The sequence below is a fragment of the Rhizobium grahamii genome (genome assembly GCF_009498215.1).
Classification (GTDB): Bacteria; Pseudomonadota; Alphaproteobacteria; order Rhizobiales; family Rhizobiaceae; genus Rhizobium; species Rhizobium grahamii_A.
In genome coordinates this window covers 962,498-1,879,067 of the sequence record NZ_CP043498.1, presented here as the reverse complement: position 1 = coordinate 1,879,067, position 916,570 = coordinate 962,498, and the positions used below count along the sequence as shown (strand labels likewise).

The window sequence follows — 916,570 nt, the reverse complement described above, 5'->3', positions numbered from 1 at the left end:
GCTGATTTCCTATGGTGGTTCGTCGATGGTCGCTATCTGCGTCACGGCCGGGTTCATTCTCGCGCTGACGCGTCACAGGCCGGAAAAAACGTGCGCAGGACCGGAGCCTCTTCCGCGTCGCGCATGGAATGCCGGCGGAGTAAGAGTTCATGAGCAAAGGCATCGTCCTGCTTGCCGCCGGGGGAACCGGCGGCCATGTGTTTCCCGCTGAAGCTTTGGCCTACAAGCTGAAGGAGCGCGGCTATTCCGTGCACCTCGTTACCGACAGTCGTGCCGAGCGCTATGCAGGAAAGTTTCCGGCCGACGAGATCCATGTCGTTCCGTCTGCGACGATCGGTTCGAAGAACCCGGTCGCCGTTGCTCGTGCGCTGTGGACGCTTTGGAGCGGGATGCGTGCTGCCAAGAAGCTGATCGCGCGGCTGAAGCCTGCTGTCGTCGTCGGCTTCGGAGGATACCCGACAGTGCCGCCGCTTCTGGCCGCGACGCGCCTCGGCGTGCCGGCGATGATCCACGAGCAAAACGCAGTCATGGGGCGTGCCAACAAGGCGCTGGCGAGCCGCGTGCAGGCGATTGCCGGCGGTTTTCTGCCTGACGGCGGCGGCCAGTTTCCCGACAAGACGGTGGCGACCGGTAACCCGGTGCGCCCGGCGGTCATCGCTGCGGCCAATGTGCCCTATTCCCCGTCGCGTGCCGGAGAGCCGTTCAACCTCGTGGTTTTCGGCGGCAGCCAGGGCGCCCAGTATTTCTCGAAGGCGATGCCTACGGCAATCAGCCTGCTCGATGACGCGCTTCGCGGACGTCTCAGGATCACGCAGCAGGTCCGATCCGAGGATATGGGCATGGTCGGCGATTGCGTCGCCAAGCTGGAGATGGGCGCTTCGTCCGAGATCGCGCCGTTCTTCACCGATATGGCCGAGCGGCTGGCGAAGGCGCATCTGGTGATCTGCCGCTCCGGCGCTTCGACGGTGTCGGAGATCTCGGTGATCGGACGCCCGGCGATCCTTGTTCCCTATCCGCACGCGCTCGATCACGACCAGGCCGCGAACGCCGCAGCGCTTGCTGCGACGGGCGGAGCCAAGGTCATTCCGCAGGCGGACCTTTCCTCCGAGAAGATCGCATCCATCCTGACACATGTGATGAACGACCCGGAAAAGCTTGCAAAGATGGCCGCCGCCGCAAGGCAGGCAGCCAAACCCGACGCTGCGAACTTGCTTGCCGACATGGTAGAGGCTATTGCGGCTCGACGTACAATTGCAGAGTTCAAGGGGAAACGCGCATGAAAATGCCGAAAGCCATCGGGCTCGTCCATTTCATCGGTATCGGTGGGATTGGAATGAGCGGTATCGCCGAGGTGCTTCACAATCTCGGCCATCGTGTGCAGGGCTCCGACCAGGCAGACAGCGCCAATGTGCAGCGACTGCGGGACAAGGGCATCGAAGTCTTCGTTGGCCACAAGGCTGAAAACCTCGGCGATGCCGAGGTCGTCGTCGTTTCGACGGCCATCAAGAAGAGCAATCCCGAGCTGATCGCTGCCCGCGAGAAGCTGCTGCCGGTGGTTCGCCGCGCGGAGATGCTGGCCGAGCTGATGCGCTTCCGCAATGCGATCGCGATCGGCGGTACGCACGGCAAGACGACAACCACATCGCTCGTGGCGACGCTTCTGGAGGCCGGTGGCCTCGATCCGACGGTGATCAACGGCGGCATCATCAATGCCTACGGCACGAACGCCCGCATGGGCGAGGGCGAGTGGATGGTGGTCGAGGCCGACGAGTCGGACGGTACCTTCCTCAAGCTTCCTGCCGATGTTGCCGTCATCACCAATATCGATCCCGAGCATCTCGATCATTACGGCAACTTCGATGCCGTGCGGGCTGCATTCCGTCAGTTCGTCGAGAACGTACCGTTCTATGGTTTTGGCGTCCTCTGCCTTGATCACCCTGAAGTTCAGGCGCTGGTCGGCCGCATCGAGGACCGCAAGATCGTGACCTACGGCGAAAACCCGCAGGCCGATGTTCGCTTCATGAACGTCCGCATCGATGGTCCGCGTTCGATTTTCGACGTCGAGATCCGTCGCCGCCGCACCGGACAGGTGATCAGGCTCGATAATCTCGTCATGCCGATGCCTGGCCGTCACAATATCTCGAATGCCACCGCGGCGATCGCGGTTGCCAATCGCCTCGGCATGTCGAGCGAAGATATCGCAAAGGGCCTGGCTTCGTTCGGCGGTGTCAAGCGGCGTTTCACGCTGACAGGCGAGTGGAACGGCGTGCAGATCTTCGACGACTACGGCCACCATCCGGTCGAGATCAAGGCAGTGTTGCGAGCCGCGCGCGAAGCCTGCAAGGGCCGCGTAATCGCAGTGCACCAGCCGCATCGCTATTCGCGCCTGGCGAGCCTTTTCGAAGAGTTTGCCGGCTGCTTCAACGATGCCGACAGCATTTTCCTGGCGCCGGTCTATGCCGCAGGCGAAGAGCCGATCGAAGGAGCGAACTCGGAAGCTCTTGTTTCGCGGATCAAATCCGCCGGACATCGCGATGCGCGGTTCCTCGCTTCGCCTGAGCTCTTGTCTCAGATGGTCGCAGAGATTGCAAAGCCGGGCGATTTTGTGGTTCTGTTGGGGGCTGGGAGCATCACTTACTGGGCGGCAGCGCTGCCCCAACAATTGGAAAGCCTTTCGGGAATATCTGCATGAAACAGGTGAATGGGGAAAAGCTTCTTGCGTCGCTCGGCGACGGTGTAAAGGACATCCGCGGACGGATTACGCCGGATGCGCCGATGGACCGCGTCACATGGTTTCACGCCGGTGGCCTGGCGGAGCTGATGTTCCAGCCGCACGACGAAGACGACCTCATCGCCTTCCTGAAGCTTCTGCCGGCCGAAGTGCCGCTGACGGTTGTCGGCGTGGGCTCGAACATTCTGGTCCGCGATGGCGGTATTCCGGGCGTGGTTCTGCGTCTCTCCGCAAAGGGCTTCGGCTCGGTCGAGCTCGCCGGTGAGAACCGCATTCGCGCCGGTGCGATCTGCCCGGACAAGTACGTTGCAGCCATGGCGATGGATAACGGCATTGGCGGCTTCCATTTCTACTACGGGATTCCGGGTAGCATCGGCGGCGCTGCCCGCATGAACGCCGGCGCAAATGGTGGCGAGACGCGAGAACGGCTGGTCGAAGTCACGGCCATCGATCGGGCCGGAAACCGCCATGTCCTGTCGAACGCCGATATGGGCTATGCCTATCGCCATTCGTCCGCTGCAAGCGATCTGATTTTCACCTCCGTCCTGTTCGAGGGCTATGCCGAGGACCGCGCGAAAATCCGCGCCGAGATGGATGCCGTCCGCAATCATCGCGAGACGGTTCAGCCGATCCGCGAAAAGACCGGCGGTTCGACCTTCAAGAACCCTGAAGGCCATTCCGCGTGGAAGCTTATCGATGAGGCCGGATGCCGCGGCCTTGTCATCGGCGGCGCGCAGATGTCGTCGCTGCATTGCAACTTCATGATCAACAACGGTCAGGCGACCGGGTACGATCTGGAATATCTTGGCGAGCAGGTTCGCCGCGAGGTGTTCGAGAAGTCCGGCATCAAGCTGGAGTGGGAAATCAAGCGTCTTGGCGTGTTTATGCCGGGCCGCGAAGTGCGCCCCTTCCAGGGCGTCACCAGCGAGTGACCCTCAGGCGAAGCGTTTGCTGAAGGCGGTCGAAAAGCTGACGCCGCCGCTGTTATCGGTCGCTTCGCCGATCGCCACGTCCATCGTGTTACTCGTGACCCGTACGAGGCAGAAGCCGCCCATGAAGGCGGCTTTTGCTTTGAATACATCAAGCGCACCGACCTTGTAGGCCATCGGCGTATCGTGCTCGTGTCCATGAAAGATGCCGATAACGTTGTAACCCTCGAGGGTTGCGAGCAATTCCTGACGTTCTGATTCACCCCACCAATGCGGGTTGCCGCTGCCGGTGAGGTTGAAGGTCTTCTTGTCGGGATCCCAGCGCTCCAACGAGAACTGATCCCAGCCATAGTGCTGGAAGATCACGACCGGGCGCCCGTCGGATGCATAGGTCTTGAGATCGCGCTTCATCCAGTCGAGGCTGCTGGCGGCTCCCTTGGTGTTGTCGCCGCCGTAGCGTTGCGCCTGGATGAGGTGTAGCCCGCCCCAGTTCCAGGAGTAGTTGTCGGAGGCTTCGTCATAATTGTCGACCGGCACCAGTGGCTTGAAGAAGACGCTCGGCTTGTGGTTCATCTGTACGTAGTCGCGCAGCTCGTCGCGATACCAGTCGGTCTGTGGCGGTCGCCCGTCCTGGTCAAGGTCGTGATTGCCGAGACCGACGTAGACGGGGAAATGTATGTGGTCGGTGCCGCGGCCCTGCTGATAGCGGTGGGAGAACTGCATCAGCTGCGATCCCTCCGCAAACTCTGCCGTCTGTCCGCCGCCATCATCGGTAACGTCGCCGCAGACAATGACGCCATGCGGCCTTGCGATAGGCTGACCGGCGAGCGTCAGCCCGGTTGGCTTTCCGGCTATTTCGGTCGGCCATGTCTGATGGTGGATGCTGTTCAGGGCAAGGATGTGACGGAGAAGATTTGCGTCGGTCTTGCCTTCTTGCTGGCAATTCGGGCTCAGTCCGTCTCCGAAGCGGCAGGCATGGACGTCGTTGATAACAAGGAAGGTCACGTCGGTCGCGGGAAAGGTAGCCGCCCTCGACAACGACGGCAGCGCCATCGCGAACCCGGCGCCTACACCTTGTCTCAGCAGCGATCGTCTTGTCAGCATCCCTTTTCTCCCGTTTCGCGAGAACTTAGGCGCAAGGCGTTAACAGACAACAACAAAAAAGGCCGCGGCAGTATCCTGCCGCGGCCCCCGCTTTAAGAGTTTCGGTATCAGACTTCGTCGCGGCCGGAAGCCAGGATGCAGATGAGCGTTATCACAGCCGAAAGGCCGAGATAGTAGCCGACATACTGCATGCCGTAGTTCGCCTGCAGCCAGGTGGCGATATAGGGCGCGAGCGAGGCGCCGAAGATGCCAGCAAGGTTGAAGGTGATGGACGAGCCGGTGTAGCGAACTGCGGTCGGGAAGGGCGCGGCGAGTGCCGTGCCGATCAGTCCGTAGGTCATGCCCATCAGCGCCATCGCGACGATGGCGAAAACGACGATGCTGCCTTCGCCGCCGGTCATCAGACCGGGCAGGAAGAAGGAGAATACGCCGATCAGAACGGTGGTGACGATCAGGACTTCGCGGCGACCGAAGCGCTCGGCGAGCTTGCCGACCAGCGGAATGAAGATGCCAAAGGCAACCGAACCGACGATCTGGATTTCCAGCGCGTCGAGGAACGGGATCTTCAGAACCTTGACGTTGTAGGACAGGAGATAGGCCGAGCCGATGTAGAACAGCACGAAGGTGGCGAGCGCCACGAAGGTGCCGAGGAACAGGCTGCGCTTGTGCTTGCGGAAGAGTTCGGCAACCGGAACGGCAACGCGCTCCTGCTTGTCGATCGCCTTCTGGAAATCAGGCGTTTCGGTGATCGAGAGACGAACCCAGAGGCCGATGGCGATGAGCAGGATCGAGGAGATGAACGGTACGCGCCAGCCCCAGCTCAGCAGCGCTTCCTGAGACATGACCTGCAGCAGCAGCCAGAAGATGCCTGACGACAGGAAGAGGCCTACGGGAGCGCCAAGCTGCGGGAACATACCGTACCAGCTACGCTTGCCCTCAGGCGCGTTCTCCGTCGCGAGCAGCACGGCGCCGCCCCATTCTCCGCCGAGGCCGAAGCCCTGGCCGAAGCGGCAAAGCGCGAGCAACAGCGGCGCAACGACGCCGATCGAATCGTAGGACGGCAGCAGGCCGATCACGACCGTGGAGATACCCATGGTCAGCAGTGCGGCGACGAGCGTCGTCTTGCGGCCGATCCGGTCGCCGAAGTGGCCGAAGACCACGGCGCCCAGCGGACGGGCAAAGAAGGCGATCGAGAAGGTTGCGAAAGATGCAAGCAGCGCGGTTGTCGGATCGCTATTCGGGAAGAACAGCGTCGGGAAAACCAGGACGGCCGCGGTTGCGTAAACGTAGAAATCGAAGAATTCGATCGTGGTGCCGACGAGGCTCGCGATCAGAACACGCGCCGGCGAGTTGACTTGCGCATTGTTCGATGAAGCGGGAGTCGGCGATACTCTGGATATCGCGTCTGACATTGTCATTCCAATCGGGATTGTAAGGATGCCCCGTGAGGCAGCGTCGGCTCTTAACGCAATTTTAATTCGGCGCAAATGCCAATTGCGTAACAAACGGAAAAAACATTAGCAGGCTTCGTATTTTTCGCGCAGGCGCTGCCTCGCAGCGCATCCGCTTGACCAGAATCAATATGTGGCAGATTCCTCATGAACGCTCTGGTTGAGCGCGGGAGGGAAATATGCAGAAAAGTCTTATTGCAGAATTTCTTGGTACGTTCTGGCTTGTCTTCGGTGGTTGCGGCAGCGCCGTTCTGGCTGCGGCATTCCCTGAACTCGGTATCGGTTTCACCGGCGTTGCGTTGGCTTTCGGTCTCACAGTCCTCACCATGGCCTACGCCGTGGGCGGCATATCCGGTGGGCATTTCAATCCGGCAGTAACGCTTGGACTTACTGTCGCGGGTAAGTTTTCGAAGGGGCAGTTGGTTCCCTATGTGATTGCGCAGGTTGCGGGGGCGATCGTTGCTGCCGGTGTGCTCTATATCATCGCCAGCGGCAAGGCGGGCTTCGAATTGGGCGAGTTTGCAGCGAACGGCTACGGCGAGCATTCGCCTGGCGGCTACTCGCTGATGTCGGCTCTCGCGATCGAAGTCGTGCTGAGCCTGTTCTTTATTATGATCATCCTGGGCTCGACGAGCAGCAGGGTGCCCGCAGGATTCGCGCCGATCGCGATCGGCCTGGCGCTGACGTTGATTCACCTCATCTCGATTCCCGTCACGAAAACCTCCGTCAATCCGGCGCGATCGACGGGACAGGCCCTGTTCGTCGGCGGCTGGGCTCTGCAGCAATTGTGGCTCTTCTGGCTTGCTCCGCTTGTCGGAGGGGCGCTTGGCGGAATCGTCTGGAAAGCGGTCGGAGACGAAAAGTAGGGCCATTTACGCGGCCTTGTTAACCCCGCATCGGAGGCCCGCTGCGGGGTTTTTTATGGCTCCGAAGCCCGCTTGACCCAACCCCGGCTTGGCCCCTCCGACGTCTCGTCGTGAGACGAAGTTAACGAAAGTAAACGCTTCGTTAACCATACTGCTGCTCTAATACACGCATTCCAAGTGAGCCGGATTCGGCGCGAAACAAGCTTGGTGCAAGCATCGCATTCCAGAGTGCCAGTTATTTTTGGGGGTACCTATGAGTCGCAACCACGTCGCTGTCCTGATGGGCGGATTTTCCTCGGAGAGGCCCGTAAGCCTCTCGTCCGGGGCGGCGTGCGCGGATGCGCTTGAGGCTGAAGGCTTCCAGGTGACGCGGATTGACGTTGATCGTGATGTCTCGGCGAAGCTCTCGGCTCTGCGTCCCGACGTGGTCTTCAATGCGCTGCATGGTCCCTTCGGCGAGGACGGCACGATCCAGGGCATCCTCGAATATCTTGAGATTCCCTATACGCATTCGGGTGTTCTTGCTTCGGCTCTGGCGATGGATAAGGCGAAGGCAAAGGGTGTTGCTGCCGCTGCCGGCATTCCCGTGGCGATGTCGCAGGTCATCAATCGATTCGCCTTTCCGGCCGATCATCCGATGAAGCCGCCTTACGTCGTTAAGCCGGTGCGCGAAGGGTCGAGCTTCGGTGTTGTCATCGTTCAGGAGGATCAGACTCATCCGCCGCAGATCATCGGTTCCCCGAATGGCGCTACGGAGAAGAGGTTCTCGTCGAGCGCTATATTCATGGGCGTGAGCTGACGTGCGGGGTGATGGGCGACCAGGTGCTCGGTGTCACCGAGATCGTTCCGTTGGGGCATGGCTTCTATGACTATGACGCCAAGTACGTTGCGGGTGGCTCGAAACACGTCATTCCGGCGGAAATTTCACCGAATATTTACCAAAAAATACAATCATTGGCGTTAAGGGCGCATCAAGCAATTGGTTGCCGTGGGGTTAGTCGGTCCGACTTTCGTTACGACGATCGCTTCTCCGAGGATGGCGAGCTCATCTGGCTGGAAATCAACACTCAGCCGGGTATGACGCCAACGTCTCTGGTGCCTGAAATGGCCGGCTATGCCGGTTACTCGTTCGGTGAATTTCTCCGGTGGATGGTGGAGGACGCTTCTTGTTCTCGGTGACGGTCAAAAGAGTGGGGCGCCCAAGTCATCGCGCGGAACCCTCGTATCCCGAGGGTGATGGACGCATGGTTCTGCCGCGTCCGCTGCGTCGCGTCGTGCGCTTCCTCGTCAGTCTCGGTAGTGGCCGTATCCACATTCCGGCTCACGTCGGCACCGTATCGGCTTTGGCGTTCCTGTCTGCGACTGGTCTGTATGGCATGTCTCTTGGTGGTCACACCGAGGCCGTTGCGCAGGCGACGACGACGGCTGCCGGCTTTGCCATCGAAGATGTGAAGGTTTCCGGCAACTCTGAAACCTCAGAGATCGATATCCTCCAGCTCATCGGGCTTGACGGTACGACGTCGCTCGTAGCCCTCGACGTCGACGCTGCGCGCCAGAAGATCGCGACGCTTCCCTGGGTCGAGAGTGTCGAGATTCGCAAGGTTTACCCGAAGACGATCGAGGTGAAGCTGAAGGAGCGTACGGCTTACGCGATCTGGCAGCACGGCGCAGAATTGTCTCTGGTCGAGAAGGGTGGCGCGGTCATCGCGCCGCTTCGCGACAACAAGTTTTCGCAGTTGCCGCTGGTCGTTGGTCGCGGCGCCGAGGTTGCGGCCGTTTCGCTCGAGGACGAGTTCTCCAAGTGGCCTGATATCAAGGCGCGCGTGAAGGCCTACGTTTGGATCTCCGGTCGTCGCTGGGATCTGCACATGGACAACGGCGTAGTGATCAAGCTGCCTGAAGACGAGATCGATCTGGCGCTCGCTCGCCTGTCGAAGTTCATGAAGGAGCAGGATCTTCTCGATCGCGATATCGCGGCGGTCGACCTTCGTCTTTCCGATCGTACTGCAATTCAATTGACGCCCGAGGCGATGGCCCGGCGTCAGCTGGTCCTCGATCAACGCACCAAAGATTTGAAGAAGGCGGGGCAGAATATATGAGCTTGTTCGGTTCATCCCATTTCGGATTGCCGCGCCTGAAGCCGCTTTCGTCGAAGCGGTCGCATGTCGTTTCGGTGCTTGATATCGGATCGACGAAAGTCGTCTGCATGATCGGGCGGCTGACGCCTCGCGAAGAGAGCCAGGTTCTGCCGGGTCGCACGCACAACATCGAAATCATCGGCATCGGCCACCAGCGTTCGCGCGGTATCAAGACCGGAGCGATCTCGGACCTCGATGCGCTGGAGAGCGTTATCCGTCTGGCAGTCGATGCTGCCGAACGTATGGCTGGGCTTACGGTTGAGAGCCTCATCGTCAACGTAACGGCCGGTCGTCTCACCAGCGATATCTATACCGCGACCATCGATCTCGGCGGTCAGGAAGTCGAACTGAACGACCTGAAGAAGGTTCTTGCCGCGGCATGCCAGCAGTCGCTGCGCCAGGACCGCGCGGTCCTTCATTCTCTGGCCACCGGCTTCTCGCTGGATGGCGAACGCGGCATCCGCGATCCGTTGTCCATGTATGGTGACGTCCTCGGCGTCGACATGCATGTCGTGACAGCAGAGCGCACGGCACTCAAGAATCTCGAGCTCAGCGTCAATCGCGCCCACCTCTCGGTCGAGGGTATCGTCGCGACGCCTTACGCTTCCGGTCTTGCCGCTCTCGTCGATGATGAAGTCGAACTGGGTTGTGCTGCAATCGACATGGGCGGCGGCACGACGACGATCTCGGTCTTTGCCGAAGGCAAGCTGGTTCACACGGATGCCGTCAGCCTTGGCGGTCATCATGTAACGACCGATCTGGCGCGCGGTCTTTCGACCCGCATCGAAGACGCGGAGCGCCTGAAGGTGGTTCACGCTTCGGCCATGCCGAACTCTTCCGATGAGCGCGAGCTGATCTCGATCCCGCCGATCGGCGAAGACGATCGTGATCTGCCGACGCAGGTGCCGCGTGCGCTGGTTTCGCGCATCGTCAGCGCCCGCATCGAAGAGACAATGGAATTGATTCGCGACCGGATCCAGCGCTCGGGCTTCAGCCCGATCGTCGGCAAGCGCGTCGTGCTGACGGGTGGCGCAAGCCAGCTGACCGGCCTTGCCGAAGTCGCACGCCGCATTCTGGCCCGTAACGTCAGAATCGGCCGTCCGATGGGTGTGTCGGGATTGCCGACCGCTGCGAAGGGCCCGGCCTTTTCGACCGCAGTCGGTCTGATGATCTACCCGCAGGTCGCGGACATGGAAACACATGCGTCACAGAGCGGTCTGCTCATGTCGCTTGGCGGAAATACCAGCCGCATTGCCCGGATGGGCCAGTGGCTGAAGGAAAGCTTCTAGAGATTTAATGAATTGGCCGGCGTGGCGATGCGGCCATAAAGAGAAGGAACGGTACCATGACTATCAAGCTGCATAAGCCTGACATCACAGAGCTGAAGCCGCGGATCACCGTGTTCGGTGTTGGCGGTGGCGGCGGCAATGCTGTCAACAACATGATTTCCGCAGGCCTCCAGGGCGTCGACTTCGTTGTCGCCAACACGGATGCTCAGGCCCTGACGATGACCAAGGCGGAGCGGATCATCCAGCTCGGCGCCAGCGTCACGGAAGGTCTCGGTGCCGGTTCGCAGCCGGAAGTCGGCCGTGCAGCTGCTGAAGAATGCATCGACGAGATCGTCGATCATCTGCAGGGCACGCACATGTGCTTCGTCACCGCCGGCATGGGCGGCGGCACCGGCACTGGTGCTGCTCCCGTTGTCGCGCAGGCAGCCCGCAACAAGGGCATCCTGACGGTCGGCGTCGTGACCAAGCCGTTCCACTTCGAAGGCGGTCGCCGCATGCGTCTGGCCGAATCGGGCATCCAGGAGCTGCAGAAGTCGGTCGACACCCTGATCGTCATCCCGAACCAGAACCTCTTCCGCATTGCCAACGACAAGACGACCTTCGCGGACGCGTTCGCGATGGCCGACCAGGTTCTCTACTCGGGCGTTGCCTGCATCACCGACCTGATGGTGAAGGAAGGTCTCATCAACCTCGACTTCGCCGACGTTCGTTCGGTCATGCGCGAGATGGGCCGCGCGATGATGGGTACCGGCGAGGCTTCCGGCCAGGGCCGCGCGATGCAGGCTGCCGAAGCCGCGATCGCAAACCCGCTGCTCGACGAAACCTCGATGAAGGGCGCACAGGGCCTGCTGATCTCCATCACCGGTGGTCGCGACCTTACCCTCTTCGAAGTCGACGAAGCCGCGACCCGTATCCGCGAAGAAGTCGATCCGGATGCGAACATCATCCTCGGCGCGACGTTCGACGAATCGCTTGAAGGTATCATCCGCGTTTCCGTCGTTGCCACCGGCATCGACCGCGCGATGAACCAGGACGCCGGAAAGAACTTCCAGCAGATCCAGAAGCCGATGATCCGTCCTTCCGCGGCCGTTGCTCCGGCACCGGCCGCAGTTCAGCCTGCACCTGTCATGCAGCAGGCACCAAAGGCCGTCGACCCGATCGCACAGACCATTCGTATGGCGGAAGCCGAAATGGAACGCGAACTGGAGATCCACGCACCGCGCGCCGCCGCACCGGTACAGCAGCCTGTACAGCAGGAAACGTTCCGTCCGCAGAGCAAGATCTTCGCAGCTCCTGAAGCCGCTCCGGTCATCCGTCCGGCACCGGTCCAGGCGGCTCCAGTTCACGCGCCGGTCATGCAGCAGCCGCAGCCGGTCATGAGCCAGCCGGCTCCGATCATGCCGCAGCCTGCTCCTGTCATGCAGCAGCACGTTGCACCGCAGCCGTCCATGCGCATGCCGAAGGTAGAGGATTTCCCGCCGGTCGTGCAGGCCGAAATCGACCATCGCACGCAGCCTGCGGCTCCGTCGCATGCTCATGAAGATCGCGGCCCGATGGGACTTCTCAAGCGGATCACGAACTCTCTTGGTCGCCGGGAAGAAGAAGTCGCTCCCGAGATGACGTCGGCTCCGGCCGCCGCGTCGCAGCAGCGCCGTCCGCTTTCTCCTGAGGCGAGCCTCTATGCGCCGCGCCGCGGAAACCTGGACGATCAGGGCCGCAGCGTTCCGCAGGCCCGCATGATGCAGGAAGACGATCAGCTCGAAATTCCTGCCTTCCTGCGTCGTCAGTCGAACTGACGCAAACAGAGAATCGCCACGAAAAGGCCCGGGGAACACCCCGGGCATTCCTGTTTCCGGACATCGGAAACCAGGCAAATTGCTCTTTTATTTCAAACGCATGCTTTCGTAACAAAGCGAAAGAAACAGTGATTTGGATTGCGGCCCCACCGCACGTATGTATGGGCTCAAGGAACCGTCTTCGTACGCCTTGCGGCTGAACCTGGACGGAGTGAAATGAGCTCGGCGAGCAGCTATCGGCATATAGGTCGGAGCAACCGTCGGGACAATAAAGGCAAGATTTATGGTTATTGGCATGTTGGGTTTTCAAACGACGGTATCGCGCCCGGTCTCGCTTTCCGGGATCGGCGTTCATTCCGGTGCTGACGTTTCGATCACCTTCAACCCCGCGGAAGCCGACACGGGCGTTGTGTTCAACCGCATGCACGAGAACGGCGAAGTTTCTGAATATCGCGCTGTTTCCTCGCAGGTCGGCAATACGGATCTCTGCACTGTTCTTGGCTTCTCGCCGGCGCGCTCCGTCGCGACGATCGAGCACGTCATGGCTGCAGTCTACGCGCTTGGTCTCGACAACGTTCTGATTGAAGTGCACGGCGCTGAAATGCCGATCATGGACGGCAGCTCGATGCCCTTCATCGAAGCCGTCGAGCAGGTCGGTCTCGTGTCTCTCGGCGTCAAGCGCCGCTACATCCGCATCACCAAGCCTGTCCGTATCGAGCATGGCGGCTCGTGGAGCGAGTTCCGCCCCTATGACGGCATGCGCTTCGAAGTAGAGATCGATTTCGATTGCCCGCTGATCGGCCGTCAGAAGTGGGAAGGCGGTATCACCGCAGCGACCTTCAAGTCTGAGCTGTCCCGGGCTCGTACGTTCGGCTTCATGCGCGATGTCGAGCGCCTGTGGGCCTCGGGTCACGCGCTTGGTTCGTCGCTCGAGAATTCCGTCGTCATCTCCGACGACAACACTGTCATCAACGTCGAGGGCCTGCGTTACGCCAAGGACGAATTCGTACGCCACAAGGCGCTCGATGCCGTCGGCGATCTGGCTCTTGCCGGTGCGCCCTTCATCGGCTGCTATCGCTCCTATCGTGGCGGCCACAAGATGAATGCCAATGCTCTCAAGGCGTTGCTCAGCGATCCGACCGCCTATGAAGTGGTCGAGACGTCTGCACCGCGCCAACGCGTTGCTCCCCGCGATTTCATTCGGGTCAACGCACCGGAATTTGCTCCCTGGTCGGCATGACCTCCATCGCAATTTCAGGCCAGGGCCGCCTCCTTCGGGGGGCGGTTTCTTTTATGTAGGGCATGGATCCGCGATTCCCGATAGGCGTTTGGCAGCAGAGGTTTAGCGGCAACATATCTGCCGTTTGTGGAGGCGAAACGGGAGATTATGACCTGCGCCGCCACAAAAATGCGTTAATGCATCATCATTGCGTTGCTCTAGCCATGCATTTGTGGCTAGAAACGCCAGCAAGGCGTGGCTGCCGTTGAGGGATGGCGGCGGTTGGGAAAGTTCCGATGGGTTATGCAGGGTCTGAAAGTATGATGAAGACAGCGCGCGCTTTGTTCGCATCGCTCTTGGTGCTGAGCGCAGGTGCCTTAGTTTCCGGATGCCAGTCGGACCCAGACATCGACATTACCAAACTCGGCCTCGAAAACGATCCGCCGGACGTTCTCTACACTCAGGGCCTCGCCAACATGAAGGCCGGCAACATGGCCGAGGCGGCGCGCAAGTTCGACGCCATCGACCGTGAGAACCCGTTCTCCGAATGGGCGCGCAAGGCGCTCGTCATGAGCACCTTCGTCAAATACCGCCAGGGTCGTCTCGACGATGCGCTCGCGTCCGGTAACCGCTACATGGCGCAGTATCCGAAGTCGAAGGATGCGCCCTACGTGCAGTATCTTATCGGTCTCAGCTATTCCAAGCAGATTGTTGACGTGACGCAGGACCAGCGCGCGGCGGCAAAGACCGTCGAGGCGATGCAGGCCGTGATCGATAACTATCCGGATTCGGAGTATGTCGATGACGCGCAGGCAAAGATCCGCTTCGCCCGCGACCAGCTGGCCGGCAAGGAAATGCAGATCGGGCGCTACTACATGGAGCGCAAGGAATACCTTGCAGCGATCTCGCGCTTCCGAACCGTCGTCGAGAAGTATCCGAGCACGAATCAGATCGAAGAAGCGCTGGCGCGTCTCGTCGAGGCCTATTACGCGATGGGCATCGTCGAGGAAGCACAGACCGCAGCCGCGGTTCTCGGCCATAACTATCCTGATAGCCAGTGGTACGCTGACTCCTACAAGCTCCTGAAGAGTGGTGGCACAGAGCCGCGCGAGAATCCGGGCTCGTGGATTGCTGCTGCAGGCAAGAAACTCCTGCTCGGTTCCTGAGACCAATGCTGATCCAGCTTTCGATCCGCGATATCGTTTTGATCGAGCGGCTGGATCTTGCCTTCGAGACCGGCCTCTCGGTGCTGACAGGCGAGACCGGCGCTGGCAAATCCATCCTGCTCGATAGCCTCTCGCTTGCCCTTGGCGGGCGAGGCGATGGTGGCCTTGTTCGCCATGGCGAAGACAAGGGGCAGGTGACGGCTGTCTTCGACGTCGGCCCGGAGCACGGCGCGCGAAGGCTGCTGCGCGAAAACGGCATCGACGATGACGGCGATCTCATTTTCCGCCGCGTTCAGAATTCGGACGGGCGTACCAAGGCCTATGTGAACGACCAGCCGCTCAGCGTTCAGCTGATGCGCCAGGCCGGACAGATGCTTGTCGAGATTCATGGCCAGCACGATGACCGAGCCTTGGTCGATGCACATGCGCATCGGATTCTGCTCGATGCTTTCGCAGGCGCCAACGACGACGCTGCAGCCGTTTCAAACCTCTACCGGATCTGGCGAGACACCGAGCGGACGCTGAAGAAGCAACGCGAGAAGGTGGAGAATGCTGCGCGCGAGGCGGATTATCTACGGTCTTCCGTCGAAGAACTCGAAAAGCTGGCGCCACAGGATGGCGAGGAAGACGAGCTTGCCGAACGCCGCCAGAAGATGATGAAGGCCGAGCGAATCGCCGGCGACATCGCCGAGGCTTCCGAGTTCCTCAACGGCAATGCATCTCCCGTGCCGCATATCGCTTCGCTGGTGCGCAGGCTGGAGCGCAAGAGCCATGAGGCTCCGGGCTTGCTGGAAGACACTGTTGCGCTTCTGGACGCTGCTCTGGATCAGCTCTCCAACGCCCAGATGGAAGTCGAGGCGGCGCTCAGGAAGACGGAATACGATCCGAAGGAACTCGAGCGCGTTGAAGAGCGTCTGTTCGCCCTCCGCGCGGCTTCCCGCAAATACTCGGTTCCCGTTACCGAGCTGCCGGCGCTGACCGTCCGCATGATCAGTGATCTTGCCGATGTCGATGCCGGCGAAGAGAAACTTGCCAAGCTTCAGGCCGAGGTTGGCGCCGCCCGGGCAAACTACGACGCCGCGGCGCGCAAGCTTTCCGACAAGCGGCATCACGCGGGTGACGCCCTAGCTGCTGCCGTTATGGCTGAGTTGCCGGCGCTGAAGCTCGAGCGCGCACGGTTCATGGTTGAGATTACCACCAATCCCGAGGACGCGACCTCCGAAGGGATCGACGTGGTCGAGTTCCACGTCCAAACCAACCCTGGCACGCGTCCCGGCTCGATCATGAAGGTGGCATCGGGTGGCGAGCTATCGCGCTTCCTGTTGGCCCTGAAAGTGGCGCTTGCCGATCGCGGCTCCGCTCCGACGCTTGTTTTCGACGAAATCGACACTGGCGTCGGTGGTGCTGTCGCGGATGCGATCGGCCAGCGCCTGAAGCGGCTTTCCGATCGCGTACAGGTGCTCTCGGTCACGCATGCACCGCAGGTGGCCGCACGCGCGGCAACGCATCTACTGATCTCGAAAGGCCCGGCCGCCGAAGGCTCCGAGAAGATCGCGACGCGCGTCGCGACGATGGCGCCCGGCGACCGCACCGAAGAAATCGCCCGTATGCTGGCGGGTGCCTCGGTGACCGAAGAGGCGAGGGCTGCGGCGGCGCGGCTTCTGGCCGGGAACGGCTGATTTCGCGATCGCCGAATTGGGGAGAGGCGTTGGAGAAGACGTCTCGCTCTCTTTCAATCCATCGATTTTGCTCTAAAACGACTCCAGATTCCGTGGAGCGAGAGCCGTATGTCGAACGAAGCCATAGCCGTTGATGCCCTGACGATCGAAGATGCTGCCGCCGAGCTTGCGCGGCTCGCCAAGGAGATCGCCCGCAACGATGAGCTTTATCACGGCGAGGATCGTCCGGCGATTTCGGATGCTGAATACGATGGGCTGAAACGACGAAACGACGCGATCGAAGCGCGGTTTCCGGAGCTCATTCGCGAGGACAGCCCGTCGCGGCGCGTCGGTGCGGCGCCTTCGGAAACCTTCGCGCCCGTCGTGCACGCGCGGCCGATGCTATCGCTCGACAATACGTTTTCGCAGGAGGATGTGCAGGACTTCGTGGCAAGCGTCTATCGCTTCCTTGGTCGTCTGCCGGATCAATCCATCGCCTTTACGGCCGAGCCGAAGATCGATGGCCTCTCCATGTCGATCCGCTACGAGAACGGGAAGATGGTGAGTGCCGCTACGCGAGGCGACGGCACGACGGGCGAGAATGTCACGGCCAACATCCGTACGATCAAGGAAATCCCGCAGACGCTGCCTGCCGGCGTGCCTGATGTCGTTGAGGTGCGCGGCGAAGTCTTTATGGCCAAGAGCGACTTCATGGGCCTGAACAGGCAGATGGAAGCGGAAGGCAAGCAGACCTACGTCAACCCGCGCAACACGGCGGCCGGATCGCTCCGCCAGCTCGACGCCAAGGTGACAGCCAGCCGCAAGCTGAGATTCTTCGCCTATGCCTGGGGCGAGATTTCGGAGCCGAATGATCTGCCGAAGACCCAGTTCGACATGGTGCAGACCTTCAAGGAATGGGGTTTCCCGGTCAATCCGCTGATGAAGCGGCTGAATTCGGTTACCGATATCCTGGCTCACTACGATGAGATCGGCCTGAAGCGGCCGGATCTCGACTATGACATCGACGGTGTCGTCTACAAGGTCGATAGCCTGGAGCTCCAGCAAAGGCTCGGCTTCCGCTCGCGCAGCCCACGCTGGGCGACGGCGCACAAGTTCCCGGCGGAGCAGGCTTTCACCACCGTCGAGAATATCGATATCCAGGTGGGACGCACCGGCGCGCTGACGCCGGTTGCGCGGCTGACGCCAATTACCGTCGGCGGTGTCGTCGTGACCAATGCGACGCTGCATAACGCCGACTACATCGAAGGTATCGGCAATACGGGCGAGCGCATTCGGGAAGAGGGTCACGATATCCGGATCGGCGACACGGTTATCGTGCAGCGGGCGGGGGATGTGATTCCGCAGGTGCTCGACGTTGTCATGGAGAAGCGACCGGCAGATGCAGTCCGCTATGATTTCCCGCAGAAATGCCCGGTCTGCGGCAGCCATGCGGTTCGGGAAAAAAACGAGAAAACCGGCAAGCTCGATTCGGTCACGCGCTGCACCGGCGGTTTCATCTGCCGCGCGCAGGCCACCGAGCACCTGAAGCACTTCGTCTCGCGCAATGCCTTCGATATCGAGGGCCTCGGATCGAAGCAGGTCGACTTCTTCTTCGAGAGTGAGGATCCGGCGCTGCAGATCCGCACCGCGCCTGACATTTTCACGTTGGAGAAACGGCAGGCGAACTCGCTTACGAAGCTCGAAAACATCGAGGGCTTCGGTCGGGTGAGCGTCGGCAAGCTTTATGCTGCGATCAACGAACGGCGCAGCATCGCGCTGCACCGGTTCATCTACGCGCTCGGCATCCGCCACATCGGCGAGACGACGGCGAAGCTGCTGGCACGATCCTACGGCACCTATGCAGACTTCGGCGCAGCGATGGAAGCTGCTGCGCCACTGTCAGGCGATGCTTGGAATGATCTCAATGCCATCGAAGGCATAGGCGAGATCGTCGCCCGCGCGATCGTGGAATTCTACAAGGAGCCGCGCAACGTCGAGGTGATCTCGCGCCTGCTGGCCGAGCTGAACGACGGGACGCCATTGCCGGCGGAACAGATCGCGGCTTCGAACAGCCCGGTCGCCGGCAAGACGGTTGTGTTTACCGGTTCGCTCGAGAAGTTCACGCGCGATGAGGCCAAGGCGCGAGCCGAAAGCCTCGGCGCCAAGGTCGCGGGCTCAGTGTCGAAGAAGACCGACATCCTTGTGGCGGGGCCTGGCGCTGGTTCCAAGCTCGACAAGGCGCGCGAACTCGGAATCCAGACCATGGACGAGGATGAGTGGCTGGCGCTGATCAGCGGGTGAGGGCGCCAGCCTTCGCCCTTTCTACAGCCTGACCCGCGCCATCGTGTAGGCGTCGACGTAGGTGCCGTCTCGAAAGCCGAAGGCCTTTAACTGGCCTTCCTTCTCGAAGCCGAACTTCGCGTAAAGCGCAAGGGCGGCGGCATTGTCTGTATAGACCGTGAGCTCCAGCCGCTTGATATCAAGCCAATTGTCTGCCGTATCGACAAGAGCCTCCATCAACGCGCTGCCAACGCCTCTTCCCGTAAAATCATCGTGCACGCCCATGCCGATGCTAGCCGCGTGGCCGCGACGCCCCTGGAAGCGCATCAGGTGCGCGTCGCCGACCACCACTCCGTCGAGTTCGGCAACAATGCTGACATTTCCCTGCGGCTTCATCTCGAAATGTTTCCGGGTCTCTTCGACGCTCTGGTAGGGAGGGCGAAGCGTGCCGTGGCGGAAACCGGGGAGGTTGAGCATGGCGGTTACTGCTTCGATGTCGCTTGAGCGCATCGCGCGGATCGTCACGCCCATCGCGGGCGGTTTTATTGGCTTGCCTTGCAGATTATCCAAAACGCTCTCCTTGAGTTGTGGGAGGAGAGCAAGCTTCGAAAACCCTGCTCACCTCGGCAGGGTCTTCGGGATCGATCGGTCGATTAACGCGCCAATGCTTCCCCGAGCCCCGCATGGGCCGTGGTGTGGTGCATGGTCGCAAGAATGGCGCGTGATCCGATCATGCGAGGAAAGTCGTTGATGGCGGCGCTTGAGTCAAGCAGGAGTGTTTACCTCTGGCGCCCTGCAACGCTAGATCGATGAGAAGATGCCGAATCGGACCCCGCCTTGAAGACCATCGCCATTGATTTCGAAACAGCCAACGAACAGCGCGGCAGTGCCTGCTCGGTGGGGCTGGCGTGGATCGAGGACGGCGAGGTCACCCGTGTCGAGGAGCGACTGATCCGGCCGAAAGAGATGCGCTTCTCGGGCATGAACATCGCCATCCACGGCATTCGCCCTGAACATGTCGAGGATGCGCCCGAGTTTCCCGAGGTCATGGACGAATTTCACGACGATTTCCGGGGCGCGACGATGATCGCGCACAATGCGTCGTTCGATTTCAGCGTCTGGCGCGCGAGCCTCGATCTCTATCGGCAATCCTATCCCGAGCTGACCTATCTCTGCAGCCTGAAGATGGCGCAGCGGATTTGGCCGCACTTCCTGTCGCACCGGCTGAACATCATCGCCGAGCATCTCGGTCTGCGCTTCGCCCACCATAATGCCGCCGAAGACGCTGCCGTCTGCGCGCATGCGGCGATCGCCATGGCAAAGACTGTTGGTGCTGCAGCTGTAAACGCCATTCCGGGGCTGATCGGTATGAAGCCAGGCAGGCTGATGCCTGAAGGTTACGAGGCCTGCACCTGCCGGAAGGCGTGATCGCTTCCTTGTAAAGGCATCGGGCGCGCTTACCTTAGATTGGGTGCAATCAGGGAGCCGTCATGTTCAGAAACAGCTATCTGGCGCTTGTCGCCACGTCGTTCATCGGTCTTGCCGCCGGGCCGGCGGCGGCCGATGTGGTCGGAAAGGTCGGGGTCGACTGGATCGGCAACGATATCATCGTTGATGCGGTGGCCGACCCGCAGGTGAAGGGCGTGACCTGCCACGTCACCTATTTCGACCGCAGCGTCATCGACCGCGTGAAGAACGGCAACTGGTTCGAGGACCCCTCGAACAACTCCATCTCCTGCCGCCAGACAGGGCCGATCGAGATCGGCGACATCGACCTGTCGAAGGGCGGCGACGAGGTGTTCAAGACAGGTATATCGCTTGTCTGGAAGAAGCTGGTCGTGAACAGAATCTACGACAAAGAAAATGACACCTTGATCTATCTCGTACATTCGCGCGAACTGACGGACGGCTCGGCGAAAATGGCGATTTCTACGATCCCGCTCTATGGGCAGAACGTGAACTGGAAGAACGGTAAGCCGCAATAGGGGCGTGTTGCGCCAACTGCCGATGGAAATCGGCGGTTGGCGCAGATATGGTCCGCCGCGAGTCAAATCGAAGAGGATGCCCGATGCCAAGCCTGAAACGGATTGCCAACCAATACCTTACAGTTGACGTCTCCTCGTTTGGGGCGGAGATGCAGGCGCTCGACACCAGTGACGGAAAGTCGTGGCTCTGGAACGGCGACGCTGCTTTCTGGAACGGGCGTTCCCCCGTCCTGTTTCCCATCGTCGGCAAGGCGCCTGGCGATGCAGTGATGATCGACGGCCAGAGCTATCCGATGAACCAGCACGGCTTTGCCCGGCGGGCGGAATTCACGCTTGCTTCCTCCAGCGACACCATGTGCCGCTATGAGCTTGCGTCATCGCCGGCGACAAAGGCGGTCTTTCCGTTCGAATTCCTTCTGGCGGTCGAGCATGTGCTCGAGGGCCGGAAGCTGACAGTTGTCGCCGAGGTCTCCAATCGCGACGAGAGGCCGATGCCCTTCGGGCTAGGCTTCCACCCCGCCTTCGTCTGGCCGTTGCCTGACGCTGCAGGGCAGGACCACATCGTAACGCTCGACAATCAGGCAGAGCCTGCCCTGGCTCGGCTTGAGGGCGGGTTGATCGCGCCCGGAAAGCTGGCATCGCCCTTCAAGGCGGGCAGGCTTGTGCTTGATCCCAGCATGTTCAAGCAGGATGCGATGATCTTTCCCGAGGGCGCAGGCAAGGGGCTACGCTACGGCGCCGAGGGTGGGCCGTCGTTGCATTTCACCTTTGAGAATCTGCCCAATCTGGCGCTCTGGCAAAAGCCGGGTGCGCCGTTCCTCTGCGTCGAACCCTGGCACGGAATGGCAGCCGAAAAGGATGGTTCTAAGGAACTTGCGAAGCGGCCTTACAGCCTGACATTGCCGCCCGGCGAGGTGAGACGCTTTGCGTTCACGGTCGAGATCGTCAACGAGTAGCTTCCGGGGCGTTGGTCGCGGTCAAGGCGGGCAGCTCTACGCGCGTCCGCGTGGGTAGGCGGGCAGCTCATCGCAGATGACGTCCCATGCCACCTTCTCGGATGTCCAGACGTGAAAAGTCGGGCGGTAGGCGTCCGGATCATCGAGGCTAACGGTCATTATGTCTACGAGATCGGGGTCAGCATCGTTCTGATAGCTGATCGGGGAGCCGCATGATCCGCAGAAGGTGCGCATGACGCCCTTCGACGAGGCGAAGGCGCTCGGTTTCCCTTGTTCGTATACCAGCGTTCGCACCGGGAAGGTGACGAATGGCAGCGTGGTGGCGGATGCGACCTTGCGGCATGTCCGGCAATGGCAGATGCCGCTTGCGAGCGGCGCCTCGTCTATCCGGTAGCGGATCGCACCGCAGGCGCATCCTCCGGTGTGGCGGGCCTTATCGTCGCTCATCTCCGATATCCTTTTGCTGCTCCGATCCGAACGCTCATCCGCGCGCTTTGTTCAGACGGTAGCACGCGACAGGCACGGCTGGCGGCCATGAAAAAAACCGCTCGCAACGGTCCGGTGCGAGCGGTTCGAAAGTTTTGCCGTTGGGCCTCCATGAGGCCGGTCGATTCTATCAGGCGGCTTCGCGGGTCAATTCGTCGGCGATGACGGTGTCGAGGTTGAGGAAGCAGACCATCGTCTTTTCGAGCGCCACGATGCCGCGGCAGAAGGCGCGCTGGGCTTCCGGAATGATTTCCGGTGCCGGCTGCAGGTCTTCGCTCTTGATGGTCATCATGTCGGAAACCTGTTCGACCAGAAGACCGACGAGCTTGCCGGCGATGTCGGTGACGATGATGGCGGAGCGCTCGGAGGGCTCCGTCATCTTCATGCCGAGGCGGCAGGCCATGTCGATGACGGGGATAACCGCGCCGCGCAGGTTGATGAGGCCGAGGACGTAAGGCGGCGTGTGCGGCATCGGCGTCACTGGCGCCCAGCCGCGGATTTCGCGGATCGCCATGATGTCGATGCAGAATTCCTGCTCGCCGAGATGGAAGGAGACGATCTCGAGATGCGAGCCGGTCTGGTTGATGACGGTGTTGTTCATGATCAGAATTCTTCCCAGTTGTCTCCGGCCGGTGCGGCCATGGCTCTGGCGGTTGCACCGCCGCTGAATGCGCCCGCGACCTTGCCGATGAGGCTTCGTGCGGGTGATGGTTTCGGATGCGAGACTGCTGTGGCTTCCCGCGGCGTGGAACGGGCATTCATGCCTTCGCCGATCTTGAACGTCTGGATCAAATGGATCAGGCCGTCGGCATCGGTGGCGAGCGCGTGGCTTGCTGCGTTCGTTTCTTCCACCATGGCCGCGTTTTTCTGCGTGACCTGGTCCATCTGGCTGATGGCCGTATTGATTTCGTTCAGTCCGGTGGATTGTTCGCGTGCAGAGGTTACGATTGATTTAACATGTTCGTCGATCCGCAAAACATCTTCGCCGATCTGGCGAAGCGCCTCGCCGGCGGCAGTCACGAGTTCACCGCCAGCCTTTACCTCGGTGTTGGATTTTCCGATCAAAGCCTTGATATCCTTGGCAGCACCTGCGGCCCGGCCGGCAAGCTCACGCACTTCCTGCGCAACGACCGCGAAGCCCTTGCCGGCTTCGCCCGCGCGAGCTGCCTCGACGCCTGCGTTCAGCGCAAGCAGGTTGGTCTGGAAGGCAATTTCATCGATGACGTTGATGATCGTTCCGATCTCGCGCGAAGCAGTGGCGATTCGCTCCATGGCGGCCATCGCATCGGTCACGACCACATCCGATTTCGCCGTGCTCTGGCGGGTATGGGCGACCATGTGGCCGACCTCTTCGGCGCGGCTGGTCGCGTTGCGAACCGTCGCGGTGATCTCGTCGAGGGCCGCCGAGGTCTCCTCGAGTGAGGCTGCCTGTTGCTCCGTGCGCTTTGCAAGGTCGTCGGCGGCTGAGCGCATCTGCCGGCTGTTTGCCTGGATGGAAGAGCCATTCTGGGAGATGCCTGACATCGTCTGGCGAAGTGTCGCGGTGGTCCGGTTGAAGTCGGCGCGCAGCGGTTCCAATTCCGGCTTGAAGGCGCGCTCGATCGTGACGGTGACGTCACCTGCGGCAAGACGTGTCAGCGCCTGACCGAGTTCGCCTACCGCCTTGCTCAGCTCTTCGGTATCGGCGAGCTTGGCCGCGTCGCGGCTGCGGCGCTCGGCGTCGCTCTGCTGGCGTTCGCTTTCGCTGCGGGCTTCGAGCGCCTGCTTGTCGATCGCGGCCTGGCGAAAGCTTTCCGCGGCGCGCGCCATGTCGCCGATCTCGTCGCCGCGATCGGTCGCGGGAACGAGGCTGTTTATGTCGCCGCTCATGATGCGTTGCATGCTCTTGCGGACGGCGTCGATGCCGCGCCGAATGGAGCCGCCATGAATGTACTGCAGCATGCCCATGATCAGGATCGCGATGATGCCGAGGCCGAGCTGGATATAGACGGCGTTCTGTGAGATGGCGTTCGCGTCGTCGACACGCTTCTTGGCAACGGCACCACCATCAATCGCGAGCTGATCAAGAGTTGCCGTGAGCTTGTTGCCGCCCTTGTCGATGGCATCGTCAAGCTTGTCGAACTCGCTGTCCGGCGCGCCAGCTTCCACGGCGGCCTTGAGGTCTCCCAGAATCTTCTGCTTCAAGGAGGCGACATCGGCATCAAAAGTGGCGAGGAGATTGGCCGCTTTTAGTTCGTCGGCCAGCATGTGCGTCTCTCTCGAGCTACCGGAAAGTGTCTCGAGCGATGCATTCATCAGTGCGATCCGTTCCGGCGAAACGGCCTTATCGCCGTGGTCGACGATCGTATCCATGGCCGCCAGAACCAGTGTCAGATTGGCTATGCGCATGGCGTTGATATGATCGACGCTCACCTGGATTTCATTGGCGCGGCGCAGGGCGCCATCGACCACCCCATTCTCGTACCAACCGACCGCCAGCATGGAGCCGAAGCCGATGAAGGCGGCGCCCGCAAGCGTTCCAAGCCTCTGGCTGACAGAGAGGCTCTTGCGCACTTTCGCATGTGTCATGTGAAGACTATCCCCTCCGCGCCTGGGCGCGGGCATGTTTCTTTCGCTCACAGGCGGATAATCGGGCAGGGGTGCCTACCAGACAGACGTCATGCCTTCGAACTTTTGGGTCGTTCCATCCATGGCTAAATATAGATGTGTTTCTTTAAGCTATTGCTAACGATATGCGTCCCCCCGGGGGGATGGCAATAAACCGCGGCCGGGAAACGTCTTGTTGAATTGCGCCATGCCGATCGAAAGGATATCAGGCGCGAAAGAGCTTTAATCCTTCCGGGAAAGTAGAACGATGAAGACTGTACGCATCGCCGTCTGGGTTGCCGTGTTGCTGATGGCAGGCATTCTTGGCTGGCTGACGCTCAACGTCACCAAGACCAAGGAAGCAATGTCCGATGGGCCGTTCGGCGTTCCGTTCACGCTTGTCGCACAGAATGGCCAGCCGATTACCGAGCAGGCGTTCCGGGGCAAGCCGACGGCGCTGTTCTTCGGTTTTACTCATTGCCCGGAAGTCTGCCCGACGACGCTGTTCGAAATGAATGGCTGGCTGGAGAAAGTCGATCCCAAGGGCGACAGGTTGCAGGCCTATTTCGTGACCGTCGATCCCGAGCGGGATACGCCCGATGTCATGAACCAGTATGTGTCGAACGTGTCGAAGCGGATCGTCGGCATATCGGGCGCACCGGATAAGGTCGCCGATGTCATCAAGGGATACCGCGTCTACGCCAAGAAGGTCCCCGTAGACGAGAACAACCCGAACGGCGACTATACAATGGACCATACGGCCTCGGTCTTCCTGTTGGATTCTGCCGGGCGCTTCTCGGGTACGATCGCCTATGGAGAAAATCCCGATACGGCGGTAAAAAAGCTGGAGAACCTCGTCAACAAGGGATGATCCCATGTCGCCGTCCGGACACCGAAGCATCCTCATCGTGGGAGCCGGCACGACCGGCCTGACGGCGGCTCTCGAACTGGCGCGGCGGGGATTTCGTCCCCGGGTTGTCGATCGTGATGCCGGTCCCGTGCCGCTCGTCGAAAGTCGTGCCCTCGGTGTCAACGCCCGCACGCTGACGCTGCTCTCGCCTTCGCGTGTCAGCGACGCCATCCTGCAGGAAGCGCATCAGCTCAAGCGGTTTCGGATCGTCTCGAAGAACCGGACGCTCGTCTCCCTTGATACGACACGGATACCGGGGGCCTACGGCGCTCTCTATGCGCTCGCGCAGGGTCATACCGAGCGGCTGCTTATCGGCGCGCTTTCGAACTATGAAGTCGCGCCGGAATGGAAAACGTCCGTCGAGAAACTCTCGCTCGACGCTGCAAAGCCCCATGTGACATTGCGCAAGCACGACGGATCGGAGGAAGTCGCTTCTTTCGATATCGTTGTCGCGGCCGATGGAGCGCACTCTGCCGTGCGACGGGCGATCGGCTTCGGATTTCCCGGTGATGCGCTGGAGAGCAGTTTCTATCTTGCGGACTTTCGCTATACCCGCGACATCGATCCCAACTTCGCCGAAATCAATCTTGTCGATCCCGGCATGATCGGACGCTTGCCGGTGGAACGCGATGTGCTGCGCTATATCTCGACGCTGGCGGATTTCGAAAGCCGCATCGTTCATCCGGCGCCGGTCGCCGAACGGGTATGGGCGTCCGATTTCCGCATCCATTTCCGCCATGTCGAGGCGATGGCGAAGGGCAGCGTCTTTCTTGCCGGCGATGCCGCGCATATCCATTCACCGGCAGGCGCTCGGGGCATGAATCTCGGCATAGAAGACGCGTGCTGGCTGGCCTGGCTGATTTCGGAAGGGCGCGAGGCCGAGTATTCCTCGTTGCGCATGCCGGCTGTCATGACGGTCCTGAAGCAGACCCGGCAGCTGACATCGATGATCACCATGCACAATCCGCTGTCGATCACGCTGCGCGATCTTGTCGTGCCTGTGCTTTTCAGAATACCTGCATTTTCACAAGAACTGCTTCGCGGCGTTTCCGGATATGATACGCCGTCTCCGCCATGGATCGATGGCGCACAATAACGGGAAAGACCGACCTTGAGTGAAATACGCCTTTACGTCACGACCACCGAAGTTCTTGCCGGTGAGATCCTCGACCTGCTGAGCGAGGTGTTCGGCGAAGAAGATTTCGCGATCGCGACGACGGAGATCGACGAGAAAAAGGACATATGGGAAGCGTCGGTCTACATGATGCGCGAAGACGAGGCCGAGGTGCGGTCTCGCGTCGAGGAGGCTCTGAAGCACGCGTTTCCCTGGGCGACTGTGGAACGGGAGGTCATTCCCGACGTCGACTGGGTGGCCAAGTCCCTCGAAGGGCTGAAGCCGGTGCGGGCAGGGCGGTTCCTCGTCCACGGATCTCATGATCGCGACAAGGTGCGCATGGGCGACATACCTATCGAGATCGAGGCCGGCCAGGCATTCGGCACCGGTCATCACGGCACCACGGCGGGCTGCCTGGAAACGATCGATCGCGTGGTGCGGGCACGGCGCGTCCGCAATGCCCTCGATCTTGGAACCGGCAGCGGCGTCTTGGCGATCGCCGTTCGCAAGCTGAAGAACATTCCGGTGCTCGCAACGGACATCGATCCGATCGCGACGCGGGTTGCCGCCGAGAATGTACGCGCCAATGGGATCGCATCCGGCATCAAGGCGGTGACGGCACCGGGCTTTCATTCGACGGCATTTGCCGAGAACGGTCCGTTCGACCTTATCATCGCCAACATCCTGGCGAGACCGCTGATCAAGATGGCGCCGCAGCTCGTCAATCATCTCGCGCCCGGCGGCTCCGTCATTCTCTCGGGCATTCTCGCGTCTCAACGCTGGAAGGTACTCGCCGCCTATAATGGTGCACATCTTCGCCATGTGCGTACGATCTGGCGCAATGGCTGGGTGACGATCCATCTCGATCGTCCGTGAGAGGCGAGCGTTGAAGACAAAATAAAAGGCGGTGCCAGTGGCACCGCCTTGAGCCGGTTTCCCGGCCAATCCCGCGAGCTCGAAGGAGGAGGAGCGCTCGAGCGGGCTTCTACTGGTTCTGATCGCCGATCCTGTGAGGGAGGAGGAGAACGGAGCGGCGAGTTGCTCAGAACGCGTAGCTGGTTGCGACCTGGTGGCGCGTAACTCTTTGACCGGCGCCGAGCAGCTTGAGGGTGTCCTCATTCAGCGGGCGGCGCGAGCCGATGACGTGACGCACAGTCTGGCGCTCGCCAGCCTGTACCGGGCTGCTGTAAGCGAAGCGCGACAGAGGGGCAGTCATGTTGAAATTCCTTTTGTTGGTTGGCGGTCCGTCTCGAACCGTCGTGATGGCGACTATATAGCTATTAAGAAAAATTGAGGCAGAGGGTTTCGTTCATGGGAGCCATGCAGCGAATGCATAAAGCGTGCCAAACCCGAAAAGGATGCCTCATTTCCGCCAAAATAATACCCGGCTGCTGGTGTCGCGGCCGTTCACGTCTTTGCCATTCATCGTGAAGTTACGATAGGATAGCGGCCAATCTCTAATGCGGGATTCGTCCTCAACATCAGGTTTTCGAGCATGTTCCAATCTTTTGAAGTCACGTCCACGCCACAATTCGGCCGCGATCGGGTTTCCGGTCTGCGCGAAAGTTTCGACGCCTTGGGGATTGATGCGTTTCTCGTGCCGCGGGCGGACGAGTTCAACGGCGAATATGTCCCGGCCTGCGCCGAGCGTCTTGCCTGGCTGACGGGTTTCACGGGTTCGGCCGGCATGGCGCTGGTCACCAGAGCGCAGGCGATCGTGTTCGTTGATGGCCGTTATGTAACGCAGCTTGCCGAGCAGGTAGACGGCTCCGTCTTTACCGGCGGAGATCTTGTCAACGAGCCGCCGCACGCCTGGCTTGCCAAGCACGGCGCGAAAGGATTGAGGCTCGGCATCGATCCGTGGCTGCATTCGGGTGCGGAAGTGCGACGTCTCGAAAAGGCGCTGAGCGAGATCGGCGGCACGCTTGTCATCCTGCCGCACAACCCGCTCGATCGCCTCTGGAAAGACCGGCCGCAGGAGCCGCTCGGGGCCGTCAATATTCAGAATATCGCCCAGGCTGGCGTGCTGGCCACGGACAAGCTCGCGACGATTGCGGCTGATCTTGCCAAGCGCGACCTCAAGGCCGTGCTGATTGCGGATTCGTCCTCGGTCGCGTGGATATTCAACATTCGCGGCAGTGACGTTCCGCACACGCCGCATCCGCTGGCGCGCGCGATCATCTATGCCGACGGCAAGGCCGATCTCTTCCTCGACAAGCGCAAGACCGGCATCGAGGCGGAAGCCTATCTTGCCCAGCTCTGCCAGCAGCTGCCGCCGTCGTCGCTCGAGGGCAAGCTTGCCGCCGTTTCAAAGGACGAAGGTCGCGTGTTGATCGACCCCGATCTGACGTCCTACGGTCTCTCGGAGATGATCCGTGCGGCCGGCGGCATCGTGGTCGAGGGGGGAGATCCCGCGAAGCTGCCGCGCGCTGTGAAGAACAGCGTGGAGATCAATGGCTCTGCCGCCGCGCACCTTCAGGACGGCGCGGCCATGGTCGAGTTCCTGTATTGGCTGTCGCAGACGAAGCCTGGAACGGTGACGGAGATCGAGGTTGCGGAAAAGCTTGAGGCCGCCCGTGCACGTGTCGGCGAGAGCATGCAGAATCCATTGAAGGACATCTCCTTCGACACGATCTCGGGAGCTGGCGAACATGCGGCCATCATGCACTACCGCGTGACCACCGAGTCGAATCGCAAACTCGAGGCGGGCGAGCTGTTCCTGATCGATTCCGGGGCGCAGTACATCAATGGCACCACGGATATTACGCGTACCGTTGGCATCGGGTCCGTCAGCGAAGAGCAGCGACGCTTCTTCACGCTCGTCCTGAAGGGAATGATCCAGATCAGCACGGCTCGCTTTCCGAAGGGGACACGTGGCTGCGATCTCGATCCGCTGGCACGCATCGCCTTGTGGCGCGCGGGTGCGGATTTCGGCCACGGCACCGGCCATGGCGTCGGTTCGTATCTTTCGGTGCATGAAGGCCCACAGCGGATTTCACGATTGTCGACGCAGGAGCTCCTACCAGGGATGATCTTGTCGAACGAGCCCGGCTATTACCGGCCGGGTGCGTTCGGGATCCGGATCGAGAACCTCGTCTACGTGCGCGACGCGGAGGCAGTCGAGGGCGGCGATCAGCCGATGCTCGGGTTCGAAACGCTGACCTTTTGCCCGATCGACCGCAGCCTCGTGATACCCGAACTGCTAACGCATGACGAGCTGCACTGGTTCAACGACTATCACGCACGCACGCGTGAGGCCTTGATGCCGCTTATCCATGACCGGGATGTCAAGGCGTGGCTAGAGAACGCGACGCTGCCACTCGAATACTGAGATCTGAAACAAGGGTGACGCCGGTTTGCTCCGGCGTCTTTCCGGTTAGGCGCCGATCGTGTGACGCCACGTCATGACGATGACCCATGCGACCACGAGCATCCAGGTGTGCGACACCCGGAGGCCGACGAGCAGGGCAGCGACGAGCGCGAGCTTGGAGTCCCATCCACCAGTAAAGAAGGCCGGCGCGACGAGGGTCGTCAGTACGGCCGCGGGCACGGCGGCAAGGGCCGCCTCCATGCGCGGCGGTATCCTCTTCATCGTCGTGATGAGGATGTAGCCGCCGATGCGGGTGCCGTAGGTCGCGACCGCTGCGGCGACGATGATCAGCGCCATATGAAGATCAAAGCTCACGGTCACACCTCGTGCAGGTCGGATTCGAGTTCCTGTTCATGCGGTGGAGGTGGCAGCAGGGCAGCAAGCACAATGCCTGCGGCTGCGCCAAGGCTCACATGCCAGGGCGAACCGACGTAGCGATAGGCAATTATCGATGCGACAGCGCTGACCGCAGCAACCGGCAGGAAATTGTCGCGGTGGCGGAAATCGAGGACGATCCCAAGGAAATAGGCCGGCAGCAGAATGTCGAGACCGATCGACTTTGGATCGCCGATCAGGCTGCCGAGCAAGCCTCCCAGGAGGCTGACGCAGATCCAGGGGATGTAGATGACGATGCCAAAGCCAAGGTACCAGGCGAAGGACACCTCCTTGCCGGCTTCCCCGCGCTTTACCGTCTCGGCAAACTGCGGGTCGACGAGCAGGAAGAAGGTGAAAAACTTCTGCAGTGCCGTGAAGTGCTTGATGTAGGGCGCGATCGCGGCCGAATAGAGCACATGGCGGAAATTGACGGCCAGAATCGAGGCAACGATTAGCCAAGCCTGCACGTCATGGCCGAACAGCTCGAGGCCGACAAGCTGGCTGGCGCCCGCATAGACGGTGGCACTCATGAAGGTGAGTTCAGCAAGCGACATGCCGTGGTCGACGGCGAGGGCGCCAAACAATGCGCCGAACGGTGCGGAGGCAACGGCGACGGGAAAACCGCCGCGCATGCCTTCGATGAAATTCGCGCGACTCATCGGCGACGATCCTTCTGGAAGTTTGCCTCCGTCTATTGGCGCCGATGGTTGACTGCAAACGAATTTCCTTGATTGACCGATCGATTTCACTGAACGGTTCAACGGAGAAACGAGCACCGAGGACACGATGAAGCCGATTGAATTTTCGAAAGAAGACAAGGCCGCGCTGATCGCGCGCATCCAGCATTATTTCGACAGCGAGCTCGACCAGCCCATCGGTCTTCTGAAAGCGGAATTCGTGATGGACTTCTTCGCGAAGGAGATTGGGGCCGCTTACTACAAGCAGGGGCTGGAAGATGCGCAGGCGGTGCTCGCAAAGCGCATCGACGACTTCTCGGATGATATCTACCAGCTGCAGCGAGACGCCACGGATTGATCAGTCCGACATCGCCTGTTCGCTGGTGATGATGGCGATGCCCTTCTGGCGCATTTCGTCGATCGCGGCCGCGACGCCATCGGGCGTTATCCCACGGCTTGCGTCTTCGATGAACCGAACCTGGACGCCCGGCATCATCTCCAGCGCATCAAGGGCCGAGAACTTGACGCAATAGTCCGTCGCCAGGCCGCAGACATCGAGATCGGTAATATCCTGATCCTTGAGATAAGCGGCAAGGCCGGTGTGGGCGTCGCGGTCGTTGTCGCGAAAGGCGGAATAGCTGTCGACCGACCGGTTCAGTCCCTTCTGGATGATGAGGTCAATGGCTTCGATCTTGAGATGGGGATGCAGTTCGGCATCTTCAGTTCCCTGCACGCAATGATCTGGCCACATCATCTGCGGCTTGCCGGAGAGCGTACCGAGCTCGAACGGCACCTTGTCGGGGTGGGACGACGCGAAGCTGCCGTGGTCCTCGGGGTGCCAGTCCTGCGAGGCGACGATGAGGTCGTATTTGCCGCTTTCGATCAGGCGGTTCGCAACCGGCACAACCTCGTGGCCCTCGAGGACCGGAAGGTTGCCGCCGGGGCAAAAACCGTTCTGAATATCGACAAGCAGCAATGCCTTCATCGAAGCGTCTCCCTTTGTTGCAGCGCAAGATGCCAAGGCTGAGGGAAACACGCAAGAGGCGAGAGGGCCTCGCGAATTGCCGCGAGGCCCGATCATTAGATCACGCCGGGCGATGGCCCTTCAGACCGTAGTAGGCGATGTAGGCGTAGCAGATGACGGGCATCAGAAACGCCATGTGGATGCCGATCGTATCGGCCAGGCCGCCCTGCACGAGCGGCAGGATGGCGCCGCCGACGATGGCAAGGCACAGGATGCCGGAGCCCTGACTGGTGTACTTGCCGAGGCCATAGAGCGCGAGGCTGAAGATCGTCGGGAACATGATCGAGTTGAAGAGACCGATCGCCAGTACCGACCACATGGCGACATGGCCGCCCGAAAATACGGTCAGCAGCAACAGGGCAATGACAGCCACAGCATTGAAGGCAAGGGCCTTGCCGTCGTTGACATAGCGCATGGCGATCGCACCGATAAACCGGCCGATCATCGCGCCGCCCCAGAAATAGGCAACGTGGTGGGCGGCCTCGGCCTCGGAGAAGCCGGCGATGTCAGGCTGGCTCATGAAATTCACGAGGAAGCTGCCGATGCTGACTTCGGCGCCGACATAGAGAAAGATGCCGACGGCACCGAGGACGAGATGGCGATACTGCCATGCCGATCCGCCGCCGGTTATCGGCTCGATCTCATCGCTGCCTTCGACCTGCGGCAGCTTCAATGCCGCAAAGAGCGCAGCGAGCAGCAGAAAGGCGACCGCGAGCAGCATGTAGGGGAACTTCACGGCACTTGCTTCGGCGATCTTGATGGCGTCGAGCTGTTCCGGCGTAGCGCCTGCAACGGCTGCCGTCGTTGCCGAAAGGATCAGCAGAGCGCCGAACATCGGTGCGAGCGTCGTGCCAAGGGAGTTGAAGGCCTGCGTCAGGGTCAGGCGGCTTGCCGCCGTGTCGGGCGGGCCAAGCACTGTCACGTAAGGGTTTGCGGCGACCTGAAGCAAGGTGATGCCGGTCGCAAGAACGAAGAGAGCGCCGAGGAAAAGCGGGTAGGCGCGATAGCTGGCTGCCGGAATGAAAAGGGCGCAGCCGATGGCCGCGATTACCAGTCCGATGACGATGCCCTGCTTGTAGCCCGTGCGCTTGACGAGCGCGCCCGCGGGAAGAGAGGCGATGAAGTAGGCGCCGAAGAAGCAGAACTGGATCAGCATCGACTGCGTATAGTTTAGCTGAAAGACGTTCTTCAGGTGCGGGACGAGAATGTCGTTCAGGCAGGTGATGAAACCCCACATGAAAAACAGCGACGTCAGCGCAGTGAGGGCAAAGCGATAGTTTGGCGACGTTGAAGAGTCTGATGAAGTCGGGCTCGTCGTCGCGGCTTGATTGGTGATTATACCAGCCACTTTAGGATACCTCTTTTTATTGTTGGCGCCGGGTATTTCCCTTTGGAAGCCGTCTTTCAAACGCGCCGGCGGCGGCTCGGCGGGGCGCCCTGGGAGGAGGCGTGCAGCAAGCCACATCCGCCATATAAGGCGGTTAAGAGGACTTCGATAGTATTCAAACGATTTTTATTGTGCTTTGCGGCGAAAATTTTGCAAATGCGAACTCAAAAAATTCGGTCAGCCAAGAGATCATTGGAGCCTGCGGCGAAAAACGTGCCGTCTTTCTCCATTCATCGATCATTTTCGGCTCCCCCGGCGGAGCCGTCAAAGATCTTCAGGCCGTCTGGACGTCGCTGCTGCCGCTATCGGCAGCGGCTGAGGTGCCGTAGGTATTCTGGTAGGCGCGGAGAGCCGTCTGCATGTCGTCGAGGACTTCGGAAAGGATCGGATCGTCGGAACCAGCGGCGCTGGACGCGATGCTTGATGTATCTGCCGAGAGGAACTCATCGGTGGTCAGCTTGCCGTCGCCGTTGGCGTCCAGAGAGGCGAGAATGCCCTTGGAATCGTCATCGGAGGAGCTGCTATCATCATCGCTGGCGCTCGACTGCTGCATCTGCAGCATGATCGAAAGGATGTCGCCGGCGATCTTATGCGTAACACTTGCGACGTCATCCGTACTCGTGGACGTCGGCGCTTTGGTTGACGAGGTGGATTTCGAGCTGGCATTGGCGGCGGCGAGTTCATCGGCTGAAATGATGCCGTCGCCATTCTTGTCGAGGCTGGAGAGAGAGCTGTATTGGGAAACGCCGCTCCCGATAGAAGAAACACTTGTCACTTGAAGCTCCTTTGCGAGTTCATCGTGAAAACCCGCCTTTCATGGGCGGACGCAAAGGGGCTAGGGCGATTTTCGCGCGACGTCAAAGCGGGAATATTATGATGAATTTCAGCCGGTTGACGCGCAGGGGCGAAGCAGGTTAACCTTTCGTTAAGCCTCTCCGTTCCCTTGATTCAAATGAGTTTTTCACCGGTGATTTGCACCTGGTGACGGTGCTGCCATTCTTTCGGATGGCGATCTTGCCGCTGTTTTCTGTTTTTTGCGTGGTACGTCGGTGGCAGTTTGCCTGCGGCATTTTGTCGATCCCGCAAGGCGAAGCTGGTGCCTCCGCCGGGCGGGATCGACTGTCGACTCAGTCGCCGTGTGTCTCGTGGAAGTCCGCCTGGCCTTTTTTCCAATAACCGGCGGCCTTGATCCAGGCTTTCGGGTGGTTGCGCTCCTCCACCATGATGGCACGCAGTCGCTTGGCCAGGAGGGTTTCGCAGGCGATGAAGACGTAGCCGTCGCCAGCGGGCAGCGCGAGTTCGCGCAGCGCCTCGTCGAGCTTGGCCGTCGTGCCGGCGGGCTCGCTGCCGCGATGGAGCCACAGCGTCGTCAGAGCTGCTTTGCTCGTCATAGCCTGCTCTTCTTCAGGGCCGGCGACCTCTACCACGACCAGCGCCTTGGCTGTTGCCGGCAGTTCTTCCAGCCTGCGCCCGATGGCCGGCAACGCCGTCTCGTCGCCGGCAAGCAGATACCAATCGAAATCGGTGGCGACGACAAAGGATCCGCGAGGGCCGCCGATGCCGAGCTTGTCGCCGGGCTTGGCATTGACCGCCCACTCTGTCGCCGGACCCGCGTCGTGAAGTGCAAAATCGATATCGAGTTCCTGGCTGGCGGCATCATAACGGCGCGGCGTGTAGTCACGCATCGACGGCCGCTTGGCCGGATCGATCAGCAGCTTTCCATCCGGGCCGACTTCCGGGAATGCCGGCTCTTCGCCGGGCGCGGGCACGAGAATCTTGATATGGTCGTCATAGCCGAGGCTGACGAAGCCTTCGAGATCGGGGCCGCTGAGAGTTACCCGCAGCATTTGCGGGGTGACGTTCTGGACCCGGCTGACCGTCAGCAGGCGACGCTTGAGTTCATGGCGCACGCGCTCGATGCGGTGGCGCTTTTCGGTGGTGTCTGGGGGGGTGTTTTCCGTCATCCTTCGTTCCTTGTATCGGAACCGGGGTGCGTGAGACGCAGGCATACCGCGCCGTTCGCACCCCGGCATGGGGTTCGATCAGCGCGTTGATTGACGTTAACGCTTACGTGCAGCGCCCAGAGGTGCAGCAGATGATGACCCTGTCTTTAGCTCCGGATCGACGGGGTGGCAAGCTTAAAACATGATTTTTAAATGAAGGTTTTGTAATGCGGGCACGCTCGCTGCCCTCGGGGAGGCTGGCGGCGCGGTTTCGATCGCGGTAGAGATCATGGCAACCGGATGGAGGCGCGTGTGGCTATCACTGTTGTTCAACTCGGGTCGGCCAGGGAAGACGGCGAGGGCGTTCGCATCGGGACTGTCCGGAGACCGCCCCGTGGGGTGCCGAAGCAAGAGTTTGCGAGCCGCAACTACTACGACGTCTGGCTGCCGATCCTGTCTCCAAGCCAGGCGCTCGTCACCGAGGCGAAGGCAGCGACCACAGATGCGGAGTGGGCGGTCTTCGTGCGCAGCTTCGCGAAAGAGATGAAGGTGCCTGAGGCGAGCCATGTGCTCGATCTGCTTGCCACGCTTTCGCACGCAACCCATTTCGCAATCGGCTGCTACTGCGAGAACGAGAACCACTGCCATCGAAGCGTGCTGCGGCGCCTGCTGGAAGATCGTGGCGCGGCCTTCGTCGCCGAACGCTGCTCCTGACGACGATCAATCCGTAGAAAGCGGCGGCCTTGCCGAGTTCGGGAATTTCTGCCTTTCTTTGAGAGCAGGATCACCCGGAGCCAAAGCCATGACCGAGCCCGGTCCAGAGGAAAAGATCGACGCGACGTTCCGCAATGGTTCGCTGACGGCGGCCGGGATCATTCTCGGTTTTTCCCTGAGTTTCATCAGCCACTGGGTCTCCAACCCCAATGACTGGAGCCGGATCGATATATTGCCGATGCTGCTGCTGACCGCCGGAATTGCGCTGCAGGTCAAGGTCTTCGCCGACCTGCTCGCCCGGGACTCGCTGATCGCGGCCAAATACGATCGGGCGCGACGGTGGTTTCTGATCGGCATCGCATTCGTTGCCGCCGGGATCGGACTGGCATTGCTCAATGACATATTGGGGCTGGGGTCGATGCCGATCCTGGGATGAGCGGGCACCACGCCCGCTCCTTGAGATTCGGACTTGCTTAGGTGCCTGGAGCGCCTAGCCTGGTCTCCGTATCAACTGCCGATGATCTTGTTGCAGGCAAGCGCGATCGTCGGACTTGTCAGAATGGCAACCATAAGCGAGGCTGCGATCAGAGGTAGCGAGTAACGTTTCATCTGCGTCCTCCTTTTCTCCCGCGATCAGTGCGCGCGGGAGGCCAGTATGCGGGAGAGACCCCCGCAAACGAAGTCACGAATGGGTGAGGGCGCCCGCAGTGCGCGGTCGTCTTACGAAACCGGCTCCACGAAACCGTCCAGCACCCGCTTTTCGCCAGCACGGTCGAACTCGATCGTCAGCTTGTTGCCTTCGATCATCTTGATGTTGCCGTTGCCGAACTTCATGTGGAAGACGCGGTCGCCGGTCTTGAATTTCGACGGCTCGGTCGTGGTGGATTTTGCCACCAGTTCGCCGTCGATCGTGCGGCTCTTGGGGCCTGCCTCGCCGTAGCCGATGCGCTCGACCGAATGGCCGGAGCGGGAGCCCCAGTTGTCGCGGGTGGCGTCGTTGCGGTTTTGCTGGGCGCGCTTCCAGCCGGGGGTGGAGTGGCTGTTGGCGAAGGGCTCGGCCTTGTCGAAGCGCGACTGGCCATAGCCACCACCGCGGCCATAGCCGCCGTAGCTCTGCTCGACCGCCGCCACGTCTACGTGCGTGTCGGGCAGTTCCTCAAGGAAGCGTGAGGGGATGGTCGATTGCCAGAGGCCATGGATGCGGCGGTTGTTGACGAACCAGAGGTGGCAGCGGCGCTTGGCGCGGGTCAGCCCCACATAGGCGAGGCGACGCTCTTCCTCGAGGCCGGCGCGGCCGGTCTCGTCGAGCGAGCGCTGGTGGGGGAAGAGGCCTTCTTCCCAGCCTGGCAGGAAAACGGTCTCGAATTCGAGGCCCTTGGCCGAGTGCAGCGTCATGATCGAGACGGCGTCGAGGTTCTCGTTCTGCTCGGCGTCCATGACCAGCGAGACGTGCTCGAGGAAGCCGCGCATCGATTCGAAGCTCTCCATCGAGCGGATGAGTTCCTTCAGGTTGTCGAGGCGGGCGGGAGCGTCGGCGGTCTTGTCGGCCTTCCACATGTCGGTATAGCCGGACTCTTCGAGGATCTGCTCGGCGAGCTCGGTATGTGATGTGTTTTCAAGCCTTTCCTGCCATCTGCGGAAAGATTGAATCACGTCGAACAGCGCTTTGCGGGCCTTCGGCTTCAGCTCGTCGGTCTCTATGATGTCGGCGGCCGCCGCCAACATCGGGATGTCGCGGGCGCGGGCATAGTCGTGCAGGGCGCGCACCGTCGTATCGCCGAGGCCACGTTTTGGCGTGTTGATGATGCGCTCGAAGGCGAGGTCGTCTGCCGGCTGGGCGACGAGGCGGAAATAGGCCATGGCATCGCGGATTTCGAGGCGCTCGTAGAAGCGTGGGCCGCCGATGACGCGGTAGTTGAGGCCGAGCGTCACGAAGCGGTCTTCGAACTCGCGCATCTGGAAGGAGGCGCGCACGAGGATGGCCATATCGTTCAGCTTGTGCTGGTTGCGCTGCAGCTGCTCGATCTCGTCGCCGATGGCGCGGGCTTCCTCTTCGGAGTCCCAGGAGTTGTGCAACTGCACCTTGATATCGTCGGGATCGCGGCGGTCTGTGAACAGCGTCTTGCCAAGGCGGCCTTCGTTGTGGGTGATCAGATGCGCGGCCGCGCCGAGAATGTGCGCCGTCGAACGGTAGTTGCGCTCGAGCTTGATCACCTTGGCGCCGGGGAAGTCCTTCTCGAAGCGCAAGATGTTGTCGACTTCGGCGCCACGCCAGCCATAGATCGACTGGTCGTCGTCGCCGACGCAGCAGACATTCTGTGGTTCGCCCTTCGGGCGCTGCGCCAGCAACCGCAGCCACATGTACTGCGCGGTGTTGGTGTCCTGGTATTCGTCGACCAAGATATAGCGAAAGCGCTGATGGTATTCCTTGAGCAGATCAGGCGTCTTCCTGAAGATCGCGATCGGATGCATCAGCAGGTCGCCGAAATCGCAGGCGTTCAGCGTCGAGAGGCGCTGCTGGTAGGCGAAATAGAGTTCGCGGCCCTTGCCGTTGGCGAAGGCGCGGGCGTCGCCTTCGGGAATGTCGGCGGGGCCTAGGCCCTTGTTCTTCCACGTGTCGATCATGCCGGCGAACTGCTTGGCGGGCCAGCGCTTGTCGTCGAGGCCCTCGGCCTGGATCAGCTGCTTGACGAGGCGCACGACGTCGTCGGTGTCGAGAATGGTAAAATCGGAGCGCAGGTTGACCAGTTCGGCGTGGCGACGGAGCAGCTTGACGCCGATCGAGTGGAAGGTGCCGAGCCAGGGCATGCCCTCGACCGCGCCGCCGACCAGATGCGCGATACGCTCCTTCATCTCGCGGGCAGCCTTGTTGGTGAAGGTCACGGCCAGGATCTGCGAGGGGAAGGCGCGGTTGGTGTTGAGGATGTGGGCGATGCGCGTCGTCAGCACGCGCGTCTTGCCGGTGCCGGCACCGGCCAGCACGAGGACCGGCCCTTCGAGTGTTTCGACGGCTTCGGTCTGCTCGGGATTGAGGCCTTCAAGATAATCCGGCCGCTGTTGAGCACCGCCACGGGCAGCCATGGCGCGGGCGGCTAGACCTCCCGAAACGGGGACTCCGCGTGCGGGAGCGGCGGGGGCTTGCTGCTTGCGCGGCGCTTCGCCCGGCTCCTCGTCGAAGAAGGGCATATCGTCGAAACTGTTGCTCATGGCGCGTAATGTAGTGATTCGGGATCGAAAGACCAGAAAAGATGTTCTGCTTTCATTCACGCGCGGGCGCTATCCTCAGCCTGTTGTCGGCAAGGTCAGCGCAGGTTTGCAATTGCAGACTGTATCCGATCTGTGTGGCGGCGAACCTTTCGTGGCTTCGCGCGGGGGCTGCCGGTCACTTAGTGTTGATATTACAATTCTGTAATATCAGGGCAATTCGCTTGCCGCTGACCAGCAAAGAGACAATATTGTCGCAGATACGCGGCACTTTGTCCCGCGGACGCCTCTTTCGATTGACCCTGGACCAGCCTCGAGTCCCTCTGGAGACGTGAATGCCGTTTTGGAAGCAGTTTCTGATCTGTCTTGTCGTCATCGCAGCCGGCTTTGCCGGATGGATGTTCTTTGTGCCGGGAGCGGGCGAGACGCTTCGCAAGGCGGGCTTCCCGGAAGCTTCCAAACTGGCTTCGGAAGAGGCCGCGCCGCAGAAGGCCGGCGGTCAGGACGGGCAGGCAAGACGCCGTGGCGGCGGAGCCAATGCGCCCGTTCTCGTGGTCACCCAGGCCGTCGTTCGTGGTGTCGTCAATGATCGCCTGAGTGCGATCGGCACCGGAGACGCGATTCGCTCCGTCGTGGTCATGCCACAGGCAAGCGGCACTATCCGCGAGATCATGATCAAGTCGGGCGACAAGATCACCAAGGGGCAGGTGCTGGCAAAGCTCGACAGCGAAGAGCAGGTGATCGCACGCGGCCAGGCCGATGTCGTCCTGAAGAGCGCCGTCGAGAAATCCAGCCTCTATCACAACATCAAATCCAGCGTGTCGCGCATGGATGTGTTCGATGCCGAAATTGCGGAGCAGGGCGCACGCCTGCAGCTGCAGGCGGCCGAACTCAATCTCGAGCGCCGCAGCATCGTTGCGCCGATCGACGGAATCGTCGGTATCATCCCGGTCAACGTCGGCGACAATGTTTCGACGACGACGCCGGTTGCGACGCTCGACGACAGGACGGAAATTCTGGTCGATTACTGGGTGCCGGAGCGTTTCGCCAACACGATCACGGTCGGCCAGCCGGTCGAGGCAACGTCGGTTGCCCGGCCCGGGCGCGTTTTCTCAGGCGCGGTCGAGGCGATCGACAACCGTGTCGATGCCGCCAGCCGGACCATGCGCGTGCGGGCCCGCATCGACAATGCCTCCGACGAACTGCGAGCAGGCATGTCCTTCAATGTCGGCATGAAGTTTGGCGGCGACCAGTATCCGGCGGTCGATCCGCTCTCGGTGCAATGGGATTCGCAGGGCGCGTTTGTGTGGCAGGTCGTCGATGGCAAGTCCGGCAAGGTGCGCGTTAGCATCGTGCAGCGCAACCCCGACTACATTCTCGTCAAGGCCGACCTGAAGGACGGAGACGCGATCGTTACCGAAGGCCTCCAGCGCGTTCGCGAAGGTGGCGCGGTGCGGGTCGCCAACGAAGTTGCGTCGAACTCGGAGCCTGCCACGCAATGAACGTGATCGAGATGCAGGACAAGCCGGGTTCCGGCAAGCAGACTTTTACAGCGCTGTTCGTTCGGCGCCCGATTCTGGCACTGGTCTTCAATACCCTGATGATCGTTGCCGGCCTTGCGGCTTACGCCGGGATCGAAGTGCGCGAACTGCCGGATGTCGACCGGCCGGTCGTGACGGTTCGCACCACCTTCGACGGCGCCTCACCGCAGACGATCGACCAGGAGCTGACGAAGGTTATCGAGGGGGCGGCGGCTCGCGTCAGCGGTCTCAAGTCAATTTCGTCGAGCTCTCAGTTCGGCCAGAGCCGGGTGACGCTCGAATTCTCTGATGCGGTCGATCTCGCTGTGGCGGCGAACGACGTGCGCGATGCGATCGGGCGTATCGCCGATCGTCTGCCTGAGGAGGCCGATGCGCCGCAGATCGTCAAGGCGGACTCCGATTCTCAGCCGATCATGCGCCTTGCCGTCACCTCGTCCAAACTTAACATGGACGACCTGACCCTTCTTGTCGAAAACCAAGTCATCGATCGCCTTGCTTCGGTCGATGGCGTTGCCGATGTCGAGACCTATGGCGATCAGGAAAAGGTCTTCCGCGTTGACGTCAACCAGAGCGAGCTGGCCAGCCGCGGGTTGACAGTTGGTGATCTGACCAAGGCGCTTTCGAGCGCTGCTCTCGATGTGCCGGCCGGCTCGCTGAAGAGCCCGACGCAAACGATCGTCGTGCGCGCCATGGCAAGCCTGCAGACGCCGGAGGATTTCTCCAATGTGATCCTGCAGAACCGAGTGCGCCTTGGCGACGTGGCCAATGTGACGCTCGGGCCGCGCGACGGACAGACGGCGCTCCGCTCCAACGGCGTTCCCGGCATCGGTCTCGGCATCATCCGGCAGGCGCAGTCGAACACACTGAACATATCGAATGGCGTCAAGGATGCCGTCGCCGAGCTTTCGAAGACGCTTCCCGAGGGGACGCGGATCGCCATCACCAGCGACGATGCGGTTTTCATTCAAGGCGCGATCCACGAGGTCGTGCTGGCGCTGATCCTTGCTGCGGTCATCGTCACCGGCGTCATCTACCTCTTCCTGCGTGACTGGCGCGCGACGATCATTCCGGCTGTCAGCATGCCGGTCGCTCTCATCGGCACGCTTGCGGCCGTCTATCTCGTCGGCTTTTCGATCAACATCCTGACGCTGCTCGCGATCGTGCTGGCGACGGGTCTTGTCGTGGACGACGCGATCGTCGTTCTCGAAAACATCGTGCGCCGCCGCTCGGAGGGCATGGGGCCGCGCGCCGCTGCCGTTCTCGGCACGCGTGAGGTGTTCTTTGCCGTCATCGCGACGACTGCGACGCTTGCGGCTGTGTTTATTCCGCTATCCTTCCTGCCTGGCCAGGTGGGCGGGCTTTTCCGCGAATTCGGCTTCGTGCTGGCGTTCTCGGTCGGTCTCTCATCGATCGTCGCCTTGACCTTGTGCCCGATGCTGGCGTCGCGGATCTTGACCAAGGAGATGCTTGAGGATCACGGCGTTCTCGGCCGTTTCGGAACGTGGTTCGCGGATACGTACCGCTGGTCGCTGCATGCCTGCTTGAGTGCGCCGCTCGTGGTCATCGTCGCTTCCGCCCTGTTTGCCGGCGCGGCCGTTCTTGCGTTCCAGACGGTTCGCAGCGAGTTGACGCCGAACGAAGACCGCGCGTTGGTGATGATGCGCCTGACGACGCCGCAAGGCTCCAGCCTCGAATACACCCGCGACAAGATGCAACGGGTCGAGGAGTATCTTCAGCCGCTGGTCGACAGCGGCGATATCAGCAACGTCTTTTCGATTTCTGGGCAGGGCGGACAGGTCAATAGCGGCTTCATGGTGCTGACGCTGGCGCCGTGGGGCGAACGCCAGCGCACGCAGGCCGAGATCGTCACCGACATCAATCAGGCCGCGGCAAAGGTCCCGGCCCTGCGGGGCAACGCGATCCAGTCGAACAGCCTGCGCATTCGCGGTGCGGGCAACGGCTTGCAGATGGCGCTTGTCGGCAACGACCACGAGGCGCTGACGGCAGCTGCCACGCAGCTCGTCCATGCTCTCGACGCGACCGGCCACTATGACACGCCGCGGCTGACGAACGAGCCGACGCAGGCGCAGGTCTCGGTCACGATCGATCGCGAGCGGGCATCCGATCTCGGCATCGATATCACCGGCCTTTCGACCGCCATGCAGTCACTGCTGGAAGGGCGTTCGGTCGTCGACGTTTTCGTCAAGGGCGAAGCCTATCCGGTGCTCCTCACCTCGAACACCCGGCCATTGGATGATCCGACGGATCTCGAAAACGTCTTCCTGAAGACGGGTGACGGCAAGATCGTTCCGATGTCGGTGATCGCGTCGCTGACCGAGAGTTCGGTGGCGCCGCAGTTGAACCGCGAGCAGCAGCTTGCGTCGGTGGCGATCACGGCTGGCCTGAAGAATGGCCTCTCGCTTGGAGATGCCGTGAAGGAGGCGACCGAGATCTCGAAGTCGGTCCTGCCGGCAGGCGCTCGTCTGGTGCCTCTCGCCGAAGCGGCAACGCTGGAGGAGAATTCGAGCGGCATGGCGCTGACCTTCGGTTTCGCCATCGTCATCATTTTCCTTGTTCTTGCCGCGCAGTTCGAAAGCGTCCTGTCGTCGATCATTATCATGTCGACAGTGCCCCTCGGGCTCGCCTGCGCGGTTTTCGCGCTTGTCATCACCGGGTCAAGCTTGAACATCTACAGTCAGATCGGTCTCGTTCTGCTTGTCGGCGTGATGGCGAAGAATGGCATCTTGATCGTCGAATTCGCCAATCAGCTGCGCGATCGCGGCGAGGATGTTCGCACGGCGATCGAGAAGGCGTGTGCATTGCGTCTTCGGCCGGTGATGATGACGATGATCGCGACGATCCTCGGCGGCGTTCCGCTGGTCTTTGCGCATGGAGCCGGCGCGGAGGCGCGTATCGCGCTCGGCTGGGTCATCGTCGGCGGCCTTGGCTTTGCGACGCTGGTGACGCTCTACATCACGCCGGTCGCCTATCTGCTCATTGCCCGCTTCGCAAAGCCGCATGCGCACGAAGAAGCCAAGCTGCATCAGGAGATGCAGCACGCATCGCGTCCGCGGTCGGTACGCGAGGATGGCCAGCTCGAGGCAGCGGAATAGGCCGCTGCCGGGCACTCTCGTCCTTATGGTTTACGATTGGTCATCAGGATCGCTAAACGATCTTTGAACCTTAGGTATTTCTTAAGCATAGACAGTAATCATAGCGGGTAGAAACCAACAGGTGCTCCAGCGTTCCGGAGCGCCGCTCAGCGCCTTGTTTCGGCGCTCCCGGATATGAGCGTCCGCGGTACAGGTTCATTTGTATCAGTTGCGTATTGTTGTGTTCGGAGTTCAGTACCCGTGAGTATTTATCGGCGCACCTCGGTGGATGCCGCACTTTATGTATTGCGCGACATCAGTCGCGACATGACGAAGACCCAGAGGCAGGTCACGACCGGGCTCCGGGTGGAAAAAGCGTCTGACAATGGTGCCTATTGGGCGATCAGTTCGACACTCAAGACGGATCAGAAAGCGCATTCGGCCATCCGGGATGCGCTGGGTCTGGCGGCTGCAACGATGGGCACCGCCTACAATGCCGTCGACAGCGCCATCGATATCGTCAGCCAGATCAAGGCCAAGCTTGTCTCGGCCACGGAATCGGGTGTCGACAAGGACAAGATCAATACGGATATATCGCAGTTGAAGGATCAACTGCGCTCAGTCGCGCAGTCGGCGAGCTTCAACGGCGACAACTGGGTCACGCTCAGCGACGGCGACGACCCGACCAAGCCGCGGGAAATCCCGTCGTCCTTCATCCGATATTCTGATGGGCGCGTTGAGGTCAGCACGCTCAGTTACGAGGTCGATCTGGCGCCGGTCGACTCCACGACATCGGCGGATGCTCGCTACCTCATCGATGACCGGAGCGGTGGTTCCGGCGACTACGGAGCGCTGACATCAGAGCATTTCGCCACCGAGGTCGGGGCCTCGCAGAACTACGTCATGCTGTCGAGCGCAGGTGCCTCGGGGAGCCAGGTCGAGATCGGTGTCTCGAACGCGACCACCGACGACCAGGTGAAGGAAATGGTCACCGTCGTCGACAAGATGCTCAACCAGATGACAACCGTCGGAACGGCCTTCGGCGCACTGGAGAAGCGGATCAGCATTCAAAGCGATTTCGCGCAGAGCATGGAGGATTCCTATTCTCGCGGTATCAGCCGCATGATCGATGCCGACATGGAGGAGCAGGCGAGCCGCCTCAAGGCGCTTCAGACGCAGCAGCAGCTTGGTATGCAATCGCTGAACATCGCCAACGCGACCTACGATACAGTCCGTCAGTTGTTCCAGAATCTATAGCGCGACCGCCATCGCGCGCCAGGAAGCCCGCCCTCGTGCGGGCTTCATTTTTGACCGTTTCAGACATTTACGGTTTCTGGTCTGTGCAATTGATCGAAATTTAAGTATCGAGTGCGGACGCTTCATCTTGTTGCCGCATTCCTTAATACTGCTCGCATCACCATCGAACTGGAGATACGCCTGCTCATGATCAAGAAAATCATACTTCTGTCTGTTGCCGCAGCTTACCTTAGTGCATGCACCACAACCGACCCGTATACGGGCGAGCAGAAGATGTCGAACACGGCGGGCGGTGCCATGCTTGGCGCTGGTGTCGGCGCACTTGCCGGCCTTGCCGTGGGCGGCTCCGCGCATGGACGCCGCAATGCCGCTCTGATCGGCGCAGGCGTCGGCGCTCTGGCGGGTGGCGCGATCGGTAATTACATGGACCAGCAGGAAGCCGAGCTTCGTCAGCAGCTTGAAGGCACCGGCATCTCCGTGACGCGTCGCGGCGACAGCATCATCCTGAACATGCCGTCGAACATCACCTTCGACGTCGACCAGGACGCCGTAAAGCCGGGCTTCTACCCGACCCTGAATTCGGTCGCCATCGTCCTGCGGAAGTTCAACCGCACGCTGATCGACATCAACGGCCATACCGATTCGACCGGCAGCCTGCAGCACAACCAGGATCTGTCGCAGCGTCGCGCGGAATCGGTTGCGGGTTATCTCGGCGGCCAGGGCATCGACGCCCGCCGCGTTTCGGCTGTCGGCTTCGGCCCATCGCAGCCGGTCGCTTCGAATGCGACGGAAGCCGGACGCGCGCAGAACCGCCGCGTCGAGATCCAGATCGCGCCTGTCACGCAGGGCTGATCCAGCTCTCTTCGATTGAAGCGGCCGGGCTTGCGCCCGGCCGTTTTTTATTGGTGCATCGTTGCGCCCTTGGTGATCTTGTCGACAATCTTCTTGTCCGCTCTCATGGCGATCCCGACCACCTTGGCGTCCTCGGGACCGTAGTTGGCGAAGACAGCGCGATTTGCGGCATCATGGCCGGTCGAAAACATCTCTTCGATGAAAAGCGAAGAGGTCACGTCCCGCTCAAGTGCGCGGCGGTGTATTGTCGAGATGGTCGCTTCGTCTGCGGATAGGACGATGATCGGCTGGATCGAGAGAGCGTTGTAGGTGTTGCCGGCTCGGTCCTTGTAGGGTTCGCCGATGATCTCAGGCGTTTGTCCTGCCACGCCGCTCATCAGGAAGGCGGTGACGTTGAGCTTTTGCCAGGACGCAAGATTGTTTCGCAGTACAATCGCAATTTTGGTATCGAACATGCCAGTTTCTTTCGTGCGAGGTGTTCTCGTTGAGCCAGGATGTAAACAACCACGTCTTCCAGGGTCTTGAACGTTTGTGCATCGATGGCGGCGCGGACGAGATCGCGACTGCGCCCGTCTTTCCGGGGATCGAGCGGATCGAAGCCCGGTTTCACGGCAATGCCTTCGAGCCGCATCGTCACGATACCTATGCGCTTGGCGTGACGATCAAGGGCATCCAGACCTTTTCCTATCGAGGCGAACGTCGGTTCAGCCTTCCGGGACAGGTTATCGTCTTGCATCCCGATGAAGAGCACGATGGTGGGGCGGGTACCGATGACGGCCTTCAATACCGCATGCTTTATCTGGAGCCGGCCCTGCTGATCGAGTGCATGGATGCGGCAAAGGCCGCGTTGCCGTTCGTCGCCGATCCCGTCATCAATGACGAGGCGCTGGCGGGCACGTTGCTGGCTGCCTTGTCAGAGCTGGATCGCGAGCTTGACGAGCTATTCGTCGATGACTTCCTGGCCCGTGTTGCCACGATGCTCGCGGGGCATGGACGCCTGCCGATGCGCTCGCTTGGTCTGATCGCGTGGCAGAGGGCGCGTGAGGCGCGCGACTATCTGGAGGACAACCTCGACAGGGCGGTCAGTTCCGTCGAACTCGAGAAGGCGACGGGGCTCGATCGCTTTACGCTTTCCCGCCATTTCAGGGCGGCCTTTGCGACCAGTCCGCACCGCTACCTGCTGATGCGGCGGCTTCAGAAAGCGCGTCTTTTGATAGGTGCAGGAGAGACGCTGGCGGATGTCGCAGCAGCGACCGGCTTTGCGGATCAGAGCCACTTCAATCGCCATTTCAAGAAGACATACGGGATGACACCGGGCAGTGGGTCGGTCTCAGGCGGGATTTTCCGCAAGCCCCGATCGCCTTGCGATGAAGCGCGCCAGCATCGGTCCGGTGAAAAGGATGATGAGAAAGCGGCCGGTCTGCATCGCCATCACGAAGGGCACATCGACGTCGCTGGAGGCAGCGATGATGGCAACGGAGTCGGCTCCGCCGGGGCTCGTTGCCAGATAGGCCGTCAGAGGATCGACCCCGGCGAACTTATGCAGGGCGAAGGCCATGCAGCCGCAGAGAGACATCAGCAGCAAGATGGACGCGGCGACACGCGGAAGCGCCCTGGCAGCATGCATGATGATGCTTCGGGTGAAGCGCAATCCGATGTTCCAGCCGATCAATGCGTAGCTGATGGCCAGCAGCCACATCGGCAACTCGATCTTCAGAAGACCAAAGCCCTGCAGCAGCGAGCCTGCTATCAGCGGGAGAATGATCGTGCCGCCCTGAATGCGCAGGCGCACAGCCAGAAAGGCACAAAGGCAGGTCAGCGTCACCGTTACCGCAAAGGCGGGCCAGTCGATCGGTGGGAACAGGATCAGCGGTGGCGGCTCGCCGCCGTCGGCGGCAACCCAGAGCCGCGAAACGACGGAGGCTGCCACGGCAACGAAAACGACCCGCAGATACTGCATGAAGGCGACGAGGCGGGCATCGGCGCCGTATTCTTCCGACATGATGACCATTGCCGAGGCAGCCCCCGGCGAGGAGCCCCAGACAGCCGTGGTACCCGGCAAGACCTGCCAGCGCGTGAGCAGCCAGCCGAGCAGGCTGGCAACGACGATCACGGAGAAGATCATCGACAGGAACAGCGGCGCGTCGGCCGCCATTGTCCCGATGATGTCGACCGTGATCGCGCGCGCCATCAGAAAGCCGACCAATGCCTGACCAAAGAGAAGCGGCCAGCGCGGCACGCGAAGCGACCCCTGGCCGATCGTGAGCGCCAGCATGATTGCGGCAACCATCGGCCCGATCAGCAGGGATGCGGGAAGGCCGAGCATTTCCAGCGCCAGGACCAGAGCCGAAGAGATCGCAAGCAACAGTGCCCATCGCGGCAGGCTCGCTTTGCGCAGCAGGCGGCTGGCGTCTTTCAAAGGCAACTTCCCGTGCTTTTGGGTGGCGCATATCCGCGGGGACAGGTGTGACGCGGACTGGCTTTGCTGAACAAGGAACCGGTCGCGCGACCGGACGGCTTTCGGTCGGTATATGCTTCACGGGATCGCAGGGTCAATTGCGAAATCCTACGGGGACGCCCCTCGATCGGCGCGCGTTGGACGGCGGAATTGCCGTGGCTGCGGAATGCGCCCTTCGCAGCGACACTTTCACTAGACAGTCGCGATTCGATGTCCCATACCAAGCTGCCTCCGGGCATTAGCGGTAAGGAGATCAATGAGATGGCGCTCAAGGATGCGAAGGCTGGAAAACGCAACGAGGAGGGGATCTCCGCCGTTCTCGGTATTCTGAAGCAGGGCTTCGGCGAGCGTTTTCAAACAGGCGAGAGCTTCCGTGCGCAGCATGCGCATACGACGACCTATATTCCGGCGCAGCTTCCCGATGGCGTTCTGTTCGCGGAGAGCGCGGACGACGTCAAAGCAGTGGTCAAGGTCTGTGCCGAGCACAAGGTTCCCGTGATCGGCTTTGGCACCGGCTCGTCGCTGGAAGGGCAGGTGAATGCGCCGAACGGTGGCATCTCCATCGACTTCAGCCGGATGAACCGTATTCTCCAAGTGAACCCCGAGGATCTGGATTGCACGGTTGAGCCGGGTGTCACCCGCGAGCAGCTGAACACATATTTGCGTGACACCGGGCTCTTCTTTCCGATCGATCCCGGCGCAAACGCCTCGATCGGCGGCATGACATCGACTCGGGCTTCCGGAACCAACGCAGTTCGCTATGGAACGATGAAGGACAACGTGCTTGCGGTCACCGTGGTCACCGCGAACGGCGAGGAAATCCGGACCGCTCGGCGCGCACGCAAATCCTCGGCAGGCTATGATCTGACCCGGCTCTTCGTCGGCGCCGAAGGGACGCTCGGCATTCTGACGTCGGTAACGCTGCGGCTCCAGGGCATTCCGCAGAAGATCGGCGGCGGGGTTTGCGCGTTTCCAAGCGTGACCGCTGCCTGCGACGCCGTGATCATGACGATCCAGATGGGCATTCCCGTCGCCCGCATCGAGATCCTCGACGCGTTGCAGATCCGGGCCTGTAATGCCTATTCGAAGCTTGAATACGAGGAGACGCCGACGTTGTTCCTCGAGTTCCACGGGACGGATGAGACGGTCGCGCTGCAATCCGAACAGTTTGCAGAGATTGCGGCCGAGTGCGGTGGCGGCGAATTCAAATGGACTGTCAACGCCGAGGAGCGAAACAAGCTCTGGAAGGCTCGCCACGATGCCTATTGGGCGTCGCGCGCGTTGGCGCCCGAGATGGCGGCTCTTTCAACCGATGTCTGCGTACCGATATCGCGGCTTGCGGAGTGCATCGGTCAGACCCAAGCCGATATCGAGGAGCACGGTTTGCTCGCGATGATCGTCGGGCATGCGGGAGACGGGAACTTTCACGTGTTGCTGCTGTTCGATGACAAGACGGCTGAAGGGATCGCGGTGGCCGAGGCGTTCGTCGCGCGGTTGAACGCGCGGGCGTTGGCGATGGACGGAACCTGCACCGGGGAGCACGGAATAGGGCAGGGGAAGATGGCTTTCCTCGAAGAGGAGCTTGGCGGTGCCGTCGATCTGATGCGTCACGTCAAGCAGGCTCTCGATCCGGATAACATCTTCAATCCCGGAAAGATTTTCCATTCTGCCTGAAAAACAACATTGTGTTGATCATGGCTTGCTTGTGGTGCGGATACCACTAGACACAGGTGATCGCGTAGAGAATCGAGCCGCCGGCAAGAGCGTGTCTCCAAAGCAGGGAAATAGAGCAGGATGTTGCCCGAAAGCCGCTTCACACTTTTTGGTTTCATGCTCTAGTGTTCGCGTTGGTATCCCGAATGGAGAGTAGGTAATTTGCTAGGCCGGTTCCTTGTCGTGCTGGGCGGACTGATCGTGGTGGTGCTGTTCGTGGCACTGCTGGCTCCGCTTTTTATCGATTGGACCGACTTCAGGAAGAACTTCGAGGATCAGGCCAGCCGCATCATCGGCAAGAAGGTCGTGGTGCACGGCGCTGTCGACGCGCGGCTGCTTCCTTTCCCCTCGGTGACCATGCATGACGTTCGCGTCGGTCGGGAGCCGGACGGTTCGCCGATCGTGCAGGTCGAACAGTTCTCCATGGATGCCGAGCTTGCACCGTTCCTGTCTGGCGAAGCGCTGATTTTCGACATGCGGGTGGTGAACCCGAAGGTAAAGCTGCGTCTCCTCAAGGATGGGACGCTCGATTGGACCCATGGCAGCCAGCCTGAGATTCCGGCCAAGACCGTTGTCCTCGAGAACGTTCACGTCAGCGGCGGCGATGTCCAGTTCATCGACGACCAATCCGGCCGATCGCGGCATGTGACCGGTCTCAATGCCGAGATGTCAGCCAAGTCGCTGGCCGGTCCCTGGAGGATCGAGGGTGATGCGGCGCTCGATGGCGAGCATGGCAAATTCCTGATATCGAGCAACCAGCCCGATGAAAGCGGTGTGCTCAGGATGCGCACGCGCCTCGAGCCGGACAAACATCCCGTGTCTGTCGATCTCGATGGCGAACTGAAGCTGATCGACCAGAAGCCGAACTATCAGGGAACGGTGTCGGCGGCGATCGAGTCGAACGACAAGAAGGCCGACAAGAACTACGTTCCACCGCGGATGAAGGGGAAGTTCGAGCTTACCAACGAGAGCATTCGCATCCCCGAATACCGGCTGGAAATCGGCTCGCAGCAGGATCCTTATGTCATTACCGGCGAAGCGACGCTCGATACCGGCGGCAAGCCGCAGTTCCTGCTGACGGCCGACGGCCAGCAGATCGACGTCAACCGGATCGGCAATCAGGGTGCCGGCGGAAAGACGGCGCGCGACCCCGCCCTGTCGGCGCGTCAGCGGCTGAACTCGCTGGTGCGGATTGTTTCGCAGGTTCCGATCCCACAGGTGCCGGGCAAGGCAAGCGTCAGGCTGCCGGCGATCGTTGCCGGCGATACGACCATCCGCGACGTGCAGCTCGACCTTGAACCAGCTGCCAACGGCTGGACGATCGACAACGCGGTGGGAACGCTGCCGGGGCGCACGCTGGTCGAAGGAAACGGCAAACTCAATCTGCAGGGCGAGGCGTCCTTCGCCGGGCAGGTGACCGTCGCCTCCAAGCAGCCGACGGGGCTCGCGTCCTGGCTTGCCGGATCGGTCGATCCCGCCATCCGTCAGCTGCGCCAGGCGGGCTTCTCGGCCGATGTCAGCCTGACCCATGACCGGCAAACATTCGACAATCTCGAAATCGCGGTGGGCGCCGCGACCCTGAAGGGCAAGCTGGACCGGCAGGCGGTCGCTAATCAGACGCCGACGCTCGATGTTTCGCTGGCAGGCGATGCGCTCGACCTCGATGCCTTGAGGGCGTTGACCGGGCTTTTCACCGGCGAGGATGCCGGCGACAACGTGCTGGATCACAAGATCAAGGCGCAGCTGAAGGCGGACAAGTTCACTGCATTCGGTGTCGAGGCCGGGGATGTCGAAACGAATTTCACAATTGCCGATGGCGCGCTCTCCCTCGAGAAGCTTGCCGTCAAGAATTTGGCCGGCGCCGAGTTCACGGCTACCGGCCGGGCCGAAGGTTCGCTGCTGGACTACAAGGGGTCCGGAGAGATCACCTTCAAGTCCGCCGATCCCGCCCCTTCTTTACGATGCTGAAGCAGAAGCTGCCGCAACATCCCGTCATGGATCGCCTGGTGCGCAATGCAGCCTGGTACACCAACACAGCGCTGCGCGGAGCCGTTACGCTCGGCGGAGAGCAGGGCGATGGGCTGACCGTCACGCTTGCCGGGGTTGCGAATGGCAGCCGCGTCAATCTCGACTACCGCATGTCGGATTTGCTTGCCTTGACCGGCAAGGGAACCACCAGCCTTGAGGCCACGCTTGAGAACACGGTGACGTCGATCCTCTTCGGGCAGGCGGGGCTTGATCCGTTGCCTGTCGACGCCGATGCCAACGGCCGTATGACGCTCAAGGTTCAGGCGGAGGACAACGACCCTGCTGACGCGGCCCTGACCTTTGCCACCGACCGCACCTCGTTTACCGCGAGCGGCAAGGTCGATGTTCATCCTCAGGCGTTCATGAACGGCCAGCTCAAGGTTTCGCTCGAAAGCGCGGATCTGGATCCCTACCTCGTGATGAACGGGCTCGGGGTGCCGCAGATCGGCACCGGTCTGCCGTTCAAGCTTACGACGACGGCGACCGTCGACAGCGACAAGATCGTCCTTGGCGATATCGCCGGCCATGCCGCGGATAACGAGTTCGGCGGCGCGCTGACACTGGATCGCAAGGCAGAGAAGTCGACTGCCACGGGCGAGCTGTCGCTGAGCAAGGCGGACGCGACCTGGCTCGGCGAAGCGATCTATGGGCCGATGACGGATGGAGCCACGGGCAACCTTTCCGGCGCGGCTCTCGGCCTGCCGGCGCTGAAGGATGTGGACGTCAATCTGAAGCTTTCCGCCAAGCAGTTCTGGCCGGGATGGTCGAGCCCGCTGACCGACTTCACCTCTGACGTCGTCTACAAGGGCGACGAGCTGCAGCTCAAGGACATCAAGGCGGGCTGGGACGGCGGTACCATAAATGGCAACCTGCTGTTCACGAATGCCGATGGGACCGGCTTCTTCCAGACGAAGATGACGCTTGCTGATACCGACCTCGGCGGCGTCGTATGGTCACGTGACGGCTCGCCGCTGGCGGATGGAAAGTTCGGACTTTCCATGTCGCTCGAGGCGTCCGGCAAGTCCGTCAACGATATCGCGGCCGCGCTCAACGGTTCGGGAACGCTGAGCCTCGGTAATACCACTGTGCGCGGGCTCAACCTCGGAATGCTCGCACCTCTGCAGGCAGCGACGGACCCGATGCAGGACCAGCTCAACGCCGGCAAGGTGCACCCGATCATCGAGACCCTGCTGAACAATGGTGAGGCCAAACTTCCGCCTGCGAATATCCCGTTCAACATCACCGACGGCGTGCTGCGCGTCCAGAACGTCAGTGTGGCCACGGACCAGGCGAAGCTGCTCGGCAACGCGCAGATCGATCTTCCGCAGGAGCGCATCAGCGCTTCGTTGAATATCGCGCTCAACGCCGCCGGTGACGCCTTGCCGGGTGCCGAGCCTGCCGTGAGACTGGATTTTTCCGGTCAGCTAGGATCGCCCGGCCGAGTGATGGATGTCACCGACATCACCGGCTATCTGTCTCTGCGCGCCTTCGAGCGCGAACGCCGTCGCGTCGAGCGGCTGCAGTCCAATGTCCTCGAAAAGCAACGGCTGAGGCGCGAGGCAGCGCTCTACAAGTTCAACGACGCCGAGCGCGAGAAGGCGGCTGCGATCGAAGCGCAGCGCAGCGCCGAGGAACAGCGCCTGAGAGCTCTTGCCGCGCAGGCGGAGCGTGAAAAGGCGGAGGCCGAGGCGAAAGCAAAAGCCGAGGCTGAAGCGAAGGCAAAGGCTGAAGCAGATGCGCGCGCCAGAGCGAAGGCCGAGGAAGACGCAAAGGCTGCCGCGGAGGCAGCACGTCGCGCGCAGCAGCAGCTTGAAACGCCGCCGCAGAATTCGCTCAATTTCAAGACGATACCCGGTCTGCCTGGCGTTCAGATGCCGCAGTGATCGGACGCGCGTTGCGGCCTGGCGACCTCGACGGGTGGAGACGTTGTTCATGGCGACAGTGTTGTGTGATGATCTTCGCCGTGGACGAGCGTTGTAATCAGGCGTCGTTCGAATTCGGCCGCAACGTTGCGCCTTTCCCGGATTTCAGCCACGCGAGAACCTGAACGCGGAGCGCCGACGACAGATTGCTGTCAGGGTCCCGCTGATCGTCGATTTCTGAAATCAGGGCGGCAAGAGAAATCGCGCGCGCTTCGGCAATCGCGTTCAGCTCCGTCCAGAACTCGTCTTCAAGCGAGATGCTCGTGCGATGTCCGTGCAGTGTTGCCGAGTGCTTGCGGATCATTGATTTGGCGCGGCTATACCAAGCATGAGGGAGGCAAGGCGGGATAGGGGAACGCGTACGGCACGATGTTCATTCCGGCCGCGGGCGGAATCATTCCTTGTCGCCGCTCTTCTCGATATGACCCTCTCGATGCGCGCGATCGGCCTTCTCGTTCAGCGCCGTTGTGAGCTGCTTCTCGGTTTTCGAGCGCCCGAAGGAAATGCGATTCTGCTCGGCCTGCTTCTCTTTCTCGGAGCGGGCCTGCTTTTTTCGGAACTGGCGGAGATTGATGATTTCGGCGCTCACGCTTGCCTCCGACGAAAAAGGGAAGCTGATGCTTCCCTTGAAATTTCTACTGCTTCTTGCGGAAAGCGTCGAGCGAGACGACGGAGCCCTGCTTCTTTTCCTCGCCCTCCGCGGGCTTTGCGGAAGCGTCCTCGGTCTTTTCGGCGGCGACCGGATAGGCGGTGATCTCACCGGCGGGGAGCTCCTCGCCATCCGCCAGCGGCACGTCGAACTCGAGCTCGAAGTTGACCGAAGGGTCATAGAAGCCGCGAATCGCGTTGAACGGAATCACAAGCTTTTCGGGAACGTCGGAGAAGGACAGGCCGATCTCGAATCCCGAATCAGTAACTTTCAATTCCCAGAACTGGTGCTGGACGACGATCGTCATCTGTTCCGGATACTTGGACTTCAGCATCTGGGATATGCGCACACCCGGAGCGCCGGTCAGGAATGTGATGAAGAAATGATGCTCACCCGGCAGGCGGCCCGTTGCAGCGACTTCGGACAATACCTTACGGATCACGCCGCGCAGCGCGTCCTGTGCCAGAATGTCGTAACGGATATGATCCTGCCCCATACTTTCCTGTCTTTCGTTGTTCCGGCATCTTGTCCCAAGGCTATATGCCACGCCGGGGCGGCTTGGAAAAGCCCGAAGCCGAGTCGTAGTTTCGCAAATCATACATGATTTAAACGGGAGCGAGAAGGTGAAGGCTTCTGTTGCCAGGTGCCTTCGGACCCCGCCTTAAGGGGCTAACCCTAAGGACTTAGAGCGGAATTCCCGCACCGCCATTAGGCAGCGAGAGCGTATTCCTTAGCGTTGTTGTCGTTTGCAACTACACTTTTGACCCGATAACGGCGGTATCATGCCGAGCAAAAAGTCGATCTTTACACCCTTGTCGATCCTATTTCGCCCCCATCAAAAGCCGGCCGCGACCATAGTCTTTCCGCCGGTTTTTGGTGGAGGCGCCGGGTACCGCCCCCGGGTCCAATAGGTTTATTCCATCGCTCATTTATCGCCATAGCCGGTCCGAGAACCGGCAAGGCTGATATAGTGTTTTCCGTGTTGGATGGGAAGAGGGCACGTCATAAAAGCGTCTTTTCAAAGCGCGAGCGCGCCGAACTCGGGTGAGCCGGACGATTTGCCGGGATAATGCATGCGCCGCGATTGGTTTCGATCCCAGGAAGGCTTAAATAGACCGTAACGAAAACGGGTGGCGGACGATGAAGCAGTACCTCGATCTTTTGACGCATGTGATGGAAACGGGCAGCGATCGCGGCGATCGCACCGGGACGGGCACGCGTTCCGTCTTCGGCTATCAGATGCGCTTCGATCTCGAGGAAGGGTTTCCGGTTCTGACGACCAAGAAGCTCCACCTTCGTTCGATCATCCATGAGCTCCTGTGGTTCCTCAAGGGTGAGACCAACATCGGCTACCTGAAGGAAAACGGCGTATCGATATGGGACGAGTGGGCCGATGAGAACGGCGATCTTGGACCCGTCTACGGCGCGCAGTGGCGTTCGTGGCCGGCTCCCGACGGTGGACATATCGATCAGATCGCCAATCTGGTGCAGGGGATCATCAAGAATCCGAACTCCCGGCGGCATATCGTGTCGGCCTGGAACCCGGCCGAGGTCGACAGCATGGCGCTTCCGCCCTGTCATTGCCTCTTCCAGTTCTATGTCGCCGACGGAAAGCTTTCCTGTCAGCTTTATCAGCGCTCGGCAGATATCTTCCTCGGGGTCCCATTCAATATCGCCTCCTACGCGTTGCTGACGATGATGGTCGCGCAGGTGACGGGGCTGAGACTGGGTGATTTCGTTCACACGCTTGGGGATGCGCATCTCTACCAAAACCATTTCGAGCAGGCGAAGCTGCAACTGACGCGTAGCCCGAAGCCTTTGCCTTTCATGCGGCTCAATCCTGATGTGAGGGACATCTTCGGGTTCAAGTTCGAGGATTTCGAGCTGATCGGCTACGAAGCTGATGCCAGCATCAAGGCGCCGATTGCGGTCTGAGCAGGGAAGCCCATGTCCTCCATCCGCAAGACGATCGTGGTTGCCGTTGCCGAGAACGGTGTGATTGGCCGGGATGGCGACATGCCCTGGAGGCTGTCGACCGATCTCAAGAGGTTCAAGGCGATCACGCTTGGAAAGCCTGTGATCATGGGGCGCAAGACCTATGATTCGATTGGCAAGCCGTTGTCGGGTCGTCCGAACGTGGTCATCACGCGGGGCGCTGCAATCGACCATCCCGACGTCACGACGGTGAGTTCCCTGGCGGAGGCTATTTCTTCCGCGGAAGCGCTCGCACGTGAGAGCGGGCAGGACGAGGTCTGCATCATCGGGGGAGGCCAGATCTACGCGCAGGCTCTCGCTCTCAGCGACCGACTCTGCATAACGCATGTCGAAACCGTCGTCGAAGGCGATGCCGTCTTTCCTTCGATCGATCCTAGCATCTGGCGTGCAGGCGAAACAATCGCGGTGCCGGCTGGCGAGAAAGACAGCTATCCGACGCGTTTCGTCGTCTACGACCGCCGCTAAAGGCCTAAAACAGAATATTTTCCAATAAATATCGCCAAGTTCCTGATGTCGCGTTGAAAGCGGATGCTGCGATACTTATAACGGTCACGATCGCAGTATCCGTCGCCCCCGTGGGTTCCGCGATCCAACAGTTAAACGAACAACGAGGTTTTGATGCCCTGGAGCAATCAGAATGGCGGCGGCGGCCCTTGGGGCGGCGGCGGCGGTAACAATCAGGGACCATGGGGGCAGGGACCGAACCGTCCTCGCGGTGGCGGCGGCGGAAAAGGTGGTCCACCGGATCTTGAAGACATCATCCGGCGCGGTCAGGACCAGTTGCGCGGCATCGTGCCGGGCGGGTTCAACGGCGGCGTTGCGCTGATTATCATAGCGATCGTCGCGATCTTCTGGCTTTTCCAGTGCATCTACATCGTCCAGCCCGACGAGCGCGGGGTCGAACTCCGCTTCGGTCAGCCGAAGCAGGAAGTGTCCATGCCGGGGCTGCATTTCCATCTATGGCCGATGGAGACGGTCGAGACCGTCAAGGTTACGGTTCAGCAGCAGAACATCGGCGCGACGTCGGCTTCGTCGTCCAGCGGCCTGATGCTTTCGGGCGACCGCAGCGTCATCAATGTTCAGTTCGCAGTCTTCTTCACGGTCAGCGATCCGAAGGCCTATCTTTTCAACGTCGAGAATCCGGCCGAAACGCTGCAGCAGGTCGCCGACAGCGCGATGCGTGAAATCGTCGGCCGCCGTCCGGCGCAGGATGCGTTCCGCAGCAATCGTCAGCCGATCGAGACCGATGTGATCAACATCGTCCAGGGCACGATGGACCGCTATCATGCGGGCATCACCGTGACCGGCGTTACGATCCAGAACGTTGCGCCTCCGCGCGAAGTTGCCGATGCCTTCGAAGAAGTGCAGCGCGCCGGTCGTGACCGCGACAGCACGATCGAAGAAGCCAACCGCTACACCAACCAGCGTCTCGGCCAGGCTCGCGGTGAAGCCGCGCAGATTCGCGAAGATGCCGCGGCCTACAAGGACCGCGTGGTCAAGGAGGCGGATGGTGAAGCCCAGCGCTTCTCCGCCATCAACGACGAGTACTCCAAGGCTCCCGACGTGACGCGCAAGCGCCTTTTCCTCGAAACGATGGAGCAGGTGCTGAAGAATTCGAAGAAGATCGTGATCGACGAGAAGCAGGGGGTCGTTCCCTACCTGCCGCTCAACGAGATCAGCAAGCCGTCGCAGCAGGGAGGTTGAACCATGACATCGAATAAGCTTCCCGCCTTCCTGATCGCCTTGGCGGTCGTTCTCTTCTTCGTCTATTCGTCGATCTTCGTGGTGAATGCCCGCGAGCAGGCCATTGTGGTCCGCTTCGGTCAGATCCAGTCGGTCAAGACCGAACCGGGCCTCTACTTCAAGCTGCCCTTCGCGTTCATGGACGCCGATCGGGTACAGTATGTCGAGAAGCAGGCGCTGCGCCTCGACCTCGATAACATCCGCGTGCAGGTGCAGGACGGTCAGACCTTCGATGTCGATGCGTTCGTGATCTACAACATCGCCGATGTCCGCCGCTTCCGCGAAACGGTCTCTGGCGATCGCGAGGCTGCGGAGGCACGTCTTCGGGCCCAACTCGACTCGTCCCTGCGCCGCGTCTACGGTCTGCGCGACTACAATGCCGCTCTTTCGGAAGAGCGCGTCGCGATGATGCTGGAGATCCGTGACGACCTTCGGACCGATGCGGAAAACCTCGGACTGAACATCGACGACGTCCGTATCCGCAGAACCGATCTGTCGCCCGAGGTTGCACCGAACACATACAACGCCATGCGTTCCGAACGACTGGCCGAGGCAGAGCGTATTCGTGCATCCGGTAACGAAGAAGGCCAGCGCCGCCGCGCCATCGCGGATCGCCAGGTCGTGGAGATCACCGCGGAAGCCCAGCGCGACTCCGAAATTCTTCGCGGTCAGGGCGACGCCGAGCGTAACCGGGTCTTCGCAGATGCGTTCGGAAAGGATCCGTCCTTCTTCGAATTCTACCGCTCGATGTCGGCCTATTCCTCCGCGCTTTCGTCGCCGGATACGACGCTCGTCCTGTCGCCGACTTCGGAGTTCTTCCGCTTCTTCAACGATGCCAACGGAAAGAAGCCAACGCCTCCGGCAGCTGCTCCTGCCGCGCCCGCGAATTGACCTTCGCCGAGGGTATCGAAAAACGAATAGAAGGGGCCGGCTCACCGCCGGCCCCTTTGTTTTAATGGGATTTTTAGGGCCATAAGGCTTGCCGGATTGGTCTCCTTCAGAGATTGCGCGGGATTTCGCGAAAAGGTGATTTCACCCTCCATCATTCCGCCGTATGCTCATGATCAGTGTGCTTTTTTATGTGACATGAGGATGCTTGATGGCCCCCACGATACGCCCGACCTTCAGACGATCGCTCGCTCTCTTGGCCGGCGCAGCATTTCTGGCGAATATCAGTTTTGCCGGGGTGGTTCATGCACAAGCGACGCCGCCGACGAACGGTCCGGCGTCTGTCGCTGATCTGGCTCAGGGGCTGCTTGACGCGGTCGTCAATATCTCGACATCACAGAACGTCAAGGACGACGAGGGCGCCGGGCCTGCTCCGCGTGCGCCCGATGGCTCGCCCTTCCAGGAGTTCTTCAACGACTTCTTCAACAAGCAGAAGGGCAAGCAAGGCGGCAACCACAACGTCAACTCGCTCGGCTCAGGCTTCGTCATCGATCCGCAAGGCTATATCGTCACGAACAACCACGTCATCGAAGGTGCCGACGACATCGAGGTGAATTTTGCCGATGGGAGCAAGCTGAAGGCGAAGCTGATCGGCACCGACACCAAGACCGACCTTTCGGTCCTCAAGGTGGAGCCAAAGACCCCGCTGAAGTTCGTGAAGTTCGGCGATTCCAGCACCATGCGGATCGGCGACTGGGTCATGGCGATCGGCAACCCGTTCGGCTTCGGCGGATCGGTAACCGTCGGCATCATTTCCGGGCGCGGCCGCAACATCAATGCCGGTCCCTATGACAACTTCATTCAGACCGACGCGGCCATCAACAAGGGCAATTCCGGTGGTCCGCTCTTCAACATGAAGGGTGAGGTCATCGGCATCAACACGGCAATCATTTCGCCAAGCGGCGGCTCTATTGGTATCGGCTTCTCGGTGCCGTCGGAGCTCGCCGCCGGTGTCGTGCAGCAGCTGCGCGAATTCGGCGAGACGCGGCGCGGCTGGCTCGGCGTGCGTATTCAGCCGGTGACCGACGATGTTGCCGACAGCCTTGGCCTGTCGAGCGCCAAGGGCGCGCTGGTCGCCGGCGTGATCAAGGGCGGGCCTGTCGACGACGGCTCGATCAAGGCCGGCGACGTCATCCTGAAATTCGACGGCAAGGCCGTCAACGAGATGCGCGATCTGCCGCGCGTAGTCGCCGAGAGCCCTGTCGGAAAGGAAGTCGATGTCGTCGTTCTTCGCGACGGCAAGGAGCAGACCGTCAAGGTCAAGCTCGGTCGACTGGAAGATAGCGACCAGGCTGCGGCCAACGACGCTGACAACAAGGACGGCGTCATCAATCCGGATCCGAACGAGAACCAGGATATGGACGAGCCCGACGACGATCAGGCGCAGCCGGTGCCTGACGGCAAGGGCAAAACGTCCGAGAGCACGCCTGATGCCAAGGCCGATACCAAGAGCGTTCTCGGCCTGTCATTGTCGCTGCTGAGCGCGGAAACCCGGAAGACTTTCGGCATTGCCGAAAGCGTCGACGGCGTGCTCGTGTCCGAAGTCGCGCCGGGGTCGCTTGCTGCGGAGAAGGGGCTAAAGGCTGGCGATGTGATCGTTGAGGTGGCGCAGGAGTTCATGCGCTCGCCGGACGCGGTTGCGGCCAAGGTACAGTCCTTGAAGCAGGAAGGGCGCCGCAACGCTCAGATGATGATCGCGTCCGCGAACGGCGATCTGCGTTTCGTCGCAGTGCCGATGGAATGACGAGACGCGGCATGCGTCATCATCTCGGGAATGACTGAGCGGAGGCGCCTTCCGATGTCGACGCCAACGTCGCGGGTCGGAGCAAGCGTTTCATGTGCGGACGGGCGATCGGTATTACCCGGTCGTTCGATTCCACTGCTGGACACTAATCGCATAGAGAACGTGGCGTTTCAGATGCGGATGCGTGTCAGGCACACGAGGATGGTCGAAATCGCGCTCGGGTTCATGACGCAGGCCAAGCCGACGCATTACGGCGGTGGAACGATGATTGTCGGTGACCGCGAAAGAAACGATTTCGCTTTGATCGAATTGGGTGAAGCCGCGGCGTAAGGCCGCCGCTCCAGCTTCCGTCGCATACCCCTTGCCCCAATGCCGCTTTGCAAGACGCCAGCCGATCTCGATGGCGTCCGGAGGGAGGAACGGTTCAAGTCTGGGTTTCCACAGACCGCAAAAGCCGATCGGCTCGTCCGTCTCCTTGAGGGCGATCGCATAGAAGCCGAGCCCCGTCGTGGTGATGCTATCGCGGATAGTGTCCAGCATGGAATCGGATTCAGCGCGGTCGCGACGCACGGCGAAGAACTCCATCACATCCGGATCGGAATTGATTTCGTGGAAGAGCGGTCGATCCTCGTCAGTCCAATTGCGCAGGCGCAGGCGATGGGTCGTCAGGATCACCGTCATGCGGCGACGAAGTCTGTTTTCCTGTAGCCCTGGATGTAGAGCAGGGCGGTCAGGTCGCCGTGATTGATCTCGATCTTGGCCTCCGCTGCGACAGCGGGTTTGGCATGCAGGGCAACGCCGGAGCCGGCGAGATGCAGCATGCCGAGATCGTTGGCGCCATCGCCGACAGCGATTGCATCGTCAGGCGAGATTCCGAGCTTTTCGGCAATGTCTTCAAGCGCGTCGACCTTGGCCTGCTTGCCGAGGATCGGTTCGGCAACGAAGCCGGTCAGCATGCCGTTTTCCTCAAGCAGTGTATTGGCGCGGTTCTCGTCGAAGCCCAGGGTGGCGCCGATACGGCTGGTGAAAACCGTGAAGCCGCCGGACACAAGCGCCGTGTAGCAGCCCTTGGATTTCATCGTGGCGATCAGCTCCGGGCCGCCCGGGGTCAGGGTGATGCGCTTGGCGATCACTTCGTCGACAACGTAGATGGGCAGACCCTTCAAGAGAGCTACGCGCTCGCGCAGCGCCGGCTCGAAGGCGATCTCGCCGTTCATGGCGCGGGCGGTGATGACCGCCACCTTGTCTTTCAGGCCGACTTCGGCTGCGAGTTCGTCGATGCATTCCTGGCCGATCATCGTCGAATCCATGTCCGCGATCAGCAGCTTCTTGCGACGCGTCTCGGCTTCCTGGATGACGAGATCAACCGGCAATGAGCCGATGATGTCGGCAATCTGCTTTCGTGCATCATCCATATCGCTGCCGTCCCGGAGGGCGATATCGCAGGCAATCCCATCGGCGAGCCAGTAAAGGCCGGATGCGTTCACCGCCTCTGCAGCCCGCTCTGCGACGACAGGCGTTAGAACGGGATTTGACGGATTGGCAATAAGCGTGGCAACGAGAGCCATTATGGAAAACCTTCTTAACCCAACGAACGCGATCCTGATAACCGGCCCGACGGCAAGCGGCAAGTCCGCCCTGGCCGTGGAACTGGCCAAACAGCACGATGGCGTCGTGATCAACGCCGATAGCATGCAGGTCTACGATACACTGCGTATCCTGACGGCGCGGCCCTCGGAAGACGACATGCAAGGCGTTGCCCACTATCTCTACGGCCATGTGCCCGCCGGCAATGCCTATTCGACGGGGGCCTGGCTCCGCGACGTCGGCGCGTTGCTTCCGCGCCTGCGTGCCGAGGGCAAGATGCCGGTATTCGTCGGGGGAACCGGCCTTTATTTCAAAGCGCTGACGGGTGGGCTTTCCGATATGCCTGCCATTCCCGATAGTATCCGCAGCGACCTGCGTGCTCGCCTGTTGGCGGAAGGGCCGCTTGCGCTTCATGCCGAGCTTACTGAGCGCGATCCGCCGGTGGCAGCGACCTTGAACCCCCAGGACGGCCAGCGGATCGTTCGCGCCCTCGAAGTCATCGTCGCCACCGGCCAATCGATTTCAGGCTTTCAGCAGCAGGCCGGATCGGCGCTGATCAACCCGGACGAGGCGCGGAAGATCGTGGTTCTGCCTGAGCGTTCCATCCTGCATGGTCGTATAAACGGCCGCTTCGAAAAGATGCTGGAGGAAGGTGCCGAGGACGAGGTGAAGGCACTTCTGGCTTTGTCTCTATCCGGGGACATGCCGATCATGAAGGCCATCGGGGTTTCGCAGATCGCGGCCATGCTGCGCGGGGAGATGTCGCGAGCCGAGGTCGTCGAAAAGGGAGCGGCGGCAACCCGTCAATATGCCAAGCGGCAGATGACATGGTCTCGCAACCAGATGGACGACAGCTGGGAGCGGCTGAGCTAGCGCCGGAAGCGACCTAGTCCTTGTCGTAAAGACTGCTCAGGGGCTTTTTCAGGATACTCTCGCGCAAGGAGACGCCCGGTTCCCTGCGGATGCTGACAGGCACCGCCGGCGGCTGGCCGTTGCTGCGCTCTGGCGGTCTCTCCATCCGGGTTTCGCGGCGAAGGCTTTCCAGGCGGCTGTCGATCGAAGTGTCGGCGGCCGTGCCGAACGCCGTGCGCAGCGGCACGGCGGGCGCGGGGGCCGGCGGCAGCGGCTCGCGCGGTGCATAGGAGCCGGGAAGCATGTCCTGACGGTAAGGTTCGATCGGGGCAATCGGCGGCGGATTGGTGATCGACGGCATCGGCATCTGCGCCAATGGCAGATCATCGTCGATCTCGTCTTCATCATCGATTGCCGGCAAACTGCTCGCGGCTGCGCTGTAGCTGTGCTGGAACGCTGAAATATCCGGGCCGCTGACAGCCCGCATCCGCGTCACGATCTTGCGCAGATCGACGTTATCGGGATCCTCTTCCGACGTTTTCACGAGGGCGCTGTTGGCCTTGGGGAGCAACTCTTCGGACACACGGGAGAAGCGCATGCGCATCGGCACGCTGATCGCTTCGCCGAAGGCAATTGCTTCGCCGTTTCCGATCGAGGAGATGAAGCTTGTCGTCGAGATCGACGAGTTCGGAATGGCGGAGCGAATGATTTCCTGGTCGCGATCGTTCGCGAGCCGCATGGCAAACAGCGTCGAGCACTGCGACAGGATGGTCTGGTCGAGTTCGCCGGGGCGCTGCGTGATGATGCCAAGCGAAACGCCGTATTTGCGGCCTTCCTTGGCGATACGGGCGATGGCCTGGCGCGTCGGGAAGAAGCCGAGGGTGGGGTCTGACGGAATGTAGCGGTGAGCTTCTTCGCAGACGACAAGCATGTGGATCGCGCCTTCGCTCCACAGCGCGATTTCGAAGGCCATGCGGCAAAGCACCGAAGCCACGGAGTTCACGACCTCCGACGGGATGCCCGAGAGCTGGAAGGTGCAGATCGGCTTGTTGTCGCCCGGCACGCGGAAGATCTCCGCAACGGTCTCCATGATGGTGTCGGAGATGGTGTTGTTGGAGAACATGAAGTGATAGCGCGGGTCGTTGATCGCGGCGATGATGCGCATCTTGAGCGAACGAAGGAAAGGCTTCTCGCTTCGTCCTTCAAGGCGACCGATTCGCTCGTCGATCAGCGCAAGCAGGTCGGCAATACGATAGGGAACCGGCGTATCGGCCGTGATTGAGCTTTTCTCGGTGGTCCGGCGCACGAGGGAATTGTCGCTGCCACGGAAGGCGCGCTTTGCTTCAGGCAGAATGTCCCTTAGCATGTCCAGCTCTTCGGGCACCGGCGTTCTGCCACGGAAGACCACCTCGGCGAACTCTTCGAGTTTCATCAGCCAGAACGGCAGGTCGAGCGTGTCGGTGTCGACGACGACCGAATGCTTGGGGAAGGCCGCCGCAAATTCGTTGTGGGGGTCCAGAATGAGGACGCGGAGCTTGGGATCGGCTTCGATCGCCTTGTGCAACAGCAGCGAGACCGCCGTCGACTTGCCGACGCCGGTGGAGCCGACGATCGCGAAATGCTTCGACAGCATCGACGGGACGTGGATCGCCGCATCGATGGTCTCGTCCTGGGTCAGCTTGCCGATGACCGCCGTCGTTCCGCTGCCTGCATCATAGATGCGCATGAGGTCCCGGGCGCGGATGCGGTGGGCGATGGCGCCAAGATAGGGATATTGCGAAATGCCGGTCGAGAATTCTTCCCTGCCGTCCTCGTGAACGCGGACTTCGCCCAGCAACTCGGTTTCGATCTTGAAGTAGTTGTCCTCGGCTTCCGACCAGGCGTGGCTGCCGGTGTTCATGGAGTAGACGAGTGCGACAACGCGGTTGCGACCGACGCTGATCGAGATCAGGCGTCCAACCGACCAAAGCTCCGTGAGATCCGTTCCGCCTGCCTGGGCCGTAGCAGCAATCGTTGCACGGGACCCGCTGCATGCGACAACGCGACCGAGGAGCCTGTTCCCCGGTGCATATGTGTCGCGGCGGTCATGCTCGCCTGACGTTTGCATGTGCGTATCGTCCAAAGGGCTACTCCCTGCGGTAGCGCACAAGGATAAAGCCCAACCTTTAATAAAGTCTTCTGAAGGGCTTCAGGCCTGTGGGCGGCGGGCGACCGGTCGCGATTTTTTATTGCTGACTGCGTTGACGATGCGAAATTTTCTGTCTATCACTTCGGCCCATGAAAATCGCAGTAGCTCTTATCGTGGTGGGAAGGCGCATGGGCAGGATGGTGTAACCATCCGGCGATAGCCACCCATGCGCTAGATGACAGGCTCCCTCAGGGGCCTTTTTTTATGCCTGAAATTCGGGCTTCCCTGCTACAGAACTCAAATCCCAGCAGTCAAAACGGAAAAGAAACATGACGGGCACGGACAACAAGACGGACGAAAATCGGATGACAGGCGCGGAGATCGTTATCCGCGCACTCAAGGACAATGGTGTCGAACACCTGTTCGGCTATCCGGGTGGTGCCGTGCTTCCGATCTATGACGAGATCTTCCAGCAGGACGAGATCAAGCACATCCTCGTTCGCCACGAGCAGGGTGCCGGTCATGCGGCCGAAGGCTATGCGCGTTCCACCGGCAAGGTTGGCGTCATGCTCGTCACATCGGGGCCCGGCGCGACCAATGCGGTCACGCCGCTGCAGGATGCACTTATGGACTCCGTTCCGCTCGTTTGCCTGAGCGGCCAGGTTCCGACCTCGCTGATCGGCTCCGACGCCTTCCAGGAAGCCGATACGGTTGGCATCACGCGCCCCTGCACCAAGCACAACTGGCTGGTCAAGGATGTCAACGATCTGGCGGCGATCATCCATGAAGCCTTCCGCATCGCGCAGTCGGGCCGTCCGGGTCCTGTTCTCGTCGATATTCCGAAGGACGTTCAGTTCGCTACCGGCACCTACACGCCGCCGGCAGCCCACGCGATCCAGAAGAGCTACCAGCCGAAGGTTCAGGGCGATCTGAACCAGATCCATGCGGCGATCGAGATGATGTCGAAAGCGCGTCGCCCGATCATCTATTCCGGCGGTGGTGTCGTTAACTCCGGTCCTGAGGCTTCCAAGCTGTTGCGGGAGCTGGTCGAGCTCACCGATTTCCCGATCACCTCGACGCTGATGGGCCTCGGCGCCTATCCGGCATCCGGCAAGAACTGGCTGAAGATGCTCGGCATGCACGGTTCCTACGAGGCGAACATGGCGATGCATGATTGCGACGTCATGGTCTGCATCGGCGCGCGATTCGACGACCGCATCACCGGCCGCCTGAACGCGTTCTCGCCGAACTCGAAGAAGATCCACATCGACATCGATCCGTCGTCGATCAACAAGAACGTTCGCGTCGACGTTCCGGTTCGTGGCGATGTCGGCAGTGTCCTGGAAGACATGGTTCGCCTGTGGCGTGCCCTGCCGAAGAAGCCGGAGAAGAGCCAGATCGCGGAATGGTGGTCCGATATCGCTCGCTGGCGTGCGCGCAATTCGTTTGCCTATACGCCGAGCAATGACGTCATCATGCCGCAATATGCGCTGGAGCGCCTCTACGCGCTGACCAAGGACCGTGACACCTACATCACGACCGAAGTCGGTCAGCACCAGATGTGGGCGGCTCAGTTCTATGGCTTTGAGAAGCCGAACCGTTGGATGACCTCGGGTGGCCTCGGTACCATGGGGTACGGCCTGCCGGCAGCGCTCGGCGTCCAGATCGCGCATCCGGAAAGCCTCGTCATCGATATCGCCGGCGATGCCTCTATCCAGATGTGCATCCAGGAAATGTCTGCGGCGATCCAGTACGAAGCGCCGATCAAGATCTTCATCATGAACAACCAGTACATGGGCATGGTTCGCCAGTGGCAGCAGCTGCTGCACGGCAACCGCCTGTCGAACTCCTACACGGAAGCGATGCCTGACTTCGTCAAGCTGGCGGAGGCCTATGGCGCCGTTGGCCTGCGCTGCGAAAAGCCCGCTGACCTCGATGCGACCATCCAGGAGATGATCGACGTCAAGAAGCCTGTGATCTTCGATTGCCGCGTTGCCAATCTCGCCAACTGCTTCCCGATGATCCCATCGGGCAAGGCACATAACGAGATGCTGCTGCCCGACGAAGCCACGGACGAGGCGGTCGCCAATGCGATCGACGCCAAGGGCCGCGCGCTCGTTTGATAATAAGGTAGAGGAAACCCAAGACCATGAACGCACACCTACAGCCGACGGGCTCTGCCTATTTCATCTCGCCTGAGACGGCGGCGGTCGAAAGCCACACGCTTTCGGTCCTCGTCGACAACGAGCCGGGCGTCCTTGCCCGTGTCATCGGCCTTTTCTCCGGCCGTGGCTACAACATCGAGAGCCTGACCGTCTCGGAGACCGAGCATCAGGCGCATCTGTCGCGTATTACGATCGTGACGCGCGGCACGCCGCATGTTCTCGAGCAGATCAAGGCGCAGCTTGAGCGTATCGTTCCTGTTCATCGGGTGGTCGACCTGACGGTTCGCGCCCGCGAACTCGGCCAGGAGCGCCCGATCGAGCGCGAAGTGGCGCTCGTCAAGGTCGTCGGTACGGGCGAGACCCGCGCCGAGACATTGCGGCTCGCCGACGCCTTCCATGCGAAGGTCGTCGACGCGACGGTCGATCACTTCATTCTTGAGATCACCGGCAAGTCCTCGAAGATCGACCAGTTCGTGTCGATCATGAAGCCCCTTGGCCTGATCGAAGTCTGCCGCACCGGCATTGCCGCCATGAACCGCGGCCAGCAGGGCATGTAAGGCTGCTGATCGCTGAATGATCGAAGCCGCTGGAGGTCAAAGCATCTCCAGCGGCTTTTTTCGTGCCGGTGGCGGAAAGGCGGCGTCGAGCGCTGCCCAATCCTCGTCGGTGATATCGAGCGAGACGGCATCGCGGTTTTCCACGGCGCGGGCGGCATTCGCCGTCTTCGGGATGACGATTACGCCGTCTCGTTCCAGCAGGAAGGCAAGCGCCACTTGCGCTGGTGTCGCCTGGTTGGCTTTGGCGATGCGGATCAGTTCGGGATTGTGCAGGATGCGGCCCTGCTCGATCGGCGAATAGGCCATGACGGGGATGTTGCGCTGCTGACACCAGGGCAACAGGTCGAACTCGATGCCGCGGCGGGCGAGATTGTAGAGCACCTGATTGGCCGCCACATTTGCTCCGGAGGGAACGGCAAGCAGTTCCTCCATGTCGTCGGTATCGAAATTGGAGACGCCCCAGGCGCCAATCTTGCCCGAGGCCTTCAATTCCTCGAAGGCTTCCACAGTTTCGGCGAGCGGATGATTGCCGCGCCAGTGCAGGAGATAGAGATCGATGCGGTCTGTTCCCATGCGCAACAGGCTGTTTTCGCAGGCCTCGATCGTGCCTTTGCGGCTGGCATTCCAGGGATAGACCTTGCTGACGAGGAATACATCGTCGCGGCGGTCGCGGATCGCTTCGCCGACGATCTTCTCCGCTCCGCCTTCGGCATACATTTCAGCCGTGTCGATCAGCGTCATGCCGAGATCGATGCCGGCTCGCAGGCTTTCGACTTCCCGCCGTGCTTCATTGCGGTTCTCGCCCATGTTCCAAGTTCCCTGGCCGAGGGCAGGGACCTCGGTACCGTCAGGGAACCGGATGGTCGGGATTGTCTCGTCTCGCATGATGTTCATCCCTGTAAATGATTGGATGGCGCCACAATCTTTCAACCAATCCTGTCACCATGACAATGATTGCGTGGAACGGCATGTTTAGGTCAATTATCCTGACCTAAAATGATCGAGGTCGCCGATAGTTGCGGGCCTCGGGGAGGTCCCATGCCGTTGGATACATTTCTGGCACTCGTCCTGTTTGCCTTCACGACATCGATAACGCCAGGTCCCAACAACATGATGCTCTTCGCTTCGGGCGTGAACTTCGGCTTCCGCCGGACTGTTCCGCACATGCTCGGCATCGGGGCCGGTTTCTTTTCGCTCCTCATAGGCGTCGGCTTCGGGCTGGGCGCTCTGCTTCATACGGTGCCGGCTCTCTATACCACCCTGAAGTTTGCCGGCGGCGCCTATCTTGCCTGGATCGCCTGGAAGATCGCGACATCGCGTACGCTCGGCGAAGGCAAAAGCGGGGTGAAGCCGATGTCGTTCCTCTCGGCGGCGGCCTTCCAGTGGGTTAATCCGAAGGCCTGGGTCATGGCGGTGACTGCCATGGCGACCTACACGATCCCCGATATCTATCTGGCGAGTGTCCTGATCGTCGGTCTCGCCTTCGCGCTGGTCAACGTGCCGAGCGTTTCGACCTGGGCCGGTTTCGGCTCGGCGCTGCGCGACTGGCTGTCGGACCCGACGCGGCTGAAATGGTTCAACATCACCATGGCCGTCTTGCTGGTACTCAGCCTCTGGCCAATGCTAAAATAGAGTTTCAAGCTTCGCATCGGTGAACCTGCCGGTTGGGCTTGGCGGCCCGGCCGCAAGCGCCTAAAGATAGGCCACGCATTGGCGGAGGACCATCTCGTGCACGACGACGATCATCATCACGGCCATGACCATGACCATCATCACGACCATGAGAACCGCTACACCGACATGCAGGCGCGGGTGAGGGCGCTTGAAACGGTTCTGACGGAAAAGGGACTGATCGATCCGGCGGCCATCGACGCCATCGTGGAAACCTACGAAACCAAGATTGGGCCGCGTAACGGCGCTTGGGTCGTTGCGAAGGCCTGGAGCGATCCCGATTTCGCCGACTGGCTCCGGCGCGACGCAACCGCGGCGATCGCGAGCCTCGGCTATACGGGACGTCAGGGCGAGCACATGCGCGCCGTATTCAATACCGGCGAGACGCACAATCTCGTCGTCTGCACGCTTTGCTCCTGTTACCCGTGGTCGGTACTCGGCCTGCCGCCGGTCTGGTACAAGGCGCCGGCCTACCGCTCGAGGGCGGTGATCGATCCGCGCGGCGTGCTCGCCGAGTTCGGCGTGACGTTGTCTGACGACAAGAAGATCCGTGTCTGGGATTCGACGGCCGAGCTGCGCTATCTGGTCATTCCCGAAAGACCTGATGGCACCGAGGGCTGGAGCGAGGAGCAACTTGCCGATCTCGTCAGTCGCGATTCGATGATCGGAACCGGCGTTGCTTCCATGCCAGGAGTTGCAGCATGAATGGCCCGCACGACCTCGGAGGCCAGATGGGTTTCGGCCCTGTCGCGCCCGAAACGAACGAGCCGTATTTTCATGCGGAGTGGGAGAAACGAGCGCTCGGGCTCACGCTGTCAGGCGGTGCGCTGGGTGCGTGGAACATCGACGAGAGCCGGCACACGCGCGAGAGCATTCCTCCGGCCGAGTACCTTGGCGCCAGCTATTACGAGATCTGGACGCGGGCGCTTGAAGTGCTGCTGGAGCGGCACGGCTTCGTGACGTCAGGCGAAATCGATGCCGGTCGCAAGCAGGTGGACGGCGCGACGCCGAAGCGCATCCTCAAGGCCGACATGGTGGCTGGCGTGCTCGCGAAGGGTGGTCCTTGCGACAGGCCCGTGGCGACGCCGCCGCGCTTTGCGGCTGGAGACAAGGTTCGAACCAGGAATTTCAACCCGACGACACATACCCGGCTGCCGCGCTATGCGCGTGCCAAGTCCGGGGTCGTGGAGGCGGTCCAGGGCTCCTTCGTCTTTCCCGACGACAATGCCCATGGCAAGGGCGAGAATCCGCAATGGGTCTACACTGTTGTCTTCGATGGCGGCGAGATCTGGGGCGAGGGTGCCGATCCGACGCTCAGTGTCTCGATCGACGCCTGGGAGAGCTATCTTGAGCCAGTGTGAAACGCGTTCGCCGCTCGCCCAATCACCGCATCTGCCGAAATCGGTGGATGGCGAGCCAGTGTTTCCCGAGCCTTGGGCCGCGGAAGCCTTTGCCATGACCGTGCATCTGCACGAGCGCGGTCTGTTCACATGGAGCGAATGGGCGGAAACCCTGTCGCGAGAGCTGCATCAGCCCGGCCGCGCCGAAGATGGAAGCGATTATTTCGATTGCTGGGTCTCAGCGCTTTCTGCGATCCTGGTTCTGCGCGGCGTTGCTGACGCTGACATGATCCTCGATCTGCAGAAGAGCTGGCAGCGGGCAGCGGAGGCGACACCGCACGGCAAGCCGATCGAGCTTGCCAACGATCCGCTGCGCTGACGATCACGACGGAAACTGCCGGTAGCATTCTTCCGCTATCTTTTTCAGCACCTCGCGGGAGACCTCGCCGGTCACCGCGTAGCCGAGTTCGCCATCGATCCAATAGAAGGTTTCGACATTGCCCGAAGAGGCGAAGCGGAAGCTCGTCGATCTGTTGTCGGCGTTGCGACCGACGAGGACCGTCAGGCGTTCGCCAGCCTGATCCTCGTACATGAACATCGCCCCGGTTTACCGTCGACAGGCAACAGGCGGCCGCCGACCAGCTTGAAACCGAGCTCCTGCAAGTTCGGAACCCGAAGGTTCTGGATCGCGAGCCGCTTGCCGAGCCAGGTCGCCAGATGGGCCTCCTCATCGGCAAAGACCTCCACGGGGTGGCGGACTTCCGTTGCGTAGACCAGGAAGGCGTTTCGAGCTTCGTTGGGAAAGGTTTCAAGTTCGGTCAGCTGCAGATCCGGCTTTTCGAACAGGGCGGGGCCGTAGTGGCCACTCAGTGCGCCGAGGCCGAAAATCGCGATGATCGCGGCTGCCGCCGCCAGGCGCCTTGGCCAGTTGGATCGTTGTCCTCTGTTGGTGACAAGTGCCGCGTCGGCCTCAACCGATCTTTCGTAGGGTGCAAAGAGCGATTGGATTTCTGTATTTTGCGCCATCCACTCCGCGACGCGGGTCGCGTCATCCGGATTGTCGTTCAGCCAAGCCTCGACACGGGCGCGCGCCTGTTCGGGAAGCTGTCCGTCGGCATAGGCATGAAGATCCGCTTCGGTCACGGTCGGGTTGATCTCGTTCATTTCGGTCTCCGAAGCGTAATGACATTGTCGGCCTTCATGCGCTCTCCGATCCTCTGGCGCGCGCGAGACAGGCGCGACATCACCGTTCCGATCGGAATGTCGAGGGCGGTCGCGACCTCCTGATAGGTATAGCCTTCGATGACGACGAGCATCAGCACCGAGCGGTTTTCCTCCGAAAGGCTGTTCAGCGCCTCTTCCAGCTTCGATCGTTCGAGCGGATCGGGGGCCGCGTCGGCGGAGACGACGTTCTCGGCGCTTTCAAGCTCTACCGTCGGCGCCCGCTGGCGCTGGCGGTGGCCGTTTCGCGACAGGTTGGTCATGATCGTCAGCACCCAGCCGCGCAGGTTCAGACCACGCCATTGCGAGCGACGGGACAAGACCTTCTCGATGCAATCCTGCAGAAGATCCTCACCATCGGCATCCGAACGCGTCAGGCTGCGCGAATAGCGCCTGAGGGAGGGAATGAGGGCCAGGATCTGGCCCTCGAAGCTTTCAGGCTTCGGTGTTTTCACGGTCGCCTCTCACGGCTTGGCGACATCCCAGTTGCCCCCGACGCCGTCACCGGTGACGTCACCCATCTTCTTGTCCTTTACCCAGTAGTAGAGCGGCATGCCGTCCTTTGCCCACTGCTTGCTGCCGTCCTTGCGGTCCACGAGGGAATATGCACCCTCTGCCTTCGCGCCGCTAGCGGCCATCAGCGGCGGCCAGTTCTTGGCGCAATCGCCGTAGCAGTTGGAGACGCCCTTGGAATCCTTCTTGAATGTGTAGAGCGTCATGCCGTTGTCGCCGGTAAGGACCTTGCCCTTGGCGGAATCCATCACTTTCACCGGCTCTGCGGCAAAGGCGGATGTCGCTACGGCGGCGGCGACGGATGCGATCAGAAGTGTCAGGGAGTTCATGTCTTTCTCCTCACTGGGGTTGGGCAGGCTTTTCTCCTTGCCTGCGATGAGACACCGGTGCCCCGAGGTTTATTCCCGGTAGAGGAAGAGTTTTTCTCGCTTGCCTATCCCCGGCGAATCCTGCCAAGTCGAACGACCATGCAATTTGCCCCGCAACAAGATGAAGCCCTCAAGGCCGTTTCCAACTGGCTGAAGGAGGGACGGTCTCCGATTTTCCGCCTGTTCGGCTATGCCGGCACGGGAAAGACGACGCTTGCGCGCCATTTCGCCGAGCATGTCGATGGCGATGTGCTGTTTGCGGCCTTCACCGGCAAGGCGGCACAAGTGTTGCGCTCGCGTGGCGCCAGCAACGCCAAGACGATCCACTCGCTGATCTATCGTCCCCGCGGCGAAGAGGCGGTGGAGGATGAGGAAACCGGCAAGACCTCGATAGCGCCGATGTTTTCGATCAACAGGCAGAGCCCTGTCGCCAAGGCCGCACTGATCATTGTCGACGAGTGCTCGATGGTCGACGAGGCGCTTGGCAAGGATCTGATGAGCTTCGGCACACCGATCCTGGTTCTCGGCGATCCCGGCCAGCTTCCGCCCGTTTCGGGTGGGGGCTTCTTCACCAATCAGGATCCGGATTACCTGCTGACGGATATCCACCGCCAGGCGCGCGACAATCCGATCATCAAGCTCGCCATGCAGGTACGTGAAGGCAACGAGATCATGTATGGCGACTACGGCGCTGCAAAGGTGATCTCGAAGAACGAGGTCAATCAGGCGCTGGTTCTGGACGCCGATCAGGTTCTCGTCGGCACCAACCGGACGCGCAAGCGGTACAATCAGCGCCTTCGCGAGTTGAAGGGTTTTACGACCGAGTATCCGCAGACGGGGGACAAACTCGTCTGCCTGCGCAATGATCCGGCTAAGGGGCTTTTGAACGGCTCGCTGTGGCAGGTCATGACCTCGTCCAAGGAAACCACGAAGCCGGGGATCAATCTGCTGATCCGGCCTGAAGACGACGACATGGATCGCGGGGCGGCGAAGATCAAGCTGTTGAAGCAGGCGTTCGAGGATGTCGAGGGCGAAATCCCCTGGAACGCCCGCAAGCGCTACGACGAGTTCGACTACGGTTACGCCTTGACGGTGCACAAGGCGCAGGGTTCGCAGTGGAACAATGTCGTTCTGTTCGATGAAAGCTGGGCATTCCGCGATACGCGCGAGCGCTGGCTTTATACGGCCATCACCCGTGCAGCCGAGACGCTGACGATCGTGCGCTGATCGTGCCTTCGTGTCTCGGGCATCATGCCCCTACGACACCGAGCATCACTGCCTTTGCGATTGCCTGGAAGCGGTTGTTGGCCTGGAACTTGCCGATGATGGCGGCTTCCACAGCGCGGGCTTCGCCATCGTCCATCGCAAGCACGCGGGCGAGGCGGTGCGTCGACAGGCCTTCGGCCATCAGCGACAGGCAGCGAAGTTCCTTTTCCGTCAGTTCCCGTTCGTGCTGGTTGTCGTTCAGCAATCCGTCCGGTGCTTCGGCGCTTCGCTCCAGCAGTTCGCTGACATGCTGCAACTGGCGATGCAGCGTCGACATATCGGCGCAGAGTTCGCGCTTGCGTGTCTCAAGCGCGGTGCGGAACATGGCATCGGCTGCCTCCTGCGAGGCGGCCCCGCTTAGGTCGTGCATCAGTTCCTGGATGACCGCCACCGCCATGCCGGCTTCGCGGCAGACGTTGATAACGGCCATGCGCATGATGTCGCCCGGATCGTAGACGCGCATCAGCCCCATGCGCCCTGACGAAATCAGGCCCTTCTCCTCATAGAAGTGCAGCGTTCTATGCGTGACGCCAAAGGCGTTTGCCATGTCGGCAATAGGAACCTGTTTGCCCGGCAAGTCCGGCGGTAGCGCCGCTGCGGGCAGAAATCGGCATTCGTGCCGCAACTCAGATACGTTTTGCGGAGTAAGTGTCCGCTTATAGTTTCCTGCCATCAACCCTCCTGTTGTGCACGATCGTGCAGCTTGCGCATTTCAAAGACGCGGGGCGCGGTCGAGTGGGGTTTCCTCTCTGCGTTATGTACTAGTCTCGAAGCAACGAGGGGCGGATTCTCTGTTGCATTAGCCGAAGGTTATGAAGGAAACGAAACTATTTGTTAGTCTTAAAAATAATCATTTTTAAATCACAGGGCAATGTATCGGAGAGATTGTCCTGTTCGGCGATTTTATCTCGCTTGCTGCTATTTCCGTGCGACTTAATCGTTTCATCACGCCATTTTCGGCTTTGTAATACTTATTGCGCGATCTCGCGCGCTGGTTGCTTTGGTGTCAGCGTTTGAAATGTGTCCATAACGGAATGTCGTTGGCTTCATCGGCACATATCACGTAAAAGCGGGGCACCGTTTTCGATCTATGGACAGTCGCCATGCCAACCACGCTTTCCGTCAATCTCAACGCCGTCGCGATGCTGCGGAATCGGCGCGACCTCCCTTGGCCGAGCGTGGAGGGACTGGGGCGCATCGCGCTCAAGGCGGGGGCGAGCGGGCTGACGGTGCATCCGAGACCCGACCAGCGTCATATCCGCTTTTCCGACCTGCCTGTCATCCGCAACCTCATCGATGACGAGTTCCCGCAGGCCGAATTCAATATCGAGGGCTATCCGACCGCCGACTTTCTGGAGCTGTGCGCGAGCGTTGCTCCCGAGCAGGTAACACTGGTGCCGGATGATCCGTCACAGGCAACTTCCGACCATGGCTGGGATTTTCGCAAGCACAGGGTTTTTCTGACCGACGTCATCCAGTCGCTGAAGAAGATGGGAACGCGCGTCTCGCTGTTTGCGGACGGTGATGGCGATGAGGAAGCGGTCGCGATCGCGAAGGAAGTGGGTGCGGATCGCATCGAGCTTTATACAGGGCCCTACGGAGGCTGCTATGACGGCCCGGAGCGGGCAGGGCCCATCCTTGAAAAACTTGGCCGGACGGCGGATGCAGCGCTTGCGCTCGGGCTTGGCGTGAATGCCGGCCACGACTTGACGGTTGCCAATCTTCCGGCCCTCGTAAAGCGTATTCCGAAGCTTGCCGAAGTTTCGATTGGCCATGGCCTCACGGCTGATGCACTCGAATACGGCATGGCCGAAACTGTTCGGCGCTTCTGCCGCGCCTGCGGCCAGAAGATCTGAATTGTGCCGACACGCCCCTGAAACGGGGCGTGTCGGTCATTGAGCATCAGGCCGTCAGGGCGGCTTTGTGCGCGATGGCGAAGTCCTTCAGCGTCTCAGGCTGCTTGCCTGTCAGCTTCGTGAAGTCGGTCGTCACGATATCGAAATTGCCCGCGCGAATGTTCGCGTCTGCCGACACAAGCATATCGGCAACGAAACCAGGCAGTCCGGCGCCGCGAATGCCTTGGCCAAGCTGCTCGTCGCTGACCTGCACGGCCTTCAACGGTTTGCCGACGGCGTCCGCGATGATGGCGGCGATTTCATCGGCGTTCAGCGATTCACTGCCGGTCACGGTGTAGGTCGCGCTCTCGGCGGTGCCGGAGGCGAGCGCGGCTGCGATCGCGATCGCGCAGTCTTCGCGAGAGATGTTGGAGATCTTTCCGTCGCCGCTCGAGGTGTACCAGCTACCGCCCTGGAGGTTGTGCGGCATGCCGTGCAGGTAGTTGTCCATGTACCAGGCGTTTCGGACGATGGTGTAGGGCAGGCCGCTTGCCTTCACGGCGTTTTCGGTGCCGAGATGATCCGGGGCGAAGGTCACGAGCGACTTGTCGGGCGACGGCATCGAGGTGTAGGCGATGTGCTTGACGCCGGCTTTGGCTGCCGCTTCCACTGCCGCCGTGTGCTGCTTGAGCCGCTGGCCGGGAACTGCCAGCGCGTCGGTGCTGATGATCAGCAGGCGGTCGGCACCCTTGAAGGCGGTCTCGAGTGTCGCCGGGTCGTCGAAATCGGCGGCGCGGGTTACGACGCCCTTTGCAGAGAGGGACGCAAGCTTGGACGGGTCGCGGCTTGCGGCAATCAAGCTCGCTGCGGGAACCTTGTAGGTTTCGAGCAGGTGGTGGATGACGCGCTGGCCGAGCTGTCCCGCTGCGCCGGTGATAAGAATCGTTTCGCTCATAGTCGTCCTCTAGGTTCAATAGGTCTCAAAAAGAGACTAGCACTAGAATAGGAATTGACGCTGGGCTGTAAAGAAGGCAGTTTTCAGGCTCTACGTTACCAAAAGGGAACCACCATAGATGAGCGGCTCCGTCGTGAACCTGAAGAGCAAGGCTGCTCCGGCGATCCGCCGCGAGATAGACCTTTCGAAGCTCGACTTCAGCAATTGTCCCGTGCGGGACATGATGCAACAGATTGGTGGCAAATGGTCGACGCTGATGCTGGAGGCACTATCACAGCGTCCTTACAGATTCGGCGAGCTTCGCAGGATGATTCCCGACATTTCCCAGCGGATGCTGACGCAGACGCTGCGCGACCTGCAGCGCGAGGGCTATATCGAGCGTGAGGTCTTCCCGACGAAACCGCCGAGCGTCGAATACAGGATGACCGATCTCGGGCGATCTCTGTATGCGACGCTGGCTTTGCTGTTGAATTGGGCGGAGGCGAACCACGATGCGGTTCGCGAAGCGCGTAGCCGGTTCGATGCCGAAGCTATCTAGCGGGCATTAGCTTTTCCGCTCTGTGAGGAAGAGCAGGAAGGCGAAGGCCGGAAAGCAGAGCCCGATCCACGCTGTCAGCGACCATCCACCCGTTGCGAAGGCCCAGCCGCCGACTGCGGAACCGAGCGCGCCACCGGCAAAGAAGGTCGCCATGAACAGGCCGTTGAGGCGGCTGCGGTGCTCGGCGCTGATTGCATAGATGGTGCGCTGGCCAACGACGAGATTGGTGGTGACGCCGAAATCCAAAAGGATGGCAGCGAGCGTCAGCAGGATGAGTGCCGTGACCGAGCCGTCCGCCGCAAAGTGCCCGATCAGGAAGGATGCCATTCCGAGCACCATCGCCAGGGTGGAGGCGATCCGCGTCAGGCCGCGATCGGCGAGGCGACCGGCGATCGGCGATGCAATCGCGCCGGCAGCACCCGCCAATGCAAAAAGGGCGATGCCGTTCTGCGTCATGCCGAACTCCGGACCAGCAAGCAGCAAAGGCGTTGTGGTCCAGAAGAGGCTGAAGGCGCCGAACATGCCGGCCTGATAGAGCGCGCGCCGTTGCAGAACGCGCGAGTGGAGGGCGAGGTGGCCCATCGACGCCAGCAGTTCACCGTAGCTGAGCTTCGTGTGCGGCGTGCGAACGGGAAGATTGGCGCGCAGGATCAGCACCAACGCGACCATGATCGCTGCCGTGACATAGTAGACGGTGTGCCAGGAGGTCGCCTCGGCAAGGAAGCTCGCAAAGGGGCGGGCGAGCATGATGCCGCAGAGCAAGCCGCTCATGACGTTGCCGACGACCCGACCGCGGATTGCGTCGGGCGCCATGTTGGCGGCGAACGGTACCAGAACCTGCACGGCAACCGATGCAAGCCCGATACAGAGCGAAGCGGTCAGGAACATCGCCGGGGTCGATGACAGTGCTGCAGCAACCAGGGCGACGGCCGATACCGCAATCAACGTCAGTACGAGCTTACGGTTTTCGAGCAAGTCGCCCAGAGGAACGATGAGCAGCAGGCCGAGACCGTAGCCGATCTGGGTCAGCGTCACGATCAGCCCCGTCGCAGCCGGGCTGAGGCCGAGCGATGCGCTGATCGGACCGGCAAGCGGCTGCCCGTAATAGAGGTTGGCCGCGACCAGCCCGCAGGTTGCCGCGAACATGAATGTCATAAGTGGCGAGATCGTCTGGGTTGCTGCGTCTTGGGGCGTTGAAGCAGAAAGGCTCATGCGGGGCTCCGGAATGTCGGATGGTCATTATCTTGAAGCGCACGGGTAAGTAGCCCCGTGCTGGGGAGGTCAGTCGAGTATCTTTGCGGCGATCTCAGCGACGGCGGCCATGTCATCGTGGGTGCGTCCCGTCTTGCCGACCACGCGCATTCCTTTGGTCAAGCATAGCAGGGCACGCGCGGCGACGGCACTGTCGATACCTGCCGCGATTGAACCGTCGGCTTGTCCGGCCTGGATAAGATCGAGCAGCAGGGCTTCGTTTGCGGCGAAAGCGGCGGCGACGCGATCGGCCGCGTCCGTGTCGAATGTCGCCAGTTCGTTGGCGCTGCCGACCACGAGACAGCCACGACGGCCGGCGTTGCCATGGGAATAGAACGCATAGAAATTCAGGAGTGCCTGGACCTTCTCGCGACCGGTCATGACCTTCGCGAGTTCCGCATCAAGGAGGCTGCGGCGGACCGTGCGGTAGCGATCGAAGGCGGCGAGAAAAATGCCGCGTTTGTCTCCGAAAGCCTTGTAGACGCTGCCGGCGGCGAGATCCATTGCATCCGTCAGTTCGCTGATGGACGCCGCGTGGTAGCCGCGCTCGGAGAAGACGGCGAGCGCCTTGTCCAATGCGGCATCTGTGTCGAATTCGCGCGGGCGGCCCCGCGATTTCGTCGTGTTCTCAAGCGTCGCTGATGTCATGATCAAACCAATTAGGAAATGATCATTTCCAAATCAAGCGAAAAATCGTGGGATCGGCTGCTTAGAGGTCGAGGACCCAGGTCTGGCCGTTTTCGCCGCGCCCGAACATTTGATGTCTCTCTTCGGAGACAAGGCGAAAGCCTGCCTTGATGTAGATCGCGCGGGCGGCATGCAGGACGTCGTTCGTCCAGAGGGAAACCCGCCGGTAGCCCCTGGATCTAGCAAAGCGGATACATTCTTCGACCAGCGTTTTACCCAGCCCCAGGCCACGTACCGACTTGTCGACATAGAGGAGCCGGAGCTTGGCGACGCCATCGCCGCCGTTTGCAATCAGGATCGAGCCGACATTGATTCCGTTGCGTTCGGCGATCCAGCAATACTCCAGCGCGGGATCGAAGTTGGCGAGGAACTTGCTCGCGACGTCGGCCACAAGCGCCTCGAAACGCGAATCCCAACCGTATTCCTCGGTATAGGCGCGTGCCTGGCTCTGGACGATCCAGCCGATATCGCCGGGCCGGTGGGCGCGGATGATTGCGGGTGATGATGGTGCCGCGGGGTCGAGGTGCGAGCGGATCGTCTGCATCGCGCCGACGACCGCCTGTTGCTCACTTGTTGCGAGTTCATCGAAGTGTTCGGCAATTTGTGCGCTCGATCGCGTGCCAAGCTCTCGAAATTGCGCCAATCCCTTCTCCGTGGCTAGTATCACCTGGCTGCGCTGATCATCGGGATCGCGCTTCGTTTCGATCAGGCCTTCGCCACGAAAGCGTTTGAGAATGCGGCTGAGATAGGCCGCATCCAACTGCAGTTCGCGCGTCAGCGTCGAGGCGCTCACCCCGTCGTGAGAGCCGATCTCGAAGAGGACGCGGGCGTCGGTCAGCGTGAACGGGGTGTCGAGGTAGGCCTTGTTCAGCAGGCCGAGAAACCTGGTGTAAAAGCGGTTGAAGTCTCTCACCGCGTCAATAATGGCGTCGGACATCGGGACAGCATCTCCTTTTGGAGACAATGTCCAATTATTATTTGACTGAGTCAACTAAATTGAAATCAGCTAGCCGCCGAGTGCGAAGTCCACAGCAGCGCGAGCGTGGATTTGGGTCGTATCGAATCCTTGCAAAGGCAGGCGGTCGGGATCGAGTATGAGGCAGATCTCGGTGCATCCAAGGATGATGCTATCAGCACCACTGTCGCGCGCCTTCTCGATGATCGCGTGAAGTGTCCGGCGGGAGCTGTCGAGGATCTTGCCTGCGCAGAGTTCGTCGAAAATGATGTCGTGCACGATAGTGCGGTCCGCCGCATCGGGAACGAGCATATCGATGCCCTGGCGTTTCATGCGCTCGGTGTAGAAGCCGTGCTCCATGGTATATCGCGTCGCGAGAAGGAGGGGGCGTCTGCGATGTGCGGTATCGAGCGCCTTTGCCGTCTCGTCGATGATGTGCAGCAGCGGTATGTCCACGCGCGACGATACATCGTCCGCCACAAGGTGCATGGTGTTGCTGCAGATCAGCACACAATCCGCACCGGCATTTTGCAGGCGGAGAGCAACGTCACCGAGACGGACGCCGGCGCTTGCCCAGTCGCCCGCCTTCTGGAGGGTCACGATGTCTTCGAAGTTCACCGAATGCATCAGCAGTTCGGCCGAGCTCAGCCCGCCGCAGCGTTCCCGGACCATCTCGTTGATCAGGCGATAGTAGATCGCCGAACTCTCGAAGCTCATACCGCCGATCAATCCGATTGTTCGCATGCTTCTGCCACTCCCATTCAATCCCCCTCATTGTGCCCGAGAGGCTTTGCGATGTTTGTGGTTTTTTTCGCGAACGCGCCACCGATTTCTCTCGGTGCTTAAACCTATGCGAGGAAAACCGGCCGCCAACAATCGGGACGCGCCCGTTCAGCGCAGGCGTGCTATGTCCAAACAGCGATTGAACGGTGCCAGAAGTCTGTGACATTTGGCGTCGAGCAAGCAATGGAAGGACAGGCCATGGGTGAGCATCGGGTTGTCGTGGTAGGTGGCGGTTTCGGCGGGCTGCAGTTCATCAACGACCTCAAGGGTGCCGTCACGCGTATTACGCTTGTCGATCGGCGAAACCACCATCTGTTCCAGCCGCTGCTCTATCAGGTCGCGACCACCATCCTCTCCACCTCCGAGATCGCCTGGCCGATTCGCCACCTCTACAGTGATCGCCGTGACGTGACGACGCTGCTGGCCGAAGTCACGGGCGTGGATGCTGCCCGCAAACAGGTGCAGCTTCGGGATGGCACAACACTCGACTACGACACGCTGGTTCTCGCGACCGGTGCGACGCATGCCTATTTCGGCAGGGACGAGTGGGAGCCTGTCGCGCCGGGACTGAAGACGCTCGAGGACGCGACCACCATACGACGGCGCGTGCTTCTCGCATTCGAGCGGGCGGAGTTGGCGACGGATCCGGCGGTGCGGGACGCTCTCTTGACCTTCACCATCATCGGCGCCGGGCCGACCGGCGTCGAGCTCGCCGGCATCATCGCCGAGCTGGCGCACAAGACGATGCCGAAGGAATTCCGCAACATCGACACCCGGACCACCAAGGTCGTGCTCGTGGAGGCCGGCCCGCGTGTCCTCCCGAGCTTTGCGGAAGAGCTTTCGGCCTACGCCCAGAAGGCGTTGGAAGACCTCGGCGTCGAGGTGCGCTTGGGAAAGCCGGTGACCGAATGCTCGGCTGACGGCGTGAAGATCGGCGAGACGTTTCTGGCAAGCCGGACGATCGTCTGGGCCGCCGGAGTGCAAGCATCGCCGGCGGCGAAATGGCTCGACATACCGGCCGACCGAGCCGGGCGAGCCATTGTCGGGCCCGACTTGACGGCGCCGGGACTGCCCGACGTCTTCGTGATCGGCGACACTGCGTCGGTGAAGCGAAGCGACGGTTCGCCAGTGCCCGGCATCGCTCCGGCGGCGAAGCAGCAGGGAGGCTATGTCGCGAAGGTCGTTCGGGCACGGCTCGCAGGCAAGGCGGCACCACAGGCTTTCCGCTACCGACATCAGGGCAGCCTCGCGACGATCGGCCAAAGTGCTGCGATCGTGGACTTCGGAAAGGTCAAGCTGAAGGGATGGATTGCGTGGTGGATATGGGGACTTGCCCATATCTACTTTCTGATCGGCACACGGTCACGCTTTGCCGTGGCTTGGAGCTGGCTGTGGATCTACCTCAGCGGTCAGCACAGCGCCCGGCTGATCACGCAAAAAGAGACGATGCGCGATGAAGGGTAGGCGGCTCCGAAGAGCCGCCTCTATTCTTGAAAGTGTGGAGCTTCACGCTGCCAGCGAGGCGATGTCGATGACGAAGCGGTAGCGGACGTCGCTCTTCAGAACGCGCTCGTAGGCTTCGTTGACCTGCTGGATGTTGATCTTCTCGATCTCGGAGACGATGTTGTGCTCGCCGCAGAAGTCGAGCATTTCCTGGGTTTCCTTGATCGAGCCAATCATCGAGCCGGAAACGCTCTTGCGGCCCGGGACCAGCGAGAAGGCGTGAACCGGGATCGCGTTTTCCGGGATCCCGACCACGACGAAGGCTCCATCGACCTTGAGCAGGTCGATATAGGCGTTCCAGTCGATCTCGGCGCTGACCGTGCAGATGATCAGGTCGAAGCTGCCTGCAAGCTTCTTGAAGGTCTCGGCATCCGACGTTGCGTAGTATTCCTTGGCGCCGAGCTTCAGGCCGTCTTCCTTCTTGGAAAGGCTCTGGGAGAGGACCGTGACCTCAGCACCCATGGCAGCGCCGAGCTTGACGCCCATATGGCCGAGGCCGCCCATGCCGACGATCGCGACCTTCTTGCCGGGGCCGGCATTCCAGTGGCGAAGCGGCGAGTAGAGGGTGATGCCTGCGCAAAGCAGCGGGGCGGAGGCGTCGAGCGGAAGGTTGTCCGGGATGGACATGACGTAGCCTTCCTTGACGACGATCGAGTCGGAATAGCCGCCCTGGGTCGGCGTCTTGCCGTCTGCTTCGACGCTGTTGTAGGTGCCGACGAGACCCGGCATGTACTGCTCGCGGTCGACATCACGGGTGGCGCAGCCGACGCAGCTGTCAACGAAGCAGCCAACGCCGACGCGGTCACCGACCTTGAACTTGGTGACGGCAGAACCGACAGCCGAGACGATGCCGGCAATCTCGTGGCCCGGCACGATCGGGTAAACGGCGTTCTTCCATTCGTTGCGGACGGTGTGGATGTCCGAATGGCAGATGCCGGCGAACTTGATGTCAATCACGACGTCGTCGGGATTGGGATCGCGGCGCTCGAAGGTGAAGGGCGTGAGCGGCTTCGACGCGTCGGTGGCAGCATAGCCTTTTGCAATAGGCATCTGAGACTTCCTTTCGGGGTTCCTGGGTGGATGGCCGGAAAATGCACCGGATCGTCTCTTAGGCGGTAGAGCAATCCTCCGAGCTTTTTGCACGATCCTGCAAAATTGAGGGGATCGCCTATTTCAGGCCGCGCCAACGTGGCCTAGATAGGGATCATTCGCCGGCACGCAGACGAAGGGCCTTTCTCGCATGACCTTGCCGTTCAATCCTTATCATGAAATCGCTTCCATCGCTGCGCGCCATGCGCTCGACGAGGGCGAATTCCGGACGGGTATCGAGAGCTTGCGGATCAGCCGCCGGCATACGCCGAGCATGCCCTGCCACGGCAGCTACCGGCCGTGTATCGCCATTGTTATTCAGGGGGCAAAGAGCCTTCGCCTCGGATCCGATGTCATCAACTACGGTGCTGGCGATTACCTTCTGACATCGCTGGATCTGCCCGTGATCTGGCGCGTGGTCGATGCCAGCGCGGAGGTTCCGCACTTGTGTCTGACGCTCGCCATCAACAGCGAGAAGGTGCTGGACCTGCTCAGCCGCGCGGATATTCCGCGACCGGGAGCGCCGGGGCAGGGTCGCGGGATTGCGGTCAATGTGGCCACGCCGGAGTTTCTGGATGCAACTGTTAGGTTGCTGCGTTTGCTCGATCGTCCAAACGATATCGCGGCGATGGCGCCGCTGATCGAACAGGAGATCCTCTATCGCGTCCTGACCGGTCCGGATGGTGGACGGCTGATCAACATTGCGGTCGCTGACAGCCACGGCAACCGGATCGCGCGCGCTATTGCCTGGCTCCGGCAGAATTTCGCGCGGCCGCTGCGCATCGAGGATCTGGCCGAGCACGTCAGCATGAGCGTGTCGTCCTTCCATCACCATTTCAAATCGATCACCGCCATGACCCCTGTGCAGTATCAGAAGCAGCTGCGGCTGCACGAGGCGCGGCGGTTGATGCTGATCGAGCGTCTGGATGCCGGAACGGCGGGACATCGCGTCGGCTACCAGAGCCCGTCGCAGTTCAGCCGCGAATACAGCCGCGTCTACGGCTTGTCTCCGCTTAGGGACATTGAGGCGGCGCGCGAGCCCGACGGGGTATAAAGACCTCCTCCTGTCGTTCCGGCGGCGCCACTATACGCGATCCGCAGTATCGCGAATTTACCGGCGCGGATCCGTTGAAATTTTGCTATGACGCCGCTTGACGTGCCGAGAGCTTTGCAGCATAAAGCCTGCGAACCGTACCGTACGGTACATATCGGGAGTGAGCAACGTGTCCGTCGAGAGTTTGGAGCCCAGCGAGTTTTCGCCGCGCCAGAACGCCGTTCTGGAACACGCGTTGCGTTTGCTCGTGGATGGCGGCGAAAAGGCGCTGACGACATCGGGCGTTGCCCGTGCGGCAAACTGCTCCAAGGAAAGTCTCTACAAGTGGTTCGGTGATCGCGACGGATTGCTGTCCGCGATGATCGCCTACCAGGCGAGCAAGGTGCGCACCTTCGAGCGCAACGGCGAACGGCTGACCTCGACGAGCCTGCACGACCACCTCGTCATCTTCTCCAGGGATCTGCTCGAGGTTCTCGCCGGCGATGTCTCGCTGGCGCTCAACCGTCTCGCCATCGGCCAGTCGCATCGCGACGGATCCAAGCTCGGCAAGCTTCTCCTGGAGCGGGGTCGCCGCCAGATCGATCGCCGTGCAATGGGGCTGATTGACTCAGGCAAGCGCGCCGGTTTGCTGCGCTTTCATGATGCCGATGAGGCATATCATACGTTTTATGGCCTGATCGTTTCCGATCTGCATGTCCGCATGCTGCTCGGCGAACCCGGCCTCAAGGATACCGCGCGTCAGGCGGAGAAGGCGGTTTCCGCCTTTCTGCGCCTGTATGGCACGGAAAAGGTCTTGGCGGAGATGCCGCTGGTCGGCTGATCCCCACTTACAAAAGTCACAGGACAAGCAAAGGGAAGGACATTCAAATGCGCGTCTATTACGATCGTGATGCAGATCTCAACCTCATCAAGTCAAAGAACGTCGTCATCGTCGGCTACGGTTCCCAGGGTCGCGCACACGCGCTGAACCTGAAGGACAGCGGCCATGCCAACGTCGCCATCGCGCTCAAGGCCGGTTCGCCGACCGTCAAGAAGGCCGAAGCCGACGGCTTCAAGGTCATGACCGTTGCCGAAGCCGCCAAGTGGGGCGACCTCATCATGATGGCAACGCCTGACGAGTTGCAGGCCGACATCTACAAGAGCGAAATTGCCGGCAACATCCGTGACGGCGTTGCAATCGCTTTCGCACACGGCCTCAACGTTCACTTCGGCCTGATCGAGCCGAAGGCTTCGCTCGACGTCGTCATGATCGCGCCGAAGGGCCCGGGCCACACGGTTCGCGGCGAATACCAGAAGGGCGGCGGCGTTCCCTGCCTCGTTGCCGTTCACCAGAACGCTTCGGGCAACGCTCTTGAGCTCGCTCTCTCCTACGCTTGCGGCGTTGGCGGCGGCCGTTCGGGCATCATCGAAACCAACTTCCGCGAAGAGTGCGAAACCGACCTCTTCGGCGAACAGGTCGTTCTCTGCGGCGGTCTCGTCGAGCTGATCCGCGCCGGCTTCGAAACGCTGACGGAAGCTGGCTACGCGCCTGAAATGGCTTACTTCGAGTGCCTGCACGAAGTGAAACTCATCGTCGACCTGATCTATGAAGGCGGTATCGCCAACATGAACTACTCGATCTCGAACACGGCAGAGTGGGGCGAATACGTCACCGGCCCGCGCATCATCACGGCTGAAACCAAGGCTGAAATGAAGCGCGTCCTCAACGACATCCAGACCGGCAAGTTCACGTCCGATTGGATGCAGGAATACAAGGCCGGCGGTTCGCGCTTCAAGGGCATCCGCCGCTTGAACGACGAGCATCCGATCGAGGAAGTCGGCGCCAAGCTGCGCGGCATGATGCCTTGGATCGGCAAGAACAAGCTGGTCGACAAGGCTGTCAACTAAGCGGTTTTGGTACTTTGATTTAAGAGGCCGGGGCGAAAGCTCCGGCCTTTTCCGTTTCCGCGATGCGCGGAGGCTAGATCGACCTGCGCCCGCTGACCGTGTGGTAGAGCCACAGTACGACCACCGCTCCGATGACGGCCACGACAAGGCTGTAGATATTAAGGCCCGTGATGCCGGAGGCGCCGAAAAAGCTGAAGATCACGCCGCCGACAATCGCGCCGACGATGCCGAGGACGATGTCCATCAGCATGCCTGAACCGGTCTTGTTGACGATCTTGCTGCCGATAAAACCCGCAATCAATCCGAGAATAATCCACCCGATCACAGACATGTTGTTTTCCCCTCCTTGATTGGCTGGACAATCCGACCATCTTTCAGCAGGAGCTAAAGTTATCGTGCCGGAATTCAAGGCTCGGCCGGGCCTCATGTTGTGTTTTTGTTCTTCGTTTCAAACAATGCCGAAGGAGGATGACATGGGAATCTTTGATGACGCCGTTCCTGGCGGGAGTATTTCGAAACCGATCATGATCGCGCTCGGCGCGCTTCTCGTCGGCAAGCTGCTTGGCGGTGGCGGCAAGGACGAGGCGCCGCAGGCGCAGCAGCCGAACCAACCGGCCAACAGCGGCGCCGATGATGGCGGATTGCTCGGCAATCTCGGTGGTCTTGCTGGAGGGCTCGGCGGTCTCGGCGGATTGGGCGGGCTGCTTGGCAAGCTCGCGGAAGCCGGGCAGGGCTCGGTTGCCGATTCCTGGGTGAAGCCTGGGCAGAACGAGCCGATCGCACCCGGGAGCCTCGAAAACGCGCTCGGCTCACAGACCATCAGCGATTTGGCGCGACAGGCCGGTATCAGCGAGCAGGAGCTGTTGAACCAACTCTCGAAGGTTTTGCCCGGTGTCGTCGACAAACTGACGCCGCAAGGACAGATCCCGAACCAGGCGCAGATCGCTGCACTGCTGCGCTCCTGATAAGCCATTCAGGCCAATCTCGATGTGGTCGATCCCGTTCTCGGAAGAGAGCGGGATTTATTTTTCACACCGTTTCCTCAACCATCTGAACGGGAAGACAGCGAAATCCGATCACGGTAGCAAACAAATAGGTCAGTAATGTTGACTTATTATTTATTGCGTGGTTCTCTCGTTTAAAGACAAAAAATTACGAGGAAACCCCCATGTTGAATTGGGATAATATTTTTGCAACCCGTTCTTCGCGTATGCGGGCATCGGAAATTCGCGAGCTTTTGAAGCTGCTCGATCGGCCCGATATCATCTCTTTCGCGGGCGGCATTCCGGATCCGGCGCTGTTTCCCGATCAGGAATTCAAGGCGGCCTACGCCGATATCTTCAGCAGCACGGCCGTGAACGCTGCTCTGCAATACTCCGTCAGCGAGGGCTACAAGCCGCTTCGCGAATGGCTGATCAAGCAGATGGCCGCGCTCGGCATTCCCTGCGAGCTCGAGAACGTCTTCATCGTTTCCGGATCGCAGCAGGGGTTGGATTATCTCGGCAAGCTGTTCCTGTCGCCCGGCGATACGGGGCTTGTCACCTGGCCGACCTATCTCGGCGCGCTGCAGGCCTTCAATGCCTATGAGCCGAACTACGATCAGCTGACGCCAAACGGCAACCGGACGCCGGAGTCCTACCGGGCGCAGGCCGAAGCCGCCGGTGGCAAGGTGAAGTTCGCCTATCTCTCCGCCGACTTTTCCAACCCGACCGGCGAGACCGTCGATCAGGCCGGACGGGAAAAGGTCCTGGCGCTTGCCGATGAGCTCGATATCGCCGTGATCGAGGATGGCGCCTACCAGTCGCTTCGCTACGACGGCACGCCGATCGCGCCGATCCTGGCGACGGAAATCGCGAGGAAGGGCAACATCAACAATACCCGCACGATCTACTGCGGCAGCTTCTCGAAGACGCTGGCACCGGGTCTGCGCGTCGGCTTCATCGTCGCCAACGCCCCTGTCATCCGCAAGCTGGTGCTGATGAAGCAAGCAGCCGACCTGCATTCCTCGACGATCAACCAGATGGCGATCGCGCACGTGGCCGAGCGCGGCTTCGATGCTCAGGTTGCCAAGATCAGGTCTGTCTACAGCCACCGCCGCGATGTCATGCTGGCAGCGCTCGAGAAGTATATGCCGGCGGGAACGAGCTGGACCAGGCCGGAAGGGGGAATGTTCATCTGGGTGACGCTGCCTGATGGCATGGACGGCGCCACGCTGCTCGCCAAGTCGCTGGAAACGGCAAAGGTTGCGTTCGTTCCCGGCAAGGCATTCTTCGCCGATGGCTCGGGCGCGAACACTTTCCGCGTCAGCTTCTCCTGCGCCAACGATCAGCTGATCGAGGAGGGCATCAGCCGCCTCGGCGCGTTGATCGAGAGCGAGATCGGCGGCTAACCAAGCCGCCGATGCCTTCGGAACTGATCACCGATTGACGTGCGGGCCTAGCAATTCCAGATCGGCCTCGCTCAGTCTGTCGCTGGCGGTGTTCAGCTGGTGCCAATACGGATAGAGCACGGGTGGCAGGCTGACCACATCAAGCCGCTTGCGCTCGTCTTCCGTCAACTTGAGATCGGCTGCGGCCAGATTATCCTTGAATTGTGCTTCCGTGCGGCCGCCGATGATGACCGAGGTGACGGCCTTGCGGCCGATTAGCCAGGCGAGTGCTACCTGAGCTGCCGATACGCCGCGTTCTTCACCGATCGCCACCAGCGTTTCCACGATGTTCCAGAGCCGGTTTTCATCGCGGATCGGCGGCTCGGTCCAGCCGGCGAACTGACGCGAGCCTTCCGGTGCTGCCTGATTGCGGCGGTGCTTGCCTGACAGCAGTCCGGCGGCAAGCGGACTCCAGACAAGCACGCCGAGGCCCTGGTCGATGCTGATGGGCAGCAGTTCGTATTCCGCATCACGCGCTTCAAGCGTGTAGTGGATCTGCTGGCTGATGAAGCGCTCGCGCTTTTCGCGCTCGCTGACGCCGAGCGCCTTCATGATGTGCCAGCCCGAAAAATTCGAGCAGCCGATATAGCGGACCTTGCCCTGGCGGACGAGCGTGTCGAGCGCCTCCAGGGTTTCCTCGAGAGGCGTCTGCCCGTCCCATTCGTGAAGCTGATAGAGGTCGATGACGTCAGTCTTCATGCGCCGCAGGCTGGCTTCGCAGGCGTTGATCAGGTGATAGCGGGACGAGCCGACATTGTTCGGACCGTCTCCCATCGGGAACCGCGCCTTGGTCGCGATCAGCACGCCGTTCTTGCGTGGCCCACCGATGATTTCCCCCAGGATCTCCTCGCAAACGCCTTGAGAGTAGACGTCAGCTGTGTCGATCAGATTGACGCCGGCGTCGAGGCAGATGTCGACCAGCCTGCGCGCGTCGCTGACTCCGACGTCGCCCACCATCTTGGCCCAGCCTTGGCCACCGAATGTCATCGTGCCCATCGTCACGGTCGAAATCTTGAGGCCGGAGCGGCCGAGAAGGCGGTATTCCATAAGCGTCCTCCAAAAATGCATGACTCAAAACGTGCGCTAGAAGATAGGGGCGGGCGAGGCGGGTCAAGGCATGATCGGTCATCGCCGGCAGGAAGCCGACTGTCACAATCATGTTATCCCTGATGGCTAAGGAACGGCTCTCCCATCATCGAGGACCCACCATGAAGACGATCGTTTCCGCCGCCGCGCTGCTCGCAGCCAGCCTGCTTGCAATTCCGGCATCCGCCGCCAATCTCGTTCTCTACACGAGCCAGCCGAACGAAGATGCGCAGGCGACCGTCGATGGCTTCATGGCTGCCAATCCCGACGTCAAGGTAGACTGGGTCCGCGACGGCACGCCGAAGATCATGGCAAAGCTGCAGGCGGAAATCGAAGCCGGCAATCCGGTTGCCGACGTGCTGCTGATCGCCGACACGGTGACGCTCGAGCGCCTGAAGGAAGCCGGCAAGCTGCTCGCCTACAAGTCGCCGGAAGCCGCAAGCTACGACGCTTCGCTCTACGATGCGGACGGCTACTATTATTCCACGAAGCTGATCACGACAGGCATCGTCTACAACACCTCGGCCGCATTCAAGCCGGCAAGCTGGAAGGACCTGACCAAGGCCGAGGCCAAGGGTCTCGTGACCATGCCAAGCCCGCTGACATCAGGTGCTGCCCTTATCCACGCGCAGACGCTGGCCGGCGTCGACGGCCTCGGCTGGGACTTCTACAAGGATCTGGCGGCCAACGGCGCGATCGCCGCCGGCGGCAACGGTGCGGTTCTCAAGTCGGTCGCGTCGGGCGAGAAGGCCTTTGGCATGGTCGTCGACTACATGCCGATCCGCGAGAAGGCCAAGGGTGCTCCGGTCGAGTTCGTGTTCCCGACGGAAGGCGTTTCCGCCGTAACCGAGCCGGTTGGCATTCTTGCCAGCTCAAAGAATGCCGACGCGGCGAAGAAGTTCGTCGATTACGTACTCTCTGAAAAGGGCCAGGAAGGCTTCCTCAAGCTTGGCTATATCCCGGCCCGCAACGACATGAAGCTGCCTGAAGGCTTCCCGGCTCGCGACACCATCAAGGTGCTGCCGATCAATGCCGCCGAGGCGCTGAAGAATACCGATCAGGACCTCAAGACCTTCTCCGGTATCTACGGCTCCAACTAACAGGCCGCAGACAGCGATATGAATGGATATGTGCGCCCGGGAAACAGCCAGCCAGGCTGGCTGTTTCCCGCCGTTTTCGCGGTCGTTTTGCTTCTCAGCGTGCTGCCGCTTGCGCGTCTCGCGATCGCGGGAATCGCTGCTCTTGCGCGGGGCGGGGCTATGTCCGTGCTCGCCGATCCAGCGCTTTGGTCTGCAACGTACTACACGCTCATCACAGCTGTTCTGGGAACCATCATTTCACTGCTGATCGGATGCAGCTTCGCATTTCTGCTCACGCTTACGAACATTTCCGGCAAAGCCGTAGCCGGCTTTTGCTTCGTGCTGCCGATGATGATCCCGCCCCAGGTAACGGCGCTCGCCTGGGTGCAGATGTCGGGACCATCAAGCCCGCTGCTGAAAGCCCTCCATATCGCTCCGCCGCTTGGAACGCCGCAGCCGCTCTATTCAGTCGGCGGGATTGCTCTTCTCTACGGCGTCCAGCATGCGCCGCTGGTCTATCTTGCCCTGCGCGCCGGCCTGATGTCGCTGCCGCGCGATGGTGTCGAAGCCGCGCGGCTGTCCGGTGCCTCCAGCCTTCGGGTGTTCCTCGATATCATCCTGCCGCTGTCGCTTCCGGGCATCATCGCGGGTGCCGCGATCTCTTTCGTGTCCTGTACCGGCAATTTTGGCATTCCGGCCATCCTCGGAATCCCGGCATCGATCTATACGCTGCCGACCCTGATTTTCACCAAGTTCTCGGCCTTCACGAGCCGGACTTTCGGAGACGTCGCCCTGCTCTCCGCCATGATCGCCCTGATATCGGTCGCCGGTCTTGCCGCTCAGGATCGTGCGCTTCGCGGGCGTGATTATCGCGTGCTCGGTCTGTCGGGCGCAGCCGCCGCCTTCGATCTCGGCAACTGGCGGTTTCTGGCGCTGCCGTTCGTCTGGGTCGTGCTCTTCTTCATGCTCGCGGCTCCTTTCTTTGCGCTTCTGGCGGGGGCGCTCGTTCCGGCTTACGGTGTGCCGCTGACCTTCAAGACGATGTCCTTTTCTGCCTTTTACGAGATCCTGTTTCGCCAGACGGTGACACGCACGGCCTTCGTCAATTCCATATCGCTTTCGGCCGGGGCTGCACTGTGTCTCCTACCGGTGACCATTCTTGCGGCCACTGCACTGACGCGGCGGCGTGACCTGCTCGGACGCTTCGTTTCCAGTGCCATCGAAATTCCCTATTCGCTTCCGGGCATAGTGATCGCCGTGTCCTTCATCCTGGTCTTTGCGGCACCACTGCCGTTCCTGCACGTGACCGTCTACGGAACGATCTGGATCATCTTCATCGCCTACCTCTCGAGCTTCTTCGCCGTCAGCCTGAAGCCCGTCGTCAGCGCCTTCCACCAGCTCGATCCGGCATTGGAGGAGGCGGCAAGGCTATCCGGCGCCGGCTTTTTCCGGCGGCTTTTCGACATCATCGTGCCGCTGGTCGCTCCCGCAGCCGGAGCTTCGGTCATTCTCGTGTTTCTCATCGCGTGCAACGAGCTGACCATCTCGGCTCTTCTCTGGTCAGCAGGCACGCAGACGCTTGGCGTTGCTATCTACAATCTGGATGACAGCGGCAGTTCCGATCTCGCATCGGCGCTCTCCGTCCTGGTCGTCGCAATGGTCGTTTCCATGATGCTTCTTCTCGAACTGCTTGCAAAACGGTTGCCGGCCGGAGTGATCCCATGGCGAAGCTGATCCTCAATCGTCTGGCAAAGGACTTCGGCACCGGCCGGCCGGCCGTGAACGGCTTTTCGCTCGATGTTCGCGAGGGCGGCTTTCTTGCGTTGCTCGGGCCGTCCGGCTGCGGGAAAACGACGGTACTGCGCATGGTGGCAGGGTTCGAGACGCCGACGGACGGGTCGATCCATCTTGGCGAAAGGCTGCTTGCGGACGCCGCGCAATCGCTACCGCCGGAGCGGCGAAACATGGCGATGGTGTTTCAATCCTATGCGCTCTGGCCGCATATGAGCGTTGCCGACAATGTCGGCTATCCGCTGAAGGTGCGTGGTATCAAGGGCGATGCCTATCGTCGGAAGGTTGAAGAGGCGCTGGCGGCCGTCCGGCTGGAAGCCTATGCCGACCGACGCCCCGCCAATCTTTCCGGCGGCCAACGCCAGCGGGTTGCGCTGGCGCGCTGCCTGGTGACCTCGCCCGATGTCGTGCTGCTCGACGAACCGCTCGCCAATCTCGACCGGCACCTGAAGCAGGAGATGGAAGAGACTTTCCGCGAGTTCCATCAGCGGTCCGGCGCGACGATGATCTATGTCACGCACGACCAGAGCGAGGCGATGGCGCTGGCAACGGATGTTGCCGTCATGTCGGAGGGCAAGCTTTTGCAGGTCGCGTCGCCGGCGGAGATCTATGCGCGGCCGGAGGGGCGCATCGTCGGCGGGTTGATCGGACGCGGCGCCATCCTGTCCGTCAATTGCTCTATGGAGGCGAACCGGCAGCTTACCTGGGACCGAATCGCGCCGCTTCTGGCGGGTGCCGACGGCCCGCCGGCTGAGATCCTTGTCCGTCAGGAAGACGTTATGATCGGCGGGGAGGGTGTGCCCGCGAGGGTCGTTTCGTCCCTTTACGAGGGGGAGCGCTACGCCGCGAAGCTCGCGCTGGCGGATAGCCAGATTGTCAGGGCTTTCAGCCGCACGCCTGTCAGTGTCGGGGAAAGCATGAATGTCGTCATCCGCAGCGCCTGGCGACTGTGATTGGATCAACGGGCTTTTCCGGCGCGATTTTCGCCTCTACTAATGGTGCCCGATCAACCGGAAATGTCTGATGTCGCTTCGTATTGCCACCTTCAATGTCGAAAACCTGATGACGCGTTTCGACTTCACCGGCTTCCGCAATCAGCTGCGTCAGGATCGTGTCATCAAGCTCTTCGACGTGAAGAGCGAAGGCGTCTACCAGCAGCTTGAGCAGGCGCGCGTCATTGCGTCGACCGACGATACGCGCCAGATGACGGCTCTGGCGGTCGCTGATGCCGATGCCGACATCCTTTGCCTGCAGGAGGTCGACAACATGGAGGCCCTGCAGGCATTCGAATACAACTATCTGTTTCGCATGGTCGGTAACGGATACCGGCAGAAATATCTCGTCGAAGGAAACGACAGCAGAGGCATAGATGTCGCGGTGCTGATGCGCGAGGAGACGCGGGACGGGCGCAAGATCGAGCTGCAGGAGATCAAGAGCCACGCGATGCTGACCTATCGCGACCTCGGGCTTTTCAACGATGAACTGGCGCGAACGAATCGCATCGACGACAAGATCTTCAAGCGTGATTGCCTCCAACTCGATCTTTTGGTCGGCGGCGTGCCGCTATCGCTTTTCGTCGTGCATCTGAAATCGATGGACGGGCCTCGGATCGACGGCGTCGACAGCCGGCATGGCACCATGCCGGTGCGCCGTGGGGAAACCGAAGCAATGCGGCGTATCATCGAGGATCGCTTCGCGGGTGAGGCGGATCAACGGTTCGTCATTTGCGGCGACATGAACGACTATCAGGAGCGTGTCAACGTCATCGGGCGGCGCCGAACCGGTTACCGTTTCGAATATCGGCAGGAGGCGGAAAGCGCGCTCGACGTTTTCAGCCGAGACGGCTTTGCCGAAAACGTCGTTCGGCGGCGGGAGCCACTCGACCGATGGACGCTCTATCACGCGCGCGGCCCCGAGGAACAATGGCTTTGCCAGCTCGATTACCTCTGGCTGTCGCCGTTCCTGGCGAGCCGCAACGCCGGGCGGTTGCCCGAGATCATCCGGCACGGGCAGCCATTCCGCACCGTCTTTCCGCCGGGGCAGGAGGTCGAGCGTTATCCGCGCACCGGTTGGGACCGGCCGAAGGCATCCGACCACTGCCCTGTCGTCATGGAGATCGATCTGGTATGAGCATGCATTATTCCGAGGATTTCATTGGCTGGCCCGAGGAGCGGGTGGTGTTTCCACTTGCCGATCTCGAACTGCGCGTGCTGCCGGGGGTCATCCGTTCTATCTGGCGGAACGCGATGCCATCGCCGAAAACTGGACGAAGGAAGTCGCGGCCAATCCGGCGCTCTTTGATGGTCGCATGCTTTTCCAGAAGCGGCTGGAGTTGCGCGATGGCAAACTGCTTGGCGCGAGCCACATCGTTCCATTTTCGACCTTCATGTGGTGGCGACGGCAGGAGAACCGGCACGGAGGGGTGCATCTATTCGCCTATCCAGTGCTTGCGACGTCCGATGATGCTCTCGTTGCGATCCGCATGGGGGCGCATACGGCCAATCCAGGTCAGGTCTATTTTGCCGCCGGCTCGTTCGAGCCCGAGGACGTCGTCGACGGATATTGCGACGTCGAGGCGAACATGCGCCGCGAGGTGCTTGAAGAGACAGGCTTCGATCTTTCCGACGCACAAGCGGATGACGGTTATTTCGCGGTTCGCAATCGGCGGGTCGTGACACTGCTCAAGGTGTTCCGCTTCGATCTTGCCGCGGACGAGGTGATCGAGAAGATCCAGGCGCATATGGTTGTCGCCGACGACAAGGAAATCGCCGGGGCTGTGGCCATCCGGTCGGCGGACCCGAAGGCCCACCCCTACAACATCGCCATGCTGCCTGTCATCGAATGGTACTTCGGCCAGAAGGTGAACAGGTAACGGCTTGCGCTTGATCTCGTGCTCGGGCAGTTTGGCGGCACGAGGATCGATACGAGGAGGCCGATGTGGCGCGCAGCTACAGCGTCTATGACGTGTTCACCGACCGCAAGCTGGCAGGCAATCCGCTGGCAGTCATCTTCGATGGAGACGATCTCAGCGATGATGCCATGCAGGCTATCGCCAAGGAGATGAACCTGTCGGAGACGGTCTTCGTCCGCCTCTCCGAGAATCCCGCCTACACAGCCCGCATCCGGATCTTCACGCCAGGGCGCGAGCTGCCGTTTGCAGGACATCCAACCGTCGGGACGGCGATCGCGCTTGCCGAGCGGGCACAGTTCGGCACGCCTCTCGATAGCGTCTGTGTTCTGGAAGAAAACATCGGCCCGATCCGATGTGCGGTGAAGCTCAGCGTCGAGGGCGCAAGCTTTGCGGAATTCGACCTGCCGCGCAAGTCGCAGCAAATCAACATGCCGCTCGACAAGATGGGGATCGCCAACGCGCTGTCGCTGAAGCAGACCGAGATCGGCTTCGAGAATCACGTTCCCTCGCTCTGGACTGCGGGGGTCGCCTTCCTGTTGATCCCGGTACACGACGTCGGCGCCGTTCAGCGTTTGGAGTTCGATCCGCAGCTATGGGAGGCGACAGTGCCCTTCGTCGATGGGTCGCTGGCTTCCGCCTATATCTACTGCCGCGGCGGCGTGAACCATGTGGCGAAGTTTCATGCGCGCATGTTTGCAAGCGGCATGGGGATCGTCGAGGATCCGGCGACGGGCTCTGCGGCCGCCGCGTTGTCCGGCGCCATCCACCATTTCGACAGGCTGACGGATGGACACCACGGCGTGCTGATAGAGCAGGGCGTTGAGATGGGCCGACCGTCGTTTATTCATCTGCACATGGATATCGAAGGCGGGGCGATCGCAAATGCCCGGATTGGCGGGCAAGCAGTGCGTCTGGCGAGCGGTACGCTGGACCTTTGATTTCATTGCATTTCAGCCATGCACAAAAAAATCCCGCATTCGCGAAAGAATTTTCGGAAGGGCGCTAGACAAGCCGAACGATCCTGTTTATACGCCCTCTCACACCACGCAACACAGCGCGGACGGGTGATTAGCTCAGTTGGTAGAGCAGCTGACTCTTAATCAGCGGGTCGTAGGTTCGAGCCCTACATCACCCACCATTTTCTCCTAGAAAACAAATTCTTACGCTGATTGTCGGATGTAGGCCCTGCAGGGCCTCAGACGCTCAGTCTAACGTTACGTGAAGCTCGAAATCGCCCCTTGTTGCGTCGCGTCGCGGCGTCGTGATTCGGCACTGCCAGCGGCACTGACGCCGCTGCATTTCTTCGGTCCAAGAGTGCGTCTCGAGCCTGCGAGAAGCGCCCCGGGCTGTTAGTAGATACCCGTCTAGACGGGTACCCGGGAGGCCTGCTTCTCTGCTTCCGCAACGTGAAGTGCGCTTTCCGACTTTCCCTTCAGTGAGCGAATGCAGAACAGCGCGTAGACGATGAGTGGCAGGCAGACGAGATAGGCTGTCTTGATGCCCGCATGCTCAGCGATGACGCCAAGCAGCGGCGGGGCGAGGAAGAACACCACGAAGGACATCTGGCCAAGCGCTGCCACGTTCACATGTGCAGGGCGATCCGTCCGCTGGGCGGCCGCCGAGACGGCAAGCGGATAGACAGCGCTGCAGCCGGCGCCCATGAGCGAAAAGCCGATCAGGGCGACGTAAGGGTAAGGGGCGGCCCAGACCGCTATCACGCCGACCGCTGCGAGGATGAGCAGGACGGCGGCGACGGCGCGGGCGCCGTAGCGGTCGACCTGCGGATCGACGAAGAGCCGCGCGCCTGCCATGAAGAAGGTGAAAAGCGTCAGGCCCAGGCCGCCGACGAAGGGCTCCGAGGCGAAAACGTCGCGCATGTAGATCGCCGACCAGTCGATGCCGGCGCCTTCGACGAGGAAGGCCGCGATGCCGATGACGCAGAGCGGCAGCAGCCCCCAGGTCGGCAGAGCAATCAGCGGCGCCTTCTGCTCCTCGTGTTCGGGCCGCTCCGGCGCGTTCTTCATGCCTGAAATCGCCCAGATGCCGACGATAGCGACGAAGGTGAAGGTCAGGAGGAGATGGAGCTGCATCGAAATCCCCGCCTGCCTTATGCCTGAGGCCACGAACGCGGTCAGGAAGAAGCCGAGGCTCCAGAAGCCGTGTGCGCGGTTCATTACCCCACGCCCCAGTTGCGCCTCGATGCGGTCGATCTCGACATTGAGATTTATTTCGAGCGCGCCAGCCAGGAGGCCTTCCAGGATGAGGATCAGGAAAACCAGCGGTGCGCTTGCCAGCCATGGAATCGTGGCGAGCAGGGCGGAGGTTCCAAGCACGGTGATGAACGCGGTCGTGCGGGCGCCGAGGCGGGCAATGATGCGTGATGCGAATGTCAACGAGATCAACGCGCCGATCGCAGCCCCAATGAGCGTCAGTCCAAGTTCGGAGCGATCGACCCCAAGCGAGCTCTGCAGGTCGGGCATGCGGGCGAGGAGGGCACCCATGGACACCGCAAACAGGAAAAAGCAGATATAGATGCGGTGTTGCGGCGCAAGTCTCATGATGTCCCCCCGGAATGCTCAGGCTACGTGCCTGAAGATACTTTGTAGGTTTGAGATCTGCCGGACACAACCCCGGAGCGATTTCTTATTGATAATTGCCGATCGCTAATATCGCTAAAGTTTATAAAACCGCGAATCTGGTCGCCGGCTGCAACCGCTTGCTCGCAGCGTGGGGTTCGGTAATGTCAGCAATGCAACACTGCATCCGTTAGCGAGAGCATCATGAGATTGTCGGCCTGTATTGAATGGTTGTTTGCCGCCGAGGCGGAGAATTTTGCCGATCGAATTCGGCTCGCCCACAAGAGTGGCGTCGAGGCTGTCGAGTTCTGGAAATGGACGAACAAGGATATCGGCAGCATCGAGTGGGCGCTGAACGAGACCGGCATGGAACTCAGCAGCTTCGTTGCGGAGCCGATGATCCCGTTGACCGACATTGCCAACAGGGCGGCCTTCCTGGAGGGCCTGAAGCGCTCTGTGGAGATCGCCCGACGTCTTGGCGCCCATACGCTGATTGCGCAGGCCGGCGACGACCTTGCGGGAAAAACGAGGGAGGAGCAGCGCGATGCGCTTGTCACCACACTGTCGGCCGCCGGCGAAGTCCTGGAGGGCAGCGGCGTGCGGCTCGGTGTCGAACCACTGAACACGCTGATCGACCATGTGGGCTATTTTCTTCCATCGACTGTCGAAGGGCTCGAGATCGCAAGGGAAACCGGGCGGCCTGAAATCGGCATTGTCTACGATGTGTATCATTCTGCCGTGATGGGCGAGGATACGCCAACTGTTATCGGCGACGACATCGGCCGCGTCTTCCACGTTCACGTTGCGGACCATCCGGGCCGAAATGAGCCCGGTCGCGGCAACGTCGATCTCAGACATCGCGTCAACTGGCTTGTTGGCGCCGGATACACGGGCGCGATCGGATTGGAATATCGCCCACTGGCATCGAGCGCCGAGACGATCGCCACCGTCCGCGCGATTCTCGAATAAACGTCCGCCTCCCGCCAATCGTCGCCGTCGGCATTCCATTCGCCGTCGGAGATACCATCTAAGAGCTAGACCTAATATCGATCTCATACTGCAAGGTCGCTCCCGCGACCGTTTTTGGAGTTTTGCAATGCAATCCCAGACGAGCCTTGTTCTGGAAGACGACAGCCCGCGTGGCGGCATCTGGCCGAAGCGCCGGCGGCAGATTCTCGACTGGCTGATCAACGACACCCGCAACGAACGTTTCATCGACAACCTGCTTGTCCAGATGTGTGAAAAACTGCGCGCACAGGACGTTCCCGTGGCACGCGCGACGATGCATTTTCGAACGCACCATCCGCAGTGGCTGGGTGCCCGCATCCTCTGGACCACGGGGATGACGGAAGCGAAGATCGCCACCTTCGGTTACGGCATCGAGAACACGCCGCAATTTCTGAAGAGCCCGGTCAACGAAATCTTCAGTGGCGCCAACGAGGTGCGCAAGAACCTCGAGGCGATGCGCGACGGCGACGGCCACCACGAATTCTATGATGAGCTGAGGCGCGAAGGGCTCACCGAATATCTGGCCTGGCCGATGGATCATACGCTTGGCAAGCGGCATATCGTTACCTTTTCCAGCGACCAGCCGGGCGGCTTTTCGGACGAGGATGTCGAATTCCTGCGGGATCTCCTGCCGGCGCTGACGCTGGTGACCGAGATTCGCCTCAAGAACATCCTCGCGCGGACCCTGCTGCAAACCTATGTCGGCCCGCATGCAAGCGAGCAGATCCTTGCGGGGGCAACGACACGCGGCAGCGGCGCCACGGTCGGCGCGGCGATCCTGATCTGCGACCTGCGCGATTTCACGACGATCTCGGACCAGTGGCCGCGAGACGACGTCATCGAATTGCTCAACGCCTACTTCGACGCGATGTCGGAGCCCATCGAGCGGCATGGCGGCGAGATCCTGAAATTCATGGGTGACGGCATGCTGGCGATCTTTCCGCTCAGCAATCCGGATGCCTGTCGGAACCTGCTTTCGGCGATCCGCGAGGCTGAGGGCGCCATGCGGGACCTCAACATACAAAACGAACGGGATGGTCGCGAGGTTCTCCGCTTCGGCATCGGCGTGCATGTGGGGGACGTGATGTACGGCAATATCGGCTCGCGCCGGCGTCTTGATTTCACCGTCATCGGCCCCGCGGTCAACGTCGCGTCGCGGCTGGAGAGTCTCACCAAGGAAATCAAGCGGCCGGTGTTGTTCTCGCGCGCATTCGTGGAGATGGCCGGCTGCGGCGCCGCGATGGAAAGCCTCGGCACCTTTCCGCTGCGGGGCCTCGGCGAGCCTGTTGACGTCTATGCCTTTCCGGTTGAATGAGCTGACGAGTGCCGCGGTTTCCGGCTGACCGGATGCTCGCGGCATCTGTTGCTGAAGAGGATGCTGTGGTCACGCAGGCGCTGCGATCTAGGGCTTAGGTCCATCTTACGATTGGGCATTTGCCGATGGTATGGTCAACTGTCCGGCGTCAACGGATAGGGAAGGCCTCAGCAGGAGCCTACGCTCCCCTCCTGATGAGGCTTTTCTTGATCAGCGTAGCGAACTCTCCGGCACCTCCACGCAAGGAGTGGACCGGATCTCTCGCCAAGGCCGAAATGGCCTTGGAAGGGCTGAGCCGGCCCATCGCTTCGATGTCGCGCCCGATTATTGTGCCGACACGGTCACCGTCTCGTCAGAGACCGTGGGTTCCGTCGATGTCACCGGATCGACGGGTGTTACCGGATCGGTCGGGATGACCGGGTCGGTGGGCGTTACGAGATCGCCAGGCGTGACCGGATCGGTTGGCTCTATTGGCGCGGTGGGCTTCAGCGTGGCCCTGATCTGATCGATCTTTCCCTCGGCATCACCAACGCCCAGGATCGACTTCGCCTTATCGAGGGCGGCCGGGCTGACCTCGCCCGTCTTTGTTGCCGACGCCAGTGCCTCTTCCAATGCTTCGTCTCCGAGAACCGGATCGTCCTCGGACGGCTCGGTGCCGTTGTCGAGTTCGTATTGCGCATAAGCCACGGCGTAGGCCGAAATCGCCGCCATCTTGGGATCGGACGTGTGCAGATAGGCTCTGTAGTTGCGGTTGAGCGAGTTCAGGCCGGCAAGCTCCGCGGGAGCCTTCCTTTCCTTGGTGGCAACGGCCGTGGCTTTGTCATCCTTGGCGGATTGAGACTTTTTGCCCGCCTCGCTCGATTTTCCCGCCGCGTTCGGCTTGCCTTTCGATGCGCTACCGTTGGAATTCGAGTTGCCGCGTGTTGAACTCGCGCTGGAGTTACCGCCATGAGCGCCGCTGTTGCCGTGGCTGCCGCCGCTGTTGCCACCACCGTTGCCGCCGCCATTTCCACCGCCGTTGCCGCCACCATTGCCGTCCTTTGCCATCGCAACGGTGTCGAAACCGGCGATCGCCAGGGGGCTTGTGGCTGCAGTGAGAGAAAGCACGGCCATGGAAGCCAGGGTGGTGATGCGCATCGTTTCCTCCGAGGTGAGCCGCCGACCCGACGGCTTTTGATCGTTCAAGGTGATTCCGACGCTATAGGATGGCCGCCGATCGGACATCGGACGGAGGTCTGATGCGGATCGGACAAAGGGCCGGGGTCTCCGTTCAACGTTAACGCTTGGCAAATGCCGGCCGCGACCTCGGGTAAACAGGAGTGACGTCCCGGAACCGAGCGCCGCGCGTCGGCCTGATTCAGCGGAAAGCGTCAGGGGAGGATGAAATCGCCACCTTGACCGCAGGACGACACGCCGGAGCTATCGCGTGAGCCGGCGCATTGATAGCCCTTTGCTGCGTTCACCAGGATTGGTCGCATGGATGCGTCACGAAATAAGGACCTTCGATCCTTGGCAACGGACCGGTTTGGGCCGGTAGCGGTCATTGCCCAGCCGTTACGATCGATGCGCGCGTCGACTGTCCTTCGAGCCAATCAGGCCGCCCAACCTTATGAGAGCCATCGTCTATTGCGCCTTGATTGCTGCATGGATTGCTTCGGCGGCCTCGGAAAGCTTGTTTGCCTCGTCGTTCGGCTGGCTGTTGGTCTGCACGGCGATCAGAATGCCATCCTTCTCGTACCACACATAAAGAGTGCGATAGCCCAGGGTCATGCCCTGATAGAACCACGCCGGGCCGCCCGGTATCATGCCCTGCACGAGACCGAGGGCAAAGCCCTGAGGATGCTCCTCGCTGATCTCGGTGATCGGTTCACCTGTCTTGGTCGAAACCATCGACATCCATTCGGCTTGTTGCTTCGGCGGCACGACACGGCCTTCGAATACGGCGCGCATCCAGCGGGTAACATCGCGCGCGTTGGAGATAGCGCCGCCCGCGGCCTGCGCCCAGGAGGTGCTGTCTTCACGCACGTCGCGACCGATCATCGGCTTGTTCCAACTTTCCTTGCAGTCGGGCGGCTGGTACTCGGCGCAAGCGGTGTTTTCGAAATAGCCGTGCGCCAACCGGGCGATCACTTCCGGTGGGTAGGTCCCTGGAGAGTAGAAGGTGGAGTGGAGGCCGTGCGGCTGAATGACGAGTTCGCGGACAAGCTCCTGATAGGGTTTGCCCGTCGCTTTGGCTGCGATCAAGCCGGCGAGTATGTAGTTGGTGTTGGAGTAGTGGTACCCTTCAGTCACCGGCAGGTTGTTGCTACCGTCAGGATAGGCCGCGGCGATCAGTTCTTCCGCGGTTAAGTCGCGTTTCGGCTGCTCTACCCAGCTACGCGAGATGAATTCGGTCTCAGAATAATTCGGGATACCACTGGTCATATCGAGAAGGCGGCGGATGCTAACGCTGCCCCAGGCGGGATATTGCGGCAACCACTTTCCAACCGGGTCATCGATGGAGAGGAGGCCTTGGGCTTCCAGTTTCAGGATCACTGCGGCAGCGAAGGATTTCGAAGTGCTACCCATGGCGAAGAGGGTATTCTGGTCTACCGGCGGATCGTCATCGGCTCTTCCGGTCTTGCCTGCAAAGGCTTCGATGTTCGGGCCTGGTGCGCCGAGGCTGACATAGGCGGCGATGCCGGTGACACCCTCGACCGGTGAGCGTTCCGCAAGCCAAGTGTCCAGCGCTTTCTGTACGCGCTGAGTTTGCGTAGGCGTTTCGCTGGCAAGCGCCGTGCCCGTGACAAAAAGGACGATCGCTGCCGCGATTCCTCGACATCTAGCCAGTTCCATTATCGCGCCGCCCCCTCCGGGAAAGTAGCCATTCCTTGAAATGAACATGACGGATCGGGAATAAAATACTGGCCGAACTAGCAAAACGCTGTGGGCCGGGGATGCTGGTGACCAATAGACACTACAACTGATAGGCGGTCAATTGGGAGGAATTCTCGACCTCCCGCGGGCCAATGACAAAATGAATATGGCCACGACCGCTTGGGGGGCAAAGCCACCGTTCGACCATAATGCCGAAAGCGGCCATTGATGGGCGCCTGCTTCGCACAAAGAAGGCACGTGTCGTCGTTGCCAGGCTTCTAACGCTTCGAACTCCAGCGATTGCACGGTGAACATGGCAAGCGGTGCCGTGGCGTGATAGGTGTTTGGACTTGGATCAAGCCCAGCATTCATCTCAGCGCCTTACAAGGACAAATGCCATGGGAGACCAGAAGCGCCCGCTGCAAGCGGGCGAACACGCGCCCGCCTTCGCGCTTCCGTCGGCTAATCAAGACGGAACGGTTTCTCTCGCGAGCTTGCGCGGTCATCCTTTTCTGATCGCCTTCTTCCGCGGCTTGCACTGCCCGTTTTGTCGACGTCAGGTGGGGCAACTCGGTCGTCTACAGCCTGCCTTGCGCGCTGCGGGGGTGGAAACGGTTGCCGTGATCAACACGCCGGTGGAGCGCGCCCGCATTTATTTCGAGCACCGGCCGTCGCCGGCATTGCTCCTCTGTGACCAGGATTGCTCCGCGCACCGGGCCTTCGGCGTGCCGTATGGCGAATTTCTGCCAGAGGATAGCGACGAGAAGCCGGCGTGGCCTTATCAGGCAAGCATGGCGCAGTTCGAGGCCGCTCGCATCAACCCGACCGGCGAACTGCCGGAAGCGCTACACCCCATGGCGGCCAATGTGCTGCTCAACGCCCGAGACGGTTTCGAGCTTACGGACGTTGATCATGCCGTCTTCGCTAGCCACCCGACACAGCTTGTCGGGCACTTTCTCATCGACGGCGATGGCATTGTTCGCTGGGCGCAAATCGAAGCACGCGACGGGCCCGACGGCCTCTGCATCTTTCCAAACGCGGCGGACATACTTGCCGCTGCCGGTAGTCTTCAACGCTGAAGGCTTGGAGTTCCGGCATTGGGAGGCGGGACGACGGCACGTAATTCCGGGGGCGCGTATCAGGTGAATTTCATACGGAAGGGTGCGTACATCTCATTCTGTACGCGTTTCTCTGTTCGGAGCTAAAAGCTGAAAGAGATCAACGAAGTGGCACGCCCTAGGGGAGTCGAACCCCTCTTCCCAGAATGAAAATCTGGTGTCCTAACCGATAGACGAAGGGCGCTTCCTTCGTGGTGGCGCCCTTATAGTCAGGCCTTCTGAATCCCGCAAGCGGCAATTTCGGTTTTTCTACAAAAAAATGACAGATTATTTTTTCGGACTGTGGATAGCCATTCCTGACGGCGAATCAAGCCGCTAGGCGTAACTGTTCGCGCGCCTTCGAGGTGCGTTGCGTTGAGTCAGATTGCTTTAGGTGAGGGCGTTCAGAGCGCTCGGGCAACGACATCGGGCGCAGAGCGCCGGCCGCAGCCCCAGTTCCAGTCGCGGTTCTTGCCGGTGTCGACGTGGACGGAATCCGTGTGGCAGTAGGTGCCGACGCCGCCCCTGTCGGGCATCGAGCGGATGAAGCTCGCGACATCCCACTTGGAGATGCCGTCGACCTTGATGTCGGCCGCGTCGCAGGTCTTGTGCATCGATTCCTCGGCGCCCCCGACCATGCGATTGTGCTCGGGATCGCGATAGCCCGATGTGACGAGGACGGGCTTCCCGAAGTGGGTCTCCACCGCCTTGATGACGTTCATCAGGTTTGGCTTGAAACAGGCGACCTCGACCTTGTCGTTCTGGATATGAAGGCCGTTCGGCGCGATGCGCGTCATGCCCGGCAGCGATGCCTTCTGCAACAGGCCGGACAGGCTGCCGAGCAGGTTCTGCTTTGGCGAGCTGTAGAGCGCGTTCATCGTCTGGCCCGGCAGGGCGCCGGTCGCGAGCGACGCCGTCTGGGTCGGGTCGATCCGCGTGCTGGTGTTCTGCGAGGATTGTTGCGGAAGCAGTACCTGGCCCTGTTGGCCCTGGTCGACAGGGACCTGGCTGCTGTAGACGCTTGATCGTGCCGGGCTGACGCCGACGGGCGCATAAACCGCGCCGCCATCCTGCTGCAGGACCGTCGACGTCGAGTTGATCTGCGGCGGCCGGCGGGTGGAGAAGATACTCATCGCCTGGGCGTTTATTCCCGTCGACTGCAGGGCGAGGCCGCCGATGTTGGCGGGAGCCGTGGCGGCCGAGCCTGGAGCCATCTGCTGCTGAGACACTGGCGCCTGTGCTTGCGCCTGCGCACCCGAAACGTTGGCAACCTGTGGATCCTGATAGGTCGTCCTGGCGGTCGCGTTCGCCGCCGCAGCCGGGGCGGCCGGTGCCGCTGCAACCGGAACGGCTGCGTCGGCAGCGACGTCGGCCGTCTTCTTGTCGGATACGCAGCCGGCGAGGGCCAGCGCAGAAGCGGTCAAGAGAAGGACAGCCCCAAGGGGCATGCGCTTTTCCAAGGCGTACAAGCGAGCATTCTCCAATAAGGGGGGCAGATTCGGGCTGAAAACCGCGCAAATTGCCCACGAGTCGGCTGGAGAGTGCCCGCGAGGGTGGGCTGCGGCAAGCGCGATCCGGGCACGCCCGCCCGAAATCGAAAAAGCCGCAAGCCTCGCAAAAGCCTCGGCTTACCAGGCGCCGGTATTGGCCATCGACGACCACGGCTCGGCCGCGGGAAGGCTGCCGCCCTTCTGCAGGATTTCGATGGAGATGCCGTCCGGCGAGCGGACAAAAGCCATGTGACCGTCGCGCGGCGGGCGGTTGATGATTATGCCGTTGTCCATCAGCTTCTGGCAGATCGCATAGATGTCGTCGACCTCGTATGCCAGATGGCCGAAATTGCGGCCGCCGGTGTAGTCTTCCGTGTCCCAGTTATAGGTCAGCTCCAGGCAGGGAGCGCCCTTTGCCTGGGCGTCGCCCTTGTCGCCGGGAGCGGCCAGAAAAACGAGCGTGAAGCGCCCCTTTTCGTTGTCGGTGCGGCGAACTTCCTCGAGCCCGAACAGCGTCGTGTAGAAGTGCAGCGAGGCGTCCAGATTCTTCACGCGGACCATGGTGTGGAGATAGCGCATTTATGTTTCCTCTCTGAAATGCAGGTTGATTTCTAATGTGTCCGGCCGCCAGTTTCAGGCAAGGCTGCGGGATAAGATTGGCAACTGGGAATAATCGAAAAGTAGGACTTGCGCTAATCCGTTACCAACATGTTAATCTCGATCTCAAGAATCAGTTAACCGTAACAGTGTGACGCGTATTGAGGGGCTGGCGAAATGGCTGACAGAATTTCATCGAAGGAATTCACCGACCTCGATCAACTCGCGGGGGAAGCGGTCGACCTCATTGAAATCACTGGGATTGTCAAGTGGTTTGACGTTGCGAAGGGCTTTGGTTTCATCGTTCCTGACAACGGAATGCAGGATGTTTTGCTGCACGTAACGTGCTTGCGACGCGATGGATATCAGACAATTCTGGAAGGAACGCGGATCGTCGCGCTCATCCAGCGACGTGAACGCGGCTATCAGGCGTTCAAAATTCTTTCCATGGATCAGTCAACAGCGGTACATCCTTCGCAGCTGCCTCCGGTGCGTACCCACGTGCAGGTAACGCCCACAAGCGGCCTCGAGCGTGCCCTGGTGAAGTGGTTCAACCGCACCAAGGGCTTCGGCTTCCTGACGCGCGGCGAGGGCACCGAGGACATCTTCATTCACATGGAAACGCTTCGTCGTTTCGGGCTTACGGAGCTGCGTCCGGGGCAGGTCGTTCTGGTTCGCTACGGCGACGGCGACAAGGGCCTGATGGCGGCGGAAATCCACCCCGACAATCCGAGCCCCGTGAGCCGTGCACACTGATGCCGATGTCATTCAGTCATATCGCGAAAGGCGCCCTCGTGGCGCTTTTTTTGATGGTTGCCCCGGCGGTGTTCGCGCAGCAGCCGGTCCAGTTCGACACTGAACCGCTGATCATTCAGACGGCGGCGGGCAAGAGGCTGAACTTCACCGTCGAGATCGCCGATACCAACGAGCAGCGCCAGCGCGGGCTGATGTACCGCAAGGAGATGGCCGAAGACGCCGGCATGATCTTCGACTTCGGGACCTCGCGGCGTGTGCAGATGTGGATGGAGAATACCATCCTGCCTCTCGACATGCTGTTCGTGGACGCCGCAGGCGTCATTCGCGGCATCAAGCAGAATGCGGTTCCCTATTCCGAGGACATCATCGATTCGGTCACCGCGGTGAAATATGTCGTCGAACTCAACGCGGGCGTCACCGCAAAGCTCGGAATCAAGCCGGGCGACCGCATGCTGAGCGCCACGACCACCAGGAAGAAGTGAACCGCCCGCGCATGTGGCTGGTCTGATCCAGTCGCCCGGCCTCGGTTCACGCCTTGCGCCATCCATCGTTTCCGGCTTTATCGGCGCGATGTCATCGCAGTCTTTGCGATGTGGCGAACTGGCTTGCGAGGAAAAGATGTCGAATAGTTCCGCGGCTGCCCTGCTCGGCGGCTTTACCGGTCGGGAAAGGCTCGTTGCCCAGCTGATGTTCATCGTCGAGGCCGAGAAGCTGAAGACGGTTCTGCGCAGGACGAGGCTGCTCGACCGCTCGCGGGTGGAGAACGATGCCGAGCATACCTGGGAGCTCGCCCTGATGGCCTCCATCCTGGCGGAGCACTCGAGAGAGCCGATCGATCTTGCGAAGGTGCTGAAGATGCTCCTGATCCACGACGTCGTCGAGATCGATGCCGGGGATACGTTCGCCTTTGACAAAAGCGCGGTGCTCGATCAGGCGGAGCGCGAATTGCTGGCCGCCGAGCGGATATTCAGCCTGCTTCCTGACGACCAGACGCTGGAGTACCGCCAGCTCTGGGACGAATTCGAGGCGAAGGAGACCAGCGAGGCCCGATTCGCGAATGCGATGGACCGGCTGCAGCCGACGCTGCATAACTTCCTGACCGATGGCGGAACATGGCGCACGCCGGGCGTGACGATCGAAGACGTCAACCGGCGCGTCGCGCCGATCGCCAAGGCGTCCGGTTCGCTCGGCGATTTCATCGACGAGTTGCTTGATATTGCGATTCGCGAGGGGTTCATTGCCGTAACGTGAACCCGCGGCAGTGATGTGTTTTCCCGGGCATCGGGTTCCGGTGAGGCAATTGGCGGAGACAATCTCCATGATAACCGATCCCAAGCAGCATTGGGAAAATGTCTATGCGACAAAGTCGGAGACCGATGTCAGCTGGTTTCAGGACAGCGCGACACCATCCCTCGAATTGATCGCGCTGACGGGCGCGCGACCCGGCAATGCCATTATCGACGTCGGCGGAGGAGCGGCGCGCCTGGTCGACGGTCTCCTGCAGGCAGGTTTCGAGGATCTGACCGTACTCGACCTCTCCCGATCCGCCCTCGATGCGGCAAGGCATCGTCTTGGCCGGAAGGGGCAGGGCGTTCACTGGATCGACGCCGACGCCACGCAATGGCGCCCCGAAAGACATTACGACGTCTGGCATGATCGCGCGGCATTTCATTTCTTGACCGAATCGCTCGATCAGAACGCCTATATCGAAAGCCTGAAGCAGGCGCTGACGATCGGCGGTCACCTGATTCTGGGAACGTTTGCGCTCGACGGCCCGGAAAAATGCAGTGGTCTACCGGTCGCGCGCCATGATGCCGAAAGCCTTTCGACGCTGCTTGGGCCAGGATTTTCGTTGATCGACCATCGCCGTCACGAACACCAGACGCCCTGGGGCAGCACCCAGCGGTTCCAGTTCAGCACATTCCGACGGGCGTCTTAGGTTGGTTGAGTGCCAGTGCTCTCCGGCGAGGTGCGGTCATCTCGTGGACGCATCTTGTGTGCCGGACGTGGCTTCTGCGCCGACGCCTCAATATACTTCACTGTTGCGGATCGTGACCGGTTGTCGGCCTATGTTCAGACTGAAGTGAGCGCGATCGGCTTGCCGTAAGCAGTGGGCCGCGCCGAAGAATACGAAGAGATCCAAGTCTAGCAAATGTAATACTTAACCGATGCGCTCCGACGGGGCTGACCGCTTCGTCGCTGCCTCAACCGCATAGATCAACATCGTCACGTCTGCAGGATAATGCGTGACCGTGCTTCACTGTTGCGGTTCCAGCTCGAGTTGTGGTGCCCAACTGGCCCGATCATGACTCAGAGGCTGTTCCAAGTCGCAATGAGTCGATTAAAAGACTCGCCTTTTGCGGGGTTGTGATTTTATGATCCGGCATCCGTGAGGTGTGGGGGATGTCATGAAGGTGTTTTTTATAGCGTTGATGGGGTTTGTTGGCGCGGTGATCGGCGATGCGTCTGCGCAAGAAGGGCCAGGCACCCGCGCCGTCTGTGGACCAGACCAAGCTGTATGTTCAGAGGACAGCAAATTCCCGATGATATGTCCGGGCGGACAGGGGGTTTGTTATGGAGATCCTTTAAAAATATGCCACCCTCCTAGTTTTCCTTGCCCGACTTACCCGAAGGAGAAAGGGAAGTCTAAATAGGCATAAAACCAAGGAACGGATTTTTATTGCAGATAGGCTACGACCAAGTGCCGTCCGGGACCGAACTGGCTCGCCGATCTTCGGCGGGCATTGCCAACATTCGTTTTGCTACGAACCTTGTAACACAAACCTGGACGAGCCCAACAAATGAGCTTCTTCAGCGTTCTCAAAGGGAAAGGCGATGGTCGGAGTGGAGAGATTCGAACTCCCGACCCTCTGGTCCCAAACCAGATGCGCTACCAGACTGCGCTACACTCCGTTGCCAACGAGGAGGGCAATACACGGTTCGATCGCAGGCTGCAATAACTAAAATCGTCAATCCAATGCAGGTTCATTTCGGCGCGTTCAGGTTACTGTCAGGAAAGGGTGGCATGCGGCTCTTTTATGGTGCGGACCGTTGCGAGTCCGCGCGCCCTTAATCGGAGCAGCATATTGGACGATTCTCATGAGCCGGCTTCCGGTCGGAGCCTGCGCCCGCGCATCGGCAGTGTCACCCTCTCGGTCCTGACCGCCCTTTATATCCTGATCGTTGCCAACCATACCTTTTGGACGCGCGCGTTCGATTACATGTCGACCAAGCCCATGGCCTTCGCGGCGTTCGTCGTCGGTATCACGGCCATCACGATCGCGGCGATGACGACGTTCTCGGTCAAGTATCTCATCAAGCCGGCCCTGATCTTCTTTATCATGGTGTCGGTTCTCGCGGCATGGTTCACGGACCAGTTCGGCGTCATCATCGACAAGGAGATGATCCGCAACGCCGCCGTGACGACGCAGGCCGAGTCGGCGCATCTGATCACGCAGGCCTTCCTTCTGCACATCCTGATCAAGGGAGTTCTGCCGTCGCTGTTCATTCTGTGGGTGCGGGTTGTCCACAAGCCGTTCCTGAGGAAATTCGTCTGGAACATGGCTGTCATCATTCCCTGTCTTGCAATCTTCGTCGGCGCCGCGCTCAGCTTTTCGCAGACCTTTGCGGCTGTCGGGCGGATGCACAAGGACGTCATGCTGACGCTCAATCCGTTCCTGCCGATCAGCAGCGCGACGCGCTATGCCTTTGCCTCCGAGGAGGATCGCAACATCGTGCGCCGTCCGCTCGGCACCGACGCGCACCAGCGCACGGCGAGCGCGAACGGTAAGCCGCGCGTGACTATCATCGTCACCGGCGAGACTGCGCGCGCCCAGAATTTCTCGCTCGGCGGCTATGCACGCGAAACCAATCCGGAGATGAAGGCGAGGGGTGTCATCTACTTCTCGAACGCAACAAGCTGCGGAACCGCCACGGCTGTTTCCCTGCCGTGCATGTACTCCGTCTATCCGCGCAAGGAATATACCCATCGCAAGGGCCTGGAGACCGACAACCTGACCGATATTCTCGGTCATGCGAAGGTGAACGTCGAATGGTGGGACAACGATACCGGCAGCTACGGCGTCGCCAACCGTATCCCCTATCGCTTCCTGCCTGACAGCGCCGACCCGCGCTACTGCACGGATGGCGAATGTCTCGATACGATCCTGCTCGACAAGCTGGACGAGTGGCTTGCAGACGTCAAAACCGACAGCGTCCTCGTCCTGCATCAGCTCGGCAGCCACGGACCAGCCTACTATCGCCGCTACCCCGACGATTTCCGACGCTTCACGCCGGATTGCCGCACGGGTGAGTTCGGCTCGTGCAAGCCCGAGGAGATCGTCAATGCCTACGACAACACGATCCTCTACACCGATCACGTCGTCGCCAAGGTCATCGACACGCTGAAAGAGCACGGCAGCTCGGTCTCAGCTTCGATGCTCTACGTCTCCGACCATGGCGAGTCGCTCGGCGAGAACGGCCTCTATCTGCACGGTGCGCCCTATATCATCGCACCGGCAGAGCAGACCCGCGTTCCGATCGTTGCGTGGTTCGCGCCGGATTTCAGCGCCGCGTCGGGGATCGATACGGCGTGCATGGCGGCGCGTGCGGCGGAGCCTGCCTCGCATGACAACTTCTTCCACAGCGTGCTTGGCCTGATGGACATCGCAACCAGCATCTATGATCCGAAGTTGGATCTCTTTGCCCCTTGCCGCAAAGCAGCCGACGCGATTGCATCAGCTGCGCAGAAGGGCTGATCCGACAGAGTTTTGTAGCCGCGGGTTTTTTCTTGAAACCGAAAGGATTCGCGGCTAAGCAAAATTCATCTTTTCATGTGATCGTACATGAAAGTCGCCCCGTCCCGGGGCGATCGGTTTGAATGCGAAAGCCCAATTTCGGAGGCGTTGCAGCAATGTCTGCCAAGATCTACCGTCCAGCCAAGACCGCCATGCAGTCCGGTAAGGCCAAGACTCATCTCTGGGTCCTCGAATTCGATCAGGTGACGCCGCGCACGATCGATCCTATCATGGGCTACACGTCGTCATCAGACATGCGCCAGCAGCTCAAGCTGACGTTCGAGACGCAGGAACTGGCGGAAGCCTACGCCAAGCGCAACGGCATCGACTACCGTGTGATCGCCCCGAAGGATCCGCAGCGCCAGACGGTAGCGTATCCCGACAATTTCCGTTATACGCGGACGCAGCCCTGGACGCACTGATTAGCGTTCGCGGATAGAGATGCATTCGGTGCGGTGACGCGCCGATATCAGGCCCCTTAGCTCAGCTGGATAGAGCACCTGCCTTCTAAGCAGGTTGTCGCAGGTTCGATTCCTGCAGGGGTCGCCAACAAATTCAATGGCTTGCGGATGCTCTCGGCATTGTAATCAGGCGCCACCTACAGCGTTTTGGATGCCGTTTACAGAAAACATCCCCTTAGTCTTCTCCTCCATTCTTAGAGCGCGCTTCTGCAAAAGAGGCATTCATCCGATTCTGGCCTATATAAACGTTCTGACGCCGAACAGCGGCGGCGCGTTGCCGATGTTGCTGCAAGGTTAGAGCCTGCTCTGCAGGCGGTCGGGAAATCAGGAGCCGAAGGATGAGTTATACGTTTGCGATCGGGGATATCCACGGCTGCGTTGGTCCGCTCAAGCGTATGATCAGCCGGGTCGAAGCCTACGCTGCGGAGGGAACGATTGTGTTTCTCGGGGACTATGTCGATCGCGGTCCTGACAGCAAGGCCGTCATCGATATGCTGATGGATGCGGCTCCCGCGGGCTGGCGCTGGATCGCCCTCAAGGGCAATCACGAAGACATGATGGTCGGCGCCTGCGACGGAACTCAGGATGAAAGCTGGTGGCTCGGAAACGGCGGCTTGGAAACCCGCAGGTCCTTCGGCGGCGACATTCCCGCCGATCGCCTCGACTGGGCGAGGGCCCTGCCGCTCTTTTACCAGGACGAGCATCGGATCTTCGTTCATGGCGGCGTTCACGAAGGTGTCTATTTCGAGGATCAGTCGCCTGACGATTTCATGTGGACGCGCTTCGCGCCGGGGTATTCGAGCGAATATTGGGGCAAGCACCTGGTCCATGGCCATACGCCCTCGCCGAAGAACCCGCTGACGACAGGCAATCGGACGAACCTCGATAGCGGCTGCGTCTTCGGGCAGAAGCTCTCCTGTGCCGTTTTCAACGACAGCCTTCCCGGCGGTCCGATCGAGTTCATCGAGGTGGCGGCCTGAGGGCGGTTTGTTGCGGACGGGATGGTGTGAAGCGCCTGTCGGGGTTGGAGTTTTCCATTTATTTCCGTTTCTTTGAGGCGTGCCCCTCGCAACCGTCTGATCGCGCGACTAGATTGTCGTTAGCGGCGAGACTGCCCGGGTAAGGAGAATCATAGATGAGAAGGTTTCTGGCATTCGCTGCTGCCGGCATGATGATCGGGCTATCGGCATTGGCGTCGGCATGCGCGACCCCTCCGAATTCGATGGGATCGGCTTCCGGCTACTATCCTGGCGATTCCATGAATCGTGCCTGCCTTGATGGGTTCAGGCCCAGCGACAACCGGTCGTGTAGCTATTAATTTTCTGCACTGGGTCGCCGTCTCTGACGGTGCGCGCTAAGCTTTTTGACGAAATGACGGCGGAATTTCCGCTGTGCCGTGCCGCCGCTGCATAGGTGGTATTCGCGTGATTTGCGTCGCTTCGCCTTGTCACTGCCCAGGTTGACGCCTATCTCCGCGCCATACGATCCGTGCGGCCAGAACCGCCGATCTCATTCCACAAGAAGCCAACCTTGCGCAGGCATCGGCCGCGGCAACAACGCCGTGTGACGATCTGCTGCGGACGAAAGGACGCATGACGATGGAAACTGCTAAGACACTTCTGGAAATGAGCATCCGCGAGCGCAGACAGTTCTTTGCGACCGTTGCCGATGCGCTTGAAGCGCGGGCGAGCGAGGCCTTCTCTGATGGCAACATCCGCTTTGCCGCGAACTCGATGAATCTTGCCCTGGCAATTCGGGGAAATGCCGTTGAGCTCTCGACGACGAATTTAAAGGCCGCCGAAATCCTGCTGCAGCAGGGGATCAATCTTGTCGATCAGTTCCAGAACGACAAAGCTCCGTCACACACCCTCCATTAGTCTCAGACCGATCCAGCAGAATGTCTCCTTTCGGTGACTTAACGCTATGGCATCAGGCCCTGGCGGACGGCTGGACATCACTGTCGATTCTCTCCAACCTGCTTTCAGCGCGCCCACGTCGTCGCGGCGCGATAACAATGGGAACGAGAGAACGATGGTCGACAGGTTGAAGGGCAAGATTGCAATCATTTCCGGCGGGGCGACCGGAATGGGCGGGGCGGCATCGAGGCTTTTTGCAGCCGAGGGCGCCAAGGTTGCGGTAATCGATCGCAACGAGGCGGCGTCGCTCGAGACCGTCGAGGCCATCCGCGCCGCGGGCGGCACCGCCGACTATTGGGTCGCCGATGTTTCCGACGAGGCACAGGTCATTGCGGCGGCGAAGGGGGTCGAGGAGCGCTTCGGCGCGGTCACGGTGCTCTTCAATCACGCCGGCACAATCGTCATCAAGCCGTTCCTCGAAACGACGCTCGAGGAGTGGGAGTGGCTGCACGCCGTCAACGTGCGATCGATGTTCCTGATGACGCGGGCAGTGCTTCCCGGAATGATCTCCGCCGGCGGCGGCTCGATCGTCTGCACCTCGTCGATCTCCGCGGTGGCGGCGACGCCGATGGAAGTGCTTTACGACACCACCAAGGGCGCCGTGCATATGTTCGCGCGCGCGATCGGGGTTGAATTCCGAGACCGCAACATTCGCTGCAATGCGGTCTGCCCGGGCTTTATCCGTACGCCGCACGGTCTGCGTGAGGTCAACGAGTTGCAGGCGCTCGGCGTCGACGTTTCGGATGCCGCGATTGCGGCGCAGCAGGGTCGCATCGGCGAACCCGAGGACGTGGCGCGCGCCGCGCTCTATCTGGCCAGCGACGAGTCGATGTTCGTCAATGGCGCGCATCTCTTTGTCGATAACGGCTTCACGGCGATCTGATCCGAGGATTGCTGTCGGGAAAATGAAAAGGCCGAGATGCTGATCTCGGCCTTTTCTGCTTTCTATCCAGATCGTGCCCGCTTAGCGGCTAGCCTTTGCGGTGTGGCGACGACCCTTGCCGATATCGGGCAGGAAGATGGTCAGCAGCCCGAGCAGCGGCAGGTAGGAGCAAATGCGGTAGACAAACTCGATCCCCATATGATCCGCCACCATGCCGAGACCCGCAGCGCCGATGCCGCCGATGCCGAAGGCAAAGCCGAAGAACAGGCCGGCGATCATGCCGACGCGACCGGGTACCAGCTCCTGGGCGAAAACGACGATCGCCGAGAAGGCCGAGGCGAGGATCACACCGATCAGGAACGTCAGGAAGATCGTCCAGGTGTAGTCGGCGTAAGGCAGCGCCAGCGTGAAGGGCAGGGCACCGAGGATCGAGAACCAGATCACGAACTTCGTGCCGAACCAGTCGACGACAGGCCCGCCGGCGACAGTGCCGATGGCAACGGCGCCGAGGAACACGAAGAGCAGAATCTGAGCCTGCTGAACCGAAACACCGAAGCGCTCGATCATGTAGAAGGTGTAGTAGCTCGAAAGGCTCGTCATGTAGAGGTACTTCGAGACAACCAGCAGCGCCAAGACGGCGATCGCGGTGATGACCTTCTTGCGCGGCAGCTGGACTGCGGCTGTTGGGGCCTTGCGGCCGGCGTTGCTCTTGCGGTGTTCGGCATACCAGGCGCCGACGCGCCACAGGATGATCATGCCGGTCAGGGCCGCCAGCGAGAACCACGCGACGCTGTGCTGGCCGCGCGGCAGTACGATGAACGCCGCCAGCAGCGGGCCGATCGCCGAGCCGAAATTGCCACCCACCTGAAACAGCGACTGCGCGAGGCCGTGACGTCCGCCGGATGCCAGCCGGGCGACACGCGAGGACTCCGGATGAAACACGGCCGAGCCGAGACCGACGACGCCGGCGCCGACCAGCAGCACCCAGTAGGCATGCGCATAGGCCAGCAGCACCAGGCCGATCAGCGTGAAGCCCATGCCGATGGAAAGCGAATAGGGCAACGGGCGCTTGTCGGTGTAGATGCCGATCAGCGGCTGTAGAAGTGACGCAGTGACCTGGAACACGAGGCCAAGGAAGCCGATCTGCGTGAAATCGAGGCCGTAGCCTTCCTTGATCATCGGATAAAGCGCCGGGATCAGCGACTGCATGGTGTCGTTGAGGAGGTGGCAGAAGCTCACCGCCATGATGATCCCGAAAACCGTCTGTTCCGCAGAGTGTTTCCCTGCCGTCATTGCGTTGTCTGTCACGATTCTACTCCGTCGTTTGACGGTCTGGAGATAGCCGACTTGTCGTCGTCCCGCTTTCGTGTTTTGGTCTGGTTATTTCGCGAGTGGGCCAAAATGACGAAAATGAGACAGACACCAGCGGCGAGCCAGCTGGCCGAACTTCATGTCGAGCGGCTGGCGGCGATCGAGGCGGCGTCGGGGCCCGTCTATGCGATCCCGTCGGAATATCCTGCCGGCTATCATGTGAAGCCGCACAACCATAGCCGGGCGCAGTTCGTCTACGCCCGCGCAGGGGTGGTGATGGTCTCGTCGGTGCAGGGGCGGTGGATGGTTCCGCCGCAGCATGCGCTGTGGATCCCGGCCGGGCTCGTCCACACCGTCGACATGCTGGGGGAGGTTTCCATGCTCTCCGCCTATGTGTTGCCCGATGTGCTTAGCGATCCTCCGTCCGCCATCCGCGTCGTCGCCGTCTCGGATCTTGCCCGTGCCCTGATTATCGAGGCGGTCGCGCCCGTAGCAGAAGCCAGGACCGGGCGCCGGGAGCTTGTCATGGCCCTCTTGCTGGAAGAGGTGCTCCGGCTGCCCGATCGTCCGCTCGGGCTGCCTTTCCCATCCGATCAGAGGCTGGCCAACCTCTGTCGCGGTTTTCTCGACAATCCGAGCGCCCGGCTTGTCATCGACGACTGGGCCGAGCGGCTTGCGATGAGTCGTCGCGCCTTCACCCGCTTCTTTCGGAAGGAGACGGGAATCAGCCTCTCGACATGGCGTCAGCAGGCGGCGGTCTTCACGGCGCTGCCGCGTCTTGCAGGCGGAGAAACGGTCACCGCTGTAGCGCTCGATCTTGGCTACGACAGCGTTGCTGCGTTTACGACGATGTTCCGGCGGATGCTCGGCGCAGCGCCCCGCTCCTACTTCAAGACCGGTGAGCAGTCCTCCTCATAAGCGCTTTCGTTTGACATTCGTTTTGTTTTCGTTTTATGTGTGGCGACTTTCAAATGCCGCAGGCGTTTGTCATTATTAGTTCCAGGCTCGGAGGAATACGTGGGCCAGCACGTTCATGATCTTTTCGTTATCGGCGGCGGCATAAATGGCTGTGGTATTGCCCGGGACGCGGCGGGGCGCGGCTATTCCGTGGCGCTTGCGGAGATGAATGATTTTGCCTCCGGCACTTCATCCGGCGCGACGAAACTGATCCATGGCGGCTTGCGCTATCTCGAGCACTACGAGTTTCGGTTGGTGCGCGAAGCGCTGATGGAGCGCGAGGTCCTCTGGGCGATGGCGCCGCATATCATCTGGCCGATGCGCTTCGTTCTGCCGTACCACAAGGGCGGCATTCGTCCTGCGTGGCTGATCCGACTCGGTCTCTTCCTCTACGATCATCTGGGCGGTCGCAAGCTTTTGCCTGCCACCGCAGTGCTCGACATGCGCCGCGATGCAGCGGCAAAGCCGCTGAAATCGCTGTTTACGAAGGCCTTCGAGTATTCGGACGGCTGGGTGGACGATGCGCGCATGGTCGTACTCAACGCGCGCGATGCCGCCGATCGTGGCGCGCTCATCATGCCGCGCACGAAGGTCACCTCGGCTCGCCGCGAGGGCGATCTCTGGTCGATTGAAACCGTCGATGCACTCAGCGGTGTGCAGACGACACACAAGGCGCGGATGTTGGTGAACGCCGCCGGTCCATGGGTCGACCATGTCATCCGCGAAGCCTTTGGCCAGCATGAGGCGCGTCACGTGCGGCTTGTTCAGGGCAGCCACATCATCGTCAGGAAGAAATTCGATGGGCCGCGCGCCTATTTCTTCCAGAATCCTGACAACCGCATCATCTTTGCGATCCCTTATGAGCAGGACTTCACGCTGATCGGTACGACGGACCGGGATTATGCCGGTAACCCGCGCGATGTGAAGATTTCCGAAGAAGAGATTGCCTACCTCTGCGGCGCCGCCAGTGAATACTTCAAGGAACCCGTGCGCTCCGAGGATATCGTCTGGACTTATTCGGCTGTTCGCCCGTTGTTCGACGACGGCGCCTCCAAGGCCCAGGAAGCGACGCGCGATTATGTGCTGAAGATCGAAGGCGAGGGCAGCGGTGCGCCGCTTCTTAACGTGTTCGGCGGCAAGCTGACCACCTATCGCCGGCTTGCCGAGCACGCCCTGGAGAAGATTGCCGGCGCCATCGGGGCGAAGGGTGGTTCCTGGACCGCCGGCAGTCACCTGCCGGGCGGCGATTTTCCGGCGACCGGCTATGATGCCGAGGTCGCGAAACTGAAGACCGCCTATCCATTTCTCACCGAACCGCACGCCGGCCGTCTCGTTCGTCGCTACGGGACGAGGGCGGCCATGCTGCTCGGCGCCTCCTCGCGGACGGAAGACCTCGGATATTGCTTCGGAGCCGATCTTTACGAGGTCGAGGTTCGCTATCTCATCGATCACGAATGGGCGAAGACGGCGGATGATATCCTCTGGCGACGCACCAAGGACGGCCTACGCCTCACCAAAGAGCAGGCCGCAATACTGGCGGATCACATGGCCGGGCGGCCCGCGCTGATGGCGGGCTGAGTTCTATCGATTCCGTCGCGAGAACGTCTGGCCGCTAAGGGACCTCATGACCTTTCACCCGCTCAAGCGGGTGGATACTGTCTGCTTACGTCCCGCTCCCTTATAGGTAACTGGTCCCGTGTGCCAATAGGCTTGATGCTGATGGCTTGACCTGTGGCGGCATCACTGATTGCTAGGCGCGAATACGCCGAATTTCTCTGACAGCCGACACGGGGACGGAAATACACCATGTTTTTGACCGAGCAGGAACTCCAGCGGATCACAGCATTTCGGCAGGAACTTCACCGATACCCCGAGGTGTCGGGCGACGAGCGCGAAACCGCGGGACGGGTAAAGCAGGCACTGCTTGAAACATGTCCCGACGAGCTGATCGAGGCGCTAGGCGGGCACGGGGTTGCGGCTGTTTATGCAGGTGCAGCCGATGGGCCGACCGTCCTCGTCCGCGCGGAATTGGACGGCCTGCCGATTGAAGAAATCTCGGATGTGCCGCATCGCTCACTTGTCTCCGACAAGGGACATCTCTGCGGCCATGACGGCCACATGGCGATATTGCTTGCGTTGGCGGCCGGTCTTGCGAAGAGAGGACCCGAGAGGGGCCGCGTGGTCCTGCTTTTCCAGCCGGCGGAGGAGAATGGCGCAGGAGCGGCCGCGGTCCTTTCCGATCCGGCCTTTGCCGCGTTGCGGCCTGATCTCTCCCTATCGCTGCACAATTTTCCGGGGGCGGCGCTGGGCCACGTGCTTCTGCGCGAGGGACCCGTGAACTGTGCGTCTCGCGGGATGAAAGTCATCCTTCGCGGCAAGACCTCGCACGCGTCCTATCCGGAGGATGGGATTGCTCCGACCTTTGCTCTGGGACGCCTGCTGAGCGGCCTGACCGCGCTCGGCAACAACGCGCCGCTTGGTCCCGACTATACGCTTGTGACCGTGACCCATGCCCGGCTCGGCGAGCCGGCCTTCGGGATCAGTCCCGGCTACGCAGAAATCTGGGCGACGTTGAGAACGCTGACCGACGACAAGATGGCGGAACTCGTCGAGGCTGCCGAGCGGCTTGCCGGCGAGGAGGCGCGTGTTACTGGCTTGCAGCTCGAGATCAGTTACGAGGATGTCTTCCGGCAATGCTTCAATTCACCTGAGGCGACGGCCGTTCTCAATCAGGCACTTGCGGACGAAGGTGTGAGCGTCGAGAGCGAGAGCGCGCTGTTGCCGATGAAGGCATCCGAGGATTTCGGGCTCTTCCGGACGGTGGCACCGTCCGCGATGTTCTTTCTCGGTGCCGGCGAAGGCCATCCGCGCCTGCACAACCCGGACTATGATTTTCCCGATGCGCTGATTTCGATCGGCGCGCGGATATTCATGCGCGCCATCAGAAACACGCTTGGATGAGAAGCCCAATGAAATCCAGCTGCATCCTACCGCTAAAGGTGCGATTGCATCGCTCTCCCTCGCGATCGAAAATTGTGCTGTCGATCGAGTTTCGAGAGGATAGCCGACGTGGACACGCCCTTGCCGTCTAGCCAGCGACTGGCTCGCACGCCGCAGGTCCGGCGGTGGCTGAAGAATTGCGCGCTGATGGTTCTTGGCCTCGCCGTCGCGGGATCGAGCAGCCCGCCGACAAATGCGGGTCTTGCCAAATTCGAAGCCCTTTACTCCGATCCGTTGCCGGCGCCTCGCGGACCACTGCGGGTCTTCCACCTCGGACATAGCCTGGTTGGAAGAGACATGCCAGCCATGCTTGCCGAACTGGCGCCGAAGGGGCATGCCTATGAAAGCCAGCTCGGTTGGGGCACTCCACTGAAAGATCATTGGGGACCAAGCGACCGCATCAACGGATTTGCCGCCGAGAACAACCATCCTCGCTATCGTGATGCGCGGCAGGCCCTGCAGAGCGGCGATTACGACGTATTCGTGATGACCGAGATGGTCGAGATCCGTGACGCCATCCGCTATTTCGACAGTCCCGAATATGTGCGCCGTTGGGCCGATCTGGCGCGCAAATCGAGGCCGGATATCCGCATCTATCTCTACGAGACATGGAGCCAGCTCGACGATCCCGAGGGCTGGCTGCAGCGGCTCGACGCGGATCCCGGTCGATACTGGGAAGGTGAAATTCTGCTGCAGGCGGGCGTACCGACGGGAGGCGAACGCCCCATCTACGTTATCCCGGCTGGCCGCGTGATGGCACGCGTGGCGCGGGCAATCGAGGCCGGCGAGATCGAGGGTCTATCCAAGCGCGAAGAACTGTTCCGCGTCGACAAGCTCGGCAAGCGGGACATGATCCATTTCAACGATTACGGCGCCTATATGGTCGCGCTGACACACTATGCGGTGCTCTATCAATGCAGTCCCGAGGGTTTGCCCTACGAGCTTCGGCGCGGTGACGGGACGCCGGCCGCGTCCCTGACGGCAGCGGCGGCGTTGCGGATGCAGCAGCTCGTCTGGGATGTCGTGACGAAGATACCGCAGACGGGTATTGCCCCCGGTGCCGCCAGGGGCGAGCGCGAGGCCGCCGCCTGCCGCGCCAAGCTGACGGCTGTGCGGTAGGGAGTGCAGAGGCGTTCCGCCCCGCGCGCAGCGCGGCCGGTAGTGGCAGAGTTGGCAGTCGTCAATTCTCGGCCGCTCGATGCGCATTGCTCTCGTGCGTTTTTGCCGCTCAAAGTTGAGCTGGAACTGATCGACACCTCGCCGGAATTGCGCAATAGTCAGTTGGCAAAGCCCGGCGGGCGCTTCGCGCTATCGGTCGGGATGCCTGATATTTCGACATTTAAAGGCAACGGGATCATCATGTTCGCGCAAGACCTTATGAATACGAACCTCACGACCATCAGCTCCGACAGCAGCGTGCATCAGGCGATCGACCTGATGGTGGCAAAGGACATCAGCGGTCTGCCTGTGGTCGACAACGACGGCAATCTTTGCGGCATGCTCACCGAAGGCGATCTGATGCGCCGCATCGAATTCGGAAGCGGAAGACATTTGGGAACGCAGGGTCAAGCGACCTCGCTTGTCGACTACGACACCTATATTCGCAGCCACAGCTGGCGGGTCTCTGATCTCATGACATCCAACCTCGTCAGCGTCGCCCCGAATGCGCCGGCAGCGGCCGTGGCCGAGGCGATGTTTGCGCACAAGATCAAGCGGGTCCCTGTCGTCGAGGGCACGCGCCTTCTCGGCATCATCAGTCGCGTGGACCTGCTGAAGGGGATCGCCGGCGTTCCCGCAAACAGCGTCGCGAGCGGCGACGATGCCCTGTGTCGCGCCATTCGTGCGCGATTGCAGGCAGACCTCGGTCTCGACGGTGACCGCATCAAGGTATCGGTGGAGGATTCCCGGGCCATTCTCGAGGGAACCGTCTCGAGCGAACTGGAGCGCCGGGCTATACGCGTGCTGGTCGAGAATGTGCGCGGTGTTGCCGGCTTCATCGACCGGCTGAGCGTCGCGGCCTGACGGCTGCTCATCAGGGCTTTCGCAAAATCCGTTTGGCATGCGTCGCCATCACGCGTTCTTCGTTCGTCGGAATGACCAGGACCTTGAAATCTCCAAGGAAACGCAGGCGATCGAGGATCGCCTGCCGTACGGGCGCGGCGTGTTCGCCGATACCGCCGGTAAAGATGATGCCGTCTATGCCACCCATCGAAACGGCCATGACCGCGGCGAATTGCGCGGCCTTCAACGCGAAGTAGTCGAGCGCGAAGGCGGCATTTTCATCGTTGCTTGCCAACAGCTGCTCGACATCGCTTGTCATACCGGAAAGCCCCTTCAATCCGGATTGCTCGTAAAGCGTCTCCTGGATGTTCTCGGCACCGAGGCCGAGATCGTGAAGCATGTAGATCACCGCGCCGGGGTCGATCGAGCCGCTGCGTGTTCCCATCGGCAGCCCGTCGAGGGCCGTCATGCTCATCGTCGTGTCGATGCTGACGCCACCCTTCATCGCGCAGAGGCTGGCACCGTTCCCGAGGTGGCCGACGACGACGCGGCCTCGATGCAAATCCGGATGCTTTTCCGCCAGTACGCCCGAGATCCACTCGTAGGAAAGGCCGTGAAAGCCGTAGCGACGAATGCCCTTGCCGCGGAGATCGCTCGGCAACGCAAAGCTGCTTATCAGGTCATCGTGGCCGGCATGAAATGCCGTGTCGAAGCAGGCGATGTCCTGGGCATCGCCAGCCAGTTTCGCCGATGCGGCAATGCCGGCGAGATTATGGGGCTGATGCAGCGGTGCCAGGGGTATGAGTGCTTCGAGACGGCGCATGACATCAGGCGTGACGACGACCGGCTCGGTAAATTCTTGGCCGCCGTGAACCACGCGGTGGACGACGGCGAGCGTATGCCAGTTTTCGCTATGCGCGCTCATCAGGTCCACGACGGCGCGAAGTGCGGCGTCATGATCTGTGTCGTCAGGCAAGGCGGTTTCGGTCTTCTTCCCGCCGGGCAGATCGGCGCGAAGCCTGGGGTCGGTGCCGATCCCGGTGATCTTGCCACGCAGGAGAACCTCGAGGTTCTCTTCGCGGAATACCTGAAACTTCAGGCTCGATGAACCGGTATTGAGAACAAGCAAAGTATCGATCATGGATGTCTGCCGATATCGTTCGAAACGGGAGGCAAGCCGGTCACCATGGCGACCGGCCATACAGCTTAGACGCATGGCGCTCTACGCATCAGGCCTGATGCGTAGATTCAATAAGATAGAGCGTCCTTGTGCGCCCTCACGAGCGCACGGCGCTCTAGCGCTTCCATTTCCAATCTCGAACTTCCGGCATGTCCTCACCGTATTCGCGGACATAGGCGTGATGCTCGACGAGCTTCGCCCTCAGCTTGTCGAGCGCTGCGGCCGCCTTGTCCTTGAGGCCCGGGATACGTTCGATCGCCTCGATCGCCAGATGGAAGCGATCGAGTTCGTTCAGCACCGTCATGTCGAAGGGCGTCGTGGTCGTTCCTTCCTCGATATAGCCGCGAACATGGATATTGCGGTGGTTCGTTCGCCGGTAGGTCAGACGGTGTATGAGGTATGGATAGCCGTGGAAGGCGAAGATGACCGGTCGGTCGACGGTGAAAAGCCGATCGAACTCCTCATCGGTAAAGCCGTGCGGATGCTGCTCTTTCGATTGCAGCGTCATCAGGTCGACGACGTTGACCACGCGAATCCGCAGGTCCGGGACGAGCTCGCGCAACAGATCGACCGCAGCCATGGTTTCCAGCGTCGGCACATCGCCGGCGCAGGCCATGACGACGTCAGGCGAAAGGACGTTGTCGTCGTTTCCTGCCCACTCCCAGGCACCGGCACCGGCCTCGCAGTGGCGGATCGCCTCATCCATCGACAGCCACAGCGGCTCCGGCTGCTTGCCGGCGACGATGACATTGACGCGATCGTAGGTCCGCAGGCAGTGGTCGCCGACCCAGAGAAGCGTGTTGGCATCCGGCGGGAAATAGACGCGGACGATATCGGCCTTCTTGTTGACGACGTGGTCGACGAAGCCCGGATCCTGATGGCTGAAGCCGTTGTGGTCCTGCCGCCAGACGTGCGAGGTCAGAAGATAGTTGAGCGACGATATCGGTTTGCGCCATTCAAGGTCGCGGGTCACCTTCAGCCATTTGGCATGCTGGTTAAACATCGAATCGACGATGTGGATGAAGGCCTCGTAGCAGGAGAAGAAGCCGTGGCGCCCGGTCAGCAGGTAGCCCTCCAGCCAGCCTTGGCAGAGATGTTCGCTCAGAACCTCCATCACCCTGCCATCGCTTCCGAGACCGACGTCGTAGGGCTTGATCTCCTCCATCCAGACGCGGTCGGTGACCTCGAAGACGGCGCCGAGCCTGTTCGATGCGGTCTCGTCCGGGCCGAATATGCGGAAGTTCGCCGTCGCGTCGTTCAGCTTCAGCGTGTCGCGCAGATAGTTGCCGAGCACGGCGGTTGCCTGGACCTCGGGCTCGCCGCGTGAGATCATTTTCACCTCGTAGTCTCGAATGCTTGGAACGACGAGTTCCTTGCGGAGCAGCCCGCCATTGGCGTGAGGGCTGGCGCTCATCCGCTTGTTGCCGGTGGCGGTAAGCGCCCGCAGTTCCGGTTGCAGACGACCGGATGCGTCGAAGAGCTCGTCCGGCCGGTAGCTGCGCATCCAGTCCTCCAGTATCCGCCGGTGGCCGTCGTCGCCGCGGCAGTTAGAGACCGGAACCTGATGGGATCGCCAGAAACCCTCGACCTTCAGACCGTCGACCTCTTTCGGGCCGGTCCAGCCCTTTGGGCTCCTCATGACGATCATCGGCCAGCGCGGCATTCCGCTTTGGCCCTTGCCGGAGCGGGCCTCCTGCTGGATCGTCCGGATGCGGTCGAAGACCGTGTCGAATGTCGTCGCCATCGTGCGATGCATCTCGGTCGGGTCGCTTCCTTCGACGAAATACGGCTCATAGCCATAACCTAGGAAGAGGTGGCGAAGATCCTCGTCGCTGTCACGGCCAAGCACAGTCGGGTTGGCGATCTTATAGCCGTTGAGGTGCAGGATCGGCAGCACCGCGCCGTCGCGGGCCGGATTCAGGAACTTGTTCGACTGCCAGCTGGCAGCCAGCGGCCCCGTTTCGGCTTCGCCATCGCCAACGACGCAGGCGACGATCAGATCGGGATTGTCGAAGGCCGCGCCATAGGCGTGAACGAGCGCGTAGCCAAGCTCGCCGCCTTCATGGATCGATCCGGGTGTTTCCGGCGCGACGTGGCTTGGAATACCGCCCGGAAAGGAGAACTGGCGGAACAGCTTGCGCATCCCGTCAATATCCTCGGAGATATCGGGATAGACCTCGCTGTATGTGCCTTCCAGATAGGTATTGGCAACGATGCCGGGACCGCCATGACCCGGACCGCAGACATAGATGATATCGAGCGCGCGGGCGCGGATGATGCGGTTCAGATGCGCATAGATGAAGTTCAGGCCGGGTGTCGTTCCCCAATGGCCAAGCAGCCGCGGCTTGATGTGCTGAGGTTGGAGCGGCTCGCGGAGCAGGGGATTGTCCAGCAGATAGATCTGGCCGACGGAGAGGTAGTTCGCAGCCCGCCAATAGCGATCGAGCAGGGCAAGTTCGGCGTTGTCGATCTTCGAGTCTGTTGATGAAAGCGGATCGTGTTCCAAGGTAATTCTCCTTGTCTCGCAATAAACAATCTCGGTGGAAGCTCGGGTGGCTCTTCGATCCTCGGCCGCAGGTTGATCGGAGCGGAATATGGTGCGGCCCCGTGTTAGTCCTCGCGGTGTTGCGGCTGCTCCCTTGGGTTCCTCGTTGTGCCAGCGTCGGCAGGTTGGCGGCATCGCCAATCGCTGTCAAATTGTTCCGTGTCGCAATTTCGCGCATGACGCGTTTTTTGCAGCCTGTCGGACGCGGTTTGAGCGTTTTTGTCTTTCCTGCCTGCGATTATCGCTCTATCTACGGCTGGTCGGCTCGGAGGCAATCTCCCGCTTCGCCGGCTTCGAATTTCTTGCATTCCTCGTTGGCAGTTTCATGACCGCGGTTGAGACGATCGATAAGACAGACGATGCGCAGGCAGCGCGTCGGGCGAAGATAGTGGCGCTCGTCGTCGCCGTTTCCTTCTTCATGCAGATCCTGGACGGAACGATCGTCACGACATCGCTGCCACAGATGGCCGCGAGTTTTGGCGTGCAGCCGGTATCGATGAGCATCGGCATTACCGTGTACATGCTGACCATGGCGGCGTTCATCCCGTTGTCCGGATGGCTTGGCGACCGTTACGGCGCGCGTCGCGTCTTCATGGCGTCGATCGCCGTATTCACGCTGGCGTCGCTGTTTTGCGGCCTTTCACACGGCCTGACCGAGTTCGTCGTTGCGCGCGCCGTCCAGGGTGCCGGGAGCGCCTTGATGACGCCGATTGGGCGCATCATCGTTCTCAAGAACGCACGCAAATCCGAGTTGGTGCAGGCGATCGCACTCATCACCTGGCCGGCACTCACTGCTCCGGTCGTCGGCCCGCTGCTTGGAAGCTTCATCACGACCTATGCCAGCTGGCATTGGAATTTCCTGATCAACCTGCCGATCGGCATTCTGGGCATGGCGCTGGTGTGGCGTTTCGTTCCCGAGCAAAGGGAAGAGAATGCCGGCAGGCTCGATGTCCGCGGGTTCGTCCTGAGTGCCGCAGGATTGACGTTGCTTCTCGCCGCGCTGGAGCTTTCAGTGAAATGGGATGGTGGCCTCGCGCCCATTGCCCTGATGCTGGTCGCGGGCATCATTCTCTCCGTGATGGCGACCCGACATTTCCTGAGGGTGGCCAATCCGTTGCTCGATCTCTCGGCTTTCAAGGTCCACACCTATGCAGTCTCAACCTTGTCGGCCGGTACCGCGAGCCGTGTCGCGATCAATGCGACGCCGTTTCTCCTGCCGCTGCTCTTCCAGCTTGGCTTCGGCCTGAGCTCGATCGAAGCGGGCGCCTATCTGCTCGTCTATTTCCTCGGCAATCTCGGCATGAAGGCGGTCACGACGCCTCTACTGGCCAAGCTCGGTTTTCGCACGGTGCTGTTTTTCAACGGCATGATTGCGGCGCTGTCGATCATGGGCTGCGGTTTCCTGACGCCCGAGACACCGCGTGTCGTGACCTACGCCTTGCTTCTTGTCGCCGGCCTGTCGCGCTCCATGGAGTTCACGGCGCTGAACACGCTCGCTTTCGCTGATATCAACCCGGCGCAGCGCAGCTCGGCCTCGACGCTGTCGAGCATGCTTCAGCAGGTATCGATGCTGCTGGGTGTTGCAATCGCTGCCGCCGTACTTAATGTTTCGGTTTCGCTGCGTGGTCTGGAAGGTCCTGGCCTCATCGATTTCCGGCTGGCTTTCGTCGTGATTGGGGCGATCGGGATCCTTTCTTCTTTCCGATTCTTGCAATTGGCGCGCGATGCAGGGGCGGAGGTTTCAGGCCATAAGCGCGGTTAAGGCCCGGTTCGCCTTTCTGTCGCCTTTCTCCTATGAAAAGCAGGCGCTCACTCTGAAAAACAGACCCAGGCGGGGACATTTTGCGGCTGACAAACATTCTCGTTCGGAGCTTTTTCTTTCTCGCGGTGGCTGCGGCCGGCGCGGGCCTTATCCACGCGCAGACGCTACAGCCGCAACCTGCGCCGTCTCAGACCCAGCAACAGCAGCCGGTTGAGGCGGGCAAGCTTGCTAGCACAGCGGTCGAGCAGGCGGCGAAGGATCTGGAAAAGGCCAAGGCTGATCTCGCTTCGCTGCAGAGCGCCGTCAAGCAAGCATCCGACGATGATGACGCGCTCGTTGCGAGCGCCGGCAAGGCGGATCAGCTGAACCGTTCCCTCGTCGCGATCTCCGGCGGTTTCGGTCCGAGGCTGGATCAAATCAAGGCACGTCTCGCCGAACTCGGCGAACCTCCCAAGGAAGGTCAGCCACCCGAGGCTGAGATCGTCACGACCGAGCGCAATGCCCTGACGGCGGAGCGGGCGCAGATCAATGCGATCACCGGCGATACCGATAATCTGACGGCAGCAATCGGCAAGCTCGTGAATGAGGTCGCGCAGCTTCGCAGGACGCTTTTTGCCGACACGCTGCTGCGCCGCACGGATATTTCCGTATCGGTCCTCGAAGATGCCGCAAGCGCGTTCACGCAGGAGTGGACGGCGTTTTCGCAGGCTCTGGCGAGCTGGCTCGGCTTTGTTCTGAAATTCAAGAGCATGGCCTTTCTCGCCGCGATCTTCATGTCGCTGGCGACGGCCCTCATCCTTCTGTCTGGTGGCTATCGGTTCTTCGGCCGATATCTCCAGCGCAAGGAAACCAACGAGCAGCCGTCCTATATAAGCCGTCTGTCCATCGCCTTCTGGTCGACACTGATCAGAAGCTTCTCGCTCGCGGCGCTGCTGGTATCGTCCTACTTCTTCCTCAGCAGTTTCAACGTCCTGCGGCCTGATATCGCGCCCGTCATCGCTTCGCTCTTTGCCTCGATCGGCCTCGTCTATTTCGTTCGCCGCTTCACGAATGCAGTGTTCGCGCCGGCCGAGCCGCACTGGCGCCTGGTCAAGCTCTCCAACCGCGGGGCAAGCTCGCTCGGTGCGTGCCTGCTCGCCATGGCCGTCGTTCATGCTCTCGATTACTTCCTCGGCAGCATCAGCGAGGCGATGGGCTCTCCGCTGGTACTGACGGTCGTGCGAAGCCTCGTGGCTGCGCTGATCATAGGATTGATCCTCATCGCGGCGTCGTTCGGCCGACCGATGCTGGCGCGAGACGGCGACCCCGATGCGCCAGGACGCCATTGGCCGCGCGGGATGGCGATCATTCTGCGTGTGCTCGGAGCCGGGCTGATCATCGCGGCGGTGACCGGCTATGTGGGCCTGGCGCGCTTCGTGGCGTCGCAGTTGATTGTCACCGGAGCGGTCGGGGTCACGACCTATATCGGGCTGTTGTCCGGCAAGGCGATCTCGCGGACGGAGACATTCGGCGACACGATGCCCGGGCGATTCCTGGCGCGGCGCTTCAAGCTCGGGCCTGTGGCCGTCGATCAGGTCGGGCTGCTCGTCGGCTTCCTGATCTATGGCGTAGCGCTTGCAACCGGAATTCCGCTGATCCTGCTGCTCTGGGGCTTCCACGTTCAGGATCTCGTGCTGATTACCTACCGGCTGTTCACCGAAGTGCGGCTTGGCGGGATCACGATTTCCCTGCTTGGTATCGTGACCGGCATCGTGCTGTTCGCTTTCGGCTATCTGATGACGCGCTGGGTGCAGCGCTGGCTCGATGGCAACGTCATGGCGCGGAGCCATGTCGACCTCGGCGTGCGCAACTCGGTCAAGACGGGTATCGGCTATCTCGGTGTCGGCATTGCGGCCCTGATCGGCGTGTCGGCTGCCGGCATCGACCTTTCGAGCTTTGCGCTCTTCGCGTCGGCACTGTCGGTCGGTATCGGTTTCGGCCTGCAGAACATCGTCTCGAACTTTGTTTCCGGTCTCATTCTTCTGGTCGAGCGGCCGTTCAAGGTTGGCGACCATGTCGTATCAGGTACCGCGGAAGGTATCGTGAAGCGCATCTCCGTGCGCGCGACCGAGATCGAGACGTTCCGCAAGCAGTCGATCATCGTTCCGAATTCGGAGCTCATCAACGCGCAGGTCGGCAACTGGACGCACCGCAACAGGATGGGGCGCTCGGAGATTCCGGTCTCAGTGAGTTACCATTCCGACCCGCAAGCGGTGATGGATATCCTGCTGGAACTCGTCAATGCGGTGCCGCTGGTCCTGCGCAATCCCGAGCCGCATGTCGAATTCCTGCGCTTCGGGCCGTATTCGCTCGATTTCGAACTGCGCTTCATGCTGGCCGACATGGGCGATGGCATGAAGGTTCGCAACGACCTGCGCATTGCGATCCTGAAGCGCTTCCGCGCCGAGGGCATTGAAATCCCGTTGCCGCAGAGCGACGTCGTATTCCACCGTCAGCCCGATGTGATCGGCGCGGAGCCGGCGGTTGCCGATATCGAGAAGCCGGAACCGGAAGCGGAAATCGACGAGGACGATGGTCGCGTTCGCCGGCTGCGGAGCAAGACGGCCGATGGAAACGCCAAGAGCTGATGGCTGCCGGGCTTTTCGACTAGCATAGTATTTTAAGCATGTTTCGAAGAAACCGGCGGCGGCCCTTGTCGGCGCGGGTTTGGCGCGCGTTCCGCGAGCATCAATTAATACTTATTCAAGCCGCCTGCTTTACCGATTTGGGACGGGACAGGAGCTTTATCAAAAGGTTTGGAAATGTCGTTTCTGGGAATTTCGGGCATGCAGTACTCCGCCAGCATGTTTGCCGATGCACGCATTGTTCTTGCTGAAGATTCGAACGTTTTCACGTCGATGGTCAGCAAGCGATTGAAGGAACTCTTCAATATCGACGTGGAGATCTGCAGGAATTTCGAGGAGTTGCAGCTCTGCTACGACAAGTCTTCCCATCCGATTACACTTGCGGTTTCGAACATCAACTTGCCGGGCGCCGAGAATGGCGAGGCGCTTGAATATCTCGTGGACCTGAGCATCCCGACCATCGTCTTTACCGGTACCTTCCAGGAAGGCATGCGCGACAAGCTGATGGCGAAGGACATTGTCGACTATATCCTCAAGGACAACGTCTTTGCTGTCGATATGCTCGCTGAAGCAATCTGCCGCTTCCTCACCAACCACCGCCATCACGTATTGATCGTCGACGACAGCCCGACGGCGCGTGCGCTGTTGTCCAGCCGCCTCAAGCGCTACAATTTCCGGGTCAGCACGGCTGAGAACGGCGCCAAGGCGCTTGAGACGCTGAAGGCCAATCGCGACATCGGCCTGATGGTCACCGATTACAACATGCCCGACATCGACGGCTTCGAACTGACGCGACGCATTCGCGCCAGCATCGGCTCGCATGAGTTGCGGATCATCGGCGTCTCGTCGTCATCCAACCGGCTGTTGTCGGCGCGATTCCTCAAGGCTGGCGGCAACGACTTCATGTTGCGTCCGTTTATCGACGAAGAATTCTACTGCCGCGTCAATCAAAACCTGGATACTCTTCTGCAGATTCAGCAGATGCACAAGCAGCGTGCGGTCGCCTAATCCGCCGATTTCTTCCGAAAATCTTCAAACTAGCCGCGTGTCCGCAAGGACAGGCGGCTTTTTCATTGCGATGCGCAGTTACGACTGTGCAATGGCGAACCGGCGCCTCGATATTTCTACAATTGTAGGTAATGCGCCGGTCCGGCCGCTTCACCTAAGGGCACCTGTAAGTTATCGTCTATGAAAGCTGGTCGTTTTTCCCGATTCGGGGGCGAACCAAGCGCGGGGCGGGATTGGATGACGTTTCAATCGGAGAGCGATCGGGGAGGCGCGGGGCCACGTTTCGGTGCGCCGACGATACTCTTGGTTGAGGATTCTCGCATGTTTGCGACAGTTCTCGCTCATCGCTTCCACGCAGAGTTGGGTCTCAACGTCAAAGTCTGTTCGACCTTGAAGAGCATGAGCGATGTTATCGCCCATGACCATCACGGTTTCATCATGGCCGTGCTTGATCTGAACCTGCCTGACTCGCCCTACGGCGAGGCACTGGACTGCGCGATCGCGCATGGCATCCCGACAATCGTCTTCACGGGCACCTTCGATCTCAAGACCCGCAGCAAGATCATGGAGCGCAGGGTCGTCGACTATGTGGTCAAGGACGGCGAGTTTGCGCTCGACAATATCGTCGCGGCCGTGCGCCGCGCCCTGGCGAACCGGAAGACACGTGTTCTCGTCGTCGACGATGTCAGGTCTGCCCGCGAAACGCTGACGAGCCTGCTGCAGTCGCAGCAGTATATGGTGGTTGAGACGAGCAGCGGCGAAGAAGCCATGGCGGCGCTGCAGACTTACGGCGATATCGAGCTTGTCATAACCGATCACCACATGCCCGACATGACCGGCTACGAGCTCACGCGCAAGATCAGGCGCCGCTTTGGTTCCGACCGGCTGCGGATCATCGGAGTATCGTCCTCCGACGACCGTATGCTCTCGGCGTCTTTCCTGAAGGCAGGCGCATCAGATTTCATCTACCGGCCGTTCGTGGCCGAGGAGCTCCAGTGCCGGGTTGCCAACAACGTCGAAACGCTGACACAGCTCAAGCAGCTGCGGGCGGCAGCGGCCTGCGACTACCTCACGGGTCTCTATAACAGGCGATATTTCTACGAGCTCGGGCCGAAGATCGTCACCGATTGTCTGCGGCAGAAGGCCGTGAGTTCGGTCGCGATCATGGATATCGATCATTTCAAGCGGCTGAACGACACCTATGGCCACGAGATCGGCGACAAGGTTCTGACGGCGGTGGCGCGGCGTCTCGCCACGATATTCGAGGGAAGCGACAATCTGCTGTCGCGTCTCGGTGGCGAGGAATTCGCCATTCTCTTTCCGATGCTGGATTCCAGCGCGGCAACCAAACTCTGCGACGAGATACGGTCCGATATTTCGCGCCTGAAGGTGACGGCGGATGACGAAGATCTGTCAGTGACGGTATCGATCGGCGTGGCCGAGATTTCGGACTACGAGACGTTCGACAACTATCTGAATGCGGCCGATCAGTTTCTCTACATGGCGAAGCACAAGGGTCGGAATCTGGTCTTCTCGGATGTGAAGCTGACAGGCGAAGCGGCGCAGTAGCCGCTCCGCCTTTTGTAAATCAGGCCGCGATCGCCTGGCGAGCCGTCGCCATCGTCATCTTGCGCTCGGCGCGCTCCTGCTGCGGCGAGCGCTGGTAGAGTTCGCGATAACACTTCGAGAAGTGCGAGGCCGAGACGAAGCCACAGGCCACGGCTACTTCCACCACCGGCATCGACGACTGCACCAGCAGATGGCGCGCGCGGTCAAGGCGGATCTCGAGGTAGTAGCGGGCAGGGGAACGACCCATTTCCTGGCGGAAGAGGCGCTCGATCTGGCGGCGCGACAGGCCGGCACCATCGGCGATTTCAAGCAATGACAGCGGCTCGGCGAGATTGCCTTCCATCAGTTCGATGATGGAGAGCACCTTGCCGTTCTGGACACCTAGGCGAGCGCGCAGCGGCAGGCGCTGGCGATCGTGCGGGCTGCGGACGCGGTCGGTCAGATGCTGCTCGCAGACGCGATTGACTAGCGTCTCGCCGAAATCCTGGCCGATCAGGTTCAGCATCATGTCGAGCGAGGCCGTGCCACCGGCACAGGTGTAGAGGTTGCTGTCGACCTCGTAGAGATCGGCGTAGACTTCGGCCTGCGGGAAAGCCTCGGAAAAGCCCGGCAGGTTTTCCCAGTGGATCGCACAGCGCTTGCCGTTCAGGAGACCAGCCTGGGCAAGCACATGTGCGCCCGTACAGAGACTGCCGACGGCGACGCCGCGGTTGTAGGACTCGCGTAGCCACGCATTGACGGATTTGTTGTTGAATTCTTCGACATCGATGCCGGAACAGACGAGCACCATGCTCGGCCGGTTCTCGCCGCCCAGATTGCGACGTTCGTCTGCAAGCGAGGTGTTAGCTTCCACGCCGATGCCGCAGGAGGAATAGACCTTCTCGCCATCGACGGAGGTCAGACGCCATGTGTAGGCCTGGTAACCCAGCATGCGATTTGCAATCCGCAGCGTATCGATCGCCGCGGAGAAGGGCAGCATGGTAAACTGGGGAACCATGAAGAAGACGAGAGAGCGTTTTTTATGCAGCATCTTGTTCATGAGGCAAATCCGTAAACGAGGGCGAATGCTCTATTCGTTGCTTGGAATGCGTCCCTTCGATATTCTAAAAGCGACATTGGCATAGATATCTGCGGCCGCAAAGAGTAAATTTGCGACATTGCCAGGCTTGATGTTTGTCAATTGATGATCGGAGCGGACATTTGTCGCGCCGATACTGCTGGCGCTAATAGATGTCTATGAAATTCAAGATTAAATTGAGGGTGGCTAAAATAGTGAAGGCGGCGCTGGCAAGAAGCCGGCAGCCGCCTTCATCCTGGGAGGTATGTCGCATCCATTACATCGCCTTGCGCTCGTCCGTTTCATCAGCGGACGGCCAACCGATGTCCTTGCGAACGTCGAACGGCATGGATTCGATTTCGCGGGCTGCCTGCCACTGGTGCCAAGCGCGAGCCAGCTTGCGGGCATAGCTTGATATCTGCGGATAGAGTTCCGAATGGGAGGCCTTGCTTTCCCTTAAGGTGATGGTGGTCATGTCGGCTTTCCTTTTCTCTTCGCACGACGGTTAAGAACCTGACCACTGATATGGGCTCTTCGTGTCCATCAATCAAACGAATAGGATTTATGGATATCATCAAAGATTTTGAATGGACCTGTCGCGGGTCGACAGGCCGATAGATCAACGTTGGTATAGGCTCAGTTCAAAATTATCTTTTCGTCGAAAAATCTCATACACCCTAGGGATTACCGCATTGTTCTCCCTGAAGTTTCTTCGAGTTGGAGCCAGATAAATTCGAGGCGATTTCGCAAAATGTCTCCATCTGTTTGGTTCCGAAACGTCGCTCTAAGGCTGCTTTTGACGATTTCACGTATCCCTGAATCGTTTTTTTCAGTGCCGCTAGGAGTCTCTTCATGTGTCCGGACCAACTAAATGCAATTCTGTCCGGAAATGCGGTGCCCTATGTCCAACCGACCAGTGGTTGCCAAGCTGATCGCGAAGCGTGGTAGGATGTGCCTTGGACCTGGCTTTGGCGCGGTCGTCCGACCGGAGCCTTTGTCCGCACCAATGAAATGGAATTCTGAATCGAAAAGATCGGAATTCTAGCCAGGCTAGTCGAAACCGGGCCAAGACGCGTGAGTGGTCACCTGAGGGCAACGGTGACCTGATGGTGATCAGGACCTGAGACCCCGTCGCTTACTGCCGAGGAGCCAGATGCTCGTCATCGTACTGGTGGGTAAGAAACTTCGTGTGAATTACCCAACCAGTCGACCCGGTGGGGGGTGTAAAGGTCACGCCTTTACTCGCGTAGTGCCGAACGAGCTTCTCAACGCTCGCAATTCCAGCCGTACCGTTTTCAGCCATGTAGATCGTTCTGGAGCTCACGCCGGAATCGTTGCTCACCTCGATCTGGGTTTGACCGACGATGAGGCGAGCGGCTGTGAGGAGGCGGGAAGGCGGTCTCATAGGGACTGAGTGTCACCAAATCCTTCGGCAATCAAACGATAGTTGACAATTGCTGATTCGACGCAAATAAATGCGATAAATAAGATTCGAATTACTGAAGATCAGATATTCGATTCTACCAGATCGAATCGTAGCCGACAGGGAAAGCGCGTGAACACCTTTCAATGGATAGATAGCCAAACGACCGAGCGCCTGCTCGAGGACATTCACCGGGCGAACGCAGGTGAATTCGAAATGATTGATATTGCCAATGCGCCGCTGCTTGACGGCTACAAAGCAGTTGTCGGACATGCATACGCGCTTTCGGGGATCGTTAGCGGCCATCCACGTCTACGGGAGGGCAAGGAGATCGTGACAAGCCAACTGTTCTTCCTGGACGCGGAACGTGGCATCGCGAGGACGATGAACCGTTGGTATCGCCTGGCCGGGCGCGCTCGGGGCAGGGGGAACTGAAATGCAGTTCGTCGACGCCAAGACCCGAAACCAAAAGCTTTCAAAGGATTCAGGCATGTTCCTAGCTGGCTGTGGTTTGGTTCGTGCTACGAAAGCGATCGGCCGATTACGGTATGGCGTCAGTGGCTTCCTCGTCTTCGTTGTTCCCCCAGGATATCGCACTGAGGAGTACGAGGCCGCCGCATTAGCAATTCTGGGCACCCTACGCGATCGATGGGCCGATGACTGGGTCGACAAGGATATCCGGGTGCGCCTGGCGAACCCGGTTCGGAAAAAGGGGGCTCCACACAGGCCAGCATCGATTTTCGATCTCAAGGGTCTCGATATTCTTATCGCAAGAGATATTGCCGAGGTTCCGAAAGACGTGCGCTTTGCGGCGATGGCTGTCTTGTTCGTCGAGCCGCCAACGGCGCAGCACATCAACGCTGCCCGGCGCATTTCGGGGAAGGCGCCGTTGTCAGACGTCGTCCTGTCAGGGGTAGTCAATCGTCCCCAAAATGTTGTCCTTGCGGCGGTTCTGAAACCGAGTTTCGACGAAGATGGGATTCAAGAAATTGACGATTTCGAGAGGTTGGGCTCGGTTGGTCCCAGTCTTTTCGAATTGCCTGGCTACGACGAGGTCAAGCCTTGGGCCAGGGACTTGGTCGAGAATGTATCGCGCTGGCGTCAACGGACATTGGAATGGAAGCTCGCCCGGGCCAGCGTTCTAGTTTCGGGACTGCCCGGGACAGGCAAGACTCTATTCGCTTCCGCACTTGCGACCGCCCTTGGGATGAGGCTGGTTTCCACAACGGTCGGCGCCTGGCAATCGACAGGCACGCTGGACGACATGTTGGCGGCCATGCGAAAGACTTTCGACGACGTGAATGATGGAAAGGGGGCCGTCCTTTTTATCGACGAAATTGACGCGATTGGCACCAGACTGTCGCGACCGTCAGGCCATCATGGCGATCAGTATTGGCAGGTCGTCGTGACAGATTTCCTGACCCTCCTGTCAGGCCTAGGGGAAGGCATCGTCGTGGTGGGTGCCACGAACTATCCTGATTGGATTGACCCGGCGATTTTGCGGGCCGGAAGGATCGACGATCACTTCGAGCTTTCGCTACCGGATAGGCTGACGAGGGCAAAGATCCTGAACCACCATGCTGGGGGCTCACTGCCGCTCGAATCCTTGATTGATATTGCAGAGGAACTCGACGGGAAGGCCGGTGCAGATCTTGAACGCTTGGTTGGGAAAGCACTAAACGCGGCAAGGAATGAAGGTCGAGACATTGAGCTAAGCGATCTGGAAGCTCAGCTTCCGGAAAAGCTGCTCTATACGTCCCAGCAGTTGCTCAGGCTAGCGGCCCACGAGGTCGGGCATGCGCTGGCTGCACTAGCGCTCGGACATGCGGCCAGTGCGACAATCGAGATCAAGGACAGTTTCGATCCTAGCTTGGACGGATTCCTTGGTGGGAAGACGACATTCGATCTGGTCCCGGATTATTTCCCAACCACTACGACTTTGCGCAACCGAATAGCGGTGAGTCTTTCCGGGATGGCTGCGGAGGTTGCGGTGTTTGGAGACCCGTCCATCGGCTCTGGCGGCACGATTGGCAGCGACATCGAACGAGCAACCGCTGTCGCTCGGCGGATGATCGGATCTTACGGTTTGGGCAAGACGCCTGTCTTCATGGGCACCGTCAAGGAACTCGCCAGCAAGCCGTTGCCCGAACGACTGGAAGTCGAGGTCTCGCAAATTCTCGACGAGGAGTACGAGCGCGTACTTTCAATGATGATGGACGGACGCGATCGAATCCTTGCGCTGGCAGCCGATGTGGTGACCCATCGCATCATGAAGATTGAGCGCAGTGGAGTGGCGGAGGCGGCATAAGCTGAACCGCCAGAGAGGCTGTTTCACCTTGACCGCTGGGGGACCTGGCTCTCCCCTTGGTGAGTTTGCACGCAAGCCTGTGTGAGGGCCATATGTCACGCGATGAAAAGAACAATGAGGGCAAACCTGGCAACGTCGGCCCGATCAAGAAATCGGAGAAGGGCATAGAAACGATTGGAGAGGCACCGTCGAAAGCAGGATTCGGGTCCACCATGGTCGGGCGCAAAGTCGTCGGCCAAGGCAAGCGCAGAGAAACCCTTAAGAGGTGGCGTAAAGAGCAGGATTAGCCAATTTCCTTTGGCCTGGGTCGATCGATCCGGCCCTTGCGCGCCGGATCGATCCGGGCGTTCATAGCGGTACTTGCTATAGGACTCAGTGCGGCAGCCTCCGTCGGTAGCCTTACCGATACAAGTAGTATCGATGATTGTGAAAACCATATCATGAACACCAACAACCTAAGTTTTCATGTCGAGCCAGTTCTCTTTGATTGAATCCATCTGTCCATGCTCTTCGTTGCTTCTGTCGCTCCGAGCTGTGCTCTACGAAATATGCTGCTCCCAGAAATCGAGGTCGTCGGGCTCCATCGAGATGCCTTGTGCCTCCTTGCTCTTCACGAATTCTTGGGCTTCCGGACTCTCTAGGAATTCCTCCAGCTCCTTCATGGCACTCGCTACTCGCTTCAGCTTGGTGCCTTTCCAGAGGAAATCATGTGGCACATCGGGATCGGCCAAGTTGTATTGGATGGCGGCTTCCATGTCTGCCTTTTGCTGCTGGTCTCGGGGGTCGATTGTAGCTGCCTTACCATAGCGATCCATCAGCACGTTGCTCCTATAGAACCAGATCGAAATCTTGGGCCGCGCTCTTGAAACGTTTTCGATGAGCTCATCGAAGCGCGCCTCGGCGTCGAAGCCGGACTTCTTCTGCATGATTGCCTTTACTGCAGCCGGATCCTTCGCCGCCTTGAGTTCTTCGATAGTTTCGTTGGCCGCCTGGTACTCTTCTTCGAGATTGGAATACTGCTGCCGAAGTTCCTCCAACTCCTGCTTGACGGACTCGTGGTCTGCGGCGGTGACACTCGTCGGCTTGGCGATGCTCTTGAGGAGTCTGCCGAGGTCAGCTTTCCAAGCAGTGCGCTTCCTCTCCCAATCGTGTTCGGAACGGGGCTCCAGGACGATGCCCGTCTCCTTTATTTTCGCCCGTAGATCAATGAGCTTTGCGTGGTCGTCGATCTTCCAGCCCTGCTTCAACCCGAGCGTGCTGGCGATCACGTTGAACTGCACCGGAGGGACCACGATCGGAAGTGGGTTAAGCGAAATCGCCCATGCTGCTCCCACCTCCATCAGGCAGAACCAGCTCTCCATGTAACGGGGCGTCATGAGAAGAATGACTAACTTGGGCTTCTGAATCTGATCCTTCATGTATTTGTTGAAGTCGTCACCAAGAGGGATTCCATGCCCATCCACGCTCGAGCAGAAAATGGCATTAGAGGGCACACCAATTGCCTCCTTCAGGAAGGTGACGAGCTTCTCGGCGAGAGCCTTGTCCGCAACGGCGTGGCTGATGAAGATGTCTGCCATTTTCCTACTCCGTAAGTGGAATCCATCTATCCGCCACCTCCGCGATTCGACAAGCGATAGTCTGATGGGAGACCTTGGACTTCCCTGGCGAGGTGAGCCACGCTTCCTACAAGGGGCTGTGCAAAATCGAGGATAGCGCCGCTGTCTACGAACTCGAGTGGTAACCGCCTAGAGCCGCCGTTTCAGAAGGGTGCGTCTTCATCATCTCCATGGTAATATTCTTCATGGGGAACAGAGTGGAATGTCGCGCTCTGCACCTTGTGATCCCCAACGCTTCCGTCCTTGAACCGCATGCGCGGCGCAATGCTCGGGGAACGGAAGCGGGGCAGAGACGAGAGAAGACCGTCGAAGGGCTCCCCGTAGGATGTCGTTTTCGCTTTGGCTTGAACTGGCATGGCTTCGATGGCGCAGGCCTCTCCGAGAATTACAATGTTCTTGCCTTCCGGGCGTTGTGCTGACCGATAGATGATCGCTTCGATACGGTGTTTGGAGCCGTTAACGTGAAAGTCGTGGTGGTTGAGCAGATACTCGGCGACTGCTTGAGTGGGAATGTAGTCCAGGTGCTCATCGTTCCGGGAGATCGGGCGGGCAATCTCGACCATGAAGCGCTGCATGAAACGCCACTGCGCTGTGCGCCTGATATGATCCTTGGAGAAGAGGTTTGGCTCCTTGAAGCCTCCCGAAAAGCGCGTCGTGTCGAGAACCCACAACGGTTCGATGATGTCGAACTGCGCCGATACGATCACGTCCCCTACAGTCGGACGCATCTCCGCGATGCAGGTTTCGAGGTCAAAGCCGGCGTAGAGCGCTCCAATGCCAGAAGGGTTCATTCGACCCGGACGACGAAGCCGAGAGGGCGGTGGCCCCATGTTTGCGGGGATGTCTTCCCTGATTTGCTTGCGAGCCTCGGGGTCGCCGACATTTCTCACGCGGTATACAGTTGCCTGTTCCGATCCGGGCTGGATGGCGTACACCGGGTTGGCTCGCTGGAGGTCCCGCTGCAGGTGTACACGGTCGAAAATCTTGAAGAGCAGTTCCTTGGCTTTCGAATTGAAGAAGCGCTGCCCGTGCACGATGCTTTGGCAGAACTCGTCCCATAGATAGCTGTGCCCGTTGAATGCGTCGTAGGTGCGTTGGTACGCGACCTCACTGGAATAGAATGGATCCTCTCCGTCGGGTGCCCAGTAAGGATCGTCTTCGATCAACTGGTCTGCAATTGCAGAGACGACGCCGTCGAGATCAGCGCCCGTCAACCCGTACAGCACGCCCTGCAGGTCTTCGCCGTCTTGCTCGTCGTAGAACGAGTTGTAGCGGCCGAGGCTGTAGTTGTTGCGGAAGACCTCGTCTATGATCTCGGCGACTGCCTTGACAGGAATTCCCTTCAGGTTGGGATGGAACGTGCAGCGATCATCCGGAAAGTTGGGTCGGATCTCAACGAGGCGCTGCTGGAGCCCCTTATTGGAGAAGCAGCGCGGACACAAAAGGGTCAAGGATGGACCTCATTCAGGATTGAAGAAACGGATGACAAGCGTTCGGTCGTGACCATGAGCCAGCGGATGACCACAGGTCGGATCGTCAAGTTTAGCTTCCTCGCGCCATTCGGCCGGGGCGTGGCACGACCACGGCCGCGGCGATGCCCCTGATTTTCTCGAGGCCGGACTGAAGTTCGTGATGCTGTTCGGTATGCGCGGAATCGTCCCAGACGAATGCCACTATACGGTCGAATCCTGTTGCGGCGCTCAGGTAGAGAGAGGCGTCGGCCGCGACTTCGTCGATGACCTTGGCGAAGTCAGACTGCGAACCGCCGCGCATGAATTTCACCTCGATGATGGTGCGAAGCGATGGCACGGCGAGATCGACCCTCGGGCGCTTGTGCCCCACCGACGGGAGATTTTCTTCGTCTTCGAGATCCGGGAAAATTGGCGCGAGTATTGTCCACAGCAAAGCCTGGACATGGTACTCGTTTTCGATATGCCACACGGCCACCTGAGATCGTGCCGTTCGCGGCTTTGCTTCGAAAGGCCAATGCTTCATCGCCCGGGGAACACCGCGCAATGCGAGCAGCAGATCCCCGAAGTCGGGCGAGGCGATCCTGACATGGGTGCTTCTTGCCACCACTCCGTCGAAAGCGGCGATACGCACTGCCAGATGATCGAGTCCCAGTCCGGGGGCGGGGACACGGGAGGCGATTTCCCAAGCGTCCGCCGCCATGGCGTCCGTGGGGACTCCAATGCCGCGCAGCGAAAGCGCGAAGGCCAGATCCTGAGGGTAGAGGCCCGGAAGCGGGACGTCGAGTAGGTGTCGTGCTGCGGAAACGAATCCCAGGTTCCAGAAATCGTCTTCCACCTCCACCGCCGACCTCGCGAGAAGTTCGGCCAGCCATTTTCGGTCAGTCATGTCTCTGGCGGCGAATGAGATGCCGAGGAGGGCGACGCCGTCTACCTCGACCCGGAGTGGGCGGCCCGGACTGAAAAATCGCCTGCCCGAAAACTGGACCAACTCGGATTTCAGTCGGCTCTCCTGGTTATCGGTCAGCCAGCCGCCAGCCTTCCCATAACCCAGCGCTGCAATCTGCTCCGGCAGCGTGTTCTGGGCGAGACCTTCGGCAGCGGCTGCGATTTCTGTGGCCAGACGCGCAGCGTCGCCAAGTATCCATCCGGAAAAAGCGCGCAAATGGACGGCGCCGGCGCTGCTTTCTAACTCTCGCTCGAGTTCATGGCGTATGATACCGAGATCGATCATCGTCAGAGAAACCAAGGCTTGTGACCGATTGCTCCGAACGTCACCGCATCCGGATCCCAGTCCTTCACGGAAGCCAAACCTGCCAGTCGTTGAGCAATGAGATCTGAGTATCGGATCGTTATCGGGAATGGCTCGGGAGAAAGCATGCGCCATGAATGGGCGGAGAAGGCGAACGCCTGTCGGGACAGGTACATCATGTCCTTGAAGGTCGACTTCGGATGGAGCTTGATCAACGCGGGCCGGGGCATCCCATCGGTTGCCTGCTTCAGTTCCGAAGCTCCTGCGAACACGACGAGGGACTCATACTCGCTGAGGCGGAGGTGAAGCTGGCGGGCGGGGCCGAGAACACCCTTCCAGCCGCCGCGCGCGGGCAATCCCTTCTGGCTATGGTCGAAGACAACAAAGGGATGATCCGGCGCGATGTGAAGATATGCGGCCGTGACGTTCCCGAGCCCGAGATCACCCGTGAGGGCGTCTATCGCCTCTATCTCAGAATCCTTGAAGGGCTTGAACGAGTGGAAGACTAGGCGGACCTTGTCCGTGCTTCGCCAATTGTCGTCGGCTCGGACGGTCTCGATGGTGCGCTTGAGGGTTTTTCGAAGCTCGCCGGGATACTCCCCGTATGCAACGGCCGCGGTTCGGTCGCTGAGCAGGTAGCTGCCGTCGCTGGAGAACACCGTCGTGATGCCTACGTGGCGTGTTTGCGGGCCGAGACGGCTCTCGGAGCTGGCACTCGAGCCCAGTCCTATGACCAGCTCGTGCGCGACCGTCTGGCTTGCCGCGAGGAGCCACGGTGTTCCACCCAGCTTCGCATAGGTCGCCAGACTGAGGTGGTTCATCGAGAAAACGAGCTCGCTGTCGGGAAACGACATCGTTTCCAGCCTGACGCTTTGGACAGGCACATTTCGTCTCAGAAAGATGGACTTGGTCGTGTAGTAGGGGTTTGAGCCGTCCGCGAGAGACTTGAACTCCTCCTCGATCTGCACGATCGCTAGGTCCCACTCGAATCCTCCGTCGCGGGCGCGGTCGAGTGCCTCGCGGCTTGCCTTCGCGTAGGCCTCGTCGGAAGTTCCATCTGCGAGGAAGTAATGGACCGTCGGCTTGTTGAGGCGAAACCGCTTGATGAAGCCGTCGCCGTACCGCGCGAAATTTTTTCCTTCCTGCATGACCTTCGGCATGCCGTCCAAAAACTTGGCAATGAATTCGTCCACGCGGCCTTCGAGCTGAGATTGGCAGACGATCGCGATCTTCAAGCTCTTCGGAGCGAAGACCTTCTCGTCGTACGGGCCATGGGTCTTGAGTCCGCGCTCCGCCCAGTCGTCCTTCCGGCTGCCGCTCGGATCGAACAGCAGTGATGGCTTCTCGATCAGTTCCCGGGCAGGGAAAAGTCTTGCGCTGGAACCGAGGAGCGGATGCACCACGAAATGCGATCCCGGAGCTGCTGCCGGCCTCTTGTCCCGGATGTACTGAACGATCTCCGTGATGTGCCGCAGCTTGCCCGGACCGGATACGAGGTCCTGCGACGCCTGACGTGATTTTTCCAGCACGGGCTCCCCTTCGCGTCCAAGCGCCTTCCGGACGCAGGACTCGAATGTCTCTGTGCGCGGCTCCAGGAAGGCCAGTTTTGTCGCCACTCGATCGAACCCAGCTTCATGGTCATCGAGGACAAGCTCGTCGCCCTCGATGTCGCGGACACGACCGACCAGCTTCCTCTTCGGCATAATGCGCGGATCGATGGCGGGGAGTTCGACCGAGACGTATCTGCCGACGATCGGCATCCCGGCGTCGATCAGAATGTCGCACGTTGCGGTGATAAACGATTTTGCGCGGACATCGCAGGCGAGTCCGTAGATCCTTCTGCCGTCGACGGATATGTGCCGGGTGTGGATTTCCGTTACGGACACACGTTGCAGCCAGTCGGGAAGATTCGCATGCTCGATTAGCGGAACCCTGGCGCCGAGGAGCTTCAAGGGGTTCTGCGAAAGCATCGGACGCCTCCCCAGGAGCTGGATCAGCGACTCCTGCAGAAGCATGGGCCAGTATTGCTGGTTGCGCTTCAGATCGATCGTTTCCTGCACGTTTCCGAGCGGCGAGCCTTCGGGGGTTATCGGGATGTCGACCATGCTGTCGGCGCCGTCGCGCCGAAACAGATGAGTGTCCCGAAAGTCGGCGCGGAGCTCTGCAAGCCGATCCTTGTCGTATTTCTGTCGGCCAGCCAGTATCTCGCAGTCGCCTTCAACGGATACCGGAGCAAAATTTATCGAAAGAGCCATTTATTCTGCCGATGATACAGATTCGCTGGAACCGATTGTATCGACGCAACGTATGCTCGCAATCGAAAGCGCCGGGTAATCCCCTAAGTTCGTCGGAGCGCGCCCCAGCGGGACCGGCATCAAGGTTCACTTGCCGAGCAGTCAGCCCAGAAACCCCTTGCGTGCTGGCGCTTTATGGCCCGGCGCGGCGGCGACAGGCCGCTCCGGTTGAACCGACCCAACTGGAGCAGGTGCCGCGAGACGATCGACGTCCGGCGGGAGTCGAGGGCTTCTGCCATCTCTTTCACCAGCGTGCCCGCAAGGAGTCGGGCGGGATGCGAGAGAACGACTCGTAGCACTCCTTCGCAAGGCCCGGATCTCGTTGGTGCGTTCATGGGCGACAACGACGAGGCGCCTCGCGGCAGGTGGCGCTCACAGGTTTTCCCTCGCGCTGCTCCGATTTTCATTGCGGCTCGCGACAATCCAAATAACATCATCTATGATGCAAAAGTAATCATTGCGGAAGGCCAAAATGACGAAGCGTGTGACTGTAAAGGACGTTGCGAAGCAGGCCGGACTGAGCGCAACCACTGTTGACCGGGCGCTGAACGGTCGATTTAAGGTGAGGCCGGAGACCCTGCGCCGGATCGCCGAAGCAGCGCAGGCTGTTGGCTTTCACGGACAACGTCTTGTCGAGGAGCGGCTGCGCGAAGACTTGCCCGTCTGCAAGTTAGGGTTTCTGCTCCTTGATGGCGCACATTTTTCGTTCAATCGTGGGCTGGGTGCAAGGATCGAGCATGAAGTGCGCAGCCTAACTGATGCGCGAGGGCAGGCCGTTGTACGTTATGTCCCCTGGGCCGATGCCGGTGCAATCGCAAAGCGCCTGCTGGAGCTTGGAGAAAGCGTACAGGCTATCGCTGCCATCTGCATTGATCACCCGCTCGTCACCTCCGCAGTAGCAACTTTGAAAACCCAGGGGGTCCCCGTCTTTTCGCTGCTGTCCGATTTCGCCGCAGGCGTGCGAGAAGGGTATGTAGGCCTCAACAATCGTAAGGCCGGGCGCGCCGGCGGTTGGTTCGTGGCGCGCATGGCGACGCGACCAGGCAAGGTTTCGGTGATGGTGGGCAGCAACCGTTTCCACGGGCATGAGATGCGCGAGATCGGCTTCAGGTCTTTGTTGCGCGAGCGTGCACCACATCTGGAGGTCATTGACACAGTGGTGAATCCCGGTTCCGAGGCAGCCGCCTACGATGCGACGAAGGCGCTTCTTGCTCGCTATCCAGATCTGGTCGCCATCAACGTCGCGGGCTTCGGTCCGGAAGGCGTCATCGAGGCAGTTCGCGAGAGCAGCAAGGCCCGCGAGATCATCCTCATTTGCAACGAGGCCACTGCGGAATCCACCGAGGCCCTCGCCGAAGAGGTGGTGACGCTGGTGATCGATACGCCGCTTGATCCGATGTGCCGCGACGTAGTGACGCTGATGCGGGAGTCGCTGCAGTCGAGTGGCGGACAGGGCCAGCACTTCATTCAGTTTAACCTACTGACGCCGGAAAGCCTCTAACGGAAATTCGTCACAAATGACGCAATCGGCATCATTAAATTAGATATGGTTTGACAAAAAACCACTATACTTGCCTATATTCTCTTCACGAGGAGCCGGTGCGTCCGGAATCGTGGAGGATCTGATCATGATGGCAAGCGTTGCCGGCGAGAGGCCGGTTCGCGAACTCATGCCCATCGGCGACCGAACACAGCCGTTTCTGCGTATCGACGGGGTGCGAAAGTCGTTTGGACCAGTGCGGGTCTTGCGTGACATTTCCTTTTCGCTGCAGTCCGGCGAAGTTCTCGCACTGCTCGGTGAAAATGGCGCCGGAAAGTCGACGCTTAAGAACATTCTTTCCGGCCTGGTGACCCCGGATGAGGGAACCATCACCATTGCTGGAAGGGAATTTTCGACGCTGACGCCCGCTGATATCGATAATCTTGGCTTCGGCACGATCCATCAGGAACTAAGTCTCTTCGACAATCTGAGCGTGGCAGAAAACATCCACATGCCGCATCTCCGGGAAAAAGGCGGCCTCGTGGATTGGAAGGGCCTCGAGGACGGTGCGCGTCGTCTCCTGCATGAGCAGCTTGGAACGACGATCGATCTGGCAAGCCCTGCCGGAGAACTCACCCTTGGTGAGCGCCAAATGGTGGAGATCGCCAAGGCGATGAGGCGGGCGACCAAGCTGCTGATCCTCGACGAGCCGACGACCTGCCTCAGCCTGCCTGAGCGCGAAAAGCTTTTCACTGTGACGCGCCGATTGCGCGAGCGGGGCTTCGCGATCATCTACATCACGCACTTCCTTGAGGAGGTCTATGCCCTCGCCGACAGCGTGGTGATACTGCGGGACGGCGTCGTTGCCGATGCAGGAAAGCCTGGCGACTTTTCACGCGACCGTATCGCGCAGGCCATGGTGGGCCGAAAGGTGGCGGCGATGGAGATCGCCGTGCCGTCCGTGCCTAAGGATGCGCCCATTGCGCTACGCCTCGAAGAGGTTGGCGACGGTGGGCTAGTGAAGGATATTTCGCTGGAACTACGCGAGGGCGAGATACTAGGTATCGCGGGCTTAATGGGCTCAGGCCGGACGGAACTGGCCGAAACCATATGCGGCTTCCGCAAGGGTGTCGGCCGCGTAACGCTCGGCGGCGTCGATTTCTCTGAGCGCTCCCCGCGCGCTGCGATCGACCGTGGTTTGGTGCTCGTGTCTGAAGACAGGCGCCGGGACCAAGCCTTTCTCAACCATTCGGTCCTCGCCAATGTCAGCGCCGCCAATCTGCGGGCGCTGGCTGGTCGGTTAATCGGCTGGTTGGACTTTCGGCGCGAGAAACAAGACGTGGAGCGCATTGCCGAGGAGTTCGTCGTTCAGCCGCGGCGGCTCGAAACAGCGATGGTCAACTTGTCCGGCGGAAACCAGCAGAAGGCCATTCTCGGACGCTGGCTGTCGCGCCAGCCGAAGGTCGCGGTTCTCGACGAGCCGACGAAGGGTGTGGATATCGGAGCGCGCGCGGCGGTTCACCAGATCGTCGTCGACAGGGCGGTTGATCGCATGGCATTCATTCTAATTTCGTCCGACATCCCCGAGCTTCTGGCAATATCTCACCGCATCGCGATCCTTCACAAAGGGCGGCTTGCCGGCATTCTGCCGCGCGAGGCATTCGATGCAGGTCGCATCCTCGGCATTGCTTCCACGGGAGTCGTAGGATGAGACGGCGCAACCTTCAAAAGATGCAGATCCTCGTTCTCGGGGCGGTGCTTGTGGCGATCTCGATGCTTTTCGCCCAGCGCTCGGCAGGCTTCGCCGACTGGGGCAATGTGCGCAATATCCTGCTTGATGCTTCCCCGACCATGATCTGCGCCGTCGCGATGACCTTCATCGTCATCACGCGTGGCATCGATCTATCGATTGGCTCCGTCAGCAACATGGCGCTAGCTGCGGCGGTAGTTGCAACCGGGACCGCCGCCGGGTTGTCAGCCGCCGTCGCCTATCCAGTAGCGCTCGCGGTCGGCGCGTTTGCTGGGTTTGTCAATGGCGCAATCGTCGTGTGGGTCCGAATCAATCCGCTGATCGCCACGCTCGGCACCCTGACGCTTTTCCGGGGCATCGGCCTACACCTGACGGGGGCGACGCTACATCCCATCGAGGGGCCGCTGACGTTGCTCGGCAGGACGCAGGTCTTCGGGATCGGCCTGCCTATCTGGCTGGCGGTGGTGGCAGTCCTCTGCGGGGCGGTGGTCCTCGGCCAGACGGTCGCCGGCCGCCACCTGCTGGCGCTAGGGGATTCTCCCCGTTCGGCGCGCGAAACGGGCATTGCCGGAAACCGACTGCTTCTCGCGATCTACACGATCGCTGGTTTAACCGGGGCGGTCGCGGGCCTCATCGTCGTCGGTCGAGTCGGCGTGCTCACCTCGGAACTCGGCTTCGGCTTCGAATTCACGGTCATCACGGCCGTCGTTCTCGGTGGGACCAGCCTTTTCGGCGGGCGCGGCACCATTCTTGGCTCGGCGCTCGGAGCGATCCTGCTCACGACGATCCAGAACGGGCTCAATCTCATGGGGTCCGATCCTTACTACTACGACGTGGTGCGGGGGGCCGTGCTCATGGCGGCCGTCTCCACCGATACGATTATGACGCGCTTCGCTCAACGAGCCTGACCGTCACAGCTCGTCATTTGCAACGCCGCAGGCTGTTCGCGGCACCAAGGGAGAGAGAAATGAAACGTATTGCACTATCGTTCGCCGCTCTGCTGGCTGCGAGCACCATCGCCATCCCTTCGAGCGCCGCTGACCTGACCATCGGTCTCTCGTTCGATAAAGTCGAACCTTTCCGCGAGGTGCAGATCGGCGCTTTGAAAGCTGCGGCCGAGAAGATGGGCGCGGCTGTAAAGGTCGCCAATGCCGACAAAGACGCCCAGCGTCAGGCCTCCCAGGTCGACACGTTCATTTCTGATGGGGTAGGCGCGATCATCGCGATCCCGTGGGACATCGAGGCGGCGGTCACGCTGGCGCAGGTTGCTCAGACCTCCAGCATTCCATTTATCACCATGGACCAGGCCCCTGCAGATCTTTCGGCCGTCACCTATCATGTCGGCGGCGACCCTTGCGCTGACGGTCGCACGGCGGGTGAGTTCTTCGTCAAGGCTGCGGGCGGCAAGCCCTTCAAGCTCGTCGAAATACAGGGTGGTCTCGCCAACGACAACGGCATCCGCCGCTCGTCATGCCTCAACGAGGCGCTGAAGGCTGCGCCGAACATCACTGTCGTCGCGCAGGTGCCGACCGATTGGAGCACGGAAAAGGCGATGATCGGCGTGCAGAACGCCCTTCAAGAACATCCCGACCTCAATGGCGTGTACCAGCCATGGAACGACGGTCTACAGGGCGTCTTCTCGGCATTGGAGGCCAAGGGGCGGCTCAAGAAAGTAGGCGATCCGCAGCATGTCGTCGTGGTCTCGATCGACGGACTTCCCTCCGGTTGCCGTGCAGTCCGGGACGGCTTCCTCGACCTCGATATCGCAACACCTATCGCCGAAATGGCGGATCGGGCGGTCAGTGCGGCGCTAAAGGCCGTGAAGGGCGAGGGGGTCGAGCCGAAGTCCGAGTTTCTGCCCGGCATCGCCTATGGGCCGTCGGACGTGGAAGCGAAGGCTGCCGGTCTCTCCGGTTGCAAGGGATAAATATCCGGCAGGGGCGGAGACGCGGATCATGCTGAACGAAATGTTGAGAGGTGGACAGGAGGACGGGGCGGGTCCGCGCCGTCTGGGGAGCGCGCTGGCGCACACGGTCGCCGCAACGCCGATGCTTCCCGTGCTCGTGATCGCCGTTGCCACCTTGATGATGGTGGCTCCCGGTTTCCTGGGAGCCGCCAATCTCCAGAACATGGCGTGGTTGTTCGGTCCGTTGCTGATCTCGGCGCTCGGCATCACCTTTGTGTTCTTGGTAGGCGGGATCGACTTGTCGATAGGCTCCACCCTCAGCCTTGCGACGGTCGCGACAGCTTGGACGATGCGCGAGACCGGGCTCATCTGGCCAGGCATTGCGGCGGGAATGGCGATCGGTGCTGCGGTTGGCCTCATCAACGGTCTCGCAGTCGCGGTGCTGCGCTTTCCTGCCTTCGTCCACACCTTCGGAATGCTGCTGATCCTGCGAGCGTTCGCAATGCTGTGGACCGGTGGAGCCTCCTTGGGACGCCTGCCGATCGAGGTGCTGCGCTCTGGGCGAGGAAGCCTGTTTGGCATTCCCAACCTGCTCCTGATCGGTCTCGCCACCATGCTGTTTGCGCATATCCTTTTGACGCGCCTGAGGCTCGGTCGAGAAACCTTCCTCGTCGGTGCCAACGAACGAGCGGCTATTTACAACGGATTGCGGGTCGGCTGGGTCAAATTCGCCGCCTACGCGCTCTGCGGTCTATGCTCGGGTCTGGCGGGAGTGACGGTTGTGCTGCGCCTCGGTTCCGGCGGACCGGTACTCGGCGACAACGTGCTCCTGATGGCGATTGCCGCCGTCGTGCTCGGCGGCACCAGCATCATGGGGGGAGAAGGCAGCGCCTGGAAGACCCTGACTGGCGTTGCGGTCATCGTCCTCCTCGACAAGGGGCTCAATCTCATTGGCCTCAGTTTCTACGATCAGGCGATCGTGCTCGGGGCCGTCATCATATTTGGAAGCGCGCTGAGCCAGTTGGTAAATGCGCGGCTTGTCGGAGGCCGCAAGGCCTGATTGGAAAGGACAGGGTTCTCATGACACTCGCACACTGGCAGCGGCGGCGGCTTCGTCTAGGCATGGTCGGCGGCGGCATTGGCGGCAATATAGGGAGTGCGCATCGCACGGCTGCCCTAATGGACGGACGCTGGGACGTCGTTGCGGGCGTCCTGTCGCGCGATGCCGTACGCGGCCGGCAATCCGCAGCGCTTTGGCAGATCGATCCGGCCCGGTCCTATGAAACAGTCGAGACGATGGCGGCGGCAGAAAAAGCGCGTGAGGATGGGATAGACGCGGTGGCGATCTGCACGCCGAATGCGGATCACTATCCGAGCGCGATGGCCTTTCTCAAGGCAGGCATCCATGTGATCTGCGACAAGCCGCTGACGACTGTCGTTGCCCTGGCTGACGAGCTTGCAGCGACGGCGCGCGCGAAGAACGTGATTTTCGCAGTCACGCACACCTATTCCGGCTATCCCATGGTGCGCGCAGCTCGCGAGATGATTGCAGCGGCTCGCCTTGGAACGATCCGCAGCGTGGCGGTGGAATATGCATCTGAGTATCAGGTTGAAGGTGCTGAAGGGTGGCAGAACGATCCCCAGCTTTCTGGCCCGCTTGGTATCGTCGCTGGCACAGGAACCCATGCACATCACCTCGCGGAATTCGTGACAGGCCTTCGTGTAAGACAGCTTTCGGCGGATCTCTCCACGCTAGTGCCCGGCAACCGGCTCGAAGACCACGCCAGCATGCATCTGAGATTTTCCAATGGGGCGCGGGGCTATCTCTGGAACACCACGCTGGCGCCAGGCAATGCAAATGGTCTATCGATCCGTGTTTATGGTGACAAAGGAGGCATCGCCTGGCATCAGGAGCGCCCGGAAACGCTGGCCTTCACGCCGACCCGCGGCGTGACGCGGCTGATTACACGCGGGAGCGAAGAGGCAGGTGACGCGGCGGGGCGGGTAACGCGCGTTCCGGCCGGACATCCTGAAGGTTATCTGGAAGCCTTTGCCAACCTCTACTGCGGAATCGCGGATGCGATTGCGGCGCACCAAGACGGCACATTGAGCGGAACGTTCGATTTCCCGACTGTTGAGGATGGTGCGCGGGGCGTTCGGTTCATGCATGCGGCATTGCGGTCGGCTCGTGACGGGTCACGCTTCGTCCCGCTTGAGGACTCGTAGGAAGGATTCGCTACTGTGACGGCTTCAGGGCCCGGCGATCATTTTGAGGCGGGCGCCCTGCAGCGCGTCGCCCATATGTTGTCCTCTGATTCGGCATGACAATTATCGTCTGCAACTGTCGAGCACCATCGCCTTGCCCCCTCAAATATTTGCTGCCGTGTGAATTTCGAAGGGAAGAATGTTGTGCGAAACGGTCGGCGTCCGGTGCGTATCGAGCGCTTCCGCCATGGCACGCACCAGAGTGTCAGCGAGGAGGCGGGCGGGATGCGAGAGAACGACCTTGATGATGCCCTCAGCCAGTCCGGCTCGGGTCTCGTTGGTTAGTTCATGAGCGACGACGACGAGCCTCTTTGCCGCGGGACCTCCATCCTCGCGGAGCGCCCGCATTACTCCCGTAACTCCGCCGCCAGCCACGTAGAGCCCGACCCAGTTCTCTTCAGATTTGAGCAGGCCCCGCGTCAACTCATACGCGATGTCCGGCTCCTCCTGGGTGCCAAGCGTCTCCATCATCTGGAATTCCCTCTGGCTCTCGCGAAAATAGGAGCGGAACCCCATCTCGCAAAGCTCCTGTGAAAGGTAGCGGTGGCTCCCTACGAATACGGCAACCTTGCCAGGCCTCGGATTCACATTGTCGATGAACCAGGCAGCCGTCCGGCCCTTCTTGACACAGTCATTGCCAACGTAGCCTGCGCGACCTCGCGCCGTCAGGTCAGAGATCATCGTGAATACCGGGATCCCCTCGTTCTCAAGCCCGTCCACCGCGTGATTGATTTGCGGATGATCGGAAGTGATGATTCCTACGGCATCAGCATCCCGGCTCATTGCTAGCAAAGCGTCCGCGGTGTTCTCCGGGGCAAGCTCGTCGACGAACCGAACGATGGCGCGTCCATGGGCGTCAGGAAATGCCTCCACCGCCTTTGTGAGGACCTCCGCCCACATCTGGTAGAGCTTACGGTGAGACTGCTTCAGGAGGAAGCCAAACTTGATGATGGGTTTATCATTCTCAAGCCGCTTCTTGATGGCAGTCACGCCGTGAAAGCCGATTCTCTCTGCCGCTGACAGTACGCGCTCGGCTGTCTGCGGTCTGACGGGGTCGCGACCATTCAGTACGCGATCAACCGTTGAGACTCCTACGTTTGCCGCCTTCGCAAGGTCGGCGATCGTCGGTCGGGTCATTCGAATTCTCCCATTAATGAAAGCCAATCTGAGAGATTTTGAGAGAAAAGTCCAGTGTCAAATTGACAGAAACGCCCAAAATATGGTGTTCTCCATGCCGCTGGAGGAGCATTCAGTAATCAAGAAACGTCGGGAACGGCGAACGTTTTGGGAGGAGGGGCTATGCCCGCGGCCAACGCATCAGTGCGCCCAGTGGGGAGCGCGAACGAGCATCTTTCTGGATCGCAGTCACTGGTCTTGGAGATGCGCAATATCACAAAGGCGTTTCCTGGCGTGCTTGCCCTGGATGGCATGAACCTGAAGGTTCGGCCTGGCACCGTGCACGTTCTCGTCGGAGAGAACGGTGCCGGAAAATCGACGCTGATGAAGATCCTCAGCGGAACCTACACAATTGATGGCGGCGAGATAATATTCAAGGGCGAGACCTTGAGCGCGCAGGATACGTCTGCCGCGCTCGAGCGCGGGATCTCCATGATCCACCAGGAGCTCAGCCCCGTTCTCGACATGACAATCGCTGAAAACATCTTCCTTGGCCGCGAGCCGGCGATGTCCGAGAAGGGAGTCTTCTCGCGTTTCGTAGATTTCTCCAAGATGAACGCGGACACGAAGGCACTTCTCGACCGTCTGGGCCTCAAGTATGCGCCGGAGACAAAGATGCGCGATCTATCGATCGCGGCGATGCAGCTAATCGAAATAGTCAAGGCGATCTCGCGCCAGGCTTCGCTTGTCATCATGGACGAGCCGACGTCGGCGATCAGCGACACAGAGGTCGCGATGCTGTTCCGGCAGATCGCGGACCTGAAGGCAGCCGGCGTAGCCATCATCTACATCACCCATAAAATGGATGAAATCTTCCAGATCGCCGATGACATCACTGTCATGCGCGACGGACAGTTCATCGCAGCCGCGCCTGCGAGTGAGTACGACGAGACGAAGCTTATCTCCCAGATGGTTGGGCGAACGATTTCGAGCATCTTCCCCAAGGAAGAAGTGCCTATCGGAGATGTTGTACTGTCTGTCGACAGCCTCTCCCGGGAAGGCACTTTCGAGGACGTCAGCTTCAACGTTCGCGCGGGTGAAATAGTTGGCCTCTCTGGCTTGATCGGAGCAGGGCGGACAGAAGTTGCGCGTGTCATATTCGGCCTCGATGCTGCCAGCGGTGGTTCGGTCAGGCTCAACGGCGAGGTACTCAAGCTTAGGTCGCCGAAGGATGCGATCTCGCATGGGATCGCAATGGTGTCTGAAGATCGCAAGGCGGAGGGTCTCGTGCTCTGCCGCTCCGTCGGCGAAAACATCTCGCTGGCAAATCTCAAAAAATTCACTGCGGGGCTCTTTGTCAGCGAGCGCCAGGAGGAGTCGGCCGCGCAGCGTATGATCAAGATGCTGCAAATCAAGACACCCAATACCGACATGATCGTCGAGAACCTCAGCGGTGGCAACCAACAGAAGATCGTGATTGCCAAATGGCTCCTTGGGGATCTCAAGCTTCTCATTCTTGATGAGCCGACCCGCGGTATCGACGTCGGCTCGAAATCTGAAATTCATCGCCTGATGACTGACTTCGCCCGTCAGGGCCTGGCGATCATCATGATCTCGTCCGAGCTTCCGGAAATCCTCGGCATGAGCGACCGCGTGGTCGTGATGGCCGAGGGACGGGTCGCGGGCGAACTGACAAGAAGCGAGGCCAATCAGGAAAGCATTATGCGCCTTGCAACGGGAGGACACTAATGAACACCGAACCCATGGCTGCGGGCGCACCCGCCAAAGTAAGCTCGAAATCGAGTGGCATGGACTTTGCTGCGATCTATCGCAAGTACGGGACAATTCTGATTTTTGTCGGGATCTGTATCCTGGCCTCGCTTCTGAGCCCAACGTTCCTTACTGAAGCCAACCTCACCAACGTCCTGCGTCAGGTCGTGGTCGTCAGCTTGCTGGCATGTGGGGTCACGTTCATCATCATCCTAGGGCACATCGACGTGTCCCTCGGATCCGTGCTTGCGCTATGTGGCGTCATTGCCGCCAGCGTCATGGCGATGTCCGGAAGCATCATTCTCGCCGTCGTAGCAGGTGTTACAGTCGGCATCATCACCGGGATCATCAACGGCTTCGTCATCACCTTCTTCCGCATCCCGTCATTCATCATGACGCTCGCGATGACGACGGTGGCACGCGGCGCGGTGCTTCTCTACACGGGCGGCTCTCCGGTGACTGGCCTTGGTGATTTCAAGGTGATCGGGCAGGGATCCATTGGACCCGTACCGATCTCCGTCCTCATCCTCGCCGTGCTGGTCGTGGTGTCGTGGATCCTGCTGAACAAGACGAAGTTTGGCCGCTATGTCTACGCTGTCGGCGGCAATGAGCGGGCGGCACGTGCCTCGGGCATCAATCCGGACAGCATCATCGTCAAGGCGTTCATCTTCAATGGCATTCTCTGCGCTGTCGCTGGTATTGTTCTGATGTCGCGCATCAATTCCGGCCAGCCCGCAGGTGGCGTGGGCTACGAGTTCGACGCAATCACCGCAGTCGTTGTCGGCGGCACAAGCCTGATGGGCGGCACGGGTACGATCACCGGCACGATCATCGGCGCGATGATCATCGGCGTCATCAACAACATCCTCAATCTCATGAACGTCAGCTCGTACTGGCAGCAGATCATCAAGGGACTGATCATCGCGGTCGCCGTCATCCTTGATGTTTGGACGAAATCGGCCCGCAGCAAAAAGAAGGCCTGACTCAAAAGTTCCCGCGCGAAGCGAACGCGCTCGCGCGAAGGACCAACTGTGTGTGTGTCGGCGCGATGGCGCCGGATCGAAGCAACCTTTTGAACTACCAACGGGAGGAGACCCCAAATGAAAATGATCGCAAAGCTCGCACTCGCCTGCGCCGTATCCGCCGCGGCACTGTCCGCATCCGCCGCCTTTGCCGCCGACAAGTTCGTCGTGGGCTATGCCAACATGGCCGACACTGACGTCTTCGTCATGGCTCGCAAGAACGCCTTCATCGAGGCTGCGAAGTCCGATCCTGATGTCGATATCAAGTTCACCGACGCCAACAACGACGCCAGCAAGCAGCTTGATCAGATCGACAACCTGATCGCCCAGAAGGTCAATGTGATCCTGGTTGTCCCGGTCGACTACGAGGGTATCGTTCCCGGTGTCGAAAAGGCGAACGAGGCGGGGATTCCGGTGATTGCGCTCGGCATCCAGTCGGCTGGCGGCAAGTACACTTTCGTAGGCTCGAAGAACATCGACGCCGGCAAGATGCAGGCCGAGTACATGAAGGCCAATCTGCCGAAGGATGCGCAGATCCTCTACCTGCAGGGCACGCCCGGCCTCTACCACTCGCAGGAGCGCCTCAAAGGCTTCGAGGACAATCTCGGCCGTCCTGACGTCAAGATCCTCGCCAACCTCTCCGGCAACTACGACCGCGCCGAAGGAATGAAGGTCACCGAGGACTGGATCCAGAGCTTCCCGAAGTTCGACGCCATCATTGCTGCCAATGACCAGATGGCCCTTGGTGCCCGTGAAGCCCTTCAGGGCGCCGATCGCCTGAAAGGCGTGATGATCTCGGGTGTCGATGGCGTTCCGGACGCGCTCAACGCCATCAAGGCCGGTGAGATGTCGCAGACCATCTTCCAGAACGCGGGCGGCCAGGCGAAGGCGGCCTTCGAAGTGGTCGAGAGCATCAAGAAGGGTGAGACGCCTCCGGCCGAGAAGCTCGTGCCGTTCGAGTCCATCACCAAGGACAATGTCGACCAGTACATGAAGAAGTAATTCCTCCCGAGATGCGTGTCGGGGCTGCGGTCCCGGCACGCGCACCCAATGCAACTGAATATCCTGGAGCTCATGAAATGATGCGCTTAAGCCTGGTAACCGACATTCTCGGATACCTTCCCTTCGAAGAGATGCTTGATACGGTCTCGAAGCTCGGCTTCGAATCTGTCGAGCTAGGATGCGGAAACTGGTCCAAGGCTCCGCACCTGCGCCTCGACGAGCTCCTTGAAAGCGAACAGGCCCGGACTGACTACCTGGCGGCTCTCGACCGCCGAGGCCTGACGATTTCCGCTTTGAATTGCTCCGGCAACCAGCTCCATCCCGGCGCAAGCGGCGCGGAGCATCGCGCCGTCGTCGAGAAAACCTTCCGGCTTGCCGAAAAGCTCGGCGTGAAGACCGTCGTCATGATGTCGGGCTGCCCGGGCGGCACGCCGAAGGACGACCTGCCAAACTGGATCACCCACGTCATCCTCCCGGAGCAGGTCGAAGCCCTCGACTATCAATGGAACGGTGTGCTGATCCCATATTTCCAGAAGGCTGGTGAGTTGGCCAAGGACTGCGGCATCCGTGTCGCGATCGAAAACCTTGGCGCTACGATGATCCACAACCCGGCCAACATGCTGCGGCTGCGGGAGCACGTCGATCCCGTCATCGGCATGAACTTCGACCCCAGCCACCACATGTGGATGGGCGGTGACCCGATCGCGGCCGTTCGCCTGCTAGGCGATGCCATCCATTACATGCATGCCAAGGACGTTCGGCTGGAGCGCACGCTCGCGGAGGCCAATGGCCTGATCGACACCTACTGGATCAACGACATTGCCAAGCGTTCGTGGAACTACGTTGCGCTCGGGCACGGCCACGACGTTCAGTGGTGGAAGGAATTCTTCGCGGTTGCCAGGATGGTCGGCTACGACGGACCGGTCAGCCTCGAAATGGAAGACGCCGGAATGGATCCGCTCCTTGGCGTCAAGAAATCACTCACGACACTGAAGCTCGCACTCCCACGTGACTTCGACTGACATCCCCCATCAGGAACAAGCCCATGACCCTCAAGATCGGTGTTATCGGAACTGGCGCGATCGGCCAGGAGCACATCCAGCGCCTCCACCACAAGCTGGTTGGTTCAACTGTCGTCGCTGTAAATGACATCAACAAAGCCCAGGCGGAGGAGGTTGCCAAGCGCCTGACCCCCGCTGCGAAAGTCTTCGAGAACGGCCACGATCTCGTCGCCGATCCCAACGTCGATGCCATCGTCGTCACGTCATGGGGCCCGACGCATGAAGAATTTGTTCTCTCGTCGATCGCTGCTGGCAAGCCCGTCTTCTGCGAGAAGCCGCTGGCGACAACTGCCGAGGCCTGCCTCAACATCGTCAATGCGGAAATTGCCAGCGGACGCCAGCTTGTCCAGGTCGGCTTCATGCGCCGTTACGACAAGAGCTACCGTCTCCTGAAGGAGCAGATCACCAACGGCAATCTCGGCGAGCCGCTGATGGTGCATTGCGCCCACCGCAATCCGAGCGTTCCTGAGGTCTATGCGGGCGACATGGCCATCACGGACTCCTTCCCACACGAGATCGACGTGCTGCGCTGGCTGCTGGACGACGACTACGTGTCCGCCCAGGTCATCATGCCCCGCAAGACCAAGCACACGCGCAAGGATCTCGATGACCCCCACATGATCTTGCTCGAGACGAAGAAGGGCGTCCGGATCGACGTCGAAGTCTTCGTCAACTGCCCCTATGGCTACGACATTCAGTGCCAGGTCGTCGGCGAGGATGGGATCGGCTATCTGCCGGAACCGATGAGCGTGCTCCTTCGCAAGGACGCCAAGCTCAGCCACGAGATCCTGCAGGATTGGAAGCTTCGCTTCATCGACAGCTACGATGTCGAACTCCAGGAATGGATCGAGTCCGTCAAGGCTGGCGTCGTGCGCGGCCCGACGGCGTGGGACGGCTACTTTGCTTCCGTCACCGCAGACGCATGCGTCGAGGCGAAGCATTCCGGCAAGATCGTCCCAATCAGGATCGGGGAGCGGCCGTCGTTCTATGCGCCGACCGCGCTGAAGCCAGCCGCCTAACGGAAAATCGAGGAGGAGGAAGCCATGAAAATCGCTCTCGACCCGCATATGCATCGGCATCTGCCATTGAATGAACTCTGCCGAAAGGCTGCCGAGCTCGGCTACGACTATATCGAGGTCTCGCCGCGCGACGACCTGCTTCCCTGGTGGGTTCGCCCGCGTGCCCACAAGGAACGTGTCGCGGAATTCAAGAAGGCGCTCAAGGACCATGGCGTCCAAGTGGCCTCCCTGTTGCCCATGTATCGCTGGGCAAGTCCGCATGAAGACGAGCGTAAAGCCGCGGTCGGCTATTGGAAGGAAGCCATCCAACTCGCGGTCGACCTCGGCGTCGACACGATGAACTCCGAATTCGGCCGCGGGCCGTCCCCCGACCGCGGTCATCGGTCGAACTGCTGCGGTGGCCATTTCACCCATGAGCACAGCGAAGCTGCATGGTGGCGCTCGATCGAGGAACTGGTTCCCGTATTTGAGAAAGAGGGCGTCACGCTCAACATGGAGCCGCATCCGGAAGACTGGTGCGAGACGCTCCACCCGGCGATCGACATGCTGAAGACCATCGGCTCGAACAACGTCAAGTTCCTCTACTGCGCGCCGCACACCTTCTACTTCGGCGAGGACATGTCGAGGATGATCCGGGACGCGGGACCGCTGATCAATCACGTCCACGTTGCCGACACCTATAACCACCGGGCATCGTCTGGCCTGCGCTATATCATCAACCCGCCAGGCGCGAAGGTCACCATCCATCAGCACATGGACATGGGGCAGGGTGAGATCAACTGGGATGTCTTCTTCTCATCGCTCGCCGAAGTCGGCTTCGACGGGGTCGTGACGGCGTGTGTCTTCGGCTGGGAAGACCGAGCGGATGCATCTGGAAAGTTCATGCGATCGGAGATCCAGAAATACGTCGACAAGTATTTCTCTCCGAGAGGGTAGCGATCCTTCTGAGAAAGCCTGCAATTTGCCTGTCCCCAGGCAAACGCGCGGTGCCGGATAGACGTAGGATCGGCTTCGATTTCGAAGCCGATCTTCTTTGGGAAGCCGCAGACAATATGCGGACAAATCAGCCGAGAATAAAATGCGCACCAGATTTCCAATCCTTATCGGGACTCTCAATCGAAAGCTTCCGCTGTTCGCTGAGGCTTCGTGTGCGGGTCCAGGGTTGGCGTCCGGATGGTTCGACACCGAGAACCTGTCGCTTGAGATTGCCGATGAGGAAAATCATATTGACAACCCGTCCTTCTTGCGCGCTCACCCGACACTTCCGTTCGTCTTCGCAACAAGCGAAGTGCACGACTGGCACGAAGGCGTGATTTCGAGCATTCAAGTCGATCCACGGGATCTGAAACTGACCTACCGGAACAAGCAAGCCGCCCTTGGCAGTTGTACCGCGCACTGCAGCGTCGATGGGAGCGGAGGATACCTCCTCGTCACCAACTTTATGATCGGAAATCGACCAGTGCAGCCGGGCATGGGAGTCGTCAGTTTTGCGATCAGGGAGGATGGGTCATTGGGTGCGCCTGTCTCAGCACTCAAATTCTCGGGGAGTGGCCCGGTCGAAGGGCGTCAGGATCGCAGTCATCCACACTGCATTTTTACGACTCCGGACAACAGGCATGTGATCGTAGCCGATCTTGGGACCGACAGCATGCTAACAATTCCCTTCGACGAGACGACGGGGTTGCTTGACGAGACTTCGATCAGCCGATGCGCTGTGCCTGCGGGTTCCGGGCCACGGCACTTCATCCGTCATCCACGTGCCCCGCACATCTATCTGATCAACGAGGTTTCGGGGACCATCGACTGGTTCGATGTCAAGCCGGACGGAGAGCTCTCGCTTCGTGGCACGCTCAGTGCTCGTGAAGATGGAGCAAAGGGACGAAACGACAGCTCCGATCTGCAGATTACGTCGGATGGCCGCTATCTTTACGCAGCCAACCGCGGCGACGACACGATCGCGCAATTCCGCATTGGGCCGAATGGAGAGCCTGTACTTTCAGGGCATATACACGCGCATGGCCGCTGCCCGCGCAACCTCGCAATAACGCCGGACGATCGGCTACTGCTCGTCTCCAATCAATACAGCGACAACATCGCGGCATTCACCATCGAACCTGAGAGCGGTGTTCTGGTGCACAGGAAGAATATCGAGTTCGGCTCGCCGATGTCGGTCGTCTTTCCAACCTGGGCGGGATTGACCCCAGCCTGAAATCGTCAGGTCAGACGAGCAAAATTGGCCGCTGCGCACCAGCAACAATGCGGGCGCGAGACCTTTGAGGAGGGCAATATGCGTATAGGGCTTGTGGGATATGGAACGGGCGGTCGGCATTTCCATGCGCCGTTTATCGCAGCGGCGCGAGGCGTAGATTTGGCCGGAGTCGTTGCGAGAGCACCGGAGACTGTCGCGCGGGTGCAGGCAGACCTTCCTGGGGTTGCCATCTATCCAAGCCTCGAGGCGATGATTGCTGCGGGGGGATCGATGCGGTGACGATCACGACGCCGCCGCAGACCCGGCGTGAGCTTGTGCTCGAGGCGGTGGCGGCTGGCTTACATGTGGTTGCTGACAAGCCGTTCGCTCCGAGTGCGCAGGCGGGCCGCGAACTGGACGAGGCAGCTAAGAAGAAAGGGGTGGTGCTAGGCGTGTTTCACAACCGCCGCTTCGACGCGGATGTGCTCACGTTGAAAGGGGTTCTCCAGTCGGGGAAGCTCGGAAAGCTATGGCGTCTCCATTCGCGCATGGACCTCGATGACCCGGCGACCCTCGAAGCGGGGCCGACTGGGGGCCTTCTTCGAGATCTCGGCAGTCACCTCGTTGACCAGATGATTTGGCTGCTCGGTCCGGTACGTTCTGTCACTGCCAATTGGGATCAAGTGGAACGGCCCGAAGGCACGACTGACGCGGGCTTTGTAGTTTCGCTCAAACACAAATCGGGCGCATCCGCCCACATATCTGCAAGCAAGCTCAACCGACTGGCGGTGAAGGAATTCCGTGCCTATGGCGCTGCTGGCAGCTTCGTTTCGTCGGGCACTGACGTTCAGGCTCAGGCGATATTTGCCGGGAAGCGTCCACTCGAAGACCTCACGGCCTGGGGATACGAGCGGCCCGAACTATGGGGCGTCCTGCGAACCAGCGATGGCGAAGAGCGTGTTCCGTCGGCGCAGGGGCGCTATCACGCCTACTATGAGCAATTTGCTGAGGCCGTCGCAACCCGAGGGCAGCCCCCTGTTACGGCAGAGGAAGCGATTTCCGTTCTTGCTGTTCTCGACGCCGCGCGCGCGAGCGCAATAGAAGGCCGTACGATCGATGTCGGATAGAATTCGCATCTCGGGTGAAGGCGGGGTTGCGTCGGTCCTCCAGTGGCGTCCGGGCTTGGCCGATCTGCAGGTCATCGCTGCCGCGCTTCTTGCGGGAAGCGGCTGGATCTTCTCGACGAACGCCCTGAAAGAACTGCCACCCCTGTTCTTCATCGGTAGTCGGTTTCTCCTCGCTGGCGTCCTGATCGGCGCCTTCGCGCGGATGCCAAGCGGAGGATGGAAACTCCGGGAACTGGGCTATCTCGCGCTCGCGGCAGTAGCGTTGGCGCTTTCGATGACTGGCTGGATCGTCGCACTTGCCCATACCGCGCACATCGGTGTTGCCGCATTTATCACGGCAACCGGCAACCTGATTGTCCCTCTCGTCGGCGCCGTAATGTTCAGATGGCGATTGCCACCGGGCTTTCTGGCATCGGCGGCACTTGCCCTGGTGGGGCTGTCATTCCTCTTCCTCGATCGCTCATCTGCTTTCGACGCAAGTCACTTTATTTTCCTCGGGTCCGCCCTGCTGTGGGCCTTGAACATCGCTCTCGTGAAGAACACCAAGGCACAGATGGGCATCGCCGGCTTGACCGCGACGCAACTCATCATCTCCGGCGCCATCATTCTCGGGGCATCCTGGCTTGTCGAGACACCACCATCCATGCCGCCATCCCTTGCTGCTTCGGGGTGGTTCCTGGCAAGCGTGGTACTCTCGACCTGCGCACGTTTCGTGCTGCAATTCCGCGGTCAGCAATCCCTTCCTCCGGGCCGGGCAGCAACCCTGATGGCCTTCGAGCCGATCTGGGCGATGACGCTGACTGTTGCCTTGTTCGGAGCATCGATCTCAGTTGCTCAGGCAGTCGGATGCGCGGTCATCTTTTTCGCGATTGCGCGAGAAGTCTCAAGATCTGCCGATGTCGCCGCGGCGACCTCGGCCACGTCGAAAATGCATCCCAAGCACATTAATACGAAGGACTGACCGGATGAAAAAGCCGCTGGACGTGATCACAATCGGGCGCTCGAGCGTCGACCTCTATGGCGCCCAAATCGGAGGGCGACTCGAGGACATGGGGTCGTTCAACAAGTATATCGGCGGGAGCCCGACGAACATAGCGTGCGGTGCCGCGCGCCTTGGGCTGAAGAGCGCGGTCATCACCCGCGTCGGCGACGAACACATGGGGCGGTTCATTCGCGAGCAGCTCGCACGTGAGGGCGTGGCGACCGATGGCGTGGTGACTGACCCTGACCGCCTGACTGCGCTGGTCATTCTCGGGATTCGCGACGAGGACCATTTCCCGCTGATTTTCTACCGTGAGAACTGCGCTGACATGGCTCTGTCGGAATCCGATATCGATGAGGACTTTATCGGCAAGGCACGAGCCCTTGTCGTCACTGGGACGCACCTATCGAATCCACGCACCGAGGCCGCGGTGATGAAGGCCATCAATCTTGCGCGCAAGCACGGTGCCAAGACCGCGCTCGACATTGACTATCGTCCCAATCTCTGGGGCGTTGCGGGGCACGGCGATGGCGAGAGCCGATTTGTTGAGAGCGCTGCTGTCACGGCGAAACTGCAGTCGACCCTCCATCTCTTCGACCTGATCGTCGGCACCGAGGAAGAGTTCCACATCGCTGGCGGATCGACAAATACCATTGAGGCGCTGAGAGCCGTGCGGAATTCTTCTGACGCGGTATTGGTATGCAAGCGCGGCGCCAAGGGTGCGGTAGCTATTGAAGACTGGGTCCCGAACAATCTTGACGACGCACAGAAGGGGCCGGGATTCCCGATCGAGGTGTTCAATGTCCTCGGCGCCGGAGACGGCTTCTTTTCCGGTCTCCTCAAGGGATGGCTCGACAGCGAGTCATGGCCCAAGGCTCTCGAGTATGCGAACGCATGCGGTGCCTTCGCAGTGAGCCGCCACGGATGCACGCCTGCCTATCCAAGCCTCGATGAGCTGCACTTCTTCCTGAAGCGAGGCATCAAGCGACCGGACCTCCGAAACGATCAGGAACTGGAGCAGATCCACTGGGCGACGAACCGTAGCATGGACTGGTCGACGATGCGCGTATTTGCGTTCGATCATCGCGTGCAACTAGAGCAGATGGATGGATTCACGCTCGCGAAGGGCGGCGCTTTCAAAGAGCTTTGCCTGCAAGCCGCTCTCCAGGTCCAAGGTGGTCGGCCGGGATACGGAATCCTTTGTGACAACCGCATAGGGCGCGACGCCTTGCATGCGGCCTCAGGTTCAGGCCTCTGGATCGGGCGGCCGTGCGAATGGCCGGCTTCGCGTCCGCTGACACTGGAACCGGAACTCGGACTGGACTGTGGCGGTCTGGAAGAATGGGCGCGCGAGAACGTGGTCAAGGTTCTCTGCTTCTGCCATCCCTCCGACAGCCAGGAAGTCCGCGCCAAGCAGGAGGAGACGGTGAAGCGGCTCTTCCAGGCCTCGCGCCGGAACGGACTTGAGTTCCTGCTCGAGATCATCCCTTCGAAGGTTGGCGCCGTCGACGACGATACGAACGCCACCCTTATCAGGCAGTTCTACGATATCGGCGTCTATCCGGACTGGTGGAAGCTTGAGCCGATGACGAACGCTACGGCATGGCGGAAGGCCATCGCCGCAATCGAGGAAAACGACCCGAATACGAGAGGCATCGTAGTGCTCGGCCTCGACGCTCCGGAAGCCGAGCTCGCAGCATCATTCAGGGTCGCCGCAGCCTTTGATCTGGTGAAAGGCTTTGCAGTAGGACGGACAATTTTCGGCGATGTCGCACGCAGATGGATGAAGGGAGAGCTCGACGACAGTCGCGCGATCTCCGAAATGGCTGGCCGCTTCGAGAGCCTGTGCCGCATCTGGGACGAAGCACGCTGGACCGCAAAGGAGAAGTGAGATGTCGACAATTCGTTTGACCGCCGCTCAGGCAATGGTGCGCTGGCTGTCCGTTCAGATGACGGAAGAGGGAGAGAGATTCATCGAGGGCGTCTGGGCGATCTTCGGGCACGGCAATGTGGCTGGTCTCGGCGAAGCGCTCCACGGCATCGGTGACGCGCTTCCGACATGGCGCGGCCAGAATGAGCAGGGGATGGCCCACACCGCGATCGCCTACGCCAAGGCAAAGAAGAGACGGCGTGCCCACGCGATCACGTCGTCGATCGGTCCCGGCGCCACGAACATGGTGACGGCCGCTGCGCTCGCGCATGTGAACCGCCTTCCAGTCCTTCTCATTCCTGGTGACGTGTTCGCGAACCGCCGGCCGGATCCGGTTCTGCAGCAGATCGAGGACTTCGAGGACGGAAGCATGTCCGTGAACGATTGCTTCCGTCCAGTCAGCAAGTATTTCGACAGGATCGTGCGGCCCGAACAACTTCTCACCGCGCTGCCACGCGCCATGCGAACCCTGACCGACCCGGCATCTTGCGGACCTGTGACACTCGCGTTCTGCCAGGACGTTCAGGCAGAGGCATACGACTATCCGGAATCGTTCTTTGAGCCGACGACGTGGTACATCCGGCGTCCCGAGCCGGACCAGCGAGAAGTCGCCCACGTCGTCGAGATGATCAGAAAGGCGCAGAAGCCTGTGCTGATCTGCGGCGGTGGCGTGATCTATTCGGAGGCCGAGGAAGCACTCGCCCAGTTTGCCACCAAGCACGGAATTCCGGTCGTGGAAACGCAGGCTGGAAAGTCGGCTTTGCCTCAGGCACATGCGATGAACTATGGGGCGGCGGGCGTGGACGGATCCGCTGCAGCCAACCAGGTCTGCGAGGCCGCCGATCTGGTATTGGGTGTCGGTACGAGATTCCAGGATTTCACGACGGGTTCGTGGGCTCTCTTCCGCAATCCGTCGAGATCGCTCGTATCCATCAACATCCAACCCTACGACGCCCACAAGCATGGCGCGGCCAGCCTCGTCGGGGATGCCAAATCGTCTCTGGAGCGGATTTCCGAGGCGTTGGGCGAGTATCGGTCGGGATCATTCGATCCTAAGTCACGCACCGACTGGCTGGCGCGTGTGGACGCCCATTGTGCCGCTCCGGAAGTGGATGGCGGAAACGTGCTGCCAACCGATGCCCAGGTGATCGGCGCCGTACAGCGCGTCTCGACTGAGCGCACGATCGCGATGTGTGCGGCCGGAACGATGCCGGGCGCGTTGAAGCTACTCTGGCAGCCAGCGCAGGGCGGATACCACATGGAATACGGATATTCCTGCATGGGCTACGAACTGGCTGGCGCAATGGGGATCAAGCTCGCACTGCCGGATCGCGAGGTCGTGTGCTTTGTCGGCGATGGCAGCTACATGATGATGAATTCGGAGCTAGCGACGGCGGCCATGCGGCGGATCCCATTTACCGTCGTGCTGACCGACAACCGCGGCTACGGCTGCATCAACCGTCTGCAGATCGCCTGCGGGGGCGAAGAGTTCAACAACATGTACAAGGACTGCAACGTCGAGGAGCAGCCAGAGATCGACTTCGTCGCTCATGCGTCTGCGATGGGCGTCCACGCGGTGAAGGCGAAGAGCATATCCGATCTCGAATCGCAGATCATCACCGCCAGAGGCCGCGATCGACCGTCGGTTATCGTCATCGACACAGACGCCGTGCCAGGGCCTGGCGAGGGTGGCGGTGGCTTCTGGTGGGACGTTGCCGTTCCCGAGGTTGGGACCTCCGAGAAGCTCAATGCCGCGAGGACGGAGTATGTCCGAAATCGCGATTTCCAGAAACTTGTGAACTGAGGATCTGACATGTCACATCTTCAAAGGAAGGCATTCGGAAGCCATGGGAAGGTGCACGAGATCACGCCGCAGTCCGCTGGTTGGCGCTTTGTGGGGTTCTCGCTCTACCGCATCCGCGAGGGCGAACGGATTTCGGAGGAAACCGGGGATCGCGAGGTCATCCTGGTCATGGTGGAAGGGAAGGCATCGTTCGTTGCTGCGGAGAAGAACTGGGGCGTGCTCGGCGAACGCATGAGCGTCTTCGAGAAGACACCGCCGCATTGCCTTTATGTCCCCAACGCCAGCTCCTGGGAAGCTGTTGCCGCGACCGACTGCGTCATTGCTGTCTGCTCGGCCCCGGGAAGGCGCGGGCATCCCGCCCGCCGCATTGGTCCGGACGGGATCTCGCTTGCAGAGCGGGGTAAGGGCACCAATACGCGGTATGTGAACAACATCGCCATGGAGAACGAGGACTACTGCGACTCGCTGCTCGTAACCGAGGTGTTCACTCCCGCAGGCCATTGGTCGAGTTATCCCTCGCACCGCCATGACGAGGATGACTTTCCACGGATCACCTATCTGGAGGAAACCTACTATCACCGGCTGAATCCTGCGGAAGGATTTGGGATACAGCGCGTCTATACCGACGATGGTCAGCTCGACGAGACCATGGCCGTCGCCGATGGCGATGTTGTGCTCGTTCCTCGCGGGCACCATCCCTGCGGAGCCCCGTATGGGTTCGAAATGTACTACCTGAACGTGATGGCGGGGCCACTGAGAAAATGGCGCTTCGTAGCTGCTCCGGAAGTGGAGTGGATCATGAAGCGGGACGCATGACACGCAAGCTGGGAGAGACGAAATGCCCCTGATGAAAATCCATGTCCTCAAAGGGCGGACCAATACGGAAATCGAAGAACTTCTCGAGGCCATTCACGACGCGATGGTGCGGGCGTTCAAGGTTCCGGAGAGGGATCTGTACCAGATTCTGACTGAACACGAACGAACGCACATGCGCGCTCTTGATACCGGTCTCGACATTCCGAGAACGGACAAATTCGTGATGATTGAGGTTGTCACCCGTCCGCGTTCACGGGCCGAGAAAATCGATTTCTATGAGGGCCTGTGTCGTGAGCTTTCCGAGCGGTGCGGCATCGGGTCGTCGGATGTCATGATCTCGATGGTCGAGAACACGGACGAAGACTGGTCCTTCGGTCTCGGCCGCGCGCAGTTCGTCACGGGCGAGCTCGCATCGCATCGGCACGGTCAGTAGACCGCCGCCACGACGGGAACACCGCGTCCCTGATTGATTGAGTAGCATCTTGGCTCGCTACTCGCGCGCAGGGACATATTTGCCTCTGCGAGGAAGAAGGATGAAGAGGCGTCACGCGACTGGATCACGCCGTCTCGCTGGATCGACAGTAGTCGGGGAAGTTCAGAAACCTTCACGACCCCGGAATCGAGCAAACAACTACTGGGTTAGTTTCCTGTCATTAAAGTCCGCAATGCGAGCAATGAAAGCCGCGTAAAACGGTTTAAATTTCACGATATGAAATCGATTTTATATTGTGAAAAATGCCTTGACCATGCGAATTTGGCGTGTAACCTCGCCTCAAATTGGTGAGGAAAAATCGTGCAAACGAATTCGGTTTTGGGAGAGGCGAAGTCTCGGAGTACATCCGACGATTCCGCAGGAACAATTGTCCAGTCTGTCGACAGGGCGCTGATGATACTCGACATTATTGCTGCCGCTGGCGGCGTAGAAACTCTGAACAACATAAGCTCTACATCGGGACTTAATGTTTCTACTTGCCATCACCTGATAAACACGCTCAGCAAGCGGAACTATGTGGTTCGCGCTGAGGGTCGGGGAGCTTATGCGCTCGGTCCGCAGGTAAAGGTGATCGCCAGCAGCTTCAACAGCGAGGATGACCTTCTTCGTCGGGCTGAGCCGTGGATCGATCGGATCAACGAAGTCACAGGTGAGACGGTTCACCTCGCGATGATGCAGGGAGACGATCTGGTTACGCTCGTCAAGCGTGATGCGCGTCACGCCGTCCGGGTTGATTCCGGGATGATCGGCAAGTCGGCCGCAGCGCACGCGACCGCGACCGGGAAGGCGCTACTCGCCTGGATGTCGGAGACAGAGGTCAACCGTGTCTTGGCGGCAAAGGGAATGCGTTCGTTCACCCCGAAAACCATTGTCGATGCGCAGGCGTTGTTCGCGGATCTCGAGAACGTCAGAAAGGTCGGCTTCTCGATCGACCATGAAGAGTTTCAGCCGCACGTCGTCTGCATCGGGGCTGCGATTGTTTCCGGCGGCAAGGCGGTAGCGTCGCTCAGCGCCTCGACCCCCATCATGCGTGCCGATGAGGAGCATCTAGGATTAATTCGAGACGAGGTCATGGCCGCCGCACAGGCGCTTTCGCTATTCAACGGAGCGCATAATGACTGATCAGCACGGATCGACGTTGCACCCGTCCATAATGGGCAAGGCATTTCAATCTCAATCACGGGGTCACGAATTGAGCCAGCAGCAGCAAGACTTCTACCCCGACGTTCGGGCAAGAGCACGGACCATCGCCAAGTGTGGCGGGATCAACCAGGCGCTCGTCAGCGGCATGCTTCCAGAGATTCTCGATCTGACACTTTCGGAAGCGATGGTGCTAGGTCTTCTGCGGCAGGGTGTCCGCAAGTATTTGGCCATCTTCGGTCATGGATCGACGGATCTCGCCGAAGTGCTGCGGGTCTATGAGGAAGAAGGCGTGACACGCACGTACAACTTCCGCAACGAGGTTGCCATGGCGCATGCGGCGACGGCGCTTCGCTGGCAGTACGGCGAGATCGCTGCCGTTGTCACGTCGATCGGTCCCGGCGCATTGCAGGCGATGGCCGGATCCCTTGCCGCGGCATCGAACGGTCTCGGCGTCTACCATATCTACGGCGACGAAACGACCTTCGGCGAGGGCTATAATATGCAGCAGGTTCCGAAGGACGAGCAGGGCATATTCGGCAACATCACTGCGTTGATGGGGCGCTCCTATGTCCTTCACACTCCACAGGCGCTGAGGGAGGCGCTCCGCCGTGGGTCCGTCTGTGTCCACCACCCATATCGGGCAGGACCGTTCTACCTTCTCGCGCCAATCAACGTTCAGCCGATGGTTGCCAGATTCAACATCTCCGCGATGCCGGAAAAGCCCGAGTTGCCGATTGTCGCTCCGTCGCAGGCATCGCCCTACGCAGAGGCTGCCAAGCTGATCTCGCAGGCCAGCAAGGTTGTCATCAAGGCGGGCGGCGGGGCGCGTGGAACCGACGATGCCATCCGCAGACTGGCCCAGGCGGCCGGGGCCGTTGTCGTTCTGTCGCCCGGTTCTACCGGAGTTCTCCGAGATGACGATCCTCGCAATATGCATGTCGGCGGATCCAAGGGCTCCATCAGTGGCAACTTTGCCATGTCAGAAGCCGACCTGCTGATATCGGTCGGGTCGCGTTCTGTCTGCCAGGCGGATTGCTCGGGGATCGGATATCCGCGTGTTCAGCAGGTTATCAATGTCAACGGCGACGTGGCGAACGCACTTCACTACAATCGGACGGTTCCACTCACGGGAGATATCCGGGCGGTGGTCGATCGCTTGGTTGACGCGCTGGAGGCTCTCAGCGAAGGCAACGAAGCAAAAGCTGAATGGCTGCAGGCCTGCGCGCGCAAAAAGGGCGAATGGCTGGACTATCGTTCGCAGCGCTATGCCGCACGGGATATGGTCGACAGGGTCTGGAAAGTCGATGTTCTAACGCAGCCGGCTGCGATCAAGATGGTCTGCGATTTCGCAAAGCATATCGACGCCGCGAAGTTCTTCGACGCGGGCGACGTCCAGGCCAACGGGTTCCAGATCGTCGAGGACGACACCAGCGGCGATACCTACACCGAAACTGGCGCATCGTTCATGGGATTTGCCGCCAGCGCCCTGTTGGCATCGGGGATCGCGGAGACTCCCCGTTACTCGATCGCATTCAGCGGTGACGGCTCCTTCATGATGAATCCCCAGGTTCTGATCGATGCCGTGGAACATGGTGTGAAAGGGATGCTGGTCATCTTTGACAACCGAAGGATGGCTGCGATCAGCAGCTTGCAGCACGCTCAGTACGGCATCGATTTCAAGACCAACGACTCCGTCGAGGTCGACTACGTCGCCATGGCCGGATCGGTGAAGGGCGTGCTGGCTGTACATGGCGGAACTACCGCCGAAACATTGCTCGACGCATTGGATCGGGCGCACGCCCATCCTGGCCTATCAGTCGTCCACGTACCGGTCTTCAGTGGCGATAACGCGCTTTCCGGACTTGGGGCGTGGGGAAGTTGGAACGTCGGCAGTTGGGTTGGCGACGTTCAGGAGAAATGGATGAAGCAAAGCCTCTAAAGGTCTGCTGCTTCACGAGAATTCAACAAGGTGAGTTTTCCAGGCCTGGCGGTGGATGCCCGGCCGACGGCGAAGCTTTGCCCGGATGTGGATATCGGAAATGAACCTGTATCGAGACTTGGGACTATTCATCGATGGACGCTGGTCCGGCTCACCGGAAGGGGCTGGGCGGTCCGTGTTCGATCCTGCATCGGAAGAGACCGTCGGACATATTCCGGACGCGACTGCTGAGGATCTTGATGCCGCGCTGGCTGCAGCGGAGAGAGGGTTCGAAATCTGGCGCCGAACGCCCGCTTGGGAACGGTCGAAATGTCTGCGCAAGGTCTCCGACCTCATTCGCGAGCGCATCGACGCCGTCGCGACAATCATGGTCGAGGAGACGGCCAAGCCCCGAGCGGAAGCGATCGGCGAGTGGAATGCGACCGCCGATCAGTTCGAATGGTATGCGGAAGAGGCGAAGAGGGTCTACGGCCACAGCCTCGACGGCCGCCAGCAGGGTGTGCGGCTGAATGTGATCTTCCAGCCTGTCGGTGTTGTAGCAGCGTTCTCGGCCTGGAATTTTCCGGCGCTGCTGCCAGCGCGAAAGGTTGCTGCGGCTCTCGCGGCAGGCTGCTCAATAATCCTGAAGCCCGCGAGTGAGGCCCCCGGCTGTTCGATGGCGATCGTCAAGGCCTGCGAGGATGCCGGAGTCCCGGCCGGCGTGGTGAATCTTGTGACTGGCGACTCCGCCGCGATCTCGAAGCATCTGATTGGTTCGCCGATCGTCCGGAAGATCTCGCTGACGGGGTCCGTGCCCGTAGGAAAGCACTTGATGCATCTTGCCGCCCAGGGGATGAAGAAGGTGTCGATGGAACTTGGCGGGCACGCACCCGTCATAGTGTTTCCGGATGCCGATCCCGCGAGGCTGCGAGACTGTGCGCCGCCGCGAAATTCCGCAATGCAGGCCAAGTCTGCATCTCGCCTAGTAGGTTCTACGTTCACCAGTCGATCTATGAGCCGTTCTCGAAAACTTTTGCTGACGTTGCACGCTCGCTGTCTTTGGGACACGGTCGCGACGCCGCCGTGACGATGGGACCAATGGCGAGCCGCCGCGGGCAAGACGGCGCGAAGGAACTGGTGCGAGACGCACTCGAACGCGGCGCAAAGCTGCTCGCAGGCGGAAACCCGCCTCAGGCATTCAATCGAGGGTTCTTCTTTGAACCCACAGTTCTCGGCGACGTGCCGGACACTGCCAAGATCATGACGGATGAGCCTTTCGCTCCAATCGCGCCGCTTACGAGCTTCACCGACTACGACGAGGTGATCAAGAGGGCAAACGGTCTGCCGTTCGGCCTGGCGGGCTACGTCTTCTCGAAGGACCTCGCACTGTCGACGCGAGCCGCCGAAGACCTGGAAACCGGAATGGTGGGGGTCAACGACATGCTGCTGGCCACGGCGGAGGCGCCTTTCGGAGGCGTGAAGGAGAGTGGCATGGGCCGCGAGGGAGGGATGCTTGGTATCCGCGACTACCTCGAGGCGAAATACATCAAGACGAAGCATGGCTGACGGGAAGTGATTGAAATGACTGACGAGACACGCGGCCTGCGAAACGGCCTTACAAACTACGGCGACCGTGACTTCTCGCTGTATCTCCGGCGCTCATTCGCGCAGTCGATGGGTATCTCCCGCACCCTGCTGGACAAGCCCGTGGTCGGCATCGCGTATACACCGAGCGGGTTCAACAACTGTCATCGCCACTTTCCGGAACTGCTGGAAGCCGTGAAGCGTGGGGTCCTTGCTGCCGGAGCGCTTCCTCTGGAGTTTCCGACGGTCTCCCTCGGCGAAGGGTTTCTGTTTCCGACCAGCCTTCGCTTCCGCAATCTCATGGCCATGGACACTGAAGAGATGATCAGGGCCCAGCCCATGGATTCAGTTGTTCTGATGGGCGGATGCGACAAGACCGTGCCTGCCCAGCTCATGGGCGCGTTGTCCGCCAACCTTCCGGCGGTGCAGCTCGTCGGCGGCCCGATGATGACGGGGAGGTATCAGGGCGAGCGCTTGGGAGCTTGCACGGACTGCCGACGTTTCTGGGGTCGGTTCCGGGCCGGCGATATCGGCAGACAACAGATTGACGAAGTCGAGAACAATCTCGCCACGACCTCCGGCACCTGCGCGGTTATGGGCACGGCATCGACGATGGCGTGCATCACTGAGGCGCTCGGCATGCTGCTGCCCGGCACCGCCGCCATTCCTGCGGTTCACGCGGATCGCCTCCGTGCCGCCGAAGAGACAGGTCGTCTTGCGGTTTCCCTAATCGGCTCGGACCGGACGCCCGACAAGATCATAACCAACGAGTCCCTGGAGAACGCAATCCGGGTGTTGCTCGCCCTTGGTGGCTCGACGAACGCCATCATCCATCTGACCGCGATTGCGGGCCGGGCTGGTGTTCCCGTGTCGCTGAAGAGGCTGAACGAGCTTTCGGAAACCACCCCAGTCCTGGTCAATCTGAAGCCGAGCGGATCCAACTACATGGAAGATTTCCATGCCGCCGGGGGGATGGGCGCCGTACTTCGCGAACTGCGTCCGCTGCTTCACCTGGACTGCCTTACAATCACCGGAGAGACGCTGCGCGAGCGGCTTGACGCCACGGAAGGCTGGGTTGGGCGAGACGTGATAGCTCCACTCGATAAGCCATTGGAAGAAAAAGGAGGCCTGGTTGCGCTGTTCGGCAATCTCGCCCCACAGGGTGCAATCCTCAAGCGCTCTGCGGCAGACAGGACGTTGTTTGAGAAGACGGGCCGCGCGGTCGTATTCACGTCGCTCCAGGACCTCGCTGCCCGCATCGATGATCCGGACCTTGACGTAACTGCGGACGACTTCCTTGTCCTGCAGAACGCTGGCCCGCACAGCGACTCCGGAATGCCAGAGGCTGGCTACCTGCCGATACCGAAGAAGCTCGCGGCTCAGGGTGTCAAGGACATCGTCCGGATTTCCGACGCCAGGATGAGTGGTACGGCGTTCGGGACAATTGTTCTTCACGTCACTCCGGACGCGGCCTCTGGCGGACCGCTCGGTCTAGTTCGCTCTGGCGATCAAATCCGTCTTTCGGTCGAAGGCAAATCAATCGAACTGCTCGTAAGCGACGATGAGCTTGCGCAGCGCATGGCCCAGCGTCCTGACGACGTTAAGCCCCGGCGCCGGGGTTACGACAAGCTTTATGCGGACCACGTCACCGGGGCTGACGCCGGATGCGACTTCGACTTCATGCAACAGCTTCCACACGATCACGAACACTGCTGAGGACCTTTAGACAGGTCGAAGCTCGACAAGCTACCAAGGAGGAAATTTCTGAAATGACTGCTCAAGTAAAAAAGGCCGGTTTCGTCGGCATCGGCAACATCGGCACGCCGATGGTACTCTCGCTGCTGCGCGGCGGCTTCGACGTCGTCGTCCGTGACCTTCGCCGTGAAGCCGCGAAGGAGGTTCTGGATGCCGGCGCCTCGTTCGCTTCGTCGAACAAGGAACTGGCCGACGCCTGCGATCTCATCGGGGTTGCCGTCGTCAATGACGCCCAGACACGTTCCCTCCTGCTTGGCGAGGATGCGCTCCTTGATGTCATGAAGCCGGGATCGATGATCGTTCTGCACTCGACGATCCTTCCGGCAACGGTGAAGGAGATGGGTGCTGAGGCGAAGAAGCGTGGCATCCAACTCGTCGATGCCCAGCTCAGTGGTGGCGATCTTCGCGCCCGTAAGGGTGACCTTGCGTTCATGGTCGGAGGCGCAGCCGAGGAGTTCGAGCGTGCGAAGGTCTACCTGGATCCAATGGCGCGCAGATCCGAGCACATGGGTGAACTCGGCGCAGGCGCCGCAACGAAGATTTCCATTCAGATGATGACCTTCGGCAACTGGGTGGCTGCGATGGAGTCCATGAAACTCGCGGGCGCGATGGGGCTCGACGAGAAGAAGCTCGCTGACTTCGCGACTGCCACCACGGCGGATTCCTGGGTCGCCCAGACATGGGGCAACTACGATCGGCTCCTTCGCGAGCATCGACTGAACGGAAGCGAGGATCTGTTCCGGCTCTTCGACAAGGATCTCTTCAACGCCGTGGCACTGGGCCGCGAGATGGGGATCCTGCTGCCATCGACCGCGGTTGGCAGCCAGGTTCTCGCACAGCTCGCCAAGGAACGCCTCGCGCGGCCAATCTGATCTCCACGAACAAAAGAAACAGTATTCGAAAGGCAGGGCAATGTCTGAAGTAGTTGTTCGCAAGGCGCAGATCTCCCGCGAGTACGCGGCCAAGATGATCGAGCGCGCCCTGGAGCGGGCCAAGGAACTCGAAAAGAACGTATCGATCGCGGTTGTCGACGATGGTGGATATCTGGTCGCCTTCGCCCGGATGGATGCGGCCAATCCTTCCAGTGTCAAGATCGCTCTCGACAAGGCGTTCACCGCAGCAACAACACGGATCGCGACGCACAAATGGTTCGAGATCCTTGAGAACGACGCACCTCTGCGCGCTGGCGCGGCGATCGGTGTCGAGCGTCTGATCGTGTTCGGCGGCGGCCAGCCGATCCTGCATGAGGGGGCGGTCGTCGGTGCGATCGGCGTGAGCGGTGGTCACTGGACCGGAGACACAGACATCGGATCGGCAGCACTCGGCATCCTCGAAAATGCCTGATCGCAGGCGCGCGGCCTTGCCGGGTCGCGCGCCCCTCAAAAATTAGGGAGGAAATGACATGTTCCGGACATCCTTTCACACGGGCTTCATGGTCGGCTACTCGGCGAGCGATGCCGTACGGATCATCCGCGATCACGGCTACGACGCAGTCGAGCTAAACGCGGAGACGCTGCCTTGGGCCCAGGCCCATATCGGTCCTGAAACCTCCGCGAGCGAGCGTGGAGAGCTGGCGAAGCTGGGACCGTTCGCGGCCATCAGCGCACACAATTCCGATTTCGGTCTGAAGGACGAGGCCCGCAGGCTTGCCGCCGTCGACTGGACCCTGAAGCTCATTGAACAGGCACCGGACTACGGGGTTTCGACGGTCCACGTGATACCCGGAAACGATGCGGAGCTGGAGTCACTGTATGCTTCACTGAGCGCTGCAGTCGAGGCCGCTGAAAAGCACGGCGTGACGCTGGGCCTTGAGCCAATCGTCGGCCAGAGGATTGGCACGACCTCGGGAACGATTGATGCGTTGAAGCGCGTGCCCGGCCTTCGGGTCAATTTCGATCCCTCACATCTCCAGATAATGGAACACGATATTCCGGGCGCGATCCGCACTCTGGGCGACCACGCCTGCCATGTTCACATCAAGGATGCGATTGGCGTTCCGGACAAGTGGGCATTCGTCAAGCTCGGTGCCGGAGACATCGACTTCGTCGATATGTTTCGGGTGCTCAAGGAGAAGTCCTTCAATGGCTACGTGTCGGTCGAGCACGAGAGCCACTACTTCTCCGACGACAAGCGCGGCGTCGAGCAGGTTCTCGCCGAAAGCCTTGCCTTCATCCGTGCGGCCGAGAAGCAAGCCGAGGCGGGTTGATATGGACTACACGCTTCAATTCGACTTCAGCTACGATGACTGGATGATGCTACTGGATGGGGCATCGCGAACGATCGTCTTCTCGATCGGTAGCATGGCCATCGGGCTCGCGGTCGGCATCGCCTGTGCCATTGCACGTGTCAGCGGAGGAGGGCTCGCAAGGGCAGTTGCCGGAACCTACGTCGAGTTCATCCGCAACACGCCAATCCTGGTCCAACTCCTGCTTATCTACTTCGGCCTTCCGAGCCTCGGTCTGAGACTTTCCGCAGATACCGCGGCCATGATTGCGTTGATCTTCAACTTCGGCGCCTATGCGGCTGAGATTGTCCGCGCGGGTATCGAGGCGATGCCACGCGGTCAGATTGAAGCGGCACAGTCCCTCGGAATGACCCGTTGGGAGATCTACCGCTACATCGTCATCCTGCCCGCGATCGAGCGAGTGTATCCTGCCCTTGCAAGCCAGTTTACTCTGCTCATGCTCGGCTCAAGCATCATCTCGGCAATCGGCGCCAGTGAGCTGACTTCCGCAGCGAATTCGGTTCAGTCGCAGAACTTCAGAAGCTTCGAGGTCTATCTCGTCGCAGGCGGGATGTATCTCGTACTGACCCTGTTGATGCGTTTCCTCTTCTCGAACTTGGCATTGCTCCTGTTCCCGCGTCGTCGCGTGATCGGGGTGGCGACGCAGCAGGTGGCCTGACATGAGAGAGTTCTCCTTTCTTGACGTATGGCAGCTTATCCAGGCCGCAGAATGGACCGTCATTCTTTCGCTTCTGGCATTCATCGGAGGCGGTCTTGTCGGCGTCGCCATCACACTGATGCGGATCTCGCGGATATCAATCGTAAGGCGGATTGCGCAGCTTTACATCCTCGTGCTCCAGGGCACCCCTCTGCTGATCCAGATCTTCCTCGCCTACTTCGGTCTTGCGCTGCTTGGGATCGATCTGCCGCCCATCGTCGCGGCCGCCATCGCCCTGACTGCTTACGCGAGCGCGTTCTTCGGAGAGATCTGGCGGGGTGCCGTGGAATCTATTCCGAAGCCGCAGTGGGAAGGGTCGGCATCGCTTGGCCTTACTCGCTTCGAGCAGATTAGGTACGTGATCGCGCCCCAGGCGATGCGCGTCGCACTGCCACCCACGGTCGGGTTCGCGGTCCAGATCGTGAAGAACACCTCGCTGGCAGCGATAATCGGCCTGACCGAGGTCACCCGTATCGCCCAGTTCATCAACAACGTCCTCATCGACCCGATCACGATCTTCGGGACCGCAGCCGCGATCTACTTCGCGCTCTGCTTCCCCCTTTCCGTGCTCAGTCGCTATTTCGAACGGAGGCTCCATGTCGATCGTCCAAGTTTCAAAAGTTTCTAAGAGCTACGGTGCTGTAAAAGTGCTGCACGACGTCTCCTTCGACGTCGATCGCGGAAACGTCGTCGTGCTCATCGGTCGCTCGGGATCCGGAAAGAGCACCATCCTTCGTTGCCTCAACGGGCTCGAAACATTCTCGTCCGGAGAAATTCAGATCGCCGGCCACATGCTCAGCGAGGCGAAAAAGGATCTCCGCGCCCTTCGCCAGGATGTCGGGATCGTGTTCCAACACTACAACCTCTTCCCCCACCTCACCGTGGAGAAGAACATCACACTTGCCCTCAAGGTCGTGAAGGCGATGCCGGACCACGAGGCCCGCGAGATCGCGGAACGTGTGCTGGCCCAGGTCGGCTTGTCGGAAAAGCTCCGATCCTATCCCGAGCAATTGTCGGGCGGTCAGCAGCAACGCGTCGCCATCGCCCGGTCGCTGGCGATGTCGCCCAAGGTGATGCTGTTCGACGAGGTGACGTCTGCACTCGATCCCGAACTCAAGGAAGAGGTTCTGAAGGTCGTGGAAGAACTCGCGCAGCAGGGCATGACAATGCTCATGGTCACCCACGAAATGAACTTCGCGAGACACGTGGCCGACAAAGTCATCTTCATGCATGGCGGGCGAATCCATGAAGCGGGCGCGGCGGACGAGCTGTTCGCCAACCCGCAGACGCCGGAACTCCGCCAATTCGTCTCCAGCAGGGTCATCTAGGTGGACCCATAGTCATGGCAGCCGCCGGAGCGTCCGGCATTTCAAGAGGAGGAACTAGAATGATGAAGTTGCTTAAGGTACTCGGGCTTTCAATGGCGGTCATGTCCGCCATGACGCTCGCGGCGAAGGCACAATCGGTCGAGGACATCAAAGCCCGTGGGAAGGTGCTGGTGGCGATGGACCTCGGTTCTCCGCCCTATGCATTCACCGACGCCAACCAGCAGCCGCAGGGTTCCGACATCGAGACTGCGAAGCTCCTCGCTGCCGACATGGGCGTCGAGCTGCAGATTGTCCCAACGAATGGGCAGGGCCGAATCCCTGCGTTGCTGTCCAAGAAGGCCGACCTCGTTATCGCGACTTTCAGCTACACGCCGGAAAGGGCCAAAACCGTCGCGTTCTCGGATCCGTATTCCTTCACGCGTTCAGTCATCTTCGCCGAGAAAGGCGCCAAGATTTCCAGCCTCGACGACCTGGTTGGAAAGAAGACGGGCGTGGCGCGCGGCACAACTCCGGACGTACAGCTCGGGAAGCTGTTGCCGAAGGGCGCCGACATTGTCCGCTACGACGACGACGCCACCACCATTGCGGCTCTCGCGTCGGGACAGATCGACGCGCTTGGCACTGCTGACAACCGTTTCCTGACACTGGAGGAGCGTTTTCCGGGCCGCTTCGAAATCAAGTATCAAGTCGACAAGTATTACCTGGGGATCGGGTTGCGGCTCGGGAATCAGGATCTTCTCGACTATCTGAACAAGTGGGTCGCTGCCAACATGCAGAACGGCAAGCTTCCCGATATCTATCAGAAATGGCTCAAGCAGCCGCTGCCGAAGCTTCCGAAAATATCCGAAATAGGGGGCTGATTGAAGTCGCCGGTAACGCGATGGGGAGAGCGCAAGCTCTCCTCAGTTCGTTTCGGGGCACCTATCGACTTGGCGAACGATGGCTCGGCAGGGCAAACTGGTTCTGCCTGCGCCCGCCATGCGGTCGTAGAGGTCGGCCGCGTGAAAGCGGACTAGCTCCACGGCGTTATGTCTCCTGCGCGCCTATAGCGGTCATACTGCCAGCCTATGCTGCCGGATCTACCGCATACCGCAGATCCGTCAGATGGTCGTCGCGGGCGACCAGATTGCGCCTCGTCAGCCATCCATGCCCCCAGTCGCGGAGACCGAGCAGGATCGGTGCAAGTGTGCGCCCTTCCTCGGTGATCGAGTATTCCACCTTCGGCGGAATGACCGCGAAAACCTTTCGCTCGACAAGGCCATCCTCTTCGAGCTCGCGGAGCTGCTTGATCAGCAGGCGCTGCGAACAATCGCCAAGCTCGCGCTTCAGGGCGTTGAACCGCAGTGTTCCCTTGAGCAGGTGATAGAGGATCATGCCCTTCCATTTGCCACTGATGAGATTGAGGGCCGCATACATCGTGCAGCCCGGCACCTCGTCGTAGTTCCTATCCTTGTTCATGTTCGGCTCTCTTACAGTATACTTTTGATCACTATATGCTTTTTATTACCGTATTTTCAATCTGGCCACCATTCGCCAAATGCATGCGACCCGCTGCGAACTGCCTGACGCAGCTGAAACCATGTGAAGGAGAATGAGCATGACCAGAGTTATACGTTTCCACGAATACGGCGAGCCTGATGTGCTGCGCATCGATGACGTGGAGGTCTCGCAGCCCTCAGCGGATGAAATCCAGATTGCCGTGCGGGCAATCGGCCTCAATCGGGCAGAGGTCATGTTCCGGCGACATGCCTATCTTCAGGAAGCCGTGTTTCCTTCCACCCTCGGCTATGAGGCCGCAGGAACGGTCCGGGCGTTCGGGGCAGGCGTTGGCGGATTCGCGGAGGGCGATGCCGTCAGTGTCATTCCGACCTTGGATATGGCACGTTGGGGCACTTACGGCGAGGTCGTCAACATCCCGGCGCGACACGTCGTAAAGCACCCGGAAAACCTGTCGTTCGAACAGGCCGCTGCATCCTGGATGCAGTATGTGACGGCCTGGGGTGCATTGATCGAACAGGCAAGACTGTCTACGAAGGACTTTGTCGTCGTATCCGCGGCGTCGAGCAGCGTCGGCATCGCCGCATTCCAGATCGCCCGTAGTGTCGGGGCCACGGTGATCGCCACTACGCGAACGAGCGCCAAGGCCGAAGCGCTCCGCGACGCTGGTGCCCATCACGTCATCGCGACAGCGGAAGAGGATTTGCCCGCGCGTGTCATGGAGATCACCGAAGGCAAGGGAGCGCGCGTCGTATTCGATCCCATCGGCGGACCGGCGATCGCCCAGCTTGCCGACTGCATGTCAGTGGGAGGCATACTGCTGGAATACGGCGCTCTCAGTGCAGACGAAGGTCCTTTCCCGCAATTTGCCGTTCTCGGCAAGAGCCTGACATTGAAAGGCTATCTCTACACGGAGATCGTCTCGGACAATGCGATCCTTGATCGCGCGAAGGCCTTCATTAATGACGGGCTGCGATCGGGGGCGCTCGATCCTCTCATCGCCCGCACATTCGCGTTCGAGCAGATCCAAGAGGCTACCCGCTTCCTTGAAAGCAACGAACAGATCGGCAAGATCGTCGTGACGCTATGAACGAGCGTTCGGCCCGTGCCGGGACCATCAGCACGGGTCGGATACGATGTTCGCGTAAGGCAGATCCCAGACCTTTGCGGTAAGAATTCTGGTGTCCGCTTTCCGTGTTGGATGTCCTAGCAGCCGACGGCCGACCATCGGCCCCAAAGCGGTCACGTGTCACGAGGCGTGACCACACCGGTTCTGGCGCAAACCAGACAAATCATCTCGGCCCGAAGCTTATTGTCGCTCCACCATGATCACCTGGATTAGGCCACCCTTTTGACCCGGGCAAATAGTCCTGCACGCTGGTCACCGCTGCAATCCTTGCCCCTACGGACATGACACCTTCAAGAACACCATCGATCCAAGCGGCGTTCTCGTCTTCGTCTGCGAAATCGCGCGCGTGACGCTGCACCTCTCCACCGAGCTTTCCAGCACGAATGCCTTGCTGCTTGCCGATCTCGTACCAGCTCAGATTTGTTTGACTCTCATTTGTCATGTCGTTGCCTCAAGAGTGAAGGGCACTGTTATTGAATTCCTGGCAGTGGCTCCACTGGCACAGGCTGACAGCGACGCTTTGCTTCGGCGACGGCCTCGTCCATCGCCTGCTCAATGAGAAAGCATAGCAGTTCCGCACCCGGTTCGTTGTCGGCAACGTCGCGCGCAACCCTCAAGGACTCGATGAGCTTTGATATCTCCTTGTCCGACATAGCAGACCCGTCCTAGCTTTCGATCTCATAGATTTTCGCATTGTCCTGAACCTCTCGCAAACCTTTGTAGGAGGCCGCCCGGAGCTTCCGGTCGTGTGTCCAGGCACGGTATTCGATTTCAGCGATCAGGGTTGGCTGTACCCAGACGAGGTACTTTCCCCGACCCGTGTAGCCGACCGCTGGCCGCTTCCTTTTCAGGCGATCGAGCATTTTGCGGAGCTGTTCGGCGTTCTGCTCATTGAAGCCTGTTCCGACCGAGCCGACGTAGACGAAGTCGTTCCCCCTACGGGCGGCAAGGACAAGACTGCCGATTCCGGCGCGCGCAACGCCGGACGCCTCGTAGCCGACGATGATGAAACTATCGCTCATCGTGGTCTTCACTTTAATCCAGTCGCAGGTGCGTCCGGAGGTGTAGGTGCTGTCCTTGTTCTTGGCGACAATTCCTTCGAGACCATGCTCCCGGGCGGCGTGGACGATTTCGGTGCCGTCGCCGTCGATTTCCTCCGACAGTCGAACAGCACCGTCTTCGTCGCGCAGCAAGGATTCGAGAAAGTGCCGCCGCGCCGACAGTTCCAGGCTGCGAATGTCGTGACCATCGAAATAGAGAAGGTCGAACGCCATCATCATCGCGACGTCCGACGACTTCTTTCCTAGCCGACCGCCAAGCGATTGCTGCAGCCTACCGAAATCCGGCCGCCCGAGTTCATCGAGCACGACCGCCTCGCCATCGATGACTGCGGTTCCGACGCCGAGCCGCTTGACGCTGTCCTCAATCGCGGGAAACCGATGTGTCCAGTCGTGGCCGCCACGCGTCAGGATTCGCACCCGGCCATTTTCGAGGTGGACACAGATACGGTAGCCGTCCCACTTGACCTCGAAGGTCCATTCGTCGCCCCGAGGCGGCTTCGCCTTGCTGAGGGCTAGGCAGGGCTCGACGCGCGACGGCATTGGATCGAGGGGAAGGCGCGGCTGCGACGGGTCGCGCGGTTTCCGAGGCCTGCTGCGAAGCGGTTCCTCGGGTGCGACTAGCGGCTGAGAACGCGGAGACTTTGCCATTCCTTCATTACGCCAGAGAAGATCGGTTGAATCCACTCCGTCTTTCGGTTGTAGACCCGAGGCTTAGATTGGTCAGAGCACCATCGGCGCGTCGAGGCGCTCGCCAGTCTTGCTGATTATGGTGGAGCCGTAGGGTTCTCGCGACGAGATCATGATGCGATCGTTCGGAAGCGGCCTGGCAAGGTGCTTGGCTTCATCCCAGGGAGCGTTCATCCAGATTTCAGTCTCCTCACGAGACTGCAAGAGGACCGGCATTGCCTTTTCATGGATCGGTCGGACGACATCGTTCGGTTCGGTCGTCAGGATCGCGTATAGATCGTCGGTGGTCAGGCCGTCCTTCACCTTGCGGACGCTCTTCCACCCAGGCACCCACAGGCCCGCGAAGAACATGAGCGGTTTGTCGGGAGCGGCCGAGAACCAGGCGTTCGGGGTCTTGCCACCGTCCTCCTTGCTGGCCGGGTCGGGTTCGGCGAAGGTGGTCACGGGGACGAGACATCGGTGCTCGGCGCCGAACCATCGCTTCCAGTGAGGCAGGGCCAGGTTCCGGATGTTCGTTACGCCACCGTCAGGCTCCATCCGGAGCAGTTGGTCCATGTCCACCGGAAGGCCCTTCTTCCTCAGCTTTTCAGCGCGGGTTTCCGCTGCCTTCCTCTGCACGTAGATTGGGGAGGGCATGCCCCAGCGGCAGTTCGCGAGCTGCCGCTTGCCATCGGCGGCGTTTCGGATGACCGGTGCCCACTGGTCGGGATTGATCTGGTAGGCCGGCATCAGATTGATCAGGCTTTCGGCATCCTGCGCCCATTTGTTGGCCCAGTCGCGATCATCCATGCGGTAGAGGTTGCACATGCCAGCTCCCTTGCCCTCATCCGGGTGAGGCAAGGTAGCGGACCAGTTGGAGGCTATCAACATGGACTAGGGGATGGTCTCGGCTTATCGACAGACCGCATTGCATTGTGCGGCGCTGCCTCCTCTTAAGGTTTCTTGCCCGCCCCTCGTAGCTTTGATAATTTCGCGGCCTGCAAAACGAAGTAGATCGCAGAAGCCGCCGCGGCCATATATCAACAGCGGCGAATATGTTCTGTCGTTCGGGAAGGAATTCTCGGGGTTCAAGTGTCGCTCGCATGTTTTGCAATGATGCTACCAGAGTTGCAGCGATAGTAATTTGATGAATTTCTAATGTGATTGTTGGAGGCATTACGTATGAGGCCGACTACGATTTGCGGAGCAATCATCATCGGGACCGCGTCACTGCTGTCACTCGGCGTGCTTCCGATCCTCCTTGGCGGGTTGAATGATGCGGGCCTGTTGAGCAAGGCAGGCATCGGCCAAGCGGCCACCCTCGAATTGTTCGGTCTGACATTGGGCGCAACTGTTGGTGGCTACTGGATGGCGCGTGGCGTCATGCGCCTAAAGACCGCAGCGACAGCGCTCGGATTGGTGGCGGTCAATGTTGCGAACGCACACGCTGAAACAACATCCGCCGTATTGCTCGACCGGGCCGTCGCAGGCCTCCTCGCAGGACTTCTTTTTGGAGCCGCGAACGCGATCATCGTGCGTTCGAAGAATCCCGATCGCCTCACCGGGATCCTCTGTGGCGCATCTGTGCTGCCCCAGATTGGACTTGCCTATCTCTTTCCTGTTCTCTTGATACCAAGGTTCGGTGTTGCCGCGGCGCTTTACGCGCTCGCCGCTGGAGCGCTGATCGCGGCACTCTTCGCTGTCACGCTGATCGACAAGGTGAGTGTCCTGGAGCGCGGGGAACGAACGGGAATTCGTTTCAGCGGAACCGTAATGTTTTTCGGGGGCGCAACAGTCCTTCAAGCCGCGGGACTTGGTGCGGCTTGGACCTATATCGAGCGCGTTGCAACTCAGCACGGTCTTGGCCCGTCTGTGATCGGCCTGGCTTTCTCCGCCAGTCTCGCCTGCCAGGTGGCCGCTTCGTGGCTCTCGGCATGGCTCGTTCCGAATGCAGCAAAATGGCCGAGCCTTTTGATGCTTGTGCTGGCACAGGCAGGTTTCATCGCGCTCGCCATCCTTACCGATGCACCGATGGCGTTCATAGCTTCGATCTGCATCTTTGCCAGCGCCTCATGTGCCCTGCAAGCCTTCCAGATGGCGGAGATCGTCAGGCTCGACACCACCCGGCGGGCGGCCGTGTTGATCTTGCCGACAATCCTGTTTGGTAACGGGTTAGGGCCATTGGTCGCATCCTTCGCGACGACAGAAACCAACGTCCTCGGCGGCGGCTGGGCCGCAGTCGCAATGACTGCACTGTCTTTCCTTCTCTATTCTTCGGTAGCCTTCAGGTCGGCAGGGCAGACGAGGAGCTCTCTGCTCGGAGCGGATACGCGCTGACGCAAGCGCTTGTCAGCAGATGGCCAGCAGTTCCGCCGCGTATGCGATGTCTGCGTTCGCTCGCGAGTCTGGATAGCGGTCCATGATCGGCTCCAGAAGCAAGCGGGCGGCGGCAGCTTGCTGTTGCCGAACTTTAAGGTTGGCGAGACTCAAAGTAGCGCGTATTTCCCACGCGACGGCACCTTGCGACAGCGATACCGAGTGGGCCTTTGAATAGAGCCTCTCAGCCTCCTCCGTCCGTCCGGCAGCAAGGTGATGTTCGCCGGCGGCGCGGAAATGTTCCGCCGCGCACCAGTGTCGCGGCATAGCCTCGATCCGCTGGAGATCGATGGGCCTGTGAAATGCACAGTGAATGCTCGTCATAACATCTGCATGGGAGGGTACATGCGGTGTCCAATCAATCGGTCCGGCGCCAAACGACCTTCCGCCATTCCGAAGGCGGTCCATCGCATCGCGCATACTTGGAACGTACCTGGCCCATCCAGGAATACTGTATTCGATCGCCAGATCTTCGAAGAGCTTCGCGCTGGCCGCCGCTCGGTCAAAGGCGCCCGCCCACAGATAGACGCTCACGCCGCCGCCCCATGCAACCCATGATATCGTAGGAGCGTGACCGCCCCGATCGCGGAGCGGTGAGCCTCCTCCACTTCCTCTAGGCTTCGTTCGAAATCGCCGCGGATCCAAAGCACGCGCGAGCGGAGAACTTGAATGTTCGACGTGTAATCAGTCGCGACGGGAGGGGGAGACATCATTGACTTGGCGACGGTCATCGCCCGCTCACATTCGCCCAGCGCCGCGGCGAAGTCGGAGCAGTAGTATTTGGCAAAGCCGTTGAGATAGTGCGCCGTGTGAAGGAAGTCAGCGCTCTGAGTCTGTTGCGCGAATTCGAAGACTTCAGAGCCGTAGCGCTCCATCTTCGCTACATTCGCGGCCGTTACGGCCGCACTGGTGAGTGTCACGAGTGCGTTCATGCGCTGCTCAGGTGCGTTCAACCGTTTCGAGAGATCCAGAGATCGCAATGCAGCAGTCTCGATGTGGTCGAGAAAGTTCAATGGATGAACAGGCTGTGTATCGAGAAGGATCTGCGCCGTGACATCGCAGACGAGCATCTCCAACCGGAGGCTCTCTTCGTCCCGCACATCCGCAGATATTGTGCGGAGGGTCTCGGCCGAGCGGTTTACATACTCCGCCTTTATGTTGAGGGACTGGCAGAGACCAATTGCCGCTGCCATCAGCTTCAGTGCCGTTCGCCAGTCGCCGTTCCGCACTGACCAGTCATGTGCCGCGCGCCAATCATCCAGGATACCGCCATGGCTCCTCTTAAGATGCCCGGAGACATCTTCCCGCCCGTTGATCGCCGCCAATCGGCGCAGTGTATGATCAACGAAGCGCGCATAGACGACGGAAGCCTCTTCGCTTTCCAGAAGCTTCAGCCTCGCGTAGACGCGCATCGTCTCAAGGAACCTGAAGGAAGCTGCCTCTCCTCCGAAGTCGACGGTGATGAGTGACTTTGCCCTGAGGTTCGCCAATGCCTCCTGAACTGCCGTGGCGGTCACCGTTTCCGTGCTGGCGACTACCTGTGCGTCGTCCGCCGAGAACCGTCCGGGAAACACGCCAAGGCGGCGCATCACAGCAGCTTCGACCTCGTTCAGAGCGTCATAGCTCCAGTCGATCGCCGCCTGGAGCGTCCGGTGCTTCGGCAGGGCTGTGCGGGTCCCGCGGGTCAGCACCGTGAAGCGGTCGTCGAGCCGACGAGCCAGTTCGGGGATGGTCATGGAATCGCTGGTGGCTGCGGCGAGTTCGATCGCAAGTGGACTTCCATCGAGGCGGCGGCAGACTTCTCCAAGAAGGGACGCATCTGCGTCGTCCAGAGCGAATACACCCGACCTTCGGCTCGCAGCTTCCACGAACATCTGCACGGCCGCGTAGCCCATGGCTGCTTGAGCCGTCAGCGCGGTCCCTGCCGGCGGACAGGCAAGGGGATGCAAGGGAAACACCTGCTCGCCGGGAACCCGCAGCGGCTCTCGGCTGGTGGCCAGGATCGCAATACCTTCGCTCTTGCTCGTCAGCCTTGCGACGATGGCTGCAACGTCGCCGACGACGTGTTCGCAATTATCGAAGACAAGCAGCATTGTCCTGCCTCGGAGGGCACGCTCGATATGAGCGACGACATCGTTTGGAGACCCCTCCAACTCGAGCGCTTCAAAAACGCATACCGCCACCTGCAGCGATGACACGGACGTGGAGAAATCGACGAAGACGCACTCGGTATGAACATAGCTGGCTGGCTCCGCAATAGCTGCCAGCGCCAGCGCGGTCTTGCCGATGCCTCCCGCTCCGACGATCGTCACGATGCGATGTGTGGTGATCGCGTCGCCGAGACCAGTCAGGGCCTCGCTTCTGCCGAACAGGGTGCTGAGCTGTCTAGGAACGCGGGAAGGAGGCGGACGGGGAGCTTCACTCGCGCGGTCCGCTGACACGGGACCCGCGAATACATATCCCTCACGCGGTACCGTGGCGATGTCGAATGCATCGTCGGGTCCGCCGGAGATGGCCTTGCGCAACGCTACGATATGTACCCGAAGGTTTACGTCCGCGACCTGCAGGCCCGACCAGGCGGCGGTCAATAGTTCCTGCTGGCTGACGACTTCACCCGGCCGTTCAAGCAGCGCCATGAGCACCCGGCATGCCCGCGCGCCGACATTCAGGCGATTTCCATCGCGTCGCAGCTCGAGCCGCACTGGGTCGAGCTCAAAAGGGCCGAAAGTGAACCGTTCCACCGACACGACTGGCTCCGCGAGAAGGCCTTGTAGATACCCGAAGACCCCATAAGCGGCAAGTCTAGTGCCTCTTCGGCCAAGGTGTCCGAAAGCCTGTTGCGTCGCCTTAACAACTCTTAACAGCTACCAACTTGAACCTCCCACCCTCCGGATCGACACTCCGTCCATCGAAAAAGAACGGACGGATGGGAGGTTTGCCAATGCCGATTTCGGCTCACAACGCGCAGGCGATCATCGATCACGCTGAGACCAAGGCCCGGGAAATGGGCCTTGCCGCAATCATCGCCATTCTGGACGAGGGCGGGCACCTGAAAGCCTTTCACCGCATGGACGGCGCAGTGCTCGGATCGATCGACATCGCGATGCGGAAGGCTCGGACCGCCGTGCTCTTCCAATGCAACAGCGAGGATGTTTGGGACTATCTGAAGCCCGGCGCTCCCGCGCCCCATCTGGAATTGAGCAACGGCGGGCTGGCACCCTACGCGGGCGGCATAGCGCTCAAATGTCCCAATGGCGGTCTGGCCGGGTCGCTCGGCGTCTCTGGCGGAACCATCGAGCAGGACACCAAGATCGCCAAGGCTGGGCTCGCAGCCTTCGAGGCGACACTCCGCTGACCATTAACTCGCGAGCACGAAGGGAGAATGACATGGGAAAGACAATCCTCATTACTGGCGGCGGATCAGGCTTCGGCAAGGCCGCTGCAATCGGAATGGCCAGAAACGGTCACAACATCATCGCAACCTGCCAGGTTTCCCCGATGGTTACGGCCATGCGCGAGGAAGTGACAAAGCTGGATCTCGGCAGACGCATCCGCGTCGAGCGCCTGGACCTCACGGATCCTTACGACATCAAGCAGGCGCAAGGATGGGACTTCGACGTCCTCTGGAATAATGCGGGGCAGGGTGAACCAGGTCCCGTTTGGGAAATCCCCGTCGACATAGTTCGCCGCAACTTCGAAATGAATGTCTTCCTTCCGCTGACACTCACGCAGGGTGTAATCCAGCGCTGGATCCGCGAAGGAAAGCATCATGGCAAGAAGGTGGTGTTCACCTCCTCGATGGGCGGCCTTTTCACGCCGGCGAATTGGGGGACATACGTCTCGACCAAGCACGCGCTCGAATCCATCGCTGAAGCGCTGCAGCAGGAACTTGCCGCCTATGGTATCAAGATCCAGACCATCAATCCCGGCGCCTACTACACCGGCTACAACGAGACGATGGCCGACAATCCGTTCCGGTGGATGGATGACAGCAAGAACTTCACGAAGCGCGCCGATCTCAGGAAGGGATTCGACGACTTCTTCGCGACACCGGAGGGCAAGATGGATGCCCAAGAAATGATCGATCGCATGATCGAGATCGTTCCGGCCGATACGGGCAAGTTCCGCAATGTCTGCCCGAAGGTGATTGAGGACATGTTGAAGGATCACCAGCTCAAGGCCTGGGAAGCCCAGATCTAAGCTGCAGTAAGGCGGCGTTGCCCCCGCCGCTCACCTCCGCCGCCGGGATAGGCCCCGGTGGCAGGCAACTTGTTCACAAGGAGTTCTGAGATGAGCAACAGCAAATCATTGGTGGCAACTCTGCGAGGTATCGCATGTGCGGCCTCTATTTCACTGTGCATGGCTGCCGGAGGCGCGGTCGCGGCCGACGAGGTCGCAAACAAGGCGACCGTGCAGAAGGCGTTCGATGCATGGGCCGCGGGCACCGGAAGCCCGTATGATCTCCTGGCCGACAACGTCACTTGGACGATCACGGGCAATTCGGCCGCTTCCAAGTCCTATGGCAGTCGGGATGCCTTCATCAACGAGGTCATCAAACCGTTCAACGCTCGCATGAGCGTCGGTCTCAAGCCGACGATCCGGAACATGTATGCCGACGGCGACACCGTCATCGTGTTCTTCGACGCAGCCGGAACCGCGAAGGATGGCCAGCCATACAAGAACACCTATGCCTGGTTCCTCGATCTCGATGGCGGCAAGATCGTGAAAGCATCGGCATTCTTCGACAGTATCGCCTTCGACAAGCTCTGGGCGCTGCCTGCTGCCTCCGAATAGGAAAAGGACACCGAGATGAAGACCTGGTTCATAACCGGAGCATCGCGCGGGTTCGGCGCCCGCATTGCGCAGCTTGCTCTTGAACGCGGTGACAACGTTGTCGCCACCGCCCGCAGCGCAGGATCGGTCACGGAGAAGCTCGGAGAGCGGCGCAACCTTCTCGCAGCCGCGCTGGACGTGACGAACGAGGAGCAGGCGCGGGACGCTGCCCGTCAGGCAGTCGAGCGGTTCGGTGCTATCGACGTGCTGCTGAACAATGCAGGATTCGGCCTCATCGGGGCAGTCGAGGAAGCCTCGGCAGAGGAGGTCGAACGGCTCTACCGCACAAACGTCTTCGGTCTGCTGACGGTGACGCGTGCAGTGCTCCCGCAGATGCGATCGCAGAGGTTCGGTCGCATCCTCAACGTCTCGTCGATCGGTGGCTACCGCGCGGGTGCAGGATTCGGTGTCTACTGTTCGACGAAGTTTGCGGTCGAGGGGCTGTCGGAGGCGCTTCACGCGGAACTGGAACCGCTTGGAATCCATGTGACCGTGATCGAACCGGGCTATTTCCGGACGGACTTCCTTGATCCCAGCTCGTTGTCGTCGAGCGGCAACCGGATCTCTGACTATGACGGAACCGCAGGTGCGGTCCGCGAGCATGCGTCTTCGCTGAACCACAACCAGCCCGGCGACCCGGAGAAGTTTGCCCGGCAGATCGTGGCCTTCGCCGATGTCGCGCAGCCACCTGTGCGCATGCCGTTCGGTAGCGACACGGTTGCTGCGATCGAAGCGAAGCACTTGTCCGACGGGGACATCATCAAGCGGTGGCGAGAGGTCTCGGTCTCCACCGACTTTTGAAGAAGGTGCACCGCGTTCCCGATGTTGCGTTTTAGGCGGTGCCGTCCTTTGATGTAACGCGTTGGCCCGGGGAGACATATGGACGGCACCCATCTCTTTGAACTCGTGATCGCAATGTTTCTTGCGATCATTGCGCTCCACTATCTCGCTCACCGCCTGGGACTACCTCCGTCTGTGGCGCTGCTTGCGGGTGGTGCCATGCTGGCCTTCGTCCCGGGATACCCGCGATCACGGTCGATCCCGAACTCGTGCTGGTCATTTTCCTTCCGCCTCTTCTTTTCGATGGCGCCTGGACCATTGCCGTCGACAGGCTGAAGCGACACATGTTCGGCATCGCCTCGCTCGCCGTCGGGGCGGTGCTCTTCACAACCGTTGTCGTTGCAGTTGTCGCCCATCTGTTGATGCCGTCCTTGCCTTGGGCGGCCTGCGCCGCGCTCGGAGCCATCGTCTCACCACCGGATGCAGTGGCCGCCCGTGCGATTCTCGAACACGTACGCCTGCCGCGCCGCCTTCAGATCCTGCTTGAAGGCGAGAGCCTGCTGAATGATGCGAGCGGACTTGTCCTCTTCCGCTTTGCCGTCGCAGCGACAGCGACTGGAGCATTCAGTACGGTCAGCGCAGTTGGGACGTTCGTTGTGCTTGCCGCAGGCGGTGCTTTGCTGGGGGGCGTGCTTGGCTTCGCATGGGTCAAGCTAGTCCGGCGACTTCGCGACGACTATCTCATGATCGCGGCAACCACGCTGCTCTGCTGGATCGCATATCTATTGGGGGAACAACTCCATGTGTCTGGTGTGATCGCCACTGTGACAGCGGGTCTTATAGCCTCATGGCACCAGCACACCCGTCATGTCAGCGGGGACACGCATGCGCGGTACGTCGTTCTGGACGGTACTGGTTTTCCTCATGGAGGCGATGGTCTTCATCCTCATCGGTCTTTCTCTGCGCGACATCGTCGAGCGCGGTGGCGGCTTCATCGCGATGATCGAGACCATGACGTTCCCGTCGCTCGCGATCCTCATCGCACTCATTGCGGCTCGCTTCATCTGGGTCTTCGGCTCTGATCTCGTAATAAAGCTCGCAAACGGCCTGGGTCTTGCCGATCCGTTCCGATGGGGCGGGGGCGGCGACAGTTCTAGGCTGGGCGGGCGTACGCGGGGTGGTCACCCTTGCGCTAGCTTTGAGCTTGCCAGACGACTTTCCCGGGCGCGACTTTATCCTCGTCATTTCGTTCGCCGTGATCATGGGGACAGTACTCCTGCAGGGAACGACGCTTGGTGCCGTGATCTCCTGGGCAGGTTTGGGAGAGGCCGAAGCCGAACGCGCACCAATGACGATGAGCCAGGCCGAAGCGGCAATGGCGCAGGTTCAGTTCGTGAAGGTGAAGGATCTCGCATACGACCATGAGGGCACTCTGATCCATCCTCAATTGCTGGCAAGATACGAACGTCGAGCGACCGCAATCATCGACTACGCGGAGAGAACCGAGGATTATGCGCCGATGCTTCATGCTCACTTCGATGTCGTGCTGGAGGCGGTCGCTGTTGGCCGGAGCGAACTCATACGCCTGCATCGTGTCGGGCAGATTGATGACGAGACACTCCGGGAACTCGAGCGGGATCTCGACCTGGAGGAACTGAGTGCCATCTCAGCGAAGGCATGATCCGAAGTCACACAGACTACTGGGTAGGGATCTATCTAGGTTTTGATCTCATAAATCGCTGCGTTGTCCTGAATGGGTACGGGAAGCAATTCTTCGATCGTATGGCTATGTTCCCGGTGGCTCTCGCGGCAGCCCGCTTGCCTAAGTTGGCTTCCTCGTAGAGCCTTCGCACCAGGCGATTTGTGGGGCGACTTCGGCACGTTACCAGTGCACTGCGGATATCGAATGCAGCCGAGAAAGTTGCCGTAGCGACCAGAACGATCAACGAGCCCACCATCGTTGCATATGGGGCAAGAAGAGCACGCTCCTCCACGCAAGCGCCCATAGGCCCTCGAAGAACATGAGCGGCTTGTCGGGGGCGGCCGAGAACCAGGCGCTCGGGTTTTGCCGCCGTCCTCTCAGAACGGGAGCGGATCCGGAATGTTCTCCGGTCCATACAGCACCGTGGGAATTTCGGCGTTGACTGGCATCAGCGACGTACCGTCTCCGTAAGAAAAGTGTCTGAGCAGCAGATTGATAGCCTTCCACACCTGAAGTTCGGGGCTCTGATCGATGGTAATCGACATCAAGCCCTCTCGAAGAAAGGCGGCTGTGTTCCGAGTGAGTTCGTGGCCAACAAAAACGGGCCGGACCTCAAGTATATTCGCCCGGATGGCGTTTGCCACCGCGATGTTTGCCGCGCCCACGTTGTAGACAGCTACGGCATCGGCCTGTCTCTTGAAGGCAGCTCGCAACCCGAGTTCGGACTTGTCTCTGTTATCAAGCCCCTCAACCACCTCTGTGACGTTCCAAGAGTCTGTGTTGCCCTGCAGGAAATCCACGAAGCCCCTAACTCGGTCCGCGTGTGACTGGAATCCGAGGTGGTTGCAGAGGATTACGATCGGGCCTGGCCGCCGGCCCATTCGGGTAAGAAAGTATCCTGCCGAGCGCCCGGCCTTGTAGTGATCTGTGCCCGCGTATCCGATCCTGGCAGAGTTCGGGACGTCAGAAATCACAGTGACAACTGGGACATCTCGTGCGCTCAAACCATCGACCGCTTTATGAACCAGAGGATGATCGGGCATGTAGGAGACGACGGCGTCGCACGTGGTCTTGCTTAGAGCTTTCGCGATCGTCTCCGGACGTTCATCGTCGAGGATAGTGTGATGGATTACGATCGACCGATCGATTGAAGTGGCAAGGCGCCGAAATTCGAAACCCATCCGCGCGATGAGGGGAAGCTCCGGTCGAGCCAGTATGACATCGATCCTGATCAGTCGTCGGTGAGCTTGCGGCAGCAGTCGCCGGATCCCGAGTTCCTTGGCTGCCTCCAGGACACGTTTGCTAATATCTTCGCTAACGTTGCCGCGATCATTCAGGACGCGATCTACCGTTGCTGTTCCCACCCCTGCAAGTCTAGCCACTTGCGTAAGTGTCACTCTACTGCGCTTAGCATCAGCCATTTTATTTCATCCCGGCGGCAGACTTGCTTACGTGGAAAGCAGCGCCTTCTCCCCATGTCTTGGAGGATCACTACATGTAAGCTGATTGAAATCAATCAGCCTCATTGTGGAATGTTTATTCCGTTCTTGTACGAATGTTTCATCAAGCAGGTTTGCGTTGGGAGGACGCGCCTGGGTTACGGGTAACATCTCATGTTCGCGGGAGGCGAAATGTCTGTTCGGGTTGCTGTCATTGGCGCGGGCATTATGGGCGCTGACCACGCACGCATCGTTGCCCAGGATATCGGTGGAGCTGTTTTGCAGGTGGTTTGTGACGCGTCGCGTGACCGTGCTAAGTCGGTCGCTGACGAGTGTGGCGCACTGGACGTTTCCACTGATCCCCGCGATGTCATTCGTCGAGACGATGTTGACGCAATCCTCGTCGCCAGCCCTGACGAAACGCATGCTTCGCTGTGTCTGGCGTCGATCGACGCGGGGAAGCCCGTCCTTTGTGAGAAGCCTTTGTCGCAAAGCCCGGAAGAGTGTCGCAGCGTTGTCGATGCCGAGGTTTCGCGAGGCATCCGAACTGTCCAGCTCGGCTTCATGCGTCGGTTCGATCCTTCCTATCAGGCTATGTGCGCCGCCCTGAACGGTGGCAGGGTCGGCCGCCCGCTGATCATGCACAACTGTCACAGAAGCGTTCGCGTGCCTGCCAACTTCACCGGGCAGATGTCGATCACGAACGCGGCGCCGCATGAGTTCGACGTTATCAGGTCAATACTCGGCACGGACTACAAGGCGATCACGGTCTTCCAGCCCAGTTCGTCCGATGCGTCGACTACTGGAGCGTTCGTGTTCATGGTTCTGGAGACCACTTCTGGACAGCTCGCCAGTATCGAAGTCCACAACAACGCGTCCTACGGCTATGATATCCGCGGCGAACTCGTTGGCGACGAAGGATCGGTATCGCTCAGCGCTCCGGTTGATGCTCGTTATAACAGCGGGCTGTCATCCTTCGAGCGGTATCCGGAAGATTGGAGGCTACGGTTTTCGGAGGCCTATCGCCTACAGAACAAGGCATTCGTCGATTTCGTGCGGACCGGTCGGCCGTCTGCCATCGCTGCCAGCGCGTGGGATGGATATTACGCGACGGTCGTTGCTCAGGCGGCGCTGCGAGGCCTGTCGGAAAGAGTGCGTGTGGAGATCGAAACGCCATCAAAACCGACGCTTTACCAATAGCTTTCGTGCAAGAGAAAATTTCGAGGAGATACCACGTGACTGCCGATATCAGCTTCGCCCTCAACCACATCACCGCTCCCAGGCTGAGCAGCCGCGAGTTTATCGACCTTGCAGCCCGGCTTGGCTGCAAGGGCGTCGAACTGCGCAACGACCTCGCTGACAAGGAGTTGACCACGAGGGTGTTCTTCGATGGTGAAGCACCTGCGGCCATCGGTGCATATGCACGCGACCGCGGCCTGAAGCTCCTGGGTCTTTCGGAGGCGTATGGGTTCAATCGCTGGTCCGCGGCGATGAAGGAAAAGATCGCGCTGCTCATCGAACAGGCCAAGGCGTCCGGTGCTGAGACCATCAGTCTGATCCCGAGCAATGACGGGCGCCAGGAGCCAGACGAAAAGCGGCTGGCCGATCTTCGTCATGCCCTGTCCGAAGTTCTTCCGCTGTTGCGGTCGGCCGGATTGAAGGCTCTCGTCGAGCCGCTCGGTTTCACGACATCGTCGCTACGTCTAAAGCGCGAGGCGGTCGACACCATCGCGGCCGTTGGCGGCAACGATCACTTCCGGCTCGTCCACGACACGTTTCATCACTTTCTGGCAGGCGAAACCGAGTACTTCCCGGAGATGACCGGGATTGTGCACATTTCGGGCGTCGTCGATCCTACGGTAGCGCCCGATGCCATGCAGGACGGTCACCGTATCCTCGTCGACGACCGTGACCGCCTCGACAATATCGCGCAGATCCGCGCACTCGAGGCGCTCGGCTACAAAGGCGCCTATTCCTTCGAACCTTTCGCGCCATCCGTACACGCGGACCCGCATCTCGAAGACAGTGTTCGCAAGAGCTTCCAGTTTATCAGCGAAGCAGTAGCAAACGAGCTTGCATGACAATAGCGGCCGGAAGGACGGCCGCGAGACAAGGGCGTTGGACGCCCGACACTGAAGGCGGCGCCTCGGACAACTAACCGACGCGCCCATCATCGGGGAGGAGGAAATCCCATGGCAAACCAAACCCTTTCGGTAGGGCAGAAGATCACAGCAGAGAAACCGCAGGCTGCCCCTAGCGGCTCAACGTTGGGCAACCTGTTGCGCCGCCCTGAGGCGGGAGCGCTTCTAGGGCTGGTCGCCGTATTGCTGTTCTTCGTCATTTTCGGCAGCACCAAGTTCTTGGAGCCGTCCGGAGCCGCAAGCTGGCTGAACGTCGCCTGTAACCTCGGCATCATCGCGATTCCAGTTGGTCTGCTGATGATCGCAGGTGAACTAGACATCTCGATCGGCGCCATGATCCCAGCCGGGTCGATGACAGTCGCGATCCTTTCCGGCCACTACGGGCTTCCGATCTGGGTCGGCATAGTTGGCTCGCTGAGCGTCGGTCTCGTGGTGGGCCTTATCAACGGCTACATCGCGATCCGCACCGCCGTGCCATCCCTGATCATCACGCTCGGAACACTCTTCGCGATGCAGGGGATAGTGCTCGGCGTGTCCGTTCTGATTACTGGAACGACGAGCGTTCCGGTGAATGCCGATCCGATTGCCAAGTTTCTGTTCGGCCAATTCATCGGTGGCACCTTCCAGAACATCATCCTGTGGTGGCTCGGCCTGACTGCAGTTTACATCTTCTTCGTCCACTTCTCACGCTACGGGAACTGGATCTTCGCTATGGGCGGCGACCGGGTCAGTGCCCGCAACGCAGGTATCCCGACTGAGAAGCTGACGGTCTTTCTCTTCGTGCTGTCTTCGGTCAGCGCTTCGTTCGTCGGCATGTGCCAGGCGATCCTGTTCAATTCCGCTCAGGTTTCGGCCGGGATGACCTACATCTTCAACTCGATCATCGCGGTGGTCGTAGGCGGCGTGCTCCTGACTGGCGGGTTCGGGTCGATTGTTGGCATCTTCTTCGGAACGCTGACCTTTGCGATCGTGAACCAGGGCATCTACTTCACCGATTTCGACCGCAATTGGTCGAGCTTGATTATTGGCGTGATGCTGCTCGGCGCGGTGTTGATGAACAACACATTCCGCCGCATGGCCCTGACCCTCAAGAAGAAGTGAGCTTCACCATGACCACACCAGTTCTCGAACTTCGTGGAGTGAACAAGTCCTTCGGGCCGATCGATGTCCTCCACAACATCTCGCTCAAAGTCCACGCAGGCGAAGTCCTCTGTCTGCTCGGAGACAACGGCGCGGGCAAAAGTACTCTCATTAAGACGCTCGCGGGCGTTTACCGACCGAACACTGGCGAAATCCACATGGATGGATCTGCGGTTCAGTTCGCAAGCCCGCGCGAGGCGGCAGATCGCGGGATCCAGACCGTGCACCAGTTCGGTGGCACATTTCCGCTGATGAGCATCGGCCGATCGTTCTTCGTCGGTGCCGAGCCGACGAGACGCTGGGGGCCGTTCACCATCTACGACCGTCGTCGGGCGAACGACATTGCCGTCAAGGCGGTCCAGGAGTTCGGGATCACGCGCATCGATGATGGAGACCGACTCGTCGGTGGTCTCTCGGGCGGCGAAAGGCAGTCGCTCGCCATCGCACGTGCCGTGCATTTCGGCGCCCGTGTCCTTATACTCGACGAGCCCACGGCGGCGCTTGGCGTCAAGGAAGCCGCGCACGTGCTCCGCATCATTCTCGAGGCCCGCAAACGCGGCCTTGCCGTCATCTTCATCACCCATCAGGTCATTCACGCATTGACTGTGGGCGACCACTTCGCGGTGCTGATCCGCGGCGAGGTTGCTGCGGATTTCCGGCGCGGCGAACGGACGCGTGAGGAGATCACCGACCTTATGGCGGGTGGCGAGCAGATGGCGGAACTCGAAGCGGAAATCGAGGCGCACCAGAGAGACATCGCCTCGGCCGCCGTCGCCTAGAACATCCCCAGTGCAAAGTTCGCAGATCTGACGAGGTCGGGTTTAAGGCCGACCTCGTTACGCTGGGGCTCGCCCTGATGAGGGCGGGATCCTACTCGGGTGACATTCTTCAAAAGCTGATTGTTTTGCATCAGCGACAATCTTGAACGGCCCCGGTGCTCGATGAATGTTTGCTTCACGAACAACCGGACGGATTTCGGGCAGGGAGGAGAGCCAGCCACAGCCGATCGGCGAAACATCAGGAATTGCTCCGGAAATTGCAGTGCGATGCTTTTCCGGGACCCGGACTGGCCAAGGGCAATTTAAGTCAGTCGAAGTATATCATCACCGAACCTGGAGGAGGAACTGATGATCAATTTCCAACGCATTCTCAAGGGCACCGTGGTTGCCGCCGTTCTTCTCGGAACAGCAGTTTCTGCAAGTGCTGCCAACATCGCCATCGTCGGCGGCAAGGCCGACGATCCGTTCTTCGCGATCGTCAAGCGTGGCATTGATGACGCTGCCAAGCTCGTGCAGGCTCGCGGCGGCACCGTGAACTACCTCGCGCTGCAGACCTATGACAACATCGGCCCTGATGCCGCTCAGCTTATTCGCACGGCTGTCAGCCAGGGCGTCGACGGCATCGCCGCGCCGAACTGGGTGCCGGACGCTCAGGATGAAGCCTACAAGGCAGCCAAGGCCGCCGGAATCCCGATCCTGCTCTACAATTCCGGCGGCACTGATAAGTCCAAGGAACTCGGCAGCATCAACTACATCGGCACCGAAGACTTGGTCGCGGGCCAGGCGGCCGGAAAGTATCTCGCGGAGCATAAGGCGAAGAACGTTCTCTGTGTGAACACGGTACCGGGTGCGGCGAACCTTGAAGCACGATGCAAGGGAATCATCGACGAGGTCACCAAGGCAGGTTCGAAGGCCACACAGCTTCCGTTGCCCGCCACGAGCTTCGGCGACAAGACCGCCGTTTCGGAAGCGATCAAGGCTACGCTCATGAAGGATGACGCGATCGATGCCGTGGTAACCATGGGCAACCAGGACGCCGACAGCGCGGCGATCGCGATTCAGCAGGCGAATGCGGTCGAGCGCGTGAAGCTAGGGTCTTTCAATACCGACAAGGCGATGCTTGACCGCATCAAGACCGGAACGCAGATGTTCGCGGTCGATCAGCAGGGCTATCTGCAGGGTTACCTGTCAGTTTTCATGCTCGCCTCATATGTCGATTACGCGATGGAGTCACCGACGGTTCCGATCCTCACCGGTCCTGCTATCGTCGACTCTTCGAACGTCGAAGCGACCCTGAAGGGCGTCGAAGCAGGCGTACGCTAATACACTCGAAAGTTCGAAAGCTGCTCTGCTTCCTGCGGGGCAGCTTTTCTATTTCAGCTATATCGCAAAGGAGGACGACGATGGGTGGCTATAGCAATCCGGCGACACAGAGGCCGTTGAGGCTTGGAATGGTGGGCGGGGGCAGAGGTTCCCTGATCGGCGGACCGCATCGCTTGGCAGCGAGGCTCGACGGAAACTACACGCTCTCCGCGGGAGCCTTTTCGTCCAACCCGGAGATATCGAAAGCCTCGGGTGCCGATCTCGGCATCGACCCGGCGCGCTGCTACGGCGACTTCTCCGAGATGGCGAGGGCAGAAGCTGCCCGTGAGGATGGCATCGAAGTCGTCTCGATCGTCACGCCCAATCACTTGCACGCGCCCGCCGCCAAGGCGTTCCTCGCAGCCGGGATCCACGTGATCTGCGACAAGCCGCTGACGGCTTCGCTCGAGGAGGCCATCGCTCTGAAGCAAGCGGTCGACGCATCGGGCAAGATGTTCTTCCTGACGCACAACTATTCCGCCTACGCGATGGTCAGGCAGGCCAGGCAAATGGTCGCCACAGGCGAGCTCGGCGAGATAAGATCGGTACAGGTCGAATACCCATCAGGCTGGATGGCCGAAGCGGTCGAGAAAACTTCCAACAAGCAGGCCTCGTGGCGTACGGACCCGTCTCAAGCAGGCGCGGGCGTCATTGCCGACATCGGCACCCACGCCTGGCATCTCGCGCGAACTGTCTCAGGGTTGGAGCTGGACGAGCTCTCTGCTGATCTTGCGTCGCTTGTTGAAGGCCGTCGGGTCGATGATCATGCGCAAGTTCTTCTTCGGTTCGCCGGCGGTGCGCGCGGGATTCTGTGGGTTAGCGGGATCGCGCTCGGTCCTGAAAACGGCCTGAGAATTCGGATCTTTGGCTCCCTTGGCGGCCTCGAGTGGTCGCAGATGGATCCCGATGCGCTCCTTCACTCGCCGCTTGGAAAGCCTCGACAAATCATTCAGAGGGCCGCGGCGGGAACGTCGCCGTACGCCCAGCGTCTGAGCCGGATTCCCGCGGGGCATCCGGAAGGTTATTTCGAGGCCTTTGGCAATGTCTATCGAGATGCCGCAGCGGCGATCCGTGGCGGATGCACGTCCGGCCTCGCGGATCCGGTCTTCGCAACGGTCGATGACGGCGTCGATGGGATGCAGTTCATCGAGGCCTGTCTGGCGTCGTCGGCATCAAACGCAGCGTGGATCAACTTCAACTCCAAGCGCTGAGACCACTCCAGGACGACAGGACAAAAAGAAGGCCGCGGTTATCGCGGCCTTCTTTGCATGTCGAAGCCAATCGGGGCCGATCAGTTCTGCTCGGCGGCGCCCCGGTTCATCTTCTCGACCTTCTTCTTGTATCGCTCCTGCATCATGCGGTCGCCATCCTTGGTGCCGTCGTGCCAGGTGCCGATCCACTTGTCGATCGGCAGCATGCCGTCGGCATAGTTCACCTCGAAATACTTGTGGTGGAGGTAGTGGGCATAGGCATGCGTATCCACGGCACCTTCCTGTCCGGCCTCCACCTTGTCGAAGCCGACGTGCCCGATCACGGCGCCTGTTCCGGTGATCTGCAGGTGGTAGAGAACGAGTAACGGATGCGACGGGATCACCAGATGGATCAGGACATCGGACCAGTAGAGCAGATGCTCGACAGGATGCATCGACAGCGCAGACCACGGGCTCGGGTTGACCGAGTTGTGATGCACCGAGTGAACCCATTTATAGAGGATCGGCACGTGGATCAGGCGGTGAATGCAGAAGAAGTGGACCTCGTGTATCAGCGGCAGCACCAGGGCGAAGGTGGCCAGCCAGATTGGGTGGTCGCCGAGGACCACCCAAGGCCCGTATCCGTTCGCCCAGCACCAGAGCATGAGGACCTCATAGGCGGTCCAGATCGGCAGGCCTGTTCCGAATGTGCGCAGCGCGTTATCGACAGACTGGCTCTTGAACCAGAACACGCTCGACGGCTGTTCGGATGGAAACTTGCCATTGAACTTGAAACGGTTGCCCTGCGCGCGCCTGATGTAGAGGTGCAGCTCAAGCGCGCCGTATAGCGCCAGGATAAGCGCGGAATTACGGAGGAGGAGCAGGAGCGGCCAGTCCCAGCTCAAGGTCTGCAAGGTCTCCCGGCTTGGCGTGAGAAAGAACCAGAACAGGGCGCCCACGGCCATAAACGTGACATTCCATGGGAAGAAGTAGGCGGGCAACCATTTAAGGACGCGAATCGGGCTCCACGGGAAGTCGAGGAGCGGACCCACCTTCAATGGGTCCTTCGGACGCCAATCGCCGCGCTTGTCGCGCGTACCGTATTCAAGATCATTCATTTCTCTCTCCCTAGGCTATAGCGAATTCTTCGGTTGCGCAGCACATGCGGTAGGCGTTCAAGCATCGGTCGCCATAGCTGCCAGTCTCACGGCAATCTCCTCGACGAGCCGTGACCCTTCTGAAAGGTTTGCGTTGCGGGGATCGGCACCGATCACGCCCCAGAGCGGGCTGGCGGGATCATGACGGTCGCGCCTGTCGTCTCCCGACTCGATATCCGGCAGAGCGCTAAGATCGATCGTGTCCGGATGCAGACCCGCGAGGAGCGTCGTCTCGAACTTCCCAGCGTGATCCGGCGGAAAGCCAACGACATCGAAACGGTTGACTGCTGTCGCCACGACGGAAATCCCGAGGTGCCCACTCGCTTCGGCCGCTAGCCGATCGATCATTTCCAACTGCCCATCGGCGAAGTGGCCGGAGAACAGCACCGCGCGGCGAACGCCAAGTGTGGCGAGCCTGCTGAAGGTCTTGCGCAGTAGCACTTCGAGTTCTTCGGAGCCTTCCATCATTACGGTCCAGGGATACTCCCCGTGATCGCCACCAGTGCCGTAGTAGAGGGTGGGCCAAACGAGCCCTCCGGTCTTTTCCGCTGCCTTGCTGCAGATGCCGTATGCCGTCAGCGCGTCGAGCCCGACAGGAAGATGTTCGCAATGCCATTCGATGGTGCCGAGAGGCAGGTAGACGAGAGACCGTGCCTCGAATGCCGCCCGGATTTGCGATGGCCGAAGCAGTTCGATCGCTTGGGTCATCGGTAGTAATTCCTGACCCAGGTGTGAGAGCGCAGCCGCTCGATCAGCTCTTCAGGAAGCCTGCTGCCATCAGAACAGTCGATGTTCATGTCGACATGACGGATCGAACTCATGCCGGGAATAATGACGCTGACGGCATCGTGCGACAGTACGTAACGCATCGCGACTTCTGCCAGTGCACCATGACCGTCGCCAATCTCGGCCTTCAGCGCTTCGAGGCGCCTCAGGGTCTCCGCAAAGCGGTCGCCTTTGAACATGTCGTGCTGCTGCGAGCCCGGCTTCCACCCAGCATAGGTGTCGGCGGTCCATTTCCCGCTGAGCGAGCCGCTGTCGAGCGGCACGCGAGCAATGATTGCCGTCCCGGTTTCCTTGGCGGCCGGAAGCAGTCGCTCGCGGGCGGGCTGCTCGAACATGTTGAAGATGACCTGCTGTGATGCCACTAGGCCAAGCTTCGCGGCATCAACGCCTTCGTCGGGTTCGTTATCGCGCAATGAGATGCCGATCTGATCGATCTTGCCCTGCACCCGGAGATCGTTGAGCGTTTCCAGCCAGTCGAGTTCCACGTGGCCTGCGGGACCCCAGGAGTGTAGCTGATAGAGATCGATGCGCTCGACACCTAGGCGCGTCAGCGAGTTCTCGACGTTCTCGCGAAGGTGCCACGATGGGAAACGCCCTCGAACCGGAGGATTGCGATTCTTGGGATCCGGCCAGACTGTCGGCTGAACCTTGGTGGCGACGTATATCTTTCCGCCCTTCCATTCGCGAAGCGCGCGCCCGACAACTTCCTCCGAATGCCCGTTGCCATAAAGCTGTGCAGTGTCGACGAAGTTGATGCCGCGCTCGAACGCATGAAGAAGCGTCTTCACCGAAGCGTCGTCGTCCATGTCGCCCCAGGCGCCGCCGAGCTGCCAGCCGCCAAAGCCGATTTCCGAAACTTTCCAGCCAGTTCGGCCGAATTCACGATACTGCACCTGTGTCCTCCCACGGCAACAACCAAGTCATATTCTGGACGCAGGAGGATCGATCTGAAGACGAGATCAGGATGCATCGATCTCCTATTTCCGGCAGCATCTGAACTACCACGTATCACCCGGCGGGACGGGTGCAGGACTGATTGATTTCAATCACTGCCCTGCCGTCGGCAATAAAAAGCCCCCGGCTCAGGGACCGGGGGCGGGGCACGCTGCTTGGGAGGCAGTTATCTATTGTTGGTGTTGTGCCCTCAGACACTGACCCGTCGGCCGCTGCGCACGCTCTCGACGGCAGCGTCTGCCAGTGCAAGGGCCGCAAGCCCGTCGTGGCCGGACGGAGAGATCTTGGCGCCCTTCTCGATGGCGTCGATGAAGCTCGCGATCTCGTTAGCATAGGCCTCGGTGTAGCGGGTCATGAAGAAGTCATGCAGGGGCGGGCGAGTATAGCCGTCGCCGTTGGCGACTTCGATCGAAACCGGGCGCTGGTTCTCGGCCGACACCATTCCCTTCGATCCATGAACTTCGATGCGCTGGTCGTATCCGTAGGTCGCGCGGCGGGAGTTCGAGATCATTGCCTGCTTGCCGGATTTGGTCTGCAGCAAAACCGAAACGCTGTCGAAGTCGCCAGCTTCGCCGATCGCGCTGTCGACCAGGACGGCGGCGGTCGCCAGCACAGAAACCGGATCTTCGCCGAGCAGGAAGCGGGCCATGTCGAAATCATGGATCGTCATGTCGCGGAAGATGCCGCCGGAGCGCTTGATGTAGTCGATGGGCGGTGCGCCGGGATCGCGTGACGTGATTGTCACCATTTCGACGTCGCCGATCTTGCCCTCGTCGATTACCTTGCGAACTGCGACGAAGTGCGGGTCGAAGCGGCGGTTGAAGCCAACCATCAGCTTTGCCTTGGTCTCGTTCACTACCTTGATACAGGCCTCGACGCGGTCGACGTCGAGATCGACGGGCTTCTCGCAAAAGATCGCCTTTCCGGCGCGGGCGAAACGTTCGATCAGATCCGCATGGGTATCGGTCGGCGTGCAGATGACGACGGCGTCGATGTCCTTGGCGGTTTCAATTGCTTCGATCGTGCGGACCTCGCAGCCATATGCGGTGGCAATGGCATCCGCTGCCTGCGGAAACGCGTCGGCAACGGCGACCAGCCTTGCGTTCGGATTGCTGGTGACGGCCCTAGCGTGCACCTTGCCGATGCGGCCGGCGCCGAGAAGACCAAATCTTACAGTCATGAAACCCTCCCTGGGTACTAGAGACGAAAATATGTGCCGCGGCGTGGTTATCGCGGCAGGATAGATTTGAGTTTGAAGCTGGGATCCGAGAGGTGGTCTGGATCCGGCTCCGCGCGGGCGGCAATGAGCATTTCCGAGAGTTTCATGTCTCTTGCGATACTGTTCCCAACTCCGATACCGCTGGCGGCAAGTAGGCGACCATCGGCGCCAAGGTGAAAGATGATCCGGGAACCGTCTTCATAGTTCCGCACGACGCTGCGCTCGGAGCCGTCTGCAAGTCCTGCGACCTGAAGCGTCAGATCGTACTGATCGGACCACATCCAAGGAACCGAGGCCAAGGTATCCGGTTTGCCGAGAAGCATCTTCGCGGCATGGATCCCCTGGTCCTGCGTGTTTCGCCAGCTTTCCAATCGTACACGACGTCCGTCGTAGATTGCCGAAGGAAACGAGCAGCAGTCGCCCGCTGCGTAAATATTGGCGGCCGAGGTCTCCAGGAGTTCGTTCACCGCGATGCCATTGTCGATCACCAGACCAGCGGCCTCGGCAAGCTGCGTGTTGGGAACGACGCCTATGCCGACCACCAGAGAGTCCGCAGTCAGCGTTCTGCCATCCGCCAGCTCGACTTCGACGGCGTCGTCGGTCTCGCGAACGGCCTCAATCTGAATCCCGCATTCAAATCGGACACCTTCCTGGCGATGTCGTTCCACCAACGTGTCGGCAATGGTTTGGGGCACTCCTCTGGTCAATACCCTGGACTGCGTCTCGAGGATGACCACTTCGGTTCCTGCGGCCCGCGCCATGGCTCCCACTTCGAGGCCAATGAAGCCGCCGCCGACAATGATTGTCCTGCGGGTCGGGCCTAGAAGGCACTTGATGCCAAGCGCGTGCTCGAATGTCCTCATTGGAAGGATGCGCTTGCTCGCCGGAGATATGCCTCGAAGCATCCTCGGCGTCGCGCCCGTCGTCAGAAGAAGCTTGTCATACTTGATCGGGTCGCCTTCAGCGAAATGTACTAGCTGGAGATCGGGATCGATGCGGGTCACCGTGCATGAAGTCCGAAGGTCAATCCGCTCGGAAGCGTATTTGTCCCGGGGCGCTACGACGACGGGCGCGCTTGCACCCTGAGACTTGGAAAGTGGCGGCCGCTCGTAGGGCGGGTGCGCTTCCGAGCCAATGAGAGTTATCGGCTCCTCGTATCCATATTCGCGCAGCACGAACGCGGCACGCGCGCCACACTCGCCAGCGCCAATGATCACAATCCCGGCGTTCATCGTCAGGCGACCTTGATGAAGACGGCCTCGCCTTCGACCTTCACTGGATAGGTTTTCAGATTAATGCAGACCGGAGCTCCAACGGCTTCGCCCGTCTTGTAGTCGAAGCGCCCGTTGTGCTTGGGACACTCGATGGTGTCGTCCATGACGAGACCATCGGCGAGATGGATCTTCTCGTGGGTGCAGAGGCCGTCCGTCGCGTGGAAAGTGTCTTCCGGACTCCTGTAGATCGCATATGTCTTTCCACCGTAGTCAAACCGGATCACGTCCTCCTCATCGATTGCATCCTTGGCGCAAACTTCAATCCAGCTATCTGCCATGTTTTCCTCCCGGCACGTTCGCTTAATTCCATACCGGAAAGGAGGACGGCATCACTCACCCAACCTGATGGTTTTGCATCAACGATGGCGCCACTGGTCACGCATTCACCCGGACCTCGTTCTCGCACGCCACCAAGGGACTGGACGCTCTCCAGATTTCAGGCGACCACTGACTGATTGCTTTCAATCAGCCAGCGGGTAGATCGATTGCATGCCACTGGGGATAGTTTCGACGTTCGCCACAGGTCGCGACGACCATCGAAGCCAGAGATCGAAACATGCTCGGGGATAGCCAATTGCTGCCGCCACGCAGTGTAGAGCAACTGAAAAACCTGGTCGTCACCAGACAAGCCGGGTTCTCGACAACATTGAAGACAGTTCTGGAGCTCGGTTTTACTCAGCCCGAGTTGATCGCCTTTGGAACCAAGGCCTCCTTAGGCAGCCACTGCCGCCTCTCACAGTCCGCGATTTCCAGGGCGTTGACGAGCCTTGGCTTTCGATCCTTCAGGGAGTTTCGCGAGATGTTCCGTGTGTATATGCTGGAAAGATCACGCCAATCTAAGGGCGAAAACGCGGGGATTAGACAAATCGGAGTCCATTGATCACTGAGAGCCTAGAGCATCAGCGCGAGCTGTGTCGTGCTCCCATCCGTCTGGCGTTCTAGCGAGGACAGCGTCACGCCAAGCAGGCGAACGCCCTTCCGGGTCGGAAACACCGCTTCCAAAAGGTTAGAGATCGTTTCCTCGATCGCCTCAGGCGACCGGAATCCTTGGGCCGTACTTTTCGCACGCGTGATCTGCGTGAAGTCGGCATACTTCACCTTGAGGGTGACGGTCTTGCCTCTGATGTTGTTCGCTTCGCAATAGCGCCAGACCTTGGCAATCAAAGGATTGAGTCCTTCCAGCGCGGGCGCGTAGTCGTAAAGGTCCTGCGCGAACGTGTCTTCCGCTCCGATCGACTTTCGCACCCTGTTCGGTTTGACCTGGCGGTCCTCTATCCCGCGGGCGATGCCGTAGAAGTAAGGCCCCGACTTTCCGAAGTGCTGGACCAGGAACTCAATGTCCTTCTCCCGGAGATCGGCTCCCGTTTCGATGCCGAGACGGTGCATCTTCTCGGCGGTCGCCGGTCCGACCCCGTGGAACTTCTTCACTGGGAGTTGAGCCACAAATGCCGCGCCGTTCTTCGGCGTGATGACCGCCTGTCCGTTGGGCTTGTTGAGATCGCTCGCCGTCTTGGCGAGGAACTTGTTGTATGAGATTCCGGCGGATGCATTGAGCCCGGTCACGGCCTTGATCTTGGCGCGGATTTCCAAAGCAATCTCGGTTGCGATCTCCATTCCCTTGAGGTTTTCCGTGACGTCGAGATAAGCCTCGTCGAGCGACAGCGGCTCGATCATGGGAGTGTATTCAGCGAAGATTTCCCTGATCTGCGCAGACACGGCCCTGTAGACGTCGAAGCGCGGCGTGACGAAGATGAGATCAGGGCATTTCCGCTTTGCCGTCACCGATGGCATTGCCGAATGGACACCAAACGTGCGTGCCTCATAGCTTGCTGCCGCAACAACCCCACGCGCCGCCGAACCGCCAACGGCGACTGGCTTGCCACGAAGCTCGGGATTGTCGCGCTGCTCGACTGAGGCGTAGAAGGCGTCCATGTCGATATGGATGATCTTGCGTATCCGCGCCGATGAAGCGATTTCGGCAGGATCACTCATTGCCGACATCCATATCCAGGAAACGCGCCTGGCAACGGTCGATACTGTCTGCGCAATTCATCCTGGAGCAGCCGACAGTCAGTCGTCGCCGGAGCTGCCGGAGAGGCAGGCTCGCTCCAAACTGTCTCACCACCACCTTCCGATCGAGATCGGTCCGGCGATCGCAGATGTCGCATTCCAGGGCGATGATTGGAGCCCGATGTTGTCGCACAGTTATCTGATCGCAGGAATTTTTTCTCATCCGTAAGATATCATACGCCCTGTGGATCGACCGCGGCTAACGCTTTGAATTCCCTCATGGATCAGCAGATTGTGGTGCTGTGGATGGCCTGTGTGATCAAAATCCACCCGAAACGCGCCCGTTGACTCGAAATCCAGAAAGGAACAAATGTAGAACATACTCGCTTTTGAACGAGATGGAACCCTTGAATTGACGAAGGCCACAGATGGCGCAATCCGGCGCAAACCCCGTCATCACCGAACTTCGGGAACGCATTTCGCATCTCGAAGGCGGAGTGTCACGCCGGACGCAGACCTTGCCATTTGGCATCTCGGAAATCGATGAGCATCTGCCCGGTGGCGGCTTGTCTTATGGAGCCTTGCATGAGTTCGCTGGCGGTGCAGCGGGCACCGTCGATGGTGCGGCCGCAGCGCTCTTTGCGGCTGGAGTGGCGGCGCGCACCAAGGGCAAGGTGATCTGGTGCCTGACGCGGCCGGACCTGTTCTTTCCGGCATTGGCCCAGGCAGGTCTTCACCCGGACAGGGTGATCTTCGTCGAGGCCGATAGGGAAGAGGACGTGCTTGCGTCCATGGAGGAGGCGCTGTCATTCGGCGGGCTCGGCGCCGTCGTGGCGGAACTGGTCCGCCTCCCGATGACAGCATCGCGACGGCTGCAGCTTGCGGCCGAGAAGACCGGAACGATGGGGCTCGTCGTCCGGCGATGGCGGCGGCAAACGGAGGCCAGCGATTTCGGCCAGCCAACCGCGTCGTCGACACGATGGCGCGTCAGCGTGTTGCCGTCGGAAGCACTTCCGGTTCCAGGTGTCGGCCGGGCGCGGTGGCTTCTTGAGCTGATGAGAGTGAAAGCGGGCGAGTGCGCTGAGTTTGAGGTTGGAGCGTGTAATGCCGCGGGTCGTATCGATCTTTCTACCGGATTTGTCGACCGACAGGATAAGGCGGGCCGATCCGTCCATTCCCGTTGAGCAGGCAATCGCGGTTATTGCCCGGAGCGGTTCCAAGCGCTGGGTGTCGGCTGCCGACGCCGCGGCGAGGAAGGCGGGAGTCCATGTCGGCATGCCGGCAGCCAAGGCGCAGGCGTTGTTTCGCGGTCTGATGCTTGTCGATGCGGACGCAGTATTGGACACTAATGCCCTCGAACGCATTACGCTCTGGGCGCTGACGCAGTACTCGCCGATCGTTGCCGTCGATCCGCCGGATGGCATCGTCATGGACACCGAAGGTGCCGATCACCTTCAGGGTGGCGAACAGATGATGATCACGGCGATCGCCAACCGCTTTAGGGCCAAGGGCCTCACTGCTCGGGTGGCGATCGCCGATACCTGGGGAGCCGCTCATGCCTGCGCCCGTGCGATCGAGCGGGAGACCGTCATCGTTCCGCGCGGGGAAACCGTCCGCGCGGTGGAACAGCTTCCGATCCATTTGCTTCGGCTTCCAGATCAGATCGTTGTCGATCTCAGGACGCTGGGATTCAAGACCATCGGCGAACTATCCGCAACGCCGCGCGCGCCGCTGACGTTGCGGTTCGGCCCCGAGATCGGCCGCCGTCTCGACCAGATGTATGCGCGTCTCGCAGAGCCGATCGAACCCGTCAGGAGTCCGGAACTGATCGAGGTATCGCGCGCCTTCGCCGAGCCGATCGGTGCGGCGGAGACGATCAACAAGTACGTTGGGCGACTGGTGACGCAGCTCGTGTCAGAACTCCAGCGAAAGGGACTTGGCGTGCGCAGGACCGACCTGATCGTAGAGAAGGTCGACGGAGCCAGGCAGGCAATCCGCGCAGGGACTGCCAAACCCGCCCGGGATGTTGCCTGGCTGACGAAACTCTTCCGTGACAGAACGGAGAAGATCGAGCCTGGCTTTGGGATCGAAAGGCTTTCCCTCGTTGCCATCGTGACGCAGCCTCTTGAGGAGGAGCAGCGGTCCTCTTCTCTGGTTGAAGAGGACACCACCGACATCACGCCGCTGATCGATGTGTTCGGGAACCGTGGGCAACGCGTCTACCGGGTTGCGCCTTTCGCCTCCGACGTCCCCGAACGCAGCGTGCAAAGGATCGCAGCCGCCGCCACAGAGCGCGACGCGAACTGGGTCCATCATTGGCCGCGGCCCGTACGCCTTCTCCACAAGCCCGACCCGATCGACGCCATCGCGCTCATGCCGGACAAGCCACCCGTCAGTATCACCTGGCGCGGCAAGCGCCACAGGATCGCTCGCGCCGACGGTCCGGAGCGAGTCTTCGGCGAGTGGTGGAAGCGCGACAGCGAGCTGGAGGCTGTTCGCGACTACTTCGTGGTCGAAGACGAACGCGGCCAGCGGCTCTGGGTTTTCCGCTCCGGGGACGGTGTCGATCCGGAGACCGGATCGCATCGCTGGTTCATACACGGGATATTCGCATGAAGTATGCCGAACTCCAGGTGACCACGCATTTCAGTTTCCTGAGGGGCGCCTCCTCGGCCGACGAACTGTTCGCAACCGCCAAGGAACTCGGCATCGAAGCAATCGGGGTCGTTGACCGCAACAGCCTTGCAGGCGTCGTCCGTGCTCTCGAAGCGTCTCGCGCGACGGGCCTGCGTCTTGTCGTCGGATGCCGCCTCGACCTTCAGGATGGCATGTCGATCCTGGTCTACCCGACAGATAGGGCGGCATACTCTCGGCTGACGCGGCTACTGACGTTGGGGAAGAGCCGAGGCGGCAAGGCGAGCTGCATCCTGACGCTTGAGGATGTCGCGCACTACGCGGACGGCCTGATTGGAATCCTCGTGCCTGACTTGGCCGACGAGACCTGTGCCATCCGGCTCCGGAGGATGACTGACCTCTTCGGCGACAGGGCCTATGTCTCGCTCTGTCTCAGGCGGCGTCCGAACGACCAGTTGCGGCTTCATGAGATTTCAAACATGGCAGCCCGCTTCAAAATCCGAACGGTCGTCACCAACGATGTCTTGTTTCACGAGCCGGGTCGCCGGCACCTCCAGGATGTCGTCACCTGCATCCGCAACAACACGACGATCGACGATGTCGGCTTCGAACGCGAGCGGCATGCCGACCGTTACCTGAAGCCGCCGGAAGAGATCGAGCGGCTGTTTCCTCGTTACAAGGATGCGATTGCCCGGACGATGGAGATCGTCTCCCGCTGCCGCTTCAGCCTTGAGGAGCTGACCTACCAGTATCCGGAAGAGGCGATCGTTTCCGGCATGGATGCTCAGCAATCACTTGAACACTATGTCCGTGAATGCATTCCGATCCGCTACCCCGAAGGGTTGCCGCGAAAGGTGCTCAAGGTCGTCAAGCATGAACTCGACCTGATCCGGTCGATGAAGTACGCGCCGTATTTCCTGACAGTCTTCAGCATCGTCCGCTTCGCGCGTTCGCAAGGCATTCTCTGCCAGGGCAGGGGATCGGCAGCCAATTCGGCCGTTTGCTACATCCTCGGGATTACCTCGATCGATCCGGAAACCAACGATCTCCTCTTCGAGCGGTTCATTTCCCAGGAGCGCGACGAGCCGCCGGATATCGACGTCGACTTCGAGCACGAACGACGCGAGGAAGTCATCCAGTGGATCTACAAGACCTATGGCCATGACAAGGCAGCACTTTGCTCGACCGTCACCCGCTATCGCGCCAAGGGGGCGATCCGGGACGTCGGTAAGGCCCTTGGCCTGCCAGAAGACATCATCAAGGCGCTGTCATCGGGCATGTGGTCGTGGTCCGAGGAAATGGTCAGCGACCGCAAGGTTCGTGAGCAAGGCCTCAATCCGGATGACCGCCGTCTTGCATTGACGCTGAAGCTTGCGCAGCAGTTGATGGGCGCTCCACGCCATCTTGGCCAGCACCCGGGCGGCTTCGTGCTCACCCATGACAGGCTCGATGACCTCGTTCCGATCGAGCCTGCGTCCATGAAAGATCGCCAGGTGATCGAATGGGATAAGGACGATATCGAGGCGCTCAAGTTCATGAAGGTCGATGTCCTGGCGCTCGGCATGCTGACCTGCATGTCGAAGGCCTTCGATCTGATCCGCGAGCACAAGAACGAGAACCTCGATCTTGCAGGCATCCCGCAGGAAGACCCCGCCACCTATGCGATGATCCGCAAGGCCGATACGCTGGGTACTTTCCAGATCGAATCCCGCGCCCAGATGGCGATGCTGCCGCGGATGAAGCCAAGGACCTTCTATGATCTCGTGATCCAGGTCGCGATCGTCCGTCCGGGACCAATCCAGGGCGATATGGTGCACCCGTTTCTCAGGCGACGGGAGGGTAAGGAAGTGGTCGAGTACCCGACACCCGAACTCGAAGCCGTCCTCGGCAAGACGCTCGGCGTTCCGCTCTTCCAGGAGAGCGCCATGAAGGTCGCGATGGTCTGTGCCGGGTTCACCGGCGGCGAGGCGGATCAGCTCCGCAAATCCATGGCGACCTTCAAATTCACCGGCGGCGTGTCGCGCTTCAAGGACAAGCTGGTCTCAGGGATGATCAAGAACGGATACTCGCCCGAGTTCGCCGAGAAGACCTTCAGCCAGCTCGAAGGATTCGGTTCGTACGGCTTTCCGGAGTCGCATGCCGCGTCCTTCGCGCTCATCGCCTATGCCAGCAACTTCGTGAAATGCCATTTTCCCGATGCCTTCTGTGCAGCACTCCTGAACTCGCAGCCGATGGGCTTTTATGCGCCAGCCCAGATCGTCGGCGATGCCCGAGCGCATGGGGTCGATGTCCGACCCGTCTGCATCAACCAGTCGCGGTGGGACTGCACGCTGGAACGCATCGGCAATACAGGCCGACATGCCGTTCGTCTCGGGATGCGGCTGGTGAAGGGATTGGCCGTTGCCGACGCCGCGCGCATTGTCGCCGCAAGGATGAATACATCGTTTGAGTCCGTGGACGATGTCTGGCGACGATCGAACGTTCCGACTGAAGCACTGGTGCAGTTGACCAAGGCTGACGCGTTTCTGCCCTCGCTCGGGCTGGAGCGGCGGGATGCCATATGGGCGATCAAGGCGCTTCGCGACGAGCCGCTGCCGCTGTTTGCCGCAGCTTCAGAGCGCGAGGCCAAGGCGATTGCGGAACAGCAGGAGCCGGAAGTGTCCCTTCGCCAAATGACGCCGGGGCACAATGTCATTCAGGACTACGGTCATGTCGGCCTGACACTCCGGGATCATCCCATGGCGTTCCTTCGGCGGGACTTGAGCGAGCGCCGCATCGTCACATGTCAGGATGCAATGAATGCGCGTGATGGCCAGTGGCTGATGACGGCGGGACTTGTGTTGGTCCGCCAGAAACCAGGCTCCGCCAAGGGGGTGATGTTCATGACGATCGAAGACGAGACGGGACCCGCAAATGTCGTGGTCTGGCCGACCCTGTTCGAGCGGCGACGACGCGTTGTTCTCGGGGCGTCGATGATGTCGATCAGCGGAAGGATTCAACGCGAGGGCGACGTCGTGCATCTTGTTGCGCAGCAACTTTTCGATCTCTCGGACGATCTCTCAAGTCTTGCCGATCGCGATGGGAAATTCCGGTTGCCGACCGGGCGGGGGGACGAGTTCGCTCACGGCGCGCCGGGCGCTCCGGATTCGAGAGACCGGGCAACGGCAAAGGCCCGTGACATATTCATACCCGATCTGCACATTGATACGCTGAAATTGAAGAGCAGGAACTTTCACTAGCGCCGCTAGAAGCGACCGATCGCTCGTTGGCTCCCGGTTTCTGTCCTCGGTAGCAAGGGCTCGATCGTGCGGTGGATCGCTGCTAGACTTGATCCCGCAACCGCATGCACCGAGAGCGTCAGGCTGAGCCTGTTTGCAGTTCCATTATGCTCACTTCACTATCATTCCCCATGGGCTCGCTCTCTGTGTGGTCTGTGCTCGGAACCGTCAATGCGCGATTGGGCCTGAAATTAATGGCGGCTGAACAAGATTGGCGTCGTGGTCCACGGTTTCGCGAGAGCTGAATTTTGAGTCCTATTGCATAAGGATTCGCAGGCGACATCGCACGAAGCCGTGCAAGGACACTACGGAATCTTTTAGTCTACTTAAAAGGACTCGCATTCCGTTTTGAAGAATTGAGTCCTTTCTAACGGAACGTCAGTCCACTGCGCTGCGGCGTCATAAAGGATTGGTTGGTGTTTGCGGAGCGGAGGTGTGCGCGCAGGGCGCTCAGGTGGGTATGGGCTCGCTCGCCAGCCAGTACCCGCCGCCGGTGGACGTGAACTCCGGGGTGTTCCACATGATTTTGGTGATCGCCGCCAACGCGTCATGGGCAGGCAGCTCGATGCCCGCGCCTTGGAGTTCTCTTAGCAGTTCAACTCGGTTGAGTGGTCGATTGACGCGCTTCAGTATGCGGTAAACCTCCTGGCGGACGCGATAAGCCATGCTTGTGCGTCTCTTTCGATGCCTGGTGCCCAAAGTTTCTGGTATCGTGACGCTTGCCTCTTCACGTTGCTTGCCTATTGCTGCCGCGCGCTTGAGGTGTTCATCGCGAGCGTTAAGCTCGCTAAGGGCTTCCTGTATCTCTCTCACGGCGTCCTGCGCGGCTTTCATCTTGTCCTGCAGTCGGGCGCGCTCAGCTTCCGTAATCCGGATCGCCTTTTTAATAGCGTCGTAGGAGTTGGCGCTATGCAGGAGGTCGGTCTCGCCTCTGTCGATCTCGGATCCGCCAGTTGCTCGGTCTAACGATGCTAACCCTCGCATTTCTCCACCTTGTTGGACTCTTATCGGAATTCACTCTACCATTCTTAGTGGAAGGTGAGTCGCGTTCCGATAAATCACCGTAGTAGCCCATTTTACAATATTTGGGCGGACGCGCCAGTCGAGTGATTAACCGTTAACACCGTTTGGGGAGCTGACATGGATACGCGGTTGGAGAGGGTCAAGATCGATTTGGGTGAAGGTTGCTGCATGTACCGCGCCAGGGACGGAGGCCCCATCCGCTTCGGGGCCAACGGACGGAAGCGCAACGCCACGCACATATACAACTCGGCTAAAGTGGTAAATCACATCCTGCCGGCAGAGTCTGATGCTGAATTTCAGGTCATGCAGTTGCTGGATCTGTCTACCAGTGCACTGACCTATATGGCCCAGCCTCACACGCTGGTGTTCCCGAGAATAGGACGCAGGGGGAAATGGAGATACACCAGCGACCTGGAAGTGATTGTGCCCCGCTGGTTCGTTCGTCAGCTCGAAGATGGTGTCCCATTCGCGATCGCCGCTCTGAAAATGCCCCAGCGCCGTGCGGCGGCTGACGATCTTGTTCGATTGGTTCTGGAGGTCAAGGGGGCTTCGAAATACCTTGATCTCGGCCGCCTTGGCGATGGCCCGGAGGATATCGCTAGAGCTCAGAAGCGGGCTGCCGAAAAGAAGGACTATGAAGCCAAACTCCAGCGCGCGAACGAGATCTATCGGGCGCATGGCTACTACTTTCACATAGTGGAGGAAATGCGTGACCTCCGCCCCTTTGATCTGCGCCACCTGCCCAGCATCCTGATGGACGACACCGCGAGGGTCCCGCGGCGGTTGTCGGAACTCGCCTGGAGATATCTCCGGCGCTGTGACGGAGTGACAACCTATGCTGAGATGATTGAGGTGTTAGGCGGAGGTCCGACGGGACGGGAGGCAGCAAACTGCCTCCATGCGAAAGGTCACATCTGGATTGATCTATCCCAGAACCCGCGTCCTTTCACAAAGGTTGCCATGCCCCCATTGCTCGGCAGCAGGCAGAGTCTTCTGGCGATGATGGCCCATGAGGAGGCGTAGAATGGTCGATTCGAAAGCCCAGAATGAACGCGCGTTCAGGCTGCCACCCATGTGCATCGAGCCAACCTGCGCCGCTTCAAAGGGACTGGTGTTCGAGAACTCGGACGGGAGCTCCCTGTGGTACTTGCGGTGTGGCACGGACATCTGCATGCGCTGCTTGGGGAAGGCCGTATTGGAGCTCTGTGATCGCGAGGGAAAGTGAGAATGCTATCTCCAACCGACGCCAGCTTCGGCGGGACGTATGCCTTCAAGTTCAAGCCAGGGAGGTTCCCTGCAACTGTCGTCGAGCCAAAGTCGCGTGGCGACCTGATCCTCCACAGAACGAACAAGAGCCGCTGCTGGCTCGTCGACCGGAAGAACTACAATTTCATGTGGTGCCGAGAAGACGTGATGCCGGGCGGTACGGAAGTCGGATGCCGCATTCAGCGGTTCGAAGAGCGGGGCGCCCTCGGACCATGATGCTCGATTCAAAATCTGGACAGACATATCTCTTCAAGCTGCCGTTCGAGACCCTCAAGGGGAAGTTCGTCAAGTTGAAGGAAGGCGGGGTATTGGTGTTCGAGAGAGCTGTCGATCGCCGCCGTTGGTGCGTCCGAGTTGAGCGCTACATCAGTGTGTGGTGTTGCGGAAATGCTGTAAGACTTTCCCGCGGAGAGGAAGCATAGGAATGCTCCATCCGATAGACGCCAACCCCGGCGAGACATATTACTTCAAGCTCAAGTCCGAAAGCTTTAGTGCGACCTTCGTCAAGACGAAGCCGAACGGCGATTTGGTTTTCGAGAGAACGGACAAGAGCGGTCGCTGGCACATCGACCGGAAGAGCTACCTTTTCATGCGATGCCGAGGCGGGGCGGTGAGGGTCTCCGCGGAAGATGCACTGCTCACTGAGCAGTTCGTCGTTGAGCCGGGCGCCTTCGAGCCGATTATGCCCGGGGACACCAAGCAGGTGCGGGCTCGGAAGACGCGCTACTTCAAGGCAACGATTCAGCATTACTATGTCAGTTGCATGGACGAGTACTCCATCTCTGCATCACACCCAGCACTCAAGGCCTTCCTCGAGGAACACAAGCCAACCCACGACAAGCTATTTGGCGACGAAACAGACGTGCCCGGCACCTCCACCTTGATCGCACTCGCGAGAGAGTGTGGCGAAAAGCACTTCCGGCCGTTTGCCTGCTTCCTCAACGGTAGCGGAGGCGATCGGAGGTCGGGGAAGTGGAACGACTTCGTGCGCGCGCACCGAGCGGCGATGGTCACGTGGTACTGGAGTCCCCACGCTCCGACTTTTGGCGCGGTCAAGGCTTGGTTTAACGGGGAGGTCGCGAAAGAGCGCGAGCGAAGACTTGCACTGGCGGCAGGGGACCCTGTCGGAGACGAGATGCGTCAACTGGCTGGTGGCCATAAGACCTCGAGGGTGTTAGCGGCACCTAGATATGTGCCGCACTTAGGGGACCTATCCGTCCCCGGCGATGAAATCGATGCGGGTTTTGATACGCCTTGTGATGGCACCCTCCATAACTGGATCAATCGAGAAGCCAGTCTTGCGAATATTGCTAGGCGCGAGGGCCGAACGGTTGCCAACAGGCAGATCGAGGCGATCAACCCCCACGTCCAGACCCTAAGGCCTCTCGAATGCACCGTTATGGATCACACGCAGATCGACCTGCATGTAATAGTCCTAGATGCGAACGGGAAGGTCGTGGGAGAGACCTTCCGGCCCTGGTTGATTGTCGTTATGGACGTGCATACCAGAATGGTCCTCTCCGCAAGGTTGTCGATCGAGGCGCCGTCCCTATTCACACTCTACGGAGGACTGAAGGAAAGCCTGAGGCCGAAAGATTTCCTGCAGCATCTCAACACGGAGAAAGCGCTCTACTGGGCGCTGGACGGTTTTGGCAAATTCAGGAGAATGCTTGTCGACAACGATCTGGCTAACATAGGTCGTTCAATGCGGGCTACGGCTTCGAGCGTGGGGCTCAATGTTTCGTTCGCGCCCGTCAAAACGCCGACGTACAAATCTATCGTTGAGCGATTCTTCAAAACGCTGAATTTGAGGCTTTGGCACGAGGCAGATGGCGGAGTGCCCGAAAAGCCTGGCGTCTCCGACAAGGATCCACGGAAGAAGGCGCGTTTCACACTTCCGGAAGCGCAGGAGATGCTCTGGAACTATATTATCACGGATTACCATCTCGCTGTGCATGATGACCTGGGCGTTCCCCCCGCCTTAGAATGGATGAACTCCTTCGCCGACTACAAAAGGCCGTTGGTCGATGACATGAACGTTGTCGAGAATGCGTTCGGGAGGTCTGCGGTACGGACAATGACAACGTCCGGAATCCAGTACAGGAATGAGGATTTCTGGCACCAGGATCTCATCACGCTACTGTTGGACGAACTGTGTCGATTTTCGAACAATCCCCGAGGGACGCGGGCGAAAAACAACACCCGTAGCGTCTTAATGGAACTGGTCGAACACACGGACAGATCCAGGATCGGAGTCTATCACCCAGGCCGAGGCACATACATTGAGGTCCCAAATGCGAAGCCGGGTAATACCGGCCCTTACGAAGACAACGTGGAAGAACGAAGGAAAAAGAACGAAGCGACGGAAGCATTCTTTCCGCGGAACAAGCATGCCATCAATCGTGCAGCGATCGTCGCGCACCTTACCGAGGGGCCGACGCCGATTGTCGATATGTCGCCTACCTCGTCGAGCCCTGGGCAACCGGTCTCCAACGGGAACGATGGCCGCAGTTCCTCGCACGAACTGCCTATCCACAAGCGTGATCAGATCGTCATTCAGAGGTCAGGTCAGAGTAGAGGCAAGAGGGCTGCTTCAAAGAAGGCCGACAAACGGCAAGAGGATGTAGTCTATTCCGTCGAAGCCGTCCCCCTTGCCATGGCGCTGGTTCCGGATACCAGCGAGGCTGCCGAGAACCTCATTCCGGCTTCCGCTCCTTCGCGGTTCAAGGTTGCAGACAAGGAATCATACTTTGAGCGAATGAAGCGTGAACTGAAAGTGTCACGTGATTAATCGTGTTTTCGGATCGGAGGCTTTGTGATGACTGGACGGGTTTCAAACGGGGTAATTCGCTCCCTTTTCAAGGAGTGGATAGTACTCCATTCCAAAGCTGATGCGGCAATGGAATTTTTGGACGAGCTGAGGGAAGCTCGACGGCATTCACGCTGGGATACGGAGGCATCTGGCGCTTCCCTCTTTTCAGCATCGCACTGCGGAAAGTCACACATTATCAACAAAATATACTTCTCTCGCAGGATCCTTCCAGAGCTACGGAAAGATGGCATTTTCCATGAAGGTATTTCGGACGGTGCAGTAAAGAAGCTTCAACGGAGGTTCCTATACGTCAAAGTACCGGAGAAACCTAACATTGGCGACTTCGGCACTAATCTGCTCAGGGTCGTCCACGATCCATTCTATCAAAAGCGAGAGAAGGTTCTGGATCGGATTCGCCGAGCCGAAGATATCATGAACAATCCCGATGACCTCACGGAACTTCTTGCTCTCGATAATTTTGATCAACTGTCCAGGAAGGCCGACCGCCAGACGATGAAGGAGGCCTCTGAGGTGCAAGATGTTGTGAAGACCATGATGGAGAATGGAATACCGATAGTCTTTACAGGATTATACAATGCGCATGCAGCCCTAAACAACATGCAGATCAAAAACAGGGTGATGGAACTCGACATCATGCCGTTTAGGTTTGAGAAAGACCTCGAGGAATTTTGCAAGTATGTCGCCGGTATAGAGCTGCTAATGATCGAGAATTGTATTTTCGATGTGCCAAGCGGATTGTACGAGGATGATCTACTAATAAGATTATACTATGCATCACAGGGGCGCATTGGCGTTCTTTCCAATCTTATCAGAGATGCAGCAAAGCTTGCCTCGACTGAAAAATGCCAACGGATCGAACGTATTCATCTTCAGAAGGCTGTTGACGACTATCCGCTTAAAAAAGGGATATGCGAGTACAATCCGTTCCTGATCGACAAAGACAAGAAAATTGAAATTGACTGCAAGACGCGAGTGGCTGCTGACGAGAAATTATACGACAAGCGGTATATGGAGTACTTCCAATAATGCCACTGTCGAACCAGGATGACGAGCAGTGCTCCGACACGGGCTTTTGGGCGAGGCGGCTTTCGTTACTGGGAAAAGTACTGCCTGTGATGACGGATCTTCGACCGGGGGAGCACCTCCAGGGTGCGATCCTTCGAGCCGCGACTAGCAACGGACTTTTCAGCACAGATCCGGTGGTTGGACTTGCGGGAACTTCTACGTTCCGACGGCTCTCGGCGTTCACCACGCTGGAGGACAGCGCCGAAATTGAACGGTTGGTGGATGTCTTAGGCATTAAGCCAGCGTCGAAACGTTTACAGGAGGTGCTGAAAGCCCCAGGTGCCCGAACAAGGGAGCACGTCTCATTTTTCGGACATGTAATCCGACGCGCTCACATTTCGCCTCGCCGTCGAGTGTCTCCAAGGGCTCTCGCAGCTCAAGGTTATCAGAGGGCAATTTGGTCCCTTTGGCCTCTCGGCTTCGATCCGGGCACTAGGGAAATGCTTCTCTGCCATTGTCCAGTCTGTGAAATGGCGCTGGGGTGGTCCAAAACTGTGGGTGTCGTTTACTGCGAGTGGTGTCCTAATCGGACAGTTGACCTACGGGACTTTCCCCAGCCGGTGGTGCAGCCGGAAGACGGCGAGGCTTTCGAATTTGTTGGCGACCTCGTGAACCCGGAAGTGGCTGATATTGAGTTTTCCAAGTGGAAGTTGTCGGCCCTTGGCAACGCATCGCGCGGCGACCTGTTTCAACTGGTCGTCAAGATAGCTTCAGAATCCCAACGGGTGGAATCCGGAATTGTTTCACCGTCAATCCAGTTCAAACATCTCGAGCGGGCAGGTAGGGCGGTTCTTGGATGGCCGAAGTCCTTCGTTGCGCTTGCTGAGACGACTGTTCCAGGAGAGCGAACGGTAGGTGCCAGCGTGAAAGAGCAGCCTCTATGGCGCCTTAGATACGATCCGACCATAACTGCCGACATTCGGCGGCAAATGAAGATGATGCACCACGCCAGCCGGAATCGCAGCGTTGCCACCAGTTCCGGTGCCGCCCCAGGCGAAAAATCAAGAGAGTGGGTTTCCGTCCCGTGCTGTCCATTGCGGTCGCCTCGGGTAGAGTTGCAACGTCTCATAGGAGGACACCACCGTCGTTGCGAGGGGAGCGACGTTGACACCAAGATAAAGGTGCTGCGGAACATGCAAGAAGTCCAGAATATGTCGCTCTTGTTAGGATTGCCCGTCTTCGATGTTTATGAGCTTTACAGGGAGGGCCTCCTTCCTGAGCTTCAGGCGGGCCTTACCGGCTGCGGGTTCCCGGAGCCATCGTGCGAAGCGGAAGTGACCATTCGGCAGATAATGGGCACGGTTCCTATCACGGATTGTGCACGCAACAGTACAAGGCTTTCATCCTTGCGTTTCGCATTGGATCTTCAATTGTCGATACCATGGTCTAGCATTTTCAATGCGATCTCGAAGAGGCCCGTCCCCCTATCTCGCACTCGACCCAGTGGGCGCGGAGTCGCACACGACCTTTATCTCAACGACTCCGCGGCGACAGATGATGCCCTTGACTGCTCGCCGAAGGGGAGGCTGCCTTCGAGTTTGTCGCTTACGCAAAACGAACTCGCGATGTCGATGGGAAAATCAAGATCTATGGCGGCCAGGTTTGTGGAACTCACGGGTATTGCGAATGAGTTGACGTTCGGTCGGGTCCGCGAGGAGCGTCGCAGATGGATCACCAGTTTCGAACTTCGAATACTATTGAAGCGCAGTGGGCTCGATCCACAGGAGGCGATTGAGGATCTTCGTAGGTCGAATGTCACCGTCAGAGCTGGAAACGGCATCTTCCTATGGGCGAGAGCAGACACAATGGCACACGTTGGCCTTCAGCAGAGAAGTCGTAATCTAGGATCATAGGCTTCGGCTGCGTCAGGTGCGCCGATTTGATTTCTCGCTCCCCCGGGGAGAGACGTTGTTGAAAGTGTGTCGCGGGTTGTGTCGACATGCGCGTTTGCGCAATTTCGCTCGAGCGCGTGTGCCAAAAGGGCCGCCTCGGAAGTTTGATACGTTGTTCGTTGTTGGCGGCACTCTCTTTGAGAGTTGCTGCGGATCGATGGCTTAGTACATGTCAATTGAATTCGGCGCGCGGTTTCTCCTCATGAACTCAGAACGACTAAAATGTACGGCGATTCAAGAATTCAGATCACACCACTCATCGCAAAACGCCTGATCGGCCTGATCGGCGTAAGACTCGCGATACCAGTCGCACCCTTGCCAGGGGAGGGTATCGCCGATCTGATCTTCCGAGCGGCATCGGTGAACAGTCTGCCAACGACAAATCGATTCTTTCCGAGACTCAAGCGGCCGCTCTCTCACAATTTGCTAGCGATGTCCTCTTTTGACTTTGCTCCGATAGCGGACAAACTCGGTTGCCCACACGGAGTGGTCGATCTGAATCCTTTGGAGTACACTAGGGCCGCGCCAGGAATTAAGGGCGGGAAGGGGTCATTCAATTTCTTCGGCGCGAGGTTACCAACGAAACAGCTTATAAAACACCGTCGTGTCGCGCCTGGGGCGTTGTCGAAATCTAACCACTCTAAGGCCGTATGGCATATTAGTGCTTTGACGTTCGATCCGGAAAGTCATGAGCGACTTCTTGAGTATTGTCCGGCCTGTGACCAGATCCTCGACTTCTGGCACCCCTGCGGGGTTTCGCGTTGCTCGCACTGCGGACCAAGACTGGATCTTCGCGATTTCCCGCAAGCCCGTGTCGACAGTGGCGACGAGCATGCGCTCCGCTTTGTGACGGGGCTAATTGATCCTGAAGCAAAGGGCTCCTTCTTTCAACGGCACGATGACATTTGTCGATTGAACCCGGGTGAGGTCTTTATGCTCTGTGTAGTCATCGCAGCGATCCTGGATGGCCATGCGGGACCCACCGAGCACAGCAGATGCTTAACGGGAGTTTCGGTTTCGCCACGTAACCTTGCTCTGTCTGGGAGAGCTGTAATGCAATGGCCACACGGTATCGCCTCGCTCGGCGAAAGGTTGACGGAGGCTCCCATTTTCCGGGGCAAATCCTTCGATCGGCATCCGCTTGAAGCGCTGTTGCGTCAAACCAAGATTTTCAATGTCGGCACCATAGCGAGCTTGAGGAGCGGGCTTCTGCTTCCGTCAGTTCATGCTGCATCGCTCGGCGGCGCTCCCGCTTCAGTTCCGTCTAAGGCTTCGCTGTTCAAACTTCAAAAATATGCGAAGCGGTCGCCAGCAGTTCACAAAATGAGCCAGGAGACGGGGATCCCGCGGGGCGTATTGTTTGAATGCTTCCTGGCTAGAAGCTTACCATGTCCCGATCAAGAACTTGCTAACGCCATAGGCGGCTCGGAGAAGGAGGCAGGACATTTCAACGACCTTTTTCGGCCACAACGGAGAGGGAGGTCCGCCGGTCTTTCAATCAGGGGTACCGTTTCCGCGCTCTATCGCGGATCCGCTAATCCCTGGCCATTGGTTTTCCATGCTCTCCAAAATAATGAGTTACCAGTAACGAGAATACGGTCGCGGATATGGCTCGACGGCTTACGTGTTCAAGATTTTGTTCCATGGATCGACTTTTGCCGCGCACTTCCTACTAGCTCAGAGGCTCCGGATTACCCGATTGATCTCGAAGAAGTGGGATTTCATTTGGACCTATCTAGGAGCACAGTCACTGCTAAGCTACGTCCATTTCATCGTGCGGGCGAACTTGCGACGCTACGCCGACTTCAAAGGTTCCGGGACAATTTTGTTTCGATACGGGAAGTTTACAATCGACTTATTATTCTTGGATGGCCGCGCGCTGAGTCGAAACTGGCTGGGATCCTTGACAGTGCCGGAGTCCGTTGCTGCCAAGAACAGCAATCGTATCGCCTCAGGTCAGACGTCGAGGATTTTCTACAACATCTATGCTCTGAAACCTCGGACTGATCGGAACCCGAGAATCAAAAATGCTAAATTCGCTGACTCAAAATTTTCGCAACTGCCTATAAAATCAATGGCTGTCCAGAATCGTTTTGAATTGATCCTATAGTTGGATGTCCGGACAAACGAAATGAAACTCTGAATCCGTCTTCTTCCGAACGAAACAGGATGAGGTGCACCGGTGCTTGGCGACCGCGTGTCTCCGCTGGGCGGCGGCAGGACACACGCGAGGAATGGTCGGCTCAACGTTCTCATGGCCTTGGTCACTCGTACTCACTCACGCTGCGGAGATTCGCTGCGCATTTCGCCGATTATGTCCGCCCGTTGTTCAGTGCCAACCTGCGATAGTCGCAATTGCCTTGTCGATTTGATCAACGGGCGCATATCCGTTGACGACCATGTGAATTCGCCCGTCCTTTCTCAAGAAGAGAGCCGGAAAGCCACTAATTCCCATCTCCCGGGTTAGCGCAAAGTCTGCCGCGGCTTCGTCTATCGTGCTCTTGAGTTTCCAGGTATTCCAGAACTCTTCGATGGAAACCGGATCCAGATCTGTGCTGAGTGCCCGCGAGCCTATCTCGGCGAGGACCATGCCATCTGTGGTGTCAGCCGCTTCTACATAGAAGGCGTGCTGGTATGCACGAAGGACTTTGAAGAGATCGGCGTCCGGCCGAAGGATTCGGGCGGCAACGACGGCGCGGCAGACTGGCTCTGTGTCGTATACGAAGCCAACCCGTTGAAGCAGTCCATCTCGGTTGAATGGCGCGCCACTGGCTTGCTCGACTCTATCCCAATGTTGAAGTCGGAACTGCTTGCCGGCATCGTCAAGGATGTCCGTTGCGCCTCCGCGCAGCCCGCCGAGGACGATTTGGATCGATGTATGCGGGTGACGCTGAATCAGTCGCCCTAGCTCCTGCGATAACCCATAGCACCATGAGCACATGGGATCGGCGACCAACACAAGTTCCATTTTCGCACCTCAGCTTCCAATCGGTTCGCTCGCCTCCTGTGTCTTTTCCAGAAGACCGCGCCGGCATATCGTTTACGAGCACTTGCTGATGGGGAGAATAAGGATTGAGCGGCATACACTCTGCCGCCGCTCGGCATAATGGCAAGTCGAGCGTGCGGTAGCGAGGCCACGTACACCGATGAGGTGCGTCTGGAGCCGACTGCGACTGGAAGGCGGAGCGTATCGATGTACGCTCCGCCGTTCGTTCAGGATTTTGCCTTGTGGGCGGCGCGGCGTGCCTTCACGCCAGATGCCAGTGTCTCGAGGGTCTGGACGGTCGTCGGCCAGTCGATGCAGCCGTCGGTGACGCTCTGGCCGTAGACGAGCTGCTTTCCGGGGATCAGGTCCTGCCTACCGCCGACAATGTTGCTCTCGACCATCGCGCCGATGATCGCAGAGTTGCCGTCGGCGAGCTGGTCCGCGACGTCCTGCAGGACAGCGGGCTGGTTCTCCGGATTCTTGCGGCTGTTGGCGTGGCTGGCGTCGATCATGATGCGGGGGTCGAGCTTGGCTTCGATGGAGGCAGCAATCGCTGCCGCAACGCTCTCGCGATCATAGTTCGGCTGCTTGCCGCCGCGCAGGATGATGTGGCCATCCTCGTTGCCGCTCGTCGATGCGATCGCTGCGCGTCCGTCCTTCGTGACAGCCGGAAAATGATGCGGCTGCGAGGCGGCCATGATGGCGTCGAGGGCGATACGCACATCGCCTGTCGTGCCATTCTTGAAGCCGATCGCCGAGGAGAGGCCGGAGGCGAGCTCCCTATGAACCTGGCTTTCGGTCGTGCGGGCACCGATGGCACCCCAGCTGACGAGATCGGCAATGTATTGCGGTGTGATCGTGTCGAGAAATTCGCAGCCCGCCGGCAGCTCGAGGTCATTCACGTCGAGCAGCAGCTTGCGGGCTATGCGCAGGCCATCCTCGATCCGGAAGCTGCCGTCGAGACCGGGATCGTTGATCAGGCCCTTCCAACCGACCGTCGTCCGCGGCTTTTCGAAGTAGACGCGCATGACGATCTCCAGGTCGCCCTGCAGTCGGTCGCGCTGTTCCTTGAGCCGCTTGGCGTAGTCGATCGCCGCCACCGGATCGTGGATGGAGCAGGGGCCGACAACGACGAGAAGCCTGTCGTCCTTCTTGGTCAGGATATCATGGATGGCGCTGCGAGCGCCGAGCACCGTCTTGCTGACGGTCTCGTCACGCGGCAGTTCATCGATGATGCGCGCAGGCGAGGAGAGTTCGACGATATTGGTAATGCGCAGATCGTCAGTCGGGTTCGTCACGGTATTGGTCTCCAGGAGGTCATACCGGGCGCATAAAAAAACCGCCAGGTAGACTAGCGGTTGGTCGGATAAAATTGCGTCTTTCTTAGTTACGCACTTTCCCGCTTCCGCACCGAGGCACGGAAATAATAAAATCGGGAAACATATGCGCAAGCGATCGACATGACCGCTTGCTACAGCAATGCGGGCGAGTTGTCACTACCCATCTTCAAACTCGTCCGCAATCAAGCCGCCTCACTGTGCGACCGCACGAAGGTCGAGATCATCGGGAATGTGGCCGGGAAGGCGTGCCACCTGTTTCATCGCGCGCTTGCGGGCAAGGCGAACGCGTTGCTGCGCAAGCAGGTCGAAGAGGCTGTTCCAAAGCGTGCTGAACGTCATTGTCCTACCTCCTGATAGTGGACGTTTTGCTCTACACGTCTGACGGTAGGCCTCGGTTGACTTTCAGACAAACAAAATGATATGGTGCTTCAGATCAAAAAAATTGAAAGATGAGACGATGACGTTCCCCATTCGCCGTCCCATTCCCTTGCTTGACAACGATGTCTTGCGGACCTTCGTGGCCATTGCGGAGACGGGCAATTTTTCGACTGCCGCCGAGGCCGTATTCCGTACGCCGTCAGCGGTCTCCATGCAGATCAAGAAGCTCGAGGAGCAGCTTGGCGCCACGCTTTTCCTGCGCGACGCCCGATCGGTTTCCCTGACGCAGCACGGTGAGCTGCTGCTTTCCTATGCCCGCAACATTCTCGCGCTCTCCAATGAGGCGGTGTCGCGCTTCGTGATGCCCGAGCTCAGCGGCGTCGTTCGTCTCGGTGCGCCGGAGGATATCGGCGAGCGGCTGCTGCCGAGCATCCTTCGAAGCTTCGCCGAGAGTTTTCCGGGTATCATGGTCGATGTCACGATCGACATGAGCCTCGGTTTGCGAAAGCGTCTGGAGGAGCAGAGACTGGACCTCGCGCTTATCAACTGCGCAACGCGGCCGCTGCCAACGGATGGCGAAATCGTCTTTCGGGAGCGTCTGGTCTGGGCGGGGGCGAAATGCGGAACCGCGCATCGGCGCGACCCATTGCCGATCTCCATCTGGGAGGAAGGCTGCATCTGGCGATCCGAAGCGCTTTCGCAACTCGAAAGAATGAAGCGCAGCTATCGCGTTGCGTTTCTGAGCGGCCATACGATGGCACAGCGCGCGGCGGTCATTTCCGATCTCGCGATCGCGCCGCTGCCGCGGTCCTATGTCAGCGACGACATGGCGATCCTCGGAGCGCAGGAGGGCCTGCCGGAACTCGCCTCGTTCGACATTCGCCTGTTGACTGCGTCACAGTTGACGGCGCCGATGCAGGCCGTTGCCGACAGCATTCGCTTTTCCTTCTCCGAGAAGGCCAAGGTGCTGGCAGCCTGACCGTGGGCGACGATGAAACCTTTTTTCGATCAGCGCGTTAAGGGTGCGGCAGCGGCGTCGCTGTTGCCTCGAGGGATCGATTTCATCAAAAAAGGATTGCCACAATGACGACCACGGCCAAAATCGCTGCTGCCTGCATGGTTCTACTCGCCCTGTCTTCCTGCGCCAACACGATACGCGGCGTGGGCAGGGACACTGCCAATGCCGTCAATGCGACGCAGGACGCCGGCCGGTCGGTGGATCGCGCGGCCAAGAAGTAAGACCTGTCAGATCTTTGCCGGCGGATAGGCTCTGCTTAGTCCGCCGGACGAGGTCAGGCCGTTGCGGAATGCGGTGTAGGCCGGGTGCTGGCTCGATTTCGCCAGTTCCATGAGGCGGATCTGGAGGCGTGCCGGGGCAGCCTCGCCGATCCATTTCCCAAGGTTTTCGAGTTTGAGCGAGTTCAGGAACGATGCGCGAGACGCATTGTTCAAATACTGCTCCAGGCCTTCGATCAGGCTGTCGTCCTGTGCCTGGTTTTCGAGCAGCAGCGCAATGTAGGCCTTGTCCTGTTCGGCAAGCGCTGCAAAGCGGGTGGCGATCGTTTCGCGATCGGGGAAGGGTGCTGATGTCATGACGCTTCTCCATGTATTCGACTCGTTTCGGGCCAGCTTATAAGCGAACGTGTCACGTTGCGAAAACCTCCAAGTCGCTGTTGCGGCGAGGCTGATCAGTTTCACGAAAGCTACTGCTGATACTCCGATCATACTTCGGACGGGGACTCCGAGCGCCTGACAGGCGTATCGAGTCGCAGGGCGAAGCTTTCGTATCGCTATTCTTCCAGGGTGAAGCCATGACCGAGCAGATTGTCCCGAACGTTGCAGGAACGCTGACGGACCTTTCCGCCCGACTCCAGACGCTGGAGGAGCAGCTTTCCGCGATTACCCAGAAACTGCAGATTTCCGAGGAAATCCAGGTCGAGACCGTGCAGTTCTTCGTCAATCTGCACAACGAACAGCAGCAGGGCTTTGCCATCTTGCAAGAACAGGTTCGCGCCACCGCCGACCAGTTCGGCGAGGTGACGGTCAATACGATGACGGAACTCAACGAGTCCCTGCAAACCGTTCTTCGCGAATTCGGCACGTTGCTTGTCCGCACCGGCAATGGCCTTCATTCTCAGATCCATCATGTGAAGCAGACCGCCAATCTGGTTCTCAGGAACATTCCCTCGCGCCAGGAGCGCATCCGCTGCCTCTTCCTCGTGCAGTCGGTCACCATGTGGGATGCCTTTGCCGACGTTTATGCGCGGATGGTGGAGGAGCCTCTCTTCGATCCGATCGTCTGCTCGCTCAATGTCAGCCAGCTGGGCTCAGCCAACTTTACCGGCGAGGCGGATGTCAGCGAATTCCTGAAGTCACAGGGGATTCCGCATCTGCGGTTCGGGATGGAGGATTCCTTCGAGGCGCTCGACATCATGAAGAGCCTTCAGCCCGATGTCATCTTCCGCCAGCAGTTCTGGGAGGGTGGCGTTCAGCCGGGCTTCCAGACCGGCGAGATCACCTTCGCGCGCCTCTGCCTCATTCCCTATGCAGCCTTGATCATCCAGACGCATAACGACGGTCCTGAGGGTTCGGACCTCTATTCGCCGGCCTGGTACGATCAGTTCTTCCACCGCATGGCGTGGCGCATCTTCTGCGAGAACGCCGAAATGCGCGAGACATTCCTGAAGCCGCGCCGCCATGACGCCGGCAAGATCGTCGTATCGGGATACCCGAAGTTCGAGAAGCTGCTGAAGGCGAAGGGGCAGGGCCAGTGGCCAATTCCAGAGCGCGGCGAGCGGGCTTATCGCGTGGTATGGGCGCCGCATCACTCGGTGCGCGGCGGCCTTGGCTTCGGCGTGTTCGACCGGATGGCGATGGAAATGCTCGCCTGGGCTCGTTCTCAGCCCGATATCGAATTCGTGCTGAAGCCGCACCCAGCGCTGACCGAAGGGCTTGTGCGGGCGAAGGTGATGACCGAGGAGCAGGCACGCGACTATTTCAAGGCCTGGTCCGCTCTGCCGAACTGCGCGATCTGCGACGGGCTCTACGGCGAATTGTTCGATGCCTCGGATCTGATGATCACGGATGGCATCTCCTTCCTCACGGAATACCCGTTGTTCGACAAGCCGCTTGTTTACTTCGAGTCCGGATGCCACGTCCCGTTCAACGCGCTTGGTCACAAGGCCAATGCCGCATCGCATGTCGTGCGGGATTTCGCTTCGCTGAAATCGGCCGTTCTTTCCTACAAGGGCGGGGCTCCCTGGAAATTCGAGGCGGAACGCGCGGCTCTCAAGGAAGCCTTGTTGCCGGGCGGTCGTTCATCCGTCGACGTTATCATCGAAAACATTGCCGAGGGCATACACAGCGAGCGACAGGCCATTCGCTCGGCCGGTTGAGGAAAACGGTGCTGCGAACTGCTGTCCTTTGGTCAGCTGCGACTTTCATTCTGAGGGGCAAGTTATGAAACGAATTATAACCTTTGGTACGTTCGACGTTCTGCATGTGGGGCACATCCGCATCCTGCAGCGTGCCAAGGCGCTTGGGGATCACCTTACGGTCGGAGTTTCGACGGACGCCCTGAACTTCTCCAAGAAGAGCAAGATGACCGTCTATCCGGAGGATCAGCGCCTCGAGATCATCAGGAGCATCTGCTGGGTCGACGATGTGTTCCTCGAGCACTCGCTCGACTTGAAGGGCGAGTACATCAAGCAGTTCGATGCGGATGTCCTCGTGATGGGTGACGATTGGGTCGGCCGCTTCGACGAGTTCAAGACGCTGTGCGACGTCGTCTACCTGCCGCGCACCGAAGGCATCTCGACGACGATGACGCTCGAAGAAATTCGCCAGTCGGCCTGAACTGCCTCGATATCGATTGCCAGCGGGTCGGCTCGGCCGACCCGCAGTAACTGTCGCGTCCGTAGGCGTGGCTGCACACCAAGGATTGAATAATGAGCTTCGACCCATCTTCCGCGCAGGCAAATCTGGCGGCGTTGAACGACCAGACGATGGCGATCGAATTTGCGTCGATATCCCAGCGTGTGCGCAAGCGCCGGTTGGTGCTCTATTTCGGCAGAGAGACCTTTTCCGATAACACCAAGTATCTCTATCTCAGCGACATTGCTCGCAAGCGTAGTTACGAGGTGATGTGGTGCAGCTTCTCTTCGCAGCTGGTCAGTTCTCTGGCGGCCCGCGGGCTGCCCTGCATCGACCTGTCGCAGAATGTCGACAGGTCGATCGATCTGCTCCTGCATGCCGCCGTTGCCGTCTTCTCGGTCAATCCGAACGAGAGCCTGCGGGGCGCTTATGCATTGAATGCCTGCCTGGCGGGGGCGAAGAAGATCCAGCTCTGGCACGGCATTTCGGTCAAGCATCTGGTGCTCGAACTCATTCCGCATCTGACGCTGCGAAACAGCGAGATACGCCGGCCATTCTACATGGCGTCGCAGACCGATTATGTGCTCAGCACCTCGTCATTCTTCGATCGCTACTGGAGCGGTGTCTTCGGCTGCAAGAATATCCTGCGAGCCGGTTTTCCACGCAACGAAGTCCTGCTTCGACCGATCAAGCCGTTCGACACGATCGGCTGCGAGTACGACATGGATCTCGACATGTCGCTCAGCGCGCGCCGAAAGAATGTCCTCGTCCTGCCGACTTGGCAGCGTGGCCAGGAAACCTATCTGATGACGCCGCGCTTCCTGCAGACGTTGACTGCGATCGCCCAGCGCGAGAACATCAATTTCGTTCTCAAGATGCATCCGATGTACAAGCTTGTGGGCGCCGATACGATACGGCAGGGCGAGGGCTTCACCTTCATCGATGCCGGCGTCGACGTCTATCCGCTGCTACAGCGGTTCGATGCCCTCGTCACCGACTATTCGTCGATCATGTTCGACTTCCTCCTGACCGGGAAGCCGGTGCTGACGCTCGATTTTTCAGACAAGCCGCATCAGAATTTCGAACCCGACTTCTCCCTGGTGCCCGACCTGCCGTACCGCCATGTGTTTACGCCCGATACCTTCATCGAGCAGCTCGGCAAGGCGCTCTACCGCGATGAACTCCGGTCGGAGCGAGCGATCATGGCTTCCACGATCTTCCAGACCGATCCAACGCAGGCCAGCAACCAGATCCTTGAGTTCATCGATCAGCTGGTGGATGAGCGCGAAGCATCCGACGGCGAATTCGTCGTGCACGGTCGCGGCTAGGCGACAGCATCCTTCTATTCACAGAGACGATTTGACCTTGTCAGCGACGTCAGCCGGCACCCAGGTCGTCCAAATGTCCGCATAATTGTGCAGGAAGTAGACCGCCGACGCGCGATTGCTTTCGTGATGGTCGTCCTGCCAGGCAAGCACATCATTGATCGTGCTGTTGTCCCAGGCGCGCTTCTTCAGATAGTCCCAGGCAGGGCCTGCCCGGCCTGCAAATGACTTTGAAACAACCGTGAAGGCGCGGGAAACGGGATAGGAATTCGGCTCCGGTCGGGGGCAGCCAGGGACCGATGTGCAACTGTCCCACGCCGCCTTGTCGTGATTGACGCCGAAACTCAGACGCGTCATGTCGTATTTGCCAAGGATCGCCGTCGGCGCCCAGTAATATCCGAGCCAGCCGACTTTCTTCTCGAACGCGGCTGCAATGGAGTCATCCAGTCCCTGCGGCGAACTCGCGTCGACGAGATGGAATCCGCTCTTGTCGGCGTTCAGCGCCCGGAAAAGATTGGCCGTCGATATCTGGCAATTCCAGCCCGGCGGGCAGTTGTAGACCGCGCCCTGCGTGCCGTCCGGTCCCGGGAACAGATCCGGACGTTTCAATGCATCCTCGACGCTGCGAATGTCGGGATTGGCGTCTGCAATGAACTTCGGGATCCACCAACCTTCGACCGCGCCCTCGGAGAGGATTTCCGCTCCCTGAACGAGGCGACCCTGCCTCACCGCGTCATCGAACTCGATGCGCACGGCGTTGATCCACAGTTCGGAAGCGACATCCGGCTTCCCTGTCTCGTTCATCGAGGTAAAGGTGGGCATGGTGTCGCCCGGGACGATCTCAACCTTGCAGCCGTAGCCGGCTTCCAGGATGATCTTGTCGATATTCGCCGCGATCCCGGCGGATCCCCACTTCATTTCCGCCAGGGAAACATTGCCGCACTCCTCGGCGAACGCGGCTGCCGCAGCAAACAATCCGACAGCAAGCGCGATGGACGCGCCAACAATTCTCATCGCTCGTTCCCGTTCCCGCGCGATTGCTCCGGTAAGGGGCCGTCGGCGCTTTTTCTCTGGTGCTTGAAAATGGCGGCTATGCTGACGCCTTGACATCGAGCCTACGCGCTGACGAACGGAAATCAATCGCTTTCTCGCTATCCGTGCGGAAATACTAAGCGACTGATTTAAAATAGTTAATGACAAGGCCCTAGCGCCATTTTTGGGTGTTGCGCCGGTCGCTGCGGCGGCCTGCGGAAAAAAATCAGGAAATGCGAAATTTCCCTGCGGCGGCATGCCGCACTAACTCTCCGGTAAGAATGTGGCGCTATAAATCGCGGCGTGGCGGGGGACATCCGCTGCTTCTCCGGATCTGGTATTGCGTCCCGGGGAACGTGAGTATCGCCGTGTTTGGGTGATGCGCCAGCGTATTCGGCAGGCCGCGCGATCTTTTGATCGGCGCGGCTTTCGCATTTTTACGGCGATCCGTTGACCATTGTCCGATCCCCGTTGTACGCCCGGAGTGACTTCCGGAGATTGACAATGACCAAGGCCATCATGCTGCAGGGGACCGGCTCGGACGTCGGCAAGACCATGCTCGTCGCTGGCCTCTGCCGTCTTGCCGCGAACCGCGGGATTGCCGTGCGCCCCTTCAAGCCGCAGAACATGTCGAACAACGCGGCTGTCTCCGACGACGGCGGCGAAATCGGCCGGGCTCAATGGCTGCAGGCCATGGCTGCGCGCATCCCGTCCTCGGTTCATATGAACCCCGTCCTGCTGAAGCCGCAGTCGGAAAACGGCAGCCAGATCGTTGTCCAGGGCAAGGTCTGGGGGCAAGCCAAGGGCCGGGATTACCAGAGGCTCAAGCCGCAATTGCTGGGACATGTCCTGGAAAGTTTCGCGACCGTCTCGGAGGGTGCCGACCTCGTGATCGTCGAAGGCGCGGGCTCGCCTTCGGAGATCAACCTGCGTGCCGGCGACATCGCAAACATGGGGTTCGCCACGCGGGCCGGCGTGCCTGTCGTTCTCGTGGGGGATATCGATCGCGGCGGCGTCATCGCGTCGCTGGTGGGGACGCATGGAATCCTGCCTCCCGACGACCGCGCCATGATCACTGGCTATATCATCAACAAGTTCCGTGGCGATATTTCGCTTTTCGATGATGGCATCGACGCGGTCGGGCGGTTCACCGGCTGGCCGTGCTTCGGCGTCGTCCCGTGGCTTAAGGCGGCGTCGCGGCTTCCGGCGGAAGACTCCGTTGCGCTGGAGCGGCTTGTTCGGGGCGAGGCCAAGGCGTTGAAGATCGCCGTGCCCGTGCTGTCGCGGATTGCCAATTTCGACGATCTGGACCCGTTGAAAGCAGAGCCCGATGTGGAACTGCAGTTCGTGCGTGCCGGGGAGCGGCTACCTGCCGATGCGCAGCTGATCGTGCTGCCCGGATCGAAGTCGACGATTGCTGATCTTGCCGATCTGCGCGCTGAAGGATGGGATGACGATATTGCCGCGCACGTCCGTCGCGGTGGACGCGTCATCGGGATCTGTGGCGGCTACCAGATGCTTGGCCGGACTGTCCACGACCCTCATGGGATCGAAGGAACGTCGGTTGAGACGACGGGACTAGGGCTGCTCGATGTCGAGACCGTCATGCAGCCGGAAAAGACCGTTCGCAACAGCTCCGCCATGTCAGTCGAATATGGCGAAAGCCTTTCCGGCTATCAGATCCATCTCGGCACGACGCAGGGCAGGGATTGCAGCCGGCCCTTTGCCATCGTGGATGGCAGCCCGGATGGCGCGACCTCGACCGATGGCCGGGTGACTGGCACTTATCTGCACGGCGCGTTTGGCAGCGACGCGTTCAGAGCGCGCCTGCTTGCGAGCTTCGGCCTGTCAGGGGAGCGGCGTAACTATCGGGCGGGTGTCGAACAGGCACTCGACGATGTGGCCGCCGAGCTTGAATCCCGCCTCGACAAGGAGTGGCTTTCGAGGCTGCTTGGCTAGATTTCGCCCGATATCTCGCGGCGCCGGCGGTCCAGTTCTTCGCTGTAGCGGCGCAACGTATGGGCTTCACTCAACTGCCCGACGACCTTGCGCTCCACGAGATTGTTGACGACGGCGAGCGCTTCGCTTTCCGTCTTGTCGAAAATCGCGGCTGCCTGCTTCGCGTTCATCTGTGGCTGCAGGAAGTCGTTCCGGTAGCGCAGGAAATCGTCCAGCGACTTGCTGGCATCGTCCGTATCGGTAAGGCTGGCGTAAATATCGGGAACGAGAACGAGGCCGACATACTTGCCGTTGTCGTCGACGAGAATGACGCGCTGGGCGGAGCCGATCGGGAACTTGTCCTTGAACGCCTCCAGGGTGGTCCCTGATTTCGCGGTCTTGACATCGGCACGCATGAGCTTGTCGACCGTCAGATTGCGGATCCAGCCGACATCATGGGCGCTGCGAATGCTCTCACCCCTGAGATGGAAGCGCCATGTGGCGAAGGAGTAGCCAAAGGTGCTGCGCACGACCAGCGACGAAGTGATAACGGCTGCCAGAACAAGAGCGGTGATCGGAAAGTCGCCGGTGATTTCAAGCGCAAGAAACGTCATGGTCAGCGGACCGCCGATGACGGCGACGGCAAGCGAACTCATGCCGACAACCGCGTAGATGATGGGTGTCAGCGTGGCATGGGCGAAGTATGGTGCGGAATAGGCAAAGAGTTTGCCGAGAAGCGCGCCCATGAATAGCGACGCGAAGAACAGCCCGCCTCTGAAGCCGGAACCGATGGAGATCGCCGAAGCAAAGGCCTTCAGAACGAACAGGCCCACCAGTACGGGTATGGCGACGTCGCGGCCAAGATTGAGATGCAGTGCGCCATGGCCAGCCGACAGGACCTGCGGTGTAATCAGCGCGAAAATGCCGACGACGATGCCGCCCAGTGCCGGCCGGAGCGGCGGCGCGATCGAGCTCTTGCGCGCCAGTTCCTCGACGAAGGCGACGCCCTGCATGATCAGAATACCGATACCGGCGCAGAAGGCGCCGAGGAGAATGGCCGGGACGTAGTCGGCGGGCATGACGGTTCCGAAGTCGCCGACGTCGATCAGGAAGTCACCGTCGGCGAGCAGCCTTGCCACAACGGTCGAGACAAGCGCGGAGACGACCACCGGCGTCAGGGAGACGATCGTGTAGGAGCCGATGATGAGCTCGAACGCATAGAAGGCGCCCGTCAGCGGGGCGTTGAATGCGGCGGCGATCGCGCCGGCCGCGCCACATCCGACCAGCACGCGAAGGTCCGAGCGGCGCAGTTGCAGCTTGAACCCGAGCTTCGACGCCAGGCCGGCCGCAAGCTGGGTGTAGCCGGCCTCCAGTCCCACCGATGCGCCAAAGCCGTTGGAGATCAGGTTCTGGACGGCGACGAGGATGCTATCGGTCAGCGATAGCCGCCCGCCATGCAGTGCGTTTGCTTCGATCGGGTCGACCATCGGCTTCTTGCGCGTCTTCGCGAGGATGAAGAGCAGCAGGCCCAGAAGCGCACCGCCGCAGACCGGCGCTGTCAGCAGCAAAAGCTTGTTGTCGATCTGCGACGAACTCAGTCTTTCCACGTCGCTGATGCCGAAAATCAGGCTGTGCATCTCGCGCGAGATGAGGCTCATGGCTGTTACCGCCAGGCCGGAAATGACGCCGACGATCGCGCCGGCAATGACCATTCCCATCTCGCTGCGGCGCAAAAGAGCGCGCATGCGCCCGATGTCGAAAAGGGTGTGGAGCAGGCCAAAACGGCGGAAATCGATTTTCAGAAGCATATCAGGAGAACTAGGCGGACGTGGGGCCGATCAAGAGCGATGGGAGGGGGAAGTCAACGGCGCGATCCGCTTGCAACGCAATTGCGGCAAAAGACCGGCATTTGCAACAATAATTTATGACGTAAGTGGCTGATAAAAGACGATAAATTTGGTAGAGATGGTCGTGTTGAGGGCGGATGCGGCAGCGTGTGCGCCTGCTTGCAATTGACTTCACCAAGACCCTTGCCTAACGATGAATTCATAACGGATGGTTCCGGACCGGTTGAATCGGTGCGGATGAAAAGGGAATGTGAAGCGGTGGACCCAATCCGGGCACCGTCATCATAGCCGACCCCGCGACTGTAGAGCGGTCAGGGTTTTCCGTCCGGCGTTGTTTTCGGGTGGCTGACAGACTGCAATGGTGCAGGCGGGCGGCGCGGAAGTGGCGACGGAAAAGTCACTGGCAGTGCATCATGATCAACCAGGGCAGGACGCCTCTGACGTCTACGAATCGTCCGCCTTTTCATGAAATGCAGCCGGGAAGGCGAGGAAAATCCGCTGGCACGATCTGGGGCGACCGGTTTCCGGTCCGCCCCGATCGCGGCCAAGACCCGCGAGCCAGGAGACCTGCCAATCGTGCCGGGCGAGAAGCCCATTCCTGGGCTTGTGCCCGCTGCCAGCACGGAGGTTGTCATGGCTGAACAGAAGAGTTTTCGGCTGCGTCCTGCAGCCATTCCGGTTCCTTGCGGCAGCGTTCCGCAGATCGGATATCACCTGTCATGAGCCAGATATTATCCGGCGCGACCCTCGTTTTGGGTGGCGCGCGGTCAGGAAAATCGCGTTTTGCGGAGCAGCTCGTCGTTTCGAGCGAGCTTGAGCGCCACTATGTGGCGACTGGTCGCGCCTGGGACGAGGAGATGCGCGCGCGGATCGACAAGCACAAGGCCGATCGTGGCGATCTCTGGCATACCCACGAGGAACCACTCGATCTGGTCGGCTGCCTGCGGGCGATCGATGGCGAGGGGCGGGCGATCCTTGTCGATTGCCTGACGCTTTGGGTCACCAATCTGATGATGGAGGAGCGTGACATGGAGGCCGAGTTTGCTTCGCTTGCCGCGTATCTGCCGACGGCGCGTGCGCGTCTCGTCATCGTTTCCAACGAGGTCGGTCTCGGTATCGTTCCTGAGAACCGCATGGCGCGGGATTTCCGGGATCACGCCGGTCGCTTGCATCAAATGATCGCGGCAGAGGCCGCGGACGTGTATTTTATCGCGGCAGGTCTGCCGCTGAAGATGAAGGGTTGAATTCATGAACCAGCAGAAAATCCCGGCGACCGTGATCACCGGCTTCCTCGGCGCCGGCAAGACGACGATGATCCGCAATCTGCTTTCCAACACCAACGGCAAGAAGATCGCGCTTATTATCAACGAGTTCGGCGATCTCGGCGTCGATGGCGACGTGCTGAAGGGCTGCGGCGCGGAGAATTGCACCGAGGATGATATCATCGAGCTGACCAACGGCTGCATCTGCTGCACGGTTGCCGACGATTTCATTCCGACGATGACCAAGCTCCTGGAGCGCGAGCAGCGCCCCGATCATATCGTCATCGAAACCTCAGGCCTCGCGCTGCCGCAGCCGCTCGTTGCCGCCTTCAACTGGCCTGATATCCGTACGCAGGTCACCGTCGATGGCGTCATCACCGTTGTCGATAGCGCGGCTGTCGCCGCCGGGCGCTTTGCTGACGATCACGATGCCGTCGAGGCTCGCCGCGTGGAAGACGAGTCGCTCGACCACGAGAGCCCGATCGAGGAGCTTTTCGAGGATCAGCTGACCTGCGCCGATCTGATCGTGCTCAACAAGACCGATCTTCTCGATACCGCCGGCCTTGGCCGCGTGCGCGATGAGGTTGCATCGCGTATCGCGCGTAAGCCCGTGATGATCGAGGCGCGTAATGGCGAGGTTCCGGCAAGCGTGCTGCTCGGGCTCGGCGTCGGAACCGAAGACGATGTGATCAACCGCAAGTCTCATCATGAACTCGAGCATGAGGATGGTGTTCCCCACGATCACGACGAGTTCGACAGCTTCGTGGTGGAACTCGGCGCTATTGTCGATCCGGCAGCCTTCGTGGATGCCCTGAAGGGCATCATAGGCGAACATGACGTGTTGCGGCTGAAGGGCTTCGTCGATGTCCCCGGCAAGCCGATGCGTCTGCAGTTGCAGGCAGTCGGCAGCCGTATCGACCACTATTTCGATCGCGCCTGGGCGCCCGGCGAAGCGCGCGGTACCCGTCTTGTCGTCATCGGCCTGCACGAGATGGACGAGGCAGCGGTGCGCAAGGCGATCGAAGCGCTGGCATAAGGCAGTCCGATGCATCTGCTTCTGGCACAGCAGGGAACGATCAGCGACGGCGAGGAGGCGATCGATCTCGGTCAGTCTCCCGGCGACGTCCTGTTCCTGTCGGCCGCCGATACCGAGCTTGCCGCGATCGCCGCCGCCTATGACGAAGCGAAAGCCGGATTCTCGCTGCGGCTGGCAAGCCTGATGAGCCTCAAGCATCCGATGTCGGTCGATGCCTATATCGAGCGGACGGCCCGGCAGGCGAAGCTGATCGTTGTCAGGGCGCTGGGTGGCGCAAGCTACTTCCACTATGCGCTGGAGGCGCTTCATGCTGCGGCGGCGCGATCCGGCGCGCTGATTGCTGTGCTGCCGGGAGATTCGAAGCCGGATGCGGGTTTGACGCCGTTTTCGAATGTTCCGCTTGAGGATCTGAATGCGCTTTGGGCCTACCTGATCGAGGGTGGCGACGGCAACTCGCGCGCGTTTCTTGGGTATGCCGGCGCGATGCTGTCAGGTGCGGAGAAACCGGAAGCGGCATCGCCGCTGATGAAGGCCGGCATCTGGTGGCCGGGCAAGGGCGTCGTTGGCGTCGACGAGTGGAAGGCGGCGTGCGGCGAGCGGGTTCGATTCCTGCAGGGGGTGTCACATTTTCCTGTCGTGGCAGTCAGCTTCTATCGTGCGCTCGTGCAGAGCGGCGAGACAAGACCGGTCGAAGCATTGATTGATGCCTTGCTCGCTGAAGGTATCCGACCGCTGCCAGTGTTTGCCTACAGTCTCAAGGATCCGGTGTCGAAGGGCATTCTGGAGAGCGTCTTTAATATCCTTAAGCCTGAGGTAGTGATCAACACGACTGGTTTCGCCGTGTCGGCGCCGGGCGCGGATCGCGAGCCGACCGTTCTCGAGGCCAACGATGCCATCGTGCTGCAGGCGATCTTCTCGGCCTCTTCGCGTGAGGCCTGGGCCGCGTCCTCACAGGGGCTCTCGGCGCGCGATCTCGGCATGAATGTCGCGCTGCCCGAAGTGGACGGCCGAGTACTGTCACGTGCCGTCTCCTTCAAGTCGGCCGCCCGCTACGATGCGAGGGTCGAGGCCAATATCGTCGGCAGCGAACCCGATCTCGAACGGATGCACTATACCGCTCGACTTGCGGCCAATTGGGCGAAGCTGCGCACCACGGCCGCCGGCGAGCGGCGCATCGCGCTTGTCCTTGCGAACTATCCAAACCGTGACGGCAGGCTTGGCAACGGGGTCGGACTGGATACCCCCGCAGGCACGGTCGAGGTACTCAAGGCCATGTGCGCAGCCGGTTATTCGGTTGCAGAGGTGCCTGATGATGGCGATCAACTGATCCGGCGTTTGATGGAAGGGCCGACGAACTCCGGTAGCGATGGAAAGCTTATCCGCGAATCGCTTTCCTTGAGTCGTTACAAAGCCTTCTTCGAAAATCTTCCGAAAAAGATTCAGGATGAGATCGGCGCCCGCTGGGGTGCGGCCGAGGCCGACCCCTATGTGGTGGACGGCGCCTTTGCGCTGCCGTTCATGCGGCTGGGGCAGGTGCTGGTCGGCATTCAGCCGGCACGCGGCTACAACATCGATCCGAAGGAAAGCTACCATTCGCCGGATCTCGTGCCGCCGCACGGCTATCTCGCCTTCTATGCCTTCCTTCGCCATGAGTTCGGCGCTGACGCCGTCATTCACATGGGCAAGCACGGCAATCTGGAATGGCTGCCGGGCAAGGCGCTGGCGCTGTCGGAGGAGTGCTACCCGGAAGCCATCCTCGCCCCATGCCGCATCTCTATCCCTTCATCGTCAACGATCCCGGCGAGGGAACGCAGGCGAAGCGTCGCGCCGGTGCCGTCATCATCGATCACCTGACGCCGCCGCTGACGCGCGCCGAGAGCTACGGGCCGCTGAAGGATCTGGAAGCGCTGGTCGACGAATACTACGAGGCGTCGGGCGGCGATCCGCGCCGCATCCGGCTTCTCAGCAAGCAGATCCTCGATCTCGTCGCAGACATCGGCCTTGATCGCGATGCCGGCATCGACAAGGGGGAGGGTGAGACCGAGGCGTTGAAGAAGCTCGACGCCTATCTCTGCGATCTCAAGGAAATGCAGATCCGCGATGGCCTGCATGTCTTCGGCGTCTCGCCGCAGGGTCGGCTGCTGACGGATCTGACGGTGGCGCTGGCCAGGGTTCCGCGCGGGCTGGGTGAGGGCGGTGACCGCAGCTTGCAGCGGGCGATTGCCGTGGATGCGGGGTTGGGTGATGTTGTCGGGATTATGGGTGACGCAGCGGGTGGGCTACCCCCCTCTGTCCTGCCGGACATCTCCCCCTCAAGGGGGGAGATAGGCTGGGCGCGGGCTCACCACGAGTCGATCTCCCCCCTGAGGGGGAGATGCCCGGCAGGGCAGAGGGGGTATCACTGGTGCAAACCCCTCGTTCGACCCACTCGATTGCGACATGGCCGCCACATGGACAGGGCCACGCCCCGATATCCTTGCGAGCCTCTCGTCTTCCCCCTGGCGCACCCAAGGCGATACCGTCGAGCGAATCGAACTGCTGGCCGCCAAACTCGTTTCCGGCGAAACGCCGTGCCCGACCCTCTGGTCCAAAACCAGAGCCGTTCTGACCGAGATCGAAACGCTGCTCAAGCCTGCCATTCTTGCCTGCGGCGCTGCCGAAATCGAAGGCCTGCTGCGCGGCCTCGACGGCCGTTTCGTGGCGCCGGGACCATCCGGTGCTCCGACACGGGGCCGGCCGGACGTGCTGCCGACCGGACGCAATTTCTACTCGGTCGATAGCCGGGCCGTGCCGACGCCGGCGGCCTATGAGCTCGGGAAGAAGTCCGCAGAGCTGCTGATCCGCCGCTACGTGCAGGATCACGGCGAATGGCCGGTGTCTTTCGGTCTCACGGCCTGGGGAACCTCGAACATGCGGACTGGCGGCGATGATATCGCCCAGGCGCTGGCGCTGATCGGCGTGAAGCCGGTGTGGGACATGACCTCGCGGCGCGTCACCGGCTATGAGATTATTCCGCCCGCACTACTGCGTCGGCCACGCGTCGATGTGACGCTGCGTATCTCCGGCTTCTTCCGCGATGCCTTTCCGGAGCAGATCGCTCTGTTCGACAAGGCAATTCGTGCCGTCGGGGCCCTGGAGGAGGACGCAGCGGACAACCCGATTGCCGAACGTATGCGTGGTGAAGCCGCACGTCTTGAAGCAGCCGGACTGGATGCAGCGCAGGCTGGCCGCCGCGCCGGCTATCGCATCTTCGGTTCGAAGCCTGGAGCCTATGGGGCAGGGTTGCAGGCACTGATCGACGAAAAGGGATGGGAGCGACGCGCCGATCTGGCCGAGGCCTATCTTGTGTGGGGAAGCTATGCTTACGGTGCCGGCGAAGAGGGCCGGGCGGAACGTGGCGTTTTCGAAGAGCGCCTGCGCTCAATCCAGGCGGTCGTGCAGAACCAGGACAATCGCGAGCATGATCTTCTCGATAGCGACGACTATTACCAGTTCGAAGGCGGCATGGCGGCTGCGGCTGAAATGCTCGCGGGCGATCGGCCGTCGATCTATCACAACGATCATTCACGGCCCGAGAAGCCGGTGATCCGTTCGCTGGAGGAAGAGATCGGTCGCGTCGTGCGTGGCCGCGTCGTCAATCCGAAGTGGATCGATGGCGTCATGCGCCATGGCTATAAGGGTGCCTTCGAGATTGCCGCGACCGTCGATTACCTCTTTGCCTTTGCGGCAACCACGGGCGCCGTTGGCAACCATCACTTCGAAGCCGTGTACCAGGCTTTCGTGGTGGATGCTGAGGTCCGCGATTTCATGATCGAGAAGAATCCGGCCGCTTTCACCGAGATGAAGGAGCGGCTGCTGGAGGCGATCGATCGCAGCCTCTGGACACCGCGCAGCAATTCGGCGCGGTTCGACCTTTCAGACACATTCGGCTTGCATCAGGGCAAGCTTGCATCCGGGGACCATTGAGATGACCGACGAAACCACAGAAGCCGCTGGCCACGCCGACGCCCGCCACGCCGAGAAGATGGCGAAGAAGAAGGCCGCCCGCGACAAGATCATGGCCTCAAAGACCGACGAGAAGGGCCTGATCATCGTCCATACTGGCAAGGGCAAGGGCAAGTCGTCGTCCGCCTTCGGAATGATCTTTCGGCACATCGCGCACGGCAAGCCTTCGGCTGTCGTGCAGTTCATCAAGGGCGCGATGTGGACCGGCGAGCGCGATCTGATCGAGAAGCACTTCTCCGATGTCTGCCAGTTCCACACCATGGGCGAGGGTTTCACCTGGGAGACGCAGGATCGCGCCCGCGATGTCGCGGCGGCGGGTGCCGCCTGGGAGAAGGCGAAAGAGCTGATCCGCGACGAGCGCAATTCGATGGTGCTGCTCGACGAGATCAACATCGCGCTTCGCTATGATTACCTCGACATCAACGAGGTGGTGGAGTTCCTGAAGAACGAGAAGCCGTATATGACTCACGTCGTTCTGACGGGTCGCAACGCCAAGGACGAACTGATCGAGATCGCCGATCTCGTCACCGAGATGGAGCTGATCAAGCATCCGTTCCGCTCGGGCATCAAGGGCCAACCGGGCGTGGAGTTCTGATGACGCAGAGCTGGATTTTCTGGGCGGTGCTTTCGGCGGCTTTCGCCGCATTGACGGCGATATTTGCCAAGATCGGCGTCGCCGGGGTCAATTCCGATCTCGCCACCCTGATCCGCACCGTCGTCATCGTCTTCATCATCAGCGCCATTGTCGCGGCTACCGGGCAGTGGCAGCCATTGTCGAGCATCTCAGGCAAGACGTGGCTGTTCCTCTGCCTTTCGGGAGCGGCAACCGGCGCCTCGTGGCTTGCCTATTTTCGCGCGCTGAAAATCGGCGATGCCGCACGTGTCGCCCCGATCGACAAGCTGTCGATCGTCCTTGTCGCGGTCTTCGGCGTCGTCTTTCTCGGCGAGAAGCTGAACCTCATGAACTGGCTCGGCGTGGGCCTGATTGCCGGCGGGGCGCTATTGATCGCTCTGTTCTAGGCAGCACTGCCGACCGTCGCGGATTGGTTCAGATCGCCAGCCAAACGCGGATCGGATTGGTCGGGTCGGCCAGCAGCTTGATCGTGAAGGCGATGCAGACGATCACGAGCAGCGGCTTGATCAGACGCGCGCCGGTGCGCATGGCGAGGCGCGAGCCGAGTTGCGCGCCCATGAACTGGCAGACGCCCATCATCAGGCCGATCTTCCACAGCGTCGCTCCGAAGGAAATGAAGACGACGAGCGCGCCGATGTTCGAGCCGAGATTCAGCATCTTGGTGTGCGCCGTCGCCTTCAGCATGCCGAAGCCGGCAAGCGAGACAAAGGCAAGCATCAGGAACGAGCCCGTGCCCGGCCCGAAGACGCCGTCATAGAAGCCGATTGCCGGGACGAGGGTGAGGCCGAAGACGAAGGGCGTCATGCGCCGGTGTTTGTCGACATCGCCGAGGTTGGGCTTGAAGGCGAAGTAGAGCGCGATCGCGATCAGCAGGACCGGCATGATGCCTCTGAGCACGCTGCCTGGCACGATCGTTGCCAATGCCGCCCCAGCGCTCCGCCCATCACGGCCATCAGCGCCATCGGCAGCTGTTCGCGAAGATCGACATGGCCCTTTCTGGCATAGGCGATCGTCGCCGAGGCGGCGCCGAACACCGACTGCACCTTATTGGTGCCGAGCGTCTGGAGGGGCGGAATGCCTGCGATCAGCATGGCAGGAACGGTAATCAGGCCGCCGCCGCCGGCGATGGAATCGACGAAACCGGCAAAAAATCCCGCTGCTGCCAGCAGGAAAAGAAGATGTGGGGCAATATCGGACAAGGCAACTGACTCTGGAAGGCGAAAAGACGGTGCATGTTGCATTTCCCTTTCCGGGCTGCAATGGCTTGCAGGTCACAGGAAGTCATCATTCGTATCCGCATGAACAAGGTTGAATTCGACGATAGGCGCAGCTTCGTGCTCGGCCTCGGCTGCGAACGCGGGGCCTCGCCGGCTGAGGTGTTGGCGCTCGCCAGGTCTGCCCTGCAGCAGGCCGGGATCACAGCCGATGATATTGCCGCTGTCGCTTCGATTGCAGCGCGCACCGGGGAGCCGGCAATTCTGAACGCGGCGCAGAGCCTTGCCGTACCTGTAATCTTCTTCGAACCGGATGTGCTGGAGCGCGAAACGCCGCGCCTTGCCAACCCTTCCGACATCGTCTTCAAACTCGTCGGCTGCCACGGTGTTGCCGAGTCTGCGGCGCTTGCGGCGGCAGGCGTGACGGCGGCTCTCATCCTGCCGAAAATGAAATCGCCGCATGCGACGGCCGCGATTGCAAAGACGGTGTTGCAGAACGACTAACCGGCGTTATGTTGGCCGGCCTTGCGGCGCCGCGAAGCGGCCCGCAACAACGAAAGCGATAAGGAACATCCATGCATAAGGTCATCTATGATACGGATCCGGGCGTCGACGATGCGATGGCGCTGCTGTTTCTGCATCGTCATCCCGAAATCGACTTGATCGGAATCACGACTGTTTTCGGCAATGCGTCGATCGAGACGACCACGCGCAATGCGCTGTTCCTCAAGCGTGAATGGAATATTGCGGCGCCCGTTGCGAAGGGTGCAAGCGTCACCATCGATCCTTCCCGCAAGGAAGGCATGTGGCCGACCTTCGTGCATGGCGATAACGGCCTCGGCAATATCGACGTGCCGGCGACGATCGATCTGCCGCTCGATCCGCGTCCTGCCTACCGCTTCATCATCGAAACTGTCCGCGCCAATCCGGGCGAGGTGACCCTTGTCGCGGTCGGTCGCATGACCAATCTCGCGCTCGCGCTAAAGGAAGACCCCGAGATTGCCGGCCTCGTCAAGCAGGTCGTCATCATGGGTGGCAATTTCTATGTGCCGGGCAACGTCACCCCCGTTGCTGAAGCCAACATCCATGGCGACCCCGAGGCTGCCGACATCGTCATGACCGCCCCGTGGAAGGTCGTCGTCATCGGTCTCGATGTGACCGCGATCACCACAATGAGCCGTAGCTTCCTCGGCGACATTGCCCGCAGCGGCGACGATGCCGTGAAGCTGCTCAACGATCTTTCGCAGTTCTACATCGATTTCTACAAGCATGCCGTGGAAGACGGCATGATGGTGCATGACAGTTGTGCCAGCGTCTACGTTGTGGCGCCGGAACTGTTCACGTCGGTCACCGGCGCGGTACGTGTCGTTTGCGGCGGTATCGCCGACGGGCAGACGGTTGTGAAGCCCGACGGACGGCGGTTCCCGCCAGGCGATTGGGATGGCTTGCCGAGCCAGATCGTCTGCACCGGAATCCAGTCCGACAAGGTGCTGGATCTCATCCGCACCACGCTCCTGAACGCCTGAGCCACATACTCTTCTCGACAAGGCATTGGCCGAGTCAGGTCAATGCCTTGCCCGCCGATCCTCATGTTCTGAATCCGGTCCTTCATGCCTGGATATTGTTTTGCCGAAGAGGCTGATTTCGTGAAGCCCGTCGGCGTTGACCTCGGGCCGAGGTGGGCATAGATCATCGAAATGATCGAAGCTGCGCTTTCCAACCTTCCCACAATCGAACCCGGCAGCGTCTGGCTGGTTGGCGCCGGCCCCGGTGATCCCGGTTTGTTGACACTTCTGGCGGTAAAGGCGCTCCGCGATGCGGATGTCGTGGTGCACGATGCGCTGGTGGATGAAAACTGCCTGAAGCTCGCGCGTGCGGATGCACTGCTGGAATATGCCGGAAAACGCGGCGGCAAGCCCTCCGCCAAACAGCGCGATATTTCGCTTCGCCTCGTCGAACTGGCGCGGATGGGAAAACGTGTCCTGCGTCTGAAGGGGGGCGATCCGTTCGTTTTCGGAAGAGGCGGGGAAGAGGCGCTGACGCTTGTCGAGCACAATGTTCCGTTCCGCATCGTCCCCGGCATCAGCGCCGGCATTGGTGGACTGGCCTATGCGGGCATTCCGGTCACGCATCGCGACATCAATCATGCTGTAACATTCCTGACCGGACATAACTCTTCCGGTCTGGTTCCGGATGCCATAAACTGGGACGCAATCGGCAAAGGATCGCCGGTTATCGTCATGTACATGGCCATGAAGCATATCGCGGAAATCAGTGCGAACCTGATCGCTGCGGGACGCTCCCCGTTGGAGCCGGTGGCTTTCGTTTGCAACGCGGCGACCGAAAGCCAGCAGGTGCTGGAGACGACGCTTGGGGAGGCTCCCGCTGCGGTGAGGGCATCCGGCCTCGAGCCGCCGGCTATTGTGGTGGTTGGAGAGGTCGTTCGCCTCAGCGGATCGCTTGATTGGCTTGGTGCATTGGCGGGACGCAAGCTGCAACCTGATCCGTTTCGTCAATCGGAGAGCAAGGAGACGGCATGAGTGGTCTATTGATTGCGGCTCCGTCCTCCGGGTCGGGAAAGACGACTGTTACGCTCGGCCTGTTGCGTGCCTTGCGAAAACGCGGCGTAGCGATTGCTCCGGGAAAAGCGGGGCCTGACTATATCGATCCGGCTTTTCACGCGGCCGCCAGTGGCGTCGCCTGTCTGAACTTCGATCCGTGGGCCATGCGACCGGAGCTGATTGCGGCGAATGCGACGCTGCATCGCTCGGGCGACAGGCTGCTCGTCATCGAGGCGATGATGGGATTGTTCGACGGCGCGGCGGACGGTCGGGGGACCGCTGCCGATCTTGCGGCTATGCTCGGCCTTTCCGTGGTTCTCGTGGTCGACGCATCGCATATGTCGCAATCCGTTGCGGCGCTGGTCGCGGGGTTCGCCGGATTCAGGGCGGATGTGAGAGTGGCAGGCGTCATTCTCAACAAGGTCGGCGGCGAGCGGCATGAAATGATGCTCCGCCGCGCGCTCGAAGCGATCCGCATGCCGATCATTGCCGTCGTTCGTCGCGACAATGAGGTTGCCCTGCCGGAACGCCACCTTGGCCTCGTGCAGGCGGGCGAGCATCAGGCGCTCGAGAACTTCATCGAGCATGCTGCCGACGCTGTATCGGAGGCTTGCAATTTCGAGTTTCTGCTCCGCGTGGCACGGCAGGGGCTCAACAAGCCCTCGACGGCAAACATTGCGCGCCTGCCGCCGCTCGGAAGCCGGATCGCCGTTGCCCGCGACATCGCTTTTGCATTCTCCTACGAGCACATGCTTCTCGGCTGGCGTCGGAGAGGGGCGGAGATTACGTTCTTTTCACCGCTCGCCGACGAAGCGCCAGAACGAACCGCCGACGCCATCTATCTGCCGGGCGGCTATCCCGAACTGCATGCAGGCCGGATTGCCGCCGCTTCGACGTTTCGAGCAGGAGTGCTGCGGGCAGCCGAGAGCGGCGTGCGCATTTACGGCGAGTGCGGGGGGTACATGGTGCTTGGCGAGGGGCTGATCGATGCCGGCGGAGAGCGGCACGAGATGCTCGGCCTTCTGCCGTTGGTCACCACCTATCAGGATCGCAAGCGCCATCTCGGCTACCGCCGGGTTTCGCCGCTCAATGGCTCGTTCTTCGAACAGCCGATGACGGCGCACGAGTTTCACTATTCCGCCGTGGCGGCGGAAGGAGAGGCCGAACGGCTTTTCCAGGTGAGAGATGCCCTCGACAATGACCTTGGCAGCGCCGGACTTCAGCGCGGGCAGGTGGCCGGTTCCTACATGCACCTGATCGACCTTGCGAGCGAAGCGGCATGAATGCACCGATCGTCCATGGCGGCGGGATCACGGCTGCCGCATTGCTCTATGGAGGGCAGCCTGAGGACTGGCTGGATCTGTCGACAGGTATCAATCCACACCCGGTCGCGGTGCCTGAGATTTCAGTCCGGGCGTGGCACCGCCTGCCGGATGCGTATCTGGTCGCCGCTGCTCGCGAGGCTGCGCGAGACTATTACCGAAGCGGTACGCTGCTGCCGCTGCCGGTACCCGGGACGCAGTCGGTTATCCAGCTGTTGCCGCGCCTTGTCCGGGCTGGAGCGCGCATCGCGATCCTCGGCCGACTTATGGGGAATATCAACGCGCGTTCGCATCCTCGGGCCATGCGATCGATATGGTCGCGAGCCTCGAAGAGATCGATCAGCGGCATGCCCTGGTCGTCGTCGTCAATCCAAACAATCCAGATGGTAGGACGTTCGAAATAGCTCGGCTTTCGGCGCTAGCCAAACGCATGGCCACATGGGATGGCGTCCTCGTTGTCGACGAGGCCTTTGGCGATTCTGAGCCTCAGAATAGCATCGTTCCGGAGCTTGCCGGGTCTGCGAACGTGGTCGTGTTTCGCTCTTTCGGAAAGTTCTTCGGCCTTGCCGGTCTGAGGCTCGGTTTCATCATTGCGCCGTCAGAGGTTCTCGACAGGTTCGAGGGTTGGCTTGGGCCCTGGGCGGTGTCCGGTCCGGCTCTTTCCGTCGCCGCGTCGCTGCTGCGTTCGGATACGACGGCAATCAGCCAGGCGATTACAGAGCGCAGCCTTGCTTTGCGCCGGACGCTGGAGGCCGGCAGTCTCAAGATTGCCGGCGGAACGCGCCTGTTTTCGCTCGTCGAGCACAATGTCGCCGACCGTTTACACGCACATCTTTGCCAATCCCGGATCCTTGTCCGGAAATTCGACTACGCACCCAACTGGCTTCGCTTCGGGCTTGCTGCCGATGCAGCGGGCGACGCGAGGCTTCTGGAGGCTCTTCAGAGTTATGACGCATGACGTTTGAACTGAATCTTCTCGTCCTGGTCCTTGCGCTGCTTCTCGACCGGATCGTCGGTGATCCGCCCGTTCTATGGGCTCAGGTGCCGCATCCGATCGTACTGTTCGGCCGCGCCATCGGGTGGTTTGAAGGATGGCTTAACGGCAGCACGCTGACGAAGCGGCAAAAGCGACACAACGGTATCCTGTGCATTGTGCTGCTGCTTCTGGCGAGCGCGCTTGTCGGCCTGATCCTCCATTGGTTCTTCGCGTTGTTCGGGCTGGCCGGGATACTGCTCGAGGTGGTCTGTGCGACCGTCTTCTTCGCGCAGAAGAGCCTCGGCGACCACGTCGATGCCGTGGCGGCGGGGCTGAAGGAAGACGGATTGCAGGGCGGGCGGCACGCCGTATCGATGATCGTCGGACGCGACCCCGAAACGTTGGACGAGCCTGCTGTTTGCCGTGCCGCGATCGAAAGCCTTGCCGAGAATTTTTCGGACGGCGTCGTCGCGCCGGCGCTCTGGTATGCTGTTCTCGGCCTGCCCGGGCTTTTCGCCTACAAGATGCTGAACACCGCAGACTCGATGATCGGGCACAAGACGGAGCGCTACCTCGATTTTGGCTGGGCTTCCGCGCGGCTCGACGATCTGGCGAACTGGCCGGCCGCGCGCCTGTCCATCGTGTTGATTGCCGCAGGCGCCTGGCTGCGGCGGGGCAGCGACGCATGCCGGGAGGCATTTCGTATCGCCATGCGCGACGGCGGCCTGCACCGTTCGCCAAATTCCGGTCGCCCGGAAGCGGCGATGGCAGGGGCGCTGAATGTCCAGCTCGCCGGCCCAAGGGTCTATTCCGGGGTTGTCGTCATGGAGCCGATGATCAACGGTGCAGGGCGGGATACGGCAACTGTCGGCGATATCGAGGACGGTCTGTCGGTTTTCTACGCCAGTTGCTCGGTGCTCGCCTTCGTCATTCTGGCCCTCTTCGTCGTGCTTCTGTAGCCGACGTTATCCTCTTGCTTACCATGATCTTTAAGCTCATGTAATTCGTGAGGAAATACGTTCCTTTCCATTGGGTCGTCGAATGAGACGGAGAGGGACGATGAAAACTATACTTGTCGGAGCGGCGGCAATTCTTCTGCTGCAACTATCAGCCGCGGGCGCGAGCGCTGCGACCCTGGTCGCCAAGATCAGTATCGGCGACCAGACCATGACCGTGAGCGAAAACGGCTTCGTGAAATACCATTGGAAGGTCTCGACCGCCCGCCGTGGTTACGTCACTCCGGTGGGGTCCTGGAGTGCCAAGTGGCTTTCCCGCGATCACCGTTCAAAGAAGTATGACGATGCGCCGATGCCCTATGCGGTGTTTTTCAACGGCGGATACGCCGTGCATGCCACGTATGACCTGAAGCGGCTTGGCCGGCCGGCGTCGCATGGCTGCGTTCGCCTTCACCCCGAGAATGCCGCGCAGTTCTTCACCATGACCCGCCAGGCGGGGCTTGCGAACACCCGCGTCGTCATCGCCAATTGATTGCTGACCCAGCTAACGGCACTTGCTCGCGCAGAACGGGCCTGCATGCTGTTTGAGCAACAGTGGAGTTGCAAATTGCGCATTGCAATAGGCGAAGGCATTGGCTTTTGAAATGGATTTGCCTATGAGGGGGTAAATTCTCATCTCAAGAGGTACAGGCGTGACCGCTACATTCGATAAAGTTGCCGACATCATTGCAGAGACGAGCGAGATCGATCGCGACACGATCACGCCGGAAAGCCATACGATCGACGACCTCGGTATCGACAGCCTCGACTTCCTCGATATCGTTTTTGCGATCGACAAGGAATTCGGCATCAAGATCCCGCTCGAAAAGTGGACGCAGGAAGTCAACGAAGGCAAGGTTTCCACGGAGGAATACTTCGTGCTGAAGAACCTCTGTGCCAAGATCGACGAGCTGCGCGCCGCCAAGGCCTGATCGGCACAACCAACTTTTTTATCCGCCCTGCCGCCCTTCATCATGGCGGCCGGGCGGTTTTGTTACTAAGTAGGCCTAGCCGCCGGGTTTGGTGCTCGTGCGGCCGGAGGATCCGATGCTGCTGGAATACTTCCAGATGATTGACCGTATCGAGGCGGTCGACCTTCAAAAAGCAACGCTCAGGGCGCGTTCCGTCGTGCCCGCGAAGAGCCCTGTGTTCGAAGGTCATTTTCCTGGCATGCCGCTTGTACCGGGCGTGCTTCTCATAGAGACGATGGCGCAGGCGTCGGGCATGCTCGTGCTTGCCGCGACCAATTTTGCCGCCATGCCGTTCCTGATGTCCGTCGACGGCGCCAAGATGCGCACGTTCGTCGAGCCTGAAGCCGTACTGGATATCGAGGCTTTTCTCGAACACGACGGATCCGGATTCGCTGTTACCAAGGCGAAGATCACGAGTGGCGGCAAGAAGGTCTGTGATGCGCAGCTCAAGCTCCGCACCATGCCCTTCAGCGAAGTGCCGCTCGGAGATATCGTCAAGAAACGGGCCGGCGAGGTCGGGCTTTTGGATGCGATCGCTGCGCAAGGAGTGAACGGATGAGCAAGGCTCATAATGATGTCGTGATCACAGGCGTCGGCATTGTCACGTGCCAGGGCGTCGGCAAGGATGCGCATGTCGCGCTGCTGACGGCCGGCGAGGCGCCGAAGACGGTTGTCGAAACCGAGAAGTTCAAACCCTACCCGATCCATCCGCTCCCTGAGGTCGATTGGTCGCAACAGATCGCCAAGCGCGGTGACCAGCGACAGATGGAAAACTGGCAGCGTATCGGCGTCTTCGCTGCGGGCCTCGCGCTCGATGATGCCGGTTTCAAGGATAACGCCGAAGCCTGCGGCAGCATGGACATGATCGTTGCTGCCGGCGGCGGCGAGCGCGACATCAACGTCGATACGATCATCGTCGACGAAGGCTTGAAGCGCAACGACCGCGAAGTACTGCTGAACGAGAAGCTGACGACCGAACTGCGTCCGACGCTGTTCCTCGCGCAGCTGTCGAACCTGCTGGCAGGCAACATCTCCATCGTGCACAAGGTGACCGGATCCTCGCGAACCTTCATGGGAGAGGAATCCGCCGGGATCTCAGCCGTTGAGACCGCGTTCTACCGGATCAAGTCCGGAGAGTCGTCGCATGCGCTCGTCGGCGGTGCGTTTTCGGCCGAGCGGCTCGACATGGTCCTTCTCTTCGAAGCAATCGGCTCGCATTCGCGCGATGAATGGAAGCCGCTGTGGTCACGCGACGACGGCGGGATCATTTCGGGATCGCTTGGTGCGTTCCTGGTGCTTGAATCCCGCGCGCACGCCGAAGAGCGCGGCGCGCATATCTACGGGACGATCTCGTCCATCGAAGGCGATCGCGGCAATCGCAACGCCGGTAATTTCGAACGTCGCCTCGAGCGTTTGCTTGAGCCGACGGATGGGCTCGCGTCCGAAAGCACGGCAATCTTTTCCGGCTCCACGGGGATGCCGGAACTCGCACAGCGCGAGAAGGCGGTTCTCGAGCGCCAATTGCCGGGTGCCGCGATCCGCGGTTTCGGCGGCGTCACCGGACACGGCATGGAGGCGCACTTTACCCTCGGGCTCGCACTCGCGGCATTGGCTGTCGACAGCAAGGCCGTCATCCCCCAGTTCGACCCCACCCATGAGAAGCCGATGACCGCGCCGACCAAGGCGGCGATCGTCACCACGGTTGGCCACCAGCGCGGCGAAGGCGTCGCGGTTCTGTCCGCGGAAGCGTGAGGAGAGAGCAATGAAAGATTCTGCTTACAGGGATCATCTCGGGCGCCCCATCGTCGCCGTAACCGGCGTTGGTATCATCACCTCGCTCGGCCAGGGATTGAAGGACAACTGGGCGTCGCTGACCTCGGGCAAATCGGGTATTCACGACATCAACCGGTTCCCGACCGATGGTCTTTCGACGCGCATCGCAGGTACCGTCGATTTCATCGATATCCCGGCTGACAACGCTGTCGAGCGCTCCTATGCGTTTGCGCGCGAGACGACCATCGAAGCGCTTGCGGATGCCGATATTTCCGGCGACTTCAACGGTCCGCTGTTTCTCGCCGCTCCGCCGATCGAGCCCGAATGGAATGCACGTTTTGAACTCGCCGACCGTTCGCCGCCGGCCACTCATCCGGGCGACGCCTATGAGCGTTTCCTGGCGGCGATGCGCCAGCGTCCTGATCCTGTATTCCACGAGGCGGCCCTGTTTGGCGCGATCTCGGAGCGGCTCGCCGACCGGTTCGGCACGCGCGGCCTGCCGGTGACGCTGTCGACGGCTTGTGCTTCGGGTGCAACGGCAATCCAGCTCGGTATCGAGGCGATCCGCCAGGGTCGCACGAACCGCGCTCTGGCTGTGGCCACCGACGGGTCGGTCAGCGCCGAGGCCTTGATCCGCTTTTCGTTGCTTTCGGCCCTGTCGACGCAGAACGACCCGCCGACCAAGGCTTCCAAGCCGTTCAGCAAGGATCGCGATGGCTTCGTCATCGCCGAAGGTGCTGCGACGCTGGTTCTGGAATCTCTAGAGTCAGCCATCGCGCGCGGCGCGAAGATCCTGGGCATCATGAAGGGCGCCGGTGAAAAGGCGGATTCGTTCCACCGCACGCGTTCCTCGCCCGACGGTGGCCCGGCGATCGCAACGATCCGCGCAGCGCTTGCGGATGCGGGCATGAACGAAGACAGCATCGGCTACATCAACGCCCACGGCACATCGACGCCTGAAAACGACAAGATGGAATATGCTTCCATGCTGGCGGTTTTCGGCGAGCGTCTTGCTTCGATCCCGCTATCTTCGAACAAGTCGATGATCGGCCATACGCTGACCGCCGCAGGCGCCGTGGAGGCAGTCTTCTCGCTGCAGACGATGCTGACCGGCACGCTGCCGCCGACGATCAACTACAACACGCCTGATCCGACGATCGTCCTCGATGTCGTGCCGAACAAGAAGCGTGACGGGCAGGCGAACGCGGTGCTGTCGAATTCCTTTGGATTCGGCGGGCAGAACGCCAGCCTTGTCATGGCGCTGGAACCGGCTTAATCGGTTTTCGATCGTAGTTTGAGAAAAAACTGGCGCTGTGTTCGCCGCCCTCGCGGTTGCGAAGCGGGCGCAGCGCCCATTCATAAACTGCGCGTCGGCGTCGGCCGATGCGCTTGCCCAAGGACTTTGCCATGCGCGCTTTGCAACTGATCGACGACCGCAAGCTTGAGATCACCGATCTGCCCGAGCCCGATGCTCCCGCTGCCGGCGAGGTGACGCTGCGCGTCAAGGCCGTCGCCCTGAACCACATCGACGTCTGGGGTTGGCGCGGCATGGCCTTCGCCAAGCGCAAGATGCCGCTGGTCATCGGTGCTGAAGCTTCCGGCGTGGTCGAGGCGATCGGCCCTGGCGTTGCCAATGTCCTGCCGGGGCAGCTGGTTTCGATCTACGGCGCGCGCACCTGCGGTCTCTGCCGCCCGTGCCGCGAGGGCCGAGACAATCTTTGCGAACATGTCTCCGGTGTTCATGGCTTCCATCTCGACGGCTTTGCGCAGGAAAAGGTCAATCTGCCTGCGCGCCTTCTGGTTCCGGCTCCTCCCGGTGTCGATGCGATCGGTGCTGCGCTGGCTCCCGTGACCTTCGGAACTGTCGAGCACATGCTGTTCGATAATGCCAAGCTTGAGCCCGGCGAAACCATTCTCGTGCATGCTGGCGGTTCCGGCATCGGCACGGCTGCCATCCAGCTTGCCAAGAAGATCGGCTGCACCGTCATCACGACTGTCGGCTCCGACGACAAGATCGAGAAGGCCAAGGCGCTTGGCGCAGATCACGTCATCAACTACCGCACCGACCGTTTCGAGGGCGTTGTCCGCAAGCTCACCAAGAAGAAGGGCGTCGATGTTGTTTTTGAACACGTCGGCAAGGACACCTGGGCCGGCTCTATGCTTTGCATGAAGCGTGGCGGCCGCCTCGTTACCTGCGGATCGACGTCAGGTGTTTCGACCGAGATGAACCTGATGATGCTGTTCCAGCAGCAACTGAAGCTGCTCGGTTCGTTCGGTTGCCGCATGGAGAACATGGCGGATGCCATGCAGAAGATGGGCCGCGGGCTGGTGCATCCTGTTATCGACACCGAGGTCAGCTTCGATGATATCGACCGCGCTCTGGAGCGCATGGAATCGCGCCAGATCTTCGGCAAGATCATCCTGAAGATGGACTGAGCCCCTTGAAGCTCTTCATCACCCGCATCGTGCTCAAACTGCAGCATTTCCGCCAGTGGCTGATTGCGCAGGTGATGTTCGGATTCCTGAATTTCCTGAAGCTCTTTCCGGCCGATGGGGCGATCAATTTCATCGATTGGCTGATGCGCAGGATCGGCCCGAAGATGCGTCGGCACAAGCTGATGCTGACCAATCTCCGGAATGCCTTCCCTGAGAAGAGCGACGCTGAAATCAACGAGATCGCGCTTGGAAGCTGGGCCAATATGGGCCGTCTGGCGGCCGAGTACGTGTTCCTGGATCGGCTCTTCGATTTCGACCCCGAGCAATCGAAACCGGGCAGGGTGGAGGTATCGGGCATTCCGATCTTCATCGACCTCCTTGAAAATCCGCGGCCATTCATCGTGTTTGCGGGACACACGGGGAATTTCGAGCTGCTGCCGGTCGCGGGTGCCGCCTTCGGCCTCTACGTGACGGTTCTCTTCCGTCCGCCGAACAACCCTTACGTGGCGCAGAAGGTCTTCGACTTCCGAAGCGCGCGCATGGGCAAGCTCGTGCCGTCGCATGCCGGCTCGTCGTTTGCGCTGGCGCGGCAGCTCGAAGCGGGGCAGGGCGTCGGCGTGCTCGTCGACCAGAAGTTCCAGAAGGGGCTGAAGACCGAGTTCTTCGGACTACCCGTGCAGACCAACCCGCTGCTCGGAAAGCTGGTTCGGCAATTCGGCTGCGAGGTTTATCCGGCCCGATGCATCCGGCTGCCGGGAAATCGCTATCGTCTCGAGATCGAACCGCGCATTGAAATGCCGCGCGATGCCAACGGCAATCTCGATCTCACGGCAACCGCACAGCTTTTGAACGATAAAGTTGAAAGCTGGGTGCGGGAATATCCCGAACAATGGCTCTGGTATCATGATCGCTGGCAGATCAAGCACAGCGTATTCAAGTAAATCCTACATCTTGTCATTGAAAAATACCTGCTGTTGTTCATTGAATATGAACAAGTGTCATGTTACCGCCTCTACTAAGGCGAGCGCTTTTGTGGTTTCGGCTTTAATTTGTCGCAATCCGAGGTTCAGCTGATCTCTGAATGTTCGTCACAGGGTCTGCATCGGGGGCGTCTTGCTAGGGCTTTTTCAAGCGTTTTCGCTGCGCTGCGCGCAGATCAACGAGGCGATACGGCTCGGCGATGACGCGCGAGTCAGCAGCCTCGACCGCCATCTCGACGGGCTGGTCGAGGCGATTATCGGCTGCCGCGCCGAAAACCTGCTTTACATTCACATGCAATTGCAGTTCGTCGGTTGCCTGATCGATCAGTACGCCGATGACAGCGACTATGTGCGAGAGCACGTGAAGCTGCTTTCGCACCTGATGGAGCAGTATTTCGGAACGCCTTCGCCGCAGTGGCGCATGACCGCGCCGGTTCCCGAGCCGATTTCAGTTCCGGGCGCCTATGTTCCGAACACCGACAATGGGAACTTCCTCAACGCGGCCATCCTCGAGGCGATACCCGACCGCGTGGCGGTTCTGACCCGAGACTACCGCTATCTCTATTCGAATGCGGCCAACTCCCACTATCTCGGCAAGAAGCCAATGGAGATGATCGGGCGCCACATCATGGAGTTCATCGGCGAGAAGCGCTTCAATGATTGCGTGAAGGCCAAGCTTGACGCCTGCTTCGGCGGCGAGGGCTCTGAGCATTCCTACGAGCGGAAGAGCAGCGCGCTTGTCGAGGACATGCGCTGCCGCATGTCGCCGCTTAGGGACGCGTCCGGCAGCGTTATCGGCGCGCTGATCATTCTCGAAAAGCGCGGCGCGAAGGCGGTTACGCTCGCCGCCTGATCAGGCACGTGTCCACACCGCGAGCTCATAGCCATCGGGATCGCCGAAATGGAAGCGGCGACCGCCGGGAAAGCCGGTAATCGGTCGGATGATCTTGCCCCCGGCGCTTTCGACGCTGGCAAGCGAGGCCTCGAGATCATCCGCGTAGAGGATCACCAGCGGTCCGCCCGGGCGGGGCTTCTCCAGATTGGTGAACCCTCCGGTCAGCCGGCCGTCGCTGAACTCGCAATAGTTCGGCCCGTAATCCTTGAACTGCCAGCCAAAGGCACGGCCATAAAAGGCCTTCGTCGCTTCGATGTCGGTCACGTTGAACTCGACATAGTCTATCCGTTGCACGTCGCTGATGGTGGTCATCGTGTGTCTCCGTTTTCCGTCAGAGACCTCAGGCTCTCGAGGTCACGTGCGACATGCGCCGCATCCGCTTCGAACTGCTCGTCGGTCATATCAGGGAGGCGTAGCAGCGTGAACATGACGACACAACCATCGCCGTTCGGGACGACGCGCAGGGCGTTGTAGACCCGCAGGCCGCTTTCGATCGTGACTGTGTGATCGATCACGCCGAAGGCATTCTTCGGCACGAAGCTGACCCGCGCCGTACCGAGGACGCCTTCGGCGATCCAGTCGTCGCCGTCGGGTTTCAGGCCGGATGCAAGACCCGACGCCCAAAGCGGCATGTTCACAGGCTCGCTGGCGAAGGCGTAGACGTCCTGCCAGTTGCGGTCGATGGATTGGTGGATAATTCTGACGGGCATTATTGTCATTGTCGTTCTCGCATGGACTGACGGATCGTAACGCTGCCTGCTCGTCCGGTATTGAAGAAAACGGTCATGACGCCTGCGTGGCGGTCGAAGGTGCCGCCTGACGCTGTAGCTCTAACGGCGTCATGCTTGATAGCTCCCGAACGTCGCGGTTCATGTGCGCCTGGTCGCTGTAGCCTACGGTAAAGGCAATCTCGGCAAGCGATGCCGATGGCGATGATCGCAGCAGCGAGAGCAGCCGCTGGAACCGCCTGATGCGCGACAAGGTTTTCGCGCCGTATCCGAAATAGTGACGGCAGCGACGCCGGAGTTGTCGTTCTCCAATGCCGATGTCCGCCAGGAGCCGATCAGTGAGGTCGTCGGTCGAATGTGCGGTCGCGATGCCAAAGGCATGGCGGATATCATCCGGCGGCGGGGAATGTTCTCCCGCCTCCTTTTCCAACACCAGTTGCAGCAGCCGGAGCCTCTCCTGGTTATCACCGCAATCGGAGAGCTGTTGCCCAAGTGTACGCGCCCTCGTTCCCCAGAAATCCTCAAGCGGAACGGACTGCCCGACGATCTCGGACAGCGCTACTCCCAGCCATCCAGCTGCGGATCCGGGCGCAAAGCGAGCCCCGACGACCTCCGCACCCATCGGCATGTCAGGGAACGCGCTTGTGCGATCAGGGCCGGCAACCATGACGCGCCCGGCGATCCAGACAAGGTCGCAATAGCCGTCGGGCACGATCGCAACCCTGCCGCTGGAGGCAATGTTATGCGACCAGAGGCAATGGAAGTGGCCCGCCAGCTGACGCTCCGCGGGCTGCTCGCGGTAGCTGCCGGCGCGCGTTACAAGCGTTGCGGGCGCCTGTCTTTCCTGACTTGCCATCAAACCCTCCCGTTGGGCTTTTGCGGGGATATGGCGCAGTTTGCATTGCGCGCAATACGAGGCCAATTCGAAGCCGAATCGAACTTGCCGTTTGAGCCAGACAGTGCCACAACACCGGTCCAAAATGACTCATCGGAGGTGTATCGTGGAAAAGGCAGAAATCGGGCTTATCGGCCTTGCGGTCATGGGTTCCAACCTGGCGCTCAACATCGCGGAAAAAGGCAACAAGATCGCGGTCTTCAACCGCACTCTCGAAAAGACGGATGAGTTCTACGAGAGCGCCGGCGATCTGAAGAAGCAGATCATTCCCTGCAAGACGATCGAGGAGTTCGTCGAGGCGATCCGCCCGCCGCGCCCGATCATCATCATGATCAAGGCCGGTGAAGCCGTCGACCAGCAGATGGAGCTTCTGCGTCCTTACCTGTCCAAGGGCGACATCATGATCGATGCCGGCAACGCCAATTTCCGCGACACCATCGCCCGCTTCGACCGGCTGAAGAACACCGAACTGACCTTCATCGGCATGGGTGTCTCCGGTGGCGAGGAAGGTGCGCGTCATGGCCCGTCGATCATGGTCGGTGGCACGGAAGAGAGCTGGAAGCGCGTCGAGCCGGTGCTGACCTCGATCGCCGCCAAGTACAAGGGTGACCCGTGCGTTGCCTGGCTTGGCAATGACGGTGCCGGCCACTTCGTCAAGACGATCCACAACGGCATCGAATATGCCGACATGCAGATGATCGCCGAAATCTACGGCATCCTGCGTGACGGCCTCGGCAAGAGCGCCAAGGACATCTCCGGCATCTTCGGCGACTGGAACAAGGGTCGCCTGAACTCCTACCTGATCGAGATCTCCGAGAAGGTTCTGGCCGCAACGGATCCGATCTCCGGCGGCGCGATGGTCGACATGATCCTCGACAAGGCCGGCCAGAAGGGCACCGGCAAGTGGTCGGCGATCGAAGCGCAGAACATGGGCATTCCGGCAACGGCGATTGAAGCGGCGGTTGCCGCCCGCAGCCTGTCGTCGATGAAGACCGAGCGTGAAGCCGCCGAAAAGATCTTCGGCAAGCCGGAATACAAGTTCCCGATCGCCTACGGTCCCGAGCTCGTCAAGGATCTGGAGTTGGCGCTGTTCGCCGCCAAGATCGGCGCTTACGCACAGGGCTTCGCGGTGATGGCGGAAGCCTCGCGCGAGTTCAACTGGTCGCTGCCGATGCCTGTCATCGCCAAGATCTGGCGCGATGGCTGCATCATTCGCTCACAGTTCCTCGATGAGATCACCTCGGCCTTTACGAAGGCGCCTGACGTTGCGAACCTGATCGTGACGCCTGCTTTCTCCGAGATGGTCAAGGAATCGCTGCCAGCGCTGCGTCGCGTCGTCGGCGCTGCGCTTCAGGCGGGCCTGCCGGTTCCGGCGCTCACCTCGGCGCTGACGTACTTCGACGCCTACCGCCAGGGCCGTGGCACTGCCAACCTGATCCAGGCGCAGCGCGACTTCTTCGGCGCCCACGGCTTCGACCGCCTCGACGGCAAGGACTTCCACCACGGCCCATGGGGCAGCGGTGCTGCCACGTTCTAAGGTCGGGGCTTTGAATGACTTAAATAAGCCGGGCCATTGGGTCCGGCTTATCTGTTTGTGGTGAGTGTCGTACTCGCCGACGTTCAGAATTGAATGTCGGCTGCGGGACGGACGAGGATCCTGGCGTTGCCAGCGTCGAAATCGTCGAGCGTTTCATTGTGGTGTGCGACGATATCCGCGAAATCAAGCGTTCCCGAATCGCCTGTCGTGTGGCCGTCGGCAATCAGCGTGACATCGTATCCCAATGAGACCGCACGCCTGACAGTCGTGTCGACGCAGAATTGTGTCATGCAACCGCCGACAATCAGATGCATCACACCTCGCTCCGCAAGCCTGTCCGCAAGATCCGTTTCGAAGAACGAGTCCGAGCTCTTCTTGTGAACGACGGTGTCGCCATCGACCGGGGAAAGCTCAGGCCGGATCGCCCAGCCGTCGGTGTTCATCGCCAGTCGATGCCCGGGCGCCCCGTCGTGCTGAACGAGAACGACCGGTATCCCGGCGCTGCGGGCGTCGGCTCGGAGCGATTGCAGTCGTGAGACGGTGCTATCCAGTGCGGCATCAAGGATCGGCTGGCGCTCGGGCGTGCCTTTCCCCGATAGAATTGCATTCTGAACGTCGATGATCAGCAGCGCCGTTGTCATGGTTGGTCTCTGCATTGGTCGTTGAAGGTCGCCATCTGGTGTGCGGGCGAGCTATTTGCCTTTCCGCGACCAGACGGGTTGGCTGATACTCTGCAGCAATTCAGGCTCGATGCCGTCGATGCGCGCGATGACGGCCTTTGCCATCTCCCGGCCGGCATGCCGGACATCTTCATAGGCGGTAATGATCTCGGGGCGGATCCAGTTGAGGATAGGCGCCGATTCCTTGGAGACCATGTCGACATCGCGGCCCAAGTGTTTACCGGCCGCCTCTATGCCGGCATTGACGGCGATGGCGGCGCTGCCGGCGGAGCAGACGATACCGTCAGGCGCATTTGGCGCACGCATCATTACTTCGACGGCGTTGCGGATTTCTTCGAGCGTATTGTCGATCGTGACGCGCAGCGGCACTTCTTCGGCGCCGTAGTCATGCAGTCCTGTCTGAAAGCCGATGCGCATATGCGTGTAATAGGTCAGCTTGCTTGGCGGCTGGAGAAGGGCGATGCGCTTGCGTCCGCGCCCGACCAGCTTCTCGACGGCCTGATGGGCGAAAGCCTCGTTGTCGAAATCGTGGAAGGGGTGGGTGAGGCCAGCATCGGTGCGCCCGTGCGTGGCAAAGGGCATGTTGTGTTCGGCCAGCAGGCGGACGCGCGGGTCGTCGGGCTCTATGCGTGAGATGATGACGCCGTCAGCCGATCCCGTTTCCAGGATGTAGCGCACCGGCAGCATCGGGTCCTTGCTGTGGGAGTGCGGCGTTACGACGATATGGTAAGGCGTGCCGGTCAGCACTTCCGAGATGCCGAACACCATCTGGCTGCTGAAGCCCATGATCTCCTCGTCGATGCTGAGGACGAGGGCGATGACGTTTGTCTTGCCTGTGCGAAGGCGCACGCCGGCGCGGTTCGGCTGGTAGCCGAGTTGGCGCGCGACCATCCGCACGCGTTCCTTGGTTTCCGCGCCGATATCGGGGGCATCCTTCAAGGCGCGGGAGACCGTCGTCACGCCGAGCCCGGTCATGAAGGCAATCGTTTTCAGTGTCGGCCGTTCCCGAGTGACCTCGGAGGTCGTTCCTCCAAAATTTGCTTTGTTTTCCATGCCTCTAGGCCGTCCTGCGCGATTTGGTCCCGCTTATAGTGTCTTTTGGAAGCGCTGTAAGCCCAAAGAACGCAAAGCGGCTCCTCCCTCAAGGCGCAAAATCTGTAACGATACAGTAGAAATGTCGAGCGGTTTTTTCTCGATGGTGAAATGAGTGCTCTCAATGGTTGAAATCGTCGTTTTTGCTCGGATTTTTTGCGCTTGCGAACAGGAATTTGCAGGATATCTCGATGTTTCGTGAAAAATACCATTTAAAATCAGCATTTTATATTGCTTGTGCGTTTGCTCAGTCGGCTGCTTACGCCTGAGGCGACCTGTTCAAAATGAGTGCTTTTCGACAGGCATTGGTATTAAAGCACAGTCATCGAGAAAATTTTCGAGGGTGGCTGTTGCGCCCCAATATCGATTGAACTAAGTTTTTCCGGCAACGTTTCAGTGAGGGAGGAGAACTCATGAATTTTCGTTTGATGGCGGCTGCGCTCGCCGCTTCCGTCGTGCTGCCGCTCGGTGCGGCGAACGCGACCGATCTTGAAGTCACGCATTGGTGGACATCCGGTGGCGAAGCCGCTGCCGTGGCTGAACTCGCCAAGGCATTCGACGCGACCGGCAACCACTGGGTTGACGGCGCTATCGCCGGTTCCGGCGGCACCGCGCGTCCGATCATGGTCAGCCGCATCACCGGCGGCGATCCGATGGGCGCTACCCAGTTCAACCATGGCCGTCAGGCCGAGGAACTGGTGCAGTCCGGCCTGATGCGCGACCTGACCGATGTCGCCACCGCCGAGCACTGGAAGGACATCATTCGTCCGGCAAGCCTGCTCGACAGCTGCACGATCGACGGCAAGATCTATTGCGCTCCTGTCAATATCCACTCCTGGCAGTGGCTGTGGCTTTCGAACGCTGCCTTCAAGAAGGCCGGCGTCGAAGTGCCGAAGAACTGGGATGAGTTCGTCGCTGCCGCACCGGCACTCGAAAAGGCCGGCATCGTGCCGCTCGCCGTCGGTGGTCAGCCGTGGCAGGCAACAGGCGCGTTCGACGTGCTGTTGGTCGCAATCGCCGGCAAGGATACCTTCTACAAGGTGTTCAAGGACAAGGATGCCGACGTAGCTGCTGGTCCCGAGATCGCTAAGGTCTTCAAGGCTGCAGACGACGCCCGCAAGATGTCGAAGGGCAGCAATGTCCAGGATTGGAACCAGGCAACCAATCTGGTCATCACCGGCAAGGCCGGCGGCCAGATCATGGGTGACTGGGCACAGGGCGAATTCGCGCTGGCCGGCCAGAAGGCTGGCACCGACTACACCTGCCTTCCGGGCCTCGGCGTGAACGAGATCATCTCTACCGGTGGTGATGCCTTCTACTTCCCGAAGCTCAAGGATGAAGCAAAGTCGAAAGCGCAGGACGTACTCGCCAAGACGCTGCTCGACCCCACGACCCAGGTTGCCTTCAACCTGAAGAAGGGCTCGCTGCCGGTTCGCGGCGACGTTGACCTCGCAGCCGCCAACGACTGCATGAAGAAGGGTCTCGAGATCCTGAAAAAGGGCAACGTGATCGAAGGCACCGACCAGCTGCTTTCGGCCGACAGCCAGAAGCAGAAGGAAGACCTCTTCTCGGAGTTCTTCGCCAATCCGTCGATGACGCCTGAAGCTGCCCAGAAGCGCTTCGCTGAAATCATCGGCTCTGCCGACTGATCGTCGCATTCCGATACTGTTGCGGTCCGGCTCCGTTTCGACGGAGCCGGATTTGCCCGGAACTCTCTGAGTGACCCGGCTGCGGCAGTGATCGAGACTGAAATGGACCGATGAGGGCATTCAGTCTCCAGACGGGAGTGAAAAGAGGAGCTGACCGGAGACGGTCCGCGCTCTGGATCACAGAGGACTTGCGATTCAGGAGGAGTCACAATGACGGGTCAAGCGAAAGCAGGCCGGCCAAACCAGTTACTGCGCAATCTGAACTCGAAGATTGCGTCGATCCCCATGATCCTGACCGCCGTGGTCATCTTTCTCGGCGGCACGGTGTGGACGGTGTTCTACTCATTCACCAACTCGAAGCTCCTTCCACGGTTGAGCTTCGTCGGTTTCGACCAGTACAAGCGCCTCTGGGCTGCACCACGCTGGATCGTCTCCATCGAGAATCTTGCCGTCTACGGCGTTCTATCCCTCATCTTCAGCCTCGTCATCGGCTTCACGCTGGCGGCGCTGATGGATCAGAAGATCCGGTTCGAGAATGCGTTCCGGACGATCTTCCTTTATCCCTTCGCGCTGTCCTTCATCGTCACCGGCCTTGTCTGGCAGTGGGTACTCAATCCCGAATTCGGCGTGCAGTCGGTGGTGCGTTCGCTCGGCTGGACGAGCTTCACCTTCGATCCGCTCTATACGCCAAGCATCGTCATCTACGGCGTGCTGATCGCGGCTCTCTGGCAGGGAACGGGCCTTGTCATGTGCCTGATGCTCGCCGGCCTGCGCGGGATCGACGAGGACATCTGGAAGGCCTCGCGCGTCGACGGCATTCCGATGTGGAAGACCTATCTGTTCATTGTCATCCCCATGATGCGTCCCGTCTTCATCACGACGCTCGTGATCATCGCGTCCGGTATCGTCAAGGTCTACGACCTCGTGGTGGCGCAGACGTCGGGTGGACCGGGCATCTCGTCGGAAGTGCCGGCCAAGTATGTCTACGACTACATGTTCCAGGCGCAGAACCTGGGGCAGGGCTTCGCCGCCTCGACCATGATGCTAATCACGGTCGCGATCATCATCATTCCATGGGCTTATCTGGAATTCGGGGGAGGGCGTAAACGTGCCTGATACCATCGCTCTCAAGACCGCCGAGGTCGCACTGGCACCGGTCAAGTCCTTCGACGGACCGAACGGCAAGAAGCCGAAGCGGGTGCTCTCGCCGCGCAACATCATGCTCTACGGCACGCTGTTCGTTGCTGCCGCCTATTACCTGCTGCCGCTCTACGTGATGATCGTCACGTCGCTGAAGGGGATGCCCGAGATTCGTATGGGCAACATCTTCTCGCCGCCGATGGAGATCACCTTCGAGCCGTGGGTGAAGGCCTGGGCGACGGCCTGCACCGGCTTGAACTGCGACGGTCTTTCGCGCGGTTTCTGGAATTCGGTGCGCATCACCGTACCATCCGTCATCGCGTCGATCGCCATTGCCTCGGTCAACGGCTATGCGCTCGCCAACTGGCGCTTCAAGGGCTCGGAACTGTTCTTCTCGATCCTCGTGATAGGGGCGTTCATTCCCTACCAGGTGATGATCTATCCGATCGTCATCGTGCTGCGCGAACTCGGCATCTACGGGACGCTGACCGGGCTGATCATCGTGCACTCGATCTTCGGCATGCCGATCCTGACGCTGCTCTTCCGCAACTACTTCGCGTCGCTGCCGCAGGAGTTGTTCAAGGCCGCGCGTATCGACGGGGCAGGGTTCTGGCAGATCTTCCTGAAGATCATGGTGCCGATGTCGCTGCCGATCTTCGTCGTCGCCATGATCCTGCAGGTCACCGGCATCTGGAACGACTTCCTGTTCGGCGTCGTCTTTACCAGGCCGGAGTACTACCCGATGACCGTGCAGCTCAACAACATCGTCAATTCCGTCCAGGGCGTGAAGGAATACAACGTCAACATGGCCGCAACGATCCTCACGGGTCTGGTGCCGCTCGTTGTCTACTTCGTCTCGGGACGTCTGTTCGTCCGTGGCATTGCCGCCGGCGCAGTGAAAGGCTGATCCATGAATTCGAGCGTTTCCATCAAAGACCTTTCGCTGAACTTCGGTTCTGTCAGCGTCCTCAAGGATCTCAATCTCGAGATCAATGACGGCGAGTTCCTGGTGCTGCTCGGCTCGTCCGGCTGCGGCAAGTCGACCCTGCTCAACTGCATCGCCGGCCTGCTCGATATCAGCGAAGGTCAGATCCACATCAAGGGCAAGAACGTCACCTGGGAAGAGCCCAAGGACCGCGGCATCGGCATGGTGTTCCAGTCCTACGCGCTCTACCCGCAGATGACGGTCGAGAAGAACCTCTCCTTCGGCCTGCAGGTCGCCAATATCCCGCAACAGGAGATCGACAAGCGCGTCGCCCGCGCCTCGGAGATCCTGCAGATCCAGCCACTCCTGAAGCGCAAGCCGGCCGAGCTTTCGGGCGGCCAGCGGCAGCGCGTGGCGATCGGCCGTGCGCTGGTGCGCGATGTCGACGTATTCCTGTTCGACGAGCCGCTGTCGAACCTCGACGCCAAGCTGCGCTCGGAGCTGCGCGTCGAGATCAAGCGGCTGCACCAGTCGCTGAAGAACACGATGATCTACGTCACCCACGACCAGATCGAGGCGCTGACGCTTGCCGACCGCATCGCGATCATGAAGAACGGCATCATCCAGCAGCTCGCCGATCCGACGACGATCTACAACAAGCCGCGCAATCTCTTCGTCGCCGGCTTCATCGGCTCGCCGTCGATGAACTTCCTGCGCGGCGAGATCGCCAAGCGGGGCGATGCCACCGTGTTCACCGCCAACGGCGTCGATTTCAACGTCGATGCCTATGAGGCGAGCGGGCCGCTGCAGGCGGGCCGAAAGGTGACGCTCGGCGTGCGGCCGGAGCATATCAAGGTCAACGAGAATCTCGGCGCCGAAGTGCACGACGCCACCGTCGATATCGAGGAGCCGATGGGCGCCGACAACCTGCTCTGGCTGAAGCATGCCGGCCATACGATGTCGGTGCGCATCAACGGTGCCCGCCGCTTCAGCCCGGGTTCACAGGTCAAGCTCGGCTTCGACATGTCGCTGGCGTCGATCTTCGACGCCGAGACGGAACTGCGCCTCTAGACGACTACGCTGCGGGCGGGGCCGCAAAAGCTCCGCCCGTTCTTCCAATCGGCCTTATCGGCCAACCACATTCGGTCGCAGCCCGGTGACGGGTTCTCCCAAGAGCGGCCTGATCGGACAGTGCTATGACATCCTTGCCCACCAACGGGTTCAACCTCGACCTCTCAGGCTCGTGGAAGCTCACCTCCACGGATGGTGAAATCACCGCGCCGATCACGCTTCCCGGCGACGTGCATTCGGCGCTGCATGCCGCCAAGCTCATTCCCGATCCCTATTTCGGCCGCAACGAAGAGGTCGTGCAGTGGGTGGCGCATCGCGACTGGTCGATCGAGCGCAGCTTCACGGTGTCGGAGCCCGATGGCAACTGGTACCTCGATATCGACTATCTCGACACAGTGGCCGCCGTCTTCATCAACGGCTCGCCGGCGCTCGTCGCCGACAACAGTTTCCGCCGCTACCGCCCCGATGTCAGCAGCCATCTGAAATCCGGCGAGAACATCATCCGCATCGTGCTGCATTCGAGCATCGCGGCGGGTGCGGACCGTCAGGGCAAGCAGCCGTTCTACATTCCTTATTCGACCGGCAACTCGCCGATCCCCAACGGTAACATGCTGCGCAAGCCGCAGTGCCATTTCGGTTGGGACTGGAATATCGCGATTGCACCACTCGGGCTTTACGGCACGATCGCGTTGCGCCGTCTCGACACCGCCCGTATCGAGCACGTCACCACCCAGCAGGTGCACAATCTCGACGGCTCCGTCGATCTCAAGGTCACGGCGACGCTGTTCTCTAAGAACCCCGGCATCGTTCCCGTACATTTCTCGCTCGACGGCGAGCGCGTTCGGCTCGATGTCGGCGTTGGCGCCGGCGAGACCGTCGTCAACCACGTGTTCGAGATCGACAAGCCGCGCCTCTGGTGGCCGGCGGGTAGCGGCGATCAGGCGCTCTATGCGCTGACCGTCGATCTGCCTTCCGATGCGGTCACCAAGCAGATCGGTCTTCGCACCGTCGAGCTCATCACCACACCTGACGCCGCCGGTGCCCGTTTCGCGCTGAAGGTCAACGGCCGCGAGATCTTCTGCCGCGGCGCCAACTGGATCCCGGCCGACGCGCTGTTTTCGCTGTCGTCGCCGGAGAAGACCGAGGACCTGCTGCAATCGGCCAAGTCCGCCAACATGAACATGATCCGCGTCTGGGGCGGCGGGTTCTATGAGCATGATCATTTCTACGATCTCTGCGACCGCCTGGGCCTCATGGTCTGGCAGGACTTCATGTTCGCCTGCAATCTCTATCCCTCGACCGAGGACTTCCTCGACAATGTCGCGCTCGAGGTCGACTATCAGGTTCGCCGCCTGAACTCGCATCCGTCGATTGCGCTCTGGTGCGGTGACAACGAGCTGGTGGGCGCGCTCACCTGGTTCGAGGAATCGCGCAAGGATCGTGACCGCTATCTCGTCTCCTACGACCGCCTCAACCGGGTGATCGAGCAGGCGATGAAGAAGGCTGTGCCGGATGCGATCTGGTGGCCGTCGAGCCCTGCCTCGGGCTATCTCGATTTCGGCGATGCCTGGCATGCCGACGGCTCCGGCGACATGCACTACTGGTCGGTCTGGCACGAGAACAAGTCATTCGACAATTACCGTTCCGTTCGCCCGCGCTTCTGCTCGGAATTCGGCTTCCAGTCCTACACCTCGCTGCCCGTCATCAAGACCTATGCCGATGCCAAGGACATGAACGTCGCGTCGCCGGTCATGGAGCTGCACCAGAAGAACGCCGGTGGCAACGAGCGCATTGCCGGCACGATGTTCCGCTATTTCCGCTTCCCGAAGGATTTCCCGAACTTCGTCTATCTCAGCCAGATCCAGCAGGGTCTCGCGATCAAGACGGCGGTGGAATACTGGCGGTCGCTGAAGCCGCATTGCATGGGCACGATCTACTGGCAGCTCAACGACACCTGGCCTGTGGCGTCGTGGTCGAGCCTTGATTACGGCGGTCGCTGGAAGGCGATGCACTATCTGGTCAAGCGCTTCTTCCAGCCGGTCGCGGTCGCCGCCATCCCATCCGACGACGGCAAGCAGATCCGCTTTTCGCTGGTCAACGACACGCTTGATGATGTCAGCGTCGACCTGTCGATCTCGATCATCGACATGAAGGGCGAGCGCAAGCACCTCAAGGATGTGCAGGCGGTCTGCACGCCCGACGCTGCGGTGACGGCTGCCAGCATCGAGGTGTCCGAGATCCCCTCGGGCACGCTGCTTGCCTGGCGCTTCACGGCATCGAACGGCATGGGCGGCGAGGGGCACTACGTGCACGGCACCTACAAGGCGCTGGAGCTCGAGCCTGCGGGTCTGATGGTTACGCACGAATATGCCGAGGAAGACGGCTCTGTCTGCCTCAACGTCACCGCCAAGGGACTTGCGCTCTTCGTGATGATCGAGACCGACACCGACGGCAAGTATTCCGACAATGCCTTCGATCTGGCGGCGGGCGAGACGCGCCGCATCACCTTCACCCCGGCAAAGCCGCTTACGGGCGGCGCACTACCGGATTTCCGTTTCTACGACCTGCAATCCTGTCAGTCCGTGGATTGATCCTGATTGAAATGAATGGGCACGAGGCCCGAGGAGGATAGTATGACGAAACTGAGTTTCCAGCTTTATAGCGCCCGCAACTTCCAGCCCTATTCGGCGATCTTCGAAAAGCTCGGCAAGGCCGGCTATCAGGAAGTCGAAGGCTTCGGCGGCATCTATGCCGATCTCGACGATGCCGGCCTGAACAGCCTGCGCGCCGAACTCGACAAGAACGGTCTTGTCATGGCGAGCGGCCATTTCAGCCCCGATTTCCTCGACGGTGAAGTCAAGAAGTCGCTGAACATCGCCAAGCTTCTCGGTATGGACTCGATCTATGCGCCGCATCTGGCAGCGGAACAGCGCCCCACCGACGGTGCCGGCTGGTTGGCATTCGGCAAGCGCCTGCAGGAAATGAGCAAGCCCTACAAGGATGCGGGTTACGAGTTCGGCTGGCACAACCACGACTTCGAATTCGTGAAGCTCGCCGACGGTTCGCTGCCGATCGAGCGCATCTTCGAAGGCGCGCCTGACATTTCCTGGGAAGCGGACATCGCCTGGGTCGTTCGTGGCGGCGCGGATCCGTTTGCATGGATCGAAAAGCTCGGCTCGCGCATCACCTCGGCGCACGTCAAGGACATTGCACCGGCTGGCGAGAACAAGAACGAAGACGGCTGGGCGGATGTCGGCCATGGCACGCTTGATTGGGCAAATCTCGTCGCGGCGCTGAAGGGCACCAAGACCAAGCACTACGTCGTCGAGCATGACAATCCGGCCGATGTCGATCGCCTGATCACCCGCTCGATCGCATCCTTCAAGACCTACTGAGGCAAATCATGACCAAGGAACTTGGCGTCGGCATCATCGGATGCGGCAACATCTCCACCACCTACTTCTCGCTGGCCCCGCTCTTCAAGGGCCTCAAGATCGTCGCCTGCGCCGACCTCAATATGCAAGCGGCCGAGGCCCGCGCCGAGGAATACGGCGTCAAGGCGCAGACGATCGACGAGCTTCTCGCCAATGACGAGGTCGACGTCGTCGTCAACCTGACCATCCCGGATGCGCATTTCCCGGTTTCGAAGTCGATCCTTGAAGCCGGCAAGCACGTCTATTCGGAAAAGCCGCTGGTTCTCACCCTCGAGCAGGGTGAGGAGCTGCGTCGCATCGCCAAGGAGAAGAACCTCTCCGTCGGTTGCGCGCCGGACACCTTCCTCGGCGGTGCGCATCAGCTTGCGCGCAAGTTCATCGACGACGGCGGCATCGGCCGCGTCACCTCGGGTGCGTGCTATGTCATGAGCCCGGGCATGGAGATGTGGCATCCGAACCCGGACTTCTTCTTCCTGCCCGGCGGCGGCCCGATCCTCGATCTCGGTCCTTACTACATCGCCAACCTGATCAACCTGATCGGTCCGGTGAAGCGCGTCGGCGCCATGACCTCCATGGCTTCTCCGACCCGTACGATCACCAGCGAGCCACGCAACGGCGAGGTGATCCCGGTGAAGACGCCGACGACGATCCAGGCGATCCTGGAATTCGTCAGCGGTGCGACCGTCACGCTGACGGCAAGCTGGGATGTCTGGTCTCACCGCCACGCCAACATGGAACTCTACGGCACGGAGGGCTCCATCTATGTGCCGGATCCGAACTTCTTCGGCGGCGTCGTAGAGGCCAGCGGCAAGGACAAGGACATCAAGCCGCTCGACGGTTGGGAGCACCCCTTCGGCATCAACAACCAGGAGAGCCCGCAGGGACCGCGCGCCAACTACCGCACCGCCGGCCTTGCCGACATGGCGATGGCGATCATCGAGGGCCGCGATGCGCGTTGCTCGCTCGACCGCACGCTGCACGGTGTCGACGTCATGACGTCGATCCTGAAGTCGGGCGAGGAGGGCCGCTTCATCGAGCTGACGACGACCTGCACGCAGCCGGCCGCACTTGGCATCGAAGAGGCGCAGGCGCTCTTGAAGTAAGTGCCTAAAGGTCTATGGTCCGGCGCGGGCGACGAGCCCGCGCCGCTTCTATACGAGGGATGAATATAATGAGCTGGCAACCGGCTTCCGACCGCTATTCAAAGATGAAGTATAACCGCACGGGCCGCTCCGGCCTGAAGCTGCCGGCCGTTTCGCTTGGCCTCTGGCACAATTTCGGCGGCGACACGCCGCATGACCGCAAGATCGACATGTGCCGCACGGCCTTCGATCTCGGCATCACGCATTTCGACCTCGCCAACAACTACGGTCCGCCGCCCGGCAGCGCCGAAACCGCCTTCGGCGAGATCATGCGCACGGAATTTTCCGGTCTGCGCGACGAACTGATCATCTCGTCCAAGGCTGGCTACGACATGTGGCCGGGTCCTTATGGCGAGTGGGGCAGCCGCAAGTATCTGATCGCGTCCTGCGACCAGAGCCTGAAGCGCATGGGCCTCGACTATGTCGACATCTTCTATTCGCACCGCTTCGACCCGGATACGCCGCTTGAGGAAACCTGCGGTGCGCTCGATCATATCGTTCGTTCGGGCCGTGCGCTCTACGTCGGCATCTCGTCCTACAATTCGCAGCGCACCCGCGAGGCAGCAGCTATCTTGAAGGACCTCGGTACGCCCTGCCTGATCCACCAGCCGAGCTATTCCATGCTCAACCGCTGGGTCGAGGACGACAAGCTGCTCGATACGCTTGACGAGGTCGGCATGGGCTCGATCGTGTTCTCGCCGCTGGCGCAGGGCATGCTGACCACGAAGTATCTCGGCGGTATTCCTGGCGACAGCCGTGCGGCCCAGAACCACTTCCTGAAGAAGGACTTCATCCGTCCGCAGATCATCGACAACATCCGCAAGCTCAACGAGATCGCGGAACGCCGCGGCCAGACGCTGGCGCAGATGGCGATCGCCTGGGTGCTGCGCGGCGACCGCGTGACCTCGGCGCTGATCGGCGCCAGCCGCTCGTCGCAGATCGTCGATTGCGTCAAGGCGCTCGACAATCTCGACTTCACGGCAGAAGAGCTCAAGGAGATCGATGGCTACGCCCGTGAGGCTGACATCAATCTGTGGGCCAAGTCCGCGGAACGCGAGTAACCTGAGCGCCCGGAACGACCTTCCGGGCGTTTTTTGAATGAGTTTTGATGTGCGTGCCGCAAGCTGCGCGCGTATTTCAGGGAGGAGACTTCACCATGATCCGCAACCCTATTCTGCCGGGCTTTAACCCTGACCCATCGATCTGCCGTGTCGGGGATGACTACTACATCGCCACCTCGACATTCGAATGGTATCCCGGCGTCCAGATCCATCATTCGCGCGATCTCGTGAACTGGACGATGGTGCGGCGGCCGCTCGAGCGCCAGTCGCAGCTCGACATGCGCGGTAATCCTGATAGTTGCGGCGTCTGGGCTCCCTGTCTGTCCTACGCCGATGGGCTGTTCTGGCTGGTTTATACCGACGTCAAGCGCTTCGACGGCAACTTCAAGGACGCGCACAACTACATCGTGACTTCGCCAACGGTCGAGGGCGAATGGTCCGAACCGGTCTACGTGAACTCCTCCGGTTTTGACCCGTCGCTGTTCCACGACGATGACGGCCGCAAGTGGTTCCTGAACATGCAGTGGAACCACCGCACCGAAAGCTTCGGCGGCGCGCCGAAGTCGCCTGCGTTCGACGGCATCCTGATGCAGGAATGGGACGCGACGACGAAGTCGCTGAAAGGGCCGATCAAGAACATCTTCGCCGGCAGCCCGCTTGGTCTGGTCGAAGGACCGCATCTCTTCAAGCGCAACGGTTATTACTACCTGACGACTGCCGAGGGCGGCACTGGCTACGATCATGCGGTGACGATGGCGCGTTCGCGCACCATCGACGGTCCCTATGAGATGCATCCGAACAAGCACCTCATCACCGCGAAGGATCATCCGGAAGCGGTTCTGCAGCGGGCAGGGCACGGCCAGTATGTCGAGACGCCTGACGGGCAGGTCTATCACACGCATCTCTGCGGCCGGCCGATGCCGCCGAAGCGCCGCTGCACGCTCGGGCGCGAAACCAGCCTGCAGAAATGCGTCTGGAAGGAGGATGGCTGGCTCTATCTCGAAAATGGCACCACCGTTCCCGATGTCAGCGTGCCGGGACTGGCTGGTGCCGTGCCCGCCGAGAAGCCCATGCGCAGCGAATACAGTTTCGACGGCGGCAGTCTACCTGCCGACTTCCAGTGGCTGCGTACGCCGAAGCCGGAGCGCATCTTCAACCTGACCGACCGGGCAGGGCACTTGCGACTGATCGCGCGCGAAAGCATCGGCTCGTGGTTCGAACAGTCTCTGGTCGCCCGTCGGCAGGAGCATCATAGCTTCCGGGCTGAGACGGTGGTCGAGTTCGACCCCGACACCTACCAGCAGGTCGCCGGCCTGACCCACTATTACAACAGGCACAAGTTCCATGCGATCGGCGTGACCCTGCATGAAAAGCTGGGACGCTGCGTCACGATCTTTTCCTGCGATGGCGATTACCCAAACAGCCGCCTGAGCTTCCCGGCAGGCAGCGGCATCGCCATACCGGCGGAGGGACGCGTGCAGCTCTCCATGGAAATCAGGGACAACGACCTGCAGTTCTTCTGGCAGACGGAAGGCAAGGGGGCGTGGCAGCTGATCGGTCCGGTGCTCGATGCCGGCGTCGTCTCCGATGAAGGCGGGCGCGGCGAGCACGGCTCGTTTACCGGCGCCTTCGCCGGGGTCTTCGCCTTCGATACGTCCGGGCGCGCAAAGACGGCAGATTTCGACTGGTTCAATTACGACGAGCTTTGATCGAGACGCCCGATATCGCCCGGAAACCCGGGCGATATCGCATCTTTTAATTTAGTATATGCTTTTAAGTATTTGTTATAATTACAGAAGTTTAATCTAAGTTTCAGTTTCGGTTCATCTTTTTGGGCCTAGGTTCTGGGCGTGTTCAACACAAAGGAACCTCCCAATGAAAAAGCTCACCACCCTCCTTCTCGCCGCTACCGTGATTGCCGCTCCGCTGCTGGCGACGACCGAAGCGAGCGCCCAGGATCACCGTCGGCCGGTTGTTGTGGAGCGCGATGTTCACGTCAAGAAGTACAAGTGGTCGCGTGGCCACCGCATGACGCCTGCCGAACGCCGCAACATGCGCGACGTGCGCGATTATCATCGCTACCGCCTGTCGCCTCCGCCACGCGGCTATCGCTGGGTGCAGGTCGATCGAGACTTCCTGCTCATCGGTTCGGGCAGCGTGATTGCGAATATCGTCATTCGCTAAGCGCCATGCTTGATATGTGGAGGGGCGGCTTGAATGCCGCCCTTCTGATTCAATCGGGTGTCTGTTTGCGCAGGAACCGTTGCACCGCGGCGGCCACCCGAACCAAGGCTCCTGTCGGAGCTTCCGCTCGTGGTGGCGCAGCCAATTCCTCAATCGGTGGCAGGGGCTCACATTCCTCGCAGTGATAGCGATAGGGTTTCGGAACTTGCGTCGTCACGCCACGCGCTCTTCCCAACTCGCGAAGGGATCCGGCAGCCCGCGCCATTTTTCGGGTACGAAGGTCTGCTCTGGCACAAGGCAGGCATCGAGCTGCCGCCGTATCCAATCCTCGTCCATGGGATCACTGCCTATGAAGACGATTTCCTGCCGGCGGTCGCCCCAGATGGGGTCGAGATAGGGCGATATGGCCGTCAGGAAGCGTTCGTCGTCCGGCCATCGCTCGCGGGGCACAGAGGACCACCAGAGCCCCATCTTGCTCGTCCGCAGCAGCGCCCCGGCCTGGCTGACTTCGCCGACGTGATGCGGGCGCGTCGCGAGCCAGAAGAAACCTTTCGCCCTGACGACGCCAGGCCAGGCGGTATCGAAGAAACGCTGCAGTTTGGCCGGTTCGAAGGGCCGCTTTTCCCGATAGACGAAGGAGCGGATGCCATATTCCTCGGTCTCCGGTACATGGTCGGAAAAGCCATGCAGTTCCTTGTACCAGAGGGGATGCATCTCGGCGCGATCGATGTCGAAGCGTCCCGTTCCCAATACATCGCTGAGGTCGACCTGGCTGAAGTCAGTTTCGACAAGTCTGGCATCGGGATTGAGCCCGACGATGATCTGGCGGGCTGCCTGGCGTTCAGCCGGCGTCGCAGTACCGATCTTGTTGAGGACGATCACATCGGCGAACTCTATCTGCTCGACCAGCAGGTCGATGATCGTCCTGACATCACCATCGCCTGCGGTTTCGCCGCGATCGGCCAGGAAGTCCGCGGACGAATAGTCAGAGAGCAGGTTGGCGGCGTCGACCACCGTGACCATTGTATCGAGTCTGGCGGTGTCGGAGAGGCTTTCGCCGTTCTCGTCGCGGAAATCGAAGGTCGTCGCAACAGGCAGAGGTTCGGCAATTCCCGTCGCTTCGATCAGGAGGTAATCGAAGCGCCCCTGTTCCGCCAGGTGGCGGACTTCCTTCAGCAGATCGTCACGCAGCGTGCAGCAGATGCAGCCGTTCGTCATCTCCACCAGGGCTTCGTCTGTTCGTGACAGGTTGGCGCCACCATCGCGTACCAGGGCGGCGTCGATGTTGACCTCGCTCATGTCATTGACGATCACGGCGACGCGCAAGCCCTGACGGTTTCCGAGGATATGGTTGAGCAGCGTGGTCTTGCCGGCGCCCAGAAAGCCCGACAGCACCGTTACGGGAAGCTTCGTATTCATTGAATGATCCGATATGTTATATAGTTACATTCATTGTGCTGAAAAAGGCGGACTGCGAGGTCCGCCTTCGCCGTGTCTGGCTTAGCTTTCTCTCGAGAGGCAGTCCTTCATGCTGTTGGCAATACCGTGCATGAGGTCGAAATAGAGGTCCGGCCCGGCATCGAGCGTGGCGGCCTCGGGATCGAGGACGCCGGCCTTCGCCTTGGTTCCCTCGATCACGACATCGACCAGTCGCGGCTGGAACTGCGGTTCGGCGAATACGCAGGTGGCGCCGAGTTCACCGACCTTCTTGTGAATCTCCGCAATGCGTTCCGCGCCGGGGATCGTTTCAGGGCTGACGGTGATCGAGCCAGCGACCCGCACGTGATAGCGGTTCTCGAAATACTGGTAGGCGTCGTGGAAGACGATGAACGGCTTGTCCTTGACCGGTGATACGATGCCGGTGATTTCCTTGTCCAGTGCGTCGAGCTTGTCGTCCAGCGTCTTGGCGTTGGCCTGGTAGGTGAGGGCATTGGCGGGGTCGGCTGCGACGAGAGTGGTGGTGATCTCGGCAGCCATGGCCTTGGCATTCTGCGGATCGAGCCAGAGATGCGTGTCGAATGCTCCATGAGCGTGGTCATGATCGGCGTCGGCGTGATCGTGCCCATCGCTGTCATGGTGATCTGCATCGTCGTGGTCGCCGTCATAGTGCGGCTCGAAGGCGCCGCCTTCGCGGAACTTGAGCTTGGTGAGCCCCGGCGCCTTGTCGAGCTCGGCGACGACGGCGTCTGACCCGATCGCCTCCAGAGGCTTCTCCAGAAACGCTTCGAGCCCGGGGCCGACCCAGAACACCACCTTGGCGTTCTGCAGCGCCCGCGCGTTCGATGGCTTCATGTTGTAGGTGTGCGGCGAGGCAGCGCCATCGACGATCAGTTCGGGTGTGCCGACCCCCTGCATGATCGCCGATACCAACGAATGAACAGGCTTGATCGAGGTGACCACGACAGGCGCATCCGCCGTTCTGCCCGCCTCGGCAAAGAAGATGGCGGGGACTGCGAGGGTAAGGGCCATCGCGATTTTCATCGGTGTACTCCGCTTGAATTGCAATTGTAATGTTATTACATCAATTGCGTTATGCTATAACGTGTGCGATAGCAAGTCGCAACAGCACATTCGGAAAAATGATGTTCCCTCCCGCAAATTCCGAAGCCAAGCCATTGGTCTCGCTTTCCAACGTCGGCGTACGCAGAAACGGCCGCTGGCTCGTCCGCGGCGTGGATTTCTCCGTCTCGCGCGGCGAGATTGTCACGCTGATCGGCCCGAACGGCTCGGGCAAGTCGACGACCGTGAAGACGGCGATCGGCGTCTTGAAGCCCGACGAGGGAAAGGTGGAGCGCGCCGGCGGCCTCAAGGTCGGCTATGTGCCGCAGAAACTGGCGATCGACTGGACGCTGCCGCTCACAGTGCGCCGGCTGATGACGCTAACCGGACCGCTGTCGGCCGGTGACATGAACGAGGCGCTCGACGCAGTCGGCCTCTCGCATATGCTGGACGCTGAGGTGCAGCATCTCTCGGGCGGCGAGTTCCAGCGGGCGCTGATGGCGCGCGCCATTGCCCGCAAGCCGGATCTGCTTGTCCTCGACGAGCCGGTGCAGGGTGTCGATTTCTCCGGCGAGATCGCCATCTACGACCTGATCAAGACAATCCGCAACACGACGGGCTGCGGCATCCTCCTCATCTCGCACGACCTCCATGTGGTGATGGCGGCGACCGATACGGTCATCTGCCTCAATGGCCATGTGTGCTGCCGGGGAACGCCACAGGCGGTGACGCAGAGCGCCGAGTATGTGCGCCTGTTTGGCAGCCGCGCCGCGCAGTCGCTGGCCGTCTACAGTCATGACCATGATCATACGCATCTCCCCGATGGCCGCGTGTTGCATGCAGATGGCTCGGTGACGGACCATTGCCACCCTGATGATGGCCATCACCACGATCATGCCGGGCATCACCATGCTGGCCACACTCACACGGCACATGATCATGGTCACGAGCATCATGACCATGCCCACCATCATACGGCCGATGACGGGCACGGGCATAAGCAGCCGGCGGGAGAGCGCCATGTTTGACGATTTCTTCGTCCGCGCCATCCTCGCAGGCGTTGGCCTTGCGCTGACAACCGGCCCGCTCGGCTGCTTCATCATCTGGCGGCGCATGGCTTATTTCGGCGACACGATCTCGCATTCCGCACTGCTCGGCGTCGCGCTGTCGCTGCTGATGCAGTTCAACCTGACGCTCTCGGTCTTCATAGTCGCGGCCGCCGTCTCGATCCTGCTGCTCGTGCTGCAGAAGCGGCAGGCGCTCTCGGCCGATGCGCTGCTCGGCATCCTCTCGCATGCGACGCTGGCGATCGGGCTTGTCATGGTCGCGTTCATGAGCTGGGTGCGCATCGATCTCATCGCCTTCCTGTTCGGCGACATCCTCGCGGTCTCGAAGACGGATATTGTTATGATCTGGGGCGGTGGCATTCTCGTGCTGGCTGCGATCGCCTGGCTTTGGCTGCCGCTTCTCGCCTCCACCGTCAATCCCGAGCTCGCAGAGGCCGAAGGGCTGAAGCCGGAGCGGGCGCGGCTCTTCTTCATGCTGCTGATGGCCGTCGTCATCGCCATTGCCATGAAGATCGTCGGCATCATGCTGATCACCTCGCTGCTGATCATCCCCGCGGCGGCGGCACGGCGCTTCGCTTCTACGCCGGAGGTGATGGCCGTCTTTGCCTCTCTGATCGGTGCCGTCGCGGTTGTCGGCGGGCTGTTTGGCTCCCTGACCTACGACACGCCCTCCGGGCCGTCGATCGTCGTCGCAGCTCTCATTCTCTTCATACTCAGCCTGCTGCCCAAGCTCGGGCGGCGGCAGACGATCACGGAAGGACAAGGCTCATGAGCGCACCGGCACTGACCAAGAACCAGGCTCTGGTCTTCGATGTTCTCGAAAAGGCCGACGGGCCGCTCAGCGCCTACACCATTCTCGACAAGCTGCGCGACCACGGATTTCGCGCGCCGCTGCAGGTCTATCGGGCGCTGGAGAAGCTGCTCGAATACGGCGTCGTGCACCGGCTCGAAAGCATCAATTCCTTCGTCGCCTGCGCCCACCCCGGCGATAACTGCCACAGCCACGGCATCGTCGCCTTTGCGATCTGCGAGAGCTGCGGCCAGGTGATGGAGTTCCACGATCATGAGGTCGACCACCGGCTGATGCACTGGACGAAGGCCAAGAAGTTCAAGGCCGAGAAGACGACGATCGAGATCCGCGGGCAGTGCGAGGCCTGCGCGGCGTAGCGGTTGGCTTCGACAAAGGGCGAGGTGGCTGGCTCGATTAGCTGTGGTGCAGGCTCGCATTTCCGACATCCTACTTTTCTCGTCCACGTTTACGCTTGCTCTTTGCCTTATCGTTGGAAGTCTGATCGGTGTTCTTGGTGCCACTGACGTATTGGATGGCGGCGACCCAGACAAACAGCAATCCAAGAATCTCATCTCTCGTCAGATCTAGCGAGTAGAGAGCGATTAGGAGGTTGAGAAGGTGTGTGGTCATTCCGGTGTCCCTTTTGAAGCGCTGGGCACCTTTTTGCTCGCGTGGCGAATTTGACGCAAAGCACAGGTGTCGGACACATGGTCAAGCACTTTGGGGATCGTTCAGTGCGGAATGAGACGGAATACCTCGCTGTGTTGGAAATCAACAGGTTCAGACTGATTCTGATATGCAGATCTGAATACTCGTCGAGTTAAATGCGGACTTTTGGCGCTATTATTCAGTCAATCCAGCCGCTTTAGATCCCGTGCAAAACGCTGCCAGTTGGCGACATATTTTTCAGCCGCGTGGCTGAGGCCCTTGATTGCATCCGCATCGAGGGTGCGGATGGCGCGGGCCGGCGAGCCGACGATCAGGGAATTGTCGGGAAACTCCTTGCCCTCGGTGATCAGCGCATTGGCGCCGACGAGGCAGTTGTTGCCGATCCTGGCGCCGTTCAGGACCGTGGCGCCCATGCCAACAAGCGAATTATCGCCGATCGTGCAGCCGTGGACGATGGCGTGATGGCCGATGGTGCAGCCTTCGCCGATCGTGACCGGATGTCCGGGATCGGTGTGCAACATTGCGCCTTCCTGGATGTTCGTCGCCGCGCCGACCGTGATCGGCTCGTTGTCGCCGCGCAGCACCGCGCCGAACCAGACGCCGACATCGGCGCCAAGCGAGACCTGACCGATGACATGGGCACCCGGTGCGATCCAGTAGGTGCCGGGTGCCGGCAGATCCGGGGTCAGTCCCCCGAGGGCGTAGACAGGCATGGACGTCTCCTCTCAGGCCACCTTGACCGACAGGGAGGCGACACCGTCAATGCCGCACTCGACGCGGTCGCCTTTGGTCACGGCGCCGACGCCGGCAGGCGTGCCGGTCATGATCACGTCGCCGGGTGCCAGGATGAAGAGCTTCGAGAGTTCGGCGATGATCTCCGGCACCTTCCAGATCATCTGGTTGAGGTCGCCATCCTGGACGCGCTTGCCGTTCAGCTCCAGCCAGATCCGGCCGACCGAGGGATGGCCGAGCTTCGCCGCAGGGACGATCGGCGAAACGGGTGCGGAATATTCGAAAGCCTTGGCGACCTCCCAGGGGCGACCGAGCTTCTTGGCTTCGGCCTGCAGATCGCGACGGGTGAAGTCGATGCCGACGGCGTAGCCGTAGATGCAGTCGAGCGCCTTGTCGGCGGCAATGTTCTGGCCGCCGGCCTTCAGCGCCAGGACGCATTCGACCTCGAAATGCACATCGCTCGAGAGCGGCGGGTAGGGAAATCCTTGCCCGCCGGCAGCAGGTTGTCGGCGTTCTTCTGGAAAAAGAACGGCGGCTCGCGGCTCGGGTCGTGGCCCATCTCGATCGCGTGGTCGGCATAGTTGCGCCCGACGCAGTAGACGCGGCGCACCGGAAAGGCCTCGGCGGTGCCTTCGACGGGAAGAAGGACGGGTTGCGGCAGGGGGATGACGGTCGCGGAAAGGGACATTGCAGGCTCTTGCTGTTCATGACGTCAGGCATCTTAGACGCAAACGCTGCGAGGGGGGAAGCGCGGTTCGTCATCGTCGCGGCGATTTGGCAGCGCATCGCCGCATTGCTGCCCTGCGCCCGGCAAACTGGCATTTCGCCCGCCTTTGCGCTATGAGCGCAGCATGAGCACATCCAATTTCTACGCCGAGGCCCTGACGTCAGGCCAGCCGATCTTCGCCGTTGCGCCGATGATCGACTGGACGGACTTGGCCTGAGATATAGGCCTTCGGAAGGCGTGTCGTACTTCCTGTCGTACCAACTGAAAAGCCACCGGCTGGTGAGACCGGTGGCGCTCTGTGGTGGCTTGGTATAAAAGAGGCCAGCGGGTTTCTCGCTGACCGGCGCGCAAGATCGCGCCCTAAAACTCGTTTCGCTTCAAACTGGTAAAATAGAGCCAGTCGCGGTTGCCGCGGCGGTTGTTGCACTCTTTGCAGGCCGCAGCGAAGTTGTCTCTGTTGTCCCTGCCGCCGTCAGCCTTGCGATGAAGATGTTCTAGCGTTGCGGCTTGGGGACGTGAGCGCTCACGCGGCTCGTAGCTGATCGTCATGAAGCGACGGCAGTAGCAGCACATGCCGCCTTGCCGGTGAAACAGAATTAGCGTGAAGATGCGTCGTGTCTCGGTATTCATCGGTCGCTACCAAGTACTCGCCCCGAACGGTTCGATGCGGTCGATCGGCGCAATACATTGTGATGTCGTAGAGCTCTTTGCCAATGGCTGTCAGCTGGCGGCCAGTAATGACTGCGCGATCGCCGTGGAAATCGACCTGTTGGCCGATGCGAAATTCGAAGGATCTTCTTCTTCCGAGCAAGCTGCGCGGGAGCTGAATTCTTCCTGTGTGGGTCGCTTCTGCAGACATCTGAATTACTCCTCGTTGCGTTTCTGTACCGATGTGTTACACCGTGGAAAGAACTTACTACCACGTAATAACTGTGTCAACACAGTGTAATAACTTTTTTTTACAGGGTAACAATAATGAACCCCGCGCAACTTCGGATGGCTCGTTCGGCGCTCAAGATAGGCGTTCGAGACCTTGCCGCTATGGCTGGTGTCACCACTGCCACCATCACACGCTATGAGAATGAGCGCGGTGGCTTGAATGCCGTGACGCGCGACAAGATAGCGGCCGCGCTAGAGAACGCTGGCGTCTTGTTCATCAAGGATGGCCGCGGTGACGGGGTCATCAAACTGAGCGAGCACGCAATGGCGCGGGCCGAGAGTGAGCAGAAATGAAAACCGCTCTCCCCGTCGGCTTGCTCATTATCCTCACCGTGGCTGTTATCCTTGTGGGCGGCATCCGGATCATCACAATCCCGCCTATGGCCAACACTCCAGAAGGCCGCACGCTCCTGGTGCGCAACCTGCACGGCCATTCCTTGATTGTCAGTGCTGACCGGATCTGCGGAAAGGATGTGACGCCGGGTTGTCGCGCCGGCGCCCTGGCTGGCCTCGCGGCGGAAGCGCAGGTTGTCCTGCGGCTCCCGCACTTCCCGCCGCTGGATGCACTGGCCGGCAGCTAGGCAGCAACCGCACACGGCGGCTTCATGCCGAGATTGTCTAGCACGTCGGCAGTGTAGGTCAGAATGCTGTCCGGCCCTATGGTGCAGACGTTGGTGAAGCCGCCAACCACGCTGTTGTTCTCGGCCTGGTGCCGAACAAGATCGATCATCTTCCCGACGGGGTCAGCTGCGAACGCGTCGAACACGGAATGCTCCACCACAGGCGTAACAAGTACACCGCGCTCGATGTCCTCGATTTTCCCGTCGGTGTTAGCCTTGGAGATGATAAAAGCGGCTGGTCCTTCCTCGCTCCAGCCGGCAACCACTACTTCGGTGTCGTCGATGCCGAGCGTGCTGTAGTGGGCGGCCATGAATGCACGCGCCGACTCGTAATCAAATGCGTGGGTGGCAATTGTGCTGGCGACATTGCCAAGCGCGCTTAGCTTCCCGCGGGTTGCAACGGCTACTCTCATATGAGGGATAGGGATCACCTTTGCGGCGTTGAAGTCATGGCCAATGTTGGCAGGCATGCCGGCCTTGCTGTCGGTGATGATTGAAACATCCGTCTCGCGGACGATTATGTTAATTGCGGTCAAAGTTGAATTCCTTTCGTGATGGCTGATACGGCGATTGCGCCAACTACTTTTGCAATACCCAATGCAGTTCCAGCGCCGAAAATGGGCGAAAAGAGCGCTGTAAAAAGCGGGCTGAAAATGGGATCCTGATTGACTTGGGAGTACATGCTGCCGGGCTGCGCTAGCCCGTACTGCCAAAGGCGCATTTGATGATGATGTGACATTCCCTATCCCTTCTGGGCACTCCATTGATCTTGCATCTGGCCGAACCCGCCGCGGCGCATTCTTTCATTCTGCTCGGCTAGCGCCTCACCGACGCCTTGCTTGACCAGCATTCGGACGTGGTCATCGCCGTTGGCGCCGGAGACGTTGACGTTGAGCGTGCTGGCGTTATTGACGGTGGATGCTCCGCCACTCCCTTTAAGCGACGGCGCCACTGGGGCAGTGATCAGTTTGTGGTTCGGGATTACCTGCGCGCCTTGCGGCAGGTTCACAATTTCCGGACCCCGCTCGCCGACGACACTGAGGCCGCCGCGCCAATTGTCGGTGCCGTTGGCATTCTTGCCGATACCGGAAAAGATACTGCTGAAGAGACCACCCAGTAGCCCGCCGCCCGCCTTCACTGTGCCACCACCGAAGAGCTGATCAAGAGCGGAACTCAGCATTGTGTCAGCTACACGAGCCAAGGCGTTGCGGAGAGCGTCGGCTGCCGAAACGCCATGGATAAGGTCAGAAACAAAGCCTCCGACAATTTCCTTGCCGGCGTTGGCCAGTTCCGCAGCTTTCTGTGCCGCTTCCTCTTGGCTCTTGCCGAGCTGGCGCGTCCGGGCCTCGGCTTCGGCCATATTCGCCGCAAGTTCCTTGAGGCTGTTGACCTGTGCGGGGTTTAGCTGAATTCCGGCTTCCTTGGCGGCATTTAGCAGTTCCTGCTCATACCGAAGCTTCGCAGCCGCCTGTTCGGTCATCCCGAGAGCGTCGGCCTCCAATCCCTGCTCAGCGACGAACTGTTGAGCCTTGGCGATAATGTCATCATAGGCTTTCCCGCGGGCTTCCAGATCCTTGGTCTTGTCGGCCACGTCCTTCGACCGCGCGTCGGAATCCTCAATATGCCAATCCTCGTTCGACAAAGGAAAGGAGAGGCCGAAGCGGCTAGCATTCTGATGCACCCAATCCTTCGCTGCTGAGCTCCCATATCCAAGGTCGGCGGCGTTGCCTTTGTTGTGCTGGCTGTTGCCAGGCGGGGCCACCCACTTGCGCGCTTCGGAAACGGAGCCGTATTTCTCCAACGCCTGTTGCCACAACTGGGCCTGGCGTTCGTTGGAACGGAAGCCGGAGTTGATCTTGATCTGATTGGCTAGCTCGACGGGCAGCGCCGCGAAGAGCTTTTCAAGCTTACTCTCAAATGACGAAGACATTCCGCTGATAGAGCTGGCGTCCTTGCCGGGCGCGAGAAACCGCGAAAGGTCCGCCTTGCCGCTACCCGTGGATCCAAAACCGCCGGGCGGAGCAACGGGCGGTGTCCAAGTGCGGTCGGTGGGGCGCTGTGCAGCCTTCACGCGGCCGTTGATCACGTCGACAATCTTGGCTTCTTCCTCGGCGACCTTCCTTAGCTGCGCCTGGTAGGTCTCAATCGCGCGCGTTCGGTTCCGAACCGACAACGTGCTATTGTTTTGTGCCTCGAGGATTTTGTTCTCAAGCTCAAGCCGCTGCTGGCCGAGTTCGATCTGGCGATTATCCAGCGTTTTGGTCTGCTGGTTCTGGAAGTCGCGAAACCCGTCAATGAAATCAGCCAAGCTGTCGGCTGCCGAAACGATAGCGCTTTTCAAGTTCATGCCAACGGTGTTGCTGATGGCGTTGAACCGGCGATCGATCTCCTCAGCGCGCCGAATAAGGGCGTCGTCCATCACAAGGCCAAGGGCGTTCGCCTCCTTTGTGGTGGCGCGGATGCCTTCGGCCCCTTGGTTGATGAGCTGCACGAACTTCTCGCCACCGGTGCCGCCGAAAACCTCATCGGCGATACGGATCTGTGCGGCTTTGTCGAACTGCTTTAGCCGGCCGATGATTTCGGCAAAAAGCTCACTTGGATCCTTTAGCTTTTTCGCAAGGGTCTCGGAATTGTATCCAAGACGCTGAAAAGCCTCCGCAGCCGAGCCCTGGCCGGTCACAATGAATTCGTCGGCGCGAAGGTTCAGTTCCTTGATGCCGTCGGTAAGCGAGTCGATTCCAATACGGTTCTGCTCAGCAACGTACTTGAGCTCTTGGAACGCCTTAACGTTGATGCCGGCGACCTTCGCCTGGTCGCCGATTTCAGCAACGCCCTTGGCAATAGATGCTAGGCCGGCAACAATGCCGGCGACGCCACCGGCCGCAATGCCGCCTAGGCCAATCTTGCCGAGAGCGCCGTTGACCTTGTCGACTGCCGACGTGATATTGGATTCAAGGGAAACGGCAAACTTCTTGGTGCGCGCCTCCATCACGGCGCTCTGTTTGTTCACATTGGCGGCGGCGCGCGCCATTCCCTTTTCGAGCTTGTCGACACGCGCCATGACGTCGACGACAAGCTTTTTTTCTTCATTCGCCATTGCGGCTCCTTAAACGGAATAAAGGTCTGGATCGTCCGGCGCGTCATCATAGGAAGAGCGGCCAGTGGCATTCGCCACCGCTCGCGCAACCGCCATGATGCTGGCCACCGTCGGGTCAATGCGGTCGGATGAGCGGTCTTTGTTGGGTTTGCGGTTCTCGTTCGCGTCGCGCTGCATCACCGTGTTTCCAACGGACCAGCGGAGAAGCGGGTTGCCCCCATGGACTAGGCGCCTGGTCATCATCATGTCCTCGAAGTCGACGACCGGCTTCGCGAAGTTCATGATGCCCTGACTGAAGAGGTTCACCGGAATGCCGGAGCCCTCAAGCGAGGCCACCATGTCGCGCGCCATATAGGGGTCAAAATTGACCTCCTCGACCGTGAACATGTCAGCCATCTTGCGGACGTGCGATTCAATGTAGCTGTAGTCGACGATGTCGCCGGGACAGACTGTGAGCCAGCCTTGCTCGGCCCATAACGGATACGGAGCGCCATCACTATCAGCGCGACGCCGTAGCTGGGCCTCAGGCGTGAACGATTGGACGTGCAAGGCAAGGCGGCCATCATCAAGTTCGATTGCCGTAGCCACTGCCGAGAGGTCGATGCGCTTGGACAGGTCAACGCCAATCCATGCCCGCCTACCTTCCCAGGAAGACAGATCCAGCTCGCCGGCGTTCTCATCCCAGATACCGAGATCCCATTCGGGATTGGCGGCGCCGTCCAGCCAGATATTGAGGTGAAGCTGGCGAAACATCTCGCGGTCAGCTGGCCGGTGCTCCGCCTCGCGCACCATCTGCCGCATACCATCGATATCAGGGTACGGAGGAGTGCAAGAAAGCCCAGGGTTTACACGGTGCCAAACCGCCTCATCACGCCAATCTTCATCCTTGTCGGCTTCGAAGAGAATGGGCAGGAATGCGTCATCTTCAATAACGCCAGTCGCCACCTTCTGCGCGTATGAGTACATATCATAGGCGACATTCTCCCGACCGATACCGGCTGTGGTGGTGACGACCAGAAGAGAGCCCGGCGTCTTCACAAGGCCCGTCTTAATCGCATCCCAGAGGTCGCGCTTTTTCCACGCATGCAGTTCGTCGACCAGTGCAAACACCGGTGTGCGGCCGTGAGCCGTAGCGGCGTCTGCAGACATAGCGCGGTAGAAGGCAGCGGATTTCCGGTGGTTGATCCGGTTCTTCGTGTCTTGGACCTGAAAGGCTTCCTCCAGCCGCGGATGCGCGCCAATGACACCCTTCATCTCTTCTAGGGCGATGCGAGCCTGGTCACGGTCTACCGCAGCTGAAACCACCTGCGAGCCGGGGATGCGCTCCGGGCCGAGATGAAGCATTGCCAGAGCCGCGCCCAATGTGGTTTTGCGGTTGCCTCGCGGAATGAGCGCAAACACGGTCTTGATACGGCGGGTGCCGTCTGGTTTGGTATCGCCGTAAACCTTGCGAATTATCCGGTCCTGCCAGCGGTCCAATTGAAATTGACGGCCAGGCAAACTCGACTTGGGATGCCGAAGAGCCCTTAGAAAATCGACGGCCCTCTGACCTTTTCCGTGAGGATCTGGAATTGGAGAGTTGTCAAATACCCACGCGGGGTAGCTAGATATCCCCGAGCCCGTCGGCGTCGTCGTTGCCAATGGCGCCTCCTGAATTCTTGCCACGGCTTGCCGGCGTCAAACCGAGCTCTGCGGCTAGGCGGCGCGAAGCCTCAACGGCCTCTTTCACAAGCATGGTGGCGGGGTGTCGTTTCAATTCACCGGTTGGTGACACATATGTAGGCCCTTGGTCGGCCACGATGGCTTCGGCTTGCCGCATGTTCGCTACGGCAAGGCAGTAGGCTTCGACGGTGCCAAGCTCATGTTCGGCAATCTTCCGGCTGCTCACCAATTGAGGAACCACCCGCCGCCACTCTGCCTTCCCATGAGCTGGAAGCCACTTCGGCGGAGGAGGTGCCTTCGAAAGCGCGCCGTCCAGCGCCGTGACGGCAGCCTTGCGGCCCTTCATGCACCCACCGCCACGCAGCGAAGTTCGAGTCCACGGCGTCGGCCGATTTCCTTGATCTGCTTCAGATTGTAGGTAACGCCGTTGTGGATGACGGTCATGCTGACATAGACCCCATCAATGAAGCGGGTGCGAAATATCTTCAGGCGCTCGGTCGATGCGCCATAGTTTCGCATGAATTCGTCGGTGCTCTCCTCAATGATCTGCGCACGCAAGGTGGCAAATTCTGTCTCCTGCGGCACTAGGTTTCCGTAGCCGTCGTCGACATAGGTCGCCGACCACAGGACTATGGTGTTGTCCAGCTTTCCTGATCTCACGTGACTGGCTCCCATGCGCGCACAATGAATGTCACCACCCCGTGACTGTGTTCGCCACCGGGGTCGCGGAGATAGCGGGCGCCACCAAACATGAAGTTGAGTTTGAAGCCGTCTAGCTCGGTAGATAGGCGACGCAACGCCCGCCGCATTTCGCCGGCAATGGATTTGCAACAAACAAGCCCGTCCTCCACCGCCCAGACGTGGAAATCGAGCGAAACCTCACTGGTGTCGGCGCAGTCAATGTCATCGCTGTCCACCATGGCGTCACCGACTATGACGCAGGGGAAGACTTCCGGCCTTTGATTGCGGTCAAAGATGTGCAGCGGCGGCACGATGTCGGTGAGGTCTTGATAGCCACGCATTGCGACCACAGCGGCACGCTGAGCGGCTAGAGATACTTCGGTCATTTCTTCCCCCACGCCTTGTCAATGGCCTTGCTGATGGCTCTGTCTATGCGCCTCTTCACGCGCTTTTTCGTTGTATTGACGGCCACCCACCAGAAGCTGTTCCGCGCCATCTTCACGGTTCCATATTCCTGATACAGAGCGTGGTCGCTGTCCGTGAACACCCGCACGCTGAGCTCTCGCTCGCCGGCTTCTTTGCGGATGCTGTCGCGCAGATCCCCGTCATCAGATGGCGCTAGGTAGCGTGCGCGCATCATGATTTCGGTGGCGCCTTGGTCGATGGCTGGCTCTATGTCGCGCTTAACCTGGGCCGGAATGGATTGAAAAAGGCGGGCAATTTCCGCCGCGTCCTTGGTCACTGCCATGAGTAATTCCGACGGTTGCGGATCACGTCTTCAACGCCGTTCGGCGCAGCCTGGATGGTGACGCCAACCACGGTTGACTCGCGGTTCTCAAACGCGTGCGCGGCCTGCTGCTTAACGGCATCAACCAGATCCGCCGGCACTTCATCCGGAAATTCGGTTTCGATTTCATAGCCGAGATATTGCTCTATCCATGCTTGAGCGGCGGCAATTTTGCCCTCAATCAGGGTGTTGTCAGCATCATCGGTCACGCCGAGATGCGCTTTCATTTCGTCCAGCGTGACGACTGCCATGAGATGAAATCTCCAATTTGGATTTATTGCGAAGATGTGGGCGCGGGTGGTAAGGGCCGAATGGGCCAAAGTTGATTACCCACCCCCTTCATGTGATTTTTTAAACGTGGGGGTTGCAACAGCGCGCAGCGTTTACCACCTGTTAACTGCGACGTCGGGGTCGCGTAACAAACGGGATGATTGCATGACGGATTTCTTGGTTTCGTATGATCTTATCAAGCGCAAGGACTATCAGACGCTATGGGATGAGCTCGAACGCTTGGGTGCCCACCGTACGCTTGAGTCGCTCTGGCTTGTTAATGTGGACAACACCGCAAAGGAGCTGGTCGACCATCTGGCATCATTCGTCGATGATGATGACAAGCTTTGGGCCCTAGAGCTGACCAACAGCCACTACTACAGGAATGCCAGGGGCGGCACTAACGATTGGATCAAGAACAACCCACCTTCTAGGTGATCCTCTTACCCCATGCCTGTGACTGGTCACGTGCCGTTCGCCTCGAATGGCACGGGCCGCACATGCTGCGCAGGTTGCTCGGCTCTAGTCTCAGCTGCGGCGCTTCTCTGATGGATTTGATGTGGTCGACGTGCGTGGCCTTTTCACCGCACACGCAGCACAGTGGATGCGCCTTGAGGAAGTGGTGGCGTAGCCTAAACCAATCCTTGTCGTACCCACGCTCAGCAGCCGTGCCACGCGCACCGTCGTTGGCCTTCTGCCGTGCAACCGCCGCCTTTTGACGGCAGTCGCACTTGGTGCCCTTAGGGACAGAAAAGCCGCAAGGGCATATCAAGTTAGGCAATAGGCCGCTGAGCAGCGTTGCCAAGCACCGCGGTAACACCAGCGGCGATGGACGTGCCGCTTGCCTTGGTCAGGACCGGGCGAACGTAACGTTTGAAGCCGTGATATCCAACCTTGTAGGTGGAGCTCGCCGCGAGCGTGGCCGGAGCGTTGGACTTCACTTGGTCAGCAGCCACGGCCGCAAAAATGGAGTTGTCATCGCTATCCTCGAGCGACACGCTGAACGCGCCAGAGCCAACAATGGCGCCCGTCTGGACGATGAATGCCAGGCTGTTAAAGCCAAGGGTGTCGATGCCGGTGCCGTTGACGCTGGCTGCCTGGACGGCAGGATCGATTGAAGTCTTGGCGCCGATATTTGCTGCGATGGAACGCATTGGAAATTCCTTCCGAAAAGAGAAAGGGCGACCCGAAGGCCGCCCAGAACAACTAGATAGTTGTGGAGTTGATTAAGCCGGGTTCTTCAGCTTGCGGAACTTCGCAGCCTGAAGGACAGCACCACCAACGCGACGGGTCGCATGGAAGCGGGTCACGCCGTCGGTTGCCCGAATGTACGGGTTCACGAGGATGGACATGCTCACGCGGTCGACGATCCTGTAGCCGGTGAAGTCACCGAAGATAACCGGGCTCTTGTTCGCGCCGATGTCGTCAGCCTCGATCAGTTCGATGATGGGCCTTCCCAAAATCGTTTCCGGCTGGCCGATCTGCACCGAAGGCTGCCACAGGTAGTTGCCCTGGCCATCCTTGAGCTTCCGAGCGGCGGCAAGCGTCTTGGAGTTCATCCCCCACGTGCCGTTGGCGCGATACGTCGCCGGCAGATCGTAATACACGTTGATGAAGTCATCGAACGCGATGGCAGCGGCAGCGGCTGCAGCGTAGGAAGCGATAGCGGTGTCGACGAAAAGGCCCTTCGGCATATTCGCTCCGGTACCGATCAGGAAGGCGGATGCTTCCTTCTGGCCGAAGTCCTCAGCAAGCGCCAGGCGCACTTCCTGTTCAGCCGAGCCCGCCGAGTCGGCAAGCAGCTGATTGGAAATGTCGACGTAGGTGTTGACCTCGTTGACCGGGATTTCAGCCTGGCCGAATGCCGGCTCGCTGGCCTCCTGCGACTGGGTTTCGCCCTTCCATTTCGCGTTGGTGACGCCGGTACGGGCCGGGTAAATCACCGAAGGCGAGCCCGTCGAGCGGACACTGGCAACGGCGCGGATCGGCGAGTACTGCACCAGGTTGCGAACGAACTCGGTCGACATTTCGGCCGGTGCGAGGTAGCCGCCCTGCGGGTCGCTGGAAACCGTGAGGGTCTTCAGTTCTTCCGGGCCAGCCTTGTCGCCAGTGCGCAGATAGGCGCCGAACGCCTTCTGTTCGTCCGTCAGTTCAGCCTTGTCGCCGGCCTTGACCTCTGGGCGAGCCAGCTTAGTTTCAAGGTCGGTGATGCGTTCAGCGAGCTTCTTTTCGTTCTCGGCCTTGGCCTTCACCTCAGCGGTCAGCGCTTCGACGGCGGTCTTAACCTCATTTGCGGGATCATTGTCATTCGCGGCCGACTTGGTTTCAAGGGCGAGAGCGATAGCAGTTGAAGAGTTCATTTCGTTTCCTTGATCTTGGAAGTAGCGGTGGTGAGGATGTCGACGATTGATTGCGCGCTTTCGTCGGTTTTGACGGAAGAGATGGTCGAGCTGCTGTTCATGGGGAATGTCACCACCGACACTTCCCGCAGGTCCACCTCATGCAGAAGACGGGCCGACTTCACGCGGTCCATCTCATCTCGGACGGTGCGGTAGCCGATGGACAGGCCATCAACCGCACCCGCCTTCATCAGGGAGTGAACTTCTCGCCCTTTCGTGGTCTCAAGGATCAGCTTGCCGGTAGCCTTTAGCCCGTGCGCATCTTCCTCGAACTTGGTCCAAACCCCGATTGGTTCGGTTCGGTCATGCTGCCAGAGCATTTTGACTTTGGACGCCTGGACAGATTTGAGCGAGTTGGAGAATGCGCCTGGCATGACAATGTCGCGCCCGCTGTCCTTCACATTGAAGACGCTGGCGTAACCGGAGAACGTGCCGTCCTCGGTCACCGCCTTGACGTCGATTTCGAAGACATCCCCCTTATTCTCCGACATTCGCATCCTCCTCACCGGTGAGCACTTTACCGTCCTCGCTGGTGCCGAATAGGGCAGCGCCGCTGACGGCCATGGCGATATGCAGGGATTCCGTGACGGGGTTCATGTCGAAGTAAGTCTCAACCAGCCTGGCCGCATCTCTGGGGCTTTGGCCGCCGCCGATAAGTGATAGGCGGATCACTTCCCTAAGTTCGTTGACCAGGAAGTTGCCGGCGCGAAGCCGATTGAAGAACGGCAGTATCGAGCCAACTGCGCGCTCAAGCTCGGTCAACATCTTCCAACCTTCGTCGACGATATCGAAGGTGTATTCTAGGTCACCGAAAAACTCAGTGATGGCAGTTCGCTTTCCGTCAAGATACGGCAACGGACGGCTCCTTGTTGGGGGGTGGTGTGTTGTCATTGGCGGCAGTGTCTGGCTTCGCGAGATCGATCGCCGGGTTCGAATATTCATTGCCACCGTCACGCGGGGGCATGCCAAGCCAATTGCGGGCCTCATTGGGGTTGAGCACCCGGGCCGTGATCAGCGATGAAATGGCCGCGGCGCGTGAGGTTAGGTCGGCGCGGGTCAGGTCATCCCGGTCGAACACAACCCGGTATCTCACCTTTTCCTCTGGCGTGAAGAGCGCGCGGGCGAAGGCAGTCTCGAGCACTTTGAGCCACGGCTCCAACGTGTATGAAAGGAATTCTTTCCCTTGCTGTTCGCCGTTGCTCCAAGTCGCTCGGTCTAGGTCAAAGAGCATGGCCGGCGGAACACGGAACGCGCGGGCAATCTCGATGATCTGGAACTTGCGGTTCTCAAGGAACTGCGCATCCGTGGAGTTCATGGTCAGCTGCTGATAGCCAGTCTCATCCCACAGGACGGCAGTCTTGCCAGCGTTGGCCGAGCCAGCGAACGCTTCCTTCCAGCCCTTGAGCATTGCCTTGACGCCGGTGTCTCCCACTGACTTCTTGGCCATGATAATGCCGCCAGGTCGCGCACCGTTCTGGAAGAACTGGCCGGCGTAGGTCTCCATTGACTTCGCCGTACCAATAGCTTCCCGAGCTAGAGACAGCGGGGAGCGGTTGAACGGTCCGCGCACATGAATGATGCTATCAGCAGGCGTTGCCACGTTGTTCAATTTGTACGTGGGTTGGCCGGTGGCACTGTCATAGTCGACAGTGATCACCGATGGCCGATACTGAATCGCTTCGCGCGGCTCGTCCCGTACCTTGGTGACGTAGGCCAGCCCGCCGCGGTCATGGACCAACGCGGCCGCTACCAAGTCGCGGATAAGTTCATATCCGGACGTCCACTCATTCGCGCTGCCGCTTAGGATCTTGTTGGCCTGATGGTCCGGCCGGTCCTGAGCAACGCCATCAACAATCTCGACGACCTTGACGTCGAGGCTTGCCGCGGCTTCCGAAATAATACGGATAGCTGCTTGCACGGCAGGCACGGTCATCGCCTGAGCGGTGGAGACCGACACACTGCCTGGCACAATGCCGGCAAAGATTGCCTCAAGCGTTTCGTCCGGTTCCGCAAGGCTTTTCGCTTCAATCGCCGGTTCGGCCTTCGTCGAGAATGGCCACATCAGCTACCCTCCCTGGCGTAAACCTCAGCGGCACGCCCGATCAGTGTGATGGCCATTCCGCGAAGCGGTATAACTGCACCCGCCTCAATAGTTGGCGGCAGGTCGTCGACCAATTCGAAGTTGGTCACTTCGCCTTCGTTGCGAACGATCACATAATTGTCGAGCGGCAGACGTTCGGTTGCCCATGTGGCAGCGGCGTGCATAGCCGTCCTGACTGGGACTCCGTAGTCAGTGAGGCGGTTGACGAGTAGGTAGTAAAAGACTTCAAAACCGGCGAAGAAGATGCGGTTAGCGGTCTTTTTGCCGAGAAAAGCGCCAGATGGCGCGCGGGTTAGCCACGTCCTCAGCGTCGGCTCTGATACGCCGACGAGGTCGGCAGTCTCGGCGACGGAAAACGACGGCTGCCGCCAGTGTGCAGGCAGTGTCATATTTCATCTTTCTTATGATTGCCAAAATCGGCGTTGGGCAAAGCGAAAGCCGCGCGCTCATCTATGAGGACGAGAGCGCGCGGCTCGATCAACCAAATCACCGTGCGGTGACCGGGATAGTATTTCCGTGCGAGTACATCCGTCGCTCCGGAAATGGGGTCGCCGCGGGGCTTACCTGCGTACCAGAGGCAAGCTTTCGCCGTTGGAGGCGGCGCGCGGCTATCGGTGCGACAGCACCGAATAGGTATTCTAGTGAGGTTCTCTCTCACCCCCGAACACTGGGCCGGGGGGGTAGCTAGCATAGAGCCTGCAGCTCACTAGAATTGTTCGCCAGGCACCGAAGCGCCCGGCCAGACCGTGAAAATCTCTGAGGTAAACGCGGCCTGATCTGAAGAAACTCTCATTGATACCGCTCGGGGCGGCAATCAGCGCATGCGCTGTCGGGGCCGAAATTTCCGACCCCTCTACTATATACCTCTCCCAGATGCCGAAAAGTATACCTTTCGGCCAAAAGCATTGACGCCAATCGAAATTGATCAATGATTTCAGTGGATGCGGAAATGCTCCACTTGGGAACGTTTCCCCTTCATATAGGTACGCAGCAAGTGCGCACGAAAAGGCACATGCCCTCATCATACTGTATAGAAGTCGGCGAAATTCCTACCCACCTCGGCAAGTGATCAAGCCGCACCCCAGTCGACTGATCGCTTCCTCTTCTCGCGGAACGGCACATTGATGGTATGGAACCGGGCCGCGGCGCGCGTCTCGGCGCGGGCATAAGCGAGCGCCTGCTCGAGTTCGGCTATGCGGTCGCTTGCTGCTTTCTTTTCAGCGGCAAGCTCCTCGGCCAAGACCATCGCATGGCATGCCGCGGCAAGCCTTCCTGCCGCCCATGCGCGTTGCTGGGAGCACGTGCCGTAAGGTCCAGCCTCGCCAGCCGCTTCGAGCGTCTCGCCGTCCACGAGGCAACGCTGGGCGATTTCGAGAAGTCCGAGGCTAGCGAGGAACCTGCTGCCGGCAGCGGCAGCAGGTTCCGTTGCCCACCGTGCCGCTGCCTGGCTGGCCTCATAGTCGGGCGAACCGAACGCTAGGCCTGGGAATGCCTGCCGGATGTTCTTGGCTGCTTGTCCGTTCATGCGCGGCTCGTGGGGGCTGGCCGCTTTACCTGCTCGATGAGATCGGGCCAAGTGTATCCGTCTTCGGTGCGGAGCACGACAAGCTTGGGGCCAAACGCCGAGCTGAAATCAACGCCGACGACTACCAACGGCTTGCCACTGTCTGGATCGTTGGCGGTGAATTGTGTTTGCAAGGGTATCACTTCATTCATGTCCTTATCGTCTCCTCTGGTTGATGAAAATATTCCGTTTTCGTTACCCCCCCTAAGAGCCTTAAGACCGTTAAGACTAAGGAGTTGTAGGACTCTTAGGGGGTACATAGAGATTATCGACCCTGGATCTTGTACTGGCCGTAACCGACTTTTTCGACGCCGCCGGCCTTTACGAGCACGCGCAACAGGTAGTTGACGTTCGTGACCTTCATACCGGCTTCCTTCGCCACCTCATCAGGCGTCAGCGCCCTTGTGGCATCCGTCAGCACGTCGACGATCTTGCGGCGCTGCTCTGACTGCTTCACGTCTTCCGCGTTCCCCAGCACTTCCCAGGTGCCCTTGTCGAACCGCAGCGCCTTCTCAATCTCTTCGATGTCACGCCCGCGCCCATAGAGCTTCGGGCCGTCCGTCGTGCGGTTGAGGACCATGATGGTATCTGCCGCGCCGGTGAGGCCGTTCGTGCCTGAGACGGCTTCTAGCGGGTCTTCGGCCTCGGCCTTGCGGACGTGGTGCACGACGATGACGGCCAGCCGGTGCTCGCCGGCATATTTCTGCAGTGGTGAGATCGCGTCATAGTCGGCAGCATATGAATCCTGATTTGCCTTCTTTGGAGGGCGGACCATGGATAGGGTGTCGATAACAATGAGCTTGGGATTGGCTGCCTTAGAGCGCCATTCCTCTATCTCTTCGATAAGGCCAGCTCCTAGCTTCTTCGCCTCCGTCTTAAGGGAAAGGCGGGCCATGTTCGGCCGAACCTGTGCCGGCGACAGAACAACATTCAATCGGTCCTTCAAGCGGCGCCGGTTGTCTTCCAGAGCGAGATAGAGAACGTCACCCTCTTCGCAATCCACGCCTAGCGTCTGTCCGCCCGTGGCGACCGCTATGCAGAAGCCCAGTGCCATCCAGCTCTTGCCGAGCTTCGGCCGCCCGGCGAGGATTGTCAGGCCTTCCGCAACGTAGCCTTCAACAACATAGTCGACGGGTGCGAACTCCATGCCAAGCAACGTCTCAGCATCGATCGCGGCTGATTGGGGTGAATTCTGATTTGCAGCCTGTGGTTTTGCAGCCGACGGCTTTGCAGCGCGAGCGGCATAGGCGGGCAACGGTTTGCCCATCTGCATATTGACGTAAAGCCCGAGCTGCTGCGCGGTGTAATCGCCGTCGGTGCCGTCGACGACAATCTCTTTCGCGGTCCCGCCCAGATACATAGAGCACGACTGTCCGAGAACCGCGGCGCCACGCACATAGGTTCCTTCGACCGCGCCGCCGAAGCGCTCGACGAGATCCGTAAGAAGACTATCAGGCTGCGGGGTTGCTGTTTTCGGTATGGGTGCCATCGGCGGTTTTGTGCCTTTCAAGTTCAATGAGCGCTGCGGTGGTCATTGCCTTCGCAACGGAGCCGGAGACGGTGGCAGATCGGCCTCCGCCTGAAACATTTGGGAAATAGGTACGGTGCGCCCCGTATTCCGTGAGAACGAGTTTGAGGTTGCACAGGCGAATGCCAGGTGTGACCTGGGCAGAAAAGCGCGCAAGTAGACTGCCGCTGCCAGCAACCCCGGCAGCGGGTTCAAAATCAATGATTTGCATGATGTCTCCGGGTGGCGACCTACTGTTGTAGGTGCACTGTTACACCAGTTAGCCGGTGCTCGCTGTTGGCCTCATATTCGACCGACTCCACCTTCCACACGCTTGTCCCGCCGGGGTAGCGGAATGAAACGGTGTCGCCGGTGCCAGGCGCGGCCGGCCAGTGGACGATAAGGCCTTCGGGGTAGTCTTCGCTGATCAGGTTTATCTTCATGCGGCCCTCGCACGGTCATTGTCATTGGCAAAATCGTAGACCGCTGTTCGGCGTTTCCCTGCGAGGAATGCTTCAAGGTCGGCGAGGAGGTAACGGACGCTCCCGTCTATTTTAAGATAGACGGGACCATTGCCGTTCATCCTGCTTTTGTTGAGCCAGCTCGCCGATTTCCCGATGAAAGCCGCCGCCTCATTGGTTTTTAATTTTTTGCTTGACACTGTTTTTTGCCCCCTATACAAATTGACTATGGATGTATGATTTCGCTATGCGTTTGCGAATGTGCATATAGGCACAAAATTACATTCTTGTCAACCCCTGTCATTTTGTGTCAGCACAGCACACGTCCAGCCACTTCCACCCGTCTAATTTGTCGCCCGTTTCGCGTAGGTGCGAATAGCGCTGCAGGCTGTTCCAGGACCGGTGACCGCTAACGCTTGCGGCGAGGGGAATAGTGCGCCCCATTTCGAAAAGACGCGACACGCCCTCGTGCCGAAGGTCGTGAAAGTGCAAGTCGTCAATGTGAAGGTACTGGCACGCGCGCGTAAACGCGGCGCTGATGGCGTCGGTGCCGTACGGGAATATCCGATCCTTCTTCTTGGGCATGCTCTCAATGATGCGGATGGCTTCGGGCGGCAACTCAACCCAGACGTCATTGCCCTTCTTTTGACCGGGGTGTTTCATATCGCGAACCAGTACGCGGTTGTGCGGGATGTCGAGATCCGCCCACGTGATGCGGCTGATCTCTTCTTGCCTGCGGGTGGAGAAGATGGCGAAGGCCACGATCTTATGCATGGGCGACGACTGCGGCACGCGCGTCTTTCGGTCAACGAAGTGATTCATGATCAAATCAAGTTCGGCTAGGGTGGGGCGCCTGTCTCGCTTGGTCGAGCGGGTTGTCGTGCCAAGGTCACGCAGCACGACTTGAGCGTCTTTCATTGCAGACTGATCTAGCGGCATGCCCCAGGCTGGCCTTGCAATGCGGAAAATCGCAGCCAGGTGAGAGATGTAGTTTGCCACGGTTTGCGGCTGCCGTCCGCCTGCCAGAAGCTCTTGCGCGAATGCCACTATGTCGTCGCTCTTTATGCGATCGCAATTCATGTCGGCTATGGCGAAGTTCTTGATGGTATCGAGCACCTGGGCCTTGGTGCGGCCGATCTCGTTCTTCTCTTTGTTGTAACGGTCAATGGCGTCGGCTAGCGTGAACGTCTTTGCGTTGACCCGCTCTAAGGCGCCGGGGCGATCCAGTTCCGCCTCACGGAAGCGGATCCACGCTTTAGCCTCGCGCTCCCTATCGAAGGTCTTGGCTTCCCTCCAAACGATCTTCCCGCCTTTCTTTCTCAGAATTTGGGCGGTATATCCGGTGCTTCCGTCCTGCCGCTTACGTGCGCTGATGGTGCCCATGGTACAACATTATTCCCCGTTGGTACGACAATGTTGTACCCGATAGTGAAAAACGGTGCAACCGGCTGAAAAAGGCTGACAAATTGTGACAAGCCAGAGTGAGGCTAACAGCTTGACATTCTACGAAAAAGCCCGTATTTCTGGGGCTCCGATCTTCGCCGTTGCGCCGATGATCGACTGGACCGATCGCCATTGCCGCTATTTCCACCGGCAGATCAGCCGCAATGCGCTGCTCTACACGGAAATGGTCGTGGCTGACGCGATCATCCACGGGCCGCGCGAGCGGTTGCTGTCCTTCGATGCGGCGGAGCATAAGGTGGCGCTGCAGCTCGGCGGATCGGATCCGGCGAAGCTTGCCGAGGCGGTCCGGATTGCAGCGCCCTACGGCTACGACGAGATCAACCTCAATGTCGGCTGTCCCTCCGACCGGGTGCAGTCCGGTACCTTCGGCGCCTGCCTGATGCTGACGCCAGAGACCGTGGCGGCCTGCGTGGCGGCGATGAAGGCGGTGGCCGACGTGCCGGTCACGGTGAAATGCCGGATCGGCGTCGACGAGCAGGAGCCTGAGGTGGCGCTGCCCGGCCTTCTCGACCGGGTGCTCGATGCCGGCGCCGACGCGATCTGGATCCATGCGCGCAAGGCCTGGCTGAAGGGCCTGTCGCCGAAGGAGAACCGCGAGATCCCGCCGCTCGATTACGAGATCGTCTACCGCACGAAGCAGGCCCGGCCGGATGTCTTCATCGGCATCAACGGCGGCATCCAGACGCTCGACGAGGCGGCTCATCATCTCGAGCATGTCGACGGCATCATGCTTGGGCGCGCGGCCTATCAGAACGCCGCCATTCTCGCCGATGTCGACCATCGCTTCTATGGTGCTGCGGCGGAGGCGGCAGACTGGGGCGCGATCCGCGACCGGATGATGGCCTATGCCGAGCATCATGTCGCCAATGGCGGACGGCTGCAGCAGGTGGCGCGGCACATGGTCGGGCTGTTTACCGGGCTGCCCGGCGCCCGGCGCTACCGGCAGATCCTGTCGACCGATGCCGTCAAGGCGGGAGCCGGCCCCGAGGTGATTGCCGCAGCCTTTGCCGCGGTTGATTTTGATGGCGCGCGGGAAGCGGTCGGCGCCTAAGCGCTGCCGCACGACGGGTCGGGCTGGATACAGGCGAGAAGCCCTGCCTGCGTTCCCCGCGGGCGCACGGTCGAAGGGCCTGCCTGCGATTGGCGCGCCGTTGCTGACGCTTCAACAAACCCCGCTTTCCTGAAAACGATCAAACCTTCCCTGTGTGCTTCGCTTCGTCCTGCTTCAAAGCGGATGGACCACTGACGCGGCGGACAACTTCATGAGGCGATTATTGCATCGTTTCCGGGTGAGGGGACGTTGGCCAAGTCGTGCGTTGGGGGAACCGTCAACGGGACCGGACGACCCTCACTGCGACGGGCGCAATAGCGGCGCCGGCGCATTCGCGAGGGAGGGCGGCTTCCCGGTCATTCTCCCGGACAGCCACCATCCCCCAACGAAAAACGGCGCCCCTTGCGGAGCGCCGTTCTCTTTCCTGCCGAAGCAGAAAATGAATTAGTTAGCCGAGATGTTGACGGCCTTCGGGCCCTTGCCCATGCGGTCCGGCTCGGTGTCGAAGGTAACCTGCTGGCCTTCGCGCAGCGACTGGATGCCGGAAGCCTGGAGCGCGGAGATGTGGACGAATACGTCCTTCGCGCCGCCTTCTGGCGTGATGAAACCAAAACCCTTGTCCTGGTTGAAGAATTTTACGGTGCCTTTGGTGGCCATGGGGATAGGTCCTTTTCCCTGTAGTCTGTTTGGTATCCGCGCCCCGCGAGAGGAAACGGACGGCTTTCACTTTCGCGCTCCTTCATCGAAATTCAGCGCGCGAAGGGTCAGTCGAGTAGTTCACGAACGGGGAAAGAACGTCTCAGTCACGCGGGGTCCCCCACGCCGCCTTCCTGCCGGAAAGCTTTACCACATCAGTCCAGTCACCGGCATGCAAATGCCCGAGAGCCGCATTTGGTGACAGCATTCGAAGCAAAAGGCAAGCGGCAATATTGTGGCACGCGATTCTGCAAAACGGGAATCGCCAAAGATTCAGACACTTGACGAATAGTTAGCATTCACAGCGACTGCTGTCCCGTTTCCGGAAACCTGTCCCTAGATGGTACCAACCAGCCGTTGCGCCTCGATCCTGCGGATCGCGTCGAGGCGACGGCGCGGTGGCAGGGCATGACGGACGATCTCTATCACCGAGCGGTGATATTCCGGCGGGTTCTGCAGAAGCAGGCGATAGAGGTTGCCGAAGTGGCCGGAGTGCGCCGCTTCATAGACGCGGCCGGCGAAATCGAGGAGCTCGTCATGCGCCTTGCGCTGCTCCTCGGTCAGCATCGTGGAACAGACCGGCAGCCTGGTGGCGATGAACGCGAACCCGCAGGATCGCTTGCGGCGACAGTTGCGCATGCCGCAGACCCTTGCCGGCAGGCCGAGCATCTCGGCGGTGCGCACGCGCAGGGCCAGCCTGCCGTAGTCGTCGATGCGGCGTTCCCAGTCGCTCATGCCTGCTCTCGGCGCCTTCAGTTCGGATCCGATCATGCCTGCTCCTCCGTCGATGCTTGGCGTCTCTGTCTGGCGGCGCTGCCGGCGGCGCGCGGCTTTGCCTTCACGCGGCTGGTTTCGCCCGTGGTTTGATCCTTCAATCGGTTTGCCGGCCCTTGCGGGCGGCGGGGTTCGGACGGGGCGCTCGAAAGAGCCTCATCTGAAACGTGTAAAATGGCGCTGTCGAGCGCCCCGCTCGGCGGTTTATGCCCACAACTCCGGTCCCTCTGCCGCCTTGCCCGAGGAAGCTTTGCTTCCCCTGGGGGCCATGTGTGCCACACAGGCACGTCCGGGGCTCAACTCGACGCCGCATTCGCGCGGGCCGCCGTCCCCGGAGGGAGACCATTTTCTGCGGACCCGGTGCATGAGGTTTTGCGTCCTACCCTCACACCCCGCGCCGGTCCCGCCTCGCCGCAACGCCTTCCGGTGTATCCGTGACGGGACGAGGCGATGATGGCATGGGTTGGATCGCGCACCCGCCAATCCTTTGTATATATATCTATATATACGTGTGTGAAAATATATATGTGTGTGAAATCGCTGCTGCAGATCGCGAAGTGGAGTTAGATGCTTCAGTTTCGTCTATCGTGCTTCTCGCCTCGAGGTGAGAAACGACGATCGTAAATCGTCTCTACTTGAAATCGAGAAATTTATTGGATAATTAAATCTACAGTTGTTGTTAAAGGGATTTTATATGCCGATTCGTAACCCCATAATTAAATCGCAGTTGGCAGCATTTGAGAACTTCTTTTCACTAGATAGTGCCGACGAAGCAGAGAATTTTGAAAAGTATAGCATCTTCTGTATTGCAAATGGCCGAGATGGCTTGGGGGTGTCGGCAGATGACTTCCATCTTGAAGGAAGTGATTTTGGTCTGGATGGCGTAGGAATTACGGTTGGAGGAGAAGTCGCGACTTCGGTCGAGGAATTGAGTTCTCTTAGACGGATTAACGACGCGGAATTCTATTTCTTTCAATCGAAGACGTCTGAGGGGATTGACTATGGCAACCTCTCAAAATTCCTAGATGCCGTTGAGGACTTCTTTATTTCAGATAAGAAATATGAAGCTGAAAAACTTAACGATGCAAAAGCTATACGTTCTTTTATATTTGAGAATGCCAGCAAGTTAACTTCAAATCCGAAGCTGAGAATATATTACGTCGTGACGGGTAAGGGAGAAGTCTCCAGTCATGCGCGTGACCTCGTGGCGAAAACAAGGGGGTATTGGAAGGACTAAGTCTATTTTCGGAGATAGAGGTGGAGTTTGTGGGTGCTGCGCAACTGCAGCAGTATTATCGCCGTGCGACAGACGCCGCTACTGCAAGTTTCCAGTTCAAGAATCGTATCACATTGCCATCTATTTCAAATGTGTCTGAGGCTTACATCGGATATATTTCAACCGACGAGTTGCTACGAATTATCACGATAAATCCCGATGAGCATCATTCAAGTCAGCGTATCAATCGGAAACTGTTCTTCGACAATGTCAGGGATTTTGACCCTGAGAGTGAAATCAACAACCAGATGGCTGATTCCCTAATTTCTCAGTCTGAAGCCTTTGTTTACAGGAATAATGGTATCACGGTGGTCGCGAGACAGGGGCGGCCGACTGGTGACAACTTTAGAATTGAAGATTATCAAGTAGTTAATGGTTGCCAAACGTCGAATGTAGTATTTAACGAGCGGTTGAGACTCTCTGGCTCTTTTGTGCCATTTAGATTGGTCGTTTCGGATGATGTGTCGTTTGTCCGTAGCATAATCGTGGGTACGAATAAGCAAAATCCTGTGCGGGATGAGCAATTTTGGGCGCTGCGGCCGTTTTTGAAAGACTTCGAAGAGTATGTAAGAAATCAACCGGAACCCAGAAACCTTTACTTCGAGCGAAGGGAAAATCAGTATCGCTTTGAAGAAGTTCCTGAGCGAGTTCGTATTATTGATGCTGTGGCATTACTTAAAGCTGTAGTGTCGATGTTTTTAGGTATGCCCCATCGAGCAGGTCGTGACTTTCGTCAAATTAAGCGCGAGTTCGATAAAACGCTATTTCTGGATGACCACAACGTCAAGCCGTATCATGCCGCAGCATACGTCTACTACCGGCTCGAGTTTCTATTCCGAACGAAGCGCATATCGCCGGAGTGGAAGAGATATAGAATTTATATTATGTGGTTTATTGCTCGGCGCGGGGCGAACCTAACGACTGACATAAGTGTTGACGACCAAAATATCTCGATTATCTCGGACCGTATACTAAATTATGCCGACGACGAAGCTGCTCTTGTAAGTGATATCAGTAGATTTGTTTTCCAATTGGAGGGCGACCTGGGGAAAGCAGGCTTAAAGACAGACAGAGATGCGCTTCGTAACGATGACATTTTGGCTGTTGCAAAATCCGCAGCACAGACGATCACATCGACAATATTTTCGGGTCAAAACTAGGGACATTCCCAAAGAGCTCTCCTTCCGTCATGCCGGGCTTGACCCGGCATCCAGCAGCGCCGCGTCTGCGGCGCGAGAGAGTCTCCTTCGCTCAAGGACTTGAGCGCACTGGACCCCGGATCAAGTCCGGGGTGACGGGCAAGTTGGCGGCCGATGCTGCGCGGATGGGGTAGTACGGGTTCAGAGGCCGTGCAAGAAATGGGCGATGTCCTGCCAGTCGGGGTTCATTGCCTCGATGAGGTCGAGTTTCCATTTGCGCGGCCAGTTCTTGATGGCTTTTTCCCGGGCGATCGCGTCGGTGACGAGATCGTATTCCTCGAACCAAACGAGCGTCTTGACGCCGTAGCGGCTGGTGAAGCCTGGAGTAAGGTCATTGTGGTGCTCGAAGAGGCGGCGCGGCAGGTTGGATGTCACGCCGGTGTAGAGCGTGCCGTTGCGCTGCGAAGCCAGGATGTAGACATAGCCCTTCATGCGCGGATGATGCGTGTTTCCGAGGTGAAATGCAATCAATGGTGGCCGTCGTGCCGGACTCGATCCGGCATCCAGCGGCGCGATGTCTATCGGGCGGAGATTGTTGTTGTTCGCCGAGTCATTCACCGCGCGGACGCGCGGTGGCTGGATCCCGGATCAAGTCCGGGATGACGGGAGTGTGGGTGGGTGGCGCGACAGAGGGAAACGGTCCGGTCGGCGGCGGTTACTGCCCCGGCCGCCCCGTCTTGCCCTTCGTCCGCCCCTTGCGTTTCTGATCCACCGGATCCTCATAACTCCCGACGCCGGTCTTGCCGCGCACCAGCGGCCTGACGTCGTCGCGTTCCGGCTGGCCTTCCAGCAGCGGTGAGAAGCGCTTCGTGCCCTTGGCGGCCTCGGGCTTGTCCGGCAGATGGCCGGTGACCGGTTTTTCGGTGCGGCCGACGGTCATTTCGTCGAGGCTGTTGCGGCGGAAGAGGCTCTTGCCGGAGGGGTCTGCGACGTCGCGGCCCATTTCATCGAGCGCGGGCTTGCGGAAGAGCGGGGTTTCGGTGTCGGTGCCCGGGCCCATGTCGTCGAGGCCGGGCTTGGCGAAGAGGGAGCTGCCGCCTGCGGCCGGCTTGCCGCTCTTCTTGCCGCTGCCTTCCTGCGAGCGTGCTTCCTCGCGCGCCATCGGGTCGTCCATGACGGCGAGTTCGGCGGCCTTGAGGCGCTTGATCTCGTCGCGCAGGCGGGCGGCCTTTTCGAAGTCGAGGTCGGCGGCGGCGTCGCGCATCTGCTTTTCCAGCGCGTTGAGATGGGTCTGCAGGTTGCCGCCGACGAGGTTGCCGCCATCGGCAAAACCCTTGCCCGAGGCGCCCGAAATGTCGGCGCGGACGTGGTCGCGTTCGTAGACACTGTCGAGGATGTCGGAGATCTTCGCCTTGACGCTCTCCGGCGTGATGCCGTGTTCGGCATTGTAGGCCACCTGCTTTTCGCGGCGCCGCGCGGTCTCGTCCATGGCGCGCTGCATAGAGCCGGTGATCTTGTCGGCATAGAGGATAACCTTGCCGTCGACATTACGCGCGGCGCGGCCGATCGTCTGGATCAGCGACGTCTCGGAGCGCAGGAAGCCTTCCTTGTCGGCATCGAGGATGGCGACGAAGCCGCATTCGGGAATGTCGAGGCCTTCGCGCAAAAGGTTGATACCAACAAGCACGTCGAAGGCGCCGAGGCGGAGATCGCGGATGATCTCGATGCGCTCGAGCGTGTCGATGTCGCTGTGCATGTAGCGGACGCGGACGCCCTGTTCATGCAGGTATTCGGTCAGGTCCTCGGCCATGCGCTTGGTGAGCACGGTGCAGAGGGTGCGGTAGCCCTTGGCCGCGGTCTCGCGGATTTCGCCGAGCACGTCGTCGACCTGGCTGCGGGCCGAGCGGACCTCGACCGGCGGGTCGATCAGGCCGGTCGGGCGGATCACCTGTTCGGCGAAGACGCCGCCTGCCTGTTCCATCTCCCAGCCGCCGGGGTGGCCGAGACGGCGATGGTGTCGGGGCGCATGGCGTCCCATTCCTCGAAGCGCAGCGGCCGGTTGTCCATGCACGACGGCAGGCGGAAGCCGTATTCGGCGAGCGTCGCTTTTCTTCGAAAGTCGCCTCGGTACATGCCGCCGATTTGCGGGATGGTGACATGGCTTTCGTCGATGAAGACGATGGCGTTGTCGGGGACATATTCGAACAGCGTCGGCGGCGGGTCGCCGGGGTCGCGGCCGGTCAAGTAGCGCGAATAGTTCTCGATGCCCTGGCAGGAGCCGGTGGCTTCGAGCATTTCGATATCGTAGCGGGTGCGCTGTTCCAGGCGCTGGGCCTCCAGCAGGCGACCGGCCTTTTCGAGTTCGACGAGGCGGCCCTTCAGCTCCTCCTTGATCGACTTGATGGCGGCGTTCAGCGTCGGGCGCGGGGTGACATAGTGCGAGTTGGCGTAGATCTTGACCGATTTCAGGTCGCCGGTCTTGGCGCCGGTCAGCGGGTCGAATTCGGTGATGGCGTCGATCTCGTCGCCGAACATGCTTATGCGCCAGGCCGCGTCTTCCAAGTGGGCCGGGAAGATTTCGATGGTGTCGCCGCGGACGCGAAAGGAGCCGCGCTGGAAATCCATGTCGCGGCGCTTGTACTGCTGGGCGATGAGGTCGGCGAGCAGCTGGCGCTGGTCGAGGCGGTCGCCGACGTTCATCTGGAAGGTCATGGCGGTATAGGTCTCGACCGAGCCGATACCGTAGATGCACGAGACCGAGGCGACGATGATGCAGTCGTCACGCTCGAGCAGCGAGCGCGTCGCCGAGTGGCGCATGCGGTCGATCTGCTCGTTGATCGAGGATTCCTTCTCGATATAGGTGTCGGAGCGCGGGACGTAGGCTTCCGGCTGGTAGTAGTCATAGTAGGAGACGAAGTACTCGACCGCGTTGTCGGGGAAGAAGTTCTTGAACTCTGAATAGAGCTGGGCGGCGAGCGTCTTGTTCGGCGCCAGGATTAGCGCCGGGCGCTGGGTTTCCTCGATCACCTTGGCCATGGTGAAGGTCTTGCCGGAGCCGGTGACGCCGAGCAGAACCTGGCTGCGGTCGCCATTTTCGAGGCCCTCGACGAGATCCTTGATGGCCGTCGGCTGGTCGCCGGCGGGCTGGTATTCCGAGTCCATGCGGATCGAGATGCCGCCTTCGGACTTGTCGGGCCGGGCGGGGCGGTGCGGCGTCCAGATCTTGCCGTTCTTATGCAGCGGGTTGCCGCTCTCGATCAGCGCCGACAGGGCCTCGACGGTGGCGGTGACGGCGGTGCCGGCCTGCAGCGAGGCGGCTTCCTCCAGCGTCGTGTCCATGCCGGCGACCGGGTTGAGGCCGGCAGCGGCGCGGGTCTTCGGGTCGGTCGAGCCGCCCATCGAGGTGCCTCTCGCACTTTTTGAAGCGCTCACGCTGCCGGCGCCTTGCGCCTTCGCTCCGCGGGGCCTCGCAACGGCTCGGACGCCCCTTCGGGCTTGCGGCCTTCGGCCGATTTGGCTGCGATCTCCACCTTCTTGCGATGCTTGCCGGCCTTCGAGGCGATCTGGCGCTGCGTCTCGACACTTGACGCCTCGGCATCGGCCTCCAGCTGCTTCACCCAGTCGGATACGGAACCGGACAGGGGAGCGCCCTCGAAGGACGACTGCGGGGCTTCCTCGAAGCCAACAGGGGCGGGAGATTTCTTCGGAGTTTTGGCCATGGCCGGAATATGGCGAGAGTCACCGCGAAAGTGAAGGGGCAAAGAGTACAAAAGGGAAACAAAAGAATCGTTCGGATTTGGCAAACAGTGGCGGCGGATTTTCTCGGATGCAATTGTCGGTGTGGGTGGCGGGCGAACGTCCTTGGGGTCTGAAAACCAGGCGGAGATGAGCGCATGGCGCTGAAGCGGATGGACAATGTGGGGATCGTCGTCGAGGACTTGGGAGCGGCGATCGATTTCTTTCAAGAACTCGGCCTCGAGCTCGAGGGGCGGGCGATGATCGAGGGAGAGTGGGCCGGGCGCGTCACCGGACTGGGCGATCAGTGCGTCGAGATCGCGATGATGCGTACGCCGGATGGCCATAGTCGGCTGGAGCTCTCCCGGTTCCTCAGGCCTGAGGTCGTCGCGGATCACCGGAACGCCGAAGTCAACGCCCTCGGCTATCTCCGCGTCATGTTCGCCGTTGATGACCTCGACGAGACACTTCAACGGCTCAGCACGCGCGGCGCGCGTCTCGTCGGCGACGTCGTCCAGTACAAGGACGCGTATCGGCTCTGCTACATCCGGGGGCCCGAGGGAATTCTCATTGGACTCGCGCAGGAGCTCAGCCCGTCAGAGTGACGAACGTCGGGGCGCATTGCCCAATGGATCAAGAAGGAGAACAGGGATGAGGAAGATCATTACAGGTGCGTTCGTCAGCCTCGACGGCGTCATGCAGGCGCCGGGCGGTCCGGATGAGGATCCGATTGGCGGCTTCCGCTATGGCGGCTGGGCCGCGCCGTATTTCGACGAGGCGATGGGAGAGTCGGTCGGCGAGATGTTCGCCAATCGCTTCGATCTGCTGCTCGGCCGCAAGACCTACGACATCTTCGCCGCGCACTGGCCTTACGTTGCGCCAGACGATCCGATCGGGCCGCTGTTCGACACGATCACCAAATACGTCGCGACGCGCAATCCGGAGTTCAAGCCGGGCTGGCAGAACAGCCAGGTACTTGGCAGCGATGTTGTCGGCGCGCTCAAGACGTTGAAAGCGAGCGATGGACCTGATCTGCTGACGCAGGGATCGACCGACTTCCTGCAGACGCTGTTCCGGAACGATCTGGTTGATGAGCTGTCTATCTCGTTCTTTCCTGTCGTGCTTGGCAAGGGCAAGCGGCTGTTCGGCGACGGAGTATCTCCGGGCAAGCTGAAGCTCATCAGTTCGCGGACTTCGGGCACTGGCGTCACGGTGAACAAGTACGTTCGCGACGGCGATATCGTGACCGGCTCGTTCGAATTCGAACAGCCGACCGCTGCCGAGGTAGAGCGCCGCAGGCACCTGACCTGAGCGAGGAGGATGCCATGGACGATGTTCCCGTCATCAAGATGCGGCCGAAGGGCCGGGCAAAGGAGCAGCGCATGCTGATCCCGAGCGAAAGCATGGTCATTGATGCGTTGCGAGGCGCGCAAGCGGGAAAGTTCTCGGATCTCGCGGAGATCCGGCGGGCGCTCGCGGCGAACTACGGTGCGGATGCCTGCTGTCCCGTCACGGTGCGGCGGCATCTGGTGCATATCAGCCAGGAGGGCAGCGCGCCGTTCTGGCGTGTCGTGGATCCCGACCGACCTTTTGCCAGGCGCGTGACCGGTGGGCCGGATTACATTCGCGAAAAGCTTGCCGGTGAACGCTGAGCGACGGTCAAACTGTCGCAGGCGGGAACAAGGGCAGTAATGCTGACGTTAAACGAGGCTGCCTGTCACAGCTTCGACCTCGCCCATCCCACGGGCGATCCCTCTCTTCGACGGCATCCGGACATTGCCCGCCTCGCCGCCGCTTTCGGACGGAGGACCATGATGTCCGCATTGCAGAGCCTGCGCGCGCTCACCCCGCAGCAGCGCAACACCGTTATTGCCAGCTATCTCGGCTGGACGCTCGATGCCTTCGATTTCTTCATTCTGGTTTTCGTTCTCAAGCACATTGCCGATGAATTTCATACCGACGTCGCGGCTGTGTCGGTCGCGATCTTCCTGACGCTTGCGATGCGGCCGCTCGGCGCGCTGCTCTTCGGGCTGGCGTCGGACAAATATGGGCGCCGCATCACGCTGATGGTGAATGTGGCGCTCTATTCGCTGTTCGAGTTTCTGACCGGTTTCTCCACGGGGCTGACCATGTTCATCATGCTCCGGGCGCTCTATGGCATCGCCATGGGCGGCGAGTGGGGCGTCGGTGCTTCGCTTGTGATGGAGACCGTGCCCGAAGATAGCCGCGGCATCGTCTCGGGCATCCTGCAGGCCGGTTATCCCTCCGGGTATCTGATTGCCTCGATCGTCTTTTTCCTGCTGTTCCCGGTCATCGGCTGGCGCGGCATGTTCTTCGTCGGGGCGCTGCCGGCATTGCTGGTGCTCTATATCCGGCGCAACGTCGAGGAGAGCCCGGCGTTTATCAAGCGCCAGAAGCAGGGACGGCGGCCGTTCCTTGCCGTGCTGCGTGAAAATGTTCCGCTGTTCCTGTGGTCCGTGCTGCTGATGACGGCGTTCAACTTCTTCAGCCACGGCACGCAGGATCTCTATCCGACATTCCTCGAGACCCAGCGCAACTACGACAGCTACACGACCGGCGCGATCGCCATCGTCTACAATATCGGGGCGATCTGCGGCGGCTTGTTCTTCGGCGCGCTGTCGCAGAGGATCGGGCGCAAGAAGGCAATCGTCATCGCATCGCTGATCGCCGTGCCGGTGGCGCCGCTTTGGGTCTATGCGCCGGGGCCGGTGCTGCTCGCGATCGGTGCGTTCCTGATGCAGTTCTTTGTGCAAGGCGCCTGGGGCATCGTGCCGGTGCATCTCAACGAGCTGTCGCCAGACGAGGTGCGCGGCACGTTCCCGGGATTTGCCTACCAGCTCGGCAATCTGCTCGCGTCAGGCAATGCGACGTTGCAGGCGGGACTGGCCGAGCATTGGGATGGTGACTATGCCTATGCGCTGCTGATGGTCGCGGCCGTTGTTGCCATCGTGGTCGCGCTGCTCGCCGGCTTTGGCTACGAGAAGAAGGATGTGCGGTTCGGAACAGAGGAGGCCGAGGAGCCACGCGGTCTGCGTGCATGATCGGCCATACGAGCCGCCGAAGCGGGCGCGGCGTGTCCGCGCCCGCCTTCTTGATAATTGACGGATGTTTTCTGCAACTCGGCCATCTTGCTAATGCCCCTTTAAATTGTTGTTGATTTCATTATTTCAATTAAAGGTTATATTTTGTTGACGACAATCATGGATTGATCTCTCTATTTCCTTTGCCGAGCGTTATCGGGGAGGAAAGAGCGATGACCGGATTTTCTGATCAGTTGGTCGCCGTATGCAAAGGCGAATACACCCGCTGGGACAATGGACAGGGACGGGAGAGTTGGGGCCGTCCGCAACACGCCAAGGACTACTACCTCTTTGTGAAGGACTATTGGAAGGCTGTCGGCAACAACAATCTCGACGGGCGCAAGGTCGTCGGCAACATTAGGCCTGCATGGTCTTCGGCCTTTGTGTCGTTCTGCATGAAGACCTCAGGGGCAGGCAACAAGTTCTTCTATACCGAAGCTCATTGCCACTATGTCCACAAGGCGATGCAGCAAGCGAGCGGGGCGATAAACGGCTATGGCTACGCGGCGCGGAAAACGAGCGCGTACAAGCCCAAGCCCGGCGACGTGATCGTCGGTGGCCGAGAATATGCGCAGAGTTTCGACTATGCGAAGGCCGAGCTGATCTATGAGGCGGATAGCTTTTATCCGTCGCACGGCGACATCATTTTGGAGCTGACGCCGACCTATGCTCTGACCGTCGGCGGAAACGTCAATGACAGCGTGGGGCAGAAGAGGCTGAAGCTGACGAGCCAAGGGTATCTGCACGACCGGGTGAACAGCTCCGGGCGCGAGATTCCGTGGATCGCCATTCTCGAATGCCTGATCTGAAATCAGGCGCCGCTGCACCACCAAATCACCATGCGGCGACATCGAGGTAGGCAGGCTATGTCCTGTGCGGGGCGATGAGGTGCCGCATGGGGAGGAATAACAGCAGCGCCAGCACTGCGACCCCTCCGTGAACCCAATAGGCAAGGCCGTAACCTCCGAGGCTCGTCAGCCATCCGGCGACGACGTTGCTGAGCGATGCGCCGATGCCCTGGATGGTCATCACCACGGCCAGACCGGCATTGAAACGTCCGGTTCCGGAGAGGATTCGCTCGGCCGCGATCGGTGTTGCAATACCGATGAGGCCGGCGCCAACGCCATCCAGAAACTGAACCGGGTAGATGGATGTAAAACTCGGAAACGCGCCGGCGATGGCGCCGCGGATCGGCAGGGCGCACAGGGCGATGACGAACGCCGACGCCAGTCCCCATCTGTTGATCAGGAAGGGAGCCGCGAGCGCCACGCCGATCATCGATAGCTGGGAAACGCCTGTCACGATCGCCGTGGTGCGAAACGGTGTACCGAGCTGGATCGAGAAGTTCTGTGCTATGAGCCGGCTCATCGGCGCGTTGCCGAAATGAAAGATCAGAAGCGTCATCGCAAGCAGGATCAGCCCCGGGGAGCGCGTTATTGCTGCTATGCCGGAGGGGCCGGGTACGCCATCATCCGGTTTGAGTCCGCGCGCGACCTTGTCGTCGATCTGCCGTGGGTCGATTGCCACTACGGCAAAAAGCGTCGCCGCGGCTGTAAGGATCATCATGGCGATCACTCCGGTCAAGCCGAAGAAAATCGTGGCGATGTAGATGCATGCAAGCGAAAACACGTTGCCGGTGTGGTTCCAGAATTCGTTCCGGGAGACCTGATTGGGAAATGCCTGTTCGCCCACGAGCCCGAGTGTCAGCCCCATCAGCGCCGGGCCGATGACCGCGCCGACGATCGCCGTCATCGATTGCCCGCCAAACACCGCCGCGTTGCCGGGGCTTGCCAGCGTCCATAGCGCCGCTGCGGTGATCAGCACGACCGGCACCGCAACGAGCAGCCGCTTGTGCGGTGAGCCGTCAACCAACGCGCCGAAGAGCGGGGTGGCGACCAATCCCAGGAGGCCGCCCAGCGTTGCGACGATGCCAAGGCTCATGGGGCTCCAGCCGTGGGTCGCCAGGAAGCCGTCGAGAAACGGACCAAGGCCATCACGGGCATCCGCGAGGAAGAAATTGAGCGAGGCGAGCGCAACCAGGGATCCGCCGGACACCTTTCGAGAATTGCATGTCATGCTTGACCCCGCGGACTGACGTTTCCTTGAGCCTCGGCTGGCGGTGGCCACCAAATATCTCGGCGCTGCACAGAACGGCGGGGTCCGCGATTTGTTCCGGCCGCCGATCGGCTGTCAGGGCGGCACCTCTCGATAAGTGTGAGAGCGGCGGAATAGGCACTTGAAGCCTGATAATTTGGCGATACATGCTGCCGCCAGTTTCAACGTCGGGAATCGCCCATGCCCTTTGCCATCAGCCCAGCCGCCGTCTGGCCGGTTGTCATGCTCTTTGCGTCCAACATCTTCATGACCTTTGCCTGGTACGGGCATCTCAAGCACAAGGGCACGGCGATTTTCGTCGCCATCGTCGTCAGCTGGGCAATCGCCTTCTTCGAATATTGCCTCGCGGTGCCGGCCAACCGCATCGGTTCGGCCGTCTATTCGACGGCGCAGCTGAAGACGATGCAGGAAGTCATCACGCTTCTCGTTTTCTCCGGCTTTTCGGTATTCTGGCTGGGCGAGAGCCTGACGTGGAATCATGCGATCGGCTTTGCCTTGATCGCGGTCGGCGCATCGTTCATTTTCCGCGGCTAACGGACTGGAATCGCCAGAGAATTACAAATTGTCCATGTTCGGAAATTGCCGCAATTTCCGACATATTTGTTGAGAGCCTGTCACCATCCAGCGATATGGAGGTGACGGCTCATGAGCCTTTCGGTTCCAACCATGGCGGCGATCCGCTTCGGCTACGGTCTGCGTCCGGGCGAGGCACCGGTGCAGAGCCAGGATGCCCTGCTCGCCCAGCTGAGCGCGGCCACGCAGTGGCCTATCGCCTTTCCCGTCGGCGGCCTCGACGAGAGGCGAGCCGCAATCTCCGATCTTCAGCAGCAGCTTCGCGATCTCAGGCAGAGCGACGATGACGACCAGCAGCGTCGAGAGCGCCGCAAGGTGCTGCAGCGACAAGCGCAGGCGAGGTTCCAACAGGACGCCAATGCGCGGCTTTTGCAGGCAGTTCTCTCACCGAACGGCTTCCATGAGCGACTGGCGACCTTCTGGACCAACCACTTTTCCACCAGCGCCAACAAGAGCCTGCCCATGCGCCTGCTCGTGCCGGCCTATGAGGCGGAAGCGATCCGTCCGCATATCTCTGGGCAGTTCTCTGTCCTCTTGCGCAGCGCGACCGAGCATCCGGCGATGCTGATCTATCTCGACCAGGCGCAATCGCTGGGGCCGGATTCGCGCGGCGGGATGCAGCAAAAGAAAGGTCTCAACGAAAATCTCGGGCGCGAACTGCTTGAGCTACATACGCTTGGGGCGGGCAGCGGCTACACACAGGCCGACGTTCGTGCCGCAGCCATGGTCCTGACGGGGTTGACGATCGATCGCCGCGACATGGACGCGATGTTTCGGCCCGGTATCTCCGAGCCCGGGCCGCATAAGGTTCTCGGCGTCAGCTATGGCGGACCGAAGAGAACGGAGCGGGACTATCTCTCGCTGCTCGACGATCTTGCAGCGAACCCGAAGACGGCGCAGCACATCTGTCGCAAACTCGTCGTCCACTTCATCTCCGACGATCCTCCGGATGGCGTGATTACAGTCATGACCGATGCGTGGAAGAAGACGGACGGCAATCTGACAGCCGTTTATACGGCGATGCTGGCGCATCCCGCTGCCTGGGACAATCCCGGCAGCAAGGCGCGACAGCCTTTCGACTATGTGGTCGCGGGGTTGCGGGCGCTGAACGCGGGTCCCGGTGACGGCACTGTCGGCCGGTTTCTTGAAGCCAATCAGGGTGATCCCGGAGACAACGCGAAATCAAACGGCGATGTGGCCATGATGGCTGATGGGGATCAGGCTGCGGTCACGAACCGCAAGGCCGCCCAGACCGCGCGGGCATTGGGGCAGGGCGCGCTGCGGCGCATGGGACAACCCATCTGGCTCCCGCCCAGCCCGGCGGGCTTCGAGGAGTCCTTCGGCGCGTGGATCACGGCAAGCCAGCTTGCCGAGCGATTGCGCTGGGCACGGCGCGCGACCGCGCAATTCGGAGAGGGTCTCGATCCTCGCGAATTCCTGAAGGCGACGCTCGCCGATGCCGCCCGGGACGACACGATCCGTATCGTCGGGCAAGCCCCAACAAGATCAGCGGCCTGATGCTTGCACTGGCGTCGCCCGAATTCAATCGCCGATAGGAGCAAGCTGATGACCAATGTCGTGCTTTCCCGCCGGGGGTTTCTCGCTTCCGCCTGCTGCCTTGCCGCGGCGCCGATCTTCACGCCCGTTACTTTCGCCGCCATGCCGGGCGACAACCGTTTCGTGACGATCGTGCTGCGTGGCGCGATGGACGGTCTGGCGCTCGTGCAGCCGTATGGGGAGGCGGGCTTCTCGGCACTGCGACCGACGCTTGCGCTGACGCCTGATACCGGCCTGCTCGATCTCGACGGGCATTTCGGGCTGCATCCCGTTGCGGCCGATCTGCTGCCGCTTTGGAAGAACCGGGAGCTTGCTTTCGTGCAGGCGGTCTCGACGCCATACCGCGATCAGCGCAGCCATTTCGACGGGCAGGACATGCTGGAATCGGGTGGGGAGCATGTGCAGGAGGAAAAGACCGGCTGGCTCAACCGCGCATTGGCGGTCATTCCCCGCTCGGACGCGAGAAAGGCGATCGACATCAACACCTCGACCGAGCTCATCCTGTCCGGACCCAGCAATGTCGACGTCTGGGCATCCGATTCCGATCTCGGGCCGGCCAAGGACGAGATGCAGTTTCTGAAGCGGCTCTATGCGGGCGATCCCGCTTTCGCCAAGGCCATGGAAGAAGCGACGCGCGCCAATGCCGCCTCTGTCATGACCGAGCCCGATGGCCCGAGAGGCGAGAAGATCGCCGATATCGCGGCCCTCGCCGGCAAGATGCTGAAGGGCGACTACAGGATTGCGAGCTTCTCGATCACGGGCTGGGATACACATGTCGCGCAGGTCGGTCAGTTCAAGCGACCGGTGCAGGATCTGGCTCAGGCGATCACGACGCTGAAGGCGACACTCGGCCCTGACATATGGGCAAAGACGGTCGTGCTGGCGATGACTGAGTTCGGGCGCACCGTGCGCGAGAATGGGTCGGGCGGTACCGACCACGGCACGGGTGGCTGCGCGGTTCTGGCCGGCGGTGGCATCAATGGCGGGCGTATGCTCGGGCGATGGCCGGGGCTCGCCGAGCCGCAGCTCCTCGATGCGCGTGACCTTGCGCCCACCGCCGACGTGCGCGAACTGGCTGCGGCGATGCTTAACCGGCAATTCGACGTCAGCGCCGATGACCTTACGGCAAAGATCTTCCCGGGCGTGAGCTTCGACAAGGGATCGCAATTCCTGCGGGCGTGATCTACCGTTCCACGAAGGCGCGCAGGCGCTCGAGCGCGTCGTCCCATTGTCGTGAGACGCTGTCGAGATAGGCGCGCATTTCACCGATCCGGTCGGGCTGGAAGGCGTAATGGCTTTCGCGCCCAACCTTGCTGGAGCGCACGAGGCCAGCCTGTTCCAGCACATGTAGATGTTTCGTCACGGCCTGCCGGGTCAGGACGGTGCCGACCGAGAGCCCCGCGATCGAGCGTTCGCGCCCGTCGCTGAGGGTCGTCAGCAGTGACAGGCGCGTCGGGTCTCCCAGAGCGGCGAACAGGATCGCCGCGTTTTCACGGTGACGTTCGACGTTATCGATCGACGTATTCCTTGACGTTTTTCATCTGTGCGGCCCAGCCGCCATCGTTCATCCGGAAGGCCTCCTCACGGCGATGCGGGGGCACCTTGTCGAAGCCGGACTCGGTAACCGTCAGGCGAGAGCCCGACGGCGTCGGTTCCAGGCGGAATTCGACGAGGGTCGGTGGCTCGCCGGAATAGTCGACATCGGGGTCGATCGCGTAGGGATGCCAGGTGAAGGAAAACAGCTCAGGCTCCTCCATGCGCTTGACGGTCGCTTGCCACTGTATGTGCTCGTAGCCCGGATAGGTCATGTGGCCGGTGGAGTTCTCACCCGGCACGAAGGGACCGTCCAGCTGGACCCGGAACCATTCGCCGAATTCGCGATGATCGGTAATGGCCTTCCAGACGCGTTCGACAGGTGCATTCAGTTCTATAACCTTCTCGATGCGATCAGACATATCGGCAACCTCCTGGTTGCCTTTTTATCTCACTTCGGTGACTTAATGGCAACCAAAAAGTTGCGCATTCTTATCCGAGGACGTCGTAGATGCGGAAGATGAAGCTGATCTGATAGAGCAGATTGAGGCAGACGAAGGCCATGTGGAAACGGCGGTTGGCGGTCCAGGCGGCGACGACGCAGAGGATCACATAAATGATGTTGCGCGCCGGGTACTCCCAGCCGATCGACTGGATGTGATCGGCACCCTTGATCGCGGTGTCGATGATGTCGACGGCGTAGGTGATGGCGAGCGTGCCAAAGAACCAGCGCCGGCGTGAATAGAAATACTCCTCATAGCCGCCGTATTCGTCGAGCGAGGCGGGAAAGAGCAGGGCGCAGAGCATGAAGAACAGGCAGCAGAAGGAGACGAGGAAAAGGTAGATGCCGAAATGCAGGACCGGCACCGCCTGCAGCCGATACTCCCACCACCAGATATGGATGATGAAGAGGAACATGGAGGCAGCCCAGCCGAGATGGACGGCATAGGGTCTGGCCTTTCCCGGGTGCTGGATGATGCCGGCGATCCCCGTCAGCAGCCGTGCGAGGCTCAGCGAGATCACCATTCCCATCACGACCTTGATGTGGAGGAAGACCTCGGGAGAGCTGACGGCTTCCATGCGTCACTCCGCCGGAACGGGCGTCGGCTGGCCCTGTTCGTCAAGGGCAACCATGATGAAGGTCGCCGCCGTCACCCGTTCCATGTTGTTGTAGCGGGCGCGCGTTGCCCATGCCTCGACGGAGAGCGTGATCGAGGTGCGACCGACGCGTTCGATCGTCGTATAGACAGAGAGCGTGTCGCCGATCTTTACCGGCAGGGCGAAGGCCATTTCCTTGACGGCAGCGGTCACCACGCGGCCCTTGGCGCGCTCGGATGCCATGATGCCCGAGGCAAGGTCCATCTGTGCCATGACCCAGCCGCCGAAAATATCGCCCGCCGGATTGGCGTCGGCGGGCATCGCGACCGTACGAAGGGTCAGGGCGCCGTTCGGCTTGGCGTTGTCGGTCATGCGGAACTCCTATCTGGATGCGTACTCGATTCCGCCGGAGCCTAGCTTATTGGCCGGCAATTCCAAATCGAATTGAGGCGGAGCCGGATGTGTGCGCATCCGATCCGCGGAGCTGTGGAGGACATGGCTGGGATCAGCCGTGTGTTGCCCGTGCAACCATTTGTTTTGTTTTGCGCAACCCGCTTGAATTTGCGCCTTGCGATAGTAAGCTGCGGCCAGACGATGGAACGGAGTTTGTGCATGCCGGTTTCGATGCTTGTCTCCTGTCGCTCCGCTTTTCCTCTGGTCATGCTTCTATCCGTCCTATTTGCTCCCCTCGGCGCGTACGCGGCTGATTTTGATGCCGAGCGGATGGCGCCGGAACGGGAGTGGGCTGTTATCGTCAGCCCTTATGCCTGGGCCGCGTCGCTCAAGGGAAGCGGTTCTCTCGCCGGTTTCGATACCGATGTCGACGTGCCATTCTCGGAGATATTCGACCATCTCGATCTCGTGGCGATGGGCAATATCGAGCTGACGAACGGCCAATGGGGCGTCTATTTCGATGGGCAATACGTCAAGACCAGCCAGAGCGAGGACGTGTTCGCGCATGAAATCGGGCTTGATATAACGACCACAACCCTTTCGGCCGGCGCCTTTTACAAGGCGTACGAACAGCAACTCGGCGGTGACACCGTGTTCGGAAAGCCGCGCACGCTGTCGATCGAGCCGACGGCAGGTGTTCGCTGGACGGAACTCAAGGCGGATGTGCAGGCTTTCGGCCTGCGAACCAAGAAGAGTGCGGATTGGACCGATCCTTTCGTCGGCTTGCGCATGAATGCCGACCTGACCGAGCGATGGAACCTGTTTGCCGAGGCGGATGTCGGCGGTTTTGACGTCGGCTCGAAGGTCAGCGTCAACGCGCAGGCCTATCTCGGCTACCGCACGATGATGTTTGGACACCCGACAATTCTGCGGGCCGGCTACCGGCTGCTCTATCAGGATTACGAGAACGACGACTTTACCGGCGCCAACAAGTTCCGCTGGGACGTGAGCCAGCACGGGCCGGTCATCGGGCTTTCGATGCGCTTCTAGCAGTCAACCAACACGGATTGGAGTTGCTCATGTTGTTCGTCAGGAATTCCTTTTTACGGTCGCTTCTTTCTGCGTCGCTCGGCGCGATGCTGGCGCTCGGGCCGATGGTGGCCGAAGCCTGCACCCGCGTTGTCTATCTCGGGCCCAACGACAATATCATCACGGCGCGGTCCATGGACTGGAAGAACGACGTCGCGACCAATCTCTACATCCTGCCGCGCGGTATCGAGCGAAGCGGCGAGGCAGGGCCGAACTCCATCAAGTGGACCGCAAAATACGGAAGCGTGGTTGCGACCGGTTATGACGTCTCGACCACTGACGGGGTCAATGACGCAGGCCTCAATGTCAATCTTCTGTGGCTGGTGGAATCCGAATACCCGCCGTTCGGCAAGGACAGCAAGCCGGGACTGACGATAGCCGCCTGGGCGCAATACGTTCTCGACAATTTCGCGACCGTCGACGAAGCGGTCAAGGCGCTTGAAAAGGAGCCTTTCACTGTCGTCACGGATAATGTTCCGGGTGAAAACCGGTTGACGACGCTGCATCTCTCGATGTCGGACGCGACGGGCGACAGTGCCATCGTCGAATACGTCAAGGGCAAGCAGGTCATTCATCACGACCGCAAATATCAGGTGATGACGAACTCGCCGATCTTCGAGCAGCAACTCGCGCTCAATTCCTACTGGAAGCAGATCGGCGGCACCGTCATGCTTCCCGGCACGAACCGGGCTTCCGATCGGTTCGCCCGGGCCTCCTTCTACATCAACGCGATCCCGAAGGACGAAGATCCGAACCGCGCTCTCGCCAGCGTGTTCAGCGTCATCAGAAATGCCTCGGTTCCCTTTGGATTGAACACGCCCGACGAACCCAACATCTCGTCCACGCGCTGGCGCACGGTCTTCGATCACAAGCGCAAGCTCTATTTCTTCGAGTCGGCGCTGACGCCGAACACCTTCTGGGTGGACCTGAAGACCATCGATTTCTCCAAGGAGACAGGCAAGGTCAAACGTCTCGACCTCGGCGAAAACCAGGATCACACCTATTCCGGCGACGCCACCAAGGATTTCAAGGAAGCGAAGCCGTTCATTTTCCTCGGACTGCACTAGGCAGATCGAGTGACGTAGCCTGAGAGGACTTCCATGAAACGCCTTCTCGGAGGGTTCATCGGCTCGCTGTCGGTCGTGGGGATCGCGGCCGGCTTCGCATTCTTCGCGGCATCGCTGACACCAAGCCTGATGCCGCGATCCTTTATCGTGCAGGGAGCGCTGTCGGGCATCAGTGCTGCGGTCGGCTATTTCTTCGGAGTGGTGCTGACCTGGCTCTGGCAATATCTCGAACTGCCGGCGGCGAGAACCAGATTGCTGACGCTGAAAAGCGTCGTTTTCGCCGGCGGCTTGCTGGTGTCCGTCGGCTTCCTGTGGAGGGCCGCCGCCTGGCAGAACTCGATCCGCGAGCTCTGGCATATGCCGCCGCTGGATACCGCCGAACCGACAAAGCTGGCAGCTGTCGCGGCTGTCGTCTTCGTCGTCGCGATCCTTGTGGGGCGGCTCTTTGAGTTGACGGTTTCATCGATCTCGAAGCTGCTGAACCGCTTCGTTCCCCGTCGCGTCTCGAATGTGGTCGGCGGCCTTCTTGCGGTTCTTCTCTTCTGGTCGGTGGTTGAGGGCGTGTTGCTGCGAGGGGCGCTGCACCTTGCCGACTCGTCTTTCCGCAAGGTCGATGCGCTTGTCGAGGACGACGTTCCGGTACCCGCCGACGTCATGCACACCGGCAGTGCGGCTTCGCTTGTGTCCTGGGACGGACTTGGTCGCCAGGGGCGGCACTTCATCGCATCCGGGCCGACGGCTGCTGATATCGGAGCCTTCTGGAAGTCCGCAGCCAAAGAACCGGTGCGGGTCTATGTCGGCCTGAACAATGCCGACACGATCGAGGCCCGGGCGAAGCTCGCGCTGGAGGAAATGAAGCGAGTGGGGGCCTTTGATCGTTCGCTGCTTGTGATTATCGCGCCGACGGGGACCGGGTGGATCGATCCGGCCGCGCTGGATACGCTCGAATATCTGCACCACGGCGATGTCGCCAGCGTCGGTCTGCAATACTCGTACCTTACGAGCTGGCTTTCACTGCTGGTGGAGCCCGAATACGGCGCCGACTCTGCCCGGGCGCTGTTTCGCGAGGTCTATCGCTACTGGACCAGCCTGCCGCGCGACAAGCGACCGAAGCTCTATCTGCATGGCCTCAGCCTCGGCGCGCTCAACTCGCAGATATCGGCCGATATCTTCGACATCGTCGCCGATCCGTTTCAGGGGGCGCTGTGGAGCGGCCCGCCTTTCGAGAGCGCGACGTGGCGCGCTGTGACGGCAGCGCGGGATCCACAATCGCCTGCCTGGCTGCCACGCTTCCGTGACGGCTCGATCATCCGCTTTACCAACCAGAACAATGCTCTCGATATCCCCGGAGCTATCTGGGGGCCGATACGGATCGTCTATCTGCAATACGCCAGTGATCCCGTTACCTTCTTCGATGCGCATTCGTTTTACCGGGAGCCGGACTGGATGAAGGCGCCGCGCGGCCCTGATGTGACGCCGAGCCTCACTTGGCTTCCCGCGCTGACGATGCTGCAATTGTTGTTCGACATGGCGATCGCGACTACGTCGCCTATTGGCTACGGGCATGTCTACGCGCCTCAGCATTACATCGACGCCTGGGTTGCTGTGACCAATCCCGCCATCACCGCGGGACAGGTCGATGAACTGAAGCGCTTTTTCGAGGCGAAGGAGGAGGCGAACGCATCTCAGGACTGACGGTGACCACCAATCTCATGTTCCGAATGTGGATATTGGTGTGGGTTAACCACGTTCCTTAGGCTTTCATTTAGGCTCGCGTATCAGTTTGCGCCGCAGTGGCTGGGAAACCACATTTTCGAGGTTTGAACATGACCTATAGCGGCTTGCTCCTTTCTGCCATTGTGGCCGGCCTGATCACGATTCTTGCGATCGGTAGCCGTCCGGCGAACGAAACTGCGTCCAATTGGCCGCAGATGGATCTTTCCAAGACCGACAGGATTGTCACCGGCAGCGTGCCGCCGCGATGAGCGAGTGTTAAGCATGTGGCTCACCTCTCTCGCGGTGCCGGTAGACGATGCAAGATTTCGCCCCTATGAAATGACGGGTCTGTGCAAGCTCGCGTTAACAGGCGCGCGCTATGTGTCGGGCATAGTCAAGGCATCGAGTTTATGAGTAATTACAGCCCGCGTTACGATACCATCTGTGATCCGCTGGATATGTGGATGGTTTGGGACAATCAGACTGAAGAGCCGGCGTCATTCGGCGGCCAGATCATGCACGGCCTGACGGAAGGCTACGCCAACGAAGTCGCCAAGATCATGAACGAGATCTATAGCCGCGACAGCGTTCGGACCCACGAGATCAAGGTGTCGCGCCCGACATCGGTACGCTTCGCCGGCTGAGCCGCCGGCATACTGCTATCTTCACTGTACCTCCCTTTGGCGTCTGGCTCAGGCCGGGCGTTGCCGCTATCGTTTCCTGATCCAGATATCCGACATCAGATTGTGCGGGTTCGCTGCCCGCCGGGAGGCAGATGCGGTGGACAACAGGGAACTTTTTTCGAAGGCCGCCAATCACGCTGCACGCTTTCGCGACCACGTCGCGGAAGGGCCGCAGCGCCCCCGCACGGATTATGCGGGGGCGCTCGCCGATTTTTCCGAGACGCTTCCCGAGGGGGCGACACCGGCGGAAACCGTTCTCGATGACCTCGTCACCCGGGCCGAACCCGGCCTTCACGCCATGACCGGGCCACGATTTTTCGGGTGGGTCATCGGCGGCTCGCATCCGATGGGTGTGGCCGCCGACATTTTGACCAGCGCCTGGGGACAGAACACCGGCAATCACACCGCTACGCCGGCTGCCGCCGCCGTCGAGACCATCGCCAGTCGCTGGCTGCTGGAATTGCTTGGCCTGCCGCTGTCCTGTTCCGTCGGCTTCGTCACCGGCGCGACGGTTGCGAATTTCACGTGTCTGGCGGCCGCCAGGGGCGAGGTTCTGATGCAGGCAGGTTGGGATGCCGATGCGCTCGGCCTGTTCGGGGCACCGCCGATCAGCATCCTGATCGGCGACGACGCGCATACGACGGTCTTTTCCGCCCTGCAGTTTCTGGGGCTTGGTCATGATCGCGTTGTCAGGATCGCGACCGACGAACAGGGGCGGATAAAGCCCGATGCCTTCGGTGAGGCGATTGCGGGAGTGGCGGGGCCCTGTATCGCAATTCTTCAGGCAGGGCAGATCAATACAGGCCATTGCGATGATTTTGCGCAGCTGATTCCGATGGCGAAGACCAAGGGAGCCTGGGTTCACGTCGACGGTGCGTTTGGTCTATGGGCGCAGGCGTCGGCGCGCCGCCGCCATCTCACGGATGGTGCGGCGCTTGCGGACAGCTGGGCGACCGACGGCCACAAGTGGCTGCAGACGCCTTATGACTGTGGCTATGCGATCATCCGCAATGAACTCGCTCACCGGCGCGCCATGACGATTGCCGCCAGTTATCTTCCGTTCGCGCGCGAGGGCGAGCGTGATCCCTCGCACTATGTTCCCGAACTCTCGCGGCGCGCGCGCGGATTTTCCACCTGGGCCATGATCCGACACCTTGGCCGATCCGGTATCGAAGCCTTGGTCGATCGCTGCTGCGATGCTGCCCAGAGGATCGCGACGGCGCTCGCTTCGGAGCCCGGCATAGCGATCGGCAACAGCGTTGTCCTGAATCAGGCCATTGTCCGATTCGGTACCGATTTGCCGGCAGAGCAGGCCGACGCATTGACAACGGAGACGATCGCCGAGCTGCAGCGGGTTGGCCGTATCTTCGCAGGTGGTGCGACGTGGCGCGGACGACAGATCATGCGGCTGTCGGTAAGCAATTATCAAACCGATATGTCGGAAGCGGAGAAGGCGGCAGAGGCAATCATCAGTGCCTATCGTGCGGTCCGACACGGGTGAACGGGCCCGACGCTGCAGCATCGGCAGAGCCAGCATTCGACGCCACGACTTCTTGGGGAAATGTCATCGGCTCCGGCGGGTAAGTTTTCGTTCACCGTTTTTTACTAAATTTCGGGTGAAGTCTTTTGGTCACTGCCGATACCCGGAAGCGATGAGAGTATGGCGTTTGTTTCCCATCTGCGGCGTTCCTTGCTGCCAGTGCTGCTTTCGACAGCATTGACGACCTGTTCCACGGACGGGCTCGTACCTCCCGGCGATGTCGACAGCGGCATGAAGGTGAGTTCCATTGCTCCCCAGAAGCATTATGCGGCGCCGGTCCAGATGCCGAGCGCTGACGTTCAGCCGGCATATCCCGTTTCCACGCAGCCCGTCCGCGATACCTCGCAATCCGTCGATTATCTCAATACGCCCAATCTCGCGGGCACCGGGCATTCGGCGCGGATGGCGCAGCCGATGCCGGCGTCACAAGCGCTGCCACGCATTGGCAGCGATGAAGCCTCTGCCGGTGCTCGCGGCATGGCCGGCCAGTTCTCAGGACAGCCGCAGACGTGGGGCGGCACGCAACAGCTTGCTGTTCCGGCGGGCGGCGTCAACATGGACGCGGAACTCGGCGCTGAACCAGTCACCGGGCTTGCCGCCGAGGAAGAACAGCAGATCGCCGAAGGTCAATCCGATCAACCGGTCGTGGACGGCATCGGGACGGATAGTCCGACGCAGATAAATCGGACGCGGGCTCCGCGGCCAGCCAGCGAAGCGGCGATGAGCGCGGCCCCTTCCTGGGGTGACGGACGACCAGTCGTCGCTCCGGCCAGGGTTCCGGAGGAAAACGAGACTGAGGTGGCGATGCTGCGCCCCAACAATCCGATGATGAGCACTCCGGCGCCGGTCGATCCCGGCGTGATGCCGAGCTCCGAGCTTGCATGCCGCCGCGAGCTGAAGCGCATGGGCGTCGTCTTCACCGACAAGCCGCCGATCTCCCAGGGACCGGCCTGCCAGGTTCCGTACCCGGTTTCGCTGCAGGGCCTGTCGGGCAATATCGCCGTCAAGCCGGCAGTCGTGCTCAACTGCCAGGTGACGCTTGCCTTTGCGAAGTGGGTCAAGAACGAGCTCGCACCGTCAGCGCGCTTCCGCTACTGGTCCGGCATCAAGACGATCCAGCCGCTTGGCGGATACAGCTGCCGGCGCATGAACAACAGCCGCCAGAAATACAATCCGATGTCCGAACATGCGCGCGGAAACGCGATCGACGTCGGCAAGTTCGTCCTGAAGAGCGGCCACGAGATCGATGTCCGCAAGAAGGGGCTTTTCTCCTTCCGCGAGGGGCGATTGCTGAAGGCGGTTCGCAGCGACAGCTGCAAATATTTCAACACCGTTCTCGGCCCGGGCAGCAACCCGGAGCACTGGAACCATTTCCATTTCGACCTGCGGGCACGCCAGAGCGGCAAGGCCTACTGCGACTAATCGCGATCCGGCCAACCCCCAATGCATAGAACGAAGGAAGAGTAGAATCTTTCGTTCTTTCAGCGTTTCGTGAATACGAATACTCTGTTCGCGCGTTACAGGATGTCAAACGTGCTCGCGGCGGCTATATAGCGCGAGTAATTCCGCGCTAACCTAGAAAAAAGCCCTATGGCCCCAATCATTTCCATCCGTGATCTCACCAAGACATACGCAAATGGCTTCCAGGCACTAAAAGGTATCGATCTCGATGTAGAACGCGGGGAAATCCTCGCGCTGCTCGGCCCGAACGGTGCCGGCAAGACGACGCTGATTTCGATCGTCTGCGGCATTGCCAACCCAAGTGGCGGCCATGTCCTCGTCGACGGCAAGGATGTCGTGAAGGACTTCCGGCTGACGCGATCGATGATCGGTCTCGTTCCGCAGGAATTGACCACGGACCAGTTCGAGACCGTCTGGAATACGGTGAGCTTTTCGCGGGGATTGCACGGCAAGAAGGCCAATCCCGCCCATATCGAGAAGGTGCTGCGCGATCTCTCGCTCTGGGACAAGAAGGACAACACGCTTCGGCAGCTTTCCGGCGGCATGAAGCGGCGCGTGCTGATCGCCAAGGCCCTGTCGCACGAGCCGATGGTGCTTTTCCTCGATGAGCCGACAGCCGGGGTCGACGTCGCGTTGCGCAAGGACATGTGGGAGGTCGTGGCGACGCTGCGCCGGGCAGGCGTCACGATCATCCTGACGACGCACTACATCGAAGAGGCGGAAGAGATAGCCGATCGCGTCGGCGTCATCAATGGCGGCAAGCTCCTGCTGGTGGAGGAGAAGAGCACGCTGATGAGGAAGCTCGGGCGCAAGCAGTTGATCCTCGAACTCAGCGAGCCGTTGCCAGTCTTGCCGCCGGAGTTTGCCGGAAACGGTCTGTCGCTCTCCGATGATGGAAGCCGGCTCGTCTATGATTTCGACTCGCAGAACGAACAGGAAAGCATCGCGGCGCTGCTGACGCGGCTCGGCCAGCACAACATCCATTTCAAGGACCTGTCCACACAGCAGACCTCGCTCGAGGACATTTTCGTGGCGCTCGTGGGAGGGGCAAAATGAACTTCGAGGCCATCAAGTCCATCTACTTCTTCGAAATGGCGCGGACCCGCCGCACGCTGCTTCAGAGCGTCGTCTCGCCCGTCATTTCGACATCGCTCTATTTCATCGTCTTCGGGGCAGCGGTCGGCTCGAGGATCCAGGAGGTCGAGGGGGTATCCTACGGCGCCTTCATCACGCCGGGGCTCATCATGCTGACGCTGCTCGGCCAGTGCATCAGCAACGGCTCGTTCGGCATCTATTTTCCGAAGTTTACCGGGACGATCTACGAGGTCCTGTCGGCACCGGTCGCCATGACCGAGATCTTGCTGGGCTATGTCGGGGCTGCTGCCACGAAGGGGCTGATGATCGGCGTGATCATCCTTCTGACGGCGAATATCTTCGTCGATGTCCGGATCGAGCACCCGTTCATGATGGTGCTGTTCTTCCTGCTGACGGCGATCACCTTCAGCCTGTTCGGCTTCATGATCGGCATCTGGGCCAGCAACTTCGAGCAGCTCAACCTTATCCCGATGCTGGTCGTCCCACCGCTGACGTTCCTTGGTGGCAGCTTTTACTCGATCAACATGCTGCCGCCATTCTGGCAGGCCGTCAGCCATTTCAATCCAGTGCTCTATCTCGTCAGCGGTTTCCGCTGGAGCTTTTACGGCATCGCCGACGTCAACCCGCTGGTCAGCCTCGGGATGATCTCGATCTTCCTGGCCTTGTGCCTGGGGACGCTCGGCTGGATGTTCAAGACCGGATATCGTCTGCGCAACTGAGGTAAGGTCAGGCACCGGTGCCTGACCCCGGGGGATCAGGCGGAGGCGCCTGACCCTGGAGATCACGGAGCCGAGGAGCGCACGGCCAGACGGAAGTTGCCGTCGGTTGTGGAGTGGATGTCGAGCAGGTTCGACCGCTCCATCCATTCCGTTGTCCATGCCGGCTGCTCACCGCTCTTGTCCGCCTGCCAGACGACAATGGCGGGGTGGGCGCCGACAATGGCGGCGGTATCCGGTGTCACGACAAGAGCGTTCGGAAGCCATATCTTGAGGTTTCCGGCGAGCGGTACGTTCTCTGCAAGAATGACGGTGGCGTCGGTCAAGACGGCGGCACGTGCCTGGGAGGCGAGGGCAGCGTAGGGCGCCGAGTTGTCGTCATCCTTGCCGCGCAACGGCTCCGTCAGTTCGCCGATGAGGATCACGACGAGGAACGACATGACGATCCCCGCCGATACCAGGGTGAACTGCCGTGTGGCCTTTTCCGATCGGACGTTGGCCGCGGCAACCTTGCAGGCGAGATAGACGGGCAGAAGCAGAAAATAGATCGCCAGCCATTTCGGGCGCACGGTCGTCGCATCGACGGCGATCAGCACGACGAAGACCAGCAGCAGCGATATCAGAAGCATGCGCCCGGTCAGGCGCGTCCACTTGCTCTCGGCCCTGACGATATCGGCAAGCTGGCTCCTGTAGGCCAGCGCGAAAAGCGCGAGCGTGATCGCGGAGCATTTGACCACGGAAAGCAGGAGGGCGGCCGCGGCCGTCAACCATTTGGGAAGCGATCCGCTTGCGGCTTCCTGCATCTCCTCCACGGTTGCGCCTGTTGCCATGCCGAAATTATCGTGAACCCAGTTCAGATGCGGGGCGACGACAGCAAGCCCGACGACGACGGTAATCGCCACGCGCCAGTCGAGCGCGCGGGCACGCCAGTCCTTGTCCAGCAGCAGCGCAATCCCCGCTGCGATCGGGAGAACCGCAAAATTATACTTGGCAAGAAAGCCGATCCCGGCCGTAAGCCCGACAAGAGCGTAGTTCAACGCGGTCGGACGCTTGAGGGCAGAAAAGAGACAGAGAAGAAACAGCGCGACGGCCAGAAAGGCACCGACTGTATGCGTCAGGTCGCGCTGGGAGAGGAGAAAAACCGCCGGCAGTGTCACGGCACCTATGGCGGCAAGCTCTGCGCATTCCTTGCGTTCCGTGGCAACTCGCGTTGCCACGCCAAGACAGAGACAGCTTAGAAAGAGCAGCAGGTCCTTGAGCAACGACAGCGATAGGATCGACGTGCCGAACGCATGGGTCGAGATCCAGGCGAGCCAGTTGTAGAACGGCGGCTGGTTGCCGTAACCCAGCCACATGAATTGCGACAGGAATGCCAGCTGGTTTTCGTCGGCGGAAAGGTCGTTGCCGCGCAACAGACGTGCGATCAGGGCCAATGCAAAGTAGCTTGCAAGCATGGCCATTGGAAGCGAGATCGTTACGTCCAGGCGGCGGTGCCACGGACGTTCCGCTTGGCTGCTGATATCAGTCAAATTGTTTTCCCAGGCATCCTGATCCGAACGGATCGGTGAATCCGAGCCCGCAACATTGCTTATGAAAGCATCGGGAGCAACCGACGGAGGCCGTCAGATGGACGATTTGCGACCACTGATGCCGGAAAACCCCATCAGATTTTGCGTCGCTCGTTCATTTTCGTTGATCGTGCCGAACCGGAATTCGCACCTTATGGCCGACTAATCGCGCATCCGCAGTTCGTCCGTCTGCATCTGCAGCGACCCCAGGGTTTCCAGAAAACTCATGCCGAGAAGGCTCTGATCGAGCTTGCCGTCCTCGGCAACGCTGGCCACGACATTGTTGCGCACGATCGGGCCGATCGAGACCTCGGCAAGGGTAACAGGTGCGGCACTGGCGCGACCGTTGGCGGTCATCACGGACATGGAATAGGTCAGGTTCTCAGGGATGATACCAACGCGTTCGGCATCTTCACGCGACAGGGCGATCATGCTCGCGCCAGTGTCGACCAGCATGGGTATCGACTGGCCGTTGACCATCACTTCGGCCTCGAAATGGCCGTTCAAGAGCTTGTGGAGAATGACCTCCTTGCCGCCTTCGCTTGTCGTTACCACGACGGCACGGCCGGGAACGAGGCCGGCGAGGAGGCGGTTGCCTACGCCCGACGCTTCCTGCCTGTAGAGGTAGACTGTCGCGAGCCCGAGGATCAGGACCAGCCAGATCATGATGTTGCGGAGTGTTTCGCCAGCGCTGATCCGCCTGGACCAGATGCCGGCCGCCAGCATAAGGGCAATCGGCAGCAGGTAGGCCACGCGTCCGAAATCGTCGGTCCGCATGCCCATGATGCGTGCGTTATCGTGATTGAAAAGCAGGACAGCCAGGCCGATGCCGAGTACCGCGAGAAGGACAACCATACGGCTCATGCACGATGCTCCAGGGCTGTCGCACTCGTGCGACGGAGCCGCTGCGGCAGCAACGTCATGATCGTATCGCGTTGCTCCTCACTGAGCGACATCCAGCCTGCGATTTCGTCAAGCGTGCGGCCGCAGCCAACGCAGAAACCATTGGCGGGATCGATAGAGCATACGTTGATGCAGGGCGTGCGCATGACGAGCTTTATCGTTGTTTCACAAGGCCATGGCAAGGGCGCAGAGGCAGGCGATCTCGGAAATCTGTGCGGTTGCGCCGAGCGTGTCGCCGGTGTGGCCGAGCAGGCGCTTGCGGGTGTAGGTCGTGAAAACGACAGTGCTCACGCCTGCCGCAAGAACAGCGCAGACGAGGGGCAGGAGGCCGAGGCTCGGCCAGATGAGGAGGCCCGCAAGCAGGCAGCCCGACACGACGGCGATCTGCATGGCGCTTTCGTTCGGCTGGCCGGAGGCGGCGGCAACACCATCGGGCTTTGCCGGCGGCAGACGATACCAGTGCCAAACGAGGGCGCTGCGGCTGATGCAGGCGGCAGCGGGCAGGGCAAGCGCGGCGGCAATGGGCGCCTCCGCGCGCGCGACGGCTGCGAGCGCGGCAGCGCGAAGCGAAAATGACAGAACGAGAGAAATTGCGCCGTAAGTGCCGATCCTGCTGTCCTTCATGATCGACAGGCTGTGTTCACGATCGCGACCGCCGCCAATGCCGTCGGCGCAATCGGCCAAGCCGTCTTCGTGCAATGCGCCTGTCAGAATGCACAGAACGGACAATGCCACCAGTGCCGACATCAGCCTGTCACCGTGCAGGGACAGCATCAGGAAAAACACCAGAGCCGGCGGAAGGGCAATGATCACGCCCGCGACGGGAAAGGCGCGTGCAACACGGTCGAGCTTGCCGTCATAGCCTGCGAACGCCGCCCGCGGCATCGGAATTCGGCTGAGGAAACCGATCGCCCGGGCGATATCCGCCCCGTAGTTTCCGATGTTCATGCAGGCTTGCTCCGCGACCATATTGCAGCGCTTTTGCAGTTGTTCGCCTGAGCTGCTGCCTTTAAGAGAGTGGCCACGAAAGAAGCTGATTTGCAGCGAAAATACAAGTTAGAGACAAGGAAGCCGCATTCATGAGCGTTTCAGGCCTGCCGTTCGACGATTTCCGGGCATTGCTGCGCGAGCTGCCGGGACCGGATGCCGCCGCATTGGTTGCTGCGCGCGAACGCGATGCGCAGCTGACAAAGCCGCCGGGCGCGCTCGGTCGCCTTGAAGAAATCGCCTTCTGGCTTGCGGCATGGACCGGCCGCGCACCTGCGGTCAACCGGCCGCTGGTGGCGATCTTTGCGGGCAATCATGGTGTCGTGAGGCAGGGGATCACGCCTTTCCCGCCGTCCGTCACCCAGCAGATGGTGGAGAACTTCGCAGCGGGCGGTGCAGCGATCAACCAGATCTGCGTTGCCTACGATCTCGGCCTGAAGGTCTTCGATCTGGCGCTCGACTATCCGACCGGAGACATTACCGAGGAAGCCGCGCTTTCCGAACGCGACTGTGCCGCGACGATGGCCTTCGGCATGGAGGCGATTGCCGGCGGTACGGACCTGCTTTGCATCGGCGAAATGGGCATCGGCAATACGACGATCGCCGCAGCGATCAACTATGCGCTCTACGGCGGTTCCGCCCGTGACTGGGTCGGACCGGGCACCGGCTCCGAAGGCGAGATGCTGGAGCGGAAGATCGCGGCCGTCGAGAAGGCCGTGGCGCTGCATCGCGACCACCTGCACGATCCGCTCGAGATCATGCGCCGCCTTGGCGGCAGAGAGATCGCTGCCATGGCCGGCGCCATCCTTGCCGCACGCGTCGAGCGGATTCCTGTGCTGATCGACGGCTACGTCGCGACGGCTGCCGGCGCAATCCTCAAGGCCGCCAACCCGTCTGCGCTCGACCACTGCCTCATCGGCCATGTCTCCGGTGAGCCCGGCCACCTGCGCGCCATCGAGATGCTCGGAAAAACGCCGTTGCTCGCCCTCGGTATGCGCCTTGGCGAAGGCACCGGTGCTGCGCTGGCGGCCGGTATCGTCAAGGCCGCTGCGGCATGCCATTCCGGCATGGCGACCTTTGCCCAGGCAGGCGTGACGAACAAGCACTGAGCATCGGTGTCCGTGACAGTTTTGTGACGGAGCCTTGCGGTACGGGTCGGTTAACGGTATTCGCATCTTCTGAAACATGGCGGCCGAAGGCGCCGCCATCGACTTGACGAATGAGGCCGCTTGATGAAACCCGCCGTAACGAAGCTGACCGGCTTCAGCCACTTCTTTGCCGCCGCCGGCTATTCGCTCGGCGGCTTTCGTCGGCTGATCAAGGAAGCAGCGTTTCGCCAGGAACTGCTGTTCTTCGCGGTTTCCATCATTCTGCTGCTCGCCGTCGGGGCGACGCTTTCCGAACTGATGATCGCCGTCGTGCTGTTTCTGGCGCTGTTTGCGATCGAGGCCCTCAACACGGCCATTGAAGAAGTCATCGACCGGATATCGCCCGAGATCTCCATGGTCGGCAAACATGCGAAGGATCTCGGATCGTTTGCGGTTTTGTGCATGCTTGCGGCGTGCGGGCTGTTTTTGATGTTTACGATCGGCAAGCATCTGCTGCTCGGATAATGGCGATACAACCATTCGCACTCTATGGTTGCTTACCTAAATAGTGCACCTTGAAGGTGTGTTCACACTGTGATTACCTACCGTTGGGTCAACGGTGGGGAAATAGTCATGAATATGTCGTCGCATCTCAGATGGTGGCAGTGGCGGCAGGAGGAGAAGAAGCGCAGTAGACCGGCCCTTGTGCTTGTGGTCGTGGGCGGAATATCGGTTGCCTTCATTCTGTTTCTGCTCGTTCTCTCTCAATTCAGTGGTTGGGTTGCGGCAAGTGGCGTTGGCGGGCTTGTCGTTTTTGCGGGGATGTCCGCTGGCGGCTTTCTCGGATTTCTGTTTTCCGTGCCGAGGATCATGACCAAGGACAATCAGGTTGCGATTGTTGCCGCGCCTGGGGATCCGGACTTTCCGGCTACGCGGCTCGCCGGGAAAGGTGAGCGCCTGCTTAGTTCCAACACCAACCTTGAACGCGTTTCGGAGTGGTTGACGACGATGCTCGTCGGGGTGGGGCTGACGCAGATTGGTTCCCTGGACGATCGCTTCGTGGATTTCAGCGGGTTTCTCGAAAGCAATATGCCTGCCTCGCTTAGCAAGGCGACAACGCTGCCGGCGATCGGTCCCTTCCTTCTGGTGTCCGGACTGGTGGCAGGCTTCATCTTCTTCTATCTCTATACTCGCATATACCTGTCGCCGCTGTTCCAGTATGCGGAAAGAGTGCTGCAGTCCGAGCCCGGTGAAATGCGATTGCAAGTCGGTGTGCCGAAAGTGCGCGAGGCGGCAGCGCGCTTGGCGGAAAAAGCTGGAGGACCGTCGCTGGCTTACACCTCGACCGCGTCCGAAATATCGATCGACGACAGCCTGGACGTGATATTCAGCCTTCTATACCGCGAGGGCGGTTATGCCGAGGCGATCGACATCGGCAATACGCTTGCCGAAACGCCGGCCGCAAATCTTGCGCGCTACTGGTATCTGATGGCTGCGGCCTACGGCCAGAAACATCACGAGTTGGTCGGCGAAGGCGCCGCCACGCGCGAGCTGCGACAAGCGCGAAACGCCGTGCTGAGTGCGGCTCGCAGAGCCGTGCAACTCAATCACAATTACAAATTCCGGCTTCTGGAGCTGACGGATCCCGAGAGCGACGACAATGATCTGCAGGACTTTGTCGCGGACAAGGATTTTCAACAGATCGTGAAGTAAGTCGAGGTCAGGCGAAGCTCTTCCGTCGGCGGGAAACGACGGGTGCCTCCTCGACGGCGGGAACGGTCTGCAGCACGCGCCTGGCTGGCAGGATCGCGATGACTTCGGTGCCCTCGCGCAGCTTAGACTTCAGGATGAACTGGCCGTCGTGCTTGGACAGGATCGCCTGGACGATCGGCAGGCCAAGGCCGGTCCCTTGTTCCGCACTCTTGATGGCGATCGAGCCCTGGCCGAAGGCGGAGAGGACGACCGGTATCTCCTCTTCCGGAATTCCGGGGCCGTTGTCCTTGATCGAGATGTACTGGCCGCCGCCGGCGGTCCAGCCGACCTTGACGTGAACCTCGCCGCCCTGCGGCGTGAACTTCACGGCATTCGACAGAAGATTGAGGACCACCTGCCGCATCGATTTCTCGTCGGCCCAAACGGTCGGGAGTTCCGGTTCGAACTGTTGGCTGATTGAGATGTTCTTTCCTCGCGCACGCAGCTGGACCATGCCGATGCAATCCTCGGAAATGTCGAGGAGGGAGATCGCTTCCTCGTTCAGCTCGTACTTGCCGGCCTCGATGCGAGAAAGGTCGAGGATCTCGTTGATCAGGTTCAGGAGATGCTGGCCCGAGCGATGGATGTCGTCGGCGTATTCCTTGTAGGTCGGGTTGTTCAGCGGTCCCATCACTTCCGCGGACATCACTTCCGAGAAGCCGAGAATGGCATTCAGCGGCGTTCGCAGTTCGTGGGACATGGACGCGAGGAACCGTGATTTGGCCAGATTGGCCTCTTCGGCTCGCCGGCGTGCCTCGTCGGACATCGATTTCGCAACCTCGAGCTCGGCGATCAGGTCGTCCTTCTCGGATTGATAGGCGAGGATCTTGAGGTTCGACTGAAACAGCCTGTCGCTGATGAAACTGAAGAAGACGACCGTCGTCGTGAAGGTGGCGGTCAGGCTGATTTCCAGAATCTCGCGGGAGAATGCTGCCTTGGTCGCAAGCCCGATCACGACAGGCGCGAAGGTGACGAGCACCGACGGCGTCAGCATGAAATTCCACATGGCAGTGACGGACAGGGCGATCAGCAGGGTCGCGCCCTTGTAGAGAACGAAACTGGCCGGGTCACAGGCAGAGCAATCCTGCATCGCGAAGATGGCCCAGCAGCAGCCGATCATGAGCTGACCGAGCAGCAGCGCGCGGCGCCAGCTCCGGGCGCTCACGGCGGTTATCTCCTGCTTGCGAGCGCGTCGCGCCAGGAACACGTTCGCGGCATGCGCCGTCAATGTCAGCAGCGCCCAGAGAAAGATCTGGGTATTCTCGGTGATATAGGTCCCAAGCGCTGCAGCTATGACGACGAAGAGAGGTGTGATAGACGCGCCTTGAAGGACGGCGCTGACATATCGCGCAAGCACGTCGCGATCAAATGCACCGCTTGGAGCGTGGCTGGATTGCAGGCGTTCGCGAGTCTGCCGCACAGCCCGGGAAACAGGCTTGTTGCGGTGGCTTCGAGATTTGTCGACGATATTCTTGTCCGTCGATGTGCTGACGCCGTTACTCATTTTGCACGTTGGAACTTGAACCCTGCGTGCCTACACCGTACTGCGCAATTCTTAAGAAGTTGTTTGCCAATTTCGCCAAGGATTTGTTTTTCAAGGAGGCGAAAGCGTGGCGCGCAATTTCCAGGTGATGCGGGACGGTGTTGTCGCCCTGGCGCTGCTGGCTTTCCTCTGGCTGATCGCCGCCAAATTGAACGACGAGGCTCAGACTGCCTACACAGGCAGGTTTCATGCGGCCGACGGCGATAGCCTCGCGATCGGAGACGAGCGGATGCGCCTCAAGAATATCGATGCACCGGAGCTCAGCCAGACGTGCGAGCGCGACGGTCGGCCATGGGCCTGTGGGCGCCAGGCCAAGGAGGCGTTGCAGGCGCTTGTCGATGCACGGGATGCGAAGTGCGAGGGGCATGAGCGCGATCGGTTCAAGCGGCTGCTGGTGGTTTGCAAGGCCGGCGGAGTCGACATCAACGCGGCAATGGTCCGCAAGGGGCTTGCCGTCGCCTATGGCGGTTATGGCCCCGAGGAAATGCAGGCAAGGGCGGAGAAGGCCGGCATCTGGGTCGGCCACTTCGAGATGCCGCGGGATGTGCGCGATCGCGAACATGGTGCGCGCCCTGAGGCAGGGAAGCTCTTCGCATGGTAGGCGGTTGCCATAGCGAACTCGAGCGGCTGAGCGCCGAGATCGCGGCCTGCCGGATCTGTCGCGACGCGCCCTTGAAAGGCCCGGCTGATCGGTTGCCGCACGAGCCGCGGCCTGTCGCCACTTTGTCTTCGCGTGCGCGAATCCTGATCGCAGGACAGGCGCCGGGTTTGCGGGTGCACGAGAGCGGCATCCCGTTCAACGATGCCTCCGGCGACCGATTGCGCGACTGGCTCGATGTCTCACGCGAGACGTTCTACGATATCGATCGCTTTGCGATGCTGCCGATGGGCTTCTGTTTTCCCGGTTACGACGCCAAGGGTGGCGATCTTCCGCCGAGGCGTGAATGCGCGCCGATCTGGCGCGAGCGTGCCATGCGGGCCATGCCGCAGGTCGAACTGGTGCTTGCCGTGGGGCAGTACGCCCAGGCCTGGCATATGCGCGAGGAGCGCCGCGAAAGCCTGACCGAAACTGTGCGGGCCTGGCGTCAGGTCCTGTTTGCCAATCGATCGCCTGCAATCCTGCCTCTGCCGCATCCAAGCTGGCGCAACAGCGGCTGGATCAAGCGAAACCCGTGGTTCACCGAGGAATTGTTGCCGGTGCTGCGCGAACGGATCAAATTGCTCACGAGTTGAAACAAATTTCTTTTGTCCTTTCGGAATCGCGTTATACAAAGAAAATAATTCGAAGGGGTTTGATTTATGGATCGTCTTGACCGCAAAATTCTGCGTCTTCTGCAGGAAGACTCGACGTTGGCCGTCGCCGACCTCGCCAAGAAGGTCGGGCTTTCCACGACGCCTTGCTGGCGCCGTATCCAGAAGATGGAAGAAGACGGCGTTATCAAGCGCCGCGTCGCCATCCTCGACCCGGAGAAGGTCAACACCAAGGTCACGGTTTTCGTATCGATCCGCACCGCAACCCATTCGATCGAATGGCTGCGACGCTTCTCCGAAGTCGTCGCGGAATTTCCGGAGGTTGTCGAGTTCTATCGCATGAGCGGTGATGTCGACTATCTGCTGCGCGTGGTGGTGCCTGATATCGCTGCCTATGATGCGTTCTACAAGCGAATGATCGCCAAGATCGAAATCCGCGATGTGTCGTCGGCATTCGCGATGGAGCAGATCAAGTATTCGACGCAGCTGCCGCTCGACTACATGCTTCTTGATAACGCCAAATCCAACGAGGATTGAGCGGAATAGCTCAGCCTTTCAGACGGGCGATGATCTTTTCGCTCGTCAGTTCCCGCACCGCATCCTTTCCGATCCAGCGCGCCGCGCGGTCGGTGCTTTCGCTCAGCTTTTGCGCAAGCAGTAGTGCCTGCGCATGGCAAGAGCGGTTTCGCTTGCCGATGTTGCGGAGCGCCCAGTTGACGGCTTTCTTCACGAAATTTCGCGGGTCGGTCGAATGCGCCTCGATCAGTGGCAGATAGCCCGAGATCGTCGCGTCCGGTTCTTTCTTCATATGAACGGCTGCGGATGCGATCATCGCGAAGGCGGCGCGACGGATAAACTCGCGCTCGTCGGATGCGAATTCGGGGATCAGCTGCAGCAGGCGGGCTTCGACGAATAGGTCGGCAGCGCTATCGACGATCTCCCATGAATTGAAATCGGCCGACCAGAGGCGCGCTTCATCGAGCGTCAGCTGTTTCGGATCCGCCGTGTAGACGGCGAGCAGGCGAGCCTCGCGAACCTGGCTTTGCCAGAGCGCAAGCGCCCGTCGGTGGTCTTTCTTTGCGCGACGGGCGATTGCCTGCAGATCAGGATTCGAGATGCCGAGCGCCGTGCCGGTCTCGATCCCGAACCGTTTCATGCCGGCGATATTTGTCTCCGAACGCAACGACATCAGGTGGGCGACGAGATCCGCCGCGCTCGAAGACGGATCGATCATTTTTCGAGGCGTGCCAGCAGCGAAGATGTATCCCATCTGTTGCCGCCCATCGCCTGGACGTCGCCGTAGAACTGATCGACGAGCGCCGTCAGCGGCAGCTTGGCGCCGTTCTGCCGCGCTTCGGTCAGCACGATCCCGAGATCCTTGCGCATCCAGTCGATGGCGAAGCCGAAATCGTATTTGCCTTCGTTCATCGTCTTGTGGCGGTTTTCCATCTGCCAGGAGCCGGCCGCTCCCTTGGAGATCACCTCGACGACCTTTTCGATGTCGAGCCCGGCGCGCTTGCCGAAGTGGATACCCTCGGCGAGACCCTGAACGACACCGGCGATGCAGATCTGGTTGATCATCTTGGTCAGCTGTCCAGCGCCGGCAGGACCCATCAGGCCGACCATGCGGGCGTAGGCGTCGATAACAGGCTTGGCCGTGGCAAAGGTCGCTTCGTCACCGCCGCACATGACAGTCAGAACGCCGTTTTCGGCGCCGGCCTGGCCGCCGGATACGGGAGCGTCGATGAAGGAGCAGCCCTTCGCCTTGGCTGCCGCATCGAGTTCGCGCGCGACTTCGGCGCTGGCGGTGGTGTTGTCGATGAGGATCGCCCCTGGTTTCATCGACTGGAAGACGCCTTCCGGGCCCGTTGTCACCGAGCGGAGATCATCGTCATTGCCGACACAGGTGAAGATGAAGTCTGCATTCTCGGCTGCCTGAGCGGGAGTAGGGGCACTACTGCCGCCGAACTTCTCGACCCAGGCTGCGGCCTTCGCCGCCGTACGGTTATACACCGTGACGTCGTGGCCGCCCTTGGTCTTGAGATGACCCGCCATGGGGAAACCCATGACACCGAGGCCGATGAACGCGACTTTTGACATGTACTCATCCCTTCAAAAACATCGGAGCGAGAAGTAGCGGAAAGCGCGGCGGTCGAAAAGCCGTCCGGCCGTCCGGCACTGCCGCTTGGAATATTTTTTCAGAAAACCCTGCAAGCGAAGGTCAGGAAAATTGAAACGGGCATCAAGATTGTAATTCTGATTGTCGATAGAGTTGGTAGATTTAAGCAGGATCAGGTCATCGAGATAACCGCCGTCTGCCGATGAAGCTGCGCGGCCAAAAAAGGGGAAGCAGATGATCTCTCGTCGACAGACTCTCGGGCTTTTGGGTGCTGCTGCTGCCACGGCACTTCTGCCAGCAACCAGGCAGGCGCGCGCCGCCGCGACAGAATTCCGTATCGGTTGGCAGAAGAACGGTGTTCTTGCGCTCGCAAAGCGCCGGGGCGCCTTGGAGGAGCGGCTGGTCGCCAAGGGCATTGCCGTCAGCTGGTCAGAATTCACCTCCGGCCCGCCATTGCTCGAGGCGCTTGGAGCAGGCGCGCTCGACTTCGGTGCAACCGGCGACGTTCCGCCGCTCTTTGCCCAGGCGGCAGGTGGCCACCTCTACTATGTCGGCACCTATCGCGGCAGTTCGGCGGGTTCGGCCATCGTGGTGAACAAGGATTCCGGCATCGAGAAGGTGGAGGATCTCAAGGGCAAGAAGGTCGCGTTCAAGCGTGGATCGAGCGCCCATAACGTCACGGTGAAGATCCTGCGCAAGTCAGGCCTGAAGATCGATGACGTCGAGGCGGTCGATCTATCCCCGCCAGACGCGGCGGCAGCGTTCAAGAACGGCAGCATCGACGCCTGGTCGATCTGGGACCCATATCTGGCGATCGTCGAAGCCGATCCGCAGACACGCGTGCTTTCCACGGCCGAGGGCATCGTCGACTCCTACAGCTATTTCCTCGCCAACGCCGAGTTTACCGACGCCAATGGTCAGGTCATCGTCGATGTCATCGATGAACTGGCGAAGGTCGGTAAGTCGGCGCAGGGCAAGCTTGACGAGACTGTCGCGGCCCTTTCCGAGATTACCGGCGTGCCCGCCGACGTGACCCGCACCGCCCTGACACGGCCGGGCGCGGACCTCGGCAGCGTTTCCACCATCACAGACGAGGCCGCGGCCTACCAGCAGGCGCTCGCGGACGAATTCTTCAGCCTCGGTATCGTGCCCAGGCAGTTGAAGACCGGCGACATCGTCTGGCGGCCGAAGGCCAGCTGATTGCGATTTTCGAAAAGGACCCCTCCCATGACCGCCACACACGACCCCATCAATTTTCTCTGGTTCATCCCGACCTCCGGCGATGGCGCCTATCTCGGCTCCAACGAGCTCAACCGCGCTCCGGAAATCGGTTATCTCACGCAGATCGCGCAGGCGGTCGACCGTCTCGGCTATTCCGGCGTGTTGCTCCCGACCGGCGTTGCCTGTGAGGAATCCTTCGTGACCGCGGCAGCGCTTGCCGCGAAAACCGAGAAGCTGCAGTTCCTGGTCGCGATCAGGCCCGGAACGGCGTCGCCGGCGTATTACGCGCGTCTGACGACCACGCTCGATCGTATCTCCAACGGCCGACTGCTGCTCAACATTGTGGTCGGCGGGAGCCCGGCGGAGCTTGCCGGTGACGGCATCCATCTGGCTCACGACGAGCGCTACGCGCATGCCGACGAGTTCTTCACCGTCTTCGAGGAACTGCTGGAGAAGGGCGTTGCGAGCTACGACGGCAAGTACATCAAGGCGACCAATGCACGGCTCGGCTTCCCTTCGGTGCAGAACCCGCGTCCGCCTCTCTATTTCGGCGGCTCCTCGGATGCCGGCATCGACTTCTCGGTCGGCCGTGTCGACAAGTATCTGACCTGGGGCGAGCCGCCGGCACAGGTTGCCGAGAAGGTCGAAAAGGTGCGGGCAGCGGCAGCGAAGAAGGGCCGCGACGTCAGTTTTGGTATCCGACTGCATTTCATCGTGCGCGAGACGGACGAGGAAGCGTGGGAAGCGGCCGACAAGCTGATCTCCAAGCTCGACGACGAGACGATCCGCGAGGCGCAGGAGCGCTTCGTCCAAGAGTCCGATTCCGTCGGCCAGAAGAGAATGGCGGCGCTCCACGGCGGTCGCCGCGACAAGCTCGAGGTTTCGCCAAACCTCTGGGCTGGTGTCGGCCTGGTCCGCGCCGGCGCGGGCACGGCGCTCGTCGGCTCACCGAAGACCGTTGCCGCAAGGCTGCGCGAATACCAGGAGATCGGCATCGATACGGTCATCGGCTCCGGTTACCCGCATCTCGAAGAGGCTTACCGCGTCGCCGAGTTGCTGTTCCCGGAACTGGGGATCGTTCGAGAGGAGCAGCGTCATGGCTTCCAGAGCGACTTCGGAAAGAAACAGGTGTTCGGCGGCGGCAGCCACGGCGGAAACCTGAAAGTGGTTTCCGGCTCCTGAGACATCAGTGGACGCCGCTCGCGAGAGCGGCGTTCGCCGTTTTGCCATCGCAAGCAGCGAGGAAAGACTTCATGTCCGCATTCGATACAGCGATCGACCGCAGTGTGACGCAGAGCAAGCCGCGCAGGGCGCCGTTGCGCATTCCGCTTCCCGCAAGGGAAAAGCTGTTACCCTACGCCGTGCCGGTCGCAATCGTTGCCATCTGGCAGATCGCCTCGTCGGCCGGGTGGATTTCGTCCCGGATCATGCCGTCGCCCGCCGATGTTGCCGTTGCCTTCTGGTCGACAACGTCGAGCGGCCAGCTGCCGCACGATATTCTCGTCAGCGCCGCGCGCGCCTTTGCGGGTCTGCTTGTCGGCGGTGCGATCGGCTTCCTGCTCGGTATCGTCAACGGTGTCTCGCGGCTGTCGGAGCAACTGACCGATACGACGCTGCAGATGCTGCGGACAATTCCGCACCTGGCAATGATCCCGCTCGTCATCCTCTGGTTCGGTATAGGCGAGGAATCGAAGCTGTTCCTGACGTCTCTCGGGGTGCTCTTCCCCGTCTATCTCAACACCTATCATGGCGTTCGCAGCGTCGATCGGGATCTGATCGAGATGGGGCGCGTCTATGGGATGAGTGGATGGACGCTGTTCCGGAAAGTCATCTTTCCAGGCGCGCTGCCCTCGATCTTCGTCGGGCTGCGCTATGCGCTCGGCATCATGTGGCTGACGCTCATCGTGTCGGAGTCGATCGCGGCATCGTCGGGGATCGGCCATATGGCGAACAACGCCCGCGAGTTCATGATGACCGATGTCGTGGTGCTGGCGCTGGTGATCTACGCGCTGCTCGGCAAGCTTGCCGATGTGATCGCGCGCTCGCTGGAACGCCGCGCGCTGAAATGGAACCCCGTCTACGCACAATAACAGGAGAGCTCCCATGGCTTTCGTCATGCAGGAACGTTTTCAGGAGTCGGCGGAAGAGGCCGAATACGGTGCCCGACCGACGGCGGCTGTCCAAATCGGCGCCGTTGCGATCACCCTCAAGGGATTGGAAAAGAGTTTTGGCGGCAACCGCGTGCTCCGCGGCATCAGCCTGCATATCCCGGCGGGCCAGTTCGTCGCTGTCATCGGCAAGAGTGGTTGTGGCAAGAGCACGCTGTTGCGGATCTTGATGGGTCTCGATGCACCGACCGCAGGCGAGCTTGCGTTCGATAGCGGGAGCGACGCCCGCGAGAGCGCCCGTATCGTCTTTCAGGAGCCGAGACTGCTTCCCTGGCTTACCGTTGCCGACAACGTGGCTGTTGGTCTGGGTGAGGGCGTTGATAAGGGGACGGCACGTTCCCGAGCGCTCTCTGCCCTCGAAGAGGTTCAGCTTGCGGAGAAGGCAGGCGAATGGCCGGCGCGGCTGTCGGGCGGGCAGCGGCAGCGCGTTGCGCTTGCGCGTGCGCTGGTCAGCAAGCCGGGCGTTCTCGCGCTCGACGAACCGCTCGGAGCGCTTGATGCGTTGACGCGTATCAGCATGCAGCAGTTGTTGAGCCGGGTCTGGCGGGAGCTCGGGTTCACCGCCGTGCTCGTCACCCACGACGTTAGCGAGGCGGTGCACCTCGCCGACCGGGTCATCGTGCTCGACGAAGGGCGGGTCGCGCTCGACCTTGCCATTCCGCAGTCCCATCCGCGCCGTCACGGAAGCCCTGAACTGGCGGAGCTGGAAGGGCGGCTCCTGCACGCAATTCTCGGAACCTGAATTTTCGCCCGGGGCCTAGTGCACGATCTCGTGTTCGCGTTCGATGAACGCCTGGACATTGTCGATGAGGATCTCCGTACCCTGGCGACGCGATCCGTCGTCGGTGTAACCGTCGAGAAAGACCACCTGCTCGGTGAAGGTCATGGTGGTTCCCTGCGGCGTTGGCCGGAAGGTTACGGTCGCGAGCGATGCGGAAATCCTCTTATCGCCGAGTTTCATGTCATAGGCATAGATGATGCGCGCGTCGGGGACGATGTCGAGATAGCGAGCGTCATAGGCATGGACTACGCCGTCCGCATCGGCGACGCGGTTGACCTCTGCGCCGGCAACCCGAAAATCCAGGTCGTATTCGAGCGAAACCCAATTGTCATGGCAGGCAAACCATTGCCGCTTGGCCTGCGGGTCGGCCCAGGCCGCAAAGGCTCGTCCGACAGGTGCGCGCAGGTCGCGCTCGATCACGAAGGTGGCATGGTCGGTAGAACGCGTCTTCATTCCAGATCACTCCGTTTCGTCTCGGGAAAAGAACTCTTCCAGCCGGTCGAAGGTTCGGTTCCATCCTTCCTTGTGGGCGGTGAGCCAGCGCTCGAGATTGCCGAGCGCTTCCTTGCGCAGATGATAGGTCCTGATACGCCCGACCTTGCGCGAGGCAACGAGGCCGCTTTCTTCCAGCACCGCCAGATGTTTCATGGCCGCCGGAAGCGCCATGGCCTGCGGTGCGGCGAGTTCCGAAACGGAAGCAGGCCCCCGGCCCAACCGGTCGACCATGCCGCGCCGGCTGCGGTCGGACAGTGCGTGAAAGAGGCGATCCAGGCCGGTGTCGCTTGTCGTCATCAGGTTGCGGCATCCGGCCGGAACCGAGGGGGCAGGTTGTCGCGGTAAGGGTAGAAGCGGAAGTAAGGCATCGCTTCGTCCAGAACCCGCGAAAAGGACGGTCGCGCGAGCAGCCGTTCGTAGTAAGCCTTCAGAAGCGGACGGGCATCGCCAAACGGCACCAGCGTTTCGGCGTAGAAGAGGGCTGGAGCGGCGGCGCAATCGGCCATGGTGAAGCTGTCGCCGCAGACCCAGGCCTTTGCGCCGAGCTGGGCTTCGATCATGTCGTAAGCTGTCTCCAGCGTCGTGCGTGCCTCGGCAACGCCGTGCGGGTCCTTTGCTCCATCGGGCCGCAGCGTGTCGCCGACGATCTTCTGCATCGGCGTCTGCACGTAAAGATCGAAGAAGCGATCCCAGAGCCTCACCTGCAGGGCATCACCCTCCTCCAATGGCAGAAGCCGCTGCGCACCGGGATAATGCAGATCGAGGTATTCGATAATGATCGTCGTTTCCGGAACCGTGCGGTTGCGGGCGTCGTCGCGTAGCATCGGCATCTTGCCGACCGGCCAGAGCGAGAGAAAGTCGGCTCGGGAATCCTCGTTGGCGAGATCGACGAGCTTGTTCTCGAATGCGGTGCCGCTTTCGTAGAGCGCAATCAGGACTTTGTGGCAGAAGGAGGCGAGGGGATGGCCGTACAGAACGAGAGGCATGTGCGGAAGCCTTTGCTTTGATACTTATCCAAACAGGAAACTATCAAGCTCGAAGGCATTCCGCAATAGATAGTTCTCCAAGCGGAAAACTATTAAGCAAGCCGCGCGATAACGAGATGTCCGGGGGTCGGCTGGCCCTCTTCCATGCGCACGTTGATGTCGGTGATCTCGACGAGTTCGAAGCCGGTCGCGGTCAGTCGTTCGCGCACATAGGTTTCAGCATGGGCAAAACGCTGGTGCGGCCCGACGATGTAGGCTCGACCGGCGAGAACCGCGTCGGGAAGTGTTTCGGAAGAAAATACGAAAAGGCCGCCCGGGGTCAGGTTTTCGGCCGCTCCGAAAAACAGCGGCTCCAGCGCGCCGAGATAGGGCAGGACGTCCGTCGCGGTGATGATGTCGAAGGGATCCTCGTCGTTGTCATCGAGGAAGTCTTCCACCTCGGCCACGAACAAGGTCTCGTAGAGGTCTTTCTCGTGAGCTATTTCGACCATGTTCTCGGAGATATCGATGCCGGTCATGTCGGCGCACATGTCGCGAAGGGTGCTGCCGGTCAGACCGGTTCCGCATCCGAGATCGAGCAGCCGCTGGAATGGTCCGAGCCCAAGCGTCTGCAGCCGTTGGCGCACCATCATCGGCACGTGGTAGCCGAGCTGCTCGACAAGAACGTCTTCGAAGACTTCCGCATGCTGGTCGAACAGCGTCTCGACGTAGGCATCCGGCGCCTTGGCTGGGGTTTCGCCGCGCCCGAGCGATGCGATTCTGACCGCTGCGCCACCGTGATCCTCGGGATCGATCGCAAGCACCTCTTCGTAGGCCTTTACGGCGGCGTCCACGTCACCGGCCTTCTCCAGCGCCAGTGCCCGGTTATAGGCTTCGGCCAGCGCGTCTTCGTCGATCTTCTTTGCCATGGCGTTCACACCTTCCATCATCCGTTGCGGTGGCTGTACGGCCACTGCGCGGTTTTTGCAATGGTGCGCCGTGGCCGGCTCGGCGACGGGCGGCGTTACGCCTGATGTCAGTTCAGAATGAACTCGCCGCGCAGAGCGCGCCATTCCGTGGCAGATATCAGCTTGCGATGGATATAGCGGACGGAGTGAAGAGGGCCGTCCAGTTTTTCCTGCCAGAATTTCAGGAAACTGCGCATTTCCGGGAAGTCCGGCGCCAGATCGTAGTCCTGCCAGATATAGGTCTGCAGGATGGCGCGGTGATCCGGCATGCGGTAGATGATCTGCGCGGTCGTCAGGCCGTAGCCCTGCAGCTGCTTTTCCATGTCCTTATGCATTGCCTGCCTCGCTTCTGTTCCCACATGGCGCTTATTAGCACCATGTGAAATGGAACCATGCGATGGTTAACCGAAGCTTGCGGGAATGCTAGAAGAATCGATGATTGTTCTTTTGTTTCAAATGTTTGGCAGCCGCGCACGTGGAGTGCTGCCAAACATTGTCAGCGCTTGAGGTGGCGCGTCAGCCGGCGTTCGATCCAGCCCCAGAGATGGCGCAGCGCTTCTACCATACTGAGGTAGAAAATGGCCGCCCAGAGGTAGGTCTGGTAATCGAAGGTGCGCGAGAAGGCATAGCGGGTCTCGCCCATCAGATCGAGCACGGTGATGATGGCGACGACGGCGGACCCCTTGATCAGCAGGATGATCTCGTTGCCGTAGGGACGAAGCGCCACGATCAGCGCCTGCGGCAGCACGACCTTGCGAAACGCGACGATCTTGTGAATGCCGAGCGATGCGGCGGCTTCATGCTGGCCACGCGGAACGCTTTCGATCGCGCCGCGAAGGATTTCAGCCTGGTAGGCAGCGGTGTTGATCGTCATGGAGAAAAGGCCGCAGTACCAGGCGTCGCGGAAGAACCACCAGAGTCCCACGTCCTCGAGCTCTTTGCGAAAACCGCCAAGGCCGTAGTAGATCAGGAAGAGCTGGGCGAGCAGCGGCGTGCCGCGAAACACGTAGACATAGGCGTAGGCGGCGCCGTTGATGAAGCGGTTGGGCGACATCCGCGCGAAAGCCAGCGGAAGCGACAAGATGGCGCCGAAGACGACGGAAATCGCGACAAGGGCGATCGTCGTGCCGAGGCCGTGGAGATAGCGCGGCCCGTATCGCGTGAACTTTTCGGGATCCCAGCCGCCGATGACGGTACTGATTAAGACGATGGCGAGGAGAATCCACAGCGCTACGACGGCATAGCCGATGACGCGGGAGATCGTAATGCGCTTTCGTGCTGCCTTTGGCGCCGGCTGTGGTGGAATCAGGGCTTCCGCATAGCTCATCGACGGACCTCCGAGCGCTTTGCCCAGCGTTCGATGTAGCTCAGGCCGTAGGACGAGATGATCGCCAGGCCGAGATAGATGCAGCAGGCAACGAAGTAGAACAGGAAGGCCTGCTTGGTGACCTTCACGGCCACGCCGGTCTGGCGCAGGACATCGGCGAGGCCGATGATCGAGACGTAGGAGGTGTCCTTGAGTAGAATCATCCAGAGGTTGACGAGGCCGGGCAGGGCGATGCGGACCAGCTGCGGCAGGACGATCAGCACCATGGTGCGGCCACGATGGAAACCAAGCGCATCGCCAGCCTCATACTGCCCCTTCGGGATCGCACGGAAGGCCGACAGCAAAACCTCGGAACAGTATGACGAGAAGACAACCGAGAGCGCGATGACGCCGGCCAGAAATGCGTTGATCTCGATTCGGCCGTCATATCCAAGCGACGCCAGCACGGACTGAATGAGGATCTGCATGCCGTAGTAGATGATGAAAAGCGTCAGCAGCTCAGGCAGGCCGCGAAAGATCGTGGTGTAGATGCCGGCGGCGAGACGAACGGACTTTTCTTCCGATTGTTGGCCGAGTGCCACCAGAAAACCGATGACGAGGCCGATCGGCAAGGTCACGATCGCAACCGCCACGGTAACCTTCAGGCCAGCCGCGATCTCATCACCCCAGCCGGTATCGCCGCAGGCCAGAATCGTGGAGGAACCGAACCAAGTGAAAAGCCCTGCCGGTCCGCAAAGCGGATCGAAAATATATCCTATCCAGGCCCACAACGAGCCCAGCGCGGAAAATAATCCGCCCATACCAATTTTCCCCTCGCGGCTTTTGCCGCTTTGCTCTTTCCATCTATGTCAAACAAAAATGGCGGAAGGGCAAGCCTTCCGCCATCACCTTTGTTAGCGGCCTACAGAATTTATCAGTCGCCGTAAACGTTGAAGTCGAAGTACTTGTCCTGGATCTTCTTGTAGGTGCCATCGGCGCGGATCGCGGCGATCGCATTGTTGAGCTTCTCGCGAAGCTCGTTGTCGCCCTGACGGACGGCAATGCCTGCGCCTACGCCGTTGATTTCCTTGTCGACGGGCAGCGTCGTCAGGATCTTGCAGCATGCGCCGGCGTCGGACTTGACCCACTGCGACAGAACGACCACGTCGTCGATGACGGCGTCGACGCGTCCGTTGGTGATGTCGAGCTTGTACTCGTCCGCGGTGGGATAGAGCTTAAGTTCAGTATCCGCGAGGTGTTTTTCGGCATAGTTCGCGTGCGTGGTGGAGGTCTGGGCGCCGATCGTCTTGCCCTTCAGTCCTGCAACGTCGGTGACCGTCGAGTCCTTGGGGACGGCGATCGCCGGTGGGGTGTTGTAGTACTTGTTGGTGAAGTCGACGAGCTTTGAACGCTCCGGCGTGATCGACATGGACGAAATGATCATGTCGAACTTCTTGGCCTGCAGTGCCGGGATGATGCCGTCCCAATCGCTGCTGACGATGGTGCATTCGGCTTTCATCTGCGTGCAGAGTGCGCGGGCGATGTCCATGTCGAATCCAAGGAACTGGCCGCTGGCGTCGACATATTCGAAGGGGGGGTATGTCGAGTCGGTGCCGATAACATACTTCTCGCCATCAGCCATTGCGGCACCAGCGAAAAGAGACATCGCGGCGACGGAGGCGGCGGCGAGAATACGGGTGGAGATACGCATAAGAGTCCTCTCTGTTGGTGGCCGCCACGTATTTTTGGTTTTGCGCCGGCGGCCAGTATGGGGCGCCGCTATGCAGCGCCTTGGCGCGATACTCAATCTTTTTTTCTAAAATTGCAACTGGAATCGAAGCGCTTTGGGTGCGCCAAAGTGTGGCAAACATGAACAATTGCAGTCTGCCTTATTCATAACGGGTTAATGGGGCAGTTCCTAAGAATGCATGGAACAAAACCGGACGCAGGTCATTTGCGACCGTCACGTTGTTGTGTGCTCGCAGTACGACTGTGCCGAAATAAGAAGAACATACGAGGAGCCCCTATGGGAATGAAATCCAGATTGTTTGCCAGTGCCGCCTTTCCGCTTTTGTCGCTCTCCATGGCCTTGCAGCCCGTGCATGCCATGGCTGCGGCTTCGGCAGTTGAACAGGTGCACACGGCACCGGCTGCAGCCGGGATCGAGGTAGCGCAGGAAGCCGCCCCCGACGGACAGTCGGAAGAAGAATTGCTGAAGAAGCGCCATAAGCAGCAGCCGGAAGGCGGCGAACAACAGCAGGCTCCGGCAGAACAGCCGCAGGCGCCAGCTGCAGAGCAGCCGGCCCAGCAGGAGGCACCTGCCGAGAAACCGCGCCGCCAGCGCGAGCCGGCAGCCGAGGAAGCCGCTCCGCAGCAGCAGCAACAGGAAGCGCCGGCCGAAAAGCCGCGCCGTCAGCGCCAGCAGCCCGCAGAAGAAGCTGCCCCGCAGGCCGAACAGGCTGCTCCGCAGCAGGAGGCCCCAGCCGAGAAGCCGCGCAAGAAGCGTCAGCAGGTAGAGGAAGCCGCCCCGCAGGCCGAGCAGGCCGCTCCGCAGCAGGAAGCCCCTGCCGAAAAGCCGCGCAAGAAGCGCCAGCCCGCCGAAGAGGCGGCCCCGCAGGCCGAACCAGCCGCCCCACAGCAGGAACAAGCAGCCCCGACACAGGAGCAGCCGGCCGAGCCGCAGCAGAAGCCGCGTGGCAACAAGCGGGACAAGCAACAGCAGCAGGAAGCTCAGCCGCAGGCCGAGCAGCCGGCTCAGCAATCAGCAGAGCCGCAGGGTGAAGCCCAGCCTGGCGCAAAGGCGCCTGCCGCAGCTGAGGGCGAGCAGCCCGTAAAGCCACGCAAGAAGCCGACTGCCGCCGAGGCGCCGCAGGCTCAGCCCGAGGGTGAAAAGCCTGCCGAACAGGCTGCACCTGGTGGTGAGAAGCCGCCGCTGCCCGAAGCAAAGCCTGCTGAAAAGCCCGCGGCCGAGCAGGCTCCGGTCAATGGTGAACAGCCCACCGACTCGCAGCAGGGACAGCAGGTTCCGGCAGCGCAGCCGAATGGTGACGCTACCGCGCAGCCACCGGCAGCAGCCGGCCAGGCCGAGCAGGCAATCCCGGCACCGGAAAAGATTACGCCCAAGGAACTCGAGCGCCGCAAGGAGATCGCCGCCGATCCGAGCAAGAGCACGGAAACGGTCGTCCTTCCGGTTGAAAACGGTGCCGCCGTTCTCGATAGCGACAAGGATGCAGATCGTTCCGGTGGCATTCAGTCGCGCCGCGACCGCGACAGGCAGCGTGGCCAGGAACAGCAGATTCGCGTTCCGAAGTCGGACGCCGATGCGCAGATTGCACCGAGCGGCGAAAGACGCCCGCCGATCAAGATCGAGGCCGTTACCAGCGAACAGGGCGAGCGCCTTGATCGTCGCCCGCAGTTCGAACGGCCCGATGGCGCGCAGTTCGGTCAGCGCGGTAACGACAACCGCGTCATCATCCAGTTCAACAACCAGACCTACGTGCGTGGCGACGATGACCGCCGCTTCCTCAGGGATGGCGAACGGCCGATCTACGAGCAGCTGCCACGTGACCGCTACCGCGAGACGATCGACCGCGACGGCTATCAGATCGTGACTGTTCGTAACCGCTACGGCGACATCATCCAGCGCTCGCGTATCGACAATCGCGGTCGTGAGTCGGTGCTCTACTACTCGCCCGAGCTCTATGACGATCCGGATCGCAGCTACTTCGAGGATCCGGGTGCGGACCTGCCGCCGATGCGTCTTCGCATTCCGCTCCGCGACTACATCATGGACACGAGCAGCGACGACGATCGCGACTACTACGACTTCCTGCGCGAGCCGCCGGTCGAGCCAGTCGAGCGCGTCTACTCTCTCGACGAGGTGAAGTATTCGGCCCGTATCCGTGACAAGGTGCGCCGTATCGACCTCGATACGATCACCTTTGCAACGGGCAGCTCGGAAATTCCGATGAGCCAGGCGCGGTCGCTGCGCAAGGTTGCTGACGCGATCAACGAGGTGCTGCGCAAGGATCCGTCCGAAACCTTCCTGATCGAAGGCCATACGGATGCGGTCGGATCCGACCAGAGCAACCTGGTCCTGTCAGACCAGCGCGCGGAATCGGTCGCCAATGTCATGACCGACGTTTACGGCATTCCGCCGGAAAACCTTGCGACGCAGGGCTATGGCGAGCGTTACCTGAAGGTCAACACGCAGGGCCGAACCAGGAGAACCGCCGCGTCACCATCCGCCGTGTCACGGCGCTGGTGCGTCCGGTCGCTTCGCGCAACTAAGCCGCCGAGCATGCATTGAAAGCCGCCGGGAGACCGGCGGCTTTTTCGTTTCGGCCGGTTACTTTGCAGGCAGTTCCACGATCGCGGCGATGAAATCGGCGATCGCCGATGTGTCGTTGAGATCAAACACCGGAAGGAAGGCTTCGGCGACAGGGTGGTCCGCGGCGATTGCGGAGATGAACGGATCGCTCGGGGCCAGGGGCTCGCGGTTTGCCGCCTCCAGACGCCGTGCCTCGATTTTCGGGATCTGCTCGCGCTTGTAGCCTTCGATCAGGACAAGATCGCAAGGCGCCAGACGGGAGAGGATCTCCTCGAAGGCCGGCTCAGGTGCTCCGCGCAGTTCATGCATGATAGCGTACCGCGTGCCGGAAACGATGGTGACTTCATGCGCGCCAGCCTGGCGGTGCCGGTAGCTGTCGGCGCCGACCTTGTCGATGTCGAAATCGTGGTGGGCATGCTTGATCGTCGAGATGCTGTAGCCGCGGCGGGTGAACTCTTCGACGAGACGGACGGCGAGGCCGGTCTTCCCCGAGTTTTTCCAGCCTGCGATGCCAAAGACTTTCGGCTTGTTCATTATACCAGTACCTTCAGCCAGCGTTCCGCTTCTGCGAGATCGTCTGGCGTGTTGACGTTGAAAAACGGATCCAGGAGGCTGGCGCGGGTCGGGCGCAGCGGGAAGGCGACTTCCGCAACGTCATGACGCAAGAGGAAGTCCCGCACGCGCCGCTTCTCGTCTGTGGCGATCCAGGAACTGAGATCGTCGGCCAGCGCCACGGGCCAAAGTCCGAATACAGGGTGGCTGCGGCCCTCGGAGGTGGCAATGGCGATCTTCTCGGGTGTGTCGATTGCAGCGGCGAGCCAGTCGACGAGGTCGTGCGGGAAAAACGGGCTGTCGACGGAAACCGTGATCACGTGCGTCGCGTCCCCAAGGGTTGCGCCGTAGGCCATCGCCGCGTGAATGCCGGCCATCGGCCCAGCCTTGCCGGGGATTATATCAGGAATGAACCGCTGACTGCAGTTTTCCGGTATAGCGTCGGCGTTGACAGCGATTGAGGATACCTGTGGCGCCAGTTGATCGAGCACCCGGGCTAGCAGCGAATGCCCCCCAAGTGTGACCGAGGCCTTGTCGCGGCCCATGCGGGACGAGCGGCCACCTGCCAGCACGACACCCGGAATGGTGGATCTGTTCAATGTAAAATCGTTCATGTTTGCCTCAGACGGGTGTTCTCGGCTCGGACTCCTGGGCGACCGGCGGCACATGACGTTTTGCCTCACGATAGAACGTGTAGAGGCCGGACGCTATGACGACAGCAGCACCGATCAGGGTCCAGAAGTCAGGCACCTCCGCAAAGAAGATGAAGCCCAGCACAGCCGAGAAGATCAGGCTGGTGTAGCGGAGTGGTGCAACGAAGGAAATCTCGCCCGTGCGCATCGCCATGATGACGGACTGATAGCCGACCAGGACTAGAATGGCGGCGAGCAGAAGGTGCGAAAGTACGATTCCGCTGACGGGTTGCCATCCGCCGAGGACAGGGGTCAGCAAGGCGCCGATGATCGTCACCGAGACGGCTGTCACGACGGTGATCATCAGCGAGGGAATTTCCGGGCCGATGCCACGCGTGGCGAGATCGCGGCCGGCAGTCACGAGCACGCTGACGACGCAGAGCAGGGCTGCCATCGTGAAGCCCTCCGCGCCGGGGCGGATGATGATCAACACGCCAAGCAATCCTCCGACGATGGCGAGCCAGCGGCGCCAGCCGACCGGCTCCGAAAAGAACAGGGCGGCACCGAAGGTGACGACGAGCGGCAGCGATTGAAGAATGGCGGAGGCATTGGCGATCGGCATCATCCCGAGCGCTGTAATGTAAGTCACGGCTGCCAGAACCTCGCAGACGACGCGGACGAAGACCATAGGCTTCAGCATGACGCGCCACGAGCGCAACGCCCCCATGTAGCGGGCGATCGCGTAGACGAGCACGCTGGTGAAGAGACCGCGCAGGCACATGATCTGGCCGGCGTTCATGTAAACGATGACTGACTTGGAGAGTGCGTCGCTGCAGGAAAATCCGGCCATGGCCGAACTCATGTAGATGGCGCCCTGGGTGTTGCGGGACCGCGGCATGTCGATATTCCGATTCTCGTACAACTCCTTTTAGAAGCTGCAGGTTGCGAAGGGAATCAATCGAAAGCCACAGTCGCGATAATTCGATTGCGCAGTGCACAATGATGCAGTTGTGCGCAAGCCGACGGCAGGAAACGGGTGGCTGCGACCTTGAATGTCTGAGATTTGAAGGGCCGCCAACAACAAGTGGAGGTTCCAACATGAGATATCTGGATGGCAAGGTTGCAATCATAACCGGCGCAAGCTCCGGCATTGGCCGGGCGGCGGCCAAGCTCTTTGCAGCGGAGGGCGCACGACTGGTCGTCGCGGCGCGACGCGAGGCAGAACTCGGCATGCTGGTCGAAGAGATCGCCGATGCGGGCGGCGAGGCGGTGGCGGTTGCCGGCGACGTGCGTGATGAGGCGTTGAACAGGCGGCTGGTCGAGGTGGCTGTCGAGCGGTTCGGCGGCCTCGATGTCGCGTTCAACAATGCCGGGGGGACGGGCGAGTCGGCGCCTGTCGCCGATCTTTCCCTCGAAGGCTGGAACGAGATGCTGGCCGTCAACCTGACCAGTGCGTTCCTGGCGGCGAAATATCAGGTGCCGGCAATGATTGCCCGCGGCGGCGGATCGATCGTCTTTACCTCGACCTTCGTCGGCCACACGGCGGGAATGCCCGGTATGGGCGCCTATGCCGCAAGCAAGGCGGGCCTGACCGGTCTTGTGCAGGTGCTAGCCGCCGAACTCGGGCCGAAGAACATCCGCGTCAATGCGCTGTTGCCGGGCGGCACGGATACCGCGTTGAACCCCGCGAACTTCGAAAACCCGGATATGCAGCTGGTCGCCTTCATCCATGGCCTGCACGCGCTGAAGCGGCTGGCGCAGCCGGAGGAAATCGCCAAGGCAGCACTTTTCCTGGGGTCGGATATGTCAAGCTTCGTGACCGGCACGTCGATGCTGGCAGACGGCGGGTGTCGATCAACCGGACCTGATCTGCTTGATTCAGTGGGCGTCACCCGCCGGTGACGCTCATATGGCGGGCAACGGCCGGGCGGTTATGGGTGCGGTCGATGATGAAATCGTGGCCCTTCGGCTTGCGCGAGATCGCCTCGTCGATGGCTGCATAGAGCAGCCCGTCGTCAGGGGTGGCGCGGACCGCAGCGCGCAGGTCGGCGGCGTCGTTCTGGCCGAGGCACATGTAGAGCGTGCCGGTGCAGGTCAGCCGCACGCGGTTGCAGCTCTCGCAGAAATTATGGGTCATCGGCGTGATGAAGCCGAGCCGGCCGCCGGTTTCCCTGACCTCGACATAACGGGCCGGGCCGCCGGTGCGATAGCCGATGTCGGAGAAGGTGAACTGTTCTTCGAGATCGGCCCTCAGCTTCGACAGCGGCAGGTAGCGGTCGGTCCGGTCTTCCTCGATCTCGCCCATCGGCATGGTTTCGATGACGGTCAGATCCATGCCGCGGCCGTGCGCGAAACGGATCATGTCAGGCATCTCGGCGTCGTTGAAATCCTTCAGTGCCACCGCGTTCAGCTTGATCTTCAGGCCGGCCTTCTGCGCGGCATCGATCCCTTCCATCACCTTGTGGAAGTCGCCCCAGCGGGTGATCTGCCGGAACTTGTCGGGATCGAGCGTGTCGAGCGAGACGTTGATGCGGCGGACACCTGCCGCGTAGAGCTCGTCGGCGAAGCGGGAGAGCTGCGAGCCGTTGGTGGTCAGCGTCAGCTCGTCGAGGCCGGAGCCGATCTGTTTGCCGAGTTCGTGCACCAGATACATGATGTTCTTGCGCACCAGCGGCTCGCCGCCGGTCAGCCGCAGCTTGCGCACACCCTTGGCGATGAAGGCGGAACAGAGCCGGTGCAACTCCTCGAGCGTCAACAGTTCCTGCTTCGGCAGAAAGGTCATGTGCTCGGCCATGCAATAGGTGCAGCGGAAGTCGCAGCGATCGGTAACGGAGACGCGCAGATAGGTCACGGCCCGCTTGAACGGGTCGATCATCGGTTTCGCCTCTGCAACCAGCGGCGATGCGTTGCCTGTCGTTCCGACGTTGCTGTTCACGAATGCCTCCGCAATGCTACTAATGTGCGTATAGGTCATTGCTGCGTCAAGGGAAACGCCTTTGGGAGCGGCAAATTGCGCTTGCCTCGCCAAGCGGCATTGCCTACTCGTGATTTGAAGGGGAATGGGATCATGAGCGATATCTGGCCAACCGAACTCAGAGTTTCGAAAGACCGGCAACATCTGGCCGTGACATTCAACGACGAGACACGTTTCGATCTCCCGGCGGAGATGCTGCGTGTGCTTTCGCCGTCGGCGGAAGTGCAGGGGCATGGGCCCGGCCAGAAGGTGACGGTGCCCGGAAAGCGCAATGTCGCTATCATCTCTCTGACGCCAACCGGCAACTATGCCGTCCGCATCGGCTTCGACGACATGCACGATACCGGCATCTTTACCTGGACCTATCTGCGTGAACTCGGCGAGCGTGGCGAGGAGCTTTTTGCCGCCTATGAAGAAGAGTTGCGCGAAAAGGGCATGAGCCGCGACACCTCGGAAAAGCCGCGCTGAACATCAATTGTTGAAGGGGACGTGCATGGTAGGAACGGGCAAACGGAACTGGCTGCGCGTCAAGGGCAGTCCTGGTGGTAGCAGGGTCACCTTCCTTGAGTTGTTTTTCGACCTTGTCTTCGTTTTCTCGATTTCCCAGCTGTCGCATGCACTCGCTGCTCACTACACGCCGCTCGGCGCGCTCGAAGCGGGACTGATGACCTTTGCGGTCTGGTGGGTGTGGATCTTCACGGCCTGGGTCACCAACTGGCTCGATCCGGAAAAGACGGCCGTTCGCGGCATGCTCGTGGTGCTGATGCTGCTTGGCCTCGTTCTCTCCGCGTCCATTCCGGAAGCCTTCGGCGATAAGGGCCTGCTTTTCGCCGGCGCCTATGTGCTGATGCAGGTCGGCCGGTCGCTATTCACGTTGTATGCCTTCAAGCATGCCAGCCCCTCCAACTATCGCAATTTCCTGCGCATCAGCACGTGGCTGATCGTTTCCGGTGTCTTCTGGATTGCCGGCGGGCTGCTTGAGCATGAAGCGCGGCTGATTGCCTGGCTGATTGCACTCGCGATCGAATATACGGGCCGGCGAGCGGCTTCTTCGTGCCGGGACTTGGCAAGTCGACCGCGTCGGACTGGGATGTGTCAGGGGCGCATATGGCAGAGCGCTGCGCGCTCTTCGTCATCATTTGCCTTGGCGAAGCGATCCTCGTTTCGGGCCGTACCTTCTCGGAGTTGCCGTTTTCAAGCCTGACGGCGGTTGTCTTCGCCACCGGCTTCGTCGGCACCGTCGCGATGTGGTGGCTGTATTTCCGGTTCGGCCACGAAAGGGCCGCTCATCGCATCGAGCATGAGGAGGCGCCCGGAAGCCTTGCGCGTCAGGCCTTCACTTATGCGCATATTCCGATCCTGGCGGGCATCATCGTCCATGCCGTCGCGGTCGAGTTCATGTTCTCCCACCCGCACGAGACCGGCAATATCGGCGTGATGGCCTCGGTCTTCGGTGGTTCCGGGCTCTTCCTTGCCGGCAATCTCTGGTTCAAGGGCGCGACGAGCGGACGGTTGCCGCTCTCGCATCTCGGTGGCCTGGTGCTGCTGATCCTGCTCGCCTTTGTCGCGCCGTTCATCGAGCTTTATCTGGCAGGAATGCTGGCGACGGCCGTGCTGATCATCGTGGCCGCGTGGGAGTACAAATCCCTCGTGGGGCAGACCGCCGCGCACACCATTCACTAGGACACATCGTCGTCGTCGACGAGATCCGTTTGCAGCACGCGGATAATCCGTTCCATGGAATCCGCCATTGCCGTGCATTGTTCGATCGGTTCCGGCGACAATACGCGCTCGATCAAGTCGGTCTGGATGACCATGGCCTTTTCGGTGATTTCCCGGCCTTCCGCGGTCAGGAAAAGCCGCAGCACGCGCTTGTCCTTCTCGTCGCCGCGCCGCTCGATCAGCCCGCGCTTTTCCATCTGCGGCAGCAGCATGCTCATGTTCGAGCGCCCGACTAGCAGCTTGCGGGCAAGCTCCTGCTGGGAAATGCCTTCGAAACGGTAGAGGTTGATCAGGATGTCGAGCTGCGGGGTCTTGATGTCGAGTTCGGCAAGTGAGCGACCAAGCGACTGCTGCATGAGCTGGCAGGCGCGGGCGACGGCGATCCAGCTGCGAAAACGCGGATGATCCCAGGGGAGGGATTGATTTTTGTTCATCGTTGTACTTTATTGTTCAGTGTTGAACATTATCGGATTCCCACTATGGCAAACTTTACGCTGAAGGTCACCCGCCTCGGATTTTCCCTGTTGCAATCGGTTTCGCCGCGCATCGCAGGAAAAGCGGCCTTCCGTCTGTTCTGCATGACGCCGTCCTCGGCGCCCAAGGGAGAGAAGGCAAAAGTGGCACATGCTGCGGGCATCGCGAAGCTTGCGGGCGCCGAGCGCTTCACGCTGGCGCTTCAGGGAGGCGGGAAAGCGTATGCCTACCGGCTGAACGGTGGCGCCATCGGGCGGCGTGCGCGTTACCTCGTGACGCATGGATGGGGATCGAGCAGCGTCTACATGGCTGACATCATCGAGACGCTGGCGGCAACCGGCGCGGAGGTGATTGCCGTCGACTTCCCCGGGCACGGAGGCGCAAAAGGGCGAGCGCTGCATATGGGCATGGCCGTGAAGGCGATCGCAGCGGCCGAGCGTCGGTTCGGCGCATTCGACGCCGCCATCGGCCATTCCTTCGGCGGTGCTGCCTTGATGGTGGCCGCTGCGGGCATGCTTCCGTCAGTGCCGGTCGTCCTGCCGGAGAAGCTCGTGTTGATCGGCTCTCCCAGCGAAATGCACTGGCTGTTCAAGGATTTCGGCAAGATGATCGGACTTCGGCGAGCCGCACAGCAGGCGCTTGAGAAAGAGGTTCATCGGATCACCGGCCGGAGACTTGAGGAGTTCGACGCGAGTGCTGCGGCCGGCGTCATCAAGCGGCCGGTGATGATCGTGCATGCGGAGGACGACAAGGAAGTGAGTGCCGACCATGCGCGACGCTATGCAGCGGCTGGCGAGTCCGTCCAGCTTCACTGGGCCAACGGCTTCGGCCATCGCCGGATCGTGGCGGCGCCGCCTGTCCTCGAAACAATCACCGAGTTTCTGACCGGCGACGATTCCGTCCGCGAAGCCGAGATCGTGCCGCTGTTCGATCTTCCCGCGCGGCGCATGTCATTGTAGCGTCACCTTAGGCGGCTAAGGGCCACTTGAACAACGTGGCGGGACGATCATGAAAATCATTGAGACGGTGGAAGAGCTGGCGGCAATCTATGCGGGCGGGCTGTCGCAGGCATCGGTGGCGAAGGTGACGGACTACCTGACGCCGCTCTATCGCGAGATGATCGAGGCTTCGCCCTTCGTGGCACTGGCAACGGTTGGCCCTGAAGGGCTCGACTGTTCGCCGCGCGGCGATATCGGTGGCGTGGTGCGCATTGTCGATGACCGAACGCTGCACATGCCTGATTGGCGCGGCAACAACCGTGTCGACTCGCTCTCCAACATCGTGCGTGACCCGCGCCTGGCGCTGATGTTTCTCATTCCCGGCTCGAACACGACGATGCGCATCAATGGGCGCGGCGTGGTGACAAACGACGAAGCCGTCCTTTCCAGCTTCGAGATGGATGGCAAGCATCCGCGCACCGTGATCGTCATCGCGATCGACGAGGTCTACTTCCAGTGCGCCCGGGCGCTGATCCGTTCCGAGCTCTGGAATCCCGAAACATTCATCGATCCGAAAAGCCTTCCGACCCCCGGCTTGATGCTGAAGGCGGCGACAGGCGATTTCGATTACGAGACCTATGATCGCGAATGGCCGGAGCGTGCGGCCAAGACGATGTGGTAAATCGCAACAACCAGATACGACAAAGCCGGCCGCGTGATACGACCGGCTATCGACCTGTATGTCTTGAGGCTCAGCCCTTGTAGATCAGCCAGCTCTTCGTGAAGTCTTTCTGCATGCCGTCTTCGAACAGGACGCTGCAGTTGCGGCCGGAGTTCTTCGCGCCATAAAGGGCGACGTCAGCCTTGTGATAGAGCTCTCCGGCATCGGCGGCATAGGATGCCATGCAGACGCCGACGGATACGGTGACTGGGCCGTAATTGATCCTGGTGCGGGAGTTGGTGAAGGGCGTCGTTTCCAGCGTGCGGCGGATGCGTTCCGCCATGCCCATCACTTCCTCTGCGGTATTGCCTTCGATGATGAGGGCAAATTCCTCGCCGCCGGTGCGGGCGACGAAGATATCCCGGCGAACGTTGGCGCGAATGACTGACGCGACCGTCGCGAGGATCTTGTCACCGACCGGGTGACCGTAGGTGTCGTTGATCTTCTTGAAGTTGTCGATGTCGGCAAGAACGAGAGCGCTTATCGGGCGCATCATCGGATTGTTGAAGACGCCGGCCAGACGGTCGTCGAAGGCGCGGCGGTTGGCGAGGCGCGTCAGCGAGTCCGTATTGGCGATGCGCTTGTACTCATCGAGTTCCTTGCGGACCTGATCCATTTCCTGCGAGCGCTGAACGACGTTCTCCACGGTCTTCTCGCCGTGCGCCATGGTATCGCCCGTGGCCTCGCTCAGAAGCGTCAGCGCGTTCTGGATGATTTCGGCGCTTGTCGTGTTCTTCGAGTTGATGCGGTTGTAGGTTTCGCCGAGCAGCTTGTTGTAGCTCTCGAGCGACGTCTGCTCCTGCCGGAGCACCTTCAGCAGAGTTTCCAGTTCGGCGACGATGCGCGTGTGAGCGTCGTCGAAGACGCGGGCCGGGCTGTGCGTGAAATACTGCGCGCCGAGTTCGTCGAGTTCTTCCTGCGTGGCGTGGTTGCCGAGAGCAGCAAGATCGCGCGTCAGTGCCGGGTTGGAGCCGATATAGGCTTCGTAGAAGAGTTCGTAGTTCCGGGGAATAGGCGCGACACCCATGGAGCGCATGGCAAAGGTAATTTGGCTCGCCACGTCGGGAACCTGGGTCTTTGGCGCCACAGCCGTCGTCATCCGGCTACTCCTCTTGGAAACTCTTAAAAGCAGTCTTTAATTTCTTACTCTTCATTTCTTGGGAAATGATTAAGGGAGGATATACCAGAGATTACATGTAAGTTTTTTCATGAAACGATGACGTCTTCTTATCTCACTGATTTTTATCTTGGAATTTCGGGATCGCGAAAATCGGATCGCGCCTTAGGCGAGTAGACGACGAAAAAATATGAGAAAGCCGCACTTCTTGCGGATCGTTTCGGCCGCGTTGGCTGCCGATACTGCGTTGCAGGAACGCCGGTAGAAAGTCGCCGCGGCCGCCCATCAGGCAACCGCGGCGCGTTATCGAAGCGGGTCAACCCAGGTTGAATTCCTGGAAGAAGTCGTTGCCCTTGTCGTCGGTAACGATGAAGGCCGGGAAGTCTTCGACCTCGATCCTCCAGACCGCTTCCATGCCGAGTTCCTGGTATTCCAGAGCCTCGACCTTCCTGATGCAATCCTGGGCGAGGCGCGCGGCCGGTCCGCCGATCGAGCCGAGGTAGAAGCCGCCGTGCGTCTTGCAGGCTTCGCGCACGGCGCGGGAGCGGTTGCCCTTGGCAAGCATGACCATGGATCCGCCGAAAGACTGGAACTGATCGACGTAGCTGTCCATGCGGCCGGCCGTGGTCGGGCCGAAGGAGCCGGAGGCGTAGCCTGCCGGCGTCTTGGCCGGGCCGGCATAATAGACCGGATGGTTCTTCATGTATTCAGGCATGCCTTCGCCCTTTTCCAGCCGCTCACGGATCTTGGCGTGGGCGAGGTCGCGGGCGACGATGATGGTGCCGGTCAGCGACAGGCGGGTCTTGACCGGATGCTTGCTCAGTTCGGCCAGGATTGCCGGCATCGGCTGGTTCAGGTCGATGCGGACCATCGAGTCCGAGAGCTTCGACTCGTCGATCTCGGGCATGTACTTCGAGGGATCCGTCTCCAGCTGCTCGACGAAGATGCCGTCGCGGGTGATCTTGCCCTTCGCCTGGCGGTCGGCGGAACAGGAGACGCCGAGGCCGATCGGCAGCGAGGCGCCGTGGCGGGGCAGACGGATGACGCGGACGTCATGACAGAAATACTTGCCGCCGAATTGCGCGCCGACGCCCATCTGCTGCGTCAGCTTGTGGATTTCCTTCTCCATCTCGATGTCGCGGAAGGCGTGGCCGCTTTCGGAGCCTTCAGTCGGAAGGTCGTCGAGGTAACGGGTCGAGGCGAGCTTGACGGTCTTCAGGTTCATCTCGGCCGAGGTGCCGCCGATGACGATCGCCAGATGGTAGGGGGGACAGGCTGCCGTACCGAGCGTGAGGATCTTCTCCTTGAGGAAGTCGATCATCCGGTCATGGGTCAGAAGCGACGGTGTGCCCTGATAGAGGAAGGTCTTGTTGGCCGAGCCGCCGCCCTTGGCGACGAACAGGAAGTCGTAGCTGTCAGTGCCTTCCTCGTAGATGTCGATCTGGGCCGGCAGGTTGTTCTTGGTGTTCCGTTCCTCGAACATCTTGATCGGCGCGAGCTGCGAATAGCGCAGGTTCTTCTTCTCGTAGGCGTCCATGACGCCCTTGGCGAGAGCCGAGTAATCCTCACCTTCGGTCCAGACGCAGCGGCCCTTCTTGCCCATGATGATCGCCGTGCCCGTGTCCTGGCACATCGGCAGGATGCCGCCGGCGGCGATGTTGGCGTTCTTCAGCAGGTCATAGGCAACGAAGCGATCGTTGTCGGTCGCCTCAGGATCTTCGAGGATCGAGGCGAGCTGCTTCAGGTGGCCGGGCCGCAGGAGATGGTTGATGTCGGCAAAGGCCGTTTCGGCAAGCAGGCGGATGCCTTCCGGCTCGACGGTCAGGATATCCTGTCCCTTGAAGCTGTCGACAGAGACGTAGTCGCTGCTGATCTTGCGGTATTGGGTGGAGTCTTTGCTGAGGGGGAAAAGATCGTCAGCCATCGAAGGACCTTTCATGCGGACCGAAATCGCAGATGGTCTATTCGGGCGTCTTCGCAATTGCAATAATTCTAAAACTAGTCTGTTTTAGTCATGAAAATCGCTGGAAACACCGCCGCAGAGCGGCGGTGTCGATTGTTGAGTGAGGACTTACTTCGGGCCGATCATGGTCTCAGGGCGGACATACTGATCGAATTCCTCGTTCGTCAGATAGCCGCCGCCAACGGCTTCCTCGCGAAGCGTCGTGCCGTTCTTGTGGGCGGTCTTGGCGATCTTGGCGCAGATGTCGTAGCCGAGCCTGCCGTTCAGGGCGGTGACCAGCATCAGCGAATTCTCGACGCCCTTCCTGATGTTGTCCTCGCGAGCCTCGATGCCGACGATGCAATTGTCGGTGAAGGAGACCGCGGCATCGGCGAGCAGCTGGACCGACTGCAGGAAGTTGTAGGCCATCATCGGATTGTAGACGTTGAGCTCGAAGTGGCCCTGGCTGTCGGCGAAGGTAAGCGCAGCGTTGTTGCCGAAGATGTGGACGCAGACCTGGGTCAGCGCTTCGCACTGCGTCGGGTTGACCTTGCCCGGCATGATCGAGGAGCCGGGTTCGTTCTCCGGCAGGGCCAGTTCACCGAGGCCGGCGCGCGGGCCGGAGCCCAGCAGGCGGATGTCGTTGGCGATCTTGAAGAGCGCGGCAGCAGCGGCGTTGATGGCGCCGTGGCTGAAGACCATCGAGTCGTGGGCAGCCAGCGCCTCGAACTTGTTCGGCGCCGTCACGAACGGCAGGCCGGTGATCGCGGCAATCTCTTCCGCGACCTTCTCGGCAAATCCAACCGGCGCGTTGAGGCCGGTGCCGACGGCGGTACCGCCCTGCGCCAGTTCGCAGAGACCCGGCAGTGTGAGTTCGATGCGCTTGATGGCGGAGCCGACCTGTGCGGCATAGCCCGAAAATTCCTGGCCGAGCGTCAGCGGCGTCGCGTCCTGCGTGTGGGTGCGGCCGATCTTGATGATGTGGCTGAACTCGGTGACCTTCATGTCGAGCGCGGCGTGCAGGTGCTTCAGGCTCGGGAGCAGGTGGCGAACGATCTGCTCGGCGCAGGCGATGTGCATCGCCGTCGGATAGGTGTCGTTCGACGACTGACTCATGTTGACGTGATCGTTTGGATGTACCGGCTTCTTCGAGCCCATGACGCCGCCGAGCATCTCGATTGCGCGGTTGGAGATCACTTCATTGGCATTCATGTTCGATTGAGTGCCGGATCCGGTCTGCCAGACGACGAGCGGGAAGTGCTCGTTGAGCTTACCGTCGACGACTTCCTGTGCGGCCGCGACGATGGGGTTGCCGATTTCTGGCGAAAGCTGGCCAAGCGCCATGTTCGTGCGAGCGGCTGCCTGCTTGACGACGCCGAGGGCGCGAACGATCGATGCGGGCTGCTTTTCCCAGCCAATCTTGAAGTTCCCGAGCGAGCGCTGCGCCTGCGCTCCCCAATACTTGTCATTCTCAACTTCGATCGGGCCGAATGTATCGGTTTCGGTGCGGGTGGAGGTCATGGCCGAGCCTTTCTTACGCGTCTGCAATGCGAGATGCGGTCTTATAGGTCTGAAACGGCGCCAAGAAAACTGGGAGAAATTGAAATATGAATATTGAAGTCATGTTATGGCGCGAAATCGGCAGTGGCATTTGCGCCACGTCAGACTTTTTATAGTCCAGCGTCTTTTTGGCAACTGTGTCTGGATGCGAAAATAGAGTAAAAAATTAACCAATAATTTCATAATTTTGTGTGAATTGAGTTCTGGCGGCGGCTGTGCTGCGTTACCGAAGATTGAATTCTTCGAGGCTGGCGATGCTGGCTGCTTTCTGCCATGTGACCGGCTGGCGCCGGGATAAGACGAGTTCTGAACTGGGCTCTTGCCCATGATTTAAGACAAGCATGACACTGGGACTGGAAAAAGCATGAAATTCTTCTTCAAAGGTGCGGTTTCCGCACTCGCACTGTCCTGCGGCGCTGCGGCCTTCGGAGTGACGCCGGCGCATGCCTATACGCTGATGGACATGATCCGCGGCGATCGCGCCCGTACCCAGAGCACGATCATCAATCCGGCGCCGACCATGCCGCCGATGGCCGAGCAGTCGCCGTCCGCGCCGTTGCCGAAGGTTTCGTCACCGCAATATTATACCTACAAGCCGGACGCGATGCGGTTCGTCGATACCGGAAAGTTCACGGATCCCGTCGTGACCGGCGCCGTCGTGGCTGCCACCGGCGACGCGCAGCCTGCTCCCAGCGTGCAGCGCCGCTACCTGATCGAGGCCAAGGTGCGCGCGCCGGTCGAGGTCGCAAAGGCGCTCGAAACCTATTACAGCGACGCGAAGAACCCGCTCGTCTGGGTGAGCGGTACCGAAATCAACGATCGCGCCAAGGCCGCCATGGCCTTCCTGGCTGGTGTCGGCTCGGTTGGCCTCGATCCCGCCGATTACGCGGTAACCGCCCCGGCGGTCGATCCGGCAAATCCGGACCCGGCCGTGCGTGATCGCGCGCTGACGCAGTTCGAACTCGAGCTTTCCGCCAAGGTTCTCGCCTATGTGCAGGATACCGGTCGTGGGCGCGTCGATCCGAACAAGCTGTCCGGCTATCACGATTTCGCCCGCAAGACAGTGAAGCTCGATCCGGTGCTGAAGCTGGCGCGGATGAGCCCCGATGTCGGCGCCTATCTCGGCAGCCGCACGCCTGATGGTCCGCAATTTGCTGCGTTGAAGGCCGAACTGGCAAAGCTCCAGGGCGAGGGCCACATCGAGCAGCCGATCAAGATCGAGCTCAGCGGCCTGCTGCGTCCGGGCGACACGTCCGCCGCGATCCCGAATATCGTCAAGGCGATCGACAAGCACGGTTCGGCTGCGCTGAAGAGCGAGAATGCGGCGACACTTTCGTCCTATGCCGGTGGCACCGAGTATTCGCCAGAGATCGTCTCGCTGGTCGAGGCTTTCCAGAAGGAGCGCGGTCTGAAGCCTGACGGTGTCATCGGGCAGGCGACCGTTCGTGTCATGACCGGCGGCGACAGCAATGGCGCCAAGGTCGAGAAGCTCGTCGTTGCCATGGAACAGGCGCGCTGGCTGCCGAACGACCTCGGCTCGCGCTACGTCTTCATCAATCAGCCGGCCTACATGGTCTACTATCACAACGACAACAAGGAACAGTTGTCGATGCGGGTGGTGATCGGCCAGCCGTCGCATCAGACCTTCTTCTTCCAGGATCAGGTCCAGACGGTCGAGTTCAATCCGTTCTGGGGCGTTCCGCAGTCGATCATCATCAACGAGATGCTGCCGAAGCTGCGCTCCGACCCGAACTATCTCGATCGCATGGGTTACGAAGTCGCCGTCGGCGGCAAGGCGGTTCCGTCGTCGAGCGTCGACTGGTACGGTTCGACCTCGAACATTTCCGTGCGTCAGCCACCAAGCGGTGACAATGCGCTGGGCGAACTGAAGATCCTGTTCCCGAACGCGCATGCCATCTACATGCACGACACGCCGTCCAAGAGCTTCTTCAAGCGCGACATGCGGGCTCTCAGCCACGGTTGCGTGCGTCTCGCCGATCCGCGCGCGATGGCGGCGGCGGTGCTCGGAACGACGGTCGAGAAGATCGGCCAGGAAATCGCCACCGGCAAGAACCACGCCGTGCAGGTGCCGCAGAAGTTCCCGATCTACATCGCCTACTTCACGGCATGGCCGAACAAGGACGGCGTCGTTCAGTACTTCGACGATGTCTACGGGCGCGATGCATATGTCCGGAAGGCGTTTGATGCCACGACGAAGGCTCGTGGCGCTCAGATCTAAGGATTGGACCGCTGCGCGGCTGATGTCGCGCAGCGGTATCTGATGCTGTTTTCACCGATCGGTGATACCGGCTATCAGCCGGCGTGCAGGAAGCGGATCGCTTCGTCGCGGCGGAACAGGTAAAGCAGCGTGCGGACGGCCTGGCCGCGCTCGCTGGAGAGATCGGGATCGCGCTCGATCAGATAGGCCGCATCGCGGCGTGCAATTTCCAGAAGATCGGCATGGGCCTCGAGGCTCGCGATGCGAAAGCCCGGTGTTCCGGACTGGCGCGTACCGAGCAGTTCGCCTTCGCCGCGCAGTTTCAGATCTTCCTCGGCGATGCGGAAGCCGTCTTCGGTTTCGCGCATGATCGACAGGCGCGCGTGGCCTGTCTCTCCGAGCGGTCCCTTGTAGAGCAGGATGCACGTCGAGGCCTCGTCGCCGCGTCCGACACGACCGCGAAGCTGATGCAGCTGCGCCAGGCCGAAGCGTTCAGCGTGCTCGATCACCATGATCGTCGCATCGGGAACATCGACGCCGACTTCCACCACTGTAGTGGCGACAAGCAAGCGGGTCTCGCCATTCTTGAAGGCCATCATGACGGCGTCTTTTTCCGGACCGCTCATCCGGCCGTGGATCAGGCCGATGCCGGGGCCAATAGACGAGACCAGCGTCGCATGACGCTCCTCGACCGACATCAGATCGCTTTCCTCGGACTCTTCGACGAGCGGGCAGATCCAGTAGGCCTTCTTGCCTTCGGCCAAGGCGCTTTTCAGGCGACCGACGATCTCGCCGGTGCGTTCCGTCGGAACGGTGATTGTCTGTATCGGCTTCCGGCCGGCCGGCTTCTCCGTCAGCTTCGAGACGTCCATGTCACCGAAGGCAGCGAGCACGAGGGTTCGCGGGATCGGCGTCGCGGTCATGACGAGCATGTGCGGCGTGATACCCTTGGCCGTCAGTCTGAGGCGCTGGTGGACGCCAAAGCGATGCTGCTCGTCGACCACGGCCAGCATGAGGTTGCGATAGTTGACGCTGTCCTGGAAGAGGGCGTGAGTACCGATGATGATTTGTGCGTCGCCGGATGCGATCCTTTCGAGGATATCTTCGCGCTCCCGACCCTTGGTGCGGCCGGTGAGTACCTCGATGCCCAAACCGGCAGAGGCGGCAAATTTGGAGATCGTTGCATAATGCTGACGGGCTAGGATCTCGGTCGGCGCCATCAGGACCGCCTGGCCACCGCTCTCGATGACAGCCGCCATCGACATGAGGGCGACCAGTGTCTTGCCGGAACCGACGTCGCCCTGCAGCAGGCGCAACATGCGATCCTCGCCGGCCATGTCCTTCAGGATATCGGCAATCGCCGCGTTCTGGCTCGATGTCGGCGAGAACGGCAGAGCCTGCAGGATCTGGGCGCTGAGCCGGCCTGTCGCATGAACAGGCTGACCCGCCACCTTGCGCAGCCGCTGGCGCACCAGGCTGAGCGACAACTGGCCGGCCAGGAACTCGTCATAGGCGAGGCGGCGGCGGGCAGGCGCCTGCGGGTCGATATCCGACGGGTCGCGTGGTTCATGCAACCCGTGGAACGCGTCCGCGATCGTCGGCAGGCCCTGCTTCTGCGCGAGCGCGAGGTCGATCCACTCCGGCAGTTCCGGCGCGCGTGGCAGTGCTGCTTCGATGATCTTGCGCAATGTCTTCGGCGAAAGACCCGCCGTGAGCGGATAGATCGGCTCGACGAGGGGCAGGTTTTCGGCTTCGCTGGCCTTCACGATGTAGTCGGGATGGACCATCGACGCACGGCCGTTGAACCAGTCGATCTTGCCGCTGACGGTGACCTCCTCGTCAAGCGGCAGCTGCTTTTCGAGCCACGCTGCCTGACCGCGGAAGAAGACGAGCGTGAGCTCGCCGGTTTCGTCGTGCAGGTTGACGCGATAAGGGATGTTGCTCTTTCCGCGCGGCGGCGCCTGATGGCGGTCGACGCGCCCCGTGACCGTCACGATGGCACCCTGCGGGGCGAGGGCAATGCCCGGCTGATTGCGGCGGTCGATCAGCGAATGAGGCGCGTGGAACAGCAGATCCACGACGCGGGTGTCATCGGGCGTCTCCCGCCCGAGCAATTTCACCAGCAGTTCGGCGATCTTGGGACCGACGCCGGGCAGGGCGGAAACAGGTGAAAACAACGGATCGAGTATGGCGGGGCGCATGGCGGCAAAATGCGATGAACAATGCGGTCTTGGCAAGGCTGACAAGCCGCTTTCGAGGGTCTATAGAGGCGCATCAACAGGAAGGTAATGCCATGACGGGTGTGTCACTCTCAAGCGCCGATCTTGATCCGCGCCGCCGCCGAATTCTCTTTCGCTGCTGGCATCGCGGCATCCGCGAGATGGATCTGGTCTTCGGGCAGTTCGCGGAGAAGGAGATTGCCACACTTTCGGAAACCGAGCTGGACGAGTTCGAGACCATCATGGCCGAAGAGGATAACGATCTCGTTCGCTGGATCATGGGAACCTGGCCTGTGCCGGAGCGTTTCCTGACGCCGATGTTCGAGCGCCTTTGCGCCTACAAGCCCGATTTCGAGTACCCAGCCGACGCCCTTCCCAGGAACGCCTAATGATCCCAGGTTTTGACGCAAAGAAGCTGTCAGCGATCGCCGAGCCGCTGACGATCGGCAACGTGCCCGCCGGCATGGAAGCGCTGCTCCTGGCGGAGCTGGCGCGCAACGGCGAGCCTGTTGCCTACGTGCTTTCAGACGGCCAGCGGATGGCGGATCTGGAGCAGATGCTGGGCTTCGTTGCGCCCGAGATACCCGTGCTGACCTTGCCTGCATGGGACTGTCTTCCGTATGACCGCGTCTCGCCGAGCGCCGACACCTCGGCGCGGCGGCTTGCTGCTCTCAGCGGACTGATTGCGCATCAGAAGAAACCGCATGCGGCGATCGTGCTCGTTACCGTCAATGCGCTGCTCCAGAAGGTCGCTCCGCAGGACATCATCGAGAGCCTGGCCTTCTCGGCCCGTCCCGGCAACACGGTGCGGATGGACGACATTGCCGGGCGCCTGGAGCGGAACGGCTTCGAGCGCGTCGCGACGGTGCGCGAGGTCGGCGAATATGCGGTGCGCGGCGGCATTCTCGATGTTTTCGTGCCGGGCTCCGAGGAGCCGGTTCGGCTCGACTTTTTCGGTGACACGCTCGAAAGCATCCGCAGTTTCGATCCGGCGAGCCAGCGTACGACCGGGCAGGTCCGCTCGCTCGATCTCAACCCGATGAGCGAAGTCACTCTGACGCCAGATACGATCAGCCGCTTCCGCAAGAATTATCTCTCCGCCTTCGGTGCCGCGACGCGTGACGATGCCCTCTACCTCGCCATATCGGAGGGGCGGCGTTATCCCGGCATGGAACATTGGCTGCCGCTCTTCTACGAAAAGCTGGAAACCGTTTTCGATTATCTCCGCGGCTTCCGGCTGGTGACGGACCACACGGTTCGCGAGGCGGCGGAAGAACGCTCAAAGCTCGTCTTCGATTACTACGACGCCCGCCTGAATTCCGGACAGGCCCGCAAGGGACAGATGGCGCAGGGAACGCCCTACAAGCCCGTGGTGCCCGGCCAGCTTTACATGGATGGCAAGACGTTTGCGAATACGCTCGACGCCTTCAATGCGATGCGGATCTCACCTTTCAACGAGCATGAGGGTGAGGCGCGGCGGGTTATCAACCTCGATGCACGCCAGGGCGAGCGTTGGGCTCGTTCGAACACCGAGGGCAGCAGCAACGCCGAGCGCGTCAATGTCTTCGATATTGTCGTCAAGCATATCGCCGACAGGCGTGCGTCGGGCGCCAAGGTGCTGATAACGGCGTGGACGGAAGGCTCGCTTGAACGTCTGCTGCAGGTGCTGAACGAACACGGTCTCGAGCGCGTGAAGCCGATCGGCGCGTTGAAGGAGATCGATGGCCTTGCCAAGGGCGAAGCTGCGGCTGCCGTCTTCAGCCTCGAATCCGGCTTCGAGGCCGGCAATCTCGTCGTCATCGGCGAGCAGGACATTCTCGGTGACCGCATGGTGCGTCGCTCGAAGCGTCGCAAGCGGGCTGCCGATTTCATCTCCGAAGTCGCGGGCCTCGATGAGGGTTCGGTCGTCGTCCATGCCGAGCACGGCATCGGCCGGTTTATCGGCCTGCGCACGATCGAGGCGGCGGGCGCGCCACACGCCTGCCTCGAGCTGCAATATGCCGACGATGCGAAGCTGTTTCTACCGGTCGAGAATATCGACCTTCTTTCGCGCTACGGCGGCGAGGGGACCGAAGCGCAGCTCGACAAGCTTGGCGGCGGCGCATGGCAGATGCGCAAGGCCAAGCTCAAGAAGCGGCTGCTCGACCTGGCGGATGCACTGATCCGTATCGCCGCCGAGCGTCTGACGCGTCATGCGCCTGTGCTGACGACGCCGGAGGGGCTCTATGACGAGTTCGCGGCGCGCTTCCCGTATGACGAGACGGAAGATCAGGACAACGCCATCGAGGCTGTTCGCAGCGATCTTGGCGCTGGGCGCCCGATGGATCGTCTTGTCTGCGGTGACGTCGGGTTCGGCAAGACGGAGGTCGCGTTGCGTGCGGCTTTCGTCGCGGCGATGAACGGCATTCAGGTGGCCGTCGTGGTGCCGACGACGCTGCTGTCGCGCCAGCATTTCAAGACCTTCTCCGAGCGTTTCCGCGGGCTGCCGGTTCGCGTGGCGCAGGCATCGCGGCTGGTCGGCTCCAAGGAGCTGGCGCTGACGAAGAAGGAGATCGCCGACGGCAAGACGGATATCGTGGTCGGCACGCATGCTCTGCTCGGCGCCGGCATCCAGTTCGCCAACCTCGGCCTTCTGATCATCGACGAAGAGCAGCACTTCGGTGTGAAGCACAAGGAGCGACTGAAGGAGCTGAAGAGCGACGTCCACGTGCTGACGCTGTCGGCAACGCCAATCCCGCGAACGCTGCAGCTCGCGATGACCGGTGTTCGCGAACTGTCGTTGATCACGACGCCTCCGGTCGACCGCATGGCGGTGCGTACCTTCATTTCGCCATTCGACAGCCTCGTCATTCGCGAAACGCTGATGCGCGAGCACTATCGCGGCGGCCAGAGCTTCTACGTCTGCCCGCGTCTTGCCGATCTCGAAGACGTGCAGGCCTTCCTGCAGTCCGATCTGCCGGAACTGAAGGTGGCGGTTGCCCATGGTCAGATGCCGGCTGGCGAGCTCGAAGACATCATGAACGCCTTCTACGAGGGACGCTACGACGTACTGCTGTCGACGACCATCGTGGAATCCGGCCTCGACGTTCCGACAGCCAACACACTGATCGTGCATCGCGCCGACATGTTCGGCCTTGCGCAGCTTTATCAGCTGCGTGGGCGTGTCGGTCGTTCCAAGGTGCGCGCCTTCGCGTTGTTCACCCTGCCGGTCAACAAGGTGTTGACGGCGACGGCCGAACGCCGCCTGAAGGTGCTGCAATCGCTCGATACGCTCGGCGCCGGCTTCCAGCTGGCGAGCCACGACCTCGATATCCGCGGCGCCGGCAACCTGCTTGGCGAAGAACAATCCGGCCACATCAAGGAAGTCGGCTTCGAGCTCTACCAGCAGATGCTCGAGGAAGCGGTTGCCGAGGTGAAGGGCGTGGACGAGATCCAGGATACCGGCTGGTCACCGCAGATCGCCGTCGGCACCTCGGTGATGATCCCTGACGGCTACGTTCCGGACCTGCACCTGCGCATGGCGCTATACCGTCGCCTCGGCGAGATCACGGAACTCAAGGAGATCGATGCCTTCGGTGCGGAGATGATCGACCGTTTTGGTCCGATGCCGATCGAGGTGCAGCATCTCCTGAAGATCGTCTACGTGAAGTCGCTCTGCCGTATCGCCAATGTCGAGAAGCTGGATGCCGGTCCGAAGGGCATCGTCGTCCAGTTCCGCAACAAGGAATTTCCGAACCCGGCGAACCTGGTCGGCTACATCGCCAAGCAGGGTGCGATGGCGAAGATTCGTCCGGATCACAGCCTGTTCCTGACGCGCGATCTGCCGACGCCGGAAAAACGGCTGCAGGGAGCGGCCGTTATCATGACCCAGCTTGCGGAAATGGCGAAGTAGGTGAGCTTGCCCCGGCGGTGCAGCCGCGGTCGCGCTCAAGCCCTCACTCTCCCTCATCCCGGCCTTGAGCCGGGGCCAGCTGGCCCAAGCCCTTGGGCCAGAGGAGTCTTTTCGCCGCGCGGACGCGCGTCGCTGGATCCCGGCTCAAGGCCGGGATGAAGGAGGTGTGCGGTCGGGATTGGAGCGTCCGGTGCCGATGAGGACGGCCTGAAAGCCGCTATTAATTCATGCCAGCGCGCGCTTCGGCCTTCGCCTTGGCAATGTCACGCAGCGCGCTTGCCAGCACGTCGGGCGTCTGCGCGCCGCTGACGGCGTATTGCTGATCGAAGATGAAGAACGGTACGCCGTTGACGCCCATCTTCTGTGCGGATTCGACCTCTTCAACGACCAGGGCCTTGTCGGCATCGGAGGCGAGCAGCGATGCAGTGACCGCGCGATCGAGGCCGGCCTTCTCGGCAATGTCGAGCAACACGGCATGATCGCCGACGTTGCGGCCTTCCTCGAAGTTCGCCTTGAACAGGCCGTTGACGACCTTGTCCGCCTTGTCGCGGTCTTCGATCATCGCCCAGTGGATCAGGCGGTGCGCGTCGAGCGTGTTCGGGCCGATCTTGATGGCTTCGAAATCGAAGTTGATGCCGACCTCACGGCCAAGTTCGCACAGCATCTTGTGGCCCTGAGCCACGCGTTCGGCACCGCCAAGCTTCTGCTCGAGCGCCTTCTTCTGGTCCACGCCCTCAGGCGGATAGTCGGGATTGAGACGATAGGGGCGCCAGTTGATATCGACGCCGACTTCGTCCTGAACTTCGGCAATCGCAAGCTCGAGCCGCGCCTTGCCGAGATAGCACCACGGGCAGACGACGTCGGAAACAACGTCGATGGTAATGCGTTCCATGGGCTTTTCCCTTTTCCTGAAAACCGAAACCTTTCCCGCCATCTAGGACCTGCGGCGGAAGAGTTCAACCAGGCAGTAAAAGGGAACCTGCCTATTGTGCGCTCTGATCCCACCAGGTCGACAGCTGGTAGCCATAGAGCGGCACCGTATCCGGATGACCGATGCGCTTGCTGCGCGCGACCCACTGCTGATCGACGTGATAAAGCGGCAGGACATAGTGGCCTGACAGCAGCATGCGATCGTGCGAACGCACGGCGGCGGTGAAGTCCTCGGCCGAACGCGCCGTGAGGATATGCTGTATCAGCGTATCGACATCGGGATCGGCGACGCCGGCGAAATTGTCCGTTCCCTGGCGATCCTTTGCGGCTGAGGACCAGCGTCCCAATTGTTCGATCCCAGGCGACAGCGACGAGGTGTAGGATTTGACGATGACGTCGTAGTCGAAGCTGTTCGTACGGCTCTGATATTGCGAATCGTCGACCGTGCGGATCGTCACGCCGATGCCGAGGAGTTGCAGCGACCGCTGATAGGACACGGCCAGTTTTTCCTGATCGGTATTTTGCGTCATGATCTCGAAACCGAGCGGTCGGCCGCTGGCGTCGCTCATCTTGCCGTTCTTGATCGTGTAGCCCGCTTCCTTGAGGAGCGCGACGGCCTGCTTCAGGACATTGCGGTCGCGGCCGGATCCATCGGTCACCGGCAGCTTGTAGGTGCCGTTGAGGATCGCCGGATCGATGCGGTCCTTGATCGGGCCGAGCAGCTTCAGTTCGCGTTCGTCAGCGGGTACCTGGAAGCTCGACAGATCGGAGTTCTGCCAGAAGCTCTCTGTGCGGATATAGGCATTCGAGAACAGGTTCTTGTTCGCCCATTCGAAGTCGAAGATGAGCGACAGTCCCTCGCGAAGCTTCACATTGTTGAAGACCGGACGCCGCGTGTTGAAGACGAAGCCGAACATGCCGCTCGGCAGCTTCGGTTCGAACGTGTCCTTGACAACGTTGCCGGAGGCCACGGCGGGAAAATTGTAGGCGTTCGCCCAATGGCCCGGGCTGCCGTCGGGGTAGATATCGACATCGCCCTTCTTGAAGGATTCAAACAGGGTGGTGTCCTGCAGGAAGTACTGGACGGTGATCTGGTCGTAATTGTCGAGGCCGACCTTTGCGGGGATGTCCTTGCCCCAATAGTTCGGGTCGCGTTCGAAGGTGATGCTTTCGCCAGGCTTCAGCGACTTGATCTTGTAGGGTCCGGAGCCGACCGGCGGCGTCAGCGACGATCGGTCGAAGCTGTCAGGATCGATGGCATGCTTCGGCAGGATCGGGGTCGAACCAGCCAGAATCAGCGGAAACTCGCGATCCGCCTTGTCGTTGAAGGTGAACCGGACACCGTGGTCACCGACCTTCTCCATCTTCTCGACGGCGTTCAGGCGCGTGCTGAAGGGAACGCGACCTTTGTCCTTGAGCAGATTGAAGCTGAAGATGACGTCATCAGGCGTTACAGGCTGCCCGTCGGACCACTTGGCGGCGGGATTGAGGTTGAACTGGATATAGGTGCGATCCTCGTCCCACTCCGCCGATTCCGCGAGCAGGCCGTAGAGTGTGAAGGGCTCGTCGCGCGAGCGCAGCATCAGCGTTTCGAAGACGAGATTTCCATACTCCGGATCCCACATGCCGCGCGCCGTCGTGCGCATGCTCTTCAGGATGAAGGGATTGAGGCTGTCGAAGGTGCCGACGACACCGTAGTTGATCTTGCCGCCCTTCTTCACATCAGGATTGACATAGGGGAGATGCTTGAAATCGCCGGGCAGGGCGGGCTCTCCGTGCATGGCAATACCGTGCACGGGTTCGGCCAGCGCGGTGCTGCCAACAAGCGTAAAAATGACGGGAAGAACGATCCGGAGCATCGTTGAGGTCCTTTCCGGGAACGGCACGATTCGGTGCCAGACTATCACGCAGCCACCGCAATTCACCATCCGCGCCGAATTCTTTCGAACGACCCTGAAAAGGCCAAAGAAATACTGGATATCTAGCGCGACGCAATGTAACAGGGGAACCCGAAGTCGGGGGGTCATGCATTTGCCTCATTGTTTTAAGAGGTGGAGTGCGAACAACCCTGTTGGTGAGGATGGCACGTTGTCGTCCCTAAGGGATTTCAGGAGACGGAATTCGTTATGATGTTCAAGGCTGAAAAGAAAACGCGGGCAGCGCTGTCCGTTCTGGCAGTGATGCTTGGGGCCGCGGCGGCTCCGGTGTCTTCCTACGCACAGGACGCTTCGACCGACGCTCCGGCCCAGGCTGCCGGCGCACCGCGCCTCGGCTGGTACAAGACCTGCAGCAAGCAGGAAGACAACGACGTCTGCGTTGTTCAGAACGTCGTCCTGGCAGGCGGCGGCCAGCTGGTCACCGGCGTTGGTCTCATCACCGTTTCCGGCAAGATCAACAACAAGAGCCTGCAGGTTTCTGTTCCCCCGGCACGTCTGATCCCGCCAGGTGTTGGCATGCAGATCGACGGCGGCAAGCCGCAGAAGATCGATTACCTGATGTGCATGCCTGACCGTTGCGTCGCGCAGATCCCGCTGACGGATGCCATGGTTGCGAGCCTGAAGAAGGGCACCGACCTGGTTCTGACCTCGATCAACTTCCGCCGTGCGCCGAACCCGATCAAGATTTCTCTGGAAGGCTTCACGGGCGCATTTGACGGCGAAGCCGTTTCCGCCTCGAAGCTCGCAGAAAGCCAGAAGAGCCTGCAGGACAGCATGCAGAAGAAGGCTGACGAAGCGCGCAAGAAGCTCGAAGACGCTCAGAAGGCTGCCAAGGCTCAGTAAGCCGGCGCCGCATTCGCAATATCGAAAAACCCGGCCTTGTGCCGGGTTTTTTGTTGCCCTGCCGGAAAAGAAAAACCCCGCCGAAGCGGGGTTGGAAAGACTATACCGACGATCTAGTGGGCGAAGCTCATCTTGGGTTTGAACTGACCCGTCGGTGCCATATCGAATATCTGATAGACCTGCTCGTTGCGAAGCGGGACGCCGCTTTCGTCGTTCACCAGGTTCTGCTCGGACACGTAGGCGACGTATTCGTTTTCATCATTTTCGGCGAGCAGGTGGTAAAAAGGCTGATCCTTGCTCGGACGCGCTTCGGCGGGGATGGAGTTCCACCATTCTTCGGTGTTGGCGAATTCCGGATCTACGTCGAAGATGACGCCGCGAAACGGAAAAACCTTGTGCCGAACCACTTCGCCGATACTGAACTTTGCTACTCTTTCTTTCATGGTACGACTTCCTTTCATCACCCAATTTGGTGATTGCCCTCGCTCAAATCAAGATTTGTGAGGGATTGCGTCACATGAGTGTCATATCCGCCTGTGGCGATCCGTGACGACGGAGAGGGAGCCCGGCAGGGCCGGGCTCCCGGTGGCTGGCTGTTAGGCCGAGTAGTACATGTCGTATTCGACCGGATGCGGGGTCATGTCGTAGCGCATGACCTCGATCATCTTCAATTCGATGAAGGAGTCGATCTGGTCGTCGTCGAAGACGCCGCCGGCGGTCAGGAACTTGCGGTCCTTGTCGAGGCTCTCCAGAGCTTCGCGCAGCGAGCCGCAAACCGTCGGGATCTTCTTCAGTTCCTTCGGCGGCAGATCGTAGAGATCCTTGTCCATGGCCTTACCGGGATGGATCTTGTTCTTGATGCCGTCGAGGCCGGCCATCAGCATCGCTGCGAAGGCGAGGTAGGGGTTCGCCATCGGATCCGGGAAGCGGACTTCGACGCGCTTTGCCTTCGGGTTGCTGCCGAATGGTATGCGGCACGAGGCCGAGCGGTTACGAGCAGAGTAGGCGAGGAGAACCGGTGCTTCATAGCCCGGGACGAGACGCTTGTAGGAGTTTGTCGACGGGTTGGTGAAAGCGTTCAGCGCTTTGGCATGCTTGATGATGCCGCCGATGAAGTAGAGGCAGCTCTCGGACAGGCCTGCATACTCGTCACCGGCGAAGCTTGGCTTGCCACCCTTCCAGATCGACATGTGGACGTGCATGCCCGAGCCGTTGTCGCCGAAGATCGGCTTCGGCATAAAGGTTGCCGTCTTGCCATAGGCATTGGCGACCTGGTGCACGACGTACTTGTAGATCTGCATCTTGTCGGCGTTGCGGACGAGCGTGTCGAACTTGATGCCGAGCTCGTGCTGGGCAGCAGCCACTTCGTGGTGGTGCTTCTCGACGGTGACGCCCATTTCCGACAGGACCGTCAGCATTTCGGAGCGCATGTCCTGGCAGCTGTCGATCGGCGGAACCGGGAAGTAGCCGCCCTTGACGCGCGGACGGTGGCCGAGGTTGCCGGTCTCGTATTCGGTGTCGTCGTTGGACGGCAGCTCCGTGGAGTCGAGCTTGAAGCCGGTGTTGTAAGGGTCAGCCTTGTAGCGAACGTCATCGAAGATGAAGAATTCGGCTTCCGGGCCAACGAAGATCGTGTCGCCGATGCCGGAGGCCTTGAGGTAGGCTTCAGCCTTCTTGGCGGTACCGCGCGGATCGCGGTTGTAGGCTTCGCCCGAAACCGGATCGAGAATGTCGCAGAGGATAACCATGGTGGACTGCGCGAAGAACGGGTCCATGTGAACCGTTTCGGGGTCCGGCATCAACACCATGTCGGATTCATTGATAGCCTTCCAGCCGCCAATCGAGGAGCCGTCGAACATGACGCCATCGGCAAACATGTCTTCGTCGACGCAGACAACGTCCATCGTTACGTGCTGCAGCTTACCCTTCGGATCGGTGAAGCGCAGGTCGACGAACTTTACGTCGTTTTCCTTGATTTGCTTGAGAATTTCGCTTGCGGTCGCCATTAAATAGTTCCTTTATTTGAGATGACGATACGTTTTTTCGCCTGTGGGCGACAAAGGCTAGATAGCATCGATACCGGTTTCGCCGGTACGGATACGAATAACCTCTTCGATGTTGGACACAAAAATCTTGCCGTCCCCGATGCGGCCGGTCTGCGCAGCCTTGCGGATGGCGTCGATGACGGCTTCCGCGTTTTCGTCTGCCAGCACGACTTCCACCTTCACCTTGGGCAGGAAATCCACGACGTATTCAGCGCCACGGTAAAGTTCCGTATGGCCTTTCTGACGACCGAAGCCCTTCGCTTCCGTGACTGTGATGCCCTGCAAACCAACTTCCTGAAGGGCCTCCTTCACTTCGTCGAGCTTGAAGGGCTTAATGATCGCTTCGATCTTTTTCATGAGAAAATGACTCTCCGCTTCTCCCGTTAATGCAGGTCCAAACCCGCTGAGCGACATGATGCAGTTATCGTGCCAGTTGGAAAGCGGAATTTTCGGGAAAACTGAGCGAGGAAGCGGAAATACGCCTGTTTTCGGCGCAACTCGGAATGTTTTTCGAGAAAAATGGACGAAAAAATCAGCTCTGACGTAAATTTTTATCTGAAATCATGAATATTCAATTGTTCTCAGCAATGTTTGCGCGGTTAACTTGGTGATTAAAAAGAGTGCAAATGAACAAAAAACAGACGACATAATTTCCGTGGAAGTGATTGTTATTTGGGCGGTTTCTGGTTGAATGGCTTGATGACCGAACGCCTCTCCGACCTTCTTCTCAGCCCCGCCGAAATGGCGGCAGTCGATGCCGCCGCTGCAGAGTCTGGAATGGACAGCTTCGGCTTGATGGCACGTGCCGGTGCAGCCGTCGCTGCTTCCTTTTTGCGCTTTTATCCCGGTGCTGTCCGCGCCGTTGTTCTCTGTGGCCCAGGGAATAATGGGGGCGACGGATACATCGCAGCGCGCTGCCTGGAGGAGACGGGCATCAATGTCGCGGTTTTTCATCTCGGCGATCCCGAAGCCCTGAAGGGCGATGCCGCTCGAGCCCGGCTGGAATGGGCGGGCAGCAGCACGCCGCTCGCGGAATGCGAGCCGCGGCAGGGGGACGTCATCATCGACGCGATCTTTGGGGCCGGGCTTTCCCGCGATGTGGGCGAGGTTGTCGCCGACGTGATCGGGAAAGTCGCCGGTGCATCGCTTCCCGTGCTTGCGATCGATCTTCCCTCTGGGATCGATGGACGCACCGGTTCGGTGCTCGGAGCGGCCTTCAGGGCGGACCGGACGGTCACGTTCATGACGCGCAAGCCCGGCCATCTGCTTCTTCCGGGCCGCGAGTACAGCGGGAATGTCGAGGTGTTCGACATCGGCATCCCCGCGCGGATCATACGTTCGAAGGTCGTCAATCGGCTCGCTGAAAACCGGCCGGAGCGTTGGATCGGCTCGCTGCTCCCGCCGGAACAGGAAACGCACAAATACAAGCGCGGGCACCTTGCGGTCTTTTCCGGCGAGGCCGGGAAGACGGGAGCCGCCCGCATGTCGGCGATGGCCGGGCTGAAGGCGGGCGCGGGCCTTGTGACGATCGCGTCGCCTACCGAGGCGCTCGCGGAAAATGCCGGGCATCTGACGGCCATCATGTTGCATGAGGTCGATGACGAAGCAGCGCTCGAGCTGTGGCTCGAGGATAAGAGACTGCAGACCTTCGTACTCGGTCCGGGCTTCGGCGCTGGTGAGAAGGCACGCCGCTTCGTGGCTGCGCTGCGGGATCGCCATCTGGTGCTGGACGCAGACGGCATTTCCTCTTTCCGCGAGAACCCGGAGGAACTGTTCGCGCTCTTTGCCGATGGGCCGCCTCGCCTTGTGCTGACACCCCATGAAGGGGAATTCGGGCGGCTCTTTCCCGATATTGCCGGAGACGAGACCAAGGGGAAGGTCGACAAAGCGCGAGCGGCTGCCAAGCGTGCCAACGCTGCTATCATCTACAAGGGCGCGGATACGGTGATCGCTTCGCCCGACGGTCGGGCACTGATCAACACCAATGCTCCGGTCTGGCTTGCCACAGCCGGGTCAGGCGACGTGCTCGCCGGGATCGTCGGCGCGGTGATGGCACAGGGTGCGCCTGCCTTCGAGGCTGCGGCCGCGGGCGTCTACCTGCACGGCGAAGCGGGGATGCGCGCAGGCAAGGGGCTGACGGCGGAAGATGTGGTATCGCAGGTGCTTCCCCCCTGACGAGGTCAGGCCGAGACCTTTTCCTGCAAGGCAATTGCGCCGAACGGCGCGTTGACTTTTCCCTCATGAATGATGAAAGCGAAGACGTCGCGGGGTTTCTCCTCGACCTTCCTGTTATCATCGATCAACGACAGATCTTTCGGAACCTTGCCTGCTGCCCATAGATCGAGGCGCTCTGCCCAGGCTTTCAGGTCGGCCTCGGCGTAACAGGTGCGGATATCGTCCGACCCCTTCTGCAGTCGCGTATAGACGAAGTCCGATGTGACATCCGGTATCATCGGATAGTCGAAATGCTCGGCGACCACAGGTGCGACGCCGTACTTCTCAAGCAGTGCCACGAACTCGGGTACCTTGAAGGAGTCATGCCGTACTTCGACGACGTGCCGCAGTGGAAGCCCGTCCTGCTTGGCCGGCAGCAGCTTCAGGAAGGCCTCGAAATCATCGGGGTCGAATTTCTTCGTGGGCGCGAACTGCCAGAGGATCGGGCCGAGGCGATCCCGGAGCTCCGTCAGCCCCTGCGTCAGGAATCGTTCCATCGACTCGCCGGCTTCGGCGAGCACCCGGCGATTGGTCACGAAGCGGCTGGCCTTCAGCGAGAAGATGAAACCATCAGGGACGTCAGCCGCCCATTTCGCGAAGGTCTCGGGTTTCTGCGAGCTGTAATAGGTGCCGTTGACTTCGATGACCTTGAGCTGGCGGCTGGCATAATGCAGCTCGTCCTTCTGCTTCAGGTCCGACGGGAAGAAGTGGTTCCGCCACGGCTCGAATGTCCAGCCGCCGATGCCGACGCGTATGCTGCCTGTCTTGCTCATTGCCATCCTCCCTGCGCCTGTTCAGGCGATCTTCTTTGTCATGTCGACTATGACCCACCCTGGTCTTCGGGAATTGGGACGTCGACCCGTTTCCTGAAAACCGAAGGCCGTATAGATCGCGATGTTCCGTTCCATGCGCGCGTTTGTGTAAAGGCGCAGCTCTGGAAGGTCCCATTCACGCGTCTTGTCTTCGACCCAGCCCAAAATGGTGCGGCCGATACCGCGGCCGTGGTGTGCTGGAGAAACGGCGATACTGAAAAGCATTGCGTGGTCGGCATGCCGCTCCAGCACTGCAAGCCCCACCGCCTCTCCCTCGATATCAAGGAGCCAGGCTTCGCCATCGGCAATTCTCGGCCCATAGTCTTCGGTCATCGGCAGCGGTTCGCCGCCGAAGGCCGAAACGTAGGACTCGTAGGCACTCATCGTGAGACGGCGAACAACCTCTAGATCGGAAGCGTTCGCCTGCCTCAGCATGTCACTCGGCCGCCACCACGGTCTTCTTGGCGGGGCGCCGCTCCAGAAGCTCCTTCAGGAACTGGCCGGTATACGAGCGCTTCTCCTTGACGATCGCCTCCGGCGTACCAGAGGCGACGATCTCGCCGCCACCGTCACCGCCCTCAGGACCGAAGTCGAGCACCCAGTCGGCCGTCTTGATGACTTCGAGATTGTGTTCGATCACCACGACGGAGTTGCCCTGGTTGACGAGCTCATGCAGCATCTCGAGCAGCTTGGCGACGTCGTGGAAGTGAAGACCCGTCGTCGGCTCGTCCAGAATATAGAGCGTGCGTCCGGTCGAGCGCTTCGACAGTTCCTTGGCAAGCTTGACGCGCTGGGCCTCGCCGCCCGACAGCGTATTCGCCTGCTGGCCGACCTTGATGTAGCCGAGGCCGACATCGAAGAGGGCCTGCAGCTTGTCGCGCACGGCCGGCACCGCCGTGAAGAACTCGACGCCTTCCTCGACGGTCATGTCGAGAACGTCGGCAATCGACTTGCCCTTGAAGGTCACATCGAGCGTTTCGCGATTGTAGCGCTTGCCGTGGCAGACGTCGCAGGTGACGTAGACGTCGGGCAGGAAGTGCATCTCGATCTTGATGACGCCATCGCCCTGGCAGGCCTCGCAGCGGCCGCCCTTGACGTTGAAGGAAAACCGGCCGGGCTGGTAGCCGCGCGCCTTTGCCTCCGGCAGGCCCGCAAACCAGTCGCGGATCGGCGTGAAGGCGCCAGTGTAGGTCGCCGGGTTCGATCGCGGCGTGCGTCCGATCGGCGACTGATCGATATCGATCACCTTGTCGATATGCTCGAAGCCGTCGATGCGGTCGTGATCGGCGGGGATTTCGCGCGCGCCCATGACGCGGCGGGCCGCGGACTTGTAGAGTGTCTCGATCAAAAAGGTGGATTTGCCACCGCCGGAAACGCCTGAAACCGCCGTGAAGACGCCGAGCGGGATGGAGGCCGTGACGTTCTTGAGGTTGTTGCCGCGCGCGCCGACGACCTTGATCTCCTTGCCCTTCTTGGGCTTGCGCCGCTCGTCGGGCACGGGAACGCCGAGTTCACCGGACAGGTACTTGCCCGTCAGCGATTTCGGATTGGCCATGATATCCTGCGGCGTGCCGTGGGCAATGACCTGGCCGCCGTGGATGCCTGCCGCAGGGCCGATGTCGACGACATCGTCGGCCTGCAGGATGGCATCCTCGTCATGCTCGACGACGATGACAGTGTTGCCGATGTCGCGCAGATGCTTCAGCGTTTCCAGGAGACGGGCATTGTCTCGCTGGTGCAGACCGATCGACGGCTCGTCGAGAACGTAAAGGACGCCAGTCAGGCCGGAGCCGATCTGCGAGGCAAGACGGATACGCTGGCTCTCGCCGCCCGACAGCGTGCCGGAGTTTCTCGAGAGGCTGAGATATTCAAGGCCGACATCATTGAGGAACCGCAGGCGATCGCGGATCTCCTTGAGAATCCGGACGGCGATCTCGTTCTGCTTGGCGTTAAAGGTCGCCGGCAGAGTCTCGAACCAGTCGCGTGCCACACGGATGGACATCTCCGTGACTTGACCGATGTGCAGCTTGTTGATCTTGACCGCCAGCGCTTCCGGCTTCAGGCGATAGCCGGCGCAGGCCGGGCAGGGCGCCGCCGACATGAAGCGTTCGATCTCCTCGCGCGCCCAGGCGGAATCCGTTTCCTTCCAGCGGCGCTCGAGATTGGGAATGATGCCTTCGAAATTCTTGTGCGTCGTATAGGAGCGGGCGCCATCGGCATAATGGAACTCGACCTTCTCCTCGGTGCCGTTGAGGATGACGTCCTTGGCCTTTTCGGACAGGTCGCTCCAGCGGCTGCCGAGCTTGAAGCCGAAATGCTTGCCGAGGGCTTCGAGCGTCTGGTTGTAATAGGGGGACGACGACTTTGCCCAGGGAGCGAGAGCGCCGTCCCGCAGCGTGCGCTCCGTTTCCGGTACGATGAGATCGGCATCGATCTTCTGCTGCGAGCCAAGCCCGTCGCAGGTCGGGCAGGCGCCCGACGGATTGTTGAACGAGAACAGACGGGGCTCGATCTCGGGAATGGTGAAGCCTGAAACCGGGCAGGCGAACTTCTCCGAGAACAGCACGCGCTCGTGGGTCTCGTTCAGAGACTTGTTGGCGGAACCGCCGGCTGCTGTTTCCTCGACGGGCAACGGCTTGTCGGCAAATTCCGCGACCGCGAGCCCGTCGGCAAGCTTCAACGAGGTTTCAAAGCTGTCGGCCAGCCGCGACGCCATGTCCGGACGCACGACGATACGATCGACGACGACGTCGATGTCATGCTTGTATTTCTTGTCGAGGGTCGGCGCCTCGGCGATCTCATAGAACTGGCCATCGACCTTGACGCGCTGGAAGCCCTTCTTCATCAGCTCGGCCAGCTCTTTCTTATACTCACCCTTGCGGCCGCGTACGAGCGGGGCAAGGATATAGAGCCGCGTACCTTCCGGGAATTCCAGGACGCGATCGACCATCTGGCTGACCGTCTGGCTCTCGATCGGAAGGCCTGTTGCTGGCGAATAGGGGACGCCGACGCGCGCAAACAGCAGGCGCATGTAGTCGTAGATTTCGGTTACGGTGCCGACCGTCGAGCGCGGATTGCGCGAGGTCGTCTTCTGCTCGATCGAGATCGCCGGGGAGAGGCCGTCGATCTGGTCGACGTCGGGCTTCTGCATCATCTCAAGGAACTGGCGTGCATAGGCCGACAGGCTCTCGACATACCGGCGCTGACCTTCGGCGTAGATCGTGTCGAAGGCGAGCGAGGATTTCCCCGAGCCCGACAGGCCGGTCATGACGATCAGCTTGTTGCGCGGCAGGTCTAGATCGATGCCCTTGAGATTATGCTCGCGCGCGCCGCGGATGGAGATCGTCTTCAGTTCGCTCATCGTCTTCTGCTTCTGTGCTGGAACAAGCCCCTTATTTAGTGATGCCGGCTGGCGAGTCGAGGCTGAATGTCCATCTGCTGAGAGGTTTTCGATTCGATTGACAGGATCATAGGGATAAAATAGAACAAATAAAGAACAAATTTCTTTGTGGATGAACCTGTGATGGACGCCCCGGGCGGGAGCTCTATGGTTTAAGGTAGTTCATCGGTTCAAAAGAGCCGCCAGGACGGCGGCAGGCAGGGTGAGAAGTATGGCTGGCAGCGTGAACAAGGTAATTCTGATCGGAAACGTGGGTGCCGACCCGAAATCCGTCGGACGCAGGACGGCCGGCCGATCGCCAACCTCCGGATCGCGACCTCGGAAACCTGGCGCGACCGCAACTCCGGCGAACGCCGCGAAAAGACGGAATGGCATACGGTCGTCGTCTTCAACGAAGGCCTTTGCAAGGTCGTTGAACAGTATGTGAAGAAGGGCGCGAAGCTCTATATCGAAGGTGCGCTGCAGACCCGCAAGTGGCAGGACCAGCAGGGCCAGGATCGGTACTCCACCGAAATCGTTCTGCAGGGCTTCAACTCGACGCTGACGATGCTTGATGGCCGTGGCGAAGGCGGCGGCGCAGGTTCCGGTTACGGCGGTGGCCGCGGCGGCAATGCCGGCGGCAACGACTTCGGTGGCGGCGGTTATGATGACTACGGTTCTCAGCCATCCGGCGGCAGTGGCGGCCGCAGCAGCGGTGGTAGCGGCAGTGGCGGCGGGAACTTCTCGCGCGATCTGGACGACGATATTCCGTTCTGATCGATGCCGATCAAGTGAATGTAAGAGGCGGCGCATCCAGTGGTGCGCCGTTTTCTTTTGATGCCTACAGCGCCGGCGAAATGTTCATCGTGGCCTTGACGCCATCGACAACGAACTGGGTTGCCAGTGCCGCGAGGATGACGCCGAGCAGGCGCGTGAGGATGGCGCGGCCAGTCACTCCCAGGAAGCGATCGAGGCGATCCGCGATCAGGAGCGCCAGGAACATCAGCAACAGGCTGGCGGCAATCACGATGATCAGCTGCGCCCGCTCGAACGAGCCTTGCATCGATCCGGCGATCAGGATCGTGGCGGATATGGCGCCAGGCCCCGAGATCAGCGGAATTGCCAGGGGAAAGACCGAGATGTTGTGAATGTGGTCGACGGTGATCGCTGCGTTGCTGGTCTTTTCCTTGCGGTCCTGGCGCTTCTCGAACACCATTTCGAAGGCGATCCAGAAGAGCAGCAGGCCGCCCGCGATGCGGAACGCGCCGAGCGATATGCCAAGCACCGAAAGCACGCTTGCGCCGAAGAGGGCAAAGACGGCGAGAATGATGAAAGCGATGATCGAGCCGCGTAGCGCGACGTGCTTGCGCTGGCTGCGGCTCATGCCGGCGGTGAGCCCGAGAAAGATCGGCGCCAGGCCTGGCGGGTCGATGGTAACGAGGAGCGTCGTGAACGCGTTGATCAACTGGTCGGCGCTTGCCATCGTCTATCCTTAAACCCATATAGGCGCTTGGTTCTCTCCGATTGTGATGCGCCATTGCCGATTTGGCAAATCGGCGCGCGCCGGAAACGGGCCATATGCCCTCAAAGCCTTGCGCCGCCCTTATTCGACCGCAAAAGACTGTTCAAAACTCCTCGCTAAATTGGCGTGAGAACAGCCTTTCCGCTATAAATCTTCAAGTGATTCTAGAAGAGATCGTGATCCGTTTTGACTGAGCAAACACCCCCGGCGGCGGGAAGCTCCCGCCAGGCATCGAGCCCATCTCCATCATGGAGGAAATGCAGCGGTCGTATCTCGATTACGCGATGAGCGTCATCGTCAGCCGAGCGTTGCCGGATGTTCGTGATGGCCTGAAGCCCGTGCATCGGCGCATCCTCTACGGCATGTCCGAGCTCGGCATCGACTGGAACAAGAAATACGTCAAATGCGCCCGCGTAACCGGGGACGTGATGGGTAAATACCATCCGCACGGCAACTCGGCGATCTACGATGCGCTGGCGCGCATGGCGCAAGACTGGTCTCTTCGCCTGCCGCTGATCGATGGCCAAGGCAACTTCGGCTCCGTCGACGGCGACCCGCCGGCGGCCGAACGCTACACCGAATGCCGTCTGGAAAAGGCCGCGCACTCGCTGCTCGACGACCTCGACAAGGAAACCGTCGATTTCCGCGACAACTATGACGGCACGCTCTCGGAGCCCGTGGTCGTTCCGGCCAAATTCCCGAACCTTCTGGTCAACGGGGCAGGCGGTATCGCTGTCGGCATGGCGACGAACATTCCGCCGCACAATCTCGGCGAAGTGATCGACGGCTGTATCGCATTGATCGACAATCCGGCAATCGAACTGCACGAGATCATGGAGATCATTCCAGGTCCGGATTTTCCGACCGGCGCCAAGATCCTCGGTCGTTCCGGTATTCGCTCGGCCTACGAAACCGGTCGCGGCTCCGTCATCATGCGTGGCGTCGCCACCATCGAGCCGATGCGCGGCGACCGCGAGCAGATCATCATCACCGAGATCCCGTATCAGGTGAACAAGTCGACGATGATCGAGAAGATGGCCGAACTGGTGCGCGACAAGCGTATCGAGGGCATCTCCGACCTGCGCGACGAATCCGATCGCCAGGGCTATCGCGTGGTCGTCGAGCTGAAGCGCGACGCCAATGCGGACGTGATCCTGAACCAGCTTTACCGCTACACGCCGCTGCAGACCTCCTTCGGCTGCAACATGGTGGCGCTGAACGGCGGCAAGCCGGAACAGCTGCAGCTGCTCGACATGCTGCGCGCTTTCGTGTCGTTCCGCGAGGAAGTCGTTAGCCGGAGAACGAAATTCCTGCTGCGCAAGGCGCGCGAGCGCGCCCACGTCTTGGTCGGTCTGGCGATCGCTGTCGCCAACATCGATGAGATTATCCGCACGATCCGGCAGGCACCGGATCCGCAGACCGCACGCGAACAGTTGATGACGCGCCGCTGGCCGGCGCATGACGTCGAAAGCCTTATCCGGCTGATCGACGACCCGCGCCACCGCATCAACGAGGACATGACGTACAACCTCTCGGAAGAGCAGGCGCGCGCCATCCTCGAGTTGCGCCTCGCTCGTCTGACCGCTCTCGGCCGCGACGAAATTGGCGACGAACTCAACAAGATCGGCGAGGAGATCAAGGATTACCTCGAGATACTGTCGTCGCGTGTCCGTATCCAGACGATCGTCAAGGAAGAACTTGCCGCCGTTCGCGACGAGTTCGGCACGCCGCGCCGCACCGAGATCATGGACGGCGGTCTCGAGATGGACGATGAAGATCTCATCGCCCGCGAAGACATGGTCGTGACCGTCTCGCATCTTGGCTACATCAAGCGCGTTCCGCTTGCGACCTACCGCGCGCAGCGCCGCGGCGGCAAGGGCCGCTCGGGCATGACCACACGTGACGAGGACTTTGTTAGCCAGCTATTCGTTTTGAATACGCATACGCCGGTTCTGTTCTTCTCGTCGCGCGGTATCGTCTACAAGGAGAAGGTCTACCGCCTGCCGATCGGCACGCCGACGTCACGTGGCAAGGCGCTGATCAATATGCTGCCGCTGGAACCCGGCGAGCGCATCACCACCGTGCTGCCTCTGCCCGAGGACGAGGACAGCTGGGACAAGCTCGACGTCATGTTCTCGACGACGCGCGGCACTGTCCGCAGAAACAAGCTCAGCGACTTCGTCCAGGTCAATCGCAACGGCAAGATCGCGATGAAGCTCGAGGAGGAGGGCGACGAAATCCTCTCGGTCGAAACCTGCACGGAGCATGACGACGTGCTGCTGACCACGGCGCTCGGCCAGTGCATCCGCTTCCCGGTCGACGATGTGCGTGTCTTTGCGGGTCGTAACTCGATCGGCGTGCGCGGCATCAACCTTGCCGATGGCGACCGCATTATCTCGATGACGATCGTCGGGCATGTCGATGCCGAGCCATGGGAGCGTGCGGCCTATCTGAAGCGCTCTGCTGCCGAGCGGCGTGCAACCGGAATTGACGAAGAGGATATCGCTCTTGTCGGCGAAGAAGTCACCGAAGAGGGACAACTGCCTGACGAGCGCTACGAAGAGCTGAAGGCGCGTGAGCAGTTCGTTCTGACCGTGTCCGTAAAGGGCTTCGGAAAGCGCTCCTCCTCCTACGACTTCCGCATTTCCGGCCGCGGCGGCAAGGGTATCCGTGCAACGGATACGTCGAAGACGTCAGAGATCGGCGAACTCGTCGCTGCGTTCCCTGTTGCCGATGGCGATCAGATCATGCTCGTCTCGGATGGCGGACAGCTCATTCGCGTGCCGGTTGGCGGCATTCGTATCGCCAGCCGCGCGACCAAGGGCGTCACGATCTTCGCGACTGCGAAGGACGAGAAGGTCGTCTCGGTCGAGCGTATCAGCGAGCCGGATGACGAAAGCGGCGACGCAGAGAACGGCGACGAAAATGCTGCTCCGGCAGGCGAAGAGACGCCTGATACCGAGGCTTGATCTGACAGGGCGGTAACGCCGTCAGCGATTAAATAGAGGCCCGGAGCGAGCGTCGTTCCGGGCCTCTTTCGTTGGCGGTTTGGGATGATCTTACGTTAAGCGAATTGGAGCGTCGTGAGTGCTCAAGAAGGCACAAAGGCCGTTCTATCTTATTGAATCTACACATAGGGCTTTCGGAAAATCGATTCCGATCTCGGGCCGATACTGTGCCAGCCTTCCTCCGACCTCGATCAGAAGTTCCTGGCGTCTATTGACCGGGCAGCCCATCCAGCGTCGGGATATCCTCGAGCAACGGATCCCAATCCGCCCGACTGGCGAAGCAGATGTGTGCCGTCGGACGAACCGGCACGGGGCCGTCCAGGCTCCCTGCTGGTACGACGATAAAGCCATCCGCCTGTGCGCTCGGCAGAGCTGAACCACATTCGGTGCAGAAGCTTCTTTCATGTCTGGTTTCGGGAAGGCGGTAAGTCCTGACGCGGTCGCTTCCGGATATCCAATTCAGCCGACCGTTCGGGGAAAAGAGATTGGCCGCATGCGAAGAGCCGGTGTCCTTGCGACACCGTCCACAGTGGCAGAGAAAGAACGCTGCGAACTCTCCCGAGACCTCAAACCGAACGGTGCCGCACAGGCAGCTGCCGGCATGTATTTCATCCATGATGTGTTCTCCAACCCAATGCTGGCGAACATCAAGCGGTCATGCTCGATTGTAAAGTGTTATGCGCCTGGGATGCCGGGGGCCGCACCATCTATTGGTGGCGGCACCATTCGGAATCAAGAAGGCCGCATCAGGGATGCGGCCTTCAAGAGGGTTCGGACGTTCGATGTCCTGATCAGCTCAGGCGACCCGCCGCGTGGGCGAGCATCGTGTAGACCTTGCCGGTGTCCGACGTCAGGTAGGACTGGGTGATGGTCTTGTCGCGGTCGGTGCGGGCGACGTCGGCGAGCAGCTTTTCGAAATCGGCGATGTAGCGGTTCACGGCCGTGCGGAATTCGGGCTCGCGGTCGTACTTGTGCTTGATCTCGTCGAAGGTCTGCTGGCCCTTCAGCGTATAGAGCCGACGGGTGAAGACGTCGCGCTCGCCGCGCTGGTAGCGACGCCACAGATCGACGGACGCCTCATGGTCGATTGCCCGGGCGATATCCACCGAAAGCGAGTTCAGCGATTCGACGACGTGGCGCGGATTGCGGCTGTCGGCGGTGCGCGGTGCTGCAGCAACAGCCGGCGCTTCCGGCTTCGGCGCTGCCGGCTGACGCGCTGCAGTGTCTTCCGCTGCATCTTCACGCGAGGCGCCGCGCAGCAGATCGCTGATCCAGCCGCCGGAAGCGGGTGGTGCGGAGACCGGCGGGCGAGGTGCCTGCTGTGCCGGGACCGGCGCGGAGGTGGTCGGCGTCAGCGTGCCGCGAAGGCCGAAGCTCTCGATGGCGCTGGGGGCAACGGGAGCAGGAGCCGCAGGAACCGGTGCGGCCTGTTGCAGCTGCGGCTGCGGCTGTGGTTGCTGCAGTGGCGCCTGCTGGCTGATGGCCGGTTGCGTCGGACGCGGTGCCGCTGCCTGGGGTGCCGGAGCAGGGGCCGGTGCGGCTACGCGCGGTGCAGGTTCCGAGATTTCCAGCTGCTGCGTGGAGCGGCCGACAATCTGCGAAATGTCCTGCAGTGCCTTGATCTGCTCGGCAACGGCGCGGCGCATGGCGGCCGCGCTTTCCTTGGCTTCCTCGGGAAGATCGAAAGCGCCGCGCTTCAACTCGCCGCGCGTCATATCGAGTTCCTTGCGGATATCGCCGGCCGAGCGGCGAATTTCCTCGGTTGCGCCGGCAAAGCGCGAGACGGCTTCGTCGACGGCTTCGCGCAGCGATTCGCGGAGATGCTGGGCGGCGTTGTCGGATGTGCGGCCTGCTTCGCCGAACATGCGCTCGACGTCCGACAGGGAGGCCGTCAGGCCGCCGCGCAGACGGTTGGCGAGTTCGCCGGAGCGACGTTCGGCATTGCCGAAGGCGCTATCGATCGTGCTGTTGGCGTCTTCGCTGGCCTGGGTGACAGCGCTGCGCATCGTTTCGGCGGCTTCTGCGGCGCGCTTTTCGGCATCGCTGAGCACGGTGCCGATATCGGCGAAGGAAGACTGCACGCTCTGACGCAGATTGCCGCTCAGCTGACTAGACCGCTGTTCGGCGCGCTCGAATGCCGATTCGACCATGCTGCCGAGGGCGCGCATCGTCTTTTCGATGTCTTCCGACCGCTGGACGAGACCGACCGAGAGGTTCTGCAGCGCGGACTCGCGATCCTCGAGCGTCGAAACCAGGTTCGATTGCGCCGCGGCGAGCAGGCCGGAAGCCTGGGTGAGGACCTTGGAATGTTCGTCAAACCGGCCGATGATGCTTCCGACCTGTGACAGCGTCTGGCCCGAAATGTCGGAAAGGCGGTCAACCTTGCCTTCGAGAAGGCGTGTGGAGGCCGCGACCATTTCGGCCGCTCTGGACGCGGAGTCGGTGAAGCGTGATGTCGTGTCGCCAAGGCGGGTATCGACAGCCGTCAGATCCTCGGCGGCGCGGCTCATCATCTGGCCCATTGCGGCGCTGTTGTCGCTCAGGCGCTCGATCAGGCGGTTGACGTTGCTGAGCAGGCTGTTCTCGACCGCGTCCACGGCGGATGCCGCGCGTTCGGTGCGCGCCGTCAGGGCATCCATCAATGCCGTGTTTTCGGCGCGGAGGCGATCCGTGCTCTGCTGTGCGGCAGATGTGATCTGAGCGGCGGCTTCCCTGCCGGTATCGGCGTAGCGGTCGATCAGCGGACGTGCCGTCTCCTCGATGATGCGGGAAAGCTCGGTGGAGCGGCCTGCGAGCATCGAGTTCAGCTCTCTCGTGCGTTCGTCGAGCGCAGAGCGGATCGAGGTGCCGCGTGCCTCCAGTGCCTTGTCGACATCGGCGAGCGTCGTCGTGATTTCGCGGCTGCGCTCTTCCATGGCGCTGCGGATTGCCTCGCCGCGTGCCTCGAGCGCGCGGTCGACATCCGCCATGGTCGTGGCGATTTCGTTGCTGGCCGTCGAGATGGTCGAGCGGATATCGCTGCCATGGCTTTCGAAGGTCGACTGGGCGTCGCTAAGCGCCCGCGAGATGGCGCCGACCTGGCCGCTGACCAGCGTTTCTGCTTCGGCCACCTTGTTGATGATCGCGTTGCCGGCTTCGGAGAAGGTCTGTGCGACTGCCGCGGCTTGGCTCGCAAGGCGGTTCTGCGCCTCGGATACACGATGGACGATCTGCTCGGAGCGGGCGTCCATTGCGTGGGCGAATTCGTTGCTCTTCGCGGCGAGGCCCTCGGCAAACTCCTGGCCGGTCTGGCTGAGAGCCGAGGCCGAGCGCGAGGCTTCCTCGTTCATGCCGAGCGTTGCGTCGGCAACGGCGCTGCGCAGCGACGATGCAAGCCCGGCGGCCTTGCCTTCGATCGTCTTGTTGACGGCATCGAGGCCAATGGTGAGCGCCCGGTCCATGGTGGACAGGCGTTCTTCGATGTGCGCGCCGCCACGTTCCATGGCGTCGCCGATGGTCGTTGCGCGGGTGTCGATACCGGCGACCAGATTTGCAGCGCGGTTGTCGATTTCGGCCGCCAGATTGGCAGTGCGTTCGTCGACGGCGCTGGTGAGCCTGGAAACGCTGTTGTCCAAGGTCGCGGCGATGCGGTGGTTGGCGTCATCGCCGAGCGTGCCGAGGCGCGAAATGCCGTCGGACAGCGTCTCGGAGAGCTTCTCTCCGGCTGCATCGACCTGCTGTGTGATACCGCCGACGCCGTCGCGAATGCGGTTTTCGAGCGAGTTGAGGCTTGTTTCGACGCGGGAGCCGGTTTCCGCAAAGCGGTCGGTCATTCCGCCGATCGAGCGGTCGAGATCGGCAGCGAAATCCTGTGTCGAGCGCGAGATCGCACCGGCTGCATCCTGAAAGCGTCCGGCGAGTTCGCCGCTGCTATCCCGCAGGCGGTTTTCGAGCGCCTGGGCGCTTGTGTCGATCGTCTGGCGAAGCGATGCCTCGCGATCTTCGAGCGACATTTCGAGCATGCTGACGCTGGTGGCGATGGATGCGCCGATCGTCGTGGCCTGGTCGCTCAGCGTGTCGTTGAGCTGTGCCTGTGCCTCGTTCAGCGTGACGTTGATCGCCTGGGTGCGGTCGTCGAGCGTCGCGCGGATGCGGTCGTGAGCGGAATGCAGCCCCTCTTCGATGCGTGTCGTCGCGTTGCCGGTCAATGCCTCGAAGCGATCGACTGCCGAGGCGAGGCCGCCTTCCAGCCGGTTGGTGCTGCTCGACAGCGTGCCGGTGAGGTGCGACGCGTGATCTACCAGCGAACGCTCGAGACGCTCCTGGTTTTCGACGTAGGCGCTGCGGATTTCGTCGACCTTGTCGGCAAAGGCGCCCGCAACGCGCGCTTCGGCACCGGCGACGGAGCCGAGCAGTGCATTGGTGCGGGTCTCCAGCGCGTCGTCGAAGCGGCTCTGGCTGTCCTCGAAGGAGATCGCGAGAGACATTGCCTTTTCAGCGAGCGTATCCGCCAGCTTGTCGTGCACATCGGCGATCGCGTTGGTGATCGAGCTGCCGCGATGCGTAAGCGTTTCCTCGATCCGGCCGTGGCTCTCGTCCAGCGACGCAGCAAGTGCCGCAGCGCGGTCGCCAAGCGTCCGCTCGATGCGGTCGTGGCCGCTGGAGAGCGAGCTTGCGATGCTGTCGGCATGATGGCCGAGCGTGTCTTCTATACGCGTGTGGCTCTCGTTGAGAGAAATGGCGAGGCCCATCGCCCGCTCGTCGAGCACGTCGGCGAGCTTGCTTTGGCCGGCAGCCAGCGATCCGGAGATGCTGTCGGCCTGATGCGCCAAGGTTTCTTCGAGACGGCTGTGGCTCTCGTTGAGAGAGATCGCGAGCGCCATCGTCTTCTCGTCGAGCGCGTCGTTCAGCTTCTCCTGGCCGGCAGCGAGCGACTGAGCGATAGCCTGCGCATGCGTGGAAAGCGTTTCGTCGATCTGGCCCCGGCTGTCGCGAAGCGAGCTCGCGAAGGCCGCTGTCTTCTCGTCCAGATTTTCCGTGAGGCGGGCGTGGCTCTTGTCGATGCTGTTGGCGATCGCATCGGCGCGCGAGCCGATGGTCTGCTCGAAGCGGCTCTGGCTTTCATTGAGCGAGATGGCAAGCGCCATCGCCTTGTCGTCCATCGCCTCGGCCAGGCGTTCGTGGCTGCCAGCGATCGCATTGGTGATCGCGTCGGCGCGCGATCCGAAGGTGGCTTCAAAGCGGTTCTGGCTCTCGTTGAGAGAGACGGCAAAGGCCATTGCCTTGTCGTCCAGGGTCTCGGCGAGGCGGTCGTGACCGGTCGCAATCGAGTTGGCGATCGCGTCGGCGCGCGAACCAAGCGTTTCCTCGAAGCGGTTCTGGCTTTCGTCGAGCGAGATGGCGAATGCCATGGCCCTGTCATCCAGGGTTTCGGCGAGGCGGTCGTGGCCGGCAGAGATCGAGTTCGCGATCGCGTCGGCGCGCGAGCCGAGGGTTTCCTCGAGGCGGCTCTGGGTCTCGTTCAGGGAGATGGCAAGCGCCATTGCCTTGTCATCAAGCGTATCCGCAAGACGATCATGCGTGCCAGTGACCGCGTTGATGAGGGCTTCCGAGCGCTGCGCCAATGTGCTTTCGAAGCGCTCATGGTTGTCCGCGAGTGCGCCGACGAGGGCGTCACCGCGCGTGGACATCACGCCATCGATGCGCTCATGCGCGGAGTCCAGCGCATGGGTGATGTCGCCGGCACGCTTCGAAATCATGGTATTCAGTTCGTCGGCGCGACCGAAGGCAGAGGTGATCTGCTCGGTGCCGGCGGAAACAGCCGAACTCAGATCCGACGTCGTCGACAGCAGAGTATCGCGGAATTCGGAGGCGCGGGCCGCAAGGTTGTTGTGCAGCTCTGAGGTGCCGGATGCCAGCGCCAGCGAGATTTCGGACGAGGCGTGGGAGAGGGCCGAGGTCATCTCCGCCGTGCGCGTGCCGATCGCGGTCGCGACTTCGTCGACCTTGCCGGAGAGCGAGCTTTCGAGAACTTCCTGGCCGGTCGCCAGCGCCGTCGTCAGGGCGAAGGACTGATCGGTCAGCGAGGCGCTGATTTTCTCGATGCTGGAGCTCAGGATGTCGTTCAGCGAGTCCGAATTGCCGCTCAACGTATCGTTGATACGGTTCAGGCTTTCCATGAGCTTGGTGTCGAGCGTTCCGGCGCGCTTGTCGAAGGCGTTCGCGAACTCGGCGACGCGATCGTCGAACGATGTCGACAGCTGCGCCACGGTCGCCTGCAGGCGCTCGTCGAAGAATCCCGAGCGCAGGTCGAGGTCCATGATCGTGTCATCAACGCTGGACTGAAGGCTCTGGCGGAAGGTCGTGCCGCGTTCGTCGAGTGCGTTGTTCAGCTTGGCGAGAACGTCGTCGAGCGAGCTGGTGATCGTCCGTTCGCCGCCAGTCAGGCTGTCGTTGATTTCGCGGGTCCGGGCAATCAGGATCTCGTTCAGCTGGCGCGCACGGTCGTTGAGGGCCGCGTTGAGCTTCTCGGCGTTGTTGTCCATGGTGGACGCACGCGTTTCGAACTGGCTGAGGATCTGGTCGCCGCGGTCGCTGAGGCTTGATGTCAGCGATTCCAGGCGTGTGTCGAATTCGTTGGCGAGCGCAAAGCCCGAGGATGTCAGTGTCTGAAGCAGCGAGTCGGTCTTGGCGGCAAGCAGCGTGCCGAGCGACTGGATCGCAGCCTCCGACTTCTCGGTAATCGCGGCAGCGCGCGTGTCGATCATCGACGCGAAGGCTTCACCGGAGGTCGAAAGGCGGACGGCAATTTCTTCCGTGGCAAGCGAGAGGTCTTCGCGCAGCTGGTCGTGGACGCCGACGATTGAGGTGCGGATGCGCTCGGCGTGGTTGACGATCGCCTCGCGCTCGGAGCCGAGCTCATGAACCAGGCCGCGCACACGCAGTTCGTTGTCGGCGTAGCTGCGCTCCAGCGCGTTGACTTCGGAGTGGACCAGGGTTTCCAGCTCGGAAGCGCGCGCGATGGTGCGCTCGATGCCTTCGTTCATCGCCGAAACTTCTCGGCGGACGGCCTGGCCGACGGTCATGATGCGCTCGGACGCGATCGTTTCCGGTTCGGAGAGGCGCAGGGCGACTTCCGCCATGGACCGCGCCGCGTTGCGCATGTCCTGCGCACGGGACATCATGATCGCGAAGGCGTAGAACAGCAGGACCGGAACGATGATGCCGATCATGCCGGCAATGACGCCCGGAAGGGCGAGGAGATCGGCGAGCGAGCGAATCTGCCAGATGTGCGGCGAGTAGAGCAGCGCCATCAGCCCGAGGCCGGCAACCACCCACAGAAGCGAGACGATCGTGGCGTTGCGAAGGGCAGGGCGCGTGGAACCGTTGTCGAGAGACTTCAGCAGCGAGGCGGGGCTGATGCGATTGCCGTCATTGGCCGCGAAGGACGGCGCGCGTGATCCCTGTTCGGCGGGACGGGCGGCAGCCGCGCCGTTGCGCTGGCGTTTCGGCTCTTCCTTGCTCTGCGAACTACGAGGGCTGGACTTCTCAGACACGTTTGCCTCCGGGGCGTCGGGCTTTTTGTTTCTAAGAGACGGCGCATTGTCTTCTTCGAAGTCGATCTGGAGGGCTTCGTCCAAAGCCTTGAACGCCTTGTCCTCGATCGATTCGTTGTACTTGTTATTCGCCATTCCGTTACGCCTCGTTACATCTCAGCCGGTTTATAACTCACCCGGGTTTCCGCCACCCCGAGCCAAACCTTCGCCTCTGAGCTTGGCCGCCCTCGGAAAGGGCGGATAAGCATATCATTTCAGAGTGGATAGCTGCTTTTCCAAACAGACGGTATCAAAACATTACCATTATCCACTTGGCGAGCAAAGGTATGCACCACAGAGCTCGCCCAGCCGTACCGTAGTGACACATCCGCCGCCCGTAGACAATTAACGCATCCGGTTGAATCCCTCGATATTAAGTGTTCATTAAGGATGAACTCGGCCATCCAAGCGCCAAAAACCAAGGCTTTGGGAATGTTTAACGTGCGTTAACCATAACAAGAGAAATCGGCGCCCGAAGCCGCCGCTTTTAACGTGATCGCCAGCCTCCACCGACAATAATCCATGTCAGAACCCGGGACGACCACGGAGATATCGGCACATGGCAGCAGTTGGAATTGCATTCGCGGCGCCCGACAATTGCAAGGGACCGGCGCCTTCGCAGCAGCGGCCGGTGGATCTCGTTCATCTGGCCAACCAGACGATGGGCGACAAGTCGCTTGAATTGGAAGTGCTGCAGATGTTCGCGCGACAGGCGCGCGCCTGCCTGCATGAGATGTCGAGCGGCGACGCCAATGCGGTCGTCAGCGCGGCGCATCGGTTGAAGGGTGCTGCCGGTGCCGTCGGCGCGTTTCGCGTCCAGCAGGCCGCCGAGTTGCTCGAGGGCAATTGCGGCGACGCGGCAAGCATGGCAGCCGTTGGGGTGGCCGTGATCGAGGCAGAAAATTTCATTTTGAAACTCAGCCGCTGAGTGCTGGGAGGCAAACGACATGGCCCGCTGTTCCATTCCAGGACAGCGGGTCTTTTTATGGTCAGCGCGGTGGCGCATTCTGACAAGCGTGTCGCTTCCAAATCTGGGATGACAGCGGTGGGCCTGTCGATGTTGACTGCCTCGCTGAATTGTTGGAAGTAAATTCATACCCTCTCATTGACAAATACCGGAAACCACCATGCCCAAACTGACCATTGTCGCTTTTGACGGCACGCGCTTTGACCTCGATGTCGATCAGGGATCGACCGTTATGGAAAATGCCGTGCGAAACTCGGTGCCGGGCATCGAAGCCGAATGCGGCGGCGCCTGTGCCTGCGCAACCTGTCATGTCTATGTCGACGAAGAGTGGACCGAACGCGTCGGCCCGCCTGAGGCGATGGAAGAAGACATGCTCGATTTCGCCTTCGACGTGCGCCCGACGTCGCGCCTCTCCTGTCAGATCAGAATGAAGGCTGCGCTTGACGGCCTCACCGTTCACGTTCCGGAACGCCAGGCCTGACGCCAGACAAAAAAAGCCTCGCTTGCCGTAAGACGAGCGAGGCGAGGTAGGCGCATTACCTACGGACGAGGGAGGATCATCCGCGGCTTCGCAACGCGCCAGGAGAACCCAGGAACGAAAGTTCGGACTAACGGAGTTGAACTTTCGAATGTCTGAATATTAGCGCGTTATGTTGGATTTAGCTAGGGTGAGAAATCACCAGTAAATGGCTGGGGCCACGGGGTTTCTTCACAGTTTTTGTTGTGCGGCTATTGTTCGCCGGTCGTTTTTGTCCGGAGAATCGGTTACTTTGCGCCGCCCGATGCCTTGATCCTGTTGTTCAGAAGTCGAAGCATCCGTTTCTGGAAATTGACTGCTTCGACCTCATCGAATCGGGCCTGCAGGCGGTCATGCTCCTCGATTCCCCGAGTCGAGACCTCGGTGACCAGTTCCTGCATCCGCCCGCAGCTCGGCTGAGATGGCAGGGCAAGGATTCGCTTTTCCATGACACGCGCTTGACCGCGGGCAATTTCCGCGTGGCGTTCCTCGTGACGCTTGATGTCGCTCGAAAGCGTGTCCCAGATCATCGACAGCTGTTTGCTTGCGCCACGGCGATTGGTCCATCGCGGCAGAATGATCTGCGTGTGGACGGTCACGCGCGCGCTGCTGACACGGCAACGCCCGCCATCCTGCATATAGGTGGCATCGCCACCGAAGCGGATCTTGGTTGCGCCGGGGTGGCGCGCGGAGGAGCCGCTAGCCGTCGGCCCGCGTATGCTCAGCTGTTCGTCGAGTTCGTCGGCCGTTTTGCCTTTGATGTCGAAATATGAATAGCTCTTTGTTGCCACAACGGCTGCCATTGCCGGGGTTGTCATGAGAACCGATATGGAAACGGCGACAAGGAAAGGCATATAACGCGGCACGGAAAGCATTCTGCAAATACTCATGTTGAAGTTTGCCGGAGCTTGGGGCATAGCCACGGCCAGCGCAATATGAGGGCGCGGTTTTTTCGATCGATAGGATGAATGCCGTTGACTGAGCACGCGAGCAAGCTTTGGCGCGTCGGACATGGTCGCACGATCGAGCTCGGCCCAAAGGCCGTCATCATGGCCATCGTCAACGTCACGCCAGATTCATTTTCCGATGGCGGCCGCCACAGCACTGTCGATGCGGCAGTTGCCCGCGCGCTTGAGGCGGTGAACGAAGGCGCTGCCATCATCGACATCGGCGGGGAATCGACACGTCCCGATGCGGCGCCCGTCAGCGCAGCCGAGGAGCAGGCACGCGTCCTACCGGTCATCGAGGCGCTGCGTGGCAGAAGCGATGTGCTGATCTCTATCGACACCTACAGGGCAGAGACCGCTCGACTGGCGATGGCGGTAGGGGCTGACATCATCAACGACGTGTTCGGCTTGCAAAAAGAGCCCGAGATCGCAACTGTCGCTGCGAAGACGGACGCGGGCCTCTGTCTCATGCACACCGGACGCGAGCGGCGGAAGCTCGCCGATATCATCGCGGACCAGTTCCTGTTTCTCGAACAGTCGCTGGAGATCGCATTCAAGGCCGGCGTCGAGCGGGAGACAATCGTCCTCGATCCGGGATTCGGCTTCGCGAAGGACACGCGGGAAAACATCGAGCTGATGACGCGCTTCAGCGAGCTTCACAAACTGGGGTTCCCGATCCTGGCCGGCACATCGAGAAAGCGCTTCATCGGTGCGATCACCGGGCGCGAAGCGGCTGACCGCGATGCGGGTACGGCCGCGACGAGCGCGCTGCTCCGCCTCCGGGGAGCGGCCATTTTTCGCGTCCACAATGTCGCAATCAACAGGGACGCGCTGGCGGTAGCCGATGCTATGCTGGACGCAGGCAGCGGCTTCGAGCGGAAAGGCACAGCATGAGCATCTCCTACACCATTACCCTTCAGAACTGCGCCTTCTTTGCCCGTCACGGCGTTCACGACGAGGAAGAGTTCCTGGGTCAACGCTTCTTCGTCGATGCCGAACTCGACGTTGTTGCGGGCAACGCGCTCGAAAATGATTCGATCGACGATACCGTGAACTACGGCATCGCCTTCACCGTCATCGAGGAGATCGTGACCGGCAAGCGTCGCTATCTGATCGAGGCGCTGGCGCTCGATATCGCGAAAGGTCTTTGCGAGAAGTTTCCGCAGATCAAGCGCGCCAAGATCACTGTGCGCAAGCCAAATGCTCCGGTGCCCGGCGTTCTCGATTTCGTCCAAGTGAGTATCGAGCATTTTGTCTGATCTCGGCTTTCAAATCGCTACCCTGGGTCTCGGCGGCAACATCGGCGACCCCATTCATTCCATGTCCGTTGCATTGCAGGAGCTGGACAAGCGGCCGGACTGTCGGGTGCTCGCGGTGTCTAGGCTCTTTCGCACACCCCCGTGGGGCAAGACGGACCAGTCCTATTTCTTCAACGCCTGCGCGTTGATCGAAACCACGCTTTCGCCGGAAGCGCTGCTCGACATCTGTCTGGCGATGGAGCGCTCGATGAAGCGCGAGCGCATCGAGCGCTGGGGACCGCGCACGCTCGATATCGACGTGTTGACGTTCGCTGACGTGAAACAGGATGCTCCGCGCCTGGAACTGCCGCATCCGCGCATGACGGGCCGCGGTTTTGTCCTGATGCCGCTTGCCGACGTGGCGCCCGAGCTCGTCGTCGACGGGGAAAAGGTCGGCGACTGGCTGAAGCAGGCCGACATCGAAGGGATCGAGGTCGCGGACGCCAATCAGGATTGGTGGTCAGTTCACTGACAACAAAAAGCGGCGGAAACCGCCGCTTTTTCAAGGTGATGCGTCTTCAGGCTATTCTACGGAGCCGACCGTCATCTCGTCGACCTGGCGGGTCAGGGTCAGGCCAATGACGGGAATCATCTGGCTTTCAACCTTCACTGAAATGGTAACGTTCATCGTCTTGTCGTCGCGAACGCGAGCGATCATCGCGCCGTTGAGCTTCGAGCGATTGATGCCGACGACAACAGTGTCCTCAGTGACCGCGCCCGAGACCACGTCCAGACCTTTGCCGGCTGCGCCGTCCAGGAACTTGCCCTTGTAGCTGCTGCCGGATTGCGAGATCAGCGCCGACATCGGCTGCTTGAACACGCCGACGCGGCAACTTCCATCGAGCTTGATGCCCGTGCCGCCGTCGCTCACAGGCTCGCCGACGAGGTTGCAGGTGAATTTCGTGCCCTTGTATTTTCCGGCCACGATCTCGCCGGGACCTTTCCACGTACCGGCGACCGACTCGAAGAAGGCCTTGTCGCGGGTGGCAGCCGTTGCAGCCGTATCAGCCAATGGCGAGAGGGCTATCGCCGCCAGGCCTAACAGAGAGAGAAACTTGCGCGAGTACATGGATTTTCCTTGGCGAACCGCATCGCTTAACTGCCTCGGAGTTTTGCCCAATAATGGTTAATGCTTGGTTTCCAATGTCCTGAAATGGCCGCGTCAGCAGGGCTTTCGGGCACGTGCAGGGACTTCCGGATCTCGGGTAACATTTTGAATCTGCTCGAAGTCGAGCAAGTCACACGATGTTCGTGGCTTGTGGGTTGATTTCAGCTCTTGCCGCTGCGATCGCCTGCGGTCGGAGACAGGTCGCCGATGAAATCACCGATTCCCGGGCGCTTCATCGCGCGAAATGAAAGCGGCCGGCAGAGATCCATGGCGGCGATTCCGATGCGGGCGGTCATGAGGCCGTTGATCACGCCTTCGCCGAGCCGGGCGGAAAGCTTTGACGCCAAACCGTGACCGAGAACCTGCTGGACGAGGCTGTCGCCGACGGCGATCGATCCCGTTACGGCGAGATGAGCGAGCACGTCGCGCATCAGTCGAATCATCCCGAAGGTTCCGGGGCGGCCGCCGTAGAGATCCGCCATGGCTCTGATGAGCCGGGCGGCTTCATAGAGAACGTAAAGCAGATCGACGATCGCCCGCGGGCTGACGGCGGTCACGATCGAGACGCGCTTCGACGCGTTGACGATGAGGCTGCGCGCCTGCCGGTCGAGGGGCGCCAGCAGTTCCCGCTCGGCAAGGGCAATCAGGTGCGGCGCATCGATGATGTCGTTCTCTGCGGCTTTCAGCGTGGCGCGTCCTCTGGCCGTTTCGGGCTTGGCATGCAGCAACGCTTCAAGCTTCTTGATGAGCGCCCGCGCCTTGGCCGGCTTGGTATCGCGGATCGCCTCGTCGGCTTCGGTCTTGATCGCCTGAACGGCGGCTAGCCGCATCATCCCGGCGGTTTCCTTGAGGACCATGGCGATGACAGCGAGGACGCCGATGCCGAGTGCGGCAAGGGCTGTGTATCCAAGCCAGTCCGCACGGGAAAAGAGGCTGCGAATGAGGCTATCCGTCCACAGGCCAAAAGCCAGCGAAAACAGGACGCCGAATGCACCGAGCGCAATCTTCCCGAAGGCCGTGCCCCGCTTGCGAGGGACTGCCACCGGCAGGGAGGGGAGGTCTTTTTCGGGATTGAGGAAGGGATCGTCCTCATCCGCCGTCAGAACGATCGCCTCAGTGAAGCTTTCCGGCTTGCGGTGCGGTCGGTCGGAGGCGGCTGGCGCAGGCTCGTCAAAAGGAAACGCGCCCGGCGTTCTCTGCTGTGGAGGCTTGATCATGCCAGTCGATCCCCGAAGAGGAACTGCATTGCCCTGTCGAGGCGAATATGCGGCACCGAGAGCTTGATGCCTCCGCTTGTTTCCTCGAGCTGCGGCGGTCTGAAGCGCACGACATTCACATCGGGCAGCGCAACCGGAATGCCAGCCTCGATTTCCGCGAAGAGGGTCTCCGGATTTTCAGGCAGGTCGCCCGGAAAGATCGCCGTTTTCTTCTCGCCGTCGAATCGTTCGCCAGCGATCGTCTCACCCGCGATCGGCGTGCCGACGATGACAGGCAGATCCTGACCGTCGCGCTTTACGGTCGCTTCACGGGTGGCGCGGACCGAGGCAAGTGCCATGACGTCGATGCCGGCGCCGGCCATGCCGATGCGCTGTATGGCGCGATCGACGAGGCGCCGCGTCAAAGCGTCCAGCCGGTGGTGGCTCTCGTGATGCAGATGGTCGGCCTTTGTCGCCGCCACCAGTACCCGATCGATCCTGCGGCCCAGGAGGGCCGAGAGAAGGGAGTTCGAACCCGGCCTGAAGCAGGCCAGCACATCCGTCAGCGCCCGCTCGAGATCCTGTACGGCCTCCGGTCCCCTGTTGATCGCTTGAAGCGCATCGACAAGGACGATCTGGCGGTCGAGCCGGGCGAAGTGATCGCGGAAGAAAGGTTTGACGACGACAGATTTGTAGGCCTCGTAGCGCCGCTCCATCATCGCCCACAGCGATCCTTTCTGCGGCTTGCCGTCGGGCGGTAAAGCGAGCGGCGCGAACGTCAGGGCAGGGGATCCTTCGAGATCTCCGGGGAGCAGGAAGCGTCCCGGCGGCAGCGTCGAAAGCGACCGTTCGTCGGCCTTGCAGGCTTTCAGATAATCCGCGAAAGCGGTGGCAAGATCGCGTGCCTGCATCTCGTCGGCGGCGATGTTGGGGATAGCGTCACCGGTCAGTGATAGCCATTCGCGCGACAGCTCGGCGCGGATGCCGGTGCGAGCCAATGCGATCGTTTCTTCACTGAAGGTGCGGTAGTCCTTGCCGAGCAGTGGCAGATCCAGCAGCCATTCACCGGGATAGTCGACGATATCGATCGACAGGCGCCCGGCCGAGAAAAGCCGGTTCCAGCCGCTGGCGCTCTGGTAATCGAGAGTCAGTCGTAGCTCTGAAATGGCCCGGGTGGAATCGGGCCAGATGCGGTCTTTCGCCAAGGCGCGGATATGGTCCTCGTACTGGAACCGCGGAACGGCGTCGTCGGGTTGCTGCTCCAGGCGCACCGCGGACACCCGGCCGGACTGCACAGGCTCGAACAGCGGCAGCCTGCCGCCGTGCAACAGATTATGGACGAGGGACGAAATGAACACCGTCTTGCCCGAGCGCGACAGCCCGGTCACGCCAAGGCGTACGGTTGGGTGAACCAGGCCGGCAGCGCGGTCGGAAAGGTTGTCGAAGGCGATACGGGCGTCGTCGGCAAACGATGTCAGGCTGGGCGGCAATTTGGAGTTCCGATTGGTTCGTTACAACCATATAGGAACCGATATGCGGCGGGAAAAGGTCGCGAGGAAGCGTCAATCGAACAGGAAATCGACAAGCCGCCAACCGGTTGCAGTCTTATCGCTGTCAAGGACGGCAAGGCCCGCCGGCGGAAAACCGATTGGCAGGGTTTGCGAGAGGGCCTGGTGACCGATCAGAGCCTCCAGCGTCTGCTCCATCGTCGGATTGTGGCCGACGAGCATGACCGATTCGACCGATTGCGCCGCAATGATCGCGATGTAGATGTCAGGCGTTGCTTCATAGAGTTCGTCGACGAACCGGAGATCCACGGCCTCTCCCACCGCGCGATGCACGGCTTCGGCGGTTTCCTTGCAGCGGATCGCGGTCGAGCTCAGCACGAGATCGGGCTTGTAGCCCATATCTGACGCCCTGTCGGCGACGACTTCCGCGTCCGCATATCCCTTCTGGCTGAGCGGACGGTCGAAGTCCTTCTGGCCCGGTTGGGCCCATGCAGCTTCTGCGTGCCGCAAAAGGTAGATTCTGGTCGGAGGCGGAAGGATTGCGGGCATAGAACGATCCATGATGACGCTGGCTTATTCAGTAGCTGTAGGGTCGCCCTTGCGTCAACTATCACCACGATCGCAGTGGACGAGTTCGGACCGGCTAACACTCGATGCTCATGCGACGAATGAAATAATGACGCAAAAATAGTCTGTTAGCTTAAAAATATGACAGATTTAAAAATCTGTTTACCTGGCGTATTGGACTTGAATCAACCGTAGCGCTCGGGATATACAGCCGCCAGATGAGATGTTCTTCAGGAGAATCGCGTTGAGTGAGAAGATCGATCTTAGCAATTACGTACCCTCGGAAGAGGAAGAGTTCATGAACGGCAACCAGCGGGCCTATTTCAGGGCCAAGCTGATTGCCTGGAGGAACGATATCCTTCGCGAGGCGCGTGAAACTCTCGACCATCTGGCCGAGGAAAGCGCGAACCATCCGGACCTCGCAGATCGAGCGTCGTCCGAAACCGACCGAGCCATCGAACTGCGTGCTCGTGATCGTCAGAGAAAGCTGATCTCCAAGATCGATGCAGCACTGCAGCGGATTGAGGACGGCACCTACGGCTACTGTGAGGAGACAGGCGAGCCGATCGGTCTCAGACGGCTTGACGCGCGCCCGATCGCCACGCTGTCCATCGAGGCGCAAGAGCGTCACGAGCGTCGCGAGAAGGTCTACCGGGACGAATAAGCTCTATCATTCAAAAAAGGCGCTGCGATTGCAGCGCCTTTTTTGTTTGAGCCTGCGCGAGCAGGCAATCTTATTTGTCGCGGTTGACGCTCATCTCGCCGAAAATACGGGCAACCTCGTTCTGAAGTGCGGCGTCAGCACCTGTTATCGGGGCCATATCGGGGTCGCGTCGCGGGCCGCTGCCGACAGGTGGTGCGCGATTGGGAACCGGCTGCTGCTGCGGCACGAGGCGCTCGGCGGTGAGGTTTGACGTCATCTCTTCCTCAAGCACACGCTGGAAATCGCTTGGCTGGGCTGTCGGAACGACAGGCGGCGGCACAATGGTCGCGTCGCGCGGTGCTGGCGTCGGGGCGACAGGCGGGGGTGTGATCGCCGGTGCGACAACCGTCGGCTCAAGGCGCTGGTTCGGCAAAACGCGCTGACGGGCGGAATCAAGGATTTCAGCTGCTGCAGCCGGCTCGATAGGCGCGGGCTCAGGGCGGGCGAAGGATTGAGGTTGGGGGCGAGCTTCGAGGATTGGCGCCGGGCGCGGCGCGCGCTCGATCTCGACCGGGGGCGTCGGTCTCGGAGGCGTCGGCATGGCGCGGACATGCGATGACCCGTCATCCGACGGCAACTCCTCGGCAATTGCAACGCTTTCCCTTACCGGAGCGGGTGGGGTGATCGGGCGCGGAGCGACCGGCTCCTGCTGTGCGACGGCAGCCTTTGCCCTTACCGCGATCGGTGTCTCGATCTCGGCTTCACCGCCCGGAAGGATGCGGCTTTCGATGACGATGTCGGTCGGTCCGCCGATCATCACCAGATGCTCGACGTTGTCGCGGCGCACCAGTACCAGACGGCGGCGGGCATCAACGGCGGCGGCGTCGAGAACCTGAAGTCTCGGCTGGCGGTTGCGTCCGCCGCGAACGAAGGGTGAGGGCGCGCGGTTGCGCATGACCCAGAGGACGACGACAAGAAGAAGCAAGCCGATGCCAACACCGCCGGCCGCCAACAGGAAACGGCTGCCGTAATCGCTCATGAGGCTATCGAACATCTTCAGTTACTCCTTTGCGGTTTCAACCACATGACGACTTTTCAGCTTCGTAGACAAGATGCGTGTGCCTTGTCCAGTCGGCAACGGTTGGAAGCCGAACTATGCGCGTGCTACAGCGAGGCGTTAAAGGGGCAAAAGTGGCGCTGTTCCTTGTGAATTCAATCACTCTTCACAGTCTGCGGTGTTTTTGGTGAAGCAGCAAATTGCTAAGAAGGAGGTAATGTGCCTGATTCCTGCTTCGTCTCTCTGGTGCGAATGAAGGCCGGCGGGCAATGCGAGGGACTAGATGACGAAATCGCGTCAGGCCGATAATTTTAGGGAACCGCTCCTGGACCGTGGAGGCCGGGCAGGGACCGCTTTGCGCATTGTTTTGCTCGCCCTGGTGCTAATCGCCGCCGCTGCCGCCTTTGTGGTCTTCAAGCGGTCGCTCGATAACGAGATGGTGCTTGGCGTGCTTGGCGTGCTGGCGATGGTCGGCATATTTTTCCTTGTCTCGTCGATCATCGGTTTTATCGAAGTGATGCCGCAACGGCAGTCGGACAGTCTGGCCCGCGCCTTTCTCAACAGCCATCCTGACGGTTCTCTGATCACCGACGACAAGGGGCGTATCGTCTACGCCAACGCCGCCTACGGACAGCTGACGGGGGCAAGGAAATCCACTGAGGTCCAGACGCTCGAGGCGCTCCTGTCGCGCCATCGCGAGTCGAACGAAGCTCTTTATCGTCTTTCCAATGGTTTGAGAGAAGGCAAGGAAGGCCGCGAGGAATTTCGGCTTCTGCGCGCGCTCGGTCCTTCCAACAACGGCTCCGGCGCTCACTGGTACCGCCTGAAGGCGCGAATTCTTGAGGGTCAGGAGGGCGGCGGCAAGCCGCTGCGCATCTGGCAGATCAGCGACATCACGTCGGACCGCGACGATCAGGAGCGTTTCTTCAAGGAGCTTCAGAACGCGATCGATTATCTCGATCACGCGCCGGCGGGATTCTTCTCGGCCGGTCGCAAGGGCGAGATCTTCTATCTGAACGCGACGCTCGCCGAATGGCTGGGGATCGATCTTACGAAATTCGTGCCGGGTTCGATGACTATCGGCGATCTCGTTGCGGGCGAGGGGCTGGCGCTCATTCAGTCGGTTCAGGCCGAACCCGGTCTCAAGAAGACGGTCACGCTCGATCTTGACCTCAAGAAGTCCAACGGCCAGAGCGTTCCGGTTGAGATCGTTCACAGCGTCACTTCCATGCGGGACGGTGCGCCAGGCGAAAGCCGGACCATCGTGCTGACGCGCCGGTCGAACGGCGAAAGCGATCAGTCCGCTTCGGCCGCTGTCATGCGCTTTACGCGTTTCTTCAACAACACGCCGATGGCGATTGCTTCGGTCGATGGCAATGGTCGCATCCTGCGCACCAACGCGCCATTCCTGAAGCTCTTTTCCGGCATCGTGTCGCGCGACGACGTCGAGAACGGCGCGCTCTTCGAGACGATCGTGCAGGACGTCGACAAGCCGCGGCTGCAGCAGGCACTGGCTGCGGCCAAGGACCGGCAGGGCGATATCGCACCGCTGGATTCCAAGACGGCGGCAGACGATTCCCGGCATTTCCGTTTCTACGTCAATGCGGTGATCGACCAGAGCGACGAAGCTCCGGAAGAGGCCGCGATCGTCTATGCCGTTGAAGTGACGGAGCAAAAGGCTCTCGAAGCGCAGATGGCGCAGACGCAGAAGATGAATGCCGTCGGCACACTGGCGGGCGGCATCGCGCACGACTTCAACAACGTTCTGACCGCGATCCTCTTGTCGTCCGATCACCTGCTGCTGCAGGCCCGCCCTGCCGATCCGGGCTTTGCCGATCTCATGGAGATCAAGCGGAACGCCAATCGTGCGGCCGTTCTCGTGCGGCAGTTGCTGGCGTTCTCGCGCAAGCAGACGATGCGGCCGAGCGTGCTCAATTTGACCGATGTCGTCGGCGATCTCCGGATGCTGGTGGACCGACTGCTGTCGGGAACCAACGTCAAGCTCGATGTCGAGTACGGACGCGACCTCTGGCCGGTGAAGACGGATCTGTCACAGTTCGAGCAGGTGCTGATCAACCTTTGCGTCAACGCGCGCGATGCGATGCCGCAGGGCGGCAAGCTGACGGTTCGGACGAAGAACGTCACCGCGGCTGAGGTCGCTGCCTACAACTACTCCTACATGCCGAACGAGGACATGGTCCTGATCGAGGTTTCCGACAACGGAACCGGCATCGCGCCTGAGATCATGGACAAGATCTTCGAGCCGTTCTTCACCACCAAGGAAGTGGGCAAGGGAACGGGCCTCGGCCTTGCGATGGTTTACGGCATCGTCAAGCAATCCGGCGGCTACATCCAGCCGGAGTCCGAGGTCGGCAAGGGCACGACCTTCCGCGTGTTCCTGCCGCGCCACATCGTCGAACCGGCGATCGTTGCCGAGGCTGAGGCCGTCACGCCATCCGCGCAGGCCGCATCTTCGGCAGCGCCGGCTGCCGCTGAAGCCCCGGAAGATCTGACAGGTTCTGCCGTCATCCTGCTGGTGGAGGATGAAGAGGCGGTTCGTCGCGGTGGAAAGCGAATGCTGGAAACGCGCGGCTACACCGTTCACGAGGCTGGATCTGGCGTCGAGGCACTCGACATCATGGACGAGCTCGATGGCAAGGTCGATATCGTCGTCTCCGACGTCGTGATGCCTGAGATGGACGGACCGTCGCTTCTGCGTGAGCTGCGCAAGAAATATCCGGACCTGAAGTTCATCTTCGTTTCCGGCTATGCGGAAGATGCCTTCGCGCGCAATCTACCGCCGGAGTCCAAGTTCGGGTTCCTTCCGAAGCCATTCTCGCTGAAACAGCTGGCTGTTGTCGTCAAGGAGACTCTGGACAGCTAGTTCGATACTTAGATTTTTAGGCGCTATGCGATCTGGATATTAGCGATTGCGTGCTACGAGATCGCAACCGGGAGGCGATCGTGCGCTGGAAAATCTTTGCTGTGTTGGTGGCTCTGTCTTACGTCTGGAGCGTCTGTGCCGATTTGAGCGGCGTGCCGCGATCGCAAATGATGATGATCGGCAGCATGTGTCTGGGCTTGTTTTCCACCATCGGCGTTTTGCTTTACGCCTTTGAGCGCGAGCTGTTCAGCGGGTGGTTCTGGACATGGTTTTCACGCGTCTACCTGGCGTGGACTTGCACGTTCGGGGCTGTGGTCGTGCTGCGGACAGCCATATTAGCTTACAGTGTCGGGCCGATGGCAGGCATTGCGCTGCTTTGCATCGTCGCGTTCATAGGCGCCGTGTACTTCTTTCAGTGGCTGGCGCTATCTCGCCATGCGCGAGGCGAACTACTTCGCTGATCCGGACCTGGTCTGGCGTCGAGGAGGCGCCTGAACGCCTCCTCAGGTTGCCATCAGCCGCCGAGGGCGACTGCGATCTCGGCCGCGAGGCGGGCGTTATTTTCAACCAGAGCGATGTTGGTCTTCAGGCTCTGACCGTCGGTGAGATCGAAGATCGTGCTCAGCAGGTACGGCGTGACTGATTTGCCGCTGATCTCGTCGCGTTCGGCACTATCGAGCGCGCGCTCGATATAGATTTCCATTTCCTCGCGCGGAATCTCGTCCGCTTCCGGAACGGGATTTGCAATCAGCATGCCGCCATCGATGCCGAGCTGCTCGCGGACGTTCTGGAAGTTGGCGATTGCCGCGGGGCTATTCAGCGTCAGCGGGCTGCGCAGGCCGGAGGAGCGCGACCAGAAAGCGGGGAATTCCTCGCTCTCATAGGTCACAACGGGCACGCCTGATGTTTCCAGCACTTCGAGCGTCTTCGGAATGTCGAGGATCGCCTTGGCGCCGGCGCAGACGACGATCACGCCGGTGCGGCCCAGTTCCTCGAGGTCGGCGGAGATATCGAAGCTCTCCTCGGCGCCCCGGTGCACGCCGCCGATGCCGCCTGTCGCGAAGACCTTGATGCCTGCGAGCTCCGCAGCGATCATTGTCGCGGCGACGGTGGTGGCGCCGTGCCGGCGCTCCGCGATCGCAAAAGCGAGGTCGGCGCGCGATACTTTCAGCACATCCTTTGCCTGCGCCAGCTGCTCAAGCTGGTCCGGCTCCAGGCCGACATGCAGCGTGCCGTGGATGACGGCGATCGTTGCCGGGACGGCGCCCTGTTCGCGGATGATCGATTCGACGCTGCGCGCCATTTCGATGTTTCCGGGATAGGGCATGCCGTGGGTGATGATCGTCGATTCCAGAGCCACGATCGGCGCGCCGCGCTGCTTGGCGCTTGCGACTTCCTTCGAATAGACAATCGGAAGGAGGGGGGAGACCTGTTTCGTCATTGTAGCTTCCATTTCATCGTATTGCGCTTCAATGCAGAATTCTCGCCTGCGGGACAAGTGCAAGCGTTTCCTTCAGCAGATCGACGGAGAGGTTTTCGTTGACCGCATGCGGCGACTGGACGGTGAGGGCGGCTGCGGCGGCACCCTGGCGAACCGCATCCGAGATCGGCATGTCGTTGAGAAGCGCCGCGATCACGCCCGCAGCCATGGAGTCGCCGGCGCCGGTGACATCAGCGACATTGTCGACCGTTGCCGGCTGAAGCGCCACGACGCGCGTTCCTTCAAAAGCGATGAGCTCCCGCTGGCCCCGGGTCACAACCCCGCCCTTCAAACCGATGTCCCTGAGGAGTGACGCCCAGTGAGCAGGGTCGTTCGGCCGCTCTCCCGTCAGCGCCGCGGCTTCCGCTTCGTTAAGGAACAGGTAGTCGAGACCATTGAGGCAGGCTTGCAGCTTGATTGCCTTGGCGGGCGAGATCGCGATGGCGCCAGTGCGCTTGCCGAGCGCGCCAGCGCGCGCGACGATCGCATGCAGCGTTTCCGCAGGCAGGTTGGCATCGAAGAGGATGAAGTCGGTTTCGGCAAAAGCATCGCGGATGGAGCGGATCGACAGGCGTCTTGGCACGAACATCTGGTAAAGGTCCATGTCGGCCAGCGCGATGACCAGATTGCCGTCCCGTTCGATGATTGCCGTGTAACTCGGCGTCTTGCGGTCGAGAAAGACGAAAGGGCGATCGATGACGCCGGCGAAATCCGCGGCCTCGCTGACCATCTCTCCGGTCGGGTCGCCGCCGCGAGGCGATATCAATGTCACGTCAAAGCCGAGCCTGGCCAGATTGCGGGCTGCATTGAAGCCGCCGCCGCCCGGCTCCTCGAACCACGTCCCGGGGTTGCTCGCGCCTTCCGCCGTCTGTCCGGAGATGCGGCCGCGCCGGTCGATATGAGCGCCGCCGAGAACGAGAATCTTCTTCCGCATTACCTGACCTTCAATTCCGTCTCAGTTCGAATCGTCCCGCACTTCAGCACCGGCGGCGCCAGCAGGGCAGTCGCTAAGCCATTGCTTTGCTTTGTTAAAACAAATCTAGAACACACGGCATTTTACCTTGTTATTTCAATAATTTGAATGGCGCTTGCCTTATGGGAACAAATCCAGTACAAAATCGACATTGGCGGCAACATTGCTTGAGCGGCTTCAATAACCTAAAGGTGGATCGAATGTCACAGAATTCATTGCGGCTCGTAGAGGACAAATCGGTGGACAAAAGCAAGGCACTTGAAGCGGCACTCTCACAGATCGAGCGGTCGTTCGGCAAGGGCTCTATCATGAAGCTGGGCTCGAACGAGAGCGTGGTCGAGATCGAGACGGTATCGACCGGCTCTCTCGGCCTCGATATCGCGCTCGGCATTGGCGGCCTGCCGAAGGGCCGCATCATCGAAGTTTACGGGCCTGAGAGCTCGGGTAAGACGACGCTGGCGCTGCAGACCATTGCGGAAGCGCAGAAGAAGGGCGGCATCTGCGCCTTCGTCGACGCCGAGCACGCGCTCGATCCGGTCTACGCACGCAAGCTCGGGGTCGATCTGCACAATCTGCTGATCTCCCAGCCCGATACAGGCGAGCAGGCGCTCGAGATCACCGATACGCTGGTCCGCTCCGGCGCGGTCGACGTACTGGTGGTGGATTCGGTTGCGGCTCTGACGCCGCGTGCCGAAATCGAAGGCGAAATGGGCGACAGCCTGCCGGGCCTCCAGGCTCGACTGATGAGCCAGGCGCTGCGCAAGCTGACTGCATCGATCTCGAAGTCGAAGACCATGGTGATCTTCATCAACCAGATCCGCATGAAGATCGGCGTCATGTTCGGTTCGCCGGAAACGACGACCGGCGGCAACGCGCTGAAGTTCTACGCTTCCGTGCGCCTCGACATCCGCCGTATCGGCCAGGTCAAGGAGCGCGAAGAGGTGATCGGCAACCAGACGCGCGTCAAGGTCGTCAAGAACAAGATGGCGCCTCCCTTCAAGCAGGTCGAATTCGACATCATGTATGGCGAAGGTGTCTCCAAGACGGGCGAGTTGATTGATCTGGGCGTCAAGGCCGGCATCGTGGAAAAGTCGGGTGCTTGGTTCTCCTACAGCAGCCAGCGCCTTGGCCAGGGCCGCGAGAACGCCAAGATCTTCCTGCGTGATAATCCCGAGGTGATGCGCGAGATCGAGACGTCGATCCGCCAAAATGCGGGCCTGATCGCCGATCAACTCCAGAATGGCGGTCCCGACGCCAACGATGGCGATGATGACTCGTAAGCCTTAGGCAACTTAATCGTTTGAAACCGGCCGTGTTCCTTGATCAGAATGCGGCCGGTTTTGTTTGTCTGCTGGACAGTGGTTAACGCGGACGATAAAAGCCACTGAATTTAAGCTTAGACCTGCCTTTACGGCAGCATTGAAGGGCATAGCATGAGCGGTGTGAATGATATCCGGTCGACCTTCCTCGACTACTTCAAGAAGAACGGCCACGAAATCGTTCCGTCGAGCCCCTTGGTGCCTCGCAACGATCCGACGTTGATGTTCACCAACGCCGGCATGGTGCAGTTCAAGAATGTCTTCACCGGTCTCGAGCAGCGTCCTTACAAGACAGCATCGACCGCCCAGAAGTGCGTGCGCGCCGGCGGCAAGCACAACGACCTCGATAATGTCGGCTATACGGCGCGGCATCACACCTTCTTCGAAATGCTCGGCAATTTCTCTTTCGGCGATTACTTCAAGGAACAGGCGATCGAGCATGCCTGGACGCTGATCACCAAGGAATTTGGCCTCGATGCCAAGCGCCTGCTGGTCACCGTCTATCACACCGACGACGAAGCCTTTAATCTCTGGAAGAAGATCGCCGGTCTGTCCGACGATAAGATCATCCGTATCGCGACCAGCGACAATTTCTGGGCGATGGGCGATACCGGTCCCTGCGGTCCCTGTTCCGAGATCTTCTACGACCACGGCGACCATATCTGGGGCGGCCCTCCCGGCTCTCCGGAAGAGGACGGCGACCGTTTCATCGAGATCTGGAATCTCGTCTTCATGCAGTACGAGCAGCTCACCAAGGAAGAGCGCGTCGACCTGCCGCGTCCGTCGATCGACACCGGGATGGGTCTCGAGCGCGTGGCGGCTGTCCTGCAGGGCAAGCACGACAACTACGACATCGATCTTTTCCGCGCCCTGATCGAGGCCTCGGAAGAGGCGACCGGCGTCAAGGCCGAGGGCGAGCAGCGCGCCAGCCACCGCGTCATCGCCGACCATTTGCGCTCGTCTGCCTTCCTGATCGCCGACGGCGTGTTGCCGTCGGCCGAAGGTCGCGGTTACGTTCTGCGTCGCATCATGCGCCGCGCCATGCGTCATGCCGAACTGCTCGGCGCCCGCGAGCCGCTGATGTGGAAACTCCTGCCGGCGCTGATCCAGCAGATGGGCCGCGCCTATCCGGAACTGGTGCGCGCCGAAGCGCTGATCACCGAGACGCTGAAGCTTGAGGAAACCAAGTTCCGCACGACGCTGAAGCGCGGCCTGTCGCTGCTGTCAGACGCGACGACGACCCTCGGCAAGGGCGACATGCTCGATGGCGAAACGGCCTTCAAGCTCTACGACACCTACGGCTTCCCGCTCGACCTGACGCAGGATGCGTTGCGCGCTCGCGAAATCAGCGTCGATCTCGCCGGCTTCACCGATGCCATGGAGCGCCAGAAGGCCGAAGCCCGTTCGCATTGGGCCGGCTCCGGCGATAAGGCGACCGAAACCATCTGGTTCGAGCTGCGCGACAAGCACGGGGCAACCGAATTCCTCGGCTATGACACCGAGACTGCCGAAGGCGTTGTACACGCGATCGTCAAGGACGGTGTTGCCGTCGACGCGGCCGCCAAGGGCGACAAGGTGCAGATCGTCGTCAACCAGACGCCGTTCTACGGAGAATCCGGCGGCCAGATGGGTGATGCCGGCATCATCTCCTCCGACACCGCGAAGATCGAGATTTCCGACACGCAGAAGCGCGGCGAGGGGCTTTTCGTCCACACCGGCACCGTGGTCGAGGGCAGCGTCAAGGCTGGCGATGCGGTTGCGATGACCGTCGATCACGCCCGCCGTTCGCGCATCCGCGCCAACCACTCGGCGACCCACCTGCTGCATGAAGCGCTGCGCGAAGTTCTCGGCACGCACGTCGCGCAGAAGGGCTCGCTGGTTGCGCCGGAACGCCTGCGTTTCGACGTCTCGCATCCGAAGCCGATGACGGCGGAAGAGCTGAAGCGCGTCGAGGACATGGCCAACGAGATCATCTTGCAGAATTCGCCTGTCACGACGCGCCTGATGAGCGTCGACGACGCGATCGCGGAAGGTGCGATGGCGCTCTTCGGCGAGAAGTACGGCGAGGAAGTGCGCGTGGTCTCGATGGGCCGCGGGCTGCATGGCGCCAAGGCGGGCAAGGCCTACTCGGTCGAGCTCTGCGGCGGTACGCATGTGTCGGCGACCGGTGACATTGGCCTGGTGCGCATTCTCGGCGACAGCGCGGTAAGCTCCGGTGTGCGCCGCCTCGAGGCGGTGACCGGCGAGCCGGCGCGTGCCTATCTTGCCGAGCAGGACGAACGCGTGAAGGCGCTTGCCGGGGCGCTCAAGGTTCAGCCGGGCGACGTGCTGTCGCGCGTCGAGGCGCTGATGGACGAGCGCCGCAAGCTCGAAAAGGAATTGGCGGACGCCAAGCGCAAGCTTGCCATGGGCGGCGGGCAGGGCCGCTCCGATGATGCTGTGCGTGAAGTCGGCGGCGTGAAATTCCTTGGCAAGGCGATCTCGGGCGTGGATCCGAAGGATCTCAAGGGTCTCGCCGACGACGGCAAGGCAAGCCTCGGCTCCGGCGTCGTTGCTCTGATCGGCGTATCCGACGATGGCAAGGCAAGCGCCGTTGTTGCCGTCACGCCTGACCTGACTGGCCGTTTCAGCGCTGTCGATCTCGTCCGCGTCGCATCGGCGGCATTGGGCGGAAAGGGCGGCGGCGGCCGTCCCGACATGGCGCAAGCCGGTGGTCCCGACGGTGCGAAGGCCGATGAGGCGATCGAAGCCGTGGCGCTCGCGCTCGCAAGCTGAGCGTACCGAACTACATCGATTTTTGGAAAGGCGGGTTGATCCCGCCTTTTTCTTTGCGTGGTCGTCGAAGTCCGCAGGATTTGTCAAATCACGCTATGGTTCTGTGTGGCCGATCGGTTTGCAAGAGGTTCTGACATGAATGGCGCAACGGCATGGACGCTCTATGAAGCCCGGCTTCGCCGGGTATCGGCCCATATCCACACTCATCTCGACGAAGAGCTGGATATGGACAAGCTTGCGGAGATCGCCTGCATGTCGAGCTATCACTGGCATAGGGTCTACCGTGCCATTCATGGCGAGACGCTTGCCGCGACCGTAAAGCGGTTGCGGCTGCATCGTGCCGCAGGCGATATTGTGGGCACGCATCTTTCAGTTGGGGACATTGCAAAGCGATCAGGCTATCCCAACCTCCAGTCATTCAACCGTATTTTCAAGTCGGTCTACGGCATGCCGCCGGCGCAATACCGGAAGAAGGGTAGTCACACAGCGTTTGAACCTTCACCTAACGGAAAGATCACAGCGATGTTTGATGTTACCTTACGCAAGATTGAGCCAATTCAATTGATTGGCGTACCGCACTTCGGCTCCTACATGCAGATCGGCCAGGCCTTCGAGACACTGTTCGGCACCCTGCATGTCCGCGGATTGGCGAAGCCAACGATGCGGATGATCGGTGTGTACTTCGACGATCCCGATATCGTGCCGGCCGACAAGCTGCGCTCCATCGCGTGCGTGAGCACTGATGGGGAGGTTGCTGTCGCGCCGCCACTGCAGGCCCAGATGCTTGATGGCGGCGAGTATGCCGTCCTGCGGCACAAGGGGCCGTATGCCGATATGCACAAGGCCTACCTGTGGCTCTACGCGGAGTGGCTGCCCGCCTCCGGCCGGCAGCTACGCGACAGTCTGATGTTCGAGGAATACCTCAACAACCCTCGCGATGTACCGCCGACGGAGCTTCTGACCGAGATCTACATGCCGCTTGGCTAGCCTATTCGGCCGCCTTCATGGAAACGTCGTCTATTTCCGACGCCCGCTTGTAGCTGGGACGTTCCATCAGGCGGCCGAAATAATCGACGAAAGCCTGACGCTTCTCGATCGTGCCGAAGCCCATGCCCCAGCCGATATGCGAGCCGACATAGACGTCAGCCGCAGTGAAGCGGTTGCCGGCGATATAGGGCGAGGCACCGACGGCCTTCTCCAATGTGTTCATGACATCCGAGAAGCTGCCATAACCCGCCATGCGGCTCTTGTCGGCCGGTGTTTCGAAGCCCAGCGCCTTGTTGGTCGCTGCGGCTTCGAGCGGCCCGGCTGCAAAGAACATCCAGCGATAGTAGTTGCCACGTTCCTCCGGCTTCGGGGCGAGCTCCACTTCCGGAAAGGTGTCGGCGAGGTAGGCGCATATCGCCGCGCATTCGGTCACGATGGTCTTGCCGTGACGGATCGCGGGCACCTTGCCCATGGGGTTTACGGCGAGATACTCGGGTGACTTCATCGCGCCGTCGAAGCCGACGATCTCCGTCGTATACGGTACGCCGGTCTCTTCCAGCATCCAGCGGGCGATGCGGCCGCGCGACATCGGGTTTGTGTAGAGCGTCAGTTCCTCTGCCATTCGTTCCTCCTGCTGTTGCATTATCATCGTTACCCCTCGACGCAGCCCATCCCGACCGTCAGCCTGGAAATAGGACAGCGCGGATCGAAGCAAAGTCCGCGTGTTCGATCAAAGCGCCTTGCGATACTGGATGAAGCCGGAGCGCGTGGCGATCCGGTCATATAATTTTCGGGCGGTCGCGTTGGTTTCATGCGTCATCCAGTAGAGCCGCCCGGCGCCATTTTCCCGCGCAAGGTCGGCGACCGCATCGATCAGGGCAGCACCGGTGCCGAGGCCGCGCTGATCGCCTTCCACGTAGAGGTCCTGAAGATAGCACGTCCATTTCGGCAACCAGGTCGAGCGATGGAAGATGGCATGGACGATGCCGACAAGTTTTCCCTCGGGATCGAATGCGCCGAGCGCATGCATGTCCTCGGCAGGGTCGTGGAACCGGCTCCATGTCAGGTCGGTCGTTTCGTCGGGAATGACGACTTCATAAAAGCGCTGGTAGGCGAGCCACAGCGGTTCCCAGGCCGCGCGCTCGGAAGGCTGAAGTGGTCTGATAGTCGCGGTCATTCCAGTTGTTCCCTTGTTATCTTGTCCTGAAACGAAAACGGCGGGGAAATCCCCGCCGTCCATTCTGATATTTGCGTCTGGCTTATGCCATCGCCTTCTGCAGGTTCTCGTCGATCTTGTCGAGGAAGGCGGTGGTCGAGAGCCAAGGCTGATCGGGACCGATGAGCAGCGCCAGGTCCTTGGTCATGAAGCCGGCTTCGACGGTGTCGACGCAGACCTTTTCGAGCGTTGCCGCAAACTTCGCGAGTTCGGCGTTGTCGTCCAGCTTGGCGCGATGCGCGAGGCCGCGGGTCCAGGCGAAGATCGAGGCGATCGAGTTCGTCGAGGTTTCCTGGCCCTTCTGGTGCTGGCGGTAGTGGCGCGTAACCGTGCCGTGCGCAGCTTCAGCTTCGACGGTCTTGCCATCGGGCGTCAGGAGAACGGAGGTCATCAGGCCGAGCGAGCCGAAGCCCTGGGCAACCGTGTCGGACTGGACGTCGCCGTCGTAGTTCTTGCACGCCCAGACGTAGCCGCCGGACCACTTCAGAGCGGAAGCAACCATGTCGTCGATCAGGCGGTGTTCGTAGGTGATGCCGATCTCGTCGAACTTGGCCTTGAATTCGGTCTGGTAGACTTCTTCGAAGATGTCCTTGAAGCGGCCGTCATAGGCCTTCAGGATGGTGTTCTTGGTCGACAGGTAGACCGGCCACTTGCGCATCAGGCCGTACATCATCGAGGCGCGGGCGAATTCGCGGATCGACTCGTCGAGGTTGTACATGGCCATGGCCACGCCGGCGCCCGGAGCGTCGAAGACTTCCTTTTCGATGACCTGGCCGTCTTCACCGACGAACTTTATGGTCAGCTTGCCCTTGCCCGGAAATTTGAAATCGGTGGCGCGGTACTGGTCGCCGAAGGCGTGACGGCCGACAACGATCGGCTTGGTCCAGCCGGGAACGAGGCGCGGAACGTTTTGGCAGATGATCGGCTCGCGGAAGATAACGCCGCCGAGGATGTTGCGGATCGTGCCGTTCGGGCTCTTCCACATCTGCTTGAGGTTGAATTCCTTGACGCGGTCTTCATCAGGCGTGATCGTCGCGCACTTGATGCCGACGCCGTGCTTCTTGATGGCGTTGGCGGCGTCGATCGTCACCTGGTCGTTGGTGGCGTCGCGGTTTTCGACGGAAAGGTCGAAATAGTCGATGTCGAGGTCGAGATACGGATGGATCAGCTTATCCTTGATGAGCTGCCAAATGATGCGAGTCATTTCATCGCCGTCGAGATCGGCGACGGGATTGGCGACCTTGATCTTCTTCATGTATCTGCCTCGTTTAAGCTTGGAGGGACGGGCGTCCCGGGTGGGTGATATGAAATCCCGAGCGCTATAGCATTGTGAGCCGGGAGTGCAAAGCCGCAAGCGTCGCGGCAACGTGCGTTTTTGCGGCATTGCCAAGCAGAGGAAAATGGCTAGTCTCCGCCGCGAGTCCATTGCCCCGGATATCTCGCCATGAAGAAGTTTGCCCTCACTTTTGCCGTTCTCCTCAGTGTTTCAGCCCCGGCTTTCTCGGGAGATCCGACAGCTCCTGTCAAGGAGATCATGGACGCGACAATCAAGAACTGGTCAGGCACGGACAGCGACTGGGTCGACATCTTCGACGACAGCCGTCTGACACGGCTCTACAGCAAGGATTTCGTCACGAAATACAGGGCGGCGGTGCAGAACCCGGCGGCCGATGAGGACGGCATTTCGCCCTTTGATTACGATGTCATCGTCAACGGCCAGGATGCGTGCCCGTTGCAAGACCTCGCCTATGCGCCGAAGGCCGCGGTGAACGGGACGACCGAGGTCGTGGTCACCTTCAAGAAGGCGACCTGCATGGACGACGGATCCGACAAGCAGGCGGTCACCACGGTTCGCTTCGAGGTGATCGACGAGGGAAGCAATTCGGTCATCGACGACGTGATCACCGAAGGCGATGCAGGCCAGCCGCCGAATTCGCTGAAGAACACGATGGTCCTGATCGCCAAGGGCGAGTGAGCCTCAGGATTGAAATTGATTTTATGTCGACCGAGGCTAATTGACCGGTAGGGTAACGATGCGATTCCGCCGCTCCAGGGGCCTGCTGAGTGTTATCAGGTTTTGATTTCCGAGATTGGCTGCTGGCCAACGATCCGGCGCTGTCGCGTCTGAGGGTGGCGTCGCGCGTAACGCTGACGATCGCGCTGTCGTTCGCAGCGCTGCTTGTGACCAGCTACCTGATCGTTCCATTACCCATGGCGTCCTACGGGCTGGGGATCGTGCTGTCGATCGAAGGCGGGGTCGCCGTTCGTGACAAAGGCGGCGCCAGGCAGCTTGTCACGCGGCTGCTCGGCTGCGCGGCGAGCGTGGTCGTCGTCGGCATCTCGGCCAGCCTCGAGGGACATCGTTACGTCTCGGACGGTGTTTTTCTGCTCGTCATTTTTCTTGCCGTCTCGGCGCGCATATTCGGGCCACGCGGGCATGCCATCGGGATGTTCTCGTTCACCTCCTATTTCATGGGTGCCTATTTTCGCCCCCGATCGCCGAGCTTCCGCTTGTCGCGGTCGGTCCTTTGGTATCGGCGCTCATCGGCCATGCCGTCCGTTCGCTGGTGCTGCCTGATGACTGGCGGCGCGATCTGTTGCGGTCTCTGGAAAGCGTCCAGGGCCGTATCAATCAGATCCTTTTCAAGATCGCGGCGCTTGCAGCTGGTGGACATGTCACCGAGGCCGACCGACAGGAGATGAACGGGCTGGAGGAGCGGCTGAAGGAAGTGGTCCTGATGGCCGAAAGCTTCATCCCGCGCCCGCCGAGCGGTGTCCTCGATGCGGCGACGGAGCCTGCCGGAGAACTGGCGATCGGGCTCTTCGACGCTCATCTTGCGGCTGAAAGCGCGATTGTTCTCAGTTCGCAGATGCTACCGGCCTTTGATCTCGTGCATGCGGTGATCGAGGGCGGCCCAATACCGGCAATTCCTGATGTCGCCGGCGATCCCGCTTCGGAAACATCGCACGCCCTGATGAGGCTTGGGGAGGCAAGGGCGCAACTCGCCAAGACGATCGAGCAGGGTCGTTTGACCGGTTTCGCAGAGATAGCAGCGGTCGAGGACACGCCGACAGCGGCCGAAAGGCTCGACTTTTCGCTCGCCAATCCTCTCGTTCGCGCCGCCTTGCAGACGACGCTTGCATCGGCGATCGCAATGACGCTCGGTCTGGCGCTTTCCCGCGATCGATGGTTCTGGGCCGTGCTGGCTTCGTTCCTTGTCTTCACGAACACGAACTCTCGTGGCGACACGGCGATGAAAGCCCTGCAGCGCTCGATCGGGACGCTTTTCGGGATCGCGATCGGCCTCGTGCTCGCCACTCTGTTGAACGGATATGCGCCGGCCGCCTTCGTCGTGACGGGCATTTCGATCTTTCTGGCTTTCTACTTCCTGCAGAGTTCATACGCGACGATGACATTTTTCGTCTCGATCGCACTCTGTCTCGTCTACGGCATGATTGGCTCGTTGACGCTCGACCTTCTCATGCTCCGCATTGAGGAAACGGCGATTGGTGCTGCAGCCGGAACGCTTATCGCCTTCGTGGTCTTTCCTGCGCGCACGCGGGGAGCGCTCGACGGGGTGCTCGCAAAGTGGTTTGCGGCGCTGTCGGAGTTGCTGCAGGCCGCCAAGAACGGTCAAGCGACGCCCGTCTTGATCTCTCTCTCGCAGAAGCTGGATGCCGCTTATCGCGATGTCGCGACGACGGCGCGTCCGCTCGGGTCCTCATGGTCCATTGTCACCAGGCCGGGACATATCCGTCAGACGCTGGCGATCTTTCTCGCCGCCACCTATTGGGCGCGCGTCATGGCAAAGAGCGATATCGGATCCCTCGAGACGGAGGAGAGGCGCGGCCTGATAGAGGCCGATATCGCGCGGCTTACATCTGTCTCAGAGCGGCGGGCGGAGTGCTTCTTCGTCGATCGCAAGAGCTCCAGTGGGACGACAAGGCATCTTGCGCTGTCGAGCGCCAGTTCTCGGCTTGGGGTGGAGATGCTTGGTTCTACGCTCGATCGGCTGTACCCGAACGCTTGACCCTTGCCGTTTCGACCCGGCTTGGCTATTCCGCCCGTAACAAAAGGATCCAGCGTCATGGCAGGCACGAACAGCGAGCGGCAACTTCTCATGGAAGGCCCGGTCATCATTCTCGTCGAACCCCAGATGGGGGAGAATATCGGCATGGTCGCGCGCGCCATGGCGAATTTCGGCCTGGCGGAATTGCGGCTGGTCAACCCGCGCGACGGCTGGCCGAACGAGAAGGCGCAGGCGGCCGCCTCGAAGGCGGATCATGTCATCGAAGGGACGAAAGTCTTCGAAACGCTGGAGGAGGCGATCGCCGACCTGAATTTCGTCTACGCAACGACAGCGCGCGAACGCGACGGCTTCAAGCCGGTGCGCTCGCCTGTGGTGGCGGCGGAGACGCTTCGGGCGAAATTTCGCGCGGGCGAGGGTACCGGTATCCTGTTTGGCCGCGAGCGTTGGGGTCTCTCCAACGAAGAGGTTGCGCTGGCCGACGAGATCGTGACCTTCCCCGTCAACCCGGCCTTCGCCTCGCTGAATATCGCACAGGCGGTACTCCTGATGTCCTATGAATGGATGAAGTCGGGCATGGAGGATCTCGGCAGCGTTCCGTTCCAGGCGATGGAGCAGACGCAATCGACGAAGGAACAGCTGCACGGCCTCTACGATCAGTTGGAGGAAGCGCTCGATGCGCGCAATTATTTCCATCCGCCCGCGAAAAAGCCGAAAATGATCGACAACCTGCGGGCAGTCCTTTCCCGTCGCGCTTTCACGGAACAGGAAATCAGCGTGATGCGCGGCGTGATCTCCTCCCTGGACCGCTTCTCGCGGAAATATCCGCGTGGAAGCCGGTCGCCTGTCGACATCAAGGAACATCAGGAAGATGACAGCAGCGCCGAATGAGCTGAAACCGGTTCTGGTTTTCGATTCCGGTATCGGGGGGCTGACAGTGCTGCGCGAAGCGCGGGTGCTGATGCCGGAGCGCGGTTTCATCTATATTGCCGACGATGCTGGCTTTCCCTATGGCGGCTGGGAAGAGCAGGCGTTGAAGGAGCGGGTCATCGGCCTTTTCGCCAAGCTGCTTGCCGAGCACGATCCCGAGGTCTGCATCATCGCCTGCAATACGGCGTTCACGCTTGTCGGTGCCGATCTGCGGGCGGCGTTTCCACAGATGACGTTCGTCGGGACGGTGCCGGCGATCAAGCCGGCGGCCGAGCGGACACGCTCCGGGCTCGTCTCGGTGCTGGCGACCCCCGGCACGGTCAAGCGCGCCTATACGCGCGACCTGATCCAATCCTTCGCACAGCAGTGTCATGTGCGCCTTGTGGGCTCCGAAAATCTGGCGCGGATGGCGGAGGCGTATATTCGCGGCGACACGGTCTCGGATGAGGCCGTGCTTTCGGAGATCGATCAGTGCTTCGTGGAGAAGGACGGTTCCAAGACCGATATCGTCGTTCTCGCCTGCACGCACTATCCCTTTATGGCGAACGTCTTCCGGCGGCTCGCTCCGTGGCCGGTCGACTGGCTTGATCCGGCGGAGGCAATCGCGCGACGTGCCCGCAGTCTCGTGCCGCAGGTCGCGGATGCCGTGCATCCGGATAATTTCGACTTCGCGGTCTTCACGTCTGGTAATCCCGATTTTGCCACGCGGCGGCTGATGCAGGGATTTGGTCTCAAGGCCTGAGGATTGGAAGGCGCCGCCGACGGCTCAAATGGGTCTGGCGTCGAAGCGATAGGGACTATCGCAAAGCCTGATGACTGCGCAGACTGAGCACCGTGATTCGCATCCGTCCCGCCAGGCTTCCGCATGTCCTTCCAAAAACTCGTCATGGCTATTTTCTTCCTGCAGCCGATCGCGTTCGGCAGCTGGTTGCCCCGCATTCCCGAGATCCAGGCTCGCCTTGAGCTGGGGCCGGCCGATCTTGCGCTGGCGCTTCTTGGTATGCCGGTTGGGATTCTTTCTACACTGCCTTTCGCTGGACGTTTGGTTGCCCGGATCGGCGGAAAGACCACTGTTATCGCAGGATTTTTCGTTTTCTCGGTGATCGTCTGCCTTCCGGCCTTTTCGCGCACGCCGCTCGAACTGTTTATCGCGCTGGCCCTGCTGGGCGTTGCCATGTCCACGCTGGAACTCGGCCTGAATGTTGAGGCTGATCGCGCTGAAAAGGATACCGGCTCTGTCATCATGAACCGCTGCCATGGCTTCTGGAGCTTGGGCATCATGGCGGGCAGTCTGCTTGGTTCGGGCATGGTGGCGATTGCGGCGCCTGCCGAATGGGCGATCATGGCGGCAGCCTTTGTCGTTCTGCCGTTTGCGGTTGTTGCCAGTATCCGCCTTCCGGCCGATCGCGAGGCTGGTGCCGCCCCTCCGCATATGCCGTTCAAACTGCCGAGCAGCGCGCTCCTCGGCATCTGTGCCTTCGTCTTCGGGATTACCATGACGGAGGGCGCCATCGCCGACTGGTCGGCTGTTTATCTCAAGGATGTCTTCCAGACCGACGGTATCATGACCGGTATTGGCTACACGATCTTCGCCATGATGGTGGCGACCGGACGGTTCAGCGGAGATCATCTGAAACAGCGTTTTGGAGCGATCCGTCTTGCGCGTGGTTGCGGGGCGGCGGCTCTGGCCGGCATGCTGATCGTCGTCTTTGCCTGGCATAGCACTGTGACGTTGGCTGGCTTTGCCTTGCTCGGGGTCGGGGTTTCGGTCGGCTTTCCGCTGGCGGTCACCGCGGCGGCAAGTCTCCGGGATCGGCCGGCGGCTGCCAATGTCGCGATCCTGTCGTTCATGGCCCTGACAGGATTCCTGATCGGACCGCCTTTGATCGGCTTCATCGCGGAGGTCTCAGGCCTGCGTGTCGGCTTGGCCGTTCTGCTGGTGCCACTCGTGATCAGTCTGGGTTTCACGCGGATGCTGAAGGCCAGTGTCTGATGTTTTCTCCTGTGGGTTTGTGCGGCCGTGTTGCCAAAGACACGGTCAAACCTGCTAGGACGCTTGTTCTAACGGAAAGAGGAATGTGACATTGCAGGTTGGTATCGATATGGGATCGGCGTCGGGAGGCAATCCGGCCACGCTCGATATCGAGGAGCTTCTGGCTACCCGTCTTCTGGTGCAGGGCAATTCCGGCTCTGGCAAGTCGCATCTGCTCCGCCGTCTGCTGGAGCAATCCGCGCAATGGGTGCAGCAGGTCATCATCGATCCCGAGGGTGATTTCGTCACCTTGTCGGACAAGTTCGGCCATCTCGTTGTCGATGGAGAACGCACCGAGGCGGAACTCGCCGGCATCGCCAACCGCATACGTCAGCATCGCGTTTCCTGCGTTCTCACGCTCGAAGGGCTTGAGATCGAGCAGCAGATGCGCGCGGCTGCGGCCTTCCTCAATGGCATGTTCGATGCCGATCGCGAGTTCTGGTATCCGGTTCTCGTGGTGGTCGATGAAGCGCAGATGTTCGCGCCGTCGGTCGCCGGAGAAGTGTCCGACGACGCGCGAAAGATGTCGCTCGGCGCCATGACGAACCTGATGTGCCGCGGTCGTAAACGCGGCCTTGCCGGAGTGATCGCGACGCAGCGCCTGGCAAAGCTTGCCAAGAACGTGGCCGCTGAAGCCTCGAACTTCCTGATGGGGCGCACCTTTCTCGATATCGACATGGCACGCGCTGCCGATCTTCTTGGCATGGATCGCCGCCAGGCGGAAATGTTCCGCGACCTGAAGCGGGGCAACTTCGTTGCGCTCGGGCCAGCTCTGTCACGTCGCCCGCTGCCGATCCAGATCGGCAATGTCGAGACCTCCGCGCGTTCCTCGAGTCCGAAGCTCATGCCGCTGCCGGATGCCCCGCAGGACGTCGAGGACCTAATCTTCACGCCGGATCCAGAGGAGTTCCAGAGGCCGATCGTGCGCCGTGCTCCGCCCGCGCCACGTCCGACCACCGACATCCTTGCCGAACTGTCGCGGTCCGCGCCTGCTGCCTCGGCGCCCGTCTCGGAGGCGCGTTCCTCTCAGCCCGAATTGTCCGCCGAGGAGCGCGAGGAAAGGCTGACGGCGGTGCTGCACGAGATACTCGACGATCCAAGCTCGGGATTCCGAACGGATTCGGTGCTTTATCAGGACTTCCTTGTGCGCCTTCGCATGCGCCGGGTCCCGGGTCCTCCGATGTCCCTGCCGGAGTTTCGGCGCCGCGTGGCGATTTCGCGGTCCGGTGTGGATGCCGCCACGGCAGAGACCGAGGCCTGGGGAACGGCGCTGTCGCTCTCGTCGGGTGTCACCGACGATCTGCAGGGTGTTTTCCTGATGCTGGCAAAGGCGGCCGTCTGCGGCGAGCCGTGCCCGTCCGATGCGCGGATTGCCCGGGCATACGGCACGCATTCGGCCCGGCGGGCGCGACGTTTGCTCGGCTATTTCGAGGAGCAGGGGACGGTGGTGGTCCACACGGATTTCGCCGGCAAGCGCATCGTCGCCTTCCCCGATATGAACTGCCAGACGGCTCCCGGCGATGCCAACGCTGCAGATGCGGATGAGCTGCGCTCCGCAGCGGAATGACGACTAGACCGAGCGCCAACGATCGGCTCGGTCTATAGTCGATCTCTAATGTCACACGAGGAAGTTGCTTTTGTCACAAGAGCTTCATCGGGGTGGTGGATAAGGCGCCCCGACCCATGCGGTCGATGCGGATTATCAAAAGGAGATCTCGATCATGAGAAACAACGTTCGTCACCAGCTGCTGCGCCTTGTCGTCGGCGGCCTGCTTGCAACCGTCGCCATCCAGCCAGGCTATGCCGACGACGCAGCGAACAAGCTTCTGCAGCGCGCGGCAAGCGCCGATCTGAGTGCTCCCGGTGGTGCACGCCGCCTTTCCGGCGATATCACCGAAGCCTATCGTGCGGCGCTCAGCGACACGCGTCCGAAGAACGTCATCCTGCTGATCGGCGACGGCATGGGCGATTCCGAAATCACCATCGCGCGCAACTACGCGGTTGGGGCCGGCCAGTATTTCAAGGGCATCGATGCGCTGCCGGTCACCGGCCAGTACACGCATTATTCGCTCGACAAGAAGACCGGCAAGCCGACCTACGTGACCGACTCGGCCGCTTCGGGCACAGCCTGGGCGACCGGTGTGAAGTCCTACAACGGCGCGATCGGCGTCGACATTCACGAGAAGGCTCACGAAACCCTGCTCGAGAAGGCAAAGGCTGCCGGCATCGGCACGGGCAACGTCTCGACGGCCGAACTGCAGGACGCAACGCCTGCCGTGCAGATCGCGCATGTGACCCAGCGCAAGTGCTACGGCCCGTCGTCCACGACCGAGAAGTGCCCGACGAACGCGCTTGAAAACGGCGGCAAGGGTTCGATCAGCGAGCAGTTGCTGAATGCACGTGCTGACGTGACGCTCGGCGGTGGCGCCAAGAGCTTCGCCGAAACCGCAAAGGCCGGCGAATGGAAGGACAAGACGCTTCGCCAGCAGGCCGAAGAACGTGGCTATAAGATCGTTTCCAATCTCGACGAGCTGCAGGCCGTGAAGCAAGCAAATGACACCGCTCCAGTGCTTGGCCTGTTTGCCGAAGGCAACATGCCGGTTCGCTGGGAAGGCCCGAAGGCCAGCCACTACGGCAACGTCGAGAAGGAGCCTGTTGTCTGCAAGCCGAACGAGAAGCGCACGGCGGCCACGCCTACGCTGGCGCAGATGACGGCAAAGGCGATCGAACTGCTGCGGACCAACGAGAAGGGATTCTTCCTCCAAGTTGAAGGCGCCTCGATCGACAAGCAAGATCATGCCGCCAATCCTTGCGGCCAGATCGGCGAAACTGTCGATCTCGATGAAGCGGTTCGGGAAGCGCTGAAGTTTGCGCAGGAAGCCGGCGACACGCTTGTTATCGTTACCGCCGACCATGCGCATGCAAGCCAGATCGTCGACGCAGACGCCAAGGCTCCGGGCCTGACCGAAGCGCTGATGACGAAGGACGGCGCTGTCATGGCTGTGAGCTACGGCAACTCCGACGACGCTGACGATCAGGGTCACACCGGCTCGCAGCTGCGTATCGCTGCCTTTGGACCGCGTGCGGCCAACGTCACCGGCCTGACGGACCAGACGGATCTGTTCTATACGATCAGCGACGCCCTTGGCCTGAAGACGGAAACTGCGAGCGCCAAGTAAGCTCCCAAGCCCGGAATATCAGGGTTATTGAGCGGCGAGGACGCGGAATTGTGATTGACATTCCAGCGACTTCGCCCTAAAGACCGCGCCAGCACCGGGCAGAAATGTCCGGTGTTTCATTTGACATGTCCCGTGGATTTGTCCTGTTCGCGTAATGGGATGATCCTGTCGGATCCTCGAAAGAAGATCAAAGGAGGGCGTGTTTCCTTCACGCGGTTTGGCAACAAACCGTTCTAACTTTCTGAAAGGAAATACGATGAGCAAGCGCGAATCGTCCAAGTACAAGATTGACCGCCGTATGGGCGAAAACATCTGGGGCCGTCCTAAGTCCCCGGTGAACCGCCGCGAATACGGCCCGGGCCAGCATGGTCAGCGCCGCAAGGGCAAGCTCTCTGACTTCGGTGTGCAGCTGCGCGCCAAGCAGAAGCTGAAGGGTTACTACGGTGACCTGCGCGAAAAGCAGTTCCGTGCGATCTTCGCTGAAGCCGCACGCCGCAAGGGTGACACCTCCGAAAACCTGATCGGTCTTCTGGAGTCCCGTCTGGACGCAGTAGTTTATCGCGCCAAGTTCGTTCCGACCGTTTTCGCTGCCCGCCAGTTCGTGAACCACGGCCACGTGACCGTGAACGGCGTCCGCGTCAACATCGGTTCTTACCGTTGCAAGGCTGGCGACGTCATCGAAGTTCGTCAGAAGTCGAAGCAGCTGGTTACGGTTCTCGAAGCCGTCAGCCTGGCTGAACGCGACGTTCCTGACTACATCGAAGTCGACCATAACAAGATGGTTGCTACCTTCGCACGCGTTCCGGCGCTCGGCGACGTACCGTATCCGGTCGTCATGGAGCCGCATCTGGTGGTCGAATTCTATTCGCGTTAATCGCGAGGCGTTTTCGCATACGGAAAAGCCGCCTCTTGGGGCGGCTTTTTTGTTATCTGGGGAGATACGATGACGGACTTGCAGGCAGTTCTCGACAGCATCCACAAGGAGCTGGCGCCCCGCATCGGCGAGGGCAAGGTTGCGGACTATATTCCGGAGCTTGCCAAGATCGATGCCAACCAATTCGGCTTGAGCGTGGTGACGGTAGACGGCAAGGTCTACAACGTCGGCCACGCGGAGGTGCCGTTCTCCATCCAGAGTATCTCAAAGGTTTTCATGCTGACGCTTGCGCTTGGCAAGGTCGGCGAGGGGCTGTGGAAGCGCGTCGGTCGCGAACCGTCAGGCTCTGCCTTCAACTCGATCGTCCAGCTCGAGCAGGAGCAGGGCATTCCGCGCAATCCCTTCATCAATGCAGGCGCAATCGCCGTGACCGATGTCGTCATGGCGGGCCATGCGCCGCGTGAGGCGATCGGCGAGTTGTTGCGTTTCGTGCGCTATCTGGCGGACGACGAGTCCGTCACCATCGATGATCGTGTTGCCAAGTCTGAGACGCAGACCGGCTATCGCAACTTTGCGCTCGCCAATTTCATGCGCTCCTATCGCAACCTCGATCACCCGGTCGAGCATGTGCTTGGCGTCTATTTTCACCAGTGCGCGGTGTCGATGACCTGCGAGCAGTTGGCGAAGGCCGGGCTGTTTCTGGCGGCGCGCGGCAGCAATCCGACGACGGGGCACTCGGTCGTCTCGCCGAAGCGGGCGCGGCGCATCAATGCGCTGATGCTGACCTGTGGCCATTATGACGGCTCCGGTGACTTTGCCTATCACGTCGGCCTTCCCGGCAAGAGCGGTGTCGGCGGTGGGATCTTCGCAGTGGCACCGGGCATCGCCTCGATTGCGGTCTGGTCGCCGGGCCTTAACAAGGTCGGCAACTCGCAACTCGGCGCCGTTGCGCTGGAAATGCTGGCGGCCCGCACCGGCTGGTCGGTTTTCGGCGATTGATACTGGGTTGTCGTGACGCTTTCTGGTAAGGCGAAGGCAGTGACTGATTGGACGACAGAATGAACATCGCAGCCAACATTGCCGATGAGCTTGAAACGCCGAACGCGGATGGCGCCATCGCGCACGCGCTCTTTGCCGAGGCTCCGAATTCGGTGTCGTTCAACAAGCTGCGCAAGCGGCTGCTGCGCAACGTCAGGCAGGCGTTTGAAGATTTCGCGATGCTGAAGGAGCAGAAGCGTTGGCTGATCGGTCTCTCAGGCGGCAAGGACTCCTACGGGCTGCTCGCCCTTCTCCTCGACCTGCAGTGGCGCGGTCTTCTGCCGGTGGAACTGATCGCCTGCAATCTCGACCAGGGCCAGCCGAACTTCCCCAAGCATATCCTGCCTGAGTATCTTACCAAGGTCGGGGTCAAGCATCGCATCGAGTACCGAGATACCTATTCGATCGTGAAGGAGAAGGTGCCGGAGGGGGCGACTTATTGCTCGCTCTGTTCGCGCCTGCGCCGCGGCAATCTCTACCGGATTGCCAGGGAGGAGGGCTGCGACGCATTGGTGCTTGGCCACCACCGCGAGGACATTCTTGAGACCTTCTTCATGAACTTCTTCCACGGCGGGCGGCTTGCCTCGATGCCGGCGAAGCTGCTGAATGACGAGGGCAACCTGATGGTGCTGCGGCCGCTCGCCTATTGCGCGGAAGACGACATGGCGAAGTTTGCGACTGCCATGCAGTTTCCGATCATTCCCTGCGATCTCTGCGGCTCCCAGGACGGACTGCAGCGCAATGCGATGAAGGACATGCTCGCCGATATCGAGCGTCGCATGCCGGGCCGGAAGGATACGATGCTGAGGGCGCTTTCGCATGTGAACCCTTCGCATCTGCTTGATCCAAAGCTTTTCGATTTCGCCAGTCTGATGGCTGGAGAAACCACGCCGAAGAGTGAATAGTCGGCGCTCACGCCAAAGAAGGAAAGTCCATGAGTTCCACGATAGATGTAGCGACGCTTGCCGATCTCCTGAGGCGGGCGGCGAAGGCAGAGATATTGCCGCGTTTCCGTCGGCTTGGAAGCGATGACGTGCGCGCGAAGAGCGAGGCGACCGACCTGGTGACGGAAGCCGACCTGCAGGCGGAGCGGATGATCAAGGCGGAAGCCGCAGCCCTTTGGCCAGATGCGGTGTTTATCGGGGAGGAATCGGTCGCGGCGGATTCTGATCTGCTTGGCAAGCTCGAGGGAGCTGATCTTGCCATCGTCGTCGACCCTATCGATGGCACTTTCAACTTTGCATCGGGCATTCCAGCATTCGGCGTCATGGCGTCGGTGGTATCCAAGGGCGAAACCGTTGCCGGCATCATCTACGACCCGATGGGAGACGATTGGGTGATCGGCGAGAAGGGCGGCGGCGCTTGGCTTCGGCGCCCTGATGGCGACGCGGAGCGGCTTTCGGTTGCAGCCCCGGTGGCGCTGGAGGACATGGTCGGCATGGCATCGACAGGCTTCCTGCCGAAACCGAAGCGCAGCGAGATACTCTCCAACCTCGCCAAGGTTCGGTTCCTCATGAATTACCGCTGCGCGGCCCACGAATATCGCGCCTTCGTCGGCGGTCATGTGCATTATCTGATGTACAACAAGCTCATGCCCTGGGATCACCTTGCCGGCACGTTGCTCAGTATCGAGGCCGGCGCGCACGCCGCCCGTTTCGACGGCTCGCCGTATCTGCCGCACCACACGACCGGCGGCCTGCTGATTACGCCCGACAAGGAGAGCTGGGACATTCTGCGGCGTGAGGTCTTTACGATCTGATACCAGCGCCGCGACCTCATGTGGGTCGCGGCAACGCTTGTTGGGCGCGCAGATCTTGCGCTCCCAAAGAAGCGACATGCGCACAGACGTACAATACGAGCAGGCACGCCAGTCGTAGACGTTCTCCCGTTTCGAAATGACGAGGAGAGTATGATGGATACAGCGCAGACAATGGCGTTTTTGCTGTTTGCGTTTATCGCGGCGGTTACACCGGGACCCAGTAACACACTGGTCCTGTCGACAGGTGCGGCTGTCGGCACCTTGAGGGGTATTGGCTGTCCGCTTGGCGCATCGCTTGGCATGGGCGTGATGATCGTTCTCAGCGCCTTCGGTGTCGGCGAAATTGTCGCTGCAGCACCGGCTATCGTAATAGCGATGAAGCTGGCGGGATCTCTGTTTCTGCTGTGGCTCGCCTGGAAGATCGCCAATGCCGGTACGGTCGAAGCGGATGGTCAGAGGCGGGTAGTCGGATTTCGCCAGGCGTTTTTATTCCAATGGCTGAACCCGAAAGGTTGGCTGGTTGCGCTGAGCGCGGGCAGCACCTTCCTTGTATCGTCGGAGCACGCCGGGGCCAGCGGCGCCTTGTGGATGGGGGCGCTGTTCGCAGCCGCCGCGGTTCCTGCCGGGTTCCTTTGGCTTGTCCTGGGTGCTCTCGTGGCCAAGTTTTTGCGCACGCCGCGTTCGGCGCGGCTCTTCAATATCTCGATGGCGTTGGCGCTGGCTCTCTCGGTCGCCCTTGTGTGGCGCTAGCGCTTGAAAGAGTTTCGCCCGCAACGATGTGTTGCGGGCGACAACGAATGCGATAAGCGGCTCAATCAGAAATGGCCGGCGCCGGGATCGAGCTGCGGGTCGTCGCCCGGGTGGGTGAAGAGCTTGCCGCCTTCGGCCCAGAGCGTTGCCACGATGCTGATCGCCCCGAACACCGCGAAACCGCCGAAGAGTGGCTGGACAGTGCCGTTGAAAAGCTGGCCGACCCCGCCGCCGAGGATCGCGCCGAAGGTGGTCGAGACGAAGCCGGTGATCGAGGTAGCTGTGCCGGCGAGATTGCCCATCGGCTCCAGGCTGATCGCCGTGAAGTTGGTGGCGATCACGGCGAACATCATCAGGAGGATCGTGAAGAGCGCATAGGCGAACGTAAAGCTCGGCGTACCACCGAGCGCCTTGAAGAAGCCGATCGCCGAGATGATGGTGAAGAGGATCATCGCCACGTGCGAGATGCGGCGCATGCCGAATTTGCGCACGAAGAAGCCATTGGCGAAGTTGGCGACCGCGATGCCGCCGGCGGTGGCGGCAAAGGCGATGGGAAGCCAGTCGCCAAGACCGTAGACCTCGCCGAAGACCTGCTGGACCGAGATGACATAGGCGCTGATGACGGCGGTGAACATGGTCAGGCCGATCATGTAGCCGCAGGTGATCTTGTTGGTCAGAACCGTCTTGAAGCCATCGACGACATTGCCGAAGGAGAGCGGGATCCGTTCTTCGCGCGGCAGCGATTCCTTCAGGCGAAGGGCGGCCCAGAGGAACAGGATGGCGCCGACGACGCCGAGCAGGATGAATATCCAGTGCCAGTTGGCATAGGTGATGATCAGCTGTCCGACCGAGGGAGCGACGATCGGCACGATCATGAAGACGATCATGACATAGGACATGACGCGGGCCATCTCACGGCCACCGAAACAGTCGCGGACGACCGCCATGGTGGTGATGCGGACGGCGGCGCCGCCAAGGCCCTGGATGAAGCGCATGACGAGCAGCATCTCGAAGCTGCCGGTGGCGGCGGCGCCGAACATCGCGAGCACATAGACCGCGAGGCCGCCGAGCATGATGTTGCGGCGGCCGAACGTATCCGACAGACTGCCGAAGATGATCTGCGATACGCCGAAGCCGAGGAAGAAGACGCCGATGACGAGCTGCGCGTCGTTGGCGTTGGCGACATTGAGCGCATGGCCCATGGCGGGCAGGGCAGGCAGCATGCTGTCGATCGCCATGGCGATGCTTGCCGTCATGATGGCGATGGTGACGACGAATTCGAGGAAGCCCATGCCGATGCGGCTGGATCCCTGGTTTTCGGTGTGTGGCTTATGGGGCGGCGTCATATGATTGTCCTGAAATATAGATTTGTCTCAACCGTCGCATGCTTGCTCAAACAGCCGGATTATGCGGCTGGAAGAGCTTTCCCTTCTCGGCGATCAGCACGAAGACGAGGCCGATGATCGAGACCGTGAAATAACCGGCGACCATCGGAAGCGCCGTGCCGTTGAAGGCCTGGCCGATGCCGGCGCCGATCAGCGCGCCGCCGACGGTGCTCATGAAGCCGAGGACCGATGAGGCGGTGCCGGCGACGTGGCCAAGCGGCTCCATGGCAAGAGAATTGAAGTTCGAACCGATCCAGCCGAACTGGAACATCGCCAGGCCGAAGAAGCCGATGAACAGAAAGAACGGCATTGGGTGCGGCCCGAATACCAGGGCCAGCAGCCAGATGGTGTTGATGGTGATGAAGCCGACCAACGCGCCATGCGAGAGGCGGCGCATACCGAACCTGCCGACAAGGCGCGAGTTTAGGAACGACGACATCGACATGAAGACCGCGACGCCGGCAAAGGCGAAGGGGAAATAGACACCGAGGCCGTAGATGCCGACATAGATCTGCTGGGCCGAGTTGATGAAGCCGAACAGCGAACCGAAGATGAAGGTGCTGGCGATCGTATAGCAGAGCGCGATGCGGTTGGTGAGAACCAGCTTGAAGCCACCGAGTACGGATTTCGCGGTGAAGGGACGAACGTTTTCCGGGCGCAATGTTTCCGGCAGGCGGATATAGGCCCAGCTGGCAATGATAGCCGCCATGACGGCAATGAACAGGAAGATCAGGTGCCAGCTGCCGAACAGCATGATGATCTGGCCGCTGCCCGGCGCGATGACGGGAACGATCATGAACACCATCATGATGAGCGACATGACTTCGGCCATCTGCCGCCCGCCGTAGATATCGCGAACGATGGAGATCGTGATGACGCGGGTGGCTGCGGAGCCGAGGCCCTGAATGAACCTGAGTATGAGCAGGCCCTCGAACGTCGGGACCAGCGCGCTGCCAAGCGAAGAACAGATATAGATGCCGATGCCGGCAAGCAGCGGCAGGCGGCGACCGAAGCGATCGGACAGAGGACCGTAGAGAAGCTGGGCAATGCCGAAGCCGAGGAGGTAGCTCGAGACGACGAACTGGCGATGGTTTTCGCTCTCGACGTTCAGGCTGGCACCGATCTGCTGCAGCGCCGGCAACATGATGTCGATCGCCAGCGAGTTGATCGCCATCAGGAAGGCGGCCAGCGCGATGAACTCACCCTTGCGCATGGGGATACGGCCCGCGTGCACGGCTTGTGATGAATCTGTCACAATGAAATTCCCATAAACAGGCCAAGGCGCTGTTCAGCACAGCGCCTCGGACTCAAAATACAGATTTGGAAACCGGACAGAACGTCCGGTGACCGGACAGGTCAGGCGGCGCCGCGAACGGTTACGCCGTTTTCCTGCAGGTGCTGCTGCAACTCACCGGCCTGGAACATTTCCCGCACGATGTCGCAGCCACCGATGAACTCGCCCTTAACATAAAGCTGCGGGATCGTCGGCCAGTTGGAGTAGTCCTTGATGCCCTGGCGGATCTCAGAGTCTGCGAGCACGTTGATGCCCTTGTAGTCGACGCCGATGTAATCGAGAATCTGCACGACCTGGCCGGAGAAACCACACTGGGGAAACTGCGGCGTGCCCTTCATGAAGAGGACGACGTCGTTGGTCTTGATTTCGTTGTCGATGAATTCGTTGATGCCGCTCATAGGGACCTAATCCTTTCCACAGGCGAGTTAAAGGCCCGCCGTTTCAATCGTTAAGCTTAGATAGCATGTGATGGGCGGAATTCCAGCAGGCCGGGCTAAAAAAAGAGCACCCTATCGGTTTGCAGGTAACGGTGTTGCGCTTGCGTTACGCCCGCTCACGAGAAGGCGTGATATGGGAGCGCGCGAGCGTGAGCGTCAACTGACCATACCCGGATTTCGCCACAATTGTCGCCGATTGCCGCGCAGCAACTATCTGCCGACACGCTGCGGCCAAGAAAGAGAATAATGACCTTCATCTCCCAAAGGGTCGCGCTGCATTTTCCCGGTTTCGAGCCGTTGGATGGATCTGCGCACCGGGCCCGTTACGAGCGATCCGCGCGCCAAAGCGCGGCTGTCTGGAAACTCGGTATCTCGGTTGCGGATACTGAGGGAAGTCAGCACGGGACGGCATTCGACGTGACAACCGATACGGACGGTTGGACGACGCGCTCACGGGTTCACGTGTTCGACCACAATGCGCTCGTCTCGCGGTTGAGATCAGGCAGCGTGGCGGCTCAGGTCGTTGCCGGTTTCCTTAGCGCTGCAGGCATCATCGGCGATGGCGGGATGGCGGGCTATTTCCGGCATGCATGGCGGTTTGGCCTGTTTTTCATTTTCCCGTTCCTGCTGATGATGCTTGGCGTGTCGCTCAGCGCCACCATTCTGGTGATGCCGCTCGGCCTGGACCTTTCCGCATTGCATCTCCTCTGGAGCGCGGGGTTGTCGATCGCGTTCTTTGTCTTCGCCTTCCTGCCTTTCGCCGAGCGCTTCTATACGCTGCACCTTTTTGCCGACTGGCGGATGGCTGTTGCTCTGGGGAGGATGGACAGGGGCGACTTCAACGCCTGGCTTGAGGATTGCGCCGTTGCGGCACGTGCGGCGCTGTCGGAGGATGCTGACGAGTATGTGATTTCATCGCACAGCATGGGCTCCAGCGTTGCTGCGCATGTGATCGGCATCCTGCTGGAGCGCGAGCCTGATCTGTTTGAGGGCAAGCAAGTGATCTTTGCGACGCTCGGCTCCGCGATCCTGCAATGTTCGCTTCTTCGGCCGGCGCATCTGTTGCGCTCGCGCGTCGGGCTGATCGCCGGGTGCTCGTCAGTGAAATGGATCGATATCCAGTGCCTTACCGACGCCATTCATTTCTACAAGGTTCCGGTCGTAGCTGTCTGTGGCCATCCAGACTTGTCGCAAGCGCAGATGATCTTCATTCGCGTGAAGCAGATGCTGACGTCAGAGCATTACAAGAAGATCAGGCGGGATTTTCTGCGGGTTCACCGGCAGTATGTCCTGGGGCCGGACAACAAGGCGCCGTTCGATTTCACCTTGCTCACCGCAGGGCCGGTGCCAGCGGTCGAATTCGCGGCCAAGGGATATAAGGCAATGCCCGGCTTTTGACCGGGCATTGGCAAAATTGTCTCAATCGGGTGCCGACGTCTGCAGCGCCAAGGCGTGCAGTATTCCGCCCATGTTCCCCTTCAGGGCTTCGTAGACCATCTGATGCTGCTGCACACGGCTCTTGCCGCGGAAGGCTTCCGCGACAACCTCGGCTGCGTAGTGGTCGCCATCACCGGCCAGGTCACGAATCGTGACCTTGGCTCCTGGAATGCCGGCTTTGATCATGTCTTCGATGTCACCGGGCTTCATAGGCATGATCGTTACTCCTTGCGCATCATTCCGCGGCAGCGAGCGTGCCGCGGCCTTCCATGTAATCAGGGAACCATGATTCATGGGCGTCACGCAATTGCTGAATCGGCAGCGACAGAAGATCGTCGACCACGAGGCTCTCGCCGGAAACGGAGCCGATGCGACGGAACGGTACACCGGCACCTTCCGCGTTGGCGCAGACGAAATCCGCGACATCCGCCGGAACCGTCAGGACGTAACGGGCCTGATCTTCGCCGAACAGCAGCGCATGCGGGGCGCCACGGCATTCGGCAAGTTCGATCTTGAGACCCTTGCCCGACGACATCGCCATTTCGGCCAGAGCCAGGACGAGGCCGCCTGAAGAGATGTCGTGGCAGGCGGTGGCCTGGCCATTGCGGATCACCGACCGGACAAAATCGCCGTTGCGGCGCTCGGCAAAGAGATCGACCTCAGGCGCCGGGCCATCGGTGCTGCCGAGGATATCGCGCAGATAGATCGACGAACCGAGGTGGCTGCCGTCGGTGCCGATCATGATGACCTTGTCACCATGCGATGCGGAACCGATCCGCGCCATCTTCTTCCAGTCTCCGAGCAGGCCGACGCCGGCGATGGTCGGGGTCGGCAGAATGGCGACGCCGTTGGTCTCGTTGTAGAGCGAAACGTTGCCCGAGACGATCGGGAAGTCCAGCGCGCGGCAGGCTTCGCCGATGCCCTTAACGGCATGGACGAACTGGCCCATGATCTCAGGCTTCTCGGGGTTGCCGAAGTTGAGGTTGTCGGTGGCCGCGAGCGGGTCGGCGCCAGTCGCCGTGATGTTGCGCCAGCATTCGGCAACGGCCTGCTTGCCACCCTCGAAGGGGTCCGCCTCGACGTAACGCGGTGTCACGTCTGAGGAGAAAGCCAAGGCCTTGGTCGGATGACCCTCGACGCGCACGACGCCGGCGTCGCCGCCAGGGAGCTGCAGCGAGTTGCCCTGGATCAGAGTGTCATACTGCTCGTAGACCCAACGGCGGCTGGACTGGTTCGGCGATCCTACCAGTTGAAGTACAGCCTTGGCGTAATCGGCCGGTTCGGCAACGAGATTGGCGGGCAGGGCGGCGCGCTTGCCCGGCTCGCGCCAGGGGCGGTCGTATTCGGGAGCCTGGTCGCCGAGATCCTTGATCGGAAGGTTCGCAACCTCTTCGCCCTGATGCACGATGCGGAAGCGCAGATCATCAGTGGTCTTGCCGACGATCGCGAAATCCAGGCCCCACTTTACGAAGATCGCCTTTGCAACAGCTTCCTTCTCGGGCTCCAGAACCATGAGCATGCGCTCCTGGCTTTCGGAGAGCATCATTTCATAGGCGGTCATGCGATCTTCGCGGACCGGGACGCTGTCCAGATCGAGAACGATGCCGAGGTCGCCCTTGGCGCCCATCTCGACGGCGGAGCAGGTGAGGCCGGCAGCACCCATGTCCTGGATCGCGATGACGGCACCGGTCTGCATCAGTTCGAGGCAGGCTTCGAGCAGGCACTTTTCGGTGAAGGGGTCGCCAACCTGCACGGTCGGGCGCTTCTCTTCGATTGATTCGTCGAATTCGGCCGAGGCCATGGTGGCGCCGCCGACGCCGTCACGGCCGGTCTTCGCACCGAGATAGACCACCGGAAGGCCGACGCCCTTCGCTTCTGAAAGGAAGATGGCGTTCGACTTCGCGAGGCCGGCTGCAAAAGCGTTCACGAGGATGTTGCCGTTATAGCGGGCATCGAATTCGACTTCGCCGCCAACGGTCGGAACGCCGAAGGAGTTGCCGTAGCCGCCAACGCCCGAGACGACGCCCGATACGAGGTGGCGGGTCTTCGGATGATCAGGCTCGCCGAATCGAAGCGCGTTCATGGCAGCGATCGGACGCGCGCCCATGGTGAAGACGTCTCGCAGGATACCGCCGACGCCGGTTGCCGCGCCCTGGTAAGGCTCGATGTAAGACGGGTGGTTGTGGCTCTCCATCTTGAAGACGACGCAATCGCCGTCATCGATATCGACCACGCCGGCGTTCTCGCCCGGTCCCTGAATGACGCGGGGACCCTTGGTCGGGAGCGTGCGCAGCCACTTCTTCGAGGACTTGTAGGAGCAGTGCTCGTTCCACATTGCCGAAAAGATGCCGAGTTCGGTGAATGTCGGCTCGCGACCGATCAGATCCAGTATCCGCTGGTATTCGTCCGGCTTGAGGCCGTGGGAAGCGATGAGTTCTGGAGTGATCGGGCGGGTATTGGAAATGGTCATGAGCTCTCGGAAGTCCCTGCCGTTGCGCGATTTCCGCTGTCTTTAGCCTAAGTGAATGAAACGCGCGACAGGAAAATGCCCGCTGTTAACAGACAGCGGGCATGGAAATCGCCTCGAAGGCCAGCTTAGAACTTGTAACCGACCTGGATGCCGGCGCGGGTCATGCCGTTGTTCGGTCCATCGCAGAGATTGGCATGCGACGAGTGGGCCACCTGAGCGATGACGTTCCAATGCGCGTCGAAGCGATAGCCGGCGCCAAGGTACTCGTGAAACAGCCAGTGACAGCCGAGATCCGGGCCATCGGTGTTGTTATTGAGTGCGCCATTGTGCCAGACGCCGCCAAAGCCAGCTTCTGCGAAGACCTTCTCGTTGAAATCTACGGTCCAGGCAAAGCCGCCGAATACTTGCGTTGCCTGGCCGGATGTTCCGATGGAGGTTCCGAGGTTAATTCGCGGCCTGGCGAGTTGCTGCTGCCAGTTGGTCGCGGCGTCCTGATTGAAGGGATCGAAGAAGACCGTTACCTCGGGAAACACGCCGTCCTCGTGCTCACCACCGCTTTGGATCGACGCCGATGCGCCGAAACGCAATTCATCGAAAATCTGGTCACCAGCATGGGCTGAAACAGCAAGGAGCGATATATTGGCAAGACACGCAGCCAGCACTGTCTTGGAAGACAGCGATACCAATTCACGAATATTCACTGCCATGCGCCGCCTCGTCTCGTCGCAAATCACCCAATTCTTATGCAAGTGGTAGCATCGATCGCGAGTCGGTAAAGCACGTTCTCTGGCCAAAGGCCGGATTTTAACGAGTGCGGCTGATCTGCAACATTTTCAGATCTCGCCTGCGTAGGACGCGCCGCCACTTTCAAGCAGGCGTCGCAATGTCATAAAACCTGCAACCATTTCGTCGCGACCCGCGGGAGATGAGAAGCTAATACGCACGCGATGGTAGACTTTATCCACGCGTGCCGCTTTAAACTCATCTTCATCGTCGATGAGCACACCATCCCGGAATGCGGCGTTCTTGAATGTCCCGGAAAGCCAGGGATCCGGCAGCTTCAGCCAGAGGAATGGTACATGCGGATGCGAGACGAAGTCGAAGCCGCTGAGAATCTCGCGTGCTAGGCTTTCGCGAGCACTCAATTCCGCGACGCATGCCTGACGGATCTCGTGTGCCTTGCCGCTTTCGATGAGGCGTGCGCCAACTTCCGCCAGGATGAACGGCAAGCCGCCGGTAATCATCTTGTGCGTGACCTTGATCCGCTGAGCGAAATGCGGCGGGCAGGCGACCCAACCTCCGCGTATGCCAGCTGCGACCGATTTTGAGAGGCCGCTGATCAGGAACGTCCTGTCGGGAGCAAGCGACGCAAGAAGCGGGTTCTGGTCGCCGGTCATTCCGCCGTAGAGATCATCCTCGATCAGCCAGACGCCGTGCCTGCGTGCAATCTCGGCGATGCTTGCGCGCCTGTCCGCGGGCATGGTGGCAAGCGTCGGGTTATGGGCGGTTGGCATCAGGAATGCCAGCTTCGGATGCTGCTGCTGGCAGACCCGCTCGAAATCGTCAGGGAGGACGCCGTTTTCGTCGGAATCGACGGTGATCGTGCGCCGCCCCAAGATGCGGGCGCTGCGGCTGACCTGAGTATAGCTCAGGTTTTCGAAGACGATCTTGTCTCCGGGTGATGACACGGCGGAGATGACGGAGATGGCCGCGGCATGGGCGCCGAGCGTCGGCACGATGTTTTCGGCCGCGGGCGTCCAGTCGTTGCGCGCAAGCCAGCGTCTTCCTGCCTCGTACCAGTTTGCCGGGAAGACGCGGGAATATGAGGATATCTCGGTGAAATGGTCTTCGCCGACGTCGGCAAGGATCTTGCCGATCACCTTCCCCTGTCCGAGATCAGGGGCGGCAGTCGTATCGAAGCGGATCTTGTTTGCAGGCGCTTCGATTGTCCTCGTTCCGCCGAGTGCAATGGTCAGCGGGTCCGGCTGATTGCCCGGTGCGGTTTCCGCCCGATCCAGCACATACGTGCCACGGCCGACTTCCCCGGCAACAAGGCCTCTTTCATGCACAAGTGCGTAAGCCCGGCCGATTGTGCCGATTGTCACGCCGATGTCGTAGGCAAGATTTCTCTGCGGCGGCAACTTACTGCCGGCAGGCAATGTGCCGCTGGCAATCGCGGACTCGATGCTGTCCGCCAGACGGAGATAGACAGGGCCGGAGCCGCGAGAAATATCAGGGAGCCAAGTTGTCATGATGACAATTTACTAGATTGTCACCCTCTCGTTGTCAAGGCTATCACCGCAGCAGGTACAATCCGTCTCGGAGACGAATATGTCACTATTTTCGGTGAGCGGCAGGCTGGCAAAGACAGGTACAATCCGTCGGCCGGTTCAGGAAAGTCTGATTGGGCGAATCTTGCGCGCAATAGGAAACTGGCACGCCAAGCGTGAAAGCCGGCGCGTCTTGCCGTTTCTGACGGACGACGAACTGCGCGACATCGGCATCACCCGCTCGGAAGCGCGCAAGGAAGTCAGCAAGTCATTCTTCTGGGATCAGTGATCAGCTGCAGGACTTGTTGCCGGACGCCCAGCGCGTGACATCGTGAACGATGCGTGGGGAGACCGGCGTCTGCATCATCGGGCCGAACGCATCCATCTTGGACGGATTGCCTTCCGCCTGCACGACGAGCAGCGGGCGGCTCTCGGGGCTGCCCTTGTGTACGACGAGAATGCGTGGTCGCCCTGAGAAGGAGTTCAGCTCCGGCGCGAGGCGATAGGCGGCAAACGCAGGATCCCCGGATTTGAACCAGCAGGTATTTGCGCCGACGGCGACGCGCTCCATCGTGGAAAGCGCGCTGCGATCTGGGCTGCTTGGTGGCGCCTTCGACTGGCAGGCAGCAAGAAGCAACGCGGCGGCTGCAATGGAAAATACAGATTTAACCGCGAGGCGAGGGCGCATCGATCTTGCTCCAATGGACCGGATAGACGGCCCTCTTAAGGGCTGAAGGTTAAGCGGCGATTACGCTGAGGGCAGATGCGAACAATCCACGTCCGTCAGAGCCGCCGTGCGCCGCTTCGATCAGGTTTTCGGGATGCGGCATCATGCCGAGGACGTTGCCACCCTTGTTCATCACCGCCGCGATGTCGTTGATGGAGCCGTTCGGATTGGTGCCTTCGGCATAACGGAACACGACCTGGCCGTTGCCTTCGATCGTCGCCAGGGTCTCGGGATCTGCGAAATAGTTGCCATCGTGATGGGCTACAGGGCAGCGGATGACCTGGCCTTTTTCGTAGGCGCGGGTGAATTCCGTCTCGGCGTTGGCGACTTCGAGCTTGATTTCGCGGCAGACAAACTTCAGCGAAGAGTTGCGCATCAGTGCGCCCGGCAGCAGGCCCGCTTCGAGCAGGATCTGGAAGCCGTTGCAGACGCCGAGTACCTTGACGCCCTTGTTGGCCTTTTCGATGATGGCCTGCATGACAGGCATGCGAGCGGCGATGGCGCCACAGCGCAGGTAGTCTCCATAGGAGAAGCCACCCGGAATGACGATCAGGTCAACGTCCGGAATGTCGGTCTCCGTCTGCCAGATCGTCACCGGTGCGTGACCGGAGATCTTGGTGAGAGCGGCGATCATGTCGCGATCGCGATTGAGACCCGGGAGTTGAACGACGGCTGATTTCATCGGTATGCTCAAACCTTGCTTGTTCTCGGAGACGAGACTGCTTTCGCTATATCGGGAGGCGCTGGATGTGCATTAGCATGAATATGCGGTTGCTTCCATCTCCGCCCATTCAGGGCGTCCGGCACAACCGCTCGGATGTGCCGGCTCAATGCATCAATCGAGAGAGATCGTGTAGTTTTCGATCACGGTGTTGGCGAGAAGCTTGTCGCACATCGCCTTGAGATCGCTTTCCGCCTTCGCCTTGTCGGCGCCTTCGAGCTCGACATCGAAGACCTTGCCCTGACGGACATGGCCGACGCCGTCGAAGCCGAGCGCACCGAGCGCGCCTTCGATCGCCTTGCCCTGCGGATCGAGAACGCCGTTCTTGAGTGTGACGGTTACACGAGCCTTGATCACTTTTGTCTTTCCTGTCCTGCTTGAGCGAATGTTTACTTCACGAGAACCGGGCCGGTGCCGCGCACAGGCTCGTTTTCGTTGATGATGCCGAGACGACGGGCAACTTCCGAATAGGCTTCGAGCAAACCGCCCATGTCACGGCGGAAGCGATCCTTGTCCATCTTCTCATGGGTCTCGATGTCCCAGAGGCGGCAGGAGTCGGGAGAAATCTCGTCGGCCAGGATGATCCGCATCATGTCGCCTTCATAGAGGCGACCGCATTCGATCTTGAAGTCGACCAGCTGAATGCCGACGCCGAGAAAGAGGCCCGTCATGAAGTCATTGACGCGGATGGCCAACGCCATGATGTCGTCAAGTTCGGCGGGATTGGCCCAGCCGAATGCCGTGATGTGCTCTTCGGAGACCATCGGGTCATCCAGCGAGTCCGACTTGTAGTAGAACTCGATGATGGAGCGCGGCAGCACCACGCCTTCCTCGATGCCGAGGCGCTTCGCCAGCGAGCCGGCGGCAACGTTACGGACGACGATCTCAAGCGGGATCATCTCCACTTCCTTGATCAGCTGCTCGCGCATGTTGAGGCGGCGGATGAAGTGGGTCGGGATGCCGATCTTGTTCAGATGGCTGAAGATGTATTCCGAAATACGGTTATTCAGAACGCCTTTGCCATCGATAACTTCGTGCTTCTTCTTGTTGAAGGCAGTGGCATCGTCTTTGAAGAACTGGATCAGCGTGCCCGGTTCGGGGCCCTCATACAGAATCTTGGCCTTGCCCTCGTAAATACGGCGGCGACGGTTCATTTCGATTGTTCTCTGTCGTTGGCGCTCTTGGGATAGCGCGAGTGGATCGATCTCGTGGCGTCCCCTTAAAGGAAAAGCGAGGGTTTCACAATCCGCCTGTCACTCCTTCCCCGGATTCCGGCTCGTTCAGCGTAATGCTGAGAATCGAAGAGCTTGCATCGTTAAGTTTACAGCGTTTTCAGCCGCAGCGAAATGACGGCGTCATGGCGGTCCGGTTTTACAGGGTTTTATTTCCCGCCCTTCGCAGCGATGGAGCCTTGAAGGGTCGATTGCAGCGCGCGGGCGCCGGTGTCGGCGTTTCGCCAGCTCGAGGAGCGGATGAAAGCAGGGATCTGCTGCGCCGGCATGGGTCTTGCCAGCGCGTATCCCTGCAGCACATCGCAACCGAGATCGCCGAGAATGCGCACGTGATCGTTGGTTTCGACACCTTCGGCTGTGACGAGGATATCGAGCGAGCGGCCGATGTCGATGATCGACCGGACCAGCTTGCGCTGCTCGGAGGAGCTTGGCAGCATCTTGATCAGCTGGCGATCGATCTTCAGCGTCCGTGGGCTGAGCTTCAGCAGGCTGACGATGGATGCGTGGCCGGTGCCGAAGTCGTCGATCTCGATGTCGATGCCGAGCTTGCGAAGCTGCCTCAGGTTTGCCGTGACGGCCGCGTCGCAATCGTCCAGGGAGATGGATTCCAGCAGTTCGAAGGCGACCGTGCCGGGCTCGATCTTCAGAGCGCGCAGTTTCTTGCCGAGAGTGGGGTCGTCGAGGCGCTTCGAGGAGACGTTGACGGCGATTTTCGGCACGGTGATGCCCTGAGCCGCCCACTCCCGGCGGTCAGCGAGGGCCTGCTCGAGAATAAGCCCGTCAATCGCGGCGACGACATTGATGTCTTCGGCGATCGCCAGGAACTTGTCTGGGGCGAGCAGTCCGAACTCCGGATGCTGCCAGCGTGCAAGCGTTTCAACGCCGGCGATGTTCAGCGTGCGGGCGTGGAACTGCGGCTGGTAGAAGGGAATGAATTCGCCGCGCTCGAGCCCGCGAAGGATGTCGTCCGCTAGGCGCTTGCTGGCGATGATGCGGCGGCGGGCGTCGGTCGAAAAGAACTCACGCCTGTTTCGACCGCCGCTTTTGGCGCGGTAGAGGGCGATGTCGGCGTTGAGCAGCAGTTGCTTGGCGTCGAGAGCCTCACCACTGCCGGTGGCAATCCCGATGCTCGCCCCGAAGCGGCAATCGTGGTTTTCATACCGGATGGGGCGGCAGAGCTCGTGAATGATCCGCTGCGCCAGGTTTCCGATCTTTCTCGGCGTTACGTCTATCGTGCAGAGGACGACGAATTCATCGCCACCGATACGGGCCACGAAGTCGTCGGCACGGACGTTCGCCTTGAGGACCTTGGCAGCGTGCATGAGCATGGCGTCGCCGGCGCGGTGGCCCAGCGTGTCGTTGATCTGCTTGAAGCGATCGAGGTCGATATGCAGGACGGCGAGCGTCAGATCCGAGCTGATGCACTTTGCCGCGTACTGGTCGAGCATCCGGTCGAGATAGCGGCGGTTCGGCAGTCCAGTGAGGTAGTCATGAAGCGCCAGGTGCTCGATGCTCTCCTTGGCGGCTTCGAGTTCCTGGTTGCGCGCTTCGGCCAGCGTCTTGGCGCGTTGCAGTTCGCTGTTCAGCAGTACCTCGTCGGTGACATCCCAGTTTGCGCCGATCAGCTTGCGGCGGCCTGTGCCATCGAGAAAGAAACCGCCCTTGGCGCGAATGACCCGCTCTACGCCGTCGCCCCGGATGATCCGGAACTCGTGCTGGAAGCTTCGGTTCTGTGCAACGCTGTCGTTGATCGTGGTAAGAACGCGCTCCCGGTCATCGGGGTGCAATGCGTCCGTCCATACATCGTTCGCGACCTTCGGCGAGCCGATGTGTATCCCGTAGATCGCCATCAGGCGGGAATCCCACTCCACGGTGCCGGCCTCGATATCGGCTTCAAACACGCCGATGCTGGAAATGTCGAGAGCGAGGTCGAGGCGGCGCGACATATGCGCGAGGTGCTCTTCGGCTTCCTTGCGTGCCGTGATGTCGTAATCGGTGCCGACCAGTCTGGCGGGGCTTCCGTCCTCGTTCCACTCCACGCAGGCGCCGCGGCATTCGATCCAGATCCATCGGCCGTCCCGATGACGTTCGCGATACTCGAAGACCTGATAGTCGGGGTCGCCGGCGTTCTGGTGGTCGATTGCCTTTACGACAAAATCGCGGTCGTCGGGATGGATGAGTGAGAGCCAGGATTCAAAGTCGCCATCGGCCTCTTCATCCGGGGCCATGCCGCGCATGGTTTTCCACGTCTCGGAGTAGTAGCGCGTCCCATGTTTGAGATTGTGATCCCAGACGCCGAGCCCTGAACCCACAAGTGCGAAGTTCCAACGACTTTCACGCTCGACCAGTTCGGCTTCGCTTCTGCTGCCGTCAGCAGATGGCGAAACATCTCGGGCGTTGTCTGATGGACCGACCGCGGGGTCCGGTTTATTCTGCATCAAGGGCTATACTCGCTCGGCTGGCGAAGCGGATTTTCGTTTGCCTAAATTAAATAGCTCTTAAAATTAACGGAATCCGCTCAGCTTTCTGCGATCGGGGCGCGTAGTGGAGCATATTTTTTGGCGCCGGATTGGCGGAAGGGGGCCAAATTTGTCGGCACCGCCCTACATCCATGCCGAAGGAGGATCACCCCATGGCTCAGGATTGGCCCATGTACATCATGCAGTGCATCGTTCTTATCGGACTTGCCAGCGTGGTCCTTATCCGCGGCGAGGGCGATTAGACCGTCGCATCTGATCCGTGCCGCCAAGCGGGCGGCACGGCAAGACGGCGCTTTGGGCGCCTATTTCAAGCGGCTGAGAAATTGCGCGAAGACCATCGTGCCTTCCGGCCATGGGCCATGGCCGGAATCACTGTTGATGTGCCCTGATTCACCCGCGTCGATCAGCAGAGATCCCCAGCTGGCGGCAATGTCGTCGGCATGTTCGTAACTGCCGAAAGGATCGTTGCGGCTGGCGACGGTAATCGTCGGGAAGGGCAATGGATCCCTTGGGTATGGGCCGAACGTCATCAGATGCTTGGGACGGATGCCGGGATTGGCGACATCTGGCGGGGCTACGAAGAACGCGCCCGCAACCTTCTGGGTGAAATGCGGAATGGCGTGGATGACCGACGGAATCCCGAGGGAGTGCGCGACGAGAACAACCGGTCGCGTCGACTGATTGACTTCCTCGGCAATTCTTTTGACCCAATCCTCGCGGACAGGCTTCGACCACTCCGCCTGTTCGACACGGCGGGCGGTGCTGAGTTTCGCCTCCAGCGGCTTTGCCAGTGGTCGGGGCCGGAATTTGTATAACCGGGGATGATGAGGATATCGGCGTCTGAAGCTTTCATAGTGCGCCGATGTGAGAAGACGGCACGGCAATGTCAAGGGAAAGCGGGACAACCGGGCCGTTTTTTGTTATCGTCGACAGGCCGGTTGCATTTGTCGTATCGGCTTTCGCCGATCTGCGAGCTTGCCGGCCAAGCTTGGCTGAGGAGGAGAAAGCCATGACGGCATTTCATGTCATGTCCGGCGCAACCGATAGCTATACGCGTCCGGTGGTCAATAAAATCAGCGTCGCAGATGTGTTTGATGCGCTTCGGCAGGGTTTTGACGACTTTCGCGAAAAGCCCTCGCATTACGTGTTTCTATGTCTGATGTATCCGATTGCGGGTGTCTTTCTCGCGCTTGCGACATCGAGCGCCAATCTTCTGCCCATGATCTTCCCGCTCATTTCCGGCTTTGCCCTGATCGGGCCGATCGCAGCCATTGGTCTCTATGAGATTAGCCGGCGGCGAGAAGCAGGCATGGATACGTCCTGGCGCCGAGCGCTCGATGTGACGCATTCTCCGGCATTCCCGTCGATCATCGCCGGCGGTCTGATGTTGTTCGCCTTCTTCATCGTATGGCTGGTTGCTGCTCAGACCCTCTATTCGAACGTGTTCGGGGATGTCTTCCCGCGTTCGATCTCGACGTTCACGTCTCAGGTATTCGGGACACCCGAGGGGACGCAGTTGATCCTCTGGGGCAATTTGCTTGGATTAGGCTTTGCCGTCATCGTTCTGGCAACGACGGTCGTGACATTCCCGATGTTGCTTGATCGCGATGTCGGTCTGGTGGCGGCGATGGAAGCATCAGTGCGCGCAACGCTGATGAATCCCGTGCCTGTCTTTTGCTGGGGACTGATCGTGGCAGCCTTGCTGGTCGTCGGGACGATACCCGTCTTTATCGGCCTTGCCCTGGTGATCCCGATTCTCGGTCACGCAACGTGGCATCTCTACAGGAAATTGATCGCACCGCCGATCGTTTGAATAGCGCCTGATGGTATGGAACTGACAGCCTCTTTCGGAGTTTGCTTTCAGCAGGCTTTGAGGGAGGCATTCATGGCTGCCAAGCATATCTTCGCTCGCTTTGCGACTGCCGCATCCGAGTGGACCGGCAAGCCTCTGACATTCGTGCTGGCTGTCGCTCTAGTGGTGTCCTGGGCCGTTACCGGGCCGCTCTTCGATTTTTCGGAAACGTGGCAGCTGGTCATCAATACCGGCACGACGATCGTGACGTTCCTGATGGTTTTCGTTCTTCAGAATGCACAGAGCCGAGATACCCGGGCCATACAGGCAAAGCTCGACGAACTCATCCTGACCAGTCACGCGGAGAACCGCTTCATCGGTATCGAGCATCTAGATGAAGAAGACTTGAAGCATCTCGACCGGATCGTGGCCAAGGCTGCGAAGGGCCGCAGGGCTGAAATCGAGGAGAGTGCGGAGCAGCAACAGACGTCGCCGAGGAAGATCAAGCAGAAAAGAAAAACGGCGCCCGAGAAGGCGCCGTCCTGATCGTTTCGTCAGGCGTTGCCGAACACCCGACGGAAAATCGTGTCGACGTGTTTCGTGTGGTAGCCGAGGTCGAATTTTTCGCGAATTTCCTCTTCGGACAGTGCTGCACGGACTTCCGTGTCAGCCAGCAACTCCTCAAGGAAATCCTTGCCCTGTTCCCAAACCTTCATGGCATTGCGCTGCACCAGGCGATAGCTGTCCTCGCGCGACACGCCGGCCTGGGTCAGCGCCAGAAGGACGCGCTGGCTCATGATGAGGCCGCGGAACTTGTTCATGTTGGCAAGCATGTTTTCGGGATAGATCACCAGCTTCTCGATGACGCCGGCCAGCCGGTTCAGCGCGAAGTCGAGCGTGATCGTGGTGTCGGGGCCGATGGCGCGCTCGACTGACGAGTGCGAGATATCGCGCTCGTGCCACAGGGCGACGTTTTCCAGCGCCGGCGTGACCGACATGCGCACGAGGCGGGCGAGGCCGGTCAGGTTTTCGGTGAGCACCGGGTTGCGCTTGTGCGGCATGGCCGACGAACCCTTCTGGCCGGGCGAGAAGAACTCCTCGGCTTCCAGAACCTCGGTGCGCTGCATGTGGCGGATTTCGATCGCGACGTTTTCGATCGACGAGGCGATGACGCCGAGCGTCGCGAAGAACATGGCGTGACGGTCGCGCGGGATGACCTGCGTGGAAACCGGCTCAGGGATGAGGCCGAGCTTGGCACAGACATGTTCCTCGACCGACGGGTCGATGTTGGCGAAGGTGCCGACGGCACCGGAGATTGCGCCGGTCGCGATTTCGGCGCGGGCGTTGACGAGGCGGGTGCGGTTGCGTTCCATCTCGGCGTAGAACCGGGCGAAGGTCAGGCCCATCGTCGTCGGCTCGGCGTGGATGCCGTGGCTGCGGCCGATACGCACCGTGTCCTTGTGTTCGAATGCGCGCTTCTTCAGCGCCGCGAGGACGCGGTCGAGATCGGCGAGCAGGAGATCGGCGGCGCGCACGAGCTGGATGTTCAGCGTCGTGTCGAGCACGTCGGACGAGGTCATGCCCTGGTGAATGAAGCGGCTGTCGGGGCCGACGAATTCGGCCAGATGCGTCAGGAAGGCGATGACGTCATGCTTGGTGACGGCTTCGATTTCATCAATGCGCGCGACGTCGAACTGGGCAGCGCCGCCCTTTTCCCAAATGGTCGCAGCAGCTGATTTCGGGATGACACCGATCTCTGCAAGCGCATCGCAGGCATAGGCCTCGATCTCGAACCAGATGCGAAACTTGGTTTCGGGCGACCAGATGGCGACCATTTCTGGTCTGGAATAGCGCGGGATCATGGGCTTCCTGCTTTCGTTCTAATGGAATGCTGGCGCCCCTGTAGCAAAGACGGGCGGCAATCTCAACGCATGCGTTTGGCAAGGATGAAACTCGTGCCGAACAGGCAAAGCAGGCCGAGGGGCATGAACAGCCGCAGGCCCAGGACCGAAAACTGGTAGACCGCGCTGGCGCCGGTGAATACGAACTGGAAAGCCCAGGTCACGCTGCCGAACGGTGCATGCCATTGGGAATAGAACGCGCGATAGTCCATCGCGAACAGAAAGGCCGTCAATAGGATCGTAAAAGCCGCAAGAGCCAGGAAAAATGCCGCGAAGCGCGTTTCGATGCGCCGCCGATAGGCAATGAACCGGGCGCAGGGAAGCGCGAGCGGCCAAGCCAGGAGCGCTCCGAAAAAATAGAGCGCCGCGAGTTCGGCGCTGTGGCTCGTCTCAAGTCTGTTGCGGATGTAGAGCGCGAGGCCGGCCGACAGCAGCATCTGGCACGCCCAGAGAATGGCACCGATCAGCAGGTCGGAATAGGGCGGCAGCGCCGCCCTCAGTCGTCCCGGCAGAGGTTTGGCATCCTCGCTCAGGCCTGTCGTCCCGATGCGGCGTCTCGAAGGCCTGAAATCGCTGCCTTGTAGGCCTCGACCGACCCTCCCTTGAAGATCGCCGAGCCGGCGACGAGCACATCCGCACCTGCCTGACCGATCATCGCTGCCGTCTCGATCGTTACGCCGCCATCCACCTCGAGATCGATCGGTCTGTCACCGATCAGCGACTTTGCGGCCGCGATCTTGTCGGTCATTGCCGGAATGAACTTCTGGCCGCCGAAGCCCGGGTTTACCGACATGATGAGAATGAGGTCGATATCGTCGAGGACGTTCTCTATCACCGACAGAGGCGTTGCGGGATTGAGTGTCACGCCGACCTTCTTGCCGAGGTGACGGATCGTCTGCAGCGATCGATGGAGGTGGGGACCGGCCTCGGCATGCACGGTGATCCGATCGCAACCGGCCTTGGCAAAGGCCTCGAGATAAGGATCGACCGGAGCGATCATCAAATGGCAATCGAACGTCGCGTCCGTGTAGGAGCGCAACGATTTGATTACGTCAGGTCCGAAAGAGATATTCGGGACGAAGTGTCCGTCCATGACATCAAGATGGATCCAGTCGGCGCCGGCCGCGGTTACATCACGGACTTCCTGGCCGAGTTTTGCGAAATCCGCTGCAAGTACGGAAGGGGCAATTCGGATGGGCTTGGTCATGTCGTCTCTCCATTGGTGCCCTGTCGCCGGGCAGCGTCATTCAGCCGGTGGAGAAGCGGCGACAAAGCTGCCGCGACGCCACTGCTGAAGCTGATAGGGATTGTCGGTCAACTCGTGGCCGGCGTCGAAGGAAACCGGTCCGATGACGGTATCGAATGGCATGCCGCCGAGGTGCTGGGCGATCGGGCGCTCATCGCCACCTGCGTCCTGCGCAGCCTTGATGGCAACTTCGGTTGCCGCATAGGCGGGCAGGGTATAGCCCTCCGGTTCGGCACCGGCCGCGCGCAGCGCCTCCACCACAGAGGCGGCCTCTGGGCGCGCAGCGTATTCCGGCAGCGTAACGGCGAGAACGCCGTCGGCAAGCGGCAACGGCTGATCGGCGGCCCGCATGGCGTCTCCGCCCATCAGCGTCAACGGGATCTTTTCGGCTGCGGCATCGCGGGCGAGTATGGCGATATCAGCTCGATCGCCGCCGACGAAAACCTTGGTGGCGCCGGCTCTTTTCAGTCGGCGCACGAGCCCGATCTGCTGCTCCTGGCCGGGACGGTAGGTGTCGGTGAAGACCGGTTTGAGGCCCTTTTCTTCCAGGGCGTTGCGAACCGCTTCGGTAAGCTCGCGACCGTGGATCGTGCCATCCTCGATCAGCGCGATCGGCTCCGCGGACCAGTCGCGCAGGATGACCTCGATGATCTTGGCGGCCTCGGCGCGGTCGCTCGGTGCCAGGCGGTAGAACGGCCAACCATTCTTCAGCGCATCTTCCATGAGAATGCGCGACCGTACCGAGACCGATATCGCCGGTATGTTCGCATCCTTCAGCTTGGGAAGCGCGCCTTCCAGCGTCTCGGAGCAGAGAAAGCCAACGACGACCTGCACCTTGGCGGCGATCAGCGCATCGGCGACGGAGCCGCCGCTGTTCTCCTCGCAGTTTTCCGGGACGCGAACGATGGTGTCGCCGTTCTGCCGGATTTTGCCCTCGGCGCCGGCGAAAATCTGGGCGCCAAGATTGGCGAAATTGCCTTCTTGCGGTGCGACGACGCCGATCGTGAGACCTGCCGCATGGCTTTCCCCGGCCGCGATAAGCAGCAGCGCGAGAAATCCTAAGCCACGCAAGATATTCATAAAACTTATACGCCCCTGACCTTTTTCATGTTCTTTTATCCGTCCCCGTCCAATCGTCAAAGAAAAACGCACGATTTGTCAGCTTTTCGCTTGATGTTTGTAGAAAAGGTAACGGATCGTCGTCATAGTAGCAGGGGCAGATATAGGCCGGCGCTGCCGGATGGAGAATGCATTTGTTGAACAAGCAACCGATCGATCCCCGCCTTTACCGAGACGCAATGAGCCGTTTTGGCGGACATGTGCAGCTCGTTACCACAGCCGCAGGTGACCAAAGCCGAGGCGTTACGATTACGGCCGCATGCTCCGTCTCGGACAATCCGGCGACCGTTCTGGTGTGCCTGAACAACAGCAACCCGAAGAACGAGATTTTCTTCAGCAGCGGCATTTTCGCGTTGAATACGCTTGGCGCTCATCATCAGGCACTCGCCGATGCCTTTTCCGGCCGCACGCAACTCACCAACGAGGAGCGGTTCGCAACGGGCAAATTCGTCACGCTGGCGACAGGCGCCCCCGTATTGAGCGACGCGCTGGCGGCGTTCGATTGCCGGGTGACCGAGATAAAGGAGATGACGACCCATCACATCATCTTCGGTGAAGTACTGGCCGTCAGGTTCGATGAACAAAAGCCGGCTTTGCTCTATATGAACCGGGACTATCACGCGCTATAACTTCCCTAAAAGGGAGTGCGTATGCCGGATCCGCTACTGCCATCGTCTATCGACGATACGATCAGCTTGCTGGGCGATCAGAACTATCTCGCCGGGCGAGCGCTCGCGACCGTTATCTTCCTTGCGCTCAAGATGAAGCGTCCGCTCTTCTTCGAGGGAGAGGCGGGTGTCGGCAAGACCGAGATCGCCAAGGTCCTTGCAAGCGCTCTGGACCGGCCACTCATCCGGTTGCAATGCTACGAAGGGCTCGACATCGCGTCCGCGGTGTATGAATGGAACTACCCGGCGCAGATGCTGGAAATCCGTCTTGCAGAGGCCTCTGGAACGACCGACAGAAGCCGCATCGAATCCGACATCTTTTCGGAGCGTTATCTGATCAGACGACCTGTTCTGCAGGCGTTGTCGTCTGTCGGTGGAAAGGCGCCGGTCTTCCTCATCGACGAACTCGATCGGACAGACGAGGCCTTCGAAGCCTTCCTCTTGGAGGTGCTATCGGATTTCCAGGTCACTATCCCGGAACTGGGGACGATCAAGGCAACCGAGCCGCCGATCGTCATCATCACGACCAACCGCACGCGTGAAGTTCACGACGCGCTGAAGCGTCGTTGTCTCTACCATTGGGTCGACTATCCTGCGGCCGCGCAGGAGTTGGAGATCATCAGGCGGAAGGTTCCGGGGTGCAATGCGGCGCTCTCGGAGCAGATCGTCGCCTATGTTCAGAAGCTGCGGACACTCGATCTCTTCAAGAATCCTGGTGTCGCGGAGACCATCGATTGGGCAACGGCCCTGACCGAGCTTGACCGGCTGGCACTTGATCCCGAGACAATTTCGGACACCCTTGGCACGCTCCTCAAATATCAGGACGATATCGCCCGGATAACCGGCGGCGAAGGGACGAAGGTGCTCGAAGAGGTAAGTCGCGAGATGCAGGCAGCAGGATAGCAATGCAGGGATCCGACCAGCGGGAGCGTATTGTGAAGTCTCCGCCGCCTGTGGCTGGCGGTCGCTTCGCTGATAATATCGTTCTTTTCGGTCGGATCTTGCGCAAGGCGGGGCTGAAGATCGGCCCGGGTGCCATTGCGGATGCGATCGAGGCTGTCGACGCGATTGGTATCGGTTCCCGAGAGGAATTCCATTCCGCACTCTTTGCCGTTTTCGTGAAGCGGCATGAGGACAAGGCCGTCTTCGACGAGGCTTTTCGGCTGTTCTGGCGGTCTCGCGATCTCGTCGAGAAGATGATCGCGATGATGTCGCCACGGGCGATGCCGCAGCAGAAGGAGAAGGCGCGGCCGGGAGAAAGTCGCGCCAGCGATGCCTTGCTTGGAGAGCGGCCCGATAACCGACCTCCGCGTGAGGATCCCGATGTAGAAATCGATGCCAGGTTCACGATGTCGGGCAGCGAAGTCTTCAGAAGAATGGACTTTGCGCAGATGTCTGTGATCGAGATCGCCGCGGCGAAGAAGGCGCTCGGCAAGCTGACCTTGCCCGATGATCGTGTCCGGACACGACGGTTCCGACCGTCGCATATGCATGCGCATGTCGACCCTCGCGCCACGATGCGCGCGAGCCTGCGCAGCGGCGGCGCGCTGATCCTGCCGCGATACCGGGAGATCAGGGAGATCCAGCCGCCACTGGTTGTGCTTGCGGATATCTCCGGCTCGATGAGCCAGTACACGCGGATCTTTTTGCATTTCATGCATGTTCTGAGCGAGAAGCGGCGGAGGGTGCATACGTTTCTGTTCGGGACGCGATTGACGAATGTCACGCGCCAGATGCGTCACAAGGATCCCGACGAGGCGATGGACGAATGCGCGGCCGCCGTCAGGGATTGGTCTGGCGGGACGCGCATCGGCGAGACGTTGAAGGAGTTCAACCGGCTCTGGGCGCGGCGCGTGCTCGGGCAGGGCGCGGTCGTCCTGCTGATTACCGATGGTCTGGAGCGGGAGGGGACGGAGCTTCTCGCGGCGGAGATGGATAGGCTGCATCGATCCTGTCGACGGCTGATCTGGCTCAATCCTTTGCTTCGTTTCGACGGTTTCGAGCCGCGCGCGCGGGGGGTGAAAGCCATGCTTCCGCATGTCGACGAATTCCGGCCGGTTCACAATCTTTCGTCGCTGGCCGACCTCGCGACGGCCCTTGGCGAGAGCCGGTCGGCTACCTACGATCCGCGGCGATTTCTCGTTCGAATGAAGGGCCAGCCATGAGCGAAGGTCTATTGCACCCATTGGCAGTCGCGGAGGCCTGGAAGAAGGTCGGGCGCGATGTTGCGATCGCAACGGTTATTGAGACATGGGGATCGGCCCCGCGGCCTGTCGGTAGCCATCTGGTGATTGACGGTGAAGGGAACTTCGAGGGATCGGTATCGGGAGGCTGCGTCGAAGGTGCGGTCATCGCCGAAGCGCTGGATGTAATTGCCGACAGAGCGGCAAAGACCCTGGAGTTCGGGGTTGCCGATGAAACTGCGTGGCGGGTCGGACTGTCCTGCGGGGGGCGGATCCGCGTCTATCTTGAGAGCTTGAGTTTCGATATCGAGCGGCTGAACGACTGTCGCGACCGGCGCGAGGCCGTGGCGCTGATAACGTCGCTCGACGACGGCAAGGCCTTCATCGCCGCAGAAGGACAAGAAATAGCGCCGGCGCTTCGTGCAACTCTGGACGGAGCGTTTCGATCCGGGAAATCCGCGCTGGTCGAGGTTGAAGGCAAGTCCTTCTTTCTCAACGTTTATCTGCCGCCTCCCGAGATTGTCGTCATTGGCGCGGTCCATATCAGCCAGGTGCTTGCGCCGATGGCAAAACTTGCCGGCTTCGATATCAGGATCATCGATCCACGGACCGCGTTTGCCACGCCGGATCGTTTCCCGGACGTCGAACTTGTCGCCGACTGGCCAATCGATGTACTCAAGGAACGACCTCTTGATCGGTACACCGCACTGGTCGCGGTAACGCACGATCCGAAGATCGATGACTTCGCGATTGCCGAGGCCTTGAGAGCGGGTTGCCTCTATGTCGGGGCGCTTGGCAGCCGCAAGACGCATGCCTCGCGGCTTGAGCGGCTTCGGGCCGAGGGCTTCGATGACGCGGTGCTTGCCGGGATCCATGCGCCGATCGGGCTCAATATCGGCGCATCCAACCCGGCGGAGATCGCCGTGGCGATCCTGGCCGATGTCATTCAGTCGCTGAGGACACGGGAAATAGTGGCAAGGGATAGCGTCCAGCAATGAAGTTCGGCGAGTTTGCGACAGGAGATGCCGAAGGCGTAGTGCTTGCGCATTCCGTGAGATTTGCTGGCCAGAGCTTTCCGAAGGGGCATCTGCTGACCAGCGAGGATATAGAGAGGCTTCACGCAGCGGGAGTCGGATCGGTGATCGCCGCGCGGCTTGAAGACGGCGACCTCAGTGAGGATGTCGCTGCACGAAAGCTGGCCGAGGCGATAGAGCCGGATCATCTCTCCTTTTCGGAAGCGGCGACAGGGCGGGTGAATGTCTACTCCTCCGTAGAAGGGCTTTTCGTGGTCGATAGAGATGTCGTCGATCGCGTCAATAGAGTTGATCCGGGCATTACGCTTGCATGCCTGAACGACCATGTGCCGGTGCGAACAGTCGACATGGTGGCGACATTCAAGATCATTCCTCTCGCAGTTCCCGGTGAGAAGGTCGATGAAGCTTGCGCCATCCTGCGGGCGTCGACCGCCTTCGAGGTCAAGCCGTTCGAGGCGCATGCCGTGCGACTGGTCGCAACAGAGCTTCCGTCGCTGAAGCCTGCTGTGATGGACAAGACTGCCCGGATACTCGCGCAACGCCTTGCGCCGTCGGGTAGCCGCTTGATTGGCGAGGACCGGGTGGCACATCGGGCGGACGCGGTGGCGGATGCGATCCGGAACGCGGCATCGCGAGCCGCTGCCGGCCCCAGGATGATCGTGGTCTTCGGCGCTTCTGCGGTTATCGACGCTCACGATGTCATCCCCGAGGCGATACGTCTTGCCGGCGGCGAGGTGATTCAGGTCGGGATGCCCGTCGATCCCGGCAATCTTCTTGTGCTCGGCCGCGTCGGGAATATCCCGGTTGTCGGGGCACCAGGTTGCGCGCGGAGCCCAAAAGAGAATGGTTTCGACTGGGTGCTCAATCGCATTCTCGCCGGGGAGCCGATCACGGCGCTCGATATCAGCGGCATGGGTGTGGGAGGTCTGTTGATGGAGATTCGTTCGCGCCCGCAATTGCGGGAACCGCAGGTCGCCGATGTCAAGGAGACCACCGTTGCTGCCGTTGTACTGGCGGCCGGGCGCGCGCGGCGCATGGGCGAGGGCGGCCCACACAAGCTGCTTGCGGAGTTCGAGGGGGTGCCCCTCGTGCGGCGTTGCGCGCTCGCCGCGCTCGAAAGCGGTGCTGCCTCCGTCAGCGTGGTGACGGGACATCGACGGGACGAAATAGAGGCGAAACTAGACGGGCTCGATGTGGCCCTCGTTCAAAATCCGGACTTTGCTTCCGGAATGGCCTCCTCGCTTGGAGCCGGATTTGCCTCATCGGAGGCAATGCGAGCCGATGGCGTTCTGGTTCTGCTGGCTGATATGCCAGGCGTATCGTCGGGTGACATGGATCTCCTCATCACGGCTTTTCGCCGCTCCGGGGGACATGCGATCGTCAGGGCGGTAAGCCGTGGCAAGCGCGGCAATCCGGTTATCTTGCCGCGCGCGCTGCGGGATGCGGTCCTGCACCTCGAAGGTGACATAGGTGCGCGACATATTATTGAAAGCTCTGGGCTTCCCGTCATTGATGTCGAGATTGGAGATGGTGCGCATCTCGATGTCGATACGCCGGAAGCCGTGGTCGCCGCGGGCGGCACTCTGAAGGAATAGGCAATGGACGCAGCAGCGATCGAAGAGATGTTTCAGGGGCTCGGGCCGGTCACCATCAAACGGATGTTTGGCGGTAAAGGGATTTACCATCTGGGCCGCATCATCGCCATTGAGCTGAGAGGCGAGATGCTGCTGAAGGCGGATGAGGTGAGCAGCGCGGAGTTTGCCGAAGCCGGCGCCTCCCAATGGGTCTACGAAGGAAAGAAGGGCACGCCGGTCAAGATGCCGTATTGGTCCATACCGGACGACGCTTTCGATGATCCGGATCTGATGGCGCGCTGGGTGCGGCTTGCTTACGAGGCCGCACTGCGAGCCGGCTAACTAAATCGACTTACTCGAAAATAGCCATGTCGAGGTGCGCGATCGCCGCCTCCGCAAAAGCGGACAGGGGCTGGGGAAGGTCGGCCCGCGAGAACCAGCCGAAAGCGGAAAGCTTGTCCGGCTCCGTCAGTTGCGGCTCGCCCTCGAACTCGGATGCGATGTAGAGAAGGGAAATCCAGTGATGACCGTCAGCCTCGGTCAGGACTTCGGCCGGCCCCAGAAGGTCGACCCGGCCGATTGATAGCCCCGTCTCTTCCTCGGCTTCGCGCCGGGCGGCCCGTGCTGCCGGCTCCATATGATCGACCTTGCCGCCGACAATGCTCCAATGCCCGGCCTCGGGTGCTCGAATCCGACGATAAAGCAGGATCTTGCGGTCACGCAAGATGACCAGGCCTACACCGAGGCCCGGAAAATCGATGCCAGGCTGACCCATGGTCAATCAAGCCTTGGCGTTGGCCGTGATCAGCATGAATGCAGGAATTTCATCGCCGAAGCCAATCGGTGTCGGACCATCGTCGTGATCGCGATAACGGCGGCGCTCGCGGTTGTCGTCGTTGGCAGGATAAGGCCGGCTATTGCGTGCGTTGTTGTGCGTCTTGTTGTTGTCTGCTTTGCGCTCTTGCTTCACGCTTTCGGCCCTTACTGGTGCTGGTGCTGCTTCAATCGTCTCTGCGCCATTATCGTCGACGCCGATATCAGATTTATGACCCTGATGGCGCTTGCTGCGGCCACGGTCCTTATCGCGATCGCGACCCTTGCGGCGCGAACGATCGTCGTCACGGCTGGGTTCTGCCGGGGGCAGAGCGGAGAGATCGCCATTGTGCCATTCGATCTTTTCACCGATCAGCTTTTCAATCGCGTCGGTGAACTTCTGGTCGCGGCTGGTGACGATGGTAAAAGCAGCGCCTGCACGGCCTGCGCGGCCGGTACGGCCGATGCGATGCACGTAGTCATCCGCGTGGATGGGCACATCGAAATTGAAGACGTGGCTGACATCCGGGATGTCGAGACCACGAGCCGCGACGTCGGAGGCAACCAGAAGCTGGAGCTGACCGTCGCGGAAATTCTGGAGCATGGTCGTGCGCGAACGCTGGTCCATGTCGCCATGCAGCGCGCCGACGGAGAAGCCGTGGCGTTCCAGCGAGCGGAACAGATCGGCGACGTCCTTCTTGCGGTTGCAGAAGATGATGGCGTTCTTCAGTTCTTCCTGAGAACGGATGAGATCGCGCAGCGTCGAACGCTTTTCGTAATCCTTGCCATGGGCCGCGACGAAGCGCTGCGTGATGGTCTTGGATGCCGAGGCGGGCTTGGCGACTTCGACGCGTTCCGGGTTCTGCAGGAAACGGTCGGCCAGCTTCTGGATCTCCGGCGGCATGGTGGCCGAGAAGAACAGCGTCTGGCGCGTGAAGGGGATCAGCTTGGCGATGCGCTCGATGTCCGGGATGAAGCCCATGTCGAGCATGCGGTCGGCTTCGTCGATGACGAGAATTTCCACGCCACTCATCAGCAGCTTGCCGCGCTCGAAATGATCGAGCAGACGACCGGGCGTGCAGATCAGGACGTCCGCACCGCGCTCAAGCTTGCGATCCTGGTCCTCGAAGGAGACGCCACCGATCAGCAACGCAACGTTGAGACGGTGGTTCTTGCCATACTTCTCGAAGTTTTCCGCCACCTGGGCAGCAAGCTCGCGGGTCGGCTCTAGGATCAGCGTGCGCGGCATGCGAGCGCGTGCTCGTCCCTTTTCCAACAGCGACAGCATGGGAAGAACGAACGAGGCTGTCTTTCCCGTTCCGGTCTGTGCAATGCCGCAAATATCGCGGCGCTGAAGGGCAAACGGGATCGCGCCAGCCTGAATAGGAGTTGGCGTCGTGTAGCCCGCATCAGTAACAGCGGAAAGCACTTTTTGGCTCAAGCCAAGATCAGCAAATGTCGTCAAAGGGAAAACTGTTTCCGTTCCGGTTCGGCCGGACTCGGGTTGAGTCGGCGTGATTGCGTGCCGCAATGCAGCGCCGAATAGTCCTAAACAGCCGAGAAGTCAAGGAATACGCGGTTTGCAACCGCTGCAGAGGTAAAGGCGCGGTTAGTAAAAGACGCTATTTCATGTAGGAGGCGAGTTTCGTGCCTGCATTCATGAAGTAGATCGGATCGATAGCGCGTCCATCCTGACGTACTTCGTAGTGAAGATGCGTGCCCGTCGAGCGCCCCGTACTTCCCGCCAATCCGATGACATCACGCCGTCCGACGGTATCTCCGACCTTTACCAGTATCTCGGACATATGGCCATAGCGGGTCGAGATACCATTCCCGTGGTCGACCTCGACCATGTTGCCATAACCGCCTGTCCAGCCGGCGGCAATCACCTTGCCGGGAGCGGTCGGACGTATGCGCTCGCCGGGTGCAAAGCGAAAATCGATACCGGAATGCAGCGCAAGCTGGCCGAGAAACGGGTCGCGGCGGTTGCCGAACGGGCTGGTAATTTCCTTGCCGATTGCGGGATTTTGAAAGGGAAGGGATTCCGCGGTGCTGCGCACGGTCTCGAGCCGCGTCAGGGCGCTGTCGAGTTGTGTCAGCGAATTGTCGAAATCGTCAGCGCTTTCAGGCGCGATGTAGGGGCCACCGACAGCGCTCTGGTCCTGTTGCTTGGCCGAGGCGCTCTCGGCCGGAACGGCTATGCGGAACCGGGCGAGGACACGCGATATGGCATCGGCGCTGTCGCCGGCATCGGCAGTCAGTTGCTCAACCCGATCGCGCTGGCGCTGCTCAATGCCCTTGAGAGCGAGGGTTACCTTCGAGAAAACCCGGTCGGCGCGGTCGCCGGTCGTCTCGCGAGCGGGCACATAGGCAAGAGTGGTGTTCTCAGGGGTGGCGTCGGTCGGTTCCGTATTGCCGACCAGCTGGCTCTCGATTGCCTGCATGCCGCCGCTCAGCGCCGCACCCTTGTCCTTCGCATCAGAAACAGCGGGAACGGCGGTCTGCTCCTTCTCGTCGAGACCGGAATTTGCGGCGCGATCGAGGAGCGCACCGAGCTTGCCGTGGCGCGACGTCAACGCCATCTGCTGTTCCATCAGCTTGTCGACCTTGTCTTCGACGACCTGTTGGTCGAGCAACTGGCGCGATGTCACGCGGTCGACTTGGGCGCGAAGTGCGGCAATCCTGTCCTCGTAATCGTGCTGCATACGGGCCTGGCGCGCCATCGTTGCGCCGATCAGGTCGTCGCGTAGCACCAGATAGGATGTCGCTATGAGATAGCCGATCGAGAAGAGGCCGACGAAACAGACAGCGAGAGCCGCCATCCAAGGCCGTACGGTCAGGTGACGCACTCGATCGCCACTGGCCAGGATCAGGATATGTTCCTGTTTTCTCTTGCCGAATACGTGGCTCTGCTGTGCGTGCGTCACGGAGAATCTCCCAATTGAAGACCTTGCCTCAATTGCCGTGATTACACACTGTTAAGGTTAACAAAATGCTTATTGGTCGCCGCTAAGGCCGGTTGGTCAGCCACGACTTGTCGACGTCAGCGAGCGATAGAAGGATGGTGTCAGACCAGCCTCGGCGCGAGCAAGATCGTTGAAAGGCGGTTTAAGAGGGCCTCGGAAATTGCTGCGGACGAGTTCGTGAAATGTCCTGGCCGGATCGCGTTTTTCGCGCGCGCAGAGGAACCGGAACCATTTCGCGCCGATTGCAACATGGCCCTTTTCATCGTTGTAGATGACGTCGAGAACGGCTGCGCTTTCGAGGTCGCCTGTCTCGCGCATCTTTGCCTGCAGAGAGGGCGTCACGTCGAGCCCGCGTGCTTCCAGGATGAGCGGGACAACGGCGAGGCGTGCGGTCAGATCGTTCTTTGTCGTGTGGGCGGCCTGCCAGAGGCCGTCATGCGCGGGCAGATCGCCATAGTCGGCGCCGAGATCGCGAAGGCGCTGCCGTACGAGCCGGAAATGCTTTGCCTCTTCGTAGGCGACCTGCATCCAGCCGTCGAAGAAGGAGTTCGGTACAGGTTCCGTGGCAAACCTTGCAACGATATCAAGAGCAAGATCGACGGCATTCAGTTCGATGTGAGCGATCGAATGCAGGAGGGCGATCCGTCCCTTGACGGTATGGAGCGACCGCTTCTCGACTTGCGTCGGAGGAACCAGTTCCGGCCTTTCGGGCCTGCCCGGTCGATCCGGAAGCGGACCGTCCAGCGGCGACCGAAGCGAGAGCTTGCGGTCGTGCCAGCGGACGGCTGCTTCCTGAGCCAAAGCGGTTTTTTCATCGAGATCGGTGGAGCGAATAGCCAGGATCGCGCCGCCACGAAGCGACGGTACATGTGAGTGCGTCATTAGCGGAGATTCTGTGCTGCAACCAGAACAGCTTCGGCATGGCCGGGCACCTTGACCTTCTGCCATATCGTCTGGATCGTTCCGTCCGGACGGATGAGAAAGGTCGTGCGCTCCACACCCATGTAGCTGCGGCCATACATGCTCTTCTGCTTCCAGACGCCGTAGGCTTCGAGCGTCGTCCGTTCCTCATCGGAAGCCAGGACCACGGAGAGGCTGTGCTTCTTGATGAAGCGATCATGGCATTTCACCGAGTCGGGTGACATGCCGAGGACTGCGATGCCGGCCTTTTCAAACTCCGGCGCCAGCGCCGTGAAGGCGATCGATTCGGCTGTGCAGCCCGAGGTGTCATCTTTCGGATAGAAGAAAAGGACCAAGGGCTTGCCGCTGAAATCGACCAGTTTGACACGGCCACCACCGTCTCTGGGAAGATCGAAGTCGGGAGCAGTGGAGCCGATGCCGAGATCCGCCATGGGGGAAACCTTTCTTTTGCCGGGTTTATGTGATGACAGGTGAATTGCCAGATATATATTGGACGAACATGCGTCCAGCCAGTCTGGTCCACCACAAGCTTTATGGAGTCAGGCGAGGCGCATGTCGGCGATCCGCGGCGAAAAGATTACATTCCGCAAAAAAGATATCGTCGCCTTGCACGAGCTTCCTTCCGCCAAGGCTGAAGATCCTCTGATCGTGCATTGCCCGCCTGAACGTTCGCATATGCGGCGGACCGCCGGCGTGGCCGGTGGTTGCATCGGATTGGTGCTTTTCATTCTGATGGCGATCGTCGCTACCATCGAGAGCGGCGTGTTCGACCAGCCGCTCTCCCGGCAGGCGCAGTCGGCCCTGAACGCCGCGATCGGGCCGCGCTACCGCGCCGAGGTCGGCTCTACTGTCATTCGTTTTACGTCGAACATGCGGCTCGCGCTCGAGGCGCGGGACGTCAACATGATCGACGAGAAAACGGGGCAGCACCTGTCGACGACGGGTGCTATGCGAATGGCGCTCGATCCGCTGCAGCTTTTCCGCGGCAAAATCGCGATTGCGCAAGTCGAGGCCGAACAAATTGCCCTGGATACCGCGTTGTTGCCTTCCGGCAAGCCGCTGAAGCTCGACGATCTGCGTGTCGATGAGATACCGGCGGCAATGGAGACTGTATTCCAGCAGCTCGATACGATCGACAGTTTCGTCGACCGAGGCGGCACCCGCTCCATCAAGCTCGAAGGCATCAATATCAAACTTGCCGACACAGCCAACGGCCCGTTGGCGATCGTCATCGACAGCCTCGTGTTCTCGCGAACCCCTGAAGGCGGGTTGCAGCTCGACGGCGAGATCGCCATCAATGGCGAGAAGGCGCAGCTCAGCCTGTTGGCAACCAAGACCGGCGAGCAGACGTCGAAATTGACCGGCCAACTCTTGAACGCCGATCTGGCGCCGTTCGTTCTGAAACGCAACGCGCTCGGCCAGATCCGACAGGGCATCGATGGCTTCGCCGACCTGATGATTTCCGCCGTTCGCGCTTCCGGCGACGCGCAGCCGGCGCTTGCGGCTACGGTCGATTTCAAACCGGGCCAGCTCTACATGGACGGCGACGAGCAGGATCTGAGCGGCGGGCGGCTGAACCTTGCCTATGACTTCGCCAAGCAGACGCTCGAGATTGCACAGTCAAAAATGCAGTTCGGCGGAACGACGGTGCCCTTCAACGGGGCACTCATCGATCTCGACAAGATCGATCCGCAGGCGGGTAAAGGATTTGGCATAGACCTTCTGGTCAATGGTGGTGTAGCGGCGCCGGCTACTTCCGGGAGCAACCGCTGCCGTTCGATATACAGGCGACCGGGCGGTACTTCGTGGCGTCTCGCGAGCTGCAATTTCCGAACATGACCGTTTCCAGCCCGGCTGGATCCTTCTACGGATCGCTTCACCTCCGTTTGAGCGATGTTTCGCCTGAAATCAGCTTCGTTGGCCAGTCGCAGCAGCTTCAGACCACCGCCGTCAAGCAGCTTTGGCCATTCTGGATGGCGCCGAAGGCGCGAGAATGGATGGAGCGAAACCTGTTCGGGGGGACCGTTACCGATGCGTCGCTGTCGGTCTTCATTCCGTTCGGCAAGCTCGATGAGGCCGTCGGCAAGGGGCTGAAGCTCGATGAGAAGCAGATTCAGATCTCCTTTGACATCGATGGCGCGCGCATGAACGTCACTGGTGATATACCTCCGATCCGGGATACCAGTGCGCATTTCGACCTGAAAGGGCCGAAGGCGACGATTTCAATCAAGAGCGGCAAATCCTTCTTTGCCTCCGGGCGCACCGTTGATGTGGGGCAGGGCACGTTTATCCTGCCATCGACCTACGACAAGCCGCTGATGGCGGAACTCAACCTTCCAATTTCAGGTGCTGCGGACGCAATCGGCGAGCTGTTGACGTTCAAGCCGATCCAGGTGCTGCAGCGTGCAGGCTTCGTACCCGAAGATCTGAAGGGCAAGATTACCGCAAACGTGCAGGCGCGGATCGGATTGATATCGGCGCAAAATCCGCCGCCACCGGAATGGAAGGCTACGCTGCAGTTGCAGGACGTAGACGTCGCCAAACCGATCTCGGGCCGTAAGATCACCGATTTGGATGGGACTTTGACGGCCGACCCGAAGCAGGTCAGCCTGGATGGCAAGGGCAATATCGATGGCGTGCCGGCTGAAATCACGCTGGTGGAGCCGACGGACAAATCCTCGGACGTGCAGCCGCAGCAGTCGATCAGTACGACGCTCAGCAACGACCAGCGCGAGAAAATACTGCCCGGCCTCTCCGATATTGTCGACGGCAGCATCAGCGTCGAGCTTAACCGTATCGACAAGGACCGACAGTCCGTATCCATCGACTTCGGCAAGGCGCGGCTCGACCTGCCGTGGATCGGCTGGTCGAAAGGCAGCGGGATCGGGGCGAATGCGACGTTCGAGATCTCGGGTCCGGATGACAATCTGCAGATCAAGAATTTCAATCTGAAGGGTGACGGTTTCGGCGCGACCGGCTCGCTGATGCTCAACAAGGGCAATTTGACCAAGGCGGATTTCGACAGCGTGAAGCTGTCGTCTAATGACGATTTTGCGGTCTCCTTGCGGCGCGACAAGACCGGCATGGACGTGTCAGTCTCGGGCACGAGTGCCGATGCCCGGCCCATTATCGCGAACCTGAAGTCGGATAGCGGCAAAGGCGACGGTGACGGCGGCAAGGGTGGAAGCAGCGTTACAGTGCGAGCCAAGCTCGACCGTGTCATCGGGTTCAACGATGAGAAACTGCGAAATGTCTCCGGGACCTATGCTGCTCAAGGCAGGCGTATCCAGGCGCTTAATCTTTCAGGTGTGACCGATAGCGGCGAAGCCGTCGTCGCGCAGACCAAGGATGCCGGCGTCATCAATATCACGAGCGGTGACGCGGGATCGGTATCGCGTTTCGCCGACCTCTATCAGCATATGAGTGGCGGGTTGCTCAACCTCGCCATTCGCCTTGGGCCGGGTGGCAACTGGAACGGCTCGATCGATGTTCGGCGCTTCGCGCTGGTCAACGAACAGCGCCTGCATTCCATCGTGTCGACCCCGGTGGGACAGGAGCAGCGAAGCCTGAATTCCGCTGTGAAGAAGAGCATCGACACGTCTGCCCAGCGGTTCCAGCGCGGCTTTGCTCGTATCGTCTCGCAAGACGGTGTTGTCAGCATCGAGAACGGTGTTGCGCGCGGCGACCAGGTCGGCGCGGTGTTTCAAGGCACGCTCCGAGATCAGCGCGGCAACATGGACATGACGGGAACCTTCATGCCGGCTTACGGTCTCAACAGATTGTTTGCCGAGCTGCCGCTGATCGGCATCATCCTTGGCAACGGAACGGATCGTGGCCTGATCGGCATCACCTTCAAGCTGACCGGCAAGCTGGAAGCGCCGAACCTGACGATCAACCCGTTGTCGATCATTGCGCCTGGTGTGTTCCGCAACATCTTCGAATTCCAATAGGCACAAAAAAGCCGGCGCGAGGCCGGCTTTGTATCTGATGTTGTGGCCGTACTTATGCCGCGCGGCGGATCAGGATGTGCTTCTTTTTGCCGAGCGAGAGCTTGATCACGCCATCGGCGGTGATCTCACCCGAGCCGATCACCTTGCGCTCGTCGGAAATCGCCGCATCGTTGATGCGCACTGCGCCACCCTGAACGTGGCGGCGGGCTTCGCCGTTGGAGGCGGCAAGGCCGGCCTTGACGATTAGCGCCAGCAGGCCGATGCCCGCGTCGAGTTCGGCCGCGGGGACGTCGATCGAGGGCAGGGTGTCGGCAAGCGCGCCTTCCTCGAAGGTCTTGCGGGCCGTCTCCGCTGCCTGTTCGGCGTTTTCACGACCGTGCAGCATTGCTGTCACTTCAGTCGCGAGGATCTTCTTGACCTCGTTGATTTCCGAGCCTCCAAGCGCCGAAAGGCGGGCGATCTCGTCCATAGGCAGCGTCGTGTATAGCTTCAGGAAGCGCGAGACATCGGCGTCCTCGGTGTTGCGCCAGTATTGCCAGAAGTCGTAGGCCGACAGCATGTCCGGGTTCAGCCAGACGGCACCGTTCAGCGACTTGCCCATCTTGGCACCGGAGGCGGTGGTCAGTAGCGGCGAGGTCAGCGCGTAGAGCTGCGGCGTCCCCATGCGGTGACCGAGATCGATACCGTTGACGATGTTGCCCCACTGGTCGGAACCGCCCATCTGCAGGCGGCAGCCGTATCGCTTGTTCAGTTCCACGAAATCGTAGGCCTGCAGGATCATGTAGTTGAATTCGAGGAAGGACAGCGACTGCTCGCGATCGAGACGCGTCTTGACGCTATCGAAGGACAGCATGCGGTTGACCGAGAAGTGGCGGCCGACGTCGCGCAGGAACTCAAGGTAATTGATGTCCCGCAGCCAGTCGCCATTGTTGATCATCATCGCATCCTTCGGACCCTCACCGTAAGAGAGGTAGTTGGCGAAGACGCGCTTGATCGAGGCAATGTTGCTTTCGATCGTGTCGATGGTCATCAGCTGGCGTGCATCATCCTTGAAGGACGGATCTCCGACCATGCCGGTGCCGCCGCCCATCAGCGAAATCGGCCGGTGGCCGGTCTTCTGCATCCAGTGCAGCATCATGATCTGGATCAGGCCGCCCGCATGCAGCGAGGGGGCTGTCGGGTCGAAGCCGATATAAGCCGTCGCGGTTTCCTTGGCGAAGAGGTCGTCGAGGCCGGATTCATCGGAGATTTGATGAATGAAGCCACGCTCTTTCAGCGTGCGGAGGAAATCGGATTTGAACTCGGTCATGACCTTTTGCTTTCGGATCAGGATTTTCGGATTGGCTATTGTTGATATGGAGCGGCGCGTTTAGCACTGTTTTCTCGCACAGTCACCATTTGGTTGATTGAGTCACGGCCTTGTTGAATGCAGGGGAAGTATGGGAAAGATACGCACGGCGATCGGCCTGATGAGCGGGACCTCGATGGACGGCATCGATGTGGCGCTGCTGCGCACCGATGGCCGCGATCTGGTCGAGCGCGGACCCTCGCTCGGTGTCGCCTACGATCCCGCCTTCCGTGACCGGCTTAAGCTCGCGCTGGAGCAGGCAAAGAGCATTACTCAACGTGAGCAGCGGCCGGGCGATCTGGCATCAATCGAGCGAGAACTGACGTTACGTCATGTAGCTGCCGTTAGGGAATTTTTGACCGCGAATGCGCTGGATGTAGCCTCGATCGACGTCATCGGCTTTCATGGGCAGACGGTGCTGCATCGGCCGGACGAGGCGCTGACGGTCCAGATCGGTGACGGGGCGCTGCTCGCCCGCGAGACGGGGATACCTGTCGCCTATGACCTCCGCGCCAATGACATGGTCCACGGCGGTCAGGGCGCACCCCTGGTCCCCGTCTATCACGCAGCGCTTGCCGCTAACGTCGCCGATGCGACCTTGCCGGTTTGCTTCGTCAATATCGGCGGCATTTCCAACCTGACCTATATCGGTGCTGACGGTGTGATCGTCGGATACGATAGTGGGCCGGGCAATACGCTGATCGACCAGTGGGTCGAGACCCATGCGGGGGTGCCGTTCGATCAAGGCGGCATGATTGCCTCGGAGGGAAGGGTGATCGACGATCTTGCGGATCGATATTTGAGCAGCCCGTTCTTTACAGCGGAGAAGCGGCGCTCGCTTGATCGCAACGACTTTCCGCCACCTTCAGGCTTGGACGCAGAGCTTGCAGATGGTGCGCGCACCCTTGCGCATGTCGCCGCCGCGTCGATCATCAAGTCCGCGGGTCACCTTCCACTGATGCCGACGTTGTATATCATCTGCGGAGGTGGGCGCCTCAATCGCGTGCTGATGCAGGATCTGAAGGATCTGGCGCAAAGCCAGGGCGCCCAGGTGATTGCAGCGGAAGAAGCGGGATTCAACGGTGATTCCATGGAGGCGGAAGCCTGGGCCTATCTCGCTGTTCGGTCGCTGGACGGCCTGCCTTTAACATTTCCGGGAACGACGGGAGTTCGTACGCCTGTCAGCGGCGGTGTGGTGGTGATGCCGTGAGGCAGGTCATTCTGGAGACGCCCCGGCTTGTCGCCGTCATGTGGGAACCCGACGATGCCGGTCTCATTCAGGAGCTTCACTCGACGATCGAGACGACGCGATATCTTTCCGGCGCAGCCCCATGGTCGCGCGAGAAGGCCGACGAGCGGCTGCGCAGCTGGTTCGGCGAGCAGGCGCGGGACGGAACGACGAAATACAAAATCCTCAGTAATGAGGATGGCCGCTTCATCGGTCGCGCGGGCTTTTCGCTGTTCGGCGGCGACAGGCAGGATTTCGAACTCGGGTACTCGCTGCGGCAGCAGGAGTGGGGCAAGGGCTATGCGACGGAGATTGCCAGCGGCCTGATGGACTGGTTTTTCCAGCGGAACTTTGCGCAACAGTTCATCGCCTTCACCAATCCTGACAATGCCGCGTCCCAGCATGTGCTGACGAAAATAGGCATGCGAAGCCGCATGCCTATGATCATTGACGGATTGTCCTGTCCGACGTTCGAAATGACCGCCGGGATGCGATCGGCCTAGCGAATACGCTTGGCGGCCGGCTCAGGCACCAGTTCGCCGTTCAGGCGGCGATCGAGGTAGTCCTCGCATTCGCCCATCAGCGTCTCGACCTGGCCGTTGAAGAAGTGATTGGCGCCCGGCACCGTGCGGTGCGTGATCAGGATGCCCTTCTGCGTCTTCAGCTTCTCGACGAGGCCGTTGACGTCCTTTTCGGGGGCGACCTTGTCGGCGTCGCCGTTGATGATCAGGCCGGACGACGGGCAGGGTGCGAGGAACGAGAAGTCGTAGGTATTCGGCTGCGGCGCAATCGACATGAAGCCTTCGATCTCCGGCCGGCGCATCAGCAGCTGCATGCCGATCCAGGAACCGAAGGAATAGCCGGCAACCCAGCAGGTCTTCGAATCAGGATGTAGGCTCTGCACCCAGTCGAGGGCTGAGGCTGCATCGGAAAGCTCGCCGGCGCCATGGTCGAATTCACCCTGGCTACGACCGATTCCCCGGAAATTGAAACGCAGTGTCGTAAAACCGCGCTTCTGGAACATGTAGAAGAGCTGGTAGACGATCTGGTTGTTCATCGTGCCGCCGAACTGTGGGTGCGGGTGCAGAATGAGGGCAATCGGCGCGCTTTTCTCCTTGGAGGGCTGGTAGCGGCCTTCAAGGCGGCCTGCGGGGCCGTTGAAAATGACTTCGGGCATCGGTACTCCGGCGTTTATTTCTTCGCGTTCATGCTGCGCAGACTTGACGGACGTTGTCAGCTTTTCTAAAACGCAGTTTAGAACAATTCGAAACTTGCATGGCGATCCACGCATTGTGGGATGTGTCATAAGGCAAGCCCGGCCGAAATTTCAAGGAAAATGAGCCGAGGCGTCGTGCAAGCTTAAAGCGCAGGACAAAGATCATGGCGCCGCCACGCCTTTATCTCGACTGGAACGCGACCTCGCCGCTGCATCCACATGCGCGCGACGCGGTTCTGCGTGCGCTGGATCTTTTCGGCAATCCGAACTCTGTGCATGGCGAAGGCCGGGCTGTGCGGGCCGTGATCGAGCAGGCACGCCGGCAGGTCGCAACGCTTGTCGGTGCCGATCCCGCGCATGTGATCTTTACCAGCGGCGCTACCGAAGCAGCAAACATGGTGCTGACGCCTGATTTCAAGATGGGGCGGACGCCGATAGCGATCGGTCGGCTCTACTATTCGGCGGTCGAGCATCCGGCGGTGCGCGAGGGCGGACGGTTTCCAAAGGACAAGACGACCGAAATCCCGGTGACGTCTGACGGCGTTGTCGATCTTGACGCTCTGGGTGCTTTGCTTGCGGCTCACGACAAGTCGGCCGGGTTACCAATGGTTGCGGTCATGCTCGTCAACAACGAGACCGGTATCGTTCAGCCGATCGCCGATATTGCGAAGATCGTGCAGGCGCAGGGCGGGCTGCTTGTTGTGGATGCGGTACAGGCATCTGGCCGGCTGAAACTCGACATCAACGCGCTTGGCGCGGATTTCATGATCGTCTCGTCCCACAAGATCGGCGGCCCCAAAGGCGCCGGCGCGCTGGTCACGCGCGGTGAAGTGCTGATGCCGCGGCCCTTGATCCATGGCGGTGGTCAGGAGAAGGGTCACCGCTCGGGGACAGAGAATTCATTGGCGGTGATCGGCTTCGGCGCGGCCGCGCAAGCTGCTGTCGCGGAATTCGATGCGCGCAACGCGGCAATTTCGGCTTTGCGAGATCGACTGGAAAGCGGCATGCGTGGGGCTGCACCCGATGTTGTCGTCTACGGCGCCGAAGGAGAGCGTGTTTCGAACACGACTTTCTTCACCCTTCCAGGGTTGAAAGCCGAAACGGGCCAGATCGCCTTCGATCTCGAAGGCGTTGCGCTTTCCGCCGGCTCTGCCTGCTCGTCCGGCAAGGTCGGCGAAAGTCATGTTCTGGTCGCCATGGGGCGCGACCCCAAGCTCGGTGCTTTGCGTATTTCGTTGGGCTTTGCCACGACCGAAGAGGAGATCGATCGAGCGATTTCCGTCTTTGCCAAAATTGCCGCCCGGCGCAAGCCGGCCGGGGAGGCGGCGTGACCGCTTCATAAATTTGCGGAAACGCAAATTTCCGCTTGCCATTCGGGCTGAAAAGTCCCTTTTGGCCACCTACATACGGGGCAAACAATACTGCCCGCACGACAAGCTGCCGGACCTTTTCTCCGGCGAGATTGGAGAATGACATGCCCGCCGTCCAGGAAACGGTTGATCGCGTTCGCGAGATTGACGTCGATCAGTATAAATACGGTTTCGAGACCATCATCGAAATGGACAAGGCACCCAAGGGCCTGTCCGAAGATATAATCCGTTTCATCTCTGCCAAGAAGCAGGAGCCGGAATGGATGCTCGAATGGCGTCTTGAAGCCTACAAGCGCTGGCTGACGCTGGAAGAGCCCACCTGGGCACGCGTCGATTATCCGAAGATCGATTTCAACGACATCTACTACTACGCCGCGCCGAAAAGCACGCCTGGCCCGAAGTCGCTTGACGAAGTCGATCCTGAAATCCTCAAGGTCTACGAGAAGCTCGGTATTCCTCTCAAGGAGCAGGAAATCCTGGCTGGCGTCGAAAGGCCGAAGATCGCAGTCGATGCCGTCTTTGACTCCGTTTCGGTCGTCACGACGTTCAAGGAAGAGCTGAAGAAGGCCGGCGTGATCTTCATGTCGATCTCGGAAGCGATCCGCGAGCATCCGGAACTCGTGCAGAAGTACCTCGGCTCCGTCGTTCCGACGTCTGACAACTACTACGCGACGCTGAACTCGGCTGTCTTCACCGATGGGTCGTTCGTGTTCGTTCCGAAGGGCGTTCGTTGCCCGATGGAGCTGTCCACCTACTTCCGCATCAACGAGAAGAACACCGGCCAGTTCGAGCGCACACTGATCATCGCGGAAGAAGGCGCCTACGTCTCCTACCTCGAAGGCTGCACCGCGCCGCAGCGCGACGAAAACCAGCTGCATGCGGCTGTTGTCGAGCTCGTTGCACTCGATGATGCCGAGATCAAGTATTCGACGGTCCAGAACTGGTATCCTGGTGATGCGCAGGGCAAGGGCGGTATCTACAACTTCGTCACCAAGCGCGGCGATTGCCGCGGCGACCGGTCGAAGATTTCCTGGACGCAGGTCGAAACCGGCTCGGCGATCACTTGGAAGTATCCGTCCTGCATCCTGCGTGGCGACGACTCCAGAGGCGAGTTCTACTCGATCGCCGTATCGAACGGTCACCAGCAGATCGACTCGGGCACCAAGATGATCCATCTCGGCAAGAACACGTCGAGCCGCATCGTCTCCAAGGGTATTGCCGCCGGCGTGTCGCAGAACACCTATCGCGGACAGGTCTCGGCCCACCGCAAGGCGTCGAACGCGCGTAACTTCACGCAGTGCGACTCGCTGCTGATCGGCGACAAGTGCGGCGCTCACACGGTGCCTTACATCGAGGCAAAGAATTCGACGGCGCAGTTTGAGCACGAAGCCACGACCTCGAAAATCTCCGAGGACCAGCTGTTCTATTGCCTGCAGCGCGGCATCCCGACCGAAGCGGCGATCGCCCTGATCGTCAACGGCTTCGTCAAGGAAGTCCTGCAGGAACTGCCGATGGAATTTGCCGTCGAGGCGCAGAAGCTGATCAGCATCTCGCTTGAGGGCAGCGTCGGCTGACGCAACACGAAAATGAATGCGCGAGGGCGCGTGGATCGCGCCTTTCTCCGATTGCTTTTTATGGGACAAGACCATGCTTGAGATTAAGAACCTGCACGCCCGCATCGCCGAAGACGGCACCGAGATCATCCGCGGCCTGAACCTCACCGTGAAGGCTGGCGAAGTTGCCGCCATCATGGGTCCGAACGGCTCCGGCAAGTCGACGCTTTCCTACATCCTGTCGGGCCGCGAAGACTACGAAGTCACCGAAGGCGACATCCTTTACAACGGCGAGAGCATCCTGGAGCTCGACGCTGCCGAGCGCGCCGCCAAGGGCATCTTCCTCGCTTTCCAGTACCCTGTCGAAATTCCGGGCGTTGCGACGATGCAGTTCCTGAAGGTCGCGATGAACGAGCAGCGCAAGGCTCGCGGCGAAGAAGAGCTGAAGACGCCTGACTTCATGCGCCTCGTCAAGGATGCTGCCGCCAAGCTGCAGATTAACACTGAAATGCTGAAGCGCCCGCTGAACGTCGGTTTCTCCGGCGGTGAGAAGAAGCGCGCCGAAATCCTGCAGATGGCGTTGTTGCAGCCGCAGCTTTGCGTTCTTGACGAAACCGACTCCGGCCTCGACATCGATGCGCTGAAGATCGTTGCCGACGGTGTCAATGCGCTGCGTTCGCCGGATCGCGCCGTCATCGTCATCACGCACTACCAGCGTCTGCTCGACTACATCGTCCCGGATACGGTTCACGTTCTCTACAAGGGCCAGGTGATCAAGTCGGGCGACAAGACGCTGGCGCATGAGCTGGAAGCCAATGGCTACGCCGACATCATCGGTGCGGCAGCCTGATCACGGCGGAAAGGACTGGTCGCATGAATATGCAGACGACTAACCGCCAGACCGCCGCGGAAGCGGCGCTCATCGAGGCTTTCAACAATCAGATCGGCGAACTGCCGGGCGACGGTTCGGTTATCGCCATCCGCGACCGCCTGCTTGACGACCTGAAGAAGGCCGGGCTGCCGACGCGCCGCGTCGAGGCGTGGCACTACACCGACCTCAAGACCCTGCTGCGCGCCATTCCGGAACCGGCCGGCGACGCCGGCTCCGAAGCCCGCGATCCGCTGGTCGAAGAGTCCTCTGTTCTCTCGGTCATTCAGGGCGTTCCCAACCTCAAGGCTTCGGTCGATGGCCTCGACATTTCGGCCTACGCGGCCCAGCTGTCAAACGGCACGGCTGCGACGAGCCTCGGCGCGCTCGGCAACGACGACGCGATCGGTCGCATCAACGGCAGCTTCGTGCGCGATGGCTATGTCATCGACGTTGCCGCTGACACTTCGCTTGAAGAGCCGTTGGAGATACAGTTCGTTCACGCCGGTGGCCAGGCACATACGCGCCTGCCGGTCAGCTTCGGCGCCAACGTTAAGGCTGTTGTCATCGAGCGTCACCTGGCAGTGACGTCGGATGCTGCCTTCGTGTCGCATGTCAGTGACATCACGGTCGGAGAAGGCGCCGAGCTTACCTGGATCATTGTCCAGCAGCAGGGTGCCGAGGATACGCATCTCGGCCAGATCCGCGTCGACCTCGGCGCCGATGCGAAGCTGAAGCTTTTCGTCATCAATGCCGGCGGCAAGCTGGTTCGCCAGGAGCTGCACATCAAGGTGACGGGCGAGGGTGCCGATCTGACGCTGCGTGGCATCAACCTGCTGGGCGCCGAAACCCATACCGACGTGACCATGGTTCTCGGCCACAACGTTCCGCATACGGGCTCCACCGAAGTCATCCGCAACGTGGTCTTCGACCGCGCCAAGGGTGTCTTCCAGGGGATGATCCGCGTTGCGCCGGATGCGCAGAAGACCGACGCCAAGATGGCGTGCAACACGCTGCTAATGTCCGACGACGCCGAATTCTCGGTGAAGCCGGAACTCGAGATCTTCGCAGACGACGTCCAGTGCGGCCACGGCGCAACCGTTGCGGATATCGACCACAACCATCTCTACTATCTGATGGCTCGCGGCATTCCGGAGAACAAGGCGCGTGCCATGCTCGTCAACGCCTTCGTTGCCGAGATCGTCGAGGAACTGGAAGACGAAGCCCTCGTCGAGTCGCTGGAAAGCGTGATCTCGGCTTGGCTCGAAAAGCACGCCTGATCGGATAGCGAAATGGACAAGATAGTTCCGGCCACAGCATACGACGTCGAAGCCATTCGCAAGGATTTCCCGATCCTTGCTAAGGAAGTCTATGGCAAGCCGCTGGTCTATCTCGACAACGGCGCCTCTGCACAGAAGCCGCAGGTCGTTATCGACGCGATCTCGCATGCTTATTCAAACGAGTATGCGAACGTTCATCGCGGCCTGCATTTTCTCTCGAATGCGGCAACGGACGCCTATGAGGGCGCTCGGGAGAAAGTGAGGCGCTTCCTCAATGCGCCCGATGTCAACGACATCATCTTCACGAAGTCTTCGACGGAAGCAATCAACACTGTCGCCTATGGCTGGGGCATGCCCAAGATCGGCGAGGGCGACGAGATCGTCATCTCGATCATGGAGCATCACTCCAACATCGTGCCGTGGCATTTCATCCGCGAGCGGCAGGGCGCCAGGCTGGTCTGGGTGCCTGTCGACGACGAAGGCGCTTTTCACATCGAGGATTTCGAGAAGAGCCTGACGGAGCGGACGAAGCTCGTTGCCATCACGCATATGTCGAATGCGCTCGGCACAGTCGTTCCGGTCAGGGAAATCTGCCGGATCGCGCATGAGCGCGGCATTCCCGTGCTGGTCGATGGTTCGCAGGGCGCCGTCCACATGCCCGTCGACGTGCAGGACATCGATTGCGACTGGTACGTGATGACCGGCCACAAGCTCTATGGGCCGTCGGGCATCGGCGTGCTCTATGGCAAGAAGGATCGGCTTCGCGAGATGCGGCCCTTCCAGGGCGGTGGCGAGATGATCTTCGAGGTGACGGAGGATGCCGTGACCTACAACGATCCGCCGCACCGCTTCGAAGCCGGAACGCCTCCGATCGTGCAGGCGATCGGGCTCGGCTATGCGCTCGACTACATGGAGAAAGTCGGCCGCGAGGCGATTGCGCGCCATGAGGCGGATCTCGCAACCTATGCCGCGGAGCGACTGCAGGCAGTCAATTCGTTGCGGGTGTTCGGGACGGCGCCGGGCAAGGGCGGCATCTTCTCATTCGAGCTTGCCGGTCTGCATGCTCATGACGTGTCGATGGTGATCGACCGGCAGGGCGTTGCAGTCCGCGCCGGCACCCATTGCGCCATGCCGCTCTTGAAACGCTTCGGCGTCACCTCCACATGCCGTGCATCTTTCGGCATGTACAATACCCGCGCCGAGGTGGATGCCTTGGCCGACGCGCTTGAGTATGCGCGCAAGTTCTTTGCATAAGGAGTAGGCCGTATGAGCCTCGATGACAGCGAACAGAAGATCGACGTGCGCGAAGGCATCGTGCATTCCAGCATCCCTGCCGACGAACTGGCGCGCCTCAGCGACGACGTCATCATGGCGCTGAAGACGGTCTACGACCCTGAAATTCCTGCCGACATCTTCGAACTCGGGCTGATCTACAAGATCGATATCGAAGATGATCGCATGGTCAAGATCATGATGACGCTGACCGCGCCTGGCTGCCCCGTTGCCGGCGAGATGCCGGGCTGGGTCGAGAACGCTGTCGGTGCTGTCGAAGGCGTGTCCGGTGTCGAGGTCGGAATGACCTTCGATCCGCCGTGGACGCCTGATCGCATGTCGGAAGAGGCGCAGGTCGCGGTCGGCTGGTACTGATCCGATCATCTCGCGCGGCTGGTATTGATCGGTTAAGCTGCTGGCACTACATTTGAATCGTGAAACGCCGGACCTTTAATCCGTGCGCGGAAGGAGAAGAGGCCTATGGGCTTTGCAATAATGAGCATGACGGAGGCTGCCGCGAACCGCGTGAAGGCTATCGTCGAAAACTCCGGACCGGGCGCCAGGGGCCTTCGCGTCGGGATCAAAAAGGGCGGCTGCGCAGGGATGGAATACACCATCGACCTCGTGACCGAGCCGAATGCAAAAGACGACCTGATAGAGCGCGATGGCGCCAAGGTCTGGGTCGAGCCGTCAGCCGTGCTCTATCTGCTTGGGACCGAAATGGGGTTTGAAAGCACGACATTGCGTTCGGGCTTCACTTTCACCAACCCGAATCAGACCTCCGCCTGCGGTTGCGGCGAATCGGTCGAGCTGAAGCCGGCTGATCTTGCAGCACTGGCTGCCCAGGGTAACGCCGTCGTTCCGGCGCACTGATTATCACAATCGACCGAATTATCGATAAGGCCGCCGTCTCGGTGGCCTTTTTCATTTTACCTCCCCGCAACCGGGCTTTAAGGCCTTCGATACGCCGCGCCATCGCCGCCGCGGAAGAGGAATAGACCGACGAAATGCTTTTGTTGTTCCTGAAGGGCGCTCTTCTGGGTGTCATCATCACCGCGCCACTCGGGCCGATCGGAATGCTCTGCATCAACCGGACGCTCGAGCGCGGCTTTGCCGCAGGGTTTTCGTGTGGTTTCGGAACCGCGGTTGGCGATGCAAGCTATGCGCTTGTGGCGGTGACCGGTATTGCGGTCTTTCAACAGACCATGTCGATGGCAACGCTGCCCTTGGCAATCGGCGGCGGTCTACTCCTGTTGTGGCTTGGATATCGGGGTCTCACCCATGATCCCATCCAGGCTGCCGACATCAAGGCAGGCGGGCTGCTCGGAACGACATTGGCGACCTTCCTGCTCACGATCTCCAACCCAGCGACGATCCTGTCTTTTGGGGCGCTGTTCGCCGGTTTTGGCCTGACGGAGGAAACGCGGCGTTTCAGCTCCGCCGTCATTGTCGGCGGTGTCTTCAGTGGTTCGCTCGCCTGGTGGTTTTTCCTGAGCGGCGCGGTCAGCCTCGCCAGAAAAAGGCTGCCTCGCGACTTTACCGGCAAAGTCCTGCGCGGCACGAGCTACCTGCTAATCGCTTTCGGTGTTCTGGCGCTCGGCTCAGCCGCGTATTCGTTTCTCTAGGGCTGCCTGACAATCGGCAGCTTCAGAGGATGCCGATATCAGCGGCCGCCATCAGCGATCGGTGGAAGGCGCCGGCAAACATTATTGTCCCGATGCCGAGCAGGCCCGGCAGGCTGCTGCCGGCGCTCACGGCGTCGGTATCGTCGCTCAGGCGTTCAATATTGTGCTCGATGGCCGCGATGCTTTCGAAGGTCGCTTTCTTCAGGAGCTCATCCGGAAACTCGACGTCGAAAACCTCTTCGAGGCGCATCATCAACTGAACGCAGGCAAACGAAGTGAGCCCGACGTCAAACAGATTCTGGGTATTGGAAATTTCGCCGGCATCAACTGCAAGCTTTGCGTGGCTGGCAAGGGCTCTACGGATTTTACTTTCCATCGGTCGCATCTCCGCATAAATATTTCGGTTAGCACACTACACAAGGAAAGTGTCAACTCCAACTTACCAAAAAGTTGATAGAGTATTTTGGGCGAGTTTAAGTATAAATTTGTTGCGAGCGGCTGGTTTTATTTACGGAACTGCGCGGTTCTCAATTTAGTTTTTAATGTATTTTGATTCTCTGTAATATTGTTTTTCACAAATGTGTTTTGGAGCCTGCTGAAATCCTTAATTCGGCGAGAATCGCGTGACGATGCTGTGAAGCTATGTGCGATGGCTGGGATCGACGGCCCATTCTGTCCGTCAAGGAAACCTGTTTATGACCATCCAGATGTCTCACTCCAAATCGTCCGAGGAGATCATCAAGATCCCTGCGATCGGGCTGGAACTCAGCGTCCGGGTCGACCCTTCGACGACGGGTGGGCAGTTCTGTTTCATCGACACGATCAATGCGCCGGGCTTCGGGCCGCCGCGCCACCGGCATCGCGAGACGGAAGTCTTCCGGGTGATGGAGGGGCGGTATCTGTTCGAGGTGGATGGCCGGCAGTTTTACGCCGAGGAGGGCGACGTCGTCACCGTGCCGGGTGGGGCGGCGCATGCCTTCGTCAACGTCACTGACCGACCGGCGCGACAGTATATCCTGATCGAGCCTGGGCTTGACGCAAAAGCCTTCTTCCTCGGGCTTGCCGACGTCATGCGCGACGGGCGACCGGATACAGCGGCGCTCAACGTCTTCGCCAGAACCTGGGACGTCGAGTTTCTGGGGCCGCCGCTGACCGTGCCGCGTGAGGGTTAGCCTTCGGCTCAGTCGTTCTTGATATCGATGCCAGCCTCGATGGCGGCGGCGATGAAGGCCTTGCGAGCGTCGTCGTTGCTCCGCTTGCCCTTGATGACGTCGGCGCAGATGAGCAGGGCCTTGTCGAGGGCGGGGCCGTCTTCCGTCGGCCAGTCCTCGATCATCGCCCAGGAGGCAGCCTGCGTCGTGGCGATAGCGACGTACTGGCCGGGCTCTTCCAGCGCCAGCATGACAGGCTTCGGCCAAGGCTGCTGAGTGAGATCGCCGTCGGATTTTGCCATGGGACTGGTCGCCTGTTGTCTGTTGTCGAGTGGCGGTCTGCTTAAAGCGGCCCGTGGCCTGCGGCAAGCGGAAAGACGCGGGATGTCAGCCAGTGGCCGATGATGGCGGGTTCGTCGCCGTGGAGATGGTGATCGGTGGATGATGCATGGCTGGCGACATCGGCGCCGGCGGCTTGGAACTGCCTGGCGACGCGAATGGCGTCCTCGGGTGCGCGGCGGTCGTCTCGGTCGCCCGAGAGCATGAGGATCGGTTTATCGGGCATAGGCGGGATGATCGCGTCCGGATCCGGCGAGAGCGGACGGATGAGGATGGCGCCGACTGCGGAGTTTGGGTCGCGGATCAGGAGGGAGGCGGAGATGATAGCGCCGTTCGAGAAGCCGAGGAGGATGGGTGGGCGGGCGATGAGGCCGGTTTCGATGGATGCAGTGATGAAGGCGTGCAAGCGCTCCGTCTGGCGCGCGAGGTCGGCCCGGTCGAGCGTGCGGTCGGGGTTGCGGCGGAAGAACGCATAGCCGTTCTCCCAGGGGATGGGGCCGCGCAGCGACAGATATGGCCAGCTGGGGTCTGCGGTGTTTGCCAGCGGCGGGAGTTCGGTTTCGTCGCGGCTGCTGCCGTGCAGGAGGAGGAGCGGTGGGCGGGCGTCGGTGGTTGGCGTTGCGCGGTAGTGAAAGCCTTGGATTTCGGGCATCGGGGTGCTGGCTTGGTGCTGTGACTGGACACGAGATCGAGAATCAAAACGCCCGGACAAAGCCGGGCGTCTCGAATGTTTAAACCTTACTCGGCCGCTTCGGCGTAGGCTTCCAGCGGCGGGCAGGTGCAGATCAGGTTGCGGTCGCCGAAGACGTTGTCGACGCGGTTGACCGGGGACCAGTACTTGTCCACGCGGAAGGCGCCGGGGGGAAGCAGGCCTGTTCGCGCGAATAGGGGCGATCCCATTCGCCGACGAGGTCTTCGACCGTGTGCGGGGCGTTCTTCAGCGGGTTGTTGGTCTTGTCCGAGCGGCCTTCCTCGATGTCGCGGGCTTCCTGGCGGATCGCCAGCATGGCCTCGCAGAAGCGGTCGAGTTCGGCCTTGGTTTCCGATTCCGTCGGCTCGATCATCAGCGTGCCGGCAACGGGCCAGCTCATGGTCGGGGCGTGGAAGCCGCAGTCAATCAGGCGCTTGGCGACGTCGTCGACGGTCACACCCGCGCTGTCGACCAGCGGACGCGTGTCGATGATGCATTCATGCGCGACGCGGTCGGATTCCGACTTGTAGAGCACGTCATAGGCGCCCTTCAGGCGGGCGGCGATGTAGTTGGCGTTCAGGATCGCCACCTTGGTCGCCTGCGTCAGGCCTTCGCCGCCCATCATCAGGCAGTAGCTCCACGAGATCGGCAGGATCGAGGCCGAACCGAAGGCCGCCGCGGAGACGGCGCCCGAACGACCGTCGGTTTCCGGATGGCCGGGCAGATGCGGGGCAAGGTGCGACTTGACGCCGATCGGGCCCATGCCGGGACCGCCGCCGCCATGCGGGATGCAGAAGGTCTTGTGCAGGTTGAGATGGGAGACGTCGGAGCCGATGTCACCAGGGCGGGACAGGCCGACCATGGCGTTCATGTTGGCGCCGTCGAGATAGACCTGGCCGCCGTGCTTGTGCACGAGATCGCAGATCTCCTTCACCGTTTCCTCGAACACGCCATGCGTCGAGGGGTAGGTGATCATGCAGCAGGAGAGGTTCTCCGAATGTTGCTCAGCCTTGGCGCGGAAGTCGTCGAGGTCGATATCGCCGTTTTCGCGAACCTTGACGACCACGACCTTCATGCCGACCATCTGGGCGGACGCCGGGTTGGTGCCGTGCGCGGATGTCGGGATCAGGCAGACGTCGCGATGGCCGTTGCCGTTGGCGATGTGGTAGTTGCGGATCGTCAGCAGGCCCGCATATTCGCCCTGCGCGCCGGAGTTCGGCTGCATGGAGAAGGCGTCGTAGCCGGTGACGGCGCAGAGCTTTTCGGTCAGGTCGTCGATCATCTCGCGATAGCCGAGTGCCTGATCGGCCGGCACGAAGGGATGGATATCCGAAAACTCCGGCCAGGTGATCGGCAGCATTTCCGCCGTGGCGTTGAGTTTCATCGTGCAGGAGCCGAGCGGGATCATCGAACGGTCGAGTGCGAGGTCGCGGTCCGACAGACGACGGATGTAGCGCGTCATCTCGCTTTCGGCGCGGTTCATGTGGAAGATCGGATGCGTCAGGTACTCGCTGGTACGCGCGAGGCCCTTGGGCAGGCGATAGCTCGGCTCGAAATCGGCCACGGCGAAGTTACCGCCGAAGGCGCGCCAGACGGCTTCCAGCGTCGCCGGACGGGTGCGCTCGTCGAGGCTCATGCCGATCTTGGTGGCGCCGACCTTGCGCAGGTTGACGCCTTCTGCGACCGCCGCGCGCAGGATCACGCCCTGCATGTGGCCGACATCGACGGTGATGGTGTCGAAGAAGGTCTCGGGCTCGATGGTGTAGCCGAGCTTCTCAAGACCCTTGGCCATCAGCACGGCCTTCTGGTGGACCTGCTGGGCGATCGCCTTGATGCCCTTGGGGCCATGGAAGACGGCATACATCGAGGCCATGACGGCGAGCAGCACCTGCGCGGTGCAGATGTTCGACGTCGCCTTTTCACGGCGGATGTGCTGTTCGCGGGTCTGCAGCGACAGGCGGTAGGCGCGGTTGCCGCGGGCATCGACCGAGACGCCGACGAGACGGCCGGGCATGGAGCGCTTGTGGGCGTCCTTGACCGACATGTAGGCCGCGTGGGGGCCGCCGTAACCGACCGGAACGCCGAAGCGCTGCGACGAGCCGACGGCGATGTCGGCACCCATTTCGCCAGGCGACTTCAGAAGCGTCAGGGCCAGGATGTCGGCGGCGACAATGGCAATTGCACCGGTCTGGTGCAGGCGCGAGATCAGGCCGGTGAAATCATGCACATGGCCGTGCGTGCCCGGATACTGGAAGATGGCGCCGAAGACATCGACCGGATCGAGATCGGTAAAGGGGTTGCCGATGACGACGCTCCAGCCGAGCGGCTCGGCGCGGGTCTTGATCAGTTCGATCGTCTGCGGATGGCAGGCGGCATCGACGAAGAAAGCCTTGGCCTTCGACTTGGAGACGCGCTCGGCCATTGCCATGCCTTCGGCGGCAGCCGTTGCTTCGTCGAGCAGCGAGGCGTTGGCGACGTCGAGGCCGGTGAGGTCGCAGATCATCGTCTGGTAGTTCAGGAGCGCCTCGAGGCGGCCCTGGGAAATTTCCGGCTGGTAGGGCGTATAGGCCGTGTACCAGGCCGGGTTTTCCAGGATGTTGCGCTGGATAACCGGCGGCGTGATCGTGCCGTAATAGCCCTGGCCGATCAGCGAGGTCAGGACCTTGTTCTTGTTGGCGGTTTCGCGCAGCTTGTCGAGCGCCTCGCGCTCCGTCATCGGCGCGCCCCAGATGAGCGGCGCCTTCTGGCGGATGGAGGGCGGCACGGTCGCGTCGATCAGCCCGTCGAGGCTGTTATAGCCGATGACCTTGAGCATATCGGTCATTTCGGCCGGGGAAGGGCCGATGTGACGACGATTGGCGAAGTCGTAGGGCTGGTAGTCGGTAAACTGGAATTCCGTCGGCGTCGTCATTACGCGGTAAGCTCCTTGTAGGCCGCTTCGTCAAGCAGGCCGTCGGCATCGGCGGCGTTGGCGAGCTTCAGCTTGAAGAACCAGCCTGCACCCTGCGGGTCGGAATTGACCAGCGACGGATCGGCGACGATGGCGGGGTTCACTTCGGTGATTTCGCCGGCGAGCGGGCAGTAGACATCCGAGGCGGCCTTGACGGATTCGACGGTTGCCGCGTTGTCGTTCTTGCCGAAGGTCGCGCCGACTTCAGGCAGTTCCACGAACACCAGATCGCCGAGTTGCTCGACGGCATAGGTGGTGATGCCGACGGTGGCGACACCCGCCTCGATCTGCAGCCATTCGTGTTCTTCGGTGAATTTCAGCATGGGATTGTCCTCTCTGGGGAATGGGGTGTTTGGTGGAAATGTGTGGTTTGTTTTGGTTGGCGTGGTGGCGCTTTGTGCTTTCCGACCGAGGTGGTGCCGTGTGGCGCCTCCCTCTGGCCTGCCGGCCACATCTCCCCCACAGGTGGGGAGATTGGCTGGGGACGACCGATCGTTCCAACCTCACCGTCTGGCAAGGCGCCTGCTCCGGGTCGATCTCCCCCCCTTGTGGGGGAGATGTCCGGCAGGCCAGAGGGGGGCATCCCACGCGCAACGCCAGCGACGGCGGCCTGCGAACAGTGCGCCTGAACAGGCATTGCAACGATATGGATCGCCGCCGCGCTCATGGTCTTATCGCTTGTAAGTCGGCGTGACGAAGGGCAGGGCCGCGACGGTCACCGGCAGGTACCTGCCGCGAACCTCGGCGTAGACGACCGTTCCGACGTCAGCCGACGCGACCGGCACGTAGCCCATGGCAACCGGGCCTTCGACGCTGGGGCCGAAGCCGCCTGAGGTGACTTCGCCGATCTCGGTCTTGCCTTCCTGGTCGGCATAGAGCTTGGCGTGGCCGCGCACCGGCGCCTTGCCGTCGGGCTTCAGGCCGACGCGGCGGCGGGTAGCGCCGTGGTCGAGTTCGGAGAGGATGCGTTCAGCGCCCGGGAAGCCGCCGGCGCGGGCGCCGCCCGACTTGCGGGCCTTCTGGATGGCCCAGACGAGGGCTGCCTCGACGGGGGTCGTGGTGGTGTCGATGTCGTTGCCGTAGAGGCAGAGGCCGGCTTCGAGGCGCAAGCTGTCGCGGGCGCCGAGGCCGATCGGCTCGACATCGGGATGCTCAAGCAACCGCTTGGTGACATCTTCTGCCTTGTCTGCAGGGATCGAGATCTCGAAGCCATCTTCGCCGCTGTAGCCCGAACGCGACACGAGACAGGAAACGTCGTGCAGCCGGCAATGGCGCACGTCCATGAACTTCATGGCCGCGACGTCGGCCCAGAGTTCGGCCAGCACTTCAACGGCGCGTGGGCCTTGCAGCGCGATCAACGCGCGATCGAGGACAGTGATGTCGCAGGTGGCAGCGAGGTGCTTCTGAAGGTGCGCGACGTCTGCATCCTTGCAGGCGGCGTTGACGACGACGAAGAGGTGGTCGTCGAGGTGGGTAATCATCAGGTCGTCGAGAATGCAGCCATTGTCGTCGGTGAAGAAACCGTAGCGCTGGCGTCCTTCCGCAAGGCCGAGGATATCGACAGGAACGAGGCTTTCGAGCGCAAGTGCGACGTCCTCATACTTGCCCGACTTCGCCTTGATGATGACCTGGCCCATATGGGACACGTCAAAGACGCCTGCGGATGTGCGGGTCTGGATGTGTTCCTTCATGACGCCGGCCGGATATTGGACGGGCATGTCATAGCCTGCAAACGGGACCATGCGGGCGCCGAGCGACAGATGCAGCGCGTGAAGCGGAGTTTTCTTGAGGGCAGCAGTATCGTCCAACGACGCCTCCGGGGTTTGCGCCTGGAATTCCATGCGCGGGCTCAAATCTTCAGACGCAGTTGCGCCTTGCATTTCGAGCCCCCTCTGTCCCTTTGCCTGAGATTGTTATCCCTTCGGCGTGCGTTTCGAGAACGCATCTCTCCAGAGTTCCGTCTGCCCCTTGCTGGTCCTTTGGCCTGAGAGTTTCCGGGGCGGTTGCTCCTTCGGCACTGATCGCGGACGACCAGCTTCTCCCAACAAGGTCGAGGGCAATTATCTGGCCAAGGCTGTACTTGGCAAGGGGGGAATGTCGCCACCGAGCAAATTTTTGTCGCGTGTCCCGGAAGACGACGCGACCACCGATCAGTCTTCTTCGTAAAGCTTGAGCGCCTGGTTAAGGCTCGCTTGCGGCTGGCGCTGGCCCATCGTCATCAAGTCAAGCGCCACTTCCGTCGACTGGATGATCGAGGCAGTGTCATCGATATCCGCACCGGCATCGACTTTTTCGCGCCGTTCGGCGACGCGTCGCGCTTCCTTCGCAGCGATACTGGCGGGAACGCGCTTCGGGATTTTCAGGCTTTCCAGCGCCACAACGGCGGTGTCGGCGGATATGGAGATAAGCGAGACTGACATCGCATGAGGATAGCGCACCGCTCTTGGCATCCGGCTAATAAAAAGGCTGGCATTTTAAGTGATTGTGAAACCTATCTCTTCGGACAATTGGATTGGAGTGGAAAGTTGCGCTAGACCGATCTCATGACACAAGCTCTTCTCGTGGCACTTGGTGGTGCGCTTGGTTCCGTTGCTAGGTACTATGTGGGGCAGTGGGCGTTGCGCCTCGCGGGTCCGGCATTTCCGTGGGGTACCCTGACGGTGAATGTCGTCGGCTGCTTCGTCATTGGGGTGCTTTCTGAACTGATCGGGCGCAGGTTCGGCGGCTCGCTCGAGTTGCGGATGCTGCTCATGACCGGTTTCCTTGGCGGCCTTACGACGTTCTCGACCTTTTCACTCGACTCGCTCGCGCTCTTTGAACGCGGCGCGATCGTCGAAGGAACGGTGTATATGATCGCCAGCGTTGGTCTTTCGATGGGCGCCGTCTTTGCCGGACTTGCAATCATCCGCGCAGTGCTTTGAGATTCTGATTTCCGTTTTTGGCGAAAATGCTCTAAAGCGACCGGCAAAGGCCGCGCCTCATGCGCGCAACTCTTTCCGAAAGATCATCATGGCAGGTATCGAACACATCAAGGTGGAGCCGGACGAGGCGGGCATGCGGCTCGACCGATGGTTCAAGATCCACTACCCCGGACTCGGCTTCGGGCCGCTGCAGAAACTCCTACGCTCCGGTCAGGTGCGTGTGGACGGCGGCCGCGTCAAGACCGACGCGCGCGTACAGCCCGGCCAGATGGTGCGTGTGCCACCGCTGGATGTCGACGCGAAGAAGACCGGCCCGATCGCCAGCCACGACCTGAAGCACGGCGACGATTACGACTTGCTGCAGCGCATGGTTCTCCACGAGGACGACAAGGTGATCGTGCTGAACAAGCCGGCCGGCCTTGCCGTACAGGGCGGCTCCGGCGTGACGCGCAACATCGACAAGATGCTCGAAGCCTGGACCAACAAGAAGGGCGAAAAGCCGCGACTGGTGCATCGCCTCGACCGCGACACGTCGGGCGTGCTTGTCATCGCCCGCACCCGCGGGGCGGCACAAAAGCTGACCGCGGCTTTTCGCGAGCGTGATACCAAGAAGACCTACTGGTCGCTGGTCAAGGGCGTGCCGCGCAAGCACGAGGACAAGATCTCGACCTGGCTGGTGAAGGAACAGACGCCGGACGGCGACCGGATGCGCGTGTGCAAGCATGGCGAGGAGGGCGCGGATCACGCGATCTCCTATTACCGTGTGCGCGAGACCGCGGCGCAGAACCTCGCCTGGTTGGAGATGGAGCCGTATACCGGCCGCACGCACCAGTTGCGCGTCCACGCGCTCCATATCGGCCATCCTATTATCGGCGATCCGAAATACTTCGACGACGATCTCAACTGGCCGTTCCCAGGCGGCGTGCAGAAGAAGCTGCACCTGCATGCGCGCAAGATCGATATCCCACATCCGAACGGTGGTCGGCTTCGCGTCACCGCGCCGCTGCCGCCGCACATGGTCCAGACCTGGAACCTGCTCGGCCTCGATCTCGCATCCGCAGACAGGGAAGACTACGAATGAAACTGGCGTTGTTCGATTGCGACGGCACGCTCGTGGACAGTGCCGGGCTGATCCATGAGGTCATGGCGCGTACCTTCGTGCATTTCGGTTACGACCGGCCGCCCATTGGGCTGACCAAATCGATCATCGGCCTGACGCTTGATATCGCCATCGCCCGGATGCTGGGAAAACCGCATGTCGATGACGAGGCTGTTGCGATGACGGCGCATTACAAGGCGATCTATGCCGATGTTCGCGACGAGCCGGGTATGGATGTCCCTCTGTTCGACGGCATTAAGCTGCTGGTCAATACGTTGGCCACGCAGGACGAAATCCTGATTGGTGCGGTCACCGGCAAGTCGAGGCGTGGTCTTGTGCACGTGCTTGAGACCCATGGGTTTGCGCCGCATTTCATCGTTTCGCGTACCGCCGACGATTGCCCCTCGAAGCCTCATCCCGCGATGGTCAGTGAATGCTGCGATGAAACGGGAATGAATCCGACTGATACCATTGTCATCGGCGACGCTGTTTACGATATGCAAATGGCAAAGGCAGCCGGTGCGACGGCCGTGGGTGTCTCGTGGGGTTATGCCAGCGTCAGCGACCTCGTCGCAGCTGGCGCCGATAGCATCGCCTATCACCCGGACGACATTCTGAAACACTTTCCGCGAGGGTAACCATGCGCGATCTCCTGAACGACTTGTCCGAGGGCCTGAGCCATCCTGATCCGATCCGACGGGCACAGGTTCAGATGAAGAAGCCGCTGCCGAAGCGCTTCTACAAGAATGTCGAAATCACACCGCGCGATGAGGGTTTCGCAATTGAGCTCGACGGCAAGGCCGTCCGTACGCCCGCGCGTCATGTGCTTGCCGTTCCAACACGAGCGCTGGCCGAACTGGTTGCCCGGGAATGGGAGGCACAGGCGGATGTGATCGACCCTGCGATGATGCCGGTTACCAGGCTCGTCAACACGGCGATCGATGGCGTTACCACCGACACGCAGGCCGTTTTTGAGGATATTTTGCGCTTTTCGACAAGCGATTTGCTCTGCTACCGCGCCGACGGGCCGAAGGAGCTTGTGGATCGCCAGCGAAATCGCTGGGATCCCGTTCTCGATTGGGCAGCGGAAGCCTTCGGCGCGCGCTTCATCCTGATCGAGGGTATCATGCACCACGATCAGCCCCGCGAGGCGGTTTCCGCCTTTTCCGCCGCGCTGCGCCCCCACTCGACTGCTATCGAGCTGGCTGCCCTCCATACAGTGACGACGCTGACGGGTTCGGCTCTGCTGTCGCTCGCATTCGCCGAGGCGTTCCTTCCGTCTGACGATATCTGGTCGCTTGCTCATCTCGATGAGGACTGGACGATCGAGCATTGGGGGCAGGATGAAGAGGCGGAACAGAGGCGCGCTCAGCGCTTCGAAGATTTCAAAGCTGCCACGGACGTTTTTTTGGCCTTGAGGGGTTGAAATCAGTTGCCTTGATGCTGGTTATGGCGAAAATCTGCGACTCTATCGGGGGCGGACGCGGATTTTTTGAATGAACTGTTTCAGGTCGTGCTTTTTTCGGGTCGCACTTGTCTGCATGGCTTTGGCATCCTGTGCCTCCCTGTTTGGAAAGCAGGATCCCGGCCCGGTTTATGATGTCCGCAACGCTATCATTCTCTCGGGGCCGAACATGCCTCCGGCCCTGCTGTCCGGGATAGGCGATCGCGTCAACAAGGCGATCAACGCCACCGTCCGCACGGAAGTCTATCCTCGGGTCGTGCTTACGATCCGCATCGTTTCGATCAGGCGGCAGCAGGGCTACGAAAAGAACCAGACCGTGGCCGACATCACCGTCGATGCCGCCTCCGTCGAAGACGGTTCGGTCATTGCCGTCAGCAAGTTCTCCGTTACCAGTGTATCGAACAATTCGAGCTCGGCCGACGAAATCCTGGCAGAGGATATTTCGGCACGGATTCGCTCGATCTTCACGCTCAAGGCCGGATCCGCATAATCAGCAGCCGCCTTGGCGGCGAGGAGTGTCCATGAAGGAAATTCTCGAAGAACTCGAGCGCCGCCGTGGCATCGCCAAGTTGGGCGGCGGGCAGCAGCGGATCGATGCGCAGCATCAGCGCGGAAAGCTCACCGCACGCGAACGCATCGACCTGTTTCTCGACGAGGGATCCTTCGAGGAGTTCGACATGTTCGTGGAACATCGCTCCAGCGACTTCGGGATGGAAAAGAACCGGATTGCCGGCGATGGCGTGGTGACCGGCTGGGGCACGGTCAACGGACGCACGGTTTTCGTCTTCGCGAAGGACTTCACGGTTTTCGGCGGCTCGCTTTCCGAGGCGCATGCCGAGAAGATCATGAAAGTGCAGGACATGGCGCTCAAGAACCGGGCGCCGATCATCGGCATCTACGATGCGGGCGGGGCGCGTATTCAGGAAGGCGTTGCAGCGCTCGGAGGATACGCCGAGGTATTCCAGCGCAACGTTCTGGCTTCAGGTGTCATTCCGCAGATTTCCGTGATCATGGGGCCGTGTGCCGGCGGCGACGTCTATTCGCCTGCCATGACCGATTTCATCTTCATGGTGCGCGATACGTCGTACATGTTCGTGACCGGACCGGATGTGGTCAAGACGGTGACGAACGAGACGGTCACGGCGGAAGAACTCGGCGGGGCATCGGTCCATACCACGCGTTCGTCCATTGCAGACGGCGCCTATGACAACGATGTGGAGGCATTGCTGCAGGTCCGGCGCCTGATCGACCTTCTGCCGCAATCGAATACATCTCCGTTGCCGGAGATCGAATGTTACCAGTCGGTGACAGATGTCGACTCGTCTCTGGACACGCTGGTTCCAGCAAACGCGAACAAGCCTTACGACATCAAGGAACTGATCCTGAAGACGGTCGACGAGGGCGATTTCTTCGAGATCCAGGCGAGCTTTGCGAAAAACATTGTCTGCGGCTTTGGCCGTGTCGAGGGATCGACGGTCGGCTTCGTCGCAAATCAGCCGATGGTGCTCGCCGGCGTGCTCGACAGCGATGCATCCCGCAAGGCCGCGCGCTTCGTGCGCTTCTGCGACTGCTTCAATATTCCGATCGTCACCTTCGTCGACGTGCCCGGCTTCCTGCCGGGTACGGCGCAGGAATACGGCGGGCTGATCAAGCATGGCGCGAAGCTGCTGTTTGCCTATGCCGAGGCAACGGTCCCGAAGCTGACCGTCATTACGCGCAAGGCATTCGGCGGTGCCTACGACGTCATGGCCTCGAAGCATCTACGCGGCGATCTCAATTATGCATGGCCGACGGCACAGATTGCTGTCATGGGCGCGAAGGGCGCTGTCGAGATCATCTTCCGCAAGGATATTGCCGATCCGGAGAAGATCGCGGCTCATACGAAGATGTACGAGGACCGATTCCTTTCGCCTTTCGTCGCGGCGGAGCGTGGTTACGTCGATGAGGTCATCATGCCTCACTCGACCCGCAGGCGACTTGCACGTGGTCTCAAGATGTTGCGCAACAAGAACCTGACAAATCCATGGAAGAAGCACGACAATATTCCACTTTGAAGTGAAGTATTGGCAAAAGCCGAGTAAAATCAAAAGGAAGTGATTGCACGTCAGTAATCCGTGTATTCATTTCATTTGACGGACCGGCTAACGCTCGCTTGTCTTTACTTAATAGGAGAGTTTTCATGTCCAGTTTGGAACGTCTGAGCGCGTATCAGCCCTACGCGCTCGCCGCTCTGCGCATCATCACGGCATTGCTGTTCATCGAACACGGCACGATGAAGCTTTTTGCGTTTCCAGCCGCTCAGATGGAAGGCTCGCTGCCTCCGCTGATGCTGTTCGCCGCCCTGCTTGAGGTCGTCGGCGGTGTACTCGTGCTCGTCGGTTTCCTGACGCGGCCGATCGCTTTCATTCTTTCCGGTGAAATGGCGTTTGCCTATTTCATGGCGCACTATCCGAAGAGCTTCTACCCGGCGCTCAACGGTGGCGACGGCGCCATTCTCTTCTCCTTCGTCTTCCTGTTCCTGTTCTTTGCAGGTGCAGGCGCGCTGTCGGTCGACAAGCGCAAAGCTGCCTGAATATGACTGCGGCCGCCCGATGGGCGGCCGCAACAGTTTTGGGGAACTTGAATAACCCGTGAGGGCGCCTCAGGCGAGGCGCTCCGCATGCCACCGGAGATGGTCGTCCATGAAGGTGGAGATGAAGTAGTAGGAGTGATCGTAGCGCTCATGCATGCGCAAGGTCAGCTTGATATCAGTGTCCTTCACTGCTTCCTCGAACCGCCACGGCCGCAGACCATTCTCCAGGAAACCATCGGCCTTGCCCTGGTCGATCAGGAACTCCGGAAAGCGTGCGCCATCGCTGACCAATGAGCAGGCGTCGTACTGACGCCAGGCGGCGCGATCGGAGCCGAGGTACTTTTCGAAGGCCGGTACGGACCAGTCGGCGGTCGACGGTTCGACGATCGGCGCGAAGGCAGAGCAGCTCTTGAAACGGTCAGGGTTTTTCAAGGCAATCGTCATAGCGCCGTGACCGCCCATCGAGTGACCGAAGATGCCCTGACGGCTCATGTCCATCCGGAAGTGCTGGCTGACGAAGGCTGGCAGCTCTTCGGTGATGTAGCTGTACATCTGGTAGTTCTCGGCCCATGGCTTCTCGGTGGCGTCGAGATAGAAACCGGCGCCTTTGCCCATCTGCCAGTTGGTGAGCTCGTCGGGCACATCGTTGCCGCGCGGGCTCGTGTCGGGGCAGATGATGATCAAGCCGAGTTCGGCGGCCATCCGCCGGTATTCACCCTTTTCCATGACGTTGGCGTGGGTGCAGGTCAGGCCCGAAAGATACCAGAGGACGGGGCAGGGCTCCTTGGTCGCCTGCGGAGGAACGAAGACCGCAAATGTCATGTCGCACTTGCAGGTCTCCGACGTGTGGCTAAAGACGCCCTGCATGCCGCCGAAGGCGGTCGCCTGGGATAGGATATTCATTCTATTCTCCTGATGGTGGCGTGACGGCTTTGGCGCGGCGGCACAGGCGGTCGAATGTCTCGAGAAACTGAGAGCGATCCCGTGGGCTGAATGCGGCGTTGTAGCCCTTGCTTTCGCCGGTCTCGCGCAGATGCGCGCCGAGATCACGCATGGCGCTCGCCATGCCGATATTGGTGTCGTCGAAGACGCGGCCGGTCGGGCCTGTGACGAAGGCGCCTGTCGCCACGCAGCGAACCGCGAGCGGCACATCCGCGGTCACGACGATGTCGCCTGCGCCGGCATGTTCGGCAATCCAGTTGTCGGCCGCGTCGAAGGCAGCGGAGACGATCACGATGCGCACCATCGGATCACGCGAGGGGCGCAAGCCGGAGTTGGCAACCAAAGTGACTTCGATGCCGTGGCGCTCGGCGACCTTGAGTATCTCCGGCTTCACAGGGCATGCGTCGGCGTCCACGTAGATCATGATGCCGTCCCGTCGGAGTTCGCCGACCGGCGCATATCGATGTGGGGAATCCCGTCTTCGAGGTATTCGTCCGACGTGGCGACGAAGCCGAACGATTCGTAGAACCTGCGCAAATGGCTCTGTGCGGATAGCGCGATGTCACTCTTCGGAAAGAGACGCTCGCAAGCGCTGACGGCTTCCGCCATCACGGCCTGGCCAAGCCTCTGGCCTCGCTGCGCAGGCGAAACGACGACACGTCCGATCTTGGCAACACCCTTGTCTCCATGTGGCTCGAACAGACGCGCGGCCGCCAGAAGCTCATCTCCAGCCATCAACCGGAGATGCAGGGCGTCACCGTCCTTGCCGTCGAGCTCGGGATAGGGGCAGTTCTGCTCGACGACGAAGACGTCGACGCGCATCTTCAACAATGCATACAGCTCGACCGCGGAGAGCTCATCGAGCCTCCGCGCATCGACCGTGTAGTTTGGCTGGGTGGTCAATAGACCACCACGCCGCGAATGCTCTCACCCTTGTGCATGAGGTCGAAGCCCTTGTTGATGTCTTCGAGCGGCATGGTGTGGGTGATCATCGGATCGATCTGGATCTTGCCCTCCATGTACCAGTCGACAATCTTCGGCACGTCCGTGCGGCCACGCGCGCCGCCGAAGGCGGTGCCCATCCAGTTGCGGCCGGTGACGAGCTGGAACGGACGGGTGGAGATTTCCTGGCCGGCGCCGGCAACGCCGATGATGACCGATTTGCCCCAGCCGCGATGCGACGATTCCAGCGCCTGGCGCATGACCTTGGTGTTACCGGTGCAGTCGAAGGTGTAGTCGGCGCCGCCGATCAGGTCGCCATGGCGCTTCGTCATGTTGACGAGGTAGGGCACGATGTCGTCGCCGACCTCCTTCGGGTTGACGAAGTGGGTCATGCCGAACTTCTCGCCCCAGGCCTTGCGGTCCGGGTTGATGTCGACGCCGATGATCATGTCGGCGCCGGCAAGGCGCAGGCCCTGCAGGACGTTCAAGCCGATGCCGCCGAGGCCGAAGACGATGGCCGTCGAGCCGATCTCGACCTTGGCGGTGTTGATGACCGCACCGATGCCGGTCGTCACGCCGCAGCCGATGTAGCAGACCTTGTCGAAGGGGGCGTCGGGATTGATCTTGGCGAGCGCGATCTCGGGCAGCACGGTGAAGTTCGCGAAGGTCGAGCAGCCCATGTAGTGGTGGATCTTGTCCTTGCCGATCGAGAAGCGCGAGGTACCGTCCGGCATGACGCCTTGGCCCTGCGTCGAGCGGATCGAGGTGCAGAGGTTGGTCTTGCGCGAAGTGCAGGAGTAGCATTCGCGGCATTCCGGCGTGTAGAGCGGAATGACGTGATCGCCCTTTTTCAGCGAGGTCACACCTGGACCGACGTCAACGACGATACCCGCACCTTCATGGCCGAGGATCGCCGGGAACAGGCCTTCCGGATCGGCGCCAGACAGGGTGAAGTCGTCGGTGTGGCAGATGCCGGTCGCCTTCACCTCGATCAGCACTTCGCCGGCCTTCGGGCCGTCGAGCTGTACGGTCATGACCTCGAGCGGTTTTCCTGCCTGAACGGCAACGGCGGCGCGAACGTCCATCTTCGAATTCTCCAATGCTGATTTGATCGCGCGGACTCTTGCACGCCGCATGTCGGTGGCTCAAGGAAAAACCTGCGCGAGACGCAGATTTCCTTGTTCAAATAGCAACTTGCGGCGATTGTTGTGCAATCTGCGTCAGAATAGATTTTTCACTGCGAAGACGATGGCATAGCCGTGCATCGCGATCGCCGAATAGAGGCCGAAGGCGACCATCATCCGCTCTCCATCGCTCATTTCGTCGAGCTGATGACGCGGCTTGACCGAGCGCGCACCGATCAGACTGACAATAGTGAAGACCAGCAGGCCTATCGTCAGCATCCGGGCCGGAAGGCCAATGGCAAAGCCAATGCACAGGATGCAGAGCGTCACAAAGAAGCTCGCCGCGATCTGCGATGACCGCGAACGGAAGATTTGTCGCAGGACCTGTCCGCCGTCAAAGCGATGCATCGGCAGCAGGTTCAGAAGATTGAATGCCCCGAGGATCAGAAGAAAGACGAGGGCTGGCTTAACCGCGCTCGTCGGCAAAATGCCTTGCTCGGCCAGTTGTTCCGCGAGGCAAAGTGGCGGCACCAGAAAAGCCGACATGCCAGCGCCCATCAACGCGCATGTTCCGACTTCAAAAAGCGAGCGGTAAGGCCTGCCGCCGATCGCTACACCACCCAGCAGGGGGATGAAGATCATCCGGACCGAGGGGTGGCCGAACATCCGATAGGCTGCCATGTGGCCAAGCTCATGCAGGACGATGACCAGCGTCAGGAAGGTTGAAATCATCAGGCCCTGTATGGTCAGGCCGAGAAACGGCCAGAGCAGCAACGTCGAGACGATCGCCAGCAACACCTGGACAAGCGGATGCTCGAAATACCCTTGGGGAACGGACTGGCCGGTTTTCAACCAGCCTTCCAAGGCGCGCATTTCCCGCCGTAAGGCAAAGTATCTGACGATGAGGAATGCCAAGCCTCGATAGCGATCCGTCTGGGTAATCTCGATCGTGACGCCGTTCGCGGTCTCCCGGACAATCCTGCTCTCCTGAAAATTCTTCCAGAAAGAGGGATCGAGCGTGCTGTCGTCCACGACGGACGATCTGTATCCGACTGCGTTTGCGTTGGCCGTGTCTAGTGGCTCGACCGCAAGAAGCCGGCGCAGCGGCGCTCCATGACGGTCGAGATGCTTATAGGTCTGCTCGACGAGGTTACCGCGCAGTCTGACGGGTTTGCTTGACAGGACGGAGTGATGCCAGTCGGCTGCGTCGCCGGTCGGGTTGATCGCGCTCCACAGTTTCTCGCGGGTACAATTAAAGGTGCGCCGGATAGACAAGGTCCGTTGCCCGAGCGGCAGGCGCATCAACAAGGCGAGCAGCCCGAGGTTGATGGTCAGCAGCAAGATCGCCGATTGCACCACGGTCATTCACATACTCCATTCGGGCCATTGCCGAATGGGCATATTCTAGAGCCGACGCCTTAACGAAATTGATCCGCGTCGGCACGCATCCATGTGCCAGAATGGTTCAGGCAAATTCCATGATGACGGCATCGACCGCCAGGCTTTCGCCGGGCTTTGCGTTGATCTTGCCGACAACGAGGTCGCGCTCGGCCCGCAACACATTCTCCATCTTCATTGCCTCGACGACAGCGAGGGTTTCACCGGCCTTGACCTCCTGGCCTTCAGCGACCGCAATGGAGACCACCAGTCCCGGCATGGGGCAAAGCAACAGTTTCGACGTGTCCGGAGGCAGTTTCACCGGCATCAAACGATCCAGTTCCGCGTGACGCGGCGTGAGGACCTTCGATTTTACCGAGAACCCCTGCCAGTCGATCCGTTGACCGTTGAGCAGCGGCCGCAATTGTGCGGTCACCCTGAGATTGCCGACGCGTCCGCTCCAAACGGGCTCACCGGGTCTCCAGTCGGTGACGACATTCAAGATCTCGTCGCCGATCGCGATATCCATTTCGAAGGGAACCGTCGGGATGCCTTCAAGCAGTCGCGCGGCGATGTACTCGTCGTCCAGCTTGACGACCCAGTTTTCGCTGATCGCGCCTGACGACTGACGCAGTCGATCCTTGAAGTAGTCACGTCTGTTCGCATCTATCAGGGCGGCCGACAGCGCAACGGCTGCCAAGACCGCCTGCTGGACGCCATCCGGCGTCATCGGCGCGAAACCGTCTGGATACTCCTCGGCGATGAAACCCGTCGAAAGCCGTCCCTCCCGCCACCGCGAATGCTTCATCAGCGAGGCGAGGAAGGGCACGTTGTGTTCGATGCCATCGACAACGAAGCCGTCGAGGGCCTGGCCCATCGCCTCGATCGCTTCCAGGCGGGTGGGGGCCCAGGTGCAGAGCTTGGCGATCATCGGGTCGTAATACATCGAGATCTCGGCGCCCTCGAACACGCCGGTATCGTTTCGCACGATCGCGTTTCCAGCCTTGCCTTCGGCCGGCGGGCGATAACGCGTAAGACGGCCGATCGACGGGAGGAAGTTTCTATAGGGATCTTCCGCGTAGAGACGGCTTTCGACCGCCCAGCCGTTCAGGCGGATATCGTCCTGCGTGAGTGCCAGCGGTTCACCGGCAGCGACCCGAATCATCTGCTCGACCAGATCGATACCCGTGATGAGTTCGGTCACCGGATGCTCGACCTGCAGGCGGGTGTTCATTTCGAGGAAGTAGAAATTGCGGTCCCGGTCGACGATGAACTCCACCGTCCCGGCGCTCCGATAGTCCACCGCCTTGGCGAGTGCGACCGACTGTTCGCCCATGGCCTTGCGGGTCGCTTCGCCGAGGAACGGTGAAGGAGCCTCCTCGACCACCTTCTGGTTCCGGCGCTGGATCGAGCATTCGCGCTCTCCGAGATAGACGACATTTCCATGAGCGTCCGCGAGGATCTGGATTTCGATATGGCGAGGCTCGACGATGTACTTTTCGATGAAGACCCGGTCGTCACCAAACGAACTCCTGGCTTCGGACCGGGCGCGGTCAAAACCGTCGCTGATATCGGCCTGGTTCCATGCAATGCGCATGCCCTTGCCGCCGCCGCCCGCCGATGCCTTGATCATCACGGGATAGCCTATTTCGCCGGCAATGCGTTCGGCGTGGTCAGCGTCTTCGATGACGCCGAGGTGGCCAGGAACGGTCGAAACCTTCGCAGCATTTGCAAACTTCTTCGATTCGATTTTGTCGCCCATTGCCTCGATCGCGCGCGGTTTCGGACCGATGAAGACAATACCCTCCTTCTCGAGGGCTTCACAGAACGATGCGCGCTCGGACAGGAAGCCGTAGCCGGGGTGGACGGCTTCGGCGCCCGTCAATTTGCAAGCCGCGATGATCCTGTCCGCGACAAGATAGCTTTCGGAGGCCGGCGCTGCGCCTATGTGGACAGCTTCGTCAGCCATTTCGACATGCAAGGCATCCCGATCGGCGTCGGAATAGACCGCGACAGTCGCGATGCCCATCCGGCGCGCAGTTTTGATGACGCGACAAGCGATTTCGCCGCGATTCGCGATCAGGATCTTGTTGAACATGAAGACTCCACCCGTGAGATGCGTACCCGAAGTCTTACGCATAAAGTTCGGGAGGCACAATCACATGCGAAGTCTTCATTGGCAGGGGCTCAGGCGACGGCGACGCTGTCGTCGACGATGCGCAGCCAGCGGCTGCGACGCTGCGGTTCTGCATACTCGACCAGACGAAGACCAGCCATGATGTCGTCCCAACGCGGGTGGTTGGAAGCGGGCAGGGTGGCCTCGCCGATTCGCATCAGAACATTCCACGTCATCGGCTGGACGTTGATGCTGCCCCCATCGGACACGCCGCGCAGCACGCGCATGACATAATCGATGTCCTGACGCGAAATGCCGCGACGTTCTACCGCCCGCACGAGGCTGTAGCCGCCGATCTTTCTGTCGATCGCCAAGCGGAGCTGATCGAGGGCGAAAGCGCGAAGCTCATCAGGAACATAGTTCGCGATGTCGATAACATGCTGGACCAGTTCCAGTTCCAGGGGCGAGTTGACGACGCCGTCGGTTGCGACCATGCGCATCAGCCATGCGACGTTGATCTCATCGAGGCTGCCTTGCGGATAGCTGTAATTGACGATGAATGCCGCCAGTTGCTCGACGAAGAAGGTGTTCCACTCCGGGCATTTTTCGGGGCACGAGTTGTTCAGCGCCAGCATGACGACGACGTCGTCAGGGGTCCGGATTCCCTCCGGAAAACTATGTTTGCGCAATAGGCTGATGTCATCGACAGTCAGCCGATGCTTCCCGGCGATTACACATGCCGGAAAAGCGAGTCGAAATTCGCTCATCTTTTATCTCCAAGCTTCATCATGAAGCCAAGACGATGCTTACAGCCAGCGAATTGACGTTCCCTCAACGGGTGCGGTTAACGAAACCTTCGACGGTTTACGACGCTTTTAGCGACCTCGCCTGAACGCGTTCGCGCCAGATTATGAACAGGCCCGAGGCGACGATGATCAAGATGCCGATCCACTTCGAGAAATTCGGAAAGTCTCCGAAAAGCGCGTAGCCGAGCACCGTGGCCGAGATGATTTCGAAATATTGAAACGGTGCGAGCAGCGAAAGCGGGGCCATTCGGAAGGCTTTGACCACGATCATGTGGACATAACCGGAGAGCGATCCGAGAATCAGCAGTAGAACCAGCCCAAGCACCGACGACGGCAGGGAGAGTTCGAAGTCAGGCACGCCCAGCCCGCCTCCAATGGCAAGCGCAACCGACATGAACAAGGTGCCGCCTATGCCCGCCATGGTCTGCATCGTCAGCGGCGAATCGGCTGTCCCGATTGCGCGATTCATAAAAAGATACAGTGCGAACAGAAATGCGCAGCAAACCGGGAGCAACGCCTTCAGGCCGAACACCTCGTAGCTCGGCTGGATCACGATCATCGCTCCACCGAAACCGACGACGATGGCCGTCCAGCGCCGCCAACCGACCTTATCGCCAAGGAAGAGTGCCGACAGGCCAGCAAGCATGAACGGCTCCACGAAATAGATCGCAAAGACATCTGCCAGCGGCATGTACTTCACTGCAGCGAAAAAAAGCAGGCTTGCCGCGCCGTGCAATGCGCCGCGAAGCAAATTCATCCAGGGACGCTTCGCCGACAGCGCGCCCCAGCCGAACATCAAAAAGAGAATCGGCAGGGTGCAGAGCAGCTGAAAAAAGAATCGGTAGAATGTGACCTGACCGGGAGACATGGCCTCGAAGGTCGCCATGTATTTCGCGATCGCATCCATCGCCGGCAGCACAAGCATGGCGCCGGCCATCAGGGCCATGCCCTGCAAGGGATTATGATGATCGGAAGGATCGTTCATGCGAGAGATTTCTTCATTGGCTGAGGTTCAGCCGTCAATGATAAATATCTCTCTCAAGAAGAGATGGTGCGGTCGAGAAGACTCGAACTTCCACGGGTTGCCCCACAGCGACCTCAACGCTGCGCGTCTACCAATTCCGCCACGACCGCATCGTGGTAGGTGCCGGTTTGTGCCGGCGACGCAGCATGTAGCAAAAGGTTTTTCGGGACACAAGGGCCATGTGACAGATTTTTTCAAACACGGTGACAGTGTTTGAATCGAAGCCGAAACAGAGCCATATAGACAGCCATACGTGCCCGCCGGGAATGTCCGGGCCGGGTGGCAAGGAATGGCTATGTTACGCACAGATCTCGACTTTTCCATGTTTCCCACCGCCGGTTCGCCCCCGGTGCGCTGGCGCATTTCCGATGGGCTGGTGCCTTACGAAGAGGCTGTGGATATCATGGAGCGGGAGGTCGCAGCGATTTCCGAGGGTGGCGATGAACTTGTCTGGCTGCTCGAGCATCCGCCTCTCTATACGGCCGGAACCAGCGCCGATGCGAGGGATCTGGTGCAGCCCGACCGGTTTCCCGTTCATCAGACCGGGCGCGGCGGCGAATACACCTATCATGGCCCCGGCCAGCGCGTCGCCTATGTCATGCTGGACCTAAAGCGCCGCCGCCAGGACGTGCGGGCGTTCGTTGCGGCACTAGAAGAGGTCATCATTCGCACGCTCGATTCGATGAATGTTCGGGGCGAGCGGCGGGAGGATCGCGTCGGCGTTTGGGTCAGGCGCCCGGACAAGCCTGTGTTGCCCGACGGATCAATGACCGAGGACAAGATCGCGGCACTCGGCATCCGTCTGCGAAAGTGGGTGACGTTCCACGGATTGTCCCTGAACGTCGAGCCCGATCTCGATCATTTCGGTGGAATCGTACCGTGCGGGATATCTGCCTATGGCGTGACGAGCCTGGTGGATCTCGGTCTTCCGGTCATGATGACCGATGTCGACACGCGGCTTCGCGCTGCGTTCGAATCGGTATTCGGTGCGACCACGACCGACATCTGTCGTCCATAAACTGAAGTGGCATAGATGAGGGCAGGGTTCCTGCCCTCATAATCCCCGAGCAAAGACCTACTTGTCGCCGACCTCGCGGCAGGCGTCGGAATGGGATGCTCCGCTATCGCCGCCCGCCGTGTGAACCCGGCCGGTTGGGGTGGACGGGCAGTCGGGAAGCGGCTTGATGCTGCCCGTGGACATCTTGTCAACAGACGGAGACATGCGAACGGGAGCGAAGCCATCGCTGTCGTTCGTGTAGTCGTTCGAATATTCCGGTGCCTTGTGCTTTGCATAGTGAATAGGCTTCGATGGCGCAACCTGTACGGGAGCAAAGCCGTCACTATCGTTGGAATAATCGTTCGAGTACTGGGTTGTGCGAAGGCGGTTCCGGCCAGGCCAAGGGCAAGAATTGCAGCCGCTGCGGCAAATCGAATATGCATCGTGCTTCTCCTCAATCCATCGTTGCAAACAACGTGACTTCCAACCCTCGGCGAAACCAAGTTCGCGCCTCAATTAAGGCGGGATTGTGAAGGAAATCGCCGCAGCCATCCCACGATTTTTCAAATGAAATCACGGACGCGCGACCTGGATTTGATAGAACTTGATGGAACCTTCCTATGGACACGGATTGCGGGGAAGGAGCAATTAACCGCAATCTAATGGAGATTTCATCGTAGTATGCAACTTAACTATGACGAGTGTTTGCCACCACGCCGTTTGCAAAAGCCGAATTGGCGGATCGCAGCAGCTCTTCGATCAAATCCGATGTGAGTTCGTCGAAGTGTGAGATGATCGTCGTGGGCTCAAGCGTTGCCACTGGCACGTCGGAATAGCCGAAAGGCACCGCGATCGATGGTATCCCGGCATTGCGGGCCACAAGGATGTCGTTGATGCTGTCGCCGATCATCACGCAGCGAGACGGATCACCGCCGGCGCGCTCGATCGTTCCAAGCAAGTGACCGGCATCGGGTTTGCGCATGGCGAACGTATCGCCGCCGGTGATGGCATCGAAGTGGCTGGTCAATTGGAGGCGATCCAGAAGCGTGCGGGCGAGACCTTCGAGCTTGTTTGTGCAGACAGCGAAACGGTATCCCTTGCTTTTTAGGTGTTCCATCGAGCGGATGAGGCCGGGGTAGGGGTGCGTCTTCCCCGGCATGTTCTGTGTGTAATGCGCGATGAAGCGGTTAAGCAGCGCGGGCAGCTCTTCATCTGTCAATGGATGCCCCTGAAGCCGGCAGGCTCGCTCTATCATCACCTTGGCGCCATGCCCGACGAGATGGGTCAGGTCTTCATATCGCACGGGAGCAAGCTTCAATGCCGCGATCGTATGGTTCAAGCTCTCGACAAGGTCGGCATGTGTATCGAGCAATGTTCCGTCGAGGTCGAAAACGATCAGTGCAGGTGCCATGGATTTGATCCGCTTGCTATCTGTTGTGTTCATTCCGACGTAGGCGATGATCTCGGCAAACGCAACGTTGCAGCTACTTTACTTGGTACAGCAAAAACTCCGGCGGATTTCGAAAAGTGGTGGCGTTATTTGGCTTTCGTTTGCAGGACGAGGCGTGTAAACAGCTCATCCAACGTAACATTTGGAGTTAGCGGCGCATGGATGCCCGCGAAATGAAAATTAAAGCCGCCGAGGCCGCACTTGCTCACGTCGAGTCGGGAATGCGGCTTGGCATAGGAACGGGAAGTACCGCCGAGGAATTCGTGCGCCTGCTTGCTGAGAAGGTGGCACAGGGTTTCAAGGTCGAGGGTGTTCCGACATCGGAACGGACAGCAAGGCTGTGCGTGGAGCTCGGCGTGCCGTTGAAGTCTCTCGATGAACTGCCGCAGTTGGATCTGACAATCGACGGCGCCGACGAACTCGACGTCGCTCTGCGTCTGATTAAGGGCGGTGGCGGTGCTTTGCTTCGCGAGAAAATCGTCGCCGCGGCATCCGAGCGGATGATCGTGATCGCTGACGAGAGCAAGCTCGTACAGACACTCGGGGCATTCGCGCTGCCGATCGAAGTCAATCAATTCGGTCTCGTCGCCACGCGCATCGCGATCGAGAAGGTGGCGTCGAAGCTTGGTCTTACCGGAGCGCTTTCGCTGCGCAAATCGGAAGACGGAAACTTCATGACCGACGGTGGCCACTATATCGTCGATGCATCTTTTGGCCGCATTCCTGATGCAGAGGCGCTTTCAAACGAGCTGAATGCAATCCCAGGTGTGGTTGAACACGGACTCTTTCTCAATATGGCCACGCTCGCAATTATTGCCGGTCCGGCGGGTGCGCGCACGCTGCAGGCAAACAGGTAACAGGAGCTATGAAACTCATGATTAAATTGGCAGGCCTTGGCCGTTTTGCCGCTGCGACCATCATTCTTTCCGGCGTAGCGATGGGTGCCGTTCAGGCCCAGGAAGCATCCCCTGAGCAGCTCAAGGCTGCCAAGGCTGCAATCAACGCGATCGGTGCAACGAGCCAGTTCGACAATATCCTGCCCGGTCTGGCCGAGCGTCTGAAGGCAGACCTCATTCAGGATTCGCCGAACTACCAGGACGCCATCACCGAAGAAGTCGACAAGCAGGCGCTGGCTCTTGCGCCGCGCCGCGCCGACCTCGAGAAGGAAGCCGCACTGACCTACGCCAAGGCGTTCACGGTGGAAGAACTCAACGCAATCGCTGAGTTCTACAATTCACCTGTCGGCCAGAAGCTCCTGAAGGATGGTCCTATTGCCTCGCGTGAGACGGTAAAGGCTGCCGACATCTGGGCACAGGGCATTTCGCGTGACCTGCAGAAGCAGACGAGCACCGCTCTGAGTAAGGTCGTGAAGGCGCCGCCGGCTGCTACGGCTGATCCGGCAGCGGCTCCGGCGGAAAAGCCCGCCGCAAAGCCGGCTGCAAAGCCCTGATTCTTTTAGACCCACGAATTTCGAGAGCCCGGCATTGTCCGGGCTTTTGTTTTGGTTGGCGCCGACACTATATCAGGCGCATTCCCTTCTGCGATTCCTTCCGGAGTTTCTCATGACATCCTACGACTACGATCTTTTCGTCATTGGCGGCGGTTCTGGCGGCGTGCGCAGCGCCCGCGTAGCGGCGTCGCTCGGAAAGAAGGTCGCGATCGCGGAGGAATACAGATACGGCGGCACCTGCGTCATCCGCGGCTGCGTGCCGAAGAAGCTCTTCGTCTATGCCTCCCAGTATCGCGAGCACTTCGAGGATGCGGCGGGTTTCGGCTGGGAGGTCGGCGCAAGCTCATTCGACTGGAAGAAGCTTATCGCCGCCAAGGACGCGGAGATTGCAAGACTTGAGGGGCTCTACAAGAAGGGCCTCGCCAACGCCAACGCGGAAATCCTGGAAACGCGTGCCGAACTCGTCGATGCACACACCGTGCGGCTGGTTAAAACCGGCGAGACGGTCACGGCGAAAACGATCGTGATCGCGACGGGTGGCCACCCGAACGAGCATCTTGCTCTGCCGGGGCACGATCTCTGCATTTCCTCCAACGAAGCATTTCATCTGGAAGACTTGCCGCGTTCGATCGTCATCGCAGGCGGCGGTTACATCGCGGTCGAGTTCGCGAACATTTTCCATGGGCTCGGGGTCGAGACGACGCTGGTCTACCGGGGTGCAGAAATTCTGTCGCGCTTCGATCAGGACCTGCGCCGCGGGCTTCACGAAGCGATGACGGAAAAGGGCATTCGCATCCTGTGCCACGACACCTTGGAAAAGGTCTCGAAAGGCGACGACGGACTGCTGGTCGAGACCCTGAAGAACGGCACGCTCAATGCCGACGTCGTGCTCCTGGCGCTCGGACGTGTGCCAAACACCGAAGGTCTCGGGCTGGAGGCTGTCGGCGTGAAGACGGACCAGCGGGGCGCGATCGTTGTTGACGAATACTCGAGAACGAGCATCGACAACATCTACGCGCTTGGTGACGTCACTGACCGGGTACAGCTGACGCCGGTCGCAATTCATGAGGCGATGTGCTTCATCGAGACGGAATACAAGAACAATCCGACGAAGCCGGACCACGATACGATCGCAACCGCTGTGTTCTCACAGCCCGAGATCGGAACCGTGGGTTTGAGCGAAGAGGAAGCGGGCAAGCGGTACAAAGAACTGGAAGTCTACCGGGCCCAGTTCCGCCCGCTGAAAGCAACGCTGTCAGGCCGCACCGAGAAGATGATCATGAAGCTGATCGTCGATGCCGCCAGCCGCAAGGTGGTTGGCGCGCATATTCTCGGGCACGACGCCGGCGAAATGGCGCAGCTGCTTGGCATCACGCTGAAGGCCGGCTGCACCAAGGACGATTTCGATCGTACGATGGCCGTTCATCCGACGGCGGCGGAAGAACTCGTCACCATGTATGCGCCGAGCTACCGCGTCCGGGACGGGCAGAAAGTTTAAGCTGCGTCCTCAGCTCGTCAGGCGTGGCGTCCTGATGACCTTGAGGAAAAGGGCCTTCATGGCGTCGGCGATACCCTCCGTCGGCGTCACTTCGAAGTAGAGGCCCGGCGTCGCGCAGTCCTTCATCTTCGTCGGGATTTCGCTCTGGAAGGGCTTGATCCAGCTGTTGTACCAGCTGTTCTTGGGCAGCGGCAGGTAGGTCGTGTAGAGCACCGCGATCTTGACGCCCCGGTCTTTCAGCGGCTTGCAGAAAGACGTGTCGATCGGCTCCTGGCAGCGGTCGCCGGTCTTGGCTTTGGTGCAGTTGGTCTTCTTGCTGTCACCGACGCCGTCAGACACGAAAAACAAAATCTGCTGGGGCTGAGATGAATTTGCACCATCGCCCGATGTACCAATGATCTTGTTCATCTGGGTTAAGGCGCTGTCGAAGCTCGTCTGCTGGTCGTTGTTGTAGCCCTGGTAAGGGATCGACATCAGCGTGACGGCATTGGTGTAGGTTGCAACCTGGTCGAGGTTGGAGATCGGTGACGAGATCGTCGTCAGCGTCGCGTCTTCCGCCTTTGTGCCGAACGTATAGACGCCCATCTTGAACTGATTGTCGGCCGTACGCTGCGTTTTTGCCGTTGCTGTCAGCTGCTGCGTTGCCTGGCGCACGACGTCGACGCGCAACGTCACCCCGTTCTGTCGCGCGATATTATAGTAGCTGTTCTTGTCCTCGACCCCTGCCGTCGAAACGATGTGGCAGGCGAAAGCGCAGGTATCGGATGTCTTGCGTTCCATTGTTGCGACATCCGCCGGCGTTGCGCCGACACCCATTGAGGGGTGTTGTCGATCAGGATGTAGAAGTTCATGAACGATGCCGTCTGGAACATCGCCGTCGCGGTGCCGGAAATCGGAATGCTCTTCTGGCCAAAGAGCTGCATGAACGTCGTCGGAACATTGGCGCTGAACGAGACCGAGGCGTTCAACCGGTTTGCCGCGCGGGTGACCTGGGTGTCGAGCGTCACCTGGTTGGCCGTGATTTCCCCCTGCATCTGTCCGGAAAAGATGCTGCGCGCATCGTCCTGACCGACCGAGATCGGACCATCGGCGGTCATCGCCATCGCGGCGGCAGCGGCAGGGGATTTTTCGGAAATCGCGCCGATCGCTGCCGCGTCGGCGGCGGAGTAGAGCTGAGTGCGCAAGCTCAACGCATGGGAGAAGTCGATTGCGGTGCCTGCCGCGCCGATCAACGGCACGACGAGGATGGCGGTTATGACGCCGAAGTTCCCGGAACGGTCGCGGAAGAAACGCGAGAAGCCACGCAAGATGCTAATCCCATGGTTTCACCATCACATCGGTGTTTCAAAGCGGGATCTTCATGCCCGGCCCTCATGCCTGTCTTCTAGGCTAAAAAATTGAATCAGATACGAAATGTCTTGGTTAATCGAATCTTGAGGGCTTGGCTAAGAATGCTGGAGAGCCAGGGAGCCGCCTCCAATGCAAACGCTGCAACGCCGCTAGGCAAGGGGGCGCTAAAGGTTTATAAGCCGCGCAACATTTTGGGCAGGAACTTCCCGCGGCTCGCGCGGATGGTTGAAACAGGTGAGTAAGATGGCACAGAATTGGACCCCGAGCAGTTGGCGGCAAAAACCGATCCAGCAGGTGCCGGACTATCCGGATCAGGCTGCATTGGCGGCAACTGAAGCTCAGCTCGCCTCTTATCCTCCGCTGGTTTTCGCCGGTGAGGCTCGCCGTCTGAAGAAGCATCTTGCAAATGTGGCCGAGGGCAACGGTTTCCTGCTGCAAGGCGGCGATTGCGCCGAAAGCTTCGCCGAGCACGGCGCTGACAATATTCGCGACTTCTTCCGCGCCTTCCTGCAGATGGCCGTCGTTCTGACGTTCGGTGCGCAGCTTCCGGTCGTCAAGGTCGGCCGCATTGCCGGTCAGTTCGCCAAGCCGCGTTCGTCCGGTATCGAAACACAGAATGGTGTCTCGCTGCCGAGCTATCGCGGCGACATCGTCAATGGCATCGAGTTCACCGAAGAGGCCCGTATCCCCAATCCTGAGCGCCAGGCGATGGCCTATCGCCAGTCGGCCGCGACGCTCAATCTTCTGCGCGCGTTCGCGATGGGCGGGTATGCCAACCTCGAGAACGTGCATCAATGGATGCTGGGCTTCGTCAAGGACAGCCCGCAGGGCGAGCGTTATCGCAAGCTCGCTGGCCGTATCAGCGAAACCATGGACTTCATGAAGGCGATTGGCATCAGCGCGGAAAACAATCCGAGCCTGCGCGAAACCGATTTCTTCACCAGCCATGAGGCGCTGCTGCTGGGTTACGAAGAAGCCCTGACGCGCATCGACTCCACCTCGGGCGACTGGTACGCGACCTCAGGTCACATGATCTGGATCGGCGACCGTACGCGCCAGGCCGATCACGCGCATGTCGAATACTGCCGTGGCATCAAGAACCCGATCGGCCTGAAGTGCGGCCCTTCCTTGCAGGCCGACGATCTCTTGAACCTGATCGATATCCTCAACCCGACCAATGAAGCCGGTCGCCTGACCCTGATCTGCCGTTTCGGCCATGACAAGGTTGCCGATCATCTTCCGCGTCTGATCCGTGCGGTCGAGCGCGAGGGCCGAAAGGTCGTTTGGTCCTGCGATCCGATGCATGGCAACACGATCACGCTGAACAACTACAAGACACGCCCGTTCGAGCGGATTCTGTCCGAGGTCGAAAGCTTCTTCCAGATCCATCGTGCGGAAGGCTCGCATCCGGGCGGTATTCATATCGAGATGACCGGCAAGGACGTCACGGAATGCACCGGCGGTGCGCGCGCCCTGACCGGCGAAGACCTGCAGGATCGCTACCACACCCATTGCGATCCACGCCTCAATGCCGACCAGGCGCTCGAGCTTGCATTCCTGCTGGCTGAACGCATGAAGGGCGGCCGTGACGAGAAGAGATTGGCCGCAAACGCCTGATCTTTCTGACTGCGGAAAAAATTGAAGAAGCCCGGCGATTGCCGGGCTTTTTTATTGGACCAGAACAGATTGCTGGCAACGGGCGTCGGTCATCCGCACGTCCGCCTCACCGATCTTGATGCCGAGCATCAGGAGTGTGTTGTAGAGCAGTTCATCGAGCGGTGCCGTCGCGCCCGACAGCGTGTCGGCGATCGCCGACATTACGGCCTTGTTGGTCCCAAGTGTAATGAACAGTAGCTGTATTTCTATGTCCGTGTTTTTCAGCAGCGACTGGACGGCCGAGGTCAGGCTGTCTCGGGTGGAGACGTTCTTGATCGTCTTTGCGGCAATGTCAGTGCTTTGGAAGCCCAATCGGGTTTTCGAGGTGTTCGTCAAATTAATATCGGCCATGCCGGTGACGCGCAGAAGGTTCGCGTCGATGATTGTTGCCGGCGTCACACGCGGCTTGGTGCCGAAGTTTGCCATGGCTGAGGGATCTACATCGCCAAGAGCGATTTCAGCGACGCCCGGGACGACATCGACGCCAATGCTCGCATTCTTGGGATTGCCGCCCAGGCAGCTGAAGGACGCCAGCTTTGCTTCGGCATAGGCTGCCTCGACATAAAGCGGCACACGCACCTTGAGACCCGCGATCGAGGAAAGGCCCGGGATGCTTGCCTCTATCGCGAGGCGAATTTGTGCAGTTCGGACTGCTGCGCCCGTGGCGCCGACGGCATTGAATGCAATGCCCTTGGGCCGTTCGCCGATCGAGAGTTTCAGGGTGATACTTGTCAGCCCGGGCACCGTGCCGGCAAGATTGATCGCCACCTGGTTCTTCTGGTTTGCCGCCATCGCGGTCGCCGAGAGAATATCCATGACGGTCGCATTGACGAGAAGATGCGAGCCGCTGCCGATCACTCTTTCGCTCATGGGACCGAGATCAACCAGATCCTTGAGCTTCACCTTCAGCTGCGTCGATCCCAGACCCTTCTCAAGAGATGTGAGCACCTTGGTAACGGTCGAGGAGAGGCTCTGCGTTTTGCCGAGCGTATTCAACAGCCGCGGATAGGAGATGTCTGTATTCAGCAGATCATCGTAAGTCGCCGCCTGCAGATTGAGGCTCGTGGCGAGCAGATCCAGATAGGACAGGAGATCGACGTCCGCCGACGCGAGGGCTTCGTAGTCGGCCACCTTTAGCGACACGGTCGTACCGAGCAGGCTGCCAAGCAGCGCATTCAGGACACCACCGTTCAGACTGGCGAGACGTGAACCGATCGAGAAGGCCGCGATTTTCGAGGCAGAGGCGGTTCCGACGGCGCCAAGTGTCGGAGGGGTTGCAAACGACGCAGCGAATGTCAGTTCGGCCTTCTGCTGCACTGCAACCTTTACGGCATCGTACGGTTGGACGCCGGCGACAAATCTCTGCGCCGCCGCCACTGTCGGGTCGGCGACATAAACGCCAGGCGTGTACTGAACCACAGCGTCGTACTGAGAGAGCTTCCCGGTGTCGGAGGGGAGACTGCCCGACGGCGTCAGATAGCCATTGGTGGTTTTCACGGCAACGTTGAGGCCGTTCTTTTGGAAGCTCGCGACCAGATTGGAGGATGCATTGGCGATGTCGGAGGCAGCGACGATTGCGCCGATATCGCTCAACTGCTGCAGCCGCCGCTGTTGCAGCGTCATCATGCCGTAGTCGACGCCAAGCGCGAGCGTATAGAGGATCAGCGGTGCACAGAGCGCCGCCATGATCGCCACATTCCCCTCCCTAGCGGCAAGGAAATTGACAAGAGACCGATTCCTTACAGTCATATGCCACCCATGCGGATCGTCGCAAAACGACGAATTGTCGTGCTTGGAAGCGGAAATGTATAGAGATTCCAGATAGGTAGTGCGCGCGCGTCGTATTCCGTGGTGACCGTGAACTGGTTGCTGTTTTGTGGATCGGTTGCCACTGTAACCTGCAGCTTCTTCCGGTCGATCAGCGGATCGTTCAGCGTCGAGACGGCGATGTAGTTGTTGACGAGCGTGACGCGCTCTTGCTCCGAGATGCCGGCAACCGCCGTGCGCGCCGCGTCGGCGGTAAGCTGCTGCAAGGCGTGGGCGGCACTTAGATAGATTCCGTAGGCGATGAGCGTCAAAACGACCAGAAGGAATAACGGCGCCACGATCGCAAATTCGATGGCGGCAGCGCCTCGTGTACTCGACAGGAGGCGGCGAATGGTATTCATGATGACCACTCCTTACGCTGGTCGAAGCACGTTCGACGACAACCCAAGGATACATTATCATTTATTAAGTTTTGCTTACCTAATAAACCCACTGCGTGCATTCTCATCGAGAGGGCGCGATGGTAAGCTTTCGCGGGAAAGTGGTGCAGGTATGGTTTTCGCCCATTTTTTCAGGTGCTTGGCGCAGGCTGCTTCGCGGCCCAGTGGATCGACTGATCCAGTTGGGCAAATTTGGCCGCCTGCCAATAGAAATAATCCTCTATGAAAATTTGGGACAGCCATAGGCGCCCGCGGACCTTTTCCCAGCCGAGCAACTTGTCGGCTTCGGCCTTTTTGAACATCCGCTTCAGATTCGTCAGCGAGATTCCGAACTCGGTCGCGATCTCCGTCGGGCTTACCCCATCGAGGACGACGCGATCGTGCTCCCGGGCATCATCGGGCAAGCGACTGATGAGATCGTGCAGCACAAGCCCTCCGATATCCGACCATAGGAAATGGCCGATGCTCTCACGCGGGTGCTTCCAGGCGGCATCACGTATCAGGGCAGTGGCAGCGTGCGGTTGCGCCAATGTGAAGAGGTCGGGCTTCGCCTGGGTGACAGCCGCCCGGTTTCCACCGTCGAGCTGATCCAAGCAAGCCATGTGCCCGAGGAACCAAGAGAACATGGCTTCCTCGCTCGCGTCGGTCGTTTCAAGACGACGGACGCGCCTGTCGGGTGTTTCATCCGGCACGTCGCGCAGGAAGCGATAGGCGACCAACTCGGCTAGAAACGACGCAGCGGTGTTCCTGCTCGCGACATCGAATTCCACGGCCGCCTGCATCAGCCTGCTTGCAGTCAGCCCCGAGAGGGGATCGCTTCGATCACGACCTGCGTGCATGGCGAACAGCGTCTGCGTCAACAACCACTTGCGGTGCGATGCTGCAAGCCGCGCCAGGCGTGGTGTCTTCCTGTGTATCTCGATCAGGTGGAGCGCTATCTTTCGCTCGATAGCGAGGAAGGCGGGGTGATGCAGTATTTCCTGACTGTCGTGCAGCTTGCCGACGAGCCTGGGTCGAGAAGCGAGCGTATGAAATTCATCCATTTTCTTTGTAACAATGTATCGACGACTAAAGTTGGCTACTGGAATATTTGAAGTACAATTTCAATGCTCTACTCACCGACAAGCAGAGATCGTAGCAATATAGTTAAGCGGCGCCCGCCGGATCAGTCCGGGATCTTCTGATGCAACCTGGCAATTTCCTCCCGCAAAGCCGCGATCTCGGTCAGCACGTGCATATCGATCTTCTGATGAAGCGACAGTACTTCCAGCTCGGCCTTGAGATTGACCTCATAGTCCTTCGCGGCTTCGAAACGGTCACGTTCCGCCTGCCGGTTCTGCGACATCATGATGATCGGCGCCTGGATGGCAGCCAGCATAGACAGGACGAGGTTAAGGAAAATGAAGGGGTAGGGATCGAAGGCACGCGTCAGGAGGACGACCGTGTTAACGATGCACCAGAAGACCAGAAAAGCCAGGAAGGCCAAAATGAAGCTCCAGGAGCCTCCGACCCGCGCGATCGAGTCGGCGAGGCGCTCGCCGGATGTGGATTCGGCCTTTAGCGCGGCGTTTATGTCCGTGGAAATGATCTTGCGCTCGTGCGCTTTGGCGAGCACGCGCTTCTCTATGTCTCCAAGTTCATCGGGGGACTTGCCGAAGTGGATATGAACAAAATTGGGCAGGTTATGCATGGATCGACTCCCGATACGCTCTTCGATTTTCGGGGCGAGTATTCCTTTATGGCGTCAAATTGCAATCGACCATTAAGTTAGGTTCCGGAATCTTCAGTGCCTGCTGTCTCGGGGAAAAAGCGGGCGCGTGACTGCGCCTTTCCGAACATGATGTCATGCTGCAGATAGCGATAGTCGCGAACCAAGGGATCCAGTCCTGCTGGCTTCAGTACCCAATCCGGCGTCGGCGTGCCGTCGCGGGCGATAAGCTGATAACGATCGACGATCGGATACTTCTTCTGCATCCGGCCCAGGAAACCGGTATAGTAGGGGTGCTCGTAGCCAGCGAATTTCAGGAGATGATACGGCAACATCGACGGGCTGACAGTGCCCACATCGCTCTTGCTGCCCTTCCTGTTCGACCAGATGACCAGCGGCGTCTCGTGTTCCTTCTTCATCACCTCTACCGGCGCCTTGCGGGTGGCGACCTGGTCCGGCATGTAGCCGGTCGTCATGTAGACGCTGCCCAGCGGAGGAAGGTGATCTCCCCACAGGATGATGATGGTCTCGCGATCGCGCTTTGAGGCCCACTCTGTCAGCATCCTGAAGCTGTCGTCGGCTTCCTTGATGCCTTGGGTGTAGGTCGTAAGCGTTGCCCGCTCGGCATCGTTGAGGTTGCCCTGGATGTCGATGCTGTTGTTTGCGTAGCGGTTCGGCTCGTAGGGGCCGTGACCCTGGAGGGTAACCCCGAAAAAGAAGAAGGGACGATCAAGCCCGTCGGCTTCCTGCATGATCTCCTTCATCAACGAGTCGTCTGAAGCGAAAATGCCGCGCTTCTCCATAGCAGGCATCGTTTCCTCGCTTCTGAACTCCTCGAAGCCGAAATCCTTGTAGACCTCGTTGCGGTTCCAGAACCAGCCGCTGAAGGGGTGAAGCGCGCGAGCGACATATCCCTCGCTGCGGAAGAACGTTGCGAGCGACGGTACGTCGGTGCGGATATACTGCTGATAGGGAATGCTGCCGTAGGGCAGGAAAGCATTCGAGAAGCCGGTCAGCGCCTCGAATTCGACATTGGCGGTCATGCCTCCGAATTCCGGCGAGAAGACATAGCCTGACTGCGCGGCGCGAATGTTCGGCATCGGGTCGGCGGAAAGCGTGACCGAATTCAGCCGCGTCGGGTCCCAGAAGGACTCGCTCATCAGCATGATCACATCCGGCTTTTCGCTCGGCCCGCGCAGGTAGCCATAATTGCGAGCGGGAATGGCGTCGAGCGCCTGGGAGCCGAACCCGCTCGGTGCTGCGACATCGGCCATCGGCACGTTGAAGATGAAGGCCAGGATGAAGCCGTTGCTGCGATAGTTCTCTTTCTGGTCCCACATCATGGGCACGACCTGCAGGCGGTCGCGGATCCACGAGTACTGCGAGTAGTCCATCAGCGAGCCGAATGCGAAAATGACCGGCAGGCCGAGGCAGAGGCGGCGCACGCGCGCCTTGTGAGACACCCTCGGCAAATGGCGCCAGCAATAACGCCAGGCCATAACGAGGCCAGCCGCAAAGACGACAATGCCGATGACGAGCGCCACCGCTGTCAATGGCCGGTCCCGAACCATGACGGGCAGCAGTTCTACGATCTGGCGACCGAACAGCACGTCAGACGGATACAGCGGATCGCTGAGATAGTGCTGCTTCTGATTGGAAACGAAGGCCGGAATCAACACCAGCGGCACGATGATCAGAACGGATTGGAAGCGGCGGCCGAACGCTGCGTCGAGAGACAGCATCAGGACGGTGAGCATCACGACCGTCGTCATGCCGGGACGTGCCGTCGATGTCAGGAAATCACCGACGTCGGTGAGGCTGCCGCGAGCAATTATCTCCACCGCAATCGTGGCGAACAATGCGATCAGCGTCGAGAGGAGAATGCCGATCCCAGCGCGCACTGCGGACGAGCGGATGCTTGCGTCGATCCCGGAATAGAACGACACGACGCGCACCGCCGCTCCGGATCTAATTACTTGCGCGATCAACGCCTCAACTCCAACGTCATGAAAACTTCATGGAACTGTCACATCCGCGTCATGAACGCTAGATGAACCGATTAAGTTTCCCGAGATTGCGCAGCTTTTTATCGTTGTAGGCCAATGGCGTAGGGGGAGGGCGTCGCATTGCCGTCCTTGCGCAGGGCTGCCGCCTATCGTAGTTGATGATCACCACCCGGCAGCGAGGAGGACGAAGTGCGGAGTTCGGTTGAGATTTACAATGTACGAACGGGCGAAACACGGATCGTTTGGCAGACGGAAGAACTTGTCGAGGCGCCGAATTTCGCGCCCGACGGACGCTATCTCCTGCTGAACGGCAACGGGCGCCTCTACCAGCTGTTGCTCGACGGATCCGGCCGTGTTGAGGAGGTCGATACAGGCTTTGCCGTCACGTGCAACAACGACCATGGTATTTCTCCCGACGGATCGCAGATCGTCATCTCCGACAAGACCCAGTTCGGCAAGTCGACGATCTATGTCCTGCCTATCGAGGGTGGGACACCGCAATTGGTGACACCGAAGCAACCTTCCTATTGGCACGGGTGGTCGCCCGACGGGAAAGAGCTTGCCTACTGCGGCATCCGCGACGACCTTTTCGATATCTATACGATTCCGGTCAACGGCGGTGAGGAGCGACGGTTGACGCACGGCGAAGGCCGCAACGACGGGCCGGACTATTCTCACGACGGTCGATGGATCTACTTCAATTCAAGCCGCACCGGGCTGATGCAGATCTGGCGTATTCATCCTAACGGCAGCGGCCTAGAGCAGGTCACGCACGACAATTACGGCAACTGGTTTGCGCATCCGGCGCCTACGAACGACAAGGTGCTGATCCTTTCCTACGACCCCGATGTCTTCGATCATCCCGCGATCTAAACGTTCGCTTGCGGATGATGGACATGGACGGCGGCAACCTCACCACCCTGTTCGAGCTTTTTGGAGGGCAGGGCACCATCAATGTTCCGAACTGGTCACCTGATGGTGACGAGTTTGCCTTTGTGCGTTACTTCCCGGTACCGGACTGACCGCTTGCGCCAACCGGCCGTTCCCGGCATAGAGGCGGTGTCAGGTGCCCGCGACAAGGCGGGAGAATCGGGAATCCGGTGAAAAACCGGAACGTGCCCAACGCTGTAAGGCTGACGTTTGCCGCATGATACCACTGGTCCAACCGGGAAGGCGCGGCAGACGGACGACGCCAAGTCAGAAGACCGGCCCGACAATCATTGACTGCCCCGCGTGGACGGCGGGCGGTGGTATTGTTGGGGATTAACGATGCGACCAAACACGTTGGAGCCGCTCGCAAGAGCAGGCGCTTTTGCGCCGGATGAACAAGAAAGCGTCTACAAGGCGATCAAGACCAGGCGGGATGTCCGGTCGGAATTTCTGCCCGATGCCGTGCCGGACGAGGTTATACGCCGTCTGTTGGACGCCGCCCATCACGCGCCGTCTGTCGGCTTCATGCAACCGTGGAACTTCGTTGTCGTCAAGGACGACGCCGTGAAAACCGCAGTCTGGGAAGCCTTCAATCGGGCAAATCTTGAAGCTGCGGAAATGTTCAGCGGCGAGCAGCAGGCGACTTATCGTTCGCTCAAGCTGGAGGGTATCAGAACCGCGCCCCTTGGGCTCTGCGTTACCTGCAACCCGGACCGCTGCGGCGACGTCGTGCTCGGGCGCACTCATAACGCCCGCATGGACTCCTATTCGACCGTCTGCGCGATCCAGAACCTCTGGCTTGCCGCTCGCGCTGAAGGGATCGGCGTCGGCTGGGTAAGCATTTTTCGGGAAGACGAACTGAAGCATATTCTGGGCGTGCCGGAGCGGATCGAGATCGTCGCCTGGCTGTGTATCGGTTACGTCGACCGGTTTTATAGCGAGCCCGAACTTGCCGTAAAGGGATGGCGCCAGCGATTGCCGCTGGAGGAGCTGGTGTTCTCCGATCACTGGGGCGAGAGGGATCCGGAATTCGCGTCGTCTATTGCTGCTGCGGCTGAGGTCCCTCCACGGCCGGGTTCTTGAGGTCGATGGTTCCCTGATCGCCCGCCAGGAATTTCGGGCCGACCTGCCGGACCTTGTTGCTCTGCGGATCGTAGGGCCGGTCCGGCACCTGCGGCTGTGGTGCTGCTGCCGGGGAAGCGGGCGTGCTGGTAGCCGGCTTGGTCTCGATCGTCGTGATCGATCCTTTCTGCGGAGGCTCTGCGGTCGCCGACTGGCTCTTGCGCATGCGCTCGTAATAGCCGTTGAGATCACATGTGCACGACGTCTTCTCGCCGGGCTTGCGGTTCTTGTAGGCAAAGGCGTTCGGCATGGCACTATAGGAGGCGCCGGTTCGCGCGGATATCATGTTCGACGTCTCGGTGTTCGAGACGTCGTGATAGAAGAGTTCGGTTTCGATCCCCGGGCACATTTTCGAACATGTCTCGGCATCGCGCGCGAAATCGAATGAGGTGGCGTTTGGAGTGATCGGGAAGAAACCGCCGTCACAGGTACGGACGCAGACGGTGTTCACGTGGGACTGGCCCTGCGTGCCTGATGGGTAGGGGCGCTGCATCTGGTTGAAACTGGGTGGAATGAAGGTGTCGTTTCGGCCAGCCTGGTCCTCGACCCCAGGCGGCTGATCGTCGTTGCGGCCCCAATCGGAAAAATCGGCGTTGTTGCAGCCATTCTCCTCCAGCGCGGATAGCAATTCGTTGCGGGTGCGCGTATCGTCGCTTCGTGCGCGCGCACCGTCTCGCTGGTCCTGCAGATAGCGGATATTGTCCACCATCCGCGCCTCGGCCTGCTCGAGTTCGCCGCAATAGTCGGCGTTCTCCCCACCGACCACAACCATGCTGCCGGCGCTGCAGCCATTTCGGCGCAGGTCCGTGCGCAGCTTGCGAAGTTCCAGATTCTGTTCGGCGAGCGCGCTGGCGTATTTGCGAACTTCGGGCGTGTTGCCGATCACCTCGGGCAAATCGGCAAGACGCGCCCGCAAGTCACCGCAGATTGGTGCGACTTGCGCATAGGCGGGGGTGGAAAGAGCAATCAGAAGCGCAAAAGACAGGTTCCGGCGTTTCAAGGCATCGTCCCGCGGATAAACGACAAACGTGAGAGGCGGCATCACCGCCTCTCCTTCCTAGCCTGTTTATCTTAACAAGCTGCCGCCTGAACCCTAACGCATTTTCCCGATTTGTGCCAACTCACGCCGGCTGGGAAGCCTCGACGACCGCGAGCGCCGCCATATTCACGACGCCGCGCGAGGTAACCGACGGCGCCAGAATGTGCGCGGGCATGGCCGCTCCGAGAAGGATTGGGCCGACGTGCAGGCCGTCGATCATCGACTTGACGACGCCAAGCGTGATGTTGGCCGCATCGAGGTTCGGGAAGACGAGCAGGTTGGCTTCGTCGTGCAATGTCGTGTCCGGCATGACGCGCTTGCGCAAAGCCTCGCTGATCGCACTTTCACCATGCATTTCGCCGTCCACTTCAAGCTCCGGAGCGCTGTCACGCACCAGCTTGAGTGCCGCGCGCATCTTCGTGGCGCTCTCGGATTCACGCGATCCGAAATTCGAGTGCGATACGAGTGCAGCGCGTGGCGTGATGCCGAAGCGCTTGATCTCTTCGGCGGCGAGAACCGCCGATTCGGCAACCTCTTCGGCCGTCGGATTGAATGTCACATAGGTGTCGGTGAAGAACGTGGCGCCGCGCTGCGAGATCAGGAGGCTCAGTGCGGAGAAGTCGCGGACGTTCTCGCGCTTGCCGATGATCTGGCGAACATCGCGCAGGTGTTTTTCGTAACGTCCTTCGAGACCGCAGATGAGGGCATCCGCTTCACCACGCTTCAGAGCAAGCGCACCGATAACGGTCGTGTTCGTACGAACGATCGTGCGAGCCGCTTCAGGAATGACACCGCGGCGACCGACGAGCGAGAAGTAGAGGTCGACATACTCGCGGAACCGCGGATCGTCTTCGGGGTTAATCACGTCGAAATCGGACAGCGGGCGAATGCGAAGACCATAGCGCTGCAAGCGCGTCTCGATGACCTGCGGGCGGCCGATGAGGATCGGCTCCGCGATGCCTTCTTCCAGCAAGACCTGGGCGGCACGCAGTACGCGCTCGTCCTCACCTTCCGAGAAGATCACACGCTTCTTTTCGGCATTCTTCGCAGCGGCAAAAATCGGCTTCATGACGAAGCCGGAGCGGAAGACGAAGCGGTTCAGCTGGTCGAGATAAGCGTCGAAATCTGCGATCGGGCGCAGAGCGACACCGCTTTCGGCGGCAGCCTTCGCAACGGCCGGCGCGATACGCAGGATGAGGCGTGGGTCGAACGGCGACGGAATGAGGTAGTTCGGCCCGAAGATCGGGGTTTCGCCCGAGTAGGCGCGGGCGGCGACATCGGAAGGCTCTTCGCGCGCAAGTGCTGCGATGGCGCGAACCGCCGCCATCTTCATTTCTTCGTTGATCGTGACGGCACCGCAGTCGAGCGCGCCACGGAAGATGAAGGGGAAGCAGAGTACGTTGTTGACCTGGTTCGGGAAATCCGAACGGCCGGTGCAGATCATGGCGTCCGGGCGTGCCGCACGCGCAAGATCGGGCATGATTTCAGGCGTCGGGTTTGCGAGCGCCATGATGAGCGGCTTCTCCGCCATCTGTGCCAGAAGTTCGGGCTTCAGCACACCTGCGGCTGAGAGGCCGAGAAACACATCGGCGCCGCCGATGTTTTCCGCCAGCGTGCGTGTGTCGCTCTTCTGCGCATAGACGCTCTTCCACTCGTCCATGAGCTCCACGCGACCTTCGTAGACGAGGCCTTCGATGTCATGAACCCAGATGTTCTCGCGTTTTGCGCCAAGTGTTACGAGAAGATTGAGGCAGGCGAGGGCAGCCGCGCCAGCGCCAGAAGCGACGATCTTGACCTCATCGATCTTCTTGCCGGCCAGTTCGAGGCCGTTCAGGATGGCGGCCGCGACGATGATCGCCGTGCCGTGCTGGTCGTCGTGGAAGACCGGGATCTTCATCTTTTCGCGCAGGCGGCGCTCGATCTCAAAGCACTCAGGCGCCTTGATGTCCTCGAGATTGATGCCCCCGAAGGTCGGCTCCAGGGATGCCACGGTCGCCACCATCTGGTCGACGCTTGTGGCATCAACCTCGATATCGAAGACGTCGATATTGGCGAATTTCTTGAAGAGAACCGCCTTGCCTTCCATGACCGGCTTCGAGGCGAGCGGGCCGATGTTTCCGAGACCGAGAACAGCCGTGCCGTTCGAAATGACGGCCACGAGATTGGCGCGCGAGGTGTAGTCGGCAGCCGTTTCCGGATTGTCGCGGATGGCGAGACAGGGCGCCGCAACGCCCGGAGAATAGGCGAGCGCGAGGTCGCGTTGGTTACCGAGTGGCTTGGTGGCCTGGATCTCCAGCTTGCCCGGACGGGGATAGCGGTGGAAGAAAAGCGCCTGCTCATCGAGGCTCCCGCCTGCCACGTTCTTTTCCGTCTTGGGTTTGTCGTGATGATCCATCATCGCCTCCGGCTGCCGCATGCTGTCTTTTGGAGTGCCTTCAATACATCAATCGAACTGCCGTAACAGTCAGAATTTCAGAAGCAATGGCGAAAAGCGCGCAATTGTGAGGCGTAGCGCGGACGCTGACGCTCGCAGCGGTGGGAAGACTGCCGCTATGTCATCTTCCTGAAACACGAGTCTGGTTTTCAGGGGGCAGATGAAGCATGGGGCACAGGTGGAATGCCTGTGAAGGAAAATATGGATACCCGCCACTTCCGTACGCTCTTTATTTCCGACGTGCACCTCGGCTCGAAAGCCGCGAAGGCGGACTTTCTTCTCGACTTTCTGAAGTATCACGATGCCGACACGATCGTCCTCGTCGGCGACATCGTCGACGGATGGCGGTTGAAGCGTAGCTGGTATTGGCCGCAAGACTGCAACGACGTCGTCCAGAAGCTGCTCCGGAAGGCACGCAAGGGGACGCGTGTCGTCTATATCCCCGGCAATCACGACGAGTTTCTCCGTGATTTCCCCGGCATGCATTTCGGCGGTATCGAAGTTGCCGAACGCATGATCCATGACACCGCCGACGGCAAGAGATATCTCGTTCTGCACGGTGACGAATTCGACGTCGTCGTCCGCAACGCGCGTCTGCTCGCCTATCTCGGCGACTGGGCCTACGACATGGCGATCATGATCAATATCGGTCTCGCCGCCGTTCGCCGTCGCCTCGGCATGCCATACTGGTCGTTCTCGGCCTGGGCAAAGCTTCAGGTCAAGCACGCCGTCAACTTCATCGGCGAGTTCCAGAGAGTGGTCGCCGACGAAGCCAGGAAGAACAATGCTGATGGTGTGATCTGCGGTCACATCCACCACGCGGTCATGGAAGACATCGACGGCATTCGCTACATCAATACCGGTGACTGGGTGGAAAGCTGCACTGCCATCGCCGAGCATCAGGACGGAACATTCGAACTGATCGAGTGGCGCCAGATCGCGGATAGCCTTCCGCTGGCGCTGCCGGTCAACCCGCAGGGCGAGCTGGCACAACAGGCTGCCTGACGTTTCTGACCAACGGGATACCGACGCCTTTAAGGCGTCGGAGCGTGGCATCACCGCGACAGATTAGATTTATTTTTGAAAACGATTTGGCGGGCTATTTCTCGCCATAGTCGCTCGTAGGTTGATGTGTTAGGCAACGGTCAGTTTCCTTACAGGTCTACCAATGATTCCCGCTCAAAATCCTTCCTCGGGCGAGGGCGCGCCTGCGCACTTTCGATTGCTAAGTGCCCTATCTTATTGTGCGCCGCTCCTCGTCAACGGTGTGGCCTTGCCGTTCTTCCCGGTGTGGCTTGCCCTTCATGATTTCAACGACCACGAGATCGGGATGATACTGGCGGTTCCGATGGTCGTCCGCGTTCTCGTGGCGCCTGTCGTGGCCATGTACGCAGACCGGATGAAGGAGAGGGCGGACGTTCTCCTGTTTTCCGGCGGCCTGTCGTTGCTGACGGCCATTGCGCTCTATTGGACAACAACCTTCTGGCCGGTTCTGCTCGTCTATACGCTCCAGGGGGCGACCTTTTCCTTCTACGTGCCTGTTGTCGAATCGATCGTGATTTCGGGTGTTCGCCGCTGGGGGCTGGACTACGGCTCGATGCGGGTATGGGGATCGGTCGCGTTCATCGTCTCCACGCTGGTCGGCGGGCAGCTGGTCGGGCGCTGGGGCGGCGAAATGGTCCTTCCTGTCATGACGTTCGGTTTCATCATGACCATTGTCATGGCCCTATATTGCCCGCGGATCGGACCGACGCGGCGGCGCGGCACGCCGGTCGACCTTCCGGCGGCCACCGGGAGTTCCCTGAGGCAGCCTCATCTTCTGGCCTTGCTCATCGGCGTTGCGATCCAGCAGTCCAGCCACGCCGTGCTGCAGGCTTTCGCCACGCTCTACTGGCACGAACTCGGCTTTTCGGGAACACAGATCGCGTTGCTCTGGAGCGCCGGCGTCGCCGCGGAGGTGACGGTCTTCTTTCTTTCCAGGCGCCTTAACCGCCGGTTCGATGCATGGACACTGATCCGCTTCGGCGCGGCCGTGAGCGTCTGTCGGTGGATTCTGTTTCCGATGCACTGGGGATTTGCAGGCTTCTTCCTGCTTCAGTGCCTGCACTCGTTTACCTACGCCTTCGTCCACACCGGCGTACAGCGTCGCATCGTCGCGTCGGTCCAGGAGACGCAGGAGTCTTCGGCGCAGGGCGCCTATTTCTTCTATAACGGCATGTGCATGGGGCTGATGACGATCGCCGCGGGTTACATCTACGCGGCACTCGGGCTGGCAAGCTATTATGTGATGGCGTTCGTGGCGCTGGCCGGCCTCGGCCTGATCATCGTCGCCTACTACCTTCAGCCCCAGAGATCTCTTTCGGGTGGCCAGACGAGAGAGGCAGCGTAGCGCAAGCCGGGCTGCCGATCCCGGGCCAGTAACAGCGGGCCATCGAGATCGACGAAATCGGCATCCTGCGCAAGCAGGACCGCCGGCGCCATGGCAAGCGACGTGCCGACCATGCAGCCGAGCATGATCTTGAAGCCGAGCCTCTGGGCCTCCAGCTTCATGGCAAGGGCTTCCGTCAGCCCGCCCGTTTTGTCGAGCTTGATGTTGATTGCATCGTAGCGATCGCGAAGGCTCGCGAGGTCGCCCGTATGATGCACGCTTTCGTCGGCACAGACGAGAATCGGACGTTCGATTTCGGCAAGAATTTCATCCCGGCCGGCTGGCAGAGGTTGCTCGACCAATGCGACCCCCGCCTTGGCTGCAATCTGCAGGTGCCGCGCAAGATTTTCTTCGGTCCACCCCTCGTTTGCATCCAGAATGATCGTGCTCTCGGGCGCGCCGCCTCGGACCGCAAGAATCCGGCTCTCGTCATCGGCGGTACCGACCTTCACCTTCAAGAGCGCGCGATCGGCATTCTTGCGCGCCTGATCTGCCATGAATTCTGGCTCGCCGAGCGAGATGGTGAAGGCGGTCGTGAGCGGATGCGGGTTCTGAAGACCGAGGCTAGCAGCCACCGATTTACCGCTTCTTTTCGCCGCCAAGTCCCATAAGGCGCAATCGACTGCGTTTCTGGCCGCGCCGGGTGGCATTGCCTGCGCCAGATCGCCGAGTTCGAGACCGCCTTCAAGGAGAGGCCGCGTGGCCTCGATCTGCGCCGTGACACTTTCAATGGTCTCGCCGTAGCGACGATACGGAACGCACTCTCCCCATCCGGTGACGCCGCCGTCCTTCAGGACACAGGTAACGACCTCGGCGGTCGTTTTGCTGCCGCGCGAAATCGTGAAGGTGCCGGCGATGGGGAAGGAGCTGGTTTCAATTTCGAGGGACCGTGGCATATTTGCAATCCTGCACGCATAGAAATTTGGTTGGGCTTGAGTATATTGATCGCTGCGGCGAACAATGGTTCGCGAGTCGGCAATGTCGCCGTAAGCCTTGAAAGATACAAGCATTTTGAAGTCCGAGCCCCGCAACGCCGCCTCACTGCACGTGGACGACCAAGCAAATGGGTCGGATGTACACGCCCATCTCGAGGGTAACTGGCGAAGCGCCAACATCCATTTCGTCCTGAAGGATTTCGAGAAGCTGACGGCGCGGGACAGCCGTAGCGTCACACTCGATCTGTCGCAGATTTCCGACATCGATACGGCCGGCGTCTGGCTGCTGTGTCGCCTGAAAAAACAGGTCGAAAGTGCCGGCGGCACGCTGACGTTCGAGGGCAGCAACCCACATATCGACGAGCTGATCGCCTCCTTCTCGGAAGAGCCCTCAAAAAGCGACGCCGAGCCTGCACCGAAGCTCTCCTTCGCAGAACGTATCTTCGCGCCGATCGGCAAGATTGCGTTCGATCTCTGGAACAACATCGCGGCCGCCATGTACATTCTCGGTTCGGCGGTCCGCGGCGCGCAGATGAAATTCGGTCGCGGCAGCGGTGTGTCACCCGCCTCAATCGTCAATCAGATCGACCACATGGGCGTTCGCGCCGTGCCGATCATTCTGCTGATGTCGTTCCTGATCGGCGCGATCATCGCGCAGCAGGGCGCGTTCCAGCTCAGATATTTCGGCGCCGAAGTCTTTGTGGTCGACCTTGTCGGTATTCTGCAGTTGCGTGAAATCGGCGTTCTTCTGACGGCGATCATGATCGCAGGTCGCTCCGGCAGCGCCATTACGGCTGAAGTCGGCTCCATGAAGATGCGCGAGGAAATCGACGCCCTGAAGGTCATGGGCCTGAACCCGGTCGGCGTTCTGATCTTCCCGAGGCTCGTCGCGCTGACGGTGGCGTTGCCGCTGTTGACCGTTATCGCCAACTTCGCATCGCTGGCCGGCGCCGCCGTGGTGGCCTGGGGATACTCCGGGATTACCTTCGCCAACTTTATCGCTCGCCTGCACGAGGCGATCACGCTGTCGACGGTCCTGTCGGGAATGATCAAAGCGCCGTTCATGGCGCTCGTTATCGGTATCGTTGCAGCGGTAGAGGGCCTAAAAGTAGGTGGCAGTGCTGAGTCGCTCGGCCAGCACGTGACTTCGGCGGTCGTCAAAGCGATCTTCGTGGTCATTCTGATGGACGGGCTTTTTGCCATGTTCTATGCGGCGATTAATTTCTGAGGGTGCAAGTGGAAGAAGAGCAGACGGAGATCGAGGGCGAAAAGGGGCGCGATATCGTGCTCTCGGCGCGCGACGTGACCGTCGGTTTCGGTTCCAAGGTCGTACTCGACAATCTGAACCTGAATATCTACCGGGGCGAGATCCTGGGTTTCGTCGGCGCTTCGGGCACGGGCAAATCCGTTCTCATGCGCACCGTTCTGCGGCTGCTTCCGCGCCGTTCCGGGCAGATCAAGATCCTCGGGCAGGATTTCGATGAGCTGGATGAGCCGCAACGCAATGCCTTGGACATGCGCCTCGGCGTCCTCTTTCAGCAGGGCGCGCTGTTTTCGTCGCTGACCGTGAAGGAAAACATCCAGGTCCCGATGCGGGAATATCTGGATCTGCCACAGTCGCTCATGGACGAACTGGCGCATTTGAAGATCCGCCTTGTCGGCCTCGCGCCTGATGCGGCGGATAAATATCCTTCCGAGCTTTCGGGCGGCATGATCAAGCGAGCAGCGCTCGCGCGGGCACTCGCGCTCGATCCGGAGCTCGTATTTCTCGACGAACCGACATCAGGGCTCGATCCGATCGGAGCGGCGGAGTTCGACGATCTGATCGCCAAGCTCCGGGATACGCTGGGGTTGACCGTGTATATGGTGACACACGACCTCGATAGCTTGTTCTCCGTATGCGACCGCATCGCGGTGCTCGGGAAGAAGCGAGTCATGGTGGAGGGGACGATCGACGACATGCTGGCCTACGACGATCCGTGGGTTCAGGCTTATTTCAAAGGCAAGCGCGCGCGTTCGATCGTGCCGCAAGACACCCACGCCGGCGCCGCCGAAAGGTTGGCGCAAGATAGCCGCGGGAAGTGAGCGGATAAGATGGAAACAAAAGCGAATTATACGATTGTCGGTTTTTTCACGGTGCTGGTCATCGCGGCTGCCTTCGGCTTCGTCTATTGGATGGCCGAATATGGGCGCGGCGGACCGATGGCGGAGCTGATCGTGCGCATTCCTGGATCGGCAAACGGCCTCAGCGTCGGCTCTCCGGTCCGCTTCAACGGCATCCAGGTCGGATCGGTGAAATCGCTGTCGATCGATGCTGACGACCCGCAGTTTTCGCTCGCCTTTACCGAGGTCCGTGTCGACGCCCCGATCTATCCGTCGACCAAGGCAATCCTCGAGATCCAGGGGCTGACAGGTGCAGCCTATGTCGAACTGTCGGGCGGCAAGGTCGGCGAGAAGAACATCCTTCAGGAGGCGATCAACTCCGGCAAGCGGGCGGTGATCGTCGCGGACCAATCGAGCGTGACCAACCTTCTCGCGACCGCCGACAAGATCATGGACCGTGCCAATGATGCCGTGGGGCAGATTCAGGGCTTCGTGAAGGATGCGCGCGGCCCGCTCACCAAGACCCTGCAGAACGCGGAGACCTTCTCCGACGCGCTGGCCAAGAACTCCGGCAATATCGATTCCTTCCTGCAGAGTGTCGGCCAATTGTCCGATACGGTACGAAAGGTCTCGGGCCGCGTCGACTCGACGCTCGAGGCTGTTGAAGCGCTGGTCAAATCTGTCGATGCCAAGAAGATCGACCACATCCTCGCCAATGCCGAGAAAGTCAGCGACAACGTCGCCGACGCCTCCGGTGACCTCAAGGGCGCGATCCAGAAGTTCCAGGAAACCGCCTCGACCTACAACGATCTCGGCAAGAAGGCGCAGGCGACGCTCGACCGCGTCGATACGCTTGTCGCTCAGATCGATCCGGCCAAGGTGAAGGGATCGGTGGACGATATTTCTCAGGCGACGAAGGACGCGCGCGTAGCCGTTGCATCCATCAAGGATGTGGCAAATACGGTGTCCGCTCACCAGAAGGATATCGACCAGACCATCCAGAACGTGACGCAGATATCGAGCAAGCTGAATGCTGCCTCGACGCGTGTCGATGGCATCCTGGCGAAGCTCGATACGCTGCTCGGATCCGATAGCACCCAATCGCTGTTCACTCAGGCGAAGGACACGCTCGACTCCTTCAAGAAGGTTGCCGACAACCTGAATGCCCGTATCGGCCCGATCGCGGACAACCTGCAGAAGTTCTCGAGCGGCGGGCTGCGTGATGTCCAGGCGCTCATCAACGACACGCGTTCGACGGTGCAGAACCTCAACGACACGATAACCAGCTTCGATCGCGATCCGCAGCGGCTGATTTTCGGTGGCGATACCGTAAAGCAATTTGACGGCCGGACGCGGCGATAATTAGGGGAAACGGCAGATGGCTGTATCGGATTTGTTGGTGCGTCGTTCCTGGGTTATCCGGACCGCCTTCGCTTTACCTTTGATGGCAGTGGCACTCGGCGGCTGTGGCACCACACCAAAGAACGACACCTACGATCTTTCCGCTCCGGTTGGCGGCAATGGTCCGGCTGCAAAGAACCGGCAGATTCTCGTACAGCAACCAACCGCGTTGCGAGCGCTCGACAGCGAGCAGATCGTGGTGCGCGTCTCGTCAGCGGAGATCCAGTATCTTGCGAAATCGCAGTGGAGCGACAAGCTTCCACGGATGGTGCAGGCAAAGCTTGTCGAGGCTTTTGAAAATTCCGGCAAACTCGGCGGCGTCGGCACTCCAGGGCAGGGGCTCGCGATCGACTATCAGGTCGTGACCGATATCCGCGCCTTCGAGATCACCACAGGCAATGGCAGCCACGCCGTTGTGGAAATTTCGGCCAAGATTCTCAACGACCGCAACGGCTCGGTCCGGGCGCAAAAGGTCTTTCAGCAGACCGTGCCGGCTGGCGGTGGCTCGAACGAAGGCTACGTGAAAGCACTGGACCGCGCATTCTCCACGGTGACGAGCCAGATCGTCGATTGGACCTTGCAGTCCATCTGATCGGCGCCAACGACGCGAAAAAAGCCGGATGACATGATCATCCGGCTTTGAAATTTCAACGTCTTCGCAAGACCGCCTAGAAGAGGCTGTGCTTTCCATTGATCCGTTTCACGTCCTCACTCTCACGTCGAAGAGCGGAAACTGTGGACCCCACGGATACGATGAACATAATGCTGATAAGGGCGGTAAGCACAGTCAAGATCATGAACATAAGCAATCCTCCTGGATCTTGCGTTCAGGTCCCTCAGTACTGGCTCATGACGGCAGTGCGTGCCGATGCATAGGGACCATATACCTTGGACGCGTCAACTTTCTGGTCGTAGAGCGTAACGGTTGCTGCAATCATGCCTGTCATAAGTACCATCCACACTGCATTAATCATGGTAACTTTATTCAGCATAGTATCTTCCTTGTGCGCGTATCCGTTACGCTTCGGTTGAATGAACGCGTCCGGCTGTAAATGGTTCCGCCGGACATTGACGGGTCGTTTACCAAGCGCGATCTGAAGCCACATTGAATGGCTCGTTCATCTGGCGTTCAGAAAGCTTAATCGGTTTAAAAGCCACCTTGCCGACCGCCCGGACGATAGCGCGGTGCTCACTCACATCCGAACGCATCCAATTCGCATCGGTCCGTGCGTTGAGGAAATTGAGGCCAAGTTCCGCGACCAGCGATAGAATGACTGCGACAATAACGAGAACGATCAGCATGGTGACATTACCGGGGAGGTGATGCCTGGCGGCATCGATTGGTTGACGCTCTCCTTGTACGTCGCACCGCCTGAAGCGGCCTTGAACACCGCGTTCATACATCGTTCAGTTGCGGGCAAATGACTTGCGAGAAGCCTTTATCCATGACAAAAGGCGTGCAAACAAATGGCCGGGCCCATGACGACTGCTTTCTATCCGGGATCCTTCGATCCGATCACGAATGGACATCTCGACGTGCTCGTGCAGGCGCTCAACGTCGCGTCCAAGGTCATCGTCGCGATAGGCATCCATCCAGGCAAGACCCCGCTTTTTTCCTTCGAGGAGAAGGCAAGCCTCATTCGTGCGTCGCTCGCCGAAGCATTTCCTCAGAAGGCCGGCGATATCACGGTCGTTTCCTTCGACAATCTTGTGGTCGATGCGGCGCGCACCCACGGCGCGGCGCTGCTGATCCGCGGGCTCCGGGATGGCACCGATCTCGATTACGAAATGCAGATGGCCGGGATGAACCGGCAGATGGCGCCTGACATCCAGACTGTCTTTCTGCCGGCCGGAACGGCCTCGCGGCCCATAACCGCCACATTGGTCCGGCAAATCGCTGCCATGGGAGGCGATGTCAGTGCCTTTGTGCCGGCTGCCGTCTTGAAAGCCCTTCAATCCAAGCGCAAATCCTAGGCGACATTTTCGCCGCAACGGAGCCAACATGAAACTTTTCTATCTCGCATTTGCAGGCGTGCTTTATCTTGCCTCGTTCGCCGGCGACGCGTTCGCCCAGTCCGGCGACACGCTGACGATCCAGCTGAAGAACGGCCCTGTGGTCATCCAGCTTATGCCCGACGTCGCGCCGAAGCATGTTGCGCAGATCGAAGCGCTCGCCAAGAAGGGCGAGTACGACAACGTTGCTTTCCATCGCGTCATCGAAGGCTTCATGGCCCAGACCGGCGACGTGAAGTACGGCAACATGGAAAAGAGCTTTGATGCGAGCCTCGCCGGCACCGGCGGCTCCGAGCTGCCCGACCTGCCGGCAGAATTCTCGAAGACGCCTTTCGTTCGCGGCACGGTCGGCATGGCCCGTTCGCAGGACCCGAACTCCGCGAACTCGCAGTTCTTCATCATGTTCGCCGATGGCTCGTTCCTCAATGGCCAGTACACCGTTGTCGGCAAGGTCGTTTCCGGCATGGAGAACGTCGACAAGATCAAGCGCGGCGAGGGCCAGAACGGCGAAGTCAGCAATCCCGACCGGATGATCAAGGTCACCGTTGGCAAGAAGTAAGTTTCAAGACAAGTAGGAGAAGAAGAATGGCCGAGATCAAGGATCCCGAAAACACCATCATCCTGGAAACCACCAAGGGCAAGGTTGTCATCCAGCTGCTGCCGGAAGTGGCACCGGAACACGTCGCCCGCATCAAGGAACTCGCTCGCGAGAAGGCCTATGACGGCGTTGTCTTCCATCGCGTCATCAACGACTTCATGGCGCAGACCGGTGACGTGAAGTTCGGCAAGAAGGGCAGCGAGAGCTTCAACCCAGGCCGCGCCGGCATGGGCGGCTCCGAGAAGCCTGACCTGAAGGCTGAATTCTCGGCAATCAGCCACATCAGAGGCACCTGCTCGATGGCGCGCTCGCAGAACCCGAACTCGGCCAACTCGCAGTTCTTCATCTGCTTCACGGATGCTCCCTGGCTCAACAAGCAGTACTCCGTCTGGGGTCAGGTCATCGAAGGCATGGACAACGTCGACAAGATCAAGAAGGGCGAGCCGGTCACCGATCCGGACTCGATCGTCTCGATGCGGGTTGCCGCTGACGTCTGATTGTGATTTCTGCTGAAACCCGCCCTTGCGCGAAAGCGTGGGGCGGGTTTCGCTTTGCCTGGATTTAAGTGATGCGCGTAGACCTCTTTGATTTCGACCTGCCGGATGAACGGATCGCCCTGCGGCCAGCCGAGCCGCGCGACAGCGCGCGTTTGCTCGTCGTCGATCCAGCAGCCGGGGAGGCACAGCTGTCGGATCATCGGGTGAGCGATCTGCCCAGCTTTCTAAGGGCAGGGGACGCACTCGTCTTCAATGATACCAAGGTCATTCCCGCCCAACTCGAAGGCATTCGCCATAGAGAAGGCGCGGGCGGCCAGCAGGTTTCGGCGACGCTGCACATGCGCATTGGCGCCAGTCGCTGGAAAGCCTTCGCCAAGCCCGGAAAACGTATCAAGATCGGCGATCGTATCTCGTTCGGCCACGACGGCAGCAGCTGCCTTCTCGGCAAACTCGATTGCACAGTCGAAGAGAAGGGCGAGGGCGGTGAAGTCACGCTTGCCTTCGATCTTTCCGGGCCAATGCTCGACGAGGCGATCCATTCTGTCGGGCACATTCCGCTGCCGCCCTATATCGCCGCCAAGCGCGCCGAGGATGAGCGTGACCGCGCCGACTACCAGACGATTTACGCCCGCGAGGAGGGTGCCGTTGCGGCCCCGACGGCCGGGCTTCACTTCACGCCGGGTCTTTTCGACGCCATCGACAAGGCAGGTGTCGAGCGGCATTTCGTGACATTGCATGTCGGTGCCGGCACCTTCCTGCCCATGAAGGTGGACGATACCGATGATCACAAGATGCATTTCGAAAGTGGCTACGTCACCGCCGAGACGGCTGCGAGCCTCAATGCCGTCAAGGCGAGGGGCGGGCGGATCATCTGCGTCGGCACGACATCACTGCGGCTGATTGAAAGTGCCGCCCGGGAAAATGGCGAGATCCGCGCCTGGGCCGGCGACACCGGCATCTTCATCACGCCCGGCTACCGCTTCAAGGCGGTTGACATGCTGATGACGAACTTCCATTTGCCTCGTTCGACACTGTTCATGCTCGTTTCGGCGTTTGCCGGCTTCGAGACGATGCACGCAGCCTACAGCCATGCGATCTCGACGGGCTACCGCTTTTATTCCTATGGCGATTCCAGCCTTCTTTTCCGGAAAGACTAAATGACCGAGAACTTTCAGTTCACCCTCAAGAAGACCGATGCCGGTGCTCGTCTGGGCGAGGTCTCGATGCCGCGCGGCACGATCCGCACGCCTGCTTTCATGCCTGTCGGCACTGTCGGCACCGTCAAGGCAATGTATCTCGACCAGGTTCGCGACACCGGCGCCGACATCATTCTCGGCAATACCTACCATCTGATGCTGCGCCCGACGGCCGAGCGCGTGGCGCGTCTCGGCGGTCTTCACAAGCTGATCCGCTGGGACGGGCCTATCCTCACCGACAGCGGCGGCTTTCAGGTCATGTCGCTTTCCGGTCTGCGCAAGCTCGACGAGCAGGGCGTGACGTTCAAATCGCATGTCGACGGCAGCCTGCACCACATGTCGCCGGAACGCTCCATCGAGATCCAGGGATTGCTCGACAGCGACATCCAGATGCAGCTCGACGAATGCGTGGCGCTGCCCGCCGAGCCGCGTGAAATCGAGCGTGCCATGGAAATGTCACTGCGCTGGGCCGAGCGATGCAAGGTCGCTTTCGGCAACCAGCCGGGGAAGGCAATGTTCGGCATCGTGCAGGGTGGGGACGTGCCCGCCCTTCGCGTCCGATCGGCTGCCGCGCTCAAGGATCTCGATCTCAAGGGCTATGCCGTTGGTGGTCTCGCCGTCGGCGAGCCGCAGGACGTCATGCTGAAGATGCTTGAGGAAACGCTGCCGGTGCTTCCGACGGAAAAGCCGCGCTACCTCATGGGCGTCGGCACGCCCGACGATATCCTGAAGTCGGTTGCTCGCGGTATCGACATGTTCGACTGCGTCATGCCGACCCGCTCCGGCCGGCATGGTCTTGCCTTCACCCGTCGTGGCAAGGTCAACATCCGCAACGCCCGTCACGCCGAGGATATGCGCCCGCTCGACGACCAGTCGAACTGCCCGGCCTCACGCGACTACTCGCGCGCCTACCTGCATCACCTTGTCCGCGCCAACGAGGCGCTCGGCGGGATGCTGCTCTCCTGGCATAATCTCGCCTACTATCAGGAGCTGATGCAGGGCATCCGCAAAGCGATCGCAGAAGGTCGGTTTGCCGACTTTATGGCGGAAACGAAGGAAGAATGGGCGAGGGGCGATCTGGAGCCGGTCTGAGCAGACCGACGTCCACCGATCTGCTGAAGAGCAGCGCCTCGTCGTTCGCAGACTGATAGCCCGTTCACTGTCTAGGTGACCTTCACGAAGGCGGCGTCGCAACGTCCAACGAGGCTGCCATCGCATCATTTGGCGATGCCTGCCGCGCCAACGCAGTCGGTTCCATTGCCGATTTCCTGGTCGATCCTGTCGGTTTCGCCGTTGACGGGTTGGGATGGCGAAACTGCTGAACCGGATGCCTTGGAACCAGGCCGCGTGACCTCCCGATTCCCGATTGGAGCTGTCCATATGCTTTGGGCTGCGGGGTCCTAAATGCCCTTGCTCTCGGTATTCGGCACGATCTGAACACCGTTGATCTTGTAGCTTCCATCCGGCTGGCGCGCGACTTGGTATATGGCGGTCCAATCCTTGCCGTCGCGGCCCGAGATCAGCACCTCGTGATAGATCATCGCGCCGTTGTCCACCGAGCGACTTCGCCCGAAGGCATAGTTGCCGGGGTGATAGACCGGTTGATAGCTTTTCTTGACCATCGCGAAGAACAGGTTCTTGTCGGGATAGATCGCCTTGATGCTTGGCGCGGCGTAGGAATAGGCCGTGTCCACATCGTCGTTCAGGAACGCCTTGATCTGCGCCTCGATCATGATCCGCGTCGTATCGATCGGATCTTCTGCCCGAGCGGTCATTACAAAGGACGCGGCACACAGAATGAAAACTGCGAGGAAAGCGCGCATGGCGATGGCTCCGGCTATCCCAGAAAATTGTAGGGCAGTCTACGCACAAAGGAAGAGCGCGGATCAATTGGGGCGAGGCCGTTGCGGCAGGAGGCGACGAGCAGACAACCAGCGCACCGCTTCCATCAGGAAAAGCTAACCCAAGTGCATCATGCCTGCGCTTCAGGGTAGGGGATCACGCCCCATCCTGCAAATGTGCCATGAATGCCTCAGCCGGCGTCATGTATCCGAGGCATTTACGCGGCTGATCATTGAGGTGGCGTGTGAGCTGGAGAAGGTCGCGTTGGGATACTGTGGCGAGATCTGTGGTGCCGGGCAAGTAGCGTCGAATGCGCTTGTTTGCGTTCTCGACCGTCCCTTTCTGCCATGGCGCACTTGGGTCGCAAAACCAGCTCCTCGCGCCAATCCCGTCTTCCAGAGCCCTGAACCCGGCAAACTCGGTACCCCGATCAAATGTGAAGCTCTGACGCGCGAACGCCGGCAATGGCGAAAACGCGCTGATGATCTTGTCCATGATTGGCCTCGTGTGCCGGCTCGGGTTCTTGATGAGAACGGTGTAGCGGCTCTTGCGCTCCACGAGCGTGGTGACATTGGCATGGCCGAGTGGGCGTTCGAAGATGAGGAGGTCTCCCTCCCAATGGCCAAACATCGATCTATCTCCAATGAAATCAGGTCTTTGGGATATCCGGTGGCTAGCGGGAAACGCGCCGTCGCGCGGCTTCCTGGAACGCATTGGACGACGTTTACGGCGGGCCTCAGAGAGATACTGATAAAGACCAAGCTCGTAATCTTCCTTGCTGTAGATGAAGCGGTAAATCGTCTCTTTGCACACGCGAATGCGACTGAGCCCGTCCGACAGCAAACGTCCGGCGATCTGTTCCGGGGACCAGCGCGCCTCCAACTGCTTGATGATCTGCTTGCGTAAAGCTGGATGGCGCCGCAGCTTTCTCAATCGGCTCCGACGGTCCCTGGAGATGTCGTGAGCCACCGTGCTGTAGTATCCGTCCCAGTCTGACAGCTCACGGTCATGAAACGTGTTGCGCTTGATCTCGCGGTAAATGGTCGAGCGATGACGGCCAAGCTGACGCGCCATCTCGTTGACCGGAACCTTTGCCGCCACCAGATGATGAAGACGCCGGCGATCGGCAAGGGTGATCTGCGTATAGCATCGATACATGCCAAAATCTCCAAAGTGAAGCCATTGAAATTACTGGCATGTCGCACTTGGAAATAGAATGTACCCCTACCCACCCAAAGATCGTATAAGATAGATTATGGAACAGAAGAATTAATTTCAACCAGTCGGCAGCTTCGGCCCGATGATCTTGACGCTATATAAAAGCTTTTCTCTTTCAAAGCGTTACCAACCGTCTCTGATGATGGACGATAACCTTACTGTCCCTTGACGGTCGCGAAGACGATGCTTGCGTCACTAACAATCGCAACATGCGCATAGGCCGCCTGTCCAGCCGCCACTGCATCGCCGCGCATGATAGCCGTCACGATCACGTCGTGCTCGTCATAGGATTTTGCCAGGCGGCCCGGCAAGCGGAACTGCGCGCGACGAAACGGTGCCAGCCGCGCGCGGGTCTGGGTCACCATCTCGTAGATGTGATCATTATGCGCGCCGCGATACAGCCGCGAGTGAAACTCGGTGTTGTGCGCCGCGTATTCGTCGTCGGCGCCGGCGTGAACGAGCTTTGCCGAACCGCGATGCGAAAACTCCAGTGCGCGTCTTTCATCGATGGTCATGCGTTCAGCTGATAGCCGCGCGCAAATCGCCTCGAGTTCTGACATGGCCTCGAACATCGAATGAAGATAGGCTTCCGTCACATTGGCGACGGTCGCGCTGCGGTTCGGTTCGCGATCGACCAAGCCCATCGCACCGAGCTCCCTCAACGCTTCACGCACGGGCGTTCGAGACACTTCGAAACGCCCCGCCAGCGAAATTTCGTCCAGTTTTTCGCCCGGCAGCAATGCTCCCGTCACGATCATATCAGCTACCGCGCGGACCATTTGTTCAACGGTCGTGCCGGCCCTTACCACTTGTCTGCGCTTGAGCTGATTCACGTTTAGCTGATTTCCCTAGATTGCATACAGATTCGTTCGATGCCCCGAAAAGTCAAATAGTTTCGTCTTTTTCGTGGGTTTCAGGCGCGTTTTACAACTATGGAAACCTGGTCGAAATCGACATTTGCTCAAATATCATCCTCTGATTACTTTTCGACCATTTATCTGTCGAAACTGCATGCAGTTTGTTCAGCGCATGTTTATCGAATATTTTTATTGCATAAAATCAATAACATAAAGTCTGGCACGGTCGTTGCATACACTTTTACGCAACGTTTTTTCGAACCGGCCGTAGCCGCAAGGAGCATTCCGATGACCAAACTCCTTTCCATGAACCGACGCCATTTCCTCCAGGCTTCCGCAGCCGGAGCGCTCGCCATGACGCCTGGCTTGCTGAGTGGCCGCGCCCTCGCCCAGACCGCGCTGACGGTGGGCTTCATTTACGTCGGCCCTAAGGACGACTACGGCTACAACCAGGCACATGCCGAAGGTGCAGCCTCGCTGAAGGCCCTGCCGGGCATCACGATCGTCGAAGAAGAAAATGTTCCCGAAACCGTCGATGTCCAGAAGACGATGGAGTCGATGATCAACCTCGATGGCGCCACGCTGATCTTCCCGACGTCGTTCGGCTACTTCGACCCGCATATGCTGGCGATGGCTGCAAAGTATCCTGATATCCAGTTCCGTCATTGCGGCGGTCTCTGGCAGGAAGGCAAGAACCCCGCGAACACCGGTTCGTATTTCGGCTACATCTTCCAGGGTCAATATCTGAATGGTGTCGCGGCCGGCTATACGTCGAAGAGCAAGAAAATCGGCTTCGTCGCCGCCAAGCCCATCCCGCAGGTGCTGCAGAACATCAACGCCTTTCTGCTCGGCGCGCGCTCGGTCGATCCGACGATTACCTGCCAGGTCATCTTTACGGGCGAATGGTCGCTTGCCGTCAAGGAAGCCGAAGCGACGAATGCGCTGATCGACCAGGGTGCCGATGTGATCACCTGCCATGTCGACAGCCCGAAGGTTGTTGTCGAAACAGCAGCTGGCCGCGGTGCCTTCGTCTGCGGCTATCATGCCAACCAGAGCCCGCTGGCACCTGAAAAATACCTGACTGGCGCCGAATGGGCCTGGGGCAATGTCTACAGCGACTTCGTCAAGAGAGCGCAAGCCGGCGAAAAGCTCGGCAATTTCGTGCGCGGCGGCCTCAAGGACGGCTTCGTCAAGATGAGCCCGCTCGGACCTGCTGTGCCGGCCGAGGGACGGACTAAGTTCGATGCCACCCTTGCCGAGATGATGAGCGGCAAGTTCTCGGTCTTCAAGGGACCGATCAAGGACAACAAGGGCAACGTCGTCGTAACGGCTGACAAGAGCTATGCCGAAGATGCCGTCGAGCTCGAGAGCATGGCCTACCTGGTGGAAGGCGTCGTCGGATCCACGGCCTGAGCCAGGGGGAGAAGCGTCATGACAGTCGAGGCAAACACCTCCGCCATAGGCATGGCTTCCGAACCATCGTCCGCGTTCAGGCCCATCCTCGAGTGGGTCGCGCGACGCGCGGAACCTGTTGCCATCAGCTTCGGCGCGATCCTGATCGGGCTGGCGCTCTTCTCGGTATTCATCGTGGTGATCGGCAAATCGCCGATTACCTTGTTCCAACTGATGTACACGGGCGGCTTCGGCAGCTGGTTCTCGATCCAGAACAGCCTCAGCCGGGCCGCCCCGCTGCTTCTGACAGCGCTTTGCGTTGCTCTGCCTGCCCGCCTGGGGCTGGTCATCATCGGCGGCGAGGGCGCGGTGGTGCTGGGTGGTGTCGCGGCCGCGGCAGTGGCGTTGCCGTTCGTCGGAACGCTACCTGCCCTCCTCGTTCTGCTTGTGATGGCAGCGGCGGCGATGATCGTCGGCGGCATCTGGATCGGGCTGGCCGGTTTCCTTCGCCACTACCGCGGCGTCAACGAGACCATCTCCTCGCTGCTGCTCGCCTACATCGCTATCGCGCTGATGAACCAGTTCGTCGAAGGACCGTTGCGCGATCCGGCAAGTCTGAACAAACCCTCCACAGCCCCCCTGCCCGCCGACTACATGCTCGGCAAAATACCCGGCATGGACGTGCATTGGGGGCTCGCCATCGGTATCGTCGCCTGCATCGTCTCGTGGGTGCTGATCGAAGTCACGAGCTACGGCTTTGCGGCGCGTATCGCCGGCGGCAATGTTCGCGCCGCACAAATCCAGGGACTGCCGGTTGGTCGCCTGATCGTCGGCTTCACGGCCATCGCTGGCAGCTTTGCCGGTCTTGCCGGGATGATCGAGGTCGCCGCCGTCCAGGGCAGTGCAAATGCCTCACTGGCGGCCGGCTATGGCTACACGGGCATCCTCGTCGCGTTCCTGGCGCGACACAATCCGCTGGCGATCATTCCCGTCGCCATCCTGCTTGGTGGCATCGATGCCTCGGGCGGGTTGATCCAGCGGCGCATGGGCCTGCCGGATGCGACCGTGCTGGTGCTGCAGGGGACGCTGTTCGTCGTCATCCTGCTGTTCGAAACCTTCTACGGCCGCTTCAAGATCTTCAACCCCGACCTTTGGAAGAGGAACCCGTGATGGACGAGAGCGGTATCGGCATATGGGGTGTACCGCTGGCAATCCTCGCCGGCGCCATCAGGGTCTCCACGCCCTTCATCTTCGTCAGCCTCGGCGAGACGATCACGGAGCGATCGGGTCGCATCAATCTCGGGCTCGAGGGAACGCTGGTGTTCGGCGCGATGACGGCCTACGCGGTGGCCGTCATGAGCGGCTCGGCTTGGCTCGGCGTACTCGCGGCCATGGGAACGGGCGCCGTCTTCGGCCTCGTGCACGGCTGGATCTGCAAGTGGCCGAAGGTCAACGACATCGCGATCGGCATCGCCATGATGCAGTTCGGCCTGGGGATGGCCTTCTTCCTCGGCAAGCCCTTCATCAAGCCGGTGGCGCCGCATCTGCCCTCGATCCCGCTCGGCGGCTGGTCGAGCCTGCCGCAGGTGCAGGCGGCGTTGAACATCAATGTGCTCTTCTTGATCGGCGCGCTGCTGGCGGTGGCGCTGTGGTGGGCATTCAAGAATACCCGCGTCGGCCTCATCCTGCGCGTCGTCGGCGACAGCACGGATGCTGCGCGTGCCATGGGCATCGATCCGGACCGCATTCGCCTGCTTGCCACGGCGGCGGGTGGGTCGCTGGCGGCAGTCGGTGGTGCCTATCTCTCGCTCTACTATCCGGGCTCCTGGAATGAAGGAATTTCTTCCGGACAGGGCCTGATGGCGGTCGCACTCGTGATCTTTGCGCGATGGAACCCGATCGGCTGCTTTCTGGCCGCCCTGCTCTTCGGCGGCGCCGGCGCGCTCGGCCCTGCCCTGCAATCGGTCGGCGTCACCCAAGGATATTACCTGTTTTATGCTGCACCCTACGTGCTGACGCTTGCCATCCTGATCGCCACCTCCTCGCCTACCCGCTCACTCGCTGGTGCGCCAGGGGCCCTGTCAGTTACGAAATAAGCCACTCACCAAGTAATTATTGCTCGAAATAAGGGTTTTGCCATGAACGGTCTCGGCGGCCTCAACAAATCGGAACACGGTGTCGGTATCGGCCTCGTCCAACTGCAGCTTCCTGTTACCGTCACCAAGGAGGATCTGGTGCGGCAGACGCAGGGGATCGTCGATCTCGTCGGCAAGGCGCGGCGCAACCAGCCGGGCATGGACCTTGTGGTCTTCCCTGAATATGCGTTGCACGGCCTGTCGATGGACATCAATCCCGACATCATGTGCCGGCTGGATGGGCCGGAGGTCGCAGCCTTCAAGAAAGCCTGTCTGGACAACCGGATCTGGGGCTGCTTCTCGATCATGGAGTTCAACCCTGATGGCATGCCCTATAATTCCGGCATCGTCATCGACGATGCGGGCGAACTGAAAATCTATTATCGCAAGATGCACCCCTGGGTTCCGGTCGAGCCGTGGGAGCCGGGCAATTTCGGCATCCCCGTCATCGATGGCCCGAAAGGCGCCAAGCTGGCGCTGATCATCTGCCATGACGGCATGTTCCCCGAGATGGCGCGGGAATGTGCCTACAAGGGCGCCGAGATCATGATCCGCACGGCTGGTTATACCGCGCCGATCCGCGACAGCTGGAAATTCACAAACCAGTCCAATGCCTTCTGCAACCTCATGGTCACGGCGAGCGTGTGCATGTGCGGCTCAGATGGCACCTTCGACAGTATGGGCGAAGGCATGATCTGCAATTTCGATGGCTCGATCATTGCGCATGGCACATCCGGGCGCGTCAACGAGATCATCACCGCGGAGGTCCGGCCGGACCTGGTGCGCGAGGCGCGTCTCGGATGGGGTGTGGAGAACAACATCTACCAGTTCGGCCATCGCGGCTACGTCGCGGTCGCCGGCGGCGCAGGCGATGCGCCCTACAGCTACATGCACGACCTGATCGCGGGCAAGTACCGACTGCCCTGGGAAGCCGACATCAAGATCACCGACGGCACTTCCTGTGGCTTCGACAAGCCGGCGAGGCGCTATGGCGAAACATTCAAGCTTGCGGGCGAATAAGGAGACGGACGATGGACATGATGACCCAGGCAAAAGAGCATTACGTCAAGGCCGATCCCTACCCCTGGCCCTATAACGGGGCGCTCAGGCCCGACAATACCGCCCTCATCATCATCGACATGCAGACCGACTTTTGCGGCAAGGGCGGCTATGTCGATCACATGGGCTACGACCTGGCGTTGGTGCAGGCGCCGATCGAGCCGATCAAGGCGGTGCTTACTGAAATGCGCGCCAAGGGCTACCACATCATCCACACCCGCGAGGGCCATCGGCCTGATCTTGCCGACCTGCCCGCCAACAAGCGCTGGCGCTCGCAGCGGATCGGCGCCGGCATTGGCGACGCCGGGCCCTGCGGCCGCATTCTCGTGCGCGGCGAGCCGGGCTGGGACATCATTCCGGAGCTTTATCCGCTCGACGGCGAGGTGATCATCGACAAGCCGGGCAAGGGCTCGTTCTGCGCCACGGATCTCGAACTGATCCTCAACCAGAAGCGCATTGAAAACATCATCCTCACGGGGATCACCACGGATGTCTGCGTCTCCACCACCATGCGCGAGGCCAATGATCGCGGTTTCGAATGCCTGCTGCTGGAGGATTGCTGCGGCGCCACCGACTACAACAACCACCTCGCCGCCATCCATATGGTGAAGATGCAGGGCGGCGTGTTCGGCTCCGTTTCCAATTCCAAGGCTTTGGTCGAGGCGCTCGTCTGATGCCATCGATGCGTGCCCATGTGTTTCGCGTGCCGGCCGAGGGGCCGGATGATGTCTCGGGCGTCGCGGCCTTGTTTGCCGCCGGCCTGAAGCCACAGAATGTGGTCGCCATCCTCGGCAAGACCGAGGGCAACGGCTGCGTCAACGATTTCACCCGCGGTTACGCGACATCAAGCTTCAAAACGCTGTTTCGCAAGCATGGTGTCGAGGGCGTGTCGATCGTCATGTCCGGCGGCACCGAAGGGGCGCTGTCACCGCATTGGACGGTGTTTGCCCGCGAGGAGACCGATGCGCCGGCAACGCGGGCTCTGGCGATCGGGGCGGCACGGACGCCTGCCCTGCCCTCGCATGATCTCGGGCGCCGGCCACAGGTGCTGATGGTGGCCGATGCCGTGAGGGCCGCGATCCGGGATGCCGGGATCGGGGATATGGCGGACGTGCATTTCGTGCAGATCAAGTGCCCGCTGCTGACCACGCAACGGATCGCCAAGGTGGAAGCGTCCGGCAAGACGGTCGCCACCCGTGATACGCTGAAATCCATGGGGCTTTCGCGCGGCGCGTCGGCGCTCGGGGTTGCGGTGGCGCTGGGCGAGATCGATGTGGACGAGATCACCGATGGCGATATCGGCACGCGGCATGAACTTTATTCGCGCTGTGCGTCGGCGTCGGCAGGCGTCGAGTTGCTGGATCACGAGATCGTCGTGCTCGGCATGAGTTCCAGGTGGTCCGGTCCTTTCCAGATCGACCATGCTGTCATGCGGGACGCAATCGATGTGCAGTCGGTGAAGGCGGCCTATGCGCGGCTGCCCGAGGGCAAGCTTGCGGCCGTGCTTGCCAAGGCGGAACCTGACCCGAGCGGCCAGGTGCGCGGCAACCGGCACACCATGCTCGGCGATTCCGACATATCCGGCACGCGCCATGCCCGCGCCTTTGTCGGCGGCGTGCTTGGTGGCGTGTTCGGGATGACCGATCTCTACGTCTCGGGTGGCGCCGAGCATCAGGGGCCGCCTGGTGGCGGGCCCGTCGCAATCATCGTCGAAAAGGAGACCTGACGTGAGCATCGTCCGCGATACCCCTCTCCCGCAGGCCGGCAAGGCCGTCGGCATCCAGACCATCGGCATGACCATGCGCTTCGGCAGCTTCACGGCGCTCGACAATGTCTCGATCGATATCCCGGCGGGGACTTTTCACGCGCTGCTCGGCGAAAACGGCGCCGGCAAGTCGACGCTGGTGAAATGCATCATGGGCTTTTACCACCAGACCTCGGGCTCGCTCTCGGTGGATGGCCGTGAGGTGGCGGTCACCTCGCCCAGGGATGCTGCGACCTATGGACTCGGCATGGTCTACCAGCACTTCACGCTGGTGCCGTCGCTGACTGGTGCCGAGAACCTCGTGATCAGCCGCGCGGAAGTGCCTCACATCATCAACTGGGCCAAGGAGCGCAAGGACCTCGCCGCCTTCATGGAGCGGATGCCGTTCAAAATCCCGCTCGACAGGCCGGTGAGCGAGCTGGCCGCCGGCGAGAAGCAGAAGCTCGAGATCGTCAAGCAGCTCTATCTCGGCCGCTCCTTCCTCGTGCTCGACGAGCCGACCTCGGTGCTGACGCCTGCCGAGGCCGACGAGATGCTCGGGCTGGTGCGCGGCATGACCCAACGTGGTGAACTGACTGTCCTGATGATCTCGCACAAGTTTCACGAAGTGACCAAGTTCGCGGACGCTGTCTCGATCCTCCGGCGCGGTAAGCTGGTGGGATCAGGCAAGGTGGGCGAACTCTCGACATCAGACATGGCGGCGATGATGATTGGCGACGTGAAGCTTGCCGAACTAGACACGCGCGTGCCGGTCTCCTCGGCCGCCAAGCCGGTTCTCAAGGTCGAGAAGGTGAAGGCGCCGGATCGGTCCGGGCTGAAGACGATCGAAATCGACAGCCTGACGGTGCGATCCGGTGAGATAGTCGGCATTGCCGGCATTTCGGGCAATGGCCAGAAGGAACTGACCGAGATCCTCGCCGGCCAGCGGCCGACGAATGCGGGGACGGTTGAGGTCAATGGCGGGATTTATGGCGCGACGCGACCGGAAACGCGTCGCAACAATGTGCGCTTCATCCCCGAGGAGCCGCTGCAGAACGCCTGTGCGCCGAAGATGACAGTCAGCGAAAACCTCGCCTTCCGCACCTTCGACCTGAAAGCCGACGGCAAGGATGCGATCTGGCTCAGCAAGGGCAAGATGCGCAAACGTGCCACCGACCTGATCGCCGATTTCAAGGTCAAGACGGCATCGTCCTCCTCGCCGATCGCAGCACTCTCCGGCGGCAATGTGCAGCGGGCGGTTCTGGCGCGAGAGCTCACCGGCGAGGTCGATCTGCTGATCGTGTCCAACCCCTGCTTCGGCCTCGATTTTTCCGCCGTGGCAGAGATCCGGGCTCGGATCATGCGGGCGCGCAATTCGGGCGCCGCCGTGCTGCTGCTGTCGGAGGATCTCGACGAACTGCTGGAGATGTCCGACCGGATCATGGTGATCTCGGAGGGCAAACTGGTTTACGAGACGCCTGCGCTCGCGGCGGATATTGCCGTTATCGGTTCTCACATGGCGGGGCATCATTGATGGCGGAGATCAAAGCGCAACCTTTCGCCTTTCCGGCGAAGCCAGGTGAGCTGGCACTTGTCGTCATCGACATGCAGCGCGACTTCGCCGAACCCGGCGGCTTCGGCGCCAGCCTCGGCAATGATGTCGGGCGCATCACGAAAATCGTGCCCGACGTCAAGCGCTTGATCCAGGGGTTCCGCGATGCAGGATTGCCCGTCATTCACACCATGGAATGCCACAAGCCGGATCTTTCCGATCTTCCACCTGCCAAGCGCAATCGCGGCAAGCCGAGCCTGCGCATCGGCGACGATGGACCGATGGGGCGGATCCTCATCGCGGGCGAGCCGGGCACGGCGATTTTGCCTGAACTTGCGCCCATCGATGGTGAGATCGTCATCGAGAAACCCGGGAAAGGCGCCTTCTACGCCACTGAACTTGGCGACGTTCTGAAGGAAAAAGGCATCACGCAGCTGGTGTTCGCAGGCGTCACGACGGAGGTCTGCGTGCAGACAACGATGCGGGAGGCCAATGACCGTGGCTATGAGTGCCTGCTCGCGGAAGAGGCCACCGAGAGCTATTTTCCCGAATTCAAGGATGCCGCCATCGCTATGATCCGCGCCCAAGGCGCGATCGTTGGGTGGACTGCACATGTGGACGACATATTGGAGGTGATCGGTCATGCCTGAGACGACACGCGAGCTTCTGACGCTAGGTGGCTGGAAAGACCTGACTTTTTCTCCGTTTCGTGAAGAGGTGACGATCCATTGGATCCAGCCCTTCCAGGGTGATCAACCCGGAGTGGCCCTTTTGAAATACGAGGCCGGCGCCTCCGTACCACGCCACCGCCACGAAGGGCTGGAGACCATTCTGGTCCTGGAAGGCACCCAATCCGACGAAGCCGGCGATTACGGTCGCGGCAGCTACATCGTCAATGCGGCCGGAACCGAACACTCTGTCTGGAGTGATACCGGCTGCGTTGTGCTGATCCAATGGGATCGGCCCGTGAAGATACTGGAAGAGGAAATAGCATGACCGGCGCACCGGCTTTCGACATCACATCACTGCACGCATTCTACAGTGGCGGCGGAACCGTTCACGCGATCATTGATCGTGTGTTCGCGCGGCTGGCAGAGGTCAACGATCCCGGCATTTTTCTTCACCTCGCGGAACGTGAGGCACTGCTCACCCAGGCGGATGCGCTGGGTCCGTTTGACGCAAACGCCAAGCCGCTTTGGGGCATCCCGTTCGCCGTGAAGGACAACATCGACGTAGCGGGCATGCCAACGACGGCGGCCTGCCCTGACTATTCCTATATGCCCACAGCCGATGCGACCGTCGTTCGTCTGCTCAAGGAGGCCGGCGCGCTTGTCATCGGCAAGACCAACCTCGACCAGTTTGCCACCGGCCTCGTCGGCGTCCGCTCGCCCTACCCGATCCCTCGCAATGCCATTGACGCCAGTCTGGTGCCCGGCGGCTCCAGTTCCGGCTCGGCTGTCGCCACCGCGCAAGGGATCGTCAGCTTCGCGCTCGGGACGGATACGGCAGGTTCCGGTCGCATTCCGGCGGGGCTTAACAATATCGTCGGTCTAAAGCCGAGCGTCGGCGCGCTTTCGACAACCGGCGTTATACCCGCCTGCCGCACGCTCGATTGTGTCTCGATATTTGCCCTGACGGTTGACGACGCGTGGCGCGTCTTCAACACGACCGCGCGTTACGATGCAGCGGATGCCTACTCGAAGGACATGACCGCCACCGGCTACGGTCCGCTTCCACCGGTCTTGACGATCGGCGTCCCCGCCAAGCCGGATCGCCAGTTCTTTGGCGACGCCAGCATGGAAGCGTCGTACGAAGACGCCCTCGGGATGCTGACAGCGCTCGGCCATCGCGTCGTCGAAGTACCGTTTGGCGATTTTTACAAGGTGGCAAACCTGCTCTATGAGGGTGCCTGGGTGGCCGAGCGCTACGCCGCGGTGAAGGCCTTCTTCGACAGCAACGAGGAAAGCTTCCATCCGGTTACCCGCAAGATCTATGGTGGCGCGAAGACACTCAGTGCGGCTGACGCCTTCAACGGCTTCTACGCCCTGCAAGCGCTGAAGCGTGCGGTACAGCCGATCATCGACTCCGTCGATCTCTTCTGCGTGCCGACAGCCCCGAGACACTACAGCATGGCTGAGCTTGCCGCCGAGCCGATCCGCGAGAACTCGCGGCTTGGGACCTATACCAATTTCGTCAATCTACTCGATATGTGCGGCATCGCCGTACCGACGGGCAAACGCGGTGACGGACTGCCGGCAAGCGTAACGCTTCTGGCGCCATCAGGCCGGGATGGTTTGACGGCAGCGCTGGCGCGCGAGATCCACCAGACGGCCGGCGTTGGACTCGGAGCGACCAGCTGGGCCTTGCCCCCGACGCCGACCATAACGGCGACGGCTTCCCCGGATGGCATGATCGACCTCGTGGTCGTCGGTGCGCACCTTTCCGGCATGCAGTTGAATGTGCAATTGCGTGACTTTGATGCAGTATTTTCGCGAGAGGCGCAGACATCGGATGCCTACCGGCTCTTCGCGCTTGCCGGTCAGGTGCCGGCGAAGCCCGGTATGATCCGTGTCGAAGCCGGCGAAGGCGGTCATATCGACGTTGAAGTCTGGCGACTGACACCGGCTGCCTTCGGGCAATTCGTGGCAGGTATACCTTCGCCTCTTGGGATCGGTTCGATCTCGTTGTCAGATGGAACCGTGGTAAAAGGCTTTCTGGTGGAGCCGGCGGCGATCATCGGGGCGATCGATATCACCGAATACGGCGGCTGGCGCAGCTTTGTAGCCGCTCAACGCGATCAGAGAGCGCGAAGCGCCAGCTGATGTCGGAAAAATGTGAAGAGGCCTGATCGCTGGTCAGGCGCTTTCCAGTTCCTCGAACTCGACATCGAAGCTCATCTGGTCATAAGCAGGCACGACGTGATCCGGCGTCTCGGCCATAACAGTGTCGTAGTCGAGCGGCGTATGCATGTGAGTCAAGATCGCCCGCCGCGGTTTCAGGCGATCGATCCAGTCCAGTGATTGCTCAAGCGACAGATGGCTAGGGTGATATCGATACTGCAGTGCATCGATGATCAGCATGTCGAGTTCTTGAAGTTTTACGACAGTTTCCGGCGGAAAGTCGCTGATGTCGCTGCAATAAGCGACATCGCCGATGCGAAATCCCAATGACGTGATGTCGCCGTGCTGCTGCGTGTGCGGCCGAAAGGCAATCGTCCCTCCTGCGCCGCTGATGCGCACCGGGACGTCAATGCTCTCGATGACCCTGGGTTCAACGATCGGCGGGTAATTGCTGCCGGGTGGCGTCTCCATGCAATAGCCGAAACCCTGGCGGATACGGTCCATGGTTTCCTTGTTCGCGTGGATCGGGACACGTTGCTGGGCTTCATAGAAATAGCCGCGCAGGTCGTCCAGGCCATGGATGTGATCCGCATGAGGGTGGGTGTAGAGCACCGCATCGATATGCGTCACGCCCGCAGCGATCATCTGCTCGCGAAAATCCGGTCCAGTGTCGATGACGACCGTCGTGACGCCGCCGTTATCGTCGAATTGCTGGACCATGAAGGCAGCACGGGTACGCCGGTTCTTCGGATTGGCAGGATCGCAGGCACCCCAATCGCCGGTGATACGGGGAACGCCCGGTGACGACGAACAGCCGAGAATGGTGAAGCGCCGCCGGTATCCCACGCTGCTAGATCCTTGGCATCTTTGAGAAAATGCGGAACGCGTTGTCGGTCGTGATCTTCGCCATCTCGGCGTAGCTGAGCCCAAGCGTTTCAGCCAGGACCTCGGCGGTGTTCACTACGTAGGACGGTTCGTTGCGCTTGCCGCGCCAACGCTTCGGCGCAAGATATGGCGCGTCGGTTTCAACCAGCAAACGATCGTGCGGAACGGTCGTGGCGATATCGCGCAACTCTTCCGATTTCGGGAACGTCAGAATGCCGGAGAAGGAGATATAGCCTCCGAGTTCGACGCCGACCCTTGCAAGCTCCGCGCCCGCCGAGAAGCAGTGCAGAATGAAGGGAAATGCACCCTTGCCCGTTTCCTCGGTCAGGATCGCCGCCATGTCTTCATCGGCGCTGCGGCTATGAATGACCAACGGAAGCTTCGTCTCACGCGCGGCGGCGATATGACGGCGGAACCCTGTCTGTTGATCCTCAGGCGTCTGCGTATCGTAGAAGTAGTCCAGACCCGCCTCGCCGATAGCGACGACCTTCTCGTGGGCATTGACAAGGCGTACGAGATCCTCGGTCTGGATATCGAGTTCTTCGTTTGCGCTGTTCGGATGCGTGCCAACCGAGCAGAAGACCGACGGATATTTCTCGGTGATGGCGAGAAGGCCGTCGAGCTTGCGCACGCGCGTCGAGATCGTCACCATCTGCTTGACGCCGGAATCGTGAGCGCGCTTGACGATCTCGTCCCGCTCCTCTTCGAAGTCAGCGAAGTCCAGATGGCAATGCGTATCGATCAGCATGACATCCTCACGCTTCCGGCGCCACGTAACGCGGGAAGACTGGCGTCGGTGCTTCAAGCTCGGTGCCTACGACGAGACGACCGGCTTCGCCGAGTGCTGCGAAGTCACGCTTGTCGGCGGGCGCAGCAACGAGATCCAGCAGCTTGCCTGCCGATTCCGGCACGAATGGCTGCAGCAGGATGGCGATCTGTCGGACGACTTCGGCCGTGACATAGAGTACGGTGCCCATACGCGCAGGATCGGTCTTCTTCAGGGCCCAAGGCTGTTGGCCGGCGAAGTAGCGGTCTGTTTCCGAAACAACTGCAATGATCGAAGCCAGGGCGCGGTGAATGAGCTGCTTGCTCATATCGTCGCGCGTCGACGCAAGCAGCGCGTCGGCCTGGGCCAGCATCGCCTTGTCCTCGTCCGTGAGCGGGCCGCATTCAGGAATTTTTCCGTCGCAATTCTTGCCGATCATCGACAGGGAGCGGCTCGCCAGATTGCCGATACCGTTCGCAAGGTCTGAATTGATGCGGGTGCCGATCGCCTCTTCGCTGTAGCTGCCATCCTGACCGAACGATACTTCGCGCAGGAAGAAGTAGCGCACCTGATCGAGACCGAAATGGTTCACCAGGTTGACGGGATCGACGACGTTGCCGAGCGATTTGGACATCTTCTCGCCCTTGTTGAGCAAGAATCCGTGAGCGAAGACGCGCTTTGGCAGCGGCAGCTTAGCCGACATCAGGAAAGCAGGCCAGTAGACCGCGTGGAAGCGGATGATGTCCTTGCCGATGATGTGAACATCGGCTGGCCAATACTTCGCGCGAGGACCGTTGCGATCCTCGATATAGCCTGTCGCGGTGATGTAGTTCGTCAGGGCGTCGACCCAGACGTACATGACGTGATCGGGATCATTCGGCACCTTGATGCCCCAATCGAACGTCGTGCGCGAGATCGACAGATCCTTCAGCCCCGACTTCACGAACGAGATGACTTCGTTGCGACGCTCGGCCGGACCGATGAAATCGGGATTGGCTTCGTAGAGCGCAAGCAGCTTGTCCTGGTATTCCGAGAGCTTGAAGAAGTAGCTCGCCTCTTCAACCCACTCTACAGGCGTACCCTGCGGACCGTAGCGGACGCCGTCGGCACGTAGCTCAGTCTCGTTTTCCTGATAGTAGGCTTCGTCGCGAACCGAATACCAGCCGGCGTAGGAATCCTTATAGATATCGCCGTTGTCGGCCATCAGGTTCCAGATGTTTCGCGACGTTTCGTGGTGACGCTCCTGCGTCGTGCGAATGAAATCGTCGTTCGAGGCATTGAGCAGCGTCGCCATTGCCTGGAACTCGCCGGAGTTGCGGTCTGCAAGCTCCTGCGGCGAGATGCCTTCGGCGCGCGCCGTCTGCTGCATCTTCTGACCGTGCTCGTCGGTGCCCGTCAGGAAGAAGACATCCTTGCCGTCCAGCCGCTGGTAGCGCGCCATGGCATCCGTCGCGATCAGTTCGTAGGCGTGGCCGATATGCGGCTTGCCGTTCGGGTAGGAGATCGCGGTGGTGATGTAGAAGGGTGTCTTGTCTGTCATGGCGGCCATTCGTGTCCGGCTTACTCTATAAAATTTATCAGCCGCTCTTAGCGCATGTGGCCACGAAGCGAAACACTAAGTTTCATGCCGGCCGGGGATTCGACTATGAAGCCCGCAGTGCGCTTGACTCGCTTTTTTCATCGCTCTAGGCAGGAGAGAAAGAAGACAGGGCAACAGCAACGTGACATCCAAAGCACCCCGCAGCAGCGTTTTCAACGTAGGCTCGAGGGCCACGGCTTGACCCTGGCCAGTTTTGATCCGCTTTACTCCCTTTCCGGGCTGCTTGTCGGCGCGTTGGTGGGCATTACCGGCGTTGGTGGCGGGTCGTTGATGACACCGCTCCTTGTCTTGCTGTTCGGCGTGCATCCCGCAACCGCCGTCGGCACCGATCTCCTCTACGCCGCAGTCACAAAGAGCGCGGGCACTGCTGTTCATGGCATTCATGGCCGCATCAATTGGCGCGTCGTCGGCTGTCTTGCGGCCGGCAGCGTTCCGGCGGCGCTCCTGATGCTCTGGATGATGGCGGGAGTAGACCGCAAGAGCATCGAAGTCGCCCACACGATCACGACGGCGCTCGGCTGGCTGCTTGTCATCACGGCTTTCATGCTGGTTTTCCGCAAGCAGGTTCTCGCCCTAGCGCAGCGCTCGATGGGTGAGCGCCCGCCCCTGCGTCCGGCAACCATCATGGTTCTAACGACCCTACTCGGCCTCGCGCTGGGAGTTCTCGTCACCTTGACGTCAGTCGGCGCTGGCGCGCTCGGCGTTACGGTACTGCTGATCCTCTACCCTCGCCTCGATGTCCGGGAGATCGTCGGCTCGGATATCGTCCACGCCGTCCCCCTCACCTTCATCGGCGGCATGGGATACTGGATGATCGGCGAGATCGACTGGGGCATGCTGCTCGCCCTGCTCGTCGGTTCTATTCCCGGAATCATCGCCGGCAGCCTGCTCGCGCCGAAACTGCACGAGCGAACGATCCGGCTCGTGCTTGCGGCAACGCTCGCCGTGGTGGCCTGGAAACTGCTTACCGGTTGATCAGCTCGGCTGCTTGATATCGCCAAGGATACTCAGGATCGTTTGCTTGCGATCGAGGTTGTAGGCGTCCGACACCGTCAATCTGTTCACGATATCCGAATAGAGCCGCGAGAAGCGTTCCGCGGTTACGACCTCGCCGGCGATCGCAGCCGATCGCGCGCGCGTCATGAGGTCATCCCCTACGTGAGTGGTGAAAAACTCGAATATCGTCTCGCTTTCCTTCCCGGAAAGCGCGTCAGCCAAGCGATGCATCGCCCGCCGTGCGGCGGGACCCTGGGACGACAGGACGTCGTTGTAGGCGCTGATGATTTCGCCGCCGCCATAGTTGATCAGCTTCAGCGCCTCCCCGACGCTGCCGTTCGCGGCGGAAAGCAGCGCCTCATCTCCGGCATCGATACCAAGATGGTCCAGAGCGCTCGCAAGGGCCTCATCGCTCAGCGGCGCGAGCTTCAACGGCAGGCAGCGCGATCGGATGGTCGGCAGCAGCTTGCCCGGTGCGTGCGAGATCAGCAGGAAGAGCGCCCGCTTCGGCGGTTCCTCCAGTATCTTCAAGATCGCATTGGCCGCATTGCGGTTCATGTCGTCGGCGGGATCGATGATCACGATGCGCCAGTTGCCGGTGCCCGATGTCTGCGAGAAGAAGCGACCGGCTTTGCGGACCTCGTCGACAGTAATCGCCGATTTGACCTTGCCGGTCTTCTCGTCGACGGGCCTCGCCAGGTAGAGCAGGTTGTGAGACGCACCCGAAGCGATCTGTCTGCTTACCGCCGAATTGAGGTCCGGGGCGCCGATTGTCGCCGGTGCCGTTGCCGGATCCGGATGGGACAGGACGTGATTGGCAAACCGAAAGGCAAGGGTTGACTTACCGATGCCTTCTGGCCCTTCGATGAGCACCGCGTGATGCCCTTTGCCGGATCGGTAGGATTGCGCCAGGAAGGCTTCCGCCTCCCCGTGGCCGAACAGCTTCGTGTTCTCGGGCTGCCAGATGGCGCCGTCGAGGAGCCCGGGACGTTCCTCACTCATGAACCGTCTCCGCGATCTTTGTTTTGAGTGGTAGTCGCCGTTCGACGATCGTCAGCACATCGGCTGCGATGACATCTTCAGGACGGAGCGCGTCCAGCACATGGCAACGCTCCGGTTCGCGGGCGGCGATATCGAGAAAGGCCTCGCGCCGCTTCTCGTGCGTTTCCAGTTCTTCTCTCTCGAAACGATCGGGAGCAATGGCCACGGCGGCACCGCGCCGCGACGCCCGTTCCAGACCGGCCGTGGCCGGGAGATCAAGAATTACGGTGCAATCCGGCATGACGCCATTGATGGCTACACGCTGAAGCGTTTCGATGAATTCGGGCTCAAGGTTGCCCGTAATCCCCTGATAGACACGGGACGAATCCATGAAACGATCGCAAAGGACGACTCTCCCTCCATTTAAGGCAGGACGAATGACACCTTCGACATGATCGTTGCGCGCGGCTGCGAAAAGAATCGCTTCCATTCGTGTGCCAAATGGCTGCGCAGCACCCGACAGGAGAACGTGGCGAACTGCTTCCGCACCGGGAGACCCTCCAGGCTCCCGCGTCAGCAAGACATCGAAGCCGCGTGAGCGCAGCGATTCCGCGAGTTTGCGGATCTGCGTGGACTTCCCGGCACCTTCGCCGCCCTCAAATGTAACAAACAATCCTGTGCCGGACGACAATGATAACTTCCTGCATGTTCGCGCCCGCATCGCGCTATCGGCGTACATCTACAGGAAGATTATGGCCAGCGGAACCGCGTTGCGAAGATCTCCCTGCTTTCCCGCAGGATTGACCATCAATATGGCGATCACGTGGGCTGAGGCTTGTCCCATAGCCAGGAAAACAGCAGCGTTTCTCCAAGCTCGAGGATAGCGTCGATCGCGCGGCTGCTGAGTGAGCCGGCGACGACCTCAGCCTTGGTATAAAGCGGAACCTCTCGAAGAAGGCGGCTGCCGGCAAAAATCCGCAGCGTACCGACTTCCTGATTGGCGGCGACCGGTGCCATCAAGGGCCAATGGTAGACGATACGCGCAGCCAGACGGTCGGGATTGTTGACGGGGATATAGACGCTCACGCCCTTTTCAGCGACGAGATCAACGTTCCGTTCAGCCCCGCCGTAGACGCCAGCCGCTCCGATGACTTCGCCGTCTGCGAAGAGCTGACGGATCTCAAACGCACCGAGGCCCCATTCGAGGACCCGTTTTGCCTCATCGGTGCGCTCCTTGTCGGACGGAAGGCCACCGAGCGCCATGAAAAGGCGCCGGCCGTTTCGCTCAGCCGATGCCACGATCGAATAGCCTTCACCCTCTGCAAACCCGGTTGCGAGACCATCAACACCCATGCCGAAGCCGAGCAGCGGATTTCGGTTTCGCTGGAAGATCTTGTTCCACTGGAAATCCGGGAGCGCGAAATAGGAATAGTAGTTGGGATAACTCTGCTGCAGATCCAAAGCCAGCGTCACCATGTCGTAGGCGGTCGTCTTGCTCTTTCCGTCGGGTAATCCCGTGGAGTTGCCGAAGATGGAACGCTGCATGCCAAGGCTCTTCGCCTTGCGTGTCATTGCTTCCGCAAACGCGGGCTCTCCACCACTCATCCCTTCCGCCAGGATGATGCAGCTGTCGTTCGCGCCCTGAATGGCGATGCCCTTCAACAGATCTTCGACGCGAACGTTCGATTTAAGCGCGGCGAACATGGTCGCGGTCCGCGACGGCGCGCCGCCTGTCCGCCAGGCATATTCCGACACGGGATATTGGGTATCGAGGGTGATCTGGTTCTTTGACAGCGCTTCGAAAACGAGCTCCGCGGTCGCGAGCTTTGCCAATGATGCGGGAGAAAATGTCTGGTTCTCGTTCTTCGCGAGCAGAACAGTACCCGTCGACGCTTCGATCATGTAGGCTTGAACGGCCTTGGTATCGAAGGCGGTGTTTGGCTCAGCTGCCGCGACCGGTTCGGCCAAGCCGGCAGGAAGCAGCAAGATGCACGTCAGAAGCACGTGTTGCCAGGGCCAAACCTTCATCTTCCCGCCTCCGCCAAGGGCTTCTGCAATTATCGAGCGGACTGCCCGGCCTCCTTCTGACGCGTGAACGACGCCAAGATCGACTCCTCGGTCAGGCCATCGTTGCGAACCATGACGGCATCGAAGGCGAGATCAACGGTTACGGTCTTGACCGCCTCTTCCTGGTAACCCATGGCGAGCGAACTGCCCTGCCAGCCATTGGGGCGCTCGTATGGGACCGGGCCGATTTCGGGCAGGACGACCATCTGATCGAACGGCTGCGCACCTGCACCGAACGACGGAGCTGGCGACGGCATGGGCCTTGGGACCGGAGCAGCATTATAGGGCGCGCTCGGCGTCGAGCCTGCATAGGAGGTCGCGGACATCGGTACGGGAACATCTTCCGCACGCGGTGGCGTAAAGCCGCCGAAGCTCTGGATCTCGTCAGCCGTTATACGCTTGCTGTTGGAGGCAACCATAACGCCCGTAGCGATCTGACCACCGCCGGGATTGACGCCTGGAATGCGGCTACCCTTCGGAACGTAGGAGGCCATCAGGTATGGCATGTCGTGACCGTCCATGCGGGCGCGGCCGACATATTGAACGCGAACGTTGCCGGTGCCGCTATGCTGCAGATCGAGCATGTCGGCGGTCTTGTTCGAGAGATCGATGATGCGCCCCTCGTGGTAAGGGCCACGGTCGTTGACGCGTACGATGACGGAAGAACCGGTTTCGACGTTGGTCACGCGGGCGTAGCTTGGCAGTGGAAACGTCGGATGCGCGGCGGAAAGGTGCATCTGGTCGTAGACTTCGCCATTTGCCGTCAGGCGGCCATGGAAAGCCGAACCATACCACGACGCGATGCCGACCTTGTTATAGGAGAAATCTTCCTTCGGATAATACCACTTGCCTTTGACGACGTAGGATTGCCGACGATATAGCGGCCGCCGCCCTTCGGGATATTGTCGCCGTTCGCAACGCGCGGGCTGGCCTTTACGCCATATTCCTTTTCCGAGAAATATTCCTTGCCGTGCTTCGGCTTTGCAGGCGAAGTCGGGGCCGTTCCACATGCCGTAACAGTTGCACAAACCAGCGATAGACCTACCCATCGCACTGCCGTTGCGAATGACGCCGCCCCGAAGTCTCGTCTCATATGTCCCACGCCGTTCAAGACCGTTATGGTTAAGAAATCCGCCCTACGGGCAAGACACCCCTAATCCCATCAACCTAACGAGACTTTAATCATGCTGCCTTCGCGGCAATTTTGCGAAGACTTTCGACGTGATAGCTACAATTCTAATTAACATGGTTAATAAAATGCTAATTTAAGCATTGTGGCGGCACTGAAAGCCTTGGAGATCGCCCCGAAGGCCCCACCCGGCAACGGTTTCAGATGGTGAAGGCCGCACCTATCAGCGCTTTCGTGTAATCTTCGCGGGGCTTCTGGAAGATGGCATCCGTATCTCCCTGCTCGACAATCCGTCCATCTTTCATGACGACAACATAGTCCGACATTGCCTTCACGACTGAAAGATCGTGGCTGATGAAGATGTAAGAAAGCTTGTGGCTGTCCTGCAGCAGACGCAGAAGATCGATCACCTGCCCCTGTACCGAGCGGTCAAGTGCCGATGTCGGTTCGTCAAGGATCACCACCTGGGGTTTGAGGATCATCGCACGGGCAATAGCGATGCGCTGTCGCTGACCGCCTGAGAATTCATGCGGGTAGCGGTTGCGCGCGTCCGGGTCCAGGCCGACCTCCTTCAGTGCCGCGATAGCGCGGCGGTCGCGGTCGACCTTGCTCAATCCGGGCTCATGAACGAGAAGGCCTTCGGTGATGACCTCGCCGACTGTCTGGCGTGGAGACAACGAACCGTAGGGATCCTGGAAGACAAGCTGCATCTCCTTGCGGAGCGGTCGCATGCGCTTCCTATCGTAGTTGGAGATATCGATCGCTCCAAAGCGGTAATGGCCAGCGCTTTTGACAAGACGCAGGAGTGCGCGTCCGAGCGTCGATTTGCCTGAACCGGATTCGCCGACGATCCCGATCGTCTGCCCTTCCCGCAGCTTGACGGTCACGCCGTCCACGCCGCGGAATAGTCGACGTCCACCGGAAAAGAGACCGCCCCCGATCTCGAAGTCTACGGTGACGTCCCGGCCCTCCAAGATGATAGGTGCGCCGTCCTCCGGCGAGGACTTTCGTCCGTGCGGTTCGGCGGCCAGGAGCATGCGGGTATAGTCCGCGGTTGGCCGTTCGAAGATATCCGCCGTGGTGCCCTGCTCGACTACCTCGCCGCGTCGCATAACCACGACGCGCTCGGCGAAATGCCTGACGATGCCGAGATCGTGCGTAATCAGCACGATCGCCATCCCGAAGCGCTGCTGAAGCGACGCAAGAAGGGACAGGATCTGCGCCTGGATTGTGACATCGAGTGCTGTCGTCGGCTCGTCGGCAATAAGGATGTCCGGCTCGTTCGCCAAGGCCATCGCGATCATCACGCGCTGGCGCTGCCCGCCCGAGAGTTCGTGCGGATAGCTGTCGATGCGACGGCCCGGGTCCGGAATGCCGACAAGCTCCAGCAGTTCCAGAACGCGCTTGCGCGCTTCCTTGTGCGTTCCGCCTCGGTGATGGACGATTGGCTCGGCGATCTGGCGACCGATTGGATAAAGCGGATCGAGCGACGTCATCGGCTCCTGGAAGATCATGGTGACCTTGGCACCACGAATGTCATTCAGTTCTTTCGGGGCAAGTCCGACAAGCTCCTTGCCGCGGTATTTGGCAGAGCCGCTTGCCGTCCCGTTCTTGGCGAGAAGTCCCATCAGGCCCATCATGGTCTGGCTCTTGCCGGAACCGGATTCGCCGACGATCGCCAGCGTCTCGCCTGCCCGCACGTCGAGGTCGATGCCCTTGACTGCATTCACCTGCCCGTCCGGCGTCTCGAAATCGACCTTGAGGCCGCGAATGGCAAGAATCGTATCTTCGGATGCCATGTCAGCGGTCCTTCGGGTCGAGTGCGTCACGCAGGCCGTCGCCGATGAAATTCAGCGAGAAGAGCGTTGCGACGAAGAAGATGGATGGAAAGATCAGCAGCCACGGCGCCGACTGGATGTTGTTCGCGCCCTCGGAGATCAGTGCACCCCAGCTGGTCAGCGGCGCCTGGACGCCAAGCCCCAGGAACGACAGGAAGCTTTCCAGAAGGATGACCTTCGGCACGACGACAGTGACAAAGACGATGACCGGGCCGATCGTGTTCGGAATAATGTGGCGGCGGATGATCTGCCAATCCGTCAAGCCGAGCGCCTGTGCTGCGCCGACAAACTCCCGGCGCTTCAACGCCAAGGTCTGTCCCCGCACGATACGGGCCATATCAAGCCATTCGACCGCGCCAATGACGAGGAATATGAGGATGAAGCTGCGGCCGAAGAAGACCACCAGGACGACGACGAGAAACACGAAGGGTAGCGAATAGAGAATTTCGACAAGCCGCATCATGACGTTGTCGATCCGACCACCGAGATAGCCGGACGTTGCGCCGTAAAACACACCGATTCCCAGCGAAACGAAGCTGGCAAGCAGACCGACGGCGATGGATATCTGCCCGCCAAGCATCACGCGCGCCAGCAGATCGCGGCCGTTCAAGTCCGTCCCGAACGGAAAATACTCTCGGTTGACCTTGCCTGTTATGACCAATGTGCGCCCGTCATTCTGCGTGGCGCCGACGCTGGTCTCACGAAACTCGTTCGCGCGGTCGAAATAGCGCGTGGCGCGTGGGTCGATGGGGTTTTCGGAGTTGACAGTGGCGGTGAACGCCTCGCCCTCGACCTTGAAGCTATCGAGCTTTACACGCGCCCGGGTCGCCACCCCTTCCGCGACGTCCTGCAACGCGGAAACGTCAGGGCGTGGCTTCAGGCTCGGTGGCACCGTCACATAGGATGAGAAGACCTGATCATAGGTGTGGGACACGAAGAGCGGCCCGACAAAGGCGAAAAGGCTGATCAGCACCATCATCACGCAACCCGCCATCGCGGCTCGATTGCGTCGGAAGCGAATGAGGGCCAGCTGGAACAGGCTGCGGCCGGCTTTGCCGGAAACGGCCTGCGATGAACCCGCGACATGATCAGTCATGACGGACCCTCGGATCGAGAAGGCCGTAGAGGATATCGACCATCAGATTGAAAATGATCACGAAAATGGCGACCAGGATGACCGTCCCCATAACCAGGGTGTAGTCGCGATTGAGGGCGCCAAGAACGAAGTAACGGCCGACGCCGGGGATCGTGAAGATCGTTTCCACAACAGCGGAACCGGTCAAAAGAGCCGCCGCGCATGGGGCAAGATAGGAAACCACCGGCAGCATGGCGCCGCGCATGGCATGGGTCACGACGACGACGCGCGCAGGCAATCCGTAAGCGCGGGCTGTGCGGATATGGTCGGCGTGAAGCGCTTCGATCATCGAACCGCGGGTCAATCGGGCAAAGACCGCGAGCTGCGGCAGCGCCAGCGCAATCATCGGCAGGATGAGAAAACGCAAGGATCCGTCTCCCCAGCCGCCGGCCGGAAGGAGCGATAGCGAGACTGCGAAGATAAGCGTCAGTACCGGACCGACGACGAAATTCGGCACGGTTGTTCCGATCGTCGCCAGCGACATGATCGAAAAATCGAAGGCACTGTTCTGCCTGAGGGCCGCGACCGTGCCCATCAGAACACCGCCGACAAGCGCCAGCAGCAGCGCGTAGAAGCCGAGTTCCATCGAATAAGGCAGGCCCTTGCCGATCAGTTCGGCGACGCTGTTGTCCTTATAGACATAGCTCGGACCGAAATCTCCGCGAACGGCATTGCCGATGTAGGTCGCGTACTGGCGCCACAGCGGCTGATCGAGCTGATACGTCCGCATCAGGTTCTCCATCGTCGCCGGGGGCAGCGGCCGCTCGAGATTGAACGGACCGCCAGGGGCGAACCGCATCAAGAAAAATGAAATCGTCACGACGATGAAAAGCGTCGGAACCGCGCTTGCGAGACGTCGCAAAACGAAGGCAATCATACCCGTCCTCCTGTGCAACGGCGCACGGGCTCTCGCTCGTGCGCCGTCTGCGCCAGTCTATTACTGGGAAACGCTCAGGAAACGGCTCAGGTGCTGATTGGCAGCATTGTCATGCCAGCCCTGCACGCGGCTCGAAACGAGCCAAAGGTCGGCCTGGGTCAGCAACGGCGCGACCGGCTGGTCGGCCATCAGATGCGTCTCAGCTTCGTGCAGTAGCTTCGAACGCGCAGCCGGGTCGGTCTCGGCATAGGATTTCGCCATCAAGGCGTCGAATTCCGGGCTTTCATAGTGACCGTAATTGAACGTCTTGTTGGTGCTGAGATTGAGCGCCAGGAAGTTCTCTGCATCCGCATAGTCGGCAACCCAGCCGGCGCGCGCGACGTTGAACTTGCCACCTTCCTGCAGGTAAGCGTAGTGCGAGGAGACGTCGAGGTTCACGAGCGAAACCTTCGCCTTGAAGGTGTTCTTCCACATGTCGGCAACGGCAGTGGCGACACGCTCGTGGTTCGGATTGGTGTTGTAGCGAATCTCGATGTTCAACGGCTTGCCGCCGTCACCGTAGCCCGCCTCCTTCATCAGTTCGATAGCCTTGTCCTCGCGATCAAGCTGCGAAACATCGGCGAAATCGGCCTTGGCCGGAGCGCCATAGGTATCGATACCGGGCGGAACGAGCGAATAGGCTGGGATCTGGGACCCGCTATAGATCTCCTTTGCCAGGAAATCGCGGTCGATCGCCATGGACAGGGCACGGCGCACGCGAACGTCGCTGTACGGCTCCTGGCGGCTGTCGAACGCGTAATAATAGGTAGCCAGCGTCGGCGAGACGTGCACCTGATCCGAATAGGAGCTGCGCAGGCGATCGATCTGGTCTGCCGAGAAGTTATAGACCAGATCCATTTCCTTCGCCTCGAAACGGCGAACGGATGCGGCCTGATCGTCGATCGGGTAGAAAACGACCTTGTCGAGCTTCACATTGGCCGCATCCCAATAGCTGGGGTTCTTCTCGACGACGAGGTTGTCGTTCGGAACGTGGCTCACAAGCTTGAATGCACCGTTCGAGACCATGACGCCGGGCTTCACGAAGTCGGCGCCGTTCTTCTCGACACTTGCCTTGGAAACCGGCAACGCCGTCTGATGCGCCAGAAGCTCGAGGAAGAACGGCGTCGGCCGCTCGACCTTGATCTCCAGCGTCTTTGCATCCACAGCCTTTACGCCGAGTTCCGCCGGCGCGAGCCCGCCCTTGTTCACCTTCTCCCCATTCTTGATCGGATAGAGGATGTTGGCATATTCGGCTGCAGTCTTCGGATCCTCGACGCGCTGGAACGAGAAGACGAAATCGTCAGCGGTTACAGGCGAACCGTCGGACCACTTCGCATCCTGGCGCAGCTTAAACGTGTAGGTGAGCGCATCATCGGACAACGTCCACGATTCGGCAGCGCCCGGCACGATCTTGCCGGATGCATCATAGATGGTCAGCCCCTCGTACAGATCCTTCAGAATGAACTCCTCGATATTGATCGAGGTATGCGCCTGGTCGAGCGTCTGAGGTTCGCCGGCATTGCCGCGATGAAGGACCGTTTCAGCCAAAGCGGGCGTGCTTCCGAGAAGGACGGCGCCGAGCAAAAAGGCGGTGTGAAGCTTGAGTATTCTGGATCCCATTTTTGTTTTCCCCTTTTGTTGTTCTACATAGAGTTGCCGGAGTGAAAGCCATAAAATTCGAGAAATCAAGGCATTTTGCGTACGGCATTCCCTCATACGGACGGCGGCGACGGGAATACAACCCTTGATCATCCTCGCAAGCGGCACTCCCTACATCTGTGTCGAAGATGGCGTCCAAGCAACTTTTCGCCAATTAAAAAGCTCTTGGCGCAATGTCCGTAATGCGGCGCCCGTACTTCTTTTCCGCTTATGAGAATTGCGCAGATTTGGCGCCATTGGCTTTCGTAGTATCGAGGTGACGAACGGGAAACACCAGCCAACGGTCAGCTCAACCTCTGGACGCTATTCCTGCACCGGTGGAAAACTGAGATCCCGCCCTCTTGGCTGACCGGTCAGATCCACGAACAAGGTTTCAAGCCATCACGCGACCACAAATTGGCAACGCGAATCTGAAAGCCCGGCGCGGAGGGACCGGCACCGGGCTTATTATTTCCAACCGACGATTTGAGGTCGATCACCGATTGGGCGACGCTACAGGAAAGCGCCGCTACGATTTCAATGGCGGAAACGCCAGATGGTTCCATGAACGAGGAAGCCCGGCGCTTGGGCTATGCGCCGGGCCTTTTTGGACCGTTGGGATGGGTTCCAACCAGTCCGCGCAACGTTCAAATGTGGGGCGTTGCAGATATGAAACGGATGCCCTGGCCAAAGGTTCCGGCGCGAGCGGACAGCACAATGATTCGTGGCTCCGCGACAGCGCCAGATATGACAGGCTGCAGCCCCTCGCCAAAGTGCAGCCCAGCGAAAGCACGGGTCCCAATCCGGTTGGTCGTATGTGGCAAACTGCGGCGTCGTCCTGCTTTAGGGCAAGCCCCGATGCGAGGTTTAGCAAAGCTTCTCATCGTGCGTTCACCCGCGGCACTTTATTCGAACGATGAGCGTAGGTTTTAGGCATGGGCGAGATCGGGAGACATGAAGCGCAGCCTGCAACAACCGCCGCAAGCCGGCATGTTTGCCGAACAGTGCTGGGAGCGGAATTTGACGCCCAAACAGAATTCAAATGAGATAAAATTCGTAGATAACAAACAGTGGCGGAAGAGGTGGGATTCGAACCCACGGTACGGTCTCCCGCACGCCGGTTTTCAAGACCGGTTCCTTAAACCACTCGGACACTCTTCCTGACCAGCAACTGCGCTCAACGCGGAGCAGCAGTCACGAATGACGTCAGGCTTTATAGTGACCCATGCGCGTCGTCAACAGCTGCCGTGGGTTGGCAACGACAGCTGTTGGAGTGAGCTTGACGCCGGATCAGTGAGCTGTGGTCTTTCTCGTCGCGAGAAGCAGAATGAAATCATCGGCGGCGTCGGCGATCGCCATCGCGACTTCCGCTGGAGCCCAGCCCTGTTGCTGAGCATCCTCAATGATGCGGTGCAGCGCGGGTTCGACCTCCGCGCGGCAATCCAGCAGGCGTTGATCATGGGCAGCGTGCTTATCGGCCGACTGAAGATTAATCATGACTGATACCCCTCATTTCCAGAGAGCTACCATGACATAGATTAAAGGTTGAGCAAGAGCTTGCTGAAATAAAGATTCATTTCAATGGGAGGTGCGCCATTTTGACTACACCCACGTGCTCGCGATCGAGCCCCAGAATCGGCACGCAAACGGCAAGAGCCTACAAAATTCAAAGAGATTGGCCTTCGAGGCTTCTTCGCATTTCGGCGTGTCACCTGTGCTTTCGCTGCATGCTGTTTGTTTGCAAGACTCTCGCGTCGTGATTACTCGACATAACGTCGAGTAATTTCATAAAATCCCCAAAAGGTTGCATTTCATGGAGAAGACTCGAGATAGGCTTATTTCTTACCGGTTAATACCGCACCGCAGCATTCGTGGCGCTGTTCTTGTGCGTCCCTTGCTGCAGTCGAGCGCGTGCCTATCTACTTGCGTACGGCTATGATTGCGGTGAAAGCCTGAGTATAGTCAGCACTCTGTACTGTCATCGCCGTGCCTTCATGCCGCATATTCTCGACATTGATGTCTCTTTCTTCGAAAAGGATATACATTATGGAAAGCGCAGGCGTAGGCTGGTTTGCAGCCATTATCATCGGCGGCATAGCGGGGTGGCTCGCCGAGAAATTCATGAACAGCAACATGGGTATTCTCATGAATATCCTGCTCGGCATTGTCGGCGCGATCATCGCCAACGCCATCCTCGCAGGATTTGGCGTGGCGCTCGGAGGCTGGATTGGCTATTTGATCGCGGGCTTCGTGGGCGCCTGCCTGCTGATTGCGCTCGGGCGCATCATACGACGTTAATTTTCCTGACGAATAAGGGCCGAGCGGATATCCGTTCGGCCCTTTCCAGTGCGACTCTTCAAATACTATCGGCGGCTCATCAGTCCGAACAAATAGGCTACGCCCGCCGTCACCGCGAGCGCGAAGATGGGCTCTTCACGAACCTTGTCACGCACGCGCTCCGTCATCACAGAGGCCTCGTCCGCAACAGCGGTCTTGGCGCCCTGCCCCAGCGCAACCACGCTTTCGGACAGCCGAGCAAGATCTTCACGCAACGCGGCGACCTGTGCCGAAAGGTCGTCTGCTGCGATTTCCGCCTTCACGCGCGCTGCTGTAGACTGGGTGGAGGCGGTTTTCAAATCGGCCATTGTCTGCTCCTCTTTGTTCGGGATGCTGTTCAACGTGGTAACCGCACCAAAGGTTCCGAAAGGCGGGCCATTTGTTGCGGCCGGGATGCCGGAGGCAACCGCTGATATAGCGCAGATGTTTTCACGCGATAACCCTTCATTTCCTCAAAGGTTTGTTCTAAGGAACGTCGATTGCTTTGCCCGAAAGCGGGCAAAAAGAATGCGAGGTTTGCGTTTCGATGTTCGATATTCTGCGAAGAGCCGCCCACACCTGGGTCGCCAAGCTCCTCATGCTGCTTCTGGTCGCCTCTTTCGGCATCTGGGGCGTTTCCCGTTCGTTGATCGATGGCGGCAGCAGCACGACTGTCGTAACGGTCGGTGATCAGCATGTCGACGTGAACGAGTTCCGCCTAGCCTATCAGCGGCAGGTCGCAAACCTCAGCCAGCAGTTCGGCATGCGCCTCACGCCCGATCAGGCGCGCGCGTTCGGCGTCGAGCAGCAGGTGCTGGCGCAGCTCGTTGCGGGCGCATCGCTCGACCAGCTGGCTGAAGACATGAAACTCGGCCTGTCGCAGGATCGCCTGGCAAAGCTGATCGGTGACGACCCGGCGTTCAAGGCCGTCAACGGCCAGTTCGACCGCTCACTGTTCACGTCGCGGCTGCGCAACGCCGGTATTCGCGAAGACGACTATATCAAGGAGCGCAGCAAGGTCGCGGTCCGGAGCCAGATCGTCGATGCGATCTCCAACGGCTTCACCGCACCAAAAACGCTCGTAGACGCGCTGAAGCTCTATCGCCAGGAAAGCCGTGGCGTCGACTATCTGCTGCTGACGAACGCCAACATCGAGCCGATCAAGGCGCCTGCTGACGACGTCCTGAACAAATGGTTCGAAGGTGCAAAGCCCCGCTATCGCGCCCCTGAGTATCGCAAGGTCGCGTATCTCAAGCTTCAGCCGGAAGACATCGCCGATGCGGGATCGGTTACCGACGACCAGATCCGCGAAGAGTTCGACAAGCACAAGGACAACTACCGCACGCCGGAAACGCGCACGATCGAGCAGCTGACCTTCCAGAACAAGGATCTGGCGAACGCCGCATCGAATGCGCTGAAGGTCGGGACGACGTTCGACCAGTTGGTTACGGATCAGGGCAAGACTGCCGCCGACGTGATGCTCGGAGAGTTCTCCAAGGACAAGGTTCCGGATCAGGCCATCGCGGAAGCCGCGTTCGCCGTCAGCAAGAATGGTGGTACGACACCGGTCGTCGAGGGTACGTTCGGTCCGGTGATCGTACGGATCAGCAACATCAAGCCGGAAAGCACAAAGACGCTCGATGAAGTCAAGGACGACATTCGCAAGCAGCTCGCGGTCTCGAACGCCTCGCAAGAGTTGATCAACGTCCATGACCAGATCGAGGACCTGCGCAGTTCCGGTTCCACGCTGGAGCAGATCGCCGACCAGCTGAAGCTCAAGGCTGTTGTCATCGATGCTGTGGATTCGGCAGGGCTCGACAAGAGCGGCAACGAGGTGAAGGATATTCCGTCGACGCAGCAAGTGCTTGCCGCCGCCTTCCGCGCGGAAGCCGGTGCAGATGTCCCGTCTCTGTCCATCGGAACCGATGGCTACCTGTGGTTCGACGCCCGCGACATCACGCCTGAACGCGATCGTCCGCTTGCCGAAGTCCACGACAAGGCTGTCGCCGACTGGACTGCCGAACAGCAGAAGGCAGAACTCGCCAAGAAGGCCGAGGAACTGAAGCAGCAGGCCCAGAAGGGTACCTCGCTTGCCGATATCGCGGCTCCGCTCGGGATTTCCGTCGAGACCAAGAGCGGCATCACGCGCGGTTCCGACGATCCGGTTCTCGGAAGCGGCGGCGTCAATGCGGCGTTCACCGGCCCCGTCGATACCATTGCCAATGCTGTCGGCGCCGATCCGACGACGCAGATTTTGCTGAAGGTTACGGAAGTGAACACCGAGCCGACAGGCGACGTGCTTGCCAACCAGGACCAGCAGATCACGGCTATGGCAAACGCCGCCGGCGATGACATCCTCGATCAGATGGTCAACCTGCTGCAGACGCAGTATGGCGCCACGGTCAACCAGGCACTCGCGGAACAGGCATCTGTCCGCTAAGGGAGAGCGCAACGCATGAGCGATCTGAAACCGCTTCTGGCGAAGGCCGCGAGCCGCGAACCGTTGACGCGTGAGGAGGCCCGGCAGGCGTTCGACATTCTGATGTCGGGCCAGGCTACGCCTTCGCAGATCGGCGGCTTCCTGATGGCCCTGCGGGTTCGCGGCGAGACGGTCGACGAGATTGTCGGCGCCGTGACGACGATGCGCTCGAAGATGCTCACCGTCGAAGCGCCTGATGATGCCATCGACATCGTCGGGACCGGCGGCGATGCAAGCGGGACCTACAACATCTCGACGCTCGCCGCCCTGATCGTGGCAGGCGCCGGGGTGCCCGTGGCGAAGCACGGCAATCGCGCGCTGAGCTCGAAGTCGGGCGCGGCCGATAGTCTGGCCGCCCTCGGTGTAAAGCTCGATGTCACACCTGAGATCATTTCCCGGTGCATCCATGAAGCCGGCGTCGGTTTCATGTTCGCACAGCAACACCATTCCGCCATGCGCCATGTCGGCCCTTCTCGCGTCGAGCTTGGCACGCGGACCATCTTCAACCTGCTCGGTCCGCTGTCCAATCCGGCCGGCGTCCGGCGGCAGTTGCTCGGGGTCTATGCGCCGCAATGGGTCGTGCCGATCGCGGAAGTCATGCGGGATCTGGGCTCAGAGAGCGTCTGGGTCGTTCATGGCGACGGCCTTGATGAAATCACGACGACCGGAACAACAAGCGTTGCCGCCCTCGAGAACGGCAAGATCAGAACGTTCGAGCTGTCGCCAGCCGATTTCGGCGTGGAGCAATGCCAGCTCAACGCCATCAGGGGTGGCGATGGCGTGGTCAATGCGGCTGCTCTGCGTGATGTTCTCGGCGGGGCGCGAAACGCCTATCGCGATATCGCTCTCGCCAACGCGGCCGCGTCGCTGGTCATTTCCGGCGAGACGGAACTGCTGAGCGACGGGATGCGACTTGCCACACAGTCGCTAGACAGCGGTGCGACGGCCGCGGCCCTCGACAAACTAATCGCCGTGTCGAATGACATCGACTAGGATGAACCCATGACCGATATTCTCAAGAAGATCGAACTCTACAAGCGCGAGGAAATCGCCGCTGCGAAGTCCAAGGTGACGCTGGCTGATCTCAAGGCGATACAGGCCGGGCAGTCCGCACCGCGCGGATTCTACCGGTCGCTGGTCGCAAAGCGCGACGCCGGGAAGTATGGCCTGATCGCGGAGATCAAGAAGGCCAGCCCGTCGAAAGGGTTGATCCGGCCGGATTTCGATCCGCCGTCCCTGGCTTCCGCCTATGAACTTGGTGGCGCAGCCTGTCTGTCTGTTCTGACCGATACACCGAGCTTCCTGGGCGCGCCCGAATTTCTAACGGCCGCACGCGAAGCCTGCTCCCTGCCCGCGCTTCGTAAGGACTTCATGTTCGACACCTATCAGGTCCAGGAAGCCCGCGCCTGGGGCGCCGACTGCATTCTCCTGATCATGGCCTCGCTGTCGGACGACGATGCGCAACGCCTCGAGGACGAAGCCTTCGACCTCGGGATGGATGTGCTTATCGAAGTTCACGATGCCGAGGAGATGGAGCGAGCACTGAAGCTCAGTTCTCCGATGATTGGCATCAACAACCGAAACCTCCGGACGTTCGAAGTAAGCCTTAGCGTCAGTGAAGCGCTTGCCGCGATGGTTCCCGAAGAGCGCCTGCTGGTCGGTGAAAGCGGTATCTTTACCCATGCCGATTGTCAGCGGCTGCAGAATGTCGGCATCAATACCTTCCTCGTCGGGGAAAGCCTGATGCGCCAAGATGACGTTACGGCGGCGACGCGTGGCCTGCTGTTTGGTGACGCGGCCCAGGCGGCAGAGTAGCCATGAGCGACAATGGCGGACTGACGCATATCGACTCGTCCGGTCAGGCTCACATGGTCGACGTTGGAGCGAAGGCCGATAGCGTTCGGGTCGCGACGGCAGAGGGGCACGTGACCATGGCCGAGGCGACCCTGGAGCTTATCCGCCAGGGTAATGCCAAGAAGGGCGACGTTATCGGCACGGCTCGTCTAGCCGGCATCATGGCTGCGAAGCAGACGAGCAATCTCATTCCGCTTTGCCATCCGCTGATGCTGACGAAGGTTTCGGTCGAGATTACCGAAGATCCGGCGCTACCGGGACTGCGCGTTGAAGCCACAGCCAAGCTGACCGGCAAGACCGGCGTCGAGATGGAAGCACTCACGGCCGTCTCGGTCGCATGCCTCACCATATACGACATGGCGAAGGCTGCCGACAGAACGATGGAGATCAGCGGCATCCGGCTCCTTGAGAAGTCAGGCGGAAAATCCGGCGACTTTCGACATCCGGAGCACAGTAAATGAGCCTCCTGCCCGTCTCCGATGCTCTGGAGCGTTTGCTTTCGCGTGCCTTGCCGGTCGATGGACGCGAGTCCGTTCCGCTGGCAGAGGCTGACGGGCGTGTTCTTGCGACCGACGTATCGGCGCGTCTGACGCAACCGCCATTCGACGCCTCGGCGATGGACGGATATGCGCTGCGAAGCGCCGACGCGCTGCAGCCGGGCGCTAAGCTGACTGTGATTGGCACCTCGTCGGCCGGCCACGCCTTCGAAGGCGCGATCAGCGAAAGCCAGGCGGTGCGCATCTTCACCGGCGCTCCGGTTCCTGATGGTGCCGACAGTGTGCTGCTTCAGGAGGATGCCCTTCGTGTGAGCGACGAGATAGAGACGACCTATCCGGTCCGTCACAACCAGCATGTACGGCCGAAGGGCCAGGATTTTCTTGATGGCGAGACGGTGCTGAAGGCCGGCACCGTCCTCGATTTCTCTCGCCTGACCGTTGCCGCCGGAATGAACCATGCGACGCTTGACGTATGGCGCAAACCCTTGATCGCGCTGCTTGCGACAGGAGACGAGCTGCTTGCGCCCGGTAGCGTGCCGGGGCCGGCGCAGATCATCGCCTCGAGCACGTTCGGTATTGCAGCGTTGGCACGCAAGGCTGGTGCTCAGGTTCTCAACCTCGGGATAGTGCCCGATGATCGGGCCGCCATCAGTGCCGCGGTCGCAAGAGCGCAGCAGGCGAAGGCCGATGTCATCGTGACGCTCGGCGGCGCGTCGGTTGGGGATCACGACCTCGTCCAGTCGACGCTTCTCTCTGTCGGAATGGAGCTTGATTTCTGGCGGATCGCAATGCGTCCCGGCAAGCCGCTCATGGTTGGCAGCCTTGGTGCCACGCATGTGCTTGGCCTGCCGGGGAACCCGGTGTCCAGTCTGGTGTGCGGCCTGCTCTTTCTTGAGCCGCTGATCCGCAAGCTCGCCGCCCTGCCCGCTGTTGCGCGTGATACGACAGCAGAAACCACGGTAGCGCTCCGCGCGAATGATCACCGCCAGGATTACGTCCGCGCACGGCTTCACCGCACCGCCTCCGGAAAGCTTACGGTCGAGCCTTTCGGCAAGCAGGATTCATCAATGATGAAGATCTTTGCCCAGTCGGATTGCCTGGTCGTGCGTCCGCCGCATGCGCCTGAACTGCCGGTTGGTGGTCAATGCCCGATCATCATGCTTCGGGACCTCGTCTAGCCGAAACCGCTGCCTGCCTGGCGGTGTCGGGCGAAATAGCAAACACCCCAGCCCGACATTCATCCCCCATCGACCCGCCGAAGTCCGGAACGGTATATTCGGCGAGGAGTGTCAGTTGATCGGCGGGAAGAGGCCGGCGAAACGGGTCGCCGATCAGGACATCAATGCCTGCGGCCCGGCTTTTTACCAGAAACGGCAAGACATCCGCAGCGACGTCAGGATCGTAGAACACGTCGCCCGCGAGGATGATGTCGACCGCCGGCGGCACCATTGGCAAACCATCCGCCAGAAGTAGGACCTCGACTGCCACACCATTCGCCACGGCGTTGAGGCGGATCGCCGTTGCGGCATTCGAGTCGATCTCGGCGGCAGCCACGGTAACAGCACCGCATTTCGCGGCAGCTATGGCGACAAGGCCGGAACCCGCCCCAAGATCGAGAACGCGCCGGCCGGAAACAATGTGAGGATATTTCAGGATATGCTGTGCCAGCACCGTCCCACCGGCCCAGCTGTACGCCCAGTATGGGGGGCTGGCATCGGCGGCATGTCCCTGCAGCCGTGAGAGGCGACTGCCGGGATGCGCCGTGTAGAGACGGATGTCAGGCGATGCCGGTGACGGCTCGAGCCGCAGATTGGTTGTGATGAAGGAAGCAATGTCCATCAAACAACGCCCACGTCTCGACCGCTACCGATGGGATCTCAGCCCTTTTTCTTTGCGAATTTCGGCTTGCCGCCCTTCGGCGGCTTTCCATCGAATTTCGGCTTGTCCTGGAACTTCGCGGCGCCTTCAGGCTTCGACTTTCCGGGCTTCTTGCTCCAGGGCTTCGTATCGCGTTCTGCGGCAGCACCCTCGGGCTTGCCCTTCTTGAAGTCGCCGCGCGGACGATCGTCGCGGAATTCGCGGCGATTGTCGAAGCTCTTCTTGCCCTCGTAGGGCTTCGGAGTTGCCGGGCGGCTGAAATCCGGAACGCCATTCAGCCGTGCGACGCGGATGCCCTTCTCCATGGTCTTGTTCGGACCGGTTGCGTGCAGGAAAGCCTCGGCATTGTCAGCCGCGATCTCCACGAACGTCTCGTCCTGCTGCATCTTGATGGCGCCGATTTCACGCTTTGTGAGACTACCATGCCGGCAGATCATCGGGATGAGCCAGCGCGGCTCAGCATTCTGCTTGCGGCCGACAGACAGCGAGAACCAGACGCTCGGACCGAATTCGCCACGCGGGGTCTTCTCGCTACGCTCGCGCGGAGCATCGGAATTGGCGCGGGGGCGGCGACTGTTGTCCTGAACGTTGACCTCGATCAGATCCTCGGGCGCAGACTGGTTCGCGCGATAGAGATTGACGAAAGCGCTTGCGAGCTTTTCGGCACCGTGCGTCGCCAGCAGGCGGTCGATAAGACCCTTCTCTTCTTCCCGCGCAGGTTCCTGGAACACCGGGTTCGCAAGCAGGCGCTCCTCGTCACGTTCGGAGACATCCTCGGCAGACGGCGGCCGTGCCCATTCAGCGCTAAGGCCGGCATTGTCGAGCAAGCGCTCGGCCTTGCGACGAGCGTTGAGCGGCACGATCAGCGCGCTGACACCCTTGCGCCCGGCGCGGCCGGTACGTCCGCTGCGATGAAGCAAGGTTTCAGGATTGGTCGGGAGGTCTGCATGAATGACGAGGTCCAGGCCCGGCAGGTCGATACCGCGTGCAGCAACGTCGGTCGCGATGCAGACACGCGCCCGGCCGTCGCGCATTGCCTGCAATGCATGGCTGCGCTCGTTCTGTGTTAGCTCCCCTGAAAGGGCAACGACATTGAAATTGCGATTGTGGAAGCGCGCTGTCAGATGATTGACCGCTGCACGGGTAGAGCAGAAGACAATGGCTGTCGTCGCCTCGTAGTATCGGAGAACGTTGATGATCGCATTTTCGCGGTCACTCGGCGCAACGACGAGCGCCCGGTACTCGATGTCACCGTGCTGCTTTTCTTCCGCAGCCATGGTGATGCGAACCGCATTGCGCTGGTAGCTTTTTGCAAGCTTAGCGATCGCTGCAGGCACCGTCGCCGAGAACATCAGCGTGCGCCGGTCATCCGGTGATTCTTCCAGGATGAATTCGAGATCTTCGCGGAAACCGAGATCGAGCATCTCGTCGGCTTCATCGAGCACGACGGCCTTCAAGGCGGACATGTTCAGGGCTTTGCGACGGATATGGTCGCACAGGCGTCCCGGGGTGCCGACGACGATGTGGGCTCCACGCTCGAGCGCCCGGCGCTCGTTGCGGATGTCCATGCCGCCAACGCAGCTGACGATCACGGCGCCCGTCATCTCGTAGAGCCATTCCAGCTCTCGCTTGACCTGGAGCGCGAGTTCGCGCGTCGGCGCGATTACCAGCGCAAGTGGCGCGGCTGCCGAGGGGAATCGATCGGAATCACCAAGCAGTGTCGGCGCCAGCGCAAGGCCGAACGCAACCGTCTTGCCCGAACCCGTCTGGGCCGAAACGAGCGCGTCGGCGACGGCCAGCTCGGGGTCAAGCATGGCATTCTGAACGGGTGTGAGCTCGGCGTAACCGCGTTTCGCCAACGCCTTGGCGATCGCCGGAACGACGCCGTTAAAATCTGTCATCTGTCTGTCTTTCGGAGTTTTCAGGCGCATGGGACGCCAGTGCCAGATCTTGCCGGCAGAAAAGTTGTGCCGTTCCTACTTGGTCACGCGCCAAATGTCAAAGCGGATGTCCGCTCCACAACCACACATCGATTTCTTCGGTCCTTCCGCGGATCGACGCGGATATCGGGTCCTGCAATCGACCGGAGCGAAAAACAACGGCGCTGCCGCCTGCGGCTTCGACGATGGCGTTGCTCGCGGCAAGTTCGGCGCGGTTCGCGGCTGCTACTTCCATCAGACGGCTGGCGACATTGACAGTGTCTCCGGTTGCCGTGATCTGCTGCCGATCGCCGGTTCCTAGCCTCGACGCAACGACCGGGCCACAATGCGCACCGACCTTGAAGCCGGACTTGCGGCCGGACAGCGTGGGGTGCGCTGAAAGCCACTGCCGAAGACGCTCGCAGAGCATGATTGCACAGGCTGCCGCGCGCGCTGCGTCGTCAGCGGAAGGGCGCGGCAGGCCGAACAGGATCATGGCACCATCGCCCATGAAGCTTGTGATCGCGCCCCTGTGCGAGCGCGCCACCTCGTCCACCAGTTCAAAGAAGCCGCTTAGCAGCTCACGGACATCCGTAACGCCGATCGCTTCGCTCAGTGCGGTAAAGCCCGAGAGATCGACGAAGACAACTGATGCCTCCTGGCGAACCGGCTTCGAAAGGAACGACGGATCGCGGGCTAGCCATCCCCCATTCCCGGCGCTTCGATACGCTGCAGCAGTTCGCTCTGCGCCGCAAAATGGATTGCACGCCGACGATCGAACCAAAGCTCCAACGCACCGAACAAGAGAAGCGGCGGCAAAGTCGCCGCGATCGGAAGCGCTGCGCTGAACCAGTAACCGTAGTCGAATGCCAGCAGGTTTATCCCGACCCATAGCACGACGATCGCGGCGATAGCGGCATAACCCGGCGCGCTCCTTCGCCATGCGAGCAACAGGATCAGCGATATCGGCAGCGCAAGAGCAATCACGCCGTCGGTTGCCCGCGTGTTGCGATCCCGCACCATGTTGTCGCCGACGATCAGATGATTGATCGCCGTCGACATCACCTCGACGCCGGGCAATATCGGATCGAACGGCGTCGGGAAAACGTCTCCACCGCCCGTGACTGTCGATCCGATGACGACAACTTTTCCGGTCACGGCATCCGAAGACAGCTTTCCGTCGAAGACATCAGCGGCGCTGAAGGTCGCGATCGTTCCCCGTGGTCCATAGAACGTCAACGGCAGGCGTTGCCCTCCGTCTGTTGGCAGGTGTCGCTCACCCAAGGCGAGCTCGCCGGGCTCAAACGCCGGATTGACGCCGACCGACAAGGACGCCGCCAGCAGCGAAAAAGACGGGTACACCCGATCCGAAGCCCGTGAGATCAGGGGAACATAGCGGGGCGTCCCGGCATCATCTGTCGAGACGTTCACGACGCCGACGGCGGCGACGTCGGAGAACCGTGCGAGCGGCAACAGGATCTTGTCGGCAACGGGGATGCCGGCAAGCGGATCGCCTGCGTCGGATGTCACCATCTGGGTACTCTTCGAAAATATGCCGGCCGCGGCGATGACACTTGGCGTCTCCGTCAGGGCTGCGACAAGGGCGGCGTCGCCCTCTTCCGGGCCAGGATCGACCAGCAGGAGATCCAGCGCGATGACCTTCGGCTTCATCTTGCCTATGGCATCGACGAGCTCGGCAAGTTTTACCCGGGAAAGCGGATAGCCCTCAGCTTCCGCGGTGCGATCGTCGATTGCGATGATACTGACGATCGGTCGCGGTTGGCGCGCCCCCAGCATCGTACTCCGCAGGTCGGTCAGCGATGCCTCGATGCGGTCGAGGAAGCTAAGCTTGCCTGCGATATGCAACGAGCTAAGCGATCCGGCCCAGAGGACGGCAACGACGAGGGAAATGGCGACGAGTAGCCGTTTGGCGTGCATCGGCGGCTATTGGCCGAGACGCGCCAGCAAGGCCGCTGCGCGTGCCTGTGGCCAGCGACGGACAGTCAGCGCATCGCCTCCTCGCGTTACGTCAACACCCTCACCCACGGAGAGCACGACGCGCCTGCCCGAGGAAGGTCGCCCGACGGCGACCCGCCCTCGCACAACGAAGACGGAGGTCGTTCCATTCTTGACGTCGACGGCCCAGCGCGTGCCCCGGACAGCGGCGATTGCCTGCGGCGTCACCACCTCAAATCCGCCTCGGCGCTTGGCGCTGTCGACATCCACCAGCACCGCCTTGTTTCGCAGGGATACGGCATCGGGCCTGCCATCGCGGTCTCGGTCGATGACATTGAACCGGGCGCCGCCCTCGGCAGTAATCGTCGCGCCATCGCAGCGCATGATCTGCCGCGACGTCCCAGCAACACGCTCCATCGTGCAGCCTGGCACCTGAGCGAGGGCGATATCGTCCGCAAGCAGACTCACTCCGCTGGATGCGACGACAGCCAAAAGCATTCGGGAGATAAAATGCATATCCGTCACCTCCGTCAGAACCACGATCGTATCGCTGCCTATCTATGTCGATTGCTGAAGCACGCATAGGGAAACGTCAACGGATATCAGGAGCGATCTACAGTTTAAGCGTCGTCTCTATCGCCGGACCGGTGTAGCGCGCCCTCGGGCGGATGAGGTGGCCGCTCTCCACCTGCTCTATCGCGTGGGCGAGCCAACCGACCGACCGCGCGAGTGCGAAGATTACAAGCGGCGCGTTCTCCGGGAGGTTGAAGGCTGCTGACATGGCCGTCAGGGCAAAATCCACATTCACCCCTTCCCCAACGAGTTCCTCTCCCGTCGCTGCAAGTTCCGCATAACTTTCCGGCACTGTGAATTGGGACAATAGCGACTTGGCCCGGATGTCTCCATCCGGATACAAGGGATGGCCGAACGCCGCGAGCGACCGGCCCTCGGTCAATGCCTGGCGCACGGCTAGCCCGGCACCAAAAGCCTTTACCTCCTCGATAAACGACAAAACGCCCTGCCACGCGCCGCCGTGCAGCGGCCCCGTCAACGTCGCAAGGCCTGACAGTACCGCAGCGGAAAGGGTCGCGCCCGACGATGCCGTGACCCGGGTCGCAAAGGTCGACGCGTTCAGTTCGTGATCGGCAAGAAGAACCAGCGCACGCCGGATGCAATCGGTAGCGTCCGACCTATGCCAGCTTATCGCGAGCCGCTGGTGCAATGGCAGGCTTGCCGATCCCGGAGCAAGAGCGCTTGCGACAGTCGAGAGGATATCCTGCGCCTCGATTTTCAGGACCCTGAGCGACCGACCCAGTGTGGGTAGGTCGCGTAGTGCGCGCTGCCCCAGCAGCAAGAAAGCCTGATCGAGCGATGGCACGCCTTCCGAAGGCGCGGCGGGCGCGGCCCAACATCGGCAGAGTTCCATAGGAGGGCTGCCGTCTCCTCCAGCGATGCGCGCTCGGCCCATAGAGCCGCATCGCGCCCCCGATAGTAGAGCCGACCATCGACGATCGTGGAGATGGCTGAGGGCAGAACGGGATCGCCCCACTGGATCGTATCCGCCGCAACCGTCTCGATCCTGCGCCGGCCCGCATTGCGTTCCGCAAGCCGCTGGACATCGGCGGCGTTGTAGAGGCTTCGCCTGACATCCGCGACGTCAGGCTTGGCGCGAATGCGACCACGGCTCACATTTGCATAGAGGGTCTGCGGCTTCGTGCCGAGTTTTTCGAGCGCCTGCTCTGCCGTCAGCCACACGATCGCACCTCATACATTGATCTATTTCGTCAAGATTGACGTCAATCAATCTAGGCTCGATCCTTTTGAGCGTAAAGGAGAAACACCATGAAAAACGGCTTGGAAGATGTCATCGCGGCTGAAACGCTGCTCTCGGATGTCGACGGCGAAGCTGGTCGCCTGATCATTCGCGGCATCTCACTCGATGAACTTGCGTCAACGGCAACCTATGAAAGCGTTGCCACTCTCTTGCTCGATGGCTTGATGGAGCGCCCGGTCACCGAGACGGAATTGCGCCAGCAACTCGGCTTCATGCGCACTCAACTCTTCGCTCACGTGCGGTCGCTCGATGCGGATCTGCTCGCGCTGCCGCCTGTCGATGCATTGCGTGCCCTCATCGCTCGTCTGGCGGATGGCGAGGATTTCGACGCTGCCCTGAGACTGCTGGCGGCCCCAGCCGTCTTCCTGCCGGCAATCCTCCGTCTGCAGGCTGGTCGCGAGCCGACCGAGCCAGACGCGACGCTGTCGCAATCGGCTGACATCCTGCGGATGCTCACCGGACGGCGACCAAGCGCGGAACAGACGTCCGCACTCGACGCCTACCTGGTGACGATCTCGGATCACGGACTGAACGCCTCGACCTTCGCCTCCCGCGTTATCGCCTCGACGCGCGCCGGACTTACCTCGTCGGTGCTCGCCGCGATCAGCGCCCTCAAAGGGCCGCTGCATGGTGGGGCGCCCGGCCCCGTGCTGGATATGCTTGACGCGATCGGCAGTGGGGAAAACGCACGCGACTGGCTGACACAGGCATTGGATCGAGGCGAACGTCTCATGGGCTTTGGCCACCGTATCTACAGGGTCCGTGATCCCCGCGCAGACGCGTTGAAACAGGCTCTGCGCCCGCTCGTGTCGGCCGGTCAGGTTGATCGAAAGCGGATCGCGCTCGCAGAATCGGTCGAGCAGGCGGCCGTGGCGATCCTCCGCGAACGCAAACCAGACCGGCCGCTCGACGTCAATGTCGAGTTCTACACTGCATTGCTACTCGATGCGCTAGGCTTCCCGCGCGAGTCCTTCACCGGCGTCTTCGCAATCGGGCGGACGATCGGGTGGATCGCCCATGCCCGCGAACAGGCGTTGGAGGGTCGATTGATCCGCCCTCGATCGGTCTATGTCGGTCCGTTGCCACGCGCGGCCTGAGGGTTTCCAAATAGAGACCCGGCGAGGGATCGCCGGGTTGCCGTTTCACTCCTCAGCCTGAAAACCCATTGCCCCTTCATGATTGATTTTCGTCAGCCACCAGGTGAGGCTCAGGCAATGCCGAGAAACAGCGCGAGGGAACGTGTCACCGAAATCATCGCCTCGTCACCCAACCGGCCGACGTGCTGACCAATTCGCTCGCGCCTGACGGTCATCGTCTTATCGATCATGATCTGGGAAGGTTTCTGTAGACCATTTCCCGAGTCCGGATGGATCGTTATTCGCAACAGCGGTGCATCGACAAGCGTTCCAGAAATCAAGACAAGCGTGACTGTTTCGGTCGCGTCGAAACTATCGGACTGGATGACAAGCGCCGGGCGGGGTTTGCCGAAGTCGCCCGACAGGGCGACAGTCACCAGATCGCCGCGCCTCATTCGTCAGCATCATCCATGTCGGCAATTGCCGCGTCCATAAAAGGATGAAGGCCTACGTCTGCAGCATCCGCTTTTGCAACCACTGCCGACTGCCGGCGGCACTCTTCCAGGAATCCCGGGCGGCGTGTGTCGGGGACCCATATTTGCACGGGCCGCAAGCCGGAGGCCCTGAGACTGTCTCGTCTCTTCTTCACGCGAGCCTTGACGTCAGATTGCATTGCCGCCTCCTTGTTACATGTAACATGGGGGCGGCAATCGATATTGTCAAATTGACCGAAGACCTTCGATCAGACCAGGCGGCTCTGCTCGGTTGCCGCTTCGATGAAGCTTGCAAAGAGCGGGTGCGGATCGAGCGGCCGGCTCTTCAGTTCCGGATGGTACTGCACACCGATGAACCAGGGATGATCCGGGTATTCCACGGTCTCCGGCAGAACGCCATCCGGCGACATGCCCGAGAAAACAAGGCCGCAGTTTTCAAGACGGTCCTTGTAGTCGACGTTGACTTCATACCGGTGGCGATGACGCTCCGAAATGTCGGTCGAACCGTAGATGTCGGAGATCTTCGTCCCCTTCTTCAGGGCTGCCTTGTAGGCGCCGAGACGCATGGTGCCGCCGAGGTCACCCGCAGCGTTGCGCTTCTGCAGCTCGTTGCCCTTCACCCATTCGGTCATCAGACCGACGACCGGCTCATCGGTCTTGCCGAACTCGGTCGATGAGGCCTTTTCGATGCCGGCGAGGTTGCGGGCCGCTTCCACGACAGCCATCTGCATGCCGAAGCAGATGCCGAAATACGGCACGTTACGTTCGCGGGCGAACTGGGCCGCGAGGATCTTGCCTTCAGAACCACGTTCGCCGAAGCCGCCAGGCACGAGGATGCCGTGCACCTTTTCGAGATAAGGCGCCGGATCTTCCTTTTCGAAGACTTCCGATTCGATCCACTCGAGGTTGACCTTGACGCGGTTGGCGATGCCGCCGTGATGCAGTGCCTCGATCAGCGACTTGTAGGCATCCTTTAGGCCGGTGTACTTGCCAACGATCGCGATCGTCACTTCGCCCTCAGGCGTGCGGATGCGATTGCAGACCTCTTCCCAGGAATCGAGACGCGGCTTCGGAGCCGGCTCGATGCCAAAGGCGGCCAGAACTTCGTTGTCGAGGCCTTCCTTGTGGTAGGCGATCGGCACGTCGTAGATATTGCCGACGTCGAGCGCCTGGATGACCGCAGACGGACGGACGTTGCAGAACAGCGAGAGCTTGCGACGTTCGGCTTCCGGAATTTCGCGATCAGCGCGCACCAGCAGGATGTCGGGATGAATGCCGAGTGCCTGCAGTTCCTTGACGGAGTGCTGAGTCGGCTTGGTCTTGAGCTCGCCGGCCGCCGGAATATAGGGCATCAGCGTCAGGTGGACGTAGATCGCCGTGCCGCGCGGCAGGTCATTGCCGAGCTGGCGGATCGCTTCCATGAACGGCATCGCCTCGATATCGCCGACCGTGCCACCGATTTCGCAGATGACGAAATCGTAGTCGTCATTGCCCTCGATAACGAAATCCTTGATCTCGTTGGTGACGTGGGGAATGACCTGGACGGTCGCGCCGAGGTAGTCGCCGCGGCGTTCCTTGTCGATGATGTTCTTGTAGATGCGGCCGGTGGTGATGTTGTCGGTCTTGGTCGCCGAACGCCCCGTGAAGCGTTCGTAGTGGCCGAGATCGAGATCGGTTTCCGCGCCGTCGTCGGTGACGAAGACTTCGCCGTGCTGGGTCGGGCTCATAGTGCCCGGATCCACGTTCAGATAGGGGTCTAGTTTGCGGAGCCGCACCCGATAACCACGGGCCTGCAGCAACGCTCCGAGAGCCGCGGCCGCAATTCCTTTACCGAGAGAGGAAACCACGCCGCCAGTGATGAATACGTATCGCGCCATGGGAGTCACCGGATACCTTTTCAAAAACGATTCCACCAGCCCAAAAATTCTTTTTCAGAATTTTTGGTGCCAGCGTGGAATCTGAACAAAAGAAAACCGGCAGACCCGAGGGCCTGCCGGCGGTTTATTCTAGCTGCCGCTTACTGTCCGCTTGGGACGGTGGCGGGTGCCGGAGCGGCAGGCGTTGTGGCCTGCGGTGCTGCCGGAGCAGTTTGAGTGGACGGAGCCGTTTCGGCAGGTGCCGATGCAGCCGGAGCCGCGGGGGCGGTTGCCGCCGGAGCAGCAGGTGCTGCCGGAGCCGTCGCCGCAGGAGCCGGAGCAGCTTCGCCGCCGGTCGGTACGCCATTGTTGCTCTGTGGTGCCGCCGGAGCCGGAGCGGCGTTGCCGTTCTGGCCGCCCAGCGAATCAAGGATGCCGTTACCCTGCCCGCCTGTTGCCGGGATACGGTTCAGGATATCCGTCGGACGGCTTTCATAGCGCGTCAGAATACCGAGAGCGAGCGACGTGATGAAGAACAGCGTCGCCAGGATTGCGGTCGTCCGCGTCAGGGCGTTGGCTGTGCCGCGGGCAGACATGAAGCCCGAACCGCCGCCAATACCGAGGCCGCCGCCTTCCGAGCGCTGGATAAGCACGACGCCGACAAGCGCCAGCACGATCATAAGATGGATAACAATCAAAACGGTTTGCATGGGTCCAGTCCTGCCCACGCGAACGGCGGGCACAAAGCAAAATTCTGGCGCTCTTTACATGAGGTAATCCGCTATTCCAAGCCCTTCGGCTCGGAATATACACGCCTCTAAGCAAGCAACGCGTCGTATGCGCCGTAGATGGCGAGGAAATCGGTGGCTTTCAAGCTTGCGCCGCCAATCAGCGCGCCGTCGACGTTCGCGACGCCCATCAGCTCCTTCGCGTTGCTTGGCTTGACGGAGCCGCCATAGAGGATGCGCATCTTCTTGCCCGCGTCGCCGAAGCGCGCAACGAGTTCGGAGCGCATGAAGGCATGTGCCTTCTCGACATCTTCGACAGTCGGCGTGAGACCGGTGCCGATCGCCCATACGGGCTCGTAGGCGATAACAGTATTCTCAGGCGTCGCGCTGTCTGGCACGGAGGCTGACAGCTGGCGCTTGATGATATCAAGGGTCTGGCCCGCCTTGCGCTCGTCGGCTGTTTCGCCGATGCAGACGATCGCCGTCAGTTCAGCGGCGAAGGCAGCTTCTGCCTTGGCGCGAACCAGATGATCGGTCTCGGCATGGTCGGTGCGACGCTCGGAATGCCCGACAATCACGTAGGTCCCAAAGCAATCTGCGATCATTTCGGCGGAGATGTCGCCGGTATGGGCGCCGGACGGGTTTTGGTGGCAATCCTGCGCGCCAATCGCGAGCGGGCTGTCTGTGCAAAGTGCTGTCGCGACATAGAGCAGCGTCGCCGGCGGGCAGATCAGCGCTTCAACCTTCGCAGAAAGCGGGCCTTCGACCCCTGCGGCAATCGCCTTGATCTGGTCGAGGGAGGCACGTGTGCCGTTCATTTTCCAGTTTCCCGCCACGAGCGGACGCACATCAGGTGTCATGCCAGCCTTCCCAAACTTTCAAGTACCGAGCGGGCCTTAGCAAAAGCAGCCGTCGATGAAAAGGTTACGTACCCTTACGTGAGGGAAATATCGGCCTTTTGTCGCGCAAATGCTTAAAATTCGAGGCCGATGTTGCTGAAAATCGTGCAGCTGGCCATCACGACCCCAAAATCCAGTTCAGCGTCCGGCGCCAGTCGATCATACGGATCGGCGTCCCGTGATTGCCGGTCTGGTAAAGCGTTAAATGGGTCGGATAGCCTGTTTTCAGAAGCTTTTCGAAGAGCGCCTGCTGATCAGCGGCCGCGTAGACGGGATCGCGGCTGCCATGCGCGAACCAGATCGGAAGCTTTGCCTTGAAGAACGGGCTTTTGGCGAAATCCGGATCGGTGACGCCGCTCATGATCACCATTCCCCTCAGCCGTTTCACGCTGTCCGCATCACGGCTGACGCCCCAGCATATCTGGCTTCCCATCGATGCACAGGCGAGGACGACGGCCTTGCCGGGAGCCTGAGCCGAAGCGTAGCGGATCAGCCCCTCGATTGCCGTCACGCCATCGCTGTCGAAGCTCTTCACCGACGGCGAATAATAGACGCCTCCGTTGCCCGCGACGAGGTTTTTCAGCCGATTGAAGTTTCCGCCGAAGGTGTAGTCGTTCGCGCCGAGGCGCCGGTCGCCGTTCCGGCCGTGGATGAAAATGACCGTAAACGCCGCTCCATTCGCAGGCCCCACCCTGGTGACATCGAGCTTCTGAGTGTCGAGCTGCAAGGTTTCATCCTGCTGCTGTTTCTTCACGCCGAGGGAGACGTATTTCTGCTGCGCGCGCTTTTCCGGGATCTGATCGCGACCATTGATGTCGCGCATCTCGTTGTAGTCGATGATGTCGAACGCACCGTCGCTCGACGTCTGCAACACCGTCTGCGCGGAGAAAAGATCATCCTTGAAGGGCGGCAAATCGGCTGTGGCGCCTGCTCCGGCGCCAATCACCAGAAAAAAGGCCGCAATTGCAGTGACAATTGTGCAATGACTTGTGGACATTCGCATGCGCATGGTTCCCTGATGTGTCTGGGCGCTTGCCATTCCGCGCCCTTCAACGCAAACCATTTCTGAATAAATCCGCCTGAGCGGCGGCGTCGCGTGTGAAAGTGCTTTCTGGCACAATCTCTCTGATTCGTAAGCGTGACATCAAAAGCGGTGAATTTGGGTCAGGCCCGATCGATGGCCGCCCCACAAACGATAAAGTTCTGAACGGCTCATGGACGATAGCAACGATCTCTTTTCCGGAATGCCTTCGACTTCCAGGCGCGAAGATGCGCCGAAGGCGGAACCAGCGACAAAGACCGTCGCGGAAATAGCCCCTGCCCCGGCGGCACCGGTGCGCGCGCCGGCGACAACCGAAGACTACGGCGCATCATCGATCCGGGTTCTTGAAGGCCTGGAGCCGGTGCGCATGCGCCCGGGCATGTATATCGGCGGCACGGACGAAAAGGCGCTTCATCACCTGTTCGCCGAAGTCATCGACAATTCGATGGACGAAGCCGTCGCCGGCCATGCGAACTTCATCGAAGTTCATCTCGACATCCACGGCTACCTGACGGTCACCGACAACGGACGCGGCATTCCGGTCGAGAACCATCCGCAGGTTCCCGGAAAATCGACGCTCGAAGTCATCATGACGAAGCTGCACGCGGGCGGCAAATTCGACGGCAAGGCATATGAGACGTCCGGCGGTCTGCACGGCGTCGGTGTTTCCGTCGTCAACGCCCTCTCCGACGTGCTCGAAGTCGAAGTGGCCCGAAACCGCAAGCTCTATCGCCAGCGCTTCTCCCGCGGCATTCCGCAGGGCGGCCTCGAAGACCTCGGTGACGTCCACAACCGTCGCGGCACTCGCGTCCGCTTCCATCCGGATCCGCAGATCTTCGGCGATCACGCCAAGTTCGATGCCGGCCGGGTGTTCCGCATGGCGCGCTCCAAGGCCTATCTGTTCGGCGGCGTCGAAATCCGCTGGAGCTGCGACCCGGGTATCGTGCCCGAGGGTGGCGAAATTCCTGACAAGGCGGTCTTCCACTTCCCCGGCGGCCTGAAGGACTATCTGCAGGCGACGATGGGCAAGGAGTTCACTGTCACCCGCGAGATCTTCGCCGGAAAGACGGAGAAGACCAGCGGCCACGGTTCGCTCGAATGGGCGATCACCTGGTACGGCGGCGATCCGCAGGTTCACTCCTACTGCAACACTATCCCGACGCCTGAAGGCGGCACGCATGAGGCCGGCCTCCGCATCGCGCTAACCAAAGGCCTCAAAGCCTATGGCGAACTGACGCAGAACAAGCGCGCGGCGCAGATCACCACGGACGACGTGATGATCTCGGCCGTCGGCATGCTCTCGGTCTTCATCCGCGAGCCCGAATTCGTCGGCCAGACGAAGGACAAGCTTGCGACCGTCGAAGCGCAGCGTATCGTCGAAAACGCGCTGCGCGATCCCTTCGACCACTATCTCGCTGACAATCCGAACGAGACGGCCAAGCTGCTCGATTGGGTGATCGAGCGTGCGGAAGAGCGTCTGCGCCGCCGCAAGGAAAAGGAAGTCAGCCGCAAGACCGCCGTGCGGAAGCTGCGACTGCCGGGCAAGCTCGCTGATTGCGCTCAGAACACGGCACAGGGCGCCGAACTGTTCATCGTCGAAGGCGATTCGGCAGGTGGTTCCGCCAAGCAGGCAAGAAACCGCGCGAACCAAGCAATCCTTCCGCTCCGCGGCAAGATCCTCAACGTCGCCAGTGCCGGCCGCGAGAAGCTTGGCGCCAACCAGCAGCTCACCGATCTCGGCCAGGCACTCGGTTGTGGTACCCGCTCGAAATATCGCGAGGAAGATCTTCGCTACGAACGCGTCATCGTCATGACCGATGCCGACGTCGACGGTGCTCACATCGCATCGCTGCTGATTACATTCTTCTATCAGGAGATGCCGGAGCTCATCCGCGGTGGACATCTCTTCCTTGCCGTTCCACCGCTCTACAAGATCACGCAGGGCGCTAAGTCCATCTACGCTCGCGACGACGCGCATCGCGCAGAGCTGATGGAGACGGAGTTCAAAGGCAAGGCGAAGGTTGAAGTCAGCCGGTTCAAAGGTCTCGGTGAAATGCTGCCGGCGCAGCTGAAAGAAACCACGATGGACCCGAGCAAGCGTACGCTGCTTCGGGTGCTGATTGACGAGGTGGATTTCGAGGGAACGCGGACGGCAGTCGACGATCTGATGGGAACGAAGCCGGAAGCACGCTTCCGCTTCATTCAGGATCGGGCCGCCTTCGCGGAAAATCTCGACATCTGAGGCTCAATCGAGCCTGATATCGATCTCCGTCTTGATCGAGTTTGCGATGAAGCAGAGTTCATGCGCCTGATGGTGCATGTTTTCTTCTTCCTCGCGGCTCGGCATCGCGGACGTGTACCGCACCTGCGGCCGCAGTTCGATGCGACTGACCATCGTGCGCCCTTCGACCGTCTCCATTTTCCCTATCGCATCGTCGATATAGCTATCGACACCGATGCGCTTCTTCGACGCCAGCCAAAGATAGAACAGCATATGGCAGCTTGAGACCGCCGCCACGAACGCCTCTTCGGGATCGACATTCTCGGCAACGGAGAAGGGCAAAGGCACATTGTGAGGAGATGCCGACGCGGGAATGGTCAACCCGCCGTCGAAGGACCAGCTATGGCCGCGGCTGTAACGCCCGTCGACGAAGCTGTCGTCGCCACGTTGCCACGCGACCTTGGCCGAAAATGATGTCATGTCTGGCTCTCCTTCATTACGAGCGGCGCTGTGGTCAGCCGCAGGTGTCGGTCCAACGCATCGCTCGCAGCGGCAACGTCTCCACGCGCGCAGGCCTCGATAATCGCGTTATGGTCGTCATAAAGGGTCGGACGTTCCGCTGAGCCTTTGGGCTGACGGGAATAGGCGCGACGCGATTCGCGCCTGAGATCGTCGATCATGCCAAGAAGGCGAGCGTTTCCAGCGCGGCCGTAAAGCGCTCGATGAAAAGCCAGGTCCAGCTCTTCCAGGATAGCAGGCTCGTCCTCTTCGAGCAGATCCTCGTTCAGCCGCCGAGCCTTACGGAGATCACTTTCCGTCATCGACGCAATCGCATTTCGCAAAGCCGCGCACTCCAGCAGCGAGCGAACCTCGACAAGGTCGCGCGCCTGGTCGGCGTCCAACCCCGCAACGGCAAGGCTCCGATCCGGCCGTCGATCGAGCAGGCCCGATTCCAGAAGCCTGTCCAGCGCCTGTCGCACCGGTTGCCGGCTGACCTTGAAGCGTTCGGCCAAGGCCTCCTGCTTCAGCACCGCACCCGGTGGCAGCGAGCCGTCCTCTATTTCACGTCTTAACGTCGACAGAACATCATTTGTATCCATGGATCCAAACTATCGACATCTACGAAACTTTGCAACGACGTTGCAGGACTTTCGTCATACTCATTGCTGAAACTGTGCTTAGAAGTACCGAAGTGGACGTCGGGGGACATCGCGGCGCCGCCCATTAATCTCACCCGCCGCTTGCGTCGGGGGCGTGCATGGCCCATATCCATAGTCAATAATCGGGGGAAAAAGACGACGTGAGCCTTCAGAATCAAAATGCCCAGCGCGAGTCTCGGTGGATCGGCCCTTCAAGCCCGGCACGCACACCCTTGATACCTTCGATCTCGGCTGCCCGTTGGCTCCTGATCCTGATTGTCGCCGCAGGCGTCTATTTCTTCTACGGCTTTCTCGTCCCCGTGTTGGCTGCGCTTGTCATCGGCTTTGCAAGCTGGCCGCTTTACCGGCGGTTGCTTGGCAATGTCGGTGGCAACACGACCGTCGCGGCCACGATCGCAATCATCCTTATCGTCACCTTTCTCGTCATTCCGATCGTGATCGCTGTCAGCTACACGACGGGCGAGGTTCGCGAATGGGTCGCGTGGCTGATCCACGCCAATCGGTTCGGCGCCCCGACGCCACAGTGGATATCCGCCCTGCCCCTGGCCGGGCCGTATCTCGATGAACTTTGGACGAAGTACATCGGCAGCCCCGGCACGATGGGAGAGTTCATTCAGGCTGTCAGCGGCGCCAACATCGGCAACATCTACCGCGCGGTTCTGGCGGCCGGCGGCGGCGCGTTCCATCTCCTGCTGACGCTGCTTTTCATGCTGATCGCCCTATTCTTCGTCTACCGCGACGGTTCGTCCTTCTCGCGGCAGATCGACATGCTGGGCGAACGTATCCTGCCCAACCGGTGGGAACGGATTTCCAGGGTCGTGCCGGCGACGATCAGCTCGACCGTGATGGGTATGACGCTGATTGCCATCGGCGAAGGCATCGTGCTCGGCGTCGCCTACTGGATCGCCGGCGTCCCCTCGCCCGTGACGCTCGGTGTGCTGACCGGTGTGATGGCCCTGATCCCAGGCGGCGCTCCGTTGTCGTTCACGCTCGTATCAATCTATCTGGTGGCGAGCGGATCGCATGTCGCCGGCATCGGACTTTTCGTCTGGGGTACGGTAGAACTCTTCATCGTCGACAAGACGCTGCGCCCGAAGCTCGTCGGCGGCCCGATCAAATTGCCGTTCCTGCCGACCTTCTTCGGCCTCGTGGGCGGGGTCAAAACGATGGGCTTCCTAGGTCTTTTCATCGGCCCAGTTCTGATGGCGCTGCTCGTCGCAATCTGGCGCGAATGGATGCACGAGGTGCGTACATCCGACCAGAGCCAGGCTGGGCCGCAGATCATCATCGATGAGCAGCCCCCGGCAACACCGCAACGCGCAGCGGAAGGCTGATCAGGCCAGCCGCTTCTCCATGAAGATGCTGAGCGGATCCGGAAGATAACTGCCAAACGGCTCGATCTCGACATAACCGTATTTGCGGTACAGTCCGATCGCTTCCGGCTGGTAGATGCCGGTTTCCAGCTGGATTGCGTCCAGCTGTCTGTCGGCCGCGATCGCCTCAAGCGCATTCATCAGGCTGCTTGCAACCTTCAATCCACGCGCTTGCGGATCGACGAACATCCGCTTGATCTCGGCCGTGCCGTCGCCGGCTTCCACCAATGCGCAGCAACCGACGATCGCGCCTGCATTGCGGGCAACCAGGAAGTTGACCGTTGGCTTTTCAAGCGTCGCGAGGTCGACGAGATGATTGCTCTCCGGCGGGTATAGCAACTGCGCATAGGCATCCGACATCTCCAACAGACGGATCACAGCGTCCTGTCTCGGCGGTTCGACGGCAATGGTTACAGTCACGGCGATTCCTGCTCTTGCTTTGCTCGATGGCCCGTATCACCGCATGACAAAACGTTAATGCGAACAGCCATCTTTTGGTTGAAATTCCTGCCTCTAAGGCTTCATTGGTTTCATTATTGCAAAGGGGCGAACATGCAAGCTGTTCTAATCGCGATGACTATTCTCGGCTGCAACGACGCCATTACTCAGTGCAATTATGTTGCGACGGTGGAGAAGCATTGGGAAACGGTCGCGCTTTGCGATGCCGAATCAGAACGACAACTGAAGCACTACACCAATATCAGCTACCCAACCGTGATTGCCGTCTGCGAGCCTCCGAAGCCGGAAGCCGCTCCTCCGCAGCAGGCCGCAGCACCGGTGGTCCCTGCCCCTAGCAACACTCCCTCGGAGCCGGAAAAGGGCTTCACCGCTTTTGCCAGCGATATCGCGGAAAGAGTCAGATCTCACCTGCCATCAGGTCGCTCGATGAAGTCTGCCGTTACCGCACCGGTGCACTTCGTGTCGGACAGCTATTCCTGGGTCGTGAAGAAGATCGGCGACTAGGCTGCAGCCAGGCAGGTCAACTGCGCGTAGCCACGCGCGGTCTGTCGTTGTTCGGCGAGGTGCAGTCGCTCGACCATATCAAGCAGTTCCTGCACGGCACCATGCGATGTGCGGCGGTCGCGGAAGAGATCGAGCAGATGGCCGCATACGTTCGAAAGGATCGTTTCTGACGGTCGGCGCGATGCTTCACGCCAAAGGAAGGTCGCCTCGACGAAGATCGTGCTGATCTCCCGCGTCAGGCCGGCGGACTCATACAGAGCGCGAACCGCGTGCATGCGGCCGGTCGCGAGAATGGAGCGGACACGCCGCTCGTCGCAACCTGTCAGATCCACGATCGCGCAGGCAAATACCTCGACCTTGCCGGAGCAGAGAACATGCATGAGAAACGACGGCGTCATGCGCCCGCTTTTCCGCAGATGCTCCACGAGATCCGGAATATCCCTGGACGGAATGTCTCCGGCAATCGAGACGACAGCCGCCTCGGCAGCTTCACGCACGACGGACTGCAGGCGCTGCTCGCCGACAACAGCCTGGGCGAAAGGCAGCGAAACCAGAGCCACGCTCACATGCTGCGCCAGCAATTGCCGCGCATCTGCGGGCAGATCCGTGCGCTCCAGCAGCAGATCGCGGACTTCAGGCCGATCACCCTGTCGCTCGGCGATCCGCTTCAGTGAATAGGGTGCTATTGCCGCGCCTTCGTTTTCCAGCAGGCACAGCAGGTCTTCCTCTTCCCCGATTTCAGCCAATGCCGCCGATACAGGTCGAGAAACAGATGCACGCGCGGCAATCATCATGCGGGTTGCAACGCTGCCGCGGGCTGCCAGATCAACGAGGTCTCCGTCGGAAAGCAGCGGCGAACACGTAATTGCATGGCAGGCCACTTCGGGTTGGTCTCCGGCCAGTGACAGCACCAACGTTCGGGGTGCGTCAGCAGACCATGCAACGGCCTCGGCCAGAGCAAGGCGGACTTTCGGGGATGGATCGTCAAGCAGGAAGGTCATCGCCATCTCAGCGGCTGCCCGCTCTTCCCCAGACATTGCGGACTGAAGATAGGCTCGACCGAGAGCGTTGGCCGCTCGAGCGCGATCTCCGGCCTTGGCGGTTTCAACCCAACGAAGAAAAGCCTCTACGATCACCGCGAACCCCAATTCTCAAGCGCGATTCCCTCACGCTCCAATCGTGACGATCAAGGTAGCGGCAAAAAGTTTATGATTGGTTCACCATATCTTTTAACGGTTAGAGCTGTGGCCGGAACATCTCGAAGACGTCACTGCCTTCGCTGTAGTCCATGTAGCCCATGCGGGCGACAGGCCGCGCAATGGCCATGGACAGGCGGCCATCGACGATGATTGCTTCATCGATGTGAATGCCGACCACCTCACCGAACACCATGACGTTCTCCGAGGCCTCACCGCTGAGTGACTTCGGCTCGATGATCTCGGTCACCTTGCATTCGAGGACAGCGAATGCCTCCGCGACATAGGGCGCATCGACGATCCGCCCCTTCTTTGCCGTCAAGCCCGACAGCTCGAACTCGTCGACGCCGTAAGGAACCGCTACCGAGGAGATGTTCATCTTCTCGATCAGATGGCGGCTGACGAAATTGCAGGTGAATTCGCCGGTCTCCGCCGCATTCCGCTGACTATGCTTGCGGCCGCTCGACGAGAACATCACAAGCTTCGGTCGATCCGACACGGCGTTGAAGAACGAATAGGGAGCAAGGTTGATCGAGCCGTCCTTGCCCCTGCTGCCGATCCAGCCGATCGGACGCGGCGACACGATCGCCTTGAAGGGATCGTGCGCCAGCCCGTGGTCATTCGTCTGGGTGCTATAGAACATCAAGCCTCTCCGCCGACCCAGGTCACGGTCTCGGCGGTTTCCGGGCGCGGACGTTCGACAGCGGGGAACGTCGTGGAGCCGATATGAATGAAGCCCGCGACCTTCTCGCCCGGCTGCACGCCGAGCACGGGATAGGCTCTTTCATCATAGGCGAACCACTCTGTCAGCCAGTTGGCCACCCAGCCGTGCGCATTGGCTGCGAAGATCATGTTCAGGCATACGGCGCCAGCCGACATCAGCTGCTCCCATTCCGGGATCTTGATGTGCGGGCCGGCTTTGCTTACGACAGCGACAACGACGGGAGCACGGGTCAGACGCGTACGCTCGACCTGCACCATTTCTTCGGACAGTTCAGGCTTGGCCTGCAGTGCGAGGTTCAGCAGTTCCTCGCTGATCCGCGCGCGCTCTTCGCCCCGATAGACGATGAAGCGCCAGGGAGCCAACTTGCCATGATCAGGAACGCGCGATGCAAGACGCAGGATTTCCTCGATCTCCGCCTTCTCCGGTCCCGGCTCGCACATCTGGAAAGCAGGAATGGAACGGCGAACACCGAGATAGTCGATCAGCTTAATGTCGGATTTCATACGGAAAAAACTCTCATTTTCACGGCAGAGCGAGATGGGTCTTGAATTTGCCATCGGGTTGGTTTTGAAGTGGCCTCTGTGCTTCAAGATGTCAATCGGTTCACCAAACACATGCTCGGCATTTTGCGCTATGCGCGTCTGAGCCTTGCTGCCGGCCTACTGGTTCTATCGCCCCTGGCGACCCAGGCGCAGGAGGCATTCAAGGATTTCAAACAGCTCGACACAACGGCGAAGATGCCGAAGCTGAATGCGTTCATCGCCCCAGGTACGGCGCCTGAGGGCTCCAAGCTTCATGCCGTCTCGCTGGAAGCGAAGCTGACAGCGAATGGCGAGGCGGTTCAGGACGGATTGTCCTGGTATGTCTTCAGCCCCAATGCAGGCGCCGACGGCAAGTTGCCGCTTATCGCCAGTTCTCAAGGTGGCTCGGCCGACTTCCAACTCGCGCCTGGCGATTATTTCGTCAACGTATCCTTCGGACGCGCCGGCGTGACGCGAAAGCTGACCATTCCCGAAGAAGGTGAAGTCGACAAGCAGACGATGGTGCTCGAAGCCGGCGGCCTCGTGCTCAACGCCGTTTCCGGCTCCGACATGCGCATTCGCCCGGACCAGTTGAGCTTCTCGATTTATTCCGCGGATGTGCGCGAGGACGGCGAACGCGGTCTGGTCATGGCCGATGTGCCGCCAAACACCGTCGTGCGGCTGAACGCCGGCACCTACCACGTTGTTTCCGAATATGGCGACATCAACGCGTCGGTTCGCGCGGATATCCAGGTGGAAGCGGGCAAGCTGACGGAAGCGACGATCCAGCACAAGGCGGCACAAATCACGTTCAAGCTGGTGTCCGACGCAGGCGGGGAAGCGATCGCGGATACGGCGTGGTCGATCCTGACCGCCGCCGGCGACAGCGTCGGAGAAAGCGTGAGCGCGTTTCCGACGATGGTGCTTGCCGAGGGCGAGTATTCGGCCGTCGCACGCAATAAGGACAAGATCTACCAGCGCGATTTCAAGGTCGAAGCGGGTAAGAATACCGACGTGGAGGTCCTCATGAAGGATGTCCAGCCGGAGCAGCCCGGCGCTGCGGCAGAGACGGTGCAGCAGCTCCCACCGGAGCAGGCCGAACAGCCGACACAGAATCAGGCCGCGCCGCTCCCGTCCTACGATCAGCTTCAGAATGGCGGAACGACCGGGCAAGATTCCGACTAACGTACCGACCCTCTCCCATCGATGTGCAACGAAAAACACCCGGTCTCGCGAGAGACCGGGTGTTTCATTTCAATCACCCACCGAAGGCTCAGGCTAGAGCTTTGGCCTTCTTGGCTTCCGCCTTGCGCTTCACGTCCGGCGGCGTTGCTTCTAGGGAAAGGGCAGCAATCGCATCGTCCAGAGACAGCGAGGTCTGCTCCTGGCTGCCGAGACGACGGATGTTGACCGTGCGCTCTTCGGCTTCCTTCTTGCCGCAAACGATAATCACGGGAACCTTCGTGACGGAATGTTCACGGACCTTGTAGTTGATCTTCTCGTTGCGGAAATCGGTCTCGACCACGAGACCCGCATCGCGAAGCGCTTCCGCAACTTCCTGACCATAGCCGTCCGCCTCCGAAGTGATCGTCGCAACGACCACCTGCAACGGCGAGATCCAGAGCGGCAGATGACCGGCAAAGTTCTCGATGAGAATGCCGAGGAAGCGTTCCATCGAACCGCAGATCGCGCGGTGGATCATCACGGGCTGGGTCTTTTCCGAGTTGCTGTCGATGTAGAAAGCGCCAAATCGCTCGGGCAGATTGAAATCGACCTGCGTCGTTCCGCACTGCCATTCGCGACCGATGGCGTCCTTCAGGGTGTACTCGAACTTCGGGCCGTAGAAAGCGCCCTCGCCTGGCAGGATGCCGGTCTTGATGCGACCACCCGACTGCGCCTCAATCGTCTTCAAGACATCCATCATGACGGATTCGGCGCGATCCCAGAGCGCATCGGTACCGACCCGCTTGTCAGGACGGGTCGAGAGCTTCACGACGATCTCCTTGAAGCCGAAGTCTTCGTAGACCGACAGGATGAGATCGTTGATCTTCAGGCACTCTGCAGCCATCTGCTCGTCCGTGCAGAAGATGTGCGCGTCGTCCTGGGTGAACCCGCGCACACGCATCAGACCATGCAGAGCGCCCGACGGTTCATAGCGATGCACATTCCCGAATTCCGCCAGCCTGATTGGCAGTTCGCGGTAAGATTTCAGACCGTGCTTGAAGATCTGAACGTGACCGGGGCAGTTCATCGGCTTGAGCGCGAAGATGCGGTTGTCGGCTTCCTTGTCCTCCGGATGCGTCAGCGCATGCGCCGACTTCACCGCGAACATGTTCTCCTGGTACCAACCCCAGTGGCCCGAGGTTTCCCAAAGAGCCGTATCGAGAACCTGAGGCGCATTCACCTCCTGGTAGTCAGCGTCAAGGCGACGGCGCATGTAGGACACCAGCGTCTGGAAGATCCGCCAGCCCTTACCGTGCCAGAACACCACGCCCGGACCTTCTTCCTGGAAATGGAACAGGTCCATCTCGCGACCAAGCTTGCGATGGTCGCGCTTCTCGGCCTCAGCGAGGACGTGCAGGTAGTTGTCCAGCTCGGCCTGTTCAGCCCAGGCCGTTCCGTAGATACGCGTCAGCATCGGGTTGTTGGAATCGCCACGCCAATAGGCGCCCGCAACCTTCATCAGCTTGAAGGCGGTGCCAATCTGGCCGGTAGACGCCATGTGCGGGCCGCGGCAAAGATCGAACCAGTCGCCCTGATTGTAGATCTTAAGGTCCTGGCCCTCAGGAATCGCGTCAACGAGCTCGACCTTGTAGCTTTCGCCCTTGGCGGCAAAGACTTCCTTTGCCTTCTCGCGAGACCAGATCTGCTTCGTGAAGGGTGCGTTGCGCGCGATGATTTCCTTCATCTTCTTTTCGATCTTCGGCAGATCGTCGGGCGTGAAGGGCTCGTTCTTGGCAAAGTCGTAGTAGAAGCCGTTTTCGATCACCGGGCCGATCGTCACCTGGGTGCCGGGCCACAGTTCCTGAACGGCTTCGGCCATGACGTGCGCGGCGTCGTGGCGAATGAGCTCGAGCGCGCGGGGATCCGAGCGCGTCAGGATCTCGATCTTACCATTGGCAATCGGGTCCGACAGATCGCGAACCGTGCCGTCGATCGCGATCGCGACAGCCTTCTTGGCAAGGGATTTCGAGATGGATTCGGCAACGTCCTTGCCGGTCGCGCCAGCATCGTAGCTGCGCACACTGCCATCTGGGAAAGTCAGGGAAACGGATTGGGACATATCGATATTCTCCTTGTCCAGTCCCGCCAACGAATGCGGGTGGTTTCAAATGAAGCGGTTCGTCCGCACGAATACGCTGCCGCCTGATAGTAAAAATTGTGCCCTAGTAAAGGAAAAGCCCGCCTAGGCGAGCATTTCGGCAAGCCCACGAACCGTGTTCCAGTTCCGCAACGTGCCGACGCCCATGCGCTTTGTGGTCAGTGCCGACAAGAGCTTCCATTCGCTCGGCTTGCCGGCAAAATCGATCCAGAGATCGCCAGCCGTCAGCGCCAGGCGTTGCTTTTCGTCGGCATGTTTTCTAAGATCGGCAAGCACCATGTTTTGCAGCGGCTTGCGCATTATGCGGACGATCACCTGACTTCCCTCGCCGTCAGGAAACGGGTTTGATCGGGCGAGAGCCAGCCAGTTCGAGCCCTTCCGGACGATGATGTCCACGTGTTTCCCGAACCGTGCCTTGAAGGCGGCTTCAAGGCGCTGCTCGATATCACCGATCGGTGCATCGTCAGCCTCAAACACGATATTTCCGGTCGAGACCAACGTTCGAGGGCTGCGGAAGCCGATGGATACGGCCATGTCGCGCAGATCCGACATCACCACGCGCCGACCCGGTGACAATACGATGCTGTGAAGCAGCGCGACGTAGGCGGTCATGCCGTCCGGAACTCCGATGCACCATCCGGCGTGCTCACGGTATCGCCCGCGAAGATCGTCCGATCCGCATAGAGCCACATCGCCTAGGCCGCCTTCCGCCCTAAGGTCCAGTACCGCCAGGGCATCCACCAATGATACCGATCTTCGAGCCGTTCGGGGACAGGATCGAGACCGCTTGTTCCACCTGGGCCGCAGCGTGCAACGCGAAATAGCGTCATCCAGCCACCGGCCCACAGACCATGGCGGGCGATCGACTCGTAGCCGTACTCAGAGCAGGTCGGAATGTGCCGGCAGCTATTCCCGATAAATCCCGACAGCGTGGTTTGATAGATAAGGATCAAACCCATTCCCAACAGCCGGTCGGGCGTGCGGGAAAAATGGCCGGCAAAGTTGCGTGATCGCCGCTTCGGACGAGCGGCAGCGGCGCCACCTTCATCCTCGTCATGATCACCACCGGCTGAACAAAACTGACACATGGCGTTGCCTGGACCTACGCGGAGACCGTCTGCGCCCGCTTTGCTTCCACCTGGCCGATTGCATCGACGACGGCGTCGAATGTCAGCATGGTTGAAGCGTGACGCGCTTTGTAGTCTTTTACCGGGCGAAGGAACCGCATGTCCTCGAAACGCCCTTCGGGCCCATCGCCGTCGGCCTTCAACATCGCGAGCATGTCTTCGCGTGCCCGGCGGATTTCCTGCGCCGTTGCGCCGACCACATGCTGCGCCATGACGGAAGACGATGCCTGACCGAGCGCGCAAGCCTTGACGTCATGGGCAAAAGCAATGACGGTTTCGCCGTCCATCTTGAGCCAGATCGTTACCTTCGAGCCGCACAGTTTTGAATGCGCGTGGGCGCTTGCGTCGGCGTCCGAAAGTGTCCCGATCAGGGGAATATTGCCCGCAAATTCAAGAATCTTGCTGTTGTAGATGTCTTCCATCTTGGATTTTGCTCCAAAACAAACGCCGACCGCCGTTCCTACCGTCATCGTAGCACAAACAAAAAACACACCGTTCGCGCTGAAAGACTTACATAGGGGCGTCGTTTTCCTATATGTATGTCGTTCGAGGGCCATAAAAATGCAATGGCCTCGGGTAAGTTTGATTGGGAAACCGTGCCGGAAGGGCGGAATTACGCCCCGAAAGCCCCGGAGCCTGCCAAAGGTGCATGAATTCCCTTGTGGGATTGCCAGTGGCTAGTCCGAAAGACGGTCCGCCAAGGCGGACCAGGAGACAGTTGCATATGGACGCCATCGTCAAGAATTTTCCGCAGACCACGCCTGAATCCAATCGCCCTACACAAAAAGAAGCCGAAGACGCCGTCAGGACGTTGCTTCGCTGGGCCGGCGACGATCCTGCCCGCGAAGGTCTGCTCGATACGCCGGCGCGTGTGGCAAAGGCCTATCGCGAGCTTTTTGCCGGCTACGAAATGGATGCAGAGGATGTGCTTGGCCGCACATTCGAGGAAGTGGCGGGCTATGACGACATGGTCTTGGTGAAGGACATTCCGTTCTTCTCCCATTGCGAGCATCATATGGTGCCGATCATCGGCAAGGCCCACGTGGCTTACATGCCGGAAGGACGCGTGCTCGGGCTCTCGAAGATCGCGCGCGTCGTGGAGATCTATGGACGTCGCCTGCAGACGCAGGAGACGATGACGGCTCAGATCGCCAAGGCGATCGACGAAACGCTGCGGCCGCGGGGCGTGGCAGTCATGATCGAAGCCGAACACATGTGCATGGCCATGCGCGGCGTTCAGAAGCAGGGATCGACCACGCTGACGACCACATTTACCGGAAGCTTCAAGACCGAGCCTGCCGATCAGGCGCGTTTCATGTCCATGGTGCGAGGCCGCTAAACCGCCTTCGCTAGAGAGAGCCGCAAAATGCCCTTCGCCTTCAATGCACCGTCCGACGACAAATCCGAACTCGAGGATGCTGGCGATTTCACGCCGCGGTTTGATGACCGCGGCCTGATTACGGCGATCGTGACCGACGCCCATGACGGCGAGCTACTGATGGTGGCTCACATGAACGCTCAAGCGCTCGCGCTGACGATCCAGACCCGCAAAGCGCACTATTTCAGCCGCTCGCGCGGCAAATTGTGGATCAAGGGCGAAACCTCCGGCAACACCCAGATGGTGAAGGAAATCCGCACGGACTGCGATCAGGACGCCATCTGGCTCAAGGTCGAAGTGGCAGGCCACGATGCGACCTGTCACACCGGCAGACGTTCCTGCTTCTACAGGACGGTCGATCTTGTCGAAGGGCGCCCCATGCTCGATATCGTCGACGACGAGCGCCAGTTCGATCCCAACGAAATTTACGGAAAGCAGCCATAAAACAGCTTCACCGTCTCTTTTTGAGACGGAGAATGCGGCCATATACCAATTGGAAAGGGAAACGGGACACTAATAATCCGATACGGGTGTTCCGGCCATGAGGGAGGCGAAGAATGTTGGGCTGGAGTTCGAACCGTCAGAGCGCTGAGGCCGGCGGCTCCGACATGGGTACTCCTGTAGACAGCAAGGTTACGCCTCCTGTCCTCCCTGCGCCCAAGAAGTCCAAGCTGGCGCTTGCCCTTGGTGGAGGTGCAGCGCGCGGCTGGGCGCACATCGGCGTTCTGCGCGCACTGGACGAAGCCGGTATCGAGATCGGCATGATTGCCGGCACATCGATCGGCGCCCTCGTCGGCGGCTGCTATCTTGCCGGAAAACTCGATGAACTCGAATCATTCGCCCGATCACTCACCATGCGGCGCATCGCAAGCCTCCTCGACCTGACGATCGGCGGCAGCGGCCTCTTCGGCGGCATGCGGCTGACGAAGCGCATGCAAGAGCATCTGGAAGGATTGAGCGTAGAGGATCTCGACCGTCCGTTCGTGGCGGTCGCCGCCGAGGTCAACACCGGGCACGAGGTATGGATCGCGAATGGTTCGCTGATCACGGCGTTGCGCGCCTCCTATGCTCTTCCGGGAATTTTCGAGCCGATCCGCAGCAATCATAGAACGCTTGTCGATGGGGCCTTGGTCAATCCGGTTCCGGTTTCTGTCTGCCGCGCCTACGAGCAGCCGCTGGTCGTCGCCGTAAACCTCAACTACGATCTCTACGGGCGCTCAGCCGTCGTGCGACACAGCGCAGGACTGTCTCCACTCGAAGTGCAGAAGCAGGAGCACGCACCCTACGCGAAGCTCGGCATGACAGGCGTGATGGTGCAGGCTTTCAACATCATACAGGACCGGATCGCCCGCGCTCGTCTCGCCGGAGATCCGCCCGACATCTCGCTGCAGCCGCGCATGAGCGACATCGGCCTTTCGGAATTCCACCGCGCCGGCGAGGCGATCGAGCGCGGCTACGAGGAGGCGAAAGTTCGCCTCCCGGAACTCAAGAGAATGCAAGAGATGTATGCCGGCTCGATCTGACGCGCCAGCAAGACTTCATCCGGCGATGTAAGCCTTGATTTCTTCAGCTTCGCGTTCGACCTCGGCAATTCGCGTCTTCACGACGTCACCGATCGAGATGATGCCCGCCAGCTTGCCGTTTGCCTCAACCGGCACGTGACGGAACCGACGGCTCGTCATCAGCTCCATCAGTTCGTTCACCGTCGTGCCGTCGTTGCAGCGATAGACCTTCGAGGTCATCAGTGTCGCCACGGACTGCTCGAGACATCCCGCGCCGAGCTTGGCGATCGCATGGACGACGTCTCGTTCGGTGAATATGCCGGAGATCTTGTTTTCCATCCCGACGATAACGATCGCGCCGATCTTCTTCTTGCTGAGAATCACGGCAGCTTCGGAAACGGTCGTTTGCGGGCCGGCAGTCACCACGTCCCTGCCCTTGGCCTCCAGTATGGCTCTGACTGTATTGGACATTTTTAACCTCCTATGTCGAAAGCGAAATACTTCTACTGATCACAGGTGCCCGCGGCGGTCTCTCCTCCCATCGCGGTCAGGTCAAATGGTGCACTCCTCTCAAGAGGATTGCAACACATCCGAATTGTCTTGATCTTCCGGCGGTGCGCGGTCGAAAAATGCAAAGAGCAGGAAGCCGAAGACAAAGCCACCGATATGTGCATCCCATGCGATCGGCTGATCGCTGGTTCCGATCAGAGGTATCCCAACCGCGATAAGGATGTTTCCGGCGAACCAGAACAGGATAAACATCGCAACGGTGCGACTGCGCAGCGCCAGAGGGATTGAGAGGCGCGGGTTGAGGTGCGCGGGGCCTGGCGGTCTGCGCTCAGGCGGGAAGGCGAAGCGGCACGCTGCTCCCATCAGCGCGGAGACGACACCTGACGCGCCGATAAGGACGGTGGCTCCACCCCAGTTCAAGCCGGCATGCAGAGCAGCGGATGCGACGGCTGAAAGAACCCAGAAGACCACGTAGCGCGCGGCACCTATCCTGCGGGCGACCGGGGCACCGAAGGCCATCAGCCATAGGCCGTTGAGGACGATGTGCTCGACGCTGCCATGCAGCAGCGAATAGGTGACAGGCGTCCAATAGAGCTGCGGCCCCTGTTCTGCCAGTGGGATGGCATAACGAAGCGGTTTAAAGCCGAAATTGAGGAACAGCCAATCAGTGGCCGCTTCTGAAAGCAGAAGGGTCTGAACCGCGTATATCGCCACAAGCACGGCAATACTCACCAGCACGGCGCCGGGAAGGTTGAAAATCGGGGTACGCTGTGGCGACGGGGGTTCCGCTGTCGCTTGCGGTTCGACCGAATCGTCCATCAACAGCCCTCGCTTGCTTCGAAAGGCAGGCTTACAGGACCGACAGACAAAAAAAAAGCCGTTCGGCATGAAGCCGAACGGCCCGCTGGGCGCCCCTCCCCCGAGATGACCTGCGCACCAGCAATCTGTGCTGAACTTCCGGAACCGGAAGCGATGACCGGATAGTTGCATGCCGCGCCGAGACGCTCAACCGCAACCACTTTTTAACCTTAACCGCCGTGATCTGGCATGAAAAACGCATCGGACCTCTTATCGACGGCCATGAGGGCCGTGTTTTGAACCGGAATGAAACAGATCGGCCAGATCCATGCGTCTCAGGGCAACCATCGACATTTTTGAGTACTGGAACCGCATTCGCGGCGCGGAATTGGCGCCATTGCGGTCGCAGATAGAGCCTCGGGAAGTCCGCCACATACTCGCAAATCTCTTCATACTGGAGAAAACAGAGGCCGGTCGTATCGTCTTCAGGCTGGCCGGAACAAAGATCTGCGACCTGTTCGGACACGATCTCGGAGGTTGCGGCCTCTCCGAGCTCTGGGCGCACGGCCAGGAAGACATCGAGAGCACAGCCGCCGGAATTATGGATCACGGCATACCTGCCCTGCTGAACGCCACGGGCTACAGCACAGCAGGACATCGCGCGACTTTCGAGATCATCCTTCTCCCGCTGCGTTCGGCCGACGGCAACAACGACAAGCTACTTGGCGCCATCGCGCCCGCAACCGCCGCGAGCTGGCTTGCAGTGGTCCCCCTGCAGTTCCTTGCCCTTGACCGCAGCCGCTTGCTTCACGAACCGTTGGCACGCCAACTCGAGACGCTGCAGCCGCCCGCCCAGGTACTGGTGACACGCCCTGCCTCCATTTCCGAAACGCTGCAGCGTTTGATGTCTGGATTGCTGCACCGCCAGTCGGACGGAGATGTGCCATTTCGGCACACGTGACTGCGCCGCACCGAACGCTCAACCTCAGGATTGAAACAACCTTCTGTTAATGGATTGCGGATAAAGATCGCGTATAAGTTATTTGCAAAGAAGCCCTTTAATGCACGCGTTCCAGCAAGCTCAGACGCAACGGCCTGCGCCTCGCCCTGAACAAGGTGCTTTTCAGCGCGTCCCTATCAATATGCAGGGACGCTTAATGCTGGCCAATTACGAAGAATACGAATGCCTCGTGATCGACATGTCGCCGGGCGATATGTACGTCACCTGCCAGGGACGTCCGCGCAGCGGCGAACGTGTCATTGCCTATATCGATCACCTCGGCCGCGTCGAAGGCTATGTGCTGGCCGTCGACGCCCGTGGCTTTACGATGTCCATCACCGCGACAGAACGCAAGCGCGAGAAGCTTGCCGCCCAGCTGACGTGGCTCGCGAACAAGCATGAGCTTGGCCTTCCGGAAGATCGCCGCCACGACCGACTGACGCCGAGAGAGACGAAGACCGAAATCACGCTCGAGGACGGCACCAAGTATCTCTGCCGCATCATGGACCTTTCCTTGTCGGGCGCTGCTGTCGATGTCGAAGTGCGGCCAGCGATCGGGACGGCCGTTCGGCTAGGCAACATGCGGGGCCGCGTCGTGCGCCATTTCGTCGAAGGCGTCGCCATCGAATTCCTGTCGGTGCAATCGCGCGAAACGCTCCGCGAATTTCTCTGAGACAAGTCATCGCGCTGTCATGAAGCGACGCCATCAAGGCCGCCGGAAGGTGACCGATGACATTTCTTTATCCTGAGGCGACTCCCTGCGACAGCGGCCTCCTCCCCGTTGGCGATGGACAACAGGTCTACTGGGAGACTTACGGCAACCCCGATGGCGCGTCGGTGGTCTATGTGCACGGAGGACCGGGATCCGGCTCGACAGCTTCGGCGACGCGGTACTTCGACCCTTCGTTCTATCGCATCATTCTCTTCGATCAGCGAAACTGCGGCCGCAGCCTGCCGAACGCCGCGGCGATGACGACGGATCTCGCGGCCAATACGACCTGGCACCTCGTCGACGACATGGAGCGCTTGCGCGCCCACCTCGGAATACAAGACTGGCTACTCTTCGGCACCTCATGGGGCTCCACGCTGGCTTTGGCGTATGCGCAGGCCCATCCGGCAGCCGTGACAGGCATGATCCTCGGCGGCGTGACAACGACGCGCCGCTCCGAGATCGATTGGCTGACGCACGGCCTGGCACATTTGTTTCCTGCTGAGTGGCACCGGCTCGTCCAAGCGCTTCCGGAAAATCTACGAACGATCGATGTGGTCGACGGCTATCGCCAACTGCTCAATGCCCCTGATCTCGAGACGCGACTGCAGGCCGCGCGGGACTGGCACGACTGGGAAGCAGCCTCCATCCTGCATTCAAATCCGCAGGGACTGCCCCGACGCTGGAAGGATCCGCTGTATCTCCTGACACGGGCGCGCATCATCACCCACTACTTCAGCCACAATGCATGGCTCGAAGATGGACAGCTTCTTGGTAACGCCTGGAGACTTGACGGCATTCCCGGAACCCTTGTCCAAGGTCGCCTCGACCTGGAAGCACCGCTTGTCACCGCCTGGGAGCTATCTAGCGCCTGGAAGGATAGCGAGTTGATCGTGATCGAGAATGCCGCGCATTCGACTGATCATCAGGACATGGCGGCCGCGATCCTTAGATCCGCCAACCGTTTTCGAGAGAAAATCAAAAAATAATTTTTGGCGCGCTCGCCGATTATTCTGCTGAATCTTGCGTTTGGACGCCAAACGCCTGTCGAAACGGGCCATCCTTGCGCTGTCCTGTCAGGACCGAGAGGGTTAATCCATCATTACCGACAGAGCACTTGCCGCCCGCGATGTTAACACTTCGAGCCAAAATGATGCATTTCCGAGATTGGTCGCTTTCCCCAAACGCTAAAATTTGAATCAAGTTTGTCGCAAATGCCGCTCAAACTTTATTCGAATTAAGCGCGTGTTTTAGTCGAATTCGACTCACGTTTGAATCAACTAAGCCTTTATTTTTACTTCGCAATTTTGCGGCGGATAAAAACGTCTGTGCGAATGTCTCCTCACGAACGGGGAGACGACAAATGACGATAACAACTTTCATCAAAGGCGGTCTGGCCGCCGGAATGATGCTGCTGGGCATGACGGGCGTTGGACAGAGCGCCTATCTGAGCATGACCGTTGTGGGCAATGCTAGCCCGCCGATCGGCGCCTATCAGTTCTGCAAGGAAATTCCCGCCGACTGCAGCAATCCTGCTGGCGACCAGGGACCGCTTCTCCTCACCGAGGAGCGCTGGAAAGCCATTCTGAAGATCAACTACGACGTAAATTCCTCGATCACGCCGATGACGGATATGGAAGTTTACGGCGTGGAAGAACGCTGGGCCTATCCGCGCACCGCAGGCGACTGTGAAGACTACGCGCTCCTCAAGCGCAAGAAGCTGATCGACGCCGGCTTCTCGCCGTCGGACCTGCTGATGACGGTGGTGCTGCAGCCGAACGGCGACGGCCATGCCGTCCTGACCATCCGCACCGATCGCGGCGACTTCGTTCTCGACAACATGCGCAACAAGGTCATGCTCTGGGCCGATACCGAATACACCTTCCTGAAGCGCCAATCCGCTGACGACCCGGCGCGCTGGGTCAAGCTCCAGGACGGCCGCGCAGTCGCCGTCGGCAGCGTCAAATAGTTCTTCGCCGGCCCCTCCGGCGACCACGTCCAAGCGACCGGTCTGTCCCCCGCATCCCCGTCCCGACCGGCGCCTGAGAGCCGCTCCTGCTGTCCCAGGAGCGGCTCATCTTTCATGTGGGATTTACACTTATTTAACCACACCAACCGGATCATTGCGGCAATAGAATCCCTGCCGGCGGCTCTTGTTCTTCTTGCCTCGGTCGTTCTCTCCGAGGACCGCAATGCACCACTCAGCCGAGACTGCACAGCCGCTTCACGAAACGCCACTGCTCTCTATGAGCCTGCTTCTCCGTGCCATGGCCCTCATTGCGACGCTGGCCGCGCTGACCCTCGCGATCAGCATTGGCGGTCGCTGGATCGGCGAACGCATTTCGCTCGCAGGCAACACGGACAGCGTGGCACCGGTCACGCTTACCATCGGCCGCGACACGCTTGAGGTCCCCGCAAACGCCATCCGCTTTTCCAGCCAGCGCAAGGACGGCGTCGCGGAGCGCGCCGATCTCTACCTCACCTGGCCGCAGATGCAGGGCTATACGAAGGACAACCGGGACCGTTTCGACGACATCAGCCAGTCCTCCGGCCTGATCTTTATGCAGATCACACAAAGCACGATGTCGCGTGACATGTCCGGCAGGCTGGAGCCGATCTACAACCACCTCGTGGATGGCAAGTCCGAGACCTTCGGCGCAGGCATGACCCTTCATCATTTCCGGGCGGACGCGGGCTACCCGGGCGAAGTGCTGCTGACCGCGCCACGCGTCAACGGCGACGACTATGTCGTTCGTTGCATGCTGCCTGCGACGGCGGAAGCGGCAACCAGCGGCGACTGCCAAAGAGACATCAAGGTCGGACGCGATTTAAGTGTGCTTTACCGCTTCTCGAGTCAGCATTTGCCCGACTGGGACCATATTGATGCCGCTATTCGCCACTTTGTGGAGGCGCGACTTGTGACCCGTTCCGATGCGGGCCGCTAGAATGCCGGGAAACGCCGAAACAAACGATTAATCATAAACCGATTGGTAACCCTGCGCCGCTATCCTTCGCGGAATTGATCGTGCGGGAGGGTGCGCGGTCCCGAGAAAATCTGAACTGCAAGCAAAGAGTGAAATAGTGTTAAGGTCAATTTCCTCCGTATCTCCGATCCGTTCGAGAAGCTTCCTGGTCAAGGCGATCGCTGCCTTCTCGATAGCATTTGGAATCGTAACGGCTGACTCGATCAACGCGGAGGCAGAGGCCGCCAATTCCAGATATGCCGGGATTGTCGTCGACGCCAACAGCGGAAACGTCCTCTACAGCGAGAATGCGGATCGCTTGCAGTATCCCGCATCGCTGACCAAGATGATGACGCTTTACCTGACGTTCGAAGCCTTGGAACAGGGGCGTATTCGTCTCGACACGGCGGTCCCCTTCTCGGCTCACGCCTCTGGACAGGCACCGACCAAGCTCGGCGTTCGTCCGGGCGGCACGATTTCGGTCGAGCAGGCTATTCTCGGCCTCGTGACGCTCTCCGCTAACGATGCTTCGACGGCACTTGGCGAGTTGCTCGGAGGCACGGAAGACCGTTTTGCCCAGATCATGACGGCCAAGGCTCATGCGCTCGGTATGACCCGCACGACCTACCGAAATGCCAACGGCCTGCCGAATACCGCCCAGATGACGACAGCCCGCGACCAGGCTCGCCTGGGTATCGCGCTGCGCCAGCATTTTCCGCAGTACTACGGCTATTTCTCCACGCAGAGCTTCAAGTTCGGCAACCGTATTATCCGAAGCCATAACCGCCTCGTCGGCTCCGTTCGCGGCGTCGACGGCATCAAGACGGGCTATACCCGCGCGGCTGGCTTCAATCTCGTCAGTTCCGTCCAGGTTGATGGCAAGTCGATCGTTGGCGTCGTTCTAGGTGGCGCATCCACTCCGGCGCGCGACACCCAGATGCGCAACCTGATTGCCAGCTATCTGCCGAAGGCTTCCACACGCGGCGGTTCGGCCAATCTCGTTGCACAGGCTCCGAAGATCTCGTCGGAACCGGTTATCCCGGTTACTGCCGCCAAAAGCGAAGTTGCATCCGTCGGCGGCGTTGATCTGCCGCCTAGCGGCCCGACCCCCGATAGCCGCCAACAGGCTGCTTCGGCACAGGTTGCCTACACGGCTGCGTCATCGACCAAGTCCGACAATCCGCTGCTGCAGGAAATGCCAGCTCCGACTAAGGTAAAGACCCAGCCGATCAAGCAGCCTGCGGTTGCTTCGGCGACGCCGGCGCAGGCTTATGTTCCGCCGGAGCAGGGTGACACTTCGGTCGATACGCTGACGACCGCCTCGACCCCTGCCGCGCAGCCAAGCGGCTGGGTTGTCCAGATCGGCATCTCGTCGACCAAGGATGGCGCCATGGGCCTTCTTGATGGCGCGAAGGCCAAGGGCGGCAAGGCATTGCGTTCGGCCAAGCCTCTTGCTGTCGCCTATTCCGGCGGCTACCGCGCTCGCTTCGGCGGTTTCGACGAGCAGCGCGATGCCGTCAATGCCTGCAACGCTCTCAAGCGTTCCGGCGTGAAGTGCTGGGCCTCGGCTCAGTAATGCCAATGGCTTGCCGCCTATGTGTTTCAGGCGGCGGCCGAACAGGGCGCGGATCGGTGTTTGCGATCCCGCCTGGTGACCTGCTCGATGTGTATTGCGTACGGGGATAACAATGGCGATCAATGAGAACACTCCAGAGTTTCCGCCTCATGGCAGATTGACGGGGAGGAATCCTCGCGCTGGCTTGCACCCTCTCCACGAGGCTGCGCTTCGCCTCGCCGAAATCGGCGTGCAGCGGCAAAAGCCGAAAACGGCTAAGACCAAGGATCTGATCAACCTTCTGCTTTGCCATGGCGCACGCGCCTGGCGCTACTCGCAGCCAGAGGCGACGATCCATCTGCATGTCACATGCGCGGACGGCAGATCGCCGGTTACGCTCCGGCTGCGCTGAGTCTTTAGAGGAGCCCTAGCTCCGAGAGCTCGCGGCGAAGGTCTGCGGGCATCTCGGCTACGCCGTCTCCAAGGCTATGGAGATCGCGCGGAATGTCGTCCTGAGGATAGTAACGCCAGCCCTGAAAGGGGCGCTTCGGCTGAACGGCCGTCTCGATCACCTCCGGTCCGAGGACCAGATGGCATCGCGAGATGCCTTCGCCATCAGTGAAGGTCTGGATGTCGAGCAGGTTCTGCCGCGCCTGAACCTGCCCCTTGATCACCCAATACAGCGATCCACCGTCGAGGAGCTCTTCGACCCGCTTGGGCACCATCCTCGTGGTATGGACGGAGTGCGGTTCAAGACCGGCAGCGATGGCGCTCATCGCACGTTGCGCCACCCATTCACGCAGATCGTCGATCGAGTCCGCGCCAACACATAACTTGATAAGATGCAATGCCATGCCGCCGTTGAAATCCTTTTGCGCGGCAGCGTCAAGCGGCGAATTGCGCGGCAGGTCGCCGCGCTACAGATTTCGTCTGATGGGCGATAGCTGCCGCATCAACATTCGACAACATTGACGGCCAGGCCGCCGGTCGATGTTTCCTTGTACTTCTCGCTCATATCGTGGCCCGTCTGGCGCATCGTCTCGATACAGGCATCCAGCGGTACGAAATGCTTGCCATCGCCCTTGATCGCCAGAGACGCAGCGGTCACGGCCTTGACGGCGCCGAGTGCGTTTCGCTCGATACAGGGAACCTGAACGAGGCCGGCCACCGGGTCGCAGCTCATGCCGAGGTGATGTTCCAAGGCGATCTCGGCGGCGTTTTCTATCTGCTCCGGGTTGCCGCCCATGACGGCGGCGAGGCCTGCTGCTGCCATTGCGGCGGCCGAGCCAACTTCGCCCTGACAGCCGACCTCGGCGCCTGAGATCGAAGCATTGTGCTTGATGATCCCGCCAATCGCGGCTGCAGTCAGGAGATAGTCCCGGATGCCGTTCTGGTCCCAATCATCGTGGAAGTGCTCGTAATAGCGGATGGTCGCCGGAATGACACCGGCCGCTCCATTTGTCGGCGCGGTCACGACGCGGCCACCGGCAGCGTTCTCCTCGTTCACAGCCATCGCGTAAACGCTCAGCCAGTCGTTGGCGAGCAGCGGATTGATACGGTTGCTGCGCCACTCCTCCTGCAGCTTGTCATGGATGGAACGGGCGCGGCGGCGGACATTCAATCCGCCAGGCATGATGCCATCGACCTTCAGGCCTCGTTCGATACAGGAGCGCATGGCTTCCCATATGCGATCGAGCCCCTCGTCAAGCTCGTCGCGGCTCCTCTGACTTTCCTCGTTGGCGCGCTTCATCTGCGCGATCGAGAGCCCGGAACGCGCCGCCATGTCCAACATCTGCTTCGCGGTCGAAAACGGATATGGAACCTTGGCCGACTCGGCCGAGGCCTTCTTCTTCGAGCGCATTGCCTCGAGTTCGGTGTCCGTCACGACGAACCCGCCGCCGACGGAGTAATAGATGCGCCGGACCAGCATGCGGCCGTCCTTGTCGAAGGCAGAGAACGACATGCCGTTCGCGTGCCCTGGCAGCGGCTGCTTCTTGTCGAAGACGAGATCGGTCTTCGGCTGGAACTGATAGGCCGGATGCCCTTCCGGGGTGATGCGGCCAGAACGTTCGACGCGATCGATGATCGCGTCCATCGCGTCGGGATCGACGCTGTCAGGCTGCTCACCCATCAGCCCGAGGATGACCGCCCTGCCCGTGCCGTGACCGATTCCGGTGTGGGCCAACGAACCATGCAGACTGACCTTGATCGACGCCACCTTGCTTCCCGAGGTCGGGCGCGGCCATTCATCGGACAAGAGCAGGTCCAGAAAACGGTTGGCAGCCGTCATCGGCCCCATTGTGTGAGAGCTCGAAGGGCCAACACCAATCTTGAATACGTCGAAAACGGAAAGGAACATGCGGATGTCCTGATTTGAGTTTGTCAGGAAAGCTACGCAAAAGCGCGGCGCGATCCCTTCGATGCACCGACATAGCATTTCACGCAAGCGACATCATCAAAAGCAAACGTCATCACATCACCGGTCATTGCAGCATGCGCGGGCATCTGTAGAGTGGCCGCGCATGCATGGGGATTGAATCAATATAGTGATGACGACAGCAGATTACATCGCACTGGTCTTTTTCGCCGCCGTCTGGTTCGGCTACTCGCGGCTGTTGCGCGGCTCGAGCCTGTTCGGCAGAACGAGCCTCACCCATGCCATGGTCGAGCGCCGGCGGGAGTGGATCTACAATTCGCTGCGCCGCGACCTGAAAATGATCGACACTCAGATCATGTCCGGGCTTCAGAACGGCACGGCCTTCTTCGCATCCACGTCGATCTTCGCGATCGGCAGCTGCTTTGCCCTGCTCGGCGCGACAGAAAAGGTCGACGCGGTGTTCGCGGACTTGCCTTTCGTCTTCCATAGCGGTCATGCGGTTTTCGAAATGAAGGTCGGCGGCCTGGCGGCGCTCTTCGGCTATGCCTTCTTCAAGTTCGGGTGGTCGTACCGGCTGTTCAACTATTGCACGATCCTGTTCGGCTCGATCCCGATGATGCGCGACACAGAACTTGACGTGGTCGCGGCGGAACGGGCGGCCGAGCGGGTCATCCGCATGAACATCATCGCCGGATCGCATTTCAACGAGGGGCTTCGGGCGATCTTTCTCTCGATCGGTTACCTCGGCTGGTTCATCAACCCCTATGTCTTCATGCTGACTACGACGATCGTCATCGTCGTGCTCACGCGCCGTCAGTTCTTTTCCGAAGCAAGGCTTGCGATCCTGGACGCCGGCCCGCCATCAAATCTCCACCTTTCTCCTATTCCCGCGACGGTCCGCTGAACGGCGGAAACGACTCATCCGGGGGATTGTGAATGACGCTTACAGCGACGACCGCAGCAGAGAGCACGAAGCTGCCTCGCATCGGCCTGCTGGATACCGTGCGCGGTGCCGCGTTGGTCGCCATGGCGACCTACCACTTCACCTGGGACATGGAGTTCATGGGCTACCTGACGCCCGGAACGGCGGAGACTGGCTGGCTCAAGCTCTATGCACGAGCCATCGCATCGACGTTCCTGTTTATCGTCGGCTTAAGCCTCGTGCTCGCGAGCAGCCCCGACATCCGCTGGCGCCCCTTCTGGAAACGCCTGGCGATGATCGCCGCTGCAGCAATCCTGATTTCGGTCGCGACCTTCTATTTCACGCCGGGTGAATGGATATTCTTCGGCATTCTGCACGCCATTGCGGTGCTGAGCCTGCTGGGCGTGCTGGTGTTGCGGCTTCCGCTGGCGGTGACGATTGCATTGACAATCGGCGTTGCGGCGGCGTGGTGCGTCGACACCTGGATCTCGCCTGGGATCCTGCATTCGCCGCTGTTCAACCCGCGCTATCTCGCCTGGACCGGGTTTGCGGAGATGCCGGAGCGGTCCAATGACTTCGTTCCCATCTTTCCCTGGGCGCTGCCTTTTTTGGTCGGCTTGACGACAGCACTGATCGCGCTCCGAACCGGCGTCCTCGCAAAGCTCGCAACATTCGGGACCGGATCGACGTTGCTTGCCAAGGCCGGCCGCCATAGTCTGGCGTTCTATCTTATTCACCAGCCGGTGCTGATCTCGATAGCCTATGGCCTATCAATCGTCGTGCCGCCCGCAAAGCCGGATCCGGTGGAAAGCTATCTGAAACAGTGCAACGTCGCCTGCATGCAGCAGGAAGGCGAAGCTCTTTGCCGGAGCTTCTGCCAGTGCACACTCGATAAACTGCAGACGCAAAACCTGTTCACGCCGTTTCAGGCTGGCACGATCAAGGCCGATGACGACCGTATCCTGACGCTCGCCAGCGAATGCAGCAGCAACCAGTAATCAGGTACCAACACCGATTTCGGCGAGGCGTCCAAGGCACGCTTCCTCGATGTTGTCGAGTTCGGTCAGGGTGTCGTCGATATCCTTGCGCTTCTGGCGCAACTCATCCCGCTTCTCGTCCACGCGCTTCATGAGAAGCTTCAGCTGGCCGAGTTCGCCCGGCGGCTCCTTGTAGACCTGAATGATCTCGCGGATTTCGGCGATCGTGAAGCCGATTCGACGACCGCGCAATATCTCCTGAATGAGACGGCGGTCGGTCGGCCTGAACAGACGCGTGCGACCTCGGCGCTCGGGATGGATTAATCCCTCGTCTTCATAGAAACGCAACGTGCGTGTCGACACACCGAATTCGCGCGTCATTTCCGTTATGCTATAATATTTGCTAACCGGCATGGGTCCCCCACAGTCGAAAACCGATAATATTGACTTTTACGTAATAGTCAATTTCCGACAAATATTCTTGCAGCCGGCTAAATGCCGAACCACCAAGTCGCGATCCCGAGGAAGGCGAAAAAGCCTGTGCAATCAGTCACGGTCGTCACGAAAACCGATGAGGCGATTGCAGGATCCGCTCCCACCTTGTGAAGCAGCAGCGGAAGAAGAATCCCGGCCAGCGCCGCGGCGAACAGATTGATGATCATTGCAGCACCGATGACGAAACCGAGCTGGTAGTTGTGAAACCAGGCAGCTGCAATACAGCCCATGATAACCGAGAACAGCGCGCCGTTGGCGATGCCAACCCCCGCCTCTCTCCGGATGATCCGCCCGGCATTGTATATATCGATATCTCCGGTCGCCAAGGCGCGCACGGTGACCGTCATCGTTTGCGTCCCGGCGTTGCCGCCCATCGAAGCAACGATCGGCATCAGGACGGCTAGCGCGATCATCTTCTCGATCGACCCGTCGAACAGGCCGATGACGCTCGCCGACAGCAAGGCGGTGCCAAGGTTGATCGCCAGCCAAAGAAAGCGGGAGCGTACTGTCGAGAAAACGCTGTCCGACAGTTCTTCGTCACCAACACCGCCGAGACGCTTGATGTCCTCGTCGGCCTCCTCGTGAATGACGTCAACGACGTCATCAATGGTCAGCACGCCAACGAGGCGATCGTTCTCGTCGACAACGGCGGCAGACAGCAAGTCGTACTGCTCGAAGAGCTGCGCCGCATCTTCCTGGTCCATCTCGGCGGGAATCGGATGGTTCGTTTCCCGCATGATGGTTTCGATCTTGGTCGAGCGCTTCGTCCGGAGAATCTTGTCCAGATCGACGGCGCCCAACAGCTTGAACGTCGGGTCGATTACGAAAATCTGCGTGAACGAGTAAGGCAGATCCTCCTCCTCGCGCATGTAGTCGATCGTCTGCCCGACGGTCCAGAACGGCGGCACCGCGACGAATTCCGTCTGCATGCGACGGCCGGCCGAGCTTTCTGGATAGTCGAGCGCACGGCGCAGACGGACGCGTTCGGTGAACGGCAGCTGCGCAAGGATCTCTTCGCGGTCTTCCTTGTCGAGGTCTTCAAGAATGTAGACGGCGTCGTCCGAGTCGAGTTCCCCGATCGCGGCGGCGATCTGTTCGTTCGGCATCTGGTCAACGATCTCGCGACGCACCGCCTCGTCGACTTCCGTCAACGCGGTCATGTCGAATTCGTCGCCGAGCAGACGGACGAGCGCGACGCGCTGATCCGGCTGGAGCGATTCAAGCAGGTCGCCTATTTCGGATTCGTGCAGCCGCGTGACGTTCTGGCGCAGGAAAATGGTGTCGCGGTCGGCGATTGCCGCGCCGACAAGCGCGAGAAAATCGCCGCGAACGTTGCCGTTCTCGTCGTAGATGTCGGTCTCATCGCTGCCCGGACGTGCGCGGACGAGCTCTTCTGCGTCGTTCGTCATCCTCTGCCGCCCTCATCTGATTCGAAGCCTGGACTTCGCCGCAATTGTGTCCGTGCTAGCCGAAAGGCGCTATCGCGTCCAGCCGCAAGCCGGCAACGCAGATGACAATTCCTCTTGCCCCAGATAGTTTCCGCCGCATCGAGAATCTGGAGATATTTTCGCAGTGCCCGTCCGCCCTATCCTGCGCTTCCCCCATGTCGGTCTCCGGACGGCTTGCGCGCCTGTTACCGAATTCCACGACGATCTCAGCGCCCTTTCGACGGATCTGCTCGACACGATGCGCGCGGCTCCCGGCGTCGGTATTACCGCCGCGCACATCGGCGTCTTTCAGCGGCTGACGGTCATTGAGCTCAACCGCGAAGACGGGATACGCGTATACGTCAACCCTGAGATCCTCTGGTCTTCCGAGGAGACCGTCCGGCAAACCGAAGGCAGCGTATCCATGCCGGGCGCGACTGAAGAGGTCGTTCGGCCAAAGTCGATACGGTTTCGCTATCAGGATCTCTCGGGGGTAGCGCACGAAGAGACCGCAGACGGCTTTCTTTCTGTCTGTATCCAGCATGAGACGGACCAGCTCGATGGAATCTTCTGGCTCCAGCGCTTGTCCAAGTTGAAGCGCGACCGGCTTATTAAGAAATGGGAAAAGTCCGGCGACTGAGGCTGGCCGTTACATCTCTATAGGCGCAGGGCGCGGTGCGCGCGGCTTGTCGCTCTTGGATATTCGAGACGCAAGCTCCTCCGGCGTCACCAGTCCGCCAGAAATCAGGAGCTTTGCGGCGTCTTCGGGTGACATGTCGAGAAAGACGATCTTTTCACGCGGCACGAAGATCAGGAAACCGGCCGTCGGCACCGGCGTAGGCGGAAGGAACACGCTGACCATGTCATGGCCCATCGCGTTGAACTTCGAAGCAATTTCCCCTTGGCATCCGTTGCGACGAATACCAGAGACCAGAGGCCCGCGCTCGGGTACTCGATCAGGCCGACCTTCTTGAACGAGTTGCTGCGTTCTTTCAGCACCGTTTCAAAGATCTGCTTCACGCTCTTGTAGATGACGCGCACCAGGGGGACGCGTCTTACCAGGGACTCACTGAACTGGACGATCGACTGACCGATCAGATTCTTTCCTAGAAACCCGATAAGAGTGATGATCACCAATGCGATCAGCAGTCCGGATCCGGGAACCGCGAAATTCAGATAGTTGTCGGGGTCATAGCGCGCGGGGAGATAGGGCTTTACCCAGCTATCCGCCCACCGAACGACCGACCATGTCAGCCACAGGGTAATGGCGATCGGCGCGCAAATAATCAGGCCGGCCAGAAAGTTGTTTCTGATGCGCGTGGCGATCGACAAACGGGGCATTTTTTCCGTCATTGCTTGCTGACGAACTCCTTTGAGCCTAACGGCAAATCGGAAATCAGTGCCTCCGGTGCTTTCCTCCGCGAGGCTGCCAGAATTCGCCGCCCCGCACAAGTCCGCAGACCAATCCTCACTCGACCGTGACCGACTTCGCCAGATTGCGCGGCTGATCGACGTCCGTGCCCATGAAAACCGCCGTATGATAGGCCAGCAGCTGGATGGGCAGCGAGAAGATCATCGGGGCGATGATCTCATCGACGTTCGGAAGGACGATCGTTGCCATTGTCGGCAGCTTCGAGGCTGCTGCGCCTGCCTCGTCCGTGATGAAGATGATCCGCCCGCCGCGCGCGGCGACCTCCTGCATGTTGGAGACGGTCTTTTCGAAGAAACGGTCGTACGGCGCGATCACGATGACTGGCATGTTCTCGTCGATCAGAGCGATCGGCCCGTGCTTGAGTTCTCCTGCGGCATAGCCTTCCGCGTGAATGTAGGAGATCTCCTTGAGCTTCAACGCTCCTTCCATCGCGAGCGGGAAGCTCGTTCCGCGACCGAGATAGAGAACGTCACGGCATTTCGAAAGCTCTCTCGACAGGCTTTCCATCTGCGGCTGGATCTCGTTGAGGACGCGGCTCATGATACGCGGCATCTCCGCGAGGTGGCGTACGAATTCCTTTTCTTGCGCGGTATCGATCAAGCCCCTCGCCTTGCCGGCACCGAGCGCCAGCGATGCAAGCACGGCAAGCTGGCAGGTAAACGCCTTGGTGGACGCCACGCCGATTTCCGGTCCGGCCATGATCGGGAAGATAGCGTCGGATTCGCGCGCTATGGTCGATTCCCTGACGTTTACGACTGCTCCGATCTTCAGGCCGTTGTCCTTGCAGTAGCGGAGCGATGCGAGCGTGTCGGCCGTCTCGCCGGACTGAGAGATGAAAAGCGCGGCCTGTGTCGGCGACAACGGCATCTCGCGGTAGCGGAACTCCGAGGCAACGTCGATCTCGACAGGCAGGCGAGCATAAAGCTCGAACCAGTATTTGCCGACCAGACCGGCCAGATATGCCGTACCGCAGGCGGAAATCGCAAGACCCGTGGCAGCCTTGAAGTCGATCGCTGCCGCATTGGCGCTGATCGTGTTGCTTGCGAAGTCCACATAGTGGCTCAGCGCATGCGAGATCACTTCCGGCTGTTCGTAGATCTCCTTCTCCATGAAATGGCGATGGTTGCCCTTGTCGACGACGAACGCCGTGGTCTGGGAGATCTGTCGCGGCCGGACCACGTCATTGCCAGCGAAATCCAGAATGGAGACGCTGTCCCTGGTGATCACCGCCCAATCGCCGTCGACGAGATATGTGATCTCGTTGGTGAACGGCGAAAGCGCGATCGCATCCGAACCGAGGAACATCTCCCCCTTGCCGTAACCAACGGCAAGCGGCGGGCCCGAACGGGCGGCCATGATCGTGCCGGGGTCATTCTGCAGCATGACAGCCAGCGCATAGGCGCCGGTGACCCGGTTCAGCATCTTCTGCATGGCATCGCGCGGTGCCAATCCTTCGCGCAGATACTTCGCCATCAGATGGGCGACGACTTCGGTGTCGGTCTGTGTTTCGAAGACAGCGCCCTCCGCCGTCAGTTCGTCGCGGAGTTCGGAGAAGTTTTCGATGATACCATTATGAACGACGGCAACGCCCTGCACGAAATGCGGATGCGCGTTGGTTTCGTTCGGCACGCCATGTGTCGCCCAACGCGTGTGGGCAATGCCGATTGTGCCAGGCAGCGGCTCGCTATCGAGCCTCTTCTCGAGATTGAACAGTTTGCCTTCCGCGCGGCGGCGGTCCATGCGGCCATCGTGAATTGTGGCAACACCGGCGGAATCGTAGCCCCGGTATTCGAGTCGCTTCAACGCATCGACCAGACGCGCCGCAACCGGGCTATTTCCAACGATTCCAACTATTCCGCACATGCGAACCCCCAGAGCCTTCCGTTTCGGACGGCAGTCGTAACAATTTTCTCTTTTTTCTCAATTGGCCGGGCGGTCACTTTCAGTTTCCGCCCGTTATGAAAGACGTCAGCTTTTCGTCTTTCTTGCAGCCTTGAGCGCAAGCGCCCGTTCTCGGAGCGCAGTTGCCCGCCCGGGCTTCACTTCCTGGCGAGCACGTCCGAAGGCCAGTGCGTCAGCGGGAACATCAGCGGTAATGACACTGCCGGAAGCGACATAGGCGTTGTCGCCGACGCTGACAGGCGCCACCAGAGATGAATTGGAACCGATGAAAGCATTGGCTCCGATCAGGGTCTCGCTCTTGTTGACGCCGTCGTAGTTGCAGGTGATGGTTCCCGCGCCGATATTCGCGCCGGCGCCGATCTTAGCATCACCGATATAGGTCAGATGGTTGACTTTGGCCCCTGCGCCGATCTCACCGTTCTTGACCTCGCAGAAATTGCCGACCTTGGAGCCTTCCGCCAGATTTGCGCCTGGTCGCAGGCGGGCGAACGGACCGACAGTCGCGCCAGTGCTGACATGCGCTCCCTCGATATGGCTGAAGGCGTGAATGACAGCGCCACCGTCGATGACGACGCCGGGCCCGAACACAACGTTCGGCTCGATCAGCGCGTCCTGGCCGATGACGGTATCGTAGGACAAGAATACGGTTTCGGGTGCGATCATGCTTACGCCCGAGATCATCAACTCGTGGCGCCGGCGTTCCTGCCACAGTCGTTCGATCACGGCCAGCTCGGCGCGGTTGTTACACCCGGTCATCTCGACCTCGGGCGCATCGACGGCCGTTACGCGTCCACCCAGCGAACGGGCGATCTCCACGAGATCGGTCAGATAGTACTCGCCCTTGGCATTGCTGTTGCCGATCCGAGAAAGCAGATCCAGCGCCTTGCGGCCATTGATCGCCATCAGGCCGCTGTTGCACCACGTCACCGCGCGCTCGGCGTCGGTCGCGTCCTTTTCCTCGCGGATCGCGATCAGCTCGCCGTCCTTGACCAGCAGACGACCGTAGCCCGTCGGGCGGTTCGTATGAAAACCGATGACAACGATATCGCTACCTTCGGCCAGATGCCGGCGGGCAGCCTTCAACGGACCGTCGGTCTGCAGCGGCACATCCCCGTAGGTAACGACGATATCGTCATAGCCACGCGCAATTGCCTCGCGGGCGGCAAGCACGGCGTGGCCGGTTCCAAGGCGCTCTTTCTGCAAATAGGCTTCGATCGCGACGCCATCGACGCTGGCGGCATTCACAACCTCGTCGGCGTTCCGCCCGACGACGAGCGCCACGGACGATATATCGCTCTTTGCCACCGCATCGACGACATGGGCGATCATCGGTCGGTTCGCGACCGGGTGAAGCACCTTCGACTTCGACGATTTCATTCGCGTGCTGTCACCGGCAGCGAGAATGACGGCAAGACAAGTGCGTTCCATGGTCCGGCTCCAAGAATCCGTTTCGGCTAGGTTCCTGCCTCATAGCAGCAAGACCAATTCCGAACAAAGATCAAAAATGGATGTCAGGCCGGGACCGTATCATCAAGTGCATATGCCTCGCGCACGTGATCGCGCCCGTCTATGATCACAGCTTCCATCGCCGCGCGTGCACCGTGCACATTTCCACCACCGATCGCGTTGACGATACGCATGTGGGTTTCCGCGATATTCGAGAAGCCGTTCTCGGACGGCGGCGTGCTGATGCGGAACATGCCGACAAGGGCCGCTTCGATCAGACTGCCGAGCGTGTGCATGAAGGGATTGTGCGCGGCATCAGCGATCGCCAGGTGGAAGCGAAGGTCTGCCAGCGCGAGGCTTTCGGACGTATGCCCGGGCTCCGCCATTTCCATCGCGAGCGTCCCGAGATTGGCGATCTCGCTTCGGCTCGCACGTTCGGCGGCAAGGCCGGCAGCGAAAGGTTCGACCGCCAGTCGAATGTCGTAGAGTTGCAGCAGGAACTCTTCAGTGACGCCGTTGTCGAAGTGCCAGGCGATCACCTCGCTATCGAACATGTTCCACTGATTCTTTTCGGTAACCCGGGTGCCGACGCGCGCCTTGGCGACGATCATGCCTTTCGCGGCAAGCGTCTTCATGGTCTCACGCAGAACGGTTCGCGAGACCTTGAACCGCTGGGCAAGCTCGGCATCGCCGGGTAGAATGGTCCCTACGGAATAAATTCCGCCGACGATTGCCCTGCCCAGTTCGTCCACAACCTGCGCATGGCTCGTGCGCGATCGTCTCGCCAACTTGCCCGTATCAAGCATTCGGTTACGCAAACACTACCTCCCCCTCAGGCGTACCTCTTGTTGGACCCAGACAGAAACAGGATGCCTTTCTGCATAAGGATGAATGCAAAAAGCAGAAGGCCGATCAGTATCTTGGTCCACCAGCTCGACAGCGTGCCGTCGAAAGTGATGTACGTCTGAATGAGCCCCTGTATCAAAAGTCCGACGAAGGTCCCCGCCACAAATCCTGCGCCCCCCGTCAGCAGTGTTCCCCCGATCACCACTGCGGCAATGGCGTCAAGCTCGACACCAACCGCCGCCAGAGAATAGCCGGCGGACGTATAGAGAGAAAAAACGATTCCCGATAGCCCGGCCAGGAAACCTGACAGAGCGTAGATCTGGATCGTCGTCCGGGCAACCGGAACTCCCATCAGCTGCGCCGTCTGTACCCCGCCACCAAGCGCATAGACGTTCGCTCCGAAACGCGTGCGATGAGCCAGGAAGATGCCTGCGGCAAACACAAGGATCATCACGCCGCCGATCAACGTCAGCCGACCGCCGCCGGGCAGCTTGTAGTAGAGGCCTGATAGCGTGTTGTAATAGTCGTGATTGATCGGAATGCTGTCGATCGAAAGCACGAACGCCATGCCGCGCGCCAGGAACATGCCCGCCAGCGTCACGATGAAGGCCGGCATCTGCAGATAGTGGATGACCGCTCCCATGGCCGCGCCGAAAGCGGTCGTGATGATCAACACCAGGACGAAGGCGACAAGCGGGTGGATCGTGGTGTTCTGGAGAATGACAGCGAGGAAAACGCCGGTGAAAGCAATCACCGAACCAATCGAGAGGTCGATGCCTCCCGAAATGATCACGAATGTCATGCCCACAGCGGCAATGCCCAGAAATGCATTGTCCGTCAGCAGATTGCCGATCACGCGTGTGGACAGCATGCTCGGATATTGCAGGGTGCAGACGACGTAGGACAGCACGAATATGACGATCGTCGCCATCAGCGGCAGATACTTCGAGTTCATTTCTGAAGCTCCTCCCGGAGGCTCGGTCGACGCCGCAGGAAGACCGCGGCCGATTGGACTGCCGGCGACTGGATCACCAGAATGACAAGGACGATCACGGCCTTGATGATGAGGTTGAATTCAGGCGGGAAGCCGGAGAGCAGAATGCCCGTGTTCACCGCCTGAATGATCATCGCGCCGATCAACGACCCGACAATGCTGAACCGGCCACCGAGCAGCGAGTTGCCGCCGACGACCACGGCGAGGATCGCATCCAGTTCCAGCCAGAGGCCGGCATTGTTGGCATCGGCGCCCTTGATATCAGCAGCGACGATGATCCCGGCGATCGCGGCACACAGGCCGCTGACCACATAAACAGCCATAAGCAAGACCGGCGTCCGCACACCCGACAGTCTGCTTGCCCGCCGATTGATGCCCGTCGCCTCTATCAGCATGCCGAGCGCCGTACGACGGACCAGCAGCGTCACCAGTATACCGACGACCAGCCAGATGACGACCGGCATCGGCATGAAGGCGAACGAACCGCTTCCGAAGAAGATCAGCCCGTCATCGTTGAAGGTCATGATGACGCCTTCGGTGATCAGCTGCGCGATGCCGCGCCCGGCAACCATGAGAACCAGGGTCGCAATGATCGGCTGGATGTTGAGAATAGAAACAAGAAAGCCGTTCCACGCACCGCAGGCGAGACCGACCAGCAGCGTCACGATCAATGTCCAGGCCAGCGAATTGCCCGACACGATGGACGATGCCGCAACCGCGCCGCAGATCGCGATCACCGCGCCGACAGACAGGTCGATGCCTTTGGTCGCAATGACCAGCGTCATTCCGATCGCCAGCAAAGCAACCGGTGCGCCGCGGTTCAACACGTCGATCAGACTGCCGTAAAAGCGTCCGTTCTGAATTGTAACGTTAAAAAACTGCGGGAACATTATGAAATTCAACAGAAGAATGACCGCAAGCGCAATCAACTGCGGGGCAAGGCGTATCAAGAGGGCGTGCTGGGACGAGGTCATGCGTCCTCCGCCTTCTTGTCGGCCGCGGCGATCGCCTGCACGATGCCTGCCGTGGTTACCTTCTCGCCGGCCAGTTCGGCCACATGCTCGCGGTCCCGGAGTACCAAGACACGTGAACTGTAAGCCACAAGCTCTTCTAATTCCGATGAAATCACGATCAGCGACATGCCCTTTTCACAAAGTTGCTCGATCAGGCGGATGATCTCCGCGTGTGCACCGACGTCGATGCCGCGCGTGGGCTCATCCAGGATCAGAAAGTCAGGATTGGTCGCCAGCCAGCGTGCAAGGATGGCCTTCTGCTGGTTGCCCCCGGACAGAAGCCGGATCGGCTTCTCGCGGTCGGTGGTGCGGATATCGAGAGCCTTGATATAGCGGTCTGCGAGCTGGTTCTGCTCGCTGCGTGACAGAGGTCGCGCCCAGCCGCGGCGGGCCTGCAGCGCCAATGCGATGTTTTCCCGTATCGACAGGTCGCCGATGATCCCATCCGTCTTCCGGTCCTCGGGGCAGAACCCGAAACCGTTGCGGATGGCGGCTCTTGGGCTCGACAGCGACACGGTCTTGCCGTCGATCCTGGCGGTGCCGCTATCGGCACTCTCTATCCCGAACATCAGCTCGGCGGTTTCGGTTCGGCCCGAGCCGAGAAGGCCCGCAACGCCGACCACTTCGCCGACGCGAACCTCAAGATCGAACGGCCGGACCTTGCCGCGCTTACCGTAGCCCTCGAAGCTGTACTTCACCGGCCCGGCAGCGATCGTCCTCTCCTTGGCGGCGGCCTCGGCATGGGCCAGTTCGTGGCCAAGCATCATCTCGATCAGACTTTGCCGCGGCAGATCTGCGGTGTCGCGCGTTCCCACCAGGCGACCATTGCGCAGGACCGTTATCCGGTCACTGATCTCGTAAACCTGTTCTATAAAATGCGTAATGAAAACAATTCCTAGCCCGCGCTTCCTCAAGTCGTTTACGATGCGGAACAACATCGCAACCTCATGCGTATCGAGGCTGGCGGTCGGCTCGTCCAGAATGAGAACCTTGCCGGAAAGGTCTACGGCTCGCGCTATCGCGACGACCTGCTGGACCGCGACGGAAAAGCGATCAAGCTGCGCAGAGACATCGATATCGAGACCGTATTCTTCCAGAAGCATGCGCGCCTGGCGGTTCATCGCTGCCGTGTCGATCATCCCGAAGCGCCGCGGCTGGCGCCCAAGGAAGAGATTTTCGGCAACGCTGAGATTGGGAAGGAGGTTGACCTCCTGATAGACCGTGCCGATACCGAGCTTCTGGGCAGCGAGCGTGTTGCTCGGATCGATCTCCGCACCATCAAGCATCAGGCTGCCTTCATCGCGATGGTAGGCACCGGTCATGCATTTGATCAGCGTCGACTTGCCCGCGCCGTTCTCGCCGAGCAGGGCATGTACTTCACCCTTTCGTAGCGTGAAGTCGACCTTGTTTAGCGCGACAGCGCCGGGGAAGAATTTGGACATCCCGGACGCCACGAGCACGTTCTCAAAATCGTGAATCATGAAGGCGGCTTTTCCTGATAATGACTGTCTTGTCGCGTAGCTGTCGGACATGATGCCCGGCCTTGCGCGGCAGTTCCGCACCGGTCCATGACTGACCGGTGCGGTTCCTATGTCAGATCAGTAGCCGAGGCCCTTCTTGGACTCATAGACCTTCTTCGGGTCATCAGCCTGGGTGTAGAGCTTCGATTCCGTCTGAATCCACTTCGGCGGCGCCTTCTTGTCCTTCAGGTAGGCGTCGAGCGCGTCGAATGCCGGGCCGGCCATGTTCGGCGTCAGCTCGACCGTTGCATTGGCCTCACCGGCTTCCATTGCCTTGAAGATATCAGGAACGGAGTCGATCGAGACGACGAGGATGTCCTTGCCCGGCTTCAGACCAGCTTCCTTGATCGCCTGAATGCCGCCAACAGCCATGTCGTCGTTATGGGCGTAGAGAGCGCAGATGTCCTTGCCGCCGTTCTCGGCCTTCAGGAAGCTTTCCATGACTTCCTTACCCTTGGTACGGGTGAAGTCGCCGGTCTGGCTGCGAACGATCTTGAAGTTGGACTTGCCTGCAATGGCTTCCTCGAAGCCCTTCTTGCGGGCGATCGCCGGGGACGAACCGGTGGTGCCCTGAAGCTCGACGACGTTGCATGCCTTGTCGCCGACCGTCTTCACGAGCCAGTCGCCGGCAACCTTGCCTTCATGCACCTGATCCGACGTTACGGCGGTGAGGTAGAGATCCTCAGGCGCCTTGATCGTGCGGTCGAGCAGGATGACCGGAATATCGGCTTCCTTGGCTTCCTTCAGAACCGCATCCCAGCCGGTTTCGACCACGGGAGCGAGCAGGATCGCATTGACGCCCTGCGCGATGAAGGAACGGATGGCCTTGATCTGGTTTTCCTGCTTCTGCTGGGCATCGGCAAACTTCAGGTCGATGCCGCGCTTCTTGGCCTCTTCCTTGGTGACCGTCGTTTCGGCAGCACGCCAGCCGGATTCAGAACCGATCTGCGAGAAGCCGACGACGAGTTCGGCAGCCGACGCTGAACCGAACATGCAGGCAGCAAGAATCGTGGCACTCAAGAGTGCAGTCTTCAATTTCATGATTTCCTCCCAAAGCCGCCTCCTCGCGGCACACACAAGGAAAATCATATAGTATTACTTTTGTAAATGCACTTTATGGTATGCATCGCAACAAAAAAGGCGCCCGAAACGGGGCGCCCTTTCGCATCTGCGAATAAACGTCAGCAGCTCACTTCGGCAGCTTGTCGTCAACGCCTTCAACGTAGAAGTTCATGCCGAGGAGCGTCTTGTCGTCGGCCTTCTCGCCGGCCTTCAGCCAGGGCGTACCGTCCTGCTTGTTGATCGGGCCGGTGAACGGATGTAGCTCGCCCGACTTGATCTTGGCTTCGGTGTCCTGAGCCATCTTCTTCACGTCGTCAGGCATGTTGGTGTAGTCGGCCATCTTGAGGATGCCGTCCTTCAGGCCGTCCCAGCTCTGCTCGGACTTCCAGGTGCCGTCCAGAAGCGCATGTACGCGCTTGGAGTAGTAGTTGCCCCAGGTATCGACGATCGCCGTCAGCTGAGCCTTCGGGCCGGCCGCGATCATGTCGGAAGCCTGGCCGAAGGCGTGAATGCCGCGCTCTTCGGCAACCTGCATCGGCGCCGTCGTGTCGGTGTGCTGCGTCAGAACGTCCACGCCCTGGTCAACCATGGCCTTGGCGGCATCGGCTTCCTTGCCCGGGTCGAACCAGGTGTTGACCCAGATGACCTTGAGCTTGAAGCTCGGATCGATCGACTTGGCGCCCTGCTCGAACGCGTTGATGCCCATCACGACCTCAGGAATCGGGAAGGATGCGATGTAGGCAGCGCCGTGGTTCTTCGACGTCTTGGCAGCGATCTGGCCGAGAATGTAGCGCCCTTCGTAGAAGCGTGAGTTATAGGTCGCGAGGTTCGGGCCGGACTTGTAACCGGTGCCGTGCTCGAACTTCACCTTCGGGAACTTCGCCGCAACCTTCACGGTCGCGTCCATGAAGCCGAACGAGGTGGAGAAGATCAGCTTGCAGCCCGAGCGGGCAAGACGCTCGATGGCGCGCTCGGCGTCAGGGCCTTCAGGAACGTTTTCGAGGTAGGAGGTCTCGATCTTGTCGCCGAACTCTTCCTGGATCTGCTGGCGGCCGCGGTCGTGAGCCTGCGAGTAGCCGCCGTCCGTGTGAGATCCGACGTAAACGAAACAGACCTTCGTCTTGTCGGCTGCCTGCGCGCCAGTGCCAACGCTGAGAACAGCAGCTGCCGAAGCGGCAAATGCAAGTGCTAGTTTTTTCATGATAACCCCTGTTGGTTTGAAGTTTCCGGAAGCCCGTCTCATTTTTCTGTTTAACGTTCCGGGACGAAAGGCTTTCCCAGCGACGCAGGCGTGTTGATCAACGTCGTGCGGCGATTATGAGAAATGATGACAAGAACCACAATAGTCGCCGCGTAAGGCAGCATCGACAGGAACTGTGCCGGTATTCCAACACCGAACGCCTGCGCGTGCAGCTGCAGGATCGTCACCGCGCCGAAGAGATAACCGCCGGCGAAAACACGCCACGGGCGCCATGAGGCAAAGACGACGAGCGCCAAGGTGATCCAGCCACGCCCGGACGACATGTTCTCCACCCATTGCGGCGTATAGACCAGCGAAAGCTGGGCACCGGCCAGACCGGCGCACGCGCCCCCGAACATCACAGCCAGATAGCGGGTGCGAATGACGTTGATGCCAAGCGCATGCGCGGAGCCGTGGCTGTCGCCGATGGCGCGAAGCTTCAGGCCGGCGCGGCTGCGGAAGAGGAACCAGCTGACGCCGAACAATAGCGCGAGCGACAAGTAGAATGTCAGGTCCTGGCGGAAGAGCACGGAGCCGATCAGCGGAATATCCGACAGGTAGGGCACAACGATCGGCGTCAGACGGACGCCGGGAACGCTGACATAGCCTTCACCCAACATGCCGGAAACGCCGAGGCCGAGAATGGTAAGGGCAAGACCGGTCGCCACCTGGTTGGCAACCAGTGTCAGGGTCAGAAAACCGAACAGCAGGGAGAAGAGAGCGCCCATGGCAATGCCGGCCAGAAGTCCGACATATGGCGAGCCGCTGAGCTGTGCGCCGGCGAATGCGGCAACTGCCCCCATGATCATCATTCCCTCGACACCGAGGTTCAGCACGCCGGAGCGTTCGGTGACGAGTTCGCCGAGTGCTGCGATGACCAGCGGCGTGGACGCCGTGATGACTGTCAGGAGGATGGCTTCGAAGATGCTCATACCGCGCCTCCGCGAACGCGCGACCAGACAATGCGGATCTTGTAGTAGATCAGCGTGTCGCACGAGAGGACAAAGAACAGCAGCAGCCCCTGAAACACGCGCGTCACCTTATCCGATACGCCGATCGACAGCTGTGCCGCCTCGCCGCCAAGATATGTCAGCGCCAACACCAGTCCCGATGCGATGATACCCAAGGGGTTCAAGCGACCCAGAAAGGCCACGATGATTGCCGTGAAGCCATAGCCAGGCGAAATCGCAGGCTGGAGGTGACCGATGGAACCGGAGACCTCGGAAATGCCGGCGAGACCGGCCAAAGCACCCGAGAACAGAAAGCTGAACCAGATCATCTTCTTGGACGAGAAACCGGCAAAGCGCCCTGCCCGCTCGGACTGCCCAAGCACGACGATCTCAAATCCACGCAGCGTGTATTTCAGCATAAACCAGGCGAGGATGGCAGCGACGATCGCGAAGACAAACGCCCAGTGCGCTCGTCCGGACTCTTCCCAGATCGCCGGCAGTGTCGCTTCCGGACCGAAGGGAACACTTTCCGGAAAGTTGAACCCTTCCGGATTTCGCCATGACCCACGGATAAGCCAGTCGAGAAACAGCTGTGCGATGTAGACGAGCATCAGGCTCGTCAGGATTTCGTTGGTGTTGAAGTGTGCCTTGAGCAGTGCCGGTATCGCCGCAAAGAGCGCGCCACCGATCGCACCCATGATCAGCATCAGCGGCAGTACCATTGGCGAATGCCACTCGGTGAACAGGATCGGCAGAATGGAGCCGGTGATCGCACCGACGGTAAACTGGCCCTCGGCGCCGATATTCCAGTTGTTCGAGCGATAGCAGACCGCGAGACCGACGCCGATCATGATCAGCGGCGCCGCCTTTACGGCGAGCTCATGCAGCGACCAGACTTCCAGCAGCGGCTCCAGGAAGAATGCGTCCAGCGCCTCCACAGGATCCTTGCCGAGAATGACGAACATGATCGCGCCGGCAGCGAGCGTCAGCACCAACGCCAGCAGCGGCGAAACAAATCCATAGAGCTTGGAGGCCTGCGGACGCCGTTCGAGTTCAATACGCATTGGCCGCCTCCGATGCGGTCTTGCTTTCATGCAGACCGCCCATCAGGAGGCCGATTTTTTCACGCGACAGTTCGCCCGCTGCAAACGGCTGTGACAGGCGACCTTCCGATATGACTGCAATCTCTGTAGCGACCTCGAATATCTCGTCGAGGTCCTGACTGATGACGACGACCGCCGACCCTCTGCGGGCGAGATCCACGAGAGCCTGTCTGATACGGCTTGCCGCTCCGGCATCGACGCCCCAGGTGGGCTGATTGACCACAAGCACAGCCGGTTCGCGATCGAGCTCGCGCCCGACGATGAACTTCTGAAGGTTGCCGCCGGACAGTGAGCCCGCGGCCGGATCTTCACCGCTCTTGCGGACATCCATTTCGTCCGAAATGCGCTTCGTCGCATTCTTGACGGCACCGCGGCGAATGACTTTGAGAAGGCCGCCCCCTAGAAACGCCTTCCGATCCGACTGGCTGCGCGCCAGCACGAGATTGTCGGAGAGCTTCATGGCAGACACCGCGGCATGCCCGTGCCGTTCCTCGGGCACGAAACCGGCACCGAGCAGGCGGCGTGCGGTGATACCCTGCGTGCCGACGGACTTGCTACGGATCTTGACGGCGTCCGGATTTGAAACCGGATACTCCCCCGACAGCGCATCGAAAAGCTCGCCCTGTCCATTCCCGGCAACGCCTGCGATCGCCAGGATTTCCCCTGAGCGTACCGCAAGCGACACGTCTTTCAACGGCATGGCGAAGGGGGTACGCGGCGCGACAGAGAGCTTCGATACGAGGAGCTGGACGTCGCCCTTGTTGCCACGCTCGGGATGGCTGACGGTTGCGACATCGCTGCCGACCATCATGCGGGCGAGCGACGCAGGTGTCTCCTGTCGCGGGTCGCAAGCGCCCGTGACCTTGCCGTGTCGAAGCACCGTGGCGCGATCGCAGATGCGCTGAACTTCCTCAAGGCGGTGGCTGATGTAGAGTACCGAGCGCCCCTCGGACTTCAGCTTGAACAGCGTTTCGAAGAGCCTGTCGGCTTCTTGCGGTGTCAGCACCGAGGTCGGTTCGTCGAGGATGATGAGCTTCGGGTTCTGCAGCAGGGCTCGCACGATCTCGATGCGCTGGCGCTCACCGACCGAAAGATCAGCGACGTGGGCATGAGGGTCTAGTGGGAGGCCGTATGCCCGCGACAGCGACTTGGCCTCCTCGGCAATCCTGCTGATCGGAATGCTGTCGTCGAGCGAAAGGGCGATGTTCTCGGCCACCGTCAGCGCTTCAAAGAGCGAGAAGTGCTGGAAAACCATGCCGATCCCGAGCTTGCGGGCGTCGCCGGGTGATCCGATCGAGACCGGACGCCCATCCCAAAGGATCTGACCTTCGGTCGGTTCGAGAACCCCGAAAAGCATCTTCACCAATGTCGATTTACCAGCGCCGTTCTCGCCAAGGAGAGCATGAATTTCGCCGGGTGCGATATTAAGGTCGATGTGGTTACAGGCGGCGAAGCTGCCAAACAGCTTTGTCAGCTTCTGGACCGACAGTAACGCACCGGAAGCCGGCACAGTCGATGACGACACGTTCCCCTCATTTCCCTCTGCCGACCTGCCCATTCAGGATCTTTATGGGATCAGCAGCGTAGTTCCGGTAGTTTTTCTGGACTCCAGATCCGCGTGGGCTCGCCCAACCTCACGTAACGGATAGGTCTGATTGACATTGATACGCACTTTGTTGCTCAAAACAACATCAAATAACATGTTTGCACAATCAGTTAGCTCCTCCCGCGTCGCGATGTAGCTGAAAAGCGTGGGTCTCGTAGCGAAGAGCGAACCTTTTTGTGCGAGCATCGACAGGGTGAAGTTCTCGATCGGGCCGGAGGACTGCCCGAAGGATACGAACATCCCCAAGCGCTTCAGGCAGTCGAGCGATTGCGGAAACGTGTCGCGACCGATCGAATCGTAGACGACGTCTACACCCTTGCCGCCAGTGATGTCGCGGACCCGGTCCACGAAGTTTTCGGTATTGTAATCAATGACGTGATCGTAACCGTGCTCAAGAGCAAGCCTGACCTTGCTGCTGGATCCGGCGGTTCCGATCACGGTGGCGCCGAGTGCCTTTGCCCATTGGCCGGCGATCAGACCGACGCCGCCGGCAGCGGCGTGAAACAGGATCGTCGTTCCCGGCCCCACCTTGAAGGTGCGCCGCAGGAGATATTCAGCAGTCATTCCCTTCAGCATCATCGATGCCGCAGTCTCCAGCGAGATGCCATCGGGTACCTTGACGAGGTGCTTGGTCTCTACGTTGCGCTCCACGCTATAGGCACCATCAGATCCGGCATAGGCAACCCGATCACCAACCTTGAAGTCTTCGACACCAGGCCCGACGACGGTCACCGTTCCGGCTGCCTCCTTGCCTGTTATGAAAGGCATGTGGGGCGCCTTGTAGAGGCCGGTTCTGAAATAGACGTCGATGAAGTTGAGACCTACTGCGGCGTGGCGGATCTGCACTTCTCCGGCAGAAGGTGGCGGCAGCTCGACATCCGCATATTCAAGAACCTCAGGACCGCCGGTCCTGTTCATCACTACCGCCTGCGTTTTCGCCATCCTACCTGTTCCTTCAGTCTATCCCTTGCGTCCGAGCGCCGGCACGAGCTGCAGCACCGCGCCAATGCAATAGAGATAGATGCCGCTCAGGATGAAGAGGACAAGCGCCCATTGCGGCATGTCGAAGTGGCTCAGCAGGGAATACATTCCGAGCGCGGACCAGAGAAGGAAGACGGCGAGATTGACCGGCCTCAGCCGTTGCACGCGCACCGGATGCAGGAAATTGATCGGCAGGAACGTCAGCACAACCGAAACAAGGACGACCACAAGCGCCGTGGCGGCGCTCGCATGCATGACGAAAAGCGTGAACACGATCATGTTCCAGACGACGGGAAAGCCGGAGAAGAAATACTCGTCGGTCTTCATGCCCATATCGGCATAGTAGATGGCACTGGAAACCACGATCATGCCGGCAGCAACGAAAGACCAGGGCTCGCCGATCATGCCGCTTTGATAGAGCGCGAAGGCCGGCAGAAGCACGTAGGTCACGTAGTCGATGATATTGTCGAGCGTGTCACCCGACCAGTTCGGCAGAACCTCCTTGACGCGCACCTTGCGAGCGATGGGTCCATCGATGCCATCGACCAGCAGAGCAAGGCCCAGCCACCAGAACATATCTATAAATCGGTGCTCCGCCGCCGCAACGACACCAAGAAAAGCAAGGAATGAACCGGAGGCCGTCAAAATATGGACGGAAAAGGCGCGCATTTCCGCGTAAGGTACGCGCTTGTAATTGAAAATCTTCATGTTTCCCCGAACAGCCTACTGGCATCCGCGCCCGGCAGGCGCGGTTTTTGCCTAATATGCATCCTTTGGTTCGCTTCGCCAGCGCAAAAGCGAATGATGCCGTGGCGCAGGTCGAATCCTGACAATGACACGCATATTTCGCCCAAACAGGCAGAGAAAGAATGGAATACCTTTAATCCAATGCCTATTTGTAATATCTCGCTCGCATCGAAAAAGATCATCCGACGAAATACGGGATCCGACAGCGCATGAACGCCCCTGCAAAGACCGAAGAATTCGCCTCTCCCATTCCCGCCGGCGTGTACGCCGAGACGGTACTGAGCGTAACGCATTATACGGATCGCCTTTTCCGCTTCACGATGACGCGTCCGCAAGGTTTCCGCTTCCGTTCCGGCGAGTTCGCGATGATCGGCCTGATGGTCGAAGGCAAGCCGATTTTCCGCGCCTATTCGATCGCTAGCCCTTCCTGGGCGGAAGAACTCGAATTCTTCTCGATCAAGGTGCCGGATGGCCCGCTCACCTCGCATCTGCAGGCCATCAAGCCCGGCGATCAGGTTCTGATGCGCAAGAAGCCGACAGGCACGCTCGTCCTCGACGCGCTGACCCCCGGCCGCCGCCTCTACATGTTCTCGACAGGAACCGGGATTGCGCCATTTGCGAGCCTTATCCGCGATCCGGACACCTACGAGCAGTTTGAGGAAGTCATTCTGACCCATACGACGCGTGATGTTGCCGAACTGAAGTACGGTTTCGACCTCGTGCACGAAATCCAGAACGACGAAATCCTGAAGGAAGTCGTCGGCGACAAGTTGCGTCACTATGCGACCGTCACGCGCGAGGATTTCGAATATCGCGGCCGCATCACCGACCTGATGGCGTCGGGCAAGCTGTTCACGGACCTCGGCGTGCCTCCTCTCGATCCGGCAATCGACCGCGGCATGATCTGCGGCTCGTCCGCGATGCTCAAGGATACGAAAGAGCTTCTGGAAAAGGCGGGCCTTGAGGAGGGTGCGAACAGCAAACCCGCCGAATTCGTCATCGAACGAGCCTTCGTCGGCTGATCCAAGCTTCACGGCCCCGGAAACGGGGCCGTTTTCATTTGCCGCTCAGATATCCAATCAGGACCGCCATCGTTCTATGCGCTTCCGCTGCGTCGCCGCGATGAATGGCGTGCATGGCGTCGGTATGAAGCGAGATCGACTGATCCATTCGGTCTGAATTCGCGGTCGAGTACCACAGGCGTCGCGAGTGGGTCTGCACCGGCGCCAGGGCGGAGGTGATGAAGACATTCGGACAGGCGTCTTCCAGAATTTCGTCGAATGCCTTGTCGGCGGCGAAGAACGCTTCGAGATCGCGGCTCGCGGTACAGCTTTTCATCTTCGCCGCGCAATCGGCCAGCTGCTGACGCTGTTCCTCGTCCGCGTGCTCGGCAACAAGAGCGGCTGCGATCGGTTCAAGCTCGCCGCGCACCTGCATGACGTGACCGTGATCGCCGGGCCGAATTTCCGCAACCTGAAGGCCGACCCTCGGCTTGACCATGATCAGCCGCTGCCAAGCGAGCTTCTGCACCGCCTCCCTAACAGGGGTTCGGCCATGGCCCGCGAGCTCGATTAGCTCTTTCTCGGTGACGTATGCGCCCGGTGGCAAGGCCAACGTGACGATCGCATGCTCAAGCGCAAGATATGCAAGATGGCTCTGTGAATTCTGCATCAAATCTCTGATCCGGCCCCCTGATATATCATAGGCAGGATCAGGGGGAATGCAATGGCAGGTTGCTCGCTTAGGTATTCGGATTTGCCCGACTATTCATGCCGCAACGCTTCGATGGGGTTCAGTTGCGCGGCTCTTCGCGCCGGGAAATAGCCGAACACCATGCCTATTGCCGCCGAAAAGGCAAACGCCACCGCGATCATCATCGGGCTGACGACGAAGGGGACCTTCAAAAGCGTGACCGCACTGAAGCCAAGCCCAAGACCCAGCAAAATCCCGGCCATTCCTCCGAAGACGGAAAGCGCCACCGCTTCCACGAGAAATTGCATCAGCACCTGCTTTTCGAGCGCGCCGATTGCCAATCTTATTCCAATCTCACGGGTTCGCTCAGTCACCGAGACCAGCATGATGTTCATGATCCCGATGCCGCCCACAAGCAGGCTAATCGCAGCAACGGCGCCGAGCAGGCCCGTCAGCAGCGTTGTGGTCCCCGTCATCGCCTCGGCGATCTGCGTCATGTCATTGACGTTGAAATCATCCTCCCGGCGGGAATGATCTTGCGCCGCTCGCGCAGCAAGTTCTCGGTTTCGCCCTGTATCTTCGAGGTCGAGACACCGTCGCGTGCCGAGATGACGATCATCTGAACGTTGGCATTGGCCTTGCCGCCGACGCGTCGCTGATAGACCTTGACCGGCATCAGAACCACGTCGTCCTGGTCATTGCCCATGCCGGATTGCCCACGCTTGGCCAAAACCCCGATGACGCCGCAGGACACCTTGCCGACGCGGATCTGCTGCCCCGTGGGATCGGCCGCTCCAAAAAGCTGCGAGCGCACGGTTTCACCGACAATGCAGCGCGCGCGTCCACGCTCTTCCGCGGCATCGAAGCTGCGGCCGAGGGCCATGTCCCAATCCTGAGCCACAAGATAGTCGTTGGTCGTGCCCATGACCGTCGTGGAATGGCTCTGGCCGCCGTAGATCACCGTTGCCGTCGTCTGGTTCAGGGGAGCAACTGCGCGCAGTCCGCCGACCTGATCACGAATCGCATCGACATCCGCAACGGTAAAGCGCCGGGCCTCCGAGCTGGCGCGGCCCGGCCCGAACTGCCCGGGTCGCGCAAACAGCATGTTGGTCCCGAGCCGGGAGAGTTCCGACGTGACCTGAGCCGTCGTGCCGTTGCCGATCGTGACAAGCGCAATGACGGCCGCAACGCCGATGACGACGCCGAGCACGGTCAAGAAGGAACGGAGCATATTCCTGCTGATCGCGCGCAAGGCGAGCTTGAAGGTCTCAAGGAACATGTTCGATCCTCGCCTCGCCCGCCGGATCGAGCTCGAGCTTGCCGTCGACGAAGCGTAACAGACGCTCGGCATAGGCAGCGATATCCGGCTCATGCGTGACCATGACGATCGTGATTCCCTCCTCGCGATTCAGCCGCGTCATCAGATCCATGATTTCGATGCTGGTCTTGGTGTCGAGATTGCCGGTCGGCTCGTCCGCGAGCAGCAGCGAAGGCTGCGTGACGATCGCGCGGGCAATTGCCACGCGCTGCTGCTGACCACCTGACAATTCCTGCGTCTTGTGATGTTCACGCCCGGAAAGACCGACGAGCCCCAGCGCCTCCCTGGCGCGGCGGTGCCGTTCGCCTGCGTGCATTCCGCGGTAGATCAACGGCAGCTCGACGTTCTCGACAGCCGATGTCCGGGGCAAGAGATTGAAGCCTTGAAACACGAAGCCCAACATGTGACGGCGCAGCATCGTGAGCTGGGAGCGGTCGAAGCCTCGTGTCGAGATGCCCTGAAACAGATAGTCGCCGCTCGTCGGCACATCGAGACAGCCGAGAATGTTCATGGCCGTCGATTTGCCGGAACCTGAAGGCCCCATGATGGCGACAAATTCATGGGTCTTGATCGAGAGGTCGACGTGATCGAGGGCGCGGATTGCGGCCTCACCGTTCCCGTAGATCTTGCTGACCTTTTTGAATTCGATGAGTGGCGGACGGGTCATCGCAGCCCCCTATTTCGCCTGCTCGGTCGCGTCTGTGATCACGGCATCGCCTTCCTTGAGGTCGCCCGATGCCACCTGGGTGAACTGACCATCCGATGACCCGACCTGGATCACGACAGGCGCCGGCCTGCCGGCCTTCAAGATCCAGACGCGGCGCTTTGCACCCGTCAGCGCCTCGCCGCCCTGCCCGCCGGTGCGCGGTCCCATGCGCGGCGGACGGAACAGGCCGAAGATGCCACGGCTACGCGAGCCTTCAGCGGCGGCCGGCGCGTAACGGAGAGCAGCGTTCGGAACCATCACCGTATTCTTGACTGCCTCTACGGTCACGTCGGCCGTCGCCGTCATGCCGGGCCGGAGAAGGAGCGCTGCATTGTCGACCGACAGGATGGCCTTGTAGGTCACCACATTGTTCGTTGTCTCGGAGGCGAAGCGGATCTGCTTGATCTCCGCCGGGAAGATGCGGTCGGGATAGGCGTCCACGGTAAACGTCGCCGCCTGACCGACCGCGATCTGGCCGACATCCGCCTCGTCCACGTCCACCTGAAGCTCCATCTTCTTCAGATCGCCGGCAATCACGAAGAGGACCGGAGCGGAAAGAGACGCCGCGACGGTCGCGCCTGGATCGACAGAGCGCGTCAGAATCACGCCATCGATCGGCGAAACGATCTTCGCCTTGGAGAGATTGACCTCCGCCAGTTGGAGATCCGCTTCGGCTGAAAGAACCGCGGCCTCGTTGATGTCCTTGGTCGCGAGAGCCGAATCGACCTTGTACCGTGCGTCCTCCAGGCTCTGCTGCGTGGAGACGTTGCTTTGAACCAGGTTGCGCAGGCGTTCGTACGAACTGCGTGCCGATTCGAGATCCGCATTGGCCTTCGCGACATTCGCCTTGGCCGAGTCAAGCTTGGCACGGGTGCTTTTCACATCGGCTTCAAGCTTGTTCGTATCGAGCAGCGCAAGCACTTCGCCCGACTTCACGTCGCTGTTGTAGTCGACATTGACGTCGCGGACGGTGCCGGAGAGTTCGCTCGATATGTCGACCTGCTCAGTCGGCTGCACCGATCCGGTAGCCGTCACGAGAACCGTCAGATCGCCGCGCTTGACCGGCTGCGTCGTATAGGAAACGACATTGCCGCCCTGCCGGGCATAGAAATAAGCAGCCCCGCCGACAAGAGCGACGACGATAGCGAGACCAAGCAGCCGCTTGCCCCAGCGACCGCTACGCTTCCGTCCGGAAGCAGCAAGCACGACTGCCAGGTCTGAATTGCCTGGTTCTGTATTCTGTTCGCGTGTGGTCACTCTGTCGTTCATCCGGACCTCATGGAGCTCAGCCTGCTGGTCTTTCATTTCGGCTTACCAAGGCGAAGCTGAACGGACGATTAGCATTACGCCCGAATGACACGAGTGGTCGTGAAAATGAAATTAAATCTTGGAAAGAAAACTCCGGTTTTAGTCCGACACCCGCGAATTTCGTGATCTGGGACAACAAAAAGGCGGGCATTGCTCTGCCCGCCTCACTTTCCCAGACCCCATCTGAAAGCTAGGCACCCAGCTCCACGATAGAAACGGGAGGCCTGCGCTTGGCGGCCATCAGAATGTCGAGCTCCGTTGCTGAAGGTCCGAACTTCTCGAAGAGACGCGTCGCTTCATCCTTATCCAGGCGATACTTACGCGCGAACTCAGCAAGGCTGTAAGGGCGGCCGCGCAAGACCTTGCGCGTTGTGGGGCGTTCAATCACGTTGGTCATTAATTCGTCCTTTCGATAGATTACCAACTAGCGCGCCACACATCTTTGTGAAGTGCGAAAAACCAAAGAAGCAATTGATTTATTTAAATATTTTTCGGAACCTTTCCGCTGCTCATGCATTTGAAGCTCTTTCGTTGCGCGCCGGTTGTCACCGGGATTCCGGCGTGACGCCGCGCAAATGGAAATGCGCAGCTGACCGAACGAGCGGTGATCGCGCAAGAAATGTGCCTAATGCACAGGAAAGGAAGATTTTTCAGTTGACCGCAATGGGTCGGCTGCATATGTTCCGCGCACTTCCAGCGGGGGCGTGCACCGAGCGCCTTTTCTGACGCGGGAGAGCGTAGCTCAGCCGGTAGAGCAACTGACTTTTAATCAGTAGGTCTCGGGTTCGAACCCCGACGCTCTCACCACAAAATCAAACACTTAGATGATGTTCGTGGGACTTCTTGGATAGTTCGAAAGTCCCATGGTGGGCCAAAGCCTATTTCGGCTGGCAATTCTCTGCGATCTGCTGGTCCAGGATGATGGCGGTCATGCTGTCGGTCGCATTCTCCCTTATCGTCTGAAGCTGACGTGTGCGCTCGTTTCCGGCGTCACCGCGATCGCGGATCAGGTTCTCGAGCTGGACGCGAAGATCCGTGCATTTCCCGAAAACACCGGGAACGATCTCGGAAACGTCGCGGCAGAGCTTTGCGCCGTAATACCTGGCGGCATCCATCAGGCAGACTTCGTAGGACGACCTTACCACGTCCATCTTCTGGGTAATCTCTTCGAACGTGGCGGCGTGGGCACCGACTGGCACTAGTAAAAGTGTGGCGACTAGAACGCTTTTCATTGATGCCTCATCGGTTTTTTTAAATGAGAACCAACCACCGCCGCCAGCGCCAAATTGGTAGCTGGCGCGCAGTCATGAACTGCGACGTCTTCTTCCGCAATTAGCGGATCGCCGGCCGCTCGACAACTTCGCCATTGATGTGAAGCGCTTACTTCCGATGGCTAGTCTCGTTTCGCGTGTGACGTCGCTCGCATGCGTTCAATCATCATGTGCTGCAACAGAATGATCGTTTTCATGTCGACAATGTCGCCCGAGGCGATCATGTCGAACGCGGCCTGAAACGGCACCTCAACGACCTCGATATCCTCGCCCTCGTGGGCAAGACCGCCACCGGCGGACCTGTCATCCTCGCCATAGCTGCCAACGAACATGCTGACGACCTCGGTCAACCCTGCGGGATTGCCATAGGCGGCAGCGACGAATTTGAGGTCTTTGACAACGACGCCCGCTTCTTCCAACGCTTCCCGTCTCACGCATTGTTCCGGCTCGTCGCCTTCGAGAATGCCTGCGCAGGCTTCCAGCATATAGGGGTCATCGCCGTTGACCATCGGCGCCGGCCTGAACTGCCGTACGAGAACAACCGTATCCTCGGACGGATTATGGAGAAGCACCGAAGCCGCATGGCCACGGTCATAGACCTCACGCGACATCACTGCTGTCGCGCCGTCGACGCGACGATACCGAAATACGTGCTGGGTGAGGCTTCCCCATCCCTTGTACAGCAGAGTTGAAGAAGTGATTGCAGTTGACGTCAACGACCGTCTCCCTTTCATTCGCAACATCAGGCGTCCCAACGGCCAGACCGAAGGCGACGCGCTCCTTTACGCTCGGATTTCCGGCTTGTAGAGTCCGATGGCGCAGCAGACCGGAGTTTGTTCTCATGAGCGTTCGTCCACCGCAATCATTGATGCGACCGTTCTCTATCGAAAGCGGGTTCAACGTTCTCGAGTACGAGCTCGCCGCTGAGCGGGCGAACTCCCTTGGTCGGCATGGTAGGAAAGTCGAAACCGCGCTGGCGGATCTGAAGACCTTCGACGCGAAGGGGCAAAAGGACGATCCCCACCGGCAAGCTTTGCTGCAGAAGGCGTCGGACGCCGTTTGGTCTTTCATGGTTCAACGGGAGATCTGCGGGCTGCGGAACAGCCGGGATGTCATCCGGCGCTATGAAATACCGGACGAAGTGCTTGCGCGGCTGGGATCCTCGCCGCGCTGACAAGAGCAACGGCTATCCGGAGCCGCGCTTGTGGCGGTCGCTGTCGCTGGGAAAGGCCGCGATCGTCATGTTTCGTCCGCCGGCCTTGGCTTCGAGCAGAGCTGCATCGGCACGCGACAGCAGCATTGACGCCTCGGAGGCGTCCTCCGAATAGGCCATGCCGATCGAGACAGAGACGGCGCCGAGAATACGGCCTCGATGCGACAGAGCCGTACTGCGAATGTTCGTTCTGACGCGCTCCGCGAAGCTGAAGGCTTCGTCTGCCGCGGCTCCCGGCATAAACACCGCGAACTCTTCACCGCCGAACCGATAGGCTCGGCCAGCATCACCGATCGTATCAACGATGATCTGCGAGACATAGCGCATGACTTCATCGCCGGCATCATGGCCGAACTCGTCGTTGAACCGCTTGAAATGATCGATGTCGATCATCATGCAGGCAAGCGGATCATGGGAGGCATCACGCGTATAGCGATTGACGTCCTCGTCGAGTGACCGGCGGTTATGGAGGCCGGTCAAGGGATCGCGAACCGACAGATTGGTCAGCTTGTCGCGCAATTGAAGGTTTGCGACAGCCAGACCGACATTTTCGGCTATGAGCTCCAGATACAAGCGTGATGCGTCCGCCGCCATCTCGCAATCCGGCCGTTCCTCGAAATAGAGCAGGCCGATAGCATCCCCCTGCGCCGTCAGCGGCACGCAGAGGCCGGCAGCTTCGTCTTCATTCAGGTGCTGACAGCCGATGTCGCCGTGATCGTGGGCGCTCACATGCGGCCTGCCGCGCCTCAACGCCCAGCAGGCGGTCGCTGGAAACGAAGGTTCAGAACGATGCGGTTCGAGCCAGGACGCCACTGATGTCAGCCCGCTCCGCGCCTCGTTCATCACATAGAGCTGCCCGGCCAGATCAGGGAAGATCTGCGGCGCGAACAGGGCCACGACCTCGGCCAGTTCCGCTTGCTTCTGGCATGCCTGAAGCCGATGCATCATCTGCAGGATCAGATCCTTCGTCTTCAAGTCTTGCCGTCTTTCGGCGTCCAGCCGATCACGCTCAATTCCGTTCTCGCGGAATATGTGGATCGCCTGGTTCATCTCGCCGATCTCGTCACGTCTGCGATCGAGCGGAACGTCTACTTCGTAATCTTGTTTCGCAAGCCGGCTGACAATGCCGGTCATGCGGACAAGCGGCATGGCCACGCGGCGCCTGAGGATGAAATACAGGACACCGAGAAAGAGCGCTGCGTTCAGCGACAGCAGGATCTTGGCCGCAAGGCTCCACCAATCGGCGCGCCATCGCGCATCGGCCAGCGCCGCCTCCGTACGCGCGCTTGTCAATTCTCGAAAGCGTGTTACCGAGGCAAGCATTTGCGTCTGAAGACGGTCGTGGTCCGGACCGAAAAGGATCTGCCGGGCACCCGCCTGATCGCTATTGCCATAGGCAGCAACAGCATCCGCCTCGATCTTGTCGAGCGCTTCTGCCTCGCGCGCGACATCATCGAGCGCAGTCAACTCGGCCTGCGACGCCCCGAGCTCGCGAACGCGCCTGATCGCGGTCTCACGCTGCCTCTCCTCACCTTCCTTGCCATGGAAGGCGTCCAGATGGCGGAGATCCCCCCGCATGACATAGAGGCGCGCTTCGTCGGTCCGCTCCTCGGCGCCAAGCGCAAGATCCTCGCCGAGATCATCGAGAGCCAGATGCTCCTCGACCGCGATACGCTCCTGGGTGGCACTGTGGGCAGAGAAAATAAAGGCGCTCGCCGACAGGGCCGTCAAAGCGACCGTCACGCCATAGGCCCAGTTCGTGATTTCACTTATTCTCATATGCAGATATTACCCATTACGGATTGCCAGAGAATTAATTCCATACCTACGTATGATTGTACTCCATAGCGGGGTGCGCGCAAAAAGGTGATTGGCTCAAACCTGTCCGGTACGATAGGAGTTCGCGGATGATTGCCCGCCGCCGGAGTGCCTAAGTGTCGATTGCCGATATTTCCCTGTTGAGCGCCCTGCTTGCCGGCGCCCTGTCGTTTCTCTCTCCGTGCGTACTGCCTCTCGTTCCGCCCTATCTCTGCTACATGGCCGGCATATCGGTCGAACAATTCCGTGGCGGCGGCTCGGTTGCCGTCGCTCCCGACGCCCGACGCAGCGTCCTATTATCGGCACTCTTCTTTACGCTCGGCTTTGCGACTGTCTTCATTGCGCTGGGGGCCGGCGCCTCCAGCATCGGCATGGCGCTTCGCCAGCACCTCGACCTTTTGGCGAAAATCGGCGGCCTGATCATCATCGTCATGGGACTGAACTTCCTCGGAGCGTTCAGGATCGGGCTGCTATCGCGCGAGGCTCGCTTTCAGGGTAGCGGCAAACCGGCGACATTGACCGGTGCCTACGTGATGGGGCTGGCCTTCGCCTTCGGCTGGACGCCGTGCATCGGACCGGTGCTTGGCGCCATCCTGGGGGTCGCGGCTTCGCGGGAAACGGTCGGCTCCGGTGCGGGGCTGCTCGCCGTCTATTCCCTCGGCCTTGCCATCCCCTTCTGGATCGCCGCCGGTTTTTCCGGAGCCTTCATGGCATTCCTGACACGATTCCGGAAACACCTCGGAACGGTCGAAAAGATCATGGGCGCGTTCCTGATCCTGACCGGCCTCGCCTTCATGTTCGGTTTTGTCAGTGACGCCGCAATCTGGTTCCAGCAGACCTTTCCAATCCTGATGCAAATCGGCTAAGCCGGTCACGCTCCGGAATCTGCATTGGAATAGACATTGTCCGACATCGTCAGCCTGCTTCTGCCGTTCTTCGGCCTGATCCTTATCGGCTATATCGCGGCGAAGGTGACGAAGCAGCCGGCGGACGCGCTGGGCTGGATGAATACGTTCATCGTCTATGCTGCTCTTCCAGCGCTATTCTTCAAGCTGGTCTCACGGACACCCTTCGAAGATCTCACGCGTATCGATTTCATCGCCACCGATCTTGCTGCGACCTATTCGATCTTCATCGTGTTGTTTGCGATCGGTCGATGGGTCCGGAAAAACTCGTTGGCCGACTGCACGATACAATCCTTTGCGGGAGCCTACGGCAACATCGGCTATATGGGCCCGGGCCTTTCCCTGCTGGCGCTCGGCGAGCGTGCGGCCGTGCCGGTGGCGCTGATCGTCTGCCTTGAGAACGCGCTGCATTTCGTTGTTGCGCCGGCGCTCATGGCGGTGGCGGGCGGGGACCGGCGCTCTGCCGGTCGGCTGGCGATCGATATCGTGAGAAGGGTGGCTTTCCACCCCTTCATCCTGTCGACGGCGCTCGGATTCGTTGCCGCCGGTCTCCAGATCGACCAACCGCCCGCCCTGCAGCGCTTCATCGACTATCTCTCGCAGGCGGCCGCGCCGTGCGCCTTGTTCGCGATGGGGGTAACGCTGGCACTTCGGCCGTTGAAGCGCGTGCCCGTCGAGATCGGATACATCGTTCCGGCCAAGCTCATAATCCACCCGATCGTCGTCTATCTTGCCCTGACCACGGTCGGCGGCTTCGATCCGATCTGGGTCTATGCGGCGGTGTTGCTCGCCGCATTACCGACGGCGACCAACGTCTTCGTCATCGGGCAACAGTACGGCGTCTGGCAGGAACGTGCCTCGGCGACGATACTGGTCACGACCGCGCTATCCGTCGTGACCGTCTCGGCCGTCCTGATTGCGATCAAATCAGGCTTTCTTCCGGCTTAGTCTATCCCTGATGGCACTCGGAATGTCGCGGAAGCCGCGTCCGGGCTCGATGCCCTCGCGCATGACGATGCTGCGCAGTGGCGGCAGCGCCGACAGGATATGCAGACCGGCCGCACGCATCATCTGAACCGGCAGGAAATCGGACAAAAGCGAGCGGTTGAGAAGATCGACGCTCGCGGTACGGGTCATGATATCGGCGCGACGCTTGCGATCGAACTGGTCGCCGGCATCCGCAGCGATCGGCAGTTCCGGCCGCGTGCACAGAATGTCCGACAGCGCCAGCACGTCGCGCAGGCTGAGATTGAGCCCCTGTGCGCCGATCGGTGGGAAGACATGCGAAGCTTCGCCGATCAGGGCAATTCGTCCCTTGCCGGAGCGATGGGCCATCATGCCTGACAGGGGCCAGAGCTGCACGCCCTCTTCGACAGTCACCTTGCCGAGCAGCGACTGCATTCGCTCCTCGACGACATTGCTCAGTTCAACGAGCGAAAGTTCATTGCGGGCCACTGCATCCGACGGGTTCTGGACCCATACGAGGCTGGAGCGGTTGCCCGGGAGCGGCACCTGAGTGAACGGGCCGCTTTCGGTGTGGAACTCCGTCGAGATATTTTCGTGCGGCAGCGAGTGCTGGAAATTCAACACCATGGCCGATTGCGGATAGGACCATGTCTTCACATCGATGCCAGCAGTCTCGCGCAGCTTGGACTTGCGCCCATCCGCGCCCACCACGAACGAGGCCGACAGGACTTCTCCATCAGCGAGCGAGACAGTCACCGAATCGCCACCGATATCGATCGCGTCGGCAAACGAGCTGAAGCGCGTGATATTGCCTTCGGCGGCAATCGCGGCTTCCAACACTTCCATCAGCGCCTTGTTCGGGAAATTGTAGCCGAAGGCTTCGAGATCGAGTTCGACGGAACGGAAGGTGGTGATCGGCGCCCGCAGCAAGCGATTCGTGCCATCGATGATCCGCATCGTCGAAAGCGGAGCGGCCGCCGGGCGCAGCTTTTCCCAAAGGGTCAACCTGTCGAGGAAACGGATCGACTGATCCATGAGCGCGGTCGTGCGCCGGTCCTGGCTTGATGACGGCGGAGCAACAAGAGTAACGTTGCGTCCGCCGCGAGCCAAGGCGATAGCGGCGATCATGCCGGCAAGGCCGCCACCGATCACCGCGATTTCAAAAGTCTTCATTGCACCGTTCCGTCAAATTCCTTGACGGCGAACCGGTGCTTACGCAGCCGGCTTCGCCTGACGACGCCAACTATAGCCCTTGCCGGCGTCCGCGTCACGCACAGCCGGTTGATAATGATGCGGAATCCCCGGCAGACGATGTTCCGTGAGACGCTTTATCGCAGTCTCGTTGGTGACGGCGAAGCTGTCGATGCCGACACGCTGCATCAGCGGAATCTGATCAATCAGCACATCACCGACGGCACGCAGTTCGTTGGTGTATCCCAAGCGGTCGCGCAGCAGGGATGCGTGGCTGAAGGCCCGGCCGTCGTTGAACGCCGGAAAGGCAACAGCGACAATCTCCAGGCGATAGAGATAGGGCTCAAGCTTGCGGACATCGTCCGCCGGCTTGATCAGCACGCCGAAGCCAACCTCGTTGCTTTCGTCGGCCTTGGCGATCAGTTCGTCCATGGTAAGAAGGGGCTTCTGCCCCTCGCCTGCCTTGACCTCTTCCGTCTCGATCACCCACGGATCGTTCTCGACGAAGCCCGTTTCTCTCCAGATCTTGGTCATCGTCCTCTCCTACGCCGCTTCTGCCGCTGAACCATAGAGCGCGTCCTTGAACGGCTGCGGACCGACGCGGCGATAGGCTTCGAGGAAGATTTCCGACGGATCCTTGCGGATTGCCAGATAGGTGTTGACGATCGTTTCGATCGCATCGGTCACCTTATCGGGCTCGAAGCCGCGACCGATGATTTCGCCGATCGACGTATGCTCGTCGCCAGAACCGCCAAGCGTGATCTGGTAGAGTTCAGCACCCTTCTTTTCGACGCCAAGCAGGCCGATGTGACCGACATGGTGATGGCCGCAGGCATTGATGCAGCCGGAGATCTTGATCTTCAGCTCGCCGATTTCAGCCTGGCGATCCGGATCGCCGAAACGCCGGGAGATTTCCTGCGCAACGGGGATTGAGCGCGCATTGGCGAGCGCGCAGTAGTCCAGCCCGGGACAGGCAATGATATCAGTGATCAGGCCGGCATTGGCTTCGGCAAGGCCGATGGAAACCAGGCCGCGATAGACGGCCTCGAGATCAGCAAGCGCCACATGCGGCAGGATCAGATTCTGCTCGTGGCTGACGCGGATTTCATCGAAGGCATACTCTTCGGCGATATCGGCAACCGCCTCCATCTGGCTATCCGAGGCATCGCCCGGAATGCCGCCGATCGGCTTCAGCGAGATCGTCACCATACCGTAGTCCGGGTTCTTGTGGGGCTGCACGTTCTGCTGCACCCAACGTGCGAATGCCGGATCGGCCTTCTTCCAGCGAGCGAGGTTTTCCCAACCTTCAGCGCGCTCCGGCAGAGCCGGCGGCGCGAAATAGGCGGTGATGGCCTCGACATCCGCTTCCGGCAGCTTCAGCTCGGTGTCCTTGAGTTCGGCAAACTCGGCCTCGACCTGACGCGCCAGTTCTTCCGCACCTGTTTCATGCACGAGGATCTTGATGCGTGCCTTGTACTTGTTATCGCGACGACCATGCAGGTTATACACGCGCATGACTGCCGTCGTGTAGGACAGCAGATCTTCCTCCGGCAGGAAATCGCGGATCAGCTTCGCGATCATCGGCGTGCGGCCCTGGCCACCACCGACATAGACGGCAAACCCGATTTCGCCCTTCTCGTTCTTCTTCAGATGCAGGCCGATATCGTGAACCTGGATCGCAGCGCGGTCACGTTCGGCGCCGGTGACGGCGATCTTGAACTTGCGCGGCAGGAAGGAGAATTCCGGATGCACGGAGGACCACTGGCGAAGAATCTCGGCATATGGGCGCGGATCTGCAACTTCATCCGCGGCCGCGCCGGCGAAATGGTCAGCCGTGACGTTGCGGATGCAGTTGCCGGAGGTCTGCATCGCGTGCATCTCGACGGTCGCAAGTTCGGCCAGAACATCGGGCATGTCCGAAAGTTTCGGCCAGTTGAACTGCAGATTCTGTCGAGTCGTGAAGTGGCCATAGCCACGGTCGTACTTGCGAGCAACATGAGCAAGCATACGCATCTGGCGCGAGCTGAGTGTGCCGTAGGGAATGGCGATGCGCAGCATGTAGGCGTGAAGCTGCAGATAGACGCCGTTCATCAGGCGCAGCGGCTTGAACGCATCCTCCGCGAGCTCGCCGGAAAGGCGGCGCTGAACCTGGTCGCGGAACTGCTCGACGCGCTCGGCGACAAAAGCGTGGTCAAATTCGTCGTAACGATACATCTGCTTCCTCAGACTGCGATAAATGCGGGGTCGGCAGGCTTGTAGCCCGGCGCGTATTCCATGGTCGGGCCCTGCGCACGAATACGCTCGCGAAGACGCAACGGCCACAGCACGCCATCGGTTTCCTGAACCTCGACGACGGCGACGTCCACGACCTGATTGTCGGCATAGGACTTTTTACCGATCGCTTCCAGAGCCGCGACGGCCTCGGCATGGCGGGCAACAAGGGCTTCCTGCAGAGAGACGACCCATTCGCCATTGGCATTCAGCCAGACGGCAATGCCGTCCGTCAAGCGGTTGGCGGTGAGAACCTTGTCTACCATGTTCAGCTCCTTGCAAATTCCTCGGACCGGGCGCGTTCGCGCACAAGCGGTTCCGACAGTTCGAAATTGGCGCCTGCGACCGCATCGCCGATAATAACCATGACCGGACCGGTCAACTCGTCTCGGTGCTGCAGATCCGGAAGATCCCGCAGAATACCATGCAGCAGGCGTCTGTCGGAACGGCTTGCGTTTTCGATCACAGCAACAGTCGTTTCCGCAGGCAGGCCGGCCCGCATCAGGCGTTCGGCCACGGATGCCGCGACGGTGCGACCCATGTAGACGGCGATCGTTGCGCCCGAGACCGCAAGGCTCGCCCAATCCGGCAAGACGTCACCGGTCAGATCGTGGCCAGTGGTGAAGACCAGCGACGACGCCACGCCCCGCAGCGTCAGCGGCAGTTCGAAGTCGGCGGCTGCGGCGAAGGCCGACGTGATACCGGGCACGACTTCATAGGAAATGCCCGCAGCACGCAGTGCGGCCATCTCCTCGCCAGCCCGGCCGTACACGAGCGGATCGCCCGACTTCAGGCGAACCACGCGCTTGCCTTCGCGACCGAGGTGCACGAGCAGATCGTTGATCTCTTCCTGAGACTTCGAATGGCATCCCTTACGCTTGCCGACCGACAAACGCTCGGCGTCACGGCGGCCCATATCGACGATTTCCTGCGGCACGAGGGCATCATAGACGATGACATCGGCTTCCATCATCACGCGCTGGGCGCGCAGCGTCAGCAGATCGGCGGCTCCAGGGCCGGCGCCGACAAGCCACACGTGGCCCTCGACCTTTTCGGCAGACTGCAGCAGGCCATTGGCCGCACGGCGCGCCTGCGGCAGGTTTTCATTGGCGACGGCATCGGCAACGGCGCCCGAGAAGAAGCGGCGCCAGAAAAGGCGGCGCGCAGCGCCCTTGGGAACAATCTGCTCGACGGCCTTGCGGTAACCGATCGCGAGATCGGCAAGACGACCGAGCGACGGTGCAAGCAACTGGTCGACCTGGGCGCGGATCATCTGCGCCAGCACGGGACCGGCACCTTCCGTGCCGATGGCGACAGCCACTGGCGCGCGATTGACAAGTGCGGGCGTGAAGAAGTCGCAATATTCAGGCTGATCGACGGCGTTGGCGGGCACCTTCTCGGCACGCGCAGCCTCAACGATGGCGCGATCCTGCGCCGCATCTCCGGTCGCCGCGAAGACGAGCGTTGCGCCATTGATCTGCTCGGCAACAAAGCCTGATCGTACCGTTTCGATCCGGTTTGCAATCAGGAAGGCGTGGTAGTCGGCTTCGGGGCGATCCGCATAGGCAACGATCCGCGCCTGTGTATTGAGGAGCAGACGAACCTTGGCGAAGGCCTCGTCACCATTGCCGAAGACAGCCGCGATCTTGCCTTCAACACGGAAGAAGGCAGGAAATACCGACAGTTGTTCAGTCTTGGGAGGCATCATCAATCCATTTCGAAGTTGCCGGAATATGCACGCTCCGACAAGGCAAATGAAGGAACAGAAATTCCAAAGCCCCCATGGGCGGGTATTCTTTTACTCGGTCTTCCAATGATTTGAGTAAAAGTCACCGGTGCGGCGATAGGAGCACACTTTGACCCGTCGGATAGCAGCAGAAAGCCTGTGACAAACCGACAGCATGCTCCGATCGGGATTTGCCTTCAATGACGCTGGCGCTAGAGTGCTGATCACAAGGAGAAATTCATGCCAGACAAGACCATAGCCGCCCGCCTGCTCAACGTCATGGAACAGGACATCTTGCCGATGACCGAGCGCGGCGTCGCAGCCGGCAACAAGGTGTTTGGCGCCGCCATCCTGCGCAAATCAGACCTCTCGCTCGTCATCGCGGAGACGAACAACGAGCTTGAGAACCCTCTTTGGCACGGCGAGGTGCATACGCTGAAGCGCTTCTACGAACTCGGCGAAAAACCGGCCACGAAAGACCTGATCTTTCTCTCCACTCACGAACCCTGCACCATGTGCATGTCGGCCATCACCTGGGCCGGGTTCGACAATTTCTACTACTTCTTCAGCCACGAAGATTCGCGCGACGCCTTCGCCATCCCGCACGACCTGAAAATCCTCAAGGAGGTTTTCGGCCTGGAACCCGGCGGCTATCGGCGCAGCAATGCGTTCTGGAACAGCTTTGCTATCGCCGATCTGGTCGAAACCGAGGACGATCGGATGAAGGCCGAGTTGAAGTCGCAGACGGCACGCATCAAGGCGCGCTACGATTCGCTTTCGAACAGCTACCAGGCATCGAAGAGCGACAACGACATTCCGCTGAACTGAGTGATCATGGAAGCTTCCAAAGACATTTCACGCCTGATCGAGATCATGGCAGCACTGCGCAACCCCGAAAGCGGCTGCCCCTGGGACATCGTCCAGACATTCGAGACGATCAAGCCCTACACGATCGAGGAGGCCTACGAGGTCTCCGACGCGATCGAGCGCAATGACATGGACGACCTCTGCGAGGAGCTCGGCGACCTTCTGCTGCAGGTCGTCTTCCATGCGCGCATGGCCGAGGAAGCCGGCGAATTCTCCTTCGGCGACGTTGTCGAGGCCATTACCCGCAAGATGATCCGTCGCCATCCGCATGTCTTCGCCCGCTCCGACGCCGACACGCCTGACGCCGTGAAGAAGCAGTGGGACGATATCAAGCAGGTGGAAAAACGCGAGCGCGCCGAGCGGCGGGCCAAGCGCGGCGTCACCGAGGATTTCAAGGCCGGCTTCCTGGGCTCAGTGCAGCGAAGCTTCCCCGCCCTGACGGAGGCGCTGAAGCTGCAGGAGCGTGCCGCAAAGGTCGGTTTCGACTGGTCCGCTCCCGAACCGATCCTCGACAAGATCGAAGAAGAGATTGGCGAACTGCGTGTCGCCTTGTCGGAGGGCGATCAGGCAAAGGTCAGCGACGAGCTCGGCGACCTCATTTTCGCGGTAGTCAATATTGGCCGACATGTGAAAGCCGATCCCGAGGATGCATTGCGCGGAACCAATACAAAGTTTCGGCGTCGTTTCAAGCATATAGAGACTGTTCTTGATGCAGAAGGTGAGAAACTGGAGGCTGCAAGCCTGGAACGCATGGAAGAAATCTGGCAGGCCGCAAAGGCGATCGAGCGACAGCTGGGCTGATACCGACAGATGAACCTCACGTCGCTCGAAGTCGCAATCGCAGGCGCAGGGATTGGCGGATTGTCACTCGCCACACTGCTGGCGCGGCAAGGTGCTGCTGTGACGATCTATGACCAGATGGCGGCACCGCAGCCGGTGGGTTCGGGTTTCGTCATTCAGCCGACGGGAGCGGCGGTTCTCTCCCACATGGGATTGCTCGATCAGGTCCTGGCGCGCGGTTCGCGCATCCGTCGGATGCACGGCCGATTGTCGAGCAATGGGCGCACGGTCCTCGACGTCAGCTACGCAAAGGGCGCGCACGGGATCGCCATTCAGCGCGTCGCCCTGTTCGATCTGCTGCTTGACGCGGCCGTTCGTGCCGGCGTTGGCTTTGAGACCTCCTCCCGCGTCACGGCGGTCGAGGATGGCAGCCGTCCGCGCATTGTGCTTGAAGCGCGAAACGGGTCGCCTGCCGATCTGGTCGTCGATGCCATGGGCGCAGGTTCTCCGCTTGACCGGAAACCGGCGACTGAACTGAGCTACGGTGCGCTCTGGGCGACGGTTCCGTGGCCGAAGGGCGGCCCATTTGCCGAGGATGAACTGCAGCAACGCTATCACAGGGCCAGCCAGATGGCCGGCGTACTGCCTGTTGGCACCGCGCATGACGGCGCAGCACCCATGGCGACGTTCTTCTGGAGCATACGAAATACCGACGTCGCAGCGTGGCGCAACGCGGGACGGGCCGCCTGGATCAACGAGGTGCGCGCATTCTGGCCTGACGTGGTGGACCTGGCCGAAATCGCGGAGCCGGTCCATGCGCGCTATCGGCATCATACGCGACAGCCGCTGGCGGGCCGCAACATAATCAGAATCGGTGATGCCTGGCATGCGACCAGCCCACAGCTTGGCCAGGGAGCGAACATGGCATTGCTCGACGCCGCCTCGCTTTGCACTGCGCTCATCAGCCAGCAGACGATTGCGGACGGCCTGACCCGGCATCTGCGCCAGCGGCAGATGCATATCCGGTTCTACCAGCTACTGAGCAGCATCCTCACACCCTTCTACCAGTCGGACAGCCGCATTCTTCCCTTCAGCCGAGATCTGCTGATCGGTCCGGTGACGAAATTTCCGTTGCTGCGAGGTTTGATCACGACGCTGGTGACCGGCGAACTGCTCAGCCCGGTCGCGCGCATTGCCTTTGACCGCATCGCGTTCGATAGCAGCGATGAGGATGCGCTTGGCCAGCCGGCATAGGCGGATCCGATTCGTATCTGAATAGAGGACGTTGGTGCTCGACGAAAAAGGAGCGGTGATTACCGCTCCCAGTCTTCCTTGGCAGCCTTGGCGCCATTGCCGAGACGTCGTTCCAGTTCAACTGCCTCCGCTTCCGACAGGCGCACATCGAGCGTGATCGAGCCGTCCTCGTTGTCTTCGCGGTTACCTACGATCGCGTGATCGTAGAGCCATGGAAGCAATGCGAGCTTGTCCACAGGCAGGTGAACGGTTGCTTCGGTCAGAACGCCAGAGAGCCTGCGGCTGATCTCGTCCATCAGCGTATCGACACCCTCGCCGCTGACAGCGGAGAGAGCCACGACGTTTTCAGAACCGCTTGCCTTCTGCACGATGGCATCGTGGTCCTCAGGCTCGAGACGATCGATCTTGTTCCAGACTTCGATGATCCGCTTGTCGCCCTCTTCCTCGTCGATGCCGAGGTCCTTCAGGATGCGGAGCACGTCTGCGCTCTGCGCCTGATTGTCGACATCGGACATGTCGCGGACGTGCAGGATGAGGTCTGCTTCCAGCACCTCTTCCAGCGTGGCGCGGAAGGCGGCAACGAGGTGGGTCGGAAGGTCCGAAATGAATCCGACCGTGTCGGACAGGATCACCGTGCGGCCATGCGGCAGCTTCATCCGGCGTAGCGTCGGGTCGAGCGTCGCAAAGAGCATGTCTTCGGCCAGAACGCCTGCCCCGGTGATCCGGTTGAACAGCGTCGACTTGCCGGCGTTGGTATAGCCGACCAGCGCCACGATCGGATGCGGCACCTTCTTGCGCTTGGCGCGATGCAGCTGGCGGGTACGGACCACCTGCTCAAGCTCGCGTTCGAGCTTGATGATACGATCCTGCAGCATGCGACGGTCGGCTTCGATCTGGGTTTCACCCGGACCGCCCATGAACCCACCGCCACCGCGCTGACGTTCAAGGTGGGTCCAGCTTCGAACCAGCCGGCCCTTCTGATAGTTGAGATGCGCGAGGTCGACCTGCAGCGTGCCTTCCTTGGTGGAAGCGCGGCGGCCGAAAATCTCGAGGATGAGGCCCGTGCGGTCGATGACCTTGGCGTTCCATTCCTTTTCGAGATTGCGCTGCTGCACAGGGGTCAGCGGGTGATCGACAATGACAAGACCTGAGTCATTCGCATCGAGCGTCGCCTTGATCTCTTCGATCTTGCCGGTACCCATCAGCGTCGCCGGACGCGGATCATTGACCGGAACGATGGCGCCATGGACGACATCGAGATCAATCGCCTGAGCGAGACCGGTCGCCTCTTCAAGACGGCTTTCGGGGGTACGGGTTACAGCCGGCGTTGCATCGCTGGCGTTACGGCCGCCACGCGCCTGCTTGAGGACAGGCACGATAACGGTCGCGCGCATGTCATCCCGGTGCTTGGCTGCTTCCGGGATGATCGAATCATTCTTGGTATCGCGTGTCGAGATAGTTACAGGTCCTGTTAGGAAGCGGCTTCTTCGCTTTCGAACATCTGCATCGGCTGGCCGGGCATGATGGTCGAGATTGCGTGCTTATACACGAGTTGCGAATGTCCGTCACGGCGAAGCAGAACGCAGAAATTGTCGAATGAGGTGACAACTCCGGTCAGCTTAACACCATTAATCAAGAAAATTGTCAGTGAAATCTTTTGCTTGCGAACAGTATTGAGAAATAAGTCCTGCAGATTCTGAGAACGTTCCGCCATCGCGCCGCTTCTTTCTTTATTGCCGGCTTGGTTTCGCCGGTGAAATACTAATCAACCTCGCCTGCAGGCAGCCGACAACCCTCATCCCATCTGCCCAGAAAGTCTTGGTATCAAATCGCAATCTTTTCCGCAACGTCGAAAAAAGCCTCCCGAATTTTCTGGGAGACGCTGCCAGGATGGCCGTTTGCAATTGTCTGGCTATCGATCGAGACCACGGGAAAGCAGATGCTGGTAGCCGCCGTAATGAATACTTCGCGCGCCGCGAGCATTTCGGCGACCGAGAATTTGCGCTCCTCGATCTTCAGGCCGAGCTTGGCGCCGATATCGATCAAAGTAGTGCGCGTGATGCCGCGCAGGATGCCGTGTTCGGCGGGGCGCGTAACGAGCGTACCGTCGCGGTCGACGATCCAGACGTTGGTCGCCGCGCCTTCCTTCACCATGCCTTCGGCATCGACGTAGATTGCCTCCTGGGCACCCGCTTCCTTCGCCTGCTGGCGCGCCATGGCGTTCGGCAGGAGACCGACGGACTTGATATCAACCCGGTCCCAGCGATTGTCGGGAACAGTGATCGCCTTGATGCCGTTCGCATTCTTTTGGGCGATGATCGACGGATCGGTGCTCTTTGCGGTGATGACAAGCGAAGGCGGCGTTCCTTCGGCCGGAAAGACGTGGTCCCGGCGCGCGACGCCTCGCGTGACCTGCAGATAGAAGAGGCCATTGCGGACCCGATTGCGCCGCACCGTCTCGCGGATAACGCCGGCTAGCGCCTTGCGGCTCATCGGCCATGCGATGCGCAGCTCACCCAAGGACCGCTCCAGCCTGTTCAGATGCCGCGTCAGATCGACGATATAGCCGTGCCTGATCTCACAGACCTCGTAGACGCCATCGGCGAACTGATAGCCGCGGTCCTCGATGTGGACCATTGCGTTGGAGTGCGTGACGTAGCGGCCGTTCACATAGGCTATTCGAGGCATTGCTGACCTGTATGTGGAAATAGGAGCAAGGAATGGAGAGCGGCGTATAGACGCCGCCCTCAAATCAGACGCCGAGTGACTTCAGCTTGCGGTGAAGGGCCGAGCGCTCCATGCCGACGAACTCCGCCGTACGCGAGATATTGCCGCCGAAGCGGTTGATCTGCGCGATCAGGTAGTCCTTCTCGAACATCTCGCGCGCTTCGCGAAGCGGCAACGTCATGATGTGGTAGTCGTTCTTAGCAGAGACCTTCGGCAGCATGTCACCGAGATCGGTCGGCAGCATTTCGGCGGTGATCGGCGCATCCGGGCCATCGGAACGGGCCAGGATCATCAGCCGCTCGATGTTGTTGCGCAACTGGCGAATGTTGCCCGGCCAATCATGCGCCTGCAGGACGGCCATCGCATCGTCACCGATCCGGCGCGGACGGATACCGGCCTGCTCGGAAATCTGCCGCATCAGCTGATCGACCAGAAACGGGATGTCTTCGCGGCGCTCGGCAAGCGCTGGCACCTTGACCGGTACGACCGCCAGACGGTGATAAAGATCTTCACGGAACCAGCCCTCGGCAATACGGCTTTCGAGATTATAGGCTGTCGACGACACGATGCGCACATCAACCTTCACCCGCTTGGAGCCGCCAACGCGCTCGAACTGCTGGTCAACGAGAACGCGCAGGATCTTGTTCTGTGTCTCGCGCGGCATTTCGCCGACTTCGTCGAGGTAGAGAATGCCCCGATGCGCCTCTTCCAGCGCGCCGATCTTGCGCGCCTGGCCAGGTCCGCCTTCAGTACCGAACAGCGCGATTTCCATCCGGTCAGGCGTGATGTTGGCGGCGTTCAATGCCACGAAGGGCCCATTCGCACGCGTCGACTTCTTGTGGATCATGCGGGCGACGAGTTCCTTGCCGGACCCCGACGAACCAAAGATCATGATGCGGCTGTTGGTGGGCGAAACCTTTTCGATGGTCTGGCGAAGCTGCGAGACCGCGACCGACGTACCGATGAGTTCAACCGGGTCCCCCGCCTTGCGCTTCAGCTCGGAAACTTCGCGTTTCAGCTTCGAATTCTCGAGTGCGCGTTCGGCGATCAGGATCAGCCGATCGGCCTTGAACGGCTTCTCGATAAAATCGAACGCACCGCGCTTGATGGCGGAAACGGCGGTCTCGATGTTGCCGTGGCCTGATATCATCACGACCGGAATATCCGGGTGGCGCGTCTTGATCTCGTCCAGCAACGACAGGCCGTCGAGCTTGCTGCCCTGCATCCAGATGTCGAGGAAAATCAGCCGCGGCGCACGGTCGGAGATCGCCGCAAGAGCACTATCGCTATCGTGTGCGGTGCGGGTTTCATGCCCTTCATCGGAGAGAATGCCGGAGACAATCTCGCGGATGTCGTGCTCGTCATCGACGACCAGAATATCAGAGGCCATAAACACTTTCCTTGTCACTTGCGACCTGGGCCGAAGATGCGGCTTCCAAACGTGGCAGATGCACGCGGATCATCGCCCCTCGTCCCTCGTCGAAATCGGCGGGCGCATCATGCAACTCGAGCTGCCCGCCATGTTCCTCAATAATCTTCTTCACGATCGCCAGACCGAGCCCTGTGCCCTTCTCGCGCATCGTCATATACGGTTCCAGAATGCTGTGACGGTTCTCGACCGGCAGGCCGCGACCGTTATCGACTATGTCGACGGTAAAGCGGTCGCGCGGCTGATCGAGCGAGGCGCGGACGAGAATCTTTCGCTCGTCGCGTTCACCGCTCGGCACGGCTTCGATCGCTTCCACCGCATTCTTGATCAAATTGCCGAACGCCTGACCGAGCATGCGGCTGTCAAACTGTCCTTCCAGGGGCTGGTCGCCCAGTTCCTGCAGGAAGGTCACGTGGCTGTTGCCCATCTCGCGCAGGAACACCGCGTCATGCAGGATCTTGCGCAGGTCGCTCGGCTCCTTGATCGGCTTCGGCATGCGAGCGAAGGACGAGAACTCGTCCACCATGCGGCCGATGTCACCGACCTGCCTGATGATGGTTTCGGTGCATTGATCGAAAACGCTGCGATCATCCGGGTTGATCTGCTTGCCGTAGCGGCGCTGGATGCGCTCTGCCGATAGCTGGATCGGGGTCAGCGGGTTCTTGATTTCGTGAGCAATACGGCGAGCGACGTCGCCCCAGGCCGTCGAGCGCTGCGCGATCACCAGATCGGTGATGTCATCGAGCGTGATGACATAGGACTCGCTCATATCGCGGACTTCCTCGCGCGTCACCTGAACGCTCAGCGTCCGGACGGTACCGGCCCTCACAAGGGCGATCTGCTTGCGAAAGTCGCCGCGATAGCGGACTGCAGCTTCCGTCAGCACCTGATCAACCTCGGGCGCGATCTCGGAAAGCTGCATGCCCAGCATCTTCGATGCCGGCAACGCCATCAGTGCTTCCGCAGAACTGTTGACAATGGTGATCCGGCGATCGTGTTCGACGCCGATCACCGAGGCGGTCACGCCTGACAGCACTGCTTCGATAAAGCGGCGACGGTCGTCGACTTCGTCCTTCGCTTCCAGAATCTCGTCACGCTGCGTGCGAATTTCCGAAATCATCTTGTTGAAGGTGCGCGACAGGTTGGCGACGTCGCCATCGACGGCATGAACAGGAACGACGATGTCCATGTTGCCGGAAGCCACGCTGTCGGCCGCCGTGATCAGCAGGCGGATCGGGCGCACGATGCGGTCGGCGACAGCGATCGCCGTCCAGATCGCGGCAAGCAGGACGATCAGGGCAAAACCGATGTAGAGAACCGCGAAGGCGATCTGCAGCGAGAAGCGACCCGCCTCCATGGATTTATATTCGGTGGCGTTCTCCTCCATCATCCGCATGGCGGTCATGACTTTGGGATCGACAGCCCGGACGGTGTAGAGAAACGCACCGTCGATCGCCTCAAGCTTGATGATGGCGCCGACGAGGTTCGTAACACCCGGAGGAATGAGCGTCGGCTGACCGGCCGCAGCCTTGTTCAGCGCATCCTGCGGTATCGCAGGCAGGGGTTTTTCCGTCTGAATGTCGGCCTGGGTAATGACTGATCCGTCGGCCTTCACCAGGAAGGCGCCCAGAAGACCGCGCCCGCGCGCCTGCCGCGTCATCATGTCGGCAAAGCCGGTCCTGTCGAGGCTGAAGAGCTGGCGGTTGCGCTCGAGGTCGTTCGCCATCGAGACGGTCTGACCCTGCAGATAGCTGGCATTCTCCATCATGTAGGCCTGCCCGATATTGCGGGACGAACTGATGATGGACTGCGTACGCAGGGCGAACCAGCGGTCGAGACCGGCGTTCAAGGTAATACTTGCGAAAATCGCAACGAGAATCGCCGGCGTGATCGCGACGATCGAGAACAGGACAACAATGCGGATGTGGAGACGCGCCGCTGCGCGACCGCGTCTGCGGGCCTTGAGCAGCCGCGACACCTCGCGGCCGATCAGCGCCATCAGGCCAAGCACGAAGAACGAGTTGATGACGACGGACGTGATGACAACAGGCGACGTTGGCGCGATGGGCGTCAGGCCAAGAAGAACGAACAGCGTCAGCGTGGCGCACAAAAGCGCGCCGCCGGCCAGAACAAGACCCGGAAGAGCAAACAGTGCGCGACGATCGGTTACGGTCGTCACCGACTCGTCTTCCGACGGTACCGCTTCCTGTTTCATGACCCATCTCCTAACGGCGGATCAACCACCGCACCCCGCAAAGTGGGATCGGGCAACTGCGCAACCGCCTCGGCTCAAAGTAATTTTGAGCGAGAACCTCGGAGGCCGGACTAGTCGCTGGAACGCAACCCCTTGCGTGACTTATAAGCAACGCAATGTGGCGAAAATGCAACGCACCTTGTCACATTGTCAAGCGCTGCGGGAGCTTCTGTAGACGGAAACACCAAGCTCCCTGATCTTCTTTCGCAACGTATTGCGATTTAGACCAAGCAGATCGGCAGCCTTGATCTGGTTGCCTCGCGTCGCCGTCAGCGCGGCTAGAATCAGCGGATACTCCATCTCCGTCAGAACGCGGTCATAAAGACCGGGAGGCGGCAAATTCTCGCCGAATCCTGCGAAATAGGTGCGCATGTTCTCCTCTACCGCCTGGGAGATGGTCATGCTGCCGTTCGGGATCGGGCCCTTCTCGATCGGGCTGTCGGGCACGTCGGAGCGAAGCTCTGCCTCGATGATTTCGCGGGAGATGACGTCCTGTGGATAAAGCGCCATCAAACGACGAATAAGGTTCTCAAGCTCGCGAACGTTACCCGGCCAAGCATAGGCCTTCATCAGATCCAGCGCTTCCTGATCGAAACGCTTCGTGCCCAGACCTTCCTTCTCCGCCTGCTGGATGAAGTGACGGACGAGGTCTGGAATATCCTCGGCGCGGTCGCGAAGAGGCGGCAAGCGAAGCGGTACGACGTTGAGGCGATAGTAGAGATCCTCGCGGAAGAGACCCTGGTTGATGGCCTGCTTCAGATCCTTGTTGGTCGCAGCAACGATGCGGACGTCGGTGCGGATCGGTGTGCGACCGCCAACGGTCGTATATTCGCCCTGCTGCAGAACGCGCAGAAGGCGCGTCTGGGCGTCCATCGGCATGTCGCCGATTTCGTCGAGGAACAACGTGCCGCCCTCGGCCTGCTCGAAACGCCCGGTGGAGCGTGTCTGCGCGCCGGTGAAGGCGCCCTTCTCATGGCCGAAAAGCTCCGACTCGATCAGATCGCGCGGAATGGCCGCCATGTTGATGGCGACGAACGGCCCATTGCGCCGCTTGCCGTAATCGTGGAGCGCGCGTGCCACCAGTTCCTTGCCGGTACCGGACTCGCCTGTGATCATCAGCGTCAGGTCGGTCTGCATCAGGCGCGCAAGGACGCGATAGATTTCCTGCATGGCGGCAGAGCGACCGACCAGCGGCATGCCATCCTGCATGTCTTCGTCAAGCTTCGCCGGCTTACGCTTCGGCTCAGCCAGCGCCCGACCGATGATGCCGATCAACTCTGTCAGGTCGAACGGCTTCGGGAGGTAGTCGTAGGCTCCCTTTTCTGAAGCCTTGATCGCGGTCATGAACGTGTTCTGCGCGCTCATAACGAGAACCGGCAGATCCGGCCGTGCCTTCTTGATGCGTGGCAGAAGATCGAAAGCATTTTCATCAGGCATCACGACATCGGTGACGACGAGATCGCCCTCGCCCGCCGATACCCAACGCCACAGCGTCGCGGCATTCGAGGTAATGCGTACGTCATAGCCGGCACGGCTCAAGGCCTGATTAAGCACTGTACGAATTGCCGCATCATCATCTGCGACGAGGATCGTTGCTGTCATCGAGAAGGTCCTGTGGGAGTTTTGATTGTTGCGTCTTCAAGCGACGCATCCTTGGAAGCAGGCATGAGAACACGGAACGTCGTGCGATTGCTCTGGCTGTCGCACTCGATAATGCCGCCATGATCACCAATGATCTTGGCGACAAGTGCGAGGCCCAGACCGCTGCCGTTGGTCTTCGTCGTAATAAATGGATCAAACAGGTGCGGCAGAAGATCGGACGGAACACCCGGGCCGTTGTCCTGCACGCAGAACTCCAACGGCAACGAGATCTTCTCACGCGTGCCCGCCACCGAAAGGCGGATGCCTGGACGATAAGCCGTCGTCAGGACGATCTCACCGTCCGGCCGGTCGCCGATCGCTTCTGCGGCGTTCTTGACGAGGTTGAGAAACACTTGGACGAGCTGATCGCGATTCGCATAGACGGAGGGCAGCGAAGGATCGTAGTTTTCTGTGATACGTAAATGACGGGCAAATCCTGCCTTCGCCACCGCCTTCACATGATCGAGCACCGAGTGAATGTTGACGGGCACGCGATCGACAGGGCGTTCATCCGAGAAGACCTCCATGCGATCGACAAGCGACACGATTCTGTCGGTCTCGTCGCAGATCAAGCGTGTCAGTGCCCGATCATCATCGATCACCGACTGCTCAAGAAGCTGGGCCGCGCCGCGAATGCCTGACAGCGGATTCTTGATTTCGTGCGCAAGCATGGACGCAAGACCGGTTACCGAACGCGCGGCCGCACGATGCGTCAGCTGGCGATCGATCTTGTCGGCCATCGAGCGCTCCTGGAAGACGATCACGACGCAGCCGGGCTCGCTGATGACAGGCGCGACATAGATGTCGACCAGCTTGTCCTGGCCCAAACGAGGCGAACTGAGATCGACGCGATACTCGCTGATCGGCGCTCTGCGTTCGCGGACCTGGTCGATCAATGCCAGAAGCGGGCTTCCGAAAGGAATGAAGGTCGAAATCTTGTATCGGGCAAGATGAGAGGCGCTGGCTCCAAAGAAGGCCTCCGCTTCCCAGTTCGCAAAGGACACAAGGCCCGCGTCATTGACCATCACCACGGGGTTCTGAATGGCGTTAAGCACGGCCATGGCGACTGAACTGCCGCCCTGATCGGCAGAGAACGGCACATCGGATGTCATGCAGCCTCCTGCGTTCTTGTGTTCGGTGCCGTGGATGTAAAGGCGTGCTCCAGACGCTCGACGACCTCTTTCTGGTCGCGCGCGGTCATGATTGCCGCCTTCTCATCCTGAGGCAGCGCAGGCGCAAAGCGGTCCAGATACCAGCCGAGATGCTTGCGTGCGTGCCTGACGGCAACCGCTGCGCCGTAGAACTCGATCATCATCCGGTAGTGCTCGATGACAATAGAGGGAATATCGGCCGACGCCGGTGCTTTCGCGCCCGCGATGGCGCCGACGTGCCAGGGACGCCCCTGACTGCCGCGTCCGATCATCACTGCGTCTGCTCCCGAGCGGCGCAATATTTCCTTGGCGTCCTGCACGGTTTCGACGTCGCCATTGGCGACGAGCGGTACGGAAATGACATCGCGGACGGCGCGGATCGCGTCCCAATCGGCACGCCCCTCGTAAAACTGCATACGCGTCCGACCATGGATCGTGATCAACTGAACGCCTGCGTCTTCGGCACGTTTGGCGATATCAGGCGCATTTAGCGAATTTTCGTCCCAACCCAGTCGCATCTTCAACGTGACTGGCACGTCGACCGCCTTCACGGTCGCTTCAATCAACTGAAGCGCATGATCAGGGTCGCGCATTAACGCTGAGCCGGAATAGCCGCCGATGACCTTTTTCGCCGGGCATCCCATGTTGATGTCAATGATATCCGCGCCGTGGTCGGCAGCGATCTTCGCCGCCTCCGCCATCCAATGCGCCTCGCGCCCGGCAAGCTGGACCATGTGCGGCCGAAAGCCGGCGGCCTCAAGCCGCGCCCACGATTCCGAGGTGCTGTTGACGAGTTCGCGACTTGCCACCATCTCGGTGACAACAAGGCCAGCGCCGTAACGCCAGGCCAGCTGACGGAAAGGCATATCTGTAACGCCGGACATGGGTGCCAGGACGACGCGATTGCGAATACCTACATTTCCGATCCGCAGAGGGGATGCGAGGTCTATGTCAGACAATTGATTATCTTTCAGGCACGCCGTTTTCGTGCATTATTTTTAGACAGGTTTGAGAGGCTTGCCAAGAGGGCTGCGCTCGAATTGACATTTTTCGGGCAGATGCTGGAAATCGGTGCGCCAAGCCGTTAGAGCACCTATGCAAAGCATTCCATTTTCTGGGGATTTATGCCGCAAATGCATCAAAAGCAACCGATATCGGCGGGGATTGTCGTGGTTGCCGCCGGCCGCGGCGAACGTGCGGGCGCGTCGTTCGAGGGCCCCAAGCAATACCGTTCGATCGGTGGAAAGCCGGTCATCGCTCATACGCTCGAGATGTTCCGGCGCTGGCCATCGACCACCCACATCGTTGTGGTCATTCATCCCGACGACGAGACTCTGTTCGCAAACGCGCTGAGCTTTGTAGAGGATGGTGCTGATATCTCTACCGTTCACGGTGGGGCGACGCGGCAGCAGTCGGTGCTTGCCGGCTTGCGTGCGTTGAGGGGCAAGGATGTAACCGACGTCCTCATCCACGATGCCGTCCGGCCATTCTTTGACCTCGCCCTGCTGGAGCGCATTGCCGAGGCGCTTTCCGCAGGTACGCCGGCCGTGCTGCCGGCAATTCCCGTTGCGGATACGCTGAAGCGGTCGGACGAGAACGGCGCTGTCGTAGATACAGTCCCGCGGACACGTCTCTATGCGGCGCAGACACCGCAATCCTTCAAGTACAATAAGATCCTCGCCGCCCATGAAGACGCGGCTGCAGCAAGGAAGACGGACTTTACCGATGACGCCGCAATCGCGGAGTGGGCCGGTATTCCGGTCAAGATCGTCGACGGCAGCGTCGACAACGTGAAACTCACAGTGAAGCGTGACATTGCAATGGCTGACGAACGACTCTCCCTCACCGCCCTTCCGGATGTGCGCACCGGCAACGGTTACGACGTCCACCAACTCGTGCCTGGCGACGGCGTGACGCTCTGCGGCGTCTTCATTCCGCACGACCAAACGCTGAAAGGCCACTCCGACGCGGACGTGGCGCTGCACGCTTTGACGGACGCGCTGCTCGCCACTTGCGGCGCCGGCGATATCGGTGATCATTTTCCGCCGTCGGATCCGCAATGGAAAGGTGCGCCGTCGCGCATCTTCATCGAGCACGCAGCAAAGATCGTACGCGAACGCGGCGGAACGATCATGAATGCCGACGTGTCGCTGATCGCCGAGGCGCCGAAGGTCGGGCCGCATCGCGACGAGATGCGCGCCAAGCTGTCCGAATTTCTTGGCATCACCATCGACCGCTGCTCGGTAAAGGCAACGACGAACGAGACGATCGGCTTCGTCGGCCGGCGCGAGGGTATCGCGGCGATCGCCACCGCGACTGTCGTCTATCGGAGCCTCTGATATGAGTATCTTCCCAGACGATATCATCGCGCACGCAGAGGCAATCATTCGCGACTTCGCAGCCTCGGGCCTGATGGTGTCGACGGCGGAGTCCTGTACTGGCGGGCTGATAGCCGGCGTCCTGACCGAGATTTCAGGATCGTCGGCCGTCGTGGACAGGGGTTTCGTCACCTACACGAACACCGCCAAGATGGAGATGCTTGGCGTGCAGGAGGAGACGCTGATCCGGTTCGGCGCAGTCTCGGAAGAGACGGCGCGGCAGATGGTGCATGGGGCCCTCTTCCGCTCCCGCGCAGCCATTGCGGTCGCTGTTACCGGCATCGCGGGACCTGGCGGCGGATCGGCTCAAAAGCCGGTCGGACTGGTCCACCTCGCCGCCAAGTCGCGTACAGGCGGCCTCCTTCATCGGAAGATGCTCTATGGCGACATCGGTCGCGCCGAAGTGCGTCTCGCGACAGTCAGAACCGCGCTCAGCATGATCCGGGAACTGGCTCAGCCGTAGATTTTTGTCGCCCGCGTTTCGAAGGCTTCCGAGAACATGCGGAAGGCGCGATCGAACATCGAGCCCATGACCGCGCCGAGGATACGGCTCTTGAACTCGTAATCGATGAAGAAGTGGACGTTGCTGCCCGTAGCCGTATCCTCGAAGCGCCAGCGATTGTCGAGATAACGGAATGGCCCGTCGATATATTTGACCTCGATGACGCGTTCAGCCCGGTTCAACAGCACCTGCGTCGTGAAGGTCTCGCGGATCGCCTTGTAGCCGACGGTCATGTCGGCGATCAGCAGAACCTTGCCGTCACGTTCCTTGCGGCTGCGGATGCTCAGCGCCTCGCAGAGCGGAAGGAATTGCGGATAGTGCTCGACGTCGGCGACGAGGTCGAACATCTGATCGGCGGAATGCGGGACGGGGCGATGCGTTTCGAACTGAGGCATGACCGGCAGTTAAGTTGGAGCGCCGAGAAGATCAAGAAGATGGTTTACCTCGCGGCGGCTTTTCAGCTGAAAAACGGGGACATCAGGCCCATGCCTGTCGAGTCCGGCGATTACCAGAGGCGTAAGGCGCTTCTCGAATGTCCAGATGTAAGTCAGGAACTCCCGGTCCGGTAGGCGCTCCACGCAGCCGGGCGCCATATCGGGCCTTGTCCTGCCAAAATGGAAGAATGCGCGTTTGCAGATGCCCCACAAGCAAAGCCAGCGCGGCATTCGAACCCAGACAACAAGCTCGGCACGCGGGAGACGAAGGTCGAAGGTCGACGGACCGGTTCCGTCCATCAGCCAACGTTCGCCCGCGACAACTTCGGTGATCAGGCGACGCTCTTCGTCCTTCGAGCGCTTGATCCAACCCGGAAGCCAGAAGAACTCCTTGTCCATCGAGAAATAAGGAAGATCGAGCCTACGACTGACCTTTCGCGACAAAGTGCTCTTGCCGCCGCCGGAGCAGCCGATGATCATGATGCGCGCGGACTGCCTGAGCAGGCCCGCGGCTTTCCGCGTATCCTCGATGTAAGCCGGCATTTCTCTTCGCCTCCGCAAACAAAAAAGCCGCGGGAAAATCGCCGCGGCTTTCGAAAATTGCAAGCGCTCGTTGATTATTCCGCTGCGATCAGCAGCTTTTTCTCGCGCGCGGCCTTGAGGCGGGCGAAATCATCGCCGGCATGATGTGACGAACGGGTCAGCGGGCTCGAAGCCACCATCAGGAAGCCTTTGGTGTAGGCAACCGTCTCGTAGGACTTGAATTCGTCAGGCGTGACGAAGCTCATGACCTTGTGGTGCTTGCGGGTCGGCTGCAGGTATTGGCCGATCGTCAGGAAGTCGACGTCGGCAGTGCGCAGGTCGTCCATCAACTGCAGCACTTCGTTTCGCTCTTCGCCGAGGCCGACCATGATGCCCGACTTGGTGAACATGGTTGGATCCAGTTCCTTCACGCGCTGCAGCAGGCGGATGGAGTGGAAATAGCGTGCGCCTGGGCGAACGGTCAGGTAGTTGCCCGGCACGGTCTCCATGTTGTGGTTGAAGACATCGGGCTTGGCTGCAACGACGCGCTCGAGAGCACCGGGCTTCTTCAGGAAGTCGGGCGTCAGGATTTCGATAGTCGTCGCAGGCGATGCAGCGCGGATCGCCCAGATCACCTTCTCGAAGTGCTCGGCACCACCGTCTTCCAGGTCGTCGCGGTCAACCGACGTGATGACCACATGGCTGAGGCCCATCTGCTTGACGGCCTTGGCGACGTTCTCGGGCTCGGCCATATCGAGTGCATTCGGCTTGCCGGTCGAGACATTGCAGAAGGCACAGGCGCGGGTACAGATCTCGCCCATGATCATGAAGGTCGCGTGCTTCTTGTCCCAGCACTCGCCGATATTGGGGCAGCCGGCCTCCTCGCAGACGGTGACGAGCTTGTGCTCCTTCACGATCGAGCGGGTCTCGGCGTAGCCCTTGGAGGTCGGCGCCTTGACGCGGATCCAATCCGGCTTGCGCATGACTTCCTGATCGGGCTTATGGGCCTTCTCCGGGTGACGCACGCGCTTTTCAGCGTCTGGATTGATCCTGTCGAGAATAGTTACCATCAATAACCTGCCTTCAAACCGCCGGACGCGGCCGTCTTCGTCAGCGTCTGACGAGTTTTGCCATAAATAGCAAGATGCACGAGCCGACGAAACCCGTCACAAGGTAACCCAGCCAACCGCTGGCGACATAGATGCCCGCACGAGCGAAGATCGCGCTTGCGAGCACTGCGCCGACAATGCCGATGATGATGTTCATCAGAACACCGAAGCGGATGCTCATCAGAATGCCTGCCAGCCAACCCGCAAGGCCGCCAATGATGATCGTTGCGATCAAGCCTACGCCGTCCATCCTGCCCTCGCCCCTTACGCTATCGCCCTTGCGATCAGAACCACGATGATGGCACCGACCGTGGCATGAATGATCTGCACCACAAGCGCATTATCGATACCGAGCGATATGCCGAGCGCGTTGAAGAGAAAGCCTCCAACAAACGCACCGATGATGCCGCTCAGCAGGCACCGTATCAATCCGCCTCCGCCGACGATCAGGCTGGCGAGGAACCCCGCGACCAGACCGATCAGGAGGAAGATAAGCAGTGCCTGCGTACCCATAGACATGATGATTTCCTTTCGCTTTTTCCAGTCCGGGATCGGATGTGATCCAATCCGTCATAGAGAGCGGCGAAGAAAATTATCAAGCGTTCAGGACACGACCATAGGCATCCAGAACCGCTTCCTTCATCGTTTCGGAAACAGTCGGATGCGGGAAGATGGTGTGCATCAGTTCTTCCTCGGTCGTCTCCAGGTTCATGGCGACGACGAAGCCCTGGATCAGTTCGGTGACTTCGGCGCCGACCATGTGGGCGCCGAGCAGTTCGCCGGTCTTCTTGTCGAAGATCACCTTGCAGAGGCCCTGGTCCTCACCGAGCGCGATCGCCTTGCCGTTGGCGGCAAAGGAGAAGCGGCCGACGCGGATGTCGCGGCCCAATTCCTTGGCCTTGGCTTCCGTGAGACCGACGGAGGCGACCTGCGGGTGGCAGTAGGTGCAGCCGGGAACCTTGCCCTTGTCGGTCGGGTGGACGTTCGGCAGGCCGGCGATCTTTTCGACGCAGACGACGCCCTCATGCTCGGCCTTGTGCGCAAGCATCGGCGGGCCGGCGACGTCGCCGATGGCATAGATGCCGGCGATGTTGGTCTTGCCGTAGCCGTCGATGACGACGCAACCGCGATCCGTCTTGACGCCAACGGCTTCGAGGCCGAGATTTTCGATGTTGCCCTGCACGCCGACGGCCGAGATCATGCGGTCAGCAACGATCTGCTGGACCTTGCCATCCGCTGTCTCGACATGCGCGGTGATGCTGTCGGCGGCCTTCTCGACCTTGGTGATCTTGGCGCTGGTGATGATCTTCATGCCGCGCTTTTCGAGCTGCTTGCGGGCGATCGCCGTGACTTCGACGTCCTCGACCGGCATGATCGTCGGCATAACCTCGACGACGGTGACGTCGACGCCCATCGAGCGGTAGAAGCTGGCGAATTCGATACCGATCGCACCCGAGCCCATGACGATCAGCGACTTCGGCAGCGCTGCCGGCTTCATCGCCTCGAAATAGGTCCAGATCAGCTTGCCATCGGGCTCGATGCCCGGCAGCGCGCGCGGGCGGGCGCCTGTGGCGATGATGATGTGCTTGGCATTGTAGGTGCCCTCGCCCTTGATGTTCTTCGGAACCGGGTTCTGCGGCTCTACGACGGGCTTGGAGGACTTGCCGACGACGATCTCGCCTGGCTTGGTGATCGTGGCTTCGCCCCAGATCACATCGACCTTGTTCTTTTTCATCAGGAAGCCGACACCGCCGTTCAGCCGCGCCGAGACGCCGCGCGAGCGGGCGACGACAGCCTTGACGTCGGCCGACATCTTGCCCTCGAGGACGAGGCCGTAATCCTTGGCGTGGTTTGCGTGGTCGAGAACCTCGGCCGAGCGCAGCAGCGCCTTCGTCGGGATGCAGCCCCAGTTCAGGCAGATCCCGCCCAGGTGCTCGCGCTCGACGATCGCGGTCTTGAGGCCAAGCTGGCTGGCGCGCACGGCGGCGACATAGCCGCCGGGGCCCGAACCGATGATGATGACGTCGTAATTCTCAGCCATGTTTTCCTGCCTTTGTTATCGGGCGTCGCGGGTGAGAAGCACCCACTCGTGTTTCCTGCCGGTTTCGAAAAAGGCTACGGCATCCGCTCGCGCCGCCTCCGAAAATCCATTCTTCTTGTAAAGCGACAGAGCCGCCTCGTTGTAACCTGCGGTAATCAGGCTGACCGGCGCATTTTCCGCGCGTTCAATCTGATCCATGAGAAGCCGTCGACCGATCCCGATGCCACGCAGATGGCTGTAGACACCGAGCGTTGCGATAAACCAGCTTCCCACCACCATTTTCTGCAGATCGATGACCGGTCTCAGCGCCGGGCGATCCGCCTCGATATTCCGTATGCCTTCGCCGAGACCATAGCCGATCGCAGCTCCCGCGATCTCGCCATAAGCTTCGGCAATTACCGCGTCGCTCCAGTTGCCCTGCCCCTGGTCGCCGCGCAGCTTTTGCCGTCCCCGTTCCATCGGCGTATCGCCGCCGCCGTTTCCGAGCTCCGAGAGCCATAGCCAGGAGGCGAAACCATGCGAGGCGATATCCGTGAGTAAAGCCAGCTCCGTCGCATCTTCCCGCGTCGCGGAACGAAGCGAAACGAAGGATCCCATCCTCAAAGCCCCAGCATCATCCGCACAGTCGATTCCATGCCGCGCCCGAGAGCGCGGGTATTGTCCGCGTCGAGATGGATGCCATCCACCGGTGTCGTCTTCGCCACGGAGTTGCCGTCAAAGAATCCGCAGCCGAGCTCGTCCGCGAGATCGCGATAGAGGGTTGCAAGCTTCGCCGACTCCTCGATGCCACCGACAAAGGACGCCGCAAACGGCACATTCGCCGTTTCGCGGATCTTCGGCGGCGCAACGATCAGGATGTCCGGCCCATCGAATTCGAAGGGCCAAGCGTGATTGCGGATGAGACGCACCAACCGCGCAATGCCCTGGCAGGCGGCGAAAGCCGACCCTGCCACGACAGGCTTCATGTCATTGGTGCCAAGCAACAGAATGACCAGATCCAGCGGCGCATGCGTCTGCAGGATCGTCGGCAGGATGCGTGCACCGTTCCGGTCGCAATCGGCCAGATGGTCGTCGAAGGCGGTGGTCCGGCCGTTCAATCCTTCAACGATGATCCTGACATCGTTGCCAAGTGCCGCCTGAAGCGCACTTGGCCAACGATCCTTGTAGGCATGACGTCCGATCGTGTCGGCGTCATAGCCCCAGGTCAGCGAGTCACCATAGCAAAGAACGGTCTTCGTCATTTCCGCCTCCGCTTCGGTCTCAGACGAGCATACCCATCGGGTTTTCGATGTAGCCCTTGAACGCCTGCAGCAACTCCGCACCAAGAGCACCATCGACGCAGCGATGGTCGGTCGACAGCGTAACCGTCATCACGGTAGCGACAGCCAGCTGACCGTTCTTGACCACGGGGCGCTGCTCGCCCGCGCCGACCGCGAGGATCGTTGCGTGCGGCGGGTTGATGACGGCAGCGAACTGCTTGACGCCCATCATGCCCATGTTGGAGACCGACGAGGTGCCGCCCTGATATTCCTCGGGCTTCAGCTTGCGGTCCTTGGCGCGCTTGCCGAGGTCGCGCATCTCGTTGGAGATCGCCGACAGGGTCTTCTCCTCGGCCTTGCGGATGATCGGGGTGATCAGGCCGCCGGGGATCGACACGGCAACGCCGACATCGGCGTGCTTGTGCTTGACCATGTTGGCTTCGGTCCAGGAGACGTTCGCATCCGGAACGTCGCGAAGGGCAAGCGCCATGGCCTTGATGACCATGTCGTTGACCGACAGCTTGTAGGCCGGGGCACCATCCTTGCGGGGTGCGGCGTCGTTGAGCTGGGCGCGCAGCGACATGAGCGCATCGAGCTCGCAATCGACGGTGACGTAGAAGTGCGGCACGGTCTGCTTGGATTCGACCAGGCGCTTGGCAATGACCTTGCGCATGCCGTCATGCGGCACGAGCTCGTAGGAGCCGGGCTCGAACAGCTTGAGAACCGTCTCGTCCGATGCGCCCTTGGGAGCAGCGGCCGGAGCGGACGCAGCAGCCTGCGATGCTGCGGCAGCCGGAGCAGCCTTTGCGCCGCCGCCCGATACGGCAGCCTCGACGTCGCTCTTGACGACGCGGCCATGCGGGCCGGAGCCGGCGATGGCCGAGAGATCGATACCGGCTTCCTTGGCCAGACGACGTGCGAGCGGCGAGGAGAAGGTGCGGTTTCCAGATGCAGATGCAGATGCAGCAGCAGGTGCTGCGGCTGGAGCCGCTGCTGCGGCAGGCGCGGCAGCAGGCGCCGGAGCGGCTTCGCTCTTCGCTTCCGCCTTCGGCGCTTCCGCAGCCTTCGGAGCCGGAGCCGCCGAGCCGGCGCCGCTTGCGGCAGCGGCGACGTCTTCGCCGTCAGCGGCGAGAACGGCAATCAGCGCGTTGACCTTGACGCCTTCGGTGCCGGCAGGAACGACGAGCTTGGCAACAACGCCCTCGTCAACCGCTTCGACTTCCATCGTCGCCTTGTCGGTCTCGATCTCGGCGATGACATCGCCTGATTTGACCGTATCGCCTTCCTTGACCAGCCACTTGGCGAGGTTGCCCACTTCCATGGTCGGAGACAGGGCAGGCATCGTGATGTTGATAGGCATCGAAATACCCTTCCCTTGTTACTTGTAGCAGACGGCCTTCACGGCCTGCACGACTTCGTCGACACTCGGCAGAGCGAGCTTCTCGAGGTTGGCGGCGTAAGGCATCGGAACGTCCTTGCCGGCGATCGTCAGAACCGGCGCATCGAGATAGTCGAAGGCCTGCTGCATGACGCGCGTGGCGATTTCTGTGCCGACGGAGTTCTGCGGATAGCCTTCCTCGACAGTCACCAGGCGGCCGGTCTTCTTGACCGATTCGATCACGGTCGGAAGGTCCATCGGGCGCAGCGTGCGCAGGTCGATCAGTTCGGCGTCGATGCCGATCTTCTCGAGCTCGGCGACAGCCTTGGTCGCATAGGTCATGCCGATGCCGAAGGAGACGATGGTGACGTCCTTGCCCGGACGGTGGATGCGGGCCTTCCCGATCGGAAGAACGAAATTATCCATCTTCGGCACATCGAAATGCTGACCGTAGAGGATTTCGTTCTCTAGGAAGACGACCGGGTTCGGATCGCGGATGGCGGCCTTGAGCAGGCCCTTGGCGTCGGATGCCGTGTAGGGCATGACGACCTTGAGGCCCGGGATCTGGCTGTACCAGGCCGAGTAGTCCTGGCTGTGCTGGGCGCCGACGCGCGCAGCCGCGCCGTTCGGACCACGGAACACGATCGGAGCGCCCATCTGGCCGCCGGACATGTAGAGCGTCTTGGCAGCAGAGTTGATGATCTGGTCGATCGCCTGCATGGCGAAGTTGAAGGTCATGAACTCGACGATCGGCTTCAGGCCGGACATCGCAGCGCCGACGCCGACGCCGGCAAAGCCGTGCTCGGTGATCGGGGTGTCGATGACGCGGCGAGCGCCGAATTCCTGCAGAAGACCCTGGGTGACCTTGTAGGCGCCCTGGTATTCGGCAACTTCCTCGCCCATGACGAAGACGTTGTCGTCGGCGCGCATTTCTTCGGCCATGGCGTCGCGAAGTGCTTCGCGCACGGTCATGGAGACCATTTCGGTGCCTGCCGGGATTTCCGGATCGTTCGGAACAACTGCCTTCGGTTCAGCCGGAACCGGAGCCTGAGCGGCGACAGGCGCTTCAGCGGCCTGAGGCGCAGCAGCCGGAGCTGGTGCTGCAGCGGCAGGCGCAGCCGAGATGTCGGATGCCGATTCACCGTCCTGAAGCAGGACCGCGATCTTGGCATTGACCTTCACGTTTTCAGTGCCGGCCGGAACCAGCAGCTTACCGATGACGCCTTCGTCGACGGCTTCGACTTCCATCGTCGCCTTGTCGGTTTCGATTTCAGCGATTACGTCACCAGACTTGACGGTGTCGCCTTCCTGCTTGAGCCACTTGGAAAGCGTGCCTTCTTCCATCGTCGGAGAGAGGGCGGGCATGAGAATATCGATTGGCATGGGTCTACCCTCCCCGATTACAGCAGAATGTCAGTGTAGAGTTCGGATGCATCCGGCTCCGGATCGGCCTGGGCGAAGTCGGCGCTGTCGGCTACGATATCGCGGACGTCCTTGTCGATCGCCTTGAGATCGTCTTCCGAGGCCCAGCCCTTTTCGATGAGGCGCGCCTTGACCTGCTCGATCGGATCCTGCTCGGAGCGCATTTTCTGCACTTCTTCCTTCGTGCGGTACTTCGCCGGGTCCGACATCGAGTGACCACGGTAACGATAGGTCAGCATCTCAAGGATGATCGGTCCCTTGCCGGAGCGGCAATGCTCGAGGGCTTCGTCCGCAGCAGCCTTGACGGCGCGAACGTCCATACCGTCAACCTGAATACCGGGGATGCCGAAGCCCGAGCCGCGGAGCGAGTAGTTCGACTGCGCGGTTGCACGGGCGGTCGAGGTACCCATGGCGTAACGGTTGTTTTCGACGATGTAGATGATCGGGAGCTTCCAGAGAGCAGCCATGTTGAAGCTCTCGTAGACCTGGCCCTGGTTGGCGGCGCCGTCACCGAAGTAAGCGACGGAGACGCTGTCGTTGCCACGATAGCGGTTCGCGAAGGCAAGACCCGTTCCGAGCGAGACCTGAGCACCGACGATGCCGTGACCGCCGTAGAAATGCTTCTCTTTCGAGAACATGTGCATCGAGCCGCCCTTGCCGCGCGAATAACCGCCGCGGCGGCCAGTCAACTCGGCCATGACGCCACGCGCGCTCATGCCGGTTGCCAGCATGTGGCCGTGATCGCGATAGGCGGTGATGACCTGATCGCCTTCCTTCTGCGCCATCTGCATGCCGACGACGACAGCTTCCTGGCCAATATAAAGGTGACAGAAACCGCCAATGAAGCCCATGCCGTAAAGCTGACCGGCCTTCTCTTCGAAGCGGCGGATCAGCAGCATGTCGCGATAAGCGCTGAGCTCTTCATCACGCGAGAAATCGGCAACGGGACCACCATTGGATGCCCTGTTTGCCGGCTTTGCGCTTGTTTTACGGCTGGAAACGGTCGCGTTCTTTCGCGGCGCCATTCAACCCTCCCTATGGGTTTGTCGGTTCTTTGGTGGCGCACACCATAGGGAAGAAATTTGGCCACAGCAATGCCATAAATGCATGGCTCGTATTCACCAGTAAACTACTGATAAATATGAATTTATTTCGATTAACTGAATTTCGGTTAATTGGAATAATGATTGAATATGACGACTTCGTCGGCACGAGAAACATTAAGCTGAAGACGCGCTTTTTCGTCCAGCATATCCTTGTCCATCGAACCGTCGCTCAGCAGCGCGACCTGCTTTTCAAGATGCTCGCGCTTACCTTTCAGAACCGCCAACTCCTTTTCACGCGTAATCCGCTGGCGCTCGAACGCTTCGGTTGCCCGCAGACCGTAATCACCGTGAATGCAATGATAGCCGAAGTAGGAAAGAAAGGCGACCGTCATGGCCGGAACCACGAAACGACCGATCTTTTTCTTCTTGTGATGCTTTGTCCACATAAACGCACGCTCGAACGCATTACCTCGATGCGAGCAAGACTAACGGGTAGAGATTAACTGTCCGTTGACTATGAAAAATCAGGCACGAAAAAACCCGCGCCTTTGAAAGACGCGGGTCCAAGCTGTTGAAATCAGGTACGATTAGCCGCGAAGGATCGAACGGCCAGCGTACTGCGCCTGCGGGCCGAGGCCTTCTTCGATACGGATCAGCTGGTTGTACTTGGCAAGACGGTCGGAGCGCGACAGCGAGCCGGTCTTGATCTGACCGCAGTTGGTCGCAACCGCGAGATCAGCGATCGTCGAATCTTCGGTTTCGCCCGAACGGTGCGACATGACGGCGGTGTAGGCTGCCTTGTGCGCGGTGTTGACGGCATCAAGCGTTTCCGTCAGCGAGCCGATCTGGTTGACCTTGATGAGGATGGAGTTGGCAACGCCCATCTTGATGCCGTCGCGCAGGCGCGCCGAGTTGGTAACGAACAGGTCGTCGCCGACCAGCTGAACCTTCTTGCCGGCCAGATCGGTCAGCGCCTTCCAGCCATCCCAGTCGTCTTCAGCCATGCCGTCTTCGATCGAGATGATCGGGTACTGGGCGGCGAGCTGGGCAAGGTATTCAGCCATTGCGCCCGGCTCCAGGGTGCGGCCTTCGCCTTCGAGGACGTACTTGCCGTCCTTGAAGAATTCCGTCGAGGCGCAATCGAGGCCGAGGTGGATGTCTTCGCCAGGCTTGTAGCCGGCTTTCTCGATCGACTTCATGATGAAGTCGAGGGCTTCAGGCGCGCTCTTCAGGCCTGGTGCGAAACCGCCTTCGTCGCCGACGTTGGTGTTGTGGCCCTGAGCCGACAGTTCCTTCTTGAGGACGTGGAAGACTTCCGAGCCCATGCGCACGGCTTCGCGGATGGAATCAGCGCCAACCGGAAGGATCATGAATTCCTGGAAGTCGATCGGGTTATCCGCATGCGCGCCGCCGTTGATGATGTTCATCATCGGAACCGGCAGCAGGTGAGCCGAAGCGCCACCGACGTAGCGGTAGAGCGGCAGGCCGGCAGCCTGAGCAGCAGCCTTGGCAACAGCAAGCGATACGCCGAGGATGGCGTTGGCACCGAGGCGCGACTTGTTCGGCGTGCCGTCCAGCTCGATCATGATGTTGTCGATCTGGATCTGGTTTTCGGCATCGATGCCGCCGATGGCGTCGAAGATTTCCGTGTTGGCGGCTTCGACGGCCTTTTCGACACCCTTGCCGAGGTAGCGCTTGCCACCATCGCGAACTTCGACGGCTTCGTGCGCGCCGGTCGACGCGCCCGACGGAACAGCCGCACGGCCCATGCTGCCATCTTCCAGATAGACATCGACTTCAACCGTGGGGTTGCCACGGCTGTCGAGAATCTCGCGGGCGATAATGTCGGTAATTGCGGTCATCGGCTTTTCCTGCTTGAGGGTGGATAAATCGTTTGAAATCCGTCTTAATCGAAGATGCGCAAATTACAATGGCGCTTTGCGCATGCTTCGCAGCGATGTTCGTGCGTGGCCTATTACACGAACATGTCAGTCTTTTGAACGTCAGCCCTTTGCGATGGCGTCAAAGGCCAGGAGCTTTTCGAGAAGCCTCGGCATATCCTTGAGATAGACCATGTTCGGACCATCCGACGGAGCATTGTCTGGATCTTCGTGCGTCTCGACGAACACACCCGCGACGCCGACAGCCACGGCGGCGCGTGCCAGTGTCTCGACGAACTCGCGCTGACCGCCGCTGGAACCACCCTGCCCGCCCGGCTGCTGCACCGAATGCGTCGCATCGAACACCACGGGAGCGCCAAGGCCCGCCATGATCGGCAGCGAACGCATATCCGATACCAGTGCGTTATAGCCGAAGGAGGCGCCGCGCTCGCAAAGCAGGATGTTCGGGTTGCCGCTGTCGTTGAGCTTGGCAAGCACGTTCTTCATGTCCCAGGGAGCCAGGAACTGGCCCTTCTTGACGTTGATGGTGCGACCGGTCTTGGCGGCAGCGACCAGCAGGTCGGTTTGACGGCTGAGGAAGGCCGGGATCTGCAGGATGTCGACGACAGTGGCCACCTCGGCGCATTGTTCCTCGGTGTGAATGTCGGTCAAGACAGGGAAGCCGTATTCCTTCTTGAGATCAGCGAACACCTCGAGTGCGGTCTCGAGACCGATGCCGCGCTGTGCCGAGAGCGACGTCCGGTTCGCCTTGTCGAAGGAAGACTTGTAAACGAGGCCAATGCCGAGCTTGTCGCAGAGCTCCTTCAGAACGCCGGCGATCATGAACGCATGGTCGCGGCTTTCCATCTGGCAGGGCCCGGCGATCAGAGACAGCTTGCCTGCGTTGGAAAAGGAGACGTGGCCGGCGCCTTCGCCAACCACGACTTCGGAATTTGTCTGGCTCATCGTTTCTCCTCGAAGGCGAAGAGCGCGCCCTGCCCGGGCGCAGCCTTCACCAGAATTCGATTGTTCTTGCGCGTGTAGGTCATCCCGTTAGCAGCCAAATGCGCTTCTGTCACGGCGAGATCGCCAACCTTGAAGACGATCGCAACGCCTCGCAGACCGCGATCCGCAGCGGGAGCCGCAAGATCGAAATAGGCGTCGAGCCCATCCGGCGAAAGAATACAAACCCGCGCATTCGGCGCGATTACGCTGACCCCGAACGCATCCTCGCGCACGGCGCCTGAGCACGACACATGCCGCATGAAGAGCGAGAATGCCTTGGGATCGGGCGCCGTCAGAACGATATCGGCAATACCGGTGACCCCGTTATCGTGCGTTTCCAATGCTTTGCGATCGGCGGGCAAGGGGTTGACCCGCTGGCAGGTAAACAGGAAGAAATCCGGCGCTCTCAGATCGGCCGCAAAAGCAAGCCGAAAGGCAGCTGTCGTTTCCGTCCCATCCGGCATTTTCATCGGACGGGAAAACTGAAGCATGTCACCGCCGCTGATCTTGTCGGCCTGAAAACGGGCGTGGTCGCGGTCAGCATCAGAGGTGCCGAGAACGACCGCGGACATGCCTTCATCGCCGCAGCGAAACCGAAATGCCCGATCGCGAGATGTGAAACTGTTCCCCTTCTTCAGCGACGTCTCGTAAATATCGGTGTCCGCGATCCCGAGTGGTTCCAGATATGTTTTGTCGGCGAAGAAAACGCAGGCGTTTTCCGTTCCAAACGGATGACGGGCATCAGCCGCCACGGTGAAGCCAAGCTTGCCGAGCCGCTCGCGGGCGAGACCTATGTTGGCCACCGGCAGGACGATGTGATCAAGAGGATGGGCTTCACTCACAGGCAGATCCTCCTTCCAAAACCAGCATCGGTGTGCGCCCGATGGCAGAACAATGCAACAAGCTTTCGATATCCCGCAAATGAAATGCAAAAACAGGACAAGTCCGACGCAAGTTTTACGAAAATTTAGGCACTTGCAGAACACATATGGAACATATAGTGTCCGTTCTGGCTTTGTTTCACGACTCTGGGGTTCGACTTCGATGCTGACACGCAAGCAACAGGAGCTTCTTCTCTTCATTCACGAGCGAATGAAAGAGTCCGGCGTCCCGCCGTCCTTCGACGAAATGAAGGATGCACTCGACCTCGCTTCGAAGTCGGGCATTCATCGCCTCATCACCGCTCTCGAGGAGCGCGGCTTCATTCGTCGACTGCCGAACAGAGCGCGCGCGCTCGAGGTTATCAAGCTGCCGGAGGCATACAGCCCCAGCATTCAGCCTCGGCGTGGCTTTTCGCCCAGCGTGATCGAAGGCAGCCTTGGGAAGCCGCAACCTGCCCCTGCGCCGAAACCCGCCCCTAGTGCCGACAACGGCAATTCCGTCTCCGTGCCCGTCATGGGACGCATTGCTGCGGGCGTTCCGATTTCGGCAATCCAGAACAACACCCATGATATTTCGGTGCCAGCCGACATGCTGGCATCCGGCGAACATTACGCGCTTGAGGTCAAAGGCGACTCGATGATCGAGGCCGGCATTTTCGACGGCGATACGGTCATCATTCGCAATGGCAGCACGGCCAACCCCGGCGACATCGTCGTGGCCCTGGTCGACGACGAGGAAGCGACGTTGAAGCGCTTCCGCCGCAAGGGGGCATCGATCGCGCTGGAAGCCGCCAATCCGGCTTACGAAACGCGCATTTTCGGCCCTGACCGCGTCAAGGTACAGGGTAAGCTTGTCGGGCTGATCCGCCGGTATCACTAGGCTGCCGCACGGCGTCCGCATAGGCTCCGGTGCGCCAATCATAGGCCCGCTGCCGCATCCAGGGACGGTCGAGGCCGGTGTATGCTGTGTTGATCACCGGTGATCCCTGGTCATCAATGCGTATTTCCAGGGCGCCGGTTCGCCGAAGGCTATCGCCGGTAAACAGAAGCGATCCGGACCTGCACTGCGCAAGCCGCACCCGAGCGGGCGTGATGACGATGTCTGCAACGTCGCATGCTGAGCCGAGATAGGCGAGATTGTCGACGACGACGACCAGATAGCCGCTCTTCAAAGTCACAGCGCACCACGCTGATTTTGCGCAGGAAAATTGCGTCGTTTCCGTCGATCGACGCATGAGATCGGTCGCCGCGCGCCGCTCTTTCGCGGTCAGGACCACACGCTCGTGATCCCGCTTTTGCGGTGGCGGCGGGACATCCGTGAGGATCAGCGGCGGCACTTGCGGCTCGATCGCCAGCGCCCGCTGCCATTGATTGAAGATGAACTCTCCGGGCTTTGGTTTGTTGGTCGCCAGCACCTCGTCGTCGACGACTGCGACCAGCGAGCCGTCATCCGATACGAGCAACTCCGGCAAAGGTGATCCCGGCAGAAACCTGAGGCAGGCGGTCGCGATGAGCATGACGGCAAAGCCGAGATATTTGAGGCGCGTGAAAAGCAGCGTCTGCAACAGGAACGCCAGAGAGGCGACGGCAAAGTACCATGCCGGAAGGCGGCCGACGTCGACGGTGCCTCCCCAGCCCGACACCGTCTTGGCGATGTCGATGACGATATCCAGACCGAAGCCCGCTATCTTCCAGGGCAGAACGTCAAGGCCGAGCGGCGTCAGCAGCATTGCCAGCATGCCCATAGGCATGACGACGAACGAGATAACCGGCATCGCCATCAGGTTCGCCGGCAGGCCATAGGCGCTCAGGCGGTGAAAATGCTCGATTGAGAAGAGTGCGGTCGAGAAGCCGCCAATCATCGACGTCAGGGCAATGCCGGCGAAGAAGCGAAACACGAAGCCGATCGGTTTGAACACGGGGTGAACGAATAGCGCCTTGCCGGGCATCGAGCCGCTTATCCAGCCGACATAACCCGAAACTAGGGCCAGCGTGGCGGCGAACGACATCTGAAAGCTTGGTCCGAGCACTGCCGACGGCGATGTCAGGATGATCAGCAGGGCAGAAAGCGCCACGTTACGGAGGCTGATCGAGGGACGGTCGAAGAGCGCCGCGACCAGCATGATCGCCATCATGATATAGGCTCGTTCGGCCGAGACCGCGAAGCCGGATATGAGATAGTAGGCCGTCAGTGCGGCCAACGCGCCGGCTGCAGCAATTTTCTTGGTCGGATAGGCCTGCGCGAAGGCCGGGAAAAGGCCGAAGACCGCTCGTAGGCCAATAAAGAAAATGCCGGCTGACAGCGCCATGTTCAGCCCGGAAATGGCGACGATATGGGCGAGCCCGGATTGACGCAAGGCCTCGGTCGTCTCGTCCGAGATCGCCCGGCGCTCGTCGGTGACAAGCGAGGCGGCAAAGGCGCCGGTATCGCCAGGCAGGATGGACCGGATGCGCTCGCCGATGCTGCTTCTCAGCCGATACAGGCCTTCGACGATCGTGTCGGGTGCCGAGCGCCGTGGCGACAGAGCATCAGGAGCGACTTCGACCGGTTCACCATAGGCAAAGCCATTTGCGCCGACGCCAGCGAAATATGCGTCGAACGCGAAATCGTTCAATCCGGGCAACGCCGGCCCGGCTGGAGGTGTGAAGCGGGCACGGACTTCTATCCAGCTACCGATCGGAATTGGCGCATCCCCGCGCGCCAGCAGAGACACACGTTCTGGCATGCGCTTCAGCGCCGGTGACGCAGTTCGCTCCACCGCGAGGATATAGCGCCACCGGCCCTTGTCATCACCCTCGCGGCGTTCGACTCGACCGGTCAGTGTGGTGGTGACGGCTGAATCGAGAATGATCGTCCCTGCCCGCCACGTCTCTATCTGCGCTGCCAACATGCCGCCGACGCAAAGGAGACCGGCAAGTGCGGCGCGCCGTGGTAGCGGTCGACCGGCGCCCGCCGCGACGAAGACCAGGGCCAGGAAAGTAATCCATGCGCCCAGCCTGAACAATGAGGCGTCGGTGTCGAACTCGAACCAGGCAACGGCGCCAGCGCCTGCCAGCACCGGCGCGCAAAGAAACAGACGTCCATGATCCAGTTCCGCGGCCAGCGCCAGCCTGCCGGCAGACCAGCGCCTGCTTGCCTGCCGGGCGATTTTTGACGGCCACCGCGATGACGTTTGCGTGAATGTGGGCGTTGCACGACGCGCGATCACGACGTGTGCCGACGCGGATACGCCTGCTGTCGCAAGCGGTGCGCCCGAGTCGACCTCGATCGTCTTCAACTCCGGCATGCATTCCTGCCCGCAACGACCCCATCCTACAACCAGAATGCAAGCTATCCGGCCCTCAGGCAACAATAATCGATTGAATTAAAGAGAGAATTTCGAACACCGAAAAGCCAAGGATTATCATTAGCTTCCGCTATGCAAGTACGGCATCTCTGCGGTGCTTAAAAGTTGATACTGCGATGCACAAAATGGCATCACGGTAACTTGGCATTAGGGCCGCGATCATATAGCTATCGTCGACGACGCTTAACCCTATGGCGCTTTTATGGCGCCACCCGCCAGTTTGGAGGATCAGAATGACGGAACAAAGCGCAACACTGAAAATCGGTGACAAATCAGTCGATCTCGCCGTCAAGAGCGGCACGATCGGCCCTGATGTCATCGATATCGGCGCCCTGTACAAGAACACGGCTTCCTTCACGTACGATCCTGGTTTCACCTCGACCGCATCCTGTGAATCGAAAATTACCTACATCGACGGCGACGAAGGCGTTCTTCTGCACCGCGGTTATCCGATCGAGCAGCTCGCCGAGCACGGCGACTTCCTCGAAGTCTGCTACCTGCTTCTCTACGGCGAACTGCCGACTGCAGCACAGAAGAAGGACTTCGACTATCGTGTAACGCACCATACGATGGTGCACGAGCAGATGAGCCGCTTCTTCACCGGCTTCCGCCGCGACGCACACCCGATGGCCGTTATGTGCGGCTGCGTCGGCGCCCTGTCGGCCTTCTATCATGACTCGACCGACATCACCGATCCGCACCAGCGCATGGTCGCTTCGCTGCGCATGATTGCCAAGATGCCGACGATCGCGGCGATGGCCTACAAGTACCATATCGGTCAGCCCTTCGTTTACCCGAAGAACGATCTCGACTACGCGTCGAACTTCCTGCGCATGTGCTTTGCCGTTCCTTGCGAGGAATATGTGGTCAATCCGGTGCTTGCCCGCGCCATGGACCGCATCTTCATCCTGCACGCCGATCACGAGCAGAACGCATCGACCTCGACCGTTCGTCTCGCCGGCTCCTCGGGTGCGAACCCGTTTGCCTGCATCGCGGCCGGCATCGCCTGCCTCTGGGGCCCCGCTCACGGCGGCGCCAACGAAGCAGCTCTCAACATGCTGCAGGAAATCGGCAGCGTTGACCGCATCCCTGAGTACGTCGCCCGTGCCAAGGACAAGAACGATCCGTTCCGCCTGATGGGCTTTGGTCATCGCGTCTACAAGAACTACGACCCGCGCGCCAAGATCATGCAGAAGACGACGCACGAAGTGCTCGGCGAACTCGGCATCAAGGACGATCCGCTCCTGGAAGTGGCAATGGAACTCGAGCGCATCGCGCTGACGGACGAGTACTTCATCGAGAAGAAGCTCTATCCGAACATCGACTTCTATTCCGGCATCACGCTGAAGGCTCTGGGCTTCCCCACGACCATGTTCACCGTGCTCTTCGCCCTGGCCCGTACCGTCGGCTGGATCGCTCAGTGGAACGAAATGATCGAGGATCCGCAGCAGCGGATCGGTCGTCCGCGTCAGCTCTACATCGGCGAGCCGAAGCGCGATTACGTTCCGGTTTCCAAGCGCTAAGCGGCAATCGCCACAATATGAAAAGCCCGGTCAGAAATGACCGGGCTTTTTCTTTTGAACGACATCAAGCACGATTTCGGCGGCGTGCTCGCCGGGCGGTTTCTCGGTGCGCATGCGCTCCCAAACAAGGTCATAGCCCTCGACCATCGCGCGGCGCGGCAGGGTATCGACGGAGAGCTTCTCCATCCAGCGCGCCAGGCTCGCTCCGCGAACGACCTCGTTGATATATTCAGGTACGACGGCATAGTCGGCGATGAGGTTGGGAATGGCCCCCGTCCACGTCTTGATGCGGCTCGTCATCAGCTTGATGATCCAGTCGGTCTGGTAGGTCGACACGCATGGGACGCCGGTCAGCCCCAGCTCAAGAATGACAGTGCCGGATGCCGCCATCGCAGCATCCGCTTCCGCAAATGCCCGCCATTTTGCATCGGCTCCGACCACGAGCTCCGGCCTTACCGCCCAGCCGTCCATCATTTCGCGTATCATTGCTTCGCGGCGAGCCAGGGTCGGCAGCACGAAGTGCAGATTGGCGTTGCGAGCTGAAAGTTCCTGAACTGCCTCGCCAAAATGCGGGAGCAGCTTGGAGATCTCCGAACCACGCGATCCGGGCAGAAGCATAATCGTCCGGAGATCCGTCGTCTGGCGTGGCTTGGTCTCGGCACGCAATTTGCGCGCCGCGAGCAGCGCCGGATCCGCCGTCAGCCGGTGTCCGACATATGTCGTCGGCGGACCGCCGAGTTTTTTCATGATCTCGGGTTCGAACGGCAAGACGGCGAGGACGTGGTCGACGTAACCAAGCATCTTCTGGGCGCGGTACTCCTTCCACGCCCAAACGCTCGGGCAGACATAGTTCACGACCGGGCAATCCGGCAGCGCGGCCCGTACACGCTTGGCAACGCGATGGGTGAAATCAGGGCTATCGACGATAATGAGGACATCAGGCTTTGCCGCAATCACGGCTGCTGCGGTCTGTCTGATGCGACGAACCAGCTTCGGCAGCTTCGCGATTACCTGCGTAATCCCCATAATCGAGAGCTCGGAGAAATCGAAAAGCGATCGCAAGCCCTGTTCTTCCAGAGCCTCTCCGCCCACCCCAATCAGCTCGATTAGGCCTGCGTATCGCTCTTTCAGGGCAGCAATCAGATCCGCGGCGAGGAGGTCACCTGAAACCTCGCCGGCTATAATCGCAACCTTCAGAGTTTCCTTGCTCATTCCAATCCCCAGGATGGCAGGCCGCGATCGATACCACAGACAAACAGGCCGGCATCATTCGCCGCCTTGATCACGGCGTCTCGTTCCAGCACCAGCGCGCGGCCAGCTTCGACCGCAACGCCGGCAAGCCCGGCCCTGCTTGCATTCTCGACCGTGGAGATTCCCATCGAGGGCAAGTCGGCGCGAATGTCCTGCTGCGGCTTGCAGAGCTTTACGAGCACGCCCTTGCGACGCGCCGAAATTCTTCCGGCAGCCCGCAGACCCGCGACACGCTCAAGCATGCTGTCGGTGCCCTCGACGCCCTCAAGAGCCACGATCCGCCCACCGACGGCAACGGCACCCTGACCCACATCAAGCCGACCAAGCGCATCGGCCGCCTCTCCCGCCTTGGCAATGTCTCTGAGATCATCCGCATTCGGCACGACCGAACCCAAGGGCCCGACCGTCGCCAGCAAATCCGGCGCTATCTCCTGCGCGCCGACGACACGGCGGCCGTTCACTTCGATCAGCTCGATCACCATACGAAGAACCGTATCGTCGCCGCCCGACAGAAGCGTCCGAATTACTCCGGGAATTTTCGCCAGCGTTTTCCAGGTCGGACGAACCTCGCGCCAATCAGGACGACGCTTCACCCCGCCGGACATCACCACGCGGTCGACAGCGTTCGTGTCCAGGAGACGGGCCAGCGCGGCAAAGTCACCGACGCCGATCATCGCATGGTCAAAGTCCTGCCAGGAACGGTCGGCCTCGTTCTTCAGCGCGATGATAAATGGATTTTCGCCAGCAAGACGCGCGGCGTCGGCAACATAGGACGGAAGAAGGCCGCTGCCCGCGATAATCGCGAGCCGCCCTTTCGTTGCGTCACCGGCCGGAGACAAGGATCACCCCTTCGCGCCTCGGGTCGGTGAGGAAAGAGCGCGATCACTCTCAGCCGCAATAAAGTCTAGGATATGCATGACCTGTTCGCAGTCAGCATATTCCTCGCGGATGGCCGCTGCATTGTCACGCGCAGATCCGCCGCCTTCGAAGATCGCCTTGTAGGCGCGGCGGACGACGTGGATCGTCGCACGGTCAACGCCGGCACGCGTCATGCCAACGACATTGAGGCCGCCAAGCAGACCCGGATTTCCGTTGAGCATCCCATAAGGGATGACGTCATAGCTTACGGCAGAGAGGCCGCCGACGAACGCCTGACGGCCAACACGTGTGAACTGATGAACAGCCGAACCGCCACCCAGGATCACGCGATCCTCGATAACGACATGTCCAGCCAGCATCACGTTGTTCGACATGATGACGTGATTGCCGACACGGCAATCGTGGGCCACGTGCGAATTCGCAAGGAAAAGATTGTTGTTTCCGACAATCGTCTTGCCACCGAAATCGGCCGTGCCGGTATTCATGGTGACGCCTTCGCGGATGGTGCAATTATCACCGACCGAAAGCGTGGTTTCCTCGCCTCCGTGATGGACACTCTGCGGATCGCCGCCGATCACAGCCATCGGGAAGATGCGCGTTCCCTTGCCGATCGTCGTGCGCCCGGTCACGACCGCGTGCGCCAGCAGTTCAACATTGTCGCCGAGCACGACATGCGGCCCGACGTGGCAAAAAGGACCAATCTTGACATTCTCGCCGATAACCGCGCCATCTTCGACGACCGCCATCGGGTGGATGCTGGCGCTGGTTGCGATCATGCTCATGCTTTTTCCTTGCGGACGATCATTGCGCCGATATCGGCCTCGGCAACGAGTGCGCCATCCACCTTTGCGTCGCAGTGGAACTTCCAGATGTTGCCGCGCTGCTTCTGCTTCTTCACATGATACTCGACGCGGTCGCCGGGCACTACGGGCTTTCTAAAACGCGCATTGTCGATCGTCATGAAGTAGACGAGATTGCCGCCTTCGCCTTCCTTTTTCGCACAGATCGCGCCGGCCGTCTGGGCCATGCCTTCGACCAGGAGAACGCCAGGCATGATCGGCGACTCCGGAAAGTGCCCGGTGAAATGCGGCTCGCTTGCGGTGACGTTCTTGATGCCGATGGCGGAATCGTCACCGTCGATCTCGATGATCTTATCGACCAGCAAGAACGGATAACGATGCGGCAGCAGCTTCATGATTTCCATGATGTCTGCCGAAGAAAGCTGCTTCGTGACTTGCTCAGTCATTCTTTTCTCCCGGTTTCTTGGCGCCGGCCGCACGCGTCATAACTGTTGCGACCTCACGCAGAAAATCGTTGATCGGGCGCGCTGGCAACCCGCCATAACGCTCGCCCGCTGGAATATCGGCCACGACACCGCTCTTGGCGGCGATCTGGACGCCGGCGCCGATCGTGATGTGGCCGTTGAGACCTGCCTGGCCGCCGACTTGCACGCCGTCGCCCAGAACGGTGCTGCCGGCGATGCCAACCTGAGACACAATCGCGCAGTGACGGCCAATACGAACGTTGTGGCCGATCTGTACCTGATTGTCGATCTTCGTGCCTTCGCCGATGACCGTATCATCCATCGTGCCACGATCGATCGTCGTGTTTGCGCCGATCTCAACGTGATCCTGAATAATGACACGGCCGATCTGGACGATCTTGATCATTCCTCTCTGTCCGGGGGCATAGCCGAAGCCATCCTGGCCGATCCGGGCACCATTGTGAATGATCACGCCGTTTCCGACGAGCGCACAGAGCACGCTGCTCCCGGCGGCAATCGAGCAACTGCGACCGATCTTCACGCCGGGCCCGATGACGGCGCCGGCGCCGATTCTCGTGCCTTCGCCGATCTCAGCATCCGCCCCAATCACGGCAAACGGCTCGACCGCGACATTCTTTTCGAGCTTGGCAGTCGGATCGATCGCGGCGCGATCGGAAATGCCAGCCGATTGAGAAAGTGTCGGCAAGGGCTGCAGCGCCGTCGGGTACAGAAAACCGCCGGCCATCGCAAACGCCGCGTGGGCGTTTTTCGAGACCAGAACGGCAATATGAGAGGGCACGATCGATTGCAGGCCTGCGCTGCAGATTACAGCGGAGGCCCGGCAGGATGAGAGTTCATCCTTGCTCTTCTTGGAAATGACATAGCAAACGTCTCCCTCCTTCGCCCGGCTCACCGGAGCGACGGAGTGGATAACGATGTTTGCGTTTGTGGGATCAGCAAGTTCCGCCCCAAGATACTGCGCCAGCTCCGAAAGCTTCACGCCATCATGGGGCAGAAAAAAACAGGTTTGCTCCATCGGCAAATCTCCAGAACGGAATTCGACGTTACGGTTCCGGACTGCCGATATCAGAATTGGTTGTTGATGCCAAACTTGAAGTGCTGAACCTTGTCGTAGTCTTCCTTCAGGACCGGGAAGGCGTAGTCGACGCGGAGTGCACCGAACGGCGAATTCCAGACCAGACCGACACCGACGGATGCACGCAGGGATGCGTCTTCACCGTTGACGTATTCGCCACCACCGACGCTGACCTTGTTGCCAAAGAGCGTGCCGGCATCCGCGAAGACGGCACCGCGAAGACCGAAGTCACGCGGAACTGCAGGCAGCGGGAACGTCGCTTCAGCGGAAACCGTGAAGTACGTCGTGCCACCGAGCGGATCATCCGGACCGCCGCCGACGCGAGGGCCGATACCCTTGTTCTCGAAGCCGCGGATATCGCCGTTCGTCAACGTGAACTGGTCGAATACGTGCAGATTGTCGCCGAAGCCTACAACGTAGCCCGCCGAACCTGCGACCGAGCCGATGATGTCGGCATCGTCAGCCAGTAGGTGGTAGTAACGAGCCTTGCCGTAGATCTTGTAGAACTGCGAGTCGCCACCAAGACCGGCAATTTCCTGCGTGGCGCTGGCATAGATACCTTCGCGCGGCAGAATCATGTCGTCCAGCGTGTTGTAGGTCAGCGTCTGAGACACAGACGACTTCACCCACGGGCTGTTGTTGACGAGATCCTGGTAAGGCGTCGACAGATCAGACAGCGATCCCGACGGATCGTACTTCATCTGCTTGTAGTTGTAGCGGAAGGTCGTCGCAAGATCTTCAGTGATCGGCGCCGTTGCACGCAATACGACGTTGTTTTCTTCGTAGTCGTAGTTGTCGTTGCTCGACGTCTCGCTGTGGTTGATGTCGAAACCGACGGCCAGGCGATAACCGAGGAAGTACGGCTCGGTGAAGTTCAGGCCGTAAGTGCGCGAACCTTCTTCGCCGCCACCTGCGCTGATCTTGATGTACTGGCCACGACCGAGGAAGTTCTTTTCTTCGACCGACGCTTCGAGCAGAAGACCGTCGCCGCCGGCAGCATAGCCTGCGCCGATACCGAACGAGCCGGTTGCCTGATCCTGCACGTCAACAACGACGACAACGCGGTCCGGCGAGCTGCCAGGCTGGGTCGAGATGTTGACCGCAGAGAAGTAGCCGAGAGCTTCGAGGCGACGCTTCGCCTTCGTGATCATCTGCTGGTTGAAGGCGTCGCCTTCGCTCATGTCGAACTCGCGACGGATAACGTAGTCGCGCGTGCGGCTGTTGCCGCGGATTTCGATGCGCTCGACGTAGGCGCGCTCGCCCTGGTCGACCAGATATTCAACACCGATCGTGTTGTTGTTCAGATCGCGGTTGCCGCGCGGCGTGACACGAGCGAACGGATAGCCTGCGGAAGCGACCTGATCCGAGATAGCCTCGATCGACTTCTGAACTTCCTTGGCGTTGTAAACGTCGCCTTCATGCGTGCGGACGAGGCCCTGCAACTGAGCGCCATCGATGCCCTGGACGGTCGACTGAACCGTAACGGCACCGAAGTCGTAACGCGGACCTTCTTCGATGTTGAAAGTCAGGGTGTATTTGTTCGTGCCTTCATCGAAGGCAGCATCGGAAGACACGATGCGGAAGTCGGCATAGCCGCGATTGTAATAGAACTGGCGCAGCGCTTCTTCATCGGCATGCAGCTTGTCTTCGCTGTAGACGTCCTTGCGGGTCAGGAACGACAGGAAGTTGGAGCGCTTCGTGTTGATGACGGAAGCCAGGCGGCCAGAGCTGTAGGCGCTATTGCCGACGAAATTGATGGCAGCGATCTTGGTACGATCACCTTCGTTGACGACATAAGCGAGGTTGACGCGGCCTTCGCCAAGCGGAACCACCTGCGTCGTCACTTCGACTTCGCTACGGCCGGTCGCAGCATAGGCGTCCTTGATGGCCTGAATGTCGGCCTGAACCTGCGCTTCGCTGTATGGGCCGGCAGCGTGCGTCTTGACGACGGCAGCGAGCTTGTCGTCCTTGATCTTGCGGTTTCCGTTGAAGACGACCTGGTTGACCAGCTGCGCTTCCTGCACGGTGACGACAAGCGTCCCGCCGGAAACGGCGATCTTCACATCCGAAAAGTATCCGGTGTCGTAGAGTTGCTTGACCGAGTCGTCGATGTCGGTGTTCGAGAAGCTTTTGCCGGGCGTGATCGTCAGGTTCGAGCGCACGGCTTCGGCGCCAACACGGCTCGCTCCACGCACATCGACACGCTGAATGACGGCGGCCTCAGCTGAGGTAGCCGAGACGAAAACTGTTGTACCTGCCCCCGTAGCAACAACACCAGCAGACAGCGCAACCGCCGATACTGCGTTCAAAAATCTTGAACCAGCCTTCATTTCACCCATTACCTTTGTTTCTCGTCCCCGGCGTCAGGCGTCCCCCGATTCCGGCCACGTGTGTCGTTTTACCCGCTTTTGACATACAAGCAAGGTAGCAAGTTAATTTCTGTTTACTTCATTTCGAAGCGTGACGCATTCGCCACTACAGCTTTGAAACATCGTAAATAAACGGTAATTTTTTCTCGCCGCCAGCTATCCAATCAATGCGCTTATATCGTTCCAGGTAGCAAAAACCATCAGGCTCAGAACCATGGCCAGGCCGATGCGAAACGCAATCTCCTGGGCCGACGAACCCAACGGTTTTCCCCTCACCGCTTCAATCGCATAAAACATCAGGTGGCCGCCATCAAGTACCGGAACCGGCATCAGATTGAGCAAACCGATGGAAACAGACAGAACAGCAGCCAGCTGAAGCAAAGCTGCAACGCCCAGCGTCGCCATCTGGCCGGATGCCTGCGCGACGCGGATCGGTCCGCCGAGCTGGTCGGGCTTCATGTAACCGGAAACAAGATTGCCGATATATTTGAATGTGCCGGTCACGATATGCCAGGTCTGGATCGTGCCTTCCTTCAGCGCGCCAAGCGGCGTGTAGGTCTGCTGCCGGAAATGGCCGACTTCCTGGTTGGTGACGATGCCGATCAGTCCAATCTCGATCTTGTTGCCGAACTGATCCGTCATGTCGGTGCGAACGGGCACCATCGGCACGTCGAGCTTCTCGCCATTGCGTTCGATCGTAACGACGATCTTTTGCTCAGGCCGAATGCTGACATAGCGGCGGACGTCGTCGAAGGTCTCGACCTTATCACCGTCGATGGAAACAAGCAGGTCACCCGGGATGATACCAGCTTCAGCGGCAGCACTGCCGGGCTTTACCTCAGCAACAACAGGATCGGCGACCGAGCGACCATAGATAGAGAACAGGACCGCGAAGATGGCAATCGCGAGAATGAAGTTTGCAATCGGCCCCGCTGCCACGGTCGCCGCCCGCTTCCAGAGCTTGGCACCGGCGAAGGACGCAGCGCGCTCCTCCCCCGACATCGCCGCGAGCTTTTCTTCATCAGGCTTGCTGGAGGCGTCTTCGTCGCCGAAGAATCGGACATAGCCGCCGAGCGGTATCGCCGAAAGCTTCCAGCGCGTCCCGTGGCGGTCATTGAAACCGACCAATTCGGGCCGAAGCCGATCGAAAACGCCAGAATGCGGATGCCGCTCCAGCGACCAACGAGGTAGTGCCCCATCTCGTGCACGAAGACGAGCAATGACAACACAAGGACGAACGGGACGATGTAACCCGTCAAAAACCCAAGTATTCCGGTCAAGCCAAGCATCTGATCTTTCCGCCAGCCTTTGCAGATATCAAACGCCGAACAGGGCTGCACCGAGCGACGTTACTTCACCGCCCTTTATCAGCGAAAAAAGCCCAGCTAGCAAGAACGCCGCAAAACAGGCGAAAATGAGCCCATCAACCCTGTCCATGACGCCGCCGTGTCCCGGGATAAGATGGCTCGAATCCTTGACGCCGAAGCGGCGCTTGATGAAGGATTCGAAGAGATCACCCGACTGGCTGAAGACCGACAGAACAAACGCGATCGGTGCAGCCAGCGCAACTTTTCCCGAGAATGCAAAGTAGGCGACGAGAACACCGGCCACGACCGCAGATACGGTCCCGCCGATCGCTCCCGACCACGTCTTGCCGGGCGATATCTTTGGAGCCAGTTTCGGGCCGCCGATCGCGCGACCTATGAAATAAGCCAGAATATCCGTTGCCCATACGACAGCGAATACGAAGAGCATCGCGTGCAGCCCAGCGCTGTCAGAACCGCGAATGCCTGAGAGTGCAATCCCTGTCAGGCCGGCATAGACGACACCTGCGGGAAACCAGGATGATGTGCGGCCAGCGAACATCAGGCCAATCGCGAGGACAAAGAATAACGCGAGCAGGATGAGGGAATAGCCAAGCGTTCCGGCGACCACGGCCGCGGCAATTGCCGCCTGCCCGATCCAGCCCACCACGTTCGTCAGTGGCTGTTCGGCCTGCAGACGCGTAATCGTCGACCATTCATAATAAATCAGAAGCCCGATCAGCGCGGAAAGCACACTGAAGACCACGCCGCCATAGATGGTCGCGCCGAGAACGACGATCGCCAGAATGATGCCGGAAATGATGCGGAGCTTGAGTTCCGGCTGCATCAACTGCCCACTGCCGCCGCAGCCTGCGCTACGAGACCGCCGAATCGACGATCCCTGGCGGCAAAGGTCTCCAGGGCCGAATAGAATGTCTCGCGGCCAAAATCTGGCCAGTACTCCGGTAGAAAGATGAACTCCGAGTAGGCAGCCTGCCAGAGCAGGAAGTTCGACAACCGCTCCTCGCCGCTGGTGCGAATGATCAGGTCCGGGTCGGGAATACCAGCTGTATCGAGGCGCGCGCTGATCAACGCGGGCGTCACATCCTGGGCCCGGAGATGGCCGCTCTCGATATCGCGCGCAAGGCTCGTCATCGCACGAGCGATCTCGTCGCGGGAGCCGTAGTTGAAGGCGATCACGAGCGTCAGCGCCGTGTTCGCCTTGGTTGTCTCTTCAGCATCAACAAGAAGGTCGAGGATATCGTTCTGCAGGCTATAGCGATCGCCGATCACCTTCACGCGTACGTTCTGGCGATGCAACTCCGCAAGATCGCGGCGGATGAACGCCTTCAGCAACCCGAGAAGATCGGAGACTTCGGTTTCCGGGCGGCGCCAGTTCTCCGACGAGAAAGCAAACAGGGTAAGATATTTTATCCCGACATCGCCAGCGACCCGTACGGTCTCGCGGACAGCGTCGACACCCTTCCTATGCCCCATCGTACGCGGCAATCCGCGTTGCTTTGCCCATCGGCCGTTGCCATCCATGATGATGGCAACATGTTCTGGTACAGTCAAAAATGTTCTTTCCGACATTTCCCGTCCGGTTCTTCCAGCCATAGGCTCAGCTGCAGGTCCCACTAGACCTGCATGATTTCCTTTTCCTTCTCGCCAAGCAAGCGATCGACCTCAGAAATCGTCTCGTCTGTCATCTTCTGCACACGATCCGACTGTGCCCGGCTTTCGTCCTGGCCAATCACACCGTCTTTTTCGGCTTTCTTAAGGCCATCCATGCCATCGCGGCGAACATGGCGAATCGCAACCTTGCTTTTTTCAGCATAGTCGTGAGCAACCTTGACGAGCGACTTGCGGCGCTCTTCGTTCAGCTCAGGCAGAGGAATACGCAGATTCTGGCCGTCGACGATCGGGTTCAGGCCGAGATTGGCTTCGCGGATCGCGCGATCGACCGCGTTGACCATCGACTTGTCCCAGACGGAAATGCCGAGCATTCTAGGCTCAGGAACAGTCACGTTTGCCACCTGGTTCAGCGGCACACGCGAACCATAGGCTTCGACTGTGACTGGATCGAGAATGTTGGCCGACGCGCGGCCCGTGCGTAGCGATGCGATATCGCTCTTGAACGCATTGATCGCGCCATCCATGCGACGCTTGATGTCGTTGATATCTATGCCTTGGCTCATTTCAGTGCTCCCGTATCGGTAGAAGCTGCGGCTAACGATGCCGCCACTCAATCAATTGTCGGAGACGACGGTCTTCAGACCGCCGCCCTTGAGGATTTCCGCAAAACCGCCCTTCTCGTGGATCGAGAAGACGATGATCGGAATGGAATTTTCGCGCGCCAGCGCAACGGCGGCAACGTCCATGACGGCCAGTCCCTTGTCTAGGACTTCCTTGTGCGTCAAGTGATCGAAACGCGTGGCATCGGGCACCTTCTTCGGATCGGCCGAATAGATACCATCGACCTGGGTTCCCTTGAAGATGGCTTCAGCGCCCATTTCGGCGGCGCGAAGCGCTGCCGCGGAGTCCGTCGTGAAGAAAGGATTGCCGGTGCCGCCGGCAAAGATCACGACGCGACCGAGCGACAGATGATAGAGCGTCGCGCGCTGCGAGAAGCTCTCGCAAATCTCGGGCATCGCGATGGCCGACAGAACGACCGTGTCGATGTTGAGCTTGCGCAGCGAAGTCGCCAGCGCCAGCGCGTTAATGACGGTGGCCAGCATACCCATGTGGTCGCCGGTGACGCGATCGCCGCCCTTGGAGGCAACAGCCACGCCGCGGAAGATGTTGCCACCGCCGACGACGACGCCGACTTCAACACCCATCTGCCTTGCTTCTGCAATGTCGGCCGCAATGCGATCGGCCACGGCTACATCGATTCCAAATCCCTGGCTGCCCATGAGGGCTTCGCCGGAAGCCTTGAGTAGAACGCGTTTGTAGACAGGCTCTGACGACATCTTGGCTCCTCGTATTTTACCGCTTTGTGCCGGATACACGAAGGGCATCGCGTTGTCACGCGATGCCCTTCTGTTTTCACATATATAGGACGATCAGCCCTTGGCGACTGCAGCCACTTCGGCAGCGAAATCGCTCTCTTCCTTCTCGACGCCTTCGCCGAGGAGAAGACGCGCCATGCCGACGACTTCGATCTTGGCGCCAGCTTCCTTGGCAGCGGCTTCAACAGCAGCACCGACCGTCAGGTCGGGGTTGATGACGAAAGCCTGCGAGAGCAGAGCAACTTCTTCGAAGAACTTGCGCATGCGGCCATCGACCATCTTTTCGATGATGGCTTCCGGCTTGCCGGATTCGCGAGCCTGCTCGATGAAGACGTTGCGTTCGCGTTCGGCCACGGCAGCGTCGACTTCTTCAGCGCGGATTGCCAGCGGGTTGGTCGCAGCGATGTGCATGGCAACCTGGCGGCCGATCGAGGTCAGGACAGCCTTGTCGCCTTCCGACTTCAGAGCGACGAGAACGCCGAGCTTGCCGATGCCGTCGCCGGCAGCGTTGTGGATGTAGGTCGCGACAACGCCGTGCTCGACTTCGAGCTTGGCAGCGCGACGGAGCGTCATGTTTTCGCCGATGGTGGCGATCGCGTCCTTGATCGTGTCGGCAACCGGCTTGCCGGATGCCGGGTAGGTCGCAGCAGCAATGGCTTCAACCGTACCGTCGGTGGACAGGGCAACGTTGGCGATGCCGCGAACCAGATCCTGGAAGGCGTCGTTACGGGCAACGAAGTCGGTTTCCGAGTTCAGCTCGACGACAACGGCCTTGTGGCCGGCGCCAGCGATGGCAACCAGGCCTTCGGCAGCAGCGCGGCCGGCCTTCTTGTCGGCCTTGGAGATGCCCTTGGCGCGGAGCCAGTCGATCGATGCTTCGATGTCGCCGTTGTTTTCCAGCAGCGCCTTCTTGCAGTCCATCATACCTGCGCCGGACTTCTCGCGCAGTTCCTTCACCAGTGCAGCCGTAATCTCGGTCATAAGCTTCCTCTTGTCGGTTCAAACGGTGGACCGCGAAGGCGGTTCGGCACCGGATTGAGGCACGAAATGTACCTTTATGTATGACAGCGTGATGAAAGACGCATCATACGAAACTCAAATGGCGAGAGGCTGATTTCTCTCGCCTGAAACGGTCAAGGCCGCCGAACTACTGAAAGTCGCGAGCGGCCCTTCCCAATCTCTGGAAAGCATGACGGGCTATTCGGCCCGCCTGCTTCTTTCTCAGGCTTCGCCTTCGAGCGCCGGCTCAACCGGAGCTTCGATCGATGCGCCGAGGTCACGACCAGACGAGCTCTGCTGGCGAGCGATACCGTCGATAGCTGCACGAGCGATCAGGTCGCAGTACAGAGCGATGGCGCGCGAAGCGTCGTCGTTGCCCGGGATCGGATAGTCGATCAGGTCCGGATCGCAGTTCGAGTCGATGATTGCGACAACCGGGATGCCGAGGCGCTTGGCTTCGTCGATCGCGATCTTTTCCTTGTTGGTGTCGATGATGAACATCAGGTCCGGCGTGCCGCCCATGTCCTTGATACCACCGAGAGCCTTGTCGAGCTTTTCGCGCTCGCGCTCGAGGTTCAGGCGCTCTTTCTTGTTGTAGCCGGACTGTTCCGAAGACAGGATCTCGTCGAGCTTGCGCAGGCGCTGGATCGAGTTGGAGATCGTCTTCCAGTTGGTCATCATGCCGCCGAGCCAACGCGAGTTGACGTAGTACTGAGCGGAACGCTTGGCCGAGTCAGCGATGAGCTCGGAAGCCTGACGCTTGGTGCCAACGAAGAGAACGCGGCCGCCGCGAGCAACGGTGTCGGAGACAACCTGCAGGGCGCGCGACAGCATCGGAACGGTCTGAGCCAGGTCGATGATGTGGATGTTGTTACGATCGCCGAAAATGTACGGCTTCATCTTCGGGTTCCAGCGGTGAGTCTGGTGGCCGAAGTGGACGCCTGCTTCGAGGAGCTGACGCATAGAAAAATCGGGCAATGCCATGCCTTGTTATCCTTTTCCGGTTGAACCTCCGCAAGGCTAACAGCACCCTCTTCGAGGATGCCACCGGGCGGAACAATCCGGATTTCTCCCGGACCATCCCATGCCTTACGTGTGGAATGCGGGTGCCCATACCCTCCCTTGCCGGGAAACGCAAGGCTTTACGTCAAAAAACTCGCGACAAACGACGCCCATAGACGTTAGTCGGAGGCGCACGGCCAGCTTTTGGGTGCCGTCAGGCCGCTTGGCAGCTTGGTGTTGGCGTCGCCGCATGCGAGCTCGATTTGCGCCTGTTCGAGACCTGTCGCCGCAGACAGATCGAGCCCATCGATATGGGTGAGGAACATGAACGCGCGGTCAAACGATATCGGACCTTCGAATGTCGAGTCACTAAGATCGGCACGGGAGAGATTCGCCAACGAAAAGCTCGCACCTGTCAGGACAGCCTTGTTGAAATTCGCGCGACCGAGCTCGGCCTTCTCGAAATTCACGCCGGCCAGTTTGGCGCCGCTGAAGTTGGCACGCTGCAGCTCTGCCCCCGCGAAAGACGCTCCCTCGGCAAAGACGTCCTCGAAACCGGACCGATAGGCTTCGACCTTGGCGAAATTTGCCTTTCCGAGCTTGGCTCCGGTAAACCAGGCACGAACCAGCGTCGCCTTCTCCAGGTTTGCGGATGTGAGATCCGTCCCGCTGAGATTGGTCAGGGTCAAATCCGCATCGGCGAGATTCGCCTTCTGGAAATCGGCGCCCTGCAGCATCAGTTGCTTCTTGTTGCATCCGCCCCAATCGATTTCTGCTGTTGGTGTCGAACTGCAATCGGCGGCAAAGGCCGCACCCGCGGTCGCGCCGATCGTCGCTGCCGCCAACAGAAGAACGCTAATCGTCGAAACACTTCTCGCGGCCAAGCCTCACTCCATCTCGCCGTAACTCACGTAGCTTCTTGTTAGCATACGAGACGGCGTCTTGGATATATCGAGAATACAGCGTCCTGCCTAATCAGAGAGCGAGACCAATCACTTGCACGGAGCAGCCTTGGCGTCGAGAAGCTCGAGCTTCGAGAGCTTTCCCGACAGGACGAAGTCACCATAGTCCATGGTGAGGTCGCGGGTGATGCCGTTCTCGTAGAGCTTGAACGACATACGATAGACGGGAAGTGCGTCCGACTTCGTATTCTCGTTGAAATAGGAGATTGTCACCGGCCAGAACGCGGCCTTGGAGAAAGCGCCGGCATTCCCGGAATCGGCCTCCTCAGCCGCCGGGACGGTCTGCTTGCCAACAACGGTCGTTGTTGCAAGCGCCTTGTCCCCGTCGTCGGAGCCATCGAACACCCGCGCTTCGAAGATGCGCTTGCCTTCCTTGGCATTCTGGATGACGTCGAGCATGTGCTCGGTCGGGAAGCGACTTGCAGCAAGCTGCAGTTCCTTGCTCGCCGGCTGCTTCAGATCGACCTTCACGCCCTCTGCAAGGTCTTCGGCCGCGCCGTTGACTTCCTTGTCCAGCTGATCGTCCGTGAAGGACTTGGTGTCGAAGGTGAACTTGCGGTCGCGAAGGTTCTCGAAGGTCTTCGTCTGCTGATCGCTGACGCGCACCGCATCGCCCGTATCGATCCGCGTTACGAAACGAAAGCTGGTCGTGAAGCCGGTGCAGTAATTGCCGTCGAATTCGTAAACCATGCGGCCGAACATACCGGCGATGCCTGACCGTTCGGAGGCATCCTTCAATTCGAGATCGTAGACGGCCCGATGAGCGACGAGACCAGTGGCGATCGCCGCGCTGGTTGCCGGTGCCGCTGCGTAGGCGCTCGACGAAACGCCTGCAAGCAAGAGTGCGGCAAGACTCGATCGGACCATTGATAATCTCCTGTTGGACTCGCCTGCGATGTTATAAGAACGCTTTCGGCCAAATCGAGGCTCGAACATGTCACAAAATGGATTCCAGCCTTGATGCATAATTTTAAATCCATTGACAACAAAAGCGGAGCGGAAAATGTCGGATCACATTGATGTGCGTCTGAAAGAAATGGGGATATCCCTGCCTGAAGCGGCGGCGCCGGCTGCGAACTATGTTCCCTACGTCATCAGCGGCAACCTCCTCCACATTTCCGGACAGTTGCCGCTTGAAGGCGGAAAGATCGCGGTCTCCGGTCATCTCGGCAAAAATGTGGACGTGCCCGCAGGTCAGCGCGCAGCGGAACTCTGTGCGATCAACATTCTTGCCCAGGCGAAGGCGGCATTGGGCGGAGATCTCGGCCGCATCAAGCGGGTGATCAAGCTGAACGGATTCGTTGCCTCAGTGCCCGATTTCGTCGAGCAGCATCTGGTCATAAATGGTGCGTCCAACCTGATTGCCGGTGTTCTCGGCGAAGCCGGCAAGCACGCAAGAGCCGCCGTCGGAATGGCGGCCCTGCCGATGAATGCAGCCGTCGAAATCGACGCGATCATGGAAATCGCCTGATGACCTCAGCAGCATGGCTTAAAGAGCAGCCGGTGGCTCACCGCGGCTATCATGACCTTAATAAAGACGTATGGGAAAATACGCTTTCGGCGTTCTCGCGGGCGATCGAGGCTGGTTTTGCGATCGAATGCGATCTTCACTATGCCTCGGACGGCGTCCCGGTGGTTTTCCACGATGAGGATCTCGAGCGCCTCTGCAATCTGAAGGGCGATATCCGCGACCGCACCTCGCGCGAACTCGGCCTGATCTCCATTGGCGGCACGAGCGACAAGATCCCGACACTCCGGCAGCTTCTCGATCTGGTGAAGGGACGCGTTCCGCTCGTCATCGAGTTGAAAGGCAGAGAAGCCGACGACGAAGGCTTTGCGGAAGCGGTCCTTGAAGTCCTGGAAGGCTATGAAGGCAAGGTGGCGCTGATGAGCTTCGACCATTGGCTGCTTGGCGACCTCAAGGCATTGAATGCACCCTACCCTCTCGGCTTGACGGCGGGCGGCATTGTTCCTGAGGACTTCGAGAACCACGAGAAGGCGATGGCACTCGGGCTCGACTTCATTTCCTATTTCTATGGCGACCTGCCCAATCCGTTCATCTCGGCTCAGCGCGAGAAGGGTATCGTCGTCATTACCTGGACGGTGGTCGACGAGCAGGGGCGCAAGCAAACCTTCGAAAACGCCGACCAGATGACCTTCGAGGGCTTTGATCCGCGCGTTTCGGTTTGATGCTCGCTTTTTGGACAAGATCATGCGCAGACTGGTGAAGAGCCCTATTTCCCTCCCAAACGGTCTCGCATTCGCTCCATGACAGACGAACTTTCAATCCGCGTCGAGCGGTCCTTCACGGCGATTTCTCCGGAAAGCTGGTCGCGGCTTTCCGGAGCATCCAAGGCCAGCAGCGCCATCGCCTACAATCCCTTTATCTCCCACGCCTTCCTGTCGTCGCTGGAAGAGTCCGGCTCGGCTACGGCCGAAAGCGGGTGGCTTGGGCATCACATACTGCTGGAGACAGGCGGCGGGGAACTCGTCGGCGCCCTGCCCGGCTATCTCAAGAACCATAGCCAGGGCGAATATGTCTTCGACCACGGCTGGGCCGATGCGTTCGAGCGAGCCGGCGGCCGCTATTATCCGAAGCTTCAGTGCTCCATTCCCTTTACGCCGGCAACCGGCCCTCGCCTTTTGGTCGCCGAAGGATTGCAGCGCCTGCCGATCCAGCATGCGATGGCCGAAAGCCTCAAGGAAATCGTGCGTCGCCTCGGCGTTTCGTCCGCACACATAACCTTCGTGCCGGAAGACGAGATCGGCATCTTCGAAGGTGAAGACTATTTGCATCGGACCGACCAGCAGTTTCATTTCATAAACGAGGGCTATGCCAACCACGAAGAGTTCTTGGAAACGCTTGCTTCTCGCAAGCGCAAGGCGCTGCGCAAGGAACGCCGGGCCGCCTTGGAGAACGGCATCAGTATCGACTGGCTGACGGGAAGCGATCTGACGGAGGACATCTGGGACCAGTTTTTCGCCTTCTACATGGATACCGGCGGCCGGAAATGGGGGCGTCCCTATCTGACGCGTAGCTTCTACTCGCTGATCGGCGAGCGGATGCCCGACGATATCCTGCTGGTCATGGCCAAGCACAACGGCCGCTATGTCGCCGGCGCCATCAACTTCATCGGGTCGGAAACGCTTTATGGCCGTCACTGGGGCTGCATCGAGGATCACCCGTTCCTGCACTTCGAGGTCTGCTATCATCAGGCGATTGATTTTGCGCTCGCCAAAGGGTTGAAGCGGGTCGAGGCGGGTGCCCAGGGAGAACATAAGCTGGCGCGAGGTTACCTGCCGGTGACAACACACTCGGCCCATTATGTCGCCCATGCAGGCCTGCGCCGTGCAATCGCCGATTATCTTGAGCGCGAGCGCGACGACGTCGAGCATATGAACGAGATTTTGAGCGAGCACAGTCCGTTCCGCCGTGGCGAGCGGCAGCAGGAGGATTGACGCCCTCGCCTCTCGCGGGCTACGCGAACACCAGACAATGAGGAGATTTCAAATGACGAGCGCGGCTTACGACACCAACAATATCTTCGCCAAGATCCTGCGCGGCGAAATCCCCTCGTACAAGGTCTACGAGGACGAGCATACGCTGGCTTTCATGGATGTGATGCCGCAAGCCCCCGGCCATGTGCTGGTCCTGCCGAAGGCCGCCTCGCGCAATATTCTCGACGCTGATCCGGCGGCCCTTGCCCGGACCATCCCTGTCGTCCAGAAGATCGCCAACGCCGTCCAGGAAGCCTTCGACGCCGATGGCGTTTTCGTTTGCCAGTTCAACGAGCCGGCCGCCGGCCAGACCGTGTTCCACCTGCACTTCCACGTCATTCCGCGCCACGAAGGCCTCGCGCTGAAGCCGCATTCGGGCAAGATGGAAGACGGCGCGGTGCTGGCGGCGAATGCCGAAAAGATCAAAGCAGAGCTTTGATCACCGACGAGGCGGATTCGGCGTTTGCCGGATCGCGTTCACGCTGGGGTAGCGCAAGAACTGCAAGACTGTAGAGCGAAAACTGCCAGCCAGCCACATTCGCCTGCATCCGCGTTGCTAACGCGCATAGCGCAGATATGAAAAAGGCGGCTCGAAAGCCGCCTTTTCTATTCGCTTACTTCTTTGGCACCCGCGGTACAGCGCCGCTCTTCTTCGGCGTGCTCTTCACCTCAGGCTCGGCAACAGCCGCCTTTGCCCTCTTGGCCGGTGCCTTCTTTGCCTTGGCCTTCGTCTTCAGCTCGCCGTCATCCTCATCATGCACCTCGGGGTGCACGGCTTCAGCTTCCGGCTTCGGCTTGATCGGCGCCGCGTCCGATACGGCTTCGAGGATGATGCCCGGCTTTCCGTCTTCCTTCGGTCCGACGGTGACGTTGACGACGCCGCCCTTCTTCAGCTTGCCGAAGAGGATTTCGTTGGCCAGCGGCTTCTTGATGACGTCCTGGATGACGCGAGACAGCGGGCGGGCGCCCATCTTCTCGTCGTAACCCTTGTCCGCCAACCAGGCGATCGCATCCTTGTGCAGGTCGAAGGTGACGTTCCGCTCAGACAGCTGCGCTTCCAGCTGCATGATGAACTTCTGCACGACCTTGTGAATGACCACTGTCGGGAGCGGTGCGAACGGAATGACCGCGTCCAGACGGTTGCGGAATTCCGGCGTGAAGATCCGGTTCAGCGCTTCCTCGTCCTCGCCCGTCCGCTTGGACGAACCGAAACCGAAGGCAGCCTTTGCCATTTCGGACGCGCCTGCGTTGGTCGTCATGATCAGGATGACGTTGCGGAAGTCGATCTTCTTGCCGTTGTGGTCGGTCAGCGTGCCATGGTCCATCACCTGCAACAGGATGTTGTAGATGTCGGGGTGCGCCTTCTCGATTTCGTCGAGCAGAACCACGCAATGCGGATGCTGGTCGACGCCATCGGTGAGCAGACCACCCTGATCGAAACCGACGTAGCCGGGAGGTGCCCCAAGCAGACGCGATACCGTGTGACGCTCCATGTACTCCGACATATCGAAGCGCAGGAGTTCGACGCCAAGCGACGAGGCTAGCTGCTTTGCAACTTCTGTCTTGCCGACGCCCGTCGGGCCGGAGAAAACATAGGAACCGATCGGCTTGTTCGGCTCGCGCAAACCGGCTCGCGCCAGCTTGATCGAGGTCGACAGAGCTTCGATCGCCGTGTCCTGACCGTAGACGACCGAACGCAATTCCTGCTCCAGATTGGCAAGAACGGCCTCGTCATCCTTCGACACCGTCTTCGGCGGAATGCGCGCCATCGTCGCGACGGTCGCTTCGATCTCCTTTTCAGTGATCAGCTTGCGGCGCTTCGACGGCGGCAGCAGCATCTGGGCCGCACCGGTTTCGTCGATGACGTCGATCGCCTTGTCCGGCAGCTTACGATCCGAGATGTAGCGCGCAGAGAGTTCAACGGCCGTCTTGATCGCTTCGTTCGAATACCGCAGATGGTGGTATTCCTCGAAGTAAGGCTTCAGACCCTTCATGATCTCGATGGCATCATCGATCGAAGGTTCGTTGACGTCGATCTTCTGGAAACGGCGAACGAGTGCCCGATCCTTTTCGAAGAACTGGCGATATTCCTTGTAGGTGGTCGAACCGATGCAACGGATCGCCCCCGACGACAGCGCCGGCTTCAGGAGGTTCGATGCATCCATGGCGCCGCCGGAAGTCGCACCGGCACCGATGACCGTGTGAATTTCGTCGATGAACAGCACGGCGCCAGGATACTCTTCAAGTTCCTTGACGACCTGCTTCAAGCGCTCTTCGAAATCACCGCGGTAGCGGGTGCCGGCGAGCAGCGTGCCCATATCGAGCGAGAAGATCGTGGCATCAGCGAGCGCTTCCGGCACCTTGCCTTCGACGATACGCTTGGCGAGGCCCTCCGCGATGGCGGTCTTGCCGACACCGGGATCACCGACATAGAGCGGGTTGTTCTTCGAGCGGCGGCACAGCACCTGGATGGTGCGATTGACCTCGGCGTGACGACCGATCAGCGGATCGATCTTGCCGCCCTTGGCCTTCTCGTTCAGGTTGACGCAATAAGCCTTCAGGGCATCCTGCTGCTTCTTGGCGCCGCCTTCTTCCTGTTCGTTGCCGCTGCGCGATGCAGCCTTGCTTTCCGGTTCGCCTTCGTCGGCGCCACGCGGATTGCGTGCTTCCGACGATCCAGGGCGCTTGCCGATGCCGTGCGAGATGTAATTGACGGCGTCGTAGCGGGTCATTTCCTGCTCCTGCAGAAAATAGGCCGCATGGCTTTCGCGCTCGGCGAAAATTGCAACGAGCACGTTGGCGCCCGTTACCTCTTCGCGACCGGAAGACTGCACATGAATCACGGCGCGCTGAATGACCCTCTGGAAGCCGGATGTCGGCTTTGAGTCTTCATCGTAACCGGTGACAAGATTCGAGAGTTCGTTGTCGACGTACTCGAGAAGCGTTTTGCGTAGGGCGTCGAGGTCGACATTGCAGGCACCCATGACCGCAGCCGCATCGGCATCGTCGATCAGGGCGAGCAGCAGATGCTCGAGCGTGGCATATTCGTGATGCCGCTCGTTGGCAAAGGTCAGTGCCTGATGGAGCGCCTTCTCAAGACTAGGCGAAAATGTTGGCACGTTCAGATCCTCACTTCTTTTCCATGACGCATTGCAGCGGATGCTGGTGCTGTCGGGCGAAGTCCATCACCTGGCTCACCTTCGTCTCCGCTACCTCGTATGTAAATATTCCGCATTCCCCAACGCCGTGATTGTGGACGTGGAGCATGATACGGGTGGCACTTTCACGGTCCTTCTGAAAAAAACGCTCCAGGATATGGATGACAAACTCCATGGGAGTGTAGTCGTCATTCAAAAGCAATACGCGGTACAGATTGGGCTTCTTGGTCTTCGGTTTTGTGCGCGTGATGACCGAGGTTCCGCGATTTCCGTTGTCCCCGTTCCTTTCGCTATCATTTTGCATCCGGATCGGCTTTGCGATCATTTTCATTCATTCCTCGATCAGTCCGCCGGTGCATGGGAGGCTGCTTTACCCGCCGGATATCTGAAGTACTAACTTAGTTCATTATGCAGCGATTTTAAGCCCCTTGCTTCACACTGCAATCACAATTCGGCTGGACTTGGCGCTAAGACACAAAAACTATAAAGCGCAGGGGAGAAGCCTACAGGCAAATACAAAAAGACCGGCTGCAGATGCGTAGCCGGTCTTCGTTTTTCAAGGGTTGTCGTTAGTGTCGCTGCGTTCAAGCCGCTTCGGTCGTCACCACGGTCGCTGCCTTGGAAGCTTTGACCGGAGGCGTCGCAACAGGCGCCTCGTAGGGCTTGTAGGCACTTTTGGCGAGATCGGTGTACATTTCGCCCAGTCTTGTCGCTTCAGCAACAAAGTTCTCGTATGCCGACCGCACATAGCCGGTCTGCAGTTCGAAGGCAGCTTCCACGCTGCGGACACCGGATAGCGCTTCCATGTGAGTCACGGCGTCCTGGAAGGACTTCTTGGAGTACTCGGCAGCTTCCGCCGCGATCGCCTGAAATCCTTTTGCCGTGTCAGAATAGCTCTTCAGCATGGTATCCATGGCCTCTTTGCTTTTGCGCGAGGCGTCGTCGAAGTTCAGCATGCCCATCCTCCTTTTGGCTGACCGGCAAAAGGTAGCTGCGCCGCACAAATAGTCAAGCGATCTTGTGCGACGCAAAACAATCAAAGATTGCAATTGCCGATTACGAAATCTGGCGAAAAGCGATGGCGGCCCGTGCGCATTTGATTTCACTAAAATATATTAGAGAGCCGCAACCTGCGGCTTCATAGAGAATTCTTGAGAATTCGTTGCGGGGCTCAATCGAGGAGATCAGCGGGCACCTTGCCGCCGTTCTCCGCCAGACGCTTCATCAGTGCCTTATGCAGGAACATGTTCATCGTCGCGGTATCGTGAGTATCGCCGCTATACCCCAGCTCGGCGGCGAGTTCCTTGCGCTCGGCAAGGCTCGCATCCATTCCGACGGCTTTCATCAGATCCACGATCGAACGGCGCCAATCAAGCTTTTGTCCGCTCTTCTTTACGGCCGCATCGAGCAAAGGAACGATATCGATCGTCGCCGCGACAGTTGCCGGCGCCGACGACGCGGGCGCTGATGTCGGTGGCGGTGCAGCTGGCGCGGCGGGTTTTGCCTGGCCGGATGGAGCGACCTCGGCCGTTGTCACAGGAGCGGCCCGTGCCTCGTCCCCGAATATCGCATGCTTGATCTTGTCGAAGATTCCCATGGTCAACACCCCTGTTGGCGCTCGAGCACATGCTCAAACGCAAGATGGGGCGCACCTTGGCGAGGTCCAGACATAGTACGGATTTTAGAGGGTAGTTCTGTGAAGCACGACTTTGCCGCGCGGAGCCGGACTGTCCGGCTTGGCGGGCCGCAGTCATGCGGCCTGCCTACGGTCGCGGACACGTCCGCGATGCAGCTATTTCAGAGATCGACGTCGAGGATAGCCATCGAGAAATTGTACGAGCGATCACCGTCCTCGTCATCGATATAGACGACGCCGAGAAACTCTTCGCCCAGGTAAACCTCAGCGGAGTCGTTCTTGCGGGGACGTGCCTTGACGATCACACCCGGGTTGAACGTGCGCTTGAAATAGGCGTCGAGCTTCTTGATTTCTTCTGGTTTCACACTGCATCTCCTGAGCGGTCTCGATGGCCGCTTCTTGCACGGGAACAAAGGCGCTGTAAAGGCGCGGGGCACGTCCGCGGGCTGCTATCCCCGCAGATGTGCGACCGAGTTCAGCGCCGAATCCTCAGATATCGGCGCCGATTACCTGATCCATCACGCGCGACGGTTCTGAGCAGCCGGCCTCGCCGACAACCTTGGCCGGCACGCCCGCAACCGTGGTCTTCGGCGGCACGGCCTTCAACACGACCGAGCCTGCGGCAATACGCGAGCAATGGCCGATCTCGATATTGCCGAGGATCTTCGCGCCTGCACCGATGAGAACGCCACTGCCGATCTTCGGATGACGATCCGCCCCCTCCTTGCCGGTGCCACCAAGCGTGACGCCGTGCAGAATGGAGACGTTGTCGCCGATCACGGCGGTTTCGCCGACGACCAGGCCGGTGGCATGATCGAGGAATATGCCCCGACCAATCCGCGCTGCCGGATTGATGTCGGTCTGGAAAATGCTCGACGAGCGGCTTTGCAGATAGAGCGCGAGATCACGACGACCACGGTTCAGCAGCCAGTGCGCCAGACGGTGCGTCTGCAGCGCATGGAAGCCCTTGAAGTAGAGAACAGCTTCCATGAACCGCAGGCAGGCGGGATCTCTATCATATATCGCCTGGATATCGACGCGCAGGATCGTGCCCCATTCCGGCCAATCGGCCAGCATCTGGTCGAACGTCTGCCGGAGCAGGATAGCCTGCATATCCGGATGATCCAGACGTTCACAGATGCGGTAGATGACGCACTCTTCCAGCGAACGATAGTTCAGGATCGTCGAGTAGAGAAATGCTGCCAGTACCGGATCGCTTTCAGCGGCGGCGCGCGCTTCTTCCCGCAGGCTATCCCAGATGGGATCCATCACCTTGAGCGAGCTGCCCGTCTCGAAAGTACGAACGTCTGTCTTTGCGACCATGGATGGTCTCCTGAGTATTCGTCTGAAGGGCTTTATATAAGGCAAAATCCCGTAGACATAAATGGGTTAAGCGGGATCGTTTTCCATCCGCTTTCGAAGCTCTTAATAAAGAGCCATCAGGTCACCAGCCGGCAACGTCGGCGTAGAACTCCAGCGCCGCTTTCTTGAACACCTTATCACCAACCGCAAGCATATGGTCGCGGCCCGGGATATCAAGTGCGATCGCGTGCGGCATCAGTGCCGCCAGCTCCTGAGGCGATCCTGCAATATCATCGTTGGTCCCGACGCCGATCAGCGTCGGTGCCTCGATCTTTCCCATGTCGCTGCGCAGGACGAGGTCGCGTGAGCCGTGAATACAGGCCGCCAGGGCCTCCCTGTCACTCTTCGTCTGTTCCGCGAAAGCGCGGAACATGCGGCCACGCGCGTGGGTCACCGTATCGATCGACGGGGCAAGCAATGCGTCGGCGATGGGATCCCAGTCGCCTACCCCGTCGGTCATGCCAATGCCGAGACCTCCGAGCACCAGAGAACGCACCCGGTCCGGCCGCGCAAGTGCTGCGAAAACCGAAATCCGCGCTCCCATCGAATAGCCCATGACATTGGCTTCCGGGATTCCGAGATGATCCAGAAGCGCGATCGCGTCGCCTGCCATGTGCCACGGCCGATAGGCCTCGGCATCGCGAGGCTTGTCGCTGGCGCCATGGCCGCGATTGTCGATCGCGATCACCCGGTAGCCGGCATCGCCAAGCGTCTTCAGCCAGCCCGGATGCACCCAATTGACGCTCGCACTCGATGCAAAGCCATGGATGAGCAGCACCGGAGGGCCCGCCGGATCGCCTTCATCGAAATAGGCGAGCTTCAATCCATCGTGAGAGAAATTCGAAAAGGTGGGCATATTCAAGTTCATCGGGGCAGTCCTTTTTGCGGCGGACCATATTTTATAGCCTCGCTATCTGGAACCCCTTCAGGGGTCAAAAACAAGCGGAACTGCGTCTCTTTGGCTCTACACATTTCATGCGAAGGCCTATAAGGTCCGCGCACGTTTCAAAGCATTCGGAGATTACTTATGGCTGGTCACAACATTCCCCACTTCCAGAACGACGGCGGACACCGCGTTATCGAAGTTGGCGTGAAGGAATTCATGTGCACCGGTGCATCCGTTCCGTTCGACCACCCCCACATCTTCATCGACATGGGCGACGAGAACGAAAAAGTCTGTTCGTACTGCTCGACGCTTTATCGTCTGAACACCTCGCTGAAGGCCAACCAGACTAACCCTGCCGGCTGCGTATTCCATATCAAGGCCGCCTAAGACGTCCGGAAGACGAGCATCGATGCCGATAGAACGTGCCGCCATCGTCGGGGCAGGAATTGCCGGCCTGACGACGGCGCTTTCACTGGCCAAACATGGCATCCGCTCGGAGATTTTCGAACAGGCGCCCGTGATGACGGAAGTCGGAGCGGGCCTACAGATATCACCGAACGCATCTCTCGTTCTCGACCAGCTCGGCATCCTCGAACATCTGACGCCGCTCTGGCTGGAACCGGAAGCCATCCACCTGGTCTCCGGCTTGTCGTTGCGTCGACTTGCGTCGGTTCCATCCGGGCATTTCGCGCGCGATCGCTGGGGTTCGCCCTATGGTGTGCTACACCGGGCGACGCTACAGGCAGCGCTGCTGAAGGCGGTTCGGCAGAACGAGCACTGCACTCTGCATTTCGGGACGAAGATCGGCGATCAGTCACCAGACGGCGACACTGCAAAAACAGATCTCCTTATCGGTGCCGACGGGGTCTGGTCGACAGTGCGCAACCGCGTTCCCGGCGCACCCACAGCGCGTTTCTCCGGCAACATTGCGTTTCGCTTCACGGTGGCGGCTGATGCGGCGCCCGATTTTGCCGACCGCAGTTGCGTATCGGCTTTCCTTGGCCCATCGGCCCATCTCGTCTGCTATCCGCTCCGCGAGACGCAGGATTTCAACATGGTCGCGATCGTCGCCGGCAACGGGGCGCCGCACGAATGGATCAAACGTCCGAGCGAGAACCAAAGCCGACATCTTCTCTCCGCCTTTTCCAAATGGAACAAGCCGATATCGCGCTTTCTCGAGCACGCCACCAACATCAGCGTCTGGCCGCTCTACGAGGCCGTCGGCGGAACCTGGCAGAATGGCCGCGACACGGTTCTGATCGGTGATGCCGCCCATGCGATGATGCCGTTTGCGGCTCAGGGTGCTGCCATGGCGATCGAGGACGCCTACGAGCTTGCCGCCCTCGTCGCCAAGCAACCCGTTCACGATGCCCTGCTGATGTTCGAAGCGCAGCGGATGCCGCGTATAAACCGCGTTCGGCAGCGTGGCGCCTTCAATCAGTTTGCCTACCATGCGCGGGGACCGATCAGGCTCGGCCGCAACCTCGTTCTGGCGATGAAACCGCCGCGAAGCCTCGCGACGGATCTTGACTGGATATACGGCTACCGAGTCCGCGATTGATCAGACGGCGTCGGCCGCCGCGAAACCACGCTCGATATCGGCCTTTATGTCGGCGACATCCTCAAGACCGATCTGCAGCCGGATCACCGGTCCTTCCGTCGGCGCCTTTGCAACGCGGCGGTCGTTGAGACCGACGTGAACGGCGAGGCTTTCGAAGCCACCCCACGACCAGCCGAGACCGAAGATCCTGAGCGCGTCGAGGAAGGCATGCGCCTTCGGCTTGAAGCGATCGGCGCCGTCGACAGCCAGAACGAAGGAGAAGATGCCGCTTGCTCCCTTGAAGTCACGCTTCCAAAGCTCATGCGATGGGAAGCTCGGAAGAGCTGGGTGCAGGACACGCGCAACCCCGTCCCGTCCCTCGAGCCACTTCGCGATCGTCAGCGCGCTTTCGTAGTGGCGCTCGAGTCGGACGCCCATCGTGCGCAGGCCGCGCAGGATCTGGTAGGCGTCATCAGGCGCTCCGCAGATACCAAGAGTGATGTTTGCCTCATGGAGCTGCTCCCAGTGCTTCGCATTTGCCGATACCGTGCCCATCAGGATATCGGAATGCCCGGACGGATACTTCGTCGCCGCGTGGATGGAGATGTCGACGCCGTAATCGAGCGGGCGGAAATAGACGGGCGTCGCCCAGGTATTGTCCATCGTAACGACAGCGCCGTGCTTGTGGGCGATCGCGGCAATCGCCGGGATGTCCTGCATCTCGAACGTGTTCGAACCCGGCGCCTCGGTATGGACGAGCTTGGTGTTCGGCTTGATCAGCGTTTCGATCCCGGCTCCGACTGCGGGATCATAATAGTCAACGTCGACACCGAGGCGCTTGAGCATCGTGTCGCAGAAATGCCGCGTCGGGCCGTAGACGGAATCAACGATCAACGCATGGTCGCCGGCGGACAGGAATGCGAGGAAAGGAACGGTGACGGCGGCGAGACCTGATGGCACCAGGATCGTCCCGGCTGATCCTTCCAGCGCATCGATCGCTTCACACAAGGCGTCCGTCGTGGGCGTGCCGCGCGTACCGTAGGTATATTTTTGCGCCCGCGTCTCCATTGCCCGCGCATTCGGGAAAAGCACGGTCGATGCATGCACCACAGGCGGATTGACGAAGCCATGGAATTCGGCGGGATCGTTCCCGAGGTGCGAGAGGCGTGTGTTGATACCTGCGTTCTGCAGCAGGCCGTCTCTGTCTTTCATGTCGGAATTAGCCTTTTAGGGTAGGAATGCGATTGCGGACATTTGAACCCGTCATGTCGAGCGGTCAACCCTGACCCGTTCCAGGCAAAACATGGCTGCAATGCAAATCTGTGAGATATATCAGCTACTTTTCGCGATCTTTTTCAGCATTGCAACGCTCAATCGTTGGTCGTTTGCTTATTTTACGGGCCTGAATTAGCAGTTTGCCGATTTATCACGCAATCTTTCAGCGCGACACTTGACCATAGTGACATTTGCGACTGTGATAGAACCACTCGCGCCGGGAGGGTGTCGGGTCGACTGGGGGGTCTGCATGCTTCTGCCGGCGCTCCCACAAGAAAAGATAAGACAACAGAAAAGGTTGGGAAAAATGAAGATTAAGCTTCTGTCGGCCGCGATCGGCGCAGCAGTTTTCGCACTTGGCGCATCATCGGCTTCCGCCACCACTCTCGAAGACGTGAAGGCAAAGGGCTTCGTTCAGTGCGGCGTCAATACCGGCCTGCTCGGCTTCGCTCAGCCTGACGCTTCCGGCAACTGGGCCGGTTTCGACGTGGATTTCTGCAAGGCGGTTGCTTCGGCCGTATTCGGCGACCCCACCAAGGTGAAGTACACCCCGACCAACGCCAAGGAGCGTTTCACGGCACTGCAGTCCGGTGAAATCGACGTTCTGTCGCGCAACACGACCTGGACGATCAACCGCGACACGGCCCTTGGCTTCAACTTCCGTCCGGTCACCTACTACGACGGCCAGGGCTTCATGGTTCGCAAGAGCCTGAACGTGAAGTCGGCGCTCGAGCTGTCCGGCGCGGCGATCTGCGTTCAGTCCGGCACGACCACCGAACTCAACCTCGCCGACTACTTCAAGGCAAACAACCTCCAGTACAATCCGGTGGTTTTCGAAAAGCTCGAAGAAGTCAACGCGGCTTACGATTCCGGTCGCTGCGACGTCTACACGACCGACCAGTCTGGTCTCTATTCCCTGCGTCTGACGCTCAAGAACCCCGACGAGCATATGATTCTTCCCGAGATCATCTCCAAGGAGCCGCTCGGCCCGGTCGTTCGCCAGGGCGACGATCAGTGGTTCGACATCGTTTCCTGGACGGCCTACGCGCTGGTCAATGCTGAAGAATTCGGCATCACCCAGGCCAATGTCGACGAGATGAAGAACTCGCCGAATCCGGACATCAAGCGCTTCCTCGGCACGGAAGCCGACACCAAGATCGGCACGGACCTCGGCCTGACGAACGAATGGGCCTACAACATCATCAAGGGCGTCGGAAACTACAGCGAAGTCTTTGAACGGAACATCGGTCAGGGCAGCCCGTTGAAGATTGCACGTGGTCTGAACGCACTCTGGAACAAGGGCGGCATCCAGTACGCTCCTCCGGTTCGCTGATAAGCAAACCGCAAGGCACAGTGTGGGGAGGCGAGCATCGCCTTCCCATTACCAAGAAAAAAGCCCAAAAACGGGCATAAAGGGGAATAGGCTCGGCATGACGCAAGAGGCTGTGCACACGACACCTTTGCAAGGCACCGGCTGGAGTTTCCGGTCGATAATGTACGACCCCAAATATCGGGGCATCTTCTTTCAAATCCTCACGCTCGTTATTCTCGTCGGTGTGGTCTGGTGGATTGCGCACAACACCGCGCAGAACCTCGCCCGCAGCAACACCGCATCCGGTTTCGCTTTTTTACGCGGACGCGCTGGCTTCGAGATCGGCCAGTCGCTCATCGGCTATTCGAGCGATTCGACCTATGGACGGGCGCTCATCGTCGGCATCCTGAACACGTTGCTCGTCGCCATCACCGGGATCATTACGGCGACGATCATCGGGTTTGTCGTCGGTATCGGCCGTCTCTCGCACAACTGGCTCATCGCCAAGCTGTGCACCGTCTACGTCGAAGTCTTCCGCAACATTCCGCCGCTGCTCGTGATCTTCTTCTGGTATTCGGGCGTGCTTGCGGTCCTGCCGCAGCCGAAGGAATCGCTGCATCTACCGCTCAACATGTTCCTGAACAATCGCGGCCTCGCCTTCCCGAAGCCGATCTTTGAAAGCGGGATGTGGGTCGTCGGCGCGGCGCTCTTGATCGGCCTCGTCGCGTCCTTCGTGACGGCACGGTGGGCGCATCGCCGCCAGGCAGCGACCGGCCAGCAGTTTCATACGATCTGGGCGTCTCTCGCCCTCATCGTCGGCCTGCCGGTCCTTGCCTTTCTCTTGAGTGGTGTCCCTCTGACATTCGACGTGCCCGTCGCAGGCAAGTTCAACCTGACTGGCGGTTCCGTCGTCGGGCCGGAGTTCATGTCGCTGTTTCTGGCGCTTTCGTTCTACACGGCGTCGTTCATCGCCGAGATCGTTCGCGGCGGCATCCGGGGCGTACCGAAGGGCCAGTCGGAGGCGGCTGGCGCTCTCGGACTGCATCCGTCGGGCATCACGCGACTGGTGGTCGTGCCGCAGGCACTGCGCATCATCATACCGCCGCTGACAAGCCAATATCTCAACCTGACGAAGAACTCGTCTCTGGCGATCGCGATCGGCTTTTCCGATCTGGTTGCCGTCGGCGGAACGATTCTCAATCAGACAGGCCAGGCAATCGAAGTCGTGCTCATCTGGGCGATCGTCTACCTGACGCTCAGCATTCTGACGTCGATTTTCATGAACTGGTTCAACGCCAAGATGGCTTTGGTGGAGAGATAAGATGTCGGTATCCAATCAAGCCTTCGTCAGGTCGACGATCGTCCCGCCGGAGCCGGCACCGCTCGGTGAGAAGGGCGCTCTGGCCTGGATCAAAAAGAACCTCCTCGCCACGCCCAAGGATGTCGTCCTGACGGTTGTGGCGCTTGCCTTCCTCGGATGGGCAGTTCCGCACATCGTCAACTGGCTGTTCATTCAGGCAGTCTGGAGCGGACCCGACAGAACCTTCTGCGCGACGACTGTGCAGGGCGGTGTACAACCGGACGGCTGGAGCGGCGCATGCTGGGCGTTCGTCAACGCGAAGTTCGATCAGTTCATCTTCGGACGCTATCCGTTGGGCGAACGCTGGCGGCCTACGATCGTCGGCATCTTATTCGTGCTCCTGCTCGTGCCGATGCTGATCCCCAAGATGCCAAGAAAGGGGTTGAACGCGCTCCTGCTGTTCGTCGCCCTGCCCTTGCTGTCGTTCTGGCTGCTCTACGGCGGCCTCGGGCTGGAGGTTGTCGAAACCTCTCTCTGGGGCGGACTGATGGTGACGCTGGTGCTATCCTTCGTCGGCATTGCCGTATCGCTGCCATTCGGGATTATTCTGGCGCTCGGCAGACGGTCGCAGATGCCTGTTATCAGGATGATCTGCGTCGCATTCATCGAGATCGTCCGCGGTATCCCGCTGATCACGGTGCTTTTCATGGCGAGTGTGATGCTGCCGCTCTTCCTGCCGACCGGATGGACGGTCGACAAGCTGCTGCGAGCCTTGATCGGCGTTTCAATATTCGCGTCGGCCTACATGGCTGAAGTCATTCGCGGCGGCCTGCAGGCTATCCCGAAGGGACAGTTCGAAGGCGCGGATTCACTCGGCCTTGGTTATTGGCAGAAGACGCGCCTTGTCATTTTGCCGCAAGCGATCAAATTGGTTATTCCAGGTATCGTGAACACGTTCATCGGCATGTTCAAGGACACGTCGCTGGTGTCTATCATCGGCATGTTCGACCTGCTCGGTATCGTGCGACTGAACTTCACCGACTCCAACTGGGCGTCGGCGGTAACGCCACTGACGGGGCTGATCTTCGCCGGATTCGTTTTCTGGCTGTTCTGCTTCGGCATGTCGCGCTATTCAGGTTTCATGGAACGTTATCTCGATACCGGCCACAAACGATAAAAATGAGGGAATGGGCAATGGCTGAAGCTCAGCAGAAGAAGATGACCGTCTCGGCTACGGATGTAGCAGTCGACATCGTCAGCATGAACAAGTGGTACGGCGATTTTCACGTGCTGCGGGATATCAACCTGAAGGTCATGCGCGGCGAGCGCATCGTCATCGCCGGCCCTTCGGGTTCGGGCAAGTCGACGATGATCCGCTGCATCAATCGGTTGGAAGAACACCAGAAGGGCCAGATCATCGTCGATGGCGTCGAGCTCACCAACGATCTCAAGAAGATCGATGAAGTGCGTCGCGAAGTCGGTATGGTGTTCCAGCACTTCAACCTCTTCCCGCACCTGACGATCCTGGAAAACTGCACGCTGGCGCCGATCTGGGTGCGCAAGATGCCGAAGAAGCAGGCCGAGGAAGTCGCCATGCACTTCCTCAAGCGCGTCAAGATCCCAGAGCAGGCGAACAAGTATCCGGGCCAGCTCTCCGGCGGCCAGCAGCAGCGCGTCGCGATCGCACGCTCGCTCTGCATGAACCCGAAGATCATGCTGTTCGACGAGCCGACGTCTGCTCTCGATCCCGAGATGATCAAGGAAGTCCTCGATACGATGGTCGGCCTTGCGGAAGAAGGCATGACGATGCTCTGCGTCACCCATGAAATGGGCTTTGCGCGGCAGGTCGCCAACCGCGTCATCTTCATGGACCAGGGACAGATCGTCGAACAGAACTCGCCGGCCGAGTTCTTCGACAATCCGCAGCACGAGCGCACGAAGCTCTTCCTCAGCCAGATCCTGCACTAGGCTAAGCTGCAATAACATAAGCCGCCGGTTCATCGCCGGCGGCTTTTTCGTGGTCTTCAACTAAACGCTGCAGAAAAAGGCGCCGCTCCAAGAGGCGCCCTTTTTGAGATCGCAGTTGGCTCAGCCTTTGAGCTTCGCGTTGCAGAGGCTGTAGTAGCCGCCGCCCTTCTGGATCCACTTCAGGCCGTTCAGCGTATTTGCATCCTTGTTGGTGTGATAGGAATCAACGCAGGTATGCATCCGCCCCTTGCCGGGCGTTTCCTTCGCATATTTCGGTGCGATCGCTGTTGGGAACGTTACGCCCTTTGGTGCTGCGGCCGTGGGCTTTTCGGGCTCTTCACCGCTGTTCAGCGTAACATCCGGCTCTGCCGTTGCGTCCGGGCCGCACTGGGCCTTGCGGAAGTCATTCCATTTCATGTCTTTCGCGGAGCCATCCGCCTGTGCGGATTTGTACTTCGCACTGCATTCTTTCATCGTGAGCGCTGCGGAGGGGCTTGCGAAGGCAAGTGCGCCCAGAAGGGAAACGGAAGCAAGAATTGTCAACTGCTTGATCATGATCATTCCTCCAACGCCTCGGTCAGGCTGTTTGACTATCATTCCCGGTATTTTTCTTGTCAACGCGGCATTTTCGCAACCACGGCGGTAAAATGTCTTCAAGCCGGCGATCGGGCCGATGCCCCGGACAGACCGGCATGCCCGCAGGTTGTTTGCATGGCTGGCTTCACGGGTGGTACAATTGCGGTGCTGGTTCTTCCCTACAGTTTTATGGAGGATGACATGCATCAACCCGACATGCAGAAAGTGGATGCACTCGTCGGCCGATTGATCGGCGATGTGGGTGCGGCTGTATCCGGCGCACTCGTCGTGCTTGGCGACGATGTGGGCCTCTTCAAGGCGATGGCCGACGGCAAGCCGGTCACCTCGACTGAACTCTCTGAGAAGACAGGCATACGCGAACGGTATCTACGCGAGTGGCTGTCGGCGCTCGCCGCCGCCGACTACCTTCATTACGACGAACGTAAGGATCGTTTCTCGCTGACACCAGAACAGGCGATGGTCTTTTCCGACGAGGACAGCCCGGCCTTCTTTGCCGGTGCTTTTCAGGTCGTTCAGGCGCTGTGGGCGGATGAGCCGAAGGTCGCGGAAGCGTTCCGGACCGGCAAGGGCCTTGGCTGGCACGAACACAGCAACTGCCTGTTCCGCGGTACGGAGCGGTTCTTCCGGACAGGTTACAACAACAACCTGGTCGCGGACTGGATCCCTGCCCTCAATGGCATGGAGGCCCGGCCGAAAGCCGGCGCCAAGGTTGCGGATATCGGCTGTGGGCATGGCGCCTCGACCATCCTGATGGCTCAGGCCTATCCAGCCTCGAAGTTCTACGGCTTCGATTACCATATGCCATCGATCGAACGGGCACGGGCAGCCGCCAAGGAAGCCGGTGTCGACGACCGCGTGACATTCCAGCAGGCGTCGGCCTCGAGTTTCCCGGCCGACAGCTACGATCTGATTGCGATGTTCGACTGCCTTCACGACATGGGCGACCCCGTCGGAGCAGGCAAGCATGTCAGGGAATCGCTCTCTGCGGACGGAACATGGATGATCGTAGAGCCCTTCGCGCACGATTGCCTGAAGGACAATCTCAATCCTGTGGGTCGCGTCTACTATGGTGCTTCGACGATGATCTGCACCCCTGCATCCATGTCGCAGGAAGTGGGTTTGGCGCTCGGGGCGCAGGCTGGTGAATCGAAGCTCCGGAAGGTTGCGCTCGACGCTGGCTTCAAGCACTTCCATCGAGCAACGGAAACGCCCTTCAACATGGTTTTCGAAGTGCGCGCTTAGCCCGATGGCATCCCTGTGCGTTCGCGGCGCGCATACTTCGTCGCAACGGACGCACAGAGATTTTATAAATCCTCTTTTATTTTCATCATGATAACGCGAATGGCCAATTGCGGCTGGGGAAAAAATCGCACCATTGCGATTTTTCTTCGTTTTGCCGCTTGCGGGATTCAAAAGGCCTGACTATAAGGGCGCCACCACGAAGGAAGCGCCCTTCGTCTATCGGTTAGGACACCAGATTTTCATTCTGGGAAGAGGGGTTCGACTCCCCTAGGGCGTGCCACTTCCAATCAAGATCACCACAGATTTTCGATTGCGGATCACCAGAACTCTGGCGATGAATCGCGTGCAACCCCATGTCACGCCGCGTCCTTTTCCAACGCCCCCACGTAGACTAGCATTGTCTCTTGAACGACCCGATCGACCGTCAGGTAATCGATGCGCAACTGGCTCTTCTCCTGCCAGATCTGCACACGCGAAGGACTTTCGAGGAGATCACAGAGAGCCGCGGCCAGCGCCTCCGGATCGCGCGGCGGCACAAGAATGCCGGCATCGCCATGCTCCAGCAGTTGCGGAATGCCGTCGACATTTGTTCCGATGACCGCACAGCGGGCTTCGCGCGCCTCTGAAAGCACGAGCGGTGCGGGGTCGGCGTGGGAGGGAAGGACAAAAATATCGGCGCCGCGCATGTAGGACGACGGGTTGTCGATCGCGCCGACGAAGCTGACGGCTGCGGCGCATTGCATTCTCTCTGCCATCTGCCTGTAGGAAGACGCCATCGGCCCGCCGCCGACCACATAGAGGCGAGCGGTAGGATATCTCGCATAGGCGACGTCGAACGCGTCCAACAAATCTGGAAGCCCTTTTCGCGGATGAAGACCGCCGACGAAGAGTATGCTCGGCGACTCCAGCGTTACCGGCTGATGTGAATGGTCCGCAAACCGCGGCGACCCGATCGTACCGTTCAGGACGACGCGAAGCTTCTCCTCTGAAACACCGCGCTGCCGCATCGAGGCGCTGACGGCCTCACTCACTGCGATCACCCGCGTGCCCACCCTCATCAGCGTTGCGCTGTCTTCAAACTCGTTATGGACGGTCGTTATCAAAGGCACGCCCGCAAGCTTGCAGATCGGATAGGAGAGAACCGCGCTGGTGATCATGTGAGCGTGGACGATATCCGGCCGCCAGGCACGCAGATATCTGTGCAGCGCCGCCACCGACCCCAGCAATCGCAGCGATTTTTTCTCCATGTCGATGAAGACGGTTTCGACGCCGTTACGCGCCAGCAGATCCTTGAAGTCACCGCCGCCGCTGGCAACGCACACCTGATGGCCCAGCTTGCTCTGCGCACAGGCAAGGTCGACGGCGGCGTGCACATGTCCATTCGAACGATGGGTATGATTTAGAATATGAACAATGCGCATTGTCGAACACCATTACAGGGACAACTGCATGAACACGCTCGCGGGGAATATAATAGATCGGGTATTCGATCGAAATAACAAAAGCTCGATGAGAGCCGGGAATCCAAATAATATCATATAATTTACTCGGCACCGCTCGAGGCAGACTTGATGGATCGAGCGCCGTGCTGGTAGCATAGGTGACGGTGATACGATTATCACCTTGTAGATGCCGTCTTTCCTTCTCCAGCCGGAACGATGTCCGGCCGCAATATCGCTCCCAGGACCGATAGCAAGGGGGTTTCGTGCAAGACAAGACGAGTGGCAGCCATTCCTCCGCACCTCCATCGTCCGGCATCGTCCGCGCGCTCCGTTTCCCCGCCCTCGCCTTCTTCAGCCCATCCGCGGATCGGGAGACATCATGCTAGCGTCGAGAGCCCTCAAAGGTGCCGGCTGGCTTGTCTTCTCACGCTTCGTGACCAGAATTATCGATTTTCTGACGCTTCTCGTGCTTGCGCGGATTCTCACGCCGACCGATTTCGGCGTTGCGGCTTTGGCAACATCCATGGTCGTTATCGTGGACACCGTCCTTGAGGTCCCGGTCACGCAGGCTCTATTACGCCTGGATACGATCGACAAAACTCACCTGGACACCGGCTTCACCCTCAGTCTTCTCCGCAGCATCGTTGTTGCCGTCATACTCGTCGCAATCGTGTGGCCGTTTTCCGTGTTCAATCGAGATCCCTTGCTCATTCCGCTTGTCGCGGTCGTCGCCATCGGACCGATTGCAAGAGGGTTGAACAGCCCCGGAATGGTCTACTTTGCAAGAGACCTCGGCTTCCGGCAGATCTTCCTTCTCGAAACGTTTGGGAAGGTGTGCGCGAGCATTGTCGCCATCACGATCGTACTGTCGGGCGGACGATACTGGGCCATCGCTGCGAACTTTGCGACGGCATCGGTAGCCGCAGCCTGCCTTTCCTATGTCTTGGCGCCGTACAGGCCGGCGTTTTCCCTGTCGCGCCTGAAGGACTTCGCCGGCTTTATCGGCTGGTTCAGCTCCGCGCAGCTCGTTGCCGCGCTGAACTGGCAATTCGATCGCTTCCTGATCGGTGCTTTCGCGGACAAACCGACGCTTGGCCGCTATGCCGTCGCGAGCGACGTCGCCGTCATTCCCTCGCAAAGTATCATCGGGCCGGCGCAACAGCCTGTCATGGCAGCATTTTCACGGATCACATCCGATCCCGACCGCATGAGGACAGCATTTCTGAAGGCGGTTCGCTTTATTACGATGGTTTCGCTGCCGGTCTGTATCGGTATCTCGCTGACGGCGGACCTAGTGACCGACCTGCTGCTCGGAAACCAATGGAAGGCATCAGCGCCGCTACTCAGCCTTCTCGCGCTATCTATCTTGCCCATCCCCTATTTCCAGACGTTGAACTCGGCAAGCCTCGCGAGCGATCGACCGCATGTCATCTTCCGGCTGAACGTCATCGATCTCTGCTTCCGCCTCGTAGCGGTTGTCGCGGGCTTTTATCTCTACTCGGTGACAGGCGTCAGCATCGCCCGGGTTCTGCTCGCAGCGATCATGTTCTTTTTCTACCTGACGGAGACCAGGCGACTGCTGGCGCTGGGCATTTCCGAACAGCTGCTGAACATCTGGAAGATCCCCGTCGCCGGCGCGGCGATGGCCATCGGCGTGCTCATCCTCCGCGAGGAAATCGCCGGGCGCGGCTGGCATGACCTCGTCGAGCTGATCGTGGTGTCCATAGTCGGTGCAGCGATCTATGCCGGGACATTGCTTGGCCTGGGCATGAGGATCGTGGCGGGAGCAGGTCGCCTGGAGCTGGTCGACCGGTGACTTCGCCTCACAAGATCGCGCGCAGAAATCCGATCATCGAACGATCCCGACATCGAGCCGATAGGACAGGCTTCGTTGAGCTCGCCGGTTCGGCAAAAGCGCCGTCAACATCAGGAATCCGCCAAGTGTGCACTTCGTCCTGAGCTGGTTCTCTCCACCCCAAAGCTTTTTGAGAAGCCGGAACGTCGTCGAGATCGAGACGTCGCGCCCTTCCGCGACAGCGAGATAGAAGGAACGCTCAAGATAAAAGTACGCCTCTTCGGTCCGTACCAGATCCTGTGCCACCTCAAAACGCTGCAGGATCTGCCGCAGATGCCTCATGCGATCGACGAACCGCTTCAGTTCGCGTCGTAGGACCTGCGGATCAACGGCGCGGCCGAGACCGGAGTCGTTGCAGCCGTGAATCCGGTATCGGCCAAGCGGCTCGGACAGGCTCACTACATCGCCGTAAAACGGCGCCGCAAACAGCATGACGCCATCGATCCATGGCTCATAGTCCACTTCGGCCAACAATTCGCAAACGTCGCGCCGAAAGACATTTCCCGAGGTGGGTGGCGAGGTGTAGACGCCGGTGCGCAGGACGCTTTCGGTCAGGCGGCGATCGCGAAAGCTCTCGAGCTTCGGAACGGGATGACCGGTGATCGGGGCACCATGCTCATCAATGCGGACGAGTGGAAACTGGAGCTTCGCAACACCGCTATCGAGGTGACTTACAATCGTGTCGAGAGCTCCCGGCGCCAGCTCGTCGTCGGCGTCGAGGAAAAGCAGAAACGGCGCTCGCGTCGTCGCGATGCCATGCAGGCAGGCGGCACGCGCACCTCCATTTTCGACCCGGTAGGCTTCGACCCCCTCGGCGCGGATCGCCTCCCACGACGCATCTGTCGATCCGTCATCGATCACGATGAGCTGGCAATCATCGCGTAACTGCGACGTGACGCTGCGGATCGCCTGGGACACAAAGCGCTCGTAGTTGAAGCAGGTGATGATGATCGCCAGCGAAGGCGGCTTGATGTCGCTTGAGCCGTTTGCCGCTGACCTGGCAGAGTGCGCGTTCATAGGTTTGCCCGGGTCACCACTGTGCCGATTACCTTTGCGCGAGCGTGGCGCAGCTGCTGCAAGGCGCTCTGGACTTCACCGATCGTGGTCTTGCCTGCCGTGGCCACGAACAAGACGGCATCGGCATGGGTCGCCAACGCCAGCGCATCCTTGGATGCGTCGAGTGCCGGCAGGTCGAGCAGGACGTCGCCCTGAAGTCGGGCGGCATCGAGAAGTCGTCCAACACGGGGGCTGCGAAAATCCGCAAAGAGGTTCGCCTTCTTGTCGGTCGAGTGGATCGGAAGGACAGCGACGCCATCGAGATTCCGGAAAAGGAGATCCTGTTGCCCGCCTGATATTGCGGCGTCGGCAAGCGATGTCGGCGCGGCGACGCGTGCCTCTCCATTCGACCTCTCCGGCCACTCCTTCTCCTGGAACAGCGTCACATAGCGCCCGCTTCCCCTGATGAGCTGGGCGAGACTGAAGCAGAGCGTCGAAACCCCGCTGCCTGACGACCAACCGACCAGCGCGATCACAATGCTCCTTTCGCTGCGCAGCGTCGAACAGGCAATCTCAACCGACGTCCTCAGATCACGGATCGCGGTTGCGTAGTGGCATTGCTGCTTGTGAAGACGCCCGGTACTGGCTGGGCCATCGCCGACATCGGGTACCGATCCCAAACATGGTACACCGGTTTCGCGCGCCAGTTCGTCCGCGGTGAGAATCTTCCGATCGAACGCGAAGTTCAACGCCACGAGGCAGGACCCGGCGAACAGCCCGAGCAAGCCGCCAAGCAGGATTATCAGCTTCGGCCGCGGACTGGCGGGACTTAAGGGCGTAAGCGCTGCACCAATGATACGGGCGTCGGCATCCGGTGTTGGAATGGCCGGCAGCACACCACGCTTCATCGCCTCGTTTGCCGCATCCACCTGTGCGTCAAGCGCGTCAAGCCGGCCCTGCAGTGCTCCGCCGCCGGCCAGTACGGCCTGAGCCTTGAAGGCGACCGCCTGCATGATATAGGCCGACACCGCAGCATTCGCCACGCGGGCCGGCAGCGCCGGATCCGACGACGAATATTCTATCTCGATGACATAGGACTGGCCAACGCGGCGGGCATCGAGGCGTTTCGCGAAGTTGCTGAAGGCTGCCCGGCGCGCATCCGTTTCCAGGCGCCGCGTACTGTCGGAAGCGCTCGGGGCGCGGGCTTCGCCGCCGGAAGTCTCGTCGCCACCCCAGAGCTTGTGCAGCGGCGACAAGATACGATCGGCCTCGGTTGGCGCCTGTGGTCCGAGCTCAGGATTAGACTGCAGGCCGAGGCTATCGAACACGGAGGAAAGCAGCCGCTCGGAGCGTATGATCTGCAACTCGCTGTCGGCCCGGTTGAGATCGAGCCCTTGCTGAGCCACACCCTCCAATCCCGGGATAGCGGCCTGACGCGGTTCAAGCAGCAGCGTCGCCGATGAGACATAGGTTCTCGGCAGCGAATTCGCATAGAGGCCCGCAGCGACAAGGCCAACCGCCGTGCAAGCTATCAGCAGCGTCTTATGCCGGAGCGCCAGCAGGCACATCGTCCGCACGAGGGCCAGAGGGCCATCTGACCCGGCATCCGCGTTTCCGTCGTCGAACCGCCAAAGCCGCGAAGAGCGCTCCAATGGCCGGAGGTTGCTGAACATCATTTCGCTTGTACCTCAAGCTCTGTGGACCGGATTGTTCTTTTCGGCAGCGTAGCGGCGCGCTCGGGTTCGAGGCGACCGTTCAAGACATCTCGCAAGGCGATAAGATTTCCGCGAACGCGCCCTCGCCTGTCGATGAATGGTTCGGGCCAGACCAGCCTGCCGAAATTGCTGACGAGGTTGCGGAGGATCTGATCCGCAGCCTGGCCTATCGTCATCGTTCCCTTGCGCAGCATGTAGAGCGGATTGATGATCTGCGAGTAGCCCAGCCGCTCCCCGCTGATGCGGCCGCTCTTGGCCCCCATGTGGACACCGTAGGCCCTACCCGACTTCACACAGCGGCCACCGGTTTTTGCAAGCGTCGCGGCAAAATCACGATCCTCCAACCAGCTGTATAGGACGAGCCGCTCGTCGAACCGCATGCCGCTGATGGCGGCGACACGAAAGGCCATATTGCAACCATAGGGGCTGTATGGCTCAGCCCAGCTCCGATCATCGGGTGGCGCGGCTTCCAGTAGGCGGACGGCTTCATCGAAACCGATGCCCGGCCCCTTTATCCCGTCGGCAACCACGCGCCCGGTGAAGGCGGCGATGCGGCTCTCGTCGCGAAAGACGCTGCCTGCCGTCGCCAGCCATTCACTATCCGCTATGAAATCGTCGTCGAAGAACGCGACGATCTCGGTGTCTGGCGGCAGATCTCGCAGCGCCGTGTTGCGCTGGGCTGCAAGCCCGGAAGGACCGGTGAGGACACGCACACCAGGGGTAACGGCAAGATCGCCCGCATCCGAAGGCTCGGCACATGAGACAATGACACCGATCGGTTTCAATGACTGTGTCTGGAGAAGACGTTTGACCGCTCGGCTGACAATCTCCGGTCGCCCACGCGTCGCGAACACCGTAGCAATTCGAGGCTTTGCCGGTCTCTCCTTGCCATACGAACTCAAGTTCCTCGAAGGCTCCTGAAGAAGTGAGAGATATCCCTCCGCGGTATTTTGCCACGAGAACAGCTTCACACGTTCCAGCCCCTACCGACGAGGTCGCTGGCGAGATCGGGAGACTCCTTGAGAGCACGGATATGTCCGATCCATTCGGCCGCATCAAAGGGAGAGGCAAGCAACGCTGCCGGGCCGCAGACCTCGGGCATGCTGGCGCAGTTCGAAGCAACAACCGGGCAACCGCGCGCCATGGCCTCGACGATCGGAAGCCCAAACCCTTCGGCGAATGACGGGAACGCGAGACACAGGGCCCGTTCCAGCAGATAAGCCAGATCGTCATCAGTCACCCTTCCGAGCAGATGAACGTTTGGTCTTGCGCGGAGATTTTCGGTGGCAAAAACAGCGCCGCCATCGCCGGCCACAACGAGATCGACGCCGATCTCGGCCAAAGCGTCTGCCGCCGTCACAAGCAGCGCCAGATTCTTGTGCCGGGCACGTGACCCCAGTGCGAGCACGAACGGTCGCTCGCTCGGATTGCCGTATCCTCGGAAAAAGGATGGCGCGATCTGCGCCTTCGATGGGTCCCACGCGAGCGCGTGTTCGTGGCCATTCGGGAGAACCGCGATATCCTCGACGCGAACCGGCAGGTAGCGCTCGATCTGGCGGGCGGCGGCATGCGACACCGTAACGATCCTCGCTGCCCGGCGAGCCAAATATGGCTGGAGCGAGCGATAAAGCATTCGAAACCTGGAGCTGTAGCTTTCCGGTGCTGCGAATATGTTGGCGTCATGGATACAGATGATCTGATCGCGTTTCAGAGCCGGGGCGGTGTTGCAGAGGTTCAGCAAGCGACCTGAAAACGCGGTCGGCAGCGACAGCTGCTCCCAGGCGTGCCCCTGCAATCGACCGTGCGCAACAACAGGCATCTTTGTCAGGCCAGGATCGGTCGCGTGCGGTGGCACTACTATGATGGGCGCGCTCTCGCCCGCCACCATTGCGCGGTCCATTTCACGAACGACATTCATTGCGTAGCGCTGAACGCCGGTGGCGCTTTGCGTTAGAAATCGGCCATTTATCGCAAAGGGTACCGTTGCATTCATATCGGCTTCCTGTCGACTTCTTCAGTGCGTAGGCGCGTCTTTATGGCTATGTTGCACTGTTCGGCCAGCTCGCTGGTTTCGCTGGCCGGACGATCAAGCGGGGCTTGAAACGGGGACGACGTGCCCCTCTCAGTAGCTGCCCCGCGAGCGCAAAACGGCGGGGATCGTCCTCGCCATTATGACGACATCGCCCCATACGGTATGCTCGGTCACATATCGCACATCGAGTTCGACACGCGCGCTGTAGCTCGTGTCGCTTCTGCCGCTGATCTGCCACAGACCTGTCAGTCCCGGACGCACCCGGATGTAATCGCTGAAATGAGATCCATAGAGTTCCGCTTCGCTCGCGACAATCGGACGCGGGCCGACAAGGCTCATCTGGCCACGAATGACGTTGAAGAGCTGCGGTATCTCATCGACGCTGCTGCGCCGAAGGAAAGCACCGAAGGGGGTAATCCGCGGATCGTTCTTCAGTTTCCGCGTGGCCTTCCATTCCGCCCTCTCCCTGGGATTTGCGGCGAGATAGCGCGTCAGAACGTCTGCGGCGTCGGGAACCATCGTGCGGAATTTTAGGCACGGAAACACCGCCCCCCTACGGCCGATCCGAGGGTGGGCGATGAAGATCGGCCGTCCCTGCAGTACAAGAAGTATCGCGATAACCATCAGGATCATCGGCGAAAGCACGATCAATCCTGCGCTGGCAAGAAAGATATCCAACCCGCATTTCACGCCGCCTGCGATGCCCTTCATCCGCGACGGACCTGCACGGGAAGGCCCTCTTGCCTCTCCGTGCACTTGCGCCTCGTCCAATCTGTCGAAATCCCGACTGAGATTAAATCCACTCATCTGCGAACTCCCTACAAGAGAATGACATCACTCGGGCATGTGCAGACAATGCCAAATGGCACGCAAAGCAAAGGTAACAAGGGTTAAATAATTTGACAATGCTAATATTGCATCGCAATATAAATGAGTGCAACGCAGAATTGCCTAAGTATCAACGGCGCCGGAGCATCAACCTCTTTTTTGGTGATGGCAAGGCATGTTTGATATATTCTTAGGCAGAAGGCGCTGGGACGAATTGTTCCTTTTTGCACGCCAAGATTGTCTGTGTTCGTGGAGCATTCCATGCGAGTAGCAATCATTCATTACTGGCTCGTCGGGATGCGAGGGGGCGAAAAAGTCCTCGAGGCACTGTGCGATATCTACCCCTCAGCCGATATCTACACGCATGTTTTTGATCCATCGGCGATATCAGACACTATCAAGCGCCATTCTATTCGCACGACCTTCATCGACGGCCTGCCCTATGCAAGGCGGATGTATAAGCGCTATCTGCCACTGATGCCGATGGCATTGGAACAGATCGACCTCAGCGACTACGACCTCGTCATCAGCAGCGAGTCCGGACCTGCAAAAGGTGTCATCCCCACCTCTCCCGCCGTGCACGTCTGCTACTGCCATTCGCCGATGCGCTACATCTGGAACATGTACAACCGGTACTACCACGACTCCGGATTGATGACGCGGATGATGATGCCGCCGCTGGCGCACTATCTGAGGACCTGGGATGTCGCGACGGCCAATCGCGTCGATGATTTCGTGGCCAACTCCTCCACGGTCGCGCACCGGATCAAGAGCTACTACCGCCGCGACGCGGTCGTTATTCACCCGCCCGTCGATACGCGAGCATTCCGGCCGGTGCCGTCGTCTGACGTTAACGACTATTTTCTGATGGTCGGAGAACTCGTGAGCTACAAACGCCCCGATCTCGCAGTGGAGGCATTCAATCGCCTCGGGCTGAAGCTGGTCGTTATCGGCGGCGGCGAACTGCTCAACCATCTGCGCAAGATCGCCGGACCGACCGTGACAATCCTGGGACCACAGCCGTTCGACGTCCTAAAGCACCACTACGCACGCTGCCAGGCACTCATCTTTCCGGGGGAAGAAGACTTCGGAATCGTACCCGTCGAGGCAATGGCGAGCGGGCGCCCCGTCATCGCCTATGGAAGGGGTGGTGCCACGGAAACCGTCGTTGCCGGCAAGACTGGCGTGTTCTTCAATAGCCAGACCGTAGACAGTCTCATCGAGGCCATCGAGCGTTTTCGGCGTAGCGACTTCAACCCGGGCGATGCAGTCGCACGCGCCGCCGAATTCCGTACCGACGTGTTCATGGAGAAATTCGGCGCGTTTGTCGGAAGAGCAACAGGCGTGGTCAGCGACGTAGCAAGCCTCGATTACGGGGCGCGGGCCGTATCGCTGCGATAGCCAGGTGTGCGTAAGGAGTACCACCAATGCCGATCTCCGCTACAATGCGACGTAAATATTCGAGAAGCGCCACGCGCATGCCATACGGTCCTGCTTGGGCGCGACTAGCCGTCCTCGCGATGGCCTGCGCGGGCTTGGCAGCCGCGCCCGCATTTGCGGAGGACTACATCCTGGGTCCGCAGGATACATTGAAGGTACGCGTCTTCGAGTGGCGACCGACCAGTGGAACGGCCTTCGAGTGGGTGCCCCTGACGGGCGAGTTTACGATCTCAGCCGCCGGCAACCTTTCGCTGCCGATCATCGGGACGGTTCCTGCGGCAGGCAAGACGCTGGAACAGGTGGCGGATTCGATCGGTGAACGTCTTCAGGCACAGGTCGGATTGCAGAAGAGACCCAACGCCTCCGTGGAAGTGGCCGAGTATCGCCCGTTCTTTGTGACCGGCGCAGTCGCCAATCCCGGAAAATTCAATTACAGCCCCGGCCTGACCGTCGTGCAGGCTCTCAGCATGGCTGGAGGCCTCGGGCCTGCCAACGGCAACCTGATCGATCTCCAGCGTGACGTTCTCTCGGATCGCGGCGATGTCAGAACCTTGGAAGCGGAGCGGCTTGGTCTACTCGCAAGACAAGCGCGCACCGATGCCGTGGTGAAGGATAGTTCCGCGGTCGTCTTCCCCGCGGATCTGACAACGCGATCGGAGCAGCCGGCGGCTGCACGCATGATGGCGGAAGAAAAGTCGCTTTTTGAAGCCCGCAAGGAATCCATGGCAAACGAGATCGATGCCCTGAACCAGGCCAAAGTGCTGACGACCAACCAGATCGAATCCCTGAAGGCGAAGGCGGCGTCACTAGCAAAGCAGATCGAGCTTGCAAACAAGGATGTAGGCAGCGTGAACAAGCTCGTTGCACAGGGGCTGACGCTCTCGGCGCGAGAGCTCGGCGCCAACCAGAACCTCGCCCAACTCGAAAGCCAGAATCTCGATGTGTCCCTCGCGCTGCTGAAGGCGCAGCAGGACCTCGCAAGAATGGACCAGGATATGGCGAATGTCCGCAATCGATATCGCGTCGATGCCCTGACAGAATCCGGCGAGGTTCGAGACAAGCTGGCAGCCAATGCCGAGAAGATACAGACGACACGGTCGCAGATCAGCAATCTCGAGGCAAATGCCCCGGCCGCAGCCGCGACAATCGACGAGAATGGCGGCCTGTCGTTCACCACCATCATCGATCGTGCACAGGACGGCGTAATGCGAACGATCGCCGTTAGCGACAACGACCTCGTGAAGCCGGGCGATGTGGTACGTGTCGAAAGAAGCGAAAAGGCACGCGCCCAGACGACATCGAATTGAGAGACCTAAGCCACCGTCAATTTATACTTGCGAAAATCGCAAATATATCGATAACATTACTAGGCCTCGATATGGAGCAGTGCTGATCGGAGCAGAAATTGGCAATATGGGCGCTTATTGTCTCGTTTGTTGTCGGCGCAGTCTGCGCCGTGCGGTTGCCCGTTTTGATCTTTACTCTGATGGTTTCACTCATTGCGATCGCCTTCGCGGCAATCAGCCTTCACGCCGGTATTTCCCTTGCTTCCACGGCGATCTGGACGCTGGTCTACGCCGCTGCGCTGGAAATCGGTTACGTTCTTGCGCACGGCCTGCTCTATTTTCTCTACATAAAGCGGTCCGAACGCGTGAGCAGACAGCAGCCCCCCTTGGACCTTCCGTCCAAGTATTCGTCCGACTAACGATCTCTTCCGCTGTTGGAACGGAAAATATTTTTCCATGTAACGTACATATAATCGGACGTTACGTCGGAGTGCGTAGAAAAACGTCTCGTACTAAAAAATAAATTCACAAATCAGGCGAAAGAAATATCTAATATACTCCAAGGCTGCATTTCGGTTCAGTGACGCTCCGAATTGCGGCAAACTGCCCGGTCTGTCGAAGAGGACGTGCATATATGGAGAGCAACCTCGATCCGCAGCGGCCAGTGCCGAGATCGCCTCCGAACGCGCGGCTGAAGATCCTTTATATACAACCCGGCACCAGCTCATTCGCCGGGATAGAACGCGTCGTCCATACAATATGTTCGCAGCTGGCCGAAAAGCATGGAGACGATTTCGATATCGATGTGCTTTATACCGCGAGGAACACCCATAGGCCTGACGATCGGAAATATAACACGATCGACCGGATCGCTCGCGGACGCATCCCGGTCATGCGCGCATATCGCAGTGTTATCAAGGATAAGCCGTACAGCCTGATCGTCGTTCCACAGATCGAGCGCACGGTCATCTGCATGACGGCTTGCCTCGGACTGCGTCGCAATTTTGCAATGCACCTGCACGGAAATCCCAAACGCGAGCGCAACCACTTCAAATCGAAGATCCTCTTCCTGATCATGCGGATGTTCTTCCTCTCGCGGGTCTCATCCGTCTTCGGAACATCGAGGAAGCAACTAGAGGCTTTCAAAATGATGTTCGACAGCAGCACCCCGCAGAGCTGGGTGCCGAACCCCGTCAGGACATTCGACGGTGCGAACCGGCAGAGCAGCGGTGAGAGTGGACACGTCACCTTCGTGAATGTCGGCCGTTTTTCCTTTCAGAAGGGGCAGGATATACTTCTGAATGCTTTCAACGAGCTTCGGAAGACAAGAGGCAACGTGAAGCTCCGGCTTGTCGGCTACGGCGCCGACGAGGCCAGTCTGCAAGACGATATCAGACGGCTGCAGATCGAGAATCTCGTCAGCATCGAGCATCATCCTGATGATCCGCAGCCCGCCTTGTCGTCGAGCGATGTCTATATCTCGACATCGCGATGGGAGGGCTGGTCGCTCGCCATATGCGAAGCGCTGAGGTTCGGCCTGCCCGTCATATCAACCGATTGCGAATTCGGGCCGAGCGAAATCCTCGTCGATCCACGGCTGGGACGGCTGGTGCCGAGCTGCGACCTCGCCGAACTGACCAAGGCGATGATCTATTATTGCGACAACCTGCAAGACGAGCAATCGCATGCCGACTTCCGAAGGAATTTCATAGACCAGTATAGCCCCGAGCGGGTCGTCGAGATTCATGCGGAGGCGCTGAGAGCCGCCGCAAAACAGGATCATGTGTCGAAAACCGAACGAGCGTGAGGATCGCGATGAGAACCACGGTTTCCAGGCGTAGTCTCCTGAAGGGAGCTGCGACACTTGCTGCTGTCGGCGTAACTCTGCCGCCAAATGTAACCCGCGCGGCCGAGGAGGACCCGACCACCGGTCGGCAGATCCAGTTCGAGGATGACTTCCAAACACTCGACTGGAGCGTGTGGGATGCCGGCCCGAAGGCATCGACGGCCGATCCCGGCTTCTACGGGCGATCGGCCTTTGCAAAGAAGGTTGGCGACCAGGGCTTCAATCCGTACGCGATCGTTGACGACCCACGCGCCAGCGGCGGCAAGGCGTTGCAGATTTCCGTCAAATATATCGGAACGCCGATGAGCGTCCGGAACTACTATGGCAATACCCGCAACGAGTTCCAGTGGATCTCGGGCAATATCCAGACGGCAAAATCCGATGGCACCATCCGGAAGGGCTGGCGGAAGGGATATTTTGAAGCAAGGATGCTGTTCCCACGGCATCCTTTGACATGGCCGGCATTCTGGATGTTGAACGCCCGAAGCATCCTGTTCCCGAAAACGACCGTGGAACTCGACGTCGTCGAGCACAAGGGATGGGAATACCAGCTCTACGGCGCCTATCTGCATGAATGGGGCCAGCCCGGAGAACATCACGAAGGAACCGGCGTTACGACGGATCTCGACGTCACCCAGAATTACTGCCGCTATGGGATATTCGTCGACGATACGCATTGCGTTCCGTTCTTTGAACGGAAGCCTGTGATCGACACCCGCACCGGCGTTGCCGCCAACTGGCAGATTACCCGCGCTCCTGACATGGACAAGCACGACGACGTCTTCTGGCCGCTTCTGACGCTCGCGCTCCATCCAGACTACCCGTTCCCGAACCCACTCAAGGAAGAAGACAAACTGTCTCACATGCGGGTGGACTATTTCCGGGCTTATGTTTGATCAAGCTCAGAGCTAGGTCAGACATTCAACGGCGTCCATCGCCGGCAAGCATCGGCTCGTGCCGCTCGGGCTCGACACTCGCAAGCCCTGCGAAGACGAAGAACAGAAGGCCGAGATCAACAAGGGCGCCCGACACAAGCGCTCCCACCAAAAGGCAAAGGCTGCCGTTTCGCGCTGAAAGGCGGATGTCGGATGGCACGCTCCGATCAGTGCCTCTCCGCCGCCCGATGGCGCCGAACGCAAAGAGCGCGAAAAAGACAGCACCGGGGATGCCGACGTTCGACAGCAGCGCCAACGGGAAACTCGACGTACGCGCGGTCCCGAGACCAACCCCCAGCCCCCAGGAATCCACGAAGTTCTGCAGGCCGTAAGCGTTCCAGGACGCTCTCTCCACACCCGATGCCGTGCCCGATTTGCTGAGGATGAGCAGATCGACATAGTCGTAGAGCGTCCTGTAGATGTCATCGTTCAACAGCACGACAAGGATGGCGACGGCCAGGATCTGCGGCGCGATGAAGGCGACGGCGGAGCTGCGCAAGCTTCCGCCGCCTACCCCGCTTCGCGCGAGAGCCGTCAGATACAACAATACCAGGCAAAGCGGCGCTGCGACGAGGCCGGTCGATGAGGTCGAGAGGAAGATCAGGACAAGCGAGGCCAAGGCGAGCGGACCGGTCCAGTGAGGCACGCGACCGCAGAGCCACATTGTGGCGGTGAAGCCGAAGGCGCCAAGGGTCGCACCAGCGAAAGACGAGGCCTCCGGCCATGAGCCTATGATGCGCTTCATTCCCGCGATCGTCTCGCTGTCGTGCAGCGCGTATTGTGCGTTTCGCATGAACTGCATGATCGCCTGCGTGCCTGTTGCGTCGGTCGCAATGTCGAGCAATGCGAAGAGCACATTGGCGAATGCATAGGCAACCAGGCCCGTGGTAATCGCCGCAAAGCCTCTCCGCGTCGACGCCGCGGACACGATGATCACGAAACAGATCAGATCGGCGACAAGATAGATCGCCTGCGTGAGGTTGCTCGACACCGGACCCAACGGCACCGTTCCGCCGGTTGCGGGATATTCCGAGGTACCCACGGGAATGATCTGGGTAGCCCCCGCCAGAAGCCGCGGCGAGAAGAAGCCGCTTGCCGCTCCATACACGACCAGACAGGCCAGCCAGAAAGCGGGCTGCCCCGGTCGCAGCGCCTGCATCGCCGTCATCGCATTTTTTCGCCAGGACAAGGTGGCAACGGCAAAGAAGAGCAGGAAAAGGTGAGCCGGCTGGATGTTGGCGGCACCGGCCACGATCGCCGCCGCCGCACCGAAAACCGTCATGACCACAAAGACCATGGCCGCGGCGGGATAGCCTAGCAGCAGGCAACAGACCCCGGCGACAATCGTGAAAACACCGATCGGCTCCAGGCTCATGGTATCGCACCGTCGAGGATCATGCTCACCATCGGTTTCTGATCCAGCCTTTTGCGCCCTCCCCATCTCCCGCAGGCGCCGTTTGCAGTGCAGAATAACCGATATCGCCTCTCGTTAAAGCCATGCGTTCGAAGGAGGCCTATTTGCCGGCATCTTGCGCGCCTGGCGAGGGCCTCCTATTTTATAGCCAGTCGCGAAAAGCGCCCTTCGTCTATCGGTCAGGACGACAGATTCTCATTCTGTAAAGAGGGGTTCAACTCCCCTAGGGCGTACCATCCGCGTAGACGTCCGGTTTACTAGGTGGACCGAAGTCCTAGCAGGTAGGACGGAGTGAGCCGATCATGTTTCAGATTGCTCCGGAACGGCACTTCGCGCTTCGCCTATCGTCGGCCTGATTTCAGCTTTTTGCCTGTTCATAAGCCTCGAATAGATCGGTGACGAGAACGCCATTGATCCGCATTCCGGTCAAATCGGCATCTCTGATATCGGAATCAACCAGCGTGACACCGCTTATGGTCAATCGCGATAGGTTTGCATTGGTGACAGCGGCTCCAGACAGATTGACGTTGTCAAAGCGCGCGCCTGCAAGATTGACATCGTCAAAATCCGCTTTGCCCAAGTCGGTATCGATGAATTTTGCATTCGTCAAAACAGCGTAAAATCGTGCGTCCGCGAGATTCACGCAATCGAAGTTAGCGCCTGACATATCGGCACGCTCATAACGCGTTCCCTGCATCTGAGGGCCATCAAACGGGTTGCTTCCTGACTGATCGTTCATTGTCGTTTCCTCCAATCGATGAAGATTGCTCTTCAAGGAATACTTAACTTGTGGTGGTATCGCAAAATTCCCGCTGCCATCATAAAAACAAGGTCCGATGACCGGACCTACTTCCTCTTTGGCCAGGTGTCGTAGCGACAGCGATTTGAACGATAACGGTGAAGCAGACGCCGACCCGTCGCCCCTGCACGGCTCAGGCGGTTTCTGCGGGCAGCGGTTTACGCCCCCCTTTTCTTAGCGATGCAACACCGACAAGGAGGGGGACGAGGCGCGAGGTTGCCAAACGCTTCATCTCTGCAATGAGCGCACAGACAAGTACCGTGATGATCACGATCGGGATGAAGGAACGGATGTCGAGCAAACCCGCCTGAGCGATATAGTAAGCGGCAACGACGATCACTGTCTGATGGGCGACATAGTAGGTCATGATCGACTTGTTCAGATGCGTGATGACCCGGTTCGGGCGGTTGGCGAGCCTGCCCGCAAAGGCAAGCAGCGCAAGGATCGTGCACCATTGGAATGCCGAGCGGACAACCCGGACCGCCATCACGAGAGCCTCCGGCCTTGCTTCCCGGGGTACGAGCAAGAAAAGTGCTGCAAGCGCCGTCATCGACAGCGTGGCGAGACCGAGGCTCGCCCAGCGTTGGCGGTCGACCTCCTGCCAGAAGCTCCGCTCGTTGACGAGCAACGATCCCACCATGAACATCGAGAAATATAGTGCGTGCGAGTAGAGGTCAGATTTAATGACCAGCGTCTCGCCGAAGATGGGATAGAGGCAGAGCCTCAGGAGCGATAGAAACGCAATTGGTGCGAGGAACAGTCCCGTGCCTTTCAGGCAACCGGCGAGGGACGTCGATATGCCGGGCCAGCGTCGCACCAGCTGTGGCTGGGCGATAGACCAGACGATCATATAGATCCACAGATAGGCCAGAAACCACATATGTTCCAGCTGAAGTGCGGAGAGCACATAGGTCTTCCAGAAATCCCAATACGAGAGATCAGGCGCGAAATTCTGCGGCGAGAAATAGACCTGCGGCGGCACAACTATGAAAACGCCAAATACGAAGGGTAGAAGGAGCTGTCTCGTCCGGGTGCTACGAATCTCCGTCATGGATCTCTTCTTCAGAAGCGATGCCGTGACCACGCCTGAAATGAAGAACAGCAGGCTCATCCGCCACGGATGCGACCCGATCGTGATCAGATCGATCAGTTTTGTGCTATCCGGCGAGTTAATCCACCAGGTCTTTGTCCCGTAGATGAGGCTCGAATGGTAGATGATGAGCGTGCCAAAGCAAAATACACGCAACGCATCAAGGTCGTGACGTCGTCCCTCTGGTCTGTCGCTCGTCATATGTCTCGTCCCCAGCCGAGGACATACAACCTGAAGAACATTTATCAGATATTAATGCGATTATAACGTTTATAGATAAACGCGCAATCAGTCAGGCCTTGGCGCCCTCTGCTAGATACTCTGAGACAACTTTCCTCAGCATTTGGGCGTCTTGGGCGGACATTCCTTCAGGCCGGAACGTCACGTTCAGCACATCGTTTCCAGAAAAATAGCTGTAGAACATCAGCGCCGAAAGATAGCTGCCGTAGATCGAAGGGTGATTGCAGTCATGGTAGAGATTGAAGTCTTTCGGCTGGCTTTGGACCGCCTCCCAAATCATGCCTACATTGACCAGGACTACGCCGGTCAGAGCGGCGAGACGGGCATGCTGCCGTTGGATGTTGATATGCATGTCGGCATAACCCGACGGGGACAAATCGCCGGCGGTTTTCGGCATACCTGCGTTCCCGGTGCACTGGTCGGTATAGCGCCAGGTCACGAACATGACCGGCAAGGATCCCTTCGCCTGGACCTCCCTGATCAGGTTCTCGGCATCACCCCATGCCGGGCCTGATTGCTGTGCGCTGTATTGGTCGCTGCTCAGCACCTGCAAAACGACGTGATCCCAACGCTGTGAAAGTAGAGCTTGGGTTTTTTCGCTCTTGATATGATCGCCGAGGCTGACGCCTGGCTCCGCATCCATCTCAATGCGCAGTTTCTTGGAGTAACCGGCGGAATCGGCGATGGCTCGCACCATATGGGGCATGTCGTTATAGAACGTGCGGCTATTGCCGATGAACAACGCGGTCTGCTCGGGCCGCTTGTCGAAATGATCCCGGGCGGATTCGGTGCCCCGGCTGACGTATCCACTAAACGGCGGGAGGAAAAGCAAGCAGGCGAGCAGAATCGCCAGCAATGCGCTTATTCTTATGAGCTGCGACACCTCGTGACCTCATGCCATTCCGCAAGTCACGGTATGATTATCCGTTAAAACGTAAAGGATGGGTTGCGCACACAGCGAAGAAGCGAAGCATGTGCACACGAAGGCGACGCGGGGCCAGAATGACTGTTGGCGCGAAACCGAGACCGACCTCCGCCCTGCCCTTTGTGAGTCTCTTCGTTATCGCGCCGGAGTACCGTCGAGGACGCGTAGCTGTAAGCGCCTCAAGCCCTGACAGTGCTCCGCTCCCAAGAAATATTGGCTAGCTAGCTCCTCAGTGAAGAACATTTGCATTTCGCAGACGTCTCACCCGAACCACATGGGCAAAGATCGCTCTTGCGGCGCTGCAGGCGCGAGACAAGTGGTAACAGCAACGAGTTTGGCAGAACCGTTGCAATAACAATCAAGACTTTTGCGGAGACTCCAGGGACGACAAGCCGGCGACCCGACCTGAATCCCCGCCAGGCCTGTTCCGCAACATAGTCCGCACTAAGTTTCGGCAGGATCTTGAAAAGCGTTGCACGGCCAGCGCCGGAGCTGTCAAGAAAATCGGTGGCGGTCGGACCCGGCGCGACACAGGTTACGGTCACGCCCGTAGCGCGCAACTCTTGGGATAGAGCAGCAGAAAACGATCGGACAAAGCTCTTGCTGGCATAGTAGACGGCCATGTTCGGCCCCGCCAGGAAGCTTGCGACAGAGCCGAGGTTAATGACACCGCCCCGCCCTCTCCTCGCCATGCCAGGTGAAAATCGTAGCGTGAAATCGGCGAGCGTTCGGATGTTCAGGTCGATCATACCAAGCTGGTCGGCGATCGGTAGCAAGGTAGCCGCACCGCGAAGGCCGTAGCCGGCGTTGTTCACGAGCACGTCGCAGAACAAGCCATATTCCGCCAGAAAGGACTCAAGCTGTTTGGATGCATCTCTGGAGGCAAGGTCAATTGGAAATACGACTGCCCTGCCACCTGCGGAACGGATCTCTTCTGCGACCGCTTCGAGGTGGGCTTCTGATCGAGCCACCAGGACGACAGTCGCAACGTCTCGTGCAGCGATCTTGGCAATCGATCGACCGATGCCTCTCGACGCTCCAAGAATGACGGTTGCCGGAAGTAACTCCCCGCCACCAGTCATTTGGAGCTCTCTCCGAGCGCAACCTTCGACACAAGATTGCCTGAGGACATTGCCTTCACTTCGTTGGCGATCTCGTTGTTGAGAATAGCTTCGAAGCGCTCCAGAGCGCGCGCAACATTTGCGCCATCCATGACGCGGTGATCGTAAAGGATACGCACGGCGACACTCCCGTCCGGACCGATTGGGCCATAGTTCAGGAGCGTCGTCAGCGGAGTCAGCGGATTGAGCGATTCTGCGCCGAGGCCCGAATAGACGGAAAGCTGGAACGTACCGAAAAAACGCGGACGCTGCCGACCGAGATTCAATCCGAACCACATCCCGATCCACCGGAGCGGCGCTGGGAACTTGGCGAACTTAAGCGCGCGACGAAACTGCTTTATGTCCATGACAGGACGCGAACGTGCCTCTCGCAACAAAACGTCAAGCTGTTCGATTGATTTACGCTCGGGGTTTTTATCGAGCCGAGGAGCACGATGCGCTCGCCGCCATACTCCCTCTCATGTGCAACGGATGCGACACTTTCGGGATACTCATAGAGGCGTGGCCATGGCAGCTTCACATAGGCACGCCGCAGCTCGACAACCTCCAACGCGAGAAGCCCATACCCCTTCAAGAACAATGCGGTCCACGACGGCTTGGCGTCGCATGCATTTCGGGCGTCCGCCAATGGCCCGATCCGCATTTGCCGCTGGACGGTGACGCGCGGGATCCCGATGGAGAATCGCATCAGGTCTCCGACAAGACGCCTTGCTGCCGAGAGCCTGATCGATCGACCTCGCATGATCCCACCTTAGTAGACGTAAGGGATAATTCGCTTTGTCCGCCGCATGTATTCACGATATCGCGAACCGAAGAATTCGAGCATCATCTGCTCTTCCTTGTCAACTCGAAGGAAGAAAAGGGCTGCGAATCCTAGAAAACCCGCCAATCCTACGATCCAGTTTGAGAGAAGGAAGGCCTGCCCCGCAGCCATTAAAAGGAACGAGGTGTACATCGGGTGCCGGACAAGAGCATAGGGACCGCTGGCTATCAGTTCGTGTTCCGCGCGGATCTCCAAGGAGATGGACCAGTTCTTGCCCAGCTCCTTGTGCGTCCGTCGGAAAACCCACAGGGCGGCACAGTAGAGGATGGTACCGAGCACCAACGAAAACGGCCGAGCGGAATAGGTCGCGTCATGGGGAAACCCCGTCAGCGCAAAAAGTCCGGGAATTAGGCCCAGTCCGACGGACGCGGCTACGAGCCCGAACTTGTCTGTCGCATCTCGTTGATTACTGACAATGCGATGCCGTTTGGCCCGCCGTTCGGCGGGTCGACGGATAAAGTACCAGGCGATAACCCCCACCGCCCAGATAATCTTGCAGAGGCTTGCCAGTGCCAAACTCATCCCCCGACGTGTCATCGCGCTCGCGACATTAATGTTCGCAGGAGCTTACCTTACGCCAACGGCCGCGCCGTGAGCAAGCATGCTCAACCTGTCGTGTTCATCTGCCTGAGCTGGGTTATGAATTGCTGTGGCCTTAGCCAGATCCCTGGCGTCTTGTAGCCCATGTGGCGGGCGATTTCCCCTGTCCAAGCGTTGCAGTTGTTGACGGTCGCTTCCCACGTCTTTGAAACCGCTTGTTGCTTGCGGATGAAGGCAACGACGTCGCGGTACTCCGCCTCACTCAAAAGCACCCGCCAACTTGCCGAGCGGTATTGCTCTTCAAGATCGCCGTCCGTCCAGCCGGTCGAGGCCGGAACTGGTATGAAATGGCCGACAACGTATTGAGATGGATCATGCGACGCCGGCGCCAATCCCGCCACTTCCGGACTGATCATGTTTCCGTTCTTGTCGAGTTTACCGAACACGACATAGGTGTGGCCATAGCTCAGTGCGTATCGGGACCGAAATTCAATGAAATACCGGCTCGTCGCGACTTTCGTCGTCGTTGCGCTGCCTGCATCTTTGCTTGTCGATGTGAACCGCGGCTGTGGCGGCTTGTCAGCGGTCTGGCAGGATGACAGCGCGCATGCGATCAAAGCCGCAAGCAAAAGACGACCTTTGGTAAGCGGCATCGCTACGCTCCAATTCTCAAGCCACATGTAAGCAACACGTCAGCCGGCTGCGCGACGAGAAATCAGTTCCGTTGAAGCCTGCAAAGAAAGAAGGGCCAACGGGCCCCTCTTTCTAGCATTATAACTATTTGTAGACCGCAGCTGCCTCAGGCGGAGGTGCCTTGCCTTTTCCTTTGCCGATGTTTGCGCAAGCGCTAAGATTGGCAACGGCGAACAGTGCGGCTATGACGAAAATAATTCGGCTCATCAAGAAGTCCTCTCCTCATCCGGGATAGCTTATCGAAGGCAACACTTACAATGCTGGCGTCAGCCCAGATGATAGCCAGTGCGGAATCAGTCCTGGTTGCGCCGCCAACACATTAGCACCAACAAATACATATCGCCAAGCTTTCGTTGTCTGCCGTGATAAGCGCTAGATGACGATTACCTTCGATCCAACGGGAGCGCGTCTGTAAAGGTCGACAATATTCTCGTTTGTCATGCGCACGCAGCCATTCGAAACAGCTTGCCCGATAGACCACGGAGCGTTCGTTCCGTGCACCCTGAACATCGTGTCTTGTCCACCCTGATAGAGATAGAGGGCAGCCGCACCCAGAGGATTGAGCGGACCACCAGGGACACCGTCGGCATATTTGACCAGTCTGGGCTTACGCTGCATCATCTCTTCGGTCGGCTTCCAGGAGGGCCATTCGGATTTTCTGCCGACCGTTGCCACGCCCTTGAAGCTCAGTCCCTCCTCCCCGACCGCAACGCCGTAACGTGTCGCGCGTCCGCCGGGTTCTACGAAGTACAAAAAACGCTCTGACGTATTGACCACAATCGTTCCTGGCGCCTCTGCACCGTTATAGGCAACCTCTTGCCGACGGTACCTTGGACTGCGATCGGGATCGCCTCTAAAGGCCGAAGTTATGCTCCAATCTTCCGAACGAATGCAGCCAGAGAGCAACAGGCCCATTCCGCCGAGAACGATTCCTCGGCGCGTGACGAGGTACTTGCTCATTTTCACCTGCCACTATTTGTTAGTTTAGACGATCAAAACTAACATCGGTCGAGATTAGGTCAATCTGGATGTAGATGAAGATCAATATTCGGTGCAAAGATACTGGAGTTGAGGTACGGCTTGCAGTTGTGAGGCAATACGCGCGTTGCTTGCGGGAGGGATAAAAGACGATGGAGTTGGGCCTTCGAGACAAAGTCGCCGTGGTGACCGGTGGAGGTTCAGGAATAGGTGCTGCGATCTGCCGCCAACTTGCTCACGAAGGTGTCCGCGTCGTCATCGCTGACATCGATATGGAGGCAGCCAATCGGGTCGCTGAGGAAATCAATGAGGGCGGCGGCAGGGCCATGCCTGCTCACGTCGATGTCGGCAACGCTCAGTCCGTCGAACGCCTGTTCGCCGATACGGTCGCTGAATGGGGTGGATTGAACCTAGCCGTCAACAATGCCGGCATCCATGGCATACGCAACCCCACCGGCAGTTATCCAATCGAGGAATGGCAACGCGTTACCAACGTCAATCTCAACGGGGTTTTCTACTGCATGAAGCATGAGATTAACGCCATGCTGGAATGCGGCGGCGGATCCATCGTCAACGTTTCATCCATTCTTGGAACAGTCGCCCTGCCGCTGACCGCTGCCTACACTGCGGCAAAACATGGCGTGGTCGGGCTGACGAAGGCCGCGGCCATCGAATACGCACGCTTCGGAATCCGCATCAACGTCATCGGGCCCGGATGGATCGACACCCCGCTTGTTGCGGAGGTTCAACAGGCGGCAAGCTACCTCAAACGCATGGATAGCCTTCAACCGATGGGCCGGCGTGGCAAGCCGGAGGAAGTGGCAGGCCTCGCCTGCTTTCTCCTCTCCAGCCAGGCAAGCTTCATCACGGGGAGCTATCATGCTGTCGATGGTGCCTATACGTCGCATTAGACCGCGCAGTGTCACACCGCTTGACTGTGGTCCACCGAGCTTCTCAACTCTCTCTGAGAATGCACTCTCGCCAGGGGTCTGCCAGATAAATGAAAACCGAGTGGCAGCCGATACAAAGGGCGGAGCCTGAACGACAGCGTTTGCGGATGGCAAACAGCCCCCGATTTCTGCCCGGTAAACATCGCCCTGCCCGCTGCGAAACCTCTTCGCTATCGCGCCGGAGCGCCGTCGAGGACGCGCAGCTGTATCCGCCTTGAGCCCTGATAGTGCTCCGCGCCCAATGACCCGGCGACGTGCAGGTTGGCGCCGCGCGAATTCAGCAGCAGGTTGCCGAGCTGGGTATCGGCTGCCCGGAAGGCAATGCCATCAAGGCGGGCGCCGTCCATTGCCTCCAAGGTGATCTTCACATGCTTCTCGCCGACGACGCGGGAGTCGCGCAGCCGGTGGGCAGGAACGGCGAAGATCGGTTGCGAATGGCCGGAACCATAGGGGCCGGCAGTTTCCAGCCGGTCGATGAGCTCGATGTTGGCGCCGCTTGCGGCGATTGCGCCATCGACCTTCAGCGTTTCGTTTGCGACAAGGGTCGCAACCGTCTTTTCGGCGCGCTCCGAAAAGTAGCTGCGCAGCCGCCCGAGCTTTTCGCGCTCCACGGTAAGGCCGGCCGCCATCGCATGTCCGCCGCCCTTGACGAGCAAGCCCTCATCCACCGCAGCCCGCACCATCTTGCCCATGTCGAAGCCATTGATCGAACGGCCGGAACCGGTGCCCTTGCCTGACGGATCGAAGGCGATGGCGAAGGCGGGACGCTTAAACTTCTCCTTCAGCCGAGCCGCGATCAGACCGACGATGCCGGGGTGCCATTTCTCATGAGCGGTCACAATGACGGACGCACCCTCGCCATCTCCGTATTCGGCAAGAGCCTCGGCTTCCGCTTCCTGAAGCATTGCCGCCTCCATGACCTGACGGTCACGGTTCAGCTCATCGAGCCGCTGCGCGATGACCTCGGCTTCGCCGGCATCCTCGAGCGTCAGCAACCGGCTGCCGAGTGCCGCGTCGCCGATCCGTCCGCCGGCATTGATCCGCGGCCCGATCAGGAAGCCGAAATGATAGGGCGTTACCGGGCCGGCAAGCCCGGCCTTCTTGAACAGGGCGGAGAGGCCCGCATTGCCCTGATGGCGTGCGGCAATCAGGCCTTTTACCACGTAGGCTCGGTTCAGTCCCTTGAGGGGCACGACGTCGCAGACGGTGGCTAGGGCTACGATATCGAGCCACTGCAGCAGATCCATGGTGCGGACCCGGGCATCTCCGGCCTCTCGCAGCAGGCGCAGCGTCGCCACGAGCACGAGGAAGACGACACCGGCGGCGCAGAGATGTCCCTGCCCGGAGAGATCGTCTTCCCGGTTCGGATTGACCAATGCATGGCAAGGCGGCAGGTCATGCGTCACCTGGTGGTGATCAATCACGACAACGTCGATGTTGCGCCTTTCCGCGGCGGCAAGCGCGTCGTGGCTCGTCGAACCGCAATCGACCGTCACGATCAGCCGTGCGCCGTTGTCGATCAGCTGATCGATCGCCGCGGCATTCGGGCCGTAGCCTTCGAAAATCCGGTCGGGAATGTAGATCTCGGCCTTCACGCCAAAATGCGTGAGGAAGCGATAAAGCAGCGCCGATGAGGATGCGCCGTCGACATCGTAGTCGCCGAAGATCGCCACCTGCTGGCGGCCGCGAATAGCCTCAACGAGGCGCAAGGCGGCCTTCTCACAGTCCGTCAGCGTGTAGGGATCCGGCATCAGTGAACGCAGCGTGGGATCCAGAAACCCGATCGCCTCATCGACGCCGACGCCGCGGCCGGCAAGAACACGCGCAATCAGATCCGGCAGCCCATGCGTCTGCGACATCGCAAGCGCTCGGTTCTGGCCGGCTTGATCGAGGCGCGATACCCAGCGATTGCTGAGAACCGACTTCTCCACGCCAAGGAAGGCGCGCTGTACCGGATCGGCGGCTATATCCACCTGTTTCCTCTCTGCAGTGCCATCTGTCACCACCCCGTGACCGGAGTGAAACTCACATCTATGCGGCTTCCTGCAGGATGACAACGGTTGCGCGCAGCTTCTCCCCAGAGGAAGAAGCTGCGGCTCTTGATCAGCTTTCCTTCGGACGCTCGATGCGGATGACCTGCGGCTCGCCGACGTGGAAGCCTTCTTCCTTTATGGCGTTGACGGCCTTGCGCACCGAGTCCTCGGTCGTCGCATGCGTGACCATGATGATGGTCTGGTGATGCGACGGCGCCAGATGCTGCTTCGATCGCTGAACGATGGATTCCAGTGAAATCTGGTTCTCCGCCATATGGGTCGCGACGCTTGCGAAGACGCCGGTGCGGTCGAGCACGGTCAGGCGGATGAAATAGCCGCCTTCATGGCTCTGGATCTGCGCCTTGCGATAAGGCTCAAGCAACTTGGCCGGATGACCAAGAACGGGAACCTGCTGGGCACCGGGGCGGCTCTTGGCGATATCGGCAATGTCTCCGAGTACTGAAGAGGCCGTCGCATTGCCACCGGCACCGGGGCCGACCATCAGCAGTTCACCGAGAACGTCGGACTCGATCGCCACGGCGTTGGTGACGCCATCGACCTGAGCGATGACGGAATCGACAGGCACCATCGTCGGATGAACGCGCTGCTCAATGCCGGTGTCCGTCCGCTGCGCCACGCCGAGGAGCTTGATTCGATAACCAAGATCGGCGGCGGCGTGGATGTCCTCGATCGAGATGTTGGTGATGCCTTCGAGATAGATATCGTCGGCCGCGATCTGGTTTCCGAACGCCAGCGTCGTCAGAATGGACAGCTTGTGAGCGGTGTCGTTGCCTTCGATGTCGAAAGCCGGATCAGCTTCGGCGTAGCCAAGCCGCTGGGCTTCCTTCAGGCAATCCGCAAACGACAGGCCCTCCTTCTCCATCTTAGTCAAGATGTAGTTGCAGGTGCCGTTCATGATCCCGTAGACGCGCGAAATCGTATTGCCGGTCAGCGACTCGCGCAGCGCCTTGATGACGGGGATGCCACCCGCGACCGCCGCCTCGAAATTCAGGAGCGCGCCCTTTTCCTCGGCGATGGTCGCCAGTTCAACGCCGTGATAGGCAAGCAGCGCCTTGTTCGCGGTCACCACATGGAGACCCCGCTCGAGCGCAGTGCGAACCGAGACGTTAGCCGAGCCTTCAGCACCGCCCATCAACTCAACGAAAACGTCGATGTCGCCCTTTGCGGCCAGATCTTCCGGCCGATCGAACCACTCGATGCCGCCGACTTCGATGCCGCGATCCTTCGTCTTGTCGCGGGCCGAAACGCCCGTAATGACGATCGGACGGCCGCACGTAGCGGCAAGCTCGTTGCTGCGCTGCTGAATGATACGGACGAGCGAAGCACCAACGGTACCCAAGCCCGCAATGCCGATTTTGAGGGCATCTGCCATGGATCGATCCTGAAATGTGTCATGAATGGCGGTCGCTCAACACGACCGCCGTGGAAGATTAAATCAACGGTGAGCGTTCAACGAGATGACGTTGTGCATCGTCTCGTCGGCCGTCGACAGGAATTTCTTGATGCTGCGCGCGGCCTGGCGGATGCGGTGCTCGTTCTCAACGAGAGCCAGACGGACGTAGTCATCGCCCATTTCGCCGAAGCCGACGCCAGGCGCCACGGCCACATCGGCCTTTTCGACGAGCAGCTTGGAGAATTCCAGAGAGCCGAGATGGCGGAACTTCTCGGGGATCTTGGCCCAAGCAAACATCGTCGCCGCAGGCGGTGGCACTTCGAAGCCGGCCTTGCCGAAGCTCTCGACCATGACGTCGCGGCGGCGCTTGTAGACGTTGCGGACTTCCGCAATGTCGGAGCCGTCGCCGTTCAGCGCATGGGTGGCCGCCACCTGGATCGGCGTGAAGGCGCCGTAGTCGAGGTACGACTTCACGCGCGTCAACGCTGCGATCAGGCGTTCATTGCCAACCGCAAAGCCCATGCGCCAGCCGGGCATCGAGAAGGTCTTCGACATCGACGTGAATTCGACCGTCACGTCGATAGCGCCCGGAACCTGCAGAACGGAGGGCGGCGGCTCGCCGTCGAAGTAGATTTCGGAATAGGCAAGGTCGGACAGCACGATGATGTCGTGCTTCTTCGCGAAGGCGATGACGTCCTTATAGAAGTCAAGCGTCGCCACAAAAGCCGTGGGGTTCGACGGATAGTTCAGGATCAGCGCCAGCGGCTTCGGGATGGAGTGGCGCACAGCGCGCTCCAGCGGGGCGAAGAAGTTTTCATCCGGCTCGACCGGGATCGAACGGATGACGCCGCCTGCCATCAGGAAGCCAAAGGCATGGATCGGATAGGTCGGATTCGGGCAGAGAATGACGTCGCCAGGCGCGGTAATCGCCTGCGCCATGTTGGCGAAGCCTTCCTTCGAACCGAGGGTTGCAACGACCTGGGTGTCCGGGTTCAGCTTCACGCCGAAGCGGCGGGCATAGTAGGCAGCCTGGGCACGGCGCAGGCCGGGAATGCCCTTGGAGGACGAATAACGGTGCGTGCGTGGGTCCTGAACGACTTCGCAGAGCTTGTCGACGATCGCCTTGGGGGTAGGAAGGTCAGGGTTTCCCATGCCGAGATCGATGATATCGGCCCCGCCCGCTCGCGCGCTTGCTTTCAAACGGTTGACCTGTTCGAAAACGTAAGGCGGCAAACGCCGGACTTTGTGAAACTCTTCCATTTCTTTCCCCACGGAAATACGGCCACCACGGCCGCGCTCGAAGTTCGTCCTAATTACCGGCTGCTCGCGATACGAACTTCAGAATCGCCAGCGCCGTATTCATCAGACTTGCGTTGCGCGGCATTTCTTTGACAGAAAACCGCGCAGACCGCGCATTATCAGGAAAAATTCATTTTTCGCTACCGATGGAAGGCTTTGCTTCCAAAACGCTGCGAAGGCAAGGCCTATTTCGTGATTTCGGAGAGCGTTTCCGGGCCGTGCTCAGCCGCGAGCTTGCGATATTCTTCCACGCGGCGCTGATACTCCGCCTCGGAAATTGTCCCGGCCTTGCGCTGTGCGCCAAGCGCCGAGAGCTTGCGCTGAAGGTCGGCGGCCTGCTCATCGTTCATCTGGACGTTGGCGGCCGTCAGCGGCGCACCAAAAGACGGATATCCATCCGGATAATGCGCAAGACCGCCTTCTGCCGGCACGCCACCCTTGGTGGGCCCCATGACAACGGCGGTCGGCGCCGCTCGTCTCGCGGCGATCTCGGCCTTTTCCTCGGGCGTTCGCATGCAGGCCGCAAGCGTCACGGCCGCAGTGGCGCCGATAAGCGCGGTGCGGATAACGTTTGCGAAAATGCGAATGCCTTTGTTCGTCATGCCAGATGTTCCAGATCCTGAGCTGTCTCGACTGTTAGATTCGTCGCAGCGACAAAGCAATAGCACGAGCGCGCGTCAGCGGAACTTGTTTTATCGATCTTTCCAGATGTACAACTCGATTTGCAGGAACATGCTGCCGCCGGAGGAAACGAGTGACCGACAGCAAGCAGGAAAACGGCGACAAGACGAAAAGCCCGGGCTTTGATGCGAAAGACCTGGATCCGTACCTGATGAAAGATCCCGAGGCGATGGCGGTCAACTTCGCCCGCGCGATCGAGAACCTCGGCAAGGCCGCGACAGCCTGGCTTGCCCCACGCGAACGCGGCGCGATCGCAGAGAACGCGGCCGAACCGATGACCGATATGGTCAAGACGCTTTCAAAGGTCACCGAATACTGGATGTCGGACCCTCGCCGCACCTTCGAGGCGCAGACGCAGCTGATGAGCAGCTATTTCGGGATCTGGATGCGTTCGATGCAGCGCATGCAGGGTGAGACGCCGGCGGACGAGCCGGACCGCAAGGACAAGCGCTTTGCGGACGAGGACTGGCAGAAGAACCCCTTCTTCGAATTTCTGAAGCAGGTGTACCTGATCACTGCCGATTGGGCCGAAAAGATCGTTGCCGAGACCGATGGTCTCGATGATCACACGAAGCACAAGGCCGGCTTCTATGTGAAGCAGATAACGGCCGCCCTCTCGCCAACCAATTTCGTCGCAACCAATCCTCAGCTCTACCGGGAGACGATCGCGACCAGCGGCGAGAACCTGGTACGCGGCATGAAGATGCTGGCCGAGGATATTGCCGCGGGTCATGGCGACCTGAAGCTTCGTCAGACCGACATGAGCAAATTCGCCGTCGGCCGCGACATGGCGCTGACATCGGGCAAGGTGATCGCGCAGAACGAGATCTGCCAGATCATCCAGTACGAGCCGACGACGGAAACGGTCTTGAAACGCCCTCTCCTCATCTGCCCGCCGTGGATCAACAAGTTCTACATCCTCGACCTCAACCCGCAAAAATCGTTCATCAAATGGTGCGTCGACCAAGGGCAAACCGTGTTCGTCATCTCCTGGGTCAATCCGGATGCGCGCCATGCCGGGAAGGATTGGGCCTCCTACGCGCGTGAGGGTATCGACTTCGCGCTCGACACGATCGAGAAGGCGACGGGAGAGAAGGAAGCGAACGCAATCGGCTACTGCGTCGGCGGCACGCTGCTTTCAGCGACGCTGGCACTGCATGCGAAGGAGAAGAACAAGCGGATCAAGACGGCGACGCTCTTCACCACGCAGGTCGACTTCACCCACGCCGGCGATCTCAAGGTCTTCGTGGACGAAGAGCAGCTTGGCCGCCTCGAGGCGCATATGGACGAGGTCGGCTATCTCGACGGCTCGAAGATGGCGACCGCCTTCAACATGCTGCGCGCCTCGGAGCTGATCTGGCCCTATTTCGTCAACAACTATCTGAAGGGCCAGGAACCGATGCCCTTCGACCTGCTGTTCTGGAACGCGGATTCCACGCGGATGGCGGCGGCGAACCATGCCTTCTATCTACGCAATTGCTATCTGCGGAACGCGCTCACAACGAACGAGATGGTTTTGGACGGACAGAAGCTATCGCTGAAGGACGTCAAAATCCCGATCTACAACCTCGCGACGCGCGAAGACCACATCGCGCCCGCAAAGTCGGTATTCCTTGGTAGCCAGTTCTTTGGCGGCAAGGTCGATTTCGTGCTTGCCGGCTCCGGTCACATCGCAGGCGTGGTCAATCCGCCCGACAAGAAGAAGTACCAGTATTGGGTCGGCGGTGCAGCCAAGGGCGATTACGACACATGGCTGACCGAGGCCACGGAAAACGCCGGCTCATGGTGGCCGCACTGGCAGGCCTGGATCGAGGCGAACAACGATGCGCGCGTGCCCGCCCGGAAACCGGGCGGTGCAGCGCTCAACGCCCTCGAAGAAGCGCCGGGAAGTTATGTGCTGGAGCGAGCCTGAGAGCCGAAACGGCTCTCAGCGGTCACTCCAGGAACAAAAGGCTCGCCGGTGATGGCGGCAGCGGCTTCATGGCGACGTTACCGAATCCGGCGGTTTTTGCCATGCCGGCTAGCTCCCGTTCGGTATAGGCATCGCCCTTCGGCGTCGTTGCCAGCATGACCATGGCAAAGGCTGCCGGGAACTCAGGCGACACGCGATCATCATTCGGAACGAACTCGACGATCGCCACGCGGCCACCCGATCCAAGGCTCGCTCGCGCCTTCTTCAGAAGTGCGATGCAGCCTTCCGTATCGAAATGATGCAGAAAGTTCGGTAGCAGGATCAGGTCATAGCCAGAACCCCAGTCGACTTCGAAGGCACTGCCGGGCTTGAATGTGAAGCGCTCCGCCACGCCTGCCTTCTTCGCGTTCTCCTCTGTCACGGCAAGGACAGGCTTCCAGTCGATCGCTACCACGCTGGCCGATGGCGCCACCTTGGCGATCTCGATGCCGAAAGCCCCCGGCCCGGCGGCAATATCAAGCACCTTTCCCGGTTTCCTTGACCACGTCTCGACCTCGCCAGCCAAGGCTTTGGCGCTGGCACCGGTGAACGAGCCCATCGCGCGGGCAAACTTCACCCACACCGGATTATCAGGCGCGACATTGGCAAGACCGACGGAGCCGCCGTTGCGGACATAGGACGCGGGGTCGTCGAGAAACAGCGACAACATCTGCGGCGCGGCCAGAAAGTCGATCGCGGCGCCCATGTAGGCGGGTGAACGCCGGTCGAGAAATGCCTGGCTTGACGGCGTCGGTATGTAGTTCTCGCCACTTTTCGTCAGGAACCCGGACACGACGAGAAAGTCGCAGAGTATCCGGGTGCCACGCTCGGCGCACCCCAGTTCCGGAGCCAGAGAACGCGCCGTTCGCCCCTCTGCGCCCAACTTCGTAAAAAGATCGAACTCGATTGCCGCCTTGATCGCGGCGGTCTTTCGGAATGCAAACATCGCATCAACAAGCAAGGTAGGCGAAACTTCCGCATGTGTCGAAGACATCGGTTTTTCCTCCCATAACAGAGCTGCCCGACGACCTCCTTCATAGCAGAATCGAGGCAACGCGGCACGCTAGGACAAAGGCGGAGTTACCGCGAAAACACAGTCTCCGAGGCAGCCAATCGATCGGCAGCAAGCGGAGAAATTTCGGCAGGCGACGCGATCACGTAAAGAGTTTGGTTACCATAATTCGTCATCCTTTGAGACAGCCGAATATATTAGCGAGCCGTAATTTGGCCTCGAAGCTTCTATACCGGCCCCGGCGAAGAAGTATCCATCTGTCAGTACCGCCGGCCTAGTAACGAGTTGTGAAAGACGAGTCTCATGGCGTTTGCGGTCGATGTGTTTGCCAATACCAGGCCTGTAGGTACGACCATTTCTCGTTTTAGTCGCTCATTCCGTTTCATTTCCGGTGCAAGTCTCATTGGTGCAGGGTTTGCCGCCTCGGCGTGGGTCGTCACGACGATCGCGACGATGCATGCTATCGCCCCGGAAGCCAAACCAGCCATGCGGATCGCGCTCACGGCGAAGACCGCAGCGCCCGAGCGGGCACACCAGCGCCTCATCCACGTCACGAAGTTTTCGCGCCTTGCGGCATCGGATGCCGACAAGCTGGCGCAGATCACCACGGACGGCAGGGCCGCCGCTCATGCACGGCTTGCCAGCGCCCTCGTCGGCAGGTCGGCGCCGATAACGATCGCCGAAGCGGCCCCCGACAAGACGGCAACCGTTGTTGCCGCCGCCGTCCCTGCCGACAAGGCCAAGGATGACGTGCTCGCCCTGCAGCCGGCGCCCGTGGCTGCCGACAAGAATTCGCCGGATCGCATCGTCATCCCGTCAAAGGAAGAAGTCGCGGCGATCACCGGCACCAACCTGCTTGCGCTCGCCGCTGCCGCCAACGAGAAAAAGGTGGCTGCGCAGCCGGCCGATGACCGCAAGGGCAACGAGCAGGCCGTCGAGGTCGCCAGCGCTGCTACCGACACCGATACGAAGGATGCGGATCCCGCTCAATCCTTCGACCTCGTGCTGACCGACCGCGAGAGTTCGGTGCCCCTGCCGATGGCTCGTCCTGACGCACTCGCCAAGCGTCCACAGGCCAATGACCGGGCGCAAAAGCCAGCTGAGCCGGTGCTTGCCTATGCACGTCCCGATGTCGGCGACGACGAAGGCGAGATTCCGACGGTTCCGAAGCGGCAGACCACCCCGATCGCGCGCACCGGCGTTGCGGTCTACGACATCTCGGCCAGCATGGTCTACCTGCCGAATGGCGAACGTCTCGAAGCCCATTCCGGCCTCGGCAAGATGCGTGACAATCCGCGTTACGTGCACGAGAAGATGCGCGGGCCTACCCCGCCACACACCTACACGCTGACGATGCGCGAAAGCCTGTTCCACGGCGTAGAGGCGATCCGCCTCACCCCTGTCGGCGGCGCAGGCAACATCTTCAACCGCGTCGGCCTTCTCGCACATACCTATATGCTCGGCGCACGCGGCGACTCCAACGGCTGCGTTTCCTTCAAGGACTACAGGCGCTTCCTGGCGGCCTTCAAGCGCGGCGACATTCGCCAGCTGGTTGTCGTGACGAGCATGCCGAGCAAGCCGTCTTCGACGCTGGCGTCGCTCTTCTCTTCCCGATCCTGAGATCCTTCGGCGCTGGGATGACCCGCGCCGACCCGCTTTCTAAGGCGATCGACAGAGCGGATTGGACGGCAAATCGCGACTTCCCCATTGATCGCGATGGACGAACCCGGCATAGCTGCTCTATGTACGAACGGACAATCTCCACTAAGGCCTTGCAATGGTAAATTACATCGAAGCAGCAACCGCACCGTCCAAGAATACGGGTGCGATCCGGCTGTACGACTCCGAAGCATTCGAGGGCATGCGCAAGGCATGCCAGCTCACAGCACGATGCCTCGACGAGTTGGCTTCGATCGTAACGCCCGGCCTTCCGACCGATGCCATCGACCGTTTCGTGTTTGAATTCGGCATGGACAACGGCGCCATTCCGGCAACGCTCAATTATCGCGGCTATACAAAGTCCACCTGCACCTCGATCAACCACGTTGTTTGCCACGGCATCCCCGACGCCAAGCCGCTGCGTGAGGGCGATATCGTTAACATCGACGTGACCTACGTCGTCGACGGTTGGCACGGAGATTCCAGCCGCATGTACCCCGTTGGCACGATCAAGCGTGCGGCCGAGCGTCTACTCGAAGTGACCTACGAGTCGCTGCTTCGCGGTATTGCGGCAGTCCGTCCCGGCGCCCGCACGGGCGCGATCGGCGAGGCCATCCAGACTTATGCGGAAGGCGAGCGCTGTTCGGTCGTTCGCGATTTCTGCGGCCACGGCGTCGGATCGTTGTTTCACGATTCTCCGAACATTCTTCACTACGGCCGCGCCAGCGAAGGACCGGAACTTCGGGAAGGCATGATCTTCACCATCGAGCCGATGATCAATCTCGGCCGCCCGCATGTCAAGGTGCTCGCCGACGGCTGGACGGCCGTAACCAGGGATCGCTCCCTGTCGGCGCAGTATGAGCATACCGTCGGCGTGACGAGCCAGGGCTGCGAGATATTCACGCTGTCGCCTGCCGGCCTCGACCGGCCGGGCCTGCCTCCCCTCGTTCGGTGAGCATTGATGGCGAAAGAACCGCGCTCCGACAATGACCAGCTGTCCTTCGGGACCGCAGAAGACATTGACGAGAGAGCCTTCTTCGCCGAGCAGCCCACCAAGCCTGCCGCGCTTCAGATGCGGCAGCCCAGCGATGAGCACTATCATGGTCACCGCGAGCGCCTGCGCAATCGGTTCCGCGATCACGGCGATGCGGCGCTTGCGGACTACGAACTGCTCGAACTGCTGCTATTCCGGCTGATCCCGCGCAGGGATACGAAACCGATCGCCAAGGCTCTGCTTGACCGCTTCGGCTCGCTTGCCGCCGTCTTCGGCGCACCGACCGCCCTGCTCCAGGAGGTCAAGGGCATCGGCGAGGCCGTTGCCCTCGACATCAAGCTGATTTCGACCGTCGCCCACCGGACATTGAAGAGCGAGCTTCGCGGCAAGCAGGTTCTCTCGTCCTGGTCCTCGGTGATCCAGTATTGCCACGCGGCAATGGCGCACGAAACGCGCGAGCAATTCCGTATTCTTTTCCTGGACAAGCGAAATGCGCTGATTGCCGACGAGGTCCAGGGCTTGGGTACGATCGACCACACGCCTGTCTATCCCCGCGAGGTTGTCAAGCGGGCTCTGGAGCTGTCAGCGACAGCCCTCATCCTCGTCCACAATCATCCCTCCGGCGACCCCACGCCCTCTCGGGCGGATATCGACATGACGAAGATGATCATCGATACGGCGAAACCTCTCGGCATCACCGTTCACGACCACATCATCATCGGCAAGGACGGACATGCGAGCCTCAAGGGACTACGCTTGATCTAGGCTCGCCAGCCTTTCAGGTGCCCGTCAGGTTGCGGTGGCAAAGCAAATGCATTGCAACCAACCTGTTCGGGTCACAAATGGCGAAGTTCACGTTTCCGAAACTCCGTTCTTATCGCAAGATTCTACTTCTGCCCGTGACGGCCTTCGTGCTCGCAGCAGGAAGCTACTATTCCTATCTGGCCGCAACCGACAATTTCCACGCCGTTATTCCTGGCGAGGTCTATCGGTCATCGCAGCCGTCGGCGAAATCCATTGCGAACTTCGAACAGGAGTACGGCATCAAGACCATCCTGAACTTGCGCGGCGTTTCCGACGACAAGGCATGGTACGCGGCCGAAGTCGCACAGGCAAAGGCGTTGAACATAACCCACATCGACTTTGGAATATCGGCTGCGAAGGAACTCACGCCGGAGAAGGCTCAGGCTCTCATCGAGATCATGCGCAACGCGCCGAAGCCGATCCTCATCCACTGCCGGTCAGGCGCGGATCGCACCGGGCTTGCCGCAGCGCTTTATCTGGCGGCAATCGCAAAGACCAACGAGCAGACGGCAGAGGGACAGATGTCGATCTTCTACGGGCATATCAGCCTGCCGATTTCTCGCGCCTTTGCCATGGATCGCACCTTCGAGAAGATGGAGCCCCTATTTGGCTTCGCTGAATCCTGATATCGGCGTGTAAATCAATCTGCAACGTTGACCAGCTACCGGTGATCGCGCGACATTTTGCGTCGCAAAATGATTCCAGCTTTCCAATCGGGGCCAGTCCATGTTCCAGTATGATCTTGTCGTTGTCGGCAGCGGCCCGGCGGGCCGTCGCGGCGCAATTCAAGCCGCCAAGCTCGGTAAGAAAGTGCTGGTCGTCGAACAAGGTAAACGCGTCGGCGGCGTATCTGTTCATACCGGCACGATCCCTTCAAAGACGTTGCGCGAAACGGCGCTCAATCTTTCCGGCTGGCGCGAGCGCGGCTTCTACGGCCGGGCATACCGCGTCAAGGACGAGATCAGCGCCGACGACCTGCGCCGCCGCCTGCTGATTACCCTCGACCACGAAGTCGAAGTCCTGGAACACCAGTTCGCTCGTAACCGCGTTCAGCACATCCGCGGCAAGGCAAGCTTCGTCGATCCTTCGACGCTGGAGGTCGTCAAGGAAGATGGCGAGGTCATCAAGGTCACCGCGGCAAGCATTCTGCTCGCCGTCGGCACGAAGCCGTTCCGGCCCGATTACATGCCGTTCGACGGCAAGACGGTCCTCGATAGCGACGAGCTTCTGGAACTCGAGGAGCTTCCGCGCTCCATGGTCGTCATCGGAGCCGGCGTCATCGGCATCGAGTACGCAACGATCTTCAGCGCGCTCGACACCGCCGTGACCGTGATCGATCCGAAGCCGACGATGCTCGACTTCATCGATAAGGAAATCGTCGAGGACTTCACCTACCAGCTACGCGACCGCAACATGAAGATCCTGCTCGGCACCAAGGCGGATAAGGTCGAACGCCTGGATAACGGCAAGGTGGAGCTGCTTCTCGACAATGGTCGCCGACTGGTGACGGACATGGTTCTGTTCGCAGCCGGTCGCATGGGCGCGACCGACACGCTCAATCTTCCCGCCGCCGGGCTCGAGGCCGACAGCCGCGGACGCCTGAAGGTGAACCCCGAGACATTCCAGACCTCCGTTCCCAACATCTACGCGGCCGGCGACGTCGTCGGCTTTCCGAGCCTTGCCTCGACGTCAATGGAACAGGGCCGCATCGCCGCACGCGTCGCTATCGGCGCGGTCGCGAAAGAACCGCCGAAATACTTCCCGTACGGTATCTATGCAGTGCCGGAAATCTCCACCTGCGGCTTGACCGAAGAGGAGATGAAGGAGCGCGGCATTCCCTACGAATGCGGAATTGCCCGTTTCCGCGAAACCTCTCGCGGGCACATCATGGGCCTCGATACCGGGCTTCTGAAGCTGATCTTCTCGCTGAAGACGCGCCGGCTACTCGGCGTGCACATCGTCGGCGAAGGCGCCACCGAGCTGGTGCATATCGGCCAGGCTGTGCTCAACCTCAAGGGCACGGTCGAGTATTTCGTCGAGAATACGTTCAACTATCCGACTCTCGCGGAAGCCTACAAGATCGCCGGTCTCGACGCCTGGAACCGCATGGGCGACATCAAGTCGGAACTCTGAGCTCATCGGCTCTGCATGAGATCGGCCGTGCCGGATTGGCGGCCGATCTCGCGCATTACTTGCATAAACGGCAACGACCACGGCAACCACAAGACACCGCTTGTCTTCTCCCGAACATCTGCTAGCGTTCGGCTTCGGGGGTTCACTCTTACAAGCGAGTAGCCGTGCGGAATCAGCCAGAAACTGCCGAACGTAAGTTTCAACTCATCCTCATCAAACCGTCTCATTACGACGACGATGGATATGTCATCCGCTGGTGGCGGGCGATGATCCCCTCCAATTCGCTCGCAGCGCTCTATGGCATTGCCGCCGATTGCTCGGAGCGAAAGGTCCTCGGGCCGGATGTCAGCATCGACATCACCGTCATCGACGAGACCAATACGCGGGTGAACACTGCTGCGCTGCTGCGGCAACTGAAGACCAACGACAATTTCGGTATGGTTGCGCTGGTTGGCGTGCAGTCAAACCAGTACCCGCGCGCGCTCGATATCGCCAAGCCGTTTCGCGACGCTGGCATTCCCGTTGCGATGGGCGGCTTTCACGTGTCCGGCTGTCTTTCGATGCTCGATGGCCATGCCGTCGGGCTCGACGCATGCCGCGAGATGGGAATCTCGATGTTCGCGGGGAAGTCGAGGGGCGGCTGGACAAGGTGCTGCAGGACGCGGCATCCGGAATGCTGGCGCCGCTCTACAATTTCATGAACGACCTGCCGAGCATCGAGGGTGCGGCAGTTCCGTTCCTGCCGAAAGCCAACGTCGCGCAGACGCTGGGCCTCAGCACCAGCTTCGACGCCGGTCGTGGCTGTCCCTACCAGTGTTCCTTCTGCACCATCATCAACGTGCAGGGCCGCAAGTCGCGCTTCCGCACGGCAGACGATGTCGAGAAGCTGGTGCGGATGAACTGGGCACAGGGCATCCACAAGTTCTTCATAACCGACGACAACTTCGCCCGCAACAAGGATTGGGAGGCGATCTTCGATCGGCTGATCGAGTTGCGTGAAAGAGATGGCATTCCGCTCGGACTGATGATCCAGGTCGATACGCTGTGCCACAAGATCCCCAACTTCATCGAGAAATCGAAGCGCGCCGGCGTTACCCGCGTGTTCATCGGGCTCGAGAACGTCAACCCCGACAATCTGACCGCGGCGAAGAAGAACCAGAACAAGATCACCGAATACCGCAAGATGCTGCTCGCCTGGAAGGCACAGGGCATCATGACACTCGCCGGCTACATCCTCGGCTTCCCGGCAGATACGCCGGAATCCATCCGCCGCGATATCGCGATCATCCAGCACGAATTGCCGCTCGACGTGATCGAGTTCTTCGTTCTCACCCCTCTCCCGGGCTCGGAGGATCACCAGACGCTGTTCCGCAAGGGCGTGGCGATGGATCCCGATCTCAACATCTACGATGTCGAGCATGTCTGCACCGACCATCCGAAGATGAGCAAGCAGGAATGGGAGAGCATCTACCAGGAAGCCTGGTCGCTCTATTATTCGCCGGAGCACATGAAGACGCTGCTGCGTCGGGCAGTCGCGACAGGCGTGCCGCTGGCGAGACTTGTCAAGGTTCTCGTGTCCTTCGCGACCACGGTGCCGCTTGAAAACGTGCATCCGTTGCAGAGCGGGTTATTGCGGCTGAAGCATCCCTCTGAGCGCCGGCCCGACATGCCGCGGGAGAGCGCCCTCGTCTTCTGGCCGCGCTTTGTCGGAGAGACGATCACCAAGCATCTCAAACTCGGCGGCACGATCGCGCGGCTCGCCATCAGCGCCTTCCTGATTTCACGCGACAAGAGCGCCACGACATACATGGACCAGGCATTGACACCGGTCGGTAACCACGAGGACGAGACGCTGGAACTCTTCACCAAGACAGCGGGTGGACAGGCGGCGGTCTCGCATATCAAGAAGGTCAACGAGCTCACGCATGCCCACAGGGCGGTCTGAGGCGACGTTGCGGCTCCAGCAGCGGTCTGCATCGATCAAAGAGACACTGGCTCCTAGCCTCGCGCCGGGAGCTTTATCATGTCCAGCAGCGCGGCCGCCTGCAGGGTGTCGATGAACTCGACGCATTCCTTCAGCTTGCCGTTCTCGAAGGTCATCTTGTCCATGATTTCGGCATCGTACTCGGTTGCGCCGAAGCGCATGCGGCCGGCGCGGTGAACCAGCGCAACATCCCCATCGATATGGATGGATACGAAATCGATGCCGCGCATGTCCCAATTGTCGATCAGGTATTGCATCGTCGCTCGAAGCGCCTCAGCGCCGACGACTGGATCGGTCAACGGCGAAAGGTGTTGATTGCCGGCGACACGAAACATACAGCCATCATCGAGAAACGACATCAAGCCGTCGAGATCGCCCTGCACGCGCGCATGATAGATCTGTCGCACCACGTCCCTAAGGTCATCATTGGAAGCCATCGTCCAATCCCCCGCTTGCGATGCGTCAGTGTGCGGTCGCGCAATCGCGAATGCAACCAGATCGTGTGCGACTCCACTTTTGGCGTAGACAGAAGCGGTAACGGATGGCCGAAACGAAAGAACCCCGCGCGAGGCGGGGTTCTTCGAAAATTCCAATTGGCCGAAGATTACTCGGCGCCTTCCTCGGAAGCCTTCTTCTTCGGAGCGGCCTTCTTCTTCGGAGCAGCTTCTTCGCCTTCAGCGGCTTCTGCCTTGCCAGCAGCCTTCTTCTTCGGAGCAGCCTTCTTGGCTTCCTTCTCGGAGCCTTCGCCTTCTTCGTCAGCGAGCAGCTCTTCCTTGGTGACCTTCTTGTCCGTGACGTCGATTTCGGTCAGCAGATGGTCGATGACCTTCTCTTCGAAAATCGGTGCGCGGATCGAAGCAGCTGCACCCGGCTGGCTGCGGAAGAATTCGAGGATCTGCTTTTCCTGGCCCGGATACTGACGCAGCTGGTCGTAGATGGCGCGCTGCATTTCGTCTTCGCTCACTTCGACGCCGGCCTTTTCGCCGATTTCGGAGAGAACGAGGCCGAGGCGGACGCGGCGTTCAGCGAGCTTCTTGTACTCTTCGCGAGCCTGCTCTTCCGTCGTGTCTTCGTCTTCGAAGGTCTTGCCGGACTGGGCGAGGTCGTTGGAAACCTGGTTCCAGATACCGTTGTACTCGGCGTCGACGAGCGACGTCGGGGTCTCGAACTTGTACATTTCGTCGAGCTGGTCGAGGATCTGACGCTTTACCTTCTGGCGGGTCAGCGAACCGTACTGCGACTCGATCTGGCCGCGAACGATTTCCTTCAGGCGGTCAGCCGATTCGAGGCCGAGCTTCTTTGCCAGTTCGTCGTTGATTTCAACGTCGGCAGGAGCGGCAACGTCCTTGACGGTAACGTCGAAGGTGGCTTCAGCGCCGGCGAGGTTCTTGGCCGGATAGTCAGCCGGGAAGGTAACCGTGATGGTCTTCTCTTCGCCAGCCTTGGTGCCGACCAGCTGGTCTTCGAAGCCCGGGATGAAACGGCCGGAGCCGAGAACCAGTTCGGCGCCCTGATCGGTGCCGCCATCGAATGCAACGCCGTCGACCTTGCCGACGTAGTCCATCGTGACGCGGTCGCCGTCGGCAGCCTTGCCCTTCTTGGTTTCGTAGGAACGGGCGCTTTCAGCGACCTTCAGAACCTGCTCGTTGACTTCATCTTCGGAGATGTCAACGACTTCGCGCGTGATCTTGATGCCCTTGTTGGACTTCAGTTCGATCGGCGGCAGAACTTCGTAAGACAGCGTGAATTCGAAATCCTTCTGAGCGGCGAGGATCTGTTCTGCCTCATCCTTGTCCTCGGTCATCGCGATTTCAGGCTGCGTAGCAGACTTTTCGCCGCGTTCAGCGAGAATGGAGGTCGGCTGCTCGCGAACGATCTCGTTGACGAGGTCGGCCATGATGGACTTGCCGTAAACCTTCTTGAGGTGAGCGGCCGGAACCTTGCCCGGACGGAAGCCGTTGATCCGGACCTTGTCCTTCACGTCGGCAAGACGCTCGTTCATCTTGGTTTCCATGTCCTTGGCCGGGATTACGACCTTGATTTCGCGCTTCAGCCCTTCAGCGAGCGTTTCGATAACCTGCATGTCTTCCTACCTTCAATTCGTGGCGGCCGTGCCCAGACGCCGTTCGTTTCGATGAGCACGACGCCGGAAAGTTGCCGGGCGTGGCCTGTTCTCAATTCTTTATTCATTCCGCCCCAGGCGGAACGGCGCTTTGCTTCCGGGTAATCGAGGGACACCGATTCCGGCCCCCCGCCTGCAAGCCAGCTTTGGTGCGGGTAGAGAGACTTGAACTCCCACGCCTTGCGGCACCAGAACCTAAATCTGGCGTGTCTACCAATTTCACCATACCCGCGTTCTCAAAAACCGCATGCATATGCCTGCACATGAGGCCTTCCGGAGCGCGGCGTCTCTATATCACCCGATTTGGGAGAGGCAAAGGAAAAATGAAGGGCAAATGACAGGGATTTCGCCCATTACACAGTCCATTGCACGCAGGTTCGCTCTCTTAATAGATTGGTTCGTCGTAAGCGGGCTTCCCGTCGACCAGAAGGCTTCTGATTTGCGCCGTTCCGTTGCGCGCCACACGAACGGCAATCGATACGTCTCCATCCTGCCTCGCCTGCTCGAGCGCCTTGCCCGCCCCCTCCGGCACATAGTAGCGCTCGATGCCGTAGTCGACGTGGATATTGTCAGTCGTCTGGGCGCCGTAGCTATAGAAGGGCTGGCTGCGGAGAACGACGGTATCCGCCTGCTCCGGCAACTTCTCGAAGGATGATTCTGTGATGCCCCAGAACCCATCGTCTTGTCGTTTCACGCGGACCCAGAGGGTACGCTCGCCGGCATCGGCGGGTATCGTGTCAACGATCGAATGAACGGGTACGGACGAGATGTCGTAGTTCAGGACGACATAATCACCGCGCAGGAAATCGCGGGGGTCGACGGGCGCCGTGCGCAATATCACGTCGGAGCCGTGGCGGAGGATCGCAGCGCGGCTCTCTATAATGTAGCCGACAATCACTGTCTGTAGCGTCGCGACAAAGATGCCTGCGAGCAGATAGCGGCGCGTCCCAAGACTTGAGAGGGAAAACATGCTCATTGGCTCGCCTCCCCGCCTACCGACGCGAAGCGACGTTCGAGGCGTATCACGACCCACGCAACCAAAGCGACCAGCACGCCCGATGTCAGGAAGAGGCCAGATGTGCCGATGATGGATCCGACCGTCACCGACGCGAGGTAGAGCATCTCGCCGGCAAAGATCATATAGGCCATATATCGAACCGCGCCGTTATCGCGCCCCTGCAAGGCGATCGCCAGGATTGCGGCAGCAAGTGTCGCGACACCGAGCACGACGAGCCAACTGCCTCCGTCAATTTCAACATGCAGGAAGAACAGACCGATTACTGCAATGAGGAATGCGTAAAAAGCCGGTGCCGCGCCAGCGCTTTTCACGATCGCCACCAACGGCGCCGGTGGCAGGCTCACCAAAATCAGCAGTGCCATCCCGACAACGGCGTAGGCCAGCGCAAGCCGGAGATCCGAGTGCAGCGTGTAGAGCCAGGCGAGCCAACCAACCATCAGCAGATATGCAAGGTGCCGGGCACGATCGGCCCCGGTGTAGCGCACCAACGCGATGATAACGACAGCCATGAACGGTGCGACCCAGGGGGCGGCGCCCAACCAGCGCATATCGAACGCGCTCAGATACACCCCGAAACTCGCCCATGCCAGAAATCCGGCCACCGCCGTGAGCACAGCGGAGCGAAAGAGAATTGCCGAGACGACCGTCACGCCGAACCAGAGATACATCACGGACTGTTCGTCGCCCGAAAGGTGATACATCTGCCCGACCAGGGAAATGGCTCCGCCGAAGCTCAGCGCCCCGATGACGAGAAGACCACTGGCGACGCCGACGGAACCGCGCTTGAGGGCAGCAGCCGCTGCAAGATGCGTCACCCATATGACGGCCAGCACGACGCCGACGCGGACAAGCCGCGGAATCGCCTCCCAGTTCGAGGCAACGACGAGCAGCACGGCGGCTGCCAACAGAATCGCGGCCAGAATCATCAGAACGCTTCCGAGACTGAAGCTTGCCGGGCGATCGTCGAACTCCTTCAGCAGGGTCTCGGCCGTGTCCTTGCCCAACAGTCCTTTCTCGACCCACAATGACAGGTCTCTCTGCAAACGCCCGCGGTACATTCCCCACTCCGCCCTATGCGCAAATCGCGCCTCCACAAGGCCTTTTATATCCATGGAAACGCGCTTGAGAAACGACCAATACCAAATTCCTCACCATTGAAATTTGGTTTGCGATTTAAGAAATGGCTAATGCTGCAGCGTTAGCCTGAAACCAATCCATCAAAGCCATGCAACAGATGCATGTCGACCATGAGAATATTGCACTGCAAAATCTGAATAAGTCATACTATTTAGCTTGCAACAGCCGGAGACGTCGATCGCTTAGCGACCTGACTGTTTCTGGCGAGAAGAATTCGGATCTGCGCACTCCTCCTCCCAGCGCGTTCCGATAGGCTGGCAACACTCCTCCTCCCAGTTGTCAGTCACCTTCATGACGCCTGCCGGATCCTCCCCCGGCAGGCGTTTTGATTTTTCCGACCTCTATGTTTCCAACAGCTTATGCCGACTGTGAGTGAGCAAGGTGCTCCCGAGGACGCGCGTCATGCGAGCGCCATTGATGCGCCGCGCGTCCCAGGCACCCTCAAATCTGCGCCAACGCCGGATTTTGCCCAATTGTTGACCAAACAGCATCCGAAATGCGGATTTCACAGCGAAAGAATTGCAGCCCGCGCATAGGTGATCTGAATTCTTGTCTGTGGCGCCATTTTGCGGCGCAACATATATTCAGAACCATCAGATCAAGGCCAGCGCCTGACAACGGCAGCCGGCTGACACGGAACTCAGGAAGGACTTCAAAATGAACATCGCTCGCTCTTTCAACAACTGGCGCAAGTACCGTCAGACGGTTACCGAACTCGGCCGCATGAGCAACCGCGAATTGCACGATCTCGGCATCGACCGCTCCGACATCCATCGCGTTGCCCGCGACGCTACCCGTTGATTTCTAGGCGATCTGCGCCTCCCAGCCGATCGCTTCCCAAGACGCCCGCTGCCTCTGGCAACGGGCGTTTTCTTTTTGTCCGTTTCCCGTTCGACACCGGCTCATCAGCCCCTGCTCATTAAATGATGCGAGCCCGTTTTCTGAGCACTCAATGCACAAATGCATGGCAGGCGCCTAATATTTGCACTGCACAATACGCAAGCAAAAGCCTATATGAGTGCCAACCGCTCAGACGGCAATCATGCCGCTGACGACATTCATTCTGAGGAAGAACATCATGAACCCGATCCGCATCGCGAAGAGCTGGCTCAGCTATCGCCGCACGCTTAGCGAACTTGGCAGCCTTTCCAACCAGACGCTGTCTGACATCGGCGTAAGCCGTTACGAAATCCGCAACATCGCTTCCCGCGCCTTCCGTTAATCGCCTGGCGCGCGAAGCTTCCAAAAACGGCGCCATGACGGCGCCGTTTTTGCGTTTGGGGGTACTGTTTACACCAAGACCTAAACGGCCACCCAGGTTTGGCAATCATCCTGACATCAACGCTTCAATAAGCGGTTCGGGCTCACGTCGACGCCGGTGTCGCGATATGCGGCAAGATCGCCTTGGCAGTCGTTGCCGGCGAGCAGATAATCGGGACCGCCAGCCGATGCGCTATCCAGCGCAATCTCATAATAGCGCTCCAGGTATCCGTGTAGACGCCAGTTCTGTCCAACGGACCCGCAGGTCGAGATGAGGTCGTGACACTTGTTGCCGTCACAGACCTCCCTAGCGATCTTTCCTGCATTCTCGATCACATCAGCGTCGTCACCCGGTCGCCCCATCTCCATCGCGACATACAGGCAGGAGAGCACGAGTACTGCTGCGAGCATTGATTGGACCCAACGTAAAGCGCGTTCTGAACATCCATCAAGCAGCCGAAGCAGAACGGGAGCGCATGCAATGGCAAGCGCGCCGGAAAAGTATGGCAGGGATGGATTGAAATAAAATCCTGAGACACGCGGACTGACGAAGAGCGGCAGTGATGCGGAACATCCGACCGCGGCCAGAAAGAGCGCACAGCGAACAGCTTCACGCCTTCCGGTATTTGCCGAAGCGGCGCCACGCGAAAAGAATCCAATCGCGGATATCACGAGCGCAGTAACCAGCGGATAGGCAAGGACGCGGATGAACGTGCGCAGAGCCGACAATCCGCCACCGGCATGGCCACGCTCTCCGGAAAGGCTGGTCAGCAGTTGGATCGAGACGTAACGCTCGATCGTGCCTCGCGCCCCCTCGAAACTCCAAAGCAAGCAGAAGACCATTGCGACGACAGCGATCAGCAACAGCGTATCGACGATAGCATCCGCAAGACGGGGACGCTGAAAGCAAAGCCAATAGAGACCAGGTGTCGCAAGGGGGAAGAGACCGACGGGGCCCTTCGTCATCAGAGCCAGCGCTGTTGCCAGTCCGGCAAGTGCCACGAACGACATTCTCCGGATCGCGCTCCGCGAATGGCGGTCATCGTAGGCGACGACAACCAACAGAACCGCGAGCGATGTGAAAACGATGAGGAGGTTTTCAAGCATGCCATTGGCGAAGGCCCAGGAAAAGCGACCGGCTACAATCGTCAGTACCAGCGCGAGAGGCAGAGATCGGCGCATTTCGGAATTGCTGCCGCTTAACCGGTCCCATGTCAGCGCCATGATGCCGAGACTTATGCCGAAGGTCGCCAGCGAGAAGCACTTGTCGATCACGATCGTATCGCCGAACACGCGAAAGAGCAGTGATTGCAACCACATCATCAGCGGCGGATGTTCCGCGAATACTGGGAAAAGCGCCTTTGAAAATTGCGGTGCCCAGACAGTGCCGATCCCTTCCGCTAGGTTACGGGCAATGCTGGCATAGATCAGGCCGTCGAAAAAGAATGACTGCCGGACGATATCAGGCATGACTTTCAGGCACACGGCAACGGCCACGAGCAACCACAGGATCGTACCGACACGATTGGCGCGCGCAATCCTTAGAGCCGCGTCCTTCACTTCCAAATGAACCTGTTGGCGATCACAAACTTCCAAACCGTATCGATCGCGATCCCGGCGAGCGTAGCGATGAACACAACGTGCACCAGCCGCTCGTAGGTGAGCGTCGCCGCGGAGACGTTGGCAACGATACCAACGGCCGAGACAGTCAAGAACTTCAAATAGCCCCAGAACTTCCCCCAACCGCGCAAGCGTCGGTCGCGGAACGTCAGGAGATTGTTCAGAAGAAAATTGCCGGTGGCGGCGATCAGCGTTGCCGCCGTCTGAGCGATCGTGAAGGGAACCAAGAGCGACAAGGCGAAATAGAGGACGGCGAAATGGACGAAGATGCCGGAGCCGCCGACGAGCAGGAAGGAGATCAGACTGACGGGGACAAGACCGCCGGTCATCTTGCTCAGCAGAAAGGTGACGAACTTCCAGACCACGTAGCTGTCGAGCTTCGACTGCCCGGCGAGGCGAACGCCGAAATCAAAAGGAACCTCGGCGTGTCGCAAAGCCTTGTTGGAATAGAGAATGTCGAGAAGCAGCTTGAAGCCCGGATCGCCAAGATGCGGGGCGGTTTCGATGAAGCTGTCGCGCCGGATCACAAAGAAACCAGTCAGGGGATCTGTCAACTTGCGACCGAGCACCCGGCTGCTCAGCCAGTTCCCAAACGTCGACAGCTTCTGCCGGATCGGAGAAAGCCCCTCAAGCTCCTGCTCCTGTTCCAGTCGGCGTGCCGCGCTTACGATATGGAGCTTGTCGCTTTCAAGCCGTTCGGCCATTTCGTTGATCACCGCAGGGTCATGCTGGCCGTCCACGTCCATGACGCAGAGAAGCTCCCCCCGTGCAGAAAGCAAACCCTGAATGCTGGACTTGGCAAGACCGCGGTCGCTCAATCGCGTGATCGAGCGAATGCGACGATCCTCCATAGAGTAGTCGAACGCCTTTTGCCCGGTGCCGTCAGGTGAGTTGTCGTCCACAAAGATAATTTCCCAGTCAAACTGACCGAGAACTTCTTTTGCACGCTCGATGAACGGCGCGATATTGTCCGATTCATTGTAAGTCGGCGCCACAATCGACAATTTTCTTTGCAACAATGTAACTCCAACGGGCTTTTTGAATCGCACTAGCAAAGAGCGAATACTAAAACAAGTAACCGCCGTACCGAATACAGGTTGTATGCTGCGGGATCACCGCACTTGATGTTCAAGCTGTGTTCCGGCACCCAGACGGTTCGTCTGCTTCGCTCCTGATTGCGGTCGGATCACGGCCGAATCTTTTCAAATTGTTTCTGGCAAGCCGGATCTGTTCGGAACTTCGTCGCCAGGTTCATTGGCGGGTAGATAGCTCGCAACCGTTGCGCTTCCACGCCATAATTCTCCGGTTTGCAGTCACAGCCTCTCATGGTAATCAGCCGCCATGACCAAGATCTCTCCCTACTCTCCCATTCACGTTATCGGCGGCGGGCTCGCCGGCTCGGAAGCGGCGTGGCAAATCGCGAACGCCGGCGTGCCTGTTGTCCTGCATGAAATGCGCGGCGTGCGCGGCACGGATGCCCACAAGACCGATGGATTGGCCGAGCTTGTCTGCTCGAACTCCTTCCGATCGGACGATGCCACCAGCAATGCCGTCGGCGTCATCCACGCCGAAATGCGCATGGCGGGATCGCTCATCATGGCCTGCGCCGACAAGCATCAGGTTCCCGCCGGTGGCGCGCTCGCAGTCGATCGTGACGGCTTTTCCGAAGCCGTCACCGAGGCGATCCACAATCATCCATCGATCACTGTGGTCCGGGAGGAGGTCGAGGGGCTGCCTCCTAAGGAGTGGGATCTTGCCATCGTTGCAACCGGCCCGCTGACGGCTCCCTCTCTTGCAAGTGCCATTCAGGCCGAGACCGGGGCCGATGCCCTGGCATTCTTCGATGCCATTGCACCAATCGTCTACCGCGATAGCATCGACATGGACATCTGCTGGTATCAGTCGCGCTATGACAAGGTCGGCCCTGGCGGGACCGGCAAGGACTATATCAACTGCCCGCTCAATGAAGAGCAATACAACGCCTTCGTTGATGCACTGATCGCCGGCGATACAGTCGGCTTCAAGGAATGGGAAGGCACACCCTATTTCGACGGCTGCCTTCCAATCGAGGTGATGGCGGAACGTGGGCGCGAGACGTTGCGCCACGGTCCGATGAAGCCGATGGGCCTAACGAATGCGCACAATCCCACGGTCAAGGCCTATGCCGTGGTGCAACTGCGGCAGGACAATGCGCTTGGCAGCCTCTACAACATGGTGGGCTTCCAGACGAAGCTGAAGTATGGCGCGCAGGCGGATATTTTCCGTATGATTCCCGGTTTGGCGAACGCTGAGTTCGCGCGCCTCGGCGGGCTGCATCGCAATACCTACATCAATTCGCCAACGCTGCTCGATTCCTCGCTAACGTTGAAGTCTCGACCTGGTCTGCGTTTTGCTGGCCAGATCACCGGCTGTGAAGGTTATGTCGAGAGCGCCAGCGTCGGTCTGCTTGCCGGCCGCTTCGCCGCGGCGGAGCGCAGGGGCGAGGCTGTTTCCTTGCCGCCAGCAACGACGGCGCTCGGTTCCTTGCTCGGCCATATTACCGGTGGCCATCTCGTCACCGACGAAGAGCCCGGCAAGCGCTCCTTCCAGCCGATGAACATCAACTTCGGTCTCTTCCCGGAGCTGGAGCCCGGCTCCATCGTCAAGCCGGAAGGCGTGAAACGCTTTCGCGGCAAGGACAAGACCATCATGAAACGGCAGCTGATTGCCAAGCGCGCGCTTTCTGCCTGTGCCGAATGGCTCGGTCAGCCATTGCCGCTGCCGGAAACAGCAGCTTAAAGCCGGCTCCCTGCTCGCGGTATCACTGCGCGAGCAGGCCACCTGCCTTTTTCCACGCATCGATCCCGCCCTGGATGTGGGATGCTGTCGCAAGACCTGCGTCATGCGCAGCTTCCACCGCCATAGCCGATCGCTCGCCGAAAGCGCAGTAGAAGATCAGCCTCTTGCCCGTGGACGCAGCCAGCTCATGCAGCATGCCTCCCTGGCCAATGGCATCCTCCAGCGTCTGGTAAGGGACATGAAATGATCCCGGAATGATGCCGTTCCGGTGCCGCTCCTCGCTTTCGCGCAGGTCAACCAGGGCAATATCGGGCCGTCGTGAAAGATCGAACGCTTCCTGTGCCGTCACCGCCCAACCGTGGCGGCGCACCTCGTTCTGATCAAAGCCGACATGCATGTTCGCCGGCACCGCGACGTCCATCATCTTCGGGTTGGCGAGCTTCAGATTGTTCATCATGTCGGCATACTCGTCGACCGACCGCACCTGCAGTCGAGGATTGAACGCCCGCTCCTCGCCGATTGTGGAAACCGTGTCGCCCTTGTAGTCGTGAGCCGGATAAACCAGCGTCGAATCCGGCAGCTTCAGAAGCCGCCCGAAGATCGATTCGAACTGGGCGCGCGGATCGCCATTCTGGAAATCGGTGCGTCCCGTACCCCGGATCAGCAACGTGTCTCCGGTGAAGACCCGGTCCGGGAGTATGAAACTATAGGAATCGTCCGTATGTCCGGGCGTATAGATGACATCGAGCGACAGACCCTCGATCGTCAGCCTGTCGTTGTCGGTGAGCCGCATTGAAACAACATCGGCCTTCGTCTGCTCACCCATGACGGTTATGCAATGTGTCTTGTCACGCAGAGCCCGAGACCAGTAACGTGGTCTGCGTGCAAATGCGTGTCCACGGCCTTCACGAGCCGTAAATCAAGCTCGTGGACAAGCCGCAGATAGTGGTCGACCTTCTCGAGAACCGGATCGATAATCAACGCCTCACCGCCGCGCCGGCTGGCCAGCAAGTAGGAATAGGTGCTCGACGCCGGGTCGAAAAGCTGACGGAAAATCATCCCTCGCCTCCTGCTTTCGACGACATGACGCTATGCGAATGCGGCGTTATCCGTGCGGCTGAGGCACTATTCTGATGTATGGCTTCGGTGCTGACCAGCCCTGCGGATACTGCTTCTTGGCTTCTTCGTCGGAAACCGATCCGGCGATGAAGACATCGTCTCCGCTCTTCCAGTTTACCGGCGTCGCGACCTTGTGCTTTGCCGTCAGCTGCAACGAATCGATGACCCGGAGTACCTCATCGAAATTGCGACCGGTGGTCATTGGATAGACGAGAATGAGTTTGATCTTCTTGTCAGGTCCAATGACAAAAACATTCCGCACAGTCTGGTTATCAGCGGCACTGCGCGTGGCAGGATCGCCGGAAACCAGCGCCGGCAGCATGTTGTAGCGTTTGGAAACAGCGAAGTCGATATCCGCGATCATGGGAAAATTGGGCCGGACGCCCTGCGTTTCCTCGATATCCTTCATCCAACCGGCATGCCGTTCCATGGGATCGACGGAAAGGCCGATGATCTTGACGCCGCGCCGATCGAACTCTGGCTTTATCTTCGCCATGTAGCCGAGTTCCGTGGTGCAAACCGGCGTGAAGTCCTTTGGATGAGAAAAGAGAACGGCCCAGGAATTGCCGATCCATTCGTGGAAACGGATCATCCCCTGTGTGGTCTTGGCTTCGAAATCCGGGCAACGTCATTGATCGAGAGAACCATCATGCACCTCCCTTGCGCTGTTAAACAGGCCTCCAACATTTACCGAATGGGCAAATCTTGCGCCTATTTCGCGCGCGAGGCAACGCAAAAGCTCGGCGTTGGCAACCCTGCCAGTCTGCCCGCAGTTGGGGTGGCAGTGTATCTACCGGCGGGAGTGCGCTTCCGATTTCAATGATGGTTGGCAGCCGAGGGATTGCTCGCGAGATGCTTGTCGGGATCAGCCACATAGTTTCCGAGAAGCCAGAGCGACACTTCGGAGGCTTCCTTCGGTGAAGAGAATTCGAAGGTGGCGCTGTGATGCGGTGCATCGAGAAACTGGATACCGAGTCCCCTTCCTGTCTCGGAACTCAACACGCGGACGCGTCCCGGTTCGATCAGGTGGCAGGCATAGTGGCGCTGCATGCTTTTCATGAAGCCCGCCTTGTTGTCGTGCAACCGCACGAAAACCGCTTGCCCGTCAGCCGTGGCCTGCAGCTGCCGTATCGCCTCGTTCGGAAAGGCACGGTTGAACTCGATGATTGCAAGGCCGGTATCGTGCAGGCCGTCCTCTTCGTTTTGCGACGCCATGCGCGTTGCGATAAAGGCGACCAGAATGACGAGCGCGAAGATAACGCCCCAGACGATAATGCTCACGCCGCTCTCCGTTCGAGACAACCAGACAATATGCTTCTAACGCATGAGACTTGCGCGAGTTTGAACATTCGTCAGATTTTCCTGCGCATCAAGGCGAGCGTCATACGGATCTGGCGGCGCCACTGCGGTTGCTGCGGCGACCGCTCCAGGATTCCAGCACCCGATTTCTGCGCCTTGACCAGCACGCGCTCGGCCAGTGACGCAGGCAGGAACGCCGGAAAAACAGCTAGCGGGATTTGGACATGTCGAGCCTTGGCGAGGTGATCGCGGCCAAGGCCCGCAAACGCCTCGATCGCGGCCGATGTCCGGCTCTTGTCTTCGCCTTTGAGGAAGGCATCACGATCGAGCCCGGTCGCGGACAGGATCTCGAGGGGTATGTAGACCTGGCCACGGTGACGGTGCAGCGGCATCAGCAGAAGCAATCCGGCGATCGCCTGCGCAACGCCAGCATGCCCGGCCGCCTCGGCGGATCGTGCCGCGTCGCCAGGGGCCAGAACAATACTCGTCAGTTGTATCAGGGCCGATGCGGTTTCGCCCGCATATCCCTCCAGGGAGCCGCGTGTCTCCATCGGATCGTCGTAGAGGTCGAAAATCCGAGCATCAATCATGTTCAGCAGCGTCTCGCGCGGCAGGCGATGGGCGTCGACACAGGCCAGCAAGGCGGACGCCACCGGATTGGCCTCCGTAGATCCGTGGGCATTGCCTTCCAGCAGATCGCGCCAGTATTGCATGCGAACCTCGCCAGGAAGCGGTTCGTGCACGAGGTCGCGGATCCGGGCAAGTTCAGCGTTGAAGGCATAGAGCGCGGCGATCGCGCCCCTTTTATCCTCCGCAGAGAGCAGGCAGGCAAGGTAGCGGTCGCGGTCCATGTCGCGCAGCATCGCCAGGCAGATATCCTGGTTCGTCATCGATTGATCAGCCATGGTCAGATTGCGATCAAGGCGGCGGCAACTGCGCGCGATTCCATCAACATGATGTTGAAGGTGCGCACGGCGGCGCCGGTATTCATCGGATCCGATGAAATGCCAGCCGCTTTCAGGGCTGCCTTCAAGTCCGCCGGTATTGGACGCATGTCCACGCCGGTGCCGATCAGCAGGAATTCGATGTCAGCTGCCTCATCGAGAACACGCTGAAGATTCTCGATCGAGAGCGGTTTGGTCGCGTCCATGTCCCAGCCGTGAATGCCGGAAGGAAGGCAAAGGATGGAGCCACGGTGCGACATGTCGGCGAAGCGAAATCCACCATTCCCGTAAGTATCGATCGGCGCGCGCCCGGGAAAATGCGCTTCGCGTATCTCTATGCCTCTGGCCATATGCTCACACTGCCGGGTTGCCGCTTTTTGTTTCGGGCTCCGGTACTTTTCTGTCTTGGTCGTTGTCCAGCGTTTCGGGCCGAAGCTTGAAGGCTATCAGCACCGGTGCCGCTATGTAGATGGATGAAAATGTGCCGACGGCAACGCCGAAGAGCATCACGAAGGCGAACGTGCGCGTAACCTCGCCCCCAAGCAGCGCCAGCGCTGCCAGCGCCAGCAGCGTTGTCACGGCGGTCAGCACCGTTCGCGACAGCGTTTGGTTGATCGAAGCGTCGATGAGGATCGGCAACGGCATCTTGCGATACCGTCTCAGGTTTTCTCGCATCCGGTCGTACACCACGACGGTATCGTTCAGCGAATAGCCGATAACCGTCAGCAGTGCGGCCACGCTCGTCAGATTGAACTCCATTCCGGTCAGAACGAACAGGCCGAGGACCAAAATGATGTCATGAAGCGTCGCCACGATGGCGCCGATCGCGAACTGCCACTCGAAACGAGCCCAGATGTAAACGAGGATAACGATCAGCGATGCCAGAACGCCGAGCGTCGCGGCCTGTGTCAGTTCGCCCGATACGGCCGGTCCCACGACCTCGACGCGACGGAAATCATAGTCGCCGCCGAGCTCGTCGCGCATCAGCGTGAGCGCCGACTGTTCGGCATTCTCTCCGCCGCCCTGCGGCTGCAGTTGCACCAGCGCGCCTGTAGGATCGCGCAGCTGGCGCGCCGAGATTTCTCCGATGTTGAGATCGCCGAGCCGTTCGCGGATGTCGCCGACATCAGCACGTCCCTGCTTCGCCCGAAGTTCCACGATCGAGCCGCCTGCGAAGTCCACGCCCATATGCAAGCCGACCGCTGCAAAGCCGATCATGGCTGCGATCGAGAGGGCCGCCGAAATCGTGAAGGAATATCTTCGAATCCCCATGAAGCGGATGTTGGCGCGATCGAAGATGCCGGTGTTTATATCCCGAGGCAGGTGTCGCGGGTGACGCCGGTGGAGCCATCGGACGACGATCCAGCGCGTGAGCGTGAACGCGGTAAAGACAGTCGCGAGGATGCCGGCGGCAAGCGTGACCGCGAACCCGCGCACGGCGTCATTGCCGAGAAAATAGAGGATGACGGCGGCGATAAAGATCGTCACGTTCGCGTCAAGGACCGTCAAGATCGCACGGTTGAAGCCGTTCTCGATCGCTTCGGCAAACGGGCGTCCGGTTTTGGCCTCGTCGCGAATGCGCTCGTAGATGAGGACGTTCGCGTCCACCGCCATGCCCATGATCAGCACGATGCCGGCGATCCCAGGGAGCGTCAGCGTCGCGCCGATCGCGCTCAGGAAGGCCAGTATCAACAGCAGGTTGACGACGAGCGATATGGCGGCGATCACGCCGAGCCCGCGATAAAACGCAAACATGAGGCCAGCGACCAGGACAGCAGCAGCCACGCCCGACCATATGCCGGCACGAGCCGATTCGGCACCGAGTGCAGGGCTGACGGTCCGCTCTTCGACGGTGGTCAACGTCGCTGGCAAGGCGCCGGCGCGCAGCATCAGCGCGAGGTCGTGAGCGCCATCCGCGGTGAAGCTCACCGGTATCGTGCCGGTTCCATCGAGGATCGGCGCGTTGATCAGTGGGGCGGCCATGACCTGATCGTCGAAGATAATCGCGAGGTGGCGGCCGATGTTCTGCCGCGTTTTCTGCGCCAGCCTTTCGGTGCCGTCCGCATCCAACTTGTAGGCGATGGAGATAGACGAGCCGTTCACCACCGACTGAACATCGACGATGTTCTTGCCGGTAACGAAATCCGTTCGATCGACCAGATATGGAACCGGAGGATCGTCCAGCGAATAGAGGACCTCCGATGTCGCAGGCCAGCGTGCGGAAATTGCCTCCTGCCCGGACATGCTCTCATCGATCATCCGCACGGAGATCTTGGCGGGCTCGTTGATGATGTTCTTCAACCGCTCGACGTCCACGTCGCCCATAACCTGCAGGTCGACGCGGTCAGCACCTTCAGGGCGAACGGCAAAATCGACGTCACCGAGCGCTTCCACACGACGCTTCACGACGTCGACGGATTGGGATTGGGCGGCCAAGGTGCCGGCATCCACGGCATCGTCAGAAATATCCAGCGTGAACTGGCCGGCCTCGTCATGGCGGACAATGAGATTGGGCGCAGCGCCACCCCAGAAACCGCTCTTCAGGCTGGTAACCAGCCCCTCAAGCACCGTTGACGCTGCCGGTATCTGCTGCGCGTCGGCGATCTTGACGCTCACAGTTTGATCGTTACCGGACAATCCTGTGTAGCGAATATTGGCCTGTCGCAAATTGTTGCGAACCCCGGCGACGGTATCCTCAAGCAGCTCCCGGACGATATCGGTGCGCTCGATCTTGAAAAGAAGGTGGGTGCCACCGCGCAGATCGGCGCCGAGATCGATGCGACTATGGGGCAACCAGTTCGGCAGGCGTTCAAGCGCCTTGTCCGATAATAGATTGGGCGTAGCCGCCAGCACGGCGACCAGCAAGACGAACCAGATCAGAAGGGTCTTCCAGCGGAAAAAATGAAGCATTTTTACTCGACTATATCCGACCCGGCCAATCCGGTTCGCGCTAAAGCAGGCTTATTACGCGGCGTCAGCCTTGACCGGCTCACCCTTCACGCGCACTTCCGAAATGCCGGTACGAACGATGCGAACGCGGACGCCGTCTGCAATTTCGACTTCGACTTCCTTGTCGTCAACGACTTTGGTGACCTTGCCGACGAGGCCACCGCCGGTCACAACCTGGTCACCACGGCGAATTGCCTTCAGGGTTTCGTCGCGCTTCTTTGCCTGCGCGCGCTGCGGCCGGATGAGCAGGAAATACCAGACGACCATCAACGGCACGAACAGGATAATCATTTCAAAGCCAGAACCGAACGGCGACGCCGCGGTATCGGTTGCAGCCTGGGCAAATGCCGGGGTGATGAACATGCTAAACTCCTCAAACTCTGCCGGAGGCGGAATGTCGCCTTTTCGCGGTGGCCGGACTATAATTATGGTCTTTGCGAATGCAACAGGAACAGCCGGAAACCGTACCGATTCCGCTGCCTCTTAACCTTTCCGCTCGTGAATTGCCATGCTACCCCGCTCGGAAAAGACCAAGGCACACAGCCAACCGCGCTCGAAGGAGTAAAAGCAATGGCCGAAGATCTGAACCACGTCATTCTCGCGGAGCTCCGCCGACTCGCGAACGCTGTCGAGCGTCTGGCAGGACCGCCACCCGCGACCAACGACTGGACGGCGGCCGACTGCTTCGTCTGGTCCCCTGCCCGCCTCCACCTACAGCCCGTCAAGCGGCCGAACCGCATCGCGCTGAAACTCATTCGCGGCGTCGACCGCGTGCGCGATATCCTGCATGAAAATACGGTCCGCTTTGCAGAGGGATTCGCTGCCAACAACGTCTTGTTGTGGGGCGCGCGCGGCATGGGCAAGTCGTCGCTGGTCAAAGCGGTGCACGAGGACGTACGCCAGGAAAGCGGCGTCTCATTGAAGCTCGTCGAAGTCCACCGGGAGGACATCGCAAGCCTGCCGACGCTGCTCGACCTCCTGAAGGACACCCCTCACCGCGTCATCGTTTTCTGCGACGACCTGTCGTTCGACCATGACGATACCGCCTACAAGTCGCTCAAGGCGGCGCTGGACGGCGGCGTCGAGGGACGTCCGGACAATGTCCTTTTCTACGCGACGTCGAACCGTCGCCATCTGCTGCCGCGTCACATGATGGAGAACGAGCAATCGACGGCCATCAACCCGTCCGAGGCCGTTGAAGAGAAGGTTTCCCTCTCCGATCGTTTCGGCCTGTGGCTGGGCTTCCACAAGTGTGGACAGGAAGACTACCTGAAGATGATCGACGGCTACGCCGACCACTTCAAGCTCCCGCTCGACCGCGAAAAGATGCATGCCGAAGCGCTCGAGTGGGCGACAACGCGCGGCGCCCGATCGGGCCGCGTCGCCTGGCAGTATATCCAGGACCTTGCAGGCCGGTCGCGGATCGCGCTCGACCACGCCTGAGGTCGGAACATGCCATCTGAAACGACAAAAGCCCGGCGATATGCCGGGCTTTTGTTTTGTCCTCGAGACGCAATACCTATTCGAGGAAAGTGATCGGGTTCACCGGCGTCGCATCCTTGCGGACTTCGAAGTGAACCTGCGGCTGCTTGACGTTGCCGCTCATGCCCGACACGGCGACCGTCTGGCCGCGCTGGATCTTCTGGCCGCGCGTCACGCTCAGCGTGTCGGCGTTGCCGTAGACAGTGACGGTGCCATCGTCGTGGCGGACGAGAACCGTATTGCCGAGTTCTTTCAGACCGTTGCCGGCGTAGATGACGACGCCGTTTTCAGCTGCTTTGATCGCCGTGCCCTGCGGTACGGAGATGTCGATACCGTCGTTGCGGCTGCCGTTGACATTGGCGCCGTAGGCCGCGATGACCGCCCCACGCACAGGCCAGCGATACTTGCCGATGCCTGTCGCTTCTGGAGCAGCAGATGCAACCTCCTTCTTGGCAGCCTCATCAACCGTCTCGGTCGCAACAGGCGCCTTGTAGGTTGCGGGCTGGGCCTGAGCGGCGGTTGCCGGAGCAGAAACAGGCTGCGCAGCTACCTTAGGCTCACCCTTGGCAGGGATCGCCGCGGTCTTCATCGTATCCGGAGAGCCATTCGGAAGCCTGAGTTCCTGACCAATACGGATCGAACCAGCCGACAGATTGTTTGCGGCCTTCAGATCGTCGATGCTCGTGCCGGTCGCCTTGGCGATCTTCGCAAGCGAGTCGCCCGGCTTTACGACATAGGTGCCACCGGGCCCCTTGCCTGCTCCAGCCGGCAGCTTGCCAGCCTGATCAGCACTTGCCATCGACTTGTCACGGGCCGAATTCGCACCCGGAATGACGGCGACGTTCTGATCCTGCTGCTTGCCCGGCTGCGGTTGCTGGCCGCCCTTCGAGAGATCAGCTGCCTGCGCCGAAGCCTTGGCTGCATTGCCGCCGTTGAAGGTCGGAATGAGAATGATCTGTCCGGGCTTTGCAGCAGCGGCCGTCTTCAGGCCATTGACGCGAAGGATTTCCTTTTCCGGCACGCCGTAACGGTTCGCAAGCGTGGTGACGCTTTCGCCTGGACGGAGTGTCACCGAAGGAGCGTTCGTTGCGGACCAGCCGGAAACCTTCTTCGGGGTCGAGCCGGTGACGATCGCGTCGGCGTCAGCCTTCGGCGGCACGAGAACCGGAGCGGACTTCTTCGGTGTTGCCGCCGGGAAAGGCTGAGCGAGAGCAACCTGCCGCTCGTGAGCGGGAGCAACGGCGCCAGGAGCCGACAGTTCGGAGCGCTGAACAGTGACCGGAGCCGAAGCCATCCGTGCGCTGGAGCCGTAAGCCGGCTGAGCGGGATAGGACTGGTTCATAGCCTGGGAACGAGAATAATCGGGCTGCTGCATGCCGCTACCCTGCAGGTCGGCCTGCGGCACCGGATCGGCCTGAAGACCGCTCATATTCCTGCGCGGAATGGAATTTGTGGTCATCTGATCCTGGCCGGCGGAGGAGAACAAACCACCGAACCGCGTCACATCGGAACTGCACCCCGTTGCAACACTTGCCAGCAAAGCCGCCATCACCACATTACCGGCAGACTTCCCAAACCTTGACGAAAGACTGAAACGCATGACTCGACCCACTGAGAACGCAACCTTTTGTGGGTTTATTAAAGCGCGTTAGTATTACCACGCGGTTAAGGCAGCGAAATCAGCGGGATTTTTTTGAGAGATTGCTAACCATAGCCGCGACGTTGCCGGCTTGGCTAGAGTTGCGAGGCGACGCGTGGGACGATCGGCAGATAGGGAGAATTGAAGAGTTCTTCGCGCTCGAAGCGGCTGCCGGTCTTCGTCAAGCGAACGAGCCGACATTCATTTTCGGAGATCATCAGCGGGGCAATCATCGAGCCGCCGGATACCAACTGATCCGTGTAGAAGCGCGGCATGGAATTGAATGCGGCGGTGACGAGGATACGATCGAAGGTTCCCTCGCCCTGCACTCCCGCGCTGCCGTCCGCCTGACGCACGATCACATTCCTGATGCTCAATGCTTCCAGCCGCTTCTGGGCGTTGGTCGTCAGCGTCTTGTATCGGTCGATGGTCAGGACGCGTTCGGCCATGCGAGCGATGACAGCCGTCATGAAGCCGCTGCCGGTACCGACCTCGAGCACCCGCTGGCCGGGTTTGATTTTCAGCGCATGCAGGATCTTTACCGCCAGATCCACGCCCTCGAGGAAGGAGCCGCATTCGATCGGGATGGTTCGGCTGGAATAGGCGTGATCGGCGAATTGCGGCGGTACGAAAACCGATCTCGGCGTCTGCTCGACAGCGGTGAGCAGATCGATATCCGATACGCCCTCTGCCCGCAGGCGCAGAACAAGCGCCGCAAAGCCTTCCTTTTCGACAAGACGTGTCGTCAACGCTAATTACTCCGTACCAGAAAGCGCCCGCGCGAGGCGGTCCTGTACGGAATAATCGGTCAGATCCAGTTTCAAAGGTGTTACCGAAATCTTGCGATGTTTGAGAGCGTGGATATCGGTGCCTTCGTCAAAGGCGCCTGCGCGCTCGCCGAACTTCAGCCAATAGTACGGGAAGCCGCGCCCATCGGCTCTCGCATCGACCTGCAGATTGAAGGCCAGTTTGCCCTGCGAGGTGACAGCGACGCCCTCGACTTCCTCCGGCCGGCAACTGGGGAAATTGAGGTTGAGGAAGGTCCCGTCCGGAAGGTCCAGCGGTATAAGCCTGTCGAGAAGTGCGGGCGCATGCGCCTCGCAGACCTCCCAAGGGACGGTCCGCGAGCCATTCTCGTAAACATAGGCCTGGCTCAGCGCGAAGGAACGGATGCCCTGCATCGTTCCCTCGATCGCGCCGGCGATGGTGCCGGAATAGGTCACATCGTCAGCGACATTCGAACCGGAATTCACGCCCGACAGGACAAGATCGGGCTTGATGTCCATCACCTGCTTGATGCCCATGATAACGCAATCGGTCGGCGTGCCCCGCAAAGCGAAGTGCTTATCCGAAATCTTGCGCAGACGCAGCGGCTCCGACAAGCTCAAGGAGTGTGCAAGGCCGCTCTGATCCGTTTCGGGCGCGACGATCCAGACGTCGTCGGACAGTGTTCGCGCGATCCGCTCAAGCGCCGCCAGCCCTTCTGCGTGAATGCCGTCGTCGTTGGTGAGCAGAATGCGCATTGGGTTCAAGCCGCCTTTTCGATCTTCGTCAGGCCGCCCATGTACGGTACCAGCACGTCGGGGACGGTCACCGAACCATCCTCGTTCAGATAGTTCTCCAGAACCGCGATCAGGCAGCGGCCGACGGCGGTGCCGGAGCCGTTCAGCGTGTGAACGAAGCGGTTGGTCTTGTCTTCCTTGCCGCGATAGCGCGTGTTCATGCGACGCGCCTGGAAATCGCCGCAGACCGAGCAGGACGAGATTTCGCGATAGGTATTCTGGCCGGGCAGCCAGACCTCGAGATCGTAGGTCTTGCGCGAGCCGAAGCCCATGTCGCCGGTGCAAAGCGTCAGCGTGCGGAAATGCAAACCGAGGCGCTTCAAGACTTCCTCGGCGCAGGCCGTCATGCGCTCATGCTCGGCGATCGAGCTTTCGGCGTCGGTGATCGAGACAAGCTCACACTTCCAGAACTGGTGCTGGCGCAGCATGCCGCGGGTGTCGCGGCCGGCCGAGCCTGCTTCCGAGCGGAAGGATGGGGTGAGAGCAGTGAAGCGCAGCGGCAGCTTTTCGTGATCGAGGATTTCCTCACGCACGAGGTTCGTCAGCGTCACTTCGGCCGTCGGGATCAGATAACGGCCATCCGTCGTCTTGAAGAGATCTTCCTCGAACTTCGGCAGGTTGCCGGTGCCGAACAGCGCTTCGGCGCGCACCATCAGCGGCGAGCTCACTTCCGTGTAACCGTGTTCGCTGGTGTGCAGATCGATCATGAACTGGCCGAGCGCCCGTTCCAGCCTTGCCAGCGGGCCGGTCAGCACGGTGAAGCGCGAACCAGAGAGCTTCGCAGCGGTTTCGAAACTCATGTAGCCGAGGGCTTCGCCGATTTCGAAGTGCTCTCTCGGGGTATGGTTCCAGCGCGGCTTCTCGCCGGTCACGCGGGTGACGACGTTATCGTTTTCGTCCTTGCCGACAGGAACGTCGTCATGAGGCACGTTGGGGATACGCGAGAGGGCGTCGTTCAGCTCCTCTGTCGACGCGCGGTCGTCTTCCTCGGCGGCCGGCAGCAGGACCTTGAGGTCGGCAACCTCGGCTTTCAGCTTCTCGGCAAGCTCGCTATTCTTCTGCGCCATTGCAGCGCCGATCTCCTTGGAGGCGGCATTGCGGCGGGACAGCATGTCCTGGACCTTCTGGACGGCTGCGCGGCGCTTTTCATCGAGCGCGATCAGGCTTTCGGACAGGGGCTCGGCACCACGCTTGGCAAGTGCCGCGTCGAGGGCTTCGGGATTCTCACGGATCCATTTGATATCGAGCATCGTCGTTCCAGGTCGTTACAAAAAGGATGACCCGGCCAAAGCCTGACCGGGCCTCGACCGGATATTGGAAAGCGCTCATCGAGGAATTGCGGTGACGCTCAGACGTTATCCGTCTTGGCAACATCCGACGAACCGTCAGCCTCGGTGGCCGCATCGCGCGCACGCTGGCGTTCCACGAGTCGCGCCGCGTAGATGGCAATCTCGTAGAGAATGATGGTCGGCAGCGCAAGGCCGATCTGGGACATCGGATCGGGCGGGGTCAGCACCGCCGCGACGATGAAGGCCATGACGATCGCGAACTTGCGCTTTTCACGCAGCCAGTCCGAGGTCAGCAGGCCGACGCGGGCGAGCAGCGTGGTGATGACGGGCAGTTGGAAGACCAGGCCGAAGGAGAAGACCAGCGTCATGATGAGGCTGAGATATTCCGAGACCTTCGGCAGGAGCGAGATCGCGACATCGCCCTCGCCCGGCGCCTGCTGCATGGTCAGGAAGAACCACATGACCATCGGCGTGAAGAAGAAGTAGACCAGCGAAGCGCCCAACAGGAAGAGAATGGGCGACGCGATCAGGAACGGCAGGAAAGCGGCGCGTTCGTTCTTGTAGAGACCGGGCGCGACAAACTTGTAGATCTGCGCTGCAATGATCGGAAAGGCGATGACCAATCCGCCAAACATCGCGACCTTCACCTGCGTGAAGAAGAACTCCTGAGGCGCTGTATAGATCAGCTGGGCCTTGGACACATCGAGATGCGCCCAGATAACAGCCCACTTGTAAGGAAAGACCAGAGCATTGAAGAGATGCTTGGCAAAGATGAAGCACACGATGAACGCAACGAAGAAAGCGCCGATCGACCACATGAGCCGCGTACGCAGCTCCATCAGGTGTTCGATCAGCGGCTGCGGCTTGTCTTCGATATCACCGCTCATGCATCACCCTTCTTTTTCCCTGCTGCCGTCTTCTTCGGAGCGGCTGTGGTATCAACGGCAACAACCGCAGGCTTCTTCGCGCTAGCAGTCTTTGCCGCGGCAGTCTTGGTCGCAGGAGTCTTGGTCGCAGCAGTCTTCGCCGGCGACCGACTGGGCTTTTCGACAGGTGCAACCGCGATCGCCGCAGCGGCATCCACCTTGTCGGCAACCTTGGCACGCGGCTTGCGAACAGCCTTCGGCTTTGCATTTTCAGCAGCGCCCGGCATTTCGGCCGAGGCGGCGGGCTGCGGCGTCGGAGCTGACATTTCCGGCGGCGTGGCCGGCAGGCTCAGTGCGGGCTCCGGTGCCGACATTGCCGTCGCTGGAACTTCCGTCTTGTTGTCGACGGTGGTCGCCTTCTGGAGATCGGCCTTGATCTCATTTCCCATCTGCCTGAGAGGGTTCATGGCCTCCCGCAGCGAGTTCACGGGATTGAGCTTCTGCGCATCATTCAGCGTCTGGCGCACTTCGTCCAGGTCGGCCTCGCGCAGCGCTTCATCAAACTGTGCGCGAAATTCGCCTGCAACCTTTTTCGCACGCTGCGTCATCTTGCCGAACGCACGAAGCATCGGCGGCAGATCCTTCGGACCAACCACAACAATCAAAACGACCGCGATGACGAGCAGCTCGGTCCAGCCTATATCGAACATTCAAGGCTCCTGGGCGGGAAACGCGGGGGCTGCGTTTGCCCGGACGTGTTACTTGGTTTCGTCGGCCTTGTGATCGACGGTCTTGCTCGTGGTCTCGGGCGCGTCCTCGTCATTCATGCCCTTCTTGAAGCTCTTGATGCCCTTGGCGACATCACCCATCAGTTCGGGAATCTTGCCGCGACCGAACAACAACAGCACGATGACCAGAACGATCAACCAGTGCCACATGCTAAAAGAACCCATTACGCTAACTCCCTGTTGCGATGTCAGTCTGATGTAAGAATTCGCGACACCAAATCCAACACCAAATTCCCCGTAGATCGAAGCTTAATGTCACGGCTTTGCCCTAGGTGACAAGCCGTTTGAACTTCGAAAATTTGTGATCGGCATTGTTTTCGCGACCGATGGCAAAACAAAGACCTGCTGCAGCTATTCCTCCGGCCCTCCCTTGGGCGCCAGAAGGCCGAGTTCCTCGAGATCCAGCTGCGTGATCGGATCCTCGTCCTCGGTCAATTCATCATTCATCGTCGGTGACGGAATGTTGAAGTTCGCCGGAATACGTCCGGATAGCAAACCAGCGCCCTTCAATTCTTCGATACCGGGAAGATCGCGCAGTTCTTCAAGGCCGAAATGGTCGAGAAAATCGCGCGTCGTGCCGAGCGTGACCGGTCGGCCCGGTGTACGCCGGCGCCCGCGAAACCGGACCCAGCCGGCCTCCATCAGCACATCAAGCGTGCCGCGCGACGTCTGCACGCCACGGATATCCTCGATCTCGGCGCGTGTCACCGGCTGGTGATAGGCAATGATCGCCAGTACTTCGAGCGCTGCGCGCGACAGCTTCTTGGCTTCCGTTTCATCCCGGCGGATGAAGAAGGAGAGGTCCGCCGCTGTCCTGAACGCCCAGGCGTCGTCGACCTGTACCAGGTTGACGCCCCGATGCGCATACTGATCCTTCAGGCGCAGCATGATGGAGTGGACATCGACCTCAGCCGGGAGCCGCTCGGCAATGAAAGCCTCGGAGACGGGTTGAGCCGACGCAAAGACAAGCGCTTCCGCGATACGTTCCGCCTCACCGGCTGTTTCTATCGCTTCGTCCGGCTGGCGGTCCTCGTCCTCGCCAAGGTAATCGTCGTCATGCTGCACTTGGCTCAAGCCTGCTGCTCCTGTTCCACGACATGAAGTGTCGCATGCTTCGGCCCGCGACGCATGTAAATCGGCTGGAATGCGCCTTCCTGCCGGATCTCGAGCTTGCCTTCACGAACAAGCTCAAGCGAAGCGGCGAAGGCGCTGGCAATGGCCGTCACGCGGTCCTCGGGCGAGGCCATGTAACGCAGCAAGTGCTGCTCCAGTGATGTCCAATCGACGATCTCGCCGATCAGGCGTGTCAACAGTTCGCGAGCGTCGGTCAGCGACCAGACGTTCCGCCGCTCGATCGTCACCTGGGTTACGGATTGGCGCTGTCGCAGGGTCGCGTAGGCCGTCAGCAATTCGTAGAGACTTGCGTCATAAGCGGACCGTTGGCGATCCGGGATATGCTCCGGGGCACCGCGGGCAAAGACGTCTCGTCCGAGACGATTGCGATTGACGAGCCCGCTGGCCGCCTCGCGCATGGCCTCGAGGCGCTTCAGCCGGAATGCCAGGGTCGCCGCCATCTCTTCGCCGGAAGGGCCTTCGTCTTTAGCCTGCTGAGGAATGAGGAGGCGCGACTTGAGGTATGCGAGCCATGCGGCCATGACAAGGTAGTCGGCGGCAAGCTCTATCCGGATGCGACGGGCCGTCTCGACGAACTGCAGATACTGTTCCGCGAGCGCCAGCACGGAAATCCGCGACAGATCCACCTTCTGATTGCGCGCAAGATAGAGCAGAAGGTCGAGCGGGCCTTCGAAGCCGGCGACATCGATCAACAGCGCCGGATCCGTGGTGGCGCGATCAGCTTCGCTATCCTGCCACAGCTTGTCCATCGGTGCGGAGGGCTTCTGCCCGCGCTCTGTGTCCCTTGCTGTGCTCACGTCGCGTTCCTTCCGTGGTCAGACCGATGCGAACAACGCATCGAACTCCGCCCGAATCGCTGCCTCGTCCGAGCTATCAGCTTGCGGAAAGCCAGCCTCCACGCGTTTGGCGCGTTCGAGCGGGCGTCCCTGCAGCGGCGGCACATTGGCAACCACCTGCTGCATCTCATCCATATGCCCGTTGCAATGCAGCACAATATCGCATCCGCCTGCAATGATATTCGCAGCACGCTCGCCAATCGTTCCGGCAAGAGCGTTCATCGACGTATCGTCGGACAACAGCAGACCGCCAAAGCCGATCTCATCGCGGATAACGCCATCGATGACCTTTCGGGACGTCGTTGCCGGATTATACGGATCGATCGCCGAAAAGACGACATGGCAGGTCATCGCCATGAGTTCGTCCTTCATCTGGATGAACGGTGGGAAGTCATGCGCTTCCAGCTCATCGCGGGATACGTCAACGACCGGCAGCTCGTGGTGCGAGTCGGCAAAGCCGCGGCCGTGGCCCGGCATATGCTTCATGACCGGCAGCAGGCCGCCGGCCTTCAGGCCCTCCGCAGCCGCTCGGCCCATCGCCGCAACGGTGACAGGATCGCCGCCATAGGCACGGTTGCCGATCACGTTGCTGCTTCCCTCCACGGGAACGTCGAGGACCGGCAGGCAGTCCACGTTGATGCCAAGCCTGGACAGGTCGAAAGCGTGAAGCCGCGACATCAGCCAGGCCGCGCGAAGACCGGTTGCCTTGTCCTGACGGTACAGGTCGCCGAGTTGCTGGCCGGAAGGATAATGCCGCAGGATCGGCGGCCTGATCCGCTGAACGCGCCCGCCTTCCTGATCGATGAGCACCGGCGCATGCCAGCCGACGCTCTCGCGCATCTCTGCTACGAGATCGCTGATCTGTTGCGGTTCGGAAATATTGCGCCCGAAAAGAATGAAGCCCCAGGGGCGCTCGGCCCGGTAGAAGGCCTTTTCTTCGGCGGTGAGGGAGAGGCCGCTGGAGCCCAGGATCATTGCTTTTGATTCGGTCATACCCGAATCATAATGGCGGCTGGCGGAATTGCGAGCGACGTCAACCGACATTCACACAAAAAAGCGGCGGGATTTCTCCCGCCGCTTCATCAATCCAATGGCTAGACCTGGTTATTTCGAGATCAGGCACGAACCGCCGGCTGCACGATACTTTTCGCAGATGGCAGCTGCTTCGTCCTTGGAACCAGCGGGGATGCGCAGGCGGTAGAACGTACCCTTCCCCGCAATCTCGGCCTTCCGAACTTCATAGTTCCGGCCGCTCAGAACACCCGGGAACTTCTTCGACAGGCTGGCAAAGGTCTTCTTCGCCTCGGCCTCGGATGGAAGCGACGCAATCTGGACGCCATAGCCACCGGCCACAGCCGCTGTCGGCTGCGGTGCTGCTGGCGGAACCGCAGCAACTTCCTTTGGCGCGGTCGGAGCTTCAGCAACCGGTGCTTCCGGCTTTGCCGGGGCCTGCGTTGCCGGGCGGCCGGCAGGAACAGGTGCCGTATCCGACTTCGTGCTCGTTACCGCACGGACTGGAGGCTCGACGCTTTCAGGCGTCGCAGCTGCTGCCTTGGCAAGGACATTCTCGGAGGCCTGCGCCTGAGACGGCTTTGCATTCTCGACAGGCGTGGAGCGAATATCGGCGGTAGCAACCTGACCAGATGCCGGTGCCAGGGCTGCCGGAGCTGTACCGGGCGTGATCTTCTGCGTCTGCACCGATGTCGGCTTCGGCAGAGCGGCCTGCTCAGGGGCTGCCTCTTCGCGAGCCACCAGCGTGCCGTCAGGCTTGACGATCATGGTGCGAACCTTGCGAGCTGACACTGCAGGGTTCTGACCGGACTGGCCCGCATCATCGTCAGCTGCCGTTTCCGTAGCATCGTGATTTGGCAGCAGGCGGGGATCCTGGGTGTCACCGACAGGCGTCGCCATAGACGGCAGCGGCGTATCGCTATCGTTGTCTTCAGGCATCGTTTCCGGCGTCAGCGTCCGCTGTACGACGTCTACAGGCTGTTCATCGCTCGAGACCAGCGCCTTCTGCTTCGGCGCCTCGGCGGCTGCGCCACCAACGCTGTCGTAAACCGCCTTGTCCTGGTTCGGCACGGTCTTGCCACCCGGGTTCTCGGGAACCACCTTGACCGGATCCTTGTCAGCCGTGATGACCCGCGGCTCGCCGGAGACGATCCCAAGGCCGCCATCGCGAGCCAGGAACGAGTAGCCGGCGTAAGCGGCACCGCCGAAGACCACGATAACGGCAGCGGCAGCCAACATGCGCTTCATCGACCGCGCACGGCTCATATCTTCCGCATCGCTAGCGGACTGAATCTGAACCTCGGAAATGTTCTCGCGGCGCTGCTGAACAGGCTCGTTCACGCTCCGGCGGAAGTCTTCCTCAAGCGCACGTTCAAACTCGTCGAACGTCTGCTGCTGGAGCGGCTGCTTCGGAGCGGCCACGGCGGCGGCCGGAGCAGCGATAGGCGCACGCGTCCGCCAGTCTTCGGCCACGGGCTTCGCAACGGTTTCCACCGCTTTGGCGGGCGTCAGCAGATTTGCGATTTCGGAATCGACGTCGAAATCGAAGTCCGATGTCGTAACAACTGGCTGGTGCTGCTCAACCGGCGGCAACGCCGGCACGTGCATCTCCTCCACAGTCTCGGGGTGGTAATCGGCATCCGAAATCATGGAAAGATCGAAGGGCAGTTCATCAGCGGCATCAGCACCATAGGCAACGATCGGCGCCGCCACGGGCGCGACAGCCGGTTCCACGGGAGCCCTAGCAACAACCGGTTCGCGGTAAACCGGTGCTGGCGCCTGCTGCACGGGCGCAAAAGCAATCGGTGCGGGAGCCGGACGCTGAGCAACGGCAGCAGGCGCTGCCGGCCGTGGTGCTTCGACCTCGCGAGCAACCGTCGGCTCAACGAAATCCAGATCGGCAAGCTCGAGCTCGATGCCTTCGAGATCAAGCTCGAAATCATGCCCCGCAAACGGATCTTCCACTTCCGCTGCGGTTCGTGCAGCGGGCTTCAATTCCGGTGCGCGCACAGGCATTGCGGCCACGGCGGCTGGCTGCGGAATGTGAACAGGCGAAGGCTCGGCCGCAGGTGCGGCAGCCTGGCGTTCCGGCACGGGATAGCTCGAAACGTCGGCAAGGAGATCATCGATGTCGAAGGTGATATCATCGAACTCAGCGGGCGCGGCCTCGGTCAAGGCAGCGTCGGCGTGAACCTCACCTTCCTTGGCTGCAGCGGCGAGATCGAAAGCCGAGTGATCGACGTCGATCGGCTCGATAGCAGCTACAACCTGTTCTTCCGGCTGAAACTCGACCTGCTCGTGGCGGTCGATCTCGGCCGGGAAGCCTGCTGCGGCAACCGGGAATGCGGAAATCGGGAATTCCGCAACCGGCTCGGCAGCGACGGGCTCCGGCGTAGGCGCGACAACTGGTGCCACCGGTTGGTCGCGGCGTGTCGTATGAAAATTCGCAAGCGGCAGGCGGATGCTGGCCGCCGACCACTGGGGTGCCTTCTGGGGCTGAGCGGAGGCAGATGCCGGAGCCGCACCGATCGACATCTCGAGCTCTTCGATCAGATCGCGAGCACCGCTCGAAACAGGCTCGGCCGCACGAGGAACAGCCCAGTCCGTTGAGGAAAGAAGCGGATGGACAGGTTGCGCCTCGACAGGGAACTCGACATCCTGCTGAGCATCCCATTGCAGGACAGACGGCTCTTCGTAAGCCGGCTCATCGATAACAGCGACCGACTCTTCGAAAGCGGCGATCGGCTGTTCTACGACTTCAGGAGCGTGCGGCGCATCATAGCGCTCGAACTCGCGAAGCAACTCATCTTCGAGATTGAAAGCCGGCTCCTGGCGAGGAACGTCAGGAACCGTGTTTGCGGCTACGCGAGGTTCAAAGCCGACGATACGAGCGAGTTCCGCCAATGGATCGTCGTCAGCAAAGAGGTCCGTATTCTTACGCGCATCATACGCCCGCTGTTTGTCTGCCATACTCATCCCACTCGCAAGTGCAAAGGTTTAGTGCCAGCGCAATGTGGGTAAATGGTGACGCTACCGCATCTCTTCCGGCGCAGCAGTCCCTGCAATCGCAAGTCCCGACTTCAAAACCGACGCAACGGCGTACACCAGCCCTAGTCTGGCTATACTCGATTCTCGGCTTTTATCGTTAATAAATCGTAAGTCTACTTGATCCTTGCCCTTATTCCAATGCGCATGGAACGCGCTGGCGAGATCATAGAGATAAAATACGACGCGATGCGGCTCCTGCGACTGGGCTGCAGCTTCGACCAATCTCGGGAACTCCGCGACCTTCGCAACCAGCTGTAACTCCGCGGAATCCTTGATTCCCGCGACGGCCTTGGCCAGCACCGACGGCGACACGTCGAGGTCGGGAAACGCCTCCTTGGCCTGCCGGAAGACCGACATGCAACGAGCATGCGCATACTGCACGTAGAAGACCGGATTATCCTTCGACTGCTCCGTTACTTTGGAAAAATCGAAGTCCAACGGCTCCGAACTCTTGCGGTAAAGCATCATGAACCGTACCGAATCGCGTCCCACTTCCTCGACGACGTCACGCAACGTGACGAAGTCGCCGGAACGCTTCGACATCTTCACCGGTTCGCCGTCGCGGAACAGCTTCACCAGCTGGCAAAGCAGAACCGTAAGTTTGGCCTTACCTTCTGAGACGCCGCGCGCGACAGCCTCGAGGCGCTTCACATAGCCGCCGTGGTCCGCACCGAGCACATAGATCATCTCGTTGAAGCCGCGGTCGAACTTGTTCTTGAAGTAGGCAACATCAGCCGCGAAATAGGTGTAGGAACCGTCGGATTTGATCAGCGGGCGGTCCATGTCGTCACCGACCTCGGTCGAACGGAACAGGGTCTGCTCGCGATCTTCCCAATCCTCCGGCAACTGCCCCTTCGGCGGCGGCAAGGTGCCCTTGTAGACATGTCCCTTGAAGGTCAGGTCGTTGATGGCAGTCCGGATCGCCGCAGCGCCATTGGCATGCAGCGTGCGCTCGGAGAAGAACACGTCGTGATGAACGTTGAGAGCGGCCAGATCCTCGCGGATCATGACCATCATGGCGTCGATGGTGCGATCCTTGACGATCGGCATCCACTCTTCTTCCGGCATGTTGTGCAGCCGGACGCCATAGTCACGGGCCAGTGACTCGCCAACGGGGACGAGATAGTCGCCGGGATAAAGGCCAGATGGGATCTCGCCGATCTTTTCGCCAAGCGCTTCGCGGTAACGCAGGAATACCGACCGCGCCAGAACGTCGATCTGCGAGCCGGCATCGTTGATGTAGTATTCCTTGACGACGTCGAAGCCGGCAAAGGTCAGAAGGTTTGCCAGCGCGTCGCCGACGACGGCGCCGCGGCAATGGCCGACGTGCATCGGACCCGTCGGGTTTGCGGATACATACTCCACATTGACGCGGCTACCCGCCCGAGGGACGACCGGCCGTAGTCCGTGCCAGCCTCGATCATCGAGGCAAGCAGGCGCTGCCAATATCCGACGGAGAGCCTGAGATTGATGAAGCCTGGTCCCGCGACCGAGACTTCGGCGATATCAGCATCTTCCTTCAGCTTGGCCGTGATGATCTCGGCCAATGCACGTGGGTTCGTGCCGAGCGGCTTGGCAAGCACCATGGCGGCGTTCGTCGCAACGTCACCGTGGCTCGCGTCGCGCGGAGGCTCGATCGCAATGCGCCCGAAGTCCAGCTCGGATCGCTTTTCCTTGACCAGATCAATCTGTTCAAGGGCGGTTTTAATCCTGGCTTCGAAATCGGTAAAAAGGTTCATTGCACTCTTCCATGCATAGGCTGTGCCAACAGGCATTCGCTCGGTCTTTCCGGGCGACCGCTGCCTATCGCAAATCCGGAGTATGGTCAAACAATCGCCTGTGGGCACTGATGGCGTAGGTGTCCGTCATCCCGGCAAGATAGTCGCCAACGTGCCTCGCCTTGGCGGCTTCCGCAAGGCCGGAGATATGGTCGACCCAATAGTGGCTCTGCATCTCCTTCGGGTTCGCCATATAGGCCCCGAAGAGATCCGTTACGATCTGTGCCGCGCCGGCGCGAATGCGCATGATCTCGGGGTGGCGATAGATCCGCTTGAACAGCATCGCCTTGATCTGCCTGTCGGTTTCGGCCATTGCCTCGGAAAATGTTGCGATGACCCGATCTGCCTGGCGGATGTCGTCGGCGCTGCCCGGCCGCAAGAGAGCAAGACGCTCCTGAGCCACCGATATGACGTCCTCGACCATGCGGGTTATCTGCCGGCGCATGATCTCGTGGGTGAAGCGGTTCGGCTCCAGATTGGGATAGCGCGCCCTCACCTCAGCCATAAGTCCGGCGAGAAACGGGATGTCTTCCAGCATATCGAATGTGAGATAACCCGAGCGCAGCCCGTCGTCGATATCGTGGGTGTTGTAGGCAATATCGTCAGCGATTGCTGCCGCCTGAGCCTCCAGGCTCGCAAAGGTGGCAAGCTCCAGGTCGTGTATCTCGCAGTAATCGAGGATCGGCTGCGGAACCGGACCGCGCGTCCCCGCCCCCTCCTTGGTCAGCAGCGGACCATTGTGCTTCACGAGACCTTCGAGGCTCTCCCATGTGAGGTTGATGCCGTCAAAGTCGGCGTAGCGGCGCTCCAGCTTGGTCACGATGCGCAACGACTGGGCATTGTGATCGAAACCGCCATAGGGCAGCAGTGCTTCGTGAAGGGCATCCTCGCCCGTGTGGCCGAACGGGGTGTGACCGAAATCGTGGACCAGCGCCACCCCTTCGGCGAGATCCTCATCGAGCTTCAGGGCTCTTGCCAGGGCGCGGGCGATCTGCGCGACCTCGATCGTGTGTGTCAGGCGCGTCCGGTAGTGGTCGCCGTCCTGCGCGATGAAGACCTGCGTCTTGTGCTTCAAGCGGCGGAAGGCTGTCGTGTGGACGATGCGGTCGCGGTCGCGCTGAAAATCAGACCGTGTCGGGCTGGAGTTCTCAGGATAGAGCCGTCCGCGGCTTTTCCAGGGATCCGCCGCAAAGATCGCTCTCTCGCTATTGCCGAAACCTAAGGCACCTCTGTCAATCGTCATTCTGCACCATGATTTGCCGTCATGCGACGTCTGCCCATTGACGCCGCTTTCCGCTCTTCATACCTATAGTGAGCGTAAACGGCAAAGCAGCCCTTTCCAAGCTGCGTATCAACGGATGGCCGTTCAGCGACGCTGGACATAAATTCTTTTGAAATCAGCGCGTTACGCAGACGGCTATCAAGGCATTCTCTCCGGATCTTGACCCCGGCAGGAGCTGACATGACAGATGCAAGTGTAACCCTTTCGGACGCCGCAGCAAAGCGAATCGCGGCAATCGTCGGTACGGAACCGGGCAAGAACGCCCTGCGTGTTTCGGTCGAAGGTGGCGGCTGTTCGGGTTTTTCCTACAAGTTCGATCTCACCGGCGACGCCACCGACGATGACGTCGTCGTCGAAAAGAACGATGCCAAGGTCCTGATAGACAGCATGTCGTTGGTCTATATGGCCGGCTCGGAGATCGACTTCGTCGACAATCTGCTTGGGCAGTCCTTCCAGATCAAGAATCCGAACGCGGTCGCGAGCTGCGGCTGCGGCACCAGCTTCTCCATCTGATTTTCCCCTCTCCGACGTGTATCGAGCGGGCAGGATCGTCTTTGTCCGCCCTAGAGAGGCTTGTCGCTGACGTGCCTCGCGCGCTAGAAGAGCAGCATTGCAGCGGAGCGAATTGCCCATGAAAATTGCGACCTGGAACATCAATGGCGTCAAGGCGCGCATCGACAATCTAACGCAATGGTTGAAGGATTCCGATCCGGACATCGTCTGCCTGCAGGAAATCAAGTCGGTCGACGAGGGATTTCCGCGGCTCGAGATCGAAGCCTTGGGCTACCACGTCGAGACGCACGGCCAGAAGGGCTTCAACGGCGTCGCTATCCTTTCCAAATCGAAACCCGATGACGTTACGCGCGGACTGCCGGGCGATCCGCTTGACGAGCAATCACGCTTCATCGAGGCCGTGTTTTCGTTGCCCGGCAACCGCGTTGCACGGATCTGCTGCCTCTATCTACCGAACGGCAACCCGATCGGCACGGAAAAGTACAGCTACAAGCTGGCATGGATGGAACGGCTACAGAAGTTTGCCGCACAGCGGCTCAGCTACGAAGAGGTCTTCATTCTGGCCGGCGACTATAATGTCATCCCGGAGCCGCATGACTGCTTCGACCCGAGAGTATGGGAAAACGACGCGCTGTTCCTGCCGCAGACGCGCGAAGCGTTCCGTCGATTTGAAGGGCTTGGTTTGACGGATGCGATCCGGGCGACGACCGATGCCGCGCCGCTCTATTCCTTCTGGGACTATCAGGCAGGCGCCTGGCAAAAGAACAACGGCATTCGCATCGATCATCTCATGCTGTCGCCTGAGGCAGCGGACCGCATGACGTCAGCCGGTATCGAAAAGCATGTGCGCGCTTGGGAAAAGCCGTCGGACCACGTGCCCGTCGTCGCCTATTTCGACTTTGCTGCCTGATTGTGCAGCATCGGCAAGCTCGGCTTGCCGAGGTAGGCTAGATTAATCCGTATTGGTCGTCGCGATCTTGTGCGACAGCGAGATCGCCGTTCGGCGATCGTTTTCGCTTGCCACCGAGAATGCCTGCTCCTGCAGGGATTCCATCCAGTTGCAATCCTTCGGCTTGCAGCGATCGAGCGCTGCCGTCATCAGGGCCAAGCCATTGGCGGTCTGGCCTTCCTGGAACAGGATATTGCCGAAGACGGCCATAGCGCCCGGGTGGCCGCTCTTGCGGGCCTGGTTCAGCCATTTCTTTGCCTGCTGCGAACTGGTGCTGCCGCCCTCGCCCGAAAGCATCATCTGCGCGAGCTGGAACTGCGCCTCCGGCACACCGAAGGTGGATGCGACCTGGAAGTAGAGTTGGCGTGCCTGCGAAAGGTCCGTCTTGATCGGGCTGCCCGGAATGCCGTTCTTGTAGTAATTGGCGAGCGACAGGAGCGCGTTGACGAAGAAGCCGGTGTCCTCGGAGCCCGGCTCCACGCCCTGCTGTGCAATTTCGCTGTAGATCTTGAAGGCTTCGAAATCGTTCTGGGTGACGCCATCACCGTCGGCATACATGTTGGCAAGTGCCCAACGCGAGCCAGTGTGGCCCTTTTCGGCGGCGTACTTGTAGGCTTCGACAGCCTCTTCCTTCTGGCCGTTCTTGTAGGCCTTGAAGCCGAACTTGAAGAGATCGAAAGGACCGGACTCCTTCGAAACACCCGACTTTATGTCGAATGCGTTGGCCGGACATGCCATCGCCGCACAACAGGCGAGGGAAAGTCCTACGAGCATCGCTCTGAAAGGTCTGAACTCGGACGTCAGCATTTCACTCGGTTTCTTTCGTTTCCCTTGCGCTGGGCGGCTGACATTCGATGCCGCCGCCCAACGGGCGCAAATGCTTCGGCGAGCGATCCCGCGGTGAGCTCTAAAGCTCCCTTGCCCGCGTCGCATCCAGCCATCCGCCCACATTTCAGGGCGATCATGCCTTGCACATCGATTTCAGCTACCCGGTTGCCGGCGCCGCTTGCCATCGATGGCACAAACCTCATTTTTGCGACGCCTGCGTGAGGCCTTTCGCTATCCAAGCATAGGTAGTCACTAATTGTGACCAAACCTGAGTCGGCGTGACCAGATACCGTTTCCGGCGCCCGCGACGCGCAAAGCAGAGAGGGAAAAGAACCGTTGTGGAGTGCTGAACCTGGGCGAAGTCTTCCGGCTGAATCGGCATGCAGCAACGGCAAAGAGGTGCTCGCAGCGTCGCCGCTGCCACCCTTTCCGCCAAGCCTGCCTGCACTCAATGAAAAACGACCCATATTACTCTTTACGCGCACCCTACGCCTGTCATTCCCTCGCCCGACATTACCGCTGCGCTTCGTTTGTGGCGGGAAATGGACAATTTGCCCTGAACCGTATCTTACGCGAATGGCGGTAAAAAACTGTTGCTGAATCGTCACAAAACGACACGCCGGGCCAGCATACTTAACGGTCTGTACATAAAGAAAAGCCCGGCTGTAGGCCGGGCTTTCTAACGCTGATCTTCTGATGGTCAGAACTTAATCTTGATGCTGGTCGAGATGGCTGCGATTAGATCGTTGCCAAAGGAGTAGGTAACGTCATCGCCGTAGGTAATACCATCCTTCACGATCGTTCCGGACTCACCGCTCGTCATCACGCCCAGAGCACCGGCAAGCCGCCACTCGACGTTTTCGACGGGGCTGTAGGACGCGCCGACGCCGACCATCCAAGTGTCGGTCTGCGAGCCGTAGCCATCGCTGGTACCGCGGTCCCAGGTCAGGCTGACGGCACCGCTCCACTGATCGTTGAACTTGTGACCAACGCCGCCGGTGACTGTCCAGCCGTCACGATAAGCGAGATCAAGCGATGCCAGACCGCCCACTGGGCAAGCACCGGTCGTCGGGCAGAATGGCACAGTCTGGAGAACGCTCCAGTTTGTCCACTTAACAGAACCGAACGCGAGCCAATCTGGTGCAATGCCGCTTTGGACCTTCAACTCCAAAGAATCCGGAGCTTCTGCTGAACCAGAGACCGGTACAACTGTGCCGTATGGCAGACCGTTCAACGGGGCGACAGGCGCGGTTATCTGCGTCAAATCGACGGTACCCGTCAAATTATCGTATTTGACACGACTGTTGTACACGAGACTCGCACGCAACGCGTACTCGGGAATTTCATATGCTACGCCCGCGCGCCAACCCCAGGCTTCATCACTCAGGTCCAGCCTACCGACGCCAGTACCTGTGCCAAAAGCAATCGGAAGAGTAGATGCCAGACGTGTCTTAAAGCCCTCCACTTCTTGATAGAAGGTGCCGCCGATCAGCCTTAGCTGGCCGGGGCCGACATCGAACTTGTAGGAACACGTTGCCCCGTAGTTGCGGGTCGTGATCTTTGTTTCAATGTTATTGTTTGCGCCTGCCCAGTTTATGCCAGGGTTTATATGCGCTCCGAATGGCTCCGAGTAGTCAACCAAGCAATCAACGTCGCCGTACCCAGCCTTTAATCCGAAATACGGCACCGCGTAATCTTCGGTCTCATCCGCCGAGTGGGAACGACCATTAAGGTTGCCGCCCCCAGTGCCAAAGCTGGTGTCGATGTCTTGCACGTTCTTCAGCTTGCGCTGCGGCATGACGTAGATAACGCCCGACTGCACAGAGAACTGCGACGCATCGAACAGCTGGTCGATATTATAGCCACCGCGATCGAGACCACCCGCTAGGGATGGCTGAGCCAGTGATGGAAGCAATGCAAGCGACACCGCGCCTACTGAGACTACACGAGATGCCAAGGTGTCTCCCCCACTCAGGCAATTTACAATGGTGCGACTGTGCAGACGAACCCTGCAAATGGCAACTTGGTGAGACCATGTGATTGAAAAGTGAGCTAATGGATGATTTACGTAAGCAATTGACGGGCACGTCAAAATTTTCGGGTTTTAGAATAATGTTTCCCAACTCTGGGGATTATCTCATTCCTGAGCACAATCGTTCCCCCCGCAAAGGCTTCTGTAACCCTTAGACAACACTTTTTCTTTTCGAAAAAGGAAGGTGGAAAACCGAAGAAAACCAAGCAAAACGATGGCGAATGGGTTCGTCGAGGGGCGTTTTGGTGCCCGTTTGGTTCCATCGCAACAAAAAGGGCGCCTGATTCTCACCAGGCGCCCAAAGAATTTTATACTACCAAGCGTTGATTTTATGCCGCTTCGGCTACACGCGAGAGTGCAGTCCGAAGGCTCGCGATCTGGCTCTGCAGCTCTTCCAGACGCTCACGTTCGGCAGCGACGACCTCGGGGTTGGCGTTGGCGACAAACTTCTCGTTCGACAGCTTTCCGTTGATGCGCGCGATCTCGCTATCGGCCTTGGCGATTGCTTTCTCGAGGCGCGCCTTCTCCGCGGCCAGATCGATCAACGTGCCGAGCGGCAGGCAAATCGTCGCTTCCGCGACAACGATCTGTGCGGCTCCCTTAGGGGCCTCGTCAGAGAGCGAGATACCGTCGACGCGCGCCAATCGCTTGATCGCAGCGTCGTGCCGAACGAGGCGTTCGCGCGTCAGGCTGTTTGCGCTGACGACCACCAGCGGCGCAACCGCTGATGGCGGCACGTTCATCTCGGCGCGGACAGAACGGATGCCGGAAACGAGGTCGACCAGCCAGTTGATCTCGTCCGCTGCGGCGTCGTCGGCATAGGAGGGCGCCGGCCATTCCGCGTGGCAAACCATCGTATCGCGCTCGATACCCTCGCCTGCCGTGTGCGCCCAGAGCTCTTCCGTCATGAATGGCATGAACGGATGCAGGAGCTTGTAGATTTCCTCGAGAATATAGGCGGCGCATGCCTGCGCCTCCTTCTTGGCGCCCTCGTCGGTGCCGCTGAAGACGGGCTTCAGAAGCTCGAGGTACCAGTCGCAAACCTGGTTCCAGACGAAGCGGTACAGCGCACCGGCCGCGTCGTTGAAACGGTAGGATTCGAGGGCTTCCGTAACGTCACGTTCCGTACGGGCAAGTTCCGTCAGGATCCAACGGTTGATCGTCAATTCGGCGGCTTCGGGCACGAAATGCGGATCGCTCTTGGCGCCATTCATCTCGGCGAAACGCGTCGCGTTCCAGAGCTTTGTGCCAAAGTTCCGGTAGCCGGCGATACGAGCCGGGTCCAGCTTCACGTCGCGTCCCTGGGCGGCCATGATCGCCAGCGTGAAGCGCAGCGCGTCGGCGCCATACTCGTCGATCAGTTCCAGCGGGTCGATGACGTTGCCCTTGGACTTCGACATCTTCTGGCCGTTCTTGTCGCGAACCAGCGCGTGAACGTAGACCGTGTTGAAGGGCTCGACCGGAACGCCGTCTTCGTCCTTCATGAAGTGCAGGCCCATCATCATCATGCGGGCGACCCAGAAGAAGATGATATCGAAGCCGGTGACCAGCACGTTGGTCGGATAGTAGCGGGCCAGTTCAGGCGTCTTGTCCGGCCAGCCGAGCGTGGAGAACGGCCAGAGCGCCGATGAGAACCAGGTGTCGAGAACATCCTCGTCACGTGTCAGGATTTCGCCGGGCCTGAAGTTCTCCAGCAGATCCTCGACGTAGGCCTTCATCGGGCCTTCGTGCGAGAGATAATGCTGGATCGCCGCCTGCAGAGCTTCCTCTTCGGTCTTTTCGACGAAGACCTGACCGTCCGGGCCGTACCAGGCCGGGATCTGATGGCCCCACCAGAGCTGGCGGGAAACGCACCACGGCTGAATGTTTTCCATCCACTCGTAATAGGTCTTGTCCCAGCTGCGCGGAACGAGCTTGGTGCGGCCCTCGCGAACGGAAGCGATCGCCGGCTCGGCCAGCGTCTTGGCGTCGACGTACCACTGCTCGGTCAGACGCGGCTCGATCGGAACGCCGCCGCGGTCGCCATGCGGAACCATGTGCTTGTGCGGCTCGATCTTGTCGAGCAGGCTTGCCTCCTCGAAGATGCGGACAATGATCTTGCGCGCCTCGAAGCGGTCCTTGCCTTCGAGTTCGTCCCAGGCGCCATGCAGGGCCGCAGCGTCAGGAATACCTTCGAGGAAGTCCTCGTTGTCCTTGATCGTGATGCGGCCATCGACGGTCAGAATATTGACGACGCGCAGACCTGTGCGCTTGCCGACGTCGAAGTCATTGAAATCGTGCGCCGGCGTCATCTTGACGGCGCCCGTGCCGGCGGTCGGATCCGGATATTCGTCGGCAACGATCGGAATACGGCGACCAACAATCGGCAGGATGACGTGCTTGCCGACCAGCGGCGCGTAGCGTTCGTCCTTCGGATTGACGGCAACGCCGGTATCACCCAGCATGGTTTCCGGGCGGGTCGTCGCAACCACGATGTAGTCGCGCGTTTCCCATTCAGTCGCCTTGCCTTCTTCGTCGAAGGCGATCGGGTGCTGGTAGGTAACGCCGGGTTCCAGCGGATAGCGCAGGTACCACAGGTTACCGTTGACCTCGTGCTGCTCGACCTCGATATCCGAGATCGCGGTCAGGAGCTTCGGATCCCAATTGACCAGGCGCTTATCGCGATAGATTAGCCCTTCCTTGTAAAGCGTTACAAAGACTTCAAGAACGGCAGCGGAAAGACCCTCGTCCATTGTGAAGCGTTCGCGCGACCAGTCGCAGGACGCGCCGAGACGCTTCAACTGGTTGAAGATGAGGCCGCCCGATTCAGCCTTCCATTCCCAGACCTTCTCGATGAACGCTTCACGACCCATGTCGCGACGGCCCGGAAGCTGCTTCTCCATCAGCTTGCGCTCGACAACCATCTGGGTGGCGATGCCGGCGTGGTCCATGCCCGGCTGCCAGAGCACGTCCTTGCCGCGCATGCGCTCGAAGCGGACCATCACGTCCTGCAGCGTATTGTTCAGCGCGTGGCCCATGTGCAGCGAGCCGGTGACGTTCGGCGGCGGGATCACGATGGTGAAGGTCTCGGCGCCCGGCTTTGCATTGGCGCCCGCACGGAAGGCGTCCGCCTCATCCCATTTTGCAGCGATTTTCGGTTCAACGGCAGCGGAATCGTAGGTCTTGTCGAGCATTTGGGGACCAAAATCTGGAGGTTCTTAGATGCGGGTTGTAAATAGGATGGCTACGGGCAAGTCAATAAAAAAGCCGCCCCGGGGACCGGAGCGGCTTTTTGAGAAAAGGCGTTTCCGATCAGCGGCGGGGGCCGCGTGCCACACGTTCGATCTCTTCGCGCACGAGTCGCTCGACCAGGGTCGGCAAGTTGTCATCCAGCCACTCGCGCAACATCGGGCGCAGCATGTCTTCCGCGATCTCGTCGAGCGAGCGACGCTCGACACCATCGATGGCGGCAACAAGCTCCTCGAACGAGCGGGCGATCTGGAGCCCAGTGTCAGCCGACATCAACGATTGTTGCGCGGAAGAAGCGACCTGCGGCAGGATCTCGTTCGACAGGGCGGAAGCGATGGCATCGACGACCGGCTCCGCGACGGGTGCTGCAGGAGCAACCTCGACAGGCGGCAAGGATGCGACGACGGGCGCGATGTCCTCGTAGGTTGGAACGGGCTGTTCCAAAACGGCCTGTGGAGCAGGCGCGGCGATCGGAGCGGGCGCTACGAACGGCGTCGGCTCGACGACCGGGCGCTGCAATTCGACCGGCGGCTGCGGAGCTTCGAACATATGGGTCGGGACTTCCGTCTGGCGGAATGCAGGGGGCGCTTCCCGCAGCTGGGCGGTATTTCGTTCGGACGCGGCGCGAACCCGTGCGGCTACATCGGCGAGCGACATGGCGCGCTCAGGCGCTTCCACCAGTGGAGCAGAGCCTGCGGAATTCGCGGCAACGAAGCGAGGGTCCGGCTGTGAGACCGGCTCGGGAAACTCGACAGCGGCGTAGGCCTGATCGACCGTCAGATGAATGTCGGAGGCGCGCTCGTCTTCCTCGGCAGCATAGACCGGCGGCAAGGCATTCGACAGCGCCCTGCCCGCACCTGGCTCATTGCTCTCGATGATCTGTCGGATCGACGCGAGAATCTCTTCCATCGACGGTTCACGCGCTACGCTTGGCTGAGCCATATTTATCCCCGTTATCAAGCAAACGACCGGATTGCGTGGATGGGCATCCGAATCACCCAGACTTTAGGATAGCGAAACGAGGAAAAAAATCAGCGCGAATCAAATGACTGGCGCCATGCACAGCTTTCTCGAAGGCTGCCGAGGACGGTCCCGAAACAAAAACGGGCGCCAGTGGCGCCCGTAAAACGGCAAGAAAAGACAGCCGCTGTCAGAATACGAACTCGCGCGCCTTGGCGAAGCCCGGCAGTGGCTTCACGGAGGCGTTGAAATAGACGTTCTCCGAGATCGCTCCGCGCTCGCTGGACAATACCGTGGCGCGTGCGGAACCGCCCTGGCCATGGACCGTCACCAGGCGCCCACCGTCCCGCAGCTGCGACAGCAGCGCCTGCGGAAGTTCCTCGACAGCACCGTTGACGAAAATCAGATCGTACGGCGCGCCGGTCGTGTTGCCCGCGTTCAGTGCGCCGGTAGCGACCGAGACGTTCGGGTAGCTGGAGAGGTTTGTCTTCGCCGTGGCGGCAAGCTCTTCGTTCTGCTCCAGGGCGACAACCGAGCCAGCGAGCATGGAAAGAATCGCCGACACGTAACCGGTGCCACAGCCCACCTCCAGAACGACGTCATCTTTCCTGATCTCGGCGAGCTGAAGAAGCTTCGCAAGCGGCGACGGCTGCATCAGGTAACGGGCCGGCTGGCCGTTCGCAGCAGGACAGATTTCCACGTCGTTATCGACGTAGGCCAGCGTCTTGGATTTTTCCGGGACAAACGCTTCGCGCGGAACGGTCAGAAATGCCGTCAGCACGGAATGCGAGGTGACGTCCGTCGTGCGAACCTGATTGTCCACCATGTTGGCGCGCGCTGTATCGAAATTCATATTGTCCTCTCGCCAGTCGAAAGCGGTTCTGTCTGCTCGTCTCTTAATCTCGGAAAACCCGCCTTTCAAGGCTTGGCGACCATCCACGGCAAGAATTAGGGGATGCATGGCAAGCGAGGCGGTATCGAGCCAATCCTTCGTGGCATATAGCAACGCGCTGTGATATTATTGCAACCGGAGGAAAAGGAGGAAAATATCATGGCTGCGATCACAGAACTGTTTTCGCTCTTCGATTTTCTCATAGTAACGGCGCTCGTCGGCATCTTTTGCTGCGGGCTGCTCGACAGAGAGACACGATAAGCGGACACACGGGACAACTGAAACGGGAACGTTCAGGTAACTGTCAGCTTCGGGGTGAATTATAGCCATTCCTAAAACGCACCAAACGGGCTGGAATGGTGAATAAATCTACTGCGATCGGCGGACTTTTCGTCTGCACATTCCTCGTCATCATTCTCCTGATTCCCCTTGTCGCCGCGACCGCGCCGCATGTCACCACAAACGGCATTTCGCCTATGCCGTCGTTGCAGCGTATCGACTGAATAGAAGCGATTTTCAGCTGCCCACCCTGACCTGGCGTGGCATAGCTCTCTGCCGAGATCGCTCTCCACAGAACGCGTTCAAAATGAGCGAGGTTTTTCCACTAAGCCTCTTGCGCTGAATTTCTATTCATTCTAAATGCCGCCCAACGCTTCGGTTGCTCCGAAGTTGTGAGGCCTCGTGGCGGAGTGGTGACGCAGAGGACTGCAAATCCTTGTACCCCGGTTCAATTCCGGGCGAGGCCTCCAAATTTTCTCACCGACAGAGAGATGTGCTGACCAGATCCGACGGTGGTTTCGGTGCGCATATCGCATTCACCCTGCCGTACAGCCCTTGCCTTTCTCCGCGTCCAAATTGAATGAGGCGGACAAACCCGCCTCGCCTTTCATGATTTCATCGCGCCAGGGCCCGGCGCGCAATGCTTGCCGCGAAAAGTGGCGTTTCTCGGCGGTTATGGTCACCGCCCGCAGCCTGGCGTGCTTCAGCCGCTTGCTCGAAGCTTTGACCGTGCTGCTTGATAAAATCCATGAATACGTCAGTCGGATGTGACGTGACGCGGTTCGTGTAGCGCGTGCGTCCGCCGTCGAGCGGTTCTGCAATCAGTTCCCAGATGACGTTTACCTGCGTCCGGCCGACTGGCGTGAACACGTCGGAAATCGAGTTCATCCTGCAATAGGATGGTGTGGCTTCTTCAGCGACATAGTGCTGGACGACAAGGCCGGTGCCGATCATCTCGACATTGATCGACATCCGACGACCGTCATCGGTCGTGGTGTTGCCTGCGGCTATGTGATCAGGTGGGCAGCAGCGAAGATATTCCGCTTCCGGCAAATTGAAGAGCCAATCAGCAATGTCGACCTTTTCAAAGGGAATGTCGATATCGGCGGTGTAGGCGGATTGCGAAAGCATCTTCTCATTGAGAATTTTCATTGGCTTCTTCCTTCGATCGTAAGAACAGGACGGCTGTTCTGCTCGAGGAGAAAACTGGCTGCTGTGCCGACGAACCTCAATTACACTTGGGTTTTCAATCGGCTATCCCTATGTCTAGGATGTGTCTTCCCGTGCAATCGCCCCTTGGAGACCATTCAGGCCAACCACTGGGTTGCACCCGAATGCGCTAACGTGCGAGACCGGCACGCAGTTCAGCTGCAGCAAGAAAAGAGAAATGTCGTGAAAACTGACGATGTACCCGAACCAGGACGGGGAACGCGGATAATCATTCTTATCGCCATGGTGCTGGCTGTGGTGACTGCGGTTGGCGGCTTTGTCGCGGTCTACAGGGCAACATTTGTCACCTTGTGACCTGCGTAGCCGCACTAATCCAGCAAGTGGAAAGCAAAAGCGGTCGCGTGAATCTCGCGACCGCTGTACTTGATCCCCTCCATTTACGGGCCGATGCACTGCCGGCGCGGGCCGTAATATGGTTGGTATGTGTTGTCGTAAGCGCGGTATGAGCGATAACGGCTGTAGCACCAGTCGGCATGGGATCCGGTTGCCCGTACCCGAGGCTGTTGCGACGCGATGATACCGCCAATGAGCGCACCGGCAGCGAGCCCGCCGATCAGGGCGCCAGCGCCATTGTCATGATCGTGGTAATAGCGTCGACCGTAGTAACGGTCGCCATAGTACCGATTTCCGTAGTATCGATCGCGATTATAGCGGTTGCCATACCTATAGCCGCCGCAGCGGTAGATTTCGCAACGCGAACGATGGCTGTTGGCACCGGAATCGCCAAAGCTGCCTCTGCTCTGAGCAGAAGAAGGATCGCGAGAATTCTCGGCCAAAGTGGGCGTGAAGCTCGCAAGACCTGTCGCGATCGCCAGAAAAATCGTCGCCAGACGTTTCATTTCGTACCTCTCAAACCGCAATCGACCCATCATGCTTGCAGGAATAACGCGCTGATCTGCCGCAGGTTCCTGCCGCAAAAAGCGTTTCGCGCCTTTGGACAAGGCAAGAAAGAATCGGACAACTCCCTTTGTGACACTTTTATTGCAGCGCCTGCTATTTTATGACGAGCTTCGAAAAAGTTCTCAACGGATGGATTGAATGCTCAGCTGGTTTCGCAAACTTCTGCCTCGGGAAGACCGATTCTTCGACCTCTTCGCCCAGCATTCGCGCACCATTGTCGGTGCAGCGGAGGCTTTGAACGAACTGCTTGCGGGCAAAGACACCGACCGCCATTGCGACCGCATCGTCGCCCTGGAGAACGAAGCGGACGACATCACGCGCGAAGTGCTGCTCGCGGTACGCCGCAGCTTCATCACGCCATTCGACCGGGTCGATATCAAGGATCTGATCCAGTCGATGGATGACGCGATCGACATGATGCACAAGACGGTGAAGACCATCCGCCTGTTCGAGCAGAGGGAATTCGATCCGCGCATGCAGGAGATGGGAACCGTGATCGTCCAGGCGGCGCATCTCGTGGCCGAAGCCATCCCGCTTCTCAACAGGATCAACGCCAATGCGCCGCGCCTGATGGCAATCGCCGAGGAAGTGACGCGGGTCGAGGGACGGTCCGATGAGTTGCACGATCGCGGGCTGAAGGAACTGTTTCTCCGTCACGGAGCATCGAATGCAATGGCCTATATCATCGGCAGCGAAATCTATGGCGAGCTCGAGAAGGTCGTCGATCGCTTCGAGGACGTTGCAAACGAAATCAGCGGCATCGTGATCGAGAACGTCTGATGGACGCCACCCTCGCCTTTCCGCTGCTCGCGGCCCTGATCGCGATCGCGCTGTTCTTCGATTTCCTCAACGGCCTGCATGATGCTGCCAATTCGATCGCAACGATCGTGTCGACGCGCGTGCTGCGACCGCAATATGCCGTCGCCTGGGCCGCGTTCTTCAACTTCATCGCCTTCCTGTTCTTTGGCCTGCATGTCGCCGAGACGCTCGGCACCGGCATCATCGATCCGGCCATCGTTTCGCCGCTGGTGATCTTTGCGGCGCTGATGGGCGCCATCATTTGGAACATTGTCACCTGGATCCTCGGCATCCCGTCAAGCTCCTCCCACGCGCTGGTGGGCGGCCTGGTCGGTGCCGGTCTCGCAAAGGTCGGTTGGAGCTCCATCGTCTGGAGCGGGCTTCTGAAGACGGCCGGGGCGATCGTGATGTCGCCGATGATCGGATTTCTGCTGGCGCTTTTTCTGGTGCTCGTCGTCTCGTGGCTGTTCGTGCGGCAGACGCCCTTTGCGGTCGACCGCACGTTCCGCGTCCTGCAGTTCGCGTCAGCGTCGCTGTATTCCCTGGGGCACGGCGGCAACGACGCGCAGAAGACGATGGGAATCATCGCGATCCTGCTCTACTCGCAGGGCTATCTCGGCGGCAGCTTTCACGTCCCTCTCTGGGTCGTCCTGTCGTGTCAGTCGGCCATGGCGCTCGGCACGCTGTTCGGGGGCTGGCGCATCGTTCACACGATGGGCTCCAAGATCACCCGCCTCAATCCCATGCAGGGCTTCTGCGCGGAAACGGGCGGAGCGCTGACGCTCTTCGGGGCCACATGGCTCGGCATTCCCGTTTCGACCACGCACACCATCACCGGTGCGATCGTTGGCGTGGGTGCCGCACGTCGTGTCTCGGCCGTACGCTGGGGCCTCGCCGGCAATATCGTCATCGCCTGGGTCATCACCCTGCCGGCCGCTGCGTTGATCTCAGCGGCGTTCTACTGGGCTGCTGCCCTTTTCAACTGATGAGGGGCGGGCTTCCGCCTCTTTTGCCACCAGACGGAGAATCGCCGCCGCATCCTGCGCGCCACATGCAGGTCGTGGGACAGGACGAGGACGCCGAGCGGCACCATCCAGAATCCGAGAACCGGTAAAAAACCCAGACAGCCGCCTGCGACAAGCAGGCCGCCGACCGACAATCGCGCCGCGCGCGACTGCGGCAGGGGTATCCGGACAGAGCCCATGACGATCTGCCGCGTCGAATGATCGATGCCAAAGCGCCTGGATGTCTGTTTTTGCGTGTTGTCGTTGCTCTCAGTCATCCACAGGAGATGGGGATAACCACAATGAATGCAAGGAGATGTCATTTTTTTGAAAAAACCGCTTGGCAAATCGAGCAAGCATTTGTATTAGCCCACTCACACCGCGGCGAGCGGTGATCCCTGGTAGCTCAGCGGTAGAGCATTCGACTGTTAATCGACAGGTCGCCGGTTCGAATCCGGCCCGGGGAGCCAAATTCTGGAGGGTTGCGCTGATAGCGCGACCCTCTTTTAATTTAGGTCTATCAATGATTTGGCAGGCACCCTTACTGGGTCCCAATACGCCCTCTCACCCTCCCCTTGCGATATCGGTTACATTTTGGGATACATTTCGGACTACAAACTGCGAGGTCAGGTTCCCATGCCTTCCGACGACATCGCAAAGTACGTGGTGAAAACCCCGCCAACGGAAAATATCGCTACGCGCGATCTGCTCGACAGCCAGGCCCGCCTCACGCATGGGGGCAATGCACTGACTGAGCACGTCCGGCGCCATTGCCACCAGCTGCTGCTTGGTCACCACGGGCGCAAAGCCAAACCGATCCGGGCTGAGCGTCATAACCACCTCTTTTTTTTGGGGAAGAGCTGCGATCCGCACGTGCGGCAGCCTGGGCATTCGTGAATTCGGAATAGTTGATGACTGGAGCATCCTGCGCATCCGCCAAAGCCTCGGCGATGATGCGGCGCTCCTCTTCGGCTCGCTTGGCTTTCCAGTCGTAGAGCTTCGCGAGGAACCCGACTGGGACACCCTCCAGGCCACCTTCCATGCGCCGATCCTGCCAGGCGGGTTGCCCGCCGTCGTGCTCGTGGGCACCCCCCATACAAACCAGCAACCCAGGCAGCGAACGCCGACCGGCAACTTGCGGATCTCCGCAGCTGTGGTGACGATCCGAACAAACGGCGGAAGATCGCGTGGCTGTACGCCGACCACATCGAGGCTGGCGCGAGCAGCATCATCGGTAACTACAAAGAGGTGGACCGCGTCACTCACTCGGCAGCCTCCAAAACGCCAAAGAGGCTCGCGCCTTCGGGCGCCATCTGCATCTTCGACTGCAGGAAGTCGCCGCAATACATCAGGCGGCTCCATGCAGAGTTGTGGATAGGTAGGTTGACGCCGATGCCACAATCCCGGGTGGGTGGTATTTTGCACCATCGACTATCAGGGCAGCAGCGGCATGTGGCGCAAGTTTATCAACGATTTTTAGGCAGCAGCGACGAGCAGGAAGATTTCAACCAGTCCGCCCGTCTTTGGTTTAGGATCACGCTGTTGTTTGTCAGCCTGACCTTTATCTTCTTTATTTGTGGGGCCTCGCTGTCCTTGCGCAGGTGAACGCCCTCGAGAAGCAGCAAGCAGCGCAGGCCTTCGCGCCATTCTTTCTCGGTGCTGCAGGCTTCGTCACCTTTTGCGGTGCAGTATGGCGCGGCAAGCTTAACTCGGAACAGATCAAGCAACAGATACGGCAGAACAATTCAAACGACGATGCAAACTATGCCAAACTGCTGCAGGAAGGCGCCAAGATGCTCACTGAAAAGGGCGACCGTGCGCACCTTCTTGCAGGCATTGCGACTCTCGAACCGGTCCTTTCTGATCCGCAAAGGAGGTTCTCGCAACAGGCTATGGACGTCATTGGCGACTATATCGCAACGAACCATGCCAAGGCCGGAGATCGGATAATCATGGCTGGTATTAGGGCTATGGGCATAGGTGTTAAGGCAGGCGTAAGATCTACGCTCAACCCGGGGTTCAAGAAAAATGAAACCGACGCTAAGGATTGGCTTGCTGCGCCGGGATTTGCGTCCCAGCGCATCGAAGGCGGACGTTTTCGAGGAAAATTCTATGAAACTATCCGCAACGAACCCCACCTTCGGTTTGATAATGTTCGTTTTGAGTATTGCAGAAAGATCGGGGACCACACGTTCACCAGCTGCAACTTTGTGAGTTGCAGCTTCGCGACGTTTGATGAAGACCACTTTGCACTCAACAAGTTTGATACCTGCGATTTCTCGGGCTGCATCATCACGTCCGGCGCTTTCGGGGACATCACGCAGGCAACCGATCTGAAAGATCGAGGGAACTACTTCTTCGATGACGATCCACCAGTGAAGGAAGGAATCGTAGACTGGAGTGTTTTCCTCAACGCAAAAAGCCGCCGGAAGCACTCGCAAGAAGAGCTTTGATCTGGTTCTCATCACGCCGCCCCCCGCTGGGGCGAGATGCTGATCTTCGCCGCCAAAATTGGTCGATCGCAAAGGCCCAAAAGCGCAACCGATTCTCGATCGCTGTGAAAGGGAGTATCTTGCGGCGAAGCTCAAACAGGAAAACAGGGGCGGCAGCCAGCTTGAGCGAGTGCGAAAGTTGATGGGAGCCACAGCCTAAATTTTAGGACTACTTTTTGGCCCGGGGAGCCAGTTTCAAAGGCCTGCATTGAAAAATGCAGGCCTTTATTTATTTCACGATATCAAACGCATCCGGTGCCGTCAGCAGTGCTATTTCTTGCGTGCCGGCTTCTTCGGCGGCGGTGGCGGCGGCGTCAAAGCGCCTTCCGCGTAGCAATAGCCGGCGACCGAGCCTTTCGTCCGGAAGAGGAAGCCCTGCCCTTCAGCATGCCATCTGCAGGTCAGAGAATTGGCATCCCACGCGATAACCTTGACGTCGTTGATTCCCTTACCGGCGTAATAGGCTCCGGGATTGCCCGTCAGCTGCCATCCGGTCGGCGGTTTCACTGTCCATGATACGGCTGTTGGGCCGCCGTCCGTTTCCTTGATGCCGAAGTCCGGCGTCTGGCACCGTTTGGTGGCGGGATCGCAGGTCAAGGTGGTGGTCGCCATTTGCGGGGGAGATTCTTTGGCTACAGTCGTACAACCAGCCAAACCGAGTGCGAAAACGCCGGAAACAAACAGGACGCGATACGCCATAGACCTACTCCCCCAACAATATCTGCGTTCATGCTACTATAATCGCGGGCTCGGCGGCGCTCCTCCGTTCGAGTGATCTGCCTCCTCCAAGAGTCCACTTGAAACCTTTTGTGCCTGCGGCGACGTTCGTTTCCGGCTGCCCATACAACTGAAACTTTTGATCCACGCGCATCGTACCTTCGTATCAGACAAGAAGCAGCATGACGGGGAACGGGCATTGGCGGATAACGGGAAAAAACCGATCATCGTATGGTTTCGCAAGGATTTGCGCCTCGATGACAACCACGCGCTGCAGGCGGCCTGCAGCAGCGGCAAACCGGTCATTGCCCTCTATATCCGCGAACCCGCCTCGGATGGCACATCAGCGCTCGGTGCAGCGCAGGAATGGTGGCTGCATCACTCCCTCGACGAACTGAACAAATCGCTGAAGGCGCTCGGCGGGCAGCTTCACCTTGCAAGCGGACGGGCAATCGACGTTCTGTCGGACCTGTTATCGGCAAGCCTTGCAGATACTGTCGTCTGGAATCGCCGCTATGATCCACCCGGCATCGCCATTGACGAGCGATTGAAGCTAGACCTGCAAGAGCGAGGCGTAGAGGCGCGGAGCTTTGCGGGGCAGCTGCTCCATGAACCTTCCAGGCTTCTCACCGGCAGCGGAACGCCGTATCGGGTTTACACGCCCTTCTGGCGGGCACTGGAGCGCGCAGGCGAGCCGCCTCGCCCGATCGATGCGCCAACCAAGATCCAGTTCGCTTCCGTTTCAGGCACGGGTGAAGAGCTTTCATCCTGGAACCTGCTGCCGACCAAGCCGAACTGGGCGCGGGAGTTTGCCGATATATGGCACCCAGGCGAGGATGCTGCCCGGGAACGCCTTCAAGATTTCATCGATGACGGCCTGAAGGGGTACAAGACGGATCGGGATTTTCCGGCCAAGCCATCGACGTCGATGCTGTCTCCCTACTTGACACTGGGGCTGATCTCCCCGGCAAGGATCTGGGAAGAAACACGAGGAACCCGTCTTCCGGTCGCCGACATCGTCCATTTCCGCAAGGAGCTGGCCTGGCGCGAGTTTTCCTACCACCTGCTCTATCACTTTCCGAAATTGCCGTACGAGAACTGGAACGATCGGTTCGATGGCTTCGAGTGGCATAACGGGAGCGCGCATTTCCATGCCTGGACCACCGGTATGACCGGATATCCGATCGTCGATGCCGGCATGCGCCAGCTCTGGCGCCACGGCTTCATGCACAATCGAGTGCGAATGGTGGTCGCTTCGTTCCTCATCAAGGACCTGTTGATCGACTGGCGCCGCGGTGAGAAGTGGTTCCGAGACACCCTCGTCGACGCCGATCCTGCAAGCAATGCCGCGAGCTGGCAGTGGGTTGCCGGGTCGGGTGCCGACGCTTCCCCATTTTTTCGCGTTTTCAACCCGGTGCTTCAGGGGGAGAAATTCGACCCTGACGGCGACTACGTTCGTGAGTTCGTTCCGGAAATCGCGGCTCTCGGGGACAAGTACATCCATCGCCCGTTCGAAGCCCCGGCTGGCGTGCTTGAGAAGGCCGGTATCGAGCTCGGCAACACCTACCCTAAACCCATCGTCGACCATGCTGCCGCCCGTGACAAGGCCCTGAAAGCATACAGCGCCGTAAAGGATGCAGCATGAACGCGCATTTTCCGCAGCCCCTGCGCAAGTTGAAAGTGGCGATCATCGGTTCCGGTATCTCAGGTGCCTCGGCAGCATGGGCCCTCAATTCACTGCACGACGTCACGCTCTACGAAAAGGCAGAGCGGACTGGCGGACATACGGCAACGGTCGATGTCGACTATGACGGCGTCCAGATTCCCGTCGATACCGGCTTCATCGTCTATAACGAGCCGAACTATCCCAATCTGACAGCGCTGTTCCGGGAACTGGGTGTCGCGACACATGCGAGCGACATGAGCTTTTCGCTGTCCCTCGACCACGGAAAGCTTGAATGGGCCGGGGGCGGCCTTTCCTCTGTATTCGCTCAGACGCGCAATCTGCTCAGTCCGTCCTTTCTCCTGATGATCCGGGAAATTCTCCGCTTCAACCGCACGTGCCTGCGGGATCGCGATGCCGGGCACCTCGCCACCCGCTCGATCGGCGACTATCTCGATTGGCGCGGCTTTTCGCCGGGGTTCACCAACAACTACCTGGTGCCGATGGCCGCGGCGATCTGGTCGACCCCGGCCACCAAGATGCTGCAGTTTCCAGCCGAACACTTCGTGAATTTCTTCGACAATCATCGGCTGATCTACTCACGGCAGCATCAATGGCGAACGGTGACCGGCGGCAGCCGCAATTATCTCGACAAGCTGCTGCGGCCTCTCGGCGATCGCGTAAAGACCGGGCGCGGCGTGAGAAGCGTCATCCGTGACGAGACGGGCGTGATTGTCATCGACGATGCCGGGACCGAGTCGCGTTTCGACAAGGTGATCTTCGCCACGCATAGCGACCAGACGCTTAGAATGCTGGCACAGCCCACGGGCCAGGAAGCGAAAATTCTGGCAGCCGTCCCCTACCAGCCCAATCGCGTCGTTCTTCATCGGGACGAGCGGCTCATGCCGAACCGGCGCAAGGTCTGGGCTTCGTGGAACTACCTTCGCTCCAGCCATGCCAATGGCAATGCCGCCGTTGCCGTGACCTATTGGATGAACAGGCTGCAGGGGATCGACAATCGCTTTCCGCTGTTCGTGACACTCAATCCCGACCGCGAGCCTGACGCAAGCAAGGTCTTCGCCGAGTTCTCCTACGAGCATCCGCAGTTTTCCGCCGAGAGCGTTGCGGCACAGAACGCCCTCAGGGCAATCCAGGGGCAGAGCAACAGCTATTTTGTCGGCGCCTGGATCGGCTACGGGTTCCATGAAGACGGCCTCGTATCGGGCCTTGCCGCCGCGGAAGCGCTCGGCGCCAATCTGCCCTGGCGACAACATCGGTCGATCAGGCAAGATGCGGATAAAGCAGCATGACGAAGCGAGGCCGGAGACAAGGTGTCGGCATGACCGCGAACGGCTCTCCGCCCGAGGCGGCGGCCACCCTCTATGTTGGCGACGTCATGCATCAGCGGATGAAGCCCTTCGGCCACCGTTTTCGTTACCGCGTGTTCTCGTTGGCGATCGATCTCGATCGGCTCGACGAGGCAAACCGCGGCTCCGTCCTGTTTTCGGTGAACAGACCGAACCTCGTCTCGTTCCACGAATGCGATCATTCCGATAACCAAACGACGCGCGCTCATGCGGACGAGTTGCTTGCGCATGCGGGCATCCGAGCCAGTCGCATCATCCTTGTCTGCTACCCGCGAATATTCGGTTACGTCTTCAATCCGCTATCGGTTTATTACGCCTATGACGGCGCTGGGCAGGTCAGCGCGCTGATCTACGAGGTGCGCAACACCTTCGGCGAGCGTCACAGCTATGTTTGTCCCGTCGATCACGGGCAGGCATCCGAAGCAGGCATTCGGCAAGCGTGCGACAAGCTCTTCCACGTCTCGCCATTCATCGTAATGGAGATGCGCTATCATTTCCGGATGTTGCCGCCCGGGAGAGAACTTCGCTGGCGTATCCTCGAGACAGACAAGGACGGACCATTGCTCGCCGCGACCTTCGCTGGGCAGCAGGTATCGCTAACGACAGCCGCACTCGCTAGCCTTCTGCTCAGGCTGCCCTTCCTCACCGTCAAGATCATGGCCGGAATCCACTGGGAAGCCCTGAAGCTCTGGCTGAAGGGCGCGCGATATATTCGCCGTCCACCCCCTCCGCCGCCTCATAGTGTCGTTCAATCAGAGCAGATACCGGATGCAGCGGAGTGAGGACGCGATGAAAGGGAACCCGACCCTGCTTGAAGAAACGATTTTCGTTTTTGGACAACGTGCGATAGCGTCAGAGACAATCGCCGGGGGGTGGAACATCAAGAACAATATCGTCCTTAACCGGCAGCGACGCCGGAGGAACAGACCATGACGAATTCGGGAACCGTCGGCGGAACGTCCGCCACGCTTCTGAGCAAGGAGAATATTGCCGCCCTCGCCAAGAACCTGCCCTGGCGCGTGCGCCTGGTCCTGCGCGCCTTGCTCGGGATGCAGAGCGGATCTCTGACGATCGTATTTCCAGATGGGCGAACCGTTCTTGCCCAGGGGATTTCTCCGGGCCCCGAGGCATTGCTTCGCTTGAAAAACTGGAACATCGCCTATCGGTCGCTCGCCACAGGCACGATCGGGGTGGCCGAGACCTATATGGACGGTGACTGGGACAGTCCTGATATCGCTGCTTTCCTCGAGCTGTTCCTCGTAAACGCCGATGCCGCCAAAACCTATGCCGGCGGTCAGGGCAGCGTCATGCGCCTTGTCGAGCGAGTCAGGCATTGGATGAACGCCAACACGCGTGCCGGCTCGCGCCGAAACATCGCCGCACACTACGATCTCGGCAACGATTTCTATAGCCAATGGCTCGACCCGACGATGACCTATTCGTCGGCGCTCTATTCGACGGGTGCCAACGACCTACAATCGGCCCAGCACGCTAAATACCGTGCCTTGGCCGAAGCAACCGGGATCAGGCCGGGCGACCATGTACTCGAGATCGGATGCGGCTGGGGCGGTTTCGCTGAATTCGCCGCAAGCCAGCTCGATTGCCGCGTCACCGGATTGACGATCAGCAAGGAACAACTGGCCTTTGCGCAACAACGCATCCAGAAGGCCGGTCTTGCCGATCGCGCCGAATTCCGGTTGCAGGACTACCGTGACGAAACAGGGCAATACGACAGCATCGTTTCGATCGAGATGTTTGAAGCCGTCGGAGAGAAGTACTGGCCAGCATATTTCTCGAAACTGCGACAGTGCTTAAAACCCGGCGGCAAGGCCGGACTACAGATCATAACCATTCGGCCGGAAGCCTTCGACGAATACCGCAGCAATCCCGATTTCATCCAGAGATACGTGTTCCCGGGCGGCATGCTGCCGACGCGTGATCATCTCGCGGATCTGGGAAAGAAAGTGAACTTGTCACTGGTCAGGGACTTCGGTTTCGGGTTAGACTACGCCCGCACGCTCGCTGAGTGGCGCGAGCGGTTCTGGTCCGTTTGGGAACGTATTCGCCCGATGGGCTTCGACGAGCGGTTCAAACGGCTCTGGGAATTCTACTTGTTCTATTGCGAAGCCGGCTTCCGCGCCCGAAACATAGACGTCCGCCAGGTCGTCTTTTCGCGGAGCTGACGAGAGTGGGTGGCGGACAGATCGGGCAGCTGACCTCCTGTCCATTCCGCCACCTGCCTCGTCAATGGCGAGCAGCCGCCAACTATTCGGCAGGGTGCGGCGTCACCGACCGGCGACCACCGGCAAGCGGGCGGTCCCGCCAGCCTGTCGAACGATTGATCAGCCGGAAGTACAGGCCGTAAGGCACCAGCTTCAGAAGCTTGAGCGTATAGGTAAAGCGCTTCGGGAAAGTAATTTCAAATCGCTTGGACTTCAGTCCGGCGGAGATTTCCGCGGCAGCCTCTTCCGCCGATATCAGCGACGGCATCGGAAACTCGTTCTTGCGGGTCGCTGGCGTATCCACGAAACCCGGTGTCACGACCTGAATACGGATTCCCATCTTGTCCAGATCGAATTTCAGGCTTTCGGCCATGTTGATAAGGGCGGCCTTCGTCGCTCCGTAGGCGGCACTGGTTGGCAGGCCTCCATATCCAGTGACCGACGAAACGATCGCGATCTGTCCCTGCCCCTTCGCCTTCATGTGCCGAACGGCCGGGATCAGGCAATTGACAACGCCCTGGACATTTACGGCAAAGCTTTGCTCGAAATCGTCACGCTTCAATTCCTCAGCGTGGACCGGCAGATAGACGCCTGCATTGAAGATCGCCAGCGCAAGCGTGCCGTGCTCGTATTCGATGGAAGCAAGCACATGCTCCATGTCCTCAGGATCGGTAACGTCGCCGTCGAGAACAACGATGCTACCTGCGAGGCCGTTCGCCTGTGCCTGCAGTTCAGCAAGCTTTTCATGGTCGCGGGCTGTCACTGCAACCCTGTACCCCTCTGCCGCCAACTGCAAAGCCAGCGCCCGCCCGATGCCGGAGCTTGCGCCCGATATCCAGACAATTCCGTGTTCAGGGTGGGCAATAAAATCGTGCATGGCGCAATTCCTCCGGCTTTCGCATCAACGTCGAAATTCATCCGGAAGTTCCTCGCAACCTCCCGGGGACATGCTCCTATCACGCTATTGTGGCTGCTTTCAGCCGATCAGATCGCCCAGCATCTGTCGGAACGATCCCGTCAGCTTGATCGGCGCGTCGAGCACCGAAAGCGCGATGCAGGGACGGTCTTTTTCGGCAACCGGACGATGATCGACGGTTTCGTCCGCCACTGAAATATCGCCTGGGCCGAAACGCGCCCGGCCATCGGAGAAAGCGCCATCGAGGACGAGCGTCAACTCCATGCCCTTGTGGGTGTGGGCCGGAAGCGATCGGCCCGGCCTGATCCACATCAGGCTGAACTCGAAACCATCGGCATCGATCGAATACTCCTTGAAGCCGGGAAGCTTGGTCTTCCAAGGAACCCCATCCGCGTCGAAGCCGACGAAGCGGCGCAGCGAAGCAGGAAACACGCCCGAGGACATGAAAGCCGGCGCCGGCAAGGGCGCAGCCGAGGCAAAGATCTTGGACAAACGGCCATCGCGACCATCGATGGCGGCAAGCTCGATGTTCTCGAGCGCCTCTCCGGCCAGACATTCCAGATCCCAGACCAGCGAGCGGTTGTCGGACTTCATCTCCAGATGACATTCGACAAGTACGCGCACCGGCTCCGGGAGGGAGCCGGCTACATAATGCGCCATCAATGCATCGACCGTGTCGATATGTTGAGAAACCATGACGGTTTTCGGTCGTGTCCGCTTTCGTGATTGCTTTGTCGTCGTCCATACGATGAAAGTCAATCGCTGGATCAGCGTGGGTTAAGAGTACCATCCGGTTCGGGGTTTACTTGCACCCGGAGGTGTATTTTTGTCGCGGCACGCAGAGGCATGGAATAGCATTTCTTGCCAACCCAGCCTTGTGAAGGGAAAAGACCGTTCTTAAACTAAGCGTTTGAAAGAGGCAGATTCCATGACCGTCCACCCCTCAGTTCTTCAAGCTATCGGCAACACACCTCTGATCAAACTGAAGGGGGCCTCAGACGCAACCGGCTGCACGATCCTCGGCAAGGCGGAGTTTCTGAACCCGGGCCAGTCGGTCAAGGATCGCGCGGCGCTTTACATCATTCGCGATGCAGAGCGCAAAGGGCTGCTGAAGCCGGGCGGCGTGATCGTCGAAGGCACGGCCGGCAACACGGGGATCGGACTGACGCTGGTCGCGAAGGCGCTCGGCTACCGAACGGTGATCGTGATTCCGGAAACGCAAAGCCAGGAAAAGAAGGACGCCCTGAAACTGCTCGGCGCGGAACTGGTCGAGGTTCCGGCGGTTCCCTACAGGAACCCGAACAACTATGTGAAGATTTCGGGCCGCCTGGCCGAGCAGCTTGCCAAGACCGAGCCGAACGGCGCGATCTGGGCCAACCAGTTCGACAACGTCGCCAATCGGCAGGCTCATATCGAAACGACGGCGAAAGAGATCTGGAACGATACCGAAGGCAAGGTCGACGGATTTATCTGCTCTGTCGGCTCCGGCGGAACACTCGCTGGCGTCGCCGCCGGCCTGAAGGGCTTCAACAAGGACATCAAGATCGGTATCGCGGATCCCGACGGTGCCGCGCTTTATGAGTTCTACAAGAATGGCGAACTGAAATCGTCGGGCTCCTCCATCACCGAAGGCATCGGTCAGGGCCGCATTACGGCAAACCTCGAAGGTTTCGTTCCTGATTTCGCCTATAACATCTCGGACGCCGAAGCCTTGCCCTTCGTGTTCGATCTCGTCGAAAACGAAGGCCTGTGCCTCGGTGGCTCGACCGCGATCAACATTGCCGGCGCGGTCCGCCTCGCCAAGGATCTCGGCCCCGGCCATACGGTCGTGACGATCCTCTGCGACTACGGCAACCGCTACCAGTCCAAGCTCTTCAACCCTGACTTCCTGACGTCGAAGGGCCTTCCGTTGCCTGCCTGGCTGACATCGACGTCCGATATCAAGATCCCCTACGAACCAGCGTGAGACCACATGCCAGTCAATGCCCTCTATCGTGACGATTTCTATCTCTCGACATGCGAAGCGGTGGTAACCGCAATCCATGAGGATGGGGGCATCGAGCTGGACCAGACCTGCTTCTACGCAACCTCCGGAGGCCAGCCGGGCGATACCGGCTTTCTGGAACGTGCGGATGGAAGCAAGATAACGCTCGGCCAAACGAAACACGGGGCCGGCAAGGATATCGTCATCCACGTGCCTGCCGAAGGCCAGGCTTCGCCTGATATCGGCGAGAAGCTGGTGCTGCATGTCGATTGGCCGCGCCGCTACAAGCTGATGCGCATGCACACCGCCTGCCATCTGCTCTCGGTAGTATGCCCGTTCCCGATCACCGGTGCAGCCGTCGGCGAAGACGAGAGCCGCGTCGACTTCGACATGACCGACACGATCGACAAGGAAGAAGTCACGGCAAAGCTGATGGAGCTTGTCGCCCAGAATCATCCGGTCTACCTGCAATGGATCACGGACGAGGAACTCGCCGCGAACCCCGGGATCGTGAAATCAAAGAATGTCCGTCCGCCGATCGGTCTTGGGCGCGTGAGCCTTGTCTGCATCGGCGAGGACTCGGCAATTGACAGTCAGCCCTGCGGCGGCACACATGTCTCGGAAACGCAGGAAGTCGGGCAGATTCACATCGCCAAGATCGAGAAGAAGGGCAAGGAGAACCGCCGCTTCCGCATCCGTTTCGGTGTGCCTGGCGACGAAGCCTGATACAAGGAAAGATTATGAGCGAAGAGAAGAGCCGTTTCGTCGTTTCTGCCGACTGGCTACAGGCCGAACTTGGAAAGCCGGATTTGCGGGTGCTGGACGCGTCCTTCTATCTGCCGGCTCACAATCGCGATGCCAATGCGGAATACGCCGCAGGACACATTCCCGGCGCGATCCGCTTTGATCAGGACAAGATTGCCGACCATTCCGTTCCGCTCCCTCATACGATCCCCTCGCCCGAGGAGTTTGCCGCCGAAGTCGGGAAGCTTGGTATCGACGAGAACGACCGGATCGTGGTCTATGACGGGATCGGCATGTTCGCGTCGCCGCGCGTCTGGTGGCTGTTTCGCGTGATGGGCGCGAAGAACGTCTTCGTGCTCGATGGCGGTCTGGACGGCTGGAAGGCCGAAGGCCGACCGCTCGAAAGCGCCGTTCCGCAGTACGCGGCGAAGGTCTTTAATCCGCACTACGACGCCGGTCGCGTCGTTCACATCGATGCGATGCGTGCAATCGTGTCCGACGGATCCCTGCAGATCGCCGACGCCCGGAGCGCGGGGCGTTTTGCAGCGGCAGAGGCGGAGCCGCGTGCCGGCATGCGATCGGGCCACATGCCGGGTGCCCGCAGCCTCCCATCGGGCGTCTTTGCCAGCAAGGGCTATTTCAAGTCTCTGCCGGAACTAAAGAAGACGATCGAAGACGCCGGCGTCGATCTTTCGAAGCCGGTGGTCACGTCATGCGGCTCCGGGATAACGGCTGCAATCATCACCCTGGCGCTGGAATCACTTGGGCACACCGACAACAAGCTCTACGACGGATCGTGGAGCGAATGGGGCTCGCGTGAAGACACGCCCGTCGTGACCGGCCCTCCCACACCGTCCAAGGCCTGACCGACATGGCCAAGCCTCCTGCATCCCTCAACGCCCACGTCACCCATCTGGAAATGACGGCTGCTCCGAAGGCGAGCTTGCCGGTACCTGTCAACATTCAGACGGCTATCATGCGCGCGCCGTCGATGCCGCTTCCCTTCTACCGCTATCTCTACCGGCAGGTCGGCGCACGGTGGCAGTGGGTCGAGCGACTACGGATGAGCGATGAAGAACTTGCGGCGGTATTGCACGACAAGCGCAACACGATCTGCGTTCTCTACGTCAACGGGGCGCCGGCAGGCTTCTACGAGTACGTGACCCGGGATGACGACACGATCGAGCTCAGCCATTTCGGGCTGATCGAGCATGCACTTGGGCTCGGGATCGGGAAATGGTTCCTGCTACAGGCGCTCTACGCGATATGGTCGCAGAATCCGCAGCGCGTGGTGACGACCACCAATAATCTCGATCATCCGCGTGCCCTCCAGCTCTATCAGATGTTCGGCTTTTCGCCGGTTTCGACCGGTAGTGCCGTCGTACGCCCGCTGAGCGACAAAGAACTGCTGGAGCTTTTCAAGAAGAGCTGAAGCGGCAAGTATCGGGTGGTTTCCGATAGTCTTTAATGGAACCATGGCGGCCTCAAAAGGAGTTCCGCCATGTCGACCATTCACTTCTCCGCCATGCCATCAAGAGATGCCGAGCACATCTGGAACGGCGGGACCGACGCTTACGACAATCTGCCGGAGACCATGGTCTCCGATGGGCCAGGTCATCCCTGCCGCCACTGCCTGCGGAACATCGACGCGTCCGAAGAGCTTCTGGTCTTCGCATACAGGCCGTTTCCCGAGCTTCAACCCTATGCCGAGACCGGCCCGGTCTTCATGCACAAGCGTCCGTGCGCGCGATATGCCGCCGAAGAAGTTATGCCGCCTGTCCTGGGCAGCAGCCCCGACTTCATCGTCCGCGGCTACGGCGCCAACAACAGGATCGTCTATGGCACGGGTTCGGTCACGCCCGTTGCGGACATCGAGCGCTATGCGGCGCAGTTGCTGGGAAGGCCCGAGATTGCCTACGTCCACGTCAGATCGGCTCGCAATAACTGCTACCAATGCCGGATCGATAAATGAGCAGAAGCCGGCCGCTTTCGCGACCGGCCTCACATAGATGCAGGACTGAGTCAGGCGACGTTCAAGACGCTTTCCGGGGCGAACGGCTCGTAGCCGAGCGCTTCGGCAACCGGTTTGTTCGTCACCCGGCCCTTGTGGATGTTCAGACCGTTTCTAAGGTGCTTGTCTTCGGCAATCGCGCGCAGGCCACGGTCTGCGAGCGCAAGGCCATAGACCAACGTCGCATTGTTGAGCGCATGCGCCGATGTCACGGGGACAGCACCTGGCATGTTGGCGACGCAGTAGTGCACGACGCCATCGACCTCGTAGGTGGGGTCGGAATGCGTCGTCGCGTGCGACGTCTCAAAGCAGCCGCCCTGGTCGATCGCAACGTCGACGATAACAGAGCCCTTCTTCATTCCCGATAGCATCTCGCGCGTGACAAGCTTCGGCGCCTGAGCACCCGGAACCAGAACCGCGCCGATCACCAGATCGGCCGAGAACACCTCGTCCTCGAGTGCCTGGATGCTGGAGTAACGTGTGTGCACGCGGCCGGCGAAAATGTCGTCGAGCTGGCGTAGCCGCGGCAGCGACTTGTCTAGAATGCAGACGTCGGCGCCAAGACCGGCAGCCATTCTTGCAGCATGCAGCCCGACGACGCCGCCGCCGATCACGGCAACCTTGGCCGGCAGAACGCCGGGGACGCCACCAAGCAGAATGCCGAGGCCGCCATTTGCCTTCTGCAGCGCCGTTGCGCCCGCCTGGATTGCAAGGCGACCGGCAACTTCCGACATCGGCGCAAGCAGCGGCAGCCCGCCGCGCTCATCGGTAACCGTCTCGTAGGCAACTGCGGTCGCACCGGATGCCAGCAGTCCCTTCGTTTGCTCCGGATCCGGCGCAAGATGGAGATAGGTGTAGAGGATCTGACCTTCACGCAACTGAGCCCATTCGACGGGCTGCGGTTCCTTCACCTTCACGATCATGTCGCACTTGGCGAAAATATCCTTTGCCGAGGCGGCGATCTTAGCACCCGCTGCGACATAGGCTGCATCATCTGCTCCGATCCCTGCTCCCGCTTTTGTCTCGACCCATACCTCATGGCCATGCGCGATATATTCGCGCACAGAAGCCGGCGTCAGACCGACGCGGTATTCATGGTTCTTGATTTCCTTCGGGCAACCGACACGCATAGGCGTTCCTCTCGTTATTATTCCGCAGGGCGGATTGTGTTTACCGGGAAATCTAAGCACCAACCTCGTGCAAGGTCCTTGCAAAGAGGAATTGCAAAGCGAGAGATTTTCGATGAATGTTGCGAAAACTGCCTGAAAATCGAAAGTTCTTCGAATGTCAGACTTGGATAGCATCGATCTTGCGATTCTGAAGACGCTCCAATCCGATGCGCGCATCACCAACTCAGACCTTGCCGCAAAAGTCGGGCTATCGGCATCGGCCTGTTCGCGGCGGCTTGATATCCTGGAACGGCAGGGTGTGGTGCGCGGGTACCATGCGCATGTGTCGCACAAGGCACTCGACTACAAGATGATCGCGATCGTGCACATTTCGCTATCCGGGCAGTTTGCAAAGACACTTTCGGAGTTCGAGGCCGCGGTGAAGCGGTGTCCCAACGTCCTCGTCTGCTATCTGATGTCCGGCGAATACGACTACATCCTTCGCGTCGCCGCGCGCGACCTGGAGGATTACGAGCGCATTCACCGCGACTGGCTATCGGCGCTTCCGCATGTCGTGAAGATCAACTCAAGCTTCGCGCTACGAGAGATCATCGACCGGCCGAATGTCGGGCTTTGATGTCGCTGCCGCAGCACCTTGAATTTCAGATGGCAGCGCGCGTTTCGCCAAGATAAGACCCGAACATGAAATCGAAGACGCACGGCTACATTTTCGCCCTCCTGGCAATCACCATATTTTCGATACAGGACGGCATCTCGAAGCATCTCGGTAGCGCCTACCCGCCGGTCTTCGTGACAATGGTGCGTTACTGGGCATTCGCGCTCTTCACGATCGTCCTGGCTTCGAAAATGCGCGGCGGCTTGAGGGCAACGGCCAGAACAAAGCGGCCCTTCCTTCAAGTTACGCGAGGCGTCCTGCTCGCTGCGCAGGTCGTCGTCGTCGTCGTCGTCAGTTGCTTCGCTCTCATCGGGCTGGCGCATTCGCAGGCGATCTTCTCGGCGACACCGATCCTGATCGCACTGCTTTCCATGCCGATCCTCGGCGAGCGCGTCGGATGGCGACGCTGGACGGCAATCGCCGCGGGACTGATCGGGGTTCTGCTGATCCTGAAGCCCGACGGCGGCATTTTCGATACCAAGCTGCTGCTGGCGATCTTCTCCTGCTTTCTCTTCGCGTTCTACGTGATCGCCACCAGGCTAGTGAGCAGAGAGGATTCGGCGATGACGAGCTTCTTCTACACCGGCGTCGTGGGCGGCATCGCGATGACCTTGATCGGGCCCTTCTACTGGACGTGGATGTTGCAATCGGACTGGATCTGGATGCTTCTGGTCTGCATGACCAGCATCTCGAGCCACTATTTCCTGATCCGGGCCTATGACATGCTCGATGCGGCGGCCATTCAGCCGATTACCTACCTGCAGCTCGTCTACGCTTCGGTGATCGGCGTTACGATCTATGGAGAGAGCCTCAGCCTGAACACGATCGTCGGCTCGCTGATCGTTGTCGCGTCCAGCATTTTCACCATCTGGCGGGAGCATGTCGTCGCGCGCCGGCAGGCGATCGCGCGGCAGCAACGATCCGTGCAATTTTAAGGAAGCAAATAAAGGGACATCAATCAGTCATTGCTACTATGCCCGCATCGTATCGTTTGGGGAGCAAAGCTGATGAACAACCTCAATATCATAACGCGCAAGGCGGAACGAAAGATCTGCCGGATTTTCGGCAAGGTACGTTATCTCAACAAGGAGGTGGACGCGCGCATCGTCAATCTGTCCACCAGCGGCATCGCCCTCGAGGTAAGATCCCCGCTGCACGCATCGTCGGGGAGCCGCGTGCAGATCGTCGCCGACGACCTCGGTGCTCTGCAGGGAATCATCCGCTGGAGCCACAATGGCCGCCTCGGAATTCAGTTCGATCCGAACTCCAATTCCCGCGCCCAGGTTTCCTCCTATTTCCGGTTTTTCCACCGCGACGTCAAACCGGTCCTGATGCGGTAACGCATGTCATATTAAGGGTTTACTCCGCCGCAAATGTACCTAGTCTCGCCTCCGGGCCGGGCGACGCGTCATTTTCGAAGGAGCTTTCATGTCATCTCGTTTTGAATTGCCGCCGATGAGCAGACGTTCACTGCTCACCGGCATGGCCGCCACGTCGGCTCTCGTATTGCTGCACCCTTTCGCGGCGCGCGCCGGTGCAAACCAGGCGCACCTGCGGCTGATGGAAACGACGGATATTCACGTCAACGTCTTTCCCTACGACTATTATGCTGACAAGCCCAATGACACGATGGGCCTGGCGCGAACGGCCACGATCATCGATGGTATCCGCGCAGAGGCCAGCAACTCGCTACTGATCGACAACGGCGACCTGCTGCAGGGCAACCCGATGGGCGACTATATGGCCTATCAACACGGCATGAAGGATGGCGACGTCCATCCTGTGATCAAGGCGATGAACACGCTCGACTATACGGTCGGGACCTTGGGGAACCACGAGTTCAATTACGGCCTGGACTTCATGTTCAAGGTCGTGAAGGGCGCGAACTTCCCTTTCGTATGCGCCAACCTGACCAAGGGTCAGGTCGCCTCCGATCCGAAGAAGGACGACCTCTTCTTCAAGCCCTACGTCATCGTCGAGAAGATGATCAAGGACGGCAGCGGTAGCGAGAGCCCCGTGAAGATCGGCTTCATCGGCTTCGTGCCGCCGCAGATCATGTTGTGGGACATCAAAAACCTGGAAGGCAAGGCACAGACACGCGATATCGTCGAAGCGGCTAAAGCATGGGTGCCGGCCATGAAAGAGGAAGGCGCCGACATCGTCGTGGCGCTCTCGCATTCCGGCATCGACGGGTCGGCGCTCTCCGAGAAGATGGAAAATGCGTCTCTTCACCTCGCGGCAGTCGACGGCATCGACGCGATCTTTACCGGGCACCAGCATCTCGTCTTCCCCGGCCCGAAGACCTGGGACGGCATCCAGAACGCGGATCCCGTCAAAGGCACGCTGCACGGAAAGCCGGCGGTCATGGCCGGTTTCTGGGGATCGCACCTCGGCCTGATCGACCTGCTGCTGGAGAAAGACGGCAAGAGCTGGAAGATCGTCGACTTTACCTCGGAAGCTCGTCCGATCTACCATCGTGACGACAGCAAGAAGGTCATTGCAAACGTCGCCGATCAGAAAGGCATCATCGAAGCCGCCAAGGCAGAGCACGAGGCAACCCTTGCCTATGTCCGCACGCCCGTCGGCAAGACGTCGGCGCCGCTCTATTCGTATTTCGCGCTGGTCGCGGACGATCCGTCCGTTCAGATCGTCTCGCAGGCACAGACCTGGTATATCAAGCAGATGCTGGCGGATACCGAATTCAAGGATCTGCCGGTCCTATCGGCGGCAGCCCCCTTCAAGGCAGGCGGGCGCGGAGGAGCCGACTACTACACGGATGTTCCAGCCGGTGACATCGCCATCAAGAACGTCGCCGATATCTACCTCTATCCCAACACCGTTCAGGCCGTCGTGATTACCGGCGAACAGGTTCATAACTGGCTCGAAATGTCGGCCGGGATGTTCAACCAGATCGCCGCCGGCAGCAAGGATGCCGAGCTGCTGAACGCCGATTTTCCGTCCTACAATTTCGACGTCATCGACGGTGTGACGTACGAGATCGACCTTTCCCAGCCGCGCAAATACGATAACGACGGGAAGGCAATCAATCCGGCCTCAAACCGAATCCAGAGCCTGCAATTCGCCGGAAGGCCGATCGATCCGAAGCAGAAGTTCGTCGTGGTGACAAACAACTATCGTGCCGGCGGCGGTGGCAAATTCCCCGATATCGCGGCCGATAGGGTGGTCTTCCAGGCACCGGATACCAATCGCGATGTCATCGTGCGCTACATCCACGACCAAGGCACGATCAACCCGTCAGCAGACGGAAACTGGATTTTCAAACCGCTCGCGGGCACGACCGCGACGTTCCAAAGCGGCCCGAAGGCCAGACAGTTCATCGCAGAGGTCAAGGGTGCCAACATCGAAGATGCCGGCGACGGCGCCGATGGCTTCGCAAAGTTCAGGCTGGTCCTTTAAGGGAAGCGGCGGGGCTAACGCGCCCCGCCTCATTCCGCGGCCAGAGGCACATCCGGCGAACGAATCTCGCTCAACGCAGCGTGGAAATCCGCGTGGCTCGGACATGCGGTAAGGCGCGTCCGAAACGCATCGATCATCCAGGTCGCGGCCGGCCCTGGCGGGCTTGCCACCCTTCGCATCGCGTAGATCGGGTATTCACCCTGCTCATAGGCTTGCAGATCGAGATGCACGAGGGCGCCGCTCATCAGGTCGTCGCGGATGATCGAAGCAGGCAAACCTCCCCAGCCAAGGCCGCCGCGGATCAATGCATGCTTGCTGGCAATGTCGCTGACACGCCATGTCTTGTAGGACAGCACATTGAAATCCCTGCCCTTCGTCAGGCCGGACGCATCGGTGACAACAAGCTGCACTTCCTCGCGTACGTCGGCGAGTGTCAGCGGCCTGCCGATATTCGCCAGCGGATGCGTGCTTGCCGCCACTGGCATCATGAAGGAATGGCCGATCCGTTCGATTGTGATCGAATCATCCTGCTTCAGCACCGCGCCGCCGATTCCGATCGACGCCTTGCCCGTCAGGACGGCATCCATGACCATGCCGAGCTCACCGGCGTTCAGGTTGAGGGATACCGTCGGGAAACGTTCTCGAAATTCGCGCAGCACGTCCACGATGGCTCTCGATGGCACCATGACGCTGATCGCGACGGATACTTCCGCTTCCAATCCTTCCTTCAAGCTCTTCACGCGAGCGCGCATGACCTGCAGGTCGGTCAAAAGCCGGCGAGCATCCTCGAGCATTGCCTTCCCGGCTTCGGTCAGCTTCGGCTGGCGGGCTCCGGAACGCTCGAAGAGCGGCATTTCAAGCTGCGCCTCGAGATTGGCGATCGTGTAGCTAACCACGGACTGCGCACGATTCAGCGCACGCGAGGCCGCCGAGAAGCTGCCTGTCTCGGCAACGGTCAGAAATACCTGCAGCTGGTCCAATGTGGGGTTCGGAAGCATACCCATCCAATCCATCGATAATCTTGATCGACATTATCCCAGTTTTTTAGATAGGCCGCCAGACATATTTCTCCTCTCGAACCGGTGTCCGACGACTCCCAAGCGGGCCCCGAAGCCAAGACGAGAGGAATATCAATCATGTCTTCCATTCTGCTTCTGACCTCCAGCCCGCGCGCCGAGTCTCTGTCCACGACCATCGCCGCCGACCTCGCAAGCAAGCTCCAGACCCAGCGCGCCGGCACCGTTGTCGTGCGCCGCGACCTGGCTGCCAAGCCCCTGCCGCACATCGACGATCTCTTCACCGCAGCCATCCGCAAGCCGGCCGACCAGCGCACCGCGCAGGAAGCCGAAGCCGTGAAGACCTCCGATGAGCTGGTCGACGAACTGCTCGCTGCAGACACGATCGTTATCGGCACCGGCCTCATCAACTTCAACATCTATTCTTCGCTGAAGACCTGGATCGACAACGTCGCCCGTGCCGGCCGTACCTTCCAGTACACCGAAAGCGGCCCGGTTGGCCTGGCCACCGGCAAGAAGGTTTATGTCGTCCTGGCATCCGGCGGCGTCTATTCGCAGGGTCCGGCTGCAGGCATGAACCACGCTGTTCCGTACCTGAAGTCGGTTCTCGGCTTCCTTGGCATCACCGACGTCGAAACCATCTATGTCGAAGGCCTGGCATTCGGTCCTGAAGCTGCCGAGAAGGCTATCGGCGCCGCCAAGGCACGCGCTGAAGAAATCGCGCTGGCCGCTTAAGGCACACTATTCCTGATAGGTTCAGGCGGTCGGTCTTGCCGGCCGCCTTTTCTTTTGCCGGTTTGAATTCTCAACCTGTCTGGTCGAGACCGGCGCGGCCGACAACGCAGTTTCTTCCGCTGCGCTTTGCTAGATAGAGGCGCTCGTCGGCGGCCGAGAGCACGCTCGTGAAGCTTGCGCCGTCAGCGGCGGCCGTAGCAACGCCAACGCTTACCGTGACCTGCCGCCCGTCCGGCGTGCTGACGCTGTTTGCGATCGTCCACCGCAGCCGTTCAGCAAGGCGAAGTCCCTCGCCGTGATCGGTGGCCGGGCAGATCGCCACGAACTCCTCGCCACCAAAACGGAACATGCGATCGTTGACACGCAGGATGCTGCCCAGGCGCGCAGCAATGGCCTTCAGCACCTCATCCCCCTGAAGATGCCCGAACTGGTCGTTGACATCCTTGAAGTGGTCCGCGTCGAGGATCATGACCGTGACGTCCTGCCCCTGTCGCAGCGCTTCCTTGATCATGGCAGGCGCTTCAAGTTCCAGCCGTGTGCGATCGTAAAGACCAGTGAGGACATCCCGACCGGTGCGGCTCAGGAGGTCGTTGTAACGCTCGCGGAATGTCAGATCGCCAAAGATGTCACCGATCGGTCGGGAATTGAACGCAAGCACCGAGTTGCGGCGGATCCCATGCTCGTAAATCGCAAACATCGCCGTATAGAGGCAGACGGAAAACATCTTCGCCTTCCATCCGCCCCAGAATGCAGCGGCCGGCACATCGAAGAAATAGTGAACCGCGCCAAAAAAGCCGATCTGGTCGAATGTCAGAAGCGCAAATCCGCAAAGCATGAAGCGCAGGACAACCTTATGCCTGAGATGACGCCCGAGGCGTTCGTAGAGCAGGATGATCCCGATCGAGTCGAGATAGAGAAGCGCTGTGCCCCACAGCATCAGGCCGCCCATTTCCTTCAGGAACTCGAAGTTCGCGCCCTGACCTGCAGATACCTGACCCAGCGCGTGCAATTGCAGCAGCCATGCAACGCCGACCGTCAACAGGTTGCCGATGAACAGTCCGTAGATCGGCTGGCGTACGATCGCCGCGTCCTCCTGCAGATAAAGCATCAGGATCATCATGAGCTTTCCGGCGAAAAAGACGGATGAGCCAGGCGATACCGTTCCGAACGGAAGCGGCACATAGAAGACAGCCGCGAGGTACGTTTCCATGAAATGCATGACGCCGAGCGCTGTCAGGAACATACCCAGGCCCAGGCGGTATCGGAAATGCAGCAGCGTCACCATCAGCGTGAAATAGCCAACGGCCTCGACGACAAAGAGGAAGAGATTTACGTTTTCCATAGGTCGGTCCGGCCACCGGCGTTCGGTCGGAACCGGCGAAGCGCCGGGCTCAACTCAAGGCAATCGTTTGCAACCAGCCGATCGACGGAACGAAATAAAGTCGGAATTTCAACGGGCTTAAACACAAAAAAGATCCTGCAAAACCTGCAGGCGATATCATTCGCTTCAATACTTTAAAAATGGATGAGCAAAACGCGTGCGGCACTTGTCAGTGATCGATTCACGGCGAAACCGATCAGACCTGTCGCACCTTTGCACCATCGCTGAACAGCGACGGGCCGTTCTGATCGATGATCTGCTGGGCCTTGCGCACCGTGCACTCAATGGCGTCGTCGGACGATGAGAACATGTCTGCGCGAATGAAATTGCGCACGAGCAACTCTTCTCCGACCGTTTTCTCGATGCGTCCAGCGAGGCGATACTGCCCGCCTTCCTTCTGCGGCTCGGCATAAATGGTGCAATCACCATAGAGCTGCGGCTCGGAGGTTGCGGCCGCAGCGCCACCACCCGTCGATTTCGCGCCACCGGAAAACATGGAAAAAATACTGGAAAATATAGAAGCCATGTCCCGCCTTTATCATGCTGTCCGGCAACGGAAAAGTTAAATAATCAGGTTCGCCAGGATCTCGTTTTCCGTGATGTCTTCGAAGCCGATCGCCGCGTTTTCGAAATTGGCCACAAGCTGGGCAAAGTTCTCCGGCGCCTTGGTCTCGATGCCGATGAGGACCGAACCAAAGTTGCGGGCCGTCTTTTTCAGGTATTCGAAACGAGCGATATCGTCGTCCGGCCCCAGGAGATTGAGGAAGTCGCGCAATGCGCCCGGCCGCTGCGGCATGCGCAGGATGAAGTATTTCTTGAGGCCAGCGTAGCGCATCGCGCGCTCTTTCACATCAGGCAGCCGCTCGAAGTCGAAATTGCCGCCGGAGACGATCGCGACAATTCTTTTGCCCCGGATCGCGTCCGGATCCATCGAAGCCACGGCGGTCAGCGACAACGCGCCGGCGGGCTCCAGCACGACGCCCTCGACGTTCAGCATTTCGCTGATCGTCACGCAGATGGCATTCTCCGGCATGAGAAGAACCTGTTTGGGCGAGAAGCCTTTCAGGGCTTCGAAGTTCAGATCTCCGATCCGGCCGACGGCCGCACCGTCGACGAAATTGTCGACTTTTGGCAGCGTCACGACCTGCCCGGCTTCGATGCTCCGCGTGAGGCTGGGAGCACCGGCAGGTTCCGTGAAGATAAAGCCGTCCCTCGGAACGATGTCCTTTAGATAGCCGCTGACACCAGCAGCGAGACCACCACCGCCGACGGGCATGACGACGAGGTCGGGCACGGTGCCATCGGGCAATTGCTGCATGATCTCGGCCGCAACCGTCGCCTGCCCTTCGATGATGTCGATATGGTCGAACGGCGGCACCATGACGCCGTCGATCGCTTCGACGTGATCTCGCGCGGCCTTGTAGCACTGATCGAAGAAGTCGCCGGTCAGCTTGATCGTGATGAACTCCCCGCCGAAAATCCGGGTCTTGTCGATCTTCTGCTGCGGAGTCGTCACCGGCATGAAGACGACACCGGGAACACCGAAATGACGGCAAACGAAGGCAAACCCCTGGGCGTGATTGCCGGCGGAGGCGCACACGAACGTCTTATCGGCAGCGCCTGTCACAAGCGCCTTGCGGAAGAAATTGAAGGCACCGCGGATCTTGTAGGAGCGAACGGGCGAAAGATCCTCGCGCTTCAGCCAAATCTCCGCACCGTATCTGGAAGAAAGGTGCTCGTTGAGCTGCAGCGGCGTTGCCGGAAAGAGGCTCCGCATTGCTTCTTCGGCGCGTTCGACATCCTGTGTGGTCACGGTTCCGATCCCTTGCTGTTTCGGCCCCCGCTATGGCACAGGGATAACAGCGAAAGAAGCCCATTTTCCGCTTGAATTGACTTCTATGGCAGAAGTCATAAAGCAAGCCCGAAAAAGAGCGCGTGATAACGAAATTGTGCACTGCACTCATATTTCGAGATCGATAATATAGGTGTGATGATCATCAACAAATTTGTCAAACCAATCGCCTGGTGCCTGTTGGGCGGGATAATTTTCGTTACCGTTTCGCCGATCGGGTTGCGACCGCACACGATAACAACGGTCAATATCGACCGCGCGCTGGCTTACCTTCTGGTGGGCCTGGTTTTCGCTGTCGCCTATCCCAAGCATTGGATGCGCATCGCGCTGCTCCTTATCGTCGGTGCAGTGGCTATCGAGTATATGCAGTATTTGTCGCCGACCCGTCATGCGCGTCTGCATGATGCCGCGGTCAAGGCTGTCGGCGCGTCCTTCGGCGTTATGGCAGGATGCCTCTTCAACAGATTTCGCCCTGACGTCGCAGAAGGCCGCACACGCCGGCCGGTGCTTGCCTCCGACACACTTGACTGAATCGCGTTAGTCGTTGAAGGAGAAGGCCACGCGGGCGTGGCGAAACTGGTAGACGCAAGAGACTTAAAATCTCTCGGCCTTTGGCTGTGCGGGTTCGATCCCCGCCGCCCGCACCAGGATCCAAATCCATGCGCTGCAATCGATCCGAAACACCCGCCGGATCGGCCTCCATCACAAGACGCTTTATCACTACGTTAGAATGTGTTTCTATGCGCCCGCGAGGGAAATGCGGCGATAGCGTGTAGTTTGTAAGCTTGTCTTGTGGGAGTAAGGCGATGGTTTACGATTGGGATGGCGCTCGGACACGGCGCCTGAAGCTATTTCGAGCAGGCACGACATTTCTGATTGCCGCAGCGGTCGTCGGCGCGACACTTCTCTTATACACCGCAAAACTGCATGAGTTGTATGGATAGCGCCAAGGCCTATCAGCTTTCTTGCACTTCATAAAAAAGCGCGCCCGATGTTGGACGCGCTTTCCATTGTGAACAGGGTCGCTGTTAGGCGAGCTTTGCCGCGATCTTCGCGACGTGTGCGCCCTGATATTTTGCTGCTTCCAGCTCGATAGCGGAGGGCTGGCGGGAACCGTCGCCGTTCGTGATCGTGGACGCGCCGTAGGGCGAGCCGCCCTTTACTTCTTCCGTTCCCATCTGCCCCTGGAAGGCGTAGGGCAGACCGACGACGACCATGCCCTGATGCAGGAAGGTCGGGATGAAGCCGAGGATGGTGGATTCCTGGCCGCCATGCTGCGTGGCCGAGGACGTGAAGGCCGAGCCGACCTTGCCGACGAGCTTGCCGTTGAACCACAGGCCGCCCGTCTGGTCCCAGAAATTGCGCATCTGCGAAGCGACGGTGCCGAAGCGGGTGCCGGCGCCAACGATGATCGCGTCATAGTCGGCAAGTTCGTCCGGCGTCGCGACCGGAGCGGCCTGGTCCATCTTGAAATGGGATGCCTTGGCGACTTCTTCGGGAACGAGTTCGGGCACGCGCTTGACGGTGACATCAGCGCCAGCGGACTTCGCACCTTCGGCAACCGCATAGGCCATCGTCTCGATGTGACCGTAGGACGAATAGTAAAGAACCAGAACCTTAGCCATTTTCGCAATTTCCTTCTTTGGCGGTACCGACGGCGCCGGATCAGGCGCGCCGAAAAGTACCCGTTTGATAAACTGTTGGATCATAGACGATGCCTCACAACGCCTTGCTGCGTTCGAGGCAATAGCTAACGCGGCCCTCCTTGGACCGCCAGCCACAGGCGGGGAAACTCAGTGTTCAATCATAGTGGACGACATCAGGCTTGCATTCACATTTTCGCGAAAAAACACAAAGGCTTCCTGTACCGCCTATTTGCTATAAGTTCATAACAACGCATCGAATACGAGACCTTTTCATGACACAGGAAATTGTAACGGCCGCCATGCTCGCCATCGGCGATGAGCTCCTTTCCGGCCGCACCAAGGACAAGAATATTGGCCACCTGGCGGATATGCTGCTTCTGGCGGGAATCGACCTGAAAGAGGTCCGTATCGTCGGCGACGAGGAGGATGCAATCGTCGAGGCGCTCAACGCGCTCCGCGCGAAGTACGATTATGTCTTTACGTCGGGCGGGATCGGACCGACGCATGACGACATCACGGCTGACGCGGTTTCGAAGGCATTCGGCGTCGCCTGCGACTACGACGACAAGGCGATGGCACTGCTCGGTGACATGTACAAGCGCCGCGAACTGGAGTTTACCGAGGCACGCAAGCGCATGGCGCGGATGCCCGTCGGAGCCCACCACATTCCCAATCCGGTTTCCACCGCGCCGGGCTTTGTCATCGGCAATGTCCATGTCATGGCAGGCGTGCCACAGGTCTTTCAGGCTATGGTCGACGCGGTTATCCCCACCTTGCGAACAGGAACGCCGGTTCTGTCTCTCGCCATATCCTGCCCCTTCGGCGAAGGCGACATCGGCACGCCGCTCGCGGCAATTCAGAAAGCCCATCCCGAGACCAGCATCGGGTCCTATCCGCGCTATGTCGGCCAGAAGTTTTCGACAGAGATCGTCGTTCGCGGCCGTGCACAGGATGTCATCGACGCTGCGGGCGCCGACGTCCGGGCAATGATCGACGCGATCCAGAAAGCGAAGGAAATTCAAGAAAACCATTCGGCCGAGGCGTAGATTTACAGCCGATCGGCCCCACATGATTTAAGTCAAGGAAACGATCACCTTCAAGACGCATTGATTGCACAAAGACCTTTTCGCGCAGGAGAACCTGATGTCCTACAAAACGATCCTTGCCATTCTCGATACGGCCGACAATTGCACAGCCGTTGCCGATTTCGCCTTTGCGATCGCGGCAGAAAACAACGCGCATGTCATAGGTTTGCACGCCGAAACGGTGGCTGTCGTGCCGCTAGTCGCGCCTATGGAGATCCCCGATCCGGTGGCTGTGCAGGCTCTCCAGGACATGGCGCACGCCGAAACGGTCAACATCGAACGCATCGTGCAGCAGAAGGCGCAATCGACGGGCGTGTCCTTCGAATGGCGCAGCTACGCCTCCTCCACCGGATATGGAATCGGGCCGCTTATCGAAAGCGCTCACAGCGCCGATCTCATCATCGCCTCACAGGCGGATCCTTCAAAGCCGTCAGACAGTCATGTCGACGTGGACAGCTTTCTGCTGGAAAGCGGTAGGCCGGTGCTGATGATCCCGTTCATCATACGCCAACCCAAGCCGATCAAGCGCGTTCTCATTGCCTGGAACGGCTCGAAGGAAGCGGCGCGCGCTGCGTTCGATGCCCTGCCCTTCCTCAAGGCCGCCGATGAAGTAGAGGTTCTATCCGTCGATCCGGTCGACAATGCCCTGCAGTCGGCGGCAGTCGCCGGAGCCGATATCGCCGCAACGCTCGCGCGCCACGGCGTCAGGGTAACGCTGTCCACCGCGACCAGCACCGACAAGCACGCCGCCACCGTCATCGAGAACAGGCTTTCCGACAGCAGCATCGATCTTCTGGTCATGGGTGCCTACACGCATTCACGGCTTTGGCAGATGATTTTTGGCGGAACGACGCGCACGTTGCTGCAGTCGATGACGGCACTGACATTGCTGTCACGATGATAGACGCCGCGAAGGGCTTGCCTTTTGCAGCCAAATTCCGCTAATTGCCACGACCGACGATAGCTCCGGCTTCGGTTCCATCGCGCAGTTTCGACTGCGCGATTTGCGTTTGACCGAATGACGCAGCCAAGAGCGTCGGTCGCCGATCTCAGGCGCTCATCATTTCATGCCTCGGAGCACGCTCATGTCCCTTCCCGATAAAGCCTTTCCCGTATCCTGGGACCAGTTCCATCGCGACGCTCGCGCGCTTGCATGGCGCCTTGCCGGGCTCAACCGCGAATTCAAGGCGATCGTCTGCATCACGCGCGGCGGGCTCGTGCCTGCGGCCATCATTTCGCGCGAACTGAACATCCGCCTCATCGAGACGGTTTGCGTCGCCTCCTACCACGACTACGTGAACCAGGGCGACATGATGCTCTTGAAGGGGATCGCGCCGGAACTGCTCGCCAATGGCGGCGAAGGCGTTCTTGTCGTCGACGACCTGACGGACACCGGCAAGACGGCTTCGGAAGTGCGCGCCATGCTGCCGAAGGCACATTTCGGCTGTGTCTACGCAAAGCCGCAGGGCGTTCCGACGATCGATACCTTCGTTACCGAGGTCAGCCAGGATACCTGGATCTACTTCCCCTGGGACATGGGCTTCACCTACCAGGAGCCGATCTCCAAGGGCGCGCGCGGATAATACGCCGCAAACGCACGAAAACAGAGAGAACAACCCTAAATTGTTCCAATCTTTGTTTACCAACATCGCGATTTTGACTGTGCTCCATCCCCTGCTGGCTTTATCATAACGCACACGGACGGAGAGCAACGGCGCTCTCCAGGGGGCACAGTCGCTAGCGCGATGCTGAAACAAATATGATGCGTTGGCGATTGGTCGGCTTCGTTGCCGCTCTGGGGCTCTGTCTGCACGGCTTGCCCGTGGCTGCGGAGCCCGCCTATGTTTCGGTCGTGCGCGAGTTCGTCGAGAAGCGCGTCAAGCCGGTCATTCTCGTTCCTCTCGTGCGCAAGGCGATCGAAGACCAGAACGCCAAGTTCGGCGATATCAGCGAGATGGATGTCCGGGTGCTGGACAATACCTACCGGTCGGAAATCCAAAACGGCGAATGGCAAATGGTGAAGCGGCTCTTAGAAAAGCCGGTATCGCGCTATCTCAAATCCAAGCAGGATGATTCGCAGGGCGCGATTGTCGAGATTTTTGTCACCGACCGGCATGGCTTGAACGTCGGCCAGAGTGTCCCGACAACCGACTACTGGCAGGGCGATGAAGACAAGTTCTTGAAAACCTTTGCCAAAGGTACCGACACGACATTCATCGATCGCGCCGAACGGGACGATACCACCCAGCTTCTGGAGACGCAGGCGAGCTTCGTGATCCACGACGAGATCGGCCGGGCGATCGGCATCGCGACGGTCACAATTGCCATCGACGCGCTGTAATTTCCGAAACGAATCGCTATGCCGATTTGCAGTGGAAATGCCATCAGCAAATCTGCGGTTTGACGCAATTTTGTCATTTTCTCGGATTTCCGATGCAGTCTTGACGACAAGCCATTGAAATACAAGCGTGACTTTCTTTTCCCCAGTCTCCACAGGGCGATCCACAATATCTTGTGGTGAACACTTCGTTAAAAACCACCCCTTGACGGAATCGCCCTCTTTCAAGTTAATGAAACTCCGATGTTGCGGCGGCAGCTGGACCGGAATTAACGAGGCCGGTTCTCATCGAAAATCGAACGCAGAATCAGGGTGTTGCATCCTTTCACGGATCGCCGCCCAGAGGGGATTCTGCGCGATTTTCGGCCCTCGAAAAACGACATCAGGGGGCTGGCGATAATAAGCTGTTAATACTATATTTAGTGTTTGCAGCCACCATCACCACAATATACAGGAAGAGCATCTCCGGATGACACTCCTGTGACGGTACGGAAACGAGAACTGGCTGCGCTTCTTTCGGCGTCGCCGGAGGTGGAAACTTGCGCCTGGTCAACGGGGACGGGGCGCGCAAGCTAGAGGTTAAGGCAAAATGCGCATAGAACGCCGTTTTACGAAGGCAGATCAGGGCGCTTACGCGGCTATCGAATTCCGCAAGGCGACCAGCGAGATCAAGAACCCGGATGGTTCGATCGTATTCCGCCTCGAGAACATCGACGTTCCCGCGCAGTTTTCGCAGGTTGCCGCCGACATTCTGGCGCAGAAGTATTTCCGTAAGGCCGGTGTCCCTGCTCGCCTGAAGAAGGTCGAGGAAAATGACGTTCCCTCCTTCCTGTGGCGCTCGGTTGCCGATGAGGCTGCCCTGAAGGAACTCCCGAAGGACCAGCAGTACGGTTCGGAAACCGATGCGCGCCAGGTCTTCGACCGTCTTGCCGGCACCTGGACCTACTGGGGCTGGAAGGGCGGCTATTTCTCGTCCGAGGAAGATGCCTCTGCTTTCCGCGACGAACTTGCCTACATGCTTGCCACACAGCGCGTTGCCCCGAACTCGCCGCAGTGGTTCAACACCGGCATGCACTGGGCCTACGGCATCGACGGCCCCGGCCAGGGCCACTTCTATGTCGACCCCTTCACCGGCAAGCTGGTGAAGTCGAAGTCGGCCTACGAGCATCCGCAGCCGCATGCCTGCTTCATCCAGTCCGTTGAAGACGACCTCGTCAACGAAGGCGGCATCATGGACCTGTGGGTCCGCGAAGCACGCCTGTTCAAGTACGGCTCCGGTACCGGCTCGAACTTCTCCTACCTGCGTGGCGAAGGCGAAAAGCTTTCCGGCGGCGGTCGCTCGTCCGGCCTGATGAGCTTCCTGAAGATTGGTGACCGCGCAGCCGGCGCGATCAAGTCGGGCGGCACCACGCGCCGTGCGGCGAAGATGGTGGTTGTCGACATCGACCACCCGGATATCGAGGAATACATCAACTGGAAGGTGAAGGAAGAGCAGAAGGTTGCTGCTCTCGTCACCGGCTCCAAGGTCGTCGCCAAGCATCTCAAGGCGATCATGAAGGCCTGCGTCAACTGCGAAGCTGACAATGGCGATTGCTTCGACGCGAACAAGAACCCTGCCCTGAAGCGCGAAATCCGCGCTGCCAAGAAGGACCAGGTTCCGGAAAACTATATCGGCCGCGTCATCCAGTTCGCCAAGCAGGGCTACAAGGACCTCGAGTTCAAGACCTACGACACCGACTGGGATTCGGAAGCCTACCTGACAGTCTCCGGCCAGAACTCCAACAACTCGGTCTCGATCAAGGACGACTTCCTGCGCGCTGTCGAAAACGACGGCGACTGGAACCTGACCGCCCGCAAGGACGGCAAGGTCATGAAGACGCTGAAGGCGCGCGACCTGTGGGAATCGATCTCCTACGCCGCATGGGCCTCGGCCGATCCGGGCCTGCACTTCAACACGACGATGAACGACTGGCACACCAGCCCGGCTGCAGGCTCGATCCGTGCCTCCAACCCGTGCTCGGAATACATGTTCCTCGACGACACGGCCTGCAACCTTGCCTCGCTGAACCTCATCCAGTTCAAGGACGCCGCAACCAAGCGCATCGATATCGCCGATTACGAACATGCCGTTCGTCTGTGGACGGTCGTTCTCGAAATCTCCGTCATGATGGCGCAGTTCCCGTCGAAGCAGATCGCCGAGCGCTCCTACGAATACCGCACGATCGGCCTCGGCTACGCCAACATTGGCGGTCTCCTGATGTCGTCGGGCATTCCCTATGACAGCGACGAGGCGCGTGCCATCGCAGGCTCGCTGACCGCGATCATGACCGGCATTTCCTACGCCACCTCGGCCGAGATTTCCTCTGAACTCGGACCTTTCCCGATGTTCAAGCCGAACCGCGAAGCCATGCTGCGGGTCATCCGCAACCATCGCCGCGCCGCTTACGGCGAGACCACGGGCTATGAAGGCCTGTCGATCAACCCGGTCGCGCTGATCCACTCCGAAAACCCGGACCAGGATCTGGCGGCACACGCCAAGAGCGCCTGGGACAAGGCTCTCGAGCTCGGCGAAAAGCACGGCTACCGCAACGCCCAGGCAACCGTGATTGCGCCGACCGGCACGATCGGTCTCGTCATGGACTGCGACACGACCGGCATCGAACCCGACTTCGCGCTGGTGAAGTTCAAGAAGCTCGCCGGTGGCGGCTACTTCAAGATCATCAACCGCGCCGTTCCGGAAGCGCTGCGTACGCTCGGCTACTCCGAAAGCCAGATCGCCGAGATCGAAGCCTACGCTGTCGGCCACGGCAACCTGAACCAGGCGCCGGCGATCAACCCCGGCTCGCTGAAGGCCAAGGGCTTCACGGACGAGAAGATCGAGGCACTGAACGGCGCGCTGAAGCAGGCCTTCGACGTCAAGTTCGTCTTCAACCAGTGGACGCTCGGCGCCGACTTCCTGAAGGGCACGCTGAAGGTTACAGACGAACAGCTCGGCGACATGGGCTTCAACCTGCTCGAGCACATCGGCTTCTCGAAGAAGGACATCGAGGCTGCCAACGTTCACGTCTGCGGCGCGATGACGCTGGAAGGCGCGCCGTTCCTCAAGAACGAACATCTCGCCGTCTTCGATTGCGCCAACCCATGCGGCAAGATCGGCAAGCGTTATCTCTCGGTCGACAGCCACATCCGCATGATGGCCGCCGCCCAGCCGTTCATCTCGGGTGCGATCTCCAAGACGATCAACATGCCGAACGACGCGACGGTCGACGATTGCAAGAGCGCCTACATGCTCTCCTGGAAGCTCGGCCTGAAGGCAAACGCGCTCTATCGCGACGGCTCCAAGCTGTCGCAGCCGCTGAACGCCTCGCTGATCGAAGACGAAAGCGATGAGGACGCGCTGGAGGATCTGCTGCAGCAGCCGGTCGCCGCCCAAGCCGTCACCATCACCGAGAAGATCATCGAGCGCGTGGTCGAGCGCGTCACCCGCGAACGCGAGAAGCTGCCGAACCGCCGCCAGGGCTACACCCAGAAGGCCGCCGTCGGCGGACACAAGGTCTACCTGCGCACCGGCGAATTCGGCGACGGCCGCCTCGGCGAGATCTTCATCGACATGCACAAGGAAGGTGCGGCCTTCCGTGCGATGATGAACAACTTCGCCATCGCGATCTCGCTCGGCCTGCAGTACGGCGTGCCGCTCGAAGAATATGTGGAGGCCTTCACCTTCACCAAGTTCGAACCAGCAGGCATGGTCATCGGCAACGATGCGATCAAGAACGCCACGTCGATCCTCGACTACGTGTTCCGCGAACTGGCCGTCTCCTACCTCGGCCGTCACGATCTCGCGCATGTCGATACGTCGGACTTCTCGAACACGGCACTCGGCAAGGGCATCCAGGAAGGCAAGACAAACCTGCTGTCGACAGGCTGGACGCGCGGCTACAAGCCGACGCTGGTCTCCGGCAACGAACGACAGGCGTCCGGAGAACCCAAGGGCTCGGCAACAGCCGCCCCTGCCCGTGGCTCGACCGGTGCGACGGTAACGTCCTTCGCAGGCGCTGCCGCCCGCAAGATCGAGCCGACGACCGCCATCTCGACCTCCGAAATCGTCGCCTTCAAGCGCGATTACGAGGAGCGCGCCAAGGAACTGGCTGAGGAGATCGCCGAGGAGGTGATCGAAGAGGTCACGACCGAAGTGCAGCAGCAGGCAACGGCTCTGTTCTCCGACAAGGCCGCGGCTGACGCCGCATCGGCCAAGACGGAAGCCAAGAAGATCGAATCCGAGCGCCGCGCCCGGTCTATCATGCAGGGCTACACCGGCAACATTTGCTCCGAATGCCAGAACTTCACGATGGTGCGCAACGGCACCTGCGAGAAGTGCGACACATGCGGCGCGACGAGCGGCTGCAGCTGATCGGGACTGACGGTGTTGATTGATCCGCCAGGAAGTGGCGGATCAATGTAACGCGCGCACCAATGTTGCCCAGGAGCACCCAAAGGCGACATAAACACTCTCCCAGGTAGAGCTCTTCAACTTGGGGGATGACTTCAAAAACGCAAGTGTACTGCGAAGAAAATCTGACCACCTTTCAGGCGCTCAACATTCGGGTTAGCTGACTGTTGTCACCCGCCCTGGACGCCTCCATTGCACCATGGTGTCGCTCGTCCGAAGCTCTAGCCTCAGGGATCAGAGGCGATACCTTAGTATAGTGTGCTTGGTGCAAGTTTGCGGTAAACTCAACCTGCTGATGGTGAGTGCCACCCATGCGTCCGATTCACCGGACGCGGGGGCGCTTCTGACCACGTGTGCTGCAAATACTTCGACAAGGTTTATCTGCGGACGATACGACCAGAATTGGCGGAAAAATGAATTGGGGCGGTCTACAAAGTCCTCAAACTATCCGCTGGGTGGTCGCCTACGGCCTGTTTGGCGCGCCCCGCGCGGGAGCGTCGATAGCCTTCGCCTTGGCAGCACTCTCGATCACGGAGAGCCCCGCGAGTGGAGCAACGGCGCTCGCTGCCATGACGGCCGCGCAACTTGTCGGAGCCTTGCCAATTGCCCGGTTAGGGCGGGGTGCGAACTCAATAGCATTCTTCAAGGCTCTAATTTTTATTCGGACGGCAGCACTTTTCGTTTGCGCCACTGCGTGTGGAGTGGGCGCGCCATACGCGGTTTTCATCGCTGCGGCAGTGGCCGCTGGTCTCGTGCAAGGTGCGGCCTTCGGTTATCTGCGTGACAGTGCAAACTACCTGATTGTGCATTCGCAGATGACAAGGGCTCTTGCCCTCGCAGCTTTTGCGTCGGACCTCACCTTCCTCGTCACCCCGATTTTGGCAGCCAGTCTTGGATCGGTGTCCGCATCATTCTCGATAGCTGCAATCGCGATACTCGGCGCGGTGCCCGCAATGATCTTGCCGTCAGCAAGAAGCAATGTGGAGCCGCAGGCGGTGGAAACCCGAACCAGATCGCTGACGCCTGAAGTCCTTCTCTGGCTCGGATGCGCCTGCGCCAGTTCCGCCGCGATCAGCGGCATCGAAGTCGGCGCGGTGTCTCTTGCGATGGGGTTCGACCTGCAAGCAGGGTACGGCGCGATATTCACCGGAACCCTGTGTGCGGCGTCGCTTGTCGGATCCATGGGAAACGGCGTGCTCAACAAAGCCTATTCGAAGCAGCAGGTCGCGGCGATGTTCATTACGATCATCATCGGCATGGCGCTGATACTTCAGAATTCGTTCGGTTTATCGATACTCGGCTGCGCGCTTGTCGGGATATGCGCGCCCTCGCTCGGCATCCACTACTCGTTGCAGCTCAACAGACTGGTGGCGCCAGAAATGAGGGCTGAGGTTTTCTCAGTGCTGAAGATCTCGACCTCATTGGGAACCATCCTCGCCTCGGCGACGCTCGGCTGGACTTCTGTGACGTTTGCCCTGACCACTTCGATATGGATGCTCGCTGGCGCGCTGGCGGCAATTCTCTCGAAAGACTTCATCCTTGGGCGACGGTTGACCGAGGCTCGCCTCAGCGGCGGTGCTACCGGACTAGCGACGGCCCCTGCCCTGACTGCGGGGCGACGAAGCGAACGGAACGACCGTTGATGTCAATGTCACTTGACGAGGATGCAGTTACATACGGGGCCAATGACGGCCTGGGAATCTTGAACAGCCTGCCCGGCTTGGTCTGGACAACGGACGAAGCAGGCACCCTCCGCTATGTGAACACGCGCTTCATCGACTTCACTGGCCTGATGAACGATCAAGGCGAGTCGTGGCAATTGGCAAGCTTTCTGCATCCGGACGATCAGCTCGTCACGGTTCGAGCGCAGAAAGACGCGCAGCAGGGCGGCGTTCAACTCGTCGCGGCCCGTTTCCGGCGAAGGGACGGACAATTCATTTTGCTCAATCTCTCCGTTTCGCCAATGAACGGGCCGGGAGGTGACGTGTGTTGGCTTGCGATAGACCGCCTTGAGACGATCGACAACCCGATTAGCAATGCGGATCGTGACTTCCGGAACTTCCTAGACTCGCTGTCACTCCAGGCGCTTCTACTAACTCCTACCTTGGAGCTCGATTTCGCAAATCACGCAGCATGGCGCTGGTACTCGTCGTCAGGCGTTCCTCAAGACAGACGAGCCAACTTCAATCTAGGCAAACTGGAAGAGATCGCCTTTCAGCTGCAGGCGGGGCAAAACCGAAATGAACCAGCTGTCGTTTCGTATCAAGCGCTCTCTGCCGACGGTACACTCCGCTGGCTGGAGGCACATGTCACGCCGATACGTGAGCAGAACGGAGAGTTAGCGGGCTATTGCGTCCTTCAGACCGACGTTCAGGACAGCCGGGATTCCTCCCACCTGCTAGGGCATGAGATGGAGATACTCGAAATGGTCGCGCGAGGCGCACCGTCGGCAAGTGTTCTTCAACGGCTCTGCGATGTTGTCGCGGATCTCGTTCCGGACCTTGTTTGCGGCTTCCTCGAGCTTTCACTTGACCGCAAGCTCTTCCGCATGGGCGCTGCTAGCAGTCTGGCCGGTGAGTTCAGAGAGATCTTCGACGGCAAGAGCGTGATTTCGGACAAGAACCCCTGCTCCACAGCCGCTCTGACAAAAAGGACTGTCGAGATCGCGACGATGGCCGAATGCGACCAGCACGACACGTTGATGGGCGAGATGATGTTGGCCAACGCTCTGCACTACTGCAAGGCCATTCCCATTCTGTCCCCGTATGGAAACACGGCCGGGATACTTATAATCCTGAGGCATCAGCAAGCAGACTTCCGGCCTCGCGAGCAGCAAATAGTCGATCGAGCGAAGCACATCGCGGCCATCTCGATTGACCGGACCCGTCACGAGGAAGCTCTTCTCAAGCGAGAGACGCAGGTCGAACGAAGCCAGGCGCAGCTCGTCGCCGCTCAACGGATTAGTTCAACAGGCAGCTTTACATCTGATATCCAGCGGGATGAGAACATCTGGTCTGAGGAGTTCTACAGAATATTCGACCTCGACCCTGAGCTCAAGCCGAGCATCGATGCGGTCAGGGAGCGGGTCCATCCGGAAGACCTGGAACTCTTCGACTTCGAGATGAAGAGAGGGTTTGCTGGCGAGGATGCCGATTTCGTCTTCCGGATCATCAGGACAGACGAGACCCTCAGGTTCATTCGAGGACTGGCCAGGATTACACATTACATCGGCGATCACCCGGTCTTCATGGGAACGGTGCAGGACATTACCGAGACAAGACGGGCGGAAGATGCTCTTCGACGTGGCGAGGAAGCACTTGCAAAAGCGCGAGAAGAACTCGCGTATGTTTCTCGCGTGATGACAATAAGTGCCCTGACGACGTCCATAGCGCACGAGGTGAGCCAACCACTTTCGGGCATTCTCGCGAACGCCAGTGCATGTGTCCGTCTGTTAGCGCTCGATCCACCGAACATCGCTTCCGCAACAGATACTGCCCGGCGGACGATCCGAGACACCATGCGCGCGACCGAAGTTATCAAGCGACTTCGGGCTATGTTCAATCGACAGTCTCCGGCCATGGAGACGATCGACCTCAATGAAATAGCTCGCGAGGTCATTGCATTGTCGGCGCGAGACATGCGTGAGAAACTGATTGTCCTGGAGGCTAGGCTGGCGCCAGAGTTGCCGCCTATCACGGGCGATCGCATTCAGCTTCAGCAGGTCATTCTCAATATGGTCTTGAACGGGATCGAGGCCATGGCGGAGACCGAGGAGCGGCCTCGCCGTCTGCTGGTGCGAACTGCGCTAGCGAGCGAGGATATGATCACGTTGTCCATCTCGGATGCGGGCGTCGGAATCGCCCCTGACGCTCCGGAAAAGATGTTCGAACCGTTCTTCACGACGAAACGCAACGGGATGGGCATAGGCCTTTCCATCAGCCGTTCGATAGTTGAAAATCACGGCGGCCGGATGTGGGCAATGTCGAACGACGGACCGGGCGCGACCGTTGCCTTCTCCCTTCCTAGCATTGAGGAAAAGTGCGTTTAGAACAGCGTGGTGTGCGCGCTGCTCTAAATCTACGAACAAAATCAGCGAGCCAAGAGGGTCGACTGGGCAAGATCACCGTCCGCCCGAAAATCAAGCTGAAACAAAGAAAGAGCGGCCGTCGGCCGCTCTTTTGCGTTTTGTCTGCCGCATAGGCCTGACACAACCAGCGTTTCTCGCATCTACACCGTGAGTTGCAGCCAGTTCGTGGAGACGCACGCGCGAATCGCTTAGCCATTTCCCTATCCGCACGATGATGGAGGTGAACATGGCAAGCTGCGTCGCAACTAACGGGGATACGTGGGAAGTTTATAGCGGAGCAGATGGCTGGCGCTGGCGGCGCACCGCCTCGAACGGCCGCATCGTCGGAGCATCGTCCCAAGGCTATTCCAACCGCAGCGACTGCATCGACAACGCAAGACGCAACGGCATGACCTGCAATCCGGTCTGACCACGCAGGATCAATCCGGAGGCTGGCGCGACCGGCGCCAACTCCGGCAGCTTGATGTGACTGAGCCCGACCACGTCAACGTGTCGGTCTTTCTGTTTGTGCCGTCATTCTCCAGAACGGCATCTTCCCTTCTTAACGATTTGCATCACATTACCGTTGGCCCGAAGCGCCGCTAACGCCACGTCATGATGAGGACGTAGGACTGCAGCGCAGGCGAGCCAGGTCCGGCCGGGATGCGTCACGATATTGGCGCAGGACGGACGCTCGCGTGCCATTAATGCCAAGAACGCAAATCACAGTCAAAAAGAGGGAACGTTGCCATGCCATTCATCAAGACCGCCGACGGAACTGAGATTTTCTACAAGGATTGGGGTGCGGCCACCGCCCAGCCTATCGTCTTCCATCATGGCTGGCCGCTCAGCGCCGACGACTGGGATGCGCAGATGATGTTCTTTCTGGACAAGGGATATCGTGTGATCGCCCATGACCGGCGCGGCCACGGGCGTTCGAGCCAGACCTGGCAAGGCAACGAGATGGACACCTATGCCGCCGACGTCGCCGCCCTTACCGATGCGCTCGATCTCAAGAATGCCATCCATGTCGGCCACTCGACCGGCGGCGGCGAAGTTGCCCACTATGTCGCGCGCGCCAAGCCCGGCCGCGTTGCCAAGGCCGTGCTGATCGGTGCCGTGCCGCCGATCATGGTGAAATCGGACAAGAACCCCGGCGGTCTGCCGCTCGAGGTTTTTGACGGCTTCCGCGCGGCACTTGTCGCCAATCGCGCCCAGTTCTTCCTGGATGTGCCGGCAGGCCCGTTCTACGGGTTCAATCGTCCCGGCGCCAAGGTCAGCCAGGGTATCATCGAGAACTGGTGGCGTCAGGGCATGATGGGAGCCGCCAAGGCGCACTATGATTGTATCAAGGCCTTCTCGGAGACTGACTTCACCGACGATCTGAAGAATATCACGGTGCCGACGCTCGTCATGCATGGCGATGACGATCAGATCGTTCCCTATGCCGATTCCGCGCCGCTTTCGGTCAAGCTCCTGAAACACGGAACGCTCAAGACCTATGCCGGTCTGCCGCACGGCATGTGCACGACGCATCCCGACATCGTAAACGCCGATCTCCTGGAGTTCTTCCTGGATTGAGACTGTACGACCTGCAGCCTGGATTGCGCCGAGAGGCAAGGGCTGCGGGATACTAGCAGAGAATGCAGGCGGGCTGAGTTCCCGCCTGCCGCTACCTTACCGTACGACGGCTGCCTCGGCAGGCGCTGCTGCCGACTGTGGCAGATCTTCCGCGATTTCTTCGGCAACGGCTGCTAGATCCAGATTTCCCCAGATCGACGCGGACTGGCGGCGATCCTGACGGCGAGAGGATTTGACTTCGACAATGAACGGCTTCGACTGAGCGCGCATGGGGTTCCTATTGAGAGGCGTTGAACGAATCCATCAACGCCTTGAGCCTATGAAGCGTTCCGCATTTGCGCAAGATCGACGGCACACGTAATCCAGCCTCACACAGGCCAAGGCGGAAGGGAACAAGCATCGGGCGAGCTGCGTTCCGATGTTTCAATCCGCAGGGAACCTCCATGCAAATTCCTGCGAAAAGTTCTTGAAGGAATGCCCGATGTCGATTACCTACCACGTCGCCGAACATGATGGCGCCTGGGCTTACCGCCTGGACGATGTCTGGTCGGAAACTTTCCCAACTCACGAAGATGCACTGGCAGCGGCCAAACAAGCCGCGGAGCGACAACAGCTCGGTGGCCAGGATGCGGACATTACATATCAGCGTGCGGACGGCACCTGGACAACGGAACGGTCGAACGGAGGCGACCGCCCCGAGGCCGATGTCGTCGATGACGCCAAGGAAAAAGACTAGGAATGACCATTAAAGAACGTTTTCTGAAGCAGCAGCATGCCTGGATGCTCGGCGCATGCTACTCCCGCAAACATCCGGATTTCCAGCGCTACGGCGGTATCGATGTTGCGGTCTCGCCCCGCTGGAAAGACTGCGTTGAAACCTTCGTCAACGACATGATCGACACCCTGCCCCGCAGCCTCTCCGAGCGCCGGATGGCGCTGAGAAACCCGCGTCGTCCGTTCGAACCTGGCAATGTCGAATGGGTGTTCGCAAGCAAGCACTATGGGCTTCGCGCCCCCGACGGCACACGCCCCGACATGGCCGAGGCCCGCCGTCGCGCGTAAGCCGCGCATTACCTATCGCATTCATCGCCGGCGGAGGTCAGAACACCTCCTTAGCCGGCGAATTATTTTAAATGCTCTCCTGATGGAGCATGTCGCGCATCGGTGACTTTTCTTCTGCCTGACAATGCTGCTCGTGACCGCCCGTTGCCCGAGCCTCCCGCTCAGCGCCTCTGCACGCTTCTCGTCACGGCAAGCACGACTACTCCGACGATTGCAGCCAGTGCGCCCCAATAGATCCACGGCGTCTGATTGATCATGAAGCTTTCCCCGGGATAGGGGAAATAGCCGCTGCCCTGCCCCATCCAGACCAATCCGATCAGGATGAGCAGGCCTGCAAACACGTAACCCAACTTCGCCATTCCAGACCTCCATCGCGCAGCCGTCCGCGCCTGATCTTACGCTTTCGGAACATCGGCCGTGAGGCTAGTTTTGCGCCACTCCGCGATCTGCGCCACTCTCGCGCGCAGCCCGTCGGTGACATTGTCTTAGCCGATCTCACCGAGGATCAGGTGCGGAGGGGGCTCGACCTGTGCGATCTGGATCATCGCCTCGCTGGAGGTGTCTTGGGCGTGGGATTGTCCTGATTGTCGGAAACGCCTCATTGGGCGAAGGGGCGAGAGCACATACAGGGCACCGCCCGCCTTTTCCAGCATGCACGGACCCGGCCCGAACGACAGATCAGAATTGGCCTGCGCGCCCGATCGGGGCGCGCAGGCGGAAGGATACTTACTGCAGCGTCCGCGTCTGGATGTCCTGACCGACCGGCACGCCCTGGCGAGCCTGTGTTCCAGCACTCGCGCCATCAAGGCCGGTTGCGACGACCGCCACACGGAACTTGCCGTCGAGATTGCGGTCGAAGATCGCGCCGACGACGATATCGGCTTCGTCCTGCACTTCGTCGCGGATACGGCTGGCTGCCTCGTCCACCTCGAAGAGCGTCATATCCGAGCCGCCGGAGATCGAGATCAGAACGCCCTTGGCGCCCTTCATCGAGATGTCGTCGAGCAGCGGGTTGGCGATCGCAGCTTCGGCGGCCTTCATGGCGCGGCCTTCGCCCGAGGCTTCGCCGGTGCCCATCATTGCCCGGCCCATGCCGCGCATGACGGACTTCACGTCGGCGAAGTCGAGGTTGATGAGGCCTTCCTTGACGATCAGATCGGTGATGCAGCCAACACCGGCGTAAAGCACGCGGTCAGCGGTCATGAAGGCGTCCGCGAAGGTCGTCTTGGCATCGGCGATGCGGAAGAGGTTCTGGTTCGGGATCACGATCACGGTATCGGCGGCCTCACGAAGAGCCTCGATGCCGAGTTCCGCCATTTTCATGCGACGATTGCCTTCGAAGGTGAACGGCTTGGTGACAACACCGACCGTCAGGATGCCGGCGTTGCGGGCGGCCTGAGCGATGACGGGTGCAGCACCCGTTCCGGTGCCGCCGCCCATGCCGGCGGTGACGAAGCACATGTGGGAGCCGGCGAGATGATCCATGATCTCATCGATCGACTCTTCGGCAGCAGCGCGACCGACTTCCGGCAGCGAACCAGCGCCCAGTCCTTCGGTCACGTGTGCGCCGAGCTGAATGCGGCGCGATGCCTTCGAGGTGGCGAGCACCTGCGCGTCCGTATTGGCAGCGATGAAATCGACGCCTTCGAGATTTTCCGCAATCATGTTGTTGATGGCATTGCCACCGCCGCCGCCGACACCAATTACTGTTATTCTTGGTCGCATTTCGGAAACCCCGTTCTTGGCGTTCGTCATCGCAATCTCCTTCGTGCGTTTTCGTCGTGGCTCCGCATGTAACCGGGAACCGAATCGAGCATCAGCCTAGTTGCGCAACAAGGCAGAGCCGGGGCGAAAGAACAAGATGAAGCTTTCTTGAAACTTTATCCGGAACCTTTTTCGCGCTCGTGCATTATTCTGAGTCATCCCCTGCCAGAGAGAGGAGTACCGCGCAGATGCCTACGCTCGCCACCCGCCAGTCAGTTACCCCTCCGAACGATCATATCGTTACCGCCCAAGAGGCCCTGGAACCGCTGTTCCTGAAGATCGAAGAGGAGGCCGAGGTCCGGATGATCGCCGCGGCCATCCGGGCAGGCTGGTCTGCGGAAGATGCTGTGGCGGCGATCGACGAGCTTCGTCGAAACGAGTTGCTTCCGGGCTCCAGCCATTAAAAGCCTCCGCCGGCTCCAGATATCACTCGCCTTGAGGGCTGAATGACCTAAGTTCAGCGCGACCACACTCGCGGAAAGATCATCGCATGCCCTTCAAGAATATCTGCATCTTTGGCGCCGGCGCGCTTGGCGGCGCCATTGCGGCGAAACTCTCCTCGTCGCTTGGTGCTGATGCCACCCTTTCGGTCGTTGCCCGCGGCGCCCACTTGCGCGCCATCCAGTGCGACGGCCTGCGCCTTCTCGAAGCCGGCGCAAATGCTCCGCTCGTAGCTCGGGTGGAAGCCACCGACGATCCAAGAGAGCTTCCGAAGCAAGATCTCGTCATCACCGGACTGAAAGGCCATCAGCTCTCCGCTGCGGCCGATGGAATCGGGCATCTTCTGAAGGAAGGCACGCGTGTCCTGATGATCTTGAACGGGATTCCGTGGTGGTACTTCCACCGCGATCAGCAGAGCGGACACGCGGAGCTTCAGTTCGACGAACTCGATGAAGGCGGCAAGCTCTGGCATCTCATCGGCCCGCACCGCGTCATCGGCTGCGTTGCGCACCAGGGTGCTGAAGTCAGCAGCCCCGGCGAGGTCAAGCTCAGCAACAACGGGCATTTCATCCTTGGCGAGCCCTCCGGGGAGATCACCGACGATCTGCGAGACGTCGAAGCATTGTTTCGGCGCGCCGATATCGGCGTGAAGCTGTCATCTCGGATCCGGGACGATATCTGGAGCAAGCTGATGGGCAACGCCTCGTTCAATCCAATCAGCGCCCTCACCCGCTCATTGATGTCGGAGATGATGGCCGATGCGGCGCTCAGCGACCAGATCGGCAAGGTCATGAAAGAGGTCAAGGCGGTCGGAGAGGCGCTCGGCGCCAACGTTGGCATGTCGGTCGAGCAGCGGCTGGAGCAGGCGCAACAGATCGGTCCGGTTCGAACCTCGATGCTGCAGGATCTCCTCGCCGGCAAATCGCTTGAGATCACGCCACTGGTGGGAATGGTCGTGGTGCTCGGGCGCCTTGCGGCCGTACCCACGCCGGTTTCGGAGACGATGCTGGCGCTGGTCTCGCGGCTCGATCGGGAAAATTGCCGGGCGGATATGTAGGCCCGGCGACACAGTCGCATACTGCAGAATTTCGATGGGTCACCTTTCGGTGACTTATTTCAGCCAGCCAGCGATGCGCTCGACAGCTTCGACGATTTCGACCTGCGCGCCGGCATAGGACATCCGCAGCGATCGATGGCCCTCAAGCGGATCGAAATCCAAGCCGGGTGTCGCTGCGACGTTGATATCGGCCAACATCCGCTTGGCGAAAGCCATGCTGTCGTTGGTGAAGCGGGTCACATCGACGTAGGCATAGAACGCGCCATCCATCGGTGACGCAATCGAGAGACCGATCTCCGGCAGGCGCTTCATCAGGAATTCGCGGTTGGCAGCGTAGCTTGCCTTGTAGACGTCGAGTTGCTCGCCGGCGCCAAGGGCTGCCGTTGCCGCGATTTGCGAGAGTTCGGGCGGAGAGATATAGAGGCTTTGCGCAACGCGCTCGATCGGGCGAACGAGCCTTTCCGGAAGCACCATCCAGCCGATCCGCCAGCCAGTCATGCAATAATACTTGGAGAAGGAATTGATGACGATCGCCTCGTCCGTCAGTTCCAGCGCGCTCGTCTCCTCTCCGACAAACGTCAGCCCGTGGTAGATCTCGTCGGAAATGAAGGCGATCGAGTTGGCGGCGCAGTAGTCGGCCAGAGCCTTCAGTCCCTCGCGCCCGGTCACCGTGCCGGTCGGATTGGCGGGGCTCGCCAGCAGGACGCCCTTCAGCCTAACGTTGTTGGCGGCTTGCGCGGCCTCTAGGCTCTCGGGCGTCAGCGTGAAGTGCGTCTCGGCCGTCACAGGCACTTCGATAACCTTCAGGCCAAGCGCACCGAGGATATTGCGATAGGCAGGATAGCCCGGCCGGGCAATCGCAACCGCATCGCCGGCATCGAAGAGCGAGAGGAAGGCCAGATTGAAGCCAGCGGAAGAGCCGGTGGTTATCGCGATGCGGGCGGTATTGATCGTCAGCCCGTGACGATCGCGATAGTGCCCGGCGAGAGCATGCTTCAGCTTTGTGGTTCCGAGCGCATCCGTATAGCCGATCCTGCCTTCGACAAGTGCTGCCTGAGCTGCTTCCAACGCGGCGTTCGGCGCCGGATGGGATGGCTGGCCAACCGCCATCGAGATGACCGGATGACCGCTCGCCCGCCGCTTCGTCGCTTCGGCCAGAACGTCCATCGCGTGAAAGGGCTCGACTTCGCTGCGCTTTGAAATGGAAAACAAGATCGCTTCTCTCTAACTTTGCCTTGCGGCCAGACAATTGCCGCAATAATCGGATCATCACAATCCCGCGATTGAATGGCGGATGCGAAAATTCTTGTTTGAAGACGGCGGGACGCACCGTAGTTTGGCGGAAATCACCTGACGCCGTTAACAAGGGCAGTGTATTCATCGCCTGAATCGACGCACAAAAATTGCTGATGACGAGGATATAATGGCCACGCTTCGAAAAATCTTCACCGCTCTGGCGCTCACTGCCTCCGTTGCGACGGCTTATCCGGCGGCAGCACTCGATGACGCGCAGAAGAAGGAATTCGGCGAGTTCATCAAGCAGTATCTGATCGAAAATCCCGAGATCATGCTCGATGTCCAGGACGCCCTGCAGAAGAAGCAGGAGCAGGCCCGGCTCGTAAAGGCCAATGCTGCAATCTCGGACAACAAGACAGAGATTTTCGACGCGAAATACGACATGGCGCTCGGCAATCCGAAGGGCGACGTCACGATCGTCGAGTTCTTCGACTACAATTGCGGCTACTGCCGACACGCACTGTCAGACATGCAGACCATGCTGCAGAAGGACAAGAACGTTCGCTTCGTTCTCAAGGAACTCCCGATCCTCGGGCCGGAGTCTGTGGCTGCGCACAAGGTGTCCGACGCGTTCAGAAAGCTTGCGCCTGAGAAGTACAGCCAGTTTCACATTGCCCTGCTTGGCAGCGATGGGCGTGCCGATGAATCGACCGCGATAGATGTCGCGCAGTCGCTCGGCGTCAGCGAGAAGCAGATCCGCGCTGAAATGGCGAAGAGCACCAGCGACCAATCCGTCCAGGAAACCTATCAGCTCGCCCAGAGCCTCGGCATCACCGGTACGCCGTCCTATGTGATCGGCAACGAGCTGGTTCAGGGCGCTGTCGGCTTCGACGACCTTGAGACCAAGGTCAAGAACATGCGCACCTGCGGCAAGACAAGCTGCTGATCAGGAGCTCATCAAATCGCCAAAATCGAAGTGTTTCAGCCATGTGGACAAATATGGCGCGATTCGGACTGCGCTTTCCAAAGGGCTTTCATTAGCTCCGCTGGGAGTCTATAGGTTGCCGTCTCGCATCTATTGGAACATTCGATGACGCAAACGATATTCGTCCTGAACGGGCCCAACCTGAACATGCTCGGCAAAAGAGAGCCCGGCATCTATGGTGGCAAGTCGCTTCAGGACATCGAGGCAGACTGCAAGGTGGCAGGGCGCGAACTCGGTTTCGACATCGACTTTCGCCAGAGCAACCACGAAGGCACGCTCGTCGACTGGTTTCATGAGGCGAACGACAAGGCGGTCGGCGTTGCGATCAATGCCGGCGCCTACACCCATACGTCGGTCGCGCTTCACGATGCAATTCGCGCTATTTCCATTCCGGTGATAGAGCTCCATATTTCCAACGTCCACGCGCGGGAAGAATTCCGCCACAAGTCAATGATTGCGCCAGCAGTGAAAGGCGTCATCTGCGGCTTCGGGCCTTACAGCTATATTCTGGCGCTGCAGGCGCTGAAGAACCTTACGGCATAAAAAGAAGACAGGGCAAACACTCATGGCTGAGAAGAAAAACGGTATCGACCAGGCGCTGATCCGCGATCTCGCGAACATCCTCAACGACACTGATCTCACGGAGATCGAAGTCGAGCAGGAAGATCTGCGTATCCGCGTTTCACGCGCCGGCAACACCCAGTACATCCAGGCTCCGATGGCTGCGCCCGCATACGCTGCGGCTCCGGCTGTAGCTGCCGCGGCGGCGGCCCCCGCGGCTCCGGCAGCGGCGGCACGCAACCCTGCCAACACCGTCAGCGCTCCGATGGTCGGCACCGCCTATATGGCTCCGGCTCCGGGCGCACGCGCCTTCATCGAAGTCGGCGCGACCGTGAAGGAAGGCCAGACGCTGCTCATCATCGAAGCGATGAAGACCATGAACCAGATTCCTTCGCCGAAGTCCGGCAAGGTCACCGAAATCCTCGTCGAGGACGGAAGCCCCGTCGAATACGGCCAAGCCCTCGTCGTCATCGAATAAGGCGGGCGTCATGGTCTCGAAAATCCTCATCGCCAACCGCGGGGAAATCGCGCTTCGCGTGCTGCGTGCATGTAAAGAGCTCGGCATTCCCTGCGTCGTGGTTCACTCGACCGCCGATGCCGACGCCATGCATGTGCGCCTCGCCGACGAAAGCGTCTGCATCGGTCCTCCGCCTTCGCGCGACAGCTATCTGAACATCCACCAGATCGTTGCCGCCTGCGAAATCACCGGCGCCGACGCTGTGCATCCGGGCTACGGCTTCCTGTCGGAAAACGCCAAGTTTGCGGAAATCCTGGAAGCGCACGGCATCACCTTCATCGGCCCGACGGCGGAACATATCCGCCTCATGGGCGACAAGATCACCGCCAAGACCACCGCTCAGGAACTCGGCATCCCTGTCGTTCCGGGTTCGGACGGCGAGGTGAAGACCGAGGAAGATGCGCGGCGGACGGCTGCTGAAATCGGCTATCCGGTGCTAATCAAGGCAACGGCCGGCGGCGGCGGTCGCGGCATGAAGGTCGCCAAGTCCGAAGAGGACCTGATCGAAGCCTGGTCGACGGCCCGCACCGAAGCGGCTGCTGCCTTCGGCAACGAAGCCGTCTACATGGAAAAGTACCTCGGCAAGCCACGTCATATCGAAATCCAGGTGTTCGGTGACGGCGAAGGCAATGCGATCCATCTCGGCGAACGCGACTGCTCCTTGCAGCGCCGCCACCAGAAGGTCTGGGAAGAAGCGAATTCCCCTGCCCTCAACGTCGAACAGCGCATGCGGATTGGCCAGGTTTGCGCCGATGCCATGAAGAAGCTGAAGTACCGCGGCGCCGGCACGATCGAGTTCCTGTACGAGAACGGCGAGTTCTATTTCATCGAAATGAACACCCGTCTGCAAGTTGAACACCCGATCACCGAAGCGATTACTGGCATCGACCTCGTTCACGAGCAGATCCGGGTCGCGTCCGGCGGCGGGCTTTCCGTCCAGCAGGAAGAGATCAACTTCCACGGTCACGCCATCGAGTGCCGTATCAACGCCGAAGACGCGCGAACCTTCGTGCCGTCGCCAGGCACGATCACGCACTTCCATGCGCCGGGTGGTCTTGGCGTTCGCGTCGACAGCGGTGCTTACCAAGGCTACAAGATCCCGCCCTACTACGACAGCCTCATCGGCAAGCTCATCGTCTTCGGCCGCACGCGCGTCGAATGCATGATGCGTCTGCGCCGCGCGCTCGACGAATTTGTCGTCGACGGCATCAAGACGACGCTTCCGCTGTTCCAGGATCTGGTTGACAATCAGGACATCGCCAACGGCGACTACGACATCCACTGGCTGGAAAACTATCTGGCCAACAAATCGGCGTAACAGAGAATGGCAGGGTCGCGCAGGAAGTCTCCAGGCATAACACCGGAAATCCTCCTGCGCGCCTACTCCATCGGTCTCTTTCCGATGGCTGAATCGGCCGACGACCCGGAAATCTTCTGGGTCGAGCCCGATCTTCGCGGCGTCCTGCCGCTCGACGATTTTCACATTTCCAAAAGCCTCGCCAAGACGATCCGACGCAAGCCGTTCGATATTCGTTTCAACTATGATTTCGAGGCTGTCATCTCGGCCTGCGCGGCAGAGACAGGCGACCGGCCGAGCACCTGGATCAACCAGACCATCAGGTCTCTCTATTCGACGCTGCACCGGATCGGGCACGCCCATACCGTAGAGGCCTGGGACGGCGACCAGCTTGTGGGCGGGCTATACGGCGTTTCGCTGGGTTCGGCATTCTTCGGCGAGAGCATGTTCTCGCGACGCACCGACGCTTCGAAAATCTGTCTCGTTCATCTCGTGGAACGGCTGCGCGCCAAGGGCTTTACCCTGCTCGATACGCAATTCACGACCGAGCACCTGAAGACGTTCGGAGCGATCGACGTTCCGAAGGATGAATACGCGCACATACTCGCGGCGGCGATGGAATCGCCGAACCTTGAATTCTGAGATTTACTTGGCGGCCTTGTCGGGCGCAGGAACGTCCGAATTCTGCTTGCAGTCCTTCAGCCACACGTCATAGATCGGATGCTCGACGGCGTTGAGGCCGGGGCTATCGGCAAACATCCAGCCCGTGAAGATGCGGCGGATCTTGCGGTCGAGGGTGATCTCGTCGACTTCCACGAAACCATCGATTTTCTGCGCTTCAGCCTGGTCACGCGAATAGCAGGCCTTCGGCGTCACCTGCAGCGCGCCGAACTGCACGGTCTCGTTAACATAGACGTCGAAGGTCGTGATGCGGCCGGTGATCTTGTCGAGACCGGAGAAAACGGCAACGGAGTTCTCGATGCGGGCAGCAGAGGCGACTTGTGGCAGAAGGCCGAGCGCCAGTGAGAGCCCGGCGGCACGCAGGAGCTGGTTCCGCGTGAAAAGCTTCATATCTGCCCGTCTCCACAGCATCTTAAAAATCGAAGGCCGCAATTGCTGCGGCCATTCTGCGGGTAATGGTCAATTGTGGCCAAAAGCCGGGTCAGTGGCCCTGCTTAGTTGCCCGGCGTCCAGGCGTCGTAGTCGCCGGTAACGCGCGGGCGCTCGCCAGGAACAACCAGCGAGCCTGGAGGACGGTAAGCCTGCGGCGAACCGGTCGGGTTGGCGCGGTGCGGCTTCTGCCATTCCTTGGCGACGTAGTTTTCCTTCGTCGGAGGAACGTTGGTGCGGTGATGCATCCAGCCATGCCAGCCCGGAGGAATTGCCGAGGCTTCGGCATAGCCCTTGTAGATCACCCAACGCCGCGGAAGGCCGTAAGAGGACATGCCGCCTTCGTAGTAAACGTTACCCAATTCGTCTTCACCGACGCGCTTGCCAAAACGCCAGGTCGCGAAACGCGTACCGATCGTCTGACCGTTCCACCAGGTGAAGATTTGCACGAGTAGATTCTTCATGTCTTTTCCTTGAGCTTGCCGGATGGCGAGCGGGACCAGAATTCGATCCCTCGCTTATGCCGCCAGCGAGACGCATTGTCCAGTGATTCCAAAGCAACACAGGCTCATTTCAGGGCCATCTTGAAGCCGAGATGCGATTGCTTGAAGCCGAGCCGTTCGTAGAAACGGCGCGCATCGCTACGGCTGGCATTCGAGGTCAATTGAACGAGGCGCAGACCGCGACCTTTTGCCTCCGCGATGGCAAACTCGATCATTCGGGCACCGATGCCCTGCCCCCGCATGTCGCCGCGTGTCTGCACTGCCTCGATAATCATCGATGATGAGCCTCGGCCGACGAGCGCCGTCACGATCATTGTCTGGAACGTGCCGACAACCTGGCCTTCGCGTTCAGCAACATAGAGCGTCTGGTCCCGCGACGTCGCAATTCGCTCAAAAGCCCTCAGATACTCGCCGAAAACCTCTGGGGCCGTCGTGTCGCCATGACCGCCGAGTTCATCAGCAGCAAAGATGGCGACAAGCGCGGCGACGTCGGCACTGCGCGCCTCGCGAATGGTGATCTCGTTCATGCGGGAGTTGCGACCTAATGCTGTTCGAGAGCTTTTTCGAGGATCAGCGTCGGTATGCCGGATTGCCCGGGACCGTCGTTCTCATTGCGCCCGACATCCTCGAAGCCGTGGGCATGATAGAAGGCGATCGCGGTCGTGTTTCTCGGCTCGACCTCGAGGCGCATGATCTCGGCGTCGGGAAAGCAGGTTTCCAGCTCGGCGAAGATCTCGCGCCCGATGCCCTGGCGATGTAGCGGCTGCCGGACATAGAGCAGATGAAGCATGACGGTCTTCGTCATTTCATCCGACATGGCGGCATACCCGATGCCGCCGATGTCTTTGCCGTTGTCCGCAACCAGGAACTCGGCGTTCTTCTTCGCGAGTCTTGTCTGAAGTGCTGCCGGCGAAAACAGGTGTTCGATCAGCTCGCTCACCTTGGCTTCACCGTAGAGACCAGCGTAAGTCGCACGGAACCCTTCATCGAGCAGGATGCGGATCTTGCCAAGATCGCGCTCGCTGGCGGTGCGCACGAAATACACGGCCTTACTCCTCGATGCCGAGTTTCGCCTTGACGAGAGCCTGAACGGCCTGCGGGTTCGCCTTGCCGCCGGTCGCCTTCATCACCTGGCCGACGAACCAGCCGGCGAGTGTCGGCTTGGCCTGGACCTTGGCGACCTGATCCGGGTTGGCAGCGATGATTTCGTCGACAGCCTTCTCGATCGCGCCTGTATCGGTCACCTGCTTCATGCCGCGCGCTTCGACGATCTCGGCAGGATCACCGCCCTCGTTCAGCACGATTTCGAACACGTCCTTTGCGATCTTTCCGGAGATAGTCTCCCCTTGATCAGGTCAATGATCGCGCCCAGCTGAGCCGGCGAAACGGGAGTTTCCTCGATGCTCTTGCCGATGCGGTTCAGGGCGCCGAGCAGGTCGTTGATGACCCAGTTGGCGGCAGCCTTGCCATCGCGGCCTTCGGCAACGGCTTCGAAATAGTCGGCAATCGCCTTTTCCGAGACCAGAACGGAAGCGTCGTAGATCGACAGACCAAGCTCGCGCACGAAGCGCTCCTTCTTGTCGTCAGGTAACTCTGGCAGATCGGCTTCGAGCGCCTTGACGAAGGCATCGTCGAACTCGAGCGGCAGGAGATCCGGATCCGGGAAGTAGCGGTAGTCGTGTGCATCTTCCTTGGAGCGCATCGAACGCGTCTCGCCCTTGTTCGGGTCGAAGAGACGGGTTTCCTGTTCGATCGCGCCGCCGTCTTCCAGAATGCCGATCTGGCGGCGGGCTTCGTATTCGATCGCCTGACCGATAAAACGGATGGAGTTGACGTTCTTGATCTCGCAGCGCGTGCCGAATTCGGTGCCCGGACGACGGACGGAGACGTTGACGTCGGCGCGCATGGAGCCTTCGTCCATATTGCCGTCGCAGGTGCCGAGGTAGCGCACGATCGCGCGCAGCTTCGTCATATAGGCCTTGGCTTCGTCGGAGGAGCGCATGTCAGGCTTGGAGACGATCTCCATCAGCGCGACGCCCGAACGGTTGAGGTCGACGTAGGACATGGTGGCGTGCTGGTCGTGGAGCGACTTACCCGCGTCCTGCTCCAGATGCAGTCGCTCGATGCCGATCTCGATATCCTCGAACTGGCCCTGACGATCCGGACCGAGCGAGATGATGATCTTGCCTTCGCCGACGATCGGATCCTTGAACTGCGAGATCTGATAGCCCTGCGGCAGGTCGGGATAGAAATAGTTCTTGCGGTCGAAGAGCGAGCGCTTGTTGATCTGCGCCTTCAGACCAAGACCCGTGCGGACGGCCTGCCTGACGCATTCCTCGTTGATGACGGGCAGCATGCCGGGCATGGCCGCATCGACGAGCGAAACGTTGGAATTCTGCGGCTTGCCGAATTCGGTCGCAGCGCCCGAGAACAGCTTCGAATTCGACAGCACCTGCGCATGGACTTCCATGCCGATGATGACTTCCCAGTCGCCAGTGGCGCCGGGAATGAAGCGTTTCGGATCAGGCGTGCGAACGTCGACAAGGGTCATGGAAATGCTCTTTTGAGGCTATCTTATTCAACAGGTGAGGTAACGGAAATGGCTTGCGGGTGCAAGGCTTTCGGCTGTGCGTCGCAGCAAGGCAGCCGGTTTGGTGCATGTTAACGCATCGACATTAGCCTGAGCCGATCATGGCAACGCATATTCTGACAATCCTTGCACTCTTCCTCGCGCTGAACGCCCTCGCCTTCCTGGTCTATTTTCTGGACAAGCAGGCCGCGCGCAACCGCCGGAGGCGGATCAGCGAGAGGACGCTGCTGACGCTGGCGCTGATCGGCGGCAGCCTGGGCGCCGTTTGCGCGCAAAAACTGCTACGCCACAAGACGCAAAAGGAACCGTTTCGGTCGCTGCTCAAGGCAATCATCGTGTTTCATGCCACCTCCGCCATTCTTCTCTCGGCTGTGGCCGGATACATGATTTTGGAGCTGCCGCTGCTAGACTAGACTGAGCCGTATGTTCCATCGTCGGCGGAGACGAGCGATTTTGAGAGGCCGACGGATGGCACATCGCGGTCGAGCTTGGGGTTGTAAGCGATCGACAGCCAGTGAATGGCGTATCCGCGTTTCTGGAAGAAGCTGATCGCCTCGGTGTTCCCGGAGTGTGTCTGCATCGCCGCCGTGTCGAAGCCGTGCCCGGCGATCTCTCTTTCAAGTTCCTGCAGGAGTGCTGTTCCGAGGCCATGGCCGATGAAAGACGGATCGATCCAGAAATCCGAAATCTTCTCGTCGAGCGTTTCGCGCGCGGCCCAGCCCGCCGCGTGTCCGTTCCACTCGATGACCGTAACCGTGATCCAGCTGTTCGAAACGAAATTGAAGAAAGCACTCCTGGCAGCATCGAGCATGGCATCCGCTTCGCCGATCGACGTCATCGCCTTCTGCCAGGCCCTTACACCGATCTCGCTCAAAAGCTCCGCTTCATCGTCACGAGCATTGCGAATATGGATCAACGACACCTCCGTGCTGAGATCGAATTAAAGCACCGAATCGCCGCGTTATCAAAACCTTACGGTCGCGACGGGAATTTCTTGTTGAGAATCCCTCAACAGTTGCAAAACTTGACCTCGCGCCCTGCAGACGGTATCAAGGCGCCATGTTGAACTCATACTCTGAGACCCGGTAGAGGCCCTGCCCGCAAGTTTCCCTGCGCGCACGGGCCCGAAAAACGAAGCCCTGACGTCCAATCGGACGCCAGATCGTTTTTGTGCGCCCACTGGGCGCTATTACCGGATCAACATATCCATGGACATTTCACGCTCGGAGCAGCGTATCCTGCACCTATTGGCCCAGGGTGGCCGCATTGAAATCGAACGCGACGACAACAGAAAAATCGAAACGGTGAAGTGCTTCACCCGCGACGGCTGGGCTTACCCCGGCTTTGGTATCGAGCTGTTTCGCAAACTGAAGCAGAAGCGGGCGATCAAGTCCTCGGGTGGCAAGCCCTACCGCATCACAGAACGAGGTTTGGTTCTCGTGAGGGCAGAACAGGACAACAGGTAGCCTTTCGACATTCAGCCGCGCGTCGCCTCGGCGCGCGGCCTTGTTCACCGAAGAGCGGCAAGCTCCGCTTTCATCACGGACCACTCCTCGGCCACAGTCCCCGTCCCGCGACGCTTGCCGGCTCGGCGGTACCAGTAGTCGGCATTCCAGTCGTCGCCTTCGATACGGTGGCAGATCGCATGCCCCCAGTCGAAAGGCGCCTCGCCTTCATGCGCCTGGCAGATCTCGTGCACCGCCTGCCACTCGGCACCCATGGTGAAACTGGATGCAGCAAGACCGTCCAACGCCGACACGAGGTCCGCGATGCCCGATATCGTCATTATGCATCCTTCCTACCGCAGCCTTCAGTTAAAGAAGTTCGGTCGCAAGCGAGAGTCCGGGAACACTTAAAAGAACAGCGGCAAATCTCGATCTTTGAGCGGGCGGCGTCTCCGCGTAACCAAGTTTTGCGCCTCAATGTAATCCAAAGCAGCCCTCACAACGCGAAGGTGGGAATTGATCCGATCATCATTCCATATGTCCAGATTAGAGAGACCGTACACCTTCGTAGAACGCCCCTTCGTCTTCTCTCTCTCCGCCACATCAACGATTTCGACTTCGACACTCTCTCCATAAAATTCCTGATCGAGAAGGAATTTCTTTACGATGGATGCATACAGGCCAACCTGATCCAACGTTAAGGGTGTCCCTTTTCGAGGCTGAAGGTAGTACGCCTTAATTACATTCTGTTCTGAGAAGAAAAATGGAATTCGATACGATGCACTACGATCCTCGCCATAGTGAAATCGTCTAGCCTCAAGGTCAAACACGTTTGTCCGACGCCCGAAAGAGATTGGCGCAGCGAGAGACACGAGCTCAAGATTCGCCTTTTGTCCAACTTTGTTTTTGCTGATACCCTGAGGCATTGTTAGATGCTTGATGTCATGGAGCCCTTTGTAGGCAGCTTTGACACGCTTGCTTGCATCCAGGTAATTGAAGCCATGTCCGGACTGCTCTAGCTCGGCAACTACATAGGCAATGGCGGCATCTTCGTTAAATGAAGGCACCCGAACAATATCGGGCAAAGAAAGTGAAACGCGCAAGTTCTCCTCCTAACCTATAGGGGTCTAACTCCGTTTCCTCCCGCACGAAGAATCCACAATTTAATTGATTCGTTAGGAATAGCCATCCCAGCTACCGCACCATCCCCAGCTTTTCTCCATACCTTGTCCCAAGGTCCGTCTCGCTCGTGCGTGAGATCCACTAGGTTGTAAGGATGGAAACTGTGATAATACTCAAACAGGTCAATTAGAAATTGCGTTTTCTCTTCCGAGAAAGATGCCCTAGCCTCAATCACACCCCCGGTTTGAACATCTATTTTCGTGAGCTTCTCACGAACACTATCACTTCTAAAGCGCTTCAATTGATCGTAGACGACCCGAACGACCGGCCCATATTGCCAAGCTTCAAAGGGTTGGCCGATAAGTGGTTCTCCGTACTTTCCTAGGTGCCAGGCGTGCGCGAAGAACAATATCTTTTGTAGCTGCAGATGGCTAACTTCGAGACCGCGAGACCAAGCAAGGCTCAACAAAAAATTGGCTATCGCTCTCGCGTCCTCAGGCATTTACCACCACTTGGCGGGGGTGAACCTGCCGGCAGCCTGCTCGATCACGTGCGCGGTCTTGAAGAGCGTCTCTTCGTCGAAGGGCTTGCCGATCAGCTGCAGGCCGAGTGGGAGACCCTTGTGGTCGAGGCCGGCGGGAACGGCAATGCCCGGCAGACCGGCCATGTTCACCGTCACGGTGAAGATGTCGTTCAAGTACATCTTCACCGGATCCGAAGCGAGGTTCTCGTCAGCGACGCCGAATGCCGACGACGGGGTCGCGGGCGTCAGGATCGCGTCGACGCCGGCGTTGAACGCCAGTTCGAAGTCGCGCTTGATCAGCGTGCGAACCTTCTGGGCCTTGATGTAGTAGGCGTCGTAGTAGCCGGCTGAGAGAACGTAGGTGCCGATCATGATGCGGCGCTTAACTTCCTTGCCGAAGCCAGCGGCACGCGTCTTCTCGTACATGTCGACGATGTCCTTGCCATCGACGCGTAGGCCGTAGCGGACGCCGTCATAACGGGCAAGGTTCGACGAGGCTTCCGCCGGAGCGACGATGTAGTAGGCCGGCAGGGCGTACTTGGTGTGCGGCAGCGAGATGTTGACGATCTCGGCGCCGGCATCCTTCAGCCAGGCAATGCCCTGCTGCCAGAGCGTTTCGATCTCGTCAGGCATGCCATCGACGCGGTATTCGTTCGGAATGCCGATCTTCATGCCCTTCAGCGACTGGCCGAGGACGGCTTCATAATCCGGAACCGGCAGATCGACGGAGGTCGTGTCCTTCGGATCGACCGACGCCATCGACTTCAGCAGGATCGCGGCATCGCGGACATCGCGGGCAATCGGGCCGGCCTGATCGAGGGAGGATGCGAAGGCTACCGTGCCCCAGCGCGAGCAACGGCCGTAGGTCGGCTTGATCCCAACAGTGCCGGTGAAGGCTGCAGGCTGGCGGATCGAGCCGCCGGTATCCGTTGCCGTGGCGCCGGCGCAGAGGTGGGCTGCAACGGCAGCAGCCGAGCCGCCGGACGAGCCGCCCGGTACGAGCTGCTGGTTGGAGCCAGCCGAACGCCAGGGATTGATCACCGCACCGTAGTACGAGGTCTCGTTGGAAGAGCCCATTGCGAACTCATCCATGTTGAGCTTGCCGAGCATGACGGCGCCATCGTCCCACAGGTTCTGCGTGACGGTCGACTCATAATGCGGCTTGAAACCGTCGAGGATGTGGCTGCAGGCCTGCGTATGAATGCCTTCGGTGGCGAACAGGTCCTTGATGCCAAGCGGGATCCCTTCGAGCTCACCGCCCTTGCCGCCGGCGAGGCGCGCATCGGAGGCTTCGGCCATCTGCAGCGCCTTTTCGGGCGTGACCTTGATGTAGGCGTTGAGCTTTTCGTTGGCCGCCTCGATCGCCGAAATATAGGCTTCGGTCAGTTCGGTCGCTTTGATTTCCTTGGCGCGCAGCTTCGTGCGGGCTTCGGCAATGGTCAGGCTGGTGAGTTCGCTCATGGTAATTCGCTTCAAATCTGGAATGGCAACGGAGGTCGGAAAACGGCGAAGGCCTTATTCGACGACTTTGGGTACCAAGAAGAAATTCTGATCGGTGACCGGCGCGTTAGAGACAATGTCGGCAGCCTTGTTGCCGTCGGTCACGTTATCGGTGCGCTTCTTCATCTCCATCGGCGTGACCGATGTCATTGCCTCGACGCCTTCGACGTCGACTTCGGAGAGCTGCTCGACGAAGCCGAGGATACCATTCAGCTCACCCACCATGCGATTTGCCTCTTCTTCGGTGACGGCAATACGGGCAAGGCGCGCTACACGCTTAACGGTGGCAAAGTCGACGGACATGGTATTCTCCGGATAGGATTTTTCCTACCCGCTATAAAGGCCATGCCCGCTGTGCGCAACGGGCATGGCCTTTCGATTGCGTAGAATTCCGCCACCGAAATCGGAGCGGTTTTGCAGAGGCGATCTAGAAGGAAAGGCTTTCGCCCGGCTTCGGCGCCTTGACGGTCGTCTTCGATCCGTCCATGCCGGAAACGAACTTCTCCGGCGTCTGATCGATGATCGGGAAGGTGCCGTAGTGGCAGGGGATCGCGGTCTTGAAGTTGAAGTAGCGCTGGCAAGCCAAGGCCGCAACCGCGCCGCCCATCGTGAAGCGGTCGCCGACCGGCACCAGTCCGATGTCAGGCTGATGCAGTTCATTGATCAGCGCCATGTCCGAGAAGATGTCGGTGTCGCCCATGGCGAGGATGGAGGCTTCCTCGTCGAAATGCAGCATCAGGCCGTTTGCATTGCCGAGCGCATGAGAAACGCCGTCTTCGGTGATCTGGGCGGAGGAATGCAGCGCGTTGGTGAAGGTTGCCGAGAAACCGTCGAAGGAAACGGTCCCACCGGTATTGCCCATTTCGAGCTTCGTCAGGCCCTTCGAACCGAGCCACGAGGCAAGATCGGCGTTGGCGAGAACAACCGCGCCCGTCTCCTTGGCAAGTGCGACGGTATCGCCGACGTGATCGCCGTGGCCGTGCGTGAGAAGGATGTGGGTAACGCCGCTGACGGCATCCTTCAGATTCTGACCTGAAAACGAGGAATTGTGCGTCAGGAAGGGGTCCAGCAGGATTTTCGCCTTTCCGACCTCGATGCGGAAAGCGGAGTGACCAAGCCAAGTGATCTTCATGAAATTCTCCTTTTATTATGGATGCAAAAGCCTGCTTTGCTCGCTATGCACATATCCGATGCGACCGCAAAGAAAAGCGGCGCTGCTTCAATTTCTTTTGACGGGATGAAACGACGATGACAGTGCTGACGATCGAAGAGCTGGCGACGGTGTTGCAGCCGGGACAGGCGATCGCGGGCCTCGATCTCGGCACCAAGACAATCGGGCTCTCAATGTCGGATCTCGGCCGGCGCTTTTCGACGCCGCGGCCCGTCCTCAGGCGCGAGAAGTTTTCAATCGACGCGACGACTCTGCTGGACTTTGCCGCCAAGGAAAAGGTTACGGCCTTCGTGATCGGCCTGCCCATGAATATGGACGGATCAGCCGGACCGCGCGTTCAGGCAACGCGCGCCTTCGTGCGCAACATGGAGCAGAAAACCGACCTGCCCTTCGTCTATTGGGACGAGCGGCTGTCGACTGTTGCCGCCGAGCGGGCGCTGCTGGAAATGGACGTCTCACGGAAGCAGCGTGCCGAGCGGATCGACTCGGCTGCGGCAAGCTTCATTCTTCAGGGAGCTCTGGACAGGCTTTCCTTGCTCGGCAGAGCCGCGTCCGAAGACCGCGACGCCTGACGGGCACGCCACCAGGCGGCAATTGCCTTGCGCCGGCGGAAGCCGATGATTGCGAAAACGACAAGACTATCGACGGCGATCGCGCGGGCGACCAGCGGCGGAATCGTTTCCGGCGGAATGCCGAGCACCTTGCCATAAATCTGGAAAGTCAGGTCATGAACCTGCCTGCTCAGCATGAAGATGCCGAAATTCATGTCGTAATAGGAGAGCCAGTACCATCCCGCCAGGAAGACGATCGGACCGGCCCAAAAGATCAGAAACCACTTCATGCGGCCGTCTCTCGTTCTCTGCGAATGGATAGGCCCTCATGGGAAACCGCCCATATCGACAACGCCATCGTACCCAGAACCAGCGCCGGCACAGCGATATCCAGCGCAAGCACAGCGAAAAACATCATCGCGGCAACAAGAAACGCGGCTCTTGCGATTTTGGTTCCCATGGTTCCAGACACCCAACATTTTGGACTGCCTGGCAAACTGACTTCTTACCGGGGGAGGCGCAACGTAAACCATTTATTAAGGTTAACGCGCACCGGGATGCCTGTGGAAAGTTCGTCCCCGTCTCAGCCGTAAACGCCGCGAACGATACGCTTCAGGGCGGTCGCGGCCTTCTCCCAATCCTTCGACGTTTTCAGCGCCAGTCCGGCGCACTGGCCGCCAGCCGATGCCGAAAGAACGAGATGCTGAATGGCGGCAATCAGAATCGCATTGACGGCAACGACGTCGACGCCCTTCGGCGGCGTCAGCGATCCCCGCATGCGATCGAGCCAGCTTGCCAGGGCTTTCGACCGCGCTTCGGAAAGCCGCCTCACCTGCTCGGTGTTTTCCGAAACTTCCCAGGCAACGATTCGGCGAACAAGCGGATCGTCCCGCAGCGCCTCAAGGAAAAGCAGCGACAGCCGTTCCATGAGGTCGCCGTAGGTCAGGAGGAACATCCCACCTGTATCCTCGGGGATGCGGTCCTTGACCCAATTGCCGAGATCCGCGCCGATCGCTTCGACCAGACCGTTCAAGCCACCGTAGTAGCGGTAGATCAGCTGCTTGTCGCATCCGGCACGGCGGGCGACAGCGTTGATGCCGAAGTTCTGGAACCCTTCTTCCGCCAACAGCGCCTTGGCTGCGTTCAGGATCGCTTTTTCCGTCGCGCCGCGGTCGCGGATGCGCTTCTCGGGTTCGACACGGGTTGCGTCGGAAACGGGCGCAAGTACCATTGGGTCGTTGAGCATGAGGGATTCGGTCCAGTTGTCACTTTCCGGTGAGTAACAACGCCACACATGCCCGGCAACGGACTGTTCTTGAAAGATTGTGGACAGTTTGCCGAAGACGACAACAATTTCAAAGCTGTCACCATGCGGCGACATCACGCCGCTGTGGGACGTTAGAGTCGCTGCCCGAACCAGACTGTACGGTCGGAGCCCTCGACCAGAGGCGGCTGCTGTCGGCTGAACCCGCGGGAGCTCCAGAACCGTAGCGCACCGTGATTGCCGGCGTTGGCACCGAGATGGACGGCGTCCACGCCAGCCTTCCGGGCAGTCGTGAACCACATGTCCAGAAGTCTCGTTCCCATCCCCTGCCCCTGCAAACGTGGCAGCAGGTTCATATGGATATGAGCGGGAAAGGCTTCGACAAGCCGGGCAGGTGCGCGCGACGGATGATGAATTGCAGCGATGCGCTTCTGGTCCGCGTCCCAGCTCTCGGCATCGCCCTGCGGATCGGCGTAGGCTTCGCGAAGTGCTGGCCACCAGTCGCGCTCGAGCCGCTCTTCAAACGCGACCGTATCGAACACGCCGACGATATAGCCGGCGACGCCTTCGGCGTCTTCCACCACAAAGGCGGATTCGGGGCTCAGCATCACATAAGGTGCGGAATAGATGTGCCCGATCAACTTTCCGTCGCGATGCAATCCGGTCGCATCGCTGCCGGCATCGCCTGTTACCAGCGAGATTCCGTAGATCTGCTCAAGATCGTCGGCGCGGACGGGACGCAGCTCAGTCATCAGCTTGCCGGCGGATAGAGAAGATCGACGATGTAGCTGGCGTCGAAGCGCGAATCCAGCATGCCGTAGGTCGAGCGCCAGCCGCCCGCGAGGCGGGTCTCGATAAAGGCATCGGCAATCCGCCCTGCCCCCAGGCGATAGAGTTCGGCGGCACCGGCAGCGAGCGCCAGCTGTTCGACCAGCAGGCGCGCAGCCCCCTCGTCCCGCTCGCAAAGCGCCATGGCGGCGCGAAGCACGTCGATGGTCTTCTTGCCGGCCGGTCCGAGATCGCGCGCTAGCCCTGCGAATACCGTCTCGAACAGATCCTTGCCGCGGTTCAGGATGCGCAGCACATCAAGTGCCATGACATTGCCCGAACCTTCCCAGATCGCGTTGACGGGCGCTTCGCGGTAGTGGCGGGCGATAGGCCGTTCCTCGATGTAGCCGCTGCCGCCGATGCACTCCATCGCCTCATAGATCAGCGACGGCGTGATCTTGCAGCACCAGTATTTGGCAACCGGCGTCATCACACGGGCATAGGCTGCCTCTTCAGCACTGCCGCGTGCCCGGTCGAAGGCATCGGCAAGCCGGAAGGACAGAGCTGTCGCGGCCGCCACATCGAGCGCCATATCGGCGAGCACACGAGTCATGATCGGCTGGCTGACCAGCATCTTGCCGAAAACGCTGCGGCCGCGTGTGTGGTGTACGGCCTCGGCCAGCGAGGCGCGCATGATGCCTGAAGAAGCCAGCGCGCAGTCGAGCCGCGTCAATGTCACCATATCGAGAATAGTGCGGATACCGCCATCCGGCGTGCCGAGCAGGAAGCCGAAGGTATCGTTGAACTCGACCTCGGACGAGGCATTGGAGCGATTGCCCACCTTGTCCTTGAGACGCTGGAAGTGCAGGCCGTTCGCCGAACCGTCTTCGAGAAGACGTGGAACGAGGAAGCAGCCCATTCCATCCTTTGTCTGCGCCAGCATCACGAAGGCGTCGCTCATCGGCGCCGACATGAACCACTTGTGGCCGGACAGACGATAGATGCCTTCGCTGACCTTTTCGGCCGTCGTCGTGTTGGCACGAACGTCCGTGCCGCCCTGCTTCTCGGTCATGCCCATGCCGATCGTCACGGCGGACTTCTGCATGGCAGGCTTGTTGGTGGAATCGTATTTGCGCGACAGGATCTTCGGCGCCCAGTCCTTCTGGACGGCCGGCGAAGCCGAAAGCGCTGCGACGGAAGCGCTCGTCATCGTCAGCGGGCAAAGATGGCCGGATTCCAACTGTGCCGTCAGATAGAAGCGCGCGGCCCTGACCTTGTGCGCCTGGTTCTTCGCCTCAGTGTCGGCCTGCGGATCCCAGACCGACGAATGCAGCCCCGACGACATCGAACGGCGCATCAGCGCATGCCAGGCCGGGTGGAACTCTACGACATCCAATCGCTCGCCGCGCGGACCGTGCGTGCGCAGCTGCGGCACGCCCTGATTCGCCATACGCGCCAGCTCCTGCGCCTCCGGCGAGGTCACGTAGCGGCCCATATTGTCGAGGTCGTCGCGGATGCCGCGCGGCAGCGTGCCGGTCAGGTCGACGATCAGCGGATCGGACCTGTAGGCATTGATGCCGGACCACAGGCTCGGCTGGTTCAGTTCGGCAAGTTTCTCTTCGGCGGGCGTCATGAGTCGCTTCTAGTGCAAGAGGCAGGCAAAGGGAAACCGGAAGTTATATTTTCCCCTCTCCTCTGCAATAGTTGAAATCCGGCAAAATTGCAGGGGGAGACGGGCGTTTGCCCACAGCACAAGCTTGCCGCCGCCCGGCTCACTCTTTATAGACCCCGCAGACGACAGCAAGAGGCAGGTTCATGGTCTTCTTTCCCCACCGCCACCTCATCGGTATCAAAGGGCTCACAGAGCAGGATATCACCTTTCTCCTCGATAAGGCCGACGAGGCCGTCAAGATCAGCAGGCAGAGGGAAAAGAAAACCTCGACGCTGAGGGGGCTCACGCAAATCAACCTATTCTTCGAGGCATCGACGCGCACGCAGGCCTCCTTCGAGCTTGCCGGCAAACGCCTCGGCGCCGACGTGATGAACATGTCGGTCGGCAATTCTTCGGTGAAGAAGGGCGAGACGCTGATCGATACGGCGATGACGCTGAACGCGATGCGGCCCGACGTGCTCGTGATCCGCCATTCCAGCGCCGGTGCCGCCGCCCTGCTCGCACAGAAGGTTTCCTGCTCGGTGGTCAACGCCGGCGACGGCCAGCATGAGCATCCGACGCAGGCGCTGCTCGACGCGCTGACGATCCGCCGCGCCAAGGGCAAGCTCTCGCGCATCATCGTCGCGATCTGCGGCGACGTGCTGCATTCGCGCGTGGCGCGCTCGAACATCTTGTTGCTGAACGCCATGGGCGCGCGCGTACGTGTCGTCGCGCCTGCAACCCTCCTGCCGTCAGGCATCGCCAACATGGGTGTCGAGGTCTTCCATTCCATGAAGGAAGGGCTGAAGGACGCCGACGTGGTGATGATGCTGCGCCTGCAGCGCGAGCGCATGTCCGGTGCCTTCGTGCCGTCGGTACGCGAATACTATCATTTCTATGGGCTCGACGCGGAGACGCTGAAGGCGGCGAAGGAAGATGCGCTTGTCATGCATCCCGGCCCGATGAACCGCGGCGTCGAGATCTCCTCCGAGGTTGCCGACGGCCCGCAGAGCGTGATTGCGGAACAGGTGGAAATGGGGGTCGCCGTGCGCATGGCCGTCATGGAGACGCTGCTGGTCTCACAGAACCAGGGTCCCCGCACCGAAGGAGCCGGCGCATGAAGAACTCGATCGTCCTCAAGAACGTTCGCATCGTCGACCCCTCGCGCAATCTCGATGAAATCGGCAGCATCATCGTCAAGGATGGCTTGATCGTTGCGGCCGGCGCGGATGCGCAGAACCAGGGAACGCCGGATGGAGCCGCGGTGCGTGATTGCACTGGTCTCGTTGCCACGCCTGGCCTGGTGGATGCGCGTGTTCATATCGGCGAACCGGGTGCCGAACATCGCGAAACCATCGCCTCGGCGAGCCGTGCGGCAGCTGCCGGCGGCGTGACCTCTGTTATCATGATGCCGGACACCGATCCCGTCATCGACGACATCGCGCTTGTCGAGTTCGTGAAGAAGACGGCGAAGGACAAAGCGCTGATCAACGTCTATCCGGCAGCCGCCATTACCAAACACCTTGCAGGCGAGGAAATGACCGAGATCGGCCTGCTGATGGAAGCCGGCGCCGTGGCGTTTACCGACGGCCGCTCGAGCATTCATGACACGCAGGTTCTGCGCCGCGTCATGACCTATGCGCGCGAATTCGGCGCCGTGGTCTCGTGCGAGACCCGCGACAAGTATCTCGGCGCCACCGGCGTCATGCATGAGGGGCTGTTTGCGAGCTGGCTCGGTCTCGGCGGCATTCCGAAAGAAGCAGAGCTCATCCCTCTCGAACGCGATCTGCGTATCGCCAAGCTGACGCGCGGCAACTACCACGCCGCGATGATCTCAGTTCCGGAATCGGTCGAAGCGATCGAGCTTGCACGCAGCCGCGGTGCACGCGTCACCTGCGGTATCTCGATCAACAATCTCTCGCTCAACGAAAACGACATCGGCGAATACCGGACCTTCTTCAAGCTCTATCCGCCGCTGCGCTCCGAAGACGACCGCGTGGCCATGGTGGACGCGCTGGCGCGCGGTGCGATTGATATCATCGTCTCCTCGCACGATCCGCAGGACGTCGACACCAAACGCCTGCCCTTCGGCGAAGCGGCTGACGGCGCAGTCGGCCTCGAAACGATGCTCGCTGCGGCGCTTCGCCTGCATCACAGCGGTCAGGTCAGCCTGATGCGGCTGATCGATGCGATGTCGACGCGGCCGGCGCAGATCTTCGGCCTCGATGCCGGCACGCTGAAGCCGGGCGCAAAAGCAGATATCACGCTGATCGATCTCGATGACCCTTGGCTTGTCTCGAAGGACATGCTTCTTTCCCGCTCGAGGAACACGCCGTTCGAAGACGCGCGCTTCAGCGGACGCGCCGTTGCGACCTACGTCGCCGGACGCTGCGTGCATACAATATAAAAAGACCACCGGAGGGAACATGGTCTCGGATCTCATGACTTGGCAGATCACGCTGCCGATCGCGCTTGCGGCGGCCGCCATCGGCTACCTGCTCGGCTCCATCCCTTTCGGCCTGATCCTGACGAAGGCGGCAGGGCTTGGCGACGTGCGCAGCATCGGATCCGGCAATATCGGCGCGACCAACGTGCTCAGAACCGGCAACAAGAAGCTTGCAGCCGCAACGCTCCTTCTCGATGCGCTGAAGGCATCGGCCGCAGCCTGGATCGTCGGCTACTTCCTGGGTAACGAGGCGGCCCTGATTGCAGGCTTCTTCGCCTTCATCGGTCACCTCTTCCCGGTCTGGATCGGCTTCAAGGGCGGCAAGGGCGTTGCCACCTACATCGGGACGCTGCTTGGCGTTGCGCCGATCATGGTTCTGGCTTTCGCTGTGGTCTGGTTGGCGGTCGCTTTCACGACCCGGTACTCCTCGCTTGCCGCATTGGTTGCAATGCTTGTCATTCCGGTTGCATTGTGGATACTGGGCGCAGAGAAGGTTGCAGCGGTCATGGCGATCATGACCGTCATCTCCTACTGGAAGCACCAGGCCAACATCTCCCGCCTGATAAGCGGGACGGAAAGCAAGATCGGGGCGAAGGGATAGAATGGACGCTCGCAGCGCAAGGCCAAAGGGAATTGCGCTAACGGAACGCCAACGCATCGCATGGCTGCGTCTCATCCGCTCCGACAATGTCGGGCCGGCGACCTTTCGCGACCTCATCAATCACTTCGGATCCGCAGAGACGGCGTTGGCCGCCCTGCCCGAACTTTCGGCACGCGGCGGGGCGACGCGCTCCATCCGCATAGCGACAGAGAGCGAAGCGCATCGCGAGCTTGAAGAAGCTCAGCGCTTCGGCGCAAGGTTTGTCGGCATCGGGGAGCCGGAATACCCACAGACTCTCCGGCATATCGATGGAGCTCCGCCTCTCCTTGCGGCAAAGGGAAATCTCTCGGCTGCGATTCGGCCGGGTGTCGGCATCGTCGGTTCGCGGAACGCGTCAATCAGCGGCGCCAAGTTTGCTGCCATGATTGCGCGTCATTGCGGGCAAGCAGGCTACACGGTCCTGTCGGGACTTGCTCGCGGTATAGATACCGCGGCCCATCGCGCCAGTCTGGAAACCGGTACCATCGCCGCAATGGCCGGCGGGCTGGACAAGCCTTACCCGCCAGAGAATACCGCTTTGCTGGAAGAGATCTGGAACGGCAACGGGCTGGCAATCAGCGAGATGCCGTTCGGATGGGAACCGCGAGCCCGGGACTTTCCGCGACGAAACAGACTGATTGCCGGCGCCTCCCTCGGCGTCGTCGTCGTCGAGGCGGCGACACGGTCCGGTTCCTTGATCACCGCGCGGCTTGCCGGCGAGTTCGGACGACTGGTCTTCGCGGTGCCGGGTTCACCGCTGGACCCACGAAGCCAGGGGACCAATGAGCTCCTGAAGGATGGCGCCCTTATCGTCACCGCCCCGCATGACGTCGTGCAGGCTCTCGCTCCCTTAACGCAGTACGATCTGTTCTCGCCTCCGCTGGCCGAAGAGCCTGAGCAGGAACCGCGCTTCTCGTTGCTGCCGCCTGATGATTCCGACCGCGCGCGGATTGTCGATGCGCTTGGTCCGACACCAACCGAGATCGACGACATCATTCGCCATACGGAGCTGGCCGCTTCGGCGGTCTATCTCGTGCTGCTGGAGCTTGATCTTGCCGGACGGCTGCACCGGCATGCCGGTGGGCTCGTCTCCCTTGCAATGGATCCGTAAATTCCTACATGCGTGCTTGAAGATCTCCGGCCTCGACGTACGCCATCTCGATCAGATAGCAAAGCATCTCGGCCTTTTCGTTTTCCGCTACCTTGCGCAACTCAGCCAGCATCTGGCGAATGAAGGCGATGTTCTCGCGGGAGCCGGATTTGCTAGCATCTCTTTTTGCGTAATTAGCCGCCATGGCCAGACTCATTCCCGGATTGAGAAGGCTGTCATAGGCAGCCCGAACCACACGCAAAAAACGATAACGCAATAATCAGAAATTGCAACACGCGATATATCTTCTTTTGGTTGTATCGCGTTGTAATAGGTAAAAATGCATGCAAACCACTTGACCGGAACGATTTACCTGTCCATGTCGAAGAACCGGCAAGCATAACGCGGCAGGCTTTTCAATCAGCCAAGAAGCCGAGCGGCACTTTATTAGAGAATCATCATGAATGTTGTAGTGGTGGAATCGCCTGCGAAGGCAAAGACGATCAACAAGTATCTGGGATCCGGATACAAGGTGCTCGCCTCCTTCGGACACGTGCGCGATCTGCCTGCCAAGGACGGATCGGTTTTGCCCGATCAGGATTTCGAAATGCTTTGGGAGGTCGATGGGGCCTCGGCAAAGCGCATGAAGGACATCGCCGACGCGGTTAAGTCCTCTGACGGCCTGTTCCTCGCAACCGACCCGGATCGCGAGGGTGAGGCGATTTCCTGGCACGTGCTTGACATGCTGAACAAGAAGCGCGTCCTGAACGGCAAGACAGTGAAGCGTGTGGTGTTCAACGCGATCACCAAGAAGGCCGTTCTCGATGCCATGGCCGATCCGCGCGACATCGACGTGCCGCTGGTCGACGCCTATCTGGCACGCCGTGCGCTCGACTATCTTGTCGGCTTCAACCTGTCGCCGGTGCTTTGGCGCAAGCTGCCCGGCGCACGATCCGCCGGACGTGTGCAATCGGTGGCGCTTCGCCTCGTCTGCGACCGCGAATCCGAGATCGAGCGCTTTATATCCGAAGAATACTGGAATCTCTCGGCGCTGCTGAAGACGCCGCGCGGCGACGAATTCGAGGCGAAACTGGTTGCAGCCAATGGCAAGCGGTTGCAGGCCCGGTCGATTGCGAATGGCGAGGAAGCCGGCAAGCTGAAGGCGCTTCTGGACGGTGCGTCCTACGTGGTCGACACGGTCGAGGCAAAGCCCGTCAAGCGCAACCCGGGACCACCCTTCACAACCTCCACATTGCAGCAGGCCGCCTCGTCGAAGCTCGGCTTCTCGGCATCGCGCACGATGCAGGTCGCACAGAAGCTCTATGAAGGCTTCGATATCGGCGGCGAGACCGTCGGTCTCATTACCTATATGCGTACCGACGGTGTACAGATGGCGCCGGAAGCGATCGATGCCGCGCGTAGCGCCATCGTCGATCAGTTCGGCCAGCGCTATCTGCCGGAGAAAGCCCGCTTCTACTCCACCAAAGCGAAGAACGCTCAGGAAGCCCACGAAGCAATCCGCCCGACGGACTTCAATCGTTCGCCGGATCGCGTGCGCCAGTATCTGGATGCCGATCAGATCAAGCTCTACGACCTGATCTGGAAGCGCGGCATCGCCAGCCAGATGGCCTCGGCCGAGATCGAGCGCACCACCGCGGAGATCACCGCCGATAACAAGGGCGAGAAGGCTGGCTTGCGCGCCGTCGGCTCTGTCATCCGCTTCGACGGCTTCATCGCCGCCTATACCGATCAGAAGGAAGACGGCGAGCAGAGCGACGATGGCGACGAGGATGGCCGCCTGCCGGAGATCAATGCCCGCGAGAACCTCGCCAAGCAGAAGATCAATTCGAGCCAGCACTTTACCGAGCCGCCGCCGCGCTATTCAGAAGCTTCGCTCATCAAGAAGATGGAAGAGCTCGGCATCGGCCGTCCGTCGACCTATGCCGCCACGCTCGCCACACTGCGCGACCGCGAATACGTGACGATCGACAAGCGCAAGCTCATTCCGCAGGCCAAGGGCCGGCTGGTGACGGCCTTCCTCGAAAGCTTCTTCACGAAGTATGTCGAGTACGATTTCACGGCCGACCTCGAGGAGAAGCTCGACCAGATTTCAGCCGGCGAGCTGAACTGGAAGCAGGTGCTGCGCGATTTCTGGACGGACTTCTTCGCCCAGATCGAGGACACCAAGGAACTGCGCGTCACGAACGTGCTGGATGCCCTGAATGAGGCGCTGGCGCCGCTCGTCTTCCCGAAGCGGGAAGATGGGGGTGATCCCCGCATCTGCCAGGTGTGCGGCACCGGCAATCTGTCCTTGAAGCTCGGAAAATACGGCGCCTTCGTCGGCTGCTCGAACTATCCGGAGTGCAACTATACGCGCCAGCTTTCGTCCGAAGGCGGTTCGGAAGCCGAAGGCGTTGCGCTGAACGAACCGAAGAACCTCGGTACCGATCCGGTGACCGGCGAAGAGCTTACGCTGCGTTCGGGCCGCTTCGGCCCCTACATCCAGCGCGGTGATGGCAAGGAAGCCAAGCGTTCCTCGCTGCCGAAGGGCTGGAAGCCAGAGGACATCGACTACGAGAAGGCGATGGCGCTGATTTCGCTGCCACGCGATATCGGCAAGCATCCGGAAACCGGCAAGATGATTTCTTCCGGCATCGGTCGCTATGGACCGTTCCTGCTGCATGATGGCGGCTACGCCAACCTTGAAAGCGTCGAAGACGTCTTCTCGATCGGCCTCAACCGCGCCGTGACCGTGATTGCCGACAAGGCGAGCAAAGGCCCTGCCGGACGCGGCCGGACTGCTGCGGCAGCGTTGAAGGAACTGGGCGACCATCCGGATGGCGGCGCGATCACCGTTCGCGACGGCAAGTATGGTCCCTACGTGAACTGGGGCAAGGTCAATGCGACCCTGCCGAAGGGCACCGATCCGCAGGCCCTGACCGTCGAGGAAGCGCTGGCGCTCATCGCCGCCAAGGCAGGCAAGGCACCGGCATCGAAGAGCAAGGCAAAGCCGAAGGCGAAAGCCACCTCGGCTGAAACCAAGACGAAGACCGCCGCCAAGCCGAAGACGACCAAAGCCAAGGCGCCGGCAAAGACGAAGAAGAGCGAAGAGTGAGCAAAATCCCGCGGGAAAGAACGAAGGGCATGGGCAAGCGTCCCGGCAAGATCGGACGCGCCAGCCTGCAACCCGCCGCCGAACCGCTGAACATCGCCCACGGGGCCCTGCCCTCCCGCGAAGTGATTCTGCGCTTTATCGCCGACCATCCGCAGAAGGCGTCGAAGCGCGAGCTTGCGAAGGCCTTCGGACTGAAAGGCGACAGCCGCGTCGAGCTGAAGCACCTCCTGCGCGAACTGGAGCAGGAAGGTATGCTCCAAAAGACACGCAAGTCGCTGATCCGACCCGGCGCACTGCCGCCGGTTACCGTGCTCGACATCACGACGCGCGACAAGGACGGCGAACTGATCGGACGCCCGGCGGAATGGCCGGAGGAGATGGGGGTTGCGCCCGCCGTCGCCATCCGCCAGTCGACATCGGCAGCAGGTCGCAACGGCAAGGGCAAGGCTCCTGTCGCCGGCATAGGCGACCGTATCCTGGCGAAGATCTTTCCGGCCTCTGATCGCGGCGGCCCGGCCTATACGGCACGCATCATCAAGATCCTGGACAAGCGCCGCGGCGCGTTGCTCGGCGTCTTCAAGGATGCACCTGGTGGTGCCGGTCGTCTGCTGCCGATCGAGCGGCGCGGCGAGGAAATGGTGATCGACCCCGAGTACAAGGGCGAGGCCAAGGACGGCGATCTTGTCGAGGTCGAAGTTGCCCGTCTCGGTCGATTCGGCCTGCCGCGTGCCAAGGTGCTCTCGATCGTCGGCTCCGTCGCATCCGAGAAGGCGATCTCGATGATCGCTATCCATGCGCATGGCATCCCTTATACATTCCCGCCTGCCGTCGTCGCCGAAGCCGACGATGCCAAGCCCGCGACGATGTCGCATCGCGAGGACTGGCGCGATGTGCCGCTGATCACCATCGATCCGGCTGACGCCAAGGACCATGACGACGCCGTCTACGCCGAGGCGGACCCCTCGCCCGACAATCCGGATGGTGTCATCGTTACTGTCGCCATCGCCGATGTCTCCTATTACGTTCGCCCGAACTCTCCGCTCGATCGCGAAGCGCTGAAGCGCGGCAACTCGGTCTATTTCCCCGACCGGGTGGTGCCGATGCTGCCGGAGCGGATCTCGAACGATCTCTGCTCGTTGAGAGAAGGTCAGGACCGGCCGGCGCTTGCCGTTCGCATGATGTTTTCGAAGGAAGGCCGCAAGATCGGCCATACCTTCCATCGCGTGATGATGAAGAGCGCGGCAAAGCTCTCTTACCAGCAGGCGCAGGCGGCGATCGACGGCAAGCCCGACGACAAGACGGGACCGCTTCTCGAACCGATCCTGAAGCCGCTCTGGAATGCCTACCGGATCATGACGCTCGGTCGTGGGCGCCGGCAGCCACTCGAACTCGACATGCCGGAGCGCAAGATCCAGCTGAAACCCGACGGCACCGTGGATCGCGTCGTCGTGCCGCCGCGCCTCGACGCGCACAAGCTGATCGAAGAAATGATGATCCAGGCCAACGTTTCGGCAGCCGAGACGCTGGAGAAGAAGCGGCAGGTGCTGATCTACCGCATCCATGACGGTCCGACGCTCGCCAAGCAGGAAGTGCTGCGCGAGTTCCTGGCAACGCTTGGCATATCGCTTCCCAAGGGCGGCAACATGCGCGCCAACAATTTCAACATGATCCTCGCCAAGGCGGATGACACGCCGCACCAGACGATGGTCAACGAGATGGTGCTGCGCTCGCAGAGCCAGGCGATCTACAGCCCGGAGAATATCGGGCACTTCGGCCTGAACCTAATGAAGTATGCGCACTTCACCTCGCCGATCCGCCGCTATGCGGACCTGATCGTGCATCGTGCGCTGGTCGGCTCGCTCGGCTTCGGTGAGGGCGGAATCACGCCAGACGAAGAAGCCGCACTTGACGATATTGCCGCCGAGATCTCGACCTTCGAGCGCCGCGCCATGGCCGCCGAGCGCGAGACGGTCGATCGCCTGATTGCGCATCATCTTGCCGGTCGTGTCGGCGAGGAATTCGAAGGGCGCATAGGAGGCGTGACGAAATCGGGACTATTTGTCGCCCTGCCGGACTATGGAGCGGACGGCTTCATTCCTATATCTACGCTCGGAACGGACTACTTCATCTATGATGAGGCGCATCAGGCGCTGTCTGGCGAGAAAACCGGCCTCGGATATCGCCTGGGGGACAGCGTTACGGTGAAACTTGCGGAAGCCATTCCGCTCGCCGGTGCGCTTCGTTTCGAGATGATCAGCGAAGGGCGAAAGATGCCCACTGCTGTACGTTCGTTCCATAAGGCTGGCCGGCGCGACGCAAGCCGCGCGCGCAAACAGGCCGGAACAAGGCCGCCAAGAGGGCGGCGATAGGCGTGTAGGGACGCCGCGAAAGGAAACGTGCGATGACGACCACCTCGACCGACCAGCCAATCCGTTACGGAGCAAGCGAGGAGGTGGAACGTCCGCTCGGCCGTTCTATCAAGCGCGGCATGCTGAACACCTGCCCCAACTGCGGCACCGGCAAACTGTTCAAGAGCTTCCTGAAGCCAGTGGACAACTGCGCCGTCTGTGGGGAGGCAATGCATCACCATCGCGCCGACGACCTGCCGCCTTACCTGACGATCGTCATCATCGGCCACCTCATCATCGGCGGCTACATGGCGACGGATCTGGTCTGGCCGATGCCACTCTGGCTGACGTTTGCGATCTGGACGCCGCTCACGCTGTTGGCGACGCTTCTGATCATCCAGCCGATCAAGGGCGGCGTCATCGGCCTGCAGTGGGCTCTGAAGATGCATGGCTTCGGCGGACACAGTGATGACCATGACTCCTACGAGATTCCCGGCCGCCAAAGATAAGCCGGCATCCTGACATTCACCGTCACGACACATTTCGCGTGTAGCAGCCACCAATCGTTCTCGCGCGAGAACGGGAAGGCTTATGGCGCACGAAGGTAAGTCCTGCTTGATGGAATGTCGTACTTACCAAACAGGTTATTGCCGCCAGCGCCTTTCATCTTGTAAAGCTCAGCCGTCATTTCAGTTTGGCGCAGTTGTGCCTGTCAACGGCATGCGGTTTTCTGCAGTCAGTATTTAAGGATGAGTGTATGTCTCAGCCGCGAAACGGCACACCGGGCGATGTCGAGGAAATCCATTGGCCTTCATTGGTGGCAGCCGTTTCGTCGATCTCGGCTGTCGGGATTGCGATTGGTCTCGGGCTGCCGCTGCTGAGCATCATTCTTGAAAAGCGCGGCATTCCATCGACGCTGATCGGCCTCAACACGGCGATGGCGGGCGTCGCCGCCATGGCTGCGGCTCCGATCACCACCAAGCTCGCCCACAAATACGGCGTAGCGCCGACGATGATCTGGGCTGTGTTGATTTCCGCGCTCAGCGCGCTCGGCTTCTACTATGCGCGCGATTTCTGGATGTGGTTCCCGCTGCGCTTCGCGTTCCATGGCGCAACGACCACACTCTTCATCCTCTCCGAATTCTGGATCAACGCCGCCTCGCCGCCTTCGAAACGCGGATTCGTGCTCGGCATCTATGCCACGGTGCTCTCGCTTGGATTCGCGGCCGGGCCGCTGCTGTTTTCGCTGCTTGGCAGCGATGGCGTTCTCCCCTTCGCGATCGGGGCTGCCGCCGTGCTTCTGGCAGCGATCCCGATATTCATCGCGCGTTACGAGAGCCCCGTTCTGGAAGAGAAGCCGGAGCTGCATTTCATGCGCTACGTCTTCCTCGTCCCGACCGCGACAGCTGCCGTTTTCATCTTCGGCGCCGTCGAGGCAGGCGGTCTCGCTCTGTTTCCGATCTACGCCGTGCGCGCCTCCTTTACCGAATCGCAAGCAGCCCTGCTGCTGACGGTCATGGGAATCGGCAATGTCATCTTCCAGATACCCGTCGGCCTGCTCTCCGACCGCATGAAGGACAAGCGACCGTTGCTTGCCGCCATGGCTTTCATGGGCCTGATCGGCTCGCTCATGTTGCCGTTTCTCGTCCACAGCTGGGTCCTGATGGCCACCGTGCTGCTCTTCTGGGGTGGTTGCGTGGCAGGCCTCTACACCGTCGGCCTAAGCCATCTGGGCTCGCGCCTGACGGGTTCTGACCTCGCAGCAGCCAATGCCGCCTTCGTATTCTGCTACGCGGTCGGCACCGTTGCCGGCCCTCAGGTCATCGGCGCAGCCATCGACGTTGCCGGCAACAATGGCTTTGCCTGGGCGATCGCCGGATTCTTCGGCCTTTATGCCCTGCTTTCCGCCATAAGGCTGCTTTTCATAGGAAAGCGGGGTTGACTTTTCGGGCTGGATTCGTAGTTTCGCGCCAGAATTTGCCGTGGAGCCCATCCGGCCTGCCACGGCTTTCATTTTATTAAAGGCAGGACGACCATGGCCAAGGCTACCACAATCAAGATCAAGCTGCTGTCGACGGCCGACACCGGTTTCTTCTACGTCACGACGAAGAACAGCCGTACGATGACGGACAAGATGACGAAGACGAAGTACGACCCGGTTGCTAAGAAGCACGTCGAGTTCAAGGAAACCAAGATCAAGTAATCACTTGATCTGATTTCTCTTCAAAAAAGGCGCGCGCCATTGGCTGCGCGCCTTTTTGTTTGCCGAGGCAGCGGGCGCCCGCACAGAACGAAAACAAAAACGCCGCCCTTCCCAAGTACGGGGAGGACGGCGCTTTCATGAAAGGGGGTCGACCGGCAGGCAACGCGGCACGAGGAACCGCTGATGTTGCATACCAGCCGACCGACCCCACGACCCAGGAGATGCGGCGGACCTGAGCATCATGGGGTATCTGCTGGCTCTCAAAGGAGCTTTTCTCTTATGAGCCGATAATTTGCGCGAAAATGAAAGAAAATCAACAAATTCTTAATGGCTAGATCTCTCAGGTTGATTTTATGGTTAAAAGTCCGATTTTGGGACAGACTGCATAACTTTTGCGTGCGTCTTTCCGGATAGACTAAGGCGAAATGCGGAAAGAACATGCATAGTATTACCTGAAGGTACTACTATCCTTTGCATGACCGGAATAATCTTTATCAACCTAAGCGTCGCGCAAAATCTGAAACATCCTCATATTTATTTTCGATAACGGCCCGTCCAGGCACGCACCAAGATTAAAACGGACACCGTAGCAAGGGCCAGTACTTGGTTGTATTTTAAACGCCAGCATTGTGCCTGCGCGTCCCAAGCTCGATATTTCTGTGGATCGCGGTCAGAGCGCCTTCAGCGACGACGCGATCAGGCCGCCGCTACGACGCGATTTCGACCAGAGTTCTTGGCCTCGTAGAGAGCCAGATCGGCCTGCTTCATCAGATGGCCGGGCGTGAGAATGGCGGAGGTGCGCGTCGAGATCCCGAACGAAGCGGTCACGCTCAGTTCAGTCCCGCTCGATTTCAGAGTGAATGGAGCTGACTCGATGACGCCACGTAATCTTTCGGCTACCGCGGAAGCAACCTCCGGCGAGGTATCGGGCATCACAACGACGAACTCCTCGCCACCGTAACGGCAGGCGAGATCGGCGCCGCGAACGGTCGAGCGGATACGGTTGGCGAATTCGCGAAGCACATCGTCGCCTGCGTCGTGGCCGTAGGTATCGTTGATCTGCTTGAACCGATCGATGTCGGCCATCAGCACCGACAGCGGCCGTCCCCTCGCCATCGAGCGATTGAAGAGCGTGCTGATGTGGTTGTCGAGATAGCGGCGATTGTTCAGGCCCGTCAGCGGATCCGTGATGGCGAGTTCGATCGTCTGTTGGACGCTGGCGCGCAGCCGGTCGTTGTAATGCTTGCGGCGCATCTGGGTCAGGCTACGCGCAACCAGTTCGTTCGGATCGACCGGGCGAACAATATAGTCGTTGACCCCGAGCTCCAGGGCACGCACGACCATCTCGTCGTCGCCCTGCTCCGTGATGATCAGCAACGGCAGAAACCGCGTGCGTTCGAGCGAGCGCAACTGAGAGCACAGGCGAAGCGGATCGTAATCGTCGATGTTGGAATTGACGATGACGAGATCGAACGGGTTCTCCGACGCTTCGAAGATCGCCGCCTGGGCATCCGACAAGGCAAACACATGGGCAACAGGCTTCAGGGCCTTGACGATGCGCTCCTGGGAATTGGCGCGACCATCGACCAGAAGGATCTGACCGCCCTCCTCACCGCGCGTTTCCGCACGCAGCAACTCGTCGATCCCCATGGTCTGCGCCGTGCGAGCGCGAACACGCAGTTCGTCGCTGAGCGTCTTGAGGCGCAGGAGGCTCTTCACTCGGGCGATCAGCTGCAAATCGTTGACGGGCTTCGTCAGGAAATCGTCGGCGCCGGCTCGCAACCCACGCACGCGATCGGCGGGCTGGTCGAGTGCCGTTACCATGACCACAGGAATGTGCGCCGTCTTCGGATTGGATTTGAGCCGTTCGCAAACCTCGAACCCATCCATTCCCGGCATCATGATGTCGAGCAGGATCAGGTCGACCTGATTCTTCTCGCAGATCGCCAGCGCCTGATAACCATCGCCGGCCGTCATCACATCGAAATATTCGGCGATGAGGCGCGCTTCGAGAAGCTTCACATTCGCCGGAATGTCGTCAACGACCAGGATGCGTGCAGTCATCAGCTCTTCCGATCCTTATGCATCACCCAGATAGGTCTTGATGGTCTCGATGAACTTCGGCACCGAGATCGGCTTCGACACATATGCTTCGCAGCCGCCCTGCCGGATTCGCTCCTCATCGCCCTTCATCGCGAAGGCGGTGACAGCGATCACGGGAATGACGTGCAATTCGTCATCTTCCTTGAGCCACTTGGTGACCTCAAGCCCGGAAACCTCTGGCAACTGGATGTCCATCAGGATGAGATCCGGACGATACTTGCGGGCGAGATCAAGGGCTTCCATGCCATTGCGTGTCTGAATCGTCGTGTAGCCGGACGCCTCGATGAGGTCGCGAAAGAGCTTCATGTTGAGCTCGTTATCCTCTACAATCATCACCTGTTTAGGCATGGCACGTCGTCCTAACGTCCGTTCTGGAGATCGTTCAGCGCATGCGAAGACATGCGAAGGCGCGGCTCCACGAAACCGATGGCTGCACCCTATCGGTATTTGGTTGAAAAATAGGTAACTTACCGCAAGAAATGCAGAGCAACTTCAAACCTTCCAAGCAACATGCCGTCGATCCGCAGCAAACTGCCATCGCAGTTCTGGCCTGGCTCGCGAACGAGCAAGATCTTTTCGGCCGTTTTCTAGCCCTGACAGGCGTCGAGCCCTCCCAGGTGAGGCACGCCATCAACGATCCAGGCTTCCTCTCCGGAATGATGGATTTCCTGATGAACCACGAGCCAACCGCGATGGCCTTTTGCGAGGCTACCGGCACGCCGCCCGACGTTCTCAACGCCGCTTGGTTGCATTTTTCGCCACCCGGCCTGGGCTCCGGGGAGTATTGACGTTGCAAGTCGTTACGGATTTCTCGCATGTGCGGCTTCGCGATCGCCCCCTGGTGGTTTGCGACATCGACGAGGTGGTTCTCGAGTTCCTTTCGCCGTTCACGGATTTCCTTCGCTCTCATAACTACGATCTGCTGCCGAGATCATTCCGTCTCCACGGCAACATCGTTTCCCTGCTCGACGGCAGCGAGATGGACCGCGATTCGTTTTCGAGTTTCCAGGATGAGTTTTTCGCCAGCCAGAACCTTTGGCAGAAGCCGGCGGAACGGGCGATCGAAACGCTGCACGCGCTCGCCGAGGACGCCGATATCGTGTTCCTGACGGCGATGCCGCCGCGCCATCAGGCTATCCGGCGCGCTCTGCTCGATGAAGTCGGCCTTGATTTCGCAATGATTGCCTCGGAAGAGGCCAAGGGTCCGATCGTCGCGAAGTTGCATGCGCGCCGTGCCCTGCCCGTCGCCTTCATCGATGACATCCAGAGAAACCTGCTTTCGGTCGCGGAGAATGTCCCAGAGTGCTTCCTGATAAGCATGATGGCGAACGCTGATTTCCGTCAGTTTGCACCTCCGCCGGTGGGGGCGATCGTCTCGGCTTCGGGATGGGATCAGGCCGGCCTTCTGCTGAAGAAACACTTCGCGGGCGGCTGAAACCCCAATCGTGCGATCGCCGCATATATGCGTGAACAGGTTGATCGGTCTCTTGAGAACCCCGAGCGTAGCGGGTAATGTCGCAGCGTTCAACCTTTGTTCTCGTTCCCATGTCACCTGCTCCTGCCAAGACTCCCGGCTTCTGTCGCGACTGCCTTGCCGAGCAGAAGGATGAAACGCGCCGTTGCGCAGCCTGCGGAAGTCCGCGCCTGGTGCGACACAAGGAACTTTATCAACTGACCCTCGCCCATATCGACTGCGACGCCTTCTATGCGACCGTGGAGAAAAGGGACAACCCAGAACTGGCCGACAAGCCTGTGATCATCGGTGGCGGCAAGCGCGGCGTGGTGTCAACAGCATGCTACATCGCGCGTATCCACGGCGTTCGTTCCGCCATGCCCATGTTCAAGGCCTTGGAAGCGTGTCCGCAAGCCGTAGTCATTCCGCCCAACATGGAGAAGTACGTCAAGGTCGGCCGCGAGGTGCGCGCCCTGATGCAGGAACTAACACCGCTCGTGCAGCCCCTCTCGATCGATGAGGCGTTTCTGGAGCTTGATGGCACCGAGCGGCTCCACCAGGATCCGCCGGCCCGCACGCTTGCGAAGTTTGCCCGGCGGGTCGAGCGGGAACTTGGGATCAGCGTTTCGGTCGGACTGTCCTATTGCAAGTTCCTTGCGAAGGTCGCTTCCGACCTGCAGAAGCCCCGTGGCTTCTCCGTCATCGGGCGGGAAGAAGCGATCGAATTCCTCGCTCCACGCCCTGTCACGACGATCTGGGGGGTCGGCAAGGCCTTCGCCGCGACCTTGGAGGCGGACGGAATCCGTACGATCGGACAGCTGCAGACGATGGACGAAGGCGACCTGATGCGGCGCTATGGCAGCATGGGACAGCGGCTGGCAAGGCTCTCCCGAGGCATCGACGACCGCGACGTCCACCTGAACGAGGCAGCCAAGAGCGTTTCATCGGAGACCACGTTCTTCGACGACATTTCGCGATACGACGAGCTGGTTCCGATCCTGCGAAGCCTGTCCGAGAAGGTATCCTGGCGACTGAAGAAGGACGGCGTGGCCGGCAATACCGTCGTCCTGAAAATGAAAACTGCTGATTTTAAGTCCCGCACACGCAACCGAAAACTCGAGGATCCGACCCAGCTTGCCGACAAGATTTTCCGCACCGGCATCGAACTTCTTAGGCGGGAGACGGATGGCACGAAATTCCGGCTGATAGGCATCGGCGTCACGGATCTCTGCGATCCGGCACGCGCCGATCCGCCTGATCTCGTCGACATCAACTCCGGCCGCCGGGCCGCAGCCGAAGCTGCGATGGACAAGCTTCGGGACAAATTCGGCAAAGGCACCGTCGAAACAGGCTACACCTTCAGCGGCAAGCGCGATCAACATTAGGTGAGCCGGCGTCCCGACAGTCTATTTCAAGTTTTCCTTAAGCTTCGATCTCTACGCTCCTGACGTCTAGTATTGCGTAGTGGTTGAGTACAATGTTCTCGCGTTTTGTCTTCGGGCTCGGCTTGCTGTCGGCCACCGCACTCGTGCACCCGGCGCTGGCCGCAGATGCGCGCGCGCTGCAGATTTTTGTTTCGAAAGACAAGCAATCGCTGACCGTCTACGACGGCGAAGAGGTCATCGCGACCTCCAAGGTTTCGACCGGAAAGCCGGGGCACACGACGCCAAGCGGTATCTTCTCCGTCATCGAGAAGCAGAAGTATCACGAATCGAACCTCTATTCGGCCGCGCCCATGCCCTACATGCAACGGCTGACCTGGTCGGGCATCGCCCTGCACGAATCCAATTCGGTGCCGCGCTATCCGGCATCGCACGGGTGCGTGCGCATGCCGGGCGCATTCGCCAAGCAGCTTTACAAGATGACCGGCATGGGTGTTCCCGTCGTCATCACCGATGCGGAAATCAGGCCGGAGCAGATCACGCACCCCACTCTTTTCCGGCCGGAAATGCCGGAACCGGCACCGCTGCTTTCGGATGTCGTGCTTCGGCCCGCGATCGGCGACCAGCCGATCCAGGTCGCCATGAACGAAATCTCGATGCCGCGGCTGCAGCCGCAATCCATCATCGATCCGGTCAACGACGAACCGGTGCGGATACTGATTACCCGCCGCAGCCAACGCGACGACATCATCGATCTCCAAGACAACCTCGCATCGCTTGGTTTCGAGGTCGGCAAGGCGGATGGATTGCTTGGCCCGGCGACCGTCCAGGCAATCGGCGACTTCAAGGCCCAGCATCCGCTTGATCCCGCCAGCAACAAGTCACTTGTCAGTGATGCACTCTTTGAAGCAGTCGCCGCAGCAGCGGGCAAGGGCAAGCCGGCAAACGGGGTCCTGCTCGTGCGGCGTGGCTTCCGGCCTGTGATGCAGGCAACCGTCACGATCGACGATCCGGCGCTGGCGCTCGGAACGCACTTTTTCACGGCCTACAATGTCGATACCGACAGCGGCTCGGCTGATTGGCTGGGGGTCACGCTTGCCAACCCACTGACGAGCAAGACCATGAAACGGCTTGGGATCAGCAGGCTCGAAAGCTCGATCATCTCAGGCACGCCAATCGAGGACGCGCTGAGCCGGATAAGCATCCCGGAAGACACGCGCCGGAAGATCGGCGAAATGCTGGTGACCGGCTCAACGGTCACCATCTCCGACACGGGAATCGGCACCGAAACCGGAGAAGGCACCGATTTCATCACCGTCACCCGCGGCTGACGCTTAAACCAGCTCTACGTCGATGACACCTGGCGCGGCACGCAAGGCGGCGGCGATTTCAGGCGTGATGCGATATTTCTGCGGCAGCTCTACCTCCACTTCGCGCTTTCCTTCCTCCTTGATGACGATGAAGGAGACAAGGCCGTCCCCCCTCGCATTCAGGTGGGCGGCGACAGCGCGCAGCGGGCCGGAATCGCGGACGTAGACACGCAAGGCCTTCTGCATCTGGAGCGATTTCTCCTCCAGAGACTGGATCGTCTGGATGCGAAGACCGATGCCCTCGGGCCGTTCTTCCCCGGTCGCCGTGATCACGAACGATTTTCCAGCTTCCAGAACGTCCCTGTATTGATTGAGCATTTCGGAGAACAGGACAGCTTCGAACTGGCCTGACGAATCCGAGAAGACGATAATGCCCATCTTGTTGCCTGTCCGCGTCTTGCGTTCCTGCTTCGAGATGACGGTGCCTGCGAGGCGACCATTGCTTGCCCCCTGTTTCACGGCACCGGAGAAATCGGCGAAGGTCTGCACCCGCATCTTCTGCAGGACTGAATTATAGGAATCCAGCGGATGCGCCGTCAGGTAGAAGCCGAGGACCTGGAATTCCTTGAGCAGCTTTTCCGAGGCAAGCCACGGCGAAAACGGTGGAAGCGAGATCTTTTCGGGACCTGCCGACAGGGCGCTGCCGAAGATATCCGACTGGCCGCTCAGCTTGTTTTCCTGCGCACGCTGGGCGTAGCCCATGATGCGGTCGAGCCCGCCTGACAGTTGCGCGCGGTCGATCTTGAAGCAATCGAAGGCGCCGGCGAAAATCAGGCTTTCCAACACGCGGCGGTTTACCTGCTTCGGATCGATGCGCAGGCAGAAATCCTCGAGGCTCGCAAATGGCGTGTCGCCGCGAACCTCGACGATGTGATCGACGGCCGATTCACCGACCCCCTTCAACGCCGCGAGTGCATAATAGATCCTGCTATCGCCGGTTTCGAAGTGGCGGAACGAGGTTTGCACCGATGGCGGGATCACCTCGATCTCGAGGCGCTTGGCGTCCTGGCGGAAGTCGTTGACCTTTTCGGTGTTCGACATATCGAGCGTCATCGACGCTGCGAGGAACTCGACCGGATAGTGCGCCTTCATGTAGGCGGTCTGATAGGAGACGATCGCGTAGGCTGCGGCGTGCGACTTGTTGAAGCCGTAGTTGGCGAACTTTGCCAACAGTTCGAAGATGTTGTCGGCCTGCGGCTTCGAGACGCCGTTCTTCACGGCACCGACCACGAAGCGCTCGCGCTGCTGGTCCATCTCCGCCTTGATCTTTTTACCCATGGCGCGGCGCAGAAGGTCGGCTTCGCCAAGCGAATAGCCCGACAGGACCTGGGCGATCTGCATGACCTGTTCCTGGTAGACGATAACGCCCTGCGTTTCCTTCAGCAGGTAATCGATCGTCGGATGGATCGACTCGACTTCCTCCTCGCCGTGCTTGCGGGCGTTGTAGGTCGGGATGTTTTCCATCGGGCCCGGACGATAGAGGGCCACGAGCGCGATGATGTCCTCGATGCAGTCCGGCTTCATGCCGATCAGCGCCTTGCGCATGCCCGCGCTTTCCACCTGGAACACGCCGACGGTTTCACCGCGCGAGAGCATCTCGTAGGTCAGCTTGTCGTCGAGCGGAATCGAGGCGAGGTCGACCTTGATGCCGCGCTTGGCGACGAAATCGACGGCGACCTTCAACGTCGTCAGCGTCTTCAGGCCGAGGAAGTCGAACTTCACGAGGCCGGCCTGCTCGACCCACTTCATGTTGAACTGGGTGACCGGCATGTCGGAGCGCGGATCGCGGTACATCGGGACGAGTTTCGACAGCGGGCGGTCGCCGATGACGATACCGGCAGCGTGGGTCGACGCGTGGCGGTAGAGACCCTCGATCTTCTGGGCGATATCGAGCAGGCGAGCGACGACGGGCTCCTTGTCGGCTTCCTCCTGCAGCTTCGGCTCTTCCTCGATCGCCTTCGACAGGGGCGTCGGGTTGGCCGGATTGTTTGGCACCAGCTTGCAGATCTTGTCAACCTGCCCGTAAGGCATCTCCAGCACGCGGCCGACGTCGCGCAGGGCCGCGCGCGCCTGTAGCGAACCGAAAGTGATGATCTGCGCGACCTGTTCGCGGCCATACTTGCGCTGCACGTAGCGGATCACCTCTTCGCGGCGATCCTGGCAGAAGTCGATATCGAAGTCGGGCATCGAGACGCGTTCCGGATTGAGGAAGCGTTCGAAAAGCAGCGAGAAACGCAGCGGATCGACGTCGGTGATCGTCAGAGCGTAAGCGACCAGCGACCCTGCACCGGAGCCACGGCCCGGGCCGACGGGGATGTCATGCTGCTTTGCCCATTTGATGAAGTCCGCAACGATCAGGAAGTAGCCTGGGAACTTCATACGCTCGATAACGCTGAGTTCGAATTCCAGGCGTTCGCGGTAGTCCTTTTCCTCGTAGCCCGCCGACATGCCGAGCGTGGCAAGGCGGCTGTCCAGCCCCTCCTCCGCCTGCCGGCGCAGTTCGAGTGCCTCTTCGCGCTCAGCTTCCTCGGGATCGGCCGTCGCGCCGGTGAACCGGGGCAGGATCGGCTTGCGCGTCTTCAGGATGAAGGAGCAGCGGCGGGCGATCTCGATGGTGTTTTCCAGCGCCTCCGGCAGATCCGCAAACAGCTTCGCCATTTCGGCGCGGCTTTTCAGATAGTGATCAGGCGTTAGGCGGAAGCGCGTATCATCCGAGACGATGGCGTTATGAGCGACAGCCATCAGGGCGTCGTGCGCGTCATAGTCCTCACGCGTCGGGAAAAAGGCTTCGTTGGTGGCAACCAGCGGCAGGTCATGCTCGTATGCGAGCCCGATGATCTTCTGCTCGTGGCGCTTGTCATAGGTGCCGTGGCGCTGCAGCTCGACATAGAGGCGATCACTGAAATGGCGCTTCAGCACCATCAGCCGCGCTTCGGCCTGCGCCGTGTGGCCGTCCTTGACCGCCATGTCGATCGGTCCGGTCGAGGCGCCGGTCAGGGCGATCAGACCGTCCGTCCCGATCTCATCCAGCCACGAAGACCGAATGAGAATCGAACCATTCCCCTCGCCGCCCAGGTAAGCGCGGCTGACGAGATCCACGAGCCGCTCATAGCCCGCATCCGTGGCTGCCAAGAGCACGAGAGACGGGAACTTGACGAGCGCCTGCTGGCCGCCGCGCCTTTCCGTCTCCAGCCCGTCTTCCATGTCGATCGAGACCTGGCAACCGATGATCGGCTGCAAGCCCTCGTCCATCGCCTTCTGTGAAAACTCGAGGGCGACGAAGAGATTGTTGGTGTCGGTGATGGCGATCGCCGGCTGGCTGTCGCCCGATGCCTTGTAGAGGATTTTCTTGAGCGGCAGCGCGCCCTCAAGCAGCGAGTAGGCCGAGTGGACCCGAAGGTGAACGAAGCCCGGCGTACCGCCGATGAAACCGCTTTCCGCGTCTTTCTCCGCACCCGCCATGACATGCCTTCCAATCACCTGAATCAATCAGGTCTATTCTCAGCATTGAGGGGTCGATGTCCAGACAAGCGATTGCGTTCGGACCGCATGGCAGCCATGCGGTCCCCTGAATTCTTACATTGCCATGCAGATCAGCGAGAAGCTGGCAACGAACATTGCGATGGAGGTGAATGCTGCGATATCACGGATCATGTCAGTCATTTGGCTCTCCTGTTCTCTTATGTTTATAATTTGTTCTTATATTGTTCTATTGTCAACAGGATTCCTTTCGGCTTGGCTGGCGGCACGGCAACGGGAGAAAAGCATGTTTAAATTTGCATTAACGACGGCACTGGCGCTTTCGGCGGCGTTTACCGCTCAAGCCGGACAGATCGATCCCTCGCGCATTGTCGATGCAGCGACCGGCGATTGGGACGGCGACGGCAAGCCGGATCTCGCGCTGCTTGTTGCACCCGAAGAGAGCGCCACCGACGATCAGATTGGCATCTACATCTATCTTCGCGATAGCGACCATGAGCTGCTGCGGCTGTCCGTAGGTGCTCTCAACAAGATCTGGGGCAGTACAGCTCCGGATGGCCTCTTTGGACAGGAACCCTCAATAAAGGCCGTCGGCAAGTCCTCGATCGCCATTCACTCGCAGAACAGTGCGATCGGGCGCGACCGCTGGGACCAGACGCTGACGCTCGCCTATCGCAACAAGCAGTTTGTTGTCGCAGGCTATACCTACAATCACTATGACACGCTCGATCCCGACGCCGGAGGCTCGTGCGACTACAATGCGCTCACGGGCAAGCTGCAGAAGGACGGCAAGGACGCCAAGGCCGAGGCGCGCGTCATACCGATCACAGACTGGAACGACGAGACCGGGCAATCCATCTGTGGCCAATAGGCACGGTTCTCTTTTTGTTCTTTACAAATACGCACTTTGCTGAGAGCTTCCGGAAGGGAGGCACCTCACCATGAACATTGCCGAATTGAACAGCTTTATCGTGGAAGCCAAGGCCGGGAGTTATGTCGGCGGCGGAATGCCTTCGCCAGCCTGCCGGCAAGGGTCACACGACATCGGCTACCAGCGGGGCCGCTGGCGCTATCTCGACAGCTATTTCGGCGGCACGGATTTCGCCGGGCAGGAAGTGGTGTGGCTGGATGATGCGCCGGTCTGGGCGATGAACTATTTCGGGCGCATCGTCGAACGCTCGTTGATCGACGGCGAGCGGGCGGGCACCGTCATCAAGGCCGCGCTGTCGAAAATGTATGCCGAGTACGGCTACTTCCTCGGCGGCATGGAATTCGATCATCCGCTGGGCTTCTATGCCGATGAGAACACCGGTGACTGCCGCCATTTCAGCGGACGTGAAGTGATTGTCGTGAGCGAGCGCCGGGCCTACGAGCTCGATTACCGCGGCGGCCTCATTCACCCCTGATCAGAAATCGACGATCTTTCCGTCGGCGATCGTGACGCGGCGATCCATGCGCCCGGCGAGTTCGTGATTGTGGGTTGCGATCAACGCCGCCAGGCCTGATTGGCGCACCAGCGCCTCCAGCGCATCGAAGACGTAGCTTGCGGTTTCAGGATCGAGGTTGCCGGTCGGCTCGTCCGCCAACAGCAGGCTCGGCGCATTCGCCACGGCGCGTGCGATCGCGACGCGCTGCTGCTCGCCACCGGACAGCTCGCCGGGGCGATGCGCGCCTCGGTGGCCAATGCGCATGTAATCGAGCAACTGGCCGGCACGTTCCCTGGCTTCCTTGCTCGGCAGGCCGGAGATCATCTGCGGCATCATGATGTTTTCGATCGCCGAGAACTCGGGCAGCAGGTGATGAAACTGGTAGACGAAGCCGATCTCGCCGCGGCGAATGGCAGTGCGCTTGTCATCGGAAAGGCCGTCGCAGGGTACGCCGTTGATCGACACTTCGCCGCCATCAGGATGCTCCAGAAGACCTGCAACATGCAGAAGCGTCGACTTGCCGGTGCCCGATGGCGCAACGAGCGCGACGATTTCGCCGCTGTTCAGCGTGAAATCGGCGCCCTTGAGAATGGATAGCAGGGTCTCGCCCTGACCGTACTGGCGCTCGACGCCGGAAAGCTTGAGAACGGTATTCCGCTTCATGAAATGAGCATTCCTTATTCGTAGCGCAGGGCCTGCACGGGATCGAGCTTGGATGCTCGCCATGCTGGGAAGATCGTTGCGATGAAGGAGAGCGTCAGCGCCATGACGACGACGGAGACCGTCTCGCCGAGCTCCATCTTTGCCGGCAGCTGGCTGAGGAAGTAGAGCTGCGGATCAAACAGCACCGTGCCGGAGACCCAGGAGAAGAACTCGCGGATCTTCTCGATGTTGATGCAGACAATCACGCCAAGCAGGACGCCGGCGAGTGTTCCGACGATGCCGATTGCGGCACCCGTCATGAAGAAGATGCGCATGATCGCGCCTGACGTTGCGCCCATGGTGCGCAAGATCGCGATATCGCTGCCCTTGTCCTTCACCAGCATGATCAGGCCGGAGATGATGTTGAGCGCCGCGACAAGCACGATCAACGTCAGGATCATGAACATCACGTTGCGCTCGACCTGCAGCGCGGAGAAGAATGTCTGGTTGCGCTGGCGCCAGTCGGTTATCGCAATCTGCCGGCCGGCGGCTGCCTCGACCTTCGGACGCAGGTTGTCGATATCGTCAGGATTGTCGGCGAAAAGCTCGATCGATTGAACCAGACCATCCGCATTGAAATAGAGCTGAGATTCCTCGAGCGGCATATAGATGATCGAGGCATCGTATTCCGACATGCCGATCTCGAATATGCCTGACACCTTGTAGGACTTGACCCGTGGATTGACGCCCATCGGCGTGATGTCACCCTCCGGTGAGATCAGCGTAATATTGTCGCCCGCCTGCAGTCCGAGCTGGTCGGCCATGCGGGAGCCGATCAACACGCCCTGCCCGGCAGCAAAGCCGACGAGGTCGCCGGACTTGATGTTGCTGGAGATCGTCTTGACCTTGTCGAGATCCTCGGCGCGGATACCGCGCACGAGGGCACCCGTGCCGGCGCCGCCCTGACCGGAAGCCAGCGTCTGGCCTTCGACGAGCGGCAGCGCGAGCTTGATGCCTGGGACCGCGCCAAGGCGATCCGTCAAGGCAGCGTAGTCGGTAAAGGGACCGTCGATCGGCTGCACGATCATGTGACCGTTGATGCCGAGAATGCGCGAAATCAGCTCCGTGCGGAAGCCGTTCATGACAGCCATGACGATGATCAGCGTCGCGACTCCGAGCATGATTCCGATGAAGGAAAAGCCGGCGATCACGGAAATGAATGCCTCCTTGCGGCGGGCGCGCAGATAGCGCCACGCCACAAGTCTTTCAAAGGCGGAAAATGGCCGGCTGGCCGGCGCCGGGCCGGATGTGGAACCCCGCTGGCTCACCGTTGCATCTGCCATTTCGCCTCCGCTTTCTTAGCCTGCGAGCTTCTTGATCGCCGCGTCGATGGTCATCGTTTCGCGAGCGCCCGTCTTGCGGTCCTTGACTTCGACTTCGCCGCTCGCGACCGCACGCGGGCCGGCAATGATCTGGAGCGGGACGCCGATCAGGTCGGCGGTCGCAAACTTCGTTCCGGCGCGGTCGTCGGTATCGTCGTAAAGGACGTCCTTGCCGGCGTTCGAGAGTTCTGCGTAGATCTTTTCGCACGCAGCATCGCACGCCGCATCACCGGCCTTCATGTTGATCACGACCACATCGAACGGCGCAACGGACGCCGGCCAGATGATTCCGTTCTCGTCATGCGATGCTTCGATGATGGCGGGAACAAGGCGGGTCGGACCGATACCGTAAGAACCCATGTGAACAACGTGTTCCTTGCCGTCAGGTCCCTGCACCTTCGCACCCATCGGCTCGGAGTACTTGGTGCCGAAGTAGAAGATGTGACCGACTTCGATGCCGCGCGCCGAAAGGCGATCGCTCTCGGGAATGGCGTCGAATGCGGCTTCGTCGTGCATCTCCGAGGTCGCGGCATAAACCGATGTCCACTTGTCGAAGATCGCCTGCATGTCGGCGACGTCGTCGAAATCGATATCGGCTGCCGGAATGTCGAAGTTCACGAAATCGCGGTGCGAGAACACTTCAGACTCGCCGGTGTCAGCGAGAATGATGAACTCGTGGCTGTGATTGCCGCCGATCGGGCCGGTATCGGCGCGCATCGGAATGGCGCGCAGACCGAGACGGTCGAACGTGCGAAGGTAGGCCGCGAACATCTTGTTATAGGAGTGAACGGCGTCTTCTTTGGTCAGATCGAAGGAGTAGGCATCCTTCATCAGGAATTCGCGCGAGCGCATGGTGCCGAAGCGCGGACGAATCTCGTCACGGAACTTCAGCTGGATGTGATAGAGATTGAGCGGCAGGCTCTTGTAGGACTTTACGTAGGACCGGAAGATATCCGTGACCATTTCTTCGTTGGTCGGGCCGTACAGCATGGGACGGTCCTGGCGATCCTTGATGCGCAGCATTTCCTTGCCGTAAGCATCGTAACGGCCGCTTTCCTGCCAGAGCTCGGCCGACTGCAGCGTCGGCATCGACAGTTCGATCGCGCCTGCGCGGTTCTGCTCTTCGCGGATGATATTGTTGACCTTGTCGAGGATGCGTTTGCCGAGCGGCAGCCACGAATAGATGCCCTGCGACTGCTGCCGGATCATACCGGCACGCAGCATCAGCCGGTGGGAAACGATCTCCGCTTCCTTGGGGTTTTCCTTGAGGATGGGCATGAAATAGCGGGACAGACGCATGGCGAACTTCCGGAACAGTTGAGATGCCGCAGAATGCGGAATCGAAGGCGGTCGTTAATATTGGCAGCGTTCATAGCCGCTTCGCGGGAGGAAAGAAACCCGCGACAGATGCAAGCCACCTTCCGTACCAGCAAGTTCGGCCAACAAAATGGCACCATTGTAGAAAAGTACGTGATTATAATGGTTTGCAAGAAATCCTTATCAACAGAAAAAAAATGCTACACTGTAGCAAAAATGCAAAAAAACCTGATGACAAAGCCCAATCTTTGAGCTAGCTTTAGCCCACAAAACAGGCAGAGAGTTAATCTCCGTCAAATTCGCGGTCAAGTCTTGGGAGGATCAGATCTTAGGCGCGCTCGTCGCAGCCCCGGCAACGGTTACAGATCACGCGATACTTAAAACAAGGCTTTTAGCCTTGTTTTTTTTTGGCTTTTCCGTAGCACCCGACATCAACCTGACGTAACGAAAGGCTGGATTTCCGTTACGGAAGGCACATGCCTGACTTCCATGACGTGGGTATGACAGCTTGTGGAAGCAACTGCTCAAGCTTTGAGCAAGCGCCCTTAAACGTTCGAGAAGGACGGGCCGATCTGAGGCAGGGCATCAAAGCCCCAGCCGAAGTAATTCGACGAGATATACCAGGCCGCGTAGATTACCGCCGAGACGATCGTGGTCAGCGAGAAGACGAAGAGCGGACGAAACTTGGTGGGCGCGCTAGGCACCGTGCCGAGCACGATATCGTTGTCTTCAGCCTGCGTGCGTAAACCAATCGGCAGCACGCCGAAAAGCGTAATCCACCAGACGATGAAATAGACGGCGAAGCCCTGGAGAAATGTCTGCAGCATTCGTTATCCCATGCACCGTGCCATACGGTATCGTTGCGCGCTTATAAGCCTTCACGGCAGCCAAATCCAAGAGGGCTCGTTCGTTTCACCCGGCTTGGGTCACTCTGCCGCAGCCAGCCTTAAACCTGCTCGAGCTCGATCAACGTTCCGAAGAAGTCCTTCGGATGCAGGAACAGTACCGGCTTGCCGTGGGCGCCAATCTTCGGATCACCGTTGCCGAGCACCCGTGCGCCCGAGGCGACGAGCTGATCCCGTGCGGCAAGCAGGTCCGCGACCTCATAACAGATGTGATGCATCCCGCCAGCCGGGCTCTTCTCTAGGAACGCGGTGATTGGTGAGCCCTCACCCAGCGGCTCCAAGAGTTCGACCTTCGTGTTCGGCAGCTCGACGAAAACCACGGTGACGCCATGTTCGGGCAGAGCCTGTGCGGCCGATACGACAGCGCCTAATGTGTCTCTATACGCGGAAATGGCTGCGGCCAGATCCGGTACGGCGATCGCGATATGATTGACGCGGCCCAGCATCCTGGTCAGATCTTGTTGACGAAAACGGTGACGACAGGCTTCTTGCCCCAGATCTGGTTGGCAGCGGCACGCACCGCGCGCCGGACCGACTCCTGAAGCAGATCCAGATCCTTGCGGCGCGCACGCGGGATGCTCTCGAGCGCGCCGACTGCGGCATCATAGAGCGCATCCTCCATCTCGTCGCCTTCGTCGTCGTAGACAGGCAGACCGATAGCGACAAGATCGGGCTCGCCCACTATATCGAAACGGCCGTCGATGATGACGTTAACTGCTACGTGCCCGACATAGGAGAGCTTCTTGCGCTCGCCGATCCCCATCTCGTCGAAGTCGCCGATCAGCGCTCCGTCCTTGTAGATGCGGCCATGGGGCGCCTCGTCAATGACCTCGACAGGTCCCGGCGCCAAGCGAAGGACGTCGCCGTTGCGCACGCGCGGCACGATGCCGATGCCGGATTGCTCGGCCAGCTCCTTGTGTGCTGTCAGGTGCGCCGCCTCGCCGTGAACAGGCACAACGATCTTCGGCCGTGTCAGCTCGTACATCTTCTGCAGTTCGTTGCGCCGCGGATGTCCGGAGACGTGAACCAATGCCTCGCTATCCGTGATGATGTGGATGCCCTGCTCGATGAGGCCGTTCTTGATGTCTCCGATCGCCTTCTCATTGCCCGGGATAGCACGGGAAGAGAAGACAACGACATCGCCGGCGGCGAGCGCAACGTTGCGCATCTCGTCGCGCGACAGCTTGGCGAGCGCCGCACGGGGCTCTCCCTGGCTTCCGGTCAAGATGACCACGACCTTGTCGCGCGGGATATAGCCGTACTCGTCTTCCGAGATGAACGGCTTCACGCCTTCCAGGAGGCCGAGATCACGCGACACATCGACCACCCGCTTCAGCGAGCTTCCGAGCAGAAGCACCTCGCGGCCCGCTGCCTCGGCGGCCTCAGCAACGGTGCGGATACGGCCGACATTCGACGAAAATGTCGTGACCGCCACACGGCCCTCGGCATTTTCGATGATCTTGCGCAGACTTTCGGAAACATCCTTTTCGGACGGCGACACGCCATCGCGGAGGGCATTGGTGGAATCGCACATCAGCGCCAACACGCCTTCGTCGCCCAACTGGCGGAAGCGCGTCTCGTCGGTCAGTGGCCCAAGCGACGGTTCATGGTCGATCTTCCAATCGCCCGTATGGATCACGTTGCCCACGGGCGTACGGATCACCAGCGACATCGGCTCCGGAATGGAATGGTTGACGGCGACGCCTTCGACGCTGAAGGGGCCGGCGTTGACGGTATCGCCCGCCGTGAACAACGTCACCGGGATCTCGCCGATGGCCGACTTCTCGAAATTTCGCTTTGCCTCAAGCAGGCCGGCGGTAAAGGCCGAGGCGTAGACCGGAACATTGAGACCGGGCCACAGATCCGCGAGCGCGCCGTAGTGGTCCTCATGTGCGTGCGTGATGAAGATCGCCTTCAGGCTCTTGCGCTCGCTGGCGAGATAACGAATGTCCGGTAGCACGAGGTCGACACCCGGCAGATCGGGGCCCGGGAAGGTTACGCCGCAGTCGACCATGATCCACTGGCGATGATCCGGCGGGCCGTAGCCATAGAGGGCGAGATTCATCCCGATCTCGCCTACGCCGCCCAACGGCAGAAATACCAGTTCGTCCTGCTTCGCCATATTATTCTTTTTTCCAATTAACCAAAGAAGACATCGCCGGCGGCGATCGTCATCATCCTGCCTGCCCCAGTATCGAGCTTCAACAGGCCATTATCATCAATTCCATCGAAGTGCCCGGAAATCGACCGATCCGGCAGGTTCACTGTTATCTTTTCGCCGATGCCGCAGGCAACCCTGCGCCAGCGATCGGTGATCTCGCGCACGCCGCGGCCGCGGTCCCATGCTTCAAGCACTTCGGCCATCGATGCAAAAAGATGGGCGAAGACATCTTCGGGAGAAGCGGAGCTGCCCTGCTCGCGCAGGCAAGTGACCGGATACAGCGGATTTTCAGGCATGAAGGCGACGTTGATACCGATGCCGATCACGAGCGCATGCCGTCCATCGGGAAGCGCTTCGCCCTCAACGAGAATGCCGCACGTCTTCTTGCGTCCGATCAGGATATCGTTGGGCCACTTCACTTCCAGCGGTTCGGCGGTGTGCGGCAGAACCTGACGCACCGCCTGATGCACGGCAACCGCAATTGCCAGCGGCAATGAGCCAAGGCGCTCCATCGGCGCCGGATCGATAAGAAGGAGAGAGGCGTAAAGATTGCCCCGTTCAGAAACCCAGGGGCGTCCCCGGCGGCCACGGCCGCCGGTCTGCTTTTCCGCTGTCACCCAGAGGAGACCTCGGTCCCCTGCCCGAGCCCGGGCAAGGCATTCGCTATTGGTGGACGATGTTTCCGATAGAGCCTCGTGCCTGAAATCGTCAAGCGATATCCGGCGCCGTGGGTCTAGGCTCATCAGAACAGTGTCGCCGCAGCAAGCTCGGCCGCGCCGCCGATCGGACCGCCGATGAAGACATAGGCGAGAACCAGCAGGCCGGATACACCGAAGACGAGGCGCATCGAACCCGATACGCGGGCAAACTCGCCGGTCGCTTCATCGAACCACATCAGTTTGATGACGCGCAGATAGTAGAAGGCGCCAACGACCGAGGACAGGATGCCGATGATGGCAAGCGCATAGAGCTTGGCTTCGATGGCAGCGACGAAGACGAAGTACTTGGCGAAGAAGCCTGCGAGCGGCGGGATGCCGGCGAGCGAGAACATCAGGATCGTGAAGATGGTCGCCATGAACGGATTGGTGGTCGAAAGGCCTGCCAGATCGCTGACGTTTTCGACGACGGTTCCGTCCTTGCGGCGCATCGACATGATGATCGCGAAGCCGCCGAGCGTCATGGTCATGTAGATGACCATGTAGAGCATGACACCGGAAACCCCGGTCTGGTTGCCAGCCGCAAGACCGACGAGCGCGTAGCCCATGTGACCGATGGACGAATAGGCCATCAGTCGCTTGATGTTGCGCTGGCCGATAGCTGCGAAAGAGCCGAGCAGCATCGAGGCAATCGAGATGAAGACGACGACCTGCTGCCAATCAGCCATGACCGGCTGGAAGGCGCTGATGACGATACGGGTCATCATCGCCATTGCGGCAACCTTCGGAGCGCTTGCCAGGAATGCGGTAACCGGCGTCGGTGCGCCTTCGTAAACGTCGGGCGTCCACATGTGGAACGGAACGGCCGAGATCTTGAAGGCAATGCCGGCGAGGATGAACACCAGACCGAAGATCAGGCCGAGCGAACGAGCGCCATCGACCATCAGGGCCTGGGCGATATCGGCGAAGTGCGTGTGACCGGTGAAGCCGTAGACCAGCGACATGCCGTAGAGCAGCATGCCCGAGGACAGCGCGCCGAGCACGAAGTACTTCAGGCCGGCTTCCGTCGACTTGACGCTGTCGCGATTGATCGCGGCAATGACGTAGATCGCGAGCGACTGCAGCTCGAGGCCAAGGTAGAGCGAGATCAAGTCGTTGGCGGAGATCATCAGCAGGATGCCGAGCGTGCAGAGCACGATCAGAACCGGGAACTCGAACTTGTCGAGCTGGTTTTCCTTGGCAAGACCGAGCGACATGAACAGCGCCACGATCGAACCGACCAGCGCCGTCACCTTCATGAAGCCGCCGAAGCCGTCCGAGAGGAAGACGCCGCCGTAAGCGAGGCCTTCGCTCGGCACGAAGACGAGCCAGAGAGCCGCCGCCGCAAGGACGAGGATGGCGAGAACGCTCACCAAGCGGGCGGAGCGTTCGCCGACAAAAACGCCGATCATCAGCAGCACCAGGGAACCGACCGCGAGGATCAGTTCCGGGATGGAAAGATGCAGGCTTGCGAGTAGTGTTTCAGAGGTCATATCACAAAAGTCCCGTCATCATTTCATAGACAGCGCAACATCATGCGCTGCCTGCACCGCGGCCGAATAGCTATTCACCAGCTGGTCGACGGACGCTGCGGTCACATCGAATACCGGAGCCGGATAGACGCCGAAGAAGATTGTCAGAGCGATCAGCGGATAAAGGATCAGCTGCTCACGCGGCGAGAGGTCGAGGAGAGCCTTGAGCTTTTCCTTTTCCAGCGCACCGAAGATCACGCGGCGGTAGAGCCAGAGCGCATAGGCTGCCGACAGGATGACACCGGTGGCGGCAAAGAGCGCGACCCAGCTGTTGACGCGGAAGACACCGATCAGCGTCAGGAATTCGCCGATGAAGCCCGACGTGCCGGGAAGGCCAACGTTCGCCATGGTGAAAATCATCATAGCAACGGCATACTTCGGCATGTTGTTGACCAGACCGCCATAGGCCGCGATCTCGCGGGTATGAGTGCGGTCATAGACAACGCCGACGCAGAGGAAGAGCGCGCCCGAGACGATGCCGTGCGACAGCATCTGGAAGATCGAACCCTGCAGACCCTGCGCGTTGGCCGCGAAGATACCCATGGTCACGTAGCCCATGTGGGCGACGGACGAGTAGGCGATCAGCTTCTTGATATCGTCCTGCATCAGCGCCACCAGCGAGGTGTAGATGATGGCGATGACCGACAGCGCGAAGACCAGTGGTGCGAAGAAATCGGAGGCAACCGGGAACATGCCGAGCGAGAAGCGGATGAGGCCGTAGCCGCCGAGCTTCAGGAGCACGCCTGCCAGGATGACCGAACCGGCCGTCGGCGCCTGAACGTGGGCGTCGGGAAGCCAGGTGTGGACCGGCCACATCGGCATCTTCACCGCAAAGGACGCGAAGAAGGCAAGCCATAGCCAGGTCTGCATCTGCGGCGGGAACTTGTAGGCGAGCAGCGCCGAGATATCGGTCGTGCCGGCCTGCCAGTACATGGCCATGATGGCGAGCAGCATCAGCACGGAGCCGAGCAGCGTGTAGAGGAAGAACTTGTAGCTGGCGTAGACGCGATCCTTGCCACCCCAGACCCCGATGATCAGGAACATCGGGATCAGGCCGGCTTCGAAGAACACGTAGAAGAGAACGATATCGAGCGACACGAAGACGCCGACCATCATCACTTCCAGCACCAGGAAGGCGATCATATATTCCTTCAGGCGCTTCTCGACGGCGAACCAGCTGGCCAGCACGCAGAAGGGCATGAGGAAGGTCGAGAGGATGACGAACAGCATGGAGATGCCGTCGACGCCGAGATGATAGCTGATGCCCGTGCCGAGCCAGCCGTGCTTCTCGATCATCTGGAAGCCCGGGTTCGCGTTGTCGAAACCGATCCAGATGAACAGCGAGACGATGAAGGTCACGACAGTCGTCAACAGGGTGATGTTGAGGACGTTGCGGCGGCCGTTCGGGCCGTTCTCATTCATCAAAAGCAGCAGCACCACGCCGACGAACGGCAGGAAGGTGACCGTGGAAAGAATAGGCCAATCGGTCATCAGAGGGCACTCCCGAGCATCATCCAGGTAACGAGCGCTGCAACGCCGATCAGCATAGCGAACGCGTAGTGATAGAGGTAACCGCTCTGCAGGCGCACGACGCGGTTGGTGACATCGACGACGCGGGCGGCAATGCCGTTCGGGCCGTAGGTGTCGATGACGCCGACATCACCCTTCTTCCACAGGAAGCGGCCAAGGGCCTTTGCCGAACGGACGAAGAGAAAGTCGTAGAGCTCGTCGAAGTACCACTTGTTCAAGAGGAACTGGTAGAGCACACGATGCTGACGTGCGAGCACGGCCGGCGTCGATGGCGACTTGATGTACATGTACCAGGCGGTGACGAAACCGACGACCATGGCGATGAAGGGGCTGAGAGCGACCATCGCCGGAACGTGGTGGAACTCGTGGACCAGCTCGTTGTGCTCCGAGGTGAACAGCGCGCCCTTCCAGAACTCGGCATATTCCTCGCCGTAGAAGTGCCCTTCGAAGAACCAGCCCGCGAAGACCGCGCCGATCGCCAGGAGATAGAGCGGGATAAGCATGACCTGAGGCGATTCGTGAACGTGGTGCATGACCTCGTGCGAAGCGCGCGGCTTGTTGAAGAAGGTCATGAACATCAGGCGCCAGGAATAGAAGCTCGTGAACAGAGCCGCGATAACCAGCATGGTGAAGGCGAAGCCCGCGACCGGCGAATGCGATGCGTAGGTTGCCTCGATGATCACGTCCTTCGAGAAGAAGCCGGCAAAGCCGATCGGCGTGAACGGAATGCCGACGCCGGTAATGGCGAGCGTGCCGATCAGCATCATGACGAAGGTCACCTTGATGTGCGGACGCAGACCACCCATGTGACGCATGTCCTGCTCGCCATCGACGGCGTGGATGACCGAGCCGGCGCAAAGGAAGAGCAGTGCCTTGAAGAAGGCGTGCGTGAAGAGGTGGAAGATGGCAGCGCCATAGGCGCCGACGCCGAGAGCGACGAACATGTAGCCGAGCTGCGAACAGGTCGAGTAAGCGATGACGCGCTTGATGTCGTTCTGCACGAGGCCGACGGTTGCCGCGAAAAAGGCGGTGATCGCACCGATGATTGTGACGACGGTCAGCGCATCCGGGGACAGTTCGAACAGCGGCGACATGCGGGCGACGAGGAAGACGCCGGCGGTGACCATGGTTGCGGCATGGATGAGCGCCGACACAGGCGTCGGGCCTTCCATGGCATCAGGCAGCCAGGTGTGCAGCAGGAACTGCGCCGACTTGCCCATCGCGCCCATGAAGAGCAGAAGGCAAGCGCCGGTCAGCGCATGGCCCTTGTCGAGATGCATCCCGAAGAGGTTCAGGACCACTTCGTGGCTCTCGCCGCCTTCAGCGTGCGCGAAGCTCGCCGCATTGGCGAAAATCGTGTCGAAGTTGATGGCGCCGAAGAGAACGAAAACGCTGGCGATGCCGAGAATGAAGCCGAAGTCGCCAACGCGGTTGACGATGAAGGCCTTCATGGCGGCGGCGTTCGCCGACGGCTTCTTGAACCAGAAGCCGATGAGCAGATAGGACGCCAGACCCACGCCTTCCCAGCCGAAGAACATCTGGGCAAGGTTGTCAGACGTGATCAGCATCAACATCGCGAAGGTAAAGAGCGACAGATAGGCGAAGAAGCGCGGGCGATGCGGGTCATTATGCATGTACCCGATCGAATAGAGATGGACGAGTGTCGAAACCGAGTTGACGACGATCAGCATGACCGAGGTCAGCGTGTCGATGCGCAGCGACCAGGAGACGTCGATGCCGCCGGACTGGATCCAGCGCAGGATTTCGACCTTGATCGGGCCGCCTTCGACATGGCCCATGCCAACGGTGATGAAGACGTACCACGACAGAACAGCCGCGATGATCATCAGACCGGTGGTAACGAATTCCGATGCCTTGGCGCCGATCGCGCGGCCGAAAAGGCCGGCGATGATCGCGCCGATCAGGGGAAGAAAGACGATAGCCTTATATAAAAACATAGCCTTATCAGCCCTTCATCATATTAACGTCTTCGACCGCGATCGAGCCGCGGTTACGGTAGAAGACGACGAGAATTGCGAGACCGATGGCCGCTTCAGCAGCAGCGACGGTCAGAATGAACAATGCAAAGACCTGGCCGACAATGTCGTTGAGGAACGACGAGAAGGCGACCATGTTGATGTTGACGGCGAGCAGAATGAGCTCGATCGACATCAGGATGACGATGATGTTCTTCCGGTTCAGGAAGATGCCGAAGACGCCGAGCGTGAAGAGGATGGCGCTGACCGTCAGGTAATGGGAAAGTCCGATGACCATTGTGTGTTGTTTCCTTAAGCTCGCGCCTGCCTCAGAGACCCTGCCCCGGCTTCACCGTGACCACCTCGACGGCGGTCTTCGGATTGCGGGCAACCTGGTTGGCAATGTTCTGCCGCTTGACCGTCGTGCGATGCTTGAGCGTCAGCACGATCGCCCCGATCATTGCGACCAGAAGCACAAGGCCGGCAACTTCGAAGAAGTAGACGTAATTCGTATAGAGGACATCGCCGAGTGCCGCGGTGTTGGTGCGCTCCGTCAGAGCCGGGATCGGCATCGCGACTGTCTTCGCGATCTCCGGCGAGATGACGCTGCCGCCAACGACAACGATAAGCTCAGCCGCGAGGATCACCCCGATCAGCGCGCCGATCGGCGCATATTCGAGAACGCCGGCTCGCAGCTCCGTGAAGTCGATGTCGAGCATCATGACCACGAAGAGGAAGAGAACGGCCACAGCCCCGACATAAACGACCAGCAGGATCATCGCGAGGAATTCAGCGCCAAGCAGCAGGAACAGGCCCGCCGCATTGAAGAAAACCAGGATCAGGAAGAGAACCGAATGAACCGGGTTCTTCGACCAGATAACCATGAACGCCGACGCTATCGCGATAAAGGCGAAAAGATAGAAAAATAGAGCCTGCAGACCCATGTTGGTGCCTTTTTTCATCTTCCCCCGGGCAGCCGGGAGTTTCCCTGCCCGATGAAGCTTCGCGCGGAATTATCCGGCAAAACTCCGGTGCATGTTGACCGGAAGCCGCGTCAGGCGCGGCGTTCCGGCATTTCAATTTCGATCAACGGTATGGCGCATCCAGCGCGATGTTGCGCGCAATTTCGCGCTCCCACCGGTCGCCGTTATCGAGGAGCTTCTGCTTGTCGAAGTAGAGCTCTTCGCGTGTTTCCGTCGCAAATTCGAAATTCGGGCCTTCGACGATCGCATCGACCGGGCATGCTTCCTGGCAGAAGCCGCAGTAGATGCACTTCACCATGTCGATGTCGTAACGAACCGTGCGGCGCGTCCCATCGTTGCGGCGCGGGCCGGCTTCGATGGTGATCGCCTGGGCAGGACAGATCGCCTCGCACAGCTTGCAGGCGATGCAGCGTTCTTCGCCGTTGGGATAACGGCGCAGAGCGTGTTCCCCGCGGAAGCGCGGGCTGACCGGCCCTTTTTCGAACGGATAGTTGACCGTTGCCTTCTGCTTAAAAATGTACCGGAAGGTCAGCCAGAACGCACTGACGAATTCCTTCAGGAACAGCGAGCTGACCGCGTTGGACAAGCCTGCCATCTTCAACCTCCAAAATTGCTTGAAACGAGGGCCGACATCATCACGAACCCATCAGCTTCAGCACGAATGCAACGATAACGACCATTGCCAGCGACAGCGGAAGGAAGACCTTCCAGCCGAGGCGCATCAGCTGGTCGTAGCGGTAGCGCGGCACGAATGCCTTCACCATCGCGAACATGAAGAACACCAGGCACGACTTCAGCATGAACCAGATGATGCCAGGAACCCAATTCAGGAACCATACATCGACGGGCGGGAGCCAGCCTCCGAGGAACAGAATCGTCGTCAGCGAGCACATCAGAACGATGGCAGCGTATTCGCCGAGCATGAACATCATGTAGAGCGCGGAGCCGTATTCGACCATGAAGCCTGCGACGAGTTCGGATTCAGCTTCCGGAAGGTCGAAGGGCGGACGGTTCGTTTCAGCGAGCGCCGAAATGAAGAAGATGATGAACATCGGGAATAGCGCGAGCCAATGCCAATCCAGGAAGGACGCCGGCAGCCCGAGGCGCGTTCCGATGCCGCTCTGCTGAGCGTGAACGATATCCGTCAGGTTCAACGAGCCCACGCAAAGCAGGACGGTGACGATAACGAAGCCGATCGAGACTTCGTAGGACACCATCTGCGCCGCCGAGCGAAGCGCTCCGAGGAACGGGTACTTCGAGTTCGAAGCCCAGCCACCCATGATGACGCCATACACTTCGAGCGACGAGATCGCGAAGATGTAGAGAATGCCGACGTTGATGTTCGAGATCACCCAGCCATCGGCGAATGGTACGACGGCCCAGGTCGACAGCGCCAGAAGCACAGTGACCAGCGGCGCCAGAAGGAAAACCGCCTTGTCGGCGCCGGCCGGAATGATCGGCTCCTTGAAGACGAACTTCAAAAGGTCGGCGAAGGACTGGAAAAGACCCCACGGACCCACCACATTCGGACCACGACGGAGCTGAACTGCTGCCCAAATCTTACGGTCGGCCAGCAGGATGTAGGCGATGAAGACGAGAAGGCAAACGAGGACGAGAAGCGACTGACCGACCATAAGGAGGCCAGGCAAGACATAAGTTGAAACAAACGATTCCATAGTCCCCTGCCCTTACTCTGCCGCGACTTTAAAGTTGTTGCGGGCCAATGCCGAGCACTCCGCCATTACGGCCGAAGCGCGCGCGATCGGGTTCGTCAAATAGAAGTCTTTGACCGGCGACGCAAACCCGGATTTGTTCATCTTGCCGGCTTTTTTCGCGACTGCGGCAATTTTGGCGCTGTCGCTTTCAGCGATATCATCAAGTGCCGCGAAATGCGGGAAAGCCGCATAGAGCTTCGCACGCAATTCGCCAAGCGAATCAAACGGAAGCTTCTTGCCGAGCACGTCGGAAAGGGCACGGATGATCGCCCAGTCCTCACGGGCGTCGCCAGGCGCGAAGCCTGCGCGGTTGCCCATCTGAACGCGGCCTTCGGTGTTGACCCAGGTGCCGGACTTTTCGGTGTAGGCAGCGGCCGGCAGGATGACGTCGGCATAGTGGGCGCCGTTGTCACCATGCGATCCGATGTAGACCGTCAGCTTTGCATTCTTGGCGGCGAAATCGAGTTCGTCGGCGCCGAGCAGGAACAGCACGTCCATAGCCGCCAGCATTTCCGCAGCATTGACGCCCTTTGTGCCCGGCACGAAGCCGAGGTCGAGGCCGCCGACGCGCGCTGCCGCCGTATGCAAAACGGCAAAGCCGTTCCAGCCATCGACAACTGCGCCCACCGCGCCTGCAAGCTTTGCAGCACTGGCGAGAACGCCGGCGCCATCAGCGCGCGACAACGCGCCCTGGCCGATAAGGATCATCGGCTTCTTGGCATCGGTCAGAACCTTGGCGAAGGCATGGTTGCCGTCGACGAGATCCTTCAGCGTATCAGGGCCAGCGCCGAGATATTCATAGTCATAACGCAGTTCGCCCGCTTCACCGATCACCGCGATCGGGAAGTTGCCGCGACGCCAGCGCTTGCGAATGCGAGCATTGAGGATAGCGGCTTCAAAGCGCGGGTTGGCGCCGATAATCAGCAGAGCGTCCGCCTGTTCGATGCCTTCGATCGTCGGGTTGAAGAGGTAGCTTGCACGACCGAGCGACGGATCGAGTGCCGCCCCATCCTGGCGACAGTCGAGGTTCTCGGAACCGAGCGACTTCACCAGCTCCGACAGAGCATACATTTCTTCGACGGATGCGAGGTCACCAGCGATCGCGCCAATCTTGTCGCCGCTCGTGGCCGAAACAGCAGCCTTGATGGCGCCAAAGGCTTCGCCCCAGGTCGCAGCCTGCAGACGGCCGTCCTTGCGGACGTACGGGCGGTCGAGGCGCTGTGTCTTCAGGCCATCCCAGATGAAGCGGCTCTTGTCGGAGATCCACTCTTCGTTGATCTGGTCGTTGACGCGCGGCAGAACGCGCATGACTTCGCGGCCGCGCGTGTCGACGCGGATCGCGGAACCGAGCGCGTCCATGACGTCGATCGATTCGGTCTTGTTCAGTTCCCACGGACGAGCCGTGAAAGCGAAGGGCTTGGAGGTGAGCGCACCAACCGGGCAAAGGTCAACAACGTTGCCCTGCAGCTCTGATGTCATCGCCTGCTCGAGATAGGTGGTGATCTCGGCATCTTCGCCGCGGCCGATCAGACCAAGTTCGGAAATGCCGGCCACTTCTGTCGTGAAGCGAACGCAGCGCGTGCAGTGAATGCAGCGGTTCATGACCGTCTTGACGAGCGGTCCGATGTACTTGTCCTCGACGGCTCGCTTGTCTTCCTGATAGCGCGAGCTGTCGATACCGAAGGCCATCGCCTGGTCCTGCAGATCGCACTCGCCGCCCTGATCGCAGATCGGGCAATCCAGCGGATGGTTGATCAGCAGAAATTCCATCACGCCTTCGCGGGCCTTCTTGACCATCGGCGTGTTGGTGAAGACTTCAGGCAGTTCGCCGTTCGGGCCGCCGCGGATATCGCGTACGCCCATAGCGCAAGATGCCTGCGGCTTCGGCGGGCCGCCCTTCACCTCAACGAGGCACATGCGGCAGTTGCCGGCAACCGAAAGGCGCTCATGGAAGCAGAAGCGCGGAACTTCAGCACCAGCTTCCTCACACGCCTGAATGAGGGTGTAATGATCCGGAACTTCGATCTCGTTGCCGTCAATCTTCAGTTTTGCCATCGTCACTCAGTCCTGTTTTCCGTTTGCCGGATGGCGGCAAACAAACCCATTTTGCAACAATTTCGCTGCCAGGCCGGATTCTGTCCCGTTGGCATCGGTGTCGCTCAAATTCTCCGCTCACCCCGAGATCCGGGATCAGCTTTCGGCTTCCGCGGTTTTCGGGCCCCTGCCCTTTCGCCGTTCAGCCTTGACCATGCTCCGGCCTTCCGGCCGAAAAAACTACTTCCGTTTGCGGCCCTTGGCAGCGAGCGCCTTTGCCTGCGCTATCCAGCCGTCACGAGCAATGCGACCATCAAAGCCGAGCTCGGCATCGATCCTGGCCGCGTCTTCTTCGGACCAGCCGGCGATGACGGAGAAGCTGCGAACGCCTTTGGCATTCAACACCTGCTCGATCTTCGGGCCGACGCCGGAAATCTGCTTCAGATCGTCAGCCTTACGGGCGCGCGATGCCGGCCTTGTAACCACGTCCAGCTTTACGACTGGTTGCTGAACCGGAACAACCGACAGCTTTACCTTGGAAGCGGCCTCGTTTGCGGGCGCCGACCGAACATTTTCCGGGCGGACCTCGACTTCGGGCTTGCCTTCGTCCGGTGGCGTCTCGTCGAGAACAGCCGCGAGCTTGCTCGTTGCGTCCATCGCACCCTGCAGGGCGCCGAGAAATGCGCCAGCCATCTGCGTCGAAAAACCAAAGCCGATCGCCGTAGCGGCAGCCATCGCCGCAGCAGGGTTCACCATGACAGGCGGCATCGGAAGCGCGCGGGCGTTTTCGAGCATCTCGGCGGCAAGACGGCCGAAGTCGGCCGAGAAATCAGCCGCCCCTTCCTTCTTTGTCCCGTCGGATGCCTTCGTCATCGCCCTTACTCTGCAGCCTCGAGAACCGCACCGTGATCCAGCGCGCTCGCCGTATACTGGTCGATGCGTGCTTCGATCTCCGGACGGAAATTACGGATCAGACCCTGCACCGGCCATGCGGCAGCATCGCCGAGCGCACAGATGGTGTGGCCCTCGATCTGCTTGGTGACCTGGAACAGCATGTCGATTTCGCGCTTCTGCGCGTTGCCCTTGGCCATACGCTCCATGACGCGCCACATCCAGCCGGTACCTTCACGGCACGGCGTGCACTGTCCGCAGCTCTCGTGCTTGAAGAAGGCCGAGATGCGGGCGATCGCCTTGATGACGTCGGTCGACTTGTCCATGACGATCGAAGCGGCCGTACCGAAGGAGGAGCCGACAGCGCGAAGGCCGTCGAAGTCCATCGGGCAGTCAATGATGTCCTTGGCCGGAACGATCGGGCACGATGCGCCGCCGGGAATGACGGCCAGAAGGTTGTCCCAGCCGCCGCGAATGCCGCCGGCGTGACGATCAACGAGCTCACGGAAGGTGATGCCCATTTCTTCTTCAACGGTGCACGGCTTGTTGACGTGACCGGAGAGCATGAACAGCTTCGTGCCGACGTTGTTCGGGCGACCGAGCGAGGAGAACCAGCCAGCACCACGACGCAGGATCGTCGGAGCAACGGCGATCGACTCGACGTTGTTGACGGTCGTCGGGCAGCCGTAGAGACCCATGTTAGCCGGGAACGGCGGCTTGAGGCGCGGCTGACCCTTCTTGCCTTCGAGGCTTTCGAGAAGTGCTGTTTCTTCGCCGCAGATATAAGCGCCGGCGCCGTGGTGGACATAGATGTCCATGGGGTAGCCGAGCTTGTTGCTCTTGCCGAGCAGACCGTAGTCGTAGCACTCGTCGATCGCGGCCTGGAGGGCTTCGCGCTCGCGGATGTATTCACCGCGGACGTAGATGTAGGCAGCGTTCGCGCCCATGGCGAAGCTTGCGATCACACAGCCTTCGATCAGCGTATGCGGATCGTGGCGCATGATGTCGCGGTCCTTGCAGGTGCCCGGCTCCGACTCGTCGGCATTGACGACGAGATAGTGCGGACGACCATCCGATTCCTTCGGCATGAAGGACCACTTGAGACCGGTCGGGAAGCCTGCGCCGCCACGACCGCGAAGACCGGAGGCCTTCATCTCGTTGATGATCCAGTCGCGACCCTTTTCGAGGATCTGCTTGGTGCCGTCCCAGTGGCCGCGGCTCATCGCGCCCTTCAGGGACTTGTCCTTGAGGCCGTAGATATTGGTAAAGATGCGGTCTTTATCTTGTAACATGCTTCACCTCTTACCGCGGCTTCTTACCGAAGACCTTGATATATTCCGCTTCGCCGCCCTTGGCGAGCGCCTTGGCCTGCTTGACCCAGTCGTCGCGATCGATGCGACCCTTGAAGTTCAGGTAGCCATCAACCCACTCGCGCTCCGCCTTCTTCCAACCCGCGACTTGCGCGAAGGTGAAGATGCCGAGTTCGTGGAGCGTGCCCTCGATCTTCGGACCGACGCCGGAGATCAGCTTCAGATCGTCTGGTGTCTCGGGCTTCTCGATGCCAGCAGGACGGTTCTTGTCGCTCAGCGAAGGCTTGGCGGTATTTTCAACCAGAGCTGCTGTCGCCCCCGCCGGCTGTTCTTCCACCGCCTTGGCATTCTTCGCGGCAGCCTTCGGCGCCGTGACAGGCGTCTTCAGGGCTGCGTTGGTTTCGGCGTCGGTGCTCTTCGGACGCGCCGCTTCAGACGGGGGAACCGGAGCAGCATCGACCTTTGCAGTTGCGGCTTCGGCAACAACCTTCTTGGCGGATGCCTTCTTCTTCGGCTCCTCGTCCGTCAGGGACGTCGGGCCACCTTCAGGCGAAGAGAAGTGACGATCGATCTGCGGGCCAACCTTGATGCTGGCGCCGTTGCCGGCTTCGAACGTGTCGATGATCTCTTCGAGACGCGCCGGCGTCAGGTCCTCGTAGGTGTCCTTGCCGATCATGACCATCGGCGCGTTGACGCACGCCCCAAGACATTCGACTTCTTCCCACGACAGCGTTCCCTCGGCGTTCCGCTCGAAGGGATGATGATGGATCTTGCTCTTGCAGACCGCCATCAGGCTTTCCGAGCCACGTAGCATGCAAGGCGTCGTGCCGCACACCTGGATGTGGGCGCGCGTGCCGACCGGGCCGAGCTGGAACTGCGTGTAGAAGGTCGCAACTTCGAGAACACGGATGTAGGCCATGTCGAGCATGTCGGCGATCTTTTCGATCGCTGCTCGGGTGACCCAACCATCCTGTTCCTGCGCACGCATCAACAGCGGAATGACCGCGGACTGCTGACGGCCTTCGGGATATTTCTGGATCGTCTTATCCGCCCAGGCTGCGTTCTCGTCATTGAAGGCGAACGCGGCTGGCTGGAATTGATCTTCGGCTAATCGACGAACGGACATTCTTCCTCACGCCTTGTCAGTTTATGGTCCCGCACTGCGATGCCGTCAGAGACTTCATCTCGCATGCGTAGGCCGACTGGTCTTTTTGCAAAAACACAACGAACTTGCCGCCGTTCGGAACGGCGGCCTTGATTTCATAGCCCTTGGACAAGAGCTCACCCATGGAAGCCTTTGATGCCGGCGGCTGCACCTCGTCCTGACCCAATTTAGGGCCCATTCCGCCGACTTCCTGGGCGAAGGCCCCGGAAGAAGCGAAAATAACGAGAGTGGCCAACCGAAGCAGCTTCATTAGCGGTCTACCTCACCGAACACGATGTCGAGCGAACCGAGCACGGCGGTTACGTCGGCAAGCATGTGGCCCTTGCAGAGGAAGTCCATCGCCTGCAGGTGGGCATAGCCCGGGGCGCGGATCTTGCAACGGTAGGGCTTGTTGCTGCCATCGGCGACGACGTAGACGCCGAATTCGCCCTTCGGCGCTTCGACAGCTGCATAAACTTCGCCGGCGGGAACGTGGTAGCCTTCGGTGTAGAGCTTGAAGTGGTGGATCAGCGCTTCCATCGAACGCTTCATCTCGCCACGCTTCGGCGGAACAACCTTGCCGTCGATCGACGAGACCGGGCCTGTCTTGGCGCTGCCCATCAGGCGCTCGACGCACTGCTTCATGATGCGGACCGACTGGCGCATTTCGATCATGCGGATCAGGTAGCGGTCGTAGCAGTCGCCGTTCTTGCCGATCGGAATATCGAATTCCATATCGTTGTAGCACTCATAGGGCTGCGAGCGACGCAGATCCCATGCAGCACCCGAACCGCGAACCATGACGCCCGAGAAGCCCCAGGACCACGCATCTTCCAGCGATACGACGCCGATATCGACGTTACGCTGCTTGAAGATGCGGTTGTCGGTCAGGAGACCTTCGATATCGTCGAGGATCTTGAGGAACGGGTCGCACCACTTGCCGATATCCTCGACCAGTTCCGGCGGGATGTCCTGGTGGACGCCGCCCGGACGGAAGTAGGCAGAGTGCATACGGGCGCCACAGGCGCGCTCGTAGAACACCATCAGCTTTTCACGCTCCTCGAAGCCCCAGACCGGCGGCGTCATCGCCCCGACGTCCATGGCCTGTGTCGTCACGTTCATGATGTGCGACAAGATTCGGCCAATTTCGGAGTACAGAACTCGAATCAGCTGACCGCGAATCGGAATTTCGAGCTTCAACATCTTTTCGACGGCGAGCGCGAAAGCGTGTTCCTGGTTCATCGGCGCGACGTAGTCGAGGCGATCGAAATAAGGAACGGCCTGAAGATAGGTCTTCGTTTCGATCAGCTTTTCGGTGCCGCGGTGCAGCAGGCCGATATGCGGATCGACGCGCTCGATGATTTCGCCATCGAGTTCAAGCACGAGACGCAGAACGCCGTGCGCGGACGGATGCTCCGGCCCGAAGTTGATCGTAAAGTTGCGAACGTTATGTTCAGTCATAGCGACGCGCTCCGCGCTGGCAATTGGCATGAGACGGCGAACAGAGAGGCTTCAAGAAATCCGAGCCTCATCTTCACTTCGCAGCCTTCTCGTCTCCCGGCAGCACGTAGTCGGTGCCTTCCCATGGGGACGTGAAATCGAAATTGCGGAATTCCTGCTTCAGTTCGACGGGTTCGTAGACGACGCGCTTTGCAGCATCGTCATAACGCACTTCGACGTAACCCGTTGTCGGGAAGTCCTTGCGGAGCGGGTGACCTTCAAAGCCGTAGTCCGTCAGCAGGCGACGCAGGTCGGCGTGACCGGAGAACGGAATGCCGTACATGTCCCAAGCTTCGCGCTCGAACCACTCGGCACCCTTGTAGACCGCAGTCGCCGATGGAACCGACTCGCCGTCAGCCACAGCAACCTTCACGCGGATACGCAGGTTCTGCTTCGGCGACAGGAGATGATAAACGACATCGAAACGCTTCTCGCGCTGCGGCCAGTCGACGCCGCAGATGTCGATCATGCTGATAAAGCCGCAACGTGCGTCGTCGCGCAGGAACGTCAGCAGCGCCAGAATCGTTTCCGGCGTAGCGGTTACGTTCAGCTCGTCGTAGCTGATGGATGCATCGAGAAAGAGGTCGCCACGCATCTCACGGAGATACGAGGACAGTTCGCTCAAGGCTTCACTCATGACAGTCCTCCGCCCTTAGCGCTCGATCGTTCCGGTTCGACGGATCTTCTTCTGCAGAAGCAGCACCCCGTAGAGCAGCGCTTCTGCCGTGGGGGACAGCCCGGCACGTAGATATCGACAGGAACGACACGGTCGCAACCACGCACGACCGAATAGGAATAGTGATAGTAGCCGCCGCCGTTTGCGCAGGAGCCCATCGAAATGACGTAACGCGGCTCAGGCATCTGGTCGTAGACCTTGCGGAGCGCAGGCGCCATCTTGTTGGTCAGCGTGCCGGCAACGATCATGACGTCGGACTGGCGCGGCGAAGCGCGCGGAGCAACACCGAAGCGCTCCATGTCGTAACGCGGACCGGAGACCTGCATCAGGCCCTCAACGGCGCAGCAGGCAAGACCGAACTGCATCCACATCAGCGAACCCGTACGCGCCCAGGTGATCAGGTCGCGCGTGGACGTAACGAGAAAGCCCTTGTCGGCCAGCTCGTCGTTGATCTCGCCGAAGAATGCACTGTCGCTACCGATCGGCTTGCCCGTTGCCGGATCGATGATGCCCTTCGGGTGCGGCGCAACGAGCGCCTTGTCGCTTTGGGCTACTCCCATTCCAGGGCTCCCTTTTTCCATTCATAGATAAAGCCGATGGTCAGCACACCGAGGAAGACCATCATGGACCAGAAGCCGAACCAACCGATCGCGCCGAAAGAAACGGCCCACGGGAACAGGAAGGCGACCTCGAGGTCGAAGATGATGAAGAGGATCGACACCAGGTAGAAGCGGATATCGAACTTCATGCGGGCGTCGTCGAATGCGTTGAAGCCGCACTCGAAGGCCGACAGCTTTTCCGAATCAGGCGCCTTGTAGGCAACGGCGAACGGCGCGATGAGAAGCGACAGGCCGATTACAAGGGCGATACCAATGAAAATAGCGATCGGAATATAGGAACTGAGCAGTCCAGTCATCAGGTTCTTCCCTGCTTGCGGGCTGCGCCGGGAGGCGCAAGTGGGCAATTGCCCGGCAAGCGAACGTGCGTTGCAACAGAGCCGTGGTTAGCGCAGCCAGCGCCACGGCGCAAGACTTTTAGAGCACCAATTCGACTGTCGAGCCGCGACATTATCAAGCAGATGCAATGATGTCGCGACAAATCCACACAAGTTGATTCCGACTGCATGCCAGCCCATCGGATAATGCATGGCTCGCGGTAAATCGCAAAGACCGAGCCGGCCAGAAACAGCGCAAACGCGCATCGCAAAAACGGCATAACGCAAAGAGGAGGAGAAGAAGAAATGGCGCGAGTGACGGGGCTCGAACCCGCGACCTCCGGCGTGACAGGCCGGCACTCTAACCGACTGAGCTACACCCGCGCACTATGGACAAGAAGACCGGATCAAACACTTTTCAGTGCCTATCTTGAAATGGCGCGAGTGACGGGGCTCGAACCCGCGACCTCCGGCGTGACAGGCCGGCACTCTAACCGACTGAGCTACACCCGCATTCATTTCAAGCGATCCGGAAGCTTTCGCGTCCGGGTCAAAGCAGCGTTGCCGCTTCGATGAGCGGCTAACTAAGGGGTTCGCATTTCAGTGTCAAGCAGCTTCGGAGACAAAACGATGACAGTGTGCGAATTGTTTTTGGAGAACCGGAATCCACAGGCAAAATCAGGGCATTAATAACGACGTCCTTATAGAGACCGATGGAGCACCTTTATACCACGCGGCCTCCCCTCGCCCATGCAAGTGTTTTCCACAACACGAAAAGCCCGGATAAAAGGCATCGCGGGCGGGCCTGCGAAAAAAATCAAAAAAATCTTCACAAACACTCTTGCGGTTTTTCCGCGATCCGCATAGATCACAGCCACCGACGCGGCGGACATGATCCGATCAGCGAGCGGGCGATTAGCTCAGTTGGTAGAGCGCCTCGTTTACACCGAGGATGTCGGGAGTTCGAGTCTCTCATCGCCCACCATTCTTTCCCCTTCCAAAACTTGAATGCTTTGAATTGCTAAGAGGCTTTCACGACCGTTTCCGGTAATGGAATCGCTTTCGTTGCGGCTATCTGCGCGCTTGCGCGCGATATCTTGAACGTCTTGAGGGTAGCCAAGCGCGTGACCGCCTCGCTATATGGTCGGGAGCGCTCGTCGCTTCGAGCCCTGACTGAAACAGCAGAGATCATACCATGAAGACACGCGAAGAACGGCAGGCGCAGCGTGCGGCCATGCCGCGCACGACACTCGCCGCTCACCATATGGAGAATGCAAGGCTTCTGCCGGATCGCGGCGAACTGCTTTATCGCATTCCGAACGGCGGTATCGGCGTCGAGGTCGGTGCGGCTTTCGGCGAGTACACCGCGGAGATTCTGGAGAAGAATCGCCCGTCGCAGCTCTATCTCATCGATCCCTGGAGCATGGATCGCTACAGCTCCGGCCTTGATCGCATCCACACGCAGTTCAAGAACGAGATCGAGCGGGGTCAGCTGCACCTTATGCAGGGCACGTCGCTGGAAAAGCTCTCCGAGTTCGAAGACGGATTCCTCGACTGGGCCTATATCGACACGGATCATTCGTTCGAGCTGACCTGGCAGGAGCTGCTGATCTGCGAGAAAAAGGTCAAGCGCACCGGCCGAATCGCCGGACACGATTTCTGCACCGGCAATACGGTAAAGCCCATCGTGTACGGCGTCGTCGAAGCCGTCACCAAATTCTGCAAGGACTATGGCTGGCAGTTCGAGTTTCTGACCGTCGAATCACACGCTCACTTTTCCTACTGCCTGAAGCGGCTCTGAGCGGCTTCAGGTCTTTCCCGCATATTCGTCGTCACTGACCTGCTCCATCCAATCGGCGGCCTTGCCGTCAAGTGCCTCGTGGATCGCAATATGGGTCATGGCGGTGTCGGGCGCGGCGCCGTGCCAGTGCTTCTCGTCAGGCGCAAACCAGACGGTATCACCGGCACGGATTTCGCGAATCGGCCCGCCCGCGGTTTGCGCCAGGCCCTTGCCTGAGGTGACGATCAGGGTTTGGCCGAGCGGATGGGTATGCCAGGCGGTTCTAGCGCCCGGCTCGAAGGTGACGCTGACCGCCCTCACCCGCGCCGGATCCGGCGCCTCCATCAATGGATCCTGGCGAACCGAGCCGGTGAAATATTCCGCCGGCGCCTTCATCGAGGGTCGTGACCCGCAGGGTTTGATGTCCATCCGATTCCCTTTCGACTATCGCAAGTATCCCGGTCGATCGTAGGCCAAACACTGATCTCATCCAAGCGTTCGGTTGAAATCGTCACGCAGTTCACCGCATGTCACCTTCCGGCGACAATACGATCCAGGAAACGGCGACTTAACGCGCGCTGCGCTCTATCTCCGTTGCGGGTGCTTGCCCGTTGCCTGAGCCACTGCTAGTGCCGAGGGCATTCGTTACGCGGAGGATTTTCCATGAAACAGCATTCTTTCGGCCACCTGCCCCATACGGTCACCAATATCGGCTTTGGCGCCTGGCAAATTGGCGGCGCCTGGGGCGACGTCAGCGAAGCAGACGGCCGCGATGCCCTGAACGCTGCACTCGATGCCGGCATCACCTTTATCGACACGGCCGACGTTTACGGCGACGGTCGCTCGGAGAAAATCATCGCGGATGTTCTCGCCAGCCGCAGCGGCGAGAAACCAATGGTCGCGACAAAGGCCGGGCGCCGGCTCAATCCTCATGTGGCCGAGGGCTACACGAAGGCCAATCTCGAAAGCTTCATCGACCGCAGCCTGAAGAACCTGCGTGCTGACAGCCTCGACCTAGTGCAGTTGCACTGCCCGCCGACGGAGGTTCTCTATCGCCCCGAAGTGTTCGAAGGCCTGAACGAATTGCAGAAGGCCGGCAAGATCATGGGCTACGGGGTCAGCGTCGAGAAGGTCGAGGAAGCACTGAAGGCGATCGAATATCCCGGCGTCGTCAGCATCCAGATCATCTACAACATCTTCCGCCAGCGGCCGGATCACCTGTTCTTCCAGGAAGCGCGCCGGAAGAACATCGCCGTGATCGCCCGCGTGCCTCTGGCAAGCGGCCTGCTCTCGGGCAAGATCACCCGCGAGACGACATTTGCGAGCGACGACCATCGCAATTTCAATCGCCACGGCGAGGCCTTCGACGTCGGCGAGACATTTGCGGGCGTGCCGCTCGAGGTTGGCCTGCAGGCGGTCGAGGAAGTGCGCAAGCTCGTTCCACCGGGCGCAACGATGGCCGCCTTCGCACTGCGCTGGATCCTGATGAGCGATGCGGTCACCGTGGTGATTCCCGGCGCGCGCAATGCAGAGCAGGCGCGCGCCAACGCGGCAGCAGCAAGCCTTGCGCCGCTCTCGCACGACGTCATGGAAGCAACGCGGGAGATCTACGAGAGGCTGGTTGCGCCTTATGTCCACCAGCGCTGGTAAGAGAGAGTAGTAACAAAAATGGCCGGGCTTAGACCCGGCCATTCTTTTTCACGGATGAGCCGATCTCAGTTCGTGCCGACGAGGTCGACCGGGAAGAACAGAGTTTCGCCCGAGGAATCATCCACGCCGTCATTGTCGGTGACCGCGTATGGCTTGCCCGAGGCGTCGAAGGCAAAGCCTTCGAGCTTGTCGAGAACATAGCCGTTGGTGGCGGCCTTCAGTTCCGGAAGGAAGTCGTGGGCTTCCGTCTTCTTCACGACCGGCAGCTCGCCGCCGAGCTTGGCGGGCTTCAGATCGGATATCGCGACCTTGTAGAGCTTCTTCAGCTTGGCCGCGTCACCAACGAGATTGTCGCGCTCGATGATGTAGACGCTGTCGCCGTGAGCGGAAATTTCGGAAAGACCGACCCAGCCGGATTCGGACTTATCCAGCGGATAGCGGACGGCCCCCCACTCCTTGCTCTTCGGATTATAGGAGACGAGCTTGACGAAACCCTTCTCGTCATCCTTCCACTCGCGCTGAACCGCCATCCAGAGCGTCGCATCGTCGCCCGAGCCGACGATCGTGACACCTTCGAACCCGTAGCGGATTTCGTTGGCGATCAGTTCCTTGGGAAGAGCGATTTCTTCCTTGATCTCACCCTTCGGGTTTACGTGATACAGCGCGTGAGGAACAAGCTTCTCGCTGTTGCCTTCCGAGGCCAGCCAGAACCAGCCCTTCGCGTCGACGGCGATACCTTCGATATCCAGCTTCTGCGCCGGCTGGCCATCCCGCTTTACGGTCAGTGTTTCAGTAATCACGGCCGGCTTTTTGGAAGCATCGATCGTGTAGATCGTCGGCTGCATGCCGAGAACGCTGTCGCTGACGGCGAACAGCTGGCCCGGCTTTTCCGGGACCGCAGCAAGGCCCGACAATGCGGCAAAGCCGACTGGATTGCCGCCCTTCTCGGCGGCAACGATCTGCGGATAAGCCATTTCGCCTTCGCCAAGCTCGTAAAGCATCACATGAGACCGCGGACCGCCATCCTTGCCGAGATCGACTTCGTTGGCGGTCGCGAGAAGTTTGCGGGACGGCACAGCGACCGCGCCCTCTGGTGAAACGCCGGATGGAAGGATCTGGAGGAGCTGAGGTTCAGCGCCGGTATCCTTGTAGACCCCAACGACGGAGGCGCGTTCGGCGAGCAGGAATATGTATCGCTGTCCATCGATCGTTGCGACTTCCAGGCCCTCGGGCTCGACGCCCTTGGCGCCAGAGCGCTTGTCCGGATAGTGGCCAGTATTGGCAACCGCACGCTCGAAGGAAGCGCCCGATTCGTAGAGTACCTTGCCGGTCTTGTCGAAGATCGTGAAGCCGCGCGAACCACCCTGGTAGTCACCCTCATTGGCGACAACGAGACGGTCGTTGTCGAGCCACTTCACGGCGTCGGGCTCGCGCGGCACACCCTTGAGTTCGCCGGTGAACTTCAGTGCACCATCGCGCTTGGTGTCGATGCCGGCAAGATCGACGCTGCCGGCGGAGAAGTGCGTCTTCACCGCAGCGGTCGTCGCGTCGATGATGACGATCTCGTTGTTTTCCTGCAGGGTCAGGGCGATCTCGTTCTGATCGTTGAAGGAAACGAACTCCGGCTCCGGATCCTCGGGCGCGATGCCTGCAAGGCCGGTCAGCGTCACATGCTTGATCGAACCGCAATCGACCGCGCCGTTCTTGAGCTGGAATACCACGAGGTCGCCTGCGGGCATCTGCGGGAGCTTGCCGTCGTTGATGTCTTCGTCACGCTCGTTTTCGATCGCGATCGCGCCCAGCGTCTTGTCCTTGTTGAGCGCGATCGAATCCGGCTGCCCCCGAGGTCGCAGGTGTTCTCGATCTTCCGGGTGGCGACGTCGACGATCGCGAGGCGGCCCGACGGCTTCACCTTGCTCTCCGACGTGTTGACTGCAACCAGCGCCTTGCCGGCAGCGGATGTCACGGATGTCGGCTCGCCGTCCATCATCACCGCGCCCCCGGCTTTCGGCGCCCTGGCGTCGGAAATGTCGATGAATCCGATCGCACCGAGCGGGCTGTCGCTGTAGATCAGCGTCATGCCATCGTCGGTGGCCGTGATGATTTCAGCCGACGTGGCCGAAAGCTTGTCCTTTCCCTCGGGCAGGTTGGATGCCACCGGAAAGGTTGCGATACGGTTGAAAACGGGCTCCGCAGCGGCCGGGAACGCGGCCGTCGTCAGGAGTGCCGCAACGAGCACTGTCTTGCGCGATAGAGTTGTCATGAAATCCCCCATGAATTCAAACAAGGGGGTTTTGCGGGACGGGCATGACACCGGAATGACACCGGTGTCATATTTCGACGCGCTAGGCGGTCCGCCGCTCCTTCTTCATTTCATTCCGCATGATGAAGAGCGATGCGCCAAGGATCAGGAGCGCGCCCAGCCAGAGATACCCCGTCGGCGCATAGCCGAAGACCAACCAGCCGGCGAGAACATTGAGGGGTAGCTTCAGGTCATCGAACGGCTGGACGTAGGCGGCGTCCGCAGTCGTATAGGCGAGCGTCAGAAAATACTGGGCAATTACGGTCAGCAGTCCGGCGGCAACGAGCAGGAAGAGAATCTGGCCCGACGGAACGCTGAAGCCCGCGGCGAGCGCCACGGCGCCATTGAACGGCGTCAGCAATGCAAGCAGCCAGACAGTGATGGTCTCTGACCGTTCGACTCCTGTCAGGCTCTTGGTGATCAGCGACGACGCGCCCCACAGAAGCGCCGACAAGATCGGCAACAGGGCTGCCCAGGTGAAGCTATCCGACCACGGCTGCAGGATGATCATCGCGCCGACAAAGCCGACACCGGTGGCAGCCCAGCGCGATACGCCCACATATTCGCCGAGAAAGATGCGGGCGCCCATGATGATGAAGAACGGCGAGGTCATCACCAGTGCGATGGCCTGCCAGATCGGCACCGCCGCCAGTCCGGCGACCCAGGTCATCACGCCGGCGGCGGCAAACGCCACACGAACGACGTGGCGCCAAGGGTAACTTGTTCGCATCGCGCGTATGCCGACGCGGAAAAGAAAAGGCAGAGAGAAGGCCAACGCGAAGGCATATTGCCAGAAGGCGGTGGCCGCCGATGGAAAGCCGAGCTTCATCGTCAGCCACTGCGTGACGATGTTGAGGATCGAGAACGCGATGCCGGCGGCGATCATCCAGGCGGCACCCGCGAGCGCGCGGGAAGAAGAAAATACGGGGGAAGTCTGATTCATGTCTTTCATCCGAAGTGAACACAAATCAGGACGCATGAGTACAACGCAACGGCCAGGGCTTGCGCCCTCACCTGCCTTGCTCATCCTCTTTCATCCGGACTTTAACCGTCGGCTCCGGAATTGCACCGGATCTGCTGACCCTCCCGGCAAGCCGGCAGGCGCTCGCGGGCTCAAGCCGAAGCTCTTACCGCCGGTGGGGACTTTCACCCCGCCCTGAGAACAGCCATTTCGTATGGCAAACCGTCGGTGCCGACAAGTCTCAGCCATGAAAAAAGGGTTCGGCTTTCACCGAACCCTCGAATGCCCGGCGCCGGTCTCGTTACCCGGCTGCCATGCAAATTCGTATCAGCCGTTGACGGCGTCCTTCAGGCCCTTGCCGGGCGTGAACTTCGGCACGTTGCGAGCCGGGATATCGACTTCAGCGCCGGTGGACGGATTGCGGCCCTTGGTGGCAGCGCGATGGGAAACGGTGAAGCTACCGAAACCAGCGAGGCGAACGTCGCCCTTGCCCTTCAGTTCAGCCTGGACAACTTCGAAAACTGCGTCAACTGCGGAAGCAGCATCGGTCTTCGAGAGTCCTGCCTTTTCGGCAACTGCGGACACTAGTTCATTCTTGTTCATGTTTCCACCCCTTTCTAAATGGTTCGAAACGACTCAATCTATAAGCTAGGCGCAGAATAGAGTTCATCAGGCCCGCCGCACCCCAAAGACCCTGCAAATCAAGGAAATGCAAGCGTCTACACATGGTTTTCACAAAAAAAGGCTGGCGAAAACACCAGCCTTTTCAGGGTTTTTAAGCAATAGGGCACGAATGTGGCAAACAAGGCTCAATGAGCTATGGTTGCGCCCGTTTCGTCGAGCCCTTCGACCGTTGCGATGACCGGCGTTTCAACCGTTCCATCCCACTCGATCGGCTCCGGTCTGCGGACCAGAGCATGCTTGATCACCTCGCCCATGCGGGATACCGGGATGATCTCCATGTTGTTCTTCACGTTATCCGGAATCTCCGCCAGATCCTTGGCGTTTTCTTCCGGGATCAGCACCTTCTTGATGCCGCCGCGAAGCGCTGCAAGCAGCTTTTCCTTCAGGCCACCGATCGGCAGGACGCGACCGCGCAGGGTGATTTCACCCGTCATCGCCACGTTCTTGTCGACCGGAATACCGGTCATGATCGAGACGATCGCGGTTGCCATGGCAACACCGGCCGACGGACCATCCTTCGGTGTCGCACCTTCCGGCACATGCACGTGGATGTCCGACTTGTCGAAGCGCGGAGGCTCGATGCCGAAATCGACAGCTCTGCTGCGGACATAGGATGCCGCCGCCGAAATCGATTCCTTCATGACTTCCTTCAGGTTGCCGGTCACGGTCATGCGACCCTTGCCCGGCATCATGACGCCTTCGATCGTCAGCAGTTCGCCGCCGACTTCCGTCCAGGCCAGACCGGTGACGACACCGACCTGATCCTCGCGTTCTGCTTCGCCGTGGCGGAAGCGCGGAACGCCCAGGTAGTCGTCGATGTTTTCGGCCGTCACATGAACGGACTTCGTCTTGCCCTTGATGATCTCGGTAACCGCCTTGCGGGCGAGCTTCATCAATTCGCGTTCGAAGTTACGGACACCGGCTTCGCGAGTGTACTGCTGGCTGATCGCCATCAGGGCATCGTCTGAAACCGAGAATTCATTCGGCTGCAGCGCATGTTCCTTGATGGCCTTCGGCAGCAGGTGCCGCTTGGCGATTTCGCGCTTTTCGTCTTCGGTGTAGCCGGCGATACGGATGACTTCCATGCGGTCCATCAGGGGCGCAGGAATGTTCAGCGTGTTCGCCGTCGTGATGAACATCACGTCCGACAGATCGTATTCGACCTCAAGGTAGTGGTCCATGAAGGTCGAGTTCTGTGCCGGATCCAGCACTTCGAGCAGAGCCGACGACGGATCGCCACGGAAGTCCTGGCCCATCTTGTCGATTTCATCGAGCAGGAAGAGCGGGTTGGACTTCTTGGCCTTCTTCATCGACTGGATGACCTTGCCGGGCATCGAACCGATGTAGGTGCGGCGGTGACCGCGGATTTCAGCTTCGTCACGAACGCCACCGAGAGCCATGCGGACATACTCACGGCCGGTCGCCTTGGCGATCGACTGGGCGAGCGAGGTCTTGCCGACACCCGGAGGGCCGACGAGGCACAGGATCGGACCCTTGATCTTGGTCGCACGCGCCTGGACAGCCAGATACTCGACGATGCGCTCCTTGACCTTGTCGAGACCGAAGTGATCGGCTTCGAGGATCTTTTCGGCGTTGTTGAGATCCGACTTGATCTTCGACTTCTTGCCCCACGGAATGCCGAGCAGCCAGTCAAGATAGTTGCGGACAACAGTCGCCTCAGCCGACATCGGGCTCATCTGCCGCAGCTTCTTCAGCTCGGCATCGGCCTTTTCGCGGGCTTCCTTCGACAGCTTGGTCTTGGAGATGCGCTCTTCCAGTTCGGCCATCTCGTCGCGGCCTTCCTCGCCGTCGCCGAGCTCCTTCTGGATCGCCTTCATCTGTTCGTTCAGGTAGTACTCGCGCTGGGTCTTCTCCATCTGGCGCTTGACGCGCGAGCGGATACGCTTCTCCACCTGAAGGACCGAGATCTCACCTTC

831 protein-coding genes, 16 tRNA genes, 1 other RNA gene, 42 pseudogenes and 4 riboswitches (2 of these 894 cut by a window edge) are annotated in these 916,570 nt (G+C 60.2%); of the genes and pseudogenes, 434 read left to right on the top strand and 456 right to left on the bottom strand.

Annotated elements, in window-relative coordinates:
* The 4 genes and pseudogenes from ftsW to murB all read left to right on the top strand — a co-directional run.
* Positions 1-143 (top strand): annotated as a pseudogene (gene ftsW, locus FZ934_RS09215) (putative lipid II flippase FtsW) (it extends 1,013 nt beyond the left edge of the window).
* Between the two features lie 6 nt (positions 144-149).
* A complete protein-coding gene (gene murG, locus FZ934_RS09210) occupies positions 150-1,280 on the top strand; it encodes an undecaprenyldiphospho-muramoylpentapeptide beta-N-acetylglucosaminyltransferase (protein WP_153270831.1) in 1,131 nt (376 codons plus the stop codon).
* Positions 1,277-2,692 carry a UDP-N-acetylmuramate--L-alanine ligase gene (murC, locus tag FZ934_RS09205; RefSeq protein ID WP_153270830.1) on the top strand — a complete coding sequence of 472 codons (1,416 nt, stop codon included), beginning with the start codon at positions 1,277-1,279 and terminating at the stop codon, positions 2,690-2,692. The genes murG and murC overlap by 4 nt, the downstream gene beginning before the upstream one ends.
* Positions 2,689-3,663 carry a UDP-N-acetylmuramate dehydrogenase gene (gene murB / locus FZ934_RS09200; protein WP_113363429.1) on the top strand — a complete coding sequence of 325 codons (975 nt, stop codon included), beginning with the start codon at positions 2,689-2,691 and terminating at the stop codon, positions 3,661-3,663. Before murC ends, murB begins: the two co-directional genes overlap by 4 nt.
* 3 nt (positions 3,664-3,666) lie before the next feature.
* On the opposite strand, the gene FZ934_RS09195 is transcribed toward murB, so the two are convergent.
* Together FZ934_RS09195 and FZ934_RS09190 are read right to left on the bottom strand one after the other, a co-directional pair.
* The gene (locus tag FZ934_RS09195) at positions 3,667-4,764 is read right to left on the bottom strand and encodes a metallophosphoesterase (protein WP_153270829.1); all 1,098 of its coding nucleotides are present in this window, start codon (positions 4,762-4,764) and stop codon (positions 3,667-3,669) included.
* A 107-nt stretch (positions 4,765-4,871) separates the two neighbouring features.
* On the bottom strand, positions 4,872-6,176 hold the full coding sequence (locus tag FZ934_RS09190) for an MFS transporter (protein WP_153270828.1): 1,305 nt from the start codon (positions 6,174-6,176) through the stop codon (positions 4,872-4,874).
* 218 nt (positions 6,177-6,394) lie between these two features.
* On the opposite strand from FZ934_RS09190, the gene aqpZ reads away from it, so the two are divergent.
* From aqpZ to ligA, 9 genes and pseudogenes are all read left to right on the top strand, one after another.
* Positions 6,395-7,081, top strand: a complete 687-nt coding sequence (gene aqpZ / locus FZ934_RS09185; protein ID WP_153270827.1) for an aquaporin Z — start codon at positions 6,395-6,397, stop codon at positions 7,079-7,081.
* Positions 7,082-7,334: 253 nt separating this feature from the next.
* A pseudogene (locus tag FZ934_RS09180) lies at positions 7,335-8,260 on the top strand (D-alanine--D-alanine ligase).
* Positions 8,248-9,180, top strand: coding sequence for a cell division protein FtsQ/DivIB (locus tag FZ934_RS09175; RefSeq protein ID WP_153270826.1), 933 nt, complete (start codon positions 8,248-8,250; stop codon positions 9,178-9,180). Before FZ934_RS09180 ends, FZ934_RS09175 begins: the two are co-directional and overlap by 13 nt.
* Complete coding sequence (ftsA, locus tag FZ934_RS09170) at positions 9,177-10,508, top strand: cell division protein FtsA (RefSeq protein WP_113363423.1); 1,332 nt, start codon at positions 9,177-9,179, stop codon at positions 10,506-10,508. Before FZ934_RS09175 ends, ftsA begins: the two co-directional genes overlap by 4 nt.
* A gap of 56 nt (positions 10,509-10,564) precedes the next feature.
* Positions 10,565-12,304 carry a cell division protein FtsZ gene (gene ftsZ / locus FZ934_RS09165; RefSeq protein ID WP_153270825.1) on the top strand — a complete coding sequence of 580 codons (1,740 nt, stop codon included), beginning with the start codon at positions 10,565-10,567 and terminating at the stop codon, positions 12,302-12,304.
* 283 nt (positions 12,305-12,587) lie between these two features.
* The gene (lpxC, locus tag FZ934_RS09160) at positions 12,588-13,544 is read left to right on the top strand and encodes a UDP-3-O-acyl-N-acetylglucosamine deacetylase (RefSeq protein WP_153270824.1); all 957 of its coding nucleotides are present in this window, start codon (positions 12,588-12,590) and stop codon (positions 13,542-13,544) included.
* A gap of 275 nt (positions 13,545-13,819) precedes the next feature.
* On the top strand, positions 13,820-14,689 hold the full coding sequence (locus FZ934_RS09155; RefSeq protein WP_194273785.1) for an outer membrane protein assembly factor BamD: 870 nt from the start codon (positions 13,820-13,822) through the stop codon (positions 14,687-14,689).
* Between the two features lie 5 nt (positions 14,690-14,694).
* Entirely contained in the window at positions 14,695-16,368 is a 1,674-nt protein-coding gene (gene recN, locus FZ934_RS09150) for a DNA repair protein RecN (RefSeq protein ID WP_153270822.1), read from the top strand.
* 108 nt (positions 16,369-16,476) lie between these two features.
* A complete protein-coding gene (gene ligA / locus FZ934_RS09145; RefSeq protein WP_153270821.1) occupies positions 16,477-18,648 on the top strand; it encodes an NAD-dependent DNA ligase LigA in 2,172 nt (723 codons plus the stop codon).
* A gap of 21 nt (positions 18,649-18,669) precedes the next feature.
* On the opposite strand, the gene FZ934_RS09140 is transcribed toward ligA, so the two are convergent.
* A complete protein-coding gene (locus FZ934_RS09140; protein ID WP_153272405.1) occupies positions 18,670-19,158 on the bottom strand; it encodes a GNAT family N-acetyltransferase in 489 nt (162 codons plus the stop codon).
* Between the two features lie 306 nt (positions 19,159-19,464).
* On the opposite strand from FZ934_RS09140, the gene FZ934_RS09135 reads away from it, so the two are divergent.
* The 3 genes from FZ934_RS09135 (at position 19,465) to FZ934_RS09125 (ending at position 21,568) form a co-directional block, all read left to right on the top strand.
* Positions 19,465-20,055 carry a 3'-5' exonuclease gene (locus FZ934_RS09135; protein ID WP_153270820.1) on the top strand — a complete coding sequence of 197 codons (591 nt, stop codon included), beginning with the start codon at positions 19,465-19,467 and terminating at the stop codon, positions 20,053-20,055.
* Between the two features lie 62 nt (positions 20,056-20,117).
* A complete protein-coding gene (locus FZ934_RS09130) occupies positions 20,118-20,612 on the top strand; it encodes a CreA family protein (protein WP_153270819.1) in 495 nt (164 codons plus the stop codon).
* A gap of 83 nt (positions 20,613-20,695) precedes the next feature.
* Positions 20,696-21,568, top strand: a complete 873-nt coding sequence (locus FZ934_RS09125) for an aldose 1-epimerase family protein (RefSeq protein WP_153270818.1) — start codon at positions 20,696-20,698, stop codon at positions 21,566-21,568.
* A 36-nt stretch (positions 21,569-21,604) separates the two neighbouring features.
* On the opposite strand, the gene FZ934_RS09120 is transcribed toward FZ934_RS09125, so the two are convergent.
* The 3 genes from FZ934_RS09120 to FZ934_RS09110 form a co-directional block, all read right to left on the bottom strand.
* Complete coding sequence (locus FZ934_RS09120; RefSeq protein WP_153270817.1) at positions 21,605-22,015, bottom strand: GFA family protein; 411 nt, start codon at positions 22,013-22,015, stop codon at positions 21,605-21,607.
* Positions 22,016-22,184: 169 nt separating this feature from the next.
* Positions 22,185-22,655, bottom strand: a complete 471-nt coding sequence (locus FZ934_RS09115; protein ID WP_056812703.1) for a chemotaxis protein CheW — start codon at positions 22,653-22,655, stop codon at positions 22,185-22,187.
* Between the two features lie 2 nt (positions 22,656-22,657).
* Entirely contained in the window at positions 22,658-24,622 is a 1,965-nt protein-coding gene (locus FZ934_RS09110; protein WP_153270816.1) for a methyl-accepting chemotaxis protein, read from the bottom strand.
* A gap of 286 nt (positions 24,623-24,908) precedes the next feature.
* Between FZ934_RS09110 and FZ934_RS09105 the strand changes: the two genes are divergently transcribed.
* Genes FZ934_RS09105 through FZ934_RS09095 form a run of 3 tightly spaced genes read left to right on the top strand, consistent with a single transcriptional unit; the run spans position 24,909 to position 27,540 of the window.
* Positions 24,909-25,511 carry an SCO family protein gene (locus FZ934_RS09105; protein ID WP_153270815.1) on the top strand — a complete coding sequence of 201 codons (603 nt, stop codon included), beginning with the start codon at positions 24,909-24,911 and terminating at the stop codon, positions 25,509-25,511.
* Between the two features lie 4 nt (positions 25,512-25,515).
* On the top strand, positions 25,516-26,646 hold the full coding sequence (locus tag FZ934_RS09100) for an FAD-dependent oxidoreductase (protein ID WP_153270814.1): 1,131 nt from the start codon (positions 25,516-25,518) through the stop codon (positions 26,644-26,646).
* 15 nt (positions 26,647-26,661) lie between these two features.
* Entirely contained in the window at positions 26,662-27,540 is an 879-nt protein-coding gene (locus FZ934_RS09095; protein WP_153270813.1) for a 50S ribosomal protein L11 methyltransferase, read from the top strand.
* A gap of 166 nt (positions 27,541-27,706) precedes the next feature.
* Here FZ934_RS09095 and FZ934_RS27775 read toward each other — a convergent pair whose 3' ends face one another.
* Entirely contained in the window at positions 27,707-27,880 is a 174-nt protein-coding gene (locus tag FZ934_RS27775; protein WP_194273784.1) for a hypothetical protein, read from the bottom strand.
* A gap of 279 nt (positions 27,881-28,159) precedes the next feature.
* On the opposite strand from FZ934_RS27775, the gene FZ934_RS09090 reads away from it, so the two are divergent.
* Positions 28,160-29,995, top strand: a complete 1,836-nt coding sequence (locus FZ934_RS09090; RefSeq protein ID WP_153270812.1) for an aminopeptidase P family protein — start codon at positions 28,160-28,162, stop codon at positions 29,993-29,995.
* A gap of 45 nt (positions 29,996-30,040) precedes the next feature.
* Here FZ934_RS09090 and FZ934_RS09085 read toward each other — a convergent pair whose 3' ends face one another.
* Together FZ934_RS09085 and FZ934_RS09080 are read right to left on the bottom strand one after the other, a co-directional pair.
* The gene (locus FZ934_RS09085) at positions 30,041-30,349 is read right to left on the bottom strand and encodes an AzlD family protein (RefSeq protein WP_153270811.1); all 309 of its coding nucleotides are present in this window, start codon (positions 30,347-30,349) and stop codon (positions 30,041-30,043) included.
* A gap of 2 nt (positions 30,350-30,351) precedes the next feature.
* Positions 30,352-31,068, bottom strand: a complete 717-nt coding sequence (locus FZ934_RS09080; protein ID WP_113363408.1) for an AzlC family ABC transporter permease — start codon at positions 31,066-31,068, stop codon at positions 30,352-30,354.
* A 127-nt stretch (positions 31,069-31,195) separates the two neighbouring features.
* Between FZ934_RS09080 and FZ934_RS09075 the strand changes: the two genes are divergently transcribed.
* A complete protein-coding gene (locus FZ934_RS09075) occupies positions 31,196-31,444 on the top strand; it encodes a DUF2164 domain-containing protein (protein ID WP_153270810.1) in 249 nt (82 codons plus the stop codon).
* Here FZ934_RS09075 and pncA read toward each other — a convergent pair whose 3' ends face one another.
* The 4 genes from pncA to FZ934_RS09055 form a co-directional block, all read right to left on the bottom strand.
* Positions 31,445-32,071, bottom strand: coding sequence for a bifunctional nicotinamidase/pyrazinamidase (gene pncA / locus FZ934_RS09070; protein ID WP_153270809.1), 627 nt, complete (start codon positions 32,069-32,071; stop codon positions 31,445-31,447).
* A 100-nt stretch (positions 32,072-32,171) separates the two neighbouring features.
* On the bottom strand, positions 32,172-33,446 hold the full coding sequence (locus tag FZ934_RS09065) for a sugar MFS transporter (RefSeq protein ID WP_246737883.1): 1,275 nt from the start codon (positions 33,444-33,446) through the stop codon (positions 32,172-32,174).
* A 325-nt stretch (positions 33,447-33,771) separates the two neighbouring features.
* The gene (locus FZ934_RS09060) at positions 33,772-34,272 is read right to left on the bottom strand and encodes a hypothetical protein (RefSeq protein WP_153270808.1); all 501 of its coding nucleotides are present in this window, start codon (positions 34,270-34,272) and stop codon (positions 33,772-33,774) included.
* Between the two features lie 352 nt (positions 34,273-34,624).
* Positions 34,625-35,461 (bottom strand): siderophore-interacting protein, encoded by an 837-nt coding sequence (locus FZ934_RS09055; protein WP_153270807.1) that lies wholly within the window; start codon positions 35,459-35,461, stop codon positions 34,625-34,627.
* A 291-nt stretch (positions 35,462-35,752) separates the two neighbouring features.
* On the opposite strand from FZ934_RS09055, the gene FZ934_RS09050 reads away from it, so the two are divergent.
* Together FZ934_RS09050 and FZ934_RS09045 are read left to right on the top strand one after the other, a co-directional pair.
* Positions 35,753-36,154 (top strand): DUF488 domain-containing protein, encoded by a 402-nt coding sequence (locus FZ934_RS09050; protein WP_153270806.1) that lies wholly within the window; start codon positions 35,753-35,755, stop codon positions 36,152-36,154.
* An 88-nt stretch (positions 36,155-36,242) separates the two neighbouring features.
* Positions 36,243-36,590: a hypothetical protein gene (locus FZ934_RS09045; protein WP_153270805.1), complete on the top strand. Its 348-nt coding sequence runs from the start codon at positions 36,243-36,245 to the stop codon at positions 36,588-36,590.
* Positions 36,591-36,874: 284 nt separating this feature from the next.
* On the opposite strand, the gene FZ934_RS09040 is transcribed toward FZ934_RS09045, so the two are convergent.
* On the bottom strand, positions 36,875-39,361 hold the full coding sequence (locus tag FZ934_RS09040) for an ATP-dependent helicase (RefSeq protein ID WP_153270804.1): 2,487 nt from the start codon (positions 39,359-39,361) through the stop codon (positions 36,875-36,877).
* Between the two features lie 332 nt (positions 39,362-39,693).
* On the opposite strand from FZ934_RS09040, the gene FZ934_RS09035 reads away from it, so the two are divergent.
* The 4 genes from FZ934_RS09035 to FZ934_RS09020 all read left to right on the top strand — a co-directional run bounded on the left by FZ934_RS09035 (position 39,694) and on the right by FZ934_RS09020 (position 46,100).
* A complete protein-coding gene (locus FZ934_RS09035) occupies positions 39,694-40,860 on the top strand; it encodes an efflux RND transporter periplasmic adaptor subunit (RefSeq protein WP_153270803.1) in 1,167 nt (388 codons plus the stop codon).
* Complete coding sequence (locus FZ934_RS09030) at positions 40,857-44,012, top strand: efflux RND transporter permease subunit (RefSeq protein ID WP_153270802.1); 3,156 nt, start codon at positions 40,857-40,859, stop codon at positions 44,010-44,012. Before FZ934_RS09035 ends, FZ934_RS09030 begins: the two co-directional genes overlap by 4 nt.
* A gap of 240 nt (positions 44,013-44,252) precedes the next feature.
* Complete coding sequence (locus FZ934_RS09025; protein WP_153270801.1) at positions 44,253-45,248, top strand: flagellin; 996 nt, start codon at positions 44,253-44,255, stop codon at positions 45,246-45,248.
* A 186-nt stretch (positions 45,249-45,434) separates the two neighbouring features.
* The gene (locus tag FZ934_RS09020) at positions 45,435-46,100 is read left to right on the top strand and encodes an OmpA family protein (protein WP_153270800.1); all 666 of its coding nucleotides are present in this window, start codon (positions 45,435-45,437) and stop codon (positions 46,098-46,100) included.
* A gap of 47 nt (positions 46,101-46,147) precedes the next feature.
* On the opposite strand, the gene FZ934_RS09015 is transcribed toward FZ934_RS09020, so the two are convergent.
* The gene (locus FZ934_RS09015; protein ID WP_153270799.1) at positions 46,148-46,555 is read right to left on the bottom strand and encodes a DUF2000 family protein; all 408 of its coding nucleotides are present in this window, start codon (positions 46,553-46,555) and stop codon (positions 46,148-46,150) included.
* A 29-nt stretch (positions 46,556-46,584) separates the two neighbouring features.
* Between FZ934_RS09015 and FZ934_RS09010 the strand changes: the two are divergent.
* Positions 46,585-47,471, top strand: a pseudogene (locus tag FZ934_RS09010) (AraC family transcriptional regulator).
* Here FZ934_RS09010 and FZ934_RS09005 read toward each other — a convergent pair.
* Positions 47,431-48,525 carry an AbrB family transcriptional regulator gene (locus tag FZ934_RS09005; protein ID WP_153270798.1) on the bottom strand — a complete coding sequence of 365 codons (1,095 nt, stop codon included), beginning with the start codon at positions 48,523-48,525 and terminating at the stop codon, positions 47,431-47,433. The pseudogene FZ934_RS09010 and the gene FZ934_RS09005 overlap by 41 nt on opposite strands.
* Before the next feature lie 294 nt (positions 48,526-48,819).
* Between FZ934_RS09005 and FZ934_RS09000 the strand changes: the two genes are divergently transcribed.
* Together FZ934_RS09000 and FZ934_RS08995 are read left to right on the top strand one after the other, a co-directional pair.
* A complete protein-coding gene (locus tag FZ934_RS09000; RefSeq protein WP_153270797.1) occupies positions 48,820-50,232 on the top strand; it encodes an FAD-binding oxidoreductase in 1,413 nt (470 codons plus the stop codon).
* Between the two features lie 201 nt (positions 50,233-50,433).
* Positions 50,434-54,182, top strand: a pseudogene (locus tag FZ934_RS08995) (AsmA family protein).
* Between the two features lie 97 nt (positions 54,183-54,279).
* Here FZ934_RS08995 and FZ934_RS08990 read toward each other — a convergent pair.
* From FZ934_RS08990 to ssrA, 4 genes are all read right to left on the bottom strand, one after another.
* Positions 54,280-54,525, bottom strand: coding sequence for a ribbon-helix-helix domain-containing protein (locus FZ934_RS08990; RefSeq protein WP_153270796.1), 246 nt, complete (start codon positions 54,523-54,525; stop codon positions 54,280-54,282).
* Between the two features lie 90 nt (positions 54,526-54,615).
* A complete protein-coding gene (locus tag FZ934_RS08985) occupies positions 54,616-54,810 on the bottom strand; it encodes a DUF4169 family protein (RefSeq protein WP_153270795.1) in 195 nt (64 codons plus the stop codon).
* A gap of 46 nt (positions 54,811-54,856) precedes the next feature.
* Positions 54,857-55,366, bottom strand: coding sequence for an SspB family protein (locus FZ934_RS08980; RefSeq protein WP_153270794.1), 510 nt, complete (start codon positions 55,364-55,366; stop codon positions 54,857-54,859).
* Between the two features lie 126 nt (positions 55,367-55,492).
* Positions 55,493-55,867, bottom strand: a transfer-messenger RNA (tmRNA) gene (gene ssrA, locus FZ934_RS08975).
* 143 nt (positions 55,868-56,010) lie between these two features.
* On the opposite strand from ssrA, the gene FZ934_RS08970 reads away from it, so the two are divergent.
* From FZ934_RS08970 to FZ934_RS08950, 5 genes are all read left to right on the top strand, one after another.
* Entirely contained in the window at positions 56,011-56,805 is a 795-nt protein-coding gene (locus tag FZ934_RS08970) for a thymidylate synthase (protein ID WP_153270793.1), read from the top strand.
* 12 nt (positions 56,806-56,817) lie between these two features.
* Positions 56,818-57,330: a dihydrofolate reductase gene (locus tag FZ934_RS08965; RefSeq protein ID WP_153270792.1), complete on the top strand. Its 513-nt coding sequence runs from the start codon at positions 56,818-56,820 to the stop codon at positions 57,328-57,330.
* Positions 57,331-57,483: 153 nt separating this feature from the next.
* Entirely contained in the window at positions 57,484-58,569 is a 1,086-nt protein-coding gene (gene hflK / locus FZ934_RS08960; RefSeq protein WP_153270791.1) for an FtsH protease activity modulator HflK, read from the top strand.
* Between the two features lie 3 nt (positions 58,570-58,572).
* Complete coding sequence (hflC, locus tag FZ934_RS08955; protein ID WP_153270790.1) at positions 58,573-59,499, top strand: protease modulator HflC; 927 nt, start codon at positions 58,573-58,575, stop codon at positions 59,497-59,499.
* Positions 59,500-59,707: 208 nt separating this feature from the next.
* On the top strand, positions 59,708-61,300 hold the full coding sequence (locus tag FZ934_RS08950) for a Do family serine endopeptidase (protein ID WP_153270789.1): 1,593 nt from the start codon (positions 59,708-59,710) through the stop codon (positions 61,298-61,300).
* 114 nt (positions 61,301-61,414) lie between these two features.
* Here the strand turns inward: FZ934_RS08950 and FZ934_RS08945 are convergent, their stop codons facing one another.
* Complete coding sequence (locus FZ934_RS08945; protein ID WP_153270788.1) at positions 61,415-61,981, bottom strand: GNAT family N-acetyltransferase; 567 nt, start codon at positions 61,979-61,981, stop codon at positions 61,415-61,417.
* Entirely contained in the window at positions 61,978-62,868 is an 891-nt protein-coding gene (gene serB, locus FZ934_RS08940) for a phosphoserine phosphatase SerB (RefSeq protein WP_153270787.1), read from the bottom strand. The genes FZ934_RS08945 and serB overlap by 4 nt, the downstream gene beginning before the upstream one ends.
* Between serB and miaA the strand changes: the two genes are divergently transcribed.
* The gene (gene miaA / locus FZ934_RS08935; protein WP_153272403.1) at positions 62,867-63,760 is read left to right on the top strand and encodes a tRNA (adenosine(37)-N6)-dimethylallyltransferase MiaA; all 894 of its coding nucleotides are present in this window, start codon (positions 62,867-62,869) and stop codon (positions 63,758-63,760) included. The two genes, serB and miaA, sit on opposite strands and share 2 nt — an antisense overlap.
* 13 nt (positions 63,761-63,773) lie before the next feature.
* Here the strand turns inward: miaA and FZ934_RS08930 are convergent, their stop codons facing one another.
* Positions 63,774-65,846, bottom strand: a complete 2,073-nt coding sequence (locus FZ934_RS08930; protein WP_153270786.1) for an ATP-binding protein — start codon at positions 65,844-65,846, stop codon at positions 63,774-63,776.
* 350 nt (positions 65,847-66,196) lie between these two features.
* Here FZ934_RS08930 and FZ934_RS08925 point away from each other — a divergent pair, with 350 nt between their 5' ends.
* Both FZ934_RS08925 and ilvN read left to right on the top strand, forming a co-directional pair.
* Positions 66,197-67,990, top strand: a complete 1,794-nt coding sequence (locus FZ934_RS08925) for an acetolactate synthase 3 large subunit (protein WP_153270785.1) — start codon at positions 66,197-66,199, stop codon at positions 67,988-67,990.
* A gap of 26 nt (positions 67,991-68,016) precedes the next feature.
* Complete coding sequence (gene ilvN, locus FZ934_RS08920) at positions 68,017-68,589, top strand: acetolactate synthase small subunit (protein ID WP_037129025.1); 573 nt, start codon at positions 68,017-68,019, stop codon at positions 68,587-68,589.
* Positions 68,590-68,625: 36 nt separating this feature from the next.
* Here ilvN and FZ934_RS08915 read toward each other — a convergent pair whose 3' ends face one another.
* The gene (locus FZ934_RS08915; RefSeq protein WP_153270784.1) at positions 68,626-69,474 is read right to left on the bottom strand and encodes an aldo/keto reductase; all 849 of its coding nucleotides are present in this window, start codon (positions 69,472-69,474) and stop codon (positions 68,626-68,628) included.
* Positions 69,475-69,627: 153 nt separating this feature from the next.
* Here FZ934_RS08915 and FZ934_RS08910 point away from each other — a divergent pair, with 153 nt between their 5' ends.
* From FZ934_RS08910 to FZ934_RS08895, 4 genes are all read left to right on the top strand, one after another.
* Positions 69,628-70,221, top strand: a complete 594-nt coding sequence (locus tag FZ934_RS08910; protein ID WP_153270783.1) for a LysE family translocator — start codon at positions 69,628-69,630, stop codon at positions 70,219-70,221.
* Positions 70,222-70,317: 96 nt separating this feature from the next.
* Positions 70,318-70,965: a nitrile hydratase subunit alpha gene (gene nthA / locus FZ934_RS08905; protein ID WP_153270782.1), complete on the top strand. Its 648-nt coding sequence runs from the start codon at positions 70,318-70,320 to the stop codon at positions 70,963-70,965.
* Positions 70,962-71,621, top strand: a complete 660-nt coding sequence (gene nthB / locus FZ934_RS08900) for a nitrile hydratase subunit beta (protein ID WP_153270781.1) — start codon at positions 70,962-70,964, stop codon at positions 71,619-71,621. The genes nthA and nthB overlap by 4 nt, the downstream gene beginning before the upstream one ends.
* The gene (locus tag FZ934_RS08895; RefSeq protein ID WP_153270780.1) at positions 71,608-71,979 is read left to right on the top strand and encodes a nitrile hydratase accessory protein; all 372 of its coding nucleotides are present in this window, start codon (positions 71,608-71,610) and stop codon (positions 71,977-71,979) included. The genes nthB and FZ934_RS08895 overlap by 14 nt, the downstream gene beginning before the upstream one ends.
* 3 nt (positions 71,980-71,982) lie before the next feature.
* On the opposite strand, the pseudogene FZ934_RS08890 reads toward FZ934_RS08895, so the two are convergent.
* From FZ934_RS08890 to FZ934_RS08880, 3 genes and pseudogenes are all read right to left on the bottom strand, one after another.
* Positions 71,983-72,764, bottom strand: a pseudogene (locus FZ934_RS08890) (anti-sigma factor family protein).
* The gene (locus FZ934_RS08885; protein ID WP_153270779.1) at positions 72,761-73,276 is read right to left on the bottom strand and encodes an RNA polymerase sigma factor; all 516 of its coding nucleotides are present in this window, start codon (positions 73,274-73,276) and stop codon (positions 72,761-72,763) included. The pseudogene FZ934_RS08890 and the gene FZ934_RS08885 overlap by 4 nt, the downstream one beginning before the upstream one ends.
* A 9-nt stretch (positions 73,277-73,285) precedes the next feature.
* The gene (locus FZ934_RS08880; protein ID WP_153270778.1) at positions 73,286-73,663 is read right to left on the bottom strand and encodes a COG4315 family predicted lipoprotein; all 378 of its coding nucleotides are present in this window, start codon (positions 73,661-73,663) and stop codon (positions 73,286-73,288) included.
* A 138-nt stretch (positions 73,664-73,801) separates the two neighbouring features.
* On the opposite strand from FZ934_RS08880, the gene FZ934_RS08875 reads away from it, so the two are divergent.
* Entirely contained in the window at positions 73,802-74,929 is a 1,128-nt protein-coding gene (locus tag FZ934_RS08875) for an ATP-dependent DNA helicase (RefSeq protein ID WP_153270777.1), read from the top strand.
* Between the two features lie 22 nt (positions 74,930-74,951).
* On the opposite strand, the gene FZ934_RS08870 is transcribed toward FZ934_RS08875, so the two are convergent.
* A complete protein-coding gene (locus FZ934_RS08870; protein WP_246737864.1) occupies positions 74,952-75,641 on the bottom strand; it encodes a MerR family transcriptional regulator in 690 nt (229 codons plus the stop codon).
* A gap of 430 nt (positions 75,642-76,071) precedes the next feature.
* Here FZ934_RS08870 and FZ934_RS08865 point away from each other — a divergent pair, with 430 nt between their 5' ends.
* Positions 76,072-76,824 (top strand): pyridoxine 5'-phosphate synthase, encoded by a 753-nt coding sequence (locus FZ934_RS08865; protein ID WP_153270776.1) that lies wholly within the window; start codon positions 76,072-76,074, stop codon positions 76,822-76,824.
* 46 nt (positions 76,825-76,870) lie between these two features.
* Here the strand turns inward: FZ934_RS08865 and FZ934_RS08860 are convergent, their stop codons facing one another.
* The gene (locus tag FZ934_RS08860) at positions 76,871-77,758 is read right to left on the bottom strand and encodes an SDR family oxidoreductase (protein ID WP_153270775.1); all 888 of its coding nucleotides are present in this window, start codon (positions 77,756-77,758) and stop codon (positions 76,871-76,873) included.
* Positions 77,759-77,876: 118 nt separating this feature from the next.
* Between FZ934_RS08860 and FZ934_RS08855 the strand changes: the two genes are divergently transcribed.
* A complete protein-coding gene (locus FZ934_RS08855) occupies positions 77,877-78,296 on the top strand; it encodes a winged helix-turn-helix transcriptional regulator (protein ID WP_113363375.1) in 420 nt (139 codons plus the stop codon).
* 6 nt (positions 78,297-78,302) lie between these two features.
* On the opposite strand, the gene FZ934_RS08850 is transcribed toward FZ934_RS08855, so the two are convergent.
* The 4 genes from FZ934_RS08850 to FZ934_RS08835 all read right to left on the bottom strand — a co-directional run bounded on the left by FZ934_RS08850 (position 78,303) and on the right by FZ934_RS08835 (position 81,933).
* A complete protein-coding gene (locus FZ934_RS08850; RefSeq protein ID WP_153270774.1) occupies positions 78,303-79,508 on the bottom strand; it encodes an MFS transporter in 1,206 nt (401 codons plus the stop codon).
* A gap of 69 nt (positions 79,509-79,577) precedes the next feature.
* Entirely contained in the window at positions 79,578-80,195 is a 618-nt protein-coding gene (locus FZ934_RS08845) for a TetR/AcrR family transcriptional regulator (RefSeq protein WP_153270773.1), read from the bottom strand.
* A gap of 61 nt (positions 80,196-80,256) precedes the next feature.
* Positions 80,257-81,171, bottom strand: a complete 915-nt coding sequence (locus FZ934_RS08840) for a bifunctional helix-turn-helix transcriptional regulator/GNAT family N-acetyltransferase (protein ID WP_153270772.1) — start codon at positions 81,169-81,171, stop codon at positions 80,257-80,259.
* A gap of 69 nt (positions 81,172-81,240) precedes the next feature.
* Positions 81,241-81,933 carry an aspartate/glutamate racemase family protein gene (locus FZ934_RS08835; RefSeq protein ID WP_153270771.1) on the bottom strand — a complete coding sequence of 231 codons (693 nt, stop codon included), beginning with the start codon at positions 81,931-81,933 and terminating at the stop codon, positions 81,241-81,243.
* Positions 81,934-82,170: 237 nt separating this feature from the next.
* On the opposite strand from FZ934_RS08835, the gene FZ934_RS08830 reads away from it, so the two are divergent.
* On the top strand, positions 82,171-83,436 hold the full coding sequence (locus tag FZ934_RS08830) for an NAD(P)/FAD-dependent oxidoreductase (protein ID WP_153270770.1): 1,266 nt from the start codon (positions 82,171-82,173) through the stop codon (positions 83,434-83,436).
* Positions 83,437-83,478: 42 nt separating this feature from the next.
* Here FZ934_RS08830 and FZ934_RS08825 read toward each other — a convergent pair whose 3' ends face one another.
* A complete protein-coding gene (locus FZ934_RS08825; RefSeq protein WP_153270769.1) occupies positions 83,479-84,525 on the bottom strand; it encodes an NAD(P)-dependent alcohol dehydrogenase in 1,047 nt (348 codons plus the stop codon).
* Between the two features lie 190 nt (positions 84,526-84,715).
* On the opposite strand from FZ934_RS08825, the gene FZ934_RS08820 reads away from it, so the two are divergent.
* The 3 genes from FZ934_RS08820 (at position 84,716) to ilvC (ending at position 87,505) form a co-directional block, all read left to right on the top strand.
* Positions 84,716-85,618, top strand: a complete 903-nt coding sequence (locus tag FZ934_RS08820; protein ID WP_153270768.1) for an AraC family transcriptional regulator — start codon at positions 84,716-84,718, stop codon at positions 85,616-85,618.
* 169 nt (positions 85,619-85,787) lie between these two features.
* Positions 85,788-86,438, top strand: coding sequence for a TetR/AcrR family transcriptional regulator (locus FZ934_RS08815; protein WP_056812855.1), 651 nt, complete (start codon positions 85,788-85,790; stop codon positions 86,436-86,438).
* Positions 86,439-86,485: 47 nt separating this feature from the next.
* Complete coding sequence (ilvC, locus tag FZ934_RS08810) at positions 86,486-87,505, top strand: ketol-acid reductoisomerase (RefSeq protein WP_153270767.1); 1,020 nt, start codon at positions 86,486-86,488, stop codon at positions 87,503-87,505.
* Positions 87,506-87,578: 73 nt separating this feature from the next.
* Here the strand turns inward: ilvC and FZ934_RS08805 are convergent, their stop codons facing one another.
* The gene (locus tag FZ934_RS08805) at positions 87,579-87,836 is read right to left on the bottom strand and encodes a GlsB/YeaQ/YmgE family stress response membrane protein (RefSeq protein WP_113363366.1); all 258 of its coding nucleotides are present in this window, start codon (positions 87,834-87,836) and stop codon (positions 87,579-87,581) included.
* Positions 87,837-87,978: 142 nt separating this feature from the next.
* Here FZ934_RS08805 and FZ934_RS08800 point away from each other — a divergent pair, with 142 nt between their 5' ends.
* Positions 87,979-88,470, top strand: coding sequence for a YidB family protein (locus FZ934_RS08800; RefSeq protein ID WP_153270766.1), 492 nt, complete (start codon positions 87,979-87,981; stop codon positions 88,468-88,470).
* Positions 88,471-88,673: 203 nt separating this feature from the next.
* The gene (locus FZ934_RS08795) at positions 88,674-89,894 is read left to right on the top strand and encodes a PLP-dependent aminotransferase family protein (protein ID WP_153270765.1); all 1,221 of its coding nucleotides are present in this window, start codon (positions 88,674-88,676) and stop codon (positions 89,892-89,894) included.
* 27 nt (positions 89,895-89,921) lie between these two features.
* Here the strand turns inward: FZ934_RS08795 and FZ934_RS08790 are convergent, their stop codons facing one another.
* Positions 89,922-90,980 (bottom strand): aldo/keto reductase, encoded by a 1,059-nt coding sequence (locus tag FZ934_RS08790; protein ID WP_153270764.1) that lies wholly within the window; start codon positions 90,978-90,980, stop codon positions 89,922-89,924.
* A 161-nt stretch (positions 90,981-91,141) separates the two neighbouring features.
* Between FZ934_RS08790 and FZ934_RS08785 the strand changes: the two genes are divergently transcribed.
* The 7 genes and pseudogenes from FZ934_RS08785 (at position 91,142) to FZ934_RS08755 (ending at position 97,938) form a co-directional block, all read left to right on the top strand.
* Positions 91,142-92,119 carry an ABC transporter substrate-binding protein gene (locus FZ934_RS08785; protein ID WP_153270763.1) on the top strand — a complete coding sequence of 326 codons (978 nt, stop codon included), beginning with the start codon at positions 91,142-91,144 and terminating at the stop codon, positions 92,117-92,119.
* Between the two features lie 18 nt (positions 92,120-92,137).
* Positions 92,138-93,832 carry an ABC transporter permease gene (locus tag FZ934_RS08780; RefSeq protein ID WP_153270762.1) on the top strand — a complete coding sequence of 565 codons (1,695 nt, stop codon included), beginning with the start codon at positions 92,138-92,140 and terminating at the stop codon, positions 93,830-93,832.
* Positions 93,820-94,842 (top strand): ABC transporter ATP-binding protein, encoded by a 1,023-nt coding sequence (locus FZ934_RS08775; protein WP_153270761.1) that lies wholly within the window; start codon positions 93,820-93,822, stop codon positions 94,840-94,842. The genes FZ934_RS08780 and FZ934_RS08775 overlap by 13 nt, the downstream gene beginning before the upstream one ends.
* A 70-nt stretch (positions 94,843-94,912) precedes the next feature.
* Entirely contained in the window at positions 94,913-96,019 is a 1,107-nt protein-coding gene (locus FZ934_RS08770; protein ID WP_153270760.1) for an endonuclease/exonuclease/phosphatase family protein, read from the top strand.
* Positions 96,016-96,761, top strand: a pseudogene (locus tag FZ934_RS08765) (NUDIX hydrolase). Before FZ934_RS08770 ends, FZ934_RS08765 begins: the two are co-directional and overlap by 4 nt.
* Before the next feature lie 65 nt (positions 96,762-96,826).
* Complete coding sequence (locus FZ934_RS08760) at positions 96,827-97,738, top strand: PhzF family phenazine biosynthesis protein (RefSeq protein ID WP_153270759.1); 912 nt, start codon at positions 96,827-96,829, stop codon at positions 97,736-97,738.
* A 124-nt stretch (positions 97,739-97,862) separates the two neighbouring features.
* Positions 97,863-97,938: transfer RNA gene (locus tag FZ934_RS08755), tRNA-Lys, on the top strand.
* Positions 97,939-98,164: 226 nt separating this feature from the next.
* On the opposite strand, the gene FZ934_RS08750 is transcribed toward FZ934_RS08755, so the two are convergent.
* Positions 98,165-99,358 (bottom strand): MFS transporter, encoded by a 1,194-nt coding sequence (locus FZ934_RS08750; protein WP_153270758.1) that lies wholly within the window; start codon positions 99,356-99,358, stop codon positions 98,165-98,167.
* A gap of 222 nt (positions 99,359-99,580) precedes the next feature.
* Between FZ934_RS08750 and FZ934_RS08745 the strand changes: the two genes are divergently transcribed.
* On the top strand, positions 99,581-100,345 hold the full coding sequence (locus FZ934_RS08745; protein WP_153270757.1) for a TIM barrel protein: 765 nt from the start codon (positions 99,581-99,583) through the stop codon (positions 100,343-100,345).
* Positions 100,346-100,472: 127 nt separating this feature from the next.
* Complete coding sequence (locus FZ934_RS08740; protein WP_153270756.1) at positions 100,473-101,699, top strand: adenylate/guanylate cyclase domain-containing protein; 1,227 nt, start codon at positions 100,473-100,475, stop codon at positions 101,697-101,699.
* 324 nt (positions 101,700-102,023) lie between these two features.
* On the opposite strand, the gene FZ934_RS08735 is transcribed toward FZ934_RS08740, so the two are convergent.
* On the bottom strand, positions 102,024-102,836 hold the full coding sequence (locus FZ934_RS08735) for a hypothetical protein (protein ID WP_153270755.1): 813 nt from the start codon (positions 102,834-102,836) through the stop codon (positions 102,024-102,026).
* A 486-nt stretch (positions 102,837-103,322) separates the two neighbouring features.
* Positions 103,323-104,534 (bottom strand): serine hydrolase domain-containing protein, encoded by a 1,212-nt coding sequence (locus FZ934_RS08730; RefSeq protein ID WP_194273782.1) that lies wholly within the window; start codon positions 104,532-104,534, stop codon positions 103,323-103,325.
* A gap of 419 nt (positions 104,535-104,953) precedes the next feature.
* Between FZ934_RS08730 and FZ934_RS08725 the strand changes: the two genes are divergently transcribed.
* Entirely contained in the window at positions 104,954-105,634 is a 681-nt protein-coding gene (locus FZ934_RS08725; RefSeq protein ID WP_153270753.1) for a peroxiredoxin-like family protein, read from the top strand.
* 148 nt (positions 105,635-105,782) lie between these two features.
* On the opposite strand, the gene FZ934_RS08720 is transcribed toward FZ934_RS08725, so the two are convergent.
* The 3 genes from FZ934_RS08720 to FZ934_RS08710 form a co-directional block, all read right to left on the bottom strand.
* Positions 105,783-105,857: transfer RNA gene (locus FZ934_RS08720), tRNA-Glu, on the bottom strand.
* A gap of 199 nt (positions 105,858-106,056) precedes the next feature.
* The gene (locus tag FZ934_RS08715; RefSeq protein WP_153270752.1) at positions 106,057-107,121 is read right to left on the bottom strand and encodes a YcbK family protein; all 1,065 of its coding nucleotides are present in this window, start codon (positions 107,119-107,121) and stop codon (positions 106,057-106,059) included.
* A gap of 159 nt (positions 107,122-107,280) precedes the next feature.
* Complete coding sequence (locus FZ934_RS08710; protein ID WP_153270751.1) at positions 107,281-107,721, bottom strand: VOC family protein; 441 nt, start codon at positions 107,719-107,721, stop codon at positions 107,281-107,283.
* A gap of 195 nt (positions 107,722-107,916) precedes the next feature.
* Between FZ934_RS08710 and FZ934_RS08705 the strand changes: the two genes are divergently transcribed.
* From FZ934_RS08705 to FZ934_RS08690, 4 genes are all read left to right on the top strand, one after another.
* A complete protein-coding gene (locus tag FZ934_RS08705) occupies positions 107,917-108,495 on the top strand; it encodes a cold-shock protein (RefSeq protein WP_113365565.1) in 579 nt (192 codons plus the stop codon).
* Positions 108,495-108,977, top strand: coding sequence for a DUF192 domain-containing protein (locus FZ934_RS08700; RefSeq protein ID WP_153270750.1), 483 nt, complete (start codon positions 108,495-108,497; stop codon positions 108,975-108,977). The genes FZ934_RS08705 and FZ934_RS08700 overlap by 1 nt, the downstream gene beginning before the upstream one ends.
* A 136-nt stretch (positions 108,978-109,113) precedes the next feature.
* Positions 109,114-109,746 (top strand): HD domain-containing protein, encoded by a 633-nt coding sequence (locus FZ934_RS08695; protein ID WP_153270749.1) that lies wholly within the window; start codon positions 109,114-109,116, stop codon positions 109,744-109,746.
* A gap of 67 nt (positions 109,747-109,813) precedes the next feature.
* The gene (locus FZ934_RS08690) at positions 109,814-110,434 is read left to right on the top strand and encodes a class I SAM-dependent methyltransferase (RefSeq protein ID WP_153270748.1); all 621 of its coding nucleotides are present in this window, start codon (positions 109,814-109,816) and stop codon (positions 110,432-110,434) included.
* 897 nt (positions 110,435-111,331) lie between these two features.
* Here the strand turns inward: FZ934_RS08690 and FZ934_RS08685 are convergent.
* Positions 111,332-111,408 (bottom strand) — tRNA-Pro (locus FZ934_RS08685).
* A gap of 173 nt (positions 111,409-111,581) precedes the next feature.
* Between FZ934_RS08685 and FZ934_RS08680 the strand changes: the two genes are divergently transcribed.
* The 7 genes from FZ934_RS08680 (at position 111,582) to FZ934_RS08655 (ending at position 116,551) form a co-directional block, all read left to right on the top strand.
* Complete coding sequence (locus FZ934_RS08680; protein ID WP_246737863.1) at positions 111,582-113,252, top strand: phosphoethanolamine transferase; 1,671 nt, start codon at positions 111,582-111,584, stop codon at positions 113,250-113,252.
* 155 nt (positions 113,253-113,407) lie between these two features.
* A complete protein-coding gene (locus FZ934_RS08675; protein WP_153270746.1) occupies positions 113,408-113,713 on the top strand; it encodes an ETC complex I subunit in 306 nt (101 codons plus the stop codon).
* 50 nt (positions 113,714-113,763) lie between these two features.
* Positions 113,764-113,840: transfer RNA gene (locus tag FZ934_RS08670), tRNA-Arg, on the top strand.
* A 250-nt stretch (positions 113,841-114,090) separates the two neighbouring features.
* The gene (locus FZ934_RS08665) at positions 114,091-114,732 is read left to right on the top strand and encodes a metallophosphoesterase family protein (protein WP_153270745.1); all 642 of its coding nucleotides are present in this window, start codon (positions 114,091-114,093) and stop codon (positions 114,730-114,732) included.
* A 155-nt stretch (positions 114,733-114,887) separates the two neighbouring features.
* Complete coding sequence (locus FZ934_RS28065) at positions 114,888-115,070, top strand: hypothetical protein (RefSeq protein WP_246737862.1); 183 nt, start codon at positions 114,888-114,890, stop codon at positions 115,068-115,070.
* 274 nt (positions 115,071-115,344) lie between these two features.
* On the top strand, positions 115,345-115,629 hold the full coding sequence (locus tag FZ934_RS08660; protein WP_246737861.1) for a hypothetical protein: 285 nt from the start codon (positions 115,345-115,347) through the stop codon (positions 115,627-115,629).
* 154 nt (positions 115,630-115,783) lie between these two features.
* Entirely contained in the window at positions 115,784-116,551 is a 768-nt protein-coding gene (locus FZ934_RS08655) for an SDR family NAD(P)-dependent oxidoreductase (RefSeq protein WP_153270744.1), read from the top strand.
* 81 nt (positions 116,552-116,632) lie between these two features.
* Here the strand turns inward: FZ934_RS08655 and FZ934_RS08650 are convergent, their stop codons facing one another.
* Positions 116,633-117,844 (bottom strand): MFS transporter, encoded by a 1,212-nt coding sequence (locus tag FZ934_RS08650; protein WP_153272400.1) that lies wholly within the window; start codon positions 117,842-117,844, stop codon positions 116,633-116,635.
* A gap of 108 nt (positions 117,845-117,952) precedes the next feature.
* Between FZ934_RS08650 and FZ934_RS08645 the strand changes: the two genes are divergently transcribed.
* The 5 genes from FZ934_RS08645 (at position 117,953) to FZ934_RS08625 (ending at position 123,841) form a co-directional block, all read left to right on the top strand.
* A complete protein-coding gene (locus FZ934_RS08645; protein ID WP_153270743.1) occupies positions 117,953-118,780 on the top strand; it encodes an AraC family transcriptional regulator in 828 nt (275 codons plus the stop codon).
* A gap of 99 nt (positions 118,781-118,879) precedes the next feature.
* Positions 118,880-120,397 (top strand): glycerol-3-phosphate dehydrogenase, encoded by a 1,518-nt coding sequence (gene glpD, locus FZ934_RS08640; protein WP_153270742.1) that lies wholly within the window; start codon positions 118,880-118,882, stop codon positions 120,395-120,397.
* A gap of 228 nt (positions 120,398-120,625) precedes the next feature.
* Complete coding sequence (locus FZ934_RS08635) at positions 120,626-121,780, top strand: amidohydrolase (protein WP_153270741.1); 1,155 nt, start codon at positions 120,626-120,628, stop codon at positions 121,778-121,780.
* Positions 121,781-121,888: 108 nt separating this feature from the next.
* The gene (locus FZ934_RS08630; protein ID WP_203437217.1) at positions 121,889-122,938 is read left to right on the top strand and encodes a hypothetical protein; all 1,050 of its coding nucleotides are present in this window, start codon (positions 121,889-121,891) and stop codon (positions 122,936-122,938) included.
* A gap of 258 nt (positions 122,939-123,196) precedes the next feature.
* Positions 123,197-123,841 carry a CBS domain-containing protein gene (locus FZ934_RS08625; protein ID WP_246737859.1) on the top strand — a complete coding sequence of 215 codons (645 nt, stop codon included), beginning with the start codon at positions 123,197-123,199 and terminating at the stop codon, positions 123,839-123,841.
* 10 nt (positions 123,842-123,851) lie between these two features.
* Here FZ934_RS08625 and FZ934_RS08620 read toward each other — a convergent pair whose 3' ends face one another.
* Positions 123,852-124,961 carry an acetate/propionate family kinase gene (locus FZ934_RS08620; protein WP_153270739.1) on the bottom strand — a complete coding sequence of 370 codons (1,110 nt, stop codon included), beginning with the start codon at positions 124,959-124,961 and terminating at the stop codon, positions 123,852-123,854.
* Between the two features lie 154 nt (positions 124,962-125,115).
* On the bottom strand, positions 125,116-127,506 hold the full coding sequence (locus FZ934_RS08615) for a phosphoketolase family protein (RefSeq protein ID WP_153270738.1): 2,391 nt from the start codon (positions 127,504-127,506) through the stop codon (positions 125,116-125,118).
* Positions 127,507-127,870: 364 nt separating this feature from the next.
* On the opposite strand from FZ934_RS08615, the gene FZ934_RS08610 reads away from it, so the two are divergent.
* The 4 genes from FZ934_RS08610 (at position 127,871) to FZ934_RS08595 (ending at position 134,508) form a co-directional block, all read left to right on the top strand.
* The gene (locus tag FZ934_RS08610) at positions 127,871-129,307 is read left to right on the top strand and encodes an MFS transporter (protein ID WP_153270737.1); all 1,437 of its coding nucleotides are present in this window, start codon (positions 127,871-127,873) and stop codon (positions 129,305-129,307) included.
* Positions 129,308-129,387: 80 nt separating this feature from the next.
* Positions 129,388-131,934, top strand: coding sequence for a mechanosensitive ion channel family protein (locus tag FZ934_RS08605; protein ID WP_153270736.1), 2,547 nt, complete (start codon positions 129,388-129,390; stop codon positions 131,932-131,934).
* 174 nt (positions 131,935-132,108) lie between these two features.
* Positions 132,109-132,939, top strand: coding sequence for a response regulator (locus FZ934_RS08600; protein ID WP_153270735.1), 831 nt, complete (start codon positions 132,109-132,111; stop codon positions 132,937-132,939).
* 237 nt (positions 132,940-133,176) lie between these two features.
* Complete coding sequence (locus FZ934_RS08595) at positions 133,177-134,508, top strand: GGDEF domain-containing response regulator (RefSeq protein WP_153270734.1); 1,332 nt, start codon at positions 133,177-133,179, stop codon at positions 134,506-134,508.
* Positions 134,509-134,527: 19 nt separating this feature from the next.
* On the opposite strand, the gene FZ934_RS08590 is transcribed toward FZ934_RS08595, so the two are convergent.
* On the bottom strand, positions 134,528-135,547 hold the full coding sequence (locus tag FZ934_RS08590) for a GlxA family transcriptional regulator (RefSeq protein WP_153270733.1): 1,020 nt from the start codon (positions 135,545-135,547) through the stop codon (positions 134,528-134,530).
* Between the two features lie 295 nt (positions 135,548-135,842).
* Positions 135,843-136,040: a hypothetical protein gene (locus FZ934_RS08585; RefSeq protein ID WP_153270732.1), complete on the bottom strand. Its 198-nt coding sequence runs from the start codon at positions 136,038-136,040 to the stop codon at positions 135,843-135,845.
* Between the two features lie 1,080 nt (positions 136,041-137,120).
* Here FZ934_RS08585 and FZ934_RS08580 point away from each other — a divergent pair.
* The 3 genes from FZ934_RS08580 to FZ934_RS08570 all read left to right on the top strand — a co-directional run bounded on the left by FZ934_RS08580 (position 137,121) and on the right by FZ934_RS08570 (position 139,583).
* Complete coding sequence (locus FZ934_RS08580; protein ID WP_153270731.1) at positions 137,121-137,423, top strand: DUF6634 family protein; 303 nt, start codon at positions 137,121-137,123, stop codon at positions 137,421-137,423.
* 1 nt (position 137,424) lies between these two features.
* The gene (locus tag FZ934_RS08575; protein ID WP_153270730.1) at positions 137,425-139,296 is read left to right on the top strand and encodes an AAA family ATPase; all 1,872 of its coding nucleotides are present in this window, start codon (positions 137,425-137,427) and stop codon (positions 139,294-139,296) included.
* A gap of 92 nt (positions 139,297-139,388) precedes the next feature.
* On the top strand, positions 139,389-139,583 hold the full coding sequence (locus tag FZ934_RS08570) for a hypothetical protein (protein ID WP_153270729.1): 195 nt from the start codon (positions 139,389-139,391) through the stop codon (positions 139,581-139,583).
* Positions 139,584-139,835: 252 nt separating this feature from the next.
* On the opposite strand, the gene FZ934_RS08565 is transcribed toward FZ934_RS08570, so the two are convergent.
* The 4 genes from FZ934_RS08565 to FZ934_RS08550 all read right to left on the bottom strand — a co-directional run bounded on the left by FZ934_RS08565 (position 139,836) and on the right by FZ934_RS08550 (position 145,888).
* On the bottom strand, positions 139,836-140,873 hold the full coding sequence (locus FZ934_RS08565) for a TIR domain-containing protein (RefSeq protein WP_153270728.1): 1,038 nt from the start codon (positions 140,871-140,873) through the stop codon (positions 139,836-139,838).
* A 182-nt stretch (positions 140,874-141,055) separates the two neighbouring features.
* Positions 141,056-142,363, bottom strand: a complete 1,308-nt coding sequence (locus FZ934_RS08560; protein ID WP_153270727.1) for an RES family NAD+ phosphorylase — start codon at positions 142,361-142,363, stop codon at positions 141,056-141,058.
* Positions 142,364-142,454: 91 nt separating this feature from the next.
* Complete coding sequence (locus FZ934_RS08555; RefSeq protein WP_153270726.1) at positions 142,455-143,615, bottom strand: hypothetical protein; 1,161 nt, start codon at positions 143,613-143,615, stop codon at positions 142,455-142,457.
* 2 nt (positions 143,616-143,617) lie between these two features.
* Entirely contained in the window at positions 143,618-145,888 is a 2,271-nt protein-coding gene (locus tag FZ934_RS08550; RefSeq protein ID WP_153270725.1) for an argonaute/piwi family protein, read from the bottom strand.
* 496 nt (positions 145,889-146,384) lie between these two features.
* On the opposite strand from FZ934_RS08550, the gene FZ934_RS08545 reads away from it, so the two are divergent.
* The 6 genes from FZ934_RS08545 to FZ934_RS08520 all read left to right on the top strand — a co-directional run bounded on the left by FZ934_RS08545 (position 146,385) and on the right by FZ934_RS08520 (position 153,289).
* Complete coding sequence (locus tag FZ934_RS08545; protein WP_281409931.1) at positions 146,385-147,428, top strand: LacI family DNA-binding transcriptional regulator; 1,044 nt, start codon at positions 146,385-146,387, stop codon at positions 147,426-147,428.
* A 127-nt stretch (positions 147,429-147,555) separates the two neighbouring features.
* A complete protein-coding gene (locus FZ934_RS08540) occupies positions 147,556-149,118 on the top strand; it encodes a sugar ABC transporter ATP-binding protein (RefSeq protein WP_153270723.1) in 1,563 nt (520 codons plus the stop codon).
* Positions 149,115-150,065: an ABC transporter permease gene (locus FZ934_RS08535; protein ID WP_153270722.1), complete on the top strand. Its 951-nt coding sequence runs from the start codon at positions 149,115-149,117 to the stop codon at positions 150,063-150,065. The genes FZ934_RS08540 and FZ934_RS08535 overlap by 4 nt, the downstream gene beginning before the upstream one ends.
* Before the next feature lie 59 nt (positions 150,066-150,124).
* Entirely contained in the window at positions 150,125-151,084 is a 960-nt protein-coding gene (locus tag FZ934_RS08530; protein ID WP_153270721.1) for a sugar ABC transporter substrate-binding protein, read from the top strand.
* A 28-nt stretch (positions 151,085-151,112) separates the two neighbouring features.
* Positions 151,113-152,123: an ABC transporter permease gene (locus FZ934_RS08525; protein ID WP_194273781.1), complete on the top strand. Its 1,011-nt coding sequence runs from the start codon at positions 151,113-151,115 to the stop codon at positions 152,121-152,123.
* A gap of 20 nt (positions 152,124-152,143) precedes the next feature.
* Positions 152,144-153,289, top strand: coding sequence for a Gfo/Idh/MocA family protein (locus FZ934_RS08520; RefSeq protein ID WP_153270719.1), 1,146 nt, complete (start codon positions 152,144-152,146; stop codon positions 153,287-153,289).
* 141 nt (positions 153,290-153,430) lie between these two features.
* Here FZ934_RS08520 and FZ934_RS08515 read toward each other — a convergent pair whose 3' ends face one another.
* A complete protein-coding gene (locus FZ934_RS08515; RefSeq protein ID WP_153270718.1) occupies positions 153,431-154,465 on the bottom strand; it encodes a LacI family DNA-binding transcriptional regulator in 1,035 nt (344 codons plus the stop codon).
* A 162-nt stretch (positions 154,466-154,627) separates the two neighbouring features.
* Here FZ934_RS08515 and FZ934_RS08510 point away from each other — a divergent pair, with 162 nt between their 5' ends.
* The 25 genes and pseudogenes from FZ934_RS08510 to FZ934_RS08395 all read left to right on the top strand — a co-directional run bounded on the left by FZ934_RS08510 (position 154,628) and on the right by FZ934_RS08395 (position 181,188).
* Complete coding sequence (locus tag FZ934_RS08510) at positions 154,628-156,193, top strand: sugar ABC transporter ATP-binding protein (RefSeq protein ID WP_153270717.1); 1,566 nt, start codon at positions 154,628-154,630, stop codon at positions 156,191-156,193.
* A complete protein-coding gene (locus FZ934_RS08505; protein ID WP_153270716.1) occupies positions 156,193-157,197 on the top strand; it encodes an ABC transporter permease in 1,005 nt (334 codons plus the stop codon). The genes FZ934_RS08510 and FZ934_RS08505 overlap by 1 nt, the downstream gene beginning before the upstream one ends.
* A 117-nt stretch (positions 157,198-157,314) precedes the next feature.
* Positions 157,315-158,238 (top strand): sugar ABC transporter substrate-binding protein, encoded by a 924-nt coding sequence (locus FZ934_RS08500; protein ID WP_153270715.1) that lies wholly within the window; start codon positions 157,315-157,317, stop codon positions 158,236-158,238.
* A gap of 77 nt (positions 158,239-158,315) precedes the next feature.
* Positions 158,316-159,260, top strand: coding sequence for a sugar phosphate isomerase/epimerase family protein (locus FZ934_RS08495; RefSeq protein ID WP_153270714.1), 945 nt, complete (start codon positions 158,316-158,318; stop codon positions 159,258-159,260).
* Positions 159,261-159,283: 23 nt separating this feature from the next.
* Positions 159,284-160,318 (top strand): Gfo/Idh/MocA family protein, encoded by a 1,035-nt coding sequence (locus FZ934_RS08490; RefSeq protein WP_153270713.1) that lies wholly within the window; start codon positions 159,284-159,286, stop codon positions 160,316-160,318.
* Between the two features lie 24 nt (positions 160,319-160,342).
* Positions 160,343-161,254 carry a sugar phosphate isomerase/epimerase family protein gene (locus FZ934_RS08485; RefSeq protein WP_153270712.1) on the top strand — a complete coding sequence of 304 codons (912 nt, stop codon included), beginning with the start codon at positions 160,343-160,345 and terminating at the stop codon, positions 161,252-161,254.
* Positions 161,255-161,480: 226 nt separating this feature from the next.
* Positions 161,481-162,527, top strand: coding sequence for a lactonase family protein (locus FZ934_RS08480; protein ID WP_194273780.1), 1,047 nt, complete (start codon positions 161,481-161,483; stop codon positions 162,525-162,527).
* Between the two features lie 78 nt (positions 162,528-162,605).
* Positions 162,606-162,806: a Gfo/Idh/MocA family oxidoreductase gene (locus FZ934_RS28660; RefSeq protein ID WP_203437219.1), complete on the top strand. Its 201-nt coding sequence runs from the start codon at positions 162,606-162,608 to the stop codon at positions 162,804-162,806.
* Positions 162,803-163,633 (top strand): Gfo/Idh/MocA family protein, encoded by an 831-nt coding sequence (locus FZ934_RS08475; protein WP_203437220.1) that lies wholly within the window; start codon positions 162,803-162,805, stop codon positions 163,631-163,633. The genes FZ934_RS28660 and FZ934_RS08475 overlap by 4 nt, the downstream gene beginning before the upstream one ends.
* Entirely contained in the window at positions 163,623-164,594 is a 972-nt protein-coding gene (locus FZ934_RS08470) for a DMT family transporter (protein ID WP_153270710.1), read from the top strand. The genes FZ934_RS08475 and FZ934_RS08470 overlap by 11 nt, the downstream gene beginning before the upstream one ends.
* 4 nt (positions 164,595-164,598) lie before the next feature.
* Positions 164,599-166,506 carry a bifunctional 5-dehydro-2-deoxygluconokinase/5-dehydro-2-deoxyphosphogluconate aldolase gene (locus FZ934_RS08465; RefSeq protein WP_153270709.1) on the top strand — a complete coding sequence of 636 codons (1,908 nt, stop codon included), beginning with the start codon at positions 164,599-164,601 and terminating at the stop codon, positions 166,504-166,506.
* Position 166,507: 1 nt separating this feature from the next.
* On the top strand, positions 166,508-168,349 hold the full coding sequence (gene iolD / locus FZ934_RS08460; protein WP_153270708.1) for a 3D-(3,5/4)-trihydroxycyclohexane-1,2-dione acylhydrolase (decyclizing): 1,842 nt from the start codon (positions 166,508-166,510) through the stop codon (positions 168,347-168,349).
* A 9-nt stretch (positions 168,350-168,358) separates the two neighbouring features.
* A complete protein-coding gene (gene iolB, locus FZ934_RS08455) occupies positions 168,359-169,165 on the top strand; it encodes a 5-deoxy-glucuronate isomerase (RefSeq protein ID WP_153270707.1) in 807 nt (268 codons plus the stop codon).
* Positions 169,166-169,187: 22 nt separating this feature from the next.
* Entirely contained in the window at positions 169,188-169,598 is a 411-nt protein-coding gene (locus tag FZ934_RS08450) for a tautomerase family protein (RefSeq protein ID WP_153270706.1), read from the top strand.
* A gap of 360 nt (positions 169,599-169,958) precedes the next feature.
* Positions 169,959-170,780, top strand: a complete 822-nt coding sequence (locus tag FZ934_RS08445; protein ID WP_153270705.1) for an IclR family transcriptional regulator — start codon at positions 169,959-169,961, stop codon at positions 170,778-170,780.
* A complete protein-coding gene (locus FZ934_RS08440; protein ID WP_246737857.1) occupies positions 170,773-172,740 on the top strand; it encodes a thiamine pyrophosphate-binding protein in 1,968 nt (655 codons plus the stop codon). The genes FZ934_RS08445 and FZ934_RS08440 overlap by 8 nt, the downstream gene beginning before the upstream one ends.
* 55 nt (positions 172,741-172,795) lie before the next feature.
* A pseudogene (locus FZ934_RS28655) lies at positions 172,796-174,285 on the top strand (NAD-dependent succinate-semialdehyde dehydrogenase).
* Positions 174,286-174,300: 15 nt separating this feature from the next.
* Positions 174,301-176,019, top strand: coding sequence for an IlvD/Edd family dehydratase (locus FZ934_RS08430; RefSeq protein WP_153270704.1), 1,719 nt, complete (start codon positions 174,301-174,303; stop codon positions 176,017-176,019).
* Positions 175,968-176,930: an NAD(P)-dependent oxidoreductase gene (locus FZ934_RS08425; protein ID WP_153270703.1), complete on the top strand. Its 963-nt coding sequence runs from the start codon at positions 175,968-175,970 to the stop codon at positions 176,928-176,930. The genes FZ934_RS08430 and FZ934_RS08425 overlap by 52 nt, the downstream gene beginning before the upstream one ends.
* A gap of 40 nt (positions 176,931-176,970) precedes the next feature.
* Positions 176,971-177,402, top strand: a complete 432-nt coding sequence (locus tag FZ934_RS08420; RefSeq protein ID WP_153270702.1) for a GlcG/HbpS family heme-binding protein — start codon at positions 176,971-176,973, stop codon at positions 177,400-177,402.
* Between the two features lie 58 nt (positions 177,403-177,460).
* A complete protein-coding gene (locus FZ934_RS08415) occupies positions 177,461-178,264 on the top strand; it encodes a sugar phosphate isomerase/epimerase family protein (protein WP_153270701.1) in 804 nt (267 codons plus the stop codon).
* A 1-nt stretch (position 178,265) separates the two neighbouring features.
* The gene (locus tag FZ934_RS08410) at positions 178,266-178,961 is read left to right on the top strand and encodes an amino acid ABC transporter permease (protein ID WP_153270700.1); all 696 of its coding nucleotides are present in this window, start codon (positions 178,266-178,268) and stop codon (positions 178,959-178,961) included.
* 1 nt (position 178,962) lies between these two features.
* Positions 178,963-179,628 (top strand): amino acid ABC transporter permease, encoded by a 666-nt coding sequence (locus FZ934_RS08405; RefSeq protein WP_153270699.1) that lies wholly within the window; start codon positions 178,963-178,965, stop codon positions 179,626-179,628.
* Positions 179,597-180,328 carry an amino acid ABC transporter ATP-binding protein gene (locus FZ934_RS08400; RefSeq protein WP_153270698.1) on the top strand — a complete coding sequence of 244 codons (732 nt, stop codon included), beginning with the start codon at positions 179,597-179,599 and terminating at the stop codon, positions 180,326-180,328. The genes FZ934_RS08405 and FZ934_RS08400 overlap by 32 nt, the downstream gene beginning before the upstream one ends.
* 59 nt (positions 180,329-180,387) lie before the next feature.
* Entirely contained in the window at positions 180,388-181,188 is an 801-nt protein-coding gene (locus tag FZ934_RS08395) for a transporter substrate-binding domain-containing protein (RefSeq protein ID WP_194273778.1), read from the top strand.
* 205 nt (positions 181,189-181,393) lie between these two features.
* On the opposite strand, the gene FZ934_RS08390 is transcribed toward FZ934_RS08395, so the two are convergent.
* Positions 181,394-181,786 (bottom strand): winged helix-turn-helix transcriptional regulator, encoded by a 393-nt coding sequence (locus FZ934_RS08390; RefSeq protein ID WP_194273777.1) that lies wholly within the window; start codon positions 181,784-181,786, stop codon positions 181,394-181,396.
* A 139-nt stretch (positions 181,787-181,925) separates the two neighbouring features.
* Here FZ934_RS08390 and FZ934_RS08385 point away from each other — a divergent pair, with 139 nt between their 5' ends.
* Positions 181,926-182,915: a zinc-dependent alcohol dehydrogenase family protein gene (locus FZ934_RS08385; protein ID WP_153270696.1), complete on the top strand. Its 990-nt coding sequence runs from the start codon at positions 181,926-181,928 to the stop codon at positions 182,913-182,915.
* A 202-nt stretch (positions 182,916-183,117) separates the two neighbouring features.
* Here the strand turns inward: FZ934_RS08385 and FZ934_RS08380 are convergent, their stop codons facing one another.
* The 3 genes from FZ934_RS08380 to FZ934_RS08370 form a co-directional block, all read right to left on the bottom strand.
* Positions 183,118-183,396 carry a hypothetical protein gene (locus tag FZ934_RS08380; RefSeq protein ID WP_153270695.1) on the bottom strand — a complete coding sequence of 93 codons (279 nt, stop codon included), beginning with the start codon at positions 183,394-183,396 and terminating at the stop codon, positions 183,118-183,120.
* A gap of 223 nt (positions 183,397-183,619) precedes the next feature.
* Complete coding sequence (gene ligD, locus FZ934_RS08375) at positions 183,620-184,663, bottom strand: non-homologous end-joining DNA ligase (RefSeq protein ID WP_153270694.1); 1,044 nt, start codon at positions 184,661-184,663, stop codon at positions 183,620-183,622.
* 72 nt (positions 184,664-184,735) lie between these two features.
* The gene (locus FZ934_RS08370) at positions 184,736-185,509 is read right to left on the bottom strand and encodes an SOS response-associated peptidase (RefSeq protein WP_153270693.1); all 774 of its coding nucleotides are present in this window, start codon (positions 185,507-185,509) and stop codon (positions 184,736-184,738) included.
* Positions 185,510-185,863: 354 nt separating this feature from the next.
* Between FZ934_RS08370 and FZ934_RS08365 the strand changes: the two genes are divergently transcribed.
* Positions 185,864-187,018: a hypothetical protein gene (locus FZ934_RS08365; protein ID WP_194273776.1), complete on the top strand. Its 1,155-nt coding sequence runs from the start codon at positions 185,864-185,866 to the stop codon at positions 187,016-187,018.
* Positions 187,019-187,030: 12 nt separating this feature from the next.
* Here FZ934_RS08365 and FZ934_RS27770 read toward each other — a convergent pair whose 3' ends face one another.
* Together FZ934_RS27770 and FZ934_RS08360 are read right to left on the bottom strand one after the other, a co-directional pair.
* Positions 187,031-187,591, bottom strand: a complete 561-nt coding sequence (locus FZ934_RS27770) for a hypothetical protein (RefSeq protein WP_194273775.1) — start codon at positions 187,589-187,591, stop codon at positions 187,031-187,033.
* Entirely contained in the window at positions 187,588-189,804 is a 2,217-nt protein-coding gene (locus FZ934_RS08360) for an ATP-binding protein (RefSeq protein WP_194273774.1), read from the bottom strand. Before FZ934_RS08360 ends, FZ934_RS27770 begins: the two co-directional genes overlap by 4 nt.
* Positions 189,805-189,998: 194 nt before the next feature.
* Between FZ934_RS08360 and FZ934_RS08355 the strand changes: the two genes are divergently transcribed.
* The 5 genes and pseudogenes from FZ934_RS08355 (at position 189,999) to FZ934_RS08335 (ending at position 194,351) form a co-directional block, all read left to right on the top strand.
* Positions 189,999-190,412 carry a GlcG/HbpS family heme-binding protein gene (locus FZ934_RS08355; protein ID WP_153270692.1) on the top strand — a complete coding sequence of 138 codons (414 nt, stop codon included), beginning with the start codon at positions 189,999-190,001 and terminating at the stop codon, positions 190,410-190,412.
* Between the two features lie 32 nt (positions 190,413-190,444).
* On the top strand, positions 190,445-191,257 hold the full coding sequence (locus FZ934_RS08350; protein ID WP_153270691.1) for an SDR family oxidoreductase: 813 nt from the start codon (positions 190,445-190,447) through the stop codon (positions 191,255-191,257).
* Positions 191,258-191,347: 90 nt separating this feature from the next.
* Positions 191,348-191,851, top strand: coding sequence for a nuclear transport factor 2 family protein (locus FZ934_RS08345; RefSeq protein WP_153270690.1), 504 nt, complete (start codon positions 191,348-191,350; stop codon positions 191,849-191,851).
* Positions 191,852-191,866: 15 nt separating this feature from the next.
* Entirely contained in the window at positions 191,867-192,691 is an 825-nt protein-coding gene (locus FZ934_RS08340) for an oxidoreductase (RefSeq protein WP_153270689.1), read from the top strand.
* Between the two features lie 78 nt (positions 192,692-192,769).
* Positions 192,770-194,351, top strand: a pseudogene (locus tag FZ934_RS08335) (Na+/H+ antiporter).
* 35 nt (positions 194,352-194,386) lie between these two features.
* Here FZ934_RS08335 and FZ934_RS28650 read toward each other — a convergent pair.
* The gene (locus tag FZ934_RS28650; RefSeq protein ID WP_153270688.1) at positions 194,387-194,668 is read right to left on the bottom strand and encodes a topoisomerase DNA-binding C4 zinc finger domain-containing protein; all 282 of its coding nucleotides are present in this window, start codon (positions 194,666-194,668) and stop codon (positions 194,387-194,389) included.
* An 81-nt stretch (positions 194,669-194,749) separates the two neighbouring features.
* Positions 194,750-195,793, bottom strand: coding sequence for a LacI family DNA-binding transcriptional regulator (locus FZ934_RS08325; RefSeq protein ID WP_153270687.1), 1,044 nt, complete (start codon positions 195,791-195,793; stop codon positions 194,750-194,752).
* A gap of 210 nt (positions 195,794-196,003) precedes the next feature.
* On the opposite strand from FZ934_RS08325, the gene FZ934_RS08320 reads away from it, so the two are divergent.
* The 6 genes from FZ934_RS08320 (at position 196,004) to FZ934_RS08295 (ending at position 202,444) form a co-directional block, all read left to right on the top strand.
* The gene (locus FZ934_RS08320; RefSeq protein ID WP_153270686.1) at positions 196,004-197,011 is read left to right on the top strand and encodes a Gfo/Idh/MocA family oxidoreductase; all 1,008 of its coding nucleotides are present in this window, start codon (positions 196,004-196,006) and stop codon (positions 197,009-197,011) included.
* A 35-nt stretch (positions 197,012-197,046) separates the two neighbouring features.
* A complete protein-coding gene (locus FZ934_RS08315) occupies positions 197,047-197,892 on the top strand; it encodes a TIM barrel protein (protein ID WP_203437223.1) in 846 nt (281 codons plus the stop codon).
* 186 nt (positions 197,893-198,078) lie between these two features.
* Positions 198,079-199,053, top strand: a complete 975-nt coding sequence (locus FZ934_RS08310; RefSeq protein WP_246737881.1) for an ABC transporter permease — start codon at positions 198,079-198,081, stop codon at positions 199,051-199,053.
* 8 nt (positions 199,054-199,061) lie between these two features.
* Entirely contained in the window at positions 199,062-199,871 is an 810-nt protein-coding gene (locus tag FZ934_RS08305; RefSeq protein ID WP_153270684.1) for an ATP-binding cassette domain-containing protein, read from the top strand.
* Between the two features lie 348 nt (positions 199,872-200,219).
* Entirely contained in the window at positions 200,220-201,194 is a 975-nt protein-coding gene (locus tag FZ934_RS08300; protein WP_153270683.1) for a substrate-binding domain-containing protein, read from the top strand.
* A gap of 80 nt (positions 201,195-201,274) precedes the next feature.
* Complete coding sequence (locus FZ934_RS08295) at positions 201,275-202,444, top strand: Gfo/Idh/MocA family protein (protein ID WP_153270682.1); 1,170 nt, start codon at positions 201,275-201,277, stop codon at positions 202,442-202,444.
* An 80-nt stretch (positions 202,445-202,524) separates the two neighbouring features.
* Here the strand turns inward: FZ934_RS08295 and FZ934_RS08290 are convergent, their stop codons facing one another.
* From FZ934_RS08290 to dinB, 7 genes are all read right to left on the bottom strand, one after another.
* On the bottom strand, positions 202,525-203,541 hold the full coding sequence (locus FZ934_RS08290; protein ID WP_153270681.1) for a sterol desaturase family protein: 1,017 nt from the start codon (positions 203,539-203,541) through the stop codon (positions 202,525-202,527).
* A 57-nt stretch (positions 203,542-203,598) separates the two neighbouring features.
* A complete protein-coding gene (locus FZ934_RS08285; RefSeq protein ID WP_153270680.1) occupies positions 203,599-204,288 on the bottom strand; it encodes a creatininase family protein in 690 nt (229 codons plus the stop codon).
* The gene (locus FZ934_RS08280; protein ID WP_153270679.1) at positions 204,285-205,259 is read right to left on the bottom strand and encodes an aldo/keto reductase; all 975 of its coding nucleotides are present in this window, start codon (positions 205,257-205,259) and stop codon (positions 204,285-204,287) included. The genes FZ934_RS08285 and FZ934_RS08280 overlap by 4 nt, the downstream gene beginning before the upstream one ends.
* Positions 205,260-205,510: 251 nt before the next feature.
* Positions 205,511-206,500 carry an inositol 2-dehydrogenase gene (iolG, locus tag FZ934_RS08275; RefSeq protein ID WP_153270678.1) on the bottom strand — a complete coding sequence of 330 codons (990 nt, stop codon included), beginning with the start codon at positions 206,498-206,500 and terminating at the stop codon, positions 205,511-205,513.
* Positions 206,501-206,547: 47 nt separating this feature from the next.
* Positions 206,548-207,771, bottom strand: a complete 1,224-nt coding sequence (locus tag FZ934_RS08270; protein WP_153270677.1) for an NAD(P)/FAD-dependent oxidoreductase — start codon at positions 207,769-207,771, stop codon at positions 206,548-206,550.
* A gap of 2 nt (positions 207,772-207,773) precedes the next feature.
* Positions 207,774-208,091: a MocE family 2Fe-2S type ferredoxin gene (locus FZ934_RS08265; protein WP_153270676.1), complete on the bottom strand. Its 318-nt coding sequence runs from the start codon at positions 208,089-208,091 to the stop codon at positions 207,774-207,776.
* A gap of 613 nt (positions 208,092-208,704) precedes the next feature.
* The gene (gene dinB / locus FZ934_RS08260; protein WP_432443606.1) at positions 208,705-209,814 is read right to left on the bottom strand and encodes a DNA polymerase IV; all 1,110 of its coding nucleotides are present in this window, start codon (positions 209,812-209,814) and stop codon (positions 208,705-208,707) included.
* A 437-nt stretch (positions 209,815-210,251) separates the two neighbouring features.
* On the opposite strand from dinB, the gene FZ934_RS08255 reads away from it, so the two are divergent.
* Genes FZ934_RS08255 through FZ934_RS08245 form a run of 3 tightly spaced genes read left to right on the top strand, consistent with a single transcriptional unit; the run spans position 210,252 to position 215,696 of the window.
* A complete protein-coding gene (locus FZ934_RS08255) occupies positions 210,252-211,007 on the top strand; it encodes an ImuA family protein (protein WP_153270674.1) in 756 nt (251 codons plus the stop codon).
* Positions 210,928-212,439 (top strand): Y-family DNA polymerase, encoded by a 1,512-nt coding sequence (locus FZ934_RS08250; protein WP_153270673.1) that lies wholly within the window; start codon positions 210,928-210,930, stop codon positions 212,437-212,439. The genes FZ934_RS08255 and FZ934_RS08250 overlap by 80 nt, the downstream gene beginning before the upstream one ends.
* Complete coding sequence (locus tag FZ934_RS08245) at positions 212,436-215,696, top strand: error-prone DNA polymerase (protein WP_153270672.1); 3,261 nt, start codon at positions 212,436-212,438, stop codon at positions 215,694-215,696. The genes FZ934_RS08250 and FZ934_RS08245 overlap by 4 nt, the downstream gene beginning before the upstream one ends.
* 489 nt (positions 215,697-216,185) lie before the next feature.
* Here FZ934_RS08245 and FZ934_RS08240 read toward each other — a convergent pair whose 3' ends face one another.
* Complete coding sequence (locus FZ934_RS08240; protein ID WP_153270671.1) at positions 216,186-216,719, bottom strand: hypothetical protein; 534 nt, start codon at positions 216,717-216,719, stop codon at positions 216,186-216,188.
* Between the two features lie 156 nt (positions 216,720-216,875).
* Here FZ934_RS08240 and FZ934_RS08235 point away from each other — a divergent pair, with 156 nt between their 5' ends.
* The 4 genes from FZ934_RS08235 to FZ934_RS08220 all read left to right on the top strand — a co-directional run bounded on the left by FZ934_RS08235 (position 216,876) and on the right by FZ934_RS08220 (position 221,883).
* Positions 216,876-217,781, top strand: a complete 906-nt coding sequence (locus FZ934_RS08235; RefSeq protein WP_153270670.1) for a hypothetical protein — start codon at positions 216,876-216,878, stop codon at positions 217,779-217,781.
* Positions 217,782-217,985: 204 nt separating this feature from the next.
* Positions 217,986-218,240, top strand: coding sequence for a hypothetical protein (locus tag FZ934_RS08230; protein WP_153270669.1), 255 nt, complete (start codon positions 217,986-217,988; stop codon positions 218,238-218,240).
* Positions 218,241-218,448: 208 nt separating this feature from the next.
* Entirely contained in the window at positions 218,449-220,815 is a 2,367-nt protein-coding gene (locus FZ934_RS08225) for a DDE-type integrase/transposase/recombinase (RefSeq protein ID WP_153270668.1), read from the top strand.
* A 27-nt stretch (positions 220,816-220,842) separates the two neighbouring features.
* Positions 220,843-221,883, top strand: coding sequence for a TniB family NTP-binding protein (locus tag FZ934_RS08220; RefSeq protein ID WP_153270667.1), 1,041 nt, complete (start codon positions 220,843-220,845; stop codon positions 221,881-221,883).
* A gap of 4,260 nt (positions 221,884-226,143) precedes the next feature.
* On the opposite strand, the gene FZ934_RS08215 is transcribed toward FZ934_RS08220, so the two are convergent.
* The 3 genes from FZ934_RS08215 to FZ934_RS08205 all read right to left on the bottom strand — a co-directional run bounded on the left by FZ934_RS08215 (position 226,144) and on the right by FZ934_RS08205 (position 228,479).
* Complete coding sequence (locus FZ934_RS08215; RefSeq protein WP_153270666.1) at positions 226,144-226,782, bottom strand: DsbA family protein; 639 nt, start codon at positions 226,780-226,782, stop codon at positions 226,144-226,146.
* A gap of 245 nt (positions 226,783-227,027) precedes the next feature.
* Entirely contained in the window at positions 227,028-228,098 is a 1,071-nt protein-coding gene (locus FZ934_RS08210) for a 3-deoxy-7-phosphoheptulonate synthase (protein WP_153270665.1), read from the bottom strand.
* 234 nt (positions 228,099-228,332) lie between these two features.
* Positions 228,333-228,479, bottom strand: a complete 147-nt coding sequence (locus tag FZ934_RS08205) for a hypothetical protein (protein ID WP_153270664.1) — start codon at positions 228,477-228,479, stop codon at positions 228,333-228,335.
* Between the two features lie 76 nt (positions 228,480-228,555).
* On the opposite strand from FZ934_RS08205, the gene FZ934_RS08200 reads away from it, so the two are divergent.
* A complete protein-coding gene (locus tag FZ934_RS08200) occupies positions 228,556-229,497 on the top strand; it encodes a LysR family transcriptional regulator (protein WP_194273773.1) in 942 nt (313 codons plus the stop codon).
* A 104-nt stretch (positions 229,498-229,601) separates the two neighbouring features.
* Positions 229,602-229,757, top strand: a complete 156-nt coding sequence (locus tag FZ934_RS08195) for an entericidin A/B family lipoprotein (RefSeq protein WP_153270662.1) — start codon at positions 229,602-229,604, stop codon at positions 229,755-229,757.
* A 6-nt stretch (positions 229,758-229,763) separates the two neighbouring features.
* Here FZ934_RS08195 and FZ934_RS08190 read toward each other — a convergent pair whose 3' ends face one another.
* On the bottom strand, positions 229,764-230,111 hold the full coding sequence (locus FZ934_RS08190) for a hypothetical protein (RefSeq protein WP_153270661.1): 348 nt from the start codon (positions 230,109-230,111) through the stop codon (positions 229,764-229,766).
* Between the two features lie 218 nt (positions 230,112-230,329).
* On the opposite strand from FZ934_RS08190, the gene FZ934_RS08185 reads away from it, so the two are divergent.
* From FZ934_RS08185 to FZ934_RS08175, 3 genes are all read left to right on the top strand, one after another.
* Positions 230,330-231,913 (top strand): CDP-glycerol glycerophosphotransferase family protein, encoded by a 1,584-nt coding sequence (locus FZ934_RS08185; RefSeq protein ID WP_153270660.1) that lies wholly within the window; start codon positions 230,330-230,332, stop codon positions 231,911-231,913.
* Between the two features lie 64 nt (positions 231,914-231,977).
* The gene (locus tag FZ934_RS08180; RefSeq protein WP_056814735.1) at positions 231,978-232,373 is read left to right on the top strand and encodes an adenylyltransferase/cytidyltransferase family protein; all 396 of its coding nucleotides are present in this window, start codon (positions 231,978-231,980) and stop codon (positions 232,371-232,373) included.
* A 92-nt stretch (positions 232,374-232,465) separates the two neighbouring features.
* The gene (locus FZ934_RS08175; RefSeq protein ID WP_153270659.1) at positions 232,466-233,719 is read left to right on the top strand and encodes a CDP-glycerol glycerophosphotransferase family protein; all 1,254 of its coding nucleotides are present in this window, start codon (positions 232,466-232,468) and stop codon (positions 233,717-233,719) included.
* Positions 233,720-233,737: 18 nt separating this feature from the next.
* Here FZ934_RS08175 and FZ934_RS08170 read toward each other — a convergent pair whose 3' ends face one another.
* A complete protein-coding gene (locus tag FZ934_RS08170; RefSeq protein WP_153270658.1) occupies positions 233,738-234,730 on the bottom strand; it encodes a glycine betaine ABC transporter substrate-binding protein in 993 nt (330 codons plus the stop codon).
* A 522-nt stretch (positions 234,731-235,252) separates the two neighbouring features.
* Here FZ934_RS08170 and FZ934_RS08165 point away from each other — a divergent pair.
* Complete coding sequence (locus FZ934_RS08165) at positions 235,253-236,707, top strand: cobyric acid synthase (protein ID WP_153270657.1); 1,455 nt, start codon at positions 235,253-235,255, stop codon at positions 236,705-236,707.
* Here FZ934_RS08165 and FZ934_RS08160 read toward each other — a convergent pair.
* Positions 236,704-238,494 (bottom strand): chloride channel protein, encoded by a 1,791-nt coding sequence (locus tag FZ934_RS08160; protein ID WP_153270656.1) that lies wholly within the window; start codon positions 238,492-238,494, stop codon positions 236,704-236,706. The genes FZ934_RS08165 and FZ934_RS08160 overlap by 4 nt on opposite strands.
* A gap of 231 nt (positions 238,495-238,725) precedes the next feature.
* Positions 238,726-239,122, top strand: a riboswitch (cobalamin riboswitch).
* 130 nt (positions 239,123-239,252) lie between these two features.
* Between FZ934_RS08160 and cobU the strand changes: the two genes are divergently transcribed.
* The 5 genes and pseudogenes from cobU (at position 239,253) to FZ934_RS08135 (ending at position 245,856) form a co-directional block, all read left to right on the top strand.
* On the top strand, positions 239,253-239,777 hold the full coding sequence (gene cobU, locus FZ934_RS08155; RefSeq protein WP_153270655.1) for a bifunctional adenosylcobinamide kinase/adenosylcobinamide-phosphate guanylyltransferase: 525 nt from the start codon (positions 239,253-239,255) through the stop codon (positions 239,775-239,777).
* Between the two features lie 4 nt (positions 239,778-239,781).
* The gene (gene cobW / locus FZ934_RS08150; protein WP_153270654.1) at positions 239,782-240,831 is read left to right on the top strand and encodes a cobalamin biosynthesis protein CobW; all 1,050 of its coding nucleotides are present in this window, start codon (positions 239,782-239,784) and stop codon (positions 240,829-240,831) included.
* A gap of 9 nt (positions 240,832-240,840) precedes the next feature.
* Positions 240,841-244,797: pseudogene (gene cobN, locus FZ934_RS08145) on the top strand (cobaltochelatase subunit CobN); the annotation flags it as partial.
* 1 nt (position 244,798) lies between these two features.
* Positions 244,799-245,431 carry a cob(I)yrinic acid a,c-diamide adenosyltransferase gene (cobO, locus tag FZ934_RS08140; RefSeq protein WP_153270653.1) on the top strand — a complete coding sequence of 211 codons (633 nt, stop codon included), beginning with the start codon at positions 244,799-244,801 and terminating at the stop codon, positions 245,429-245,431.
* Entirely contained in the window at positions 245,431-245,856 is a 426-nt protein-coding gene (locus FZ934_RS08135; RefSeq protein WP_153270652.1) for an EamA family transporter, read from the top strand. Before cobO ends, FZ934_RS08135 begins: the two co-directional genes overlap by 1 nt.
* Before the next feature lie 28 nt (positions 245,857-245,884).
* Here the strand turns inward: FZ934_RS08135 and FZ934_RS08130 are convergent.
* Positions 245,885-246,669: pseudogene (locus tag FZ934_RS08130) on the bottom strand (TSUP family transporter).
* Between the two features lie 99 nt (positions 246,670-246,768).
* On the opposite strand from FZ934_RS08130, the gene FZ934_RS08125 reads away from it, so the two are divergent.
* From FZ934_RS08125 to FZ934_RS08060, 14 genes and pseudogenes are all read left to right on the top strand, one after another.
* The gene (locus FZ934_RS08125) at positions 246,769-247,188 is read left to right on the top strand and encodes a cobalamin biosynthesis protein (RefSeq protein WP_153272395.1); all 420 of its coding nucleotides are present in this window, start codon (positions 246,769-246,771) and stop codon (positions 247,186-247,188) included.
* Positions 247,189-247,259: 71 nt separating this feature from the next.
* Positions 247,260-248,210, top strand: coding sequence for a nucleoside hydrolase (locus FZ934_RS08120; protein ID WP_153270651.1), 951 nt, complete (start codon positions 247,260-247,262; stop codon positions 248,208-248,210).
* A 171-nt stretch (positions 248,211-248,381) separates the two neighbouring features.
* Positions 248,382-249,224: a uroporphyrinogen-III C-methyltransferase gene (cobA, locus tag FZ934_RS08115; RefSeq protein WP_194273772.1), complete on the top strand. Its 843-nt coding sequence runs from the start codon at positions 248,382-248,384 to the stop codon at positions 249,222-249,224.
* On the top strand, positions 249,221-250,528 hold the full coding sequence (locus FZ934_RS08110; RefSeq protein WP_153270649.1) for a cobyrinate a,c-diamide synthase: 1,308 nt from the start codon (positions 249,221-249,223) through the stop codon (positions 250,526-250,528). Before cobA ends, FZ934_RS08110 begins: the two co-directional genes overlap by 4 nt.
* Positions 250,525-251,525, top strand: a pseudogene (gene cobD / locus FZ934_RS08105) (threonine-phosphate decarboxylase CobD). The gene FZ934_RS08110 and the pseudogene cobD overlap by 4 nt, the downstream one beginning before the upstream one ends.
* Positions 251,522-252,502 carry an adenosylcobinamide-phosphate synthase CbiB gene (gene cbiB, locus FZ934_RS08100; protein WP_153270648.1) on the top strand — a complete coding sequence of 327 codons (981 nt, stop codon included), beginning with the start codon at positions 251,522-251,524 and terminating at the stop codon, positions 252,500-252,502. The pseudogene cobD and the gene cbiB overlap by 4 nt, the downstream one beginning before the upstream one ends.
* Before the next feature lie 100 nt (positions 252,503-252,602).
* The gene (locus FZ934_RS08095) at positions 252,603-253,031 is read left to right on the top strand and encodes a L,D-transpeptidase (protein WP_153270647.1); all 429 of its coding nucleotides are present in this window, start codon (positions 252,603-252,605) and stop codon (positions 253,029-253,031) included.
* 160 nt (positions 253,032-253,191) lie between these two features.
* A complete protein-coding gene (locus tag FZ934_RS08090; RefSeq protein ID WP_037061102.1) occupies positions 253,192-253,470 on the top strand; it encodes an acyl carrier protein in 279 nt (92 codons plus the stop codon).
* Positions 253,471-253,585: 115 nt separating this feature from the next.
* Positions 253,586-254,068 carry a 3-hydroxyacyl-ACP dehydratase FabZ family protein gene (locus FZ934_RS08085; RefSeq protein WP_153270646.1) on the top strand — a complete coding sequence of 161 codons (483 nt, stop codon included), beginning with the start codon at positions 253,586-253,588 and terminating at the stop codon, positions 254,066-254,068.
* Positions 254,065-255,261 (top strand): beta-ketoacyl-ACP synthase, encoded by a 1,197-nt coding sequence (locus FZ934_RS08080; RefSeq protein ID WP_153270645.1) that lies wholly within the window; start codon positions 254,065-254,067, stop codon positions 255,259-255,261. Before FZ934_RS08085 ends, FZ934_RS08080 begins: the two co-directional genes overlap by 4 nt.
* 10 nt (positions 255,262-255,271) lie before the next feature.
* Entirely contained in the window at positions 255,272-256,558 is a 1,287-nt protein-coding gene (locus tag FZ934_RS08075; protein WP_153270644.1) for a beta-ketoacyl-ACP synthase, read from the top strand.
* Positions 256,559-256,689: 131 nt separating this feature from the next.
* Positions 256,690-257,718, top strand: a complete 1,029-nt coding sequence (locus tag FZ934_RS08070; RefSeq protein WP_097612985.1) for a zinc-binding dehydrogenase — start codon at positions 256,690-256,692, stop codon at positions 257,716-257,718.
* Positions 257,719-257,723: 5 nt separating this feature from the next.
* Entirely contained in the window at positions 257,724-258,659 is a 936-nt protein-coding gene (locus tag FZ934_RS08065; protein WP_153270643.1) for a lipid A biosynthesis lauroyl acyltransferase, read from the top strand.
* A 172-nt stretch (positions 258,660-258,831) separates the two neighbouring features.
* Entirely contained in the window at positions 258,832-259,551 is a 720-nt protein-coding gene (locus tag FZ934_RS08060; protein ID WP_153270642.1) for a PAS domain-containing protein, read from the top strand.
* On the opposite strand, the gene FZ934_RS08055 is transcribed toward FZ934_RS08060, so the two are convergent.
* The 3 genes from FZ934_RS08055 to FZ934_RS08045 form a co-directional block, all read right to left on the bottom strand.
* Positions 259,552-259,905: a VOC family protein gene (locus tag FZ934_RS08055; RefSeq protein ID WP_153270641.1), complete on the bottom strand. Its 354-nt coding sequence runs from the start codon at positions 259,903-259,905 to the stop codon at positions 259,552-259,554.
* Positions 259,902-260,312 (bottom strand): SRPBCC family protein, encoded by a 411-nt coding sequence (locus tag FZ934_RS08050; RefSeq protein WP_153270640.1) that lies wholly within the window; start codon positions 260,310-260,312, stop codon positions 259,902-259,904. The genes FZ934_RS08055 and FZ934_RS08050 overlap by 4 nt, the downstream gene beginning before the upstream one ends.
* A gap of 64 nt (positions 260,313-260,376) precedes the next feature.
* Positions 260,377-261,177 carry a helix-turn-helix domain-containing protein gene (locus FZ934_RS08045; RefSeq protein WP_153270639.1) on the bottom strand — a complete coding sequence of 267 codons (801 nt, stop codon included), beginning with the start codon at positions 261,175-261,177 and terminating at the stop codon, positions 260,377-260,379.
* Positions 261,178-261,301: 124 nt separating this feature from the next.
* Here FZ934_RS08045 and gndA point away from each other — a divergent pair, with 124 nt between their 5' ends.
* Complete coding sequence (gene gndA, locus FZ934_RS08040; protein WP_194273771.1) at positions 261,302-262,753, top strand: NADP-dependent phosphogluconate dehydrogenase; 1,452 nt, start codon at positions 261,302-261,304, stop codon at positions 262,751-262,753.
* An 83-nt stretch (positions 262,754-262,836) separates the two neighbouring features.
* Here the strand turns inward: gndA and FZ934_RS08035 are convergent, their stop codons facing one another.
* Both FZ934_RS08035 and FZ934_RS08030 read right to left on the bottom strand, forming a co-directional pair.
* Complete coding sequence (locus FZ934_RS08035; RefSeq protein WP_153270637.1) at positions 262,837-263,394, bottom strand: cysteine hydrolase family protein; 558 nt, start codon at positions 263,392-263,394, stop codon at positions 262,837-262,839.
* Positions 263,395-263,445: 51 nt separating this feature from the next.
* Complete coding sequence (locus FZ934_RS08030; protein ID WP_153270636.1) at positions 263,446-264,486, bottom strand: LacI family transcriptional regulator; 1,041 nt, start codon at positions 264,484-264,486, stop codon at positions 263,446-263,448.
* Between the two features lie 452 nt (positions 264,487-264,938).
* Between FZ934_RS08030 and FZ934_RS08025 the strand changes: the two genes are divergently transcribed.
* From FZ934_RS08025 to FZ934_RS07980, 10 genes are all read left to right on the top strand, one after another.
* Positions 264,939-266,174, top strand: coding sequence for an ABC transporter substrate-binding protein (locus tag FZ934_RS08025; protein WP_153270635.1), 1,236 nt, complete (start codon positions 264,939-264,941; stop codon positions 266,172-266,174).
* A 210-nt stretch (positions 266,175-266,384) separates the two neighbouring features.
* On the top strand, positions 266,385-267,290 hold the full coding sequence (locus FZ934_RS08020; protein WP_065694012.1) for a carbohydrate ABC transporter permease: 906 nt from the start codon (positions 266,385-266,387) through the stop codon (positions 267,288-267,290).
* A gap of 4 nt (positions 267,291-267,294) precedes the next feature.
* Positions 267,295-268,221, top strand: coding sequence for a carbohydrate ABC transporter permease (locus FZ934_RS08015; RefSeq protein WP_246737880.1), 927 nt, complete (start codon positions 267,295-267,297; stop codon positions 268,219-268,221).
* Between the two features lie 3 nt (positions 268,222-268,224).
* The gene (locus FZ934_RS08010) at positions 268,225-269,310 is read left to right on the top strand and encodes an ABC transporter ATP-binding protein (protein ID WP_153270633.1); all 1,086 of its coding nucleotides are present in this window, start codon (positions 268,225-268,227) and stop codon (positions 269,308-269,310) included.
* 125 nt (positions 269,311-269,435) lie between these two features.
* Positions 269,436-271,901: a beta-mannosidase gene (locus FZ934_RS08005; RefSeq protein ID WP_153270632.1), complete on the top strand. Its 2,466-nt coding sequence runs from the start codon at positions 269,436-269,438 to the stop codon at positions 271,899-271,901.
* A 42-nt stretch (positions 271,902-271,943) separates the two neighbouring features.
* Positions 271,944-272,705, top strand: a complete 762-nt coding sequence (locus FZ934_RS08000; RefSeq protein WP_153270631.1) for a sugar phosphate isomerase/epimerase family protein — start codon at positions 271,944-271,946, stop codon at positions 272,703-272,705.
* Between the two features lie 8 nt (positions 272,706-272,713).
* The gene (locus tag FZ934_RS07995; protein ID WP_153270630.1) at positions 272,714-273,847 is read left to right on the top strand and encodes a Gfo/Idh/MocA family protein; all 1,134 of its coding nucleotides are present in this window, start codon (positions 272,714-272,716) and stop codon (positions 273,845-273,847) included.
* Between the two features lie 68 nt (positions 273,848-273,915).
* Positions 273,916-274,947: an L-glyceraldehyde 3-phosphate reductase gene (mgrA, locus tag FZ934_RS07990; protein WP_153270629.1), complete on the top strand. Its 1,032-nt coding sequence runs from the start codon at positions 273,916-273,918 to the stop codon at positions 274,945-274,947.
* Positions 274,948-275,042: 95 nt separating this feature from the next.
* Positions 275,043-276,656, top strand: coding sequence for a glycoside hydrolase family 43 protein (locus FZ934_RS07985; protein WP_153270628.1), 1,614 nt, complete (start codon positions 275,043-275,045; stop codon positions 276,654-276,656).
* A 166-nt stretch (positions 276,657-276,822) separates the two neighbouring features.
* Complete coding sequence (locus FZ934_RS07980) at positions 276,823-277,131, top strand: RcnB family protein (protein WP_153270627.1); 309 nt, start codon at positions 276,823-276,825, stop codon at positions 277,129-277,131.
* Positions 277,132-277,344: 213 nt separating this feature from the next.
* Here FZ934_RS07980 and FZ934_RS07975 read toward each other — a convergent pair whose 3' ends face one another.
* Entirely contained in the window at positions 277,345-278,550 is a 1,206-nt protein-coding gene (locus tag FZ934_RS07975) for a GTP-binding protein (RefSeq protein WP_153270626.1), read from the bottom strand.
* Between the two features lie 81 nt (positions 278,551-278,631).
* A complete protein-coding gene (gene znuA / locus FZ934_RS07970) occupies positions 278,632-279,612 on the bottom strand; it encodes a zinc ABC transporter substrate-binding protein ZnuA (protein ID WP_153270625.1) in 981 nt (326 codons plus the stop codon).
* Between the two features lie 101 nt (positions 279,613-279,713).
* Between znuA and FZ934_RS07965 the strand changes: the two genes are divergently transcribed.
* The 3 genes from FZ934_RS07965 to FZ934_RS07955 are packed head-to-tail and all read left to right on the top strand — an operon-like array spanning position 279,714 to position 281,864.
* Positions 279,714-280,658, top strand: coding sequence for an ATP-binding cassette domain-containing protein (locus tag FZ934_RS07965; RefSeq protein ID WP_153270624.1), 945 nt, complete (start codon positions 279,714-279,716; stop codon positions 280,656-280,658).
* Positions 280,651-281,469, top strand: a complete 819-nt coding sequence (locus tag FZ934_RS07960) for a metal ABC transporter permease (protein WP_153270623.1) — start codon at positions 280,651-280,653, stop codon at positions 281,467-281,469. The genes FZ934_RS07965 and FZ934_RS07960 overlap by 8 nt, the downstream gene beginning before the upstream one ends.
* Positions 281,466-281,864, top strand: a complete 399-nt coding sequence (locus FZ934_RS07955) for a Fur family transcriptional regulator (RefSeq protein ID WP_153270622.1) — start codon at positions 281,466-281,468, stop codon at positions 281,862-281,864. Before FZ934_RS07960 ends, FZ934_RS07955 begins: the two co-directional genes overlap by 4 nt.
* A gap of 70 nt (positions 281,865-281,934) precedes the next feature.
* Here the strand turns inward: FZ934_RS07955 and FZ934_RS07950 are convergent, their stop codons facing one another.
* The 5 genes and pseudogenes from FZ934_RS07950 to FZ934_RS27765 all read right to left on the bottom strand — a co-directional run bounded on the left by FZ934_RS07950 (position 281,935) and on the right by FZ934_RS27765 (position 284,474).
* Complete coding sequence (locus FZ934_RS07950; RefSeq protein WP_153270621.1) at positions 281,935-282,117, bottom strand: hypothetical protein; 183 nt, start codon at positions 282,115-282,117, stop codon at positions 281,935-281,937.
* Positions 282,118-282,338: 221 nt separating this feature from the next.
* The gene (locus FZ934_RS07945; RefSeq protein ID WP_153270620.1) at positions 282,339-282,869 is read right to left on the bottom strand and encodes a gamma carbonic anhydrase family protein; all 531 of its coding nucleotides are present in this window, start codon (positions 282,867-282,869) and stop codon (positions 282,339-282,341) included.
* Between the two features lie 12 nt (positions 282,870-282,881).
* Positions 282,882-283,576 (bottom strand): annotated as a pseudogene (locus FZ934_RS07940) (fumarylacetoacetate hydrolase family protein).
* A 399-nt stretch (positions 283,577-283,975) separates the two neighbouring features.
* A complete protein-coding gene (locus tag FZ934_RS07935; RefSeq protein WP_246737879.1) occupies positions 283,976-284,164 on the bottom strand; it encodes an HNH endonuclease in 189 nt (62 codons plus the stop codon).
* On the bottom strand, positions 284,139-284,474 hold the full coding sequence (locus tag FZ934_RS27765) for a hypothetical protein (RefSeq protein WP_194273816.1): 336 nt from the start codon (positions 284,472-284,474) through the stop codon (positions 284,139-284,141). Before FZ934_RS27765 ends, FZ934_RS07935 begins: the two co-directional genes overlap by 26 nt.
* A 116-nt stretch (positions 284,475-284,590) precedes the next feature.
* Here FZ934_RS27765 and FZ934_RS07930 point away from each other — a divergent pair, with 116 nt between their 5' ends.
* Together FZ934_RS07930 and FZ934_RS07925 are read left to right on the top strand one after the other, a co-directional pair.
* The gene (locus FZ934_RS07930; RefSeq protein ID WP_246737855.1) at positions 284,591-284,848 is read left to right on the top strand and encodes a helix-turn-helix domain-containing protein; all 258 of its coding nucleotides are present in this window, start codon (positions 284,591-284,593) and stop codon (positions 284,846-284,848) included.
* On the top strand, positions 284,845-285,135 hold the full coding sequence (locus tag FZ934_RS07925; RefSeq protein WP_153270618.1) for a hypothetical protein: 291 nt from the start codon (positions 284,845-284,847) through the stop codon (positions 285,133-285,135). Before FZ934_RS07930 ends, FZ934_RS07925 begins: the two co-directional genes overlap by 4 nt.
* Here the strand turns inward: FZ934_RS07925 and FZ934_RS07920 are convergent.
* From FZ934_RS07920 to FZ934_RS07880, 9 genes are read right to left on the bottom strand one after another with little or no spacing between them, the layout of a single operon-like run.
* Positions 285,132-285,710: a hypothetical protein gene (locus FZ934_RS07920; RefSeq protein ID WP_153270617.1), complete on the bottom strand. Its 579-nt coding sequence runs from the start codon at positions 285,708-285,710 to the stop codon at positions 285,132-285,134. The two genes, FZ934_RS07925 and FZ934_RS07920, sit on opposite strands and share 4 nt — an antisense overlap.
* Positions 285,707-285,913 (bottom strand): hypothetical protein, encoded by a 207-nt coding sequence (locus tag FZ934_RS07915; RefSeq protein ID WP_153270616.1) that lies wholly within the window; start codon positions 285,911-285,913, stop codon positions 285,707-285,709. Before FZ934_RS07915 ends, FZ934_RS07920 begins: the two co-directional genes overlap by 4 nt.
* A 3-nt stretch (positions 285,914-285,916) precedes the next feature.
* Positions 285,917-288,271 carry a M15 family metallopeptidase gene (locus FZ934_RS07910; protein WP_153270615.1) on the bottom strand — a complete coding sequence of 785 codons (2,355 nt, stop codon included), beginning with the start codon at positions 288,269-288,271 and terminating at the stop codon, positions 285,917-285,919.
* Positions 288,272-288,280: 9 nt separating this feature from the next.
* The gene (locus FZ934_RS07905) at positions 288,281-289,912 is read right to left on the bottom strand and encodes a terminase large subunit (protein ID WP_246737854.1); all 1,632 of its coding nucleotides are present in this window, start codon (positions 289,910-289,912) and stop codon (positions 288,281-288,283) included.
* The gene (locus tag FZ934_RS07900; RefSeq protein ID WP_153270614.1) at positions 289,875-290,279 is read right to left on the bottom strand and encodes a phage terminase small subunit P27 family; all 405 of its coding nucleotides are present in this window, start codon (positions 290,277-290,279) and stop codon (positions 289,875-289,877) included. Before FZ934_RS07900 ends, FZ934_RS07905 begins: the two co-directional genes overlap by 38 nt.
* Positions 290,276-290,593 carry a phage head closure protein gene (locus tag FZ934_RS07895; protein WP_194273770.1) on the bottom strand — a complete coding sequence of 106 codons (318 nt, stop codon included), beginning with the start codon at positions 290,591-290,593 and terminating at the stop codon, positions 290,276-290,278. Before FZ934_RS07895 ends, FZ934_RS07900 begins: the two co-directional genes overlap by 4 nt.
* The gene (locus FZ934_RS07890; RefSeq protein WP_153270612.1) at positions 290,590-291,000 is read right to left on the bottom strand and encodes a DUF3168 domain-containing protein; all 411 of its coding nucleotides are present in this window, start codon (positions 290,998-291,000) and stop codon (positions 290,590-290,592) included. The genes FZ934_RS07895 and FZ934_RS07890 overlap by 4 nt, the downstream gene beginning before the upstream one ends.
* Positions 290,997-291,362, bottom strand: coding sequence for an HK97-gp10 family putative phage morphogenesis protein (locus FZ934_RS07885; protein WP_153270611.1), 366 nt, complete (start codon positions 291,360-291,362; stop codon positions 290,997-290,999). Before FZ934_RS07885 ends, FZ934_RS07890 begins: the two co-directional genes overlap by 4 nt.
* Complete coding sequence (locus FZ934_RS07880; protein ID WP_153270610.1) at positions 291,353-291,652, bottom strand: head-tail connector protein; 300 nt, start codon at positions 291,650-291,652, stop codon at positions 291,353-291,355. The genes FZ934_RS07885 and FZ934_RS07880 overlap by 10 nt, the downstream gene beginning before the upstream one ends.
* Before the next feature lie 184 nt (positions 291,653-291,836).
* Here FZ934_RS07880 and FZ934_RS07875 point away from each other — a divergent pair, with 184 nt between their 5' ends.
* Positions 291,837-292,109: a CRISPR-associated protein Cas2 gene (locus FZ934_RS07875; RefSeq protein ID WP_153270609.1), complete on the top strand. Its 273-nt coding sequence runs from the start codon at positions 291,837-291,839 to the stop codon at positions 292,107-292,109.
* Here the strand turns inward: FZ934_RS07875 and FZ934_RS28645 are convergent.
* From FZ934_RS28645 to FZ934_RS07805, 14 genes are all read right to left on the bottom strand, one after another.
* Positions 292,102-292,263: an HNH endonuclease gene (locus FZ934_RS28645; RefSeq protein ID WP_432443616.1), complete on the bottom strand. Its 162-nt coding sequence runs from the start codon at positions 292,261-292,263 to the stop codon at positions 292,102-292,104. The two genes, FZ934_RS07875 and FZ934_RS28645, sit on opposite strands and share 8 nt — an antisense overlap.
* Before the next feature lie 181 nt (positions 292,264-292,444).
* Positions 292,445-292,825 carry a hypothetical protein gene (locus FZ934_RS07865; RefSeq protein WP_153270608.1) on the bottom strand — a complete coding sequence of 127 codons (381 nt, stop codon included), beginning with the start codon at positions 292,823-292,825 and terminating at the stop codon, positions 292,445-292,447.
* 72 nt (positions 292,826-292,897) lie between these two features.
* Positions 292,898-294,031, bottom strand: a complete 1,134-nt coding sequence (locus FZ934_RS07860; protein ID WP_153270607.1) for a phage major capsid protein — start codon at positions 294,029-294,031, stop codon at positions 292,898-292,900.
* Entirely contained in the window at positions 294,028-294,561 is a 534-nt protein-coding gene (locus FZ934_RS07855) for an HK97 family phage prohead protease (protein ID WP_153270606.1), read from the bottom strand. The genes FZ934_RS07860 and FZ934_RS07855 overlap by 4 nt, the downstream gene beginning before the upstream one ends.
* The gene (locus tag FZ934_RS07850) at positions 294,548-294,925 is read right to left on the bottom strand and encodes a gene transfer agent family protein (RefSeq protein ID WP_194273769.1); all 378 of its coding nucleotides are present in this window, start codon (positions 294,923-294,925) and stop codon (positions 294,548-294,550) included. Before FZ934_RS07850 ends, FZ934_RS07855 begins: the two co-directional genes overlap by 14 nt.
* A complete protein-coding gene (locus tag FZ934_RS07845) occupies positions 294,912-296,132 on the bottom strand; it encodes a phage portal protein (protein WP_153270604.1) in 1,221 nt (406 codons plus the stop codon). Before FZ934_RS07845 ends, FZ934_RS07850 begins: the two co-directional genes overlap by 14 nt.
* Positions 296,132-296,560: a hypothetical protein gene (locus tag FZ934_RS07840; RefSeq protein ID WP_153270603.1), complete on the bottom strand. Its 429-nt coding sequence runs from the start codon at positions 296,558-296,560 to the stop codon at positions 296,132-296,134. Before FZ934_RS07840 ends, FZ934_RS07845 begins: the two co-directional genes overlap by 1 nt.
* Positions 296,561-297,240: 680 nt before the next feature.
* On the bottom strand, positions 297,241-297,696 hold the full coding sequence (locus tag FZ934_RS07835; protein WP_153270602.1) for a hypothetical protein: 456 nt from the start codon (positions 297,694-297,696) through the stop codon (positions 297,241-297,243).
* Positions 297,693-297,887: a hypothetical protein gene (locus FZ934_RS07830; protein WP_153270601.1), complete on the bottom strand. Its 195-nt coding sequence runs from the start codon at positions 297,885-297,887 to the stop codon at positions 297,693-297,695. The genes FZ934_RS07835 and FZ934_RS07830 overlap by 4 nt, the downstream gene beginning before the upstream one ends.
* A gap of 113 nt (positions 297,888-298,000) precedes the next feature.
* Positions 298,001-299,224, bottom strand: a complete 1,224-nt coding sequence (locus FZ934_RS07825; RefSeq protein WP_246737853.1) for an AAA family ATPase — start codon at positions 299,222-299,224, stop codon at positions 298,001-298,003.
* The gene (locus FZ934_RS07820) at positions 299,187-299,474 is read right to left on the bottom strand and encodes a hypothetical protein (protein WP_153270600.1); all 288 of its coding nucleotides are present in this window, start codon (positions 299,472-299,474) and stop codon (positions 299,187-299,189) included. Before FZ934_RS07820 ends, FZ934_RS07825 begins: the two co-directional genes overlap by 38 nt.
* Before the next feature lie 19 nt (positions 299,475-299,493).
* Positions 299,494-299,685, bottom strand: a complete 192-nt coding sequence (locus tag FZ934_RS07815) for a hypothetical protein (protein WP_153270599.1) — start codon at positions 299,683-299,685, stop codon at positions 299,494-299,496.
* On the bottom strand, positions 299,682-299,903 hold the full coding sequence (locus FZ934_RS07810; RefSeq protein WP_153270598.1) for a DNA-binding protein: 222 nt from the start codon (positions 299,901-299,903) through the stop codon (positions 299,682-299,684). The genes FZ934_RS07815 and FZ934_RS07810 overlap by 4 nt, the downstream gene beginning before the upstream one ends.
* Before the next feature lie 100 nt (positions 299,904-300,003).
* Positions 300,004-301,086: a tyrosine-type recombinase/integrase gene (locus FZ934_RS07805; RefSeq protein ID WP_153270597.1), complete on the bottom strand. Its 1,083-nt coding sequence runs from the start codon at positions 301,084-301,086 to the stop codon at positions 300,004-300,006.
* A 112-nt stretch (positions 301,087-301,198) separates the two neighbouring features.
* Between FZ934_RS07805 and dusA the strand changes: the two genes are divergently transcribed.
* Entirely contained in the window at positions 301,199-302,218 is a 1,020-nt protein-coding gene (gene dusA, locus FZ934_RS07800; RefSeq protein ID WP_153270596.1) for a tRNA dihydrouridine(20/20a) synthase DusA, read from the top strand.
* Between the two features lie 444 nt (positions 302,219-302,662).
* Here dusA and FZ934_RS07795 read toward each other — a convergent pair whose 3' ends face one another.
* Positions 302,663-302,875: a cold-shock protein gene (locus FZ934_RS07795; RefSeq protein WP_007533154.1), complete on the bottom strand. Its 213-nt coding sequence runs from the start codon at positions 302,873-302,875 to the stop codon at positions 302,663-302,665.
* 375 nt (positions 302,876-303,250) lie between these two features.
* The gene (locus tag FZ934_RS07790; protein ID WP_153270595.1) at positions 303,251-303,685 is read right to left on the bottom strand and encodes a hypothetical protein; all 435 of its coding nucleotides are present in this window, start codon (positions 303,683-303,685) and stop codon (positions 303,251-303,253) included.
* Positions 303,686-304,382: 697 nt separating this feature from the next.
* Here FZ934_RS07790 and FZ934_RS07785 point away from each other — a divergent pair.
* Together FZ934_RS07785 and FZ934_RS07780 are read left to right on the top strand one after the other, a co-directional pair.
* Complete coding sequence (locus tag FZ934_RS07785; RefSeq protein WP_153270594.1) at positions 304,383-304,925, top strand: hypothetical protein; 543 nt, start codon at positions 304,383-304,385, stop codon at positions 304,923-304,925.
* Between the two features lie 20 nt (positions 304,926-304,945).
* On the top strand, positions 304,946-306,124 hold the full coding sequence (locus tag FZ934_RS07780) for an AIPR family protein (RefSeq protein ID WP_194273768.1): 1,179 nt from the start codon (positions 304,946-304,948) through the stop codon (positions 306,122-306,124).
* A gap of 180 nt (positions 306,125-306,304) precedes the next feature.
* Here FZ934_RS07780 and FZ934_RS07775 read toward each other — a convergent pair whose 3' ends face one another.
* Together FZ934_RS07775 and uvrB are read right to left on the bottom strand one after the other, a co-directional pair.
* A complete protein-coding gene (locus tag FZ934_RS07775; RefSeq protein ID WP_153272390.1) occupies positions 306,305-306,595 on the bottom strand; it encodes a GIY-YIG nuclease family protein in 291 nt (96 codons plus the stop codon).
* Between the two features lie 223 nt (positions 306,596-306,818).
* Positions 306,819-309,822: pseudogene (gene uvrB, locus FZ934_RS07770) on the bottom strand (excinuclease ABC subunit UvrB).
* Between the two features lie 174 nt (positions 309,823-309,996).
* Between uvrB and FZ934_RS07765 the strand changes: the two are divergent.
* From FZ934_RS07765 to FZ934_RS07745, 5 genes are all read left to right on the top strand, one after another.
* A complete protein-coding gene (locus FZ934_RS07765) occupies positions 309,997-310,443 on the top strand; it encodes a VOC family protein (RefSeq protein ID WP_153270592.1) in 447 nt (148 codons plus the stop codon).
* A 46-nt stretch (positions 310,444-310,489) separates the two neighbouring features.
* Positions 310,490-311,149: a dihydrofolate reductase family protein gene (locus FZ934_RS07760; protein ID WP_153270591.1), complete on the top strand. Its 660-nt coding sequence runs from the start codon at positions 310,490-310,492 to the stop codon at positions 311,147-311,149.
* Positions 311,150-311,163: 14 nt separating this feature from the next.
* Complete coding sequence (locus FZ934_RS07755; protein WP_153270590.1) at positions 311,164-311,490, top strand: hypothetical protein; 327 nt, start codon at positions 311,164-311,166, stop codon at positions 311,488-311,490.
* A gap of 162 nt (positions 311,491-311,652) precedes the next feature.
* Complete coding sequence (locus FZ934_RS07750; protein WP_153270589.1) at positions 311,653-312,900, top strand: MFS transporter; 1,248 nt, start codon at positions 311,653-311,655, stop codon at positions 312,898-312,900.
* Between the two features lie 212 nt (positions 312,901-313,112).
* Positions 313,113-313,748 carry a DUF2272 domain-containing protein gene (locus tag FZ934_RS07745; protein ID WP_153270588.1) on the top strand — a complete coding sequence of 212 codons (636 nt, stop codon included), beginning with the start codon at positions 313,113-313,115 and terminating at the stop codon, positions 313,746-313,748.
* A gap of 55 nt (positions 313,749-313,803) precedes the next feature.
* Here FZ934_RS07745 and FZ934_RS07740 read toward each other — a convergent pair whose 3' ends face one another.
* A complete protein-coding gene (locus tag FZ934_RS07740; protein WP_153270587.1) occupies positions 313,804-315,015 on the bottom strand; it encodes an MFS transporter in 1,212 nt (403 codons plus the stop codon).
* A 219-nt stretch (positions 315,016-315,234) separates the two neighbouring features.
* On the opposite strand from FZ934_RS07740, the gene FZ934_RS07735 reads away from it, so the two are divergent.
* The 3 genes and pseudogenes from FZ934_RS07735 (at position 315,235) to FZ934_RS07725 (ending at position 318,366) form a co-directional block, all read left to right on the top strand.
* Positions 315,235-315,588 (top strand): DMT family protein, encoded by a 354-nt coding sequence (locus FZ934_RS07735; protein ID WP_113365175.1) that lies wholly within the window; start codon positions 315,235-315,237, stop codon positions 315,586-315,588.
* A 111-nt stretch (positions 315,589-315,699) separates the two neighbouring features.
* A pseudogene (locus tag FZ934_RS07730) lies at positions 315,700-317,183 on the top strand (DUF1800 domain-containing protein).
* Positions 317,184-317,193: 10 nt separating this feature from the next.
* Positions 317,194-318,366 (top strand): DUF1501 domain-containing protein, encoded by a 1,173-nt coding sequence (locus FZ934_RS07725; protein WP_153270585.1) that lies wholly within the window; start codon positions 317,194-317,196, stop codon positions 318,364-318,366.
* 1 nt (position 318,367) lies between these two features.
* On the opposite strand, the gene FZ934_RS07720 is transcribed toward FZ934_RS07725, so the two are convergent.
* The 4 genes from FZ934_RS07720 to FZ934_RS07705 form a co-directional block, all read right to left on the bottom strand.
* The gene (locus tag FZ934_RS07720) at positions 318,368-318,700 is read right to left on the bottom strand and encodes an ArsR/SmtB family transcription factor (protein ID WP_281409932.1); all 333 of its coding nucleotides are present in this window, start codon (positions 318,698-318,700) and stop codon (positions 318,368-318,370) included.
* Positions 318,693-319,139, bottom strand: a complete 447-nt coding sequence (locus FZ934_RS07715) for an SRPBCC family protein (RefSeq protein WP_113365171.1) — start codon at positions 319,137-319,139, stop codon at positions 318,693-318,695. Before FZ934_RS07715 ends, FZ934_RS07720 begins: the two co-directional genes overlap by 8 nt.
* A gap of 70 nt (positions 319,140-319,209) precedes the next feature.
* Positions 319,210-319,797: a hypothetical protein gene (locus tag FZ934_RS07710; RefSeq protein ID WP_153270583.1), complete on the bottom strand. Its 588-nt coding sequence runs from the start codon at positions 319,795-319,797 to the stop codon at positions 319,210-319,212.
* Between the two features lie 3 nt (positions 319,798-319,800).
* Positions 319,801-320,187, bottom strand: coding sequence for an acyl-CoA thioesterase (locus FZ934_RS07705; protein ID WP_113365169.1), 387 nt, complete (start codon positions 320,185-320,187; stop codon positions 319,801-319,803).
* Between the two features lie 240 nt (positions 320,188-320,427).
* Between FZ934_RS07705 and FZ934_RS07700 the strand changes: the two genes are divergently transcribed.
* From FZ934_RS07700 to FZ934_RS07665, 9 genes are all read left to right on the top strand, one after another.
* Entirely contained in the window at positions 320,428-321,258 is an 831-nt protein-coding gene (locus tag FZ934_RS07700) for a hypothetical protein (protein ID WP_246737852.1), read from the top strand.
* A gap of 86 nt (positions 321,259-321,344) precedes the next feature.
* The gene (locus FZ934_RS07695; protein ID WP_432443615.1) at positions 321,345-322,364 is read left to right on the top strand and encodes a linear amide C-N hydrolase; all 1,020 of its coding nucleotides are present in this window, start codon (positions 321,345-321,347) and stop codon (positions 322,362-322,364) included.
* A 33-nt stretch (positions 322,365-322,397) separates the two neighbouring features.
* A complete protein-coding gene (locus FZ934_RS07690) occupies positions 322,398-324,059 on the top strand; it encodes an alpha/beta hydrolase (RefSeq protein ID WP_153270581.1) in 1,662 nt (553 codons plus the stop codon).
* A gap of 131 nt (positions 324,060-324,190) precedes the next feature.
* Positions 324,191-324,349: a hypothetical protein gene (locus tag FZ934_RS27760; protein WP_194273767.1), complete on the top strand. Its 159-nt coding sequence runs from the start codon at positions 324,191-324,193 to the stop codon at positions 324,347-324,349.
* Between the two features lie 141 nt (positions 324,350-324,490).
* Positions 324,491-324,724, top strand: coding sequence for a hypothetical protein (locus FZ934_RS07685; protein WP_153270580.1), 234 nt, complete (start codon positions 324,491-324,493; stop codon positions 324,722-324,724).
* Positions 324,725-324,860: 136 nt separating this feature from the next.
* A complete protein-coding gene (locus FZ934_RS07680; RefSeq protein WP_153270579.1) occupies positions 324,861-326,264 on the top strand; it encodes a pyridoxal phosphate-dependent decarboxylase family protein in 1,404 nt (467 codons plus the stop codon).
* 159 nt (positions 326,265-326,423) lie between these two features.
* Complete coding sequence (locus tag FZ934_RS07675) at positions 326,424-327,725, top strand: extensin-like domain-containing protein (protein ID WP_153270578.1); 1,302 nt, start codon at positions 326,424-326,426, stop codon at positions 327,723-327,725.
* Between the two features lie 168 nt (positions 327,726-327,893).
* On the top strand, positions 327,894-328,820 hold the full coding sequence (locus FZ934_RS07670; protein ID WP_153270577.1) for an ABC transporter ATP-binding protein: 927 nt from the start codon (positions 327,894-327,896) through the stop codon (positions 328,818-328,820).
* Positions 328,817-329,578, top strand: a complete 762-nt coding sequence (locus tag FZ934_RS07665; RefSeq protein WP_113365162.1) for an ABC transporter permease — start codon at positions 328,817-328,819, stop codon at positions 329,576-329,578. The genes FZ934_RS07670 and FZ934_RS07665 overlap by 4 nt, the downstream gene beginning before the upstream one ends.
* Before the next feature lie 62 nt (positions 329,579-329,640).
* Here the strand turns inward: FZ934_RS07665 and FZ934_RS07660 are convergent, their stop codons facing one another.
* The 4 genes from FZ934_RS07660 to FZ934_RS07645 all read right to left on the bottom strand — a co-directional run bounded on the left by FZ934_RS07660 (position 329,641) and on the right by FZ934_RS07645 (position 332,994).
* Positions 329,641-331,104, bottom strand: a complete 1,464-nt coding sequence (locus tag FZ934_RS07660) for a glycosyltransferase family 39 protein (RefSeq protein WP_153270576.1) — start codon at positions 331,102-331,104, stop codon at positions 329,641-329,643.
* Positions 331,105-331,305: 201 nt separating this feature from the next.
* Positions 331,306-332,007, bottom strand: coding sequence for a TIGR02281 family clan AA aspartic protease (locus tag FZ934_RS07655; RefSeq protein ID WP_153270575.1), 702 nt, complete (start codon positions 332,005-332,007; stop codon positions 331,306-331,308).
* Entirely contained in the window at positions 332,004-332,192 is a 189-nt protein-coding gene (locus FZ934_RS07650; protein WP_153270574.1) for a DUF1289 domain-containing protein, read from the bottom strand. Before FZ934_RS07650 ends, FZ934_RS07655 begins: the two co-directional genes overlap by 4 nt.
* Before the next feature lie 19 nt (positions 332,193-332,211).
* Complete coding sequence (locus tag FZ934_RS07645; protein WP_153270573.1) at positions 332,212-332,994, bottom strand: adenosylcobinamide-GDP ribazoletransferase; 783 nt, start codon at positions 332,992-332,994, stop codon at positions 332,212-332,214.
* A 131-nt stretch (positions 332,995-333,125) separates the two neighbouring features.
* Between FZ934_RS07645 and cobT the strand changes: the two genes are divergently transcribed.
* The 3 genes from cobT to FZ934_RS07630 all read left to right on the top strand — a co-directional run bounded on the left by cobT (position 333,126) and on the right by FZ934_RS07630 (position 335,834).
* Positions 333,126-334,142, top strand: coding sequence for a nicotinate-nucleotide--dimethylbenzimidazole phosphoribosyltransferase (gene cobT / locus FZ934_RS07640; RefSeq protein ID WP_153270572.1), 1,017 nt, complete (start codon positions 333,126-333,128; stop codon positions 334,140-334,142).
* Positions 334,143-334,265: 123 nt separating this feature from the next.
* Positions 334,266-334,646: a diacylglycerol kinase gene (locus FZ934_RS07635; RefSeq protein ID WP_153270571.1), complete on the top strand. Its 381-nt coding sequence runs from the start codon at positions 334,266-334,268 to the stop codon at positions 334,644-334,646.
* A gap of 108 nt (positions 334,647-334,754) precedes the next feature.
* The gene (locus FZ934_RS07630) at positions 334,755-335,834 is read left to right on the top strand and encodes a hypothetical protein (RefSeq protein ID WP_153270570.1); all 1,080 of its coding nucleotides are present in this window, start codon (positions 334,755-334,757) and stop codon (positions 335,832-335,834) included.
* 7 nt (positions 335,835-335,841) lie between these two features.
* Here the strand turns inward: FZ934_RS07630 and FZ934_RS07625 are convergent, their stop codons facing one another.
* A complete protein-coding gene (locus FZ934_RS07625; RefSeq protein WP_153270569.1) occupies positions 335,842-337,377 on the bottom strand; it encodes a sensor histidine kinase in 1,536 nt (511 codons plus the stop codon).
* Between the two features lie 106 nt (positions 337,378-337,483).
* On the opposite strand from FZ934_RS07625, the gene FZ934_RS07620 reads away from it, so the two are divergent.
* The 3 genes from FZ934_RS07620 to FZ934_RS07610 all read left to right on the top strand — a co-directional run bounded on the left by FZ934_RS07620 (position 337,484) and on the right by FZ934_RS07610 (position 339,204).
* A complete protein-coding gene (locus FZ934_RS07620; protein WP_153270568.1) occupies positions 337,484-338,017 on the top strand; it encodes a thermonuclease family protein in 534 nt (177 codons plus the stop codon).
* Entirely contained in the window at positions 338,011-338,649 is a 639-nt protein-coding gene (locus FZ934_RS07615) for a uracil-DNA glycosylase family protein (protein ID WP_153270567.1), read from the top strand. The genes FZ934_RS07620 and FZ934_RS07615 overlap by 7 nt, the downstream gene beginning before the upstream one ends.
* 66 nt (positions 338,650-338,715) lie before the next feature.
* Complete coding sequence (locus FZ934_RS07610) at positions 338,716-339,204, top strand: Lrp/AsnC family transcriptional regulator (RefSeq protein WP_007629545.1); 489 nt, start codon at positions 338,716-338,718, stop codon at positions 339,202-339,204.
* A 10-nt stretch (positions 339,205-339,214) separates the two neighbouring features.
* Here FZ934_RS07610 and FZ934_RS07605 read toward each other — a convergent pair whose 3' ends face one another.
* Together FZ934_RS07605 and FZ934_RS07600 are read right to left on the bottom strand one after the other, a co-directional pair.
* A complete protein-coding gene (locus FZ934_RS07605) occupies positions 339,215-339,901 on the bottom strand; it encodes a DNA alkylation repair protein (RefSeq protein WP_153272388.1) in 687 nt (228 codons plus the stop codon).
* Positions 339,898-340,767 carry an NAD(P)-dependent oxidoreductase gene (locus tag FZ934_RS07600; protein WP_153270566.1) on the bottom strand — a complete coding sequence of 290 codons (870 nt, stop codon included), beginning with the start codon at positions 340,765-340,767 and terminating at the stop codon, positions 339,898-339,900. Before FZ934_RS07600 ends, FZ934_RS07605 begins: the two co-directional genes overlap by 4 nt.
* Before the next feature lie 253 nt (positions 340,768-341,020).
* Here FZ934_RS07600 and FZ934_RS07595 point away from each other — a divergent pair, with 253 nt between their 5' ends.
* From FZ934_RS07595 to FZ934_RS07580, 4 genes are all read left to right on the top strand, one after another.
* The gene (locus FZ934_RS07595) at positions 341,021-341,986 is read left to right on the top strand and encodes an aliphatic sulfonate ABC transporter substrate-binding protein (protein ID WP_153270565.1); all 966 of its coding nucleotides are present in this window, start codon (positions 341,021-341,023) and stop codon (positions 341,984-341,986) included.
* 27 nt (positions 341,987-342,013) lie between these two features.
* Positions 342,014-343,189, top strand: a complete 1,176-nt coding sequence (gene ssuD / locus FZ934_RS07590; RefSeq protein WP_153270564.1) for an FMNH2-dependent alkanesulfonate monooxygenase — start codon at positions 342,014-342,016, stop codon at positions 343,187-343,189.
* Positions 343,190-343,260: 71 nt separating this feature from the next.
* Positions 343,261-344,097: an aliphatic sulfonate ABC transporter permease SsuC gene (gene ssuC / locus FZ934_RS07585; protein ID WP_153270563.1), complete on the top strand. Its 837-nt coding sequence runs from the start codon at positions 343,261-343,263 to the stop codon at positions 344,095-344,097.
* Between the two features lie 13 nt (positions 344,098-344,110).
* The gene (locus FZ934_RS07580) at positions 344,111-344,917 is read left to right on the top strand and encodes an ATP-binding cassette domain-containing protein (protein ID WP_153270562.1); all 807 of its coding nucleotides are present in this window, start codon (positions 344,111-344,113) and stop codon (positions 344,915-344,917) included.
* A gap of 15 nt (positions 344,918-344,932) precedes the next feature.
* Here FZ934_RS07580 and FZ934_RS07575 read toward each other — a convergent pair whose 3' ends face one another.
* The 8 genes from FZ934_RS07575 to FZ934_RS07540 all read right to left on the bottom strand — a co-directional run bounded on the left by FZ934_RS07575 (position 344,933) and on the right by FZ934_RS07540 (position 350,401).
* Positions 344,933-345,409: an SRPBCC family protein gene (locus FZ934_RS07575; protein WP_153270561.1), complete on the bottom strand. Its 477-nt coding sequence runs from the start codon at positions 345,407-345,409 to the stop codon at positions 344,933-344,935.
* A 6-nt stretch (positions 345,410-345,415) separates the two neighbouring features.
* Positions 345,416-345,748: an ArsR/SmtB family transcription factor gene (locus FZ934_RS07570; RefSeq protein ID WP_153270560.1), complete on the bottom strand. Its 333-nt coding sequence runs from the start codon at positions 345,746-345,748 to the stop codon at positions 345,416-345,418.
* Positions 345,748-346,437, bottom strand: coding sequence for a glutathione S-transferase family protein (locus tag FZ934_RS07565; protein WP_153270559.1), 690 nt, complete (start codon positions 346,435-346,437; stop codon positions 345,748-345,750). The genes FZ934_RS07570 and FZ934_RS07565 overlap by 1 nt, the downstream gene beginning before the upstream one ends.
* 92 nt (positions 346,438-346,529) lie before the next feature.
* Complete coding sequence (locus tag FZ934_RS07560) at positions 346,530-347,345, bottom strand: class I SAM-dependent DNA methyltransferase (protein ID WP_153270558.1); 816 nt, start codon at positions 347,343-347,345, stop codon at positions 346,530-346,532.
* 107 nt (positions 347,346-347,452) lie between these two features.
* Positions 347,453-347,719, bottom strand: coding sequence for an usg protein (locus FZ934_RS07555; RefSeq protein ID WP_113365142.1), 267 nt, complete (start codon positions 347,717-347,719; stop codon positions 347,453-347,455).
* 161 nt (positions 347,720-347,880) lie between these two features.
* Positions 347,881-348,711 carry an ABC transporter permease gene (locus FZ934_RS07550; RefSeq protein ID WP_153270557.1) on the bottom strand — a complete coding sequence of 277 codons (831 nt, stop codon included), beginning with the start codon at positions 348,709-348,711 and terminating at the stop codon, positions 347,881-347,883.
* Entirely contained in the window at positions 348,708-349,511 is an 804-nt protein-coding gene (locus tag FZ934_RS07545) for an ABC transporter permease (protein WP_153270556.1), read from the bottom strand. The genes FZ934_RS07550 and FZ934_RS07545 overlap by 4 nt, the downstream gene beginning before the upstream one ends.
* A gap of 113 nt (positions 349,512-349,624) precedes the next feature.
* Entirely contained in the window at positions 349,625-350,401 is a 777-nt protein-coding gene (locus tag FZ934_RS07540; RefSeq protein WP_113365139.1) for a transporter substrate-binding domain-containing protein, read from the bottom strand.
* Positions 350,402-350,716: 315 nt separating this feature from the next.
* Here FZ934_RS07540 and FZ934_RS07535 point away from each other — a divergent pair.
* Positions 350,717-352,980: pseudogene (locus FZ934_RS07535) on the top strand (OmpA family protein).
* A 58-nt stretch (positions 352,981-353,038) separates the two neighbouring features.
* Here the strand turns inward: FZ934_RS07535 and mobB are convergent.
* The 3 genes from mobB to FZ934_RS07520 are packed head-to-tail and all read right to left on the bottom strand — an operon-like array spanning position 353,039 to position 355,102.
* Positions 353,039-353,554, bottom strand: coding sequence for a molybdopterin-guanine dinucleotide biosynthesis protein B (gene mobB / locus FZ934_RS07530; RefSeq protein WP_153270555.1), 516 nt, complete (start codon positions 353,552-353,554; stop codon positions 353,039-353,041).
* Positions 353,554-354,186: a molybdenum cofactor guanylyltransferase MobA gene (mobA, locus tag FZ934_RS07525; protein WP_153270554.1), complete on the bottom strand. Its 633-nt coding sequence runs from the start codon at positions 354,184-354,186 to the stop codon at positions 353,554-353,556. Before mobA ends, mobB begins: the two co-directional genes overlap by 1 nt.
* Before the next feature lie 7 nt (positions 354,187-354,193).
* Complete coding sequence (locus FZ934_RS07520) at positions 354,194-355,102, bottom strand: DMT family transporter (RefSeq protein ID WP_153270553.1); 909 nt, start codon at positions 355,100-355,102, stop codon at positions 354,194-354,196.
* Positions 355,103-355,302: 200 nt separating this feature from the next.
* Between FZ934_RS07520 and FZ934_RS07515 the strand changes: the two are divergent.
* Positions 355,303-356,072, top strand: a pseudogene (locus tag FZ934_RS07515) (SDR family oxidoreductase).
* Positions 356,073-356,092: 20 nt separating this feature from the next.
* Here FZ934_RS07515 and moaA read toward each other — a convergent pair.
* Positions 356,093-357,139 (bottom strand): GTP 3',8-cyclase MoaA, encoded by a 1,047-nt coding sequence (moaA, locus tag FZ934_RS07510; RefSeq protein WP_153270551.1) that lies wholly within the window; start codon positions 357,137-357,139, stop codon positions 356,093-356,095.
* Positions 357,140-357,271: 132 nt separating this feature from the next.
* On the opposite strand from moaA, the gene FZ934_RS07505 reads away from it, so the two are divergent.
* On the top strand, positions 357,272-357,646 hold the full coding sequence (locus tag FZ934_RS07505) for a gamma-butyrobetaine hydroxylase-like domain-containing protein (protein WP_153270550.1): 375 nt from the start codon (positions 357,272-357,274) through the stop codon (positions 357,644-357,646).
* A gap of 25 nt (positions 357,647-357,671) precedes the next feature.
* A pseudogene (locus FZ934_RS07500) lies at positions 357,672-358,861 on the top strand (low temperature requirement protein A).
* Here the strand turns inward: FZ934_RS07500 and FZ934_RS07495 are convergent.
* Positions 358,858-359,334, bottom strand: a complete 477-nt coding sequence (locus tag FZ934_RS07495; RefSeq protein WP_153270549.1) for a MarR family winged helix-turn-helix transcriptional regulator — start codon at positions 359,332-359,334, stop codon at positions 358,858-358,860. The pseudogene FZ934_RS07500 and the gene FZ934_RS07495 overlap by 4 nt on opposite strands.
* Positions 359,335-359,379: 45 nt before the next feature.
* Here FZ934_RS07495 and FZ934_RS07490 point away from each other — a divergent pair, with 45 nt between their 5' ends.
* Positions 359,380-360,333, top strand: a complete 954-nt coding sequence (locus tag FZ934_RS07490) for an alpha/beta hydrolase (protein ID WP_153270548.1) — start codon at positions 359,380-359,382, stop codon at positions 360,331-360,333.
* Between the two features lie 49 nt (positions 360,334-360,382).
* The gene (locus FZ934_RS07485) at positions 360,383-360,994 is read left to right on the top strand and encodes a pyridoxamine 5'-phosphate oxidase family protein (protein WP_153270547.1); all 612 of its coding nucleotides are present in this window, start codon (positions 360,383-360,385) and stop codon (positions 360,992-360,994) included.
* A 70-nt stretch (positions 360,995-361,064) separates the two neighbouring features.
* On the opposite strand, the gene FZ934_RS07480 is transcribed toward FZ934_RS07485, so the two are convergent.
* The 3 genes from FZ934_RS07480 to fumC form a co-directional block, all read right to left on the bottom strand.
* A complete protein-coding gene (locus FZ934_RS07480) occupies positions 361,065-362,132 on the bottom strand; it encodes a GGDEF domain-containing protein (protein ID WP_153270546.1) in 1,068 nt (355 codons plus the stop codon).
* A 334-nt stretch (positions 362,133-362,466) separates the two neighbouring features.
* Positions 362,467-364,074 (bottom strand): fumarate hydratase, encoded by a 1,608-nt coding sequence (locus FZ934_RS07475; RefSeq protein WP_153270545.1) that lies wholly within the window; start codon positions 364,072-364,074, stop codon positions 362,467-362,469.
* Positions 364,075-364,221: 147 nt separating this feature from the next.
* Positions 364,222-365,613, bottom strand: coding sequence for a class II fumarate hydratase (gene fumC / locus FZ934_RS07470; protein WP_153270544.1), 1,392 nt, complete (start codon positions 365,611-365,613; stop codon positions 364,222-364,224).
* Positions 365,614-366,016: 403 nt separating this feature from the next.
* Between fumC and FZ934_RS07465 the strand changes: the two genes are divergently transcribed.
* Positions 366,017-367,891, top strand: coding sequence for a L,D-transpeptidase family protein (locus FZ934_RS07465; protein ID WP_153270543.1), 1,875 nt, complete (start codon positions 366,017-366,019; stop codon positions 367,889-367,891).
* 74 nt (positions 367,892-367,965) lie between these two features.
* Here FZ934_RS07465 and recG read toward each other — a convergent pair whose 3' ends face one another.
* Positions 367,966-370,071, bottom strand: coding sequence for an ATP-dependent DNA helicase RecG (gene recG, locus FZ934_RS07460; protein WP_153270542.1), 2,106 nt, complete (start codon positions 370,069-370,071; stop codon positions 367,966-367,968).
* A 92-nt stretch (positions 370,072-370,163) separates the two neighbouring features.
* Between recG and FZ934_RS07455 the strand changes: the two genes are divergently transcribed.
* Positions 370,164-370,478 carry a succinate dehydrogenase assembly factor 2 gene (locus FZ934_RS07455; RefSeq protein WP_113365124.1) on the top strand — a complete coding sequence of 105 codons (315 nt, stop codon included), beginning with the start codon at positions 370,164-370,166 and terminating at the stop codon, positions 370,476-370,478.
* A complete protein-coding gene (gene mfd, locus FZ934_RS07450; RefSeq protein ID WP_153270541.1) occupies positions 370,478-373,981 on the top strand; it encodes a transcription-repair coupling factor in 3,504 nt (1,167 codons plus the stop codon). The genes FZ934_RS07455 and mfd overlap by 1 nt, the downstream gene beginning before the upstream one ends.
* A gap of 220 nt (positions 373,982-374,201) precedes the next feature.
* On the opposite strand, the gene FZ934_RS07445 is transcribed toward mfd, so the two are convergent.
* On the bottom strand, positions 374,202-374,873 hold the full coding sequence (locus FZ934_RS07445) for a DsbA family oxidoreductase (RefSeq protein WP_153270540.1): 672 nt from the start codon (positions 374,871-374,873) through the stop codon (positions 374,202-374,204).
* 91 nt (positions 374,874-374,964) lie between these two features.
* The gene (locus tag FZ934_RS07440; RefSeq protein WP_153270539.1) at positions 374,965-376,770 is read right to left on the bottom strand and encodes an extracellular solute-binding protein; all 1,806 of its coding nucleotides are present in this window, start codon (positions 376,768-376,770) and stop codon (positions 374,965-374,967) included.
* Between the two features lie 267 nt (positions 376,771-377,037).
* On the opposite strand from FZ934_RS07440, the gene FZ934_RS07435 reads away from it, so the two are divergent.
* Positions 377,038-377,691, top strand: coding sequence for an invasion associated locus B family protein (locus FZ934_RS07435; RefSeq protein WP_056814419.1), 654 nt, complete (start codon positions 377,038-377,040; stop codon positions 377,689-377,691).
* A gap of 113 nt (positions 377,692-377,804) precedes the next feature.
* Here FZ934_RS07435 and hspQ read toward each other — a convergent pair whose 3' ends face one another.
* From hspQ to FZ934_RS07420, 3 genes are all read right to left on the bottom strand, one after another.
* Positions 377,805-378,134 (bottom strand): heat shock protein HspQ, encoded by a 330-nt coding sequence (gene hspQ, locus FZ934_RS07430; RefSeq protein WP_153270538.1) that lies wholly within the window; start codon positions 378,132-378,134, stop codon positions 377,805-377,807.
* Between the two features lie 153 nt (positions 378,135-378,287).
* Positions 378,288-379,697 carry a type I glutamate--ammonia ligase gene (gene glnA, locus FZ934_RS07425; RefSeq protein ID WP_153270537.1) on the bottom strand — a complete coding sequence of 470 codons (1,410 nt, stop codon included), beginning with the start codon at positions 379,695-379,697 and terminating at the stop codon, positions 378,288-378,290.
* 57 nt (positions 379,698-379,754) lie between these two features.
* On the bottom strand, positions 379,755-380,093 hold the full coding sequence (locus FZ934_RS07420; RefSeq protein ID WP_003579240.1) for a P-II family nitrogen regulator: 339 nt from the start codon (positions 380,091-380,093) through the stop codon (positions 379,755-379,757).
* 342 nt (positions 380,094-380,435) lie between these two features.
* On the opposite strand from FZ934_RS07420, the gene FZ934_RS07415 reads away from it, so the two are divergent.
* Entirely contained in the window at positions 380,436-381,911 is a 1,476-nt protein-coding gene (locus FZ934_RS07415; RefSeq protein ID WP_153270536.1) for an NAD(P)H-hydrate dehydratase, read from the top strand.
* 5 nt (positions 381,912-381,916) lie between these two features.
* On the opposite strand, the gene FZ934_RS07410 is transcribed toward FZ934_RS07415, so the two are convergent.
* The 3 genes from FZ934_RS07410 to uvrA are packed head-to-tail and all read right to left on the bottom strand — an operon-like array spanning position 381,917 to position 386,123.
* On the bottom strand, positions 381,917-382,723 hold the full coding sequence (locus FZ934_RS07410) for a DUF72 domain-containing protein (protein ID WP_153270535.1): 807 nt from the start codon (positions 382,721-382,723) through the stop codon (positions 381,917-381,919).
* A 21-nt stretch (positions 382,724-382,744) separates the two neighbouring features.
* On the bottom strand, positions 382,745-383,197 hold the full coding sequence (locus FZ934_RS07405) for a GNAT family N-acetyltransferase (protein ID WP_153270534.1): 453 nt from the start codon (positions 383,195-383,197) through the stop codon (positions 382,745-382,747).
* A 1-nt stretch (position 383,198) separates the two neighbouring features.
* Positions 383,199-386,123, bottom strand: coding sequence for an excinuclease ABC subunit UvrA (gene uvrA, locus FZ934_RS07400; protein ID WP_153270533.1), 2,925 nt, complete (start codon positions 386,121-386,123; stop codon positions 383,199-383,201).
* Positions 386,124-386,373: 250 nt separating this feature from the next.
* On the opposite strand from uvrA, the pseudogene FZ934_RS07395 reads away from it, so the two are divergent.
* Positions 386,374-386,918 (top strand): annotated as a pseudogene (locus FZ934_RS07395) (single-stranded DNA-binding protein).
* Positions 386,919-386,982: 64 nt separating this feature from the next.
* Here FZ934_RS07395 and FZ934_RS07390 read toward each other — a convergent pair.
* Complete coding sequence (locus tag FZ934_RS07390; protein ID WP_153270532.1) at positions 386,983-387,624, bottom strand: MarC family protein; 642 nt, start codon at positions 387,622-387,624, stop codon at positions 386,983-386,985.
* Positions 387,625-387,849: 225 nt separating this feature from the next.
* Between FZ934_RS07390 and gyrA the strand changes: the two are divergent.
* A pseudogene (gene gyrA / locus FZ934_RS07385) lies at positions 387,850-390,632 on the top strand (DNA gyrase subunit A).
* Positions 390,633-390,879: 247 nt separating this feature from the next.
* On the opposite strand, the gene FZ934_RS07380 reads toward gyrA, so the two are convergent.
* Both FZ934_RS07380 and FZ934_RS07375 read right to left on the bottom strand, forming a co-directional pair.
* Positions 390,880-391,287, bottom strand: a complete 408-nt coding sequence (locus FZ934_RS07380) for a GFA family protein (protein ID WP_153270530.1) — start codon at positions 391,285-391,287, stop codon at positions 390,880-390,882.
* A 175-nt stretch (positions 391,288-391,462) separates the two neighbouring features.
* Positions 391,463-398,341 (bottom strand): hypothetical protein, encoded by a 6,879-nt coding sequence (locus FZ934_RS07375; RefSeq protein WP_153270529.1) that lies wholly within the window; start codon positions 398,339-398,341, stop codon positions 391,463-391,465.
* A gap of 463 nt (positions 398,342-398,804) precedes the next feature.
* Between FZ934_RS07375 and FZ934_RS07370 the strand changes: the two genes are divergently transcribed.
* Both FZ934_RS07370 and FZ934_RS07365 read left to right on the top strand, forming a co-directional pair.
* A complete protein-coding gene (locus FZ934_RS07370) occupies positions 398,805-399,173 on the top strand; it encodes an Hpt domain-containing protein (protein WP_153270528.1) in 369 nt (122 codons plus the stop codon).
* 199 nt (positions 399,174-399,372) lie between these two features.
* A complete protein-coding gene (locus FZ934_RS07365; protein ID WP_018900544.1) occupies positions 399,373-399,693 on the top strand; it encodes a 2Fe-2S iron-sulfur cluster-binding protein in 321 nt (106 codons plus the stop codon).
* A 284-nt stretch (positions 399,694-399,977) separates the two neighbouring features.
* On the opposite strand, the gene FZ934_RS07360 is transcribed toward FZ934_RS07365, so the two are convergent.
* A complete protein-coding gene (locus tag FZ934_RS07360) occupies positions 399,978-400,604 on the bottom strand; it encodes a DUF922 domain-containing Zn-dependent protease (RefSeq protein WP_153272387.1) in 627 nt (208 codons plus the stop codon).
* A 99-nt stretch (positions 400,605-400,703) separates the two neighbouring features.
* Between FZ934_RS07360 and folP the strand changes: the two genes are divergently transcribed.
* The 3 genes from folP to folK are packed head-to-tail and all read left to right on the top strand — an operon-like array spanning position 400,704 to position 402,446.
* On the top strand, positions 400,704-401,570 hold the full coding sequence (gene folP, locus FZ934_RS07355) for a dihydropteroate synthase (RefSeq protein WP_432443605.1): 867 nt from the start codon (positions 400,704-400,706) through the stop codon (positions 401,568-401,570).
* Positions 401,567-401,935 carry a dihydroneopterin aldolase gene (gene folB, locus FZ934_RS07350; RefSeq protein ID WP_153270526.1) on the top strand — a complete coding sequence of 123 codons (369 nt, stop codon included), beginning with the start codon at positions 401,567-401,569 and terminating at the stop codon, positions 401,933-401,935. The genes folP and folB overlap by 4 nt, the downstream gene beginning before the upstream one ends.
* The gene (gene folK, locus FZ934_RS07345) at positions 401,928-402,446 is read left to right on the top strand and encodes a 2-amino-4-hydroxy-6-hydroxymethyldihydropteridine diphosphokinase (RefSeq protein ID WP_153270525.1); all 519 of its coding nucleotides are present in this window, start codon (positions 401,928-401,930) and stop codon (positions 402,444-402,446) included. The genes folB and folK overlap by 8 nt, the downstream gene beginning before the upstream one ends.
* Positions 402,447-402,497: 51 nt before the next feature.
* Here folK and FZ934_RS07340 read toward each other — a convergent pair whose 3' ends face one another.
* The 4 genes from FZ934_RS07340 to FZ934_RS07325 all read right to left on the bottom strand — a co-directional run bounded on the left by FZ934_RS07340 (position 402,498) and on the right by FZ934_RS07325 (position 406,335).
* A complete protein-coding gene (locus tag FZ934_RS07340) occupies positions 402,498-403,043 on the bottom strand; it encodes a hypothetical protein (RefSeq protein WP_153270524.1) in 546 nt (181 codons plus the stop codon).
* Positions 403,044-403,243: 200 nt separating this feature from the next.
* Positions 403,244-404,299, bottom strand: a complete 1,056-nt coding sequence (locus FZ934_RS07335) for a YcjF family protein (protein WP_153270523.1) — start codon at positions 404,297-404,299, stop codon at positions 403,244-403,246.
* Positions 404,296-405,768, bottom strand: a complete 1,473-nt coding sequence (locus tag FZ934_RS07330; protein ID WP_153270522.1) for a YcjX family protein — start codon at positions 405,766-405,768, stop codon at positions 404,296-404,298. Before FZ934_RS07330 ends, FZ934_RS07335 begins: the two co-directional genes overlap by 4 nt.
* A 72-nt stretch (positions 405,769-405,840) precedes the next feature.
* On the bottom strand, positions 405,841-406,335 hold the full coding sequence (locus tag FZ934_RS07325) for a SixA phosphatase family protein (RefSeq protein ID WP_153270521.1): 495 nt from the start codon (positions 406,333-406,335) through the stop codon (positions 405,841-405,843).
* Positions 406,336-406,597: 262 nt separating this feature from the next.
* Here FZ934_RS07325 and dksA point away from each other — a divergent pair, with 262 nt between their 5' ends.
* Positions 406,598-407,017 carry an RNA polymerase-binding protein DksA gene (gene dksA / locus FZ934_RS07320; RefSeq protein WP_153270520.1) on the top strand — a complete coding sequence of 140 codons (420 nt, stop codon included), beginning with the start codon at positions 406,598-406,600 and terminating at the stop codon, positions 407,015-407,017.
* A gap of 70 nt (positions 407,018-407,087) precedes the next feature.
* On the opposite strand, the gene FZ934_RS07315 is transcribed toward dksA, so the two are convergent.
* Positions 407,088-408,050, bottom strand: a complete 963-nt coding sequence (locus tag FZ934_RS07315) for a flagellar biosynthetic protein FliO (protein WP_194273766.1) — start codon at positions 408,048-408,050, stop codon at positions 407,088-407,090.
* Between the two features lie 286 nt (positions 408,051-408,336).
* On the opposite strand from FZ934_RS07315, the gene cckA reads away from it, so the two are divergent.
* Together cckA and FZ934_RS07305 are read left to right on the top strand one after the other, a co-directional pair.
* The gene (gene cckA / locus FZ934_RS07310; RefSeq protein ID WP_153270518.1) at positions 408,337-410,937 is read left to right on the top strand and encodes a cell cycle histidine kinase CckA; all 2,601 of its coding nucleotides are present in this window, start codon (positions 408,337-408,339) and stop codon (positions 410,935-410,937) included.
* Positions 410,938-411,017: 80 nt separating this feature from the next.
* A complete protein-coding gene (locus tag FZ934_RS07305) occupies positions 411,018-411,398 on the top strand; it encodes a hypothetical protein (protein ID WP_153270517.1) in 381 nt (126 codons plus the stop codon).
* Positions 411,399-411,451: 53 nt separating this feature from the next.
* Here FZ934_RS07305 and FZ934_RS07300 read toward each other — a convergent pair whose 3' ends face one another.
* Positions 411,452-412,378 carry a pseudouridine-5'-phosphate glycosidase gene (locus tag FZ934_RS07300; RefSeq protein ID WP_153270516.1) on the bottom strand — a complete coding sequence of 309 codons (927 nt, stop codon included), beginning with the start codon at positions 412,376-412,378 and terminating at the stop codon, positions 411,452-411,454.
* 28 nt (positions 412,379-412,406) lie between these two features.
* Positions 412,407-413,351, bottom strand: coding sequence for a carbohydrate kinase family protein (locus tag FZ934_RS07295; RefSeq protein ID WP_153270515.1), 945 nt, complete (start codon positions 413,349-413,351; stop codon positions 412,407-412,409).
* 239 nt (positions 413,352-413,590) lie between these two features.
* On the opposite strand from FZ934_RS07295, the gene recA reads away from it, so the two are divergent.
* The 3 genes from recA to FZ934_RS07280 all read left to right on the top strand — a co-directional run bounded on the left by recA (position 413,591) and on the right by FZ934_RS07280 (position 418,471).
* Positions 413,591-414,670 (top strand): recombinase RecA, encoded by a 1,080-nt coding sequence (gene recA / locus FZ934_RS07290; protein WP_153270514.1) that lies wholly within the window; start codon positions 413,591-413,593, stop codon positions 414,668-414,670.
* Between the two features lie 153 nt (positions 414,671-414,823).
* On the top strand, positions 414,824-417,484 hold the full coding sequence (gene alaS / locus FZ934_RS07285) for an alanine--tRNA ligase (protein WP_153270513.1): 2,661 nt from the start codon (positions 414,824-414,826) through the stop codon (positions 417,482-417,484).
* A 135-nt stretch (positions 417,485-417,619) separates the two neighbouring features.
* Positions 417,620-418,471, top strand: a complete 852-nt coding sequence (locus FZ934_RS07280) for an AraC family transcriptional regulator (protein WP_153270512.1) — start codon at positions 417,620-417,622, stop codon at positions 418,469-418,471.
* A 1-nt stretch (position 418,472) separates the two neighbouring features.
* Here FZ934_RS07280 and FZ934_RS07275 read toward each other — a convergent pair whose 3' ends face one another.
* From FZ934_RS07275 to FZ934_RS07265, 3 genes are all read right to left on the bottom strand, one after another.
* Complete coding sequence (locus FZ934_RS07275; protein WP_153270511.1) at positions 418,473-419,093, bottom strand: glutathione S-transferase family protein; 621 nt, start codon at positions 419,091-419,093, stop codon at positions 418,473-418,475.
* Positions 419,094-419,201: 108 nt separating this feature from the next.
* A complete protein-coding gene (locus FZ934_RS07270) occupies positions 419,202-419,648 on the bottom strand; it encodes a GNAT family N-acetyltransferase (RefSeq protein ID WP_153270510.1) in 447 nt (148 codons plus the stop codon).
* Positions 419,649-419,730: 82 nt separating this feature from the next.
* On the bottom strand, positions 419,731-420,942 hold the full coding sequence (locus tag FZ934_RS07265; protein WP_113521065.1) for an NADP-dependent isocitrate dehydrogenase: 1,212 nt from the start codon (positions 420,940-420,942) through the stop codon (positions 419,731-419,733).
* A gap of 189 nt (positions 420,943-421,131) precedes the next feature.
* Between FZ934_RS07265 and FZ934_RS07260 the strand changes: the two genes are divergently transcribed.
* The 12 genes and pseudogenes from FZ934_RS07260 (at position 421,132) to FZ934_RS07205 (ending at position 434,277) form a co-directional block, all read left to right on the top strand.
* Complete coding sequence (locus FZ934_RS07260) at positions 421,132-421,662, top strand: hypothetical protein (RefSeq protein WP_153270509.1); 531 nt, start codon at positions 421,132-421,134, stop codon at positions 421,660-421,662.
* A gap of 89 nt (positions 421,663-421,751) precedes the next feature.
* Positions 421,752-423,718 (top strand): annotated as a pseudogene (locus tag FZ934_RS07255) (FUSC family protein).
* Between the two features lie 57 nt (positions 423,719-423,775).
* Entirely contained in the window at positions 423,776-424,606 is an 831-nt protein-coding gene (locus FZ934_RS07250) for an RNA methyltransferase (RefSeq protein ID WP_113365405.1), read from the top strand.
* Positions 424,587-425,387, top strand: a complete 801-nt coding sequence (murI, locus tag FZ934_RS07245; RefSeq protein WP_113365406.1) for a glutamate racemase — start codon at positions 424,587-424,589, stop codon at positions 425,385-425,387. The genes FZ934_RS07250 and murI overlap by 20 nt, the downstream gene beginning before the upstream one ends.
* Before the next feature lie 123 nt (positions 425,388-425,510).
* Positions 425,511-426,638: an MFS transporter gene (locus FZ934_RS07240; protein ID WP_153270508.1), complete on the top strand. Its 1,128-nt coding sequence runs from the start codon at positions 425,511-425,513 to the stop codon at positions 426,636-426,638.
* A gap of 91 nt (positions 426,639-426,729) precedes the next feature.
* A complete protein-coding gene (locus tag FZ934_RS07235) occupies positions 426,730-428,244 on the top strand; it encodes an ATP-binding protein (protein ID WP_153272386.1) in 1,515 nt (504 codons plus the stop codon).
* A 154-nt stretch (positions 428,245-428,398) separates the two neighbouring features.
* The gene (gene phoA / locus FZ934_RS07230; RefSeq protein WP_153270507.1) at positions 428,399-429,856 is read left to right on the top strand and encodes an alkaline phosphatase; all 1,458 of its coding nucleotides are present in this window, start codon (positions 428,399-428,401) and stop codon (positions 429,854-429,856) included.
* 256 nt (positions 429,857-430,112) lie between these two features.
* The gene (gene rpsD, locus FZ934_RS07225; protein ID WP_037128260.1) at positions 430,113-430,730 is read left to right on the top strand and encodes a 30S ribosomal protein S4; all 618 of its coding nucleotides are present in this window, start codon (positions 430,113-430,115) and stop codon (positions 430,728-430,730) included.
* Between the two features lie 69 nt (positions 430,731-430,799).
* The gene (locus FZ934_RS07220) at positions 430,800-431,729 is read left to right on the top strand and encodes a glutaminase (RefSeq protein ID WP_153270506.1); all 930 of its coding nucleotides are present in this window, start codon (positions 430,800-430,802) and stop codon (positions 431,727-431,729) included.
* Positions 431,730-431,788: 59 nt separating this feature from the next.
* Positions 431,789-432,673, top strand: a complete 885-nt coding sequence (gene ttcA / locus FZ934_RS07215) for a tRNA 2-thiocytidine(32) synthetase TtcA (RefSeq protein ID WP_153270505.1) — start codon at positions 431,789-431,791, stop codon at positions 432,671-432,673.
* A 29-nt stretch (positions 432,674-432,702) separates the two neighbouring features.
* The gene (locus tag FZ934_RS07210; protein ID WP_153270504.1) at positions 432,703-433,527 is read left to right on the top strand and encodes an inositol monophosphatase family protein; all 825 of its coding nucleotides are present in this window, start codon (positions 432,703-432,705) and stop codon (positions 433,525-433,527) included.
* 153 nt (positions 433,528-433,680) lie between these two features.
* Positions 433,681-434,277, top strand: a complete 597-nt coding sequence (locus FZ934_RS07205) for a LysE family translocator (RefSeq protein WP_153272385.1) — start codon at positions 433,681-433,683, stop codon at positions 434,275-434,277.
* Between the two features lie 65 nt (positions 434,278-434,342).
* Here the strand turns inward: FZ934_RS07205 and FZ934_RS07200 are convergent, their stop codons facing one another.
* The 3 genes from FZ934_RS07200 to grxD form a co-directional block, all read right to left on the bottom strand.
* Positions 434,343-435,623 carry a multidrug effflux MFS transporter gene (locus FZ934_RS07200; RefSeq protein WP_153270503.1) on the bottom strand — a complete coding sequence of 427 codons (1,281 nt, stop codon included), beginning with the start codon at positions 435,621-435,623 and terminating at the stop codon, positions 434,343-434,345.
* Between the two features lie 46 nt (positions 435,624-435,669).
* On the bottom strand, positions 435,670-436,875 hold the full coding sequence (locus FZ934_RS07195; RefSeq protein ID WP_153272384.1) for a multidrug effflux MFS transporter: 1,206 nt from the start codon (positions 436,873-436,875) through the stop codon (positions 435,670-435,672).
* 143 nt (positions 436,876-437,018) lie between these two features.
* Positions 437,019-437,354, bottom strand: a complete 336-nt coding sequence (grxD, locus tag FZ934_RS07190) for a Grx4 family monothiol glutaredoxin (RefSeq protein WP_065693883.1) — start codon at positions 437,352-437,354, stop codon at positions 437,019-437,021.
* 285 nt (positions 437,355-437,639) lie between these two features.
* On the opposite strand from grxD, the gene FZ934_RS07185 reads away from it, so the two are divergent.
* Positions 437,640-438,791 carry a hypothetical protein gene (locus FZ934_RS07185; protein WP_153270502.1) on the top strand — a complete coding sequence of 384 codons (1,152 nt, stop codon included), beginning with the start codon at positions 437,640-437,642 and terminating at the stop codon, positions 438,789-438,791.
* 21 nt (positions 438,792-438,812) lie between these two features.
* Here FZ934_RS07185 and FZ934_RS07180 read toward each other — a convergent pair whose 3' ends face one another.
* The 4 genes from FZ934_RS07180 to FZ934_RS07165 all read right to left on the bottom strand — a co-directional run bounded on the left by FZ934_RS07180 (position 438,813) and on the right by FZ934_RS07165 (position 443,552).
* A complete protein-coding gene (locus tag FZ934_RS07180; RefSeq protein ID WP_007789538.1) occupies positions 438,813-439,046 on the bottom strand; it encodes a BolA/IbaG family iron-sulfur metabolism protein in 234 nt (77 codons plus the stop codon).
* Between the two features lie 19 nt (positions 439,047-439,065).
* On the bottom strand, positions 439,066-441,300 hold the full coding sequence (purL, locus tag FZ934_RS07175; protein WP_153270501.1) for a phosphoribosylformylglycinamidine synthase subunit PurL: 2,235 nt from the start codon (positions 441,298-441,300) through the stop codon (positions 439,066-439,068).
* A gap of 125 nt (positions 441,301-441,425) precedes the next feature.
* The gene (locus tag FZ934_RS07170) at positions 441,426-442,007 is read right to left on the bottom strand and encodes an acyloxyacyl hydrolase (protein WP_153270500.1); all 582 of its coding nucleotides are present in this window, start codon (positions 442,005-442,007) and stop codon (positions 441,426-441,428) included.
* Positions 442,008-442,133: 126 nt separating this feature from the next.
* Positions 442,134-443,552 (bottom strand): PLP-dependent aminotransferase family protein, encoded by a 1,419-nt coding sequence (locus tag FZ934_RS07165; protein WP_153270499.1) that lies wholly within the window; start codon positions 443,550-443,552, stop codon positions 442,134-442,136.
* Positions 443,553-443,631: 79 nt separating this feature from the next.
* Between FZ934_RS07165 and FZ934_RS07160 the strand changes: the two genes are divergently transcribed.
* Entirely contained in the window at positions 443,632-443,859 is a 228-nt protein-coding gene (locus FZ934_RS07160) for a DUF1127 domain-containing protein (protein WP_153270498.1), read from the top strand.
* On the opposite strand, the gene FZ934_RS07155 is transcribed toward FZ934_RS07160, so the two are convergent.
* The 6 genes and pseudogenes from FZ934_RS07155 to FZ934_RS07130 form a co-directional block, all read right to left on the bottom strand.
* Positions 443,860-444,258, bottom strand: coding sequence for a hypothetical protein (locus FZ934_RS07155; protein WP_153270497.1), 399 nt, complete (start codon positions 444,256-444,258; stop codon positions 443,860-443,862).
* 49 nt (positions 444,259-444,307) lie between these two features.
* A complete protein-coding gene (purQ, locus tag FZ934_RS07150) occupies positions 444,308-444,979 on the bottom strand; it encodes a phosphoribosylformylglycinamidine synthase subunit PurQ (RefSeq protein WP_153270496.1) in 672 nt (223 codons plus the stop codon).
* Between the two features lie 153 nt (positions 444,980-445,132).
* Complete coding sequence (purS, locus tag FZ934_RS07145) at positions 445,133-445,375, bottom strand: phosphoribosylformylglycinamidine synthase subunit PurS (RefSeq protein WP_113363511.1); 243 nt, start codon at positions 445,373-445,375, stop codon at positions 445,133-445,135.
* A gap of 32 nt (positions 445,376-445,407) precedes the next feature.
* A complete protein-coding gene (purC, locus tag FZ934_RS07140; RefSeq protein ID WP_056814257.1) occupies positions 445,408-446,172 on the bottom strand; it encodes a phosphoribosylaminoimidazolesuccinocarboxamide synthase in 765 nt (254 codons plus the stop codon).
* A 227-nt stretch (positions 446,173-446,399) separates the two neighbouring features.
* Positions 446,400-448,688: a putative bifunctional diguanylate cyclase/phosphodiesterase gene (locus FZ934_RS07135; protein ID WP_153270495.1), complete on the bottom strand. Its 2,289-nt coding sequence runs from the start codon at positions 448,686-448,688 to the stop codon at positions 446,400-446,402.
* A 344-nt stretch (positions 448,689-449,032) separates the two neighbouring features.
* Positions 449,033-449,583, bottom strand: a pseudogene (locus FZ934_RS07130) (RBBP9/YdeN family alpha/beta hydrolase).
* Between the two features lie 156 nt (positions 449,584-449,739).
* Here FZ934_RS07130 and FZ934_RS07125 point away from each other — a divergent pair.
* Both FZ934_RS07125 and FZ934_RS07120 read left to right on the top strand, forming a co-directional pair.
* Positions 449,740-450,543, top strand: a complete 804-nt coding sequence (locus FZ934_RS07125) for a DUF2189 domain-containing protein (protein ID WP_153270494.1) — start codon at positions 449,740-449,742, stop codon at positions 450,541-450,543.
* Positions 450,544-450,615: 72 nt separating this feature from the next.
* Complete coding sequence (locus FZ934_RS07120) at positions 450,616-451,068, top strand: low affinity iron permease family protein (protein WP_153270493.1); 453 nt, start codon at positions 450,616-450,618, stop codon at positions 451,066-451,068.
* Between the two features lie 8 nt (positions 451,069-451,076).
* Here the strand turns inward: FZ934_RS07120 and purB are convergent, their stop codons facing one another.
* From purB to FZ934_RS07100, 4 genes are all read right to left on the bottom strand, one after another.
* A complete protein-coding gene (gene purB / locus FZ934_RS07115; RefSeq protein WP_153270492.1) occupies positions 451,077-452,384 on the bottom strand; it encodes an adenylosuccinate lyase in 1,308 nt (435 codons plus the stop codon).
* 62 nt (positions 452,385-452,446) lie between these two features.
* Complete coding sequence (locus tag FZ934_RS07110) at positions 452,447-452,956, bottom strand: hypothetical protein (protein WP_432443614.1); 510 nt, start codon at positions 452,954-452,956, stop codon at positions 452,447-452,449.
* Complete coding sequence (gene rpe, locus FZ934_RS07105; RefSeq protein ID WP_113363518.1) at positions 452,953-453,630, bottom strand: ribulose-phosphate 3-epimerase; 678 nt, start codon at positions 453,628-453,630, stop codon at positions 452,953-452,955. Before rpe ends, FZ934_RS07110 begins: the two co-directional genes overlap by 4 nt.
* 36 nt (positions 453,631-453,666) lie before the next feature.
* Positions 453,667-454,749, bottom strand: a complete 1,083-nt coding sequence (locus FZ934_RS07100) for a branched-chain amino acid ABC transporter substrate-binding protein (protein WP_153270490.1) — start codon at positions 454,747-454,749, stop codon at positions 453,667-453,669.
* Between the two features lie 173 nt (positions 454,750-454,922).
* Between FZ934_RS07100 and FZ934_RS07095 the strand changes: the two genes are divergently transcribed.
* Genes FZ934_RS07095 through FZ934_RS07070 form a run of 6 tightly spaced genes read left to right on the top strand, consistent with a single transcriptional unit; the run spans position 454,923 to position 460,589 of the window.
* Complete coding sequence (locus FZ934_RS07095) at positions 454,923-455,417, top strand: flavin reductase (RefSeq protein ID WP_113363520.1); 495 nt, start codon at positions 454,923-454,925, stop codon at positions 455,415-455,417.
* 21 nt (positions 455,418-455,438) lie between these two features.
* Complete coding sequence (locus FZ934_RS07090) at positions 455,439-456,359, top strand: AAA family ATPase (protein ID WP_153270489.1); 921 nt, start codon at positions 455,439-455,441, stop codon at positions 456,357-456,359.
* Positions 456,360-456,361: 2 nt separating this feature from the next.
* On the top strand, positions 456,362-457,621 hold the full coding sequence (locus FZ934_RS07085) for a vWA domain-containing protein (RefSeq protein ID WP_153270488.1): 1,260 nt from the start codon (positions 456,362-456,364) through the stop codon (positions 457,619-457,621).
* Positions 457,618-458,637 carry an XdhC family protein gene (locus tag FZ934_RS07080; protein WP_153270487.1) on the top strand — a complete coding sequence of 340 codons (1,020 nt, stop codon included), beginning with the start codon at positions 457,618-457,620 and terminating at the stop codon, positions 458,635-458,637. The genes FZ934_RS07085 and FZ934_RS07080 overlap by 4 nt, the downstream gene beginning before the upstream one ends.
* Positions 458,634-460,268: an NTP transferase domain-containing protein gene (locus FZ934_RS07075; protein WP_153270486.1), complete on the top strand. Its 1,635-nt coding sequence runs from the start codon at positions 458,634-458,636 to the stop codon at positions 460,266-460,268. The genes FZ934_RS07080 and FZ934_RS07075 overlap by 4 nt, the downstream gene beginning before the upstream one ends.
* Positions 460,269-460,271: 3 nt before the next feature.
* Entirely contained in the window at positions 460,272-460,589 is a 318-nt protein-coding gene (locus FZ934_RS07070; protein WP_153270485.1) for a TfoX/Sxy family protein, read from the top strand.
* A 10-nt stretch (positions 460,590-460,599) separates the two neighbouring features.
* On the opposite strand, the gene FZ934_RS07065 is transcribed toward FZ934_RS07070, so the two are convergent.
* From FZ934_RS07065 to FZ934_RS07045, 5 genes are all read right to left on the bottom strand, one after another.
* Positions 460,600-461,022 (bottom strand): NUDIX domain-containing protein, encoded by a 423-nt coding sequence (locus tag FZ934_RS07065; RefSeq protein ID WP_153270484.1) that lies wholly within the window; start codon positions 461,020-461,022, stop codon positions 460,600-460,602.
* Positions 461,023-461,028: 6 nt separating this feature from the next.
* Positions 461,029-462,525 carry a DEAD/DEAH box helicase gene (locus FZ934_RS07060; protein ID WP_153270483.1) on the bottom strand — a complete coding sequence of 499 codons (1,497 nt, stop codon included), beginning with the start codon at positions 462,523-462,525 and terminating at the stop codon, positions 461,029-461,031.
* A gap of 157 nt (positions 462,526-462,682) precedes the next feature.
* The gene (locus tag FZ934_RS07055; RefSeq protein WP_153270482.1) at positions 462,683-463,987 is read right to left on the bottom strand and encodes a M23 family metallopeptidase; all 1,305 of its coding nucleotides are present in this window, start codon (positions 463,985-463,987) and stop codon (positions 462,683-462,685) included.
* A 96-nt stretch (positions 463,988-464,083) separates the two neighbouring features.
* Positions 464,084-464,908 carry a ferritin-like domain-containing protein gene (locus tag FZ934_RS07050; protein WP_153270481.1) on the bottom strand — a complete coding sequence of 275 codons (825 nt, stop codon included), beginning with the start codon at positions 464,906-464,908 and terminating at the stop codon, positions 464,084-464,086.
* Entirely contained in the window at positions 464,908-465,378 is a 471-nt protein-coding gene (locus tag FZ934_RS07045; protein ID WP_113363530.1) for a peroxiredoxin, read from the bottom strand. Before FZ934_RS07045 ends, FZ934_RS07050 begins: the two co-directional genes overlap by 1 nt.
* A gap of 121 nt (positions 465,379-465,499) precedes the next feature.
* Between FZ934_RS07045 and FZ934_RS07040 the strand changes: the two are divergent.
* Positions 465,500-468,897: pseudogene (locus tag FZ934_RS07040) on the top strand (DUF3971 domain-containing protein).
* Positions 468,898-468,949: 52 nt separating this feature from the next.
* Here FZ934_RS07040 and tyrS read toward each other — a convergent pair.
* Entirely contained in the window at positions 468,950-470,206 is a 1,257-nt protein-coding gene (gene tyrS, locus FZ934_RS07035) for a tyrosine--tRNA ligase (RefSeq protein ID WP_153270480.1), read from the bottom strand.
* 130 nt (positions 470,207-470,336) lie between these two features.
* Between tyrS and FZ934_RS07030 the strand changes: the two genes are divergently transcribed.
* Entirely contained in the window at positions 470,337-471,455 is a 1,119-nt protein-coding gene (locus tag FZ934_RS07030; RefSeq protein ID WP_153270479.1) for an anhydro-N-acetylmuramic acid kinase, read from the top strand.
* The gene (locus FZ934_RS07025; protein WP_281409926.1) at positions 471,452-471,976 is read left to right on the top strand and encodes a GNAT family N-acetyltransferase; all 525 of its coding nucleotides are present in this window, start codon (positions 471,452-471,454) and stop codon (positions 471,974-471,976) included. Before FZ934_RS07030 ends, FZ934_RS07025 begins: the two co-directional genes overlap by 4 nt.
* On the opposite strand, the gene FZ934_RS07020 is transcribed toward FZ934_RS07025, so the two are convergent.
* A complete protein-coding gene (locus FZ934_RS07020) occupies positions 471,973-472,650 on the bottom strand; it encodes an alpha/beta hydrolase (RefSeq protein WP_018902229.1) in 678 nt (225 codons plus the stop codon). The two genes, FZ934_RS07025 and FZ934_RS07020, sit on opposite strands and share 4 nt — an antisense overlap.
* A 203-nt stretch (positions 472,651-472,853) precedes the next feature.
* Between FZ934_RS07020 and FZ934_RS07015 the strand changes: the two genes are divergently transcribed.
* The 8 genes from FZ934_RS07015 to FZ934_RS06980 all read left to right on the top strand — a co-directional run bounded on the left by FZ934_RS07015 (position 472,854) and on the right by FZ934_RS06980 (position 480,657).
* On the top strand, positions 472,854-474,020 hold the full coding sequence (locus FZ934_RS07015; protein ID WP_153270478.1) for a cysteine desulfurase family protein: 1,167 nt from the start codon (positions 472,854-472,856) through the stop codon (positions 474,018-474,020).
* 143 nt (positions 474,021-474,163) lie between these two features.
* Entirely contained in the window at positions 474,164-475,633 is a 1,470-nt protein-coding gene (sufB, locus tag FZ934_RS07010; RefSeq protein ID WP_016554099.1) for a Fe-S cluster assembly protein SufB, read from the top strand.
* A gap of 73 nt (positions 475,634-475,706) precedes the next feature.
* Positions 475,707-476,462: a Fe-S cluster assembly ATPase SufC gene (gene sufC, locus FZ934_RS07005; RefSeq protein WP_113573546.1), complete on the top strand. Its 756-nt coding sequence runs from the start codon at positions 475,707-475,709 to the stop codon at positions 476,460-476,462.
* Positions 476,463-476,485: 23 nt separating this feature from the next.
* Positions 476,486-477,760 carry a Fe-S cluster assembly protein SufD gene (sufD, locus tag FZ934_RS07000; RefSeq protein WP_153270477.1) on the top strand — a complete coding sequence of 425 codons (1,275 nt, stop codon included), beginning with the start codon at positions 476,486-476,488 and terminating at the stop codon, positions 477,758-477,760.
* Between the two features lie 12 nt (positions 477,761-477,772).
* Positions 477,773-479,014, top strand: coding sequence for a cysteine desulfurase (locus FZ934_RS06995; RefSeq protein WP_153270476.1), 1,242 nt, complete (start codon positions 477,773-477,775; stop codon positions 479,012-479,014).
* A gap of 12 nt (positions 479,015-479,026) precedes the next feature.
* Positions 479,027-479,407, top strand: a complete 381-nt coding sequence (locus FZ934_RS06990; protein ID WP_056814176.1) for an SUF system Fe-S cluster assembly protein — start codon at positions 479,027-479,029, stop codon at positions 479,405-479,407.
* A gap of 105 nt (positions 479,408-479,512) precedes the next feature.
* Positions 479,513-479,905: a Fe-S cluster assembly scaffold SufA gene (sufA, locus tag FZ934_RS06985; RefSeq protein ID WP_153270475.1), complete on the top strand. Its 393-nt coding sequence runs from the start codon at positions 479,513-479,515 to the stop codon at positions 479,903-479,905.
* A 134-nt stretch (positions 479,906-480,039) separates the two neighbouring features.
* The gene (locus tag FZ934_RS06980; protein ID WP_153270474.1) at positions 480,040-480,657 is read left to right on the top strand and encodes a LysE family translocator; all 618 of its coding nucleotides are present in this window, start codon (positions 480,040-480,042) and stop codon (positions 480,655-480,657) included.
* A gap of 22 nt (positions 480,658-480,679) precedes the next feature.
* Here FZ934_RS06980 and FZ934_RS06975 read toward each other — a convergent pair whose 3' ends face one another.
* On the bottom strand, positions 480,680-481,033 hold the full coding sequence (locus FZ934_RS06975; RefSeq protein WP_153270473.1) for an acyl carrier protein: 354 nt from the start codon (positions 481,031-481,033) through the stop codon (positions 480,680-480,682).
* Between the two features lie 319 nt (positions 481,034-481,352).
* Between FZ934_RS06975 and FZ934_RS06970 the strand changes: the two genes are divergently transcribed.
* A complete protein-coding gene (locus FZ934_RS06970; RefSeq protein ID WP_153270472.1) occupies positions 481,353-481,829 on the top strand; it encodes a cupin domain-containing protein in 477 nt (158 codons plus the stop codon).
* Positions 481,830-481,837: 8 nt separating this feature from the next.
* Here the strand turns inward: FZ934_RS06970 and FZ934_RS06965 are convergent, their stop codons facing one another.
* From FZ934_RS06965 to FZ934_RS06940, 6 genes and pseudogenes are all read right to left on the bottom strand, one after another.
* On the bottom strand, positions 481,838-482,110 hold the full coding sequence (locus FZ934_RS06965; RefSeq protein ID WP_153270471.1) for a DUF982 domain-containing protein: 273 nt from the start codon (positions 482,108-482,110) through the stop codon (positions 481,838-481,840).
* Between the two features lie 41 nt (positions 482,111-482,151).
* The gene (locus tag FZ934_RS06960; RefSeq protein ID WP_153270470.1) at positions 482,152-482,799 is read right to left on the bottom strand and encodes an alpha/beta hydrolase; all 648 of its coding nucleotides are present in this window, start codon (positions 482,797-482,799) and stop codon (positions 482,152-482,154) included.
* 86 nt (positions 482,800-482,885) lie between these two features.
* A pseudogene (gene gcvP / locus FZ934_RS06955) lies at positions 482,886-485,749 on the bottom strand (aminomethyl-transferring glycine dehydrogenase).
* On the bottom strand, positions 485,749-486,111 hold the full coding sequence (gene gcvH, locus FZ934_RS06950) for a glycine cleavage system protein GcvH (protein ID WP_056814156.1): 363 nt from the start codon (positions 486,109-486,111) through the stop codon (positions 485,749-485,751). The pseudogene gcvP and the gene gcvH overlap by 1 nt, the downstream one beginning before the upstream one ends.
* A gap of 348 nt (positions 486,112-486,459) precedes the next feature.
* Complete coding sequence (gcvT, locus tag FZ934_RS06945) at positions 486,460-487,596, bottom strand: glycine cleavage system aminomethyltransferase GcvT (protein ID WP_153270469.1); 1,137 nt, start codon at positions 487,594-487,596, stop codon at positions 486,460-486,462.
* A 154-nt stretch (positions 487,597-487,750) separates the two neighbouring features.
* Positions 487,751-487,842: riboswitch (glycine riboswitch) on the bottom strand.
* A gap of 96 nt (positions 487,843-487,938) precedes the next feature.
* Entirely contained in the window at positions 487,939-488,208 is a 270-nt protein-coding gene (locus tag FZ934_RS06940; protein WP_153272382.1) for a hypothetical protein, read from the bottom strand.
* A gap of 123 nt (positions 488,209-488,331) precedes the next feature.
* Between FZ934_RS06940 and crcB the strand changes: the two genes are divergently transcribed.
* From crcB to FZ934_RS06905, 7 genes are all read left to right on the top strand, one after another.
* Positions 488,332-488,709, top strand: a complete 378-nt coding sequence (gene crcB, locus FZ934_RS06935) for a fluoride efflux transporter CrcB (protein WP_153270468.1) — start codon at positions 488,332-488,334, stop codon at positions 488,707-488,709.
* A gap of 88 nt (positions 488,710-488,797) precedes the next feature.
* Positions 488,798-489,790: an RluA family pseudouridine synthase gene (locus tag FZ934_RS06930; RefSeq protein WP_153270467.1), complete on the top strand. Its 993-nt coding sequence runs from the start codon at positions 488,798-488,800 to the stop codon at positions 489,788-489,790.
* A complete protein-coding gene (locus FZ934_RS06925) occupies positions 489,787-490,446 on the top strand; it encodes an HAD-IA family hydrolase (protein ID WP_153270466.1) in 660 nt (219 codons plus the stop codon). The genes FZ934_RS06930 and FZ934_RS06925 overlap by 4 nt, the downstream gene beginning before the upstream one ends.
* A gap of 2 nt (positions 490,447-490,448) precedes the next feature.
* Positions 490,449-491,234, top strand: a complete 786-nt coding sequence (locus FZ934_RS06920; RefSeq protein ID WP_153270465.1) for an ATP12 family chaperone protein — start codon at positions 490,449-490,451, stop codon at positions 491,232-491,234.
* A gap of 70 nt (positions 491,235-491,304) precedes the next feature.
* Positions 491,305-491,763, top strand: coding sequence for a hypothetical protein (locus tag FZ934_RS06915; protein WP_153270464.1), 459 nt, complete (start codon positions 491,305-491,307; stop codon positions 491,761-491,763).
* A 31-nt stretch (positions 491,764-491,794) separates the two neighbouring features.
* Positions 491,795-493,327 carry an acyl-CoA carboxylase subunit beta gene (locus FZ934_RS06910; RefSeq protein WP_153270463.1) on the top strand — a complete coding sequence of 511 codons (1,533 nt, stop codon included), beginning with the start codon at positions 491,795-491,797 and terminating at the stop codon, positions 493,325-493,327.
* Positions 493,328-493,452: 125 nt separating this feature from the next.
* Entirely contained in the window at positions 493,453-493,845 is a 393-nt protein-coding gene (locus FZ934_RS06905; protein ID WP_153270462.1) for a DoxX family protein, read from the top strand.
* A gap of 69 nt (positions 493,846-493,914) precedes the next feature.
* On the opposite strand, the gene fghA is transcribed toward FZ934_RS06905, so the two are convergent.
* The 9 genes from fghA to FZ934_RS06860 all read right to left on the bottom strand — a co-directional run bounded on the left by fghA (position 493,915) and on the right by FZ934_RS06860 (position 502,286).
* Entirely contained in the window at positions 493,915-494,748 is an 834-nt protein-coding gene (fghA, locus tag FZ934_RS06900) for an S-formylglutathione hydrolase (protein WP_153270461.1), read from the bottom strand.
* Position 494,749: 1 nt separating this feature from the next.
* Positions 494,750-495,211, bottom strand: a complete 462-nt coding sequence (locus tag FZ934_RS06895) for a YaiI/YqxD family protein (RefSeq protein WP_153270460.1) — start codon at positions 495,209-495,211, stop codon at positions 494,750-494,752.
* Positions 495,208-495,690, bottom strand: coding sequence for a GNAT family N-acetyltransferase (locus FZ934_RS06890; protein ID WP_246737850.1), 483 nt, complete (start codon positions 495,688-495,690; stop codon positions 495,208-495,210). Before FZ934_RS06890 ends, FZ934_RS06895 begins: the two co-directional genes overlap by 4 nt.
* The gene (locus FZ934_RS06885; RefSeq protein WP_153270459.1) at positions 495,687-496,814 is read right to left on the bottom strand and encodes an S-(hydroxymethyl)glutathione dehydrogenase/class III alcohol dehydrogenase; all 1,128 of its coding nucleotides are present in this window, start codon (positions 496,812-496,814) and stop codon (positions 495,687-495,689) included. Before FZ934_RS06885 ends, FZ934_RS06890 begins: the two co-directional genes overlap by 4 nt.
* A gap of 135 nt (positions 496,815-496,949) precedes the next feature.
* Positions 496,950-498,218, bottom strand: coding sequence for a hypothetical protein (locus tag FZ934_RS06880; protein WP_153270458.1), 1,269 nt, complete (start codon positions 498,216-498,218; stop codon positions 496,950-496,952).
* A 100-nt stretch (positions 498,219-498,318) separates the two neighbouring features.
* On the bottom strand, positions 498,319-500,328 hold the full coding sequence (locus FZ934_RS06875) for an acetyl-CoA carboxylase biotin carboxylase subunit (RefSeq protein ID WP_153270457.1): 2,010 nt from the start codon (positions 500,326-500,328) through the stop codon (positions 498,319-498,321).
* A gap of 89 nt (positions 500,329-500,417) precedes the next feature.
* Positions 500,418-501,113 (bottom strand): hypothetical protein, encoded by a 696-nt coding sequence (locus FZ934_RS06870; RefSeq protein WP_153270456.1) that lies wholly within the window; start codon positions 501,111-501,113, stop codon positions 500,418-500,420.
* Positions 501,114-501,210: 97 nt separating this feature from the next.
* Positions 501,211-502,137, bottom strand: coding sequence for a DMT family transporter (locus FZ934_RS06865; RefSeq protein WP_153270455.1), 927 nt, complete (start codon positions 502,135-502,137; stop codon positions 501,211-501,213).
* A gap of 64 nt (positions 502,138-502,201) precedes the next feature.
* Positions 502,202-502,286: transfer RNA gene (locus FZ934_RS06860), tRNA-Leu, on the bottom strand.
* A gap of 179 nt (positions 502,287-502,465) precedes the next feature.
* Here FZ934_RS06860 and lipB point away from each other — a divergent pair.
* Positions 502,466-503,194: a lipoyl(octanoyl) transferase LipB gene (lipB, locus tag FZ934_RS06855; protein WP_153270454.1), complete on the top strand. Its 729-nt coding sequence runs from the start codon at positions 502,466-502,468 to the stop codon at positions 503,192-503,194.
* A gap of 57 nt (positions 503,195-503,251) precedes the next feature.
* Here lipB and FZ934_RS28055 read toward each other — a convergent pair.
* Positions 503,252-503,616: pseudogene (locus FZ934_RS28055) on the bottom strand (hypothetical protein).
* Between the two features lie 245 nt (positions 503,617-503,861).
* A complete protein-coding gene (locus FZ934_RS06845; RefSeq protein ID WP_153270453.1) occupies positions 503,862-504,584 on the bottom strand; it encodes an HAD family hydrolase in 723 nt (240 codons plus the stop codon).
* Positions 504,585-504,781: 197 nt separating this feature from the next.
* Between FZ934_RS06845 and rpiA the strand changes: the two genes are divergently transcribed.
* The 3 genes from rpiA to gor all read left to right on the top strand — a co-directional run bounded on the left by rpiA (position 504,782) and on the right by gor (position 507,571).
* Complete coding sequence (gene rpiA, locus FZ934_RS06840) at positions 504,782-505,480, top strand: ribose-5-phosphate isomerase RpiA (RefSeq protein WP_153270452.1); 699 nt, start codon at positions 504,782-504,784, stop codon at positions 505,478-505,480.
* Positions 505,481-505,497: 17 nt separating this feature from the next.
* Positions 505,498-506,073: a DUF2059 domain-containing protein gene (locus FZ934_RS06835; protein WP_153270451.1), complete on the top strand. Its 576-nt coding sequence runs from the start codon at positions 505,498-505,500 to the stop codon at positions 506,071-506,073.
* 112 nt (positions 506,074-506,185) lie between these two features.
* Positions 506,186-507,571, top strand: coding sequence for a glutathione-disulfide reductase (gene gor / locus FZ934_RS06830; RefSeq protein WP_153270450.1), 1,386 nt, complete (start codon positions 506,186-506,188; stop codon positions 507,569-507,571).
* A 9-nt stretch (positions 507,572-507,580) separates the two neighbouring features.
* Here the strand turns inward: gor and FZ934_RS06825 are convergent.
* A pseudogene (locus FZ934_RS06825) lies at positions 507,581-508,878 on the bottom strand (TadE/TadG family type IV pilus assembly protein).
* A 286-nt stretch (positions 508,879-509,164) separates the two neighbouring features.
* On the opposite strand from FZ934_RS06825, the gene FZ934_RS06820 reads away from it, so the two are divergent.
* Positions 509,165-510,538, top strand: coding sequence for a class II 3-deoxy-7-phosphoheptulonate synthase (locus tag FZ934_RS06820; protein WP_153270449.1), 1,374 nt, complete (start codon positions 509,165-509,167; stop codon positions 510,536-510,538).
* A 51-nt stretch (positions 510,539-510,589) separates the two neighbouring features.
* Here the strand turns inward: FZ934_RS06820 and FZ934_RS06815 are convergent, their stop codons facing one another.
* The 5 genes from FZ934_RS06815 to FZ934_RS06795 all read right to left on the bottom strand — a co-directional run bounded on the left by FZ934_RS06815 (position 510,590) and on the right by FZ934_RS06795 (position 516,408).
* Positions 510,590-512,326, bottom strand: a complete 1,737-nt coding sequence (locus FZ934_RS06815) for a pilus assembly protein TadG-related protein (RefSeq protein ID WP_153270448.1) — start codon at positions 512,324-512,326, stop codon at positions 510,590-510,592.
* Entirely contained in the window at positions 512,323-512,745 is a 423-nt protein-coding gene (locus FZ934_RS06810; protein WP_153270447.1) for a TadE/TadG family type IV pilus assembly protein, read from the bottom strand. The genes FZ934_RS06815 and FZ934_RS06810 overlap by 4 nt, the downstream gene beginning before the upstream one ends.
* A 170-nt stretch (positions 512,746-512,915) precedes the next feature.
* Positions 512,916-513,827 carry a hypothetical protein gene (locus tag FZ934_RS06805; protein ID WP_246737849.1) on the bottom strand — a complete coding sequence of 304 codons (912 nt, stop codon included), beginning with the start codon at positions 513,825-513,827 and terminating at the stop codon, positions 512,916-512,918.
* A 122-nt stretch (positions 513,828-513,949) separates the two neighbouring features.
* On the bottom strand, positions 513,950-514,474 hold the full coding sequence (locus FZ934_RS06800; RefSeq protein ID WP_153270446.1) for a DUF1003 domain-containing protein: 525 nt from the start codon (positions 514,472-514,474) through the stop codon (positions 513,950-513,952).
* Positions 514,475-514,551: 77 nt separating this feature from the next.
* Positions 514,552-516,408: an LTA synthase family protein gene (locus tag FZ934_RS06795; RefSeq protein WP_432443613.1), complete on the bottom strand. Its 1,857-nt coding sequence runs from the start codon at positions 516,406-516,408 to the stop codon at positions 514,552-514,554.
* Positions 516,409-516,687: 279 nt separating this feature from the next.
* Between FZ934_RS06795 and FZ934_RS06790 the strand changes: the two are divergent.
* Together FZ934_RS06790 and bluB are read left to right on the top strand one after the other, a co-directional pair.
* Positions 516,688-517,520, top strand: a pseudogene (locus FZ934_RS06790) (TolB family protein).
* A gap of 25 nt (positions 517,521-517,545) precedes the next feature.
* Positions 517,546-517,726, top strand: a riboswitch (cobalamin riboswitch).
* 41 nt (positions 517,727-517,767) lie between these two features.
* Positions 517,768-518,511, top strand: coding sequence for a 5,6-dimethylbenzimidazole synthase (gene bluB / locus FZ934_RS06785; RefSeq protein WP_153270444.1), 744 nt, complete (start codon positions 517,768-517,770; stop codon positions 518,509-518,511).
* Here the strand turns inward: bluB and FZ934_RS06780 are convergent.
* Positions 518,468-519,550 carry a DUF2865 domain-containing protein gene (locus FZ934_RS06780; protein WP_153272379.1) on the bottom strand — a complete coding sequence of 361 codons (1,083 nt, stop codon included), beginning with the start codon at positions 519,548-519,550 and terminating at the stop codon, positions 518,468-518,470. The genes bluB and FZ934_RS06780 overlap by 44 nt on opposite strands.
* A 121-nt stretch (positions 519,551-519,671) precedes the next feature.
* Positions 519,672-521,984, bottom strand: a complete 2,313-nt coding sequence (locus tag FZ934_RS06775) for an NADP-dependent malic enzyme (protein ID WP_153270443.1) — start codon at positions 521,982-521,984, stop codon at positions 519,672-519,674.
* Between the two features lie 240 nt (positions 521,985-522,224).
* Between FZ934_RS06775 and FZ934_RS06770 the strand changes: the two genes are divergently transcribed.
* The gene (locus tag FZ934_RS06770) at positions 522,225-523,028 is read left to right on the top strand and encodes a UDP-2,3-diacylglucosamine diphosphatase (protein WP_056818155.1); all 804 of its coding nucleotides are present in this window, start codon (positions 522,225-522,227) and stop codon (positions 523,026-523,028) included.
* A gap of 163 nt (positions 523,029-523,191) precedes the next feature.
* On the top strand, positions 523,192-524,412 hold the full coding sequence (locus tag FZ934_RS06765) for an MFS transporter (RefSeq protein ID WP_153270442.1): 1,221 nt from the start codon (positions 523,192-523,194) through the stop codon (positions 524,410-524,412).
* Here FZ934_RS06765 and dgcA read toward each other — a convergent pair.
* Complete coding sequence (dgcA, locus tag FZ934_RS06760) at positions 524,364-525,347, bottom strand: N-acetyl-D-Glu racemase DgcA (protein ID WP_153270441.1); 984 nt, start codon at positions 525,345-525,347, stop codon at positions 524,364-524,366. The two genes, FZ934_RS06765 and dgcA, sit on opposite strands and share 49 nt — an antisense overlap.
* Positions 525,348-525,444: 97 nt before the next feature.
* Between dgcA and FZ934_RS06755 the strand changes: the two genes are divergently transcribed.
* The 4 genes from FZ934_RS06755 to FZ934_RS06740 are packed head-to-tail and all read left to right on the top strand — an operon-like array spanning position 525,445 to position 529,482.
* Entirely contained in the window at positions 525,445-526,614 is a 1,170-nt protein-coding gene (locus FZ934_RS06755) for an MlaE family lipid ABC transporter permease subunit (RefSeq protein ID WP_194273765.1), read from the top strand.
* Complete coding sequence (locus FZ934_RS06750; RefSeq protein WP_153270439.1) at positions 526,611-527,471, top strand: ABC transporter ATP-binding protein; 861 nt, start codon at positions 526,611-526,613, stop codon at positions 527,469-527,471. Before FZ934_RS06755 ends, FZ934_RS06750 begins: the two co-directional genes overlap by 4 nt.
* 9 nt (positions 527,472-527,480) lie before the next feature.
* On the top strand, positions 527,481-528,851 hold the full coding sequence (locus FZ934_RS06745) for an MCE family protein (protein ID WP_153270438.1): 1,371 nt from the start codon (positions 527,481-527,483) through the stop codon (positions 528,849-528,851).
* A 16-nt stretch (positions 528,852-528,867) separates the two neighbouring features.
* Entirely contained in the window at positions 528,868-529,482 is a 615-nt protein-coding gene (locus FZ934_RS06740) for an ABC-type transport auxiliary lipoprotein family protein (RefSeq protein WP_153270437.1), read from the top strand.
* 488 nt (positions 529,483-529,970) lie between these two features.
* Here the strand turns inward: FZ934_RS06740 and FZ934_RS06735 are convergent, their stop codons facing one another.
* Positions 529,971-530,192, bottom strand: coding sequence for a hypothetical protein (locus FZ934_RS06735; protein ID WP_153270436.1), 222 nt, complete (start codon positions 530,190-530,192; stop codon positions 529,971-529,973).
* 177 nt (positions 530,193-530,369) lie between these two features.
* Here FZ934_RS06735 and coaD point away from each other — a divergent pair, with 177 nt between their 5' ends.
* The 5 genes from coaD (at position 530,370) to tgt (ending at position 534,286) form a co-directional block, all read left to right on the top strand.
* Complete coding sequence (gene coaD, locus FZ934_RS06730; protein ID WP_153270435.1) at positions 530,370-530,864, top strand: pantetheine-phosphate adenylyltransferase; 495 nt, start codon at positions 530,370-530,372, stop codon at positions 530,862-530,864.
* Positions 530,865-530,892: 28 nt separating this feature from the next.
* Entirely contained in the window at positions 530,893-531,462 is a 570-nt protein-coding gene (locus tag FZ934_RS06725; RefSeq protein ID WP_153270434.1) for a peptidylprolyl isomerase, read from the top strand.
* A gap of 26 nt (positions 531,463-531,488) precedes the next feature.
* Positions 531,489-531,998, top strand: a complete 510-nt coding sequence (locus tag FZ934_RS06720) for a peptidylprolyl isomerase (RefSeq protein ID WP_153270433.1) — start codon at positions 531,489-531,491, stop codon at positions 531,996-531,998.
* Between the two features lie 71 nt (positions 531,999-532,069).
* Positions 532,070-533,155, top strand: coding sequence for a tRNA preQ1(34) S-adenosylmethionine ribosyltransferase-isomerase QueA (gene queA, locus FZ934_RS06715; protein ID WP_153270432.1), 1,086 nt, complete (start codon positions 532,070-532,072; stop codon positions 533,153-533,155).
* The gene (gene tgt / locus FZ934_RS06710) at positions 533,156-534,286 is read left to right on the top strand and encodes a tRNA guanosine(34) transglycosylase Tgt (protein WP_153270431.1); all 1,131 of its coding nucleotides are present in this window, start codon (positions 533,156-533,158) and stop codon (positions 534,284-534,286) included.
* Between the two features lie 308 nt (positions 534,287-534,594).
* On the opposite strand, the gene FZ934_RS06705 is transcribed toward tgt, so the two are convergent.
* The 3 genes from FZ934_RS06705 to FZ934_RS06695 form a co-directional block, all read right to left on the bottom strand.
* Positions 534,595-535,017 carry a DUF4864 domain-containing protein gene (locus FZ934_RS06705; RefSeq protein WP_153270430.1) on the bottom strand — a complete coding sequence of 141 codons (423 nt, stop codon included), beginning with the start codon at positions 535,015-535,017 and terminating at the stop codon, positions 534,595-534,597.
* Positions 535,018-535,192: 175 nt separating this feature from the next.
* Positions 535,193-536,194: an IS30 family transposase gene (locus FZ934_RS06700; protein ID WP_153270429.1), complete on the bottom strand. Its 1,002-nt coding sequence runs from the start codon at positions 536,192-536,194 to the stop codon at positions 535,193-535,195.
* Positions 536,195-536,409: 215 nt separating this feature from the next.
* Positions 536,410-537,087, bottom strand: coding sequence for a GntR family transcriptional regulator (locus FZ934_RS06695; RefSeq protein WP_153270428.1), 678 nt, complete (start codon positions 537,085-537,087; stop codon positions 536,410-536,412).
* A gap of 312 nt (positions 537,088-537,399) precedes the next feature.
* On the opposite strand from FZ934_RS06695, the gene FZ934_RS06690 reads away from it, so the two are divergent.
* Genes FZ934_RS06690 through atzF form a run of 10 tightly spaced genes read left to right on the top strand, consistent with a single transcriptional unit; the run spans position 537,400 to position 547,815 of the window.
* Positions 537,400-538,524, top strand: a complete 1,125-nt coding sequence (locus FZ934_RS06690) for a BMP family ABC transporter substrate-binding protein (protein ID WP_153270427.1) — start codon at positions 537,400-537,402, stop codon at positions 538,522-538,524.
* Between the two features lie 18 nt (positions 538,525-538,542).
* Positions 538,543-539,673 (top strand): ABC transporter permease, encoded by a 1,131-nt coding sequence (locus FZ934_RS06685; RefSeq protein WP_153270426.1) that lies wholly within the window; start codon positions 538,543-538,545, stop codon positions 539,671-539,673.
* Positions 539,673-540,599 (top strand): ABC transporter permease, encoded by a 927-nt coding sequence (locus FZ934_RS06680; protein ID WP_153270425.1) that lies wholly within the window; start codon positions 539,673-539,675, stop codon positions 540,597-540,599. Before FZ934_RS06685 ends, FZ934_RS06680 begins: the two co-directional genes overlap by 1 nt.
* A gap of 42 nt (positions 540,600-540,641) precedes the next feature.
* Positions 540,642-541,658 (top strand): formamidase, encoded by a 1,017-nt coding sequence (locus tag FZ934_RS06675; RefSeq protein WP_153270424.1) that lies wholly within the window; start codon positions 540,642-540,644, stop codon positions 541,656-541,658.
* Between the two features lie 11 nt (positions 541,659-541,669).
* Positions 541,670-542,371: a biuret amidohydrolase gene (biuH, locus tag FZ934_RS06670; protein WP_153270423.1), complete on the top strand. Its 702-nt coding sequence runs from the start codon at positions 541,670-541,672 to the stop codon at positions 542,369-542,371.
* Complete coding sequence (locus FZ934_RS06665) at positions 542,371-543,423, top strand: ring-opening amidohydrolase (protein WP_153270422.1); 1,053 nt, start codon at positions 542,371-542,373, stop codon at positions 543,421-543,423. The genes biuH and FZ934_RS06665 overlap by 1 nt, the downstream gene beginning before the upstream one ends.
* A 1-nt stretch (position 543,424) precedes the next feature.
* Positions 543,425-544,975, top strand: a complete 1,551-nt coding sequence (locus tag FZ934_RS06660; RefSeq protein WP_153270421.1) for an ABC transporter ATP-binding protein — start codon at positions 543,425-543,427, stop codon at positions 544,973-544,975.
* Positions 544,975-545,643 (top strand): cysteine hydrolase family protein, encoded by a 669-nt coding sequence (locus FZ934_RS06655; RefSeq protein ID WP_153270420.1) that lies wholly within the window; start codon positions 544,975-544,977, stop codon positions 545,641-545,643. The genes FZ934_RS06660 and FZ934_RS06655 overlap by 1 nt, the downstream gene beginning before the upstream one ends.
* The gene (locus FZ934_RS06650; RefSeq protein ID WP_113362957.1) at positions 545,636-545,989 is read left to right on the top strand and encodes a cupin domain-containing protein; all 354 of its coding nucleotides are present in this window, start codon (positions 545,636-545,638) and stop codon (positions 545,987-545,989) included. The genes FZ934_RS06655 and FZ934_RS06650 overlap by 8 nt, the downstream gene beginning before the upstream one ends.
* Positions 545,986-547,815 (top strand): allophanate hydrolase, encoded by a 1,830-nt coding sequence (atzF, locus tag FZ934_RS06645; protein ID WP_153270419.1) that lies wholly within the window; start codon positions 545,986-545,988, stop codon positions 547,813-547,815. Before FZ934_RS06650 ends, atzF begins: the two co-directional genes overlap by 4 nt.
* A 33-nt stretch (positions 547,816-547,848) precedes the next feature.
* Here the strand turns inward: atzF and FZ934_RS06640 are convergent, their stop codons facing one another.
* Genes FZ934_RS06640 through metG form a run of 3 tightly spaced genes read right to left on the bottom strand, consistent with a single transcriptional unit; the run spans position 547,849 to position 551,024 of the window.
* The gene (locus FZ934_RS06640) at positions 547,849-548,679 is read right to left on the bottom strand and encodes an MBL fold metallo-hydrolase (RefSeq protein ID WP_153270418.1); all 831 of its coding nucleotides are present in this window, start codon (positions 548,677-548,679) and stop codon (positions 547,849-547,851) included.
* 4 nt (positions 548,680-548,683) lie between these two features.
* Positions 548,684-549,466, bottom strand: a complete 783-nt coding sequence (locus FZ934_RS06635; RefSeq protein ID WP_153270417.1) for a TatD family hydrolase — start codon at positions 549,464-549,466, stop codon at positions 548,684-548,686.
* A 7-nt stretch (positions 549,467-549,473) separates the two neighbouring features.
* A complete protein-coding gene (metG, locus tag FZ934_RS06630) occupies positions 549,474-551,024 on the bottom strand; it encodes a methionine--tRNA ligase (protein WP_153270416.1) in 1,551 nt (516 codons plus the stop codon).
* A gap of 243 nt (positions 551,025-551,267) precedes the next feature.
* Here metG and FZ934_RS06625 point away from each other — a divergent pair, with 243 nt between their 5' ends.
* Complete coding sequence (locus FZ934_RS06625) at positions 551,268-552,059, top strand: sulfite exporter TauE/SafE family protein (protein ID WP_432443612.1); 792 nt, start codon at positions 551,268-551,270, stop codon at positions 552,057-552,059.
* On the opposite strand, the gene FZ934_RS06620 is transcribed toward FZ934_RS06625, so the two are convergent.
* The 9 genes and pseudogenes from FZ934_RS06620 to FZ934_RS06580 form a co-directional block, all read right to left on the bottom strand.
* Complete coding sequence (locus FZ934_RS06620) at positions 552,060-553,082, bottom strand: DNA polymerase III subunit delta' (protein WP_153270414.1); 1,023 nt, start codon at positions 553,080-553,082, stop codon at positions 552,060-552,062. It abuts the gene before it with no gap.
* Positions 553,075-553,752 carry a dTMP kinase gene (gene tmk / locus FZ934_RS06615; protein ID WP_153270413.1) on the bottom strand — a complete coding sequence of 226 codons (678 nt, stop codon included), beginning with the start codon at positions 553,750-553,752 and terminating at the stop codon, positions 553,075-553,077. Before tmk ends, FZ934_RS06620 begins: the two co-directional genes overlap by 8 nt.
* A 128-nt stretch (positions 553,753-553,880) precedes the next feature.
* Positions 553,881-555,089 carry a D-alanyl-D-alanine carboxypeptidase family protein gene (locus FZ934_RS06610; protein WP_153270412.1) on the bottom strand — a complete coding sequence of 403 codons (1,209 nt, stop codon included), beginning with the start codon at positions 555,087-555,089 and terminating at the stop codon, positions 553,881-553,883.
* 29 nt (positions 555,090-555,118) lie between these two features.
* A pseudogene (locus FZ934_RS06605) lies at positions 555,119-556,221 on the bottom strand (septal ring lytic transglycosylase RlpA family protein).
* A 236-nt stretch (positions 556,222-556,457) separates the two neighbouring features.
* A complete protein-coding gene (locus tag FZ934_RS06600; RefSeq protein WP_153270411.1) occupies positions 556,458-558,056 on the bottom strand; it encodes an ABC transporter ATP-binding protein in 1,599 nt (532 codons plus the stop codon).
* 1 nt (position 558,057) lies between these two features.
* Positions 558,058-559,191 (bottom strand): ABC transporter permease, encoded by a 1,134-nt coding sequence (locus tag FZ934_RS06595; protein ID WP_153270410.1) that lies wholly within the window; start codon positions 559,189-559,191, stop codon positions 558,058-558,060.
* Positions 559,184-560,107 carry an oligopeptide ABC transporter permease OppB gene (gene oppB / locus FZ934_RS06590; protein ID WP_056819356.1) on the bottom strand — a complete coding sequence of 308 codons (924 nt, stop codon included), beginning with the start codon at positions 560,105-560,107 and terminating at the stop codon, positions 559,184-559,186. Before oppB ends, FZ934_RS06595 begins: the two co-directional genes overlap by 8 nt.
* A 60-nt stretch (positions 560,108-560,167) precedes the next feature.
* Positions 560,168-561,766 (bottom strand): peptide ABC transporter substrate-binding protein, encoded by a 1,599-nt coding sequence (locus FZ934_RS06585; protein ID WP_113362967.1) that lies wholly within the window; start codon positions 561,764-561,766, stop codon positions 560,168-560,170.
* A 1,089-nt stretch (positions 561,767-562,855) separates the two neighbouring features.
* Positions 562,856-562,945: transfer RNA gene (locus tag FZ934_RS06580), tRNA-Ser, on the bottom strand.
* A 39-nt stretch (positions 562,946-562,984) separates the two neighbouring features.
* Between FZ934_RS06580 and FZ934_RS28640 the strand changes: the two genes are divergently transcribed.
* Positions 562,985-563,287, top strand: coding sequence for a hypothetical protein (locus FZ934_RS28640; RefSeq protein WP_153270409.1), 303 nt, complete (start codon positions 562,985-562,987; stop codon positions 563,285-563,287).
* A 543-nt stretch (positions 563,288-563,830) separates the two neighbouring features.
* Entirely contained in the window at positions 563,831-564,082 is a 252-nt protein-coding gene (locus tag FZ934_RS06570) for a GlsB/YeaQ/YmgE family stress response membrane protein (RefSeq protein ID WP_056819363.1), read from the top strand.
* 65 nt (positions 564,083-564,147) lie between these two features.
* Here FZ934_RS06570 and FZ934_RS06565 read toward each other — a convergent pair whose 3' ends face one another.
* Positions 564,148-564,429 carry a hypothetical protein gene (locus FZ934_RS06565; protein ID WP_153270408.1) on the bottom strand — a complete coding sequence of 94 codons (282 nt, stop codon included), beginning with the start codon at positions 564,427-564,429 and terminating at the stop codon, positions 564,148-564,150.
* Between the two features lie 218 nt (positions 564,430-564,647).
* On the opposite strand from FZ934_RS06565, the gene FZ934_RS06560 reads away from it, so the two are divergent.
* The 5 genes from FZ934_RS06560 to FZ934_RS06540 are packed head-to-tail and all read left to right on the top strand — an operon-like array spanning position 564,648 to position 570,108.
* Positions 564,648-566,540, top strand: coding sequence for a peptidylprolyl isomerase (locus FZ934_RS06560; RefSeq protein WP_153270407.1), 1,893 nt, complete (start codon positions 564,648-564,650; stop codon positions 566,538-566,540).
* A gap of 15 nt (positions 566,541-566,555) precedes the next feature.
* Positions 566,556-567,572, top strand: a complete 1,017-nt coding sequence (gene trpD, locus FZ934_RS06555; RefSeq protein WP_153270406.1) for an anthranilate phosphoribosyltransferase — start codon at positions 566,556-566,558, stop codon at positions 567,570-567,572.
* Between the two features lie 9 nt (positions 567,573-567,581).
* Positions 567,582-568,394 carry an indole-3-glycerol phosphate synthase TrpC gene (gene trpC / locus FZ934_RS06550; RefSeq protein ID WP_153270405.1) on the top strand — a complete coding sequence of 271 codons (813 nt, stop codon included), beginning with the start codon at positions 567,582-567,584 and terminating at the stop codon, positions 568,392-568,394.
* 2 nt (positions 568,395-568,396) lie between these two features.
* Positions 568,397-568,894 (top strand): cyclic pyranopterin monophosphate synthase MoaC, encoded by a 498-nt coding sequence (moaC, locus tag FZ934_RS06545; protein WP_153270404.1) that lies wholly within the window; start codon positions 568,397-568,399, stop codon positions 568,892-568,894.
* A complete protein-coding gene (locus FZ934_RS06540; protein WP_153270403.1) occupies positions 568,891-570,108 on the top strand; it encodes a molybdopterin molybdotransferase MoeA in 1,218 nt (405 codons plus the stop codon). The genes moaC and FZ934_RS06540 overlap by 4 nt, the downstream gene beginning before the upstream one ends.
* Here FZ934_RS06540 and FZ934_RS06535 read toward each other — a convergent pair.
* The 5 genes and pseudogenes from FZ934_RS06535 to FZ934_RS06515 all read right to left on the bottom strand — a co-directional run bounded on the left by FZ934_RS06535 (position 570,086) and on the right by FZ934_RS06515 (position 576,441).
* Positions 570,086-570,769 (bottom strand): class I SAM-dependent methyltransferase, encoded by a 684-nt coding sequence (locus FZ934_RS06535; RefSeq protein WP_153270402.1) that lies wholly within the window; start codon positions 570,767-570,769, stop codon positions 570,086-570,088. The two genes, FZ934_RS06540 and FZ934_RS06535, sit on opposite strands and share 23 nt — an antisense overlap.
* A 38-nt stretch (positions 570,770-570,807) precedes the next feature.
* Complete coding sequence (locus tag FZ934_RS06530; protein ID WP_153270401.1) at positions 570,808-572,709, bottom strand: DEAD/DEAH box helicase; 1,902 nt, start codon at positions 572,707-572,709, stop codon at positions 570,808-570,810.
* Between the two features lie 97 nt (positions 572,710-572,806).
* Positions 572,807-574,665 (bottom strand): annotated as a pseudogene (locus tag FZ934_RS06525) (CHASE2 domain-containing protein).
* A 6-nt stretch (positions 574,666-574,671) separates the two neighbouring features.
* The gene (locus FZ934_RS06520; protein ID WP_153270400.1) at positions 574,672-575,199 is read right to left on the bottom strand and encodes a FecR domain-containing protein; all 528 of its coding nucleotides are present in this window, start codon (positions 575,197-575,199) and stop codon (positions 574,672-574,674) included.
* 97 nt (positions 575,200-575,296) lie between these two features.
* A pseudogene (locus FZ934_RS06515) lies at positions 575,297-576,441 on the bottom strand (citrate synthase).
* An 84-nt stretch (positions 576,442-576,525) separates the two neighbouring features.
* Between FZ934_RS06515 and FZ934_RS06510 the strand changes: the two are divergent.
* Complete coding sequence (locus FZ934_RS06510; protein ID WP_153270399.1) at positions 576,526-577,614, top strand: citrate synthase/methylcitrate synthase; 1,089 nt, start codon at positions 576,526-576,528, stop codon at positions 577,612-577,614.
* A gap of 110 nt (positions 577,615-577,724) precedes the next feature.
* On the opposite strand, the gene FZ934_RS06505 is transcribed toward FZ934_RS06510, so the two are convergent.
* The 6 genes from FZ934_RS06505 to FZ934_RS06480 all read right to left on the bottom strand — a co-directional run bounded on the left by FZ934_RS06505 (position 577,725) and on the right by FZ934_RS06480 (position 582,573).
* Positions 577,725-578,048 carry a type II toxin-antitoxin system PemK/MazF family toxin gene (locus tag FZ934_RS06505; RefSeq protein ID WP_153270398.1) on the bottom strand — a complete coding sequence of 108 codons (324 nt, stop codon included), beginning with the start codon at positions 578,046-578,048 and terminating at the stop codon, positions 577,725-577,727.
* Entirely contained in the window at positions 578,045-578,266 is a 222-nt protein-coding gene (locus FZ934_RS06500) for an antitoxin MazE family protein (protein ID WP_153270397.1), read from the bottom strand. Before FZ934_RS06500 ends, FZ934_RS06505 begins: the two co-directional genes overlap by 4 nt.
* Before the next feature lie 69 nt (positions 578,267-578,335).
* Positions 578,336-579,964, bottom strand: coding sequence for a CTP synthase (locus FZ934_RS06495; protein ID WP_153270396.1), 1,629 nt, complete (start codon positions 579,962-579,964; stop codon positions 578,336-578,338).
* A gap of 140 nt (positions 579,965-580,104) precedes the next feature.
* Positions 580,105-580,653, bottom strand: a complete 549-nt coding sequence (secG, locus tag FZ934_RS06490; RefSeq protein WP_113362982.1) for a preprotein translocase subunit SecG — start codon at positions 580,651-580,653, stop codon at positions 580,105-580,107.
* Positions 580,654-580,760: 107 nt separating this feature from the next.
* Positions 580,761-581,531 (bottom strand): triose-phosphate isomerase, encoded by a 771-nt coding sequence (tpiA, locus tag FZ934_RS06485; RefSeq protein ID WP_153270395.1) that lies wholly within the window; start codon positions 581,529-581,531, stop codon positions 580,761-580,763.
* A gap of 157 nt (positions 581,532-581,688) precedes the next feature.
* The gene (locus FZ934_RS06480) at positions 581,689-582,573 is read right to left on the bottom strand and encodes an alpha/beta hydrolase (RefSeq protein WP_153270394.1); all 885 of its coding nucleotides are present in this window, start codon (positions 582,571-582,573) and stop codon (positions 581,689-581,691) included.
* 211 nt (positions 582,574-582,784) lie between these two features.
* Here FZ934_RS06480 and parE point away from each other — a divergent pair, with 211 nt between their 5' ends.
* Complete coding sequence (parE, locus tag FZ934_RS06475) at positions 582,785-584,854, top strand: DNA topoisomerase IV subunit B (RefSeq protein WP_153270393.1); 2,070 nt, start codon at positions 582,785-582,787, stop codon at positions 584,852-584,854.
* 3 nt (positions 584,855-584,857) lie between these two features.
* On the opposite strand, the gene FZ934_RS06470 is transcribed toward parE, so the two are convergent.
* Together FZ934_RS06470 and FZ934_RS06465 are read right to left on the bottom strand one after the other, a co-directional pair.
* Complete coding sequence (locus tag FZ934_RS06470; RefSeq protein ID WP_153270392.1) at positions 584,858-585,313, bottom strand: OsmC family protein; 456 nt, start codon at positions 585,311-585,313, stop codon at positions 584,858-584,860.
* Entirely contained in the window at positions 585,310-585,933 is a 624-nt protein-coding gene (locus FZ934_RS06465; RefSeq protein WP_153270391.1) for a GntR family transcriptional regulator, read from the bottom strand. The genes FZ934_RS06470 and FZ934_RS06465 overlap by 4 nt, the downstream gene beginning before the upstream one ends.
* A 200-nt stretch (positions 585,934-586,133) precedes the next feature.
* Here FZ934_RS06465 and FZ934_RS06460 point away from each other — a divergent pair, with 200 nt between their 5' ends.
* Positions 586,134-587,327, top strand: a complete 1,194-nt coding sequence (locus FZ934_RS06460) for an AI-2E family transporter (protein WP_113362987.1) — start codon at positions 586,134-586,136, stop codon at positions 587,325-587,327.
* On the opposite strand, the gene FZ934_RS06455 is transcribed toward FZ934_RS06460, so the two are convergent.
* Positions 587,328-587,786 carry a GNAT family N-acetyltransferase gene (locus FZ934_RS06455; RefSeq protein ID WP_153270390.1) on the bottom strand — a complete coding sequence of 153 codons (459 nt, stop codon included), beginning with the start codon at positions 587,784-587,786 and terminating at the stop codon, positions 587,328-587,330. It lies immediately after the preceding gene.
* Between the two features lie 132 nt (positions 587,787-587,918).
* Here FZ934_RS06455 and FZ934_RS06450 point away from each other — a divergent pair, with 132 nt between their 5' ends.
* Positions 587,919-588,329 carry a hypothetical protein gene (locus FZ934_RS06450; RefSeq protein WP_153270389.1) on the top strand — a complete coding sequence of 137 codons (411 nt, stop codon included), beginning with the start codon at positions 587,919-587,921 and terminating at the stop codon, positions 588,327-588,329.
* On the opposite strand, the gene FZ934_RS06445 is transcribed toward FZ934_RS06450, so the two are convergent.
* The 3 genes from FZ934_RS06445 to FZ934_RS06435 all read right to left on the bottom strand — a co-directional run bounded on the left by FZ934_RS06445 (position 588,326) and on the right by FZ934_RS06435 (position 590,752).
* The gene (locus FZ934_RS06445; protein WP_153270388.1) at positions 588,326-589,465 is read right to left on the bottom strand and encodes a DUF2336 domain-containing protein; all 1,140 of its coding nucleotides are present in this window, start codon (positions 589,463-589,465) and stop codon (positions 588,326-588,328) included. The two genes, FZ934_RS06450 and FZ934_RS06445, sit on opposite strands and share 4 nt — an antisense overlap.
* 100 nt (positions 589,466-589,565) lie before the next feature.
* Positions 589,566-590,168 (bottom strand): flavin reductase family protein, encoded by a 603-nt coding sequence (locus FZ934_RS06440; protein WP_153270387.1) that lies wholly within the window; start codon positions 590,166-590,168, stop codon positions 589,566-589,568.
* Positions 590,168-590,752 carry a nitroreductase family protein gene (locus tag FZ934_RS06435; protein WP_153270386.1) on the bottom strand — a complete coding sequence of 195 codons (585 nt, stop codon included), beginning with the start codon at positions 590,750-590,752 and terminating at the stop codon, positions 590,168-590,170. Before FZ934_RS06435 ends, FZ934_RS06440 begins: the two co-directional genes overlap by 1 nt.
* A 111-nt stretch (positions 590,753-590,863) precedes the next feature.
* Here FZ934_RS06435 and FZ934_RS06430 point away from each other — a divergent pair, with 111 nt between their 5' ends.
* Entirely contained in the window at positions 590,864-591,955 is a 1,092-nt protein-coding gene (locus FZ934_RS06430; RefSeq protein WP_153270385.1) for a hypothetical protein, read from the top strand.
* A gap of 88 nt (positions 591,956-592,043) precedes the next feature.
* Here the strand turns inward: FZ934_RS06430 and thrS are convergent, their stop codons facing one another.
* The 4 genes from thrS to FZ934_RS06410 all read right to left on the bottom strand — a co-directional run bounded on the left by thrS (position 592,044) and on the right by FZ934_RS06410 (position 595,641).
* A complete protein-coding gene (gene thrS / locus FZ934_RS06425) occupies positions 592,044-594,053 on the bottom strand; it encodes a threonine--tRNA ligase (RefSeq protein ID WP_153270384.1) in 2,010 nt (669 codons plus the stop codon).
* A 123-nt stretch (positions 594,054-594,176) separates the two neighbouring features.
* Positions 594,177-594,704: a DUF1697 domain-containing protein gene (locus FZ934_RS06420; RefSeq protein ID WP_153270383.1), complete on the bottom strand. Its 528-nt coding sequence runs from the start codon at positions 594,702-594,704 to the stop codon at positions 594,177-594,179.
* An 83-nt stretch (positions 594,705-594,787) separates the two neighbouring features.
* Positions 594,788-595,180 (bottom strand): membrane protein insertion efficiency factor YidD, encoded by a 393-nt coding sequence (yidD, locus tag FZ934_RS06415; protein WP_153270382.1) that lies wholly within the window; start codon positions 595,178-595,180, stop codon positions 594,788-594,790.
* A 14-nt stretch (positions 595,181-595,194) separates the two neighbouring features.
* On the bottom strand, positions 595,195-595,641 hold the full coding sequence (locus FZ934_RS06410) for an iron-sulfur cluster assembly scaffold protein (protein ID WP_153270381.1): 447 nt from the start codon (positions 595,639-595,641) through the stop codon (positions 595,195-595,197).
* 302 nt (positions 595,642-595,943) lie between these two features.
* Here FZ934_RS06410 and folE point away from each other — a divergent pair, with 302 nt between their 5' ends.
* The 3 genes from folE (at position 595,944) to FZ934_RS06395 (ending at position 598,120) form a co-directional block, all read left to right on the top strand.
* Positions 595,944-596,558, top strand: a complete 615-nt coding sequence (gene folE / locus FZ934_RS06405; RefSeq protein ID WP_153270380.1) for a GTP cyclohydrolase I FolE — start codon at positions 595,944-595,946, stop codon at positions 596,556-596,558.
* Between the two features lie 27 nt (positions 596,559-596,585).
* Positions 596,586-597,041, top strand: a complete 456-nt coding sequence (gene hisI, locus FZ934_RS06400; protein ID WP_153270379.1) for a phosphoribosyl-AMP cyclohydrolase — start codon at positions 596,586-596,588, stop codon at positions 597,039-597,041.
* Positions 597,042-597,154: 113 nt separating this feature from the next.
* On the top strand, positions 597,155-598,120 hold the full coding sequence (locus FZ934_RS06395) for a patatin-like phospholipase family protein (RefSeq protein ID WP_153270378.1): 966 nt from the start codon (positions 597,155-597,157) through the stop codon (positions 598,118-598,120).
* Between the two features lie 15 nt (positions 598,121-598,135).
* Here FZ934_RS06395 and FZ934_RS06390 read toward each other — a convergent pair whose 3' ends face one another.
* Both FZ934_RS06390 and FZ934_RS06385 read right to left on the bottom strand, forming a co-directional pair.
* Positions 598,136-598,570, bottom strand: a complete 435-nt coding sequence (locus FZ934_RS06390; protein ID WP_153270377.1) for a CBS domain-containing protein — start codon at positions 598,568-598,570, stop codon at positions 598,136-598,138.
* Between the two features lie 99 nt (positions 598,571-598,669).
* Positions 598,670-599,431: a rhomboid family intramembrane serine protease gene (locus FZ934_RS06385; RefSeq protein WP_432443604.1), complete on the bottom strand. Its 762-nt coding sequence runs from the start codon at positions 599,429-599,431 to the stop codon at positions 598,670-598,672.
* A 304-nt stretch (positions 599,432-599,735) separates the two neighbouring features.
* Here FZ934_RS06385 and FZ934_RS06380 point away from each other — a divergent pair, with 304 nt between their 5' ends.
* From FZ934_RS06380 to FZ934_RS06350, 7 genes are all read left to right on the top strand, one after another.
* Positions 599,736-600,368, top strand: coding sequence for a PAS domain-containing protein (locus tag FZ934_RS06380; RefSeq protein WP_153270375.1), 633 nt, complete (start codon positions 599,736-599,738; stop codon positions 600,366-600,368).
* A gap of 100 nt (positions 600,369-600,468) precedes the next feature.
* A complete protein-coding gene (locus FZ934_RS06375; RefSeq protein ID WP_153270374.1) occupies positions 600,469-601,080 on the top strand; it encodes a PilZ domain-containing protein in 612 nt (203 codons plus the stop codon).
* 56 nt (positions 601,081-601,136) lie between these two features.
* On the top strand, positions 601,137-602,105 hold the full coding sequence (pip, locus tag FZ934_RS06370) for a prolyl aminopeptidase (RefSeq protein ID WP_153270373.1): 969 nt from the start codon (positions 601,137-601,139) through the stop codon (positions 602,103-602,105).
* A gap of 374 nt (positions 602,106-602,479) precedes the next feature.
* The gene (locus FZ934_RS06365; protein ID WP_153270372.1) at positions 602,480-603,085 is read left to right on the top strand and encodes a transglutaminase-like cysteine peptidase; all 606 of its coding nucleotides are present in this window, start codon (positions 602,480-602,482) and stop codon (positions 603,083-603,085) included.
* A 184-nt stretch (positions 603,086-603,269) separates the two neighbouring features.
* A complete protein-coding gene (locus FZ934_RS06360; protein WP_153270371.1) occupies positions 603,270-604,061 on the top strand; it encodes a hypothetical protein in 792 nt (263 codons plus the stop codon).
* A gap of 115 nt (positions 604,062-604,176) precedes the next feature.
* Positions 604,177-605,655 (top strand): D-alanyl-D-alanine carboxypeptidase, encoded by a 1,479-nt coding sequence (locus FZ934_RS06355; protein WP_194273796.1) that lies wholly within the window; start codon positions 604,177-604,179, stop codon positions 605,653-605,655.
* A gap of 112 nt (positions 605,656-605,767) precedes the next feature.
* Complete coding sequence (locus tag FZ934_RS06350) at positions 605,768-606,046, top strand: hypothetical protein (RefSeq protein WP_153270369.1); 279 nt, start codon at positions 605,768-605,770, stop codon at positions 606,044-606,046.
* 4 nt (positions 606,047-606,050) lie between these two features.
* Here the strand turns inward: FZ934_RS06350 and FZ934_RS06345 are convergent, their stop codons facing one another.
* Both FZ934_RS06345 and FZ934_RS06340 read right to left on the bottom strand, forming a co-directional pair.
* Positions 606,051-606,488 (bottom strand): DUF1489 family protein, encoded by a 438-nt coding sequence (locus FZ934_RS06345; protein WP_153270368.1) that lies wholly within the window; start codon positions 606,486-606,488, stop codon positions 606,051-606,053.
* A gap of 98 nt (positions 606,489-606,586) precedes the next feature.
* Positions 606,587-607,993, bottom strand: a complete 1,407-nt coding sequence (locus FZ934_RS06340) for an L-serine ammonia-lyase (RefSeq protein ID WP_113363009.1) — start codon at positions 607,991-607,993, stop codon at positions 606,587-606,589.
* A 190-nt stretch (positions 607,994-608,183) separates the two neighbouring features.
* Here FZ934_RS06340 and FZ934_RS06335 point away from each other — a divergent pair.
* Together FZ934_RS06335 and FZ934_RS06330 are read left to right on the top strand one after the other, a co-directional pair.
* Positions 608,184-608,947 (top strand): annotated as a pseudogene (locus FZ934_RS06335) (DUF599 domain-containing protein).
* Positions 608,948-609,931: a heparan-alpha-glucosaminide N-acetyltransferase gene (locus tag FZ934_RS06330; RefSeq protein ID WP_153270366.1), complete on the top strand. Its 984-nt coding sequence runs from the start codon at positions 608,948-608,950 to the stop codon at positions 609,929-609,931.
* On the opposite strand, the gene FZ934_RS06325 is transcribed toward FZ934_RS06330, so the two are convergent.
* Together FZ934_RS06325 and mgtE are read right to left on the bottom strand one after the other, a co-directional pair.
* Complete coding sequence (locus FZ934_RS06325; protein WP_153270365.1) at positions 609,932-610,324, bottom strand: MerR family transcriptional regulator; 393 nt, start codon at positions 610,322-610,324, stop codon at positions 609,932-609,934.
* 77 nt (positions 610,325-610,401) lie between these two features.
* Entirely contained in the window at positions 610,402-611,814 is a 1,413-nt protein-coding gene (gene mgtE / locus FZ934_RS06320) for a magnesium transporter (RefSeq protein WP_153270364.1), read from the bottom strand.
* A 163-nt stretch (positions 611,815-611,977) separates the two neighbouring features.
* Here mgtE and FZ934_RS06315 point away from each other — a divergent pair, with 163 nt between their 5' ends.
* Entirely contained in the window at positions 611,978-612,472 is a 495-nt protein-coding gene (locus tag FZ934_RS06315; protein ID WP_153270363.1) for a peptide deformylase, read from the top strand.
* A gap of 9 nt (positions 612,473-612,481) precedes the next feature.
* Here the strand turns inward: FZ934_RS06315 and FZ934_RS06310 are convergent.
* The 14 genes and pseudogenes from FZ934_RS06310 to pcsA all read right to left on the bottom strand — a co-directional run bounded on the left by FZ934_RS06310 (position 612,482) and on the right by pcsA (position 628,635).
* Positions 612,482-613,185, bottom strand: a pseudogene (locus FZ934_RS06310) (DUF502 domain-containing protein).
* 115 nt (positions 613,186-613,300) lie between these two features.
* Entirely contained in the window at positions 613,301-615,127 is a 1,827-nt protein-coding gene (gene glmS, locus FZ934_RS06305) for a glutamine--fructose-6-phosphate transaminase (isomerizing) (RefSeq protein WP_153270362.1), read from the bottom strand.
* Positions 615,128-615,232: 105 nt separating this feature from the next.
* The gene (gene glmU, locus FZ934_RS06300; RefSeq protein ID WP_153270361.1) at positions 615,233-616,594 is read right to left on the bottom strand and encodes a bifunctional UDP-N-acetylglucosamine diphosphorylase/glucosamine-1-phosphate N-acetyltransferase GlmU; all 1,362 of its coding nucleotides are present in this window, start codon (positions 616,592-616,594) and stop codon (positions 615,233-615,235) included.
* A gap of 83 nt (positions 616,595-616,677) precedes the next feature.
* Complete coding sequence (locus FZ934_RS06295; protein ID WP_432443611.1) at positions 616,678-617,418, bottom strand: FadR/GntR family transcriptional regulator; 741 nt, start codon at positions 617,416-617,418, stop codon at positions 616,678-616,680.
* 26 nt (positions 617,419-617,444) lie between these two features.
* On the bottom strand, positions 617,445-618,413 hold the full coding sequence (yjfF, locus tag FZ934_RS06290) for a galactofuranose ABC transporter, permease protein YjfF (protein WP_153270359.1): 969 nt from the start codon (positions 618,411-618,413) through the stop codon (positions 617,445-617,447).
* Entirely contained in the window at positions 618,410-619,426 is a 1,017-nt protein-coding gene (locus tag FZ934_RS06285; protein ID WP_153270358.1) for an ABC transporter permease, read from the bottom strand. Before FZ934_RS06285 ends, yjfF begins: the two co-directional genes overlap by 4 nt.
* Positions 619,423-620,946, bottom strand: a complete 1,524-nt coding sequence (ytfR, locus tag FZ934_RS06280; protein ID WP_153270357.1) for a galactofuranose ABC transporter, ATP-binding protein YtfR — start codon at positions 620,944-620,946, stop codon at positions 619,423-619,425. The genes FZ934_RS06285 and ytfR overlap by 4 nt, the downstream gene beginning before the upstream one ends.
* 117 nt (positions 620,947-621,063) lie before the next feature.
* Positions 621,064-622,026: a galactofuranose ABC transporter, galactofuranose-binding protein YtfQ gene (gene ytfQ, locus FZ934_RS06275; protein ID WP_153270356.1), complete on the bottom strand. Its 963-nt coding sequence runs from the start codon at positions 622,024-622,026 to the stop codon at positions 621,064-621,066.
* 148 nt (positions 622,027-622,174) lie between these two features.
* Complete coding sequence (locus tag FZ934_RS06270) at positions 622,175-623,248, bottom strand: BMP family ABC transporter substrate-binding protein (protein ID WP_153270355.1); 1,074 nt, start codon at positions 623,246-623,248, stop codon at positions 622,175-622,177.
* A 50-nt stretch (positions 623,249-623,298) separates the two neighbouring features.
* A complete protein-coding gene (locus FZ934_RS06265) occupies positions 623,299-624,219 on the bottom strand; it encodes an ABC transporter permease (protein WP_153270354.1) in 921 nt (306 codons plus the stop codon).
* Positions 624,216-625,301 carry an ABC transporter permease gene (locus FZ934_RS06260; protein WP_153270353.1) on the bottom strand — a complete coding sequence of 362 codons (1,086 nt, stop codon included), beginning with the start codon at positions 625,299-625,301 and terminating at the stop codon, positions 624,216-624,218. The genes FZ934_RS06265 and FZ934_RS06260 overlap by 4 nt, the downstream gene beginning before the upstream one ends.
* Positions 625,291-626,898, bottom strand: coding sequence for an ABC transporter ATP-binding protein (locus tag FZ934_RS06255; RefSeq protein ID WP_153270352.1), 1,608 nt, complete (start codon positions 626,896-626,898; stop codon positions 625,291-625,293). The genes FZ934_RS06260 and FZ934_RS06255 overlap by 11 nt, the downstream gene beginning before the upstream one ends.
* 9 nt (positions 626,899-626,907) lie before the next feature.
* Positions 626,908-627,888, bottom strand: a complete 981-nt coding sequence (locus FZ934_RS06250) for a quinone oxidoreductase family protein (RefSeq protein ID WP_153270351.1) — start codon at positions 627,886-627,888, stop codon at positions 626,908-626,910.
* 18 nt (positions 627,889-627,906) lie between these two features.
* A complete protein-coding gene (gene pcsA, locus FZ934_RS06245) occupies positions 627,907-628,635 on the bottom strand; it encodes a phosphatidylcholine synthase (RefSeq protein WP_153270350.1) in 729 nt (242 codons plus the stop codon).
* A gap of 248 nt (positions 628,636-628,883) precedes the next feature.
* Between pcsA and FZ934_RS06240 the strand changes: the two genes are divergently transcribed.
* Complete coding sequence (locus FZ934_RS06240) at positions 628,884-629,696, top strand: ferredoxin--NADP reductase (protein ID WP_113363029.1); 813 nt, start codon at positions 628,884-628,886, stop codon at positions 629,694-629,696.
* Positions 629,697-629,730: 34 nt separating this feature from the next.
* Here the strand turns inward: FZ934_RS06240 and FZ934_RS06235 are convergent, their stop codons facing one another.
* The 5 genes and pseudogenes from FZ934_RS06235 to FZ934_RS06215 form a co-directional block, all read right to left on the bottom strand.
* Positions 629,731-630,345 (bottom strand): GntR family transcriptional regulator, encoded by a 615-nt coding sequence (locus tag FZ934_RS06235; protein WP_153270349.1) that lies wholly within the window; start codon positions 630,343-630,345, stop codon positions 629,731-629,733.
* 92 nt (positions 630,346-630,437) lie between these two features.
* Positions 630,438-631,645, bottom strand: a pseudogene (locus FZ934_RS06230) (ABC transporter permease).
* A complete protein-coding gene (locus tag FZ934_RS06225) occupies positions 631,635-632,351 on the bottom strand; it encodes an ABC transporter ATP-binding protein (RefSeq protein WP_153270348.1) in 717 nt (238 codons plus the stop codon). Before FZ934_RS06225 ends, FZ934_RS06230 begins: the two are co-directional and overlap by 11 nt.
* 9 nt (positions 632,352-632,360) lie before the next feature.
* Positions 632,361-633,659, bottom strand: a complete 1,299-nt coding sequence (locus FZ934_RS06220; protein ID WP_153270347.1) for an efflux RND transporter periplasmic adaptor subunit — start codon at positions 633,657-633,659, stop codon at positions 632,361-632,363.
* A gap of 229 nt (positions 633,660-633,888) precedes the next feature.
* A complete protein-coding gene (locus tag FZ934_RS06215; RefSeq protein WP_153270346.1) occupies positions 633,889-634,095 on the bottom strand; it encodes a hypothetical protein in 207 nt (68 codons plus the stop codon).
* Positions 634,096-634,429: 334 nt separating this feature from the next.
* Between FZ934_RS06215 and FZ934_RS06210 the strand changes: the two genes are divergently transcribed.
* A tRNA-Lys gene (locus FZ934_RS06210) sits at positions 634,430-634,505 on the top strand.
* A 71-nt stretch (positions 634,506-634,576) separates the two neighbouring features.
* Here FZ934_RS06210 and FZ934_RS06205 read toward each other — a convergent pair.
* Together FZ934_RS06205 and FZ934_RS06200 are read right to left on the bottom strand one after the other, a co-directional pair.
* A complete protein-coding gene (locus FZ934_RS06205) occupies positions 634,577-634,930 on the bottom strand; it encodes a hypothetical protein (protein WP_153270345.1) in 354 nt (117 codons plus the stop codon).
* A 161-nt stretch (positions 634,931-635,091) separates the two neighbouring features.
* On the bottom strand, positions 635,092-635,685 hold the full coding sequence (locus FZ934_RS06200; protein ID WP_203437247.1) for an NUDIX domain-containing protein: 594 nt from the start codon (positions 635,683-635,685) through the stop codon (positions 635,092-635,094).
* 125 nt (positions 635,686-635,810) lie between these two features.
* On the opposite strand from FZ934_RS06200, the gene FZ934_RS06195 reads away from it, so the two are divergent.
* Positions 635,811-636,143, top strand: a complete 333-nt coding sequence (locus FZ934_RS06195) for a DUF6665 family protein (RefSeq protein WP_153270343.1) — start codon at positions 635,811-635,813, stop codon at positions 636,141-636,143.
* A 12-nt stretch (positions 636,144-636,155) separates the two neighbouring features.
* On the opposite strand, the gene FZ934_RS06190 is transcribed toward FZ934_RS06195, so the two are convergent.
* On the bottom strand, positions 636,156-637,961 hold the full coding sequence (locus tag FZ934_RS06190; protein WP_153270342.1) for a diguanylate cyclase: 1,806 nt from the start codon (positions 637,959-637,961) through the stop codon (positions 636,156-636,158).
* A gap of 155 nt (positions 637,962-638,116) precedes the next feature.
* On the opposite strand from FZ934_RS06190, the gene FZ934_RS06185 reads away from it, so the two are divergent.
* The gene (locus FZ934_RS06185) at positions 638,117-638,866 is read left to right on the top strand and encodes a cytochrome c biogenesis CcdA family protein (RefSeq protein ID WP_153270341.1); all 750 of its coding nucleotides are present in this window, start codon (positions 638,117-638,119) and stop codon (positions 638,864-638,866) included.
* A 36-nt stretch (positions 638,867-638,902) separates the two neighbouring features.
* The gene (locus FZ934_RS06180; RefSeq protein ID WP_153270340.1) at positions 638,903-639,853 is read left to right on the top strand and encodes an AEC family transporter; all 951 of its coding nucleotides are present in this window, start codon (positions 638,903-638,905) and stop codon (positions 639,851-639,853) included.
* Here the strand turns inward: FZ934_RS06180 and FZ934_RS06175 are convergent.
* The 5 genes from FZ934_RS06175 to cysG are packed head-to-tail and all read right to left on the bottom strand — an operon-like array spanning position 639,833 to position 645,038.
* Positions 639,833-641,044, bottom strand: a complete 1,212-nt coding sequence (locus tag FZ934_RS06175) for a UbiH/UbiF family hydroxylase (protein ID WP_153270339.1) — start codon at positions 641,042-641,044, stop codon at positions 639,833-639,835. The genes FZ934_RS06180 and FZ934_RS06175 overlap by 21 nt on opposite strands.
* A gap of 39 nt (positions 641,045-641,083) precedes the next feature.
* The gene (locus FZ934_RS06170) at positions 641,084-641,596 is read right to left on the bottom strand and encodes a DUF934 domain-containing protein (RefSeq protein WP_153270338.1); all 513 of its coding nucleotides are present in this window, start codon (positions 641,594-641,596) and stop codon (positions 641,084-641,086) included.
* Positions 641,597-641,605: 9 nt separating this feature from the next.
* Positions 641,606-643,276 (bottom strand): nitrite/sulfite reductase, encoded by a 1,671-nt coding sequence (locus FZ934_RS06165; RefSeq protein ID WP_153270337.1) that lies wholly within the window; start codon positions 643,274-643,276, stop codon positions 641,606-641,608.
* An 8-nt stretch (positions 643,277-643,284) separates the two neighbouring features.
* Complete coding sequence (locus FZ934_RS06160; RefSeq protein WP_113363043.1) at positions 643,285-643,599, bottom strand: DUF2849 domain-containing protein; 315 nt, start codon at positions 643,597-643,599, stop codon at positions 643,285-643,287.
* Positions 643,600-643,601: 2 nt separating this feature from the next.
* Positions 643,602-645,038, bottom strand: coding sequence for a siroheme synthase CysG (gene cysG, locus FZ934_RS06155; RefSeq protein ID WP_153270336.1), 1,437 nt, complete (start codon positions 645,036-645,038; stop codon positions 643,602-643,604).
* A 261-nt stretch (positions 645,039-645,299) separates the two neighbouring features.
* Between cysG and FZ934_RS06150 the strand changes: the two genes are divergently transcribed.
* The 3 genes from FZ934_RS06150 to FZ934_RS06140 are packed head-to-tail and all read left to right on the top strand — an operon-like array spanning position 645,300 to position 647,960.
* On the top strand, positions 645,300-645,887 hold the full coding sequence (locus tag FZ934_RS06150) for a deaminase (RefSeq protein ID WP_153270335.1): 588 nt from the start codon (positions 645,300-645,302) through the stop codon (positions 645,885-645,887).
* Positions 645,888-645,893: 6 nt separating this feature from the next.
* On the top strand, positions 645,894-646,727 hold the full coding sequence (gene mazG, locus FZ934_RS06145) for a nucleoside triphosphate pyrophosphohydrolase (RefSeq protein ID WP_153270334.1): 834 nt from the start codon (positions 645,894-645,896) through the stop codon (positions 646,725-646,727).
* A 9-nt stretch (positions 646,728-646,736) separates the two neighbouring features.
* Positions 646,737-647,960 (top strand): FAD-dependent oxidoreductase, encoded by a 1,224-nt coding sequence (locus FZ934_RS06140; protein WP_153270333.1) that lies wholly within the window; start codon positions 646,737-646,739, stop codon positions 647,958-647,960.
* Positions 647,961-648,019: 59 nt separating this feature from the next.
* Here the strand turns inward: FZ934_RS06140 and hflX are convergent, their stop codons facing one another.
* The 8 genes from hflX to dusB form a co-directional block, all read right to left on the bottom strand.
* Positions 648,020-649,354 carry a GTPase HflX gene (gene hflX, locus FZ934_RS06135; protein ID WP_153270332.1) on the bottom strand — a complete coding sequence of 445 codons (1,335 nt, stop codon included), beginning with the start codon at positions 649,352-649,354 and terminating at the stop codon, positions 648,020-648,022.
* Positions 649,355-649,431: 77 nt separating this feature from the next.
* Positions 649,432-649,674, bottom strand: a complete 243-nt coding sequence (gene hfq / locus FZ934_RS06130) for an RNA chaperone Hfq (RefSeq protein WP_003539403.1) — start codon at positions 649,672-649,674, stop codon at positions 649,432-649,434.
* A 110-nt stretch (positions 649,675-649,784) separates the two neighbouring features.
* Positions 649,785-650,648 carry a D-amino-acid transaminase gene (locus tag FZ934_RS06125; RefSeq protein WP_153270331.1) on the bottom strand — a complete coding sequence of 288 codons (864 nt, stop codon included), beginning with the start codon at positions 650,646-650,648 and terminating at the stop codon, positions 649,785-649,787.
* A 64-nt stretch (positions 650,649-650,712) separates the two neighbouring features.
* Positions 650,713-652,077: a sigma-54-dependent transcriptional regulator gene (locus tag FZ934_RS06120; RefSeq protein ID WP_113363047.1), complete on the bottom strand. Its 1,365-nt coding sequence runs from the start codon at positions 652,075-652,077 to the stop codon at positions 650,713-650,715.
* The gene (locus FZ934_RS06115) at positions 652,067-654,331 is read right to left on the bottom strand and encodes a sensor histidine kinase NtrY-like (protein ID WP_153270330.1); all 2,265 of its coding nucleotides are present in this window, start codon (positions 654,329-654,331) and stop codon (positions 652,067-652,069) included. Before FZ934_RS06115 ends, FZ934_RS06120 begins: the two co-directional genes overlap by 11 nt.
* Before the next feature lie 189 nt (positions 654,332-654,520).
* Positions 654,521-655,972, bottom strand: a complete 1,452-nt coding sequence (gene ntrC / locus FZ934_RS06110; protein WP_153270329.1) for a nitrogen regulation protein NR(I) — start codon at positions 655,970-655,972, stop codon at positions 654,521-654,523.
* A complete protein-coding gene (locus FZ934_RS06105) occupies positions 655,969-657,123 on the bottom strand; it encodes a two-component system sensor histidine kinase NtrB (RefSeq protein ID WP_113363050.1) in 1,155 nt (384 codons plus the stop codon). Before FZ934_RS06105 ends, ntrC begins: the two co-directional genes overlap by 4 nt.
* On the bottom strand, positions 657,120-658,136 hold the full coding sequence (dusB, locus tag FZ934_RS06100) for a tRNA dihydrouridine synthase DusB (protein ID WP_153270328.1): 1,017 nt from the start codon (positions 658,134-658,136) through the stop codon (positions 657,120-657,122). Before dusB ends, FZ934_RS06105 begins: the two co-directional genes overlap by 4 nt.
* A 150-nt stretch (positions 658,137-658,286) precedes the next feature.
* On the opposite strand from dusB, the gene FZ934_RS06095 reads away from it, so the two are divergent.
* Both FZ934_RS06095 and FZ934_RS06090 read left to right on the top strand, forming a co-directional pair.
* The gene (locus FZ934_RS06095; protein ID WP_153270327.1) at positions 658,287-659,501 is read left to right on the top strand and encodes a bifunctional 2-C-methyl-D-erythritol 4-phosphate cytidylyltransferase/2-C-methyl-D-erythritol 2,4-cyclodiphosphate synthase; all 1,215 of its coding nucleotides are present in this window, start codon (positions 658,287-658,289) and stop codon (positions 659,499-659,501) included.
* A gap of 1 nt (position 659,502) precedes the next feature.
* A complete protein-coding gene (locus FZ934_RS06090) occupies positions 659,503-660,003 on the top strand; it encodes a CinA family protein (RefSeq protein ID WP_153270326.1) in 501 nt (166 codons plus the stop codon).
* Here FZ934_RS06090 and FZ934_RS06085 read toward each other — a convergent pair.
* The 15 genes from FZ934_RS06085 to FZ934_RS06015 all read right to left on the bottom strand — a co-directional run bounded on the left by FZ934_RS06085 (position 659,994) and on the right by FZ934_RS06015 (position 672,980).
* Positions 659,994-660,437: a type II toxin-antitoxin system RatA family toxin gene (locus FZ934_RS06085; RefSeq protein ID WP_113363054.1), complete on the bottom strand. Its 444-nt coding sequence runs from the start codon at positions 660,435-660,437 to the stop codon at positions 659,994-659,996. The genes FZ934_RS06090 and FZ934_RS06085 overlap by 10 nt on opposite strands.
* A gap of 9 nt (positions 660,438-660,446) precedes the next feature.
* Positions 660,447-661,019: an AAA family ATPase gene (locus tag FZ934_RS06080; protein ID WP_153270325.1), complete on the bottom strand. Its 573-nt coding sequence runs from the start codon at positions 661,017-661,019 to the stop codon at positions 660,447-660,449.
* Positions 661,020-661,093: 74 nt separating this feature from the next.
* Positions 661,094-662,068: a lipoyl synthase gene (gene lipA / locus FZ934_RS06075; protein WP_153270324.1), complete on the bottom strand. Its 975-nt coding sequence runs from the start codon at positions 662,066-662,068 to the stop codon at positions 661,094-661,096.
* 40 nt (positions 662,069-662,108) lie between these two features.
* Positions 662,109-662,357, bottom strand: coding sequence for a GlsB/YeaQ/YmgE family stress response membrane protein (locus FZ934_RS06070; protein ID WP_153270323.1), 249 nt, complete (start codon positions 662,355-662,357; stop codon positions 662,109-662,111).
* A 14-nt stretch (positions 662,358-662,371) separates the two neighbouring features.
* On the bottom strand, positions 662,372-662,626 hold the full coding sequence (locus tag FZ934_RS06065; protein ID WP_113363058.1) for a GlsB/YeaQ/YmgE family stress response membrane protein: 255 nt from the start codon (positions 662,624-662,626) through the stop codon (positions 662,372-662,374).
* A 76-nt stretch (positions 662,627-662,702) separates the two neighbouring features.
* Positions 662,703-664,148, bottom strand: coding sequence for a dihydrolipoyl dehydrogenase (gene lpdA / locus FZ934_RS06060; protein WP_153270322.1), 1,446 nt, complete (start codon positions 664,146-664,148; stop codon positions 662,703-662,705).
* Between the two features lie 15 nt (positions 664,149-664,163).
* Positions 664,164-664,745, bottom strand: coding sequence for a GNAT family N-acetyltransferase (locus FZ934_RS06055; protein ID WP_153270321.1), 582 nt, complete (start codon positions 664,743-664,745; stop codon positions 664,164-664,166).
* 2 nt (positions 664,746-664,747) lie between these two features.
* Positions 664,748-665,389, bottom strand: a complete 642-nt coding sequence (locus FZ934_RS06050; protein WP_153270320.1) for an SGNH/GDSL hydrolase family protein — start codon at positions 665,387-665,389, stop codon at positions 664,748-664,750.
* A gap of 19 nt (positions 665,390-665,408) precedes the next feature.
* Positions 665,409-666,767, bottom strand: coding sequence for a pyruvate dehydrogenase complex dihydrolipoamide acetyltransferase (locus tag FZ934_RS06045; protein ID WP_153270319.1), 1,359 nt, complete (start codon positions 666,765-666,767; stop codon positions 665,409-665,411).
* 18 nt (positions 666,768-666,785) lie between these two features.
* Positions 666,786-668,168 (bottom strand): pyruvate dehydrogenase complex E1 component subunit beta, encoded by a 1,383-nt coding sequence (locus FZ934_RS06040; RefSeq protein WP_153270318.1) that lies wholly within the window; start codon positions 668,166-668,168, stop codon positions 666,786-666,788.
* A 17-nt stretch (positions 668,169-668,185) separates the two neighbouring features.
* Positions 668,186-669,232, bottom strand: coding sequence for a pyruvate dehydrogenase (acetyl-transferring) E1 component subunit alpha (pdhA, locus tag FZ934_RS06035; RefSeq protein ID WP_153270317.1), 1,047 nt, complete (start codon positions 669,230-669,232; stop codon positions 668,186-668,188).
* 146 nt (positions 669,233-669,378) lie between these two features.
* Positions 669,379-669,699: an FtsB family cell division protein gene (locus FZ934_RS06030; RefSeq protein WP_113363065.1), complete on the bottom strand. Its 321-nt coding sequence runs from the start codon at positions 669,697-669,699 to the stop codon at positions 669,379-669,381.
* Between the two features lie 141 nt (positions 669,700-669,840).
* Positions 669,841-671,115, bottom strand: a complete 1,275-nt coding sequence (eno, locus tag FZ934_RS06025; protein WP_113363066.1) for a phosphopyruvate hydratase — start codon at positions 671,113-671,115, stop codon at positions 669,841-669,843.
* A gap of 141 nt (positions 671,116-671,256) precedes the next feature.
* The gene (gene kdsA, locus FZ934_RS06020; RefSeq protein ID WP_153270316.1) at positions 671,257-672,099 is read right to left on the bottom strand and encodes a 3-deoxy-8-phosphooctulonate synthase; all 843 of its coding nucleotides are present in this window, start codon (positions 672,097-672,099) and stop codon (positions 671,257-671,259) included.
* Positions 672,096-672,980, bottom strand: a complete 885-nt coding sequence (locus FZ934_RS06015) for a VOC family protein (RefSeq protein ID WP_153270315.1) — start codon at positions 672,978-672,980, stop codon at positions 672,096-672,098. Before FZ934_RS06015 ends, kdsA begins: the two co-directional genes overlap by 4 nt.
* Positions 672,981-673,182: 202 nt before the next feature.
* On the opposite strand from FZ934_RS06015, the gene lexA reads away from it, so the two are divergent.
* Entirely contained in the window at positions 673,183-673,899 is a 717-nt protein-coding gene (lexA, locus tag FZ934_RS06010; protein ID WP_113363069.1) for a transcriptional repressor LexA, read from the top strand.
* Here the strand turns inward: lexA and FZ934_RS06005 are convergent.
* Positions 673,853-676,306: a ComEC/Rec2 family competence protein gene (locus FZ934_RS06005; protein ID WP_153270314.1), complete on the bottom strand. Its 2,454-nt coding sequence runs from the start codon at positions 676,304-676,306 to the stop codon at positions 673,853-673,855. The two genes, lexA and FZ934_RS06005, sit on opposite strands and share 47 nt — an antisense overlap.
* A gap of 293 nt (positions 676,307-676,599) precedes the next feature.
* On the opposite strand from FZ934_RS06005, the gene gltA reads away from it, so the two are divergent.
* Positions 676,600-677,889: a citrate synthase gene (gene gltA / locus FZ934_RS06000; RefSeq protein ID WP_153270313.1), complete on the top strand. Its 1,290-nt coding sequence runs from the start codon at positions 676,600-676,602 to the stop codon at positions 677,887-677,889.
* Positions 677,890-677,919: 30 nt separating this feature from the next.
* Here gltA and lpxB read toward each other — a convergent pair whose 3' ends face one another.
* The 15 genes and pseudogenes from lpxB to FZ934_RS05925 form a co-directional block, all read right to left on the bottom strand.
* Complete coding sequence (lpxB, locus tag FZ934_RS05995) at positions 677,920-679,101, bottom strand: lipid-A-disaccharide synthase (RefSeq protein ID WP_153270312.1); 1,182 nt, start codon at positions 679,099-679,101, stop codon at positions 677,920-677,922.
* Positions 679,098-679,979 (bottom strand): LpxI family protein, encoded by an 882-nt coding sequence (locus tag FZ934_RS05990; RefSeq protein ID WP_153270311.1) that lies wholly within the window; start codon positions 679,977-679,979, stop codon positions 679,098-679,100. Before FZ934_RS05990 ends, lpxB begins: the two co-directional genes overlap by 4 nt.
* Positions 679,980-679,982: 3 nt before the next feature.
* Positions 679,983-680,801, bottom strand: coding sequence for an acyl-ACP--UDP-N-acetylglucosamine O-acyltransferase (gene lpxA / locus FZ934_RS05985; RefSeq protein WP_113363074.1), 819 nt, complete (start codon positions 680,799-680,801; stop codon positions 679,983-679,985).
* Positions 680,798-681,265: a 3-hydroxyacyl-ACP dehydratase FabZ gene (gene fabZ / locus FZ934_RS05980; protein ID WP_113363075.1), complete on the bottom strand. Its 468-nt coding sequence runs from the start codon at positions 681,263-681,265 to the stop codon at positions 680,798-680,800. The genes lpxA and fabZ overlap by 4 nt, the downstream gene beginning before the upstream one ends.
* On the bottom strand, positions 681,258-682,319 hold the full coding sequence (lpxD, locus tag FZ934_RS05975; protein WP_153270310.1) for a UDP-3-O-(3-hydroxymyristoyl)glucosamine N-acyltransferase: 1,062 nt from the start codon (positions 682,317-682,319) through the stop codon (positions 681,258-681,260). Before lpxD ends, fabZ begins: the two co-directional genes overlap by 8 nt.
* A gap of 50 nt (positions 682,320-682,369) precedes the next feature.
* Positions 682,370-684,709: an outer membrane protein assembly factor BamA gene (gene bamA, locus FZ934_RS05970; protein WP_153272378.1), complete on the bottom strand. Its 2,340-nt coding sequence runs from the start codon at positions 684,707-684,709 to the stop codon at positions 682,370-682,372.
* A 195-nt stretch (positions 684,710-684,904) separates the two neighbouring features.
* Positions 684,905-686,037: pseudogene (gene rseP / locus FZ934_RS05965) on the bottom strand (RIP metalloprotease RseP).
* 28 nt (positions 686,038-686,065) lie between these two features.
* On the bottom strand, positions 686,066-686,899 hold the full coding sequence (locus tag FZ934_RS05960; RefSeq protein ID WP_153270309.1) for a phosphatidate cytidylyltransferase: 834 nt from the start codon (positions 686,897-686,899) through the stop codon (positions 686,066-686,068).
* Positions 686,899-687,645 (bottom strand): isoprenyl transferase, encoded by a 747-nt coding sequence (locus FZ934_RS05955; RefSeq protein ID WP_153270308.1) that lies wholly within the window; start codon positions 687,643-687,645, stop codon positions 686,899-686,901. Before FZ934_RS05955 ends, FZ934_RS05960 begins: the two co-directional genes overlap by 1 nt.
* A 44-nt stretch (positions 687,646-687,689) precedes the next feature.
* Positions 687,690-688,250 (bottom strand): ribosome recycling factor, encoded by a 561-nt coding sequence (gene frr / locus FZ934_RS05950; protein ID WP_056819664.1) that lies wholly within the window; start codon positions 688,248-688,250, stop codon positions 687,690-687,692.
* 51 nt (positions 688,251-688,301) lie between these two features.
* Positions 688,302-689,024 carry a UMP kinase gene (gene pyrH / locus FZ934_RS05945; RefSeq protein ID WP_153270307.1) on the bottom strand — a complete coding sequence of 241 codons (723 nt, stop codon included), beginning with the start codon at positions 689,022-689,024 and terminating at the stop codon, positions 688,302-688,304.
* A 93-nt stretch (positions 689,025-689,117) separates the two neighbouring features.
* Positions 689,118-690,044 (bottom strand): translation elongation factor Ts, encoded by a 927-nt coding sequence (gene tsf / locus FZ934_RS05940; protein WP_153270306.1) that lies wholly within the window; start codon positions 690,042-690,044, stop codon positions 689,118-689,120.
* Positions 690,045-690,284: 240 nt separating this feature from the next.
* The gene (rpsB, locus tag FZ934_RS05935; RefSeq protein ID WP_113365534.1) at positions 690,285-691,046 is read right to left on the bottom strand and encodes a 30S ribosomal protein S2; all 762 of its coding nucleotides are present in this window, start codon (positions 691,044-691,046) and stop codon (positions 690,285-690,287) included.
* A 197-nt stretch (positions 691,047-691,243) separates the two neighbouring features.
* Positions 691,244-691,948 (bottom strand): pentapeptide repeat-containing protein, encoded by a 705-nt coding sequence (locus FZ934_RS05930; protein WP_432443603.1) that lies wholly within the window; start codon positions 691,946-691,948, stop codon positions 691,244-691,246.
* A gap of 108 nt (positions 691,949-692,056) precedes the next feature.
* Positions 692,057-692,893 carry a cell envelope integrity EipB family protein gene (locus tag FZ934_RS05925; RefSeq protein ID WP_153270305.1) on the bottom strand — a complete coding sequence of 279 codons (837 nt, stop codon included), beginning with the start codon at positions 692,891-692,893 and terminating at the stop codon, positions 692,057-692,059.
* Between the two features lie 136 nt (positions 692,894-693,029).
* Between FZ934_RS05925 and FZ934_RS05920 the strand changes: the two genes are divergently transcribed.
* The 4 genes from FZ934_RS05920 to FZ934_RS05905 all read left to right on the top strand — a co-directional run bounded on the left by FZ934_RS05920 (position 693,030) and on the right by FZ934_RS05905 (position 695,963).
* A complete protein-coding gene (locus FZ934_RS05920; protein ID WP_153270304.1) occupies positions 693,030-693,497 on the top strand; it encodes a RidA family protein in 468 nt (155 codons plus the stop codon).
* Positions 693,497-694,216, top strand: a complete 720-nt coding sequence (locus tag FZ934_RS05915; RefSeq protein ID WP_153270303.1) for a glycerophosphodiester phosphodiesterase — start codon at positions 693,497-693,499, stop codon at positions 694,214-694,216. The genes FZ934_RS05920 and FZ934_RS05915 overlap by 1 nt, the downstream gene beginning before the upstream one ends.
* A gap of 78 nt (positions 694,217-694,294) precedes the next feature.
* On the top strand, positions 694,295-695,485 hold the full coding sequence (locus FZ934_RS05910; protein ID WP_153270302.1) for a GNAT family N-acetyltransferase: 1,191 nt from the start codon (positions 694,295-694,297) through the stop codon (positions 695,483-695,485).
* A gap of 52 nt (positions 695,486-695,537) precedes the next feature.
* On the top strand, positions 695,538-695,963 hold the full coding sequence (locus FZ934_RS05905) for an HIT family protein (RefSeq protein WP_153270301.1): 426 nt from the start codon (positions 695,538-695,540) through the stop codon (positions 695,961-695,963).
* Positions 695,964-696,138: 175 nt separating this feature from the next.
* Here FZ934_RS05905 and clpA read toward each other — a convergent pair whose 3' ends face one another.
* The 7 genes from clpA to FZ934_RS05870 form a co-directional block, all read right to left on the bottom strand.
* Positions 696,139-698,643 carry an ATP-dependent Clp protease ATP-binding subunit ClpA gene (gene clpA / locus FZ934_RS05900; protein ID WP_153270300.1) on the bottom strand — a complete coding sequence of 835 codons (2,505 nt, stop codon included), beginning with the start codon at positions 698,641-698,643 and terminating at the stop codon, positions 696,139-696,141.
* A 10-nt stretch (positions 698,644-698,653) separates the two neighbouring features.
* Positions 698,654-699,007: an ATP-dependent Clp protease adapter ClpS gene (gene clpS, locus FZ934_RS05895; RefSeq protein WP_008526939.1), complete on the bottom strand. Its 354-nt coding sequence runs from the start codon at positions 699,005-699,007 to the stop codon at positions 698,654-698,656.
* Between the two features lie 259 nt (positions 699,008-699,266).
* Positions 699,267-699,638 carry a phasin family protein gene (locus tag FZ934_RS05890; RefSeq protein ID WP_153270299.1) on the bottom strand — a complete coding sequence of 124 codons (372 nt, stop codon included), beginning with the start codon at positions 699,636-699,638 and terminating at the stop codon, positions 699,267-699,269.
* Positions 699,639-699,853: 215 nt separating this feature from the next.
* Positions 699,854-700,279, bottom strand: a complete 426-nt coding sequence (locus tag FZ934_RS05885; protein ID WP_153270298.1) for a DUF3597 domain-containing protein — start codon at positions 700,277-700,279, stop codon at positions 699,854-699,856.
* Between the two features lie 200 nt (positions 700,280-700,479).
* Entirely contained in the window at positions 700,480-700,683 is a 204-nt protein-coding gene (locus FZ934_RS05880) for a DUF3126 family protein (RefSeq protein ID WP_153270297.1), read from the bottom strand.
* Positions 700,684-700,807: 124 nt separating this feature from the next.
* Positions 700,808-701,641 carry a serine O-acetyltransferase gene (cysE, locus tag FZ934_RS05875; protein WP_153270296.1) on the bottom strand — a complete coding sequence of 278 codons (834 nt, stop codon included), beginning with the start codon at positions 701,639-701,641 and terminating at the stop codon, positions 700,808-700,810.
* Between the two features lie 121 nt (positions 701,642-701,762).
* Positions 701,763-702,548 (bottom strand): alpha/beta fold hydrolase, encoded by a 786-nt coding sequence (locus FZ934_RS05870; protein ID WP_153270295.1) that lies wholly within the window; start codon positions 702,546-702,548, stop codon positions 701,763-701,765.
* 159 nt (positions 702,549-702,707) lie between these two features.
* On the opposite strand from FZ934_RS05870, the gene FZ934_RS05865 reads away from it, so the two are divergent.
* Complete coding sequence (locus tag FZ934_RS05865) at positions 702,708-702,953, top strand: zinc-finger domain-containing protein (RefSeq protein WP_113365546.1); 246 nt, start codon at positions 702,708-702,710, stop codon at positions 702,951-702,953.
* Positions 702,954-702,975: 22 nt separating this feature from the next.
* A complete protein-coding gene (locus FZ934_RS05860) occupies positions 702,976-704,127 on the top strand; it encodes an FAD-dependent monooxygenase (RefSeq protein ID WP_153270294.1) in 1,152 nt (383 codons plus the stop codon).
* Here the strand turns inward: FZ934_RS05860 and FZ934_RS05855 are convergent, their stop codons facing one another.
* Complete coding sequence (locus FZ934_RS05855; RefSeq protein WP_153270293.1) at positions 704,128-705,318, bottom strand: cystathionine beta-lyase; 1,191 nt, start codon at positions 705,316-705,318, stop codon at positions 704,128-704,130. It abuts the gene before it with no gap.
* Between the two features lie 370 nt (positions 705,319-705,688).
* Between FZ934_RS05855 and FZ934_RS05850 the strand changes: the two genes are divergently transcribed.
* From FZ934_RS05850 to FZ934_RS05835, 4 genes are all read left to right on the top strand, one after another.
* Positions 705,689-706,714 carry an amino acid ABC transporter substrate-binding protein gene (locus FZ934_RS05850; protein ID WP_153270292.1) on the top strand — a complete coding sequence of 342 codons (1,026 nt, stop codon included), beginning with the start codon at positions 705,689-705,691 and terminating at the stop codon, positions 706,712-706,714.
* A 97-nt stretch (positions 706,715-706,811) separates the two neighbouring features.
* Positions 706,812-708,014, top strand: a complete 1,203-nt coding sequence (locus FZ934_RS05845; protein WP_153270291.1) for an amino acid ABC transporter permease — start codon at positions 706,812-706,814, stop codon at positions 708,012-708,014.
* Position 708,015: 1 nt separating this feature from the next.
* The gene (locus tag FZ934_RS05840) at positions 708,016-709,170 is read left to right on the top strand and encodes an amino acid ABC transporter permease (protein WP_153270290.1); all 1,155 of its coding nucleotides are present in this window, start codon (positions 708,016-708,018) and stop codon (positions 709,168-709,170) included.
* Between the two features lie 17 nt (positions 709,171-709,187).
* Positions 709,188-709,961 carry an amino acid ABC transporter ATP-binding protein gene (locus FZ934_RS05835; protein WP_153270289.1) on the top strand — a complete coding sequence of 258 codons (774 nt, stop codon included), beginning with the start codon at positions 709,188-709,190 and terminating at the stop codon, positions 709,959-709,961.
* 120 nt (positions 709,962-710,081) lie between these two features.
* Here FZ934_RS05835 and FZ934_RS05830 read toward each other — a convergent pair whose 3' ends face one another.
* Positions 710,082-710,516 (bottom strand): hypothetical protein, encoded by a 435-nt coding sequence (locus FZ934_RS05830; RefSeq protein ID WP_153272376.1) that lies wholly within the window; start codon positions 710,514-710,516, stop codon positions 710,082-710,084.
* Positions 710,517-710,738: 222 nt separating this feature from the next.
* Between FZ934_RS05830 and FZ934_RS05825 the strand changes: the two genes are divergently transcribed.
* A complete protein-coding gene (locus tag FZ934_RS05825) occupies positions 710,739-711,800 on the top strand; it encodes a class I SAM-dependent methyltransferase (RefSeq protein ID WP_153270288.1) in 1,062 nt (353 codons plus the stop codon).
* A 205-nt stretch (positions 711,801-712,005) separates the two neighbouring features.
* Positions 712,006-712,080, top strand: a tRNA-Glu gene (locus FZ934_RS05820).
* 76 nt (positions 712,081-712,156) lie between these two features.
* Here FZ934_RS05820 and FZ934_RS05815 read toward each other — a convergent pair.
* Entirely contained in the window at positions 712,157-713,221 is a 1,065-nt protein-coding gene (locus FZ934_RS05815; protein ID WP_153270287.1) for a glycosyltransferase family 4 protein, read from the bottom strand.
* Positions 713,222-713,621: 400 nt separating this feature from the next.
* Between FZ934_RS05815 and FZ934_RS05810 the strand changes: the two genes are divergently transcribed.
* Positions 713,622-715,058, top strand: coding sequence for an oligosaccharide flippase family protein (locus FZ934_RS05810; protein WP_153270286.1), 1,437 nt, complete (start codon positions 713,622-713,624; stop codon positions 715,056-715,058).
* A 33-nt stretch (positions 715,059-715,091) separates the two neighbouring features.
* Here FZ934_RS05810 and FZ934_RS05805 read toward each other — a convergent pair whose 3' ends face one another.
* From FZ934_RS05805 to FZ934_RS05790, 4 genes and pseudogenes are all read right to left on the bottom strand, one after another.
* Complete coding sequence (locus tag FZ934_RS05805) at positions 715,092-716,114, bottom strand: glycosyltransferase family 2 protein (protein WP_246737846.1); 1,023 nt, start codon at positions 716,112-716,114, stop codon at positions 715,092-715,094.
* On the bottom strand, positions 716,111-717,769 hold the full coding sequence (locus tag FZ934_RS05800) for a Wzz/FepE/Etk N-terminal domain-containing protein (protein WP_246737845.1): 1,659 nt from the start codon (positions 717,767-717,769) through the stop codon (positions 716,111-716,113). The genes FZ934_RS05805 and FZ934_RS05800 overlap by 4 nt, the downstream gene beginning before the upstream one ends.
* Positions 717,766-719,801: pseudogene (locus FZ934_RS05795) on the bottom strand (glycosyltransferase). Before FZ934_RS05795 ends, FZ934_RS05800 begins: the two are co-directional and overlap by 4 nt.
* Before the next feature lie 129 nt (positions 719,802-719,930).
* On the bottom strand, positions 719,931-720,551 hold the full coding sequence (locus FZ934_RS05790) for a sugar transferase (RefSeq protein ID WP_432443610.1): 621 nt from the start codon (positions 720,549-720,551) through the stop codon (positions 719,931-719,933).
* Between the two features lie 378 nt (positions 720,552-720,929).
* Here FZ934_RS05790 and FZ934_RS05785 point away from each other — a divergent pair, with 378 nt between their 5' ends.
* The 5 genes from FZ934_RS05785 to FZ934_RS05765 all read left to right on the top strand — a co-directional run bounded on the left by FZ934_RS05785 (position 720,930) and on the right by FZ934_RS05765 (position 726,136).
* On the top strand, positions 720,930-722,069 hold the full coding sequence (locus FZ934_RS05785; protein WP_194273763.1) for a glycosyltransferase: 1,140 nt from the start codon (positions 720,930-720,932) through the stop codon (positions 722,067-722,069).
* A gap of 77 nt (positions 722,070-722,146) precedes the next feature.
* Positions 722,147-723,415: a polysaccharide biosynthesis/export family protein gene (locus FZ934_RS05780; RefSeq protein WP_432443602.1), complete on the top strand. Its 1,269-nt coding sequence runs from the start codon at positions 722,147-722,149 to the stop codon at positions 723,413-723,415.
* A gap of 179 nt (positions 723,416-723,594) precedes the next feature.
* Positions 723,595-723,813, top strand: coding sequence for a hypothetical protein (locus FZ934_RS05775; protein ID WP_246737844.1), 219 nt, complete (start codon positions 723,595-723,597; stop codon positions 723,811-723,813).
* A gap of 215 nt (positions 723,814-724,028) precedes the next feature.
* The gene (locus FZ934_RS05770; protein WP_153270283.1) at positions 724,029-725,201 is read left to right on the top strand and encodes a glycosyltransferase; all 1,173 of its coding nucleotides are present in this window, start codon (positions 724,029-724,031) and stop codon (positions 725,199-725,201) included.
* Positions 725,202-725,209: 8 nt separating this feature from the next.
* Entirely contained in the window at positions 725,210-726,136 is a 927-nt protein-coding gene (locus FZ934_RS05765; protein ID WP_153270282.1) for a glycoside hydrolase family 16 protein, read from the top strand.
* Positions 726,137-726,161: 25 nt separating this feature from the next.
* Here the strand turns inward: FZ934_RS05765 and FZ934_RS05760 are convergent, their stop codons facing one another.
* Entirely contained in the window at positions 726,162-727,550 is a 1,389-nt protein-coding gene (locus tag FZ934_RS05760) for a hypothetical protein (protein WP_153270281.1), read from the bottom strand.
* A gap of 200 nt (positions 727,551-727,750) precedes the next feature.
* Here FZ934_RS05760 and FZ934_RS05755 point away from each other — a divergent pair.
* Positions 727,751-727,825 (top strand) — tRNA-Glu (locus FZ934_RS05755).
* Positions 727,826-727,947: 122 nt separating this feature from the next.
* On the opposite strand, the gene FZ934_RS05750 is transcribed toward FZ934_RS05755, so the two are convergent.
* From FZ934_RS05750 to FZ934_RS05715, 9 genes and pseudogenes are all read right to left on the bottom strand, one after another.
* The gene (locus FZ934_RS05750; RefSeq protein WP_153270280.1) at positions 727,948-728,328 is read right to left on the bottom strand and encodes a pentapeptide repeat-containing protein; all 381 of its coding nucleotides are present in this window, start codon (positions 728,326-728,328) and stop codon (positions 727,948-727,950) included.
* A 193-nt stretch (positions 728,329-728,521) separates the two neighbouring features.
* Positions 728,522-729,679: an acyltransferase family protein gene (locus FZ934_RS05745; RefSeq protein ID WP_153270279.1), complete on the bottom strand. Its 1,158-nt coding sequence runs from the start codon at positions 729,677-729,679 to the stop codon at positions 728,522-728,524.
* 91 nt (positions 729,680-729,770) lie between these two features.
* Positions 729,771-730,574: a DUF4886 domain-containing protein gene (locus FZ934_RS05740; RefSeq protein WP_153270278.1), complete on the bottom strand. Its 804-nt coding sequence runs from the start codon at positions 730,572-730,574 to the stop codon at positions 729,771-729,773.
* A 290-nt stretch (positions 730,575-730,864) separates the two neighbouring features.
* Positions 730,865-731,725, bottom strand: a complete 861-nt coding sequence (locus FZ934_RS05735; RefSeq protein ID WP_153270277.1) for an SDR family NAD(P)-dependent oxidoreductase — start codon at positions 731,723-731,725, stop codon at positions 730,865-730,867.
* Positions 731,722-732,506: pseudogene (locus tag FZ934_RS05730) on the bottom strand (hypothetical protein). Before FZ934_RS05730 ends, FZ934_RS05735 begins: the two are co-directional and overlap by 4 nt.
* A gap of 9 nt (positions 732,507-732,515) precedes the next feature.
* Positions 732,516-733,103 carry a protein-S-isoprenylcysteine O-methyltransferase gene (locus FZ934_RS05725; RefSeq protein WP_153270276.1) on the bottom strand — a complete coding sequence of 196 codons (588 nt, stop codon included), beginning with the start codon at positions 733,101-733,103 and terminating at the stop codon, positions 732,516-732,518.
* Between the two features lie 89 nt (positions 733,104-733,192).
* The gene (locus FZ934_RS05720; protein WP_153270275.1) at positions 733,193-733,780 is read right to left on the bottom strand and encodes a hypothetical protein; all 588 of its coding nucleotides are present in this window, start codon (positions 733,778-733,780) and stop codon (positions 733,193-733,195) included.
* 124 nt (positions 733,781-733,904) lie between these two features.
* Positions 733,905-734,027, bottom strand: a complete 123-nt coding sequence (locus FZ934_RS28045; RefSeq protein ID WP_246737843.1) for an ABC transporter — start codon at positions 734,025-734,027, stop codon at positions 733,905-733,907.
* Between the two features lie 165 nt (positions 734,028-734,192).
* On the bottom strand, positions 734,193-734,780 hold the full coding sequence (locus FZ934_RS05715) for a L,D-transpeptidase (RefSeq protein ID WP_153270274.1): 588 nt from the start codon (positions 734,778-734,780) through the stop codon (positions 734,193-734,195).
* A 170-nt stretch (positions 734,781-734,950) separates the two neighbouring features.
* Between FZ934_RS05715 and FZ934_RS05710 the strand changes: the two genes are divergently transcribed.
* A complete protein-coding gene (locus tag FZ934_RS05710; RefSeq protein WP_153270273.1) occupies positions 734,951-735,709 on the top strand; it encodes an SDR family NAD(P)-dependent oxidoreductase in 759 nt (252 codons plus the stop codon).
* Positions 735,710-735,918: 209 nt separating this feature from the next.
* On the opposite strand, the gene recJ is transcribed toward FZ934_RS05710, so the two are convergent.
* The 4 genes from recJ to FZ934_RS05690 all read right to left on the bottom strand — a co-directional run bounded on the left by recJ (position 735,919) and on the right by FZ934_RS05690 (position 741,096).
* Complete coding sequence (gene recJ, locus FZ934_RS05705) at positions 735,919-737,721, bottom strand: single-stranded-DNA-specific exonuclease RecJ (protein WP_153270272.1); 1,803 nt, start codon at positions 737,719-737,721, stop codon at positions 735,919-735,921.
* 130 nt (positions 737,722-737,851) lie between these two features.
* Positions 737,852-739,174 carry a homoserine dehydrogenase gene (locus FZ934_RS05700; RefSeq protein WP_153270271.1) on the bottom strand — a complete coding sequence of 441 codons (1,323 nt, stop codon included), beginning with the start codon at positions 739,172-739,174 and terminating at the stop codon, positions 737,852-737,854.
* Between the two features lie 63 nt (positions 739,175-739,237).
* Positions 739,238-740,455 (bottom strand): LL-diaminopimelate aminotransferase, encoded by a 1,218-nt coding sequence (locus FZ934_RS05695; RefSeq protein ID WP_113361565.1) that lies wholly within the window; start codon positions 740,453-740,455, stop codon positions 739,238-739,240.
* Between the two features lie 224 nt (positions 740,456-740,679).
* A complete protein-coding gene (locus FZ934_RS05690; RefSeq protein ID WP_153270270.1) occupies positions 740,680-741,096 on the bottom strand; it encodes a hypothetical protein in 417 nt (138 codons plus the stop codon).
* Between the two features lie 152 nt (positions 741,097-741,248).
* Here FZ934_RS05690 and phaC point away from each other — a divergent pair, with 152 nt between their 5' ends.
* On the top strand, positions 741,249-743,087 hold the full coding sequence (phaC, locus tag FZ934_RS05685) for a class I poly(R)-hydroxyalkanoic acid synthase (protein ID WP_153270269.1): 1,839 nt from the start codon (positions 741,249-741,251) through the stop codon (positions 743,085-743,087).
* A gap of 22 nt (positions 743,088-743,109) precedes the next feature.
* On the opposite strand, the gene FZ934_RS05680 is transcribed toward phaC, so the two are convergent.
* Positions 743,110-744,120 (bottom strand): methyltransferase, encoded by a 1,011-nt coding sequence (locus FZ934_RS05680; protein ID WP_153270268.1) that lies wholly within the window; start codon positions 744,118-744,120, stop codon positions 743,110-743,112.
* A gap of 321 nt (positions 744,121-744,441) precedes the next feature.
* On the opposite strand from FZ934_RS05680, the gene FZ934_RS05675 reads away from it, so the two are divergent.
* From FZ934_RS05675 to FZ934_RS05650, 6 genes and pseudogenes are all read left to right on the top strand, one after another.
* Complete coding sequence (locus FZ934_RS05675; RefSeq protein ID WP_153270267.1) at positions 744,442-745,758, top strand: DUF2778 domain-containing protein; 1,317 nt, start codon at positions 744,442-744,444, stop codon at positions 745,756-745,758.
* A gap of 157 nt (positions 745,759-745,915) precedes the next feature.
* A complete protein-coding gene (gene map, locus FZ934_RS05670) occupies positions 745,916-746,752 on the top strand; it encodes a type I methionyl aminopeptidase (protein ID WP_113361575.1) in 837 nt (278 codons plus the stop codon).
* 6 nt (positions 746,753-746,758) lie between these two features.
* Positions 746,759-747,556, top strand: coding sequence for a RadC family protein (gene radC, locus FZ934_RS05665; RefSeq protein ID WP_153270266.1), 798 nt, complete (start codon positions 746,759-746,761; stop codon positions 747,554-747,556).
* 77 nt (positions 747,557-747,633) lie between these two features.
* Positions 747,634-748,221, top strand: coding sequence for a tyrosine-protein phosphatase (locus FZ934_RS05660; RefSeq protein WP_153270265.1), 588 nt, complete (start codon positions 747,634-747,636; stop codon positions 748,219-748,221).
* A 100-nt stretch (positions 748,222-748,321) separates the two neighbouring features.
* Complete coding sequence (gene sthA / locus FZ934_RS05655; RefSeq protein WP_153270264.1) at positions 748,322-749,728, top strand: Si-specific NAD(P)(+) transhydrogenase; 1,407 nt, start codon at positions 748,322-748,324, stop codon at positions 749,726-749,728.
* Positions 749,729-749,892: 164 nt separating this feature from the next.
* Positions 749,893-751,673, top strand: a pseudogene (locus tag FZ934_RS05650) (B12-binding domain-containing radical SAM protein).
* Between the two features lie 53 nt (positions 751,674-751,726).
* On the opposite strand, the gene FZ934_RS05645 reads toward FZ934_RS05650, so the two are convergent.
* From FZ934_RS05645 to FZ934_RS05625, 5 genes are all read right to left on the bottom strand, one after another.
* Positions 751,727-752,149, bottom strand: coding sequence for a nuclear transport factor 2 family protein (locus FZ934_RS05645; protein WP_153270263.1), 423 nt, complete (start codon positions 752,147-752,149; stop codon positions 751,727-751,729).
* 167 nt (positions 752,150-752,316) lie between these two features.
* Positions 752,317-753,795, bottom strand: coding sequence for a trigger factor (gene tig, locus FZ934_RS05640; protein ID WP_153270262.1), 1,479 nt, complete (start codon positions 753,793-753,795; stop codon positions 752,317-752,319).
* 186 nt (positions 753,796-753,981) lie between these two features.
* Positions 753,982-754,066: transfer RNA gene (locus tag FZ934_RS05635), tRNA-Leu, on the bottom strand.
* Between the two features lie 153 nt (positions 754,067-754,219).
* Positions 754,220-754,810 carry a GDYXXLXY domain-containing protein gene (locus tag FZ934_RS05630; RefSeq protein WP_153270261.1) on the bottom strand — a complete coding sequence of 197 codons (591 nt, stop codon included), beginning with the start codon at positions 754,808-754,810 and terminating at the stop codon, positions 754,220-754,222.
* Entirely contained in the window at positions 754,807-755,910 is a 1,104-nt protein-coding gene (locus FZ934_RS05625; RefSeq protein WP_153270260.1) for a DUF2157 domain-containing protein, read from the bottom strand. The genes FZ934_RS05630 and FZ934_RS05625 overlap by 4 nt, the downstream gene beginning before the upstream one ends.
* A 736-nt stretch (positions 755,911-756,646) precedes the next feature.
* Between FZ934_RS05625 and FZ934_RS05620 the strand changes: the two genes are divergently transcribed.
* Both FZ934_RS05620 and FZ934_RS05615 read left to right on the top strand, forming a co-directional pair.
* Positions 756,647-756,790: a DUF1127 domain-containing protein gene (locus FZ934_RS05620; protein ID WP_153270259.1), complete on the top strand. Its 144-nt coding sequence runs from the start codon at positions 756,647-756,649 to the stop codon at positions 756,788-756,790.
* Positions 756,791-757,067: 277 nt separating this feature from the next.
* Positions 757,068-757,211 (top strand): DUF1127 domain-containing protein, encoded by a 144-nt coding sequence (locus FZ934_RS05615; protein ID WP_080725599.1) that lies wholly within the window; start codon positions 757,068-757,070, stop codon positions 757,209-757,211.
* A gap of 116 nt (positions 757,212-757,327) precedes the next feature.
* Here FZ934_RS05615 and FZ934_RS05610 read toward each other — a convergent pair whose 3' ends face one another.
* A complete protein-coding gene (locus tag FZ934_RS05610; RefSeq protein ID WP_246737871.1) occupies positions 757,328-758,809 on the bottom strand; it encodes an ArnT family glycosyltransferase in 1,482 nt (493 codons plus the stop codon).
* Complete coding sequence (locus FZ934_RS05605) at positions 758,806-759,864, bottom strand: glycosyltransferase (protein WP_246737870.1); 1,059 nt, start codon at positions 759,862-759,864, stop codon at positions 758,806-758,808. The genes FZ934_RS05610 and FZ934_RS05605 overlap by 4 nt, the downstream gene beginning before the upstream one ends.
* 346 nt (positions 759,865-760,210) lie before the next feature.
* Here FZ934_RS05605 and trmFO point away from each other — a divergent pair, with 346 nt between their 5' ends.
* Positions 760,211-761,647 (top strand): methylenetetrahydrofolate--tRNA-(uracil(54)-C(5))-methyltransferase (FADH(2)-oxidizing) TrmFO, encoded by a 1,437-nt coding sequence (trmFO, locus tag FZ934_RS05600; RefSeq protein WP_153270257.1) that lies wholly within the window; start codon positions 760,211-760,213, stop codon positions 761,645-761,647.
* A gap of 22 nt (positions 761,648-761,669) precedes the next feature.
* On the opposite strand, the pseudogene FZ934_RS28410 reads toward trmFO, so the two are convergent.
* The 7 genes and pseudogenes from FZ934_RS28410 to yajC all read right to left on the bottom strand — a co-directional run bounded on the left by FZ934_RS28410 (position 761,670) and on the right by yajC (position 768,321).
* Positions 761,670-762,706 (bottom strand): annotated as a pseudogene (locus tag FZ934_RS28410) (MBL fold metallo-hydrolase).
* A gap of 46 nt (positions 762,707-762,752) precedes the next feature.
* Positions 762,753-763,414, bottom strand: a pseudogene (locus FZ934_RS05590) (peroxiredoxin).
* Between the two features lie 168 nt (positions 763,415-763,582).
* Positions 763,583-764,047 (bottom strand): hypothetical protein, encoded by a 465-nt coding sequence (locus FZ934_RS05585; RefSeq protein ID WP_153270255.1) that lies wholly within the window; start codon positions 764,045-764,047, stop codon positions 763,583-763,585.
* A 71-nt stretch (positions 764,048-764,118) separates the two neighbouring features.
* Positions 764,119-764,970 (bottom strand): phytoene/squalene synthase family protein, encoded by an 852-nt coding sequence (locus FZ934_RS05580; protein WP_153270254.1) that lies wholly within the window; start codon positions 764,968-764,970, stop codon positions 764,119-764,121.
* A gap of 2 nt (positions 764,971-764,972) precedes the next feature.
* Positions 764,973-765,359, bottom strand: a complete 387-nt coding sequence (locus FZ934_RS05575; protein ID WP_153270253.1) for an Mth938-like domain-containing protein — start codon at positions 765,357-765,359, stop codon at positions 764,973-764,975.
* A 4-nt stretch (positions 765,360-765,363) separates the two neighbouring features.
* Positions 765,364-767,919, bottom strand: a complete 2,556-nt coding sequence (gene secDF, locus FZ934_RS05570; protein WP_153270252.1) for a protein translocase subunit SecDF — start codon at positions 767,917-767,919, stop codon at positions 765,364-765,366.
* Positions 767,920-767,973: 54 nt separating this feature from the next.
* Positions 767,974-768,321, bottom strand: coding sequence for a preprotein translocase subunit YajC (gene yajC / locus FZ934_RS05565; RefSeq protein ID WP_056819867.1), 348 nt, complete (start codon positions 768,319-768,321; stop codon positions 767,974-767,976).
* Positions 768,322-768,528: 207 nt separating this feature from the next.
* On the opposite strand from yajC, the gene FZ934_RS05560 reads away from it, so the two are divergent.
* Entirely contained in the window at positions 768,529-769,401 is an 873-nt protein-coding gene (locus FZ934_RS05560) for an ATP-binding protein (protein ID WP_153270251.1), read from the top strand.
* A 76-nt stretch (positions 769,402-769,477) separates the two neighbouring features.
* Here the strand turns inward: FZ934_RS05560 and FZ934_RS05555 are convergent, their stop codons facing one another.
* The 13 genes and pseudogenes from FZ934_RS05555 to FZ934_RS05495 all read right to left on the bottom strand — a co-directional run bounded on the left by FZ934_RS05555 (position 769,478) and on the right by FZ934_RS05495 (position 784,634).
* Positions 769,478-771,040 carry a peptidoglycan DD-metalloendopeptidase family protein gene (locus FZ934_RS05555; RefSeq protein WP_153270250.1) on the bottom strand — a complete coding sequence of 521 codons (1,563 nt, stop codon included), beginning with the start codon at positions 771,038-771,040 and terminating at the stop codon, positions 769,478-769,480.
* 134 nt (positions 771,041-771,174) lie between these two features.
* The gene (locus FZ934_RS05550) at positions 771,175-771,828 is read right to left on the bottom strand and encodes a protein-L-isoaspartate(D-aspartate) O-methyltransferase (protein ID WP_153270249.1); all 654 of its coding nucleotides are present in this window, start codon (positions 771,826-771,828) and stop codon (positions 771,175-771,177) included.
* 6 nt (positions 771,829-771,834) lie between these two features.
* Positions 771,835-772,602: a 5'/3'-nucleotidase SurE gene (gene surE / locus FZ934_RS05545; protein WP_153270248.1), complete on the bottom strand. Its 768-nt coding sequence runs from the start codon at positions 772,600-772,602 to the stop codon at positions 771,835-771,837.
* A gap of 5 nt (positions 772,603-772,607) precedes the next feature.
* Entirely contained in the window at positions 772,608-773,891 is a 1,284-nt protein-coding gene (serS, locus tag FZ934_RS05540; protein WP_153270247.1) for a serine--tRNA ligase, read from the bottom strand.
* A gap of 98 nt (positions 773,892-773,989) precedes the next feature.
* Positions 773,990-774,817, bottom strand: coding sequence for a twin-arginine translocase subunit TatC (gene tatC, locus FZ934_RS05535; protein ID WP_153270246.1), 828 nt, complete (start codon positions 774,815-774,817; stop codon positions 773,990-773,992).
* On the bottom strand, positions 774,814-775,506 hold the full coding sequence (tatB, locus tag FZ934_RS05530; protein ID WP_153270245.1) for a Sec-independent protein translocase protein TatB: 693 nt from the start codon (positions 775,504-775,506) through the stop codon (positions 774,814-774,816). Before tatB ends, tatC begins: the two co-directional genes overlap by 4 nt.
* Before the next feature lie 48 nt (positions 775,507-775,554).
* Positions 775,555-775,749 carry a twin-arginine translocase TatA/TatE family subunit gene (locus FZ934_RS05525; RefSeq protein WP_113361613.1) on the bottom strand — a complete coding sequence of 65 codons (195 nt, stop codon included), beginning with the start codon at positions 775,747-775,749 and terminating at the stop codon, positions 775,555-775,557.
* Between the two features lie 186 nt (positions 775,750-775,935).
* A complete protein-coding gene (scpB, locus tag FZ934_RS05520) occupies positions 775,936-776,592 on the bottom strand; it encodes an SMC-Scp complex subunit ScpB (RefSeq protein WP_432443609.1) in 657 nt (218 codons plus the stop codon).
* A 62-nt stretch (positions 776,593-776,654) separates the two neighbouring features.
* A complete protein-coding gene (locus FZ934_RS05515; RefSeq protein WP_153270243.1) occupies positions 776,655-777,515 on the bottom strand; it encodes a segregation and condensation protein A in 861 nt (286 codons plus the stop codon).
* 18 nt (positions 777,516-777,533) lie between these two features.
* A complete protein-coding gene (gene nagZ / locus FZ934_RS05510; protein WP_153270242.1) occupies positions 777,534-778,547 on the bottom strand; it encodes a beta-N-acetylhexosaminidase in 1,014 nt (337 codons plus the stop codon).
* Positions 778,548-778,658: 111 nt separating this feature from the next.
* Positions 778,659-781,535 carry an SPOR domain-containing protein gene (locus FZ934_RS05505; RefSeq protein WP_153270241.1) on the bottom strand — a complete coding sequence of 959 codons (2,877 nt, stop codon included), beginning with the start codon at positions 781,533-781,535 and terminating at the stop codon, positions 778,659-778,661.
* Positions 781,536-781,595: 60 nt separating this feature from the next.
* Positions 781,596-783,352 (bottom strand): annotated as a pseudogene (argS, locus tag FZ934_RS05500) (arginine--tRNA ligase).
* A 64-nt stretch (positions 783,353-783,416) separates the two neighbouring features.
* Positions 783,417-784,634: a deoxyguanosinetriphosphate triphosphohydrolase gene (locus tag FZ934_RS05495; protein WP_153270240.1), complete on the bottom strand. Its 1,218-nt coding sequence runs from the start codon at positions 784,632-784,634 to the stop codon at positions 783,417-783,419.
* A 219-nt stretch (positions 784,635-784,853) separates the two neighbouring features.
* On the opposite strand from FZ934_RS05495, the gene erpA reads away from it, so the two are divergent.
* Together erpA and xth are read left to right on the top strand one after the other, a co-directional pair.
* Positions 784,854-785,186: an iron-sulfur cluster insertion protein ErpA gene (erpA, locus tag FZ934_RS05490; RefSeq protein ID WP_153270239.1), complete on the top strand. Its 333-nt coding sequence runs from the start codon at positions 784,854-784,856 to the stop codon at positions 785,184-785,186.
* 118 nt (positions 785,187-785,304) lie between these two features.
* Positions 785,305-786,096: an exodeoxyribonuclease III gene (gene xth / locus FZ934_RS05485; RefSeq protein WP_153270238.1), complete on the top strand. Its 792-nt coding sequence runs from the start codon at positions 785,305-785,307 to the stop codon at positions 786,094-786,096.
* Positions 786,097-786,138: 42 nt separating this feature from the next.
* Here xth and exoR read toward each other — a convergent pair whose 3' ends face one another.
* From exoR to FZ934_RS05460, 5 genes are all read right to left on the bottom strand, one after another.
* Entirely contained in the window at positions 786,139-786,942 is an 804-nt protein-coding gene (gene exoR / locus FZ934_RS05480; RefSeq protein WP_153270237.1) for an exopolysaccharide production regulator ExoR, read from the bottom strand.
* A 721-nt stretch (positions 786,943-787,663) separates the two neighbouring features.
* On the bottom strand, positions 787,664-788,920 hold the full coding sequence (locus FZ934_RS05475; protein WP_153270236.1) for an OmpP1/FadL family transporter: 1,257 nt from the start codon (positions 788,918-788,920) through the stop codon (positions 787,664-787,666).
* A gap of 404 nt (positions 788,921-789,324) precedes the next feature.
* Positions 789,325-792,168, bottom strand: coding sequence for a valine--tRNA ligase (locus tag FZ934_RS05470; protein WP_153270235.1), 2,844 nt, complete (start codon positions 792,166-792,168; stop codon positions 789,325-789,327).
* A gap of 118 nt (positions 792,169-792,286) precedes the next feature.
* Positions 792,287-793,165: a PopZ family protein gene (locus tag FZ934_RS05465; RefSeq protein ID WP_153270234.1), complete on the bottom strand. Its 879-nt coding sequence runs from the start codon at positions 793,163-793,165 to the stop codon at positions 792,287-792,289.
* Positions 793,166-793,373: 208 nt separating this feature from the next.
* Positions 793,374-794,036 carry a protein-L-isoaspartate O-methyltransferase family protein gene (locus FZ934_RS05460; protein WP_153270233.1) on the bottom strand — a complete coding sequence of 221 codons (663 nt, stop codon included), beginning with the start codon at positions 794,034-794,036 and terminating at the stop codon, positions 793,374-793,376.
* A 395-nt stretch (positions 794,037-794,431) separates the two neighbouring features.
* Here FZ934_RS05460 and FZ934_RS27755 point away from each other — a divergent pair, with 395 nt between their 5' ends.
* Both FZ934_RS27755 and FZ934_RS05455 read left to right on the top strand, forming a co-directional pair.
* Positions 794,432-794,578 (top strand): hypothetical protein, encoded by a 147-nt coding sequence (locus tag FZ934_RS27755; RefSeq protein WP_194273762.1) that lies wholly within the window; start codon positions 794,432-794,434, stop codon positions 794,576-794,578.
* A 172-nt stretch (positions 794,579-794,750) separates the two neighbouring features.
* Positions 794,751-794,824 (top strand) — tRNA-Cys (locus tag FZ934_RS05455).
* A gap of 145 nt (positions 794,825-794,969) precedes the next feature.
* Here FZ934_RS05455 and FZ934_RS05450 read toward each other — a convergent pair.
* Complete coding sequence (locus FZ934_RS05450) at positions 794,970-795,506, bottom strand: hypothetical protein (protein ID WP_153270232.1); 537 nt, start codon at positions 795,504-795,506, stop codon at positions 794,970-794,972.
* A gap of 240 nt (positions 795,507-795,746) precedes the next feature.
* On the opposite strand from FZ934_RS05450, the gene FZ934_RS28405 reads away from it, so the two are divergent.
* Positions 795,747-795,878: a hypothetical protein gene (locus FZ934_RS28405; protein WP_281409923.1), complete on the top strand. Its 132-nt coding sequence runs from the start codon at positions 795,747-795,749 to the stop codon at positions 795,876-795,878.
* An 83-nt stretch (positions 795,879-795,961) separates the two neighbouring features.
* Here FZ934_RS28405 and FZ934_RS05445 read toward each other — a convergent pair whose 3' ends face one another.
* Positions 795,962-796,423, bottom strand: coding sequence for a BA14K family protein (locus tag FZ934_RS05445; RefSeq protein WP_153270231.1), 462 nt, complete (start codon positions 796,421-796,423; stop codon positions 795,962-795,964).
* 199 nt (positions 796,424-796,622) lie between these two features.
* Between FZ934_RS05445 and FZ934_RS05440 the strand changes: the two genes are divergently transcribed.
* Both FZ934_RS05440 and FZ934_RS05435 read left to right on the top strand, forming a co-directional pair.
* The gene (locus FZ934_RS05440; protein WP_113361629.1) at positions 796,623-797,264 is read left to right on the top strand and encodes a DUF47 family protein; all 642 of its coding nucleotides are present in this window, start codon (positions 796,623-796,625) and stop codon (positions 797,262-797,264) included.
* Complete coding sequence (locus FZ934_RS05435; RefSeq protein WP_153270230.1) at positions 797,264-798,268, top strand: inorganic phosphate transporter; 1,005 nt, start codon at positions 797,264-797,266, stop codon at positions 798,266-798,268. Before FZ934_RS05440 ends, FZ934_RS05435 begins: the two co-directional genes overlap by 1 nt.
* Here FZ934_RS05435 and FZ934_RS05430 read toward each other — a convergent pair.
* A complete protein-coding gene (locus FZ934_RS05430) occupies positions 798,241-798,564 on the bottom strand; it encodes a hypothetical protein (protein ID WP_153272371.1) in 324 nt (107 codons plus the stop codon). The two genes, FZ934_RS05435 and FZ934_RS05430, sit on opposite strands and share 28 nt — an antisense overlap.
* A 117-nt stretch (positions 798,565-798,681) precedes the next feature.
* Here FZ934_RS05430 and FZ934_RS05425 point away from each other — a divergent pair.
* Positions 798,682-798,756: transfer RNA gene (locus tag FZ934_RS05425), tRNA-Asn, on the top strand.
* 257 nt (positions 798,757-799,013) lie between these two features.
* Here the strand turns inward: FZ934_RS05425 and FZ934_RS05420 are convergent.
* On the bottom strand, positions 799,014-799,328 hold the full coding sequence (locus FZ934_RS05420) for a hypothetical protein (protein WP_153270229.1): 315 nt from the start codon (positions 799,326-799,328) through the stop codon (positions 799,014-799,016).
* Between the two features lie 341 nt (positions 799,329-799,669).
* Here FZ934_RS05420 and FZ934_RS05415 point away from each other — a divergent pair, with 341 nt between their 5' ends.
* Together FZ934_RS05415 and FZ934_RS05410 are read left to right on the top strand one after the other, a co-directional pair.
* Positions 799,670-799,891 (top strand): hypothetical protein, encoded by a 222-nt coding sequence (locus FZ934_RS05415; RefSeq protein ID WP_153270228.1) that lies wholly within the window; start codon positions 799,670-799,672, stop codon positions 799,889-799,891.
* Positions 799,888-800,739, top strand: coding sequence for a hypothetical protein (locus FZ934_RS05410; protein ID WP_153270227.1), 852 nt, complete (start codon positions 799,888-799,890; stop codon positions 800,737-800,739). Before FZ934_RS05415 ends, FZ934_RS05410 begins: the two co-directional genes overlap by 4 nt.
* Positions 800,740-801,048: 309 nt before the next feature.
* Here FZ934_RS05410 and FZ934_RS05405 read toward each other — a convergent pair whose 3' ends face one another.
* Entirely contained in the window at positions 801,049-801,390 is a 342-nt protein-coding gene (locus FZ934_RS05405) for a hypothetical protein (RefSeq protein ID WP_153270226.1), read from the bottom strand.
* 304 nt (positions 801,391-801,694) lie between these two features.
* On the opposite strand from FZ934_RS05405, the gene FZ934_RS05400 reads away from it, so the two are divergent.
* From FZ934_RS05400 to FZ934_RS05385, 4 genes are all read left to right on the top strand, one after another.
* On the top strand, positions 801,695-803,140 hold the full coding sequence (locus FZ934_RS05400; RefSeq protein ID WP_153270225.1) for a cryptochrome/photolyase family protein: 1,446 nt from the start codon (positions 801,695-801,697) through the stop codon (positions 803,138-803,140).
* Positions 803,137-804,468, top strand: a complete 1,332-nt coding sequence (locus FZ934_RS05395) for an NAD(P)/FAD-dependent oxidoreductase (protein WP_153270224.1) — start codon at positions 803,137-803,139, stop codon at positions 804,466-804,468. Before FZ934_RS05400 ends, FZ934_RS05395 begins: the two co-directional genes overlap by 4 nt.
* Positions 804,465-805,307: a DUF1365 domain-containing protein gene (locus FZ934_RS05390; protein ID WP_153270223.1), complete on the top strand. Its 843-nt coding sequence runs from the start codon at positions 804,465-804,467 to the stop codon at positions 805,305-805,307. Before FZ934_RS05395 ends, FZ934_RS05390 begins: the two co-directional genes overlap by 4 nt.
* Before the next feature lie 147 nt (positions 805,308-805,454).
* Positions 805,455-806,708, top strand: a complete 1,254-nt coding sequence (locus FZ934_RS05385; protein ID WP_153270222.1) for an SAM-dependent methyltransferase — start codon at positions 805,455-805,457, stop codon at positions 806,706-806,708.
* Between the two features lie 82 nt (positions 806,709-806,790).
* On the opposite strand, the gene FZ934_RS05380 is transcribed toward FZ934_RS05385, so the two are convergent.
* On the bottom strand, positions 806,791-807,624 hold the full coding sequence (locus FZ934_RS05380) for an SDR family NAD(P)-dependent oxidoreductase (protein ID WP_153270221.1): 834 nt from the start codon (positions 807,622-807,624) through the stop codon (positions 806,791-806,793).
* Between the two features lie 99 nt (positions 807,625-807,723).
* The gene (locus FZ934_RS05375; RefSeq protein ID WP_153270220.1) at positions 807,724-808,359 is read right to left on the bottom strand and encodes a ChrR family anti-sigma-E factor; all 636 of its coding nucleotides are present in this window, start codon (positions 808,357-808,359) and stop codon (positions 807,724-807,726) included.
* Positions 808,360-808,591: 232 nt separating this feature from the next.
* Between FZ934_RS05375 and FZ934_RS05370 the strand changes: the two genes are divergently transcribed.
* From FZ934_RS05370 to FZ934_RS05350, 5 genes are all read left to right on the top strand, one after another.
* Entirely contained in the window at positions 808,592-809,629 is a 1,038-nt protein-coding gene (locus tag FZ934_RS05370) for a cysteine synthase A (RefSeq protein WP_153270219.1), read from the top strand.
* Between the two features lie 6 nt (positions 809,630-809,635).
* Positions 809,636-810,373 (top strand): alanyl-tRNA editing protein, encoded by a 738-nt coding sequence (locus FZ934_RS05365; protein ID WP_153270218.1) that lies wholly within the window; start codon positions 809,636-809,638, stop codon positions 810,371-810,373.
* Positions 810,374-810,387: 14 nt separating this feature from the next.
* On the top strand, positions 810,388-811,257 hold the full coding sequence (gene sseA, locus FZ934_RS05360) for a 3-mercaptopyruvate sulfurtransferase (protein WP_153270217.1): 870 nt from the start codon (positions 810,388-810,390) through the stop codon (positions 811,255-811,257).
* Between the two features lie 5 nt (positions 811,258-811,262).
* A complete protein-coding gene (locus FZ934_RS05355; RefSeq protein ID WP_113361640.1) occupies positions 811,263-811,823 on the top strand; it encodes a GNAT family N-acetyltransferase in 561 nt (186 codons plus the stop codon).
* A 69-nt stretch (positions 811,824-811,892) separates the two neighbouring features.
* Entirely contained in the window at positions 811,893-812,363 is a 471-nt protein-coding gene (locus FZ934_RS05350; protein WP_153270216.1) for a DUF1203 domain-containing protein, read from the top strand.
* A 50-nt stretch (positions 812,364-812,413) separates the two neighbouring features.
* On the opposite strand, the gene ald is transcribed toward FZ934_RS05350, so the two are convergent.
* Positions 812,414-813,532: an alanine dehydrogenase gene (gene ald / locus FZ934_RS05345; protein WP_153270215.1), complete on the bottom strand. Its 1,119-nt coding sequence runs from the start codon at positions 813,530-813,532 to the stop codon at positions 812,414-812,416.
* 154 nt (positions 813,533-813,686) lie between these two features.
* On the opposite strand from ald, the gene FZ934_RS05340 reads away from it, so the two are divergent.
* From FZ934_RS05340 to FZ934_RS05325, 4 genes are all read left to right on the top strand, one after another.
* Positions 813,687-814,148 (top strand): Lrp/AsnC family transcriptional regulator, encoded by a 462-nt coding sequence (locus tag FZ934_RS05340; protein ID WP_056819983.1) that lies wholly within the window; start codon positions 813,687-813,689, stop codon positions 814,146-814,148.
* 65 nt (positions 814,149-814,213) lie between these two features.
* Positions 814,214-815,122 carry a DMT family transporter gene (locus FZ934_RS05335; RefSeq protein WP_153270214.1) on the top strand — a complete coding sequence of 303 codons (909 nt, stop codon included), beginning with the start codon at positions 814,214-814,216 and terminating at the stop codon, positions 815,120-815,122.
* Positions 815,123-815,194: 72 nt separating this feature from the next.
* On the top strand, positions 815,195-815,527 hold the full coding sequence (locus FZ934_RS05330) for a PilZ domain-containing protein (RefSeq protein WP_246737842.1): 333 nt from the start codon (positions 815,195-815,197) through the stop codon (positions 815,525-815,527).
* A gap of 88 nt (positions 815,528-815,615) precedes the next feature.
* The gene (locus tag FZ934_RS05325; RefSeq protein ID WP_153270213.1) at positions 815,616-817,604 is read left to right on the top strand and encodes a bifunctional 2',3'-cyclic-nucleotide 2'-phosphodiesterase/3'-nucleotidase; all 1,989 of its coding nucleotides are present in this window, start codon (positions 815,616-815,618) and stop codon (positions 817,602-817,604) included.
* A gap of 29 nt (positions 817,605-817,633) precedes the next feature.
* Here FZ934_RS05325 and FZ934_RS05320 read toward each other — a convergent pair whose 3' ends face one another.
* Positions 817,634-818,602 (bottom strand): LysR family transcriptional regulator, encoded by a 969-nt coding sequence (locus tag FZ934_RS05320; RefSeq protein ID WP_153272369.1) that lies wholly within the window; start codon positions 818,600-818,602, stop codon positions 817,634-817,636.
* A gap of 138 nt (positions 818,603-818,740) precedes the next feature.
* On the opposite strand from FZ934_RS05320, the gene FZ934_RS05315 reads away from it, so the two are divergent.
* The gene (locus FZ934_RS05315) at positions 818,741-819,355 is read left to right on the top strand and encodes an FMN-dependent NADH-azoreductase (protein WP_153270212.1); all 615 of its coding nucleotides are present in this window, start codon (positions 818,741-818,743) and stop codon (positions 819,353-819,355) included.
* A gap of 70 nt (positions 819,356-819,425) precedes the next feature.
* Here FZ934_RS05315 and FZ934_RS05310 read toward each other — a convergent pair whose 3' ends face one another.
* The 3 genes from FZ934_RS05310 to ilvA form a co-directional block, all read right to left on the bottom strand.
* Positions 819,426-820,697, bottom strand: coding sequence for a GGDEF domain-containing protein (locus tag FZ934_RS05310; RefSeq protein WP_153270211.1), 1,272 nt, complete (start codon positions 820,695-820,697; stop codon positions 819,426-819,428).
* 235 nt (positions 820,698-820,932) lie between these two features.
* On the bottom strand, positions 820,933-821,262 hold the full coding sequence (locus FZ934_RS05305) for an HlyU family transcriptional regulator (RefSeq protein ID WP_153270210.1): 330 nt from the start codon (positions 821,260-821,262) through the stop codon (positions 820,933-820,935).
* Positions 821,263-821,298: 36 nt separating this feature from the next.
* On the bottom strand, positions 821,299-822,549 hold the full coding sequence (gene ilvA, locus FZ934_RS05300) for a threonine ammonia-lyase (RefSeq protein WP_153270209.1): 1,251 nt from the start codon (positions 822,547-822,549) through the stop codon (positions 821,299-821,301).
* A gap of 177 nt (positions 822,550-822,726) precedes the next feature.
* On the opposite strand from ilvA, the gene FZ934_RS05295 reads away from it, so the two are divergent.
* Positions 822,727-823,119 (top strand): VanZ family protein, encoded by a 393-nt coding sequence (locus tag FZ934_RS05295; protein WP_153270208.1) that lies wholly within the window; start codon positions 822,727-822,729, stop codon positions 823,117-823,119.
* Positions 823,120-823,149: 30 nt separating this feature from the next.
* Positions 823,150-823,235: transfer RNA gene (locus FZ934_RS05290), tRNA-Leu, on the top strand.
* Between the two features lie 381 nt (positions 823,236-823,616).
* On the opposite strand, the gene wrbA is transcribed toward FZ934_RS05290, so the two are convergent.
* Complete coding sequence (gene wrbA, locus FZ934_RS05285) at positions 823,617-824,213, bottom strand: NAD(P)H:quinone oxidoreductase type IV (protein WP_153270207.1); 597 nt, start codon at positions 824,211-824,213, stop codon at positions 823,617-823,619.
* Between the two features lie 293 nt (positions 824,214-824,506).
* Here wrbA and FZ934_RS05280 point away from each other — a divergent pair, with 293 nt between their 5' ends.
* The 9 genes from FZ934_RS05280 to FZ934_RS05240 all read left to right on the top strand — a co-directional run bounded on the left by FZ934_RS05280 (position 824,507) and on the right by FZ934_RS05240 (position 837,754).
* Positions 824,507-825,280: a competence/damage-inducible protein A gene (locus tag FZ934_RS05280; protein WP_153270206.1), complete on the top strand. Its 774-nt coding sequence runs from the start codon at positions 824,507-824,509 to the stop codon at positions 825,278-825,280.
* 97 nt (positions 825,281-825,377) lie between these two features.
* On the top strand, positions 825,378-826,220 hold the full coding sequence (locus tag FZ934_RS05275) for a universal stress protein (RefSeq protein ID WP_153270205.1): 843 nt from the start codon (positions 825,378-825,380) through the stop codon (positions 826,218-826,220).
* Positions 826,221-826,404: 184 nt separating this feature from the next.
* Positions 826,405-826,902: a xanthine phosphoribosyltransferase gene (gene gpt / locus FZ934_RS05270; protein WP_153270204.1), complete on the top strand. Its 498-nt coding sequence runs from the start codon at positions 826,405-826,407 to the stop codon at positions 826,900-826,902.
* 176 nt (positions 826,903-827,078) lie between these two features.
* Positions 827,079-827,660, top strand: coding sequence for a hypothetical protein (locus FZ934_RS05265; protein ID WP_153270203.1), 582 nt, complete (start codon positions 827,079-827,081; stop codon positions 827,658-827,660).
* Positions 827,661-828,246: 586 nt separating this feature from the next.
* Positions 828,247-832,068: a vitamin B12-dependent ribonucleotide reductase gene (locus FZ934_RS05260; protein WP_153270202.1), complete on the top strand. Its 3,822-nt coding sequence runs from the start codon at positions 828,247-828,249 to the stop codon at positions 832,066-832,068.
* A gap of 740 nt (positions 832,069-832,808) precedes the next feature.
* On the top strand, positions 832,809-833,750 hold the full coding sequence (locus FZ934_RS05255) for a hypothetical protein (protein WP_246737841.1): 942 nt from the start codon (positions 832,809-832,811) through the stop codon (positions 833,748-833,750).
* The gene (locus FZ934_RS05250; RefSeq protein ID WP_153270200.1) at positions 833,750-836,155 is read left to right on the top strand and encodes a PAS domain-containing sensor histidine kinase; all 2,406 of its coding nucleotides are present in this window, start codon (positions 833,750-833,752) and stop codon (positions 836,153-836,155) included. The genes FZ934_RS05255 and FZ934_RS05250 overlap by 1 nt, the downstream gene beginning before the upstream one ends.
* A 265-nt stretch (positions 836,156-836,420) precedes the next feature.
* Positions 836,421-836,603: a YegP family protein gene (locus FZ934_RS05245; protein ID WP_153270199.1), complete on the top strand. Its 183-nt coding sequence runs from the start codon at positions 836,421-836,423 to the stop codon at positions 836,601-836,603.
* A gap of 320 nt (positions 836,604-836,923) precedes the next feature.
* Complete coding sequence (locus FZ934_RS05240) at positions 836,924-837,754, top strand: alpha/beta fold hydrolase (RefSeq protein ID WP_153270198.1); 831 nt, start codon at positions 836,924-836,926, stop codon at positions 837,752-837,754.
* Positions 837,755-837,850: 96 nt separating this feature from the next.
* On the opposite strand, the gene FZ934_RS27750 is transcribed toward FZ934_RS05240, so the two are convergent.
* Positions 837,851-838,024 carry a hypothetical protein gene (locus FZ934_RS27750; RefSeq protein WP_194273760.1) on the bottom strand — a complete coding sequence of 58 codons (174 nt, stop codon included), beginning with the start codon at positions 838,022-838,024 and terminating at the stop codon, positions 837,851-837,853.
* A gap of 211 nt (positions 838,025-838,235) precedes the next feature.
* Here FZ934_RS27750 and FZ934_RS05235 point away from each other — a divergent pair, with 211 nt between their 5' ends.
* Positions 838,236-838,490: a DUF2188 domain-containing protein gene (locus FZ934_RS05235; RefSeq protein ID WP_113361800.1), complete on the top strand. Its 255-nt coding sequence runs from the start codon at positions 838,236-838,238 to the stop codon at positions 838,488-838,490.
* A gap of 2 nt (positions 838,491-838,492) precedes the next feature.
* Entirely contained in the window at positions 838,493-838,816 is a 324-nt protein-coding gene (locus FZ934_RS05230; RefSeq protein WP_113361660.1) for a hypothetical protein, read from the top strand.
* Positions 838,817-838,977: 161 nt separating this feature from the next.
* On the opposite strand, the gene FZ934_RS05225 is transcribed toward FZ934_RS05230, so the two are convergent.
* Together FZ934_RS05225 and ftsZ (FZ934_RS05220) are read right to left on the bottom strand one after the other, a co-directional pair.
* The gene (locus tag FZ934_RS05225) at positions 838,978-839,175 is read right to left on the bottom strand and encodes a hypothetical protein (RefSeq protein WP_153270197.1); all 198 of its coding nucleotides are present in this window, start codon (positions 839,173-839,175) and stop codon (positions 838,978-838,980) included.
* A 367-nt stretch (positions 839,176-839,542) separates the two neighbouring features.
* Entirely contained in the window at positions 839,543-840,571 is a 1,029-nt protein-coding gene (ftsZ, locus tag FZ934_RS05220) for a cell division protein FtsZ (RefSeq protein WP_153270196.1), read from the bottom strand.
* Between the two features lie 197 nt (positions 840,572-840,768).
* Between ftsZ (FZ934_RS05220) and FZ934_RS05215 the strand changes: the two genes are divergently transcribed.
* Positions 840,769-840,984 carry a hypothetical protein gene (locus tag FZ934_RS05215; RefSeq protein WP_056820045.1) on the top strand — a complete coding sequence of 72 codons (216 nt, stop codon included), beginning with the start codon at positions 840,769-840,771 and terminating at the stop codon, positions 840,982-840,984.
* A gap of 86 nt (positions 840,985-841,070) precedes the next feature.
* The gene (locus FZ934_RS05210; RefSeq protein ID WP_153270195.1) at positions 841,071-842,078 is read left to right on the top strand and encodes a ketopantoate reductase family protein; all 1,008 of its coding nucleotides are present in this window, start codon (positions 841,071-841,073) and stop codon (positions 842,076-842,078) included.
* A gap of 54 nt (positions 842,079-842,132) precedes the next feature.
* Here the strand turns inward: FZ934_RS05210 and FZ934_RS05205 are convergent, their stop codons facing one another.
* Positions 842,133-843,290, bottom strand: a complete 1,158-nt coding sequence (locus FZ934_RS05205) for a pyridoxal phosphate-dependent aminotransferase (RefSeq protein WP_153270194.1) — start codon at positions 843,288-843,290, stop codon at positions 842,133-842,135.
* 211 nt (positions 843,291-843,501) lie between these two features.
* On the opposite strand from FZ934_RS05205, the gene FZ934_RS05200 reads away from it, so the two are divergent.
* The 5 genes from FZ934_RS05200 to aat all read left to right on the top strand — a co-directional run bounded on the left by FZ934_RS05200 (position 843,502) and on the right by aat (position 847,316).
* Positions 843,502-844,260: a DsbA family protein gene (locus tag FZ934_RS05200; RefSeq protein ID WP_113361667.1), complete on the top strand. Its 759-nt coding sequence runs from the start codon at positions 843,502-843,504 to the stop codon at positions 844,258-844,260.
* 144 nt (positions 844,261-844,404) lie between these two features.
* Positions 844,405-844,842 (top strand): type II 3-dehydroquinate dehydratase, encoded by a 438-nt coding sequence (gene aroQ / locus FZ934_RS05195; protein WP_153270193.1) that lies wholly within the window; start codon positions 844,405-844,407, stop codon positions 844,840-844,842.
* 22 nt (positions 844,843-844,864) lie between these two features.
* The gene (accB, locus tag FZ934_RS05190) at positions 844,865-845,338 is read left to right on the top strand and encodes an acetyl-CoA carboxylase biotin carboxyl carrier protein (RefSeq protein ID WP_153270192.1); all 474 of its coding nucleotides are present in this window, start codon (positions 844,865-844,867) and stop codon (positions 845,336-845,338) included.
* A gap of 10 nt (positions 845,339-845,348) precedes the next feature.
* Positions 845,349-846,695 (top strand): acetyl-CoA carboxylase biotin carboxylase subunit, encoded by a 1,347-nt coding sequence (accC, locus tag FZ934_RS05185; protein WP_153270191.1) that lies wholly within the window; start codon positions 845,349-845,351, stop codon positions 846,693-846,695.
* Between the two features lie 6 nt (positions 846,696-846,701).
* Positions 846,702-847,316 carry a leucyl/phenylalanyl-tRNA--protein transferase gene (aat, locus tag FZ934_RS05180; protein ID WP_153270190.1) on the top strand — a complete coding sequence of 205 codons (615 nt, stop codon included), beginning with the start codon at positions 846,702-846,704 and terminating at the stop codon, positions 847,314-847,316.
* Between the two features lie 3 nt (positions 847,317-847,319).
* Here aat and FZ934_RS05175 read toward each other — a convergent pair whose 3' ends face one another.
* From FZ934_RS05175 to gatB, 5 genes and pseudogenes are all read right to left on the bottom strand, one after another.
* Entirely contained in the window at positions 847,320-847,745 is a 426-nt protein-coding gene (locus FZ934_RS05175; RefSeq protein WP_153270189.1) for a DUF2155 domain-containing protein, read from the bottom strand.
* A gap of 104 nt (positions 847,746-847,849) precedes the next feature.
* Positions 847,850-848,248 carry an NADH:ubiquinone oxidoreductase subunit NDUFA12 gene (locus FZ934_RS05170; protein ID WP_153270188.1) on the bottom strand — a complete coding sequence of 133 codons (399 nt, stop codon included), beginning with the start codon at positions 848,246-848,248 and terminating at the stop codon, positions 847,850-847,852.
* 104 nt (positions 848,249-848,352) lie between these two features.
* Entirely contained in the window at positions 848,353-848,814 is a 462-nt protein-coding gene (locus tag FZ934_RS05165) for a GNAT family N-acetyltransferase (RefSeq protein WP_153270187.1), read from the bottom strand.
* 14 nt (positions 848,815-848,828) lie between these two features.
* Positions 848,829-849,332: a GNAT family N-acetyltransferase gene (locus FZ934_RS05160; protein ID WP_153270186.1), complete on the bottom strand. Its 504-nt coding sequence runs from the start codon at positions 849,330-849,332 to the stop codon at positions 848,829-848,831.
* A gap of 4 nt (positions 849,333-849,336) precedes the next feature.
* Positions 849,337-850,838, bottom strand: a pseudogene (gene gatB, locus FZ934_RS05155) (Asp-tRNA(Asn)/Glu-tRNA(Gln) amidotransferase subunit GatB).
* Positions 850,839-850,975: 137 nt separating this feature from the next.
* Between gatB and FZ934_RS05150 the strand changes: the two are divergent.
* Positions 850,976-851,290, top strand: coding sequence for a DUF1294 domain-containing protein (locus FZ934_RS05150; protein ID WP_432443608.1), 315 nt, complete (start codon positions 850,976-850,978; stop codon positions 851,288-851,290).
* On the opposite strand, the gene FZ934_RS05145 is transcribed toward FZ934_RS05150, so the two are convergent.
* Positions 851,287-851,793, bottom strand: a complete 507-nt coding sequence (locus tag FZ934_RS05145) for a GNAT family N-acetyltransferase (RefSeq protein ID WP_153270184.1) — start codon at positions 851,791-851,793, stop codon at positions 851,287-851,289. The two genes, FZ934_RS05150 and FZ934_RS05145, sit on opposite strands and share 4 nt — an antisense overlap.
* Before the next feature lie 292 nt (positions 851,794-852,085).
* Between FZ934_RS05145 and FZ934_RS05140 the strand changes: the two genes are divergently transcribed.
* Complete coding sequence (locus FZ934_RS05140) at positions 852,086-852,343, top strand: YjhX family toxin (RefSeq protein WP_153270183.1); 258 nt, start codon at positions 852,086-852,088, stop codon at positions 852,341-852,343.
* 44 nt (positions 852,344-852,387) lie between these two features.
* On the opposite strand, the gene FZ934_RS05135 is transcribed toward FZ934_RS05140, so the two are convergent.
* The 6 genes from FZ934_RS05135 to FZ934_RS05110 all read right to left on the bottom strand — a co-directional run bounded on the left by FZ934_RS05135 (position 852,388) and on the right by FZ934_RS05110 (position 856,599).
* The gene (locus tag FZ934_RS05135; protein ID WP_153270182.1) at positions 852,388-852,663 is read right to left on the bottom strand and encodes a hypothetical protein; all 276 of its coding nucleotides are present in this window, start codon (positions 852,661-852,663) and stop codon (positions 852,388-852,390) included.
* A gap of 66 nt (positions 852,664-852,729) precedes the next feature.
* Positions 852,730-853,425, bottom strand: a complete 696-nt coding sequence (locus FZ934_RS05130) for a hypothetical protein (RefSeq protein WP_153270181.1) — start codon at positions 853,423-853,425, stop codon at positions 852,730-852,732.
* Positions 853,426-853,439: 14 nt separating this feature from the next.
* The gene (locus FZ934_RS05125) at positions 853,440-853,946 is read right to left on the bottom strand and encodes a Panacea domain-containing protein (protein WP_153270180.1); all 507 of its coding nucleotides are present in this window, start codon (positions 853,944-853,946) and stop codon (positions 853,440-853,442) included.
* On the bottom strand, positions 853,947-855,428 hold the full coding sequence (gatA, locus tag FZ934_RS05120) for an Asp-tRNA(Asn)/Glu-tRNA(Gln) amidotransferase subunit GatA (protein ID WP_153270179.1): 1,482 nt from the start codon (positions 855,426-855,428) through the stop codon (positions 853,947-853,949).
* A gap of 54 nt (positions 855,429-855,482) precedes the next feature.
* On the bottom strand, positions 855,483-855,770 hold the full coding sequence (gatC, locus tag FZ934_RS05115) for an Asp-tRNA(Asn)/Glu-tRNA(Gln) amidotransferase subunit GatC (RefSeq protein WP_056820102.1): 288 nt from the start codon (positions 855,768-855,770) through the stop codon (positions 855,483-855,485).
* A gap of 124 nt (positions 855,771-855,894) precedes the next feature.
* On the bottom strand, positions 855,895-856,599 hold the full coding sequence (locus tag FZ934_RS05110) for a metal-dependent hydrolase (RefSeq protein ID WP_153270178.1): 705 nt from the start codon (positions 856,597-856,599) through the stop codon (positions 855,895-855,897).
* Positions 856,600-856,715: 116 nt separating this feature from the next.
* On the opposite strand from FZ934_RS05110, the gene ruvX reads away from it, so the two are divergent.
* Positions 856,716-857,210: a Holliday junction resolvase RuvX gene (gene ruvX / locus FZ934_RS05105; RefSeq protein WP_153270177.1), complete on the top strand. Its 495-nt coding sequence runs from the start codon at positions 856,716-856,718 to the stop codon at positions 857,208-857,210.
* On the opposite strand, the gene FZ934_RS05100 is transcribed toward ruvX, so the two are convergent.
* The 5 genes from FZ934_RS05100 to FZ934_RS05085 all read right to left on the bottom strand — a co-directional run bounded on the left by FZ934_RS05100 (position 857,147) and on the right by FZ934_RS05085 (position 860,854).
* Positions 857,147-857,479: a DUF6105 family protein gene (locus tag FZ934_RS05100; RefSeq protein ID WP_113361685.1), complete on the bottom strand. Its 333-nt coding sequence runs from the start codon at positions 857,477-857,479 to the stop codon at positions 857,147-857,149. The genes ruvX and FZ934_RS05100 overlap by 64 nt on opposite strands.
* Positions 857,476-857,649, bottom strand: coding sequence for a hypothetical protein (locus tag FZ934_RS27745; protein ID WP_194273759.1), 174 nt, complete (start codon positions 857,647-857,649; stop codon positions 857,476-857,478). Before FZ934_RS27745 ends, FZ934_RS05100 begins: the two co-directional genes overlap by 4 nt.
* A gap of 123 nt (positions 857,650-857,772) precedes the next feature.
* The gene (locus FZ934_RS05095) at positions 857,773-858,435 is read right to left on the bottom strand and encodes a TetR/AcrR family transcriptional regulator (protein ID WP_153270176.1); all 663 of its coding nucleotides are present in this window, start codon (positions 858,433-858,435) and stop codon (positions 857,773-857,775) included.
* Between the two features lie 152 nt (positions 858,436-858,587).
* Positions 858,588-859,205: a GNAT family N-acetyltransferase gene (locus tag FZ934_RS05090; RefSeq protein ID WP_153270175.1), complete on the bottom strand. Its 618-nt coding sequence runs from the start codon at positions 859,203-859,205 to the stop codon at positions 858,588-858,590.
* Positions 859,205-860,854 (bottom strand): acyl-CoA dehydrogenase family protein, encoded by a 1,650-nt coding sequence (locus FZ934_RS05085; RefSeq protein WP_153270174.1) that lies wholly within the window; start codon positions 860,852-860,854, stop codon positions 859,205-859,207. Before FZ934_RS05085 ends, FZ934_RS05090 begins: the two co-directional genes overlap by 1 nt.
* A 182-nt stretch (positions 860,855-861,036) precedes the next feature.
* Here FZ934_RS05085 and FZ934_RS05080 point away from each other — a divergent pair, with 182 nt between their 5' ends.
* From FZ934_RS05080 to dprA, 4 genes are read left to right on the top strand one after another with little or no spacing between them, the layout of a single operon-like run.
* Positions 861,037-861,993: an aspartate carbamoyltransferase catalytic subunit gene (locus FZ934_RS05080; protein ID WP_153270173.1), complete on the top strand. Its 957-nt coding sequence runs from the start codon at positions 861,037-861,039 to the stop codon at positions 861,991-861,993.
* The gene (locus FZ934_RS05075; RefSeq protein ID WP_153270172.1) at positions 861,990-863,279 is read left to right on the top strand and encodes a dihydroorotase; all 1,290 of its coding nucleotides are present in this window, start codon (positions 861,990-861,992) and stop codon (positions 863,277-863,279) included. The genes FZ934_RS05080 and FZ934_RS05075 overlap by 4 nt, the downstream gene beginning before the upstream one ends.
* Before the next feature lie 19 nt (positions 863,280-863,298).
* Positions 863,299-863,919 (top strand): glycerol-3-phosphate 1-O-acyltransferase PlsY, encoded by a 621-nt coding sequence (plsY, locus tag FZ934_RS05070; RefSeq protein WP_153270171.1) that lies wholly within the window; start codon positions 863,299-863,301, stop codon positions 863,917-863,919.
* 1 nt (position 863,920) lies between these two features.
* The gene (gene dprA, locus FZ934_RS05065; protein WP_153270170.1) at positions 863,921-865,069 is read left to right on the top strand and encodes a DNA-processing protein DprA; all 1,149 of its coding nucleotides are present in this window, start codon (positions 863,921-863,923) and stop codon (positions 865,067-865,069) included.
* 4 nt (positions 865,070-865,073) lie between these two features.
* Here the strand turns inward: dprA and FZ934_RS05060 are convergent, their stop codons facing one another.
* Positions 865,074-865,325 carry a hypothetical protein gene (locus FZ934_RS05060; protein ID WP_246737840.1) on the bottom strand — a complete coding sequence of 84 codons (252 nt, stop codon included), beginning with the start codon at positions 865,323-865,325 and terminating at the stop codon, positions 865,074-865,076.
* Between the two features lie 183 nt (positions 865,326-865,508).
* On the opposite strand from FZ934_RS05060, the gene topA reads away from it, so the two are divergent.
* The 5 genes from topA to rpmG all read left to right on the top strand — a co-directional run bounded on the left by topA (position 865,509) and on the right by rpmG (position 872,714).
* Entirely contained in the window at positions 865,509-868,163 is a 2,655-nt protein-coding gene (gene topA, locus FZ934_RS05055) for a type I DNA topoisomerase (RefSeq protein WP_153270169.1), read from the top strand.
* A complete protein-coding gene (gene rnr / locus FZ934_RS05050; RefSeq protein ID WP_153270168.1) occupies positions 868,160-870,532 on the top strand; it encodes a ribonuclease R in 2,373 nt (790 codons plus the stop codon). Before topA ends, rnr begins: the two co-directional genes overlap by 4 nt.
* Before the next feature lie 32 nt (positions 870,533-870,564).
* On the top strand, positions 870,565-871,020 hold the full coding sequence (locus FZ934_RS05045; RefSeq protein WP_153270167.1) for a DUF983 domain-containing protein: 456 nt from the start codon (positions 870,565-870,567) through the stop codon (positions 871,018-871,020).
* A gap of 248 nt (positions 871,021-871,268) precedes the next feature.
* The gene (locus FZ934_RS05040) at positions 871,269-872,453 is read left to right on the top strand and encodes an MFS transporter (protein WP_153270166.1); all 1,185 of its coding nucleotides are present in this window, start codon (positions 871,269-871,271) and stop codon (positions 872,451-872,453) included.
* Positions 872,454-872,546: 93 nt separating this feature from the next.
* Positions 872,547-872,714 (top strand): 50S ribosomal protein L33, encoded by a 168-nt coding sequence (gene rpmG / locus FZ934_RS05035; RefSeq protein ID WP_003547442.1) that lies wholly within the window; start codon positions 872,547-872,549, stop codon positions 872,712-872,714.
* Positions 872,715-873,410: 696 nt separating this feature from the next.
* On the opposite strand, the gene FZ934_RS05030 is transcribed toward rpmG, so the two are convergent.
* Complete coding sequence (locus tag FZ934_RS05030) at positions 873,411-874,778, bottom strand: PleD family two-component system response regulator (RefSeq protein ID WP_153270165.1); 1,368 nt, start codon at positions 874,776-874,778, stop codon at positions 873,411-873,413.
* Between the two features lie 15 nt (positions 874,779-874,793).
* Positions 874,794-875,165, bottom strand: coding sequence for a response regulator (locus FZ934_RS05025; RefSeq protein WP_010065708.1), 372 nt, complete (start codon positions 875,163-875,165; stop codon positions 874,794-874,796).
* Positions 875,166-875,296: 131 nt separating this feature from the next.
* Between FZ934_RS05025 and FZ934_RS05020 the strand changes: the two genes are divergently transcribed.
* The 4 genes from FZ934_RS05020 to FZ934_RS05005 all read left to right on the top strand — a co-directional run bounded on the left by FZ934_RS05020 (position 875,297) and on the right by FZ934_RS05005 (position 878,983).
* Positions 875,297-875,605 carry a DUF3572 domain-containing protein gene (locus FZ934_RS05020; protein WP_153270164.1) on the top strand — a complete coding sequence of 103 codons (309 nt, stop codon included), beginning with the start codon at positions 875,297-875,299 and terminating at the stop codon, positions 875,603-875,605.
* Between the two features lie 2 nt (positions 875,606-875,607).
* Positions 875,608-876,252, top strand: coding sequence for a hypothetical protein (locus tag FZ934_RS05015; protein ID WP_153270163.1), 645 nt, complete (start codon positions 875,608-875,610; stop codon positions 876,250-876,252).
* A gap of 110 nt (positions 876,253-876,362) precedes the next feature.
* Complete coding sequence (locus tag FZ934_RS05010; protein ID WP_153272367.1) at positions 876,363-877,655, top strand: DNA polymerase IV; 1,293 nt, start codon at positions 876,363-876,365, stop codon at positions 877,653-877,655.
* A gap of 92 nt (positions 877,656-877,747) precedes the next feature.
* Positions 877,748-878,983 (top strand): L,D-transpeptidase family protein, encoded by a 1,236-nt coding sequence (locus tag FZ934_RS05005; RefSeq protein ID WP_153270162.1) that lies wholly within the window; start codon positions 877,748-877,750, stop codon positions 878,981-878,983.
* Between the two features lie 3 nt (positions 878,984-878,986).
* Here the strand turns inward: FZ934_RS05005 and dnaE are convergent, their stop codons facing one another.
* Positions 878,987-882,484, bottom strand: a complete 3,498-nt coding sequence (dnaE, locus tag FZ934_RS05000) for a DNA polymerase III subunit alpha (RefSeq protein WP_153270161.1) — start codon at positions 882,482-882,484, stop codon at positions 878,987-878,989.
* A 304-nt stretch (positions 882,485-882,788) separates the two neighbouring features.
* Between dnaE and FZ934_RS04995 the strand changes: the two genes are divergently transcribed.
* Both FZ934_RS04995 and FZ934_RS04990 read left to right on the top strand, forming a co-directional pair.
* Positions 882,789-883,373: a hypothetical protein gene (locus tag FZ934_RS04995; RefSeq protein WP_153270160.1), complete on the top strand. Its 585-nt coding sequence runs from the start codon at positions 882,789-882,791 to the stop codon at positions 883,371-883,373.
* 70 nt (positions 883,374-883,443) lie between these two features.
* A complete protein-coding gene (locus FZ934_RS04990; protein WP_153270159.1) occupies positions 883,444-883,908 on the top strand; it encodes a DUF5680 domain-containing protein in 465 nt (154 codons plus the stop codon).
* Here FZ934_RS04990 and FZ934_RS04985 read toward each other — a convergent pair whose 3' ends face one another.
* From FZ934_RS04985 to FZ934_RS04865, 25 genes and pseudogenes are all read right to left on the bottom strand, one after another.
* Entirely contained in the window at positions 883,909-884,592 is a 684-nt protein-coding gene (locus tag FZ934_RS04985) for an ABC transporter ATP-binding protein (protein WP_113361718.1), read from the bottom strand.
* 14 nt (positions 884,593-884,606) lie between these two features.
* The gene (locus tag FZ934_RS04980; protein ID WP_153270158.1) at positions 884,607-885,914 is read right to left on the bottom strand and encodes a lipoprotein-releasing ABC transporter permease subunit; all 1,308 of its coding nucleotides are present in this window, start codon (positions 885,912-885,914) and stop codon (positions 884,607-884,609) included.
* Between the two features lie 15 nt (positions 885,915-885,929).
* The gene (gene proS, locus FZ934_RS04975) at positions 885,930-887,252 is read right to left on the bottom strand and encodes a proline--tRNA ligase (RefSeq protein ID WP_153270157.1); all 1,323 of its coding nucleotides are present in this window, start codon (positions 887,250-887,252) and stop codon (positions 885,930-885,932) included.
* A 563-nt stretch (positions 887,253-887,815) separates the two neighbouring features.
* Positions 887,816-888,097, bottom strand: a complete 282-nt coding sequence (locus tag FZ934_RS04970; RefSeq protein ID WP_113361721.1) for a DUF1467 family protein — start codon at positions 888,095-888,097, stop codon at positions 887,816-887,818.
* Between the two features lie 119 nt (positions 888,098-888,216).
* Positions 888,217-888,621: a methylmalonyl-CoA epimerase gene (mce, locus tag FZ934_RS04965; RefSeq protein WP_153270156.1), complete on the bottom strand. Its 405-nt coding sequence runs from the start codon at positions 888,619-888,621 to the stop codon at positions 888,217-888,219.
* A gap of 5 nt (positions 888,622-888,626) precedes the next feature.
* Entirely contained in the window at positions 888,627-890,297 is a 1,671-nt protein-coding gene (locus FZ934_RS04960; RefSeq protein WP_153270155.1) for a ribonuclease J, read from the bottom strand.
* Positions 890,298-890,314: 17 nt separating this feature from the next.
* The gene (locus tag FZ934_RS04955; protein WP_153270154.1) at positions 890,315-891,079 is read right to left on the bottom strand and encodes a biotin--[acetyl-CoA-carboxylase] ligase; all 765 of its coding nucleotides are present in this window, start codon (positions 891,077-891,079) and stop codon (positions 890,315-890,317) included.
* Positions 891,079-892,524 (bottom strand): NADH-quinone oxidoreductase subunit NuoN, encoded by a 1,446-nt coding sequence (nuoN, locus tag FZ934_RS04950; protein WP_153270153.1) that lies wholly within the window; start codon positions 892,522-892,524, stop codon positions 891,079-891,081. The genes FZ934_RS04955 and nuoN overlap by 1 nt, the downstream gene beginning before the upstream one ends.
* Positions 892,525-892,542: 18 nt before the next feature.
* A complete protein-coding gene (locus tag FZ934_RS04945) occupies positions 892,543-894,054 on the bottom strand; it encodes an NADH-quinone oxidoreductase subunit M (RefSeq protein ID WP_153270152.1) in 1,512 nt (503 codons plus the stop codon).
* Positions 894,054-896,051 (bottom strand): NADH-quinone oxidoreductase subunit L, encoded by a 1,998-nt coding sequence (nuoL, locus tag FZ934_RS04940; protein ID WP_153270151.1) that lies wholly within the window; start codon positions 896,049-896,051, stop codon positions 894,054-894,056. The genes FZ934_RS04945 and nuoL overlap by 1 nt, the downstream gene beginning before the upstream one ends.
* A 7-nt stretch (positions 896,052-896,058) precedes the next feature.
* Positions 896,059-896,367 carry an NADH-quinone oxidoreductase subunit NuoK gene (nuoK, locus tag FZ934_RS04935; protein ID WP_018900202.1) on the bottom strand — a complete coding sequence of 103 codons (309 nt, stop codon included), beginning with the start codon at positions 896,365-896,367 and terminating at the stop codon, positions 896,059-896,061.
* A 31-nt stretch (positions 896,368-896,398) separates the two neighbouring features.
* A complete protein-coding gene (locus tag FZ934_RS04930) occupies positions 896,399-897,013 on the bottom strand; it encodes an NADH-quinone oxidoreductase subunit J (protein WP_153272366.1) in 615 nt (204 codons plus the stop codon).
* A 142-nt stretch (positions 897,014-897,155) separates the two neighbouring features.
* Positions 897,156-897,647 carry an NADH-quinone oxidoreductase subunit NuoI gene (gene nuoI, locus FZ934_RS04925; protein ID WP_153270150.1) on the bottom strand — a complete coding sequence of 164 codons (492 nt, stop codon included), beginning with the start codon at positions 897,645-897,647 and terminating at the stop codon, positions 897,156-897,158.
* A gap of 40 nt (positions 897,648-897,687) precedes the next feature.
* Positions 897,688-898,728 carry an NADH-quinone oxidoreductase subunit NuoH gene (nuoH, locus tag FZ934_RS04920; protein ID WP_065694129.1) on the bottom strand — a complete coding sequence of 347 codons (1,041 nt, stop codon included), beginning with the start codon at positions 898,726-898,728 and terminating at the stop codon, positions 897,688-897,690.
* 12 nt (positions 898,729-898,740) lie between these two features.
* Positions 898,741-900,822 (bottom strand): NADH-quinone oxidoreductase subunit NuoG, encoded by a 2,082-nt coding sequence (nuoG, locus tag FZ934_RS04915; RefSeq protein ID WP_153270149.1) that lies wholly within the window; start codon positions 900,820-900,822, stop codon positions 898,741-898,743.
* A 219-nt stretch (positions 900,823-901,041) separates the two neighbouring features.
* Positions 901,042-901,674 carry a 5' DNA nuclease gene (locus FZ934_RS04910; RefSeq protein ID WP_153270148.1) on the bottom strand — a complete coding sequence of 211 codons (633 nt, stop codon included), beginning with the start codon at positions 901,672-901,674 and terminating at the stop codon, positions 901,042-901,044.
* 5 nt (positions 901,675-901,679) lie between these two features.
* A complete protein-coding gene (nuoF, locus tag FZ934_RS04905; RefSeq protein ID WP_153270147.1) occupies positions 901,680-902,984 on the bottom strand; it encodes an NADH-quinone oxidoreductase subunit NuoF in 1,305 nt (434 codons plus the stop codon).
* A gap of 10 nt (positions 902,985-902,994) precedes the next feature.
* Positions 902,995-904,128, bottom strand: a complete 1,134-nt coding sequence (locus FZ934_RS04900) for an NADH-quinone oxidoreductase subunit E (protein WP_153270146.1) — start codon at positions 904,126-904,128, stop codon at positions 902,995-902,997.
* 16 nt (positions 904,129-904,144) lie between these two features.
* Positions 904,145-904,417 carry a hypothetical protein gene (locus FZ934_RS04895; RefSeq protein WP_153270145.1) on the bottom strand — a complete coding sequence of 91 codons (273 nt, stop codon included), beginning with the start codon at positions 904,415-904,417 and terminating at the stop codon, positions 904,145-904,147.
* Complete coding sequence (locus tag FZ934_RS04890) at positions 904,417-905,607, bottom strand: NADH-quinone oxidoreductase subunit D (protein ID WP_088691826.1); 1,191 nt, start codon at positions 905,605-905,607, stop codon at positions 904,417-904,419. The genes FZ934_RS04895 and FZ934_RS04890 overlap by 1 nt, the downstream gene beginning before the upstream one ends.
* Positions 905,608-905,680: 73 nt before the next feature.
* Positions 905,681-906,283 (bottom strand): NADH-quinone oxidoreductase subunit C, encoded by a 603-nt coding sequence (locus FZ934_RS04885; RefSeq protein WP_113361737.1) that lies wholly within the window; start codon positions 906,281-906,283, stop codon positions 905,681-905,683.
* Positions 906,284-906,298: 15 nt separating this feature from the next.
* A pseudogene (locus FZ934_RS04880) lies at positions 906,299-906,882 on the bottom strand (NuoB/complex I 20 kDa subunit family protein).
* A complete protein-coding gene (locus FZ934_RS04875) occupies positions 906,873-907,238 on the bottom strand; it encodes an NADH-quinone oxidoreductase subunit A (protein ID WP_056820230.1) in 366 nt (121 codons plus the stop codon). Before FZ934_RS04875 ends, FZ934_RS04880 begins: the two are co-directional and overlap by 10 nt.
* 325 nt (positions 907,239-907,563) lie before the next feature.
* Positions 907,564-907,640 (bottom strand) — tRNA-Asp (locus FZ934_RS04870).
* Positions 907,641-907,692: 52 nt separating this feature from the next.
* Positions 907,693-907,769: transfer RNA gene (locus FZ934_RS04865), tRNA-Asp, on the bottom strand.
* Positions 907,770-908,165: 396 nt separating this feature from the next.
* On the opposite strand from FZ934_RS04865, the gene FZ934_RS04860 reads away from it, so the two are divergent.
* Positions 908,166-908,241: transfer RNA gene (locus tag FZ934_RS04860), tRNA-Val, on the top strand.
* Positions 908,242-908,451: 210 nt separating this feature from the next.
* On the top strand, positions 908,452-909,057 hold the full coding sequence (locus FZ934_RS04855) for a class I SAM-dependent methyltransferase (RefSeq protein WP_153270144.1): 606 nt from the start codon (positions 908,452-908,454) through the stop codon (positions 909,055-909,057).
* Between the two features lie 6 nt (positions 909,058-909,063).
* Here FZ934_RS04855 and FZ934_RS04850 read toward each other — a convergent pair whose 3' ends face one another.
* Positions 909,064-909,465, bottom strand: a complete 402-nt coding sequence (locus FZ934_RS04850; RefSeq protein WP_153270143.1) for a (R)-mandelonitrile lyase — start codon at positions 909,463-909,465, stop codon at positions 909,064-909,066.
* Positions 909,466-909,699: 234 nt separating this feature from the next.
* Here FZ934_RS04850 and FZ934_RS04845 point away from each other — a divergent pair, with 234 nt between their 5' ends.
* A complete protein-coding gene (locus tag FZ934_RS04845; protein ID WP_153270142.1) occupies positions 909,700-910,686 on the top strand; it encodes an aldo/keto reductase in 987 nt (328 codons plus the stop codon).
* Positions 910,687-910,751: 65 nt separating this feature from the next.
* Here the strand turns inward: FZ934_RS04845 and FZ934_RS04840 are convergent.
* The 4 genes and pseudogenes from FZ934_RS04840 to lon all read right to left on the bottom strand — a co-directional run.
* A pseudogene (locus FZ934_RS04840) lies at positions 910,752-912,949 on the bottom strand (esterase-like activity of phytase family protein).
* 82 nt (positions 912,950-913,031) lie between these two features.
* Positions 913,032-913,940, bottom strand: coding sequence for a DMT family transporter (locus FZ934_RS04835; RefSeq protein WP_153270141.1), 909 nt, complete (start codon positions 913,938-913,940; stop codon positions 913,032-913,034).
* A 69-nt stretch (positions 913,941-914,009) separates the two neighbouring features.
* Positions 914,010-914,156, bottom strand: a riboswitch (FMN riboswitch).
* A 120-nt stretch (positions 914,157-914,276) separates the two neighbouring features.
* On the bottom strand, positions 914,277-914,552 hold the full coding sequence (gene hupB / locus FZ934_RS04830) for a DNA-binding protein HupB (RefSeq protein ID WP_007531759.1): 276 nt from the start codon (positions 914,550-914,552) through the stop codon (positions 914,277-914,279).
* Between the two features lie 206 nt (positions 914,553-914,758).
* Positions 914,759-916,570, bottom strand: partial view of an endopeptidase La gene (gene lon / locus FZ934_RS04825; RefSeq protein ID WP_153270140.1) — the 3' portion only. The gene runs 603 nt beyond the window's last position; only the last 1,812 of its 2,415 coding nucleotides appear in the window; the start codon falls outside the window, past its right edge — the gene reads right to left on this strand; its stop codon occupies positions 914,759-914,761.

What these genes read in the sequence shown, in the direction of transcription:
- FZ934_RS05395 (WP_153270224.1), top strand. Translation starts at nt 803,137, where the DNA reads ATGAACGCGCATTTTCCGCAGCCCCTGCGCAAGTTGAAAGTGGCGATC.
- FZ934_RS06105 (WP_113363050.1), bottom strand. Translation starts at nt 657,123, where the DNA reads ATGACATCCGATGTGCCGTTCTCTGCCGATCAGGGCGGCAGTTCAGTC.
- FZ934_RS06070 (WP_153270323.1), bottom strand. Translation starts at nt 662,357, where the DNA reads ATGGACGGCGTAGGCTTGATCGCAACGATCATCATTGGCGGCCTTGCG.
- nuoI (WP_153270150.1), bottom strand. Translation starts at nt 897,647, where the DNA reads ATGGCAGGCTTGTCCAACGCGGTCAGCTCGCTGTTCCTGAAGGAATTC.
- ntrC (WP_153270329.1), bottom strand. Translation starts at nt 655,972, where the DNA reads ATGACAGCAACGATCCTCGTCGCAGATGATGATGCGGCAATTCGTACA.
- FZ934_RS05020 (WP_153270164.1), top strand. Translation starts at nt 875,297, where the DNA reads ATGCAGAGCAACTTCAAACCTTCCAAGCAACATGCCGTCGATCCGCAG.
- FZ934_RS05325 (WP_153270213.1), top strand. Translation starts at nt 815,616, where the DNA reads ATGTCATCTCGTTTTGAATTGCCGCCGATGAGCAGACGTTCACTGCTC.
- FZ934_RS08120 (WP_153270651.1), top strand. Translation starts at nt 247,260, where the DNA reads ATGCATAAGGTCATCTATGATACGGATCCGGGCGTCGACGATGCGATG.
- FZ934_RS06725 (WP_153270434.1), top strand. Translation starts at nt 530,893, where the DNA reads ATGAAACTTTTCTATCTCGCATTTGCAGGCGTGCTTTATCTTGCCTCG.
- FZ934_RS05870 (WP_153270295.1), bottom strand. Translation starts at nt 702,548, where the DNA reads ATGAACTTGAATATGCCCACCTTTTCGAATTTCTCTCACGATGGATTG.
- iolG (WP_153270678.1), bottom strand. Translation starts at nt 206,500, where the DNA reads ATGACTGTAAGATTTGGTCTTCTCGGCGCCGGCCGCATCGGCAAGGTG.
- FZ934_RS05010 (WP_153272367.1), top strand. Translation starts at nt 876,363, where the DNA reads ATGTCACCTGCTCCTGCCAAGACTCCCGGCTTCTGTCGCGACTGCCTT.
- FZ934_RS04890 (WP_088691826.1), bottom strand. Translation starts at nt 905,607, where the DNA reads ATGACTGAACATAACGTTCGCAACTTTACGATCAACTTCGGGCCGGAG.
- FZ934_RS09115 (WP_056812703.1), bottom strand. Translation starts at nt 22,655, where the DNA reads ATGAACAACACCGTCATCAACCAGACCGGCTCGCATCTCGAGATCGTC.
- glmS (WP_153270362.1), bottom strand. Translation starts at nt 615,127, where the DNA reads ATGTGCGGAATAGTTGGAATCGTTGGAAATAGCCCGGTTGCGGCGCGT.
- FZ934_RS08045 (WP_153270639.1), bottom strand. Translation starts at nt 261,177, where the DNA reads ATGGCAAGTCAGGAAAGACAGGCGCCCGCAACGCTTGTAACGCGCGCC.
- FZ934_RS08930 (WP_153270786.1), bottom strand. Translation starts at nt 65,846, where the DNA reads ATGCAAACGTCAGGCGAGCATGACCGCCGCGACACATATGCACCGGGG.
- gpt (WP_153270204.1), top strand. Translation starts at nt 826,405, where the DNA reads ATGTCCCTTCCCGATAAAGCCTTTCCCGTATCCTGGGACCAGTTCCAT.
- FZ934_RS08515 (WP_153270718.1), bottom strand. Translation starts at nt 154,465, where the DNA reads ATGACCCGACCGACGATCGCCGACCTTGCGAAGGCGGCAAACGTAGGA.
- FZ934_RS05075 (WP_153270172.1), top strand. Translation starts at nt 861,990, where the DNA reads ATGAAGAACTCGATCGTCCTCAAGAACGTTCGCATCGTCGACCCCTCG.
- FZ934_RS08000 (WP_153270631.1), top strand. Translation starts at nt 271,944, where the DNA reads ATGACGAAACTGAGTTTCCAGCTTTATAGCGCCCGCAACTTCCAGCCC.
- FZ934_RS05720 (WP_153270275.1), bottom strand. Translation starts at nt 733,780, where the DNA reads ATGCCGCTTACCAAAGGTCGTCTTTTGCTTGCGGCTTTGATCGCATGC.
- FZ934_RS06090 (WP_153270326.1), top strand. Translation starts at nt 659,503, where the DNA reads ATGAGTATCTTCCCAGACGATATCATCGCGCACGCAGAGGCAATCATT.
- FZ934_RS07715 (WP_113365171.1), bottom strand. Translation starts at nt 319,139, where the DNA reads ATGTCTGATCGCATCGAGAAGGTTATAGAACTGAATGCACCTGTCGAA.
- surE (WP_153270248.1), bottom strand. Translation starts at nt 772,602, where the DNA reads ATGCGCATTCTGCTCACCAACGACGACGGCATTCACGCAGAAGGGCTG.
- FZ934_RS07265 (WP_113521065.1), bottom strand. Translation starts at nt 420,942, where the DNA reads ATGAAGAAGATCAAGGTCGCCAATCCCGTCGCCGATCTCGACGGCGAT.
- sufB (WP_016554099.1), top strand. Translation starts at nt 474,164, where the DNA reads ATGCCCGCCGTCCAGGAAACGGTTGATCGCGTTCGCGAGATTGACGTC.
- FZ934_RS05465 (WP_153270234.1), bottom strand. Translation starts at nt 793,165, where the DNA reads ATGGCTCAGCCAAGCGTAGCGCGTGAACCGTCGATGGAAGAGATTCTC.
- FZ934_RS05175 (WP_153270189.1), bottom strand. Translation starts at nt 847,745, where the DNA reads ATGAAGCTTTTCACGCGGAACCAGCTCCTGCGTGCCGCCGGGCTCTCA.
- FZ934_RS06910 (WP_153270463.1), top strand. Translation starts at nt 491,795, where the DNA reads ATGAAGGAAATTCTCGAAGAACTCGAGCGCCGCCGTGGCATCGCCAAG.
- FZ934_RS06965 (WP_153270471.1), bottom strand. Translation starts at nt 482,110, where the DNA reads ATGGCAAAATCCGACGGCGATCTCACTCAGCAGCCTTGGCCGAAGCCT.
- FZ934_RS06495 (WP_153270396.1), bottom strand. Translation starts at nt 579,964, where the DNA reads ATGGCGCGATACGTATTCATCACTGGCGGCGTGGTTTCCTCTCTCGGT.
- FZ934_RS06345 (WP_153270368.1), bottom strand. Translation starts at nt 606,488, where the DNA reads ATGGCATTGCATCTTATCAAGTTATGTGTTGGCGCGGACTCGATCGAC.
- FZ934_RS08585 (WP_153270732.1), bottom strand. Translation starts at nt 136,040, where the DNA reads ATGACCACCATCACCTTAAGGGAAAGCAAGGCCTCCCATTCGGAACTC.
- FZ934_RS08085 (WP_153270646.1), top strand. Translation starts at nt 253,586, where the DNA reads ATGCTGCTGGAATACTTCCAGATGATTGACCGTATCGAGGCGGTCGAC.
- mce (WP_153270156.1), bottom strand. Translation starts at nt 888,621, where the DNA reads ATGCTGGGCCGCGTCAATCATATCGCGATCGCCGTACCGGATCTGGCC.
- rpsB (WP_113365534.1), bottom strand. Translation starts at nt 691,046, where the DNA reads ATGGCATTGCCCGATTTTTCTATGCGTCAGCTCCTCGAAGCAGGCGTC.
- FZ934_RS08750 (WP_153270758.1), bottom strand. Translation starts at nt 99,358, where the DNA reads ATGAGACTTGCGCCGCAACACCGCATCTATATCTGCTTTTTCCTGTTT.
- ftsZ (WP_153270196.1), bottom strand. Translation starts at nt 840,571, where the DNA reads ATGACGAACGCCAAGAACGGGGTTTCCGAAATGCGACCAAGAATAACA.
- FZ934_RS07935 (WP_246737879.1), bottom strand. Translation starts at nt 284,164, where the DNA reads ATGACGATCAGCTACGAGCCGCGTGAGCGCTCACGTCCCCAAGCCGCA.
- ytfR (WP_153270357.1), bottom strand. Translation starts at nt 620,946, where the DNA reads ATGATTCACGATTTTGAGAACGTGCTCGTGGCGTCCGGGATGTCCAAA.
- FZ934_RS27765 (WP_194273816.1), bottom strand. Translation starts at nt 284,474, where the DNA reads ATGTCTGCAGAAGCGACCCACACAGGAAGAATTCAGCTCCCGCGCAGC.
- FZ934_RS06365 (WP_153270372.1), top strand. Translation starts at nt 602,480, where the DNA reads ATGACGATAACAACTTTCATCAAAGGCGGTCTGGCCGCCGGAATGATG.
- FZ934_RS05085 (WP_153270174.1), bottom strand. Translation starts at nt 860,854, where the DNA reads ATGACGCCCGCCGAAGAGAAACTTGCCGAACTGAACCAGCCGAGCCTG.
- FZ934_RS06225 (WP_153270348.1), bottom strand. Translation starts at nt 632,351, where the DNA reads ATGACCCGTCCGCCACTCATCGAATTCAAAAAGGTCAGCAAGATCTAC.
- FZ934_RS08440 (WP_246737857.1), top strand. Translation starts at nt 170,773, where the DNA reads ATGACTGATCAGCACGGATCGACGTTGCACCCGTCCATAATGGGCAAG.
- FZ934_RS07125 (WP_153270494.1), top strand. Translation starts at nt 449,740, where the DNA reads ATGACGGCATTTCATGTCATGTCCGGCGCAACCGATAGCTATACGCGT.
- FZ934_RS08910 (WP_153270783.1), top strand. Translation starts at nt 69,628, where the DNA reads ATGCCGTTGGATACATTTCTGGCACTCGTCCTGTTTGCCTTCACGACA.
- sufC (WP_113573546.1), top strand. Translation starts at nt 475,707, where the DNA reads ATGCTTGAGATTAAGAACCTGCACGCCCGCATCGCCGAAGACGGCACC.
- FZ934_RS05430 (WP_153272371.1), bottom strand. Translation starts at nt 798,564, where the DNA reads ATGACTGAGAGCAACGACAACACGCAAAAACAGACATCCAGGCGCTTT.
- FZ934_RS05765 (WP_153270282.1), top strand. Translation starts at nt 725,210, where the DNA reads ATGAGAACCACGGTTTCCAGGCGTAGTCTCCTGAAGGGAGCTGCGACA.
- FZ934_RS08505 (WP_153270716.1), top strand. Translation starts at nt 156,193, where the DNA reads ATGAACACCGAACCCATGGCTGCGGGCGCACCCGCCAAAGTAAGCTCG.
- FZ934_RS05885 (WP_153270298.1), bottom strand. Translation starts at nt 700,279, where the DNA reads ATGGGAATCTTCGACAAGATCAAGCATGCGATATTCGGGGACGAGGCA.
- FZ934_RS05960 (WP_153270309.1), bottom strand. Translation starts at nt 686,899, where the DNA reads ATGCAGCCGGAACTCAAGCTCCGCATCATTTCCGGCATCATTCTGGCG.
- FZ934_RS06565 (WP_153270408.1), bottom strand. Translation starts at nt 564,429, where the DNA reads ATGGCCGATTTGAAAACCGCCTCCACCCAGTCTACAGCAGCGCGCGTG.
- FZ934_RS08530 (WP_153270721.1), top strand. Translation starts at nt 150,125, where the DNA reads ATGAAACGTATTGCACTATCGTTCGCCGCTCTGCTGGCTGCGAGCACC.
- sufA (WP_153270475.1), top strand. Translation starts at nt 479,513, where the DNA reads ATGGGCTTTGCAATAATGAGCATGACGGAGGCTGCCGCGAACCGCGTG.
- FZ934_RS07900 (WP_153270614.1), bottom strand. Translation starts at nt 290,279, where the DNA reads ATGAAGGGCCGCAAGGCTGCCGTCACGGCGCTGGACGGCGCGCTTTCG.
- mobB (WP_153270555.1), bottom strand. Translation starts at nt 353,554, where the DNA reads ATGAACAAGCCGAAAGTCTTTGGCATCGCAGGCTGGAAAAACTCGGGG.
- FZ934_RS08405 (WP_153270699.1), top strand. Translation starts at nt 178,963, where the DNA reads ATGAGAGAGTTCTCCTTTCTTGACGTATGGCAGCTTATCCAGGCCGCA.
- gor (WP_153270450.1), top strand. Translation starts at nt 506,186, where the DNA reads ATGACATCCTACGACTACGATCTTTTCGTCATTGGCGGCGGTTCTGGC.
- FZ934_RS09075 (WP_153270810.1), top strand. Translation starts at nt 31,196, where the DNA reads ATGAAGCCGATTGAATTTTCGAAAGAAGACAAGGCCGCGCTGATCGCG.
- FZ934_RS07440 (WP_153270539.1), bottom strand. Translation starts at nt 376,770, where the DNA reads ATGCTCCGGATCGTTCTTCCCGTCATTTTTACGCTTGTTGGCAGCACC.
- FZ934_RS07020 (WP_018902229.1), bottom strand. Translation starts at nt 472,650, where the DNA reads ATGCCCGAAGTCATTTTCAACGGCCCCGCAGGCCGCCTTGAAGGCCGC.
- hfq (WP_003539403.1), bottom strand. Translation starts at nt 649,674, where the DNA reads ATGGCGGAACGTTCTCAGAATCTGCAGGACTTATTTCTCAATACTGTT.
- pip (WP_153270373.1), top strand. Translation starts at nt 601,137, where the DNA reads ATGACATTTCTTTATCCTGAGGCGACTCCCTGCGACAGCGGCCTCCTC.
- FZ934_RS05210 (WP_153270195.1), top strand. Translation starts at nt 841,071, where the DNA reads ATGCCCTTCAAGAATATCTGCATCTTTGGCGCCGGCGCGCTTGGCGGC.
- FZ934_RS05760 (WP_153270281.1), bottom strand. Translation starts at nt 727,550, where the DNA reads ATGAGCCTGGAGCCGATCGGTGTTTTCACGATTGTCGCCGGGGTCTGT.
- FZ934_RS07785 (WP_153270594.1), top strand. Translation starts at nt 304,383, where the DNA reads ATGCCGATTCGTAACCCCATAATTAAATCGCAGTTGGCAGCATTTGAG.
- phoA (WP_153270507.1), top strand. Translation starts at nt 428,399, where the DNA reads ATGAGAAACAACGTTCGTCACCAGCTGCTGCGCCTTGTCGTCGGCGGC.
- fghA (WP_153270461.1), bottom strand. Translation starts at nt 494,748, where the DNA reads ATGAATATCCTATCCCAGGCGACCGCCTTCGGCGGCATGCAGGGCGTC.
- cysE (WP_153270296.1), bottom strand. Translation starts at nt 701,641, where the DNA reads ATGGTCGCAAAGACAGACGTTCGTACTTTCGAGACGGGCAGCTCGCTC.
- FZ934_RS06905 (WP_153270462.1), top strand. Translation starts at nt 493,453, where the DNA reads ATGTCCAGTTTGGAACGTCTGAGCGCGTATCAGCCCTACGCGCTCGCC.
- FZ934_RS04835 (WP_153270141.1), bottom strand. Translation starts at nt 913,940, where the DNA reads ATGAAAGACATGAATCAGACTTCCCCCGTATTTTCTTCTTCCCGCGCG.
- FZ934_RS08195 (WP_153270662.1), top strand. Translation starts at nt 229,602, where the DNA reads ATGACGACCACGGCCAAAATCGCTGCTGCCTGCATGGTTCTACTCGCC.
- glnA (WP_153270537.1), bottom strand. Translation starts at nt 379,697, where the DNA reads ATGGCGACCGCAAGCGAAATTCTCAAGCAAATCAAGGAAAACGACGTA.
- aroQ (WP_153270193.1), top strand. Translation starts at nt 844,405, where the DNA reads ATGACGCAAACGATATTCGTCCTGAACGGGCCCAACCTGAACATGCTC.
- atzF (WP_153270419.1), top strand. Translation starts at nt 545,986, where the DNA reads ATGACCGGCGCACCGGCTTTCGACATCACATCACTGCACGCATTCTAC.
- FZ934_RS05330 (WP_246737842.1), top strand. Translation starts at nt 815,195, where the DNA reads ATGAACAACCTCAATATCATAACGCGCAAGGCGGAACGAAAGATCTGC.
- FZ934_RS05845 (WP_153270291.1), top strand. Translation starts at nt 706,812, where the DNA reads ATGACGCAAGAGGCTGTGCACACGACACCTTTGCAAGGCACCGGCTGG.
- gndA (WP_194273771.1), top strand. Translation starts at nt 261,302, where the DNA reads ATGACTCATCGGAGGTGTATCGTGGAAAAGGCAGAAATCGGGCTTATC.
- FZ934_RS05135 (WP_153270182.1), bottom strand. Translation starts at nt 852,663, where the DNA reads ATGACGATATCGGGCATCGCGGACCTCGTGTCGGCGTTGGACGGTCTT.
- FZ934_RS06470 (WP_153270392.1), bottom strand. Translation starts at nt 585,313, where the DNA reads ATGACATCATTTTCGGCCAAGGTCGCGTGGCAACGTGGCGACGACAGC.
- FZ934_RS05215 (WP_056820045.1), top strand. Translation starts at nt 840,769, where the DNA reads ATGCCTACGCTCGCCACCCGCCAGTCAGTTACCCCTCCGAACGATCAT.
- FZ934_RS07695 (WP_432443615.1), top strand. Translation starts at nt 321,345, where the DNA reads ATGCTGGCGCTCGGGCCGATGGTGGCCGAAGCCTGCACCCGCGTTGTC.
- FZ934_RS08410 (WP_153270700.1), top strand. Translation starts at nt 178,266, where the DNA reads ATGGACTACACGCTTCAATTCGACTTCAGCTACGATGACTGGATGATG.
- FZ934_RS07505 (WP_153270550.1), top strand. Translation starts at nt 357,272, where the DNA reads ATGAGCGATATCTGGCCAACCGAACTCAGAGTTTCGAAAGACCGGCAA.
- FZ934_RS08575 (WP_153270730.1), top strand. Translation starts at nt 137,425, where the DNA reads ATGCAGTTCGTCGACGCCAAGACCCGAAACCAAAAGCTTTCAAAGGAT.
- FZ934_RS08850 (WP_153270774.1), bottom strand. Translation starts at nt 79,508, where the DNA reads ATGAGCCTTTCTGCTTCAACGCCCCAAGACGCAGCAACCCAGACGATC.
- radC (WP_153270266.1), top strand. Translation starts at nt 746,759, where the DNA reads ATGGCGAAAGAACCGCGCTCCGACAATGACCAGCTGTCCTTCGGGACC.
- FZ934_RS06740 (WP_153270437.1), top strand. Translation starts at nt 528,868, where the DNA reads ATGGCTGTATCGGATTTGTTGGTGCGTCGTTCCTGGGTTATCCGGACC.
- FZ934_RS08165 (WP_153270657.1), top strand. Translation starts at nt 235,253, where the DNA reads ATGACCAAGGCCATCATGCTGCAGGGGACCGGCTCGGACGTCGGCAAG.
- FZ934_RS05620 (WP_153270259.1), top strand. Translation starts at nt 756,647, where the DNA reads ATGAACATCGCTCGCTCTTTCAACAACTGGCGCAAGTACCGTCAGACG.
- FZ934_RS07860 (WP_153270607.1), bottom strand. Translation starts at nt 294,031, where the DNA reads ATGAACTCTTCAACTGCTATCGCTCTCGCCCTTGAAACCAAGTCGGCC.
- FZ934_RS05005 (WP_153270162.1), top strand. Translation starts at nt 877,748, where the DNA reads ATGTTCTCGCGTTTTGTCTTCGGGCTCGGCTTGCTGTCGGCCACCGCA.
- FZ934_RS06170 (WP_153270338.1), bottom strand. Translation starts at nt 641,596, where the DNA reads ATGACCAAGATCTGGAGAGAAACGGGCTTCGTCGAGAACGATCCGTGG.
- FZ934_RS05805 (WP_246737846.1), bottom strand. Translation starts at nt 716,114, where the DNA reads ATGAACGCGCACTCTGCCAGGTCAGCGGCAAACGGCTCAAGCGACATC.
- FZ934_RS06980 (WP_153270474.1), top strand. Translation starts at nt 480,040, where the DNA reads ATGCTTTTGTTGTTCCTGAAGGGCGCTCTTCTGGGTGTCATCATCACC.
- FZ934_RS08510 (WP_153270717.1), top strand. Translation starts at nt 154,628, where the DNA reads ATGCCCGCGGCCAACGCATCAGTGCGCCCAGTGGGGAGCGCGAACGAG.
- tig (WP_153270262.1), bottom strand. Translation starts at nt 753,795, where the DNA reads ATGCAGGTTATCGAAACGCTCGCTGAAGGGCTGAAGCGCGAAATCAAG.
- FZ934_RS05575 (WP_153270253.1), bottom strand. Translation starts at nt 765,359, where the DNA reads ATGGCCAGAGGCATAGAGATACGCGAAGCGCATTTTCCCGGGCGCGCG.
- FZ934_RS08365 (WP_194273776.1), top strand. Translation starts at nt 185,864, where the DNA reads ATGAGGCCGACTACGATTTGCGGAGCAATCATCATCGGGACCGCGTCA.
- FZ934_RS06005 (WP_153270314.1), bottom strand. Translation starts at nt 676,306, where the DNA reads ATGCCGGAGTTGAAGACGATCGAGGTCGACTCGGGCGCACCGCTTGCG.
- FZ934_RS07545 (WP_153270556.1), bottom strand. Translation starts at nt 349,511, where the DNA reads ATGGGCGGATTATTTTCCGCGCTGGGCTCGTTGTGGGCCTGGATAGGA.
- FZ934_RS05045 (WP_153270167.1), top strand. Translation starts at nt 870,565, where the DNA reads ATGACGACCACCTCGACCGACCAGCCAATCCGTTACGGAGCAAGCGAG.
- FZ934_RS08980 (WP_153270794.1), bottom strand. Translation starts at nt 55,366, where the DNA reads ATGGGGCAGGATCATATCCGTTACGACATTCTGGCACAGGACGCGCTG.
- FZ934_RS05815 (WP_153270287.1), bottom strand. Translation starts at nt 713,221, where the DNA reads ATGCGCATTGTTCATATTCTAAATCATACCCATCGTTCGAATGGACAT.
- FZ934_RS08285 (WP_153270680.1), bottom strand. Translation starts at nt 204,288, where the DNA reads ATGACCCAAGCGATCGAACTGCTTCGGCCATCGCAAATCCGGGCGGCA.
- gltA (WP_153270313.1), top strand. Translation starts at nt 676,600, where the DNA reads ATGACGGAACAAAGCGCAACACTGAAAATCGGTGACAAATCAGTCGAT.
- FZ934_RS08860 (WP_153270775.1), bottom strand. Translation starts at nt 77,758, where the DNA reads ATGAGCGAAACGATTCTTATCACCGGCGCAGCGGGACAGCTCGGCCAG.
- FZ934_RS08795 (WP_153270765.1), top strand. Translation starts at nt 88,674, where the DNA reads ATGTTGAATTGGGATAATATTTTTGCAACCCGTTCTTCGCGTATGCGG.
- alaS (WP_153270513.1), top strand. Translation starts at nt 414,824, where the DNA reads ATGAGCGGTGTGAATGATATCCGGTCGACCTTCCTCGACTACTTCAAG.
- FZ934_RS08470 (WP_153270710.1), top strand. Translation starts at nt 163,623, where the DNA reads ATGTCGGATAGAATTCGCATCTCGGGTGAAGGCGGGGTTGCGTCGGTC.
- FZ934_RS06270 (WP_153270355.1), bottom strand. Translation starts at nt 623,248, where the DNA reads ATGAAAAAACTAGCACTTGCATTTGCCGCTTCGGCAGCTGCTGTTCTC.
- FZ934_RS06720 (WP_153270433.1), top strand. Translation starts at nt 531,489, where the DNA reads ATGGCCGAGATCAAGGATCCCGAAAACACCATCATCCTGGAAACCACC.
- FZ934_RS08735 (WP_153270755.1), bottom strand. Translation starts at nt 102,836, where the DNA reads ATGCGCATCACCACCCTGGCTTCCATGGCCGTGCTTTCTCTCACTGCA.
- FZ934_RS07740 (WP_153270587.1), bottom strand. Translation starts at nt 315,015, where the DNA reads ATGACATGCAATTCTCGAAAGGTGTCCGGCGGATCCCTGGTTGCGCTC.
- folB (WP_153270526.1), top strand. Translation starts at nt 401,567, where the DNA reads ATGAGCATCTCCTACACCATTACCCTTCAGAACTGCGCCTTCTTTGCC.
- FZ934_RS08415 (WP_153270701.1), top strand. Translation starts at nt 177,461, where the DNA reads ATGTTCCGGACATCCTTTCACACGGGCTTCATGGTCGGCTACTCGGCG.
- FZ934_RS06620 (WP_153270414.1), bottom strand. Translation starts at nt 553,082, where the DNA reads ATGAGTGAGGAACGTCCCGGGCTCCTCGACGGCGCCATCTGGCAGCCC.
- FZ934_RS07930 (WP_246737855.1), top strand. Translation starts at nt 284,591, where the DNA reads ATGAACCCCGCGCAACTTCGGATGGCTCGTTCGGCGCTCAAGATAGGC.
- FZ934_RS06995 (WP_153270476.1), top strand. Translation starts at nt 477,773, where the DNA reads ATGGACAAGATAGTTCCGGCCACAGCATACGACGTCGAAGCCATTCGC.
- FZ934_RS05785 (WP_194273763.1), top strand. Translation starts at nt 720,930, where the DNA reads ATGCGAGTAGCAATCATTCATTACTGGCTCGTCGGGATGCGAGGGGGC.
- FZ934_RS08400 (WP_153270698.1), top strand. Translation starts at nt 179,597, where the DNA reads ATGTCGATCGTCCAAGTTTCAAAAGTTTCTAAGAGCTACGGTGCTGTA.
- FZ934_RS07560 (WP_153270558.1), bottom strand. Translation starts at nt 347,345, where the DNA reads ATGGCAAAGAAGATCGACGAAGACGCGCTGGCCGAAGCCTATAACCGG.
- FZ934_RS08650 (WP_153272400.1), bottom strand. Translation starts at nt 117,844, where the DNA reads ATGACGGCAGGGAAACACTCTGCGGAACAGACGGTTTTCGGGATCATC.
- FZ934_RS06040 (WP_153270318.1), bottom strand. Translation starts at nt 668,168, where the DNA reads ATGCCAATCGATATTCTCATGCCCGCCCTCTCTCCGACGATGGAAGAA.
- FZ934_RS05700 (WP_153270271.1), bottom strand. Translation starts at nt 739,174, where the DNA reads ATGGCAGATGCCCTCAAAATCGGCATTGCGGGCTTGGGTACCGTTGGT.
- FZ934_RS27760 (WP_194273767.1), top strand. Translation starts at nt 324,191, where the DNA reads ATGACCTATAGCGGCTTGCTCCTTTCTGCCATTGTGGCCGGCCTGATC.
- FZ934_RS04985 (WP_113361718.1), bottom strand. Translation starts at nt 884,592, where the DNA reads ATGAAGCGGAATACCGTTCTCAAGCTTTCCGGCGTCGAGCGCCAGTAC.
- purL (WP_153270501.1), bottom strand. Translation starts at nt 441,300, where the DNA reads ATGACCATTTCCAATACCCGCCCGATCACTCCAGAACTCATCGCTTCC.
- FZ934_RS06535 (WP_153270402.1), bottom strand. Translation starts at nt 570,769, where the DNA reads ATGGACATTGCTTCCTTCATCACAACCAATCTGCGGCTCGAGCCGTCA.
- FZ934_RS05350 (WP_153270216.1), top strand. Translation starts at nt 811,893, where the DNA reads ATGTCGACCATTCACTTCTCCGCCATGCCATCAAGAGATGCCGAGCAC.
- FZ934_RS07705 (WP_113365169.1), bottom strand. Translation starts at nt 320,187, where the DNA reads ATGACCGACAACGCCAAGCCGAACGGCGCCCTGACCCTTCGTACGGTC.
- ligA (WP_153270821.1), top strand. Translation starts at nt 16,477, where the DNA reads ATGTCGAACGAAGCCATAGCCGTTGATGCCCTGACGATCGAAGATGCT.
- FZ934_RS08225 (WP_153270668.1), top strand. Translation starts at nt 218,449, where the DNA reads ATGCTCCATCCGATAGACGCCAACCCCGGCGAGACATATTACTTCAAG.
- pcsA (WP_153270350.1), bottom strand. Translation starts at nt 628,635, where the DNA reads ATGAAGATTTTCAATTACAAGCGCGTACCTTACGCGGAAATGCGCGCC.
- FZ934_RS07840 (WP_153270603.1), bottom strand. Translation starts at nt 296,560, where the DNA reads ATGACACTGCCTGCACACTGGCGGCAGCCGTCGTTTTCCGTCGCCGAG.
- FZ934_RS06970 (WP_153270472.1), top strand. Translation starts at nt 481,353, where the DNA reads ATGACCATCCAGATGTCTCACTCCAAATCGTCCGAGGAGATCATCAAG.
- FZ934_RS07480 (WP_153270546.1), bottom strand. Translation starts at nt 362,132, where the DNA reads ATGACGACGGCTGTGGCGCCAAAGACCCAGGTTCCCGACGTGGCGAGC.
- FZ934_RS08240 (WP_153270671.1), bottom strand. Translation starts at nt 216,719, where the DNA reads ATGCGAGGGTTAGCATCGTTAGACCGAGCAACTGGCGGATCCGAGATC.
- FZ934_RS08355 (WP_153270692.1), top strand. Translation starts at nt 189,999, where the DNA reads ATGCCGATTTCGGCTCACAACGCGCAGGCGATCATCGATCACGCTGAG.
- FZ934_RS08700 (WP_153270750.1), top strand. Translation starts at nt 108,495, where the DNA reads ATGCCGATGTCATTCAGTCATATCGCGAAAGGCGCCCTCGTGGCGCTT.
- FZ934_RS07405 (WP_153270534.1), bottom strand. Translation starts at nt 383,197, where the DNA reads ATGCTGAGGCAGGCGAACGCTTCCGATCTAGAGGTTGTTCGCCGTCTC.
- FZ934_RS09155 (WP_194273785.1), top strand. Translation starts at nt 13,820, where the DNA reads ATGGGTTATGCAGGGTCTGAAAGTATGATGAAGACAGCGCGCGCTTTG.
- FZ934_RS08250 (WP_153270673.1), top strand. Translation starts at nt 210,928, where the DNA reads ATGCCGCGGGTCGTATCGATCTTTCTACCGGATTTGTCGACCGACAGG.
- FZ934_RS08675 (WP_153270746.1), top strand. Translation starts at nt 113,408, where the DNA reads ATGTCTGCCAAGATCTACCGTCCAGCCAAGACCGCCATGCAGTCCGGT.
- FZ934_RS07065 (WP_153270484.1), bottom strand. Translation starts at nt 461,022, where the DNA reads ATGGGTCAGCCTGGCATCGATTTTCCGGGCCTCGGTGTAGGCCTGGTC.
- FZ934_RS08295 (WP_153270682.1), top strand. Translation starts at nt 201,275, where the DNA reads ATGGGTGGCTATAGCAATCCGGCGACACAGAGGCCGTTGAGGCTTGGA.
- FZ934_RS07360 (WP_153272387.1), bottom strand. Translation starts at nt 400,604, where the DNA reads ATGCTTTCCGTGCCGCGTTATATGCCTTTCCTTGTCGCCGTTTCCATA.
- FZ934_RS05320 (WP_153272369.1), bottom strand. Translation starts at nt 818,602, where the DNA reads ATGCTTCCGAACCCCACATTGGACCAGCTGCAGGTATTTCTGACCGTT.
- FZ934_RS06560 (WP_153270407.1), top strand. Translation starts at nt 564,648, where the DNA reads ATGTTCGATATTCTGCGAAGAGCCGCCCACACCTGGGTCGCCAAGCTC.
- mgrA (WP_153270629.1), top strand. Translation starts at nt 273,916, where the DNA reads ATGAGCTGGCAACCGGCTTCCGACCGCTATTCAAAGATGAAGTATAAC.
- FZ934_RS08390 (WP_194273777.1), bottom strand. Translation starts at nt 181,786, where the DNA reads ATGAACAAGGATAGGAACTACGACGAGGTGCCGGGCTGCACGATGTAT.
- FZ934_RS05240 (WP_153270198.1), top strand. Translation starts at nt 836,924, where the DNA reads ATGCCATTCATCAAGACCGCCGACGGAACTGAGATTTTCTACAAGGAT.
- lpxB (WP_153270312.1), bottom strand. Translation starts at nt 679,101, where the DNA reads ATGAGCAAGGAAACTCTGAAGGTTGCGATTATAGCCGGCGAGGTTTCA.
- FZ934_RS08770 (WP_153270760.1), top strand. Translation starts at nt 94,913, where the DNA reads ATGTCGCTTCGTATTGCCACCTTCAATGTCGAAAACCTGATGACGCGT.
- FZ934_RS07665 (WP_113365162.1), top strand. Translation starts at nt 328,817, where the DNA reads ATGAACTTCGAGGCCATCAAGTCCATCTACTTCTTCGAAATGGCGCGG.
- FZ934_RS07555 (WP_113365142.1), bottom strand. Translation starts at nt 347,719, where the DNA reads ATGCATAAGGACATGGAAAAGCAGCTGCAGGGCTACGGCCTGACGACC.
- purQ (WP_153270496.1), bottom strand. Translation starts at nt 444,979, where the DNA reads ATGAAATCAGCCGTCGTTCAACTCCCGGGTCTCAATCGCGATCGCGAC.
- FZ934_RS08205 (WP_153270664.1), bottom strand. Translation starts at nt 228,479, where the DNA reads ATGACGTTCAGCACGCTTTGGAACAGCCTCTTCGACCTGCTTGCGCAG.
- FZ934_RS06235 (WP_153270349.1), bottom strand. Translation starts at nt 630,345, where the DNA reads ATGCAGAATTCACAGAGCCATCTTGCATATCTTGCGCTTGAGCATGCG.
- FZ934_RS08660 (WP_246737861.1), top strand. Translation starts at nt 115,345, where the DNA reads ATGACGATGGAAACTGCTAAGACACTTCTGGAAATGAGCATCCGCGAG.
- FZ934_RS07315 (WP_194273766.1), bottom strand. Translation starts at nt 408,050, where the DNA reads ATGTTCGATAGCCTCATGAGCGATTACGGCAGCCGTTTCCTGTTGGCG.
- FZ934_RS06800 (WP_153270446.1), bottom strand. Translation starts at nt 514,474, where the DNA reads ATGCATAACCTGCCCAATTTTGTTCATATCCACTTCGGCAAGTCCCCC.
- FZ934_RS07135 (WP_153270495.1), bottom strand. Translation starts at nt 448,688, where the DNA reads ATGCAGAATAAACCGGACCCCGCGGTCGGTCCATCAGACAACGCCCGA.
- FZ934_RS07445 (WP_153270540.1), bottom strand. Translation starts at nt 374,873, where the DNA reads ATGGAACGCATTACCATCGACGTTGTTTCCGACGTCGTCTGCCCGTGG.
- FZ934_RS09120 (WP_153270817.1), bottom strand. Translation starts at nt 22,015, where the DNA reads ATGAGCGACGATAAGGCCCGCCACACCGGAGGATGCGCCTGCGGTGCG.
- FZ934_RS08270 (WP_153270677.1), bottom strand. Translation starts at nt 207,771, where the DNA reads ATGAACGCCGGGATTGTGATCATTGGCGCTGGCGAGTGTGGCGCGCGT.
- serB (WP_153270787.1), bottom strand. Translation starts at nt 62,868, where the DNA reads ATGGCTCTCGTTGCCACGCTTATTGCCAATCCGTCAAATCCCGTTCTA.
- lpxA (WP_113363074.1), bottom strand. Translation starts at nt 680,801, where the DNA reads ATGAGCATGATCGCAACCAGCGCCAGCATCCACCCGATGGCGGTCGTC.
- FZ934_RS05830 (WP_153272376.1), bottom strand. Translation starts at nt 710,516, where the DNA reads ATGATCAAGCAGTTGACAATTCTTGCTTCCGTTTCCCTTCTGGGCGCA.
- iolD (WP_153270708.1), top strand. Translation starts at nt 166,508, where the DNA reads ATGTCGACAATTCGTTTGACCGCCGCTCAGGCAATGGTGCGCTGGCTG.
- FZ934_RS07090 (WP_153270489.1), top strand. Translation starts at nt 455,439, where the DNA reads ATGCCGGATCCGCTACTGCCATCGTCTATCGACGATACGATCAGCTTG.
- FZ934_RS05030 (WP_153270165.1), bottom strand. Translation starts at nt 874,778, where the DNA reads ATGACTGCACGCATCCTGGTCGTTGACGACATTCCGGCGAATGTGAAG.
- mfd (WP_153270541.1), top strand. Translation starts at nt 370,478, where the DNA reads ATGATCCCAGGTTTTGACGCAAAGAAGCTGTCAGCGATCGCCGAGCCG.
- FZ934_RS05315 (WP_153270212.1), top strand. Translation starts at nt 818,741, where the DNA reads ATGTCTTCCATTCTGCTTCTGACCTCCAGCCCGCGCGCCGAGTCTCTG.
- murC (WP_153270830.1), top strand. Translation starts at nt 1,277, where the DNA reads ATGAAAATGCCGAAAGCCATCGGGCTCGTCCATTTCATCGGTATCGGT.
- FZ934_RS06815 (WP_153270448.1), bottom strand. Translation starts at nt 512,326, where the DNA reads ATGACTGTAAGGAATCGGTCTCTTGTCAATTTCCTTGCCGCTAGGGAG.
- FZ934_RS04910 (WP_153270148.1), bottom strand. Translation starts at nt 901,674, where the DNA reads ATGACGAAGGCATCCGACGGGACAAAGAAGGAAGGGGCGGCTGATTTC.
- FZ934_RS05890 (WP_153270299.1), bottom strand. Translation starts at nt 699,638, where the DNA reads ATGCTGAACTTCGACGACGCCTCGCGCAAAAGCAAAGAGGCCATGGAT.
- FZ934_RS08320 (WP_153270686.1), top strand. Translation starts at nt 196,004, where the DNA reads ATGTCTGTTCGGGTTGCTGTCATTGGCGCGGGCATTATGGGCGCTGAC.
- FZ934_RS08600 (WP_153270735.1), top strand. Translation starts at nt 132,109, where the DNA reads ATGTCGTTTCTGGGAATTTCGGGCATGCAGTACTCCGCCAGCATGTTT.
- exoR (WP_153270237.1), bottom strand. Translation starts at nt 786,942, where the DNA reads ATGCTGACGTCCGAGTTCAGACCTTTCAGAGCGATGCTCGTAGGACTT.
- FZ934_RS05580 (WP_153270254.1), bottom strand. Translation starts at nt 764,970, where the DNA reads ATGGCTGATCAATCGATGACGAACCAGGATATCTGCCTGGCGATGCTG.
- FZ934_RS07325 (WP_153270521.1), bottom strand. Translation starts at nt 406,335, where the DNA reads ATGCCCGCAATCCTTCCGCCTCCGACCAGAATCTACCTTTTGCGGCAC.
- rpmG (WP_003547442.1), top strand. Translation starts at nt 872,547, where the DNA reads ATGGCCAAGGCTACCACAATCAAGATCAAGCTGCTGTCGACGGCCGAC.
- FZ934_RS08025 (WP_153270635.1), top strand. Translation starts at nt 264,939, where the DNA reads ATGAATTTTCGTTTGATGGCGGCTGCGCTCGCCGCTTCCGTCGTGCTG.
- FZ934_RS08080 (WP_153270645.1), top strand. Translation starts at nt 254,065, where the DNA reads ATGAGCAAGGCTCATAATGATGTCGTGATCACAGGCGTCGGCATTGTC.
- accB (WP_153270192.1), top strand. Translation starts at nt 844,865, where the DNA reads ATGGCTGAGAAGAAAAACGGTATCGACCAGGCGCTGATCCGCGATCTC.
- FZ934_RS05835 (WP_153270289.1), top strand. Translation starts at nt 709,188, where the DNA reads ATGGCTGAAGCTCAGCAGAAGAAGATGACCGTCTCGGCTACGGATGTA.
- FZ934_RS07690 (WP_153270581.1), top strand. Translation starts at nt 322,398, where the DNA reads ATGAAACGCCTTCTCGGAGGGTTCATCGGCTCGCTGTCGGTCGTGGGG.
- rpiA (WP_153270452.1), top strand. Translation starts at nt 504,782, where the DNA reads ATGGATGCCCGCGAAATGAAAATTAAAGCCGCCGAGGCCGCACTTGCT.
- cobA (WP_194273772.1), top strand. Translation starts at nt 248,382, where the DNA reads ATGATCGAAGCTGCGCTTTCCAACCTTCCCACAATCGAACCCGGCAGC.
- erpA (WP_153270239.1), top strand. Translation starts at nt 784,854, where the DNA reads ATGACAGATGCAAGTGTAACCCTTTCGGACGCCGCAGCAAAGCGAATC.
- FZ934_RS08820 (WP_153270768.1), top strand. Translation starts at nt 84,716, where the DNA reads ATGACCTTGCCGTTCAATCCTTATCATGAAATCGCTTCCATCGCTGCG.
- gcvH (WP_056814156.1), bottom strand. Translation starts at nt 486,111, where the DNA reads ATGCTGAAATTCACCGAAGAACACGAATGGCTGCAGATCGAGGCGGGT.
- rpsD (WP_037128260.1), top strand. Translation starts at nt 430,113, where the DNA reads ATGAGCAAGCGCGAATCGTCCAAGTACAAGATTGACCGCCGTATGGGC.
- FZ934_RS05440 (WP_113361629.1), top strand. Translation starts at nt 796,623, where the DNA reads ATGCTCAGCTGGTTTCGCAAACTTCTGCCTCGGGAAGACCGATTCTTC.
- FZ934_RS04960 (WP_153270155.1), bottom strand. Translation starts at nt 890,297, where the DNA reads ATGGCGAAGCAGGACGAACTGGTATTTCTGCCGTTGGGCGGCGTAGGC.
- FZ934_RS09125 (WP_153270818.1), top strand. Translation starts at nt 20,696, where the DNA reads ATGCCAAGCCTGAAACGGATTGCCAACCAATACCTTACAGTTGACGTC.
- FZ934_RS06030 (WP_113363065.1), bottom strand. Translation starts at nt 669,699, where the DNA reads ATGTGGACAAAGCATCACAAGAAGAAAAAGATCGGTCGTTTCGTGGTT.
- FZ934_RS06150 (WP_153270335.1), top strand. Translation starts at nt 645,300, where the DNA reads ATGCCAGACAAGACCATAGCCGCCCGCCTGCTCAACGTCATGGAACAG.
- FZ934_RS06530 (WP_153270401.1), bottom strand. Translation starts at nt 572,709, where the DNA reads ATGACAGATTTTAACGGCGTCGTTCCGGCGATCGCCAAGGCGTTGGCG.
- FZ934_RS08590 (WP_153270733.1), bottom strand. Translation starts at nt 135,547, where the DNA reads ATGAACAAGATGCTGCATAAAAAACGCTCTCTCGTCTTCTTCATGGTT.
- pdhA (WP_153270317.1), bottom strand. Translation starts at nt 669,232, where the DNA reads ATGGCGCCGCGAAAGAACGCGACCGTTTCCAGCCGTAAAACAAGCGCA.
- FZ934_RS05860 (WP_153270294.1), top strand. Translation starts at nt 702,976, where the DNA reads ATGCCGATAGAACGTGCCGCCATCGTCGGGGCAGGAATTGCCGGCCTG.
- FZ934_RS08540 (WP_153270723.1), top strand. Translation starts at nt 147,556, where the DNA reads ATGATGGCAAGCGTTGCCGGCGAGAGGCCGGTTCGCGAACTCATGCCC.
- dnaE (WP_153270161.1), bottom strand. Translation starts at nt 882,484, where the DNA reads ATGGCGGGTGCGGAGAAAGACGCGGAAAGCGGTTTCATCGGCGGTACG.
- FZ934_RS05865 (WP_113365546.1), top strand. Translation starts at nt 702,708, where the DNA reads ATGGCTGGTCACAACATTCCCCACTTCCAGAACGACGGCGGACACCGC.
- FZ934_RS08730 (WP_194273782.1), bottom strand. Translation starts at nt 104,534, where the DNA reads ATGGAACTGGCTAGATGTCGAGGAATCGCGGCAGCGATCGTCCTTTTT.
- grxD (WP_065693883.1), bottom strand. Translation starts at nt 437,354, where the DNA reads ATGAGCGGCATCAACGAATTCATCGACAACGAAATCAAGACCAACGAC.
- FZ934_RS05090 (WP_153270175.1), bottom strand. Translation starts at nt 859,205, where the DNA reads ATGACTGAGCTGCGTCCCGTCCGCGCCGACGATCTTGAGCAGATCTAC.
- cobT (WP_153270572.1), top strand. Translation starts at nt 333,126, where the DNA reads ATGAGCGTTTCAGGCCTGCCGTTCGACGATTTCCGGGCATTGCTGCGC.
- FZ934_RS05920 (WP_153270304.1), top strand. Translation starts at nt 693,030, where the DNA reads ATGTCGGATCACATTGATGTGCGTCTGAAAGAAATGGGGATATCCCTG.
- FZ934_RS06430 (WP_153270385.1), top strand. Translation starts at nt 590,864, where the DNA reads ATGCTCGGCATTTTGCGCTATGCGCGTCTGAGCCTTGCTGCCGGCCTA.
- FZ934_RS07340 (WP_153270524.1), bottom strand. Translation starts at nt 403,043, where the DNA reads ATGTACTCGCGCAAGTTTCTCTCTCTGTTAGGCCTGGCGGCGATAGCC.
- recN (WP_153270822.1), top strand. Translation starts at nt 14,695, where the DNA reads ATGCTGATCCAGCTTTCGATCCGCGATATCGTTTTGATCGAGCGGCTG.
- FZ934_RS08465 (WP_153270709.1), top strand. Translation starts at nt 164,599, where the DNA reads ATGAAAAAGCCGCTGGACGTGATCACAATCGGGCGCTCGAGCGTCGAC.
- tyrS (WP_153270480.1), bottom strand. Translation starts at nt 470,206, where the DNA reads ATGACCGAGTTCAAATCCGATTTCCTCCGCACGCTGAAAGAGCGTGGC.
- FZ934_RS06465 (WP_153270391.1), bottom strand. Translation starts at nt 585,933, where the DNA reads ATGGATACAAATGATGTTCTGTCGACGTTAAGACGTGAAATAGAGGAC.
- FZ934_RS08800 (WP_153270766.1), top strand. Translation starts at nt 87,979, where the DNA reads ATGGGAATCTTTGATGACGCCGTTCCTGGCGGGAGTATTTCGAAACCG.
- sseA (WP_153270217.1), top strand. Translation starts at nt 810,388, where the DNA reads ATGAGCGAAGAGAAGAGCCGTTTCGTCGTTTCTGCCGACTGGCTACAG.
- FZ934_RS08290 (WP_153270681.1), bottom strand. Translation starts at nt 203,541, where the DNA reads ATGAATGATCTTGAATACGGTACGCGCGACAAGCGCGGCGATTGGCGT.
- FZ934_RS08425 (WP_153270703.1), top strand. Translation starts at nt 175,968, where the DNA reads ATGCGACTTCGACTTCATGCAACAGCTTCCACACGATCACGAACACTG.
- FZ934_RS04995 (WP_153270160.1), top strand. Translation starts at nt 882,789, where the DNA reads ATGTTTAAATTTGCATTAACGACGGCACTGGCGCTTTCGGCGGCGTTT.
- recA (WP_153270514.1), top strand. Translation starts at nt 413,591, where the DNA reads ATGTCACAGAATTCATTGCGGCTCGTAGAGGACAAATCGGTGGACAAA.
- FZ934_RS07495 (WP_153270549.1), bottom strand. Translation starts at nt 359,334, where the DNA reads ATGAACAAAAATCAATCCCTCCCCTGGGATCATCCGCGTTTTCGCAGC.
- FZ934_RS06820 (WP_153270449.1), top strand. Translation starts at nt 509,165, where the DNA reads ATGGCACAGAATTGGACCCCGAGCAGTTGGCGGCAAAAACCGATCCAG.
- FZ934_RS07685 (WP_153270580.1), top strand. Translation starts at nt 324,491, where the DNA reads ATGAGTAATTACAGCCCGCGTTACGATACCATCTGTGATCCGCTGGAT.
- FZ934_RS06960 (WP_153270470.1), bottom strand. Translation starts at nt 482,799, where the DNA reads ATGCCCGAAATCCAAGGCTTTCACTACCGCGCAACGCCAACCACCGAC.
- nthB (WP_153270781.1), top strand. Translation starts at nt 70,962, where the DNA reads ATGAATGGCCCGCACGACCTCGGAGGCCAGATGGGTTTCGGCCCTGTC.
- FZ934_RS08645 (WP_153270743.1), top strand. Translation starts at nt 117,953, where the DNA reads ATGACGAAAATGAGACAGACACCAGCGGCGAGCCAGCTGGCCGAACTT.
- dprA (WP_153270170.1), top strand. Translation starts at nt 863,921, where the DNA reads ATGGACGCTCGCAGCGCAAGGCCAAAGGGAATTGCGCTAACGGAACGC.
- FZ934_RS08925 (WP_153270785.1), top strand. Translation starts at nt 66,197, where the DNA reads ATGACGGGCACGGACAACAAGACGGACGAAAATCGGATGACAGGCGCG.
- FZ934_RS06520 (WP_153270400.1), bottom strand. Translation starts at nt 575,199, where the DNA reads ATGCATTTTATCTCCCGAATGCTTTTGGCTGTCGTCGCATCCAGCGGA.
- tatB (WP_153270245.1), bottom strand. Translation starts at nt 775,506, where the DNA reads ATGTTCGATATAGGCTGGACCGAGCTGCTCGTCATCGCGGTCGTTTTG.
- FZ934_RS05910 (WP_153270302.1), top strand. Translation starts at nt 694,295, where the DNA reads ATGACAGACGAACTTTCAATCCGCGTCGAGCGGTCCTTCACGGCGATT.
- FZ934_RS07945 (WP_153270620.1), bottom strand. Translation starts at nt 282,869, where the DNA reads ATGCCTGTCTACGCCCTCGGGGGACTGACCCCGGATCTGCCGGCACCC.
- FZ934_RS07650 (WP_153270574.1), bottom strand. Translation starts at nt 332,192, where the DNA reads ATGCGCACGCCCTGCATCAACGTATGCTCTATCGATCCCGCCAATGGT.
- eno (WP_113363066.1), bottom strand. Translation starts at nt 671,115, where the DNA reads ATGACCGCAATTACCGACATTATCGCCCGCGAGATTCTCGACAGCCGT.
- FZ934_RS06115 (WP_153270330.1), bottom strand. Translation starts at nt 654,331, where the DNA reads ATGAAACAGGAAGCGGTACCGTCGGAAGACGAGTCGGTGACGACCGTA.
- FZ934_RS05745 (WP_153270279.1), bottom strand. Translation starts at nt 729,679, where the DNA reads ATGACGAGCGACAGACCAGAGGGACGACGTCACGACCTTGATGCGTTG.
- FZ934_RS09140 (WP_153272405.1), bottom strand. Translation starts at nt 19,158, where the DNA reads ATGGGCGTGACGATCCGCGCGATGCGCTCAAGCGACATCGAAGCAGTA.
- FZ934_RS28065 (WP_246737862.1), top strand. Translation starts at nt 114,888, where the DNA reads ATGAGAAGGTTTCTGGCATTCGCTGCTGCCGGCATGATGATCGGGCTA.
- FZ934_RS08620 (WP_153270739.1), bottom strand. Translation starts at nt 124,961, where the DNA reads ATGATCGATACTTTGCTTGTTCTCAATACCGGTTCATCGAGCCTGAAG.
- FZ934_RS06390 (WP_153270377.1), bottom strand. Translation starts at nt 598,570, where the DNA reads ATGTCCAATACAGTCAGAGCCATACTGGAGGCCAAGGGCAGGGACGTG.
- FZ934_RS06925 (WP_153270466.1), top strand. Translation starts at nt 489,787, where the DNA reads ATGAAACTGGCGTTGTTCGATTGCGACGGCACGCTCGTGGACAGTGCC.
- FZ934_RS08705 (WP_113365565.1), top strand. Translation starts at nt 107,917, where the DNA reads ATGGCTGACAGAATTTCATCGAAGGAATTCACCGACCTCGATCAACTC.
- FZ934_RS07880 (WP_153270610.1), bottom strand. Translation starts at nt 291,652, where the DNA reads ATGGCAGTCGTCACGCTGGACGAAATGAAAGCGCATCTCGGCGTGACC.
- FZ934_RS06375 (WP_153270374.1), top strand. Translation starts at nt 600,469, where the DNA reads ATGCACGCGTTCCAGCAAGCTCAGACGCAACGGCCTGCGCCTCGCCCT.
- FZ934_RS07985 (WP_153270628.1), top strand. Translation starts at nt 275,043, where the DNA reads ATGATCCGCAACCCTATTCTGCCGGGCTTTAACCCTGACCCATCGATC.
- FZ934_RS07420 (WP_003579240.1), bottom strand. Translation starts at nt 380,093, where the DNA reads ATGAAAAAGATCGAAGCGATCATTAAGCCCTTCAAGCTCGACGAAGTG.
- hflK (WP_153270791.1), top strand. Translation starts at nt 57,484, where the DNA reads ATGCCCTGGAGCAATCAGAATGGCGGCGGCGGCCCTTGGGGCGGCGGC.
- FZ934_RS05445 (WP_153270231.1), bottom strand. Translation starts at nt 796,423, where the DNA reads ATGAAACGTCTGGCGACGATTTTTCTGGCGATCGCGACAGGTCTTGCG.
- FZ934_RS05460 (WP_153270233.1), bottom strand. Translation starts at nt 794,036, where the DNA reads ATGAATTTCGATACAGCGCGCGCCAACATGGTGGACAATCAGGTTCGC.
- queA (WP_153270432.1), top strand. Translation starts at nt 532,070, where the DNA reads ATGCGCGTAGACCTCTTTGATTTCGACCTGCCGGATGAACGGATCGCC.
- FZ934_RS08220 (WP_153270667.1), top strand. Translation starts at nt 220,843, where the DNA reads ATGACTGGACGGGTTTCAAACGGGGTAATTCGCTCCCTTTTCAAGGAG.
- FZ934_RS06690 (WP_153270427.1), top strand. Translation starts at nt 537,400, where the DNA reads ATGACCAAACTCCTTTCCATGAACCGACGCCATTTCCTCCAGGCTTCC.
- FZ934_RS05955 (WP_153270308.1), bottom strand. Translation starts at nt 687,645, where the DNA reads ATGTCGGAAAGAACATTTTTGACTGTACCAGAACATGTTGCCATCATC.
- FZ934_RS08845 (WP_153270773.1), bottom strand. Translation starts at nt 80,195, where the DNA reads ATGACATCAGCGACGCTTGAGAACACGACGAAATCGCGGGGCCGCCCG.
- FZ934_RS07910 (WP_153270615.1), bottom strand. Translation starts at nt 288,271, where the DNA reads ATGGCGAATGAAGAAAAAAAGCTTGTCGTCGACGTCATGGCGCGTGTC.
- FZ934_RS06835 (WP_153270451.1), top strand. Translation starts at nt 505,498, where the DNA reads ATGATTAAATTGGCAGGCCTTGGCCGTTTTGCCGCTGCGACCATCATT.
- FZ934_RS07220 (WP_153270506.1), top strand. Translation starts at nt 430,800, where the DNA reads ATGACGGACTTGCAGGCAGTTCTCGACAGCATCCACAAGGAGCTGGCG.
- FZ934_RS07195 (WP_153272384.1), bottom strand. Translation starts at nt 436,875, where the DNA reads ATGCGCAAGGGTGAGTTCATCGCGCTGGCCGCCTTCCTGATGGCGATC.
- FZ934_RS07300 (WP_153270516.1), bottom strand. Translation starts at nt 412,378, where the DNA reads ATGACGAAACAGGTCTCCCCCCTCCTTCCGATTGTCTATTCGAAGGAA.
- metG (WP_153270416.1), bottom strand. Translation starts at nt 551,024, where the DNA reads ATGACAGACAAGACACCCTTCTACATCACCACCGCGATCTCCTACCCG.
- FZ934_RS06680 (WP_153270425.1), top strand. Translation starts at nt 539,673, where the DNA reads ATGGACGAGAGCGGTATCGGCATATGGGGTGTACCGCTGGCAATCCTC.
- FZ934_RS06085 (WP_113363054.1), bottom strand. Translation starts at nt 660,437, where the DNA reads ATGCCTCAGTTCGAAACGCATCGCCCCGTCCCGCATTCCGCCGATCAG.
- ald (WP_153270215.1), bottom strand. Translation starts at nt 813,532, where the DNA reads ATGCGTGTCGGTTGCCCGAAGGAAATCAAGAACCATGAATACCGCGTC.
- FZ934_RS08255 (WP_153270674.1), top strand. Translation starts at nt 210,252, where the DNA reads ATGGCGCAATCCGGCGCAAACCCCGTCATCACCGAACTTCGGGAACGC.
- hisI (WP_153270379.1), top strand. Translation starts at nt 596,586, where the DNA reads ATGCCCTTCGCCTTCAATGCACCGTCCGACGACAAATCCGAACTCGAG.
- FZ934_RS08695 (WP_153270749.1), top strand. Translation starts at nt 109,114, where the DNA reads ATGTCGAATAGTTCCGCGGCTGCCCTGCTCGGCGGCTTTACCGGTCGG.
- FZ934_RS08500 (WP_153270715.1), top strand. Translation starts at nt 157,315, where the DNA reads ATGAAAATGATCGCAAAGCTCGCACTCGCCTGCGCCGTATCCGCCGCG.
- FZ934_RS05380 (WP_153270221.1), bottom strand. Translation starts at nt 807,624, where the DNA reads ATGCACGATTTTATTGCCCACCCTGAACACGGAATTGTCTGGATATCG.
- FZ934_RS09030 (WP_153270802.1), top strand. Translation starts at nt 40,857, where the DNA reads ATGAACGTGATCGAGATGCAGGACAAGCCGGGTTCCGGCAAGCAGACT.
- nuoL (WP_153270151.1), bottom strand. Translation starts at nt 896,051, where the DNA reads ATGTTTTTATATAAGGCTATCGTCTTTCTTCCCCTGATCGGCGCGATC.
- FZ934_RS08710 (WP_153270751.1), bottom strand. Translation starts at nt 107,721, where the DNA reads ATGCGCTATCTCCACACCATGGTCCGCGTGAAGAATCTGGACGCCTCG.
- FZ934_RS07925 (WP_153270618.1), top strand. Translation starts at nt 284,845, where the DNA reads ATGAAAACCGCTCTCCCCGTCGGCTTGCTCATTATCCTCACCGTGGCT.
- trpC (WP_153270405.1), top strand. Translation starts at nt 567,582, where the DNA reads ATGACCGATATTCTCAAGAAGATCGAACTCTACAAGCGCGAGGAAATC.
- FZ934_RS09000 (WP_153270797.1), top strand. Translation starts at nt 48,820, where the DNA reads ATGGCGCTCAAGGATGCGAAGGCTGGAAAACGCAACGAGGAGGGGATC.
- FZ934_RS07240 (WP_153270508.1), top strand. Translation starts at nt 425,511, where the DNA reads ATGTCCTTCCAAAAACTCGTCATGGCTATTTTCTTCCTGCAGCCGATC.
- FZ934_RS05170 (WP_153270188.1), bottom strand. Translation starts at nt 848,248, where the DNA reads ATGAAGAATCTACTCGTGCAAATCTTCACCTGGTGGAACGGTCAGACG.
- ssuC (WP_153270563.1), top strand. Translation starts at nt 343,261, where the DNA reads ATGTCCGCATTCGATACAGCGATCGACCGCAGTGTGACGCAGAGCAAG.
- FZ934_RS09035 (WP_153270803.1), top strand. Translation starts at nt 39,694, where the DNA reads ATGCCGTTTTGGAAGCAGTTTCTGATCTGTCTTGTCGTCATCGCAGCC.
- FZ934_RS09090 (WP_153270812.1), top strand. Translation starts at nt 28,160, where the DNA reads ATGTTCCAATCTTTTGAAGTCACGTCCACGCCACAATTCGGCCGCGAT.
- FZ934_RS27775 (WP_194273784.1), bottom strand. Translation starts at nt 27,880, where the DNA reads ATGACTGCCCCTCTGTCGCGCTTCGCTTACAGCAGCCCGGTACAGGCT.
- FZ934_RS07570 (WP_153270560.1), bottom strand. Translation starts at nt 345,748, where the DNA reads ATGACGACAAGCGACACCGGCCTGGATCGCCTCTTTCACGCACTGTCC.
- aqpZ (WP_153270827.1), top strand. Translation starts at nt 6,395, where the DNA reads ATGCAGAAAAGTCTTATTGCAGAATTTCTTGGTACGTTCTGGCTTGTC.
- ttcA (WP_153270505.1), top strand. Translation starts at nt 431,789, where the DNA reads ATGAACATCGCAGCCAACATTGCCGATGAGCTTGAAACGCCGAACGCG.
- FZ934_RS08665 (WP_153270745.1), top strand. Translation starts at nt 114,091, where the DNA reads ATGAGTTATACGTTTGCGATCGGGGATATCCACGGCTGCGTTGGTCCG.
- FZ934_RS27745 (WP_194273759.1), bottom strand. Translation starts at nt 857,649, where the DNA reads ATGGGAACCAAAATCGCAAGAGCCGCGTTTCTTGTTGCCGCGATGATG.
- hspQ (WP_153270538.1), bottom strand. Translation starts at nt 378,134, where the DNA reads ATGAAAGAAAGAGTAGCAAAGTTCAGTATCGGCGAAGTGGTTCGGCAC.
- FZ934_RS04955 (WP_153270154.1), bottom strand. Translation starts at nt 891,079, where the DNA reads ATGAGCCTAGACCCACGGCGCCGGATATCGCTTGACGATTTCAGGCAC.
- gatC (WP_056820102.1), bottom strand. Translation starts at nt 855,770, where the DNA reads ATGTCCGTCGACTTTGCCACCGTTAAGCGTGTAGCGCGCCTTGCCCGT.
- lipA (WP_153270324.1), bottom strand. Translation starts at nt 662,068, where the DNA reads ATGGTAACTATTCTCGACAGGATCAATCCAGACGCTGAAAAGCGCGTG.
- bamA (WP_153272378.1), bottom strand. Translation starts at nt 684,709, where the DNA reads ATGAAGGCTGGTTCAAGATTTTTGAACGCAGTATCGGCGGTTGCGCTG.
- FZ934_RS06165 (WP_153270337.1), bottom strand. Translation starts at nt 643,276, where the DNA reads ATGTATCGTTACGACGAATTTGACCACGCTTTTGTCGCCGAGCGCGTC.
- nuoG (WP_153270149.1), bottom strand. Translation starts at nt 900,822, where the DNA reads ATGGCAAAACTGAAGATTGACGGCAACGAGATCGAAGTTCCGGATCAT.
- FZ934_RS08490 (WP_153270713.1), top strand. Translation starts at nt 159,284, where the DNA reads ATGACCCTCAAGATCGGTGTTATCGGAACTGGCGCGATCGGCCAGGAG.
- sthA (WP_153270264.1), top strand. Translation starts at nt 748,322, where the DNA reads ATGTTCCAGTATGATCTTGTCGTTGTCGGCAGCGGCCCGGCGGGCCGT.
- FZ934_RS07030 (WP_153270479.1), top strand. Translation starts at nt 470,337, where the DNA reads ATGGGAAAGATACGCACGGCGATCGGCCTGATGAGCGGGACCTCGATG.
- FZ934_RS04970 (WP_113361721.1), bottom strand. Translation starts at nt 888,097, where the DNA reads ATGCTGCAGACATTTCTCCAGGGCTTCGCCGTCTATTTCATCGTCTGG.
- FZ934_RS08780 (WP_153270762.1), top strand. Translation starts at nt 92,138, where the DNA reads ATGAATGGATATGTGCGCCCGGGAAACAGCCAGCCAGGCTGGCTGTTT.
- FZ934_RS06190 (WP_153270342.1), bottom strand. Translation starts at nt 637,961, where the DNA reads ATGAGAATAAGTGAAATCACGAACTGGGCCTATGGCGTGACGGTCGCT.
- FZ934_RS07410 (WP_153270535.1), bottom strand. Translation starts at nt 382,723, where the DNA reads ATGAGCAAGACAGGCAGCATACGCGTCGGCATCGGCGGCTGGACATTC.
- FZ934_RS07015 (WP_153270478.1), top strand. Translation starts at nt 472,854, where the DNA reads ATGGCGCCGCCACGCCTTTATCTCGACTGGAACGCGACCTCGCCGCTG.
- FZ934_RS05505 (WP_153270241.1), bottom strand. Translation starts at nt 781,535, where the DNA reads ATGGCAGACAAACAGCGGGCGTATGATGCGCGTAAGAATACGGACCTC.
- sufD (WP_153270477.1), top strand. Translation starts at nt 476,486, where the DNA reads ATGAATATGCAGACGACTAACCGCCAGACCGCCGCGGAAGCGGCGCTC.
- FZ934_RS07335 (WP_153270523.1), bottom strand. Translation starts at nt 404,299, where the DNA reads ATGATCAAGCCTCCACAGCAGAGAACGCCGGGCGCGTTTCCTTTTGAC.
- FZ934_RS06295 (WP_432443611.1), bottom strand. Translation starts at nt 617,418, where the DNA reads ATGCTTGATACGGGCAAGTTGGCGAGACGATCGCGCACGAGCCATGCG.
- FZ934_RS08945 (WP_153270788.1), bottom strand. Translation starts at nt 61,981, where the DNA reads ATGACGGTGATCCTGACGACCCATCGCCTGCGCCTGCGCAATTGGACT.
- FZ934_RS08345 (WP_153270690.1), top strand. Translation starts at nt 191,348, where the DNA reads ATGAGCAACAGCAAATCATTGGTGGCAACTCTGCGAGGTATCGCATGT.
- FZ934_RS07550 (WP_153270557.1), bottom strand. Translation starts at nt 348,711, where the DNA reads ATGAGCTATGCGGAAGCCCTGATTCCACCACAGCCGGCGCCAAAGGCA.
- FZ934_RS06440 (WP_153270387.1), bottom strand. Translation starts at nt 590,168, where the DNA reads ATGTTCTATAGCACCCAGACGAATGACCACGGGCTGGCGCACGATCCC.
- FZ934_RS08300 (WP_153270683.1), top strand. Translation starts at nt 200,220, where the DNA reads ATGATCAATTTCCAACGCATTCTCAAGGGCACCGTGGTTGCCGCCGTT.
- FZ934_RS06880 (WP_153270458.1), bottom strand. Translation starts at nt 498,218, where the DNA reads ATGACCGTGGTGCAATCGGCGATCTTGCTGCTGACCATCAACCTCGGG.
- yjfF (WP_153270359.1), bottom strand. Translation starts at nt 618,413, where the DNA reads ATGAACTCGAAGTATCTGCCGCTGATGGCGACGATCGTCATATTCGTG.
- mobA (WP_153270554.1), bottom strand. Translation starts at nt 354,186, where the DNA reads ATGAACGATTTTACATTGAACAGATCCACCATTCCGGGTGTCGTGCTG.
- FZ934_RS05405 (WP_153270226.1), bottom strand. Translation starts at nt 801,390, where the DNA reads ATGGCGACCACCACCTTGACCTGCGATCCCGCCACCAAACGGTGCCAG.
- FZ934_RS06350 (WP_153270369.1), top strand. Translation starts at nt 605,768, where the DNA reads ATGGCGATCAATGAGAACACTCCAGAGTTTCCGCCTCATGGCAGATTG.
- FZ934_RS05260 (WP_153270202.1), top strand. Translation starts at nt 828,247, where the DNA reads ATGCGCATAGAACGCCGTTTTACGAAGGCAGATCAGGGCGCTTACGCG.
- FZ934_RS07605 (WP_153272388.1), bottom strand. Translation starts at nt 339,901, where the DNA reads ATGATCGATCCGTCTTCGAGCGCGGCGGATCTCGTCGCCCACCTGATG.
- FZ934_RS06285 (WP_153270358.1), bottom strand. Translation starts at nt 619,426, where the DNA reads ATGACCTCGTCCCAGCACGCCCTCTTGATACGCCTTGCCCCGCAGTTG.
- FZ934_RS04930 (WP_153272366.1), bottom strand. Translation starts at nt 897,013, where the DNA reads ATGGGTCTGCAGGCTCTATTTTTCTATCTTTTCGCCTTTATCGCGATA.
- FZ934_RS07710 (WP_153270583.1), bottom strand. Translation starts at nt 319,797, where the DNA reads ATGGAAGCCGTCAGCTCTCCCGAGGTCTTCCTCCACATCAAGGTCGTG.
- FZ934_RS05810 (WP_153270286.1), top strand. Translation starts at nt 713,622, where the DNA reads ATGCTAGCGTCGAGAGCCCTCAAAGGTGCCGGCTGGCTTGTCTTCTCA.
- FZ934_RS06655 (WP_153270420.1), top strand. Translation starts at nt 544,975, where the DNA reads ATGGCGGAGATCAAAGCGCAACCTTTCGCCTTTCCGGCGAAGCCAGGT.
- FZ934_RS06050 (WP_153270320.1), bottom strand. Translation starts at nt 665,389, where the DNA reads ATGACGAAGACCGTTCTTTGCTATGGTGACTCGCTGACCTGGGGCTAT.
- murI (WP_113365406.1), top strand. Translation starts at nt 424,587, where the DNA reads ATGACAGCAGCGCCGAATGAGCTGAAACCGGTTCTGGTTTTCGATTCC.
- accC (WP_153270191.1), top strand. Translation starts at nt 845,349, where the DNA reads ATGGTCTCGAAAATCCTCATCGCCAACCGCGGGGAAATCGCGCTTCGC.
- FZ934_RS05925 (WP_153270305.1), bottom strand. Translation starts at nt 692,893, where the DNA reads ATGGTCCGATCGAGTCTTGCCGCACTCTTGCTTGCAGGCGTTTCGTCG.
- FZ934_RS04900 (WP_153270146.1), bottom strand. Translation starts at nt 904,128, where the DNA reads ATGTCCGTTCGTCGATTAGCCGAAGATCAATTCCAGCCAGCCGCGTTC.
- FZ934_RS09045 (WP_153270805.1), top strand. Translation starts at nt 36,243, where the DNA reads ATGACCGAGCCCGGTCCAGAGGAAAAGATCGACGCGACGTTCCGCAAT.
- FZ934_RS07795 (WP_007533154.1), bottom strand. Translation starts at nt 302,875, where the DNA reads ATGGCCACCAAAGGCACCGTAAAATTCTTCAACCAGGACAAGGGTTTT.
- FZ934_RS07085 (WP_153270488.1), top strand. Translation starts at nt 456,362, where the DNA reads ATGCAGGGATCCGACCAGCGGGAGCGTATTGTGAAGTCTCCGCCGCCT.
- FZ934_RS06205 (WP_153270345.1), bottom strand. Translation starts at nt 634,930, where the DNA reads ATGAAAAGCGTTCTAGTCGCCACACTTTTACTAGTGCCAGTCGGTGCC.
- FZ934_RS08430 (WP_153270704.1), top strand. Translation starts at nt 174,301, where the DNA reads ATGACTGACGAGACACGCGGCCTGCGAAACGGCCTTACAAACTACGGC.
- FZ934_RS06650 (WP_113362957.1), top strand. Translation starts at nt 545,636, where the DNA reads ATGCCTGAGACGACACGCGAGCTTCTGACGCTAGGTGGCTGGAAAGAC.
- FZ934_RS07280 (WP_153270512.1), top strand. Translation starts at nt 417,620, where the DNA reads ATGAATGGCGCAACGGCATGGACGCTCTATGAAGCCCGGCTTCGCCGG.
- FZ934_RS07490 (WP_153270548.1), top strand. Translation starts at nt 359,380, where the DNA reads ATGGCAAACTTTACGCTGAAGGTCACCCGCCTCGGATTTTCCCTGTTG.
- FZ934_RS07075 (WP_153270486.1), top strand. Translation starts at nt 458,634, where the DNA reads ATGAAGTTCGGCGAGTTTGCGACAGGAGATGCCGAAGGCGTAGTGCTT.
- FZ934_RS06885 (WP_153270459.1), bottom strand. Translation starts at nt 496,814, where the DNA reads ATGGACGTTCGCGCCGCCGTTGCCGTTCAGGCAGGAAAACCGCTCGAG.
- FZ934_RS08825 (WP_153270769.1), bottom strand. Translation starts at nt 84,525, where the DNA reads ATGCCTATTGCAAAAGGCTATGCTGCCACCGACGCGTCGAAGCCGCTC.
- lpdA (WP_153270322.1), bottom strand. Translation starts at nt 664,148, where the DNA reads ATGGCTGAGAATTACGACGTCATCATCATCGGTTCGGGCCCCGGCGGC.
- FZ934_RS06810 (WP_153270447.1), bottom strand. Translation starts at nt 512,745, where the DNA reads ATGAATACCATTCGCCGCCTCCTGTCGAGTACACGAGGCGCTGCCGCC.
- bluB (WP_153270444.1), top strand. Translation starts at nt 517,768, where the DNA reads ATGCGACCAAACACGTTGGAGCCGCTCGCAAGAGCAGGCGCTTTTGCG.
- FZ934_RS07565 (WP_153270559.1), bottom strand. Translation starts at nt 346,437, where the DNA reads ATGCCTCTCGTTCTGTACGGCCATCCCCTCGCCTCCTTCTGCCACAAA.
- murG (WP_153270831.1), top strand. Translation starts at nt 150, where the DNA reads ATGAGCAAAGGCATCGTCCTGCTTGCCGCCGGGGGAACCGGCGGCCAT.
- ligD (WP_153270694.1), bottom strand. Translation starts at nt 184,663, where the DNA reads ATGGCAAAGTCTCCGCGTTCTCAGCCGCTAGTCGCACCCGAGGAACCG.
- secG (WP_113362982.1), bottom strand. Translation starts at nt 580,653, where the DNA reads ATGCAAACCGTTTTGATTGTTATCCATCTTATGATCGTGCTGGCGCTT.
- FZ934_RS04885 (WP_113361737.1), bottom strand. Translation starts at nt 906,283, where the DNA reads ATGAGTGAAGCCTTGAGCGAACTGTCCTCGTATCTCCGTGAGATGCGT.
- FZ934_RS07890 (WP_153270612.1), bottom strand. Translation starts at nt 291,000, where the DNA reads ATGACCGAAGTATCTCTAGCCGCTCAGCGTGCCGCTGTGGTCGCAATG.
- FZ934_RS09110 (WP_153270816.1), bottom strand. Translation starts at nt 24,622, where the DNA reads ATGACACATGCGAAAGTGCGCAAGAGCCTCTCTGTCAGCCAGAGGCTT.
- FZ934_RS05780 (WP_432443602.1), top strand. Translation starts at nt 722,147, where the DNA reads ATGCCATACGGTCCTGCTTGGGCGCGACTAGCCGTCCTCGCGATGGCC.
- FZ934_RS06395 (WP_153270378.1), top strand. Translation starts at nt 597,155, where the DNA reads ATGTTGGGCTGGAGTTCGAACCGTCAGAGCGCTGAGGCCGGCGGCTCC.
- FZ934_RS06745 (WP_153270438.1), top strand. Translation starts at nt 527,481, where the DNA reads ATGGAAACAAAAGCGAATTATACGATTGTCGGTTTTTTCACGGTGCTG.
- FZ934_RS07960 (WP_153270623.1), top strand. Translation starts at nt 280,651, where the DNA reads ATGTTTGACGATTTCTTCGTCCGCGCCATCCTCGCAGGCGTTGGCCTT.
- FZ934_RS05295 (WP_153270208.1), top strand. Translation starts at nt 822,727, where the DNA reads ATGATCATCAACAAATTTGTCAAACCAATCGCCTGGTGCCTGTTGGGC.
- cysG (WP_153270336.1), bottom strand. Translation starts at nt 645,038, where the DNA reads ATGCCTCCCAAGACTGAACAACTGTCGGTATTTCCTGCCTTCTTCCGT.
- FZ934_RS06055 (WP_153270321.1), bottom strand. Translation starts at nt 664,745, where the DNA reads ATGGGATCCTTCGTTTCGCTTCGTTCCGCGACGCGGGAAGATGCGACG.
- FZ934_RS08190 (WP_153270661.1), bottom strand. Translation starts at nt 230,111, where the DNA reads ATGACATCAGCACCCTTCCCCGATCGCGAAACGATCGCCACCCGCTTT.
- FZ934_RS05340 (WP_056819983.1), top strand. Translation starts at nt 813,687, where the DNA reads ATGTCAGACTTGGATAGCATCGATCTTGCGATTCTGAAGACGCTCCAA.
- FZ934_RS05840 (WP_153270290.1), top strand. Translation starts at nt 708,016, where the DNA reads ATGTCGGTATCCAATCAAGCCTTCGTCAGGTCGACGATCGTCCCGCCG.
- FZ934_RS07915 (WP_153270616.1), bottom strand. Translation starts at nt 285,913, where the DNA reads ATGTCACATCATCATCAAATGCGCCTTTGGCAGTACGGGCTAGCGCAG.
- FZ934_RS07805 (WP_153270597.1), bottom strand. Translation starts at nt 301,086, where the DNA reads ATGGGCACCATCAGCGCACGTAAGCGGCAGGACGGAAGCACCGGATAT.
- FZ934_RS08840 (WP_153270772.1), bottom strand. Translation starts at nt 81,171, where the DNA reads ATGTCCGACGCCATTATTGACGCGGTGAGAGACTTCAACCGCTTTTAC.
- hflX (WP_153270332.1), bottom strand. Translation starts at nt 649,354, where the DNA reads ATGCGCGCGACCGTTATCGTGCCTGTCCTCAAGCAGGCGCGTGGCGGC.
- FZ934_RS06330 (WP_153270366.1), top strand. Translation starts at nt 608,948, where the DNA reads ATGACGCTTACAGCGACGACCGCAGCAGAGAGCACGAAGCTGCCTCGC.
- FZ934_RS07755 (WP_153270590.1), top strand. Translation starts at nt 311,164, where the DNA reads ATGGACGATGTTCCCGTCATCAAGATGCGGCCGAAGGGCCGGGCAAAG.
- yidD (WP_153270382.1), bottom strand. Translation starts at nt 595,180, where the DNA reads ATGTGTCAGTTTTGTTCAGCCGGTGGTGATCATGACGAGGATGAAGGT.
- FZ934_RS08740 (WP_153270756.1), top strand. Translation starts at nt 100,473, where the DNA reads ATGCAATCCCAGACGAGCCTTGTTCTGGAAGACGACAGCCCGCGTGGC.
- FZ934_RS08555 (WP_153270726.1), bottom strand. Translation starts at nt 143,615, where the DNA reads ATGATCGATCTCGGTATCATACGCCATGAACTCGAGCGAGAGTTAGAA.
- tatC (WP_153270246.1), bottom strand. Translation starts at nt 774,817, where the DNA reads ATGAGCGGTGATATCGAAGACAAGCCGCAGCCGCTGATCGAACACCTG.
- FZ934_RS08915 (WP_153270784.1), bottom strand. Translation starts at nt 69,474, where the DNA reads ATGCGAGACGAGACAATCCCGACCATCCGGTTCCCTGACGGTACCGAG.
- FZ934_RS07735 (WP_113365175.1), top strand. Translation starts at nt 315,235, where the DNA reads ATGCCCTTTGCCATCAGCCCAGCCGCCGTCTGGCCGGTTGTCATGCTC.
- FZ934_RS09195 (WP_153270829.1), bottom strand. Translation starts at nt 4,764, where the DNA reads ATGCTGACAAGACGATCGCTGCTGAGACAAGGTGTAGGCGCCGGGTTC.
- FZ934_RS05625 (WP_153270260.1), bottom strand. Translation starts at nt 755,910, where the DNA reads ATGTACCGCGGGCGTTTGCAGAGAGACCTGTCATTGTGGGTCGAGAAA.
- FZ934_RS07825 (WP_246737853.1), bottom strand. Translation starts at nt 299,224, where the DNA reads ATGGCACCCATACCGAAAACAGCAACCCCGCAGCCTGATAGTCTTCTT.
- ilvC (WP_153270767.1), top strand. Translation starts at nt 86,486, where the DNA reads ATGCGCGTCTATTACGATCGTGATGCAGATCTCAACCTCATCAAGTCA.
- FZ934_RS08595 (WP_153270734.1), top strand. Translation starts at nt 133,177, where the DNA reads ATGACGTTTCAATCGGAGAGCGATCGGGGAGGCGCGGGGCCACGTTTC.
- yajC (WP_056819867.1), bottom strand. Translation starts at nt 768,321, where the DNA reads ATGTTCATCACCCCGGCATTTGCCCAGGCTGCAACCGATACCGCGGCG.
- FZ934_RS05750 (WP_153270280.1), bottom strand. Translation starts at nt 728,328, where the DNA reads ATGAACGATCAGTCAGGAAGCAACCCGTTTGATGGCCCTCAGATGCAG.
- FZ934_RS05200 (WP_113361667.1), top strand. Translation starts at nt 843,502, where the DNA reads ATGGCCACGCTTCGAAAAATCTTCACCGCTCTGGCGCTCACTGCCTCC.
- FZ934_RS05385 (WP_153270222.1), top strand. Translation starts at nt 805,455, where the DNA reads ATGACGAATTCGGGAACCGTCGGCGGAACGTCCGCCACGCTTCTGAGC.
- FZ934_RS08050 (WP_153270640.1), bottom strand. Translation starts at nt 260,312, where the DNA reads ATGACAATAATGCCCGTCAGAATTATCCACCAATCCATCGACCGCAAC.
- FZ934_RS08550 (WP_153270725.1), bottom strand. Translation starts at nt 145,888, where the DNA reads ATGGCTCTTTCGATAAATTTTGCTCCGGTATCCGTTGAAGGCGACTGC.
- FZ934_RS06705 (WP_153270430.1), bottom strand. Translation starts at nt 535,017, where the DNA reads ATGCGCGCTTTCCTCGCAGTTTTCATTCTGTGTGCCGCGTCCTTTGTA.
- purB (WP_153270492.1), bottom strand. Translation starts at nt 452,384, where the DNA reads ATGATCCCGCGCTATTCCAGACCAGAAATGGTCGCCATCTGGTCGCCC.
- FZ934_RS07980 (WP_153270627.1), top strand. Translation starts at nt 276,823, where the DNA reads ATGAAAAAGCTCACCACCCTCCTTCTCGCCGCTACCGTGATTGCCGCT.
- dinB (WP_432443606.1), bottom strand. Translation starts at nt 209,814, where the DNA reads ATGTCGGCAATGAGTGATCCTGCCGAAATCGCTTCATCGGCGCGGATA.
- FZ934_RS06175 (WP_153270339.1), bottom strand. Translation starts at nt 641,044, where the DNA reads ATGAAGACTTTTGAAATCGCGGTGATCGGTGGCGGCCTTGCCGGCATG.
- FZ934_RS07765 (WP_153270592.1), top strand. Translation starts at nt 309,997, where the DNA reads ATGGCGCTGAAGCGGATGGACAATGTGGGGATCGTCGTCGAGGACTTG.
- FZ934_RS06255 (WP_153270352.1), bottom strand. Translation starts at nt 626,898, where the DNA reads ATGGGCAGGTCGGCAGAGGGAAATGAGGGGAACGTGTCGTCATCGACT.
- FZ934_RS08865 (WP_153270776.1), top strand. Translation starts at nt 76,072, where the DNA reads ATGCCAACCACGCTTTCCGTCAATCTCAACGCCGTCGCGATGCTGCGG.
- FZ934_RS06635 (WP_153270417.1), bottom strand. Translation starts at nt 549,466, where the DNA reads ATGCTGATCGATACGCATTGCCATCTGGACTTCGCTGACTTCGAAGAG.
- FZ934_RS05080 (WP_153270173.1), top strand. Translation starts at nt 861,037, where the DNA reads ATGGTCTTCTTTCCCCACCGCCACCTCATCGGTATCAAAGGGCTCACA.
- FZ934_RS05125 (WP_153270180.1), bottom strand. Translation starts at nt 853,946, where the DNA reads ATGCCTGAGGACGCGAGAGCGATAGCCAATTTTTTGTTGAGCCTTGCT.
- FZ934_RS08070 (WP_097612985.1), top strand. Translation starts at nt 256,690, where the DNA reads ATGCGCGCTTTGCAACTGATCGACGACCGCAAGCTTGAGATCACCGAT.
- FZ934_RS08245 (WP_153270672.1), top strand. Translation starts at nt 212,436, where the DNA reads ATGAAGTATGCCGAACTCCAGGTGACCACGCATTTCAGTTTCCTGAGG.
- FZ934_RS08075 (WP_153270644.1), top strand. Translation starts at nt 255,272, where the DNA reads ATGAAAGATTCTGCTTACAGGGATCATCTCGGGCGCCCCATCGTCGCC.
- crcB (WP_153270468.1), top strand. Translation starts at nt 488,332, where the DNA reads ATGACACAAGCTCTTCTCGTGGCACTTGGTGGTGCGCTTGGTTCCGTT.
- nagZ (WP_153270242.1), bottom strand. Translation starts at nt 778,547, where the DNA reads ATGACCGAATCAAAAGCAATGATCCTGGGCTCCAGCGGCCTCTCCCTC.
- FZ934_RS08110 (WP_153270649.1), top strand. Translation starts at nt 249,221, where the DNA reads ATGAGTGGTCTATTGATTGCGGCTCCGTCCTCCGGGTCGGGAAAGACG.
- FZ934_RS06610 (WP_153270412.1), bottom strand. Translation starts at nt 555,089, where the DNA reads ATGAAGGTTTGGCCCTGGCAACACGTGCTTCTGACGTGCATCTTGCTG.
- FZ934_RS06340 (WP_113363009.1), bottom strand. Translation starts at nt 607,993, where the DNA reads ATGTTCCTTTCCGTTTTCGACGTATTCAAGATTGGTGTTGGCCCTTCG.
- FZ934_RS07830 (WP_153270601.1), bottom strand. Translation starts at nt 297,887, where the DNA reads ATGAATGAAGTGATACCCTTGCAAACACAATTCACCGCCAACGATCCA.
- FZ934_RS06595 (WP_153270410.1), bottom strand. Translation starts at nt 559,191, where the DNA reads ATGACTGATCATGTCGCGGGTTCATCGCAGGCCGTTTCCGGCAAAGCC.
- FZ934_RS05555 (WP_153270250.1), bottom strand. Translation starts at nt 771,040, where the DNA reads ATGCGTTTCAGTCTTTCGTCAAGGTTTGGGAAGTCTGCCGGTAATGTG.
- FZ934_RS07260 (WP_153270509.1), top strand. Translation starts at nt 421,132, where the DNA reads ATGAAGAAGTTTGCCCTCACTTTTGCCGTTCTCCTCAGTGTTTCAGCC.
- FZ934_RS08790 (WP_153270764.1), bottom strand. Translation starts at nt 90,980, where the DNA reads ATGGAATACCGCCTTCTCGGCCGCTCCGGCCTCAAGATTTCGACCGTG.
- FZ934_RS05110 (WP_153270178.1), bottom strand. Translation starts at nt 856,599, where the DNA reads ATGAAGATCACTTGGCTTGGTCACTCCGCTTTCCGCATCGAGGTCGGA.
- FZ934_RS08635 (WP_153270741.1), top strand. Translation starts at nt 120,626, where the DNA reads ATGTTTTTGACCGAGCAGGAACTCCAGCGGATCACAGCATTTCGGCAG.
- FZ934_RS08805 (WP_113363366.1), bottom strand. Translation starts at nt 87,836, where the DNA reads ATGTCTGTGATCGGGTGGATTATTCTCGGATTGATTGCGGGTTTTATC.
- FZ934_RS07855 (WP_153270606.1), bottom strand. Translation starts at nt 294,561, where the DNA reads ATGTCGGAGAATAAGGGGGATGTCTTCGAAATCGACGTCAAGGCGGTG.
- FZ934_RS08215 (WP_153270666.1), bottom strand. Translation starts at nt 226,782, where the DNA reads ATGGAACTTGTGTTGGTCGCCGATCCCATGTGCTCATGGTGCTATGGG.
- FZ934_RS07380 (WP_153270530.1), bottom strand. Translation starts at nt 391,287, where the DNA reads ATGGATGAAATACATGCCGGCAGCTGCCTGTGCGGCACCGTTCGGTTT.
- FZ934_RS08965 (WP_153270792.1), top strand. Translation starts at nt 56,818, where the DNA reads ATGTCCTCCATCCGCAAGACGATCGTGGTTGCCGTTGCCGAGAACGGT.
- FZ934_RS07600 (WP_153270566.1), bottom strand. Translation starts at nt 340,767, where the DNA reads ATGTCAAAAGTCGCGTTCATCGGCCTCGGTGTCATGGGTTTCCCCATG.
- FZ934_RS05675 (WP_153270267.1), top strand. Translation starts at nt 744,442, where the DNA reads ATGGCGTTTGCGGTCGATGTGTTTGCCAATACCAGGCCTGTAGGTACG.
- FZ934_RS08625 (WP_246737859.1), top strand. Translation starts at nt 123,197, where the DNA reads ATGAATACGAACCTCACGACCATCAGCTCCGACAGCAGCGTGCATCAG.
- FZ934_RS05305 (WP_153270210.1), bottom strand. Translation starts at nt 821,262, where the DNA reads ATGGCTTCTATATTTTCCAGTATTTTTTCCATGTTTTCCGGTGGCGCG.
- FZ934_RS07200 (WP_153270503.1), bottom strand. Translation starts at nt 435,623, where the DNA reads ATGACGCCGCCCCATAAGCCACACACCGAAAACCAGGGATCCAGCCGC.
- FZ934_RS07520 (WP_153270553.1), bottom strand. Translation starts at nt 355,102, where the DNA reads ATGCCGCGGTCCCGCAACACCCAGGGCGCCATCTACATGAGTTCGGCC.
- FZ934_RS08135 (WP_153270652.1), top strand. Translation starts at nt 245,431, where the DNA reads ATGACGCAGAGCTGGATTTTCTGGGCGGTGCTTTCGGCGGCTTTCGCC.
- FZ934_RS08785 (WP_153270763.1), top strand. Translation starts at nt 91,142, where the DNA reads ATGAAGACGATCGTTTCCGCCGCCGCGCTGCTCGCAGCCAGCCTGCTT.
- lexA (WP_113363069.1), top strand. Translation starts at nt 673,183, where the DNA reads ATGCTGACACGCAAGCAACAGGAGCTTCTTCTCTTCATTCACGAGCGA.
- FZ934_RS07540 (WP_113365139.1), bottom strand. Translation starts at nt 350,401, where the DNA reads ATGCGTATCTCCACCCGTATTCTCGCCGCCGCCTCCGTCGCCGCGATG.
- FZ934_RS08835 (WP_153270771.1), bottom strand. Translation starts at nt 81,933, where the DNA reads ATGCGAACAATCGGATTGATCGGCGGTATGAGCTTCGAGAGTTCGGCG.
- FZ934_RS06930 (WP_153270467.1), top strand. Translation starts at nt 488,798, where the DNA reads ATGGCAGGTATCGAACACATCAAGGTGGAGCCGGACGAGGCGGGCATG.
- FZ934_RS06865 (WP_153270455.1), bottom strand. Translation starts at nt 502,137, where the DNA reads ATGAACGATCCTTCCGATCATCATAATCCCTTGCAGGGCATGGCCCTG.
- FZ934_RS07100 (WP_153270490.1), bottom strand. Translation starts at nt 454,749, where the DNA reads ATGAATATCTTGCGTGGCTTAGGATTTCTCGCGCTGCTGCTTATCGCG.
- FZ934_RS08395 (WP_194273778.1), top strand. Translation starts at nt 180,388, where the DNA reads ATGATGAAGTTGCTTAAGGTACTCGGGCTTTCAATGGCGGTCATGTCC.
- cobW (WP_153270654.1), top strand. Translation starts at nt 239,782, where the DNA reads ATGAACCAGCAGAAAATCCCGGCGACCGTGATCACCGGCTTCCTCGGC.
- FZ934_RS05850 (WP_153270292.1), top strand. Translation starts at nt 705,689, where the DNA reads ATGAAGATTAAGCTTCTGTCGGCCGCGATCGGCGCAGCAGTTTTCGCA.
- cckA (WP_153270518.1), top strand. Translation starts at nt 408,337, where the DNA reads ATGACGAAATCGCGTCAGGCCGATAATTTTAGGGAACCGCTCCTGGAC.
- FZ934_RS06775 (WP_153270443.1), bottom strand. Translation starts at nt 521,984, where the DNA reads ATGGATCATCACGACAAACCCAAGACGGAAAAGAACGTGGCAGGCGGG.
- FZ934_RS07485 (WP_153270547.1), top strand. Translation starts at nt 360,383, where the DNA reads ATGAAAATCATTGAGACGGTGGAAGAGCTGGCGGCAATCTATGCGGGC.
- FZ934_RS08175 (WP_153270659.1), top strand. Translation starts at nt 232,466, where the DNA reads ATGAGCTTCGACCCATCTTCCGCGCAGGCAAATCTGGCGGCGTTGAAC.
- FZ934_RS07865 (WP_153270608.1), bottom strand. Translation starts at nt 292,825, where the DNA reads ATGCGTTCCATCGCAGCAAATATCGGCGCCAAGACTTCAATCGATCCT.
- biuH (WP_153270423.1), top strand. Translation starts at nt 541,670, where the DNA reads ATGGACATGATGACCCAGGCAAAAGAGCATTACGTCAAGGCCGATCCC.
- cbiB (WP_153270648.1), top strand. Translation starts at nt 251,522, where the DNA reads ATGACGTTTGAACTGAATCTTCTCGTCCTGGTCCTTGCGCTGCTTCTC.
- gatA (WP_153270179.1), bottom strand. Translation starts at nt 855,428, where the DNA reads ATGAGCGAACTCACCAGCCTGACCATTGCCGAAGCCCGCACGAAGCTG.
- FZ934_RS05630 (WP_153270261.1), bottom strand. Translation starts at nt 754,810, where the DNA reads ATGAGCATGTTTTCCCTCTCAAGTCTTGGGACGCGCCGCTATCTGCTC.
- FZ934_RS06675 (WP_153270424.1), top strand. Translation starts at nt 540,642, where the DNA reads ATGAACGGTCTCGGCGGCCTCAACAAATCGGAACACGGTGTCGGTATC.
- FZ934_RS06770 (WP_056818155.1), top strand. Translation starts at nt 522,225, where the DNA reads ATGGATACCCGCCACTTCCGTACGCTCTTTATTTCCGACGTGCACCTC.
- FZ934_RS06410 (WP_153270381.1), bottom strand. Translation starts at nt 595,641, where the DNA reads ATGGAAGACATCTACAACAGCAAGATTCTTGAATTTGCGGGCAATATT.
- FZ934_RS07275 (WP_153270511.1), bottom strand. Translation starts at nt 419,093, where the DNA reads ATGGCAGAGGAACTGACGCTCTACACAAACCCGATGTCGCGCGGCCGC.
- FZ934_RS08185 (WP_153270660.1), top strand. Translation starts at nt 230,330, where the DNA reads ATGACCGAGCAGATTGTCCCGAACGTTGCAGGAACGCTGACGGACCTT.
- FZ934_RS04875 (WP_056820230.1), bottom strand. Translation starts at nt 907,238, where the DNA reads ATGACTGGACTGCTCAGTTCCTATATTCCGATCGCTATTTTCATTGGT.
- FZ934_RS06215 (WP_153270346.1), bottom strand. Translation starts at nt 634,095, where the DNA reads ATGACCAACGTGATTGAACGCCCCACAACGCGCAAGGTCTTGCGCGGC.
- ilvN (WP_037129025.1), top strand. Translation starts at nt 68,017, where the DNA reads ATGAACGCACACCTACAGCCGACGGGCTCTGCCTATTTCATCTCGCCT.
- uvrA (WP_153270533.1), bottom strand. Translation starts at nt 386,123, where the DNA reads ATGAGCGAACTGAAGACGATCTCCATCCGCGGCGCGCGCGAGCATAAT.
- moaC (WP_153270404.1), top strand. Translation starts at nt 568,397, where the DNA reads ATGAGCGACAATGGCGGACTGACGCATATCGACTCGTCCGGTCAGGCT.
- FZ934_RS07365 (WP_018900544.1), top strand. Translation starts at nt 399,373, where the DNA reads ATGCCCAAACTGACCATTGTCGCTTTTGACGGCACGCGCTTTGACCTC.
- nuoK (WP_018900202.1), bottom strand. Translation starts at nt 896,367, where the DNA reads ATGGTCATCGGACTTTCCCATTACCTGACGGTCAGCGCCATCCTCTTC.
- lipB (WP_153270454.1), top strand. Translation starts at nt 502,466, where the DNA reads ATGGCTATGTTACGCACAGATCTCGACTTTTCCATGTTTCCCACCGCC.
- FZ934_RS05800 (WP_246737845.1), bottom strand. Translation starts at nt 717,769, where the DNA reads ATGATGTTCAGCAACCTCCGGCCATTGGAGCGCTCTTCGCGGCTTTGG.
- FZ934_RS08095 (WP_153270647.1), top strand. Translation starts at nt 252,603, where the DNA reads ATGAAAACTATACTTGTCGGAGCGGCGGCAATTCTTCTGCTGCAACTA.
- FZ934_RS08030 (WP_153270636.1), bottom strand. Translation starts at nt 264,486, where the DNA reads ATGGAAAACAAAGCAAATTTTGGAGGAACGACCTCCGAGGTCACTCGG.
- FZ934_RS08870 (WP_246737864.1), bottom strand. Translation starts at nt 75,641, where the DNA reads ATGGCAGGAAACTATAAGCGGACACTTACTCCGCAAAACGTATCTGAG.
- FZ934_RS04855 (WP_153270144.1), top strand. Translation starts at nt 908,452, where the DNA reads ATGAAGACACGCGAAGAACGGCAGGCGCAGCGTGCGGCCATGCCGCGC.
- FZ934_RS07975 (WP_153270626.1), bottom strand. Translation starts at nt 278,550, where the DNA reads ATGAATACGAAGCTTCCCGTAACGGTGCTGTCGGGCTTTCTGGGCGCC.
- FZ934_RS05310 (WP_153270211.1), bottom strand. Translation starts at nt 820,697, where the DNA reads ATGGAAAACGTAAATCTCTTCCTCTTTGTCGTCGAGGCCGTTGGCTAT.
- FZ934_RS05775 (WP_246737844.1), top strand. Translation starts at nt 723,595, where the DNA reads ATGGTTTCACTCATTGCGATCGCCTTCGCGGCAATCAGCCTTCACGCC.
- FZ934_RS06920 (WP_153270465.1), top strand. Translation starts at nt 490,449, where the DNA reads ATGCGCGATCTCCTGAACGACTTGTCCGAGGGCCTGAGCCATCCTGAT.
- FZ934_RS07645 (WP_153270573.1), bottom strand. Translation starts at nt 332,994, where the DNA reads ATGAACATCGGAAACTACGGGGCGGATATCGCCCGGGCGATCGGTTTC.
- FZ934_RS06805 (WP_246737849.1), bottom strand. Translation starts at nt 513,827, where the DNA reads ATGGATGAATTTCATACGCTCGCTTCTCGACCCAGGCTCGTCGGCAAG.
- FZ934_RS07615 (WP_153270567.1), top strand. Translation starts at nt 338,011, where the DNA reads ATGGTAGGCGGTTGCCATAGCGAACTCGAGCGGCTGAGCGCCGAGATC.
- FZ934_RS07610 (WP_007629545.1), top strand. Translation starts at nt 338,716, where the DNA reads ATGGATCGTCTTGACCGCAAAATTCTGCGTCTTCTGCAGGAAGACTCG.
- FZ934_RS06585 (WP_113362967.1), bottom strand. Translation starts at nt 561,766, where the DNA reads ATGGGATCCAGAATACTCAAGCTTCACACCGCCTTTTTGCTCGGCGCC.
- FZ934_RS05915 (WP_153270303.1), top strand. Translation starts at nt 693,497, where the DNA reads ATGACCTCAGCAGCATGGCTTAAAGAGCAGCCGGTGGCTCACCGCGGC.
- FZ934_RS06045 (WP_153270319.1), bottom strand. Translation starts at nt 666,767, where the DNA reads ATGCCTATCAACATCACGATGCCTGCCCTGTCTCCGACCATGGAAGTG.
- FZ934_RS05495 (WP_153270240.1), bottom strand. Translation starts at nt 784,634, where the DNA reads ATGACGATTGACAGAGGTGCCTTAGGTTTCGGCAATAGCGAGAGAGCG.
- FZ934_RS07415 (WP_153270536.1), top strand. Translation starts at nt 380,436, where the DNA reads ATGACCGAACGCCTCTCCGACCTTCTTCTCAGCCCCGCCGAAATGGCG.
- FZ934_RS05790 (WP_432443610.1), bottom strand. Translation starts at nt 720,551, where the DNA reads ATGAAGGGCATCGCAGGCGGCGTGAAATGCGGGTTGGATATCTTTCTT.
- FZ934_RS05335 (WP_153270214.1), top strand. Translation starts at nt 814,214, where the DNA reads ATGAAATCGAAGACGCACGGCTACATTTTCGCCCTCCTGGCAATCACC.
- proS (WP_153270157.1), bottom strand. Translation starts at nt 887,252, where the DNA reads ATGCGTCTGTCCCGCTATTTCATGCCCATCCTCAAGGAAAACCCCAAG.
- FZ934_RS08745 (WP_153270757.1), top strand. Translation starts at nt 99,581, where the DNA reads ATGAGATTGTCGGCCTGTATTGAATGGTTGTTTGCCGCCGAGGCGGAG.
- FZ934_RS06480 (WP_153270394.1), bottom strand. Translation starts at nt 582,573, where the DNA reads ATGCGAATGTCCACAAGTCATTGCACAATTGTCACTGCAATTGCGGCC.
- FZ934_RS07370 (WP_153270528.1), top strand. Translation starts at nt 398,805, where the DNA reads ATGGCAGCAGTTGGAATTGCATTCGCGGCGCCCGACAATTGCAAGGGA.
- FZ934_RS06875 (WP_153270457.1), bottom strand. Translation starts at nt 500,328, where the DNA reads ATGTTCAACAAGATCCTGATCGCGAATCGCGGCGAAATCGCTTGTCGC.
- aat (WP_153270190.1), top strand. Translation starts at nt 846,702, where the DNA reads ATGGCAGGGTCGCGCAGGAAGTCTCCAGGCATAACACCGGAAATCCTC.
- FZ934_RS05250 (WP_153270200.1), top strand. Translation starts at nt 833,750, where the DNA reads ATGTCAATGTCACTTGACGAGGATGCAGTTACATACGGGGCCAATGAC.
- FZ934_RS07790 (WP_153270595.1), bottom strand. Translation starts at nt 303,685, where the DNA reads ATGATCGGATCCGAACTGAAGGCGCCGAGAGCAGGCATGAGCGACTGG.
- FZ934_RS08565 (WP_153270728.1), bottom strand. Translation starts at nt 140,873, where the DNA reads ATGGCAGACATCTTCATCAGCCACGCCGTTGCGGACAAGGCTCTCGCC.
- FZ934_RS07080 (WP_153270487.1), top strand. Translation starts at nt 457,618, where the DNA reads ATGAGCGAAGGTCTATTGCACCCATTGGCAGTCGCGGAGGCCTGGAAG.
- FZ934_RS07845 (WP_153270604.1), bottom strand. Translation starts at nt 296,132, where the DNA reads ATGTGGCCATTCTCGACGAAGGCCGAACCGGCGATTGAAGCGAAAAGC.
- FZ934_RS05230 (WP_113361660.1), top strand. Translation starts at nt 838,493, where the DNA reads ATGACCATTAAAGAACGTTTTCTGAAGCAGCAGCATGCCTGGATGCTC.
- nuoN (WP_153270153.1), bottom strand. Translation starts at nt 892,524, where the DNA reads ATGACCTCTGAAACACTACTCGCAAGCCTGCATCTTTCCATCCCGGAA.
- FZ934_RS08180 (WP_056814735.1), top strand. Translation starts at nt 231,978, where the DNA reads ATGAAACGAATTATAACCTTTGGTACGTTCGACGTTCTGCATGTGGGG.
- FZ934_RS08305 (WP_153270684.1), top strand. Translation starts at nt 199,062, where the DNA reads ATGACCACACCAGTTCTCGAACTTCGTGGAGTGAACAAGTCCTTCGGG.
- FZ934_RS05560 (WP_153270251.1), top strand. Translation starts at nt 768,529, where the DNA reads ATGGCCGAAGATCTGAACCACGTCATTCTCGCGGAGCTCCGCCGACTC.
- FZ934_RS07835 (WP_153270602.1), bottom strand. Translation starts at nt 297,696, where the DNA reads ATGAACGGACAAGCAGCCAAGAACATCCGGCAGGCATTCCCAGGCCTA.
- FZ934_RS08725 (WP_153270753.1), top strand. Translation starts at nt 104,954, where the DNA reads ATGGGAGACCAGAAGCGCCCGCTGCAAGCGGGCGAACACGCGCCCGCC.
- FZ934_RS07455 (WP_113365124.1), top strand. Translation starts at nt 370,164, where the DNA reads ATGACGGGTGTGTCACTCTCAAGCGCCGATCTTGATCCGCGCCGCCGC.
- FZ934_RS07625 (WP_153270569.1), bottom strand. Translation starts at nt 337,377, where the DNA reads ATGAGTAACGGCGTCAGCACATCGACGGACAAGAATATCGTCGACAAA.
- FZ934_RS06895 (WP_153270460.1), bottom strand. Translation starts at nt 495,211, where the DNA reads ATGATCTACGTGGACGCCGACGCATGCCCTGTGAAGCCGGAGATACTC.
- lpxC (WP_153270824.1), top strand. Translation starts at nt 12,588, where the DNA reads ATGGTTATTGGCATGTTGGGTTTTCAAACGACGGTATCGCGCCCGGTC.
- FZ934_RS06915 (WP_153270464.1), top strand. Translation starts at nt 491,305, where the DNA reads ATGAACTGTTTCAGGTCGTGCTTTTTTCGGGTCGCACTTGTCTGCATG.
- FZ934_RS07170 (WP_153270500.1), bottom strand. Translation starts at nt 442,007, where the DNA reads ATGGCAGTGAATATTCGTGAATTGGTATCGCTGTCTTCCAAGACAGTG.
- hupB (WP_007531759.1), bottom strand. Translation starts at nt 914,552, where the DNA reads ATGAACAAGAATGAACTAGTGTCCGCAGTTGCCGAAAAGGCAGGACTC.
- FZ934_RS09080 (WP_113363408.1), bottom strand. Translation starts at nt 31,068, where the DNA reads ATGAGTCGCGCGAATTTCATCGAAGGCATGCGCGGCGGTTTTCCCGTC.
- FZ934_RS06120 (WP_113363047.1), bottom strand. Translation starts at nt 652,077, where the DNA reads ATGGCCTCTGATATTCTGGTCGTCGATGACGAGCACGACATCCGCGAG.
- FZ934_RS06435 (WP_153270386.1), bottom strand. Translation starts at nt 590,752, where the DNA reads ATGAAATCCGACATTAAGCTGATCGACTATCTCGGTGTTCGCCGTTCC.
- clpS (WP_008526939.1), bottom strand. Translation starts at nt 699,007, where the DNA reads ATGATCGCAAAGCCGATCCGGATGCAAAATGATAGCGAAAGGAACGGG.
- FZ934_RS05265 (WP_153270203.1), top strand. Translation starts at nt 827,079, where the DNA reads ATGATGCGTTGGCGATTGGTCGGCTTCGTTGCCGCTCTGGGGCTCTGT.
- FZ934_RS06240 (WP_113363029.1), top strand. Translation starts at nt 628,884, where the DNA reads ATGAACGCCCCTGCAAAGACCGAAGAATTCGCCTCTCCCATTCCCGCC.
- FZ934_RS06080 (WP_153270325.1), bottom strand. Translation starts at nt 661,019, where the DNA reads ATGCCGGCTTACATCGAGGATACGCGGAAAGCCGCGGGCCTGCTCAGG.
- FZ934_RS08485 (WP_153270712.1), top strand. Translation starts at nt 160,343, where the DNA reads ATGAAAATCGCTCTCGACCCGCATATGCATCGGCATCTGCCATTGAAT.
- FZ934_RS08005 (WP_153270632.1), top strand. Translation starts at nt 269,436, where the DNA reads ATGACATCCTTGCCCACCAACGGGTTCAACCTCGACCTCTCAGGCTCG.
- rpe (WP_113363518.1), bottom strand. Translation starts at nt 453,630, where the DNA reads ATGACCAAGCCCATCCGAATTGCCCCTTCCGTACTTGCAGCGGATTTC.
- FZ934_RS07210 (WP_153270504.1), top strand. Translation starts at nt 432,703, where the DNA reads ATGAGTTCCACGATAGATGTAGCGACGCTTGCCGATCTCCTGAGGCGG.
- FZ934_RS07435 (WP_056814419.1), top strand. Translation starts at nt 377,038, where the DNA reads ATGATGTTCAAGGCTGAAAAGAAAACGCGGGCAGCGCTGTCCGTTCTG.
- FZ934_RS05235 (WP_113361800.1), top strand. Translation starts at nt 838,236, where the DNA reads ATGTCGATTACCTACCACGTCGCCGAACATGATGGCGCCTGGGCTTAC.
- trpD (WP_153270406.1), top strand. Translation starts at nt 566,556, where the DNA reads ATGAGCGATCTGAAACCGCTTCTGGCGAAGGCCGCGAGCCGCGAACCG.
- FZ934_RS08880 (WP_153270778.1), bottom strand. Translation starts at nt 73,663, where the DNA reads ATGAACTCCCTGACACTTCTGATCGCATCCGTCGCCGCCGCCGTAGCG.
- FZ934_RS06540 (WP_153270403.1), top strand. Translation starts at nt 568,891, where the DNA reads ATGAGCCTCCTGCCCGTCTCCGATGCTCTGGAGCGTTTGCTTTCGCGT.
- FZ934_RS05690 (WP_153270270.1), bottom strand. Translation starts at nt 741,096, where the DNA reads ATGACGAACAAAGGCATTCGCATTTTCGCAAACGTTATCCGCACCGCG.
- FZ934_RS07815 (WP_153270599.1), bottom strand. Translation starts at nt 299,685, where the DNA reads ATGAAGATAAACCTGATCAGCGAAGACTACCCCGAAGGCCTTATCGTC.
- FZ934_RS05390 (WP_153270223.1), top strand. Translation starts at nt 804,465, where the DNA reads ATGACGAAGCGAGGCCGGAGACAAGGTGTCGGCATGACCGCGAACGGC.
- FZ934_RS05525 (WP_113361613.1), bottom strand. Translation starts at nt 775,749, where the DNA reads ATGGGTTCTTTTAGCATGTGGCACTGGTTGATCGTTCTGGTCATCGTG.
- oppB (WP_056819356.1), bottom strand. Translation starts at nt 560,107, where the DNA reads ATGATTGCCTTCGTTTTGCGACGTCTCGCAAGCGCGGTTCCGACGCTT.
- FZ934_RS08830 (WP_153270770.1), top strand. Translation starts at nt 82,171, where the DNA reads ATGGGTGAGCATCGGGTTGTCGTGGTAGGTGGCGGTTTCGGCGGGCTG.
- parE (WP_153270393.1), top strand. Translation starts at nt 582,785, where the DNA reads ATGGACGATAGCAACGATCTCTTTTCCGGAATGCCTTCGACTTCCAGG.
- ftsZ (WP_153270825.1), top strand. Translation starts at nt 10,565, where the DNA reads ATGACTATCAAGCTGCATAAGCCTGACATCACAGAGCTGAAGCCGCGG.
- FZ934_RS07250 (WP_113365405.1), top strand. Translation starts at nt 423,776, where the DNA reads ATGGCAGGCACGAACAGCGAGCGGCAACTTCTCATGGAAGGCCCGGTC.
- FZ934_RS07995 (WP_153270630.1), top strand. Translation starts at nt 272,714, where the DNA reads ATGACCAAGGAACTTGGCGTCGGCATCATCGGATGCGGCAACATCTCC.
- FZ934_RS06665 (WP_153270422.1), top strand. Translation starts at nt 542,371, where the DNA reads ATGCCATCGATGCGTGCCCATGTGTTTCGCGTGCCGGCCGAGGGGCCG.
- FZ934_RS07155 (WP_153270497.1), bottom strand. Translation starts at nt 444,258, where the DNA reads ATGCGCCCTCGCCTCGCGGTTAAATCTGTATTTTCCATTGCAGCCGCC.
- FZ934_RS05715 (WP_153270274.1), bottom strand. Translation starts at nt 734,780, where the DNA reads ATGAGCAAGTACCTCGTCACGCGCCGAGGAATCGTTCTCGGCGGAATG.
- FZ934_RS08170 (WP_153270658.1), bottom strand. Translation starts at nt 234,730, where the DNA reads ATGAGAATTGTTGGCGCGTCCATCGCGCTTGCTGTCGGATTGTTTGCT.
- FZ934_RS05645 (WP_153270263.1), bottom strand. Translation starts at nt 752,149, where the DNA reads ATGGCTTCCAATGATGACCTTAGGGACGTGGTGCGACAGATCTATCAT.
- FZ934_RS08775 (WP_153270761.1), top strand. Translation starts at nt 93,820, where the DNA reads ATGGCGAAGCTGATCCTCAATCGTCTGGCAAAGGACTTCGGCACCGGC.
- FZ934_RS07160 (WP_153270498.1), top strand. Translation starts at nt 443,632, where the DNA reads ATGTCACTATTTTCGGTGAGCGGCAGGCTGGCAAAGACAGGTACAATC.
- mgtE (WP_153270364.1), bottom strand. Translation starts at nt 611,814, where the DNA reads ATGACGAACGACGCAGAAGAGCTCGTCCGCGCACGTCCGGGCAGCGAT.
- FZ934_RS07700 (WP_246737852.1), top strand. Translation starts at nt 320,428, where the DNA reads ATGCCGGTTTCGATGCTTGTCTCCTGTCGCTCCGCTTTTCCTCTGGTC.
- FZ934_RS05375 (WP_153270220.1), bottom strand. Translation starts at nt 808,359, where the DNA reads ATGGTTTCTCAACATATCGACACGGTCGATGCATTGATGGCGCATTAT.
- FZ934_RS08380 (WP_153270695.1), bottom strand. Translation starts at nt 183,396, where the DNA reads ATGACAAATGAGAGTCAAACAAATCTGAGCTGGTACGAGATCGGCAAG.
- FZ934_RS07745 (WP_153270588.1), top strand. Translation starts at nt 313,113, where the DNA reads ATGACCGGATTTTCTGATCAGTTGGTCGCCGTATGCAAAGGCGAATAC.
- FZ934_RS05040 (WP_153270166.1), top strand. Translation starts at nt 871,269, where the DNA reads ATGTCTCAGCCGCGAAACGGCACACCGGGCGATGTCGAGGAAATCCAT.
- FZ934_RS08655 (WP_153270744.1), top strand. Translation starts at nt 115,784, where the DNA reads ATGGTCGACAGGTTGAAGGGCAAGATTGCAATCATTTCCGGCGGGGCG.
- coaD (WP_153270435.1), top strand. Translation starts at nt 530,370, where the DNA reads ATGACGACTGCTTTCTATCCGGGATCCTTCGATCCGATCACGAATGGA.
- FZ934_RS07775 (WP_153272390.1), bottom strand. Translation starts at nt 306,595, where the DNA reads ATGAAGGGCTATGTCTACATCCTGGCTTCGCAGCGCAACGGCACGCTC.
- xth (WP_153270238.1), top strand. Translation starts at nt 785,305, where the DNA reads ATGAAAATTGCGACCTGGAACATCAATGGCGTCAAGGCGCGCATCGAC.
- dgcA (WP_153270441.1), bottom strand. Translation starts at nt 525,347, where the DNA reads ATGCCACGGTCCCTCGAAATTGAAACCAGCTCCTTCCCCATCGCCGGC.
- pyrH (WP_153270307.1), bottom strand. Translation starts at nt 689,024, where the DNA reads ATGTCGTCAGAGCCTGTCTACAAACGCGTTCTACTCAAGGCTTCCGGC.
- FZ934_RS08520 (WP_153270719.1), top strand. Translation starts at nt 152,144, where the DNA reads ATGACACTCGCACACTGGCAGCGGCGGCGGCTTCGTCTAGGCATGGTC.
- FZ934_RS05855 (WP_153270293.1), bottom strand. Translation starts at nt 705,318, where the DNA reads ATGAAAGACAGAGACGGCCTGCTGCAGAACGCAGGTATCAACACACGC.
- FZ934_RS06570 (WP_056819363.1), top strand. Translation starts at nt 563,831, where the DNA reads ATGGAAAGCGCAGGCGTAGGCTGGTTTGCAGCCATTATCATCGGCGGC.
- FZ934_RS06195 (WP_153270343.1), top strand. Translation starts at nt 635,811, where the DNA reads ATGAGCGTTCGTCCACCGCAATCATTGATGCGACCGTTCTCTATCGAA.
- FZ934_RS05365 (WP_153270218.1), top strand. Translation starts at nt 809,636, where the DNA reads ATGCCAGTCAATGCCCTCTATCGTGACGATTTCTATCTCTCGACATGC.
- FZ934_RS05245 (WP_153270199.1), top strand. Translation starts at nt 836,421, where the DNA reads ATGGCAAGCTGCGTCGCAACTAACGGGGATACGTGGGAAGTTTATAGC.
- FZ934_RS08525 (WP_194273781.1), top strand. Translation starts at nt 151,113, where the DNA reads ATGCTGAACGAAATGTTGAGAGGTGGACAGGAGGACGGGGCGGGTCCG.
- FZ934_RS07750 (WP_153270589.1), top strand. Translation starts at nt 311,653, where the DNA reads ATGTCCGCATTGCAGAGCCTGCGCGCGCTCACCCCGCAGCAGCGCAAC.
- FZ934_RS07595 (WP_153270565.1), top strand. Translation starts at nt 341,021, where the DNA reads ATGATCTCTCGTCGACAGACTCTCGGGCTTTTGGGTGCTGCTGCTGCC.
- FZ934_RS08200 (WP_194273773.1), top strand. Translation starts at nt 228,556, where the DNA reads ATGATATGGTGCTTCAGATCAAAAAAATTGAAAGATGAGACGATGACG.
- thrS (WP_153270384.1), bottom strand. Translation starts at nt 594,053, where the DNA reads ATGTCCCAATCCGTTTCCCTGACTTTCCCAGATGGCAGTGTGCGCAGC.
- FZ934_RS07575 (WP_153270561.1), bottom strand. Translation starts at nt 345,409, where the DNA reads ATGAAGACGCGTTCTACCGACCATGCCACCTTCGTGATCGAGCGCGAC.
- FZ934_RS08385 (WP_153270696.1), top strand. Translation starts at nt 181,926, where the DNA reads ATGACCAGAGTTATACGTTTCCACGAATACGGCGAGCCTGATGTGCTG.
- FZ934_RS04895 (WP_153270145.1), bottom strand. Translation starts at nt 904,417, where the DNA reads ATGAAGCTGCTTCGGTTGGCCACTCTCGTTATTTTCGCTTCTTCCGGG.
- FZ934_RS06380 (WP_153270375.1), top strand. Translation starts at nt 599,736, where the DNA reads ATGCGTCTCAGGGCAACCATCGACATTTTTGAGTACTGGAACCGCATT.
- FZ934_RS27750 (WP_194273760.1), bottom strand. Translation starts at nt 838,024, where the DNA reads ATGCGCGCTCAGTCGAAGCCGTTCATTGTCGAAGTCAAATCCTCTCGC.
- FZ934_RS06450 (WP_153270389.1), top strand. Translation starts at nt 587,919, where the DNA reads ATGCAAGCTGTTCTAATCGCGATGACTATTCTCGGCTGCAACGACGCC.
- FZ934_RS06140 (WP_153270333.1), top strand. Translation starts at nt 646,737, where the DNA reads ATGAACCTCACGTCGCTCGAAGTCGCAATCGCAGGCGCAGGGATTGGC.
- FZ934_RS05825 (WP_153270288.1), top strand. Translation starts at nt 710,739, where the DNA reads ATGCATCAACCCGACATGCAGAAAGTGGATGCACTCGTCGGCCGATTG.
- FZ934_RS06220 (WP_153270347.1), bottom strand. Translation starts at nt 633,659, where the DNA reads ATGAACGACAGAGTGACCACACGCGAACAGAATACAGAACCAGGCAAT.
- FZ934_RS08055 (WP_153270641.1), bottom strand. Translation starts at nt 259,905, where the DNA reads ATGACCACCATCAGCGACGTGCAACGGATAGACTATGTCGAGTTCAAC.
- FZ934_RS08265 (WP_153270676.1), bottom strand. Translation starts at nt 208,091, where the DNA reads ATGGCAGATAGCTGGATTGAAGTTTGCGCCAAGGATGCAATCGATGAG.
- pncA (WP_153270809.1), bottom strand. Translation starts at nt 32,071, where the DNA reads ATGAAGGCATTGCTGCTTGTCGATATTCAGAACGGTTTTTGCCCCGGC.
- FZ934_RS05710 (WP_153270273.1), top strand. Translation starts at nt 734,951, where the DNA reads ATGGAGTTGGGCCTTCGAGACAAAGTCGCCGTGGTGACCGGTGGAGGT.
- FZ934_RS07580 (WP_153270562.1), top strand. Translation starts at nt 344,111, where the DNA reads ATGGCTTTCGTCATGCAGGAACGTTTTCAGGAGTCGGCGGAAGAGGCC.
- FZ934_RS07965 (WP_153270624.1), top strand. Translation starts at nt 279,714, where the DNA reads ATGTTCCCTCCCGCAAATTCCGAAGCCAAGCCATTGGTCTCGCTTTCC.
- mazG (WP_153270334.1), top strand. Translation starts at nt 645,894, where the DNA reads ATGGAAGCTTCCAAAGACATTTCACGCCTGATCGAGATCATGGCAGCA.
- cobU (WP_153270655.1), top strand. Translation starts at nt 239,253, where the DNA reads ATGAGCCAGATATTATCCGGCGCGACCCTCGTTTTGGGTGGCGCGCGG.
- FZ934_RS08570 (WP_153270729.1), top strand. Translation starts at nt 139,389, where the DNA reads ATGTCACGCGATGAAAAGAACAATGAGGGCAAACCTGGCAACGTCGGC.
- FZ934_RS09190 (WP_153270828.1), bottom strand. Translation starts at nt 6,176, where the DNA reads ATGTCAGACGCGATATCCAGAGTATCGCCGACTCCCGCTTCATCGAAC.
- recG (WP_153270542.1), bottom strand. Translation starts at nt 370,071, where the DNA reads ATGCGCCCCGCCATACTCGATCCGTTGTTTTCACCTGTTTCCGCCCTG.
- FZ934_RS08340 (WP_153270689.1), top strand. Translation starts at nt 191,867, where the DNA reads ATGAAGACCTGGTTCATAACCGGAGCATCGCGCGGGTTCGGCGCCCGC.
- FZ934_RS09055 (WP_153270807.1), bottom strand. Translation starts at nt 35,461, where the DNA reads ATGACGGAAAACACCCCCCCAGACACCACCGAAAAGCGCCACCGCATC.
- folE (WP_153270380.1), top strand. Translation starts at nt 595,944, where the DNA reads ATGGACGCCATCGTCAAGAATTTTCCGCAGACCACGCCTGAATCCAAT.
- murB (WP_113363429.1), top strand. Translation starts at nt 2,689, where the DNA reads ATGAAACAGGTGAATGGGGAAAAGCTTCTTGCGTCGCTCGGCGACGGT.
- FZ934_RS07875 (WP_153270609.1), top strand. Translation starts at nt 291,837, where the DNA reads ATGACGGATTTCTTGGTTTCGTATGATCTTATCAAGCGCAAGGACTAT.
- lpxD (WP_153270310.1), bottom strand. Translation starts at nt 682,319, where the DNA reads ATGGAGCAAACCTGTTTTTTTCTGCCCCATGATGGCGTGAAGCTTTCG.
- FZ934_RS06975 (WP_153270473.1), bottom strand. Translation starts at nt 481,033, where the DNA reads ATGGAAAGTAAAATCCGTAGAGCCCTTGCCAGCCACGCAAAGCTTGCA.
- FZ934_RS07630 (WP_153270570.1), top strand. Translation starts at nt 334,755, where the DNA reads ATGAATATGTCGTCGCATCTCAGATGGTGGCAGTGGCGGCAGGAGGAG.
- FZ934_RS09040 (WP_153270804.1), bottom strand. Translation starts at nt 39,361, where the DNA reads ATGAGCAACAGTTTCGACGATATGCCCTTCTTCGACGAGGAGCCGGGC.
- FZ934_RS08420 (WP_153270702.1), top strand. Translation starts at nt 176,971, where the DNA reads ATGTCTGAAGTAGTTGTTCGCAAGGCGCAGATCTCCCGCGAGTACGCG.
- FZ934_RS05095 (WP_153270176.1), bottom strand. Translation starts at nt 858,435, where the DNA reads ATGCTCAACGACCCAATGGTACTTGCGCCCGTTTCCGACGCAACCCGT.
- hflC (WP_153270790.1), top strand. Translation starts at nt 58,573, where the DNA reads ATGACATCGAATAAGCTTCCCGCCTTCCTGATCGCCTTGGCGGTCGTT.
- frr (WP_056819664.1), bottom strand. Translation starts at nt 688,250, where the DNA reads ATGAGCCAAGGCATAGATATCAACGACATCAAGCGTCGCATGGATGGC.
- FZ934_RS08875 (WP_153270777.1), top strand. Translation starts at nt 73,802, where the DNA reads ATGCAATTTGCCCCGCAACAAGATGAAGCCCTCAAGGCCGTTTCCAAC.
- nuoH (WP_065694129.1), bottom strand. Translation starts at nt 898,728, where the DNA reads ATGGAATCGTTTGTTTCAACTTATGTCTTGCCTGGCCTCCTTATGGTC.
- FZ934_RS07955 (WP_153270622.1), top strand. Translation starts at nt 281,466, where the DNA reads ATGAGCGCACCGGCACTGACCAAGAACCAGGCTCTGGTCTTCGATGTT.
- FZ934_RS08855 (WP_113363375.1), top strand. Translation starts at nt 77,877, where the DNA reads ATGAGCGGCTCCGTCGTGAACCTGAAGAGCAAGGCTGCTCCGGCGATC.
- FZ934_RS08035 (WP_153270637.1), bottom strand. Translation starts at nt 263,394, where the DNA reads ATGACAACGGCGCTGCTGATCATCGACGTTCAGAATGCAATTCTATCG.
- FZ934_RS07045 (WP_113363530.1), bottom strand. Translation starts at nt 465,378, where the DNA reads ATGGCGGATCTCGGCATCGGCTCCACTGCTCCCGACTTCGATCTTCCC.
- FZ934_RS06700 (WP_153270429.1), bottom strand. Translation starts at nt 536,194, where the DNA reads ATGTATCGATGCTATACGCAGATCACCCTTGCCGATCGCCGGCGTCTT.
- FZ934_RS05420 (WP_153270229.1), bottom strand. Translation starts at nt 799,328, where the DNA reads ATGGAAGGTGGCCTGGAGGGTGTCCCAGTCGGGTTCCTCGCGAAGCTC.
- FZ934_RS09020 (WP_153270800.1), top strand. Translation starts at nt 45,435, where the DNA reads ATGATCAAGAAAATCATACTTCTGTCTGTTGCCGCAGCTTACCTTAGT.
- FZ934_RS08020 (WP_065694012.1), top strand. Translation starts at nt 266,385, where the DNA reads ATGACGGGTCAAGCGAAAGCAGGCCGGCCAAACCAGTTACTGCGCAAT.
- nuoF (WP_153270147.1), bottom strand. Translation starts at nt 902,984, where the DNA reads ATGTTACAAGATAAAGACCGCATCTTTACCAATATCTACGGCCTCAAG.
- iolB (WP_153270707.1), top strand. Translation starts at nt 168,359, where the DNA reads ATGTCACATCTTCAAAGGAAGGCATTCGGAAGCCATGGGAAGGTGCAC.
- FZ934_RS05100 (WP_113361685.1), bottom strand. Translation starts at nt 857,479, where the DNA reads ATGAAGTGGTTTCTGATCTTTTGGGCCGGTCCGATCGTCTTCCTGGCG.
- FZ934_RS05905 (WP_153270301.1), top strand. Translation starts at nt 695,538, where the DNA reads ATGACGAGCGCGGCTTACGACACCAACAATATCTTCGCCAAGATCCTG.
- FZ934_RS08535 (WP_153270722.1), top strand. Translation starts at nt 149,115, where the DNA reads ATGAGACGGCGCAACCTTCAAAAGATGCAGATCCTCGTTCTCGGGGCG.
- FZ934_RS09100 (WP_153270814.1), top strand. Translation starts at nt 25,516, where the DNA reads ATGTCGCCGTCCGGACACCGAAGCATCCTCATCGTGGGAGCCGGCACG.
- tpiA (WP_153270395.1), bottom strand. Translation starts at nt 581,531, where the DNA reads ATGACACCTGATGTGCGTCCGCTCGTGGCGGGAAACTGGAAAATGAAC.
- FZ934_RS06065 (WP_113363058.1), bottom strand. Translation starts at nt 662,626, where the DNA reads ATGTCTATGGGTACGCAGGCACTGCTTATCTTCCTCCTGATCGGTCTG.
- FZ934_RS07465 (WP_153270543.1), top strand. Translation starts at nt 366,017, where the DNA reads ATGAAATTCTTCTTCAAAGGTGCGGTTTCCGCACTCGCACTGTCCTGC.
- FZ934_RS06505 (WP_153270398.1), bottom strand. Translation starts at nt 578,048, where the DNA reads ATGAGGCGCGGCGATCTGGTGACTGTCGCCCTGTCGGGCGACTTCGGC.
- FZ934_RS07950 (WP_153270621.1), bottom strand. Translation starts at nt 282,117, where the DNA reads ATGACCACACACCTTCTCAACCTCCTAATCGCTCTCTACTCGCTAGAT.
- FZ934_RS05165 (WP_153270187.1), bottom strand. Translation starts at nt 848,814, where the DNA reads ATGAACGAGATCACCATTCGCGAGGCGCGCAGTGCCGACGTCGCCGCG.
- fumC (WP_153270544.1), bottom strand. Translation starts at nt 365,613, where the DNA reads ATGACCTCCACCCGCACCGAAACCGATACATTCGGCCCGATCGAAGTT.
- FZ934_RS07820 (WP_153270600.1), bottom strand. Translation starts at nt 299,474, where the DNA reads ATGCAAATCATTGATTTTGAACCCGCTGCCGGGGTTGCTGGCAGCGGC.
- FZ934_RS06990 (WP_056814176.1), top strand. Translation starts at nt 479,027, where the DNA reads ATGAGCCTCGATGACAGCGAACAGAAGATCGACGTGCGCGAAGGCATC.
- FZ934_RS08690 (WP_153270748.1), top strand. Translation starts at nt 109,814, where the DNA reads ATGATAACCGATCCCAAGCAGCATTGGGAAAATGTCTATGCGACAAAG.
- FZ934_RS08495 (WP_153270714.1), top strand. Translation starts at nt 158,316, where the DNA reads ATGATGCGCTTAAGCCTGGTAACCGACATTCTCGGATACCTTCCCTTC.
- FZ934_RS04845 (WP_153270142.1), top strand. Translation starts at nt 909,700, where the DNA reads ATGAAACAGCATTCTTTCGGCCACCTGCCCCATACGGTCACCAATATC.
- FZ934_RS06845 (WP_153270453.1), bottom strand. Translation starts at nt 504,584, where the DNA reads ATGGCACCTGCACTGATCGTTTTCGACCTCGACGGAACATTGCTCGAT.
- FZ934_RS06095 (WP_153270327.1), top strand. Translation starts at nt 658,287, where the DNA reads ATGCCGCAAATGCATCAAAAGCAACCGATATCGGCGGGGATTGTCGTG.
- FZ934_RS06420 (WP_153270383.1), bottom strand. Translation starts at nt 594,704, where the DNA reads ATGACCGCCTACGTCGCGCTGCTTCACAGCATCGTATTGTCACCGGGT.
- FZ934_RS05025 (WP_010065708.1), bottom strand. Translation starts at nt 875,165, where the DNA reads ATGCCTAAACAGGTGATGATTGTAGAGGATAACGAGCTCAACATGAAG.
- kdsA (WP_153270316.1), bottom strand. Translation starts at nt 672,099, where the DNA reads ATGAGCCAGACAAATTCCGAAGTCGTGGTTGGCGAAGGCGCCGGCCAC.
- FZ934_RS05355 (WP_113361640.1), top strand. Translation starts at nt 811,263, where the DNA reads ATGGCCAAGCCTCCTGCATCCCTCAACGCCCACGTCACCCATCTGGAA.
- FZ934_RS06870 (WP_153270456.1), bottom strand. Translation starts at nt 501,113, where the DNA reads ATGAGCGAATTTCGACTCGCTTTTCCGGCATGTGTAATCGCCGGGAAG.
- FZ934_RS06260 (WP_153270353.1), bottom strand. Translation starts at nt 625,301, where the DNA reads ATGCGTATTGAACTCGAACGGCGTCCGCAGGCCTCCAAGCTCTATGGA.
- FZ934_RS07180 (WP_007789538.1), bottom strand. Translation starts at nt 439,046, where the DNA reads ATGCCTATGAAGCCCGGTGACATCGAAGACATGATCAAAGCCGGCATT.
- FZ934_RS07295 (WP_153270515.1), bottom strand. Translation starts at nt 413,351, where the DNA reads ATGCGGAAGAAGATTCTCGTTCTCGGCGGCGCTCATATCGACCGGCGC.
- FZ934_RS04945 (WP_153270152.1), bottom strand. Translation starts at nt 894,054, where the DNA reads ATGACCGATTGGCCTATTCTTTCCACGGTCACCTTCCTGCCGTTCGTC.
- glmU (WP_153270361.1), bottom strand. Translation starts at nt 616,594, where the DNA reads ATGGAACGCACTTGTCTTGCCGTCATTCTCGCTGCCGGTGACAGCACG.
- znuA (WP_153270625.1), bottom strand. Translation starts at nt 279,612, where the DNA reads ATGAAAATCGCGATGGCCCTTACCCTCGCAGTCCCCGCCATCTTCTTT.
- map (WP_113361575.1), top strand. Translation starts at nt 745,916, where the DNA reads ATGGTAAATTACATCGAAGCAGCAACCGCACCGTCCAAGAATACGGGT.
- FZ934_RS07375 (WP_153270529.1), bottom strand. Translation starts at nt 398,341, where the DNA reads ATGGCGAATAACAAGTACAACGAATCGATCGAGGACAAGGCGTTCAAG.
- ruvX (WP_153270177.1), top strand. Translation starts at nt 856,716, where the DNA reads ATGACAGTGCTGACGATCGAAGAGCTGGCGACGGTGTTGCAGCCGGGA.
- FZ934_RS06735 (WP_153270436.1), bottom strand. Translation starts at nt 530,192, where the DNA reads ATGCTGATCGTTCTCGTTATTGTCGCAGTCATTCTATCGCTGGTCGCG.
- FZ934_RS07635 (WP_153270571.1), top strand. Translation starts at nt 334,266, where the DNA reads ATGAAACCCGCCGTAACGAAGCTGACCGGCTTCAGCCACTTCTTTGCC.
- FZ934_RS05680 (WP_153270268.1), bottom strand. Translation starts at nt 744,120, where the DNA reads ATGTCTTCGACACATGCGGAAGTTTCGCCTACCTTGCTTGTTGATGCG.
- FZ934_RS07070 (WP_153270485.1), top strand. Translation starts at nt 460,272, where the DNA reads ATGGACGCAGCAGCGATCGAAGAGATGTTTCAGGGGCTCGGGCCGGTC.
- FZ934_RS08230 (WP_153270669.1), top strand. Translation starts at nt 217,986, where the DNA reads ATGCTATCTCCAACCGACGCCAGCTTCGGCGGGACGTATGCCTTCAAG.
- FZ934_RS04850 (WP_153270143.1), bottom strand. Translation starts at nt 909,465, where the DNA reads ATGGACATCAAACCCTGCGGGTCACGACCCTCGATGAAGGCGCCGGCG.
- FZ934_RS07120 (WP_153270493.1), top strand. Translation starts at nt 450,616, where the DNA reads ATGGCTGCCAAGCATATCTTCGCTCGCTTTGCGACTGCCGCATCCGAG.
- FZ934_RS08160 (WP_153270656.1), bottom strand. Translation starts at nt 238,494, where the DNA reads ATGCTTCTGAAAATCGATTTCCGCCGTTTTGGCCTGCTCCACACCCTT.
- FZ934_RS08235 (WP_153270670.1), top strand. Translation starts at nt 216,876, where the DNA reads ATGGATACGCGGTTGGAGAGGGTCAAGATCGATTTGGGTGAAGGTTGC.
- FZ934_RS08610 (WP_153270737.1), top strand. Translation starts at nt 127,871, where the DNA reads ATGACCGCGGTTGAGACGATCGATAAGACAGACGATGCGCAGGCAGCG.
- FZ934_RS08990 (WP_153270796.1), bottom strand. Translation starts at nt 54,525, where the DNA reads ATGATCCGCAAGCACTCGGCAACACTGCACGGACATCGCACGAGCATC.
- FZ934_RS28640 (WP_153270409.1), top strand. Translation starts at nt 562,985, where the DNA reads ATGACGTCAGGCTTTATAGTGACCCATGCGCGTCGTCAACAGCTGCCG.
- FZ934_RS07725 (WP_153270585.1), top strand. Translation starts at nt 317,194, where the DNA reads ATGACCAATGTCGTGCTTTCCCGCCGGGGGTTTCTCGCTTCCGCCTGC.
- FZ934_RS04980 (WP_153270158.1), bottom strand. Translation starts at nt 885,914, where the DNA reads ATGGCAGATGCAACGGTGAGCCAGCGGGGTTCCACATCCGGCCCGGCG.
- cobO (WP_153270653.1), top strand. Translation starts at nt 244,799, where the DNA reads ATGACCGACGAAACCACAGAAGCCGCTGGCCACGCCGACGCCCGCCAC.
- FZ934_RS06685 (WP_153270426.1), top strand. Translation starts at nt 538,543, where the DNA reads ATGACAGTCGAGGCAAACACCTCCGCCATAGGCATGGCTTCCGAACCA.
- FZ934_RS07390 (WP_153270532.1), bottom strand. Translation starts at nt 387,624, where the DNA reads ATGGCAAGCGCCGACCAGTTGATCAACGCGTTCACGACGCTCCTCGTT.
- FZ934_RS28045 (WP_246737843.1), bottom strand. Translation starts at nt 734,027, where the DNA reads ATGAGCCGAATTATTTTCGTCATAGCCGCACTGTTCGCCGTTGCCAAT.
- FZ934_RS06160 (WP_113363043.1), bottom strand. Translation starts at nt 643,599, where the DNA reads ATGGTAGACAAGGTTCTCACCGCCAACCGCTTGACGGACGGCATTGCC.
- FZ934_RS07670 (WP_153270577.1), top strand. Translation starts at nt 327,894, where the DNA reads ATGGCCCCAATCATTTCCATCCGTGATCTCACCAAGACATACGCAAAT.
- FZ934_RS05275 (WP_153270205.1), top strand. Translation starts at nt 825,378, where the DNA reads ATGTCCTACAAAACGATCCTTGCCATTCTCGATACGGCCGACAATTGC.
- FZ934_RS05470 (WP_153270235.1), bottom strand. Translation starts at nt 792,168, where the DNA reads ATGCTCGACAAGACCTACGATTCCGCTGCCGTTGAACCGAAAATCGCT.
- FZ934_RS05695 (WP_113361565.1), bottom strand. Translation starts at nt 740,455, where the DNA reads ATGGAAGAGTTTCACAAAGTCCGGCGTTTGCCGCCTTACGTTTTCGAA.
- FZ934_RS08350 (WP_153270691.1), top strand. Translation starts at nt 190,445, where the DNA reads ATGGGAAAGACAATCCTCATTACTGGCGGCGGATCAGGCTTCGGCAAG.
- FZ934_RS06500 (WP_153270397.1), bottom strand. Translation starts at nt 578,266, where the DNA reads ATGCAATCTGACGTCAAGGCTCGCGTGAAGAAGAGACGAGACAGTCTC.
- FZ934_RS07760 (WP_153270591.1), top strand. Translation starts at nt 310,490, where the DNA reads ATGAGGAAGATCATTACAGGTGCGTTCGTCAGCCTCGACGGCGTCATG.
- FZ934_RS28660 (WP_203437219.1), top strand. Translation starts at nt 162,606, where the DNA reads ATGCGTATAGGGCTTGTGGGATATGGAACGGGCGGTCGGCATTTCCAT.
- FZ934_RS05770 (WP_153270283.1), top strand. Translation starts at nt 724,029, where the DNA reads ATGGAGAGCAACCTCGATCCGCAGCGGCCAGTGCCGAGATCGCCTCCG.
- tgt (WP_153270431.1), top strand. Translation starts at nt 533,156, where the DNA reads ATGACCGAGAACTTTCAGTTCACCCTCAAGAAGACCGATGCCGGTGCT.
- FZ934_RS05735 (WP_153270277.1), bottom strand. Translation starts at nt 731,725, where the DNA reads ATGACTGGTGGCGGGGAGTTACTTCCGGCAACCGTCATTCTTGGAGCG.
- FZ934_RS08950 (WP_153270789.1), top strand. Translation starts at nt 59,708, where the DNA reads ATGGCCCCCACGATACGCCCGACCTTCAGACGATCGCTCGCTCTCTTG.
- FZ934_RS05280 (WP_153270206.1), top strand. Translation starts at nt 824,507, where the DNA reads ATGACACAGGAAATTGTAACGGCCGCCATGCTCGCCATCGGCGATGAG.
- FZ934_RS06265 (WP_153270354.1), bottom strand. Translation starts at nt 624,219, where the DNA reads ATGAGCATCTTCGAAGCCATCCTCCTGACAGTCATCACGGCGTCCACG.
- serS (WP_153270247.1), bottom strand. Translation starts at nt 773,891, where the DNA reads ATGCTCGATATCAAATGGATCCGTGAGAATCCCGAAGCCCTCGACGCG.
- plsY (WP_153270171.1), top strand. Translation starts at nt 863,299, where the DNA reads ATGGTCTCGGATCTCATGACTTGGCAGATCACGCTGCCGATCGCGCTT.
- tsf (WP_153270306.1), bottom strand. Translation starts at nt 690,044, where the DNA reads ATGACCGAGATTACGGCTGCACTGGTGAAGGAACTGCGCGAGAAGTCC.
- FZ934_RS07050 (WP_153270481.1), bottom strand. Translation starts at nt 464,908, where the DNA reads ATGACGCACTCACATGTACCGTCGCTTCGTGGCGGCGCGATCCTGGCT.
- FZ934_RS06250 (WP_153270351.1), bottom strand. Translation starts at nt 627,888, where the DNA reads ATGGCGAAAACGCAGGCGGTAGTGATGAACAGGACCGGCGGTCCTGAG.
- topA (WP_153270169.1), top strand. Translation starts at nt 865,509, where the DNA reads ATGAATGTTGTAGTGGTGGAATCGCCTGCGAAGGCAAAGACGATCAAC.
- FZ934_RS08010 (WP_153270633.1), top strand. Translation starts at nt 268,225, where the DNA reads ATGAATTCGAGCGTTTCCATCAAAGACCTTTCGCTGAACTTCGGTTCT.
- FZ934_RS04990 (WP_153270159.1), top strand. Translation starts at nt 883,444, where the DNA reads ATGAACATTGCCGAATTGAACAGCTTTATCGTGGAAGCCAAGGCCGGG.
- FZ934_RS05370 (WP_153270219.1), top strand. Translation starts at nt 808,592, where the DNA reads ATGACCGTCCACCCCTCAGTTCTTCAAGCTATCGGCAACACACCTCTG.
- FZ934_RS05435 (WP_153270230.1), top strand. Translation starts at nt 797,264, where the DNA reads ATGGACGCCACCCTCGCCTTTCCGCTGCTCGCGGCCCTGATCGCGATC.
- FZ934_RS09015 (WP_153270799.1), bottom strand. Translation starts at nt 46,555, where the DNA reads ATGTTCGATACCAAAATTGCGATTGTACTGCGAAACAATCTTGCGTCC.
- FZ934_RS08970 (WP_153270793.1), top strand. Translation starts at nt 56,011, where the DNA reads ATGAAGCAGTACCTCGATCTTTTGACGCATGTGATGGAAACGGGCAGC.
- FZ934_RS05450 (WP_153270232.1), bottom strand. Translation starts at nt 795,506, where the DNA reads ATGAAAATTCTCAATGAGAAGATGCTTTCGCAATCCGCCTACACCGCC.
- FZ934_RS06125 (WP_153270331.1), bottom strand. Translation starts at nt 650,648, where the DNA reads ATGCCTCGAATAGCCTATGTGAACGGCCGCTACGTCACGCACTCCAAC.
- FZ934_RS09105 (WP_153270815.1), top strand. Translation starts at nt 24,909, where the DNA reads ATGAAGACTGTACGCATCGCCGTCTGGGTTGCCGTGTTGCTGATGGCA.
- purC (WP_056814257.1), bottom strand. Translation starts at nt 446,172, where the DNA reads ATGAACCGTCGCCGCCGTATTTACGAGGGCAAGGCCAAGATTCTGTAT.
- FZ934_RS07205 (WP_153272385.1), top strand. Translation starts at nt 433,681, where the DNA reads ATGGATACAGCGCAGACAATGGCGTTTTTGCTGTTTGCGTTTATCGCG.
- FZ934_RS08450 (WP_153270706.1), top strand. Translation starts at nt 169,188, where the DNA reads ATGCCCCTGATGAAAATCCATGTCCTCAAAGGGCGGACCAATACGGAA.
- FZ934_RS27755 (WP_194273762.1), top strand. Translation starts at nt 794,432, where the DNA reads ATGGTGAATAAATCTACTGCGATCGGCGGACTTTTCGTCTGCACATTC.
- FZ934_RS07475 (WP_153270545.1), bottom strand. Translation starts at nt 364,074, where the DNA reads ATGGCTGACGATCTTTTCCCCCTCAGCAAAGACTCCACCCAATACCGC.
- FZ934_RS05660 (WP_153270265.1), top strand. Translation starts at nt 747,634, where the DNA reads ATGGCGAAGTTCACGTTTCCGAAACTCCGTTCTTATCGCAAGATTCTA.
- FZ934_RS07185 (WP_153270502.1), top strand. Translation starts at nt 437,640, where the DNA reads ATGACCTTCATCTCCCAAAGGGTCGCGCTGCATTTTCCCGGTTTCGAG.
- ssuD (WP_153270564.1), top strand. Translation starts at nt 342,014, where the DNA reads ATGACCGCCACACACGACCCCATCAATTTTCTCTGGTTCATCCCGACC.
- FZ934_RS06600 (WP_153270411.1), bottom strand. Translation starts at nt 558,056, where the DNA reads ATGGCATCCGAAGATACGATTCTTGCCATTCGCGGCCTCAAGGTCGAT.
- FZ934_RS07655 (WP_153270575.1), bottom strand. Translation starts at nt 332,007, where the DNA reads ATGAGCCGTATGGTTGTCCTTCTCGCGGTACTCGGCATCGGCCTGGCT.
- secDF (WP_153270252.1), bottom strand. Translation starts at nt 767,919, where the DNA reads ATGCTTCATTTTTTCCGCTGGAAGACCCTTCTGATCTGGTTCGTCTTG.
- FZ934_RS05615 (WP_080725599.1), top strand. Translation starts at nt 757,068, where the DNA reads ATGAACCCGATCCGCATCGCGAAGAGCTGGCTCAGCTATCGCCGCACG.
- FZ934_RS06940 (WP_153272382.1), bottom strand. Translation starts at nt 488,208, where the DNA reads ATGTCAGTCTCGCTTATCTCCATATCCGCCGACACCGCCGTTGTGGCG.
- FZ934_RS07885 (WP_153270611.1), bottom strand. Translation starts at nt 291,362, where the DNA reads ATGGCAGTGACCAAGGACGCGGCGGAAATTGCCCGCCTTTTTCAATCC.
- wrbA (WP_153270207.1), bottom strand. Translation starts at nt 824,213, where the DNA reads ATGGCTAAGGTTCTGGTTCTTTACTATTCGTCCTACGGTCACATCGAG.
- FZ934_RS07270 (WP_153270510.1), bottom strand. Translation starts at nt 419,648, where the DNA reads ATGACCGCGACTATCAGACCACTTCAGCCTTCCGAGCGCGCGGCCTGG.
- ftsA (WP_113363423.1), top strand. Translation starts at nt 9,177, where the DNA reads ATGAGCTTGTTCGGTTCATCCCATTTCGGATTGCCGCGCCTGAAGCCG.
- FZ934_RS08125 (WP_153272395.1), top strand. Translation starts at nt 246,769, where the DNA reads ATGAACAAGGTTGAATTCGACGATAGGCGCAGCTTCGTGCTCGGCCTC.
- fabZ (WP_113363075.1), bottom strand. Translation starts at nt 681,265, where the DNA reads ATGACTGAGCAAGTCACGAAGCAGCTTTCTTCGGCAGACATCATGGAA.
- FZ934_RS06510 (WP_153270399.1), top strand. Translation starts at nt 576,526, where the DNA reads ATGAAAAACGGCTTGGAAGATGTCATCGCGGCTGAAACGCTGCTCTCG.
- FZ934_RS07675 (WP_153270578.1), top strand. Translation starts at nt 326,424, where the DNA reads ATGGCGTTTGTTTCCCATCTGCGGCGTTCCTTGCTGCCAGTGCTGCTT.
- FZ934_RS05140 (WP_153270183.1), top strand. Translation starts at nt 852,086, where the DNA reads ATGGACATTTCACGCTCGGAGCAGCGTATCCTGCACCTATTGGCCCAG.
- FZ934_RS08325 (WP_153270687.1), bottom strand. Translation starts at nt 195,793, where the DNA reads ATGGCTGATGCTAAGCGCAGTAGAGTGACACTTACGCAAGTGGCTAGA.
- FZ934_RS05225 (WP_153270197.1), bottom strand. Translation starts at nt 839,175, where the DNA reads ATGGCGAAGTTGGGTTACGTGTTTGCAGGCCTGCTCATCCTGATCGGA.
- trmFO (WP_153270257.1), top strand. Translation starts at nt 760,211, where the DNA reads ATGACCAAGATCTCTCCCTACTCTCCCATTCACGTTATCGGCGGCGGG.
- FZ934_RS06765 (WP_153270442.1), top strand. Translation starts at nt 523,192, where the DNA reads ATGATTCCCGCTCAAAATCCTTCCTCGGGCGAGGGCGCGCCTGCGCAC.
- ytfQ (WP_153270356.1), bottom strand. Translation starts at nt 622,026, where the DNA reads ATGAAATTGAAGACTGCACTCTTGAGTGCCACGATTCTTGCTGCCTGC.
- FZ934_RS08370 (WP_153270693.1), bottom strand. Translation starts at nt 185,509, where the DNA reads ATGTGCAACCTCTACCGCATGGATGATCGCGACTGGGCCAACAAATGG.
- FZ934_RS09130 (WP_153270819.1), top strand. Translation starts at nt 20,118, where the DNA reads ATGTTCAGAAACAGCTATCTGGCGCTTGTCGCCACGTCGTTCATCGGT.
- FZ934_RS06325 (WP_153270365.1), bottom strand. Translation starts at nt 610,324, where the DNA reads ATGCCGGTTAGCAAATATTATAGCATAACGGAAATGACGCGCGAATTC.
- FZ934_RS07165 (WP_153270499.1), bottom strand. Translation starts at nt 443,552, where the DNA reads ATGACAACTTGGCTCCCTGATATTTCTCGCGGCTCCGGCCCTGTCTAT.